The organism is Agromyces sp. NPDC056523, assembly GCF_042794545.1.
Lineage (GTDB): Bacteria > Actinomycetota > Actinomycetes > Actinomycetales > Microbacteriaceae > Agromyces.
Window position 1 is genome coordinate 1 of sequence record NZ_JBHTTM010000001.1, and the last position, 899921, is coordinate 899921.

General features: G+C 71.3%; 867 protein-coding genes, 11 tRNA genes and 1 pseudogene (1 of these 879 running past the window's edge). 432 read left to right on the forward strand and 447 right to left on the reverse strand.

Annotated features, from left to right (window positions below; all coding sequences use genetic code 11):
• Window positions 1-522: 522 nt before the first annotated feature.
• The 4 genes from ACFQ58_RS00005 (at window position 523) to ACFQ58_RS00020 (ending at window position 2524) form a co-directional block, all read left to right on the forward strand.
• Window positions 523-879 carry a hypothetical protein gene (locus ACFQ58_RS00005; RefSeq protein WP_376948273.1) on the forward strand — a complete coding sequence of 119 codons (357 nt, stop codon included), beginning with the start codon at window positions 523-525 and terminating at the stop codon, window positions 877-879.
• The gene (locus ACFQ58_RS00010) at window positions 876-1343 is read left to right on the forward strand and encodes a hypothetical protein (protein ID WP_376948275.1); all 468 of its coding nucleotides are present in this window, start codon (window positions 876-878) and stop codon (window positions 1341-1343) included. Before ACFQ58_RS00005 ends, ACFQ58_RS00010 begins: the two co-directional genes overlap by 4 nt.
• Window positions 1344-1497: 154 nt before the next feature.
• The gene (locus ACFQ58_RS00015; protein WP_376948277.1) at window positions 1498-1929 is read left to right on the forward strand and encodes a hypothetical protein; all 432 of its coding nucleotides are present in this window, start codon (window positions 1498-1500) and stop codon (window positions 1927-1929) included.
• Window positions 1919-2524, forward strand: coding sequence for a hypothetical protein (locus ACFQ58_RS00020; RefSeq protein ID WP_376948279.1), 606 nt, complete (start codon window positions 1919-1921; stop codon window positions 2522-2524). Before ACFQ58_RS00015 ends, ACFQ58_RS00020 begins: the two co-directional genes overlap by 11 nt.
• 482 nt (window positions 2525-3006) lie before the next feature.
• On the opposite strand, the gene ACFQ58_RS00025 is transcribed toward ACFQ58_RS00020, so the two are convergent.
• From ACFQ58_RS00025 to ACFQ58_RS00055, 7 genes are all read right to left on the reverse strand, one after another.
• Window positions 3007-3080: transfer RNA gene (locus ACFQ58_RS00025), tRNA-Met, on the reverse strand.
• 32 nt (window positions 3081-3112) lie between these two features.
• Window positions 3113-3184: transfer RNA gene (locus ACFQ58_RS00030), tRNA-Thr, on the reverse strand.
• Window positions 3185-3248: 64 nt separating this feature from the next.
• Window positions 3249-3737 carry a DUF4190 domain-containing protein gene (locus tag ACFQ58_RS00035; protein WP_376948281.1) on the reverse strand — a complete coding sequence of 163 codons (489 nt, stop codon included), beginning with the start codon at window positions 3735-3737 and terminating at the stop codon, window positions 3249-3251.
• A 77-nt stretch (window positions 3738-3814) separates the two neighbouring features.
• Window positions 3815-5671, reverse strand: a complete 1857-nt coding sequence (locus ACFQ58_RS00040; protein WP_376948283.1) for a glycoside hydrolase family 13 protein — start codon at window positions 5669-5671, stop codon at window positions 3815-3817.
• Between the two features lie 76 nt (window positions 5672-5747).
• The gene (locus ACFQ58_RS00045) at window positions 5748-6728 is read right to left on the reverse strand and encodes a sugar ABC transporter permease (protein WP_376948285.1); all 981 of its coding nucleotides are present in this window, start codon (window positions 6726-6728) and stop codon (window positions 5748-5750) included.
• Window positions 6728-8350, reverse strand: coding sequence for an ABC transporter permease subunit (locus ACFQ58_RS00050; protein ID WP_376948287.1), 1623 nt, complete (start codon window positions 8348-8350; stop codon window positions 6728-6730). Before ACFQ58_RS00050 ends, ACFQ58_RS00045 begins: the two co-directional genes overlap by 1 nt.
• Window positions 8351-8462: 112 nt before the next feature.
• Complete coding sequence (locus ACFQ58_RS00055) at window positions 8463-9701, reverse strand: extracellular solute-binding protein (RefSeq protein WP_376948289.1); 1239 nt, start codon at window positions 9699-9701, stop codon at window positions 8463-8465.
• Between the two features lie 262 nt (window positions 9702-9963).
• Here ACFQ58_RS00055 and ACFQ58_RS00060 point away from each other — a divergent pair, with 262 nt between their 5' ends.
• A complete protein-coding gene (locus ACFQ58_RS00060) occupies window positions 9964-11676 on the forward strand; it encodes a glycoside hydrolase family 13 protein (RefSeq protein WP_376948291.1) in 1713 nt (570 codons plus the stop codon).
• 192 nt (window positions 11677-11868) lie between these two features.
• Here ACFQ58_RS00060 and ACFQ58_RS00065 read toward each other — a convergent pair whose 3' ends face one another.
• The 6 genes from ACFQ58_RS00065 to ACFQ58_RS00090 all read right to left on the reverse strand — a co-directional run bounded on the left by ACFQ58_RS00065 (window position 11869) and on the right by ACFQ58_RS00090 (window position 17750).
• A complete protein-coding gene (locus ACFQ58_RS00065) occupies window positions 11869-12804 on the reverse strand; it encodes an endonuclease domain-containing protein (RefSeq protein WP_376948293.1) in 936 nt (311 codons plus the stop codon).
• Between the two features lie 187 nt (window positions 12805-12991).
• Window positions 12992-14758, reverse strand: coding sequence for a peptidoglycan DD-metalloendopeptidase family protein (locus tag ACFQ58_RS00070; protein WP_376948295.1), 1767 nt, complete (start codon window positions 14756-14758; stop codon window positions 12992-12994).
• A gap of 931 nt (window positions 14759-15689) precedes the next feature.
• Window positions 15690-16517, reverse strand: coding sequence for an inositol monophosphatase family protein (locus ACFQ58_RS00075; protein WP_376948297.1), 828 nt, complete (start codon window positions 16515-16517; stop codon window positions 15690-15692).
• 127 nt (window positions 16518-16644) lie between these two features.
• A tRNA-Tyr gene (locus ACFQ58_RS00080) sits at window positions 16645-16726 on the reverse strand.
• A 101-nt stretch (window positions 16727-16827) separates the two neighbouring features.
• On the reverse strand, window positions 16828-17520 hold the full coding sequence (locus ACFQ58_RS00085) for a PH domain-containing protein (RefSeq protein ID WP_376948299.1): 693 nt from the start codon (window positions 17518-17520) through the stop codon (window positions 16828-16830).
• 59 nt (window positions 17521-17579) lie between these two features.
• A complete protein-coding gene (locus ACFQ58_RS00090; RefSeq protein ID WP_376948301.1) occupies window positions 17580-17750 on the reverse strand; it encodes a hypothetical protein in 171 nt (56 codons plus the stop codon).
• A gap of 175 nt (window positions 17751-17925) precedes the next feature.
• On the opposite strand from ACFQ58_RS00090, the gene ACFQ58_RS00095 reads away from it, so the two are divergent.
• Window positions 17926-18945: a LacI family DNA-binding transcriptional regulator gene (locus tag ACFQ58_RS00095; protein ID WP_376948303.1), complete on the forward strand. Its 1020-nt coding sequence runs from the start codon at window positions 17926-17928 to the stop codon at window positions 18943-18945.
• Between the two features lie 361 nt (window positions 18946-19306).
• Here the strand turns inward: ACFQ58_RS00095 and ACFQ58_RS00100 are convergent, their stop codons facing one another.
• Window positions 19307-20455, reverse strand: coding sequence for an ROK family protein (locus ACFQ58_RS00100; RefSeq protein ID WP_376948305.1), 1149 nt, complete (start codon window positions 20453-20455; stop codon window positions 19307-19309).
• A 117-nt stretch (window positions 20456-20572) separates the two neighbouring features.
• Here ACFQ58_RS00100 and ACFQ58_RS00105 point away from each other — a divergent pair, with 117 nt between their 5' ends.
• From ACFQ58_RS00105 to ACFQ58_RS00125, 5 genes are all read left to right on the forward strand, one after another.
• Window positions 20573-22696, forward strand: coding sequence for an alpha-galactosidase (locus tag ACFQ58_RS00105; protein WP_376948307.1), 2124 nt, complete (start codon window positions 20573-20575; stop codon window positions 22694-22696).
• A 41-nt stretch (window positions 22697-22737) separates the two neighbouring features.
• Window positions 22738-24063 (forward strand): ABC transporter substrate-binding protein, encoded by a 1326-nt coding sequence (locus ACFQ58_RS00110; protein WP_376948309.1) that lies wholly within the window; start codon window positions 22738-22740, stop codon window positions 24061-24063.
• A 1-nt stretch (window position 24064) separates the two neighbouring features.
• On the forward strand, window positions 24065-25003 hold the full coding sequence (locus tag ACFQ58_RS00115) for a carbohydrate ABC transporter permease (RefSeq protein ID WP_376948311.1): 939 nt from the start codon (window positions 24065-24067) through the stop codon (window positions 25001-25003).
• Window positions 25003-25929, forward strand: coding sequence for a carbohydrate ABC transporter permease (locus tag ACFQ58_RS00120; RefSeq protein ID WP_376948313.1), 927 nt, complete (start codon window positions 25003-25005; stop codon window positions 25927-25929). The genes ACFQ58_RS00115 and ACFQ58_RS00120 overlap by 1 nt, the downstream gene beginning before the upstream one ends.
• Window positions 25930-26025: 96 nt before the next feature.
• The gene (locus ACFQ58_RS00125; RefSeq protein WP_376948315.1) at window positions 26026-27747 is read left to right on the forward strand and encodes a glycoside hydrolase family 13 protein; all 1722 of its coding nucleotides are present in this window, start codon (window positions 26026-26028) and stop codon (window positions 27745-27747) included.
• Between the two features lie 81 nt (window positions 27748-27828).
• Here ACFQ58_RS00125 and ACFQ58_RS00130 read toward each other — a convergent pair whose 3' ends face one another.
• Complete coding sequence (locus ACFQ58_RS00130) at window positions 27829-28851, reverse strand: hypothetical protein (RefSeq protein WP_376948317.1); 1023 nt, start codon at window positions 28849-28851, stop codon at window positions 27829-27831.
• A gap of 217 nt (window positions 28852-29068) precedes the next feature.
• Here ACFQ58_RS00130 and ACFQ58_RS00135 point away from each other — a divergent pair, with 217 nt between their 5' ends.
• On the forward strand, window positions 29069-29557 hold the full coding sequence (locus ACFQ58_RS00135) for a YajQ family cyclic di-GMP-binding protein (protein ID WP_376948319.1): 489 nt from the start codon (window positions 29069-29071) through the stop codon (window positions 29555-29557).
• Between the two features lie 52 nt (window positions 29558-29609).
• Here the strand turns inward: ACFQ58_RS00135 and ACFQ58_RS00140 are convergent, their stop codons facing one another.
• Window positions 29610-29909 carry a HigA family addiction module antitoxin gene (locus tag ACFQ58_RS00140; protein WP_376948321.1) on the reverse strand — a complete coding sequence of 100 codons (300 nt, stop codon included), beginning with the start codon at window positions 29907-29909 and terminating at the stop codon, window positions 29610-29612.
• A 13-nt stretch (window positions 29910-29922) separates the two neighbouring features.
• Entirely contained in the window at window positions 29923-30204 is a 282-nt protein-coding gene (locus ACFQ58_RS00145) for a type II toxin-antitoxin system RelE/ParE family toxin (RefSeq protein ID WP_376948323.1), read from the reverse strand.
• A gap of 179 nt (window positions 30205-30383) precedes the next feature.
• Here ACFQ58_RS00145 and ACFQ58_RS00150 point away from each other — a divergent pair, with 179 nt between their 5' ends.
• Both ACFQ58_RS00150 and ACFQ58_RS00155 read left to right on the forward strand, forming a co-directional pair.
• Window positions 30384-31223 carry a helix-turn-helix domain-containing protein gene (locus tag ACFQ58_RS00150; RefSeq protein WP_376948325.1) on the forward strand — a complete coding sequence of 280 codons (840 nt, stop codon included), beginning with the start codon at window positions 30384-30386 and terminating at the stop codon, window positions 31221-31223.
• Between the two features lie 62 nt (window positions 31224-31285).
• A complete protein-coding gene (locus ACFQ58_RS00155) occupies window positions 31286-31867 on the forward strand; it encodes a dihydrofolate reductase family protein (protein ID WP_376948326.1) in 582 nt (193 codons plus the stop codon).
• A gap of 78 nt (window positions 31868-31945) precedes the next feature.
• Here the strand turns inward: ACFQ58_RS00155 and ACFQ58_RS00160 are convergent, their stop codons facing one another.
• From ACFQ58_RS00160 to ACFQ58_RS00225, 14 genes are all read right to left on the reverse strand, one after another.
• The gene (locus ACFQ58_RS00160) at window positions 31946-33049 is read right to left on the reverse strand and encodes an alpha/beta hydrolase (protein ID WP_376948328.1); all 1104 of its coding nucleotides are present in this window, start codon (window positions 33047-33049) and stop codon (window positions 31946-31948) included.
• 111 nt (window positions 33050-33160) lie between these two features.
• Complete coding sequence (locus tag ACFQ58_RS00165) at window positions 33161-34042, reverse strand: type II secretion system F family protein (RefSeq protein WP_376948330.1); 882 nt, start codon at window positions 34040-34042, stop codon at window positions 33161-33163.
• Window positions 34042-34998, reverse strand: coding sequence for a type II secretion system F family protein (locus tag ACFQ58_RS00170; protein WP_376948332.1), 957 nt, complete (start codon window positions 34996-34998; stop codon window positions 34042-34044). Before ACFQ58_RS00170 ends, ACFQ58_RS00165 begins: the two co-directional genes overlap by 1 nt.
• Window positions 34995-36497 carry a CpaF family protein gene (locus tag ACFQ58_RS00175; protein WP_376948334.1) on the reverse strand — a complete coding sequence of 501 codons (1503 nt, stop codon included), beginning with the start codon at window positions 36495-36497 and terminating at the stop codon, window positions 34995-34997. Before ACFQ58_RS00175 ends, ACFQ58_RS00170 begins: the two co-directional genes overlap by 4 nt.
• Entirely contained in the window at window positions 36484-37656 is a 1173-nt protein-coding gene (locus ACFQ58_RS00180) for a CpaE family protein (RefSeq protein ID WP_376948336.1), read from the reverse strand. The genes ACFQ58_RS00175 and ACFQ58_RS00180 overlap by 14 nt, the downstream gene beginning before the upstream one ends.
• A 164-nt stretch (window positions 37657-37820) precedes the next feature.
• The gene (locus ACFQ58_RS00185; RefSeq protein WP_376948338.1) at window positions 37821-38579 is read right to left on the reverse strand and encodes a Flp pilus assembly protein CpaB; all 759 of its coding nucleotides are present in this window, start codon (window positions 38577-38579) and stop codon (window positions 37821-37823) included.
• Window positions 38580-38625: 46 nt separating this feature from the next.
• The gene (locus ACFQ58_RS00190) at window positions 38626-39699 is read right to left on the reverse strand and encodes a pilus assembly protein TadG-related protein (RefSeq protein WP_376948340.1); all 1074 of its coding nucleotides are present in this window, start codon (window positions 39697-39699) and stop codon (window positions 38626-38628) included.
• On the reverse strand, window positions 39687-40067 hold the full coding sequence (locus ACFQ58_RS00195; RefSeq protein ID WP_376948342.1) for a TadE/TadG family type IV pilus assembly protein: 381 nt from the start codon (window positions 40065-40067) through the stop codon (window positions 39687-39689). Before ACFQ58_RS00195 ends, ACFQ58_RS00190 begins: the two co-directional genes overlap by 13 nt.
• A 118-nt stretch (window positions 40068-40185) precedes the next feature.
• Window positions 40186-40395 (reverse strand): Flp family type IVb pilin, encoded by a 210-nt coding sequence (locus ACFQ58_RS00200; protein ID WP_376948344.1) that lies wholly within the window; start codon window positions 40393-40395, stop codon window positions 40186-40188.
• Between the two features lie 261 nt (window positions 40396-40656).
• The gene (locus ACFQ58_RS00205; protein ID WP_376948346.1) at window positions 40657-41316 is read right to left on the reverse strand and encodes a prepilin peptidase; all 660 of its coding nucleotides are present in this window, start codon (window positions 41314-41316) and stop codon (window positions 40657-40659) included.
• Between the two features lie 48 nt (window positions 41317-41364).
• Complete coding sequence (locus tag ACFQ58_RS00210) at window positions 41365-43170, reverse strand: thiamine pyrophosphate-requiring protein (RefSeq protein ID WP_376948348.1); 1806 nt, start codon at window positions 43168-43170, stop codon at window positions 41365-41367.
• 137 nt (window positions 43171-43307) lie between these two features.
• On the reverse strand, window positions 43308-44687 hold the full coding sequence (locus tag ACFQ58_RS00215; RefSeq protein ID WP_376948350.1) for an FAD-dependent oxidoreductase: 1380 nt from the start codon (window positions 44685-44687) through the stop codon (window positions 43308-43310).
• A 31-nt stretch (window positions 44688-44718) separates the two neighbouring features.
• A complete protein-coding gene (locus ACFQ58_RS00220; RefSeq protein WP_376948352.1) occupies window positions 44719-45840 on the reverse strand; it encodes a polyprenyl synthetase family protein in 1122 nt (373 codons plus the stop codon).
• Between the two features lie 67 nt (window positions 45841-45907).
• Entirely contained in the window at window positions 45908-46618 is a 711-nt protein-coding gene (locus ACFQ58_RS00225) for a demethylmenaquinone methyltransferase (RefSeq protein ID WP_376948354.1), read from the reverse strand.
• Window positions 46619-46817: 199 nt separating this feature from the next.
• On the opposite strand from ACFQ58_RS00225, the gene ACFQ58_RS00230 reads away from it, so the two are divergent.
• Together ACFQ58_RS00230 and ACFQ58_RS00235 are read left to right on the forward strand one after the other, a co-directional pair.
• Window positions 46818-47108, forward strand: coding sequence for a DUF427 domain-containing protein (locus ACFQ58_RS00230; RefSeq protein ID WP_376948356.1), 291 nt, complete (start codon window positions 46818-46820; stop codon window positions 47106-47108).
• A gap of 32 nt (window positions 47109-47140) precedes the next feature.
• Window positions 47141-48457: an isochorismate synthase MenF gene (locus ACFQ58_RS00235; protein WP_376948358.1), complete on the forward strand. Its 1317-nt coding sequence runs from the start codon at window positions 47141-47143 to the stop codon at window positions 48455-48457.
• Window positions 48458-48460: 3 nt separating this feature from the next.
• Here ACFQ58_RS00235 and ACFQ58_RS00240 read toward each other — a convergent pair whose 3' ends face one another.
• From ACFQ58_RS00240 to ACFQ58_RS00250, 3 genes are read right to left on the reverse strand one after another with little or no spacing between them, the layout of a single operon-like run.
• Window positions 48461-49360: a PPK2 family polyphosphate kinase gene (locus tag ACFQ58_RS00240; RefSeq protein ID WP_376948360.1), complete on the reverse strand. Its 900-nt coding sequence runs from the start codon at window positions 49358-49360 to the stop codon at window positions 48461-48463.
• Window positions 49361-49408: 48 nt separating this feature from the next.
• Window positions 49409-51268 carry a 2-succinyl-5-enolpyruvyl-6-hydroxy-3-cyclohexene-1-carboxylic-acid synthase gene (gene menD, locus ACFQ58_RS00245; RefSeq protein WP_376948362.1) on the reverse strand — a complete coding sequence of 620 codons (1860 nt, stop codon included), beginning with the start codon at window positions 51266-51268 and terminating at the stop codon, window positions 49409-49411.
• Window positions 51261-51695, reverse strand: coding sequence for a PLD nuclease N-terminal domain-containing protein (locus ACFQ58_RS00250; RefSeq protein WP_376948364.1), 435 nt, complete (start codon window positions 51693-51695; stop codon window positions 51261-51263). Before ACFQ58_RS00250 ends, menD (ACFQ58_RS00245) begins: the two co-directional genes overlap by 8 nt.
• A 74-nt stretch (window positions 51696-51769) precedes the next feature.
• Here ACFQ58_RS00250 and ACFQ58_RS00255 point away from each other — a divergent pair, with 74 nt between their 5' ends.
• Window positions 51770-52051, forward strand: a complete 282-nt coding sequence (locus ACFQ58_RS00255) for a DUF4229 domain-containing protein (protein ID WP_376948366.1) — start codon at window positions 51770-51772, stop codon at window positions 52049-52051.
• Between the two features lie 314 nt (window positions 52052-52365).
• Here ACFQ58_RS00255 and ACFQ58_RS00260 read toward each other — a convergent pair whose 3' ends face one another.
• Both ACFQ58_RS00260 and ACFQ58_RS00265 read right to left on the reverse strand, forming a co-directional pair.
• A complete protein-coding gene (locus ACFQ58_RS00260; RefSeq protein ID WP_376948368.1) occupies window positions 52366-53382 on the reverse strand; it encodes a 1,4-dihydroxy-2-naphthoate polyprenyltransferase in 1017 nt (338 codons plus the stop codon).
• Between the two features lie 53 nt (window positions 53383-53435).
• Entirely contained in the window at window positions 53436-53882 is a 447-nt protein-coding gene (locus ACFQ58_RS00265) for a MarR family winged helix-turn-helix transcriptional regulator (protein ID WP_376948370.1), read from the reverse strand.
• A gap of 97 nt (window positions 53883-53979) precedes the next feature.
• Here ACFQ58_RS00265 and ACFQ58_RS00270 point away from each other — a divergent pair, with 97 nt between their 5' ends.
• Complete coding sequence (locus tag ACFQ58_RS00270; RefSeq protein WP_376948372.1) at window positions 53980-55467, forward strand: MFS transporter; 1488 nt, start codon at window positions 53980-53982, stop codon at window positions 55465-55467.
• Window positions 55468-55469: 2 nt separating this feature from the next.
• On the opposite strand, the gene ACFQ58_RS00275 is transcribed toward ACFQ58_RS00270, so the two are convergent.
• The gene (locus ACFQ58_RS00275; protein ID WP_376948373.1) at window positions 55470-56645 is read right to left on the reverse strand and encodes an AMP-binding protein; all 1176 of its coding nucleotides are present in this window, start codon (window positions 56643-56645) and stop codon (window positions 55470-55472) included.
• 37 nt (window positions 56646-56682) lie between these two features.
• Window positions 56683-57618 carry a 1,4-dihydroxy-2-naphthoyl-CoA synthase gene (locus ACFQ58_RS00280; protein WP_376948375.1) on the reverse strand — a complete coding sequence of 312 codons (936 nt, stop codon included), beginning with the start codon at window positions 57616-57618 and terminating at the stop codon, window positions 56683-56685.
• Between the two features lie 147 nt (window positions 57619-57765).
• Here ACFQ58_RS00280 and ACFQ58_RS00285 point away from each other — a divergent pair, with 147 nt between their 5' ends.
• The gene (locus tag ACFQ58_RS00285) at window positions 57766-58785 is read left to right on the forward strand and encodes an o-succinylbenzoate synthase (protein WP_376948378.1); all 1020 of its coding nucleotides are present in this window, start codon (window positions 57766-57768) and stop codon (window positions 58783-58785) included.
• 319 nt (window positions 58786-59104) lie between these two features.
• Window positions 59105-59530, forward strand: coding sequence for a hypothetical protein (locus ACFQ58_RS00290; RefSeq protein WP_376948380.1), 426 nt, complete (start codon window positions 59105-59107; stop codon window positions 59528-59530).
• Between the two features lie 100 nt (window positions 59531-59630).
• Here the strand turns inward: ACFQ58_RS00290 and pulA are convergent, their stop codons facing one another.
• The 8 genes from pulA to ACFQ58_RS00330 all read right to left on the reverse strand — a co-directional run bounded on the left by pulA (window position 59631) and on the right by ACFQ58_RS00330 (window position 73993).
• Window positions 59631-65672, reverse strand: coding sequence for a pullulanase-type alpha-1,6-glucosidase (gene pulA, locus ACFQ58_RS00295; protein WP_376948382.1), 6042 nt, complete (start codon window positions 65670-65672; stop codon window positions 59631-59633).
• A gap of 208 nt (window positions 65673-65880) precedes the next feature.
• Window positions 65881-66102: a hypothetical protein gene (locus tag ACFQ58_RS00300; RefSeq protein ID WP_376948384.1), complete on the reverse strand. Its 222-nt coding sequence runs from the start codon at window positions 66100-66102 to the stop codon at window positions 65881-65883.
• A 358-nt stretch (window positions 66103-66460) separates the two neighbouring features.
• Window positions 66461-69043, reverse strand: coding sequence for an ATP-binding protein (locus ACFQ58_RS00305; RefSeq protein WP_376948386.1), 2583 nt, complete (start codon window positions 69041-69043; stop codon window positions 66461-66463).
• Window positions 69044-69112: 69 nt separating this feature from the next.
• A complete protein-coding gene (gene ccsB, locus ACFQ58_RS00310; RefSeq protein WP_376950308.1) occupies window positions 69113-70126 on the reverse strand; it encodes a c-type cytochrome biogenesis protein CcsB in 1014 nt (337 codons plus the stop codon).
• A gap of 51 nt (window positions 70127-70177) precedes the next feature.
• Window positions 70178-71965 carry a cytochrome c biogenesis protein ResB gene (locus ACFQ58_RS00315; protein ID WP_376948388.1) on the reverse strand — a complete coding sequence of 596 codons (1788 nt, stop codon included), beginning with the start codon at window positions 71963-71965 and terminating at the stop codon, window positions 70178-70180.
• A complete protein-coding gene (locus ACFQ58_RS00320) occupies window positions 71943-72695 on the reverse strand; it encodes a cytochrome c biogenesis CcdA family protein (RefSeq protein ID WP_376948390.1) in 753 nt (250 codons plus the stop codon). The genes ACFQ58_RS00315 and ACFQ58_RS00320 overlap by 23 nt, the downstream gene beginning before the upstream one ends.
• Before the next feature lie 21 nt (window positions 72696-72716).
• The gene (locus ACFQ58_RS00325) at window positions 72717-73349 is read right to left on the reverse strand and encodes a TlpA family protein disulfide reductase (RefSeq protein WP_376948393.1); all 633 of its coding nucleotides are present in this window, start codon (window positions 73347-73349) and stop codon (window positions 72717-72719) included.
• Window positions 73349-73993 carry a histidine phosphatase family protein gene (locus ACFQ58_RS00330; protein ID WP_376948395.1) on the reverse strand — a complete coding sequence of 215 codons (645 nt, stop codon included), beginning with the start codon at window positions 73991-73993 and terminating at the stop codon, window positions 73349-73351. Before ACFQ58_RS00330 ends, ACFQ58_RS00325 begins: the two co-directional genes overlap by 1 nt.
• A gap of 252 nt (window positions 73994-74245) precedes the next feature.
• Here ACFQ58_RS00330 and aspS point away from each other — a divergent pair, with 252 nt between their 5' ends.
• Window positions 74246-75589 (forward strand): aspartate--tRNA(Asn) ligase, encoded by a 1344-nt coding sequence (gene aspS / locus ACFQ58_RS00335; protein WP_376948397.1) that lies wholly within the window; start codon window positions 74246-74248, stop codon window positions 75587-75589.
• 4 nt (window positions 75590-75593) lie between these two features.
• Here the strand turns inward: aspS and ACFQ58_RS00340 are convergent, their stop codons facing one another.
• The 3 genes from ACFQ58_RS00340 to ACFQ58_RS00350 all read right to left on the reverse strand — a co-directional run bounded on the left by ACFQ58_RS00340 (window position 75594) and on the right by ACFQ58_RS00350 (window position 77714).
• A complete protein-coding gene (locus ACFQ58_RS00340) occupies window positions 75594-77183 on the reverse strand; it encodes an FAD-dependent oxidoreductase (protein ID WP_376948400.1) in 1590 nt (529 codons plus the stop codon).
• Window positions 77184-77260: 77 nt separating this feature from the next.
• Window positions 77261-77536 (reverse strand): glutaredoxin family protein, encoded by a 276-nt coding sequence (locus ACFQ58_RS00345; protein ID WP_376948402.1) that lies wholly within the window; start codon window positions 77534-77536, stop codon window positions 77261-77263.
• A 79-nt stretch (window positions 77537-77615) separates the two neighbouring features.
• Window positions 77616-77714 (reverse strand): 30S ribosomal protein bS22, encoded by a 99-nt coding sequence (locus tag ACFQ58_RS00350; protein ID WP_003792170.1) that lies wholly within the window; start codon window positions 77712-77714, stop codon window positions 77616-77618.
• Between the two features lie 116 nt (window positions 77715-77830).
• Between ACFQ58_RS00350 and ACFQ58_RS00355 the strand changes: the two genes are divergently transcribed.
• Window positions 77831-78340: a GNAT family N-acetyltransferase gene (locus tag ACFQ58_RS00355; RefSeq protein WP_376948404.1), complete on the forward strand. Its 510-nt coding sequence runs from the start codon at window positions 77831-77833 to the stop codon at window positions 78338-78340.
• Between the two features lie 6 nt (window positions 78341-78346).
• Here ACFQ58_RS00355 and ACFQ58_RS00360 read toward each other — a convergent pair whose 3' ends face one another.
• Complete coding sequence (locus ACFQ58_RS00360; protein ID WP_376948406.1) at window positions 78347-78787, reverse strand: ArsR/SmtB family transcription factor; 441 nt, start codon at window positions 78785-78787, stop codon at window positions 78347-78349.
• A gap of 70 nt (window positions 78788-78857) precedes the next feature.
• Here ACFQ58_RS00360 and ACFQ58_RS00365 point away from each other — a divergent pair, with 70 nt between their 5' ends.
• Together ACFQ58_RS00365 and ACFQ58_RS00370 are read left to right on the forward strand one after the other, a co-directional pair.
• A complete protein-coding gene (locus ACFQ58_RS00365; RefSeq protein WP_376948408.1) occupies window positions 78858-80306 on the forward strand; it encodes a TrkH family potassium uptake protein in 1449 nt (482 codons plus the stop codon).
• On the forward strand, window positions 80299-80967 hold the full coding sequence (locus ACFQ58_RS00370; protein ID WP_376948410.1) for a potassium channel family protein: 669 nt from the start codon (window positions 80299-80301) through the stop codon (window positions 80965-80967). The genes ACFQ58_RS00365 and ACFQ58_RS00370 overlap by 8 nt, the downstream gene beginning before the upstream one ends.
• 69 nt (window positions 80968-81036) lie before the next feature.
• Here the strand turns inward: ACFQ58_RS00370 and ACFQ58_RS00375 are convergent, their stop codons facing one another.
• On the reverse strand, window positions 81037-81438 hold the full coding sequence (locus tag ACFQ58_RS00375) for a hypothetical protein (protein WP_376948412.1): 402 nt from the start codon (window positions 81436-81438) through the stop codon (window positions 81037-81039).
• A 96-nt stretch (window positions 81439-81534) separates the two neighbouring features.
• Here ACFQ58_RS00375 and ACFQ58_RS00380 point away from each other — a divergent pair, with 96 nt between their 5' ends.
• From ACFQ58_RS00380 to rlmC, 5 genes are all read left to right on the forward strand, one after another.
• Window positions 81535-82467, forward strand: a complete 933-nt coding sequence (locus tag ACFQ58_RS00380; protein ID WP_376948414.1) for an ATP-binding cassette domain-containing protein — start codon at window positions 81535-81537, stop codon at window positions 82465-82467.
• Between the two features lie 92 nt (window positions 82468-82559).
• Window positions 82560-83492 carry an ATP-binding cassette domain-containing protein gene (locus tag ACFQ58_RS00385; RefSeq protein ID WP_376948416.1) on the forward strand — a complete coding sequence of 311 codons (933 nt, stop codon included), beginning with the start codon at window positions 82560-82562 and terminating at the stop codon, window positions 83490-83492.
• Complete coding sequence (locus ACFQ58_RS00390) at window positions 83489-85111, forward strand: ABC transporter permease (RefSeq protein ID WP_376948418.1); 1623 nt, start codon at window positions 83489-83491, stop codon at window positions 85109-85111. The genes ACFQ58_RS00385 and ACFQ58_RS00390 overlap by 4 nt, the downstream gene beginning before the upstream one ends.
• A gap of 12 nt (window positions 85112-85123) precedes the next feature.
• Window positions 85124-85615 (forward strand): GbsR/MarR family transcriptional regulator, encoded by a 492-nt coding sequence (locus tag ACFQ58_RS00395; RefSeq protein ID WP_376948420.1) that lies wholly within the window; start codon window positions 85124-85126, stop codon window positions 85613-85615.
• Between the two features lie 9 nt (window positions 85616-85624).
• On the forward strand, window positions 85625-86752 hold the full coding sequence (gene rlmC / locus ACFQ58_RS00400; protein ID WP_376948421.1) for a 23S rRNA (uracil(747)-C(5))-methyltransferase RlmC: 1128 nt from the start codon (window positions 85625-85627) through the stop codon (window positions 86750-86752).
• Here the strand turns inward: rlmC and proC are convergent.
• The gene (gene proC / locus ACFQ58_RS00405; RefSeq protein WP_376948424.1) at window positions 86749-87612 is read right to left on the reverse strand and encodes a pyrroline-5-carboxylate reductase; all 864 of its coding nucleotides are present in this window, start codon (window positions 87610-87612) and stop codon (window positions 86749-86751) included. The genes rlmC and proC overlap by 4 nt on opposite strands.
• A 24-nt stretch (window positions 87613-87636) precedes the next feature.
• Here proC and ACFQ58_RS00410 point away from each other — a divergent pair, with 24 nt between their 5' ends.
• On the forward strand, window positions 87637-88599 hold the full coding sequence (locus ACFQ58_RS00410; RefSeq protein WP_376948426.1) for a cation diffusion facilitator family transporter: 963 nt from the start codon (window positions 87637-87639) through the stop codon (window positions 88597-88599).
• Window positions 88596-89354: a glutamine amidotransferase gene (locus ACFQ58_RS00415; RefSeq protein ID WP_376948428.1), complete on the forward strand. Its 759-nt coding sequence runs from the start codon at window positions 88596-88598 to the stop codon at window positions 89352-89354. Before ACFQ58_RS00410 ends, ACFQ58_RS00415 begins: the two co-directional genes overlap by 4 nt.
• Window positions 89355-89683: 329 nt before the next feature.
• On the opposite strand, the gene tadA is transcribed toward ACFQ58_RS00415, so the two are convergent.
• Complete coding sequence (gene tadA / locus ACFQ58_RS00420; RefSeq protein WP_376948430.1) at window positions 89684-90163, reverse strand: tRNA adenosine(34) deaminase TadA; 480 nt, start codon at window positions 90161-90163, stop codon at window positions 89684-89686.
• A 49-nt stretch (window positions 90164-90212) separates the two neighbouring features.
• Between tadA and upp the strand changes: the two genes are divergently transcribed.
• The 4 genes from upp (at window position 90213) to ACFQ58_RS00440 (ending at window position 93764) form a co-directional block, all read left to right on the forward strand.
• Complete coding sequence (gene upp / locus ACFQ58_RS00425) at window positions 90213-90845, forward strand: uracil phosphoribosyltransferase (protein ID WP_376948432.1); 633 nt, start codon at window positions 90213-90215, stop codon at window positions 90843-90845.
• A 528-nt stretch (window positions 90846-91373) separates the two neighbouring features.
• Window positions 91374-92180 (forward strand): winged helix-turn-helix domain-containing protein, encoded by an 807-nt coding sequence (locus ACFQ58_RS00430; protein WP_376948434.1) that lies wholly within the window; start codon window positions 91374-91376, stop codon window positions 92178-92180.
• A gap of 57 nt (window positions 92181-92237) precedes the next feature.
• Window positions 92238-92945 carry a peptidoglycan DD-metalloendopeptidase family protein gene (locus ACFQ58_RS00435; RefSeq protein ID WP_376948436.1) on the forward strand — a complete coding sequence of 236 codons (708 nt, stop codon included), beginning with the start codon at window positions 92238-92240 and terminating at the stop codon, window positions 92943-92945.
• 336 nt (window positions 92946-93281) lie between these two features.
• On the forward strand, window positions 93282-93764 hold the full coding sequence (locus ACFQ58_RS00440) for a MarR family winged helix-turn-helix transcriptional regulator (RefSeq protein WP_376948438.1): 483 nt from the start codon (window positions 93282-93284) through the stop codon (window positions 93762-93764).
• Between the two features lie 42 nt (window positions 93765-93806).
• Here ACFQ58_RS00440 and ACFQ58_RS00445 read toward each other — a convergent pair whose 3' ends face one another.
• The 3 genes from ACFQ58_RS00445 to ACFQ58_RS00455 are packed head-to-tail and all read right to left on the reverse strand — an operon-like array spanning window position 93807 to window position 95664.
• On the reverse strand, window positions 93807-94544 hold the full coding sequence (locus ACFQ58_RS00445; RefSeq protein ID WP_376948440.1) for a hypothetical protein: 738 nt from the start codon (window positions 94542-94544) through the stop codon (window positions 93807-93809).
• Window positions 94541-95314 carry a hypothetical protein gene (locus ACFQ58_RS00450; protein WP_376948442.1) on the reverse strand — a complete coding sequence of 258 codons (774 nt, stop codon included), beginning with the start codon at window positions 95312-95314 and terminating at the stop codon, window positions 94541-94543. The genes ACFQ58_RS00445 and ACFQ58_RS00450 overlap by 4 nt, the downstream gene beginning before the upstream one ends.
• Window positions 95311-95664, reverse strand: a complete 354-nt coding sequence (locus ACFQ58_RS00455) for a PadR family transcriptional regulator (RefSeq protein ID WP_376948443.1) — start codon at window positions 95662-95664, stop codon at window positions 95311-95313. The genes ACFQ58_RS00450 and ACFQ58_RS00455 overlap by 4 nt, the downstream gene beginning before the upstream one ends.
• A 125-nt stretch (window positions 95665-95789) precedes the next feature.
• On the opposite strand from ACFQ58_RS00455, the gene ACFQ58_RS00460 reads away from it, so the two are divergent.
• On the forward strand, window positions 95790-96962 hold the full coding sequence (locus ACFQ58_RS00460; RefSeq protein WP_376948445.1) for a DUF4232 domain-containing protein: 1173 nt from the start codon (window positions 95790-95792) through the stop codon (window positions 96960-96962).
• 369 nt (window positions 96963-97331) lie between these two features.
• Here the strand turns inward: ACFQ58_RS00460 and ACFQ58_RS00465 are convergent, their stop codons facing one another.
• The 3 genes from ACFQ58_RS00465 to ACFQ58_RS00475 form a co-directional block, all read right to left on the reverse strand.
• Window positions 97332-97649, reverse strand: a complete 318-nt coding sequence (locus ACFQ58_RS00465; protein ID WP_376948447.1) for a GNAT family N-acetyltransferase — start codon at window positions 97647-97649, stop codon at window positions 97332-97334.
• Between the two features lie 79 nt (window positions 97650-97728).
• Window positions 97729-98910, reverse strand: coding sequence for a hypothetical protein (locus tag ACFQ58_RS00470; RefSeq protein WP_376948449.1), 1182 nt, complete (start codon window positions 98908-98910; stop codon window positions 97729-97731).
• Between the two features lie 202 nt (window positions 98911-99112).
• A tRNA-Arg gene (locus ACFQ58_RS00475) sits at window positions 99113-99185 on the reverse strand.
• A 227-nt stretch (window positions 99186-99412) separates the two neighbouring features.
• Here ACFQ58_RS00475 and ACFQ58_RS00480 point away from each other — a divergent pair.
• The gene (locus ACFQ58_RS00480) at window positions 99413-100081 is read left to right on the forward strand and encodes a DUF6766 family protein (protein WP_376948451.1); all 669 of its coding nucleotides are present in this window, start codon (window positions 99413-99415) and stop codon (window positions 100079-100081) included.
• Window positions 100082-100183: 102 nt separating this feature from the next.
• On the opposite strand, the gene ACFQ58_RS00485 is transcribed toward ACFQ58_RS00480, so the two are convergent.
• The 4 genes from ACFQ58_RS00485 to ACFQ58_RS00500 all read right to left on the reverse strand — a co-directional run bounded on the left by ACFQ58_RS00485 (window position 100184) and on the right by ACFQ58_RS00500 (window position 104840).
• Complete coding sequence (locus tag ACFQ58_RS00485; protein WP_376948453.1) at window positions 100184-101122, reverse strand: carbohydrate ABC transporter permease; 939 nt, start codon at window positions 101120-101122, stop codon at window positions 100184-100186.
• Window positions 101119-102129 (reverse strand): carbohydrate ABC transporter permease, encoded by a 1011-nt coding sequence (locus ACFQ58_RS00490; protein WP_376948455.1) that lies wholly within the window; start codon window positions 102127-102129, stop codon window positions 101119-101121. The genes ACFQ58_RS00485 and ACFQ58_RS00490 overlap by 4 nt, the downstream gene beginning before the upstream one ends.
• A complete protein-coding gene (locus ACFQ58_RS00495) occupies window positions 102129-103520 on the reverse strand; it encodes an ABC transporter substrate-binding protein (RefSeq protein WP_376948457.1) in 1392 nt (463 codons plus the stop codon). The genes ACFQ58_RS00490 and ACFQ58_RS00495 overlap by 1 nt, the downstream gene beginning before the upstream one ends.
• 138 nt (window positions 103521-103658) lie before the next feature.
• The gene (locus ACFQ58_RS00500; protein WP_376948459.1) at window positions 103659-104840 is read right to left on the reverse strand and encodes an alcohol dehydrogenase catalytic domain-containing protein; all 1182 of its coding nucleotides are present in this window, start codon (window positions 104838-104840) and stop codon (window positions 103659-103661) included.
• A gap of 125 nt (window positions 104841-104965) precedes the next feature.
• Between ACFQ58_RS00500 and ACFQ58_RS00505 the strand changes: the two genes are divergently transcribed.
• Entirely contained in the window at window positions 104966-105289 is a 324-nt protein-coding gene (locus ACFQ58_RS00505; protein ID WP_376948461.1) for an ATP-dependent DNA ligase, read from the forward strand.
• A gap of 20 nt (window positions 105290-105309) precedes the next feature.
• Here the strand turns inward: ACFQ58_RS00505 and ACFQ58_RS00510 are convergent, their stop codons facing one another.
• On the reverse strand, window positions 105310-105513 hold the full coding sequence (locus tag ACFQ58_RS00510; RefSeq protein ID WP_376948463.1) for a hypothetical protein: 204 nt from the start codon (window positions 105511-105513) through the stop codon (window positions 105310-105312).
• A gap of 149 nt (window positions 105514-105662) precedes the next feature.
• Between ACFQ58_RS00510 and ACFQ58_RS00515 the strand changes: the two genes are divergently transcribed.
• Window positions 105663-106244 (forward strand): SRPBCC family protein, encoded by a 582-nt coding sequence (locus ACFQ58_RS00515; RefSeq protein WP_376948465.1) that lies wholly within the window; start codon window positions 105663-105665, stop codon window positions 106242-106244.
• Between the two features lie 14 nt (window positions 106245-106258).
• Here the strand turns inward: ACFQ58_RS00515 and ACFQ58_RS00520 are convergent, their stop codons facing one another.
• Window positions 106259-106624: a hypothetical protein gene (locus ACFQ58_RS00520; RefSeq protein WP_376948467.1), complete on the reverse strand. Its 366-nt coding sequence runs from the start codon at window positions 106622-106624 to the stop codon at window positions 106259-106261.
• A gap of 181 nt (window positions 106625-106805) precedes the next feature.
• Between ACFQ58_RS00520 and ACFQ58_RS00525 the strand changes: the two genes are divergently transcribed.
• The 4 genes from ACFQ58_RS00525 to ACFQ58_RS00540 all read left to right on the forward strand — a co-directional run bounded on the left by ACFQ58_RS00525 (window position 106806) and on the right by ACFQ58_RS00540 (window position 110222).
• Window positions 106806-107687, forward strand: a complete 882-nt coding sequence (locus ACFQ58_RS00525) for an SDR family oxidoreductase (protein WP_376948469.1) — start codon at window positions 106806-106808, stop codon at window positions 107685-107687.
• 31 nt (window positions 107688-107718) lie between these two features.
• On the forward strand, window positions 107719-107991 hold the full coding sequence (locus ACFQ58_RS00530) for a Rho termination factor N-terminal domain-containing protein (RefSeq protein ID WP_376948471.1): 273 nt from the start codon (window positions 107719-107721) through the stop codon (window positions 107989-107991).
• 10 nt (window positions 107992-108001) lie between these two features.
• Window positions 108002-108979 carry a DNA topoisomerase IB gene (locus ACFQ58_RS00535; RefSeq protein ID WP_376948473.1) on the forward strand — a complete coding sequence of 326 codons (978 nt, stop codon included), beginning with the start codon at window positions 108002-108004 and terminating at the stop codon, window positions 108977-108979.
• A gap of 178 nt (window positions 108980-109157) precedes the next feature.
• Window positions 109158-110222 (forward strand): fatty acid desaturase family protein, encoded by a 1065-nt coding sequence (locus ACFQ58_RS00540; RefSeq protein WP_376948475.1) that lies wholly within the window; start codon window positions 109158-109160, stop codon window positions 110220-110222.
• Between the two features lie 16 nt (window positions 110223-110238).
• Here the strand turns inward: ACFQ58_RS00540 and ACFQ58_RS00545 are convergent, their stop codons facing one another.
• From ACFQ58_RS00545 to ACFQ58_RS00560, 4 genes are all read right to left on the reverse strand, one after another.
• Window positions 110239-110577, reverse strand: a complete 339-nt coding sequence (locus ACFQ58_RS00545; protein ID WP_376948477.1) for a hypothetical protein — start codon at window positions 110575-110577, stop codon at window positions 110239-110241.
• A gap of 110 nt (window positions 110578-110687) precedes the next feature.
• Window positions 110688-113186 carry an ATP-dependent DNA ligase gene (locus ACFQ58_RS00550; protein WP_376948479.1) on the reverse strand — a complete coding sequence of 833 codons (2499 nt, stop codon included), beginning with the start codon at window positions 113184-113186 and terminating at the stop codon, window positions 110688-110690.
• Between the two features lie 31 nt (window positions 113187-113217).
• Window positions 113218-115107, reverse strand: a complete 1890-nt coding sequence (locus tag ACFQ58_RS00555; RefSeq protein WP_376950309.1) for a glycoside hydrolase family 15 protein — start codon at window positions 115105-115107, stop codon at window positions 113218-113220.
• The gene (locus ACFQ58_RS00560) at window positions 115107-116924 is read right to left on the reverse strand and encodes a glycoside hydrolase family 15 protein (RefSeq protein WP_376948481.1); all 1818 of its coding nucleotides are present in this window, start codon (window positions 116922-116924) and stop codon (window positions 115107-115109) included. Before ACFQ58_RS00560 ends, ACFQ58_RS00555 begins: the two co-directional genes overlap by 1 nt.
• Before the next feature lie 119 nt (window positions 116925-117043).
• Here ACFQ58_RS00560 and ACFQ58_RS00565 point away from each other — a divergent pair, with 119 nt between their 5' ends.
• Genes ACFQ58_RS00565 through ACFQ58_RS00575 form a run of 3 tightly spaced genes read left to right on the forward strand, consistent with a single transcriptional unit; the run spans window position 117044 to window position 119757 of the window.
• The gene (locus tag ACFQ58_RS00565) at window positions 117044-118393 is read left to right on the forward strand and encodes a glucose-6-phosphate dehydrogenase (RefSeq protein ID WP_376948483.1); all 1350 of its coding nucleotides are present in this window, start codon (window positions 117044-117046) and stop codon (window positions 118391-118393) included.
• Window positions 118394-118445: 52 nt separating this feature from the next.
• On the forward strand, window positions 118446-119390 hold the full coding sequence (locus ACFQ58_RS00570; protein WP_376948485.1) for a Ku protein: 945 nt from the start codon (window positions 118446-118448) through the stop codon (window positions 119388-119390).
• A 49-nt stretch (window positions 119391-119439) separates the two neighbouring features.
• Window positions 119440-119757 carry a hypothetical protein gene (locus ACFQ58_RS00575; RefSeq protein WP_376948487.1) on the forward strand — a complete coding sequence of 106 codons (318 nt, stop codon included), beginning with the start codon at window positions 119440-119442 and terminating at the stop codon, window positions 119755-119757.
• 28 nt (window positions 119758-119785) lie between these two features.
• Here the strand turns inward: ACFQ58_RS00575 and treZ are convergent, their stop codons facing one another.
• The 4 genes from treZ to ACFQ58_RS00595 form a co-directional block, all read right to left on the reverse strand.
• Window positions 119786-121552, reverse strand: coding sequence for a malto-oligosyltrehalose trehalohydrolase (treZ, locus tag ACFQ58_RS00580; protein ID WP_376948489.1), 1767 nt, complete (start codon window positions 121550-121552; stop codon window positions 119786-119788).
• Complete coding sequence (gene treY, locus ACFQ58_RS00585) at window positions 121549-123951, reverse strand: malto-oligosyltrehalose synthase (RefSeq protein ID WP_376948491.1); 2403 nt, start codon at window positions 123949-123951, stop codon at window positions 121549-121551. Before treY ends, treZ begins: the two co-directional genes overlap by 4 nt.
• Window positions 123948-126155 carry a glycogen debranching protein GlgX gene (gene glgX, locus ACFQ58_RS00590; RefSeq protein WP_376948493.1) on the reverse strand — a complete coding sequence of 736 codons (2208 nt, stop codon included), beginning with the start codon at window positions 126153-126155 and terminating at the stop codon, window positions 123948-123950. Before glgX ends, treY begins: the two co-directional genes overlap by 4 nt.
• A gap of 158 nt (window positions 126156-126313) precedes the next feature.
• Window positions 126314-126775 carry a hypothetical protein gene (locus tag ACFQ58_RS00595; protein ID WP_376948495.1) on the reverse strand — a complete coding sequence of 154 codons (462 nt, stop codon included), beginning with the start codon at window positions 126773-126775 and terminating at the stop codon, window positions 126314-126316.
• A gap of 205 nt (window positions 126776-126980) precedes the next feature.
• On the opposite strand from ACFQ58_RS00595, the gene ACFQ58_RS00600 reads away from it, so the two are divergent.
• Window positions 126981-128942, forward strand: a complete 1962-nt coding sequence (locus ACFQ58_RS00600; protein WP_376948497.1) for a PxKF domain-containing protein — start codon at window positions 126981-126983, stop codon at window positions 128940-128942.
• A 57-nt stretch (window positions 128943-128999) separates the two neighbouring features.
• Here the strand turns inward: ACFQ58_RS00600 and ACFQ58_RS00605 are convergent, their stop codons facing one another.
• From ACFQ58_RS00605 to ACFQ58_RS00615, 3 genes are all read right to left on the reverse strand, one after another.
• A complete protein-coding gene (locus ACFQ58_RS00605) occupies window positions 129000-129644 on the reverse strand; it encodes a response regulator (RefSeq protein ID WP_376948499.1) in 645 nt (214 codons plus the stop codon).
• Window positions 129638-131131 (reverse strand): sensor histidine kinase, encoded by a 1494-nt coding sequence (locus ACFQ58_RS00610; RefSeq protein ID WP_376948501.1) that lies wholly within the window; start codon window positions 131129-131131, stop codon window positions 129638-129640. Before ACFQ58_RS00610 ends, ACFQ58_RS00605 begins: the two co-directional genes overlap by 7 nt.
• Window positions 131132-131299: 168 nt before the next feature.
• Complete coding sequence (locus ACFQ58_RS00615) at window positions 131300-132442, reverse strand: acyl-CoA dehydrogenase family protein (RefSeq protein ID WP_376950310.1); 1143 nt, start codon at window positions 132440-132442, stop codon at window positions 131300-131302.
• 184 nt (window positions 132443-132626) lie between these two features.
• On the opposite strand from ACFQ58_RS00615, the gene ACFQ58_RS00620 reads away from it, so the two are divergent.
• Window positions 132627-133799, forward strand: a complete 1173-nt coding sequence (locus ACFQ58_RS00620) for a CaiB/BaiF CoA transferase family protein (RefSeq protein WP_376948503.1) — start codon at window positions 132627-132629, stop codon at window positions 133797-133799.
• Window positions 133800-133838: 39 nt separating this feature from the next.
• Here ACFQ58_RS00620 and ACFQ58_RS00625 read toward each other — a convergent pair whose 3' ends face one another.
• Window positions 133839-134735 (reverse strand): LysR family transcriptional regulator, encoded by an 897-nt coding sequence (locus tag ACFQ58_RS00625; protein WP_376948505.1) that lies wholly within the window; start codon window positions 134733-134735, stop codon window positions 133839-133841.
• 115 nt (window positions 134736-134850) lie between these two features.
• Between ACFQ58_RS00625 and ACFQ58_RS00630 the strand changes: the two genes are divergently transcribed.
• Window positions 134851-136779: a glycoside hydrolase family 15 protein gene (locus ACFQ58_RS00630; RefSeq protein ID WP_376948507.1), complete on the forward strand. Its 1929-nt coding sequence runs from the start codon at window positions 134851-134853 to the stop codon at window positions 136777-136779.
• 94 nt (window positions 136780-136873) lie between these two features.
• Here ACFQ58_RS00630 and ACFQ58_RS00635 read toward each other — a convergent pair whose 3' ends face one another.
• The 3 genes from ACFQ58_RS00635 to ACFQ58_RS00645 form a co-directional block, all read right to left on the reverse strand.
• Window positions 136874-138628 (reverse strand): sulfatase-like hydrolase/transferase, encoded by a 1755-nt coding sequence (locus tag ACFQ58_RS00635; protein WP_376948509.1) that lies wholly within the window; start codon window positions 138626-138628, stop codon window positions 136874-136876.
• The gene (locus ACFQ58_RS00640; protein WP_376948511.1) at window positions 138517-139230 is read right to left on the reverse strand and encodes a sulfatase-like hydrolase/transferase; all 714 of its coding nucleotides are present in this window, start codon (window positions 139228-139230) and stop codon (window positions 138517-138519) included. Before ACFQ58_RS00640 ends, ACFQ58_RS00635 begins: the two co-directional genes overlap by 112 nt.
• A 200-nt stretch (window positions 139231-139430) precedes the next feature.
• Window positions 139431-139766, reverse strand: a complete 336-nt coding sequence (locus ACFQ58_RS00645) for a hypothetical protein (protein WP_376948513.1) — start codon at window positions 139764-139766, stop codon at window positions 139431-139433.
• Between the two features lie 113 nt (window positions 139767-139879).
• On the opposite strand from ACFQ58_RS00645, the gene ACFQ58_RS00650 reads away from it, so the two are divergent.
• Window positions 139880-144040, forward strand: a complete 4161-nt coding sequence (locus tag ACFQ58_RS00650) for a BTAD domain-containing putative transcriptional regulator (RefSeq protein WP_376948515.1) — start codon at window positions 139880-139882, stop codon at window positions 144038-144040.
• A 44-nt stretch (window positions 144041-144084) separates the two neighbouring features.
• Here the strand turns inward: ACFQ58_RS00650 and ACFQ58_RS00655 are convergent, their stop codons facing one another.
• From ACFQ58_RS00655 to msuE, 9 genes are all read right to left on the reverse strand, one after another.
• The gene (locus ACFQ58_RS00655; RefSeq protein ID WP_376948517.1) at window positions 144085-144732 is read right to left on the reverse strand and encodes a VOC family protein; all 648 of its coding nucleotides are present in this window, start codon (window positions 144730-144732) and stop codon (window positions 144085-144087) included.
• A 54-nt stretch (window positions 144733-144786) separates the two neighbouring features.
• Window positions 144787-145599, reverse strand: a complete 813-nt coding sequence (locus ACFQ58_RS00660; RefSeq protein WP_376948519.1) for a sulfurtransferase — start codon at window positions 145597-145599, stop codon at window positions 144787-144789.
• Complete coding sequence (locus ACFQ58_RS00665) at window positions 145596-146381, reverse strand: ABC transporter ATP-binding protein (RefSeq protein WP_376948521.1); 786 nt, start codon at window positions 146379-146381, stop codon at window positions 145596-145598. Before ACFQ58_RS00665 ends, ACFQ58_RS00660 begins: the two co-directional genes overlap by 4 nt.
• A complete protein-coding gene (locus ACFQ58_RS00670) occupies window positions 146378-147412 on the reverse strand; it encodes an ABC transporter substrate-binding protein (RefSeq protein ID WP_376948522.1) in 1035 nt (344 codons plus the stop codon). The genes ACFQ58_RS00665 and ACFQ58_RS00670 overlap by 4 nt, the downstream gene beginning before the upstream one ends.
• A 26-nt stretch (window positions 147413-147438) precedes the next feature.
• Window positions 147439-148335, reverse strand: a complete 897-nt coding sequence (locus tag ACFQ58_RS00675) for an ABC transporter permease (protein WP_376948524.1) — start codon at window positions 148333-148335, stop codon at window positions 147439-147441.
• The gene (locus ACFQ58_RS00680) at window positions 148332-149765 is read right to left on the reverse strand and encodes an NtaA/DmoA family FMN-dependent monooxygenase (protein WP_376948526.1); all 1434 of its coding nucleotides are present in this window, start codon (window positions 149763-149765) and stop codon (window positions 148332-148334) included. Before ACFQ58_RS00680 ends, ACFQ58_RS00675 begins: the two co-directional genes overlap by 4 nt.
• Before the next feature lie 10 nt (window positions 149766-149775).
• Window positions 149776-151248, reverse strand: coding sequence for an NtaA/DmoA family FMN-dependent monooxygenase (locus ACFQ58_RS00685; protein ID WP_376948528.1), 1473 nt, complete (start codon window positions 151246-151248; stop codon window positions 149776-149778).
• Window positions 151245-152288 carry an aldo/keto reductase gene (locus ACFQ58_RS00690; protein ID WP_376948530.1) on the reverse strand — a complete coding sequence of 348 codons (1044 nt, stop codon included), beginning with the start codon at window positions 152286-152288 and terminating at the stop codon, window positions 151245-151247. The genes ACFQ58_RS00685 and ACFQ58_RS00690 overlap by 4 nt, the downstream gene beginning before the upstream one ends.
• Window positions 152289-152572: 284 nt before the next feature.
• Window positions 152573-153169, reverse strand: a complete 597-nt coding sequence (gene msuE, locus ACFQ58_RS00695; protein ID WP_376948532.1) for an FMN reductase — start codon at window positions 153167-153169, stop codon at window positions 152573-152575.
• 213 nt (window positions 153170-153382) lie between these two features.
• Here msuE and ACFQ58_RS00700 point away from each other — a divergent pair, with 213 nt between their 5' ends.
• Complete coding sequence (locus ACFQ58_RS00700; RefSeq protein ID WP_376948534.1) at window positions 153383-154810, forward strand: NtaA/DmoA family FMN-dependent monooxygenase; 1428 nt, start codon at window positions 153383-153385, stop codon at window positions 154808-154810.
• Between the two features lie 118 nt (window positions 154811-154928).
• Here ACFQ58_RS00700 and ACFQ58_RS00705 read toward each other — a convergent pair.
• From ACFQ58_RS00705 to serS, 6 genes are all read right to left on the reverse strand, one after another.
• Window positions 154929-155017, reverse strand: a tRNA-Ser gene (locus ACFQ58_RS00705).
• A 90-nt stretch (window positions 155018-155107) separates the two neighbouring features.
• Window positions 155108-156391 (reverse strand): LCP family protein, encoded by a 1284-nt coding sequence (locus ACFQ58_RS00710; protein WP_376948536.1) that lies wholly within the window; start codon window positions 156389-156391, stop codon window positions 155108-155110.
• 37 nt (window positions 156392-156428) lie between these two features.
• Window positions 156429-156513, reverse strand: a tRNA-Ser gene (locus ACFQ58_RS00715).
• A 148-nt stretch (window positions 156514-156661) separates the two neighbouring features.
• On the reverse strand, window positions 156662-158107 hold the full coding sequence (locus ACFQ58_RS00720) for an LCP family protein (RefSeq protein ID WP_376948538.1): 1446 nt from the start codon (window positions 158105-158107) through the stop codon (window positions 156662-156664).
• 77 nt (window positions 158108-158184) lie between these two features.
• Window positions 158185-159060, reverse strand: a complete 876-nt coding sequence (locus tag ACFQ58_RS00725; protein WP_376948540.1) for an HAD family hydrolase — start codon at window positions 159058-159060, stop codon at window positions 158185-158187.
• Window positions 159057-160325: a serine--tRNA ligase gene (serS, locus tag ACFQ58_RS00730; RefSeq protein WP_376948542.1), complete on the reverse strand. Its 1269-nt coding sequence runs from the start codon at window positions 160323-160325 to the stop codon at window positions 159057-159059. The genes ACFQ58_RS00725 and serS overlap by 4 nt, the downstream gene beginning before the upstream one ends.
• A gap of 92 nt (window positions 160326-160417) precedes the next feature.
• Between serS and ACFQ58_RS00735 the strand changes: the two genes are divergently transcribed.
• Entirely contained in the window at window positions 160418-161488 is a 1071-nt protein-coding gene (locus ACFQ58_RS00735; RefSeq protein WP_376948544.1) for a diacylglycerol/lipid kinase family protein, read from the forward strand.
• Here the strand turns inward: ACFQ58_RS00735 and ACFQ58_RS00740 are convergent.
• The 3 genes from ACFQ58_RS00740 to pheA all read right to left on the reverse strand — a co-directional run bounded on the left by ACFQ58_RS00740 (window position 161454) and on the right by pheA (window position 163396).
• Window positions 161454-161777: a hypothetical protein gene (locus ACFQ58_RS00740; protein WP_376948546.1), complete on the reverse strand. Its 324-nt coding sequence runs from the start codon at window positions 161775-161777 to the stop codon at window positions 161454-161456. The genes ACFQ58_RS00735 and ACFQ58_RS00740 overlap by 35 nt on opposite strands.
• Before the next feature lie 8 nt (window positions 161778-161785).
• Entirely contained in the window at window positions 161786-162274 is a 489-nt protein-coding gene (locus ACFQ58_RS00745; protein ID WP_376948548.1) for a hypothetical protein, read from the reverse strand.
• Between the two features lie 162 nt (window positions 162275-162436).
• Entirely contained in the window at window positions 162437-163396 is a 960-nt protein-coding gene (gene pheA / locus ACFQ58_RS00750; protein ID WP_376948550.1) for a prephenate dehydratase, read from the reverse strand.
• Between the two features lie 88 nt (window positions 163397-163484).
• Between pheA and ACFQ58_RS00755 the strand changes: the two genes are divergently transcribed.
• The 4 genes from ACFQ58_RS00755 (at window position 163485) to pgm (ending at window position 169559) form a co-directional block, all read left to right on the forward strand.
• Window positions 163485-164777 carry a DUF445 domain-containing protein gene (locus ACFQ58_RS00755; protein ID WP_376948552.1) on the forward strand — a complete coding sequence of 431 codons (1293 nt, stop codon included), beginning with the start codon at window positions 163485-163487 and terminating at the stop codon, window positions 164775-164777.
• 14 nt (window positions 164778-164791) lie between these two features.
• Window positions 164792-166402 carry an HD domain-containing phosphohydrolase gene (locus tag ACFQ58_RS00760; RefSeq protein ID WP_376948554.1) on the forward strand — a complete coding sequence of 537 codons (1611 nt, stop codon included), beginning with the start codon at window positions 164792-164794 and terminating at the stop codon, window positions 166400-166402.
• Between the two features lie 136 nt (window positions 166403-166538).
• Window positions 166539-167864, forward strand: a complete 1326-nt coding sequence (locus ACFQ58_RS00765) for an FAD-binding oxidoreductase (protein WP_376948556.1) — start codon at window positions 166539-166541, stop codon at window positions 167862-167864.
• A gap of 63 nt (window positions 167865-167927) precedes the next feature.
• Entirely contained in the window at window positions 167928-169559 is a 1632-nt protein-coding gene (pgm, locus tag ACFQ58_RS00770) for a phosphoglucomutase (alpha-D-glucose-1,6-bisphosphate-dependent) (RefSeq protein WP_376948558.1), read from the forward strand.
• A 33-nt stretch (window positions 169560-169592) separates the two neighbouring features.
• Here the strand turns inward: pgm and ACFQ58_RS00775 are convergent, their stop codons facing one another.
• The 6 genes from ACFQ58_RS00775 to ACFQ58_RS00800 all read right to left on the reverse strand — a co-directional run bounded on the left by ACFQ58_RS00775 (window position 169593) and on the right by ACFQ58_RS00800 (window position 177489).
• Window positions 169593-170912, reverse strand: coding sequence for a nucleotide disphospho-sugar-binding domain-containing protein (locus ACFQ58_RS00775; RefSeq protein WP_376948560.1), 1320 nt, complete (start codon window positions 170910-170912; stop codon window positions 169593-169595).
• Window positions 170909-173074: a glycosyltransferase gene (locus ACFQ58_RS00780; protein ID WP_376948562.1), complete on the reverse strand. Its 2166-nt coding sequence runs from the start codon at window positions 173072-173074 to the stop codon at window positions 170909-170911. Before ACFQ58_RS00780 ends, ACFQ58_RS00775 begins: the two co-directional genes overlap by 4 nt.
• Before the next feature lie 138 nt (window positions 173075-173212).
• Complete coding sequence (locus tag ACFQ58_RS00785; protein ID WP_376948564.1) at window positions 173213-174493, reverse strand: amidase domain-containing protein; 1281 nt, start codon at window positions 174491-174493, stop codon at window positions 173213-173215.
• Window positions 174494-174661: 168 nt separating this feature from the next.
• Entirely contained in the window at window positions 174662-175936 is a 1275-nt protein-coding gene (locus ACFQ58_RS00790; protein WP_376948566.1) for an MFS transporter, read from the reverse strand.
• Window positions 175937-175972: 36 nt separating this feature from the next.
• Window positions 175973-176779: a M15 family metallopeptidase gene (locus ACFQ58_RS00795; protein WP_376948568.1), complete on the reverse strand. Its 807-nt coding sequence runs from the start codon at window positions 176777-176779 to the stop codon at window positions 175973-175975.
• Entirely contained in the window at window positions 176779-177489 is a 711-nt protein-coding gene (locus ACFQ58_RS00800; protein ID WP_376948570.1) for an amidase domain-containing protein, read from the reverse strand. The genes ACFQ58_RS00795 and ACFQ58_RS00800 overlap by 1 nt, the downstream gene beginning before the upstream one ends.
• Window positions 177490-177769: 280 nt before the next feature.
• Between ACFQ58_RS00800 and ACFQ58_RS00805 the strand changes: the two genes are divergently transcribed.
• The 5 genes from ACFQ58_RS00805 to ACFQ58_RS00825 all read left to right on the forward strand — a co-directional run bounded on the left by ACFQ58_RS00805 (window position 177770) and on the right by ACFQ58_RS00825 (window position 183619).
• On the forward strand, window positions 177770-179035 hold the full coding sequence (locus tag ACFQ58_RS00805) for an extracellular solute-binding protein (protein ID WP_376948572.1): 1266 nt from the start codon (window positions 177770-177772) through the stop codon (window positions 179033-179035).
• Window positions 179036-179133: 98 nt separating this feature from the next.
• A complete protein-coding gene (locus ACFQ58_RS00810) occupies window positions 179134-180126 on the forward strand; it encodes a carbohydrate ABC transporter permease (RefSeq protein WP_376948574.1) in 993 nt (330 codons plus the stop codon).
• 2 nt (window positions 180127-180128) lie between these two features.
• Window positions 180129-181070, forward strand: coding sequence for a carbohydrate ABC transporter permease (locus ACFQ58_RS00815; protein WP_376948575.1), 942 nt, complete (start codon window positions 180129-180131; stop codon window positions 181068-181070).
• Window positions 181067-182524 carry a GH1 family beta-glucosidase gene (locus ACFQ58_RS00820; RefSeq protein WP_376948577.1) on the forward strand — a complete coding sequence of 486 codons (1458 nt, stop codon included), beginning with the start codon at window positions 181067-181069 and terminating at the stop codon, window positions 182522-182524. Before ACFQ58_RS00815 ends, ACFQ58_RS00820 begins: the two co-directional genes overlap by 4 nt.
• Before the next feature lie 69 nt (window positions 182525-182593).
• Window positions 182594-183619: a LacI family DNA-binding transcriptional regulator gene (locus ACFQ58_RS00825; RefSeq protein ID WP_376948579.1), complete on the forward strand. Its 1026-nt coding sequence runs from the start codon at window positions 182594-182596 to the stop codon at window positions 183617-183619.
• A 123-nt stretch (window positions 183620-183742) separates the two neighbouring features.
• Here ACFQ58_RS00825 and ACFQ58_RS00830 read toward each other — a convergent pair whose 3' ends face one another.
• Window positions 183743-184618, reverse strand: a complete 876-nt coding sequence (locus ACFQ58_RS00830) for a DNA-methyltransferase (RefSeq protein WP_376948581.1) — start codon at window positions 184616-184618, stop codon at window positions 183743-183745.
• Between the two features lie 132 nt (window positions 184619-184750).
• On the opposite strand from ACFQ58_RS00830, the gene ACFQ58_RS00835 reads away from it, so the two are divergent.
• Window positions 184751-185254, forward strand: coding sequence for a flavodoxin family protein (locus ACFQ58_RS00835; RefSeq protein ID WP_376948583.1), 504 nt, complete (start codon window positions 184751-184753; stop codon window positions 185252-185254).
• 40 nt (window positions 185255-185294) lie between these two features.
• Here ACFQ58_RS00835 and ACFQ58_RS00840 read toward each other — a convergent pair whose 3' ends face one another.
• Together ACFQ58_RS00840 and ACFQ58_RS00845 are read right to left on the reverse strand one after the other, a co-directional pair.
• Window positions 185295-187019 (reverse strand): amidohydrolase, encoded by a 1725-nt coding sequence (locus ACFQ58_RS00840; RefSeq protein WP_376948584.1) that lies wholly within the window; start codon window positions 187017-187019, stop codon window positions 185295-185297.
• Window positions 187016-188479, reverse strand: a complete 1464-nt coding sequence (locus ACFQ58_RS00845; protein WP_376948586.1) for an APC family permease — start codon at window positions 188477-188479, stop codon at window positions 187016-187018. The genes ACFQ58_RS00840 and ACFQ58_RS00845 overlap by 4 nt, the downstream gene beginning before the upstream one ends.
• A 91-nt stretch (window positions 188480-188570) precedes the next feature.
• Here ACFQ58_RS00845 and ACFQ58_RS00850 point away from each other — a divergent pair, with 91 nt between their 5' ends.
• The gene (locus tag ACFQ58_RS00850; protein ID WP_376948588.1) at window positions 188571-189173 is read left to right on the forward strand and encodes a TetR/AcrR family transcriptional regulator; all 603 of its coding nucleotides are present in this window, start codon (window positions 188571-188573) and stop codon (window positions 189171-189173) included.
• Window positions 189174-189191: 18 nt separating this feature from the next.
• Here the strand turns inward: ACFQ58_RS00850 and ACFQ58_RS00855 are convergent, their stop codons facing one another.
• From ACFQ58_RS00855 to ACFQ58_RS00880, 6 genes are read right to left on the reverse strand one after another with little or no spacing between them, the layout of a single operon-like run.
• Window positions 189192-190031, reverse strand: a complete 840-nt coding sequence (locus ACFQ58_RS00855; RefSeq protein WP_376948590.1) for an ABC transporter ATP-binding protein — start codon at window positions 190029-190031, stop codon at window positions 189192-189194.
• The gene (locus tag ACFQ58_RS00860; RefSeq protein ID WP_376948592.1) at window positions 190028-190885 is read right to left on the reverse strand and encodes an ABC transporter ATP-binding protein; all 858 of its coding nucleotides are present in this window, start codon (window positions 190883-190885) and stop codon (window positions 190028-190030) included. The genes ACFQ58_RS00855 and ACFQ58_RS00860 overlap by 4 nt, the downstream gene beginning before the upstream one ends.
• Entirely contained in the window at window positions 190882-191763 is an 882-nt protein-coding gene (locus tag ACFQ58_RS00865; protein ID WP_376948594.1) for an ABC transporter permease, read from the reverse strand. The genes ACFQ58_RS00860 and ACFQ58_RS00865 overlap by 4 nt, the downstream gene beginning before the upstream one ends.
• Window positions 191760-192710 (reverse strand): ABC transporter permease, encoded by a 951-nt coding sequence (locus ACFQ58_RS00870; RefSeq protein ID WP_376948596.1) that lies wholly within the window; start codon window positions 192708-192710, stop codon window positions 191760-191762. The genes ACFQ58_RS00865 and ACFQ58_RS00870 overlap by 4 nt, the downstream gene beginning before the upstream one ends.
• A complete protein-coding gene (locus ACFQ58_RS00875) occupies window positions 192707-194335 on the reverse strand; it encodes an ABC transporter substrate-binding protein (RefSeq protein WP_376948597.1) in 1629 nt (542 codons plus the stop codon). Before ACFQ58_RS00875 ends, ACFQ58_RS00870 begins: the two co-directional genes overlap by 4 nt.
• Window positions 194336-194379: 44 nt before the next feature.
• On the reverse strand, window positions 194380-195654 hold the full coding sequence (locus tag ACFQ58_RS00880) for an amidohydrolase (RefSeq protein WP_376948599.1): 1275 nt from the start codon (window positions 195652-195654) through the stop codon (window positions 194380-194382).
• On the opposite strand from ACFQ58_RS00880, the gene ACFQ58_RS00885 reads away from it, so the two are divergent.
• Genes ACFQ58_RS00885 through ACFQ58_RS00895 form a run of 3 tightly spaced genes read left to right on the forward strand, consistent with a single transcriptional unit; the run spans window position 195554 to window position 198889 of the window.
• Window positions 195554-196237 carry a FadR/GntR family transcriptional regulator gene (locus ACFQ58_RS00885; protein ID WP_376948601.1) on the forward strand — a complete coding sequence of 228 codons (684 nt, stop codon included), beginning with the start codon at window positions 195554-195556 and terminating at the stop codon, window positions 196235-196237. The genes ACFQ58_RS00880 and ACFQ58_RS00885 overlap by 101 nt on opposite strands.
• Complete coding sequence (locus tag ACFQ58_RS00890; RefSeq protein WP_376948603.1) at window positions 196221-197492, forward strand: MFS transporter; 1272 nt, start codon at window positions 196221-196223, stop codon at window positions 197490-197492. The genes ACFQ58_RS00885 and ACFQ58_RS00890 overlap by 17 nt, the downstream gene beginning before the upstream one ends.
• Window positions 197489-198889: an amidohydrolase family protein gene (locus tag ACFQ58_RS00895; protein WP_376948605.1), complete on the forward strand. Its 1401-nt coding sequence runs from the start codon at window positions 197489-197491 to the stop codon at window positions 198887-198889. The genes ACFQ58_RS00890 and ACFQ58_RS00895 overlap by 4 nt, the downstream gene beginning before the upstream one ends.
• Window positions 198890-198894: 5 nt before the next feature.
• On the opposite strand, the gene ACFQ58_RS00900 is transcribed toward ACFQ58_RS00895, so the two are convergent.
• Window positions 198895-199215 (reverse strand): hypothetical protein, encoded by a 321-nt coding sequence (locus tag ACFQ58_RS00900; RefSeq protein WP_376948607.1) that lies wholly within the window; start codon window positions 199213-199215, stop codon window positions 198895-198897.
• Window positions 199216-199274: 59 nt separating this feature from the next.
• Window positions 199275-200324 (reverse strand): lipoate--protein ligase family protein, encoded by a 1050-nt coding sequence (locus ACFQ58_RS00905; protein ID WP_376948609.1) that lies wholly within the window; start codon window positions 200322-200324, stop codon window positions 199275-199277.
• A gap of 211 nt (window positions 200325-200535) precedes the next feature.
• Between ACFQ58_RS00905 and ACFQ58_RS00910 the strand changes: the two genes are divergently transcribed.
• A complete protein-coding gene (locus ACFQ58_RS00910) occupies window positions 200536-201159 on the forward strand; it encodes a histidine phosphatase family protein (RefSeq protein ID WP_376948611.1) in 624 nt (207 codons plus the stop codon).
• A gap of 21 nt (window positions 201160-201180) precedes the next feature.
• On the opposite strand, the gene ACFQ58_RS00915 is transcribed toward ACFQ58_RS00910, so the two are convergent.
• The 10 genes from ACFQ58_RS00915 to ACFQ58_RS00960 form a co-directional block, all read right to left on the reverse strand.
• Entirely contained in the window at window positions 201181-202029 is an 849-nt protein-coding gene (locus tag ACFQ58_RS00915; protein WP_376948613.1) for an alpha/beta hydrolase, read from the reverse strand.
• A gap of 104 nt (window positions 202030-202133) precedes the next feature.
• Complete coding sequence (locus ACFQ58_RS00920; protein WP_376948615.1) at window positions 202134-203642, reverse strand: tripartite tricarboxylate transporter permease; 1509 nt, start codon at window positions 203640-203642, stop codon at window positions 202134-202136.
• Entirely contained in the window at window positions 203642-204181 is a 540-nt protein-coding gene (locus ACFQ58_RS00925) for a tripartite tricarboxylate transporter TctB family protein (RefSeq protein WP_376948617.1), read from the reverse strand. The genes ACFQ58_RS00920 and ACFQ58_RS00925 overlap by 1 nt, the downstream gene beginning before the upstream one ends.
• An 11-nt stretch (window positions 204182-204192) precedes the next feature.
• Complete coding sequence (locus ACFQ58_RS00930; RefSeq protein WP_376948619.1) at window positions 204193-205158, reverse strand: tripartite tricarboxylate transporter substrate binding protein; 966 nt, start codon at window positions 205156-205158, stop codon at window positions 204193-204195.
• Window positions 205159-205232: 74 nt separating this feature from the next.
• Window positions 205233-206240 (reverse strand): 4-hydroxythreonine-4-phosphate dehydrogenase PdxA, encoded by a 1008-nt coding sequence (locus ACFQ58_RS00935; protein WP_376948621.1) that lies wholly within the window; start codon window positions 206238-206240, stop codon window positions 205233-205235.
• Between the two features lie 6 nt (window positions 206241-206246).
• Complete coding sequence (locus ACFQ58_RS00940) at window positions 206247-207218, reverse strand: sugar phosphate isomerase/epimerase family protein (RefSeq protein WP_376948623.1); 972 nt, start codon at window positions 207216-207218, stop codon at window positions 206247-206249.
• 152 nt (window positions 207219-207370) lie between these two features.
• Complete coding sequence (locus ACFQ58_RS00945) at window positions 207371-208081, reverse strand: GntR family transcriptional regulator (RefSeq protein ID WP_376948625.1); 711 nt, start codon at window positions 208079-208081, stop codon at window positions 207371-207373.
• On the reverse strand, window positions 208078-208863 hold the full coding sequence (locus tag ACFQ58_RS00950) for a triose-phosphate isomerase family protein (protein WP_376948627.1): 786 nt from the start codon (window positions 208861-208863) through the stop codon (window positions 208078-208080). The genes ACFQ58_RS00945 and ACFQ58_RS00950 overlap by 4 nt, the downstream gene beginning before the upstream one ends.
• Before the next feature lie 4 nt (window positions 208864-208867).
• Window positions 208868-209320, reverse strand: a complete 453-nt coding sequence (locus ACFQ58_RS00955; protein WP_376948628.1) for a ribose-5-phosphate isomerase — start codon at window positions 209318-209320, stop codon at window positions 208868-208870.
• Window position 209321: 1 nt separating this feature from the next.
• On the reverse strand, window positions 209322-211064 hold the full coding sequence (locus tag ACFQ58_RS00960; protein WP_376948630.1) for a dihydroxyacetone kinase family protein: 1743 nt from the start codon (window positions 211062-211064) through the stop codon (window positions 209322-209324).
• Between the two features lie 144 nt (window positions 211065-211208).
• Between ACFQ58_RS00960 and ACFQ58_RS00965 the strand changes: the two genes are divergently transcribed.
• The 3 genes from ACFQ58_RS00965 to ACFQ58_RS00975 all read left to right on the forward strand — a co-directional run bounded on the left by ACFQ58_RS00965 (window position 211209) and on the right by ACFQ58_RS00975 (window position 214224).
• Window positions 211209-211670 (forward strand): MarR family winged helix-turn-helix transcriptional regulator, encoded by a 462-nt coding sequence (locus ACFQ58_RS00965; protein WP_376948632.1) that lies wholly within the window; start codon window positions 211209-211211, stop codon window positions 211668-211670.
• A 5-nt stretch (window positions 211671-211675) separates the two neighbouring features.
• On the forward strand, window positions 211676-213097 hold the full coding sequence (locus ACFQ58_RS00970) for an MFS transporter (RefSeq protein ID WP_376948634.1): 1422 nt from the start codon (window positions 211676-211678) through the stop codon (window positions 213095-213097).
• Between the two features lie 86 nt (window positions 213098-213183).
• Window positions 213184-214224: a hypothetical protein gene (locus ACFQ58_RS00975; protein WP_376948636.1), complete on the forward strand. Its 1041-nt coding sequence runs from the start codon at window positions 213184-213186 to the stop codon at window positions 214222-214224.
• Here ACFQ58_RS00975 and ACFQ58_RS00980 read toward each other — a convergent pair.
• The 5 genes from ACFQ58_RS00980 to ACFQ58_RS01000 form a co-directional block, all read right to left on the reverse strand.
• Window positions 214221-215234 carry a LacI family DNA-binding transcriptional regulator gene (locus ACFQ58_RS00980; RefSeq protein ID WP_376948638.1) on the reverse strand — a complete coding sequence of 338 codons (1014 nt, stop codon included), beginning with the start codon at window positions 215232-215234 and terminating at the stop codon, window positions 214221-214223. The two genes, ACFQ58_RS00975 and ACFQ58_RS00980, sit on opposite strands and share 4 nt — an antisense overlap.
• A gap of 86 nt (window positions 215235-215320) precedes the next feature.
• Window positions 215321-217402 carry a hypothetical protein gene (locus ACFQ58_RS00985; RefSeq protein WP_376948640.1) on the reverse strand — a complete coding sequence of 694 codons (2082 nt, stop codon included), beginning with the start codon at window positions 217400-217402 and terminating at the stop codon, window positions 215321-215323.
• A 2-nt stretch (window positions 217403-217404) separates the two neighbouring features.
• Window positions 217405-218235: a carbohydrate ABC transporter permease gene (locus tag ACFQ58_RS00990; protein WP_376948642.1), complete on the reverse strand. Its 831-nt coding sequence runs from the start codon at window positions 218233-218235 to the stop codon at window positions 217405-217407.
• Window positions 218232-219170 (reverse strand): carbohydrate ABC transporter permease, encoded by a 939-nt coding sequence (locus tag ACFQ58_RS00995; RefSeq protein ID WP_376948644.1) that lies wholly within the window; start codon window positions 219168-219170, stop codon window positions 218232-218234. The genes ACFQ58_RS00990 and ACFQ58_RS00995 overlap by 4 nt, the downstream gene beginning before the upstream one ends.
• Window positions 219171-219244: 74 nt before the next feature.
• The gene (locus ACFQ58_RS01000) at window positions 219245-220570 is read right to left on the reverse strand and encodes an ABC transporter substrate-binding protein (protein WP_376948646.1); all 1326 of its coding nucleotides are present in this window, start codon (window positions 220568-220570) and stop codon (window positions 219245-219247) included.
• Window positions 220571-220810: 240 nt separating this feature from the next.
• Here ACFQ58_RS01000 and ACFQ58_RS01005 point away from each other — a divergent pair, with 240 nt between their 5' ends.
• The 7 genes from ACFQ58_RS01005 to ACFQ58_RS01035 all read left to right on the forward strand — a co-directional run bounded on the left by ACFQ58_RS01005 (window position 220811) and on the right by ACFQ58_RS01035 (window position 230952).
• A complete protein-coding gene (locus tag ACFQ58_RS01005) occupies window positions 220811-221842 on the forward strand; it encodes a LacI family DNA-binding transcriptional regulator (protein ID WP_376948648.1) in 1032 nt (343 codons plus the stop codon).
• Between the two features lie 53 nt (window positions 221843-221895).
• Window positions 221896-224571 (forward strand): family 78 glycoside hydrolase catalytic domain, encoded by a 2676-nt coding sequence (locus ACFQ58_RS01010; RefSeq protein WP_376948650.1) that lies wholly within the window; start codon window positions 221896-221898, stop codon window positions 224569-224571.
• Window positions 224572-224655: 84 nt separating this feature from the next.
• On the forward strand, window positions 224656-225054 hold the full coding sequence (locus ACFQ58_RS01015) for an L-rhamnose mutarotase (RefSeq protein WP_376948651.1): 399 nt from the start codon (window positions 224656-224658) through the stop codon (window positions 225052-225054).
• Between the two features lie 5 nt (window positions 225055-225059).
• Window positions 225060-226217 (forward strand): L-rhamnose isomerase, encoded by a 1158-nt coding sequence (gene rhaI / locus ACFQ58_RS01020; protein WP_376950311.1) that lies wholly within the window; start codon window positions 225060-225062, stop codon window positions 226215-226217.
• A 115-nt stretch (window positions 226218-226332) separates the two neighbouring features.
• Complete coding sequence (locus ACFQ58_RS01025) at window positions 226333-227301, forward strand: alpha/beta hydrolase (RefSeq protein WP_376948653.1); 969 nt, start codon at window positions 226333-226335, stop codon at window positions 227299-227301.
• Window positions 227298-229334, forward strand: coding sequence for a bifunctional aldolase/short-chain dehydrogenase (locus tag ACFQ58_RS01030; RefSeq protein WP_376948655.1), 2037 nt, complete (start codon window positions 227298-227300; stop codon window positions 229332-229334). Before ACFQ58_RS01025 ends, ACFQ58_RS01030 begins: the two co-directional genes overlap by 4 nt.
• Window positions 229335-229521: 187 nt before the next feature.
• Window positions 229522-230952 carry a rhamnulokinase family protein gene (locus ACFQ58_RS01035; RefSeq protein WP_376948657.1) on the forward strand — a complete coding sequence of 477 codons (1431 nt, stop codon included), beginning with the start codon at window positions 229522-229524 and terminating at the stop codon, window positions 230950-230952.
• 20 nt (window positions 230953-230972) lie between these two features.
• Here ACFQ58_RS01035 and ACFQ58_RS01040 read toward each other — a convergent pair whose 3' ends face one another.
• Together ACFQ58_RS01040 and ACFQ58_RS01045 are read right to left on the reverse strand one after the other, a co-directional pair.
• The gene (locus tag ACFQ58_RS01040; RefSeq protein WP_376948659.1) at window positions 230973-231554 is read right to left on the reverse strand and encodes a hypothetical protein; all 582 of its coding nucleotides are present in this window, start codon (window positions 231552-231554) and stop codon (window positions 230973-230975) included.
• Window positions 231555-231587: 33 nt separating this feature from the next.
• A complete protein-coding gene (locus ACFQ58_RS01045) occupies window positions 231588-232085 on the reverse strand; it encodes a pyridoxamine 5'-phosphate oxidase family protein (protein ID WP_376948661.1) in 498 nt (165 codons plus the stop codon).
• Window positions 232086-232184: 99 nt separating this feature from the next.
• On the opposite strand from ACFQ58_RS01045, the gene ACFQ58_RS01050 reads away from it, so the two are divergent.
• From ACFQ58_RS01050 to ACFQ58_RS01065, 4 genes are all read left to right on the forward strand, one after another.
• The gene (locus ACFQ58_RS01050) at window positions 232185-232805 is read left to right on the forward strand and encodes a TetR/AcrR family transcriptional regulator (protein ID WP_376948663.1); all 621 of its coding nucleotides are present in this window, start codon (window positions 232185-232187) and stop codon (window positions 232803-232805) included.
• A gap of 31 nt (window positions 232806-232836) precedes the next feature.
• On the forward strand, window positions 232837-233760 hold the full coding sequence (locus tag ACFQ58_RS01055; protein ID WP_376948665.1) for a 2-hydroxyacid dehydrogenase: 924 nt from the start codon (window positions 232837-232839) through the stop codon (window positions 233758-233760).
• 43 nt (window positions 233761-233803) lie between these two features.
• Window positions 233804-234772, forward strand: coding sequence for a serine hydrolase domain-containing protein (locus ACFQ58_RS01060; protein ID WP_376948667.1), 969 nt, complete (start codon window positions 233804-233806; stop codon window positions 234770-234772).
• Between the two features lie 67 nt (window positions 234773-234839).
• On the forward strand, window positions 234840-235931 hold the full coding sequence (locus tag ACFQ58_RS01065; protein WP_376948669.1) for an NYN domain-containing protein: 1092 nt from the start codon (window positions 234840-234842) through the stop codon (window positions 235929-235931).
• A gap of 14 nt (window positions 235932-235945) precedes the next feature.
• On the opposite strand, the gene ACFQ58_RS01070 is transcribed toward ACFQ58_RS01065, so the two are convergent.
• Complete coding sequence (locus tag ACFQ58_RS01070; RefSeq protein WP_376948671.1) at window positions 235946-236437, reverse strand: DUF1707 domain-containing protein; 492 nt, start codon at window positions 236435-236437, stop codon at window positions 235946-235948.
• Between the two features lie 118 nt (window positions 236438-236555).
• Between ACFQ58_RS01070 and ACFQ58_RS01075 the strand changes: the two genes are divergently transcribed.
• From ACFQ58_RS01075 to ACFQ58_RS01085, 3 genes are read left to right on the forward strand one after another with little or no spacing between them, the layout of a single operon-like run.
• Window positions 236556-237305, forward strand: coding sequence for a FadR/GntR family transcriptional regulator (locus ACFQ58_RS01075; protein ID WP_376948673.1), 750 nt, complete (start codon window positions 236556-236558; stop codon window positions 237303-237305).
• Window positions 237306-237321: 16 nt separating this feature from the next.
• Complete coding sequence (locus ACFQ58_RS01080) at window positions 237322-238608, forward strand: alpha-hydroxy-acid oxidizing protein (protein ID WP_376950312.1); 1287 nt, start codon at window positions 237322-237324, stop codon at window positions 238606-238608.
• On the forward strand, window positions 238605-239651 hold the full coding sequence (locus tag ACFQ58_RS01085; RefSeq protein ID WP_376948675.1) for a lactonase family protein: 1047 nt from the start codon (window positions 238605-238607) through the stop codon (window positions 239649-239651). Before ACFQ58_RS01080 ends, ACFQ58_RS01085 begins: the two co-directional genes overlap by 4 nt.
• On the opposite strand, the gene ACFQ58_RS01090 is transcribed toward ACFQ58_RS01085, so the two are convergent.
• The 4 genes from ACFQ58_RS01090 to ACFQ58_RS01105 all read right to left on the reverse strand — a co-directional run bounded on the left by ACFQ58_RS01090 (window position 239617) and on the right by ACFQ58_RS01105 (window position 241504).
• Window positions 239617-239970: a hypothetical protein gene (locus ACFQ58_RS01090; protein WP_376948677.1), complete on the reverse strand. Its 354-nt coding sequence runs from the start codon at window positions 239968-239970 to the stop codon at window positions 239617-239619. The two genes, ACFQ58_RS01085 and ACFQ58_RS01090, sit on opposite strands and share 35 nt — an antisense overlap.
• A 109-nt stretch (window positions 239971-240079) precedes the next feature.
• Entirely contained in the window at window positions 240080-240427 is a 348-nt protein-coding gene (locus ACFQ58_RS01095) for a hypothetical protein (protein WP_376948679.1), read from the reverse strand.
• A gap of 1 nt (window position 240428) precedes the next feature.
• A complete protein-coding gene (locus tag ACFQ58_RS01100) occupies window positions 240429-240902 on the reverse strand; it encodes a hypothetical protein (protein ID WP_376948681.1) in 474 nt (157 codons plus the stop codon).
• A 143-nt stretch (window positions 240903-241045) separates the two neighbouring features.
• A complete protein-coding gene (locus ACFQ58_RS01105; protein WP_376948683.1) occupies window positions 241046-241504 on the reverse strand; it encodes an MSMEG_6728 family protein in 459 nt (152 codons plus the stop codon).
• A 165-nt stretch (window positions 241505-241669) separates the two neighbouring features.
• Here ACFQ58_RS01105 and ACFQ58_RS01110 point away from each other — a divergent pair, with 165 nt between their 5' ends.
• Together ACFQ58_RS01110 and ACFQ58_RS01115 are read left to right on the forward strand one after the other, a co-directional pair.
• On the forward strand, window positions 241670-242902 hold the full coding sequence (locus ACFQ58_RS01110) for an ROK family protein (RefSeq protein ID WP_376948685.1): 1233 nt from the start codon (window positions 241670-241672) through the stop codon (window positions 242900-242902).
• A 105-nt stretch (window positions 242903-243007) separates the two neighbouring features.
• Window positions 243008-243841, forward strand: a complete 834-nt coding sequence (locus ACFQ58_RS01115) for an alpha/beta fold hydrolase (RefSeq protein ID WP_376948687.1) — start codon at window positions 243008-243010, stop codon at window positions 243839-243841.
• Between the two features lie 15 nt (window positions 243842-243856).
• Here the strand turns inward: ACFQ58_RS01115 and ddaH are convergent, their stop codons facing one another.
• Complete coding sequence (gene ddaH / locus ACFQ58_RS01120; RefSeq protein WP_376948689.1) at window positions 243857-244738, reverse strand: dimethylargininase; 882 nt, start codon at window positions 244736-244738, stop codon at window positions 243857-243859.
• 372 nt (window positions 244739-245110) lie between these two features.
• Here ddaH and ACFQ58_RS01125 point away from each other — a divergent pair, with 372 nt between their 5' ends.
• Window positions 245111-245881 carry a hypothetical protein gene (locus ACFQ58_RS01125; protein WP_376948693.1) on the forward strand — a complete coding sequence of 257 codons (771 nt, stop codon included), beginning with the start codon at window positions 245111-245113 and terminating at the stop codon, window positions 245879-245881.
• Between the two features lie 113 nt (window positions 245882-245994).
• Complete coding sequence (locus ACFQ58_RS01130; RefSeq protein ID WP_376948695.1) at window positions 245995-246747, forward strand: hypothetical protein; 753 nt, start codon at window positions 245995-245997, stop codon at window positions 246745-246747.
• A 17-nt stretch (window positions 246748-246764) separates the two neighbouring features.
• Here the strand turns inward: ACFQ58_RS01130 and ACFQ58_RS01135 are convergent, their stop codons facing one another.
• Complete coding sequence (locus ACFQ58_RS01135) at window positions 246765-247601, reverse strand: LLM class F420-dependent oxidoreductase (protein ID WP_376948697.1); 837 nt, start codon at window positions 247599-247601, stop codon at window positions 246765-246767.
• Between the two features lie 170 nt (window positions 247602-247771).
• Here ACFQ58_RS01135 and ACFQ58_RS01140 point away from each other — a divergent pair, with 170 nt between their 5' ends.
• Both ACFQ58_RS01140 and ACFQ58_RS01145 read left to right on the forward strand, forming a co-directional pair.
• The gene (locus ACFQ58_RS01140) at window positions 247772-248209 is read left to right on the forward strand and encodes an Lrp/AsnC family transcriptional regulator (protein ID WP_376948699.1); all 438 of its coding nucleotides are present in this window, start codon (window positions 247772-247774) and stop codon (window positions 248207-248209) included.
• Between the two features lie 17 nt (window positions 248210-248226).
• Window positions 248227-248586, forward strand: a complete 360-nt coding sequence (locus tag ACFQ58_RS01145) for a GntR family transcriptional regulator (protein WP_376948701.1) — start codon at window positions 248227-248229, stop codon at window positions 248584-248586.
• 12 nt (window positions 248587-248598) lie between these two features.
• Here ACFQ58_RS01145 and ACFQ58_RS01150 read toward each other — a convergent pair whose 3' ends face one another.
• Entirely contained in the window at window positions 248599-249804 is a 1206-nt protein-coding gene (locus tag ACFQ58_RS01150; RefSeq protein WP_376948703.1) for a RimK family alpha-L-glutamate ligase, read from the reverse strand.
• A 27-nt stretch (window positions 249805-249831) separates the two neighbouring features.
• Between ACFQ58_RS01150 and ACFQ58_RS01155 the strand changes: the two genes are divergently transcribed.
• Window positions 249832-250311, forward strand: a complete 480-nt coding sequence (locus ACFQ58_RS01155) for an ATP-dependent zinc protease (protein WP_376948705.1) — start codon at window positions 249832-249834, stop codon at window positions 250309-250311.
• Between the two features lie 18 nt (window positions 250312-250329).
• Here ACFQ58_RS01155 and ACFQ58_RS01160 read toward each other — a convergent pair whose 3' ends face one another.
• Both ACFQ58_RS01160 and ACFQ58_RS01165 read right to left on the reverse strand, forming a co-directional pair.
• Window positions 250330-251568, reverse strand: coding sequence for an arginine deiminase (locus ACFQ58_RS01160; protein ID WP_376948707.1), 1239 nt, complete (start codon window positions 251566-251568; stop codon window positions 250330-250332).
• A gap of 42 nt (window positions 251569-251610) precedes the next feature.
• The gene (locus ACFQ58_RS01165; protein ID WP_376948709.1) at window positions 251611-253074 is read right to left on the reverse strand and encodes a basic amino acid/polyamine antiporter; all 1464 of its coding nucleotides are present in this window, start codon (window positions 253072-253074) and stop codon (window positions 251611-251613) included.
• A 195-nt stretch (window positions 253075-253269) separates the two neighbouring features.
• Here ACFQ58_RS01165 and ACFQ58_RS01170 point away from each other — a divergent pair, with 195 nt between their 5' ends.
• Both ACFQ58_RS01170 and ACFQ58_RS01175 read left to right on the forward strand, forming a co-directional pair.
• Window positions 253270-253791 carry a TrkA C-terminal domain-containing protein gene (locus ACFQ58_RS01170; RefSeq protein ID WP_376948711.1) on the forward strand — a complete coding sequence of 174 codons (522 nt, stop codon included), beginning with the start codon at window positions 253270-253272 and terminating at the stop codon, window positions 253789-253791.
• A gap of 3 nt (window positions 253792-253794) precedes the next feature.
• Window positions 253795-254448: a DUF6226 family protein gene (locus tag ACFQ58_RS01175; protein ID WP_376948714.1), complete on the forward strand. Its 654-nt coding sequence runs from the start codon at window positions 253795-253797 to the stop codon at window positions 254446-254448.
• Window positions 254449-254629: 181 nt separating this feature from the next.
• Here ACFQ58_RS01175 and ACFQ58_RS01180 read toward each other — a convergent pair whose 3' ends face one another.
• On the reverse strand, window positions 254630-258355 hold the full coding sequence (locus ACFQ58_RS01180; RefSeq protein WP_376948716.1) for a bifunctional proline dehydrogenase/L-glutamate gamma-semialdehyde dehydrogenase: 3726 nt from the start codon (window positions 258353-258355) through the stop codon (window positions 254630-254632).
• A gap of 92 nt (window positions 258356-258447) precedes the next feature.
• Between ACFQ58_RS01180 and ACFQ58_RS01185 the strand changes: the two genes are divergently transcribed.
• Both ACFQ58_RS01185 and ACFQ58_RS01190 read left to right on the forward strand, forming a co-directional pair.
• Window positions 258448-259422, forward strand: a complete 975-nt coding sequence (locus ACFQ58_RS01185; protein ID WP_376948718.1) for a LysR family transcriptional regulator — start codon at window positions 258448-258450, stop codon at window positions 259420-259422.
• Between the two features lie 85 nt (window positions 259423-259507).
• The gene (locus ACFQ58_RS01190; protein ID WP_376948719.1) at window positions 259508-259897 is read left to right on the forward strand and encodes an META domain-containing protein; all 390 of its coding nucleotides are present in this window, start codon (window positions 259508-259510) and stop codon (window positions 259895-259897) included.
• A 4-nt stretch (window positions 259898-259901) separates the two neighbouring features.
• On the opposite strand, the gene ACFQ58_RS01195 is transcribed toward ACFQ58_RS01190, so the two are convergent.
• Both ACFQ58_RS01195 and ACFQ58_RS01200 read right to left on the reverse strand, forming a co-directional pair.
• The gene (locus ACFQ58_RS01195; protein ID WP_376948721.1) at window positions 259902-260321 is read right to left on the reverse strand and encodes a VOC family protein; all 420 of its coding nucleotides are present in this window, start codon (window positions 260319-260321) and stop codon (window positions 259902-259904) included.
• A 191-nt stretch (window positions 260322-260512) separates the two neighbouring features.
• Window positions 260513-261517, reverse strand: coding sequence for a helix-turn-helix transcriptional regulator (locus ACFQ58_RS01200; RefSeq protein WP_376948723.1), 1005 nt, complete (start codon window positions 261515-261517; stop codon window positions 260513-260515).
• A gap of 61 nt (window positions 261518-261578) precedes the next feature.
• On the opposite strand from ACFQ58_RS01200, the gene ACFQ58_RS01205 reads away from it, so the two are divergent.
• The 3 genes from ACFQ58_RS01205 (at window position 261579) to ACFQ58_RS01215 (ending at window position 265214) form a co-directional block, all read left to right on the forward strand.
• Complete coding sequence (locus tag ACFQ58_RS01205; protein WP_376948725.1) at window positions 261579-262559, forward strand: ATP-binding cassette domain-containing protein; 981 nt, start codon at window positions 261579-261581, stop codon at window positions 262557-262559.
• A 17-nt stretch (window positions 262560-262576) separates the two neighbouring features.
• The gene (locus ACFQ58_RS01210) at window positions 262577-263404 is read left to right on the forward strand and encodes an ABC transporter permease (RefSeq protein WP_376948727.1); all 828 of its coding nucleotides are present in this window, start codon (window positions 262577-262579) and stop codon (window positions 263402-263404) included.
• Window positions 263405-263471: 67 nt separating this feature from the next.
• A complete protein-coding gene (locus ACFQ58_RS01215) occupies window positions 263472-265214 on the forward strand; it encodes a phytoene desaturase family protein (protein WP_376948729.1) in 1743 nt (580 codons plus the stop codon).
• A 49-nt stretch (window positions 265215-265263) separates the two neighbouring features.
• Here the strand turns inward: ACFQ58_RS01215 and ACFQ58_RS01220 are convergent, their stop codons facing one another.
• A complete protein-coding gene (locus tag ACFQ58_RS01220; protein WP_376948731.1) occupies window positions 265264-265668 on the reverse strand; it encodes a hypothetical protein in 405 nt (134 codons plus the stop codon).
• A 69-nt stretch (window positions 265669-265737) separates the two neighbouring features.
• On the opposite strand from ACFQ58_RS01220, the gene ACFQ58_RS01225 reads away from it, so the two are divergent.
• Both ACFQ58_RS01225 and ACFQ58_RS01230 read left to right on the forward strand, forming a co-directional pair.
• The gene (locus ACFQ58_RS01225) at window positions 265738-266256 is read left to right on the forward strand and encodes an SRPBCC domain-containing protein (RefSeq protein WP_376948733.1); all 519 of its coding nucleotides are present in this window, start codon (window positions 265738-265740) and stop codon (window positions 266254-266256) included.
• A 65-nt stretch (window positions 266257-266321) separates the two neighbouring features.
• The gene (locus ACFQ58_RS01230) at window positions 266322-267362 is read left to right on the forward strand and encodes an AI-2E family transporter (protein WP_376948735.1); all 1041 of its coding nucleotides are present in this window, start codon (window positions 266322-266324) and stop codon (window positions 267360-267362) included.
• 18 nt (window positions 267363-267380) lie between these two features.
• On the opposite strand, the gene ACFQ58_RS01235 is transcribed toward ACFQ58_RS01230, so the two are convergent.
• Window positions 267381-267731 (reverse strand): hypothetical protein, encoded by a 351-nt coding sequence (locus ACFQ58_RS01235; RefSeq protein ID WP_376948737.1) that lies wholly within the window; start codon window positions 267729-267731, stop codon window positions 267381-267383.
• 138 nt (window positions 267732-267869) lie between these two features.
• On the opposite strand from ACFQ58_RS01235, the gene ACFQ58_RS01240 reads away from it, so the two are divergent.
• Window positions 267870-268352 (forward strand): MarR family winged helix-turn-helix transcriptional regulator, encoded by a 483-nt coding sequence (locus ACFQ58_RS01240; RefSeq protein WP_376948739.1) that lies wholly within the window; start codon window positions 267870-267872, stop codon window positions 268350-268352.
• A 15-nt stretch (window positions 268353-268367) separates the two neighbouring features.
• Here ACFQ58_RS01240 and ACFQ58_RS01245 read toward each other — a convergent pair whose 3' ends face one another.
• From ACFQ58_RS01245 to ACFQ58_RS01260, 4 genes are all read right to left on the reverse strand, one after another.
• Window positions 268368-268712, reverse strand: coding sequence for a hypothetical protein (locus tag ACFQ58_RS01245; protein WP_376948741.1), 345 nt, complete (start codon window positions 268710-268712; stop codon window positions 268368-268370).
• A gap of 122 nt (window positions 268713-268834) precedes the next feature.
• Window positions 268835-269395 carry an acyl-CoA thioesterase gene (locus ACFQ58_RS01250; protein WP_376948743.1) on the reverse strand — a complete coding sequence of 187 codons (561 nt, stop codon included), beginning with the start codon at window positions 269393-269395 and terminating at the stop codon, window positions 268835-268837.
• 119 nt (window positions 269396-269514) lie between these two features.
• A complete protein-coding gene (locus tag ACFQ58_RS01255; protein WP_376948745.1) occupies window positions 269515-270714 on the reverse strand; it encodes a bifunctional 2-methylcitrate synthase/citrate synthase in 1200 nt (399 codons plus the stop codon).
• A gap of 158 nt (window positions 270715-270872) precedes the next feature.
• Window positions 270873-272411, reverse strand: a complete 1539-nt coding sequence (locus ACFQ58_RS01260; RefSeq protein WP_376948747.1) for an MmgE/PrpD family protein — start codon at window positions 272409-272411, stop codon at window positions 270873-270875.
• A gap of 111 nt (window positions 272412-272522) precedes the next feature.
• Between ACFQ58_RS01260 and ACFQ58_RS01265 the strand changes: the two genes are divergently transcribed.
• Both ACFQ58_RS01265 and sufU read left to right on the forward strand, forming a co-directional pair.
• Window positions 272523-273827, forward strand: coding sequence for an aminotransferase class V-fold PLP-dependent enzyme (locus ACFQ58_RS01265; RefSeq protein ID WP_376948749.1), 1305 nt, complete (start codon window positions 272523-272525; stop codon window positions 273825-273827).
• The gene (gene sufU / locus ACFQ58_RS01270) at window positions 273827-274267 is read left to right on the forward strand and encodes a Fe-S cluster assembly sulfur transfer protein SufU (protein ID WP_376948751.1); all 441 of its coding nucleotides are present in this window, start codon (window positions 273827-273829) and stop codon (window positions 274265-274267) included. The genes ACFQ58_RS01265 and sufU overlap by 1 nt, the downstream gene beginning before the upstream one ends.
• Here the strand turns inward: sufU and ACFQ58_RS01275 are convergent.
• Window positions 274251-275363 (reverse strand): enoyl-CoA hydratase/isomerase family protein, encoded by a 1113-nt coding sequence (locus ACFQ58_RS01275; protein ID WP_376948753.1) that lies wholly within the window; start codon window positions 275361-275363, stop codon window positions 274251-274253. The two genes, sufU and ACFQ58_RS01275, sit on opposite strands and share 17 nt — an antisense overlap.
• 56 nt (window positions 275364-275419) lie before the next feature.
• On the opposite strand from ACFQ58_RS01275, the gene ACFQ58_RS01280 reads away from it, so the two are divergent.
• The 3 genes from ACFQ58_RS01280 to ACFQ58_RS01290 are packed head-to-tail and all read left to right on the forward strand — an operon-like array spanning window position 275420 to window position 276764.
• Complete coding sequence (locus ACFQ58_RS01280; protein WP_376948755.1) at window positions 275420-275803, forward strand: VOC family protein; 384 nt, start codon at window positions 275420-275422, stop codon at window positions 275801-275803.
• Between the two features lie 45 nt (window positions 275804-275848).
• Complete coding sequence (locus tag ACFQ58_RS01285; protein WP_376948757.1) at window positions 275849-276487, forward strand: LysE family translocator; 639 nt, start codon at window positions 275849-275851, stop codon at window positions 276485-276487.
• Between the two features lie 55 nt (window positions 276488-276542).
• Complete coding sequence (locus tag ACFQ58_RS01290; RefSeq protein ID WP_376948759.1) at window positions 276543-276764, forward strand: PLD nuclease N-terminal domain-containing protein; 222 nt, start codon at window positions 276543-276545, stop codon at window positions 276762-276764.
• A 30-nt stretch (window positions 276765-276794) separates the two neighbouring features.
• Here the strand turns inward: ACFQ58_RS01290 and ACFQ58_RS01295 are convergent, their stop codons facing one another.
• Window positions 276795-277331, reverse strand: coding sequence for a YbhB/YbcL family Raf kinase inhibitor-like protein (locus ACFQ58_RS01295; RefSeq protein ID WP_376948761.1), 537 nt, complete (start codon window positions 277329-277331; stop codon window positions 276795-276797).
• 142 nt (window positions 277332-277473) lie between these two features.
• On the opposite strand from ACFQ58_RS01295, the gene ACFQ58_RS01300 reads away from it, so the two are divergent.
• On the forward strand, window positions 277474-278373 hold the full coding sequence (locus ACFQ58_RS01300; RefSeq protein ID WP_376948763.1) for a rhodanese-related sulfurtransferase: 900 nt from the start codon (window positions 277474-277476) through the stop codon (window positions 278371-278373).
• A 3-nt stretch (window positions 278374-278376) separates the two neighbouring features.
• Here the strand turns inward: ACFQ58_RS01300 and ACFQ58_RS01305 are convergent, their stop codons facing one another.
• The 4 genes from ACFQ58_RS01305 to ACFQ58_RS01320 are packed head-to-tail and all read right to left on the reverse strand — an operon-like array spanning window position 278377 to window position 282113.
• A complete protein-coding gene (locus ACFQ58_RS01305) occupies window positions 278377-279489 on the reverse strand; it encodes a serine hydrolase domain-containing protein (protein ID WP_376948765.1) in 1113 nt (370 codons plus the stop codon).
• Window positions 279490-279518: 29 nt separating this feature from the next.
• A complete protein-coding gene (locus ACFQ58_RS01310; protein ID WP_376948767.1) occupies window positions 279519-280091 on the reverse strand; it encodes a hypothetical protein in 573 nt (190 codons plus the stop codon).
• Complete coding sequence (locus ACFQ58_RS01315) at window positions 280088-281008, reverse strand: LssY C-terminal domain-containing protein (RefSeq protein WP_376948769.1); 921 nt, start codon at window positions 281006-281008, stop codon at window positions 280088-280090. Before ACFQ58_RS01315 ends, ACFQ58_RS01310 begins: the two co-directional genes overlap by 4 nt.
• 25 nt (window positions 281009-281033) lie before the next feature.
• The gene (locus ACFQ58_RS01320; RefSeq protein ID WP_376948771.1) at window positions 281034-282113 is read right to left on the reverse strand and encodes a serine hydrolase domain-containing protein; all 1080 of its coding nucleotides are present in this window, start codon (window positions 282111-282113) and stop codon (window positions 281034-281036) included.
• 58 nt (window positions 282114-282171) lie between these two features.
• Here ACFQ58_RS01320 and ACFQ58_RS01325 point away from each other — a divergent pair, with 58 nt between their 5' ends.
• From ACFQ58_RS01325 to ACFQ58_RS01350, 6 genes are all read left to right on the forward strand, one after another.
• Entirely contained in the window at window positions 282172-283386 is a 1215-nt protein-coding gene (locus ACFQ58_RS01325) for a cysteine desulfurase-like protein (RefSeq protein ID WP_376948773.1), read from the forward strand.
• 94 nt (window positions 283387-283480) lie between these two features.
• Complete coding sequence (locus ACFQ58_RS01330; protein ID WP_376948775.1) at window positions 283481-284254, forward strand: isocitrate lyase/phosphoenolpyruvate mutase family protein; 774 nt, start codon at window positions 283481-283483, stop codon at window positions 284252-284254.
• 65 nt (window positions 284255-284319) lie between these two features.
• Window positions 284320-285216 carry an ATP-binding cassette domain-containing protein gene (locus ACFQ58_RS01335; protein WP_376948777.1) on the forward strand — a complete coding sequence of 299 codons (897 nt, stop codon included), beginning with the start codon at window positions 284320-284322 and terminating at the stop codon, window positions 285214-285216.
• The gene (locus ACFQ58_RS01340; RefSeq protein ID WP_376948779.1) at window positions 285216-286043 is read left to right on the forward strand and encodes an ABC transporter permease; all 828 of its coding nucleotides are present in this window, start codon (window positions 285216-285218) and stop codon (window positions 286041-286043) included. Before ACFQ58_RS01335 ends, ACFQ58_RS01340 begins: the two co-directional genes overlap by 1 nt.
• A 3-nt stretch (window positions 286044-286046) precedes the next feature.
• Complete coding sequence (locus tag ACFQ58_RS01345) at window positions 286047-287216, forward strand: winged helix DNA-binding domain-containing protein (RefSeq protein ID WP_376948781.1); 1170 nt, start codon at window positions 286047-286049, stop codon at window positions 287214-287216.
• Window positions 287217-287251: 35 nt separating this feature from the next.
• Window positions 287252-287644 (forward strand): DUF1304 domain-containing protein, encoded by a 393-nt coding sequence (locus ACFQ58_RS01350; RefSeq protein ID WP_376948783.1) that lies wholly within the window; start codon window positions 287252-287254, stop codon window positions 287642-287644.
• 41 nt (window positions 287645-287685) lie between these two features.
• Here the strand turns inward: ACFQ58_RS01350 and ACFQ58_RS01355 are convergent, their stop codons facing one another.
• From ACFQ58_RS01355 to hemE, 14 genes are all read right to left on the reverse strand, one after another.
• A complete protein-coding gene (locus ACFQ58_RS01355) occupies window positions 287686-288093 on the reverse strand; it encodes a hypothetical protein (protein WP_376948784.1) in 408 nt (135 codons plus the stop codon).
• Between the two features lie 295 nt (window positions 288094-288388).
• Window positions 288389-289729: a glutamate-1-semialdehyde 2,1-aminomutase gene (gene hemL / locus ACFQ58_RS01360; protein WP_376948786.1), complete on the reverse strand. Its 1341-nt coding sequence runs from the start codon at window positions 289727-289729 to the stop codon at window positions 288389-288391.
• The gene (hemB, locus tag ACFQ58_RS01365) at window positions 289726-290721 is read right to left on the reverse strand and encodes a porphobilinogen synthase (RefSeq protein WP_376948788.1); all 996 of its coding nucleotides are present in this window, start codon (window positions 290719-290721) and stop codon (window positions 289726-289728) included. Before hemB ends, hemL begins: the two co-directional genes overlap by 4 nt.
• 63 nt (window positions 290722-290784) lie before the next feature.
• On the reverse strand, window positions 290785-291582 hold the full coding sequence (locus ACFQ58_RS01370; protein WP_376950313.1) for a uroporphyrinogen-III synthase: 798 nt from the start codon (window positions 291580-291582) through the stop codon (window positions 290785-290787).
• Window positions 291583-291596: 14 nt separating this feature from the next.
• Entirely contained in the window at window positions 291597-292565 is a 969-nt protein-coding gene (hemC, locus tag ACFQ58_RS01375) for a hydroxymethylbilane synthase (RefSeq protein WP_376948790.1), read from the reverse strand.
• The gene (locus ACFQ58_RS01380; RefSeq protein WP_376948792.1) at window positions 292562-293785 is read right to left on the reverse strand and encodes a ferrochelatase; all 1224 of its coding nucleotides are present in this window, start codon (window positions 293783-293785) and stop codon (window positions 292562-292564) included. Before ACFQ58_RS01380 ends, hemC begins: the two co-directional genes overlap by 4 nt.
• Window positions 293785-294522 (reverse strand): hydrogen peroxide-dependent heme synthase, encoded by a 738-nt coding sequence (gene hemQ / locus ACFQ58_RS01385; protein WP_376948794.1) that lies wholly within the window; start codon window positions 294520-294522, stop codon window positions 293785-293787. The genes ACFQ58_RS01380 and hemQ overlap by 1 nt, the downstream gene beginning before the upstream one ends.
• 77 nt (window positions 294523-294599) lie before the next feature.
• Window positions 294600-295694, reverse strand: a complete 1095-nt coding sequence (locus ACFQ58_RS01390) for a class I SAM-dependent methyltransferase (RefSeq protein ID WP_376948796.1) — start codon at window positions 295692-295694, stop codon at window positions 294600-294602.
• A 25-nt stretch (window positions 295695-295719) separates the two neighbouring features.
• On the reverse strand, window positions 295720-296412 hold the full coding sequence (locus ACFQ58_RS01395) for a GntR family transcriptional regulator (RefSeq protein WP_376948798.1): 693 nt from the start codon (window positions 296410-296412) through the stop codon (window positions 295720-295722).
• 7 nt (window positions 296413-296419) lie between these two features.
• Complete coding sequence (locus ACFQ58_RS01400; RefSeq protein WP_376948800.1) at window positions 296420-296716, reverse strand: hypothetical protein; 297 nt, start codon at window positions 296714-296716, stop codon at window positions 296420-296422.
• On the reverse strand, window positions 296700-297107 hold the full coding sequence (locus ACFQ58_RS01405; protein WP_376948802.1) for a phage holin family protein: 408 nt from the start codon (window positions 297105-297107) through the stop codon (window positions 296700-296702). The genes ACFQ58_RS01400 and ACFQ58_RS01405 overlap by 17 nt, the downstream gene beginning before the upstream one ends.
• Before the next feature lie 24 nt (window positions 297108-297131).
• A complete protein-coding gene (locus ACFQ58_RS01410) occupies window positions 297132-297548 on the reverse strand; it encodes a YtxH domain-containing protein (protein ID WP_376948804.1) in 417 nt (138 codons plus the stop codon).
• A gap of 111 nt (window positions 297549-297659) precedes the next feature.
• Window positions 297660-299207 carry a protoporphyrinogen oxidase gene (hemG, locus tag ACFQ58_RS01415; protein ID WP_376948806.1) on the reverse strand — a complete coding sequence of 516 codons (1548 nt, stop codon included), beginning with the start codon at window positions 299205-299207 and terminating at the stop codon, window positions 297660-297662.
• Window positions 299204-300355: a uroporphyrinogen decarboxylase gene (gene hemE, locus ACFQ58_RS01420; RefSeq protein WP_376948808.1), complete on the reverse strand. Its 1152-nt coding sequence runs from the start codon at window positions 300353-300355 to the stop codon at window positions 299204-299206. The genes hemG and hemE overlap by 4 nt, the downstream gene beginning before the upstream one ends.
• A gap of 178 nt (window positions 300356-300533) precedes the next feature.
• On the opposite strand from hemE, the gene ACFQ58_RS01425 reads away from it, so the two are divergent.
• The 3 genes from ACFQ58_RS01425 to ACFQ58_RS01435 are packed head-to-tail and all read left to right on the forward strand — an operon-like array spanning window position 300534 to window position 303413.
• Window positions 300534-301247 (forward strand): hypothetical protein, encoded by a 714-nt coding sequence (locus tag ACFQ58_RS01425; RefSeq protein ID WP_376948809.1) that lies wholly within the window; start codon window positions 300534-300536, stop codon window positions 301245-301247.
• Window positions 301248-301300: 53 nt separating this feature from the next.
• Entirely contained in the window at window positions 301301-302707 is a 1407-nt protein-coding gene (locus ACFQ58_RS01430) for a glutamyl-tRNA reductase (RefSeq protein ID WP_376948811.1), read from the forward strand.
• A 28-nt stretch (window positions 302708-302735) separates the two neighbouring features.
• Complete coding sequence (locus tag ACFQ58_RS01435; RefSeq protein WP_376948813.1) at window positions 302736-303413, forward strand: GNAT family N-acetyltransferase; 678 nt, start codon at window positions 302736-302738, stop codon at window positions 303411-303413.
• Between the two features lie 210 nt (window positions 303414-303623).
• On the opposite strand, the gene ACFQ58_RS01440 is transcribed toward ACFQ58_RS01435, so the two are convergent.
• Window positions 303624-305009, reverse strand: a complete 1386-nt coding sequence (locus tag ACFQ58_RS01440) for a glycine--tRNA ligase (RefSeq protein ID WP_376948815.1) — start codon at window positions 305007-305009, stop codon at window positions 303624-303626.
• 194 nt (window positions 305010-305203) lie between these two features.
• Between ACFQ58_RS01440 and ACFQ58_RS01445 the strand changes: the two genes are divergently transcribed.
• From ACFQ58_RS01445 to ACFQ58_RS01455, 3 genes are all read left to right on the forward strand, one after another.
• Complete coding sequence (locus ACFQ58_RS01445; protein ID WP_376948817.1) at window positions 305204-305986, forward strand: polysaccharide deacetylase family protein; 783 nt, start codon at window positions 305204-305206, stop codon at window positions 305984-305986.
• A gap of 28 nt (window positions 305987-306014) precedes the next feature.
• Window positions 306015-306422 carry an NUDIX domain-containing protein gene (locus ACFQ58_RS01450; protein WP_376948819.1) on the forward strand — a complete coding sequence of 136 codons (408 nt, stop codon included), beginning with the start codon at window positions 306015-306017 and terminating at the stop codon, window positions 306420-306422.
• 307 nt (window positions 306423-306729) lie between these two features.
• Window positions 306730-308253, forward strand: a complete 1524-nt coding sequence (locus tag ACFQ58_RS01455; RefSeq protein ID WP_376948821.1) for an alpha/beta fold hydrolase — start codon at window positions 306730-306732, stop codon at window positions 308251-308253.
• A 124-nt stretch (window positions 308254-308377) separates the two neighbouring features.
• Here the strand turns inward: ACFQ58_RS01455 and ACFQ58_RS01460 are convergent, their stop codons facing one another.
• From ACFQ58_RS01460 to ACFQ58_RS01475, 4 genes are all read right to left on the reverse strand, one after another.
• Entirely contained in the window at window positions 308378-309283 is a 906-nt protein-coding gene (locus ACFQ58_RS01460; protein WP_376948823.1) for a serine hydrolase, read from the reverse strand.
• A 95-nt stretch (window positions 309284-309378) separates the two neighbouring features.
• Window positions 309379-311355 carry a M13 family metallopeptidase gene (locus tag ACFQ58_RS01465; protein ID WP_376948825.1) on the reverse strand — a complete coding sequence of 659 codons (1977 nt, stop codon included), beginning with the start codon at window positions 311353-311355 and terminating at the stop codon, window positions 309379-309381.
• Window positions 311356-311425: 70 nt separating this feature from the next.
• The gene (locus ACFQ58_RS01470; RefSeq protein ID WP_376948827.1) at window positions 311426-312130 is read right to left on the reverse strand and encodes a potassium channel family protein; all 705 of its coding nucleotides are present in this window, start codon (window positions 312128-312130) and stop codon (window positions 311426-311428) included.
• Window positions 312123-313472: a TrkH family potassium uptake protein gene (locus ACFQ58_RS01475; RefSeq protein ID WP_376950314.1), complete on the reverse strand. Its 1350-nt coding sequence runs from the start codon at window positions 313470-313472 to the stop codon at window positions 312123-312125. Before ACFQ58_RS01475 ends, ACFQ58_RS01470 begins: the two co-directional genes overlap by 8 nt.
• A 116-nt stretch (window positions 313473-313588) precedes the next feature.
• Between ACFQ58_RS01475 and ACFQ58_RS01480 the strand changes: the two genes are divergently transcribed.
• The 3 genes from ACFQ58_RS01480 to ACFQ58_RS01490 all read left to right on the forward strand — a co-directional run bounded on the left by ACFQ58_RS01480 (window position 313589) and on the right by ACFQ58_RS01490 (window position 316130).
• Window positions 313589-313963, forward strand: coding sequence for a YccF domain-containing protein (locus tag ACFQ58_RS01480; RefSeq protein ID WP_376948829.1), 375 nt, complete (start codon window positions 313589-313591; stop codon window positions 313961-313963).
• On the forward strand, window positions 313960-315330 hold the full coding sequence (locus ACFQ58_RS01485) for an MATE family efflux transporter (RefSeq protein ID WP_376948831.1): 1371 nt from the start codon (window positions 313960-313962) through the stop codon (window positions 315328-315330). The genes ACFQ58_RS01480 and ACFQ58_RS01485 overlap by 4 nt, the downstream gene beginning before the upstream one ends.
• A gap of 71 nt (window positions 315331-315401) precedes the next feature.
• Window positions 315402-316130 (forward strand): head GIN domain-containing protein, encoded by a 729-nt coding sequence (locus ACFQ58_RS01490; RefSeq protein ID WP_376948833.1) that lies wholly within the window; start codon window positions 315402-315404, stop codon window positions 316128-316130.
• Window positions 316131-316136: 6 nt separating this feature from the next.
• Here the strand turns inward: ACFQ58_RS01490 and ACFQ58_RS01495 are convergent, their stop codons facing one another.
• From ACFQ58_RS01495 to tdh, 3 genes are all read right to left on the reverse strand, one after another.
• A complete protein-coding gene (locus ACFQ58_RS01495; RefSeq protein WP_376950315.1) occupies window positions 316137-317210 on the reverse strand; it encodes a LacI family DNA-binding transcriptional regulator in 1074 nt (357 codons plus the stop codon).
• Window positions 317211-317288: 78 nt separating this feature from the next.
• Complete coding sequence (locus ACFQ58_RS01500; protein ID WP_376948835.1) at window positions 317289-318476, reverse strand: glycine C-acetyltransferase; 1188 nt, start codon at window positions 318474-318476, stop codon at window positions 317289-317291.
• Window positions 318477-318478: 2 nt separating this feature from the next.
• Entirely contained in the window at window positions 318479-319522 is a 1044-nt protein-coding gene (gene tdh, locus ACFQ58_RS01505; protein WP_376948837.1) for an L-threonine 3-dehydrogenase, read from the reverse strand.
• A gap of 368 nt (window positions 319523-319890) precedes the next feature.
• Here tdh and ACFQ58_RS01510 point away from each other — a divergent pair, with 368 nt between their 5' ends.
• Window positions 319891-321201 (forward strand): MFS transporter, encoded by a 1311-nt coding sequence (locus ACFQ58_RS01510; RefSeq protein WP_376948839.1) that lies wholly within the window; start codon window positions 319891-319893, stop codon window positions 321199-321201.
• A gap of 73 nt (window positions 321202-321274) precedes the next feature.
• Complete coding sequence (locus tag ACFQ58_RS01515) at window positions 321275-321748, forward strand: hypothetical protein (RefSeq protein WP_376948841.1); 474 nt, start codon at window positions 321275-321277, stop codon at window positions 321746-321748.
• Window positions 321749-321773: 25 nt separating this feature from the next.
• On the opposite strand, the gene ACFQ58_RS01520 is transcribed toward ACFQ58_RS01515, so the two are convergent.
• Complete coding sequence (locus ACFQ58_RS01520; protein WP_376948843.1) at window positions 321774-322355, reverse strand: dihydrofolate reductase family protein; 582 nt, start codon at window positions 322353-322355, stop codon at window positions 321774-321776.
• Window positions 322356-322420: 65 nt separating this feature from the next.
• Between ACFQ58_RS01520 and nucS the strand changes: the two genes are divergently transcribed.
• From nucS to ACFQ58_RS01535, 3 genes are all read left to right on the forward strand, one after another.
• Complete coding sequence (nucS, locus tag ACFQ58_RS01525) at window positions 322421-323116, forward strand: endonuclease NucS (RefSeq protein WP_376948844.1); 696 nt, start codon at window positions 322421-322423, stop codon at window positions 323114-323116.
• 41 nt (window positions 323117-323157) lie between these two features.
• Window positions 323158-323844 (forward strand): HAD hydrolase-like protein, encoded by a 687-nt coding sequence (locus ACFQ58_RS01530; RefSeq protein ID WP_376948846.1) that lies wholly within the window; start codon window positions 323158-323160, stop codon window positions 323842-323844.
• Window positions 323845-324123: 279 nt separating this feature from the next.
• Window positions 324124-326886 carry an immune inhibitor A domain-containing protein gene (locus ACFQ58_RS01535; RefSeq protein WP_376948848.1) on the forward strand — a complete coding sequence of 921 codons (2763 nt, stop codon included), beginning with the start codon at window positions 324124-324126 and terminating at the stop codon, window positions 326884-326886.
• A 112-nt stretch (window positions 326887-326998) separates the two neighbouring features.
• On the opposite strand, the gene ACFQ58_RS01540 is transcribed toward ACFQ58_RS01535, so the two are convergent.
• Entirely contained in the window at window positions 326999-327688 is a 690-nt protein-coding gene (locus ACFQ58_RS01540; protein ID WP_376948850.1) for a TetR/AcrR family transcriptional regulator, read from the reverse strand.
• A 415-nt stretch (window positions 327689-328103) separates the two neighbouring features.
• On the opposite strand from ACFQ58_RS01540, the gene ACFQ58_RS01545 reads away from it, so the two are divergent.
• A complete protein-coding gene (locus ACFQ58_RS01545; RefSeq protein ID WP_376948852.1) occupies window positions 328104-329831 on the forward strand; it encodes a hypothetical protein in 1728 nt (575 codons plus the stop codon).
• Window positions 329832-329900: 69 nt separating this feature from the next.
• Window positions 329901-331052 (forward strand): hypothetical protein, encoded by a 1152-nt coding sequence (locus ACFQ58_RS01550; protein WP_376948854.1) that lies wholly within the window; start codon window positions 329901-329903, stop codon window positions 331050-331052.
• Here the strand turns inward: ACFQ58_RS01550 and ACFQ58_RS01555 are convergent.
• Complete coding sequence (locus ACFQ58_RS01555; RefSeq protein WP_376948856.1) at window positions 331040-331573, reverse strand: DedA family protein; 534 nt, start codon at window positions 331571-331573, stop codon at window positions 331040-331042. The genes ACFQ58_RS01550 and ACFQ58_RS01555 overlap by 13 nt on opposite strands.
• 138 nt (window positions 331574-331711) lie before the next feature.
• Here ACFQ58_RS01555 and ACFQ58_RS01560 point away from each other — a divergent pair, with 138 nt between their 5' ends.
• A complete protein-coding gene (locus ACFQ58_RS01560; RefSeq protein ID WP_376948858.1) occupies window positions 331712-333247 on the forward strand; it encodes a leucyl aminopeptidase in 1536 nt (511 codons plus the stop codon).
• On the opposite strand, the gene ACFQ58_RS01565 is transcribed toward ACFQ58_RS01560, so the two are convergent.
• From ACFQ58_RS01565 to ACFQ58_RS01580, 4 genes are all read right to left on the reverse strand, one after another.
• On the reverse strand, window positions 333231-333692 hold the full coding sequence (locus ACFQ58_RS01565) for a glutathione peroxidase (RefSeq protein ID WP_376950316.1): 462 nt from the start codon (window positions 333690-333692) through the stop codon (window positions 333231-333233). The two genes, ACFQ58_RS01560 and ACFQ58_RS01565, sit on opposite strands and share 17 nt — an antisense overlap.
• 90 nt (window positions 333693-333782) lie before the next feature.
• Window positions 333783-336740, reverse strand: a complete 2958-nt coding sequence (locus ACFQ58_RS01570; protein WP_376948860.1) for an AAA family ATPase — start codon at window positions 336738-336740, stop codon at window positions 333783-333785.
• A 77-nt stretch (window positions 336741-336817) separates the two neighbouring features.
• Window positions 336818-336994, reverse strand: coding sequence for a hypothetical protein (locus ACFQ58_RS01575; protein WP_376948862.1), 177 nt, complete (start codon window positions 336992-336994; stop codon window positions 336818-336820).
• A 549-nt stretch (window positions 336995-337543) separates the two neighbouring features.
• Entirely contained in the window at window positions 337544-338248 is a 705-nt protein-coding gene (locus ACFQ58_RS01580) for a pyridoxamine 5'-phosphate oxidase family protein (protein ID WP_376948864.1), read from the reverse strand.
• 79 nt (window positions 338249-338327) lie between these two features.
• Here ACFQ58_RS01580 and ACFQ58_RS01585 point away from each other — a divergent pair, with 79 nt between their 5' ends.
• From ACFQ58_RS01585 to ACFQ58_RS01600, 4 genes are all read left to right on the forward strand, one after another.
• Entirely contained in the window at window positions 338328-339794 is a 1467-nt protein-coding gene (locus ACFQ58_RS01585; protein ID WP_376948866.1) for a PLP-dependent aminotransferase family protein, read from the forward strand.
• A 32-nt stretch (window positions 339795-339826) separates the two neighbouring features.
• Window positions 339827-340225: a hypothetical protein gene (locus tag ACFQ58_RS01590; RefSeq protein ID WP_376948868.1), complete on the forward strand. Its 399-nt coding sequence runs from the start codon at window positions 339827-339829 to the stop codon at window positions 340223-340225.
• Window positions 340226-340309: 84 nt separating this feature from the next.
• Window positions 340310-342448, forward strand: coding sequence for a S9 family peptidase (locus ACFQ58_RS01595; RefSeq protein ID WP_376948870.1), 2139 nt, complete (start codon window positions 340310-340312; stop codon window positions 342446-342448).
• A 92-nt stretch (window positions 342449-342540) separates the two neighbouring features.
• Window positions 342541-343857 carry an FAD-binding oxidoreductase gene (locus ACFQ58_RS01600; protein WP_376948872.1) on the forward strand — a complete coding sequence of 439 codons (1317 nt, stop codon included), beginning with the start codon at window positions 342541-342543 and terminating at the stop codon, window positions 343855-343857.
• 61 nt (window positions 343858-343918) lie between these two features.
• On the opposite strand, the gene ACFQ58_RS01605 is transcribed toward ACFQ58_RS01600, so the two are convergent.
• Complete coding sequence (locus ACFQ58_RS01605; RefSeq protein ID WP_376948874.1) at window positions 343919-344752, reverse strand: anti-sigma factor domain-containing protein; 834 nt, start codon at window positions 344750-344752, stop codon at window positions 343919-343921.
• Window positions 344749-345339 carry an ECF RNA polymerase sigma factor SigK gene (gene sigK, locus ACFQ58_RS01610; RefSeq protein ID WP_376950317.1) on the reverse strand — a complete coding sequence of 197 codons (591 nt, stop codon included), beginning with the start codon at window positions 345337-345339 and terminating at the stop codon, window positions 344749-344751. The genes ACFQ58_RS01605 and sigK overlap by 4 nt, the downstream gene beginning before the upstream one ends.
• Window positions 345340-345503: 164 nt before the next feature.
• Here sigK and ACFQ58_RS01615 point away from each other — a divergent pair, with 164 nt between their 5' ends.
• Window positions 345504-345917 (forward strand): DUF4383 domain-containing protein, encoded by a 414-nt coding sequence (locus tag ACFQ58_RS01615; RefSeq protein WP_376948876.1) that lies wholly within the window; start codon window positions 345504-345506, stop codon window positions 345915-345917.
• Window positions 345918-345925: 8 nt separating this feature from the next.
• On the forward strand, window positions 345926-346495 hold the full coding sequence (locus tag ACFQ58_RS01620; protein ID WP_376948878.1) for a hypothetical protein: 570 nt from the start codon (window positions 345926-345928) through the stop codon (window positions 346493-346495).
• 32 nt (window positions 346496-346527) lie between these two features.
• Here the strand turns inward: ACFQ58_RS01620 and ACFQ58_RS01625 are convergent, their stop codons facing one another.
• The 3 genes from ACFQ58_RS01625 to ACFQ58_RS01635 all read right to left on the reverse strand — a co-directional run bounded on the left by ACFQ58_RS01625 (window position 346528) and on the right by ACFQ58_RS01635 (window position 348907).
• Window positions 346528-347187 (reverse strand): DUF1349 domain-containing protein, encoded by a 660-nt coding sequence (locus ACFQ58_RS01625; RefSeq protein WP_376948880.1) that lies wholly within the window; start codon window positions 347185-347187, stop codon window positions 346528-346530.
• 46 nt (window positions 347188-347233) lie between these two features.
• Window positions 347234-347884 carry a hypothetical protein gene (locus ACFQ58_RS01630; protein WP_376948882.1) on the reverse strand — a complete coding sequence of 217 codons (651 nt, stop codon included), beginning with the start codon at window positions 347882-347884 and terminating at the stop codon, window positions 347234-347236.
• 96 nt (window positions 347885-347980) lie between these two features.
• The gene (locus ACFQ58_RS01635; RefSeq protein WP_376948884.1) at window positions 347981-348907 is read right to left on the reverse strand and encodes an NAD(P)-dependent oxidoreductase; all 927 of its coding nucleotides are present in this window, start codon (window positions 348905-348907) and stop codon (window positions 347981-347983) included.
• A 141-nt stretch (window positions 348908-349048) separates the two neighbouring features.
• Between ACFQ58_RS01635 and ACFQ58_RS01640 the strand changes: the two genes are divergently transcribed.
• Window positions 349049-349414 (forward strand): hypothetical protein, encoded by a 366-nt coding sequence (locus ACFQ58_RS01640; RefSeq protein ID WP_376948886.1) that lies wholly within the window; start codon window positions 349049-349051, stop codon window positions 349412-349414.
• Between the two features lie 157 nt (window positions 349415-349571).
• On the opposite strand, the gene ACFQ58_RS01645 is transcribed toward ACFQ58_RS01640, so the two are convergent.
• A complete protein-coding gene (locus tag ACFQ58_RS01645; RefSeq protein WP_376948888.1) occupies window positions 349572-351146 on the reverse strand; it encodes an FAD-dependent monooxygenase in 1575 nt (524 codons plus the stop codon).
• A 176-nt stretch (window positions 351147-351322) separates the two neighbouring features.
• On the opposite strand from ACFQ58_RS01645, the gene ACFQ58_RS01650 reads away from it, so the two are divergent.
• Window positions 351323-351871 carry an RBBP9/YdeN family alpha/beta hydrolase gene (locus ACFQ58_RS01650; RefSeq protein WP_376948890.1) on the forward strand — a complete coding sequence of 183 codons (549 nt, stop codon included), beginning with the start codon at window positions 351323-351325 and terminating at the stop codon, window positions 351869-351871.
• On the opposite strand, the gene ACFQ58_RS01655 is transcribed toward ACFQ58_RS01650, so the two are convergent.
• Window positions 351837-352718: a DNA/RNA non-specific endonuclease gene (locus ACFQ58_RS01655; protein WP_376948892.1), complete on the reverse strand. Its 882-nt coding sequence runs from the start codon at window positions 352716-352718 to the stop codon at window positions 351837-351839. The two genes, ACFQ58_RS01650 and ACFQ58_RS01655, sit on opposite strands and share 35 nt — an antisense overlap.
• A gap of 127 nt (window positions 352719-352845) precedes the next feature.
• Between ACFQ58_RS01655 and ACFQ58_RS01660 the strand changes: the two genes are divergently transcribed.
• From ACFQ58_RS01660 to ACFQ58_RS01680, 5 genes are all read left to right on the forward strand, one after another.
• Window positions 352846-354492 (forward strand): molybdopterin-dependent oxidoreductase, encoded by a 1647-nt coding sequence (locus tag ACFQ58_RS01660; protein ID WP_376948894.1) that lies wholly within the window; start codon window positions 352846-352848, stop codon window positions 354490-354492.
• Window positions 354493-354665: 173 nt separating this feature from the next.
• On the forward strand, window positions 354666-356486 hold the full coding sequence (locus tag ACFQ58_RS01665) for a trypsin-like serine peptidase (protein WP_376948896.1): 1821 nt from the start codon (window positions 354666-354668) through the stop codon (window positions 356484-356486).
• The gene (locus tag ACFQ58_RS01670) at window positions 356483-361789 is read left to right on the forward strand and encodes a DNA/RNA non-specific endonuclease (RefSeq protein WP_376948898.1); all 5307 of its coding nucleotides are present in this window, start codon (window positions 356483-356485) and stop codon (window positions 361787-361789) included. Before ACFQ58_RS01665 ends, ACFQ58_RS01670 begins: the two co-directional genes overlap by 4 nt.
• A gap of 135 nt (window positions 361790-361924) precedes the next feature.
• A complete protein-coding gene (locus ACFQ58_RS01675) occupies window positions 361925-362137 on the forward strand; it encodes a hypothetical protein (RefSeq protein ID WP_376948900.1) in 213 nt (70 codons plus the stop codon).
• Between the two features lie 84 nt (window positions 362138-362221).
• Window positions 362222-363118 (forward strand): carbohydrate kinase family protein, encoded by an 897-nt coding sequence (locus ACFQ58_RS01680; RefSeq protein WP_376948902.1) that lies wholly within the window; start codon window positions 362222-362224, stop codon window positions 363116-363118.
• Window positions 363119-363141: 23 nt separating this feature from the next.
• Here the strand turns inward: ACFQ58_RS01680 and ACFQ58_RS01685 are convergent, their stop codons facing one another.
• From ACFQ58_RS01685 to ACFQ58_RS01700, 4 genes are all read right to left on the reverse strand, one after another.
• Window positions 363142-363576 carry a pyridoxamine 5'-phosphate oxidase family protein gene (locus ACFQ58_RS01685; protein WP_376948904.1) on the reverse strand — a complete coding sequence of 145 codons (435 nt, stop codon included), beginning with the start codon at window positions 363574-363576 and terminating at the stop codon, window positions 363142-363144.
• A complete protein-coding gene (locus ACFQ58_RS01690) occupies window positions 363573-365003 on the reverse strand; it encodes an MBL fold metallo-hydrolase RNA specificity domain-containing protein (protein ID WP_376948906.1) in 1431 nt (476 codons plus the stop codon). Before ACFQ58_RS01690 ends, ACFQ58_RS01685 begins: the two co-directional genes overlap by 4 nt.
• Window positions 365004-365007: 4 nt before the next feature.
• Window positions 365008-365847, reverse strand: a complete 840-nt coding sequence (locus tag ACFQ58_RS01695) for a universal stress protein (protein WP_376948908.1) — start codon at window positions 365845-365847, stop codon at window positions 365008-365010.
• Window positions 365848-365951: 104 nt separating this feature from the next.
• Entirely contained in the window at window positions 365952-366869 is a 918-nt protein-coding gene (locus tag ACFQ58_RS01700; RefSeq protein ID WP_376948910.1) for a DNA-3-methyladenine glycosylase family protein, read from the reverse strand.
• Window positions 366870-366954: 85 nt separating this feature from the next.
• On the opposite strand from ACFQ58_RS01700, the gene ACFQ58_RS01705 reads away from it, so the two are divergent.
• The 7 genes from ACFQ58_RS01705 (at window position 366955) to ACFQ58_RS01735 (ending at window position 372716) form a co-directional block, all read left to right on the forward strand.
• Entirely contained in the window at window positions 366955-368082 is a 1128-nt protein-coding gene (locus ACFQ58_RS01705; protein ID WP_376948912.1) for a trans-sulfuration enzyme family protein, read from the forward strand.
• 99 nt (window positions 368083-368181) lie between these two features.
• A complete protein-coding gene (locus ACFQ58_RS01710) occupies window positions 368182-369291 on the forward strand; it encodes an iron-containing redox enzyme family protein (RefSeq protein ID WP_376948914.1) in 1110 nt (369 codons plus the stop codon).
• Complete coding sequence (locus ACFQ58_RS01715) at window positions 369288-369551, forward strand: CDGSH iron-sulfur domain-containing protein (RefSeq protein WP_376948916.1); 264 nt, start codon at window positions 369288-369290, stop codon at window positions 369549-369551. The genes ACFQ58_RS01710 and ACFQ58_RS01715 overlap by 4 nt, the downstream gene beginning before the upstream one ends.
• Window positions 369552-369736: 185 nt before the next feature.
• Window positions 369737-370054, forward strand: coding sequence for a hypothetical protein (locus tag ACFQ58_RS01720; protein WP_376948918.1), 318 nt, complete (start codon window positions 369737-369739; stop codon window positions 370052-370054).
• 93 nt (window positions 370055-370147) lie between these two features.
• Entirely contained in the window at window positions 370148-370624 is a 477-nt protein-coding gene (locus ACFQ58_RS01725; protein WP_376948920.1) for a hypothetical protein, read from the forward strand.
• Window positions 370625-370727: 103 nt separating this feature from the next.
• The gene (locus ACFQ58_RS01730) at window positions 370728-371468 is read left to right on the forward strand and encodes a hypothetical protein (RefSeq protein ID WP_376948922.1); all 741 of its coding nucleotides are present in this window, start codon (window positions 370728-370730) and stop codon (window positions 371466-371468) included.
• A 9-nt stretch (window positions 371469-371477) separates the two neighbouring features.
• Window positions 371478-372716, forward strand: coding sequence for a DNA polymerase domain-containing protein (locus ACFQ58_RS01735; protein ID WP_376948924.1), 1239 nt, complete (start codon window positions 371478-371480; stop codon window positions 372714-372716).
• Here the strand turns inward: ACFQ58_RS01735 and ACFQ58_RS01740 are convergent.
• From ACFQ58_RS01740 to ACFQ58_RS01760, 5 genes are all read right to left on the reverse strand, one after another.
• Window positions 372677-373027, reverse strand: coding sequence for a PRC-barrel domain containing protein (locus tag ACFQ58_RS01740; protein WP_376948926.1), 351 nt, complete (start codon window positions 373025-373027; stop codon window positions 372677-372679). The two genes, ACFQ58_RS01735 and ACFQ58_RS01740, sit on opposite strands and share 40 nt — an antisense overlap.
• Window positions 373014-373406 carry a hypothetical protein gene (locus ACFQ58_RS01745; protein ID WP_376948928.1) on the reverse strand — a complete coding sequence of 131 codons (393 nt, stop codon included), beginning with the start codon at window positions 373404-373406 and terminating at the stop codon, window positions 373014-373016. Before ACFQ58_RS01745 ends, ACFQ58_RS01740 begins: the two co-directional genes overlap by 14 nt.
• On the reverse strand, window positions 373403-374632 hold the full coding sequence (locus tag ACFQ58_RS01750; RefSeq protein WP_376948930.1) for an NRAMP family divalent metal transporter: 1230 nt from the start codon (window positions 374630-374632) through the stop codon (window positions 373403-373405). The genes ACFQ58_RS01745 and ACFQ58_RS01750 overlap by 4 nt, the downstream gene beginning before the upstream one ends.
• Window positions 374629-375105 (reverse strand): hypothetical protein, encoded by a 477-nt coding sequence (locus ACFQ58_RS01755; RefSeq protein ID WP_376948932.1) that lies wholly within the window; start codon window positions 375103-375105, stop codon window positions 374629-374631. Before ACFQ58_RS01755 ends, ACFQ58_RS01750 begins: the two co-directional genes overlap by 4 nt.
• 145 nt (window positions 375106-375250) lie before the next feature.
• Window positions 375251-375838, reverse strand: coding sequence for a TetR/AcrR family transcriptional regulator (locus tag ACFQ58_RS01760; protein WP_376948934.1), 588 nt, complete (start codon window positions 375836-375838; stop codon window positions 375251-375253).
• Between the two features lie 77 nt (window positions 375839-375915).
• Between ACFQ58_RS01760 and ACFQ58_RS01765 the strand changes: the two genes are divergently transcribed.
• The 3 genes from ACFQ58_RS01765 (at window position 375916) to ACFQ58_RS01775 (ending at window position 378337) form a co-directional block, all read left to right on the forward strand.
• Window positions 375916-377004: an SDR family NAD(P)-dependent oxidoreductase gene (locus tag ACFQ58_RS01765; protein WP_376948936.1), complete on the forward strand. Its 1089-nt coding sequence runs from the start codon at window positions 375916-375918 to the stop codon at window positions 377002-377004.
• A gap of 62 nt (window positions 377005-377066) precedes the next feature.
• Window positions 377067-378092, forward strand: coding sequence for an SDR family oxidoreductase (locus ACFQ58_RS01770; protein WP_376948938.1), 1026 nt, complete (start codon window positions 377067-377069; stop codon window positions 378090-378092).
• 74 nt (window positions 378093-378166) lie between these two features.
• Entirely contained in the window at window positions 378167-378337 is a 171-nt protein-coding gene (locus tag ACFQ58_RS01775) for a hypothetical protein (protein ID WP_376948940.1), read from the forward strand.
• A gap of 32 nt (window positions 378338-378369) precedes the next feature.
• On the opposite strand, the gene ACFQ58_RS01780 is transcribed toward ACFQ58_RS01775, so the two are convergent.
• A complete protein-coding gene (locus tag ACFQ58_RS01780) occupies window positions 378370-379554 on the reverse strand; it encodes a low temperature requirement protein A (protein WP_376948942.1) in 1185 nt (394 codons plus the stop codon).
• A gap of 159 nt (window positions 379555-379713) precedes the next feature.
• Here ACFQ58_RS01780 and ACFQ58_RS01785 point away from each other — a divergent pair, with 159 nt between their 5' ends.
• Entirely contained in the window at window positions 379714-380367 is a 654-nt protein-coding gene (locus ACFQ58_RS01785) for a DUF305 domain-containing protein (RefSeq protein WP_376948944.1), read from the forward strand.
• A gap of 108 nt (window positions 380368-380475) precedes the next feature.
• On the opposite strand, the gene ACFQ58_RS01790 is transcribed toward ACFQ58_RS01785, so the two are convergent.
• On the reverse strand, window positions 380476-382254 hold the full coding sequence (locus ACFQ58_RS01790) for an LVIVD repeat-containing protein (RefSeq protein ID WP_376948946.1): 1779 nt from the start codon (window positions 382252-382254) through the stop codon (window positions 380476-380478).
• 228 nt (window positions 382255-382482) lie between these two features.
• On the opposite strand from ACFQ58_RS01790, the gene ACFQ58_RS01795 reads away from it, so the two are divergent.
• Window positions 382483-383205, forward strand: a complete 723-nt coding sequence (locus tag ACFQ58_RS01795) for an SOS response-associated peptidase (protein WP_376948948.1) — start codon at window positions 382483-382485, stop codon at window positions 383203-383205.
• A 69-nt stretch (window positions 383206-383274) separates the two neighbouring features.
• Here ACFQ58_RS01795 and ACFQ58_RS01800 read toward each other — a convergent pair whose 3' ends face one another.
• Window positions 383275-383658 (reverse strand): DUF2255 family protein, encoded by a 384-nt coding sequence (locus ACFQ58_RS01800; RefSeq protein WP_376948950.1) that lies wholly within the window; start codon window positions 383656-383658, stop codon window positions 383275-383277.
• 81 nt (window positions 383659-383739) lie between these two features.
• Between ACFQ58_RS01800 and ACFQ58_RS01805 the strand changes: the two genes are divergently transcribed.
• Window positions 383740-384288 carry a YbaK/EbsC family protein gene (locus ACFQ58_RS01805; protein WP_376948952.1) on the forward strand — a complete coding sequence of 183 codons (549 nt, stop codon included), beginning with the start codon at window positions 383740-383742 and terminating at the stop codon, window positions 384286-384288.
• Window positions 384289-384310: 22 nt separating this feature from the next.
• Here ACFQ58_RS01805 and ACFQ58_RS01810 read toward each other — a convergent pair whose 3' ends face one another.
• Window positions 384311-384988, reverse strand: coding sequence for a phosphatase PAP2 family protein (locus tag ACFQ58_RS01810; RefSeq protein ID WP_376948954.1), 678 nt, complete (start codon window positions 384986-384988; stop codon window positions 384311-384313).
• Window positions 384989-385095: 107 nt separating this feature from the next.
• Here ACFQ58_RS01810 and ACFQ58_RS01815 point away from each other — a divergent pair, with 107 nt between their 5' ends.
• Window positions 385096-385314 carry a hypothetical protein gene (locus tag ACFQ58_RS01815; RefSeq protein WP_376948956.1) on the forward strand — a complete coding sequence of 73 codons (219 nt, stop codon included), beginning with the start codon at window positions 385096-385098 and terminating at the stop codon, window positions 385312-385314.
• Between the two features lie 76 nt (window positions 385315-385390).
• On the opposite strand, the gene ACFQ58_RS01820 is transcribed toward ACFQ58_RS01815, so the two are convergent.
• Window positions 385391-385474, reverse strand: a tRNA-Leu gene (locus tag ACFQ58_RS01820).
• A 316-nt stretch (window positions 385475-385790) separates the two neighbouring features.
• Here ACFQ58_RS01820 and ACFQ58_RS01825 point away from each other — a divergent pair.
• The 9 genes from ACFQ58_RS01825 (at window position 385791) to pknB (ending at window position 397963) form a co-directional block, all read left to right on the forward strand.
• Window positions 385791-386567, forward strand: coding sequence for an HAD family hydrolase (locus ACFQ58_RS01825; RefSeq protein WP_376950318.1), 777 nt, complete (start codon window positions 385791-385793; stop codon window positions 386565-386567).
• Complete coding sequence (locus tag ACFQ58_RS01830) at window positions 386564-389083, forward strand: glycoside hydrolase family 65 protein (RefSeq protein ID WP_376948958.1); 2520 nt, start codon at window positions 386564-386566, stop codon at window positions 389081-389083. The genes ACFQ58_RS01825 and ACFQ58_RS01830 overlap by 4 nt, the downstream gene beginning before the upstream one ends.
• A 100-nt stretch (window positions 389084-389183) precedes the next feature.
• Entirely contained in the window at window positions 389184-389933 is a 750-nt protein-coding gene (locus tag ACFQ58_RS01835) for an FhaA domain-containing protein (RefSeq protein ID WP_376948960.1), read from the forward strand.
• Window positions 389930-390481 carry an FHA domain-containing protein gene (locus ACFQ58_RS01840; protein ID WP_376948962.1) on the forward strand — a complete coding sequence of 184 codons (552 nt, stop codon included), beginning with the start codon at window positions 389930-389932 and terminating at the stop codon, window positions 390479-390481. Before ACFQ58_RS01835 ends, ACFQ58_RS01840 begins: the two co-directional genes overlap by 4 nt.
• A gap of 3 nt (window positions 390482-390484) precedes the next feature.
• Window positions 390485-391717, forward strand: coding sequence for a PP2C family protein-serine/threonine phosphatase (locus tag ACFQ58_RS01845; RefSeq protein ID WP_376948964.1), 1233 nt, complete (start codon window positions 390485-390487; stop codon window positions 391715-391717).
• 61 nt (window positions 391718-391778) lie between these two features.
• Window positions 391779-393110 carry an FtsW/RodA/SpoVE family cell cycle protein gene (locus ACFQ58_RS01850; RefSeq protein WP_376950319.1) on the forward strand — a complete coding sequence of 444 codons (1332 nt, stop codon included), beginning with the start codon at window positions 391779-391781 and terminating at the stop codon, window positions 393108-393110.
• Window positions 393107-394561, forward strand: a complete 1455-nt coding sequence (locus ACFQ58_RS01855; protein ID WP_376948966.1) for a peptidoglycan D,D-transpeptidase FtsI family protein — start codon at window positions 393107-393109, stop codon at window positions 394559-394561. Before ACFQ58_RS01850 ends, ACFQ58_RS01855 begins: the two co-directional genes overlap by 4 nt.
• A complete protein-coding gene (locus ACFQ58_RS01860; RefSeq protein WP_376948968.1) occupies window positions 394558-396234 on the forward strand; it encodes a serine/threonine-protein kinase in 1677 nt (558 codons plus the stop codon). Before ACFQ58_RS01855 ends, ACFQ58_RS01860 begins: the two co-directional genes overlap by 4 nt.
• 52 nt (window positions 396235-396286) lie before the next feature.
• Window positions 396287-397963 carry a Stk1 family PASTA domain-containing Ser/Thr kinase gene (gene pknB / locus ACFQ58_RS01865; RefSeq protein WP_376950320.1) on the forward strand — a complete coding sequence of 559 codons (1677 nt, stop codon included), beginning with the start codon at window positions 396287-396289 and terminating at the stop codon, window positions 397961-397963.
• Between the two features lie 52 nt (window positions 397964-398015).
• On the opposite strand, the gene ACFQ58_RS01870 is transcribed toward pknB, so the two are convergent.
• Genes ACFQ58_RS01870 through ACFQ58_RS01880 form a run of 3 tightly spaced genes read right to left on the reverse strand, consistent with a single transcriptional unit; the run spans window position 398016 to window position 399491 of the window.
• Window positions 398016-398654, reverse strand: coding sequence for an anthranilate synthase component II (locus ACFQ58_RS01870; RefSeq protein ID WP_376948970.1), 639 nt, complete (start codon window positions 398652-398654; stop codon window positions 398016-398018).
• Window positions 398651-398809 carry a hypothetical protein gene (locus ACFQ58_RS01875; protein WP_376948972.1) on the reverse strand — a complete coding sequence of 53 codons (159 nt, stop codon included), beginning with the start codon at window positions 398807-398809 and terminating at the stop codon, window positions 398651-398653. The genes ACFQ58_RS01870 and ACFQ58_RS01875 overlap by 4 nt, the downstream gene beginning before the upstream one ends.
• A 1-nt stretch (window position 398810) precedes the next feature.
• Window positions 398811-399491, reverse strand: coding sequence for a class E sortase (locus ACFQ58_RS01880; RefSeq protein ID WP_376948974.1), 681 nt, complete (start codon window positions 399489-399491; stop codon window positions 398811-398813).
• Window positions 399492-399583: 92 nt separating this feature from the next.
• Here ACFQ58_RS01880 and ACFQ58_RS01885 point away from each other — a divergent pair, with 92 nt between their 5' ends.
• Window positions 399584-399823 (forward strand): cell division protein CrgA, encoded by a 240-nt coding sequence (locus ACFQ58_RS01885; protein ID WP_376948976.1) that lies wholly within the window; start codon window positions 399584-399586, stop codon window positions 399821-399823.
• Between the two features lie 202 nt (window positions 399824-400025).
• Here ACFQ58_RS01885 and ACFQ58_RS01890 read toward each other — a convergent pair whose 3' ends face one another.
• On the reverse strand, window positions 400026-400889 hold the full coding sequence (locus ACFQ58_RS01890; RefSeq protein ID WP_376948978.1) for a rhomboid family intramembrane serine protease: 864 nt from the start codon (window positions 400887-400889) through the stop codon (window positions 400026-400028).
• A gap of 10 nt (window positions 400890-400899) precedes the next feature.
• Window positions 400900-401439 (reverse strand): peptidylprolyl isomerase, encoded by a 540-nt coding sequence (locus ACFQ58_RS01895; RefSeq protein ID WP_376948980.1) that lies wholly within the window; start codon window positions 401437-401439, stop codon window positions 400900-400902.
• Between the two features lie 121 nt (window positions 401440-401560).
• On the opposite strand from ACFQ58_RS01895, the gene ACFQ58_RS01900 reads away from it, so the two are divergent.
• Both ACFQ58_RS01900 and ACFQ58_RS01905 read left to right on the forward strand, forming a co-directional pair.
• Window positions 401561-402100 carry a hypothetical protein gene (locus ACFQ58_RS01900; RefSeq protein WP_376948982.1) on the forward strand — a complete coding sequence of 180 codons (540 nt, stop codon included), beginning with the start codon at window positions 401561-401563 and terminating at the stop codon, window positions 402098-402100.
• Between the two features lie 551 nt (window positions 402101-402651).
• Window positions 402652-402897, forward strand: coding sequence for a hypothetical protein (locus tag ACFQ58_RS01905; protein WP_376948984.1), 246 nt, complete (start codon window positions 402652-402654; stop codon window positions 402895-402897).
• Between the two features lie 124 nt (window positions 402898-403021).
• Here ACFQ58_RS01905 and ACFQ58_RS01910 read toward each other — a convergent pair whose 3' ends face one another.
• The 12 genes from ACFQ58_RS01910 to dnaA all read right to left on the reverse strand — a co-directional run bounded on the left by ACFQ58_RS01910 (window position 403022) and on the right by dnaA (window position 415159).
• Window positions 403022-403465: an NUDIX hydrolase gene (locus tag ACFQ58_RS01910; RefSeq protein ID WP_376948985.1), complete on the reverse strand. Its 444-nt coding sequence runs from the start codon at window positions 403463-403465 to the stop codon at window positions 403022-403024.
• Between the two features lie 38 nt (window positions 403466-403503).
• Complete coding sequence (locus ACFQ58_RS01915) at window positions 403504-404289, reverse strand: hypothetical protein (protein ID WP_376948987.1); 786 nt, start codon at window positions 404287-404289, stop codon at window positions 403504-403506.
• 5 nt (window positions 404290-404294) lie between these two features.
• A complete protein-coding gene (locus ACFQ58_RS01920) occupies window positions 404295-404813 on the reverse strand; it encodes a tetratricopeptide repeat protein (protein WP_376948989.1) in 519 nt (172 codons plus the stop codon).
• A gap of 95 nt (window positions 404814-404908) precedes the next feature.
• Window positions 404909-404981: transfer RNA gene (locus ACFQ58_RS01925), tRNA-Ala, on the reverse strand.
• Between the two features lie 45 nt (window positions 404982-405026).
• Window positions 405027-405100, reverse strand: a tRNA-Ile gene (locus ACFQ58_RS01930).
• Between the two features lie 70 nt (window positions 405101-405170).
• Window positions 405171-405575, reverse strand: coding sequence for a DUF3566 domain-containing protein (locus ACFQ58_RS01935; protein WP_376948991.1), 405 nt, complete (start codon window positions 405573-405575; stop codon window positions 405171-405173).
• Between the two features lie 5 nt (window positions 405576-405580).
• A complete protein-coding gene (gene gyrA, locus ACFQ58_RS01940) occupies window positions 405581-408094 on the reverse strand; it encodes a DNA gyrase subunit A (RefSeq protein ID WP_376950321.1) in 2514 nt (837 codons plus the stop codon).
• 79 nt (window positions 408095-408173) lie between these two features.
• On the reverse strand, window positions 408174-410189 hold the full coding sequence (gene gyrB, locus ACFQ58_RS01945; protein ID WP_376948993.1) for a DNA topoisomerase (ATP-hydrolyzing) subunit B: 2016 nt from the start codon (window positions 410187-410189) through the stop codon (window positions 408174-408176).
• 123 nt (window positions 410190-410312) lie between these two features.
• The gene (locus ACFQ58_RS01950) at window positions 410313-410792 is read right to left on the reverse strand and encodes a DUF721 domain-containing protein (protein ID WP_376948995.1); all 480 of its coding nucleotides are present in this window, start codon (window positions 410790-410792) and stop codon (window positions 410313-410315) included.
• The gene (gene recF, locus ACFQ58_RS01955; RefSeq protein WP_376948997.1) at window positions 410785-412035 is read right to left on the reverse strand and encodes a DNA replication/repair protein RecF; all 1251 of its coding nucleotides are present in this window, start codon (window positions 412033-412035) and stop codon (window positions 410785-410787) included. Before recF ends, ACFQ58_RS01950 begins: the two co-directional genes overlap by 8 nt.
• A gap of 61 nt (window positions 412036-412096) precedes the next feature.
• Entirely contained in the window at window positions 412097-413251 is a 1155-nt protein-coding gene (gene dnaN, locus ACFQ58_RS01960) for a DNA polymerase III subunit beta (protein ID WP_376948999.1), read from the reverse strand.
• Window positions 413252-413674: 423 nt separating this feature from the next.
• Complete coding sequence (dnaA, locus tag ACFQ58_RS01965) at window positions 413675-415159, reverse strand: chromosomal replication initiator protein DnaA (protein ID WP_376949001.1); 1485 nt, start codon at window positions 415157-415159, stop codon at window positions 413675-413677.
• A 411-nt stretch (window positions 415160-415570) separates the two neighbouring features.
• Here dnaA and rpmH point away from each other — a divergent pair, with 411 nt between their 5' ends.
• From rpmH to ACFQ58_RS02000, 7 genes are all read left to right on the forward strand, one after another.
• The gene (gene rpmH, locus ACFQ58_RS01970) at window positions 415571-415708 is read left to right on the forward strand and encodes a 50S ribosomal protein L34 (protein WP_022879826.1); all 138 of its coding nucleotides are present in this window, start codon (window positions 415571-415573) and stop codon (window positions 415706-415708) included.
• A gap of 8 nt (window positions 415709-415716) precedes the next feature.
• Window positions 415717-416100, forward strand: coding sequence for a ribonuclease P protein component (gene rnpA, locus ACFQ58_RS01975; RefSeq protein ID WP_376949003.1), 384 nt, complete (start codon window positions 415717-415719; stop codon window positions 416098-416100).
• 1 nt (window position 416101) lies between these two features.
• Window positions 416102-416596 carry a membrane protein insertion efficiency factor YidD gene (gene yidD / locus ACFQ58_RS01980; protein ID WP_376949005.1) on the forward strand — a complete coding sequence of 165 codons (495 nt, stop codon included), beginning with the start codon at window positions 416102-416104 and terminating at the stop codon, window positions 416594-416596.
• Window positions 416597-416605: 9 nt separating this feature from the next.
• Window positions 416606-417580 carry a membrane protein insertase YidC gene (gene yidC, locus ACFQ58_RS01985; RefSeq protein ID WP_376949007.1) on the forward strand — a complete coding sequence of 325 codons (975 nt, stop codon included), beginning with the start codon at window positions 416606-416608 and terminating at the stop codon, window positions 417578-417580.
• Window positions 417581-417585: 5 nt separating this feature from the next.
• A complete protein-coding gene (locus ACFQ58_RS01990; RefSeq protein ID WP_376949009.1) occupies window positions 417586-418083 on the forward strand; it encodes a protein jag in 498 nt (165 codons plus the stop codon).
• 27 nt (window positions 418084-418110) lie between these two features.
• Entirely contained in the window at window positions 418111-418767 is a 657-nt protein-coding gene (gene rsmG / locus ACFQ58_RS01995; protein WP_376949011.1) for a 16S rRNA (guanine(527)-N(7))-methyltransferase RsmG, read from the forward strand.
• A gap of 561 nt (window positions 418768-419328) precedes the next feature.
• A complete protein-coding gene (locus ACFQ58_RS02000) occupies window positions 419329-419706 on the forward strand; it encodes a hypothetical protein (protein WP_376949013.1) in 378 nt (125 codons plus the stop codon).
• Between the two features lie 33 nt (window positions 419707-419739).
• Here the strand turns inward: ACFQ58_RS02000 and ACFQ58_RS02005 are convergent, their stop codons facing one another.
• Window positions 419740-420054 (reverse strand): hypothetical protein, encoded by a 315-nt coding sequence (locus ACFQ58_RS02005; RefSeq protein ID WP_376950349.1) that lies wholly within the window; start codon window positions 420052-420054, stop codon window positions 419740-419742.
• 171 nt (window positions 420055-420225) lie between these two features.
• Window positions 420226-420666, reverse strand: a pseudogene (locus ACFQ58_RS02010) (transposase); the annotation flags it as partial.
• Between the two features lie 1204 nt (window positions 420667-421870).
• On the opposite strand from ACFQ58_RS02010, the gene ACFQ58_RS02015 reads away from it, so the two are divergent.
• Together ACFQ58_RS02015 and ACFQ58_RS02020 are read left to right on the forward strand one after the other, a co-directional pair.
• Window positions 421871-422758, forward strand: coding sequence for a ParA family protein (locus ACFQ58_RS02015; RefSeq protein WP_376950322.1), 888 nt, complete (start codon window positions 421871-421873; stop codon window positions 422756-422758).
• Window positions 422758-423732, forward strand: coding sequence for a ParB/RepB/Spo0J family partition protein (locus ACFQ58_RS02020; protein ID WP_376949015.1), 975 nt, complete (start codon window positions 422758-422760; stop codon window positions 423730-423732). The genes ACFQ58_RS02015 and ACFQ58_RS02020 overlap by 1 nt, the downstream gene beginning before the upstream one ends.
• 46 nt (window positions 423733-423778) lie before the next feature.
• Here the strand turns inward: ACFQ58_RS02020 and ACFQ58_RS02025 are convergent, their stop codons facing one another.
• The 6 genes from ACFQ58_RS02025 to ACFQ58_RS02050 all read right to left on the reverse strand — a co-directional run bounded on the left by ACFQ58_RS02025 (window position 423779) and on the right by ACFQ58_RS02050 (window position 431688).
• Entirely contained in the window at window positions 423779-424738 is a 960-nt protein-coding gene (locus tag ACFQ58_RS02025; RefSeq protein WP_376949017.1) for a D-alanine--D-alanine ligase, read from the reverse strand.
• Window positions 424739-424755: 17 nt separating this feature from the next.
• The gene (locus ACFQ58_RS02030) at window positions 424756-426075 is read right to left on the reverse strand and encodes a PLP-dependent aminotransferase family protein (protein ID WP_376949019.1); all 1320 of its coding nucleotides are present in this window, start codon (window positions 426073-426075) and stop codon (window positions 424756-424758) included.
• Window positions 426076-426319: 244 nt separating this feature from the next.
• A complete protein-coding gene (gene trxA / locus ACFQ58_RS02035; RefSeq protein ID WP_376949021.1) occupies window positions 426320-426643 on the reverse strand; it encodes a thioredoxin in 324 nt (107 codons plus the stop codon).
• A gap of 77 nt (window positions 426644-426720) precedes the next feature.
• Complete coding sequence (trxB, locus tag ACFQ58_RS02040; RefSeq protein ID WP_376949023.1) at window positions 426721-427728, reverse strand: thioredoxin-disulfide reductase; 1008 nt, start codon at window positions 427726-427728, stop codon at window positions 426721-426723.
• 170 nt (window positions 427729-427898) lie between these two features.
• Window positions 427899-429521: a murein biosynthesis integral membrane protein MurJ gene (gene murJ, locus ACFQ58_RS02045; RefSeq protein WP_376949025.1), complete on the reverse strand. Its 1623-nt coding sequence runs from the start codon at window positions 429519-429521 to the stop codon at window positions 427899-427901.
• Window positions 429514-431688, reverse strand: a complete 2175-nt coding sequence (locus ACFQ58_RS02050; RefSeq protein WP_376949027.1) for a DUF6049 family protein — start codon at window positions 431686-431688, stop codon at window positions 429514-429516. The genes murJ and ACFQ58_RS02050 overlap by 8 nt, the downstream gene beginning before the upstream one ends.
• Window positions 431689-431816: 128 nt before the next feature.
• Between ACFQ58_RS02050 and ACFQ58_RS02055 the strand changes: the two genes are divergently transcribed.
• From ACFQ58_RS02055 to dnaB, 7 genes are all read left to right on the forward strand, one after another.
• Window positions 431817-433262 carry a CCA tRNA nucleotidyltransferase gene (locus ACFQ58_RS02055; RefSeq protein WP_376949029.1) on the forward strand — a complete coding sequence of 482 codons (1446 nt, stop codon included), beginning with the start codon at window positions 431817-431819 and terminating at the stop codon, window positions 433260-433262.
• A 182-nt stretch (window positions 433263-433444) separates the two neighbouring features.
• Window positions 433445-434212 (forward strand): Gmad2 immunoglobulin-like domain-containing protein, encoded by a 768-nt coding sequence (locus ACFQ58_RS02060; protein WP_376949031.1) that lies wholly within the window; start codon window positions 433445-433447, stop codon window positions 434210-434212.
• A gap of 172 nt (window positions 434213-434384) precedes the next feature.
• On the forward strand, window positions 434385-434780 hold the full coding sequence (gene rpsF / locus ACFQ58_RS02065) for a 30S ribosomal protein S6 (protein WP_376949033.1): 396 nt from the start codon (window positions 434385-434387) through the stop codon (window positions 434778-434780).
• A 5-nt stretch (window positions 434781-434785) separates the two neighbouring features.
• Window positions 434786-435301 (forward strand): single-stranded DNA-binding protein, encoded by a 516-nt coding sequence (locus ACFQ58_RS02070; protein WP_376949035.1) that lies wholly within the window; start codon window positions 434786-434788, stop codon window positions 435299-435301.
• A 66-nt stretch (window positions 435302-435367) separates the two neighbouring features.
• Entirely contained in the window at window positions 435368-435625 is a 258-nt protein-coding gene (gene rpsR, locus ACFQ58_RS02075; protein ID WP_092673953.1) for a 30S ribosomal protein S18, read from the forward strand.
• 11 nt (window positions 435626-435636) lie between these two features.
• Window positions 435637-436089 carry a 50S ribosomal protein L9 gene (rplI, locus tag ACFQ58_RS02080; RefSeq protein WP_092673956.1) on the forward strand — a complete coding sequence of 151 codons (453 nt, stop codon included), beginning with the start codon at window positions 435637-435639 and terminating at the stop codon, window positions 436087-436089.
• Window positions 436090-436598: 509 nt separating this feature from the next.
• Window positions 436599-437972, forward strand: a complete 1374-nt coding sequence (gene dnaB, locus ACFQ58_RS02085) for a replicative DNA helicase (RefSeq protein ID WP_376949037.1) — start codon at window positions 436599-436601, stop codon at window positions 437970-437972.
• Window positions 437973-437982: 10 nt separating this feature from the next.
• On the opposite strand, the gene ACFQ58_RS02090 is transcribed toward dnaB, so the two are convergent.
• Both ACFQ58_RS02090 and ACFQ58_RS02095 read right to left on the reverse strand, forming a co-directional pair.
• Window positions 437983-438471, reverse strand: a complete 489-nt coding sequence (locus tag ACFQ58_RS02090; RefSeq protein ID WP_376949039.1) for a DUF6326 family protein — start codon at window positions 438469-438471, stop codon at window positions 437983-437985.
• A 93-nt stretch (window positions 438472-438564) separates the two neighbouring features.
• Window positions 438565-439494, reverse strand: coding sequence for an NAD(P)-dependent alcohol dehydrogenase (locus ACFQ58_RS02095; protein ID WP_376949041.1), 930 nt, complete (start codon window positions 439492-439494; stop codon window positions 438565-438567).
• Between the two features lie 285 nt (window positions 439495-439779).
• Here ACFQ58_RS02095 and ACFQ58_RS02100 point away from each other — a divergent pair, with 285 nt between their 5' ends.
• Window positions 439780-440397, forward strand: a complete 618-nt coding sequence (locus ACFQ58_RS02100; RefSeq protein ID WP_376949043.1) for a TetR/AcrR family transcriptional regulator — start codon at window positions 439780-439782, stop codon at window positions 440395-440397.
• A gap of 55 nt (window positions 440398-440452) precedes the next feature.
• Here ACFQ58_RS02100 and ACFQ58_RS02105 read toward each other — a convergent pair whose 3' ends face one another.
• Window positions 440453-440824: a hypothetical protein gene (locus ACFQ58_RS02105; protein WP_376949045.1), complete on the reverse strand. Its 372-nt coding sequence runs from the start codon at window positions 440822-440824 to the stop codon at window positions 440453-440455.
• A gap of 126 nt (window positions 440825-440950) precedes the next feature.
• Between ACFQ58_RS02105 and ACFQ58_RS02110 the strand changes: the two genes are divergently transcribed.
• Together ACFQ58_RS02110 and ACFQ58_RS02115 are read left to right on the forward strand one after the other, a co-directional pair.
• Window positions 440951-442120 carry an aminotransferase class I/II-fold pyridoxal phosphate-dependent enzyme gene (locus tag ACFQ58_RS02110; RefSeq protein ID WP_376949047.1) on the forward strand — a complete coding sequence of 390 codons (1170 nt, stop codon included), beginning with the start codon at window positions 440951-440953 and terminating at the stop codon, window positions 442118-442120.
• Window positions 442121-442282: 162 nt separating this feature from the next.
• On the forward strand, window positions 442283-444205 hold the full coding sequence (locus tag ACFQ58_RS02115; protein ID WP_376949049.1) for an FAD-dependent monooxygenase: 1923 nt from the start codon (window positions 442283-442285) through the stop codon (window positions 444203-444205).
• A gap of 71 nt (window positions 444206-444276) precedes the next feature.
• Here the strand turns inward: ACFQ58_RS02115 and ACFQ58_RS02120 are convergent, their stop codons facing one another.
• Window positions 444277-444996, reverse strand: a complete 720-nt coding sequence (locus ACFQ58_RS02120; protein WP_376949051.1) for an IclR family transcriptional regulator — start codon at window positions 444994-444996, stop codon at window positions 444277-444279.
• A 300-nt stretch (window positions 444997-445296) separates the two neighbouring features.
• On the opposite strand from ACFQ58_RS02120, the gene ACFQ58_RS02125 reads away from it, so the two are divergent.
• From ACFQ58_RS02125 to ACFQ58_RS02145, 5 genes are all read left to right on the forward strand, one after another.
• A complete protein-coding gene (locus tag ACFQ58_RS02125) occupies window positions 445297-446859 on the forward strand; it encodes a Re/Si-specific NAD(P)(+) transhydrogenase subunit alpha (protein WP_376949053.1) in 1563 nt (520 codons plus the stop codon).
• A 35-nt stretch (window positions 446860-446894) separates the two neighbouring features.
• Complete coding sequence (pntB, locus tag ACFQ58_RS02130) at window positions 446895-448310, forward strand: Re/Si-specific NAD(P)(+) transhydrogenase subunit beta (RefSeq protein ID WP_376949055.1); 1416 nt, start codon at window positions 446895-446897, stop codon at window positions 448308-448310.
• A 92-nt stretch (window positions 448311-448402) separates the two neighbouring features.
• Complete coding sequence (locus tag ACFQ58_RS02135; protein WP_376949057.1) at window positions 448403-449017, forward strand: hypothetical protein; 615 nt, start codon at window positions 448403-448405, stop codon at window positions 449015-449017.
• On the forward strand, window positions 449014-449298 hold the full coding sequence (locus ACFQ58_RS02140) for an ABC transporter ATP-binding protein (protein WP_376949059.1): 285 nt from the start codon (window positions 449014-449016) through the stop codon (window positions 449296-449298). The genes ACFQ58_RS02135 and ACFQ58_RS02140 overlap by 4 nt, the downstream gene beginning before the upstream one ends.
• A gap of 78 nt (window positions 449299-449376) precedes the next feature.
• Window positions 449377-450765 (forward strand): MFS transporter, encoded by a 1389-nt coding sequence (locus ACFQ58_RS02145; protein WP_376949061.1) that lies wholly within the window; start codon window positions 449377-449379, stop codon window positions 450763-450765.
• Window positions 450766-450840: 75 nt separating this feature from the next.
• Here the strand turns inward: ACFQ58_RS02145 and purB are convergent, their stop codons facing one another.
• Together purB and ACFQ58_RS02155 are read right to left on the reverse strand one after the other, a co-directional pair.
• On the reverse strand, window positions 450841-452238 hold the full coding sequence (gene purB, locus ACFQ58_RS02150) for an adenylosuccinate lyase (protein ID WP_376949063.1): 1398 nt from the start codon (window positions 452236-452238) through the stop codon (window positions 450841-450843).
• On the reverse strand, window positions 452235-452762 hold the full coding sequence (locus tag ACFQ58_RS02155) for a low molecular weight protein-tyrosine-phosphatase (RefSeq protein WP_376949065.1): 528 nt from the start codon (window positions 452760-452762) through the stop codon (window positions 452235-452237). Before ACFQ58_RS02155 ends, purB begins: the two co-directional genes overlap by 4 nt.
• Window positions 452763-452852: 90 nt before the next feature.
• On the opposite strand from ACFQ58_RS02155, the gene ACFQ58_RS02160 reads away from it, so the two are divergent.
• The 3 genes from ACFQ58_RS02160 to ACFQ58_RS02170 all read left to right on the forward strand — a co-directional run bounded on the left by ACFQ58_RS02160 (window position 452853) and on the right by ACFQ58_RS02170 (window position 455707).
• A complete protein-coding gene (locus ACFQ58_RS02160) occupies window positions 452853-453779 on the forward strand; it encodes an aminoglycoside phosphotransferase family protein (RefSeq protein WP_376949067.1) in 927 nt (308 codons plus the stop codon).
• 108 nt (window positions 453780-453887) lie between these two features.
• On the forward strand, window positions 453888-454241 hold the full coding sequence (locus ACFQ58_RS02165) for a hypothetical protein (RefSeq protein WP_376949069.1): 354 nt from the start codon (window positions 453888-453890) through the stop codon (window positions 454239-454241).
• Window positions 454229-455707 carry a hypothetical protein gene (locus ACFQ58_RS02170; protein ID WP_376949071.1) on the forward strand — a complete coding sequence of 493 codons (1479 nt, stop codon included), beginning with the start codon at window positions 454229-454231 and terminating at the stop codon, window positions 455705-455707. Before ACFQ58_RS02165 ends, ACFQ58_RS02170 begins: the two co-directional genes overlap by 13 nt.
• A 9-nt stretch (window positions 455708-455716) precedes the next feature.
• Here the strand turns inward: ACFQ58_RS02170 and ACFQ58_RS02175 are convergent, their stop codons facing one another.
• Window positions 455717-456097 carry a phage holin family protein gene (locus ACFQ58_RS02175; RefSeq protein WP_376949073.1) on the reverse strand — a complete coding sequence of 127 codons (381 nt, stop codon included), beginning with the start codon at window positions 456095-456097 and terminating at the stop codon, window positions 455717-455719.
• Between the two features lie 52 nt (window positions 456098-456149).
• On the opposite strand from ACFQ58_RS02175, the gene ACFQ58_RS02180 reads away from it, so the two are divergent.
• From ACFQ58_RS02180 to ACFQ58_RS02195, 4 genes are all read left to right on the forward strand, one after another.
• The gene (locus ACFQ58_RS02180; RefSeq protein WP_376949075.1) at window positions 456150-457232 is read left to right on the forward strand and encodes a histidinol-phosphate transaminase; all 1083 of its coding nucleotides are present in this window, start codon (window positions 456150-456152) and stop codon (window positions 457230-457232) included.
• A gap of 43 nt (window positions 457233-457275) precedes the next feature.
• Window positions 457276-458409, forward strand: coding sequence for a thiamine pyrophosphate-dependent dehydrogenase E1 component subunit alpha (locus ACFQ58_RS02185; RefSeq protein WP_376949077.1), 1134 nt, complete (start codon window positions 457276-457278; stop codon window positions 458407-458409).
• Between the two features lie 80 nt (window positions 458410-458489).
• The gene (locus ACFQ58_RS02190) at window positions 458490-459449 is read left to right on the forward strand and encodes an alpha-ketoacid dehydrogenase subunit beta (protein WP_376950323.1); all 960 of its coding nucleotides are present in this window, start codon (window positions 458490-458492) and stop codon (window positions 459447-459449) included.
• Between the two features lie 25 nt (window positions 459450-459474).
• Window positions 459475-460866, forward strand: a complete 1392-nt coding sequence (locus ACFQ58_RS02195) for a dihydrolipoamide acetyltransferase family protein (protein ID WP_376949079.1) — start codon at window positions 459475-459477, stop codon at window positions 460864-460866.
• 4 nt (window positions 460867-460870) lie between these two features.
• Here the strand turns inward: ACFQ58_RS02195 and ACFQ58_RS02200 are convergent, their stop codons facing one another.
• Window positions 460871-461371, reverse strand: a complete 501-nt coding sequence (locus tag ACFQ58_RS02200; protein ID WP_376949081.1) for a GNAT family N-acetyltransferase — start codon at window positions 461369-461371, stop codon at window positions 460871-460873.
• 135 nt (window positions 461372-461506) lie between these two features.
• Between ACFQ58_RS02200 and ACFQ58_RS02205 the strand changes: the two genes are divergently transcribed.
• The 14 genes from ACFQ58_RS02205 to ACFQ58_RS02270 all read left to right on the forward strand — a co-directional run bounded on the left by ACFQ58_RS02205 (window position 461507) and on the right by ACFQ58_RS02270 (window position 472474).
• Entirely contained in the window at window positions 461507-462553 is a 1047-nt protein-coding gene (locus tag ACFQ58_RS02205; RefSeq protein WP_376949083.1) for a metal ABC transporter substrate-binding protein, read from the forward strand.
• Between the two features lie 4 nt (window positions 462554-462557).
• The gene (locus ACFQ58_RS02210; RefSeq protein ID WP_376949085.1) at window positions 462558-463328 is read left to right on the forward strand and encodes a metal ABC transporter ATP-binding protein; all 771 of its coding nucleotides are present in this window, start codon (window positions 462558-462560) and stop codon (window positions 463326-463328) included.
• Window positions 463329-463383: 55 nt separating this feature from the next.
• The gene (locus ACFQ58_RS02215) at window positions 463384-464280 is read left to right on the forward strand and encodes a metal ABC transporter permease (protein ID WP_376949087.1); all 897 of its coding nucleotides are present in this window, start codon (window positions 463384-463386) and stop codon (window positions 464278-464280) included.
• On the forward strand, window positions 464280-465122 hold the full coding sequence (locus ACFQ58_RS02220) for a metal ABC transporter permease (protein ID WP_376949089.1): 843 nt from the start codon (window positions 464280-464282) through the stop codon (window positions 465120-465122). Before ACFQ58_RS02215 ends, ACFQ58_RS02220 begins: the two co-directional genes overlap by 1 nt.
• Window positions 465119-465517 (forward strand): Fur family transcriptional regulator, encoded by a 399-nt coding sequence (locus ACFQ58_RS02225; protein ID WP_376949091.1) that lies wholly within the window; start codon window positions 465119-465121, stop codon window positions 465515-465517. The genes ACFQ58_RS02220 and ACFQ58_RS02225 overlap by 4 nt, the downstream gene beginning before the upstream one ends.
• A gap of 112 nt (window positions 465518-465629) precedes the next feature.
• Window positions 465630-466997, forward strand: coding sequence for a glutamate decarboxylase (locus tag ACFQ58_RS02230; protein WP_376949093.1), 1368 nt, complete (start codon window positions 465630-465632; stop codon window positions 466995-466997).
• 10 nt (window positions 466998-467007) lie between these two features.
• A complete protein-coding gene (locus tag ACFQ58_RS02235) occupies window positions 467008-467646 on the forward strand; it encodes a hypothetical protein (protein ID WP_376949095.1) in 639 nt (212 codons plus the stop codon).
• Window positions 467647-467659: 13 nt separating this feature from the next.
• The gene (locus ACFQ58_RS02240; RefSeq protein WP_376949097.1) at window positions 467660-468091 is read left to right on the forward strand and encodes a response regulator transcription factor; all 432 of its coding nucleotides are present in this window, start codon (window positions 467660-467662) and stop codon (window positions 468089-468091) included.
• A 185-nt stretch (window positions 468092-468276) separates the two neighbouring features.
• Entirely contained in the window at window positions 468277-468513 is a 237-nt protein-coding gene (gene rpmB / locus ACFQ58_RS02245) for a 50S ribosomal protein L28 (protein ID WP_056727420.1), read from the forward strand.
• Window positions 468513-468680 carry a 50S ribosomal protein L33 gene (gene rpmG, locus ACFQ58_RS02250; protein ID WP_021760158.1) on the forward strand — a complete coding sequence of 56 codons (168 nt, stop codon included), beginning with the start codon at window positions 468513-468515 and terminating at the stop codon, window positions 468678-468680. The genes rpmB and rpmG overlap by 1 nt, the downstream gene beginning before the upstream one ends.
• 3 nt (window positions 468681-468683) lie before the next feature.
• Window positions 468684-468989, forward strand: coding sequence for a 30S ribosomal protein S14 (gene rpsN / locus ACFQ58_RS02255; RefSeq protein WP_376949099.1), 306 nt, complete (start codon window positions 468684-468686; stop codon window positions 468987-468989).
• A gap of 271 nt (window positions 468990-469260) precedes the next feature.
• Window positions 469261-469548: an HU family DNA-binding protein gene (locus tag ACFQ58_RS02260; protein ID WP_376949101.1), complete on the forward strand. Its 288-nt coding sequence runs from the start codon at window positions 469261-469263 to the stop codon at window positions 469546-469548.
• A 425-nt stretch (window positions 469549-469973) separates the two neighbouring features.
• Window positions 469974-471887, forward strand: coding sequence for a cytochrome c oxidase assembly protein (locus tag ACFQ58_RS02265; RefSeq protein ID WP_376950324.1), 1914 nt, complete (start codon window positions 469974-469976; stop codon window positions 471885-471887).
• Window positions 471884-472474: a gluconokinase gene (locus tag ACFQ58_RS02270; RefSeq protein ID WP_376949103.1), complete on the forward strand. Its 591-nt coding sequence runs from the start codon at window positions 471884-471886 to the stop codon at window positions 472472-472474. The genes ACFQ58_RS02265 and ACFQ58_RS02270 overlap by 4 nt, the downstream gene beginning before the upstream one ends.
• A gap of 4 nt (window positions 472475-472478) precedes the next feature.
• Here ACFQ58_RS02270 and ACFQ58_RS02275 read toward each other — a convergent pair whose 3' ends face one another.
• Window positions 472479-473528 (reverse strand): hypothetical protein, encoded by a 1050-nt coding sequence (locus ACFQ58_RS02275; RefSeq protein ID WP_376949105.1) that lies wholly within the window; start codon window positions 473526-473528, stop codon window positions 472479-472481.
• A 188-nt stretch (window positions 473529-473716) separates the two neighbouring features.
• On the opposite strand from ACFQ58_RS02275, the gene ACFQ58_RS02280 reads away from it, so the two are divergent.
• The 9 genes from ACFQ58_RS02280 (at window position 473717) to ACFQ58_RS02320 (ending at window position 484016) form a co-directional block, all read left to right on the forward strand.
• A complete protein-coding gene (locus ACFQ58_RS02280; protein ID WP_376949107.1) occupies window positions 473717-475036 on the forward strand; it encodes an ATP-dependent RecD-like DNA helicase in 1320 nt (439 codons plus the stop codon).
• A gap of 142 nt (window positions 475037-475178) precedes the next feature.
• The gene (locus tag ACFQ58_RS02285; RefSeq protein WP_376949109.1) at window positions 475179-476447 is read left to right on the forward strand and encodes a serine hydrolase domain-containing protein; all 1269 of its coding nucleotides are present in this window, start codon (window positions 475179-475181) and stop codon (window positions 476445-476447) included.
• A 156-nt stretch (window positions 476448-476603) separates the two neighbouring features.
• Entirely contained in the window at window positions 476604-477380 is a 777-nt protein-coding gene (locus ACFQ58_RS02290) for a class II glutamine amidotransferase (protein ID WP_376949111.1), read from the forward strand.
• Between the two features lie 33 nt (window positions 477381-477413).
• A complete protein-coding gene (locus tag ACFQ58_RS02295; RefSeq protein WP_376949113.1) occupies window positions 477414-478892 on the forward strand; it encodes a DUF2252 domain-containing protein in 1479 nt (492 codons plus the stop codon).
• A gap of 94 nt (window positions 478893-478986) precedes the next feature.
• On the forward strand, window positions 478987-479796 hold the full coding sequence (locus ACFQ58_RS02300; protein WP_376949115.1) for a phosphatase PAP2 family protein: 810 nt from the start codon (window positions 478987-478989) through the stop codon (window positions 479794-479796).
• A complete protein-coding gene (locus ACFQ58_RS02305; protein ID WP_376949117.1) occupies window positions 479786-480592 on the forward strand; it encodes a phosphatase PAP2 family protein in 807 nt (268 codons plus the stop codon). Before ACFQ58_RS02300 ends, ACFQ58_RS02305 begins: the two co-directional genes overlap by 11 nt.
• Before the next feature lie 46 nt (window positions 480593-480638).
• A complete protein-coding gene (locus ACFQ58_RS02310) occupies window positions 480639-482405 on the forward strand; it encodes a SulP family inorganic anion transporter (protein WP_376949119.1) in 1767 nt (588 codons plus the stop codon).
• 100 nt (window positions 482406-482505) lie between these two features.
• Window positions 482506-482694: a hypothetical protein gene (locus ACFQ58_RS02315; protein WP_376949122.1), complete on the forward strand. Its 189-nt coding sequence runs from the start codon at window positions 482506-482508 to the stop codon at window positions 482692-482694.
• Window positions 482694-484016, forward strand: coding sequence for an APC family permease (locus tag ACFQ58_RS02320; protein WP_376949125.1), 1323 nt, complete (start codon window positions 482694-482696; stop codon window positions 484014-484016). Before ACFQ58_RS02315 ends, ACFQ58_RS02320 begins: the two co-directional genes overlap by 1 nt.
• Here the strand turns inward: ACFQ58_RS02320 and ACFQ58_RS02325 are convergent.
• From ACFQ58_RS02325 to ACFQ58_RS02335, 3 genes are read right to left on the reverse strand one after another with little or no spacing between them, the layout of a single operon-like run.
• On the reverse strand, window positions 483998-485347 hold the full coding sequence (locus ACFQ58_RS02325) for a dipeptidase (protein WP_376949127.1): 1350 nt from the start codon (window positions 485345-485347) through the stop codon (window positions 483998-484000). The two genes, ACFQ58_RS02320 and ACFQ58_RS02325, sit on opposite strands and share 19 nt — an antisense overlap.
• Window positions 485344-485793, reverse strand: a complete 450-nt coding sequence (locus tag ACFQ58_RS02330) for a hypothetical protein (protein WP_376949129.1) — start codon at window positions 485791-485793, stop codon at window positions 485344-485346. Before ACFQ58_RS02330 ends, ACFQ58_RS02325 begins: the two co-directional genes overlap by 4 nt.
• Complete coding sequence (locus ACFQ58_RS02335; protein ID WP_376949131.1) at window positions 485790-487166, reverse strand: APC family permease; 1377 nt, start codon at window positions 487164-487166, stop codon at window positions 485790-485792. Before ACFQ58_RS02335 ends, ACFQ58_RS02330 begins: the two co-directional genes overlap by 4 nt.
• Window positions 487167-487494: 328 nt before the next feature.
• On the opposite strand from ACFQ58_RS02335, the gene ACFQ58_RS02340 reads away from it, so the two are divergent.
• The 5 genes from ACFQ58_RS02340 to ACFQ58_RS02360 all read left to right on the forward strand — a co-directional run bounded on the left by ACFQ58_RS02340 (window position 487495) and on the right by ACFQ58_RS02360 (window position 492880).
• The gene (locus ACFQ58_RS02340) at window positions 487495-487878 is read left to right on the forward strand and encodes an SHOCT domain-containing protein (protein ID WP_376949133.1); all 384 of its coding nucleotides are present in this window, start codon (window positions 487495-487497) and stop codon (window positions 487876-487878) included.
• 51 nt (window positions 487879-487929) lie between these two features.
• Window positions 487930-488577, forward strand: a complete 648-nt coding sequence (locus ACFQ58_RS02345; RefSeq protein ID WP_376949135.1) for an RNA polymerase sigma factor — start codon at window positions 487930-487932, stop codon at window positions 488575-488577.
• Window positions 488552-489379, forward strand: coding sequence for a hypothetical protein (locus tag ACFQ58_RS02350; protein ID WP_376949137.1), 828 nt, complete (start codon window positions 488552-488554; stop codon window positions 489377-489379). Before ACFQ58_RS02345 ends, ACFQ58_RS02350 begins: the two co-directional genes overlap by 26 nt.
• Before the next feature lie 113 nt (window positions 489380-489492).
• Window positions 489493-491163 carry an ABC1 kinase family protein gene (locus ACFQ58_RS02355; RefSeq protein ID WP_376949139.1) on the forward strand — a complete coding sequence of 557 codons (1671 nt, stop codon included), beginning with the start codon at window positions 489493-489495 and terminating at the stop codon, window positions 491161-491163.
• Between the two features lie 52 nt (window positions 491164-491215).
• The gene (locus ACFQ58_RS02360) at window positions 491216-492880 is read left to right on the forward strand and encodes an FAD-dependent oxidoreductase (protein WP_376949141.1); all 1665 of its coding nucleotides are present in this window, start codon (window positions 491216-491218) and stop codon (window positions 492878-492880) included.
• Between the two features lie 57 nt (window positions 492881-492937).
• On the opposite strand, the gene ACFQ58_RS02365 is transcribed toward ACFQ58_RS02360, so the two are convergent.
• Window positions 492938-493291: a DUF2200 domain-containing protein gene (locus tag ACFQ58_RS02365; RefSeq protein ID WP_376949143.1), complete on the reverse strand. Its 354-nt coding sequence runs from the start codon at window positions 493289-493291 to the stop codon at window positions 492938-492940.
• Between the two features lie 188 nt (window positions 493292-493479).
• Between ACFQ58_RS02365 and ACFQ58_RS02370 the strand changes: the two genes are divergently transcribed.
• A complete protein-coding gene (locus ACFQ58_RS02370) occupies window positions 493480-494037 on the forward strand; it encodes a hypothetical protein (RefSeq protein WP_376949145.1) in 558 nt (185 codons plus the stop codon).
• Between the two features lie 32 nt (window positions 494038-494069).
• Here the strand turns inward: ACFQ58_RS02370 and ACFQ58_RS02375 are convergent, their stop codons facing one another.
• Window positions 494070-495155, reverse strand: coding sequence for a LacI family DNA-binding transcriptional regulator (locus ACFQ58_RS02375; RefSeq protein WP_376949147.1), 1086 nt, complete (start codon window positions 495153-495155; stop codon window positions 494070-494072).
• Between the two features lie 169 nt (window positions 495156-495324).
• Between ACFQ58_RS02375 and ACFQ58_RS02380 the strand changes: the two genes are divergently transcribed.
• From ACFQ58_RS02380 to ACFQ58_RS02400, 5 genes are all read left to right on the forward strand, one after another.
• Window positions 495325-496176 (forward strand): ABC transporter substrate-binding protein, encoded by an 852-nt coding sequence (locus tag ACFQ58_RS02380; protein WP_376949149.1) that lies wholly within the window; start codon window positions 495325-495327, stop codon window positions 496174-496176.
• Window positions 496177-496264: 88 nt separating this feature from the next.
• Window positions 496265-497056 carry an amino acid ABC transporter permease gene (locus ACFQ58_RS02385; protein ID WP_376949151.1) on the forward strand — a complete coding sequence of 264 codons (792 nt, stop codon included), beginning with the start codon at window positions 496265-496267 and terminating at the stop codon, window positions 497054-497056.
• The gene (locus ACFQ58_RS02390; RefSeq protein ID WP_376949153.1) at window positions 497053-497823 is read left to right on the forward strand and encodes an amino acid ABC transporter ATP-binding protein; all 771 of its coding nucleotides are present in this window, start codon (window positions 497053-497055) and stop codon (window positions 497821-497823) included. The genes ACFQ58_RS02385 and ACFQ58_RS02390 overlap by 4 nt, the downstream gene beginning before the upstream one ends.
• The gene (locus ACFQ58_RS02395; RefSeq protein WP_376949155.1) at window positions 497823-498875 is read left to right on the forward strand and encodes a Gfo/Idh/MocA family oxidoreductase; all 1053 of its coding nucleotides are present in this window, start codon (window positions 497823-497825) and stop codon (window positions 498873-498875) included. The genes ACFQ58_RS02390 and ACFQ58_RS02395 overlap by 1 nt, the downstream gene beginning before the upstream one ends.
• Before the next feature lie 48 nt (window positions 498876-498923).
• Window positions 498924-500099, forward strand: a complete 1176-nt coding sequence (locus tag ACFQ58_RS02400) for an NAD(P)/FAD-dependent oxidoreductase (protein WP_376949157.1) — start codon at window positions 498924-498926, stop codon at window positions 500097-500099.
• A 79-nt stretch (window positions 500100-500178) separates the two neighbouring features.
• On the opposite strand, the gene ACFQ58_RS02405 is transcribed toward ACFQ58_RS02400, so the two are convergent.
• On the reverse strand, window positions 500179-501678 hold the full coding sequence (locus tag ACFQ58_RS02405; RefSeq protein ID WP_376949159.1) for a DHA2 family efflux MFS transporter permease subunit: 1500 nt from the start codon (window positions 501676-501678) through the stop codon (window positions 500179-500181).
• Between the two features lie 77 nt (window positions 501679-501755).
• Here ACFQ58_RS02405 and ACFQ58_RS02410 point away from each other — a divergent pair, with 77 nt between their 5' ends.
• The gene (locus ACFQ58_RS02410) at window positions 501756-502367 is read left to right on the forward strand and encodes a TetR/AcrR family transcriptional regulator (RefSeq protein ID WP_376949161.1); all 612 of its coding nucleotides are present in this window, start codon (window positions 501756-501758) and stop codon (window positions 502365-502367) included.
• Window positions 502368-502410: 43 nt separating this feature from the next.
• Here the strand turns inward: ACFQ58_RS02410 and ACFQ58_RS02415 are convergent, their stop codons facing one another.
• On the reverse strand, window positions 502411-503388 hold the full coding sequence (locus tag ACFQ58_RS02415) for an SMP-30/gluconolactonase/LRE family protein (RefSeq protein WP_376949163.1): 978 nt from the start codon (window positions 503386-503388) through the stop codon (window positions 502411-502413).
• A gap of 147 nt (window positions 503389-503535) precedes the next feature.
• Between ACFQ58_RS02415 and ACFQ58_RS02420 the strand changes: the two genes are divergently transcribed.
• Window positions 503536-504729: a sensor histidine kinase gene (locus ACFQ58_RS02420; protein ID WP_376949165.1), complete on the forward strand. Its 1194-nt coding sequence runs from the start codon at window positions 503536-503538 to the stop codon at window positions 504727-504729.
• Window positions 504726-505370 (forward strand): response regulator, encoded by a 645-nt coding sequence (locus tag ACFQ58_RS02425; protein ID WP_376949167.1) that lies wholly within the window; start codon window positions 504726-504728, stop codon window positions 505368-505370. Before ACFQ58_RS02420 ends, ACFQ58_RS02425 begins: the two co-directional genes overlap by 4 nt.
• Here ACFQ58_RS02425 and ACFQ58_RS02430 read toward each other — a convergent pair.
• Window positions 505367-505765, reverse strand: coding sequence for a PPOX class F420-dependent oxidoreductase (locus ACFQ58_RS02430; RefSeq protein ID WP_376949169.1), 399 nt, complete (start codon window positions 505763-505765; stop codon window positions 505367-505369). The genes ACFQ58_RS02425 and ACFQ58_RS02430 overlap by 4 nt on opposite strands.
• 58 nt (window positions 505766-505823) lie before the next feature.
• Window positions 505824-506528 (reverse strand): DUF998 domain-containing protein, encoded by a 705-nt coding sequence (locus tag ACFQ58_RS02435; RefSeq protein ID WP_376949171.1) that lies wholly within the window; start codon window positions 506526-506528, stop codon window positions 505824-505826.
• A 183-nt stretch (window positions 506529-506711) separates the two neighbouring features.
• Between ACFQ58_RS02435 and ACFQ58_RS02440 the strand changes: the two genes are divergently transcribed.
• From ACFQ58_RS02440 to ACFQ58_RS02455, 4 genes are all read left to right on the forward strand, one after another.
• Entirely contained in the window at window positions 506712-507065 is a 354-nt protein-coding gene (locus tag ACFQ58_RS02440) for a YciI family protein (protein WP_376949173.1), read from the forward strand.
• 38 nt (window positions 507066-507103) lie between these two features.
• On the forward strand, window positions 507104-508396 hold the full coding sequence (locus tag ACFQ58_RS02445) for an RNA polymerase sigma factor (protein WP_376949175.1): 1293 nt from the start codon (window positions 507104-507106) through the stop codon (window positions 508394-508396).
• 132 nt (window positions 508397-508528) lie between these two features.
• Window positions 508529-509737, forward strand: coding sequence for a globin domain-containing protein (locus ACFQ58_RS02450; protein ID WP_376949177.1), 1209 nt, complete (start codon window positions 508529-508531; stop codon window positions 509735-509737).
• Entirely contained in the window at window positions 509734-510534 is an 801-nt protein-coding gene (locus tag ACFQ58_RS02455; RefSeq protein ID WP_376949178.1) for a DivIVA domain-containing protein, read from the forward strand. The genes ACFQ58_RS02450 and ACFQ58_RS02455 overlap by 4 nt, the downstream gene beginning before the upstream one ends.
• A 66-nt stretch (window positions 510535-510600) precedes the next feature.
• Here ACFQ58_RS02455 and ACFQ58_RS02460 read toward each other — a convergent pair whose 3' ends face one another.
• The gene (locus ACFQ58_RS02460) at window positions 510601-511824 is read right to left on the reverse strand and encodes a globin domain-containing protein (protein ID WP_376949180.1); all 1224 of its coding nucleotides are present in this window, start codon (window positions 511822-511824) and stop codon (window positions 510601-510603) included.
• Window positions 511825-511998: 174 nt separating this feature from the next.
• Here ACFQ58_RS02460 and ACFQ58_RS02465 point away from each other — a divergent pair, with 174 nt between their 5' ends.
• Window positions 511999-512610: a helix-turn-helix domain-containing protein gene (locus ACFQ58_RS02465; protein WP_376949182.1), complete on the forward strand. Its 612-nt coding sequence runs from the start codon at window positions 511999-512001 to the stop codon at window positions 512608-512610.
• Window positions 512611-512667: 57 nt separating this feature from the next.
• On the opposite strand, the gene ACFQ58_RS02470 is transcribed toward ACFQ58_RS02465, so the two are convergent.
• Window positions 512668-513267 carry a hypothetical protein gene (locus tag ACFQ58_RS02470; RefSeq protein ID WP_376949184.1) on the reverse strand — a complete coding sequence of 200 codons (600 nt, stop codon included), beginning with the start codon at window positions 513265-513267 and terminating at the stop codon, window positions 512668-512670.
• A gap of 164 nt (window positions 513268-513431) precedes the next feature.
• A complete protein-coding gene (locus ACFQ58_RS02475; protein WP_376949186.1) occupies window positions 513432-513974 on the reverse strand; it encodes an alpha/beta fold hydrolase in 543 nt (180 codons plus the stop codon).
• A gap of 45 nt (window positions 513975-514019) precedes the next feature.
• On the opposite strand from ACFQ58_RS02475, the gene ACFQ58_RS02480 reads away from it, so the two are divergent.
• From ACFQ58_RS02480 to ACFQ58_RS02510, 7 genes are all read left to right on the forward strand, one after another.
• Window positions 514020-514574, forward strand: coding sequence for a TetR/AcrR family transcriptional regulator (locus ACFQ58_RS02480; RefSeq protein ID WP_376949188.1), 555 nt, complete (start codon window positions 514020-514022; stop codon window positions 514572-514574).
• Window positions 514575-514636: 62 nt separating this feature from the next.
• Window positions 514637-517123, forward strand: coding sequence for an ATP-binding protein (locus ACFQ58_RS02485; protein WP_376949190.1), 2487 nt, complete (start codon window positions 514637-514639; stop codon window positions 517121-517123).
• Window positions 517120-517812, forward strand: a complete 693-nt coding sequence (locus ACFQ58_RS02490) for a response regulator (protein WP_376949192.1) — start codon at window positions 517120-517122, stop codon at window positions 517810-517812. Before ACFQ58_RS02485 ends, ACFQ58_RS02490 begins: the two co-directional genes overlap by 4 nt.
• A 156-nt stretch (window positions 517813-517968) precedes the next feature.
• On the forward strand, window positions 517969-519267 hold the full coding sequence (locus tag ACFQ58_RS02495; protein ID WP_376949194.1) for a TrkH family potassium uptake protein: 1299 nt from the start codon (window positions 517969-517971) through the stop codon (window positions 519265-519267).
• A gap of 130 nt (window positions 519268-519397) precedes the next feature.
• Window positions 519398-521323: an amino acid transporter gene (locus ACFQ58_RS02500; protein ID WP_376950325.1), complete on the forward strand. Its 1926-nt coding sequence runs from the start codon at window positions 519398-519400 to the stop codon at window positions 521321-521323.
• Window positions 521324-521392: 69 nt separating this feature from the next.
• Entirely contained in the window at window positions 521393-523879 is a 2487-nt protein-coding gene (locus tag ACFQ58_RS02505; RefSeq protein WP_376949196.1) for a glycoside hydrolase family 2 protein, read from the forward strand.
• Window positions 523880-523999: 120 nt separating this feature from the next.
• Entirely contained in the window at window positions 524000-524434 is a 435-nt protein-coding gene (locus tag ACFQ58_RS02510) for a DUF1304 family protein (RefSeq protein WP_376949198.1), read from the forward strand.
• A 123-nt stretch (window positions 524435-524557) separates the two neighbouring features.
• On the opposite strand, the gene ACFQ58_RS02515 is transcribed toward ACFQ58_RS02510, so the two are convergent.
• Window positions 524558-524917 (reverse strand): hypothetical protein, encoded by a 360-nt coding sequence (locus ACFQ58_RS02515; protein ID WP_376949200.1) that lies wholly within the window; start codon window positions 524915-524917, stop codon window positions 524558-524560.
• 126 nt (window positions 524918-525043) lie between these two features.
• Between ACFQ58_RS02515 and ACFQ58_RS02520 the strand changes: the two genes are divergently transcribed.
• Window positions 525044-525166, forward strand: coding sequence for a hypothetical protein (locus ACFQ58_RS02520; RefSeq protein WP_376949202.1), 123 nt, complete (start codon window positions 525044-525046; stop codon window positions 525164-525166).
• A 256-nt stretch (window positions 525167-525422) separates the two neighbouring features.
• Here ACFQ58_RS02520 and ACFQ58_RS02525 read toward each other — a convergent pair whose 3' ends face one another.
• Window positions 525423-526277, reverse strand: a complete 855-nt coding sequence (locus ACFQ58_RS02525; RefSeq protein ID WP_376949204.1) for an aminoglycoside phosphotransferase family protein — start codon at window positions 526275-526277, stop codon at window positions 525423-525425.
• A gap of 117 nt (window positions 526278-526394) precedes the next feature.
• On the opposite strand from ACFQ58_RS02525, the gene ACFQ58_RS02530 reads away from it, so the two are divergent.
• Window positions 526395-527588, forward strand: coding sequence for a sensor histidine kinase (locus tag ACFQ58_RS02530; protein ID WP_376949206.1), 1194 nt, complete (start codon window positions 526395-526397; stop codon window positions 527586-527588).
• Complete coding sequence (locus ACFQ58_RS02535) at window positions 527561-528238, forward strand: response regulator (RefSeq protein ID WP_376949208.1); 678 nt, start codon at window positions 527561-527563, stop codon at window positions 528236-528238. Before ACFQ58_RS02530 ends, ACFQ58_RS02535 begins: the two co-directional genes overlap by 28 nt.
• 9 nt (window positions 528239-528247) lie before the next feature.
• On the opposite strand, the gene ACFQ58_RS02540 is transcribed toward ACFQ58_RS02535, so the two are convergent.
• A complete protein-coding gene (locus ACFQ58_RS02540; RefSeq protein WP_376949210.1) occupies window positions 528248-528502 on the reverse strand; it encodes a GNAT family N-acetyltransferase in 255 nt (84 codons plus the stop codon).
• A gap of 540 nt (window positions 528503-529042) precedes the next feature.
• Between ACFQ58_RS02540 and ACFQ58_RS02545 the strand changes: the two genes are divergently transcribed.
• From ACFQ58_RS02545 to ACFQ58_RS02575, 7 genes are all read left to right on the forward strand, one after another.
• Window positions 529043-529510, forward strand: a complete 468-nt coding sequence (locus tag ACFQ58_RS02545; protein WP_376949212.1) for a hypothetical protein — start codon at window positions 529043-529045, stop codon at window positions 529508-529510.
• Window positions 529511-529587: 77 nt separating this feature from the next.
• Window positions 529588-530385, forward strand: a complete 798-nt coding sequence (locus ACFQ58_RS02550) for a hypothetical protein (protein ID WP_376949214.1) — start codon at window positions 529588-529590, stop codon at window positions 530383-530385.
• A 53-nt stretch (window positions 530386-530438) separates the two neighbouring features.
• Window positions 530439-530801, forward strand: coding sequence for an ArsR/SmtB family transcription factor (locus ACFQ58_RS02555; protein WP_376949216.1), 363 nt, complete (start codon window positions 530439-530441; stop codon window positions 530799-530801).
• On the forward strand, window positions 530798-531472 hold the full coding sequence (locus ACFQ58_RS02560; RefSeq protein WP_376949218.1) for a cation transporter: 675 nt from the start codon (window positions 530798-530800) through the stop codon (window positions 531470-531472). The genes ACFQ58_RS02555 and ACFQ58_RS02560 overlap by 4 nt, the downstream gene beginning before the upstream one ends.
• A gap of 126 nt (window positions 531473-531598) precedes the next feature.
• Complete coding sequence (locus ACFQ58_RS02565; protein WP_376949220.1) at window positions 531599-532891, forward strand: hypothetical protein; 1293 nt, start codon at window positions 531599-531601, stop codon at window positions 532889-532891.
• Between the two features lie 99 nt (window positions 532892-532990).
• Window positions 532991-533335: a three-helix bundle dimerization domain-containing protein gene (locus ACFQ58_RS02570; RefSeq protein WP_376949222.1), complete on the forward strand. Its 345-nt coding sequence runs from the start codon at window positions 532991-532993 to the stop codon at window positions 533333-533335.
• Between the two features lie 217 nt (window positions 533336-533552).
• Complete coding sequence (locus ACFQ58_RS02575) at window positions 533553-533822, forward strand: hypothetical protein (protein ID WP_376949224.1); 270 nt, start codon at window positions 533553-533555, stop codon at window positions 533820-533822.
• Between the two features lie 161 nt (window positions 533823-533983).
• Here the strand turns inward: ACFQ58_RS02575 and ACFQ58_RS02580 are convergent, their stop codons facing one another.
• Together ACFQ58_RS02580 and ACFQ58_RS02585 are read right to left on the reverse strand one after the other, a co-directional pair.
• A complete protein-coding gene (locus tag ACFQ58_RS02580; RefSeq protein ID WP_376949226.1) occupies window positions 533984-534223 on the reverse strand; it encodes a toxin in 240 nt (79 codons plus the stop codon).
• A complete protein-coding gene (locus tag ACFQ58_RS02585; protein WP_376949228.1) occupies window positions 534220-534483 on the reverse strand; it encodes a ribbon-helix-helix protein, CopG family in 264 nt (87 codons plus the stop codon). The genes ACFQ58_RS02580 and ACFQ58_RS02585 overlap by 4 nt, the downstream gene beginning before the upstream one ends.
• A gap of 458 nt (window positions 534484-534941) precedes the next feature.
• Here ACFQ58_RS02585 and ACFQ58_RS02590 point away from each other — a divergent pair, with 458 nt between their 5' ends.
• Window positions 534942-535211, forward strand: coding sequence for a hypothetical protein (locus tag ACFQ58_RS02590; RefSeq protein WP_376949230.1), 270 nt, complete (start codon window positions 534942-534944; stop codon window positions 535209-535211).
• Window positions 535212-535436: 225 nt separating this feature from the next.
• Entirely contained in the window at window positions 535437-535874 is a 438-nt protein-coding gene (arfB, locus tag ACFQ58_RS02595) for an alternative ribosome rescue aminoacyl-tRNA hydrolase ArfB (RefSeq protein WP_376949232.1), read from the forward strand.
• Between the two features lie 62 nt (window positions 535875-535936).
• Here arfB and ACFQ58_RS02600 read toward each other — a convergent pair whose 3' ends face one another.
• The gene (locus ACFQ58_RS02600; protein ID WP_376949234.1) at window positions 535937-536251 is read right to left on the reverse strand and encodes an FIMAH domain-containing protein; all 315 of its coding nucleotides are present in this window, start codon (window positions 536249-536251) and stop codon (window positions 535937-535939) included.
• A gap of 319 nt (window positions 536252-536570) precedes the next feature.
• On the reverse strand, window positions 536571-537035 hold the full coding sequence (locus ACFQ58_RS02605) for a YdeI/OmpD-associated family protein (RefSeq protein ID WP_376949236.1): 465 nt from the start codon (window positions 537033-537035) through the stop codon (window positions 536571-536573).
• A gap of 131 nt (window positions 537036-537166) precedes the next feature.
• Here ACFQ58_RS02605 and ACFQ58_RS02610 point away from each other — a divergent pair, with 131 nt between their 5' ends.
• On the forward strand, window positions 537167-537571 hold the full coding sequence (locus ACFQ58_RS02610; protein ID WP_376949238.1) for a DUF6855 family protein: 405 nt from the start codon (window positions 537167-537169) through the stop codon (window positions 537569-537571).
• 402 nt (window positions 537572-537973) lie between these two features.
• Here the strand turns inward: ACFQ58_RS02610 and ACFQ58_RS02615 are convergent, their stop codons facing one another.
• From ACFQ58_RS02615 to ACFQ58_RS02630, 4 genes are all read right to left on the reverse strand, one after another.
• On the reverse strand, window positions 537974-538528 hold the full coding sequence (locus ACFQ58_RS02615) for a hypothetical protein (RefSeq protein ID WP_376949240.1): 555 nt from the start codon (window positions 538526-538528) through the stop codon (window positions 537974-537976).
• A 321-nt stretch (window positions 538529-538849) separates the two neighbouring features.
• A tRNA-Gly gene (locus ACFQ58_RS02620) sits at window positions 538850-538921 on the reverse strand.
• Window positions 538922-539173: 252 nt separating this feature from the next.
• On the reverse strand, window positions 539174-539677 hold the full coding sequence (locus ACFQ58_RS02625; protein WP_376949242.1) for a hypothetical protein: 504 nt from the start codon (window positions 539675-539677) through the stop codon (window positions 539174-539176).
• Window positions 539678-539867: 190 nt separating this feature from the next.
• Window positions 539868-540461: a hypothetical protein gene (locus tag ACFQ58_RS02630; protein WP_376949244.1), complete on the reverse strand. Its 594-nt coding sequence runs from the start codon at window positions 540459-540461 to the stop codon at window positions 539868-539870.
• 122 nt (window positions 540462-540583) lie between these two features.
• Between ACFQ58_RS02630 and ACFQ58_RS02635 the strand changes: the two genes are divergently transcribed.
• The 5 genes from ACFQ58_RS02635 (at window position 540584) to ACFQ58_RS02655 (ending at window position 543974) form a co-directional block, all read left to right on the forward strand.
• The gene (locus tag ACFQ58_RS02635; protein WP_376949246.1) at window positions 540584-540886 is read left to right on the forward strand and encodes a hypothetical protein; all 303 of its coding nucleotides are present in this window, start codon (window positions 540584-540586) and stop codon (window positions 540884-540886) included.
• 120 nt (window positions 540887-541006) lie between these two features.
• Window positions 541007-542383 (forward strand): HEPN domain-containing protein, encoded by a 1377-nt coding sequence (locus ACFQ58_RS02640; RefSeq protein ID WP_376949248.1) that lies wholly within the window; start codon window positions 541007-541009, stop codon window positions 542381-542383.
• Window positions 542384-542536: 153 nt separating this feature from the next.
• Window positions 542537-543193, forward strand: coding sequence for a DUF6584 family protein (locus ACFQ58_RS02645; protein ID WP_376949250.1), 657 nt, complete (start codon window positions 542537-542539; stop codon window positions 543191-543193).
• Between the two features lie 197 nt (window positions 543194-543390).
• Window positions 543391-543600 (forward strand): hypothetical protein, encoded by a 210-nt coding sequence (locus ACFQ58_RS02650; RefSeq protein WP_376949252.1) that lies wholly within the window; start codon window positions 543391-543393, stop codon window positions 543598-543600.
• The gene (locus ACFQ58_RS02655; protein ID WP_376949254.1) at window positions 543597-543974 is read left to right on the forward strand and encodes a hypothetical protein; all 378 of its coding nucleotides are present in this window, start codon (window positions 543597-543599) and stop codon (window positions 543972-543974) included. The genes ACFQ58_RS02650 and ACFQ58_RS02655 overlap by 4 nt, the downstream gene beginning before the upstream one ends.
• Window positions 543975-544533: 559 nt before the next feature.
• Here ACFQ58_RS02655 and ACFQ58_RS02660 read toward each other — a convergent pair.
• Entirely contained in the window at window positions 544534-544992 is a 459-nt protein-coding gene (locus ACFQ58_RS02660; RefSeq protein WP_376949256.1) for a cyclase, read from the reverse strand.
• A 277-nt stretch (window positions 544993-545269) separates the two neighbouring features.
• A tRNA-Gly gene (locus tag ACFQ58_RS02665) sits at window positions 545270-545340 on the reverse strand.
• Between the two features lie 170 nt (window positions 545341-545510).
• Here ACFQ58_RS02665 and dcd point away from each other — a divergent pair.
• Window positions 545511-546116, forward strand: coding sequence for a dCTP deaminase (gene dcd, locus ACFQ58_RS02670; RefSeq protein ID WP_376949258.1), 606 nt, complete (start codon window positions 545511-545513; stop codon window positions 546114-546116).
• A 45-nt stretch (window positions 546117-546161) separates the two neighbouring features.
• Here the strand turns inward: dcd and ACFQ58_RS02675 are convergent, their stop codons facing one another.
• Window positions 546162-547010, reverse strand: a complete 849-nt coding sequence (locus tag ACFQ58_RS02675) for an SDR family NAD(P)-dependent oxidoreductase (RefSeq protein WP_376949260.1) — start codon at window positions 547008-547010, stop codon at window positions 546162-546164.
• Between the two features lie 39 nt (window positions 547011-547049).
• Window positions 547050-548765 (reverse strand): 2-succinyl-5-enolpyruvyl-6-hydroxy-3-cyclohexene-1-carboxylic-acid synthase, encoded by a 1716-nt coding sequence (menD, locus tag ACFQ58_RS02680; RefSeq protein WP_376949262.1) that lies wholly within the window; start codon window positions 548763-548765, stop codon window positions 547050-547052.
• A 152-nt stretch (window positions 548766-548917) separates the two neighbouring features.
• Between menD (ACFQ58_RS02680) and ACFQ58_RS02685 the strand changes: the two genes are divergently transcribed.
• On the forward strand, window positions 548918-550093 hold the full coding sequence (locus tag ACFQ58_RS02685; protein ID WP_376949264.1) for a glycosyltransferase: 1176 nt from the start codon (window positions 548918-548920) through the stop codon (window positions 550091-550093).
• 13 nt (window positions 550094-550106) lie between these two features.
• Here ACFQ58_RS02685 and ACFQ58_RS02690 read toward each other — a convergent pair whose 3' ends face one another.
• Window positions 550107-551291: an acyltransferase family protein gene (locus ACFQ58_RS02690; protein ID WP_376949266.1), complete on the reverse strand. Its 1185-nt coding sequence runs from the start codon at window positions 551289-551291 to the stop codon at window positions 550107-550109.
• Window positions 551292-551438: 147 nt separating this feature from the next.
• Here ACFQ58_RS02690 and ACFQ58_RS02695 point away from each other — a divergent pair, with 147 nt between their 5' ends.
• The 6 genes from ACFQ58_RS02695 (at window position 551439) to ACFQ58_RS02720 (ending at window position 557581) form a co-directional block, all read left to right on the forward strand.
• Entirely contained in the window at window positions 551439-552308 is an 870-nt protein-coding gene (locus ACFQ58_RS02695) for a nucleotidyltransferase family protein (RefSeq protein ID WP_376949268.1), read from the forward strand.
• Complete coding sequence (locus tag ACFQ58_RS02700) at window positions 552305-552559, forward strand: PqqD family protein (RefSeq protein WP_376949270.1); 255 nt, start codon at window positions 552305-552307, stop codon at window positions 552557-552559. The genes ACFQ58_RS02695 and ACFQ58_RS02700 overlap by 4 nt, the downstream gene beginning before the upstream one ends.
• Before the next feature lie 103 nt (window positions 552560-552662).
• Window positions 552663-554471 (forward strand): ABC transporter ATP-binding protein, encoded by a 1809-nt coding sequence (locus tag ACFQ58_RS02705; protein WP_376949272.1) that lies wholly within the window; start codon window positions 552663-552665, stop codon window positions 554469-554471.
• Between the two features lie 59 nt (window positions 554472-554530).
• Window positions 554531-555493 carry a glycosyltransferase family 2 protein gene (locus tag ACFQ58_RS02710; protein ID WP_376949274.1) on the forward strand — a complete coding sequence of 321 codons (963 nt, stop codon included), beginning with the start codon at window positions 554531-554533 and terminating at the stop codon, window positions 555491-555493.
• Between the two features lie 56 nt (window positions 555494-555549).
• Window positions 555550-556566 (forward strand): glycosyltransferase, encoded by a 1017-nt coding sequence (locus ACFQ58_RS02715; protein ID WP_376949276.1) that lies wholly within the window; start codon window positions 555550-555552, stop codon window positions 556564-556566.
• A 10-nt stretch (window positions 556567-556576) separates the two neighbouring features.
• Complete coding sequence (locus tag ACFQ58_RS02720) at window positions 556577-557581, forward strand: glycosyltransferase family 2 protein (RefSeq protein ID WP_376949277.1); 1005 nt, start codon at window positions 556577-556579, stop codon at window positions 557579-557581.
• On the opposite strand, the gene ACFQ58_RS02725 is transcribed toward ACFQ58_RS02720, so the two are convergent.
• Window positions 557561-558721 (reverse strand): polysaccharide pyruvyl transferase family protein, encoded by a 1161-nt coding sequence (locus ACFQ58_RS02725; RefSeq protein WP_376949279.1) that lies wholly within the window; start codon window positions 558719-558721, stop codon window positions 557561-557563. The genes ACFQ58_RS02720 and ACFQ58_RS02725 overlap by 21 nt on opposite strands.
• Window positions 558722-558786: 65 nt before the next feature.
• On the opposite strand from ACFQ58_RS02725, the gene ACFQ58_RS02730 reads away from it, so the two are divergent.
• The 4 genes from ACFQ58_RS02730 to ACFQ58_RS02745 all read left to right on the forward strand — a co-directional run bounded on the left by ACFQ58_RS02730 (window position 558787) and on the right by ACFQ58_RS02745 (window position 563927).
• Window positions 558787-560172 carry an O-antigen ligase family protein gene (locus ACFQ58_RS02730; protein ID WP_376949281.1) on the forward strand — a complete coding sequence of 462 codons (1386 nt, stop codon included), beginning with the start codon at window positions 558787-558789 and terminating at the stop codon, window positions 560170-560172.
• 201 nt (window positions 560173-560373) lie between these two features.
• Window positions 560374-561843, forward strand: coding sequence for a polysaccharide biosynthesis tyrosine autokinase (locus ACFQ58_RS02735; RefSeq protein WP_376949283.1), 1470 nt, complete (start codon window positions 560374-560376; stop codon window positions 561841-561843).
• 45 nt (window positions 561844-561888) lie between these two features.
• Window positions 561889-563025, forward strand: coding sequence for a glycosyltransferase family 4 protein (locus tag ACFQ58_RS02740; protein ID WP_376949285.1), 1137 nt, complete (start codon window positions 561889-561891; stop codon window positions 563023-563025).
• Window positions 563022-563927 carry a polysaccharide pyruvyl transferase family protein gene (locus ACFQ58_RS02745; RefSeq protein WP_376949287.1) on the forward strand — a complete coding sequence of 302 codons (906 nt, stop codon included), beginning with the start codon at window positions 563022-563024 and terminating at the stop codon, window positions 563925-563927. The genes ACFQ58_RS02740 and ACFQ58_RS02745 overlap by 4 nt, the downstream gene beginning before the upstream one ends.
• Window positions 563928-563933: 6 nt before the next feature.
• Here the strand turns inward: ACFQ58_RS02745 and ACFQ58_RS02750 are convergent, their stop codons facing one another.
• Window positions 563934-564962, reverse strand: a complete 1029-nt coding sequence (locus ACFQ58_RS02750; RefSeq protein WP_376949289.1) for a glycosyltransferase family 4 protein — start codon at window positions 564960-564962, stop codon at window positions 563934-563936.
• A gap of 193 nt (window positions 564963-565155) precedes the next feature.
• Here ACFQ58_RS02750 and ACFQ58_RS02755 point away from each other — a divergent pair, with 193 nt between their 5' ends.
• From ACFQ58_RS02755 to ACFQ58_RS02765, 3 genes are all read left to right on the forward strand, one after another.
• Window positions 565156-566307, forward strand: coding sequence for an ATP-binding protein (locus tag ACFQ58_RS02755; RefSeq protein ID WP_376949291.1), 1152 nt, complete (start codon window positions 565156-565158; stop codon window positions 566305-566307).
• A gap of 161 nt (window positions 566308-566468) precedes the next feature.
• Window positions 566469-567017: a hypothetical protein gene (locus tag ACFQ58_RS02760; RefSeq protein ID WP_376949293.1), complete on the forward strand. Its 549-nt coding sequence runs from the start codon at window positions 566469-566471 to the stop codon at window positions 567015-567017.
• Between the two features lie 168 nt (window positions 567018-567185).
• Window positions 567186-568361, forward strand: a complete 1176-nt coding sequence (locus tag ACFQ58_RS02765) for a glycosyltransferase (RefSeq protein ID WP_376949295.1) — start codon at window positions 567186-567188, stop codon at window positions 568359-568361.
• A 7-nt stretch (window positions 568362-568368) separates the two neighbouring features.
• On the opposite strand, the gene ACFQ58_RS02770 is transcribed toward ACFQ58_RS02765, so the two are convergent.
• Genes ACFQ58_RS02770 through ACFQ58_RS02785 form a run of 4 tightly spaced genes read right to left on the reverse strand, consistent with a single transcriptional unit; the run spans window position 568369 to window position 575007 of the window.
• Complete coding sequence (locus ACFQ58_RS02770; protein WP_376949297.1) at window positions 568369-569496, reverse strand: glycosyltransferase; 1128 nt, start codon at window positions 569494-569496, stop codon at window positions 568369-568371.
• Window positions 569493-571661 (reverse strand): glycosyltransferase family 4 protein, encoded by a 2169-nt coding sequence (locus ACFQ58_RS02775; RefSeq protein WP_376949299.1) that lies wholly within the window; start codon window positions 571659-571661, stop codon window positions 569493-569495. The genes ACFQ58_RS02770 and ACFQ58_RS02775 overlap by 4 nt, the downstream gene beginning before the upstream one ends.
• Window positions 571658-572827 (reverse strand): glycosyltransferase family 4 protein, encoded by a 1170-nt coding sequence (locus ACFQ58_RS02780; RefSeq protein WP_376949301.1) that lies wholly within the window; start codon window positions 572825-572827, stop codon window positions 571658-571660. Before ACFQ58_RS02780 ends, ACFQ58_RS02775 begins: the two co-directional genes overlap by 4 nt.
• A complete protein-coding gene (locus ACFQ58_RS02785; protein WP_376949303.1) occupies window positions 572824-575007 on the reverse strand; it encodes a glycosyltransferase in 2184 nt (727 codons plus the stop codon). Before ACFQ58_RS02785 ends, ACFQ58_RS02780 begins: the two co-directional genes overlap by 4 nt.
• Window positions 575008-575086: 79 nt before the next feature.
• Between ACFQ58_RS02785 and ACFQ58_RS02790 the strand changes: the two genes are divergently transcribed.
• Both ACFQ58_RS02790 and ACFQ58_RS02795 read left to right on the forward strand, forming a co-directional pair.
• Window positions 575087-575782 carry a hypothetical protein gene (locus ACFQ58_RS02790; protein WP_376949305.1) on the forward strand — a complete coding sequence of 232 codons (696 nt, stop codon included), beginning with the start codon at window positions 575087-575089 and terminating at the stop codon, window positions 575780-575782.
• Complete coding sequence (locus tag ACFQ58_RS02795; RefSeq protein ID WP_376949307.1) at window positions 575779-577065, forward strand: glycosyltransferase; 1287 nt, start codon at window positions 575779-575781, stop codon at window positions 577063-577065. Before ACFQ58_RS02790 ends, ACFQ58_RS02795 begins: the two co-directional genes overlap by 4 nt.
• Window positions 577066-577322: 257 nt before the next feature.
• Here the strand turns inward: ACFQ58_RS02795 and ACFQ58_RS02800 are convergent, their stop codons facing one another.
• Window positions 577323-578234, reverse strand: a complete 912-nt coding sequence (locus ACFQ58_RS02800) for an alpha/beta hydrolase family protein (protein WP_376949309.1) — start codon at window positions 578232-578234, stop codon at window positions 577323-577325.
• A gap of 72 nt (window positions 578235-578306) precedes the next feature.
• Here ACFQ58_RS02800 and ACFQ58_RS02805 point away from each other — a divergent pair, with 72 nt between their 5' ends.
• Entirely contained in the window at window positions 578307-578984 is a 678-nt protein-coding gene (locus ACFQ58_RS02805; protein ID WP_376949311.1) for a TetR/AcrR family transcriptional regulator, read from the forward strand.
• A 211-nt stretch (window positions 578985-579195) separates the two neighbouring features.
• Here ACFQ58_RS02805 and ACFQ58_RS02810 read toward each other — a convergent pair whose 3' ends face one another.
• The 15 genes from ACFQ58_RS02810 to ACFQ58_RS02880 form a co-directional block, all read right to left on the reverse strand.
• Window positions 579196-580608, reverse strand: coding sequence for an FAD-dependent oxidoreductase (locus ACFQ58_RS02810; RefSeq protein ID WP_376949313.1), 1413 nt, complete (start codon window positions 580606-580608; stop codon window positions 579196-579198).
• Between the two features lie 44 nt (window positions 580609-580652).
• Window positions 580653-581417: a uroporphyrinogen-III C-methyltransferase gene (gene cobA, locus ACFQ58_RS02815; RefSeq protein ID WP_376949315.1), complete on the reverse strand. Its 765-nt coding sequence runs from the start codon at window positions 581415-581417 to the stop codon at window positions 580653-580655.
• On the reverse strand, window positions 581414-582412 hold the full coding sequence (locus ACFQ58_RS02820; RefSeq protein WP_376949317.1) for an ABC transporter permease: 999 nt from the start codon (window positions 582410-582412) through the stop codon (window positions 581414-581416). The genes cobA and ACFQ58_RS02820 overlap by 4 nt, the downstream gene beginning before the upstream one ends.
• On the reverse strand, window positions 582402-583145 hold the full coding sequence (locus tag ACFQ58_RS02825) for an ABC transporter ATP-binding protein (protein ID WP_376949319.1): 744 nt from the start codon (window positions 583143-583145) through the stop codon (window positions 582402-582404). Before ACFQ58_RS02825 ends, ACFQ58_RS02820 begins: the two co-directional genes overlap by 11 nt.
• 11 nt (window positions 583146-583156) lie before the next feature.
• Window positions 583157-584281, reverse strand: coding sequence for an ABC transporter substrate-binding protein (locus tag ACFQ58_RS02830; protein ID WP_376949321.1), 1125 nt, complete (start codon window positions 584279-584281; stop codon window positions 583157-583159).
• Complete coding sequence (locus tag ACFQ58_RS02835; RefSeq protein ID WP_376949323.1) at window positions 584278-585633, reverse strand: sulfate adenylyltransferase subunit 1; 1356 nt, start codon at window positions 585631-585633, stop codon at window positions 584278-584280. Before ACFQ58_RS02835 ends, ACFQ58_RS02830 begins: the two co-directional genes overlap by 4 nt.
• A complete protein-coding gene (gene cysD / locus ACFQ58_RS02840) occupies window positions 585633-586571 on the reverse strand; it encodes a sulfate adenylyltransferase subunit CysD (protein ID WP_376949325.1) in 939 nt (312 codons plus the stop codon). The genes ACFQ58_RS02835 and cysD overlap by 1 nt, the downstream gene beginning before the upstream one ends.
• The gene (locus ACFQ58_RS02845) at window positions 586568-587404 is read right to left on the reverse strand and encodes a phosphoadenylyl-sulfate reductase (protein WP_376949327.1); all 837 of its coding nucleotides are present in this window, start codon (window positions 587402-587404) and stop codon (window positions 586568-586570) included. The genes cysD and ACFQ58_RS02845 overlap by 4 nt, the downstream gene beginning before the upstream one ends.
• On the reverse strand, window positions 587401-589080 hold the full coding sequence (locus ACFQ58_RS02850; RefSeq protein WP_376950326.1) for a nitrite/sulfite reductase: 1680 nt from the start codon (window positions 589078-589080) through the stop codon (window positions 587401-587403). Before ACFQ58_RS02850 ends, ACFQ58_RS02845 begins: the two co-directional genes overlap by 4 nt.
• 283 nt (window positions 589081-589363) lie before the next feature.
• Window positions 589364-589699, reverse strand: coding sequence for a hypothetical protein (locus ACFQ58_RS02855; protein ID WP_376949329.1), 336 nt, complete (start codon window positions 589697-589699; stop codon window positions 589364-589366).
• 62 nt (window positions 589700-589761) lie between these two features.
• Window positions 589762-590499, reverse strand: coding sequence for a sirohydrochlorin chelatase (locus tag ACFQ58_RS02860; RefSeq protein ID WP_376949331.1), 738 nt, complete (start codon window positions 590497-590499; stop codon window positions 589762-589764).
• A 51-nt stretch (window positions 590500-590550) separates the two neighbouring features.
• Entirely contained in the window at window positions 590551-592464 is a 1914-nt protein-coding gene (locus ACFQ58_RS02865; RefSeq protein WP_376949333.1) for a substrate-binding domain-containing protein, read from the reverse strand.
• A gap of 94 nt (window positions 592465-592558) precedes the next feature.
• Complete coding sequence (locus tag ACFQ58_RS02870; protein WP_376949335.1) at window positions 592559-593107, reverse strand: hypothetical protein; 549 nt, start codon at window positions 593105-593107, stop codon at window positions 592559-592561.
• Window positions 593108-593247: 140 nt separating this feature from the next.
• Window positions 593248-594036, reverse strand: coding sequence for a cache domain-containing protein (locus ACFQ58_RS02875; RefSeq protein WP_376949337.1), 789 nt, complete (start codon window positions 594034-594036; stop codon window positions 593248-593250).
• On the reverse strand, window positions 594033-594806 hold the full coding sequence (locus tag ACFQ58_RS02880) for a FadR/GntR family transcriptional regulator (protein ID WP_376949339.1): 774 nt from the start codon (window positions 594804-594806) through the stop codon (window positions 594033-594035). The genes ACFQ58_RS02875 and ACFQ58_RS02880 overlap by 4 nt, the downstream gene beginning before the upstream one ends.
• 147 nt (window positions 594807-594953) lie before the next feature.
• Between ACFQ58_RS02880 and ACFQ58_RS02885 the strand changes: the two genes are divergently transcribed.
• From ACFQ58_RS02885 to ACFQ58_RS02905, 5 genes are all read left to right on the forward strand, one after another.
• Complete coding sequence (locus ACFQ58_RS02885; protein ID WP_376949341.1) at window positions 594954-596003, forward strand: ABC transporter ATP-binding protein; 1050 nt, start codon at window positions 594954-594956, stop codon at window positions 596001-596003.
• 99 nt (window positions 596004-596102) lie between these two features.
• The gene (locus tag ACFQ58_RS02890) at window positions 596103-597278 is read left to right on the forward strand and encodes an ABC transporter substrate-binding protein (protein ID WP_376949343.1); all 1176 of its coding nucleotides are present in this window, start codon (window positions 596103-596105) and stop codon (window positions 597276-597278) included.
• Between the two features lie 73 nt (window positions 597279-597351).
• Window positions 597352-598266, forward strand: a complete 915-nt coding sequence (locus ACFQ58_RS02895) for an ABC transporter permease (RefSeq protein ID WP_376949345.1) — start codon at window positions 597352-597354, stop codon at window positions 598264-598266.
• A gap of 9 nt (window positions 598267-598275) precedes the next feature.
• On the forward strand, window positions 598276-599079 hold the full coding sequence (locus ACFQ58_RS02900) for an ABC transporter permease (RefSeq protein ID WP_376949347.1): 804 nt from the start codon (window positions 598276-598278) through the stop codon (window positions 599077-599079).
• 19 nt (window positions 599080-599098) lie between these two features.
• Entirely contained in the window at window positions 599099-599701 is a 603-nt protein-coding gene (locus ACFQ58_RS02905) for a nucleoside deaminase (RefSeq protein WP_376949349.1), read from the forward strand.
• A 31-nt stretch (window positions 599702-599732) separates the two neighbouring features.
• Here the strand turns inward: ACFQ58_RS02905 and ACFQ58_RS02910 are convergent, their stop codons facing one another.
• Entirely contained in the window at window positions 599733-600551 is an 819-nt protein-coding gene (locus ACFQ58_RS02910; protein ID WP_376949351.1) for a hypothetical protein, read from the reverse strand.
• Between the two features lie 151 nt (window positions 600552-600702).
• Between ACFQ58_RS02910 and ACFQ58_RS02915 the strand changes: the two genes are divergently transcribed.
• Together ACFQ58_RS02915 and ACFQ58_RS02920 are read left to right on the forward strand one after the other, a co-directional pair.
• Window positions 600703-601341, forward strand: a complete 639-nt coding sequence (locus tag ACFQ58_RS02915) for a MarR family winged helix-turn-helix transcriptional regulator (protein ID WP_376949353.1) — start codon at window positions 600703-600705, stop codon at window positions 601339-601341.
• A gap of 163 nt (window positions 601342-601504) precedes the next feature.
• A complete protein-coding gene (locus tag ACFQ58_RS02920; protein WP_376949356.1) occupies window positions 601505-604093 on the forward strand; it encodes an ExeM/NucH family extracellular endonuclease in 2589 nt (862 codons plus the stop codon).
• An 82-nt stretch (window positions 604094-604175) separates the two neighbouring features.
• On the opposite strand, the gene ACFQ58_RS02925 is transcribed toward ACFQ58_RS02920, so the two are convergent.
• The 3 genes from ACFQ58_RS02925 to ACFQ58_RS02935 form a co-directional block, all read right to left on the reverse strand.
• On the reverse strand, window positions 604176-605609 hold the full coding sequence (locus ACFQ58_RS02925; protein ID WP_376949358.1) for an MFS transporter: 1434 nt from the start codon (window positions 605607-605609) through the stop codon (window positions 604176-604178).
• A gap of 149 nt (window positions 605610-605758) precedes the next feature.
• Window positions 605759-606331, reverse strand: coding sequence for a YceI family protein (locus ACFQ58_RS02930; protein WP_376949360.1), 573 nt, complete (start codon window positions 606329-606331; stop codon window positions 605759-605761).
• Between the two features lie 137 nt (window positions 606332-606468).
• Window positions 606469-607359, reverse strand: a complete 891-nt coding sequence (locus tag ACFQ58_RS02935) for a serine protein kinase RIO (protein WP_376949362.1) — start codon at window positions 607357-607359, stop codon at window positions 606469-606471.
• A 274-nt stretch (window positions 607360-607633) separates the two neighbouring features.
• On the opposite strand from ACFQ58_RS02935, the gene ACFQ58_RS02940 reads away from it, so the two are divergent.
• On the forward strand, window positions 607634-609241 hold the full coding sequence (locus ACFQ58_RS02940) for an MFS transporter (RefSeq protein WP_376949363.1): 1608 nt from the start codon (window positions 607634-607636) through the stop codon (window positions 609239-609241).
• A gap of 25 nt (window positions 609242-609266) precedes the next feature.
• Here the strand turns inward: ACFQ58_RS02940 and rlmN are convergent, their stop codons facing one another.
• From rlmN to ACFQ58_RS02960, 4 genes are all read right to left on the reverse strand, one after another.
• Complete coding sequence (rlmN, locus tag ACFQ58_RS02945; RefSeq protein WP_376949365.1) at window positions 609267-610580, reverse strand: 23S rRNA (adenine(2503)-C(2))-methyltransferase RlmN; 1314 nt, start codon at window positions 610578-610580, stop codon at window positions 609267-609269.
• A 58-nt stretch (window positions 610581-610638) separates the two neighbouring features.
• Complete coding sequence (locus tag ACFQ58_RS02950; RefSeq protein ID WP_376949367.1) at window positions 610639-611202, reverse strand: hypothetical protein; 564 nt, start codon at window positions 611200-611202, stop codon at window positions 610639-610641.
• 79 nt (window positions 611203-611281) lie between these two features.
• Entirely contained in the window at window positions 611282-612760 is a 1479-nt protein-coding gene (locus tag ACFQ58_RS02955; RefSeq protein WP_376949369.1) for a M1 family metallopeptidase, read from the reverse strand.
• 106 nt (window positions 612761-612866) lie between these two features.
• Complete coding sequence (locus ACFQ58_RS02960; protein ID WP_376949371.1) at window positions 612867-613661, reverse strand: hypothetical protein; 795 nt, start codon at window positions 613659-613661, stop codon at window positions 612867-612869.
• Window positions 613662-614383: 722 nt separating this feature from the next.
• Between ACFQ58_RS02960 and dnaK the strand changes: the two genes are divergently transcribed.
• The 5 genes from dnaK (at window position 614384) to ACFQ58_RS02985 (ending at window position 619336) form a co-directional block, all read left to right on the forward strand.
• Window positions 614384-616264 carry a molecular chaperone DnaK gene (gene dnaK / locus ACFQ58_RS02965; protein WP_376949373.1) on the forward strand — a complete coding sequence of 627 codons (1881 nt, stop codon included), beginning with the start codon at window positions 614384-614386 and terminating at the stop codon, window positions 616262-616264.
• Window positions 616265-616266: 2 nt separating this feature from the next.
• Window positions 616267-616914, forward strand: coding sequence for a nucleotide exchange factor GrpE (locus tag ACFQ58_RS02970; RefSeq protein WP_376949375.1), 648 nt, complete (start codon window positions 616267-616269; stop codon window positions 616912-616914).
• A gap of 106 nt (window positions 616915-617020) precedes the next feature.
• The gene (locus tag ACFQ58_RS02975) at window positions 617021-618010 is read left to right on the forward strand and encodes a DnaJ C-terminal domain-containing protein (protein ID WP_376949377.1); all 990 of its coding nucleotides are present in this window, start codon (window positions 617021-617023) and stop codon (window positions 618008-618010) included.
• A complete protein-coding gene (locus tag ACFQ58_RS02980) occupies window positions 618010-618432 on the forward strand; it encodes a heat shock protein transcriptional repressor HspR (RefSeq protein ID WP_376950327.1) in 423 nt (140 codons plus the stop codon). The genes ACFQ58_RS02975 and ACFQ58_RS02980 overlap by 1 nt, the downstream gene beginning before the upstream one ends.
• A gap of 100 nt (window positions 618433-618532) precedes the next feature.
• Entirely contained in the window at window positions 618533-619336 is an 804-nt protein-coding gene (locus ACFQ58_RS02985) for an EAL domain-containing protein (protein WP_376949379.1), read from the forward strand.
• On the opposite strand, the gene ACFQ58_RS02990 is transcribed toward ACFQ58_RS02985, so the two are convergent.
• The 7 genes from ACFQ58_RS02990 to ACFQ58_RS03020 all read right to left on the reverse strand — a co-directional run bounded on the left by ACFQ58_RS02990 (window position 619321) and on the right by ACFQ58_RS03020 (window position 623609).
• Window positions 619321-619605, reverse strand: coding sequence for a hypothetical protein (locus ACFQ58_RS02990; protein WP_376949381.1), 285 nt, complete (start codon window positions 619603-619605; stop codon window positions 619321-619323). The genes ACFQ58_RS02985 and ACFQ58_RS02990 overlap by 16 nt on opposite strands.
• Before the next feature lie 43 nt (window positions 619606-619648).
• A complete protein-coding gene (locus ACFQ58_RS02995; RefSeq protein ID WP_376949383.1) occupies window positions 619649-619963 on the reverse strand; it encodes an ATP-dependent DNA ligase in 315 nt (104 codons plus the stop codon).
• A gap of 25 nt (window positions 619964-619988) precedes the next feature.
• Window positions 619989-620303: an ATP-dependent DNA ligase gene (locus ACFQ58_RS03000; protein WP_376949385.1), complete on the reverse strand. Its 315-nt coding sequence runs from the start codon at window positions 620301-620303 to the stop codon at window positions 619989-619991.
• 84 nt (window positions 620304-620387) lie between these two features.
• Window positions 620388-621812 (reverse strand): diguanylate cyclase, encoded by a 1425-nt coding sequence (locus ACFQ58_RS03005; protein ID WP_376949387.1) that lies wholly within the window; start codon window positions 621810-621812, stop codon window positions 620388-620390.
• Window positions 621813-621835: 23 nt separating this feature from the next.
• A complete protein-coding gene (locus ACFQ58_RS03010; RefSeq protein ID WP_376949389.1) occupies window positions 621836-622657 on the reverse strand; it encodes an alpha/beta fold hydrolase in 822 nt (273 codons plus the stop codon).
• A gap of 199 nt (window positions 622658-622856) precedes the next feature.
• The gene (locus ACFQ58_RS03015) at window positions 622857-623174 is read right to left on the reverse strand and encodes a hypothetical protein (RefSeq protein ID WP_376949391.1); all 318 of its coding nucleotides are present in this window, start codon (window positions 623172-623174) and stop codon (window positions 622857-622859) included.
• A 72-nt stretch (window positions 623175-623246) separates the two neighbouring features.
• Window positions 623247-623609: a metalloregulator ArsR/SmtB family transcription factor gene (locus ACFQ58_RS03020; protein ID WP_376949393.1), complete on the reverse strand. Its 363-nt coding sequence runs from the start codon at window positions 623607-623609 to the stop codon at window positions 623247-623249.
• A gap of 90 nt (window positions 623610-623699) precedes the next feature.
• Here ACFQ58_RS03020 and ACFQ58_RS03025 point away from each other — a divergent pair, with 90 nt between their 5' ends.
• Window positions 623700-625070, forward strand: a complete 1371-nt coding sequence (locus ACFQ58_RS03025) for an NAD(P)-binding domain-containing protein (protein ID WP_376949395.1) — start codon at window positions 623700-623702, stop codon at window positions 625068-625070.
• A 6-nt stretch (window positions 625071-625076) separates the two neighbouring features.
• Here ACFQ58_RS03025 and ACFQ58_RS03030 read toward each other — a convergent pair whose 3' ends face one another.
• The 5 genes from ACFQ58_RS03030 to ACFQ58_RS03050 form a co-directional block, all read right to left on the reverse strand.
• Window positions 625077-625736, reverse strand: coding sequence for an arsenate reductase ArsC (locus tag ACFQ58_RS03030; RefSeq protein WP_376949397.1), 660 nt, complete (start codon window positions 625734-625736; stop codon window positions 625077-625079).
• Window positions 625733-626149, reverse strand: a complete 417-nt coding sequence (locus ACFQ58_RS03035) for an arsenate reductase ArsC (protein ID WP_376949399.1) — start codon at window positions 626147-626149, stop codon at window positions 625733-625735. The genes ACFQ58_RS03030 and ACFQ58_RS03035 overlap by 4 nt, the downstream gene beginning before the upstream one ends.
• Before the next feature lie 106 nt (window positions 626150-626255).
• Entirely contained in the window at window positions 626256-627140 is an 885-nt protein-coding gene (locus ACFQ58_RS03040; protein WP_376949401.1) for a metalloregulator ArsR/SmtB family transcription factor, read from the reverse strand.
• Between the two features lie 36 nt (window positions 627141-627176).
• Entirely contained in the window at window positions 627177-627830 is a 654-nt protein-coding gene (locus ACFQ58_RS03045) for a hypothetical protein (RefSeq protein WP_376949404.1), read from the reverse strand.
• Between the two features lie 452 nt (window positions 627831-628282).
• Entirely contained in the window at window positions 628283-628747 is a 465-nt protein-coding gene (locus ACFQ58_RS03050; protein ID WP_376949407.1) for a DUF4383 domain-containing protein, read from the reverse strand.
• A 114-nt stretch (window positions 628748-628861) separates the two neighbouring features.
• Here ACFQ58_RS03050 and ACFQ58_RS03055 point away from each other — a divergent pair, with 114 nt between their 5' ends.
• The 6 genes from ACFQ58_RS03055 (at window position 628862) to ACFQ58_RS03080 (ending at window position 635209) form a co-directional block, all read left to right on the forward strand.
• Complete coding sequence (locus ACFQ58_RS03055) at window positions 628862-629287, forward strand: hypothetical protein (protein WP_376949409.1); 426 nt, start codon at window positions 628862-628864, stop codon at window positions 629285-629287.
• Window positions 629284-630417 (forward strand): class I SAM-dependent methyltransferase, encoded by a 1134-nt coding sequence (locus ACFQ58_RS03060; RefSeq protein ID WP_376949412.1) that lies wholly within the window; start codon window positions 629284-629286, stop codon window positions 630415-630417. Before ACFQ58_RS03055 ends, ACFQ58_RS03060 begins: the two co-directional genes overlap by 4 nt.
• Before the next feature lie 51 nt (window positions 630418-630468).
• On the forward strand, window positions 630469-633153 hold the full coding sequence (locus ACFQ58_RS03065; protein ID WP_376949415.1) for an adenylate/guanylate cyclase domain-containing protein: 2685 nt from the start codon (window positions 630469-630471) through the stop codon (window positions 633151-633153).
• A gap of 12 nt (window positions 633154-633165) precedes the next feature.
• Window positions 633166-633462, forward strand: coding sequence for an ATP-dependent Clp protease adapter ClpS (gene clpS, locus ACFQ58_RS03070; protein ID WP_376949418.1), 297 nt, complete (start codon window positions 633166-633168; stop codon window positions 633460-633462).
• Window positions 633459-633956: a DUF2017 family protein gene (locus ACFQ58_RS03075; RefSeq protein WP_376949420.1), complete on the forward strand. Its 498-nt coding sequence runs from the start codon at window positions 633459-633461 to the stop codon at window positions 633954-633956. The genes clpS and ACFQ58_RS03075 overlap by 4 nt, the downstream gene beginning before the upstream one ends.
• A 122-nt stretch (window positions 633957-634078) precedes the next feature.
• A complete protein-coding gene (locus tag ACFQ58_RS03080) occupies window positions 634079-635209 on the forward strand; it encodes a hypothetical protein (protein ID WP_376949422.1) in 1131 nt (376 codons plus the stop codon).
• Between the two features lie 51 nt (window positions 635210-635260).
• On the opposite strand, the gene ACFQ58_RS03085 is transcribed toward ACFQ58_RS03080, so the two are convergent.
• Window positions 635261-635659, reverse strand: coding sequence for an SHOCT domain-containing protein (locus ACFQ58_RS03085; protein ID WP_376949424.1), 399 nt, complete (start codon window positions 635657-635659; stop codon window positions 635261-635263).
• 172 nt (window positions 635660-635831) lie between these two features.
• Here ACFQ58_RS03085 and ACFQ58_RS03090 point away from each other — a divergent pair, with 172 nt between their 5' ends.
• From ACFQ58_RS03090 to ACFQ58_RS03125, 8 genes are all read left to right on the forward strand, one after another.
• Window positions 635832-636263, forward strand: a complete 432-nt coding sequence (locus ACFQ58_RS03090; protein ID WP_376949426.1) for a DUF6325 family protein — start codon at window positions 635832-635834, stop codon at window positions 636261-636263.
• Between the two features lie 52 nt (window positions 636264-636315).
• Window positions 636316-636636, forward strand: a complete 321-nt coding sequence (locus tag ACFQ58_RS03095) for an SHOCT domain-containing protein (protein WP_376949428.1) — start codon at window positions 636316-636318, stop codon at window positions 636634-636636.
• A 134-nt stretch (window positions 636637-636770) separates the two neighbouring features.
• Window positions 636771-638645, forward strand: coding sequence for an alkyl/aryl-sulfatase (locus ACFQ58_RS03100; protein ID WP_376949430.1), 1875 nt, complete (start codon window positions 636771-636773; stop codon window positions 638643-638645).
• Between the two features lie 34 nt (window positions 638646-638679).
• Window positions 638680-639753, forward strand: coding sequence for an AI-2E family transporter (locus ACFQ58_RS03105; protein WP_376949432.1), 1074 nt, complete (start codon window positions 638680-638682; stop codon window positions 639751-639753).
• A 47-nt stretch (window positions 639754-639800) separates the two neighbouring features.
• The gene (locus ACFQ58_RS03110) at window positions 639801-640793 is read left to right on the forward strand and encodes an HAD family hydrolase (RefSeq protein ID WP_376949434.1); all 993 of its coding nucleotides are present in this window, start codon (window positions 639801-639803) and stop codon (window positions 640791-640793) included.
• 84 nt (window positions 640794-640877) lie between these two features.
• Complete coding sequence (locus tag ACFQ58_RS03115; RefSeq protein ID WP_376949436.1) at window positions 640878-642026, forward strand: type III polyketide synthase; 1149 nt, start codon at window positions 640878-640880, stop codon at window positions 642024-642026.
• A 2-nt stretch (window positions 642027-642028) separates the two neighbouring features.
• Window positions 642029-642790 (forward strand): methyltransferase, encoded by a 762-nt coding sequence (locus tag ACFQ58_RS03120; protein WP_376949438.1) that lies wholly within the window; start codon window positions 642029-642031, stop codon window positions 642788-642790.
• Complete coding sequence (locus ACFQ58_RS03125) at window positions 642783-643985, forward strand: FAD-dependent oxidoreductase (RefSeq protein WP_376949440.1); 1203 nt, start codon at window positions 642783-642785, stop codon at window positions 643983-643985. The genes ACFQ58_RS03120 and ACFQ58_RS03125 overlap by 8 nt, the downstream gene beginning before the upstream one ends.
• A gap of 27 nt (window positions 643986-644012) precedes the next feature.
• On the opposite strand, the gene ACFQ58_RS03130 is transcribed toward ACFQ58_RS03125, so the two are convergent.
• On the reverse strand, window positions 644013-644456 hold the full coding sequence (locus ACFQ58_RS03130; protein ID WP_376949442.1) for a nitroreductase family deazaflavin-dependent oxidoreductase: 444 nt from the start codon (window positions 644454-644456) through the stop codon (window positions 644013-644015).
• Between the two features lie 422 nt (window positions 644457-644878).
• Between ACFQ58_RS03130 and ACFQ58_RS03135 the strand changes: the two genes are divergently transcribed.
• The gene (locus tag ACFQ58_RS03135) at window positions 644879-647089 is read left to right on the forward strand and encodes an ATP-dependent Clp protease ATP-binding subunit (protein ID WP_376950328.1); all 2211 of its coding nucleotides are present in this window, start codon (window positions 644879-644881) and stop codon (window positions 647087-647089) included.
• Window positions 647090-647100: 11 nt separating this feature from the next.
• Here the strand turns inward: ACFQ58_RS03135 and ACFQ58_RS03140 are convergent, their stop codons facing one another.
• Window positions 647101-648366, reverse strand: a complete 1266-nt coding sequence (locus tag ACFQ58_RS03140) for an MFS transporter (RefSeq protein WP_376949444.1) — start codon at window positions 648364-648366, stop codon at window positions 647101-647103.
• Between the two features lie 137 nt (window positions 648367-648503).
• On the reverse strand, window positions 648504-649094 hold the full coding sequence (locus tag ACFQ58_RS03145; RefSeq protein WP_376949446.1) for a hypothetical protein: 591 nt from the start codon (window positions 649092-649094) through the stop codon (window positions 648504-648506).
• Between the two features lie 118 nt (window positions 649095-649212).
• Here ACFQ58_RS03145 and ACFQ58_RS03150 point away from each other — a divergent pair, with 118 nt between their 5' ends.
• A complete protein-coding gene (locus ACFQ58_RS03150; protein ID WP_376949448.1) occupies window positions 649213-650265 on the forward strand; it encodes a zinc-dependent alcohol dehydrogenase family protein in 1053 nt (350 codons plus the stop codon).
• Between the two features lie 112 nt (window positions 650266-650377).
• On the opposite strand, the gene ACFQ58_RS03155 is transcribed toward ACFQ58_RS03150, so the two are convergent.
• Complete coding sequence (locus ACFQ58_RS03155; RefSeq protein ID WP_376949450.1) at window positions 650378-650968, reverse strand: nitroreductase family protein; 591 nt, start codon at window positions 650966-650968, stop codon at window positions 650378-650380.
• 98 nt (window positions 650969-651066) lie between these two features.
• The gene (locus ACFQ58_RS03160) at window positions 651067-652161 is read right to left on the reverse strand and encodes a threonine aldolase family protein (RefSeq protein ID WP_376949452.1); all 1095 of its coding nucleotides are present in this window, start codon (window positions 652159-652161) and stop codon (window positions 651067-651069) included.
• A gap of 107 nt (window positions 652162-652268) precedes the next feature.
• On the opposite strand from ACFQ58_RS03160, the gene ACFQ58_RS03165 reads away from it, so the two are divergent.
• The gene (locus ACFQ58_RS03165; protein WP_376949454.1) at window positions 652269-652430 is read left to right on the forward strand and encodes a hypothetical protein; all 162 of its coding nucleotides are present in this window, start codon (window positions 652269-652271) and stop codon (window positions 652428-652430) included.
• A gap of 49 nt (window positions 652431-652479) precedes the next feature.
• Here ACFQ58_RS03165 and ACFQ58_RS03170 read toward each other — a convergent pair whose 3' ends face one another.
• The 4 genes from ACFQ58_RS03170 to ACFQ58_RS03185 form a co-directional block, all read right to left on the reverse strand.
• Window positions 652480-653601, reverse strand: a complete 1122-nt coding sequence (locus ACFQ58_RS03170; protein WP_376949456.1) for an ABC transporter permease — start codon at window positions 653599-653601, stop codon at window positions 652480-652482.
• The gene (locus ACFQ58_RS03175) at window positions 653598-654482 is read right to left on the reverse strand and encodes an ABC transporter ATP-binding protein (protein WP_376949458.1); all 885 of its coding nucleotides are present in this window, start codon (window positions 654480-654482) and stop codon (window positions 653598-653600) included. The genes ACFQ58_RS03170 and ACFQ58_RS03175 overlap by 4 nt, the downstream gene beginning before the upstream one ends.
• 70 nt (window positions 654483-654552) lie before the next feature.
• Window positions 654553-655233 carry a response regulator gene (locus ACFQ58_RS03180; protein WP_376949460.1) on the reverse strand — a complete coding sequence of 227 codons (681 nt, stop codon included), beginning with the start codon at window positions 655231-655233 and terminating at the stop codon, window positions 654553-654555.
• On the reverse strand, window positions 655230-656564 hold the full coding sequence (locus ACFQ58_RS03185; protein ID WP_376949462.1) for a sensor histidine kinase: 1335 nt from the start codon (window positions 656562-656564) through the stop codon (window positions 655230-655232). Before ACFQ58_RS03185 ends, ACFQ58_RS03180 begins: the two co-directional genes overlap by 4 nt.
• Before the next feature lie 183 nt (window positions 656565-656747).
• Here ACFQ58_RS03185 and ACFQ58_RS03190 point away from each other — a divergent pair, with 183 nt between their 5' ends.
• The gene (locus ACFQ58_RS03190; RefSeq protein WP_376950329.1) at window positions 656748-658103 is read left to right on the forward strand and encodes an MFS transporter; all 1356 of its coding nucleotides are present in this window, start codon (window positions 656748-656750) and stop codon (window positions 658101-658103) included.
• A 38-nt stretch (window positions 658104-658141) separates the two neighbouring features.
• Here ACFQ58_RS03190 and ACFQ58_RS03195 read toward each other — a convergent pair whose 3' ends face one another.
• From ACFQ58_RS03195 to ACFQ58_RS03220, 6 genes are all read right to left on the reverse strand, one after another.
• Complete coding sequence (locus ACFQ58_RS03195; protein ID WP_376949464.1) at window positions 658142-658726, reverse strand: dihydrofolate reductase family protein; 585 nt, start codon at window positions 658724-658726, stop codon at window positions 658142-658144.
• Entirely contained in the window at window positions 658726-659190 is a 465-nt protein-coding gene (locus ACFQ58_RS03200; protein WP_376949466.1) for an SRPBCC domain-containing protein, read from the reverse strand. The genes ACFQ58_RS03195 and ACFQ58_RS03200 overlap by 1 nt, the downstream gene beginning before the upstream one ends.
• A complete protein-coding gene (locus tag ACFQ58_RS03205) occupies window positions 659187-659525 on the reverse strand; it encodes an ArsR/SmtB family transcription factor (RefSeq protein ID WP_376949468.1) in 339 nt (112 codons plus the stop codon). The genes ACFQ58_RS03200 and ACFQ58_RS03205 overlap by 4 nt, the downstream gene beginning before the upstream one ends.
• A gap of 69 nt (window positions 659526-659594) precedes the next feature.
• Window positions 659595-659984 carry a phage holin family protein gene (locus ACFQ58_RS03210; RefSeq protein WP_376949470.1) on the reverse strand — a complete coding sequence of 130 codons (390 nt, stop codon included), beginning with the start codon at window positions 659982-659984 and terminating at the stop codon, window positions 659595-659597.
• A gap of 181 nt (window positions 659985-660165) precedes the next feature.
• Entirely contained in the window at window positions 660166-662922 is a 2757-nt protein-coding gene (locus tag ACFQ58_RS03215) for a PQQ-dependent sugar dehydrogenase (RefSeq protein ID WP_376949472.1), read from the reverse strand.
• Between the two features lie 92 nt (window positions 662923-663014).
• Window positions 663015-664187: a sugar phosphate isomerase/epimerase family protein gene (locus ACFQ58_RS03220; RefSeq protein WP_376949474.1), complete on the reverse strand. Its 1173-nt coding sequence runs from the start codon at window positions 664185-664187 to the stop codon at window positions 663015-663017.
• Window positions 664188-664463: 276 nt separating this feature from the next.
• Here ACFQ58_RS03220 and ACFQ58_RS03225 point away from each other — a divergent pair, with 276 nt between their 5' ends.
• Window positions 664464-665798, forward strand: coding sequence for an MFS transporter (locus ACFQ58_RS03225; RefSeq protein ID WP_376949476.1), 1335 nt, complete (start codon window positions 664464-664466; stop codon window positions 665796-665798).
• Between the two features lie 9 nt (window positions 665799-665807).
• Here the strand turns inward: ACFQ58_RS03225 and ACFQ58_RS03230 are convergent, their stop codons facing one another.
• From ACFQ58_RS03230 to ACFQ58_RS03245, 4 genes are all read right to left on the reverse strand, one after another.
• Window positions 665808-666908, reverse strand: coding sequence for a glycosyltransferase (locus ACFQ58_RS03230; protein WP_376949478.1), 1101 nt, complete (start codon window positions 666906-666908; stop codon window positions 665808-665810).
• On the reverse strand, window positions 666905-669043 hold the full coding sequence (locus ACFQ58_RS03235) for a glycogen debranching N-terminal domain-containing protein (RefSeq protein ID WP_376949480.1): 2139 nt from the start codon (window positions 669041-669043) through the stop codon (window positions 666905-666907). Before ACFQ58_RS03235 ends, ACFQ58_RS03230 begins: the two co-directional genes overlap by 4 nt.
• A gap of 160 nt (window positions 669044-669203) precedes the next feature.
• On the reverse strand, window positions 669204-669866 hold the full coding sequence (locus ACFQ58_RS03240; protein WP_376949482.1) for an SDR family NAD(P)-dependent oxidoreductase: 663 nt from the start codon (window positions 669864-669866) through the stop codon (window positions 669204-669206).
• Window positions 669867-669969: 103 nt separating this feature from the next.
• Window positions 669970-671433 (reverse strand): DUF6421 family protein, encoded by a 1464-nt coding sequence (locus ACFQ58_RS03245; protein ID WP_376949484.1) that lies wholly within the window; start codon window positions 671431-671433, stop codon window positions 669970-669972.
• A 315-nt stretch (window positions 671434-671748) separates the two neighbouring features.
• On the opposite strand from ACFQ58_RS03245, the gene ACFQ58_RS03250 reads away from it, so the two are divergent.
• From ACFQ58_RS03250 to ACFQ58_RS03265, 4 genes are all read left to right on the forward strand, one after another.
• Complete coding sequence (locus tag ACFQ58_RS03250; RefSeq protein ID WP_376949486.1) at window positions 671749-672486, forward strand: hypothetical protein; 738 nt, start codon at window positions 671749-671751, stop codon at window positions 672484-672486.
• Between the two features lie 115 nt (window positions 672487-672601).
• The gene (locus ACFQ58_RS03255; protein WP_376949488.1) at window positions 672602-674161 is read left to right on the forward strand and encodes a polysaccharide deacetylase family protein; all 1560 of its coding nucleotides are present in this window, start codon (window positions 672602-672604) and stop codon (window positions 674159-674161) included.
• An 86-nt stretch (window positions 674162-674247) separates the two neighbouring features.
• The gene (locus tag ACFQ58_RS03260) at window positions 674248-674724 is read left to right on the forward strand and encodes a hypothetical protein (protein ID WP_376949490.1); all 477 of its coding nucleotides are present in this window, start codon (window positions 674248-674250) and stop codon (window positions 674722-674724) included.
• A gap of 29 nt (window positions 674725-674753) precedes the next feature.
• Window positions 674754-676394 (forward strand): DUF5671 domain-containing protein, encoded by a 1641-nt coding sequence (locus ACFQ58_RS03265; RefSeq protein ID WP_376949492.1) that lies wholly within the window; start codon window positions 674754-674756, stop codon window positions 676392-676394.
• A 1-nt stretch (window position 676395) separates the two neighbouring features.
• On the opposite strand, the gene ACFQ58_RS03270 is transcribed toward ACFQ58_RS03265, so the two are convergent.
• Window positions 676396-676866, reverse strand: a complete 471-nt coding sequence (locus ACFQ58_RS03270) for a GNAT family N-acetyltransferase (protein WP_376949493.1) — start codon at window positions 676864-676866, stop codon at window positions 676396-676398.
• A 72-nt stretch (window positions 676867-676938) separates the two neighbouring features.
• On the opposite strand from ACFQ58_RS03270, the gene ACFQ58_RS03275 reads away from it, so the two are divergent.
• Window positions 676939-677775 (forward strand): SDR family NAD(P)-dependent oxidoreductase, encoded by an 837-nt coding sequence (locus ACFQ58_RS03275; RefSeq protein WP_376949495.1) that lies wholly within the window; start codon window positions 676939-676941, stop codon window positions 677773-677775.
• Window positions 677776-677787: 12 nt separating this feature from the next.
• Here the strand turns inward: ACFQ58_RS03275 and ACFQ58_RS03280 are convergent, their stop codons facing one another.
• The 5 genes from ACFQ58_RS03280 to ACFQ58_RS03300 all read right to left on the reverse strand — a co-directional run bounded on the left by ACFQ58_RS03280 (window position 677788) and on the right by ACFQ58_RS03300 (window position 682770).
• On the reverse strand, window positions 677788-678255 hold the full coding sequence (locus ACFQ58_RS03280) for a hypothetical protein (protein WP_376949497.1): 468 nt from the start codon (window positions 678253-678255) through the stop codon (window positions 677788-677790).
• Entirely contained in the window at window positions 678252-679622 is a 1371-nt protein-coding gene (locus tag ACFQ58_RS03285) for a serine/threonine-protein kinase (RefSeq protein WP_376949499.1), read from the reverse strand. The genes ACFQ58_RS03280 and ACFQ58_RS03285 overlap by 4 nt, the downstream gene beginning before the upstream one ends.
• A 77-nt stretch (window positions 679623-679699) precedes the next feature.
• Window positions 679700-680539, reverse strand: coding sequence for an exodeoxyribonuclease III (locus ACFQ58_RS03290; RefSeq protein WP_376949501.1), 840 nt, complete (start codon window positions 680537-680539; stop codon window positions 679700-679702).
• Between the two features lie 79 nt (window positions 680540-680618).
• The gene (locus tag ACFQ58_RS03295) at window positions 680619-682130 is read right to left on the reverse strand and encodes a cell wall-binding repeat-containing protein (RefSeq protein ID WP_376949503.1); all 1512 of its coding nucleotides are present in this window, start codon (window positions 682128-682130) and stop codon (window positions 680619-680621) included.
• 112 nt (window positions 682131-682242) lie between these two features.
• Window positions 682243-682770 carry a DUF6328 family protein gene (locus ACFQ58_RS03300; protein WP_376949505.1) on the reverse strand — a complete coding sequence of 176 codons (528 nt, stop codon included), beginning with the start codon at window positions 682768-682770 and terminating at the stop codon, window positions 682243-682245.
• 108 nt (window positions 682771-682878) lie between these two features.
• Between ACFQ58_RS03300 and cofE the strand changes: the two genes are divergently transcribed.
• The 4 genes from cofE to fgd are packed head-to-tail and all read left to right on the forward strand — an operon-like array spanning window position 682879 to window position 686729.
• On the forward strand, window positions 682879-683664 hold the full coding sequence (gene cofE / locus ACFQ58_RS03305) for a coenzyme F420-0:L-glutamate ligase (RefSeq protein ID WP_376949507.1): 786 nt from the start codon (window positions 682879-682881) through the stop codon (window positions 683662-683664).
• A 46-nt stretch (window positions 683665-683710) separates the two neighbouring features.
• Window positions 683711-684709 carry a TIGR03557 family F420-dependent LLM class oxidoreductase gene (locus ACFQ58_RS03310; protein ID WP_376949509.1) on the forward strand — a complete coding sequence of 333 codons (999 nt, stop codon included), beginning with the start codon at window positions 683711-683713 and terminating at the stop codon, window positions 684707-684709.
• On the forward strand, window positions 684706-685713 hold the full coding sequence (locus ACFQ58_RS03315) for a hypothetical protein (RefSeq protein WP_376949511.1): 1008 nt from the start codon (window positions 684706-684708) through the stop codon (window positions 685711-685713). The genes ACFQ58_RS03310 and ACFQ58_RS03315 overlap by 4 nt, the downstream gene beginning before the upstream one ends.
• Complete coding sequence (gene fgd, locus ACFQ58_RS03320; protein WP_376949513.1) at window positions 685710-686729, forward strand: glucose-6-phosphate dehydrogenase (coenzyme-F420); 1020 nt, start codon at window positions 685710-685712, stop codon at window positions 686727-686729. The genes ACFQ58_RS03315 and fgd overlap by 4 nt, the downstream gene beginning before the upstream one ends.
• Before the next feature lie 56 nt (window positions 686730-686785).
• Here fgd and ggt read toward each other — a convergent pair whose 3' ends face one another.
• Window positions 686786-688624, reverse strand: a complete 1839-nt coding sequence (gene ggt, locus ACFQ58_RS03325) for a gamma-glutamyltransferase (RefSeq protein ID WP_376949515.1) — start codon at window positions 688622-688624, stop codon at window positions 686786-686788.
• A 150-nt stretch (window positions 688625-688774) separates the two neighbouring features.
• Between ggt and ACFQ58_RS03330 the strand changes: the two genes are divergently transcribed.
• The 3 genes from ACFQ58_RS03330 to ACFQ58_RS03340 are packed head-to-tail and all read left to right on the forward strand — an operon-like array spanning window position 688775 to window position 691809.
• A complete protein-coding gene (locus tag ACFQ58_RS03330; RefSeq protein WP_376949517.1) occupies window positions 688775-690004 on the forward strand; it encodes an outer membrane lipoprotein carrier protein LolA in 1230 nt (409 codons plus the stop codon).
• Between the two features lie 10 nt (window positions 690005-690014).
• Entirely contained in the window at window positions 690015-690974 is a 960-nt protein-coding gene (locus ACFQ58_RS03335; RefSeq protein ID WP_376949519.1) for an ABC transporter ATP-binding protein, read from the forward strand.
• The gene (locus ACFQ58_RS03340; protein WP_376949521.1) at window positions 690961-691809 is read left to right on the forward strand and encodes an ABC transporter permease; all 849 of its coding nucleotides are present in this window, start codon (window positions 690961-690963) and stop codon (window positions 691807-691809) included. The genes ACFQ58_RS03335 and ACFQ58_RS03340 overlap by 14 nt, the downstream gene beginning before the upstream one ends.
• 28 nt (window positions 691810-691837) lie before the next feature.
• Here ACFQ58_RS03340 and ACFQ58_RS03345 read toward each other — a convergent pair whose 3' ends face one another.
• The 9 genes from ACFQ58_RS03345 to ACFQ58_RS03385 all read right to left on the reverse strand — a co-directional run bounded on the left by ACFQ58_RS03345 (window position 691838) and on the right by ACFQ58_RS03385 (window position 701694).
• The gene (locus ACFQ58_RS03345; protein WP_376949523.1) at window positions 691838-692398 is read right to left on the reverse strand and encodes an SAM-dependent methyltransferase; all 561 of its coding nucleotides are present in this window, start codon (window positions 692396-692398) and stop codon (window positions 691838-691840) included.
• Between the two features lie 23 nt (window positions 692399-692421).
• The gene (locus tag ACFQ58_RS03350) at window positions 692422-693048 is read right to left on the reverse strand and encodes an MSMEG_1061 family FMN-dependent PPOX-type flavoprotein (protein ID WP_376949525.1); all 627 of its coding nucleotides are present in this window, start codon (window positions 693046-693048) and stop codon (window positions 692422-692424) included.
• Window positions 693045-693554 carry a hypothetical protein gene (locus ACFQ58_RS03355; RefSeq protein ID WP_376949527.1) on the reverse strand — a complete coding sequence of 170 codons (510 nt, stop codon included), beginning with the start codon at window positions 693552-693554 and terminating at the stop codon, window positions 693045-693047. The genes ACFQ58_RS03350 and ACFQ58_RS03355 overlap by 4 nt, the downstream gene beginning before the upstream one ends.
• A gap of 53 nt (window positions 693555-693607) precedes the next feature.
• On the reverse strand, window positions 693608-696238 hold the full coding sequence (locus tag ACFQ58_RS03360) for a N,N-dimethylformamidase beta subunit family domain-containing protein (RefSeq protein WP_376949529.1): 2631 nt from the start codon (window positions 696236-696238) through the stop codon (window positions 693608-693610).
• A gap of 128 nt (window positions 696239-696366) precedes the next feature.
• Window positions 696367-697209, reverse strand: coding sequence for an ABC transporter ATP-binding protein (locus ACFQ58_RS03365; protein WP_376949531.1), 843 nt, complete (start codon window positions 697207-697209; stop codon window positions 696367-696369).
• A gap of 17 nt (window positions 697210-697226) precedes the next feature.
• Entirely contained in the window at window positions 697227-698300 is a 1074-nt protein-coding gene (locus ACFQ58_RS03370) for a putative F420-0 ABC transporter permease subunit (protein ID WP_376949533.1), read from the reverse strand.
• Window positions 698300-699337, reverse strand: a complete 1038-nt coding sequence (locus ACFQ58_RS03375) for a putative F420-0 ABC transporter substrate-binding protein (RefSeq protein ID WP_376949535.1) — start codon at window positions 699335-699337, stop codon at window positions 698300-698302. Before ACFQ58_RS03375 ends, ACFQ58_RS03370 begins: the two co-directional genes overlap by 1 nt.
• Before the next feature lie 239 nt (window positions 699338-699576).
• A complete protein-coding gene (gene cofD, locus ACFQ58_RS03380) occupies window positions 699577-700656 on the reverse strand; it encodes a 2-phospho-L-lactate transferase (RefSeq protein ID WP_376949537.1) in 1080 nt (359 codons plus the stop codon).
• Between the two features lie 9 nt (window positions 700657-700665).
• Window positions 700666-701694: a zinc-dependent alcohol dehydrogenase family protein gene (locus ACFQ58_RS03385; protein WP_376949539.1), complete on the reverse strand. Its 1029-nt coding sequence runs from the start codon at window positions 701692-701694 to the stop codon at window positions 700666-700668.
• 104 nt (window positions 701695-701798) lie between these two features.
• On the opposite strand from ACFQ58_RS03385, the gene ACFQ58_RS03390 reads away from it, so the two are divergent.
• A complete protein-coding gene (locus ACFQ58_RS03390; protein WP_376949541.1) occupies window positions 701799-702668 on the forward strand; it encodes an LLM class flavin-dependent oxidoreductase in 870 nt (289 codons plus the stop codon).
• Between the two features lie 40 nt (window positions 702669-702708).
• A complete protein-coding gene (locus tag ACFQ58_RS03395; protein WP_376949543.1) occupies window positions 702709-704820 on the forward strand; it encodes an elongation factor G in 2112 nt (703 codons plus the stop codon).
• Between the two features lie 81 nt (window positions 704821-704901).
• Here ACFQ58_RS03395 and ACFQ58_RS03400 read toward each other — a convergent pair whose 3' ends face one another.
• The gene (locus ACFQ58_RS03400; RefSeq protein WP_376949545.1) at window positions 704902-706338 is read right to left on the reverse strand and encodes an aminotransferase class I/II-fold pyridoxal phosphate-dependent enzyme; all 1437 of its coding nucleotides are present in this window, start codon (window positions 706336-706338) and stop codon (window positions 704902-704904) included.
• Between the two features lie 223 nt (window positions 706339-706561).
• Here ACFQ58_RS03400 and ACFQ58_RS03405 point away from each other — a divergent pair, with 223 nt between their 5' ends.
• The 9 genes from ACFQ58_RS03405 to ACFQ58_RS03445 all read left to right on the forward strand — a co-directional run bounded on the left by ACFQ58_RS03405 (window position 706562) and on the right by ACFQ58_RS03445 (window position 716796).
• Window positions 706562-707410: a nitrilase-related carbon-nitrogen hydrolase gene (locus ACFQ58_RS03405; RefSeq protein WP_376949547.1), complete on the forward strand. Its 849-nt coding sequence runs from the start codon at window positions 706562-706564 to the stop codon at window positions 707408-707410.
• 26 nt (window positions 707411-707436) lie between these two features.
• Entirely contained in the window at window positions 707437-708873 is a 1437-nt protein-coding gene (hydA, locus tag ACFQ58_RS03410; RefSeq protein WP_376949549.1) for a dihydropyrimidinase, read from the forward strand.
• Between the two features lie 29 nt (window positions 708874-708902).
• Window positions 708903-709919 (forward strand): TIGR03842 family LLM class F420-dependent oxidoreductase, encoded by a 1017-nt coding sequence (locus tag ACFQ58_RS03415; protein ID WP_376949551.1) that lies wholly within the window; start codon window positions 708903-708905, stop codon window positions 709917-709919.
• Window positions 709916-710848, forward strand: coding sequence for an ABC transporter permease (locus tag ACFQ58_RS03420; RefSeq protein WP_376949553.1), 933 nt, complete (start codon window positions 709916-709918; stop codon window positions 710846-710848). Before ACFQ58_RS03415 ends, ACFQ58_RS03420 begins: the two co-directional genes overlap by 4 nt.
• The gene (locus tag ACFQ58_RS03425; protein WP_376949555.1) at window positions 710845-711732 is read left to right on the forward strand and encodes an ABC transporter ATP-binding protein; all 888 of its coding nucleotides are present in this window, start codon (window positions 710845-710847) and stop codon (window positions 711730-711732) included. Before ACFQ58_RS03420 ends, ACFQ58_RS03425 begins: the two co-directional genes overlap by 4 nt.
• Window positions 711729-712574, forward strand: coding sequence for an ABC transporter permease (locus ACFQ58_RS03430; RefSeq protein WP_376949557.1), 846 nt, complete (start codon window positions 711729-711731; stop codon window positions 712572-712574). Before ACFQ58_RS03425 ends, ACFQ58_RS03430 begins: the two co-directional genes overlap by 4 nt.
• Before the next feature lie 113 nt (window positions 712575-712687).
• Window positions 712688-713836: an ABC transporter substrate-binding protein gene (locus tag ACFQ58_RS03435; protein WP_376949559.1), complete on the forward strand. Its 1149-nt coding sequence runs from the start codon at window positions 712688-712690 to the stop codon at window positions 713834-713836.
• A gap of 87 nt (window positions 713837-713923) precedes the next feature.
• Window positions 713924-715243, forward strand: a complete 1320-nt coding sequence (locus tag ACFQ58_RS03440; protein WP_376949561.1) for an aspartate aminotransferase family protein — start codon at window positions 713924-713926, stop codon at window positions 715241-715243.
• Window positions 715244-715257: 14 nt separating this feature from the next.
• Window positions 715258-716796, forward strand: coding sequence for a CoA-acylating methylmalonate-semialdehyde dehydrogenase (locus ACFQ58_RS03445; protein ID WP_376949563.1), 1539 nt, complete (start codon window positions 715258-715260; stop codon window positions 716794-716796).
• Here ACFQ58_RS03445 and ACFQ58_RS03450 read toward each other — a convergent pair.
• Genes ACFQ58_RS03450 through ACFQ58_RS03460 form a run of 3 tightly spaced genes read right to left on the reverse strand, consistent with a single transcriptional unit; the run spans window position 716768 to window position 718969 of the window.
• Entirely contained in the window at window positions 716768-717454 is a 687-nt protein-coding gene (locus ACFQ58_RS03450) for a GntR family transcriptional regulator (RefSeq protein ID WP_376949565.1), read from the reverse strand. The genes ACFQ58_RS03445 and ACFQ58_RS03450 overlap by 29 nt on opposite strands.
• A gap of 32 nt (window positions 717455-717486) precedes the next feature.
• Window positions 717487-717963 carry a CinA family protein gene (locus tag ACFQ58_RS03455; RefSeq protein WP_376949567.1) on the reverse strand — a complete coding sequence of 159 codons (477 nt, stop codon included), beginning with the start codon at window positions 717961-717963 and terminating at the stop codon, window positions 717487-717489.
• 31 nt (window positions 717964-717994) lie between these two features.
• Window positions 717995-718969, reverse strand: coding sequence for a helix-turn-helix transcriptional regulator (locus tag ACFQ58_RS03460; RefSeq protein WP_376949569.1), 975 nt, complete (start codon window positions 718967-718969; stop codon window positions 717995-717997).
• 103 nt (window positions 718970-719072) lie between these two features.
• Between ACFQ58_RS03460 and ACFQ58_RS03465 the strand changes: the two genes are divergently transcribed.
• Entirely contained in the window at window positions 719073-719513 is a 441-nt protein-coding gene (locus ACFQ58_RS03465; protein WP_376949571.1) for a VOC family protein, read from the forward strand.
• A 3-nt stretch (window positions 719514-719516) separates the two neighbouring features.
• Here ACFQ58_RS03465 and ACFQ58_RS03470 read toward each other — a convergent pair whose 3' ends face one another.
• Together ACFQ58_RS03470 and ACFQ58_RS03475 are read right to left on the reverse strand one after the other, a co-directional pair.
• Window positions 719517-720311, reverse strand: a complete 795-nt coding sequence (locus ACFQ58_RS03470) for an enoyl-CoA hydratase/isomerase family protein (protein WP_376949573.1) — start codon at window positions 720309-720311, stop codon at window positions 719517-719519.
• 41 nt (window positions 720312-720352) lie between these two features.
• A complete protein-coding gene (locus tag ACFQ58_RS03475) occupies window positions 720353-721288 on the reverse strand; it encodes a LysR family transcriptional regulator (RefSeq protein ID WP_376949575.1) in 936 nt (311 codons plus the stop codon).
• Between the two features lie 466 nt (window positions 721289-721754).
• Here ACFQ58_RS03475 and ACFQ58_RS03480 point away from each other — a divergent pair, with 466 nt between their 5' ends.
• The 8 genes from ACFQ58_RS03480 to ACFQ58_RS03515 all read left to right on the forward strand — a co-directional run bounded on the left by ACFQ58_RS03480 (window position 721755) and on the right by ACFQ58_RS03515 (window position 730966).
• Window positions 721755-723206 carry a threonine/serine exporter ThrE family protein gene (locus ACFQ58_RS03480; protein WP_376949577.1) on the forward strand — a complete coding sequence of 484 codons (1452 nt, stop codon included), beginning with the start codon at window positions 721755-721757 and terminating at the stop codon, window positions 723204-723206.
• 60 nt (window positions 723207-723266) lie between these two features.
• Window positions 723267-724658, forward strand: coding sequence for a threonine/serine exporter ThrE family protein (locus tag ACFQ58_RS03485; RefSeq protein WP_376949579.1), 1392 nt, complete (start codon window positions 723267-723269; stop codon window positions 724656-724658).
• 63 nt (window positions 724659-724721) lie between these two features.
• Complete coding sequence (gene pyrE / locus ACFQ58_RS03490) at window positions 724722-725291, forward strand: orotate phosphoribosyltransferase (protein ID WP_376949581.1); 570 nt, start codon at window positions 724722-724724, stop codon at window positions 725289-725291.
• Window positions 725288-728089 (forward strand): septum formation family protein, encoded by a 2802-nt coding sequence (locus ACFQ58_RS03495; RefSeq protein ID WP_376949583.1) that lies wholly within the window; start codon window positions 725288-725290, stop codon window positions 728087-728089. Before pyrE ends, ACFQ58_RS03495 begins: the two co-directional genes overlap by 4 nt.
• 28 nt (window positions 728090-728117) lie before the next feature.
• The gene (locus tag ACFQ58_RS03500) at window positions 728118-729050 is read left to right on the forward strand and encodes a ribokinase (RefSeq protein ID WP_376949585.1); all 933 of its coding nucleotides are present in this window, start codon (window positions 728118-728120) and stop codon (window positions 729048-729050) included.
• Window positions 729047-729994 carry a nucleoside hydrolase gene (locus ACFQ58_RS03505; RefSeq protein ID WP_376949587.1) on the forward strand — a complete coding sequence of 316 codons (948 nt, stop codon included), beginning with the start codon at window positions 729047-729049 and terminating at the stop codon, window positions 729992-729994. Before ACFQ58_RS03500 ends, ACFQ58_RS03505 begins: the two co-directional genes overlap by 4 nt.
• A 16-nt stretch (window positions 729995-730010) precedes the next feature.
• Window positions 730011-730211, forward strand: a complete 201-nt coding sequence (locus tag ACFQ58_RS03510) for a hypothetical protein (protein WP_376949589.1) — start codon at window positions 730011-730013, stop codon at window positions 730209-730211.
• 35 nt (window positions 730212-730246) lie between these two features.
• Window positions 730247-730966 carry an NUDIX hydrolase gene (locus tag ACFQ58_RS03515; RefSeq protein ID WP_376949591.1) on the forward strand — a complete coding sequence of 240 codons (720 nt, stop codon included), beginning with the start codon at window positions 730247-730249 and terminating at the stop codon, window positions 730964-730966.
• A gap of 33 nt (window positions 730967-730999) precedes the next feature.
• Here the strand turns inward: ACFQ58_RS03515 and ACFQ58_RS03520 are convergent, their stop codons facing one another.
• The 5 genes from ACFQ58_RS03520 to ACFQ58_RS03540 all read right to left on the reverse strand — a co-directional run bounded on the left by ACFQ58_RS03520 (window position 731000) and on the right by ACFQ58_RS03540 (window position 736113).
• Window positions 731000-731797, reverse strand: a complete 798-nt coding sequence (locus ACFQ58_RS03520) for an HAD-IIA family hydrolase (RefSeq protein WP_376949592.1) — start codon at window positions 731795-731797, stop codon at window positions 731000-731002.
• Window positions 731798-731904: 107 nt separating this feature from the next.
• Window positions 731905-732246 (reverse strand): UBP-type zinc finger domain-containing protein, encoded by a 342-nt coding sequence (locus ACFQ58_RS03525; RefSeq protein ID WP_376949594.1) that lies wholly within the window; start codon window positions 732244-732246, stop codon window positions 731905-731907.
• Entirely contained in the window at window positions 732243-733895 is a 1653-nt protein-coding gene (locus tag ACFQ58_RS03530; protein WP_376949596.1) for an FAD-dependent oxidoreductase, read from the reverse strand. The genes ACFQ58_RS03525 and ACFQ58_RS03530 overlap by 4 nt, the downstream gene beginning before the upstream one ends.
• Window positions 733896-733958: 63 nt before the next feature.
• Window positions 733959-734618 carry a metal-dependent transcriptional regulator gene (locus tag ACFQ58_RS03535; protein WP_376949598.1) on the reverse strand — a complete coding sequence of 220 codons (660 nt, stop codon included), beginning with the start codon at window positions 734616-734618 and terminating at the stop codon, window positions 733959-733961.
• A gap of 40 nt (window positions 734619-734658) precedes the next feature.
• Window positions 734659-736113, reverse strand: a complete 1455-nt coding sequence (locus ACFQ58_RS03540) for an Nramp family divalent metal transporter (RefSeq protein ID WP_376949600.1) — start codon at window positions 736111-736113, stop codon at window positions 734659-734661.
• Window positions 736114-736285: 172 nt separating this feature from the next.
• Here ACFQ58_RS03540 and ACFQ58_RS03545 point away from each other — a divergent pair, with 172 nt between their 5' ends.
• The 5 genes from ACFQ58_RS03545 (at window position 736286) to ACFQ58_RS03565 (ending at window position 739487) form a co-directional block, all read left to right on the forward strand.
• Window positions 736286-736612, forward strand: coding sequence for a hypothetical protein (locus ACFQ58_RS03545; protein WP_376949602.1), 327 nt, complete (start codon window positions 736286-736288; stop codon window positions 736610-736612).
• Between the two features lie 76 nt (window positions 736613-736688).
• Complete coding sequence (locus ACFQ58_RS03550) at window positions 736689-737375, forward strand: TrmH family RNA methyltransferase (RefSeq protein WP_376949604.1); 687 nt, start codon at window positions 736689-736691, stop codon at window positions 737373-737375.
• Between the two features lie 39 nt (window positions 737376-737414).
• The gene (locus ACFQ58_RS03555) at window positions 737415-738047 is read left to right on the forward strand and encodes a TetR/AcrR family transcriptional regulator (protein ID WP_376949606.1); all 633 of its coding nucleotides are present in this window, start codon (window positions 737415-737417) and stop codon (window positions 738045-738047) included.
• A 22-nt stretch (window positions 738048-738069) separates the two neighbouring features.
• Window positions 738070-739086, forward strand: coding sequence for a magnesium and cobalt transport protein CorA (locus ACFQ58_RS03560; RefSeq protein ID WP_376949608.1), 1017 nt, complete (start codon window positions 738070-738072; stop codon window positions 739084-739086).
• Between the two features lie 32 nt (window positions 739087-739118).
• The gene (locus ACFQ58_RS03565) at window positions 739119-739487 is read left to right on the forward strand and encodes a DUF4440 domain-containing protein (protein WP_376949610.1); all 369 of its coding nucleotides are present in this window, start codon (window positions 739119-739121) and stop codon (window positions 739485-739487) included.
• Between the two features lie 4 nt (window positions 739488-739491).
• Here the strand turns inward: ACFQ58_RS03565 and cls are convergent, their stop codons facing one another.
• The 8 genes from cls to ACFQ58_RS03605 form a co-directional block, all read right to left on the reverse strand.
• The gene (gene cls / locus ACFQ58_RS03570) at window positions 739492-740967 is read right to left on the reverse strand and encodes a cardiolipin synthase (RefSeq protein ID WP_376949611.1); all 1476 of its coding nucleotides are present in this window, start codon (window positions 740965-740967) and stop codon (window positions 739492-739494) included.
• A 138-nt stretch (window positions 740968-741105) separates the two neighbouring features.
• On the reverse strand, window positions 741106-741783 hold the full coding sequence (locus tag ACFQ58_RS03575; RefSeq protein WP_376949613.1) for a response regulator: 678 nt from the start codon (window positions 741781-741783) through the stop codon (window positions 741106-741108).
• Window positions 741780-743003 carry a sensor histidine kinase gene (locus ACFQ58_RS03580; protein ID WP_376949615.1) on the reverse strand — a complete coding sequence of 408 codons (1224 nt, stop codon included), beginning with the start codon at window positions 743001-743003 and terminating at the stop codon, window positions 741780-741782. Before ACFQ58_RS03580 ends, ACFQ58_RS03575 begins: the two co-directional genes overlap by 4 nt.
• A 41-nt stretch (window positions 743004-743044) precedes the next feature.
• On the reverse strand, window positions 743045-744340 hold the full coding sequence (locus ACFQ58_RS03585; protein ID WP_376949617.1) for an ABC transporter permease: 1296 nt from the start codon (window positions 744338-744340) through the stop codon (window positions 743045-743047).
• Window positions 744337-745065, reverse strand: coding sequence for an ABC transporter ATP-binding protein (locus ACFQ58_RS03590; protein ID WP_376949619.1), 729 nt, complete (start codon window positions 745063-745065; stop codon window positions 744337-744339). Before ACFQ58_RS03590 ends, ACFQ58_RS03585 begins: the two co-directional genes overlap by 4 nt.
• Window positions 745066-745193: 128 nt before the next feature.
• Window positions 745194-746621, reverse strand: coding sequence for an argininosuccinate synthase (gene argG / locus ACFQ58_RS03595; RefSeq protein ID WP_376949621.1), 1428 nt, complete (start codon window positions 746619-746621; stop codon window positions 745194-745196).
• Between the two features lie 148 nt (window positions 746622-746769).
• Window positions 746770-746991: a helix-turn-helix domain-containing protein gene (locus ACFQ58_RS03600; RefSeq protein WP_376949623.1), complete on the reverse strand. Its 222-nt coding sequence runs from the start codon at window positions 746989-746991 to the stop codon at window positions 746770-746772.
• A complete protein-coding gene (locus ACFQ58_RS03605) occupies window positions 746991-747488 on the reverse strand; it encodes a DUF2975 domain-containing protein (RefSeq protein ID WP_376949625.1) in 498 nt (165 codons plus the stop codon). The genes ACFQ58_RS03600 and ACFQ58_RS03605 overlap by 1 nt, the downstream gene beginning before the upstream one ends.
• Window positions 747489-747739: 251 nt before the next feature.
• Here ACFQ58_RS03605 and ACFQ58_RS03610 point away from each other — a divergent pair, with 251 nt between their 5' ends.
• The 5 genes from ACFQ58_RS03610 (at window position 747740) to ACFQ58_RS03630 (ending at window position 753044) form a co-directional block, all read left to right on the forward strand.
• On the forward strand, window positions 747740-749197 hold the full coding sequence (locus ACFQ58_RS03610) for a S8 family serine peptidase (RefSeq protein ID WP_376949627.1): 1458 nt from the start codon (window positions 747740-747742) through the stop codon (window positions 749195-749197).
• A 181-nt stretch (window positions 749198-749378) separates the two neighbouring features.
• Window positions 749379-750161: an NAD(P)H-hydrate epimerase gene (locus ACFQ58_RS03615; RefSeq protein WP_376949629.1), complete on the forward strand. Its 783-nt coding sequence runs from the start codon at window positions 749379-749381 to the stop codon at window positions 750159-750161.
• A 42-nt stretch (window positions 750162-750203) separates the two neighbouring features.
• Entirely contained in the window at window positions 750204-750746 is a 543-nt protein-coding gene (locus ACFQ58_RS03620; RefSeq protein ID WP_376949631.1) for a DUF3151 family protein, read from the forward strand.
• Between the two features lies 1 nt (window position 750747).
• Window positions 750748-752034 carry an adenylosuccinate synthase gene (locus ACFQ58_RS03625; RefSeq protein ID WP_376949633.1) on the forward strand — a complete coding sequence of 429 codons (1287 nt, stop codon included), beginning with the start codon at window positions 750748-750750 and terminating at the stop codon, window positions 752032-752034.
• A 260-nt stretch (window positions 752035-752294) separates the two neighbouring features.
• A complete protein-coding gene (locus tag ACFQ58_RS03630; protein ID WP_376949635.1) occupies window positions 752295-753044 on the forward strand; it encodes a hypothetical protein in 750 nt (249 codons plus the stop codon).
• Window positions 753045-753184: 140 nt separating this feature from the next.
• Here ACFQ58_RS03630 and ACFQ58_RS03635 read toward each other — a convergent pair whose 3' ends face one another.
• Window positions 753185-753406: a hypothetical protein gene (locus ACFQ58_RS03635; protein WP_376949637.1), complete on the reverse strand. Its 222-nt coding sequence runs from the start codon at window positions 753404-753406 to the stop codon at window positions 753185-753187.
• A 109-nt stretch (window positions 753407-753515) separates the two neighbouring features.
• Between ACFQ58_RS03635 and ACFQ58_RS03640 the strand changes: the two genes are divergently transcribed.
• Entirely contained in the window at window positions 753516-754169 is a 654-nt protein-coding gene (locus ACFQ58_RS03640) for a GNAT family N-acetyltransferase (protein ID WP_376949639.1), read from the forward strand.
• A gap of 12 nt (window positions 754170-754181) precedes the next feature.
• Here the strand turns inward: ACFQ58_RS03640 and ACFQ58_RS03645 are convergent, their stop codons facing one another.
• From ACFQ58_RS03645 to ACFQ58_RS03660, 4 genes are read right to left on the reverse strand one after another with little or no spacing between them, the layout of a single operon-like run.
• A complete protein-coding gene (locus tag ACFQ58_RS03645; RefSeq protein ID WP_376949641.1) occupies window positions 754182-755648 on the reverse strand; it encodes a cation acetate symporter in 1467 nt (488 codons plus the stop codon).
• A complete protein-coding gene (locus ACFQ58_RS03650; protein WP_376949643.1) occupies window positions 755645-756058 on the reverse strand; it encodes a hypothetical protein in 414 nt (137 codons plus the stop codon). Before ACFQ58_RS03650 ends, ACFQ58_RS03645 begins: the two co-directional genes overlap by 4 nt.
• Window positions 756055-756798 carry a LytR/AlgR family response regulator transcription factor gene (locus ACFQ58_RS03655; RefSeq protein ID WP_376949645.1) on the reverse strand — a complete coding sequence of 248 codons (744 nt, stop codon included), beginning with the start codon at window positions 756796-756798 and terminating at the stop codon, window positions 756055-756057. The genes ACFQ58_RS03650 and ACFQ58_RS03655 overlap by 4 nt, the downstream gene beginning before the upstream one ends.
• On the reverse strand, window positions 756795-758021 hold the full coding sequence (locus ACFQ58_RS03660; RefSeq protein WP_376949647.1) for a sensor histidine kinase: 1227 nt from the start codon (window positions 758019-758021) through the stop codon (window positions 756795-756797). Before ACFQ58_RS03660 ends, ACFQ58_RS03655 begins: the two co-directional genes overlap by 4 nt.
• A 202-nt stretch (window positions 758022-758223) precedes the next feature.
• Between ACFQ58_RS03660 and ACFQ58_RS03665 the strand changes: the two genes are divergently transcribed.
• The gene (locus ACFQ58_RS03665) at window positions 758224-758616 is read left to right on the forward strand and encodes a DUF485 domain-containing protein (protein WP_376949649.1); all 393 of its coding nucleotides are present in this window, start codon (window positions 758224-758226) and stop codon (window positions 758614-758616) included.
• Window positions 758616-760229, forward strand: a complete 1614-nt coding sequence (locus tag ACFQ58_RS03670) for a cation acetate symporter (protein ID WP_376949651.1) — start codon at window positions 758616-758618, stop codon at window positions 760227-760229. The genes ACFQ58_RS03665 and ACFQ58_RS03670 overlap by 1 nt, the downstream gene beginning before the upstream one ends.
• Before the next feature lie 197 nt (window positions 760230-760426).
• Here the strand turns inward: ACFQ58_RS03670 and lpdA are convergent, their stop codons facing one another.
• Complete coding sequence (lpdA, locus tag ACFQ58_RS03675; protein ID WP_376949653.1) at window positions 760427-761827, reverse strand: dihydrolipoyl dehydrogenase; 1401 nt, start codon at window positions 761825-761827, stop codon at window positions 760427-760429.
• Between the two features lie 176 nt (window positions 761828-762003).
• Here lpdA and ACFQ58_RS03680 point away from each other — a divergent pair, with 176 nt between their 5' ends.
• The 11 genes from ACFQ58_RS03680 to ACFQ58_RS03730 all read left to right on the forward strand — a co-directional run bounded on the left by ACFQ58_RS03680 (window position 762004) and on the right by ACFQ58_RS03730 (window position 770862).
• Window positions 762004-762996 (forward strand): DMT family transporter, encoded by a 993-nt coding sequence (locus ACFQ58_RS03680; RefSeq protein ID WP_376949654.1) that lies wholly within the window; start codon window positions 762004-762006, stop codon window positions 762994-762996.
• A gap of 161 nt (window positions 762997-763157) precedes the next feature.
• The gene (locus ACFQ58_RS03685) at window positions 763158-763517 is read left to right on the forward strand and encodes a GntR family transcriptional regulator (RefSeq protein ID WP_376949656.1); all 360 of its coding nucleotides are present in this window, start codon (window positions 763158-763160) and stop codon (window positions 763515-763517) included.
• Window positions 763514-764419 (forward strand): ABC transporter ATP-binding protein, encoded by a 906-nt coding sequence (locus ACFQ58_RS03690; protein ID WP_376949658.1) that lies wholly within the window; start codon window positions 763514-763516, stop codon window positions 764417-764419. The genes ACFQ58_RS03685 and ACFQ58_RS03690 overlap by 4 nt, the downstream gene beginning before the upstream one ends.
• Window positions 764416-765183 (forward strand): hypothetical protein, encoded by a 768-nt coding sequence (locus ACFQ58_RS03695; RefSeq protein WP_376949660.1) that lies wholly within the window; start codon window positions 764416-764418, stop codon window positions 765181-765183. The genes ACFQ58_RS03690 and ACFQ58_RS03695 overlap by 4 nt, the downstream gene beginning before the upstream one ends.
• Before the next feature lie 175 nt (window positions 765184-765358).
• The gene (locus ACFQ58_RS03700) at window positions 765359-765568 is read left to right on the forward strand and encodes a heavy-metal-associated domain-containing protein (RefSeq protein WP_376949662.1); all 210 of its coding nucleotides are present in this window, start codon (window positions 765359-765361) and stop codon (window positions 765566-765568) included.
• Between the two features lie 11 nt (window positions 765569-765579).
• Complete coding sequence (locus tag ACFQ58_RS03705) at window positions 765580-766590, forward strand: heavy-metal-associated domain-containing protein (protein ID WP_376949664.1); 1011 nt, start codon at window positions 765580-765582, stop codon at window positions 766588-766590.
• Window positions 766587-768905 (forward strand): heavy metal translocating P-type ATPase, encoded by a 2319-nt coding sequence (locus ACFQ58_RS03710; RefSeq protein ID WP_376949666.1) that lies wholly within the window; start codon window positions 766587-766589, stop codon window positions 768903-768905. Before ACFQ58_RS03705 ends, ACFQ58_RS03710 begins: the two co-directional genes overlap by 4 nt.
• 19 nt (window positions 768906-768924) lie before the next feature.
• Complete coding sequence (locus ACFQ58_RS03715) at window positions 768925-769266, forward strand: chorismate mutase (protein ID WP_376949668.1); 342 nt, start codon at window positions 768925-768927, stop codon at window positions 769264-769266.
• On the forward strand, window positions 769263-770231 hold the full coding sequence (locus tag ACFQ58_RS03720) for an SDR family NAD(P)-dependent oxidoreductase (protein WP_376949670.1): 969 nt from the start codon (window positions 769263-769265) through the stop codon (window positions 770229-770231). The genes ACFQ58_RS03715 and ACFQ58_RS03720 overlap by 4 nt, the downstream gene beginning before the upstream one ends.
• Window positions 770228-770446, forward strand: a complete 219-nt coding sequence (locus ACFQ58_RS03725; protein WP_376949672.1) for a hypothetical protein — start codon at window positions 770228-770230, stop codon at window positions 770444-770446. The genes ACFQ58_RS03720 and ACFQ58_RS03725 overlap by 4 nt, the downstream gene beginning before the upstream one ends.
• On the forward strand, window positions 770443-770862 hold the full coding sequence (locus ACFQ58_RS03730; RefSeq protein ID WP_376949674.1) for a pilus assembly protein CpaE: 420 nt from the start codon (window positions 770443-770445) through the stop codon (window positions 770860-770862). Before ACFQ58_RS03725 ends, ACFQ58_RS03730 begins: the two co-directional genes overlap by 4 nt.
• A gap of 19 nt (window positions 770863-770881) precedes the next feature.
• Here ACFQ58_RS03730 and ACFQ58_RS03735 read toward each other — a convergent pair whose 3' ends face one another.
• A complete protein-coding gene (locus ACFQ58_RS03735) occupies window positions 770882-771274 on the reverse strand; it encodes an SHOCT domain-containing protein (RefSeq protein ID WP_376949676.1) in 393 nt (130 codons plus the stop codon).
• Window positions 771275-771403: 129 nt separating this feature from the next.
• On the opposite strand from ACFQ58_RS03735, the gene ACFQ58_RS03740 reads away from it, so the two are divergent.
• On the forward strand, window positions 771404-771955 hold the full coding sequence (locus ACFQ58_RS03740; protein WP_376949678.1) for a hypothetical protein: 552 nt from the start codon (window positions 771404-771406) through the stop codon (window positions 771953-771955).
• Window positions 771956-771963: 8 nt separating this feature from the next.
• On the opposite strand, the gene ACFQ58_RS03745 is transcribed toward ACFQ58_RS03740, so the two are convergent.
• Together ACFQ58_RS03745 and ACFQ58_RS03750 are read right to left on the reverse strand one after the other, a co-directional pair.
• Window positions 771964-772224, reverse strand: coding sequence for a hypothetical protein (locus ACFQ58_RS03745; RefSeq protein WP_376949680.1), 261 nt, complete (start codon window positions 772222-772224; stop codon window positions 771964-771966).
• Between the two features lie 2 nt (window positions 772225-772226).
• The gene (locus tag ACFQ58_RS03750) at window positions 772227-772736 is read right to left on the reverse strand and encodes an NUDIX domain-containing protein (RefSeq protein WP_376949682.1); all 510 of its coding nucleotides are present in this window, start codon (window positions 772734-772736) and stop codon (window positions 772227-772229) included.
• 117 nt (window positions 772737-772853) lie between these two features.
• On the opposite strand from ACFQ58_RS03750, the gene ACFQ58_RS03755 reads away from it, so the two are divergent.
• The gene (locus ACFQ58_RS03755) at window positions 772854-773981 is read left to right on the forward strand and encodes a glycosyltransferase (protein ID WP_376949684.1); all 1128 of its coding nucleotides are present in this window, start codon (window positions 772854-772856) and stop codon (window positions 773979-773981) included.
• A 105-nt stretch (window positions 773982-774086) separates the two neighbouring features.
• Here the strand turns inward: ACFQ58_RS03755 and purL are convergent, their stop codons facing one another.
• Window positions 774087-776438 carry a phosphoribosylformylglycinamidine synthase subunit PurL gene (gene purL, locus ACFQ58_RS03760; protein ID WP_376949686.1) on the reverse strand — a complete coding sequence of 784 codons (2352 nt, stop codon included), beginning with the start codon at window positions 776436-776438 and terminating at the stop codon, window positions 774087-774089.
• 233 nt (window positions 776439-776671) lie between these two features.
• Between purL and ACFQ58_RS03765 the strand changes: the two genes are divergently transcribed.
• Complete coding sequence (locus ACFQ58_RS03765) at window positions 776672-777343, forward strand: DUF6624 domain-containing protein (RefSeq protein WP_376949688.1); 672 nt, start codon at window positions 776672-776674, stop codon at window positions 777341-777343.
• A gap of 55 nt (window positions 777344-777398) precedes the next feature.
• On the opposite strand, the gene ACFQ58_RS03770 is transcribed toward ACFQ58_RS03765, so the two are convergent.
• A complete protein-coding gene (locus ACFQ58_RS03770) occupies window positions 777399-778214 on the reverse strand; it encodes a shikimate 5-dehydrogenase (RefSeq protein ID WP_376949690.1) in 816 nt (271 codons plus the stop codon).
• Window positions 778215-778253: 39 nt separating this feature from the next.
• On the reverse strand, window positions 778254-778715 hold the full coding sequence (locus ACFQ58_RS03775) for a DUF3817 domain-containing protein (protein ID WP_376949692.1): 462 nt from the start codon (window positions 778713-778715) through the stop codon (window positions 778254-778256).
• A gap of 134 nt (window positions 778716-778849) precedes the next feature.
• Here ACFQ58_RS03775 and ACFQ58_RS03780 point away from each other — a divergent pair, with 134 nt between their 5' ends.
• The 3 genes from ACFQ58_RS03780 (at window position 778850) to ACFQ58_RS03790 (ending at window position 780853) form a co-directional block, all read left to right on the forward strand.
• The gene (locus ACFQ58_RS03780; protein WP_376949694.1) at window positions 778850-779476 is read left to right on the forward strand and encodes a hypothetical protein; all 627 of its coding nucleotides are present in this window, start codon (window positions 778850-778852) and stop codon (window positions 779474-779476) included.
• Window positions 779477-779511: 35 nt separating this feature from the next.
• The gene (locus ACFQ58_RS03785) at window positions 779512-780045 is read left to right on the forward strand and encodes an adenine phosphoribosyltransferase (protein WP_376949696.1); all 534 of its coding nucleotides are present in this window, start codon (window positions 779512-779514) and stop codon (window positions 780043-780045) included.
• A 70-nt stretch (window positions 780046-780115) separates the two neighbouring features.
• The gene (locus tag ACFQ58_RS03790) at window positions 780116-780853 is read left to right on the forward strand and encodes a flavodoxin family protein (RefSeq protein WP_376949698.1); all 738 of its coding nucleotides are present in this window, start codon (window positions 780116-780118) and stop codon (window positions 780851-780853) included.
• Window positions 780854-780863: 10 nt separating this feature from the next.
• Here ACFQ58_RS03790 and ACFQ58_RS03795 read toward each other — a convergent pair whose 3' ends face one another.
• The gene (locus ACFQ58_RS03795) at window positions 780864-781706 is read right to left on the reverse strand and encodes a formylglycine-generating enzyme family protein (protein ID WP_376950330.1); all 843 of its coding nucleotides are present in this window, start codon (window positions 781704-781706) and stop codon (window positions 780864-780866) included.
• A 103-nt stretch (window positions 781707-781809) separates the two neighbouring features.
• Here ACFQ58_RS03795 and ACFQ58_RS03800 point away from each other — a divergent pair, with 103 nt between their 5' ends.
• Complete coding sequence (locus ACFQ58_RS03800) at window positions 781810-782175, forward strand: DUF1801 domain-containing protein (RefSeq protein ID WP_376949700.1); 366 nt, start codon at window positions 781810-781812, stop codon at window positions 782173-782175.
• A gap of 10 nt (window positions 782176-782185) precedes the next feature.
• Here ACFQ58_RS03800 and ACFQ58_RS03805 read toward each other — a convergent pair whose 3' ends face one another.
• Window positions 782186-782623, reverse strand: coding sequence for a hypothetical protein (locus ACFQ58_RS03805; RefSeq protein WP_376949702.1), 438 nt, complete (start codon window positions 782621-782623; stop codon window positions 782186-782188).
• 159 nt (window positions 782624-782782) lie between these two features.
• On the opposite strand from ACFQ58_RS03805, the gene ACFQ58_RS03810 reads away from it, so the two are divergent.
• The 7 genes from ACFQ58_RS03810 to ACFQ58_RS03840 all read left to right on the forward strand — a co-directional run bounded on the left by ACFQ58_RS03810 (window position 782783) and on the right by ACFQ58_RS03840 (window position 789873).
• The gene (locus ACFQ58_RS03810) at window positions 782783-783223 is read left to right on the forward strand and encodes a Fur family transcriptional regulator (RefSeq protein ID WP_376949704.1); all 441 of its coding nucleotides are present in this window, start codon (window positions 782783-782785) and stop codon (window positions 783221-783223) included.
• Between the two features lie 125 nt (window positions 783224-783348).
• Window positions 783349-784869 carry a catalase gene (locus ACFQ58_RS03815; RefSeq protein ID WP_376949706.1) on the forward strand — a complete coding sequence of 507 codons (1521 nt, stop codon included), beginning with the start codon at window positions 783349-783351 and terminating at the stop codon, window positions 784867-784869.
• Window positions 784870-785161: 292 nt separating this feature from the next.
• The gene (locus ACFQ58_RS03820) at window positions 785162-786313 is read left to right on the forward strand and encodes a M14 family zinc carboxypeptidase (protein WP_376949708.1); all 1152 of its coding nucleotides are present in this window, start codon (window positions 785162-785164) and stop codon (window positions 786311-786313) included.
• Between the two features lie 273 nt (window positions 786314-786586).
• Window positions 786587-788224 carry a radical SAM protein gene (locus tag ACFQ58_RS03825; protein WP_376949710.1) on the forward strand — a complete coding sequence of 546 codons (1638 nt, stop codon included), beginning with the start codon at window positions 786587-786589 and terminating at the stop codon, window positions 788222-788224.
• 10 nt (window positions 788225-788234) lie between these two features.
• Window positions 788235-788549, forward strand: coding sequence for a hypothetical protein (locus ACFQ58_RS03830; RefSeq protein ID WP_376949712.1), 315 nt, complete (start codon window positions 788235-788237; stop codon window positions 788547-788549).
• A gap of 3 nt (window positions 788550-788552) precedes the next feature.
• Window positions 788553-789410, forward strand: a complete 858-nt coding sequence (locus ACFQ58_RS03835) for a prolipoprotein diacylglyceryl transferase (RefSeq protein ID WP_376949714.1) — start codon at window positions 788553-788555, stop codon at window positions 789408-789410.
• Complete coding sequence (locus ACFQ58_RS03840; RefSeq protein ID WP_376949716.1) at window positions 789394-789873, forward strand: hypothetical protein; 480 nt, start codon at window positions 789394-789396, stop codon at window positions 789871-789873. Before ACFQ58_RS03835 ends, ACFQ58_RS03840 begins: the two co-directional genes overlap by 17 nt.
• 48 nt (window positions 789874-789921) lie before the next feature.
• Here the strand turns inward: ACFQ58_RS03840 and purQ are convergent, their stop codons facing one another.
• A complete protein-coding gene (purQ, locus tag ACFQ58_RS03845; RefSeq protein WP_376949718.1) occupies window positions 789922-790620 on the reverse strand; it encodes a phosphoribosylformylglycinamidine synthase subunit PurQ in 699 nt (232 codons plus the stop codon).
• Window positions 790621-790660: 40 nt separating this feature from the next.
• Window positions 790661-790993, reverse strand: a complete 333-nt coding sequence (gene purS, locus ACFQ58_RS03850) for a phosphoribosylformylglycinamidine synthase subunit PurS (protein WP_376949720.1) — start codon at window positions 790991-790993, stop codon at window positions 790661-790663.
• 99 nt (window positions 790994-791092) lie between these two features.
• Between purS and ACFQ58_RS03855 the strand changes: the two genes are divergently transcribed.
• Window positions 791093-792412 carry a wax ester/triacylglycerol synthase domain-containing protein gene (locus tag ACFQ58_RS03855; RefSeq protein WP_376949722.1) on the forward strand — a complete coding sequence of 440 codons (1320 nt, stop codon included), beginning with the start codon at window positions 791093-791095 and terminating at the stop codon, window positions 792410-792412.
• A gap of 65 nt (window positions 792413-792477) precedes the next feature.
• On the opposite strand, the gene ACFQ58_RS03860 is transcribed toward ACFQ58_RS03855, so the two are convergent.
• From ACFQ58_RS03860 to kynA, 10 genes are all read right to left on the reverse strand, one after another.
• Window positions 792478-793107: a response regulator gene (locus ACFQ58_RS03860; RefSeq protein WP_376949724.1), complete on the reverse strand. Its 630-nt coding sequence runs from the start codon at window positions 793105-793107 to the stop codon at window positions 792478-792480.
• Window positions 793104-794909, reverse strand: coding sequence for a sensor histidine kinase (locus ACFQ58_RS03865; protein ID WP_376949726.1), 1806 nt, complete (start codon window positions 794907-794909; stop codon window positions 793104-793106). The genes ACFQ58_RS03860 and ACFQ58_RS03865 overlap by 4 nt, the downstream gene beginning before the upstream one ends.
• Before the next feature lie 61 nt (window positions 794910-794970).
• Window positions 794971-795723 (reverse strand): hypothetical protein, encoded by a 753-nt coding sequence (locus ACFQ58_RS03870; RefSeq protein ID WP_376949728.1) that lies wholly within the window; start codon window positions 795721-795723, stop codon window positions 794971-794973.
• Between the two features lie 103 nt (window positions 795724-795826).
• On the reverse strand, window positions 795827-797140 hold the full coding sequence (locus tag ACFQ58_RS03875) for an MFS transporter (protein ID WP_376949730.1): 1314 nt from the start codon (window positions 797138-797140) through the stop codon (window positions 795827-795829).
• Between the two features lie 10 nt (window positions 797141-797150).
• Window positions 797151-797525: a hypothetical protein gene (locus ACFQ58_RS03880; protein ID WP_376949732.1), complete on the reverse strand. Its 375-nt coding sequence runs from the start codon at window positions 797523-797525 to the stop codon at window positions 797151-797153.
• Window positions 797522-797716 carry a hypothetical protein gene (locus ACFQ58_RS03885; RefSeq protein ID WP_376949733.1) on the reverse strand — a complete coding sequence of 65 codons (195 nt, stop codon included), beginning with the start codon at window positions 797714-797716 and terminating at the stop codon, window positions 797522-797524. The genes ACFQ58_RS03880 and ACFQ58_RS03885 overlap by 4 nt, the downstream gene beginning before the upstream one ends.
• Complete coding sequence (locus tag ACFQ58_RS03890) at window positions 797713-798240, reverse strand: hypothetical protein (protein ID WP_376949734.1); 528 nt, start codon at window positions 798238-798240, stop codon at window positions 797713-797715. The genes ACFQ58_RS03885 and ACFQ58_RS03890 overlap by 4 nt, the downstream gene beginning before the upstream one ends.
• 138 nt (window positions 798241-798378) lie before the next feature.
• Window positions 798379-799632 (reverse strand): kynureninase, encoded by a 1254-nt coding sequence (locus ACFQ58_RS03895; protein WP_376949735.1) that lies wholly within the window; start codon window positions 799630-799632, stop codon window positions 798379-798381.
• Between the two features lie 2 nt (window positions 799633-799634).
• Window positions 799635-800687, reverse strand: coding sequence for an amidohydrolase family protein (locus ACFQ58_RS03900; protein ID WP_376949736.1), 1053 nt, complete (start codon window positions 800685-800687; stop codon window positions 799635-799637).
• 6 nt (window positions 800688-800693) lie between these two features.
• Complete coding sequence (kynA, locus tag ACFQ58_RS03905; protein WP_376949737.1) at window positions 800694-801581, reverse strand: tryptophan 2,3-dioxygenase; 888 nt, start codon at window positions 801579-801581, stop codon at window positions 800694-800696.
• 123 nt (window positions 801582-801704) lie between these two features.
• Here kynA and ACFQ58_RS03910 point away from each other — a divergent pair, with 123 nt between their 5' ends.
• Both ACFQ58_RS03910 and ACFQ58_RS03915 read left to right on the forward strand, forming a co-directional pair.
• Window positions 801705-802001, forward strand: a complete 297-nt coding sequence (locus ACFQ58_RS03910) for a DUF1905 domain-containing protein (protein ID WP_376949738.1) — start codon at window positions 801705-801707, stop codon at window positions 801999-802001.
• Between the two features lie 229 nt (window positions 802002-802230).
• Complete coding sequence (locus ACFQ58_RS03915; RefSeq protein ID WP_376949739.1) at window positions 802231-802872, forward strand: TetR/AcrR family transcriptional regulator; 642 nt, start codon at window positions 802231-802233, stop codon at window positions 802870-802872.
• A 16-nt stretch (window positions 802873-802888) separates the two neighbouring features.
• Here the strand turns inward: ACFQ58_RS03915 and ACFQ58_RS03920 are convergent, their stop codons facing one another.
• Together ACFQ58_RS03920 and purD are read right to left on the reverse strand one after the other, a co-directional pair.
• Entirely contained in the window at window positions 802889-803830 is a 942-nt protein-coding gene (locus ACFQ58_RS03920) for a phosphoribosylaminoimidazolesuccinocarboxamide synthase (protein ID WP_376949740.1), read from the reverse strand.
• A gap of 23 nt (window positions 803831-803853) precedes the next feature.
• Window positions 803854-805164: a phosphoribosylamine--glycine ligase gene (gene purD, locus ACFQ58_RS03925; protein ID WP_376949741.1), complete on the reverse strand. Its 1311-nt coding sequence runs from the start codon at window positions 805162-805164 to the stop codon at window positions 803854-803856.
• 72 nt (window positions 805165-805236) lie between these two features.
• Here purD and ACFQ58_RS03930 point away from each other — a divergent pair, with 72 nt between their 5' ends.
• Window positions 805237-805638, forward strand: coding sequence for a sterol carrier family protein (locus ACFQ58_RS03930; RefSeq protein WP_376949742.1), 402 nt, complete (start codon window positions 805237-805239; stop codon window positions 805636-805638).
• A gap of 44 nt (window positions 805639-805682) precedes the next feature.
• On the forward strand, window positions 805683-806159 hold the full coding sequence (locus ACFQ58_RS03935) for a hypothetical protein (RefSeq protein WP_376949743.1): 477 nt from the start codon (window positions 805683-805685) through the stop codon (window positions 806157-806159).
• Between the two features lie 2 nt (window positions 806160-806161).
• On the opposite strand, the gene purF is transcribed toward ACFQ58_RS03935, so the two are convergent.
• Entirely contained in the window at window positions 806162-807619 is a 1458-nt protein-coding gene (purF, locus tag ACFQ58_RS03940; protein ID WP_376949744.1) for an amidophosphoribosyltransferase, read from the reverse strand.
• Window positions 807620-808001: 382 nt separating this feature from the next.
• On the opposite strand from purF, the gene ACFQ58_RS03945 reads away from it, so the two are divergent.
• Both ACFQ58_RS03945 and ACFQ58_RS03950 read left to right on the forward strand, forming a co-directional pair.
• The gene (locus ACFQ58_RS03945; protein WP_376949745.1) at window positions 808002-808952 is read left to right on the forward strand and encodes a trypsin-like serine peptidase; all 951 of its coding nucleotides are present in this window, start codon (window positions 808002-808004) and stop codon (window positions 808950-808952) included.
• Window positions 808953-809051: 99 nt separating this feature from the next.
• Entirely contained in the window at window positions 809052-810239 is a 1188-nt protein-coding gene (locus ACFQ58_RS03950; RefSeq protein ID WP_376949746.1) for an adenylate cyclase regulatory domain-containing protein, read from the forward strand.
• 1 nt (window position 810240) lies between these two features.
• Here the strand turns inward: ACFQ58_RS03950 and ACFQ58_RS03955 are convergent, their stop codons facing one another.
• The gene (locus tag ACFQ58_RS03955) at window positions 810241-810972 is read right to left on the reverse strand and encodes a glutamine amidotransferase (RefSeq protein ID WP_376949747.1); all 732 of its coding nucleotides are present in this window, start codon (window positions 810970-810972) and stop codon (window positions 810241-810243) included.
• Window positions 810973-811386: 414 nt separating this feature from the next.
• Between ACFQ58_RS03955 and ACFQ58_RS03960 the strand changes: the two genes are divergently transcribed.
• Window positions 811387-811923 carry a hypothetical protein gene (locus tag ACFQ58_RS03960; protein WP_376949748.1) on the forward strand — a complete coding sequence of 179 codons (537 nt, stop codon included), beginning with the start codon at window positions 811387-811389 and terminating at the stop codon, window positions 811921-811923.
• 10 nt (window positions 811924-811933) lie between these two features.
• Here the strand turns inward: ACFQ58_RS03960 and ACFQ58_RS03965 are convergent, their stop codons facing one another.
• The gene (locus tag ACFQ58_RS03965; RefSeq protein ID WP_376949749.1) at window positions 811934-812368 is read right to left on the reverse strand and encodes a hotdog fold thioesterase; all 435 of its coding nucleotides are present in this window, start codon (window positions 812366-812368) and stop codon (window positions 811934-811936) included.
• Window positions 812369-812430: 62 nt separating this feature from the next.
• On the opposite strand from ACFQ58_RS03965, the gene ACFQ58_RS03970 reads away from it, so the two are divergent.
• Complete coding sequence (locus ACFQ58_RS03970; RefSeq protein ID WP_376949750.1) at window positions 812431-813759, forward strand: acyltransferase; 1329 nt, start codon at window positions 812431-812433, stop codon at window positions 813757-813759.
• On the opposite strand, the gene ACFQ58_RS03975 is transcribed toward ACFQ58_RS03970, so the two are convergent.
• Window positions 813740-814357: a zinc-binding alcohol dehydrogenase gene (locus ACFQ58_RS03975; protein ID WP_376949751.1), complete on the reverse strand. Its 618-nt coding sequence runs from the start codon at window positions 814355-814357 to the stop codon at window positions 813740-813742. The genes ACFQ58_RS03970 and ACFQ58_RS03975 overlap by 20 nt on opposite strands.
• A gap of 69 nt (window positions 814358-814426) precedes the next feature.
• On the opposite strand from ACFQ58_RS03975, the gene purM reads away from it, so the two are divergent.
• The 3 genes from purM to ACFQ58_RS03990 all read left to right on the forward strand — a co-directional run bounded on the left by purM (window position 814427) and on the right by ACFQ58_RS03990 (window position 817056).
• On the forward strand, window positions 814427-815533 hold the full coding sequence (gene purM / locus ACFQ58_RS03980; protein WP_376949752.1) for a phosphoribosylformylglycinamidine cyclo-ligase: 1107 nt from the start codon (window positions 814427-814429) through the stop codon (window positions 815531-815533).
• A 2-nt stretch (window positions 815534-815535) separates the two neighbouring features.
• The gene (locus tag ACFQ58_RS03985) at window positions 815536-816297 is read left to right on the forward strand and encodes an LLM class flavin-dependent oxidoreductase (RefSeq protein WP_376949753.1); all 762 of its coding nucleotides are present in this window, start codon (window positions 815536-815538) and stop codon (window positions 816295-816297) included.
• An 81-nt stretch (window positions 816298-816378) separates the two neighbouring features.
• A complete protein-coding gene (locus ACFQ58_RS03990) occupies window positions 816379-817056 on the forward strand; it encodes a hypothetical protein (protein WP_376949754.1) in 678 nt (225 codons plus the stop codon).
• Between the two features lie 45 nt (window positions 817057-817101).
• Here the strand turns inward: ACFQ58_RS03990 and ACFQ58_RS03995 are convergent, their stop codons facing one another.
• A complete protein-coding gene (locus ACFQ58_RS03995) occupies window positions 817102-817299 on the reverse strand; it encodes a DUF3073 domain-containing protein (RefSeq protein WP_376949755.1) in 198 nt (65 codons plus the stop codon).
• A gap of 179 nt (window positions 817300-817478) precedes the next feature.
• Here ACFQ58_RS03995 and ACFQ58_RS04000 point away from each other — a divergent pair, with 179 nt between their 5' ends.
• The gene (locus ACFQ58_RS04000; RefSeq protein WP_376949756.1) at window positions 817479-818648 is read left to right on the forward strand and encodes an NAD(P)-binding domain-containing protein; all 1170 of its coding nucleotides are present in this window, start codon (window positions 817479-817481) and stop codon (window positions 818646-818648) included.
• A 57-nt stretch (window positions 818649-818705) separates the two neighbouring features.
• Here the strand turns inward: ACFQ58_RS04000 and crcB are convergent, their stop codons facing one another.
• The 5 genes from crcB to ACFQ58_RS04025 all read right to left on the reverse strand — a co-directional run bounded on the left by crcB (window position 818706) and on the right by ACFQ58_RS04025 (window position 821533).
• Entirely contained in the window at window positions 818706-819074 is a 369-nt protein-coding gene (crcB, locus tag ACFQ58_RS04005) for a fluoride efflux transporter CrcB (protein WP_376949757.1), read from the reverse strand.
• On the reverse strand, window positions 819071-819490 hold the full coding sequence (locus ACFQ58_RS04010) for a fluoride efflux transporter FluC (protein ID WP_376949758.1): 420 nt from the start codon (window positions 819488-819490) through the stop codon (window positions 819071-819073). The genes crcB and ACFQ58_RS04010 overlap by 4 nt, the downstream gene beginning before the upstream one ends.
• Window positions 819491-819499: 9 nt before the next feature.
• Window positions 819500-820015, reverse strand: coding sequence for a GNAT family N-acetyltransferase (locus tag ACFQ58_RS04015; protein ID WP_376949759.1), 516 nt, complete (start codon window positions 820013-820015; stop codon window positions 819500-819502).
• 67 nt (window positions 820016-820082) lie between these two features.
• Window positions 820083-820694 carry a PadR family transcriptional regulator gene (locus ACFQ58_RS04020; protein WP_376949760.1) on the reverse strand — a complete coding sequence of 204 codons (612 nt, stop codon included), beginning with the start codon at window positions 820692-820694 and terminating at the stop codon, window positions 820083-820085.
• Window positions 820691-821533 (reverse strand): DUF4097 family beta strand repeat-containing protein, encoded by an 843-nt coding sequence (locus ACFQ58_RS04025; RefSeq protein ID WP_376949761.1) that lies wholly within the window; start codon window positions 821531-821533, stop codon window positions 820691-820693. Before ACFQ58_RS04025 ends, ACFQ58_RS04020 begins: the two co-directional genes overlap by 4 nt.
• A 228-nt stretch (window positions 821534-821761) precedes the next feature.
• On the opposite strand from ACFQ58_RS04025, the gene ACFQ58_RS04030 reads away from it, so the two are divergent.
• Entirely contained in the window at window positions 821762-822520 is a 759-nt protein-coding gene (locus ACFQ58_RS04030; protein ID WP_376949762.1) for a MerR family transcriptional regulator, read from the forward strand.
• A 119-nt stretch (window positions 822521-822639) separates the two neighbouring features.
• Here ACFQ58_RS04030 and ACFQ58_RS04035 read toward each other — a convergent pair whose 3' ends face one another.
• Entirely contained in the window at window positions 822640-823359 is a 720-nt protein-coding gene (locus ACFQ58_RS04035) for a YitT family protein (RefSeq protein ID WP_376949763.1), read from the reverse strand.
• 78 nt (window positions 823360-823437) lie between these two features.
• Here ACFQ58_RS04035 and ACFQ58_RS04040 point away from each other — a divergent pair, with 78 nt between their 5' ends.
• The 3 genes from ACFQ58_RS04040 (at window position 823438) to ACFQ58_RS04050 (ending at window position 829311) form a co-directional block, all read left to right on the forward strand.
• Window positions 823438-824868 (forward strand): PLP-dependent aminotransferase family protein, encoded by a 1431-nt coding sequence (locus tag ACFQ58_RS04040; RefSeq protein ID WP_376949764.1) that lies wholly within the window; start codon window positions 823438-823440, stop codon window positions 824866-824868.
• 95 nt (window positions 824869-824963) lie between these two features.
• Window positions 824964-828392 carry an efflux RND transporter permease subunit gene (locus ACFQ58_RS04045; RefSeq protein ID WP_376949765.1) on the forward strand — a complete coding sequence of 1143 codons (3429 nt, stop codon included), beginning with the start codon at window positions 824964-824966 and terminating at the stop codon, window positions 828390-828392.
• A gap of 151 nt (window positions 828393-828543) precedes the next feature.
• Window positions 828544-829311, forward strand: coding sequence for a GntR family transcriptional regulator (locus ACFQ58_RS04050; protein ID WP_376949766.1), 768 nt, complete (start codon window positions 828544-828546; stop codon window positions 829309-829311).
• A 20-nt stretch (window positions 829312-829331) separates the two neighbouring features.
• Here ACFQ58_RS04050 and ACFQ58_RS04055 read toward each other — a convergent pair whose 3' ends face one another.
• Window positions 829332-829703 carry a DUF4440 domain-containing protein gene (locus tag ACFQ58_RS04055; RefSeq protein WP_376949767.1) on the reverse strand — a complete coding sequence of 124 codons (372 nt, stop codon included), beginning with the start codon at window positions 829701-829703 and terminating at the stop codon, window positions 829332-829334.
• A 77-nt stretch (window positions 829704-829780) separates the two neighbouring features.
• Complete coding sequence (locus ACFQ58_RS04060; protein WP_376949768.1) at window positions 829781-832003, reverse strand: copper-translocating P-type ATPase; 2223 nt, start codon at window positions 832001-832003, stop codon at window positions 829781-829783.
• A 165-nt stretch (window positions 832004-832168) separates the two neighbouring features.
• Here ACFQ58_RS04060 and ACFQ58_RS04065 point away from each other — a divergent pair, with 165 nt between their 5' ends.
• The 3 genes from ACFQ58_RS04065 (at window position 832169) to ACFQ58_RS04075 (ending at window position 834718) form a co-directional block, all read left to right on the forward strand.
• Entirely contained in the window at window positions 832169-833161 is a 993-nt protein-coding gene (locus ACFQ58_RS04065) for an NAD-dependent epimerase/dehydratase family protein (protein WP_376949769.1), read from the forward strand.
• Between the two features lie 79 nt (window positions 833162-833240).
• Window positions 833241-834239: an arginase family protein gene (locus tag ACFQ58_RS04070; RefSeq protein WP_376949770.1), complete on the forward strand. Its 999-nt coding sequence runs from the start codon at window positions 833241-833243 to the stop codon at window positions 834237-834239.
• Window positions 834236-834718 (forward strand): SixA phosphatase family protein, encoded by a 483-nt coding sequence (locus ACFQ58_RS04075; RefSeq protein WP_376949771.1) that lies wholly within the window; start codon window positions 834236-834238, stop codon window positions 834716-834718. Before ACFQ58_RS04070 ends, ACFQ58_RS04075 begins: the two co-directional genes overlap by 4 nt.
• A gap of 26 nt (window positions 834719-834744) precedes the next feature.
• Here ACFQ58_RS04075 and ACFQ58_RS04080 read toward each other — a convergent pair whose 3' ends face one another.
• From ACFQ58_RS04080 to ACFQ58_RS04100, 5 genes are read right to left on the reverse strand one after another with little or no spacing between them, the layout of a single operon-like run.
• A complete protein-coding gene (locus ACFQ58_RS04080; RefSeq protein WP_376949772.1) occupies window positions 834745-835485 on the reverse strand; it encodes an ABC transporter ATP-binding protein in 741 nt (246 codons plus the stop codon).
• Window positions 835482-836288 carry an ABC transporter permease gene (locus tag ACFQ58_RS04085; protein ID WP_376949773.1) on the reverse strand — a complete coding sequence of 269 codons (807 nt, stop codon included), beginning with the start codon at window positions 836286-836288 and terminating at the stop codon, window positions 835482-835484. Before ACFQ58_RS04085 ends, ACFQ58_RS04080 begins: the two co-directional genes overlap by 4 nt.
• Window positions 836285-837088, reverse strand: coding sequence for a molybdate ABC transporter substrate-binding protein (gene modA / locus ACFQ58_RS04090; RefSeq protein WP_376949774.1), 804 nt, complete (start codon window positions 837086-837088; stop codon window positions 836285-836287). Before modA ends, ACFQ58_RS04085 begins: the two co-directional genes overlap by 4 nt.
• Window positions 837085-837501 (reverse strand): molybdopterin-binding protein, encoded by a 417-nt coding sequence (locus ACFQ58_RS04095; protein WP_376949775.1) that lies wholly within the window; start codon window positions 837499-837501, stop codon window positions 837085-837087. The genes modA and ACFQ58_RS04095 overlap by 4 nt, the downstream gene beginning before the upstream one ends.
• A gap of 52 nt (window positions 837502-837553) precedes the next feature.
• Window positions 837554-838240, reverse strand: coding sequence for a GNAT family N-acetyltransferase (locus ACFQ58_RS04100; RefSeq protein WP_376949776.1), 687 nt, complete (start codon window positions 838238-838240; stop codon window positions 837554-837556).
• A 217-nt stretch (window positions 838241-838457) separates the two neighbouring features.
• On the opposite strand from ACFQ58_RS04100, the gene ACFQ58_RS04105 reads away from it, so the two are divergent.
• The 4 genes from ACFQ58_RS04105 to ACFQ58_RS04120 are packed head-to-tail and all read left to right on the forward strand — an operon-like array spanning window position 838458 to window position 842359.
• Window positions 838458-839594, forward strand: a complete 1137-nt coding sequence (locus ACFQ58_RS04105; protein WP_376949777.1) for a ThiF family adenylyltransferase — start codon at window positions 838458-838460, stop codon at window positions 839592-839594.
• Window positions 839594-840805, forward strand: a complete 1212-nt coding sequence (gene glp / locus ACFQ58_RS04110) for a gephyrin-like molybdotransferase Glp (protein ID WP_376949778.1) — start codon at window positions 839594-839596, stop codon at window positions 840803-840805. The genes ACFQ58_RS04105 and glp (ACFQ58_RS04110) overlap by 1 nt, the downstream gene beginning before the upstream one ends.
• Window positions 840802-841947, forward strand: coding sequence for a bifunctional molybdenum cofactor biosynthesis protein MoaC/MoaB (gene moaCB / locus ACFQ58_RS04115; protein ID WP_376949779.1), 1146 nt, complete (start codon window positions 840802-840804; stop codon window positions 841945-841947). The genes glp (ACFQ58_RS04110) and moaCB overlap by 4 nt, the downstream gene beginning before the upstream one ends.
• Window positions 841940-842359, forward strand: a complete 420-nt coding sequence (locus ACFQ58_RS04120; RefSeq protein WP_376949780.1) for a molybdenum cofactor biosynthesis protein MoaE — start codon at window positions 841940-841942, stop codon at window positions 842357-842359. Before moaCB ends, ACFQ58_RS04120 begins: the two co-directional genes overlap by 8 nt.
• 25 nt (window positions 842360-842384) lie before the next feature.
• Here ACFQ58_RS04120 and ACFQ58_RS04125 read toward each other — a convergent pair whose 3' ends face one another.
• The 4 genes from ACFQ58_RS04125 to glp (ACFQ58_RS04140) are packed head-to-tail and all read right to left on the reverse strand — an operon-like array spanning window position 842385 to window position 845907.
• Window positions 842385-842660, reverse strand: coding sequence for a MoaD/ThiS family protein (locus ACFQ58_RS04125; RefSeq protein ID WP_376949781.1), 276 nt, complete (start codon window positions 842658-842660; stop codon window positions 842385-842387).
• Complete coding sequence (gene moaA, locus ACFQ58_RS04130; protein ID WP_376949782.1) at window positions 842653-843720, reverse strand: GTP 3',8-cyclase MoaA; 1068 nt, start codon at window positions 843718-843720, stop codon at window positions 842653-842655. Before moaA ends, ACFQ58_RS04125 begins: the two co-directional genes overlap by 8 nt.
• 49 nt (window positions 843721-843769) lie before the next feature.
• Window positions 843770-844660 (reverse strand): NTP transferase domain-containing protein, encoded by an 891-nt coding sequence (locus tag ACFQ58_RS04135; RefSeq protein WP_376949783.1) that lies wholly within the window; start codon window positions 844658-844660, stop codon window positions 843770-843772.
• Complete coding sequence (glp, locus tag ACFQ58_RS04140) at window positions 844657-845907, reverse strand: gephyrin-like molybdotransferase Glp (protein WP_376949784.1); 1251 nt, start codon at window positions 845905-845907, stop codon at window positions 844657-844659. Before glp (ACFQ58_RS04140) ends, ACFQ58_RS04135 begins: the two co-directional genes overlap by 4 nt.
• A gap of 93 nt (window positions 845908-846000) precedes the next feature.
• Here glp (ACFQ58_RS04140) and ACFQ58_RS04145 point away from each other — a divergent pair, with 93 nt between their 5' ends.
• The 3 genes from ACFQ58_RS04145 (at window position 846001) to ACFQ58_RS04155 (ending at window position 847657) form a co-directional block, all read left to right on the forward strand.
• Complete coding sequence (locus ACFQ58_RS04145) at window positions 846001-846594, forward strand: sulfite oxidase-like oxidoreductase (protein WP_376949785.1); 594 nt, start codon at window positions 846001-846003, stop codon at window positions 846592-846594.
• Window positions 846595-846659: 65 nt separating this feature from the next.
• A complete protein-coding gene (locus ACFQ58_RS04150; protein WP_376950331.1) occupies window positions 846660-847400 on the forward strand; it encodes a ferredoxin reductase in 741 nt (246 codons plus the stop codon).
• Window positions 847400-847657 carry a DUF6510 family protein gene (locus ACFQ58_RS04155; RefSeq protein ID WP_376949786.1) on the forward strand — a complete coding sequence of 86 codons (258 nt, stop codon included), beginning with the start codon at window positions 847400-847402 and terminating at the stop codon, window positions 847655-847657. Before ACFQ58_RS04150 ends, ACFQ58_RS04155 begins: the two co-directional genes overlap by 1 nt.
• Here the strand turns inward: ACFQ58_RS04155 and ACFQ58_RS04160 are convergent.
• Window positions 847654-847971 (reverse strand): hypothetical protein, encoded by a 318-nt coding sequence (locus ACFQ58_RS04160; RefSeq protein WP_376949787.1) that lies wholly within the window; start codon window positions 847969-847971, stop codon window positions 847654-847656. The genes ACFQ58_RS04155 and ACFQ58_RS04160 overlap by 4 nt on opposite strands.
• Before the next feature lie 199 nt (window positions 847972-848170).
• A complete protein-coding gene (locus tag ACFQ58_RS04165) occupies window positions 848171-848743 on the reverse strand; it encodes a dihydrofolate reductase family protein (protein WP_376949788.1) in 573 nt (190 codons plus the stop codon).
• A 153-nt stretch (window positions 848744-848896) separates the two neighbouring features.
• On the opposite strand from ACFQ58_RS04165, the gene ACFQ58_RS04170 reads away from it, so the two are divergent.
• Window positions 848897-849193 (forward strand): DUF503 domain-containing protein, encoded by a 297-nt coding sequence (locus tag ACFQ58_RS04170; protein WP_376949789.1) that lies wholly within the window; start codon window positions 848897-848899, stop codon window positions 849191-849193.
• 50 nt (window positions 849194-849243) lie between these two features.
• Here the strand turns inward: ACFQ58_RS04170 and hutI are convergent, their stop codons facing one another.
• The 5 genes from hutI to hutH form a co-directional block, all read right to left on the reverse strand.
• Window positions 849244-850482, reverse strand: a complete 1239-nt coding sequence (gene hutI, locus ACFQ58_RS04175; protein ID WP_376949790.1) for an imidazolonepropionase — start codon at window positions 850480-850482, stop codon at window positions 849244-849246.
• Between the two features lie 3 nt (window positions 850483-850485).
• The gene (hutU, locus tag ACFQ58_RS04180; protein ID WP_376949791.1) at window positions 850486-852183 is read right to left on the reverse strand and encodes a urocanate hydratase; all 1698 of its coding nucleotides are present in this window, start codon (window positions 852181-852183) and stop codon (window positions 850486-850488) included.
• A 78-nt stretch (window positions 852184-852261) separates the two neighbouring features.
• Entirely contained in the window at window positions 852262-853452 is a 1191-nt protein-coding gene (locus tag ACFQ58_RS04185; protein WP_376949792.1) for a BtrH N-terminal domain-containing protein, read from the reverse strand.
• 267 nt (window positions 853453-853719) lie between these two features.
• A complete protein-coding gene (locus tag ACFQ58_RS04190) occupies window positions 853720-855138 on the reverse strand; it encodes a M23 family metallopeptidase (RefSeq protein ID WP_376949793.1) in 1419 nt (472 codons plus the stop codon).
• Window positions 855139-855374: 236 nt separating this feature from the next.
• A complete protein-coding gene (hutH, locus tag ACFQ58_RS04195; RefSeq protein ID WP_376949794.1) occupies window positions 855375-856964 on the reverse strand; it encodes a histidine ammonia-lyase in 1590 nt (529 codons plus the stop codon).
• Window positions 856965-857066: 102 nt separating this feature from the next.
• Here hutH and ACFQ58_RS04200 point away from each other — a divergent pair, with 102 nt between their 5' ends.
• Window positions 857067-857849 (forward strand): IclR family transcriptional regulator, encoded by a 783-nt coding sequence (locus ACFQ58_RS04200; protein ID WP_376949795.1) that lies wholly within the window; start codon window positions 857067-857069, stop codon window positions 857847-857849.
• A 12-nt stretch (window positions 857850-857861) separates the two neighbouring features.
• Here the strand turns inward: ACFQ58_RS04200 and ACFQ58_RS04205 are convergent, their stop codons facing one another.
• The 6 genes from ACFQ58_RS04205 to ACFQ58_RS04230 all read right to left on the reverse strand — a co-directional run bounded on the left by ACFQ58_RS04205 (window position 857862) and on the right by ACFQ58_RS04230 (window position 864293).
• The gene (locus tag ACFQ58_RS04205; RefSeq protein WP_376949796.1) at window positions 857862-859655 is read right to left on the reverse strand and encodes a glycosyltransferase; all 1794 of its coding nucleotides are present in this window, start codon (window positions 859653-859655) and stop codon (window positions 857862-857864) included.
• Window positions 859652-860245: an antibiotic biosynthesis monooxygenase gene (locus tag ACFQ58_RS04210; protein WP_376949797.1), complete on the reverse strand. Its 594-nt coding sequence runs from the start codon at window positions 860243-860245 to the stop codon at window positions 859652-859654. The genes ACFQ58_RS04205 and ACFQ58_RS04210 overlap by 4 nt, the downstream gene beginning before the upstream one ends.
• Before the next feature lie 49 nt (window positions 860246-860294).
• Entirely contained in the window at window positions 860295-861332 is a 1038-nt protein-coding gene (locus tag ACFQ58_RS04215) for a YihY/virulence factor BrkB family protein (protein ID WP_376949798.1), read from the reverse strand.
• 45 nt (window positions 861333-861377) lie between these two features.
• A complete protein-coding gene (locus ACFQ58_RS04220; protein WP_376949799.1) occupies window positions 861378-862394 on the reverse strand; it encodes an alpha/beta hydrolase fold domain-containing protein in 1017 nt (338 codons plus the stop codon).
• 91 nt (window positions 862395-862485) lie between these two features.
• A complete protein-coding gene (locus tag ACFQ58_RS04225) occupies window positions 862486-863628 on the reverse strand; it encodes a hypothetical protein (protein ID WP_376949800.1) in 1143 nt (380 codons plus the stop codon).
• A gap of 128 nt (window positions 863629-863756) precedes the next feature.
• Complete coding sequence (locus ACFQ58_RS04230) at window positions 863757-864293, reverse strand: GNAT family N-acetyltransferase (RefSeq protein WP_376949801.1); 537 nt, start codon at window positions 864291-864293, stop codon at window positions 863757-863759.
• Between the two features lie 289 nt (window positions 864294-864582).
• On the opposite strand from ACFQ58_RS04230, the gene ACFQ58_RS04235 reads away from it, so the two are divergent.
• Together ACFQ58_RS04235 and ACFQ58_RS04240 are read left to right on the forward strand one after the other, a co-directional pair.
• Entirely contained in the window at window positions 864583-866562 is a 1980-nt protein-coding gene (locus tag ACFQ58_RS04235) for a DEAD/DEAH box helicase (protein WP_376949802.1), read from the forward strand.
• A 130-nt stretch (window positions 866563-866692) separates the two neighbouring features.
• Window positions 866693-867460 (forward strand): hypothetical protein, encoded by a 768-nt coding sequence (locus ACFQ58_RS04240; protein ID WP_376949803.1) that lies wholly within the window; start codon window positions 866693-866695, stop codon window positions 867458-867460.
• 22 nt (window positions 867461-867482) lie between these two features.
• On the opposite strand, the gene ACFQ58_RS04245 is transcribed toward ACFQ58_RS04240, so the two are convergent.
• Entirely contained in the window at window positions 867483-869123 is a 1641-nt protein-coding gene (locus ACFQ58_RS04245; RefSeq protein WP_376949804.1) for a cell wall-binding repeat-containing protein, read from the reverse strand.
• A gap of 266 nt (window positions 869124-869389) precedes the next feature.
• On the opposite strand from ACFQ58_RS04245, the gene ACFQ58_RS04250 reads away from it, so the two are divergent.
• The 4 genes from ACFQ58_RS04250 to paaZ all read left to right on the forward strand — a co-directional run bounded on the left by ACFQ58_RS04250 (window position 869390) and on the right by paaZ (window position 874458).
• Window positions 869390-870592 (forward strand): thiolase family protein, encoded by a 1203-nt coding sequence (locus ACFQ58_RS04250; RefSeq protein WP_376949805.1) that lies wholly within the window; start codon window positions 869390-869392, stop codon window positions 870590-870592.
• Window positions 870589-871371 carry an enoyl-CoA hydratase/isomerase family protein gene (locus ACFQ58_RS04255; protein WP_376949806.1) on the forward strand — a complete coding sequence of 261 codons (783 nt, stop codon included), beginning with the start codon at window positions 870589-870591 and terminating at the stop codon, window positions 871369-871371. The genes ACFQ58_RS04250 and ACFQ58_RS04255 overlap by 4 nt, the downstream gene beginning before the upstream one ends.
• Window positions 871368-872255 (forward strand): 3-hydroxyacyl-CoA dehydrogenase family protein, encoded by an 888-nt coding sequence (locus ACFQ58_RS04260; RefSeq protein WP_376949807.1) that lies wholly within the window; start codon window positions 871368-871370, stop codon window positions 872253-872255. The genes ACFQ58_RS04255 and ACFQ58_RS04260 overlap by 4 nt, the downstream gene beginning before the upstream one ends.
• A 103-nt stretch (window positions 872256-872358) precedes the next feature.
• Window positions 872359-874458: a phenylacetic acid degradation bifunctional protein PaaZ gene (paaZ, locus tag ACFQ58_RS04265; RefSeq protein ID WP_376949808.1), complete on the forward strand. Its 2100-nt coding sequence runs from the start codon at window positions 872359-872361 to the stop codon at window positions 874456-874458.
• 15 nt (window positions 874459-874473) lie between these two features.
• Here paaZ and ACFQ58_RS04270 read toward each other — a convergent pair whose 3' ends face one another.
• Entirely contained in the window at window positions 874474-876585 is a 2112-nt protein-coding gene (locus tag ACFQ58_RS04270) for a RecQ family ATP-dependent DNA helicase (RefSeq protein ID WP_376949809.1), read from the reverse strand.
• A 194-nt stretch (window positions 876586-876779) separates the two neighbouring features.
• Between ACFQ58_RS04270 and ACFQ58_RS04275 the strand changes: the two genes are divergently transcribed.
• Window positions 876780-877016 carry a hypothetical protein gene (locus ACFQ58_RS04275; RefSeq protein ID WP_376949810.1) on the forward strand — a complete coding sequence of 79 codons (237 nt, stop codon included), beginning with the start codon at window positions 876780-876782 and terminating at the stop codon, window positions 877014-877016.
• Between the two features lie 7 nt (window positions 877017-877023).
• On the opposite strand, the gene ACFQ58_RS04280 is transcribed toward ACFQ58_RS04275, so the two are convergent.
• Window positions 877024-877398: an STAS/SEC14 domain-containing protein gene (locus tag ACFQ58_RS04280; RefSeq protein WP_376949811.1), complete on the reverse strand. Its 375-nt coding sequence runs from the start codon at window positions 877396-877398 to the stop codon at window positions 877024-877026.
• A gap of 270 nt (window positions 877399-877668) precedes the next feature.
• Here ACFQ58_RS04280 and ACFQ58_RS04285 point away from each other — a divergent pair, with 270 nt between their 5' ends.
• The gene (locus ACFQ58_RS04285; protein WP_376949812.1) at window positions 877669-878034 is read left to right on the forward strand and encodes a hypothetical protein; all 366 of its coding nucleotides are present in this window, start codon (window positions 877669-877671) and stop codon (window positions 878032-878034) included.
• An 11-nt stretch (window positions 878035-878045) separates the two neighbouring features.
• On the opposite strand, the gene ACFQ58_RS04290 is transcribed toward ACFQ58_RS04285, so the two are convergent.
• The 5 genes from ACFQ58_RS04290 to paaI all read right to left on the reverse strand — a co-directional run bounded on the left by ACFQ58_RS04290 (window position 878046) and on the right by paaI (window position 882101).
• The gene (locus ACFQ58_RS04290) at window positions 878046-878759 is read right to left on the reverse strand and encodes an ANTAR domain-containing protein (RefSeq protein WP_376949813.1); all 714 of its coding nucleotides are present in this window, start codon (window positions 878757-878759) and stop codon (window positions 878046-878048) included.
• Window positions 878756-879466 carry a GAF and ANTAR domain-containing protein gene (locus tag ACFQ58_RS04295; protein ID WP_376949814.1) on the reverse strand — a complete coding sequence of 237 codons (711 nt, stop codon included), beginning with the start codon at window positions 879464-879466 and terminating at the stop codon, window positions 878756-878758. Before ACFQ58_RS04295 ends, ACFQ58_RS04290 begins: the two co-directional genes overlap by 4 nt.
• Before the next feature lie 124 nt (window positions 879467-879590).
• Window positions 879591-880211: a TetR/AcrR family transcriptional regulator gene (locus ACFQ58_RS04300; protein ID WP_376949815.1), complete on the reverse strand. Its 621-nt coding sequence runs from the start codon at window positions 880209-880211 to the stop codon at window positions 879591-879593.
• Window positions 880212-880245: 34 nt separating this feature from the next.
• The gene (gene paaK, locus ACFQ58_RS04305; protein ID WP_376950332.1) at window positions 880246-881508 is read right to left on the reverse strand and encodes a phenylacetate--CoA ligase PaaK; all 1263 of its coding nucleotides are present in this window, start codon (window positions 881506-881508) and stop codon (window positions 880246-880248) included.
• 125 nt (window positions 881509-881633) lie between these two features.
• On the reverse strand, window positions 881634-882101 hold the full coding sequence (gene paaI / locus ACFQ58_RS04310; RefSeq protein ID WP_376949816.1) for a hydroxyphenylacetyl-CoA thioesterase PaaI: 468 nt from the start codon (window positions 882099-882101) through the stop codon (window positions 881634-881636).
• A 148-nt stretch (window positions 882102-882249) separates the two neighbouring features.
• Between paaI and paaA the strand changes: the two genes are divergently transcribed.
• The 7 genes from paaA (at window position 882250) to ACFQ58_RS04345 (ending at window position 889667) form a co-directional block, all read left to right on the forward strand.
• On the forward strand, window positions 882250-883236 hold the full coding sequence (paaA, locus tag ACFQ58_RS04315) for a 1,2-phenylacetyl-CoA epoxidase subunit PaaA (protein ID WP_376949817.1): 987 nt from the start codon (window positions 882250-882252) through the stop codon (window positions 883234-883236).
• On the forward strand, window positions 883236-883541 hold the full coding sequence (paaB, locus tag ACFQ58_RS04320) for a 1,2-phenylacetyl-CoA epoxidase subunit PaaB (RefSeq protein ID WP_092674907.1): 306 nt from the start codon (window positions 883236-883238) through the stop codon (window positions 883539-883541). Before paaA ends, paaB begins: the two co-directional genes overlap by 1 nt.
• A complete protein-coding gene (gene paaC, locus ACFQ58_RS04325) occupies window positions 883538-884401 on the forward strand; it encodes a 1,2-phenylacetyl-CoA epoxidase subunit PaaC (RefSeq protein WP_376949818.1) in 864 nt (287 codons plus the stop codon). Before paaB ends, paaC begins: the two co-directional genes overlap by 4 nt.
• Window positions 884398-884934: a 1,2-phenylacetyl-CoA epoxidase subunit PaaD gene (gene paaD / locus ACFQ58_RS04330; RefSeq protein WP_376949819.1), complete on the forward strand. Its 537-nt coding sequence runs from the start codon at window positions 884398-884400 to the stop codon at window positions 884932-884934. The genes paaC and paaD overlap by 4 nt, the downstream gene beginning before the upstream one ends.
• A complete protein-coding gene (gene paaE, locus ACFQ58_RS04335; RefSeq protein ID WP_376949820.1) occupies window positions 884934-886148 on the forward strand; it encodes a 1,2-phenylacetyl-CoA epoxidase subunit PaaE in 1215 nt (404 codons plus the stop codon). The genes paaD and paaE overlap by 1 nt, the downstream gene beginning before the upstream one ends.
• A gap of 25 nt (window positions 886149-886173) precedes the next feature.
• Entirely contained in the window at window positions 886174-886947 is a 774-nt protein-coding gene (locus ACFQ58_RS04340; protein WP_376949821.1) for an enoyl-CoA hydratase/isomerase family protein, read from the forward strand.
• Window positions 886948-887048: 101 nt separating this feature from the next.
• Entirely contained in the window at window positions 887049-889667 is a 2619-nt protein-coding gene (locus tag ACFQ58_RS04345; protein WP_376949822.1) for a N,N-dimethylformamidase beta subunit family domain-containing protein, read from the forward strand.
• Window positions 889668-889729: 62 nt separating this feature from the next.
• Here the strand turns inward: ACFQ58_RS04345 and ACFQ58_RS04350 are convergent, their stop codons facing one another.
• The 10 genes from ACFQ58_RS04350 to ACFQ58_RS04395 all read right to left on the reverse strand — a co-directional run.
• The gene (locus ACFQ58_RS04350) at window positions 889730-891355 is read right to left on the reverse strand and encodes a peptide ligase PGM1-related protein (RefSeq protein WP_376949823.1); all 1626 of its coding nucleotides are present in this window, start codon (window positions 891353-891355) and stop codon (window positions 889730-889732) included.
• Entirely contained in the window at window positions 891355-892500 is a 1146-nt protein-coding gene (locus tag ACFQ58_RS04355) for an adenylate/guanylate cyclase domain-containing protein (protein WP_376949824.1), read from the reverse strand. The genes ACFQ58_RS04350 and ACFQ58_RS04355 overlap by 1 nt, the downstream gene beginning before the upstream one ends.
• Window positions 892490-892879, reverse strand: a complete 390-nt coding sequence (locus ACFQ58_RS04360; protein WP_376949825.1) for a response regulator — start codon at window positions 892877-892879, stop codon at window positions 892490-892492. Before ACFQ58_RS04360 ends, ACFQ58_RS04355 begins: the two co-directional genes overlap by 11 nt.
• Entirely contained in the window at window positions 892879-895158 is a 2280-nt protein-coding gene (locus tag ACFQ58_RS04365; protein WP_376949826.1) for a GAF domain-containing protein, read from the reverse strand. Before ACFQ58_RS04365 ends, ACFQ58_RS04360 begins: the two co-directional genes overlap by 1 nt.
• 80 nt (window positions 895159-895238) lie before the next feature.
• Entirely contained in the window at window positions 895239-895604 is a 366-nt protein-coding gene (gene mnhG / locus ACFQ58_RS04370) for a monovalent cation/H(+) antiporter subunit G (protein WP_376949827.1), read from the reverse strand.
• The gene (locus tag ACFQ58_RS04375) at window positions 895601-895873 is read right to left on the reverse strand and encodes a monovalent cation/H+ antiporter complex subunit F (RefSeq protein ID WP_376949828.1); all 273 of its coding nucleotides are present in this window, start codon (window positions 895871-895873) and stop codon (window positions 895601-895603) included. The genes mnhG and ACFQ58_RS04375 overlap by 4 nt, the downstream gene beginning before the upstream one ends.
• A complete protein-coding gene (locus tag ACFQ58_RS04380) occupies window positions 895870-896568 on the reverse strand; it encodes a Na+/H+ antiporter subunit E (protein ID WP_376949829.1) in 699 nt (232 codons plus the stop codon). The genes ACFQ58_RS04375 and ACFQ58_RS04380 overlap by 4 nt, the downstream gene beginning before the upstream one ends.
• Window positions 896565-898178, reverse strand: a complete 1614-nt coding sequence (locus tag ACFQ58_RS04385; protein ID WP_376949830.1) for a Na+/H+ antiporter subunit D — start codon at window positions 898176-898178, stop codon at window positions 896565-896567. Before ACFQ58_RS04385 ends, ACFQ58_RS04380 begins: the two co-directional genes overlap by 4 nt.
• The gene (locus ACFQ58_RS04390) at window positions 898175-898630 is read right to left on the reverse strand and encodes a sodium:proton antiporter (RefSeq protein ID WP_376949831.1); all 456 of its coding nucleotides are present in this window, start codon (window positions 898628-898630) and stop codon (window positions 898175-898177) included. The genes ACFQ58_RS04385 and ACFQ58_RS04390 overlap by 4 nt, the downstream gene beginning before the upstream one ends.
• Window positions 898627-899921: the 3' end of a Na+/H+ antiporter subunit A gene (locus ACFQ58_RS04395; RefSeq protein WP_376949832.1), read on the reverse strand. It continues 1654 nt past the right edge of the window; 1295 of the gene's 2949 nt are visible here — the last part of the coding sequence; its start codon lies beyond the right edge, outside the window; the stop codon is at window positions 898627-898629. Before ACFQ58_RS04395 ends, ACFQ58_RS04390 begins: the two co-directional genes overlap by 4 nt.

An 899921-nucleotide genomic window follows, 5' to 3' on the forward strand; every position in this document is an offset into this window, starting at 1 on the left:
CCGCGGAAGCCGAAGCGACCTACTTCCGTCAAAGCCCGCCATCTGAAACCCTTCAAATGGCACAAGAAACCCTCCATTGAACCCGGGGCGGTTCACGTCGACACGGCAGCGGAGAACACCCTCACATTCTCAACTGTTTCCAGACGCACGCCGAACGTTACACACCACACCCATCACGACGCCGAATCAACCGACGCGTGGAATCGGCTCGCGCTCGTCGGGCGCTCCAGCAGCAGCACGCCAGAACCATGCGGCGCATCGATGTCTCTGTAACGATCCGCGAGCTGCCGGAAACGTTCAGATCGTAGGCGCGCCACCCTCCCTGCTCCATTGAGCCGGGAGGCGACGACACACCCAAAGAAGGGGACTAGATGTCAAGAAGAAGCAGTACTTCGGCAGCGGCTGGTGGACTGGTCCTGGCGATCATGGTCGGAGCGGTCGCAGTCTCGTCCGCCCAGGCAGCGAACGATCCACAGGCTGGCGGACCTGGTGTCATCCTTTCCGGGAAAGCTCCCGGCAAACGTGAGCTTCCCTGAGCGGCCGTTCGACTTCTTCTTCCCGGAGAGCGGCCCAGACGGTGACGCACTCGGCGAGACCTACTTCGAAGAGGGTCTCGCCGAGTCGCTCCTCGCAAGGTATTGGAGATGTTCGTGGCTTGACGCGAACCTGAACGCGGCTGCCCGCGGTGACTCCAAGGCCGCCGGCGCGGCCGCCGAGCAGCTGAACAGGTTCGGCGCACTCCCCGGAGCAGAAGGCATCGACCTCAGCGCCTATTCGAAAGCAATCACGCGTGAAGCCGAACAGGTCGGTCAGTCCCCAAGTCAATACGAGTACGACCTCGAGTGCGGCTTCTACGAGAGCGAAGGAGCCAACCGATGAACCGAACTCCCGATAATGCCGGTCGTCCGCGGGTCTGGCAGTCGGTCCTTGCCACCTTCGTCGTGGCGCTTTCGGTCTTCGGCGCCACCGTTCCGGCGACCGCCGCGACAGCGTCTGTCTCTGGAAGCGTGCCAAACGGCAGCACCATCATCTACTCGACGCCCCGCACGACGAAGTCACCCAACGCGGCAACCATCTACCTCGCCACCTCCTGCTCTTCGAACTATGGATGCGGTACCACGGGCGGCGCGGCGTACACAATGGGAATGCGCACCTCCTCCAACGGCTGGATTGCGAGCACTTCCGTGCAGCTAGGCCAGACGAAGGCCTTCGCGTCGGGCGGAAGCACGGCACTCACCTACAGAGGAACGTTCTATCTCAGCGCCGGCATCAGCGGCTATTGCGGAGCATCGCCCGGGTGTGGCACGTTCACCTGGTCGGGAACGCTGAATTACGACCTGTAACGGCGAGTGCGTGCGAAGCGGAGTGAAGAGGCTCTGCTTCGCACGCACCGCGTGGCCGCCACGCCGATTCCGCTTGACCCTCGGCTTTATCCCCAAATTGCGATACCAGACCTCACTCTCGTGAGCGAAAGCCACACCTGAAAGGATTCCTGCTATGCGAGCACGCCCCGCTGCTTCTCTGGCACTTGTAGCCCTTACGATCACCGGCCTGAGTGCGTGTTCGTCTGTCGCTGAGGCGAGTTCAGACCAGGGCACGTCCCCAACTGCGAGCGCATCGACGTGTCGTGAACTCGCGCTTCCGCTCACCATCGCCTGGAACGTCATCAGCGCGCCCGAAGGTGAAATTGGCAAGCCGACGGTCGATGGCATGTTGCGCTCGGCAAAGAAGGAACTTGCCGAGATTGCAGAGTCCGCTCAGTCCGGGTCGCCGCTTCGCGCAAGCGTCGAAGATGTGGCGGCCGCAACCGGGGCGCTGTCAAGCGACGCTGAAGCGCAGGACAGATTCAACGAGTCAGTCGCGGAGCTCGTGCAGCTTTGCAGTGCCGACGGACAGCCCCTCGAGTTGACTGGCTGGTATGGCGGCTAACGTGGCGACGCCGAGCGCTTACGGCGTGCTCGGCCTTCTCGCGATTCTGGCGCTCGGTGCTTGCCTGACATTGACTGCCTGCACCGAGGCGCCAGAAGCCGCGCCGCCACCAACGGCCTCAGCGACGGTCGACCCCGCACATACTCGAGCACCGTCTCCCGCGCCGGATCGAGCCGCGGACCCCGATGCGCTCGAGGAATGCCCACCGCCCCAATACTGGGAAGATCCGTACGCAGACGGCGCTCCTGGGTCACTTGCCACGCTCGGCGGGCTTCCGATGCGGATACCGGTCGATCTCGGCCCGCGCGAGTACGCCTCGGGGCGAGCGATCCTAGACGAGCAAGGCGTCCCTGTCGCCTACGTGGCTGCATCGGGAGACATTCAGGAGTTCGTTGCCGACCGGTTTTGCCTCGGACTCGCCTACCTACACAACCTCAACAGCGTGCGCCGCGACATCGCTGACGGCGTCGGACTCTTCGCCGGCGACACCCTCAACCTCAATCCGTACACCGTGGTCAGCATCGGTGACCAAAACGGGCGAGTAGCGGATAATCCGCCTCCTGACCCGCTGCCGCCCCAGAACGCGGCGAACTGAACCAGCACAGCCCGGGGAAGTGGTCCTGAACGGAGCCGTCATGTGGTCCTCATTCAGGTTGACAATGCCAGCCCGTCCTCAGCGTCGAGCTCTGGGGGCGGGCAGAGGTCGGCTCGCCATGCCCACACGATCTGTCCCTGAGGAAACCCCCGGCACGTCTGCTCCACCGGAAGGTGACATCTGAGTTTCCATGCCCCCCAGGGATGGGCTGGGAGGATGGCATCGGTGACCGCGCGACGCGGTACTCCAGCGGGCCCGACTCGCGTTTGGCTCGAGGAAACCTCGGCCGACGTCCGCATAAGCGTTGAATAAGCGTTGAACGCGTCGTACTCGACTCACTCCGAATGGACGAGGATCCCCAGATCAGCGGCTAATCCGGACAGAGGCACACCTACTCGAGCCCACGACCCGGTGGGGCCCGATAATCAAGTCTCAGGCACATTAGAGACGACAAAACCCCCGGCTGACCGGGGGTTTTCGCGTAGCGAGGGCGGGACTCGAACCCGCGACACCACGATTATGAGCCGTGTGCTCTAACCACCTGAGCTACCCCGCCGCGAGGCTTCTCCGGCGTGCCGGAGGAACCAGAGCCCCGAGTCAGGATTGAACTGACGACCCCTTCCTTACCATGGAAGTGCTCTACCACTGAGCTATCGGGGCAGTGTCGCCGCTCACGGCAACCACACGAGGATATCACCGCTGAGCGCGCGCAAGAAATCGTGGGTCAGAGGCTCGAGCCGACCTCCGATGACACGGCGACGGCGCCGAACAGCACCACGAAGAAGGCGATGTACGCGAGGATCCCGAGCACCCAGAGGGCCGTGATCACGTACCCCGAGATGAGCCCGGTCAGGGCCGCTCCGTCACCCTGCTCGCCGCTCGTGCGCAGCTGACGGCGGGCGATGTGGCCGGTCACGATCGCCGCGATCGAGCTGAGCAGGCCGAAGAAGAGGCCGCCGAGTCCGAGGCCGAAGCTCACCCACGCGAGGTTGTTCTGTCGCGGCGCAGCGGGCGCGGCCCAGGACCCCGGAACGGCCGGCACGACCGGCGTGGCCGAGTACGGGTCGGACGGTCCGTACGCGCCCGCCGACCACGCGCCCGGCGCGGGCATGACCGCGGTCGCCGGGGGCGCCGGCGGGGCGGGCGGAACCGGCGCGAACGGTGCGGCGGTGGAAGCAGGGGCGGGCAGTGGCGCGGGGGCAGCGTCGTTCACGGGACTCCAGAGGACCGGGTGCGGGGAAGGGTCGAGCGTCATGCTATCGGGCACGGATGTCGCAGCGGCGACGCGGCTCACCAGGCCGGCGCGTCGACACCCGGCAGTCGCCAGGCGACGAAGGCCGCGACATCCGTCGTGAGCGAAACCGCACCAGCGGATGCCGCGAGCCGGCCGCTCCCGTACACCTGCGTCGCGACATCCGCATCGGGCAGCGCCGCCGCATCGAACTCGACCGTCGCCGCCGCACGCGCCGCGAGCACGAGCACTCGCTCGGACGGCGACTCGCGCACGAACGCCACCGCGTCATCCACCACGGCGAGCCACCGGATGCCGCCCGTCGCGAGCACGGGGTGCGACCGGCGCAGCGCCACCAGCGAGCGGTACGCGTCGAGCACGGGCGCGACCGCGGCATCCGCTCGAGAGCCCCACGGCATGGGCGTGCGCGACGCCTCGCCGTCGACGCCGGTGAGGCCGAACTCGTCGCCCGCCCAGATCACCGGGATGCCGGGGAGCGACACGGCGAGGCCGAACGCGACCTCGGCGGTGGCGGGCCGCGCGTGGGTCGCGAAGCGCGGGGTGTCGTGTGTGTCGAGCGCGTTCATCGTCGCGAGCCGGGTGCGCCACGGGAACCCGGCGGTGAAGCGCGTGTGCGCGGCGTGGAACTCCCGCCCGGTGTAGGTCGGCACGCGGCCGAGGGCGAAGCCGATGCCGCCACCGGCCGGGCTGCCCGGCTCCTGCAGCCAGCTCCACACCGGGCGCGTGAACGGCGTGTAGGTCATCGCGCCGTGCCACGCGTCACCCTGGAAGTCGCCCGCGGCATCGTTCGTCGACTCCCCCAGCAGGATCGTGTCGGGGTTCACGTCGAGCATCGTGCGGCGGATCGTCTGCCGCACCTCCGCGTTGAGGTCCTCGCCGCCGAGCCGCCCGGTCATGTTCGCGACATCGATGCGCCAGCCGTCGAGGTGGAACGGCGCCTGCAGGTAGCGCGCGACGACCGAGTCGGGCCCGTCGATGAAGCGGCGGCGCAGCTCGAGCGAGCGCCAGTTGAACTTCGGCAGGCTCGCCACGCCGAGCCACGACTCATAGCCGTGGCCGCGCTCGAGCCCCGGCTCGTGGAAGAAGTAGAAGTCGCGCTCGGGCGCGGCCGGGTCGGCGGATGCCGCGCGGAACCAGTCGTGCGAATGCCCCGAGTGGTTCGACGTCAGGTCGCCGATGACCCGGATGCCGCGGGCATGCGCCGCCTCGACGAGCCGCACGAGCGCCTCATCGCCGCCGAGCAGGTCGTCGACCGCGTCGAAGTTCGCGGCGTCGTACCTGTGGTTCGAGCGACCCGCGAACACCGGAGTCAGGTAGAGCAGGTCGACGCCGAGGTCGACGAGGTGGTCGAGCCGCTCGCGCACGCCGTCGAGGTCGCCGCCGTACACCTGGTGCGAGCGGCCGGGCGGCAGCGGGTCGACCGGGTCGCTCCACGCGGCCGGGATCGCCCACTCGGGCATCTCGCGCGCGTCGGCCGCCGCCGACCGGGCGAAGCGGTCGGGGAACACCTGGTACATGACGCTCGACGCGGCCCAGTCCGGCGCCGGATCGTGGGCCACGAGCCGGAAGTCGTCATCGTCGCGCGGCTCGATCTGCGACAGGCCGAGCTGGCTCAGCCAGTGCTGACGGCCGTCGGCGCCGACGAGCAGCCACCGGTAGTGGTGCACCGGGTTCTCGACCTCGACTGGCGCCTCCCACCACACCCAGCCGTCGGCCTCGCCGAGCAGGGTCGCGCGACTGAAGTGCGGCTCGCGATTCGGGTTCGAGCGCGTGCCGACCCACTCGAGGCATCCGAACGCGGCGGGCACGCGCAGCCGCACGCGGACCGTGGCGCCGAGCGCCGGCGCCGGGTCGGAGACGTGCAGGGGCGAGCCGTCGTGATGGGGAGCGAGCATGGGGTGCGGGGGCCTTTCATGACGGATGCCGCGACGCGGGGCCTCCGCGCGCGGCATCCGTCGCCGTACTGAGGGGTTACTTCACCGCGCCCGCGGACAGCCCGCCGACGATGTACTTCTGCAGGTACAGGAACAGCAGCACGACCGGGAGCGCCGCGATCACGGCGCCCGCCGAGAAGGCCGCCCAGTCGGCGTAGCGCGGGTTCGACACGAGCTTCGTGAGACCGACCGCGAGCGTCTGGTTCTCGGTGTCGATGAGGATGACGGATGCCACCACGTACTCGTTCACCGAGAAGATGAACGAGAGCAGCGCCACCACGGCGAGGATCGGGGCGACCAGGCGAAGGATGATCGTGAAGAAGATGCGCGCATGGCCGGCGCCGTCGATCTTCGCGGCCTCGTCGATCGACGCAGGGATCGTGTTGAAATACCCGTACATGAGGTACGTGTTCACGCCGAGCGCTCCGCCGAGGTAGACCATGATCAACCCGATGTGCGTGTTCAGGCCGATGGCCGGGAACCAATCGCTGATCGCGGTCATCACGAGGAAGATCGCGACGACGGCGAGCATCTGCGGGAACATCTGCACGACGACGATCGTGATGAGCCCGAAGCGCCGGCCGGTGAACCGCATCCGCGAGAACGAGTACGCCGCGAGCGCCCCCAGGAAGACGGTCAGGAGGGCGGTGACGCCGGCGATGATCAGCGTGTTCGCGAACCAGTTGGTGAAGGGGATGTCGGGATTCGTCAGGATCCGCGCGTACGCGTCGAACCCGATCCTCGAGAACAGGGCGTTCGAGCCCGTCAGGGTCCCGAACGGGTTCAGCGACGACGAGACGACGAAGACGATCGGGAACAGGGCGAACACGACGACGACGACGCCGATGAGGTGCCGCCATCCGGTCGCCTTGAACCAGCGTCCGAACGAGAACGGACGCTTCGGACCGGCCGGGCGGCCGTGGTCGACGGGCTCGTCGTGCTTCGGGCCGGGGACGATCAGCGTCTCACCGGCGAGCAGCCCGGTCTGCGTGCCGGGAACCGCCTCCTGCGCAGCCATCAGTTGATCTCCTCGAGCGACTTGGTGCGGCGGAACGCGATGATCGAGATCACCGCGACCACGATGAAGATGATGATCGAGTACGCCGCCGCCAGTCCGTAGTCGCGGTTCTGGCCGGTGAACGCGACCTTGTAGACCATCGAGATGAGGATGTCGGTGTAGCCGACCGGGATCGGCGCGCCGGTGTCGCGCGGGCCGCCGTTCGTCAACATGTAGATGACGTTGAAGTTGTTGAAGTTGAACGCGAACGAGGCGATCAACAGGGGCGCCACGCTGACCAGCAGCAGCGGCAGCTTGATGTGCCGGAACGTCTGCCATGGCGACGCGCCGTCGACCGTCGCGGCCTCGTTGACGTCATCGGGGATCGACTGCAGCGCGCCGGTGCAGATGAGGAACATGTACGGGAACCCCAGCCACAGGTTCACGATCAGCACGGAGACCTTCGCCAGGAAGGGATCGGTCAGCCATGGGATGGAGGCGCCGCCGAAGATCACCTGGTTGATGAATCCGAAGCTCTCGTTCATCATGCCCGCCCAGACGAGCGCGGAGAGGAACGACGGGATCGCGTACGGCAGGATCATCGCGACGCGGTAGTACTTGCGGCCCCGCATGCGCAGGTCGTTGAAGACCATCGCGAGGAACAGACCGAGGAAGAACGTCGTCGCGACCGAGATGAGTGCGAAGGCGAACGTCCACACGCTGACGTAGACGAGCGGTCCGGCCAGGCGCACATCCGTCACGGCGCGGACGAAGTTGTCGAATCCGACGGTGATCTGCCAGCCGGGCAGCAGTTCTTCGCCGTCCTCCGACGTGAAGGCGCCCGTGCCGATGTCGGAGTAGACCGTGCCCGTCGTGAGGTCGGTCATCGTGTCTGCCGACTCGTCGTACTCGAGTGTCGAGGTGTAGAGGTAGCCGTTCGAGCCGTCCGGGGTGCGGATGGCGCCGTCGTTCGGATCGTCGGAGAACGGCACCGCGAGCTCGGTGATCTCATCGGTGCGGGCGATGACGTCCTGGAAGGTCAGGGTCGTCCAGCCGTCGATGGCGACAGCCTTGCCGTTCTCGAGCTCGGCATCGTCGACCTCTTGGAGGGGTTGCTCGGTCGTGCCGACGCTCACCTCGCCGTCGGGGTCGGTGACGAGCAGGCCAAGCGTGCCGAGCTGGTCGACGACGGTCACGCCGTAGGTCGGCGAGTCGGGCACGCGCTCGAGCGAGGACGCCATGAGCGAGCTGACCGCCTGCTCCTTCGAGCCGTTGTGGCCGGTGCCGTAGTTGGTGAAGGCGATGTAGCCCGTGTAGACGAGCACGAACACCTGGAACAGCACGAGGAAGATGACGCCCGGCGTGAGGTACTTCGCCGGGAGCTTCGTTCGCGAGAAGTAGATCCAGTTCACGGCGACGGTGACGAGCACCACCACGCCGAGGACGATCCAGTCCTGCTGCAGCGCGAGCACGAAGACCGCGTAGACCGCGATCGCGTCGACGATGCCGAGCAGCAGCAGCTTGATCAGGATGGTGCGGACGCCGCCGGACGCGGCATCCGCGATGGCCGCCGCCCGTCGCTGGCGCTTGGTGGGCGGCGTCGTCGGCTCGGCCGAGACGTCCTCGTCGGTCGTGATGCTCATTCGCTTGCTCTTCTCGTGAACGCTGTCAGGAGCGCGCACCCGGACACGGGCCCGAGGTACGCGAGTGCTCCGGGCCGGATGCGTCGCGGCATCCGGCCCGGAGCTTCAGGCGTTACTTGGCGTCGATCGCCGCCTGGACATCGGTGGCGAGCTTGTTCCAGGTCGCGACCGGGTCCTCACCGTTGATGATGGCGGCCTCGGCGATGCCCCAGTACTGCCAGACCGAGCCCATGGCCGGGATGGCCGGCATCGGGACGGCCTCGGCACCGACGGCGGCGAAGCCCTCGATGATCGGGTCGCTCGAGGCGGTCTCAGCGGCGGCGGAGAGAGCGGGCAGGATGTTGCCGGCCTCGAACAGGTCGAGCTGCACGTCCTCGGTGCCGATGTAGTTCACGAGGAAGTCGTTCGCGGCGACCTTGTTCTCGGACTCGGCGCTCACGAAGAAGCCCTTGACGCCGGCGAACGGCGCGGCGGCCTCACCGGTGGGCGACGGGACCGGGTCGATCGCGACGTTGATGCCGCCGTCGAGCGCGGTGCCGACGTTCCACGGGCCGGTGAGCCAGTAGGCCGCCTTGCCGGTGAGGAACGCGTCACGCGCGATGTCGGCGTCGACGTCGGTGTTGAAGTTGGCGGTGCCGGTCTTGCCCTCGGCGCCGAGCCACTCGGCGAAGGCGACGCCGCCCTCGTTGCCGAGCTGCAGGTCGGTGGGGTCGTAGCCCTCGTCGTTGGTGCCGAACACCGGGGCGCCGAACGCCGTCTGGAACGGGTAGAGGTGGTAGGGGTTGCCCTCGGCACCCTGCTCGACCACGAAGGGCTTGTCGAGGCCGGCGGCCTGGCCCTTGGCGATCATGTCGTCCCAGCTGGTGGGCGCCTCGGCGACGAGGTCGGCGTTGCGCAGCAGCGCGATGTTCTCGACCGCGTAGGGGAGCATGTAGACGGTGCCCTCGTAGGTCGCCGCGGTGATCGCGACGTCGAGGTAGTCGCCGGCCGAGTCGCCGAGCTCGAGCGGAGCCACGACGCCGTTGGTCGAGAGCTCGCCCAGCCAGTCGTGCGCGCCCATCGTGATGTCGGGGCCCTCGCCGGTCGGAACCTGCTGGATGAAGTCGTCCTTGATGGTCGAGTTGTCCTTGCCGACGATGTCGACCTCGACGCCGGTCTCCTCGGTGTAGGCCTCGGCCGCGCCCTTGAGCGCGTCGACGCGCTCCTGGTCGACCCAGACCGTCAGCGTGCCGCCCTCGGCGGTCGCGCCGTTGTCGCCCTCGTCGTTGCTGCCCGCGCAGCTCGCGAGGCCGAGCGTCGCGACCACGGCGACAGCGCCGGCCGCGAGGATGCTCTTGGTGTTCACCCGCATTGGTGTGTGCCCTTCTCAGTGTGCGTGAGTTCGGCGCCTTCGCCTGGTGTGGGGCACTGCCCCGTTCCGCTCTGGGAACGCGCACCGTGCTCGAAAGGCCGTTCTTCCGTATGGATCTGCCCGCGATGTGGTTGCAAGCGGTTTCAGGTATACCGTGTTCGAGGCGAGTTGACAACTCGGCGTTACCCGATCGATACCAGTTCACATGGCCTGGTTGGTCGGTATGATTATGCAAACGTTTCCAGATTCACCGAGGGTTCCAATGACGACCGAATGGTGGCGCACCGCCGCGATCTACCAGATCTATCCCCGCTCCTTCGCCGACGCGAACGGCGACGGAATGGGCGATCTCGCGGGCATCCGCTCGCGCCTGCCCGAGCTCGCCGACCTCGGCATCGACGCGATCTGGCTCTCGCCGTTCTTCACCTCGCCCCAGAAGGACGCCGGCTACGACGTCGCCGATTACTGCGACGTCGACCCGCGCTTCGGCACGCTCGACGACTTCGACGACATGCTCGGCGAGGCGCACCGGCTCGGGCTCCGCGTGATCGTCGACCTCGTCCCCAACCACTCCTCCGACCGGCACGAGTGGTTCCAGCAGGCGCTCGCCGCCGGTCCGGGCAGCCGGGAGCGTGCCCGGTACCTGTTCCGCGACGGCAACGGCGACACCGGTGACATCCCGCCGAACAACTGGGAGTCGGTCTTCGGCGGCTCGGCGTGGACGCGCGTGACCGAGGCCGACGGCACGCCCGGCCAGTGGTACCTGCACCTGTTCGACAGCTCGCAGCCCGACTTCGACTGGACGAACGAGGACGTGCGCGAGGAGTTCCGCCGCATCCTGCGCTTCTGGCTCGACCGCGGCGTCGACGGCTTCCGCGTCGACGTGGCGCACGGCATGGTCAAGGCCGACGGGTTGCCCGACTGGACGCCGCCCGCCGAGGGCGGCAGCATGGGCGGCGCGAGCCACGCGGGTCAGGCGCTCGTCGAGGAGGGCGTGCCGCTCGAGCCCGAGATCCACGACGAGGGCGACGGTGCGCCCTACTGGGGCCAGGACGGCGTGCACGAGATCTACCGCGACTGGCGCGCGCTGCTCGACGAGTACCCCGGCGAGCGCATCCTCGCAGCCGAGGCCTGGGTCGACCCGCTCCCCCGCGTCGCCAAGTGGGTCCGCTCCGACGAGATGCACCAGGCGTTCAACTTCGCCTACCTCGAGACGCCGTGGGATGCCGCGGCCCTCCGCGGCGTGATCGACGCGTCGCTCTCGGCGTTCGGCGCGGTGGGCGCGCCATCCACCTGGGTGCTCTCGAACCACGACGTGGTGCGGCACGCCTCGCGCCTCGCGCTCACGGCCGAGAACCTGCAGGGCCACGGCATCGGGCCCCGCACGCCCGGCCTGCCCGACCCCGTCGTCGGCCTGCGCCGCGCCCGCGCCGCGACCGCGCTCATGCTCGCGCTGCCCGGCTCGGCGTACGTCTACCAGGGCGAGGAGCTCGGCCTGCCCGAGGCGATCGACCTGCCCGACGAGGCCCGCCAGGACCCGACCTGGTTCCGCACGCACGGCGAGCGCTATGGTCGCGACGGATGCCGCGTGCCGATCCCGTGGGAAGCCGACCGACCTTCGTTCGGCTTCGGGCCGACGGATGCCGCGTGGCTGCCGCAGCCCGCATCGTGGGCGACCTTCGCGCGCGACCGGCAGCGCGGGGTCGAGGGCTCGACGCTCGAGCTGTACCGCGCCGCGCTGCGCGGCCGGCGGTCGCACGGGCTCGCGACAGGCTCGGTCGAGTGGGTGTCAGCGGATGCCGTCGCCTCCGCTTCCGCCGACGGCGTCCTGTCGTTCTGCAACGGCGACGTGCTCGTCGTGGCGAACACCGGGTCATCCGACGTGCCGCTGCCCGCCGGCGAGGTGCTGCTCGCGAGTGCGGATGTCGCCGACGGCGTCCTCCCGGCCGACACCACGGTCTGGCTCCGCGCCTAGTCCCGGCCGCGGCATCGACGCGCCGCTCCGACGGAAACGCATGAGACTTCGCCCCTGGGGCCCGTGCATCGGCCTGAGGTGCGAATTCTCATGCACTCGGTGCGGCGCGCCATCCGTCGCCGCCGTGCGACCCTTCGCGAATGCATGAGAATCCGCCGCTCAGGGTCACTCAGCGCTGCATTACATGGATTCTCATGCATCGGTGTCCCGGATCGGCCTGCCGAACACGGATGGCGGAAGGGCGGGCGCATGGGGCCCGCGACGGCTCCATCGATGCTCCCCGCGGGCGACGAGCTCCAGGATGGCCGCACGAGTCCGCTCCCAGTCGCCCATCACCTGTCGGTAGCTGAGCCGCAGGACCACGTATCCGCGCAGCACGAGCTCGAAGTCCCGCCGTCGATCGGTCTCGAACTCCAGGCCCGTGTGGAACGCGCGCCCGTCGACCTCGATCACGAGCCGATCGCCGACGAGGAAGTCCACCCAGCCCACGTCCTCGATGTAGGCCTGCGCTCGGAAACGGATGCGCTTCGACCGCAGGAGAAGACGCACCTTCGTCTCGAGACCGGACTGGCTCTCGGGATCGACCATGTCGACGATCGCGCGGCGCGTTCGAGGCATCGCCTGTCGGATCTCATCGAGATGCTCCAACTCCAGCGAGCGCGTTTCGAGCCCGGAATCGATCGCCGCCAGGACCGCCGCGTCATCGGAGCACGCGAACATCTCGGCCAGCGCGAGTGTCAGCGGGTCGCGTGCCCGGTCGAATCCGCCGCGCGTGCTGTAGTGGACGCACGCCCGATGCGCCGTGCGATCGAGCGGAACCGATCGGTCGCCCGGAGACGACAGCCGCCCAGTCGAGTGCCGGACGCGCACGTGGAGTCGATCGTCGTCGGCCACCCAGAGCCGGTGCAGCTTCGCGACGGTGGTGGCCGTGGCGGTTCCTCCGACGCGAACGGCCGCGATGAGGTCGGCGTGCGCATCCGGAACCGCGAACCACCCGTTCCGAACCCGGATGATGCCGTCGTCCTGCATCGCGGAGCGCAGGTCGCTGCGGGTGAAGCCGGCGCGTTCGAGCGCCGAGAACGGCAAGACGCCGTCATGCGACCGGAGATGCGTGGCGACGGAGGGCATGTCCCGAGTGTGGGGGCGGCGCGCCATCCGCTCGGTGCGAGAGCCCGATCTGTGGACAACGCCGCGTCACGAATGCATGAGAATCCCGCGCGTGGGTCCGTCAGGTAGCCCGATCAGCGGATTCCCATGCATCTCGGTGCGCACGGGCCCGCGGGCGGGCCCGGGGCGGGCGCGCCTGCGGCGCGAATCAGTTGGTGTTGGCGTAGAGCCACTCGAGCGGGTCGACCCAGACGCCGTCGATGCCGCCGATGCGGATCTCGAAGTGCAGGTGCGGGCCGGTCGACATGCCCGTGTTGCCGGTCGTGCCGACGACGTCGCCGACCTTCACGGTGTCGCCGACCTCCATGCGACGCGAGCCGTACTCCATGTGCGCGTAGACGCTCGTCACGACCTCGCCGTCGATCACGTGGTCGATCATGGTGACGACGCCGAGCGAGCCGCCCGCATCGGTCGAGTTCGAGACGACCCCGTCGGCGATCGACTGGATCTGGGCGCCGAGGCCGGGGTTGAAGTCCTGCCCGTGGTGGTTCGACGAGCAGCCGGCGCAGTCGCGGTAGCCGAACCGGTCACCGATGTGCACGCCGACGGCGAACGGCCACTGGATGGTGCCGAGCGGGTTGTTCGTGAAGGTCGCCTCGGGGCGGATGCCGGCCGCCCGCGCGTACTCCTCGATGGTCTGGTGCTCGTACCCGCCCTTGTCGATGGCGGCGGCCAGCGCGCCCGCGGCGATCTCGACCCGCTGGCCGTCGATCATCGTCACGGTCGTGTTGCTGAGCGCCATCGCCTGCACGTCCTCAGGGGTGAGCAGCGAGAGCGACGGCACCGAGGTCGCGATCGCGAGCATCGCGGCGAATCCCATGGCGACCGTGCTCACGACGCGGGTCGCGACCGCGCGTCGAAGCGACCGCTTCGACTTCGGCTTCGAGGCGGATGTCGCGGCGCCGCCCGGTCGCTCGCCGCCCGCAGTGCGCGCACCGGCGAAAGCCGCAGCCGAGGAGGCGCGGCGCGCGGCCCGGTCGTGGCCCGAGGAGTCGCGGCGAGGCGTCCAGGCGCTCGAGGCCGTGGGAATGGCATCGATGGAGCGGAACTCGAGTCCGGCGGGCGCGCCGGCACCGGCACCGGCGGCCGCCGCGAGCATCGCGGCGACGTCGTCGGTGGACTCGGCGCGCAGGTTGCGCTCGCCGCGCGGGGAACTGGTCGGCGTTGTTGGCCGAGCCACCGGAGCTGCCCCCGAGCGCTCGGGTCGAGGTCCACGGGACGTCGCGGGCCGGTTGGGCGAACCGTCGCGGTCGGAGTGGTGAGCGGCTCCGGGGTTCGGCGCGCCCGGGCGCGGGTCGAAGCGGTCGGCGTGCGGATCGGGTCGACCGGCGCTCTGCGCACCCGGGAGTCGCTCAGCGCGCGGGTCGAAGCGGTCGGCGTGCGGGTCCGGGCGTCCGGAGCTCTGCACACCCGCGGGTCGCCCACCGTGCGAGTCGAAGCGGTCGGCGCGGGGATCGGGGCGGCCATCGGACGGTCGGCCCGCAGTGCGGTCGACGCGCGAATCGGGGCGGCCGTACACGGGTGCTCCCGCCACGCGTTCGGCGCGCGAATCGGGACGGCCGGCGCCGGGTGCGCCCGTCGTGCGGTCGCGGGGATCCGGGCGATCAGCGGTCGGCGCTCCGGCCACGCGTTCGACGCGCGAATCGGGGCGGCCCGCTGCGGATGCGCCCATGCCGCGCTCGGCGCGCGGATCCGGGCGGCCGCTGCCGGCCGGCGCACCTCCGGCCCGGTCGACGCGCGGGTCGAGGCGGTCGGCGGTCGGCGCCCCGGCGGTGCGGTCGCGGCGCGGGTCGAGGTGGTCGGCGCCGGGTGCCATCCCGCGGCCCGCACGGGGGTCGAGCTGGTCGGGGCGGGAGGAGGCGCGGGCCGAGCCCTGGGCGGGCTGGGCGGGTTGCGTGGGACCCTGTCCGATCACGCGCGGCTGCGCCGCATCGGGACGCCGCTGCGGCGTCCACTCCTGTGACGGAGCGCTTCCCGTTCCAGGGGTTCGTCCGATGCGCGGGTCCCACGTCGGTTGTGCCGTCGCGGCGGCCGGTCCGCCAGCGGCGGGGCCGGGCGCAGTGCGCGGCGGCATGCCGGGCGTCGAAGCGTTGACACGACCGGCAGCGTCGACGACGCCACGGTCGGGCGCGGGCGCCGGCGCGGCCCGACGGCCGGTGCGCGCGGCATCCGCCGCGGCGGGTCGCTCAGACGTCTGAGGCGCGCTCGCAGCGCCCGCAGCGGGCCGGGCGCCGTCAGGCGCAGGGAACGGCTCGCGGCGGAGGCGGCGCGGGACGGACGGCGGCGCCGCCGCATCCGAGACCGGCCGAGGAGACGGCGAAGCCGCCGAGGAGACCGGGGCCGAAGCGGGAGTCCCGTGAGTCGTAGAGGCAGGTGCCGCCTCGCGGCGCTCCCGCGGACGCAGCGGCCCCGTGCCATCCGCCCCGGTCACCGGACGCGAACCCCCACCGGAACCCGCACCCGCACCCGAACCCGCAGGCGCCGCCGCACCCCGCGCGGGCAGGTACGACTCGAACGACCGCGCCCCGGAAACGGCGACGGCCGAACCCTGGCCGACCCGGGGGCCGACCGGCTCGGCCGGTGAAGGTGAAGGTGAAGCTGAAGAGGTGGTGCCGCGATCCCGCATTTCGCGACGCGTCAGCGGACGTTCGGACCGCACGCGGTCACGGGTGCCTGGCGCTGATTCGTCGGGCACGAGGGGGAACTCGGGCACGTGGGGAACTTTCGCTCGGGTAAGGGCGGACACGGGGGGATGTTCGCTCAGCTCGTGGCCGAGGTCACGGATCGGTAAAGCGTAACCGGTCGATGGCGTCTTCGCCACGTTCAGGGCGGGGGTTCGGACAGGTTCATCCGGTCGCCCCGCCCGCCTCGACCACGAGTGCGAGAAGCTCCTCGTAGATCGACGGCGCCGCAGCGACGAGCAGTCCGCTGCTCTCGGGGGCCCCGCCGGCACCGCCGACGCGCCCGCCCGCCTCGCGCACGATGAGCGCGCCGGCCGCGTGATCCCACGGGTTCAGCCCGCGTTCGTAGAAGCCGTCGAGGCGTCCGGCGGCGATCGAGCTCAGGTCGAGGGCGGCCGACCCGATCCGGCGGATGTCGCGGATCCGCGGCACCACCTGCAGCAGCGTCGTGGCCTGCGCGCGGCGTCGCTCGGCCGAGTACGAGAATCCGGTCGCGATCAGCGCCTTCGACAATTCCACGTCGTCGTTGACGCGCAGTTCGCGTTCGCCGAGCCGGGCGCCGCCCCCGCGCGCCGCCGCGAACACGTCGCCCGTCACGGGATTCACGACGACCCCTGCGAGCGCGTGCCAGTGCAACGGATCGGGCGGGCCGTCGACCACCGCGATGCTTACGGACCACGCCGGGATGTCGTAGAGCAGGTTCACCGTGCCGTCGATCGGGTCGACGACCCAGTTGAGGCCGGACGTGCCGACGTGCGTGTCCTCCTCCTCGCCGAAGATGCCGTCGTCGGGCCGCGCGTCGAGGATCAGCGATCGGATGCGGGCCTCGGTCTCGCGGTCGACGGCGGTGACGACGTCCACCGGCGATGACTTCGTCGACTCGACGGCGATGCCGCGGCGCCGTTCCTCGAGCGCGGTCGCGGCGACGGTCGTCGCGATCCGGCGGGCGATGTCGAGCAGGTCGGATGCCGCGGGGCCGGCGTGATCGGTCATGACCCCACGCTAGCCCCGGGCGACGGCTCCGCGCAGGCAGGCGTTGCGGCGCGACATCCGCTCGAAGCCCTGCCCGGCACCGGCCCGGGAAACGACGAAAGCCCCGGTCAGACCGGGCTTCGACGCGTGGCGAGTGAGGGATTCGAACCCCCGAAGTCGTAGACAGCTGATTTACAGTCAGATCCCTTTGGCCGCTTGGGTAACTCGCCATACACCCGACCGACGTTCCTCACGCGACCGGGGGCCACACAAGGATACCTACGCTGGCGCGTGGCGAGAAATCGAGGGCGAGCGGATGGCGCGGGGCCGCTCAGATCCGCGGGATGGGCTGCGTGTCGTTCGGGTCCGGCGGTTCCGGCAGGGTCTCGCCGGTGCCGTCGTCGTCGAAGGGGTCGCCCAGGGCGACCACGACCGGTTGCACCACCGGCGCCGGAGGAGTCGGCGGCGTCGCAGGCGGAGGCGGGGGCAGCAGCGGCTGCGTGTTGAAGGGCCCCGGGTTCCCGTTCCGCACGGGCCCGCGGAGGCCCGCTCGCGCGATGACGCGCTGGATCGTGAGGTCGCGCTCGTTCGGGTCGCCGACGTAGCGGATCTCCTTCAGCCCCTGCGTCTGCGCGGCCGACTCGAAGATGAAGTGCCCGAAGTTGAAGATGCGGCCGACGAACGGGCGGTGCACCGAGATGTCGAGGATTCGCGCGAGCGGCATGGTCGCGATGTTCTGGGTGAGGATGCCGTGCACGCGGAACACGCGCATGTTCGTGATCACGAAGCGGTCCATCTGCATCTGCAGGATGCGCCACAGCGCGTGGACGGTGAGGGCGGCGCCCCCGAGCGCCGGCAGCCACCACGCCTGCGGCGGCACGTAGAACGCGAGCACGAAGACCGGGATGGCGAGGATGAGCTCGAGCAGGGGCTTCACGATGGCCGCCCAGTGCTTGGCGACCTCGTCGACGATGACCTCGCCCTCGTCGGCGATGAGGTGCCGCTCGACGCGCGGATCGAACATGCTGCCGCGCCGCGGGGTGAACAGCCCTCGGCGAGGGCGCCGGGACATCCCGGCCTCGGTCATGCCGTCGTCGCCAGTGACGTGAAGAAGCGACCGACCGCCTCGACACCGCCCCAGACGGCGGCGAACGCGCCCTGCACCGCGTTGGCGGCATCCTCAGGCCGGGTGATCATGTAGAACAGGGCGAACACCACCACGAGGCCCACAGCGATCCGCTTGACCCACTTCACGTGTTCGTTCCTCTCGTCTTCACGTTCAGCGGGCAAGCCAAGCCCCCCGATGGCCCGCCCATGACTGCTTCTTCCTACCCCAGAACGCGGGCCACGGCAATTCGCCACTCCGTGCGGCGATAGGATCGAGCGTCGCGCGGGCGCCCCCCGCACGGCCTCACGACGGCGGGGGAACATGGTCGGCATCGAAGAGGTGGCCAAGCTCGCGGGGGTCTCCACCGCGACGGTCTCGCGCGCCCTGAGCGGCCGCGGCCACGTCTCGCCGGCGTCGAAGGCGAAGGTCGAAGAGGCCGCCTCGCACCTCGGCTACGTCGTCTCGTCGAACGCATCCAGCCTCGCGTCCGGGCGCACGCGCAACATCGGTGTCGTCATCCCGTTCCTCAACCGCTGGTTCTTCTCGTCAGTGCTCGAGGGCGCGCAGCAGGCGCTGCTCCGCAACGGGTACGACCTCACGCTCTACAACCTGTCGGGCCACGGCGGCGAGCGCTCGAGCGTCTTCGAGCACTTCCTGCTGCGGCAACGCGTCGACGCGGTGATCGCGGTGTCGCTCGAGCTCACCGAGCCCGAGGTCGAGCGGCTGCACGACCTGGGCAAGCCGCTCGTCGGGGTCGGCGGGCCGATCCCGGGCGTGCGCACGCTCACCATCGACGACGTCGCGGTCGCGCGCCTCGCGACCGAGCACCTCATCGGGCTCGGGCACCGGCGCATCGCGCACATCGGCGGCGACCTCGAGTTCGACCTCGACTTCCACCTGCCCACGAACCGGCGCCTCGGCTACGAGGCGGCGCTGCGTGGCGTCGGCGTCGAGCCCGACCCGCGCCTGTTCGCCCCCGCCGACTTCACGATCGCGGGCGGGTACCACGCCGCGAAGCAGCTGCTCGGCGCCCCGCACGACCGCCCGACGGCGATCTTCGCGGCGTCCGACGAGATGGCGATCGGCTCGATCCTCGCCGCGCGCGACCTCGGCATGGTCGTGCCGCGCGACGTGTCGATCATCGGCGTCGACGACTACGACCTGTCCGACTTCTTCGGCCTCTCGACGGTCGCGCAGTTCCCGCGCGGCCAGGGCGAGAAGGCGGTCGAGATCCTCATGGAGCAGCTCGAACCCGGGCCGGATGCCGCGCCCCCCGCGTCGACGCCGCTGCCGTTCGAGCTGCGCGTGCGGTCGAGCACGGCGACGCCGCCCGAACGCTGACCCGCGCTGCGTCCACTTCCCTCCCCGCGAATCCCGGGTTCGTGCGGGTGCGCCCGCAGAAACACGCCACTCGAGAAGATGGCGCAAGCGAGCAACCGCCGCCGCGAACGCCTCGACCGCCCCACCACCCCGCGAATCGCGGGTTCGTGCGGGCGCACCCGCAGAAATACGGGACTCGCGAAGATGGCGCGGGCGAGCAACCCCCGCCGCGAACGCCACGACCACCTCGACCGCCCCACCACCACGCGAATCCCGGGTTCGTGCGGGCGCACCCGCAGAAACACGGGACTCGCGGAATGTGGCGATGCGAGTCGGGCGCGCGCCGGGGGCGCGCGGGTGGGCGGCGCTCAGGCGGAAAGGCTCAGGCGGGCAGACGCAGACGGGCGAGGCCGCCCTGGATCGCGACCGCGGCGGCGCCGCGCGCCCACGAGTCGAACCCCGCGCCATCCACGTGCACGACGACCGCGGTCGCCTCGGGGTCGCGGTCCGCGGCGAGCGCCGCGAGCGCCGCATCGCCGGCCACGTCCCACAGCCCCACGCCCTCGCCCGAGAGCACGATCGTGTCGACCATGGTCAGGTTCGCGATGAACGCCATCATGCGGCCGAGCGCGCGCCCCGCGGCATCCGTCACCGATCGGGCGACCGGATGGCCCGCCGCGGCCAGTTGGAGCACCTCGTCGTAGCCGACCTCGCGGCCCAGCGCCATGCCGACCTGCGCGCAGATGCTCGGGATCGACAGCATGGCCGCCGCGCATCCGCGGTGCCCCTCGCCGCAGAGCGGACCGTTCGGATCGAGCGGGAGGTGCCCGCCGAGGCCGAGTCCGGTGTCGGGCGTGGTGACGACGCGGTCGTGCACGACGAGCCCGTACCCGACGCCCGCGCCGACGGTGACGACCGCGAACGCCCGCGTGCCGCGCGCCGGCCCGAACCACTGCTCGGCGGTCGTGAGCGCGGTGACGTCGTTCTCGACGTCGACGGGCACGCCGGTGCGCGTCTCGAGCAGGTCGGCGAGCGGCACGTCGCGCCAGCCGAGGAACGGCGCGCGCGTCACGACGCGGCCCCCGGCGACGTTTCCGCCGATGCTGACGCCGAGGGCGGAGAGCCCGGCGACCGCGCCATCGCGAGGTCGCAGCGCGTCGACGAGGTCGGCGACCACCTCGACGACCGCGGCCGGGTCGTGGTCGTCGAGCTTCCGCGTCTCCAGCGCGAGGGCGCCGGCCCGCAGGTCGGTGAGCACGCCGTGCGCGGCGTCGCCGCTGAGCTTGATGCCGACGAAGCGGCGCGCGTCGACCGCGACGTCGAGCGGGCGGGCGGGTCGGCCGGTCGCGCCCTGCACGAGTTCGGGCGCCTCGATGAAGAGGCCGCGGTCGAGGAACGGCTTCGAGAGGCGCGTGAGGCTGGCCGGCGAGAGTCCGAGGCGCCGCCCCAGCTCGGCCCGCGAGATGGGTCCGTGGATGAGCACCTCGCGCGCGAGCTCACGCGCGGAATCGCCGAGTTCGACCTGGGTCATCGGCGCCTCCGGAGGTTGGTTCGTTCCATCATGGCACGAACAGTGCGCTCGAATCGGACGAATCGCCCCGAATCAAGGGATTGACAGATCGGTTATTTCCGTCGTAGAAATAACACCATGCTTCACCGGTCAGCGCCGATCCACCTCCGCAATGGCGGCACGAGCGTCGTGCTCGACGTCGAACACGCCGCCCTGCCGATCGTCGTCCACTGGGGCGAGGACCTCGGCGAGGTCGGCGGGCCCGAACTCCAGGCGCTCGCGCTCGCCGCGATCCCCCAGGCCGTCTCGGGCGGGCTCGACCAGCCGGCGCTGCTCACGCTCATCCCGCAGGAGTCGGGCGGATGGCTCGGCACGCCCGGCCTCGTCGGCCACCGCGGCGGCCGCGACTTCTCGACCAGGCTCGCGACGGTCGAGATCGAGGCGGATGTCGCATCCGCGACCATCACGGCACGCGACGAGGCCGCCGGGCTCGAGTCCACCCTCGAGCTCCAGGTCACGCCCTCTGGCCTGTTCCGCCAGCGCCTCACGCTCCGCAACCTCGCCGACGAGCCGTACGCGCTCATCTCGCTGCAGCCGACCTTCCCCGTGCCCACCACGGCCGACGAACTGCTCGACACCACTGGACGGCACCTCCGCGAGCGCTCCCCGCAGCGCCACGAGTTCACGATCGGCACGCATGTGCGCGAGAGCCGCCGCGGGCGTCCGGGCGCCGACGCGAGCCTCCTGCTCGCCGCCGGCCGCCGCGGCTTCGGGTTCGAGCGCGGACTCGTGCACGCCGTCCACACCGCCTGGAGCGGCAATCACCGCCTGCTCGCCGAGCGCACGCCCACCGGCGACGCGTTCCTGCAGGCCGGCGAGCTGCTCGCACCCGGCGAGGTCGTGCTCGCCAAGGGCGACGAGTACGCGACGCCGTGGGCGATCGGCTCGTGGGGCGACGGACTGAACGAGCTGTCGCAGCGGTTCCACGACGAGCTCCGCGCGCGGCCGCAGCATCCGCGTCGCCCTCGCCCGGTCACCCTCAACACGTGGGAGGCCGTGTACTTCAACCACGACCGCGGCACGCTCGAGGAGCTCGCCCGGCGCGCGGCATCCGTCGGCGTCGAACGCTTCGTGCTCGATGACGGATGGTTCCACGGCCGTCGCGACGACACCGCGGGCCTCGGCGACTGGTGGGTCGACGAGACGGTCTGGCCCGACGGCCTCGGACCGCTCATCGAGACGGTGACCTCGCTCGGCATGGAGTTCGGCCTGTGGGTCGAACCCGAGATGGTCAACCTCGACTCCGACCTGGCGCGCGCCCACCCCGACTGGATCCTGCGCGGCCGCGACGACCTGCCGGTCGCTGCCCGCCAGCAGTACGTGCTCGACCTCGCCAACCCCGAGGCGTGGGAGTACCTGCTCCACCTGCTCGACACACTGCTCGGCGAGTACGACATCGCCTACCTCAAGTGGGACCACAACCGCGACCTGCTCGAGGCCGGCGCCGCCGAGAGCGGTCGACCCCGCGTGCACGAGAACGTGCTCGCGCTCTATCGCCTGCTCGACGAGCTCAAGCGCCGCCACCCCGGTCTCGAGATCGAGTCGTGCGCGTCGGGCGGCGCCCGCGTCGACCTCGGGATCCTCGAGCACACCGACCGCATCTGGACGTCCGACACGCTCGACCCCATCGAGCGGCTGCAGATCCAGAAGTACACCGGCCTCATCGTGCCGCCCGAGCTGATGGGCGCCCACCTCACGAGCCCCCGCGTGCACTCGACCCGTCGCACGGTCGGGCTCGACCTCAGCGGCGGCGTCGCCATCTTCGGCCACTTCGGCATCGAGTGGAACCTCACGAAGCTCAATGACGACGGGATGCGCCGCGTGCGCGAGTGGGTCGAGCTGCACAAGCTGCACCGCGAGCTCATCCACTCGGGCCGCCTCGTGCACGGCGACACGTGGGATGCCACGACCGACGTCCGCGGCGTCGTCGCGCGGGACGCGACATCCGCTCTCTTCAGCTACACGCAGGTGACCAGCAGCGTGATGCACCCGCCGGGCCGGTTCACGCTGCCGGGCCTGGACCCCGACCGCCGGTACACCGTGCGGATCATCGCCGGCAGCGTCGCGAAGCCGGGCCAGTCGTCGCTGGCCTGGGCTGAGCAGCCGATCACGCTGACCGGTCGCCAGCTCGGTGACGTGGGCCTGCGGGCTCCCGTGCTCTACCCCGGTTCGCTCGTGCTGCTCGAGCTCACCTCGGCCTGACGAGACCACCAGAACCCCCACATCGCGCAAGGAGGCGCCTCATGATGGACCAGACCAGCCGCCCGAACCGGCACCGCCGGCGACGCGCACGCCGACGGCGGGCGTTCGCCGCGGCATCCGTCGCCCTGGCCACGGCCGCGAGCCTCGGCCTCGCCGGCTGCGCCACCTCGGGCGGCGACGATCGGGTGAAGCTCGACTTCTTCCAGTTCAAGGGCGAGGCCCTCGAGGACTTCGAGGAGATCATCGCCGACTTCGAGGCCGAGAATCCCGACATCGACGTGGTGCAGAACCAGGTCGCCGACGCCGACACGACCATCCGCACGCTGCTCGTGAAGAACCGCACGCCAGACGTGATCACGCTCAACGCGAGCGGCAACTTCGGTCGCCTCGCACAGGCCGGCGTGTTCGCCGACTTCTCGGACGAACCGGTGCTCGGCACGATCAACCCCGCGGTGCAGGAGATCCTCGCCGACCTCGGCAACGCCGAGGGCGAGGTGAACGGACTCGGCTACGTCAACAACGCCGACGGCATCATCTACAACCAGGACATCTTCGAGGAGCAGGGCCTCGAGGTCCCCGAGACCTGGGACGAGCTCATCGCGGTGTGCGACGAGCTGCAGGATGCCGGCATCACCCCGTTCTACGGCACGCTCGCCGAGAACTGGACGGGCCTGCCGTCCTTCAACGGCCTCGGCGCCTACCCCGCGCAGGACGACTTCTTCAACCAGATGCGCGAGCAGGGCGCCGACACCGGGCCCGAGTCGGACGTGTCGTTCTCGAAGGACTTCGAAGAGACGCTCGCCCAGCAGTACGAGCTGTTCTCGTACACGCAGGAGGGCTACCGCGGTCGCAGCTACGACGACGGCAACGCCGCCTTCGCGAACGGCGAGGTCGCGATGCTCATGCAGGGCATCTGGGCGGTCAATCCGATCAAGCAGGTGAACCCCGACGTCCGCGCCGCGATCTTCCCATACCCCGCGACCGACTCGCCCGACGACCGACTGCTGGTCTCCGGCGTCGACGTCGTCGTGACGATGGGCAAGGACACGCCGCACCGCGAGGAGGCCATGCGCTTCATCGAGTACCTGTTCGAGGAGGACGTGATCGAGGACTTCGCGGCATCCCAGAACATGGTGCCCTCGGTCGAGGGTGCCCAGCTGAGCGACGACCCGTCGATCCAGTCCGTCGCCCCGTGGTTCGAGGAGGGCCGGATCACCGGCTTCATCGACCACCAGATCCCGCCGAGCATCCCGCTCGCGCAGATCGACCAGGAATTCCTCTTCACCGGCGACGCGGAGGCCGCGCTCGCCACCCTTGACCGCGAGTGGAGCAAGGTCGCCGCTCGCACGATCCCCGTGGAGAACTGACATGACCACGCTCACCCAGGCCGTGCGCTCGACGACGACGCGCGGCGAGAAGCCCACGCGGGCGTCCCGCTTGCGAAGCGAGGCCAAGCGCGCGGCACCCGCCTACTACTGGATGGTCTGGCCTGCGGTCATCGCGTTCGCCGCCTTCCACACCCTGCCGGTCGTGATTGGCATCTTCTTCAGCTTCACGAACTACGCGGGCTACGGCGAATGGAATTTCGTCGGCCTCTCGAACTACGTGAACCTGTTCCGGGACGACCGCGCACTGCAGGCGTATGGGTTCTCGTTCCTCGTCGCGATCGTCGCCACGGTCCTCACGAACGTGATCTCGCTCGCGATCGCGCTCGGGCTTCACTCGAAGATCGTCGCCAAGAACTTCTGGCGCGGCGTCTACTTCGTGCCCTACGTGCTCGCGATCCTGGTGATCGGCTTCGTGTTCCAGTTCTTCTTCGCGAACTCGCTGCCGAAGATCCTCTCGGGCATCCCGCTGTTCCGCGACAACATCCTCGCCAACCCCGACTGGGCGTGGACGGCGATCGTGGCGCTCACGGTCTGGCAGGCCTGCGCGTTCGCGATCATCATCTACCTCGCCGGGCTGCAGACGATTCCCGGCGAGCTCTACGAGGCCGCGGCGATCGACGGGGCGTCCGGATGGCGGCGGTTCCGATCGATCACCTTCCCGCTCATCGGCGCGTTCTTCACGATCAATGTGGTGCTGAGCCTGAAGGGCTTCCTCCAGGTGTTCGACCCGATCATCTCGCTCACGAACGGTGGCCCGGGCACCGCGACCGAGTCGGTCACCCTGCTGATCTACAGAGGCGGCTTCACGGGCGGCGAGTTCGCCTACCAGACGGCGAACGCCGTGATCTTCTTCATCGTCATCACGGTCGTCTCGCTCTTCCAGTTCCGGGTCCTTCAGCGCAGAGAGGCCGATTTCTGATGACCACGACAACCACCACCCTGGCGCAGGCCGAGGAGGTCGTGCCCGACTCGCCGCAGCGCCGGCGTCTGGGCGGCCGCGCCGGTCGCGTCCGCGAGGACGACGACACTCGACGCATCAACTGGTGGGCGACCGCGCTCATCGCGGTGTGCTCGCTCACCATCCTGATCCCGCTCTACCTCGCGGTGGTCGTGGCGCTGAAGACGCCCGACCAGATCGTCTCCGGAACGGGCTTCGAGTGGCCGAATCCGGTGAACTGGAGCAACTTCGCCGTGGCGTGGGAGCGGACCAACTTCCCGCAGGCGCTCATGAACACGGCGTTCATCACGGTCGGGTCAGTGATCTTCACGCTGCTGACGAGCTCGATCGTGTCGTACGCGATCGCGCGCAACCTGCACCGGCCGTTCTTCAAGGGCGTGTTCTTCTACCTGCTCGCGGCGCTGTTCATCCCGTTCCCGATCATCATGCTGCCGCTCGTGAAGCAGACGTCGCTGCTCGGGCTCGACAACCAGGTCGGCATGATCGTGCTGTACACGATCTACGGCCTGTCGATCAACATCTTCATCTACACCGCCTACATCCGCTCGATCCCGATCGAGCTCGAGGAGGCGGCGCGGATGGACGGCGCGTCGACGTGGCGCGTGTTCTGGCAGGTCGTGTTCCCGCTGCTCGGCCCCATGAACGCGACCGTCGGCATCCTCACCTGCGTGTGGGCGTGGAACGACTTCATCATGCCGCTCGTCGTCTTGACCGACCCGGCGGCACGCACGCTGCCGCTCGCGCAGTACGTGTTCCAGGGCCAGTTCAACACCGACTACACGGTGGCGTTCGCGTCGTACCTCATGGCGATGGCGCCGCTGCTCATCGTCTACATCTTCAGCCAGCGCTGGGTGATCTCCGGCGTCACGCGGGGATCGATCAAGTAATGTGCACGGATGCCGCGGGGTCGGCGCAGCTGCGTCTCGAAACCCGCCCCGCGGCATCCGCTCGACCTCACTCACCTTCGAGAGGAACCTGACCGCATGACCGACGCTCGTCCGTCGACGCTCGACACCGAGAACGCGCTCGACACCGAGGCCGTGCTCGCCGCCGACCCCGACTGGTGGCGGCAGGCCGCCGTCTACCAGATCTACCCGCGCAGCTTCGCCGATGCGAACGGCGACGGCATCGGCGACCTCCGCGGGATCACGTCGCGCATCCCGTACCTGGTCGAGCTCGGCATCGACGCGGTGTGGCTCTCGCCGTTCTACCCGTCGGCGCTGGCCGACGGCGGCTACGACGTCGACGACTATCGCAACGTCGACCCGAAGCTCGGCACGCTCGACGACTTCGACGAGATGGTCGCGGCGCTGCACGCCGCCGGCATCCGGATCATCGCCGACATCGTGCCGAACCACTCCTCGAACCTGCACGAGTGGTTCCGCGAGGCGCTCGCCGCGCCGAAGGGTTCGGCGGCTCGTGACCGCTACATCTTCCGCGACGGCGAGGGGCCGGATGGCTCGGAGCCGCCGAGCGACTGGCAGTCGATCTTCGGCGGTCCGGCGTGGCATCCGGCGGGCGACGGCCAGTGGTACCTGCACCTCTTCGCGCCCGAGCAGCCCGACCTGAACTGGGCGAACCGCGAGGTGCGCGACGACTTCCTGCGCACCATCCGCTTCTGGTCGGATCGGGGGGTCGACGGGTTCCGCGTCGACGTCGCGCACGGCCTCGCGAAGGACCTCACGTATCCGCTGCGCTCGCATGCCGAGCTCGAGGCGACGAAGCTGGCCGGCGACGGCTCGCACCCGCTGTGGGATCGCGAGGAGCTCGACGAGACCTACGCCGAGTGGCGCGCGGTGTTCGACGAGTACGACCCGCCGCGCATCGCGGTCGCCGAGGCGTGGGTCGCGCCGACCCGTCGGCACCGGTACGCGGCGGCGACCAGCCTCGGGCAGGCGTTCAACTTCGACCTGCTGCGGGCGAACTTCTCGTCGGAGGAGTTCCACGAGATCGTCGACCGCAACATGGAGTTCGCGGGCGAGACGGGTTCGTCGAACACGTGGGTGTTCTCGAACCACGACGTGGTGCGGCACGCGACGCGGTACGGGCTGCCCGCCGACGTGTCGGGCGAGGGCGACGTCGGCAAGGACTGGCTGCTTCGCGGCGGGCCCGCTTCCGAGGTCGATGCGGCGCTCGGGCTGCGGCGAGCGCGCGCGGCGACCCTGTTCCTGCTCGGGCTGCCGGGCAGCGCGTACCTCTACCAGGGTGAGGAGCTCGGGCTGCCCGAGGTCGCCGAGATCCCTTCGTCCGAACGACAGGACCCCACGTTCTTCCGCAACGCCGGCGTCGAGGTGGGGCGTGACGGATGTCGCGTGCCGCTGCCGTGGGTCGCCGACGCGCCGTCCTTCGGATTCGGGCCCTCCGCGGCATCCCACCTGCCGCAGCCGGCGTGGTTCTCGTCGTTCGCGGTCGACGTGCAGTCGGCGGACTCGTCGTCGACGCTCTCGATGTACCGCCGCGCGCTCGCGCTGCGGCACGAGCTGCAGGGCCTCGAGCAGCTCGCGTGGATCTCGCTCGACCTGCCGTCGGTGCTCGCCTTCCAGCGGCCGGGCGGATGGACCGTGGTGACGAACTTCGGCTCGTCGCCGGTCACGCTGCCCGACGGACTGCACGAGCTCGAGGTGCTCCTCGCGAGCGCGCCGCTCGACTCGGCGGCCGCCGCGCCCGGCGTCGTCCCGCCCGCCACCACCGTCTGGCTCCGCTGACGCGGGCCCGCCCACTGCCTCCGCAGACGGTCCGTTTGTGCACTGGAGGTCAATCGCCCATCGACCTCCAGTGCACAACTCTCACTTCTGCGTGAGCAGCCGACGCGGCCGCCGGGTCCTCGGGAGGCCCGCGGCAGTGAGGTAGCGATCGATCGGCTGCCGACGCACGGCCTCGGCCCAGTTCCAGCGGGCGAAGCCACGCACCTGACGCCGGATGGCATCCTCCCGATGCTTCTCGTCGATCACCGCCTTCGCGGCGAAGGTCGCGGCGTCCGCTGCACCCCGAGGTACGGATGTCGCTACCTGACTGTTCCCGAGGTACTTCCCGCGTCCGTCCGCCTCCGCGGCCACCTCGTGCTCCGGCCACCAGAAATCGAGGAAAGCGGACCGCTGCAGCTCGGGAAGCCAGAGGCGGTGCTGGAGTATGGGCTCGGGGAACCCGAACTCTTCGATCACGATGCGGCTGAGCGTCTCGAGCGGGGTGGCTGCGCCATCCGTGGATCGTCTCAGCACCTCCTCCGTACGCCGGCTGCCCGGGAATGGCAACAGCCGCTCGTGCTCGGCGCGAAGTCGCGCGAGCGTGGTGAGCGGTAGCGCGCCGCCCCAGCGCGATGCATGGAGCGCGGCATCCGCAGCCGTGAGCGCGTCTTCGAACGGCGCTCGCCGCGCGACCTGGATGAGGGAGAACTCGATGGCCGTGGTCAGGACGTCGCCCGTCGACGTGGTCGGCACGTCCGTCGTGCGCGCGATGGCGACCACCCCGCGCCGCCGACTGGCCGTGCCGTCGCGCGAGAGCACGTACACCTCGTTCGGCCACGGCCCGAGTATCGGGAGGCCGGCGAGGGCGATCGCCGAGTGCGCGGTGAAGACCGGGCGATCGAGCTGCGCGGCCGCGGCGCGAACCATCATCAGGTATCGAGTGCGGTCGCGTTCGGCCAGCGAGACCTCGGGCTCGGCCGGAAGACTCAACCGATACGCACCGGGCCTGAGCCGCTCGAACTCGCCGGCCTTCGCCGCTGCATACAGCTCTCGCTCGCGTCCGACGCTGCGAACGTCGATCGCGTAGACGAGGCCGTGGTCACGGGTGGGGAAGGGATCGCGCATGGCTCGATGCTGACGCGGAACACACCCGCATCGCAGTCGGGCCACCGATCGGTGAGATCATCCGGCCCGAGTCACGCTGCTGAGGACCACTCTTCGACCCCCACGCGCCGGTGAGGACACCGACGGTTGGATTGTGCAGAAGAGGCCGCGCGACATCCGACCGCAGGTGCACATCTCGACCGTGAGCGAGCCGCACCCCATCGCTAGACTGGCGCGCATGGCAGATTCCACGTTCGACATCGTCAGCAAGGTCGACAAGATGGAGGCCGAGAACGCCGTCAACCAGGCGCGCAAGGAGGTCGACCAGCGGTACGACTTCAAGGGCGTCGGGGCGTCGGTCGAGTGGTCGGGCGAGAAGATCCTGCTGAAGGCGAGCTCCGACGAGCGCGTCAAGGCGGTGCTCGATGTCGTGCAGTCGAAGTTCATCAAGCGCGGCATCTCGCTGAAGTCGCTCGACTCGGGCGAGCCGTACGCGTCGGGCAAGGAGTTCCGCCTCGAGGTCGGCCTGAAGAACGGCATCGACCAGGAGCACGCGAAGAAGATCAACAAGCTCATCCGCGACGAGGCGCCCAAGTCGGTGAAGTCGCAGATCCAGGGCGACGAGCTGCGCGTCTCCTCGAAGAGCCGCGACGACCTGCAGGAAACCATCCGCCTGCTCAAGGCCGCCGACCTCGACCTCGACCTGCAGTTCGTCAACTTCCGCTGAGCCGCGGGCGAGCGGATGGCACGGCCGCGCGCCCGCACAGCTCTGTTGCCGCCTACGCCGATGCGACCAGCGGTGTGATCGCGTCGAGCTCGCGCCAGTGTGCGTCGAGTTCGATGTCGAGGTCGTAGCGGTTCTGCAGGTTCAGCCAGAACCGCTCGCTCGTGCCGAGTGCGCGCGAGAGTCGGAGCGCCGTGTCGGGAGTGATGCCCCGCTTGCCGTGCACGATCTCGTTGATCCGTCGCGGTGGAACTCCGATGGTCAGGGCGAGCCGGTACTGGCTGATGCCGAGCGGCTCGAGGAACTCCTCGAGCAGGATCTCTCCCGGATGAATCGGCTCGTGTGCCTTCGTCATGTCGTGCACCTCCTCAGTGGTATTCGACGATCTCGACGTCTTCGGCTCCCGATGGTGTCCATCGGAAGCAGATTCGGTATTGGTCATTGATTCGGATACTGTGCTGCCCTGCCCGATCTCCCTTGAGCGCTTCGAGCCGGTTGCCCGGCGGGATTCGCAGGTCGTTCAGATCCTCCGCGGCTTCGATGAGCAGCAGTTTGCGGTGCGCCATCCGTTGCAGGTCGTGGCCCATCTTGGCCACTCGCTCGCGATCGAAGACTCTTCGGGTCGCCTCGTTCGCGAACGATCGAATCACCTGTCCATCATAACGCTGACCGTTATTAACGGCAACCGTTATGTCTCCGGTACACCTTCCGCGTGCCCGCGCACACCGAAGCAGCCTGAAGGCCGCCAACCTCGACCTCGACCTGCAGTTCGTCAACTTCCGCTGAGTTCGGGCGAGCGGATGGCGCGGCCGTCGGCGATGATGGCGGCGTGGAGTATGTGTCCAGGGTGCCCGGTCCACCGCTGGACGGGCTGATCAACGACCTCTACCACCTGGAGGGCGCCCCGCCGTACGCTCGATTCACGTTGCCGGCGGCGCCGGCGCCGTTGCTCATCGTCAACCTCGGGGCGCCGTTCCTGATCCGCGCCGGCACCGACGGAGAAGCCGTGGAATTCGCCGACGGCTGCGCGGTCGCCACGCCCACACGTGCGTGGGAGTTCGGCTACCCGACCCCGACCCGGTCCGTGGGTGTCCACTTCAGGCCGTGGGGGCTGGCGCCATTCCTTCCGATGTCCGCGGCCGAGTTGTGCGACCGGCCGGCGACGGTGGAGCAGATCTGGGGCCGACCCGCTGTCGCTGGGCTGCGACATCGACTGACCTCTGCAGAAACACCGGACGAGATGCTGCTGCTGCTCGAGGAGGAACTGGCGCGGCGGCTGCGTGCGATCGACGGCCTGGACCTCGTCCGCCAGATGAGCAGTGCCATCGCGGAGACCGGCGGAGCTGTGCCGATCAGCGACCTCGGCGTGGCATCCCGCGCCAGCAGCACGTACCTGGCGAAGCGGTTCAAGGAGGTCGTCGGCGTCACGCCGAAGCGGCTGGCGCGCAGCTACCGATTCACCGCCACCGTGTTGGCGCTCGATGTGGCCGCACCCATCGACTGGGGCGACGTCGCCGCTGGCGCAGGTTACTTCGACCAATCCCACTTCGTCCACGAGTTCCGGGAGTTCACCGGGCTCACGCCGACCCGGTATGTCGAAGTTCGGCAACGCTTCCTCCGCGAACATCCCGACCACGCGCTGGAAGGCTGGCCGCTGCCAGCCGATTGATTTCTTACAAGATTGACCGCTCACGACACACGAGACTGGCACTCGGAGGAGAGGAGGAATCCATGAGGAAAGTGGTCATGAATGCGTCGGTCTCGGTGGATGGCTTCATTGCAGCGGAGGACGACGATCCCGGTCCCCTGTTCGAATGGCTGGTCAGCGGTGACGTGCCGTTGGACGACAGCGGTGTGCTGAACGTGTCGCAAGCGTCCTACGACCACATCCGCCCGTACTGGGACGAGATCAGTGTGACCATCGCCGGCCGCCACAGCTTCGACATCACGGACGGCTGGGACGGGACCCCTCCGAGCGGGGTCGACCACGTCGTCGTCGTGACACACCGGCCGCCGCCCGAGGGCTGGGACCTCAACGCGCCCTTCCACTTCGTCGACGGCATCGAGGAGGCCGTGACCAAGGCGCGGGAGCTCGCGGGTGACGGCACGGTCGAGGTCGCCGCCGGCGATGTCGGCGGCCAGATGCTCGCCGCAGGCTTGGTCGACGAGGTACGCATGGACGTCGCACCGGTCGTGCTCGGGTCCGGCAAGCGTTACTTCGGCTCCGTCGACTCGCAGCATCTACTGGAGGACCCGGAAGAAATCGTTCAGGGCAACCGGGTGCTTCACCTGCGCTACCGGGTGCGCCGTTGACCTCCGCGTCGTGCGGCTGGCCGGCGAGGGGTGGAATGATGCCGTCGCCGATGGCCGCGCCTGACCGACCCGCCTCGCTCACGGCGTCGTCGGCGGCGCGTACCCCTCGAGCCAGCGCGTGATCGCTGCGTACGCGGCCGACCGCGCCGGCTGCCGCGACAGGAACACGTCGTGCAGCGCCCCGTCGATGCGGACGACGGTGACCTCGGGTCCGAGTTCGAGCGAGTGGGTCGCGATGTCGTCGACGACGAGCACGATGTCGGACGCGAGCATCGCGTCATCCCACCGCCCCTGCAGCGTCGACCTCGCGGAGAGCAGCGTCAGCACCGGCGCGCCGACGTCGATGCCGGCGTCGACGGTCGCGTGCCCGGCGAGGATGGCGGTGAGCCAGGCCGGATGCGTCGGGAAGCCGCGGTCGGGCCGCCAGTGGTGGTCGTACTCCCACTCGCCGTCGAGCTCCTTCGCGATCGAGCGCGCGTAGAACCCGAGGTCGACGTTCGGCAGCGGACGCATGGGGTTGACCCGCGCGCCGAACTCGATCACGGGCGAGATCGCCTGCCGCCCGATGCTCCGCAGCTGGAACTCCAGCCACGGGCTGTTCAGGATGAGCGCCGCGGCGCGTCCGGGATTGCGGGCCGACCACAGGCTGAACACGAGCCCGCCGGTCGAATGCCCGAGCAGGATGAGTGGCCGGTGCCGAAGGCCGAGTAGAGCGGATGCCACGTCGCGCGGGCCGTCCGCGACATCCGCCGCCTGCTCGGTGTCGCTCTGGTCGATCGCGGCCAACGCCGCCTCGATCTCCTCGTCGTACGTCGCCAGGTTCGTGACGTACCCGGGCGTCTGCCAGTCGCGCAGGCTGCGCCCGTACTTCCGCAGCTCGAGCGCGAAGAACCGCGCGCCGGCATCGGTCCAGTACCGGGCGAGCTCGGGGTTGAAGAAGTAGTCGCTCCACCCGTGCACGTAGAGCACATCGCACCCGGATGCCGCGGGCGGCGGCACCGCGATCGGCTCCGGTTCCCACGGCCACCGCCACCTCCGGCGCGCCCGCGCCGGCTCGGCCGTCGGCCGGTACCGCACGAGCGTCGCGACGACCTCCCCCTCGTCGTCGGGCTCGAGCGGCAGCGTCAGCTGCTCGAACCCTTCGCCGAGCACGTCCGGTCGCCAGTTCCCGTCGTCGTCCACGCCGCCCCCTCGGGGTCAGCCTAGACAGCGCTGGCAAGCTTCTTCGTCCTACCGCGCGGTAAGTGAAGAGCCCGCAGTTCATCTCGTGAGGCCGCGGCGTCTATGCGGCAATCACAACGTATTGATGCCTGCAAATGTGCTGATCATGTTGAGCGCCGCTGGCGTAAGGAGCACGATGAAGAGCACGGGAAGCAGGCAAAACACGAGCGGGAAGATGATCTTCACAGTGACCTTCATCGCTTGCTCTTCGGCACGCTGACGTCGCTTGAGTCGCATTTCGCCCGCCTGCACCCGGAGGACGTCACCGATCGAGATGCCGTACTGGTCCGCCTGAACAACAGCACGTACGAATCGACGCAGGTCCTCCTGATTCGTGCGATTCTCCAATTCCATGAAGGCATCGCGGCGGCTCCGGCCGATGCTCATGTCTTGAAGAACGCGAATGAGTTCCTCGGCCAGGGGACCTTTGCCATTACGGGCGGCCTTGGCCATTGCGGCGTCGAAACCGAGCCCGGCTTCCACTGCGATCGTCATCTGATCGAGGGTGTCCGGCAGGGAGTACTTGATCGCCTCCTGACGATCGTGCGCTCGGCTGTTGATCATGACGTCCGGCAGGAAGAACAGCATCGCAGTGCCAACCAAGACGAGCAGTACCTTCAGCGCATTGGGGCCACCGCTGAAGATGAAGATCAACCCGAGCGCCACTGCGGAAACCGCGAGGATGATCTTGGTGGTCACGATTCTTTCGGGGGTCCACCCCACTGGACGTCCTGCGTAGACCACTTGCTTTTCGATCCAGCCAACGTAGCCTCGCGGGGCAGCCGCGATGAGCGACGCGCTGAAACTGGATTGCTGGACCCGGCCGAGGGTCGGGTGCACCTCGCCAGGCGGCTCTGCGGCCGGTCGGCGATTTGGAAACAGAGCGAAGACAAACAGCCCTATGGCGAGCGCTGTGACGACGATCGCGATGTATGCGATCAGTTGCGGACCCATCAGAACTTCACCTTCACTGCGAACGAGACCCAGATCGCTCCGAGAATGAGCAGGATGACGGCGACAACCAGCGCGATGGTGCCGAAGATGTTGGTAAAGAAGACACTCATGTATGTGGGCTGGACCAGCGAAAGGAAGAGGAATACGCCGATCGGCAAGCACACCAGCACGATCGCCGAAAGCCTGCCTTCGGCGCTGAGCGCCTTCACATGTCGTCGGATTTCATTGCGTTGGCGGATCGTCTTTCCGACCTGATCGAGCACTTCCGCGAGATTGCCGCCAGTCTCCTGATTTACGGCGACCGCCTGCGCGACCCATTCGAAGTCGTCGCTTCGCATGCGTTGGGCCGTGACCGCAAGAGAGTCCGCCAAGTCTCTTCCCAGTCGCGTCTCGTTGACCACGCGCGCAAGCTCTTCACTCGTGGGCGATGCGGCATCACTCGCAACGGCACCGACCGTGCGGGAGAGCCCGTGCCCGGCGCGGAGACCACCCGCCATCAGCTGAACTGTGCTGTCGACCTGGTCGGCGAACCGGTCGCGCCGACGGGCTGTCCGCATGCTCAGGATCAGCTTTGCCCCGATCGGAGTCAGTGCGGCGAAGAGGAATCCCCACAGCAGTGAAGTGCCACTCGCGAAGCCAAGGAGGACCCCGACCAGCGCGAGCACACTGGCCGCCGATGCAACCATCACGACGAACGCGCTCGGTTCAGACTTGACACCGGCGAGTTCGAGCTCCTCCGGTCCGAAGAACCGCCGCGATTGTTTCGAGACGACGCCGTCGACAGCCGCCGTCGTGCGCTGGGTGATCCTCGAGAGCATCGACAAGTGTTCGACCCCAGGTGCACGACGGCGCTCCGCAGAAACCCGAGGTGCAGGCGGCGCCACCACGAGGAAGACCAGAACGAGCGCAGCGAGCAGGGCAATGCTGATTCCGGCGACGAGCAGCCCTGGATTCATCGGATCTCGCCCAGCATCCCTCGGAAGTCACGCTGGAACAGCGAGACCGGAAGCTTGATTCCGTGGTCCGCGATACGTTCGGCGAAGCGCGGTCGGACGCCAGTCGGCTCGATGCGGCCCTTTAGTCGTCCGTCATCGTCGTAGCCCGCGGAGTAGTCGAACGAGAAGGCATCTTGAAGGGTGATGATGTCCCCCTCCATCCCATGCACCTCGGTCACTTGCGTGACACGCCGCACACCGTCCTTGTGCCGGGTGATCTGCACAATGAGGTCAATGGCCGAGGAGATTTGTTCACGAATCGCCCGCAAGGGCAGGTCCATGCCGGCCATGAGCACGAGTGTCTCCATGCGGCTCACCGCATCACGCGGAGAGTTTGCGTGCAGGGTCGAGATTGATCCCTCGTGACCCGTATTCATCGCCTGTAGCATGTCGAGGCTCTCGGCGCCGCGGACCTCACCGACGACGATCCGGTCGGGCCGCATGCGCAGCGAGTTCCTCACCAGGTCACGGATCGTGATCTCACCGCGACCCTCGATGTTCGGAGGACGGGATTCGAGGCGCACCACGTGTTCCTGCTGAAGCTGCAGCTCGACAGCGTCCTCGATGGTGATGATTCGCTCATCGCTCGGGATAAAGGCGGAGAGCACGTTTAGCAACGTGGTCTTGCCGGTGCCCGTACCGCCGGAAACAAGGATGTTCAGCTTCGCGCGGACGGCTGCATCGAGAACCGTAGCCACTTCGCGTGTCAGAGTGCCGAATGTGACCAAGTCCTCGACGGTGTACGGCGTTCCAGCGAACTTTCGGATCGTGAGCGAGGACCCGTTCACCGCCAACGGCGGAATGATTGCATTCACACGCGAGCCGTCCTCGAGCCGTGCGTCCACGAGCGGCGAAGACTCATCGATGCGGCGTCCGACACGCGACACGATTCGATCGATGACCCGGCGAAGCTGCGGCTCGCCCGTGAACCGATGTGGCGTCTCCATGAGCCGCCCATGGCGCTCGACGTACAGCTGGTCGAATCGATTGACCATGATCTCGCTCACGCTGGGGTCCTCGAGCAAGGTCTCGAGTGGACCATAGCCGAGGACGTCCGCGCCGATGTCGTCGATGAGGCGATTGCGTTCGGCTGTCGTCAGGGCGAGCTGTTCAGCCGCGACAATCCCGGCCAGTTCACCCCTCGCAAGGGCGTGAAGCTGCTCCTCCGTGAGCGACGCATCGCTCATCCGCGATCCGATGCGGACGAAGAGCTCCTGCGCAGCCTTCTCCTTGACCGACGCCAGCGGATCAATGGTCGGGACCGGGCGCATGGGTATGGGAGCGGCGGGCTTGAAGATAGCCGGCGTCTCCCCGTTGGAGGGTCCTGCGACCTCTGGAAGGACCTCGGTGAGCGTGTCCTCTGGCTTCTCTGCCTCATCCGGGGCCATAGTTCGGACGCCCGCGGGGTCGACCACAATCTGCGGGCTACGGAGAGCATTCAGCCGATCATTCAGTCCCATGTGATCGCCGCCTTCTTTGTATCTTGGTGCGCTTTGGGAACGCTTCTGGAGCAATGCGCATGACCACTGAGCGCACGGCGCGCGCCGCCGGGTCACGAACATCATCGTGAATGAGGGGGATGCCACGGTTGCTGGCCAGCAGCACCGCCGACGATTTCGGGACGGCCACATCGATTGGAGCGCCGATGACCGCCTCGGCATCCTTTACGGTTAGGCCGCTCATCTTGTCGACTTGGTTGAGCACGATGTGCCGATTGCTCGGCATCAGCCCGAGCGTGGTCAGGAGTTGGAACTCTGTCCGCATGGCGCGAAGGCTTGCGACGCTCATGTTCGAGACGAAGACGGCGTCGGTGACGTGCTCAATAGCCACGAGCGTGTGCTCGCTGAGTCCCGGCGTCGTATCAACGACGACGTAGCGGAAGAACTCACGAAGACGTTCGATCAGTTGGGCAAGCGATGAAGCCTGCACCTGGTCGCCGAGTTCCGGCGACACTGCGCTCGCCACAACGAAGAAGCCATCGGGGTGATGCACCAGTGCCGTCTTTAACACAAGTTCGTCCTGCGCAGCATCGGCCACTGCATCGACGATCGTCCGCTCGGGCCTAAGGTTCAACACAGCGGTGATATCGCCGAACTGGAGGTCGGCGTCGATGAGCACTACGGAGTTGGGCGCTACCTCGGCGAGACCTGTCGCGAGGTTCACTGCGATAGTCGTCTTGCCCTGGCCCCCCTTCGGCGCGACGACCGCAATCGCCTCAGACGGCACCCCTTCTTCGAGCGGCGGAAATTCCCACTCGATCTCCTCCGGCGCCTCCTCGACCGATTCCTCGCTGGTCCTCTCGGAGTCCTCGACACTTTCGCTGTCGGAGATCGGTTCGGTGTTGATCAGACCAGAAATGACATCGTCGACTTCGGGTTCAGGTTCAACCTCGAAGTCCTCGGCATCAGCGCGGCCATTGGAGATGAGCCAATTCGAAAGGCGGTCCAGCAATTCTTGGGTCGTCCCGTCGGCTGCATGCGGACTAAGCACGGCGTGTAGGGGCAGATCGTCCACCCAGTCCTCGAGGTCAGTGCGCTGTTCGCGCACGACGATGAGACCGATGTCTGGGTAACGATCGTTGAGCCCTCTAACGAGACCCCGAGTCTCCTCGTAGTTCAAGACCGGTCCGAGAAGCGCGATTCGAGGGGTTGCGTCAACGCGATCGATGACTGATTCTGCGCCCAGTAGTAGGAACTCTCCGGGCACAACGGCAAGCCGATTGCCGAGCAGAGACCGCAGTCGGGTCTCGTACTCGGCAGAGCGGCTGATCAGAAGATACGGCGTCACTGCCAGGCGTTGCTTCCGTTGACAGCGCGCGTGCCGCTGTTGTCGGTGCTCTCGTTCTCGAGCGTGAGCCACATCTGCGCGTACTGCGCTGCCTCACCCTCCGCAAACCACACCCAGCGTTCGATGTCAGGTGCGGTGAGGGCGATGGTCACCATGATGCTGTCGCCGGCACCCTGGTCCAATGCCTCGCCGGTCTCAGGGTCAACACCGGCGACGCCTTGAACCTTGGTGACGAGAACGCCGTGGAAGGCGAAGTGGGAGATAGGGTTCACGACATCCTCCTCCTCACCGATCTCGTCGGGGTCGACGGTGCCCACCAAGCCGATCTTGTCGCCAGCGCGCACCTCGCCTCCGACGACGCGGTCGGCGGGAAGCGTGAACGACACGAGCTGCATCCCTTCAGGGATTGGGACATCGCCACGGGCCGCGAGGTCTTCGGGGTCGACGAATCGCGCCGAAAGGAGTTGTTCGCCGGGAAGAATTTCTGAATCCGCCACAAGTCCGGCGAGTTCGTTGAGATCAGTCACGTATCCCTCGGCGAGGTTCCGTTCCGGAACCGTGTCGACGCTGACAAGTTCCTCAACCGATTCCCCCGCCGTGCCCTCCGGAATGGTTTCCTGGACGATATACACCTCTGCGAGTTCGGCACCTTCGGCGGCTCGGGCGTCCGCGCCGCGCACGTAGGTCACGAGCACAAACGCGCCGGCGATGGCCAAGATGAGGGCGACGATCGCGCCGATGATTCGGGTCTTCATTCGGGTCCTTGCTGGGGAGGTGGTGGATCTTAGTTGTGGCGGCGGGCTAGCCGATCAGGCGCGCGACCGTGAGCCCTCCATCCGGCGAGCCGTCGCCGAGGTCGAAATCCTCGCCGATCGCCACGTACCGGACGAAATACCCTTGCAGGCCGAACTCGCCACCCTTGAATCCAGGCGACTTCGATTCCCCCGGAAGGTAGCAGTCGCTCCCGGTCTTGACGCCAGGTGCCTCGCACTTTCCGCTCGCGACGTGGAAGCCCGTCACGTAGAAAGCAGCGAATCGGCTGATCATGTAGCTGCCCTTGCTGCCGCCGCTGCCAGCCGTGTACGAGTCGTACAGCGGAATGAGGATGGTCTTGCCGAGCAACTTGGCCAGATAGTCGTCCGGGCATCCGCCGGCCTTCGTATCCGAGCTACCGGGCACGCCGGCCTCGGGCACGTCAACCTCGACGATGACCTCACAGTCCGGTGTTCCGTCGCCGTTGACATCATCACCTTCGAGCCATCCGAACCCGCCGGGGTATCCGGGAGCGCACTCCGCAGGCTTCTTCGGCGACGAGCCGGGCCCGATGAGCAACAAAATGAATGGATCACCAGTGGTCTCGGTACCCGGGTCGAAGTGCTTCGATAGCTCGCACTCCGCTACCGCGAGCGGAATGGTGGAGCCCTCGTCGGGCGTGCCCCATTCAGCGATGGCACTGGCGCGAACAGACGAGTGACTCGGATCGTCGTCGCTGTCGAAGAGCGACGCGAAGAAGTGTGGGAACTCGGCAGCGGCCGAAACTCGTACCCAGTTCTCGGCGAGGTTGAGGTCACCTGGCGGAACCTCAGCGGTCCCACCGACAGGTGTGCCGAAGTTCTGCTCGATGAGCGAGTTCCCGGTGGCCTCCACCGTACCGGTCGTACAGGCCGCTTCGTCCTCAGCACACATCTTGGCTGCGGCCAACGCCGCCGCATCTGCGCCCTGCTGCAGCTGCGCGCGCTCGGCATGCTGTGCACCGATATCCACCGCGATCGCGGCGAAGCCCATCATGGGCACCATGAGCAGCGCGATCAGCACCGCATTCGCACCGCGCTCGCCCTCGCGAATTCGGGCGGTCAGTTTCCTTACCCGGTGCATGGCATCGTTCCTGTCGCGTTGAGGTCGAAAGCAGTACCCAGCCGGTCGCCGAACCATTCAGTGATGGCGCCCGGCGACACAGTAATCTCGGAGGTCGCGATCCCTGCATCGACGCAGCTCACCGTGACCTCAACCGTCGCGGTATCCCAGTCGAGGAAGCCAGGCACGCTCCGCGCCTCATCCTCGGCATCGTCTTCGAGTTGGCCAACCTCGGTGGCGTCAAAGTCCGGGTCGAAATGAACCGCGGCGTAGCGAGCCCCCACGGCAGCAGCGCTCGTAATGGTCGCTTGGACGTTCCAGAGGCGCGAGAACTCGATGATCGTGATGAGCAGGATGATGACGAGCGGGAACACCAATGCGAACTCCACGGCCGCTGCTCCCCGCTCTCGCGACTTGTTGCCTCGCGCGCGAATGCCCATGACATCCCTCAGTCAAGTGGGTTCGGGGCGCCGAGGCGCCCCGAACCCGTGTGGCTCATTCCGACGATCAGGCCGGCGCCTCACCGACGTCCTGGCCGTCCATCCAGGTCTTGATGTCCCCGACCCAGGTGTCGAGGAGCGGGAGCAGCGCGGCGGCCGCGACCACAAGGCCGATCGCGACAATACCGAGAACGAGCGCGTACTCGGTAGCGGTGGCGCCCTCTTCGTCGCGGAGGGAATTGATGCGGGCCTGCGCCCGCGTGATGAGCTTGAGCATGGTGACACCCTTCGGGTCGAACAAATACTGGGGTGCCGCCCACAGCTGCAAGCGGCCAGTGAAAGGTATCGACGGAATCGAACGAGGGGCCACGCCCCATTTCGGGGTCCCCTCGCATTGGGGGTCAGGGTGGGGTACAAGCGAGATCCAAACGTGATCAATGCGCTGCTATAGTCCGCACTTCGGGGGACACGGGTCCTCCAACAGGGGGACAAGCCGATTCCGCGCATTCCGCCGACCCGGTGGCCCGCGTATTGGGGGTCAGCCGCCGAAGAGGAGCAACGCGCCGATCGCCCCCGCGAGCATCGACGGACCGAACGGAATCGACCCACGCAACGTCACGCGGCGCAACAGGAGCGCGACGAGTCCGACGACTCCACCGATGACGAAGCCGGCGAAGACGCCGACGAGCCAAACGGTCCAGCCGAACCACCCCAGAGCGAGTCCCAGCGGCGCCGCGAACTTCACGTCGCCCATGCCCATGCCGCTCGGTGAGATGAGGGCGAGCACGAAGTAGAGCAGGAACATGCCCGCGCTGCCGGCGAGCGCCCAGAGGAGGCGCACCCACTCCCCCGTGAGCGCAGACGCGAGCACGAGCAGCACGGCGACGAGGCCGAGCGTGGGGAGCAGTACCGCGTTCGGGAGGCGATGCTCGGTGAGGTCCACGATCGAGAGCACGACTCCGGTGGCCACGACCGCGAGGAGTGCGGGAAGCACGGGGTGGGCGCCGAAGCGCCACGTGAGGAGCGCGAAGCCGACGGCGGTCGCGATGGCGGACCAGACGCGGAGGGTGCGCAGCGACATCCGCTCGTCTGACGGGGTGTGGATGTTGCGGTCGGCCCAGACGGCTAGGGGCCACCAGCCGAGGATGGCACCGAGGATCGCCGCGCCCACGATGAGGAGGGCGGGGGCGAGGGGCATGGAACGGAAGCGTAGCGGAGGGGCGGGTCTCGGTACGGCGCTGCGCGCCTACTCGACCGGCGGCGGCGGTTCGCCCTCGATGCGGACGTACTCGTCGTAGAGGGCCAGGGCATGCGCGGCACCTTCGGCTTCGAGCGCGGCGCGCATCGTCTCGCGGGCGTCGCGGGCCTGCGGCAGAGGCGGTAGCAGCGGGATGTCGGGATCGCTGAGGAGCTGGATCACCGTGGGACGGTCCGCCGCAAACGCCCGCTGCCACGCGCCATCCATATCACCCGCCGAGTCGACGATCTCGCCGCGCAAGCCGAGCAGCTCCGCGTACCGCGCGTACGGGAAGCCCGGCAGTGCCTGGCTGGCGGCGAAGCGCGGCTGGCCTTCGACCTCGCGCTGCTCCCACGACACCTCGGCGAGGTCGCCGTTGTCGAGCACGAGCACTACGAAGCGCGGGTCGTCCCACGACTGCGACCTGTCGGCGACGGTGACGAGCTCGGCGATGCCCGTCATCTGCATGCCTCCGTCGCCCGCGAGCACCACGGCGGGCCGGCCGGGGAACGCCAGCTTCGCCGCGATGCCGTACGGGATGCCGCATCCCATGCTCGCGAGTGTGCTGCACAGGTGCGCGTCGGCGTCCCGGGGCAAGCGCAGCTGCCTCGCGTACCAGTAGACGATGCTGCCGACGTCGAGTGCGACGAGGGCGTCATCCGGCAGGTTGTCGTTCAGCGCGCGCACCGCGAACTCGGGGTTCACCGGGTCGGCGGATGTCTCGGCCCGCGCGTCCGCGATGCGCCGCCACTCTCGCACGTGGTCGGCGACGCGCTCGCGCCATCCGTCGACCTTCGTCAGCGGCAGCCGCACGGCCAGCTGGCGCAGGGTCTCGCGCGCATCGCCCATCAGTCCGACCTCGACCGGGTATCGGCGCCCGATCGCCCGGCCGTCGAGGTCGACCTGCACCGCGCGCGCCTGCCCCGGTGCCGGGTAGTACTCGGTCCACGGATCGCTCGAGCCGACGATGAGCAGCGTGTCGCACTCGGCCATCACCCGCGCACTCGCGGTCGTGCCGAGGTGACCCATCGTGCCGGCCGCGAACGGCAGCGACTCGTCGACGAGCGGCTTGCCGAGGAGGCTCGTCACGACCGCGGCGCCCAAGCGGTCGGCCAGGGCGAGGATGTCGTCGACCGCGCGCCGCGCGCCCTGGCCGACGAGCACGACCGGCCGCTGCGCCCCGGCGAGCACCGCGGCGGCGCGCTCGAGTTCGGCCGGGTCGGGCAGGACCCGTGGCGAGCGATACCCGACGGCCGTGGTGATGTGGCCGTGCTCGGCCGCGGGCTCGGCGGCCGGCAGGTCCTGCACGTCGTGCGGCACGATGACGACCGTCGGCGAGCGGGTCGCGAGCGCCGTGCGCACCGCCTGGTCGATGGCGGCCGGCACCTGCTCGGGCGCGACGACCGTGGTCGAGTACTGCGCCGCGACGTCCGCGAACAGGCGATGCAGGTCGACCTCCTGCTGGTACTCGGTTCCGAGCACCGAACGCACCTGCTGCCCCACGATCGCGACGACCGGTGCACTGTCGAGCTTCGCGTCGTACAGGCCGTTGAGCAGATGGATGGCACCGGGCCCCTGTGTCGCGGCCACCACGCCGACCCGGCCGGTGAACTTCGCGTGCGCGACGGCCATGAACGCGGCGGTCTCCTCGTGCCGCGCCTGCACGAACTCGGGCGCGTCTGCGGATCGCCGCAGCGCCTGCATCACGCCGTTGATGCCGTCGCCGCTGTAGCCGAAGATGCGGTCGACGCCCCACTCGACGAGGCGGGCGACGATCGCGTCGGCGACCGTGCGGTCGTGCGTCGCTGCGTTCATCCGGCCACGGTAGGTCGCGTGCGGGGAGCGGCGCTGCGGGGTTGACAGGTCTCGGTACGCCGCTGGCGCGGCTACTCGACCAACGGCGGGGCGGATTTCGAGACGCCGCTTCGCGGCTCCTCAACCCGCAGAAGCGGCTACACCTCGCCGCGCGAGATCCCCACCATCTCGTCGCGCGGCACGACCTTGACTCGCGCCCGCTCCTCGGCCGTGCCGAGGGCCTGCTCGTGCTCGTCGAGGCGGTGCCATCCGTCGAGGTCGGTCCAACGGATGCCGCGGGACTCGAGCATCTCGATCACCGACGCCTCGGACGGCGACTCGGGCCGCCACCAGTTGCCGAGGTCGTTGATGACGTGCTTGATCGTCTCCATCGCATCGGACTTGGTGTGGCCGATGAGGCCGACGGGCCCGCGCTTGATCCAGCCGGTCGCGTAGACGCCGTACATCTGGCGCGACTGTCCGGTCTCCTTGTCGCGGATCAGCACCTGGCCCTCGTGGTTCGGGATGACGCCGAACTTCTTGTCGAACGGGATGCCCGGCAGCGGCGAGCCGAAGTAGCCGACCGCGCGATACAGCGCCTGGATCGGGATCTCGCGGATCTCGCCGGTGCCGACGACCCCGCCCTCGCCGTCGGGCGCGGTGCGCTCGTACCGGATGGCACCGACGCGACCGTCGCCGTCGGGCACGATCTCGAGCGGCTTCGCGAAGAAGTGCAGGTGCAGCCGGCGCGACGCTTGTCCGGTTTCACGCTTGCGCCACTGCTGCAGCACCTTGTCGATCACGAAGACCTGCTTGTTGCCCGCGACGGCCGCGCGGGCGGCGTCGTCGTAGTCGAAGTCCTCGTCGTAGACGATCATGTCGACGTCGCGCAGCTCGCCGAGCTCGCGCAGTTCGAGCGGCGTGAACTTCACCGACGTCGGGCCGCGACGCCCGAACACGTGCACGTCGGTTACGGGCGACTGCGTCAACCCCGCGTACACGTTGGCCGGGATCTCGGTCGGCAGAAGGTCCTCAGGATGCTTCGCGAGGATGCGCGCCACGTCGAGCGCGACGTTGCCGTTGCCGATGACGCCCACCGATTCCGCGTCGAGCGGCCACTCGCGGGGGTAGTCGGGGTGCCCGTCGTACCAGCTCACGAAGTCGGCCGCACCGTACGAGCCCTCGAGGTGCGTGCCCGGGACGTTGAGCGAGGCATCGCGCACGGCGCCGGTCGCGAAGATGACCGCGTTGTAGTGGCGCTTGAGGTCGTGCAGCGTGATGTCCTTGCCGAAGCGCACGTTGCCGAAGATGCGGATGTCGCCCCGGTCGAGCACCTCGCGGAGGGCGGTAATGATGCCCTTGATGCGCGGGTGGTCGGGGGCGACGCCGTAGCGGACCAGCCCGTACGGTGCGGGCAGGTGGTCGAACAGGTCGATCGAGACGTCGAAGTTCCGCTCGGCCTTCAGCAGGATGTCGGCGGCATAGATGCCCGCCGGCCCCGCGCCCACGATCGCCAGGCGAAGCTTGTTCCTCGTCACCAGTCCAGTCCTCCGGTCCTGCTCGAACGTCCTAGCTCGAACGTTCCACGATCGTGTCGGCGAAGCGCGTCAGCGCCTTCTTCACGCTGCCCTCGGGCACTGGCGCGAGCGCGGCGACCGCCTCGCGCGCCCAGCCGTGGGCCTCAGCGAGCGTAGCGCGCGTGGCCTCGTGTTCCCTCAACTCGGCGACGAGCCCGTCGACCGTCGCGCGCGACGGCACGATCCGCGCCGCGAGCGTGTTCGTGTCGAGCGGGTCGCCGTCGTCGGCGAGCGGCCGCGGCAGCACGTCGCGACGGATGCGCGCGAGCAGGTCGGCGGACGCGACATCCGTCTTCGCCAGCTCTTCGAGCCGCAGCAGCGGCAGCGTCACGACGCCCGCGCGCAAGTCGGTGCCGGGCACCTTGCCGGTCTCCTGCGGCTGCGGCGACAGGTCGATCACATCGTCGATGAGCTGGAACGCGACACCGATCTTCTCGCCGAACTCGATGATGGGCGGCTCGAGCGCCGGGTCGGCGTTCGAGAACACGATGCCCGACTGCGCGGCCGCCGCGATGAGCGAACCGGTCTTGTCGGCGAGCACCTGGATGTAGTGCGCGATCGGGTCCTCGTCGGGATCGGGCCCGACGGTCTCGTTGAGCTGGCCCAGCACGAGGCGCTCGAACGTGTCGGCCTGCATGCGGATGGCGCGCTCCCCCAGCTTGGCCATGAGCTGGCTCGCGCGCGCGAACAGCAGGTCGCCCGTGAGGATCGCGACCGAGTTGCCCCACACCGTCTGCGCGCTCGGCACGCCGCGGCGCCGCTCGGACTCATCCATGACGTCGTCGTGGTACAGCGAGCCGAGGTGCGTGATCTCGATGGCCATCGCCGCGGTCACCACGTCGTCGACGACGCCGTCGCCGAGCTGCGCCGTGAGCAGCGTCAGCATGGGACGCACGCGCTTGCCGCCCGCCTCGAGCAGGTAGCGGCCCGCGACATCGGCCACCTTGTCGGCGAAGCGCACCTCGTCGACGAGCCCGATCTCGACGCGCTCGAGCCCATCGTCGATCGCGCGGGCCATGGCCCGGTCTGCCGAGGACGCGAACACCCGCTCGCTGAGTCCCAGGTTGGCCGCAAGGGTGGACCCGCGACGGACGACCGGATGGCTCGGATTCACAGCGCCCAGCCTACCGAGGGCGAGCAGGGCGGATGCTGCGAGCCTGTCGAACGCGGAGGGCCTTGCGCTACACCGTGGCGAGTGGCTTGCGCGCCCGGTGGAGCGCGACGACGCCGGCCGTGAGGTTGCGCCACGCGACATCGGCCCATCCCGCCTCGCGGATCCATCCGGCGAGCGCCGCCTGGTCGGGCCACGCGTTGATCGACTCGTTGAGGTACTCGTACGCGTCGTCGTTCGAGCTCGACAGCTTCACGAGCGGCGGCATGACGACCTTCTGGTAGAAGTCGTAGCCGGCCCGGATGACGCGAACCGGCGGGTGCGAGAACTCGCAGACCACGAGGCGACCGCCGGGCTTGGTGACGCGGAGGAACTCGCGCAGCGCCTGCTTGGGGTCCTTCACATTCCGCAGGCCGAATGAGATCGTGACCGCGTCGAACTCGTCGTCACCGAACGGCAGGTTCATGGCGTCGGCCTCGACGAACACGAGGTTCGAGACGTGCGCCTGACGGCGGCGGCCGACGTCGATCATGCCCGGCGAGAAGTCGGCGGCGACGACGCTGGCCCCCGACTTCGCGAGGCTCGCGCTCGACGTGCCCGTGCCGGCCGCGACATCCAGGATCTTCTCGCCCCGCTGCGGCGCGACCGCCTTGGTGGTCGCGGCGCGCCACAGCGTCGCGTTGCCCACGGAGAGCACGGTGTTGGTGCGGTCGTAGCGCGCGGCCACGCGGTCGAACATCGCCGAGACGTCGCGGGGGTCCTTGCCGAGGTCTGCGCGCATGCTGCGAGTCTACGGTCGCGGGCTGGGCGGGGGCGGTGAGCGGATGGCTCCGCCTCGGGCCTGCGCGAACCCTGTGAGAACCCATGCGAGGGGATGGATCGGAGGCCCGTGCGCGTTGTGTGATGGTGAAGCACGCCGTGGCGCCATCCGGCGCGACGCGCCCTGCCGCAAGCGGCGAACGAGGAAGGACCCGGCACTCATGGGTATGAAGGCGATCTGGAACGGCACGGTCATCGCGGAGTCCGACGACACGGTGGTCGTCGAGGGCAACCACTACTTCCCACGCGAGACGATCCGCACCGAGTACTTCGCCGACAGCGACAACCACACCGTGTGCCACTGGAAGGGCACGGCGAGCTACTTCCACGTCGAGGTCGACGGCGAGCGCAACCCGAATGCCGCCTGGTACTACCCGCAGCCGTCGGCCGCCGCTGAGGAGATCCGCGACCGCGTCGCCTTCTGGCGCGGCGTCGACGTCGTCCCGGCGTGAGCCTCCCCGACCGCGCGGCGTAGGCTGGTGCGGTGACGCGAACGGATGCCGCGGCGCCTCCGGCCGCCGATACGCGATTGCGTGTCCGCACCGTCCCGGTCGATGAGACCGCGCCGCTCGTGCCGCGGCTCGATCCGCGCCATCCGCTGCTCTGGATGCGTCGCGGCGAGGGCATGATCGGCCTCGGCGAGGTGCTGCGCATCGAGACCGCGGGGCGCGACCGCGTCGAGCGTGCGGCCGACGGATGGCGCCGCCTCGCCGCCGCGGCCGATGTCGACGACCGCGTGGGGCTGCCCGGCAGCGGGCTCGTCGCGTTCGGCGCGATCGCGTTCGCCGACGAGTCGGCGGCAACGAGCGTGCTCGTCGTGCCCGAGATCGTGATCGGACGCCGCGACGGGCGCGCCTGGGTCACCCGGATCGAACTGCTCGACGCGACATCCGGTGCCTCGACTGCCGCCGCAGCGGCGCGCGTGGAACTGCCCGAACCCGCACCGAAGCGCGACGTGCCGCGCGTGCGCTTCTCACCGGGTGCCATGCCGCCCGAGGCATACATGGCCGCGGTCGCCGACGCCGTGGGTCGCATCGACGACGGACGCTTCGAGAAGGTCGTGCTCGCCCGCGAGATCGTGGGTCACCTGCAGGAGGACGCCGGCCTACGCGCCGCACTCGCGAAGCTCGCCGACGACTACCCCGACACGTGGGTCTTCGCGGTCGACGGGCTCATCGGCGCGAGCCCCGAGACGCTCGTGCGCGTCGACCACGGCACGGTCTCGGCGCGCGTGCTCGCGGGCACGGCGTCGCGCGGCAGCGACGCGACATCCGACCGAGCCCAGGCCGCGCGTCTCGCCGACTCGCCGAAGGACCGTGCCGAGCACGCCCTCGCGGTCGAGAGCGCGGTCGCGACGCTCGCACCGCACACCGCGCGGCTCGACGCGAGCCCTGAGCCGTTCACGCTGCAGCTGCCGAACCTCTGGCACCTCGCGACCGACCTCAAGGGCACGCTCGGCGACGGCTCGAGCTCACTCGACCTGGTCGCGGCAGTGCACCCGACGGCCGCCGTCGCGGGCACGCCGCGCGAGGTCGCGCTGCGCGCGATCGCCGAGCTCGAGGGCTTCGACCGGGGGCGCTACGCCGGCCCGGTCGGCTGGATCGACGCCGACGGCGACGGCGAGTGGGCGATCGCGCTGCGGTGCGCGCAGGTGTCGCCCGATGGCATGGTGCGCGCGTATGCCGGGTGCGGCATCGTCCACGACTCGGTCGCGGCCGACGAGCTCGCCGAGACCGACATGAAGTTCCGGCCCATCGTCGAAGCGTTCGGCGCCCCGCCGCCGTCGCCGCCGATCCCGTAGAGGTCAACTCACCATCAGGCGCTGCTTCTGCTCCTCGACGTCGAAGTCGGCGACCGGCCAGTCGAGCCGCATGGCCTCGAGCGCCTCGATGAGCAGGTGCTGCACCGCGAGCCGCGCGTACCACTTGCGGTCGGCCGGCACCACGTACCAGGGCGCATGCGGGGTCGTGGTCCGATCGAAGACCATCTGGTACGCCTCGCGGTACCTCGGTGCGAGCATGCGCTCGTCGATGTCGCCTGGGCTGAACTTCCAGTGCTTGTCGCGCCGCTTCAGCCGCTTGAGCAGGCGCTGCTTCTGCTCATCCATCGAGATGTGCAGCATCACCTTGATGATCGTCGTGCCGGATGCCGCGAGCTCGGATTCGAACTCGTTGATCGCGTCGTAGCGCTGCTCGATCTCCTTGGCCGGGGCGAGTTCGCGCACCTTGGCGATCAGCACGTCCTCGTAATGCGAGCGGTCGAAGACGCCGATCATGCCGCCGTCGGGCAGCTTCTTGCGGATGCGCCACAGGAAGTCGTGCTCGAGCTCTTCATCCGTCGGCTGCTTGAAGGCCGCGTATTGCACGCCCTGCGGGTCGACGGCGCTCATGACGTGCTTGACGATGCCGCCCTTGCCGGCGGTGTCCATGGCCTGCAGCACCAGCAGGATGCGACGCGGGTCGTCGCCCATCTGGTTGCCCGCGAACAGCATCTCCTGCTGATTCGCGAGGATCGCCGCGCCCTGCTTGAGCGACTTCTCGGCGTCGGCCCGCTGGCCCGCGAAGCCCGGCGTCCCGCGCGGCTCGACGTCCTCCAAGCGGAACCCCTGCCTGACCCGCAGCACCTCGGACGGATCCGTCGCCCAGTACGTTTCGAGACCCACGTCGCTCCCCTCCTCGCGGCGTCCGCCGCTGTGTGCCTTCATCTTCGAGGGGCGACGGATGCCGCGGCAAGGGGTGGCGCGATGAGGGGGTCAGCGTGCAAGTGGAACTTCGAGGATGGTGGGTCTCGTGACCGAGGTGCCGAGCGCCTCGTCGAGCTCGCCGCGGGTGGTCGCGCGGCGGTACTCCCACCCGTAGGCGCCGGCGAGCCCGGAGAGGTCGACCTGCTGCGGCGTGTACTGCACGCGATCGAAGGCATCGGATGGCGCGGATGACGCGACCTCGAGCGCGTCGAAGATCGTGCCGCCGCCGTCGTTCCCGACGACCAGGAGCACGCGCGGGCGCGCCTCGCCCGCGCCGATCAGGAGCGAACCGACGTCGTGCAGCAGCGTGAGGTCGCCGATGATCGCGCGAGTCGTTCCGCCCGTCGAGCGTGCGGGGGCGCCATCCGCGCCATCCGGTTGCCCTGGTGTCGCCGACTGGCTCGCGATCGCGACGCCGAGCGTGGTCGCGACCGTGCCGTCGATGCCGGCGAGCCCGCGGTTCGCGTGCACGGTGATGCGACGGCCGGGCACGGCTCGGTCGGCGTCGCGGATCAGCCGCGAGGCGCCGAACACGAGCCGGTCGTGCGGCCAGGTCGCGCCCCACACCGCCTCGACGAGCATGCGCCGGTCGATCGGGGTGCGGATGCGCGCGAGCTGGTCGCGCAGGTACACGCGCTGGGCCGCGAAGTCGGAGACGTGTCCGGTCTCGTCGACGCCGCTGCGCACCGGGACGCCTCGAGCCGACGGCGCGCCGTCGCGCTCGACCGATTCGTGCGCCGCGCTGGCCGCGGCCTCGTCGACGAGCATGCGGCTCGCGCGCACCCATCGCCCGGTCCATGCGCGCTCGTCGGCGGTCGGCTCGTGCGGGTGGACGGTCACGGCGCGCTCGAACCGGTCGGCGGCGTGCCCCGGGTTGAACCACTCGATGCCGGATGGCGCGACCACGACGACCTCGACGCCCTCGCGCTGCACGAGCGCGGGCACCTCGCGCGACAGCGTCGGATGCCCGAACACGACCACGCGCTCGACCTCGTCGCCGAAGCCCGGTTCGCGCAGCAGCGCGCGGTAGGCGACGACGAGGTTCGGGCCGAAGCGCGCGCCGCTCGTGACCTCGGCGATGAGCGGCCAGCCGGCCGAGCGCGCCAGGTCCTCCGCGGCGGGGCCGGCTCCGGCGCCCGCGACGACGACGGTGCGGGGGCCGTGCTCGAGGCGCGCGACGGGCACGTCGGTCGCGTCGACCTCGGCGGGGTTCTCGGTGACGGATGTCGCGACATCCGCCCCCGGCTCGGGCACCGAGGCGTCGTCGAGCGTCACCGCAGACGACAGCGGTTCGCGCAGCTGCAGGTTGAGGTGCACGGGCCCGGGGCCGGGGTGCGGCACGGGTCCGCCGTCGGCGTCGCGTCCGAGCGCCGCAAGCACGGCCTCACGGGCGAGGCGGGTCGCGGCATCGGCCTCACCGGCGCGGCCCTCTGGCGGCGTCACGTCGCGCTCGAGACGCACGGCACCCGCGAAGATGCCGGGCTGCATGGTCGTCTGGTTCGAGCGGATGCCGCGGAGCTCGGCCGGCCGGTCGGCGGTCGCGAGAATGAGCGGCACGCCGCCGTGGTGCGCCTCGAGCACGGCCGGGTGCAGGTTCGCGACCGCGGTGCCGGAGGTCGTCACGACCACCGCGGGGCGGCCCGACTCGACGGCGAGGCCGAGCGCGAGGAATCCCGCGCCGCGCTCGTCGATGCGCACGTGCAGGCGGATGGCTCCGGCCCGCTCGAGCTCGGCGGCGGCGAGCGCGAGTGCCTGCGAGCGCGATCCGGGTGCGACGACGACGTCGGTCACGCCGGCGCGGACGAGTGCGGACAGCAGTGCGAGCGCGGACGCGGTCGCCGGACTCGCGACCGCGCGCGCGTCAGGCATCCGGTCGGCCCGACGTCCCGGGTTCCCCGGGCGCCTCGGGCCCGTCGTTGCGGCGGTGGTCGCTGCCGAGCGCGTCGTCGGGGCGGGGCCGGTCGGACGGGGTGTCGTCGTCGAGTTCGGCGAGCTCCTGCTCGAGTCGGCGGATGCGCTCCTCGTGCTCGGCGTCGGCGCGCAGCCGGCGCAGGAACTCGGGGTCGTCGTCGGGCGCCGACGCGTGCGGGAACACCCGGCCGACGCGGATGGCGCGACCGCGGCCCACGAGGAACCAGAGCAGTCCGCCGATGATCGGCACGAGCAGGATGACCACGATCCACCAGCCGCGCGGCAGACCGCGGATTCGGGAGCGGTCGAACAGTGCGCAGTCGACCGCCGCGTAGATCGTGAAGACCACGGCGGCAACACCGAGGATCACCCAGAGGCGGACCATGCACCGATCCTACGCGCGCTGCGTCACAGTGGGCTGGGAGCGGTCACCCAGATTCCGGTGCCTACACTGAACGCGTGAAGGCCGTCCCCGTCTGGCTCCGCTACACGCTGCTGCGCGTGCTGCTGTTCGCCGCGCCGCTCATCGTGCTGCTCATCGCCGGGGTCTCCCCGTGGATCTCGGTGCTCGTCGCCGCCCTCTTCGGGTTCAGCGCGTCGCTGCTCTTCCTGCGCCGTCAGCGCGAGGAGTTCGCGAGCGACCTCTACGCCACCCGCCGTCGCGAGACGCGCACCGCGCGCGATGACGCCGACGCCGAGGATGGTGCGGTGGACGCGTCGGAGCAGCGCCCCTCGGAGTAGGCGCGGCGCGGTGGCGGCACTGATTGGAGCGGTGCTGCTGTGGCTGCCCGCGGCGCGAGCCTACGGCCGAGCCGGCCCGAGCGAACGCGAGAGCCGACGAGGACTCGTCGAACCGACGAGGAGCATTCGCTGAGCCACCCCTCGGCCCGTTTCGTCGGTTCCCGGTCACCGTTTCCAGTTTGCTCGTGTCGAACCGGCCTCATGTGAGGCCGCGTTGACATGAGCCAGCTGGATGGGATCGCCACGCGTCCGACAGGGCGTCGCGACGCGCGAGCGGGTGTCGAAGCGGCGCGGCGCGCCATCCGCTGGACCGATCAGAACGCGAAGGCGAGCCCCAGGCCGACGCCGTAGGCGAGTGAGGTGAGGCTCGCGAGCTGCAGCGCGGTGACGAGCTCGCGCGGCGTGCGCGACCAGCCGACGATGATGCACGCTGGCACTGCGGCGAGCAGCGCGAACAGCACGAGCCAGGCGGGCGGGTAGAGGAACGCCCAGAACACGACCACCGCGAACGGCAGCAGCATGAACACCGCGAACAGGATGCGCGACCAGAGCGGGCCGACGAGCACCGACAGCGTGCGCTTGCCGGCGGCGCGGTCCTGGTCGATGTCGCGGAGGTTGTTGGCCATGAGCACCGCGCACGCGAGCAGGCCCACGCCCGCTCCGCCGGTCCAGGCCTCCAGGTTCACGGTGAGCGCCTGCACGAAGGCCGAGCCGGCCGTCGCGACGATGCCGAAGAACACGAACACGAATAACTCGCCCAGGCCGTAGTAGCCGTAGGGGCGCTTGCCGCCCGTGTAGAACCACGCCGCGACGATCGCCGCCGCGCCGACCGCGAGCAGCCACCACTGCTGTGTGATCACCACGAGCGCGAGGCCGGCGACGGCCGCGATCGCGAAGAACGTCAACGCGACCGCGAGCACGCGCTTCGGCGACACGAGCCCCGACCCCGTCAGGCGAGCCGGCCCGACCCGGTGCGCATCGGTGCCGCGGATGCCGTCGGAGTAGTCGTTGGCGTAGTTCACGCCGATCTGCAGGGCGAGCGCGACCGTCAGGGCGAGCACGAAGCGCCACGGATGGAACGGCTCGTCGAGGAACGATCCCGCGACGACCCCGGCTCCGGTGCCCAGCGCGACCGGCGAGATCGCGAGCGGCAGCGTCCGCAGGCGGGCGCCCGCGACCCAGTCGCGCCACGTGATGGGACCCCGGTGCGCGACGGGCGCCGCCGCCGCCCTCGCGGGATTGCCGGAGCGCCCGTTCGATCGGCCCTGCGATGCGGCGGGCTTGGCGGGCGGGGTCGTGCGCTGGGGTTTCGGGCGGGCCACGGGAGCCATCGTATTCGGCGAGCGCTCGGCCGCGCCTCGGCACGGGCTATGGATCGGCTGTGTCAGCGCACGTCCTTCACGGCCTCGAGGTACCGAGCCACCACCTCGAGCTCGGCGACCGTGAACTGCTCGTGCACGCGGTTCATCCCGTCGAGGATGCCGCGGTACGGGTCATCCTCGCCGCCCTCGCCGGCGCCCGCCATCGCCTCGGGCCGTGCGCGCACGACGACGCGACGTCGGTCGTCGGGATCCGTCGTGCGCTCGATGAACCCTCGCTGCTCGAGCCGGTCGAGCACGCGGGTCGTGGTGCTCGTCGGCAGTTCGGTCTGCTGGCTCACTTCGCCCGTGGTCATCGGCGCGCCGTTGCGGGCGATGTACCCGAACGCCTGGAAGTCGACCACGTTGAGCCCCAGCGAGCGCGCGATGCGCTCGTTCGTCATCACCGACGAGGCGATCACGAGTTGCATGAGTCCCGCGATACGCCCGGTGACCTCGGCCTTGCTTGACATCTGCGCTCCGACTCCTTATCGTTCCCGTTGTGGGATTATCCCATTTCGGGACTATCCCGCTACGGAAGCAACTTCAGCATACGAAAGGACGACGAGCATGGCCACCACCCCGCGCCGAGGCCTCGCCATCGGCATCCTGCTGTTCGCCGCATTCATGGACCTGCTCGACGTCACGATCGTGCAGGTCGCGCTGCCGTCGATCGGCGCCGACCTCGCGGCATCCGAGTCGCAGCTCGAATGGATCGTGAGCGGCTACATGCTCGCGTTCGCGGTCGCGCTCATCACCGGCGGCCGCCTGGGAGACCTGTTCGGCCGGCGCCGCATCTTCCTCGTCGGCGTCGCCGGGTTCACGGTCGCGTCGGCGGCCGCCGCGTTCGCCTGGTCGGGCGACGCGCTCGTCGTCACCCGCATCACGCAGGGCCTCTTCGCCGCGCTCATGGTGCCGCAGCTGCTCGCCTCGGTGCAGGCGCTGTTCTCTCCGCGCGAGCGGGCTCCGATGTACGGCCTCATCGGCGGCGTCAGCGGCCTCGCGGCCGTGCTCGGTCCGGTGCTCGGCGGATGGCTCGTCGACGCCGACCTCTGGGGACTCGGCTGGCGCACGGTGTTCCTCATCAACATCCCCGTGGGCATCGTGATCTTCGTGCTCGCCGCCCGATTCGTTCCTGAGACGCGCTCGCCGCGCCCGATGCGCCTCGACCTCGTCGGCGTCGCGCTGCTGAGCGCCGTCGTGCTCGCGTTCATGGTGCCGCTCGTCGAGGGGCAGTCGCTCGGCTGGCCGGCCTGGCTGTGGTGGCCTGTCGCCGCGGGCGTCATGCTGCTCGCCGTGTTCGTCGGATACGAGCGCCGGCGGATGCGACGCGACGGCTCCGCCCTGCTGCCGATGCCGCTGTTCGCCGACCGCGGCTTCTCGGCGGGCATCGTGACGCAGGCCGCGTTCCAAGGCTCGCTCAACGCCTTCACGCTGCCGTTCATCATCTACCTGCAGGTCGGACTCGGCTTCGACGCCCTCACCGCGGGCCTCAACCTGCTCGCGTTCAGCCTGGGCGCGCTGGTCGGCACCGGCGTCGTGATCCCGCTCGTCGCACGGGTCGGCAAGTGGCTCGTCACCGCCGGCGCCATCGTGCTGGCCGCCGGCGTGCTCTGGGTGTTCGCGGTGCTCGCCGAGACGGGCGCCGACTTCACCGGCTGGGCCGCCGTGTGGCCCATGCTCCTTTCGGGTCTCGGTCTCGCGCTGCTCATCATCCCGCTCGTCGACGTCGCGCTCGCGACGGTGCCGGTCGCCGACGCGGGCGCGGCATCCGGTGCCTACAGCACCTTCCAGCAGCTGGGCGCGGCCGCGGGCGTCGCGGTGTCGACGACCGTGTTCTTCACCGTGGTCGGCGACGACTGGAGTCGCGAGCACGTGCTCACCGCGTTGCAGGCGTCGGTCTGGGTCTCGATCGTCGGCTTCGCGATCGCCGCCGTCGCCGGCCTGCTGCTGCCGAACCGCCGCCGGGTGCAGGCGCACCTCGAGGAGGCCCGTCGCCTCGCCGAGGCCGACGTCGAGCCCGAGTCCGAGGCCGTGGAGCCCGCGCCCGTCGCGTGAAGCTACTCGCCGCGGCCGCCGCGCATCCTCGCCTCGAGGGCGCGGCGGTCGGGCTTGCCCGACTCGAGCAGCGGCAGGGTGTCCACGAGTTCCACGCGCACGGGCCGGGCGGCCGGCCCGAGCCCTGCGCCATCCGTGGCCGAGATCACCGCACCGAGGGCATCGGATGGCTCGACCGCACCGCGCCGCGCCGCCACCACGGCTGCACGCTCACCCCACTCGTCATCGGGCACGCGCACCACGACGGCGTCGGCGAAGCCCGCCAGCGTCCGCACCGCGCGCTCGACCTCGCCGAGCGCGACCTTCACGCCGCCCGAGATGATCACGTCGTCGGCCCGGCCCCGGATGCGCAGGCTCCCGTCGTCGCCGAGTGCACCCAGATCGCCCGTGCGGTACCAGCGTCGCCCGTCCGCGTCGGTCACGAAGGCGCGGGCCGTGCGCTCGGGATCGTCGAGGTAGCCCTCGGCGAGCATCCGTCCGGCGAGTTGCACCTCGTCGTCGACGATGCGCACGTCGACGCCCGGCAGTGGCATGCCGTCGTAGACGCAGCCGCCCGCCGTCTCGCTCGACCCGTACGTGCGGTGCACGCGGGCGCCGAGCTCGCAGGCGCGCTCCACCAGCCCGGGCGGGGCGGCCTGGCCACCGAGGAGGATCCGCTCGAACGAGCCGAGCGCGGCGCGCACCCGGCGGTCGCCGCCCTCGGCCGCGTCGACGAGTCGGGCGAGCTGCACGGGCACGAGCGAGGTGAGCCACGGACGGTCGGGGTCGAGCGATCGGGCCGTCTCGGCGAACGCGGCGGCCGTGAACCCGCTCGCCGGCAGCACGGCCGGCTCGGTGCCCCCGACGAGCGACCGCACGAGCACCTGCACGCCGGCGATGTAGGTCGTCGGCAGCGCGAGCAGCCACTGGCCGTGCATACCGCCGAGGAATCGCGAGGTGCCACCGGCGCTCGCCCGGAGCGCGGCACCCGAGAGCATCACTCGCTTCGGGGCATCCGTCGACCCGCTCGTCTCGACCACGAGCGCGACGTCATCGGGCACGAGTCCGTCGATCGGGTCGGCAGGCTCCTCGGCGCCGGGCACGGGTAGCACCGCGAGCCCGTCGAGCAGCACGGCCTCGCGCAGCTGCGCGAGCATGGCGGGCGTGTCGTCGGCGGCAACCCGGATGAGCGGTTTCATCGGCGACCCCGTAACCGGATGGACCGGGTGCGGCCCATCAGTAGTGCCACGGGTACGCACCCCAGTCGGGGTCGCGCTTCTCGAGGAACGAGTCGCGGCCTTCGACGGCCTCGTCGGTGCCGTACGCGAGCCGCGTCGCCTCGCCGGCGAACACCTGCTGGCCGACGAGTCCGTCGTCGACCGCGTTGAACGCGAACTTCAGCATGCGGATCGCGGTCGGTGACTTCGTCAGGATGGTGCGCGCCATCGCGATCGCCTCGCGCTCGAGTTCGGCGTGCGGCACGACCTTGTTCACGGCGCCCATCTCGTACGCGCGCTCGGCCGAGTACTCCTCGGCGAGGAAGAAGATCTCGCGCGCGAACTTCTGTCCGACCTGGCGCGCCATGTAGGCCGAGCCGTATCCGGCGTCGAAGCTGCCCACGTCGGCATCCGTCTGCTTGAACCGCCCGTGCTCGCGACTCGCGATCGTGAGGTCGCAGACGACGTGCAGCGAATGTCCGCCGCCGGCCGCCCAGCCGGGCACGACCGCGATGACGACCTTCGGCATGAACCGGATGAGTCGCTGCACCTCGAGGATGTGCAGGCGGCCGACTGCGGCATGACTGCCGGCCGAGCCCTCGACCAGGCCGGTCTCGGCATCGGAGTACTTGTAGCCGTCGCGCCCGCGGATGCGCTGGTCGCCGCCCGAGCAGAACGCCCAGCCGCCGTCCTTCGGGCTCGGACCGTTGCCGGTGAGCAGCACGACGCCGATGCGCGGGTTGGTGCGCGCGTCCTCGAGAGCGCGGTAGAGCTCGTCGACCGAGTGCGGGCGGAAGGCGTTGCGCACCTCGGGCCGGTCGAACGCGATGCGGGCGATGCGCCCGTCGGTCGAGTGGTGATACGTGATGTCGGTGAAACCGCCTGTACCGGTTACGGATGCCGCGGCATCCACCCACTCGCTCGGATCGAACAGCTCGGACACCTCGACAGCCATGCTGTCCAGCCTATTCGCGGCGGGCCGCTGCCCCCGGCGCGCCGAGATGACGCACCGTGCGCTCCGGACGGGGCTCAGCCGCACTTCCCGTCACCTCGGCGAGCTCTCGCCGCGGTCAGCGGGCTCGGGGCTCCCTAGACTCGGGGCATGAGCGACGTCGCGCCGAGCCTCCCGCCCCTGCACGACCTGCTCACCACGGCTCGCGCCGTCGCACTCCCCCTCGTGACGAGGTTCCGCGGGATCGACGTGCGCGAGGCCGTGCTGTTCGAGGGGCCCGAGGGCTGGACCGAGTTCGCCCCGTTCGCCGAGTACGCCGACGACGAAGCCGCGACCTGGCTCGCCGCAGCGATCGACTTCGGATGGCGCGCCACGCCGGCCGCGGTCCGCGACCGGGTGCTCGTGAATGCGACCGTGCCGTCCGTCGACCCCGACGCCGTCCCCTCGGTGCTCGAACGCTTCCCCGGCTGCCGCACCGCGAAGGTGAAGGTCGCGGCATCCGACCAGACCCTGGCGCAGGATGTCGCACGCGTGCGCGCCGTCCGCGAGGCGATCGGGCCCGAAGGGCGCCTCCGCGTCGACGCGAACGGCGGCTGGAACATCGACGAGGCCGAGCACGCGATCCACGCGCTTGCGCCCTACGACCTCGAGTACGTGGAGCAGCCGTGCGCCACGGTCGACGAGCTCGCCGAGATCCGCACGCGCACCAAGTACATGGGCATCCCGATCGCGGCCGACGAGAGCGTCCGCCGCGCCGACGACCCGCTCGCGGTGGCGGAGGCCGGCGCGGCAGACCTGCTCGTGATCAAGGCCGCGCCGCTCGGCGGCATCCGCCGCGCGCTCGAGATCGTCGCCCGGGCGGGCCTTCCCGTCGTGGTCTCGAGCGCGCTCGACACGAGCGTCGGCCTCGCAATGGGCGCCCACCTCGCGGCATCCGTGCCCGAACTCGAGTACGACTGCGGGCTCGGCACGGCCTCGCTGCTGGGGGCGGATGTCACGCGCGACCCGCTGACCCCGAACGACGGCGCCATCGACGTGCGTCGCGTCTCGCCCGACCCGGCCCTGCTCGACCGGTTCGCCGCCGACGAGGAACGGACCGCCTGGTGGATCGCGCGGCTCGAGCGCTGCCACGCCGCGCTCCTCGCGCGGGCGAACACCCACGACGCCTGACCCGGGATTCCGCCGCTCCGACTGCGCTTGCGCCGCATCACGGCCGGGAGACCGTTTCCAATCGGCTCATGTCGAACCCGCCTCATGTGAGGCTGCGTTGACATGAGCAATGAGGAAACCGTGTCAGGCCGACCCCCGCCGCCCGCAACGGCGCGACACCTGCTGGGCTGGTGTCAACCCCCAGCACTGGGTGTACGGAACGGGGACAAGTCTCCGATAGTCAGGGAGCGCACGGATGTCTCGCGCCGACGAAGACGCGACCGTGGTGATCGTGCGTGGCCGATCGCCCGCACGCTTGACAACCGACAGAGGAGACCGCATGTTCTCACGAACCCTGACCAACATCGGCGCGGGCGTCGCGCTGGCCGCCATCGGCGTGCTCGGCACCGGCGCAGCCGCGTACGCGCACGAGTGTTTCAACACGAATCGATCCGAGCAGGGCAACGCGGGGGCCTCGAACTCGCAGGCCTGGTTCACGGTCCACTTCGAGGAACTCACGTTCGGCCTGCCGGCCGCGGACGCCGAGTGCGTGCTCGACGCGTACGCGTCGACCGGCGCGCCCATGTCGTTCACCATCAAGGTCAAGGGTGCGAACGGCAGCGGCGGCGTCATCGGGGCGAACAACCCGAACCAGGCGACGAAGGCCGCCGACGGCAAGGGCATCGACGAGATCTTCGCCGCGCACGGCGCCGACATCGTCGGCAGCTTCGCGACCTGCGGCGTCGAGCTTCCCTTCCCGGTCTGACCTCGACAGGTCCACGACCGAGCAACAAACGGGGTCGGGGCGGAGGGGCGCACACCCCCTCCGCCCCGACCTGTTCAGGCGGCGCCGCGAACGGCGCGCCTCACCACAGCACCACCAGCGCCGGGACCGATTGCGACCCGGCGAAGCCATCGCCGCCGCCGAACACCGTCTGCACCCAGTGCGGTCCGGCGGGCAGCTTCGGCAGCTTCACGCTGAACCGACCCTGATCGGAGGACGAGATCGCCTCGGTTGCGACGACCTCGCCGTCGACGACGATCGACACCGTGCCGACCGGGCGCGACCCGTCGAGCGCCGTGACCTGACCCGACACCTTGAGGGTGCTGCCGGCCTTCGCGATCGACTTGCTCGGCGCCGCGAGCGTGACGGTCGCCACGCCGGCGGGCTCCTGCTCGTCGACCAGCACCGCGGCGGTGCGCGCCGGCAGCGTGAGCGTGCCGGACGAGGCATCCCAGCCGGTGCCCTTCACGACCTCGTCCGCACCGCCGGCCTGCACCTCGTTGAGCGCGAAGTCGCGACCCGCGAGCCCGTCGACCTGCTCGGTGATCGCCTCGGGCGACGCGTTGAACACCACCATGGCGCCCTCGAGCTCGGCGTCGACATCCTCGCCGACCAGGTCGTCGATGAGCATCACGATGAGCCCGTCCGTGGCATCCGTACCGCTGTTCGGGAACGACACCTTCTGCTCGATGAGCTCGGCCGAGCCCAGCTGCAGCAGGTCGACTGACGAGCGCACTCGCAGCAGGTCGAGGGCGGATGCCTCGGCCGACGCGATGTCGGAGGCGCCCGGCTTGAGGGCCGGGTCGGCCAGCAGGGGCTTCATGAACTCCCATTGGTCCTCGTTGTCGGCCTTCGGGGGCAGGCCCGACCCGAAGGTCGACTCCTGACCCGTCCAGTCGATCCGGTTGAACCAGTCGCCCGAGTTGTAGCTGTTGCGGTCGAGCGACTTCGAGCGCAGCAGCTCGGTGCCGGCGTGCCAGAACGACGGCGTCTGCGAGAACGTCACGGTCGCGAGCGACAGCGTGTTCATGCGGAGGCGATCGGCCATCGACGTGTCGGTCGGCAGCTTGAACACGCCGAGGTCGTACAGCGTCTCGTTGTCGTGCGCGTCGACGTAGTTGACGACCTCGTCGGGCTGGTCGGCGTATCCGGCGGGCGCGCCGTTGTAGTCGACGTCGGCGCCCGACTTCACCACCCCGTCGTACCCGGTGAACTCGAAGTCGCGGAGGTTGCCCGCGAGGCCGAGCTTCACGAGGTCGGTCTGCTGGCCGAGGTTCCGGATGCCGTCGCGAGTGGGCATGCCGTTCGGCTCGCCCGCGAGGCCGGTGCCGAAGCCCTGTTCGAACTTCGAGTCGCCCGCGACCGGGCTGCCGCCGTGCACGCCGTCGCGCAGCCGGTCGCTGAACGTTCCGATGCCCGTGCCGCCGAGCTGGCCCTGGGTGGCCTGCTCGAACCTGGCGTTGTTGGCGACCTCGCCGAAGTTCCATCCCTCGCCGTACAGGTACACCTTCGACCCGTCGACGCCGTCCTCCTCGAGCGTGAGCTCGTCGAGGGCGGCCCGCACCGCGAGCATGTTCTCCTTCGAGTGGTGGCCCATGAGGTCGAAGCGGAAGCCGTCGACCTTGTACTCCTCGGCCCACAGCACGACCGAGTCGACCATGAGCTTCTGCGCGACGGCGTGCTCGGTCGCCACGTTCTGGCAGCACGTCGAGGTCTCGACACCGCCGACGGCGTTCAGCCGCTGATAGTAGCCGGGCACGAGCTTGTCGAGCACCGACTTCTCACCCTGGCCCGACTGCGCCGTGTGGTTGTAGACCTCGTCGAGCACGACCTGCAGGCCGGTGGCGTGCAGGGCGCCGACCATCTCGCGGAACTCCTCGACCCGCGCACCGCCGTCGGGGTCGACGGCGTAGGAGCCCTCGGGCGCCTGGAAGTGGAACGGGTCGTAGCCCCAGTTGAAGCCGTCGAGGTCGCGGATGGGCTCGAGGCACGCCTGCTGCTCCTCCGACGCCGGACCGAACGACGCGAGGTCGCAGTCGGGGGTCGCTTGCTGGTCGCGGCGCTCCTCGATGGTCGCGATGTCGAACGTCGGCAGCAGGTGCACCGTGTTGATGCCGGCGTCGGCGAGCTCGCGCAGCTGCGCGGTGCCCGCGCTGTCGCGCGTGAACGCGCGGTAGGTGCCGCGCTCGGCCTCGGGCACGGTCTCATCCGTGATCGAGAAGTCGCGCACGTGCAGCTCGTAGATCGCGCGGTCGACCGGGCGCTCCACGACCGGCGCCGGCGTCGACGTCCACTGCTCGGGTGCGAGCGCGGGGTCGTCGAGGTCGACGACCACCGTGCGCGCCGAGTTCACGGTGAGCGCGGCCGAGTACGGGTCGGTGACCGAGTTCGTTTCGATCTCACCGGTCGTCGGGGCGTACACCTCGACGAGCCAGCGGTACTCGCTCCCCGGGTCGATCGCGCCGTCCGTCACCGACCAGGCACCGGATGCCGCGTCGAACGTCGCCGGCAGCATCTGCGGGTCGCCGGTCGCGCCGGCATCCCAGAGCTGCAGCGACACCGACTGCGCAGTCGGCGCCCAGACACTCAGCGTCGGGGCATCGGTCGTGAACGAGGCGCCGAGCGAGGCGGATGCCGCTCCCTCCGCGTAGAGGTCGTCGAGCACGCCCGGCAGCTGCACGCCCGTGAGGGCGGTCAGCGTCTCGCCGTCGCGCTGGGCGACCTGGAGTTCCTCGGTGACGAGGCCGGCGATCGCGTCGCGGTCGAGCCCGGCCGGACGCAGTGCCACGTACCCCGCGAGGTGCGGGAAGGTCGCGGCGAGCTCCTCGCCGATGCCGGCGGGGTCGTGCTCGAGCGCGATCGGCTCGCCGCCGCCCGTCACGACGCCCTCGGCGACCGAGAGCCCCGCGTCGGCGGCGTGCTCGAGCGTGAACGAGAGGTCGCCCGCGGCCGCGCCGCCGAGCAGCGACGGCGGCCACGCGAGGGTGTTCGCGTCGAGCCAGTAGGCCCGCTGCGTGCCCGTGCCCGCGAGCGGCGGGTCGGCGACGACCACGTCGAGCACGTGCGTCTCGAGCGTGTACCGGAACGTCACGAGCTTGCCGGTGGTGGCGCTGAACGAGATGTTCGCGCCGTTGCGCACGCCGTCGGCACCGTAGTTCTCATCCCACGAGAGTCCGTGCGCGACCTTGAGCTCGTAGTTGCCGGTCGGCAGCTGGTCGGTCGCGAACTCGTACACGCCGTCCTTGTCGCCGTCCTGCGCGAACGTGATCATGCAGTCGGGCGACCAGTCGGCGGGGCAGCCGAGCTCGGACTGCAGGCTGCCGGGCAGGGTCACGATCGGGCCTTCGGCGGTCGACGAGACCACCTTGGTGCGCGGGTCCCAGTAGAAGGTGACGGGCTTCGTGCCATCCGTCGTGTAGGTGACGTTCGGGCCGTCCTGCACGCCGTTGGCGCCGTAGTTCAGCGCCCACGACCCGTTGATCGCGACCTTGTACTCGTAGGTACCGGCCGGGACCTGGAACGTGCCCGCGTAGATGCCGTCGGCGCGCTTGGTCAGCTTCGCCGCCTCGCAGCCGGGGGCCCAGTCGCCGGCGCAGCCCATCTCGGAGTTGTGCGCGCCGGGCACGGTCACGAGGCCGATCTCGGGCTCGGGCTCCTCCTCGACGACGAGGTTGACGGCGTTGCCGACCGACGCGTAACTCGACGCGGCGGCGCGCTGCCCCGCGGCATCCGTCGAGATCGCGCGGTACTCGACGAGCGTGCCGTTCGCGAGCCCGGCGGTGTCGTGGAAGACCCGCGGCGTCGTGTCCTCGGCCGTGCCGAGCGCGTGCCACTCGTCGGAGCCGGCGACGCGCCACGCGAAGCTCGTCTCCTGCCACGTCGCGTCCGCGACATCGGCCGAGACCGGGGTCACGCCCGTGACGCCGGCGCCCGCGGCGGGCACGTCGACCGCGATGGCGGCAGCCGCCTCGGGGGCGGTCACCTGACGGTCGGCCTGCAGCACGACGGCGCCGAGCGCCGGCACGCTGACGGATGCCACGCCCTCCGCGTTCGCGGTGATGCCGGGGCCGTCGGTGCCGTACAGCGGCGCGAACACGCCGCCCGCGGTGAGCGTCGGCACGTCGACGGTCTTGGCCTCGGTCGCGTTGTTCACGGCGACGAGGTATTCGACCTTCTCGTCGCGGTCGACGCGACTGAACGCGTACACGCCCGCGCCATCCGTCACGTACCGCTCGATCTGGGCGCCCTGGTCGAGCGCCGGGTGCGCGTCGCGCAGGTCGGCGAGCGCTGCGATGTGCTCGTACAGCGGTGCGTCGGTGCCGTACCTGTCGACGCTGCCGGCGTTCTCGCCCGTGACGAGCGGCTGGTTCGCGTACTCGGCGGTCTGGCTCGCGAACAGCGTCTGCCGCGCGTCCTTGTCTCCGCCCGCGCCCGCGAAGCCCTGCTCGTCGCCGTAGTAGACGACCGGCTGGCCGCGCGTGAGGTACATGAGCTCGTGCGCGAGCTCATCGCGCTGGAGTGCACTGCCCGAGTTCGCGAGCATGTAGCCTACGCGGCCCATGTCGTGGTTGCCGAGGAAGGTCGGCAGGGCCGTGGCCGACGAGTCGGACGTCGTGTAGTAGTCGTCACCCGCGAACAGCGACTGCAGGTTCTTCGCGCTGTTGCCCGACGCATACGAGACGGCCTGCGACTGGAACGTGAAGTCGAGCACCGAGTTCATGTCGGACTTGCGGACGTACGGCGAGAGCTTGACCGGTTCGGCGTCGTAGACCTCGCCGAACATGAAGAAGTCGTCCTTGCCCTGGTCGTGCGCGTAGGCGAGCACCTCGCTCGACCACTGCTCCCAGAACTCGAAGTTCACGTGCTTGGCGGTGTCGATGCGGAAGCCGTCGATGCCGAGGTCGATCCAGCCCTGGTAGACGTCGACGAAGCCGTCGACCACGGTCGGGTGCTCGGTCATGAGGTCGTCGAGGCCGACGAAGTCGCCGTAGGTCACCGACTCCCCGGCCCAGGTCGAGTCGCCGCGGTTGTGGTACAGCGTCGGGTCGTTGAGCCAGGCCGGGACCTTGAGGTCGGCGTCCTCGGGCGCGACGACGGGCGTGTACGGGAAGCTCGTCGCGGGGTCGAGCGTCGGGAAGGCCGGGTCGTCGGCACCGGCGTAGTCGCTGGGCTTGAACGGCTGCCCCGAGGCATCCGTGTAGGGGCTCGTCGCCTGGTCGATGTACGAGTACTGCTGCTCCTCGTAGTCGATCACGTCGGCCGTGTGGTTCGTGATGATGTCGAAGTAGATCTTGATCCCCTTGGCGTGCGCCTCGGAGATGAGCGCCTCGAGCTCGGCGTTCGTGCCGAGGTGCGGGTCGATCTGCGTGAAGTCGGTGATCCAGTAGCCGTGGTAGCCGGCCGATGCGTTCGCGCCCTCGCCCTGCACCGGACGGTTCTTGAAGCTCGGCGTCAGCCAGATCGCGGTCGTGCCGAGCCCGTCGATGTAGTCGAGCTTGTCGCGCAGGCCCTGGATGTCGCCGCCCTGGTAGAAGCCCTTGTCGGTCGGGTCGAATCCGGTGGTCAGCCGGTCGCCCTCGAGCCCGCCCTCGTCGTTCGACGGGTCGCCGTTCGCGAAGCGGTCGGTCATGACGAAGTAGAAGTTCTCGCCGCTGCCCGGCTGGCGCACGGGGGCGTTCACGAGCGAGGCATCGGTTGCGTCGTCGTACGCGCCGCGCGTCTCGAGCAGTTCGAGGCCCACGCGCTTCTGGGCGTCGTCGAAGATCACACGAACGTCGGTGTCGCCCGCGACCGTCAGCGGGATGTTGTCGCCGCCGCCGTCGAGGCCCCACGAGGCGTCCCACGTGTCGTTCGCGGCGACCTTGTACTCCCACGACCCGGCCGGCACGGTGAACTCGGCGGCGTAGATGCCCGGGTTGTCGGTGGGCAGCAGGTGCGTCGCCTCGCACTCGGGCTGCCAGTCCGCCGAGCAGCCGAGCTCGCTCTGCAGCGAGCCGACGAGCGCGAACGTGTCGTCCGCGGCGACGGCTGCGCCGGCGACCGGAACGACCGCGATGACGGATGCCGCGACGGCGCCCGTGAGTCCTGTTGCCAACCACCTTCGAGCGCGCGCTCGCTGCGTCATCCTTGACTCCTGATTCCCGGCACGACGACGTGCCACCGACATTGGGAGCGACGCTATCGCGAGCGGGATCGTTAATGCAAGCGTTTACAACCGCCATGGGTCCGAACACAGCGAATCGCCCGCCGAACTGGTCGGCGGGCGATTCGGGTGCGAGCAAGCGTTTGCGCTGACGTCGGGCGATTTCGCGCCCACTCCCCCACTCAAGGGGTCACAGGAGGCGACCGACGGCGACCGCGCGGAAGTTCTCGGTCCGGAGCCGGTCGGCATCACGCCGGAGCTCGTGCAGGGCTCGCGGGTCGAGGTCGTCGAGCTGGGTCGAGCGCACCCGCGAGAACGCGAGTGCGGCGCGCTGCAGGATGCGGCGGGGAAGCGTCCAGCGCCGGATCGGGCTGGTCGTGGCTGCCGTGGTGGTGAGGATTGCGGTGTTCATGATGACGTCTTCCGGTCGATGCGTGAGTGGGTGGGTGGGCGGCGGCGGGGCACCTGGTCGGCGCGTCCGAGGTCAGCGGGGAAGGGTGGGCGTCCGGCGGTAGCCGTCGCGGCGGAACTGCACGGATGCGCCGGCGACCGCCGTCGCTGCGAGCAGTCCCAGCGCGATCATCGTTGCGAGCATTTCGCGCCTCCTCTCGGTCTCGATCTGCGCCCCGATCGGGCACATCTCTGTTCTACGGCGGGAGGGCAGGGCGATTCGTCGGGGACGACTACCGAGATCACGCGCGACGCCTACCGAGATCGGATGGCACGACTCCGGAGTGCGGCGGCGCGGGACCGGGCGCGCGGCCCGCGGGTCAGCCGGCCTGCTCGAGCACCTCGGGCGCGAGTCGCGCCGCCTCGACGCGCGTCGCCACGCCGAGCTTCGCGAGCACGGCGGCCACGTGCGTGTCGACCGTGCGGACCGAGAGGACCAGCCGGTCGGCGATCTCGGCGTTGGTGAGCCCGTCGGCGACCAGACGGAGCACTTCGACCTGCCGCGCGGTCAGGCCGGCCGGGTTGGCACGCGTCAGCGTCGAGGGTCCGCGTGGGATGCTGCGGACGCCGCGCTCGCGCAGCAGGGCCCTGACGTTCCGCGCCAGCGGGACCGCCTCGATCCGGTCGAGGATGGCGAGCGCCGCGACGAGGTCGGCCTCGTCGGGACTCTCGGCGAGCGCGGCCGCCTCGTGGTACGGCGCGCCCGCCTCGCGCCAGAGCTCCGCAGCCCGCCGCCAGTCGCCGCGGGCCTGGACGGCGAAGGGGTGACGGTCGTCGGCGGCGACGTCCACCTCGTCGCCGGTGCGCCGCAGGAGGTACGCCAGCTCGGCCCGCAGGGACTTGGCGTCGAGCCGGTCCGCCTCGTCGAACTCGGGGCGGGCGATCTCGCGGGCCGCCGCACGGTCGCCGCGCAGCAGGGCGGCCTCCGCCAGCGCCGCGGCCACGGGCCCGCGCCGTTGCAGCTCGCCGAGCTCGACGGCGACCCGCCGGCCCTCCTCGAGCAGCGCCTCGCCGTCACCGTCGCCGCGCCGGATCCGCACGGTCCCCTCGACCGTCAGGGCGACGCAGCGGGCGTGCGGCGCGTCGATCTCCCGATCGAGCGTCTGCAACGCGTCATCCCATCGCGCTCGGGCGAGGTCGAGCCGCGCCTGCTCCATCTGCTGGTAGGTGACGAATCCGATGAACTCGGCGCGCTCCGAGATCTCGAGGGCCCGGTCGAGGTGGTGCTCGGCGAGGTCGAGTCGGTACTGGTCGAGCAGTCCCCAGACGAGGTTGACCGACGCGCGAGCCGCATCCTCGATGTCGTCGACCGCCAGCGCGACCTCGGTGGCCTCGACGAGCTCCGCCATGCCGGCGTCGTCGGCGAGGAACATGAGCGCCGTGCCGTGGTTGTTCAGCGCGTGCGAGAGCACCCCGGCGTCGCCCGTCTCGCGGGCGATGTCGATGGCGAGGCCCGAGAGCTCGATGGCCCGCGGGGTGTGGTGGGCGAGCAGGGCGAGCTGGGCCTCGTTGCTCAACGCCATGGCGTAGAGACTCGGGTCGCCGGCGTCGACGAGCACGGCGGATGCCTCGCGGGCCGCGGCCTCGGCGTCGGCACGGTGTCCGGCGAACCACTGGAACCGCGACAGCCACCGCAGGCTCGCGCCGAGTCGCCTGGCATCGCCGAACCCGCGGCGCAGCGCGATCGCCTCGGACTCGGGAGCCACGGCTTCCTCTGCGAAGCCGATCGTGTACGCCTCGATCGCGTACTCCTCGAGGAGGTCGGCACGTTCCATGGGCGGATACCGGTCCGCGTGGTCCCGCACCACCCGGAAGTGCGCTGCGGCCTGCCGGTGCGCACCGGACGCCGCGGCATCCCGCGCCGCACGCGGCGCCCACTCCGCGACCACCTCGACCTCGCCCGCCGCGAGCGCGTGGTGCACGAGCCTCGCGGAATCGACGCCGCCGGTCTCGAGGAGCGCGGCGAGCACCCGCCGCTCGAGCTCGATCCGGTGCGACGCCGGAAGCCCATCGACCACGGCGCGCCGCGTCAGTTCGTGGCGGAACCGCACGCCGTCGGGCTGGACGACGAGCAGGCCGCCCTCCTCCGCCGCTCGAAGCGCGCCGGCTCCGCCCGGCACGAGCCGGGCGAGCAGGCCCGGGTCGACGGCCGACGGGACGACGGCCAGCTGCTCGACGTGCTCCTGGGTCGCGGCATCCAGCCGTCGGAGCCGGCCGGTGACCGCGTCCACTACCGTCGGCGGCACCCGGACCTCGTCGGCCGAGGCGACGATCTCGCTGACGAAGTACGGGTTCCCCTCGGTCAAGGCGACGACGCGCTCGACATCGAGCCCGCTGCCGGCGGTGAGCTCGCCAACCGCCGCCGGCGAGAGGCGCCGCGGCGCGATGCGGTCGACCCGATCGCCGTGTCCGAGGTCGCCGAGCAGCCGGCTCAACGGATGGTCGCGGTCGAGCTCGTCGCGGTACGTGAGGACCAGGACGGCGGGCAGGTCGTCGATCCGCCGGGCGAGGAAGCGCAGCGCGTCGAGCGTCGCCTCATCCGCCCACTGCGCGTCCTCGATCACGAGGACCGTCGCTGGCGTGCCCGACAGTTCCTCGCGCAGCGCGTCGAAGACCTCCTCGCGGTCACCCGCGCGCAGCGCCTGCCCCAGCCGAGGACCGACCGCCGACGTGAGGTCGCGCAGCGGCCCGAGCGGGCGAGGCGTGGACATCGCATCGCACGAGCCGAGCAGCACGCGCACGCCAGCCGGCGGATCGGCGCGCACGGCGCGCACGAGGGTCGACTTGCCGATGCCCGCCTCGCCGTGGATCAGCACCACGCGGCCGCGCGCCGCGACGGCATCGCGCGCCGCGGATCGCAGCGCGTCGAGTTCCTTGTCGCGCTCGAGCAGGCCCCGGCCCATGCAGCGATCGTGCCCGCGGGACGCGGGGATCGCAACCGTGCCGCCCCGGAACGGCCGGGACGATCCGGATCAGAGACCCGAGTAGGCGTGCAGTCCCTTGAAGAACAGGTTCACCACGGTGAAGTTGAACAGCACCGCCGAGAAGCCGATGATCGCGAGCCAGGCCGACCGCGAGCCGCGCCAGCCGCGCGTCGCGCGCGCGTGGATGTACCCGGCGTAGACCACCCAGATGATGAAGGTCCACACCTCCTTGGTGTCCCAGCCCCAGTAGCGCCCCCACGCCTTCTCGGCCCAGATCGCACCGGCCATGAGCGTGAAGGTCCAGAGGATGAATCCGACGATGTTCACGCGGTACGCGAGGTTCTCGAGCGAGACCGAGTCGGGCAACGTCGCGAGGAACGACTTCTTCACCGCGTCGGCGGTTGCGACGACTGCCTCGCGACGGGCCTGCATGAGCTGCACGACCGAGAGCGCGAACCCGAGCGCGAAGAACCCGACGGCCGAGGTCGCGACGAAGACGTGGATGACGAGCCACACCGACTGCAGCGCCGGCGGCAGCGGCACGACGCTCACGTAGAAGTTCACGGTCGCGATGCCGAGCAGCACGAGAACGAGCCCGGTCACGAACGTGCCCAGGAAGCGCAGGTCGGTCTTGACCACCAGCAGCACGAGCAGGAAGACCGTCGTGATGACGAGCGTGCCGGTCAACGCGAACTCGTACATGTTGGCCCACGGCACGCGCTCGGCGGCGATGCCGCGCAGCACGGTCGCCGACAGGTGCAGCAGCCACGCGATGACCGTCATCGCGACGGCGACGCGCAGCACGGGCGAACGGCCGTACGAGACGGGGGCGGATGTCGCGGCGCCGGCCTTCGCGGAACGGTCGCGTCCGCCGACTCGGGCTCCCGACCCGGGCGCGGGCGCGCTCGTGCCCGCGGCCGCCGCGGCGAGGACCTCGACCCGCTCGGAGGCGGGCTCGCTCGCGGTGCCCGCGGAGGCGGCATCCGCCTCCGCCGCCGACGCGGCCGAGCGCTTCGCGAGGTCGATCGAGTACGCGATGAACGCGACCGCGTACACGGCCATGGCGGAGTACACCGCGATGATGGAGATCTCGTCGAGCGTCACCGTTCTACCTTACGTCGAAGAAGTTTCCGGCCCGGTCGCCGCGGAATTCGCGTGCCGGTCGGCGAACTCGTCAACCGCGCGCTCGAGGCCCGGGTCGTCGCCGCGGGCGAGGCCGGCGTACTCGAGCACGGTCGTGCCATCCGGCCCCACCGCCTTCACCCACATGCGACGCCGCGGCACGAACAGCGACAGCAGCAGGCCGCCGATGATGAGCACCGCGAAGACGAGCACCCAGCCCTGCGACGGGTCGTGGTGCACGTCGAACGAGGCGAAGCGCGACACGCTCTTCGAGAAGTCGTCGGCCGCGGCATCCGGCGTCGCGGTCTCGAACTCGACCGTGCCGAGGCCGTTGGGCAGTTCGGTGGACTCGCCCGGCATGAGCTCGACCGAGTCGACGCCGGTGTCGCCGCCCGTGAGTTGCTCCATGCCGGTCGTCTCGAGCTGGTACACCGAGGTCGGTGTGCCCGCGTCGAGGCCCAGGTCGCCCGAGTACACGTTGAGCGTGAGCACCGGGTACACGAGGTCGGGGTAGCTCGAGGTGTACGCGCCCGACGGCAGCGTGGTCTGCGTCGGGTAGAAGAAGCCGACCATGCCGAGCTGCTCGTCGAGTCCGTCGGGCACCTTCACGACGCCGATCGAGGTGAGGTTCGCGTCCTGCGGGAGGAACGGGATCGAGTCGGTGAACACGACGTTCCCGTCGGGGTCGCGGACTGTGATCGTCGGCGCGTAGCCGTTCCCGAGCAGGTACACGTCGGTGCCGTACTCGTACAGCGGCTCGTTGACCTTGACCTGCCGCTCGTCGGAACCGCCTTCGCCGTCGATCGTGACGCGCGCCGTGAAGTCGATCGGCTGGCCGAGCGCGTCGCGGTTCTCGGTCTCGTAGACCGCGTCGAGCTCGTCGAGCGTCAGCCGGTACGGCGTGAGCCGGGTGTCGTCGAAGAAGCGGCCCGGGTTGAACGAGTCGTACGCCGCGAGCGTGTTCACGAACGACTGCCCCTCGACGATGACCCGCTGTCCCGAGAAGCCGAATCCGCCGCCGATCGCGACCGTCACGAGCACGCCGACGAGGGCGGTGTGGAAGACGAGGTTGCCGGTCTCGCGCAGGTAGCCGCGCTCGGCAGAGACGGATGGCGCGCCGCGCTGGTCGAAGCGCTCGATCCGGTAGCCCGACTTCTTCAGCGCGGCCGCGGCCCGCGCGATCGCGTCGTCGGCGGTCTCGCCGTCGGCCAGCGGACGCTCGGTGTAGGCCGACAGCCGCGAGAGCCGGGCCGGCGTCTTCGGGGGCCGCGCTCGCAGCGCCTCGAAGTGGTGCTTGGTGCGCGGGATGATGCAGCCGATGAGCGAGACGAACAGCAGCAGGTAGATCGCCGAGAACCACACCGACGTGTACACGTCGAACATCTGGAACGAGTCGAGCACCGGTGCGAGGTCGGGGTTGTCGGTGAAGTACTGCACGACGCCGTTGGGGTCGCTCGAGCGCTGCGGCACCAGCGAACCCGGCACCGCCGCGATGGCCAGCAGCAGGAGGAGCAGCAGCGCCGTGCGCATGCTCGTGAGCTGGCGCCATCCGAATCGCAGCCAACCGACGGGGCCGAGCTTCGGCCCGGTGACCGGCCCGGCGGAGCCGCCGGCACCGGCGACGGCACCGGCGACCGCGCCGGCGCCCGAGGCGCTCGAGTCGCTCGAGCCGTCGTCGTAGTCGGCCGGGCGCAGCGGGTCGACGCCCGTGCCGCGCGCGGCCGCGCCATCCGCTCGCCCGCGCCCGGGTCGCGTCTCAGATCGCGGGGACGAAGCCACTGATCACCGCCTGCAACTCGTACATCCAGATGGTCCACACGCCCGACACCATGAGCAGGCCGATGACGATGAGCAACCCGCCGCCGATGAGGTTCACGGCGCGGATGTGCCGACGCACGAACGCGAGCGCGTTCGCCGCCCAGCTGAACCCGAACGCGACGAGCACGAACGGGATGCCGAGGCCGATGCAGTACGCCAGGCCGAGCAGCGCGCCCCGCCCCGCGCTTGCGGCGTCAGTGCTGAGGGCGAGCACGACGGCGAGCGTCGGGCCGATGCACGGCGTCCAGCCGAGACCGAACACCACTCCGAGCAGTGGGGCGCCCGCGAGGCCGGTGGCCGGGCGCCACGACGGCTTGAACGTGCGCTGCAGGAACGTGAACTGGCCGATGAACACGAGGCCCATCACGATGAGCACCACCCCGAGCACGCGGATGATGAGGTCGGAGTACAGCCGCAGCCAGGCGCCGAGCGCGCCGAACGCGGTCGTGAAGATGAGGAACACGAGCGTGAAGCCCGCGATGAAGAGCAGCACGCCGAGCATCAGGCGGCGGCGCGCGCGACGCTGCTCGGCCTCCTCGGCGCTCGCGTCGGCGAACCCGCCGAGGTAGCCGAGGTAGCCGGGCACGAGCGGCAGGACGCACGGCGAGAGGAACGACACGAGCCCCGCGGCGATCGCGATCGGCACGGCCGCGAGCAGCTGCCCGCTGAAGATGATCTGGTTGAGGTCCATCGCCGGAACGTCCGCCTGCGCCTACGCCTGCTCGGCGATGACGTCGCGCACGATGGTCTCGAGGATCGACGCGTCCTTGAGCTGGCCGAGGATGCGCGCGGCGACGCGGCCCTCGGCGTCGAGCACGAGCGTCGTCGGCACGGCCGCGGGGGGCACGTCACCGGCGAACGCGTACTGCACGGCCCCGTCGTTCGCGTCGACGATCGACGGGTAGGTGATGCCGTAGTTCTGCTCGAAGGATGCCGCGGTCGCGGCCTGGTCGCGGACGTTGACGCCCACGAACGACGCCCCGTTCCCGTCGAACTCCTCGTGCACCTGCTGCAGCAGCGGCGCCTCGGCACGGCACGGCGCGCAGCCGGCGTACCAGAAGTTCACGACCGCGACCTCGCCGGCCAGGTCGACGGAGTCGAGGGTCCCGCCCTCGATCGTCTCGCCCTCGAACGCGATCGGCTCGCCGCGCTCGCCGGCCGGGAACTCGGCGATCGTGCCGTCGCCGGCGATGTAGCCCTTGTTGTTCCCCTCGCGGTACTGCTCGGCGAGCGGGTCGCTCGAGCACCCGGCGAGCAGTAGGGCGGATGCCGCGGCGACCGCCACCAACCCGAGGGTCGAGGAGCGGCGCAGCCGCGTCTCGAAACCCGAACGCACGAGATGCATCACACCGCCCCCACGTCGGTCGCCTGCTCCTGCAGCCCGGCGGCAGGGTCGCGGTAGCCGACCTCGACGAAGCGGCGGCCGCGGCGCTCGAACGTCGTGATGCTCGAGAGCGCGCAGCGACGCCGGCGCGGGTCATGCGCGAGCGACTTGCCGGCGACCCGGCGGTGCGCCATCCAGATCGGCAGTTGATGGCTCACCATCACGACGTCGCCCTCGTCGACGGCATCGGCGGCGTCGTGCATGGCATGGAACATGCGGTCGGCGATCTTGCCGAACGCCTCGCCCCAGCTCGGCTCCCACGGGTTCACGAGGAACACCCAGTTGCGCACGTCGCGCAGTGCGGAGTCGGGTCCCGCCATCCGCTTGCCCTCGAACCGGTTCGTCGGCTCGATGATGCGGTCGTCGAGCGCCGGCTCGAGCGAGAAGGCCTTCGCGATCGGCTCGGCCGACTGCTGCGTGCGCTGCAGGGGCGAGGAGACGAGCGAGGCGACGTGGCGCTTGCGCATCACGAGGTCGAGCGCGGCGGCCTCGGCCATGGCGCGGCCGAGGTCGCTCAGGCCGTATCCGGGGAGACGACCGTAGAGCACGCCCTGGGGGTTGAAGACCTCGCCGTGGCGCACGAGATGGATCTGCTCGGCCGGCACGCCCTCCAGTCTACGAACCGGTTCCCTAGGAAACCGCCGTGCGCCGTGGCATCCGCTCGCCCGCCCTTCTCGTTTCACCCGTCCCCTGCCGTTCACAGGAGATCTGCCGATGTACAGGACGGATCCGACGATTCCGTCCTGTGAATCGCCGCTCTTCCTGCGATCCGGGCAGGACAGGGCGGGCAGGGGCGGGCGGATGGCGCGAAGCGGGCCGGTCGGGCGGGGAAACACCGCCCGGTAGGATGATCCGTCGTGAACACGCGCACCCTCGTCAAGGACCTCGCCGCACTTCCCGACGGCCCCGTCACCGTCGCCGGATGGGTCGAGACCGTCCGCGACCAGAAGAAGGTGCAGTTCATCATCCTGCGCGACGAGTCCGGCTCGGTGCAGCTCGTGAATCCGGCGGTGCGCGAGCTCGACCCCGAGGGCGTCAGCGTCGGCGCTGCCGAGGCGTTCGCGCTCACCGAGCAGATCTCCGCGCTCGGGCACGGCACGTTCGTCACGGTGTCCGGCGACCTGAAGCACGACGAGCGGGTCAAGCTCGGCGGGCTCGAGGTGAAGATCGGCTCGCTCGACGTCGTCGCCGAGGCGCTCGAGACGCCCATCGCGGCCGACTCGGGTCTCGACAAGCGCCAGGACTGGCGTTTCCTCGACCTGCGGCACCCGCGGCAGAACCTCATCTTCCGCATCCAGACCACGTTCCTGCACGCGCTGCGCACGTACTGGGTCGAGCGGGGATGGATCGAGATCCAGACGCCGAAGCTCATGGCGTCGGCATCCGAGTCCCGCGCCGAGCTGTTCGAGCTCGGCTACTTCGAGGGCACGGCGTACCTGTCGCAGAGCCCCCAGTTCTTCAAGCAGATGGCGCAGCCGGCCGGGTTCGGCCGCGTGTTCGAGGTCGGGCCGGCGTTCCGCGCCGACCCGTCGTTCACGTCGCGGCACGCGACCGAGTTCACCTCGATCGACGCCGAGATGAGCTGGGTCGACTCGCACGAGGACGTCATGACGATGCACGAGGAGGTCCTCGTCGCGGGATTCACGGCCGTCAAGGAGAAGCACGGCGCCGAGATCCAGGAGCTGTTCGGCGTCGAGGTCACGGTGCCCAGCACGCCGTTCCCGCGCATCCCGCTCGCCGAGGCCAAGCAGATCGTCGCGTCGCGCGGGTACGTGGTGCCCCGCCAGGACGCCGACATGGACCCCGAGGGCGAGCGCCAGATCTCGCAGTACGTCAGGGAGGAGCTCGGCCACGAGTTCGTCTTCCTCACCGACTACGCGTCGAGCATCCGGCCGTTCTACCACATGCGCCACGCGGATGACGCGGGCCTGACGAACTCGTACGACCTCATCTTCAACGGGGTCGAGATCTCCACCGGCGCGCAGCGCGAGCACCGCGTCGACGTGCTGACCGAGCAGGCGAAGGAGAAGGGCCTCGAGCCCGAGGAGCTCGACTTCTACCTCGACTTCTTCCGCTACGGCGTGCCGCCCCACGGCGGCTTCGGGATGGGCCTCGCGCGCGTCCTCATGCTCATGCTGCACGAGCACTCGATCCGCGAGACCACCTACCTCTTCCGCGGCCCGACGCGCCTGCTGCCGTAAGCCGTCAGGCACCGGGGGCGTCGGCGGCGCCGCCCGAGGCGGGGCGGTCGGAGCCCCCCGCGGCGCGCTCGGCGGCGCCGGCGCGCAGCACCTCGTCGAGCGGCGTCGCGTCGGCGCGCTCGAGGTCGCGCAGCGCGGGACCCTCGATGCGGTTGCCGCGGTGATCGAAGCGCGAGGCGTGCAGCGGGCAGTCCCACGTGCACTCGGCGTCGTTCCAGTTGAGGACCCCGCCCAGGTGCGTGCACACCGCGGAGACCTCGCAGGTCTCGCCGCCGACGGTTGAGACGCCGACCGGATGCGTACCGCGGCGCAGCACGACGCCCACGCCCTCGGGCGGCGGCGGCGCGGCATCCGCCACCGGGGCCCGCAACGCACGCACCCATCGGCGCGTGAGGAAGGCTCCGACGCGGGCGCCGTCTGCGATGCCGCGCCCGAAGTCGCCCGGCGTCGTGAATCGCGAACCGATGACCCGGCCCCAGTCGGGACGGCGAGCCCCGAGGATCTCGTGCGCGATGCGGATGCCCGCGGCCGAGCCGTTGGTGAGGCCCCACTTGGCGTACCCCGTCGCGAACCAGACGCGACCCCGGCCCCGAGGCATCCGGCCGACGAAGGGGATGAGGTTGTGCGACTGGTAGTCCTGCGCGGCCCAGTGCACCGGGTCGGTCGCGTCGGGCCACCACGTCTGCGCCCAGCCGACGAGCTCGTCGAGCAGTTCCCGCGTGCTCGGCACGCGACCGGTGCGGTGGTTCGCCCCGCCGACGATGAGGCGCGTCGCGTCGCCGCGATCGTCGCGGCGGATGCTGCGGGTCGGCTGGTCCACAGAGAGGTACAGTCCGTCGGGCAGCGCCGCCTCCGCGGGCATCTCGAACGACACGAGCATCGAGCGCGATCCGCCGGTCTTCGCCCAGTAGAGGCCACGGTTGAGCATCGGCGCGCCGGTCGCGATGACGACCTGCTCGGCGGTGAACGTGCCGACACTCGTGCGCACCTTCGCCGGCGACGAGGCGGTGACCCCGAGTGCGCGGGCACCCGTGACGATGCGCCCGCCGCCGGCCGCCACGAGCTCGGCGAGCCCGCGCATCAGCTCGGCCGGATCCAGAGCGAGCTGCCCCTCGAGCGCCGCCGCCCCGGCGACGGGGAACGGCACGTCGTCGGGGATCTCCGTGACCCGCCGGACGGGCAGCCCCGCCTCGCGCCCGGCCCGCACCTCGGCATCGACCGCGTCGATGCCGTCGACCGTCTGCGCGTAGCTGTACGCGGTGGCCTCGCGCATCTCGACGCCGGCCCGCTCGCACGCGCGCCGCAGCCACTGCTGCCCGGCGCGGTTGGCGTCGACGTACGCTCGCACGAGCCCCGCCGGATGCCCGCGGCGGATGACCGCGAGCCGATTGCCCTGCAGCAGGGTGGCCTTGCCGGTGTTCCGCCCGCTCGCGAGCGCGCCCGGCACGTCCTGCTCGATCACGGTCACGCGGCGGCCGGCGTCGAGCAGCATGATCGCGGTCGACAGGCCGGTGATCCCGGCACCCACGACGACGACGTCGGCGTGCCGCTCGGGGTCGATGGGAACGGAGCGCTCGCGCTGGATGCTCGTCATGCGACCAGTCAACGCCCACGCGCCATCCGGCGTCACCCCCTTGAGGGAAACGGATGCCGCGGACTATGGACGCCGGGTCAGGCGGCCGCGAGGAGTGCCGTCTTGAGTCGCACCGGGTCGATGCGCCAGTAGCCGTGCACCTCGCCGTCGACGAGCAGCACCGGGATCTCCTCGGCGTACCGCGCGCGCAGTGCCTCGTCGTCGAGGATGGACAGCTCATCGAGCGTGGTGACCGGCGCCCCGGGCGTCGCCGCGAGCTCCTCGCGCACGCACGTGACGACCTCCCGCGCGTCGTCGCACAGGTGGCAACCGGGCTTGCCGATCAGGGTGAGGCGGATGTCTCGGGGGCTCACCCGCTCAGGATACGCGCGCCGGGGCAGCGAAAAGCGCCAGGCCGGACGGCCTGACGCTCTGCCAGTGGTCGGAATGCGACTACTTCTTGTTGCGACGCTGGTGGCGCGTCTTGCGAAGCAGCTTGCGGTGCTTCTTCTTCGCCATGCGCTTGCGACGCTTCTTGATGACGGAACCCACGAAAACCTCACAAAGATCCGGGTCGGCCGCGCGTGCCGCAGCCGTGGGGCGATGAGCCCCGCGGTAGTCTAGCCCATCCACCGGCGGGGCGCCGAGTCATGGGCTACCGTCGAGGGATGCCACGACCCGGACTGGTGATCCGAACGACCCGCGAGGACGACTGGCGGGCGATGCGCGAGCTGCGCCTGGAGATGCTCCGCGACACCCCCATCGCCTTCGGTGACACGCTCGAACGCGCGCTCGGCTACGACGAGATCGAATGGCGCATCCGCGCCCGCCGCGGCGAGGCGCGCGAGCAGACCCTCATCGTCGCGGTCGACGGCGACCGGTGGGTCGGCACGATGGGATGCTACGTGCCCGACCTGACGACGGGGCCGCTGCTGGTCGGCGTCTACGTCTCCCCCGATCGCCGCGGCGACGACGCGGGCGTGACCCGTGCCCTGCTCACCGAGATCGAGCGCTGGGCGGCCGACCGGAGCGACACGCTGCGCCTCGAGGTGCACGAGGACAACCCCCGTGCGCGGCGCTTCTACGAGAAGCTCGGGTTCGCCTACACCGGCCACAGCCGGCCGTACGAGCTCGAGCCCGGCGGGCTGGAACTCGAGATGCAGAAGCGACTGCGGTAGCCGCCGCTAGCGGCGCTTGCGCTGCGCGACGACCGCGGTGACCTGGTGCGCGGTCTCGGCGAACGCCTTGCCGAGCGCCGAGGCGAACGCGCGCTGGTCGGCGTTGAGGTCGACCTCGGCCCCGGCATCGGCGCCGGCGAGCGTGACCGCGTCGGTCGCGGCATCCGTCGACACGAAGGGGATCAGCCAGTCTTCGAGGCGCTCCAGCGGCGCGCGGTCGAGCCGGTAGTAGCGGTGCTGCCCCTCTTCCCGCACGCCGACGAGGCCGGACTCGCGGAGCACCTTGAGGTGCTTGGACACCGTCGGCTGGCTCACGCCGAGGGCCGTGACGATCTCGCCGACGCTGATCTCGCCGCCGGACTCGGGTACCGACGACTCGCGGTCGAGGAGGACGCCGAGGATGTCTCGCCTGGTCGGGTCCGCAACCACGTCGAAGATGTCCGCCATGGCTCAAGGGTAGTCAGTCCGCGCCTCACGCGGGGAGTACGATGACTCAGCGTCGAGCGGAGGGTGCGTGATGCAGGCGGTGGCGACGGGCCGGCGCGGCGGCTACGGCCCGCGCGCTTGGCTCGGCGGCCTGCGCGATGGGCTCGACGCGGTGCTGCGACATTCGCCGTCGCGGTTCGCGATCCTCGTGTTCGCCTCGCTCATCCTGCTCTTCACGGTGCTGTTCTCGCTGCCGATCGCACGCGCGGGCACGGACACGGGCAGCGCCCCGCTCCACGACGCGTTCTTCACGGCCGTGTCGGTCATCTGCGTGACCGGCCTCGCGACCGTCGACATGGCGACGTACTGGTCCCCGTTCGGCCACGCGCTCGTGTTCATCGGCGTGAACATCGGCGGTGTCGGCGTGCTCACGCTCGCCACCTCGCTCGGGCTCATCATCTCGCGCAGGCTCGGCCTGCGCGCGAAGCTGCTCGCGGCGAGCGACACGAATCCGTCGCGCATCCACGTCGGCCCCGTCTCCGAGCGGCAGGCCGTGCTGCTCGGCGAGGTCGGCGGCCTGCTGTTCACCGTCGCGGTGAGCGCGTTGAGCATCGAACTCGTCATCGCCCTGCTCATGCTGCCGAGCATGTTCGCGACGGGGTACGGCCCGTTCGAATCGATCTGGTACAGCTTCTACTACTCGGCGATGGCGTTCACCAACACCGGGTTCAGCCCGAATCCCGGCGGCCTGGCGCCGTTCGCCCTCGACTACTGGTTCCAGACGCTCCTCATGATCGGCGTGTTCCTCGGCAGCCTGGGCTTCCCCGTCATCTTCGCGCTCGCCCGCGCATGGCGGAATCCCCGCCGTTGGGGCGTGCACGTCAAGCTCACGCTCACGACCACGGTGATCCTGTTCGTGCTCGGCGCCGGGGCCTTCCTGGGGCTCGAGTACAACAATCCCGAGACCTACGGGAAGCTGGACGCCCTGCCGACGATCTTCCAGTCGTTCTTCATGTCGGCGATGACCCGATCGGGCGGCTTCGCCACCATCGACATGCACGACCTCAACGGGTCGAGCCTGCTCGTCTCCGACATGCTGATGTTCATCGGCGGCGGCTCGGCGTCGACGGCGGGCGGCGTGAAGGTCACGACGCTCGCGGTGCTGTTCCTCGCGGCGTTCGCCGAGGCGCGCGGTGCGCCCGCGATGGAGGCGTTCGGACGTCGCATCCCCGCCGACATCCTGCGATTGGCGGTCAGCGTGGTGCTGTGGGGGGCGACGATCGTCGCCGCGTCGTCGATCACGATCCTGCACATCACGAAGGAACCCTTCGACTTCGTGCTGTTCGACGTGATCTCGGCCTTCGCGACGTGCGGGCTGTCGACCGGCCTCACGGCCGACCTGCCGCCGGCCGGCGTGTACGTCATGGGCGCGACCATGTTCATGGGACGCGTCGGCACCGTGACCCTCGCGGCGGCGCTGGCCGCGAGCCAGCGTCGCCAGCTGTTCAAGCGACCGGAAGAGAGGCCCATCGTTGGTTGATCGCATCAGGCACGACGCCCCCGTGCTCGTCATCGGACTCGGTCGCTTCGGGGCGGCGACCGCGGGCCAGCTCGACCGGCTCGGCCGCGAGGTGCTCGCCGTCGACACCGACGAGGCGCTCGTGCAGAAGTGGTCCGAGCGGGTCACGCACGCGGTCGTCGCCGACGCGCGCTCGATCGACGCGCTCCGCCAGATCGGCGCCCAGGACTTCTCGATCGCGGTCTGCGCGGTCGGCTCGTCCATCGAGGCATCCGTGCTCATCACCGCGAACCTCGTCGACCTCGGCGTGCCGCAGATCTGGGCGAAGGCGATCTCGACGTCGCACGGCAAGATCCTGGAGCGCATCGGCGCCAACCACGTGATCTATCCCGAAGCCGAGGCGGGTGAGCGGGTCGCGCACCTGGTCAGCGGCCGCATGATCGACTTCATCGAGTTCGACGACGACTTCGCGCTCGTGAAGATGTACCCGCCGAAGCCGATCCGCGGCAAGAACCTCACCGAGTCGGGCGTGCGGTCACGGCATCATGTGACGGTCGTCGGCGTGAAGAGCCCGGGCAAGCCGTTCACGTACGCGACCGAGAAGACCGTGGTGTCCAATCACGACCTCATCATCGTGTCCGGCACCGAGGGCGACATCGAGAAGTTCGCCGCGCTCGAGTGAGCCGGATGCCGCGGGCGGGCGCGCGCCATCGGTCGCCCGGTCACGTGGCGAACGTGCCGCCGCTGCGGCTCAGGCCGCGTCGCCGGCCAACGTCGACACGACCGTCGCGATCACGCCGATCACGAGCAGGATGACCGCGAGCGTGCCGAGCAGCCGCGGCACGGGCGAGTCGGCCTCGAAGCGCAGCCGCTCGGGCGTGCGCCGGCGGTAGAACGCGGGCTGCGTGTCGGTGCCGACGACAGTGGGGTGCTCGTCGGGTTCGAGCCCGCGTTCGTGGAACTCGCCTTCGGCGAACCACCGCACCCGCGTGCCGTCGTCGCCGCCCGCGTCGACGAGGACCGCATCGGTGGGCTCCCAGGTGCCATCGGCCATGCGCGCGAACGCGAAGGCGAGCAGGCAGAGCCCGCCGCCGATGAGCGTGATCCACGCGACCACCTCGCTCACCAGCGCGATGACGTCGAGCGAACCCATGACGCGAGCGTACCTGCCGCGGGAGCCCCCGGAGGACACGCAGGTGAGTGCCCTTGGTCCCCTGCCCGCACCGGCGCCGCGGCGTAGCATCCGCGCATGGCCGACGTCATCCGCACCCGGGGCCTCGTGAAGCGCTTCGGGCCGGCCATCGCACTCGACGGCCTGGACATGGAGGTCGCCGAAGGCGAGATCCACGGCTTCCTCGGACCGAACGGTGCCGGCAAGTCGACGACGATCCGCATCCTGCTGGGCCTCGCGCGCGCGAGCGGCGGCGTGGCCGAGCTCTTCGGCCGGGATCCGTGGCGGCGCGCCGCGGAACTCCATCACCGGGTGGCGTACGTGCCCGGCGACGTGAGCCTGTGGCCGAACCTGAGCGGCTCCGAGGCGATCGACCTGCTCACCCGGCTGCGCGGCGGTCGGTCGGACCGGCGCGCCTATGGCGAGCGCCGCACGCGCCTGATCGAGGAGTTCCAGCTCGACCCGCGAACGAAGGGGCGCGCCTACTCGAAGGGCAACCGGCAGAAGGTCGCGCTCGTCGCCGCCTTCGCCACGCCGGCCGACCTCTACCTGCTCGACGAGCCGACGAGCGGGCTCGATCCCCTCATGGAGCAGGTGTTCAACCGCGAGATCGCCCGCGTGCGGGCGGATGGCGCGACCGTCCTCCTCTCGAGCCACATCCTCTCGGAGGTCGAGGTGCTGTGCGATCGCGTCAGCATCATCCGTGCCGGACGGCTCGTCGAGTCGGGCACGCTGGCCGAGCTGCGGCACCTGACGCGATCCGAGGTGTCGTTCGTGCACCGGCCCGGGCAGGAGGAGGCGCTCGCCGCCATCGAGGGCGCGCACGACCTCGTGATCGACAACGGCAAGGTCCGGTTCGCGGTCGACAGCGACCGCATCCCGCAGCTGCTGCCCGTGCTCGGTCGCCTGGGCGTGCAGGGCTTGACCGTCGCGCCGCCGTCGCTCGAGGAGCTCTTCCTGCGCCACTATGGCGACGAGCCCGAATGGGTCACCGACGGGTCAAGCCCGTGAGGTCGTGCCGCGGGCCCTCCGCCTGCCGCGCACCGTTAGGATTCCGTTTAGGCACATTCACAAATTTGTGAATCCGGCGTAGCATCCCGCCCATGACCACCGTGATCAGCACCCGAGGCCTCGAGAAGCGCTTCGGGCGCACCATCGCCCTCGACGGGCTCGACTTCACCGTCGAGTCCGGCGAGATCCACGGCTTCCTCGGCCCGAACGGCGCCGGGAAGTCCACGACGATCCGCATCCTGCTCGGCCTCGCGCGCGCGTCCGCGGGCGAGGCGACCCTCTTCGGGCGCGACCCGTGGAACGATGCGGCCGAGCTGCACGGCCGCGTCGCCTACGTGCCCGGCGACGTCGCGCTCTGGCCGAATTTCACGGGGGGCGAGGCGATCGACCTGCTCACGAAGCTCCGCGGCGGGATGACCGACCGCGCTGCGTATGTGGAGCGCAAGGAACGCCTGCTCGAGGACTTCCAGCTCGACCCGCGCAAGAAGGGCCGCGCGTACTCCAAGGGCAACCGGCAGAAGGTGGCCCTCGTGGCCGCCTTCGCGACGCCGGCCGAGCTCTACGTGCTCGACGAGCCGACGAGCGGCCTCGACCCGCTCATGGAGCAGGTCTTCAACCGCGAGATCGACCGGGTCGCCCGCGAGGGCGCGACCGTGCTGCTCTCGAGCCACATCCTGTCCGAGGTCGAGGAGCTGTGCGACCGCGTGACCATCATCCGCGAGGGCAAGGTCGTCGAGAGCGGCACGCTCACCGAGCTGCGCCACCTGACCCGGACCGAGATCGCGTTCATCCACGACCCGGCCGCGGAGGCGGGGGTGGCCGCCATCCCCGACGCGCACGACCTCGTCATCGACGAGGGGCGGGTGCGGTTCACGGTCGACAGCGACCGGGTCGCCGACGTCCTTCCCGACCTGGGACGGCTCGGCGTGCAGGGCCTCACGATCGCGCCGCCGTCGCTCGAGGACCTCTTCCTGCGCCACTACGGCGACGAGCTCGCCCCGATCGAGGAGGAGGCGCGGGCGTGACCAGGCTCATGGTGCTGCTGCGGCAGCGCATCCGCCGCGACCGCCTGCAGCTCGCGCTCTGGATCGTCGGCACCGCGCTGCTCGCGTACGGCTCGATCTCGGCGGTGTACTCCACGTACGGCGAGGAGGGCGACCGGCGCGAGATCCTCGGCGTCGCGATCGCGACCCGCACGATCCTGGTCTTCCGCGGCACGCCCAACGGGACGGATGATGGCGCGTTCGCCTTCTTCCTCCTCTTCGCGTGGCTCGCGCTCATGGGCGGGCTGATGAGCACGTTCCTCGCCGTCCGCCACACGCGCCAGGAGGAGGAGCAGGGACGGGCGGAGGCGATCGCGGCGACGCCGGCGGGTCGCATCCTCCCGACGACCGCGACCGTCGTCCACGGCGTGCTCGCGAACATCGGCCTCGGCCTCTTCATCGCCGTGGCGCTCATCGCGAACGGCCTCGACACCACCGGCTCGTTCGTCTGGGGCGCGGCGATCGCGGCCTCGGGCGTCGCCTTCCTCGCGTTCGGCCTGTTCGCCGCCCAGCTGTTCCGGACCTCGCGCGCGGCCAACGGGCTGTCGGTCGCCTTCGTGCTCGCCGCCTACCTGCTGCGGGGCATCGGGGATGCCGCGGGGACACCGTCCGAGGACCTCCTGCACGTCACCCCGGCGTGGCCGAGCTGGCTCTCGCCCATCGGCTACGGGCAGTTCACCGGCGCCTACGTCGAGAACGACCTGACGCCGCTGTTTGTCCCGCTCGCGTTCGCCGCGGCGCTCATCGCCGTCGTGTTCGGCCTCCAGGCCGTGCGCGACCAGGGCGCGAGCCTCGTCGCCGGTCGGGCCGGCCGCGCGACCGCGGGGCCGGGCCTGTCGAGCTCGTTCGGCCTCGCGTGGCGGCTGAACACCGCCATCCTGCTGTCCTGGACCGCCGGCGGCATCGCGACGGGACTGCTCGCGACCTCGCTGTCGTCCGTCATCAACCAGGCGGCAACCGATACCCCACAGGTGCTCGACGCGCTCCGCGGTGCGATCGGCAGCGACGCGACGATCGAGGAGGCCTTCGTGGGCGTCTTCTACGGGCTCGTCGGCGTCCTCGCCGCGTGCTGCGCCATCCAGGTGGGCATCCGCGCGCGCCAGGAGGAGGCCCACGGCACCGCCGAGCTCGTGCTCGGCACACGCGTGCCCCGCGTGCGCTGGTTGCTCGAGTACTGGATCGTCGGCGTGATCGTCATCGTGATCGTGCTCGCTGCGGCCGCGCTCGCGGGCATCGTCGGCGCGGGCAGCGCGTCCGATCCCGAATCGCTCATCCCGAACGTGCTCGAAGCGGCGGCGGCGCAACTGCCCGCATGCCTGGTCTTCCTCGGCTTCACGCTGCTCGTGTTCGCCTTCCTGCCGCGCGCGACCATCCCGGTCGGATGGACCGCCGTCGGCCTCGCCGCGATCCTCGGCACGTGGGGGCCGATCCTCCAGCTCCCCGAGTGGCTCATCAACCTGTCGCCGTTCGCCCACTCGCCCGTCCCGTCCGGCGGTGAGACCGACTGGACGGGTGGCTTCTGGATGCTCGCCATCGCCCTGGCGGCAGGCGGGCTGGCCGTGTGGTCGATGCGCCGCCGCGAACTGGCGTCGGGCGGATGAGAGACTGAGCGGATGCCACGCGACGAGCAGGGCCTCAGGTCCGCGGTCGAGCAGTCGGCCGCGGTCCTCACGGCCGCCGGCTTCCCGAGGATGCCGGCCCGCGTGCTCATGGCCCTGCTCGTCGCCGACGCGGGCGGCCTCACCGCGTCCGAGCTCGGCGAGCAGCTCGGCGTGAGCGCCGCCGCGATCTCGGGTGCGGTGCGGTACCTGTCGCAGATCGGGATCCTGCATCGGGTGCCGCAGGCGGGCAGCCGGCGCGACCGGTGGGAGTTCCTCGACGACGCCTGGTACACCGCGCTCATGGCGAAGAGCCCCGTCTACGGCGTCATCGCCGATCTCGGCGACCGCGCGGCCGACGCGATCGGCGATGAGCAGGCGGCCGGCGCGGCGCGCGCCCGCGAGATGGCGCGGTTCTACCGTTTCATCGACGCGCGGATGCCCGAGCTCATGCGCGAATGGGAGGAGCTGCGGGCGACGTCGACGTCGACCGCGACCCGGCCGTAGCCTTGATCGGTGCAGTGCCCGTACTTCGACGCGGGGCGATGCCGTTCGTGCTCGCTCATGGGTCGGCCGTACCCGCTGCAGCTGGCCGACAAGCAGCGGCACGCCGAGGAGCTCCTCGCGCCGTTCGACGTGCCGTCCTGGCTGCCCGCCGTGGCGAGCGGCGAGCGCGACTACCGCAACAAGGCCAAGATGGTGGTCGGCGGAACGGTCGACGCGCCGACCATCGGCATCCTCGACGCCGACGGGTTCGGGGTCGACCTCCAGGCGTGCGGGATCTGCTCGCCGGCGCATCGCGCGGCATTCCCCGTGCTGGCGCGCTTCATCACGCTCGCGAGGATCGCGCCGTACGACGTGAGCGCCCGCCGCGGCGAGCTCAAGCACCTCATCGTCACCGAGTCGCCCGACGGCGAGCTGATGGTCCGGTTCGTGCTGCGCTCGAGCGAGCCGCTCGGCCGCATGCGCAAGCACCTGCCGACGCTGCTCGCCGAGCTGCCGCAGGCGCGGGTCGTCACCGCGAACCTGCTGCCCGAGCACAAGGCCGTGCTCGAGGGCGCGGACGAGGTCGTGCTGACCGAGGCCGACACGTTGCCGATGCGACTCAACGACGTCACGATGCACCTGCGTCCGCAGAGCTTCTTCCAGACGAACACCGCGATCGCCGAGGCGCTGTACGCCGAGGCGCGCGAGTGGATCCGCGAGCTCGCGCCCGAGGACGCCTGGGACCTCTACTCCGGCGTCGGCGGGTTCGCGCTCCACCTCGCCGGCGGCGGCACCGAGGTCACGGGCATCGAGACGAGCGTCGAGGCCGTCGCGAGCGCCGAGCTGAGCCGAACGGATGCCGCGCTCTCGCGCGTGCGCTTCGCCGCAGGCGATGCCACCGCGTTCGCGCTCGCCGCGCCATCCGCCCCCGACCTGGTCGTCGTCAACCCGCCGCGGCGCGGCATCGGGGCCGACCTCGCCGGCTGGCTGGAGCGGTCGGACGCCGCGCACGTGCTCTACTCGAGCTGCAACGCGGCCTCTCTCGCGAAGGACCTCGCCGCGATGCCGTCGCTGCGGCCCGTCAAGGCGCGCGTCTTCGACATGTTCCCGCAGACCACGCATTTCGAGGTGATGGTGTTGCTCGAGCGGGCGCGCTAACCGCCGGCGGCGAGTTCGCGGGCGCGAGCGAGGGCCGCGTCGGTGGCGCGGTCGAAGAGGCCCGACAGGTCGGCCTCCTGCAGCACGGCGATCGCGCGCTCGGTGGTGCCCTTCGGGCTGGTGACGCGGCGGCGCAGCTCGGCCGGGTCGTCGCCGGATGCCGCGAGCAGCTCGCTCGCGCCGCGGAACGTGCCCTGCACCATCACGGCGGCCTCGTCGGGGGTGAAGCCCTTCGCGATCGCCGTCTTCGTGAGCTCCTCGATGAGCAGGAAGACGTAGGCGGGGCCCGATCCCGAGATCGTCGAGAGCGCGTCGAGCTGCGACTCGGGCACGACGAGCACCTCGCCGACGGTCTCGAACAGCGACACGACGAGCGCGAGGTCGACTTCGGATGAACGCATGCCCGCGGAGACGCCGGTCACCGCGCGACCGACGACCGCGGGCGTGTTCGGCATGGTGCGGATCACGGACACGTGCGCCGGCAGGTGCGCCTCGAACGTGGCGACCGTCACGCCCGCCGCGACCGAGACCATCACGGTGCCCGGCTCGAGCGCGTCGGCGATCTCGTCGAGCAGGTCGGGCACCATCGCGGGCTTGACCGCGACGACCACGAGCTTCGCGCCGGCGACCGCGACGCGATTGGCCGCGGCATCCGCCTCGGTCGCGTACGCGGTCACGCGCGGCTCGGCGTCGAACTCGGCCGCGCGGTCGGCACTGCGGTTGGTGGTGCGGATGCCGCCGGCCACCATGACGTGCGGCTGCAGCAGCCCCGCGAGGATCGCGCGGGCCATGGATCCGGCCCCGAGGAACGCAATGGTAGGCAGCTCGATCGGCCGGTCAACCGGCTGGCGGGAGGTCATGGCGACCATCCTAGGATTGTCGCCATGAGCGCATCCGGTGGCACGAAGGCGATCCTGGCCGCATTCCTCGCGAACACGGGCATCGCCGTGACGAAGTTCATCGCATGGCTCGTGTCGGGGTCGGCGTCGATGCTCGCCGAGTCGGTGCACTCGGTCGCCGACGCCGGGAACCAGCTGCTCCTCTTCGCGGGTGGGCGCCGCGCTCGCAAGGAGGCCGACCGCGAACATCCGTTCGGCTACGGGCGCGAACGGTACGTCTACGCATTCGTCGTGTCGATCATCCTCTTCTCGGTCGGCGGCCTGTTCTCGATCTACGAGGGCATCGACAAGCTGCAGCATCCGCACGAGCTCGAGAACGCGTGGGTGCCGATCATCGTGCTCGTGATCGCGATCGTGCTCGAGGCGTTCTCGCTGCGCACAGCCGTGAGGGAGTCGAACCAGGTTCGCGGCATGCAGAGCTGGGTCCAGTTCGTGCGGCACGCCAAGGCGCCCGAGCTGCCGGTCGTGCTGCTCGAGGACATCGCCGCCCTGCTCGGCCTGGTGTTCGCGATGTTCGGCGTGGGCCTGACGGTCCTCACCGGCAACCCGCTCTTCGACGCGATCGGCACGCTCATGATCGGCACGCTGCTGATCGTCGTCGCCATCATCCTCGGACTGGAGACCAAGAGCCTCCTCGTCGGCGAAGGTGCGAACGAGGGCGACCTCGGCAAGATCGAGAAGGCGATCCTCTCCGGGCCCGAGGCCGAGCGCATCATCCACATGAAGACGCTCTACCTCGGTCCCGACGAGCTGCTGGTCGCCGCGAAGCTCGGCTTCCGGCCGCACGAGAGCCTCGCCGAGGTGTCGACCGCCATCAACGTCATCGAGCAGCGCGTTCGCGAGGCGGTGCCATCCGCCCGGGTGATCTACCTCGAGCCAGATATCTACGTCGACCCGAACGAACACGCGCCGCCCACCGACGCGATCGTCATCAAGGGACTCGAATGACGGATGGCGCCGGCGCCGCCGCCGCCGGCCGTCCCGTCGCCCTCGTCCTTCGCCACGACTCCGCCATCGGGCTCGGCAACCTCGGTCCCGTGCTCGAGGAGCATGGGTACGAGGTGCGCGTCGTCGACGCGCCGCATGCGGATGTCACGGCGATCGACGCGCTCGCCCCCGACCTGCTCGTGGTGCTCGGCGGCGACGAGGCGGCGTACGAGCCCGACGCGTACCCGTACGTCGGGCACGAGATCGAGCTGCTCCGGCGCCGGGTGGCGGCCGGGGCACCCGTGTTCGGCGTGTGCCTGGGCGCGCAGATGCTGGCCGAGGCGATGGGCACCCGCGCGTACCGCGGCCCGCGCAAGGAGGTCGGCTGGCTCGGCGTCGACCTGACCGAGGCGGGGGATGCGTCGCCGGTGCGCCACGCGCGCGGCATCCGTTTCGTGCAGTGGCACGGCGACACCTTCGACCTGCCCGAGGGCGTCGAGCGTCTCGCATCGTCGCCGCAGTACGCGAACCAGGCGTTCCGGGCCGGCGACTGGCTGCTCGCGGTGCAGTTCCACCCCGAGGTGACGCCGGCGATCCACGAGGACTGGCTCGCCGCGTGGGGCGACGAGCTGCCCGGGTACGGCCTCACGGTCGAGGCGATGCGCGCGTTGCAGGCCGAGCACGGCCCCGCGGCCGAGGCGGCCTCGCGTGCCATCCTCGGCGAGTTCCTCGACGGGCTCGCGGCGCGCCGCCGCCCGGCGCGTCTCGCCGGCTGATCCTCGCGCCCTGAGCGCCCGCACGTCGCCCGGCCGGGCGAACGTTTCCAGTTCCGTCACGTCAGCGCAGCCTCACATGAGGCCCGGCTGACATGAGCCAGCCGGAAACGTTCGTCATGTCAGCGCAGCCTCACATGAGGCCCGGCTGACATGAGCCAGCCGGAAACGCGATCCGCACAGCGGGTCCGGAGTTCGTCATGTCAGCGCAGCCTCACATGAGGCCCGGCTGACATGAGCCAGCCGGAAGCGCGATCCGCACGGCGGGTCCGGAGTTCGTCATCTCAACGCAGCCTCACATGAGGCCCGGCTGACATGAGCGAGCAGGAAACTCAGTCGGCGGCGGGACGCCGGGCGGGGTCGGCGAAGAAGTCGAGCAGCAGGCGCGACGCGGCATCCGCCTCGACGCCCGGGTAGACCTCAACCCGGTGGTTCAAGCGGCGATCCCGCAGCACGTCGTAGAGCGAGCCCGCGGCGCCCGCCTTCTCGTCCCAGGCGCCGAAGACGACGATCGGGATGCGCGCGGCGACGATCGCGCCCGCGCACATGACGCACGGCTCGAGCGTGACGACGAGGGTGCAGTCGGTCAGGTGGCGGTCGCCGGTGACGCGGGCGGCCTCGCGGATGGCGAGGAGCTCGGCGTGCGCGGTCGGATCCTCGTGGAGCTCCCGCTCGTTGCGTCCGGTCGCGATCACCGCGCCGTCGCGCACGACGACCGCGCCGACCGGCACGTCGCCCGAGACGAGGGCGGCGGATGCCTCGGCGAGGGCGAGTCGCATCCAATCCGCGTGCTCGGGCAGCTGCACCGGCATCCCCTCGCCCCTTCTCCGTGGCGGAACCCCCGCAACTAGACTGCAGCCTATGCGAGTCCACGTGGCCGACCACCCGCTCATCACCCACAAGCTGACGGTGCTTCGCGATGAGAACACGCCGTCGCCCGTGTTCCGCTCGCTCGTCGAGGAGCTCATGACGCTCCTCGCCTATGAGGGCACCCGCGAGGTGCGGGTCGAGCCGGTCGACATCGTGACGCCCGTGGCACCCGCCACGGGCGTTCGCATCGCCGAGCCGAAGCCGCTGATCGTGCCGATCCTGCGGGCCGGGCTCGGCATGCTCGACGGCATGGTCAAGCTCCTGCCGAGCGCCGAGGTCGGCTTCCTCGGCATGGCGCGCAACGAGGAGACCCTCGAGCCGACCACGTACGCCGAGCGCCTGCCCGACGACCTCAGCGGGCGCCAATGCTTCGTGCTCGACCCCATGCTCGCCACGGGCGGCTCGCTGACCGCCGCGATCGAGTTCCTGCTGCAGCGCGGGGCGACGGATGTCACCGCCATCTGCATCCTCGCCGCCCCCGAGGGGCTCGAGGCCGTCGAGCGGGCGCTGCACGGCCGCGAGGTCTCGATCGTGCTCGGGGCCGTCGACGAGCGGCTCAACGAGCTCGGCTACATCGTTCCCGGCCTGGGTGACGCCGGCGACCGGTTGTACGGCACGGTCTGACGCGCAGGGTCCCCCGGCCGCGCGTCATGTTTCGTCTGCGCGTCCCTGCGCTCACATCGCAGGATCTTCGTCGTGAGACACGCCGTCGCGGCATCCGAATCCCAAGATTCGATGAACTCCTCTTGCGTCGCAGGATCTTCGTCCACGGATGCGGTTGCGGCGGAACCCGCCGCCCCGGCCCGACGCTCGCGCACCGCGTGCGACGTCACGCGCCGTCATCCGACCGTCACGGTTTGACACATCCTCGAACCTCGGTTTGACTTTCGCCCATGACTGACACCGCACGCATCCTGACCACCCGCGAGGTGAACGGGACTGCCGACATGATGATGTCGGCGCGTGCGTCCATGTGTTGTCGAATGTGCCGCTGACCAGCGAACCAACCGCCGAGTCACGCGACTGATCAGATCCCGATCGGCGCGGCTCCGTCGAACCCGATGCCATCCCGGGTTCTCCCGGCCACACCGGCCATTCGCTTCCGACCCCACGAGCGGGGTCGTCGACGCATCTTCAGCACAAGGATCCGCCATGTCTCTCGCACTTGCTCCCACCCGTCCGACCCACCCCGCCGTCCGCCCGACGCATCCGGCCGCCTACGCGCCGCAGCCCGCTCGCCCGGCGGCGCCGGTCACCCCGGTCGCCGCGGCCGGCACCGCCGGCATCGCGTCGCCCGCCCCGGCCCCGGCCGCGGCTCCGGCGCAGGCCGCACCGCGCGTCCGCGCCGTGCCCGAGGGCACCGAGGCCCGCGGCTTCGTGCTCTACGTCGGACTCGACGAGGCCAAGGCCGCCGCCGACGGCACGACCCTGCACCGCCTGGTCGAGGCCATCCGCAACATCACCGCCGAGGTCGCCCCGTCGGCCGAGACGTACGCCGCGGTCGCGCTGGCACCCGAGGGCGCCGGCGGCCGCGACGTCGATGTCGTGCGCCTCGCCTTGCAGGACCCTGCCGCACTCGCCCGTCAGCGCGAGTCGCAGGGCCTGAGCGACGACGCCGACCGGCACCCCGACGGCGTCATCATCGATATCTCGCGCAAGCGCGTGCTCCTCGACGGCGAGGCCGCCGGCCTCACCTACAAGGAGTTCGAGCTCCTGCAGTACCTCGTGCTGCGCGAGGGCCGCACCATCGATCGTCACGAGCTCATCGACGGCCTCTGGTCGGGCGAGGACGACGTGCCCAACGAGCGCACCATCGACGTGCACGTGCGTCGCCTGCGCTCGAAGCTCGCGCACTACCAGGACATCGTGCGCACCGTCCGCGGCGTCGGCTACCGCTTCGACCGCCACGCCGACGTGTCGATTCGACAGGCGTCCACGCCGAGCCCCGACGTCTTCTGACGGGCCCGCTCGCGGCCCCGCGACGTGAGGCTGCGCCATCCGCTCGTATCCGGCAGCATGGATGGCGCAGACGGAGAGGACCGCGTCACGACCAAGCCGATCGTGCTCGAGCTGCCGTTCCGCGGCCGCTGGCTCGCGCGGAACAGCCCGGCCCGACGCGTACCCAGCCACGGCACGCACGCGCTCGGCACGACCTACGCGATCGACTTCATCGCGGTCGACGAGCACGGCCGGTCGGCGCCGTCGAACTGGCGGTCGTGGCTCTCGGTCGAGCCGCCCGAGTCCTTCGTCGGCTTCGGCCGACCGATCCTGGCACCGATCGCGGGCACGGTCGTCGCCGCGCACGACGGCGAGGAGGACCACGAGGCCCGGCGCTCGCAGCTCACGCTTGTGCCGTACATGCTCGGGCAGGCGGGGCGTCTCCGCGCCGGGCCCGACGCGATCGCCGGCAACCACGTGATCCTCGCCCTCGGTCCCGGCGGACCGTACGTGGCGCTCGTGCACCTGCGGCGCGGCAGCGTGCGCGTCGCCGTCGGCGATGTCGTCGAAGTGGGCGACGTGCTCGGCGAGTGCGGCAACTCGGGCAACAGCACTCAGCCGCACGTCCACGTGCAGGCCGCCGACTCGCTCGACTGGTCGAGCGCGACCGGGCTTCCGATCGCCTTCCGCTTCCGACGTGCGATGGCGCAGAATGGGGATGTCGTCGGCCTGCCCCGCGAGTCCGAGATCGTCGAGCCGCCTTCGAGCGCCGATCGGCCGGTGTGACGGATGGCGCGCCCCGCCGCACGGAATTTCCCCCGCATTCGAGGCACACAGATCTAGCGCCCGTTACCGATCCGTTATATATTCATCGTGCACCGGTTGTTTGCTGTGGCGGCCGGTGCGGAATGTGATTGCAGGACACTCTTGGTGCAAGGGCGAGGGCCGGTCGTCAGCCTCTACGACCGGCCCTCAACCGTTTCCGCGTGAGCCTGCACCCCGTCTTCGGGGCACACCTCGAAGTCCCTTCGCCGCGGCTCCGCACGGGTCGGAGCGCTGTTGGCTATTGTCGGATCCGTCGGCGGACCGGACCGGTCGCCGCATCCGACGGAGGGAGCACCCGTGGCTGATCGCGCGACGGCCGTAGCGGCGTGGGAGGCTCTCTTCCGCGCACAGGTCTCGATCATGCGGGGCCTCTCGGCGGAGTTCCCGACCGAGCTGATGTCGCTCAACGAGTACGACGTCCTCTTCAACATCTCGCGGGCACCCGGTCGCCGTCTGCGCCTGAAGGACCTCAACCGGCACGTGCTGATCTCGCAGCCCAGCGTCAGCCGTCTGGTCGACCGGCTCGTCACCCGTGGGTTCCTCGAGAAGACGGATGACCCGCTCGACGGGCGAGGCACGATCGTCCAACTCACCCCGAAGGGCTTCGAGGAGTTCCGCCGCGCGGCGCTCCACCACGTCCACGCGATCACCGAACGGGTCGGGACCGCGCTCGACGACGACGAGCTCCGCGAGCTCATCGTGCTGTGCGACCGGCTGCGCCTCGCGCAGGACGCGCGGCACCGCGCGAGCTCGCCCGGCCTCCGCAACGGGCGGGCCTGACCCGATTGGAGCCCGCGGTCAGCCGGACCGGCGCCGCTCGGGTCAGTGCATGTTGTCGTTGCCGGTGACGTGGACGGCGTAGCCGTCGCATCCGGCGTCCTCCCAGCGGTACGCGGCGCCGGTGCCCGCGTCGCCGTACATGGCGGCCCACCACGCGTCCGTGCCGTCGTCGAACTCGCCGAAGCCCTGCTCGGCCATGCACGACCGGATCGCGTCCTGGAACGCCGCCAGCTCCTCGGCCTCGGTCATGGCGTTCGGGTCGGGCTCGGGCACAGGGGCCGAGAGCGGGGCACCCGCCGCTCGGGCGAGCGCCACGGCGTGCTCCCCGACGCCGAGGCATCCACGCTTCTTCCAGTCCGCACCCGGCACCGACCACGACTCGCGAGCCTCGCCGTAGAACGCGTTGAGCCACATGACGGACTGCTCGAAGCTCAGGCCCCTCGGCTGCGCATCCTGGTTGAGCCACGGTGCCGCCGGGAGGTAGGTCACGCCCTTGCCGGCCATGCACTCGGCGATGACCTGCTCGCGGCCCATGTACTCCTCGCGGCCCTCCTCCGTCGCGAGGTCGGGGGCGGGCACCTCCATGGCGAGGGCGTCGGCGGTCGACGCATCCGACCCCTCGGCGGCGATGCCGACGGTCTCGCCGGCCGCCGCGCCCTCTTCGGCGGGGAGCTCGAACCCGGGCATGCCGAACGCGCCGATGGCGGTGAGCGCGACGGCGGCCGCGCAGACGAGGATGCCGCCCATCGCGATCGGAGCGGCCAGCCGCCTGACGTTCATTCCCCGTCCTCCGGTGCGGCGATGCCGTCCGGCCCGGCGACGTCCTCCGCCCGGCGCGTGGCCGCCGGCGTGGCCCACCACGCGGCCATCGAGAGGAAGAAGAGCACGGCCGCGCCAGCGGCGACCCGGTTCAGGAGCACCATCTGCGCCGTCGAGGTCGAGAAGAAGGCCGTGAGGGTCACGCTGGTCTCCATGAGCGCGTAGGTGCCGAAGCGGATGAGCAGGTAGGCCGCGATCGCGAGCACGAGCCCGGCGAACGCGCGTCGACGCGCGACCATGAGCAGCCACGACCCGGCGAGCGCCAGGAGGAGGCCGACGACCGAGAGCTCGGCGACGTCGGCCGCGCCGCGCCAGTCGCCGACGACCACGCTGCCCGCGACGCGCCAGACGATGAAGCTGCCCCAGGCGACGAGCGCGATCGCGGCGAGGTGGGCGAGCGCCGGCATCGCGAGGGGGAAGGTGCCGCGCGGTGCGCCCATCGCGGCGCGGCGCAGCCGTGCTCCTCGCCAGGCGAGGTCGGCCGGGATGCCGCGGATCGCCCTCCAGAGGATCGAGCCGGTCGCCCGGTCGCCGGAGCACTCGCGTTCCTCGAAGAGGTCGGAGGCGATCTCGGCCCGGCGTTCGGCCGCGACGTCGTCGTGCAGGTCGGCCGTGTACCACCGGCACCAGGCGAGCACCGAGGCATCCACGCGTCCGGCCGCCCGGTGTCGAATACGAGCGGAGGCCTCGAGCCCGAGCCCGCCGTCGGGCTCGAGCGTGACGGCGCTCATGCGAACGCCGTTCGCGGGCTCGGGGCGACCGCCGCGCGCTGCTCGGTCTCGGCCCGACAGGCGACGACGCCCGCGCCGGTCACCCGGTACAGCCGCCGGCGGGGGCGGCCCTCGTCCGCGGCGATGCCCGGGTCCTCCCATTCGGACTCGACGAGGCCGCGCTCGGCGAGGCGGCTGAGCGCCTTGTAGAGGGTGCCGTGCGCGGTGAGCGCGGTGGCACCGGCGCGGTCGGCGATGCGCTTCGCGAGTGCGAAGCCGTAGAAGTCGCCGTCCTCCGCCTGGAGCTCGATGCCTGCGCCGAGGATGTCGACCTCGAGGTCGACCAATCGGCCTTCCCGCCTCCGTGGCATGAACACAGCATAGGAAGATATCGTCGGGAAGTATAGGAAGATATTGAGAATCTATAGGAAGATATCTGCCCATATGCTAGCGTCCACCCCGAGTCGCCCCATCGAGCGACTCGGAAGGGAACGACATGTACACCAAGAGGGTGGTGTTTCGAGCGGTCGCCGGGGTGGCGTTGACGGCGACGCTCACCGGGGGGACGGCGCTGATGGCGGGCGCGACCGACGCGGACGGGCGGGAGCCCGACGTGGCGTCGTCCGCATTCGCGGTCACGAGCGAGGTCGCGGCCGCCGACACGAGCGGGGCCTCCACCGTCGCGAAGATGGATCGAGGACGGGGTGACTCGACCTCCCAGGCCGGCACGGACGACGGCGCGCAGCCGGCCGGGCCCGACCGTGCGCAGCCGGCCGGGCCCGCCCACTGCGAGGACGCGCAGCTCACCATGGACTACCGTGAGCGCCCCGAACGGTCGACCCCCGAGGTCGTCGGGTTCGACCTGGTCTTCACGAACATCGGGTCGCGGCCGTGCTCGTTCGACGGGTGGCCCGGCCTGGTCGCCGAGGACGCCGACGGCCGGACGTTGACCTGGGCGCTCGCATCAGGATCGACGAGCACGCTCGTCGTGCTGCCCCCGAACGGCGGCATGGCCGTCGCCGAGGGCACGGCGGACCTCCCGTCCGCGTCGGGGTGCGCCGCGGCGACGTCCGATCACCTGCGGGCCTACATCTCCTCGGACGGAGCGGGCGGCGGCATCGTCGACGACGCCCGGGTCGCCGTGTGCATCGACGGAACGTGGACGCTCCAGCTCGGCGCCCTGACGGCATTCCACGGCGCACCGGGCGAGGTCACCACTCCCGAGACGCCGACGCCCGAGGAACCGACGCCGCTCCCCGCGAAGTGCCAGGACGAGCAGCTCGCGCTCGAGTTCGTCTCCCGGCCCGACCTGTCCGTCGCCGGGGCATCCGGGTTCGAGCTGGTGTTCACGAACACCACCGACGCCCAGTGCTCGATGTGGGGATGGCCCGGCCTCGTCGTGGAGTCGGCCGACGGAACCCGGATCGGCTCGTCGTGGACCGTCGGCGAGATGGTCGAGCCGTTCGTGCTCGCGAACGGCGAGTCCGCGGTCGTGCTCGGCACGGCGCCCGACCCCGCCGCGTGGGGCTGCGAGCCGATGGCGGCCGACCACCTGCGGGCCTACATCACCTCGGACGGCGCGGGACCCGGTGTCATCGGCACGGCTTCCATCTCGGTCTGCACCGACGGGTCGACGGTGCTCGAGATCGGAGCGCTCATGCCGGCCTGAGCCTGCATCGCCGACATGACGACGGCGCCGCTGAGTTCGCTCGCGGCGTCGTCGTCACGGTCGTTCATCGCCCGTCGAAGACGGCGACATGGCGCCGAGGCATGACGGTGGGGCGGGAACCCTACCTCCCGCCCCACCGCGGCCTCACAGGAGGCCCTCCCCGCCGAGCGACCCGAACTGAGCTCGGCGAGCCAACCTCCCGAGCGACCGTGCTGGGACAATGGCGGTCGCGGCGCCGCGGTGCGACGACGTGTCGGGTCGGGTTCCCGACTCGGGGTATTGAGGAATCGTAACGCTCGGCACGGTTCACCGAACAGTGCCCCGAGCGGGGGTCAGGATCCGGACTCGGCGCCCCGGATCCCCAACGATTCAGGCGCTCGGTGCCGCGTCGACCGGCCAGTCGACGGAGGCCTCGTACCCGGAGTGCGACCGGAGGTAGGCCGCGATGAACGGGCACCGCGGCACGATCCGCTCGCCGCGAGCGACCGCATCGTCGAGCACGTATCGCGCGAGGCGGCTGCCGAGTCCTTGGCCCTTGAACGTCGGATCGACCACGGTGTGGATGAACACGATCCGGTCGCCGGGTCGGAGACGATACTCGGCGAAGGCGGCGAGCTCGCTCCCGAGGAACAGTTCATAGCGACTCGCGTCGTCGTTTCGGGCGATCCGCACCCCGTCGTCGGTCACGACTCGATCTCTCCTCTCGGCGCGAAGTTGAGTCGGCTGGACTCAGGCTTCGCCTCGATGATATGCGACGCACCTTGTGTCAGGAAGAACGCGCGAGCGCCGGCACCATTCCGCCGGCGGGTCCGCCGACGGCGAACGCCGAGGTTCGCGGGCCGGCCCGCGTCCGCGCCGGCGACGCCCGTGCGGCCGGGTCGTGCAGCATCGACGGATGCGTCGTCACCACCAGCGCGATCAGCCAGACGAACACGAGGGCGAATGCGACCACCTCGAACACCGTCAGCGAGGCGAGCCCGAGCCGGTCGTAGACCACCCACACGCCCACCTCGGTCGCGAGCGAGAGCCATGACGTGATCACGAGGCGTCGCGGCATCCGTCGCACCAGCCAGGGCGTGAGCGACGCGAGCAGGAAGAACGACGCGCCGGCAGCGCTCGCGAAGAGGTTGTGGATGAGTTCCTCGGTGTTGATCGGCACCAGGCCGACCCCTGCGAGCGAGAGGCCGATCACCGCAACCAGCACTCGGACGGTCGCGACGGCACCGCGTCGTGCGCCGTACTCGGGTCGCGCCAGTCCCCCGGCGAGTCGGCCGGCCATCGCGGCCATCGCTCCGCCCGACAGGACGAGGGCGAGGTTGAAACACGCCGCCGCGAAGTCGCCCGACGTGCCGAGCGTGCTGAAGTTGCGCACCCACCACTCACCCGTCGACGTGAGGCTCATGCTCGCGAGGCATCCGGCGGCGAGCAGCATCGCCACCATGTTGAACGAGCGGTACGCGGGCTGGTGGTGCGCCCGGCGATGCACGTTTCCGGTGACCGCGCCGAGCGTGCCGGCGATCAGCGCGCACGCGGTGACGTGCCCGCCCGGCAGCGGCGCGAACGCCTCGGACGCCGCGCCCACGGCCAGCGCGGCGATCGTGGCCCACACCGCGGCGTTGGCGAGGGCACCCATGCCGGGGTCGGCCCAGACGGTGCGACGCCGTGAACGCGGCCGGCGTCCCGGGGGCACGGATGCCACGGCGAGCGCCGCGAGCAGCAGGACCGCCACCCCCACCGCGGCGACGACGCAGAGCGGATCGAACACGAGGTGCACGCCCTCGTGACGCCGGTGCGATCCGTCGGCCTCGTGCAGCACGTGCACGGCGTGGATGAGCTCGACGGACACCGCTACGGCGACGGCCGCCGCGATCGCGAGCATCGCCGTCACGAGCGCAGCGTGACGCACGATCGGCGCACGGCCGACGGCGACGGCTCGCACAACCCCCATAGCCGAACCCTCGTCTTCGCGAATCAGACCCCTCCGAGCCTAACCCGAGCCTCCGCGCCCGTCACGGCCAGACCGGGGTCCCCGAACGGGGTACGCGGCGAATTCCCAGTCCGCGCCGGAAATCCCGTGGCCCACAGCGACGGATGCAGCGCCGGCCCGGAGACGACGAAGGCGGCCCGCTTTCGCGAACCGCCTTCTTCTGCGCGCCCGGAGGGACTCGAACCCCCAACCTTCTGATCCGTAGTCAGATGCTCTATCCATTGAGCTACGGGCGCATGGGATGTCGCCCGCGCGAACTCCGCTGATCAGGCAACCCCGCTACTCTAACCCACCGGCCGCCGACGCGCCAATCGAGCGCCGCGACGCTCCCGTCAAGGCCGCGGCTCGCGCAGGCGAAGCGGAGTACGTTCGCGACATGAGAGTCGTGTTCACGTCGTGGCTGGTTGGCATCTTCGCCGGGCTGGCGTACATGTTCGCCATCGTGATCTCCGGGAGGTAGGGCATGCGCATCCGCCAGCACTCGCTCAGCATCTGCTTCGCGGCCCTGTTCCTCGTGGCCCTCGTCGGCCAGTCGTTCACCGGCCTCACCGTGACGAACGAGGAGCTCCTCCAGCACGGCGAGGAGGTCCTCACGTGGGGCGCCTACGTGACGTCGTCGGACTTCGTGGTCGACGTGGCCGAGAACTGGCAGTCGGAGTACCTGCAGTTCTTCCTCTTCATCCTCTGCACGATCTGGCTCGTGCAGAAGGGCTCGCCCGAGTCCAAGCAGCCGGGCGAGGAGGGCGTCGGCACCGACGAGGAACAGCTCGTCGGCCGGTACGCGAGGGACGACTCCCCCGCGTGGGCGCGTGCCGGCGGATGGCGGCTCTGGGTCTACAGCAACTCGCTGCTGCTCACGATGGGCGCCATCTTCGTGCTGTCGTGGCTCGCCCAGGCCCTCGCGGGGCAGGTCGTCTACAACGACGAGCAGGCCATGCACGGCCTGCCGGTGGTGACGCTCTCCGAGTACGTCGTGAACGCCGACTTCTGGAACCGCACGCTGCAGAACTGGCAGTCCGAGTTCCTCGCCGTCGGCAGCATGGTGGCGCTGTCCATCGTGCTCCGCCAGCGCGGCTCGAGCGAGTCGAAGCCCGTGGGCGCTCCGCACCACGTCACCTCGGTCGAGGGCTGAGACGGCGGAGACCGGCCGAGATCCGCTGGTGGGTGACGGATGCCGCGTGGCGGGCGGATCGCACGCTGATCGGCTCGCCACGCGACATCCGCGGTTCGAGCCCTACCCCTTCAGCCCCGTCGAGGCGACGCCGTCGATGATGCGCTTCTGCGCGAGGAAGAACACGATGATGAGCGGGACCGTCGTGATCACGCTCGCGGTGACGATGATCTCCCAGTGCCACTCGCCGCCGAAGCCGTAGGCGTCGACGAGGGATTTCAGGCCCCTCGGGATCGTGAACGTGTCGGAGTCGCGCAGGTAGATCAGGGCCTTCATGAGGTCGGTCCACACCGCCTGCACCTCGAACACGAGCACGACGGCGAGCGCCGGCCCGGTCAACGGCAGGGCGATGCGCCAGAACACGCCCCACTGGCTGGCTCCGTCGATGCGCGCGGCCTCGAACAGGTCGCGCGGCAGGCCCAAGAAGAACTGGCGCAGCAGGAAGATGTAGAACGCGCTGCCGAACAGGTTGCCCGCCCACAGCGGCGTCAGCGTGCCGACCTGGCCGAGGGCGTTCCAGATCAGGAACGTCGGGATCATCGTGACCGCGCCGGGCAGCATCATCGTCGCGAGCACCAGCCCGAACAGGAATCCCCGGCCGCGGAAGCGGAAGTACGCGAACCCCCACGCGACCATCGCGCTCGAGATCGTGACGGTGACCGCGGCGAGCACCGTGACGATCGCGGTGTTCAGCAGCCACAGCGCGAGCGGCGCCTCCTGCCACACCTGCACGTAGTTGTCGAACGTGAAGGTCTGCGGGATCAGGCGGTTGTCGAACACCTCGCTGCGCGGCTTGAACGATGCGCTCACCAGCCAGACGAACGGGTAGACGAACACGATGCCGATCAGGCACAGCGCGATCCAGGTGAGCACGGTGCCGACACGTCGGCGGCTGCGGGCCCCGCCCGACTCCCCTGCGGGAAGCGAACGCTGCGGCGGCTCGACGACGTCGGGCCGGGCGGCCTGCTTCTCGGCGGCCGCGATCCGGATGTCGGTGGTCATCGATCCCCCTCGTAGTAGACGAGCCGGCGCGAGACGACGAGCTGGATGGCGGTGATCACCATGATGATCAGGAACAGCAGCCACGCCATCGCCGAGGCGTACCCCATGTGCAGGAACTCGAACGCCTGCTGGAACAGGTAGATGACGTAGAACAGCGCGGCGTCGTTGCTGTACGTCGTGTTCCCTGCCCCGAAGAAGGCCGTGTAGGCCTCGTCGAAGGTCTGCAGCGCCGCGATCGTGTTGACGACGATGATGAAGAAGAGCGCCGGGCTGATCATGGGCAGGGTCACGCTGAACGACTGCCGCCAGAAGCCGGCGCCGTCGAGCTGCGCGGACTCGTAGAGCTCCTTGGGCACGTTGCGCAGTGCGGCGAGCAGGATGATCACGGAGGCGCCGACCGTCCAGAGCGACATGAACACGAGCCCGGGCTTGACCCACGCCGGGTCGGTTGTCCATGACGGCCCGTCGATGCCGAAGATGCCCAGGACGCCGTTGACGAGCCCGTTCTGGCCGTTGAAGAGCAGCAGGAACAGCACGCCGACCGCGACGGGCGGCGTCATCTTCGGGAGGAAGAACACGGTGCGGAAGAACCCGGAGGCCCTCCCGGCGCGGTCGAGCAGCAGCGCCAGGGTGAGCGACACCAGGACGTACAACGGCACCTGCAGCATCGTGAAGAAGACCGTGTTGCCGAGCGCCAGCAGCAGCTTGTCGTCGGACGCGAGGTCGACGTAGTTCTGGATGCCGACGAACTCGGGGTTGTTGATGACGTCGTAGTCGGTGAGCGACAGGTAAGCGCTGTAGATCATCGGCCAGGCCGTGAAGACCAGGAATCCGATGATCCAGGGGCTGAGGAACAGCAGTGCGGAGAGCACGTTGCGCCGTCGGGCGCGACGGCGTCCGGATCGCCGGTCGCCCGCCCCGGCCGACGCCGCCTCGGAGGGCGGGCCGGCCGTGCCACGGATGGACTCAGGCTCCGGACTGATGCCCGGCCTGGTCGCGGTCGACATCAGCCACCGCCCTCGAGCTCCGCCCAGCCGTCGTCGAGCGCGGACTGCGCGGTCTCCTGCGCCTTTGCAAGCGCCTCGGCTGGATCGGCTCCACTCGTCAGGACGCTGTTGACCGCCTCGAACATGGCGTCCTCGAACTCGGCGTCCGCCGGGTTGGCGGGAAGGGCGAACGTGTTCTCGTTCGCCTCGTACATCGCGGCGACGCCGGAGGCCCATGGCTCCTCGTCGGCGGTGGTCATGCCCTGGATCTCCCCGTCGGCAACGGTGTTGCCGGTGAGGATGCCGGTGAAGGGCAGGCCCGACTCCTCGCGGAGCGCGAGGCGGGCGTCGGCCGCAGCGCGCCACGCGTCGACTGAGGTCATGACGCGGGCCCAGCGGCAGGCGGCCTCGGGGTTGTCGCTGCCGGACGGGATCGCCCACGCGCTGCCGGTGGCGTAGGCCGTGGGCTCGCCGTCGGTCGTCCGCACGGTGTCGAACGCGAGCGGGGCGTCGGGCGAGACCTCGTTGAGCACGTTGAGGTACCACTGCTCCATCGGCATCGCACCGAGGGTGTTCGTGGCGAACTGGTTGCCCGCGCCGAAGAAGTCGGCGGAGTCGCGCGTCGCCTTGATCGCCGGGAATCCGCCCTGCGCCTCGTAGATGCCGGCTGCCCACTCGAGGGCCTGCACGGCCTCCTCGGAGTCGAGCTGCGCGGTGCGGCCGTCCTCGCTCATGACCGAGCCGCCCGCCGCACCGACCCAGAGCGGCAGGAACTCAGGCAGCTTGCTGTCGACGCCGATCACGGTCACGTTGTCGCCCGAGCGCTGCACCAGCGCCTCGGCGGCCGCGGTCATCGCCTCGGGATCGGAGCCGTTGACGTCCTCGATCGACAGGCTCGCGTCGTCGAGCAGCTGCTGGTTGGCCATGGTCAGTTGCACGCTGTTGAACTCGGGGATCCCGTAGATCGTGTCGTCGAGGGTGACCTGCGCCAGCGCCGACTCGACGAAGTCGCCGGTCTCGATGCCCTCGCCGTCGATGCAGTCCTCGAGTGGGATGATCGCGCCGCGTGCGGCGAGCGACCCGATCTGATCGCGGTCGGCGTACAGCAGCGACGGGGGTTCACCCGAAGCCACGGACGAGAGGAACTGCTGGATGTCGAGGTCGCCCTCGACGACCTCCAACTCGACATCGCCGAGTTCGGCCTCGGTCATCTCCACTCGGGCCGAGGCGACCTCGTCGACATCGGCCGAGAAGCCCATCACCGTGAGCGTGCCCGAGAGCTCGGCATCCGGATCGTATTCCGCATCGGTCTCGCCGGCCTGTCCCCCGGTCCCCACGGCGCATCCGCCGAGCAGGAGCCCTGCCGACGCGACCGCTGCGGTCGCGGCGAGGGCGCGGTGTCCGAATCGCATGTCCAACCCCGTTCGTCTGTCCCGCCCCCGGACGCGTCCAAACGTATGGTGGCGTCACGCCATCGATGAAGGGGATTGACAGCAGCGCCTCTCCGAAGAAGCGCCGGCCGGCCGGCTGGACGGTGAAGCGAGGGTTCGTCAGGGTCGCAGGACGACCTTCACGCAGCCCTCCTCCTTCCTCTTGAACAGGTTGTAGAGCTGCGGCGCATCCGCGAGCGGAGCGCGATGCGTCGCGAAGTCGTCGAGGCCGAGCGGGTCGTCGTCGGCTTCGGCGAGCGGCAGGATGTCGTCGAACCAGCGGTGCACGTTCGCCTGGCCGAAGCGCAGCGTGAGCTGCTTGTCGAAGATCCGCAGCATCGGCATGGGGTCGGCATTCCCGCCGTACACGCCCACGACCGAGAGCGTCCCGCCACGACGGACGCCGTCGATCCCCAGCTGCAGGGCGCTGAGCCGGTCGACACCGGCCTTGACCATCATCGGCTTGCCGAGCGCCGAGGGCAGGCTGCCGACCACGTTCTGCACGAGCGCCGTGCCCGGGTTGCCGTGCGCCTCGAGTCCGACGGCGTCGATGACCGCGTCGGGTCCCTGGCCGACGGTCGCGCTCGCGAGCGCGTCGACCGCCTGATCGTGCCCTTCGAAGTCGAGCGGCTCGGCGCCGTAGCGCTCGGCCATGAGCCTCCGCTCGGGCACGGGATCGACCCCGATCACCCGGATGCCGCGGTGCCGCGCGATGCGGACGGCCATCTGCCCGATCGGCCCGAGTCCCACGACGGCGAGCGTGTCTCCGGACGCCGCGCCGGAGTACTCCACGGCCTGCCATGCCGTGGGCACCACGTCGGAGAGGAACAGGTAGCGCTCGTCCGGCAGGTCGCGGCCGACCACGCGGAGGTTCGCATCGGCGAGCAGCACGCGCATCGCCTCCGCCTGTCCGCCGGGGATCTGGCCGTAGAGCTCGGTGTAGCCGTAGAGGCTGGCGCCCGTGCCGTGCTCGTCGTCGCGCGTGGTCTCGCACTGCGTGGGCAGGCCCGCCCGGCACATCCGGCAGTGACCGCACGCGATCACGAACGGGACGACCACGCGGTCGCCGACCGCGATCCGCTCCACGTCGGCGCCGACCTCCTCGACGATGCCCATGGGCTCGTGGCCGAGGATGTCGCCGCGGTGCATCAGCGGACCGAACACGTCGAGCAGGTGCAGGTCGGAGCCGCAGATCGCGGTCGAGGTGATCCGCACGATGGCATCCGTCGGCTCGACGATCTTCGGGTCGTCGACCTCGTCGACGCGGACATCTCGGGCGGCATGCCAGGTCACAGCTCTCATGCCGTCATCCCAACAAGCGCTCGCGACGCGCGGCGAGGGGGTTGACAGCCCGAGCGCCGGATACCGGGGTGTCAGGCGCCGACATCGTGGCGCGGAAGGGCGTCCGGGTTGGTTAGCATTCCGACATGGGCAAGCTCATCTACAACTCCTCCAACCGGGAGATCGAGATCGAGGATCGGACGCTCGCGCATCTGCGAGTCGCCATCATCAACAAGCTGCGCCGGTCCGAGAGCTTCGCCATGACCTGGGATCACGGCATCGAGCACGGCAGTGGGCGCACGACGCTCTGGCTGCACGAGTCGATCCCGCTCCAGTTCATCTTCAGCGGCAACCGCCCGCCCAAGCTGAACCGCCTCTGGATCGAGCAGATGCTCCTCTCGGCGAACAGCACGGCCGGCCTGCAGTACGTGCCCGAACCTTCGGAGGACGAGCCCTTCGAGATCGAGTGACCGCGGTCGAGTGACCGCCGTCAGTCGACCGCTTCGACCTGCGTGCGGATGTAGTCGACGTCGTCGGCGTCGAGCCGCTCGGGCGCGGGCCCGCCGGTCATCGCGCTGATCTCCTCGCGCACCACGTCGGCCAATGGCCCCGCCGGGTCGGCGAGGACCGCGTGCTTGGCGTCGATCGAGAGATGAGGCCACCACCGCTCGATGTCCGTTCGCTGCTCCGCCATCACGCACCCCCGGATCGCTCGCCGAACTTGCCCTCAGTCCGTTCGTACCAGCCGTCTTCCGGGGCTGCAACCCCCTCGATTCCGGTTCCGGCTGCTGCCTACCGTGGCCGAGGGCGCGCACCCAGCGCGTCCGGAAACGGAGGATCAACATGAGCACGACCGTCACCGCGGATACCGAGGTCGACGTGCCGGTCCGCACGGCCTACGACCAGTGGACGCAGTTCGAGTCGTTCCCCCACTTCATGAGCGGCGTGGAGTCCGTTCGCCAGCTGAACGACACTACGACGCACTGGGTCGTCTCGATCGCCGGCGTCAAGCGCGAGTTCGACGCGGACATCTCCGACCAGGTGCCCGACGACCACGTCGCGTGGCGCAGCACGACCGCCGAGGTGAGCCACCGCGGCCGCGTGAACTTCCGGCCGATCTCGGCCGACCGCACGCGCATCGACCTCACCATCGAATGGGAGCCCCAGGGCTTCGTGGAGAAGGCCGGCGCGGCACTCCAGCTCGATGACGCGCAGGTCAAGCGCGACCTCCACCGCTTCAAGGAGTTCATCGAGAAGCGCCAGGGCGAGAGCGGAGCCTGGCGTGGCGAGGTCCACGGCGGGCAGGAGACGACGCCCGGATCGGGCGCGAGCACGGCAGGCTACGGCGGGACCGTGGCACCCGGGTCGGTGAACCCGCCCACGAGCGAGGGCATCGTCGGTTCGGACCCCGACCTGCGGGCGTAGTCCACTGAGCCGCGTCAGGGCGCGGCATCCTCGGCACCGGGCTCGGGCGCGAGCGGATCCACCGTCGCGATCGGCCCGGTGTCGAGCTGTTCCGGCACGAGCTGGATGCCGCCGGTCGAGTTGGCGGAGCGCATGAGCGTCTCGATCCACGTGCGGCTCAGCTCGGGCGGCTCGGGCTCCTCGAACACGAACCGCAGCGGGATGTTGGGGTGCAGCCACAACGTGCTGCGACCGCGCGGCTGATCGCCGGTGTGCTGCCACGACAGCGTGAACGACTCGCCACGGCGCAGCTTCGTGATGATCGCGACCTTCAAGTGCGCCAGGGCCCGATCCTCGATGCCGATCGGCGTGGCGGCGTCGCCGTAGAACAGCGTGCCCATGCACCGACCCTACCGCGCGGCGAGGGCCCGGCGACCTCGGATGTCTCGACGTCACGACCGCGGTCGGCCGCCGTGGTGAGCGGGCCCCACGGCCGTGTCAATCCCGTCGACCCCGGCGAAGCTCGCGCCTAGCGTGGGAGGCGGACAGGACGATCCGGACGACGCACGCGAGGGGGATCCCGTGACCGACCATCTGACCGACCCGACGACCAAGCACCCGGCCGAGCCGTTCCCGCGCCAGGAGCAGCAGCCGCCCGGGCTGACGCCGGCGATGAGCCCGCAGCCCGACCACGGCGAGCACAGCTATCGCGGCCACGACCGGCTCGCGGGCCGCCGCGCCCTCATCACCGGCGGCGACTCCGGCATCGGCCGGGCCGTCGCGATCGCCTTCGCACGCGAGGGCGCCGACGTGGCGATCGCCTACCTGCCTTCCGAGCAGTCCGACGCCGAGGAGACCGCGCGGTGGGTCGAGGACGCAGGCCGACGCGTCGAGCTGCTGCCGGGCGACCTGCGCGACGAGCTGCATTGCAACGACCTCGTCGACCGCACCTGCGACGCGTTCGGCGGCCTCGACCTCCTCGTGCTCAACGCCGCGCACCAGCGCGATCGCGGCGGTATCGATGAGATCCCGACCGACGACTTCGACACGGTCATGCGCACCAACCTCTATGCGACGGTGTTCCTCGCCCGAGCGGCCGTCCCGCGCATGGCGGCGGGATCGTCGATCATCACGACGTCCTCGATCCAGGGCTTCGATCCGTCGTCGCGCCTCGTCGACTACGCCATGACCAAGGCCGCGCTCGTCGCGTTCACGCGAGCGCTCGCCGAGGAGCTCGGGCCCCGTGGCATCCGCGTCAACTCGGTCGCACCGGGCCCGATCTGGACGCCGCTGATCCCCGCGACGGGATGGCCCGACAAGCTGCCGAAGTTCGGCCAGGACACCCCGCTCGGCCGTGCCGGCCAACCCGCCGAGCTCGCTGGCGCCTACGTCTACCTGGCGTCCGACGACGCGTCCTACACGTCGGGCGCGATCCTCCCGGTCACGGGAGGCAAGCCGCTGTGAGGCGGCCACCACGAGTGGAAAGGAGCACGCCATGCCCGCCAACCGACGAGGGCAGTCGTCCCTGAAGGATCCGAAGCTCTACGAGAAGCTGCGCGACGAGGGCAACTCCAAGGAGAAGTCCGCCCGCATCTCGAACGCGGCCGCGGCGCGCGGCCGCAGCTCGGTCGGCCGCAAGGGCGGCACGTCGGGCGACTACGACGACTGGACCGTCCCCGAACTGAAGAAGCGGGCCAAGGAGCTCGGCCTGAGCGGCTACAGCAGCAAGCGCAAGGGCGAGCTCATCAGCGCCCTGCGCAACCACTGAGGGGCAGCGGATGCCGCGACTGCGACGCGTCGAACCGTACGCGTCGCCCGGCATCACGCGCCGCCGCAGCGGCCGCGGCTTCACGTACCGTCACGCCGACGGCTCGACGGTCGGCCGCGCGGAGCGCGAGCGGATCGCGGAGCTCGCGATCCCACCCGCCTGGGATGACGTCTGGATCGCCGAGGCGCCGAACGCGCACATCCTCGCGGTCGGCGTCGACGCCGCCGGACGCCGCCAGTACCTCTACCACCCGGTCTGGCGCGAGAAGCAGGACATGGAGAAGTTCCTGCGGATGACCGACCTCGCCGAGGCGCTCCCCGGCGCGCGTCGGAGCGTGGGGCGCGACCTCGGCCTCGACGGGCTCACGCGCGAGCGCGTGCTGGCGGCGGCATTCCGAACGCTCGATCTCGGCGCCATCCGCATCGGCTCGGAGGAATCGCTCGCGACGGCGCGGAGCCGCGGGCTCACGACGCTGCTCGTGCGCAACGCCCGGCTCGAAGGCGCCGACGCCGTGCGACTGCGGTTCCGCGCGAAGGGCGGCATCTCGCAGGACCTCATGCTCGTGGATCCGGCGCTCGCCGCGTTCGTGCGCGGCATGGAGGGCCGCTCCCCCGCGTCGCGCCTGTACGCGCACGAGGAGGGGCGGCGCATGCGCCCGCTCGGGCCGGTCGACGTGAACGAGGACATCCGCGGACGCACGGGCGGCGACTTCACCGCGAAGGATTTCCGGACCCTGCGGGGCACGGTCGCTGCGGCGGACCGGCTCGCTCGACTCGGCACGGCGTCGACCAAGCGGGCGCGCGACGCATCCGTGCGCGAGGCGATCGTGCACGCGAGCGAGGTCCTCGGCAACACGCCGACCATCGCCAAGGCGAGCTACGTCGACCCGCGAGTGATCGAGGCGTACGAGCACGGGCGGTTGGTCAGCCTGCGCGGCGGGCGCGAGACGGCGTTGCTGCAGCTGCTGGTCGACGACGCGGGCGAGTGACCGGCATGGTACGTCGCGATGACGTCCGGGGAAACCCACATCCGGTACGCAGGCATCGCCCGTAGGCTTGCCGCATCTGCAACGGGCGGTCGCCCGTGAACCACCGGCTGGGAAGTCGACGACGACGGGCCGGATCATCACGACCACATCTTCCGCCGTACCCGCGCGCCTCGGCGCGGTGCGCACGACCACCCCGCGCGGCGATCGGCCGCGCGTCACGCAGAGCTACTCGGCCCTCTCACAGGTCATCAAGGAGAGCGGGCTGCTGCGGCGCACGCCATGGTTCTACGGACTGCTCGTCGGCGGACTCGCGCTCGCGCTCGGCGGCGCGGTCACCGGGTTCGTGCTGCTCGGCGACTCGTGGTTCCAGCTGCTCATCGCGGCGGCGCTCGGCATCATCTTCACGCAGTTCGCATTCTTCGCACACGAGGCGTCGCACCGTGCGGTGCTCGCCTCGGGCAAGGCGAACGACCGCGTGGGGCGGCTCGTCGCGACCGCGGTGGTCGGCATCAGCTACCAGTGGTGGATGACCAAGCACACCCGCCACCACGCCAATCCGAACCAGCGCGGCAAGGACCCCGACATCGAGTTCGACACGATCTCGTTCACCGAGGAGTCGGCCGCACGCCAGCGCGGGGTGATGGGCTGGATCACGCGCCGGCAGGGCTGGCTGTTCTTCCCGCTCCTCCTGCTCGAGGGCATCAACCTGCACGTGACCTCGATCCGCTCCCTGTTCGAGCGGCGCGCGATTCCGGGCCGGACGCTCGAGCTCACGACCATCGGGCTCCGGATCGCCCTCTACGTCGCCGTCGTGTTCTGGGTGCTGCCCCTCGGCATGGCGTTCGCGTTCCTGGGCGTGCAGCTCGCGGTGTTCGGGGTGTACATGGGCGCGTCCTTCGCGCCGAACCACAAGGGCATGCCGCTCGTGCCGGCCGGCGCCAAGCTGGACTTCCTCTCGAAGCAGGTGCTCACGAGCCGGAACATCACGGGACGGTGGACGAGCCCCCTGATGGGCGGGCTGAACCACCAGGTCGAGCACCACCTGTTCCCGAGCATGCCCCGGCCGCACCTCGCGCGGGCGCGCGAGATCGTGCGCGAGCACTGCCGGTCGCTGGGCATCCCGTACACCGAGACGAGCCTGATCGACTCCTACGGGATCGTGGTGCGATACCTCAATCGGGTCGGCCTCGCGGCCCGCGATCCGTTCGACTGCCCCGCGGCCGGCGAGCTCCGCCGCCGCTGACCCCGAAGGTCGGGAGCTAGGCCGCCTCGACCGGCTTCGGGCCCGGGCGCTCCACTCCGAACTCGCGCAGGTCGACGACGATGCCGCCGCTGGCGTTCGCGGAACGCATCAGCTCTTCGATCCACTCACGGCTGAGCTCGGGGGCCTCGGCGGTCCCGAAGACGAAGCGGAGCGGGATGGCCGGGTGCAGCCAGAGAGAGCTGCGACCGCGCGGCTCGCCGCCGCCGTGTCGCCACGAGAACATGAAGCTCTCGCCGCGGCGGAGCTTCGTCGTGATCGCGATCTTGAGATGCGCGAGTGCCCGGTCTTCGATGTCGACCGGGGTACCGGTGTCGCCGTAGTAGAGAGTGCCCACGGATCGCACGATACCCCCCAATGGGGGACGTTGGACACACGGTTCGATGTTTCCTCGGGTTCTCCTTCGATATCCGAGATGTTCTGCCGAAATCGGATACTCCAACGACCTCAGGTCTCGAGCGCCACGTCCTCCGGGCGCTTGTCGGGGCGAAGCCCTCGCCACCTCGGATGTCGCGCCACGCCCGTCCGCGTCCATTCGCCGAACTCGATCTCGCCCACCAGCTCGGGCCGTACCCACACGGCGTCGACCACGTCCGTGACCGGCACGTCGTGGAACGGCGCTGCCGCCTGGTGGAGCTCGTCGAGCCGCGACAGCAGTCGTTCGGCATCCCGCTCGCGCAAGCCCGAGCCGACCCGCCCGGCGTAGCGCAGCCCGCCGGAGTCCGGGATGCCGATGAGCAGCGAGCGGATGCGACCCTCGCGCGCGCCGATGCCCTTGCGGTAGCCGCCGATCACGACCTCCTGCGTGCGGGAGAGCTTGAGCTTCAGCCAGTCGTCGCTGCGGACGCCGGGCCGGTAGGTCGATCGGCGTCGCTTCGCCACGACGCCCTCGAGGCCGAGCCTCCGCGCCTCGTCGAGCGCGGCCGCGGGTTCGCCGTCGACGACGGGCGGCACGTCGACCGGCACGTCCTCGCGCGCGCGGAACAGCCGCTCCAGCCGTTCGCGGCGACGGGTGTACGGCTCGTCCAGCGTCGGCGTTCCCGCGACCTCGAGCACGTCGAACAGGTGCAGCACCACCGGCACGGCCTTCGCCGCGGCCGCGATCTCGCGCGGCTTCGTGAGGTTCATCCGGTGCTGGAGCAGCCCGAAGTCGGGCCGCCCGCGCTCGTCGAGCGCGACCACCTCGCCGTCGACGACCGCATCGGCCCGCAGCACGCGCACGATCCCCGCGAGGTCGGGGTAGGTCGCGGTCTGGTCGATGCCCTTGCGACTGACGAGACGCACCGCGCCGTCGTCGACGCGCGCGAGCAGGCGGATGCCGTCCCACTTCCACTCGAGCGCCCAGTCGTCGCCGGCGGCACGCGCGGCCGTGCCGGGGACCGCGAGCATGGGCGAGAGCTCGATCGCCCCGGCGGGCGGATGGTCGTCGGAGTCGGGCCCTCCCGAGGCGTCGGAGGACGTCGTGCTGCGGGGCGCGCGGGACCGTGACGGGCGGGACGCGGCCCATGGCGGTTCGTCCGAGGCCGCACCCGCGGCATCCGCTCGGCCCTCGCCGGTCTCGACGTGATGCTGCTCCTTCATGCGATGCAGCAGCCATTGGCTCTTCTCGCCCTGGCCCTGCGTGCGGATCAGCGCGAGCCGTACGCGACCGAGCGGCCCGCCGACCCGGCCGGTGAGGGTGAAGATCACCTCGTCGTCGCGCCACTTCTCGGTCTCGTACGTCCCGGTGTCCCACACGGTCATGCCCCCCGCGCCGTACTGGCCGTCGGGGATCGTGCCCTCGAAGACGAGGTACTGCATCGGGTGGTCCTCGGTCTGCACGGCGAGATTGTTGCGATCGGCGGTCTCGGGAACGCCCTTCGGCACGGCCCAGCTCTTGAGCACGCCGTCACGCTCGAGCCGCAGGTCGTAGTGCAGGCGACGCGCGTGGTGCTCCTGGATCACGAATCGGGGCTCGCCGTCGTCGGCCACACCCCAGGGCGAATCGGGCATGGGCTCGGGAGTCGCACCGGCCGTGCGCATCGAGAGGTAGGTGCTCAGCGGGCCGTCGGCGGATGCCGCGGTGACCGCGAGCATCGGATCGCCGCGCTCCGCGACCAGCGCGATCACCTCGTCGGCCTCGAGATGGCGGAGGTCGGGGTCGTCGAGCTCCTCCCACGTGCGCGGCGCCGCCACCGTCGGGCGGAAGCGCCCGCGCAGCGAGTACGGCGCGATCGTGGTCTTCTTGCCGTTGTTCTGGCTCCAGTCGATCAGCACGCGCCCCTCGCGGAGGGTCTTGCGCATGCTCGACACGATGAGGTCGGGGTGGTCGGCCTCGAGCGCCTTGGCGAGCTCGTGCGCCACGGCCGACACCTGCTCGGACGTCTGCGACCCGTCCAGCGCGGCGTACAGGTGGATGCCCTTGCTCCCGCTCGTCACCGGCACCGCTTCGAGCGCCATGTGCTGCAGGATGGCGCGGACGAGCCGGGCGACCTCGGCGCACTCGGCGAGCCCCATGCCCGGGCCCGGGTCGAGGTCGAACACCATGCGATCGGGGTTCGCGGGCTCGCCCGCCGGATCGAACCGCCACTGCGGCACGTGAAGCTCGATCGCGCCCATCTGCGCCAGCCACACCAGCGTGGCCCGGCTGTCGGCGATCGGGTACGACTTGTCGCCGTCGGAGTGGTGCTGCAGGCCGCGGCGGATCCACTCGGGCGCGTGCTCCTCGAGGTTCTTCTCGAAGAACGCCTGTTCGGGATGGCCGGGCGTGCCGACCCCGTTGACCCAGCGCTTGCGCGTGATCGCGCGGCCCGCGACGTGAGGGAGCATCGTCGGCGCGATCTCGGCGTAGTACGCGATCATCTCGCCCTTGGTCATGCCGGCCTCGGGGTACATGACCTTGTCGAGGCTCGTCAGGCGCAGGCGGCGTCCATCGACGTCGACGAGCTGGTACGGGCCCTGCGCCATGCCCCCATCCTGCCGGATGCGCCTCGATCCCTCACCAGCCGCGGACCGCGCCCACGGTCTCCAGCGCGCCGGTGGGGTCGCTCGCGCGCGCGATCGCATCGGCGGCCCGCACGAGCGACAGGTGCGAGAGCGCCTGCGGCGTGTTGCCCATGTGGGCCCGGCGGACCGGGTCGATCTCCTCGCTGAGCAGGCCGACGTCGTTGGCGAAACCCACGAGCCGGTCCATCATGGCCGCCGCGTCGTCGAGCCGGCCGGATGCCGCGTACTGCTCGACGAGCCAGAACGAGCACGCCAGGAACGGGTTCTCGCCGGCCGGGAGGCCGTCGACGTCGGTCTCGGTGCGATACCGCAGCAGCAGCCCGTCGCGGAGCAGCTCCCGCTCGATCGCCGCGACCGTGCCCAGCATGCGGGGGTCGTCGGCCGGGATGAAGCCGATCTGCGGAAGCTGCAGCAGCGCGGCATCCGTGCCCTGGCCGCCGTAGTACTGCGTGAACGTGCCGCGTTCCGCGTCGAACCCGTGCTGCAGGATGTCGCTGCGGATCTCGTCGCGCATCTGCCGCCAGACGTCGACGTGCCCCTTCAGGTCGAACTTCTCCACCGACCCGATGCCGCACTGGAGCGCCGCCCAGACCATCGCCTTCGAGTGCGTGAAGTGCCGGTCGGGCCCGCGGATCTCCCAGATGCCGCGGTCGGGTCGGTGCCAGTTCGCGACCAGGTAGTCGAGCAGCTCGCACTGGAGTGGCCACGAGAACTCGTTCTCCTCGATCCCCGCGTTGCGGGCCGCGGCGAGCGAGAGCATGACCTCGCCGTACGCGTCCCACTGCGCCTGCCGGTACGCCGCGTTCCCGATTCGCACGGGTGCCGAGCCCGCGTAGCCGGGCAGGTGGTCGAGCGTGGTCTCGGGCAGGCGGCGACCACCGTCGACGTCGTACATGATCTGCACGCGCGACGGATCACCCGCGATCGTCCGGAGCAGCCAGGCGCGCCACTGCTGCGCCTCCTCGCGGTACCCGTGGGCGAGGAGCACCTCGATGGTGTGGGCCGCGTCCCGCAGCCACACGTACCGGTAGTCCCAGTTGCGCGTCCCGCCCAGTTCCTCCGGCAGGCTCGTGGTCGCGGCCGCGACGATGCCCCCGGTCTCGTCGTTCGTCAGCGCCCGGAGCACCAGCAGGGATCGCTCGACCTCGCGCTCGTAGTGCCCGGACTGCCGGCACCTCGCGGTCCAGTCCTGCCACCAGTCGATCGTCCAGTCGAGCTCGGCGCCCACGTCGATGAGCGGGGGCGGGTCGAGGTGCGACGGGAACCGGGTGAGCTTCAGGTCGACGACGTCGCCCGGCTCCACCGAGAACTCGGTGACGTGGCAGCCGTCCTCGGCGTGGTGCGGGGCCCCGCGAAGGATGACCGCCTCGGGTCCGGCGATCGCGAGCACCGCGCGCCCGTCGGGCTCCTCGATCTGTCGGATCCACGGACGCAGGGTCCCGTAGTCGAAGCGGAACCGGATGGTGCCGCGGAAGCGCATGGTGCCGGTCACGCCCCGGACCCGGCGCATCAGGTTGTGGCGGCCGTCGCGGAACGGCATGAAGTCGAGCACCTCGGCCTCCGCGCCATCCGCCGACCGCCACGTCGTTCGCAGCACGAGCGTGCCCTCGACGTAGTCGCGTGTCGGCTCGGCATCGGACCCGATCGGATGCAGCGACCAGTGCCCCGCCTCGGTGCCGCCGAGCAGCGCGCCGAACATCGAGGGCGAGTCGTAGCGGGGCAGGCACAGCCAGTCGATGCTGCCGCGCCGCGAGACGAGGGCGCCCGCGGCGCCGTCGGCGACGAGTGCGTAGTCCTCGATCGGCGTCGGCTTCACCACGTTTCCGACCTGACCACCGCGGGGGCCCGGTGTCAAGCCTTCCGGCCCGGCGCCGGGCGGCATCATTCGCCGCGGACCTCGGGCAGCGTGTCCGCCCGTCCCTCGACGACGCGGGCGATCGCGTCGGCCGCACGGACGAGCGTGAGGTGCGAGAGCGCCTGCGGCGTGTTGCCCATCTGTCGCCGATGGATGGGGTCGTACTCCTCGCTCAGCATGCCGACGTCGTTCACGAACGACGTCAGCCGCTTCATCAGCGCCTTCGCGTCTGCGAGCCGGCCTGACGCCGCATACTGCTCGACCAGCCAGAACGAGCACGCGAGGAACGGATTCTCGCCGGCCGGCAGGCCGTCGACATCGGACTCGGTTCGGTACCTGAGCAGGAGTCCGTCGCGGAGCAGCTCCTCCTCGATGGCCTTCACGGTGCCCAGCATGCGTGGGTCCTCGGCCTCGATGAAGCCGATGTGCGGAAGCTGCAGCAGCGCGGCATCGGTTCCCCGCCCGCCGTAGTACTGCGTGAAGGTGCCGCGATCGGCGTCGAAGCCCCGGCGCAGGATGTCGGCGTGCACCTCGTCGCGCACCCGGCGCCACTCGTCGACCGGCCCGGCGAGCCCGAACTCCTCGACGCCGCGGACGCCGCGGTCGAACGCCGCCCAGACCATCGCCTTGGAATGCGTGAAGTCGCGGTCGGGTCCACGGATCTCCCAGATGCCCCGATCGGGGCGCTGCCAGTTCGCGGCGAGGTACTCGAGGAGCGCGGTCTGCAACGGCCAGGAGAACTCGTCCTCGTGGACGCCCGCGATGCGTGCTGCATGCAGGGCCACCATGACCTCCCCGTAGACGTCCCACTGGACCTGCGTGTACGCCGCATTGCCGATGCGCACCGGCGATGAGTCGGCGTACCCGGGCAGGTGGGCCAGTTGGATCTCTGGGAGGAGGCGGGCGCCCTCCACGTCGTACATGATCTGGATGCGCGAGGGGTCCCCGGCGATCGCGCGGAGCAGCCATCGCCGCCACTTCTCGGCCTCCTCCCGGTAGCCGTGGTCGAGCAGCACCTCGATCGTGAGGGCCGCATCTCGGAGCCAGACGTAGCGGTAGTCCCAGTTTCGGGAGCCGCCGAGCTCCTCGGGCAGGCTCGTCGTCGCGGCCGCGACCACGCCGCCCGTCTCGTCGTGGGTCAGGCCTCGCAGGATGAGCAGCGACCGCTGCACCTCGCGGTCGTACGGCGACGGGGGCTTGCTCCGCGAGGCCCAGTCCTGCCACCAGTCGATCGTCCATTCGAGGATGTCGGGCAGGTCGATCGGGACGGGCGGCTCGACGTGCGAGGCGTAGCGCGTGAGCCCCACGTGTTTCGCCTCCCCCGCCGCGACGGAGAACCGGGCCACGTGCGCGCCGTCCTCCGCGTGGTGCGGAACGCCGCGGATCACCACTGCGTCCGGACCGGCGATCGCGAGGATGGCCTCGCCGCCATCCTCCTGGACCTGGCGAACCCATGGCCGAAGGCCGCCGTAGTCGAACCGCAGCCGGATCACGTCCTCGAACTCCATGGACCCCGTGATGCCACGGACGACGCGCGCGAGGTTGCTGCGACCGTCGCGGAACGGCATGAAGTCGACGACCTCGGCCTCCGCGTCTGCGGTCCGCCAGGTGGTGCGCAGCACGAACGTGCCGGGCACGTACTCCCGCTCAGGCCGGGCGTCCGGCGCGGTCGGGCGGAGCGTCCAATGTCCGGCCTCGGGACCACCGAGGAGCGCCGCGAACACGGACGGCGAGTCGAAGCGCGGCAGGCAGAGCCAGTCGATGCTGCCCTCACGGGAGACCAGCGCGCCGGACGCGCCGTCCGCGATGAGCGCGTAGTCCTCGATCGGCGTGGGCTCCACCATGCTGCGACGATGACGACCCCATGCGGACGGTGTCAACCCCATTGGCGATCCCCCGTGCGACGCACGATGCGGCCTAGCGTGGGGACGTACGTGTGCGCGAGTGGGCGGAGGGAGACCTGATGACGGCGACGGCGACGCTGCTCATCCTGGGTGCCGACGGCGATCTCACCAAGCGGCTCCTGCTCCCGGGGCTCGGCACGCTGCTGGCCGCGCACGACGTCGACCTCGAGGTGATCGGATCGGGCCTGCAGGATCGCACCGATGTCGAATGGCGCGAGATCGTGTCGGATGCCTTCGGTGAGGTGCCCGAGCCGCGGCGCACGCGACTGCTCGACTCCACTCGGTACCTCCGAGCGGATGCCACCGATGCCGACGATCTCTCGCGGCTGATCGCACGCTGCGTGGCGGTGCCCGTCATCTACTTCGCGCTCCCGCCATCCGTCGCCGTGCGCGTGTGCGCCGAACTCGAACGGATCCCGACGCCCGAAGGCATGCGGCTCGCGCTCGAGAAGCCCTTCGGCACCGACATCGAGAGCGCGCGGCGGCTCGATGAGCTCCTCACGCGGATCGTCCCCGAGCGCCAGATCTACCGCATCGATCACTTCCTCGGTCGGGCGACCGTGCTGAACATCCTCGGAACGCGCTTCGCCAATCGCCTGATCGAGCCGATCTGGAACCGGCACGTCATCGAACGCGTCGAGATCGTGTACGACGAGACGCTCGCCCTCGAGGGCCGGGCGGGCTACTACGACCATGCCGGGGCGCTCGTCGACATGATCCAGAGCCACCTGCTGGCGGTGCTCGCGCTCATCGCGATGGAACCCGTCGACCGGGTCGACGAGGTCGTGCTGCGCGACGCGATCGCGACGGTGCTGCGCGCGACGGCGGTCTGGAAGGACGATCCCGCGACAGCGAGCCGCCGCGCTCGCTACGGCGCGGGCGAGATCGAGGGCCGCGCCCTGCCCGCCTACGTCGACGAGTACGGCGTCGATCCGAGCCTCGGGACCGAGACGCTCGCGCAGGTCGTCGTCGGCGTCGACACCGATCGCTGGCGGGGCGTTCCGTTCCTGCTGCGTTCGGGCAAGGCGCTGGGTCGCGGACGGAAGATCGCACGGGCCGTGGTCCGCGCCGCCGCGCCGATCGCGGGGCTCGAGGGCCGTCCGCACTCCGATTGGATCGAACTCGACCTGCGCTCGGGCGAGGTGCAGATCGGGCTGACCATGAACGGCGGTGGCGACCCGTTCGCGCTCGAGCAGACCACGCTCGTGGCGCAACAGATCCCGGGCGCGCTCCTGCCCTACGGCGAGGTGCTGAAGGGGATCCTGGGCGACGACCCGACGCTCTCGGTCCGCGGCGACGTGGCCGAGGAGTGCTGGCGCATCGTCGAGCCGGTGCTCGCCGCCTGGCGCGAGGACCGGGTGCCGCTCGAGGAGTATCCCGCCGGCTCGGACGGGCCCCCCGACTGGTAGGCCGGCGGCGAAGGGGTACCGCTCGCGCCGTCCGGGGGTGTGTACTGGGGGAATGCGAGCCGTCTGGAAGGGGGCGGTCACATTCGGCCTGGTCAATGTGCCCGTCAAGTTGTACAGCGCCACCGAGGACCACGACGTGTCCCTGCACCAGGTGCACGACGCGGACGGCGGGCGCATCAGGTACCAGCGCGTGTGCGAGATCGACGGCGAGGTCGTGCCGTACCAGCACATCGACAAGGCGTACGACGACGGCGAGCGAACGGTCATCATCACCGACCAGGACCTCAAGGCGCTGCCGGCCGAGCGCAGCCGGGAGATCGAGGTCGTCGAGTTCGTGCCGACCGAGCAGGTCGACCCCATCCGCTTCGACAAGAGCTACTACCTCGAGCCCGACTCGGCGTCGAACAAGGCGTACGTGCTGCTGCGCGAGGCGCTCGAGTCGACCGAGCGCACCGCGATCGTGCGGATGGCGCTGCGCCAGAAGACCCGCCTGGCCGCGCTCCGCGTCTTCGGCGACGTGCTCATGGTGCAGACGCTGCTCTGGAACGACGAGGTCCGCGAGGCGAAGTTCCCGTCGCTCGACGAGAAGGCGCGGATCAGCGACAAGGAGCTCGAGCTCTCGAAGCAGCTCATCGAGAGCCTCTCGAGCGACTTCGATCCCGATCAGTTCGTCGACGAGTACCAGCAGGAGCTCCGCACCCTCATCAAGGCCAAGCTCGAGCAGGGCGATGCGATCGACACCGCGGCCACGTTCGGCGAGCAGCCCGAGAAGGAGGAGGGCGGCGAGGTCATCGACCTGATGGAGGCGCTGCGCCAGTCGATCGCCGCCAAGCGCGGCGGTGGCGACGAGAAGCCCGCGAGGGCGTCCAAGCCCGCCGCGAAGTCGAGTTCGGGCTCGGCGGCGAAGCCCGCCGCGAAGTCGACCGCGAAGAAGGCGGCATCGGATGGCGCGTCCAAGCCGGCGGCCCGGCGGAAGACCACGAAGAAGGCCGGCTGACCGGCGTCAACCCCTGTGCGGCCGGCGGCCGTCGTCGTAGCGTGACGGCATGAGCGACAACGACGACGTCCTCTCGCGCTTCGCCGCGGGTGAGGGCGAGAACGGACCGCCTGCGCCGGAGCGCGTCGACACCTCCGCGTCGAGCGAGGACATCCCGGGCGCGAACACCAATCCCGACGACGACCGCACGAGTCCGTCGAGCGAGGCCGAGACGGCAGCGAAGCAGGCCGACCCCGTGCCCGAGCAGGTCGCCGAGGACGTCGATGCCGACGACATCCGTGCCGTGCCGGGGACCGGCGGACCCGACGATGCGGGCGACGTCGACGTCGACCCCGACGAGCTGAACCTGCCCGGGCACCCGAGCTGACGCGCGCGGAGCCCCGCTGGCCCGCGCGCTACGAGGACCGGCGGACGGCCACGACCGCTGCGGACTCGCCCGGAAGCACGAGCATGCCGTCGGCGGGCACGACGTCGGCGACCGCGGGTCCCGTCGTGAGCAGTACCTGGGCGGGGCCGTCGAACCTCGCCTCCCAGGGCACGAGGCCGAGGTTCGCGAGCACGACCACGCGCTCGCCGGCGTCGGGGGCGCCGCGCTCCATGCGGAAGCGCTTCGTCGCGTCATCCGCCCACGCCCTGGTGTGCGCGAACGCCGGGTCGGTGAGCTCGGGCCTCGCACGTCGTAGCGCGAGCAGGCGACGGTGGAGATCGAGCAGGCGCGCGTGGGCGCCATCCGGATCTTCCGGTTCGAACCAGTCGAGCTTCGACCGCTCGAACGTCGCCGGATCCTGCGGGTCGGGCACGACCGCCTCGTCCCAGCCCATGCGCGCGAACTCCGCGATGCGTCCCTCGGCGGTCGTGCGGCCGAGCTCGGGCTCGGGATGCGACGTGAAGAACTGCCACGGCGTCGCCGCGCCCCACTCCTCGCCCATGAAGAGCATGGGCGTGAACGGGCTCGTCAGGTTGAGGACGGCGGCGACGGCGAGGCGGCGCTCCCCCATCGCCGGTGAGAGGCGGTCGCCCGCCGCACGGTTGCCGACCTGGTCGTGGTCCTGCGTGAACGTCACGAGCCGCCACGCCGGCAGGGCCGGATCGATCGGGCGACCATGGTCGCGGCCCCTGAACGACGAGAACGTGCCGTCGTGGAAGAAACCGCCGGAGGTCGTCTTCGCGAGCGCGTCGAGCGAGGCGAAGTCGGCGTAGTAGCCCGAGGTCTCGCCGGTGAGGGCAACGTGCATGGCGTGGTGATGGTCGTCGCTCCACTGGGCGGTGAGGCCGTAGCCGCCGGCCTCACGCGGCATGATGAGCGCCGGATCGTTCAGGTCGGACTCGGCGATGAGCGAGAGCGGCCGGCCGAGATGGGCCGACAGCGCGTCGGCGTGCTCGGCGAGCTCCTGCAGGATGTGCAGCTCGGAGCTGTCGCGCAAGGCGTGCACCGCGTCGAGCCGCAGCCCGTCGACGTGGAAATCGCGGAGCCACGTCATCGCGTTGTCGACGATGAACCGGCGCACCTCGGGCTCGTCGAGGTTCACCGAGTCGCCCCACGTGTTCCGCTCGGCCGCACGGAGGTAGGGACCGAAGCGGGGCAGGTAGTTGCCCGACGGTCCGAGGTGGTTGTGCACGACGTCCTGGATGACCGCGAGGCCCCGCGCATGGCACGCGTCGACGAAGCGCTGGTACGCGGCCGGCCCGCCGTAGGCCTCGTGCACCGCGAACCACAGCACTCCGTCGTAGCCCCAGTTGTGCGTGCCGTTGAACGCGTTGACCGGCAGCAGCTCGACGAAGTCGATGCCGAGCTCGACGAGATGGTCGAGCCGTTCGACCGCGGAGTCGAGCGTGCCTGCGGGCGTGAACGTGCCGAGGTGCAGTTCGTAGATCACGCCGCCCGCGAGCTGCCGGCCGGTCCACGCGGCATCCGCCCACTCGTGCGCGCCGAGGTCGAATGCAGCACTCGCCTCGTGCACGCCGTGCGGCTGGCGCCGCGAACGGGGATCGGGCAGCGCGCGCTCGTCGTCGTCGACCACGAAGCCGTACTCGTCGCCCGGGGCGAGGTCGACGTCGGCGTGCCACCAACCGTCGTCACCGCGTTCCATCCCGAGGTCGGGGTGTCCTTCCCGCCGCAGCGCGACGCGCGCCGGGATCGGTGCCCAGACGTCGACGGTCATCGTGCCTCCTCGGAGTCGGCCGGAGCGAGCAGCGCCACGGGGTACGTCGCGAGCACGTCGGCGAGCGGGAGCGCGCCACCCTCGTACCGGCGCCCGGTGAGCATGTCGACGAGCGGCGTCCGCGGCGTGATCACGACCGTGTCGCCCCAGGCGCCGGGCGGGGCGGATGCCGCGGGCGCGGCGTCGACGCGGGCCGCGAGGCCGATCGGCAGGCGGGTCGCGACGGTCACCGCTCCGCCTCGGTCGAACGCGATGGCGTGCCGCGACGCGAGGTCCACCACGTCGAGCGGACGGTAGCGCGTGAACCACTCGGGCCGGTCGCGCCGGAGCCGCAGCGCGCGCGACGTGACGAGCAGCTTCGCCGCCGCCGTGTCGTCGACCGCCGGCAGCTCGCCGCGCGCCACCGCCGCGTCGAGGTCGGCCAGCATGCGCCGCCTCAGCCCGAAGTCGACCGGGCGCCGGTTGTCGGGGTCGACGAGGCTGGTCTCCCACAGCTCGCTGCCCTGGTACACGTCGGGCACGCCGGGCATCGTGAGCTGCAGCAGCTTCGCCGAGAGCGAGTTCGACCAGCCCGCCGGCGCGACCCACGCCACGAACGCGTCGAGGCGCGCGCGGACGCCGGGATCGTCGAACGCCCGGTCGATCACCGCGTGCATGCGCGACTCGAAGGCCTCGTCGGGGCGCGTCCAGTGCGTCGAGACGGATGCCTCGCGCGAGGCCTTGTCGGCGTAGGCGTGCGCCCGCTCGCGCTCGAGCGGCCACGCGCCGATGAGCGCCTGCCAGACCAGCGCGTCGAACGGCCCGTCGCCCGTCGACCCCGCGCCATCCGTCGATCGCAGCCACTCGAGCTCGTCGGCCCAGCGCTCGGGCACCTCGGCGAGCGCATCGATGCGTGCGCGCACGTCCTCACCGCGCTTGGTGTCGTGCGTCGAGAGCGTGGTCATGGAGTGCGGCCACTCGGCGAGGCGTCGCTCCTGCCTTGCATGGAAAAGATCGACGGTGATCGCGAACTCCGACGGGTCGCCGCCGACCTCGGTCAGCGACCCGAGCCGCGTATACCGGTAGAACGCCGTGTCCTCGACGCCCTTGGCCATGACCATGCCGCTCGTCTGCTGGAACCGGATCGCGACCGGGTGGACTGGGTCGGCGAGAAGTGGCAGCAGCGCGTCGATCGCGGCGCCGAGGTCGGGACGGTGCGCCCGCGCCATCCGCGCCGCCGCATCGAGGTGCTGTCGACCGGCGGGCAGGTACGAGCGGTAGACGGGGAAGCACGCGAGCAGCTCGGCGAGCGCATCGGCCGCGTCGGCCGGCCGGGGCTCTGGCAGCAGGCGCTCGAGCCGGAGGACCTCGCTGCGCAGGATCCCGTCGGCGATGCCGCGCTTGGTCTCGTGGATCAGCTCGTGCCAGTCGGTCGGGCCCCCGATGCCGGTCTCGTCACGGAGGCGGGCATCGAGCGCGTCGAGCGCGGCCTCGCCGTCGGGGTCGATCAGCACGCGGTCCACGTCGGCGAGCGCGTCGTACCCCGTCGTCCCGTCCGTCCGCCAGTGCGGCGGCAGGTCCTCGTCGCCCTCGAGGATCTTCTCGACGAGCAGGTACGCGTCGCCCGTGGCCTCGGCCAACCGATCGAGGTATTCCGCGGGGGCGGCGAGCCCGTCGGGGTGATCGACCCGCAGTCCGTCGGCGAGGCCGTCGCGCACCCAGCGGACGATTTCGGCGTGCGTCGCGTCGAACACCGCCGGGTCCTCCACGCGGATGCCGGCGAGCTCGTTCACGGCGAAGAAGCGCCGGTAGTTGAGCTCGGCGTCGGCGCGCGTCCAGTGCACGAGCTCGTAGTGCTGGCGGTCGTGCACGGCCGCGGCGTCGACCTCGGCGCCGTCGTCGGCCGAGCCGGGCGCGAGCGGGAAGCGGTGATCGAAGTACCGCAGCTCGCCGTGCTCGACCCGCAGGTCGCCCGCGTTCGCCGCCTCCTCGACCGTTCCGCCCAGCACGGGGATCCGCAGTCGCCCGCCCGTGAGCGCCCAGTCGACGTCGAACGCGTCGGCGTGCGGGGAGTCGGGGCCGTGCTGCAGCAGGCTCCACCACCACGGGTTCTGCGCGGCATCCGCCACCCCGACGTGGTTGGGCACGATGTCGACCAGGATGCCGCGACCACGGCCGTGCGCAGCATCCGCCACCGCCTCGAGACCCGCCGGCCCGCCGCGCGCCTGGTCGACCTCGTCGTGCCCGACGACGTCGTACCCGTGGTCGGACCCAGAGCGCGACGGCAGGATCGGCGAGAGGTAGACCCAGTCGGCGCCGAGCGCGTCGAGGTAGTCGACGACGGATGCCGCGTCGTGCAGGTCGAACGACGGTCGCACCTGCAGCCGGTACGTGGAGCGCGGTTCGCGGCCGCGGTTCACGCGCCCGCCTCGGGCTTCGGCGCCGGCGCCTCCTCCTTCGACGCGGCCACCATCGCCGACAGCGACGCCGCGACGGAGTGATCGACCTCTTCGGGGGTGGGGTCGTGCTGGCACAGCACGACGAGCGAGCGCTGCTCGAGCGGGATGGTGCCGCCCGGCTCGATCGGATCGCTGTCGGCCCGCTTGCCCGCGGTGTCGATCAGCACTTCCCACTCGGGCGAGAACTCGTGCATCGGGAGCGTGAACTCGACCGTGTCGTCGTGTGCGTTGAACAGCACGATGAAGTGCCGGTCGACGATGCGCTCGCCGCGCCGGTCACGCTCGCGGATGCCCTCGCCGTTCAGGAACACGCCGATCGCCTTGCCGAAGCCGGCGTCCCAGTCCTCGGGCTCCATGGTCGAGCCGTCGGGCCGCAGCCACACGATGTCGGGCACCGGGTCCCCCTCGCCGCGACGCACGGGGCGCCCGTCGAAGAACCGGCTGCGCCGGAACGTCGGGTGCTCGGCGCGCAGCTTCGCCACGGCCGCGGTGAACTCGATGAGCGGCTGGTCGGCGTGCACCCAGTCGACCCAGCTCAGCGCATTGTCTTGCGCGTACACGTTGTTGTTGCCCTGCTGCGTGCGGCCGAGCTCATCGCCGTGCAGCAGCATCGGCACACCCTGCGAGAGCAGCAGCGTCGCGATGAAGTTGCGCTGCTGACGCCCCCGCAGCGTGAGGATCTCGGGGTCGTCTGTCGGGCCCTCGACGCCGAGGTTGTACGAGCGGTTGTGCGATTCGCCGTCGTTGTTGTCCTCGCCGTTGGCGTCGTTGTGCTTCTCGTTGTACGAGACGAGGTCGCGGATCGTGAAGCCGTCGTGCGCGGTCACGAAGTTGATGGAGGCCACGGGGCGACGCCCCGAGTGCTCGTACAGGTCGGCCGACCCGGTGAACCGCGACGCGAACTCGCCGAGCGTCGCGGGCTCGCCACGCCAGAAGTCGCGCACCGTGTCGCGGTACTTCCCGTTCCACTCGGTCCACTGCGGCGGGAAGTTGCCCACCTGGTACCCGCCGGGTCCGACGTCCCACGGTTCGGCGATGAGCTTGACCTGCGAGACCACCGGATCCTGCTGCACGAGCTCGAAGAAGGTCGAAAGCTTGTCGACGTCGTAGAACTCGCGGGCGAGCGTCGACGCGAGGTCGAACCGGAACCCGTCGACGTGCATGTCGAGGACCCAGTACCGCAGCGAGTCCATGATGAGCTGCAGCGCGTGCGGGTGGCCCACGTTCAGCGAGTTGCCGGTGCCCGTGTAGTCCAGGTAGTACCGCTTGTCGTCGTCGACGAGCCGGTAGTAGGCGGCGTTGTCGATGCCGCGCATCGACAACGTGGGCCCGAGGTGGCTGCCCTCCGCGGTGTGGTTGTAGACGACGTCGAGGATCACCTCGATGCCGGCGGCGTGGAGGCCCTTCACCATCGCCTTGAACTCCTGCACCTGCTCGCCGCGCTGCCCGGTCGACGCGTAGGCGTTGTGGGGCGCGAAGAACGCGATGGTGTTGTAGCCCCAGTAGTTCGACAGGCCCTTCTCCTGCAGCGTGCCGTCATCGACGAACTGGTGCACCGGCATCAGCTCGATCGCGGTGACGCCGAGCTTGACGAGGTGGTCGATGACGACCGGATGGCCGATGCCCGCGTAGGTGCCGCGGATGTCGTCGGGGATCCCGGGGAGCGTCTCGGTGAGTCCCTTCACGTGGGCCTCGTAGATGAAGGTCGACGCGTACGGGGTGCGCGGATGGCGGTCGCCCGACCAGTCGAAGAACGGGTTCGTGACCACGCCGAGCATCATGCTCGCCGCCGAATCGTCGTCGTTGCGGCCGTCGGGCTTGCCGAACGGATAGCCGAACAGCGACTGGTTCCACTCGAGCGCGCCGTCGACCGCCTTCGCGTACGGGTCGAGGAGCAGCTTGTTCGGGTTGCACCGGAGCCCCTCGGCGGGATCGTTCGGCCCGTGCACCCGGTAGCCGTATCGCTGGCCCGGCTGGACCTGCGGCAGGTACGCGTGCCAGATGAACGCGTCGACCTCGATGAGTTCGACCCGGGTCTCCACGCGGTCGTCGTCGAACAGGCAGAGTTCGACGCGCTCGGCGACTTCACTGAACAGCGCGAAGTTCGTTCCGTTGCCGTCGAACGTCGCGCCGAGCGGGTAGGTCGATCCGGGCCAGGTGTGCAAATTCGTCCCCCAACGGTCAGCCTCACGCCATCGTAGGCGGCGCAGATGACGGCCCGAGGCGCCTTGACATGCGGCGCTGCATGCACGAACGGCCGGGGTGCGGGCTGCCGCACTCCGGCCGTTCGGGACGTCAGCGCCGTCGGCGGCGCGTGCCCGTGCTACTCCTCTTCGGCGGAGCAGACCGAGGCGACCTCGCCGGCTGCCTCCTGCACTGCGGCCTGCTGCTCGGCGAGCGCGTCGGGATCCTGTTGGAGCGTGGTCGTCTCAGGGTCCTCCTCGGACGGGGCCTCCTCGAGGCCGTCGGCGTACTCGCCCACACCCTCGAGCGTGGCCGCGAAGTCGTCGACCGCGGTCTCCAGGTCGTCGCTCTCGGCCTCGTCGGCCGCTTCGGTGACGCGCGACTTCGCCTCCTCGAGGTACTCCTCGAGCTCATCGGCCGAGGTCGCCGACGCGAGGGTGTTCTGGACCCCGTTCGAGATGTCGCGCACGTGCCCGGCGACCGTGGTGCAGTTGTCTTCGGTCGACCCGGCGGTGTCCCCGCCTCCGCCCCCTGCCGCGCATCCGGACAGCGCGAGCGCAGCAGCGAAGACCAGTGCGGTGGGCATGGCGAAACGTTGCATCGCAGACTCCTTCGTTCTCGTGAAACAGAGTGGAGTCTACGCTTCGCCACCGACGGCGGCACGGGGCCGGGCCGCACCCCCAGATCGGGGCATGTTCAGGTGTTTGAACGCGTGAATCGTTCTTCTCGACACGGGATGCCGCTTACCGTCGAGGATGGCCAGCCCGCCCGGGCGCGCCGCGGACCTCAGAAAGCGGAACCCACCCATGCAACGAACCCTGACCCGAACGGGGATGGTCGGCGCGTTCGCGGCGCTGACCGTCGCGTCGGTCCTCGGCACCTCGCTCGTCGCGAACGCCGACAACATCCAAGATTCGATCGAGACGACGACCCAGGCGCTCGTGCTGGCAGCCGGAAGCGGCGTCTCGAAGACTGCGCAGATCAAGCTGGTCGGCAACAACTCCATGCAGGATCCCGACGACGGCTGCAACATCGACTCCGGCGAGGCGCCGCTCGTCCTCGACGTGATTACCCCGTCCGGTATCACTGCCAACCCCGACCCGCTCTCGATCACGTCGTGCGGAACCGACTTCGCCGTGTCGTTCACCGCCTTAAGCACCGCGGTCGGCGGCAACGCGACGGTGCAGATCGTGTCCGGCCCGGCCGGCGGCGGCACCTACGCCAACCAGGTGAGCATCCCGATCACGGTCACGTACCCGAACACGCGACCCACCGTCACGGTCCAAGGCGTGGCGGCGGGGAGCTACGAGATCGGCTCCGAACCCAGCCCGACCTGTTTGGTCGTCGACGCCGAGGACGGGACTGCCTCGTTCGTCGCTCCGATCTCCGGAACGCTGACGAACGGGCTCGGCACGCTCACGGCGACCTGCGACTTCACCGACCAAGGCGGTCTCAAGGCGACCACGGCGTCCGTGACCTACACCATCGTGGACACCGGGAGCCCGACGATCTCGCATGTCCTCTCCCCCGTCGCGCCGAACACGAACGGCTGGTTCAAGACTCCGGTCGGCATCGACTTCACGTGTGCCGACGCCGGTGGCTCCGGCATCCAGTCGTGCGGTCCGGACACCACCCTCGGTGACGGCGAGGACCAGTCGTACACGGGCACCGCGGTCGACTTCGCAGGCAACACCGAAACCGACGTCGTCTCCGGGATCAACGTCGACTCGGTGGCGCCGACGATCAACGGCGTCCTCTCGCCGGCCGCGCCGAACGGCTCCAACGGCTGGTACACCAGCACGGTCGGCGTCGACTTCCAGTGCGATGACGCCCTCTCGGGCATCGCCAGCTGCGACGGTGACACGACGATCATGGACGGCGCGGACGGCGGTGCGACCGGAACCGCGCTCGACCTGGCCGGCAACACCGCGGAGGCGTTCGTCTCCGACATCGACGTCGATACCGTCGCTCCCACGATCCAGGGCAGCCTCGCCAACGCGACGCCGGCGAGCGGATGGTTCAACGCCCCCGTCACGGTCACGTTCACGTGCGACGACGCCACCTCCGGCGTCGCGAGCTGCAACGACGACATCGTGGTCGGCGAGGGGAAGGACCTGTCGGCGACGGGTACTGCGGTGGATGTCGCCGGACTCACCAACACGAGCACCGTGTCGGGCATCAACGTCGATGGGACGAAGCCCACGGTGGCGTTCGTGGGCGACTTCGGCTCGACGCACTACTTCGGCGCGGTCCCCGCCGCTCCGAACTGCATCGCCGAGGACGCGCTCTCGGGTCTCGTGACGCCGTGCGAGGTCACCGGCGGCGGGACGGGAGTCGGCACGCACGAGTTCATGGCCACGGCGACCGACAAGGCCGGCAACACCGCCACGACCAAGCTGACGTACGAAGTGCTCGCGTGGACCCTCAAGGGCTTCACCAGCCCGGTCGACATGGGCTCCGTGTGGAACAGCGTGAAGGGCGGCAGCACCGTGCCGCTGAAGTTCGAGATCTTCACGGGCTCCACCGAGCTGACCTCGGTGACGGCGGTCAAGAAGTTCACTGCGGCGCCGACGACCTGCGCGGCCACGAACTTCGCCGAGGACACCATCGAGGTCACCTCGACCGGCGGCACCCAGCTCCGCTACGACTCGACGGCCGGTCAGTACATCCAGAACTGGGCGACGCCGAAGAGCCCGGGCACGTGCTGGCGGGTCACGATGACCGCGCAGGATGACTCCTACCTCGTGGCGTACTTCAAGCTGAAGTAAGCCCTCCCAGACCGGAAGGCCCCGAGCACACTCACGCCGCTTGGGGCCTTCCGCTTGTCACTCGCCGCTGAGCAGGCGGAGCGCGCTCTCGCGGTCGCGCACCGCGAGTTTCTTGAGCACGGATGACACGTGCACGCGCACGGTCGTGGACGACAGGAAGAGCCGGGTCGCCACCTGCTCGGTGCTGAGCCCTTGGCCGAGCAGCTCCATGACCTCCCACTCCCGGGCGCTGAGCTTGCCCGCCGCCGGCGAGGATCGGCCGAACCGCCGCCGCGTCGGAGCGCGGAACTCGTCGAGCACGCGCGCCACGAGCGCCGGCGGCATCGCCGCCTCGCCGGCCAGCACGCCGCGCAGCGACGCGACGAGGGTGGCCGGGTCGGTCTCCTTGAGCAGGTAGCCCACCGCACCCGCGCGCAGGGAGTCGAACAGGTCCTCGTCGTCACGCGACTGCGTGAGCATCACGATCGCGGTGTCGGGTGCCGCGCGCCGGATCTCCTGGGCCGCGCGGATGCCGTTCCCCGGCATGTGGATGTCGAGCAGCGCGACATCGGGTCGATGCCGGACCGTGAGCTCGATCGCCTCGTCGGCGTTCGTCGCGGCGCCGACCACGTGGCATCCGCCGGCCTCGAGGCCCCGGCGCACCGCGGCTCGGAGCCTCGCATCGTCATCGGCGATGATCGCCCGGAAGGCCTCCGCTACCACGTCACCGTCACCACGCAACCTTCTCCCGGCGACGATCGGATCTGCAACTCGCCGGGCAGGCCACGCGCGCGGTCGTCCATGCTGACGAGCCCGTACCCGCCGGTCTCCGTCGCGGCGGCGGATGCCGAGGCCGACTCCCGGTCGAACCCGGATCCGTCGTCGGTGATCGTGAGCCGTCGTTCGCCGTCACTCCGATCGAGCTCGATGCGCACATGGTTCGCGCCGCCGTGGCGCACGCCGTTCAGCACCGCCTCGCGCGTGATCCGCATGAGCGCGTGCCGCTGGTCGCGGTCGACCTGGATGGAATCGTCGAGGTCGACCTCGAGGTCGACGCGGTGGCGCTCCGCGAGTTCGCGGGCGGTGCGGTGCAGGACGAACCCGAGCGACTCGTCGCCGACCTGTCCGAGCGCGTTCACGGCCGCGCGCGCCTCGTCGAGCGCTCGTTCGGTCGCGTCGGTGATGTGCCGCTTCGATGACCCCGGCGGGATGCCGTTCGTCTCGATGCGGATGTACGCGAGCTCCTGCAGGAGACCGTCGTGCAGCTCGCGCGCGAGCCGGCGCCGGTCCTCCCGGACGGCTGATCGCGTCTGGTCGCTCCAGTAGTGCTGCAGCTCACGCAGCGCGCCGATCATGAGCAGCAGGTAGCAGGCGGTGCGGAGCAGGTCCCCCGTGTAGAGCCAGTCGGTGTAGATGGACGGGAAGAGGAGGTAGTTGATGCGCGCGAACGCCGCGAGCGTGAACGCGGGAGCGAGCCAGCGCAGGAGCTCGTCATCGCGCCGCGTCGCCTGGCGGGCGAAGCTCAGCGAGGCGACGAGGAAGCACACCGCGCCACCGGCCTGGATCACGAGCAGCACCGGATGTCCCGTGATGAGCGGCGTGACCGCATCGTCGGGCAGCTGGTCGAGTGCCACAGGAAGGACATCGCGCACGGCCCACAGCAGCACGGAGCACACGGCGATCAGCAGCGCCGGCGCGGCGAGCGTCCACCGCCGGAGGACGGGCGGCGCGGTCCGCGCCCCGACGAGCGCCGCGGCCAGCACGAGGATCGCGCCGCAGACGCGCACGATCAGGGGCAGCCAGATGTTCAGGCGTCCGTCCCGGATGCCGAGCAACTCCTCGACGACATAACTGAGCCCGAGGCCCGCCACGGCGAGCAGCAGCATCGCCTCGGTGAGCAGCCAGTCCTGCAGGCGCCCTCCGCGCAGGAATCGGTTGTGCAGCAGGTACGCCACCAGCAGGGCGATGCACGCATCGACCGAGTCGAGTACGAGGTGCAGTGAGCGATTGGGGAACCCGAACGGGACCGTCGGGCTGAAGAGCAGCAGCGCCGTGACGAGGATGCAGAACACCCAGACCGCGATGGTCAGCGGGTACCACGGACCTCGCCGCGGGGCCACGATCACCGTGCCGCGGCCGATCGGGGGCGGCGATTCGGCATGGGTCGGCGGCCCGCCCTCCCCCGAGGTGGTACCGCCATCGACGCCCATCGATCAGCTCCGAAGGTTCCGTTCCCCCCGCCGGCTCGACGCCGTCCGGTGGCCCGAGTCTATCGGGGCGGCAGGAGCGGGCCAGCGGCTTGACGCGGCGGGGCGCGTCGCGGCATGCTGCTGAGTTTCGGGCCTGCGCGCCCGAGCCCACCCGGGGAGAGGTGATGCTCAGCCGCGGAAGGCGGCGAGGCCGGTCAGGTGCTGCCCGATCACGAGCGTGTGGACCTCGTCGGTGCCCTCGTAGGTGCGTACCGATTCGAGGTTGTTCGCGTGCCGCAGCGGCGAGTGGTCGAGCGTGATCCCGTTGCCGCCGAAGACGGTGCGGGCGTCGCGGGCGATGTCGATGGCGATCCGCGTGTTGTTCAGCTTCGCGACCGAGATCATGTGGTGCTCGAGCCGGCCCGCGTCCTTGAGGCGGCCGAGCCGCAGCGCCAGCATCTGGGCCTTCTGGATCTCGAGCGCCCAGTTCACCAGTTTCTGCTGGGTGAGCTGGAACGCCGCGATCGGCTTGTCGAACTGCGTGCGCTCCAGGGCATAGTCGAGGGCCTGGTCGAAGCTGTCGCGCGCGGCGCCGACCGCGCCCCAGGCGATGCCGTACCGCGCCTCGTTCAGGCACGAGAACGGACCCTTGAGCCCCACGACGCCGGGCAGCACTGCGTCCTCCGGCAAGCGCACGTCGACGAGCTCGATGTCGCACTGGACCGAGGCCCGCATCGACAGCTTCGGCTGGATCGCCGTCGCCGTGAAGCCGGGGCTGTCGGTCGGCACGATGAAGCCGCGGACGCCGTCGTCGGTCTTCGCCCAGATCACCGCGAGGTCGGCGATGGTCGCCAGCCCGATCCAGCGCTTCGCCCCGCTCAGGATCCATTCGCCGCCCTCGAGGCGCGCGTTCGTGACCATGCTCGAGGGGTCGGAGCCGGCCGTGGGCTCGGTCAGCGCGAAGCATCCGATCACCTCGCCCCGCGCCATCCGGGGCAGCCAGGTCGACTTCTGCTGCTCGGATCCGAAGCTCCGGATCGCGGACATGGCGAGCGACCCCTGCACCGACACGAAGGTGCGGATGCCGGAATCGCCGGCCTCGAGCTCCTGCATCGCGAGGCCGTACTCGACGGCGGAGCGCCCGGCACAGCCGTAACCCTCGAGATGCATGCCCAGCAGGCCGAGCTCGGCCATCTCGGGCACCAACTCGACAGGGAAGACGGCGCGGTCGAACCAGTCCGCGATGTTCGGGCGGATGCGCCGGTCGACGAACTCGCGCACGATCGCGCGCACATCGAGCTCGGCCTCGTTGAACTCGTCGTCGAGGTTCATCAGGTCGCTGGCGGAACGCAGGCCGGCAGGCGTGGTGGTCACAGGTCACTCCCCTTCGAGTCGCTGGTACGAGTGTGCGGCAGACTCGTCCCACTTGTGCGGCCGGATGGCGCATCCGGTCATGATCGATGCCGGTTCGGTATCAATCGCGGATGGCACGGCCGCCGTTGGCCAGACTGGGCGCATGACCGACGATCTCGAAGCGCTGTTCGGACGGCCCGCGACCGGCCCGCTCGCGGGGATCGTCGTCGCCGACCTCAGCCGGGTCCTCGCCGGGCCGTACGCGACGATGCTCCTCGCCGACATGGGCGCCCTCGTCATCAAGGTCGAGAGTCCGCGAGGCGACGACACCCGCGGGTGGGTGCCGCCCCTGCGCGATGGCGAGGGCACGTACTTCCTCTCCGTCAACCGCAACAAGTACTCGATCGCACTCGACTTCGCCGATCCGGCGCAGCTCGACGTCGTGCACCGGATCGTCGAGCGCGCCGACGTGCTCGTCGAGAACTTCAAGCCCGGTGCGCTGCGGCGCTTCGGCCTCGACCACGAGGCGGTGCGGGCGAGGCATCCGCGTCTCGTCTACGCATCGATCACCGGTTTCGGCACCGCCGGCGGGATCGACCTGCCCGGGTACGACCTCCTGGCGCAGGCGGTCTCCGGGCTCATGGACGTGACCGGCCGACCCGACGGCGCCCCGACCAAGGCGGGCGTCGCGCTCGTCGACGTGATCACCGGACTGCACGCGACCGCCGGCATCCTCGCTGCGCTCAACGCACGCCATGCCACGGGGCGCGGCGACCGCATCGAGGTGAACCTCCTGTCCTCGATCCTCTCGGGCATGGTGAACCAGACGTCGGCTTTCGTCGCCGGCGACGTCGTGCCGCGCCGCATGGGCAACGCGCATCCCAGCCTGTCGCCCTACGAGCCGTTCCCGACCGCCGATCGCGACCTCGTGCTCGCCGTCGGCAACGACGCCCAGTTCGCGCGCCTGTCCGAGGTGCTCGGGATGCCGCAGCTCGCCGACGACCCGCAGTTCGCGACCATGGGCGCGCGCAACCAGCATCGCGAGGCGCTGCGCGCGCTCCTCTCGGAGCGCCTGCGCACGCGCGGAGCCGACGAGTGGTTCGAGCTCCTCCGAGCGGTCGGCGTGCCGAGCGGGCCGATCCTCGGCGTCGACGGAGGCGTGCGGTTCGCCGAGGGCCTGGGGCTCGAGCCGGTGGCGGTCACCGGCCGCGGGTCGCGCGCGATCCCGACGGTGCGCCATCCGATCGCGTACGCCAGCGGCGAGGTCGACTACTCGCAGGCGCCGCCGCACCTCGACGGCGACCGCGAGCGCGTCATGGCCTGGCTCGATCGCTGATCCGGCCGCTCGGCGGCGGTGGCGACGTCGGCGGCGCAGTCAGCGACCGTCGGGCAGCATGCGGCGGGATGCCTCGATCGCGACCCTCAGCGCAGGGCTGTCGTTCCCGGTCCGCCAGGCCAGCCGCACCTCCACGGCGCCGAGGTCGGGGTCGAGCTCGCGGAACACGACGCCGCTCGTCGGCAGGTTGTCGCGCACGCCCGAGAGCGTGAGCGCGATCCCGACTCCGGCATCGACGAGCAGCAGTTCCGTCGCCGAGTCGGCGACCGTCTGCACGATCCTCGGGACGAACCTGCCCTGCTGCCCGAGCAGGTGCAGCCGATTCGACAGCGTCGCGCCGCTGCCGCCCGGCAGCACGACCCACGGCTCGTCGGCGAGGTCCTCGGCGACGAGCTTCGTGCGGCGGGCGAGCCGATGCGACTCGGGCAGTGCGACGAGCAGCTGCTCGCGCGCGAGGATGCGGGAGTCGATGCCGGCGGGCAGGTAGTCCCACCGCCCGATGACGGCGTCGAGCGAGCCGTCCATGAGTCGTCCGAGGCCGGCGTGCGAGAGCTGCGCGCTGTGCAGCTCCACCGACAGGCCCGGTCGCTCGCGCCGCACGCCGCGCGCGAGCTCGGCGACGAGGTGGTTCACGGAGGCACCCGAGAAGCCCAGTCGCAGGCGGCCGATCTCGCCGGCGTCGGCGCGCCGGGCGATCTCGGTCATGCGCTGCGAGAGCATGACGAGCTCGCGAGCGGGTTCGACGAGCGCCTCGCCCTGGGGCGTGAGCCGGACGTTCCGCGTGCTCCGCTCGAACAGGGGAACGCCCAGTTCGGCTTCGAGGCCCCGGATGATGCGACTGAGCGGCGGTTGCGCCATGTGCAGGCGGGTGGCGGCCCGCCCGAAGTGCAGCTCCTCGGCGAGGGTGATGAAGGCCTGCGCCTGCTGGATGTCCACGGTCCTCACAGTAGGACCGCGGCCAGGCGCCGTCACTCCAGTGGGGCCTGCCGCGGGACGACCTCGCATGCCACGATGGGGATGGAACGTCCGGGGGGACGGGGACGGGGACGTCATGGGTGGATACCCGAACATCGAGGATCATGGGCTCATCGGCGATCTGCAGACCGCCGCGCTGATCGACACGAACGGCACGATCGATTGGTTCTGCGCGCCGCGGTTCGATTCGCCGAGCATCTTCGGCTCGCTGCTCGACGCGGACGGCGGCGGGTTCTGCCGGATCCGGCCGGCGACCGATGACTTCGTGACCCGCCAGCTGTACCTGCCCGACACGGCGATCCTGGTGACGCGCTTCATGACCGAGGCCGGAGTCGGCGAGGTCGTCGACTTCATGCCCGTGACGGGCACCGAGGCGACCGACCGCCATCGGCTGGTACGCCTGCTCCGCGTGGTGCGGGGAACCATGGACTTCGAGGGGGAGATCCAGCCGCGGTTCGACTACGGGCGCGCCACCCACGAGATCCACCCCGGCGACGGCGCGGGCGTCGTGTTCACCGCGGGCGACCAGTCCCTCACGGTCCATCGGATCGGCGATCCCGTGCTGCACGGCACCGCGCGGGCCGGCACCGTCGAACGCGTCGGCCAGGGCATCCGGATCACCGGCAGCCTGAACGCCGGCGAGACGACCGGGATCGTCCTAGAAACCGGAGGAGCCGCTCCCCAGAGGATCCCGCCCGACGAGGTCGAGGCGCTGCTCCTCGAGACGAGCCGGTTCTGGAAGGACTGGACGGGCCGTTCCACCTACCGAGGGCGCTGGCGGGAGATGGTCGAGCGCGCGGCGATCACCCTGAAGCTGATGACCTACGCGCCCACCGGTGCGCTCGTCGCCGCGCCGACGGCCGGGCTTCCGGAACAGGTCGGCGGCGAGCGGAACTGGGACTACCGGTACACGTGGGTCCGGGATGCGTCGTTCTCGGTCTACGCGTTGCTCGGCCTCGGCTACACCGAGGAGGCCGCGGCCTTCGGTGTCTGGTTGATGGACCGGATCCACGAGAGCGTCCGCGAGCGGTCGGGGAGACTGAACATCGTGTACCGGGTCGACGGATCGTCGGACCTCGTCGAGGAGAGCCTCGAGCACTGGGCCGGCTACAAGGGATCGAGGCCCGTGCGTATCGGCAACGGCGCGGCCGACCAGCTGCAGCTCGACATCTATGGCGAGGCGATGGACTCGATCTTCCTCGCCGACTCGAACGGCCTCGAGGTCGCGAACGTGGCGTGGCGGAACATGACCGCGATGCTCGATTGGGTCTGCGACAACTGGGACCAGCCCGAGGAGGGGATCTGGGAAACCCGGGGAGGACAGAAGCCCTTCACGTACGGCCGCGTCATGTGCTGGATCGCGCTCGACCGTGGCATCCGCCTGGCGCAATCACGCGGCCGACCGGCGCCGATCGCGCGATGGCAGGCGCAGCGCGATGCGATCTACGAGCAGATCATGACGAGGAGCTGGGACGGGGATCGCGGCGCGTTCGTCCAGCACGAGGGAACGGAGGTGCTGGATGCGTCGCTGCTGCGCATGCCCATGATGGGGCTCATGGCGCCCATGGACCCGATGTGGTTGTCGACGCTGCGCGCGATGGAATCGGAACTGGTCTCCGACAGCCTCGTGTACCGATACAACCCGAGTGCGTCGCCCGATGGGCTGCGCGGTTCCGAAGGCACCTTCACGATGTGCTCCTTCTGGTACGTGGACGCGCTGGCGCGATCGGGACGGCTCGAGGAGGCCGAGCTGACCTTCGAGAAGATGCTGACCTATGCGAACCACCTCGGCCTCTACTCCGAGGAGATCGGCCTCACCGGCGAGCAGCTCGGGAACTTCCCCCAGGCGTTCAGCCACCTCGCGCTCATCAGTGCGGCGATGAACCTCGACGCCCAGCTCGATCACGGGCCGGGTCCCGTCAGCCCGGTCCTGGACCTGGCGCGCCGCGCGGCGACGCAACTCGACGGCAGTGCGTCCTGGCGCTTGGGCGACACATCCGACTGAAGCCCGAAGCCGGCGAGGACCTGGGGTACGCCCGCGGCGGACGAGCTCGTCGCCGAGGTCGGCGGATGGCGCGGACCCTGGCACTGAGCGGTGGTCAGCGGCCTCCCGGATTCGCGTACGCGATGTGGACCGTGTCGATGAGCCCGTCGAACGCGAACGGCATGCGGTCGGCGTAGTGCCGGGACACGGCGCCGCCGTAGGCCCGACCGATGTCGAGGCAGTCGTTCGCCGAGAACAGCAGGGGTGCGCTGACGGGTACGGTCCCCGATCCGACCTCGGTGTCGTCGACCCGGAGCGTGACCCTGAGGGGGCCGCCCGGCCGCGGCTCGACGTAGGTCGTCTCGATCTCGATCGCGACCTCGCCGGCGGGGATCGGCTGCGCGGATCGGATCGTCGTGCGCTGGATCAGGAACAGGTTGTACTCGTAGGTGAGCACGCCGTCGGCGAAGAAGCACGTGAGCCCACCGCCGGCACCGCCGAGCTTGTAGAGCACGCCGTTCGCCCGCTCGGCCAGCCGCAGCCGTATGGTGACGGCGTTCGGACGGTTGCCCAGGGCCGGTGCGCAGAACTCGGGCACGCGCACGGTATCGCCGCTGAGCTCCCACTCGGTGTACGGCGGGCTGATCCGATCCTCGGGATGCAGCGCCGGCACCCAGAGCCCGCCGCCGATCGGCAGCGCGTCGTTCCGCGCCGCCTCGATCGCGAACAGCTCCTTCAGCTCGGCGAGCTTCTCGGGATGCTCCGCGGCGAGATCCCGCGCCTGGCTCCAGTCGTGGTCGAGGTCGTAGAGCTCCCACGGGTCCTGGTCGGGAGTCCACGTCGCGATGCCCGGAGGCGCGCCCGGCACCCACGGCAGGCGCGGGCCGAGCGCCGACGCCATCCACCCGTCGGAGTAGACGGCCCGGCTGCCCATGATCTCGAAGTACTGCGTGCGACGGCGGCCCGCGGCATCCGCATGGTCGATGGAGTACGCGAGGCTGACGCCGTCGATCGGGTCCTGCGGGATGCCGTTGACGGAGTCGGGGTGCGAGATCCCGATGATCTCGTAGATCGTCGGCACGATGTCGACCACGTGGTGGAACTGCGTCCTCGGTTCCCGGTCGGGTGCGATGCGACCGGGCCACTGCACGAACATCGGGTTGCGCGTGCCGCCGAGGTGCGAGGCGAGCAGCTTCATCCCCTGGTACGGCGACGAGCCCGCCCATGCCCAGGCGGCGTGGTACTGGTTGTCGGTAGCCGGCGTGCCCAGCGCGTCGAGGCCGCCCAGCTCCTCGAGGGCTGCGATGTGCTGATCGACCGTCGACGGGATCATGTTCTGCGCGAGCAGCTCGCTGATGGTGCCGTTCTGGCCCTCGCCCGACGACCCGTTGTCGCCCCAGATGTAGATGATGATCGTGTCGTCGCCGTAGCCGAGACGCTCGAGCTCGTCGATGAGCCGGCCCGCCTGCACGTCGGCGTGCTCGCCGAAGCCCGCGGCGACCTCCATGAGTCGGCGCTGGAACGGCTTCTGGTGCTCGGGGATGTCGTCCCACGCCGCGAGGCTCTCGGGCCGGGGCGTGAGCTCCGCGTCGGCGGGGATCCAGCCGGCGGCCTTGGCGCCCTCGTGCGCCCGTTCCCGGTACGCGTCCCAGCCGTCGTCGAAGGCGCCGGCGTAGCGGTCTGCCCACTCCTTCATGATGTGGTGCGGCCCGTGCAGCGCGCCCGTCGCCCAGTACATGAAGAACGGCTGGTCGGGCTTCAGGGCCTTGTGGTTGCGCAGCCAGGCCATCGCGTCGTCGGCGATGTCCTCGCTGAGGTGGTAGCCCTCCTCGGGCGTCTTGGGCGGCAGCACCGACGTGGTGTTGCGCACCAGGTTGGGTTCGTACTGGGATGCCTCGCCGGCGAGGAACCCGTAGAAGTGTACTCGAACCCGTAGCCGGTCGGCCAGCGGTCGAACGGCCCCGCGACGGTGGTCTCCTCGGCGGGCGTGTTGTGCCACTTGCCCCAGGCGCCCGTGGCGTAACCGTATTGCCGGAGCACCTCCGCCATGGTCGCGCTGCTCTTCGGGATGTGGCCGGAGTAGCCGTCCCAGTCGTTCGCGAGCTCGGCGATCTGGCCGTTGCCGACGCGGTGGTGGTTGCGGCCGGTGAGCAGCGACGCCCGCGTCGGCGAGCACATCGCCGTGGTGTGGAACCGGTTGTAGCCGACGCCCCCCGCGCGGACCCGATCGAGCGTCGGCGTGCGCACGGCGCCGCCGAGCGTGGTCGGCAGCGCCGGGCCCGCGTCGTCGATCAGGACGATGAGCACGTTCGGGGCGTCGGGCGGAAGGTGATACTCGGGCGGCTTCGGGCTGTACGTGGACTCCTGCATGGTGCGGCCTGCGACGCTGCCCGATGCCGGCGGCGCGAATGGCAGGGTGCGCTCGGGCGGGAGGGGCGGCCCGATCACGGAAGCGCGCGTCTCATCGGGCATGGTGGACTCCCCCTTGGTCACCGAACGGATGCGAGGAGTCCGAACCGTCGTCGGCGTACCGGAGACGGGTATCCGAATCTCCTCGCTCGTCCGCAGCCTAGGCAGGGGGAGTCGGGGCCGTGAGGCTTTGGTCCCGCTCGCGCTGCGGCACGCGATGACCAGGCGGCGATGTCGTCCGGAACGCTCCGGTGATTCCGGCGTCAGTCGGATGAGCCTGACCGGCCGCCGTTCGCGGCGGCCCGATGCTCGGCGAGGTCACGGGACAGCTCCGCACGGCTCTCGGCAAGGTCGAGCATGCCCCGGGACTGTTCTGCGCGCGCGGCGGCTCGTTGCTCGGCGAGGTCGCGAGACAGCTGCGCCCGGCTCTCGGCGAGGTCGTGGAGTCCCGAGCGCAGCTCTGCGATCTGTGCGCTCGTGAGCTGCCGGACGGGTGCACCGGGACCCGATTGCTGTGCGCACGAGGCGAGTGCGAGCCCGGCCGTGACCGTGATGATGGCGGTGGCGATGATGCGTTGGGTGTTCTGCGTGGTGTTCATGAGCGCACCCTCTCGCCGGCCGGTACTCGTCGCGCGTTCGATCGGTATTCGTCGGGTACTCGCCGGCGCGACCCATCGTTGACGCGCCCACCTCCCGGTTCAAGAATGCACACGTGGGCATTCACGTGCTCGGCGCAGTCGAGATCGACGAAGGACCGCTCAGCCCGCGAGACCGGGCGGTGCTGTCGGTGCTGGTGCTCCGCCACGGTGAGCCCGTCGCGCCGGCCGTGATCGCCGATGCCGTGTGGGGTGAGCATCCTCCGGAGACCTGGCCGAAGCAGGTGCAGACCACGATCGTGCGGTTGCGGGCGAGCCTCGGACGTGCGTCGATCGCCACCTCGTCGATCGGGTACGTGCTCGACGGAGACCCCGAGGCGATCGATGCGGTCCGCTTCGAACGGTTCGCACGCCGTGCCTCGGAGCTGCGCTCCCGAGGCGACCCCGAGCGCGCCGTCGACGAGTGCCGACGCGCCCTTTCGCTATGGCGCGGCACCGCCTACAGCGCGATTCCGTCATGGGGGCCGGCCGTCATCGAGGCGGCGCACCTCGACTGCGGGGAGCACCACAGCGTGATCGCGAGCGCCGAAGCCCTGGTGCGCGAGCAACCGTTGCGCGAACGCCGGTGGAGCCTGCTCGCGACCGCGCTCTACCGCAGCGGACGTCAGGCCGACGCCCTCGCCGCCCTGCGGGCCGCCCGCGTGCGGTTCGCCGACGAGCTCGGGATCGAGCCCGGCCCGGAGCTCGCCGCCCTGGAGGGCGCGATCCTGCACCACGATCCCTCCCTCGTGCCGCCGCCCCGCGGTCCGCAGGCGAGCGCGGATTGCCCGTACAAGGGCCTGCGTCCGTACGGGGTCGAGGACGGGGAGGAGTTCTTCGGTCGCGACGCCGATATCGCTGCCGTCCTCGTTCGCCTCGACCGTGGGCCGTTCATCGCGGTCTCGGGGCCATCGGGGTGCGGCAAGTCGTCGCTCGTCCTCGCGGGCGTCGTCCCCGCCCTCGCTCGTCGAGGTCTCTCGGTACGGGTGGTCTCGCCCACCAACGCGATCGCCGAGCAGCTTCGCGACACGCTGTTCAGCCGACGCAGCGCCGACGTCGTCGTCGTCGACCAGCTCGAGGAGCTCTTCCACGGCGGGTTCCCGGCCGATGAGGTGCACGTGGTCGGCGGGCTCATCGCCGAGGCGGCCGCGTCCCGGATCGTGGTGGCAACCGTACGGTCCGACTTCCTGGACGAATGCACCGCGGAGCCGTCTCTGGCGCCCCTGCTCGCGGAGGGCGTCCACCTCGTCGGCGCGATGAGCGGACCGGACCTTCGCGCCGCGATCGAAGAGCCGGCGCGGCGGGCCGGGCTGCGGCTCGAGGCCGGCCTGACGGAGCTGATCCTCCGCGACGCCGCCGGGCACAGCACCGCACTCCCGCTGCTCTCCCATGCGCTCGTCGAGACGTGGCTCCGGCGTGAGGCGAGCGTCCTGACGGTCGCGGGCTATGAGGAGGTCGGAGGACTGACCGGTGCGATCGCCCGGACCGCCGAACAGTTGTTCGGCGACCTGTCCCCGACGCAACGGGACGCCTGCAGGTCGACGCTCCTTCGGCTCGTCGAACTCGGCCCAGACGGACAGCCCCTGCGGCGGTACGCGAAGGCGAGCGTGCTGAACGAGGACCCGGTGCGTGCCGCCGTCGTGGCTCGCCTCGTCCAGGCGCGACTCCTCAGCGCATCCGACGACACCATCGCCGTGACGCATGAACTCCTCGCCATCGCCTGGCCCCGTCTGCACGACTGGCTCGAGGAGGACGCCGCGGGTGCGCGCCTCCTCGGCAAGGTGACTGAGGCGGCCGACGCATGGGAAGCGGACGGCGAGCGGGAGGAGGACCTCTACCGCGGCGTCCGGCTCCAGAACGCGCTCGATTGGCGTTCGGCGACCGACCCCGACCTGACCTCGACCGAGTCCCGATTCCTCGACGCGGCCGAATATCGGGCCCTTCACGAAGAGGCCGAGGCGCGCACCCAGCTGCAGCACGATCGGCGGCAGAACCGCCGCCTCCGCGTCCTGTTCGGGGCCACGGCCGGACTCCTCGGGCTCTCGTTGCTCGCCACGCTCCTCGTCGTCGGCTCGACGCAGGAGGCCGATCGCCAGCGCGAAGCCGCCGTCGTCGAGGCGGTCGTCAGCACGTCGTTCGCGCTCCGCGAGTCCGAGCGAGACGTCTCCGCACTCATCGCCGCCGAGGCGTACCGCCGGTGGCCCGACGATGCGCGCGCTCGAAGCGCCCTACTCGGCGTCTTCACGGCCGCACAGGGGTTCCTCGGGAACCGGTACGTGCCGGGAACGGACTCGATCGCCGGGGCGGTGATCGCGGATACCGGGCTCGCGGTCGTCGTCCGCGACGACGAATCGGCCGCGGTCGTCGACATGGAATCCGGGCACACGGTGCGGGAGCTCGACGTCGGCACGCCGCCACGCGTCCGGCTCCCACCGCTCGTTCGGGTGAGCGCCGACGGCCGTCACGCCGCGATCCTCCGGCCCATCGATGCTCCGACTGAACCGGACGGAATTCCCCGCGCCGGCGCCGTCGGGACCTTCGAGTTCCTGCTCGTGGACCTGACGACGGGTGGACTCCGCCTCGGGCCCATCCTGCTCGAATCCGGTGCGAAGGCGCTCGCCCTGAGCCGCGACGGCCGACACGCCGCCGTTGCGGATTCGCACATCGAGGGCCGCGATCTCGGCGTGGTCACCGTCGCGATGATCGACCTCGAGTCGGGCGAGTTCCGTACGATCGAGGGCATCCCGCGCGCCTCCGAGAACCTGCTCTATCCCGTCTCCATCGCCTTCGCCTCGGACGGGCGACTCGTCGTCGGGACCGGCGCCGCCCGGCTCTCCATCATCGACCCCGACTCGGCCGGCATCGTCGCGAGCATTCGGGTCCCCGAAGCGTCGACCAATGCCGCGATGGCGACGACAGACGACGGCCGCCTGATCGCCAGTGGCGGGGACGCGCTCGTCGCGGTGGATCTCTCGACCGGGGAGCAGCTGTGGTCGCGGGAGTTCGCGACCGCTCAACCCGCGCCATGCCCATGGCTCGCGGTCGCACAGACACGGTCGACGGTCTTCTGCGGCGACCTCTGGGGCGGGATCGAGGAGAGCTCGCTCGACACGGGACTCCCGACCGGTCGACGACTGGATACGCAGCTCGGCGCGGTCGGCCCGCTCACCGTGTCCCCCGACGGCGACGAACTCGTCGCGATCGGCGCCGGGTCCTCGGCGATCTCCCGCTGGAGCCTCGACGGCTCGGGGGCCATCACCCGGATGATCGCGCGCGGACAGGTCGTGACGGACGGCTACGACCCGTCGGGAACGTCGATCCTCGTGGCCGAACGCGCTCCCTGGACGACCGAAGGGAGCGATCTCACCACGCACTCGGTGTGGGATCCGAGCACCGACACCGCACGCCTGCGTGTTCCGGGCATGGGCAGCTTCGTCTCCTGGGTGGACACGGACGCGCTGTACGGGTTCGTCGACGGGCTCCCCCGCTTCTCGTATCTCGACGCCGCGACCGGTGCGCCCCTCGAGGGCGACCCCATTGATCCGTTCGTGGTCGGATGGTTCCGCGATTCCGGGCGTCGCTTGTACGTCGCCGACGTCACCGGTCGGGTTACGCCCTTCGATCCGGACACACGACGCCGCGTCGAGCCGGAGATGCGATTCGACGGCCTTGCCGTCGCGATCAGTGCGAGCGCCGATGGCGCGACGCTCGCCATCACGACGGAGAAGGACGGCGTCTCGACCACCCAGCTCGTCGACGCTGCGACCGGTGCGGCGATCTCGCCCGAGCTCACCGGACCCGAGCTCACCGTGATGGCCGGACCCGGCGAGCTCATCGCGGCCGACGACGACCGCCTGCTCCGATACAGCGTTCCCGAGCTGGAACCGATTGACGCGCTCCCGGGCCCACAGGGCGGCCTCATGAGCCTCCAGGTCAGCGACGATCGCCGAACACTCGCAGCAGGGGCCAGCAACGACACCGTCACCCTCTACGACCTCGCGAGCGGGATCCGCCTCGGCGATCCCATCCCGAGCGGATCCCCGCTCATCACCCCTGGGTACCTTCGGCCGGATGGGCGCGAGTTGCTCGTGAACATGCGTGACGGCGTCGCCGTGTGGAACCTCGACCCGGACGCCCAGTTCGAGGCGGCCTGCCGACTCGCCGACCGTAACCTCACGCGGGAGGAATGGGCGACCTACTTCGGCGCAATCGCACCGTACCGCGAGACGTGCGGTTGACCGGGTCCCGTGATGGTGGAACGCGTGTCACCGGTCCTTCGAGCTCACTCGATGCGGTCCGGCCAGGTCGCCACGTCGACCTTGTTGCCCGCGGCGTCGGCGAGCGTCCACCAATCGGGCGCGCGCCGGTCGTCGGCGATCCGGCCGCCGGCGGCGAGCGCCGCCGCCACGCGCGCTTCGCCCACCTCGGCCGGCACCGCGATGTCGATGTGGAACGCGTGCTGCAGGGCCTGGTGCCCATCGAGGTCCTGCACCCAGAACGACGGGCCCCGCCGCTGAGGGTCGACGAAGTCCTCCCGGCCGACTCGCTCGTACCCGAGGACCGCCTGCCAGAACGGCCTGATCCCCGCCTCGGGGTGCGAGGCGACCGCGACCTGGATGTGCTGCAGTCGTGTCGCTTCGGCGGGTGCGCCGAGCTCGCGCGCGACCTCCGAGATCCGCCTCGCCATGACCACGTCGTGGTCCGACACGTCCTCGATGTCCCGGGCCAGCCGTACCGTCACGCCGCCGGGGCGGAGATCGATCGCCGGCGGGTGCCGGTCGATCCCGTCGAGCGCGGCGATGGCCGAGACGAGCGACGCACCGTGCGCGAGCGACGTGGTCCGGAAGTGCGCGCACGGTCCGCTGAACAGCGTCCGCCAGTCCTCGAGTCCGGGTGCCTGCAGGAACCTCTGCCAGTCCTGTTCGGTCATCCCGGGATCCTACGCTCGGCGACGAGTGACGTCGACGGACGCCGAATCCTCCGATCACGTCGTCACCACCGGCCGCGTCGGGTCCGCACTCCAGTCCGACCAAGAACCGACGTAGAGCGCGACGTCCTCGCCGAGGTGCGAGAGCACGAGTGCCGCGTAGGCGGCGCTGATCCCGGCTCCGCAGTACACCGCGAGCTCATGACCGAGCGGCACCCCTGCATCGGCCAGTAGTGTGCGGAGCTCGTCCGGAGGCCGGACCAGACCATGCTCGTCGAGCGTCGCATCCGAGGGCAGGCCGATCGCGCCCGGCACGTGTCCCTTCGCGTATGCAGCGTTCGGCCGCGCGTCGAGCAGCGAGCCTGCCGCCCCGAACGCGGCCGCGGTCTCCGCGCCGATGGACGGCAGGGAGCCGGGCGCGAGGTCGATGTCACCCTCGATCGGCACGACGACGTCCGTGGCGACGGGGTGCCCCAGCCGCCGCCAGGCGCGCAGGCCACCGTCCATTAATCGGACCCGGTCGACGCCGGCCCATCGCAGCACCCACACGGCGCGCGCTGCCGAGATGCCGCTGCGGTCGTCGTAGACGACGACGTCGGAGTCCGTGCGGATGCCCCACCGACGCGCCGCCGCCTGCAACCGCCCGATCTCCGGAAGGGGGAACCGTCCGCCGCCACCCGACGCGTCGCCGGCGAGCTCGACCGGCAGGTCGACGAACACGGCGCCCGGCAGGTGGCCCACGGCGTAGTCATCGGGCAGGGCGCCCGTGCGCGGGTCGAACCGTACGTCGAGCAGCACTGGCGGCCGTGGACCATCCACCTTGGCGGCGAGCTCGCCGGCGCTGATCCAGAGTTCGGTCCATCGGCTCATGCCACGACCTCCTCGTCGATCCCCGCCCGTCGGTCGAGCTCGTGGAGGGCCCGGTAGACCTCCGCCTCGCGTTCGAGCAGGGACAGATCGCCGCGCGTGCGCGGCCGCGGTTCGTCGATCACGAACTCGCGGAAGATCCTTCCGGGTCGCGGCGACAGCAGAATGATGCGGTCGGCGAGGAACACCGCCTCCCCCACGTCGTGCGTGACGAACACGACGGTTCGCCGGTGCTGCTCCCAGAGTGCCAGGAGCTCCTCCTGGAGGCGGATCCGGGTGAGGTGATCGACCGCGCCGAACGGCTCGTCCATCAGGAGCACCTCGGGCTCGCTCGCCAGGACACGAGCGATCCCGACACGCTGCCGCATGCCGCCCGAGAGCTGGTGCGGGTAGGAGCGCTCGAACCCGGCGAGGCCGACGGCGGCGAGCTGCTCACGCGCCCGGGATCGTCGCTCGACTGCCGGGACGCCGCGGAGCTCGAGACCGAGCTCGACGTTGCGCTGCACGGTACGCCACGGGAAGAGGGAGGCATCCTGGAAGACGACACCGAGGCGGCGATCGGGGTGGGAGAGCACCTCGCCATCGAACAGGACCTCGCCGCCGCTCGGCTGCTGCAGGCCGGCGAGCAGCTCGAGCAGGGTGCTCTTGCCGCATCCGCTCGGCCCGAGCAGCACGACGAACTCGCCATCGCCGATCTCGAGCTCCACGGAGTCGACGGCCCGGACCGGGGGCGTGCCGGAATACTCCTTCGACACGCCCCGGACCTGGAACACGGGCGTCGTCATCCCTGCGTCTCGGGATAGGAGAACGGCTTCACGAACTCCTGGGGGATGAATCGCAGGTCGATGTACTGCTCGGCGTCGTAGTACTCGTCCTGATTGCCGACCTCGATCTCGATGCGCTGCGTCTCCCTGATCGCCTCGAAGTCGACGTCCGGGTTGGCGTCCCAGATGACGTCCTCGGCTTCGATCGCCTCGGCCACGGCCTCGGGGTCGATCGTGTCCAGCTGTTCCTGCAGCCACGGCAGGTACTCGTCGTAGTGCTCCTTGGCGTAGGTGTAGGACGTGAAGTACGCGCGGAGCGCCCGCTCGAGCAGGTCGGGATCGTCGGCGATGGTCGCGTCGCTCGCGATGAGCGCACCCGTGTGGTACGTCGGAAGGTAGTCCCAGCCCCGCGCGAGCGTCGTCGTCTCACCCTCGAGCTCCCCGAGGGAAGGGAAGGGCTGGTGGATGATCGACGCGTCCACCGTCCCCGCGAGGATCGCGCCGTACGCCTGGTCGTTGACGCCGGCGTTCACGAACGTCACGTCGTCTCGGCTCACGCCGTTCTCTTCGAGGATCGTGACGAGGTAGGTCTCCATGCTCGAACCGGCGCCGACGTTGTTGATGGTCTTGCCCTTCAGGTCCTCGATCGAGTCGATGCCGTCGCGGGCGATGAGCCAGAACGGTCCCTTGCTTCGGAAGGCCGAGCTGACGATCTTGATCGGCGAGCCGAGGGCAGCGGCACGCAGGTAGTTCGAGGTGGGGCCGAACGCGAGCGTGAGCTCGCCGGTGGCGACCCCGGTGACGGCGTCCTGCACCTGGGTGAACTCGACGTCGAGGCCCTCGTCGTCGAAGAAGCCCTGCTCCACGCCGAAGCGCAGCGGCAGTTGCGTGTAGCTCGTGCTGTCCTGGAGCACGAGTGTCTTGCGCTCGACGGACGCGCCGGCGTCCGAGGCGACGTCTGCTTCCGCGGGCGCGGAGCATCCGCTGAGCCCCGCGGCGACCAGGAGTGCTCCGCCGGCGAGCACGGCGGTGAGGCGGCGTGTGAGTGACATGGTTTCTCTTTCGATGGGTTGGTGGATCAGCGGACGTACTTCCACCGCAGGAGGACCTTCTTCTCGAGGAGGTCGACGGCGGCGATGATGAGCACCGAGAACACCGTGATGGCGATCACGAGCCCGAAGATGCTGGGGGTGTCGTACTTGCCGACGGCGGTGTTCAGCATGTTCCCGAGACCGGCCTTCGAGGCGATGATCTCGGCGAAGAGGGCGGCCACGAGCGCCGTACCCGCTTCGATGCGCAGCGCCGCGACGATCGTGGGCGAGGCGGACGGGAGGATGACCTTCGTGACGGTCTGCCAGCGATTCGCACGATTCGCGCGTGCCACCTTGAGATGGCCGTCCTGCACCTGACGGATGCCCGCCAGCGTGTTGAACACGAAGAGGAAGTAGCTGAACAGGAACACGATGGCGACCTTGTGCTCGATCCCGATACCGAGGTAGAGCGTCAGCAGCGGGATGATCGTCACCTTCGGCACCGCCATCGCGGCTGAGACGAACGGTCTGAGGAATCGTTCGATCGTCGTCGAGAGTCCCATGAGGACGCCGGTCCCGACCCCGAAGGCGAACCCGAGCGCGACGCCGAGCGCCGCCTCCCAGAGGGTGACGAGCAGGTTCCCGAACAGGTTGCCCCCGACCACGAGGTCGGGGAACGCGGCGACGATCTGGGTCGGCGAGGCGAGGTAGAGCGCCTTCACCGTGCCCGAGTCGACGGCCCACTGCATGAAGGCGAGCAGCGCGGCCACCACGATGAGCTGGGCCACGACGATCGCGATACCGCGACGCCGGGAACGCCGGGGCGGGCGGGCGGCGATCGACGGCACCTCGCCCTCGCCGAGAGCGTGCGACGCGCCCGCCCGGCGGGCCGGGTCGGCGACGTCGACGGATGCCGCGGGACGGGCCGTCGTCGTCGCGCTCACGACCGCACCGCCTCACGCCCGGCGAACCGGTTCGCCGGCACGGAGAGACCGAGGTGATCGCGGAACGTGCGGCCGCTGTACTCGGTGCGGAAGATGCCACGGCGTTGAAGTTCCGGTACGACCAGCCGAGCGAAGGCGTCGACCGAACCCGGAACGAAATCGGGGAACACGTTGAAGCCGTCGGCGGCGCCGGTCTCGAACCAGAGCTGGAGGTGGTCGGCGACCTCGACCGGGTTCCCGACCACGACGGCGCCCTGCCGGGCGATCCCATTGATGAGGTCGCGGTAGGTGATGGGCGCCTCGCCGCCGACGCGGCGCCGCGTCAGGGTGGTGATCCGGTCGAGGATTCGGCGGCCCTCGTCGTTCACCTCCTCGGCGAGCGACGCGGGCACGGCGGCATCCGCTTCGTTGCCTGTCACGTCGACTCCGATGACGCGGCTGACCGAGGCGAGGTTTCGCTTGAGCCCCTGGCCGAGTCCGCCGAAACGCACCGAATCGACGACGACATCCTCCGGGTCGAGCGGCAGCAGCGCGTTCAACTCGTCGTACACGGCCACCGCGTCAGCCGTCGTCTCGGCCACGATGACGCTGAGGCCGGGGAGGATGAGCACCTCGTCGGCGCGGCGTCCATGCACCGCCGCCCGGGACTTGATGTCGGCGTAGTACTCGCGTGCCGCTTCGATCGTCGCCTGCCCGGCGAAGACCACGTCGGCTTCACGCGCCGCGAGTTCGCGCGACCGCTCGGACGTGCCCGCGTGCAGCAGCACGACCTGACCCTGCGTCGGCCGCGCCACGTTCAACGGCCCGGCCACTCGGAAGTGCTCACCCACGTGGTCGATGGCGTGCACGCGCGAGGGGTCGATGAAGCGACCGGATCCCTGGTCGCGCACGAAGGCGTCCTCCTCCCAGCTGTCCCAAAGCGCGCGCACGACCTCGACGAACTCGTCGGCCCAGTCGTACCGCGCCTCGGCGTCCCAATGCTCGTCGCGGCTGTAGTTCGCGGCGGCCGCGGCATCCGCGCCCGTGACGAGGTTCCACGAGGCCCGTCCCCGGCTCAGGTGGTCGAGCGAGGCGGTGAGACGCGCGATCGTGAACGGATCGGAATAGGTCGGATTCGCCGTCACGACGATGCCGATGGAATCGGTGGCCGCCGCGATCGCGGACGCCGCGGTGAACGGCTCGAGCCGGCTCATCTGCGCCGGATTGGTGGCCGCGAGCGAGGGATCGGTCGCCAACCGGTCGCCGAGGAAGAGGAAGTCGAACTTCGCCGCCTCCGCGACCTGCGTGACGCGCTGGATGAACTCGATGTCATAGGCGCCGTCGGCCTTGGAGCCGGGGTAGCGCCATCCGGCGGTGTGCGTTCCCGTGGCCCAGAACATCAGGCCGAGGTGCAGCTGCCTGCGCCCGTGGTGGCTGGTGGTGTCGCTCATGGTGTGCTCCTCACGCTCGGGCTGCCGTCGGCGTCTCCGACGGCTCGCTGACGGTTCCGGCGTTCGTCCACCGGTTCTCTGGTCGTTCGAGGCCGAGGTGATCGCGCAGGGTCGCCCCGTCGTAGTCGGTACGGAAGAGACCACGGCGTTGGAGCTCGGGGACGACGAGATCGACGAAGGCATGCAATTGCTGGACGAGGAACGCCGACTGGATGTTGAACCCGTCCGATGCCTCTGACACGAACCATTCCTCGATGTAGTCGGCGATCTCGGCCGGCCCGCCGACGATGACGTGGCCGGCCACGATGTGGGCGTAGAGCAGGTCCCGCCAGGTCGTCGGGTCGTCGCCCGACACCGTCCGGCCGGTGCGCCGCGCGACGGTGCCGACGAGTTGGCGGCCGACGGGTCCGAACGTCGCGGCGGCCTCCGCGGTCACCGCGTCATCGAGCCCGTGGACCGTGGCGTCGTAGCCGATCCGCTGCGAGAGCGCGCCGAGGTTGCGCAGGCCGGGACCGTAGTCCTCCCGTCGTCCGAGCGTCTCGCTGTAGGCCCACTCCTCGGGTTCGCGACCGCCGAGTCGCACGTCGTCGTCGAGCAGGATCAGCGCGTTGAGCTCGTCGTACAACTGGCGGGCTCGCTCGGTGGTCTCGGCGACGATCGGCGTGAGGCCCGGCAGCACCGCGATGGTGGCCGGATCACGCCCTGCCTCTTCCGCCCGACGGCGGATGTCGGCGCGATAGCTGATGCCCTGTTCGACGGTCGCGGCGGCTGCGAAGAGCACGTCCGCCTCGCGACCGGCGAGCTGGCGCGAGCGCTCCGAGGTTCCGGCATGCAGCACCACCGGGTGTCCCTGCGGGGGTCGCGCCACATTGAGCGGACCGCGCACGTGGAATGCTGCTCCTTCGTGGTCGACCCGGTGGATCTTCGTCGCGTCGACGAAGACGCCCGTCTCCTTGTCGCGGATGAACGCGTCGTCCTCCCAGCTGTCCCAGAGTCCGCGGACGAGGCCCACGAACTCGTCCGCTCGGTCGTACCGTTCCGTCGCGTCGCCGTGCTGCTCGCGCGAGTAGTTCTGCGCCGCGCGCCCGTCGGCGCCGGTGACGATGTTCCACGAGGCCCGGCCGCGGGAGATGTGGTCGAGCGAGGCAGTGAGGCGAGCCAGGGTGAATGGCTCGTAGTAGGTGGGATTGGCCGTGACGACCAGGCCGATGCGGCTCGTCAGGGTGGCGAGGTACGCGGCGGTCGTGAAGGGCTCGATGCGCGCCAGCACCGAGGTGTTCGTGAGCTCGTACTCGACACCCGTCGCGAGCCGATCGCCGAAGAAGAAGAAGTCGAACTTCGCGGCCTCCGCGATCCGGGCCAGGCCGGCGATGTAGTCGGGATCGAATGCGCGGGAGTACTCCGCGCCGGGCCGGCGCCATCCGGCCGGGTGCGTGCCGTTCGCCCAGTACATGTACCCGAGGTGCAGCGTGCGCGCGCTCATGCTGCCGACTCCTCGGCGGTCGCCGTGACGGCGACCGATGCGACGGCCCCGGTCTCGCGACCCGGCGCACCGCTGAGATCCCCGGGCAGGATGCTGGCCAGCTCCGCGACTTCGTCGGACGTCGGCCGCCATTTCGACGCGGCCAGGTTGTCGTCGAGTTGCTCGGGCCTGGTGACGCCGGCGATCACGCTTGACACGGTCGGCTGCGCCAGCAGCCAGCCGATGGCCAAGGTGGTCTCCGTGACGCCGCGCTCGCGCGCGAACTCGCGATACCTTTCGAGTGCCTCCCACGGTGCCTTCTCGAAGAGGTGCGCCTTGAGGTTCGTGATCTTGGCACCCACTGGCGCGGCATCCGCCCGGTACTTCCCGGTGAGCAGTCCGTTCTGCAACGGGAAGTAGGGGAAGAATCCGATGCCGTACGACGCCAGCGCCGGCAGCAGCTCGCGCTCGGGCTCACGCCACAACAGGCTGTACTCGTTCGTCGCCGAGATGAAGCGGGTCGACCCGGTCGCCCGCGCCACATGCTCGGCCTCGGCGACCTGCCACGCGGCAAGATTCGAGCTGCCCGCATAGAGGATCTTCCCCTCGCGCACGAGGCCGTCGAGCGTCGCGAGCGTTTCGTCGATCGGCGTCGACGGGTCGGGTACGTGGATCTGGTAGAGGTCGAGGTACTCGGTGCGGAGCCGACGGAGCGATCCCTCCACGGCGCGACGGATGTAGCCGCGGGAGCCGCGGGCCCGCCAGTCGGCCCCATTGAGTCCTCGCACTGGGACGCCGAACTTCGAACCGATGACGACTTCGTCGCGACGCCCTCCGAGCGCTGCACCGAGGATCGATTCGCTCTGGCCGGGCTCATCGCCGTACGCGTCGGCCACGTCGAAATAGGTGATGCCGAGTTCCAGCGCGCGACCCACGATCGCGTCGGCCGCGGCCTGGCTCGTTGCGGCCATTCCCGAGCGGCCGAACGTACTCGCGCCGACGCCTACCTCGGAGACGACCAGGCCCGATCGGCCCACCGTCCTGTATCCATTCGCTGTCATGCGGGAGACGCTATGACGAGCCAGACGCCTCCGACGTACACGGTTTCGAGATGAGTCGCCCGGCTTCACAGTTCGTCAGATCCGCTCGACGAAGGCAGTTCTGCGCCGATTCCGAGTCGAACCGTGACGGTGTCGCATGACGGTCCATGTCCCAAGCCGGTTCTTCTCCACCGCGCACGACGCAGCGACCAGTGCTGCTCGTGGATCAAGGCTGCGAACGACGACCCCTCAGGCGTCGACGGCGGGGTGACGTGGGACGATCCGTCCCACGTCACCATGCGCCGTCACCACGTGGACACGTACTCCGACGCGGGCGTGACCGTGCTGCGGATCACCGGGACGCCGCGTGATACTGCCTGGCCGATTCGGTCGACGAGTGCGGGTGACTCGATCCGATAGTCGACGAAGTCGCCGTCGCTCGCGTAGACGCCGAGCGGGAGCGTGATCGCCTGGAAGAATGAGAACAGTGGCCGGAACTGGTGCTCGATGATCAAGGCGTGGCGATCGGAGCCGCCCGTCGCGGCGAGCAGCACGGGCGTATCGATGAGCGCGTACTGCCCGACGAAGTCGAAGACGTGCTTGAACAGTCCGGTGAACGACGCCCGGTAGACCGGGCTCGCGACGATGAGGAGCGTCGCCGACTCGATGCGGCGCAGCGCCTCTTCGGCCGCCGGCCGCAGTTCCGACCGGTGCAGCGCACCCGAGAAGTCTCGACCCACCTCCGACAGCTCGATGAGGTGGGTCTCGATCTCGAGGTCCTTCCCGCTTCCGACGCTCAGAGCGGCGACGAACGCGTCGAGGATCTCGCGAGCCAGGACCGTGGTCTTCGAGGGGGCATGCAGGCTCCCGGAGACGGCGACGATGGAGATGACGTTCGGCATGAGCCGACGGTAGACCGGCGAGTCCGCGATCCGAACCCCGCCGTTCGCGGCGGGTAAGACGCGACATGCTTCGTCAGACGAACCCGCATACGGCCGCGCTCATGTCCCGAGATGACGCGTCGTTGCGCCGCGTGTCGACACATTCCCGGCTGTGACGCGAATGCGACCCGCTGCCGGACATTCGGCCTAGCGTCCCTCGAGAGGAGGGAACGCATGGGACGACTCATCATCGGCGCCATGGTGCGAACCATCGGCGCCCACCCGGCCGGTTGGCGCCTGCCGGGCGCCCACCGCGACCCGAAGCGGGACGCCGCGGCACTGCGGCACACGGCCCGCGTCGCCGAGGAGGCCCGCCTCGACTACCTGTTCTTCGGTGAACGCCGTGTGGAATCGCAATCGGTGGAGCACCGCGAGCCCCACCTGGTCGCCCGCGTCGAATCGTTGAGCGCCGTCACCTACCTCGCCGGCCTGACCGAGCACATCGGCCTCGTCGGCTCGGCCGACACGAACTACGCCGAGCCGTACGCGCTCGCGCGGCAGACCGCCTCGCTCGATCTGCTGAGCGGCGGTCGCGCCGGGATCAACCTCGTCACGGACATCGACCCCTCGCGCGCCTCGGGCGAACTCGCGTCGGACGCGGCCACCGCCGTGCGATACGACCGCGCCACCGAGTTCGAGACGGTGCTGCGGCGCCTGTGGGATTCCGTCGGGGATCACGCGATCGTCGCCGATCCGCAGTCCGGCGTCTTCGTCGACACCGCATCGCTGCACGCACCCGGCTTCCGCGGCACACACTTCGAGCAGCGGCGCCCGCTCGACGTGCCGCGCCCGGTCCAGGGCCACCTGCCGGTCTTCCACTCAGGGTCGTCCCCGAGGTCTCGTCTGTATGCGGCACTGAACGCCGATGTCGCCGTGGTGGCCGTTCGCGGCCTCGCTCACGCGGCAGCGATTCGCGCGGAACTGCGTTCGCTCGCGTTCGAGTCCGGGCGAGACGATCGGACCTTGAGCGTCGTCGCGCCGGTCCTGCCGATCGTCGGCGAGTCCATGGACCACGCGCAGCACCTGGCGGACCGGCTCAGCTCCCTCGTCCGCGTCGCCGACGACTGGCTCGAAGGCCCGCCGCCGGGATTTCCTGATGAGCGTTCCCTCGTCGGACTCTCGCGACTGGTCGGCATCGATCTCCGCGGCGCCGATCCGGACGGCGCGGTGACAGCACAGTTGGCCTCGCGTTTCACGTCGGCAGGACAGGAGCTGGTCGAGCTCGTCATCACCCGGACCGGTCGTCGGCCCGGCGGTGATCCAGCAGTCACGTTCCGCCACCTCATCGCCGCGGCATCCGTGAACCTGGCGATCATGGTCGGCACACCCTCGGGAATCGCCGAGCAGTTCGCCACCTGGCACGACGCCGGCGCGGTCGACGGCTTCAACGTCCTCTCCGCAACCCATCCCGCCCAACTCGAGGCGTTCGCGTCGGGCGTGGTTCCCGAGCTCCAGCGCCTCGGGGTCTTCCCGAGCGAGTACGAGGGCACGACGTTGCGCGATCACCTGGGACTCGAGCGGCCCGACAACGTCCATCGGTCGGCATCGGATCCGCGGTTCCCGCCGATCTACCGTCGCGATCCCGCGGCGCGTACCGCCTGACAGGACGGGACGGGGCCAGTCATGGATGCTTCGTTCGATACTCCGGCTGCTCTGGGAATGCGTCCGAGTCGCATACTCGCGGCACCACAAAACAGCCGTTGATCAGGCATTCATCGAGCGGAGACGGCGGGATTTGAACCCGCGGTCCCCTTACGGGGACTCCACCTTAGCAGGGTGGTGCACTCGACCGGACTATGCGACGTCTCCTCGCGAACGCCCGAAGGCCAACGCGACTGCCATCATAACCGGCATCCGTTCGAAAGACGATTCGAGCAGCCGGATGCCGCGACGACGCGCCTACTGGTCGGCGAGGGTGCGGCCCGCCGAGCAGCGCGTCTCGGCCGCCGTCTGGCCCGTGACGTCGCTCGGCAGCGCCTGCTCGGTGGGCGCGGGCGCCTCGGTGGCGGGCGTCTCGGCGGGCACGTCGGCCGGCGTCTCTGGCTCGACGGCCGCCGCGTTCGGGTCGGCCGCCGACGCGAAGTCGTTGTCCTCGAGCGCGGTGGGGTCGAGCGTCATGGGCAGGTCCTGCTGGAGCGCCAGGTTGACGGACTCGGCCGAGTCGGTCGGCATGACGGCGGACCAGTCGTCCGAGTAGGCCGTCGGGTACTGCACGAAGGCGATCTTCGAGAGGTCGATGTCCTTCGCGGCCTTCGCGATCGACACCATCATGGTGGGGTCGGCGAGCGTCGACGAGAGCTGCATGTTGTCGAGCGCGGCCTTGGCGATCGAGTAGAGCTTCACCGGATCGGTGAGCGTGCCCTCGGACTGCAGCTCGCGCGCGAGCGCCGACATGAACACCTGCTGGTTCGAGATGCGGCCGAGGTCGGAGCCGTCGCCGACGCCGTAGCGGGTGCGGAGGAACTGCAGCGCCTGCAGGCCCTTGAGTTCGTGGGTTCCGGCCTCGAGGTAGAGGTCGGTGTTCGCGTCCTCGATGGGCTCGGCCACGCAGACCGAGACGCCGCCCACCGCCTCGGAGATCGCCGCCGCGCCCATGAACTGGACGATCCCCGCGAACGGGATGGTGAGGCCCGTGAGCTCGCCGATGGTCTTGACCACGCACGGCATGCCGCCGTACGCGAGCACCGAGTTGATCTTGACGTCGTACTGTTCCCAGAGCTCCTCGCCTGAAGCGGGGTCGGTGCAGCCGGCGGGCACGTCGACGAGCATGTCGCGGGGGAAGCTGATGACCTCGGCGTGCGAGTGGTCCTCCGAGATGTGCAGGAGCAGGTTCACGTCGTTGAGCACGGCGGTCTCCTCGTCGGGATCGCCGAAGCCGTCGCCCTGACCGGCGCGGCTGTCGCTGCCGATGACGAGCAGGTTCACGCCGCCGTCGATGGCGCCCACGTCGGGCACGCCGTCGAGCACCGACTCGTTGCCCAGCGACACGGTCGGCTTCGCGGTGGCGGCGAGATCGAACGCGGCGTACGCGGCGACCGCAGTGCCCGAAGCGAGGACGACCGCGAGCACTGAGGCGGCGGCCTTGGCCACGGTGGCCCAGACGCCGTTGCTGCGAAGGCGGCCGTGGCGGGCGATCGCCGGGGAGTCGTCGGATCGGGGAGTCGGCTGAGACGCTCGGCTCACTCGGTCTGCTCCTCTCTCGTCGGTCTCTCGCGCGGTGCGGAGGGCGTGGGATTCGAACCCACGAGGCATTGCTGCCCACTGGTTTTCAAGACCAGCTCCATCGGCCGCTCGGACAGCCCTCCTCGCCCGGCACGGCGACGGTCCGCGTGGTGCGGCGCGTCGACGGGCTGGGCAGGCCCCGATTCTAGCCGAAGCACCTCTCAGACAGGCTTTCACGAGTCGCCTGAAAGGGCGCTGAGCCGGATGGCGCGGCGCGCGCGCCCGGTCAGGTCAGCCGGCGTTCGCCGCGGCGCACCTGACCTCCTCCGCCGTCTGCCCGGTGACGTCACCGGGCAGGGCCTCGGCCGCCGGAGTCGGCGCGGTCGAGGGGGTCGGCGGCGGCGTCGCACCGGCGGACGGCGGTGTCGACGGGGTCGCGGTCGGGGTCGGCGCCGCGGTCGGGGCGGGCGCCTCGGGCTCGACGGTGCCGAACGACGAGCCGCCCGTGGCGGTGGGGTTGAACGAGACCGGCACGTCGCGCTGGAGCGCCGACGCGACCACCCGGGCCGATTCGCTGGGCTCGACGGCGCTGAAGTCCCACGTGTACGCGGTCGGGTACTGGATGAACGCGATCTTGTCGAGGTCGATGGCCTGCATCGCCCTCGCGACCGACACGAGCCGCCCGGCATCGCGCAGGCCCTGCGAGAGCGTCATGTTGGCCAGCACCGCCTTGGCGATCGCGTAGAGCTTGATCGGATTGCTGAGCGTGCCGGTCGACTGCAGCGTGCGGGCGAGCGACGCGAGGAACGTCTGCTGGATCGAGATGCGGCCGAGGTCGCTGCCGTCGCCGACGGCATGGCGGGTCCGCAGGAACGCGAGCGCCTGGTATCCCGTGATCGAGTGGGTGCCGGCCGCGAGGTTCAGGCCCGAGTACGGATCCTCGACCGGGTCGACGAGGCAGACCTCGACGCCGCCGACCGCCTCGGCGAGCGCCGCGACCCCGTCGAACTCCACGATCCCGCCCACCGGGATCGTGATGCCGAGCATCTGCTCGAGCGTCGACGCGATGCAGGCGAACCCGCCGTCCTTCAGGATCGTGTTGAGCTTCACGCCGAACCGCGCGCCGTACCCCTCGGTCGACCCGTCCGGGCTCGGGCACGCGGGCACGTCGACGATCATGTCGCGCGGGAAGCTGACCACCTCGACGTGCGAGTGGTCCTCGGCGATGTGCACCAGCATCGTCACGTCGTTGAGGGTCGCGGAATCGATGTCGGGATCGCCGAACGCGCCGCTGGCGGGTCGCTTGTCGCTGCCGACGAGCAGGAAGTTGAGGCCGCCCTCCATCGCCCCGATGTCGGGCACGTCCTCGAGCACCTCCTCGCTCTCGAGCTGGACCGGCGGCTTGATCTCGCGGACGACGTCGATCACCGCGAACCCCCCGATCGCCGCGCCGCTGAGGGCGAGCACGGCCACGACGGCGCCGAAGCCCTTCCCGACCGTGCGCCCGGTGCCGTGGCGTACGAGACGGCCGTGCCGGGCCGGCGGCAGGGATGCCTCGGTGAGCACGGGCGCGGGGAGCGAACCGGTCGACGGCGCTGGCGGCACCAGCATCAGCGGCTCGGGAAGCGGACCCTCCGTCGAGGCGCCCTGCTCGACCGCATCCGCGAGTGCATGGTCACGAGACGCACCGTCGTCGTCCGGCGCGTCCTCGTCCGGTTCCGACCCCGATCCGATCACGCCCTCCCCCTGGCGCGATCCTACTCGCCGACCTCCTGATCAGATGGGAGGAACGTCCCGCGACGCACCGCAGCGGATCAGGGCAGCGAGTCGAGCACCGGGGCGAGGCCCGCCTCGTCGATCGTGCCGGTGCGCTCGGCGGCCGCCTCGACCACCTCGGCCGGTGCCTGTCCCATCGCGACGGCGCGCCCGGCGGCACGCGCCCAGTGGAACATCTCGATGTCGTTCCGCCCGTCGCCCACGGCGATCACGCGCTGCAGCGGAAGCCCCATCCAGCCGCGCACGCGCTCGAGCGCGGTCGCCTTGTTCACGCCGTCGGGGGCGATGTCGAGCCACGCCGTCCATCCGATGGCGTAGCTGACGTGGTTCAGTCCCATCTGCTCGACGACGCGGAAGAACTCGTCGAGTTCGTGGTCGACCGAGGTCGCGACGATCCGGATGGCGCGCTGCCCGAGCAGTTCGTCGAACTCGACCAGGCGGGCTCGCTCGAGGTTCCAGTCGGTCATGCCCTCGGTGTACAGCCGGAAGCCGTCCTCGAGCTCCAGGAGGAAGCGACCGCTCGGGAGTTCCTCGCGGATCTGCCGGAGCACGGGCGTCGCGTCGAACGTCTCGACGTGCTCGCGCACCCACCCGTCGGGCGCGGAAGGATCGCGGCGCATCGTCATGGCACCGTTCGCGCACACGACGTAGTCGGGCTCGAGCTCGAGGTGCTCGAGCACCGGCCTGGTGGTCGCCCACGAGCGGCCGGTCGCGAGCGTCACGAGGTGACCTCGGGCGACGGCGGATGCCACGGCGTCGGCCACGCGCGGGTCGATCGACTCGTCCTCGTGCATGACCGTGCCATCCACGTCGAGCGCCACGAACCAGCGGTCGGCGTCGGGCACCCGGGCCGGCCGCGACACCGCGCCGGAGCCGCCCGCTCGAACGTCGCCCTGCGGCATCCGCTCGCTCATCGCTCGACGGGGCGGAGCACCTCGAGGCCGCCGAGGTAGCCGCGGAGCGCCTCGGGCACGATGACCGAACCGTCCTCCTGCTGGTGCGTCTCGAGGATCGCGACGATCCAGCGCGTGGTGGCGAGCGTGCCGTTCAGCGTCGCGACCGGCGCCGTCTTTCCGCTCTCGGTGCGGTGGCGGATGTCGAGGCGACGCGCCTGGAACGTCGTGCAGTTCGAAGTCGACGTGAGCTCGCGGTACGCCTGCTGCGTCGGCACCCAGGCCTCGATGTCGTACTTGCGGGCCGCGCTCGAGCCGAGGTCGCCCGCGGCGACGTCGATCACGCGGTAGGCCAGGCCGAGGGCCTGCAGCATCTCCTCCTGCCAGGCGAGCAGCCGCTCGTGCTCGACCTCGGCGTCGGCGGGGTCGACGTACGAGAACATCTCGAGCTTGTCGAACTGGTGCACGCGGATGATGCCGCGCGTGTCCTTGCCGTGGCTGCCGGCCTCGCGGCGGTAGCACGTCGACCAGCCGGCGTAGCGGATGGGGCCGTTCGAGAGGTCCAGGATCTCGTCGGAGTGGTAGCCGGCGAGCGCGACCTCGCTCGTGCCCACGAGGTAGAGGTCGTCGGCGGGCAGGTGGTAGACCTCCTCGGAGTGCGCGCCGAGGAATCCGGTGCCCTGCATGATCTCGGGCCGCACGAGCGTCGGGGTGATCAGCGGCGTGAAGCCGTTGGCGATCGCCTTGTCGAGGGCCATGTTCATGAGCGCGAGCTCGAGCCGCGCGCCGACGCCCTTCAGGAAATGGAAGCGGGCGCCCGACACCTTGGCCCCGCGCGCCATGTCGATCGCGTCGAGCAGCTCGCCGATCTCGAGGTGATCGCGCGGCTCGAAGCCGAAAGCCGGGATCTCGCCAACCTCGCGCAGCACGTCGAAGTCGTCCTCGCCGCCGGCGGGCACGCCCTCGATGACGACGTTGCCGAGTCGCTGCACGGCGGTGGTGAACGCCTCTTCGGCGGCCGTGGCCTCCGCATTGGCCTGCTTGACCTTCGCCGCGAGCTCCTGCGCCTGCGCGACCAGCGCGGCCTTCTCGTCCTTCGGGGCCTTCGCGACCTGCTTGCCGAAGGCGTTCTGCTCGGCGCGCAGCGTCTCGAACGACGAGATGGCGGTGCGTCGTGCGGCGTCGGCGGCGACCGCGTCGTCGACGAGCGTGGCGGACTCCCCGCGCACCTCCTGCGAGCGCTTGACCAGGTCGGGGTTCTCGCGGAGCAGTACGGGGTCGATCACCCGAGCAAGTCTAGGGCGTGCCATCCCATGCCCGACCGAGCGCCGTCGCGCAACCCGCCTGCCCGCAGGGGCGCATGCCCTAGATTCGACGCATGGACGCGGGCAGCGAAGGGCAGACGGATGCAGGCGGCGGGGGCAAGCGCGCCGCCGTCATCTTCAATCCGGTGAAGCAGGGCGTCGACGAGCTGCGCGCCGCGGTGTCCGAGATCGAGTCCGAGCAGGGCTACGGACCCACGCTCTGGATCGAGACGACCGAGGAGGACCCCGGCGCCGGCCAGGCGCGGGAGGCGGTCGAGGAGCAGGTCGACCTCATCATCTCGGCGGGTGGCGACGGCACGGTGCGCGCAGTCGCCGAGGGCCTCGACGGCGCCTCCATCCCCGTGGGCCTGATCCCGCTCGGAACGGGCAACCTGTTCGCACGCAACCTCGACATCCCCGTCAACGACATCCCCGGCGCGGTGGCGCTGGCCTTCACGGGGGCGGACCGCAAGGTCGACGTGCTACGGGCGCGCGTACGGCGGCCCGACGGCAAGACCGAGTCCGAGGTGTCGCTCGTCATGAGCGGCATCGGCTTCGACGCGGCGATGATCGCCAACACCGATCCCGACCTGAAGAAGCGGGTCGGATGGCTCGCCTACGTCGACGCCGGGATCCGCGCCATCCCGAACTCCGCGCCGTTCCGCGTCGCGCACCGCATGGACGACGGGCGCACGCACCGGTCGCGCGTGGCGAGCGTGCTCATCGCGAACCTCGGCTACCTGCCCGGCAACCTCGAGCTCATCCCCGACGCGGCGATCGACGACGGCCAGCTCGACGTCGTGCGGCTGCAGCCCCGCAACTTCTGGGGCTGGCTCATGGTCTGGCGCAAGATCGCGTGGGAGAACCGCGTGCTGCGCAAGACCGCGCTCGGCCGCCAGCTGATCGACCTGACCGGCGGCAACAAGCGACGCGAGGTCGTCTACTCGAGCGGCCAGTCGATCGACGTCGTCATCGACGGCGAGCCGCAGGAGTTCGAGATCGACGGCGAGGAGATGGGCGTGATCACGGCCGCCCGATTCGTGGTCGACGCGAGGGCGCTCACGGTGCGGGTCACGGAGCCGCCGAAGGACAAGCCGGCCGACGAGCCCGCTACGGACGATCCGAAGGAGGTCGTCGAGGAGTAGGCGACCCCTCGGCTGCACCGGCTGCCGCCCGGGCGCGCCGCAGCGCCGCGGCCCGCGCGCCGATCACGAGCGGAAGGCCGACCAGCGCTCCGACGAGCGCCGCCGTGACGGCGGGGCTCACCAGGTACGTCATGAAGAACACGATCTCCGCTGCGCGCTGTTCCTCGCTCGACTGGACGACGCCCTCGAACGTGGACGTGGCATCCACGAATCCCGTCATCATGCGCCACAGCATGACCGCGGCCGCCAGGGCGAGGACCGCCAGTGCGATGACCGATCGATCGAGCACGGCCCGGATCATGATGGACCGCCGCTCCCATCGGCCACCGGCACGCCGATCCTCCCGGCTCGGCGGAGTCCGTCGACGACGAGCAGCGCGACCATCCCGAGGAGTCCGGTCGAGAGGAGGCTCGGGGCGACGAACTGGGCGAGCGTCCGCACCAGGAGCTCGACCTCGCCGCCGCCCGGGATTCCGAACGGGTCCTCCACCGAGATGAGCGACCAGACGAGCCCGGCGCCGATCAGCGTCGCCGCGATCGCGATCGCCCAGGCGACGCCGAGGGCGACGCGGATGATCCGTGCGGCATCGCGACGACCCTCCACGTCGACCGGCGGCAGCGACGGCGCGGTGGTCCAGGGGATCGGCGCCGATGGGTCCACTCCGGCGGGCGCGGGCGCGGGCGCGGGCGCGGGCGCGGGCGCGGACGCGGACGCGGGCTCGGGCTCGGGCTCGGGCTCGGCTTCGGGATACGGATCGTCGGCGGATGCGGGCGGTGGGCTCGACATGACTGGATCCTGGGGCGGATCCGCCCGGCCCGCCACGGGCTCGTCGGGCGCCGCGGGATCATCCGGCGCCGAGCCATCCGACTCGCCCGGCGCCCAACCGCGCTGGTAGCGCGCGTCGTACCGCGGATCGAAATCCGGCCCCGTCGCCGCCCCCGCCATGGCTCAGTCCTCCTCGGGTTCCCCGCTCAGGATGCCACGAAGCCAGTCGCGCGACTCGATGAAGATGTCGTCCTCGTACTTCGAGTGGTACTGCGCCTCACGACGGTCGGCGCGCGCGTACGAGCCCAGGTAGATCACCTTCGGGCTGAACCGCCGGAGCCCGAGCAGCGCGTCGGCCACGCGCTCGTCCTCGACATGCCCCTCGAGGTCGACCACGAACCGGTAGCGGCCCATCTCGTCGCCGATCGGACGGGACTGCAGGAGCGACAGGTTCACGCCCCGGGTCGAGAACTGCTCGAGCATCGCGAGCAGCGATCCGGGCTCGTCGTCGGGCAGCTCGACGATGAGGCTGGTCTTGTCGGCGCCCGTGCGTGCCGCGATGCGGCGAGCACGGCTCACGAGCACGAACCGGGTCATCGCGTTGGGGTTGTCGCCGATCCCCTCGGCGAGCACCTCGACGTCGAGGTGGTCGACGATGCCGGGCGGGGCCACCGCCGCGTCGGCCAGTCCGTTCTCGAAGAGGGATGCCGCGGCCTGGACGTTGCTCGTCGCGGGCAGGTGCGCGTGGTCGGGCAGCGTGCGCTCGAGCCATCCGCGGGACTGCGCGTACGCGACCGGGTGCGCGTTCACGACCCGCACCTCGTCGAGCCGCGTGCCGGGCCTGCCCACGAGCACGAAGTTCACGGGCACCAGGTACTCGCCGACGATCCGGAGACCCGGCACGGTCGCGAGCGCGTCCTGCGTGGCCGTGACCCCGCCGTCGACGGAATTCTCGATGGCGATCATCGCCGCGACCGAACGGCCGTCGACAACGTCGGCGAGCGCCTCGCCCACGTTGTTGACGCTCCGCCAGTGCTTGCCGGATGCCTCGGGCACCTGCTTCAACGCGGCCTCGGTGAACGTGCCGGCCGGCCCCAGGTACGAGTAGGTCTCGTCGGGTCGTGGCGCCGCAGCATCCGTCATGCCGCCAGCCTACGTTGGGAGATCGCCGTGTTTCCCTCCCCGAACCCCGTCGCTCGGGGCAGAATCAGCGCCAGAGGGGGTGCGCGAGATGACCCGGACGATGGACGTCGCGGCACCGCACCGGACGGTGCCGACCGACGAGGAGCGACGCATCGCGCTGCGTCGCATGAAGCGGCTCGCGACGAGCCTGCTCATCGTGGCCGCCGCGGTGTTCGCGGTCGCGTTCCCGCTGCAGGACAAGATCCCATGGATGGGGTTCGTGCGCGCCGCCGCCGAGGGCGCGATGGTCGGCGCGATCGCGGATTGGTTCGCCGTGACGGCGCTGTTCCGCCATCCGCTCGGCCTGCCGATCCCCCACACCGCGATCATCCCGCGGCGCAAGGACGAGATCGGCGCCGCGCTCGGCGCATTCGTCGAGGACGAGTTCCTCTCCGACGCGGTGGTGGCGGGCAAGCTGCGCTCGATGGGCGTCGCGCACCGGCTCGGCGAGTGGCTGCGCGAACCCGCCAACGCCTCGCGCGTGACCGCCGAAGTGTCGGTCGCCGGGCGCGGCGTGCTCACGCTGCTCGCCGACGACGACGTGGCCGACGTGATCGAACAGCTCGCGCGCCGGCACCTGCTCGAGCCCGAGTGGGGGCCCGCGATCGGCCGCGTGGGTGCGCGTCTCGTGGAGGCCGACCAGCAGCGCGCCGCGGTCGATGCCGTGCTCGAGCGGGCCGAATCGTGGCTGATCGCGCATCCCGAGGCGTTCGGCAGCATGGTCTCGAGCCGGTTGCCGCGGTGGATGCCGGGCTTCGTGGGCGGCCTCGTCGACGACAAGGCGTACCGGGAGGTCCTCGCGTTCGCGCGCGCGGTGCGCGATGATCCGCAGCATCCGCTGCGCCTCGCGATCGACCGGTGGCTCGCCGAGCTCGCCGACGACCTCCAGCACGACCCTGCGATGATCGCGCGGGTCGAGCACCTCAAGGCCGACCTCGTCGAGAGCCCGAGGCTGCGGGAGTTCGCCGGCGAGGTGTGGGGCTCGGTCAAGGTGTCGCTCGCCCAGTCGCTCGCGGACCCGTCGAGCGAGCTGCGCGCGGGGCTGCGCTCGGGGCTGATCGAGGTGGGGTCGCGGCTCGCGACCGACGCCGAGCTCGCCGCCAAGGTCGATGTGTGGGTGACGGATGCCGCGGCCTACGTCCTCGGCAAGTACCGCCATGAGATCGCGGGCGTGATCACCGAGACCGTCGAGCGGTGGGACCCGACCGAGACCACGGAGAAGATCGAGCTCCAGGTCGGCCGCGACCTGCAGTACATCCGCATCAACGGCACCGTCGTCGGCGCGCTCGCGGGCCTCGCGATCCACGCGATCGCCACGGCGGTGCGCGCCCTCGCCATCTGAGGGAGAATCGTCCCATGCCCGCGGTCGACATCGTCGGCGAGCCGCGCGTGCATCGGCACGAGCTGCTCGCGGCCCTGTCACGCGGGATCGACCTGTGCATGGGCCAACCCATGGGCCACGTCCTCGGCCAGACGTACATCGCCCTGCGGCTCGCGGAGCGGGCGGGTCTCGACGCGGACGAGCGGCGCGAGGTCTTTCACACCTCGATGCTGTCGTGGGCCGGATGCCACGTCGATTCGCTCGAGCAGGCGCGCTGGTTCGGCGACGACCACCGGGTCAAGGCCGACCTCCGGAACCTCGACCTCGCCGACGACCAGGACGGGATGGTCTTCATGCTCCGCAACGTCGGAGCCGGCCAGCCCTGGTCGCAGCGGCGGCGCACGCTCGCCGCGTTCCGCGAGGAGGGCGTGCGGGAGGCCGACGAGATGTTCGCGAACCACCTCGCGGCGGCGGCTGCCCTCGCGGAGGCGCTCGGCGTGCCGGGGCAGCTGTGCAGCGGTCTCGACCAGGTGTTCGAGCGGTGGGACGGTAAGGGCGAACCCCGGGGCCTGCGCGGCGACGAAGCGGACTTCTCGGCGCGGGCGGCGAACCTCGGCGACGTCGTGTTGGCGATCCGGCGCGCCGGTGGAACGGACGCGGCCGTCGCGGTGGCACGCGCCCGGCGCGGCACCCAGTTCGATCCCGATCTCGTCGACCTGTTCTGCGACGAGGCGGAGGAGATCTTCGACACCCTCGATGCCGGCGAGGCGTTCGACTCGACGATGCGGCTGTGCCCCGGGCTCGACGACGAGATCGACGGCGACCGCCTCGACGAGTCGCTGGTCGTGCTGGCGGACTACGTCGACCTCAAGACGCCGACGCTGCTCGGGCATCAGGCGGCCACGGCGGAGCTCGTCGACGCCGCGGCCGGCGAGTTCGGTCTCACCGCGGTCGAACGCGCGGGCGTGCGGCGCGCGGCGCTGCTGCACGACCTCGGCCGGATGGGGGTCCCGGCCGCCGTGTGGGAGTCGCGGCGTCCGCACACGCCCGCGCAGGTCGAGCAGCTGCGGCTGCATCCGTACTACACCGAGGCGATCCTCGAGCCGTTCCCCGGGTTGCGCCTGCATGGCCGCGTCGCGTGCCAGCACCACGAGCGCCTCGACGGGTCGGGCTATCCCCGCGGCATCTCGAGCGCCGAGCTCTCGCGGCCCGCCCGGCTCCTCGCGGCCGCCGACCTGTACACCTCGGCGTCGACGCATCGGCCGCATCGGCCCGCGATCCCCGCCACCGAGCTCCCGGCACTGCTGCGCGGCGAGGTCCGCGAGGGGCGGCTCGACGCGGACGCCGTGGAGGCTGTCCTCGTCGCCGCCGGTCACCGTCGGCACCGCCGCCGGGAGTGGCCGGAGGGCCTCACCGATCGTGAGGTGGAGGTGCTCGGGCTGGCCGCCCGCGGCCGCTCGAACGCCGAGATCGCGGCGCACCTCCACGTGTCGCCGAAGACGATCGGCCACCACATCGACCACATCTACACGAAGACCGGCGCGCGCAACCGCGCGACGGTCGCCGTCTTCGCCATGCGCCACCGCCTCCTCGGCGACGAGACCTCGTCGGTCGAGCGCCGCGAAGATGGGGCGTTCACCCCATGATCCGGCCCGACCGGCGGTCCTAGCCTGAGCGCAGCCGCCGCGCCGAGGCGGGGAAGCGAGGGTGATCATGTCATTGCCGGAGGTCGCGCGCGGGTCGATGCTCGATGACCTGCGCTCGCGAGTACGAGGAACGGTGATGGGCCGGGACCACTCGGAGTACGACCACGCGAGGGCGGTGTGGAACGGCCTGATCGACCGGCATCCCGAGGTCATGGTCCGCTGCGCCGACATCGCTGACGTGATCGCGTGCGTCGAGGCGGCGCGGACGCATCGGCCGCCCGTCTCGATCCGCGGCGGCGGGCACCAGGTCGCCGGCAGCGCCGTCTGCGACGACGGGCTGGTCATCGACCTGTCGGAGCTGCGTGACGTGGTCGTGGATCCGGTCGCGCGCACGGCCCGAGTGCAGGGTGGGGCGCGCTGGGCCGACGTGGATGCCGCGACCCAGGCGTTCGGGCTCGCGACGCCGGGCGGCGAGGTCTCCGAGACCGGCGTCGCCGGCCTGACCCTCGGCGGAGGCCTCGGCCTGATGCAGCGCACCCACGGGCTGAGCTGCGACAACCTGATCTCGATGACCGTCGTCACGGCCGACGGTCAGGTGCGTCGCGCGAGCGCCGACGAGAACGCGGACCTGTTCTGGGCCCTGCGCGGTGCCGGCCGCGGACTCGGCGTGGTCACCGAGTTCACGTTCGCGCTGCATCCGCTCGGCCCCGACGTCGCCGCGGCCGCGTTCGTCTACGCGCCCGAGGAGGCCGGCGCGGTGTTCCGCGCGTGGCGGCGGCTCGCCGTGGAGGCGCCGACCACCATCGCCCCCCAGTTCGCGCTGTGGGCGCTGCCGCCCTTCCCGGGCCTGCCCGACGAGATCGTCGGCGTGCCGATCGCGATCGCCATCGGCACGTACATCGGCGACGCGGCGGATGCCGCACCGGTGCTCGAGCCGTTCGGCGCCCTCGGCGAACCGATCCTCGACCTCAGCGGCACGAGCACCTGGGTGGAGGCCCAGAGCCAGTTCGACTTCGCGCTGCCCGACGGCGGACGCTACTACTGGAAGTCTCACTTCATGGACGACCTGGACGACGAGGCCATCGACCTCATCGTCGGGCACGCAGCCCGTCGACCCGACCCGAACTCGGCCGTGTTCGTGCGCACCCTCGGCGGCGCGGTCGACCGGATCGGGTCCGACGACACGGCGTTTGCGCACCGCGGCGCACGGTTCAACGTGAGCGTGGACGCGATCTGGCGCGACCCCGCGCTCGACGACGACTCGATCGCCTGGGCGAGAGGGCTGTGGAACGCGCTCGAGCCGGGGTCACGCGGCATGTACCTGAACTTCGCCGGGCTCGACGAGGAGGAGGGCGCCGGCGTGAGCGGCCTGACCCTCGGTGCGAACGAGGCGCGCGTCCGGGAGGTCCGCCGCCGCTACGACCCCGAGGGGGTGTTCGGTTCCGCCGCGGCACGGCCCTGAGCGGCGCCGGTGACGGCCCCGCAAGGGGTGTCGCCGACGGAACCGGAGGGGCAGACTGGGGGCATGCACGAGCGAGCGGGCACCCCGGCGACCGAATCCGACCTGATCGACGTGGAGGCCCTGCTCCGGGCGTACTACGACCTGCATCCGGATGTCTCGATCCCCGAGCAGCGCGTCGTGTTCGGCACCTCGGGGCACCGCGGTTCGAGCCTCAACACCGCGTTCAACGAGGACCACATCCTCGCCATCACGCAGGCGATCGTCGACTACCGGAACAGCCAGGGCATCACCGGTCCGCTGTTCATCGGCGCCGACACGCACGGGCTGAGCGGCCCGGCGCAGACGACCGCGCTCGACGTGCTCGTCGCCAACGGCGTGCGCGTCCTGGCCGACGAGTACGACGACTACGTGCCCACGCCGGCGCTCAGCCACGCCATCCTCACTTGGAACAACGACCCCGCCTCACGCGCCGAGGGCGAGGCCGACGGCATCGTCATCACCCCGAGCCACAACCCGCCGCAGGACGGCGGGATCAAGTACAACCCGCCGCACGGCGGCCCGGCCGACTCCGACGCGACGAACTGGATCGCGAATCGCGCGAACGAGCACATCGCCGACGGCCTGCACGGGGTCAACCAGGCCGAGCCGTCCGCCGTCGAGACCTACGACTTCCGCGGCCGCTACGTCGAGGACCTGCAGTACATCATCGACTTCGACGCGATCAAGCGCAGCGGCATCCGCATCGGCGCCGACCCGCTCGGCGGCGCGTCGGTCGGCTACTGGGGCGCCATCCGCGACCGCTACGGCATCGACCTCGAGGTCGTGAACGAGAAGGTCGACACGCGCTGGGCGTTCATGACGCTCGACTGGGACGGCAAGATCCGCATGGATCCGTCGAGCCCCAACGCGATGGCCTCGGTGCTCGCCAACCGCGACCGGTTCGAGATCCTCACCGGCAACGACGCCGACGCCGACCGGCACGGCATCGTGACCCCCGACGCCGGCCTCATGAACCCCAACCACTACCTCGCGGTCGCCATCGAGTACCTCTACACGCACCGGCCCTCGTGGCCGGCCGATGCCGCCATCGGCAAGACGCTCGTCTCGAGCTCGATGATCGACCGCGTCGCCGAGTCGCTCGGCCGCACGCTCGTCGAGGTCCCGGTCGGGTTCAAGTGGTTCGTGCCCGGCCTCATCGACGGGTCGGTCGCGTTCGGCGGCGAGGAGAGCGCCGGCGCGTCCTTCCTGCGCAAGGACGGCACGGTGTGGACCACCGACAAGGACGGCATCCTGCTGTGCCTGCTCGCCTCCGAGATCCGCGCGGTGACGGGCAAGAGCCCCTCGCAGCTGTACGCCGAGCTCGTCGAGCGGTTCGGCGATCCGGCCTACGAGCGAACGGATGCCGCGGCATCCGCTGCGCAGAAGGCCGCCCTCGGCAAGCTCGACGGCGACGCCATCTCGGCGACCGAGCTGGCGGGCGATCCCATCGTGGCGAAGCTCTCGTCTGCGCCCGGCAACGGCGCGTCGGTCGGCGGAGTGAAGGTGGCGACCGAGAACGCGTGGTTCGCGGCGCGTCCGAGCGGCACCGAGGACGTCTACAAGATCTACGCCGAGTCGTTCAAGGGGCCGCAGCACCTCGCCGAGGTGCAGGCCGAGGCCAAGCGCATCGTCGACGCGGCGCTCGCCTCGGCGTAGTCGGCTCGCACTCGTCGGCTCGCGTCGGCCTGGTCAGCTCGCGCGCTCGAGGTCGAGCGGGGCGTCGAGGGCGTCGAACGCGACCTCGGGGCCCGGGCGCGCCGCCTGGACCCCAGCGAGCGCGTCGAGCCGTTCGCGCGCCGCCGTGTCGAGGTGGAGCGCGTGCTGCAGCGCTCGTGCGAGGTCGTCGGTCGTGGCCGCGTTCGGGTCGAGTGCGACGCCGAAGCCGCTGCGCTCGACCGCGGCCGCGCCGGCGAACTGGTCCGTCGAGAACGGCAGCACCACGAGCGGGACGCCGCAGCCCAGCGCCTCGGTCACGGAGTTGTTGCCGCCGTGCGTCACGGCGACCGACGCGGCGCGCAGCAGTCGCACCTGCGGCAGGTACGGGCGCACGAGCCAGTCGCCGGGCAGCTCGCCGAGCTCGCGCGGATCCGCGGAGCCGCTCGCGACCGCGGCCCTGAGCCCGAGGGACCGGAGCGCGTCGGACACTCGGCGGAGCACGTCGGCGCGGACGGAGAGGAAGCTGCCGAAGCTCACGTAGGCGAAGCGGCCTGCGGTCTCGACCCATTCGGCGACCTCGCGATCCTCGGGCTCCTCGCGGAGCGCCGAGCCGAGGAAGCGATGCGGTGGGAGCAGCGCCCGCCGCCGGTCGTCCACGAGCTCCGACGGCGAGTTGAAGAGCACGAGCGGCCCGTGCTCCGCGAACGCGTCCGCGGTCGACGGGAACGAGGGGTCGAGCTCAGACGCCGCCCGGTTCCACTCCTCGGCGAAGCGATCGGAGACCCGCCCGCAGAGCGCACGCAGGTCGGCGAGACCGCTGGGATCGGGTCGGAACGCCGCGGGCCACTCGGGCGGGTATCCGTACACCTCGTCACCGACCGGCAGTGCACTCGGATGTCCCAGCACGACGTCGCCGTAGGGGACGCCGGCCGTCTCGAGCCCGAGGCGTGCGCTGAACGCGAGGTGGTCGACCAGCACGGCGTCGGGGTCCACCTCGTCGACGACCCGCTGTGTGGCCCATGCCGACTCGACCGGCTGCCACATCAGGTCGGTCAGCCGCTCGGAGGCCTGGTAGCGCAGCGTTGCGACGGCGCCCTCGCGCGTGGCAGCGAAGAACCCGCGCAGCGACGCGCCTTCGTCGGCGGGCTGATCCTCGGCCCTGATCACGCCCGGATTCGAGCCGCGGCCGAGGCGGAGCTCACGCCGCTCGAGGCCGAACGCGTCGGCGATCCCCGCGGTGGCGGGGCCGGATGCGACGACCACGCGCTCGCCGCGATCGCGCCACGCCGTCGCGAGGGTGGCCAGCGGCAGCAGGTGCGACGCGTAGTCGGGGCTGATGACGAGCAGCGTCACGACGCCGTCCGATCGACGGCACCGAGCAGGGCTGCCTCGTCGCGCGCGACGCCGACGTAGACCCCGGCGAGGGTGCGCGCCATCCGCTGGATCGTGAAGTGCTCGCGGACCATCGCGCGCGACCGCTCGGCCCGTCCGTCGTCGCGCTCGGCAGCGACTCCGGACACCGCGGCCTCGAGCGCGTCGGCCAGGCGGGCGGGATCCCAGGTCGCCGTGAGCAGTCCCGTGTCGCCGTCGGCGACGTAGGTGGCCGGGCCGCCTCCGTCGGGCGCGACGACGAACAGGCCGACGGCCATCGCCTCGAGCAGGGCCAGCCCGAACTCCTCCTTGAGGCTGGCGCACGCGTACACGCCGCGCGGGGCGGCGAGCCGCGGCACGCCGACGCGGACCGCGGCCAGCCAGCGTGCCGTCACGTCGTTCGGACGATGGCCCGCCAGGATCAGGCCGGCCGCGGATCGCTCCGGCGGCGGGACGATCGCGTCGATGCGGTCGAGCTGCTCGCGTTCGTCGGCGGACGGGCGCTCGAGGTCGCCGCCGATGACGAGCAGGTTCGCTCGGACCGCGAGCGGGCCGGTCGCCCACGCGTCGACGAGCGCGGCCATGCCCTTGACGCGGTGCAGGCGACCGGCCGTGACGATGAGGGGCAGTCCGCGGCGCTCGGGAGCGAGATCCTCGAGCAGGCGGCGGAGCTCGGCGAGCGCGGGACCCGGCTCGGCTCCGTCCGCGTGGGCGGATGCCTCGTCGAGTGCCGCCTCGGCCGTGACGAGGTCGACGCCCTCGGGCACGATCGTGTGCCGCTCGGCGTGCGCGTCGAGGTCGATGCCGACCAGGCGCCGGAGGTCATCCCGGAGGCGCGGGCGGGGGAACACGACCGTGTGCGCGGCGTTCGCCGCGAGGCGCTGGACGAGTCGGGCGCGGAACCAGAAGTGCTCGACGGCGTCGACGTCGCCGAAGCGGTCGCGCGTCAGCCGTCCGGACCGGTCGAGGGAGTCGATGACCCCGTGCGGATCGGGCGCCACCGTGAAGACGACGGGGATGCCCAGCTCGCGCGCCACCTCCGACGCGGCGAGGCTGCCGACTTCCGCCATCCGCAGGTGCAGCAGGTCGACGCCGCCTGCGGCGCGCAGGGCGCGACGGATGCCGCGGCGCGCCGCCACCCGCAGCGGCCACGCCTGGGCGGCCGGCACCGACTCGGACGGCATCGGGATCCGGGCGTAGGCGTGCCCAGGCTCTCCGGGCTCCGCCTCGATCGCGAGCGCGTCGGCCACCGCGTCGGCCCCGGATCCGCGCGACAGCGTGACGACCCGCGCGATCCCGCCCGCCGGGTCCTCGGTGAGCGCGTCGCCGAGTCGGACGAGCAGGGTGGCGATGCCGCCGTTGTCGCCCGCGCCGGCGGCGCTGAGCTCGGGATCGATGTCGGCGTGCAGGAACAGCTGGGCGATCGTGCACCCGTCGGCGCGGCGCCGGAGCTGTCGGTCCGCCGCCGAGCGGTCGATGAGTGCGAGCCGGGCCACCTCGGCGAGCGGTCCCCCGCGATCCGCGAGGTGGTGCAGGACCGCGCCCGCCGTCTGGTCGGCCGGGCGGTCGCCGAGCGCGGCGACCGCCGCGGCGCGCACGACGTCGGGCTCCTGCTCGTCCGCGGCGAGACGCGCGAGGGGCGCATCGGCCAGGCGATCGCGCACGAGGCCGAGGGTCTCGACGAGACGCGCCCGCGCCTCGGGCTCGACGATGCCGAGCATCGCGCCCTCGAGGCCCGCGACCAGCGCCTCGGGCACCGCGTCGGTCCACTGCTCCAGCGCGCGTTGCGCGAGCATGCCCGGGAACCCGCCGGACACGACCATGCCGAGCAGCCGGCCGATCGCGTCGAACCGGGGAAGCCCCGATCCGAGCGCCCATGCGGCGTGCTCGCGGATGAACCGCCGCTCATCGGAGAGCAAGCCTGCGAGCTGCCGACCTGCGTCGCGATCCATCACCCCGCCGAGCGCATGCACCGCGGCGATCGCGAGCAGCTGGTCGGCGCCGTTGACGGCATCCGCGAGCACCCGGATCGTACGGACGCCGGGATCGCGTCCGGCCTCGAACGCCAGGTCGTCGGCCGATCGCATGGCGTCGATCAGCGTCGGTGCGCGCCGTATGGCGTCGAGCGCGGTCTGGACTCCCATGTCGACCCCCCGGTTCGCGAACCCGAGCCGGCGACAGCACGGAGGCGGTCATCGGCTCGGCGCTCAGGCTACTGCGGAAGGTTGGACGTTCCTCCGGGCTGGGTGGCAGTTCGCTGGGAGCCGCGTTCGACTCGGAGCTCAGCTGAGCGAGAAGTACGAGACCGAACCGCCGCTGTTGGCGAGCGCCTGGTCGACGTCCCAGTAGTCGGCGTCCTTGGTGTGCCCGCCGACCCAGACCTTCGTGCCGTCGTCGGTGTGCTCGACGCGCGTCACGATCGCGGTGTGGTCGCGGTCGCCCGAGTGGTCCCAGTCGAACTGCGCGAGGTCGCCGACCTTCACCTGGTCGCGCTGCGCGTCGGTGAGCGCGGTGGCGCGACCCGGCTGCGTGAGCAGGTAGTCGCGCAGCGCCGTCGAACTCGACCACGCCGGCGACATCTGCCGGGTGCCCGCGTCGTAGTACCAGGCGCCGTCCATCGCCCAGCCGCGCGCGATGAGCGACTGGCTCGCGAAGTTGGCGCAGTCGACGCCGCCGAGCACGGGGTACTGCGCCGAGTTGTACGACGACCAGTGGGCGAGCACGTACGCGATCTGCGCGTCGATGCCGGGGTCGCTCGTGTAGGTGATGGTGAGCGGCTCGGCCGTCGCCGTCGCGGCCTCGGCGGCGGCATCGGCGGCTGCGGCGGTCGCGTCGGCGACCGGGCCGATGAGGTCGGCTGCCGCGGCGGCGGGGCTGGATGGCGCGGCCGGCGTCTCGACGTCGATCGGCGTGCCGGCGGCATCCGTCAGCTCGATCTCGGCCTCGCCGCGGAAGGCGTCGTCGACCGCGGGCACCGCGAAGGTGACCGCAACCGGTGTCTCGGCGACGATCTCGGCGGGCGCACCGGCGACGGTGACCGCGGCCACCTCGTCGAGGTTGCGACCCTCGACCGTGACCTGGGTGCCGCCGGTGAACGGCGCCGCTTCGGCCGAGAGCCCGCCGGTCACGACCGGGCGGGACGCGTCGACCTGCGACACGAGGTCGTCGGACGCCGCACCACCTGACGCCGCGGCCTGGATGGCGGCCTCGCGGTCGCCGGCGGCCGCGAGCGCGGCATCCTGGTCGACACCGGCGACGGCGATCGTCGCGACGAGCGCACCGCCGAGCAGCGCGGACGCACCGCCCAGCAGGAGCGCGCGACGCGTTCCGCTGGAGGGACGCCGATTCCCGGCGCGGTCGGCGCGGTGGCGCGGGTGCCGGGACGCGGGCGCGAAGGCGCCGTGCGTCGACGTCGCGCCGGTCGAGGTCTCGACCTCCGCGGGGTCGGCGCTCGCGGCGGCGGGCGGGGCGAGGTCGAAGGTATCCGCGGACGCGGGGTCGGGGGCGCGGTAGGTCGAACGGCGGAAGGTGGGCAGGAAGGAGTTCTTGATGTTCTCAGGCACGATGAAGGAGGGGGGATCCGTTGTCGGCATTCAGGGGGACATGGAAGCCCATCACGCCTCCTTGTGAGGATCCCTCGCGAGGGCTGGGAGGAACGTGGGAGCGCTCTCACCAAAGCCCAAGAGTCGTGGGAGGGGCGGGACCGAGCAGCGCCGAGCGCAGACCCGTGATCAGGCGACGGGCTGCCGTGCGCCGCGAGCGACGGCCACGCCGGCGAGCAGCAGCGGCACGAGCACGAGCATGGCCACCACGTTCACGCCCGCGAACCCCGCGATCCCGAGCACGATTCCCGACAACGCGGCCGAGGTCGCGGCGGCGATGTTCATCGCGGCATCCGTCGCCCCCTGCAGGGGCACGCGTGTCGCCGCCGGCACGGTCGTCGTGAGGAGCGTCGACCCGCCGATGAGCCCGGCCGACCACCCCAGCCCGAGCAGGCCGAGCGCCACCGGGATGAGCGTCATCGAGTCGCCGGCGACGATGCCGAGCGTGGTGGCCACGAGCAGGATGCCGCCGCCCATCGCGATCACGCGCGGCGCACCGATCCGGTCGACGAGCCAGCCCATCACCGGGCTCGCGCCGAACATGCCGAAGATGTGGATGCTGAGGACGACTCCCACCAGCGCGATCGGCAGCCCGTGGCCCGTCATGTGCACGGGCGTCATGACCATCACGCCGACCATGACCGTGTGCGAGCAGACGATGGCGAGGATGGCCAGGCGTCCTCGGCGGTCGGCGAAGGCCGAACGGAACGCCGACCACGCGGTGATCCGCGAATCCGAACCCGCCGCGCCGGCGTCGGACTCGAGGTGCCCGGCGCGCGGCAGTCGAAGGGCGAACGTCGCGACGAGCGCGGCGATCCCGAACACCACGCCCGAGAGCACGAAGGGCCCCACGAACGGCGGCAGTCCGGCCTCGCGTCCGACGTCGTCGCCGGTGGACGACAGGAGCGGGCCCGCGACCGAGCCGATCGTCGTCGCCCAGAGCACGAGCGACATCGACCGTGCCTCGAACCCCGGGGTGGCGACCTCGGTCGCCGCGAAGCGGGCCTGCAGACCCGCCGCCGTGCCCACCCCGAACGCCGCGAGCCCGAGGAACACGAGCGGCACGAACCCCGTCGACGCCGCCGCCACGATGAGCACCGCGCCGACGACCGACGAGGCATAGCCCGTGGCGAGCGCGACGTGGCGACCGGAGCGCACAGCCAGGCCGGCGAGCGGCACGGCCGCGATCGCGGCGCCGAGCACGCTCGACGACTGCGAGAGCCCGCCCATCGCCTCGGCGCCCGTGAGGTCGGTCACGAGGATGGCCGCGAGGGTCATGCCCGTCGCCACGCCCACGCCCGCGAGGAGCTGGTTCAGGATCAGGAGACCGAGCTGCACCCCGTTGCGGCCTCGCGGCGCGGCGGCAGGCGCCATCCGCTCATCGCCCATCGCGCCATCGCCCACCGCGGCAGCCTACGCCCGCGCCGGACCTGCCGCACGCTACTGGTACGCCGGCGCGGCGGGCAGACCGAAGAACTCCTCGAGCGTCGTCACGCCGGTCGTGCGCATCTCGGCGGCGAGCTCGACGCCGATGTACCGGAAGTGCCACGGCTCGAACTGGTACCCGGTCACCGGCTGCTTGTCGGCCGGGTATCGGAGCAGGAAGCCGAAGCGGTACGCGTTGTCGCGCAGCCACTTGCCCTCGGGCGTGTCGGCGAAGCACACCTCGAGCACGCACGTGCCCGACTCGGGACCGATGTCGATCGAGAGCCCGGTCTGGTGCTCGCTGAAGCCCGGTCGTGCGGTGAGCTCGTCATCGCCGACGTAGACGTTCTGCTGCGCCGCGTACGAGCGGTAGGCGCTGTTCGAGGCGAGCGCGAGTCCGGCCTCGGACCGCGCCGCGGCGAACATCGCGACCACCGCGTCCGACGCCTCACGACGGAGCATCGGCTCCCAGGTGTGGGGCACCGGCACCGAGACCAGGTCGCCCGGCGCGTAGTCCATCGGCTGGAGCGGGCGGAGCTTGTCGACCACGACCCAGATGCTGTCCGGGTCGTCGATCGAGCGGGCCGCGCGGTCGAACGTGGGCACCGGGGCAGGCGTGGGCGTCGCGACGGGCGAGGGGCGGTGCGGCGTCGGGCTCGGGGTCGTCGCGCTCGCCGACGCGGATGCCTCGGGGTCGGCGTCGCCGCCCGTGACGAGCACCCCCGTCGTGACGGCGGCCGCGGCGAGCACCGCCACCGCGATCCCGCCCGCGATCCATCGATTGCGCCGCACGCGTGCGGACGCCGGAGTGCTGGACGCCATCAGGCGGCCAGGCGCCAGTAGTACACCGACGCGCCGGGGTGCTCCTTCGTGATCGCGACGTCGACGTCGCGATAGTCGCTGTCGAGCGTGTGCCCGGCGAAGTAGACCTTCACGCCCCCGGCCGACCGCTCGATGCGCGTCACGACGCCGGTGTGGTCACGGTCGCCGGAGTTGTCCCAGTCGAACTGCACGAGGTCGCCGAGCTGCACCTGGTCGCGCTGGTCGTCGCCGAGCGGCGTCGCCAGGTCGGGCCGGCTCTCGAGCCAGTCGCGCATGGCGGTCGAGCTGCGCCAGGTGGCGGACGACGAGTACGGGTCGCCGCCGTGATACCACTCGGCCGACTGCTTCCAGCCGCGCACCACCAGCGATTGGCTGGCGAAGTTCACGCAGTCGTTGCGCTCGAGCACGCCCCACTCCTCGTCGTTGTAGTCCGACCAGTATTCGAGCACATAGTCGACCTGCGCGACGACTCGGGGATCGGTGGCGACATCGAGCTGCACGGGGTCGGCAGCATCGGCGGACGGTGGGTCCGTCGGCGTCGCGCCCGGATCGACCTCGGGGGTCGCCGGAGCGGTCTCGCCGCCCGGCTGCTCGTCGGGCGAGACGGTGCCGATCGACGCCTGCGGCGGCAGCGGGGGGATGCCGGCGCAGCCGGTCGCACCGACCGCGATGGCAGCGGCGAGCCCGGCGAGGAGGAGTGGTCGTGGCACGCGGCAACGCTAACCGCCGCGCCTCCGAGGACGCCGGGAGCGCCCCCTCCGTTTCATGCACGTCAGCCGTGCGAGTCGTGTGCCCACCCTGACTGCGTACGCCTCGCCGTGGCGCCGTCATCCCCGTCGGATCCGAAATTGTGAGAGCGCTCTCTTGACAGCAGCACAGGCGAATACCTACCATCGGAAACCGCATCGTGAGAGCGCTCTCACCCAGATCGGGGCGCGCTTGCGGAGCGCCCCGCAATCCCCACCAATCCACGCACACAAGGGAGTGACCGTGAATCTCTCACGACGCACCAAGGCGTTCGCGGCCGTCGCCGGCGCCGCATCGATCGCCCTCATCGCCACCGGCTGCGCCGGCGCCGACGACACCGCCTCCGAGGGCGGCCCCGTCGAGCTGACGATCGCCACCTTCAACGACTTCGGGTACACCGACGAGCTCCTCCAGGAGTACATGGACGAGCACCCCGACGTCACCATCGTCCACAACCGCGCGGCCACCTCGAACGACGCGCGCGCCAATTACTTCCAGAAGCTCGGCAAGGAGGGCCTCGCCGACATCGAGGCCGTCGAGGTCGACTGGTTCACCGAGGCCATGCAGTACTCCGACCTGCTCGCCGAGGTGCCCGAGAGCGCGAAGGGCCGCTGGCTCGACTGGAAGGAGGCCGCGGCCACCGACGCCGACGGCCGCCTCGTGGGCTTCGGCACCGACATCGGCCCCCAGGGCGTCTGCTACCGCTCCGACCTGTTCGCCGCAGCCGGCCTCCCGACCGACCGCGCCGAGGTCGCCGCCCTCCTCGACGGCGACTGGGACAACTTCTTCGCCGTGGCCGACCAGTACAAGGCCGCGACCGGCAAGCCCTTCATCGACTCGGCCAACTCAGTGCTCCAGGGCATCGTGAACCAGCTCGAGACCGCCTACGAGGAGCCCGACGGCACGATCGTCGCGACCGAGAACGCCGACATCGAGGACGCGTACAACACCGTCGTCGAGCGCGCCGTCCCGATCTCGGCGTACGCCGGCCAGTGGAGCGACGACTGGTTCGCCTCGATGGCCAACGGCGAGTTCGCCGCCATGCTGTGCCCCGGCTGGATGCACGGCGTGATCTCGGGCAACGCCCCCGACGTCACCGGCTGGGACGTCGCCGACGTCTTCCCCGGCGGCGGCGGCAACTGGGGCGGCTCGTACCTGACCGTCCCGGAGAACGGGAAGAACGTCGAGGCGGCCCTCGAGCTCGCCGACTGGCTGACCGCGCCCGAGCAGCAGGTCAAGGCCTTCGCCAACGCCGGCACCTTCCCGAGCCAGTCCGACGCCTACGAGGACGAGGACCTCACGGCCTTCACGAACGAGTACTTCAATGGCGCCCCGACCGGTGAGATCGGCATCTCGCGCGCCGAGGCCGTCACGGTCGCGACGTTCAAGGGCCCGAAGTTCTTCCAGTACCACGACGCCCTGCAGAACGCCGTCACGCGCGTCTTCGACGGCGTCGAGGACCAGGCGACCTCGTGGGACACGTGGGTGACCGAGGTCAGCGCGTTCTGACCTGAGCCCCCGGTGCGGGTCGCGCCTCTCCCCGGCGCGGCCCGCACCGCGGCCCCGACCGCATCATCCACCACCGCCGCATCCTCGAGGGAGCCCCCGTGACCGCCACTGCGACCCGCGCCGACGAGGCCGCGCCGCGAGCCGCCCGGCCCAGCCGGCCCGACCGGCCGCCCCGCGTCATCTCGTTCAGCCACCGCCTCAGCCGGTGGGACCTCAAGGTCTCGCCCTACCTCTACATCTCGCCGTTCTTCATCATGTTCGCGGTCGTCGGGCTGTTCCCGATCGCCTTCACCGCCGTCATCTCGTTCATGGACTGGGACCTCGTCCGCAACTCCGGCGAGTTCATCGGGTTCGACCAGTACGCCTGGATCCTCGGACAGCCGCAGTTCTGGACGGCGCTGCGCAACACCTTCAGCATCTTCCTGCTCTCGAGCGTGCCCCAGCTCATCGCCGCGGTGTTCATCGCGGCCATGCTGGACCGCAACATCCGGGCCAAGACCTTCTGGCGCATGGGCGTGCTCGTGCCCTTCGTCATGGCGCCCGTCGCGGTGGCGCTCATCTTCAGCAACATGTTCGGCGACAACCACGGCCTCGTGAACAACGTGCTCTCGAACATCGGGCTCGGCCCGATCCCGTGGCACAAGGACCCGTTCTGGAGCCACATCGCGATCGCGACGATGGTGAACTTCCGCTGGACCGGTTACAACACGCTGATCCTGCTCGCCGCGATGCAGGCGATCCCGCGCGACTTCTACGAGGCGGCCCGCGTCGACGGCGCCGGCCCGTTCCGGCAGTTCTGGAGCATCACCCTGCCGTCGCTGAAGCCCACGCTCATCTTCGTGATCATCACGGCCACGATCGGCGGACTGCAGATCTTCGACGAGCCGCGCATGTACGACCAGTTCGGTCGGGGCGGGGCGGCGCAGCAGTGGCTCACCATCACCCTCTACCTCTACGACATCGGCTGGGGGCAGTGGAACTTCGGCCGGGCGGCCGCGCTCGCCTGGATCCTGTTCCTCATCATCCTGCTCATCGGCCTCATCAACCTGCTCGTCACGAGACGGCTCGTGCGCGACGAAGGGCGGCGATAGCCATGACCGCACTCGGCACTCCCCCGGCGAGCTTCGCCGAAGAGCAGGCCCTCGAGCGGATGTCGCAGGGCGGCGTCGGCCGCTTCGGCCGCGGCTCCGGCGGGCGCACCGTCCGCATCCGCGGCAACCGCGCCGGCCTGTGGACCTACCTCGGCCTCGCGGCCGTGCTCGTCGGCAGCCTCTTCCCCTTCTATTGGTCCCTGCTCATCGGCTCGGGCGACGCGTCGACCATCAACGACCCCGACATGTCGTGGATCCCGGGCGGCAACTTCCTCGCGAACGCCGCGACGGTCGTCAACGACCCGGCCGTGAACTTCTGGCCGGCCCTGTGGAACTCGATCGCGAGCTCGGCGCTGATCGCGGCATCCGTCGTCGTCACCTCGACGCTCGCCGGCTGGGCGTTCGCGAAGCTGCGCTTCCCGGGCTCGAAGCCGCTGCTCGTGTTCGTCGTCGCGACGATGGCGGTACCCCTGCAGCTCGGTGTCGTCCCGCTGTACATCCTGTTCGCCGACCTCGGCTGGACGGGGACGATCGGCGCCATCATCGTGCCGGCGCTCACGAGCGCGTTCGGCGTGTTCTGGATGACCCAGTACCTGCAGCAGGCCGTGCCCGACGAGCTCATCGAGGCCGCGCGCGTCGACGGCGCGTCGATGATCCGCACGTTCTGGACCGTCGGCGTGGTCGCGGCCCGGCCGGCCGCCGCGATGCTCGGGCTGTTCACCTTCGTCACGGCGTGGAACAACTTCTTCTGGCCGTTCATCGTGCTCGACCGCAGCGACCCCACACTGCCCGTCGCCCTCTCGCTCCTGCAGTCGAACCACTTCGTCGACTACTCGATCGTGCTCGCGGGTGTGCTGCTGTCGACCATTCCCCTCCTCCTGCTGTTCGTCGTCGCCGGCAAGCAGCTCGTATCAGGAATCATGCAAGGAGCCGTCAAGGGATGACCATCACCCACCCCGCCGCCGAACCCACCGCCGTCGCCGTCCGCCGCTTCCCCGACGGGTTCCTCCTCGGTGCTGCCGCGGCCGCCTACCAGATCGAGGGCGCCGCCCACGAGGGCGGACGCACCGACTCGATCTGGGACGCCTTCAGTCGCGTGCCCGGCGCGGTCATCAACGCCGACAACGGGGAGGTCGCGTGCGACCACTACCACCGCTACCGCGACGACGTGGCGCTCATGCGCGAACTCGGCCTGAACGCCTACCGGTTCTCGACGTCGTGGGCGCGCGTCCGGCCCGACGGCGGACCCGTGAACCCCGAAGGCGTCGACTTCTACTCGCGCCTCGTCGACGAGCTGCTCGGCGCCGGCATCGTGCCCTGGCTCACGCTCTACCACTGGGACCTGCCGCAGGCGCTCGAGGAGCAGGGCGGCTGGACGAACCGCGACACCGCGTACCGGTTCCGCGACTACGCGCTGTCGGTGCACGACGCCCTCGGCGACCGCGTGAAGATCTGGACGACGCTGAACGAGCCGTGGTGCTCGTCGTTCCTCTCGTACACGGGCGGCGCGCACGCGCCGGGCCGGCAGGATGTCGCGGCCGGACTCCAGGCCGCGCACCACCTCATGCTCGGCCACGGGCTCGCGGTCCAGGCGCTGCGCGATCGCGACGCGTCGCTCGAGCTCGGCATCACGCTGAACCTCACGAACGCCACGCCCGTCGACACGACCTCGCCCGGCGACGTCGACGCGGCCCGCCGCATCGACGGGCAGTTCAACCGGGTGTTCCTCGACCCGATCCTCCGCGGGCACTACGCGGGCGACCTGCTGGCGGATGTCGGGCACCTCGGCCTCCGCGACGTGATCCGCCCCGGCGACCTCGAGATCATCTCCGCGCCCATCGACGCGCTCGGCGTGAACTACTACCACGGCGAGTTCGTCAGCTCCTCGCCGCCGGCGCAGCCGCACGGCGGTGAAGCGCCGACCGAGCGGCCGACGCGCTCGCCGTTCCCGGCCGCCGACGGCGTGCACTTCCACGCCCGGGGCCTGCCGCAGACCGTCATGGGCTGGGAGGTCGAGCCCGACGGGCTGCGCGAGCTGCTCGGCCGGGTGCACCGCGAGTACACGGGGCCGGCGGGCATCCGCCTCTTCGTCACCGAGAACGGCGCCGCCTACGACGACGAGGTGTCGGCCGACGGCTCCGTCCACGACGTGGAGCGGACCGAGTTCCTGCTATCGCACCTCGGCGCCATCCTCGACGCCATCGACGAGGGCACGCCCGTGCACGGCTACTTCTACTGGTCGATCCTCGACAACTTCGAGTGGGCGTGGGGGTACGACAAGCGGTTCGGGATCGTGCGGGTCGACTACGACACGCAGGAGCGCACGATCAAGGACAGCGGGCTGGCCTACCAGGGCATCATCCGCGACCGCGCCCTGCCCGCGGCATCCGCTCACTGACCACCGGTCTGTGACGCTGCGCGCCCCGGCCCCGCCCGCCCCCTGCCACTCGGAAATAGACTGATGATCATGCAGGGGGGTGCGGGGACCGGGGCTCGGCCGTCGGCGCCGACCCTCGAGATGGTCGCCCGCGAGGCGAACGTGTCGCGCGCGACGGTCAGCCGCGTCGTCAACGGCTCGCCGAAGGTCTCGGCCGAGGTCGAGCGCGCGGTGAACGCGGCGATCGAGAAGCTCAACTACGTGCCCAATCGCGCAGCCCGTTCGCTCGCGAGCCGCACGTCGGGCGCGATCGCGCTCGTCGTACCCGAAGACACCACCATGTTCTTCGGCGACCCGTACTTCGCGTCGATCGTGCAGGGCATCACGCGCCGGCTCGACACGAGCGAGTACCTGCTCAACCTGCTGCTCTCGACGAGCGACCCCAATCGCAAGACCGTGCGGTACCTGCGCTCGGGCGTCGTCGACGGCGCGCTCGTCGTGTCGCACCACGAGGGCGACCACTCGCTCGCCGACGCCGCGCGCGAGATGCCCATGGTCTTCGGCGGGCGGCCGCCGAACATCGCCGACGACGACATCTACGTCGACGTCGACAACCTGGAGGGCGGCATGACCGCCACCGAGCGCCTGCTCGCGATCGGCCGTCGCCGCGTCGGCACGATCACCGGCCCGCTCGACATGCCCGCGGCCGTCGACCGCCTCGATGGCTTCCGACGTGCGATGGCGACCGCCGGACTGGCCGACGACGCGGTCGAGCACGCCGACTTCTCGGTGGCCGGCGCGGTCGCGGCGACGCGGCGCCTCCTCGACCGCGTGCCCGACCTCGACGGCCTGTTCGTCGCGAGCGACCTCATGGCGACCGGCGCGCTCTCGGTGCTGCGCGAGCGCGGGCGCCACGTTCCGGAGGACATCGCGATCGTCGGCTACGACGACAGCCCCGCGGCGACGGCGTCGGCGATCCCGCTCACGACCGTGCACCAGCCATCGGAGGACATGGGGTACATGATGGCCGACCTGCTGCTGCGCATCCTCGCCGGTGAGGACGTGCCGCACCGCAACATCATGCCGACGCGGCTCGTGCGGCGCGCGTCGGCATAGGCGCGCACCGTTTCAGGAATACGGACGCTGGTCAGGACGATCGCGCGCCTCGCATCCTGAGCAGCCTCCGTTCTCGTGAAACGGGGTGAGGCGAGGAGCGCGGCGGATGGCGCGGCCCGCGCGTCAGGGCTCGAAGCGCACGTCCGCGGCATCCGCGAACCGGCGCCGCATGATGTCGATCGCCTCGGCGTGCTCGTCGACGAGCACGAAGCGGCGCCCGAGCGAGCGCGCGACCGCGCCCGTCGTGCCCGAGCCTGCGAACGCGTCGAGCACCCAGTCGCCTGGCCGGCTCGACGCCTGCACGATGCGGCGAAGCACGCCCTCGGGCTTCTGCGTGGGATAGCCCGTCTTCTCGCGCCCGGTCGGCGAGACGATCGTGTGCCACCAGACGTCGGTCGGCAGCTTGCCGCGCTCGGCCTTCTCCGGAGTCACGAGTCCGGGCGCCATGTACGGCTCGCGGTCGACGGCGTCGGAGTCGAACCAATACGCGTCGGGGTCCTTCACGTACACGAGGATCGTGTCGTGCTTCGTCGGCCAACGCCGCTTCGACTTGCCGCCGTAGTCGTACGCCCAGATGAGCTCGTTGAGGAAGCACTCGCGCCCGAACAGCGCGTCGAGCAGCACCTTCGCGTAGTGCGCCTCGCGGTAGTCCAGGTGCAGGTAGAGCGTGCCGTCGTCGGCGAGCAGCCGCCACGCCTCGGCGAGCCGTGGCTCGAGGAAGCCCCAGTAGTCGTCGAAGCGGTCGTCGTAGCGCATGAGGTCGCCGCGGATGCGCTCGTACCGCTTGCCGGCGAACCCGGTGATCGTTCCGGATGGCGCTGGGCCAGCGACATCCGCCCCGCCCTGCCGCACGTGCGTGGTCGACTGGCGCGCCTGGCTCCGGCCCGTGTTGAACGGCGGGTCGAGGTAGACGAGGGTGAACCGGCCGTCGGGAAGCGTCGGCAGCACGTCGAGGTTGTCGGCGTGGATGATGCGGTCGGGTTCGTCGGCGGCGGCCACCGGTCAAGTCTGCCAGCGGATGCCGCGGCGACCCGTCGCACGGTCGTGGATCGGCCGAAGGTCCCGGCGGCCGCGCCATCCGTCGCCGTAGCCTGAACGGAGACGGACCCGCCGCACGGAAGGAACGGGCTGATGCGTGCACTCGTGGTGTACGAGACGATCTGGGGCAACACGGGTGAGCTCGCGAACGCGATCGCCGACGGCCTTCGGAGCGGAGCGGGCGTCGAGGCCGTCGACGTGGTCGAGGCGGTCGACGCGCCCGCGGCGGTCGACCCCCAGGTCGACCTCGTGGTGGTCGGCGGGCCGACGCACGCGTTCTCGATGTCGACCGGCTCCACGCGCGACTCGGCCCGTCAGCAGGGCGCGACCCGCATCCCCGCACGCGGCATCCGCGAATGGCTCGAGCAACTCGCGTCGCCGGCGTCGCCGGTCGCCGTCGCGACGTTCGACACGCGGACCGTGCATCCGCGGTTGCCGGGGTCGGCCGCCAAGAAGGCGCTCAAGCAGCTGGTCGCGAAGGGGTTCCGGCCCGTCGACAAGCCCCACACGTTCGGCGTGCACGGGTATTCGGGCCCGATCGCGGACGGCGAGGTGGACCAGGCGCGCGAGTGGGGCGCGTCGCTCGTCGACGCGTAGTCGCGGCGGGCCCGTTCGCCGGCGACCGGTGCCGGGCCGGTCAGTGCACGTGCACGTGCGCGTCGGCCGCGCCGCCTCCGACCGCGACGGGATCCTCGGCCGCCGGCGCTCCCACGACCTCCCCGACCGCACCCGCCGAGTGCACGACCCGCCCGCCCACGACGGTGACCTCGGCGTGCTCCCCGAGCAGCCCCGCGGGCTCGTGCTCGTGCCGGTAGAGGTCGTCCGACCAGACCACGAGGTCGGCGTCCATGCCGGGTGCGAGCCGCCCGCGCGACGCCTCGAGGTGCCACGCCCGTGCACCGTGCACGGTGTACGCCTCGAGCGCGCGGTCGAGGCCGACACGCTCGTCGGGGGTCCAGGCGTCGCCGCCGTCGAGCCCCGCGCGGGTCGCCGCCGAGTAGAGGCCGACGAGCGGATCCATCTCGCCCACCTGCCAGTCGCTCGAGAACGCGACGGTCGCACCCGAACGCAGCAGGCTGTCGAACCGCCAGGCCCGGCTCCAGCGCTCCTCACCGACGTTGTCCATCCAGGTGCCGGCGACGAGGTCGGGCGAGCAGTGCCGCGGCTGCATCGCCACGGTCACGCCGAGCGCGCGGAACCGCGGCAGGTCGTCGGGGTGCAGGCACTCGACGTGCACGATGCCGTGGCGGCGGTCGCGCGTGCCGTTCACGCGGGCGGCGTGCTCGATCGCGTCGAGGGCGAGGCGGATGCCGCCGTCCCCCGTCGCGTGGGTGTGGGTCTGGAAGCCCATCCGGTCGAGCTCGCCGATGACAGCGACGAGCTCGCGATCGGGGTAGCTCGGCCGCCCGCGCACGCCCGGCCGGTTCGCGTAGTCCTCGAGCATGAGGGCGGTGTGCGGTTCGATCACGTCGTCGGCGTAGAGCTTCAGCGGGCCGAGGCGCAGCAGCCCCGCGGCATCCGGAGCCTCATTCGCCCGGTCGACCGCGTCGCGAAGCCGGCGGCGGAACGCGGCATCCGCCCCCACCGGGTGGAACAGCGCGGTGATCACCCGTGAGGTGAGCACGCCCTCGGCGAGCGCGCGCTCGAAGAGCGGCAGCTCGGCGAGCGGCACCTGCGGCTCGACGACGGTGGTGATGCCGAGCGCAGTCGCCATGCGCATGCTCGAGCGCAGCTTGCGATAGCGGCGCTCGGGCGAGTACATCGGGATGTCGCGCTGAAGTGCCGCGAGGCCGGCGACGGTCATCGCGCTCGTGTAGAAGTCGGTCACCCACCCGGTCGGCTCGCCCGTCGCGGGATCGCGCTCGGGCCGTCCCCAGGCGAGGTCGCCGCCGCCGGCGACGCCGAGCGCGCGGAGGGCCGCCCGATCGAGCCAGACCGAGTGCTGGTCGTAGGTCGTGACGAAGATCGGTCGCCCGGCCGCGTCGAGCCCGTCGAGGTCGGCGGCATTCGGCCGGCGGCCCTCGACGATCGAGTAGACGGCGTTCTCCGCGCAGATCCAGTCGAGGTCGGGCCGCCGCGCGGCGAACCCCGAGATGCGGCGGCGCACCTCGGCGAGGTCGTGCGCGCCCTCGAGCGAGACGGCGTCCTCGTCGAAGCCCAGCAGCAGGTGATTGTGGCTGTCGATGATGCCGGGAGTCACCAGCCGGCCGTCGCCCTCGATGCGGCGGCGCGCGTTCGGGGCATCCACCGCCGACCCGACGTAGGCGATGCGGTCGTCGACGACGCCGACGGCCTCGGCCCACGGCGCCGCGGGATCGAATGTGCGCACCCGGGCGCCGGTGATCAGCGTGTCGAGCGTCATGCCGGGAACTCCTCGTCGTCGTCGCCGTGCAGCAGGTGGAGCGCGGCGGGGCTGCGGCGCAGGTACAGCGCGTAGTAGGCGAATCCGGCGCCGACGATGCCGAGCGCGATGCCGAGGCTCAGCCACTGGGCGGGGTCGAGGATGCCGATCACGAAGATCGCGCCGATCGCGAGCAGGGCGATCCCCGGCGGCAGCGGCCAGAGCGGCATCCGGTAGCCGTTCGCATCGGCGGATGCCGCGGCATCCGTCGCCCTCGTGCGCCGCACCGCGAACGCGGCGAGCGCGATGAACCCGTAGCTGAACGCGAGCGTCGACCCGGTGGCGTTCAGCAGCACGTCGAACGGGATGAAGCACGCGGCGAGCGCGAGCACGCCCATGACGATGGTCGCGGCCACGGGCATCTTCGTGCGCGCCGACACCACCGCGAGCGGACGCGCGATCGCGTCGGGCATCGCCCGGTCGCGGGCGGCGGCGAAGAGGAGCCGGCCCGACTGCAGGGCGATCGCGATGATCGCGTTGACGATCGCGAGCGCGATCGCGACGAGCACGACGACCGAGACCGCCTCGCCCGCGCTCGCCGAGAGGAACGACTCGACGGGCAGGGCCGCGCCGAAGAGGTCCTCGAGCGAGTCGGCGCCCATGAGGATCGCCGTGAGCGGCACGAGCTCGGCGAGCACCGTGATGCCGGCGCTCCAGAGCACGGCCTTCGCGATCGCCCGGCGGGCGTCCTTCGTCTCCTCGGCGAAGTAGACCGCGCCGCCGTAGCCGTTGTACGAGAAGATGCCCTGCGTCACGGCGAGCACGAGGCCGGCGATGCCGAGCGGTGCGAGTCCGCCGGTCGCGGCGTCGAGCGCCTGCGGGTCGAGCAGGTCGGTGATCGGCCGCTCGACGTCCACGAAGCCGAGCAGTGCGAGCAGGGCGAGCGCCGCCATCTCGACGAAGAGGAACGCTCCCGTCACCCAGGCGTTCGTGCGGATGTTGAAGCACGCGGTCACGATGGCCAGGGCGATGACGATGAGCGCCGTCGCCAGCGGGTCGAGACCCGCGATGGCGACGCCGAGGTAGTCGGCGACGCCGAGCGCGAAGATCGCGACGATGAGCGGCAGGGTCACGAGGCCGATGAAGAACACGGCCGCGCCGGCCGCCGGTCCGAGCACGCGGCTGACGAGCGAGTAGTCGCCGCCGGCGATCGGATGCCGCGACGCGAGCTCGGCGTAGCAGAACGCGATGAGGATGCTGATGACGCCGGCGAGCAGGAAGCCCCAGAACACGCCGGTGCCGTAGCCGGCGAGCGCGGCGCCGCCGAGGATGAACACGCTCGAGGCGGGCGAGATGCCCGAGAGCGTGATGAGGACGTTGCCGCCGACGCCGAGCGATCGCGAGAGGTGCGCGCCGTGCGTGGTGGTGGCGGCGGTGTCGAGGGTGGCGGCCGCCGCGCCGGGTGGGGTCTGAGGGGACATCATCGGCCTCTTCCAGGTGATCGTGAATTCTTTGACACTTGCGTCAAAGAATGCGCCGAGTCTGGCACGAGCGTCCAGTAGTGTCAACCGCATGGCTCGACCGAAGCGGCAGGAGGCGCGGCGCGCGGCCCTCATCGAGGCGACGTATGCGGCAGGACGCGCGCACGGCCTGCGGTCGCTCTCCCTCACGGATGTCGCGGAGCAGGCCGGGCTCACCCGGGGTGCGATCCTCTACTACTACGAGGACCTCGACGCGCTGCTCGTCGAGGCGCACTCGGCCGGCGTCGAGCGGTTCTGCGACGACCGCGACCGGCTCGTCGCCACGATCGACGATCCGCGCGACCGGCTCGGCGCGGCCATCGACGCCGGCCTCCCCACCGGGTCCGACGACGCGCTCATGAGCCTGCTCTACGAGTTCGACGTGCTCGCCGGCAACTCCGAGCTGCACGACGAGCTCGTGCAGGGCATGTACCTGCGCCAGCTCGCGACCTACCGCGGCATCCTCGCCGCCGGGCGCGAGGCGGGCGTCTTCGCTCCGCGCCTCGAGGACGACGAGCTCGCGATGACCTTCGTCGCCCTCGAGGACGCGTACGGGCTCCACATCGTGGGCGGCAACGCGCTCATGACGGTCGACGTCGCCGCCGCGGCCATGCGCGCGGTCGCGCGCGACCTCGGCTGCCCGACGAGCAGCTGAGGCCGCGGCATCCGATCACTACTGCGCCGGCACCGCCCCGGCGAGCTGCGACCGGCGACGCGGCGTCCACCCCGGACGCGGGACCGCGGCGACGAGCGTGCGCGTGTACTCGTGCGCCGGCCGATCGAGCACCTGGCGGGTGTCGCCCTGCTCGACGACGACGCCCTGCTCCATCACGATCACGCGGTCGGCGATCTGGTTGACGACCGCGAGGTCGTGCGTGATGAACAGGTAGCTCACGGGGCGCTGCGCCCGCAGGTCGGTGAGCAGGTTCAGGATCTGCGCCTGGATCGACACGTCGAGCGCGGCGACCGCCTCGTCGAGGATGACGAGCCGGGGGTTCGCGGCCAGCGCGCGGGCGATGGCCACACGCTGGCGCTGGCCGCCCGACAGCTCGTGCGGCAGCCGGTCGGCGAAGCCGTCGCCGAGGCCGACGTCGTCGAGCAGGGCCTCGACCACGATCCGACGATCGGCGCGCGAGAGCTCGGGGCGGTGGATCGCCACCGAGGTGTCAACGACGGCGCCGACGCGCTGGCGCGGGTTGAGCGACGAGTACGGGTCCTGGAACACGTACTGCACCTCGCTCGCCCAGCGCGCCCGGTCGCGATGCCGGGTCGGCGGGCGACCGCGCTCGACGCCGTCGATCGAGATCGTGCCCGACGTCGGCCGCTCGAGTCCGACGACCGTCTTGGCGACCGTCGTCTTGCCCGAACCCGACTCCCCCACGATCGCGAGGCATTCGCCGGGATGCACGTCGAGGTCGATCCCGTCGACGGCGACCACGGGCGCGCCGCCACGCACGGGCGACGGGTACTCCTTGCGGAGCTGCCGGACGGACAGGACCGGGGTGGCGTTCATGCGATGCTCCTCGCCTTCAGCTGCTCGTGGGTCGTGCGGTTGTAGCGGAGCACGGGCAGGCGCTCGGCCCGCACGTCGATGCCCGGCCGGGCGGCGAGCAGCTCCTTCGTGTACGGATGCCGAGGGTCGTCGGCCACGTCGGGCCCCTCCTCGACGATCTCGCCGGCGTACATCACGGCGATCCGGTCGCAGCACGCGGCCGCGAGTTCGAGGTCGTGCGTGATGAACAGGAGCGCCAGTCCGCGCTGGGCGCGCTGTTCCTCGAGGATGGCCATCACGTCGGACTGCGCGGTCACGTCGAGCGCGGTGGTCGGCTCATCCGCCAGCAGCAGGCGCGGCTCGGCCAGCAGCACCGACGCGATGAGCACGCGCTGCAGCAGGCCGCCCGAGAGCTGGTGCGGGTACTGCCGCAGTCGCTGGCCCGGGTTGCGCACGCCCACGTCGGCGAGCAGTGCGACGGCCCGCTCCTCGGCGTCGGCGCGCGAGACGCCGCGGGTCGTGCGGAGGGCTTCGGTGAGGAAGTCGTCGACGCGATGCACCGGATTGATGTGCGCCCGCGGGTCCTGGAAGATCATCCCCACCTCGCGGCCGCGGAACCGCCGCAGTTCGTCGCGTCCCATGCCGAGCACGTCGCGGCCGTCGTACGAGATGGAGCCGCCCACGCGGAACGACGACGGCAGCAGCCGCATCACGGTGCGGGTGGTCAGCGACTTGCCCGATCCCGACTCGCCGACGAGCGCGACGGCCTCGCCGGCGCCGACGCCGAGGCTCACGCCGTTGAGCAGACGGGTCGATCCGGCTCGCTCCGGGGTCTCGACCGTGAGGTCGCGGATGGAGAGCAGCGGCTCGGTCATTTCGGGCTCCTTGCCGTGGCGGTGAGTCGGTCGCCGATGACGGTGACGCAGAGGACGATGAGGACGATGAGCGTGCCCGCCGCGGCGGACTCCATGAAGAACCCTCGCAGCACGCTGTCGAAGCCGCTCTTCACCATGAGGCCGAGGTCGGCCGTCGGCGGCTGCACCCCGAGGCCGAGGAACGAGACCGCGGCGAGGTCGATCACCGCGAACCCGAGCGCCGAGACCGCCTGGGCGACGATGAGCGGCGTGAGGTTCGGGAGCAGCTGCCGCGTGGTGATCGCGCCGCCGCGCTGCCCCTGCAGCCACGCGGCCGAGACGTACGGCAGGCTCCGTTCGCGTAGCGCGGCGCCGCGCACGACGCGGGCCACGTACGGGATGTACGCGATCGTGAGGCCCGCCACGACGGTGCCGAAGCTCGGCCCGAACAGGGCGACCGCGATGAGGGCGAACACGATGCCGGGCACGGCGAACATCACGTCGAGGACCCAGGAGATCCCGGCATCCGTCTTCCCTCGGAACCAGGCGGCGGTCAGGGCGAGCGCCGTGCCGACGAGCGTCGACAGCACGATGACGATGCCGGGCCCGATGATCGTGAGGCGTGCGCCCCACATGAGTCGGGAGAGGATGTCGCGACCGAGCGCGTCGGTGCCGAGCCAGTGCGCGGCGCTGGGCGACGCGAGCACGTTCAGCAGGTCGGGCTCGTCGGGGTCGTACGGGGCGATCCACGGTGCGAGCACCGCGACGAGGACGATCGCGCCGAGCACGACGGCGGCGGTGACGCCGACGGTGCCGAGGCGGTCGACGAAGCCCGAGCGCCGGCGCGTCGTCGCGCGGAACGCGGGCAGCGAGGTGGTGGTGAGCACGGACTGGCTCATGCGGTCCTCCCGAATGCGATGCGGGGGTCGATGACGCTGTAGAGCACGTCGACCACGGCGTTGATGATGACGAAGCCGAAGACCATGACGAGCACGACGGCCTGCACGACCGCGAAGTCGCGCTGCAGGATGGCCTTCACGAGGAGCGACCCGAGTCCGTCGATCGCGAACACGTTCTCGACGACGACCGCGCCGGCGATGAGCGAGGCGATGGTCAGGCCGAGCACGGTCGTGATCGGGATCAGGGCGTTGCGCAGGATGTGCCGGCGGATCACGACCTGGCGCGGCAGCGCCCGGGCGACCGCCGTCTGGACGTGCTCGCGGCCGCGCTCCTCGTCGACCGACGCGCGGGTGATCCGGACCAGGTAGGCGGCGCCACCGACGCTGAGCGCGATGGCGGGCAGCGTCAGGTGGTACACGGTGTCGAGGCCGCCCGAGCCGCTCCCGAACACGGGGAACCAGCCGAGCGCGACCGCGAAGACGCTGATGAGGGCGACGCCGATGACGAACACGGGCGTCGAGAGCGCGACGGAGGCCAGCGACGAGATCGTGCTCCCGGTCGCGCCGCCGCGCAGCGCGGCGGTCGTGCCGAGCACGATGCCGACGATCGCGATCACGACGGCGGCGATCGACACGAGGATCACGGTGGTGCCGATGCGCCCGCCGATCATGTCCGAGACGTCCTGCCGGTACACGATCGACTGGCCGAAGTCGCCCTGGAGCACGTCGCCGAGCCACGCGATGTACCGGGCGAGGAACGGCTCGTCGAGGTGGTACTTCTCGGTCACCGCGGCGATCTGCTCGGGCGTCCCGCCGCGCGGGCCGAGCAGGAACGACAGCGGGGTTCCCGGCGCGAGGTAGAGCAGGCCGAACACGAGGAACGACGTGACGAGCAGCACGAGCAGCAGGCTGCCGAGGCGCTTCAGCGCGTACATGGCGATGTTCACTTCGACTCCGTTCCGCCGATGGTCGCGGCCCACGGCTGGGAGAGGTAGGCCATCGAGGCCGTCGCGCCCGAGACGCGGGCGTTCTGCACGAGGATGGTCGGCAGCGAGACGAGCGGCGTCCACGGCACGTCGCGCGTGACGGCAGCCTGGATGTCGATGACCTTGCGGGCCCGCTCGGCCGGGTCGAGCGTGGCGATCGCCGCGCCGACCTGGTCGCTCACCTCGTCGTAGGCGCCGTAGTTGTTGTAGCCGCCGGCCACGAACATCGTGTACGCCTCGAGCGGGTCGGGGAAGTTGCCGTACCAGGTGGTGAAGAACCCGTCGAGGCCCTCGCGGGCGGCCGGGTCGTTGTAGAGGTTGCCGAACTGCTCGACCGGGATCACCTTGGTGCGGATGTCGAGGCCGAGCTTGCGCCCGGCGGCCTGGATCACGTTCGCCGTCTGCTCGTGCACGGCCGAGCTGCCCTGGATGCCGATCACGATCGGGTCCTGTGGGCCGGCCTCCTCGAGCAGGGCCTTCGCGCGCTCGACGTCGGTGTCGACGTCGAACTCGTCGTACGCGGCGGCGAACGCCTCCTCCTCGTAGCCCCAGTAGTCGGGGCCGGCGAGCGACGGCGTCGGCAGCGCGGCGCCCTGGAGCACCACGTTCGCGATCGCCGTGCGGTCGATGATGGCCGACAGCGCCTGGCGCACCCGCACGTCGGCCATCGGACCGGTGTCGTTCGCGCCGATGAGCGCGAAGAACACGAGCGACTCGCCGTAGTCGAGCGTGAGCGCATCGTCGTTCTGCAGCTGGATGAGGCCGGCGGGCGGCAGGTAGAAGTACTGGCCGTCGATCTCGCCGCTGCGCAGGGCGTTCACGGCGGTCGACTCGTCGGCGATGAAGCTGAACTCGACGCGCTCGGCCTTCGGGTGGAGGGCGTCGTCCCAGTACGCGTCGTTGCGCTCGATCACGAGGTCGCGGCCCGGCTCCCACGACGCGAACCGGAACGGCCCGGTGCACATCACGCCGGTCTGCGGCGTGCCGTAACCCTCGCCGGCCTCCTCGGTGAACGACTGCTCCGAGATCGCGCCCGCGGCGGTGGCCATCGCCTGCTCGAATAGGGCGTCGGGCTCGGTGAACCGAACCGTCACCTCGAACGGCCCGGTGGCCTCGATGGACGCGACCTTTCCGTAGTACCCGGCGAAGTACGAGCCGTTGTCGGGGTCGAGCTGGCGGTTGAGGCTGTACGCGACGTCGTCGGCCGTCATCGGGCTGCCGTCCCAGAACTCGACGTCGTCGCGCAGCACGTAGATCTGCGTGAGGTCGTCGGGCTTGTCGACCCGCACGGCGAGGCCGGGCTCGGTCTCGAGGTCGGGCGTGAGCCGCAGCAGCGACTCGCAGAGGTTGGCGATGACCGTGTTCTCGGCGTAATTGAACGAGCGCATGGCGTCGATGGAGAACGGCTCGTAGGGCAGGTTCCAGCGCAGCTCGTCGAGCTCGCCCGAACCTGGCGGAGTGGTGGTCACGAGATCGGACCGGTCGATGGCGGTGCCGTACGGATCGGCGCCGGGCAGCGAGCATCCGGCCAGCGCGACGGCGAGGGCCGTGGCGACGAGCGGGATGGCGGCTCGGTGGGGATGCATCTGGAGACTCCTTCGTCTTCGGTGCGGGTGATCGGGATGTGCGGTCAGTCGGTGAGCTCGCCGTTGCGGGCGATCACGCGGCCGTCGCGGATGACGCGGGCGGGCGCCGGGCGGTCGACGACGACTTGCGCGAGGCATGCGCCGTCGAACTCGAGGCGGTCGGGCGAGCCCGCGTCGACGGGGGCGGTGGGCAGGCCGAGCAGCTCCGCGCCGGCACGCGAGCACAGGTCGAACGCGAGCTCGAGGTCGGCGTCGGTCATGGCGTCGGTGCGGTACGCGAGCAGGTGCGCGCGGTCGAGCATGCTGCCCGTGCCGAAGGGGGTCCACGAGTCGCGCACGCCGTCGGAGCCGACGGCCACGCCGACGCCACGTTCACGCAGGAACGCGACGGGCAACACGGGGTCGCCTCCGAGTGCGCACGTGGTGAGCCAGACCCCGGCATCAGCGAGCGTGTCGGCGATCGACGCGAGCGCGTCACCGGATGCCTCGGCCACCGCGAAGGCATGGCTGATCGTGACGCGACCCTGCATGCCCTCGGCGACCGCACGGGCGGCGATGCGTCGGGTCTCGTCGAGGCCGAGCTCGCCGCCGTCGTGGAGGTGGATGTCGACGTCGACGCCGCGCCGCGCCGCGAGCCCGAACACCGCGTCGAGGTGCCCGTCGAGGTCGCCCTCGAGGCCCGCCGGGTCGATGCCGCCGACGAGGTCGGCGCCTTCGCGGAGCGCCTGGTCGAGCAGGTCGAGCGTGCCTGGCGCGGTGAGGAGGCCCTGCTGCGGGAACGCGGCGACCTGCACGTCGAGCAGGCCGCCGAGCCGTTCCGATGCGGCGCGCACGCCGTGCACGTTGGCGATCCCCTGGGCTGGACCGACGTCGACCTGCGCGCGCACCGCGCGGGTGCCGTTGGCCACGGCCGTGCGGAACAGCGCGAGCGCGCGCTCCTCCACCGATCGGGTGTACGCGGCCTGCGTGCGCACGTCGTGCTCGATGAAGTCACGCAGGGTCGCTGCGGGCTTCCGGGACAGCCACGGCCCACCCCACGACGACTTGTCGGGGTGGACGTGCGCGTCGACGAGCGGCGCGGCGACGACGACGGTCGTCGGTTCGGATGTCGCGGACACGGTCACCTGTCTTCCTCGAGGTTTCGCTCGAACTCGAGACTGTTGCTCGAATTCGTCAGATGATATGGTTATCACACATCTTCGCGAGAGGGAACCCGCAATGCAGCAGATCGCACGCGTCTCATTGGTCGACACGGTCGTCGAACGGCTCCGCGCCGAGATCAAGAACGGCGCATGGCCGATCGGCAGCAAGATCCCCACCGAGGCGCGACTCGTGGAGTCGCTGGGAGTGAGCCGGCCCTCCGTCCGCGAGGCCGTCCGCTCCCTCGTGCAGCTCGGCCTCCTCGAGACCCGCCAGGGCGACGGCACCTACGTGGTCGCCGACGACGAGACCACCGTCGCGCTGCAGCACGCGATCGATGCCGCCGACGACGCCGAGGTCGTCGCGGTGCGCCGCGCGCTCGACGTCGTCGCCGCCCGCGAGGCCGCCGCGAAGCGCACCGACGCCGACCTCCGACAGCTGCGCGAGTCCCTCGACGGCCGCGCCGCCGCGGTCGCCGGCGACGACCTCGCCGCGTTCATCGACCACGACGTGGCGTTCCACATCGGCATCGCGCGCGCGTCGAAGAACGCGCTGCTCACCGGCATCTACCTGAGCTTCGAGCCGTCGCTGCGCGACTCGGTCGCCCGCACCAACTGCATGGCGGTGTCCGACGACCCCGAGGGCGGGTTCCACGAGGCGCTCTTCGCCGCGATCGACGGGGGCGACAGCGCGGCCGCGACCGCCGCGGCGCTCAGCGTGCTCGACGACCACGAGCAGCAGTGGCATGGATCGCAGGGCTGACCCGCGCCCGCACGGCCACCGCTCCACCGTCGTCGCCTCCGGCGCACTGGTCGTCGCCGCGGGCCTGAACCTCCGCGACCCGATCACGAGCGTGTCGGCGACGCTCGACGCCGTGACCGCGCACTACGGGCTCTCCCCCGCCGGGGCCGCGATGCTCTCGAGCCTTCCGGTGCTGCTGCTCGCCGCCGGCGCGCCGCTCGGGCCGCTGCTCGACCGCCGGTTCGGCCCCGAGCGGTCGGTGCTGGTGATCGCGGCCGCGCTCGTGCTCGCCGTCGCCCTGCGCCCGGTCGGCACGCTCGCGCTCTTCGCGGGCACCATCGTGGCGGGCGCGGCCATCTCGGGACTCAGCGTGATGATGCCGCGGGTGATCCACGACCGGCTCGGCACCCGCGCCGGGCTCTGGTCGGGCGTGTTCTCCACGAGCTTCGGCGTGAGCGCGGCGCTCGGCGCCGGCCTGACCGTCCCGCTCGTCGCAGCGGTCGGCTCGCTCCCGCTCGCGCTCGCCGCGTGGGCGGTGCCGGCGCTCCTCATCGTCGCGGTGGCCGGCGTCGCGGTCGCCCGCGCAGGTCGGTCGGCTGCGCCGATCGCCACGGCACCGCGGCCGCGGCATCCGCTTCGCTCGACCCCGCTGCTCTGGCAGGTGACCGCGTTCTTCGGGTGCCAGGCGCTCGTGTTCTTCGCGACCGCGGCCTGGCTGCCGACGCTCTACGTCGACCGCGGCGCCACGCCCGAGCATGCCGCGGCGCTGCTGGCGTGGCTGAGCGTCACCGGGCTACCCGCTTCGCTGGTCGTGCCGGTGATCGCCGGGCGGATGCCGCGCCAGCACGTCCTCATCGCGGTCGCCGCCGCGGGAACGCTCGTCGGCCTCGCCGGAGTGGTGCTCGCTCCCGTCGCGCTCGCGCCCGTCTTCACCGGCGTGCTCGGACTCGCGCAGGGCGCAGCGTTCGGCCTCGGGGTCGCCCTCATCGTGCTCAAGGCGCAGGGCGACGTCGCCGCCTTCTCGGCGTTCGCGCAGGGGTTCGGGTACGCCTTCGCCGCGCTCGGCCCGCTGGTGCTCGGGCTGCTGCACGCCGGGGCGGTGCCGTGGGTCGGCGCCGTCGGCGTGCTCGCGGCGGTCGTCGCCGGCGAGGCGATCGCCGGATGGGCGGCCGGGCGCCACGTGGTGGTGCGGAGCGTTCCCGCTGACGAGATCGAGCCCGACGCGGCATCCGCTGCCGATGCCGAAGCCGACACGGTCGGGGCAGCCGAGCGATGATGCACGAGACCCCGACCCCCGCTCTCGTCGACCTCCTCATCCGCGATGCCGACGTGCTCGCCTGCTTCGACGACGACGGCACCGAGCTGGCCGGCGGATGGCTCGCGATCGACGACGGCGTGATCGTCGGGCTGGGCGATCGCACGACCGCGCCGCCCACTGCGCGCGAGGTCGTCGACGCGCGCGGATGCGTCGTGCTCCCCGGCCTCGTCAACGCGCACCAGCACCTGTACCAGAACCTCACCCGCGCCTACGCCCCGGCCGAGCAGGTCGAGAGCCTCACCGACTGGTTCTGGACGTACTTCACCGCCTGGGCGCGGCTCGACGCCGACGCCGCCGCCATCTCGACGACGGTCGGCCTCGCGGAGCTCGCGCTGAGCGGCTGCACGACGAGCGCCGACCACCTGTACCTGCACCCCGAGCCCGGGTTGATCGACGCGCAGGTCGAAGCCGCCCGCGCGGTCGGGCTGCGGTTCAGCCCCGTGCGCGGATCGATGACCATCGGGCCCGACGAGGGCGGCGTGTGCCCGCCCGGGCTCGTCGAGCGGCTCGACGCGGTGCTCGACGACACCGCGCGACTCGTCGCTGAGCACCACGATCCGGCGCCGGGATCGTTCGTGCGGATCGGCATCGGGCCGAGCACGCTCATGAGCAGCTCGGCCGACGCCATGGTCGAGGCGCGCCGGCTCGCGGAGGCGCTCGACGTGCGCCTGCACAGCCACGTCGCCGACGATCCCGACGAGGAGGCGTTCGTGCGCGCGCGCTACGGCCGCCGGCCGCTCGAGGTGTTCGAGGACCTGGGCTGGCTGAGCGACCGCACCTGGCTCGCGCACGTGGTCTACCCGAACGAGCGCGAGGTCGCGACGCTCGCGGCGGCCGGGGTCTCGGTCGCGCACTGCCCGAGCATGACGTTGATCGACGGCGGCCTGCCCGGCGGCCCGCCGCCCATCCGGCCGATGCTCGACGCGGGCGTGAACGTGGGCATCGGATGCGACGGCGCCACCGCCGCCGACCACCAGTCGCTGTGGCTCGAGACCAAGCTCGCGATGCTGCTGAGCCGCCAGCGCGAGGGTCGCGCCACGGCGATGAGCGCCCGCGCCGCGCTGCGGATGGCGACGCGCGGCGGCGCCCGCGCGCTCGGCCGGGAGGGCGAGATCGGGCAGCTGTCGATCGGCGCGAACGGCGATGTGTCGGTGTGGCGCGTCGACACGCTCCCCTACGCCGGCGTGCTGGCCGATCCGGTCACGGGGCTCATGCAGTGCGGGCCGGCATGGGCCTGGCACACCATCGTGGGTGGGCGCTTCGTCATTCGCGACGGCGAGGTGCGAACCGTCGACGTCCCGCAGGCGCTCGAGCGGCACCGGAGGGCGTCCGAGCGGATCCAACTCGGACGCTGAACGTCTCAGCGGTCGACGTCGAGGCGGATGCGCCCGCGGAACCGGTCGGGATCGTCGTCGTCGGCGTCGGCCGCCGCGAACGCGATGCCCTTGTCGCCGTCGCCCGGCACGGGTGCGGGAACGGGCAGCCGCGCCTGGCGGTCGACCTCGACCTGCGCCTCGTACTTGCGCGGAGCGAAGACCTCGTCGCCGATCATCATGACCGCGGCGCCGGACGGCTTGCCGCGCTTGGTCTTGTCGGACAGGTCGATCCACCCGAGGCGCACCGCGAGCGCGCCGAGCGCGATCACGCCGCCTCCGATGAGGAGGATCATCCACCAGTCCACCCGGCGATTCTAGACGGAGCGATGACCACTCACGTTCAGGGGTTCCACAGGCCGCGCGCTCACGGCACGCGCTGCAGCCACTCCTCGGTCGCGAACTTCGAGGCGACGAGCGCCTCGGCCTCGGCGAGCTCATCGGGTGTCACCGAGCCGGGCGTCGCACCGTACAGCCCGGTGAAGGTCTCCTTCAGCCGCTCGATGATCTCGGCACGCGCCAGGCCCGTCTGCGATCGCAGCGGGTCGACGCGCTTGGCCGCCGACGCGATGCCCTTGTCGCTGATCTTCTCGCGCCCGATGCGCAGCACCTCGAGCATCTTGGCGTTGTCGAGGTCGTACGCCATCGTCACGTGATGCAGCACACCGCCCGAGCCGAGGCGCTTCTGCGCGGCGCCCCCGATCTTGCCGGCCGGGCTGGCGATGTCGTTGAGCGGCTGGTACGTCGCGTCGATGCCGAACGAGCGCAGGCCCTGCAGCACCCAGTCGTCGAGGAACGCGTAGGAATCGGCGAAGCTCATGCCCTGCACGAGCTCGGCCGGCACGTACAGCGAGTAGGTGACGACGTTGCCCTTCTCCATCATCATGGCGCCGCCGCCCGAGATGCGCCGCACGACGTCGAAGCCGTAGCGCTCCGCGCCATCCGGGTCGACCTCGTTCTTCACCGACTGGAACGAGCCGATGACGACCGCCGACTCCTCCCACTCCCAGAAGCGCAGCGTGGGCTTGCGGCGGCCCTCGCCGACGCGCGTCGCGAGCACCTCGTCGAGCGCGAGGTGCAGGCGCGGGGGCACGGCGGGGTCGTGCACGATCTCCCACTCGTAGTCCGCCCACGTCGTGGCATCCGTCAGCGCTCGGCGCACCGCGACGGCCACCCCCTCGGCCGAGAACCCGAGCATGACGGCCTCGGGCCGGAGCCCCTTCGTGATCGCCGCAGCGATCTGTTTGGCGTCGGATGCCGCGGGCAGGCCCTCGATCGCCGCGTTGATGTCGTCGAGCGCCTCGTCGGGTTCGAGGAAGAAGTCGCCCGCGACGCGCGCGTTGCGGATCGCGCCGCCCTCGACGTCGAAGTCGACGACCACGAGCTTGCCGCCGGGGACCTTGTACTCACCGTGCATGCGCTCAAGCCTACGGATGCCGCGGCCGCCACTCGCCGTTCACAGGAGATGCGGCGATCTGCAGGATGTTCGCGGCGGGTGCGTCCTGCGCTTCGCCGCATCTCCTGTACACCGGAGCCAGACAGGGGTCGGGGCGGGCCACGGGCGTAGGCTCGGCGCAGGGGCGACCGGCCGGCGGCCCGCACCCCACACGAGACGAACGGGGTGCGCGATGACCACGCTCTTCCTGGCCCGGCACGGCGAGACCGTGTGGCACGCCGAGCACCGGTACGCGGGCTCCTCCGACGTCGCGCTCACCGACCACGGGCTGGTGCAGGCCGACGAGCTCGGCGAGTGGGCGGCTCGGGCGCGGCTGTCTGCGATCGTTGCGTCGCCGCTGCAGCGCGCACGACTGACCGCGAAGCCGGCAGCGGATGCCTCGGGGCTCGACACGCGCATCGATCCGCGTCTGGTCGAGATCGACTTCGGGTCGGGCGAGGGGCTCACGCCCGGCGAGCTCGACGAGCGGATGCCGGCCGAGTGGAAGGCGTTCGAGCGCCATCCGGCCCGCCAGCCCATGCCCGCGGGCGAATCGGGCGTCGAGGGCATCGACCGGGCGCTGCCCGCACTGCTCGAACTGGTCGACGAGTTCCCGCACGGGCGTGTGCTCGTCGTCACGCACGCGACGCTCATGCGGCTCGTGCTCTGCGAGCTGCTCGGCCTCGACCCCGACCGCTACCGCGAGCTGTTCCCCGTGGTGGAGAACTGCGCACTCACCGACCTGCGGTTCGAGGAGCTCGACGGGCAGCGGAGGGCGCGGTTGCTCGGATTCAACGTGCCGCCGCGGGCGTACTGACCGCGCGCGGGAACCCCTGGATCAGTCGACGGCGAAGCGCTCGTCGAGCCAGCGGACCAGGTCGGCGCGCACCTCCTCCTGGCGGAGCTCGTTGAAGATCTCGTGGCGCGCACCCTCATAGACGATGAGCGTCGCGTCGACGAGGTGCGCGCGCCGCTCGTAGTCCTTCAGCAGCGCGAGGCAGCTGCGCTCGCCGCCGATCGGATCGTCGGCCCCGACCATGATGAGCAGTGGCAGCTCGCTCGGGATCCGCTTGGACGGACGGGTCATGAGCCGGAACGACTCCGGCCAGCCGAACAGCTGCTGGAGCGTTCGAGTGGTCGTGTAGGGGTCGGCCTCGAACGCCTCGCACACGGCCGGATCGCTGCAGATCCACTCCATCGAGGTCCCGCCCGGCCTCTGGAAGCGCTTGTTGAGGTCGCCGGTGTTCGTCCAGCCGAGCTGCAGCCATGAGCTGCCGCTGAGCACGACGGCGTCGTACCGGTCGGGATTCCGGTTGACGACGTGCTGGGTCAGGTACGACCCCCACGAGTGCCCGAGGATGACGAGCGGCACGTCGTCGCCCTCGGTCTCGCGGATGACGTCGCCGAACCGCTCGACGCCCGCGATCGCGGCTCGCATGCCACCCGGTCCGGGGCGACCCATCCGGTCGAGGTCGCCGCCGTGCTGTTCGAACCCGGTCTCGCCGTGGCCGCGGTGGTCGTCGGCCCAGACCGAGTACCCGGCGGCATTGAGCGCCTCGATCAGTGCGGCGTATCGTGCGCGGTGCTCGCCGATGCCGTGCGCGAGCTGCACGACCGCGCTCGGCTCGGGCACGCGCCAGTGCTCGTAGTGGATGCGCACGCCCCAGGCGTCGGTGAACGTCGGCATGCGCTCATCCTGTCATCGACCGGGGCGAGCGGATGCCGCGCCGCGGCCGCAGGACGACGTCGGGCCGCCCGCATCCTCCACTGATGCGTGCGGCCCGACGCGGATCAGGCGTCGACCTTCTCTCGTTCCGCACGGGCGCGAGCCCGGGCCCGGATCGTGCCGACGAGCTTCGGGAGCACGACCATGGCCGCCGCGATCGCGAGGACCGCCAGGGCGATCGGGCTCTGGAAGACGACACCGAGATCGCCCTTGCCGATCGCGCTCGTCTGGACGAGCGCCTTCTCGAACAGCGGGCCGAGCACGAGGCCGAGCACGAACGGCGCCGTCGGCAGGTCGAACTCCTTGAGCAGGTAGCCGAGCACGCCGAAGACGAACACGAGCCACACGCTGAACATGTTGTTGCTGACCGAGTACGCGCCGACCAGCGACGTCAGCATGATGATCGGGTACAGGTAGCCGTACGGAATCCGCAGCATCTGGGCGAACACGGGCGCGAGTGGCAGGTTCAGCAGGAGCAGCAGCAGGTTGCCGATGAAGAACGACACGAGCAGGCCCCAGACGAGCTCGGGCTGCGTCTCGAAGAGCAGGGGTCCCGGCTGCAGCCCGAAGATCGTGAACGCGCCGAGCAGCACCGCGGTGGTGGCGCCGCCCGGGATGCCGAGCGCGAGCGTGGGCACGAAGTTCGCGTTGGCCGCAGCATTGTTCGCGCTCTCGGGGCTCGCGACGCCCTCGATGGCGCCCTTGCCGAACTCCGCCTTGTTGCGGCTGACCTTGCGCTCGATGCCGTACGACATGAACGAGGCCAGCGTCGAGCCGGCGCCCGGCAGGATGCCGAGTCCGAAGCCGATGCCCGATCCGCGCAGGATGGCGGGCATCGAACGCGTGATGTCCTTGCGGCTGATGACCATGTCGCGGAAGCGCGCGCGGATCGGCTTCGCCGCGCCGACGCGGATCTGGTAGAACACCTCGCCGAGCGCGAAGAGGCCGATCATGACCTCCACGAACGGGATTCCCGAGAGCAGGTTGACGTTGCCGAACGTGAAGCGCGCCTCGCTCGTGCCGGGCGAGATTCCGACCGTCGCGACGAGGAGACCGGCGACCGCCATGAGCGCGCCGCGAACGAACGCGCCGCCCTGGAAGGTGACCACGATGACGAGGCCCAGGATCATGATCGCGAACATCTCGACCGGGCCGAACTCGAGCGCGGCGTCGGCCAGCGGCGGCGCGAGCGCGATGAGCAGGGCCAACGAGATGATCGCCGCGATGAACGAGCCGATCGCACTGATGGCGAGGGCGGCACCGGCTCGCCCGCGCTTGGCCATCTGGTAGCCGTCGAGGGTCGTGACGACGCTGGCGGCCTCGCCGGGCGTCGAGATGAGCACCGAGGTGATGGTGCCGCCGTACTGCGCTCCGTAATAGATGCCGGCGAGCATGATGAGCGCGGTCACGGGTTCGAGCGTGAACGTGATGGGGAGCAGCACCGCGACACCGGTCGTCGAGCCGAGCCCGGGAAGCAGGCCGATCACGGTGCCGAGCAGCACGCCGACGAAGCACCAGAGCACGTTCTCGAGCGTGAGCGCGGTCTGGAACCCGAGGATGAGGTTGTCGATCATCAGATGAGTCCGATCAGTCCGGTCGGCATCGGCACGCCGAGCAGCTCGGCGAAGACCAGGTGGATGAAGCCCACGGCGAGCGCGCCGACCAGGAGCGAGGGCAGGATGCGGCGGCGCTCGACGACCGTCGAGATGGCGACGACGAGCAGGCCCAGCGAGATGAGCAGCCCGAGGACCGGCACGAGCAGCAGGGCGACCACGGTCATCCCCAGCACGATGGCGAGCATCCGGTTCCGCTGCTTCTGGGACCGGCCGAGCGAGTCGATGTCGGGGGTCTCCTCGACCCGGTCGAGCGCCGCGACGTCCGCCTCGGCCTCGACGCCCGTGAGCTCGTCGGCCTGGTCGGCCGGGTCGCGGCGGCGCAGGATCTGCACGACGTCGACCGCGGCGAGCACGGCGAGCAGGGTGCCGAGCACGACGGGAAGGAAGCCGGCCCCGACCTGGCCGTTCTCCTGCGTGATTCCGTACGAGGCGCCGACGATCGCCGCGGCGGCGCCCACGACCGCCAGGGCCGCGCTGAACGCGGCCCTGACGATCACCGGCGAGAGCGTCACTTCGCGACGACCGCTTCGAGGTCGGCCGAGTTCTGCTCGAGGTAGTCGACGAACTCGTCGCCGTAGACGGCGTTGGCCTGCATGAGGTTCTCCTCGATGTAGGCGGTGTACGCCTCGCTCTCGGCGAACTGCTCCGCGGCGTCGATCCAGAACTCGCGCGCCTCGTCGCTGATCCCGCCGGGGGCGATGAAGCCGCGGAACTGGGCGAACGCGACGTCGATGCCCTGCTCCTTGGCGGTCGGGATGTCGGCGAGCTCCTCGTACTCGTAGCGCTCGTCCGACAGCGCGCACAGCGCACGGAGGTCGCCGGACTCCAGCTGGCCGAGCACCTCGCTCGGGTTCAGGGAGCCGACCTCGACCTGGCCGCCCAGGAGGCCGGCGATGACCTCGCTGCCGCCCTCGAACGGCACCCGGTCGAATGTGACGTCCTGGTCCTGCTCGATGAGGGTGAAGACGACCTCGTCGAGGCTGACCGCGCCCGAGACCGCGGCGACGACGCCGTCGGACTTCGCGGCGTCGATGACATCCGCGCAGGTCTCGAACTCGCTGTCGGCCGGGACGACCATGAGCGTGTAGTCGTCGCCGAGCTTCATGATGGGCGTGAACGAGGTGTGGTCGAAGTCGACGTCGGTCGTGAGCGGCAGGGCCAGCAGCGCGGTCTCGGAGGCGAGCAGGTAGTCGGCGTTGCCCTCCTGGGCGAGGAAGTGCGAGTAGCCGACCGCGCCCGAACCGCCCTCGCGGTTCTCGACGGTGATGGTGGCGCCGGTCGCCTCCTCGAGCGCGCCGGCGATGGCGCGACCCGAGACGTCGGACCCGCCGCCGGCCGCGAACGGCACGATCATGCGGACGTCGTTCGGCGCGAAGCCGTCGGCGCCGGATTCCTGGCCGGCGGCGCTCGAGCATCCGGCGAGGGCGGCGACGGAGACCGCGGCGATGGCGGCGGCCGTGATGCGTGACTTCATTGTCTCTCCTTGGTGTTCTGGGTAGGGATTGCGATCGGGCTGGGGGTGGTTAAGGTCGTCGGCGGGGAGGTCCGTCAGGCGGCGGTCAGGCGTGCGGCACGGGCCTGCGCACCTACGCCGACGGCGACGCGGAAGGCGTGCTCGTAGGCGCCGGTGTTGGCGATGCGCTTGCCGACGACGTCGAAGGCCGTGCCGTGGGCCGGCGTGCAGACCGGCACGCTGAGCCCGCCGGCCATGGTGACGCCGCGGTCGAAGCCGAGGAGCTTCACGGCGATCTGGCCCTGGTCGTGGTACATCGTGAGGACACCGTCGAAGGCGGCGTCACGCGCCTTGATGAAGATCGTGTCGCTCGGGAACGGCCCGGTGGCGTCGACCCCGCGCCGCTGGAGTTCCTCGACCGCCGGGGCGATCAGGTCGATCTCGTGGCGGCCGAACTTGCCGGACTCGCCGGCGTGCGGGTTCAGCGCGCACACGCCGATCCGCGGCGACGCGATGCCACGCGCCTGCAGTACGCGCTCGAGCAGCTCGCCCCGCTCGACGATGAGGTCGAACGTGATGAGGTCGGCGACCTCGGCGATCGAGCAGTGAGACGTCACGCGGCCGGTCACGAGCTCGGGCAGGATGTTCAGCTCGGTCGCGGTCGTCCCGTCGCCGAGCACGGTCTCGAACCACGACATCTCGTCGTTCTCCTCCATGCCGGCCAGGTGCAGCGACGACTTGTTGAGCGGGGCGAACACGATCGAGTCGACCTCGCCCTGCTTCGACAGTTCGAGCGCGGTGCGGAGGCTCGCCATGGCCCACAGCCCACCGGCACGCGACGGCTCGCGCCGGACGAAGCCGCCCACGGGACGCGTGCCGCCGTTGTCGACGAGCTGCGGCACGCCCGTGCCGGCCTCGCGGGTCCAGGCGAACTCGACGCCGGCGTCGTCCATGGCGTCGCGCAGCTCCTGCTCGTCGCCCACGAGGATGAGGTCGGCCGCGGCCGAGCTCGCGGAGTCGGCGAGGGTGCGCGCGACGAGCTCGGGTCCGACGCCGGCGGGGTCGCCGAAGGTGAGCGCGATCCGGGGGCGGGGTGCCTGCATGATGCTTCAGTTCCTCTCCGCGCTGCTCGGCGCGAGTTCGGGTCGGGCGGGGATCGTGGTCGGCAGCACCCGGCGCAGGTACTCCTGGGCACGCCCGCACATCGCGAGGCTGTCACCGCCGTAGTGCTCGCACGTGAGGACGCCGCGGTAGCCGAGTGCGACGGCCTCCCTGACCGCCCAGCGGTAGTCGATGACGCCCGCGTCGAGCGTGGTGGGCACGGCCGTCTGCCACGAGCCGTCGGCCGCCTCGTCGCGCGCGTAGTTCTTCAGGTGCCAGTAGTTGGCGTACGGCAGCGTCGTCGCGTAGAGCTCGCGCCAGTCCTCGACGGGCCGGTGCAGGCGGACGAGGTTGCCCACGTCCGGGTTGAGGCCGACGTTGTCGAGCCCGACCTCCTCGATGAACCGCACGGCGCTCGCCGCCGTGCCGAGATACGTGTCCTCGTACAGCTCGAGTGAGACGATGAGGCCGACGCTCGCGGCGTGCTCGCCGAGCTCGCGGATGGCGCGAACCGCGCGGGCGCGCTGCTCGGCGTCGTCGGAGTCGACGTGCCCCTTGGCGGTCCAGAACCAGAGCGCCCGGCGCTGCGCCTCGGTGAACGGGGCGTGGAGCCCGGTCGAGTAGACGCTCGCACCGAGTTCCGCGGTGGCGTCGATGCTGCGGTGCGCGTAGGCGAGGTTCTCGGCCTCACGACCGGGGATCGCGACGCTGGCTCGCTGGATATGGACCGCTGGAATGCCGACACCGTGTTCGCGGGCGGTCTCGACGAGCTCGCGGCGGCGCTCCGGCGAGAGCTCGGCCGGGCGGAGGAGCCCGTCGGTGATCTCGGCGAGCCGGAAGCCCTCCGCGGCGACGTCCTCGAAGATCGTCGCCCAGGTCTCCGCCGGGGCGTCCTGGACGGCGACGCCGTCTCGCCCGATCGGCGGGACGCCGAGGAGGCAGGTGGCGATCGGCCACTCCTCGGCGCGGTACTCGTGCATGCTCACTCCATCGTAATGCGGTCGACCGGTTGATCGGTTCAAGCGCCTCTTTCATAGATCCTATAGGAAATATCCCACAGTGCAAGTCGCGTGTTGGTCGGCGGCCCCGGGTGATCGTCGCGCTCGACCCGGAGACGGTGGTCGGCTCGGCGTCAGCTGTCGGTGTCGCCGACCGAGCGGGCGCGCACGTTCTCGATGTGGCGGCGCATGGCCTGCACTGCAGCATCCGAATCGCCCGAGGCGAACGCATCGACGAGGGCGCGGTGCTCGACGGCCGCCTCGTGCACGTCGCGCGGGCCGCGGATGATCGCCTGGCGCATCCGGTGCGTCAGCGCGCCGAGGGCGTCGTACATCTCCTGGATGTAGCGGTTGCCGCTGGCCGCGAAGATCGTCCGGTGGAACTCGAGGTCGCTGTCGAAGTACGCGCGGGTCAGCGACAGCGGCACGCTGCCCTGGTCGAGGCGTGCCACGATGCGCTCGCTCTCGCGCGCGTGGTGCTCGAGCGCCTTCCGCAGCGGGGGCAGGAGCTCGTCGGCGTGCTCTGCGGCCAGCCGCGCCGCCTCCACCTCGAGCATCTGGCGCGCGTCGAACAACTCGGCGAGCTGCTCGCCCTGGAGCGGCGGCGCGACCCGGTAGCCGCGCAGCGCCTCGCGCGTGACGAGTCCGGTGCGCTCGAGTTGCACCATGGCCTCTCGGACCGGGGTCGGCGAGACGTCGAGCTGCCGCGCGAGCGTGTCGATCGACAGGCGGGCACCCGGTTCGACCTCGCCCTCGAGCAGCATCTCGAGGATGCGGTCGTACACGCGGTCGCGCAGTCCGCGGCGTTCGAGCTCCCCCACACCGCGGATCGGCAGGCTGGTCATCTCGTTGCCTCCAGTGCGACGACGTCATCGAGGATCCGCGCGAACGCGGCCGGGTCGTGGGCGAATCGGCCGAGGAACATCCCGTCGAGGGAATCGGCGATCCGCGGCCACAGGCCGGGTCCGGCGCTACCACCGTAGATCACGCGAGCCTCGCGGAACGCGGAATCGTCGGCCAGGTGCGCGCGGAGCGCCGAACCGACGGCACGGATGTGCGCGTCGCTCGCCGGCTCGGATGCGCCGATCGCCCACACGGGCTCGTACGCGATGACGATCGATGCGACCGATCCGCCGTCCCGGGTGCGGGCGAGCGCCACGGATGCCTCGAGCTGGGCGATGCACGCCGCGGCCGCGTCATCGGCACGACCCCGTTCCGCTTCGCCGACGCACACGAGCGGCGTCATCCCGTGCCGCAGCGTCGCCGCGACCTTCCGGGCGACCGTGTCGTCCGTCTCGCCGAACATCGCCCGGCGCTCCGCGTGGCCGACCTCCACGAGCGAGACACCGTGCTCGGCCAGCTCGGGGGCGGAGACCTCCCCGGTGTAGGCGCCCGAGTCCTCCCAGTGCACGTCCTGGGCGCCGACGAGCATGCCGGCGGCGGATGCCACGGGCCCCACGAGCGGGATCGACGGGAAGCTCGGGATCACGAACGGCTGCACGATCCCGTCGCGCACCGCCGGATGCGTCGCGCAGCGTTCGGCCACGTCACGGGTCCACTCGAGCGAGCGGCCCGGCCCGAAGTACATCTTGAGGCTGGAGCCGATGAGCAGCGGCGGACGCGCCATCCGCTCAGCCCTCGTAGGCGCAGATCGCGTCGACCTTCGCCTTGGACGCGCTCGCGGGATCGAATTCGTAGGCGAGCCATTCGGACGCCAGGCGGCGGGCGAGCTCGCGGCCGACGACGCGCTGGCCCATGCAGAGCACCTGCGCGTCGTTGGAGAGGACGGATCGTTCGACCGAGAACGAGTCGTGCGCCGTGACGGCGCGGATGCCGCCGACCTTGTTCGCCGCGATCGCGACGCCGAGGCCGGTACCGCAGATGAGGATCGCCCGGTCGGCGTCCCCGCGCGCCACCCGCTCGGCGGCCTCGATCGCGACCGCCGGGTAGGGTGCGGTCGCATCGCGCACCACGCCCACGTCGACGACCGACTCGACCCGCGGGTCGCTCGCGAGGTCGGCCTTGATGGCCTCCTTGTAGTCGAATCCGGCCTCATCGCTGCCGACGATCATGCGGAATCCCATGTCACTGCTCCTTCGTGGTTTCGAGGACGCCGTGCACGGTGGAGCACACGAGCGCGAACGACACGGCACCGGGGTCGGGCGTGCCGATGGACTTGTCGCCGTGCGACCGGGCTCGCCCGAGGGTCGCGGCGAGGGCGGCCGTGCCCTGCGCGGCCGCTTCGGCACGGTCGGTGGCCAGGCGCCAGGATGTCGCGAGCCGGCCGGCGCCCGCGCTGGCCGCGAGCTCGTCGGCGAAGGGCACGATCGCGTCGACCATCGTCTTGTCGCCGACCTTCGCCTTGCCGTACGCCATCACCGCGTCCTTCGCCGCGACGACGCCGGCGGCGACATCCGCGGCCGCGATCGATCGGTCGTCGCCGAGCGCTGCCCCGAGCGTGCGGAGCAGCTCGCCCCAGATCGCCCCGGAGGTGCCGCCGGCGCGATCGCTCCACGCCGCACCGGCCCGCTCGAGCGTCGTGCGCGCACCGGCCCCGGCTTCGGCGGCGGCGCGTGCGGCCTCGCCGGCGGCCCGCGACCCGCGCTGCATGCCGATGCCGTGGTCGCCGTCGCCGGCGATCCGGTCGATCCGGCCGAGCTCGTCGGCAGCCCGGTCGAGCTCGAACGCGACGGCGTCGAGGGCCGCGGCGATCCGCACCGCGGCGGCGCGTGACGCCGGCGCGGCGTCGGGGATGGGTGCACTGTCGTGCGCGCCGGTCGCGACATCCGGCATCTCGACGATCTCGAGCTGGTCCTGCGGCGCAGGCGAACCCTTCCGGAACGCCGGCGCGTCGGCCGGTGCGCGCCACAGGCGCTCGAGCTCGTCGTCGAGCCACAGCAGGGTCAGTGAGCAGCCGGCCATGTCGAAGCTCGTGCACAGCTCGCCGACCTCGGGCTCGACGACCACGAGGCCGCGTGCCGCGAGCAGGCGGTGCACCGCGCGGTAGACGACGAAGAGCTCCTCGTACTTCACGCCGCCGAGGCCGTTGAGCAGCGGCACGACACGCGCGCCGTCGAGGTCGACGCCGTCCGGAACCTCCTCGAGGAGCTTCGTGACGAACAGCTCGGCGAGCCCGTCGGCGGACGGCACGTCGACCTCGTCGATGCCCGGCTCGCCGTGGATGCCGAGGCCCACGGCCATGCGCCCCTCGGGCACGGTGAACAGCGGGGCGTCGGCTCCGGGCAGGGTGCAGCCGGTGAAGGCGACTCCGAACGATCGCGTGCGGTGATTCGCAAGGCGGGCGACACGCTCGACGCCGTCGAGGTCGTAGCCGTCCTCCGCTGCGGCACCGGCCGTCTTGAAGACGGCGAGGTCGCCCGCGATGCCGCGTCGCTGCTCGATCCGGTCGCGCGGCGCGCTCCAGATATCGTCGGTCACGGCGACCGTGCGCACGTCATGGCCCTCGGCGCGCAGGCGCTCCTGCGCCTGGTCGAAGTGCAGGACGTCGCCCGCGTAGTTGCCGTAGCTGAGCAGCACTCCCCTGCCGCGGTCGACCGCCGCAGCGATCGCGTGCACCTGGCTCGCGGCCGGCGAGGCGAAGAGGTTGCCCATGGCGGCACCGTGCGCGAGACCCTGGCCGACGAGCCCGCCGAACGCCGGGTAGTGCCCGCTGCCCCCGCCGATGACGACCGCGACGGTCGGCTCGGCGGAGCGCGTCGAGCGGATGACGCCGCCCGGCGCGGCACGCACCCAACGCGACGACGCGGCGGCGAAGCCCTCGATCATCTCGTCGGCGAACTGGGCGGGGTCGTTGAACAGTCGCGTCATCGCGCTCTCCTCGGCTCGGCATCGGGCGGGTCCAATATCGAAGATCCTATAGGAAAATGGCCGGAGTACCGACCTGGCACCCCGACGCGGTGGGCGCTGCTGGCCGGGGAATCATTAGCCGTGCTAATTTGTTATGCTAACTACATGACCGACACCCTCGCTCCGGCACCCGCGCGCCCGCGGCGCGCCACGCTCGCCGAACAGAGCACCGAGCTGCGCCTCTCGGTCATGCGCCTCGCCCGCCGAATGCGGCAGGAGCGCGCCGACGCCGAGCTCAGCGCGACCCAGTACGCCGCCCTCGCGTGGACGGCGAGCGAGGGTCCACTCACCCCCGGCCGGCTCGCCGAGCTCGAGCGGGTCACCCCACCCTCGATGAACCGCACCGTGAACTGCCTCGTCGAATCGGGCCTGCTCGTGCGCGAGGGCTCCCCCGACGACGGGCGCAAGATCCTGCTGCACGCGACCGACGCCGGCCACGAGATCGTGCGCGAGACGCGCCGTCGTCGCGACGCCTGGCTCGCCAAGCGCCTGGCCGCCCTCACCCCCGACGAGCGCAACACCATCGCCGCCGCGACCGACATCCTCAGGAGGCTCACCGACCAGTGAAATCCATGTTCCGCTCCCTCGCGTCGGTCGACTACCGCATCTGGTTCGTCGGCGCGCTCATCTCCAACATCGGCGCCTGGATGCAGGCCACCGCCCAGAGCTGGGTCGTGCTCACCGAGCTGACCGACAACGACGCGCTCGCCGTCGGCATCACCATGGCGCTGCAGTTCGCGCCGCAGCTGCTGCTCGTGCCCGTGACCGGGCTCATCGCCGACCGCTTCGAGCGCCGCAAGATCCTCATGGTGACCCAGAGCGCCCTCATGGTGCTCGGCTTCGCGCTCGGCGCGCTGCTCATCCTCGGCCACGCCGAGCTCTGGCACCTCTACGTCTTCGCCGGCCTGCTCGGCATCGTCAACGCGATCGACATGCCCGCCCGCCAGACGTTCGTCGCCGACCTCGTCTCGTCGTCCAACATGTCGAACGCGGTCGCGCTCAACTCGGCGTCGTTCAATGCGGCCCGCATGATCGGCCCCGCCCTCGCGGGCCTGCTCATCGTGCTCGTCGGCACCGGCTGGGTCTTCGTGATCAACGCCGTCACGTTCATCGCGGTGCTCGTCGCTCTCGCCAAGCTGAGCGGCGCCAAGGTGCGACGGATGCCGCGCGCCCCCCAGGAGCGCGGCGCCTTCGTCGCCGGCTTCCGCTACGCGGCCGGCCGCCCCGACCTCGCGGTCGTCTTCGTGATGGTGTTCCTCATCGGCGCGTTCGGCATGAACTTCCCGATCTTCTCGTCGACCATGGCGGTCGAGTTCGGGCGCGGCGCAGGCGAGTACGGCCTGCTGTCGTCCATCCTCGCGATCGGCTCGCTCACGGGCGCGCTGCTCGCCGCGAAGCGCGAACGCGCGCGAATGCGCGTGATCATCGCCGCCGTCGCGTTCTTCGGCGTGGCCGCGACGGTCGCCGCCGTCATGCCGACCTATTGGCTGTTCGCCGCGTCGACCGTGTTCATCGGCTTCACGATCGTGACCATGCTGACCACCGCGAACGGGTACGTGCAGACCACGACCGACCCGCTGCTGCGCGGCCGCGTCATGGCGATCTACATGGCGATCCTCTCCGGCGGCACGCCGATCGGCGCGCCCATCGTCGGCGCCGTCGCCAACGCGTGGGGTCCTCGCTGGGCACTCGGCATCGCAGCAGCAGCTGCAGCCGTGGCCGCGCTCATCGGGCTCGGCTGGCTGATCGTCGCCCGCGGCCTCCGCGTCGTGCGCCATCCGGCGGCGGGCTGGATGCCGCGACTCGCGCTCGACTACGCCGAGGCGCCGACCGCGGCGATCGCGGTGCCGCTCACGCGTCCGGTCGACGTGGTGAAGCGCCAGCCGGCGCCGCACGCCGCCGCCGCGGAGCGGCCCCCCGTGGTGCCGGAACGCGCGGCCGGGTCGACGCGCCCGGCTCCGTGCCCGACCGCGCCCGCGGCATCCGGCAGCTGATGCTCGGCCGGCGCACCCGCCGGGCGGTCGCGTCGGGCGATACGGTACCCCTACGCCTGCCGTGACGCCGACCGAGACGAGACGCCGTGGATTCCTCCGAGACCGACCCCGCCGCCGCCCCGACCGAGCCGCCCGTCACCGGGCCTGACGCAGAGGTCGGCGACACGCGGATCGACGAAACCGCCCCGCCGCGCCGCATCCCGTGGTGGGTGTGCCTGCTCGTCGGCATCGCCTCGGCCGCGATCGGCCTGCTGCCGTGGCTCATCACGGGCATGCGACTGCCGCTGCAGAACCTGTGGGCGACCGAGACGCTGCCCGAGGACATGCCGGTCGTGCTCCTGCCGTTCAGCCAGTACGCGCTGACGCTCATCGTCGCGGTGATCGTCACGGGCGCCGCCGTCGCGGGCATCGCCGCGCGGGCGATGGGCCGTCGCCGTCCCCGGTTCGGAGCCGTCCTCGCGCTGGTCGGCCTCCTGGCGGTCCAGGTCATCGCCGTCGTGCAGACCTCCACGGTGGTCGCCAGCGGCCTCGAGCGCCGCTGGGAGTCCGACCTGTACCTCGCGGCGCTCGTCGGGCTCGCCGCGCTGTCGACCCTCGTCGGCGTGCTCGTGATGCTGCTCGTCGCCGCGGCGCCGCGCGCGGGAGCCGTCATCGGCCTGAGCATCGCGGCGGTCGCCTCGGTGTCGTGGTTCACCGGCCTGATCGTGCCGTTCGGCAGCGTGCAGCCGACCGGGCTGTCGCCGCTGCTCGACCTCATCCGCTGGATCCCGCCGATCCTGGTGGGCGCCGCCATCGCGTGGGGCGGCGTGAACACGGTCGGGCGCGTCATCGCGGCGCTCTTCGGCCTCGTGCTGCTCTGGATCGGCCCCGCGCTCATCACGGCGGTGACCATGGCCGCGGGCAGCCGCGCACTCGCGAGCGACCCGCCCGAGATGGTCCAGTACGCCCTCGAGGTGTTCCGGATGGCGCTGACCACACCGAGTCTCGTGATCCCGCCGCTCGTCGTCGCAGTCGTCGTCGCAGCGGTCGGCCTCGTGGGGCGCGCCGTCCTCCGACGCTCGAGGAGGACGGACTCGACACCTCCGGCCGGCGCCGCCGACGACGACCGCAGCGGCAGCGCGAGCTAGCGGCGCGGGCCCGTCGACGCCCGCACGACGAGCTCGGGCTGGAACTGCACCTGGTCGGGGACGAAGTCGTCACCGTGCCGTGCCTCGCGCAGGAGCAGGTCGACCGCCGTGTACCCGATGAGCCAGGCCGGCTGCCGGATCGACGAGAGCGGCACCACCGCGGCCTGCGCGAAGTCGATGTCGTCGTAGCCGACGAGTGCGACATCCTCGGGCACGTTCACGGAGCCGAGCATCACCATGGCCTGCAGTACGCCCATCGCGAGCAGGTCGTTGGCGGCGAAGATCGCGTCGGGTCGGTCGCCGGGCGCCCGCTCGCGAATCCGCTCGCCCGCGGCGCGACCCTCGAGCACGGTCGTGCCCTCGGTCTCGATGACCTCGAGCGTGACGCCCGGCGTCTCGGCGGCGGCCCGCCGCGCGCCCTCGAGGCGGTCGGCCACCTGGCGGATGCCCGTCGGGCCTCCCACGAACGCGATGCGCCGACGGCCGGACTCGACGAGGTGACGCACGGCGAGCGCGCCCCCGACGATGTCGTCGACCGCGACCGACGAGAAGCTGCGGTCCTCGGCCTCGCGGTCGACGAGCACGACGGGAACGCCCCGCGTGCGGAGGCGCGCCAGTCGTGGCAGGTCGTCGGCCATGGGCGAGATGAGCACGCCGTGCACGCGCTGCTCCTCGAAGAGGTCGAGGTATGCGCGTTCGCGGTCGGGGTTCTCGTCGCTGTTCCCGAGCAGGATCGTCATGCCGTCCTCGGCCGCGCGATCCTCGGCGCCGCGCGCGACGTCGGTGAAGAAGGGGTTGCGCACGTCGAGGACGACGAGGCCGATCGAGCGGCTGCGGCCGGCCCGGAGCTGCCGGGCGGCATCATTGCGCACGAAGCCGAGCTCGTCGATCGCGGCGAGCACTCGCGCGACCGTGTCGGGCGAGACCTTCTCGGGCCGATTCAGCACGTTCGACACGGTGCCGACCGATACGGATGCCGCGGCCGCGACGTCGCGCACGCTCACCGCCATGACCGTCCTCCTGTCGTCCGCCACGCTCCCCCGTTCCTCCAATGATCGCAGCCGCGGGCGGCTCGAAGCGGAGCCGCCCCGCCGGATCAGCCGATCGACCACTCCACGACCGCCGGGCCGTGGTCGACACGGTCGCCGCGGACCAGCGCGGTCCCGGAGGGCATATCGACCGAAACCTGCTCCGCGTCGGCGCGCACGACGAGGTCGCCGGCCGGAAGCGGGATCACCGCGCCCGCCCAGTCGAGCTCGCCGAGACGGGGTGCGACCTCGAAGCGCGCCCAGCCGTCGGCGAGCGGCCGCACTCCGAGCACCGCCTCGGGCAGGATCGCGGCGGGTCCCGCCGCCCACGCATGGCACAGGCTCCGCCCGTACGGGCGGCCGTACATCTCGAACGGCGAGTCGCCGGACGCCGCCTCCTCCCAGAACGTGCCGGGCCCCGCGTCGAGCATGGCGACCCACACCTCCCGCACCTCGTCGAGCGCGACATCCGGCTCTCCCGCCGCGAGGAGGGCGCGCAGCCGGAAGGCGGTCATGAACGGCGTGCCCGCCGTCCCTTCCCGGATCGACGCGACGACACCCGCGGGCACGCCGTCGGGGTGGAGGCCCGCGAGCACCGCGAGGAAGTTCGCATACGGCGCGCGCGAAGCGGACTCGTCGGCGTCGAGGTAGTCGGCCCACCGACCGGAGCCGGCGAGCCATCCGCGTGCCCGCACGGTCGACTCGACCGTGTCGGCGAGCCGGTCCCAGCGGGCCGCGCCCGCATGGCCGACCCTGGCGAGGACGCGATGGGCACTGCGCAGCGCCCAGGTCCAGAGCATCTGGAGGGCGACCGGGTCGCGGCCGTCCTCGAGCGCGAGCCCCCAGTCGAGGAACACCGACCCCGGCCCCGAGTCGACGAACCCGCCGCGCTGCGCCTCGGGCCGGAACACGCCGTCGGCGTCGGCGTGCCGGGCCAGTTCGCCGACGAACGCGTCGATGCGATCGGCCTCGCGGGCGGCGTGGGCGACGTCCCCGAAGTACCGCACGTAGAGGTCGGTATTCACGACGTGCCAGAGGGAGTAGTCGGCGATGCCGTTGACGTAGCCGTGCTCGGGTCGCCCGAGCGCGACGAGCCCGTCGGCGATCACCTGGCCGTCTCCGAGCGCGAACGCGTTCGCGAGCGTGCTGAGCGCCTGGTCGCCGGCCCACGGCATGCGATCCCGCTTGATGCCGTCGATCATGAGGCCCTGGTCGCAGAGTCGCAGGGTGTACTGGGCGGCCGCCCAGATCCCGGTGAGTCGCTCGTCGGAGCACGCGAACGCACCGGGGCGGTCGACCGGGGCGACCTCGGCGCGCACCGGGACCGTCGCGGGCGCCTCATCCCCCGACACCGCCAGGTACCTGAAGCCGAGCGGATGGCGCGTGGTCCAGCCACCCGCCGACGCCGGGACGACCTCGTGGCGGGTCTCGCGTTCCGACTCGCCGGCGCGCGCCTCGGCGACGCTCTCCCCGCTGCCCACGACGGGCTCGCGCTCGCCGTCGAGGAACGGCCGACCGAGCACCGGCGCCCCGACGTCGTACAGGCCGTCGGGCCCGCGCACCGCGGCGACCTCGACACTGCCGGGCGGGTCGAGGTGCGGGGCCCGCGTGCCGCCGGGCCGAGCGACGACGGGTTCGAACGGGCCGTGGTCGATGCTCGCGCTCCATCCGGCGAGCGGGGCGCCCGCCGCCACGCCGATCGCGGGTGCCGTGCCCGGTGCCGCGGTCACGTCGAGTTCCACGGTCGCCCCCGGCGCCGGGAGGACGAACTCGACGGCGTCGCCGACGGCACGCATGGCTTCGGGCGCGGGCCCCGCGCCATCCGTCGCCCCATCGTCGAGCATGAGCACCCCGACATCCGCTCGGCCCTCGACCAGCACGCGAACCGCGCCGGCGCCCGTCGCGACCGCCCGGAAGCGGACCCGTGCGGCCGGCCGGCCGTGGTTGCGCGGGTAGTGCACGTGCCGGTTCGCCGCGAACCCGTCGTCGACGAGCCGCCCGAGCAACGCCAGCGGGTACTGGTCGGGGCCGTAGGCCCACTCGTGGGTGGAGGGACGCGGCACGACGTCGGCGTCGTCGAACGGCTGCGGCGAGCGCGCCCGCACCCACCGCCGCAGCTCATCGGCCGAGTGCGGCGGCGCCTCCGCCATGGTCAGCCCTTCACGGCACCGGACGTCATGCCGGCGACGATCTGGCGCTGGAAGATGATGTACATGATCAGCGGCGGGATGGTGATCAGCAGGATGTCGGCGAAGAGCAGGTTGAACGAGCTCACCGCCTGGGCCCGGTAGTTGAACGTCGTGAGCTGCACCGTGGCGTTGTCCTCGCCGGGCAGGAAGTACAGCGCGAACGCGAAGTCGTTGAACACCGTCACCGACTGCACGACGATCACCGTGACGATGACCGACTTGAGCAGTGGGAAGATCACGCGGAAGAACAGCTTGATGGAACCGGCGCCGTCGATGATGGCCGCCTCGTCGAGTTCGCGCGGGATCGTGGCGACGAAGGCCCGGAACAGCAGGATGCAGAACGACAGGCCGAAGGCGACGTGCACGGCGATCAGGCCCACGAGCGTCTTGAAGAGACCGAGGCCCTGGAGCACCCAGATCGTCGGCACCACGGCCGGCGGGATGATGAGGCCGGCCAGGACGAGTCCGTTGACGACCGGATTCCACCGCGACCGGCGCCGCTGCACGACGTAGCCCACCATCGCGCCGAGGACGACCATGATCGACACCGCGCCCACCGTGAGGATCGCGCTGTTGATGAACGCGCGGACCAGGAGGAAGTCGCGGTTCTCGACCACCGCGACGAGGTTGTCCCAGAGGACCCATTCTGTCGGCCAGGTGAACTCGAGGAAGGACGACTCGGCCTGGGTCTTGCCGGCCGTGAACACGATGAACGCGAACGGCACGATGAACACGACGATCGCGACGAGGACGGCGGCGCTGCCCGCTCCCCAGCGCCAGGCGACGCTTCTCACTGGTCCGCCTCCTTCCGGTTGAGCCACCACGAGAGCGGGTAGATGATCGCGGCCACGACGACGAACAGCACGACGTTGCCGGCGGTGGAGAGGCCGAAGAAGCCGGCCTGGTACTGCTTGTAGACCACTGACGCGAGCACGTCGCTCGTGAAGCCCGGGCCGCCGCCGGTCATCGTCCAGATGAGGTCGAACGATCGGAGTCCACCGATGAGCGAGAGCAGGACGACCGTGACGGTGGCCGGACGGAGCAGCGGGAGCGTGATGTGCCGGAAGGTGTTCCAGGCCCCCGCCCCGTCGACCTTCGCCGCCTCGAAGTACTCCGCGGGAATGGCCACCATGCCGGCGATGTAGATGAGGGTCGCGAGCCCGACGCCCTTCCAGACGTCGACGAGCGCGACCGAGATCAGCGCGAGCGACGGATCCGTGAGCCATCCGGGGCCCGTGATGCCCACGGCCGCCAGCGCCTCGTTGATGGGCCCGCCGAACGGGTCCAGGAGCACCTGGAAGAGGATGCCGACCCCGATCGTGCTCACGAGCACGGGGAAGAACACCGTGGCGCGGAGGAACCCGCGGCCGATGATCTGCGAGCTCAGGAACACGCCGAGCAGGAGGCCGAGCACGACCTTGAGCCCGGACGTGAGGAACGCGTAGATGAACGTGTTGACGAAGCCCGTCACGAGCTGGGGCTCCTGGAAGAACCGCACGAAGTTGTCGAAGCCGATGAACTCGACGTCGAACAGGGTCCACCTCGTGAGCGAGAAGTAGAACGACGCGACCGTGGGGATGAGGAACAGGACGACGTAGAACACGCCGGCGGGGATGAAGAACCACGTCGGGTACGGGCTCCTCATGGGCTTGCGCTTCCGCGGCTCGCGCGGCGTCTTCGCCGCGTGGTCGGCGGTCGCGGGGCGGCCTGGGGCCGTCGCGGTGGTCATGGTGGTTCTCCCGGATGAGGCCGCGGGGCGGGGTGACGACCCCGCCCCGCGGCGTGCGTTCGGTGACGTGCGGCCTACCAGCCTTCGAGGCCGAGCTGCTGTGCCTGCTTCTTGACATCCTCGTCGTATTGGGCGGCGCCGTCCTCAGCCGAGGTGATGCCGGAACCCACGGCGACCGTGATCTGCTCGAGGGCCGGGCCCTTGATCGGGGAGAGGAACTCGAGCGCGAGGTTGGTCTTGCCCTCGTCGAAGTACGGCTGCATGTCCGAGACCATGGCGGGCACGTCCTCGGGCAGCTCGCAGCCGTCGATCACGTACGGCCCCTGGGCCGCGGTGGTCTCAGACTGGATGTCGCAGCTCTCGGGCGTGGTGAGGAACTCGAGGAACTTCTGCGCCGCCTCGAGCTGGGCGCCCTCGGTCGACGTCGGGATGTAGACCGTGTTGGTCGGCATCCAGACGGTGAGTCCGTTCGTACCCGCGTCGGGCCCCGGCAGCGGGAACGTGCCGACGACGTCGGCGGCCTCGGGGTTCGTGGTCATGAGCTGCGAGGCGGCGAAGGTGAGGATCGGGTACTGCGCGCCCTGGCCGGTGGCGACCATGGTCACGCCGTCGGGGTACTTCGCGGATGCGAAGTCCTCGTTGTAGAGCTCCTTCTCGAACGCCTCCTGCAGGTGCTCGAACCCGGCGAACGCCGGCTCGTCGACGTACTTGGCCTCGTTGTTCGTGTACTTCTCGGCCCAGTCGGGGTCGTCGGCGAGCACGTTGTTGAAGTCGCCGAGGACGAAGAGCTGCGACGTCCAGGTGTCACCGTACGTCTGCACGATGGGTGCTGCGACGCCGGCCTCCTTGATCGCCTCGCTGTTGGCGATGAATTCGTCCCAGGTGGTGGGGATCTCGAGCCCGAGCTCCTCGTAGATGTCCTTGTTGTAGATGACGGCACCGGCCATCGACTGCCCCATCGGGACGCCGTACGTGCCGTTGTCGGTCGAGACGCTCTTGATGAAGTTCTCGTCGAACTTGTCGACGTAGTCCTGGTCGTCGAGGTTCACGAGCGTCTGGTCGGGGTTGAGCGCCTGCATCAACGACCCCGAGTTGTACTGGAAGAGGTCGTTCATCTCCCCGGTGGACAGTCGCGTCTTCACGACGTTGTCGCCGTCGGCGCCCTGGGGACGCGTCTCGACCTCGATCGTGATGTCTGGGTTGTCCTCCATGAACGCGTCGGCGAGGGCCTCGGCCGTTGCGACCGTGGCCTCCGTGTTGTCGGTCAGGAACGACAGCGTGACGGGGCCGCCGTCATCGTCGGAGCCGCCGCCGGCGCTGCAGCCGGCGAGCGCGAGGGACAGGGCGAGACCGCCTGCGCCGAGGGCGACGAACGTGCGTCGCGGGGTACGGGGGACCATCTTCTCTACCTCCATGTAAAGCAACTGCGCTGTTGGGTGCGCCGACAGGTACTCGGTGCTGTGGCGCGGCCCACGTTACGAGCCCTGCGCTCGGTTTGTCAACCGATCTACACAGATTCTTTGAAACGATTTATGATCGGTGGCGTCGAATGTTGTAGATCGGTCTATCCCAGACGGCGCAAGCGTGTATGGTGACACCGAGGCAGCGCCTCCAGCCGATGACGCGAAAGGGGATGAGGGGTGACCAGAGCCCGAGCAGCGACCATCGAGGACGTCGCACGCGAGGCCGGAGTCTCGCGCGCCGCGGTGTCCAAGGTCATCCGCAACGCCTACGGCGTCAGCCCGTCGATGCGCGATCGTGTGAACGCCGCGATCGAGGCGCTCGACTACCGCCCGCGCATCGCCGCGCGGGCCATGCGGGGCGCGACCTTCACGCTCGGCATCGAGCTGCCGCACATCGGCAACCCGTTCTTCACGAAGATCGTCGCGGGAGCGACGGCCACGCTGCAGGGCACCGAGTACCAGCTGATCATCGCGCCCGCCGACTTCGACGGCGAGGAGGGCGTTCGAGCCCTCGGCGCGCTCGCCGACCGCCAGGTCGACGGCATCGTGGCGATCTCGCCGCTCGTCTCGCCCGAATGGCTCGAGCGCCTCGCCGGGCGCGTGCCCGTCGTCATGATCGGACGTCACGACCGCTCGGCCGCCTACGACACGGTCACCGGCGACGACGCCGAGGGCACCCGGCTCGCGATGGAGCACCTGTTCCAGCTGGGCCACCGCCGCATCGTCCACCTCACGCGGAGCGAGGAGGTCACCCAGCCGGGCTCGGGCACTCCCCATGCGATGCGACTCGAGCAGTACCTCGCGAGCATGCGCGGCGCGGGCTTCGGCGACGACATCCGAGTCGTGCGCACCGGCATGACCGAGGAATCCGCGCGCCTCGACACCCTCGCCCTGCTCGACGAGGAGGTGCCCAGCGCCATCTTCGTCGGCAACGACGAGCTCGCGCTCGGCACCCTCCGGGCCATCGGCGAACACGGGCTCTCCCCCGCCGACGTGTCCATCGTCGGCTACGACGACGTCGACATCGCGAGCCATCCGGCCATCTCGCTCACGAGCGTCGACCAGTCGGGCGTCGCCATGGGCGAGCAAGCCATCCGCCTGCTCCTCGAGCGCATCGCGGGCCGCACCGAGCCCGTCCACTTCTCCGTCGCCCCCATCCTGAGGGCGCGCGGGTCCACGCGACCCGCTCCGGCGCACCCCATCGACTGACCTCATCGGAACGGCCCGAGCGGCGTTCCCGGCTCCACCACGGAAGGACGCGGATGTCCACGCACCTGCCCCCCACTGCTTCGACCGACCCCGGCGCGCGCGTCGACGCGCTCACCTCGCAGTACCCCGCCGGCCTCCTCGGCGTGCCGCGTGACGGGCTTCGGCTCACCTGGCGCTCGAGCGCCGGCTCGCCGCAGGTCGGCTACCAGGTGCGCTGGTCGGGCGCGCAGTCGGGCGTCGCCGAGCCCGTGGCATCCGACGCATCGATCGGCGTGGTCGCTCCCGGCCCCGCGCTCGAGTCGGGCGAGGAGCGCCGTTACGCGGTCCGCATCGCGACCTCCGACGGATGGTCGGACTGGAGCGCCGACCTCGTGGTCGAGGCCTCCGTCGACCCCGACGAGCTCGAGGCCCGCCCCATCGGCGGCTCCGAGCCGGTCGACGGCCCGGTGATGCTGCTGCGAACGGATGTCTCGCTTCCGGCAGAGCCCGTTCGGGCACGCCTGCGCGCTACCTTCTGGGGCGTCGGCGAGCTCCGCATCAACGGTCGCCGAGCCGTCGACGAGCACCTGACGCCCGGATGGACCGCGTACCACGACCGCGTCGTACTCGGCACCTGGGACGTGACCGACCTGCTGCATGCCGGAGACAACGCGCTCGGCGCGCTGCTCGGCGACGGCTGGTTCCGCGGCCGCCTCGGCTGGGAGGACGGCATCGAGCAATACGGCGCCGAGCTCGCGGCCCTCGTGCAGCTCGACGTCGAATGCGCGGATGGATCGCACCTTCGTGTCGCGACCTCGCCGGAGTGGTCGACCTCGACCGGTGGCATCCGCTCGGCGGGGCTCTACGACGGCGTCGAGATCGATCTCCGAGCCGAGCCGGCAGGGTGGGACGCACCCGGGTTCGACGCCTCGTCGTGGACGCCCGCCCGCGAGATCGCGGTCGACACGACCGTCGTCGAGCCGCGGATCGCCGGCGGCGTCCGCACGGTCGGCGAATGGGCCGTCGAACCGCAGCCGCGCGGCGACCACACCCTCCTCGACGCCCGGCAGAACATCGCCGGATGGCTCCGCCTCGTCGTGCGCGGCAAGGCCGGCGAGCGCGTCGAGGTGCGCCACGCCGAGGTGCTCGAGCCCGACGGCGCGATCCACACCAAGGCGCTGCGCACCGCGCGTGCGACCGACGGCTATGTGCTCGCGCATGACGGCGAGACGACGCTCGAGCCGACGTTCACCTTCCACGGCTTCCAGTACGCCGAGGTCACCGGCGCCGAGGTCCTGTCGGCGACGGCGGTCGCGATCTCCAGCGCCGACGCACCGCGCTCGAGCTTCGCGTGCGCAGATCCGCGTCTCGAGCGGCTGCACTCCAATGTCGCCTGGTCGCAGCGCGACAACTTCGTCTCGCTCCCGACGGACTGCCCTCAGCGCGACGAGCGCCTCGGCTGGACCGGCGACGCGCAGGCGTTCGCCCCGGCCGCGTCGACGCTCTTCGACGTCGAGGCCTTCTGGACGTCGTGGATGCGCGACGTCGAGCTCGACCAGGACGACGACGGCGCGGTCGCCGCGGTCGTGCCGAACATCCTCACCCAGGACACCGCGATGCCCAGCGGCTGGGTGCTCATGGGGCGCGCCGGCTGGGCGGATGCGGCGACCATCGTGCCGTGGGCCGTGTACGAGTCGTACGGCAGCACCGAGGTTATCGAGCGCCAGCTCGACTCGATGCGCCGATGGGTCGACCACCTCGAGCGCCGCGCCGGCGCACACGGGCTGCTCCCGACCGAGTTCCAGTTCGGAGACTGGCTCGACCCCGACGCCCCAGGCGAGAAGCCCTGGGAGGCGAAGGTGTCGGCGGACTTCGTCGCCAACGCGTTCTTCGCCCGCAGCGCCCGGCTGCTCGCCGACGCCGAGCGGCTCGTCGGCGATCCCGAGCGGGCCGCGCGAGCCGACGAGCTCGCCGAGCGCGTCGCGCGCGACACGTGGGCCGCGTGGGGCGAGGCCGCCGTCGAGACCCAGACCGGGGCCGCGATCGCGCTCGAGTTCGACATCGCGCCGGCCGCCGACCGCGACCGCATCGGGGAGGCGCTCGCCCGCAACGTGCGCGACGAGCACGGCCGCATCGCGACCGGGTTCCTCGGAACGCCGCTCGTCCTCTTCGCCCTCGTGCACACGGGCCACGTCGACGAGGCGTACCTCATGCTCCTGCGTCAGGCGCCGCCGTCGTGGCTCTACCAGGTCGAGATGGGCGCGACGACGGTCTGGGAGCGCTGGGACGCGATCGCGCCCGACGGCGCCATCCACGCCGGCGACATGTCCGAGGGCAACGGGATGATCTCGTTCAACCACTACGCGTACGGCGCGGTCGTCGACTGGATCTACCGGCACGTCGCGGGGATCGCGCCGACCGCCGAGCGGCCGGGCTACCGCCGCGTGGTGGTCGCGCCGCGTCCGACCGCGAGCATCCCGTGGGCCCGCGCGAGGGTCGAGTCGCGGCTCGGGACCGTCGCGATCGATTGGCGGCTCGCGGACGCCGGCGACCTCGAGATCGACCTCCGGGTGCCCCATGGCGCGGACGCCGTGCTCGACCTTCCGCTGACGCCCGCCTCGATCGTGACGGTCGACGGCACGGCGTGGGACGCGGCTCCCGGGCCGGATGCACTTCTGCCTGCGGGGACGCATCGGATCGTCGTGACCGCCGCCCGCGTGGCCGATCCGGCGGCGCTGCTCGTGGCGTAGTTCGCGGCAAGCGCATTCCTACTTGCGGGGATCCAGTCGGTTGTCTACTCTTGAAACGATTCACGACGAACGGAGCGCTCGACGATGAGCCCAGGCACCACACAGCGGGTCTGCTTCCAGCTGCAGGTCGACCCCGCGCGGCTCGACGAGTACCGCGAGCGCCACGCCGCGGTCCGGCCCGACATGCTGCGTGCCATCGAGGCATCCGGTCGACGCAACTACTCGCTCTTCCTCCGCGAGGACGGCCTCCTCATCGGCTACTACGAGGTCGACGATGACGCGGCGGCCCGGTCGGCGCTCGCGAACGACCCGCGCACCGCCGCATGGGAGGCCGAGATGGCACCGTTCTTCGTCGCCCTCGACGGCGACCGTCCCGACCAGGGCGCCCCGCGCCTTCCCGAGGTGTTCCACCTCGAAGACCAGCTCGCCGCGCTCGATGCGGACGCGGCATCCGTCACCACCACAGAAAGCAGCGACTCGTGAGCACCATTTCGCAGACCGTCCTCGACCAGCTCGAGCTGCAGTCCATCGAACTGCCGAGCTGGGCGTTCGGCAACTCGGGCACCCGCTTCAAGGTCTTCGCGACCCCGGGCACGCCGCGCGACCCGTACGAGAAGATCGCGGATGCCGCGCAGGTGCACAGGTACACCGCGCTCGCGCCGACCGTCGCGCTGCACATCCCGTGGGACAAGGTCGACTCGTACGACGACCTGCGGACGCACGCCGAGGACCTCGGCGTCTCCCTCGGCACCATCAACTCGAACACGTTCCAGGACGACGACTACAAGTTCGGCGCCCTCACGCACGAGGATGCCGCGGTGCGCCGGAAGGCCATCGACCACCACTTCGAGTGCATCGACATCATGCACGCGACCGGCAGCCGCGACCTCAAGATCTGGCTCGCCGAGGGCTCGAACTACCCGGGCCAGGCCGACCTGCGCGGCCGCCAGGACCGCCTGCACGAATCGCTTGCGGAGATCTACGCGCGGCTCGGCGACGACCAGCGCCTCGTCCTCGAGTACAAGTTCTTCGAGCCGGCGTTCTACCACACCGATGTCCCCGACTGGGGCACGAGCTACGCCCAGGTCGCCGCGCTCGGCGACAAGGCCATGGTCTGCCTCGACACCGGCCATCACGCGCCCGGCACGAACATCGAGTTCATCGTCATGCAGCTGCTGCGCCTCGGCAAGCTCGGCTCGTTCGACTTCAACTCGCGCTTCTACGCCGACGACGACCTCATCGTGGGTGCGGCCGACCCGTTCCAGCTGTTCCGCATCATCTTCGAGGTGATCCGCGGCGGCGGCTTCAACCACCCCGACGTCGCGTTCATGCTCGACCAGTGCCACAACGTCGAGGACAAGGTCCCCGGCCAGATCCGCTCGGTGCTCAACGTGCAGGAGATGACCGCGCGGGCGCTGCTCGTCGACACCGACGCACTGCGTGCCGCGCAGGTGTCGGGCGATGTGCTCGAGGCGAACCGCATCTTCATGGACGCGTTCTACACCGACGTGCGCCCGGCCCTCGCCGAGTGGCGCGAGTCGCGCGGCCTGCCCGCCGACCCGATGCGGGCGTTCGCGGCATCCGGGTACCTGCAGCAGATCGCGGCCGACCGCGTCGGCGGCGTGCAGGCGGGCTGGGGGGCCTGACCCCCTCCCACCCCATCACGAGTGGGCGATCTTGGCGGCCCGATCAGCCCCTGCGCCGCCAACATCGCCCACTCGAGGAATCGACTTCGACATCACGCTAGAGAGGAGCAACCGGATGACGCAGCAGACGCCGCACGCGGCCGCCGACGGGCTCCTCGTCCGGACGTACCCGGCGGATGGCGCGACCTCGCGCCCGACCGCCGGGCTCGTCTGGGCGCACGGCGGCGGGTTCGCCGCGGGTGACCTCCACATGCCCGAGGCCGACTGGGTCGCACGCGCGTTCGCGGGTCGCGGTGTCTCGGTCGTCACGATCGACTATCGGCTCGTCGGCGACGGGTCCGGTCGCTATCCCGCAGCCTCCGACGACGTATTGACGGCATGGCGCTGGACGATCGCACATGCCGACGAGTTGGGCGTCGACCCGTCCCGCCTGACCCTCGGCGGCGCAAGCGCGGGCGCGAACCTCGTGACGGGTGCCGTGCTGCGACTGCTCGGCCACCCCGTCCGCTCCGACTCCGCCGGCGGGGCGCATGCGCCCGGCGCTGCACCCGAGGCCGCGCAGGAGACGCGCGCCCCGTCGGCGGCCTCCACTCCGCTCCCTGCGGGCGTCTTCCTCGCCTACCCGACACTGCTCGCAGTGCAGCCGGCACCGAATGCCGCGTTGCGGGCGCTGCTCGACGCGAATCCCGTCTCCGATCGCTTCGGCCCAGACGTCGTCCGCGCGATGTACGAGAACTACCTCGGCGGCCCGGCCGAGGACGCGCCGTTGCCCGCCGTACCCGGCCTCGCGAAGCCCGACGACCTCGCGGGCTTCCCACCCGTCCTCATGGTGAACGGCGAGGCCGACGAGCTCCGCATGTCGGGCGAGGTGTTCGCCGCGACGCTCGCCGCGGCATCCGTGCCCGTCGAGGTCGTCACCGAACCCGGCACCGAGCACGGGCACCTCAACAGACCCGACGAGCCCGCGGCATCCGTCACCGTCGATCGTGTCGTGCGCTGGCTCGCGGGTCTCGAGACGGCCGCTGCGCGACCTCCTCGACCAGCACAGACCACCCTCCGCATCACCGAAGGAATCACCCCATGACGAACCAGGCAGCTGCCGACCTCATCGCGCGGTCGAACCGCCTCGGCGCCGACCCCAAGAACACGAACTACGCCGGGGGCAACACGTCGGCGAAGGGCACCGAGACCGACCCCGTCACCGGAGAGCCCGTGGAACTGCTCTGGGTCAAGGGCTCGGGCGGCGACCTCGGCACCCTGAAGGAGTCCGGCCTGGCGGTGCTCCGCCTCGACCGCATGCGCGCCCTCGTCGGCGTCTACCCGGGCGTCGACCGAGAGGACGAGATGGTCGCCGCGTTCGACTACTGCCTGCACGGCAAGGGGGGTGCCGCGCCATCCATCGACACGGCCATGCACGGGCTCGTCGACGCGGCACACGTCGACCACCTGCACCCCGACAGCGGGATCGCGATCGCAACCGCGGCCGACGGCGAGGAGCTCACGGCGAAGATCTTCGGCGACACCGTGGTGTGGGTGCCGTGGCGGCGCCCGGGCTTCCAGCTCGGCCTCGACATCGCCGAGATCAAGGCGAAGAACCCGCAGGCGATCGGCTGCATCCTCGGCGGGCACGGTATCACCGCGTGGGGCGACACCTCCGAGGAGGCCGAGGCGAACTCGCTTCGGATCATCGACACGGCTGCCGCGTACATCGCCGAACACGGCAAGGCCGACCCGTTCGGCGGGGTGCGCGCCGGCTTCGAGGCCCTCCCCGAGGCCGAGCGACGCGCACGTGCCGCGGCGCTCGCGCCCACCATCCGCGGCCTCGCGTCGACCGACAAGCCGATGGTCGGCCATTACACCGACGCCGACGTGGTGCTCGAGTTCCTGGCATCCGAGAAGGCGCCGGCCCTCGCCGCACTCGGCACGAGCTGCCCCGACCACTTCCTCCGCACCAAGGTCAAGCCGATGATCCTCGACCTGCCGTCGACGGCGACCGTCGAGGAGCAGTTCGCGCGCCTGCAGGAGCTGCACGAGGCCTACCGTGCCGACTACCAGGCGTACTACGACGCGCACGCGGATGCCTCGTCGCCCGCGATCCGCGGCGCCGACCCGCTCATCGTGCTCGTCCCGGGCGTGGGCATGTTCAGCTACGGCGCGAACAAGCAGACCGCGCGCGTCGCCGGCGAGTTCTACGTGAACGCGATCAACGTCATGCGCGGCGCCGAGGCGCTCTCGACGTACACCCCGATCTCCGACGCCGAGAAGTTCCGCATCGAGTACTGGGCGCTCGAGGAGGCGAAGCTCCAGCGGATGCCGAAGCCGAAGACGCACCAGGGCCGCATCGCGTTCGTGACCGGCGCCGCATCCGGCATCGGCAAGGCCATCGCGACCCGCCTCGCCGCCGAGGGCGCGTGCGTCGTCGTCGCCGACCTCGACCTCGAGAAGGCGCAGGCCGCCGCGGCCGAGCTCGGCGGCACGGATGTCGCGATCGGCGTCGCCGCGAACGTGGCCGACGCCGACGGCGTGCAGGCCGCGATCGACGCGACCGTGCTCGCGTTCGGCGGCATCGACCTGGTCGTCAACAACGCGGGCCTGTCGCTGTCGAAGCCGCTGCTCGAGACCACCGAGAAGGACTGGGACCTGCAGCACGACGTCATGGCGAAGGGGTCCTTCCTCGTCGCGAAGGCCGCGGCCAAGGCGCTCATCGAGCAGAAGCTCGGCGGCGACATCATCTACATCGCCTCGAAGAACTCGCTCTTCGCCGGTCCGAACAACATCGCGTACTCGGCGACGAAGGCCGACCAGGCCCACCAGGTGCGCCTGCTCGCGGTCGAGCTCGGCGAGCACGGCGTGCGCGTGAACGGCATCAACCCCGACGGCGTCGTGCGCGGCTCGGGCATCTTCTCGTCGGGCTGGGGCGCCAACCGCGCCGCGACCTACGGCGTGAAGGAGGAGGACCTGGGCCAGTTCTATGCGAACCGCACGATCCTCAAGCGCGAGGTCGTGCCCGAGAACGTCGCCGACGCGGTGTACGTGCTGACGGGTCCCGAGCTCAGCCGCACCACGGGCCTGCACATCCCGGTCGACTCCGGCGTCGCCGCCGCGTTCCTGCGATGAGCACCCCCGCGCCACGCCGAGTTGCCGGTTCCGCCGCGACCGAGGCGCGACCATCCGGCGGAAGTGGCAACTCGCGCATTCGCGTGGCCCGATCGCTCGAGTACGTGAGCGCCCGAGTTGCCGGTTCCGCCGCGACCGAGGCGCGACCATCCGGCAGAAATGGCAACTCGACCACGAGGGCGACGCCATGAGCGGCGGGGCGGTCGCCGCGGTCGACCTCGGGGCGACGAGCGGGCGGGTCATCGTCGGGCACGTCGACCAGGCGGCCGGGCGGCTCGACCTCGACCACGTCGCCCGGTTCCCGAACGGGCCCGTGCGGCTCGCCTCGGGCCTGCACTGGGACTTCACGGGCCTCTCGCGCGACCTCACGCGCGGCCTCGCCGCCGCGTTCCGCGGCGAGCCCGACGTCGCCTCGATCGGCGTCGACTCGTGGGCGGTCGACTACGGCCTGCTGCGTGGCGGCCGGCTCCTCGGCGAGCCGTTCCACTACCGCGATGCGCGCAACGACGCCGCGGTCGAGGCCGTCCATGCGCGGGTGCCGTTCGCCGAGCTCTACCGTCGCAACGGCCTGCAGTTCCTGCCGTTCAACACCGTGTACCAGCTGGCGGCCGAACAGGCGAGCGGATGGCTCGACCTCGCCGACTCGCTGCTCCTGATCCCCGACCTCATCGGGTTCCAGCTCACGGGCGCCCGCGTCGCCGAGCGCACGAACGCCTCGACGACGGGCCTCGTGGCTGTCGAGTCCGGCGAGTGGGACGACGACCTCGTCGAGCGGCTCGGCTTCGCGCCATCCGTCTTCGCCCCGCTCGTGAACCCGGGCGACTCGCTCGGCGGCCTGCGCACGGAGGTCGCGGACGACCTCGACGCGCCCGCCGGCATCGAGGTCGTCGCGGTCGGCTCGCACGACACCGCGTCGGCCGTCGTCGCCGTGCCCATGCGCGCCGAGTCGGCGGCGTACATCTCGTGCGGCACGTGGGGGCTCGTCGGCGTCGAGCTCGAGCGCCCGGTGACGACGGATGCCGCGCGCGAGGCGAACTTCACGAACGAGGGCGGCGTCGACGGGCGCGTCCGGTTCCTGCACAACGTCATGGGCCTGTGGCTGCTGTCGGAGTCGGTGCGCTGGTGGGAGCGGGACGGAGATGCGATCGACCTGCCCGAGCTGCTCGCGGCCGCGGCATCCGTCACCGGTCAGGTCGCGGTGTTCGACGCGAACGACCCGAGGTTCCTGGCTCCCGGCGACCTGCCCGGCCGCATCGCCGAATGGTGCCGCGAGCACGACGTGACGGCGCCGCAGACGCGCGCCGAGTTCGCCCGATCGATCGTCGAGAGCCTCGCCGAGGCGTTCGCAAACGCGGTGCGCATCGCGTCGGTGCTCTCGGGCGTGGATGTCGCGACGATCCACGTCGTCGGCGGCGGCGCGCTCAACGAGCTGCTGTGCCGGCGCACGGCCGACCGCTCGGGGCTCCCCGTGCTCGCCGGACCGGTCGAGGCCACCGCGATCGGCAACGTGCTCGTGCAGGCCCGCGCGCAGGGGTTCGCCGAGGGCGACCTCGAGTCGTTGCGCGCGCTCGTGGCGCGGGCGTTCGCGCCCGTGCGATACGAGCCGTCGGGGCGTTGAGCGGGGCTCGCGTGGGTGGCTCAGTGCCCGTGCGCGAGCTGCTGCAGCACGACCACCGCGAGGCCGAGCGCGACGAGTGCGCCGAGCCCGAGCAGCTGTTTCCACCAGGGTGCATGAGTGCGACGGACCGCGACGTACCCGATGAGCCCGAGCGTCACGAGGTAGACGATCGACGCGGCCCGGAGCGCGCCCTCGAGCTCGAACACCCCGAACGCGGCGAGCGCGAGCAGGATGAGCGGCACGCCGGCCGAGGCGATCGCCGAGCCCGAGATGCGCAGCATGCGGCCGAGCTCGTCGCGGTCGGGGAACGCCGCGTGCACCGCGAGGTGCGCGACGACATCGGCCACGAAGCCGGCCGCCGTGATCGCGACGATGCCGACGAGCAGCGTGAGGGTCGCGCGGGTCGCACTCACGTGCTCGACGTTCGCGTGCTGCACGAGCACGATCGCCAGGCCGGTGAAGGTCGCGTAGACGCGCTCCTTGAGCGCGGCGGCGAGCTCGTCGACGGGCCGCTCGCGCTGCCCCGGCGGCGCGCCGGGTACATCTGCGCGACGCGCGCGCCCGCGATCACCTCGGTCGTCGGCAGCAGCGGCCTCGTCCATGGCCGTCACGGTAGCAGCCGACCCGGCGGCCGATCAGGCCATGGCGGATGCCGCAGCCGGCGCCCGCCCGCGCGCCTGCTCGGTGTCGCGCATCCCGAGCACCGAGACGCCGACGCCGTAGGTCACGAAGTCGCCGCGCGGATGCACTCCGACGCCCACGAGGGCGCCCCGCTCGCCGCCGTCGGTCACCTCGAGCCCGTGGAGCAGCGCTCGGCTCACGTCGGGTGGCAGGTCGGCGACGGGCACGGTCTCGGCGTCGCCGCAGAACGTGATGGTCGCGGCGGGGACCTTGATCCACGGCATGAACGGCACGCGCTTCGCGATGGGCACGGTCACCGACACCGACGGGTTCGCGGCGATGTGCCGCGCCTTCCACTCGCGGTCGTTGGTCGTGAACCACAACCGCCCCTCGTGCACGTGGTGCATGACGCCGGCCGTGCGCGCCTCGCCGCGCGCCGAGACCATGCCGATCACCATGAAGTTCTCCCTGGCGATGGCGTCCCAGACGGCCTCGCTCGTGATGTCGACCATTCCGATCACTCGCTTTACATTGTCAAGGCTTTACGATGTCAAGCAGGGTACGACGGGCGACTTGACAATGTCAAGCGCTTCGCCCGGATCGGAGGCGCGATGACGCAGATGGCGAGCCCCACGAGCGCCGGTTCTCCCGGCCGCGCGGCGCTGCTCCGCGCGATGGAGGAGCTCGCGCGCGTGCAGGGCGTGAACAACGTCGGCCTCCGGGAGGTCGCCCGTCGCGCCGGGCTCTCGCACGCGGCGCCCACCCACTTCTTCGGCAGCAGGGAGGGCATGATCCGTGCGCTCGCGTTCGAGGGCCTGGCGCTGCTCGACGACGAGCTGTGCACGGCGCAGGAGCGGGCCGCGCACCTGCCCGGCCGCGAGCGCCTGGTCGCCGACTCGATGGAGTTCGTGGCGTTCGCCCAGCGGCATCCGGCCCACTACGACGCGATGTTCCGCACTCCCTCGTCGGCGGCCGGCGACGACATGCTCGAGCGGGCGCGACTCGCCGCGCTCGACGGACTGCGCGCGCTCGTCGTCGAGGTGCACGCCGCGGGCGACATCCGCGGCGACGTCGAGACCACGTTCCTGCAGCTCTGCGCGATGAGCCACGGCATCGCCTCGCTCGCGGTCGACGGCCTGTTGCACGGCTTCGACGAGCTCACCGAGACGCCGGATGCCGCGGCCGACGTGGCCGAGCGCATCATCCGCGCCCAGGTGGCGCAGCTGCCATGACCCGCGACCACCGCTCTGGGAGGATGGCCCGATGACCCGACGCCTGCTCGTGACCGTGCCCGGAGAGACGCTGCGCCGCGCGATCGGCGAACCGCCGGATGGCGCAGACATCGAGCTCTGGGACATGTCGACGCCGGCACCGGCCGACCGCATCGACCTCGTGGTGCCGCCCTACATGGGCGCAGCCGAGCGGCTGAGCGCGCTCGAGGGGGTCTCCGCGCGGCTCGTGCAGTCGCAGTCAATCGGGTACGACGACGTGCCCGATGCCCTGCCGGCCGGACACGTGTTCGCGAACGCGGCATCGGTCCACGAGACGTCGACGGCCGAGCTCGCGCTCGCGCTCGTGCTCGCCGCGCAGCGCGGCATCCCCGGCTTCGTGCGCGCCGCCGCCGAGGGTCGGTGGGCGCCGGCCCGGCACGCGAGCCTCGCCGACCGCCGGGTTCTGCTGCTCGGCTACGGCGGGGTCGGCCGCGCGATCGAGGCACGGCTCGCGCCGTTCGAGGTCGAGGTCGTGCGGGTCGCCACCCGGGCCCGCGAGGACGACCGCGGACGCATCCACGGCATCGACGAACTGTCCGCCCTGCTTCCCACGGCCGACATCGTGATCGTCGGCGTGCCCCTCAACGACGCGACGACCGGGTTCGTCGACGCCGCCTTCCTCGCGGCACTGCCCGACGGCGCACTCGTCGTGAACGTCGCACGCGGCAAGGTGGCCGACACCGACGCCATCCTCGCCGAGGCAGCGTCCGGGCGCCTGCGCTTCGCCCTCGACGTCACCGATCCCGAGCCGCTCCCCCAGGGCCACCCGCTCTTCGCGCTGCCGAACGTGCTCATCTCGCCGCACGTGGGCGGTGCGTCGACCGCCATGATGCCGAGGATGGCGCGCCTCGTGCGCACGCAGATCGAGCGGATGCTCCGCGGCGACGAGCCGATCAACGTCGTGCTGCGTACCTGAGCCGCACGCACCTCACGATTCCCACCCGCACGAGAGGACTCCCATGCCGCAGTTCGACCACGCCTTCGACTGGGTGCGCCGCCATGTCGACGACGGCCCGCTGCCGACCGCCGTGCTCGGCGTCGCGACGGCCGAGGGCGTCGTCGCCCTCGACGCGTTCGGCGCGGCATCCGTCGATGACCACTACCCGCTCTTCTCGATCACGAAGCCGATCGTCGGCTTCGCGGCACTGCGCCTCGTCGAGCAGGGCCGCCTGACCCCCGAGACCCCGCTGACCCGGGCCATCCCGTCGTTCGGCGCCGACCGCGACGACATCGTGCGCCTACGGCATCTCGCGAGCCACACGTCGGGCATCGTCGAGCCGCCGCTCGACACGCCGCGTGGCCTGCGCACCTCGCTGCTCGAACCGGGTCGCGACTTCGCGGCGGGCACGGTCTCGCGCTACTCGACGATCGCGTTCGAGGGCATCGCCGCGCTCATCGAGGATGCCTCGGGCGCGCCCTGGGAGCGAGCCGTGGCCGAGGTCGGCGAGCGAGCGGATGCCTCGGGCCTCACGTTCGACGACGTGTCGCCGCACGCGCCGGTCGACGCGGGCGAGCAGGGGCTCGACTGGGCGCGCATGGCGGCGCTGCGTCATCCGGGTGCCGGCCTGTTCGCGCGAGCCGCGGACCTGCTCGGCCTCGGCAGCGCGCTGCTGCGCAACGACGGGTCGGTCGTCTCGCCCGTCACGTTCGAGGCGATGCGGCGGCCGTTGACCGCCGGCTTGCGGAAGCTCGAGCCCTACGTCGAGTCGCGCGGGCAGGACTGGGGCTTCACCTGGAACGTGCGCCACTCGGCGCCCGGGCTGCTCGCGCGCGACACGTTCGGTCATGGCGGCTGGGCCGGCACCGAATTCTGGATCACGCCGTCGCTCGGCGTGTGCTTCGTGTTGCTCACGAACGTCGGGGGCGGCATCGGCCGCTTCGGCCTCGACGCCGACGAGCTGCACAACGCCGTGGCTGCGGCCGCCTGAGCTCGGCCGCTGGGCGAGCGTCCCCCGCCGGGCCTACGATCGGAGGACACCTCGACGGAAGGTCGACATGCCCGCTTCGACGGAACCACGGGTCGCGCTGTACTTCGACTTCGACAACATCGTCATCTCGCGCTACGACCAGCTGCACGGCGAGGGCGCGTATCGCAAGGACACGAGCCGCACGAAGACCGTGCAGCCGGGGACCCAGGCGTGGAAGCGGCTGCAGCAGGCGACCGTCGACATCGACGCCGTGCTCGACTTCGCGGCCACCTTCGGCACGATCGCGATCGCGCGTGCCTACGCAGACTGGTCGACGCCGGTGAATGCGAGCTACCGCAACCAGCTCATCGACCGCGCGGTCGACCTGGTGCAGCTCTTCCCGTTGTCGGCGACGAAGAACGGCGCCGACATCCGCCTCTCGGTCGACGCGATCGAGGACCTCTTCCTCATCGAGAACCTCTCCAACCTGGTCATCGTCGCCGGCGACTCCGACTACGTCGCGCTCGCGCAGAAGGCGAAGAAGCTCGGTCGGTACGTCGTCGGCATCGGCGTCGCGGGCGGCACGAGCCGGGCGCTCACGGCGGCGTGCGACGAGTACGCCGACTACGACGCACTGCTGGCGACGGATGCCGCGGTGCGGGACGACGAGGCCGAGGCCGCGCCAGGCGGCTCCGAGTCGAAGGCGTCCGGCGGCACGGCCAAGGCCGGCGCTGCACCGGCTGCCGAGGCCGTCGCGGCGCCGGCAGCCCCCGCGCGGCGCCGCCGCGCATCGTCGAAGACGGTGACGGATGCCGCGGCCGCCGACGCTCCGCCGGAGGCTCCGGCGAAGGAGCCCGCGGCGCCCAAGAGCTCGTCCAGGGCGGTGCAGTTCGTGGCCCCGGCCGAGTCGGGCGCTGCAGACGATGCGACCGCGGGCACGACGCGCAACCCGGGCCGCCTGCTCCTCAAGGCGCTCGAGCTGCTGCGCGCGAAGAACGACCAGGAATGGCAGGACTCGAGCGCGGTGAAGAACCAGATGCTGCGAATGGACCCGTCGTTCCAGGAGCGCCGGCTCGGCTTCCCGACGTTCACCGACTTCCTGAAGTCGCGCGGCGGCGTCGTCGAGCTCGACGAGACGCCCGGCAACAACCGGGTGCGGATCCGCGCGAAGAAGGGCTGACCCGACGCCGCGCCTCAGGTGTCTCGATCGGGCCTGCCGCCCGGGCCGTAGATGATGATCGCCACGACCGGGACCAACAGGAACCACAGCCACGACCAGGCGAAGCCGCCGTTGAAGCCCGACCAGAAGAACAAACCGAGGGCGATGAACGGCGTGAGCGCCATGATGGTGTCGCCCATGCGGCCACCGAGCGCGCGCGACCCGCGCACCGGCGGGGGCGCCGGCGGCAGTGGGCCGGCGGACGGCGGCGGGAGCGTGCCGGGCCCCGGCAGCACGGTCGGCTGCGGGGTTGCGGATGGCGTGGGCGCGGCCTCCGGCAGGTCGGCGAACAGCGGCACCAAGTCACCGCGCGTTACGGCGCTTCGCACCGAGGCGGCGCGCTGCTCGTACTCCGTCGGCGTCAGCCGACCTTCGATCTGGGCCTCGGAGAGCCGGGCGATGGCCTCCTCGCGCTCGGCGTTGCTCAGCCGCTGGTCGGGGCGGTCGGGGTTCGCGTAGCCGTTCATCCGGCCAGCGTGCCCGTCGCGCCATCCCGCCGATAGTGCCGAAGGACCCCGCTGTCCTGTGGTCAGACCACATCTGCTACTGTGGTCTGACCACAGGTCACGCGATGGAGGGAGCGGCATGGGCGACGAGGCATCCGCCCGCTCGATCGAGCCGCGCGCCTGGGAGGCCGTGCTCGAGCACATCGAGCGGAAACTGCTCGACGGCGAACTCGCGCCCGGCGATCGACTGCCCGGCGAGCGCGCGCTCGCGTCGGAACTCGGCGTCGGCCGGTCCAGCGTCCGCGAGGCGCTCCGCGTGCTCGAAGTCCTGGGGCTGATCCGCACGCACACCGGATCCGGCCCGACCGCCGGCGCGATCATCATCGCCACGCCCGGGGGCGGCATGAGCGCACTCATGCGACTGCAGGTCGCCGCTCGCGGGTTCCCGGTCGACGACATCGTCGCGACCCGGCTCGTGCTCGAGGCGCACGTCGTGGGCGACCTCGCCGCGGCATCCGGCACCGATCTCGCCGCCGCCGACCGCCTGCTCGACGCCATGGACGAGCCCGCGCTCGATCCGGCCGAGTTCCTCGCGCTCGACGCCGCCTTCCACCTGGCGCTCGCCGAGGCATCCGGCAACCAGGTCGTCACCGCCACCATGGCCGGCCTCCGCAGCGGCATCGAGGGCTACGCCCTCGCCGGCAGCGGCCGCCTCGGCGACTGGCAGGCCACGGCGGCCCGGCTGCGCAGCGAGCATCGCGGCGTCGTCGAGGCGATCCGAGCAGCGGATGCCGCGACCGCCCGGCGACGCATCCACGACCACATCTCGCGCTACTACGCCGAGATCTCCCCCGACCGCGGCGCCGCGAGCGCCATGCGCACCCCCTAGGAAAGTGAGCAGCACCATGGTCCAGCGCCAGTTCCCGAACCCGCGCGAGCTCGCCGAGCTCATGCGGTTCAAGAAGCCGACCCTGAACCCCACCGACCGTCGCCTCGAGAAGGCGCTCACGATCGCCGACCTGCGCGACATCGCCAAGCGCCGCACGCCCAAGGCGCCGTTCGACTACACCGAGGGAGCCGCCGAGGGCGAGCTGTCGCTCACCCGCGCCCGGCAGGCGTTCCAGGACGTCGAGTTCCACCCGTCGATCCTGCGGAACGTGCCCGTCGTCGACACGAGCCGCGAGGTGCTCGGCGGCCCGAGCGCGCTGCCGTTCGGCATCGCCCCGACCGGCTTCACGCGCCTCATGCAGACCGAGGGCGAGGAGGCCGGCGCGGGCGCGGCGGCGGCCGCGGGCATCCCGTTCACCCTGTCGACGCTCGGCACCACGTCGATCGAGGGCGTGAAGGCCGCGAACCCGAACGGGCGCAACTGGTTCCAGCTCTACGTCATGAAGGACCGCGAGATCTCCTACGAGCTCGCACGCCGCGCGGCGGCGGCCGGCTTCGACACGCTGTTCTTCACGGTCGACACCCCGGTCGCCGGTGCTCGCCTCCGCGACAAGCGCAACGGCTTCTCGATCCCGCCGCAGCTCACTCCCGGCACCGTGATCAACGCGATCCCCCGCCCGGCCTGGTGGATCAACTTCCTCACGACCCCGAAGCTCGAGTTCGCCTCGCTCTCCTCGACCGGGGGCACGGTCGGCGAGCTGCTCGACGCCGCCATGGACCCGACCATCTCGTTCGCCGACCTCGACGTGATCCGCGAGATCTGGCCGGGCAAGATCGTCGTGAAGGGCGTGCAGACCGTCGAGGATGCCAAGCTCCTCGCCGACACGGGCGTCGACGGCGTCGTGCTCTCCAACCACGGTGGCCGCCAGCTCGACCGCGCGCCCATCCCGTTCCACCTCCTTCCCGACGTCGTCCGCGAGGTGGGGAACGACATGGAGGTGCACCTCGACACGGGCATCATGAACGGCGCCGACATCGTCGCCTCCATCGCGCTCGGCGCGCGCTTCACGCTCATCGGCCGCGCCTACCTCTACGGCCTCATGGCGGGCGGGCGGCGCGGCGTCGACCGCACGATCGCAATCCTGCGCACCGAGATCGAGCGCACCATGAAGCTGCTCGAGGTCGCCACGCTCGACGAGCTCTCGCCGAAGCACGTCACACAGCTCACGCGACTGCAGCCGATCGCCCGCCCGGTCGCCGACGCCGCCGAGCTCGCGGCATCCCGGTTGCCGGTGCAGCTGTGACCGCGTCGGCGCGACGATTCGCCCTCGGGTCGTATACGCCCGACGGCCCGGGTCCCGCCCTGCACCTCGCGGAGCGCTCGGAGTCCGGCGAGTGGCGGATCGTCGCGTCGACCACCGCCTCCAACCCGTCGTTCGTCGCGCGATCGGGCGAACTGCTCTTCGCTGTCGGCGAGGACGCATCGGGGTCCGTCGCGAGCTTCCGCATCGTCGAGGGCGGGGCGGATGGCGCGGGCGCCGCACTCGAGCCGGTCGACTCGGTCGAGCACGGCGAGGCGGACCCGTGCCACATCGCCGTCGACGCGGCATCCGGCCTGGTGCTCGTCGCGAACTACACAGGCGGCTCGGTCACGGCCGTGCCGTTCGAGTCGTCGGGTGCGCTCGGCCGCCCGGCCACCCTGCGGCTTCCCCCACGCACGGGGCCGGTGACCGACCGGCAGGATGCTCCGCACGCGCACCAGGTCGTGCCGACGCCGTGGGGCACGCACCTCGTCAGCGACCTCGGCGGCGACGCGATCCACGAGCTTGTGGTCGAGCGGGCGACGGATGTCTCGGGGCCCGCGCTGCGCATCGTGCGCACCATCGACGTGGCACCGGGCACCGGACCGCGCCACCTGCTCGTGCGTTCCGGGTTGGTCCACGTCATCGGCGAGCTCGACGGACACCTGCACACGTTCGAGGTCGACGCGGCGAGCGCGCGGCCCGCCGGTACGGAGCCGGTGGTGGTCGATCCGTCAAACGGCGCCGACGACGTGGTCCAGCCGTCGCACCTCGACGCGAGCCTGTCGGGGCGGCTGTTCACGGCACTCGTGCGCGGGCGTGACACCGTGAGCGTCTTCGAGGCCACGGATGCCGCCCGCCCGCGCCTCGCGTCGGAGCACCCGATCGGCGCCGCCTGGCCGCGCCACCACGCGCACCTCGACGACCGCACCGTCGTCGTCGCCGCCGAACGGACTCACGCGCTCGTCGAGGTCGACCTCGTCACCGGCGCCGCCCGCCGCGTGCTCGAGGTCACGTCGCCCACGTGCGTGCTGCCCCTCGACTGAGACGTTCGCGCGACGACGGTCGCGGAGTGCCGTCGCGGGTCGCGTCATCCGCCCCCCTCGCACCCGACCGGTAGCGGAGGAACCACGCGAGCATCAGCGCCGACGCGACCAGGTAGAACCCGTGGAGGAACCAGATCGGGCCGACCGGCAGGCTGAACACGTACAACGAGTAGATGAGGTTGCCCGCGTTCGTGGTGGCCAGGTTGCCGAGGCTGTACGACGAGAGGTCCTTCGTGCGCGCAGCCTTCACCAGCATGGGCAGGTAGCTCAGGGCGAAGAGGCCGGTCGACATGGCGCCGGCGAGGATGGCGACGTCCATGCTTCGACCGTAGAGCCCGCACCCGGTCCCGCCATCGGGAGAATCGCCCATTCCCGAGAACAGCGACCCGGAACCTCTCTCAGGGCGGACCCGCAACCGGCCGCTCCGCTCAGTCCCCGTCGATGAGGTCGAGCAGCTTCTTCGCGGCGTCGCGGATCTCGTCGTGGTCGTACTGGCCCGCGCGACTCTCGAGCGAGATCACGGCGCACCGGTGCACCTTGGCGAAGTCGCCGTACGGGAAGGAGTAGGCGCCCTTGGTCTCCTGGTTCTCGTCGTCGTCGATGCCGAGGTGCCAGTGGCGGAACTCCGTCCAGCCGTCCTTCTCGATGACCCGGTTCTCGTCGTCGGTGCTCGGCGCGTGCTCGCTCCAGTCATCGCGTTCGTCGCGCACGACCTTGCCGTCGCGGACCAGCGATCGGGCGTGCCGGAGCGCGGTCTCGTTCAATCGGATGCCCACGTCAGGCTCCCTTCGCCTTCATGCTGCGCACGCGCTGCTTCGCGGTCTTGCGCGCCTGTTCCTTGTCGGTCGGCGTCAGGATCGCCGCCAATGCGGTGCGGAAGCCGCTCAGGACGGCCATCTTCGACGGCTGCTTCACCTGCGCCCGCTGCTGCTTGATGGTCTTCGAGCGGCGGCGGCTCCGCGGAGCGTCGCTCGACGAGGCGCGGCCGCCCGCGGTGCCGTACCGGACGGACACTCGCTCGAGCCGGGCGGACGAGCGCCGCGCGACGCGACGGGCCGCGAGCGGGCTGCGGGACGCATCCTTCTTCGCCCGGCCGATGCGCTCGGCCTCGGCCTTCTCCGCGGCCTTCACCTTCGACTTGGCGGGCTCGGGAAGCGAATCGGCCAGCTTGCGGGTCTCCTTGCCGGCCCGCTCGGCCTCCTTCACGGCGCGCTTGGCGGCACGTCGGATGTCTCGGTCGGTCTTCGGCATCGGGTCCTCCTGCTTCGTCAGCACGCGCAGCGCGGATCCGCGGTGCGCGTCGCACGCTGCCGGTCGTTCGCGAGGCTACGCCGCGTCGCATCCGGGGCCCAACCCCTTGACCGCGGACCATTCGCCGGTCAGGCGTACCGCCCTCAGACGATCGTCTCGTGGCCCGGCGGCCACACGTACGGCAGGTCGGGCGGCACGTCCGAGGCGATGCCCGCGTAGAACTCCGGGTCCTTCCGCAGCAGGTTGGATCGGTGCGAACGGTGGAACTCCTCGTCGCCGACCCACGCCGGAACCGGGCAGTCGCCGGCGCGGTACGCCGCCGAATCGAGATGATCGGCATCGAGTTCGGCGAGGGTCTTCACCCGGCAGGTGTCCGCGTGCCCGCGGCCCTCCCACTCATCGCACACGGCGTCCTGGTAGACCATGAGCGCGGGGCGGAACCCCCGCCACATGCGCACGACCGGATGGTGGCGCCATCCGTAGTTCGGGATCGTCAGTGCCCGCATCACCTGCAACGTCTCGACGCGCTGCTTGCCGAGCCGCACCGTGTCGAGCACGGACGCGCTGCGGCCGAAGTCGGCGTACGGGAGGAAGGTCTGCACGGGATGCCCCCTCCCCGTCGTCCGCTCGGGCCGACGAGGTCAGGCTAGGCGGCGCGGCTGTGAGGCGCCCATGGGTTGGCGCGTGGGAGCGCGATCCGCAGCGCGTCGGATGTCCCCCGAACGGGGTGCTTTCTGCGTGGCATCCGCGGCAAGCATGCTTGCGCCATGACGCAGCCCGGCTCCCCGGCCGATCCCCATCCCCTTCCGAACTCGGCGCCGGGCGCCGCGGCCATCGTCGATCACCTGCTGACGCGGAGGACGGCGACCCGGTCCGAGCTCGCCTCGGTCACCGGGCTCGGCCGGACGGCGGTGTCCGCCCTGCTGCATCGCCTGGTCGGCCGAGGCGTGGTGATCGAGGCGGATGGCGCGCCGGGGCCGCGCGGCGCCCGGGTGAGGCTCGCCGTGGCCGATCACCTGGTCCTGGCCGCCGGCGTGGCAGGCGACGAGGCCGTCGCCGCGCTGGTCGAGGTCGCCGGCACCGAGTACGCCCGCTACGAGGAACCCGTGGCGTTCGACGACGAGGATCCGCGCGGCGCGACCGCCGCCCCGCTCGACGCGCTCGCGATCGTCGTCGACCGCGCGGTGGCGCGCGCCGCCCGCGACGAGCGCCGCCTGGCCACGGCCGGGATCGTCGTGCAGGGTGCCGTCGCCGGCTCTCCCGAGCTCGCGGTGCTCGACGACGCGTTCGGCCTCGAGCCGGCCGACGTGATCGGCGCGCTTCGCGACCGCTCCGAGCGGCTGGCGGGGGTCGAGCCGGCGTTCATCGTCCCGGCGTTCCTCGTCTCCGCACCCGCCGCCCGAGCGGCCGACGAAGCCGCCGCGCGGGGCATCGCCGTGGTGCTGCACGTGACGGGCGAGCCGCAGGTCGCGGCGGGCATCGCGATCGCCGGCATGCCGTACGTCGGTGCGCACGGGCTCGCCGCGACGATCGGCCACCTGCCCGTCGTGCCCGACGGCGTTCGCTGCGGCTGCGGCCAACGCGGCTGCCTCGCGACGGTCGCTTCGCCCCGCGTCATCCTCGAGCGGGCCGAGCTCGCCGATGTCGAGCGCCATCACGGACGGCGAGCGGCGCTCGACGAGCTGACCGCCCGCGTCGCGGAAGCCGAGGACCGCGCCCGGTGGGCGTGGCTGGACGCGGCCTTCTGGATCGGCCGTGCCCTGCAGATGGTCGTGCCCTCGATCGATCCCGGCGTGATCACCGTGGGGGGATGGTGGGCGCCGCTCGTCGGCGACATCGAGGCGGCGTTCCGCGACAATCGTCCGTCGCTCGGGGGCGGCGCGCTGGCGTCCATCCCGCCGATCGTGGCGGCGACGACGGTCGGCTCGACCGGGTCGGTCGCGATGCGCCAGGCTCGCGAGCGCCTGCGCTCGACGATCGTCGCGGCGGCGACGGCCTGATCGGCCGTCGCCGCGATCCCGATCAAGGCCTTGTCCGCGGCGTCGGCGGATGCTGGACTGGCTCAGCACGTCCGCACTTCAGGATCGCAACCGTGGGGGAACCGCATGCCGACCATCACCATCGGGACCGAGAACTCGGCGCCCATCGAGCTGTACTACGAAGACCACGGCGCGGGCAGACCGGTGGTCCTCCTCCACGGGTACCCGCTCGACAGCCAGTCGTGGGAGAAGCAGCAGCGGGCGCTGCTCGCCGCGGGCTATCGCGTGATCGCCTACGACCGACGCGGGTTCGGTCGCTCGGGCAAGCCCACCGTCGGGTACGACTGCGACACGTTCGCCGCCGACCTCAGGGCGCTCCTCGAGGCGCTCGACCTGCAGGATGTCTCGCTCGTGGGCTTCTCGATGGGCACGGGCGACATCACCCGCTACTTCGGCAACTACGGCAGCGACCGGGTGCTGAAGGCCGCGTTCCTCGGGTGCCAGCAGCCGTACCTCCGGCAGACCGACGACAACCCCGACGGCGCCGCTCCCGACTTCGACGGCCTGAAGGCGCAGGCCGTCGGCGACCGCTTCGCGTGGTTCGACACCTACTTCGAGAACTGCTACAACCTCGACGAGAACCTCGGGTCGCGCATCTCCGAGGCGGCCCTCCGCGGCAACTGGGCGACCGCGTCCCAGGCGTCCTGGTACGCCGTGTCGGCGTGCGTCGACGCGTGGCTCACCGACTTCCGTGGCGACATCGCGCGGATCGATGTCCCGTCACTGATCCTCCACGGGACGGCGGACCGGATCCTGCCCATCGACGTGACGGCCAGGCGGTTCCGCGAGAGCCTGCCCGCCGCCGAGTACGTCGAGATCGAGGGTGCACCGCACGGCATGATGTGGACGCACGCCGAGGAGGTCAACGCGGCGCTGCTGACCTTCCTCGCGTCTCCCTAGCGGGTCGCCTCGCGGTCAGCGCCGCAGCTCGAGCGTGCAGCACTTCACGCCGCCGCCGCCGAGCAGCAGCTCGGAGAGGTCGACGCCGATCGGCTGGTAGCCCGCCTCGCGGAGCTGCCGCTCGAAGCCCGCCGCGCGCGCAGCGATGACCACGTTGAGCCCGTCGCTGTACGAGTTGAGGCCCAGCACCGCGGCATCCTCCTCGGACACCAGGATGGCGTCGGGGTAGCGCTCGCGCAGGATCGAGAGCGACGGCTCGTCGAACGCGCTCGGCAGGTACGCGATGTGCTCCTGGCCGGGACGCGAGTCGAGCACGGCGACGGCGGTGTCGAGGTGGTAGAAGCTCGGGTTCACGAGGTTCAGCGTGACGACCTCGCGACCCGTGATGCGGGCCAGCTCGCCATGGCTCGACGTATCGCTGCGGAAGCCAGTACCGGCGAGGATCACGTCGCCGACGAGCAGGAAGTCGCCCTCGCCCTCGTTGACCTCGCGCGGTTCGCGCACGTCGAAGCCGGCGGCTCGGAACCAGTCCATGTAGGCGGGGCCCTCTGCCGCGCGCTGCTCGTGGGTGAACTTCGCGCCGTACGCGATGCCGTCGATGACCGTGCCGCCGTTGGCCGCGTAGACCATGTCGGGCAGCCCCTCGACCGGGTCGATGAGCTGCACGTCGAAGCCGAGCCCGACGTACGTGTCGTGGAGCGTCTGCCACTGCGCGATCGCGAGCGCCGTGTCGGTCGGCTTGGCCGGATCCATCCACGGGTTGATCTGGTACACGACCGTGAAGTGGTCGGGGCGGCACATCAGCACCGTCTTCTTCGACGGGGTGCGGGCCGGCACGGCGGGGCGCACGTCGGCCTCGGTCGCGGTTTCGGACTGGGTCTCGGTCACAGTCGACATCTCACTCCTCATGGGGATCTGGTGGGCCGAGGGCGGCGGCGCGCCGCCGGCTCGGCCGGTGCGGTGTCGGCGGACCAGGTCACTCTCACGAGCCTCGACGACGACGTTCGGATCGCGTCGCCGTCGAGACGCCACTCCCAGTGTGGAGGCAAACGCGCGCGCCTTCTCGGCGCCACGCACACGATTCGTGCGCGTTCTCCACCGAGATGCAACAGACCGGAGCTCCGGGATGCCGCCTCCGCACGCTTCCACCGAGATGACGCGGCCGGGCGGCGCATCGATCCTGCGCGATCCGACCCTTGTCCGATGCGCGCCCGCTCGGGCAGGCTGGGCGGACCCGGCTCGCGGCGCCGGCCGAGCGAGGGGACCCGGATGTCGAGCACGGAGCGCGTCGCGGAGCTGCAGCGGATCGCCTACGGCGTTGGCGCGAGCGACGGCGAGCGAGCGGCCGCGGCCGACGAGCTCGAGGGGCTGCGCCGTGCGGCTGTGCCCGTCGAGGTGGACGACGTGCACCCGAGAGACCCAGTCGCGCCCGGCGCGGCGATCAGCGGCTCGCCCTCCGCCGACCCGGACGCGGACCCGTTCGACGGGGTGGCCGGTCCCGGCGCCGACGCCGATGTCCCTGAGCGATCGCCGTCGAACACCGTGCGGTGGGCGGCGCTCGCGGGCGCGGTCGCCCTCGCCGTCGGCTTCGGCGCCGGGTGGCTCTTCGGCGCCCAGTCCGCGCCCACGCTCGATGCACCCGGCGCGGGACAGGACGGCGACGTGACCTTCGATCTCATCGACCCTGACACGGCACGGGTCCCCGTCGAGAACGCCCCCGCGCTCGCCGTCTTCGAGCGCGCCCAGGTCCCAGAGGACATTCCGACGTTCCTCGATCCCTCGATCGAGACCGCGTCGTACCGGCGCCTGCTCACGCTGCCGGACGGCGCGACCGTGCACGCCGCCCGCGCTGCGGGAGGTACCGACTTCTGCGTCGTGGTCGAGCACCCGGACGTCGGCGCCGGGTCGGCGTGCACGGGCGACGGGATGTTCCCGCCGGATGGCCTCTGGTCGGAGATGTCGTTCGACGGCGACCACAGCTATCGCGTGACCTGGCCGGCGTCGGGCGAGGTCATGGTCGACACGACCCCAGCCGGCTGAATCGGCGCCGCGACGACGCCTCCGATCCGTTCATGGGCGGCGTTGCGCGCCCGGGTGCGGCGGTGGATGCTGGAGGCGTCGACCCGTGGGGGAGGCGGACGGCGGTACCGAGGATGTCGGAGCTCGACGACGAACGGATCACGCGGTTGCAGCGTGCGGCCTTCGGTGCGGACTCACCGGCGACCGTCCGCGCGCAGGCGTTGGCCGAACTCGCCGAGCTCGCCACTGGCCGGACGGCCGGCGGCCCAGCCCGCGGGGCGGCCGCGCCTGACGAAGACTCGGCTCGGGATCGCCTCACCGGCGAACCGCCGGTCGACTCCACCGGAGCCGAGCCCCACGGCGAGGGTGAGCCGAAGTCCCGAGGGCGTCGCTGGATCGCGATCGCCGGCGTCGCGGGCCTGCTCGTCGGCGCGGTCGCGGGCGCGGCGCTCGGTCGCGCCGTGCCCGCCGAGCCAGGTCTCGCGTCCTCCGACACCGCGCCGACCGCGCCGGCGTTCGGGTCGGGCGAGCCGGGCATTCCGCTCGACGAAACCGATCTTCCGGAGCTCTTCGACCGATTGCCGCCCGTCGCCGACGTCAGCCAACTGGATCAGGTCACCTCGAGCATCGATGTGTCGTCGCTGCGGCTGATCGCGGCCCGTGCCGACGGCCCCGCCGGCTACCTCGCCCGAACCCCCGACGGCAACGACGTCTGCCTCATCCTGTTGGTGGCGCCCGACGGCTGGGCGGAGGCGCGGTGCACGACCAGCGGCCGGCTGCCGGCGGGCGGGCTCCGCATCCAGGTGGCGCATCCGATCGCGGGATTCGCCGTGGCGATCCTCACCCGCGGAGGCACGCTCACGCTCGGGCTCAACGCAGGACGTTGAGGGATCCGGGTGAGCCGTCAGGCGGCGGCGCCGACCCCCGCGTCGCGGTTCTTCCGGTCACGCCAGGCGAGCCAGTGCCGCACGGCGGTGTCGTCGTAGTGGGGTCCCGAGAGGCCGAGCGTGAAGAGGCGAACGCCTGCGGCGTACAACGCATCGGCGTGCGCGTCGTCGAGTGACCCGCGCGACAGCTCGTTCGAGATCGTGATCCCCGAGACATCCCGGCCGACCTTCTCGCCCCAGCGGGCCAGCACGTCGAGCTTGTGCGTGAGGTCGGCGGGCGCCACGAACGAATGCCAGATGTCGGCGTGCTCGGCGACGAGCCGAAGGGTCTTCTGCTCGCCCTTGCCGCCGATCATGATCGGAATCCGGCGCGTGGGCGCGGGGTTGAGCTTCGCCCAGCGGGCCTTCACGCGCGGCAGCGCCTCGGCCAGGTCGTCGAGCCGCGAGCCGACCGTGCCGAACTCGTAGCCGTACTCGTCGTAGTCGCGCTCGAACCAGCCCGACCCCGTGCCGAAGATGAACCGACCCGACTCGGCGCCCTTCGCGCTGATGTGGTCGAGCGTGCGGGCCATGTCGGCCTGCAGGTCGGCGTTGCGGTACGAGTTGCAGTTCACGAGGGTGCCGAACTCGACGCGCTCGGTCTGCTCGGCCCACGCCCCGAGCATCGTCCAGGCCTCGAAGTGCAGGCCCTCGCGGTCGCCCGAGAGCGGGAAGAAGTGATCCCAGTTGAAGACGATGTCGACGCCGAGGTCCTCCATGCGGAGCACGGCGTCGCGGATCTGGGTGTAGGTCGCGTGCTGGGGCTGCAGCTGCACGCCGAGGCGCGTGGGTGCGTTCGAGACGTTCGGGGTCATGCTTCCGACACTAGGCGCACCGGCGAGCGGTTTCCCCGGCGCCGGTTCCGCTTGACGCGAACGGATGGCGCAACCGGACGGGAGCGCGAACCATCACGAACTCGCAACGGCGCGCAGGAAAGCGGCGTCCGTCCGTACCGTGACGCAAGGATCGGTCGTACACTCGGCCCATGGACAACCTGGACCGGGCCATCCTCGACCTGCTCCGGCAGAACGCACGCGCCGGGTACGGCGACATCGGCTCGTCCGTGGGGTTGTCCGCGTCGGCCGTGAAGCGTCGCGTCGACAAGCTCGTCGCCGACGGGGTCATCAAGGCGTTCACCATCCAAGTCGATCCTGCGGTCGACGGCATGAGCACCGAGGCCTACGTCGAGCTGTTCTGCCGTGGCACCGTGGCGCCCGACGAGCTGCAGCGCATCCTGCAGGGCGTGCCCGAGATCGTGTACGCGGGCACGGTGACCGGCAGCGCCGACGCGATCGTGCACATGCGGGCGCGTGACATCACCTCGCTCGAGGATGCGCTCGAACGCGTGCGCATCGCCCCCAACGTCGACCACACGCGCAGCGCGATCGTGCTGTCGCGACTCGTCAACCGCAACCGCGACTGAGCGCGACCGGGCACGCCATGCGCTTCACCGTCGAGGCCGCCTCCGCCACCCCGCCCTACGAGCAGCTGCGCATGCAGGTCGTCGACGCCGTGCGCGACGGGCGGCTGAGCGCCGGCGCGAAGCTGCCGACCGTGCGGGCGCTCGCCGAGGAACTCGGGCTCGCAGCCAACACGGTCGCCCGCGCGTACCGCGAGCTCGAGGCCGACGGGGTCGTCGAGGGCCGAGGCCGGAACGGGACGTTCGTGCGCGCGAGCGGCGATCCCGTCGAGCAGGCGCTGCAGGCCGCGGCATCCTCGTACGCCGACGCGGTCACGCGGCTGTCGGTGCCGGCGGATGCCGCGGTGCGGGCGGTCGAACGCGCCCTCCGCGCCCGCTGACCATCCGGTGGTCTAGCTCGCGGCCTCGGCCGGCGCCGGGATCGGCTCCTTGGGCAGCCGGCGAACCTTCTGGCGGCGGCGGCGGCGCTCGGGGATCATCGAGCGCATCTCCTCGAGCTTGCCGAAGCACAGCAGGCGGTCCTCGGCCTCGAGCACCACGCCCTTACGCGGGTTCGGGATCACGCTCGTGCCGCGATGCAGCGTGAGCACCGTGATGTCGCGGTCCCACAGCCCGGAGTCGCCGAGCGTCTTGCCGATGAGGTCGGCCGCGCCGTGCACGAGGAGCTCGGCGACGCCGTATCCGGTCGACACCGTGAGCCGCTGCCGCACGTCGATCTCGGGGAACGCGACCTGGTTGGCGATGTAGTCGATGATCGCGCCCGCGACATCCAGGTTCGTCGCCGTCTCGATGCCCTGGAGGCCCGGCGACGAGTTCACCTCCATGACGAGGGGGCCCTCGTTGCCCTCGAGCATGTCGACGCCGGCGACCTTGAGGCCCATGATCTGCGCCGACCGCACGGCGGCCTGCTCGTACTCGGCCGACAGCGCGACGGGCTCGACGGTGCCGCCGCGGTGCACGTTCGAGCGGAACTCGTCGCCGCTCGCAACGCGTCGCATCGCCGCGACCACGCGGTCGCCGACGACGAGGGCGCGGATGTCGCGGCCCCGGCTCTCGCCGATGAACCGTTGGATCAGCACGTTCTGCTTCGTCGAGTGCAGGGTCTCGATGATCGCCTCGGCGACCTTGACCTCGGGTGCGAGGATGACGCCGATGCCCTGCGTGCCCTCGAGCAGCTTGATCACGACGGGCGCCCCGCCGACGCGCTCGATCGCCGGGCGCAGGTCGGCGCGGTTGCGCACGAACGTCGTGGCCGGCATGCCGATGCCGTGCCGCGAGAGGATCTGCGTCGCGCGCAGCTTGTCGCGCGCGTTCGTGATGCCGTTCGCGGTGTTCGGCGTGTAGACGTCCATCTGCTCGAACTGGCGCACCACGGCCGTGCCGAAGTACGTGATCGAGTTGCCGATGCGCGGCAGGACCGCGTCGTAGTCGGACAGCGGACGACCCCGGTACTGCAGGTCGGGTTCGGGACCCGAGAGGTCGATGCCGAAGCGGAGCGTGTTCAGGACCTTGACGTCGTGGCCGCGCTGCTGCGCTGCAGCACGGAGACGTTGGGTCGAGTAGGCCTGGGGGGCGCGCGACAGGATCGCGAGTTTCATTCGAGAGTCCCTGCGAAGATGGTTCGGATGACAGAGCCCACCCATTCAAGCACCATCGCCGGATGGCGCGAATGGGTGCGCCTGCCCCAGGCCGAGATCGACTGGATCAAGGCCAAGCTCGACACCGGGGCACGCTCATCGGCACTGCACGCGTTCGACCTCGAGGAGTTCGAGCAGGATGGCGCGTCGTGGGTGCGGTTCGGCATCCACCCCTGGCAGGACACGGATGTCGACGCCGCGACCATCGAGCTCCCTGTGCACGATCGCCGCGTCATCCGCAGCTCGACGGGGCACACCCAGGAGCGGCTCGTCGTGCTCATGGACCTCGTGCTGCTCGATCGCTCGGTCACGGCCGAGGTGACGCTCACGAACCGCGACGAGATGGGCTTCCGCATGCTCGTGGGCCGCGAGGCGCTGCGGAACGGGTTCCTCGTCGACGCCGGGCGCTCCTTCGTGGGCGGGCGCGCGCCCCGCGCCATCCGCCGCCGCAATCGCGGTCGCGCCTGACCGGCCGACACGCCGTCGCTAGTAGTCCACCGGGTCGCGTGAGATGGGGCACGTCATGCAATGTCCGCCGCCGCGTCCGCGGCCGAGCTCGGCGCCGACGATCTCGATCACCTCGACGCCGGCGTCCCGCAGCAGTGCGTTGGTGTAGGTGTTCCGGTCGTACGTGAAGACCACGCCCGGCTCGACCGCCACCGCGTTGTTGCCGCTGTCCCACTGCTGGCGCTCGCCCGCGTACCATCCGCCGCCTGGCTCGACCGCTCGCAGCCGTGGAAGGCCGAGCGACTCGGCGACCACGTCGATGAACGCGCCCCGCTCCTCGGTCACCTCCACTCCCCCGGCGTCCGCGGGGCGGAGGGAGAACGTGCTGATGCCGTCGACGATATCCGGGTAGTAGGTGACGAGATCCCGGTCGGCGAAGGTGAAGACGGTGTCGAGGTGCATGGCGGCACGCAGCTTCGGCATGCCCGCGACCACCACGCGGTCGGCGGCGCCTGCCTCGAAGAGCCGCTCCGACAGCAGGGTGATGGCCTGGCGGGAGGTCCGTTCGCTCATCCCGATGAGCACCACGCGGTTGCCGACCGGCATGACGTCGCCGCCCTCCAGCGTCGCCTGCCCCCAGTCGAGTTCGGGATCACCCCACCAGACCGTGTTCCCGATGTAGTCCGGATGGAACTCGTAGATCGCCTTCATGAGCAGGGTCTCGTCGTGGCGTGCGGGCCAGTACAACGGGTTGAGCGTGAGCCCGCCGTAGATCCAGCACGTCGTGTCGCGCGTGTAGATGGTGTTTGGCAGCGGCGGCATGAGGTACTCGGTGACCCCGGCGGACTCGCGGACCAGGGCGAGGTGGCCGGAGCGGAACTCGGCCGGGAGGTCGCGCGTCGACAGTCCGCCGATGAGGTGCTCGGTGAGCGGCACATGCCCGAGCGTGTCGAGGAACGCCCGCGTGTCGGCGACGAGCCCGCTGCCGACCTCGTTCGCCGTGATCTTGCGGTCGAGCAGCCATTCGCGGGCCCCGGGTACGGCCAGGGTCTCGATGAGGAGGTCGTGAAGCTCGACGACCTCGACGCCGCGGTCCTCGAGCTTCCGCACGAAGTCGGCGTGGTCGCGTTGCGCGTTCTGCACCCAGAGCACGTCGTCGAACAGCAGTGCGTCGCTGTTGCTGGGCGTCAGGCGCTCGTGGCTGAGGCCTGGCCGGCAGACGAGGACCTTGTTCAGCCGACCGACCTCGGAGTGGACTCCGTACGCGATGTCCTCCATGGGGTGCTCCCTTCTGCCGCGCCTACGACGCGGTCGACCTGGTCAGATCTGCACGACGCCGGTGGCGAGCAGGACGATGCCGATCACGGCGAAGGCGAGGACCACGATGAAGATCGCGAGTCCTGGTGCGGTGAAGACCTTCCCCTTGCCCTGTCGACGGGCGATCACGTACAGGGCGGTTGCCGGGGCGAGCAGGATGCACGCGAGGAAGAGGAAGACGTACCCGGCCGCCCACATGAGGAAGAGCGTGTACGCCGTCGAGATCGCCGCGACGACGAGTTCGCGGTTGCGTCGCCCCGGCTCGGTGTCGATGTACCCGTCGCGTTGCACCGCGATCTTCACGGCGTAGGCGCTTGCCAACGCGTACGGTGCAAGTGCGAGCGCGGCCGTGAGGTCGAGCGTGAAATCGAGCGCGTTGCCGACGAACTGCACGGCGAAGAGGATGGCGCTCACGAGGATCGACGTCCAGAGCACCGCGTTCTCGGGGACGTCGCGTGCATTGAGCTTGGCGAAGAACCGAGGCAGGTCGTTGTCGCGAGCGGCCGCGTAGACGACGTCAGCGGCAAGCAGCTGCCACGCGAGGTACGCGCCGAGCACGGAGATGATCAGGCCGACGCGGATGAAGACGCCGCCCCACGGGCCGACGGCGGCCTCGAGCACGCCGCCGACCGAGGGCTGCGGCAGGGCGGCGATCTCGTCCTTGGGAAGGATGCCGTACGACAGGATCGAGATCGACGCGAAGAGCGCGAGCACGGAGAGGAACCCGAGCACGGTCGCCTTGCCGACATCCTCGCGCTTGCGCGCATGCCGCGAGTACACGCTCGCCCCCTCGATGCCGAGGAAGACGAAGACCGTGATGAGCATGGTCCCCTGGACCTGCAGGAAGAGCGACTCGCCGCCCGGCACATCCGCCCCACCGCTGAGATTGCCGACGAAGACGTCCCAGTCGAGGAAGAAGACCACGAGGACCAGGAAGAGCGCGAGGGGGACGAGCTTCGCCACGGTCACGATGAAGTTGATGCCCGCAGCCTCGCGGACCCCGCGCCGGATCAGGAGGAAGAACCCCCAGACCGCCGCCACGGAGATGATGAACGCCGGCCAGGTGTCGCCCTGCCCGAGCACGGGCTCCAGGTCGGGGAAGAGCTGCGAGAGGGTGGTCATGATGAGGACCCAGTAGAAGGCATTCCCGGCGCAGGCCGAGGCCCAGAATCCCACCGCGGAGAGGAAGCCGGGATACAGCCCGAAGCCCTCCCGGGCGTACACGTACACGCCGTTGTCCAGCTCGGGCTTGCGCACCGCCAGCGTCTGGAAGACGAGGGCCAAGGTCAGCATGCCGAGTCCCGCGATGGACCAGGCGATCAGGGCGCCGTAGACGCCCGTCTCACTCGCGAAGCGGGCGGGGAGCTGGAACACGCCGGCGCCGACCATCGACCCGACCACCATGCCGGTCAGCGCGGGAAGGCTCAGCTTCGACGCGGTCTGCTGCTGATCGGTCGTCGTCGACATCGATCGACCCCCTGCTCGGTTCCCCCGAATGACGAACAGTTCGGACCGGACGGCCCGCCTCCGTGTCTAGCGCACCCTCGGCTCGCGCGGCAAGCACATCGTCCGTGGGATCGGGCGCCGGCGCGCGTCCGAACGGCGACCTCGGGCCATCCGGTGGGGCGATACTGGGGGCATCTCGCACCCGCAGGAGGATCGATGACCGACCAGGACCCGACTGAGGGCGAGTTCCACATCGTCGAGCACCCGATCGCCGGGCCCGCTCGCCAGTTCCAGGTCACGCTCGACGACGGCACGACGCTCGGTGTGCACTCCGACCCCGTCGAGCGCATCGTGCAGCTCGACGTGGTGCCGCCCGACCGGGATGCCGCGACGGCCACCGTCGAGCTGAGCGAGACCGAGGCGGCCGCGTTCGCGTCGCTGCTCGCCGGCATGCGATTCGTGACGAGCTCGTATCGCGGCCCGCACGCCGGCGGAGCAGTGCAGGTCCGGACCGCGACCGTGCCGGCGGGGTCGCCCGTGGTCGGCCGGCTCGTCGGCGAGATCGCGGCGATCGTGCCCGCCGAGGAGCGCGGCGACCTGGCCGTGCTGGCGGTCGTACGGGAGGGCGCGCCCGAGCTCGTCGAGCCGCCCGACCGCCCGTGCGAGCCCGGCGACCGGCTCGTCGTGGTCTCCCGCCCCGGCACGTTCGAGTCGTTCGAACGTCACCTGCTCGGCTGACGCATGGACTCCTACCGTCGGCCGCCGATCGAGTCGCCGATCTTCCGTGACGAGGATGGCACGCCCATCGCGTACGGGCGTCGGTGGGACGGCGGCGATCCGCCGCCCGAGTCGTACTCGCGCACGAGCCACCTCGATCGGTTCCGTCCGCTCCACGAGGTCGCCGAGGCGCTCATCGCACACCTCGTCGAGGAGTACGCCGTCGCGGTCGACGATGGTCCCGACCTGGCGTCGGACATGGTCCACCCGCGCGACGACGTCGTCCGAGCCATCCGCATCACACCGGCGGATGCCGCGGCCGCGCCGCTCACGTTCGTCTTCACCTCGTTCCCCTCGGTGATCCTGCACGCCGGAGCGCTGCACGACTTCCTCTTCCCCGTCTGCGGATGCGACGCGTGCGACGAGGACGTGGACTACCTCGCCGGCGACCTGGAGTGGCACGTGCAGGCCGTCGTCGATGGCGGCTACCGCGAGCACGTCGTCCCGTCGAGCGGACACGGCGTCGCCTTCTCGCTCTCCGTGCCCGGAGTCGGCACCCAGTCGGGGTCCGTCCGTGCCGACGACCTGCCCCGCGAGGCGGTCGCCGCGGCGCTCGCGGCCCTTCCTCCCGACGGGCGGTGGGCGCCCTGGCCCCGGCGCGCAGCCTCGGCCTCCTGAACCGTTGTCTGACACCCGTGACGAGCACGTCCGCCTGTCTCGTGTCAGCGCGGCCTCATGTGAGGCCCGGCTGACATGAGCCGATCGGAAACGGTCGCCGGCCGCGCGACAGTCGAGCGGCGCCCACGCGAAGGGGGCGGCCGCTCGCGCGACCGCCCCCTCGTGGCATCCGATGACCGCCTTAGATGACGCCCTCGGAGATCGTCGTCGGGTTGCCGAAGCGGTGGTTCGTGATCGACACCGCCTGCTCGTGCAGGAACGGCAGCAGCTCCACGCGGCCCGACGGGGTGACCGGGTGCGACCACACCGCGAGATCGGGCGTGCCGCCCGTCGCCTCCGCGAGCGCTGAGGCGGAACCGCCGACGAGCCGCACGCGACCGGTGATCTCGCCCTTGCGAGCGCGGTCGAGCCATCCGGCATCGCCCTCGCGCACCACGCGGATGTCGCGGGCCGCGAGCAGCGCGCGGACGCCCTTCGGCAGCTCGTGCGCCGTCGAGACGGCCAGCGCCGACTTCGCGAGCAGGCCCGCCGCGAGGACGCGGAGGCCGTCGGCGAGCGTGGCATCCTCGCCGACGCGGATCGTGACCGCCGTGGGGAGGTAGCGGAACAGGTTGCGCTCGACGCCGAGGCCCGAGACATCCTTCACCGTGCCGTACTCCTCGGCCCATGCGACCTCGTCGGAGAGCGCCGAGCGGCGGAGCACCTCGAACGACTCGTAGTCGAGCGACGGCTGCGACGCCTCGATGAGCTCGGTGACGCGCTGCTCGAGGCCGCGCAGGTGCAGCGAGCGGCTCGGCTCGTCCTGCACGGGCTCCCAGTCGCCCAGGCCGAACAGGTAGTTCGGGCCACCGGCCTTGGCTCCCGCGCCGACCGCCGAGCGCTTCCAGCCGCCGAACGGCTGGCGCTGCACGATCGCACCCGTGATGCCCCGGTTGACGTAGAGGTTGCCCGCCTCGACGTTCGCGAGCCACGTCGCGAGCTCGTCCGAGTCGAGCGAGTGCAGGCCCGCCGTCAGGCCGTAGTCGACCGCGTTCTGGAAGCGGATGGCCTCGTCGAGGTCCTTCGCGTGCATGACGCCGAGCACGGGGCCGAAGAACTCGGTGAGGTGGAAGTACGAGCCGGGCTTCACGTTCGCGCGGATGCCGGGCGACCACAGCCGATTGGTCGCGTCGAGCTGACGCGGCTCGACGAGCCACTCCTCGTCGGCGCCGAGCTCAGTGAGCGCGTGCAGCAGCTTGCCGTCGGCGGGCTCGACGATCGGGCCCATCTGGCTCACGGGGTTCTCGGGCCAGCCGACGCGCAGCGAGGTCGCGGCGTCCACGAGCTGGCGGCGGAACCGCTCGGACTTCGCGACCGAGCCGACGAGGATCACGAGCGACGCGGCAGAGCACTTCTGGCCGGCGTGGCCGAACGCGCTCTTGACGACGTCGGATGCCGCGAGGTCGAGGTCGGCCGACGGCGTCACGATGATCGCGTTCTTGCCGCTGGTCTCGGCGAGCAGGGGCAGGTCCTGGCGGAACGAGCGGAACAGCTCGGCCGTCTCGTACGCGCCGGTGAGGATGACGCGGTCGACCTTCTCGTCGGAGACGAGCTTGGTGCCGAGCTCACGCGAGCCGAGGTCGACGAGCGCGAGGAGGTCCTTCGGGATGCCCGCCTCCCACAGCGCCTCGACCATGATCGCGCCCGAGCGCTGCGAGAGCTTCGCGGGCTTGATGATCACGCCCGAGCCCGCGGCGAGCGCGGCGAGCACGCCGCCCGCTGGGATCGCGACCGGGAAGTTCCACGGCGGCGTCACGACGGTCAGCTTCGACGGCACGAACCGCGCGCCCTGCACGCGGTCGAGCTCGCGGGCCCGCTCGGCGTAGTAGTGCGCGAAGTCGATGGCCTCGCTGATCTCGGGGTCGGCCTCGGCGATGGTCTTGCCGGTCTCGGCCGCCATGACCTCGATGAGCCGGTCGCGGTTCGCGGCGAGCGCGAGGCCCGCGCGGTGCAGCACCGCGGCACGCTCGTCGCCCGAGAGCGCCCCCCACTCGGTGCCGCGCGCGACGACCGAGGTCATGAGCTGCTCGAGCTCGTCGACGGTCTCGATGCGGTTGGCCTTCAGCGTGTCGATGCCGAGCGTCGAGCCGGGCACGCGCTCGAGGATCCGGCGGCCCCAGTCGCGGTTCGCGGCGAGCGCGGGGTCGGTATCGGGCTCGTTGTGGAAGCCCGGCGTGACGCCCGAGCCGGTGAGACCGGATGCCGCGGCGGCCGCGTCATCGGTCAGCTCGCCGTCGAGCGCCGAGCCGCGCGTGATGCCGAGCACGACGCTCGTGAGCGATCCCTCGTGCTCCTCGCCGGGCGCGGGCGCGGCAGCGGCGTCGACGGTCGCGGAGACCCGTGCGGTCGCCGGCTCGGTCCATTCGGTGCGGCGGTTCTGCGTGCGGTTCGCACGCGGCGCCGCGCCATCCGCCCCCGCAGCCTCGGTCTCGGTCTCGAGCGCGGCGAGCGAGCGCAGGTAGCGGTCGCGCTCGCGCTCGAACAGCGCGCGGTTCTCGGAGAGCTCGAACACGGCCGACATGAAGTTGTCCTGGCTCGCGTTCTCCTCGAGGCGGCGGATGAGGTACGCGATCGCGACGTCGAACTCGGACGGGTTCACGACCGGCGTGTAGAGCAGGAGGCGGCCGACGTCGCCGCGGACCGCGGCGGCCTGGCCGGTCGCCATGCCGAGCAGCATCTCGAACTCGACGCCGTGCTCGACGCCGCGCTCCTTCGCGGTGAGCCAGGCGTGGGCGACGTCGAACAGGTTGTGGCCCGCAACGCCGAGCCGCACCGCGTCGATGCGCTCGGGCGTCATCGACCAGTGCAGCACGCGCTTGTAGTTCGTGTCGGAGTCCTGCTTGCGGTCGTACGTCGCCAGCGGCCAGTCGTGGATGGCGGCGTCGACCTCCTCCATGGCGAGGTTCGCGCCCTTCACGACGCGTACCTTGATCGGGGCGCCGCCCGCGGCACGGCGGGCCTGCGCCCACTCGGTGAGGTCCTGGATGGCGCCGAGCGCGTCGGGCAGGTAGGTCTGCAGGACGATGCCGGCCTCGAGCTGCTGAAGCTGCGGCTGCTCGAGCACCTTCTTGAAGACCGCGATCGTGAGGTCGAGGTCGCGGTACTCCTCCATGTCGAGGTTGATGAACTTCGCCGTGCCGGCAGCCGCGCCCTTCGCGGCGAGCTCGTACAGCGGCGTGAGCTTGGCGACGACCTTCTCGACGGCCTCGTCGAACGACCACATCGAGAGCTGGCTCACGACGCTCGACACCTTGATCGAGACGTAGTCGACGTCGTCGCGCGCCAGGAAGTCGTAGGTGCCCTTCAGGCGCCGGTCGGCTTCGGCCTCGCCGAGCACCGCTTCGCCGAGCAGGTTGAGGTTGAGTCGGTTGCCCGATTCGCGCAGCTTCGCGATCGCGGGGCCGAGCTTCTCGGGCGTCGCGTCGAGCACGAGGTGGCCGACCATGGCGCGCAGCACGCGGCGGGCGATCGGGATGACGAGCCACGGGAACGTCGGCGCCATCGCACCGCCGAGCCGGATCGCGCCCTTCAGGTACGCGGGCAGGAACTTGGGCGTGAGCTTCGCGACCTCGGCGAGGTTGCGGCCGGCGACGCCGAGGTCCTCCGGACGCATGACGCCGTCGACGAATCCCACGGTGAACGCGAGCCCGTTCGGGTCCTTCAGGACGCCCGCGAGCCGCTGCGCCGCGGGATCGACGGGGTACTGGGCGCTCTCGGTGAGCCAGCGCTCGACGAGCGCGACGACGTGGTCGGTGCTCGGCACGGTCTCGGGAAGCAGCTTGGATGTGGTCACGACGGCGTGGTCCTTCGTCTCGGAGGGCGCGCGGGGGTGGTGCGCACCCGGCACCTCCAGTGTGCGCTCATCCATCCGTTCAGTACAGCGAATGAATCCGATGCATACTGTTCGTGCTTCCCGAACATTCTCTCGGGGTCGGATGTCGCGACGGAAGGAGGCACGCCATGCTCGACGTGCGCCGCCTCCGCCTGCTCGTCGAGCTCAGTCAGCGCGGCACGCTCACCGCGGTCGCCGAGGCCCTCTCATACAGCCCGTCGTCGGTCTCGCAGCAGTTGAGCCAGCTCGAGAAGGAGGTCGGCGTGCCCCTGCTCGTGCAGGTCGGCCGCCGCGTGCAGCTCACACCCCAGGCGCAGGTGCTCGTCGGGCACGCGCAGGCCGTGCTCGAACGGCTCGAAGAGGCCGAGGCGGATGTCGCGCGCTCCCTCACCACGGTCGGCGGCACGGTGCGCATCGCCGTGTTCCAGTCGGCCGCCCACGCCGTGGTCCCGCAGGCGCTCACGCTCCTCGCCGCCGAGCACCCCTCCCTACGCGTGGAGATCACGGAGCGCGAACCCGAGCTCGCGCTCTTCGACGTGGCGGCGCGCGACTTCGACCTCGTGGTCGCCGAGCAGTACCCGGGCTACACGCGTCCGCTGCATCCCGAGCTCGACCGCGTGCCGCTCGCGCGCGACGCCATCCGGCTCGCGCTGCCGCCGCTCGGGGCCGGTGGTCGACTCGGCGCGCACACCGGTGGTCGAGGAGGCGCGCAGCGCCGGCTCGAGACCACATCCGTCGACCACGCCCTCGCCGCGGCATCCGCTCGCCCTTGGGTGCTCGAGCCCGAGGGCACCGCGTCGCGCGAGTGGGCCGAGCAGCTGTGCCGGCAGGCCGGCTTCGAGCCCGACGTCCGGTTCGAGACCGCGGACCTCATGGCGCACATCCGGCTGATCCGGTCGGGCAACGCCGTCGGGCTGCTGCCCGACCTCGTCTGGGCGGGCGAGGCGCCGAGCGTGCAGCTCCTGCCGCTTCCCGGCGAGCCCGAGCGCGAGGTCTTCTCGTCGACGCGGCAGGCGGCAGCGCGGCGACCCGCCGTGGTCGCGGCACGCGATGCGCTGGCGCGCGCCGCCGCGCGCAGCGGTCGGCCCGACGCGCTCTCGTAGGCGCCGATCGGACCGGAGCGGACCGGCCCCCTCCGACCAGAACGCGGGCGTGACCGCGATGCGGACGCGGGTCTACGCTTCGAGCATGAGGAGACCTCACGGACTCGCGCTCGCCGGCGGCATCGCCATCGTGTTCGCCCTCGCCGGCTGCGCGGGCGAGGAAGGCGACGTGAGCGGCGGGGACGTCGATCCGACCGGCACCTGGGGCGACTCGTCGGGCACGAACACCCCCTACCTCGTGCTCGAGGACGGCGGCGACCTCACCGGCAGCGACGGCTGCAACACCCTCAAGGGCACCTGGTCGGTGGACGAAGCCGACCAGATCGTCTTCGAGAACGTCGCGTCGACCCGGATGGCATGCGAGGGCGTCGACGACTGGCTGTCGCAGCTGAGCGTCGCCGAGGTCTCGGGCGACACCATGACCGTGCTCGCGTCGGACGGCGCGCAGATCGGGCAGCTCGAGCGCGAGGACTGAGGGCTCAGCCCGCGTCGTGCATCCAGGGCGTGTAGCTCACGCCGACGAGCAGGCCCTCAGGGCTCATGAGGCGCGACGTGGTCTGCCCCCACGGCTCCTCGTGCGCCTCGACGAGGATCTCGAGGCCCTTCGCGCGCAGTTCCTCGACCGCGGGCGCGACGGCCTCGGGTGAGGCGACGTCGAACTCGATCCACGCCTGCGGCTCGGGCCGGTCGGCCGGCCACTCGGTGGTGCCGAACGTCGCCTCGGCGGCCTGGTCGAGGGGCCAGATCGCGAACGCCTTCGCGCCCTCGACCTCCTCGGTGTGGAAGTAGCGGGGCGAGTTCTCGTGGAACGGGATGCCGAGCGCGCCGGCCCAGAAGTCGTGCGACGTCGAGTCGACGGTGCCGATCGGACCGAAACCCGCGATGAAGGCGATGTCCATGCGCCCATTCGACCCCACTCCGCCGACACCCGCCACCCCCGCACCGCCCTGATGCCGTGAGTCCCGGGTTGCTGCGGGTGCAGCCCGCGCGAACCCGGGACTCGAACGATCGCGCCCACCGTGCACACCCCACGCGTGCCCGCGAATCCCGAGTTGGGGCGGGTGGACCCGCGCGAACCCGGGACTCGGCGTCAGGGTGATGGGAGCGCGGCGACCGTGACGGCGGCGGCCGCGAAGCGGGCGGCCTGGGCCCGCAGGAACGCGAGCAGGTCGGGCGAGCCCTCGACGCGACATCCGACCCCCTCGGGCACCCAGAGCAGCGCCGCGGCGACCGCCTGCACCGACTCGCCCTCGATCGGCCACTCGGTGCCGGCGCCGTCGGCGGTCGCCACGGCATCGCGCGCCCACCAGCCGAGCCGCGCGCGGAACTCCTCGAGCGGCAGGTCGACCACGATGCGCGCCGTCATGCCCCGGTCCCGCCAGCGCACCGCGCGCTGCACGCGCTCGAGCGCGTCCTCGTCGGAGAGCGGCCGCGGCTCGAACCGCACGCGCGTCGGGAACACGTCGGCGATCCGGTCGAGGCGGAACGTGCGCCAGTCGTCGCGGTCGCGGTCCCACGCGAGCAGGTACCAGCGCCGGCCGAGCGGCACGAGCCGGTGCGGCTCGATCGATCGAGCGGATGGCGCGCCCGACGCATCCGTGTACCGCATGCGGATGCGCTCGCTGTCGCGGCAGCACAACGCGAGCAGCCCGAGCAGGTCGCTGTCGACGGATGGCGCGGGACCGGTCGCCGAACCGGACGGCGCTGCGGGTGTCGCGACCGCCTGCAGCGCCTCGATGCGCCGCCGCAGCGCGGGCGGGAGCACCTGCTCGATCTTGGCGAGCGCGCTGAGGGTCGTGTGCTCGGCGCCGCGCAGCCCGGCAGCCGCCTGCGATCGCAGGCCGACCGCGATCGCGACGCCCTCGTCGTCGGTGAGCAGCAGCGGCGGCAGTCCGGTGCCCGCCTCGAGTCGGTAGCCGCCGGCCACGCCGCGCGTCGACTCGATCGAGTAGCCGAGCTCGCGGAGCCGCTCGACGTCGCGCCGAAGCGTCCGCTCCGACACGTCGAGTCGGCCGACCAACTCGCGCGCCGTCCAGTGGCGGTGGCTCTGCAGGAGCGAGAGCAGTTCGAGCGTGCGGGTGGTGGTCGCGGCCATGCCCATGATTCTCCTCCCATTGCGGACAGGAACTGTCCGCAAGCCGCGAGAGGCTCGACCCATGACGAACCAGATGATCACGGCGCGGGGCCTCACCAAGACGTTCCGCGCGAAGGGACAGCCCGTGGAGGCCGTGCGCGAGGTCGACCTCGCCGTCGCCGAGGGCGAGCTCGTCGCCTTCCTCGGGCCCAACGGCGCGGGCAAGTCGACCACGTTGCGCATGCTCACGACGCTGCTGCCGCCGACGGCCGGCGACGCGACCGTCGCGGGGTGCGACATCCGCCTCGACCCGGCCGGCGTGCGCCGCCGCATCGGCTACGTCGGGCAGGGCGATTCGGGCGGGCACACACAGCGCGTGCGCGACGAGCTGCATGCCCAGGGCGCGTTCTACGGGATGGGGCGCCGCGAGACCCGGTCGCGGGCCGACGAGCTCATCGAGTCGCTCGAGCTCGGGCAGGTCGCCGGTCGCCAGGTGCAGTCGCTCTCGGGCGGCCAGAAGCGGCGCGTCGACATCGCGCTCGGGCTCATCCACCGGCCCGAGCTGCTGTTCCTCGACGAGCCGTCGACCGGGCTCGACCCGCACAGCCGTGCGAACCTGTGGGAGCACATCGTCGAGCTGCGGCGCACGACCGGCACGACGATCTTCCTCACCACCCACTACCTCGACGAGGCCGACGAGCTCGCCGAGCGCGTCATGGTCATGGACCACGGACGCGTCATCGCCGATGACACCGCGCCCGCGCTCAAGCAGCAGCTCGGCGGCGACCGGGTCACGCTCGAGTTCGGTTCGGCGACGGATGCCGCGGCCGCGGCATCGCGCGTCGGCGGCGAGGTGCACGGCGCCGTCGTGACCGTTATTGCGCCCGGCGGTGATCGGGCGATCCCCCGCTGGATCCGCGACCTCGACCACGCCGGACTCGACGTGCTCGCGGCGACGCACCGGGCGCCGACCCTCGACGACGTGTTCCTCGCCCTCACCGGCCGGTCCCTCCGCGAGGAGGGTGCCGCGACCAAGTCCGACACCGAACCCGCCGCCGCCTGACCGGAAGGACCATTCTCATGAACACGCTCACCCGACCCACCACCGCTCCGACTCCTGCCCGCGACGCGCGGTCCGCGCCATCCGCTCGACCCACGGGGTTCGTGCACGACACCGCCGCGGTGTTCGTCCGCGAGACCCGACCGCTCATCCGCGACCCGTTCAGCGTCGTCTTCTCGCTCGTGCAGCCGCTCGTCTTCCTCGGCCTCTTCGGCCCACTGCTCGTCGGCGCGGCGGGTGGCGACGTCGCGAGCACGCTGCAGTGGTTCGTCCCCGGCATCCTCGTCATGGTCGCGCTGTTCGGCACGGCGTCGACCGGCGCGAACCTGCTCTTCGAGATGCAGACCGGATCGCACGAGCGCACGCTCGTGGCCCCGCTCTCGCGCGGCGCGCTGCTCGTCGGCCGGGCGCTGAAGGACGTCGTGCCGCTCGTGATCCAGGGCACGATCGTGGTGCTCGTCGCGGTGCCGTTCGGGTTCCGGCTCGACGTGCCCGGCCTCGTCGCCGGCCTGCTCGTGCTCGCCGTGTTCGGCGTGGGGCTCGGCGCCCTGAGCTACACGCTCGCCCTCGCGTGCCGCAACCGGGACTGGATGTTCTGGATGGTGCACCAGACGCTGCTCTTCCCGCTCATGATCCTCTCGGGCATGCTGCTGCCGCTCGAGGACGGACCCGCGTGGATGCAGGTCGCGGCCGCCGTGAACCCGCTCAGCTACCTCGTCGACGCGGAGCGTGCGCTGCTCGCGGGCGAGTTCGGCGACCCGTCGATCGTCGGGGGCGTGATCGCCGCGGTGGTCACCTGCGCGATCGGGCTGGTGCTCGGCGTTCGCTCGATGCGCCGCGCACGCTGAACCGGCGGGCGGCGGCGCGGGTGGCGCGACCGGCAGGGCGCGCCACCCGCTCGTCTACGCTCGATGGATGCCCACCGAAGCGCACCCCGCCGCCGACCCCGCCGACGCCGACCGCACCGCGGCCCCCTCCCCCGACCACGACGTCGTGATCGTCGGCGGCGGGCACAACGGACTCACCGCCGCCGCGTACCTCGCGCGCGCCAGCAAGCGCGTGCTGCTGCTCGAGCGCGACGACCACCTCGGCGGCGCGGCCGTCTCGGCGCAGGCGTTCGACGGCGTCGACGCGCGCCTCAGCCGGTACTCCTACCTCGTGAGCCTCATGCCGCAGCGCATCATCGACGACCTCGGCCTCGACGTGCGCCTCGTGCGCCGGCGCTTCTCGTCGTACACGCCCGACCCGCGCGACCCGAGCCGCGGGCTGCTCGTCGATGTCGAAGCGGATGCCGAGTCAGCGCGCGACGCGTTCGCCCGGGTCGGCGCGGCCGACGACGTCGACGCGTGGCAGGAGTTCTACTCCGACACCGCGCGCCTCGGCGAGGCGCTCTTCCCGACGCTGACCGAACCGCTGCCGACCCGCGACGAGGCGCGCGCGCTCGTCGGCGACGACCGCCTCTGGACCGAGCTCGTCGAACGCCCGCTCGGCGAGGCCATCGATGCGCGCTTCACCGACGACCTTGTGCGCGGCGTCGTCGCGACCGACGGGCTCATCGGCACGTTCACCGACCTCGGCGACGAGGCCCTCGACGCGAACCGCTGCTTCCTGTACCACGTGATCGGCGGCGGTACGGGTGACTGGGACGTCCCGGTGGGCGGCATGGGCGCGGTCACGTGCGAACTGGCGCGAGCCGGGCGCGAGGCGGGCGCGAGCCTGCGCACCGAGGCCGAGGTCACGGCGATCGACGCCGAGACCGGCGAGGTGCGCTGGGTCGAGGCCGGCAGCGAGCGGATGGCGCGCGCCCACGTCGTGCTCGCGAACGTCGCCCCGTTCGTGCTCGACCGCCTGGTGGCGAACCCGGCGGCCGCCGACGCGGCGCTCGCGACCGCCGACCCCGCAGTGGCGCCGCGCGACGAGGCGCCGTTCACCGCCGACGACGAGGTGCCGCTGCCCGAGTACGCCCGCCGTCGGGTCGAGCGGCTCGAGGTGCCCGAGGGCGCACAGGTCAAGGTGAACCTCCTGCTCACGCGCCTGCCGCGGCTGCTCGACGAGACCGTCCCGCCCGAGCAGGCGTTCGCGGGCACGTTCCACATCAACGAGCTCGGCACCCAGCTCGACGCCGCGTTCCAGCAGGCCGCGAGCGGCGAGCTGCCCGACCCGCTGCCGTGCGAGATCTACTGCCACACGCTGAGCGACCGGACCATCCTCGGCCCCGAGCTCGCCGACTCCGACGCGCAGACCCTCACGGTGTTCGGCCTGCACGTGCCCGACCGCCTCGTCGACCGCTTCGGCAATGACGAGCTGCGCGACCGGCTGCGCGACGCCGTGCTCGCTTCGCTCGACTCGGTGCTGGCCGAGCCGATCGCCGACGTGGTCGCGACGGATGCCGCGGGCCGCCCCTGCATCGAGGTGAAGACGACGCGCGACCTCGAGGAGGCGCTGAACATGCCCGGCGGCAACATCTTCCACGGGGCGCTGTCCTGGCCGTGGGCCGAGCCCGACGCCGAGCTCGGGACGCCGGCCGAGCGCTGGGGCGTCGCCACCGCGCACGCGCGCGTGCTGCTGTGCGGCTCGGGTGCGGTCCGCGGCGGTGCCGTGAGCGGCATCGGCGGCCACAACGCGGCCATGGCCGTGCTCGAGGGCGAGCTGCCGTGAGCCTGCGAGCCGGATGGCGCGACGCCGCGCCGCGCCATCCGCTCGTCGACTAGAAGACGAACATCTGGCCGAGCACCAGGATCGCGATCACGAACAGCGCCACCACGCCGCCGACGATCGCGAGCGCGCGGCCCGAGAGCTTCGCGACGCCGTAGCCCACGAGGATCGGGAGCGCGATCAGCATGAGCGTGACGACCCACCAGAACGCCTGGTAGCCCCCGGCCGTCGCCTCGGAGAGGCGACCCGCGAAGAGCTGCTGCGTGCGCGGGTTGGTCGCGAACGAGAATGCCGCGCTGAGCGGCACCGCGATCAGCGCGAGCACGATGATGCCCGCGAACCATCCCCACATCGTCTGGTGACCCTCGGGAAGGTGCAGTGCCTCCTCCTGCTGGGTCGTGGTCGTGCGTCCCCCGGAGGGGCGGCCGGTACGTGGCTTCGATCCAGAGCTGCCCATGCGCGTCACTCTAGCCCTGCGATGCCGCCCCGGTTAGCCTGAGGTCAGGACGACACGCAGGGGGCGACGATGACCATCACTCGGGCGACCGGCCACTACGTTCGCAAGGACGACGGGCTCTACCTCCAGTTCGACCGGCTCTTCCACGCTCCCATCGAGGAGGTCTGGTACTCGCTGACGAATCCGAACGCGATGCAGGCGTGGATCGGCACCTACACGGGCATCCCGTCGACAGGTGCGGTCAGGTTCCGGATGTCGGGCGACGAGGCCGAGTGGCGGAACGCCTCGGTGCTCCTGTGGGAGCCGCCGCATCGGGTGCGCGCCGATATCGGCGAGGACGAGTCCACGGTCCGGGTGTACTGCCACCTCCGCGAGGCCGGGGGCATGACGACGCTCACGCTCGGGCACCGGCTGCACACCGGCTCCGACGCCCCGGCCGTCGGGCCCCGCTGCGACTACTACCTCGACCGGCTGGCCGCGGTGCGGGCGGGGCGTGCCCTTCCCGAGTGGACCGACTACGACCCCGGGCTGGTCGACACGTACCGGGCGTTGCACGTGCCGGCGCCCGTGACGGAAGTCGGACGCTGAAGGCGATCAGCCGGCGCGCGCGCGAGGTGCGCGCCGACGCTCCCGATCCGGCGCCGACCGGCGGGATGATGGCGAACCGCCCGTTCGTGTGGGCGTTCATCGCCACCGCGGGCGTACTCGTGGCGCTGGCGATCGCGGCCGCGCTGCTGAGCCTGTCGGGCGTCGTGTTCTCGGTGTTCGCGGCGATCTTCATCACCCTCGGCCTCGATCCGCTGGTGCGGTGGTTCGAGAGGCATGGCATGCGCCGCGGGTTCGCGATCGTGACCGTGATCCTGTTGTTCGTGGTGGTGATCGCGGGCATGCTCTGGCTCCTCGTGCCGCTCGTGATCTCGCAGGCGGCGGCATTCATCGCGTCGCTGCCCGACCTGTACGCCAAGCTGCAGCAACAGGACTGGTACCAGGACGCCGTGTCGGGTTCGGGGGGTGTGATCGGCAACGTCTACGCCTGGTTCGTCGACCTCCTCGCCGATCCCACCACGTGGGCGACCATCGGCGGCGGTGCGCTCAACATCGGCATCGCCATCATCGGCGGGATCTCGTCGGGCTTCTTCATCTTCGTGCTGACGATCTACTTCACGGCCACGCTCGACACCTCGAAGGCCGCGATCTACACGCTCATCTCGGCATCGCATCGCGAGCGCGTCGTCGGCTATGCCGAGCGGATCATGCAGAACGTCGGCCGGTACCTCAGCGGGATGGTGATTCTCGCGTTCTTCAACGCGGTGTACAGCTTCATCCTGCTCACGCTCGTGGGCCAGCCGTTCGCGCTCGTCATCTCGGTCGCCGCGTTCTTCATCACGCTGATCCCGCTCATCGGCACCGTGTTGACCACCATCGTCATGACCGCGCTGTCGCTGTTCGTCTCGCCGACGGCAGCCCTCATCGTGCTGGTCGCCATGCTCGTCTACATGCAGGTCGAGGCCTACATACTGACACCGCGCGTGATGAGCAAGGCCGTGCAGGTGCCCGGCTCGATCGTCCTCATCGCCGCGCTGGCGGGTGGCACGCTCGCCGGGCTGCCCGGTGCGCTCGTCGCGATCCCCGTCGCGGCCGGCATCCTGCTCATCGTGAAGGAGGTCGTAGTGCCCTGGAAGGCTCGGACCTAGGCTCGCCGTCGCGACCGCTCAGCTGACTGCCGCGAGGACGGGAACCTCGACGGGCTCCTCGACGGAGACCTCGACGGAGTCGAGTTCGAGGACGACTCCGCGCACGGAGTTGGCGGCATCGGCGAGCTCGCGCAGCAGCCCGGCATCGAGAGCCGGGACCTCGGCTGAGTCGAAGACGAACCGCAACGGGATGGAGGGGTCGAGCCACAGCGTCGTACGGCCGCGGCGTGAGCCCGCCGGGGAGACCAACGAGAGCGTCAGCCGCTCCTTGCGCCGGAACTTCGTGGTCAACACCATCTTGACGTGAGCCAGGAGCGGGTCGGGGATGTCGACCGGCTCGCTGTAGCTGCCGTAGTACAAGGCGCCCATCGCCGTTCCTTCCGTCGGGTGCCCGGCGACGAGTCGTCGTGGGACGCATCGGACGGGCTGAGCCTCCAGTCTATCAGAGTTACTTCGGAAACTTAGATAAATATTCTAGAAATCAAGCTTCCGAGAGTTCCTGCTAGGGTGGCCCTGACCGCCGATCCAGAAGGAGGCCGGGAGGCCATGGAGTCGGGACGTCCGGATACTTCGTCCCTCGCAGAGGCGCTGCTGCGCTATGTCAACGCGCGGTCGGCAGCCCTCATCGAGGCGCGCCGCGTGCTGCGGATCAACGAGCTCGACGCCCGCGCCCTCCTGTTCGTCGCGGACCATCCGGGAACCCGCCCGGGAATGCTGTCCAGCTACCTCGGCATCAGCTCCGCGGGCGTCACCACCCTGATCGATCGCCTCGTGGAACGCGGCGCAGTCCGCCGTGACGTCGACGCGGCAGACCGGCGCGTCAACCGCCTCACCCTCACGATCGATCTCGCCGCGGCGCCCTGGTCGGAACTGACGAGGTTCGACGACGCCTTCAACGTGGCGGCGAACGCCGGCGACCTCGACGCCGGCCGGCAATTCGCGACGACGCTCGACGCCTTCACGGACGCTGCCACCGCAGCATCCAGATGACGTCCGGCGGCCCCGTCAGGCGGAATCGACGCCGACGAACGCGAGCGACTTCGCCTGCAGGAACGCGCACAGCGCGGAGACGACCGCGAGTTCCGCGGCGAGGTTGAGCACCGCCGGCGCATCCATCGTCACCGTCTCATCCCGGGGCTCCATGGTCACCTTCCAGCTGGGGGCCCCGAGGACCTCGGGCTGGATCGTGATGACCGTGGCCGCATTGACCAGGCGGACCGAGACGAGGCCCGTGTCCGCGCCGTCCGCGCCGTCCTGCTGGATGACCCTGAGGTCACCGCCGAAGTGGTAGCCGAGCTGATCGAACTCGTCCAGCCACGACTGGATCGTCCTCAGACTGCGAAACGGCATCCTGTCCTCCTCGCCCGACCGTTGCCTCGCGAGAGCAAGTATTCCGCGAATCGCCCGTTCTTCACAGGGGCCGGTTGCGCGATATCCGGCCCGAATCCATGTCGGCGGCCCGTCCGCGCGGGTCAGTGCCAGACGGATGGCGCGGCCGCGCGCGTCGCGGGCAGGGCCACATCCGCACCCCAGCGCTCGATCCACGCGGGCAGCTCGTCCTCCGCCGGCGGAGTGCCGAACGCCTCGACGAGCTCGGTCACCGGCACCGTGCCGCCGCCCTTGCGCAGGAACCGCGCGCGGATGAAACCTTGCGCGTAGACCTCGGGCGTGCCACCGGCCGCGGGCCGCACGAAGCGCTGCTCGACGTACACCGCCTTCTCGTCGTAGCCGACCAGCCGCGACTCGATCGTGAACCGCTGCCACAGGTTGAGCGACTTGCGGAACGTGATCGTCTCGCTCGCGACGACCGGGTACCAGTCCTTCGCGCGCATGATGCCGAAGACGCCGTTGCGCACGAGCATGTCGAACCGTGCGACATCCATGATCGAGAAGTACACGCCGTTGTTCATGTGCCGGTTGACGTCGAGGTCGGTCGGCAACGTGATGAACCGGGTGCGCGCGACCTCGTAGTGACCGAGGCTCGGCTTGCGCCGCGACAGGAGCAGCACGTGGAGCAGGGTGCGGAACAGCATGTGCATGATCCACGACTGTATGCCCGATCCGTCGTGGAAGTCTCCACCTTGGTGGTCGGGCACAGTGCGATGCCGGATGCCTAGGGGCGGCGTTGTGCGCAGCCGCGAAGCGGCGCGACTCAGGCGGCCGGCTCGCCCGATGCGTTGCCGCGCGGCGGCACGTGCCGCTCGTCGGGTCCGTTGTACACCGAGAGCGGGCGGATGAGCGCGTTCGCGGCGTTCTGCTCCATGACGTGCGCGGTCCACCCGGTGACGCGACTCGCCACGAACAGGGGCGTGAAGATCTCGGTGTCCCATCCCATGAGGTGGTAGGTCGGGCCCGCCGGGTAGTCGAGGTTCGGCTTGATGTGCTTGCGCTCCTCCATCGCCTGCTCGAGCGCGGTGTAGACCTCGAGGATGTCCGGGCGGTCGTAGTGCTCCACCATCCGCTCGAGCGCGTCGCGCATGGTCGGGACCCGCGAGTCGCCGTTCTTGTAGACGCGGTGCCCGAAGCCCATGATCTTGCGCTTCTCGGCGAGCGCGGCATCCAGCCAGGCGACCGCCCGATCGCCCGCGCCGTCGCCGAGGCCGATCTCGTCGAACGCGTGCATGACGGCCTCGTTCGCACCGCCGTGCAGCGCGCCCTTCAGCGCGCCGATCGCGCCGGTGACGGCCGAGTACAGGTCGGAGAGCGTCGACGCGATCACGCGGGCCGTGAAGGTGGACGCGTTGAAGGAGTGCTCGGCGTACAGGATCATCGAGGTGTCGAACGCGTTGACGACCTCGAGTTCGGGCGTCTCGCCGAACGCCTGCCAGAGGAAGTTGGCGGAGTACCCGAGGTCGAGCCGCGGCTCGACGAACTCGAGGTCGTGGCGACGGCGCTGGTCGTAGGTGACGATCGACGGCAGCTTCGCGAACAGGCGGATGGACTTCTCGAGGTTCGCCTCTGGCGAGTCGTCGGGGGTCGCCGGGTCGCTCCCGCCGATGACGCTGACGGCCGTGCGGACGACGTCCATGGGGTGCGCCGTGAGCGGCAGCTCGTCGACGATGCGCTTGGTCTCGTGGTCGAGGCCGCGATGGCTGCGCTCGAGCTCCTCGAAGGCGGCGAGCTGCGTGTCATCCGGGAGCTCGCCGTTCCAGAGCAGGTACGCGACCTCCTCGAAGGTGACGGATGCCGCGAGCTCCTGCACCGGGTAGCCGCGGTACAGCAGCGAGTTCGTCTCCGGGTTCACCTTCGAGATCGCGGTGTAGTCGACGGGCACGCCCGCCAGGCCCTTGAAGATCTGCGGCTGGAAGGCGGCCTCGGACGCGGGGGCCGCCTGCGGGGTCTGCTCGCTCATCGTGCTCCTCGTGGGATTCGGCGTCCGCTCCAGCGCGGTCGCTCCCCCAGCCTACGGCGCGGGCGCTGTCGGCGGCGATCACAGGAGATCCCGCGATCTGCAGGACCGAATCGCGTCCCTGCGCCCTGCGGATCGCCGATTCTCCTGTGATCCGATCGCTAGAACAGGCCGGTGGGGGGCTCCACGCCGTTGAGGGCGCCGGGGGCGGCGGTGAACGTGAGCTGGTGCAGCTCGTCGGGGCCGAGCTCGGGCAGCCGCTGCGCGACCTCCAGGAATCGGTCGATCTCGGCGGGCTCGAGCACCCATTCGGCGAGCGTGCGGAACTTCTCGACGTACTGCTCGCGACCGAAGGGCCGGGCGCCGAGGGGGTGGGCGTCGGCGACGGCGATCTCCTCGACGATCTCGTTGCCGTCGGCGAGGCGGATGACGACGCGCCCGCCGAACGCCTTCTCGCCGATGTCGAGCGAGTGGTAGCGCCGGGTCCACTCGGGGTCCTCGACGGTCGCGACCTTGCGCCAGAGCGTGACGGTGTCGGGGCGATGCGCGCGCTCGGGGGCGTACGAGTCGGCGTGGTGCCACGTGCCGTCCTGCAGGGCCACCGTGAAGATGTACGGGATCGAGTGGTCGAGCGTCTCGCGCGAGGCATCCGGGTCGTACTTCTGCGGGTCGTTCGCGCCCGAGCCGATCACGTTGTGGGTGTGGTGCGACGTGTGGATGGTGATCGAGTCGACGCGATCGGGGTCGTCGAGGATCAGCGGGTACTCGTCGTGGATCTTGCGCGCGAGGTCGATGAGCGCCTGCGCCTGGTACTCGGCCGAGTGCTCCTTGGTGTACGAGTCGAGGATGGCGCGCTTCGCCTCGCCTGCGTCGGGCAGGGGTACGTCGTACGTCGCCTCGGGGCCGCCGAGCAGCCAGGCGATCACTCCGTCCTCGCCCTCGTAGATGGGCACCGGGCTGGTCTCGCCGCGCATGGCCCGGTCGACCGCCTCGACCGCCATCTTCCCGGCGAACGCCGGCGCGTACGCCTTCCACGTCGAGATCTCGCCCTTGCGCGACTGCCGCGTGGCCGTGGTGGTGTGCAGCGCCTGCCCGATGGCCTGGAAGATCGTCTCCTGGTCGAGGCCGAGCAGCGTGCCGATGCCGGCCGCGGCCGACGGCCCGAGGTGCGCGACGTGGTCGATCTTGTGGGCGTGCAGCGTGATGGCCTTGACGAGGTCGATCTGGATCTCGTAGCCGGTCGCGATGCCGCGCACCAGGTCGCGCCCGGTGAGCCCGCGCGCCGCGGCGAGGTGCTGCGCGACCGCCACCACGGGCGGGATGTTGTCGCCCGGGTGCGAGTAGTCCGCGGCGAGGAACGTGTCGTGGAAGTCGAGTTCGCGCACGGCCACGCCGTTCGCCCAGGCGGCCCATTCGGGCGAGGTCCGCCGCGCGGCATCCGCCCCGAAGACCGTGGCGCCGTCGCCGCCGATCGACACCGGATGCGTCAGCGCCTGGCTGCGCGCGGCCACCACCGGCCGACGGGCGAGCGAGGCCGCCGCGACGGCCGCGTTGTCGATGACCCGGTTGACGACCATGTCGACGACCTCGTCGTCGACCTCGACGGGATCCGTCGCGACGGCCGCGAGCTGCCAGGCGAGCTGGCCCTCACGCGCGAGGTCCTCATCGCTCCGGTGGGTGCGCAGGTGGTGGGTCTTCACGGGCCCACGCTACCGAATGGGGTGCCGGATGTCGCGGCGCCGACGGTGCACGCGCTGCCCGGCCTTCCCCTCCCAGCCGTCCGTGCCCCCGCGCGTGAGACGATGGAGGGGATGACTCACACCGACGCCGACGCCGTCGGCGGCCGTCTGGTCCGCGACATCCGCCTCGACTTCCCCGCCTTCGCCTCGTCCGGCCACGACCGACCGACCGCGTACCTCGACTCCGCGGCCACGTCCCAGCGCCCCACGGCGGTGCTCGACGCGGAACGCGACTACCTCGAACACCACCTCGCCGCGGTGCACCGTGGCGCGAGTGCGGCGACCGGCGAGTCGACCACCCTCTTCGAGGACGGGCGCGCCGACGTCGCGCGCTTCGTCGGCGTCGGCGACCGCGAGATCGTGTGGGCGCAGAACGCGACGGACGCGCTGAACATGGTCGCGCTCGGCATCGCCGACGCGAGCGCCGGCATCGGCGGGCGGGATGCCGCGCGGTTCGCGCTGCAGCCGGGCGACGAGATCGTGCTCACCGAGGCCGAGCACCACGCCAACCTGCTGCCGTGGCAGCGCGTCGCGCAGCGCACGGGCGCCCGGATCGTGCCCGTGCGCGTCGACGAGCACGGGGTCTGGTCGATCGACGACCTCGCGGCGGTGCTCACCGAGCGCACGCGCATCGTCGCGTTCGCCGAGGTGTCGAACGTGACGGGCATGATCGCGCCGGTCGCCGAGATCGCCGAGATCGCCCACCGGCACGGCTCGTTCGTCGTGCTCGACGCATGCCAGTCGGTGCCGCACCGTCCCGTCGACTTCGCCGCGTACGGCGTCGACTTCGCCGCGTTCTCGGCGCACAAGATGCTCGGGCCCAACGGCATCGGCGTGCTCTACGGTCGCGAGGAGCTGCTCGACGCCCTGCCCCCGGCGCGCACGGGAGGATCGACGATCACGAAGGTGACGCTCGAGGAGGCGCACTTCCTGCCCGCGCCGCACCGTTTCGAGGCGGGCACCCAGGCGGTGTCGCAGGCGATCGGGCTCGCCGCCGCCGTGCGGTACCTCGAGGGCATCGGCATGGACGCCGTCGCCGCGCATGAAGAGGCCTTCGCCGCTCGGGTCGTCGACGGCGTCGCCGCGCTTCCGGGGGTCCGGATCGTGGGTCCGCAGCCCGGCGAGCGCCGCGCGGGCCTCGTGAGCGTCTCGGTCGACGGCGTGCACGCCCACGACGTGGGCCAGTTCCTCGACGAGGCCGGCATCGTCGTGCGCGTCGGCCACCACTGCGCGCAGCCGCTGCACCGTGCGCTCGGCATCACGGCGACCACGCGGGCGAGCGCGCACGTGTACACGACCGCCGACGAGGCCGACCGGTTCGTCAGCACGCTCGGCGAGGTACGCGGCTTCTTCGGCCTCGCGCGGGAGGCGTCCTGATGTCGGCACTCGAGGGCCTCTACCAGCAGATCATCCTCGACCACTCGAAGGAACGGCACGGCGACCACCTGCTCGAGGCCGCCGACGGCGAGCACCACGAGTTCAACCCGACGTGCGGCGATGAGATCACGGTGCGCGTGCGCCTCGACCCGGCGCACGAGCGCATCGACGAGGTCGCCTGGCAGGGCGACGGTTGCAGCATCTCGATGGCATCGGCGTCGGTGCTCACCGACCTCGTGCAGGGGCACTCGATCGACGACGCACTCGCGACGGCCGATGCGTTCCGCACCATGCTCCGCTCGAAGGGCGAGGGCGAGCCCGACGAGGACGTGCTCGGCGACGCCATCGCGTTCCACGGGGTCGCGAAGTACGTGATGCGCATCAAGTGCGCGATGCTCTCGTGGGTCGCGCTCGAGGCGGCGGTCAAGACCGCGCGGTAGCCTCGCGCTCCGGCCAGATGGGGTCGTGCCGCTGCTCGCTGAGCACACGCGTCGGCAAGGTCGGCGGCACGTCGTCGAGCGTGGGCGGGTCCCACCTCGGGTTGCGGTCCTTGTCGATCACCTGGGCGCGGATGCCCTCGTGGAGGTCGTGCTCGCCGATGAACCACGATACGGCGCGGAACTCCTGCTCGAGCGCCTCCTCGAGAGAGGACATCGATCGTGCGCGCCGCACCGCCTCGAGGGTGACCGAGAGCGCGGTCGGCGAGAGCGTCTCGAGTTCGTCGGCCGCAGCCGCCGCATAGGCGGATGCCGCGGCATCCGCCCGCCCCGAGCCATCCGCCCGGCCCTCGGCGAACGCACGCAGCCGCTCGATGACGCCGGACACGGTCGGCGCCGAGTAACAGGCGTCCACCCACGGTCGCGCGGCCGCGAGCGCCGACGGCCCCGGCGTCTCGTCGAAGAGCATGACGATCTCCCACGGCGTGCCGGGATCCGCACGCTCGGCGAACGCCTGCAGCAGGTGCGGGATCCGCTCGGATGGCACGAACGCGTCGGCGAAGCCCGCGTGGATGGCGTCGGCCGCGTCCATCGTCCGCGAGTTCAGCGCGAGGTGCGTGCCGAGCTCGCCCGGCGCGCGTCCGAGCAGCCACGTGCCGCCGACGTCGGGCGTGAACCCGATGCGCGTCTCGGGCATCGCGACGCGCGAGCGCTCGGTCACGATGCGGATGCGCGCATGGCCGGCGAGCCCGATGCCGCCGCCCATGGTGATGCCGTCCATGATCGCCACGACGGGCTTCGGGTAGTGCGCGATGGCCGAGTTCAGCCGGTACTCGTCGCGGAAGAACCGCAGCGCCTCGGCGACGTGCCCCGCCGTCGTGTAGCCGTAGAGCTCGCGCACGTCGCCGCCGGCGCAGAACCCGCGCTCGCCCGCGCCATCCATCACGACCATCGACACCTCGGGGTCGTGCCGCCACGCGTCGAACACCGCGGTGAGCGCGCGGATCATCTCGTAGCTCAGGGCGTTGAGGGCCTGGGGGCGTTCGAGCGTGATCCGGCCGACGCCGTCGGCCGTGCTCGCGGAGATGTGCTCGCTCACCCTGCCACGCTAGCGGCATCGATCGGCAGGGCGTAGCGTCGCCCGCGGGAGGGGTCATGATCGAATCCGCATTCCCCATCGTCGAGGTGCCCGACATGGATGTCGCGCTGCGCTTCTACCGCGACGCCCTCGGCGCGACCGTGGTGTTCCGGAACCCCGCCGACGGCGATCCCGTGTTCCTGATCCTGCAGGCCGGCTCGTCGCAGCTCGGACTCGGCCTCGCCGAGAACGGGACCGCGGGCGAGGGGGCAGGGATGCTGCTCTGGTTCTACGTCGACGACGTCGACCGTGCCACGTCGTCGCTGGAGTCGGCGGGCTACCTCGTCATCGAGCGGCCGTATGACGCGCCGTGGGGCGAGCGCGTCTCGATGGTGTCCGACCCGTTCGGCACGCGCGTCGAGCTGGGGCAGCCGATCGCCCCGCAGCCCGACGAGGAATGACGCCCGGCCCGGGCGGGCCGCGCAGGGCGGGAGTACGATCCTCGAATGGTCCCCGCATCCAACTTCTGGGCGTTCGTGCTCGCCTCGGTGGTGCTCATCGTCATCCCGGGACCCAGCGTGCTGTTCGTCATCGGCCGCTCGCTCGCGCTCGGCCGCATCGGCGGACTGCTCAGCGTCGTCGGCAACGCGATCGGCATGCTCCCGCTTGTGGCGGCCGTCGCGCTCGGCGTGGGCACCGTGGTCGCCCAGTCGGTGCTGCTGTTCACGGGCATCAAGATCGCGGGCGCCATGTACCTCGTCTACCTCGGCGTGCAGGCGATCCGTCATCGAGCGGATGCCGCGGCCGCCGTCACGGGCGCCGTCGCGCCGCGTTCCCCGTGGCGCCTGCTCGGCGAGGGATTCGTCGTCGGCGTCACCAACCCCAAGACGATCGCGTTCTTCGTCGCCGTCCTCCCCCAGTTCGTCGACTTCCACGCCGGAGCGATCCCGCTGCAGATGGCCTCGCTCGGCACGGCGTTCGTCGTGCTCGCGCTCGCGTGCGACTCGGTCTGGGCGCTCGCAGCGGGGTGGGCGCGCGACTGGTTCGCATCGTCGCCGCGGCGCGCGTCGCACCTGGCCGCGACGGGCGGCGTCATGATGATCGGCCTCGGCGGCGTGCTCGCGCTGTCGGGCAACAAGCACTAGTCGGAAGGTCGTCGGAAGGTCGTCGGAAGGTCGTCGGCAGGGAACGGAGGATCCCATGGCAACCGCGAAGAAGTGGAGCGACTACTCCCCGCAGCAGAAGTCCCGCGCGATCGTCTCGGTGGCGATCCAGCTCGTGCTCGCGGGACTCGCATGGAGCGACCTGGCGAAGCGGCCGGCCGACGACGTGAACGGACCGAAGCCGGTGTGGGCCATCGTCATCATGGTGAACTTCATCGGCCCGGTCGCGTACTTCCTGTTCGGCCGGCGCCGCGACTGACGGGCGCCGCGACGGTCGGCTTCGGCAGGCTCAATCGCGGTTCGCGGTGCCCATGAGGATGCCGCGCGCGAGCCCGTGGAAGAAGCAGCGGATGCCGAGGATCGCGGGCGACGATTCCGGGTCCAGGTCGAGGCTGGGCACGTCGAGCGCGTGCACGACGAACACGTACCGATGCACTCCGGTGCCGCGAGGCGGACCCACCCCGCCGAAGCCGCGGTCGCCGTCCTCGTTGCGGAGCACGAGCGAGCCGTCGGGCAACGCCGGGCCGCCCGTCCCGCCCGCTCCGGCCTCGAGGCTCGTCGTCGTCAGCGGCAGGTTCGCGACGGCCCAGTGCCACCACCCCGAACCGGATGGCGCGTCGGGATCGAGGCACGTCACGGCGAAGCTGCGCGTCCGCTCGGGGAAGCCCGACCACGACAGCTGGGGCGAGCGGTCCACGCCGCCCGCGGCCGTGCTCCACTGCGGGCGCGCGAGCGCGCCGCCGTCGTCGAAGTCGGCGCTCGTCACGTGGAACGCCTCCACGGGGCGAAGCTTCTGCAGCGCAGCATACGGGTCCACGTCGAGCATGGTCGATCCTCCTCGTCGGTCGTCCGTCGGCTCGTCCGGTCGCCTCTCGCCGTCGCGGTCAGGCTACGTCGGGCGGCGCCGTGCCGCCCGAGCACACGCCGCGACGCGGCATCCGCTCAGACGATCGCCCTAGGATCGCCGGGTGCCGCTCGCCAAGATCCTGCTCTTCTACGTCTTCACGCCGCTCGCCGACCCCGACGCGATCCGGCTGTGGCAGCGCGACCTCGCGGACTCCCTCGGGCTCCGCGGCCGCCTGCTCATCTCGAAGGACGGGCTCAACGGCACCCTCGGCGGCGAGATGGGCGCGCTCAAGCGGTACGTGCGCAAGACCCGCGACTATCCCCAGTTCAAGGCCATCGACTTCAAGTGGAGCGAGGGCAGCGGGCTCGACGACGAGGGTCGCAGCCTCGACTTCCCGAAGCTCAGCGTGAAGGTGCGCGACGAGATCGTCTCATTCGGCGCGCCCGGCGAGCTGCGCGTCGACGAGTCGGGCGTCGTCGGCGGCGGCGCGCGCCTCAGCCCCGATGCGCTGCACGAGCTCGTCGCGGAGCGCGGCGACGAGCTCGTGTTCTTCGACGGGCGCAACGCGCACGAGGCCGAGATCGGTCGGTTCCGCGGCGCGATCGTTCCGCCGGTCGAGACGACCCGCGACTTCGTCGGCCTGCTCGATTCGGGCGCGTACGACCACCTCAAGGGCCGGCCGGTCGTGACGTACTGCACGGGCGGCATCCGGTGCGAGGTGCTGTCGAGCCTCATGGCGGCGCGCGGCTTCGGCGAGCTCTACCAGCTCGACGGCGGCATCGTGCGCTACGGCGAGCGCTTCGGCGACGACGGGTTGTGGGAGGGCTCGCTGGTCGTGTTCGACGGCCGCGAGTCGGTCGACTTCAGCAAGCGGGCCGCGGTCATCGGCACGTGCGAGGGCTGCGGGGTGCCGTCCAAGAACACCGTGAACTGCGCGGATGCCTCGTGCCGCGGCCGGCTCGTGCGCTGCGAGGCGTGCGGCCCCGCGCACTGCGCGCGCCACGTGGCATCCGTCGCCTGACGCTCAGCCCTCGGCGAGGGACAGGAGCGTTCGGGCCACCCCGGTCGCCGAGCCGTCAGCGCGGTTGACGAGGATGACCGCGGCGGTCCCCGCGGTGAGATCGATGACGAGCGAGCTTCCGAATCCCGCCGTCATGCCGTCGTGCTCGACGAATCGGTGGCCGCCCTCGTCGGTGACGCCCCAGAAGTAGCCGATCGAGCCGCCGTCGAGTCCGGGGCGCGGCTCGAGTGCGGCGCTGTCCGCGAACGGGCCGTCGATGACGGCGGCCGCGTAGGCCACGAGGTCGTCGACGGTCGCGGCGATGCCGCCGGCCGGGGCGTACGCACCGAGCGTGGACGGCTCGGCCGGCGCGCCATCCGCCGTTCGACCCTGCGCGAGCCCGGCGGGCACCTCGTCGTCCTCGACTGGCAGCGATGCACCGTCGAGCGCGAGCGGTTCGAGGATCCGCTCGGTGAGGAGGTCGCGATACTCCGTGCCGGCGGCCGCGGCGAGGGCCTGGCCGACGAGCGCGGCGCCCATGTTGGAGTACATGGGCTCCGGTTCGGGCGGCAGCGTCTCGGCGGCCGCCTCCGCGAGGAGCTCGTCGACGCTCTCGTCGATGACGTCCTCGCCCGCGAGGAATCCGGGCTCGATGCGCTCGCGCCAGGCAGGGTCCGACGGGAACGTCGGCAGGCCCGAGCGGTGGGCCGCGAGGTCGCCGAGGGTCACGGATACCGCGGGCGACGTGCCGAGGTCGAGGTGCTCGCCGAGCGTGTCGTCGAGTTCCACCTCACCGCGCTCGATGGCCTCCGCGAGCAGGAGCCCCGTGAACGTCTTCGTGATCGATCCCGTCTCGAACACGGTGTAATGCGATGCGTCGATGAAGGCGGTGCGCACCTGGTCGCCGTCGAGCAGCGCCACCGCGACCACGTCATCGGGCTGGGTGAAGGACGGTCGGATCGCTCGCAGCAGCGCGTCGTCGCCCGTGGGACCGGCGGCGGTGCCGCCGTCCGCCTCCGCCCCCGCCTCCGCCTCCGCCTCCGCCTCCGGCGACATCGCGCTGCATCCGCTCGTCATCATCACCGCCATCGCCGCCGTGGCCACGCCCGCCAGCAGCCGCCCCCGCATCGCACGCATGGACGCCATCGTAGGAGAGCGCCGGTGCATCACGGGGGTGCGACGCGGCGCGGCCGGGCGAAGCCGCGCGTGCGGCGGGCGAACGAGCGTGCCTCGCGGCTGGACAGGGCGAGCAGGATCAGGATGTCGAGCGCGACCGTGAGGAACGTCGTCTTGATCGTGACCTCGACGTCGCCGGTGATGGAGTCGAGGGCCGCGATGGTGATGTTCGCGGTCGAGAACAGCATGACCGTGATGCGCGCACCGTTGCTGCCGAACCAGATGAGCACGGCGAGCGCGAGCTGGACCACGAGGATGATCGCCCCGACCACCAGGACGAGCGTCAGCCCAGCGTCGACGGCCGCGGCCTCGGGACGCCCCTCGATCGCGATGTCGAGCTCGTGCTCGACCACCTCGTCCCACTGGGCCGCCAGCGACACCAGCCAGATCACGCCGGCGATCACGCGCAGCACCACGAGCACCGTGCCGAACGCGGTCGCCGCCGGCCGGCGGACGCGCTCGAGCGGCGGCTCGCGCTCGGCCAGTCGCGCCGGCGGCTCGAAGGCCGTGCGCTTCTCGACCGAGGTGGGCCCGGTGGGCGCGCCCCGCCCGCGCCGGCTCACGGGACCGCCTCCGTGCGAGCGTCGGCGCCCGCATCGGCCACCGCCCTGACGTCGACCACCGGGAGGTCACCGTCCGTGCGGATGGTGTCCCCGCCGCCGTTGCGCGAGTGGTACCCCGTCGAGAAGTCCCGGAGCACGTCGATCCGCACCGCGGGCGCTGCGGCGGTGAGCGTCGCGATGATGTGGTCGCGTTCGATGTCGATGTCGGCGTCGATCTTGTGCGTGACCTGGAGCGTGAAGAGCGAGAAGCCGACCGCCCGATCGAACGTGCCCGCCGCGAGCCAGTCCACGCGCCGTCCGCCGGGGAGGAGCCAGCCGTCGGGCGTCCGCCAGAACCGAACGTGATGCCGCCTCGCCGGGTTGCCCTCGACCTCCTGCTGGTACGCGAAGTCCTGTTGCCGCGCGAACAGGAACAGCGGGCTGACCGGTGCCTCGTCGTAGCTTCGGCGCGACAGCGTCGACGTGACGATGCGCCATCCCGACGCCAGCGTCACGTCGTCGGCGCGCGTCCACCCGGCCGCGCGCATCGCCACGTGCAGGGAGCCCTCGGGGCCGTCGAACGCGAGGTTCACGGGGTCGCCGAGGAGGCCGTCGCTCGTGCGCGTGCGGCCGATGAAGTAGTCCGGAACATAGATGGTGGTGAGGATCCGATGCAGGCGCGGCAGCACGAGGTAGGCCAGCACGAGCCAGAAGACGATGAAGAACAGGATGCCGAACCATCCGAACTCGAACGACTGCGTCAGCAGGAGCCACGCGAGCCACACGGACGCGACGCCGGCGTACACGAAGAAGAACCCGTCGAGGATCGTCGTGAACGACGTGCGCGGCGGCAGCTCGGGCGGAGGGCGCTCGTCGACGACCGCCGTCGGCCGCCCGGCACCGCCGTCACCTTCGCCCGCAGGCCCCACCCCCTGCATGCCTGCATGCTAACCCGCAGCGGGTTCAGTCGCCGATCGCCGCCAGGAGCGGCCGCACGTGCGACCGCGGCCAGGCCTCCTCGGCGTTCGAGAGCAGCACCGCGGCGGTCCCGTGGTCGGGGTCGACCAGCACGGCAGCGGTGAAGCCGTTGCCCTCACCCACGACGTACACGGCATCGCCCTCCGACGTCTCGATCCGCTCCCAGAACAGTCCGATCTGGACCTGCGGCCAGCGCGTCCGCTCGATCGGCTCGAACGCGCCGCTGTCGGCGAACGGGCCTTCGAGGATGGCTCGGGCGAGCGCGATGATGTCGGCGAGCGTCACGACCACGCCGACCGCGGGCGAGTACGCGCCGCTGCCGACCGGCCCCATGCGGCGTCCGCGGCGATCGTGTCCCTGTGCCAGGCCGTCGGGCATGAGGTCCACGGACTCGGCCACCACGGCGCCGGTCATGCCCGCCGGAACGAGCACCCGCTCCTCGAGCAGGTCGGCGAACCGCACTCCCGTGGCTGCGGCGAGCGCCTGCCCCACCAACGCGGCGTCGAAGTCGCTCACGTTGAAGTCGAGCTGGGGCACGAGGTCGATCGCCTCGACGCGTCGGAGGAGTTCATCGAGCCCGCCCCGGTCCGATCCGGCGAGTTGCGCGCCCGGTGACGCCGGCGGTTGCCGCGCCCCGGGTGCGAGCGGGTCCTGCGGGAGCCCGGAGTGGTGGGTCGCGAGGTCGCGCAGCGTCAGCTCGGCGGCGGGGGCGTCGTCGAGGTCGAGGTAGGTGCTGACGGGATCGTCGAGCGTCGCCTCGCCGCGCGCGATCGCGTCCTGGAGCAGGAGCCCGGTCAGTCCGCGGGCGGCCGAGCCGAGGTCGAAGCGCGTCGAGTCGTCGGCCGACACGAACGCGGTCCGCACGTCGTCGCCGTCGATCACGGCCAGCGCGACACGGTCCGCCGCGTCGGTGTAGGTCTCACGCGCGAGCTCGAGGAGCGCCGCGTCGCCGGAGAGCAGCTGGTCGTACGGCGGGCCGTAGAGGCATCCGCTCATCGCGGCGATGACGCCGACCGCGACGACCGTGAACCGGATGCGTGGGTGCGCCACGCGGCGCGTGGGCATGCCCGCATGCTACTCCGCTCGACTTCGTGTCGCCCGGGCGTCGCTAGGCTTCCGGACCATGGCCTACGACGTCGCGCGCATCCGCTCCTGGTTCCCCTCGCTCGAGTCCGGATGGGCGCAGTTCGACGGCCCCGGGGGCACGCAGACGCCCCGGCAGGTCGGCGACGCCGTGGCATCCGTGCTCACCGGCCCGCTGTCGAACCGCGGCACGATCGGCCTGTCCGAGCAGCGCGCCGAGGAGGCCGTGCACGGGTTCCGCCTCGCGATGGCCGATCTCGTCGACGGGGATCCGCGCGGCATCGTGCAGGGCCGCAGCAGCACGCAGCTCGTGTACGACTTCTCGCGCCACCTGTCGCGAGACTGGAACGCGGGCGACGAGGTGGTCGTGACGCGCCTCGACCACGACTCGAACGTGCGCCCGTGGGTCCAGGCCGCCGAGCGTGCCGGCGCGACGGTGCGCTGGGCCGACTTCGACCCTGAGACCGGCGAGCTGCCGGTCGAGGCGGTGACCGGTCTGCTCTCCGACCGCACGCGCCTCGTCGCAGTGACTGCCGCGTCCAACCTCGTGGGCACGCAGCCCGACCTGCCGGCCATCGCGTCGGCGGCGCACGAGGCCGGTGCGCTGCTCTTCGTCGACGGCGTGCACTACACGGCGCACGAGCTGCCCGACATCTCCGCGCTCGGCGCCGACTTCTTCACGTGCTCGCCCTACAAGTTCCTCGGCCCGCACTGTGGCGTGCTCGCCGCCCGCCCCGAGCTGCTCGAGACGATCACGCCCGACAAGCTGCTTCCGGCCACGAACGCCGTGCCCGAGCGCTTCGAGTTCGGCACACTGCCGTACGAGCTGCTGGCCGGCGTGACCGCCGCGGTCGACGTGCTCGCCTCGCTCGACCCCGACACGACGGATGGCGCGAGCTCGCGTCGCGAGCGGCTCGTCGCGTCGTACGCCGCGCTGCACGAGCACGAGGCGGCGCTCGCCGCTCGCCTCGCCGAGGAGCTCGCCACCCTCCCGGACGTCACCGTGTGGTCGCGCGCCGCCCGTCGCACGCCGACGGTGCTGATGACGTTCGACGGACGGGACGCGGAGGACGTGACGCGGCGGCTCGCCGAGGAGGAGCGCGTGCTCGCGCCATCCGGCAACTTCTACGCCCTCGAGGCATCGCGGCGACTCGGTCTCGGCGATGACGGCGGCCTGCGCGTGGGGCTCGCCCCCTACACCGACGAGAGCGACCTGGAGCGACTGCTCGACGGGCTCCGCGGCGCGCTCGCCTGACGAGCGGAGGATTTCCTCCCATTGCGGGCCCGAATCGCGGTGACTGCGGCGTATCCGCTCGGTGCGGGCGCCGTCCGCACCCTAGTCTGAAGGCATGACCCTCGCCGATCGGGCGGCCGAGTTGCGCCGTCTGCACACCGATGACGACCTGTTGCAGGTGGTGAACGTGTGGGATGTCATCGGCGCCACGGTGGTGGCCGACCTCCCGCAGACCCGGGCGATCGCGACTGCCAGCAAGTCGATCGCCGCGTCCTTCGGCTACGCCGACGGCGAGCAGATCCCGCGCGACCTCATGCTCGACATGGTCGGCCGCATCGCCCGCGCGGTAGAGGTGCCCGTCAGCGCCGACCTCGAGGCCGGCTACGGCGACCCGGCCGAGACGATCCGCCGCGCCATCGGGCACGGCGTCGCGGGCGCCAACCTCGAGGACCAGCTGAAGCCGCTCGCCGAGTCCGTCGCCGCCGTCGAGGCCGCGGTGGCGGCCGCCGAGGCCGAGGGCGTGCCCTTCGCGCTCAACGCGCGCACCGATGCGTTCCTCCCCAACGGCCACCGCCCTCGCGCCGAACGAGTCGTCGACGCGATCGAGCGGGGCCGCGCGTACATCGAGGCGGGCGCCACGTGCGTGTTCGTGCCGGGGAACTTCGGCGAGGACGTCGTCGCCGAGCTCGTCGAGGGCATCGGCGTTCGGCGAGTGTCCGTCATCGGCCTGCCCGACATCCCGCCGCCCGACCGGCTCCAGGAACTCGGCGTCGCCCGTGTCTCGTACGGACCGCAGACCCAGCGCGTGAGTCTCGGTGCCCTGCAGGACCTCGCTGCGATGCTCTACGCCGGGGGCGTCCTGCCCGACGGCATCCGAGCACTGAGCTGACCGCAACGCGGCCCGACCCGCACGACCCGAACCCGATTCCCGACAGGGGCGAGCCGAGGAGGCACATGACCGCCGGCATACCGATCGAGATCACCGGACTGACGAAGCGCTTCGGCGCCGTGACCGCGGTGGAGGACCTCTCCTTCACGGTCGAGCCCGGCCGCGTGACCGGCTTCCTGGGCCCGAACGGCGCCGGCAAGACCACGACGCTGCGCACGCTGCTCGGCCTCGAGCGCGCGACCGCGGGCACCGCCACGATCGGCGGCGCACGCTACCGCGACCTGCCCCGCCCGCTCGAGACGGTGGGTGCCGCGCTCGACGCCGCGTTCCACCCCGGCCGCACCGCGCGCAACCACCTGCGCGTGACGGCGACCGCGGGCGGCATCCGGCGGAACCGGGTGGACGCCGTGCTCGCCCAGGTCGGCATGAGCGAGTTCGCCGACCGTCGCGTGGGCGGCTTCTCCCTCGGCATGCGGCAACGGCTCGCCCTCGCGACGACGCTGCTCGGCGACCCGCGCGTGCTCGTACTCGACGAGCCGATCAACGGACTCGACCCCGAGGGCATCCGCTGGATCCGCGGCTTCCTCCGCAGCCTCGCCGCCGAGGGCCGCACCGTGCTCGTCAGTTCGCACCTGCTGAGCGAGGTGCAGCAGTCGGTCGACGACGTCGTCATCATCTCGCGCGGGCGCCTGGTCAAGGCCGGCTCGCTGGCCGAGCTGGAATCCGAGGTCTCGCCGCGCACCGTGATCGAGTCGCCCGACCGCGCGCGGCTGGCTGCCGCACTCGACCAGGCGGGGCTCGAGTACATCGAGGACCACGACGGGCTGCTCGTGTCCGAACCCGATCCCGCCGTCGTCGGGCATGCCGCGTTCGTCGGCGGAGTGGAGGTGAGCGCCCTGCACCGTCAGGCTTCGGGCCTCGAGGAATCGTTCCTGGCGCTCGTGAACGGGGGTGCGCAGTGATGGCCTTCGCGCGATCGCTCGCCGCCGAGTTCGAGAAGGTGTTCACCACGCGCATGTGGTGGCTCCTGGCGCTCATCCTCGTCGCCTACGTGGCGACGATGGCGGGCGGGTTCGGCGCGTTCCTCGGCTGGGCGACCGAGAATCCGGATGCCGCAGCGTCGACCGGCGGCACGGGGCTTCCGCCCGGCATCGACCTCGCCCCGCTCCTCTACAGCTTCGCGTCGTCCGTCGGGTACGTGTTCCCCGTGCTGATCGGCGCACTCGCGGTGACGTCGGAGTTCCGGCACCGCACGCTGACGACGACCTTCCTGGCCGAGCCGCACCGCTCGACCGTGCTCTCGGGCAAGTTCTGGACCGGGCTGGTCGTGGGCGCCCTCTTCGGCGTCATCGGCTTCGCGACCTCTGTCGGCGCCGGCGCGGCCGCACTCGCCGCATTCGGGTTCGACACCGGGCTCGACTCGAGCGACACGTGGGCGCTCATCGGCCGCGGCATCCTCGCGATGGCGTTCTGGGGCGCGATCGGCGTCGGCCTCGGCTCGCTCGTACCGAACCAGGTCGCGGCGATCGTCATCGTGATCGCGTTCACGCAGTTCGTCGAGCCGGTGCTGCGGCTCGTCAGCTCGCTGAACGAGGTGACGGCGAATGTCGGGCGGTTCCTCCCGGGCGCAGCGAGCGATGCGCTCGTGGGCGCGTCGTTCTACAACGTCGCCTCGCTCGGCTCGACCGACTCGCTCGAGTGGTGGCAGGGCGGACTCGTGCTGCTCGGCATCGCCGTCGTCGCCACCGTGATCGGCGGCGCCACGACCTGGCGGCGGGACGTCTCGTAGGCAATGGGCCTGACGCTCGCGGAGGTCCGGGGCCGGCGACTCGCCGCCCAGGGCCTCCGCGCGGCGGACGGCGCCGCTGGCCTCGATGCCACGACACCCGATGAGGTGGTGTCGCGCTTCCTCGCCGTGCAGTCGCAGGAGTACCTCCCCGCGCAGTGGGGGCTCGCCCAGCGCCTGGCCGCCGACGGCCGCCCCTCGGCCGCCGCGGTCGGCGCGGCGATCGATCGCGGCGACCTCCTTCGCACGCATGTGCTCCGGCCCACCTGGCACTTCGTGACCCCGGCCGACGCGGGTTGGCTCATCGCGCTCTCGGCCGAGCGCGTGCACCGCGCGAACGGCACGTACTACGCCCGGCACGGCCTGGCCGGAGCCGTGGCCGATCGCGTGCTCGCGACCATCGAGACGGCGGTCGCCGACGGCCACCGGACGCGCACGGAGGTCGGCGCCGCGCTCGGCGACGCCGGGCTCCCATCGACGGGGAACGCGCTCGCCTACTGCCTCATGCTCGCCGAGCTCGAGCGCGTGGTGATCTCGGGCGCGAGCGTCGGTGCGCAGCGCACCTACGCGCCGTTCCCCGAGCGGGTGCCGGATGTCGCGTCCCGCGCACGCGACGAGGGGCTCGCCGAGCTCGCCGAGCGATACCTGCGCGCCCGAGGACCCGTCACCGAGCGCGACCTCTCCGCGTGGTCCGGGTTCGGGCTGCGCGACGTCCGAACTGCGCTCGCGGATGCCGCCGACCGGACGGACGGCCGCATCGCGCGCATCGACGGTCCCGACGGGACCGCCTACTGGCACGACGCCGAGATCGCCGAGCGGCATCGCGACGCGACATCCGCTCGGCCCGACGAAGCTGCGCCGCCGCCGCGCGTGGACCTGCTGCAGGCCTACGACGAGTACGTGATGGGATACGCCGCACCCCGGTCGTACCTGCTGCCGACGAAGCATCCGAGTGCCGACAGCGCCGAGTTCCCGCTGCACGCCATGCTCGCCGACGGCGTCATGTGCGGTCGCTGGGCGCCGACGGTCGGCCCGCGATCGGCGACCGTGCGCATCGTGCCGTGGCGGCGGATGTCGCGGGCCGAGGTCGTCGCGCGCGACGACGCGATCGCCGGATTCGAGCGGTTCCTCGGCCGGCCGATCGCGGTGGAGGTCGAACGCGTCGCGCGCCACTGAGCACGTGCGCACACTCGGGCGCGTAGCATCCAGCCATGTCCGTCATCGCGATCATCGGCAGCGTGGCCGTGGCGCTGGCCGCGCTGCTGCACGTCTACATCTTCGTGCTCGAGAGCGTGCGGTGGATGCAGCCCAGCACGTGGCGCATCTTCAACGTCCGCGACGAGGACCAGGCCGAGACGCTGCGACCCATGGCGTACAACCAGGGGTTCTACAACCTGTTCCTGGCGATCGGCGCGGGCGCCGGACTGTGGCTCTTCTTCGACGGCAGCCTGCCGTCCGCGGCGCGTGCGCTCATCCTGTTCACGACGGCCTGCATGGCCGCGGCCGCGATCGTGCTCACCACGACGGGGCGGGGCTACCTGCGGCCCGCGCTCGTGCAGGGCACGCTCCCGCTCATCGGGTTCGCGCTGTTCCTGTTCGTCTGAGCCGGCCGTCGACCGTCGGGCCTCGGGCCTTCGGCCGGGAATCAGTCGCCGCTCGTCTCCTCTTCGGCGAAGATGTCGTCGGCGACGTGGTGCCCGTTCGGCAGGCCGACCCGGAGCTTCTCGACGAGCTCGCCCGCGCGGTTGGTGCTGAGCACGAGCCGCCCGAACTCGCCGCCCGTGAGCTCGAGCACGACGGCCTGGCGCTTGCCCTTGACGACGACGAAGTCGCTGCCGCCGTGCGTCTTCCACACGCCGACCGCGATGACGAGCGGCACCTCGGTGCCACGACGGCGGATGCCGCGGATCCAGATCCACGGATCGTCGGTGATGATCGCGGAGCGGATGTCGTCGCGCTGGACGATCACGTCGGCACTGCGGAACGCGAGCGTCTTCTCGGCCGGCGTGAGGTGGACCTCGAGCCGATCGTTGTGCACGCGCAGGTTGGCCATATGTTCCATCCTGCCCGACGCGCGATCGGGTCGCGTCGTCGACGCTCCACAAACGACGGATCGGTTCCGTTCACGGAACCTCACATCGATCGCGCGCGTCGCGGCCCTCGTCTTCGGTTCCCCAGCGCCCCCAGCCCGCCCCGCCTCCACTCCCGGGCGTGGGTTTACAGGAGATTCCGCGATCCACAGGACCGAATCCGCGATCGCGTCCTGCGATTCGCGGAATCTCCTGTGAACCCGGGGGTTGGCGTGCCGGTGGGTCGGCGGGCGGATGGCGCGGCCGCGCGCCCGCGCGTCAGGCGACCGGTGGGCGGGCTGCGGCCGCGGCGCGCGCGGCGGCCGGGAGCGCGTCGAGGATCCGTGCGATCGCGGCGTCGTCGTGCGCAGCGGTCACGAACCACGCCTCGAACACGCTCGGCGGGAGCGAGATGCCCGCGTCGAGCATCGCGTGGAAGAACGGCGCGTAGCGCCACGACTCCTGCGCGAGCACCCCCGCGTAGTCGCGGGCGCCGCCGGTGACGGCCTCGCCGAACAGGAAGCTGAACAGGTTTCCCGCGCGCTGCACCCCGTGCGCGACGCCCTCCGTCGCGAGCGCCGCGGAGACCTCGCGCTGCAGGAGCGCGGCGACCTCGTCGAGCTTCGCGTACACGGCGTCATCGGCGAGACGCAGCGTGGTGACGCCCGCGGTCACGGCGACCGGGTTCCCCGAGAGCGTGCCCGCCTGGTAGACCGGGCCGAGCGGCGCGAGCCGCTCCATGATCTCGGCGCGACCGCCGAGCGCGGCGACGGGCATGCCGCCGCCGACGACCTTGCCGAACGTGACGAGGTCGGGCGAGTACGCGGCATCCGTCTCGGCCTCGAGGCCCCACCATCCGGCCTTCGACACCCGGAAGCCCGTGAGTACCTCGTCGCTGATGACGAGCGCGCCGTGCGCGTGGGCGAGTTCGACCAACGCGCGATTGAAGCCCGGCAGCGGCGGCACGACGCCCATGTTCGCGGCGGCCGCCTCGGTGATGACGGCCGCGATGCGGTCGCCGTGCTCGGCGAACACCGCGCGCAGCGCGTCGAGGTCGTTGTACGGCACGACGAGCGTGAGCGCCGCGACCTCGGCGGGCACGCCCGCGGAGCCCGGCAGCGCGAACGTCGCGAGGCCCGAACCCGCCTCGGCGAGCAGGCCGTCGGAGTGGCCGTGGTAGTGCCCGGCGAACTTCACGAGCAGGTCGCGGCCGGTGAAGCCGCGGGCGAGGCGGATGGCGCTCATCGTCGCCTCGGTGCCCGTGGACACGAGGCGCAGCTTCTCGACGGGTGCCACGCGCTGCTCGATGAGCTCGGCCAGCTCCGTCTCGACGGGCGTGGACGCACCGAACGAGAGGCCGCGCGCCGCGGCATCCTGCACCGCGGCGATCACCTCGGGGTGGGCATGGCCGAGGATGGCGGGACCCCACCCGGCGACGAGGTCGACGTACTCGCGACCCTCGGCGTCGGTCACGTACGGCCCGCGCGCCGAGACGAGGAACCGCGGCGTGCCGCCGACCGAGCGGAACGCGCGCACGGGCGAGTTCACGCCGCCAGGGATCGCGGCCTGCGCGCGGTCGAAGAGCTCCGCGTTGGTGGTGGTGGTCGCAGTGGTCGTCATTCGATCCCCTCCCGGATCCAGCCGGCGAGCTCGCTCGCCCAGTAGGTCAGCACGGCGTCGGCGCCGGCACGCCGGATGGCGCGCACCGACTCGACCACCGCGCGGCGGCGATCGATCCATCCGTGCATCGCGGCGGCCTCGATCATCGCGTACTCGCCCGAGACCTGGTAGGCCCACACGGGCACGTCGCTCGCCGCGGCGACATCGGCCAGCACGTCGAGGTACGAGCCCGCGGGCTTGACCATGACGACGTCGGCGCCCTCGTCGATGTCGATCATCGCCTCGCGGAGGCCCTCGCGGCGGTTGCCGGGGTCGAGCTGGTACGTGCGCCGATCGCCCTCGAGCGTCGACTCGACCGCGTCGCGGAACGGGCCGTAGAAGGCCGAGGCGTACTTCGCCGAGTACGCGAGGACCGCCGTGTGCGTGAAGCCCGCGCCGTCGAGCGCGTCGCGCACGGCCGTGACCTGGCCGTCCATCATGCCCGAGAGGCCCAGCAGCTGCGATCCGGATGCCGCCTGCACGAGCGCCATCTCGCGGTACCGCTCGAGCGTCGCGTCGTTGTCGACCCGGCCGAGCGGATCGAGCACGCCGCAGTGGCCGTGGTCGGTGAACTCGTCGAGGCACAGGTCGGTCTGCACGACGAGCGCGTCGCCGACCTCGTCGGCGACCACGCGGGTCGCGACGTTGAGGATGCCGTTCGGGTCGGTCGCGCCGCTGCCGGTCGCGTCGCGAACCTCGGGGACGCCGAACAGCATCACTCCGCCCACGCCGGCGGACGCGGCATCCGTCACCGCCTGCTTCACGGAGTCGAGCGAGTGCTGCACGACGCCCGGCATCGAGGCGATCGGGATGGGCTCGCTCACGCCTTCGCGGACGAAGATCGGCAGCACGAGGTCGGCCGGGTCGAGGCGGGTCTCGGAGACGAGGCGGCGCAGGGCCGGCGTCTCACGCAGGCGCCGGGGCCGCACGCGGGGAGCGGGTGCGGAAGTCACTCGCCAAGCCTACGCGCGCGCGGCTGAGCGGTCGGTGGATGGGCGAGCGGATGGCGCGGCGGATCAGACGGTCTGCGTCGCCGCCTGCACGACCGCGTCGATGAGCGACTCGGCGGTGCGGTCGACCGCGATCACGTCGACGCGCAGGCCGATCTGCGCGGCATCCTTCTGCGTCTGCGGGCCGATCGCGGCGACGAGGGTCTTCTCGGGGACGGGGCCGAGCTGCGCATGCACCTGCTCGGCGACGCTGCCCGACGTGACGAGGATCGCGTCGACCTTGCCCGCGCGGACGTCGTCGACCACCTTCTGCGCGACCGGCACGCCGACGGTGCGGTAGGCCACGACCGCCTCGACGTGGTGGCCGATGCGCTCGAGTCCGACCGAGAGCACCTGCTTCGCGATCGCCGAGCGGAGCGCGAGCACGCGCAGCGGTTTGGCGCCGTCGGTGGCGGCCTCCCACTCCTCGAGGAGACCACGGGCCGAGTTCTCTTCGGACGGGACGATGTCGGCGCGGTAGCCGGCCGCGACGAGGGCGGCCGCGGTGGTCTCGCCCACCGCGGCGACCTTCGTCGAATCCGGGATGACCGCGCCGTACGAGGACAGCACGTCGACCGTCGTCGCGCTCGTGACCGTGACCCAGTCGAAGCCGCCGGCGGCGAGCTTCGACAGTGCCGCCTCGAGGGCCGGCTGGTCGTCGGTCGGCGCGAAGTTGATCATCGGCGCGATGACCGGCGAGGCGCCGCGGGCGCGCAGCGAGGCGGCCACGGCATCGCCCCAGGGTCCGCCGCGCGGCACGAGCACGCGCCATCCGGCGAGCGGCTTGGATCCACTGACTCCGGGCAGGTGGATCGCGCCGGTCATCGGTTCGAATTCGGTCACGGCGACTCCAGGGCAGGTGCGAGGTCGGCGGCGCCGTTGCCGAGGAGTTCCGCGACGACGCGCTGGGCGACATCGCGTGCCGCGTCCGCCAAGTCGGCGGCCGAGCGGCTGTCGGGGGTGGCGGCATGCGAACTCGTCAACGACCGCGTCCCGTCGGCACTGTACACCGTCGCCGTGAGGAACAGAAGTTCGTCCTCGAGGAAGGCCGTCGCGCCGACCGGGGCCGCGCAGCCCGCCTCGAGCCCGGCGAGCACGAGCCGCTCGGCGAGGACGGTCGCCCGGGTCGTGACGTGCTCGACGGCGTCGAGGCCACGCTCGAGATGGCGCGACCCGCGCTCGCGACGGACCTCGAGCGCCAGCGCCCCCTGCCCGGGTGCGGTCGGCCACTCCGCCAGCGGGAACCGCTCGGTCGCGGCATCCGCTCGCCCGAGCCGGCCGAGGCCGGCCGACGCGAGGAGCACCGCATCGAGCTCGCCCTGCTCGACGAAGCCGAGTCGGGTGTCGATGTTGCCGCGCAGGTCGACCGCGGTGATGTCGGGGCGCGCGATGCCGAGCTGCGCGATGCGGCGCGGCGAGCCGGTGCCGACCCGCGCGCCCTCGGGGAGCTCTGCGAGCGTGAGCCCGTCGCGGGCGCACAGCGCGTCGCGCGCGTCGGCGCGCTTCGGCACGGCGCCGAGCCGCAGCTCGGGATGCTCGGCGGTGGGCAGGTCCTTCAGCGAATGCACGACCAGGTCGCACTCGCCTGCGATGAGCGCCTCGCGCAACGCCGCGGCGAACACGCCGGTGCCGCCGATCGTCTGCAGCGACGCGCGGGACGTGTCGCCCTGCGTGGTGACCGTGACGATCTCGATGTCGGCGTCGGCCGCCTTGCCCAGGCGCTCGGCGATCTGGTTCGTCTGCGCGAGCGCGAGTGCGCTGCCGCGCGTGCCGACGCGGATCACGTCGCGACCCGGGGCGGCGCTCATGGCGCGATCCCCGCGAGCGCCGGCTTGAAGCCGAGGCGAACGTTCTCGCAGCAGCCCGGGCGGCACACGTCGTACCAGGGACCGAGATCGGTCGCGTGCGGTCGCTCGTCGGCGGGCATGCCGTCGACGCGCTCGAGCACGAGGTCGACGAGGCCCGCCACATAGGCGGGGTGGACGCCCGGCGTCGGCACGCGGACGGCGGCGAGCCCGTGCTCGGCCGCGGTCGCAATGGCCTCCTCGTCGAGGTCCCACATGACCTCCATGTGGTCGCTCACGAAGCCGAGCGGCACGATCACGACGGCCTTGCGGCCCGCCGCGGGGAGCTCGGCGATCGCGTCGTTCACGTCGGGCTCCAGCCACGGCTGCGTCGGAGGGCCTGAGCGCGACTGGTATACCAGCTGCCACGGCACGCCGTCGGCGCCGGCCTCGCGCATGACGACCTGCGCGACCGCCAGGTGCTGCGCCGCGTACGCGCCGCCCTCGCCGAACCCGCGCTCGACCGGGCCCGACTTCGCGGCATCCGTCGTCGGTATGGAGTGCGTCGCGAACAGCACCTCGACGTCGGTCGTGGGGTTCAGGCCGGCGTGCTCGGCCGAGAGCGAGGCCAGCGCGTCGCGCACGCCCTCGACGAACGGCTGCACGAAGCCCGGGTGGTCGAAGAACTGGCGCACCTTGTCGATGCGGACGACACCGCTCAGTCCGGTGTCCTCCAGCGCGTCCGCGAAGTCCTCGCGGTACTGGCGGCAGCTCGAGTACGAGCTGTACGCGCTCGTGGCGACCGCGATGAGGTTCGTGAAGCCCCGGTCACCGGCCTCCTGCACCGCGTCGTTCATGTACGGCGCCCAGTTGCGGTTGCCCCAGATCACGGGCAGGTCGACTCCGCGGCGCGCGAGCTCGGCCTCGAGCGCGGCCTTGAGCTCGCGGTTGTGCTCGTTGATCGGGCTCACGCCGCCGAAGTGCCGGTAGTGCACGGCGACCTCTTCGAGTCGCTCGTCGGGGATGCCGCGACCGCGCGTGACGTTGCGGAGGAACGGGATGACGTCGTCCTGGCCCTCGGGCCCGCCGAACCCGGCGAGCAGGATCGCGTCGTAGCGCACGGGCGCCTCGACGTGCTCGGGTCCGGACTGCGCGGGCTCGGTCGCGCCGGGCACGATCGCGCCGGGCGCGCGGTACGCCGACGTGGCCGGCTCGGGCTTGCGGCCGAGGTTCGTCGCCGCCATTACTGCAGCACCTCCACGAGCTCGGCGGTCGTGATGCGACGGCCCGTGTAGAACGGCAGCTCGTCGCGCACGTGCCGGCGCGCGTCGGTGGCGCGCAGGTCGCGCATCAGGTCGACGAGGTCGGTGAGCTCGTCGGCCTCGAGCGGCAGCAGCCACTCGTAGTCGCCCAGCGAGAACGCCGACACCGTGTTGGCGACGACGCCCCGGAACGCGGCGCCCTTGCGGCCGTGCTCGGCGAGCATGCGGCCGCGCTCCTCGGGCGGGAGGAGGTACCACTCGTAGCTGCGCACGAACGGGTAGACCGTGAGCCAGCCCCGGGGCTCGACGCCGCGCAGGAAGCCCGGCACGTGCGCCTTGTTGAACTCGGCGTCGCGGTGCACGCCCATCGCGTTCCACGTGGGCAGCAGCGCGCGGAACAGGCGCGCGCGGCGCAGCTCGCGGAGCGCCCACTGCAGGCCCTCGGCGGTCGGGCCGTGCAGCCACAGCATCACGTCGGCGTCGGCGCGGAGGCCCGAGACGTCGTAGATGCCGCGGACGGTCACGCCCTCGTCCTCGACGAGGTTGACCACCCCGTCGAGCTCGTCGACGAAGCGGGGCACGTCACGGCCGTCGAGGTCGTCGGGACGTGCCGGGTCCTTGCGCAGCACGGCGAAGAGCGTGTAGCCCTCGTACGACTGCTCGGCGGTGGGTTCGGTCTGGAGCGCGTCAGCTGCCCCTTCGGCAGCGGGGGAAGACATGCCACTATCCTCCCCCCGCAACCTGAAAAGACGAAAAGCGCGACGACGGATGCCGCGTCAGCGCGCCGCGCCATCGGCTACGTCCGGAGCCGGGTGAAGCGGAAGGAGGCGAAGTCCTCGATCGGCAGTGCCTCGGCGCCGCTGAACCCGGCATCCCGGGCGTACCGCTCGAGCACGGCGGGTCGCATGACGGTGCCCGTGCCGACCGAGCCCGGCGTCGAGAGGCTGTCGGGGAGGCAGATGAACAGGCTGTAGCCGTACATGATGCGCTCGACGTCGTCGCCGTCGGGTGCGAACCGCTCGGCCACGGCCTCGTCCATGATCACGACCGCGCCGTCGTCGCGCACCGCGCGCCGCAACGCCGAGAGCACCTCGACCGGACGCGGCATGTCGTGCAGGGCCTCGAACACGAAGCCGGCGTCGTAGGTGCCGTCGTCGGCGAGCGCCTCGCCCCCGCCGAGGCGGAACGTGACGCGGTCGGACAGTCCCGCCTCCTCGGCGTGCGCGCGCGCCGCCTCGATGGAGGGGGCGTCCACGTCGACCCCGTCGACGTGCGCGTCGGGGTACGCGCGGGCCAGCGCGATGGTCGACCAGCCGTGGCCGCAGCCGACGTCGACGATCCGTGCGCCGGGACGCCGCAGGATCGCATCGAGCTCGGGCACGTTCGCGAGTGCGCCCGCGAGCCGATGCTCGAACCACGGCCGGTTCACGTCGCCCTGCGCATCGCGCATGTCGGCACCGAAGCGCTCCCACGCCACGCCGCCTCCGGCGCGGACCGCGTCGAGCAGCGCGGGGACCTGCACCGCGGCGCTCGCGATGATCCGTGCGATCGGGGCCAGGTAGGCGAGCGATCGGTCGTCGGTCAGGACCTCGGCGTGGGCGGGCGGCAGGGAGTAGCGTCGATCGGATGCCTCGGCCGCCTCGTCGTCGACCTCGAGGATGCCGCTCACCGCCTGCTGCTCCAGCCATTCGCGCGTGTAGCGCTCACCCGTGCCGGCGGCCTGCGCCAGCTCGACCGAGGTGAGTGCACTGCGATCGGCGAGGATGCGGTACCAGTCGAGTCGGTCGCCGACGTGAACCGAGAGCGTCTCGAATGCGCCGAGCGCCGAGGCGAAGAGCCGGTCGGCGAAGGCGTCCGCCGTGGGTTCGTCGGGGTGATCCGTCGTGGACATGGTGCCTCCTGCGGGGATCGGCCGCTCAGCCGAGGAGCAGCTTCGTCGAATGTGCGAGATGGTCGCGGAGGGCCTCGGGCCCGCGCGACGACAGCTCGTCGAGCAGCCTCCGGTGCTCCTCGACGAGCGAGGCGATGCTGTAGTGCCTGCGCGCGTGCAGGATGAACAGCAGCAGCTCGCTGCCGATCGCGGCGTGCGCCTCGATGATCCTGGGGCTTCCGGATGCCGCGACCAGCGCCGCATGGAACTCGGCATGGCGCCGCTCGACCTCGAGCCACGCGCCGTCCGCCTCGTCACCGGGATCGCCGTCGCCGTCATCGATCGCCGCCATCGCATCGATCGCGGCGCGCGCGGAGACCAGCGCGTCCTCGGGCAGCCCCCCGCCCGACCGCTCGAGCGCGATGCGCACGGCCTCGACCTCGAGCGCCGCGCGCAACTGCTGCAGCGCGAGGATCTGCCGCCGGTCGAAGCTCGTCACGCGTACGCCTCGGTACGGCTCGGCCGTCGCGAGCCGCTCGGCGACGAGACGCTGGAACGCCGCGCGCACCGTGTGCCGGGAGACGCCGAGCCGAGCGGCCCACGCCTCCTCGCGCAGCGGTGCGTCGGGACCGAGGGCGCCGCTCAGGATCTCGTCGCGCACCTCGGCCGCGACGCGCTGGACCGCGGTGGTCGCGGACGCGTGGCCGTCCGCGCCGGCGCGCGGCGCGGCATCCGTCACGGGTCGGTCATCGGTCGAGGTTGGCGCGCACCACGAGCCAGACGCCCACGCCCACCGCGACCACGACGCCCGCGGCGACGGCGATCGCCGCGCCGGGCTGCTCGTCGGCGAAGCGCCGGATGCGGACCTTCGCGCGCCCGGTCGCCCGCGCGACCCGCTTGGGCACGTTGAGGCGGTCCTCGAGCGCGTTCAGCGTGCCGACGAGCTGTGCGCGTGCGGACCGGGCGTTGTCGTGCGCCTGGATCCGGGAGAGATTGCGCTGCTGCGTCTTGTCGAGCTTGACGACCTCAGTCCCGGCTGCCATACGCACCCCTTCCGGTGATCGCGTCGATGTCCTGTCTGACGCTCTCGATCGACTCGAGCGGCTCGCTCCCGCGGCGGAAGTTCGCGAGCGCGATGCCGACGAGGATCGCGATGATCAGCAGCAGGACGCCCGAGACGATGAGGGCCGCGGCCCAGCCGGGCATCACGAGCGAGAGCGCGAGGATGCCGGTGGCGATGAGCGTGCCGAGCAGGAAGATGCCGACGAATCCGGCCACGACGACGAGGCCCGCGCCGATGCCGAAGTGCTTCGCCTTGTAGCTGAGCTCGGCCTTGATCTGGTCGATCTCAGCGCGGACGAGCGCCGAGATCTGGTCGGGCAGTTCGCCGACGAGCGTGAAGAGCGACCGCTCGTCGTTCAGTGGTGCAGCCATCGGGAGTCCACCTCCGAGGGTCGATCAGGACGAGGACGTGGTCGAGCTCGTCGACGAGCCGGAGCCGGTCTTCGGCCTCGCGGTCGCCTTGGCGCCCGACTTCGCGCCCGATGTGCTCGTTGCCGCCGGCTTCGCGGACGAGTTCGACGGCGTGGTTGTGGATGATGCCGACCGGGCCGCGGTCGACCGGGTCGTCGACGAGTCCTGCGAGCCCGAGACCTGCGCGACGAACTTCTTGGCGCCGTCGAGGACGCTCTCGCCGACGTCGCCCGCGCGGCTCATCGCGAAGTCCTTCACGGTCTGGACGCCCTCCTGGACCTTCGGCTGGTTCCAGACGTCCTGCGCCGCCTTGCGGATCTGCTCGTAGCGTTCGCGGCCGGCGCGCGTGCCCAGCACGTAGCCCACGCCGAGCCCGACGACGAAGAGGATCTTGCCCTTCATGTGCACCCCATCCCCGCTGCGGTTCCGGACAGCAGTCCCTCCAGCGTAGACCCCGTCGACCGCGGCGCAAGGGGGTTGCGGGCGGTTCGCCCGGATCGTATTCCGTTCGGGCTATGCGTCGCCCGCCGACGGCCCTGCGTCGTCGACGTCACCGGCGATGCGCAGCGCGAGGTGCCGGATGCGCCCGGCCGCCTCGATCGCGTGCGGCACGACCGACGCGAGCCCCGTGCCGGCGACCCACGAGCCGGCGAGTGCGAGGCCGGAACGGTCCTCGAGCGCCGCCTCGAGTGCCCGGACCCGGGCGGGTTGCCCGACCGCGGCCTGCGAGAGGGCGTCGCGCCAGGCGCTGCGACCCGCGGCGCGCACCTGCGACCGGTCGAGCGCGACGCCGAGCAGCGCCGACGCGTCGCGGACGGCGAGCTCGGTCACCGCCTCGTCGTCGAGGTCGATGAGCGGGTTGGTCGCGCTCGCCCGCCCGTACGAGAGGCGGACCACGTGGCGACCGGCGGCGGTCTCGGCGAGCCACGACCACTTCGCCGACGCGTGCGTGAGGGCCTTCGCGGTCACGCCGGGCGCGTCGGCCGCGACGAGCACGCCCGTGCCGCGCGGGGCGGCGTCGAGCTCGGGCGCGTCGAGCACCAGCGTGACGAGCTCGACGGATGCCGCATCGGGCCAGTCCTCGTCGAGCGCGCCGTCGGGCGCGACCCCCGCCAGCAGTCCACGCGAGACGTGCGCGGGCGTGGCGAGGATCGCGAACCGCGCATCGACGACGACGCGCCCGCCCCCGGTCTCGCCGATCGCGCGCCAGGACGACACGACCGAGGCCGCGTCGGACGGCCGAGCCGCCGGGGTCTCGAGCCCGGTGACGCGCACGCCGGTGCGCAGCTCGGCGCTGAAGCGCTCGAGCTCGGCGACGAGGGCGTCGACGAGCGTGTGCATGCCGCCGCTGATGCCGAGCACGGCGCTGCCGGCGCGTCGCGCCTCGACGAGCTGCCCGACCCCGCCCGAGAGCGAACCGGCGCGTGTCATCGCCTCGTTGAGGCCGGGGGCGACCACGTCGACGTCGAGGTCGTCTGGATCGGTCGAGTACACGCCCGCCGAGATCGGCGTCACCAGCCGGTCGAGCACCGCCGAGCCCATGCGCTGGCGCACGAGCGGGCCGAGGCGTTCGGCGCGGCCGATCTTCAGGATGGGCGTGATGCGGTCGCGCCAGGCACGCCAGGCCCCGCGCCATCCGATGATCGCCCGCACGTCGTCGCCGAGGGGGTTCGCCGGGATGCCCAGCACGCCGGTGCGCGGCAGCGGCGCCGCACGGCGCTCGCCACGGTCGCCCCACACGAGCCACGCGCCCGCGCGGTTCGGCGGCACGATCCGGCCGTCGAGGCCGAGCCGGCCGAGCAGTTCGGCGACCGAGCCGTTGCGCGTCGCGAAGGACTCGGCGCCGCTGTCGAGCGCCAGGCCGTCGAGCACGATGCGGCCGACGCATCCGCCCGGGCGGTCGGCCTGCTCGAGCACCACCACGCCGAGACCGAGGCGCGCGCACTCGAGCGCGGCCACGAGGCCGGCCACGCCGCCACCGACGACCACGACGTCGGTCGAGCGGTGCTCGTCGGCGGGCGAGCGCGGGTCGGCGGATGGCGCGGGCTCGGCCGTGCTCATCGACCGGCCTCGTGCACCAGCTCGACGATGCGCGTGAGCACCTCGGGGTCGGTCTCGGGCGGCACGCCGTGCCCGAGGTTGAACACGTGCGCCGGGGCGACGCGGCCTCGCGCGATCACGTCGCGCACGGCGGACTCGAGCACGGGCCACGGCGCCGCGAGCAGCGCGGGGTCGAGGTTGCCCTGCAGCGGCACGCCGGTGCCGATGCGGCCCGCCGCGACATCGAGCGGCACGCGGTAGTCCACGCCGACGACGTCGACGCCGACGCGCTTCATCGCGCCGAGCAGCTCGCCGGTCCCGACGCCGAAGTGCACGACCGGGACGGAGAGGGTGCCGGCCGTGCCAGAGGCATCCGTCGCCTGGTACGTCAGGTCGTGCACGTGCGTGAGCGCCGCCGCCGACGCCGGTGCGACGTAGGCCTCGTAGTCGGAGAGGGAGAGCGCGCCCGCCCACGAGTCGAACAGCTGCGCGGCCGACGCGCCGGCGAGCACCTGCGTGCGCAGGAACCGCCCGGTGAGCTCGGCGGTCCAGTCCATGAGGGCGCGCCACGCCCCGGGGTCGGCGTGCATGAGCGTGCGCGCGGCGAGGTGGTCCTTCGAGGGTCCGCCCTCGGCGAGGTACGCGGCGAGCGTGAACGGGGCGCCCGCGAAGCCGATGAGCGGCGTCGAGGTCGACGCACCCGGCGCCCTCAGCGACGCGAGCTTGGCGACCGTGCGCTGCACCGCCTCGGTGATCGGTCCCGCGGTCTCGTCGAGCCGGGCGGGATCGATCGCGGTGAGCTCGGCCACCGCCGCCGCATCGGCGTAGGCGCGGCCGAAGACCGGTCCCCGTCCGGGCTGGATCTCGACGTCGACGCCGACGAGCTTGAGCGGCACGACGATGTCGCTGAAGAAGATGCCCGCGTCGACCCCGTGGCGCCGCACCGGCTGCAGCGTGATCTCGGCCGCCATCGCCGGGTCGAGGCACGCGTCGAGCATGCGGGTCCCGACGCGCAGCCCGCGGTACTCGGGCAGCGACCGGCCCGCCTGGCGCATGAACCACACGGGGAGCGTGTCGCTGCGCAGTCCGCGATAGGCGCGGACGAGGCGGGAGTCGTGGGTGAGGCCGGCGGCGAGCGGATGCTGCGGGGAGAGGATCACGCGTCTCATCCTCCCCCATCGGGGCTGGGCACCCGCTGGCGACCCGATCGGCCGCACGGAGGACTGGGGTCTGGCGGGAGCGCTCTCACACCGCTATGGTCGGACCCGTCGTGCGCTCCCGACCCACGACGACGCGTCGATGCCGACCATGCGACGGCGCGCCTCCGCAACCCACGGAGCTCCCATCGTGCCGAGCATCGCCTCGCGGTATCGCACCGCACTCACCACCCTCGTGGCCGTCGCGGCCGCCCTCCTCGTGGCCGGGCTCGTGCTCGGCCAGCGCGATGTGGAGCGCGTGATCACCGGCCTGCCCGAGGTGCATCCCACGCCCGTCGTGCTCGGCGTGGCCGCCGTGGCGGCGGCGGTCATCGCCGTCGCGCTGCTGCGTCGCGCCGCTGCGGCCGCGCGTGCCGACGCGCGTCGGCGCGCGCTGGGCTCGGTCCACGCGGGCGCCGTGAGCTGCGGCATCCGCAATCGCGACCTCGTCGCCCGCCTCGATGAGCTCAGCCGGCCCGGCAGTCGGGGCGTCGCGCTCCCGGCACGCTTCTCGATCGTCGCCGACGACGCCGGCATCTCGTTCTGGGGCGGCGGGCGGCGGCCCAAGCGCGTCGCGGCCTTCCCGTGGCGCGAGGTGCGCAACATCCGCTCGGACCGCACGGTCGTCGGCAGCGCGAGCGTGCCCGTCGCGGTCGTGCGCATCCGGCGCGGCGGCGCCTCGATCGAACTTCCGGTCATGCTCAGCGACCCGCGCGTCGGCCGCTACGCCCTGACCGACGCGCCCTTCTTCGCCACGGTGCGAGCCTGGAAGGCCCGGCACCGCGCCGCTCTGGCGGCCGAGGGCCTCGAGCTGCCGCCGCTGACCGGCGCGATCCCGATCATCCGCCAGGGCGCGGCCGCCTGACGCACGGCGACCCGCCGGTCGGAGCACGTTTCGACCACCGGTAGAATCGTCGGGTGCTCATCTGTCTCACCGCGAGCCACAAGAACGCCGGCTTCGACATGCTCGAACGCCTCTCGGCGTCCTCCGAGCACGCCGCGCCGCGCCTCCTCGACGGGCATCCCGCCGTCCAGGGCGCCGTGGTGGTGGCGACGTGCAACCGGTTCGAGGCGTACCTCGACCTCGACACCCCCGAGGGCGACTCGCCCGTCGACGCGGTGCACGACGCGGTGCGCGCGGTCGGCGAGGTCGCCGGGCTCGAGGCCGACGAACTGCGCACCACCTTCGGCTTCGTGCACGGCAACGCGGTCGCCGGCCACCTCTTCTCGGTCGCGTCCGGCCTCGAGTCGGTCGTCGTCGGCGAGGGCGAGATCGCCGGCCAGGTCCGTCGCTCGCTCGAGCGCGCGCGCCACGACGGCACCACGACGCCCGAGCTCGAGCGGCTGTTCCAGCGCGCCTCGCAGACCTCACGCCGCGTGAAGAACCGCACCGGCATCGGCGCCGAGGGTCGCTCCCTCGTGCGCCTCGCGCTCGACCTCGCCGAGAGCCGCATCACCGACTGGTCGGCCGTGCGCGTGCTCCTCGTGGGCACCGGCCGCTACGCCGGCGCTTCGCTCGCCGCCCTCCGCGACCGCGGCGTGGCCGACGTCGCCGTGTACTCGCCCACCGGCCGCGGCCCCAAGTTCGCCGCGAGCCACGGCATCGAGGCCGTCTCGTCAGGCGACTACGCGACGGCCGCCGCCGGTGCCGACCTCATCGTGACCTGCACCACGGTCGAGCACCACGTCGTCGACCGCGAGCTGCTCGAGCTCGGCCGCACCGAACTCGCCGTCGCGGCCGGTCCGGTGCCCGTCGCGCTGCTGCCGGGTCGCGGGTCGACCGATCCCGCGGTGCCGGCGGATGCCGCGACCGCCGACGCGCCTCGCCAGCTCGTGATCGACCTCGGCCTGCCGCGCAACGTCGCGACCGACGTCGTCGAGGTCGCGGGCGTCGAACTGCTCGACCTCGAGACCATCAAGATCCACGCGCCGCTCGAGGAGTTCGGCGCGACCGACGCGGCGCGCGAGCTCGTCGACCGCGCCGCGCGCAACTTCGGTCGCGTCGGCGAGGAGCTCGACCTCGCACCCGCCGTCGTGGCGCTGCGCCGGCACGTCTTCGACGTGCTCGACGGCGAGATCGAGCGCGCCCGCTCGCGCGGCGACGACGACGGCCGCACTGAGGCGGCGCTCCGGCACATGGCCGGCGTGCTCCTGCACACGCCCATGGTCCGCTCGCGCGAGTACGCCCGCGCCGGCGAGCAGCAGGCGTGGCTCGAGGGCCTCGAGGCGATCTTCGGCATCCGGGCCGACGCCGAGGCAGCGGCATCCGCCGATTCGGGCGAGCTCGGAGCCCGCATCACCGACACCGAGCGCGACGCGATCTGACCTCGAGCGCGCGGTACGCTGCGTGACGATGCACGCCCTCCCCGACGAAGCCGCCGACGCCGGCCCGCCCGCGCTGCGCCTTCCGTTCGACATGGCCGTGCTCGACCACCGGCCGCTGCACACCGAGCGGATGGTGCTGCGCCCGCTCGCGGCATCCGACGCCGACGACGTGTGGGAGTACCAGCGCCTGCCCGACGTGCTCCGCTACATCCCGTGGCCCCAGCGCAACCGGGACGAGGCCGCCGAGCACACCCGCGTGCGGGCCGCCATGCGCCGGCTCGAGGCCGACGGCGACGCGGTCTTCCTCGCGATGGTGCTCAGGGGCGAGCCGTCGACGCAGGAGGTCGCGCTCGGGCATCCCCGCCCTGATCGCGTCGTCGGCGACCTCATGATCCGGCTCGGCAGCCGGCAGCACGCGCAGCTCGAGGTCGGCTGGGTCGTCCACTCCGGCTTCCAGGGGCGCGGCCTCGCGGCCGAGGGCGCCGCCGTGCTGCTCGACCTCGCATTCGGTCGGCTCGCCGCGCACCGCGTCTTCGCCCACCTCGACGTGCGGAACGCGGCATCCGCCCGGCTCTGCGAACGCCTCGGCCTGCGTCGCGAGGCGACCCTGGTCGAGGACCAGTACGACGACGACGGATGGGTCGACACCGCCGTGTACGCGATGCTCCGCCGCGAGTGGCGCGCCCTCCGCGCCCCGCGCGCCTGACGCGCGAGCGCGAGCACCACGCATCCTCGCGAGAACCCACGCGATTCCCGGGTTTCCGCGGCTGCACCCGCGCGAACTCGGGATTCGCGAGTGGTCACGTCCGCCTGAAACGCGCGAGTCCCGGGTTCCCGCGGGTCGACCCGCAACAACTCGGGAGTCGCGAGCGAGGGATGGTGCGACGCGAGCGCAGCGCGCGCGCGGCGCGGCGACCTACGCCCCGAGCAGGCGCGTCCCGAGGTACGTCTGCAGCTCGGCGAGCGGCACGCGCTCCTGCTGCATCGTGTCGCGGTCGCGCACCGTCACGGCGTCGTCGTCGAGCGAGTCGAAGTCGACCGTGACGCAGAACGGCGTGCCGATCTCGTCCTGGCGGCGGTAGCGGCGGCCGATCGCGCCGGCGTCGTCGAACTCGACATTCCAGAGCTTGCGCAGGTTGGCGGCGACCTCGCGCGCGAGCGGCGAGAGGCGCTCGTTGCGCGAGAGCGGCAGCACGGCGGCCTTCACGGGCGCGAGGCGCGGGTCGAGCTTGAGCACGGTGCGCGAGTCGGTGCCGCCCTTCGCGTTCGGCACCTCTTCGACGTGGTACGCATCGACGAGGAACGCCATGAGCGAGCGCGTGAGGCCGGCCGCGGGCTCGATCACGTACGGCGTCCAGCGCTCGTTGCGCGACTGGTCGAAGAACGAGAGGTCCTTGCCGGAGTGCTCGGCGTGCGTCGACAGGTCGAAGTCGGTGCGGTTCGCGACGCCCTCGAGCTCGCCCCACTCGCCGCCGGTGAAGCCGAAGCGGTACTCGATGTCGACCGTGCGCTTGGAGTAGTGGCTGAGCTTGTCCTTCGGGTGCTCGAACAGGCGCAGGTTCTCGGGGTCGATGCCGAGGTCGACGTACCACTGCAGGCGGGCGTCGATCCAGTACTGGTGCCATTCCTCGTCGGTGCCGGGCTCGACGAAGTACTCCATCTCCATCTGCTCGAACTCGCGCGTGCGGAAGATGAAGTTGCCGGGCGTGATCTCGTTGCGGAACGACTTGCCGATCTGGCCGATGCCGAACGGCGGCTTCATGCGGGCGGCCTGCAGCACGTTGCCGAAGTTCACGAAGATGCCCTGCGCGGTCTCGGGGCGCAGGTAGTGCAGGCCGGCCGCGTCGTCGACTGGGCCGAGGAAGGTCTTGAGCAGGCCCGAGAACGCGCGGGGCTCGGTCCACTGGCCGCGCGTGCCGCAATTGGGGCAGACGATGTCGCCGAGGCCGTTCTCGGGCGCGCGGCCCTTCTTCTCCTCGTACGCCTCGATGAGGTGGTCCTCGCGGAAGCGCTTGTGGCAGTGCAGGCACTCGATCAGCGGGTCGGTGAACACCTCGACATGGCCCGACGCCTCCCACACCTGACGGGGCAGGATGACGCTCGAGTCGAGGCCGACGACGTCGTCGCGGCCCTGCACGACGGTGCGCCACCACTGGCGCTTGATGTTCTCCTTGAGCTCGACGCCCAGGGGGCCGTAGTCCCAGGCCGACCGGGATCCGCCGTAGATCTCACCCGCCTGGAAGACGAAGCCCCGGTGCTGGGCGAGGGTGATGACGGCGTCGAGACGGCTGGGTGCGGCCACGGTGGCTCCAATGGTCCTGGTGTGTGCGTGGGGGTCGGGGCGAATTCGCCCGAAGTCCCGTCCATCCTACGAAATGCGAGAGGGGGCGGATGTCGCGGGATCCGCGCCGCACGGGCGCCGCGACCGGCGACGGCACCCGGACTGGTGTACAACGGCCGCGAGGCGTCGGAACGCCGGCACCGGTGGGGAGCACGATGGGCAGCCTGACGCGCCGCGCGCTGCTCGCGGGGCTGGGCCTGGGCGCCGCGGCCGTCCTCGTCAAGTGCGCGGCGGACGGGCAGTCGACAGCATCAGATCCGGCACCCGAGCCGGTGCTCGCCGCGGGGCCCGACCTCGACCGCGTCCCCGTGCCGCCCGGCGCGCTCACGGCCCTGCCGCCCGAGGCGGGCGACGTGATGGCCTGGACCGTCGACGACGGCACCGATTCGGCCGTGGTCGCCGCCTACACCGCATTCGCGGCGCGCAGCGGCATCCGCCTCACCTACTTCGTGAACGGAACCTACGCCTCGTGGGACGAGAACGCCGACGCGATACGGCCGCTCGTCGAGAGCGGGCAGATCCAGCTCGCCAACCACACGTGGTCGCATCCCGACCTCACGACGCTCGACGACGCGGGCATCCAGGCCGAGCTGCAGCGCAACCACGACTACCTCGCGTCCGTGTACGGCGTGGACGCGCGCCCGTACTTCCGCCCGCCGTACGGGCTGCACGACGGCCGCGTCGACGCCGCGGCCGCGGCGATCGGCTACACGGTGCCCACGCTCTGGTACGGCTCGCTCGGTGATTCCGGGGAGCTCAGCCAGCAGGCGATCATCGACCTGGCCGTCGAGTGGTTCGCCGCGGGCAGGATCATCATCGGCCACCTCAACCACGACCCCGTGACGCACGTGTTCCCGCGGCTCGAGTCGATCCTCGACGAGCGCGGGCTCACGACCGTCACGTTGAACGACGTGTTCACGAGCGAGCAGCACCCGTAGGGTTCCGGCGACTCCGTAGGCTGGGCGGATGCCGCAACCGCCCGACCTGCACGTCGCCGCCATCGCGCTCGTGCGCGACCGACGGGTCCTGATGGTCACGGCGCGCGGCCGCGACGTGCACTACATGCCGGGCGGCAAGATCGACCCGGGCGAGACGCCGGCGGAGGCGGCCGCGCGGGAAGCGCGTGAAGAGGTCGGCATCGCGCTCGATCCTGCGGGCCTCGCCGAGGCGTTCACCGTTCGCGAGCTCGCGCACGGCCAGGCCGAGGGCCGGCACGTGCTCATGCACGTCTTCCTCGCCGAGACGGATGCCGCGCCGGCACCCTCGGGCGAGGTGGGCGCGGTGCACTGGGTCGGCACCGCCGACGCGCACCGCTGCCCGCCGGCGGGCGTCGAGGTGCTGCGCCGCCTCGCGGCATCCGACCTCATCGACTGAACCCGAACCCGCGGGAGGAGATCGCGCGGACCGGAGGATCGATCCCGCGAAACCCTCCTCCCGAGCGCGCGATCTCCTCCCGACCCGACCAGGATGGGCCGGGCGGGCCGGCGGCCGGCGGAGTGACCGCGCGGCAGCGGTCGTACCGGCACGGGCAGCCGCGCAACCCCCTGCCGACGAAAGCGCGCCCGCGCAGCACCATCCGGCAGACTCGGTCTGAGGAGTTCACGCGCTGCTCAGGACGAGACGTCCGATCCGCTCCTGCGCAGCCTCCGTTCTCCTGAGGGGCGCGAGCGAAGGGGGCCGGGTGGACCGCATCCGCGAGTTCCGCCGCGGCGACGCGGTGACGGTCGTCACCGAGTCGGGCGGCGAGCGCGACGGCGCGACGACGTTCGTGCTCGTGCACGGCATCGGCATGGGGCACCGGTACTTCTCCGACCTCGCCGACGCCCTCGCCCGCGACGGCCGAGTGCTCGCGCTCGACCTACCCGGCTTCGGCGAGGCGCCCGAGCCGCGCCATCCGCAGACCATGTCGGAGGCCGGCGCCTACCTCGCCGAGCTGATCGAGGCCGAGGGGCTGCCGGCGCCGGTCGTGCTGGTCGGCCATTCGATGGGCACGCAGATCGTCGCTGAGACCGCCGCCCAGCGGCCGGACCTCGTCGCCTCGGTCGTGCTCATCGCGCCGACCGTGAACCCACGCGAGCGCTCCGGCGTCGTCCAGGCCATCCGCCTGCTCGAGGACCCCTCGCTGCTTCGCCCGAAGGTCGTGGTGGTCGGCCTCCGCATGTACCTCCAGGCCGGCCCGCGCTGGTACTTCAAGAAGCTGTACCAGATGCTCGCGCACCGCATCGAGCTGGTGCTGCCGGATGTCGCGGCGCCGACGCTCGTCATCCGCGGCGAGCACGACCGCCTCGCGCCGCGCCCGTGGGCCGAGGAGGTCGCGAACATCCTGCCCGACGGCCGCTTCGTCGAGGTGCCCGACCGCGGACACGAGACGATGGTCACGGCGGGCGAGCGCGTCGCCGAGCTCATCGAGGCGCACGCACGCGGGGAGGCGGTGGGCCGCGAGGTCGAGCGGGTGTCGCTGCCCGAGGAGCCGTCGCACGTCGAACGCGCCTGGTGGTGGGCGGGCGACTACGTCTACGCCGGATGGCGCCAGGTCGCGATCGTGTTCGAAGGGTGGATCCCGCCGGCACGCTGGCGCACGGGCGACGCGAGCCTGCCCGAGATCGTGATGCTGCCCGGCATCTACGAGCACTGGTCGTTCATGCGGCCTCTCGGCGACGCCGTGAATCGTGCGGGCTACCGGGTGCGCGTCGTGCACGGCATGGGGACGAACCGCCGCGGCATCGCCGACACCGCGCGCCGGCTCGGCCGCGCGCTCGCCAAGGTGCCGGTGCCGCCGGCGGGCCGGGTGATCGTCGCCCACAGCAAGGGCGGCCTGGTCGCCAAGCAGCTGCTGGTGTCCGAGCCGGATGCCGCGCCCGCCGGCGCACGCGGCCTCCTGGGACTGGTCGCCATCACCACGCCGTTCGCGGGTTCGCGTCTCGCCCGGCTCCTCATCGACCCGAGCGTGCGCGCGCTGCTGCCCAGCGACGAGACCATCGTGATGCTCGGCCGCGCGTCATCCGTCAACTCGCGGATCGTCTCGGTGTTCGGGCGCTTCGACCCGCACATCCCCGACGGCAGCGTGCTCGACGGCGCGACCAACATCCGCGTGCCCGTACCCGGGCACTTCCGCGTGCTCGGCGCCTCCGTGACGCACCGCGCGGTGCTCGAGGGCATCGACCGCCTCACGCGGGCCGCGGTCGACGCACCCGCGGCCGAGTAGCCGGGCGGATGCCGCGTGGCGTGAGGATCGCGGCATCCACCCGAACCTTCCTCAGGTATGCGCCCGTGCCCGGCACGCGGCAACCCCCCAATTCAGGTGGGCGATCGGCGCGGCGGTGCGATGCTCAGTGCACGTACTCGAGCAGGTCGGCGCCGACCTGCCGCATGCCGTCGAGCACAGCCAGCCGCGACGCGAGCATGGTGTCGGCGAAGTACATCGAGACCGCGTAGGCGACGCTCGCACGGGGACCGCGCAGCACGCCGACCTCGCTGCGCACGCCGCCGTCGGTGCCCGTCTTGTTCATCAGCAGCAGGTTGTGGTCGGGCATCCGGTGCGCGAGCGGGTCGAGGCCGAAGGCCGCCGCGACCATCGAGAGGTCGGCGTTGAGCGAGAGCCAGCCGACGACCCGCTGCGAGACCTCGGGGCTGACGATCTCGCCCCGCGCGAGCGAGGCGAACAGCCAGGTGAGCTCCTTCGCCGATCCGATCGAGAGCTGCGGCGCGTCGTCGGGCCCCCGATGGTCGCGCACCAGGTCGAGCAGTGCCGTGCGCGTCAACCCGAGCGCCTCGGTCCGGGCGCGCACGGCCTCGAGCCCGATGTGCCGGATGAGGACGTTCGTGGCGAGGTTGTCGCTCGTCGCGCCGACCATCGCGGCGAGGTCGGCCATGGGCAGCGACGGCGTCTGCAGGTGCTGCCAGATGCCCGAGTCGCCGACCGCGTCGCGCGGCGCCCGGTCGAGCACGGTGAACGCCTCGGGACTCGCGTGCCCGAGTCGCGAGGCGACCTCGACGAGCAGGAGCACCTTGCCGATCGACGCGGTCGGCATCACCACGTGGTCGTCGACCGAGAACAGCACGCGACCCGTCGCCAGGTCGGTCGCCCGCGCCGACACCTGCACGCCCGCGAGCGCCAACTCGCCCAGCGTGTCGAAGCCGCGCGAGAAGTCCTCGTTCGGTTCGTCGGCTCGGCGGCGTCCTCGATTGATGCTGGCATGTCGAGCACGGCGCTCGGATTCCTGCGACGAGGTCACCACGACGGTACAGGCGGCTTTCGTTCGGGTCGCGCGCTCCCCCACCGCGGCCAAGCGGTGCGTGCGACGGGATGGACGGCGGTTTGGGCGGGGCGCTACCAGATGCGCACGCGCTCGGCCGGATCGAGCCAGAGCGCGTCATCGGAAGTGACCTCGAAGCCAGTGTAGAACTCGTCGATGTTGCGGACGATCTGGTTGCAGCGGAATTCGTTCGGCGAGTGCGGATCGATCGCGAGCAGGCGGATGACCTCCTCGTCGCGGCCCTTCAACTGCCACGCCTGCGCCCACGAGAGGAAGAACCGCTGGGCGCCCGACATGCCGTCGATCACCGGTGGCTTCTTCTTCCCGAGCGAGAGCTGGTACGCCTTCAACGCGATCGCGAGGCCGCCGAGGTCTCCGATGTTCTCGCCGATCGTCAGGGCGCCGTTGACGTGGTGCTCGCCGTCGGGAGACGCCTCGAGCTGCTCGGGCACGAGCGCGTCGTACTGGTCGATCAGTGCCTTCGTGCGCTCCTCGAACGCCGCGCGGTCGGCCTCGGTCCACCAGTCGATGAGGCGCCCGTCGCCGTCGAAGCGCGAACCCTGGTCGTCGAAGCCGTGACCGATCTCGTGCCCGATCACCGCGCCGATCGCGCCGTAGTTCGACGCGGCGTCGCGCTCGGGGTCGAAGAACGGGAACTGCAGGATGGCGGCCGGGAACACGATCTCGTTGAAGCCCGGGTTGTAGTAGGCGTTGATCGTCTGCGGCGTCATGAACCACTCGTCGCGGTCGATGGGCTCGCCGATCTTGCCGAGCTGTCGAAGGAACTCGAACTCGGCCGCGGCGCGGACATTCGCGACGAGGTCGTCGGCGGAGACCGCCATGGTCGAGTAGTCGCGCCACTTCACGGGGTAGCCGATCTTCGGCGTGAACTTCTCGAGCTTGTCGAGCGCCTTCGCGCGGGTCTCCTCGCCCATCCACTCGAGTTCGGAGATCGACCGCCGGTATGCCTCCACGAGGTTCGCGACGAGTTCGTCCATCGCCTCCTTCGCCGCCGGCGGGAAGTGCCGTTCGACGTAGATCCGGCCGACGGCCTCGCCCATGGAGGCCTCGACGAACGACACGCCGCGCTTCCATCGCTCGCGCAGCTCGGGCGTCCCTGTGAGCGTGCGGCCGTAGAAGTCGAAGTTCGCCTCGACGAAGTCGGACGAGAGGTACGCGGCGCTCGACCTGATGACCTGCCAGGCGAGCCAGTCGCGCCACGCCGGGAGCCGGTCGTCGGTGAGCAGCCGGCCGACGCCCTCGACGAAGCTGGGCTGGCGCACGACGAGCTCGTCGAAGGCGCGCGCCGGGACGCCCATGGCGTTGCGCCACAGGTCCAGGTCGACGGATGCCGCGGCCGCGACATCCGCCCACGGCATCAGGTTGTACGTCTTCTGGCTGTCGCGCGAGTCGACGTTGGTCCAGTGCGCGGCGGCGACCTCGGTCTCGAGGTCGAACACGCGCCGGGCCCGGCCGGCCGGATCGTCGAGCTTCGCGAGCCCGAACATGCGCTCGAGGTGGGCGAGGTACTTCTCGCGGATCGGCGCGAACCGCTCCTCGCGGAAGTAGCTCTCGTCGGGCAGCCCGATGCCGCCCTGCTCGACGAAGACGAGGTAGCGCTCGGGATCGCCGGGGTCGTTGTCGACGAACAGCTGCGCGAAGCCGGAGACGCCCTGGCGCTCGAGCCGGCCGGCCGTCTCGAGCAGCTGCTCGACGGTGCCCGGAAGGGACGCCTCGACGAGCTGCCCCGCGATCGGCGTCGCCCCGAGCAGTTCGGCGCGCTCCTCGTTCATGAACGACGCGTACAGGTCGCCGACCTTGCGGGCCTCGGTGCCGGGCTCGGCCTGCTGCGACTCCTGGATGATCTCGCGGACGGCCTTCTCGGCCTCCTCGTAGAGCACGATGAAGCTGCCGTAGCGCGCCTTGTCGGCGGGGATCTCGGTGCGGGCGATCCACTTGCCGTTGACGTGCCGGAACAGGTCGTCCTGTGGGCGCACGTCGGGGTCGAGTTCGTCGAGGATGATGCCGGAGGGCGTCGTCGCAGCGCTCATCCCCACAGCCTATGCGGCGGGTCGCTTCGAAGCGGCTGAACGGATGGCGCGACGGCGCGCCATCCGCCCGTCACCGCAACTGGGCGAAGCCCTCGGCCTTGCGCGTGGGCCCCACGATGAGGATGGTGTCGCCCTCGCTCAGCACGGTCTCGGCGTCGGCGTTGTGCCATTCGCCGCCGGGCTTCTTGAATGCCGCGATGGTGACGCCGAACTCCTTGCGCAGGCCGGTCTTCCCGAGCGGGATGCCGTGGAGCCGCGCCGGCGGGATGGACTTCACGATCGCGTACCCGCGGTCGATCTCGATGTAGTCCTGCGCGGCGCCGCGGACCAGGTGCGCGACGCGCCGGCCCATCTCGGCCTCGGGACGGATCACGCGGTGCACGCCGAGCTGCTCGAGGATGAGCGCGTGCTGCTCGGTGACGGCCTTCGCCCAGATGCCGGGCACCTTCATGCCGAGCAGCACGGAACAGGTGAGGATCGACGCGGTGATGTCGGACCCGATCGCGACGACCACCCGGTCGAACTCGTCGACCGCCAGCTGCTGCAGCGCCTCGCTCTTCGTCGAGTCGGCGCGCACGACCTGGGTCAGCACGCCGTTGAGCGACTGCACGATCTCCTCGTCGGCGTCGATGCCGAGTACTTCGGTGCCGCCCGCCATGAGCTCGAGCGCCAAGGACGTGCCGAACCGTCCGAGTCCGATGACCGCGACCGAATCGGCCTCGGCGATGCGGCGCGACGTGTCCGATGCGCCGCCGAAGAGCGTGAACCTAGCCAATCGCGGGCCTTTCCTTCGGGAGTTCGTACAGGATGCGGCGGTCGCGGAGCGCGATCGCGGTGCCGAGCGTGAGGGGACCGAGTCGCCCGGCGAACATGAGGACGACCAGGACGGCCTGCTCGATGTCGGCGAAGTCCCCCGTGATGCCGGTCGACAGGCCGACCGTCGCGAACGCCGAGATCACCTCGAACAGCACGACGTCGAACGTGAGGCCCGTGAGCAGCATGAGCACCACGGTCGCCGACATGACGGCCCCGACGGCGATGAGCACCACGGTGATCGCCTGGCGGTGCACCGCCCGCGAGAGGCGCTTGCCGAAGATGTTCACGGCGCCCTCACCGCGCAGCTCGGTCATCAGGATGAAGAAGAGCACCGCGAACGTGGTGACCTTGATCCCACCCGCCGTGCCCGCCGGACCGCCGCCGATGAACATGAGCACGTCCATGCCGACCCAGCTCTCGTCGCGCATCAGGCCGGTGTCGACGGTGTTGTACCCGGAGCTCCGCGTCTGGACCGAGGCGAAGAATCCGGCGAGGATCTTCGCGGCGGGGTTCAGCCGGCCGAACGTGTCGGGGTTGTCCCACTCGACCGCCGTCAGGTACGCGGTGCCCGCGAGCAGCAGGATCGGGGTCGCCCACAGCACGAGCTTCGTGTTCATCGACCAGTGCAGCGGGCGCGTGAGCTCCTTGCGCAGCTGCATGATCACCGGGAAGCCGAGTCCGCCCAGGATGATGGCGGCGCAGATCGGCAGGCAGATGAACGGGTCGTCGACGAACTGCATGAGGCTGTCGGAGTAGAGCGCGAAGCCGGCGTTGTTGAACGACGAGACCGAGTGGAACAGCGCGTACCAGGAGGCTTCGGCCGGCGAGTAGTCGTAGCCGAACAGGAACCGCGGGAAGAGGAACGCCCAGGTGACGGCCTCGATCGCGAACGAGATGAGCACGATGCCCCGGACCAGTCCGCGCACGTCGTCGTAGCCGACCGCCTTGGCCTCGGCCGCGGTGTTGAGGCGGGATCGCACGGACATCTTGCGCGCGAGCACGAGCCCGATGAGCGACGCGAAGATCATGATGCCGAGCCCGCCGAGCTGGATGAGCACCATGATCACGACGTGCCCGAGCAGGCTCCAGTGCGCCTGCGTGTCGACGACCGTGAGCCCGGTGACGCACACCGCGCTGGTCGACGTGAACAGCGCGGTGATGAACGACGTGCCGTCGGGGTTCACGGTCATGGGCGGCAACCACAGCAGCAGCGTGCCGACGGCCACCGTGATGGCGAACCCGACCACGACCGCCTGGGCAGGGTGGAGCCGGAATTTCCGCCTGACGCGGAGGCGCCGCATCGCGCGGACCGACTCCCGAGTGGTCACGGCCGCATCATACGCCCGGGCGCGGCGTGCGCGGCCGAGGCGCCGGGGCCCTCGCCAACGTCGGCGCGGGGTGCGAGGATCGAGCCACCATGAACACGATCCTCAACGTCATCTGGCTGGTGCTCGCGGGCATCTGGCTCTGGATCGGCTACATGCTCGCCGGCCTCCTCATGTGCGTGCTCATCGTGACGATCCCGTGGGGCATCGCGTCCTTCCGCATCGCCAACTACTCGCTGTGGCCGTTCGGGCGCGAGGTCGTCTCGAAGCCCCGCTCGGGCGTGCTCTCGTTCCTCGGCAACGTCGTCTGGGTGCTCCTCGCCGGCTGGTGGCTCGCGCTCGAGCACCTCATCACGGGCGTGATCATGTGCCTGACGATCATCGGCATCCCGCTGGGCATCGCCAACTTCAAGCTGATCCCCGTGTCGCTCGCGCCGCTCGGCAAGGAGATCGTCGAGTCCGAGTGAGCGACTCCTCCACCATCGACGTCGCCGCGCGCCGCGAGGTCGACCGCGACATCCTGCGGCTCGCCGTGCCCGCGCTCGGCGCGCTCGTCGCCGAGCCGCTGTTCCTGCTCGCCGACACCGCGATGATCGGGCACCTCGGCGCGGCACCGCTCGCGGGCCTCGGCCTGGCGAGCGCGGTGCTGCAGACGATCATCGGCCTCATGATCTTCCTCGCGTACGCGACGACGCCGTCGGTCGCCCGCCGGCTCGGGGCGGGCGACGAGCGTGGGGCGGTCGCCTCGGGGGTCGACGGGCTGTGGTTGGCCCTCGGGCTGGGCGCCGTGCTGGGCGTGCTCGGATGGCTTGCCTCGCCGTGGCTCGTGAGCGCCTTCGGCGCGTCCGCCGAGGTGTCCGCCCAGGCGACGACCTACCTCACGATCTCGATGGCCGGACTGCCGGCGATGCTCGTGGTGTTCGCGGCGACCGGCCTGCTGCGCGGCCTGCAGGACACGCGGACGCCGCTGTGGGTCGCGGGCCTCGGCTTCACCGCCAACATCGCGCTCAACGCGCTGTTCATCTACGGCCTCGGCTGGGGCATCGCCGGATCGGCGATCGGCACGGTCGTCGCGCAGTGGGGCATGGTGCTCGTCTACCTCGTCGTGATCGCGCGGCACGTGGCGCGGGTCGGCGCGAGCCCATGGCCGCACCACGCCGGCGTGCTGCGCGGCGCGAAGTCGGGCGGATGGCTCTTCCTCCGCACGCTGAGCCTCCGCGTGGCGCTGCTGCTCGCGACGTGGGCCGCGGCATCCCTCGGGCGCGATGAGCTCGCGGCGTACCAGGTCGCCATCACGATCTACTTCACGCTCGGCTTCGCGCTCGACGCGCTCGCGATCGCGGCGCAGGCACTCATCGGCAAGGGGCTCGGCGCGGGCGACGTCGCACACGTCCGTGCGGTCCTGCGTCGGTGCGTCGAGTGGGGCATCGGCGCCGGCGCCGTCATCGGCGCGCTCGTGATCGCGACCGCGTGGGTGCTGCCCGTCGTCTTCACGTCGTCGGCCGAGGTCGCGGCCCTGCTGCCGCCGTCGCTCGTCGTGCTCGGGCTGTCGGCGCCGCTCGGCGGGCTCGTGTTCGTGCTCGACGGCGTGCTGATCGGCGCGGGCGACGCGCGCTACCTGGCCTGGACCGGCGGCGTCAACCTCGCGGCGTTCGTGCCGCTCGCGTTCGCGGTCGTGTGGTGGGCGGATGCCTCGGGCGCAGCGGTGTCCGGCGCCGTCGCGCTCGCGGCCCTCACCGCGGCCTTCGCGATCGGGTACCTGGCCGCTCGTGCGGTGACGCTCGGGCTCCGCGCGCGCGGCCGGGCGTGGATCGTGACGGGCGCGCCCGCGTGACCAACGGCCCGCGGGCCGACGTCACGGCTCGCTAGCGTCGAGGCATCCCACACCCCGACGAAGGAGCCGCCATGTCCAGCCGACGTGCCACCGTTCCCCGCGTCGCCGGAGCCGTCGCGGTCGCCGCCTCGATGCTCGTCCTGACGGCGTGCGTGCCGTTCGTCACGGCGGGCGACCGCCGGACCGAGGACCGCGACATCGATGATGCCACCGAGGTCGAGCTGCGCAGCGGCGGCGACCTGACCATCCGCCTCGGCGACGAGCCGTCCTTCACCGTGACCGGCGGCGAGAACGTGCTCGATCGCCTCGTCGCCGAGAACGACGGTGACCGGCTCGTGATCGAGATGCGCCGCGGGCCGCTCATCGTCGGCGAGCGCGACCTCGACATCGAGGTCACCGTGACCTCGCTCGAATCCGTGATCATCAACGGGTCGGGCGACATCTCCGCCGAGTTCGGCGACGCCGAGGAGGTCACGGTCGACCTGCGCGGCTCGGGCGACATCGAGACCGATGAGCTCGACGCATCCTCGGTGCACCTGACGATCAGCGGCTCGGGCCAGATCGAGACCACGGGCAGCGCCGATGAGCTGAGGATCGACCTGAGCGGGTCGGGCGACATCGACGCGAGCGGCCTGAGCGCGACGACGGCGCAGGTGGTGCTCTCGGGTTCCGGCGAGATCTCGGTGGACGCGTCGGACACGCTCGACGTCACGCTCTCCGGGAGCGGCACCGTGCGCTACTCGGGGCGGCCCGAGGTGCGCAGCACCGTCTCGGGCTCGGGCGAGATCGCGCCCGAATAGTCGGCGTCAGGCGCGCGGCGCGGCGGTCGTGTCGCCGACGTGGAGCGTGCTCGTGAAGTCGGTGCCCGCGGCGGGCGCGCCGGACAGCATGCGGACGATCGCCTCGCCGGCCGCGCGACCCTTCGCCACCGACGGCTGCACGAGCGTCGTGAGGTCGTGCTGCAGTCCGTCCACGCGGATGCCGTCGAACCCGATCACGCTCACGTCCTCGGGCACGCGCAGGCCGAGCTCCTCGGCCGCCTGGATGACCCCGGCCGCGAGCAGGTCGCTCTGCGCGATGACCGCGGTCGGCCGTGTCGCGGCGTCGGCCAGGATGGCGCGACCCGCCTCGAGGCCCTCCTCGATCGAGCTCGCCGCGCCGACCTGCACTCGCAGGCCGGGGAAGACGTCGCGCGCGCCGCGCAGGCGCTCCACCGAGGTGTCGACCGTCGCGTCCGACTCCATCGCGGGGGTGAGCGTGCCGCGCGTGCGCGTGGGCTCGAACGGGAGCGTGACGGTCGCGACATCCGTGTGCCCCAGGTCGCGCAGGTGCTCGGCGCCGAGTCGCGTGGCGGCGCGGTTGTCGATCGTGATCTCGGGGATGTCGCCGCCGGGCGCTCCTTCGATGGCGACGATCGGGATGCCGCGCCGCTGGAGCGACTCGACCTGGCTCTGGAATCGCGGGCTGCAGCCGATGAGCACGACCGCGTCGAGCGGCGCGGTGTCGATGCTGACGGGTGCCTCGTCGTCGCCGGAGTCGGTCAGCAACAGCAGCCCGGCCTTGAGCGGCGCGATGCCCTCGGTGAGGCCGTCGAGCGTCTGGATCTTCACGGGGTCGAGGAATGCGGCGCGTACCCGCTCCTCGAGCACCACCCCCACGATGCCCGAGCGGCCGCGACGCAGCGAGCGTGCCCGCGGGTCGGGTCCGCCGTAGCCGAGCTCGGCCGCGGCGGCGAGCACGCGCTCCTTCGTGGCATCCGACACCGGCCCAGAGCCGCTGAACGCGAGCGACGCGGTCGAGGCCGACACGCCGGCCTTCGCGGCGACGTCGGCGAGCGTCACGCGCGGGAGGGCGCCGGTCTCGGGTGCGGGCGAATCGATGGTCACGGTCCGATTCTAGGTCGAATCGATTCGAGGATGAGGATTCCGCGATTCACGGGCGCGGTGCCGAGCCCATCGCTACGCCGCAGCGCCCACCGCGTCACGCGCCTCGGTGAACGCCGCGACGCACCGGCGGACCTCGTGCTCGGTGTGCGCCGCCGACAGCTGCACGCGGATGCGGGCCAGGCCCTTCGGCACGACCGGGTACGAGAAGGCCGTGACGTACACGCCGCGTTCCTGCAGGGCATCGGCGATGCGCGCGGTGAGCGCGGCGTCGCCGAACATCACCGGCACGATCGGGTGGGAACCGGGCAGCAGCTCGAAGCCCGCGTCCGCCATCAGCTCGCGGAACAGCGCGGCGTTCGCGACGAGCCGCTCCCGCAGGTCGCCCGACTCCGACACGAGCCGCAGCGCCTCGATGGTGCCCGCGACGATCGCCGGTGCGAGCGTGTTCGAGAAGAGGTACGGCCGTGCGCGCTGGCGCAGCAGGTCGACGATCTCCTGGCGGGCCGCGACGTAACCGCCGGATGCCCCGCCGAGCGCCTTGCCGAACGTGCCGGTCGTGATGTCGACCCGGCCCTCGACGCCGCAGTACTCGGGTGTTCCCCGACCGTGCTCGCCGACGAACCCGACGGCGTGGGAGTCGTCGACGAAGACGAGCGCGTCGTACTTCTCGGCCAGGTCGCAGATCTCCTGCAGCGGCGCGATGTAGCCGTCCATCGAGAACACGCCGTCGGTGACGATCACGCGGCGGCGCGCACCCGACGCCTCCTGCAGCTTCGCCTCGAGGTCGGCCATGTCGCGGTTGCGGTACCGGAACCGCTGCGCCTTCGACAGGCGGATGCCGTCGATGATCGACGCGTGGTTGAGCTCGTCGGAGATGATCGCATCATCGGGCCCGAAGAGCACCTCGAAGACGCCGCCGTTCGCGTCGAAGCACGACGAGAACAGGATCGTGTCGTCGTAACCCAGGAAGTCCGAGACCGCGCGCTCGAGCTCGAGGTGCAGCTCCTGCGTGCCGCAGATGAAGCGCACGCTCGCGAGCCCGTAGCCCCACTCGTCGAGACCGCGGTTGGCGGCGGCGACGATGCGCGGGTCGTTCGCGAGCCCGAGGTAGTTGTTCGCGCAGAAGTTCAGCACTTCGCGCCCGGCGACCTCGATCTCCGAGGACTGCGGGCCGTGGATGCCGCGCTCGCGCTTCGTGAGCCCGGCGGCCTCGATCTCGTCGAGCTCCGCCCGCAGCTGCTCCTTCACCGATCCGTACACGCTCAGACCTCCGTCCAGTCGAGGATGACCTTGCCGACGCCGCCGGACGCGGCCGCGTCGAACGCCGCCCGCCACTCGTGCGCCGGGTAGCGATCGCTGATGATGGATGCCACGCGCGTGCGCAGCTCGGCGCTCGTCTGCAGCATCGCGCTCATGGAGTTCCACGTCTCGAACATCTCGCGGCCGTAGATGCCCTTGAGCGTGAGCATGTGGGTCACGACTTTGCCCCAGTCGATGGCGTAGGGCTCGCTCGGCAGGCCGAGGAGCGCGATCCGTCCGCCGTGGTTCATGTTCTCGATCATCTCGGGCAGCGCCTTCGCCGATCCCGACATCTCGAAGCCGATGTCGAAGCCCTCGCGCATGCCGAGGCGCGGCTGCACGTCGCGGACCCGCTCGCTCGACACGTCGACTGTGGCATCCGCCCCCATCTGCGTCGCCAGCTCGAGCCGGGCCGGGCTCACGTCGGACGCGACGATGAACCGCGCACCCACGTGGCGGGCGACCGCGATCGACATCAGGCCGATCGGGCCGCAGCCCGTGACGAGCACGTCCTCGCCGACGAGCGAGAACGCCAGGGCGGTGTGGACGGCGTTGCCGAACGGGTCGAAGATCGCGCCCACCTCGGGCTCGACGGGCGCATGGTGCACCCACACGTTCTCGCCGGGGATCACGACGTACTCGGCGAACGCGCCGTCGCGGTGCAGGCCGACTCCCATCGTGCGGATGCACATCTGGCGTCGGCCCGCGCGGCAGTTGCGGCACATGCCGCACACGATGTGGCCCTCCCCCGAGACGCGGTCGCCGACCGCGACGTCGTGCACGAGCTCGCCGACCTCGACGACCTCGCCGTAGAACTCGTGGCCGGGGATCAGCGGCGTGCGGATCTCGGACGAGCACCAGTCGTCCCACTGCTCGATGTGCAGGTCGGTGCCGCAGATGCCGGTGCGGAGCACCCGGATCTTCACGTCCTCTGGGCCCGGCTCGGGCTCGGGGCGGTCGACGAACTCGAATCCCGCGCCGGGCGCGGACTTGTACAGGGCCTTCATCGGCGGTGTGCCTTCTTCGTACGGGCGCCCGCGGGGTGGGCCGGCGCCGGCTTCGTGCGCCGAGGGTCACGGCGCTCGTCGAGGTGACCCAGCCATCGTAGTCACGCCAGACGGGCGTGTGACGCGGGGAGCGGGAGCCGGGCGAGACGGAGCCGGAACATGGACGAGGACGGCGCAGTGCAAGTTGCGTCGTCCTCGATTGGGATGATCATCACACGCGCGTGTCAGCCGCACCAGTCCCCCTTTGCTGCGAGAACGCCGTGACTTCGGGTTGCGCCGCAGCGCGCCTCGCCGGTACAGTCGAATCGATTCGACTCGAATCGATTCGACGCTTGAGCCACCCAGACCACTTCGACGACGAGGCAGTAATGTCGCAGCACCGAGACAGCGCAGAGACGATGACCGAACACGAGCAGCAGTCGAACGCCACTCGCGACGCGACCCCGGCGGACGCGACATCCGCCCGCCCGCGCCGCGAGCTCATCGCGTGGCGCAACGCGATCTTCGCGATCTTCTTCCTCTCGGGGCTCAGCCTCGCGAGCTGGGTCGCCCGCCTCCCGGTCGTGCGCGACGACGTCGGCCTGAGCACCCAGGGCGTCGGCCTCGTCATCCTCGCGGGATCGATCGGCTCGATCGGCGGGCTCATCGCCGCGCCGTGGCTCATGGCGCGCTTCGGGGCCCGGCTCGGCATGATCGGCGTGCTGGTCACCGTCTCGGTCGGGCTCGTGCTCGTCGGCATCGGCGGCTCGGCGCTGCCGAGCGTGGTGCTCGTCGTGATCGGCCTGGCGCTGTTCGGCTTCGGCAACGGCGCGGTCGACGTCATGATGAACGTCGAGGGCGCCGAGGCCGAGCGCGAGCTCGACAAGACCGTCATGCCCCTCATGCACGCGTTCTTCAGCTTCGGCACGGTCGCCGGCGCCGGGCTCGCGGCCGTGGCATCCGCCCTCGCCCTGTCGGTGTCGGTGCACCTCGGCATCATCGCGGCCGTGATCGCCGTCGCGGTCGTCATCGCGGTGCGCTTCGTGCCCGTCCGCGAGGAGCTCGGCGACGACCCGCACACCGACGCCCCCCGCGACCCGTGGACGGTGCGGCTCAAGCGCAGCCTCTCGGTGTGGGCCGACGTGCGCCTGCTGCTGATCGGCGTCGTCATGCTCGGCATGGCGTTCGCCGAGGGCAGCGCCAACGACTGGCTCGCGCTCGCCGTCGTCGACGGCCACGGCTTCGACGCGACCGCCGGCGCCGCGATCTTCACGGTGTTCACGGTCGCGATCACCGCCGCGCGCGTGCTCGGCGGCCCGTTCATCGACCGGTTCGGCCGCGTCATCGTGCTGCAGGTGATGGCCGGCATCGGCGTCATCGGCCTCTCGATGTTCATCTTCGGGACCGAGACCTGGATGCTCGTCGCCGGCGCGGCCCTCTGGGGCGTCGGCTGCTCGCTCGCCTTCCCGGTCGGCATGTCGGCTGCGGCCGACGTCCCCGATCGAGCGGATGCCGCAGCGCGCGTCTCCGCGGTCGCGATGATCGGCTACTGCGCGTTCCTCGTCGGGCCGCCGCTCATCGGGTTCCTCGGCGAGCAGTTCGGCATCCTCAACGGGCTGCTGCTGCTCCTGGGACTCATGGTGATCGCGGGTCTCGCGGCGCCGGCCGCGCGCGAGCGCACCCGCCCGCGTCGCGCCTGAGCACATCGATCCCGGGGCGCCCCTCCCCGGACAAGGGGTGTCGCTCGCGACATCCGCTCGGCATGATGCAGGCATGAGCCCGCGCGACGACGAGACCGTGCCCGACGAGCCCCTCCCCGAGCACACGCGGCCAGACGGCGTCTCGGACCTCACGATCGAGGCGCTCGGCAAGCTCTCGGAAGCGCTCGAGGTGCTCGAGGACGCCCGGGGCTCGCTCTACCGGTTCCACCGGCTCACCGGCACGGCCGACCTCGGCATCGGCGAGGCGGTCGAGCTGTTCCGCAAGGCCGGCCACGACGAGATCGCCGACCGCATCGATCGGGAGATCGTGGGTCGCAACGTGCTCGAGGGCCGCTGGACGTTCCAGATCGTCGAGGAGTACGACGCCGGCTACTTCGCCGCGGTCAAGGCGGCCGACCAGGCCGCCCGAGACGAGCTCGTCGGCGGCCGCCGTCACCTGTGGGAGGCCGAGATGAAGGAGCGCGAGCGCACGCGCGGCCTGCCGGGCCACGAGGCCCGTCCGCACGACGCGTCGCCGCAGGGCTGAGGCGACGGGCGAACCCCGTACGCGCTCAGCGGCGCGGGCGGTAGCGCAACCCCACGACCCCGCCCTCGTGGCGGCGCGTCTCGACCAGCTCGAGGTCGAGGCGGTCGGGCGCGCCATCCGCTCCCGTCGCGAAGGCCGGCGTCCCGCCGCCCACCACGACCGGGTACGTCCAGAGCGCGATCTCGTCGACGAGCCCCACGGCGAGCGCCTGCGCCGCGAGCTCGGGCCCGCCGATCGACACGCCGCGGTCGGCGGATGTCGCGAACTCGCGCACCTCGTCGACGTCGAACCGGCGCGCGAGCCGCGTGCGCGGCGCCGTCTCGAGCTCCTCCTCGGCCAGGGTGCGCGAGTACACCACCTTGTCGGCGGCGCGCCAGATCGCGGCGAAGTCCACGATCGGCTCGGGCTCGCCGTCGAGGTCCATCACGTCCCATGCGCGCAGCACCTCCCAGACGCGCCGTCCGAGCAGGAACGTCCCGACCCCGCGGAGGTCGTCGTTGATCGCCGCGTGCACGTCCTCGCCGGGCATCGCCCAGTCGAAACGCCCCTCGCGGTCGGCGACGTACCCGTCGAGCGACATCTGGTTGCCGTAGTACACGCGCGCCATCGCGGTCCTCCCCGGCCGGCGACCCCTGCGCCGGACCCGTCCGAGGTCCAACGTAGACTCGCTCCGTGCGTCTCGTCATCGCCCGTTGCTCCGTCGACTACGCCGGCCGGCTGTCGGCGCACCTGCCGCTCGCGACGCGCCTCCTCATGGTCAAGGGCGACGGCAGCCTGCTCGTGCACTCCGACGGCGGCAGCTACAAGCCGCTCAACTGGATGAGCCCGCCGTGCACGCTCGCGACCGCCGAACCCGACGACGACCAGCGCGACGCGGGCGTCACCGAGGTGTGGAAGGTGACGCACGCGAAGACCGCCGACCAGCTCATCGTGTCCATCCACGAGGTCATCCACGATTCCGCGCACGAGCTCGGCGTCGACCCCGGCCTCGTGAAGGACGGGGTCGAGTCGCACCTGCAACGGCTGCTCGCCGAGCAGATCGAGCTGCTCGGCGACGGCTACCGGCTCGTGCGGCGCGAGTACATGACCGCGATCGGCCCGGTCGACATCCTGGCGACGGATGGCTCGGGCCGCTCGGTCGCGGTCGAGCTCAAGCGCCGCGGCGATATCGACGGGGTGGAGCAGCTGACGCGCTACCTCGAGCTCATGAATCGCGACCCGCGACTCGCGCCGGTCTCGGGCGTGTTCGCCGCGCAGGAGATCAAGCCGCAGGCGCGCACGCTCGCCGAGGACCGCGGCATCCGCTGCGTCCTGCTCGACTACGACGCCATGAAGGGCGTCGAGAGCGGGCACGCGCGGCTGTTCTGAACCTGAGAATGGCTCGGATGTACGGGATCTAGGATGGCTCGGTGACTTCCGACCTGCCCACCGCCACGATCGCTCCCGCGCGGACGTGGTCAGCGGTGCTCTTCGACCTCGACGGCACCATCGTCGACTCCGCGAGCGAGATCATGGACTCCCTCGCGCACATGTTCACGGAGATGGGCGTGCCGGTTCCCGACCAGGAGGTGCTGCGGTCCTACGTCGGGCCACCCCTGCTCGACAGCCTGCGCATGACGGCCGGCTTCACCGACGTCGAATCGTGGGAGGCGCTGAACGTCTACCGCGACCACTACGACGAGCACCTGCTCCGCTCGCCGGTCTTCCCCGGCGTCAAGGGGCTGCTCCACCGCCTGCATGCCGCGGGCGTGCCGCTGGCGCTCGCCACGAGCAAGCCCGAGTCGATGGCCCGCGAGGTGCTCGCGCACCACGACCTCGACCGGTACTTCACGACGATCGCGGGCGCGAGCGACGACGAGTCGCGCAGCACGAAGGCCGACGTCGTCGCCGAGGCGCTTCGCCGCCTGCGCGAGCAGGGCATCGACACCGCGAACGCGGTCATGATCGGCGACCGGGGCTACGACGTCCTGGGTGCCGCGGCGAACGGCGTGCCCACGATCCTCGTCGAGTGGGGCTACGGCTCGCCGGTCGAGGCGTCCGAGGCGATCGCGGTCGCGCACTCGACCGATCAGCTGCGCGGCCTGCTCATCGGCTGAACCGCACGACGCGCCATCCGGAGTCGAGGATCCTTCGGATCAAGCGGTCGATTGCCGCACGATTTCGCGTCGAACCCGGTCTGATTCGTCGAGGATTCCTCGATAGCAACGATTCCGCGCACTTCCCTCCAGGGGGCTTCACACGGTCCCCATCCGGGGGGCAGGATGCCCTCTACGCCCGCCCACCGGTGGGCGACGTTCGTGCCTGCGCCACCGACGCGGGCACACGGGAGAGGGAGAACCATGGCTGGAACCACACCACGCGCGCGCAGACGCGCCGTGGCGGTCATTCCCGCGCTGGCCCTCGTCGCATCCGGACTCGCCGCCACTGGCGCGAGCGGGATGGCGACGGCGGCCCCGCAGGGAACCGAGGTGTCGATCGACGCCTCGGAGTACTACATGAACTACGCCGCACCGCACGCCGAAGCCGCGTTCGGCACCGATGAGACGGTGTCGGCGGGTTCGGCGAAGGGCACGCCCGGCGCCGACGCCGCGATCGAGAAGGCGGACGCGCTGGACCGCAAGTTCAGCCAGGGCAACCCCCAGGCCGCGCGCGGCCTGGCCAAGCTCGAGGCGAAGTCGATCGAGACCGGCAAGAGCCCGAAGCAGCTGAAGGCCGCGGGGTCGACCCAGGAGGCGAAGCTCCTCACGATCCTCGTGGAGTTCAACGAGGACGCGAACGACGACTTCACCGGCCTGCAGGTGCCGACCGCGTTCGGCGCGACGGACTGCAAGCCCGGCTCCGTCCAGAACGGCCCGCTGCACAACAACATCCCGAACCCGGCCGACTACGAGCTCGAGGACAACAACTCGATGTGGGTGCCGGACTTCTCGTCCGAGCACTTCAACAAGATGCTCTTCAGCGACGAAGGCATCACGGAGCGCGTGCGCCCCGACCTCACGGGTCCCGACGGCAAGCCCGGCTTCGACATCTCGGGCTACACCATGAAGAACATGTACGAGGAGATGTCGCGGGGCGCCTACACGGTGCACGGCTCGGCCACCCCGTGGGTGACCGTCGATCACTCAGAGGCGTACTACGGGGCGAGCCTCTGCTTCAAGAACGAGGCAGGCGTCTACGAGGCCGGCGCGATCCAGGACATGCAGGGCCACCCCGACAACCCGCTCGGCCCGGGCCAGCTCCCGATCGACGCGGTCGCGGCCCTCGCGGCGGCGCAGCCCGACTTCCCGTGGGCCGACTACGACATCGAGGACCAGGGCGACCGCGACGGCGACGGCAACGTGCTCGAGCCCGATGGCGTGATCGACCACGTCGTGCTCGTGCACGCCGGTGAGGACAAGTCCGGGGGCGGCGGTGCCGAAGGCACGTACGCCCTGTGGGCGCACTCCTCGGCGGTCGCCGGCGGCGCCGACATCCCCGGCACCGAGCTCAAGCTGTCGAACTACATCGTGCAGCCCGAGGACTCGGGCGTCGGCGTGTTCGCGCACGAATACGGCCACGACCTCGGCCTGCCCGACCTCTACGACACCTCGGGCGCCGGCAACTCCGACGTCGACTTCTGGGACCTCATGTCGTCGGGTTCGCACTCGGGCCCGATCTTCCAGTCGATGCCCACCCACATGGGTCTCTGGGACAAGTGGGTGCTCGGCTGGGCGAACCCCGTCGTCATGAATCCGGGCGATGACACGCGCGCCGTCAAGGTCGGCCAGACCTCGCGCCCCAAGAAGGGCACGCAGGACGGCGTGAAGGTCAACCTGCCCGACAAGGTCATCACGCTCACCGAGCCGCACAGCGGCGAGGAGATGTGGTACACCGGCGCCGACCAGGACTGGGCCGACCTGCGCCTGGGCCGCACGATCGCCGACGTCCCCGCCGACGCCAAGTTCTGGATGTGGAACGACTTCGTGATCGAGGCCGATTGGGACTACGGCTTCGTCGAGGTCTCCACCGACGGCGGTTCCACGTGGACCGAGCAGAAGGTGTACGCCGAGAACGGCACCGAGGTCTCCACGCCTGACGGCTACGCCGACCCGAACGGCCGCATGAAGGACTACGGCAACAAGAAGTACGGCCTCACGGGCGACTCGCACGGCTGGGGGCACCACTACGTCGACCTGTCGGCGTTCGCCGGCCAGACCGTCGACCTGCGCCTTCGCCTCGCGACCGACGCGGCCTACCAGGACCGCGGCTGGTTCAGCGACGACTTCGCACTCACGAGCGGCACCACCACGGTGTGGTCCGACGACGTCGAGTCGGGCGAGGACGGCTGGGAGACCGAGGTCGCGTCGTTCACCACGACGACGGGCCCCGGATGGCGCGTGGACACCGGCACGTCGGTCAAGGCGCAGTACTACCTGGTCGAGTGGCGCAACTTCGACGGCTTCGACGAGGGTCTGAAGTACGCCTACAACTCGATCTACAGCCAGGGCGCCTGGAAGGTCGAGAAGCTCGCCTACAACGCACCGGGCGCGCTCGTCTGGTACCGCGACACCACGTACGGCAACTCGAACCTGGTGACCGCGAACGAGACGGCGATGCCGAGCTTCGGCGCCAAGGGCGGCCTGCTCCTGGTCGACAGCCACTTCGACCCGCTGCGCCGCACCGGCGCTGCGGCGACGGCCGACCCGTCGGCCCTGAAGAACCTGCCGGCCCGGTCGCAGTCCTCGAACGCCGCGTTCGGCCTCACGTCGACGCACGCGTTCACGGAGTGCTTCGTACTGGCCGACCCGACCGTCGAGCACTGCACCGATGTGCCGTCGCAGGCCGCCGTGAGGACGTTCACCGACGACCAGGGCTGGGTCCCCGGCCTCGAGTTCCGCAACGGCAGCCTGTTCCACCGCTACCGCGGCGGCTCGGTCGTCGTGCCGTCGGTGGGCAACGAGCCCTACTCGACGCGCATCGTGGACGCCAACGGCAACCCGGTCACGGGCCTGTACGGCACGGATCTGGGCTTCACGGTCCTCGGCTCGGGCAACCCCGCTGACGCGGGCGTCGGCTACGGCACCGTCGTGAGCGTGAAGAGCACGCTCGATGGCAACCGCGCCGCGCTGATCGAGATCACGCCGCCCGCCGCGGACTGATCCGACCGGCCTGACACGGCGAGGCGCCGGCTCCTCCGGGGGTCGGCGCCTCGTCGCGTTCCGGTCGGCGATCCGAGGCGCGGCGCAGCGGTTTGGGCCGACGCCGCGAGGGTCAGCGATCCGGCGCCGGGACGAGCAGCCCGTCGAGCAGGCGCTCGACGCCCCACGCGAACCGCTCGACGGGGTCGTCGTCGAGCTCGCGGCTCCGATCGGCGAGCGGGAACGACTCGAGGTCGTCCCAGAGGGTCTCGGATGGTGCGGCCGGCGCTTCGGGCTGCACCGCCGCCTCGACGGCTCGCGCGGCACGTGCAGCGTCGAACGCGACCGCGCCGAGCACGTGGACGCGCACGGCGTGCGTCGCCCGGTCCGCCGCGGCGAGGTCGAGCCCGCCCGAGGTGAACGCCGCGAGCAGCTCCTCATCGACGCGGGTCGCGTTCGGCCCGTCGAGCGGCGTCGCGAGCAGGAGTCCGACGGCCCCCGGGCGGTCGACGAGCAGGTCGCGCAGCGCGGTGGCGAGTGCGAGCACGCGGGCGCGCGCCCCGGCGACGCCCTCGGCGGCCGAGGAGCCCGAGGCATCCGCCGCCGTCGTGGCGATCGCGAGCCGCCCGAACACCTGCTCGACCATGCCCGCCAGCAGCGCCTGTTTGTTCGGGTAGTACGTGTACATGGCGGTGGGCGTGAGGCCGAGCGCGCCGGCGACGCCGCGCACCGACACGGCGTCGAAGCCCTTCGCCTCGAGCAGCTCGAAGGCGGCGGCGAGGATCTCGGCGTGGGTGAGGCTGCGTCGGGGTCCGGGTCTCATGGGGCCTTCCGTATGGGGCGACTCGACACACCGTACAGTGTTCGCGAGGCGGACCGGCGGAAGGCGGCATCGGGGGCGGCGACGACGATCGCGGCGGAAACCGTACGTCACGAGGGCGCGCTGCAGCGCACCGTCACCGTCTCACCGCGACTCGGCAGCGGAAACCGCACATATGGGGGTCTTGCGGCGCAACCGGTGAGTGGTCGTAGACTCGGGCCGAACGCTGATGGCGACATCGGCGCGGTGCACCCAGACACCGACGCACCCGCCCCCCGCAGTTTCGGAGGCGCCGGAACCCGCACCCGCTGCGCCTGACGCTGCCCAGTACCCGACGGCGCGCCGACGAACGACGCGCCGCCCAACGGACGAGCGCGGTTCCGCGCCTCCGCCACCCGGCGGACCGAGAGGAGTGGATGTGCAGGACGCCCCCGGCAGCCATCCCGTGACGAGCCCGATCTCGCTCCCCGTGGTCGACTCGCCATCCGACGCCGATCTCGTCGCGGCTGTGCGCTCGGACGACGACTTCGCCTTCTCCCGCCTGTGGCACCGGCACGACGCCGCCGCCACGACCGCGGCGTCGGCCACGCCCGGGCACGCCGGCGTCGAGCAGGTCGTCGGGGCGGCGGAATCGCTCGTCCTGCAGACCATCCGCTCCGGCGGGGGGCCCACGGGTGCCGCCCGGCCGTACGTGCTCGCCGCCGTCCGCGAGGCGGCGGCGGCCGCAGACGGGCGGGCCGCCGACATCGTGACCGGCGACCCATCGCTGCTCGCGCCCGCGGAGTGGTACTCCGAGGCGCTCCCCGACGGGATGCGGGACGGCGCAGCCGTCATCCGGGCGTTCGCGACGCTGCCGGTGGTCGCGCAGGAGGCGCTGTGGCTCGCCGAGATCGACGGGCGCTCCACCGCCGACATCGCCGCCGAGCTCGGTCTGACGCTCCCACGCACCGACGGACTCCTGGTCGAGGCCTCCAGCGCACTCGACGCGGCGTGGGCCGACGCGCTCGCAGACGACCTTCCCTCCGAGAGCGAGTGCCGCCGCGTCCTGTCGCGCCGGTCGCACGGCGACCGCGTGACGGCGCGCCTCAGGCCGAAGGTGCGCGCGCATCTCGACGCGTGCGCGACGTGCCGTGCGGCGAGCGGCGAACCGGCGGTGCTCGCCGAGCGCCTGATGACGTCGCTGCCCATCTTCATCCTCGGCGGCGCGGCCGGCATCGCCTTCCTCGAGGCCACCCGCGCGGGATCCTCCGCGACGGCCATCGAGCCGGTGCCGCCGGTCGACGAGCGCGGCGCCGTCGCGACGCTCGTCGCCTCGACGGGGGCGGGCCTGGCCGTGCTGAGCCGGACCGCCGATCCGGCCGCCCGGCCGGCCGCTACGGCCAACGATGCGGTCGCGCGAACGGGCGCGATCACGGCGGCGGCGACCGGCGTGGCGTCGACGTCCGGCGCCTCCTCGACAATCCGCCGCATCCGGCCGCGGCGACGCGTGGTGCTGGCCGGCGTGCTCGGTGCGGCGGCCGCGGCGGTCGTGATCCTCGCCGTGAGCCTGACCGGACCCACCTCGGGCGACCGCAGGGCGTCGCTCGAGGCTGCCGGTTCGGGCGACATCGCCGAGCAGGCGCCCGGCATGATGCCTCCGGTCGTCGTCGCCACCGAATTGCCCGAGGCGAGCGACGACCCCGAGGCCCGCGATGGCGGGGCGCCGCCGACCGACGCCGATGCGCCCGAGTCGGGCGCCGAGACCGGCGAGGAGCAGGCGGCCGGCGGGTCCGACGCCGCCGATCCGGGGTCCGCCCCCGGTGGCGACTCCAGCCCGACTACGCCACCCGCCGACGACGGCTCCGATCCCATCGGCGACCCGGGCAAGCCCATCGTGCGCGACCCAGTCAGCGCACCGGCCGACCCATCCGGCTCGATCGCGTTCGACGTCAGCAAGCCGGGCGCGAACGGATGGCGCACCCTGGCGCTCACGGGCTCGCCGGGCGCCTCGTACGTGGTCACGAGCAACGGGGATGTCCTGTACACGGGCGTGCTCGACTCCGACGGCACCGCCGAACTCGCGGTGCGAGGGTCGGTCTCGAACCTCGCCGTGCAATACGGCCAGGCGGCGCTCACCGCCGGCGCCGACGCGCCCACCGACCAGTAGTCGACGCGGCCGCGGATCGACGGACCTTCGTCCCGATCCGACCCGGCGGCGCGTTCCTACCATGACGCCATGTCAGCATCGACGGTCGCCGCGGACGGACCGGGGCGACCCGCCGCGCACGAGCCCGCCCGTTCGATCCCCGTCACCCGAGCGTCAGCCCGCCGCCGTCTCGCGGTCGAGACCGAAGCCGTCGTCGGTGGCGTGGTCGCCGCGGCGGCGAGCGGCCTCGTCGCCGCCGTCGCCATGAGCGGCCAGGTGTGGCCGCTGTGGGGCGGATGGTCCGTGGGTGCCGCGGCCGCCATCGCGGTCGTCGTCACGGGCCTCGTGCTCGGCGCGGTCGGCTACTGGCGATCGCGCGACCTTCCCGGCCAGGAGTGGCGGCGCGGGCTCCGGCCATGGAAGTTCTCGCTCGACGTCGCGACCGTCTCCTCGGTGCACGCCATCATCGGCGGCATCCTCGCGGTCGTGACCTTCGCGATGCTGCAGCGCAGCTTCGAGGGCCTCGTGGTCGACGGGCTCACCGCGACCGGCGCGACCGCGGCATCGGCCGGACTGGCCGGTTACTGGATCTCGCTCTCCGTGTCGGCCATCACGACGAACCGGCTCGCGACGCTGCTCGTGTTCTTCATGGCATCGGCGACGCTCGGGAGCATGGCCACCGCGCAGGACCCGCAGTGGTGGGAGTACCACTTCAGCCAGCTGGGGACGGCCGACGACTTCTCGAGCGGCCTCTTCAACCTCGCGCTCATCGTGGCGGGCGCGTTCGTCACGACCTTCGCCCTCTACGTCGATCGCGACCTCACGACCCTCGTCCGCCAAGGCGTCCTCGTCAACGCGTGGGCGCCGCGATTCGTCTCGGTCGTGTTCATCGTGATGGGCATCATGCTGGCGGGCGTGGGCCTGTTCCCGCTGACCGTCAGCGTCGCCCTGCACAACTCGTGCGCGATCGGGATGTCGCTGGCGTTCGTCGTGCTGCTCAGCTCGTCGCCGTGGACGCTCAAGGGCATGCCCGCGCGCTTCTTCTGGTTCTGCGGGGGCGCCGGCGTGCTCATCATCGGCGGAGCGCTGCTGTTCGAGCCGATCGGGTACTACAACCTGACGGCGTTCGAGCTGCTCGCGTTCGCGACGATCTTCGGCTGGATCTCGGTGTTCATCCGGTTCGAGAACGCCCTCGCCGAGGCGCCCGAGGTCGAGCCCGCGGGGGCGGCCTACTCGGCCTGACCGGCGTCGGATGCCTCGGGGAGCCGCGGCTCCGTGGCATCCGTGTGCGACGCGGCGAACGCACGGGCCCGCCGCGTGGCGAACTCGAGCAGCGCGAGCAGCGCGGCGATGCCGAGGACGCTGAGGATCGCGGCCGTCGGGTTCTGGGCGGCGGCCTGCACGATCGCGTTGACCGTCGCGAGGCCGAGCACGCCGTAGATCGTCGCCCACATCGCGCCGCCGACGACGAGGGCGGGGATGTACTTCACGAGCGGCATGCGCAGGACGCCCGCCGCGAGGTTGACGGCGGTCTGGAAGCCGACGGTGAGGAACGACAGGGCCACGACCGGCGAGCCGAAGCGCTCGATGACGGCCTCGGCGCGGGCGAGCTGCGGCGCCATCCGGCCCCGGCGCTCGAGCAGCCGCTTGACGCCCGCGCGCGAGCCGCGCCCGAGTGCGTACGTTCCGCCGGCGCGCAGGAGCACGATCACGAACAGCACCGCAATCGCCGCCGGAAGCGGCCAGCCCTCGAAGATCTCCACCGGGCTGGAGTCTAGTCTGCACGGCGCCCGGACGGCAGGGATGCGACCGCGTCCGAGGCGGTCTACCGCCGCGCGGTCGCCGGGAGTACCGTCTGATCAGTGCGCCAGGCGGAGGCCGGGCGGCTTCCAGGAGGCATCGTGACCCGCAATCCCGCCAGGCTCATTCCAGAGGGCTTCTCGCCGGTTCCCTCGCTCGAGGCGTACGACGCGGTGCGCGTCGCCGTGGTCGACGAGTTCGGCGGAGGCACGGGCGGTGCCGGCCTCGACGCGATCGGCGTGCTCGTCCACGCCGAGGGCGCGTTGCCCGAGGGCCTCCCGCTCGATCGCGACGCGCTCGCACGTGCGGGATTCGAGGGGAAGCCGGGCCAGGCGCTCCTGATCCCGCAGGCCGGCCGCACGCTCATCATCGTGGTCGGCGGCGGGCCCGAGCCCGAGACGACCGACGCCACCCTCCGCGACGCCGCCGCGGCCTTCGTGCGCGCCGCGCCGAAGGCCGCCTCGATCGGGATGCGCGTGCCGTCGCTCGGCAGCGTCGAGCCCGCCGCGGCCGCTCGCGCCCTCGTCGAGGGTGCCCTGCTCGGCCGCTACCGGTACGACGCGCTCAAGTCCGAGCCGCGCGAGGCCCTGCTCGAGGTGGTCGAGCTGCGCATCGACGGGGTCGACGCGGCCGAGGCATCCGCCGCCGCCGAATCAGGCGTCGTGACCGCGCGCGCGACCGCGATCGCGCGCGACCTCGCCAACACGCCGCCGAGCCACCTCGCGGCGGCCGACCTGGCCGAGGTCGCCGAGCTGCTCGGCGGCCGCTTCGGGTTCGCGGTCGAGGCGTTCGACCGCGAGCAGCTGATCGAGCTCGGGTGCGGCGGCCTGCTCGGCGTCAATGCCGGCAGCGCCGAGGAGCCGCGGATGATCGTGCTGCGCTATTCGCCAGACGGCGCGGCGACCGGCCACCTCGGCCTCGTCGGCAAGGGCATCATGTACGACTCGGGCGGCATCAGCCTGAAGCCCAGCGACCCCATGCACCTGCTCATGAAGATGGACATGGGCGGCGCGGCGGCGGTGCTCGGCGCGTTCACCGCCCTGCGCGACGTCGGCGCGACGGCCCGCGTCACCGGATGGCTCATGTGCACCGACAACATGCCGTCGGGTTCGGCCTACAAGCTGGGCGACGTGCTCACGGCGCGCGGTGGCAAGACGGTCGAGGTGAAGAACACCGACGCCGAGGGCCGCCTGGTGCTGATGGACGGCCTCGCGCTCGCGACCGAGGAGGGGGTGGATGCCATCGTCGACATCGCCACGCTCACCGGCTCGGCGATGCGGGCCCTCGGCGAGACGCACTCGGTGGTGCTCGGCACGAGCCAGCCATTGGTCGACCGGGTGCGCGACGCGGCCGATGCGGCCGACGAGCCGACCTGGCAGTTCCCGCTGCAGCGGAAGTACCGCAAGCTCCTGGACTCGGATGTCGCGGACATCGCCAACATCGGCGGCGACAACGCCGGGGCGACGACCGCGGCGCTGTTCCTCGCGGAGTTCGTCGGCGACACCCCGTGGGCGCACCTCGACATCGCCGGCACCATGAACGCCGCGAACGACGAGTCATGGCGCTCGAAGGGCGCCACGGGCTACGGCACCCGGCTGCTCGTCGAGGTGGCGAAGGGGTTCAGCCCCGTGTCGTGACGAGCGCCGCCTCGATCGCGGAGACGATCGCGGGGTCATCGGGCTCGACGGTGGGACGGAACCGGCGCACGTCGCCGTTCGGCAGGACGAGGAACTTCTCGAAGTTCCAGATCACGCGACCGGCCGTGCCCGAGGCATCCGCCGTCTTCTTCAGCTCGACGTAGAGCGGCGCGGCCTTGCGACCGTTGACCCGGACCTTGTCGAGGACCGGGAAGGTGATGCCCCACTTCTGGGCGCAGTACTCGCTGATCGCCTCGTTCGTCGAGAGCTCCTGCAGGAACTGGTTGCTCGGGAACCCGAGCACCGTGAAGCCCTGGTCGCCGTACGTGTGCTGCAGTTCCTCGAGCTTCGCGTACTGGGGGCTCAGCCCGCAGCGCGAGGCGACGTTCACGACCAGCCGAACCTGCTCGGGCCAGTCTGCGAGCGTGCGGCTCTCGGCGTCCATCGTCTGGAACGGGATCTGCTCGAGCGTCGTCGTCACGCCTTCTACGCTAGCGACGGCAGCTGGGAACGCGCTCGGGCCGCGGCCGGACGATCACCGCGCGACGCGTGCCAGGAACACCGCCTCGGTGCGGCTCGAGGCCCCGAGCTTGCGGAGGATCGCGGACACGTGCACGCTCGCGGTCTTGCCGCTGATGTAGAGACGCTCGCCGATCTGCCGGTTGCTCAGGCCCTCGGCGATGAGGTCGAGCACCTGGCGTTCGCGGGCCGTGAGCTCGGCGACGGCGTCGGCCGCATCGTCGGCGCCGGCGACACCCGCCGAACCCCGTGAGACGTCGCCCGACGTGGCGCCGTCGAGGCCGATCGCCGCCTGCATCGCGACGCGAGCGGTGCGCGTCTGGACGGCGGTCACCCCGCCCGCGACGGCCGCGTCGAACGCGGACTGGAGCGCCTCGCGGGCGCCGGTGCGATCGCCCTCGGCGAGCAGCGCCTCGCCGAGGCGCAGTTCGGCGTACGGGAGGAGGAAGCCGGGTGCGGTGTCGGCGCGCGCCGCTTCGGCTGCCACGCGCCACGCGGCCTCGGTCGGCTGCAGTTCGGCCTCGACGAAGGCGGCCCACATGGCGTGCGTCGGCCAGAACGCGAGCCGGTCGAGCAGGTCGCGGAGGGCGGGCTCGGCGTCGAGGATCTCGGCCGCCTCGGCCTCGGAGACCCGCATGGGGTCGGCGCGGACGGCGGCGATGACGCGCGACAGCGCCCAGAAGAGCGGCTCGGCGTAGCCGGCGAGCGGGAGCTGGTCCTCGGAGAGGACACTGCGGCCGTCGCGCCACGCCTGCGAGACATCGCCGACCGCGAGCCCGATCTCGACCGCGACGCGCCCGACGCCGAGGCGCGTCTGCATCTCGACCGCCATGATCGGCATCATCGTCGCCCGATAGCCGCGCAGGAGCTCGGCGGCGCGCTCGGCGTCGCCGCGCCAGACGAGCGCCCACAGCTTCGCACGCTGCAGGTACACGCGGAACGGCGCGGGCGGGTCGAGCGCCAGGCCGCGCTCGATCAGGGCGTCGGCACGATCCCACTCGCCGAGCGCGAAGAGCGGATCGACCGCGTTCGAGGCGAGGATGACGCCCGAGCTGCGCTCGACGCCCTGCCGCCGTGCGCGTTCGAGCCCCTCTTCTGCGAGTCGGACTGCCTCGTGGTGGTCGCCGACGAGGTTGCGGAGGTCTGAGGCGTTGACCCAGTAGCGCAGCAACGCGGAACCCTCGCCCTCGGCGAGCTCGCGAGCGCGCTCGATGTCGACCAGCGCACGGTCGACCTCGCCGCGCGCCGCGCGGCTGACGGCGGCGATGTTCATGGCGACGGACGCGTACCGCGGGAAGTCGATGCGCTCAGCGAGCTCGAACGCCTCATCGGCGACACGAACGGCGTCGTCGATGCGCGCCTCGATCATGAGCCGGCCGGCGAGCGCGGTGAGGATGGTAGCTCGCAGGTCGTCGGAATCGTCGGCTGGCAGCGCCGCGAGCGCCTCTTCGAGGATCGCGATCGAACCCGGACGCCCGACACCGGCGAGGTAGAGCGCCTTGTCGCGCAGCAGCCGGGGATACTGCTCGTCGTCGGGCGGGCACTCCGCAAGCGCGGCCTTCACGAGCGCGAGGCTCCGCTCGCCCTCGCCCGCGTGGCGGAGGTAGGACGCGGTGCGGCCCATGAGCTCGAGCTTTCCCATGCCGGAGACGCGCTCGGGGTCGGGCACGCTCTCCCACAGCTCGAGCGCGCGCTCGCCCAGCTGCGCCGCCGAGGCGTACGCGACCGCCGCGCGCGCCTCGCGCATGGCCTGGATGGTCGCCGGGAATGCCCGCACCGGATCGTGCGCGCCGAGCCAGTGGTAGGAGATCTCGGCCGCGAGTCGTCGCCCGCCCGGCGCCGCGGCCTGCGCCTCGTACGCCTCGGCGTACCGCGCGTGGAATCGCGCCCGCTCCCCCGGCAGCAGGTCGGCGAGGATCGCCTCGCGGACCAGGGCGTGCCGGAAGGCGTAGTCGTCGCCGTCGATCTCGATCACGCCGTAGCGCACGCTCTCGCGGGCCGCCGCATCGAGCGCCGCCTCGTCGCCACCGTCGACGGCCGAGAGCAGCGAGTGCGGCACACGCACGCCGCCCGTCGAGAGCAGGCGGAGGAACGCCTGCGCCGCGTCGGGGAGCCGCTCGTATCGGGCCAGCAGCAGGTCGCGGAGCGTATCGGGCACGAAGCCCTCGTCGCGGCATCCGTCGATGCCGATCAGCTCTTCGACGAAGAAGGGAACGCCGTCGCTGCGCAGGAAGACGGTGTCGATCGCCTGCTCGCTCGGCGCCTCGTCGTCGATGAGGGTGCGGACGAGCTCGCGCACCTCGTCGTGCGTCAGGCGGGCGAGCTCGCGTCGCTCGACCCATCGGTCGCGCTCGGTCTCGCTGAGGAAGCCGCGCAGCGGATGGCCGCGCGTGACCTCGTCGCTGCGGTAGGTGAGGAGGAGCAGCACACGGCTGGATCCGAGCGAGCGCAGCAGGAAGCGGAGCAGGGCGAGCGTCGCCGCGTCGACCCAGTGGAGGTCTTCGATCACGAGCACGATCGGCTCGTCGCGCGAGAGCGTCTCGAGCAGCACCGCGACCGCCTCGTGCAGCTGCCCGCTGCCGGCCCCGCCCGGCGTGATGACGACCTCGCCCGTCGTCGCGCCGTTCGCCGCGAGCTCGGGCAGCAGCGCGATGAGCGCCGCACGACCGGGGCCGACGGCCTCGAGCGCCTGGTCGGCGCCGACCTGCGCGACGAGCGCGCGCAGCGCGCCCTTGATCGGGGCGTACGGCGCGGCGACGTCGCCGAGGTCGACGCACTGCCCGAGGATGAGCCGCACGTCGGGGCCGAGCCCGGCGGTGAACTCGCGGATCAGCCGGCTCTTGCCGATGCCCGCCTCGCCGCCGATGATCGCGGTCGCGGGCGTGCCCGCACGCACGCCGTGGAGGAGGTCGCTCAACCAGGCGAAGTCGGTGTCTCGGCCGATCATGGTGGGGCTCGACGGGGAGCTGGTCACTCGACCATCGTCCCACGCACCGACGACATCGGCGTCGGGTCCGAAGACCCGACGCCGATCTGCGACGTGGTCGACGCTCATCGAGCGAACTGGGGCGCGTGGCCGATGCGGTGACGGCGACGCGCGACGCGCGACGTGCGCGATGCGAGGCGGGCGCGCTCGGCGGCCTCGAGGCGCATGGCGAGCTCGTGCTCCGCGCGCTGCACGTCGGCGTCGAGCAGTCGAAGTGCGATGAAGCCTGCTGAGTGCTGCATGGTGTCCTCCTGGTCCGGGGCGATGATCCGATGGTGCGCCCTAAGGCGGTGGCGGTTCATCGGGCGATGTTCCTATTTCGTCGGGCCGAGGCGGTGAGGGGGCCTCAGGCCGGCAGAGTGCGGGATGTCCGGGTCGCGCTCCGAGCCTCAGTGGGCGAGGGTCGTCGTGCGGTGGTAGCCGTCGCGACGGAACTGGATCACCGCGGCAACGGTGGCCCACACCGAGATGAGGCCGAGCACGAGCATGGTGGCGAACATCACGCACCTCCTTTCATTGCGTCAGGGGTCGATCGGTCATGGTGCGAGCGTGCTCGCTGAGGTACCCGGGGTGCATCGGGCGATCTGCGTATTCCGCGGCACGAGACAGGTGAGGGGGCCTCAGGCGAGGCGGGAGCGGTGCGGAGGTCGGGTCGCGACGGCGCTCAGTGGGCGGCGGTCGGGGTCCGGCGGTAGCCGTCGCTGCGGAACTCGACGAGCGCAGCGGTGACCGCCCATCCGACGATGAGTCCGAGCACGAGCAGGGTGGCGAACATCACGCACCTCCTTCCATCATCCGAGCCTGTCGGATGGCGCGACGCGGGTCGTCAGCGCGATCACGGAATCGGGCACGGGCGTGCCCTCAGGGGTCAGCCCTGAGGCGATGGGCGTGCCCCACCGGCGCTCGAGGGGGACCACGCCGGCCCACGTGGCGTGGTCCTCGCCGTCGTCCGGCTCCTCAGACGGTCCACCCGAGCGCTGCTTCATGACGACGTCGTCGAGCGCGAGCCGCAGCACGCGCGTCGCGGCGACCTCCTTGCGGCGCGTTCCGCGCACCTCGGCCGGGCGGCCGGGCATGAGCCGCTCCGAGAGCGCGATAAGCGCGTCATCCGACTCGTCGGCCGGCACGGGCTCGAGCACGCCCTGGATCGTCGCGCTGCGGTAGTTCATCGAGCTGTCGAACAGCGATCGCGCGTACACGAGGCCGTCGAGGGCGGTGACCGAGAACACGACGGGCAGGCGAGCGGATGCCGCGCGCAGGGCGAATCCACCGCCGGTCGAGCCGTGCACCAGCACGTGGCCGTCGACGCGGGCGAAGCCCATCGGGACGACGACGGGCACGCCGTCGAGCGCGACCGCGAGGTGTCCGACGAGCTCGGAGTCGAGCAGCTCGTGGAGGGCGAGGCGGTCGCTCGTCTGCCGGTCGGGCAGGCGGCGGACGCGCCGGGCGGTGGCGGTCGTGCGGGAGGGTGCGGCGGGGGTCGCGATCGAGGTCATGCGATTCAGTGTGCGCGCCGCGCTGGTATGGTGAGCAGACCAGTTGTCGCGCATACGACCAGTCCAGTTGGAGGTCGCCATGGACGGACCGCTCCTCGTCATCGACCGGGACGACGCGAGCCCGCTCGGCGCACAGCTCGTCGAGGGCCTGCGCCGAGGCATCCTCGACGGTCGGCTGCAGGCCGGCGACCCCGTGCCCTCGACGCGCTCGCTCGCGACCGAGCTCGGCGTCGCCCGCAGCTCGGTCGTGGCCGCCTATGAGCAGCTCGCGGGCGAGGGGTACCTCGAGGTGCGCCAGGGGGCGCCGACCCGCGTCGCCCCGCTCGCGGCGCACGCTTCCGCGATGGCGCCGGGCCGCTCGGTCGAGTCGGTCGCGCCGGAGTCCGCTCCTGCTCCGAGCGCCGCTGCGGGCGGGGACGGCGAGCTCGACCTGCGACCCGGACGCCCCTCGACCGCGCGGCTCGACGAGCGCGCCTGGCGCTCGGCCTGGCGTCACGCCGCGCGGGTCGCAGTGCCGGGCGACACCGCCCCTCCATTCGGCGAGCGCCGGCTGCGATCCGAGATCGCCGACCACCTGCGCCACGCGCGCGGCGTGGCCTGTTCGCCCGACGACGTGGTCGTGACGGCGGGCACGAGCGATGCGGTGGCGTTGCTCGCGTCCGCGCTGCGGGCGATGGCGGGCGGTACGCCGGTGGTCGCGGTCGAGCATCCGGGGTACCCGTCGGCGCGGCGGGTGCTCGAGCGGAGGGGCGCGCTCTTGACGGTGCCTGTGCCGGTGGACGCCGACGGCATCGACGTCGCGGCGCTCCGCGCCATCCGTCCCACCCCCGACGCGGTGATGGTGACGCCCAGCCACCAGTACCCGCTCGGCGGACGGTTGCCGGTCGCCACGCGCCTGGCCCTGCTCGAGTGGGCCGAGGCGTCCGGCGCGTTCGTGATCGAGGACGACTACGATAGCGAGTTCCGCCATGTGGGCACGCCGCTGCCGGCGCTCGCCTCGCTCGACCGCGCCGGACGGGCCGTGCTCGTGGGCAGCTTCTCGAAGGTGCTCACGCCCTGGCTGCGGCTGGGGTACGTGGTGCTGCCGGCGAACGCCGGCCTGCGTGATGCGATCGCCGCGGTGCGCGAAGACGAGACGTGCCCCGTCCCGGGGATCGCGCAGGAGGCGATGGCCTCGCTGCTCGCGACCGGGGCGGTGCGGCGGCACATCGCGGCAGCGCGACGCGACTACGCGCATCGGCGCGAGCTGCTGCTCGCCGAGCTTTCGGGCATGGATGGCGCGCCGCTGTCGGGCCTCGACGGCGGGCTGCACGCCGTGGTCGGCCTCCCCTCGCGGGCGCTCGCGGCGCGGGTCGTGGCGCGGCTCGCGGCCGAGGGGGTGCTCGTCTCGCCCCTCTCGGACTACTCGGCGATCGCCGGCGAGGGTCCGTCCGGTCTCGTGCTCGGCTACGCGTCGCCGCCCGACGCCCGCCTCGCCGGCGCGCTGCGTGTCGTGCGCGCCGCCGTCGAGCACGAGCTGTCGCGCCGTCCGCACCGGTGGGTCTAGCCTGAGCGCGACGAGGCGGTAAGGGGGATCGGGTGAACGAGATCGTCACGCTCGAACCGTGGAGCCCACTCCCGCTCGTGATCCCTGCGCTGATCGTGCTCGCCGGCGTCGTCGTCTCGATCATCGGCACCCACCGCCGCATCAAGCCGCTCCGGGAGACGGGCTACGTGGCGATCGTGTTCGGCGCCCTGGCGGCCGGCGGGATGACCTACTCGATGTCGGGCATCTGGGACACCGAGCAGCGCACCGACGCCCTCGTCTCGCTCGGCTACGAGACGCCCACGTTCAGCGCGAGCATGGGCCTCGGCGCCGGCGAGGCACCGCCCATCGCGTTCCAGGCGGTGCGCGACGGCGTGCGCGTCCGCGGGGTCCTGGTGCACGTCGAGGACGACACGTGGCAGGTGCAGGAGATCGCCGAGGAGGAGGACTGAGCCGGGGCGCGGGCCGCGCCATCCGCTCGGCCGATCACGAGGGGCGGATGTCGCGACCGCGACGGTCGGCGTAGCGTGGGGGTCGTGCTGACTCCTCCGGTGACCGAGAAGCGACCGACCGAACGCACCCACCACGGCGACGTGGTGGTCGACCACTACGAGTGGTTGCGCGACAAGGACGACCCGGCGGTGATCGCGCACCTGAACGAGGAGAACGCCTACACCAAGGCGCGCACGAAGCACCTCTCGCTGCTGCAGGAGCAGGTGTTCGAGGAGATCAAGCGGCGCACGAAGGAGACCGACCTCACCGTCCCGACGCGCGAAGGCACGTGGTGGTACTACTCGCGCACGGTCGAGGGCCTCCAGTACGCGATCCACTGCCGCGTGCCCATCACGACGCCCGACGACTGGGAGCCGCCCGCGGTGCCCGAGGACGGCTCGCCGCTGCCGCACGAGCAGGTGCTGCTCGACGACAACCTCGAGGCCAAGGGGCACGAGTTCTACGCGCTCGGCAGCTTCGACGTGACCGCCGACGGCGCGACGATGCTCTACGCGGTCGACGTCGAGGGCGACGAGCGGTACACGCTGCGGCTGCGCTCGATCGACGGATCGGGCCGCGAGTTCGACGACGAGATCCCCGGCACGGCCGGGGGCGCGGTGTTCGAGCCATCCGGTCGGTACCTCTTCTACGCGACGGTCGACGACGCGTGGCGACCCGACACGATCTGGCGGCACGAGGTCGGCACCCCCGCCTCGGCCGACGTGCAGGTGTTCCACGAGCCCGACGAGCGATTCTGGCTCGGCGTCGGGCTCATGCGCAGCCATCGCTACCTCGTGCTCGAGGCCGGCTCGCACATCACGAGCGAGACCTGGCTCCTCGACACCTCCGAGCCCACGGGCGAGTTCTCGGTCGTCTGGCCGCGGCGCGAGGGCGTGGAGTACGACGTCGAGCACGCCGTCGCCGGCGGCCGCGACCGCCTGCTCATCGTGCACAACGAGGGCGACGCGGTGAACTTCGAACTCGTCAGCGTCGCCGTCGACGACCCCCAGGGGCCGCGTCGGATGCTGCTCCCCCACGACCCGCGGATGCGGATCGAGGGCGCGCACGCGTTCCGCGACTTCGTCGCGCTCGAGTACCGTCGCGACGGCCTGCCGCGCGTCGCGATCGCGAAGGTGCCGCCGCAGGGCCTGCCCGACGACGCGACGCCCGACGACACGCTGCACGAGCTCATGTTCGACGAGGAGCTCTTCTCGGCCGGCGTGGGCGCGAACCCGGCCTGGGAGCAGCGGTCGCTGCGGATCGGCTTCGGCAGCTTCGTGACCCCGTCGACCGTGATCGACGTCGACGTGCCGACCGGGCAGCGCACCGTGCGCAAGCAGCAGCCCGTCCTCGGCGACTACCATCCCGAGCGGTACGCGCAGAAGCGCGAATGGGCGAAGGCGCCGGATGGCACGAAGGTGCCGATCTCGCTCGTGTACCGCTCCGACCTGGTCACCCTCGGCGAGCCCGCGCCCATGCTGCTCTACGGCTACGGCTCGTACGAGCACGCCATCGATCCCGGCTTCGGCATCCCCCGGCTGTCGCTGCTCGATCGGGGAATGGTGTTCGCCGTCGCGCACGTGCGCGGCGGCGGCGAGATGGGTCGGCTCTGGTACGAGCACGGCAAGAAGCTGCACAAGCGGCACACGTTCACGGACTTCATCGCCGCGGCCGAGCACCTGATCGACCGCGACATCACCTCGCCCGACCACCTCGTCGCGCAGGGCGGATCGGCCGGCGGACTGCTCATGGGGGCAGTCGCGAACCTCGCACCCCGCCTGTTCGCGGGCATCGTGGCCGAGGTGCCCTTCGTCGACCCCCTCACGTCGATCCTCGACCCGTCCCTGCCGCTCACCGTCATCGAGTGGGACGAGTGGGGCAACCCGCTCGACGACCCCGAGGTCTACGCGTACATGAAGTCGTACGCGCCCTACGAGAACGTGCACGCGGTGCAGTACCCGCGGATCCTCGCGATCACGTCGCTGAACGACACGCGCGTCCTGTACGTCGAGCCCGCCAAGTGGGTGGCGAAGCTGCGCGAGGCCGGCGCCGACCCGCTGCTGAAGATCGAGATGGCGGCCGGGCACGGCGGGGTCTCGGGGCGGTACGCGGCGTGGCGCGAGCGCGCGTTCGCGAATGCGTGGGTCATCGACGCGGCGGGCGCGCACCCGAGCGGCGAGTAGGCCGCGCCCCCGCCAGGGATGGCGGGATGTGGGCGATTCGTGCCCTGATCGGGGCTCGTGGGATGTCGGTGGGACTCGGCAGACTGGCCCCCATGTCGTTCATCGCCGATCTGAGCCAGCGGATGCCGCAGCGCGTCCATGCTCCGGGCACCCCCGAGTACGAGGCCGGCGCGGCCGTCTTCGGCGCCGCGGGCACGCCTGACGCCGTGGTGCGTCCCACGTCCGCCGCCGAGGTCGCCGAGGCCGTGCGCGCCGCGGTCGACGCCGCCGTGCCGATCGCGGTCCGCGCGGGCGGCCACGGCTCCGATCCGGCCACCGGCGGCCTCGTGATCGACCTCGGCGAGCTGAACGGGGTCGAACTCGCCGGCACCGACGGGCTCGTGCACGTGGGCGCGGGCGCCAGGTGGGGCGACGTGGCCGCCGCCCTCGCACCGCACGGCCTCGGCATCACGTCGGGCGACACCGACGACGTGGGCGTGGGCGGGCTCGCACTGGGCGGCGGCATCGGCTGGCTCGCACGCACGCACGGCCTGACCGTCGACATCGTGCGCGAGGTCGAGCTCGTCACCGCCGCGGGCGAGGTGCTCACGGTGAACGCCGAGACGCACCCCGAGCTGTTCTGGGCGCTGCGCGGCGGCGGCGGCAACTTCGGCGTCGCCACGCGGTTCACGTTCCAGGCCGCCCCCGTCGACGGGCTGGTCGGCGGGCACCTGCGATGGGAAGCATCCGACGTTCCCGCGGTGCTGCGCGCCTGGCGCGACGTGCTGTTCGCCGCGCCCGACGAGTTGAACGGCACGCTCCTCGTGATGCCGCCCCTCGTTCCCGAGATGCCCGCCGGGCCCCAGTTGTCGGTCGCCCTGCGTGGGTCCGAGGCCGAACTGCGTGCGCTGCTCGAGCCGATGACGTCCCTGGCCTCGCTCGCCGAGGAGTCGCTCGGTCCCGTGCAGTACGTCGACCTCCTCGAGGCGGCTCCCCCGGGCAAGCCGCCGTTCCTGTTCGTCGGCGGCAACGGCTTCGCGCCCGACCTCTCCGACGCAGCGCTCGACGCCTTCGCGCGCGCCGTCGACCGCGAGGTCCCGACGATGCTCCTCATCCGCGCGCTCGGCGGCGCGTTCTCGCGGGTCGCGCCCGACGCCACGGCGATCGCGCAGCGCGACGGCCAGGCGCTCGTGGCGATCAACGGCATCCTGCCCCTCGACGCGACCGACGAGCAGGTCGCCGCCGCGCGGGTCGCCGTCGACGCGGCGATGGCGTTCACGACCGGCAAGTACGCGAACTTCACGCCCGAGTTCGGCGACGAATTCCTCGGCGACATCTTCCCGCCCGCCACGCTCGAGCGCCTGCGGGCGGTGAAGCGCAAGGTCGACCCGGGCGACGTGTTCCGCGCGAGCCACCACATCGCGCCGTAGGCGCGCGGCGACGCGGTCAGCGCCACGCGCGGGGATGCGTGAGCCGGGAGGCCGGGGACGCTCAGGTGGGGATGACGGCGACCGGGTCGGTCGTGGGGCGTTCGGAACCGCCCGCCGGCTCGACCGTGAGACCCACCACCACGCCCGGCGCGAACTCGCCCTCGAGCAGTCGCCATGCCTCCTCGTCGTGCACGTCGAAGGTGCCCGCGGAGACCGCCCCCTCGTCGTCGATGTACCAGAGCTCGTAGGTGCGATCGTCGCCCACATCGGGCAGGCCCTCCGCGACGATGGCACTGCGCCGCTGCTCAGCCGACCATACGAGCGTCACCTGGCCACCGGCCGCGGCCTCGACCGTCGCCCGCTCGGCATCCGGCGCGTCGGCGAGTGCTGCCAGCTCGCGCTGGGCGCCCCAGCCGTTCGGCCCCGGCCAGTTCACGCCGACGACGACACCGGCGACGAGGAGGAGCAGTGCCGCCGCCGACGAGAGCACGACGGCGAGTCGGCGTCGCCTGCGTCGGGCCGCGAGCTCATCGACCGGCGCAGGGGACGCCGAGGCCATCGGCTCGGGTCGCTCGACGCGATCCGCCGGCACGACCTCGACGACCGGGTCATCGGCGCTTCCGCCGTCACGCGGCTGCTCCTGGGGGTGCTCGTCGAGCCGGGCGAAGAGATCGGCTTTCAGGCTCTGCGGCGGAGTGATCGGCGGAACCGCTTCGCCGAGCGAGCTCGCCGCCGATCGGAACGCCTCGACCTCGGACCGGAGCTCGGGCGAATCCGCGAGCGCGCGCTCGAACCGGCGGCGGTCGGCTTCGTCGAGCGCTCCGAGCGCATAGGCGGCGGCGAGTTCTCGAAGCTCGCCCGTCGGCTGGGCCGCGGCATCGTCGGCTCGGCTCACGTCGTCACCCCCAGCAGTTCTCGCAGTCGGATCATGCCATCCCGCAATCGGGTCTTCACCGTCCCGAGCGGGAGCCCGAGGCGAGCAGCGATCTCGGACTGGGTGAAGCCGCCGTAGTAGGCCAGCGCAAGGCACTCCCTCTGGGCGGGGCCGAGCTCAGCGAGCGCGCCGCGCACCCGATCGTGTTCGACCGCGATCTCGGCCGCCTCGGCGACCTCGTCGACCGGGACGTCGACATCGCGGATGCCGGTCCTGAGGTCGCGTTCGCGCGCCGCGTGCACCGAGCGCACCCGGTCGACGGCACGGCGGTGCGCCAGCGTGAGCAGCCACGCCGCCGCCGCACCCCTGGCCGGATCGAATCGGGCCGCGGTCTGCCAGGCCTCGAGGAACACGTCCTGCGTCACCTCCTCGGCTTGCGCCGCGTCCACGAGCACACGGCGCACCAGCCCGTAGACGCGGGGTGCGGTCTCGTCGTAGAGGCGGCTGAATGCGCCGCGGTCGCCGGCGGCGGTCGCGATGAGCAGAGCATCGAGCGTGGTGGACGACGTCTCCGCGGGCTCGCCGGTGTCGACCACGGAGTCCAGCATGCCAGACCCGCTCGGCCAGGCGAGCGCGAGCACGGGATACCTCCTTCCTCGGTCGATCGTGATTCGGAGCCGACGGCAGAACCGATTGGTCGGGCAATCCGGCGAGGCGGCCGCTCCGAACCACGATCAGAGGCGGCATCCGCCGCCGTCCCGAAGGAGGAATCATGTCCCGCTCTCCGAACCGCATCATCGCCACGGTGTTCGGCGCCGTCTACCTGCTCGTCGGCCTGCTCGGCTTCGCCGTCACGGGCGGAATCGGCTTCATCGCGACAGAGGGCGGCCTGCTGCTCGGCGTCTTCGCGGTCAATCCCCTGCACAATGTCGCCCACCTGCTCATCGGTGGAGCGTTGCTCATCGCCGGGGTTGCGAGCGCTCGAGCGGCGAAGCTCGTCAACACCATCGTCGGCGCGACCTACCTGCTCCTCGGCGTCGTCGGCTTCTTCCTCGCCGGCACCGCGGCGAACATCCTCGCGTTGAACACCGCCGACCATTTCCTCCACCTCGCCAGCGCGATCGTGCTGCTCGCGGTGGGCCTGGCCACTGAGCGGGCCGGCAGCGCGCGCCCGGCGACGGCGTAGGGGCTGTCATGGCCGGTCCGACGGCGTCGATGGTCCGGAGCCTCGTCCGGAGTTGGCCCATGCTCTCGGCTCTCGGCGCCGGGCTGGTGCTGATCGCGGTGGCGGCCGGTGCGCTCGAGGCGGCGGCCTCGGCGGCGGGGGGTCCGGCGACCGGGCCCGGCGGCGTCGCCGTCGGGGCCGGCCTGGTCGGGTGCGGCATCGCCGCGTTCGGCTGGGCCCTGCTCGCCCTTCGTTCCGGTCGGTCGCCGGCGCCCCGCTCGGTGCTCGCCTCGGCACTGGGTGTCCTGGGGCTCTCGGCCGCGCTGGTCGCCTCCGGTGCCACGCCGATCCTCGAGGTCGCCGCGCTTCCGTTGCTGGTGGCAGATGTCTTCGTCATCGCGGTTGCGGCCGGTGCTGCGGCCGAACTCCGCCGGATGCGGCAGCGCCGCACCCTCCCCGCCCGCACCTCGGTGATCGGCGTGCTGGTCGGCGCCGTGCTGGTCGCGGCACTGGCGACGCCGGCGCTCGCCGCCACGCCGGCCGGCGATCTCGCGGTCCCGCATGGCGACGGACACGGCATGGAGCACCGACACCCCTGAGCGGCTCGACCAGAGCCGGCCGCTCACGCGGATCAGCCGGCGGGCGGGTCCTCGTGCAGGTCCACGTCGGGCGCCACGAACGCCCAGCGGGTGAACCGCACGTTCAGGCCTTCGCGCATCGGCGCGCAGACGAGCGGGCCGGCGGTCGCGGCATCCGCGTCGAACGGCGCGACCCGGATGGTGCGCCACTCCCCCTCATCGGCACGGGCGCGCAGCGTGACCGCGTCGCCCTCGACGCCCGACCGGCTCGCCCGGATGGTGACGATGCGACCCGCCCAGTCGGGCACCGGCGCCAGCGACCAGTCCGAGACCCGATTCGTCACGACCGCGCCGACATGGGGCACGCCGTCGTTCATCTCGATGCCTGCCTTGACCCAGACCTCGTCGCCGGCCTGCAGCATGAGGCCCGCCTGGTCGTAGAGCCCATCGAGCGTCGACGTGTCGAACGACACCTCGACCGCGGCATCCGTCGGCCAGGGCGCGAGCAGCGCATGACCGTCGTCGTGCACGAACCCGTAGTGGGTTGTCCGCCAGAAGTCGCTGCCCGCCGCCGCCTCGACCACGATGCCGTCACCGTCCGCGCGAACGGCGACGGGGTCGCGCGTCCATCGTCCGGCGTCCCACGGGGCGGCGCGCACGGACCCCTCGGACTCGGGTGCGACGCGGTCGGGTTCGTCGGCTGCGGCGGTCATGCGACCACGGTAGCCTCGCGCACCCGACACGACACGGGGTTGCGCCTCAGTACTCGGGGATGGATTCGACCGCGCGCTGCGCCTCGAGGCGGGCGAGGTCGCGCAGGAGATCGTCGGCCACGACCTCCATGCGCTCGGCGCGGTGGTCGGCGTAGTCGGGCTCCTCATCGAAGCGAGGCCAACGCCGGTCGAGCTCCTGCTCGATCGCGGCGCCGAGCTCGTGCCACGCGTCGTCGCGTGCACGGTCGACCAGCTCGGCGATGTACGCGTCGTCGGACCGCTTGGTCCAGAGCTGCTTCGCGACCTCGGCGTGCACCTTCTCGCGCCGGCGCAGGTTCAGCAGGTCGCCGCGGTGGTAGTCGTGCTGGTGCTGCGACCGGCCGTCGCGCTGCGCGGCGGTCTCGCGCTCGGCGGCGAGGTGCTCGGCGCCCTCGTCGGCCTCCTGCACGAGCTCGTACAGCACCGCACGCGCCATCCCGGCCGCGCGCTCGTCGGAGTACGGCTCGTCGCCCCGCAGCGCGCCCACGATGAGGCGGTTCTTCAGCGCCATCCGGCCGGCCGACTCGGCCATGAGCAGGCCCTCCTCGAGCATCTCGTCGAAGGTCGCCTCCTTGCGCTCGGGCAGCGCGGACCGGTCGAACGGCGCCATCTTCAGCCGCTCGCGGCGGCGCCGCCACGGAAGCCTCAGCCGGACCATGCCCACCTCCTCGCCTCTGCTCGCGTCGCCCCTTCGAGGGTACCGAGGCCGGGTGAACGGATGCCGCGCACCGGCGCCACCGGCACCCGCGACCGCTCAGGCGGCGGGGTCGAATCCCGGCGTCTTCCCATCGCGCCCGACGTACTTCACGACGAGGCTGCAGTCCCGGTCGCCGTAGCCCTCGTCGATGAGCCGGGCGAAGCGCTCCATGGCGAGCCTTCCGGCGGCGAGGTCGAGTCCCGCGGCGTCGCCCGCGGCGAGCGCGTAGGACAGGTCCTTCTCGGCGAGCCGGGTGGTGAACGTCGCGTCGAAGTTCCGGTTCGCGGGGCTCGTCTCGACCACGCCCGGTACGGGGTACCAGGTGCGCAGCGGCCACGAGTCGCCCGACGACACGGTCGCGAGGTCGTGGAACACGACCGGGTCGAGGCCGAGCGCCTCGGCGAGCCGGGCGCCCTCCGACGCGGCCTGCAGCGTGATGAACAGCATCAGGTTGTTCGCCAGCTTCGCCGCGATGCCCGCGGTCGGCCCGCCGACGACGAACACGTGGCCGGCCATCGGCTGCACGAGCGCGGCCGCCTCCGACGTCGCCTCCTCGTCGCCGCCGAGCATGAAGGTGAGCGAGCCGGCGTGCGCCCCGGCGATGCCGCCCGACACGGGCGAGTCGACGAAGCGGACGCCGCGCGCCGCCGCCTCCTCGTGGCAATCGCGGGCCGTCTCGACGTCGACGGTCGAGGTGTCGAGCACGAGCGTGCCCGGCCGGACCACGTCGAACAGGCCCGTGTGCTCGGCGTCGCCGATGAGCACCTGGCGCGAGTGCTCCGAACGCGGGAGCGAGGTGAACACGGCGTCGGCGTCGCGTGCGGCGGTCGCGGCATCCGCCACCAGTCGAACGCCGGCGGATGCCGCGTGCTCGGCCATGCGCGGATCGACGTCGAAGCCCGCCACGTCGTGCCCGGCCTCGACGAGGTGCGCGGCCATGGGCGCCCCCATATGCCCGAGCCCGATCCACCCGATGACGGCCATGGCGTCCTCCTCGACGTCGCGTCGCGACCTCGTCGTCGCGCCTGTTCCCACGCTACGACCACGACACGCGCTGCGCGACTCGCCCCGCACCTGCGTGCGGTGCGGGCGCGCGTGTGGTCGGCTGTGATCAGGGGTGCGCGCATGACGAAGCCATTCGGAAGCCTGACCGACGACGAGGTGCAGCACGCGGGACGCGTCGAGTTGCGCCGGGTCGTCGTGACCGACGACGTGGAGTCGTGGGACCTGGTGCTGTACGCGGCCGGCGGCATCGAGCCCATCGCGGTCGACGCGTTCAGCCTCGACGAACTGGCGCGCATCAACCCGCCGTCGTCGCGCGACCTGGCCGACGGCGTCGCGAAGGTGGTGCTCGGATGCCACGGCCTCAAGCGCATCGAGGCGTGGACCATGTCGCGCGACGCGACGAGCTGGTCGGCCCGCGTCGCGGTCGTCCCGGTCGCCGCCTCAGCGGAACCCGCTGAGCCCGCGGACCCGGCCGCTGCCGGCTGACGCGACCCGCGATTGGACGCTGCCGCCGGCGGCGCGCCGACACTGTTTCCGCTTCTGCGAACCGGGACCGAAGTACCGAAGTACCGAGGTGCCGAGGTGCCGACGTACCGAGGTACCGACGTACCGAAGTACCGACGAACTGACGGTCCGAAGATCTTCAGCCGGCGAGCTGCTCGCGGAACGACGCGGGCACTGCGCCCGGGCGCCCCGCGCGAGCGGCCCGCCCCGCCGTGACGCTCGCTTCGGCGGCGACGAACCCGTCGGGCCGCACGAGGTAGAGCCGGTCCGAGCGGAGGCGCCCGTTCGCGTCGGGCGCGAACACGTGGTGCTCGATCCCGAGCCGATCCGCGACCGAGGCGACGAGATCGGCGGGCGCGCCGTAGCCGTGCACCTGCCACCGCATCGAGCGGAGCGCGTCGAAGTTGGACGCGTCTCCGCCGGCGTACGGCAGGCGCTTGCCCACGATGTCGTCGCGCGCCTGCGAACGTGGGGGCCTCGTCAGCGACATCCGGTACCTGATGCGCGTCTGCGACAGGAAGCCGAACAGGCGGCGCCCGCCGATGATCCTCGGCAGCACCCGGATCCCGAGCGGACCAATGGCCGGGATGGCGCGCCCGCGGATGAACCGGGTGAGCACGGTGTCGGCGGTGACCAGCCCGAACAACCGGTCCGCCGTCGCGACGAGCTTCCGGGCGACCGGGCGGCGTTCGGCCTCGTACCGGTCGAGGCGGCGATCGGGCATCCCGCCGACGAGCACGTCGGCGAGCGCACATGCGAGGTCGTGCGCGTCCTGCAGGCCCGTGTTCATGCCCTGCCCGCCGACCGGCGAGTGGATGTGCGCGGCATCGCCGACGAGGAAGCACCGCCCGTCGCGGAACCGCGCCGCGACCCGGTGGTGCACGCGGTACGTCGCGAACCAGGCGGACGACCGGTACCCGACCGTGAAGCCGCGCGCGATGCGCGACCGCACCAGCCCCTCCGGGAGTTCGCCCCCGGCCGCGAGGTCGGTATCGCGCACGACCCCGAGGATCCGCGCGTGCCCCGGTTCGCCCATCGGGAAGGACAGCAGGAGGTCGTCGGGCGCCATCCGGATGTTGACCCGCCCGTCGACCAGGCCGCTCGCGCCGATCGCGTCCGCCACGAAGTACGTGTGCGGGTTCGCGACGCCTTCGAAGGGGATGCCGCGGAGCTCGCGCACCGCCGAGTGGGCGCCATCCGCCCCGATCACCCAGCGCGCCTCGACGGTCACGGGCCCATCGGGCCCATCGAGCCGGGCGGTGACGGATGCCGCGTGCGGATCGAGCGTCACGAGCCGGTGACGCCACCGCACCTCGCGCCCCCGCTCGGCGAGCCCGTCGACGAGGATGCGCTCGTTGCGACTCTGCTCGAGCATCGTGACGTCGGGGAACGGCGTGACCGTGCGCCCGAATCGCGCCAGCGGGAACTCGCCGAGCACGCGGTGCCGGAAGCACAGCACCGCCCCGATCGCCGCGCCGCGCTCGGCGAGCACGCGGTCGACGAGGCCGATCTGGTCGTACAGCTCCATGGAGCGGGCCTGCACGACGAGGGCGCGCGACTCACGGGTCGGCCCGTCCTTGCCGTCGACGATCACGGCGTCGACGCCGAGCTTCGCGAGCACGTTCGCGGCCATGAGCCCGCTGGGTCCCGCGCCGACCACGAGCACATCGGTCCGGACGGTCTCCAGGGGCGCGGCGGTCTCGGCAGCGGCCATGCCTCCACCCTGTCATCGACGCGATCGCGGACGGAACCCCTGAAATCCGATGACGGAGTGCGTCATCCGCTTCTGGATCGGCCCCCATCGGTGCCATGCTGGAACGTACCCGGACGAGGGCGCCCAGCGCGCCCCCTCTTTCGTCGCCCCGAGGAGCCCGCGTGCATCATTCCGTCATGGTCCCCGGCATCGGCGGTTCTGCCCCGGCGCACTGGCAGTCGCGCTGGCAGGGCGTCATGCTCGACGCGCACCGCATCGAGCCCCGCTCGTGGGACGAGCCCGACCTCGACGACTGGGTCGACGCGATCGATCGCGCCGTGGGGCGCGCCCATCCGGCGCCCGTGCTCGTCGCGCACAGCCTGGGTTGCCTCGCCGTGGCGCAGTGGGCGGTGCGGACGGATGACGCGGCGTCGCGCGCCGCGGGCGCGTTCCTCGTGGCGCCGCCCGACCCCGTCTGCCCGGAGTTCCCGACGCAGGCTCCGACGTTCACCGTCGCGAACGCGCCGCTGCCGATCCCGGCGCTCGTGCTCGCCTCGTCGGACGACCCGTACTGCACGCTCGATCGCGCTGCGAACATCGCCAGGACGTGGGGTACGCAGTTCGTCGAGCTCGGTCCGCGTGGTCACGTGAACGTCGAGAGCGGCTTCGGCGAGTGGCCGGAGGGCCTCCAGCTGCTCGAGGACTTCGTCGTCACGGCCCGAGCATCAGCTCCTCAGGCCGGCTGACCTCGCGCCACGCGTCGGCATCGACGCCGGTGCCCACGGGCGCCTCGCCCGGCGGGATCGCGCCGGCTCGCGCCATCCGGTCGGCCTCGACCAGCACGGGCATGACGAGCCCGGTGAGTGCGGCGACCGACGCGACGGGCACCTGGAACGTGCGGAACGGCCCGAGATCCGGCACGGCCACGGCGCCGTCGGCGAGCCGTCGCCGCTCGCGTTCGGCCTGCTCGGCGCGAGCCGCCTCGGAGAGGTCGAGCACGGGTGACTGGTCGAGCACGAACCCCGCCGTCGCGAGCTCGTCTCCCGACCGCCACGCGACGACCTTGACGAAGCGCAGCGGCACGCGGATGCCCCGGTAGGGCGGGTCGCCGACCGCGAGGACCGGCGCGGTGAACACGCTGAGCCGCTGCGCGTGCACGCGCGCGTACTCGAGCACGTGGTCCTCGAGTCCGTTCCAGAGCTCGAGCGACTGGTTGAACTCGGCCTGCTGCGGAGCGGCGTTCGGATAGCGGAACGTGTCGGCGTTCGCACGCCTGGCGACCTCGGGCGGGCCCCACACGGGGTCGCGTCGCCGGACGAGGTGGCCCCGGTCGAGGTCGTTGCGCGCGTACACGTCGGGGCCCGTCTGCCAGTGCTCGGGCACGCGCGCGTCGAACCGCCAGTCATCGCCGCGCTCGACGTCGACGAGGGCCGCGCCGTCGACGTTGACGCCGGTGATGCGCGCGAGCCGCCGTCGCGTGTCGAGCACCACCGTGAAGTGCAGGTAGTCGAGTCCGACGGATGCCGCGGCATCGGACTCGGGCACGGTCGGCATCGCCGCGTGCAGACCCAGGAACCGCGCGTCGAAGCCCATGCGTCCAGCACAGCATGCGCCGCCGACACGACGGTGCGAGGATCGAGTCGGAGGTCCACTCGAGCGGCCGCCGCGACGCACCACGACGGCGGGCGACCGCCCGCGGACCGGAGGGGCGGGAGCGGCCATGGCGGAGCCGGCGACGACGGGCGCGACACAGCCGTCGGGCGCGACACAGCCGTCGGCTGCGACGCGACCTCCGTCGCCGCAGTCCCGTGATCGGGCGACCTCGGCGTGGGCGGCAGTCTCGGGCGTGATCGCCGCCGCGGCGTTCCTCGCGGCCGCCGAACTCGCGGCCGTGTTCGCCGCGCGGGACGCCAGCCCGATCGTCGCGGTCGGCGCGTTCGTGATCGACGTGGTGCCGCCGGCGGTGAAGGACTTCGCGATCGCGGCGTTCGGCACCGCCGACAAGGCAGTGCTGCTCGGCAGCCTGGGCGTCGCGGTCGTCATCGCGAGCGCGATCGCGGGCGTGCTCGAGCTGCGGCGCCCGCCCTGGGGCGCCGTGCTGCTCGGCGTGGCCGGCGTGCTCTCTCTCGCGGCGATCGTCACGCGAGCCGGCGCCGCGGCGTTCTCGTGGGTGCCGCCGGTGGCCGGCACGATCGTGGGCGTCCTCGTGCTCGAACTGCTGGTCGGCCGGCTCCGGCGCGGGCGCGACGCGACGACGACGGGCGCGGCGGATGGCACGCGCACGGGCACGGGCACGGTCGACCGTCGGGGGTTCTTCGTGGTTGCGGCGGTCGCCGCGGCATCCGCCCTGGTCGTCGGGATCGGCGCGCGAGTGTCGAACGCGGCGAGCGCCTCGATCGATGCGCTCCGCAGCGCGCTGCGCCTGCCGGCCGCTCGACGAACGGTGGCGATCCCGGCCGGCGCCCAGCTCGGCGTGCCCGGCATCACGCCGCTGTTCACGCCGAACGCCGAGTTCTACCGCATCGACACCGCCCTCACCGTGCCGGCGGTGGATCCCGCGACGTGGCAGCTCGTCGTCGACGGCTTGGTCGGCCGGCGCGTCGAGCTGTCCTTCGACGACCTCCTCGCCATGGGCTTCGACGAGTACGCCGTCACGATCGCCTGCGTCTCGAACGAGGTCGGCGGCGGCCTGATCGGCAACGCGGTCTGGCTGGGCGTGCCCGTGCGCGACATCCTCGCAGTGGCCGAGCCCGAGCCGGGCGCCGACATGGTGCTCTCGCGCAGCGTCGACGGGTTCACCGCGTCGACGCCACTCGACGCGCTCACCGACCCCGACCGCGATGCGATCCTCGCGGTCGGCATGAACGGAGAGCCGCTCCCGCTCGAGCACGGCTTCCCCGTACGGATGGTCGTCCCCGGCCTCTACGGCTACGTCTCCGCGACGAAGTGGCTGGCGGAGCTGAAGGTCACGACGTTCGCCGCCGACGAGGCGTACTGGACGCCCCGCGGGTGGAGCGCGACGGGGCCGATCAAGCTGTCCTCTCGCATCGACTCGCCCCGCGCCGGCCGCACCGTGCAAGCGGGCCGCACGGCGATCGCGGGCATGGCCTGGGCGCAGCACACGGGCATCGATCGCGTCGAGGTGCGCGTCGACGACGGGCCGTGGCGACGTGCCGAGCTCTCGACCCCGGTGAATCGCGACACGTGGGTGCAGTGGATGCTCGAATGGGATGCCGCGCCCGGCACGTACGACCTCACCGTTCGCGCCGTCGACCGCGACGGCCGGGTCCAGGTGCGCGAGTCGGCACCGCCCCCACCGGATGGCGCGACCGGATGGCACCGCGTGCGGATCACGGTCGCGGCGTAGCTCGGCTGATTGCGCTCGGGCGCTGCCGGTCCGGGAGGGCACTGAAACGGCGAGGTGCCATCCCTGAATTTCTCTCATCTCTATTGCGTCGGTCGCCGCCGCTGCGGTATCGAAGGACATGACGGGCGCGGCCGGGCCGAGCCCACCACGAACGGCGGACCGGGGGGCCGACGATGTGGACCGACACGCAACTCGCTGACGTCTTCCGCGACGATCCATCGGCCGCGGAGCACGCACTGCAACTCATCCAGCAGGACGGGAAGCCGGCGCTGGACCTCCGCTCGCTCGAAGCGGCGGCAGCCGCGAGCGGCGTGGATCCCTCCCAGTACGCGATCGACCGGCTGGCCGAGCGCGGGCTCCGGGATCGGTTCGAGCACGCCCTCCTCGCACGCGGTATCGCACCTCCCGACCAGCAGTCGGACGGAGCCGCCGAGCTCGTGGTCGAGGACGACGAGATCGCCGGCGATCGGGTGAGCTTCGACGGGCTCGAGCAGTTCACCGCGCGTGCTCGCGCCTTCCGGTGCCGCGTGAAGGTGGACGGCCGGATCGTGGGGAGCGGCTGCCTGCTCGGTCCCGGCCTCGTGCTCACGGCCTGGCACGTGGTGGGGAGCCGGGGCGCGCGCCTCCCGGAACAGGCCGAGCCGGAGGTCCGCGTCGTCCTCTCCGACGGCACCGCGCACGAGGCCGTCATGCCACCGACCTTCAAGTCCGAGTGCGGCGACCTCGAGTGGAAGGAACGCGCACCGCGGACGGACGCCGAGGTCGAGGACCTGCACGACGTCGCGCTGCTCTCACTGCGATCCCCGGCAGCCAGGCACCTCGGAAGCGTGCCCCTCCCGACCGGTGCCGGAGACGTCGCCACCGGGTCGATGGTGCTGCTCAGCGACTTCCCGAACGGCGAGAACAAGGGACTGGGGCGGGGAACGGCCGGGAAGTTCCGCAACCTCACCGCGCGGTTGTACCACAGCGTCCCCACCGAGCCGGGCTCGTCCGGGGGCGCCTGTTTCGATGAGCACTTCGAGCTCCTCGGACTGCACCAAGGTCGCGCGCACGTCGTCCGCAACGGCAAGAAGGTCGTCGGCGGTCGGCTCGTGCCGCTGCGACTGTTCCTGGACGACGTGGCGAGCCTCGTCGCCGACGACATCGCCCCCTCTGAGATCTGGCGTCTCGACGGTCGGAGCGATCAGCTCGTGATCGGGCGGGACCTCTTCGTCCGCGCGGTCGCGGAGGCCGGGAAGCCCGACACCCGCGTGCGGGGCATCCGGGTCAAGCGCCGCCGGCCCGAGGCCGAGGACGAACGAGGGCTCGGCTACTCCCACAGCATCCTCGCCGAGCTGCTGATGCGCCGGGGCGATTCCCATCTCATGATCCCCGTGCCACTCGACGAGGAGTTGCCCGATCTCCTCGCGGACCTCGCGGTGCGGATCGGCGCGCAGGACCTGCCGTTCGTCGCACCCGTGTCTCCGCCCGGCGAGGTGGGTCCTGCCGCCGCGGAGTCCGCAGCCCACTCGCGAGCCGAGCGGCTCGCGAAGGCGGTGGACGAGGCCGCGGCCGCGGCAGGGCGCACGGTCTGGTTCTCCATCGACCAACCGTCCATCCCGCTCACCGAGATGCCGCGGCTCCAACTCGAGGCCTTCGTCGCGGCCTGCCTGAGGACGACGCGGATCCGGCTGATGATCGCCGGGCTCGAGACCGTGCAGCTGGGCGGGCTCGAGTTCTCCAGCCCGGAGGCGGCGGATCCTGCGGGACCGGTCGGACTGGTGGTCGAGTACGTGGGCGGCTTCACGCGAGCGGACGTGCTCGACTGCCTGACTCGCGCGTCCATGGAGCTCGGCAGCGCGGCCGATCCGAAGGCGATCGAGGTCGTCGTGAGCGTCGCCCTCGCGAACGGCACGCCCTTCAACGGCATCTACCCCGAGCGCGACCTTCCCGAGGCCGTCGGGATCATCCAGAACTACCTCCGAAACCTCAGCCGGCAGGGAGGCGGGACATGAACGCACCCCGTCGACGGTCGCCCGCGACGACCGCATTCACCGAGGCCGCCGCCGTCGCCGACGGGATCCGTCAGGACGTCGTCGATGCGGGCGTCGAGCGTGCTCGCCGCTACGCCGCACTGTCCGGACCCTTCGATCCCGTCCTGGCGCTGCGGAACGTCGCCGCGGGGGGTGATGTCCGCCCGGGTGAGCTGGCCGACATCGCCGCCGCACTGTCGCAGGACTGCGATCGGTCGACGGCGCGGGGCCCGGACGGGTGGCTCATGCTGGGTGCGACGCGACACCGGCTCCTCGAGGAACTCGCGGGCGCCGGCATCCTCCTGGAGTCGGTCGCGGATCGGCGGCTCGACGCGGACGATGCGTCCACGACGGACCTGCTGGATGCGATCACCGGGCAGGGGGCGTTCAGCGGAGACGCCATCCAGGCGGCGATCGACGTCGATCCGGACCGCGCGACGCTCGAGCGGATCTCCGCAGGGCTCGGGCGCGCGGGGCGAGTCGCTCCCCAGTACGCGCGGCTGCCCGAGGTGAAGGCGGCGCTCACGCGCCTCGAGCTCGTCTCGTCGGCACACGCGCCGCGACGCCGCGGACTCGTGGCGCACGAGGGGGAGGTCGAACGGATCATCCGCTGGCTCGGCAACGCCCTGGACGATGCCCGGACGAACACGCTGTACGTCGAGGGTCTCCATGGCGTCGGCAAGTCCGCGGTGCTCGAGGAGCTGGCCGCGCGACTGATCGACCCATCCGACGAATGGATCGTCGTCAGGCTCGACTTCGACCGCGCGGGACTCGACGTGCAGGACACGGTCGGCCTCACCATCGAAGTCGCCCGGCAGGTCGCGGCGCAGGTGCCCACGGCCGTGGCCGCCGACCTCACCACCGCACGGCATCGCGCAGCGGGCATGGAACCCGGGACGCCGACCCTCAAGGGCGACAGTCCGGAGGGCGTTCCGGAAGGCCTCGGGTTGGCGCTCCGCACGGCGCTGACCGAGCCCCCGCATCGGATCCTGCTGGTGCTCGACACCCTCGAGGTGCTCCGCGATCGCGGCTCGACGCATCCCGAGCGACTGTTCGCGTGGATCACGCAGCTCTCGGACCTCCTGCGAACCGACATCGCGGTCGTGGGCGCAGGACCGGGCGACGCATTGCAGGGGACCCATGCCCATGTGGGCGAGCGGATCGTCCTGCCGGGGCTCGACGACGCCGGCGCCGACCGTGTGCTGCGAGCACTCGAGGTGGATCCGACGTCGTGGGAAGCCGTGCGCGAGATCGCGCAGGGCAACCCGGTGACACTGCGGCTCGCCGCGAAGGTGGCGCGCGACCACGGGCCGGATGCCCTCCTGCGCGCCGGCGGGCGCGGCGAGATGACCGCAGCGTACCTGTACCGTTTCCTGCTCTCCCGGATCGGTGATCCGGACCTGCGTCGGCTCGCGAACCCCGGGCTCGTCGTACGCCTCGTCGACGCCGAGGTCGTGCGTTCGGTGGTGGCACCGCAGGTCGGACTGCGCGGGATGTCCGCAGCGCGTGCGGATGAGCTCTTCGAGGCACTCGCGAACGAGCACTGGCTGGTCGAGCCCGACCCGATCGCCCGTGGATTCCTGCGTCATCGTCCGGACATCCGGGCAGAACTGCTCGCACGCCTGTACGAGTCGGCCCCGGCGAAGTCGGCGCGGATCGATGCATCCGCCGCGCGGTGGTTCGGGGCTCGAACGGAGCCCTGGGCCTCGGTCGAGGCGGCGTACCACCAGCTGCAGCTCATGCGCCGACGGCCGTCGGACCCGCTCGTCGACCCGCAGGTGCTGGAGCGCCTCGAAGCCGGCGCGGTCGCGGAACTGCCGCAGGTCGCGCAGGATCTCGTCCTCCGCCGGCTCGGTGCCCGATCTGGCCGGTTCCGGGGGGCGCCCGTCGACGCGGGCACCGCCCTCGAATCGGAAGCGGCACGCGAGCTGCGGTCGATGAACGAACGGTCCGACTGGCTCGAGGGCAACGATCTCTACGATCGGTCGATCGCAGGGACGGTGTTCGACCTGCACGGGTCCGACGCCGACGCGGCCCTGACGTTCCTGTGGCGCTCAGGGCGATGGGCCGAGGCTCGGCGGCTGACCGGCGCGCAGGGAGGCTGGTCCCACGAGCCCGCTTCGCTCGTGCGCCGGCTGGACGCGGAGCGCCTCGCCACGATCTGCCGCCTCGAGATCGGCGCTGAGTTCGACTTCGACGGCGTGGTGAGGCGACTGCGCGAGGACCCGGAGCTGGCCCGGCGGCTGGCCGGCGTCGCCGCCGAGACCACGCTGACGAGCCTCGTCGGCGCCGCCCTGCGCTTCGCGCTCCTCCGTGCCGGGGTCGCCGTACCTCCTCATCGACTCGGACTGGACCTCGGCGCCGCCGCGGCCCTCCAGTGGCGGGCCACGACCGGCTCGTCCGTCGACGAGGATCGCGTCCTGCGGCAGGGCAGTGCGTCCGTCTCCCGAGCGGGAACGGATCGCCTCCTCGGCCGCACGGACCACGCCGACCTCGCCCGCAGCGACACGGCCGTGGTCTTCGCCCGCGGCTCCGCTGCGCTCAGCCCGTTCGCGGACCTCGTGGCCACGATGAGCCGGCTGCCCGCCCATGGATTCCTGCACGGCTACGCCTCCGCTGCCCAACAGCGGCTGGACATGCTCGGGAACCTGGGTCCGGCGGGATCCTGGCCATGGCGGGGCGGCCCGGCGCGCTCGCCGGCTCTGGCGCTCCAGGTGCTCGCCGACCTGGGCCTGCTCGCCGAGGTCGCCGGTGCAGCGGCGTACCTGCGCCAGGACCGCGACCTCCGGCTCGTCGCTCTCGCGGCCGAACGCTGGCGCCGCACCATCGCCGGGTCATGGGCATACGGCACGCGCGGAAGCCCGCCCGGGTGGGAACGGCGACGGCTCGACGTCTCGGTCGCCGAGCGGCTCGACGCCCTGCTCGGCGCATCCGATCCCGACGAGTCCGCCCTCAACCAGCTCGCCGCCTGGGCTCCGGATCGGCCCGGCGGACGCGAGGTCATGGACCTGCTGCGCGAGCGCTCGCCCGCCACGCTCGGAGTCGCGCAGAAGCAGATCCCGTTGCACGGCGAGCAGGGAGCAGCTGAGCTGCTCCTCCGTCGCAACATCCCGAGCGCCTTCGTCCCGGCCGTCGCGGTCCTGCTCGGCGGCACGCGCCGTGCACGACGACGAGCGCGTTCGGCTCCCCCGCCCACGAGCGGTTCGTCCCGCCGATCCCCCGCCACTCCATCGTCCATCCGAACCACCTCCGCAGAAAGGCGGACCATCATGACCGATCCACGAGACGAGGAAGCCCGGCTCGGCGGACTCCACCGCTGGCTCGAGAAGTCACCCGGGCTGCGCGAGGAGATCATGCGTCTCGCCGGGAAGGGCGGCACAGACCTGCCCGCAGGAGCGATCTCCGACTCGGCGGCCGAACGCATCCAGCGCGGCGACGAGCTCGAGAGCGTGCTGCGGGTCGACGCCCTGGAGGCGATCGTCCGGCGTGTCGGACGTCCGCCGCTCATCGTGCGCAACGACACCGTCGAGCTGGAGCCCCTGCCGGACTTCCCGACCGGAACGGACGCCCTGATCAAGGGCGTCGAGGGGAGCGTGCGCTCCGTCGGTCGGGTCGAGTTCGTCAACCACGCGATGGCGTGGGGCGGCACCGGCTGGGTGATCCACGAGGAGGGCGACTCCGCCCGCATCGTCGCCACGAACCGGCACGTCGCGAAGGTCGTCGCCCAGCGCGGGTTCGACGGCGGTGGCGTCTTCCTCCGCGCGCCGTTCACCGGCCTGCCGTACGGCGCCGAGCTCGACTTCAAGGAAGAGGTGGAGTCGAACCCCGGCGACGCTGCACCCGTGCGGGTGACGGCGATCACCTACCTCGCCGACGACGCGGCACCGGATGTCGCACTCCTGCGCATCGAGGGCGACGGCCTGCCGTCGGCGCTGCCGCTCGCGGACGCCGGGGCCGAGTCGGGGCAGCTCGTCGCGATCATCGGCTACCCGGCGTACGACTCCCGGAACGACGCATCCGACCAGGCGAAGTACTTCCGGGACCTGTACGAGGTCAAGCGCTTCGCGCCCGGCCGGGTGATGCAGGCACTCGGCGACGGCAGGGCGCTGACCCACGACAGCACGAGCCTCGGCGGCAACTCGGGCTCGCCACTGATCGGCCTGGACGACGGCCGCGTGGTCGGCCTGCACTACGCGGGCCAGTACGGCATCGCCAACAGCGCCGTCGGCGTCGACACCTTGCGTCGCCTCATCGACGGCGAGCGCCCGGCCCTGTCGGCCGGATTCGAGGCGTCGCGCGAGAATCGGGCCGGCGCCGGCATCGAGGCCGCCTCCGACGGCGCGCACCGCGCCGACTTCTTCGACGGACGTGAAGGGTACGACCCGGACTTCCTCGGCGACGGCCTCGCCGCGCCGTGGCCCGGTGCGGCCGCCGCGCTCGAGCAGGGCCTGGCTCACCCGACGGATGAGGCCGCGGGAAGGCCGTTCGAGCTCCGATACACGCACTTCGGCGTGAAGTACCACCTCGCCCGCAGGCAGCCGCTCATCACCGCAGTCAATATCGACGGCGAGCACACCGTGCGCATCAAGCGCGAAGGCGACAAGTGGTTCCGCGACGAGCGCATCCCGCTCGAGTCGCAGTTGGGCCGGGAGGACTACGGCGATCCCGAGATCGACCGCGGCCACATGGTCCGACGCGAGGACCCGAACTGGGATTCCGAGGCGAGCGGCCCGACGGATGTCACGCCGCGGGCGCGTCTGGCCAACGACGACACGTTCCACTACACGAACTCCGCGCTCCAGCACTCGCGCATGAACCAGGGCAAGCAGCTCTGGCAGGGCCTCGAGAACTACATCCTCGACAGTGCGCGCACCGAGGGCTTCAAGGCGTGCGTGTTCACCGGCCCCATCTTCCGCGACGACGATCCGATGCTCGCCGCGGGACTGCCGGTGCCGCAGGAGTTCTGGAAGCTCGTGGTCATGCCGGCGACGACGGATGGCGCCGGCCAGCGGCTGCACGCGACGGCCTACCTGCTCAGCCAGGGCGAGCTGATCCGCGACCTGCTGCAGAAGCGCTCCCGGGTCGAGGGGCTCGAGGGATTCGTGCTCGGCCCGTATCGCACCTTCCAGATCGCGATCGCCGACCTCGCCGAAGCGACGGGCATGGACCTCACCCGCTACGTGCCGTTCGACCCGCTCGCGCGCACCGAGGTCGGCACCGAGGCGATCGAGTCGGGTGAACCGCTGTTCGTGCCGCTGGGCACGCTCGATCAGATCGTGACTTGACGTCGGGGGCGGGGGGCGGATGCCGCAGCACTGGGGGGCACGCGGCATCCGCCCCTGTCAACGCCTCGCAGGATGTCGCGCGCTGCGGCATCATCGGCCGTGACGCCCACCGCGGCGCCGCTGGAGGGAGGAACCATGGCCGACACATCCGGAACGCAGGACGCCCCGATCGAGGAGGGCGCCACCGAGGCCACTCGCGCCGAGCAGATCCGGGGGATCCTCGACCAGGTGCGCGCCGACGTCCGCCTCGGGCACGCGCACGACGAGGCCGCACTCCTGCGGCAGCGACTCGCCGATGCCGGCATCGCCGTGAGCGAGGCCGAGCTCGAGCAGTTCATCGACCGCTGACTCGGGGTCGGCTGCGAATCGGCGCGGCCGCGACATCCACGGCAGGATGGAATCGCCGCGACGTGCGCGGCGGATGGAGGCGGCGTGGTCGGCAAGGTGGTCATCTCGGGTCCCGCGTCGTGGAATCGGATCGTGCTGCTCGAGCACCTGCCCGAGCCCGTGCCGCACATGCAGTTCGCGCTCGGCGACCACGAGACGGTCGGCGGCACGTCGGCGGGCAAGGCCCTCGGGCTCGCCGCGCTCGGTCGCGAGGTCGAGCTGTTCACGCTCACCGGGCCCGACGCCGACGGCGATCGGCTGCGCGACGTCCTCGGCCGCGTACCGGGACTCGGCCTGCACGCGATCGACGGCGGCCGCACCGAGCGCCACCTCAACCTCATGACGCCCATCGGCGAGCGCGTGTCGCTGTACCTGTCGACGCCCGACGATCGACCGACCCGCGACGACGCGCGGCTCGTGGCCGAGATGGAGACCGCTGCGGCGATCGTGCTCGACCTCTCGGAGCGCTCCCGGCGGATGATCCCCGACGCGCGCGCGAGCGGGCGGCCGATCTGGACCGACGTGCACGACTACGACGGCACCGCCGAGTTCCACCGGCCCTTCCTCGACGCGGCCGAGGCGATCTTCATGAACGCCGACCGCATCGGCGGCGATCCCCTGCCGTTCATGCGCCACCGTATCGACGAGGGTGCGCGGCTCGTGGTCTGCACGCTCGGCGCCGAGGGTGCCGTGGCGGTCGTCGCGCTCGAGGGCGGCGGGATGTCGGAGCATCGCGTGGGCGCGGTCCCGGTCGAGGTGCTCGACACCAACGGCGCCGGCGACGCGTTCATGGCGGCGGTGCTGCACGCGACCCTCGACGGTGCCGGGATCGACGCGGCGCTCGAGCTCGGCGCGCAGCAGGCCGCGGCCGTGCTGGCGACGCCGCACCTGCACCCGTCGCTCGACAAGCTGCTGGAGCCGGACGCCTCGATGGCCGAGTAGCCGCGCAGCGGCGTATCGGGACCCTAGGGCGCGCTCGGCGCCCGCTTGAACGTGCGGCCGCCGACCGCGGTCGTCTCGATGCGCACCCACCGGTCCTTGGCCTCGGGCGCCCACGGCGTCACGCCGAGGCCCTCGACGCGCTGGATCTCGCTTTCGCGCTGCAGTTCGCGCGCGCGGCCCTTGAGCACCACGCTGTACGCCTCCTCATCGGAGTACCCGTCGACCTCGAACGCGACGTTCGCGTGGATCGTGAGCTCGAGCAGCTTCGTGCCCGGCGACGTGCGGAACACGATGGCCTTGCCGTCGGGTCCCTCGTCGACGCGGTGGTTCACGGGGAAGATGTCGACCTCGCCGGCCGCGGACACCGCGATGCGGCCGAAGGGCGCGTCTGCGATGAGGCGCCAGCACTCCTCCTCGGTGAGCTCGCGCGTAGGCGGGCGGTCGTCGGCTCCGTTCATGGGGTCCTCCTCGTTCCGGTTCGGGCGGTGGTCGGGACGGCGAGCACCGGGTCCTCGCGGCCGCCGAGCGGCACGCGCTCGGAATGGTCGGGCACGCGCACGTCCCAGCCGAGCTGGCGCGTGATGCGCAGGCGCAGCGCGTCGGCGGCGTTCGGCTCGCCGTGCGTGACGTACGTCGCCGCCGGTGCCGACGATCCCGTACGCAGCCACTCCATCAACTCGTCGGCGTCGGGGTGCGCCGACATGCCGTCGATCGGGACGACCTCGGCGCGGATCGGCACGTCCTCGCCGAAGATCCGGAGCACGCGCTCGCCTGCCATGAGCCGGGCACCCCGGGTGCCGCCCGCCTGGAAGCCCGTGAGCGCGATCGCGTTGCGCGGGTCGGGTCCGTACTCCCTGAGGTGGTGCAGGATGCGCCCGCCCGTCAGCATGCCGCTGGCCGAGATGATCACCATCGGCCCGCCGCGCAGGTTGAGCAGCTTCGAGTCGTCGACGGTGGTCACGCGGGTGGCGAGCCGGTACATCCGCGCCAGCTCGTCGCGCTCGAGCCGGTGCTCCGCGGGGTACCGCTCGTAGATCGCCGCGACGTCGACCGCCATCGGGCTGTTGAGGTAGATGGGCACGGCCGGGAGGAGTCCCCGGTCGCGCAGGCGCGAGAGGTGCAGGAGCACGGTCTCGGTGCGCCCCACGGCGAACGCCGGGATGAGCACGACGCCACCCTTGTGCGTGACGCGGCGGATGACGTCGCCGAGCCGGTCGGCCGGATCCTCGGCGGAGTGCAACCGGTCGCCGTACGTCGACTCCGTCACGAGGAGGTCGCACGGTTCGAGCGGCGCGGGCGCGCGCATGAGCGGGTCGGATGCGCGACCCAGGTCGCCCGTGAAGTGCAGCTGCGCGACATCCGTCTTCAGCCGCACCTGCGCCGCGCCGAGGATGTGCCCGGCGCGCACCAGCCGTGCCTCGACGCCGGGCGCGACCTCGCGACGCTCGTCGAAGTCGAGCTCGCTGAACCGGGGCAGTGTCGCGCGCACGTCCTCGGAGGTGTAGACCGGCTGCGGGTCGGCGTGCTTCGACCAGTGGCGGGATGCCGCGTGCCGCGCCTCCTCCTCGATGAGGTACGCGCTGTCGGACAGCATGATCCGGCACAGCTCGACGGTGCCCGGCGTGGCCCAGATGCGGCCCTGGAAGCCGTCGCGGACGAGCGCCGGCAGGTAGCCGGAGTGGTCGAGGTGCGCGTGCGACAGCACGACGGCGTCGATCGTCTCGGGCGCGACCGGGAACGCGCGGCGGTTGCGCTCGCGGAGCACCTTGTAGCCCTGGAAGAGGCCGCAGTCGACCAGGACGCGCGTGCCGTTCGCCTCGAGCAGGTATCGCGACCCGGTGACCGTGTCGGCCGCGCCCAGGAACCGGAGGCTCTCCTGGCTCATGGCGTCACTCGACGTCGCTGACGACGATGACCGGACCCGCGGCGGTGAGGAGCAGGTCGTGGCTGACCGAGCCGAGCAGGAATCGCGCCATCCCGCCGGTCGCATGGCTGCCGACGACGACGACGCTCGCATGCTCGCTGAGCTCGGCGAGCACGGGTGCGGGGCCGCCGCGTTCGAGCCTGCCGGATGGCTCGGCGCCATGTGTGCGCGCGTACTCGACGGCGTCGTCGAGCACGTCGCGGCGCATCTGCTCCATCATCTCGACGTCGCCGAGGTATTCCACGTATGCGGAGTTCCAGCTCGTCGGCACGACCCAGGCGTGCACGAGCTGGAGCTTCTGGCCGGTGCGCGCGGCGTGCTCGGCGCCGACGCGGATCGCCGCCATCGACTCGAGCGAGCCGTCGACCCCGACGACGACGGTCGACCGTTGCGACGCGTCCCACTCCGGCGGGATGACGGCGACGGAGCCCTTGCCCCGCCGCCCGGCGAGGCGCGCACCGAGCGTCCACGCCGTCTCGCGGCCGTGCGCCGAGGTGCCGACGACGACGAGCGTGTCGTGGTCGAGGCGCCCGCCGAGCTCCTTCTCGGGGCGGCCGTGGACGGTGGAGGTCGTGACCGTCCGCCCGGGATGCTCGGCGCGCACGGCGTCGGCGCGCTCCATGAGGTCGACCCGCGCAGCGGGCAGGTCGCCCGTCGCGCGGAGGTACTCGCTCGACTCGTCGGCGCCGGGGATGACGTGGATGAGCGCGACCGACGCGTCGCCTCCGTGCTCGAGCGCCCATCGCAACGCCGCCTCGGCGTTCGGCGAGCCGTCCCAGCCGACCACGATCCGCGTGAACACCACGACCACCCTTCGTCAGCCGCCTCGTCGGCGGGCCCACTGCCAGCCTCTCGGACCGGGCCCGCGGATGCCGGGCCGAAGGTCACTCGACAGGCCCTGGCCGCGAGTCAGTGGGCCGTGTGGTCGACGAACGCCATGCGCGCGCCTCGCCGCGGCCGGCCGCGCAGCCCCGCCGCCATGAGCAGCCGGATGACGCGATACCGCTGCCCCGTCCAAGGAGCGAGTGCCTCGAGCATCTCGTCGTCGCTCATGTCGCGGCCGTGCAGGGCATGCCCGACGTAGTTCGCGAGGTGGTAGTCGCCGACCGAGACCGCGTCGGGGTCGCCGAGCGCGCGCTGCGCCACTTCGGCGGCCGTCCAGGCGCCGATGCCGGCGAAGTACGTGAGGCGCGCGGTCGCCTCGTCGCGCGGCAGGTCGGCCGCCTCCTCGATGCGGTCGGCGTAGCCCGCGACGCGCTGGACGGTCGCGGCGCGCTTCGGGTCGACGCCCGCGCGGTGCCATTCCCAGACCGGAATGGCGCGCCATCCGCTCGCCGACGGCACGACCCGCATGGGCCGGGGCACCGGCCCCGGCGCCGCCGACCCGAATCTCAGGACGAGCTTGCGCCACGAGGCGTGCGCCTGCAGCGTGATGACCTTCTGCTCGAGGATCGCCGGCACGAGCGACTCCATGACGCGCGCCGTGCGCGGCACGCGGAGACCGGGGTTGCGGCGGTGCGCGTCGTCGAGCACGTCGACGCCGGTGCGGAAGCCGTTCGTGTCGTCGCGCTCGCCGAGCATCGACGGCGCGGCTGTGATCGCCGCCTCGGCGCCGGGCCCCCAGGCCTCGACGTGCACGAGGTCGGGCCCGCGCTGGATGACGCGCAGCGTCGCCGCTCCCGCATCCGTCAGGGTCGTTCGCCACACCGCGCCGTCGGCCCCGAGCACGAACGTGGGGTCGCCCGGCCCGCGCCGCAGCACCCCGATCGTCTGCACGACGTGCGTCTCATGCGGAGCACGCCAGTCGAGCGCGAGATCGGGGGTCACCCCTCCAGTGTGCGCCCTCCCGCCGTCACCCGCCGCCGTGGCCTGCGAGGATCGAGGGACCGCCCGCGAACCGAGGAGCACCACCATGACCGCCGAGCACGAGGCATCCGCCGGCCACGAGACCCACGACGAGCACCCAGGGTTGCACCCCGACACGCTCGCGGTGCACGTCGGCCGGCCGAGCCGCGACCCCGATGCCCCGATGAGCACGCCGGTGCACCTGGCGTCGACGTACCACGCGGGCGGGCCCGCGGCGTACGGGCGGTACGGCAATCCGTCGTGGGAGGCGTTCGAGGCCGCGCTCGGCGCGCTCGAGGGCGGGCGGTGCGTGTCGTTCGCGTCGGGGATGGCCGCGATCTCGGCGGTGCTCGACCTGGTGCCGACGGGCGGCACGGTGGTCGCGCCGCGCCACTCGTACACGGGCACCATCGGCCTGCTCGACGACCTCGCCGCCTCCCGGAACGCCACGGTGCGGCTCGTCGACGTCGTCGACACTGCGGCGGTGGTGGATGCCGCGCAGGGCGCCGACCTCGTCTGGATCGAGTCGCCCACCAACCCCGCGCTCGAGGTGGCAAACCTCCGCGCGATCGGGCATGCAGCGAGGGCTGCGGGCGCGCGCTTCGCCGTCGACAACACGTTCGCGACACCGCTCCTGCAGCGTCCGCTCGAGGACGGCGCCGACCTCGTCGTCCACTCCGCCACCAAGTCGATCTCGGGCCACAGCGACGTCATCATGGGTGCCGTGGTCGCGCGCGACGAGGCACTGCGCGACCGCATCGAAGGTCGCCGACGCCTGCACGGCGCCATCCCGGGCCCGATGGAGAGCTTCCTGGCACTGCGCGGGCTGCGTACCCTGCCCGTCCGACTCGAGCGGGCGCAGGCCACCGCGCAGGCGCTCGTCGAACGCCTGGCCGGGCACCCCGCGCTCGAGGAGGTCCGCTACCCCGGCTTCGGCGCGATCATCTCGATCGTCGTCGCGGGCGGGGCGGATGCCGCGGAGCGGGTCGCCGAGGCGACCCGGGTGTGGGTGCACTCCACGAGCCTCGGGGGCGTCGAGTCCCAGCTCGAGCGACGCCGCCGCTGGGCCGCCGAGGCGCCGACCATTCCCGATGGACTCGTGCGCCTCTCCGTGGGCCTCGAGCACGTCGACGACCTCGCACGCGACCTCGAGCAGGCGCTCGCGACCGTCGAGCCGCACCTCGCGACGGGCTGACCGAGGGTCGGACGTCGGGCCTTCGACGGTCAAGCCCCTGCCGTTCAGGCGCGCTGGGACTAGCGTGAAGGGAAGGCGGAACGCGAGGAGGCACCAACCGTGACGTTGACCGACGCTCCGATCCCGGTCGAGCCCGAGGGGCACCGTTCGGCCGAACCCGCCACGACGGAGCACGACGACGACAGCCTCGACCCGATGCGACCCATGGCGACCCCCGAGCCGCGCGGGCCGCTCAGCGCGGCACTCATCCGGCTCATGCGGCACACCCGGCTCGCCGGGCTCGACCTCGTCGAGGCGAGCGCGACGGGCGCCCTCGCGCGCGCGAAGGACGTGCTCGACGACGACGACATCCAGCTCGCGCTGTTCCTGCTCTACGAGCTCCACTACGGCGGCGTCGAGGGCGTTCCAGACGCATGGGAGTGGGAACCCCGCCTGCTCAAGGTGCGGCTCGACCTCGAGCGCGCGTTCGAGCTCGCGCTCCGTCGCACCGTGCCGCAGCCGTCGGCCACGCGCGGTGTGCCCGAGGCGCTCGTCGAGCTCGTCTCGCGCGACGACTCCCCCGGCCTGTCGGCGTGGATCGAGACCGACGGGACCGAGGACCAGGTGCGTGAGGTGCTCGCCTGCCGCAGCATCTACACCCTGAAGGAGGCCGACCCGCACACGTGGGCGATCCCGCGCCTGCACGGCCGGGCCAAGGTCGCGCTCGTCGAGATCCAGGCCGACGAGTACGGGGGCGGCCGACCCGAGCGCCAGCACGCAGAGCTCTTCGCCGCCGCACTGCGGGCCGCGGGCCTCGACGACCGCTACGGCGCCTACGCCGATCACGTGCCGGCGCGCGCGTTCACGTCGATGAACCTCATGTCGCTCTTCGGCCTGCACCGTCGGTGGCGGGGCGCCATCGTCGGCCACCTCGCCGCCTACGAGATGACCTCGACGCAGCCGTGCCGAGCCTACGCACGCGGCCTGCGGCGCCTCGGCTTCGCGCAGGACGTGGTCGAGTACTTCGACGAGCACGTCGAGGCCGACGCCGTGCACGAGCAGCTCGCCGCACGCGACCTCGCCGGTGGACTCGCCGAGACCGAGCCGGCGCTCATCGACGACCTGCTGTTCGGCGCCTCGGCCTGCCTCACCATCGACGGGCGGTTCTGGGGCGGCGTCCGTGCCGCGTTCGAACGCGGTGAGTCGGCGCTCCGGATGCCAGTGCCATGACCGAGACCACGATCACGGCGTGCCCCGACGGACCGCTGATCGTGCGTGGCCCGATCGAGCTCGTCGACGAGCACGGGAACGCGATCGAACGACGCCGCCGGACCATCGCCCTCTGCCGATGCGGCGCATCCGGCATCCGGCCGTTCTGCGACGGATCGCACCGGCTCATCGGATTCCGCACGGTACCGCCGGCCCGGACGCCCGCCGTGCTGCTGGCCGAGCCGGAGGCGGACGACGAGCCGGATGCCGCCTCGGCGTGAGCCGGATCGAGGTGTCTTCGCCCGCGGTCAACCCCATGGTCCGATCGGAGTCGCGCGCCTAGCGTGGGGATGGTGAGCGGAACCGTGAGCGACACCGTGAGCGACACGGAGCAGGCGATCGGTCGGTCGCCGGCGCCGGACGACATGATCGCGTTCCTCCGCAGCGAGCGGAAGTGAGAGAGACCATGGGAACGCTCTACTACAGTGCGGCGCAGTATCCGATCCGGATCGACGACGACACGCTCGCCAGCCTGAAGGTCGTGCTCGAACGGCGGCTCGAGGCAGGGCTCGGAATGACGCTCTCCTGGTCGGAGGCCGGTTTCGGCCGATCGAGCGTGTGGCTGCATCCCACCATCCCGATCCGGCTGCACGTCGACGATGCCGTCTCGCAGACCGCGGCGCAGGATGACGTCGACGCGATGATGCTCGAGGTCGAGCAGTCGGGCGGCATCGTCCTTCCGGATGGTCAGGAGGCGTGGATGGGCGAGGTCGAGCGCGGCTGAGCGTCGCGCTGATCGAGTGACCTTCGACCCGGGCTCCGCCGGTCGCCGTGCGGAACGCTGGAATCGACCCGGCGACGGCGGAAGGGGACTCGCATGACTCCGCAGCGCATCGCGCGCGGAACGCTGCTGTTCGTCCAGGCATTCGTCGCCGTGACGTCCGCGCTCGGTGGTGCGGCGCTCGTCGCGGGCTCCCTCTTCGACTGGAGCGACTCGCCGCTCGCGATCCCGTCGTCGTACCTCGACGGCTCGCCGTTCTCGTCGTTCGCCCTGCCGGGACTGGTGCTGCTCATCGTCGTGGGCGGCACGCACGTGGTGGCGTTCGTGATGGTGGCACGGCGCATGCGGTGGGCGATGCTCGCCTCGGCGGTCGCCGCATTCGGCGTGCTCGTCTGGATCTTCGTGCAGATGGTCTACATCCCGTTCAGCGTCCTGCAGGCCACGTACTTCATCCTCGGCATCGCCGAGCTCGCGGCGGTGCTCGTGCAGCTCGACGTGCTGCACCCGTGGGCGCACGCGCGAGTGCATCGGTCGGCCGAGTCGCCGGCAGTGAGCGCCGACGCCGCGCGCTGACCCATCCAGACCTGCGAGCCCAGCGCAACCCCCATTTCGCCGTCCGTCGGTCGTGCCATGGTGGGCCATCGGGACTCGCCGCCCGCCACGGAATGAGGTCGCCATGACTCGGATGCCGCTGCACGCGCCCTTCGTCAACCGGCACGCCCGCGCCGGCGTCTCGTTCCTCGCCGTGGCCGTGATCCTCGCGGCGACGTGCGTCTCGGTCGGGCTCGCGATCCCGGGGATCGCGTCGGCCGGATGGCGGTCCACGGTCCAGGTCGGCTCCGACGTGCTGGGATTCGCCGCCGTCTGGATCGCCCTCCCACTCGGGGCCTACCTGCTCGTGACGTCGGGCTCGCCCAGGCCGTCGCGCCGCGCCCTCGCCGTGGGGGTCGCGGTGGCGCTGCCGATCCTCGCGGAATGGTCGGGCGCGGCCGACTCGCCGTTCCTCATCATGCTCGCGCTCGCGGCCGCGGTCGGCGGATACGCCCTGATCGGCCTCGGCCTCTCGGAACAGCGCCGCCAACGGAGCCGCTCCGACGCGATGGACGCGCCGTTCGCCGTGGTGACCCCCCGTGAGGCGGTGACCGGCACGCTGGTCCTCGCCCACGCCACGAGCTTCCTGCTCTGGTGGGTGGGTGTCGGCTTCGACCTCGCGGGCACCCTCGGGCTCGGCGGCGGCGACGCCTCACCGCTCGGCGCCCTGCTCGCGCTGCTCGGGGCGGCGTGCCTCTCGACCGCCATCCTGATGCAGCTCCGGTCGGCCGGCCCCGACCTCCCGGCGCAGTCGGACTGGGACGAACAGGATTCGGAGGCGGCGGAGGCGGCACTGCCCGAGCCCTCGACCACCATGACCCCCTAGTGTGGTGTCGTGGCGGCCGCCAAGGATGACGCGGAGGTCCTCGCGATCGGGGGCCACGATGTCCGCGTGAGCCATCCGGGCAAGGTCGTCTTCCCCGAGCCGGGTCTCACGAAGCTCGACCTCGTCCGGTACTACGTCGCCGTGGCCGACGGGGCGTTGCGCGGGGCGGGCGGCCGGCCGATGGTGCTCAAGCGCTTCGTCAAGGGCATCGCCGTGGAGCCGTTCTTCCAGAAGCGCGTGCCCGAGAACCATCCCGATTTCATCGACACTGCGACGCTGCACTACGCGCGCGGCACCTCGGCCGAAGAGGCGGTGGTCCGGGATGCCGCAGGGCTGGCCTGGGTCGTGAACCTCGGATGCCTCGACCTCAACCCACACCCGGTGCGTGCCGAGGACCTCGACCATCCCGATGAGCTCCGGGTCGACCTCGACCCGATGCCGGGCGTGGACTGGTCGCAGATCGTCGACGTGGCGATGATCGCGCGCGACGTGCTCGAGGATCACGGGCTCGTCGGCTGGCCGAAGACCTCGGGCTCCCGCGGCATGCACCTGCTCGTGCGCATCGCGCCCGACTGGACCTACGCCGAGGTGCGCCTCGCGGCCGAGACGCTCGCGCGCGAGGTCGAGCGTCGCGCACCCGGCCTCGCGACGGCACGGTGGTGGAAGGAGGAGCGCGGCGAGAGCGTGTTCGTCGACTTCAACCAGAATGCCAAGGACCGCACCGTCGCGTCGGCATACTCCGTGCGGCCCCTGCCCGACGCGCGAGTGTCGACCCCGCTCGACTGGAGCGAAGTGCCCACGCGGCGGCCCGAGGAGTTCACGGTCGCCACGGTGCTCGAGCGGTATGCGGAACTCGGCGACCCGCACGCCGGGATCGACGACGCCGTCGGCCGACTCGACGGCCTGCTCCGGCTCGCGGAGGAGCTCGGTCCGGCCGAGAAGGCGCCGCGCGGCTCGGGCGACGGCTCGGGGCGCCGGCAGTCGTCCATGCCCCTCATCGAGGTCGCACGCACCGAGACCAAGCCCGAGGCCCTCGAGGCGCTCGACCGCTGGAAGGCCGCGCACGCCGGGGTCGTCCCGCACCTCTCCCCCGCCGACGTGATGGTCGACGGCATGCGCGGATCGAGCTCGCTCTGGTACCGGGTCCGCGTCAACCTGCAGCACGTGCCCGAGGGCGAGCGGCCCGAGCAGGAGACGCTGCTCGTCGACTACGACCCGTGGGAGGCCGTCCGCAACCGGGGGTCGTGACGCTCGAAGCCGTCGCGGAGCACCACGCGCTGGACGTCGATCATCGCGACGTCGTTCCACGCGGCGAGGAAGAGACCGCGATGCACCCGGCGCAGGTAGTGCGCGATGGGCCACGGCGCGTTCACGCCGCTGCGCTCGTAGCCCCACATCGAGGCGCGGCTTCGCGGGCTGATGAGCAGCCCGACCAGGCGCGGCTCGGCGAGCAGCTGCCCGGGGGCGCCGTCGAGCGCGAAGCGCGCGTCGACGACCGCGCCGATGCGGGCGCCCGACTCGTCGACCACGTCCGCGCCGAGCACGTCACTCAGGATCATGACGACCTCCCGGGATCCGCCCGACCACGTGCCGGCTGACCCAGCGCTCGACCCAGGTCGCGTCGAGCCCGTCGCCCGCGACCCCCACGCGCAGCACGGTTCCGACCTCGGAGACGAGCCGCCAGGGGATCCGCATGCGGCGGGACGGCGGCGGCCGGCCGCCGAAGATGCGGGTGGGCAGTTCGATGCCGACGAGCAGGTCGGTGATCGTCGGCGGCGCGGCATCCGGCCGGATCGTCGCGCCCGGCTCGATGCCCGCCAGCTCGAGGTCGGACACGACCGACACGGGTATCCCATCGCGGTCGAGGATCTGCCGGTCGAGCAGGTGCAACTGCGCGTCGACCACGCGGCCGGCCGGTGGCGGCATCTGCTCGTTCATGCGCCCGCTCCCGTCATGATCAGCAGGGGGATGGCGGCGAGCGCCGCCACCAGGATGATGACGAGGTAGACCATCGCGATCGCATTCATGCCGCGACCGTTGACGTGCTCGCCCATGTACTCGGGGTCGTTCGCGACCAGCAGGATGGGCAGGTACGTGAGCGGAAGTGCGACCGCCGAGAACACGACGGAGATCTCGGTCACCGCGATCGGGTCGACCCCGGTGGCGAGGATGCCGACCGCGATGAGCAGCACCACGATCATGGCCACGTGGAACCGTGCCGCCCGTGCCGGACGTCGGAATTTGCCCCACGACCATCCGAGGTACTGCGCGAGCGTATAGCCCGTCGAGAGCGTGGTCTCGAGCGCGGCGCCGAAGGTCGCGGCCAGGATCCCGACGATCGCGAAGCTCAGCAGCAGCATCCCGCCGGCCTCGGCGACGGGCAGGACGACCTGGCTCAATGAGGTCACTCCGATCGACTGGGGCAGCAGCACCACGGCCGCGCAGCCGGCGATCGCGAGCGAGAGCAGGCCGCCGAGCGGGAAGCCGACGAGCACGTTGGCACGCGACGTGGCGAGGTCCTTGCGCGTCCAGCCCTCCTCGACCGCGCCGGAGGAGAAGAAGAACACCTCGTACGGCGTCATCGCGGCACCGAACAGCGCGACGGCGTAGAACCAGTACGTCGCGACGGGCTCGCTGTCGGGGACCGTCGGCCGCAGCGCCTGGTCGATCAGCGCTCCCCAGTCGGGCGAGAGCAAGAAGAGCGCGACCCCGAACGCGATCAGCGCGAGGCCCAGGAGCCCGGTGACGTTCTCGAGCAGGCTGAACTTCGCCCGCCACACCACGATCCACACCCCGAACGCGGCGACGGGGATCCACCAGCCCGGTCCGACGGAGGTCGCGAGCTGCAGTGAGAGGGCGACGCCGCCGACCTCGGCCGTGACCGTGAGCAGCGTGATGAGGAACGACGCGGCGAGGTTCGCGAGGCCCGCCCTCGGGCCGAGCCGCTCGCGGATCACCTCGAACGTCGCGCGTCCGCTGACCGCCGCGACCCGGCCCGACATCTGCGCGTACACGCAGATGCCGATGACGCCGACGATGACCACCCACGCGAGGCCCAGCCCGAATCGCGAGCCGACGACCGCGTTCGTGACGAGGTCCCCGATGTCGACGAACCCGCCGATCGCGGTGAGGATGCCGAGCGCGACGGCGAGGATGCGCGTCACGGGCGGCCCTCGCGGGTGAGGGCGCGCAGGGCGTCCTCCGCCTCGGCGACGCGGTCGGCGGCGTCGGCCGGGTCGCCCACCCCGCCGAGGGCGTCCACCGCCGCATCGAGCGCGCGCACGGCGTCGTCGAGCGCATCGAGCGCCTCCGCGCGACGACCCGCCTCGGTCTCATCGGCCGCGTCCACCATGGCCGCCGTGCGTGCGGCATCGGCGGCTTCCCGCCGCGCGTCCTCCGCCGCAGTGAGCGCGGTCGCCCGGAAGATCCGACCGTCGGCATCCTGCTCGAGCGCGAGGCCCGCGGTGGCGGTCGCGGCGACGGCCTGGTCGATCGCATCGGTGACCTGGTCGGAGGCGCTCGAGCAGCCGGTCGTGGTGAGGGCCGCGACGATCAGGCCCGCGGCAGCGGCCGCGCGCAACGGATGCCGCGGCCGCGCGTCCGCGCGCCGGGTCGGCCGATCGCGATGGCGCTCCACATCGCGACGCTATCGCGCGAGCGACGCTTCTCAGACGGGCTTGACGTGTGTCGCACGCCGATGGTCGAGTAGCGGCGAAGGCGCGTACCGAGACCGGCTCACGAGAGATCTCGATACGCCGCTTCGCGGCCACTCGATCACCAGGTCAGCCGGCACGCGGCGCGAAGGCCGCGTGGAAGAGCGCCCAGGCGCGGCGGGCCGTGACCGGGCGGTCCGCGGCATCCGTCCGCCCGAGCACCCCGGCGAGCATCGAGATCGCGAGGAGCACGTCGTCGGCGTCGACGTGGTCGCCGAGGCGGCCTGCGGCGCGCTCGCGTTCGACGGCCGTCGCGGTGACCGCCTGCACGCGGGCGCCGAGCCGTTCGACGCGAGGGTCGTGCGGATGCGCCTGGATGAGGTCGATGAGCCCCGTCGAGACGAGCGCCTGAGCGATCACTCGATCGAGCAGGTCGTCGAGCGGGGTCGCGGAGCCGGCGACCGCCGCCTCGAGCTCGTCGACGTTCGCGTCGAAGACCGCGATCGCGAGGGCGAGCCGATCGGGGAAGTGCCGGTACAGGCTCCCCTGCCCGACGCCGGCGCGCTTGGCGACCGCCGAGAAGGGGGCGGCCAGTCCGTCCTCGGCGAAGATCTCGCGGGCCGCGGCGATGAGCGCGCGGCGGTTCGCCGGACCCGCGCTCGGCCCGAGGTTGGGCTTGCGCAGAGTGGGACCTTGTCCCTTCCGACTCTCGGCCACGGGTGTTACGTTACTACCGGACAACGATGTCCGGTGCCTCGTGCCCGCGTGGCGCCCCCCTCCGAGAAGGACCCCTGATGAGCACCACCACTTCCGTCACCGCCGATTCCTCGATCAAGACCTGGCTCACCGATCCCGTCGGCGGCCCGATCATCCGCGACCTCCTCGCGCAGTCCGGTCAGGACCCCGACGTGCTGCGACCCATCCACCGGCTCGCGCTCAAGCGCCTCATCAAGCTCAGCAAGGGCCAGTTCTCGCAGGAGCTGGTCGACCAGCTCGTCGCGCGGGCGGCCGCGGGCGACGTTCCGGCGACAGCGACGGCGACGGATGGCGCGGCCGCCGCCCCCGCGGCATCCGACGCCGAACGCGCTGACGAGCCCGGCGCGGCCACGGTCGAACGCCCCGAGTGGGCCGAGCGCATCGACCGGGGGCGCTTCACCGGCAAGACCGTCATCGTCACGGGTGCCGGTTCCGGCATCGGCCGCGCCACCGCGTCGCGGATCGCGCGCGAGGGCGGCCGCGTGATCGCGATCGACGTCTCGCAGGAACGACTCGACGACTTCACCGCCGAGCACCCGGATGCCGAGGTGGTCGCGCTCGTCGCCGACATCTCCGACGACGCGAAGGTCGCCGACATCGTCGCCGCCGCGGGCGAGCGCATCGACGGACTCGCCAACATCGCCGGGATCATGGACGACATGACCCCCATCGGCGAGCTGGCCGACGCGGTGTGGGAACGCGTCATGCGCGTCAACGTCGACGGCACCATGAAGCTCATGCGCGCCGTCGTGCCCGCGATGCTCGCGCAGGGATACGGCTCGATCGTCAACACCGCGTCCGAGGCCGCGCTGCGCGGCTCGGCGGCCGGGGTCGCCTACACGACGTCGAAGCACGCCGTCGTGGGTCTCACGAAGTCGACCGCGTTCATGTACGGCCCGAGCGGCCTGCGCGTGAACGCCGTCGCACCCGGCCCGACCATCACCAACATCGAGGCCACCTTCGCCTCGCCGCTCGGCGCGCAGCGCGTCCGCCAGGCGATGGCCGTGCTGCCGGATGCCGCCGAGGCCGAGGCCCTCGCGGCGTCGATCACGTTCCTGCTCTCCGACGACGGCGTGAACATCAACGGCGTCCTGCTCGCGTCGGACGGCGGCTGGTCGGCCGCGTGACCGACCCGGTGGTCGAGTAGCGCCGGCTACTCGACCACCGGCCCGAGTGGCAGCATGGTGCGATGAGCGCGAAGCGGATCCTGTTCATCGGCGGCAGCGGTGTCATCAGCTCGGCGTGCGTCGCGCGCGCCGTCGAGGTCGGGCACGACGTGACCGTGCTGAATCGCGGCGGCTCGTCGAGCCTGCGACCGCTTCCCGCCGACGCGCGGCAGGTCGTCGGAGACATCCGCGACCCCGACTCGGTGCGCGAGGCGCTCGGGCACGGCACGGCCGACGCGCTGGAGTTCGACGTCGTGTGCGAGTTCCTCGCGTTCACACCCGAGCACGTGCAGGCCGACCTCGACCTCTTCGAGGGTCGCATCGGGCAGTACGTCTTCATCAGCTCGGCCTCCGCGTACCAGACGCCGCCGAGCCGGCTCCCGGTCACCGAGTCGACGCCGCTCGTGAACCCGTTCTGGCAGTACTCGCGAGACAAGATCGCGTGCGAGGACCTGCTGGTCGCCGCGCTGCGCGAGCGCGCGTTCCCCGCGACGATCGTGCGGCCGTCGCACACCTACGACCGCACGCTGCTGCCCACGACCGGACACTGGACCGACATCGCGCGGATGCGCGCCGGCAAGCCGGTCGTGGTGCACGGCGACGGCACGAGCCTCTGGACCATCACGCACCACGGTGACTTCGCCGTTGCGTTCGTCGGACTCCTCGGCAACCCGCGGGCGGTGGGCGACACCTTCCACATCACCGGCGATCACGCCCCGACCTGGAACCAGATCTACGGATGGCTCGCCGCAGCCGCCGGCGTCGACGACCCGCAGCTCGTGCACGTGGCATCCGAGACCATCGCGGCGGTCCACCCCGACTGGGGCCCGGGCCTCGTCGGCGACAAGGCGCACTCCATGGTGTTCGACAACGCGAAGGTGAAGGCGCTCGTCCCCGACTTCCGCACGACCGTCACGTTCGACGAGGGCGCCCGGCAGATCATCGAGTTCCACGATGCCCACCCCGAGCTCCGGCGTCTCGACCCGGTGACGGATGCCGCGTTCGAGCGCATCCTCGCGCTGCCCCGCGGGCCCATAGCCCCCGGATAGCCCAGGATCACGTGGGGGTGCGGCGCGCGCACTACCGGGGTTAGCCTGTCGGCACGAAGGTGAAAGGGGAGACCATGACCAGCTTCGTCGACCCGCTCGAGGGTCCGTTCGACAAGGGCAACCTCGCGGAATCCGAGTTCTGGGAGGAGCTCGAGGAGGAGGGCGTCGGCGAGGACGACGCCGAGTACGTGGCGGAGGAGGTCGCCGACCCCGAGGACGACCAGGAGGAGTTCGGCGGCCGCTGACTCGCACGATCCACGCGCGGCGGCCCGACGGCTCAGCCGCCCTCGGGCGCGCGGCGTGCCATCCGCTCGGCCGTCTCGCCCGCCGCGGTCGCCACGAGCACGAGCGCGGCCAGTGCGCCGGTCGACAGCGGGTCGAGCAGAGGTGAGAACGCGGCGACCGCGATGAGGCCGGCGACGCCGGCGAGCTGGGCGCGCATCCACCGGCGCTCGAGCACGTGACGGAACAGCACCGTGCCGATGAGGAACAGCAGCGGCCCGCCGAGCACGGTGACGACCGCGGGGAGGCTCTGCTCGTGCGGATGTCCGAGCACCTCCTTGTCGCCCACTCCGAGCAGCACGACGCCGCCGACGATGAGCAGGTGCACCCAGGAGTACGCCGTCCGCGCCATGCGTCCGGGGGCGCCGGCCGCCTCGAGCGCCTCGGCGCCGATCCGCTCGCCGTGGTCGAAGTAGATCCACCAGCAGGCCGCCGCCGCGACGAAGGCGGTCGAGACCGCGATGACGGCCTCGATGGATGACTCGACCCCGACGAAGGTGAAGCCCGTCACGAGCAGGCCTTCGCCCAGCGCGATGAGCACGAACAGCGCGGTGCGCTCGGCGAGGTGCTTCCCCGAGACATCCCACCGGCCGATGTCCATGCGCGCGCGGCCCGGCACGGGGTAGCCGAGGATGCTGCCCGTGAGCTCGAGCGCGAGTGCCGCCGCCCACAGGGGCAATTGCAGCGGCAGCGGCAACAGCGCGCCGACGATCCACAGGGCCGATCCGGCGACCGCCCACACGAGCACGTTCCCGAAGTCGTGCGAGACCGCGGCGTCGTGCCGCGACGTCGCCCACACCATGAACCCGGCGCGGCCGAGCTTGAGGACGACGTACGCGATGGCGAACGTCCACGCGCGGTCGCCGAAGGCCTCGACGATCGCCGCGCTCATCACGAACGCGACGAAGGCGAGCGCGATGACCGCGATGCGCACGGGAAGCTTGACCGGGTCGAGCCAGTTCGTGACCCACGTCGTCGACACCCACGCCCACCAGAGGGCGCAGACCATGATGACGCCCTCGAGCGCACCGAGCGGCGTCTGGTTCTCGTATAGGTACGCGCCGAGTTGGGTCAGCCCGAACACGAAGACGAGGTCGAAGAACAGCTCGACGTACGTGACGCGCTGAGCGCGCTCGGTGTCGGCGGGGCGCAGCACGTCGGCGCGCAATCCGAAGGCCATGCGGTCATCATGGCATCGCGGCATGCGCCGACGGCGGATGCCGCGGACTTCCCGGTCGCGTGGCCTCGGGATCCGGGTTAGCCTGACGTGACCTGCCGCGCGAACGGGCGACCGATCCCGCAGGTCGACGGTTCCCTTCGACGTGGATGAGGTGCATGGATGGCGGCTTCGGCCCGGTACTTCGGCGCAGCGGCGGCGCTCCTGCTCGCACTCGGACTGACCGCATGCACGCCGGGCGGCGACCCGGCGGAGCCGTCGAATCCCACCGTGCAGCTCGGCGCACCGGGCGAGCCCAACCGGACGTTGTCTCCCGGCGAGGCTGCGGACATCGAGCAGCCGGAGCACACGGACGCCGACATCGCGTTCATGCAGATGATGATCGAGCACCACGACCAGGCCGTGACGATGACCGGATGGGTCGACGACCGGACCACGGATCGCGACCTCCGCCTCCTGGCGGAACGGATGCGCATCAGCCAGGAATCCGAGATGGAGTTCATGGCCGGCTGGCTGCAGGACCGTGGGACGCCCCTTCGAGATGATCATGGCGACCACTCGGCCGAGATGATGCCGGGCATGCTGACCGACGAGCAGCTCGAGGAGCTCGAGTCGGCCACCGGCGACGGCTTCGAGCGCCTGTTCCTGGAGTCCATGATCCAGCACCACGCCGGCGCCCTCGAGATGGTCGCCGACCTGCGGACGGCCGGCGGCGGCATGGAGATCACGATCGGCCGATTCGCCAACGACGTCGAGGGCGACCAGGGCATCGAGATCGCACGGATGCAGCAGATGCTCGCCGAGCTGGGCACGTAGCGGCCCCGCGGCACGCGCGTTTCGACACGACGATGCCCGGCGATCCTCGGATCGCCGGGCATCGTCATGTGCGGGCGGGGAGGCCGTGCGCCCTCCCCGGCCACTGGATCAGCTGAAGGTCGCCTTCAGGTCCACGATCGCCTGCACCACGGCGGAGTCGGACGGGGCGCCCGACTTCTTGATGGCGTTGTCGAGCTGTGCGATCACGGCCGTGTCGCTCGATCCGTCGGCGACGAGCACCTGGGCCTCAGCCAGGTGCTTGCGCACCTGTGCGAGCGCCTTGTCGCTCATCGCGTCCGCCCGGTCGGCCTGATCGACGTAGGAGCCGACGACCGCGAAACTCGGCGCGTGGACGAGCTGCGCCTGCGTCTGCGCATTGAACGCGTCGAGCTGGATCTCACCCGCCGCGGCGATCTCGTTCGCCGACATCCAGTCGCTCGCGAGGAGCTCCAGGCTGTCGAAGCCGCGAGCGATCTCGCTGCCGAGCACGTTGCCGTTGTACCAGTAGGTCGACCAGTAGCCGCCGAGGTTGATGCCCGTCGGGCTCGGCTCGTCGATCGGACCGCGGTCGAGGTACGCGATCTCGACCGGGTTCGCCGTGTCGGTGAAGTCGATGATCGACAGACCGCCCTGGTACCACGCCTGGACCATGATGTCGCGGCCGGGGACCGGGATGATCGAGCCGTTGTGCGCCACGCAGTTCTCTTGCGCCGTCTGCGGAGCCGGGAGCTTGTAGTAGCTCGCGAACTCGAGCTCGCCGTCGACGATGTCGAACAGTGCGTTCGCACCCCATTCCGGCGCGTGGCTCGCCTGGCAGCGCGCGGCCGTGCCGCCGCCCCACTCGTCGGTGAAGATCACCTTCGTGCCGTCGTTGCTGAACGTGGCCGAGTGCCAGTACGAGAAGTTCGGGTCGGCGACCGCATCGATGCGCTCCGGGTTCTCCGGGTCGCTGATGTCGACGAGGATGCCGTTGCCCTGGCACGCACCCGCGAGGAGCCCGATCTCGGGGAACGCGGTGACGTCGTGGCACGTGTTGGTGTTCGGCAGCGGCCCGTATGCCGAGCCGCTCGGGTGCAGCGCACCGGGCATCGTGTTCTGCAGGCCGTTGTAGGCGCCGGTCTCGACATCCGTGAAGATGCGCGGCTGGCTGACGATCGCCGCCGTCTCAGGCGCCGCGAGGGGCACCTTGATGACGTCGATGCGCCACTGCGTCGGGTTGCCCGACGTGACCGGGTCGGCGGTCAATGCCGCGTTCTCGCAGCCCTCGAGCTCGAGCGGCGAACGCACGTTCGACGTGCCCGAGTTGTAGATGTACACGTTCTCCGCGTCATCCGGATCGGTCACGAGCGTATGCGTGTGCGAACCGCGGCACGTCTGCACGCCCCGCAGCTGCTGGGGGTCCGAGATGTCGCTGATGTCGAAGATCCGCACGCCGCGGAACCGCTCGGGGTTGACGGCACCGGGAGCGCCCTGGGTGCCGCAGTCGATCCGGCCGTTGGTCGCCTCGACCGACATGAAGAGCAGGTCGCCGTGGACCGAGACGTCGCCCTGGCCGCCTGGGCACACGAACGCGTTCTCGAGGACCGGAGCGCCCGGGTCGGAGATGTCGTACACCTGGAAGCCGGAGAAGCTGCCGACGATGGCCTTGTCGCCCGTGAAGGCGAGGTCGGAGTTGATGGCGAAGCCGGCCGGCAGGGGCAGGCTGTCGAGCAGTTCGACGCCGCTCGCCGCGATCTCGGCGTCGTGGAGTCCGGCGCCGAGCCCGACGCGCGGGTCGTCTTCTGCCGAGGCGGCGGTGGCCGTCACCAGCGACGCGCCGAGCAGCAGTGCCCCGGTGGCGGCGAGCGCTCGTCTGCGCCATCGGACCGGTGGGTGGGAGGTTCTCATCGGTGGTGCCCTCTCTTCTCGGTGTGTGTTCCGAACGATGCCCCACGCGGGCGGTCCGCACGTCGTCGTGCGGACCGCGACCTCCGGCGAGGCCGATCTGTGGAACCAACGTATCCATGAATCGATAGGGAGCGCAGCATCCGTTTTCCGGGATCGGCCGATCGCCCGCCGGAACCCGCGTCGGTGGCCCGGCGTAGGCTACGAGCGATCCCGATCGGAGGGCCTCCCATGTGCGGACGTTTCGTGGTCTCCCAACAGGTCGACGACCTCACGGCCGTGTTCGATGCCGAGAACGACTTCGCCGACTGGCGGCCCTCGTACAGCCTGGCGCCGACCAACACCGTCCCGATCGTGCGCGAACGGGCGAAGTCAGACACCGGCGAGTTCGTCCGGCGCCTCGAGCCCGCTCGGTGGGACTTCAAGCCCTCCTTCATGAAGGAGTCCAAGCGCCCGCAGTTCAACAGCCGCATCGAGACGGTCGCCACCAACGGGTTGTGGAAGGGCGCGTTCGCGTCCGGCCGCTGCATCGTCCCGATGCGGGGTTACTACGAATGGACCGGCGAGCCCGGCAAGAAGCGCGCGCACTACCTGCACGGCCCCGACGAGCTGCTCGCCGCGGCCGGCATCTCGACCGCGCGCAAGCTCGAGGACGGCACGTGGGAGGTGTCGACGTCGATCATCACGCGCGAGGCGCGCGACGCCTCGGGCGAGATCCACGACCGGATGCCGGTGTACCTCCCCCTCGACGCGGTCGACCACTACCTCGACCCGGTCAAGCTCTCCCCCGCCGACGCCGAGGCGATGGTCGACTTCCTGATCGCCCAGTCCGACCGCGTGGCGCCCACGATCACCGAGTACGAGGTCGACCCGCGCGTCAACAACTCGCGGCGCGTCGACCCCTCCGACGCCGGCCTGATCGAGCCGCTCGGCGAGGCGCCGACGCTCGAGTGACGCGTCACGGGCGCACCCGACGTCCACTCACCTCGGCTCGGCTGGCACGGCGCCGCCGCGGGCGAGAGGTCAGGCTTCACGCGGGATGAGCCGCAGGGTGAGCGGATGCACGTTCTCGCCGACGACGGTGGCGACGATCCGCGGACTGCTGATGGGGTCGTACTTCGCGTGGTACGCAGCGTCGATGGCTCGGGGGTCGGCGGCCGAGGCGTCCGCGAAGTCGACCTCCCGCTCGACCCCGCCGGCGCTGACCCGGCCATGTCCACGGCGCCGGGCGTTCACGTACCACGGGTTGTCGGGGCCATAGGCGCTGCGGACGTAGAGGTCGTCGCCGACGCGCACGACCCAGATGATGATCGGCTTGCTGAAGCTGCCGTCACGGCGGAGCGAGGAGATCCGGAGTTCCTCCGCTTCGCCGATCCGGTCGAGCTCTTCGACGGTCCAGGTGCCCATGCGTCGATCCTGACACCGCACTCCGACTTCGGCGACCCTCCGCCGGCCCGCGTGCCGCACCATCCGTCGTACCCTCGCACCATGCGCTTCGGAACGCTCGACTTCACGCCCGCGCTCGACTCGACCGACCTGCTGGCGCCACGCACGGCAGCGGCGCTGGCTGCGGCACCGGATGACGCGGCCGCCGGCGTGCTCGTCGCCGCGATCGATCCCGGCCTCGCCGACACGGCCGCGTTCTGCGAGCACTACGAGATCTCGATGGCGGATGGCGCGAACTGCGTCGTCGTGCAGGCGCGCCGCGGCGAGCGCACGTGGTACGCGGCACTGCTCGTGCGCGGGTCAGACCGGGCCGACGTGAATGGCGTGGTGCGCCGCCACCTCGACGCGCGCAAGCTCTCGTTCGCCTCGATGGGCGACGCGGTCGCGCTCACGGGCATGGAGTACGGCGGCATCACGCCCGTGGGACTGCCCGCCGACTGGTCGCTGCTGGTCGACGAGTCGGTCGCGGCGCACGAGCGGCTCATCGTCGGCAGCGGCATCCGCGGTTCGAAGCTGCTGGTGACGGGAGGGTTCCTCGCGGGGCTGCCGAACGCCGAGGTGCTGGCGCTCGCGCAGGGCGCGGTGGCCTAGGACGGGCGCAGCAGGCCCCGACCTACGAGAGCAACTCCCGCCCGACCACGGCGGCACTCCAACGCCCGAGCACGACGCCCGCGACCGTGTCCGAGACGTGGTGCTGGCCGCGGTAGATGCGCGAGAGCGCGATGGCACCGGGGATCCCGTACCGCAGCACGTATCCGGGGACGCGGGAGCCGCGGGTGCCGCGCGCTCCGCGCCGGTCGAGCAGGTCGGCGAGCGTGGTGTGGAGCGCGACCGCTGCCGCCGTGTGCCCTGACGGGAACGACGACGTCGCGTGCGGCTGCTCCGGCCGCCACACGGCCCGAGGTCGCGGCCGTCCCACGAGTGCCGCGGACCCGACGAAGCAGGCCGTCTCGAGCGCAAGCGCCGCACCGGGGGCGACGGCGGAGCGCCAGTCGCGAGTCAGGCACCACGTCACGCCGCACCAGAACGTGCCGTTCGCGATCGTCTGCGGCACGCCCGAGTACCACGAGAGCGGCGCGGTGACGCGATCGAGCAGTTCGCGTGGCTCGGATGGATCGACCTGCGCGCCGTCGTCGTCCGGCTGGTGGCCGAGCGCGGTCTGAAGAGCGCGCACCGGCCGGTCCTCGAGGGGATCGTCACCGCCGACGAGCCGTGCGACCCGACCGGCTGCGGCCAGCACCGCGATCGCTCCGAGCGCCGGCAGGACGAACGAGCGCAGGAACCGGTGCATGCGGGCAGCCTAGAAGAATCTCGCGAGGGAGTGCATCCGAACCCGGTGAGGCGAGAGAAGTACTGGTATCGGGTGAACTCGCACCCGCCGAGAGAAGGAGCAGTTCAATGAAGCGCATCCTCGCCACCGGATTCATCGTCGCGTTCGCCACGTTCGGCGTCGCCGGGGCCGCCAACGCCGCGCCCGCCGACGCTGCCTGCTTCGGCCAGGTGCACAAGACCATCAACACCGAAGGCGCCCTCGGCTTCACGAACGTCGGCGACGTCGTCAAGGCGGTCGGCGGCCAGACCAAGAACGAGATCGCCCGCGGTATCTGCGGCGACTGAGCGGTCCTGACGCTTCTCAGCACCGTCGGGTGCGAAAACGGCCCGGGTCGATGACCCGGGCCGTTTCCTCTGCTTGTGCGCAAGGGGGGAGTTGAACCCCCACGCCCTCACGGGCACACGGACCTGAACCGTGCGCGTCTGCCTATTCCGCCACTTGCGCATACCGACTCGCAGTTGCGAACCAGCCAACCGAGACTAACATACCTGCGCGTGGCATCCGTCCCCGAGCGGATGGCGCAGGCCGCCCCCCACGGCACCCACTCCCCCTCCCCATACCACCCAGCCTTGGCATCCGCTCCAAGTCGGCCGAACCCCTCGCGCCGTCCGCGACGGCGGGAATAGCCTTGGCTATCCGGCACCGGCGCCCACTGTCTCCCCTGATCGAAAGGATCGCCGTGACCTTCCCCCGCGACGCCCGTGAGCGCGCGAACGCGAACCTCGCCACCGTCTCCCCCGACGAGGTCGACCTCAGCGGCATCCGCGGCTGGCTGTTCGACCTCGACGGCGTGCTGACGCCGACGGCCGTGGTGCACATGCACGCCTGGGCGAGGCTGTTCGCGCCGTTCCTCGAGGCGCACGGCGCGGCGCCGTACGGCGACTCCGACTACTACGCGTACATCGACGGCAAGCCGCGCTACGACGGCGTGCGCTCGCTGCTCGCGAGCCGCGACATCCGGTTGCCCGAGGGCGGCCCGACGGATGCCGCGACCGAGGAGACCGTGCACGGGCTCGGGAACCGCAAGAACGAGGCCTTCAACGAGACCCTCGCGGAAGAGGGCGTGGAGCCCTATCCCGCGAGCGTCGCGCTGCTCGACGCGATCGAGCGCGCGGGCGGCCACGTCGCAGTGGTGTCCAGTTCCAAGAACGCCCCTGCGGTGCTCGCCGCGGCCGGCATCGCCGACCGGTTCGAGATCGTCGTCGACGGTGCGGTCGCCGCCCGCGAGGGCATTCCCGGCAAGCCCGCGCCCGACATGTTCCTGCGGGCCGCCGAGCTGCTCGGGCTCCCGCCCGGTGAGTGCACGGTGATCGAAGACGCCGAGTCCGGCGTGAAGGCCGGCGCGACCGGCCCGTTCGGGCTCGTCGTCGGCGTCGACCGCGGAGTGGGCCGCGACGCGCTCGTCGAACTCGGCGCCGACGTGATCGTCGATGAGCTCGACGAACTGATCCCCGCCGTCGAGCGCGCGCATGCGACATCCGCAGCACCCAAGGCCACCGACCAGCCCACCTCCACGACCGAAGAGGACCCCGCATGAGGTTCGCCGACACCGACCCGCTGAACCGGACCCGGTTCCCGCTCGACCCCTGGGCGCTCGTCGAGAACGAGTTCGGCGTCGACGACATGGGGCGCACCGAGACGCTCTTCTCCGTCGGCAACGGGTACCTCGGCCTCCGCGGCAACATCGAGGAGGGCCGCGACGGCCACATGCACGGCACGTTCGTGAATGGCTTCCACGAGACGTGGCCGATCCGCCACGCCGAGGAGGCGTTCGGCTTCGCGCGCGTCGGGCAGACGATCGTGAACGCCCCTGATGCCAAGATCATCCGTCTCTACGTCGACGACGAGCCGCTCGTGATCACCGAGGCTGAGATCATGTCGTACGAGCGACGCCTCGACTTCCGCCTCGGCGCGCTCAGCCGCCGCATCGAGTGGCGCACGCCGTCGGGCAAGCGCGTGCTCATCACGAGCCGGCGCATGGCCAGCTTCACCGACCGCCACCTCGGCGTGATCGACTACGAGGTCGAGCTGCTCGACGCCGATGCCGCGGTCACCATCTCGAGCCAGATCCTCAACCGCCAGGACGGTCGCGACGAGTACCGGTCCGGGGTCACCGAGACGCCCGGCGCCTTCGACCCGCGTAAGGCCGAGATGTTCACCGAGCGCGTGCTGCAGCCGCGCGTGCAGCGCCGCGACGGCGGCCGCTACATGCTCGGCTACCAGTGCACGAACTCGAAGATGACCATCGCGGTCGGCGCGCTGCACTCGATCGAAACCGAGAACGAGTTCACCGAGACCGGCTCGGTCGACGACGACCTGGCCAAGCACATCTACCGCGTGCGCGCACAGAAGGGCGTGCCGATCCGCCTCACCAAGCTGATCAGCTACCACACGGCCCGCAAGGTGCCCGCGCGCGAGCTCGTCGACCGCTGCGACCGCACGCTCGACCGGGGCGCCGAGATGGGGGTGGCCGAGCTGTTCGAGCAGCAGCGAGCCTGGCTGGCCGACTTCTGGGCCCGCTCCGACGTCGAGATCGACGGGCAGCCCGAGTTGCAGCAGGCGACGCGATGGAACCTCTTCCAGCTCGGGCAGGCGACCGCTCGCACCGACGGCGGCGGTGTCGCGGCGAAGGGCGTCTCGGGTTCCGGCTACGGCGGACACTACTTCTGGGACTCCGAGATCTACGTGATGCCGTTCCTCAGCTACACGGCGCCGATCGTGGCGCGCAACGTGCTGCGGTTCCGGCAGCGGATGCTCAATTCGGCGCGGGATCGCGCGGCGGAGCTCAACCAGCGGGGCGCACTGTTCCCCTGGCGCACGATCAACGGGCTCGAGTCCAGCGCGTACTACGCCGCGGGCACCGCGCAGTACCACATCGACGCCGACATCTCCTTCGCCCTCTGCCAGTACGTCGCGGCCACCGGCGACGAGGACTTCCTCGCGCGCGGTGCGATCGACATCCTCGTCGAGACCGCGCGCATGTGGGAGGACCTGGGCTTCTGGCGCACCAACGCCGACGACGTGTTCCACATCCACGGCGTGACCGGGCCCGACGAGTACACGACCGTCGTGAACGACAACCTCTTCACGAACGTGATGGCGCGAGCGAACCTCGCCGCGGCCGCCGCGGCCGTCGACAACCTGCAGGTCAACGATCCCGAGTCGCACAAGAAGCTCATCGAGCGGCTCGGCGTCACGCCGGCCGAGGTGGCGAGCTGGCGCCGCGCGGCCGCGCACATGCACATCCCGTTCGACGCCAAGCTCGGCGTGCACCCCCAGGATGGCGCGTTCCTCGAGAAGGAGCTCTGGGACCTCGAGCACACGCCCGACACCAGCCTGCCGCTGCTCCTGCACTACCACCCGCTGGTCATCTACCGGTTCCAGGTGCTCAAGCAGGCCGACGTGGTGCTCGCGCTCTTCCTCCAGGGCGACAAGTTCAGCACTGAAGAGAAGCTCGCCGACTTCGAGTACTACGACCCGCTGACCACCGGCGACTCGACGCTCTCGGCGGTCGTGCAGTCGATCATCGCCGCCGAGGTCGGCTACCACGAGCTCGCGCTGCGCTACTTCCGCTCGGCGCTCTTCGTCGACCTCGCCGACCTGCACCACAACGCCGCCGACGGGGTGCACGTCGCATCCACGGGTGGCGTGTGGGCCGGCCTCGTCTCGGGCTTCGGCGGGTTCCGCGACCACAACGGGCGCTTCACGTTCGACCCGCGCCTGCCCGACGGGTGGGACCGGCTGAGCTTCCGCGTGACGCTGCACGGCAGCCGCATCCGCGTCGACCTCACCGCCGGCGCCATCCGGTTCGAGATCGAGGTCGGCGAAGCGGATGCCGCGGTGCCGCTGCAGGTCCGCGGCGAGCCGGTGCTCGTCACCGCGTTCGCGCCCGTGACCGTGGCGCTCGACGGGCACGGCGCCCGCCGCGTCGGGGCGCCCACGATGCAGAACGTGCGCGGAGCACGCCGCGCGGACGGCACCCTGCTCACGGCGTCCATCCCCACGCTGTCGCTCGACGTCGACGAGGCCGAGGCCGCCGCGGTCTTCGATTGAGGCCGACCCGCCGAGGAACCCTCCGGCCGCGAGGTTCCGGGCGGGTTCGCATCGGCTGCGGCTAGCATGTCAGTCGAATCACGGACCGGACGGGAGACCTGTGGGCCTACTGGACAACTTCGAGAAGGGTCTCGAACGCGCCGTCAACGGTGCCTTCGCGAAGACCTTCCGCTCGGGGCTGCAGCCCGTCGAGATCACCGCCGCCCTCAAGCGCGAGATCGACACGAAGGCCGCCGTGGTGTCCCGCGACCGCGTGCTCGTCCCCAACAAGTTCACCGTGCGCATGTCGCCCGCCGACCACCAGCGGATGTCGTCCCTCGGGCCCGCGCTCATCGACGAGCTCGTCGACCTCGTGCAGAAGCACGCGGCGAGCCAGCGATTCCAGTTCGCCGGGGGCATCACGATCGCCCTCCAGCCTGATCCCGGCCTCTCCGAGGGCATGGTGCAGGTCGATTCGCAGAACGTGAAGGGCCGCGTCGCGTGGACCCCCGTGCTCGACGTCGACGGCCGCCGGTACCCGATCCTCAAGGGCCGCACCGTCATCGGCCGCGGCAGCGAGGCCGACGTCACGCTCGACGACTCCGGCGCCTCGCGCCGTCACGCCGAGGTGCAATGGGACGGCTCCCGCGCCCGCGTGCGCGACCTCGGCTCGACGAACGGCACGCAGGTGAACGGCGCCCTGGTGAAGGAGGCCGTCCTCGAGCCCGATTCGGTGATCACCATCGGCCGCTCGCGTATCGTGTTCCGCGTGCTCGCCCAAGCCGATCCGTCCGACACCGCCGCCGGACGACGCGTCGACCCCTCCGCCTCGCGCGATGACGCGGGCGGCTTCTGGGGGCCGGCGCGATGAGTGAACTGACGCTCCTGGTCCTCCAACTCGCCTTCCTCCTGCTGCTCTGGGTCTTCGTGTTCGCCATCGTCTACGCCCTGCGCAGCGACCTGTTCGGCCAGCGCGTCCGGAAGCTGCAGCCTGAAGCCGCCGCGGCCGCACCCGCACCGGTGCACGCGGGCGCGCCGCGTGTCTCCGGGGGCGACGTCCCCACCGCGGCGGTCGCGCGACCCGCGCCCGGGGCGCCGTCCGGCGGTGGTGGCGACGCGACGGCCGAGAACGCCTCGCGTCTCGTCATCACCTCCGGATCCAAGGCCGGCGCCGAGTTCCCGCTGGGACGCGATGAGATCACCATCGGCCGGTCGAGCGACTCGGCGATCATCATCCGCGACGACTACACGTCCACCCACCACGCCCGCCTGATGCTGTGGAACGGCCGCTGGATGATCCAGGACCTCGACTCCACCAACGGCACGTTCCTCAACGGCTCCCGAGTCACCGTGCCCACGCCCATCCCGCTCGGAGCCACCGTCAAGGTCGGAGCGACGACGTTCGAGCTGCGGCGGTAGCCGATGGCGACCGTCAAGGCGAGCGCTGCCGTCTCGCACGTCGGCCGGGTCCGCTCCAACAACCAGGACTCGGGCTACGCGGGTCGGCGACTGTTCCTGGTGGCCGACGGCATGGGCGGCCACGCCGGCGGCGACGTCGCGAGCGCGATCGCGACCAAGCGCATCGCCGAGGCCGACGCCGACTACGACGATTCGCAGGCCGCCGGCGTCGCGCTCGAGCAGGCGCTCCTCGCCGCCAACCGCAACCTCGCCGAGACGGTCGCCGACCACTCCGAGCTCACCGGCATGGGCACGACGGTCAGCGCCATGCTCGTGCAGGACGAGCGGGTCGTCATCTCCCACATCGGGGACTCGCGCGTGTACCTGCTTCGCTCCGGCGAGCTCAGCCAGGTCTCGACCGACCACACGTTCGTGCAGCGACTCGTCGACGCGGGCCGTATCACCGCCGAGGAGGCGATGGTGCACCCGCGGCGCTCCGTGCTCATGCGGGTGCTCGGCGACGTCGAGGCGTCACCCGAGATCGACACGCTGGTCATCGACACCCGTCCGGGCGATCGCTGGATGCTGTGCTCCGACGGACTCTCGGGCGTGGTCCCGTTCGACGAGCTGCACGACATGCTCGCCTCCGACGCCGCGGCGAAGCAGGTCGCCGACCGCCTGGTGAAGGCATCGCTCGACGGCGGCGCGCCCGACAACGTCACCGTCGTCGTGGTCGACATCGGCGACCCGGCCGCCCCCGAGACTCCTCCGCTCGTCGTCGGATCGGCCGCCGCCCCGCTGGCCTTCGGAACGGCGTCCGAACCGGCGCGTCGTCCGGGCATCCGGCTCACGCCGTTCCGGCCGCACCCCGTGCAGGAGACGCACTTCGAGCCCGACTCCGCCGAGTACTTCGACGAGCTCATCGAGGAGGACGAGCGCCGCCGCCGACGGCGGCGCATCGTGTGGGGGCTCTGGATCGTCCTCCTGGTGGGCGCCATCGTCGCCGCGTTCGTCGTCGGATACCAGTGGACGCAGACCCGGTACTACGTGGGCGAGTACAACGGCCGCGTCGCCGTGTACCAGGGCATCCAGCAGGACCTCGGTCCGCTCTCGCTGCACCACCTCCACTCGGAGACGAGCGTCGACATGGCCGACCTCCGCGCGTACGACCAGCAGCGCGTCGAGCAGACGATCAGCGCGGGTTCCCTCGAGGAGGCGCGCAGGATCGTGTCGCGATTGGAGGAGTCCGTTGACTGACCGCGCAACGGCCCGCCCCGCCGACGGCGCGCCGCCGACGGCGGGAGTCCGCCGCATCCGCATGCCCCAGAAGCTGCGCAACCTCGAGTTCGGCCTGCTCGTCGTCGCGTGCGTGATCAACGCCGGCGCGATCGTGCTCGTCCAGCTCGGTGCGCTCGGCCGCGTCGACACCCAGCTGGTGCTGCTCGGCGCCGGCCTCTCGGCGCTCGTGTTCGGACTGCACATCGCCATGCGCTTCGTGGCCCGCGACGCCGACCCGTTCCTGCTGCCCATCGCGACCGTGCTCAACGGCCTCGGCATCGCGATGATCTACCGCATCGACATCGCCTTCGGCGACACGGGCTGGGAGAGCGCCGCCGTACGCCAGATCGTGTGGAGCGTCATCGCGATCGTCGCCGGCCTCGCCACGATCCTGCTCATCCGCAATCACCGGGTGCTCTTCCGCTACACGTACCTGTCGGGCCTGATCGCGATCGTGCTGCTGCTGCTGCCGCTCGTGCCGGGCCTCGGACGCCAGGTGAGCGGCGCGCGGGTCTGGATCGGCATCGGCGATGTCGCGACCTTCCAGCCCGGTGAGATCGCCAAGATCGCCCTGGCCGTCTTCTTCGCCGGCTACCTCGTCCGGAACCGCGACTCGCTGTCGATGGTCGGGCGCACGTTCCTCGGCATGCGATTCCCCCGCGGGCGCGACCTCGGCCCGCTGCTCGTGGTCTGGGCGCTCTCGATGGCGGTGATCGTCTTCCAGCGCGACCTCGGCACCGCGCTGCTCTACTTCGGCCTGTTCCTGGTCATGCTCTACGTGGCCACGAGCCGGCTGTCGTGGGTCGTGCTCGGCGTCAGCCTGTTCCTGGCGGGCGCCCTCATCGCGAGCCAGACCCTCGACTACGTCAACGGCCGCTTCCGCAACTGGCTCGACGCCTTCAACCCCGAGGTCTACGAAGCGAGCGGCGGCTCGTACCAGCTCGTCCAGGGCCTGTTCGGCCTGGCCAACGGCGGGCTCATCGGCACGGGGCTCGGACAGGGTCGGCCCGACCTCACGCCGGTGCCGCAGAGCGACTACATCATCGCGAGCCTGGGCGAGGAACTCGGCCTCGCCGGCGTCTTCGCCATCCTCGCGCTCTACGTCCTGTTCGTCGCCCGCGGCTTCCGCATCGGATTCGCCGGCCAGGACGACTTCGGCAAGCTCCTCGGCGTGGGCCTCGCGTTCGTCGTCGCGCTGCAGGTGTTCATCGTCGTCGGAGGCGTGACCCGGGTCATCCCGCTCACCGGCCTGACGACCCCGTTCCTCGCGGCGGGCGGGTCGTCGCTCGTCGCGAACTGGATCATCGTCGCGCTGCTGCTCCGGCTGTCCGACACGGTCCGCAACCATCCGAGGCTGGTGATCGACGGATGAACCGCGAGCTCAAGCGGGTGACGATCGTCGCCCTCCTCATGTTCCTCACGCTCTTCGTCGCGTCGACGGTGATCCAGTACGTGCAGGCCTCCAACCTCGCATCCGATCCGCGCAACGCCCGCACGCTCTACCAGAGCTACTCCGTGGAGCGCGGACCCATCCTCGTCGCCGGGGACCCGATCGCGTTCTCCGAGCCGAGCGACGACGACTACAAGTTCCAGCGCGTGTACTCGAACGGCCCGCTGTACGCCCCGGTCACCGGGTTCATCCCGGTCAACGGAGAGGCGACCGGACTCGAGCAGTCGCTCAACGCCGAGCTCAGCGGTCGCTCCGAGTCGCAGTTCTTCGACTCGCTCAACCGCCTGATCTCCGGGCAGGACCCGATGGGCGCGTCGGTGGAGGTCGCGATCGACCCCGTCGCGCAGCAGGCGGCGTGGGACGCGCTCGGCGACTACCAGGGCGCGGTCATCGTGACGGAGCCCGCGACCGGGCGGATCATCGCCATGGTCACGAAGCCCACCTACGACCCCAACACGCTGGCGGTGCACAACGGCACGCAGGTGCAGGAGACCTACGACGCGCTCCTCGCGGATCCCCTGGACCCGCTGTTCAACCGCGCGACGGGTGGCGACATGAACCCGCCCGGATCGGTCTTCAAGCTGGTCATGACGGCGGCGGCGCTGGAGTCGGGTCAGTACACGCCCGACTCCACGTTCCCGAACCCGGCCGAGTTCACGCTTCCCGGGACCAGTTCCGTCGTCCGCAACTCCAGCGGCGGCACCTGCGGCGGCGGTTCCGAGGTCACGCTCGCCACCGCGCTGCGGCTCTCCTGCAACATCCCGTTCGCCGAGCTCGCGCTCGAGCTCGGCGACGACGCGATCCGGGCGCAGGCCGAGAAGTTCGGGTTCAACTCGAACTTCACGACGCCCAACCCGACGGAGACGAGCACCTACCCGGCCGCGCCCGACGAGCCGCAGACCGCGCTCACCGGCTTCGGCCAGGGCGAGGTGCGGGCGACGCCGCTGCAGATGGCGATGGTGTCGGCCGCGATCGCCAACGGCGGCATCGTGATGAACCCCGAGCTGGTCGACTCGATCACCGCGCCCGACTTCCGCCCCATCCAGGAGTTCCAGGCGACGGAGTTCGGTCGCGCGATCAGCGAGGAGACGGCCAGGACGATGACCGAGATGATGGTGAACGGCGTCGAGAACGGCGCCGCGAGTAATGCAAGAATAGACGGCGTCAGCGTGGCCGGTAAGACGGGTACAGCGGAGAACGGCGAGGATGACCCCTATACCTTGTGGTTCACCGGTTTTGCCCCCGCCGACGACCCCCAGTATGCGATCACGGTGCTCGTGGAAGACGGCGGGGGACTTGGTCAGGAGGGGTTCGGCAATGGAATCGCCGCGCCCGTGGCGAAAGAGGTACTAGAGGCGGTGCTGAACAAATGAGACCGAGCGCTGGGCTCACCTTCGGAGGACGCTACGAGCTGTCCTCCCGGATCGCCATCGGCGGGATGGGCGAGGTCTGGCAGGCCACCGACCTCGTCATCGGCCGCCAGGTCGCGATCAAGATCCTGAAGGACGAGTACCTCGGCGACCCGGGCTTCCTCGAGCGGTTCCGCGCCGAGGCCCGCCACGCCGCCCTCGTCAACCACGAGGGCATCGCCAACGTCTTCGACTACGGCGAGGAGGAGGGCAGCGCCTACCTCGTGATGGAGCTGGTGCCGGGCGAGGCGCTCTCCACCATCCTCGAGCGCGAGCACGTGCTGTCCACCGACAAGGTGCTCGACATCGTCGCCCAGACCGCGAGCGCGCTCCAGGCGGCTCACGCCGCCGGTCTCGTGCACCGCGACATCAAGCCGGGCAACCTCCTCATCACGCCCGACGGCCGCGTCAAGATCACCGACTTCGGCATCGCGCGCATCGCCGACCAGGTGCCGCTGACCGCGACCGGCCAGGTGATGGGCACGGTCCAGTACCTCTCGCCCGAGCAGGCGTCGGGTCATCCCGCTTCTCCCACGACCGACATCTACTCGCTCGGCATCGTCGCGTACGAGTGCCTCGCAGGCCGACGCCCGTTCACGGGCGAGTCGCAGGTCGCGATCGCAATGGCGCAGATCAACGAGACGCCGCCCGACCTGCCGGTCACCGTGAGCGAGCCGGTGCGCAACCTCGTCTACGCCTGCATCGCGAAGAACCCCGCCGACCGTCCGCAGACGGCCGCCCACCTCGCGCGGGCCGCCAACGCCCTCCGCCGCGGTGACGTCCGCGGCGCGGCCGCGGCGGTGCCGGCGGTCCTGGGTGCCGCGGCGGGCGCCACGGCGGCGACCGCGCTGCTTCCCCAGCAGGGTGCGAACACCGCAGCCACGACCGTGCTGCCTGCCGGCGCCGCGACGATGACCGAGACCGAGGAGGAGACCGAGGAGCCGCAGAAGAAGCGGAGTCCGTGGACGTGGCCGCTCATCGTGCTCATCGCCCTGCTCGCGCTCGTGCTCATCGGCACGCTCATCGCGCTCGCCATCAACAGCGGCGAGGAGCCCGATCCCACGCAGACCACGACCCGGACGACGACGAGCGCGCCGCCTCCCACGACAACCACGCCGCCGCCTCCGCCGACGAGCGAGGCTCCGCAGACCGTGGTGGTCGACCGAGCCGACTACATCGGGCGCAACGTCGATGAGGTTCGCGGCGAGCTCGAACAGCTCGGCTTCGCGGTCACGACCCAGGAGGGCCCGCCCGCGGACACGGGCCCCCAGGCCAACACGGTGTCCGACGTCAATCCGAGCGGCACGCTCACGGTCGGGTCCGCGATCACGGTGACCTTCCTCACCGCCCCCGCGACTCCGGATGCCCCGAGCAGCCCTCCGACCGTCGACCCGGCCGATCCCGAACCGGGCGCGGCCGTGAACGTGAGCTGGCCGGCGGCGTCATGCCCTTCCGGACAGAGCTTCAGCAACTACCAGGTCTCGGTCGACGGCGCTACTACCGAGGTCAACGGCACGAGCTTCCAGTTCAACGCATCGCAGACGCCCGGTACGACGCAGCAGGTGTCGTACCTCTACACCTGCAGCGGAGGCTCATCGGCGTCGTCGCCGCCCGCGACGGTCACCGTCGCGGGCTGAACCGCACCACAGGCCCAACACGAACGGAGGCACCGTGAACGATGACGGACGCATGCTCGCGGGCCGGTACCGCGTTGGCGCCCTCATCGGTCGCGGCGGCATGTCCGATGTCCATGCCGGAACCGACATGCGACTGGGCCGGCAGGTCGCCATCAAGCTCCTCAAGCCGCAGCTGGCGACCGATCCGGCGTTCCGGATGCGCTTCCGTCAAGAGGCGCAGTCGGCAGCACGGATGGCGCACCCCACCATCGTGCGCGTCTTCGACGCGGGCGAGGAGACCGTCCGCGACGACTCCGGTCACGAGGTGCAGCTGCCCTTCATCGTGATGGAGTTCGTCGAGGGCCGCCTCCTCAAGGACATCATCCACGAGGGTCCGCTCGACCCGATCGCCGCCGCCCGCGTCATCGACGGCGTGCTCACCGCCCTGGAGTACTCCCATCGGGCGGGTGTCGTGCACCGCGACATCAAGCCCGGCAACATCATGATCACGACCGCGGGCCAGGTGAAGGTCATGGACTTCGGCATCGCCCGTGCCGTGTCCGACTCCGCCACGACCGTGGCCCAGACTACGGCGATCCTCGGCACGGCGTCCTACTTCTCACCCGAGCAGGCCAAGGGCGAGACGGTCGATGCGCGAACCGACCTCTACAGCACCGGGGTGGTGCTGTTCGAGATGCTCACCGGGCGCCCGCCGTTCCGCGGCGACACCCCGGTCGCCGTCGCCTACCAGCACGTCAGCGAACGGCCGGTGAAGCCGAGCGTGATCAATCCGAAGGTGTCGCCCGCACTCGACTCCGTGGTCATGCACGCGCTCGCGAAGGACCGGAACGTGCGGTACCAGACGGCGGCGGAGTTCCGCGCCGACGTCGAGGCTGCGGCATCCGGCCGGGTGCCCCAGCAGCGCAAGGTCGACGAGACGGCCATGTTCTTCGGTACGCAGACCGGTTCGCTGTCGACGTCCGAGCTCGCCCTCCGGCAGCTCACCGAAGACGACACGATGACCCGCACGCAGCGCCGCCCGCCGGCCATCTGGATCTGGTCGGGCATCATCGCGGTCGTCGTCATCGTGGTCGCGGTGATGTACTGGGCCTTCAACCTGCAGCCCGCCGACGACCTGCCGTCGAACGCGCGCGAGGTGCCGGTGCTCACGGGCTTCACGTGGGAGGAGGCCGCGAACGAACTGCAATCGCTCACGCTGCCCGCCACCAAGCTCGAAGAGACGAGCGACACGGTCGCTGCCGGCGAGGTCATCCGGACCGAGCCGGCGGCGGGCGAGATCGTCGACACCGGAACCCCGGTGAACGTGATCGTGTCGACCGGGCGTGAGGCGGTCACGGTCCCGAACGTCGTCAACAAGCCGATCGACCAGGCCAAGGCCGACCTCCAGGCGGCCGGGCTCGTCGCCGGTTCCGAGACGCGAGAGAACTCGCCGACGGTCGCCGAGGGCATCGTGCTCGGGACCGATCCCGAGGGCGGCGACTCGATCGGGACCGGCGGGACGGTCAACTTCCGGATCTCGAGCGGCCTGGTGACGCTGCCCGACCTCACGGGCCAGTCGCTCCAGGCGGCGTCCTCGTACCTCGGCACCTCGACGCTGCAGCTGAGCCCGGTACCCGTGCCCGACGGCAGTTGCCCGTCGCAGCCGGGTTCGCCCGTGGTGCGGCAGTCGCTGCCGCCCGGTGACGTCCCGCAGAAGTCGCAGGTCGAGCTCGTCTACTGCGCCGGGTGATCCGGCCGCGGTCGCGCCGCTCGGCTCCGCCCGGCCGCCCCGGGCCCCGCGTTCAGCTCGCGCGGACCAGCGGGTTGAGGGTACGCGCGCGCTCGCGCGCCTCGGGCAGCCCCGTGACGGCCAGCCAGTTGCCGAGCATGCGGTAGCCGCCCTCGGTCAGCACCGACTCGGGATGGAACTGCACGCCGAAGATTGGGGCGGTCTCGTGGCGCAGGCCCATGATCACGCCCCCCTGGGTTCGGCTCGTGACGAGGAGCTCGTCGGGCACGGTCCCGTCGACGACCGCGAGGGAGTGGTATCGCGTCGCAGTGAACGGCTGCGGCACGCCGTCGTAGAACGCGCTGTCGTCGTGCGCGATGCGCGAGGTCTTGCCGTGCATGAGTTCCTCGGCGTTCGTGACGGTCGCGCCGAACGCCTCGGCGATCGCCTGGTGGCCGAGGCAGACGCCGAGCAGCGGCTGGCCCGACCGGAGCGCGGCCTCGACGACGGGGATCGAGACGCCCGCGTCTGCCGGCTTGCCCGGGCCGGGCGAGATGAGCACCCCGTCGTACTGCGCGATGCGGTCGGCGACCTCTTCAACCGGGATGTCGTCGTTGCGGACGACGTCGGTCTCGGCGCCGAGCTCCTGCAGGTAGCCGTTCAGCGTGTAGACGAAGCTGTCGTAGTTGTCGATGACGAGGATCCGGGTCATTGCTCCACCGTGACGTCGATTGGGGTGATGAGGCCGTCGACCCAGGGGAAGACCCAGGTGACAAGGACGGCGACTAGGCCGGTGAATGCCACCAGCAGCAGGATGACGCGCAGCCGCGCCGGCCCGGGGAGGACCCGCCAGAGCGCACCGTACATGTCAATCCTCCCATGCCGCGACATCGGCGGCGATCTCGGCGGGTGGACCGGCCGCAGCGGGCTGCCACGATTCGAGCACCCCGTAGGCGATGATGCGCTCCGTCGTCGAGTACAGCGGATTGCAGCTCGTGAGCGTGATGATGCGGTCGGTCGGCTCGAGGCCGGGATGGTGCGGCACGGCGGCGAGCACCTCGGTGGCGAAGTTGCCCGTCTCACCGGGCATCTGCGTGCCCGGGTGGTGTCCGACGCCGAGGTCGTGGCTGTTGAGCACGTCGAGCCCGACGCCCTCGGCGATCGTGCGCTGCGAGTCGGCGCCGAAGCGCGGCACGTACATGACCGCGAACGCCTCGGCGTCGGCGTGATCGGTGTCGTCGACGACGGGATCGACGGGGGCGGCGCCTTCGGAGGGCACCGGCGACGGCGCCCTACGGCCGTCGGCCAGCCAGTCGAGCGAGCGATCGGATGCCGCAGCCGACTGCTGCGACGCCATGATCGCGTCGTTCCACCACAGCTTCCACCCGAGGTAGAGCGCGATGAGCGCGCCGGCGATCACCAGGAGCTCGCCGAGGACGCCGGCGATGCCGACCCGCCGGCGGCCCGACCGACCGTCGCGAGAGCGGCTCGCCCCGGCCCGCGTGGCGGCTTCGCGCGCGTGCGGCGCGTCGGGCTCCCCTCCGGGCATGTCCGAGAGTCTATGCGTGCCGTGCGGGTCGACCGCCGCGGTCCGAGGCACCCGTGCGAGCGTCCTCGGTTCGGTGGACTAGAATCTCCCGCATGGCACGCACGAGATCACCGAAGCCCGCACGCGCGGAGCAGCCGAGCGGCGAGGACACGCCGAACCCGGTCTGGTTCAAGCCCGTCATGTTCGGCTTCATGCTGCTGGGGCTCATCTGGATCATCCTGTTCTACGTCAGCCAGGGCGCGCTGCCCGTGGCGGCGCTCGGCTCCTGGAACATCCTGATCGGCTTCGGCATCGCCTTCGTGGGCTTCCTCATGACCACACGCTGGCGCTGAGTCGGCGGTACGAAGACGGGGCGGATGCTGCGGCATCCGCCCCGTCTTCTGTTCCCTGCACAGTGTTATCCACATCATCCACAGGGTTGTCCACATCATCCACACCCTGTGGAACCAGCAGATCCCCGGAATTCCGCACATCGTGCGAAATGACACGCGTGTAACTCTCCCCAACTGTGGACAGCGTTGTGGATAACCGGCTTCAGAACAGGGGGAAGAAGAAGTACCGCAGGCTGAGCACCAGCAGCAGTGCGATGAATCCGGCCAGCAGGATCACCTGGAGTGCGCGCTGGTCCCGCTTCCGCGTCTCGACGAAGATCAGGCCGACGACGGCTCCACCGATGAGCCCGCCTAGGTGAGCCTGCCACGAGATGTTGAAGCCGGGAATGAAGCCGATCACGAGGTTGATGCCCAGCAGGATGAGCAGCTGCGTCGCGTTGCCGCCCAACCGCCGCTGTATCACGAGGAAGGCGCCGAGCAGGCCGAAGATGGCGCCGGACGCGCCCACCACACCGGTACGCGGGTCGCCGAGCCACAGTACGCCGACCGATCCGGCCAGGCCTGAGATGAGGTACAGCGACAGGAAGCGCCAGCGTCCGAGCAGTCCCTCGAGGAGTTGACCGAAGATCCACAGCGTGTACATGTTGAGGAGCACGTGGAAGATGAGCCCGGTCGAGTGCACGAACACCGAGGTGAGCATGCGCCACGGCTCGAAGTTCCCGGGGATCGAGTACACGCCGGCGTAGAGGAGGCGATCGGTCACCGCGAGGCCGGGAATCAGCTGCAGCAGGTAGACGACGATGGTGATGCCGATGAGGGAATACGTGACCACCGGCGCGCCCCGCCCGGTCGCCGCACGGGCGCGCGTGATGATCGCGGGCTTCGTCCGCGGCGCCGAGGCGCGCTGCTCTCGCATGCACTCGGGGCAGATCACGCCGACGGGCGCCGGCGTCTGGCATTCACCGCAGATGGTGCGACCGCAGCGCTGGCACAGCACGAAGCTCTGCCGGTCGGGATGCCGGTAGCAGAAGTTCGAGCGCTCAGGCGCCGGCGCCGGGTCGCTCACCGGGGCGTTCTCAGCGCTGCTCGACGGTGATCTTCTCGATCACGACGTCGTCGAGCGGGCGGTCACGCCCGTCGGTCGGAACGGACGCGAGCTTGTCGACGACCGCCTGGCTCGCGGCTTCCGTCACCTTGCCGAAGATCGTGTGCTTGCCCTGCAGCCACGTGGTCGGGCCGACGGTGATGAAGAACTGCGACCCGTTGGTGCCGCGTCCGCCCTGGAGGCCGGCGTTCGCCATCGCGAGCACGTAGGGCTCGGAGAAGTCGAGCTCGGGGTGGATCTCGTCGTCGAACCGGTAGCCCGGTCCGCCGACGCCCTGCCCGAGCGGGTCGCCGCCCTGGATCATGAAGCCGGGGATGATGCGGTGGAAGACGACACCGTCGTACAGCGGGTCGGTGCTCGTCTGGCCGGTGCCCGGGTGGGTCCACTCGATCTCGCCCGTGGCGAGGCCGACGAAGTTCTGCACCGTCTTCGGTGCGTGATGGCCGTAGAGGTCGACCTTGATGTCGCCGTGGTTCGTGGTGATCGTCGCGACTGCGGTGGGATTCGGCATAGCGTCGATTCTCTCACGATGGGATTCGGCCCGAGGTATGCAACCCCCTGCACTCCCACCCCACTTCCAGCGGGTTCGGTGGCAGGATGGAGGAGTTCGCTGCACAACGATGGAGGTCGATATGAGCCTGTCACGCAAGCGCCGGAAGGAACTCAAGCGGCTGCGCAGCAGTGCAGGGGACCTGTGGGGGGACCAGCAGGACGTCCTGGACCAGGCGAGCAAGGTCGCACGTGAGGCGCGGCGGCAGCTCAATCTCCTGAGGGAGGAAGAGGTCATGCCGCGCATGCGGTCGGGCTACGAGAGCTACGTGCGCCCGAATGTCGACCGGGCGCGCGGTTTCGCCCGCGGCGCCGGCGACTCCGTCGAGCGCACGCTCGGCAGCGCCGTCGGTTCGCTGCTGTCGATCGGCGACATCGCCAACGACACGCGCGTCCGCCGCGCGCTCGAGCGCGTGTCGCCGCGGAGCGTCGTGGTCGAGAAGAAGGGCGCCGGCGTGGGCACCTACCTCGCCATCGGCGCCGGCATCGTCGCGGCGGCCGGCGTGGCCTACGCCGTCTGGCAGACGTTCCGCGCCGACGACGAGCTCTGGGTGGCCGACGACGAGCCGGCGACTCCGTCGTCGTCCGGATCGGCCAACGGCTCGCCGACTCCCGTCATCTGACCCACGGTCCTCGAAGGCCCCCGACCGCTGCGCGCGCCGGGGGCCTTCGCCGTCCCCGCGCGACGCCCGACTCAGGGCCTGCACTGAACTTCTCGATGATTGCGCATCGATGCTTGCGCGGGACGAACGGAACCCGCTAGGTTCATCTCTTGGCGCGCCGATCCGGCGCAGTCCTGAGCAACGAGAGGAGGCGAGACCCCGATGATGATGCCGCACATTCGTGATTCCATCCGTACGGAGGTCGCCTTCCTCGGCGCCCCCTTCGGCGCCTGCTGACGTCGCGCGCGCACGTGCGCTGACCACAGGCTCCGTTCCCGCCTGACGTAGCTCGCTCGCCTGTCGAGCCGGCCTCCGTCCCATCGGCGCCGCTCGGTGCGACCGCGTCCTGACGCGCTCCGAGTTCGCGCTCCCCTCCCACCGCCACCGCCCCAGGTCGTCGCCATCGCGACGACGGATGGCGCGTCGGCGCGTTCGGGATCAGGCAACGTCACCTCCGGCGCACGCGCCCGCGCGCCATCCGTTCGCACCACCCATCCAACGAAGGAACCATCGTGAACACCACACTCACCGCCACCCGTTCGACCTCGCAGCAGGCCGGGGCGATGCGCGCCGAGGCCGGCCGCCTCGGGGAGCGCCTCGCTCGCCGTACCGGCCTCGCGCTGCTCGCCTGGAGCCGCACGGCCGAGGCACGTCGCACCCGCGACGACCTCGCAGTCCGAGCCGAGCTGCAGCGCAGCGCGGACCGCCTGCGCGACGAGAACTTCACCACGCTCGCCCTGCGCGCCCGGACGCTCTGATCGTCATGTGCGCCGCAGGTGAGCCGATCGGAACGGCCCCGTCCAGTCCTCGGACGGGGCCGTTCCCATTCGCTCGCACGCGCCCATTCCATCGCTCACGCACGAGGGTCGAGGCGCGTCGCGATCAGTTCCTCGGCAGCATGCCGTCGGCCGGCTCGCGTTCGTTCATCCGCAAGGCGATGTCGAGCAGGCTCACACGGGTGAGCGAGCCCACCTCGTCGAGCGGGAACCAGCGCGCCTCATCGCTCGAACCGCCGACCTCGTTGCGCAGCTCGCCGCCGACCACCCGTGCGCGGTACACGACGCGCATCGCATAGAGCGGGGCGGTGCCGTGATGCCGCTTCGTCGCGGGGACGACCATGGTGTCGATGCCGAGGAGGCGTTCGATCTCGGCGTCGTATCCGGTCTCCTCGCGGATCTCGCGCCGAGCCGCGTCGAGCGGATGCTCCGGCAGCTCGATGCCGCCGCCCGGCAGCGTCCACGCCGACCGCCCGTGCTCGTTCCAGTGGGACAGCAGGATCGCGCCATCGCGGATGATGACCCCGTACGCGGCGATGCGGATGTCCATGCCGCCACTGTAGCCCGCGCCTCGTGGGGCGGGACGGGTCAACGCCGGCGCAGCTCGAGCAGCACGGTCTGGCCGTCGGAGCTGCGTCGCGCCCGTGGCGCCCATCCGCTCCGTCGTGCGAGGACGGCCGCGGGCCGGTACTGCCGGCGGTTCATCTCGATGAGTGCGACACCGTCGGGCGCGAGCCATCCGCCCAGCTCATCGATCAGCGCGCCGACGTACTCGAGGCCCTCGGGCCCGGCGAACAGCGCGGCCTCTGGTTCGTGCTCGAGCGCCTCGCGCGGCACGAGACGGTGCTCGGTGCTCGGGATGTACGGCGGGACGGCGGCCACGAGCGTGACCCGGCCGTGCAATGCAGTCGGCAGCCCGTCGAGGCCGTCGCTGACGTGCACGCCCGCCCCGGCGGGAAGGTTGCGTCGCGCATGCTCCAGCGCCGCGGGGTCGATATCGGCGACGTGGATCTCCGACTCCGTCACCGCCGCGGCGACGGAGGCCGCGAGCGGCGCGACGCCGCAGAACGGCTCGAGCACGACCGGCCGCTCCTGTTCGCGCGCCACCCGTACCGCCGCGCGAGCCAGCCTCAGCGTCCGCTGCCGGGGAACGAAGACCCCCGGCCCGACCGACAGGCGCATCGACCCGAACCGCACCCAGCCGACGACCTGTTCGAGGGGCTCCCCCGCCTCCCGGCGACGCACACGCCGCTCCAACTCGGCCGCGGAGACGCCGTCCTCGAGCAGGATCCCGGCCTCTTCCTCGGCGAACACGCATCCGGACGCCCTCAGGCGCGCGGCGATCGCGGCGATCGGGTCGGACGAATCGAGCACGACGGTCATTCCCCGGGCCGCCCGTCGGCGAGCCATCCAGCCAGGCCGCGAAGCCCTTCGGCCCACCGACCGAGGTCGGTGACCTGGGAGTGGTCGGTGACCACGGTGAGCAGCTCCGCGACCGCCGCGTCGGAAGCGCCGGCGTCCAGGAATGTCAGGGCCGAGAACACGCGCACCGCGTCCGAGTCCGGGAAGGCCCGACGGGCGTGCTCGAGCACGTCCCGGGAGGCCTCGAGCTCGCCCAGCCAGCGGAGCGTGCTCGCGTACTGGCACAGGCAGCGACGGAGCACGTCGCCCTCGAGGCCGAGCCCGAGGGCCTGCTCGTAGAGCGAGCGAGCGGTCGACTCCTCGCCCGCGGTGTCGTAGGCGCCGGCGAGCTCGTAGGTCAGCACCGCATTCCCGGGGTGCTGGGCCAGGAGATCTGCGAAGTAGGCGATCGTCGGCGCCATGTCGGAGCGGTCGCGGCGCTCGTACCCGATCCGGATCGCATCCTCGAGTTCAGGTGTCAGCGATCGAGACGGCATGACGACGACGCTACCAATCCCGCCCGCGCCGAACGCAATCGCCCGCTCAGACGACTGCGGCCGCCGGACGAGGGCCGGCGGGCCGAAGGAACACGTGGAGCCTAGGAGATTCGAACTCCTGACATCCTGCTTGCAAAGCAGGCGCTCTACCAACTGAGCTAAGGCCCCCGGGGGCGAGGGCCGTGGCACCCGCCGGTTGTGGAGTTATCGGAGTGGGGATACGAGGACTTGAACCTCGGACCTCTTCGTTATCAGCGAAGCGCTCTAACCGCCTGAGCTATATCCCCGAATTTCGGCCGAAGGACAGATTACCCGACGTGGCGGGGATACTGAAATCGAGCCGAAGCGGCGCTCTGATCAGCTGTTGGTGAAGCCGACCAGGATGCCGCCGGTGATCTTCACGCTGAGGTTGTAGAGCACCGCGACGACCGCTCCGAGGGCGGTCGTGACGACGAGGTTCAGCAGCGAGACTACGATGGCGAAGCCCATCACGTTGCCGAGCGACAGGATGGAGCGCAGGTCGGTTCCGGCGCCCGCGACATCCTGCACCAGGCTGTTGAGGTTCTCGAACAGGCCGGTCGACTGGACGATGGTGAAGACCAGGAACGACGCCACGATGTTCACGACCGCGAGGCACACGGCCACCAGGAACGACAGCTTCACCGCCGACCAGAAGTCGATGTACACCAGGCGCAGGCGCACCTGCTTGGCCGGGGGCTTTCGGTTGGACTTACCGGCGAGCTTCTCGGCAACGCTGCTCATGACGGTCACTCCTCTCCTGCGGGCACGGCCGCTTCGGGTTCTGCGGCTTCCTCCGTGAGATTCCGCTCGGAATTCTTCGCGATCGCGATGATGCGGTCGTCTGCGGCGAACTTCGCGAAGACGACGCCCATCGTGTCCCTGCCCTTGGCGGGGACCTCGGCGACGTCAGAGCGTACCACCTTGCCGCTGGCAAGAACCACGAGGACCTCGTCGCCGCGACCGACGATCAGCGCGCCCGCGAGGTCGCCCCGCTCGTCGTTCAGCTTGGCCACCTTGATGCCGAGGCCGCTGCGCTGCTGGCGGCGGTACTCCTCGACCGGAGTGCGCTTGGCGAAGCCGCCCTCGGTGACGACGAACACGTAGCGGTCGGAGGGGCTGACGAGTTCGCCGGTCTCCTCGTCGCGGTACGCCTCGTCGCGCGCGGAGTCGGCAGAGGCGACGACGGATGCCTCGAGCAGCTCGTCGCCCGACCGGAACGACATGCCCTTCACGCCAGAGGTCGAGCGACCCATGGGGCGGAGCGCCTCGTCCGTCGCCTCGAAGCGGAGCGACATGCCCTTCTTCGAGACGAGCAGGATCTCGTCGTGCTCGTCGACGAGCATGGCCGAGACGAGCTCGTCGCCCTCGCGGAGATTGATCGCGATGACGCCGCGTGAGCGGTTGGTGTCGTACGCGGTGAGGTCGGTCTTCTTCACCAGCCCCTCGCGCGTGGCGAGCACGAGGTAGCGAGCGACCTCGTAGTCGCGGATGTCGAGGATCTCGGCGATCTCCTCGTCGGGCTGCAGCTCGAGCAGGTTGGCGACGTGCTGGCCCTTCGCGTCGCGGCCGGCCTCCTGGATCTCGTACGCCTTGGCGCGATAGACGCGACCCATGTTCGTGAAGAACAGCAGCCAGTGGTGCGTGGTCGTGACGAAGAAGTGGTCGACGACGTCGTCGGCCCGCAGCTGCGCGCCGCGCACGCCCTTGCCGCCGCGGTGCTGCGACCGGTAGTTGTCGCTGCGCGTGCGCTTGACGTAGCCGCCGCGCGTGACGGTGACGACCATCTCCTCCTCGGGGATCAGGTCTTCGACCGACATGTCGCCGTCGAAGCCGGGCACGATGTGCGTGCGGCGCTCGTCGCCGAACTTGGTGGTGATCTCGCGCAGCTCGTCGGAGATGATGCTGCGCTGGCGCAGCGGTGAGGCGAGGATCTCGCGGTAATCGGCGATCTGGCGTTCGAGCTCGGCCGCCTCGTCCATGATCTTCTGGCGCTCGAGCGCGGCCAGGCGCCGCAGCTGCAGCTCGAGGATGGCGCGGGCCTGCAGATCGTCGATGTCGAGCAACTCGATCAGGCCCTCGCGCGCATCATCGGCGGTGGCCGAGCGGCGGATCAACGCGATCACCTCGTCGAGGGCGTCGAGCGCCTTGAGGTAGCCGCGCAGGATGTGCATGCGCTCCTCCGCCTTGCGGAGGCGGAACTCGGTGCGCCGCACGATGACGTCGACCTGGTGGTCGATCCAGTGGGCGATGAACCCGTCGATCGAGAGCGTGCGCGGCACGCCGTCGACGATCGCGAGCATGTTCGCGCCGAAGTTGTCCTGCAGCTGCGTGTGCTTGTACAGGTTGTTGAGCACGACCTTCGCGACCGCGTCGCGCTTGAGCACGATCACCAGGCGCTGGCCGGTGCGACCCGAGGTCTCGTCGCGGATGTCGGCGATGCCGGTGAGCTTGCCGTCCTTGACGAGGTCGGCGATCTTGATCGCGAGGTTGTCGGGGTTGACCTGGTACGGCAGCTCGGTGACGACGAGGCACGTCCGGCCTTGGATCTCCTCGACGCTGACGACCGCGCGCATCGTGATCGAGCCGCGACCCGTGCGATAGGCGTCGTGGATGCCCTTGACGCCGAGGATCTGGGCGCCCGTCGGGAAGTCGGGCCCCTTGATGCGCTGGATCAGCGCCTCCTGCAGCTCCTCGCGGGATGCCTCGGGGTGCTCGAGCGCCCAGAGCGCGCCGTCGGCGACCTCGCGCAGGTTGTGCGGCGGGATGTTCGTCGCCATGCCGACCGCGATGCCGACCGACCCGTTGACGAGGAGGTTCGGGAATCGACTCGGGAGGACGGTCGGCTCCTGCGTGCGCCCGTCGTAGTTGTCCTGGAAGTCGACGGTCTCTTCCTCGATGTCGCGCACCATCTCCATGGCGAGCGGCGACATCTTGGTCTCGGTGTACCGGTGCGCGGCGGCGCCGTCGTTGCCGGGCGAGCCGAAGTTGCCCTGTCCGAGTGCGAGCGGGTACCGCAGCGACCACGGCTGCACGAGGCGCACGAGCGAGTCGTACACCGCGCTGTCGCCGTGGGGATGGAACTGGCCCATGACGTCGCCGATGACGCGCGTGCACTTCGAGAAGGCCCGGTCAGGCCGATATCCGCCGTCGTACATCGTGTAGATCACGCGGCGGTGCACGGGCTTGAGGCCGTCTCGGACATCTGGCAGCGCTCGCCCGATGATCACGCTCATCGCGTAGTCGAGGTAGGAGCGCTGCATCTCGAGATGCAGGTCGACCTGGTCGATGCGGCCGTGGATGCCGAAGCCCTCGCCGTCGCCGGCGCCCGGGTCGATCACGTCAGATGTCAAGGAAACGCACGTCCTTCGCGTTCTTCTGGATGAACGAGCGCCGGCTCTCGACGTCGTCACCCATCAGGGTGGAGAAGATCTCGTCGGCCGCCGCGGCGTCGTCCATCGTGACCTGCAGCAGGGTGCGGGTCTCGGGGTTCATGGTGGTGTCCCACAGCTCCTGGTGGTTCATCTCGCCGAGGCCCTTGTACCGCTGGACGCCGTTCTCCTTGGGCAGGCGCCGTCCGGCGGCCTGGCCGTCGGCGATCACGGCGTCGCGCTCGCGGTCGGAGTACACGTAGTCGTCGTCGGCGTTGGACCACTTGATGCGGTACAGCGGCGGCTGGGCGAGGTACACGTAGCCCATCTCGATGAGCGGCCGCATGTAGCGGAACAGCAGCGTGAGCAACAGCGTGGTGATGTGCTGGCCGTCGACGTCGGCGTCGGCCATGAGCACGATCTTGTGGTACCGAGCCTTCTCGGCGTTGAAGTCCTCGCCGATGCCCGTGCCGAAGGCGGTGATCATGGCCTGGATCTCAGCGTTGCCGAGAGCGCGGTCGAGCCGCGCCTTCTCGACGTTCAGGATCTTGCCGCGCAACGGCAGGATGGCCTGCGTCTCGGGGTTGCGGCCGGTCTTGGCAGAACCGCCGGCCGAGTCGCCCTCGACGAGGAAGACCTCGGAGATCGTCGGGTCCTTGCTCGTGCAGTCGCTCAGCTTGCCCGGCATGCCGCTGGTCTCGAGGAAGCCCTTGCGCCGCGTCGCCTCGCGCGCCTTCCGTGCGGCGATGCGGGCCGTCGCGGCCTGGAGGGCCTTGCGGATGACGTCGCGCGCCTGGTTGGGGTTGCGGTCGAACCAGTCGCCGAGCTGGTCGCCCACCACGCGCTGCACGAACGACTTCGCCTCGGTGTTGCCGAGCTTGGTCTTGGTCTGGCCCTCGAACTGCGGCTCGGCGAGCTTGACGGAGATGACGGCGGTGAGGCCCTCGCGCACGTCATCGCCCGAGAGGTTGTCGTCCTTCTCCTTCAGGATGCCCTTCTCGCGCGCGTAGCGATTCACGAGCGTGGTCAGCGCCGCGCGGAAGCCCTCTTCGTGCGTGCCGCCCTCGTGCGTGTTGATCGTGTTGGCGTACGTGTGGACCGACTCGGTGTACGCGGTGGTCCACTGCATCGCGACCTCGAGCGCGATCTTGCGCCCGGTGTCCTCGGTCTCGAACGAGATGATCTCGTCGTTCACGACCTCGGCCTTCTTCGAGCGGTTGAGGTACTCGACGTAGTCGACGAGCCCGCGCTCGTAGAGGAACGTGTCGGTCCGCTGCATGGGGATCGTGATCGCGCCGGTCGTCGGCGTGTCCTCAGGTGCGATCTCGACGTGGCCGACGCGGAGGTCGGTGAGCGTGATGCGCAGGCCCTTGTTGAGGAACGCGTACTGCTGGAACCGGGCGCGGAGAGTCTCGTAGTCGAATTCGACGGTCTCGAAGATCTCCTCGCTGGGCCAGAACGTGATCGTCGTGCCGCTCGCGTCGCTCGCCTCGTCCATCGAGAGCGGTGCCGTGGGCACGCCCACCTCGTAGCCCTGGCGCCACACGTGACCCTGTCGCCGGACCTCGACCTCGAGGCGGCTCGAGAGCGCGTTCACGACCGAGGATCCGACGCCGTGGAGCCCGCCCGAGACGGCGTACCCGCCGCCTCCGAACTTGCCACCGGCGTGGAGCACGGTGAGGACGACCTCGACCGTCGACCGGCCCTCGGTCTTGTGGATGTCGACCGGGATGCCTCTTCCGTCGTCGACGACGCGGATTCCCCCGTCTTCGAGGATCGTCACGTCGATGTCGGTGGCGTACCCCGCAAGCGCCTCGTCGACCGAGTTGTCGACGATCTCGTACACGAGGTGGTGGAGGCCGCGTGGACCGGTCGAGCCGATGTACATGCCCGGCCGCTTGCGGACCGCTTCGAGGCCCTCGAGAACCTGGATCGCGTCGGCGCCGTATTCGGGCGCACCCGGGGCCTTCGTCGGTTCCGCTGTCATGGGTGAATCGGGCTCCAAACCGTCGTTCTGGCGACCCTTGATCCTATCAAGTCCGGCCGTGCGCTCGGCGGCTCCGCGCCGATCTGCGGGGTCGACGCAGGCGAAGTGACCGATTTTGCCTTCTCAGCCGTAGGTGTCGCGTGGACCGCGCCCTGGAACCGATCTGGGACCCCTTTTCCAGGTGGGGGCATCCGGCCCTTGGAAGCGGATGGTCTCGACACCCGCGCCCGGATACCGCTCGAGGATCGCCGCGAGCAGCTCGCCGCGCATCATCCGGAGCTGCGTGGCCCACGCCGTGGATTCGCAGCGGACCTGGAGCACGCCACCCTCGATCGCGATCGGCTCGGAGTGCCGGGCGATGTCGTCGCCGGCGATGTCGGGCCAGGTCGCGAGCAGCTCGTGCTGCGACAGCGGACCGGTCCAGCCGAGCTGCGAGGTGAGTTGGTCGATGGCGGATCCGAGCGACCGAGGGTCGCGCCCCGGGGTGAACGGTTCGCTGCCGGCGGCGTCGCGCGGGCGGGCGCGGGCCCGACCGGGCCGGATCCGCGGCTCGCCGCCGAAGATCTCGCGGAAGTGCTGGTACGTCCGGGCGGCTTCAGACACCGGATGCCTCCGGCTGCCGCTCATCCGTGGCGTCTGCCGTCGTGCGTTCGAGGTCCCCTTCGGGCGCGACTCCCGGGTCGACGACCTCGCCCGCGTCGATGCGCACGACCCTTTTGGCGAGCGGCTCGGGTACGTCTTCGAGCACGGCCGCGGTGATGAGCACCTGCTCGTACCCGCCGATGGCGGCCGCGAGGCGCTCGCGGCGTAGGCGATCGAGCTCGGCGAACACGTCGTCGAGCACCAGCACGGGATCGCCGGTGGTCGAGTCGCGCCGGAGCAGCTCGGCCGCCGCCAGCCTGAGCGCGAGCGCGAACGACCAGGATTCGCCGTGGCTCGCGTAGCCCTTGGCGGGCAGGCCGTTGAGCAGGAGTTGCACGTCGTCGCGGTGGGGGCCCGCGAGCGTGATGCCCCGCTCGAGCTCCTTGCGCCGAAGTGCGGTGAGGGCCGCCGCGAATCGGTCGGCCGTCGTGGGGCGATCGGCTGCTGCCGCGGCGGCGGCGGGAACGACGGGCGCGCCATCCGTCGCCTCGTCGTCGGGATCGGCGCCGTCGACCGAGAGGACGGGCCGGAGCTCGGGTGCGTGATCGGCGTCGACGATCGAGCGGTACGCCGCCGCGACCGGGTCGCGGAGTTCGTCGATGAGCTCGAGCCGGCGATCGATGAGCTCGGCGCCGAGGGCGACGAGGCGCTCGTCCCAGATGTCGAGCGTGGTCAGCTGCGCGGCAGCGAGCCCGCGGGCGCGAGCGCTCTTCAGGAGTGAGTTGCGCTGCTTGAGCACACGCTCGTAGTCGGTCATGACGCCGGCCAGGCGCGGCGTGCGCTGCACGAGCAGCTCGTCGAGCATGCGACGCCGAACGGATGGCTCGCCACGGACGATCGCGAGGTCTTCGGGCGCGAACAGCACGCTGTGGGCGTAGCGGGGCAGGTCGCGCGGCTTGGCGGCCCCGCGATTCACCTGTGCGCGATTCGCGCCCTGCCGGTTGAGCTGCAGCTCGAGCAGCACCTCCCGCCCGCCGTGCGCGAGCACCGCGCGAACGATCGCGGCGTCGGCGCCCGCGCGGATCAGCGCCTGGTCGCTCGAGACCCGGTGCGATCCGAGCGTGGCGAGATAGCCGATGGCCTCGACGAGGTTGGTCTTGCCCTGCCCGTTGCGGCCGACGATGACGGTCGCGCCCGGGCCGAACGCCAGGTCGGCACGACGGTAGTTGCGGAAATCGGTGAGCGAGAGCCTGGCGACGTGCACGATGCCGCTCCCTTCTCGCGAATCATCAGGCTACTCGGGGCAACCGACAGCGAGATCGGTGCTAGCGCAGGAGCAGGTTCGGCTGGAGGAGGTACCGGTAGCTGTCGGATCCGGCCTGCTCGCGCGAGGTCTGGCTCGTGATGAGCACCGGCCCGGGCTTGTTGGGGTTCTCGGTCTTCGTGAACGAGATCCGGACGAACTCGCTCGGCACCGCCTGCAGGCCATCGAGCAGGAACTGCGGCTTCAGCGAGACGACGGTCTCGTCGCCGGTGAGGATGGCGTCGATCGATTCGGAGGCTTGCGCCTGCTCGCTGCCGATCGCCTCGAGCGTGAGCCCATCGGGCGTGAACGTGTAGCGCAGGGCGGCCTCGCGCTCGAGCACGAGGGCGACGCGGCGGGTGGCCTCGATGAGGTCGGCCGTGTTCATGACCGCGTAGTTGTCGACCGTGTCGGGGAAGAGCCGGCGCACGGGCGGGAAGTTGCCCTTGATGAGCAGCGACGTCACCGTCTTGCGATCGGCGCTGAAGGCGATGAGTTCGCGGTCGTCGCGGCTGGTGATCGCGACCGAGATCGTGCCGGAGTGGCCGAACGTCTTGCCGACTTCCTGGAGCGTGCGCGCCGGCACGAGCGCGGCGAGCCCGGCGTCGCCGTCGCCGGCGACCCCACCACCGTCCCAGTCGATCTCGCGGATGGCGACACGGTAGCGGTCGGTCGCGACGAGGCTGAGGCTGTTCTCGCGGACCTCGAGCTGCACGCCCGTGATGACGGGGGTCACGTCGTCGCGCGAGGCCGCGACCGCGACCTGCGCCACGGCCGAGGCGAACTCCTCGGCCGGCACCACGCCAGTCTGCTCGCCGATCTCGGGGATCGACGGGTACTCCTCGACGGGCATGGAGAGCAGCGTGAAGCTCGCGGAGCCGCAGGTCACGGAGATCCGCGACGCCTCGGTCGACACCTTGACGGGCGCGTTCGGCAGCCGGCCGGCGATCTCGGCGAGGAGGCGGCCCGAGACGAGCACCGTGCCCGGCTCTTCGACGTCGGCCTGGATCTCGGTCCGGGAGGACACCTCGTAGTCGAACGAGGAGAGGACGAGGCCGTCGCCGCTCGCCTGGATCAGCACCCCGGACAGGATCGGCAGGGTCGTGCGCTGCGGCAGCAGCTTGACGGCGAAGGACACGGCCTCACTGAAGACGTCGCGATTGACCTGGAACTTCACGGTTCTCCCGTCGTGGAGGGCTGGATCGGCTCCCATGCTATCCGGACGGTCATTCCCGGTGCCGGGATTTCCGGGCGTCGATCCGGGTTCCGACTCCGAGGTTGTCGGGCGCCCTGGCTTAACCCTCTATCTCTTAACGGTGTTAACCGGTGTGGAAACTGTGGATGGCGTGCGGTGATCCGCGAGACGACAGGCGAAGCGGGTCATCCGGGCTGTGCACGGTGTGTGGAAACCGGGGCGGATGGCTCGACCTCGCCGCAGACGCCGTTCGGAGTTGTCCACAGCCCCACGGGCCGTCTCAACAGTCGTGGCGCGGTTGCTCGTTAACAATCCACAGATTGTCCACACCTGTGTGGAATCGCTCGAGCGTCCCGATCCGGGGTCGCCGAACGGGCCGGTCGTCCGGCTGTCCGCGATGTCGGCTCAGCGGAAGCGCGAGTTCTGCTTGATGCGCGCGGTGAGCTCGGTCACCTGGTTGTAGATGGAGCGACGCTCCTTCATGAGCTCGGAGATCTTCTTGTTCGCGTACATCACCGTCGTGTGGTCGCGGTTGCCGAACAGCTGGCCGATCTTCGGGAGGCTGAGGCTCGTGAGCTCGCGGCACAGGTACATCGCGATCTGGCGCGCGGTCGCGACGGCCTGCGAGCGACTCGACCCGTACAGGTCGTCGACCGTCAGCTTGAAGTAGTCGGCGGTGGCGGTGATGATGTCGACCGGCGCGACGACGTTGTCGGCGTCATCCGTGATCAGGTCCTTCAGCACGGTCTGGACGAGCGGCATGTCGACCGGGGTGCGGTTCAGGCTCGCGAACGCGGTGACGCGAATGAGCGTGCCCTCGAGCTCCCGGATGTTGCTCGAGACCTTCGAGGCCATGTACTCGAGGATGTCGTCGGGCACCTGGAGGTGCTCGTTCTGCGCCTTCTTGCGCAGGATCGCGATGCGGGTCTCGAGGTCGGGCGCCTGCACGTCGGTGATGAGGCCCCACTCGAAGCGGCTGCGCATGCGGTCCTCGAAGCCCGTGAGGTGCTTCGGCGGAACGTCGCTCGTGATCACGACCTGCTTGTTGTGGTCGTGCAGCGTGTTGAAGGTGTGGAAGAACGCCTCCTGCGTCTCCGCCTTGCCCTGCAGGAACTGGATGTCGTCGATGAGCAGGATGTCGATGTTGCGGTAGCGCTGCTGGAAGAGCGAGCCGCGGTTGTTCGCGATCGAGTTGATGAAGTCGTTCGTGAACTCCTCGGAGGAGACGTAGCGCACGCGGATGCCCGGGTACAGGCTCATGGCGTAGTGGCCGATGGCGTGGAGCAGGTGGGTCTTGCCGAGGCCCGAGTCGCCGTAGATGAACAGCGGGTTGTAGGCCTTGGCCGGCGCCTCGGCGACCGCGACCGCGGCGGCGTGCGCGAAGCGGTTGGACTGGCCGATCACGAAGCTGTCGAACGAGTACTTGGGATTCAGCCGCGCGTCGCGGGGCCGGTCGGGGTTCGTGTCGAAGATCGCCGCCGGCGGCACCGGCGAGTCGACGAGACCGGAGGGCCCGTCGGGCACGGCGGCGAGGCCGCCCCCCATCGGCGATCCGCCGACCGGGCCGCCGGCGAGACCCACCCCGTTCCCGCCGGGCTGCATGTCGGGTTGGCGCAGCTCCTCGAGCTCGGGATTCACGACGACGTAGAACGAGGTGACCGGCGACGGCGCGTCGATGACGCTCATCGCGGAGAGCAGCGAGACGCGCATGCGCTGGTTCAGCATGCTCGCGGTGAAGTCGTTCGGGACCTCGAGGTAGAACGTGCCGGCCGCGATGCCCTTCGGCTCGACCAGGTTGAGGAAGCCCTGGAGCATCGGCGTGATCGCCTCATCGTCCGACAACCGATCGAGGACGGTGGCCCACGTGTCGGAAATGGGCTGTTCGGTCATTGCTCCCCGCAATCTTCAAGGCACCGTCGGTCGGCCGCTCGTCGTCCCCCGAACGACAGGTCGAGCGGCCCGAGGTGAAGTTTCCACAGCTCTCCACCGCCTGTGAGCGAAGCTGCGAGAAGCGCGGATTTCCGCCGTGCAGGCTGGGGATAACTGGTCTCACACGCTAGCGAATCGCAGTGCCCCCGACAAATGCCGATTCGAGGATCGACGGGGCCCCCGGCGTGTCGATCCGGGCACGAAGCTGTGGATCGGTGGAGAATGTCAGGTCAGGAGTGCGCCTCGGTTTGACCGCGGCATCCGCAAGCCGTAGTTTTAATCAGTTGACCGCAGCCCTTTCGGGCACCGAGTTTTCCCGCCGACGCACCTGTGACGCGTCCGTGCGCGGAGATCCCAAGCCGGAGAAGAAGAATGAGCAAGCGTACGTTCCAGCCCAACAACCGCCGCCGCGCCAAGAAGCACGGCTTCCGCGCCCGCATGCGCACGCGCGCCGGTCGCGCCATCCTCTCGGCCCGTCGCGCCAAGGGCCGCACCGAACTCTCCGCGTAAGTTCCTCGGTGCTCGCCAAAGCCAACCGCATCACGAGCGCCGATGACTACCGGTTCATCGTGCGCCGAGGTGCGAAGGTCGCCGGTGCCCACTCCGTGAGCTATCTCCGCTCCCGGGAGGCGGGCACCGACGCGCGCTTCGGCTTCATCGTGAGCAAGAAAGTCGGCTCCGCCGTGCGCCGCAATCTCGTGCGGCGGCGGCTCAAGGCGGCGTGCCGTGAGCTCGTCGACGGTGGACTGACCGCGGTCGACCTCGTAGTCCGCGCGCTGCCGAGCTCGGCAGTCGCCGACTACCCCTCGCTTCGGGCGGATGTCGCGACCGCCGCCGCCCGCGGCGATCGCCGCGGTGCCGCCGCCGCCTCACCGGCCGCGGTCGCCGCAGAAGGGCCCTGACGTGCGCGACCTCGCCTGGTTCGTGTGGCTCCTCCCCCGCAACGTGGGCGTGCTGCTCATCCGCGCGTACCGGGCCGTCGTCTCGCCCCTCTACGGCGACGTCTGCCGCTACTACCCCACGTGCTCCGCCTACGGCCTCGGCTCGGTCCAGCATCGCGGCCTGGTCGTCGGGTCAGCGCTCACCGCCTGGCGCATCGTGCGCTGCAACCCGTGGTCGGCCGGCGGCATCGATGACGTGCGGATGCCGGCACGTTCCCGGTTCCACGTGACGCGCTTCGGCTTCGTGATCCCGCCGGGCTGGGCGTCGGCTTCGCGTCCGCGTGGACGCCACGCCGGTATCGCGCGCTCCGGCCGCCGCCGGTCGTCGCTGCCGGTGGCCGACCAGCACGCCGGCCACGCGCACGCCCCGGTCTCCGCCGGAACGGATGCCGCGGCATCCCTCGCTCGCGACGTCGCGGGCCCCGAGCTCTCCCCCATCACGTCCCGGAAGGACTGACCCGCTCCAATGGACATCTTCAGCATCATCCTGTGGCCCATCAAATGGGCCATCGAGCTGATCCTCGTCGCGTTCCACTCCCTCTGGACGTTCCTCGGGCTCGACCCCGACGCCGGCATCACGTGGGTCCTCGCGATCGTCGGGCTCGTCATCGTCGTCCGGGCCGCGCTCATCCCGATCTTCGTACGCCAGATCAAGAGCCAGCGACGCATGCTCGAGGTCGCACCTCAGCTCAAGAAGATCCAGGACAAGTACAAGGGCAAGAAGGACCAGTTCTCGCGCGAGGCGATGTCGCGCGAGACCATGGAGCTCTACAAGCGGACCGGCACGAACCCGCTGTCGTCCTGCCTCCCGCTGCTCCTGCAGATGCCGATCTTCTTCGGCCTGTTCTCGGTGCTCAACGACGCGTCGATCCACGCCGAGCGCGGTGGCGTCGGCGCGCTGACCCCGACGCTCGCGGACTCGTTCTCGAACGCCGAGTTCCTGGGTGCGCCGCTGAACTCGACGTTCATCAACGAGTGGAACGCGATGATCGCGGGAAACCCGTACGACCTGTCGACGATGCTCGTGGCCGTCACGATGATCATCCTGATGACGGCCTCGCAGTTCATCACCCAGCTCCAGATCGTCTCGAAGAACATGTCGCCCGAGACCAAGGCGAGCCCGATGTTCCGCCAGCAGCGGATCCTGCTCTACCTGCTCCCGCTCGTCTTCGCGTTCTCCGGTGTCGCCTTCCCGCTCGGCGTCATGTTCTACTGGCTCGTCTCGAACTTCTGGACGATGGGCCAGCAGTTCATCGTCATCCGCAACATGCCGACTCCCGGTAGCGAGGCGGCCAAGGCCCGCGAGGCTCGTCTGGCCCGCAAGGGCAAGCTCGTCGTCGAGCCGCCGAAGGAGGCTGCCGACGACGTGGCGAAGAAGCCGACGACGCAGCGGAGCCAGCCGGTGAGCAAGAACCGCGCGAAGAAGCAGAACAGGAAGTGACCTCGATGACCGACGTCCATCACGACGCCGCGACCCGCACCCTCGAGCAACTCGAGGAGGAGGGCGACATCGCCGCCGACTACATCGAGGAACTCCTCGACATCTGCGACCTCGATGGCGACATCGACATCGACGCGCGCAACGGACGGGCTTACGTTTCGGTGCACGCCGGCGAGGGAACCAACCTCGCGGTGCTCGCCCGGCCCGAGACCGTCACGGCGCTGCAGGAGCTGACGCGCCTGGCGGTGCAGACCAAGACGGGCGCATTCTCCCGGCTGATCCTCGACGTCGGCGGCTCGCGTGACGCGCGTCGCGACGAGCTCGCCCGTCTTGTGGGCCGTGCCGCCGAGCGGATCGAGGCCGGTGCGGCTGAAGCCGCCCTGCCGCCGATGTCGTCGTACGAGCGCAAGCTCGTGCACGACCTCGTCGCCGAGCGCGGTCTCCACTCCGAGTCGCGCGGCGAGGGTGCCGAGCGCCACACGGTGATCACGCGCGTCGGCTGAACCCGGCCGCACCGTTTCACGTGAAACATGACTGACCCCTCCCCCGGCTGGCGCGAAGCGCTCGAACCCGAGCCCGACGCGGCGGCGAGTGTCTTCGGCGAGCACCTTCCGACAGCGCGCCGTTTCACTGAGAACCTCGCTCGCCACGGTGAAGAGCTCGGGCTCATCGGCCCGCTCGAACTGCCTCGGTTGTGGTCCCGACACGTCCTGAACTCCGGGCTCGTGGCGCCGCTGCTGCGCCCAGGCCTCGTCGGCGACGTCGGCTCCGGCGCTGGACTTCCGGGCATCCTGTTGGCGATCGCGCGACCCGACGTGCACCTCACGCTCATCGAGCCAATGGAGCGACGCGTGGCGTGGCTCACCCGTCAGGTCGATGAGCTGGGTCTGGAGAACGTCGACGTCGTGCGGGCTCGCGCTGAGGAAGTCAAGCTCAAGGGGCGCCTCGATCAGGTGACCGCTCGCGCCGTGAGTGCGCTCCGCACCCTCATTCCGATCACCGCTCCCCTGCTGCGTCCCGGCGGGGAACTGGTGCTCATGAAGGGTGGCGGCGTCGAGGCCGAGATGGGCGCGGCCGAGAAGGCGATCCGGAAGCACCGTCTCGAGGGTGTCGAGGTGATCGTCCTCGGTGAAGGCGTCGTGGACGACGTCACCCGCGTCTTCCGCGCGCGAGTACCGTCGGCGTGACTTGCCTGGAGACTCGGCCGTTTCACGTGAAACGCCATGTCAGGTGGGCGCGAATCATCGATCGACCTCGAACGCCGCTGACGCACGTTGTCCGAGCAACCTCACGGTGCGAAGGCGTGATCTCCGTCGCCCTGCGATCTCCCCGTCGGGTCCACGACGACTGCCTCGGCGCATTTCACGACGCCCCGATGCTGCGCTGCTCCGGGTCATCGGGAATCCTGTGACGGCAAACGGATGCGCAGCTCACGCCGCAGCCTGCCAGGTGACGTCAGCCCCCTTTCGATGCGTCGGAGAGATGGAACTCGAGCGCACCTAGGCCGAGTTTGATCAAGTGGGCAGGCGCCGACGTGCCAAGAGCTCCGGGAGACCTGCCCTGTCGATGAGCTGGAAGGATGTCATCGTGCTCATGCCATGTTCTTCAGGTGCCTCACGGAGGTCGTCCGGGCCGGCCGCGATCGGCAGCCTGGCATGACGCATGCGGAGGTGCCACCTCCACGATGGGTCACGCGATCGGCTTCGATCGCCGCCGCGGCGAGCCTCGTGCTCACTCTTGCCGGCTGCTTGAACGCACCGGAGTACCTCATTCCTCCACCGATCCCGGATCCGGAGGACGTCGTCGGCGCCTGGGTGAACCCCGACGACGGTGGACGGATCGACTTCCACCCAGACGGAACATGTCAACTCACCGACATCCCGGAGGGCGCGCTCTCGCTCGACCCACCCGGGCCCGATGGGAAGCCGACCGGGGGTCCAGTCAACACGGAAGACTGCACCTGGCAGGTCGACGAGGACGACCACACGATCGACGTCGCCCTTGAAGCGCAGACGTACGGCACCGTGATTGCCGTTCGCGGATTCGGCGGCACCGAACTCGGGTTCTGGCTTGGTGATCCCGACCAGCGCGACGTCTACCTGCTGGAGAAGCAGCCCCTGTACTGAGCGCACGCCGAGGCGGCGCGGCTTCTGCCAGCGCTATACGGTCGACGATCTGATCGTGTAGACCAAGTCGGTCTTGATCCAGATCAGCGTGGCGGCGAGGGCGATCGCGCGCGGTAGCTGCGAGCGGTCTTGTCCGAGCGCATCGCGATCCCGCGCAACTGCTTCAGCCTGTTGAGGCAGCGTTCCACCAGATTGCGGCCGCGGTACCGGGGACTTCTGCTCGTCGCCGAAGTCAATCGGTCGGCCCGGCTTGCGGCGGTGAGAGATCTGGTCGTCGCGTTTGGAGATCGTCGCGGCGATCTCGCGCTGTCTCAGCCACGCGCGGTTCGCCTTCGATGGGTACCCCATGTCCGTGAGCACCCGGTCGGGGCGGCTGCGCGCCTGCCGACTCCGGTCCGCGGCACACGAATGTGCTCGAGCACCGTGGTCATCATCGTGGTGTCGTTGACGTTCTCGCCGGTGAGCACCTAACGCAACGGGCGATTCTTGCCGTCCTGCGAGCCAGTGAACCTGGTCGTGAGCCCAGCGGGTGAACCGCTTGTAGACAGAGTTCAACTTCCCGAACGGCTCCGGCACATCCCGCCCCGGGGCCCCGGTCGGGTACTTCCAGGCCATCCTCTCGATCGCGAGTTGGTGATCCGCCCACGGACGCGACCGGCCGATGACTTCCGGTATCAACGGCTCCAACGATGCCCACACCTTGTCAGAGACCTCGCGACGCGCCAACCGTGGCCACGGTGCCGTCGTCCCTCGGCGTGGCCGCCGGCGATCACCCTCGACTGGTTCGTGCCCGCGTCCCACGGCCACACGCGGACCTCCGCCACGCGCGGGCGAGCCCTCGCCCCCCGATTCACGTGAAACACGCCCTGACGAGCTGACGGCTCGCGAGCACGTCCTCTCCTGCCGTGGATGCTGGGGCCCCCATCGGGACTCTCGCTGAGTGCCGGAATACTCGAGCATCACCGCGGCACCGCGGTCGGCTCCGGCCGATACCAGATCAGATACGACCCGAACGAATTTCGGTCAATTCGGGTTGACGCGGATGTTTCACGTGAAACATCCGCTAGCTGCTGAGGCACGCGTCTCTCTTGGTGACGACGTCTTGTACACCGCGAGCCAGCTGGCGAAACTTCGGAGCGTGGCCCGAGCGTCGTCCGGGGTGGCGGTTAGGCTGGGGTGTCGAACATCGCCGCTGACCGGAGTGGCGGGAAGTCGAACGGGTCAGGAGAGTGGCATGGCGCATGGCGGGGGGCGTGGCTGGTTCCACCGGAGGAAGCCTCGACCCGAACCCGAACCGATGCGCACGCCCGAACCGACTCGCCTGGAGGCGTTCGAAGCGGAGCAGGCGACCCAAGCTCGAACGAATGGAAACGACCGACCCGTGCCCACCGCCACGCCATCCGGCGACGTCGACGCGCCCTTCAGGCCATCCGGGGAACAGGACGCTCAGGCGCGACCAGCGCCGATGGCGTCCCAGCCCGGGGATCAGACCCCAGCGTCCGAAGCCTCGGAGAACGAGCGATTCGCTCCCCCGCCGGCAGCACCGGACCGCGCGGGCACCGTTTCGTCCGCGCGGACCCAGCGTGCCGACGCGCACGTCCCCGCGTCGGGAATCGACTGGGATGCCGCAACGGCCGCCGCCCTCTCGGACGATGCCGACACCGGAGTCCCCACCGGCAGCGTGCCCACCCTTCACCACAGCGACCCTGACAAGCTGCTCGAGGACATCATCCGCGAGATCGTGGGCGACGCGACCGCCGAGACGGTCTCGAGTCTCCATCAACCGCGCACCGCCATGATGCAGGAGCATCCGACCGATGACGTCACGCCGTCGGCAGCTTCGCGCTCGGATTCGCTTGCCGTCGCCGACCGCCTTCCCGACGCCGCCTCCCCGACGTCCGACCTCGACGAGGAGTACCGTGTCTTCGACGAGCCCGCCGACGCCGGGGTCGGGGTGGACGCTTCGAATGACGCATCCCAGCGAATTGCAGACACCATCGCGTCCCCTTCGGCAGACTCGGTGGTCGCGGCCGACGCGATCCCCGACGAAGTACACGAAGTTCCCGAGGCATCCGAGCCCGCCGCGCTCGCCTACACCTCGACCGCAACGCAGTCGACCGTCGCTGAACCCCCCGCAGATGTTTCACGTGAAACGCCCGAATCCATCGGAGGCACTCCACTGGCCGATCAGCTTGCCGACGAAACCCGCCGGCGACTAGCGCTCGCGGAGGCGGTCCTCCCCCTCCCCGCCTCGACGCGCATCTTCACCATTTCGAACCAGAAGGGTGGGGTCGGAAAGACCACCTCGGCCGTGAACCTCGCCGCCGCCCTCGCCCGAACCGGCGCCAAGGTCCTCGTGATCGATCTCGACCCTCAGGGCAACGCATCGACCGCACTGGGAGTCGAACACCGTTCCGATCAGCAGAGCGTCTACGACGTGCTCGTCAGCGACCTCCCGCTGACCGAGGTCGTCCGCCCGTCGACCGAGCACGAGCGGCTCGACTGCGTACCGGCGACCATCCACCTGGCGGGTGCCGAGATCGAGCTCGTCTCCCTCGTCGCACGCGAGCAACGACTCCGCCGGGCGCTCGACGCCCATCTCGCCGAGATGGACCAGCCGTACGACTACGTCTTCATCGACTGCCCGCCGTCGTTGGGTCTGCTCACCATCAACGCCTTCGTCGCAGCGCGCGAGGTCCTCATCCCGATCCAGTGCGAGTACTACGCGCTCGAAGGCCTCTCCCAGCTGCTCAGCAACATCGAATTGATCGAGCGCCACCTGAACAACGAGTTGCGACTCACGACGATCCTGCTGACGATGTACGACTCCCGGACGAACCTCGCCCAGCAGGTGGCGCAGGAGGTCCGCGATCACTTCCCCGTCCAGACGCTGGAGACGATCATCCCCCGCTCGGTTCGGGTCTCGGAGGCGCCGAGCTACGGGCAGAGCGTCATCAGTTACGACTTCACGTCGAGCGGGTCGCTCTCGTACCGCGAGGCCGCGGCCGAGATCGCCTGGCGCGGCGCGTCTGCAGAGAAGGAGCACCACTGATGGCAACGAAGCGCACCGGTCTCGGCCGCGGCATCGGGGCACTCATCCCCACCACCGAGGACGCACCGCGCGCAACGCGGCCAGTCGACGTGTTCTTCCCCGACAGTGATGCACCCCCGGCGGCGGTCGCTGCGGTCGAGAGCGCGGCCGACGCGAACCTGGTCATGGTGCCGGGAGCGCACCTCGCGCGGCTCGACCCCGACGACATCCTGCCCAACGCACAGCAGCCCCGGAGCGTGTTCGACCCCGAGGACCTCGCCGAACTCGTCCACAGCGTTCGGGAGTTCGGCGTGCTCCAGCCGATCGTCGTGCGGCCGCACCCCGACCAGCCCGGCAAGTACGAGCTCGTCATGGGCGAACGGCGCCTGCGCGCCACGAAGGCGGCAGGTCTCGACACGATCCCGGCGGTCATCAAGGAGACCGCGAATGAGGCGATGCTGCGCGACGCGCTCCTCGAGAACCTGCACCGCTCGCAGCTGAACCCGCTCGAGGAGGCCTCCGCCTACCAGCAGCTCCTCGCCGACTTCGGCATCACGCAGGAGGAACTGGCGACCCGCATCGGCCGCTCACGGCCGCAGATCTCCAACACTCTCCGCCTGCTGAAGCTGCCCGAACCCGTTCAGCTGCGGGTGGCCGCCGGCGTGCTCAGCGCCGGGCATGCCCGCGCCATCCTCGCCACCGGCGATCCCGAGGCGATGCAACGGCTCGCCGACAAGATCGTCAACGAGGACCTCTCGGTCCGGGCGGCCGAGGCCATCGTTTCCGAGGAGCCGAAGCCCGGTCGTCCCAAGCCCGCGGCGGGCAAACGCCAGGAGTTCCTCGACGACCTGTCCACTCGCCTCGGCGACCGGCTCGACACCCGCGTCCGGATCAGCCTGGGCGCGCGAAAGGGCCAGATCAGCATCGATTTCGCGACGGTGCAGGACCTCCGCCGCATCCTCGGTGAGCTCGGCGAGGACCTCGAAGGGCTCTGATCGCCTGGGCAGTTCCGCAGCCGTCCGGGTGCGAAGACGCCCAGCCTCAGGCGACGCGCGCGACCGCCGCGCGCACGAGCGCGTCGTAGACCGTCGCGGCATCCGTGTCGGACGCCTCGATGGCCAGCGGAACGAGCGAGGTCTCGGTCAGGCCCGGGAAGACGTTCGCCTCGAGGAACCACGGCGTGCCCGCGGCATCCACGATGAGGTCGACGCGCGAGAGGTCCCGAAGACCCAGCGTCCGGTGCGCGAGCAGTGCGGCTTCGGTCGCGCGCGTCGCGGTCTCTTCGTCGAGGCGGCACGGCGCGAAGAACGTGGTCTCCCCCGCGTTGTAGCGCGCCTGGAACGAGTACACCCCGGTGGTCGGCACGATCTCGACCGCCGTGAGGGCGCGCGGCGCGCCATCCGTCTCGACCACCGCGATCGCGAGCTCGGTGCCCACGATGCGCCGCTCGACCACGGCGACGTCGTCGTAGGTGAAGGCGTCGACCATCGCTCGCGGCAGTTCGGTGGGGTCCTCGACGATGGTCACACCCTGCGCCGAGCCGCCGGCGCCCGGCTTCACGACGAGGTCGCCGTCGAGTGCCTCGCGCACGACGCGCAGCACGCTCGCAGCGCCGAGCTCGCGGAACGCCTCGTGCGACAGCACGATGGACTCCGGGACGGCGACCCCCGCCTGTGCGACCAGCGAGGTCGCGACGGGCTTCGACCAGGCGCGACGGGCCGCCGCACCGGTCGACCCGACGGTCGGCACGCCGATCGCCGCGAGCAACTCGAGCAGCGAGCCGTCTTCACCGCTCGAGCCGTGCAGCGCGGGGAACACCACGTCGGGCCGTCGCTCGGCCAGGTACGGCAGGAGCCCGGCGTCGGGATCGCGCAGTTCGACCCGGTGACCGGCCTGCACGAGCGCGTCGGCGACACGCCGGCCGGAGCGGAGCGAGACATCCCGCTCGTGGGAGATCCCACCGGCGAGCACGACAACGGAGAGTGCAGCGGATTCGCTCATGATCAGGGGTTTCTCCACTACTTCAGGTCGGTGGGCGGGGCGGGTTCGATACCCGGACGTTCGGGCGATTGCAGCGACCCGGTGCCCGCGAAGGTGTCGAGCAGGTCGAGCTCGCCGTTGACGACGGTCGCGAGTCGTCGGATGCCGAGCCGGATGGCATCGGGCGTCGGGTAGCAGAACGACAGCCTCATCGCGTGCCGCCCGCGTCCGTCGGCGAAGAACGCGGTGCCCGGCGTGTAGGCGACGAGTTCGCGGACCGCGCGCGGCAGCATCTGCTTCGAGTCGAGCACATCGGGCAGCGTGACCCACACGTAGAACCCGCCCTTCGGGTTCGTCCACGAGAGTTGCGGGAGGTACTCCCCCAGCGCCTCGATCATCGCGTCCTTACGTTCGCGGTAGACCCCGCGGAACGCGTCGATCTGCCCGCGCCAATCGGCCTGCGAGAGGTACTCCGAGACGACGAGCTGGCTGAACGAGGAGGGCGAGAGGATCGCCGACTCGGCGGCGAGGATGAGCTTCTCACGGATGGCATGCGGCGCGAGCGCCCACCCGACGCGGAATCCGGGAGCCAGGGTCTTCGAGAACGAGCCGAGGTACACGACACCCTCGGGGTCCATCGAGCGCAGGGCATCGGGCGCCGGCTGGTCGAAGTGCAGGAGACCGTAGGGGTTGTCCTCGAGCACGAGGATCTCGTTGGAGCGGCAGATCTCGAGGATCTCGGGTCGGCGCTCGGCGGACAGCGTCACGCCGGCGGGGTTGTGGAAGTTCGGGATCGTGTAGAGGAACTTGATCCGTCGGCCCTGGCCGCGCAGGTGCGCGATCGTCTGCCGCAGCGCCTCGGGAATGAGCCCGTCGTCATCCATCGCCACGTGCACGACCGACGCCTGGTACGAGCGGAACACGCCCATCGCCCCGACGTACGAGGGCGCCTCGGCGAGCACCACGTCGCCAGGGTCGAGGAACAGCTTCGCGACGAAGTCGAGCGCCTGCTGCGAGCCGGTCGACGTGACCACGTTGTCGACCGAGGCACGGATCCCCTCGAGCGACATCACCTCGAGGATGTGCTCGCGCAGCGACGGGATGCCCTGGCCCGAGCCGTACTGCAGCGCCACCGGGCCCTGCTCGCGCATGACCCGTTCGAAGGCCGAGCTGATGAGCTCCTGCGGCAGCGCTGAGACGTAGGGCATGCCGCCGGCGAGCGAGACGACCTCGGGCCGCGACGCCACGGCGAACAGGGCTCGGACCTCGGACGCGGCGAAGCCGGCGGCTCGCTCGGCGTAGTTCGCGTACCAGGGGTCGAGGTTGTTGCCGGTCCGCTGGGGGACGTCAGAGGTCACAGGTGCTGTCCGTTCTGCTCAGGATTCTCATGCTAGTCATCGCCCGAAGGCGGATGACGCGGGGTCGGCGCCCGCATGCCGGTCGCTCGAACGCGTGCAGATGCGACCGACGCGCGCGCGGATCCGGATCGCGCCGACGGACGTGCACGCGCTCGGTGAACCGGGAGCCGCGCCATCCCCGGTAGACGCAGAAGACCCGCCCAGCGTCTGCCGGGCGGGTCTCGATGCGTTGCGAGGCGGCCGACTACGCGATGTAGGCGGCGAGGTCGGCCTCGAGGGCGGGCTTCGGCTTGGCGCCGATGACGGTCTTGACGACCTCGCCCTTCTCGAAGACCTTGAACGCGGGAATCGCGGTGATCTGGTACTTCATCGCCAAGCCCGGGTTCTCGTCGACGTTGAGCTTGACGATGTCGAGCTTCTCGGAGTGCTCGGTCGCGATCTGGTCGAGGATCGGGCTGACCGCGCGACACGGCCCGCACCACTCGGCCCAGAAGTCGACCAGGACGGCCTTCTCGTTGTTCAGGACCTCCTGCTCCCAGGTGGCCTCGGTCACTGCACGTGCAGTCATGGGTGTTCTCCTATCGGTGAAGCGCGTGAAGCGCGGTCAAGCGGATGTCGCGAAGCGGGTCCTGCCGACGGGAACCGTCAGCCCACCTCGGCGAGCCGGTCGATGGCGACGGCCTCGTCGACGGCCTCGGCCTCGGCTTCGGCGGCGGCGGGCGAAGCAGTGTCCTCGAGCGCGGCGAGGTAGTGCTCGGCGTCGAGTGCCGCGACGGTGCCGGAGCCGGCCGCGGTGACGGCCTGGCGGTAGGTCGGGTCGACCACGTCGCCCGCGGCGAAGACGCCGTCCACCGAGGTGCGCGACGAGCGCCCGTCGACGTGGATGGTGCCCTCGGGCGTGAGCTCGAGCTTGCCGTGCACGAGGTGCGTGCGGGGGTCGTTGCCGATCGCGACGAACAGCCCGTCGAGGTCGAGCGCGCGCACGTCGCCCGTGACCGTGTCGCGCAGCGTGACACCGGTCACGGCGGCGTCACCGTGGATCGCCTCGACCTCGGCGTTCCAGATGAATTCGATCTTGGGGTTGTCGAAGGCACGCTGCTGCATGATCTTCGACGCCTTGAGCTGGTCACGGCGGTGGATCACGTAGACCTTGTCGGCGAAGCGCGTGAGGAACGTCGCCTCCTCCATCGCCGAGTCGCCGCCGCCGACGACCGCGATGGTCTTCTCGCGGAAGAAGAAGCCGTCGCACGTGGCGCACCACGACAGGCCGTGGCCCGAGAGTCGCTCCTCCTCGGGCAGGCCGAGCTTGCGGTAGGCCGACCCGGTTGCGAAGACGATCGTCTTCGCCTCATGCTCACCGCCGTTGCCGAGCTTGACGCGCTTGACGGGGCCCTCGAGCTCGAGCTCCACGACGTCGTCGTAGATGACCTCGGTGCCGAACCGCTCGGCCTGCGCCTGCATCTTGCCCATGAGGTCGGGACCCATGATGCCCTCGGGGAAACCCGGGAAGTTCTCGACCTCGGTCGTGTTCATCAGCTCGCCGCCGATCTCGACGGAGCTCGCGACGAGCATCGGCTTCAGCTCGGCGCGGGCCGCGTAGATGGCGGCGGTGAAGCCCGCCGGCCCCGATCCGATGATGATGATGTCGCGCAAAGCCGCTCCTGTCTCGTGCATCAGCGCGGCACCCGATCGAGCGGATGCCACGACATGTGGAACACAGTCTAGGCGGCGGCTATTCCGAGCTACGGGCGCTCGCGGGTGGGTCACAGGAGTGCCGCGAGCGGGCCGAGATGCGGATGGAGCGTCCCGCCATCCGCTCGTCGTCATCGGCGACGGAGCCGCGCCAGGGCCGGCGCGACGAACCCGCGGAGCTCGGGCGAGTGCAGCAGCCACAGGATGACGCCGTACAGTGCGGCCATCACGGCGCCGACGATGGCCATGACGGCGATCGCGCTCCAGCGGTTCGTGATCGCGAACCCGCCGTCGCGGAACGCCCCGAACGCCCAGGCGATGGCCGCGCCGGCTGCGATGGGCACGATGACCGCGAGGAGGTCGCGGCCCAGGCTCGTCATCACGTGCCGGCCGTCGAGACTGCCGAGCTTGGGGCGCAGCAGCACGACGGCCAGCGCGAGCTGGATCACGCCGGCGACGGTCGTCGACAGCGCGACGCCCACCGCGATCCACTCGCGCGGCAACAGCAGCAGGCACGTGAGCGCCCCGAGCGAGAACAGCACGACCTGGGCCAGCGTGAACAGGAACGGCGTGCGCGTGTCGCCGAGCGCGTAGAAGGTGCGCTGCACGACGAACAGCACGCTGAAGGCGACCAGGCCGATCGAGAACGCGATGATGACGTTGCCGAGCGCCGACACGCTCGTGAAGTCGCCCGGCTGGAACACGGCGGCGAACGGATAGGCGACGACGATCAGCACTGCCGACGCCAGAATGAGGATGAGCCCCACCGCCCGGACCGCGCCGGAGAGGTCATGGCTGACCCGCTCCAACTTGCCGTCACGCGCGTGCTCGCTCATACGGGTGAAGTACGCCGTCGCGATCGAGACCGTGATGACCGAGTGGGGCAGCATGAAGATGAGCCACGCGGCATCCGTCGCGGCGACCGACGCGCCGAATCCTGACGCCTCGCTCACGACGCGGGTCTGCACGATGCCGGCGAGCGTCGTGAGCAGCAGCATGCCGAACGTCCAGCCGGCCATGCGGCCCGCCGATCGCAGTCCCACGCCCCGCCAGTGGAAGTCGAGCCGGTAGCGCAGGCCGACCCGCCGCCAGAACCAGAACAGCACGACCGCCTGGGCGACGATGCCGAGCGTGGCGGTGCCGGCCAGCAGGGCGATCATGCCGGGCGTCCAGTCGTCGGCGGTGCGGGTGCCGGTGGGATCGAACCCGAACAGCAGCCCGAACACCACGAGGCCGATCAGGGCGACGACGTTGTTGAGCACCGGCACCCACGTGAACGGCCCGAAGCTGCGCCGGGCGTTCAGCACCTCGCCGAGGAGCGTGTAGAGCCCGTAGAAGAAGATCTGCGGCAGGCACCAGAACGCGAAGGCCGTGGCGAGCGCGAGGGTCTCGGGCGGGAAGTTGCCGCCGTAGATCCAGGCGAGCAGCGGCGCGAGCGCGGTCGCGAGGACCGTCGCCGCCCCGATCACCACGAGCGCGAGCGTCACGAGCTTGTTGATGTACGCGCTGCCGCCGTCCTCGTGCGCCGCCGCGCGCACGATCTGCGGCACCAGCACCGCGCTCAGCACGCCGCCGGCGACGATGACGTACACGGTGTTCGGCAGGCCGTTCGCGACCGCGAAGGCGTCGGCGCTGGCCGAGCCGACGACGCCGATCGTCGCTGCGAGCACGATCGCCTTCAGGAAGCCGAGGATGCGCGAGACGATCGTGCCCGACGCGAGGAACAGGCTCGCGCGGGCGATGCGGTCAGTCATGCGATGCGTCCTCGGTGGTTCGGGCGGGGGCGGAGTCGTCGGCGGCGGGGCCGCCTTCGGGCGCGGATGCCTCGGGCGCGGCGGCGGCGGCGGAGCCCTCGGTCGCGGGGCCGTCGGGCGAAGAGTCCTCGGGCGCTCGCCGACGCCGGCGGAATGCGCGGATCACGCCGACCGCGAAGACGGCGACCACGATCGCGGCGATGACGGCGGCGCCGACGCCCTCCCAGTCGGCCTGCACGTTCGCCGGCACGCGCACGCTCGAGCCGACGACTGTGCCGTCGGGGGAGGTCAGCGAGACCACGAGGGTCACCTCGCCGCTGCCGACGCCGGCGGCGACCGGCACGCTCACCGTGCTGCGGCTGTCGGCCTCGACGGTCGCCTCGACGGGTTCCTCGACGATCAGCCGCCCGTTCGAGGGCGCAACCTCAACGCTCACGTTCACCGGGTACGGCAGGTCGTTCTGCACCGTGATCGGGATGCCGGTCTCGGTGGCGACGACCAGGACGCTGCTGCTCGGGACGATCGAGACCGCATCGGTGACCGCGCGCCGGTCGACGAGCCAGCGGCCCACGGCGTCGGTCCACTCCTCGGGCCGGTCGAGCCATCCGACATCGAGGAGTGCGAGCAGGTCGCGCCGCGTCGGACCCGTGAGCACCGTCGGGTCGGCCAGCACGTCGGAGAACTCATCGACGGCGCGCTCGGCGGTCAGCAATCGGCCGACGTTCTCGATGCGCTGCTCGTCCTCGGGCATCGACACGAGCGTCCGCGCGGCCGGAGGCGAGCCGACGGCCTCGGCGAGGGTGGCCGGGCGCGCCCACTGGCCCGAGGAGACCGCCGCGACGGTGGCCGCGACGCGGTCGGCGTCGAGGCCGGCCGAGCGATCGAACGTGCCCAGCAGCGTGACGGGCGCATCCTCGGCGGCCAACGCGAGCTCGGCGAGCAGGCGGGCGGTGGCGCCGCGCCAGGCGGTGTCGGATGTCGCGGCCGCCGCCTCGCGGAGGGCGTCCGTGATCCCGGCATCCGCGATGACGGCGGCACGGCCGTCGATCGTCGCGCTCGCGTTTCCGGCGGTGTCGAGCGGCTCGACGTTGCCCGGCGTGAGGATCGCCGTGGTCAGTCCGCCCGCCGCGAACCAGTCGAGGTCGCCGGTCGCCACGGTGTCGTCGGCGGGCCAGGCGATGTCGGCCCGCGTGAAGTCCCACTCCAGCAGCGCCGCGGTGTCGGGAACGGATTCGGGCGCGGCGGTCGCGTCCGCGTCGGCGCCCTCGGCCGGGAAGTTCGCAGGGTCGACGGCATCGCCGAAGCCGAACGGCTCGAGAGGCTCGTCGAGCCCGGCCTGCGCCTGTGCCGCGAGGTCGGCGTCGGCGTACGCCAAGGGGAATGCCTCATTCGGCATGAGTTCGAGTCGTTCCAGCCAGGCCACGGCGCTCTCGGGCGCCGACACGCCGAGGATCCGGATGGACGCGGTGATCCGCGGGTCGATGGCGACCGCCACCGAGCGACCCGCGACGGCGTCGAGCTGTCGCGTGAGCAGGCCCTCGGGGCCCGTCCACGTCTCGAGGAGATCGGCCGGGATGAGTCCCGTCTCCTGCGGCGGAACCGTCAACGGGTACGCGAGCGCGAGGCCGGCCGGCGATTCGACGGGCACCGCGGCGTTCGCGACGATCGTGCGGGCGGATGACACGGTCGCCCCGTCGACCTCGAGCGAGGCGGCCAGGCCGATCACGGGGTCGTCGGGGTCGGTGGCGTCGGCCGGGACGGTGAAGGCGAGGGAGGTCGCGGCGCCCACGGCCAGCGACGCCGTGGCTCGCTCGGCGACGGGCTCCACGTCGGCGTCGGGGTCCTCGGGCGCCGTCGAGACGCCGAGGAGCACGGTGCCCGCGCGGATCGCGTCGTTCGTGCCGTTCACGATCTCGACGACCACGTTGATCGGTCGACCCGCCGCGACCGTGGTGGCGTCGGCGGGCGCCACGCTCAGTCGCACGCCGTCGGCGTCCTCGGTGGGTGCTGCGGCGGGCGCGGCGGCGGTGACGGCCGCGGCATCCGCATGCGCCGGGCCCGCTGCGGGGACGGCGGCACCGGCGAGGCCCAGGGCGCAGGCGGCCCCGGCGGCGGCGATGGTGAGGAGTCGGCGGACGCGTCGATGGGAGGTCGACTCGGCCGGCATGGTGAGGATTCTACGGCGTACGTTCCGGGAGCCTGCAGGGTGCGGGCGCGCCATCCGCCCCCCTCGCCGATCGAGTCGTGATCGGCTGCGGATCGGCCCCGCGGCGACCCCCTGCCTAACATGGAGCAATGCACAGCGTCGCCGAGGCCTTGGAGCGCCTGAAGGGTCTGGCCGAGTCGCCGACGGTCGCGACGCTCGCCGCGGCGTTCGACGCGGCCGGGTTCGAGCTCTCGCTCGTGGGCGGGCCGGTGCGCGACGCGTTCCTCGACCGCAGCACCAACGACCTCGACTTCACGACGGATGCGACGCCCGACGAGATCCTCGCGGTCGTGAAGCCGATCGCCGAGGCGCACTGGGACATCGGGCGCGAGTTCGGCACGATCGGCGCGAAGATCCAGGGCCACACGGTCGAGATCACGACGTACCGGGCCGACGAGTACGACGGTGCGTCCCGCAAGCCCGAGGTCGCGTTCGGCACGTCCCTCGTCGACGACCTGGAGCGCCGCGACTTCACCGTGAACGCGCTCGCCCTGCGCCTGCCGCGACTCGAGCTCGTCGATCCGTCGGGCGGCGTCGAGGACCTCATCGCACGGGTCCTGCGCACGCCCTCGCGGCCCGAGGTGTCGTTCGGCGACGACCCGCTGCGGATGATGCGTGCCGCCCGGTTCGCGTCGCAGCTCGGCTTCGAGGTCGAGCCCGACACGCTCGCGGCCATGTCCGCGCTCGCGCCCGAGATCGACCGCATCTCCGCCGAGCGCGTGCGCGACGAGCTGTCGAAGCTGCTCCTCACGGGTTCGCCGCGTCGCGGCATCCGACTGCTCGTCGAGAGCGGCATCGCGGCGCGCGTGCTGCCCGAGGTGCCCGCGCTCGAGCTCGAGATCGACGAGCACCACCACCACAAGGACGTGTACGAGCACTCGCTCACCGTGGTCGACCAGGCGATCGACTACGAGGTCTCGCGCGGGCGCCTCGACTCGCCCGACCTCGTCGTGCGGCTCGCGGCCCTGCTGCACGACATCGGCAAGCCGGCGACGCGGCGGCTCGAGCCGGGCGGCGCGGTGTCGTTCCACCACCACGACATGGTCGGCGCGAAGCTCGCCCGCAGGCGACTGCGCGCCCTGCGGTTCGACAACGACACCATCAAGGCCGTGTCGCGCCTCATCGAGCTGCACCTGCGGTTCTTCGGGTACACGGATGGCGCGTGGACCGACTCGGCCGTGCGCCGCTACGTTCGCGACGCCGGCGACCAGCTCGAGCGGCTCCATATCCTGACCCGGGCGGATGTCACGACCCGCAACCGGCGCAAGGCCGACCGGCTCGGCTTCGCGTACGACGACCTCGAGGAGCGCATCGCGCGCCTGGCCGAGGAGGAGGAGCTCGCCGCCGTGCGACCCGAGCTCGACGGGCAGGAGATCATGGCGGCGCTGGGCGTGCGCCCGGGGCCGGTCGTCGGCGAGGCGTACAAATTCCTCCTCGACGTGCGCCTCGACGAGGGGCCGATCGGGCCGGATGCCGCGCGCGAGCGCCTCCTCGCCTGGTGGGCCGCCCGGGAGGCCGCCTCCCCCGGCGCCTGACCGCCGCCCCCGTCTCACGACCACGTCACCCGCGACGCGGGTCACGACTCGGTCACAGTCGCTCGGGTTCCGTGACCTCGTCATGCCCTCCTGACATCCCGGAGTGAAGGGGTTGCACGGCGCCACGCGGACGTGCGAGGCCGCCCGAGCAGCATCCCTCACCGAGGAAGGGCGGTTGGACCATGTCCGTTTCACGCATGCTGTCCCTCGCGGCGATCGCCGCGAGCGTGACGCTGATCTCGTGCGCCACACCGGGCTCGGGATCGCCGACCGCCCTGCCCACCGCGGGCCCGACGGTCTCCCCGGCGGCCACGCCGCCGGTCACGGCCGAGCCGGCGATCTCGATCACGAGCCCGACCTCGGGCGAGACGGTCTCCGTGCCGTTCACCGTGATGGGCGACGCGAACACGTTCGAGGCCGAGGTCACGGTCGACGTCGTCGACCAGTCGGGCCTGCAGAACTGCGTGCGCGGCGTCACGGCCACCTCGGGCTCCGGCACGCCCGGCACGTTCGAGGCGGTGCTCGCCTTCCCGCCCGAGGTGGACCCGCTGCCGGTCGTCTTGCGTGCCTACTCGCACAGCGCGAAGGACGGATCGATCGTCGACCTCGTCGAGGTGCCGATCACGGTGGCCACCGAACGGCCACCGATCATCCTCGCGACCCCGACGTGCGGGCAGGTGGTCCCGCCGGGAGGCCTCATCCTGGTGACGGGGACCGCCGCCGTGTTCGAGGCGGCGCTGAACGTGGAGGTGCGCAACGCCTCGGGCGTGGCCGTCGTCGAGCTCCCGGTCATGGCGGAGGAGTGCTGCGTGGAGTCGCCGTTCAGCGCCAGGCTCACCCTGCCGGCCGACCTTCCGCCCGGGCGATTCGACGTCGTCGCCTTCGAGCTGAGCGCGAAGGACGGATCGGTCCAGCACGAGTTCCCCGTGCAGATCGAAGTGCGAGGCTAGGTCCGGATCGCGGGATCGGCGGCGCCGCCGCGGATGTGCGCGGGCACGAGGCATCCGCTACGATGTGAAGGTTGCCCGTGCGCCGCATTCGCGGCCTCCGCGGGTGACGCATGTACACCCTCCTGTCACAGACCGTCTGTGACCGCCTGAGTCCGAAGGAGGTGGGTCTGTCATGCACCAGTACGAGCTGATGGTGATCCTCGATCCGTCGATCGACGAGCGCACCGTTGCTCCGAGCCTCGACAAGTTCCTCAACGTCATCCGCAACGATGGCGGCACCGTCGACACCGTCGACATCTGGGGCAAGCGTCGCCTGGCCTACGAGATCGACAAGAAGTCCGAGGGCATCTACGCCGTCGTCAACTTCACCGCCGAGTCGGCCACGACCAACGAGCTCGACCGCCAGCTGAACCTCAGCGAGGCCGTCATGCGCACGAAGGTCCTCCGAGCCGAGGAGGCCGTCGCCCGCGCCGAGAAGCTCCAGGCCGCCGAGGCGAAGAAGGCCGCCAAGAAGGCGACCGCTTCGGCCGCCAAGGCCGCCGCGGCGCCTGCCAAGAAGGACGCCTAGTCCCCATGGCCGGCGAGACCATCATCACCGTGGTGGGCAACCTCACCGCCGACCCCGAGCTGCGCTACACGCAGAACGGGCTCGCGGTCGCGAACTTCACGATCGCGTCGACCCCCCGCACGTTCGACCGCCAGGCGAACGAGTGGAAGGACGGCGAGGCCCTGTTCCTGCGCGCGAGCTGCTGGCGAGAGTTCGCCGAGCACGTCGCGGGTTCGCTCACCAAGGGAACCCGGGTCATCGCTTCCGGGCGTCTCAAGCAGCGTTCCTACGAGACGAAGGAAGGCGAGAAGCGCACCACCATCGAGCTCGAGGTCGACGAGATCGGCCCGAGCCTGCGCTACGCCACCGCATCCGTGACGCGCGCCCAGTCCAACCGCGGCGTCGGCGGCGGCTCCTCCTTCGGGGGCGGCCAGCAGCAGTCCGATGACGCATGGGCGCCCAGCGCTCCCGCGCAGTCCTCGGGCGGCGGCGACGTCTGGAACACCCCGGGCACCAACTACGGCGACGAGACGCCCTTCTAACACTCAGCGGGTTTCGAGACGGCGCTTCGCGCCTCCTCAACCCACACATATCGACAGGAAAGATCCATGGCTGGAAAGAGCAGCGGCGACCGCCGCAAGCCTCGCGGCAAGGGCGCGAAGAACGCCGCCCCCGCGAAGTCCGTCAAGGTCGGCGTCATCGACTACAAGGATGTCGCGACCCTTCGGAAGTTCATCTCGGAGCGCGGCAAGATCCGCGCCCGCCGCATCACCGGTGTCTCCGTGCAGGAGCAGCGCCTCATCGCCCGCGCCGTGAAGAACGCGCGCGAGATGGCGCTCCTGCCCTACTCGGGCTCCGGCCGCTAAGGAGCACGACGATGGCAAAGGTTATTCTCACGAACGAGGTCACCGGCCTCGGCACCGCAGGTGACGTGGTCGAGGTCAAGAACGGCTACGCCCGCAACTACCTGGTTCCCCAGGGCCTGGCGACGCCGTGGACCCGTGGCGGCCAGAAGCAGGTCGACCAGATCAAGGCCGCTCGCGCCGCGCGCGAGCTGCACTCGATCGAGGACGCGCAGGCCGTCAAGGCCAAGCTCGAGTCGGGCAAGGTCAAGCTGGCCGTCAAGGCCGGCCTCGGCGGTCGCCTCTTCGGCTCGGTGAAGACGGCGGATGTCGCGGCTGCGGTCGCGGACGCCGGACTCGGCGACATCGACAAGCGCAAGATCGAGATCCCCACGCCGATCAAGTCGGTCGGGGACCACGAGGCGACGGTCAAGCTCCGCGAGGACGTGACCGCGACGATCACCCTCCAGGTGGTCGCGGCGAAGTAATCGCCCAGCGTACGAACGACCGACGCGGCGGCGGGCTCCGGCTCGTCGTCGCGTCGTCGTGTCCGGGCTTCGGGAGGGTGTCCTCGCACCGCATCACTACACCCGTTGGCAGGTCGTCCGCAAGACCACGTCCGGGGACACTGTCCTCATGTTTGTGCACAGGTGGACAACCCCTCGGCGTGGAAACGGAAGAAACTTTTCCCCCACAGGTGTGGAATCTGAAAACCCCAGTTCAGTACCAAATTCACCCTGTGTGATTCGCACGAAATCCACAGTTCTCCACAGGCTGTGTGCACACGTTCCGCGGCGTTTCGCGCAGTCCTTCCACAGAGTTATCCACAGCCCGGCTTGTGTCCCCCGTCGGGGCTTCCCTATCGTGATCAAGGTCTCCGAACGACACCGTGCCAAGACCTCGCACCAGTTGCTTCGCGGGGCATGTCGGGGGCCTGGTCGAGACTGGGCCCAGGGGGACGGGCGACGAGCCCTGAGAGCGAATCGGAGGTCATCAGTTGTCGATCGCGCATATCGGGATCGCCGAGCCCCTCGACGACCCCGACGCCCGCCGAGGCGAGCGCACGCCGCCGCACGACCTGCTCGCCGAGCAGAGCGCGCTGGGCGGCATGATGCTCTCGAAGGATGCCGTCGCCGACGTCATCGAGACGCTTCGCGGTATCGACTTCTACGTGCCCAAGCACGAGGTGATCTTCAATGCGATCCTCGCGCTGTACTCGCACGGTGAGCCGACCGACGTCATCGCGGTCACCGACGAGCTGACCAAGACGGGTGAGCTCCAGCGGGCCGGCGGCGTCGAGTACCTCCACACGCTCACCAGCCTGGTCCCGACGGCCGCGAACGCCGGCTACTACGCCTCCATCGTCGCCGAGCGAGCGCTGCTCCGCCGCCTCGTCGAGGCGGGCACCCGCATCGTGCAGATGGGCTACGCCGGCGAGGGCGAGGTCGTCGAGCTCGTCAACACCGCGCAGGCAGAGATCTACAACGTCACGGGGTCGGTCGAGAGCGAGGACTACGTCCCGCTCACCGACGCGATCGGCACGGCGATCGACGAGATCGAGGCGGCCAAGCACACCGACGGCAAGATGACCGGCGTGCCGACCGGTTTCGCCGACCTCGACGACCTCACGAACGGCTTCCACCCCGGCCAGATGATCATCGTCGCGGCGCGTCCGGCGATGGGCAAGTCGACCCTCGCGCTCGACTTCGCCCGATCCGCAGCCGTCACGCACGACCTGCCGACCATCTTCTTCTCACTCGAGATGGGGCGCAGCGAGATCGCGATGCGCCTGCTCTCGGCCGAGGCATCCGTGCCGCTGCAGAACATGCGGAAGGGAACCGTCGACACCCGCGACTGGACGACGATCGCCTCGACGCGCGGCCGCATCAACGACGCGCCGCTGTACATCGACGACTCCCCCAACATGACCCTCGTCGAGATCCGCGCGAAGTGCCGCCGGCTCAAGCAGCGCGTCGGACTGAAGATGGTCGTCATCGACTACCTGCAGCTCATGACGAGCGGCAAGCGCGTCGAGAGCCGTCAGCAGGAGGTCTCGGAGTTCTCGCGTGCGCTCAAGCTGCTCGCCAAGGAGCTCCAGGTGCCCGTCCTCGCGCTCTCGCAGCTGAACCGTGGTCCCGAGCAGCGTGCCGACAAGATGCCCGCGCTCTCCGACCTGCGCGAGTCGGGCTCGATCGAGCAGGACGCCGACATGGTGATCCTGCTGCACCGCGAGTCGGCCTACGAGCGCGACAGCCCGCGTGCGGGCGAGGCCGACCTCATCGTCGCGAAGCACCGCAACGGCCCGACCCGCACCGTGACGGTCGCGTTCCACGGGCACTTCTCGCGCTTCACCGACATGGTGCAGGTCTAGTCGCGGAGGCCTACTGTCGAAGGTCCTGTCGGAGGTCGGTCGTTGCGGGACCGGCTGGGACGGCGGGGGTGCGAGGCCATGTCCAGGCGGAACGCAGGATGAAGGCCAGGAGCAGCACCTCGATTCCGATGGAGATGCCGTAGAAGGAGGCCCAGTCCCAAGTCGCTCCTGCCGCGTTGAAGATCGAGTAGGGGATGAGGAGCGATGCGACGACGAGGTTCGTGGCGCGGTTCACCCGGGCGGGCAGCGTCATGGAGAGCATCACCATCAGGGCCGGGATCGACACGGAGACGAGGAAGATCGTCAACAACGTCGGACTGATGTCGAACCTCCAGACGAGGCCGTTCAGGATGCCGGAGACGACGCCGGGCTTGTAGAAGTTGAGGACGTCGACGTAGACGTAGAGGAACATGAAACTGGTCCACGCGGCGGCGAGCTTGGCCTGCACGGTGATCGGCGGGTTGTCGAGCGGGTTCGTGGGTGTCGTTCGGATGGTCATCGGTTCTTCTTTCGAGAGGAGTGGTCCGTCCGCCGGAGTGCGGCGGGTCTGGGCGTGCAAGCGCACGGGTGGGTCGTTTCGTCGGTCCGGTCGTCAGATGGTGATCACGACCTTCCCGCGGGTGTGGCCGGCCGCGACGTAGCGGAGGGCGTCGGCTGCGTCGTCGAGGGGGTAGGTACGGTCGATGACGGGCGTGACCTTGCCGGTCGCGAGCAGGTCGCCCAGGGTGAGCAGGTCCTGGCGCTTCCCGAACGATGTGAAGGGCTTCAGCCGCTGACGGGTGAACCCGGACAGCACGCGCGCTTTGACGATCCGACCGAGGGGGCCGAGCCAGCGGCCGCCGCGTCCGCTGTTGGGGATGAGCGTGCCGGTGGACGTCAGCGCTCGGCGGACAGCTGCCAGGGGCTGGGCTTCCACGCTGTCGAGGATGACGTCGTAGCGCTTCTCGGTGCGGGTGAAGTCGGTTCTCGTGTAGTCGACGACATGGTCGGCACCGAGCGACCGAACCAGGTCGACGTTGCGGGTGCTGCATGCACCCGTGACCTCGGCGCCGAACGCCTTGGCGATCTGTACGGCGAAGGAGCCCACGCCGCCGGACGCGCCGGTGACCAGCACCGTCTGGCCCGGTCGAACGTTCGCGATGTCGCGCAATGCCTGCAACGCCGTCATGGCCGACGTGGGCACCGCTGCCGCCTCCACCACCGACAGGTGGGCAGGCGCGGACACGAGGTTGTCCGCCGGGACGCAGGCGTACTCCGCGAGCGTTCCAGCGGTGCTCCAGCCGAACACCTCGTCGCCGGGGCGGAAGGCCGTGACCTCCTTCCCGACCGCTGCGACCACGCCGGCAAGGTCCCTGCCCGGGATGCCGAGGCGCGGCCGGCGGAGCCCGAACACCAGGCGCACCACGTACGGCTCACCGGTCATGACGAAGTAGTCGCCAGGATGGACCGAGGCCGCGCCCACCTGGACGAGCACATCGCCTCGACCGGGCAGCGGCAGCCCGACCTCGGCCACCTCGAGCACTGAGGGCGGGCCGTAGCGACGCTGGACGGCGGCCCGCATCGTCGCCGCCCCGGCCGGACTCGGCCCCGGCACCACGCGTGCTCCGGCATTCGCTCGCTGTTCGATTCCCACAGAAGCCTCCTTACGTCCGAGCTGCGACTCGCGCTGACTCGTACACCGTACGTCGTACGCTGTACTATGGTCGTACGCTGTACGATTGTCAAGCCGTCCGAGCGAGCGAGGAGACGCGTGTCTGCAAGAGAACAACGTCAGGTCGCATCAGACGCGGGGCTGAGCAAACAGCGGGTGGTCGACGAGGCGATCCGGATCGCCGACCGCGAGGGGGTCGACGGGCTGAGCATGCGGCGACTGGCCGGCACGCTCGGCGCGGGCGCGATGTCGCTCTATCACTACGTGGCGAGCAAGGAAGAGCTGCTGGACGCCATGATCGACATCGTGTTCGAGGAGATCGAGCTCCCACCCGAGGACACCGACTGGCAGTCGGCGATCCGACGGCGGGCGGTTTCCGCCCGCCAGGTTCTCGCGCGCCACCCATGGGCGGTCGGCCTGATGGAGTCGCGGACTTCGCCGGGGCCCGCGAATCTCCGCCACCACGAAGCGGTCACCGCCTGCCTGCGGAGGGCCGGCTTCTCGGTCGTGATGGCGACGCACGCCAACTGGTTGCTCGACAGCTATGTCTACGGTTTCGCCTTGCAGGAGGCGAGCCTGCCGTTCGACAGCGCCGATGAGCTCGCGGACATGGCCGAGGGCGTCTACCTGCCCCAGCTTCCTCCTGACGAATTCCCGTACCTCAACGAGTCGGCTGCGGCGCTCGTCGCTGCCGGCTTCGACCCGGCGGAGCAGTTCATCTTCGGCCTCGACCTCGTCCTCGCCGCCCTCGAGCCCCTGAGAGCTCCCGAATAGCGACGGAGGGATCGCCCCTCGCTCGGTTCGCCGACGCGACGGTCCGGGGCCGGGCTCAGCGCCAGGACCGGAATCGCGCGGCGCCGACGATCAGCGCGAGCGCCCCGCCGATCGCCGAGACGAGCGGCACCGCGGCCACGGCGAGGGCGATCGTGTTCGGTCGGAAACGCAGCCCGTCGGCTCCGTTGATGTAGGCCCCGATCGGCACCGAGAAGCCGCCGCCGCCCCCGCCGCTCCCTTCGCCGTGTCCGGCGATCGCCTTGCCGGCCTCCGGCATGTCGCCGGATCCCTCGCCGGCGCCGAAGCCGAACACGACGAACGCGACGGGCACCGCCTCCTGACCGTCGACCGTGGTCTTCTCGCCGTATGCCACCTTCGCGCCCCACGAGGGGACCGATTCCGCCAGGTTCTCGATGAGCTTCGCCATGGTCCGACCGTACGCGCGTTCGTCGCGTGCGACCAGAGCCGGCGGATGAACTCCGATTGACGGCGACACGCGCGCTTGGGATGCTGGCCCCGACCCGACACGGGTTCGAGCCGAGAGGCGGTCGACATGGTGGTGTCCGCACGAGCGGCCGAGGCGCGGGCCTCGGTCGAGACGGTGACCTCGTACTTCGCGAGCATCCAGGATGTCGCGGGGGATCCCGACGCACTCGATTTCACCTTCGGCAACCCGCATGAGATGGCGGTCCCGGGGCTCGTCGGAGCCATCCGCGCGCAGGTCGAGCCGCGCTCCGTGGACTGGTTCGCGTACAAGACGAGCGAGCTCGCGGCCCGCGAGGCGGTGGCGAGCGGGCTCCGCAGCGAACTCGGACTCGACTTCGAGCCCGACGACATCGCGATGACGCAGGGCGCATTCGGTGCGCTCTCGCTGGCCTTCGCGATGCTGGCCGACGCCGGTGACGAGGTCGTCATCCCCGTGCCGGGATGGTTCTGCTACGCGCCCATGCTGCACGCCGCGAACCTCGTGCCGGTCGAGGTGCCGCTCGACCCCGTCGACTTCGACCTCGACGTCGAGGCGATCGCCCGGGCGATCACGCCGCGCACCCGCATCGTGGTCGTGAACTCGCCGGCCAATCCGACCGGGCGCGTCTACTCGCGCGAGACGTGGGATGCGCTCGCCGCCGTCCTCGAGGACGCCTCGCGCGCGAACGGCCGACGCATCTGGCTCGTCTCCGATGAGCCCTACCGCCGCATCCGGTTCGACGGGATCGGCTTCGACAGCCCGGCGAGCTCGTATCCGTGGACGGTGATCGACTACAGCTACGGCAAGGTCCTGCTCGCGCCGGGGCAACGACTCGGCTACCTCGCGCTGTCACCCCTGCTGCCGAGCGAGGAGCGCGCGGAGCTCAGGGCGTCCTGCATGCCGCTGCAGCTCGCGATCGGGTGGGGCTTCCCGGACGCGCTCATGCAGTACTCGGTGCCCGCGCTGGAGGCGGTGTCGATCGACCTCGCCGAGCTCACCCGCAAGCGCGACCGGCTCTATGGCGCACTCACCGACGCGGGGTACACGCTGACCCGGCCGGAGGGCACGTTCTACCTCTGGGGCGCGGCACCCGGCGGCGACGCCGTCGCCTACTGTGCCGGGCTCGCGGAACGGAACGTGCACGTCATGCCCGGCACGCTGTTCGGGCAGCCGGCGCACTTCCGCATCTCGCTCACGGCGACCGCCGACATGATCGAACGCGCCCTGCCCCATCTCGTGGCCGCCGCGACGGCCTGAGCAACCCCGCCCGAACGCCGGCCGACGCGGCGCCGCGCGCCGTGCCGTCCGGCTTGTGCATCTGCCACGCCCGGCCTACCATAGGCTCTGCGCGATAATCGAATCGAGCGTTCTATTATCGAACACCACCCCGTCGCCACACAACGATGTGAGGAGCACCTCGTGCAGTTCCACCACCACGGCTACGTCTCAGGCGACCCGCGAGTGAAGCCCGCCGCGGGGGTCGGCATCGACCGCCCCGGCGATCTGCCCGACGAGATCGACGTGCTCATCGTGGGCTCGGGCCCGGCCGGCATGCTCATGGCCGCCCAGCTCTCGCAGTACCCCGATGTGGTCACCCGCATCATCGAGCGGCGCGACGGCCGACTGGTGCTGGGTCAAGCCGACGGCATCCAGCCGCGCAGCGTCGAGACGTTCCAGGCCTTCGGCTTCGCCGAGCGCATCATCGCCGAGGCCTACAACATCGGCTACATGAACTTCTGGAGCCCCGACCCCGACGAGCCGCGGAACATCATCCGTACCACGCGTACCGAGGACTACGGATACAAGATCAGCGAGTTCCCGCACCTCATCGTCAACCAGGCGCGCGTGCTCGACTACTTCGCCGAGACGGCGGCGCACGGTCCGGGGCGCATCGTTCCCGACTACGGCGTCGAGTTCACGGGCCTCACCGTGCACGACGCGGGTTCGGAGGCCGCGGGCGAGTACCCGGTCGAGGTGCGGCTGCGCCACACCTCGGGCGGGCGCGCCGGCGAGGAGCGCACGGTGCGGGCCAAGTACGTCGCCGGATGCGACGGAGCACGCAGCGGCGTGCGCGAGGCGATCGGCCGCAAGCACATCGGCGGCATCTCGGCGCACGCCTGGGGCGTCATGGACGTCGTCGTCAACACCGACTTCCCCGACTGGCGCACGAAGTGCGCGATCAACTCCGAGGCGGGCAACATCCTGCACATCCCGCGAGAGGGCGGGTACCTCTCCCGCATGTACATCGATCTCGGCGAGGTCGCCGAAGGCGACAATCACGAGGTGCGCAAGACCCCCATCGAGACGATCATCGCGAAGGCGAACGCCATCCTCCACCCGTACTCGATCGACGTGCGCGAGGTGGCCTGGTACAGCGTCTACGAGGTCGGGCACCGGGTGACCGACCACTTCGACGATCGCGAGGCGGAGGAGGATGCCGCACCTCGCGTCTTCCTCACGGGCGACGCCTGCCACACCCACAGCGCGAAAGCCGGCCAGGGCATGAACGTCTCCATGCAGGATGGCTGGAACCTCGCTTGGAAGCTCGGCTCGGTGGTCACGGGCCGCTCCCCCGAGTCGCTCCTCGCCACCTATTCGGCCGAGCGGCAGCCGGTCGCACAGCAGCTCATCGACTTCGACCGCGAGTGGTCGAGCCTCATGGCGCGGAAGCCCGAGGAGATCTCCGACCCGCAGGAGCTCGCGAACCACTACCTCGGCACGGCCGAGTTCCCGTCGGGGTTCATGACGCAGTACGGCCCGTCCGCGATCGTCGGAGACGGGACGCACCAGGAACTCGCCACGGGCTTCCCGATCGGCAAGCGGTTCAAGTCGTCGCAGGTGTCGCTCGTGTGCGACGGCAACGTCGTGCACCTCGGCCACCACGCGACGGCCGACGGACGCTGGCGCATCTACGCGTTCGCGGACGCGCCGGCGGCCGGCGAGGCATCCGCGCTCTCCGACTGGGCACGGTGGATGTCTTCGCCGGAGTCGCCGCTCGCGCGCCACACGCCCGCGGACTCCGACATCGACGCCGTCTTCGACGTCAAGGTGATCTACCAGCAGTCGCACGACGAGGTCGACATCATGAAGGCGCCCGAGCTCTTCCGCCCGAGGACCGGGCCGCTCGCGCTCATGGACTGGGAGAAGGTCTTCGCGGCAGGACCCAGCACCTGGTGCCCCACCGACATCTTCGACGAGCGCGGCATCTCACGCGGCGGCGTGGTCGTGGTCGTCCGCCCCGACCAGTACGTCGCGAACGTGCTGCCGCTCGCGGCGACCGACGAGCTCGCCGCGTTCTTCCGCCAGAACCTCGTGGTAAGGCAGGGGGCGCTGGTGTCCTGACGCCTGCCGGGGGGCAGGCAGGGCCGGGGCGTGCGGGGGCGCGCTCCGGCCCCCTCATCAGGGCCGCGGCCTCAGGCGCCGTACGAACGCGAGACCGTCCGCGCAGCGGCTTGGAGCCGCTCGGCGATCTCGGACTCCGACCTCGGAAGCGACACGTGGATGACGGCGATCGCCGCAGGGGGCTGCCCGGGAAGCGTGAGCGGCACCGCGACCGAGCGCAGCGAGGGAACGACCTCGTCACGGCTGAGGGTGTACCCCCGCGCGCGGCTCTCGGCCATCTCGGCTCGCAGTTCGGGCGAGACGTCGGCCGGCCAGGCGCTCTCGGGCAGGCTGAGCAGGATCGCCTTGCCCGGTCCGCCGCGGGTGATGGGATGGCGGTGACCCGGCCGGTACGACACCACCGCCGTGGTCTGGCGCGGCGCCGCACTCACGAGCGTGACCGCCTCCTCGGTGTCGACGAGCACGGCGAGCAGGCACGTCATGCCGAACTCGTTCGCGACCTCGCTGAGCTCGGGCAGGGCGACCTGCTGGAGGTCGCGGGCGACGCCGGATGCGAGCGCGGCCAGCCCCGTGCCGAGGGCGAGTCGGCCGGCCGCGTCGCGGGCGACGAGTCCGTGGTCCTCGAGCGTCCGCAGTAGCCGGTAGGCCACCGACCGATGCACACCGATTCCGGCGGCGACCTCGTCGATCGAGAGATTGCGGTCGGCGTCGGCCAGGATCTCGAGGGCGCGGATGCCGCGACTCAGTGTCTGCGACCCGGCGCCGGCGCTCGGCTTGGCTGGTGCGGTCATGTGCTCCTCGTGTCGCCTCGGCGCCGCCGCGACTGCGCGGGCGCCGATTCGATAATAGAACGAGCGCCACGGAATCCGAACACGGTGATTCCGGGCCGTCAGTTTCGCTCCGCGAAAGAACACGCGGAGTTTCACGCCGGGCGACCGTCAAACATGGAGCAACGTCCGCATCGGGACGTAGGGTGATCCCTGCAGCAGTGCCGCCGCGCCCGGCTCCGCCGGACGGCATCCCGCACGGACTCATCCGAAGATGCCGCGTCGCATCGACGAGCATGGTCGCCGCGACGAGAAGGAGAGCGAATGACGCGCATCGGCGTCGTCACCGAGCAGGGCTCGGAGACCCGGGTCGCCGCCACGCCGGCGACCGTGAAGCAGTTGATCGGCCTGGGGTACGAGGTGGTGGTCGAGGCGGGTGCGGGCGCGCAGTCGTCGTTCCCCGATGACGCGTACGCCGCCGCGGGCGCCGGCATCGTCACGCGCGAAGCGGCGTTCGCGAGCCCCATCCTGCTCAAGGTCAACGCCCCGACGCCCGACGAGATGCCGCTGTTGCACCCGGGCACGACGGTGGTGAGCCTGCTGAGCCCGGCGCTCCGCCCCGACCTGCTCGAGGCGCTCGCGGCTCGCGGCGTCACGGCGCTCGCGCTCGATGCGGTGCCGCGCATCTCGCGGGCGCAGTCGATGGACGTGCTGAGCTCGATGGCGAACATCTCCGGGTACCGCGCGGTCGTCGAGGCGGCGCACGAGTTCGGCCGGTTCTTCACGGGCCAGGTGACGGCGGCGGGCAAGGTGCCGCCGGCGAAGGTGCTGGTGGCGGGTGCGGGTGTCGCCGGCCTCGCGGCGATCGGCGCGGCATCCAGCCTCGGCGCGATCGTGCGCGCGACCGACCCGCGGCCCGAGGTGGCCGACCAGGTCAAGTCCATCGGCGGCGAGTACCTGAAGGTCGAGGTCGCGGTCGAGCAGTCCACCGACGGGTATGCCAAGGCGACGAGTGAGGCCTACGACCGACGCGCGGCCGAGATCTACTCCGAGCAGGCGCGCGACGTCGATATCGTCGTCACGACCGCGCTGATCCCGGGCCGCCAGGCGCCGCGGCTGATCACGGCCGCGGACGTCGCGAGCATGAAGCCCGGCAGCGTCATCGTCGACATGGCCGCGGGCCAGGGCGGCAACGTCGAGGGATCCGTTGCTGGCGAGCGCATCGTGACACCGAACGGGGTGATCATCCTCGGCTACACCGATCTCGCGTCGCGGCTGCCGGCGCAGGCGTCGCAGCTGTACGGCACCAACCTCGTCAACCTCGTCAAGCTGCTCACTCCCGGCAAGGACGGGCAGCTGGCCATCGACTTCGACGACATCGTGCAGCGCTCGGTCACGGTCGTGCGCGACGGCGAGGTCACGTGGCCGCCGCCGCCCGTGCAGGTCTCGGCGGCCCCGGCCCCAGCGGCGGTGGCGACGGATGGCGCGGGCGCGACATCCGCGGCCCCGAAGCGCAAGCGCACCCTGACCCGGGGCGGCCGCATCGGGCTGATCGCGGCCGGCATCGCCGCGCTCTTCGTGATCAACTCGATCGCACCGGATCCCCTGCCGCAGCACTTCACCGTGCTCGCCCTCTCGATCGTGATCGGCTTCTACGTGATCGGCAAGGTGGCGCACGCGCTGCACACCCCGCTGATGAGCGTGACGAACGCGATCTCGGGCATCATCATCGTCGGCGCGATCGTGCAGGTCACGAGCGACGTGCCGGCTGTGCAGGTGCTCTCGGCGATCGCGATCCTGCTGGCCAGCATCAACATCTTCGGCGGGTTCGCGGTGACGCGACGCATGCTCGGAATGTTCGCCAAGGGCGACCGTGCGAGCAGCTGACCGCGCCACGACGACGTCCCTGAGGAGCCCCCAGAGTGCCTGAGACCCTGATCACCCCCGACTCCATCGCCGGAGCCGCCTACCTCGTCGCGGCCCTGCTGTTCATCCTGAGCCTGGCCGGCCTGAGCAAGCACGAGACCGCGCGCTCCGGCGTCACCTACGGCATCATCGGCATGGCGATCGCCCTGGTCGCCACCGTCTGGCTCACGTTCGCCGACGCGTGGGGCGAGCCGTCCGCCACGGTGGGCCTCATCGTGCTCGTGGTCACCATGCTCATCGGCGGGGCGATCGGCCTGTGGCGGGCCCGCATCGTGCAGATGACCGGGATGCCCGAGCTGATCGCGCTGCTGCACAGCTTCGTCGGACTCGCGGCGGTGTTGGTGGGCTGGAACGGGGCCCTCGAGGAGCCCGGCCTCGAAGGCGCGCTCGCCGACATCCACCACGCCGAGGTCTTCATCGGCGTCTTCATCGGCGCGGTGACGTTCACCGGATCGATCGTCGCGTTCCTCAAGCTGTCGGCGCGCATGAAGTCGGCGCCGCTCGTGCTGCCCGGCAAGAACGCCCTCAACCTCGGCGCGCTCGTCGTGTTCGTCGGCCTGACGGTCTGGTACGTCGTCACGCCGCAGCTGTGGCTGCTGGTCGTGGTCACCGCACTGGCGCTGGCTCTCGGATGGCACCTCGTCGCGTCGATCGGCGGCGGCGACATGCCCGTGGTCGTGTCGATGCTGAACAGCTACTCCGGATGGGCGGCGGCCGCGGCGGGCTTCCTGCTGGACAACGACCTGCTCATCGTGACCGGCGCGCTCGTGGGCTCCTCGGGTGCGTACCTCTCCTACATCATGTGCAAGGCCATGAACCGCTCGTTCATCTCGGTGATCGCGGGCGGGTTCGGCATCGAGGCGCCCCGCAAGGGCGACGACGAGGTCGGCGAGCACCGCGAGATCGAGGCCGAGGATGCCGCGGAGATGCTGAAGGGCGCGTCGAGCGTGGTGATCACGCCCGGGTACGGCATGGCCGTCGCGCAGGCGCAGTACCCCGTGGCCGAGCTCACGCAGAAGCTCCGCGAGCGCGGCATCGACGTGCGGTTCGGGATCCACCCGGTCGCCGGCCGCCTGCCGGGCCACATGAACGTCCTCCTCGCCGAGGCGAAGGTGCCCTACGACATCGTCGAGGAGATGGACGAGATCAACGACGACCTGGCCGACACCTCGGTCGTGCTCGTGATCGGCGCGAACGACACCGTGAACCCGGCCGCGGCCGAGGACCCGGGCAGCCCGATCGCGGGCATGCCGGTGCTGCGCGTCTGGGAGGCCGACAACGTGATCGTGTTCAAGCGGTCGATGGCCAGCGGCTACGCCGGCGTGCCGAACCCGCTGTTCTACCGCGACAACGCCCAGATGCTGTTCGGCGACGCGAAGCAGCGAGTGGAGGACATCCTCAAGTCGCTGTGACGTTCGCTGGTCGACCACCGTTGGGCTCCCGGCATCGTCCCGACCGCGGCCCGCGTAGGATTGGAGCGTTCCCCCAGCCGAAAGAGGTCGCCGTGGCCGATGCCCGCGATTCCGCGCCGGAACGCGCCGCAGTCTGGCTCGTCCCGGTGGTGCGCGGTGCCCTCGCGCTCGTGCCGTCCGCCGTGATCACGTTCTCGCAGGACCACTCGCCCGAGCTCGGCCTCACCGTGTTCGGCGCGTGGGCGGTCGCCGCGGGCGTGATCGTCGGCGCGCTCGCCGCACGCCTGGTCGCCGACCGCACGGCCCGCTGGATCTTCGTGGCGAACGGCGTGCTCACCGCCGCGGCCGGCCTCACCGCTCTCGGTCTCCGCGACACCGTCTCAGCCGGTGTCGGCGGCGTCGGCGTGTTCGCCTACACGGTCGCGGTGTGGGCGGCGGTCACCGGCATCCTCGAGCTGGTGGCCGGCCTGCGCGGTCGCGGGCGCGTCGCCGCCGCGCGCGACTGGGTCGCCGCGGGCGGCCTCACCTGCCTCCTCGCCCTGGTGTACGTCCTCATCCCGCTCGATCCCGTGACCGCGGTCGGCCTCCTCGGGGCGTACTTCGTGGTGCTCGGCGTGCTGCTGCTGATCGGCGGGTTCTCACTGAAGTGGGCCGCGTCCCGGCCGGTGGGCACCGGCGACGCGGCATCCGGATCGGAGCGATCGTGACCCAACCTCCCGGTGACTTCCGGCCCAGCCGCCGAGACGTGCTGCGTCCCGTCGAGTTCGTGGGCGGCGCCGCCATCGCGGCCGTCTTCACCGCCCTCATCGTGCTCGTCACGACGCGCGATTGGTTCCTGACGCTCATCACCGCCGGCGGCACCTTCATCGTCGTGCTCATGGGGCTCGCGCTGCTCGCGATGACCGTCAAGCCGAACCGGGGCGAGCACGGCGACGGCACCGGCGGCGACCCGGCGCGGCGCGACCCGTCGGAGCCCCCGGCGCACTGAGCGGGTCGATCCGGGGCCGGCGTCCGTTCAGTTCCTTCCCGTTCCACTGACGCGATCCCGTCGGCCAGAATGGTCGGAATGACGCCTTCCGACCCCGGCTCCGCCGGCATCGACCTCGCCACCGGAGACCGTGCCGAACGCCGACGCCGGATCCACCCGGCGTGGTGGGTCGCCGCGGTCGCGTTCCTGGCGCTGCTGGGCGCGGCCGGCTTCCGCGGCGCCCCCGGCGCGCTGATGCTCCCGCTGCACGAGGAGTTCGGCTGGTCGACGAGCATCATGTCGCTCGCGGTGGGCATCAACCTCGTGCTCTACGGACTCGTCGCGCCGTTCGCCGCGGCGCTCATGGACCGGTTCGGCATGCGGCTGGTGGTCTCGACCGCACTGCTCCTCGTCGCGCTCGGCGCCGGCGGCAGCATCCTGATGACGGAGTCGTGGCAGCTGCTCGTCTTCTGGGGCGTGCTGATCGGCACCGGGACCGGTGCGATGGCGCTCGTCTTCGCGGCGACCATCGCGAACCGCTGGTTCGTCCGTCGCCGCGGCCTCGTGATGGGCATCCTCACCGCGGGCGCCGCGACCGGGCAGCTGATCATCCTGCCGCCCGTGGCCGCGCTGGCCGAGGGCATCGGATGGCGCCCTGCCTCCCTGGTCATCGCCGGCACGGCGCTGGCCGCCGTGCCGCTCGTGTGGCTCGTCATCCGCGACCATCCCGAGGAACGCGGCGTGCTCCCCTACGGCGCCGACCCCGAGACGTACGTCCCGCCCGCCCCCGCGGTCGGCGGCGCGGTCCGACGCGCGCTCGACGGCCTCGCGGTCGCCGCTCGCACCAAGGCGTTCTGGGCACTCGCGATCGCCTTCGCGATCTGCGGCGCCACGACGAACGGTCTCGTCGGCATCCACTTCATCCCCTCGGCCCACGATCACGGCATGGCCGCCACGACGGCGGCCGGCCTGCTCGCGGTCGTCGGCATCTTCGACATCGCCGGCACCATCGCATCCGGATGGCTCACCGACAAGTTCGATCCGCGCAAGCTGCTCGTCGCCTACTACGCGTTCCGCGGCGTCGGCTTGTTGCTGCTGCCCTGGCTGCTCTCCGACCAGGTGCACCCGAGCATGATCCTGTTCGTGGTGATCTACGGGCTGGACTGGGTCGCCACGGTTCCGCCGACGGTCGCGCTGTGCCGGGAGATCTTCGGCGACCGCGGAACCATCGTGTTCGGGTGGGTGTTCGCCTCGCACCAGATCGGGGCGGCCGTCGCCGCGTTCACCGCGGGGGTCGTTCGCGACGTGTCGGGCACCTACACCTGGGCGTGGTGGGGCGGCGCGGCGCTGTGCGCCATCGCGGCCGCGCTGTCGATCCTCACCCGCCGTGGCGCGGCGCTCCTCGGCCCGCGCGCGGCTCGCCCGGGCCGATCCGACGCGGTCGCCGCCGGTCGCGTCGACGACGGGGAGCGCATCCGCGACATGTGACGGGTCGGTGGTCCCCGATCCGCGATTCCGGGTGGGGCGTCGGCGATCACTCGCCGAGCGGCGCTCGCGTGCGGGTCACTCCGCCGCGTCGGCCCCGAGGCGGTCGACGAGCTGGTCGGCGAGCCCCACGTACGTCGCCGGGGTCAGTGCGAGCAGGCGCTGCTTCGCGGCATCCGTGATCTGAAGGCCCTGGACGAACTCGGCGAGGTCGGCCGCGCCGACGCGCTTGCCGCGCGTGAGCTCCTTCAGCAGCGCGTACGGGTCGGCGATGGTCGAATCACCCGCGGCGACCTCGGCCCGGATGACCGTCTGGATCGCCTCGCCGAGGACCTCCCAGTTGCCGTCGAGGTCGGCCAGCAGCAGGTCGCGGTCGAGGTCGATCTCGTCGAGGCCGCGGAGGATGTTGTCGAGCGCGAGCACCGAGTGGCCGAAGCCAACGCCGATGTTGCGCTGCGAGCTCGAGTCGGTGAGATCGCGCTGGAGCCGGCTCGTCACCAGGGTCGCGGCGAGGGAGTCGAGCACGGCCGACGAGAGCTCGAGGTTCGCCTCGGCATTCTCGAAGCGGATCGGGTTGACCTTGTGCGGCATCGTGGACGAGCCGGTCGCCCCGGCCGCCGGGATCTGGCGGAAGTAGCCGAGCGAGATGTAGGTCCAGATGTCGGTCGCGAGGTTGTGCAGTACGCGGTTGGCGTGCGAGATGCGGCCGTACAGCTCGGCCTGCCAGTCGTGCGACTCGATCTGGGTCGTGAGGGGGTTCCAGGTGAGCCCGAGCGACTCGACGAACTCACGCGAGACCTCGGGCCACGAGACATCCGGCGCCGCCACCACGTGCGCCGAGAAGGTGCCCGTCGCGCCCGAGAACTTGCCCAGGTACTCCGTCGCCTCGACCTGGCGGAGGATGCGCTCGAGGCGGTACGCGAACACCGCGAGCTCCTTGCCCATGGTGGTCGGCGTGGCGGGCTGTCCGTGCGTGCGCGAGAGCATCGCCGCGTCGCGGTGCTCCTGCGCGAGTCCGATCAGCTTCGCGATGACGGCCCGGTACTTGGGCAGCCAGACCTGCGCGACCGCGTCGCGCACGGTCAGCGCGTACGAGAGGTTGTTGATGTCCTCGCTCGTGCACGCGAAGTGCGTGAGCTCGGCCAGGTGCGAGAGCCCGAGCCGGTCGAGCTGCGCCCGCACGAAGTACTCGACGGCCTTCACGTCGTGCCGCGTCGTGGCCTCGATGCGTCCGAGCTCGTCGATGTCGGCCTGGCCGAACTCGGTGACGACGCTGCGCAACGCCTGCTTCTCGGCATCGGTGAGCGCGGTCGTGCCGAAGAAGCCGCGGTCGGTCTGCGCGATCAGCCACTCGATCTCGACGTGCACGCGCGCGCGGTTCAGCCCCGCTTCGGAGAGGTGCTCGCCGAGCTCGCCGACCGCCGCGCGGTACCGGCCGTCGAGGGGGCTGAGCGGCTGGGGAGGCAGCGAGGTCATCGGAGTCCTTGTCTGAGAGCGGGAGCGAGTTGCCGGAAGAGGGCCGACGTCGACCGCTCTATCATCCCAAGAACCTGGTCGAAGGTCGCATCGTCGCTGTAGTACGGGTCGGGCACGTCCTGGAGGGGCGAGAGCTCGGGGTCGAACTCGAGCAGCAGCCGCACCTTGTGCTCGTCGTACGTGTTGCGCGCCCAGTTGCGCAGCACGCGCGACTGCCCGCGGTCGAATGCGACGACGAGGTCGATGTCCGGGAAGTCCTCCGGGTCGAACTGGCGGGCTCGATGCTTCGAGCCGTCGTAGCCCGCGCGGGCGAGCGCCTCGATCGTGCGCTGGTCCGCCTGCTCCCCCACGTGCCAGTCGCCGGTCGCGGCCGACTCGATCGCGAGGCGCTCCTCGAGCCCGGCACGCTCGGCGAGGGAGCGCAGCACGACCTCCGCCATCGGCGACCGGCAGATGTTGCCGGTGCATACGAACGAGACACGGAATCGCTGCGCGGCCTCCCCCGCGGGTCCCGCACGCGTCATGGCACCTATTGTGGACGAGGCCGGGCACGTCGGAACAGAGCCGGATCCGGTCGGGGTACCCCGTTTCGGGGGGCGAGCGCGGAGGTGGCGATGACAGCGGATGCGCCAGAGGCCGACGTGCACCTCGACACGTCGCTGGTCGCGCGACTGGTGGCGGCGCAGCATCCGTCGTTCGCCGGCCCGGTCGAGCTCGTCGCCAACGGGTGGGACAACGCGATCTTCCGGGTCGGCGACCAGTGGGCGGCGCGGATGCCGCGGCGCGAGCTCGGCGCCCGCCTCCTGCGGTCGGAGCAGCGTTGGCTGCCCGTCATCGCCTCGTCGCTGCCCGACGGCGTCCGCGCGCCGGTGCCCGTGGCGACGGGTCGGCCCGCGCTGGGATACCCGTATGCGTGGAGCATCACGCCGTGGTTCGACGGCGAGACCGCGGCATCCGTCGTGCCGGCCGACCGCCGGCCCATCGCCGAGGCGCTCGCCGACGTGCTCGTCGCGATCGGGGGGCCGGCCCCGGCGGACGCGCCCGACCATCCGTCGCGCGGGGTGCCGCTCGCGACGCGGGATGAGATGATGGCCGAGCGGCTCGGGTCCGGGCGGCTCGAGCGGGCCGTGGCGACGGATGTCGCGGCGTTGGCCGCGGTCTGGGCCGACGCGCTCGCCGCGCCCCCGTGGACGGGTGCACCGAGGTGGCTGCACGGCGACCCGCACCCGGGGAACCTGCTGCTCGAGCGCCGGGCCGACGGCGACGGATGGCGCCTCGCCGCGGTGCTCGACTGGGGCGACGTCACGGCGGGTGATCCGGCGACGGACCTCGCCGCGGCGTGGATGGCATTCGATACCGAGGGGCGTGCCGCGTTCCGTCACCGCATCGAGCGGTTACGGCCGACGGATGCCGCGGACTGGGCGCGCGCGAGGGGGTGGGCGCTGGCGATCGGCTCGTCCATCGTCGACATCATCGGGGTCGACGGCGGTCCGATCGGACGCGTGGGCGCGCACGCGCTCGAGCAGGTGCTGCTCGACTGACGCGCGGCCCGGGGCGGACTCGTCCTCCACGGGCGGCCCGCCCGGCGCGGATTCCTCCGGCGGGCGAGTTCCGGGCGACGGCGGCGACGGGTCGGCGAGGCTCAATGCATGCCGCTCGTCGAACCCGCCTACGACCCGGTGATGATCGCGCGCCGGCGATGGCTCATCGACCTCGAGTCCGCGCTCGCCGAGCTGCGCGAGCTGCGTGCCGAGGTCGAGTCGGTGCGACCGGGGCTCGTTCCGGAGGGCAACGCGACGTGGCACTCCCGCGCTGCGGCCGCGTACGCCGACCGTCGCGAGTCGATCCGCCGCGCCATCGCCAACGCCGAGCGACTGCTCGGGGAGGTCGAGGCGTCACTCGCTGCGGAGGCGGAGCGGGTGCGTGCCGCCCTCGCCGACCCGCCGCCGGACGACCTGTCCTGGCTCACCGGATACCGCGGGGAGTCGCGTTGGGCGACCTGATCGTCAGCGGCCCGGGGGTCACCACCGCGGTCGCGACCGAAGAGCTCCGGGCCGATGCGCTCAAGTTCTCGACCGTGGCCGACATCCTCGCCGGCTGGCGTGACCGCGCGGCCGCGATCCGCGAGCGAGCGACGCGGGACGGACTGGCGATCGAGCACCCCGAGACGTTCGGATGGGCGCACCTGGCATTGGCGTCGAGCGAGGCCGATGCGCGCGAGCTCGCCGGCGCCCTGGTCATGAGCGCTGACGGATACGACGAGGCCGAGCGCAGCTCGGCGAGCGGTCGTTTCGGGGTGCGGCTCGCCGCCGGCCTGCTCGGGGTGATGGCGCCGGCGCTCGGCCTGTCGATCGGGCCGACGGCCCTCGCGTTCGGAGGCGCGGTCGCGGCCTCCTCGCTGATCGCTCCGGAGGCGACGCGCGCCGCGTTCGCGATGCTGTTCGCCGAGCACGGTCGTGAGGTGCTGGCCGACCCGCGGTTCGTCTCGCTCGTGCGGGCCGTGGCCGACGACGCCGACGAGTTCGTGGCGGGCCTGCTGCGCAATCCCGGCCTCTGGGCGGCCGGCTCCGACATCGAGGTTCCCGAGAACGCCGCGATGGCCATCGCGGCGGCCGGGCTGGTCGGGCTCGTGGCCGGCACGACCGCGCTCGTCGAGACGCCCGTCCGCGTGCGCCGGGCCGACCCGCCTGAGACGAGCGCCTCGGGTGCGACCGGCACGGCCGCTCCCCCGCCGCGTGGGATCGGCGACCTCGCCCACCGGGTCCCGCCGTCCGACGCCGACGCTCCCCAGATCCGGATCGAGCGCTACGCCGGCGCCGACGGCCCGCGCTGGGTCGTGTACTCGGCCGGCACCGCCGACTTCACCGTCGTGCCGGGGGTGGAGCCGTACGATTCCACGTCGAACGTGCACATGGTCGCCGAGTCCGCAGCGGCGACGACCACCGCCGGAGCCGGTGAACGCGCCATCCGGTCGGCGATGGAACAGGCGGGCATCGCGCCCGGCGATCCGATCGTCCTGGTCGGCCATTCGGCCGGCGGGATCGCGGTCGCGAACCTCGCGGCCGATCCCTCCCTCGAGATCGTGGCCGCGGTGAACCTCGGCGGACCCGTCGGGCAGGTCGACACGGGCGACGTCCCGATGCTCTCGGTCGAGCACGCCGAGGACTTCGTCCCGGCGACTGGCGGGCACGGTGTCGCGGCGACCGGGCGGGTCGTCGTCGAGCGCAGCGTCGGCGAGCTCGTGCACGGCGACGACGCCGCGGTTCCCGCCCATGCGCTGACCGCCTACCGAGGGACCGCGGAGGCGATCGACGCGTCCGACGACGAGCGCCTCCGGGAGTTCCGGGCGCGGATCGCAGCGTTCACAGACGCAGGCTCCGCCGACGTCACGTATTGGCGAGCCGTCCGCGACGATCGAGAAGCGGGCGACGGCCGTGCGCCGGCGCCCGACACCTGCTCGCCGGGTTAGCGGCGCGCGTCAGTCGCGCGGGCGAACCACCAGGCCGATGAGCCAGCTGATGACCCCCAGCACGAGCGCGCCGAGCACGCCCCACCAGAAGCCGTCCACCTCGAGGCCGAAGCCGATCAGCCCACTGATCCAGTCGACGATGAGCAGCAGCAGGCCGTTGACGATGAACGAGATCAGGCCGAGCGTCAGCACGTAGAGGGGGAACCCGACGATGCGGATGAAGGTGCCGACCGTCGCGTTGACGACGCCGAAGATCAGGGCGATGAGCAGGTACGTGAGCACGGTGGCGAGGTCGGTGTCCTCGTACGGCACCACGCGCACGCCCGCCACGAGGAAGGTCGTGAGCCACAGGGCGAACGCCGAGACGACGATCTTCAGCAGGAAGCGCATGCCCCGAGTATGGCAGCGGGGCCTGCCGCACCGAAGGGGTACGGTGGAATCCGTGACCGCACCGGAGCCCACGAACGCACAGGTCCGCCTGCGCCCCGAGATCGCCGCCCTCCCCCCGTACCGGCAGGGCCGTCCGGCCCCGGCGAACGGCTTCAAGCTCTCGAGCAACGAGAACCCGTGGCCGCCCGTCCCGGCCGTCGAGCGTGCGATCGCCGCCGCCGCCGCCGAGGTCAACCGCTACCCGGATGCCACGGCGCTCGTCCTGCGCGAGAAGCTCGCCCAACGCTACGGCGTCACGGCCGACGAGGTGCTCGTCGGTGCCGGATCCGTCTCGTTGCTCGCGCAGTTCGTGCTCGCCGCGGCCGCGCCGGGCGACGAGGTCGTCTACTCGTGGCGCTCCTTCGAGGCGTACCCCGGCCTCGTGACCGTCGCGGGTGCCCGAAGCGTGCAGGTGCCGAACCGCGCCGACCACGGCCACGACCTCGACGCCATGGCGGCGGCCGTGACCGACCGCACGCGTGTGATCATCGTCTGCTCCCCCAACAACCCCACCGGCGTCGCCGTCACGCGCGACGAGTTCGAGCGGTTCATGGCGCGCGTGCCGGCCGACCGGCTCGTGCTGCTCGACGAGGCGTACGCCGAGTTCGTCCGGGACGAGGCATCCGTCGTCGGCAGCGAGCTCATCGGCCGCCACCCCAACCTCGTCGTGCTCCGCACGTTCTCGAAGGCGTACGGCCTGGCGGGCGTCCGCGTCGGTTACGCGATCGGGCCGGTCGAGATCCTCGACGCCGCGCGGGCCACCGCGATCCCCCTCGGCGTGACGGCCGTCGCCACCGCAGGCGCCCTCGCGGCGCTCGAGCCCGACGCCGAGGCCGAGCTGCTCGGCCGGGTCGACGTCCTCGCCGCCCGCCGCGACGCCCTGCGCGACGCCCTGATCGCTCAGGGCTGGCCGATCCCCGCGGCGCAGGGCAACTTCGTCTGGCTGCCCACCGGTGAGCGCACCGTCGAGGTCTCCGAGCGCCTGTTCGAGGCCGGGATCGTCGCGCGAGCGTTCCCCGAGGACGGCATCCGCGTGTCGGTCGGCGAGCCGGAATCTGTGGACGTGCTCCTAAGCGTTCTCAAGGAGCTTGTCTGACCTTCACAAGAAGGGGCCCCGAACGAGCGGGTACCGTGGAACGGTGGCAGCCCCCTCACGCGACTTCACCGCACCGACGGTCCAGCTCCTGACGCCCGAGGGCGACCTGCGCCCGACCGCCGAGGCCGAGCCCTACCTCCCGCTCATCGAGGCACTTCCCGATGCCGCGCTCGAGCAGTTCTACCGCGACATGGTCCTCTCGCGCCGCATCGACGTGATGGGCGCGAACCTCCAGCGCCAGGGCCAGCTCGCCCTGTGGGTGCCGAGCCACGGCCAGGAAGCGGCGCAGGTCGGCTCCATCCGAGCGGCGCGACCGCAGGACCACATCTTCCCGTCGTACCGCGAGCACGTCGTCGGCATGATCCGCGGCCTCGACCCGGTGAACATCCTGCGATTGCTCAAGGGCGCGACGCTCGGCGGCTGGAATCCCGCCGAGAACGGCAACTTCCACCTCTACACGCTCGTGCTCGCGTCGCAGACCCTGCACGCCACGGGCTACGCCATGGGCCTGCAGTTCGACGGCGCGACCGCGACCGGCGATCCCGAGGCGGATGCCGCGGTGCTGGTGTACTACGGCGACGGGTCGACCTCGCAGGGCGATGCCAGCGAGGCGCTCGTGTTCGCGTCGAGCTACGCCACGCCGCAGGTCTTCTTCGTGCAGAACAACCAGTGGGCCATTTCCGTGCCGGTCTCGCGCCAGTCGCGCAGCCCCCTCTCGCTGCGCGGCGGCGGGTTCGGCATGCCGGGCATCCGCATCGACGGCAACGACGTGCTCGCGAGCTATGCGGTCACGCGGCAGGCGCTCGAAGAGGCGCGCGCGGGCGAGGGTCCGAGCTTCATCGAAGCGGTGACCTATCGGATGGGCGCGCACACAACGGCCGACGACCCCACGAAGTACCGCACCGACGACGAGGTCGCGTACTGGACGGAACGGGACCCGATCACGCGCTACCGCACCTGGCTCGAGGGCCGGGGCGCGGCATCCGCCTTCTTCGACGAGGTCGACGAAGAGGCATCGGATGTCGCCGCCGACGTTCGCGCGCGCACGCTCGAGATCACCGGTCCCCCGCGCCGCGACATCTTCGCGCACGTCTACAGCGAGCCGCACCCTCTCGTGGAGGCGCAGGCGGCGTGGCTCGAGGAGTACGAGACCTCGTTCGAAGGAGGCCAGGCATGACGGTCGAGACGACCGGGACGCTCGCGGGTGCGCCCGCGGACCAGGACGACGCGGGCCTGCGCGGCGTGCACACGCTGTCAATGGCGAAGGCCATCACCGCCGGGCTGCGCGAGGCGATGCGAGCCGACGACAAGGTCCTGCTCATGGGCGAGGACATCGGCGCGCTCGGCGGCGTGTTCCGCGTGACCGAGGGACTGCTCGACGAGTTCGGCGACCGCCGCGTGCTCGACACTCCCCTCGCCGAGTCCGGGATCGTCGGAACGGCGATCGGGCTCGCGATGCGCGGCTACCGTCCCGTCATCGAGATCCAGTTCGACGGCTTCATCTTCCCGGCGTTCGACCAGATCACGACGCAGCTCGCGCGGCAGACGGTCCGGCACGACGGAACCGTCTCGATGCCCGTCGTGATCCGAGTGCCCTACGGTGGCCACATCGGCTCGATCGAGCACCACCAGGAGAGCCCCGAGGCGTACTTCGCGCACACGCCCGGGCTGCGGGTCGTGAGCCCGTCGTCGCCCCACGACGCCTACTGGATGATCCAGGAGGCCATCGCCTCGAACGATCCGGTCCTCTTCTTCGAACCCAAGAGCCGGTACTGGCCGAAGGGGCCCGTCGACCACGATCACAGCGGCCTGCCCCTGCACGCGAGCCGGGTCGTGCGCCGCGGCGACGACGTCACCGTGGTCGGGCACGGCGCGATGGTGGCCACGCTGCTGCAGGCGGCCGACATCGCCGCCGAGGAGGGCCGGAGCCTCGAGGTCGTCGACCTGCGCTCCCTCTCCCCCATCGACTACGGGCCCATCGTCGACTCCGTGCAGCGCACCGGTCGCCTCGTCGTGGCACAGGAGGCGTACGGTTCCGTGAGCGTCGGCTCCGAGATCGCCGCCACGGTCGCCGAGCGCGCGTTCTACTCGCTCGAGGCGCCCGTACTGCGCGTGTCGGCGTTCGACACGCCCTTCCCGCCCGCCGCACTCGAGACGGAGTACCTGCCGAGCGCCGATCGCGTGCTCGAGGCCGTCGACCGCGCGCTGTCCTTCTGAACCGCCAGACAACCCGAGGAGCACGATGAGCGAGATCCGGTTCCCGCTGCCCGATGTGGGCGAGGGCCTCACCGAAGCCGAGATCGTGCAGTGGCGCGTCGCCCCCGGCGACCGCGTCGCGCTCGACCAGGTGTTCGTCGAGATCGAGACGGCGAAGTCGCTCGTCGAGCTGCCGAGCGCGTTCGAGGGGACCATCGCCGAGCTGCTCGTCGAGGAGGGCCAGACCGTCGACGTCGGCACGCCGATCCTGGTGATCCGAACGGATGCCGCGGACGGCATGTCTGCGCAGCCTGCTCCCGCGGCGCCGACTGCCGAAGCCGTTCCGGCGCCCGCTTCCGAGCCCGAGACCGCCGGCGCGGTGCTCGTCGGACACGGCAGCACTGGTCCGTCCCGGAGCCGCCGCCGCCGGCATCCGTCGCCCGGCGGGGCGCACGAGCACCTCGTTCCTCCCGCGCCGGTCGACGTCCCGGCGACGGGCGCGAACGCCGCGCCTGCCCAGGTCGGTGGTGCCGTCACGGCCGAGCCGTCACGTCCCGCCGAGCGTGCCGACGACGGCATGCCGGTCATCGCGAAGCCGCCGATCCGCAAGCTCGCCAAGGATCTCGGTGTCGACCTCTCGCGCGTCACGCCGACCGGTCCGATCGGCGAGGTCACGCGCGACGATGTCATCCGCGAAGCGAGCCAGGCGAGCGTGTTCCGGAACATCCAGACGCCCGAGCTGCCGACCGACCGCGAGACGCGCATCCCCGTGAAGGGCGTTCGCAAGGTGATCGCGCAGACGATGGTGCAGAGTGCATACTCCGCGCCGCATGTATCGGTGTTCGTCGACGTCGATGCCACCCGAACGATGGAGTACATCAAGCGGCTCAAGGCCTCCCCCGACTTCGCGGGCGTGAAGATCTCGCCGCTCCTCATCATGGCGAAGGCCATGATCTGGGCGGCCCGGCGCAACCCCACCGCCAACGCGCAGTGGACCGACGAGGAGATCATCGTCAAGCACTACGTGAACCTCGGCATCGCCGCGGCGACCCCGCGAGGCCTGATCGTCCCGAACGTCAAGGAGGCGCAGGCGATGTCGATGGTCGAGCTCGCCACGGCGCTCGAGCAGCTCACGCTCACCGCCCGTGAAGGCAAGACGCAGCCGGCCGAGATGCAGGGCGGCACGATCACCATCACGAACATCGGGGTCTTCGGCATGGACACCGGCACGCCGATCCTCAACACCGGCGAAGTCGCAATCGTCGCCCTCGGCACGATCAAGCAGAAGCCGTGGGTGGTCGACGGCGAGGTCCGCCCGCGCTATGTCACCACGATCGGCGGTTCCTTCGACCACCGCGTCGTCGACGGCGACGTGGCCAGCCGCTTCCTCGCCGACGTCGCTTCGATCATCGAGGAGCCCGCGCTGCTCTTGGACTGAGCCGCTACAGCCGGATCTCGAGGGTGACGGAGTCGGCGCTTCGGGCCACCTCGACGAGGCCGGCCCGCTCGAGGACGCGGCGGGCGGGGAGGTTCGCGATCTCGCAGTCGGCGCGGGCGATCGTCGCCCCGGTGGAGGCGATCAGGCTCAGGGACTCGGCGACCACGTGGGACGAGAGGCCCTCGCCGCGAACGGCGGGGACGAGGGCGAAGCCGAATTCGACCGCCCCGCGCTCGTCGGGCGGGCCGAACAGGTTCACGCCGCCGATGGCGGCGCCGTCGGCGCCGTCGGGGCCGGCCGCGCGGCGCACCAGGTAGGGGCCGAACGGCGCCGGGTCGCCGTTGCGCCGGGCCGCGCGGACGTAATCGGCGAGCAGTTCGGGCTCGTCGGTGAACGAGTAACCGCCCTCCCACCCGTCGAACGGGTCGACGTCGCCCGCGAGCAGGCGCTCGGCGTCGGCGACGGTGAACGGGTGCAGCGTGATGGGTGCCGTGGTGATCTCCACGGCAGACATGCTCGCATGGACCGGTGTCACGTGGGTGAACCGTCCACAGCGACCGTCACCGAGCGACATTCGGGTGCAGCATCCGAGCGCCGAACTGATTTTGACAACCATTATCAATAAGCGTACGGTTGCTTCGTGCCCACCCGACCAGGTCGCCCCTCCCGCCTGATGCTCCTCGCCGTCGCCGCGATCTCCGCCGCCGTGCTGGCGGGCTGCGCGTCCCCGGGCGCGGGCGGCGAAGGCGATGGTCCTCGCGTCGTCGCCACCACGACGCAGGTCGCCGACTTCACCGACGAGGTGGCGGGGGAGCAGGTCGTGCTCACGCGGCTGCTGGAGCCGGGGCAGAGCGCGCACGCGTTCGACCCGTCGGCGGCGCAGTTGCTCGCACTCGGCCAGGCCGATGCACTCGTCGTCAACGGCGGCGGCCTCGAGAGCTGGCTCGACGACGCGATCGCCGCATCGGGATTCGACGGCGCCCTCATCGACGCGAGCACGGGCATCGAACTCGCCGCGACCGACGACGCGCACGGCGACGAGGCGGACCACGCCGACGAGCATGCCGCCGACGAGCCTGCAGGAGACGAGCAGGACGACCACGACCACTCCGGCGGCAACCCGCACACCTGGACCGACCCGGTACTCGCCGAGCGGATGGTCGCGAACATCGCCGACGGCCTGGCCGACCTCGACGGGGTCGACGTCGAGGCCCTGCGCGAGACCGAGTCCGACTACGCCGCGCAGCTGGAAGCGCTCGATGCCTGGATCGCCGAGAACGTGGCCACGGTGCCCGTCGAGCAGCGGCTGCTCGTCACGAACCACGACGCGTTCACGTACTTCCTCAGCGCGTACGACGTGACCTTCGTGGGCAGCATCATCCCGAGCTTCGACGACAACGCCGAGCCGAGCGCCGCGGAGATCGACGCCCTCGTCCGACGCATCCGCGGGACGGGAGTGGAGGCGGTCTTCTCCGAGGCGTCGATCTCGCCGAAGGCGGCCGAGACCATCGCCGCCGAAGCCGGCGTCGCCGTCTACTCGGGCGAGGACGCCCTGTACGGCGACTCCCTCGGCCAGCCGGGCTCCGAGGGCGAGACCTACCTCGGAAGCCAGCTCCACAACGCGCGGCTCATCCTCGAGTCGTGGGGCGTCGAGCCTTCCGCACTGCCCGAGGCCCTGCGAGGATGACCGCATGACCGCCGCCGCGACGCCCGTCCTCCGCCTCCGCGATGCCGCGTTCCGGCACCCGGGCGGCGCCGGCGTGTCCGGCCTGTCGGTCGACGTCGCGCCGGGGGAGGCGCTCGCCGTGATCGGCCCGAACGGCGCCGGCAAGTCGACGCTCCTGCGCGGCATCCTCGGCCTCGTTCCGCTCGTCGCGGGCGAGATGCGAGTCGACGGCCGGACGGATGCCGCGAACAGCATGATCGGCTTCCTGCCGCAGGCCGTGGAACTCGATCCCGACTTCCCGATCAGCCTGGCGCAGGTCGTCATGCAGGGCCGGTACCGCCGACTCGGCCTGTTCCGGTGGCCCGGTCGGCGCGACCGGCAGCTCGTGCGCGAGGCGCTCGCCACCGTGGGACTCGCGGACCGGGCCGACCGGCGCTTCGGGGAGCTCTCGGGCGGCCAGCGGCAGCGCGGCCTCCTCGCACGGGCCCTCGCGTCCGAGCCGAGCCTGCTCCTGCTCGACGAGCCGTTCAACGGGCTCGACCAGGCGAACCGCGAGGCCCTCGTCGACACCCTGCGGGCGCTGAAGGCGCGCGGCGTCGCCGTGATCGTCTCGACGCACGACCTCGACCTCGCGCGCGAGGTCTGCGACGCGGTCCTGCTCGTCAACGGCACCCAGCTCAGCTGCGGGCCCGTCGACGACGTGCTCACCCTCTCGAACGTGCAGGAGTGCTTCGACGGCGTCGAGGTCGAACTCGACGAGCACACGCTCGTCGTCCCCGGTCACGAGGGACACTGATGCCGATCGCGGCATACGGCGCGTCCGAGGCGGCGCGGCGGGGGAGCGGCCCGCGATGAGCGCCTGGGACGCACTCGTCGGCGCCTACGCCCTGCCCTTCATGGGTCGGGCGTTGCTCGTGCTGCTCGTGCTCGCGGTCGTCGCGGGGCTCGTCGGCGTGCTCGTCAACCTGCGTGGGCTCGAGTTCATCAGCGACGGACTCACGCATGCCGTGTTCCCCGGACTCGCCATCGGCCTCGCCGTGGGCGGCACGGCGGGCCTCGTCCCGGGAGCCGCGGTCGCCGCGCTCGCGGGCGCCGTTGCGCTGACGCTCTTCGTGCGCGCGGGCGTGACATCCGACGCTGCAGTCGCGGTCGTGCTCACCGCGGCGTTCAGCGTCGGCGTGATCGTGGTCTCGCGCAGCGAGGACTACGCCGGGGCGCTCGAGGCGCTCCTCTTCGGCCGGGTGCTCACGATCGCCCCGCAGGACGTCCTTCCGCTCATCGTCGTGTCCCTCGTCGCGGCACTGCTGGTCGCCGTCACGCTCAAGCAGCAGGTGCTGCGCGCGTTCGATCCGCAGGCGGGGCGCGCCTGGGGCGACCGACCGCTCGTCCTCGACCTCGTGCTCAACTCGGCCGTCGCGCTCGTCGTCGTCGCGGGCGCGAGCACCGTCGGCACGCTCCTCGTCTTGGCGCTGCTCATCGTGCCGGGGGCGTCATCGCGGCTGGTGACCGACCGCCTGTGGTGGCTGTTCCCCGTTGCGGCGGCGGTCGGCGCGGTGAGCGCGTGGCTCGGACTGTCGCTCGGCTTCGCGATCTCGGTCGGCGCCGGCGTCGACCTGCCGGCGGGCGCCACCGTCGTCGCGGTGTTCGTGCTGGCCTATGCCGTGCTCCTGGCGATCCGATTGATCCGCGACCGGATGGCACGTCCCGCCGCGCGACCGGTCGTCACCACGAGCGCGGGGGAGCGGTGATGGGCTACTTCGAACGCGCCCTCGTCGCGGCGATCGTGATCGGAGCCGGGGCCGGCTTCGTCGGCGCGCTCGTGGTCCTCCGCCGGCGCACCTTCTTCGCGCAGGCGCTCACGCACGCGACGTACCCCGGAGCGGTGGCCGCCGCCGCGCTCGGCTTCAGCGTCCCGCTCGGGGCGGCCGCGGCATCCGTCGTCATCGTCGCCGTGATGTCGTGGATCGCGCGCGTGCGGCGGCAGGGCGCGCAGGTCGCCGCGGGAATCGTGCTGACCGGTGGCTTCGCGGCGGGCGCGCTGCTCCAGGCGGTGATCCCGGGCCTCCCGGTGCAACCGGAGTCGCTGCTGGTCGGGTCGATCCTGACGGTGAGCGACGGCGACATCATCCTCGCGATCGTCGTGCTCGTGGCATCCGTCGCCCTCGTCGCGGCGTTCGGCACGCGAATCGTGTTCTCGACGTTCGACCACGCGGGCTTCCGGGCCGCGGGATTCCGCGAGTGGCCGATCGAGGTGCTGGTGCTCGCGCTGACGGCGGCCTCGGTCGTCAGCGCGCTGCCGGCGGTCGGCGCCATCCTCGCCATCGCCCTGCTCGCGGCCCCGGCCGCGGCCGCGCGGCTCGTCGTGCCGACCTTCCGCGGCGTGCTGCTGGTCGCACCGCTGATCGGCGCCGCGTCGGGCGTGATCGGCGTGCTCGTGTCGCGGTACGCCGCCGTCGCCGCGGGTCCGTCGATCGTGCTCGCCGCCACCGCGTTCTTCCTCGTCGCGCTCATCGGCTCACAGGTGCGGCGACTACCCTCGAGGCGGGCTCCCATTCCGGTGGAGACCGCGGAGGACGCACGGATCGCATGAAGCGGAACACCTGGCAGCGCGAGGCGGTGCGCGAGGCGCTCGACGGCACCGAGGGCTTCATCAGCGCGCAGGCCCTGCATTCGGCGCTGCACGCGAGCGGCTCGCCGATCGGCCTCGCGACCGTGTATCGCGCGCTCGGCGACCTCGCGACCAACGGCGAGGCCGACTCGCTGCAGTCGCCCGAGGGCGAGGCGCTCTACCGCGCGTGCAGCACCGGCCACCACCACCACCTCATCTGCCGCAACTGCGGCCTGACCGTCGAGATCGCGGCCGACGAGGTCGAGGCGTGGGCGCAGCGGGTCGCCGCCGAGCACGGCTTCACCGCCGCGGCGCACGTCGTCGACGTGTTCGGGCTGTGCGCCGAGTGCACGCGCCTCCAGGCCGAAACGCCGTAGCCGGCCCGCCCCTGGTCGTGCGATCGTCCCACGGGACCTGAGTCCCCACGGCGCCGCCCGGTCCGGGCTACGTTCCGTGCGTCCGCGTCACCGAGCGGACGAAGGGGGACCCATGTACCAGGACGAGGCGCTGACGCCGACCTTCTCGCGCACCGGTGAGGCGACCACCGCGCGCTACACCCAGATCCCGGATGGCTCGATGCTGCCCGAGACCGCGTACCGCATCGTGCGCGACGAGACGATGCTCGACGGCAACGCGCGACTGAACCTCGCCACGTTCGTCGGCACGTGGATGGACGAGTCCGCGGACAAGCTCTACGCCGACGCGTTCGACAAGAACATGATCGACAAGGACGAGTACCCGGCGACGGCCGCCATCGAGGAGTACTGCTGGCGCATCCTCGCCGACCTCTGGCACGCGCCCGATCGCACCGACGTCATCGGCACGTCGACCATCGGCTCGTCCGAGGCGTGCATGCTCGGCGGGCTCGCGCTGAAGCGGCGGTGGCAGAACGCACGGCGTGCGGCGGGCAAGTCGACCGAGAAGCCGAACCTCATCATGAGCTCGGCCGTGCAGGTCTGCTGGGAGAAGTTCTGCAACTACTTCGACGTCGAGATGCGCCAGGTGGCGACCACAGAGGAGCACCCGCTGATGGACGGGACGAGCCTCGAGGACGTCGTCGACGAGAACACGATCGGCGTCGTCGTGCTCATGGGCGTGACGTACACGGGGGCCTACGAACCGGTGATGAAGGTGCAGGCGAAGCTCGACGACATCCAGGCGAAGACCGGGCTCGACATCCCGATCCACATCGACGGCGCCTCGGGGGCCATGATCGCGCCGTTCCTGCAGCCCGAGCTCGAGTGGGACTTCCGCGTGCCGCGCGTGCAGTCGATCAACACGTCGGGCCACAAGTACGGCCTCGTGTATCCGGGCGTCGGCTGGATCGTGTGGCGCAACACGGCGGCGCTGCCCGAGGAACTCGTCTTCCGGGTCAGCTACCTCGGCGGATCGATGCCGACGTTCGCCCTGAACTTCTCGCGACCCGGCGCGCAGGTGCTGCTGCAGTACTACCGCTTCCTCCGCCTCGGTCGTGCCGGCTACACCTCCATCCAGCAGGCGTCGCAGGATGTCGCGCGGTACCTGTCGCACGCCGTGAGCGAGATCGACGCGTTCGAGCTGCTGACCGACGGCAGCGACATCCCCGTGTTCGCCTGGCGGCTGAAGCCCGGGCACACGGACAAGTGGACGCTGTACCACCTCTCCGAGCGGCTGCGCATCAAGGGATGGCTCGTGCCCGCGTATCCCCTCTCCGGGGAGCTCGAAGGCCAGACGGTCATGCGCATCGTGTGCCGCGACGGCCTCAGCCGCGACCTCGCCGAGGACCTGCTGCACGACATCCGCGAGGAGACCGAGTTCCTCGACTCGCTCGACGCCCCCATGCCGCACCCGGGCCTCGGGCCGGCGTTCCACCACTGACGCACGGACGATGACCGCACCGGGCGCGCTCACGATCCGGCGGCTGCGCCGCGAGGCGTGGGGCTTCGCCGTCGGCTCGCTCTGCTTCCTCGTCGGCGCACTGCCGCCGTACGCCGCGTGGGTGGGCGACGTCGGGGCCAACCTCACGTTCTTCATCGGTTCGCTCTTCTTCACGACCGCGGCGTTGATCCAGCTGGTCCTGAGTGGGCGCCGGCCGCCCCGCGGCGACACGAACCGGGCCGACCGGGCGGACTGGTGGGCGGCGGCCATCCAGTTCGCCGGGACGCTCCTGTTCAACATCAGCACGTTCGCCGCGCTCGTCGCGGCCATCGCGCGCCCCGACGCGGTCGGCATCGGATGGCGCCCGGATGCGTGGGGATCCATCGCGTTCCTCATCGCGAGCACGCTCGCGGTCGTCGCCACGAAGGACCGCGGGCAGCTCTGGGACGCCGACGCACGCACGTGGCACGGCACCTGGCTCAACCTCGCCGGCTCGGTCGCGTTCGGCGCGTCGGCGGTCGGCGCGTACGTGCTGCCGAGCACGGGCGACCTGCTGAGCGAGTACTGGGCGAACCTCGGCACCATGCTCGGTGCGGTGTGCTTCTTCGTCGCCGCGCTGCTGTCGCGGCGCACCATCCCGGCGGGCTGACACGAACTCATCCGTGTTCGAGGATGCGCTTGAGGTTCGCGACGAACCGCACGTTCCCTTTGCGCACCATCGGTCGGATGATCGGAGCAGCCAGTCGCATCGGCTGCGGGAGGCGCAGGTCGAGGGTCCTGACGAACCGGGTGCCGCGCGGCTCGAACTGGAGTCGGCGCGGGAGCTCCTCGCCGGATTGGGCACGACCCCCGACCTCCGACAGGTCGATGCCCTCGTGACCCCCGCCGGACCTGCGCCCGGCGGGCTGAGTGAACGCGAGATCGAGGTGCTGCGGCTGGTCGCAGCGGGGCTGACCAATCGCGCCATCGCCGCGCAGCTCTACCTCAGCGAGCGCACGGTGCATCGTCACATCAGCAACATCTTCGGCAGGATCGGCGTGAACTCACGGGCGGCCGCCGCCACCTACGCCGTGCAGCACCACCTGCTGGCCTGAGCGCTCGATTTCGGCCGCGATCAGCCCGTCTGTTAGACTCGACGTTTGGCTGGGTACTTCCACTGCCCAGACCGCGACAATCCACACCCGAGAACGCGAGCGATCGCGGGCTTCGGCATGGGGAGCGTCAGCAGACAAGAGACCTTGGGAGGGGCATCCGCCCCTCGGTATTGGAGGAAAGACCAATGGCAGCAGTGTGCCAGGTGACCGGAGCCGTTCCCGGCTTCGGACACAACATCTCGCACTCGCACCGCCGGACGAAGCGCCGCTTCGACCCGAACGTGCAGAAGAAGACCTACTACGTGCCGTCGCTGCGTCGTAACGTCACCCTGAACGTGTCCGCCAAGGGCATCAAGGTGATCGACGCCCGTGGCATCGAGGCCGTCATCAAGGACATCCAGGCTCGTGGGGTGAAGCTCTAATGGCGAAGCAGCAGGACATCCGTCCCATCATCAAGCTCCGTTCGACGGCCGGCACCGGGTACACCTACGTGACCCGCAAGAACCGTCGCAACAACCCCGACCGTCTCGTGCTCAAGAAGTACGACCCCGTGGTGCGCAAGCACGTCGACTTCCGAGAGGAGCGCTAAGACATGGCGAAGAAGAGCAAGATCGCGCGCAACGACCAGCGCAAGGTGATCGTCGAGCGCTACGCGGCCAAGCGCCTCGAGCTGAAGAAGGCGCTCGTCGACCCGAACGGCACCGACGAGACCCGCGAGGCCGCCCGCATCGGCCTGCAGAAGCTGCCCCGCGACGCGTCGCCGGTCCGCCTCCGCAACCGCGACGCCATCGACGGTCGCCCGCGCGGCAACCTCTCGAAGTTCGGCATCTCGCGCGTCCGCTTCCGCGACATGGCGCACCGCGGCGAGCTGCCCGGCATCACGAAGTCGAGCTGGTAGGCAGTACCGCTTCCCGAGAGGGGCGTCCCGGTCATCCGGGGCGCCCCTCTCGTCGTCTGTCGATCGACGGCGGGGCGCAACGGGACGACCTCGCTCGCGCCATCCGTCAACCCCCTGCGAAACCTGCCTCAAACACCCGGAAATCCGCGTGTTTCCGCGGGACTCTGCTACATTCGAGGCGGCCTGAACGGCCACGGGGGCGATCGCGAGGTCGACTCCGCGTATCCACACGACAGCTGTAGACACAGCGAAGGTCCGAGGAGGACATTCCATGGCTGACAAGTCGCTCAACAAGTCCGAGCTCGTTGCCAAGATCGCTGCGGCGACGAACCAGAGCCAGAGCACCGTCGACTCCGTGCTGAACGGGTTCTTCGACACGCTGGCCGACTCGGTCGGTTCGGGCACCAAGGTCCAGATCCCGGGCTGGCTCGCCGTCGAGCGCACCCACCGCGCCGCGCGCACGGGCCGCAACCCGCAGACCGGCGAGACGATCCAGATCGCCGCCGGCAACTCCGTCAAGGTCACCGCGGGCTCGAAGCTCAAGGCCGCCGCGAAGTAAGTCACGCGCGTCGGAAGACGCACTCCGAGTCTCCCGAGGGGGCGCCCGGTCCATCCGGTGCGCCCCTTCGGCGTGTCCGAGGATGGGCGCGCCGCGCCATCCGACACCCCGGCGGGAGGAGACGACCGGGTACGGAGGACCGTTCCGGCGCCCGGATCCTCCCGCGCCACCGATCTCCTCCCTACCGTTTCAGGAGATCGCACGCTGATCAGGACCAGATCGCGAATCGAGTCCTGACTTGCCTCCGTCCTCCTGAAACGGCGATGGGCCGGCGGGCGTGCAGGCAGGCGGGCGAGCGCGAGCGAGCGAGGGCGAGCGGATGGCGCGGGCGGGCCGCTCCCAGCGGCCTCGCCTAGGCTTGTGCGGTGCCCCGTTCCGTCCGCGTCCTCGGCCCCGCCGTGCTCGTCGCCGTCGCGCTCGGCGCGATGGTCGCCGCGCTCGCGTACGGCGGGGGAGCGGCACCGTTCCCCATCCAGGACCCGGGACCCGTCGCGCGCTGGGGCGTCCCGGTCGCGAAGCTCTTCGTGAACCTCGGTGCGGCCGGCATGATCGGCGCGCTCGTGCTCGCGGTCTGGGCGCTCAGCCCGAAGCGGCGCGAGTTCGACCTCGCGCTCGATGTCGCCGCGGCATCCGCCGCCGTGCTCACGGTCGCGAGCGTCGCCACCGGCGTGCTCACGTTCATGCTCGTCACCGGCGCCCCGTTCGACCTCGGCGACCGGTTCGGAGCGCAGCTCGGCCAGTTCGCCACCACGATCGAGCTCGGCCGCGCCTGGCTGACGACCACGCTGATCGCGGCCGCCGTCACGGTGCTGTGCTTCGCGGTCCGCAACCACACCGCGCTCGTCTTCGTCACGGCGCTCGCCGTGGTCGCGCTCGTGCCCATGGCGCAGCAGGGACACGCCGCCGGCACCGCGGGGCACTCCGAGGCGATCACGGCGCTCGGCCTGCACCTCGTGTTCGTCGCCGCGTGGCTCGGCGGCCTGATCACGTTGGTCCTGCTCAAGCCGACGCTCGACGGCGACCGGCTCGGGGTCGTGCTGGCGCGGTACTCGACGGTGGCGCTGGTCTGCTTCGTCGTCGTCGCGATCTCGGGCTACGCGAGCGCGGCGCTCCGCATCGGCTCGTGGGCGCAGCTGATCACGGGCTACGGCATCCTCGTGGTGGTCAAGGTCGCCGCACTCATCGCGCTGGGCCTGTTCGGCGCGGCACAGCGCCGCATCCTGATCGGGCGGATGGCTCGCCCCGCGGCATCCACGACCGGCACGTTCTGGCTGCTCGTCGTAGTCGAGCTCGCCTTCATGGGGCTCGCCTCCGGCGTCGCCGCCGCGCTCGCGCGCACCGCCACGCCCGTCTCCGAGGAGGCCGCGGGCCAGCTCGCCCGCACGCCCGCCGAGATCCTCACCGGCGAGCCGCTGCCGCCGTGGCCCGAGCCGTGGCGCTACTTCACCGAGTGGAACCCCGACCTGCTCTGGCTGCTGCTGTGCGGATTCGGCATCTTCTTCTACGTCGCGGGGGTCGTGCGCCTGCATCGCCGCGGCGACCGCTGGCCGGTGTGGCGCACCATCCTGTGGGTCTCGGGCCTCGCACTGCTGGCGTGGGTCACGAGCGGCGGCGTGAACGTCTACGAGCAGACGCTGTTCTCGGCGCACATGCTCGCGCACATGGTCCTCACGATGGCGGTGCCGGTGCTGCTCGTGCCGGGCGCGCCCGTGACGCTCGCGGCCCGCGCCATCCGCCCTCGCAAGGACGGCAGCCGCGGCGGCCGCGAATGGATCCTGATCGCGGTGCACTCGAAGTTCGCGAGCATCATCGCCAACCCGATCGTCGCCGCGGTGCTGTTCGCCGGGTCGTTGTGGGTGTTCTACTACTCGCCGCTCTTCCGGTGGACCATGGAGGACCACATCGGCCACGAGTGGATGGTCGCGCACTTCCTGATCACGGGCTACCTGTTCGTGCAGTCGCTCATCGGCATCGACCCGGTGCCGTATCGCCTGCCGTACCCCTTCCGGCTGTTGCTCCTGCTCGGCACGATGGCCTTCCACGCGTTCTTCGGCCTGTCGATCATGATGAGCAGCGGCCTGCTCCTCGCGGACTGGTACGGCGCGATGGGCTGGGGCACCGATGCGCTCGCGGACCAGCAGGTGGGCGGCGGCATCGCCTGGTCGATCGGCGAGATCCCGACGCTCGCACTGGCGATCACGGTCGCCGTTCAGTGGGCGCGTAGCGACGCGAAGGAGACGAAGCGCCGTGACCGGCACGCCGACCGCACGGGCGAGGCCGAGCTCGAGGAGTACAACGCCCGGCTGGCAGCGCTCGCGCAGCGCGATGGCGTGCAGTGAGCGGCGACGAGCGGATGGCGCGACCGCCGCGACCGGACGGGTCGACCGGCCTGGCCCCGCGTGACGGGCACGCCCCGGCGTCCTCGGTGCGGCGCATCGTCGTGATGGGCGTGTCGGGCGCGGGCAAGTCGACGGTGGGCGAAGCGCTCGCGCATCGGCTCGACGTGCCGTTCATCGACGCCGACGACCTGCATCCGGCCGTGAACGTCGAGAAGATGCGCGCCGGTACGCCGCTGACCGACGACGACCGGTGGCCGTGGCTCGACCTCGTCGGCGCGGCGCTCGCCGAGGCGTCGTCGCCGGGGGTCGTCGTGGCGTGCTCGGCGCTGCGCCGCGCGTACCGCGACCGGCTCCGGGCCGTCGCGCCCGATGTCGTGTTCATCGCGCTCGAGGGCGACCCCGCGGTGCTGGCCGATCGCCTGGGCGCGCGCGCCGGCCACTTCATGCCCGCGACCCTGCTCGCGTCGCAGCTCGCGCTCTACGAATCGCCCGCAGCGGACGAACGGGCCGTGCATTGCGCGATCGAGGGGCCGTTGGACGGGATCGTCACGGCGGCGGTCGCGGGGGTCGAGGCACTCGACTGGTAGCGGGTCAGCGGAGCTGGATGGCGATCGACCCGTCGGGCCGCACGGTCGCGTCGAGCGCGAGCGTGAACCCCTCGTCCTGCTCGAGCGTCGAGAAGGTGCCGTCGAAGAGCGACTGCACGTCGACCGTGATGCGCGCCACGCCGGGCGTCGCCGGCATCTCGAACGTGGTGTCGCCGGGCGCGAGCGTCACCTCCGGGGAGCTGACGATGGTCCAGGCGGGTTCACCGACCACGCGATCGTCGATCACCACCCCGAACGGGCAGCCGGAGGGCTGGAGCACCGTCTGGGTGGCGCACTGGTCCTGCAGGAACTCGTCGACCTTCGCCTGCACGCGCTCGATGAACGCCTCGGTCGGCAGCGCGTCGACCGTGACGGCGACCTCGGCGCCGGGTTCGGCGACGACCTGCGCCGGCACGGCCTCGAGCAGCGTGGATTCGTACCCGAACTCGTACACCGCCGGCGCGATGGCGAGGTACGAGGCCTGCTGCGTGAAGGCCGCGAGCTCGTCGGCCGACTTGGTCGCGCGCGTGTCGAGGGTGAGCGAGCCGACGGTGAAGAGGGGACTGTGCGCGGCCGTCACCTGGATGACCGCGAGCGGACTGGTCGCGAACTCCCACCGGTTCAGGACGCCGTAGAGCGGTTCGATCGGGTTGACGTCGAACGCGGTCTCGATGATGGACGACTCCAGCCGGTAGCTGGCGGTCACGGTGTGCGAGCCGTCGTCGTGCGGCACGTCGGAGACGATGCGCACGTCCTCCGGCCCGGATTCCACGACCCCCGAGCGCAGCATCGCCGTCGAGATGTCGGCGGGCAGGCCGGCCGCCGCGAGCGCGCCCTCGTCGAGGCGAACGCCGGGCGTCGCCGCCGCGCTCACGATGTCGTCGTTGGCGATGTTGCCGAGGTACCGCTCGACGAATGCGGGTGCACCGTACAGCGTGTGGTTGAGTCCGCCGAGCGCCGCGAGGAACGCGCCGCCGAGCAGCACCGCGAGGCCCGTCCACCCCGCGATCGCGGCCGGCGACAGGCGCCCACCCCGTCGGCCCGAGCTCCCCACGCGGCAAGTCTAGACAGCGGTCGTGCACCGCCCCGCCGTCCACAGGGCGACGCGCAGGCTGAACGGATGTCGCGACGGCGGGCCGGCACTCCGGCGACGCGGTCTACAGTGAAGACGCCCGGCGCGAGGCATCCGCTTCATCGACCCGCCGGCGGCACCCGTCCCGACCCAGTCCCGAAGGCCCGATCGTGCAGACCGTGACCCTCACCGCCGAGCAGCAGGCGGTGTTCCAGGCCATCGAGCACACGCGCGAGCACGTGTTCGTCACCGGGCGCGCGGGCACCGGCAAGTCGACGCTACTGAACCACCTGAACTGGAACACGGGCAAGCAGATCGTGATCTGCGCGCCGACCGGCGTCGCAGCGCTGAACGTCGGCGGGCAGACCATCCACTCGCTCTTCCGCCTGCCGATCGGCGTCATCGCCGATGCCGAGATCGACCAGAACGACGCGGTGCGCAAGCTCCTCAACGCGATGGACACGCTCGTGGTCGACGAGGTGTCGATGGTCAACGCCGACCTGATGGACGCGATGGACCGCTCGTTGCGGCAGGCGCGGCAGCGCCCGCACGAGCCGTTCGGCGGCGTGCAGGTCGTGCTCTTCGGTGACCCGTACCAGCTCGCCCCCGTGCCCGGGTCGGGCGACGAGCGGCGGTACTTCGCCGACACCTACCGTTCGATGTGGTTCTTCGACGCGAGGGTCTGGCACGAGGCCGACCTCCGCATCTACGAGCTCGGCGAGGTGCACCGGCAGCACGACGACGCCTTCAAGCACATGCTCAACGCGGTGCGGCACGGCATGGTGACCGCCGAGATCGCCGGCGTGCTCAACGACACGGGTGCGCGCCGTCCGCTGCCCGAGCAGGGGGCGATCACCCTCGCGACCACGAATGAGACCGTGAACCGCATCAACCGCACGGCGCTGCACCGCCTGCCCGGTCATTCCCTCGCCAACGAGGCCGACGTGAACGGAGAGTTCGGCGGGCGCGGCTACCCGGCCGACGAGAAGCTCGAGCTCAAGGTCGGCGCGCAGGTCATGTTCCTCCGCAACGACACCGCCGGGTGGGGCGAGGCGCCGCGCTGGGTGAACGGCACGATCGGCACCGTCACCTCGCTCGACCGCGAGGTGCGCGTCGAGGTCGACGGCGACGAGCACGAGGTCGAGCCGGTCACGTGGGAGAAGTACCGGTACACGTGGGATCCGGTCGCGAAGAAGCTCGAGCGCGAGATCGTCGCCGAGTTCACGCAGTACCCCCTGCGGCTCGCGTGGGCGGTCACGATCCACAAGTCCCAGGGTGCGAGCTACGACACGGCGATCGTCGACCTCGGGTCGCGTGTCTTCAGCCCGGGGCAGACCTACGTCGCGCTGTCGCGCCTGACGAGCCTCGACGGGCTGTACCTCGCGCGGCCGCTCGTGCCGCGCGACATCATCGTCGACCGCGACGTCGAGCGGTTCATGTCGGGCGCCGCGCGCGACCTCGGCGTCGCCGATTCCGTGGTGGTCGAGTAGGCAGCAGGCCGAGTTCGGGGGACACGCACCGGTCGCCGGCCGCGGGATCACGGGCGACGGAGTAGCCTCGAACACGTCGACGCCGACGCATGCGGGTTACAATCGCAACGGACACACTGCGGGGGGCACGGTGGCTGGAGTGGTGACACGCGTTCGGCGGATCGTCGCGGCACTCGCCGCCACGACCACGCTGGTCGCGCTGTCCGCCTGTATGGCTCCCGCCGAGCCGGCCGCCGACTACGACCAGGCCGAGGGCGAGTTCGCCGCCGATCTGCAGGAACGTCTCGACGCGACGCTCGACGAGGCGATCCGGCTGAGCGGCTCGAGCGGCGGCATCGCGGGCGTGTGGGCGCCGTGGGCCGGAGCATGGACCGCGGCCGCGGGCACGGTCGACTTCTCCGAGGGCGCCGAGAAGGCCACGACCGACACCGCGTTCCAGGTGCCCGGCGTGACGGGCGAGCTCACGTGCGCCATGGCCCTGCGCCTGGTCGACGCCGACGTCATCGAGCTCGACCAGCGCGTCGACACGATGGTCCGCGGGCTGCCCGGCCTCGGCGACATCACGGTCGAGCAGTTGTGCCGCCACACGTCGGGCCTCGACGACTACTACCCGCCGCTGCGTCGCCACTTCGTCGCCAATCCCGAGCGCGTCTGGCCCTCGGGCGAGCTCATCGCGAGCGGGATGGCGCTCCCGCACGTCGGCGAGCCCGGCGCCGCCTGGAAGGAGTCGCGCACCGGGTTGCTGCTGCTCGCGACCGCGCTCGAGCAGTACACGGGCCGGACCTGGTCGGAGCTCGCAGAGCGGTACGTGCTGGACCCGCTCGACATGGACGGCACGGTCCTGCCGGCCGAGGCCGTCACCGAGTACACGGGCGCCCTCGGCGGCTATTCGGCGGCCCTGGCGGCGGATGGCACGCCCGACTGCGCGACCGTCGTGGACGTGTCGCGGCGCTCGAGCTCCATCGGCGGCGCGGCGGGCGGTGCCCGGTCGACCCTCGACGAGGTCCGGGAGTTCAGCCAGGCGTACGCGAGCGGGGCGCTCTTCGACGAGGCGACCGCGCGCCAGGCGTGGGACGTGGTCCCGTTCGGCGGTTCGGCTCCCTCCTGGCAGGCGCAGGGCATCGGCGCCCAGCAGTACGGACCGTTGCGCGGCGTCGCCGGCGAGTCGACCGGCGCGCTCGCCGCGGTCTTCACCGATCCCGAGTCGGGCCTCACCGTCGTGCTGGCCCTCAACAACTCGACCGGCGGCGCGAGCGTCGTCCGCGAGGGCGCGTTCGCGCTCGCCTCGCTGGGCTCCAAGGCCGCTGCCGCCGACGAGCGCACGCAGCCCCTGATCGAGCTGCCGTGGTCGTACGAGCAGGCGACCCAGCGCATGACCGAGGCCGCGCCGTGCGCCGAGGCGGCCGAGTGAGCCCAGTGAGACTTTCGGCCCATCGCGATCAGGACCGGGCGACCAGACTGGCGAGGTGACGCCGCGGCGGGGGTCGTGGCGGGGGAGGCGCTGATGTGCCGTTGGCTGGCGTACCTGGGAGACCCGATCCGATCCTCATCGGTCATCTTGGATCCCGTGCATTCACTCGTCGCACAATCGCTGGACTCGCCGCTCGGCGCCGAGACGGTGAACGGCGACGGATTCGGGCTCGGCTGGTATCCGAAGGGCGCGGTCGCCGGCAGCATCCCGGCGATCTTCCACAGCATCGAACCCGCGTGGCACGACGAGAACGTGCACGAGCTCACCGGGGCGATCGAGAGTCCGCTCTTCTTCAGCCACGTGCGCGCCGCGGGCGGGCCGCCGATCCAGGCGACGAACTGCCATCCGTTCCGCTGGGAGAACTGGCTGTTCATGCACAACGGCTTCCTCGCCGAGTTCGCGAAGGTCAAGCGCGACCTGACCTTCGCGGTCGATCCGTCGTTGTACACCCACATCAAGGGCACGACCGACTCCGAGGTGCTGTTCCACCTCGCGATCACGTTCGGCCTCGTCGACGATCCCGTCAAGGCGCTCACCGCCGTGGTGGACCGCGTCGAGCGGGTCGGGCGCGAGAACGGGATCCTCTTCCCGATGCAGGGCACCATCGCTGTCGCGGACGGTGCCACGGTCTGGGCACTTCGGTACTCGAGCCAGGGTCGCTCCCGCACGTTGTTCCATTCGGCGGACCTGACGACGATCCGGGCCATGTATCCCGAGGCGGAGCGGCTCAAGCAGTTCGGCGACAACGCCCGTGTCATCGTCTCCGAGCCGCTGACCGACCTTCCGGGCGTGTTCCTCGAGGTGCCGGAGGCCACCATCGCGATCCTCGACAAGGAGGGGTATCACCATGAGCCCTTCCGCACCGCCGCCTGACGCGCTATCCGCCGAAGACCGAGGAGGCACGCCGTGAGTGACACGACGACGACCGAGTCCCGCGCGACCGGATCCGAGCGGGTCGACGGCGCCGAGCTCGACTCGGCCCGGCTCGACGACTTCCCCGCGCGCTGGGAGCTCGGCCGCGCGGCTCGGCGCCGCGTGCCGCGCTCGTCGCACGCAGGCTGGTCGCCGGCGTCGGACCGGCCGGACCCGGTCTCGCTGCTCGAGCAGCAGGCCGTCACCCGCGTGCCCGAACTCGTGCCCATCAGGTACGCGCGCATGCTCGTGTCGCCGTTCACTTTCTATCGGGGTGCGGCGCTCATCATGGCATCCGACCTCGCCGGCACGCCGGTCTCGGGCATCACGACGCAGATCTGCGGCGACGCGCACCTGTCGAACTTCGGCGTCTTCGCCTCGCCGGAGCGGCGCCTGGTCTTCGACATCAACGACTTCGACGAGACGCTGCCCGGTCCCTGGGAGTGGGACGTCAAGCGACTCGCCGCGAGCTTCGAGATAGCGGGACGGCATCGTGGGTTCAGCGACAAGGCGCGCGCGCGCGCCGTCCGTGCAGCGGTCACGTCATATCGGATGCAGATGCGACGGGCGGCCGAGTCGCGGGTGCTCGAGGCGTGGTACGACCAGCTCGATGCCGATCAGGTGCAGGAATGGATCCGCGCCGAGCGGGCCGCCAACCGGGTCGGCACGAAGCAGGTGGAGCGTACCGAGGCCACACTCGCGAAGGCGCGCCGGCGCGACAGCGTGCGAGCCTTCACCAAGCTGGTGAGCACCGTCGACGGCGAGCTCCGTTTCACCGCCGATCCTCCGCTCATCACGCCGGTCGAGGACCTGCAGCTCGGCGAGGGCACCCGGGAGGATGTGGAGGAGTGGATGCGTCGGATGCTTTCCGAGTACCGCTCGACCCTGCCGCAGGCGCGGCATCCGATCGACGAGTTCCGCTACGTGCACATGGCACGCAAGGTCGTGGGCGTCGGAAGCGTCGGAACGCGCGCCTGGATCGTGCTGCTCCGCGGTCGCGACGACGCCGATCCGCTCATCCTTCAGGCGAAGCAGGCCGAGCAGTCGGTGCTGGAGCGCTTCCTTCCGGCGAGCCGGTACGACCACCACGGCGAGCGGGTCGTACGGGGCCAGCGCCTCATGCAGGCCGCGAGCGACCTGTTCCTCGGCTGGGAGCGCGTGCTCGCTCCGGATGGGGTCGAGCGCGACTTCTACATCCGGCAGCTCAACGACTGGAAGGGCTCGGCCGACCTCGAGGTCATCCTTCCTCGTGGCGCCGAGCTGTATGCGACCGCCTGCGGCCAGACGCTCGCACGGGCGCACGCGCGCGCCGGAGACCGTGTCGCGATCGCGGCCTACCTCGGCGCATCCCCCCGCTTCGATGACGCGATCGCACGCTTCGCAGTGGACTACGCCGACCAGAACGAGCGCGACTACGCCGCCTTCGCCGAGGCCGTGGCATCCGGCCGGCTGACCGCCGCTGAGGGGTTCTGAGCCCGCCGTCAATGGGGGGCGCCCGGGCCATGTCGCGCGCCATACTGTGGGGAATCCGGGCCTGCACCGGGACGAGCCACAGGAGGAGCACGCGGTGACCGACTCCACCGACACCGACACGACGGCCGACGAGAAGCCCGGCCGGTTCCACCGCTTCCGCGAGCGGTTCCTGGTCGAGGAGCGGGTCCTCTCGGCCGCCGCGAAGCGGAACCTGTTCATCACGGGCGCGGCGCTCATCGTGGTCGGCCTGGTGGGCTTCTTCGTGGTGCTCGACTCGATCACCGAGTCCGACGACCTGTCGTACATCGACGCCCCGGTCGAGGGATGGCTCGAATCCGGTCGCGACGGCTGGCTCACGACGCTCATGATCGTCCTGTCGATCGTCTTCGGCCCGATCGCGATGCCGATCATCATCCTCGTGACGACGGTCGCATGGGGCATCCTTGCGAAGCACGCGTGGCGTCCCCTTCTGCTCGCCGGCGGCATGATCCTCGGCGTGATCGTGGTGCAGCTCCTCGCGCCGATCATCGCCCGCGACCGGCCCCCGGCCGACGAGATGATGATCGGCTACGACCCGACCTCCTCGTTCCCCTCGGGCCACGTCATGGGAGTCGCGGACTTCCTCTTCATCGGCACCTACCTCGTGTTCTCACGACACCGGCGGCCCGTCATCACGACCCTGGCTTTCGCCGTGGCCGCGTTCGTCGTGCTGCTCACGGCCGCGTGCCGCATCTACCTCGGGTACCACTGGGCCACCGATGCGGTCGGCTCGATCATGCTCTCGCTCGTGGTGCTCGGGATCGTGATCATCGTCGACACCTGGCGGACCGTCCGGGTCGGCTCACCCGAGGAAGTGGCAGAGTCCGACCGGCGTTCGGAGGCCTGGGGTCGAAATGAGCGATGACCGGCGCGACCTGGAACCCGAGCCGACGTCCGTCGAGCCCGAGCAGGAGCCGGAGCCCCGCGAGCACCCGACCGCGGCCGACGAGGCGGGCCGGGCCAACCCATCCAGCCACGCCCCGGCGCCCGTTCGCATCAGCCGCCGCCCGTGGATCGCGGCGGGCGTGTTCGCCCTCGTCGCGGTCGCCCTCGTCGGCGCCGTCATCGTCGTCGACCGCGCCCGCGAGTCGTTCGAGTTCGAGTCGGGCCTGATGGCGGTGCTCGCCGAGAGCCGGACGCCGTGGCTGACCGCCCCCGCACTGGTCCTCGACCGGGTGGGCAGCGGACTGCTCTCGGGACTGATCGTGCCGGCGCTGATCATCGCGGGGCTGCTGGTGTGGCGGCGCCCGTGGGCTGCGGGGTTCTTCCTCGTCGCGCTGCTCGCCAGCAGCGGCCTCACGCGCCTGGTCAAGGTGCTCGTGGGGCGCGTCCGCCCCGAGGACATCCTCGTCCACCCCGACTTCGGCTCGTTCCCGTCGGGCCACAGCTCCAATGCCGCGGTGATCGCGATGGCGCTCGGCCTCATCTTCATGCGGACGTGGGTGTGGGTCGTCGGCGCCGTGTACACGCTGCTCATGATGCTGAGCCGCATGTACCTCGGCGCGCACTGGCTCTCGGACACGGTCGCGGGGCTGCTGATCGGCGCGGGCGCCGCCCTCATCGTGTGGGCGCCGTTCGCGTACCGCCTCTATCGCGAGAACCGGCTGGCGCATCCGCCGATCTGGCGGAAGGTCGAGCCGGAGCGCGCGCCAACGGCGTGATCCCCGCGGCTGCGCCATCCGCCATGATGGAGCCCTGGGGGCCGAGATGAGCGCGATGGGCGAGCGGATGCGGCGGCTGCTGCCGGGCGTCGACACCGCACTGCACTACCGCCGCGAGTGGCTGCTGCGAGACGTGCGCGCCGGCGTCGTCGTGACGGCGCTGCTCATCCCGGCCGGCATGGGCTACGCCCAGGTCGCGGGCCTGCCCCCCGAGACCGGCCTCTACGCGACGATCGTGCCACTGCTCGCCTACGCGATCATCGGGCCCTCGCGCATCCTGGTGCTCGGGCCCGACTCGGCGCTCGCCCCGATCATCGCGGCCGCGATCCTGCCGCTGGCCATGGGCGACGACGACCGGGCCGTCGCGCTCGCGGGCCTGCTCGCGATCATGGTGGGCGCCATCCTGCTGCTCGGCGGCATCCTGCGCCTCGGGTTCGTCACCGACCTGCTGTCCAAGCCCATCCGCGTCGGGTACCTCAACGCGGTCGCGCTCATCGTCATCATCTCCCAGGTGCCGACGCTGCTCGGCTTCTCGACCGACGCCGACACGCCGTTCACCGAGGTCGTGGCGATCGGGCAGGGCATCGCCGAGGGCGAGGTCCGACTGCTGCCGCTCGCCTTCGGGCTCGGCTCGCTCGCGGTCATCGTCGGGCTCACGGTCGTGAAGTCGCGAGTGCCCGGCGTGCTCGTCGCGGTGGTCGCCGCGATCGTGCTCACGGCCGTGCTCGGCGTGTCCCACGACCTGCCGGTGGTGGGCGCGCTGCCGCAGGGGCTGCCTGCGCCGGCGCTCGGTGGCCTGCAGTGGGCGGATGTCGCGGCGCTCGCCCTGCCCGCGGCCGGCATCGCCCTCGTCGCGTTCACCGACTCGGCGGTGCTCTCGCGCACGCTGGCGGCGCGACGCGGCGAGACCGTGAGCGGCAGCCGCGAGATGGCGGCGATCGGCGGGTCGAACCTCGCGAGCGGGCTGTTCGGCGGGTTCCCCATCTCGGCGTCGTCGTCGCGCACCCCGGTGGCCGAGCAGGCCGGCTCGAAGTCGCAGCTGACGGGCGTCGTCGGTGCCGTGCTCATCCTGCTCTTCATGCTGCTCACCCCGTGGCTGACCGACCTGCTGCCCTCCGCGACGCTCGCGGCCGTCGTGATCGCCGCGGCGTCGCGGCTCATCGACGTGAAGGGCTTCGTGCGCCTGGTCCGGATGGATCGCATCGACGCGCTGCTCTCGGCTGCCGCGTTCGTCGGTGTGTTCGCGTTCGGCGTGCTCGGGGGCATCGCCGTCACCATCGGGCTCTCGCTGCTCGCCTTCGTGATCCAGGCGTGGAGGCCCTATCGCGCGGAACTCGGACGCGTGACCGGCAAGCGCGGTTACCACGACCTCTCGCGGAACCCCGAGGGGGAGCGGATCCCGGGCGTGGTCATCCTGCGCTTCGACGCGCCGCTCTTCTTCGCCAACGGCGGCATCTTCGAGGACTTCGTGCGCGCCCGCGTCGAGGCGGCCGGGTCCGACGTGCACACCGTCATCCTCGCAGCCGAGCCCATCACCGACATCGACACCACCGCGGTGGACGAGCTCGTCGATGTCGACGACTGGCTCGCCAAGCGCGGCATCCGCCTCATCATCGCCGAGATGAAGGACCCGGTCGTCGACGTGCTGCGCGACTACGGCCTGACCGGCCGCTTCACGCCCGATCGTTTCGCACCGACCGTGGGCGCGGCGGTCGACGACGTCACGGGCACGCTGCGCCAGGACCTCGAGGGCACGAAGTGGGACCAGGACGACGACGCGGCCGACGGCGGCGAGGCCGCGCCGAGGCGCTGAGCCGCGCCATCCGCTCGCCCGTCGGGGATCGAGCGAGCCGGGTCCTTCGGCCCGCGGTTCCGCGACGGCCCGGCGTACCGTCGAGCGCGGGAGGTGCGACATGTCGGACCGGGGTTCGAACGCGGGACTGGCCGGGGGCGGGGCGATCTACGGCCTCGGGATCTTCGGCGCGTGGGTGTACTTCTGGACGCAGGCCGACGCGTTCTGGGAGTACGTGTGGGCGATCTTCCAGGGTCTGTTCTGGCCGGCGTTCATGGTCTACGAGCTGTTCGAGGCGCTCGGGAGCTGATGGCGACGCAGCGCCCGTCGAACGGTCGAGCCGGCCCGCCGGCCGGGCCGAGGCGGATGACGGTGCTGCAGGCGACGTTCATCGGCGTGGGCTCGATGGTGGGCGCCGGCATCTTCGCGCTGCTCGGCTCCGCCGGCGCGGTCGCCGGTGCGGCTGTCTGGCTGTCCTTCCTGATCGCCGGCCTCATCGCGGCGCTGCAGGGGTACTCGTTCGCGAAGCTGGGTTCGACCTACCCGTCCGGCGGCGGCATCCTCACCTACCTCTCGAAGGGCTTCGGCGAGGGCCACGTCACCGCGATCGGGGCGTGGCTGTTCTACACCGCGGGGTCGATCGTCACCGCGATGGTCGCGGCATCGTTCGGCGGATACACGAGCGAGGCGTTCGCCGGCGACAGTCCGGCCTGGGCGACGGTCTTCTCGGTGCTGCTCGTCGTCGTGATGACCGGTCTCAACGCCGTCGGGTCGCAGGCGGTCGCGCGCGTGCAGTCGGTGATCGTGAAGGTCGTGCTGGCAATCCTCTCGGTGTTCGCCGTGGTCACCATCGCCAACGCGGACTGGGGCCTGTTGAGCTTCTCCGGATACCCCGGCCTGCAGCAGATCATCGCGAGCGTCGCACTGACGTTCTTCGCCTTCCTCGGATTCGGCGTGGTGACGTTCACCGCTCGGGACCTGCCCGACCCGAGGCGCCAGCTCCCGCGTGCGCTCTACCTGGCGGTCGGTATCGCCACGGCGATCTACGTCGCCGTGTCCCTCGGCGTCTTCGGGACGCTCACGGCCGAACAGGTGGTCGAGTACGGCGAGACCGCGATCGCCGAGGCGGCCAAGCCCGTGCTGGGCGACTTCGGCTTCACGCTCATCGTCGTCACGGCCATCTTCTCAACCATGGGCGCGGTGAACGCCGGCCTCTACCCGTCGATCGGGATGACGCAGCACCTCGCTTCGATCGGCCTGTTCCCGACCGTCTTCTCACGCTCGGCCGGGCGCGTGCCCGTCGGCCTCCTGGTGATGGCCGGGCTGACGATCATCCAGCTGTTCCTGCTCGACCTCAACGCGATCGCCTCGCTCGGCAGCGCTGTCGCGCTCATCGTCTTCTCGGCCGTCACCATCGCGCACTTCCGGGTCCGTCGCGAGACCGGTGCGAACCTCCCCGTGCTCATCGTCGCCCTGGCCACGACCGTCGTCACGTTCGTGGTCTTCTGCACCACCACGCTGGTCCAGCAGCCCCGCACCGCGATCGCGCTGGTGCTCATCATCGCCCTCGCCGCGGTGCTCGATCTCGCGTGGACCGGGGTTCGGGCCCGGCGTCAGCGGGCGTCGGCGTAGGAGCGCAGGAACAGCGCCTCGGCGACGGCGAGCCGCTCGATCTCGGTGGGATCGACGCTCTCGTTGGGCGCGTGGATGAGCGCGAGCGGCTCCTCCACGCCCATCAGGATGATCTCGGCGTCGGGGTAGGTGTCGGCGAACACGTTGCACAGCGGGATCGACCCGCCCTGGCCGAGTGTGGTCATCTCGACGCCGTAGGCCTCCTTCATGGCGGCCGCCATCGCACGGTACGCGGGACCGTCGACACGGGCCGCGAACGGAGCGCCCACGGCCTCGGTCTCGACCTCCACCTCGACGCCCCACGGCGCCTCGCCGCGCAGGTGCGCCTCGAGCGCGTCGCGCGCCGCCTCCGGGTCGATACCGGGCGGCACGCGGAGGTTGAGGCGCGCCGCCGCGCGCGGCACGATGGCCGCGGCCGACCCCACGACCGGCGGGCAGTCGATGCCGAGCACCGTGACGGCCGGCTGAGCCCAGAGCTCGTCGGCGACACTGTCGTCGCCGAGCAGCGACACGCCGTCGAGCACCCCGGCGTCGGCGCGGAACTGGTCGGCGTCATACGGTTCCCCATGCCACTTCTGGGTCGCGTCGAGGCCGTCGATGGCCGTGTTGCCGTCCTCGTCGCGCAGCGACGCGAGCATCTCGATGAGCGCAGCGAGCGCGTCGGGCGCGGGGCCGCCGAACATGCCCGAGTGGATCGCGGAGTTCAGCGCCGCGACCCGTACGACGACGTTCGCCAGCCCGCGGAGCGTGACGGTGGCGGCCGGCTTGCCGACGGCGGCATTGCCGGTGTCGCACACCAGGATCGTGTCGGCCCGGAGCACGTCGGGGTTCGCCTCGACGTATCGCTCGAGCCCACCCGTGCCCTGCTCCTCGGATCCCTCGACGACGAGCTTGAGGTTGACCGGGATGTCGTCGCCGAGCGCACGCAGGGCGAGCAGGTGCATCAGGATGTTGCCCTTGCAGTCCGCGGCGCCACGGCCGTACCAGCGTCCGCCGACCTCGGTCAGCTCGAACGGCGGCGTGCGCCACGCGGCATCGTCGAGCGGCGGCTGGACGTCGTAGTGCGCGTAGAGGAGCACGGTGGGTGCGTCCGGCCGGTTCGCGGCGCGGGAGCCGACGACGGCCTTGCTGCCGTCGGGCGTCACCTCGAGGCGGGCGTCCGTGAAGCCCAGGCTCGCGAACCGGTCGCGCACCCACTCGGCGGTTCGCTCGCACCCCTCGGGCGGGAACTGCCGCGGGTCCGCGACCGACTTGAGGGAGACGAGCTCAGTCAGTTCCTGTTTCGCGGCAGGCATCATCGCCGCGATGCGATCGCGGATCTCAGCGGTCACGAGCCGTTCCCGTCGGACAGCTGCAGGTCGTCCACGAACTGCTGGAACTCCTCGAGCTCGTCGGGGCAGTACGTCTCGATGATCAGCAGCTGCCCCTGCAGGAGGCGGCTCTCGGCGATGACCGGCCGCTGGCCGGGGCCAGCGGCCCCGTTCGTCAGTCGCTCGAACAGCACCGCGCGAGACAGGGCGTCGTTCGGGTTCGCGCACACCCCGCCGCCGTCCTCGCCGAGGACACCTGCGATCTGCTGCGGTGACAGGGAGATGTCGATGCCGTTCTCCTCGGCCAGGGCGATGAACTCCTCGGCCTTGTCGGTCGCCTGAGCGGCCTGGCGTGCCGACAGGAACGTGATGACGGCGATGACGGCCAGGATCACGAGCACGACGACGGTGATGATGTAGATGATCGAGCGCTCGCGCTGCGGTTGCTGCTCCGTCTCGGTGCTCATGACTCCGCCACCTCCGTCTCGGTCTCGGTCGATGGGTCGGGCTGCTTCCACGACGGCTTGCGGAACCGGTAGAAGAGGAAGGGCACGAGCAGGCCGAGTCCGAGCGCTCCGCCCGCGACGATCACGAGGTAGATCCACAGGTCGCCGCTGGCGAACTGCGACGGCGGGATGAACCCGACCAGCAGTGCGGCGAGCGAGGCGACGAACCCGACCACGCACAGCGTCACGAGGAGCGGAGCACGGTAGCCGCGCGGGTGATCCGGATGCGTGCGACGCAGTCGCGCCGCCGCGACGAACATCAGCAGGTACATGATCAGGTACACCTGCGTCGTGATGACCGAGAAGATCCAGTACGCGCTCGACACGTTCGGGATGAGGGCGTAGCCGAGGGCGATGACCGTGGTGATCAGCCCCTGCACCACGAGCAGGTTCTGCTGGACGCCGTGCTTGTTCAGCTTCTGAAGGAACGGCGGGAGGTAGCCCTCCTGCCGCGAGATGAGCAGCAGGCCCTTGGACGGTCCGGCGAGCCAGGTGAGCATGCCGCCGAGGGACGCCGTGACGAGCATGATGCCGAAGATGGGCGTCAGCCACTGCCAGTCGAACGCTGCGAACACGGCGTCGAACGCCTGCATCACGCCGGCGGTGAGCGAGAGCTGTTCCGCGGGGACGATCCAGCTGATCGCGAGCGCCGGCAGGATGAAGATCAGCAGCACGAGGCCCATCGCGAGGAAGATCGCCTTTGGGAACTCCTTGCCGGGATTGCGGAGCGATCCGACGTGCACCGCGTTCATCTCCATGCCGCTGTACGACAGGAAGTTGTTGACGATGAGCACGAGGCTCGCGAGGCCCGCCCACTGCGGCAGGAGGTTCGCCGCCGTCATCGGGGCCGCCGACTCGTTGCCCTGGCCGAGGAACACGGCGCCGAGGATCACGAGCACCGCGCCCGGGATCAGGGTGCCGATGATGAGGCCGCCGCTGGCCAGGCCGGCAATGCCCTTCGTGCCACGCGAGGTCAGGAAGACGCCCGACCAGTAGCAGACCATGATGACGAGCGCGGTCCAGACGCCGTTGGACGCGAGGTTCGGGTTGATGACGTACGCGAGCGTGCTCGCGACGAACCCGAGCAGGCTCGGGTAGTAGAAGATCGTCATCGCGAACTGGCACCAGACGGCGAGGAAGCCCATCGGCTTGGAGATGCCGGTCGCGACCCAGTTGTAGACGCCGCCCTTCCAGCCCGACGCGAGCTCGGCCGACACCAGCGAGGTCGGCAGCAGGAACACGATCGCGGGCACGAGGTACAGGAAGATGCACGCCAGCCCGTAGACGGCCATCGTCGGCGCGGGCCTGAGGCTCGCGACCGAGCTGGTCGTCATGAGCGCCAAGGCGATCCACGAGATCCACATCGACTTCGGGACCGCCGCGGCTCGAGGAGCGGTGGCATCGCGCCGCCGGGGGGCCGTGGCATCCGCCGCGCTCACGGCCTGATCACCTTCACGCGGGCGCCTGCTCGCATGGCGAGGTAGGGCGCGCACGAGGACACGTACGTCATGACGATCTCCCCCTTCGGACCGAACATCCGTCGATGGGCTCACGGTAACGATGCGGCGCGGAGGTGCTTCGGGACCAAAGTACCGTCGGCGCGCCATCCGCCGGCCCTAGCGTGACGGATGACACCCGCAGGTGCGGGGGAGGGAGCGCGCCGTGGACCTCTGGAGCTGGATCTGGTTCTACTTCTGGATGTTCGCCTACGTGGCCTACATCCTCGTGCTGATCTACATCATCATCGACATCTTCCGCGACCATCAGCTCAACGGATGGCTCAAGGCGCTGTGGCTCATCCTGCTGGTGTTCCTGCCGTGGATCACGGGCCTGGTCTACCTCATCGTGCGCGGCAAGGGCATGGCCGAGCGGTCCGCCCGCAAGCAGGTCGAGTACCAGGAGTACAGCCAGGAGGAGCTGCGGAAGATCTCGTTCGCCAGCCCGACCGAGGAGATCTCCAAGGCCCAGGCGCTGCGCGACCAGGGCGTCATCACCGACGGCGAGTTCGAGGCGATCAAGGCGAAGGCGCTCGGCTCGAAGTTCTGACCCGGTCGGCGGTCCTGCCGCGCGGCATCGGGCTGCCCTACACTCGGGCGGGTGACCGATCCCGACGGTGCGCTCGCGCACCCATCGCTCCCGACGGAGCGAGTGGGTCGTGCCCGCCGGGTGATCGGCCCCGATCAGTTCGAGACGGTTCTGCTCGCCGCGCAGGCCGGCGCGCGCTGGGCCTCGACCAACCTCTGGAACGAGTACGCGCCGGCGGTCGCGGCGTTCCTCCGGGCGCGCGGCTCGCGCGAACCCGACGACCTGACGAGCGAGGTGTTCCTCGCGGTGTTCGATCGCCTCGACGGGTTCTCCGGCGGCGAGGCCGAGTTCCGTGCCTTCGTGTTCACCATCGCCTACCGCCGTCTCACCGACGAGCTTCGGCGCCGGTCCCGCCGGGGCGAGCATGAGGAGTGGCAGCAGGAACTCGACGGCCGCCGGTCGCCGAGCGCCGAGCACGAGGCGCTCTCCCGACTGTCGGATGACGCGACCCGCGCGTTGCTCGACGGGCTCTCGCCCGACCAGCGCGACGTGATGGTGCTGCGCATCATCGCCGACCTCACGGTCGAGCAGGTCGCCGAGGTGCTCGGCAAGCGCCCCGGAGCGGTGAAGGCGCTGCAGCGGCGTGCCCTCGAGACCTTGCGGAAGAGAATCGCGCGAGGGCGTACCCCTCTGGGTGCCCGCGTCGATGGCAGGGAATGAGATGAACAACCGGATCACCGACGACGAGGCCGCGGCGCTGTTTCGCGGGCGTACCCCCCACGCCCGCGAGGAGCTCTCCCCCCTTGCCGCGACGTTCGCCGAGTTCCGGGCTTCCTCATTCGGGACGCCACCGCGGCCGAGCGCCGCGGTGGCGTCCCGCCTCGACCTCGAGCGCGTGCCATCCGGAGCGAACCCGCGCCACGCAGGCGTCTCGGCCGCACAGGTTCCGCTGGCGGCCCGCGTGGCTGCGGGGGCGGCGTCGAGCCGCGGCGCGGGACTCGGCTTGGCAGCCCGGATCGCGATCGGCTCGGCCGTCGTCGTCGCGCTCGGCCTGACGGGCGCAGGCGCCGCCGGCGCAGCGGGCGTGCTGCCCGCCCCGGCGCAGGAGGTCTTCGAGCAGGTGACCCATGCGGATCCCGCCCCGTCGGTCGTCGGCGAAGCGGGTGTCGACGACAGCGGGTCCGCACCCGAGAACGTCGCCACGTCCGGCGCCGACCATACGGCCGACGATTCCGGCGCGACATCCGGCGGGCATGACACCAACGAAGATGAATCCTCGCCCGGGTCTGGTGGATCGTCGGGCGATCAGAGCCCCCGCGCCGACGAGGACTCCGACGAAGATGCGGGCGGGAACGCGCCGCAGGGTTCCGGCACGGCGACCGGCAAGGGTGCGGGCGTGCCGGCCGGCCGGCAGGACGCCGGGCCTCCCCCCGGCCATGGCGCGGGGGAGGATCAGGACCAGACTGGCGACGACTCGGACGACGACGAGCAGGGCGATGCCAAGGACGTGGCCGGCGACTGACGCCGGTACCGCGCGGGGCCCTCGCCGATCACGGCGGGGGCTCCTTTCGGTTGGCGGGGCGCGCGTGGCGTAGCCTCGGACGGGGGTGCATCGATGACCGACAGGCTGGGCGCATGACGAACGGCCAGGCCGAGACCCGACACACCGCGCGCTATCGCGAGATCGCGACCGTGCTGCGCCGTCACAGCTTCGGATTCCTCGCCGGCCTGATCGGCGCCGGCCGGCGCAACCCGTTCCGGCGAGGCGATGCCGCATCCGCACCGGCCGCCGACACGTCGCCCGTCCACGTGCGTCGAGCCCTCGAGGAGCTCGGCCCCACCTTTATCAAGTTCGGCCAATTGCTCTCCACGCGACCAGATCTCGTGCCGCCCGCGCTCGCCGACGAGCTCGCGAAGCTGCAGGATGCCGCGCCGCCCGTTCCGACGGAGCAGATCCGGTCGGTCATCCGCAGCGAGCTCGGCTCCGAGCCCGAGGAGCTGTTCGCGACCTTCGACGACGAGCCGATGGCGTCCGCGTCGATCGGGCAGGCGCACACGGCCACCCTGCACGACGGCACGCCCGTCGTGGTCAAGGTCCGACGGCCCGGCGCCGTCGCGCAGGTGCAGGAGGACCTCGAGATCCTGCGCAACCTCGCACTGCGCGCGAGCCGGGCGTGGAGCCTCGCCCGTGAGTACGACGCCCCGGGCATCGCGGACGAGTTCGCCCAGACGCTGCAGGCCGAACTCGACTACCTGCAGGAGGGTCGGAACGCGGAGCGGTTCGCCGCGGACTTCGAGGACGACGCCGAGGTCCGGATCCCGCGTGTCTACTGGGACTACACCACCTCGCGCGTGCTCACGCTCGAGCGCATGTGGGGGATGAACGTCGGCGACACGGCCGCGCTCGACACGGCCGGCGTCGACCGCAAGCACGTCGCGCGCAAGGGCGCCGAGATCGTGCTGAAGATGACGTTCGAGGACCGCTTCTTCCACGCCGACCTGCACCCCGGCAACCTCTTCATCCACGACGACGGCACGATCGCGCTGATCGACTTCGGGATGGTCGGGGAGATCGGCGAGGACCTGCGCGGCCAGCTCAGCGCGCTGTTCGTCTCGCTCGTGCGCGGCGACGCCGAGCTGCTCGCGAGCGCACTGGTGAACATGTCGCCGGGATCCGGGGGAGTCGACCGCGACCTCCTGCGCGATGACCTCGCCGTGTTCCTGTCGCGGTACCGGCTTCGCTCGCTGCGCGAGACGCCGTTCGCGCGGATGATGGCCGAGCTCTTCGCCATCCTGCGGCAGCACCGCCTTCGGCTGCCGCGCGAGATGGCGCTGCTGTTCAAGGCGCTGCTCCTCATCGAGGGGCTCGCGCGCCGGCTCGATCCCGACTTCCGGCTCGGCGAGGCGCTCGAGCCGTACGCCCAGCGGCTCGCTCGCGAACGCGTCAGCGCATCCGTGCTCGCCCAGCGCATCGCCCGGGCCTCCGCCGACCTCGGTGAGCTCATGCTCGAGGCGCCCGGCGTGTTGCGCCGCCTGGTCGACCACGCCGACGGCGACGGCCTGCAGGTGCACCTGCGCGCGGCCGAGCTCGAACCACTCATGGGTCGCGCGGAGCGCATCGGCAACCGTCTGGTCGCCGGGATGATCAGCGCCGCCTTCATCAGCGGCATCGGCGGCCTCGTGTCGAGCGACCGGCGGTGGCGTTCGTGGGAGAACGTGATGGTGGGGACGGGCCTGGGGATGATCGGGACGCTCGGCGCATACCTCGCGGTGACCGCCCGACGCCGCGGCCGACGCCGCCGGTGATACCCCGGACGTATTTTGACAATACCCCTAGGGTATTCGTACGCTGGATCGCATGACTCCACGGCGATACCTGATCATCGGGGGCGTCGCGGGCGGCATGTCCGCCGCGACCCGGCTCCGCCGCCTCGACGAGCACGCCCACGTCACGGTGCTCGAACGCGGCGCACACGTCTCCTTCGCCAACTGCGGCCTGCCGTACCACCTCGGCGGCGTCATCGAGGACCGTTCGAGCCTGCTGCTCCAGACGCCGGAGTTGCTGGGCAGCCGATTCGGGCTCGACGTCCGCGTCCGCACCGAGGCGGTCGCCATCGACCGCGCGGCGCGAACCGTGCTTGTGCGCGACCTGGGAACCGGCGAGGACTCCGAGCTCCCGTACGACGCGCTCGTGCTCTCGCCGGGTGCCACCCCGGTCCGGCCTGCGCTCCGGGGCGGCGAGCGCATGCTGACCCTGCGCGACATCGACGACGTCGACGCGGCCATGGCGGCACTGGATGTCGCGCCGCGCAGCGCACTCGTGATCGGCGCCGGCTTCATCGGCCTCGAGATGGTCGAGAACCTCGCGCGGCGCGGCCTCGAGGTGACGCTCGTCGAGCTCGGCGACCAGGTGCTGCCGCCGCTCGATCCCGAGATGGCCGCGCCCGTGGCCCAGCGGCTCCGTGACGCCGGTATCGACGTGCGGCTCGGAACGCAGGTGACCGCGCTCGGGTCCGACTCCGCGACGCTCAGCGACGGCACCACCGTGCCGGCCGAGTTCGTGCTCGGCTCCATCGGCGTGCGGCCCGACACCGGCCTCGCGAAGGCCGCCGGGCTCGAGCTCGGTCCGCGCGGCGGCATCCGGGTCGGCGACGACCTGCGCACGAGCGACCCGCACATCTGGGCGGTCGGCGACGCCGCCGAGAAGGTCGACGCCGTCTCCGGCGAGCCGCGGCTCGTCGCGCTCGCGGGCCTCGCGAACCGCCACGGCCGGCTCGCCGCCGACGCGATCACCGGCCGTGAGGTGCGGGTGCGCGACGCGTTCGGCACCGCGGTCGTCGGCGTCATGGGTCTCACGATCGCGGCGACCGGGTGGAACGAGACCCTGCTGCGCTCGCGCGGTCGCGACATCCGCATCATGCACACCCACCCCGCATCGCACGCCGGCTACTACCCCGGCGCCGAGACCATGGCGCTCAAGCTCGTCGTCGACGCCTCGACCGATGCGATCCTCGGCGTCCAGGCCGTCGGCGGCGAGGGCGTCGACAAGCGCATCGACGTCATCGCCACCGCGATGGCCGGCGGCCTCACCGCGTCCGAGCTCGCCGACCTCGAACTCGCGTACGCGCCGCAGTTCTCGTCGGCCAAGGATCCGGTGAACCTGCTCGGCTACGTCGCGCTCAACGCGGCCGAGGGGCTCACTCCGTCGATCCAGTGGCACGAGCTCGACTCAGCGGTCGCCGCGGGTGCCACCGTCGTCGACGTGCGCACGGCGGGCGAGGTGGCGGATGGCGCGATCCCCGGCTCGCTCCGGATCCCGCTCGACGACCTGCGGTCCCGCCTCGACGAACTCCCGCCCGGGCGGCTCGTCGTGCACTGCAAGGTCGGGCAGCGCGGACACACGGCCGTGCGACTGCTCGCGCAGCTCGGACGCGACGCCGTGAACCTCGACGGCGGCTACCTCACCTGGCGCGCCGGCATGGACTCGCTCGCCGACGCACGTCCCACCGCGCTCGCCGCCTGACGCGGCTCCTGCACCACTGTGACGAAAGGAACCCTCTCCCTTCTCAGGGGCTCGCGGTCAGGACCCGCGCAGGATGGAGGTCATCTTCTTGCCGCGGGCCAGCTCGTCGACGAGCTTGTCCATGTACCGGATCTTCTGCATCAAAGGATCCTCGATCTGCTCGACCCGCATCCCGCAGATCACGCCCGTGATCTCGGAGGCGTGCGGGTTGATGCCCGGCGCGTTCGCGAAGAACGTCTCGAGGTCGATGCCGTCGTCGATGGCGCGTTCGAGCCCCGCGTCGTCGTACCCCGTCAGCCAGGAGATGACCTCGTCGAGCTCCACCCGACTGCGGTCCTTCCGCTCGACCTTGGCCACGTAGAGCGGGTAGACGCTCGCGAAGCTGATGCCGAAGATCCGGTGCGGTGCCACGTCGCCTCCTCGGTCTGTGAATGGGTCGGCTCTCGTAGCGTACGGGAGCATGGCGGACCGCCTCATCGGCGATGGACTCGACCTCGAAATGCCCAGCGAGGCAACCATGCCCTCGACTCTCGCGGATGAACTCCAGTACCACCAGGCAGGTTCGATTTCACCCGGCGGCGTCGTACCCTGCTGCTGGGGTGACCAGGTCGATGAAGCGCACCGGATGGGTGATCGCCGCGTTCGCCGGCGGTGCATGCGCGGTGCTCGCGGTCATCGCCCTGGTGCTCGCTGCGAATCCGCCACCCCAGCAGACCTCGCTCGCGCCGTGGTATCCCGCGGCGAACGACTCGGGTGACCCGGCGTTCGCCGATTTCGAGAATCACGTGCCGTGCGCCGTCGACGATCCACCGTCGGAGCATTGCCAGCGGGTGAAGCTCGGTCTCGTGCTCTATCGCGATCCGCAGTCGAACGAGCCGACGACCTACCTCATGTCGCGCATCCGGGTCGGGGAGGGCGACGATCGCGAGGTGGACAGGGGGAGGTGGAGCATCGGACAGGGCACGGCGCTCGATCCCGACGCCACGGTCTACCGGCTCGAGACGGGCGCGCCCGAAGGCCTGGACCTCTACTGGGCGATCGGCGACGACATCCTGTTCATGCTCGACGAGCAGGGCATGCCCAGGGTCGGCGACGCGGCGTACGGATACGCGCTGAACCGCATTCCCCTCGGTGAGCGAACCGTCGCGCCGGAGTGACCACAGAGCCGTCTCGAGACGTGCGGGGTGCGTCAGCGGTCGGCCGGCCCGGCGATCGACTCCCGTTCGATGAGGTGCTGCTCGAGGACGCGGGTCACCGGGGGCCGGCCGTCGCCGCCGATCCGGCGGATGAGGAGCCGTGCGGCCTCAGCGCCGATCTCGTGGATCGGCTGCGCCATGACGGTGATGGCGGGGGTGGTCGCGCCGGTCCAGTCGGCGTCGTCGAACGCCACGAGCGACAGGTCTTCGGGGATGCTGCGGCCGAGCGCCCTGGCGACGCGGAAGACGGCGAGCGCGATGAGGCTGTCGGACGCGACGATCGCGGTGATCCCCGCATCGGGGTCCTCGAGCAGGCGCCGCGCCAGCCGCTCGACCCCGTCGCGCCGCGCGTTCAGGTGAACGGAGCTCGCCGGATCGGCGATGCCCGCGTGATCCAGCGTCTCGACGAATCCCTGCACGCGCTCGGCGACCGAGGATGACCCCAGCGCGTCGCCGGCGCGGTAGTCGTGCGGGTGGGCGATCGTCGAGATGAACGCGATGCGCCGGTGACCGGCGGCCGTGAGGAGCCCGGTCAATTGCCGGGCGCCTGATCGATTCGCGGCGATGACCGTGTCGACCTCGAGCTCGGGAGCTGCGCGGTCGAACAGCACGAGCGGGCGGCCGGCGTCGATGACCGTGCGCAGGTTGGCGGTGTCGACGGATGACGCGGGTGCCACCAGCAGGCCGTCGACGCGCTTGGCCAGCTGCACGCCGATCGCCTTCGCCTCGGTCTCGCCGTCTTCGTCGGAGTTCGACAGGATGAGGTCGAACCCGGCGGCGTTCGCGACATCCGCAGCACCGCGCGTGGCCTGCGCGAAGAATGGGTTCTCGATGTCGCCGACCACGATGCCCAGCGTGTTGGACCGGCCGGTGCTCATCGTGCGGGCGAGGGCGTTGGGTCGGTAGCCGAGCTGCTCCGCCGCCGCCTGCACGCGGTCGCGCACGGCCTCGCTCACTGCGCCGTAGTCGCCGAGGGCGCGCGCGGCGGTGGCCTTCGAGACCTTGGCGGCGGCCGCGACGTCCGCCACGGTCACCTCGTGGCGACCGTTGCCGTACCGCCCGTTGCCGGGTTCGCTCACAGTTCCTCCGCTTCGGATTGCGTTTCGGTCAGGGTGTTGACGCGACTCGGATCGTCGCGTACTGTCTCGGAAAACGAACTGAGACCGGTCTCAACATACGCGATTGAGACCGGTCTCAACAAGAGCAGCACCACCCGCAACCACGACCGCACCACACGAGAGGACCATCGTGACCATCCGCACCACCCTCCGCCGTACGGCCATCGCGGCCATCGCCGCGGCGTCGGCGCTCGCCTTCGCCGCCTGTTCGTCCGCCGGCGCCGCCCCGAACGACGCGGCCGCCGAGGACAACCCGTACCAGCTCATCACGCCCGGCCAGATCCGTGTCGCGAGCCTGGGTGACGCCAAGCCCTACACGTTCACTGACGAGGACGGCGAGTTCACCGGGTTCGACGTCGAGCTGTTCACCGATGTCGCCGAGCGCATCGGCATCGACGACGTCGTCTTCACGGGCCAGGACTTCTCGGGCCTGCTCGCGGCGGTCGCCAACGGCCAGTTCGACGTCGGCGTCGCGGCCATCGGCATCACCGATGAGCGCAAGGAGACGGTGGACTTCTCGGAGGGCTACCTCGCGGGCTACCTCACCGTCATGGCCAGCCCCGACGCGAACATCGCCGAGGAGGACGACCTTGCGGGGAAGCGCCTCGGCGTCGTGCAGGGCACCCTGCAGGAGGCCTACGCGGTGAAGAACTTCATCGACACCGAGCTCGTGCGCTTCCCCGACAACAACGCGGCCATCTCGGCCGTGAACAGCGGCTCGATCGACGCCCACTTCCTCGACTACGAGGCCGCCAAGGAGTACGCCGCCCAGTACGGGCTCGAGAACGCGATCGACATCCCGTCGTTCGACGCCCCGGCGGGCTTCGCGATCGCGAAGGGCAACGACGAGTTCAAGGCCGCGCTCGACGAGGCGCTCCTCGCGGCCATGGAGGACGGCACCTGGAAGGAGCTCTACCAGAAGTGGTTCCCGGGCTCGCCGATGCCCGAGCAGTACCTCCCGTCGAGCGAGCAGGGCGAGTAGCCGCACGACGTCCCGGTGCGGGTCGCGGCGCGACCTTCCGTCGCTCGCGGCCCGCACCGCCCACCGTTCCCGCGAACGAAAGCGAACCATGGACTGGCTCGACAACATCATCAAGACCTTCTTCGACTTCGAGGCCATGTGGCAGGTGTTCCCGCAGCTGCTCGGCATCGGCCTGGTCAACACGTTGGTCATCTCGATCTGGGCGACCGTGATCGGCATCGTCCTCGGCATGGTCATCGCGATCATGGGCATCTCGCCCTCGCGGTGGCTGCGCATCCCGGCGCGCGTCTACACCGACATCTTCCGCGGCCTGCCGGCGATCCTCACCATTCTCCTGATCGGCCAGGGCTTCGCCCGCTTCAGCCAGCAGCTGTTCGGTCCGTCGCCGTACCCACTGGGCATCCTGGCCCTGAGCCTGATCGCGTCGGCCTACATCGGCGAGATCTTCCGCGCCGGCATCCAGAGCGTCGACCGCGGCCAGCTCGAGGCGTGCCGCGCGCTCGGCATGAGCTACGGCAAGGCGATGCGGCTCGTGGTCGTGCCGCAGGGCGTGCGCCGCGTGCTTCCCGCGCTGGTGAACCAGTTCATCGCCATCGTGAAGGACTCCAGCCTGGTCTACTTCCTCGGCCTGCTCGTGAGCGAGCGCGAGCTGTTCCGGGTCGGCCAGGACGCCGCGGTCCTGACCGGCAACCTCTCGCCGCTGGTCATGGCCGGCCTGTTCTACCTGATCATCACCGTCCCGCTCACGCACCTCGTGAACTACTTCGACAACCGCTTCCGCACCGGACGCCGCAAGGCGACCCCGCCCAAGAGCGGCCTGGACGAGGTCGAGGAGCAGCGGGCCACCCCGGTCTCGCTCACCTACGGAGAGAACTCATGACGTACACCTCGCCCGTGCCCGTCGCCGACGGCCACTTCTACGAAGGATCACGCCTCGAGCTGCGGGGCCTGACGATGGCCTACGGCGACATCGAGGTCCTCAAGGACGTCACGATCGACGTGACGCCCGGCACGACCACGTGCATCATCGGTCCGTCCGGCTCCGGCAAGTCGACCCTGCTGCGCGGCGTGAACCGCCTGCACGAACCCAAGTCCGGTGACGTGCTGCTGGCCGGCCAGAGCGTGCTCACCCAGAAGCCCGACACGGTCCGTCGCCGCATCGGCCTCGTGTTCCAGCACTTCAACCTGTTCCCCGACCACACCGCGGAGCAGAACGTGGCGCTGGCTGTGCGGAACGTGAAGGGCCTGTCCAAGGCCGAGTCGCTGCGGATCGCCCGCGAGCGCCTCGCCGAGGTCGGCCTCGCCGAGCGCGCCGACCACCGGCCGCGCGACCTCTCGGGCGGGCAGCAACAGCGCGTCGCGATCGCCCGCGCGCTGGCCATGGAACCCGAGGTCATGCTCTTCGACGAGGCCACCAGCGCGCTGGACCCCGAACTGGTCAAGGGCGTGCTCAACCTCATGGCCGAGCTCGCCCAACGCGGCATGACCATGCTCGTCGTCACCCACGAGATGGGCTTCGCACGCAAGGTCGCCGACCAGGTCGTCTTCATGGACGAGGGCCGCGTCGTCGAGTCCGGCGCACCCGCCGACCTCTTCGATCGCCCGCAGAGCCCGCGCCTGCAGCGATTCCTCTCGGAGGTCCTGTGATGACGGATGCCGCGCGGCGCCAGATCCGCACCGCGGTCATCGGCTTCGGCACCTCGGGTCGCATCTTCCACGCGCCGTTCCTCGCGGCCGATCCCGACTACTCGCTCGACGTCGTCGTGACGCGCGACCCGTCCCGGAGCGCGGCGGCGTCGACGCGGCATCCGGCGGCCCGCATCGTGGCGACGCCCGAGGAACTGTGGGCGGATGCCGCGGAGCTCGACCTCGTCGTCATCGGCTCGCCGAGCGGCACGCACGCCGCACTCGCCGACACCGCGCTCGACGCCGGCCTCGACGTCGTGGTCGACAAGCCATTCGCCGCGACCGCCGACGAGGGGCGCGCGTTGGTCGCCAAGGCCGAGCGCCTCGGCCGGCGCCTCACGGTGTTCCAGAACCGGCGGTGGGACGGCGACTTCCGCACGCTCCAGGGGCTCGTCGCGGCCGGTGAGCTCGGCGACGTGCGCCGCTTCGAGTCGCGGTTCGAGTGGTGGCAGCCCGAACCCGCCGCCTCGTGGAAGACCGAGGCCTCGGCGGCGGAGGCCGGCGGCATCCTCTACGACCTGGGCACCCACCTCATCGACCAGGCCGTGCAGCTGTTCGGGCCGGTGTCCGACCTGCACGCCGAGATCGCGCGGCGCCGACCAGCCGCCGCTGCCGACGATGACGTGTTCCTCGCGCTGCAGCATGCGTCGGGGGTGATGTCGCACCTCTGGATGAGCGCCGTGGCACCACAGTTCGGTCCTCGGTTCCACGTGCTCGGAGCGCGTGCCGGATACACCTCGTGGGGCCTCGACCCGCAGGAGCCGTCGCTCATCGCCGGCGCGCTGCCGGGCGACCCCTGCTTCGGCGAGACGCCCGAGGCTCGCTGGGGCGTGCTCGGCGCCGACGGCGACACCCGGCGAGTGCCGACGCAGCGCGGCGACTACGGCGAGTTCTACCGCCGCCTCGCGGTGGCCCTCCGCGACGGCGGGCCCCTGCCCGTCGACCCGGCCGATGCCGTCGCGGTGCTCGAGCTCATCGAGCGGGCGCACGCGGCGACATCCGTCACCGCCTGACCGGTCGCTTCGACCTTCGACACCTCGACACAGGAAGAGAACCACAGAATGACCACCACCCAGCCCAATCACGTCGTCGTCATCGGCGGGGGCATCCTCGGCGCGTCGACCGCGGCGCATCTCGCCCGCGGCGGCGCGCAGGTGACGCTCGTCACCGCCGGGTCGCTCGCGGACGGGGCATCCGGTCGCTCGATCGCCTGGCTCAACTCGTCGGGCGACCGTTCGGCGGCGTACCACTACCTGCGACTGATCGCCCTCGATCGCTACCGCACGTGGGCGGCGCGTCACCCCGAGAGCCGCGCCTACCTTCGATTCGACGGCGCGCTCAAGTGGGCCGGCCCCGGCCAGAGCTTCGCCGAGACGTTCGCGTTCGAGCGGGCCGGCGGCTACGACGCCGTCTGGGTCCACCGTGCCGACGTCGCCCGCGTCGCTCCCGACGTGGATGCCGACGCGGTCGCCGAGGAAGGCGCGATCTTCAACGCCGGCGAAGGCTGGGTCAGCCTGCCGGACCTCATCGCCGCACTCGTCGCCGAGGCCGCTGCCGACGGCGCGCGGGTCATCGAACGGGCCGGCGATGTGCGCGTCGAGGTGCAGGACGGCGTCGCGACGGGCGTGATCCTCGGCGACGGCGCGCGACTGCCGGCCGACCGGGTCGTGCTCGCGACCGGTCCCGCAGTCCCGGCCGACCTCGCCGCCCTCGGCGTCACGATCCCGGATGCCACGCCCGCCGCGTTCGTGCTCTTCACCGACCCCGTGGACGTCGAGGTCGCGACGGTGCTGAACACGCCGCGCGTGGCCGTGCGCCCGACGCCCGATGGGCGGCTCGTGCTCGATGCGGACTGGGCCGAGCAGTCCGTGCTCGTCGGCGACGACGGGTCGATCACCGTGCCCGAGGAATCGGTGCAGGGCCTGCTCGACGAGGCATCGAAGGTGCTCGCGGGCAACCCGAAGCTGACCGCGCACCGCGTCGGCGCCGGGCTGAAGCCGATCCCCGGCGACGGCGAGCCCGTCGTGGGACCGGTGCCCGCGATCGACGGCCTGTACGCCATGTTCACGCACTCGGGCGCGACGCTCGGGCTCGTGCTCGGCGAGCTGGTGGCCGAGGAGATCCTCACCGATGCGCCGTCGCCCGTGCTGAAGTCGTTCCGCCTCGACCGCTTCGACGCCGCCTCGGTTCCCGACGCGGTGGGCACGGGCGCGTGGGCACCGGTGCCCCAGCGCTGATCCACCGAGACACGGGAGGTGTCCCCGCCCCGGCGACATACGCCGAGGCGGGGACTCCGTCGTTTCGAGCGCGGTCGGCTCAGCTCGTGAGCACCGCGACCGGTTCGGCGGTCGTCGCCGTCAGGTCCTCGTCGGCTGGCCCGGCGCCCGCGGCCGACGCGCGTGCCGCACGCCCGGCCGGCAGCAGGAGGGCGATGAGGGCGGATGCCGCAAGCACCGCCGCGCCGACGAGCACCGCCGGCTCGGCACCGACCGCGTAGTCGACGGGCGTGAGCTCGCCGCCGGCACCGGTGAACACGGCGGTGGACACGGCGATGCCGAGCGCGACGCCCACCTCTCGCAGCATCGAATTGGTGCCGCTCGCCTTGGCGTGGTCGTCGGGCACCATCGACGCGAGCACCGCGGTCGACGAGGGCGCGAACACGAGTCCCATGCCGACGCCGGCGACGATGAAGGGCACCACGTAGGCCGAGTACTCCACCGACGCGTCGAGCAACCCGGTGAGCCAGAAGAGCGCGCCCCCGAGCAGGGCGAGCCCGGCGACGATCAACGCCCTGGTGCCGACGCGCGGCGCGATGAACCCGGCGAGCGGGGCCACGACCATGGGCGCGAGCGTCCACGGCGAGGTCTGCAGCGCGGCCTCGAGCGGCGTCGCGCCCTGCACGACCTGGAGGAACTGGATCAGGATGAAGATCGAGCCGAACGCCCCGAAGCTGAAGCCGAAGCCCACGACGTTCGCCACCGAGAAGCTGCGGTCCCGGAAGAGCCGGAGCGGCAGGAGCGGTGCGCTCGCCACGGCCTCCCATCCGATGAAGGCCGCGAGCAGCACCCCGCCCGCGATGAGGCTGCCGAGCACTTCGAGACTGTCCCATCCGGCGTCGTTCCCGCGGACGATGCCGTAGACGAGGGCGAGCAGGCCGAGCCCGGAGAGCAGCAGTCCGATCACGTCGGCCCGAAGGCGGGCGCCGAACGAGTTCGGCAGTGCGAGGAGCGCCAGGGCGACCGACACCACACCGACCGGGACGTTGATCCAGAAGATCGCCTGCCACGCCCAGCCCTCGAGCACGGCGCCGCCGATCAGCGGCCCCGTCGCGACGCCGAGGCCCGCGACGCCGCCCCAGATCCCGATCGCGAGCGGACGGCGCGCGACCGGCACGCTGCCGGCCAGCAGCGTGAGCGAGAGCGGCATGATCGCCGCGGCGCCGAATCCCTGCAGCGCCCGCGCCGCGATGAGCTGGCCCGGGTCGGACGCGAGGGCCGCGAACGCCGAGCTCAGCGTGAAGACGACGATGCCGATGAGGAACAGGGTGCGGCGGCCGAACCGGTCACCGAGGGCGACCGCCATCAGGATCGAGCTCGCGAATGCCAGCGTGTAGGCGTTCATGAACCACTGCAGTTCCTCGACGGATGCCCCGAACTCGGCGTGCAGCACGGGCAGCGCATTCGTCATCACGAGGTTGTCGAGGGTGGCCATGAACATGGGCAGCGCGGTCGCGACGAGCACGAGCCACAGCGGACGCGGACGCCGCGACGTGGTCGCCCGGACGGGCGGCTCGGCGGCTTCGAGGACGGTGGACACGACGGCTCCTTCGATGTGCGTGGTTGTTATCGGATGATTACTTCGCACTGTAGTAATTCACTGATAACATGTCAAGCGTGACGATCGAAGACGTTGCCCCGGCCGCCCGCATGAAGGCCGCCGATCGTCGTGAGCTGATCCTGCAGGCGGCCACGGCGGTCTTCGGCGCCAAGACGTACGTGGGCACCACCACCGACGAGGTCGCACGCGCGGCCGGCGTCAGCCAGCCCTACGTGGTGCGGCTCTTCGGCACGAAGGAGAAGCTCTTCATCGAGGTCATCGAGCGCGCCTACGACCGCCTCATCGACGAGTTCCGGCGCGCGCTGCCCGGTGACCTCGACGGCCGGGCTGAGCGGATGGGCCGCGCGTACACGGGCCTCCTTGCCGAGCGCGGGATGCTGCCCGTCATCGCCAACTCCACCGCACTCGGCGGCGAGCCGACGATCGGCCGCGTCGCCCGCGCCGGGTTCAGCCGCATCTGGCGGTTCATCCGCGACGACGCGGGCTTCAGCCAGGAGGAGACCCGGGCCTTCATGGCCACCGGCATGCTCATCAACACGATCGTCGGGCTCCGGCTCACCGGTGACGATGGCGACGAGGTCTCGGCCACCGAGGTGCTCGAGGCCTGCTTCCCCGATGCGGTCGACCAGGTCCGCTCGCTGCTCCCGGCGGTCGACGAGCCCTGGTGACGGCGAAGGGCGGATGGCACGCGCCATCCGCCCACTGATCAGCTCAGCTCCAGGGCGACCCGACGACGTCGTACGGGCCGGTCGCCACGGACTCGTCGAACTTGCTGTCGACGGCGAGCAGGCGGCCGCGCAGCATCTTCGCGGTCGTGTAGACGCGATCCGGATCGCTCGCCTCCTGCGAGCGCAGCGTCGCCTTCGTGCCGTCGGCGGCGAGGTGCAGGGTCGCGACCATCCTCGAGAAGTTGCGGATCACGGTGAGGTCGTTGCCCTCGCGCACGAGACCGTCGGCGTTCACGAGGTCGGCGCCGCCGGTGGCGACCTCCGAGACCGCGCCGTCGGAAGTCGCGAAGCGCCACAGCCGACCGGTGTTCCCCTGGGCGACGACGAAGGCGCTCTGGTCGGCGGTGAGCACGATGCCCCCGAGATTGAAGCCGCTGAGCCGCTCGACCGTCCCCGTGGCATCCGCCCACAGCTCGGCCGACCAGCCGCCGGGGCCCTCGGCGACGCGGAAGACCTGCGGGTCGTTCGAGTTCGTGAAGTACGCGGCGCCGTCGGGGCCGATCGCGACGTCGTTGAGGAACGCATCGCCGGCGGGAACGCGCAACGCCGCGAGCAGTTCGCCGTCGGGCGCGTAGACCCACAGGTCGGGCCGGCCGGGCTGCCCGATGCCGTTCGGGCCGCCGGCGATGTAGACGTTGCCGTCATCGTCGACCGTGACGCCGCGCGCGGTGAAGCGTCCGTCGGTCCCGTCACCGGCGAGCCACTGCTCGGCTGCAGGGTCCTGAACGCTCCCGCGGTGGATCTCGCCACCGGTGACCTCGCTGACGTAGAACAGGCCGCGGCGCTCGTCGGCGCCGATGCCCTCGAACTTCGACCCGCCCTCGTCGGCCGCGAGGGTGTAGCGGTCGGGACGGCCGGCGTCGGCGGCGGATGCCGCGCCGGCACCGGCGGTGAGCGCGGTCGCGGTGATGCCGGTGGTGAGGCTCGCCGCGGCGAGCAGGGTGGCGATGGTGCGTTGCATGATGCTCCTCGAATCCATCACGTCGGGATCGACGCGTCATCCCAGCGTGCGGCGCCTCCGGAGGGCCTCGCGTCGGGCGATCGGCTGCGTCTCGATAGCCGATCGGATGATGCCGGCATCCACCCGGTCTGCCTAGGCTGGCCGATCATGTCCGTCTCCGACCGCACCGGCGTCCGCGGCATCCTGGCCCCGGTGGCCCGTCTCGACCGCTGGCTGTACGTCGTGTTCCTCGTGGTGCTCGCGACCTGCGTGCTGCGGTACCTCGAGCGGCACGGGCTCGGACCCGACGGTGTCCTCGTCCTGGTGGGCGCGGGCCTGCTCGCGGTCGCGTACTCGCTCCGCCCGCTGCTGCCCGCCCGCGCCTGGTGGCCGGCCCTGTGGGTGGTCACCGTCGTCGTCCTGTGGGCGCTGCTCACCCTCGCCGCGCCGTCGTTCGCGTGGTGCGCCGCACCACTGGCCTTCGCGGTGCTGCAGGTGCTCCCGTTCCGAGCCGCAGTGTGGGTCGTCGTGCTGATGACGGCGGTCGTCACCGCCGCCGAGTTGCGCCTGGCCGACGGATTCGACCCGACCGTCGTCGTGGGTCCGATCGGCATCGCCGTCGTGGCCGTCGTGGTCTACCGTGCACTCCAGCGCGAGTCGTCTGCGCGGCAACGCCTGCTCGACGAGCTCACCGATGCCCAGGCCGACCTGCTCTCGGCCCAGCATCGAGCGGGTGCGCTCGCCGAGCGGAATCGACTCTCGCGGGAGATCCACGACTCGATCGGGCAGCGCCTCGCCAGCATCACCCTGTTGCTCGCGGCGACCGAGCAGGATTGGGAAAGGCGACCCGGTCTCGCCCACGACCACGTGCGCGTCGCTGCCACGACGGCTCGGGACGGCCTCGACGAGGTGCGCCGGGTGGTGCACGACCTGCCGCCCGTGGAGCTCGCCGACGACACCGCCGACGCGCTGCCGCTCGCCCTGCGGCAGCTCGTCGACGAGATCCGCCCACCGCTCGAGGCGCGGCTGCACGTGCACGGGGAACCCGCCCCGGTGCCGGCGGATGTCGCGGGCGCGCTGCTCCGCTCGGCTCGCGGCGCACTGGCGAACGTCATCGAGCACTCCGGTGCCCGCCACGTGGCGGTGAGCCTCACGTTCCAGCCCGACGAGGTGCGCCTCGACGTGCGCGACGATGGGTCGGGGTTCGAGCCCGACGAACTTCGCACGCCGGCCGATCGCGGTCGTGGGATCGCCGGCATCCGCGACCGCGCCGAGGGACTCGGCGGTCGAGCCTCGGTGGAGAGCGCGCCCGGCGAGGGCACGACCGTCTCGATCGCATTGCCGACGGATGTGCCCCGATGACGATCCGTGTCGTCCTGGTCGATGATCACCCGGTCGTCCGCGCGGGGCTGAGCGCGCTGATCGACGGCACCGACGACCTCGCGGTCGTGGGGGAGGCGAGCGACCTCGCGAGCGCCCGCTCCGTCGTGGTGCAGGAGCGTCCGGATGTCGTGCTCATGGACCTGAACCTCGGCCGTGGCGCAGGCGGTGCCGACGTGACGGCCGAACTGCGCGCGCTGGACCATCCGCCGAGGGTCCTGGTGCTCACCACCTACGACACCGAGGCCGACATCTTGCGCGCCCTCGATGCCGGTGCGAGCGGGTACCTGCTGAAGGATGCCCCGGCCGAGGAGTTGTTCGCCGGGATCCGCGCCACCGCTCGCGGCGAGACGGTGCTCGCGCCATCCGTCGCGGCGACGCTCGTACGACGCACGGCCTCATCGGAACCGGCGATCACCGAGCGCGAGGTCGAGGTGCTGGAGCTTCTCGCGAGCGGACTCGGCAACAAGGAGATGGCCCGCGAACTGCTCGTCTCGGAGGCGACGGTCAAGTCGCATCTCTCGCACATCTACACGAAGCTCGGCGTCGACACCCGCGCCGGGGCGGTCGCGGCGGCGATCGAACGCCGGATCATCCGGCGCACCTGGCTCGAGCGAGGCTAGTTGCCCGCCACCTTGTCGACCGACATCACGAGCACGACGCGATCGGTCTTGTCGGCCGGCGCCGCGGTCTCGGGGTCGCCGTAGCGGCGGCCGAGGCGCACGTAGAACTCGCCCTCCGGGTCGGCGACGGTGTCGACGAGCCGGCCGCGCACCTCGACGTACTTGAACGGCGTCTCGGGGTGCAGCGCGGAGAGGGTCATCGTCGGGTTCTGCTGCAGGTTGCGGTACTTCGCGCGCTTGGTGGTGTGGGTGAAGCGGATCACCTGCTCGTCGGCGTCGTACTCGAACCACATGGGGTTGAGCTGGACCTCGTCGTTCGGTCGAACGGTGGCGAGGTGCCCGTAGACGGGGGCGGCGAGGATGCTGGCGAGGTGTTCGGGGATCTCGACGGTCATGCCTCCAGTCAACCAGCCCGTCGGCCCCCGACCTCGCGCGCACGTCATCGAGCGGGCGTCAGGCCGTCGCGGCCGCGGGCGCTCGAAGCAACGAGACGGCGTACCCCGTGATCCACGCGAACCCGAGCGCGACGCCCACGAACAGCCGCACGCTCATGCCGGGCCCGAACGGCAGGCAGAGCAGCAGGCACGCCACCCCGATCACGCGCGACCAGGCCGCCGCCGCGCGATGGCCCTCCCACGCGAGCCGTCGCGCGATCACCCACGTCACGGCGACGAGTGCGAGGAATGCGAGCGGTGCGGCGAACGCGTGCACGGCACCGTGGAACGTCCATTCCGTCGGGTAGCCGTCGGGCGTGCCGATCGGGAACCCGAGCGCCGGGTCGGCGGTGAAGGCGCCGCCGAGCACGAGGCCGAGACCGTAGAGCGCGAACAGCACCGGCGCCCAGACTCGGCCGGGACCGCCGCCGAGGCTCCGCCGCGTGCCGACGGCGAAGGCGAGCATGAGCACGCCCGCGACGATGAAGTTCGCGATCTGGATCCAGCCGAGGTCGCCGAGCGAGAGCAGGCTGAGCGGATGCCGCGCCAGGTCGAACCCTTCGCGCGTCAGCACCTGTACGAGGCCCACGGCGACGAAGAGCGGCCCCGCGACGACGCCCGCCGTGACGAGGAAGCGAGTCATCGGATCGCCGGCGTGCGCCGGGCGGCGGCTCGCGGTGCCCGGCGCGACTCGGGTGGTCGCGGTGTCGGTACGGATGTCCATGGTGCGTTCCTTCCGGTCCGGACCCGGTCGGTCGATCGGGTCGTTCACCATGGCGTCGCGGTGGGGCATCCGTTCTCGACATCGATCTGGAACATTCTTCGGGCGCATGTCGAGAACGCTGTCGAGCCGCCGACGCTATCGTGAGGGCGAGCCGACGGAGCACGCCTCATCGAGGAGGAACCCATGCGTTACCTGTGCCTGATGAAGTCCAGCGAGTCGAACGGCGAGACGCCGCCAGCCGTGTACGAGGCGATGGGCGAGTACGACCGCTGGGGGCGCGCGAACGGCGTGCTCGTCGACAGCCAGGGGCTGCTGCCGAGCGACGCCGGCGCGATCGTCTCGCTCGTCGACGGGAGCATCAAGGCGGTCGACGGCCCGTTCACCGAGGCGAAGGAGCTCGTCGGCGGCTACGCCGTCATCGAGGTCCGCTCGTACGACGAGGCGCTCGAGCTCGGACGGCGGCTCATGCAGATCCACAAGGACAACTGGCCCGGTTTCGAGGGCAGCGTGGAGATCCGGCAGATCGCCGAGCTCTGACCCTTGCCCCCGCGCGGCGCGCGTGGTCTCATGCTCGCGTGGGCGACGAGACGACGCGCGCTGCGATCGAGGCGGTCTGGCGGCTCGAGTCGACGCGGATCATCGCCGCGCTCGTCCGCATCGTGCGGGACGTCGCGCTCGCCGAGGACGTCGCGCAGGACGCGATCGTCGCCGCGCTCGCGCAGTGGCCGGCCTCCGGCATCCCCGACAACCCGGGAGCGTGGCTCATGACCACGGCGAAGCGGCGCGCCGTCGACGCGTTCCGGCAGCGCGCTCGGCAGGATGAGGCGTCCGCGGCCATCGCACGCGAGCTCTCGGAGGCCGTCGAGGACGACCCGGGCGCGGGAATCGACCATGTCGAGGACGACGTCCTGCGACTCATGTTCATCTGCTGCCATCCGGCGCTCACGCCCGAGGCGCAGTCGACGCTCACGCTGAAGCTCGTGGCCGGCCTGTCGACCCGCGAGATCGCCAGGGCGTTCCTCGCTCCCGAGGCGACGGTCGCCCAGCGGGTCTCGCGGGCCAAGCGCACCCTCGCCGAGGCGGGCGCGGCTATCGAGGAGCCGAGCGCCGCCGGGCGCGCCGAGCGCCTCGAGACCGTGCTCGGCGTCGTCTACCTGCTGTTCAACGAGGGCTACTCGGCCACCGAGGGCGACGACTGGATGCGGCCGGCGCTCTGCGACGAGGCCGTGCGGCTCGGCCGCATCCTCGCGGCGTTCGTGCCCGACGACCCCGAGGTGCACGGGCTCTCGGCGCTCATGGAACTGCAGTCGTCGCGCCTCGCGGCTCGCGCCGGGGCCGACGGCGACCCGATCCTGCTCGATGCGCAGGATCGCCGGCGATGGGATGGCTCGCGCATCCACCGCGGGCTCGACGCGCTCGCCCGGGCCGACGAACTGCTCGCCGCGGAGGGGAACCGGCCGGGCGCGGAGCGGGGCCCGTATGCGCTGCAGGCGGCGATCGCCGCGGAGCATGCCCGCGCGGTATCGGTCGACGACACCGACTGGGACCGCATCGCCGATCTGTACGAGCAGCTCGGTCGCCGGACCGGCTCACCCGTCGCGGAGCTCAATCGCGCGGTCGCGCTCGGCCGGGCGCGCGGACCCGCGGCAGGGATCGCGCTGCTCGACCAGCTCGAGGACGTGCCCGCGCTCCGCGGCTACCACCTGCTGCCGAGCGTTCGCGGGGATCTCTACGAGCGGATGGGACGCCGTGAGGAGGCCGCGGCCGCATTCGAGCGCGCGGCGACCATGACGTCGAACGAACGCGAGCGGGAGCTGCTGCGCCGCCGGGCGGATTCCGCTCGCGGCACCGCTGCTGATGTCGAGTAGTGCTGCGGCCCAGTCGACTCTGCTAAGAAGGATAGATCCCTGCCCTGCCAGTGATTGGATCAGTGTGATGAACACCAACGGTGATAAGCAGCACCACCTCGCGGGAGTCCGACCGGCAGCCGGGTGACGCCTATGGACACCGCCGCGCTGAAGCAGACCTGGGCTCTTGCAGCGAGCCTCGGTGACGAGGTGCCCCTGTTCTTCTACTCGCACCTGTTCCTGTCCCACCCTGAGCTGCGAAGCATGTTCCCCGTGTCGATGGCGACGCAGCGGGATCGGCTCGTGGGGGCGCTCGGTCGAATCGTCTCGAGCGTGGATGAACTCGACGAGGTCACCGACTTCATCCAGCAGCTGGGCCGCGACCACCGCCGATTCGAGGTCATCGCGGCGCACTACAACGCGGTGGGCGCATCGCTGCTCGCCACGCTGAAGCACTTCCTCGGTGAGCGGTGGACGACCGAGGTCGCCAGCGACTGGGCCGAGGCCTACGGCGTGATCGCCACGGTCATGGTGCAGGCTGCTGAAGCCTCCGAGGAGTCCAGCCCGTCGTGGTGGTCGGCCGAGGTGACCTCGGTGGAGCGCCGTGGCCTCGACATCGCGGTCATCCAGGTGCGCCCCGAGCCCGACCTTCCCTTCCTGCCCGGCCAGTCCATCGCGGTGGAGGTGCCGGCGCGGCCGAGGCTGTGGCGCTACCTCAGCCCCGCCAATGCGCCGCGTGCCGACGGGACCATCGAGTTCCACGTCCAGATGGTCCCCGGTGGCCAGGTCAGCAGCACGATCGTCCGCTCCCTCCAGGTCGGCGAGAAGATCCGCCTCGGCGCGCCCGTGGGTCAGGAGCTGACGCTCGACGAGGGCGAGCGCCATCGCGACCTGGTCATGGTCGCCGGCGGCACCGGGCTGGCTCCGCTGCGGGCCCACCTCGAGCGCATCGACCATGAGTGGCAGTCGACGGGGCAGGCTCCTCGGGTCCAGCTGTTCCACGGGGCGCGGCTGCCCTGGAGCCTCTACGAGAATCGCCTGCTGAAGAATCTGACCGGCCGTCCCTGGTTCAGCTACACCCCCGTCGTCTCCGACGACCCGAGCTACCCCGGAGAGAAGGGCTGGGTCGGCGATGTCGCCGCCAACTCGGGCCCGTTGAACGGACGACTCGCCCTGGTGTGCGGGTCGCCCGAGATGGTGCGGCACACGGTGTCCCGTCTTCATTCCGCTGGGATCGCGCCCACCGACGTCCGCTTCGAGCAGTTCGCGACGCTCGACGAGGACAGCCACGACCTGCACCACCACACCCATGACCTGCAGCCGGCCCGGCTGCCGCAGAGCGAACAGGGGGACCACGCATGATGCAGAACGGGACCGACCCCGACGGCATTGCCGCTGCGCCCGGCACCGTCGGAACGGCCGACACCGCTGAGACCTACGGCACGGCGGCCCAGTCCGGCGCCGAGACAGGCGGCGCCGAGTCCTCCGGCACCGGGGCCGAGTCCTCCGGCACCGGGGCCGAGGATGCGCTCGCCTTGGCCGTGAGCCACTTGCCAGACACCCGCTCCGTGGACTTCACCATGAAGGTCAGGGGCGGCGCCTACGACCGACTCGAAGTCGACAACTTCATGGGTGAGCTCTCGCAGGCGATCGCCGAGGTCCGCATGGCCACGGCGCGCGTGCGGGAGGAGTTCGCCACCCTGCGCGCCGGCCGCGCGGAGTCCGGCGGGCCGAGCCCCGAAGCCGAGGACGAGATCACCGCCGGCGCCGTCGGGCTGCTGACGCAGGCCCAGCTGATCGCCGACAAGGCGATCTCCGACGCCGAGCAGTACGCCCGCGACCTGGTGCTGACCGCGCGCAACCAGTACCGCGAGATCCTCGAGCGGGCCGAGACCAGCGCGAGCAAGGCGAGCGCGACGGTCGGCGCCCAGCCCGGTCCGCCGGTTCCAGAGGTCGAGTACGTCCGGACGTACGCCCAGGTCGCCCAGATCCAGCTGCGCTCGGTCCTCGATGCCCTCACCGAGCAGGTCGACCGCCTCGGGAGCCTGCCGCAGCCCGCGCCCGAAGCCGGTGCGGAGTCCGATTCCGACGAGGGGCCGACCGGCGAACCCGATTGGGAGCCCTCGCCCTCGAGGCCGCAGGGCGACCAGTCGTCCTGACACCCCGTCCGACCGGAAAGGCGGTCGAGCACGCGCCGCGTTGCTCGACCGCCTTCCCGGTTCGACTCAGGCGTCGGCGGTGGCAGGGGGGTTGTGCGCCCAGAGATCCGGGCCGAACACCTCGTAGTTGATCCGCTCACCGGGGATGCCGCGCCGGATGAGGGTCTCGCGCATGGCGCGCATGAACGGCAGCGGCCCGCACATGAACACGCTCGCATCGCTCGGCAGCTCGACGGCGGTGAGGTCCATGAACCCCGACAGCGCCGGCTGCAGGGTCGGGGCCTCCGATGCGTCCTGCTCGTACCAGTTCTGGGCCTTCGCATCGCTCATGGCGAGCACCTGGCGTCGGAGCGATTCGTAGAGCGCGTGCGTGTCGTGGGCGCGGTCGGCGTGGAACAGGCGAACCGTGCGCTGCGGCTGTCGGCGCGAGAGGTCCTCGAGGATCGCGGCGATCGGGGTGATGCCGATGCCGGCCGAGACGAGCACGAGCGGCGCCTCGGACTCGTCGAGCACGACGTCACCCGCCGGCTGCGAGACATCGAGGATGGTGCCGGGCTGCGCGTGATCGTGCAGCCAGTTCGACACCTGGCCATCGGGTGCTCCGTCGACGCCGCGCACCCGCTTGATCGTCACCCGGAGCGAGTCGCCGCGCGGACCGGACGAGATCGTGTACTGGCGCGGCTGACGTGAACCGTCGGGGAGGTCGACGGCGATCGCGACGTACTGGCCGGTGTGGTGCGACGGCACGAGGCCGTCGACCGGGACCAGGAGCAGCGAGAAGATGTCCTCGGCCTCCTCGAACCGCTCGACCACACGGTATCGCCGCCACGGCTGCTCGGGGTCGGTGCCGCCGAGCGCGTAGAGCTTCGCCTCTTCGGCGACGAGCGAGACGCCGAACAGCCAGTACACCTCGTCCCAGGCGGCGCGCACCTCGGGCGTGACGGCGTCGCCGAGGACGGTGCCCACGGCGTCGAGCAGGTACTTGCCGACGATCGTGTACTCGCGCGCCTTGATCCCGAGCGACACGTGCTTGTTCGCGATGCGCTGCATGACCGGGGTGAAGTCGGGAGCGTCGGGATCGATCAGGTGCACCGCGAACGCGACGACGGATGCCGCCAGCGCCTTCGGCTGCTCGCCGATCGCCTGGTTCGCCCGGTTGAAGACCCGCAGCAATTCGGGGTGGGCGGCGAACATCGCCGGGTAGAACTCGCGCGTGATCGCCTCGGCGTTCTCCGCGACGACCCCGGCCGTGGCGCGGACGATCGCTTCGGACTCCTGTGAGAGCTGCATCGGTGTTCCTTTCCATTCGCAGACGCGTCCCTTCGAGTCTGGCGGGGCAGGTGCGTGACGCGCCAGTCGGTTGCGCCGGAGAAAATCACGAGGCGCCGGAAATCGGCGGTCCTCGGCCGAACGCCGAGGGGGTGGGTTCAGCCCGCGCCGATCGACGTCGCCTAGGATCGCGACGTGCCTCGTCGTGTCGGAGACTTCCGCGGTCTCACGCAGCCGAGCCGCGCACGACTCCTCCGCGCCATCCAGCGCGAGCCCGGCCGCCGTGCGAGTGAACTGGCGGGCGAATGCGACATTCCGCTGAACACGGCCCGCGATCACCTGCGCGTGCTCGAAGACGAAGGTCTCATCCGCGGAGAGACGCGGCCGGGCGGCGGGCGCGGACGGCCGCCGCTGGTCTTCCATCCGGTGCGAGAAGCTGAGTCGAACGGCGCCGCGAGCGAACGCGTCGCCGGGGCCCGACGGCGCGGAGCGCTGCTGCGCGCAACGACCGGAGCCGTGGACGGCCGACTCGACGACGCATCTGTCGCGCAGATCGACGTGCTCTACGAGCATCTGGAGGACGCAGGCCTCGAGCCGGTCGTCGACGAGGCCGCCCTCACGTTCGAGCTGACGCCGTGCCCCTACCTCGACCTTCTCGACGCCGATCGCGCGCTCGTGTGCTCGATGCACGCCCGGCTCGCCGGTGATGTGCTTCGGCAGGTCGACGGGCCGCTCGCGCTCGGACGACTCGACCCGTTCGTCACCGAGGACCGGTGCCGGCTCGCGCTGGCGCGTGCGGCGCGGTGAGAACGGCTGATCCCACGGCGTCACGCAGCGTCGCTCACGCGACGCACGTACCGGCACTCAGCGGATGACCGGCGCGTCCGCCTCGACGTGAACGGCCGCCGGCTCACGCGGTGCGCCGAGGAAGCGTTCCGTGTCCGACACGGCCGCGGTGAGCAGCGCGACGAGGCGGTCGTCGGGGTTCCCGACGCAGGCCCGGGCGATCCCGTCCACCGCGCCGGCCACGATGGCGCGGCACTGCCGGGGCGTCATACGGCGGGGTCCCGCACCGATCTCGTCGATGAACCGGGTCGCCCATGCGTCGGCCGCGGGGGCAGCGCGGAGCGCTGCCTCGCCGAACTCGCGCAGGTCAACGGCGAGGTCGTCGTCGCGGTCGTCGAGGATCGTGAGCGCGACGTGCAGCCCCACGGCCTGCGAGCGCTGGCGCTCCTCGGCGACGACGGGCAGGGCCGAGCCCGCGGCCCGAGCGGCGAGCACCACGTCGAGCGTCGGGTCGTCGCTCGTGAGACCGACGACGCTCGGGATGAGCGGCGTGAGCCGTGCGCGCCCGGAGTCGCTCGTCAGGTCGTTCACCATCCGTGCGAGGTGCGCGAGGGTGGCGTTCGTGCAGGCGGGATGATCGCTCCAGCGCTCGCCCGCGAGATACGACGCGAACTCCATGAAGCACGCCCCGCGCCGTGGCGACCTGTGCCGGCCCGGGGAGAGGATCGGCACGACATCCGGAGAAGCGATTGCGTGACGCATGGGACCTCCCTCGCTCCTTCCACTGTGCGCCTGCCGCAGCGAGGATTCAACCCCCATGCCGGAGAGAGGCACGCTCGGCTTCAGTCCGTTCGGCGGATCCAGTCGACCGTGAGGTCGGCAACGGCGTCGGGCGCGTCGTCGGGGAGGAGCTTGCCGGCGTCGTCGACGAAGGCGAATTCGACGTGGTCGGCGAAACGTTCCGGGCTCGCGCAGAGGCGACGGACGAGCGGCTCGTCGAACCGGGTGTCGCTGCGACCGAAGGCGAAGAGCGTCGGGATGGTCAGGCGCATCTGCTTGTACACCCCTCGGCTCAGTCGCATCGACTCGGGGATCACCATGCCGCGATAGAGGGGCCGCACCGCCTGGTCGATGTCGCGACGCTGCATGGGGGCGAGATGGGCGTTGATCGTCGCTTGCGGGGTGACCTTCGCGCAGTACTCGTCGGACCACACGCCGCGGAGCGAACTCCCCGGGCGATGCCAGATCAGCTTCGGCATGTGCCGGAACGCCGGGATGAGCCTGGGACTGAACGAGATGAATCCGGGCGGCACCGACAGCTGCACCGCCCGCCGGACCCGGTCGGGCCGGGTGTAGGCGAGCTGCATCCCGGTGATCGCGCCCATGTCACCGCTTACTATGTTTTTAGTAGTCTGGCGAGGAAGGCGACCATGGCCGCGACGAGAGACCGCGCACTCCAAGCCGGAGTCGAACTCCTGGGCACCGAAGGCGTGCGGGCGCTGACCCACGCGCGCATCGACGCGCACGCCGCGCTGCCGCCGGGGTCGACCTCGAACTGGTTCCGCACGCGGCGGGCCCTCCTGGCCGGGGTGGTCGACTGGATGGCCGAGCGCGAGCGCGCGGACTTCGCCCCAGCCGAGGTGGCGGCGCAACCCGGGCCCGACGCACTCATCGAGCAGATCTGCGCGGGGATCGAGCTGCAGACCGGACCCTTCGCTGCGCACACCAGGGCTCGGTACGCGCTGTTCCTCGAGCTCGCGCCCGATCCCGAGCTCGGTGCACCGTTGCGTCGGCAACGCCTCGAGTTCGAGCGATTGAGCGAGCGATTGGTGATCGCGGCCGGTATCGCCGACCCCCGACCCGCCGCTCGCGCGCTCATGGCACTCGGCGACGGACTGGCGCTCCATCGACTCACCGTCGACCCCGACCTCGACGTGCGCCCGGTCATCGAGCGCGCGGTCAGGAGCCTGTTCGCCGAACCGTGACGGCCTCCGGCTCGGACACCACCCGCCGAACCTCGCGCTCGCGGAGGTGGGAGACTGACCGCATGAGACGTGGGCGGCTCCGCGTGCTGCTCGGCGCCGCACCCGGCGTCGGCAAGACCTACACGATGCTCGAGGAGGGTCGTCGCCTCCGCGACGAGGGGCGCGACGTCGTCGTGGGCTTCGTCGAGCCCCACGGCCGCGCCGCCACCGCTGCGATGGTCGACGGGCTCGAGGTCGTGCCGCGGCGCACCGAGACGCATCGCGGCCTGCGGCTCGAGGAGATGGACGTCGACGCGGTGCTCGCCCGCAACCCCGAGATCGCCCTCGTCGACGAGCTGGCGCACACGAACGCCCCCGGTTCGCGCCATCCGAAGCGCTGGCAGGACGTCGACGACCTGCTCGCCGCGGGCATCGACGTGATCTCGACCGTGAACACCCAGCACATCGAGTCGCTCGGCGACGTCGTCTACGAGATCACGGGCGCCCAGCAGCGCGAGACGATCCCCGATGCCGTGCTGCGCGGCGCCGACCAGGTCGAGGTGGTCGACCTGGCGCCGCAGGCGCTGCGGGATCGCCTCGCGACCGGCCTCGTCTACCCGGCCGAGCGCATCGACGCGGCCCTGTCGAACTACTTCCGGCTCGGCAACCTCACCGCGTTGCGGGAACTCGCACTGCTGTGGCTCGCCGATGAGGTCGACCAGGCGCTCAAGGCGTACCGCGCCGAGCACGGCATCACGGGCAAGTGGGAGGCCCGCGAGCGCGTCGTCGTCGCGCTCACGGGCGGCCCCGAGGGCGAGACGCTGCTGCGTCGCGGCGCCCGGATCGCGGCGCGCTCGTCGGGCGGCGAGCTCCTCGCCGTGCACGTGACCAGTCCCGACGGGCTGCGGGCGCGCCATCCGGAGGCCCTCGACCGGCAGCGCACCCTCGTGGAGCGCCTCGGCGGCACGTATCACGAGGTCGTCGGCGAGGACATCCCGCAGGCGCTGGTCGACTTCGCCCGGGCATCGGATGCGACGCAGCTCGTGATCGGCGTGAGCCGTCGGTCACGGCTCACGGCGGCGTTCACCGGCCCGGGCATCGGCGCGACGGTCATCCGGGAGTCGGGCGACATCGACGTGCACATCGTCACGCACGCGGCGGCCGGGTCGGCCATCTCGCTGCCCCGCCTCGGCGGTGCGCTCAGCCGGCAGCGACTCATCGCGGGGTTCGCGGTCGCGCTCGTCGCGGGCCCCCTGCTCAGCTGGGTGCTCTGGACGCTCCGTTCCGATGCGTCGATCACGAGCGACGTGCTCGCCTACCAGCTGCTCGTCATCATCGTGGCGCTCATCGGCGGACTCTGGCCCGGACTCTTCGCGGCGGTGCTGTCGGGCATCACGCTGAACTTCCTGTTCATCGAACCGCAGTACACGCTCTCGATCGGACAGCCCCGGCAGTTCCTCGCGCTCGGGTTCTACGTGATCAACGCGCTGCTCGTCAGCTACGTCGTCGACCAGGCGGCGCGGCGCTCGCGCGAAGCACGGCGCGCGGCGGCCGAGTCGCACCTGCTCGTCACCATCGCGGGCAGCGTGCTCCGCGGCGAGGACGCCCTGCAGGCGATGGTCACTCGCACGCGCGAGGCATTCGGCCTCTCGGGCGTGCGGCTCCTCGTGGACGGCGAGGTGCGCGTCGCCGACGGCGAGCCGACACGTGACGAACGGCACTCGGAGGTGCCGATCGGGACGCGCGGCGTGCTCGAGCTGCACGGACCCGAGCTCGAGGCATCCGAGCGCCGGCTGCTCACCGTGATCGCGGCGCAGATGGACGCCGCGATCGAGCAGGGCGCGCTCGCGACCGCGGCGTCGGCCGCGGACTCGCTGGCCGAGACCGATCGGGTGCGGAGCGCGCTGCTCGCTGCGGTCGGACACGACCTGCGCCGTCCGCTCACCGCCGCGAGCGCCGCCGTGAGCGCGCTGCGCGCCGACGACGTGAAGCTCGGCCGCGCCGAGCGGCGGGAACTGCTCGCCACGGCTGCCGAGAGCCTCGAGGCACTCGCCGAGCTCGTCACCAACCTGCTGGACGTGAGCCGCGTGCAGGCCGGCGCACTCGCGGTGACCATCGCGCCGACCGAGATCGCCGACGTCGTCTTCGCCGCGCTCGAGGAACTGCGCGCCGGCCCGGGCGAGCTCGAGCTCGACCTCCCCGACGACGGGCCACGAGTCCTCGCCGACGCCGTCCTGCTCCAGCGCGTCGTGGTCAACCTGCTCGCGAACGCCATGCGGTTCTCGCCGCCGGGCGAGCGGGTCCTGGTGACGGCCAGCGCATTCCGGGGCGCAGTGCAGTTGCGGATCGTGGACCGGGGTCCGGGCATTCCGGCCGAACGCCGGGACCAGGTGTTCACGCCGTTCCAGCGACTCGGCGACACCGACAACGAGACCGGCCTCGGCCTTGGCCTCGCGCTCTCGAAGGGCTTCGTCGAGGGGATGGACGGCACACTGGAGGTGGAGGACACGCCGGGCGGCGGCGTGACGATGGTGGTCACCCTCCCTGCCGACGAGGAGGCGGTCGCGTGAGGATCCTGCTGGCCGACGACGACGAGCAGCTGCAGCGTGCGCTGCGCATCACGCTGGCCGCGCGCGGCTACGAGGTGCTGCAGGCGCGGGACGGCGCCGAGGCCATCGACGTCGCGGCGAACGGGCACCCCGACCTCATCGTGCTGGACCTCGGCATGCCGCGGGTCGACGGCATCGACGTCATCCGGGCGGTGCGGGCCTGGTCGAGCGTGCCGATCCTCGTGCTGTCGGGCCGGACGGACTCGACCGAGAAGGTCGAGGCGCTCGACGCCGGCGCCGACGACTACGTCACCAAGCCGTTCGCGATGGACGAGTTCCTGGCACGTGTCCGCGCGAGGTCGCGGCGACCCGCGGGCGAGGAGGATGCGGCATCCGTCCGGATCGGGGAACTCCAGGTCGACCTCGCCGCGCGCACGGTGCGGAGCGTGGACGGCCGGCCGAGCACCATCCGGCTCACGCCCACCGAATGGCGCCTGCTCGAACTGCTCCTGCGCAACCCGGGCAAGCTCATGACCCGGCAGATGCTGCTCGGTGAGATCTGGGGCCCGTATCACGCGAACGACGGCGGCTACCTCCGGCTCTACATGGCCCAACTCCGGCGCAAGCTCGAACCGGTGCCATCGCAGCCGCGCTACCTCATGACCGAACCGGGGATGGGCTATCGCTTCGACCCCGAGCCCGACTCCTAACGGAATCCATACGGCTCCGCGGCGGATCCTCACGACGCGCCGACATCGGCGCGACGGGGAATCGACTGGGATGGGAGCGTGACCACCCGGGAGTCGGCGCGCATTTCACGGCGCCTTCGGATCCGTCGGGGATTCCGCCTCCATCCAGCTCAAGTCGTGGTGGTCGGATTCGCCGCGGCGGTCCTGTGCGGCACCCTCCTGCTGCTCCTCCCGCCCATGACGCGCGTGCCCGAGGGAACCAGCTTCATCGATGCGCTGTTCACGTCGACGAGCGCCGTCTGCGTCACCGGCCTCACGGTGCTCGACAACGAGCTGCACTGGACGCCGCTCGGGCACGCCGTGATCCTCGCGCTGATCCAGGTCGGCGGGCTCGGCATCATGATCCTCGCCTCGCTGATCGGGCTCGTGCTCGCACGCAAGATGTCCATCCGGGCCAGGCTGAATGCCGCGACCGAGGCCAGCGTCGTCGGCTTCGCCGACGTCCGCGGCCTGGTTCGAGGCATCGTGCTGATCTCGTTCGCCATCGAAGCGATGACGTGGGCCCTCCTGTTCCCGCGCTTCCTCTTCGGCTACGGCTACAGCCCTGTGGATGCCGCGTGGCATGCACTCTTCCACTCGGTGTCGTCGTTCAACAACGCGGGGTTCGCGCTCTACTCGAACAACCTGATGGACTTCGTCGACGACCCGTTCATCTGCCTGCCGATCTGCGCCGCCATCATCCTCGGCGGCCTCGGGTTCCCGGTGATCATGCAGCTGCGCACGGAGTTCACGCGGCCGCTGCACTGGTCGATGAACACCAAGCTGGTGCTGTGGGGCACGATCGTGCTGCTCGTGGGGGGCACGTCGTTCATCACCGCGGTCGAATGGGACAACCCCGACACGTTCGGCCCTCTCGAGCCGCCCGGACGCATCCTGGCGGGCTTCTTCGCGTCGGTGCAGACCCGAACGGCCGGCTTCAACAGCGTCGACATCGGGCTGATGCACGACGAGAGCTGGGTGGCGATGGACGTGCTCATGTTCATCGGCGCAGGGCCGGCAGGCACCGCCGGCGGCATCAAGGTGACGACCTTCGCCGTCCTCTTCTTCATCCTGCTCACGGAGCTGCGCGGGGAAGGTGCCGTGAACATCTTCGGCAAGCGCCTCTCACGTGGGGTGCACCGCCAGGCGATCACGGTCGTGCTGATCGCGGTGGCCGCCGTGATGTCGGCCACGGTCCTGCTCATGCTCATCACGAATCTCACGTTCGACAGGCTGCTCTTCGAGGCGATCTCGGCGTTCGGCACCGTGGGACTCACCACCGGCATCACGGCCGACCTGCATCCGCTCGCGAAGGCCGTGCTCGTGCTGCTCATGTTCCTCGGTCGCATCGGCCCCCTCACGCTCGGTTCGGCGATCGCATTGCGCGAGCGACGCATCCTCTACGAACTCCCCAAGGAAAGGCCCGCCATTGGCTAGATCCCAGCTCCCCGACGGCAGCACCAGCGCCCGAGGACCGATCGTCGCCGGCAGCGACGCGCCGAACGGCGCCCTCCTGCGCGATTGGACGCAGTTCGAGTTCCCGGGCGAGGTTCCGGGTCCGAAGTCCCTGCGCCCGCGAACGCCGCTCTCCGGGTGGCTCCTGAAGCACACCGTGCAACCCGCGGGCGCGGAGAGCGAGGAGTCGCAAGTCGAGCAGCACTCGTGGTGGAAGGTCATGTGCCTGACGGGCGTCGACTACTTCTCGACCCTGTCCTACCTGCCGTCCATTGCGATCATCGCGGCCGGCGCGGTGTCGCCGATCGCGACCCTGCTCATCGTCGCGCTCACGCTCCTCGGCATGCTGCCCATGTATCGCCGTGTCGCCGTCGAAAGCCCGCACGGCCAGGGCTCGGTCGCGATGCTCGAACGGCTGCTTCCCTTCTGGCGCGGCAAGATCTTCGTGCTCGCCCTCCTCGGCTTCGTCGCGACATCCTGGATCATCACGATCACGCTGTCGTCAGCCGACGCGACCGTGCACATCATCGAGAACCCCCTCGTGCCCGAGGTCCTCGAGGGCCAGGCGGTCGCCATCACGATCCTGCTGCTGCTCGTGCTCGGCGGCGTGTTCCTGCTCGGCTTCACCGAGGCCGTCAACGTCGCCATCCCGCTCGTGGCCGTCTTCCTCCTCCTGAACGCGGTCACCATCGGTGCGGGCCTCATCGCGATCTTCGACCACCCGGTCATGATCACGGACTGGTGGGCCGCCCTCACCCGAGGGGGCGGCGGCATCGCCGACGTCCTCGGCCCGGCGCTCCTCGCATTCCCGCTGCTCGTCCTCGGCCTCTCGGGCTTCGAGACCGGGGTGAGCATGATGCCGCTCGTCGCCGCATCCGGCGAGAACCCGCAGGCGAGACTCGCGTCGCGCATCCGGAACACGAAGAAGCTGCTGACGGCCGCGGCGCTCATCATGTCCGTGTTCCTCATCACGAGCAGCCTCGTCACCACGCTGCTGATCCCGCCCACGGAGTTCGAGCCCGGAGGTGCGGCCAACGGCCGCGCGCTCTCCTACCTCACGCACGCCTTCTTCGGCGACGCACTCGGCACCGCCTACGACATCAGCAGCATCCTGATCCTCTGGTTCGCCGGTGCCTCGGCGATGGCCGGCCTCATCAACATCGTTCCGAGGTACCTGCCGGCGTACGGCATGGCACCGGACTGGAGCCGAGCGGTCCGACCGGTCGTGCTGGTGTACACGACGATCAGCATCATCATCACGATCGCGTTCCAGGCCGACGTCGACGCCCAGGCCGGTGCGTATGCGACCGGGATCCTGGCGATGATGGCGTCCGCCTCCGTCGCTGTCCTCATCTCCGCCGTCCGCCGGCGCCGCGCACCGGCGATCGCCGGGTTCGCGGCGCTGACGCTCGTGCTCGGATACGCACTGGTGGCGAACATCATCGAGAAGCCCGACGGCCTGGCCATCTCGATCCTGTTCATCATCGGCATCGTCGCGGTGTCGATCATCTCCCGGGTCTCACGCACCACGGAGATCCGCGCGGATCGCATCGAGTTCGACGACGCCGCGCGAAGGTTCATCGCCGATTCGCTCGTCTACGACGGCCGGCTGAACGTCATCGCGAACCGGCCCGACGTGGGCGATGCAGCCGAGTACGAGCAGAAGGAACGCGCGCAGCGCCGACTCAACCCGGTTCCGGGGCGAGCCGACGTCCTGTTCCTCGAGATCGCGGTCGTCGATCCGTCCGAGTTCCACGCGGTGCTGGAGGTGCGCGGCGTCGAGGTCGAGGGGCATCGCGTCCTCCGTGCCGAGAGCCCCGCCGCTCCGAACGCGATCGCGGCGATCCTGATCGCGATGCGGGATGCCACGGGCGTCCGGCCGCACGCGTACTTCGAGTGGTCCGAAGGCAACCCGATGCTGCACATGGTGCGGTACATCCTCCTCGGCCGTGGGGACACGGCGCCCGTCGTCCGCGAGATCATCCGCGAGGTCGAGAAGGCCCCGGAGCAGCGGCCGACGATCCACGTCGGCGGCTGAGTGCTCGCCACACGCAAGAACCCCGCCGCCGGGAGCCGTCTTGTTGACAATGCGCAGTAGGGTGCAGGCGTGAACAGAGCGCTGGGAAGCGGGTGGCGACTGACCGCGGCTGCCGGGCCGGTGCCCGATTCGCTCCGGGGCGCGGTGATCCCCGCGACCGTTCCGGGCGTCGTGCACACCGATCTCCTCGCAGCCGGGCTGATCCCCGACCCCTACCTCGACGACAACGAGTCGCTGCTGGCCTGGATCGGCCTGGTCGACTGGACCTACGAGACCACGGTGGACGTCTCGGCCGAGGACCTCGCCGCCTGCGCCCGCCACGACCTCGCATTCGACGGAATCGACACGGTCGCGACGATCACGTTGAACGGCGTCGCCCTCGCCGAAGTCGCCGACCAGCACCGGTCCTACCGGTACGACGTGACGGAGCTGCTCCGCGCCGGCGAGAACATGCTCGTCGTCGCCTTCCGGAGCCCCGTGCGGTACGCCAACGAGCAGAGCGTCGCCCTCGGCCCACGGCCGCACGGGTACCCGCTGCCGTACCAGGCCATCCGCAAGTCGGCGTGCAACTTCGGCTGGGACTGGGGCATCGCGACCTTCACGAGCGGTCTCTGGCGCCCGGTGCGGCTCGAGTCGTGGTCGACCGCCCGGCTCGGGCAGGTGCTCGTGCACGCCACGCCTGCGACTCCGGGCGACGGCGGCGTCGTCGAGGCGAGGGTGCGCGTCGAGCGTGCGAGCGACGACGAACTGCACCTCCAGCTCGAGATCGAGGGCGACCGGGCGGATATCACGATCCCGGCCGGCACGAGCGAGGCCCGCGTGCACGTCGACCTCGAATCGGTGGAGCGGTGGTGGCCGGCGGGATACGGCGAGCAGCCCCTCTACGACGTGCGCATCCGACTCGACGTGGACGGCGAGATGCTCGACGAGGCCCGCCGACGCGTGGGATTCCGCACGGTGCGCTGGGACACCGAGCCGGACGCCGACGGCACTCCCTTCCAGCTCGTCGTCAACGATGTGCCCGTATTCGTGAAGGGCGCCAATTGGATCCCCGACGATGCGCTGCCGGTGCGCGTGGACCGAGCCCGCTACGCCCGACGGCTCCACCAGGCGAGAGCCGCGAACCTCAACCTCGTCCGCGTGTGGGGAGGCGGCATCTACGAGGCCGACGACTTCTACGAGCTGTGCGACGAGCTCGGGCTGCTGACGTGGCAGGACTTCCTCTTCGCATGCGCCGCGTATCCGGAGGAGGAACCCCTGCGTTCCGAGGTCGAAGCCGAGGCCCGCGACAACGTCGCGCGCATCGCGCACCACGCCTCGCTCGTGCTGCTGACCGGGAACAACGAGAACCTCTGGGGCCACGAGGACTGGGGGTGGAAGCCGCTGCTCGACGGCCGGACGTGGGGAGCGCGGTACTACCACCAGCTCCTCCCCGCGATCATCGACGAGCTCGCGCCGTTCGTGCCCTACTCGCCCGGCAGCCCGTTCAGCCCCCACGGCGAGCATCCGAACGCCGAGGCCCACGGCACCATGCACATCTGGGACCTCTGGAATCAGAAGGACTGGCCTCACTACCGCGACTCCCGGCCTCGGTTCGTGGCCGAGTTCGGCTGGCAGGGCCCGCCCGCGTGGACCACGCTCACACGCTCGATCTCCGACGAGCCGCTCACGCCGGAGTCGCCCGGGATGCTGGTGCACCAGAAGGCCATCGACGGCGGCACCAAGCTCACATCCGGGCTGGTGCGCCACTACCCGGTGCCCGACGACACGGAGACCTGGCACTGGGCCATGCAGCTCAATCAGGCGAATGCGGTCGCCTGCGCACTGGGCTGGTTGCGTGCCCTCGCGCCGCACACTTCCGGAGCCGTGGTCTGGCAGTTGAACGACTGCTGGCCGGTGACCTCGTGGGCCGCGATCGACGGCGACGAGCGCGAGAAGCCGGTGTTCCACGCCATCCGCAACGCCTTCGCGCCGAGGGTGGCGACGGTGCAACCGCACGATGGCGGTCTCGTCGCGGTGCTCGGCAACGACTCCTGCGAGGCCTGGGCGGCTGAGCTCGTCCTCACCCGCCGCGTATTCGACGGCACCGTGCTCGCGTCCGAGACGGTGGCCGTCGAGATCGCGCCGCGCGCGAACGCCACGGTGGCGGTCCCGGCGGCGATCGCGACGGCCGGAGACGTCGCTTCCGAGCTGGTCCTCGCCGAGGCCGACGGCGTCCGCGGGTTCTGGTACTTCGCCGAGCCGCGCGACAGCGCCCTCGCCGCGCCGTCCCTCACCGTTGACGTCCGCCGCGACGGCGATGGGTTCTCGGTGACGGTCACGACCAACGTGCTCGTCCGCGATCTCACGTTGCTCGTCGACAAGCTCGCACCGGACGCCACCGTCGATACGGGACTGGTGACGCTGCTGCCGGACGAGCACGCGACCTTCCGCGTCAGGGGCGTCCGCTCGCTCGAGCCCGACGACGTGCGCGTGCCGACGGTGCTCCGTCATGGCAACCAGCTGCTCGCGGTCGGAGGCGGTGCGATGGCCGATGGAGTGAACGCCTCGCCGTAGCCACCCGGTACCGTGGGGCGGTGGTCAGCGCGAAGCCGTCCTAGGCGGTCCGGGCATCCACCGTGTCGAGGTGGGGCAGGCCCCCATGCGCGCTCGACAGAGACAGACGAGAATGCGCGCATGAATCCCGTCGCACAGGTGCTCGCCGCCCTCGAAGCGCTGACGCTCATCGCGGTCGGCGTGCTCGAGACGTTCTTCTTCCGCAGCCCCGAGCTGTACCCGATCTTCCTGATCGAGCCCGACGAACACGAGGCCGTCGCGCTCTGGACGCGCAACGTCGGCGTCTACAACATGCTCATGGGCCTGGCGATCGTCGTCGCCCTGGTGCTCGTACACCGAGCGCAGGCCGCCGCTGGCCGCGCGATCATCCTCACGATCTGCGCGATGCACCTGGTGCTCGGCATTTCGCTCGTCGTCACCGCGGCCGAGCTCTGGCTCTCGGCGATCTTCGAGCTCGGCCTCGCGCTCGCCGTGATCCTCGCGATCGTGATGGGCGATCGTCGAGCTGTCGAGCGTGCGGGTTCGTCCTCCGCCGCCCGCGCCTCTGCCGTCTAGGTACGTCGGATGTCGTGGCACACTGGGGAACTGCCCGCAGCGAATCATCGGCGGGGATGACGCGGCCGGCCGACGACGATGATGCGCGGCGCGGGATGCGTACCGCCGACTGGAGTCTCGTTCTCAGTCGGCCACCGCCAGACGGGCGGCATGGCCGACCTCGTTCTCGGCAACCGGGCGCGCACCGATCTCCAGGAGGGCCCACTCTGCGGACCCGTCCGGCGTGCGAACCGACCCGCGTTCCAGCGCCGATCGGATCAGCGCGCGGACGTGCGCTTCGTGCTCGGGCTCCGTGACGAACAACACCCTCAGCCTCACCCGACCACCAACGAGCTCCGTCCGACTGAAGTGCGGCGCGAGTGGACATGGGGGCTCATGGTCGACCGAACCGCACAGCGTGATCGTGACCGCGGCGCCGAGGGCGGCGGGCTCGCTCCCGTCGGCCAGATCGACCACGGCCTCCTGGACGAACGGCTCCAGCATTCGATCAGTCTGACACGACAGCCAGCTGGCGGATCCTGACTGGGCCCACGTCGGTGCCACCGCTCGAAAGTGGAGCATGCGGACTACATTGCGACCTGAATGCCGGCGGAAGAGAGAGGCTCATCGATGACGCAGAACGCAGACCAGGCCAACGAGAACGCGCACCGCACGTACCCCGACCTCCGCTGCGTGGATTCGCTCACCGAGGCGGTCCCCGATGCCGACGTGGTCGCCCTGTTCACCGAGTAGGACGAGTTCGGACGCGCCGACCGCCTCGCGCTGGGCGACCTCGTGAGCGAACGGCGAAGCGTCGACGGCCGGCACGCGCTCAACGCCGACGCCTACCGCGCCCGGGATGGGAGTTCCGGCGCTCGGCCACCCGGCCGCATCGCCTGTGGCCGTCCCCACCGCTGGGTGAGCCGCGAGGCAAGGTCTGAACATACGATCCCTGCGCCGCGATCCGTCCGTCCAACCGCGGGGCGGAGTCAGGATCCGCCCGCCGGCGTCAGGGATCTCGAAACGTTCGATCGAACGTCGCCCAGGCGTTCGTTCGGTATGCGGTCCGCCCGTCGAGGTCCGAGATCGCGAACTCGAGGTCCTCGAGCCATGTGCATCGGCCATGGAACCGCATCCGTGCAAGATCGCCGTCAGTGAGCGGTCCCTCGAGCGCTTCGCCGACCTGTCGGGCGATCGACGGCCCGAGGTCCCGGAAGATCGTGCCGAGGTCGCGGGCGGGATCAGCACGCGCCGCGTCGGTCCAGTCGATCACGCCCGTCACTCGACCGCCCGCGTCCGCGAGGATGTGCTCGGCGCCGAGGTCGTTGTGCAGCGCGACGACACGAACCCCGGGCGGGGGCGGGGGCGACTCGAGGAACGCCGCGACGGTCGCCGCCTGAGCAGCGTCGAGGTGCGGTCGGACGACACCGAAATGGCGGACCGCCTCGTCGTGCCATTCCTCGATCGGGACGTCATCGAACGGCAGGTCGGCATGGATGCGTCGGAGCGTCCCGAGGACGTCGATGAGCGCGCGGCCGACGTCCACCGCCCGCCGGCGCGCGAGCAGCGGCTCGCCCGGCAGCCGCCGGTAGACCATGATGCCGGCGTCCACCTCATGGACGACCGGGACCGGCACGGGCACGCGTGTCGCCCGAGCGAGGCGACGGAGCAGCGCGACCTCACGGGCGACGCTGTCGAGGTCGTCGGAGCGTCGCACGATCCACTCGCCGATCGCGAACGTCGTGTTCTCGGCACCTCGTGCCACCGCCCTCGCGTCGTCGCTCGACCCGAGCCCATGACGCGCGGCGAGCTCGGCCAGCAGGGCGCGCTCGGGATCATCGAGTCCGCCGTCGATCCCGGTCATGCCGTGATCGTACGGGCCTCCGCAGGGCGTCGAAGGGGCGCTGGGGCGACATCCGAGCCCACCGGATGTCGCCTGGCGACGACTGCGGCCCCGGCCGAGCCGCTCTACCATTCGACCATGACGGAGGAGTCGACCACGTCCCGCCGCACGCACCCGGCACCGCCGTACTGGGTCGTGGACCTGCTCCTCGGATCGGCCGTCACCCTGACGCTGTGCCGGCTGATCGCCGCGGACGTGGGACGAACCGAGCCGGATGGATGGCCGTACGTGTGGGCGGTCGGCCTCGGAGGGCTCATGCTCGTACGCCGACGCCACCCGGTGGTCGTCGTCGCCGTCTCGGCGGCCGCGGTCGTCGCGTACTATGCCGCGGACTACCCGCCGATCGGCGTCGCGATCCCGCTTGCGGCCGCCGTGTTCTCGGCCGCGGAGTTCGGTCATCTCATCGCGGCGGTCGTCGCATCCGCATCGCTCGTTGTGATCTCCGTGGTCTATCGCCTCGCGATGGGGCAGGACCCGGCGTTCGTCGTGGGTTACGAACTGCCGGGCCACATCCTGCTGCTGGCCGGAGCGATCGCGCTCGGGGACAGCCTGCGGGTGCGTCGGGAGCTGCGTCGCCAGGCAGCGGAGATCGCGGAGCTGGTGACCGAGCGAACGCAGCGAGACGCCGAGCAGCGGGTGGCCTCGGAACGGCTGGCGATCGCACGCGAGGTCCATGATTCGGTGGGGCACGCGTTGGCGGTCGTCGGATTGCACGCCGAGGTCGCAGAGGACTCGCTCGGTTCTGACGAACCCGCGGTCCGCAGAGCCCTTCGGGTCATCGCGGAGACCACCTCGTCGACCTTGACCGAGGTGCGGCGCACGGTCTCGGGCCTTCGCAACGGCGCCGGCGCGTCACGGCCGCCGGCGACCCTCGCCGACCTCGCGGAGGCCGTCAGTCCTGCCGAACATGCGGGCATCGACGTGCACCTGCGCGTGCGGCTCCGGTCGGACCTGCCTCCCACGATCGAGACGGCCACCTACCGGATCATCCAGGAATCGATCACCAACGTGGTGAGGCACGCCCGGGCTTCCCGGGTCGACGTGGAGGTCGAGGAAGTGGACGGGATCGTGCACGTGGCGGTCGTGAATGACGACCGGCCCGGTCGCGAAGAGGGCGGGATCGAGGCCCAGGCCTCCCTCCCCGTTCGGGCGGGCAACGGGCTCCAGGGCATGCGGGAACGCGCACAGCTGCTCGGCGGCGGCCTCCGAGCCGGGAGATGCCGGTCGGGCTTCGAGGTGCGAGCGTGGCTTCCCGTGGAGGTGCGGCAGTGATCACCGTCGTGCTCGTGGATGATCAGGATCTCGTTCGCGAAGGCCTGCGGGCGCTCCTGACTCGGGATGCCTCGATCCGCATCGTGGCGGAGGCGACCGATGGTCGCAGGGGCGTCGACGCCGTTCGGAAGCACCGACCGGATGTGGTGCTGATGGACCTCCGGATGCCGGTTCTGGACGGCCTCGAGGCGACCAGGCTGATCCGCGGCGATGACGCACTTGCACGCACCCGCGTCGTCGTGCTGACGACGTTCGACGACGACGCGGACATCGTCGAGGCGATCCGTGCCGGCGCAGTCGGCTACCTGCTGAAGAACGCGCCTCGCGACGAGCTGCGCGATGCCGTCGCGCGGGCGGCCGCAGGAGAGCACCTGTTGTCGCCGGCGATCACCGAACGCCTGATGGCGATGGTGGCGGTCGGGCAAGCGGCACCGTCGCGCGACCCCCGTCTGGCGTTCCTCAGCGCGCGCGAACTCGAGGTCCTGGCGCGGGTCGGACACGGCGACACGAACGAGGAGATCGCTCGGCGCCTGCATCTCAGTCCCGCGACGGCGCGAACGTACGTCAGTCGCATCCTCGCGAAGCTCGCTGCGCGTGACCGCCCCGAACTGGTGGTGATCGCGCACCGTTCGGGGCTGGTCACCTCGTGACGGACTCGATCACGCCGACGGGCGGCGCATGAACCAGCACGGCACGCCGAGGACCTTCGCCTCCCCGACGACCGCATACCCGAATCGTCGATAGAAGTCGACCGCCTCGGGTCGATCGGTCTCGAGGTACCCCACGGCACCCACGGTGTCGAGGTGGGCGACGTGCCGGATGAGCAGGAGCCCGCCGATGCCCTGACGGCGAAGTCCACGATCCACGGACACCGGGCCGAGATGGACGTGCGGCTCGGATGGATCGTGTCGCATCCACGTGGCGTGCCATCTCGCGAGCCGGATCGCCGCCCCCGGTCCGAATCTCGTTGCCGTTGCGAGCAGTCGGAGCCGATCGCCGGGCGCCGGCTGACAGCGACCGGGCGGAGCCGACGCCACGACGCCGACCAGTACGTCGCCACGTTCCAGTCCGTCGAGCCGGAGCGAGGAGGAGCGGGCGAGGAAGGATCGCATGAGTCGCGCGTGGCGGCCCTCCCTGAGCCGGTCGTCCCGGCCGTGGACTGCGACCTGCATCGGGTTGTCGGCCCTGCCGCGGCCGAGCAGCTCCGCGACCTCGTCGTGATCCGTGTGATCGAGGGGACGAGCGCGAAGACCCGCTCCCCGCTCCGGCCAATCGCTCTCTACGAAGTGGTCTCTCATGCGTCCTGATGCTCCACGACGCGGATGAGGACGCGCGTCCGCAGCGATCGACGGCCGCGCCGACCACGGACGGCGGCGAGATGTCGCCTCGGAACGACCCGAGATGTCGGCCGGGAGCGGACGAACCCGAACGGGTCGACGCGTACCGTCCCGGGCATGACCTACGAAACCACCCATGAACCAGTACCCGTCGCCCGCCGCCACGCGCTGGGCATCCCGTTCCTCGCGATCATCGGCCTCGCCGTCCTGGGCGTGCCTCGCGTCATCCTGAACGACCTGCACATCGTCGACGAGGCGGACCCCGTGACCTGGCTCCTCGCCATCGGTCCGGTGGTGGCGTGGATCCTGGTTGCACTGCTCGCCAAGGTGCCGAATCCCTTCCTCACGCTCCTCGTGACGGGCGTCGTCTTCGGGGCGATGCTCGTCATCACGCACCAGTTGCTCTGGGATGCCGCGTTCGCCGGCGACCTCCCGAGCGTCGGCGACAGTCAGCTCGGCACGGTGATCCCGAGGTTCGCCGCGATCCCGAGCGGGCTCGTGACCGGGACCCTCATCGGAGCGGTCGGCGGCCTGATCGCCTGGGGGATCCAGGCTGCGACGAGTCGCACCGGCTCCGCGCGGTGATCACGCGGATTCAGGCTGGCGTCAGCGTGGCCGGGGCATGCTCATGGCAGCCCGTGGCACGAACGGAGGGCTGGATCATGAGAACTGGAATCCTCGCTCGGTGCGTCGGAATCGCGTCGCTCGGGACGACGGTGCTGATGCTGAGCGCATGCGCGTCGACAGGTGCGGACTCGACGACGACGCCGGCGCTGCCCCAGGGCGACGAGCCGACCTCGCTGGACCCCGCCGACTTCACGACCGAGATCGACAATCCGTACTGGCCCATGTCTCCGGGCACGAGGAGCGTCTACCGCGAGGTCGACGAGGACGGAACCGAATGCAGCGTCGTCGTCACGGTCACGTCGGACACGAAGGACATCGCGAACGGCGTCACCGCGCGCGTGGTGCGCGACTCGGTGTTCTGCGACGAGCAACTCGTGGAGGACACCTTCGACTGGTACGCCCAGGACAAGGATGGCGCGATCTGGTACCTCGGTGAGGAGACGGCCGAGTTCGAGGACGGGGTCGTGTCAACGACCGAGGGGTCGTTCGAGGCGGGTGTCGACGGCGCACTGGCCGGCGTCGTCATGCCGGCCCATCCGGAGCCCGGGCAGCAGTATCGGCAGGAGTACTATCGCGGGCACGCCGAGGACAACGGCGAGGTGATGCGGACGACCGAGCTCGTGGATGTCCCGTTCGGCCATTTCGACGACGTGGTCACGACGCGCGACACCAGCAGCATCGAGCCCGACGTCGTCGAGTACAAGTTCTACGCACCCGGCGTCGGCCCGGTGATGACCGTCGATGTCGCCGGAGCGCTCGGACGCGAGGTGCTCCTCAGCGTCGAGACCGTGCCTCCGGGCACGGGCACCGCGCCCCTCGGCCAGCCGGACTGAAGCGGCGATCGCGGGCATGGCCGATTGGTCAGTAATCGCTGTATAGTCATCACATGCTGACCCTCGTGTCACGGATCGACGTGATGAATCGCCTCGGTCGGGCGATGGCCGACCCGACCCGTTCGCGCATCCTGATCTCGCTTCTGCAGGCGCCCGGCTACCCGGCGCAGCTGGCTCGAGACCTCGAACTGACCCGCACGAACGTGTCGAACCATCTGGCATGTCTCCGGGGCTGCGGGATCGTGGTGGCCGAGCCCGAGGGCCGACAGACCCGGTACGAGATCGCCGATCCGCACCTGGCTGTCGCGCTCGGCGCGCTCGTCGACGTCACGCTCGCCGTCGACGAGGGCATCCCGTGCGCGGATCCGGCCTGTGCAGTGCCTGGCTGCTGCGAGGCTGCGGAGGCCGTGCGTTGACCGCCGCGACGACTCCCACTCACGAGCGACGGGCGACGCTGCACCGACGCGTGCGGCTCATCGTCGGCGTCACGATCACCTGGAACGTGATCGAGGCGATCGTCGCCATCTCAGCCGGTGCGGCCGCGTCATCCGCCGCGCTCATCGGCTTCGGGCTGGACTCCGTGATCGAGGTCGCCTCCGCCGCTGCCGTGGCGTGGCAGTTCACCCGCAAGGATCCCGAGCGCTGGGAGAAGCCGACCGTGCGGGCGATCGGAATCGCGTTCTTCGCGCTGGCCGCCTACGTGAGCGTGGACGCCATCCTGAACCTCGCCGGCGTCGGACAGGTCGAGCACAGCCCGGTCGGCATCGGCATCGCCGTGGCGAGCCTGCTCGTCATGCCCGCGCTGGCATGGGTCGAGTTCCGCACCGGGCGCGAGCTCGGCTCCCGAAGCGTGCAGGCCGACGCGAAGCAGCTCGTGCTGTGCATCTACCTCTCCGGCACCGTCCTCATCGGGCTGCTCCTCAACAGCCTGTTCGGCTGGCAATGGGCCGACTCGATCGCCGCGCTCGTCGTCGCCGCCCTCGCCGTCCGCGAAGGCATCGAGGCCTGGCGCGGCGACATCGAATCGCCCTTCGACGTCCTCGAGGACCTCGACGACCTCCGCACCCAAGAGGAGCGCCACCCGTGAACCAGAACGCGCCATCCTGCAAACCGGCACCGACCTCCGCCTCATCGTGACCGGCACCGCGTTCCAGCTCGACGCACTCGGCCGATGAACTGAACGCCTCGCCGTGGCCCCCGGTACCGTGGGGCTGTGGTGAGCGCGCCATCCACTCGGCGGAACTTCGTCGCCGCGGCCGCGGAGAGCGTGAGCTTCGCGGTCGCGAATCAGCTCACGGCGGTCGCCGTGGTGCTCCCGTTCATCTGCATCGCGTTCGGCGGGAGTCCCTTCGCCGCAGCACTGATCTTCCCGACCTACACGGCGGCCAACCTGTTCGGCGTGGTGATGGCGCCTCGCCTCCTGGGCCTGCGGTCGGTCGCGAGGTCGCTCGCGCTGCTCCTGACCCTGATCGCGACGGTGTTCGCGATCACCGGCATCGGGATCACGCTGGTGGGTGAGGAGTGGCTGAACGGGCTCTGGCTCGTCGCCGCGGTGCTCGGGGTGCTCGGGGGCGTGGCATCCATCGCCAGGATCGAGGTCATGTCGTCATCGCTCGCCTCCGCGGAGAAATCGGCGATCAGTGTCGTGCAGGGCACGGGCGGTGCGGTCCTCACGCTGGCCATCACTGTCGTCATGGGCACGTTCTTCCTCGACCCGAACGGGAAGGATGCGCACGTCGCGCTCCTCTGGATCGGGATCACGGCGATGGCGGTGGCAGCGCTCGCCCTGCTCCCCATCCGCCCGACCGGCTCCGGCCCCGCGGTCCCGCGCCGATCGGTCGGCATCCTCGCGGCGCTGAAGATGCGGCCCGATCGGAAGTACCCCTGGGTCCGGGAGTTCCTGATCACCCAGATCCTGTTCCTCTCCATCACCCTGGGCACGAGCTTCTACAGCGTGCACGGGGCGACGCTGCACGGGCAGAAATCAGAGGCCCTGCACCACATCGTCGCGCTCACCGCGGTCGGCAGCCTCCTGTTCACCGCGCTGTGGACGTTGAGCCGGCATCGGGCGACGATTCGCGGGCTGTTGCTCACCGCCGCGGGCCTCGGCGTGGCCTCAGCCATCGCCGCGCTCATCGCCGACTCGCTCGACGTCCAGGCCCTGCCGATCCTGAGCGGCCTCGTGATCACCCTCGCCGCAGCGGGTGGGGCGGCGACGTCGAGCACGCGGTCGACATGGATGTACCTGTACCTCGGACGGGACGACGACATCGAGGTGATCGTCTTCTGCCAGGTGGTGGTCGGCATCACCGCCACCGGGGTCGGACTCGTGTTCGGCATGCTCGCCCACCTCGAGACGTCGGCACCGACGTGGGGCATGCTCCTGCTGTCGGGCTATGCGCTCTACCACGCTCGACGAGCACCTTCCGACCGCATCGCCGAGACCAAGGCCGGCCACCTGTTGGACCACCATCACGCGCACCACTGGGGCGGCTTCCAATGGTGAGGCGACGGTCAGGACGCGATCACGGGCATCAGGGACAGTTCAGCTGACGTTCACCGTCCGGTCATTGGCGCCGGCGCGGGTTCCGCGGAGCATGGAGTCATGGATGCGCTTGGTGAGAACGAGGCGCTCGACCGGGTCAGCGACCGGCTTGCAGCGCGGTTTCCTACCCTGTCCCCCGAGTACGTCCGCCGCGTCGTGGGTGACGAGCGCCGCCGACTGGAGAGCGCGACGGTACGGGACTTCGTGCCGGCGGTGGTCGAACATGCGGCGACGGAACAGCTCCGCAAGCTGGCCGACCCGGTTCGCGTTCACGCGGAGGACGATTCCTCGTCGCTCGGGGACGCCGGCGAGCGCCACGACCTGGATCCGATGGAGCGGGAGCGCCGCGAGCGCGCACAGCGCGGCGGCTTCCTCTTCGGTGACCTCGGTGGCGATCCGGCCTGAGAGGCCTGACGTGGGCCGCGGGACCTCGGTGCGGCGATCGCGGCGTGCATCGCCGGGCAAGGTCATTGCGAGGCGAGGCGCGGGGCCGCAGACTTCCGTCATGACCGGTTGGCCTGACCAGGTCGATCCCATCGAGCGGGAACGACGGAAGCAGCGCCGGCTCGCGACGTCGGCGTGGGGCGACCTCGGCGGGCCGCTCCGTTAGGGGGCGAGTGGGATGACTGCACCACGCACGTACACCGCGGAGGATGCGCTCGCGATCACGGCGTTCCCGCTATCGGATGACGTCGGGTACATCGTCAGGGTCGGCGACACCGATCATGACGGCGTCGTGCTCGGGACGGTCTTCTTCGCCGGTGGACACTGGCAGGCGTACACCGCCGACGCCGTCGAGGCTGTCCCGACGTTGCTCGGATCCGGCGAGGACCTGGACGACCTGATCGTCGAGTACTTCCTCTCGAAGGTGCGCCTGACCGATGAACCGTGAGCCGGCGTGTGGATCATGGCGTCGACGTGACGATGGATGCCGCCCAGTGGTGATCCACACAGCCGGAGGAATCGTGCTCAGGTCCGCATCTCGTACCTGGTCAGGATCACGCCGCCGGGAAACGTCCGCGTCTCCAGAAGCTGAGGGATCCCGTTCGCTGTCTACGGAAGGAGATCGAGCATCTGCGGTCGTGCCTTCATCGCGTGGATCACCAGTTCGTTCCCACTGTCGAAGACCAGCACGACCGTCTCGAGCAATCGACCTCGGGTATCGAATCCGAGTCGGAGTTGCCTGGCGGGCGAGTCCTCGTCGAGGTCCTCGATCCAGAGGGGCCATGAGGCTGCCTGCGCTGCGTCCGCGGGGTTGACGCCGTGCTTGAGTGCCGAATCGTGGACGTTCACGCGGCGTACGCGGCCAGTGCGTCGCGAATGAGCTCCGATCGTGTCTTGTGCTCGCGTGCAGCGCGGGCATCCAGGGCGGCGAGTTCGTCACTGGTCAAACGCAGCGCAACGACCTGCGACGGCTCAGCACCGCGGCCCGGTCGACCGCGTCCGCGCTTCTTCAGCGCCTGGATGTCATAGCCAGTCTCGGCTTCGGCCACCCACTCGGAGATCTGCTCCTCGGTGATAGGCACACCATTGATCGTCTCGCGCTTGGTCATGGCAATAGTGTAATACGTAAATGTCGGCGCCGTCAGCGAGTCAGTCGTGCTGTGGCGTCATCGACGGACGTCCGTTCGCCCGGAGTCCCTGCGGTGGGCATGCATGATCGTCAAGTCACACTGGCACTGACGCCGCCGTGTCGCCATCGTCGGCCGGCGTCATCCCTTTCTCGCTTGCCACGGGTGCGGGTCGGTGCCTACCATTCGCCGTCTGGGTTCAGGGCAGCACGCCTCCTAGCACGGGAGCAGTGTGCTCACTTGTGCAATTCGGGCGAGGCGACGACCGCGCCTACGGGACATCACCAGTCGCCCACGGTCCGGAAGAGAATGCGGAGAGCGCCCACGCATGGGCGTTCTGACATCGTTGGTCGCACGACGCGGGGATATTCCCCTCGACTCCGCTGACGCGGGCGCCGCGTCTCACGAGCTGCATGCCGCGGACACGAGATAATGCACGCATGTCCTCCTCCGTCGAACGCCCCTCCAACCCGACTGCTTGGGCCGCGTTCTGGGTCGCACTGGCCGGTCTCGTGCTCATGCCCATTCCACTGTTCATCGGGCTGATTCTGGGCGGCGGCCTTTCCATCATCGCCGCGATCCTCGCCGTGATCGCCCTCTTCAAGGGACTCGCGCGCAACGGCAAGGGCATCGCGCCTGTCGTGTTCGCCGCGATCTTCATCGCGCTGACGTGGGGCGGCATCTCGGTCGGCGGCGGCACCGTCTGGTAGGTCTGCCGACTCTGTTCGCGGGGCTCGACGCTTCGGGTGACCGCCGGCCACCAATCGCAAGAACGCGAGGTCGCCTTCCGTAGCGCTACGGCCCCCCTTGAAAGCGATCGTCAACTGGATGCTGCTGAGATGCGTTCGCGGTGAGGCCGGCCGCGCGCTATCCAATTCGGCGCACGCGTCTGCAGTTCCGCACGAGCCTCTCGAGCGCAAGAGGATGATGGATCCATGCCAGCTCCGCACCGGCCCGGTCTTCGGGTCGACTCCAGGCTCACGATCCCCGAGTCGGAACTGTCTTGGCGGTTCTCGCGGTCATCCGGTCCCGGCGGGCAAGGTGTCAACACCGCAGACTCCCGAGCGGAACTCGTGTGGGATGTGGCAGGCTCGGCCGTCCTCTCTCCAATCCAGCGGGACCGACTCCTCGAGCGACTGAACAGTCGCATTGTCGACGGAGCACTGACGATCACCGCATCCGAGCACCGCGCGCAATTGCGCAACAGGAATGCTGCGCGTGCTCGGCTCGCCGCGGTCGTGGCCGAGGCGCTGCGGCCGCCGTCACCGTCGCGCCGACCGACGCGTCCGAGTCGCGGCGCCAAGGAACGGCGCCTGGAAGCGAAGAGGCGGCGCACGGACCTCAAGCGACTGCGTCGCCCACCCGACGACTGACCGACCAGTGCCAGCCGTCACACGCTCTGCAGGGCTGGGCTTGACTCGAGTGCGCGTTTCGCTCAGGCGGTGCCTCCCAAGCAAACGACGATGGAGTCCGCGGTGGTGATCAGCGCGGTGGCGTCCGTGGCGGAGATCTTGCCGGCGTCCCGCAGCTGGATGACGCGGCTGTTGAAGTCGGTCAGCTTCGAGGCCGCATCGAGGGGCTTTCCTTCGTCGATCTTGATGAGGGCGGCGGAGAGCTTGCCCTGAAGCATCGCCCGGTCCTTCTCGGCGTTCTGGCCCGTGATCGTGAGGGTCGCGACGGATGCTTGCAGATCGGCGATGCCCTGCCTTACCGACGCGGTCGAGCAGTCGACTATCGGAGTGACGGACACGTCGGCACTGCCGGACCTGCGACGGCAGTCAGCGGCAGGGCGACGGCGATCACGGCGCCGGCGAGGATCTTCTTCAGCATGGTCGGGTCTCCAAACGGGAAGGTCAGCAGGGAACCTGAGGCGGCTTTGGCCGTGACAGATGCGCACCAACATACGACGAGCGTGCGGGCGAATGAAGCCCCTGCGCAGATCTCATCCCGGTCCAGGCCACCGACGCGCGCGCTCTGGCGCGGCCGGAGCGTGAGTCGCCCCCTGTCGCGGATCGCGCCTGAGTGCGACACATCCAAATCACCGCAGCGGCGGCGAGGGGGGCGCGTGGTTACGGCCGCTCCTTGCGTCGTTGTTGCAAGTTCCGGACCATCTCTTCGATCCGCACGGGACGCTGCTCGGGGTTGCGCTTGGTCGAGTCGATCCACCGTAGCCACGCGTTGCGGTAGAACTGCGCGAGGGAGTCGAAGAACGCTGCGGCATCCGGTGCGGCGTCGAGCGCCGCCGCGATGTCCGGCGCGAGGTCGGCGCGCTGCGGTCCCTCGGGCTCGAGCACGACGTCCACTTCGGCGCCATCCCGCAATGGGACTCGCGTCCATGCCGGTCCGAGCGTCAGCGCGGGTCCGTCCCCGTGCTTCTCGATATTGCCGCGCATCGAGCAGCCGGCGACGGACCCCCGCACCGGGTGGCGTGGCTTCATCCCCCACGCCTCGTCCGGGTCGAATGGGATCGGCACGATGGTCCGCCCGCGACGGTCGACCATGACCGTGGCCCGGAAGCGCCGCTGCGTGCCCATGGACCCTAGCCTGTCACGCGGCGCAGCCCCTTCGGCGGCTGGCCCCGACCGCGGGAATGACCCCGTTTGGGACTGTTCGTGATCACGTTGCTGGCCTACGCTCGCACCAGCGATGCATTCGGGGAGTCGATATGTCTGGCAGTGGAACCTCAGATGATCCTTGGCGACTGACGACGGCGCCGGGTACGAGTACGTACACGATGTACCGCGACGAGACGGCCGACCCTCCCGCGCTGGTGTGCCAAGTCGGTTCGACGACGCTGAAGTATCATCTCCGCGCGATCGACGACCTCGACACCTGGCTTCGCGAGCAGGCCGATTGGGTACCACTCGGCGCGGCCGACGAGCAGAAGCCCGCCGCACCCGGCAGCGTGGAAGCGTGGGGACGTGATCCCGGCAACCCAGTCGGCGGATGGTACGGACTCCGCAAGGGTTACCGGGGCCGATTCGGAATGTATCTTCCGCCACTGCTCGAGCTGCTCGGCCGCGCCGAACTCACGCATGACAAACGCAACAACGCGGTGCGGGCGATCTGATCGGTCGGTCTCACGGTCGGTCTCACGACTGGCGGCGACGGACGGCGGTGGCGGCGTGGGGCGTGTTCGCGTGGACTGTTTCCACGCGATCTCCGGCGATCGGAGGCATCGCGCGCTCGCTGCGCGAGAACGGAAAGAGCGTTTGATCAGGCCATTTTGCGAAGAGCAGATGACCGGAATCGAACCCGCGCTGTCTGCTTGGGAAGCAGTAGTTCCTAAGTGCCGGTTCACGATGACTCACTCGGGCTCACGCGCCGCGGAATCCTGCGAAATGTGAACCACAGGGAGCCGGGGTGAACTCGGCAAAACCGTGGGCCCATAATCGAGCCCCTTGCCCGAAGCGTGGCACTCATTGGTGTTCTCGTCATCGGGTACGTAAGCGGGAGCTCGGGCCAAGGGCAGTTACAGTGCGGTCGGATCCGTCCCCATCGTGTTCCGCATCAGGTCTATGAGTTCCGTGGCGAGGCCGCCCAAAACGTAGGGCGCCTCGACGAACAAGTCGATCTGCCCGCTCTCGTACAGGTCCCGGTACAGTTTGACCTTCTCAAGCATGTTCGACAGGCGTTCGGGCACGCCTTCCGCCGCGAAGAGATTGAGCGCGGGCAATGCATCCGCGATCCCCACCTCGAACTCCCTCAGTTCGCCGGGCTTGTCTTCGCTCGGGATCATCCTCCGCTGGAGTCCGACGAGGTAGGACAGGACTTGGACATACGCTTCGCGCCGTTGCTGCAGGTACCAATTCGTCTGTTCCCGGCTTGATTCCGCGCTGAGGCGCTGCCGCTCCAACTCCCGATCGGCGTCGGCCGCCGCACGTTCGGACTCGCGATCGGCATCGGCGGTAGTCTTCGCGATCGTTGCGGTTCGAACAGCTACGCGGTAACCGATGACCGCGCCCACGATCGCGACGATCGGAGAGGCGATCGTCGCGATGACAAGTGCGGCGTCTGACGCTGTCATTGCGCTCATGCTGGCATAGGTCCGACCGTCGGGGGCAACCGCGAACGGCGGGTTGGTGAGTGTTGCGCCCCCGGGTTGTTCGGAGGCTCATCGTCGCCCGTTCGGGGTCGGGGCTGGGCCTGGACCTGGGCCAGAGCAGGATGCTGCGGCTGCATCTCTCGGCAGGAAGACTCGCTGCTCGGCAGTGTTGAGCGTGGTCCTGCTCACGAGAACAAGTCGAACTATTAACCGTGAGGAAACCCTGACGCGATGAAACAAATCGAATCGACGCACGTCGATCTAGCGACCGAAACAGGATCTGATCAGATTATTTTCACCAGGAGCCGATGACGGGAATCGAACCCGCGCTGTCTGCTTGGGAAGCAGAAGTTATCCAGTAGTGATTCACTCGGCTTCACTCGGGCTCACGAGCCCCGGAATAACGCGGAAGTGTGAACTTGAGTGAAGCAACGTGATGTTGATTTTGTGACTATTAAGTGACTACGAGCTCCGTCCTGCCTGCGTTGGATGCGCGCAACCCGGATTTGAGCCGGCGTTCCCTGCCGTCCCCTCATCGTTCGCTTCACCATAGTTGCGACATCGATCGGCCAGCCACTGCGTATCAAACCAATCGCGTCGAGAAGTTCCGAACGGATGGTTCGGATGTCATCCGGTACGAATCGCTGTCGTCGGCTCGTCGCAGGGTCGGACGGCGCCGGCCACCTGGTCGCGATTCCATATCCATTCGTCGACCACGAGCTGGTCGCGATTGACTTGATCGACGAGATCGAAGTCTGCACCGACAAGGGTGACCTCGACCCGATTCCATTTATCACCGCTCAGATCGAGATTGCCGGTCTCGACTTCACCACGACCGAATGAGAGGAATTGCCCCTCATTCATGGAAACCGGTGAGGCGAAGGCCTCTTCGAAGTCCGCTTCGGCGTCATGCTCGTAGGCCCAGGGGGCCACGTACCGCTGAAGGTCAACGCGGGCACCGCTGATCTCGCTCACATCGACGCAAGATCCGACATCGAGCCGGCCGTCTGAGCCGAGGCGGAAGGCCATCGGCGGGGCTGGGACGCAGCCCGATAGTCCGGTCACCACTACGAGCAGCAACACAAGCCCGCGCGTATGGTGACCGCCGCGGCGGCGACCCAGCGAACGCATATCTGGAGGCTAATGCCGCGGACCAGGCGATGGTCGCGACACGGCATCACGATCACGCCTCGATGCCCGATGCCCCAACCGGGCACTGACCGAGTTGATGGGATGTACTTGAGTGCACCGCGAGCGGCGTCGCTGCGCCGCCCGTCACCGGGATGGCAATATTCTCGCCTGCGCATTGGATCTGCGTTATTCAGCCGAGGATCGAGCTCAGCCGGGCGGTGTCCTCGGTATTCCGAGGCGAACCGAGTGCTCCGGGCATGAGGCCGAGGGTCCTGAAGTCAGGGTTCCGCCCCTCATCGTGGAGCAGTGCATGCAGAGCTTGCTGCGGGTCGTCGAGTCGGTCGATGAACGGCAGACCCTGCGCGAGAAGGGTAGCGACCGCGTCGTCCAAGACGTCGACGAGGTTGCTCCCGTCCTCAAGGACGTACCACACGTCGGCTCGGTCACTTCCGTCGTTGACCCCATATGGATGGAAGCACGGCTGTTGAATGCTCTTTCCCAGCACGCCTCGGAAGCTCAACCGGTAGTCCCGCGGCCACTCGACGGGACCCCAGGCATCCAGCGCGGGGTAGTAGACCCCAACGGCACCACTGAAGGAGTAGGTCGTGCAGCCGACGCCCGCGGCAACCCACGAGGTCATGGAAGGGAACGAGACCAGGTCGACGGTCAGCTCGGAGCGTCGCCACGCGTGACGCCCTTGGAAGCGATGGAAGCCGTGCTCCCGCAGGATCGGGCGGAGCCGCTCGGCGAGGGCTTGGCCGACAGCGCGACCGTCTGGTTGCATGGCGGAAGTCTGACATGAGGCCGACCGAGTGCGCCGTGCCGAAAAAGGAGCTGTGTCCCCGCATAGGCGCGAAGCGCGGTGGCCCGGCTCGTCGCTACTGACGTGAGCGATAGGGTCGAGGCATGAAGGAGGCGGCATCCTCAGCGCTCGGAGGCATCAGCGTCTTCGCGCTGCTGGTCGTCCGAGGGCTGCTTCTCTGGATCGTCATCCCGGTCGGCTTCATCGCTTGGCTGCTCTTCGGCTGGGTCCTTGGCGTCGGAGCCGGTCAGTTCCTCGGATGGGTCGACCTCAACCTGATCGCCGCACTTCAGCGTGTCCTTGTCCGCCGCATCAACGGCGAGTGGCCAATGCCACGAGTCGCTTTCGTGCCGATTGGCAAGCTGCAATCCGTTCGTCATCGCGTGAGCGTGCTTGATCCCTTTTGAGGGCGTCGTTGTTGAGGAATCGTCTGTGCATCGCTGAAGGTCCTGCGTTCGATCGGGCCGAAGCCTCGCGCTCGCGCCTCCCGCGGTGGTAGCAAACTGCCGCACAGACTGGTGCTCGTGATGAGCGCGATGGAGTGGCACGGTCATTGGTGGTTGCCCGAGGCTCCGGAAGACAAAGTTCCGGGCCGCCTCGTTGTCGAGCCGGACGGTGAGTCTCGGCTCGAGTTGATAGGTGGCTTCGACCTCGTCATCCGGGAGTCGCCCGGGGCTGGGATGTTCCGCCGAGTTCCGGTGATCCTGGGGCATGCGTTGGGGAAGCCGGCCACGCTCCTGGATTGCTTCACCCTGACGACGCGCGGCGGCTTCTTCTCGCGTCCGCAGTTCTTCCATCGCCTGCATGTTCATCGAGTGCTGATCGGCGCCCACGTTGGACAAACGGAGCCGGCCTTTCGTTCCGCCCGGGTCCAGATCGAGAATCTTACGAACTGGTTGGCCTTCCCCGCCGCGAACCGGACGTCGGACCTTCGGGAAACGACGTACGTGGCGTCGGTGAGGGCAATAGAACCGCTCTCGGTGGCGGTCGACGGCTGGACGATTCAGGCTCGCTCCCACGCGCAACCGTTTCAGCTGACACAGACGCGGGAGCAGGATGTCGTGTCCAGCGAGATCACCGCCTACCTCTTCTTGATACCCGATTCGCCGACGTCGGCCAACGGCTTCGACGAACTGATCTTGCAGATCATGGATCTCGTCACGCTCGCCTCGGGTGAACCCTCTGGACTTATCAGCGCGACCTTGTTCCACACGGATCGTCGTGAGCACCCGAACGCGGATGGCTCGACCAGCGAGCTGCCGATAGAGGTCGAATCGTACGGTCGACGCATCCACACCGCCGAACCGGAGGCAGCCGCGGTGCCCTTCCATCAGTTCCGATTCACCTGCGACGACCTTCCGTTCGACCAACTCATCGCTGACTGGATGCGCATACGCAGCAAAGCTTCCACCGCCTGCAACGTGTACTTCGGGCTGCAGTACTCGAGGCCGGGCTTCACCGAGACACGACTGCTGATGAATGCAATCGCGAGCGAGGCGCTCCACAGCTCCCTCTATGGCGATGCAACGTCGATGTCGAAGGAACACTTCGCTTCGCTCCGCAGCAAGGTGCTTGCGGCACTTGATGACGAGGATGACCGCAGATGGGTGAAAGCGAACCTCCGGAACGGTCCCAGCCTTCGGGAGCGTCTGCGGGCTCTCGCATCGGTGCCCGACGGCTCCGCCGTGAAGGCGCTGATAGATGACATCGAGGTTTGGGCGCGCCGCCTTGTTCTTGCCCGCAACGGGCTCGCGCACACCGGAAGTGAAGATGGCGACGGCGACATCTTCCGGCTTGAATGGGTGACGTCCGGCCTTCTAGCGCTCGTCCTGATGGCAGAACTCGACCTGCCAGGCGAAATCCAGAAGCGCGCCGCAATCAATCTTCTGAGTCTGCCGGGCTGACTGCGCCGAGCGGTGACGGCGAGACAGTGCCGGCGACCGACTGCCTCACGCGTGCCTAGATGACGGCGATGCAGTTCCGCGGGCGCGCTCTCGCCGCCTCGGGGCTCCGAGTGGTGAGTCGCTGATCTCCGTCACGGTGCGGATAATTGCTGGGTGCGAACTGACCCATCCGCCGCGATCGAAACAGCACGTTCTCTCGCGCTCGCGGGGCGCGTGCGCGAGGCTGGGCATCTGCTGCGCGAGCACCTCTTTCAGGATCCGGGCAATGAGGATCTCAGACACGCGATCGCGCGCATCTACCGTGAGACCGGTCATCCCGATCAGGCAGGCCGGTACGAGTTCTTCCTGCCCCGGTCGAGCCGCACCGAGCGAGCAGCATATGTGAACCTTCTCGCGGAGGAAGGAGCCGATGAGGCACGAATCCGGCAGTTGAGCATCATGCCCGACGACGTCGCGATCCCTCACGGATTCGTGTCCGAGCTGGCAGATCGTCGCCGTACGCAATCTGAGGTCGAGCCGTGGGGCTTGCTCGTGAGCGTCGCGTCCGTTGCGTTCTTCGTGCTCGCACTGGTCACCGTGCTGGCCGTCTACTTCTTCGCAGTGCTGGGGGCAGACGGCGCCGCGGTGATCGCGCGAGTTGGTGGACTGGTCTGCCTCGCGGCGCTGGCCATGGTGTTCCTCGGCCTTGCGGTCTCGGCCTGGATCCGGCGTTCACGTCCTGCCGGTGCGATCCTGACTGCGGTGACCCTTGTGCTCGCTGGCGCAGTCGTGGCAGGCACCATCGCACTTGTCGCGCGGCTTTCGGCGTGAGGGGATTCACGGTGGCCGCTCGAGCGACCATCTCGTCTATCTACGGTCGCGGCGCTGCGTGTGGCGCGCTTGTCCTCCTTGCTGCGCTCGCTCTGTCCGGCTGTACTCCTGATTGGGGTGAGAGTGATCTGGTGGTGAGCTAATACGGGCCTCATCGCGGCAAGGTCGCCGCGTGTGCCGACCTCTCCGCGTTCCAAGTGAGAAACGACATCCAGAACGCAACTGGCCTCTTGACGGTTGATCAGGTGCGGTTGCAGGAGACCGGGCCTGGGCAGTGGGAGATCACCGCGCAGACGAGAGTCGAACGCGACATCTCGCCCCAGTGGAGTTGCACCGTGACGGTCGGCGTCGAGGACAAGACCATGGAGGCCGACTTGCACACCTTCGATGGTCGGCGCCTGGGATGAGCACGTCGGTCCCGGTTGCTTGCCTGTTCGCAGTCGTCGTGCTGGCCACGAGCTGCCTCGTGGGCTGCAGCCCGGTTCAACAACCGGTCACCGTCGACTACGACGATGACACCAACGAGAAGCAGGTCTGGATGTGCGTGGACCTCGCCGTCGAGGTGGCCGGCTGGGTCGACGAGGACAACGTGCATGCGACCGTTCCCGCCACCGAGGCCGCGCGGTCCGGCGACGTCGAAGGAACGCTCGCGCTCGACGGAAAGATGCAGTACGAATGGGCCTGCGAGGTCGGCCTCGCAGCCGGCCCCGGCTTCAACCTCGCCGCCTCACTCACCCGCTTCGAGCCGGTCGAGGAACCGGACTCCGACCACGACGGATGACCGGGCGCGCTCCGAGGAGTTTCGAGCGAGCCCTCGGGCCACGTCGAGACTTTCGCTCGAACTCAGACGGGGTGGGGATGCCCGCAACCGAGTATGTTTCGACGGTTAACTGTTGAGACGCTTATCGCGCGCTTCACCACAATGGCGACGACGACCAGCCCCCCCAATGGGGTCAGGCGCCGCAGTCCGAGGGTCCATACCCCTCAGGCCGTTGATAGTGTGCGCGATGTGCACCGCCCGTTCCTCGTGTCGATAACCTGCCCGGTGGCGTTTGCATCCGCCCTCGTACTGTCGAGTTGCTGGTCGAGCGACAACGAGATGCGATATGAGGGTCCCCGCGAAGAATTGGTTGCGGCGTGCGGCCGTGCCGCCATGGCGTCAGGTCACCCGGGAATCTCAGGCGCGTTCATTGTGGAGAACGTGGTCGTGCAGCGTCCCGACGATCGGTATCCGCTCGTAGTGGGTGAGCTCGTCGGTTCGTACCGTGGTGACGCCCGGTATCGCTGGACCTGCGAGATTCCCGCAGGGGACGACTACTTGGCAGCGCGGCTGACCTCGCTCAAGTTGGTCGAATAATGTCAGTTTCTGCGATGTGAGCGTTGCGTTTCTCGATGAGACGGCGCAGGTAGGGTCCGATCACCCGTTCTGCCATCGTGCCGAGCGGTCCGAGTGGAGCGTCGAATTTCACGCGATCGATCATGAGCGTGCCGGACCCGTCCGGTTGGAACTCGTGCTCGTGGCGGAACGAGCGGAACGGGCCGCGCACCTGCTCGTCGACGAAGTACCCCGGTGCCGTCATCGCGGTGATGCGGCTGGTCATTCGGATCGGCACCCCGAAATGCCATGCCCGCCAAGTGACTTCTTCGCCTTCGCTAATCAGGCCGGCGGTGACGCCGGCGATCGCGCGCTCGCGCGAGTCCGACATGGACGCCATGTGCAGGTCGATGCTCCGAGAGCGGTCGAATGCCTCCTGCACGCCGGCGGGCACGTGCGTCCGGCACTCGAACTCGACGGTCACAGCGGCCAGTGTGGCACCGCGGGCGAGTCGATGAGTCGAGGCGCATGACCGTCGGCGACGGCCGCTGAGGCGGAGGGTTCGCTCGAATTTGTGACTATTAAGTGACTACGAGAGCGATTTTGCAATCGAGAGTCGCGGCTACGCAGTAGACGAAATCCCTGATCAGTCCGGCGAACCTATCGAGGTGCATCCGCGTGGACTGTTTCCGTGCGGAAGGTGGGATTGCCCGCCTACTGGCGGAGCATAGAAAGGGCGTCTGATCGGGGAATTCACACAGAGCCGATGACGGGAATCGAACCCGCGCTGTCTGCTTGGGAAGCAGAAGTTCTACCATTGAACTACATCGGCGTGCGACATCCGGGGATGCAGCGATGACCATCGTAGCAAGGCGCGGGGGTCGCTACGGGACCGGCGGGAAGCGTCGCACGGTCGGGTCCCGCATCGGAGCGGGTCGCGACATCCGCCCCGCCCGCGACACCCACCCGCAACCGCCGAAGCCGCGTCGCTAGGCTGGCAGCGTGCTTCTCTCGGATCGCGACATTAGGGCCGAACTCGAGCGCGAGCGCGTCAAGCTCGAGCCGTACGACCCCGTGATGGTCCAGCCGTCGTCGATCGACGTGCGCCTCGACCGGTACTTCCGGCTGTTCGACAACCACAAGTACCCGTTCATCGATCCGGCCGAGCACCAGCCCGAGCTGACGCACCTCATCGACGTGCGGCCCGACGAGCCGTTCATCCTGCACCCGGGCGAGTTCGTGCTCGCGTCGACGTTCGAGGAGGTCACGCTGCCCGACGACATCGCGGCGCGGCTCGAGGGCAAGAGCTCGCTCGGCCGACTCGGCCTGCTGACGCACTCGACCGCGGGCTTCATCGACCCGGGCTTCACCGGGCACGTCACGCTCGAGCTGAGCAACGTCGCCACCTTGCCGATCAAGCTGTGGCCGGGCATGAAGATCGGGCAGCTCTGCTTCTTCCGCCTGTCCTCGCCGAGCGAGAGGCCCTACGGGTCGCCCGCATACTCGTCGCGTTACCAGGGGCAACGCGGGCCGACCGCGTCGCGGTCGTTCCAGAACTTCAGCCGGGCGGATGTCGGCGTGACCGACGCCGGCTCGACCGGGGGGTGACGTGTCATCGGGCGGAAGCCACGGGCTGGCCTGGTCACCGCACGATCACGAGTCACCGCGCAGACCGAGCGACCTCCCGCCGTCGACAGCGAGTTCTTGACCGGTGATGAATCCTGCCCGCGGGCTTGCGAGGAAGCCGACCGCCTCGGCGACGTCCTCCTCGTGACCGATTCTGCCGAGCACATTCGTGCGCTTGACGCGCTCCAACTCGTCATGCGTCGGCATACCGCGGGGAACTATGCCGGGTGACACCACGTTGACGGTGATGCCGTGGGCGCCGAGCTCGATGGCCGCCGACTTCATGTACCCGACCAGGCCGGCCTTGGCGGCCGCGTAGTCGGCGAATCGCGCCTTGCCGCGTTCGCCGATGACCGAACCGACGCTGATGATGCGACCCGACCCTTGCGCCATCATCTTCGGCGACGCGGCACGGACGCAACCGATCGCCGCGCGGAGGTTGACGGCGAGGATCCGATCGATGACCTCGAACGACTGGTCCCATACCGGTGCATGGTCGCCGCGAGCGCTGCCGCCCGCGCAGTTGACGAGGATGTCGACGCGCTGAAGCGCGTCGAAGAACGCGAGTACGGCGTCGTCGTCCTCGAGGTCCACTTGGGCGACTCGAGCGGTACCCCCGAGCCCTTGGATCTCGCCGACGACCGATTCGAGGGCGGTCGTCGTGCGACCGAGGACGTGCACCTCTGCGCCGCTGATCGCCAGCCTGAGCGAGATCGCCCGACCGATGGCGCCGCTTCCGCCAGTCACGACCGCGATCTGGCCGTCGAGCTCCGGGGGCGCATCGCGCCGGATCTCGTAGGGGCGCGCCATGGCTACCTTCGCCTGGCCGCCCACGAGCGTCCGCACGCGACGCGCCAATGTCCTGACCGTTCCCATGTGCTCCCTCGTCCCAGAGTTGGATCGAACCCGCGAGCCCTATCGCAGGCCGAATCGTCGCAGAACCTTTCCGCCGAGGCGGCGGATCCTGAAGTACAAGGTCGGCCGCGCCCCTCCGCCGGTGAGGCTGGCGTAGTAGCCCTTGAGCTGTGCGACATCAGTGAGCTTGTCGGAGAACACCTCGAGCACTCGCGCATCACGGGAGCTCGGGTCGGTGAGCCACTCGATCCCGGCGGCGGTCGATTCGGACGTGTCGGCCTGGGAGTACTCGATGCCGAGCGACTCCACCCAGCCTCGGGCCGTCAGCGCGTGCTCAGCGCTGACATGGCGGCCGGCCACCGGAGAGTACGACGCGGGCAATGGCATGTGCATCACGGCTCCCCCGCCGTTGTTGAGGAGGAGGATGCGCAGGTTGTGGGGCAGGTTGCGGATCCCGAGCGAGTTCATGTCGTAGAAGAACGTGAGGTCTCCGATGATCACGAAGCTCGGCTTGTCCGTCGCGGCCGCGTAACCGATCGCCGTCGACAGGCATCCGTCGATGCCGTTCACGCCGCGGTTGGAGAAGACGTCGATCGATGGGTCGAGTGGGTGGAGTTGCGCCATCCTGATCGGAGCACTGTTCGCGATGTGGAGTGAGCTCGCCGGCGGAAGCGCGGCCATCAGGCGGCCGATTGCCGCCATCTCGCCGTGCTCCGAGGGCGGTGGCGTGATCGATCCGGACGCTTTCAGCATTCGGTCCGCATAGCCCCGGCCGGCCGATGGCGCGTCGTTCGCCGCGGCGAGGCGTTCGAGGAACTCCTCGGGTCGGCACGCGATCACGTCGGTGAGTGACCGGAACGGATCAGCGACGGCACCGTCGGGATCGACGCGCCAGTGCTCGTGCGTCGACCTGTTGAGGAACCCCTTGAGCTCGTCCTTGTACACGAGGTTGCCGCCGACCGTGACGACGACTTCGGGCCCGAGCCCGGGATGCGCGTTCGCGACGCGCAGGAACGCCAAGGGGTTCCCGACGCGGGCGTCGGTATCGAGATTGGCGAGGTGGTCGGCGATCACCGTCGCGTCGAAGGCCGCGACGAATCGCGCGAGGGCTGCACGCGTGTGCTCACTCGGGCGTGGTCCCTGTCCCCACACGAGGAGCACACGTCGACCCGCGAGGCGACGGGCGAGCGAACTCCAGTCGGGTGCTCCGTCCTCGAGTCGATGGCGCGTGATCACGCGGACCGGGGGGAGGCGCGGAACCGTGAACGAGACGCCGCTGTGGCTTTCGATCGGGACGTTGAGATGCACTGGTCCGCCGCCGCGCTCATTGGCCGCGATGAGCGCCTCATTGATCACCCGATTGCAGTACCAACGGTCGCGCTCGTTCGTGATCGGCCGAAGCTCGGCCGTGTACCGGACGCTGCCACCGAACAGGCCGCGTTGATCGACCATCTGGTCCTCCATCTGCCCGAGGAACTCCGGAAGCCGATCGGTCGTGATCGCGACGAGCGGCAGGTTCTGGGCATTCGCCTCCGCCAGCGCGGATCCGTAGTTCAACGCCGCGGTGCCGGACGTGCAGATCGTCGCGGCCGGCGCCCCGGTCGCCTGGATGAGGCCCAGGGCGAAGAAGGCCGCCGACCGCTCGTCGACCACCGAATGGAGCGTGAAATCCTGGTCGGCCTCGAACGTCCGAGTGAAGGCGTAGTGCCGACTTCCCGGCGAGATGACGATGTTCCGAACACCGTGCGCCTTGAGGAGCGCCGTCAGTTCCAGCACGGTCGCTTCGTCCGCGTACATTCGGCTCCACTTCATCCTGAGGTCGAGATCAGCGCTGGCCGCGCCGGGCCCATCGAAGCGATGAGATCCCTTGAATACTGCCCTTGACCGACCGGTTCGAGAAATGAGTATCCATCCGGCGACGACCCACTGTGTCGCGAAGCCTCGCGCGTCGCAGCTCTGGCGCCCTGGCCGGCGGCCCGGAAACTAGGCTGGGCATCAGCGCGGCAACGTGCGCACCTGCGAGAGGGGGCACCATCGACGTCGTCCTGGCGCACGACTACCTCGTGCAGGTCGGGGGCGCCGAGCGCGTCGTCGCCGACTGGGTGGCGGGGTTCGGCGCGAAGACGGTCGTCACGCTCGCGTACCGGCCCGAGACCACCTTCCCGGCGTTCCGCGAGCTCGACGTGAGGGCGACGATCCCCGCGTCGCTGTCGGGTCAGGTCGAGCGGATGCTTCCGGCACTGCCGGCCATCGCCGCACGCACAACGGTGGCGGGCGGCGACCTCGCGCTCGCGTCGAGCAGCGGATGGGCGCACCGCTTCCGCTACAAGATGCCGCATGTCGTCTACGTGCACAGCCCGGCCCGCTGGCTGTACGCCGCCGACGACTACCGGATGCGGCTGAGTCGCGTCCGCCGCGCGGGCCTCGCCGTGAGCACGCCGGTGCTGCGCCGAGGCGACCGCGAGGCGATGGCGGGCGCCACGGCGATCATCGCGAACTCGAATGTCACGCGCGAGCGCATCCGCCGGGCGTACGGGCTCGACTCGACCGTGGTGCATCCGCCCGTCGAGCCGGTCGCCGGCGACGCCGCAGCCGTCGCGCCCGCACGTGCCCTGCCCGAGCCGTTCGCCGTCGTCGTCGCTCGCGACCGCGGCTACAAGAACGTGCCGCTCGCCCTCGACGCCGCTCGCGAGGCGGACCTGGCCATCGCCGTCGTCGGCCCTGGCTCCGAGTCCCTGGATGACCCCTCGAACGGCGTGCACGGGATGGGCCGCGTGTCCGACTCTGAGCTCGCCTGGGTGTACCGGCACGCGGCAGTCGTCATCGGCGCCGGCCGCGAGGACTTCGGCCTCACCGTGCTCGAGGCGGCGCTCGAGGGCACGCCGGCGGCGACGGTCGCGGCGGGCGGCTACCTCGAGACAGTGCGACCCGGCGTGAGCGGCGCGCACGCGGCATCCGCCACCGCGTCCGACCTCGGAGCGGCGATCCGCCGAGCGCGCAACTGCGACCCCGACGATGTGCGCTCCTGGGGGCGCGCGTTCGGCCGGGACGTCCACATCGCACGCATCGCGGCAGTGATCGACGAGGCGGCGGAGCGGGCGTAGGCGCGAGCGCGCGTCACCGCGCTCCGGCCGGCGCCCGCTCCTTCCTGGGACGCTTCGCCCAGTTGATGCAGGGCCGCTCGACGGTTACAAAGAGGAGCTGGCCCACCGCGAAGACGACGCCGAATCCGACCGTCCACAGCAGCAGGAGCAGGAACGGTCCCTCGGGGACGTCGAGGAACTTCTGCAGGAACTCCGAGACGTACCACGCCGTCGGCTGGTGGATGAGGAAGAGGCTGTACGAGCGGTAGCCGAGGTACGACAGCGGCTTCCACGCGAACACGCGTCCGGCGGCCGGCACGGAGAGGACCAGGACGATCAGGGTGCCGAAGAGGGCGCTCAGGCCGAGCTCGCGGATGGGCAGGACGGATCCCTTGAAGACGGGCGCCGTCGCCACGACGTACGACACCACCATGAGCGCGATCAGCAGTATGAAATGCGGTCGGCGGATCTTCTCGATGACCCTGAACGCGATGACCGCCGCAAGCATGCCGGCCACGAACTCCATCAGGCGGCCGAGACCCGACGCACTCCAGAGGAACTGATCGGGGAAGTCGGGGCCGGGCACGTAGATCGCCACGAGGATCCGGAAGACGACCGAGATGCCGATCGCCACGAGCAGCGCCGGGATGCCCCACCGGTTCGCCGCGACCAGGAGCACGGGGAACAGCAGGTAGAGCTGCATCTCGAGCGACATCGTCCACAGGCTGCCGTTCATCGAGCTCCAGTGCTCGGCGAAGAACAGGTGCGAGAAGGTCAGGTGGCTCAGCCAGTCTCCGAAGCTCGGCATCGGCTGCCACGACGCATCCCGGCCGAACACTCGCATGATCACGACGAGGAGCTGCGGCAGCAGTGTCGCGTAGAGCAACGCGACGTAGTACGGGATGACGATGCGTCGCATGCGACGCCAGAGGTACGCGCGCGTCTGGAACTGGTCCATGCGTTCCGGCCGCCGCGCGAAGGGCAGGAACAGCACGAATCCGGTCAGCACCACGAAGAAGTCGGGCCGGATGTTCTGGCTCACGACCGCCGAGAGCACCGGAATCTCGGGACGCCCCGCGAACTCCCACGTGTGGAAAGCGAACACGGCGAGGAACGCGACGGCGCGCAGGCCGTCGACGGAGTCGATGCGCTGCGCGGTCGCCGGCGTCTCGGCGGCGGACACCTCGCCCGCGCCCGTCGCCTTCTCCGCGTTCGACACAGCGACCAACCTAAGCCAGGCGGGGCCGATCCCTTGTCCCCAGATCGGAGGACATGAGCCGCGCCGCGTCGACCGACTTGCGGAGTGGGGAGACGGACTTGCATCCGACCTCATCGCTAGAGTGATCGACGAGGTGGTGCAGCGGGCGTGAACGGATCCGAGGTCAACGTGCCGCTTCAGGTGCGCCTGCGATTCGGGCACGCGGCGATCCAGTACCTGGCCGACACGATCGGCGCAGACCTGCTGCACATCAAGGGCGTGGCTGTCGATCCCTCGCTCCGACCAGGTGGATATTCCGGGAGCGACGTCGACGTCCTGGTGCGCCCTGAGCACGTGCGGGAACTTGACGCGGCGATGCGCCGCCACGGATGGCGCCTGTACAGCACGTTCGAATGGGGTTCTCCCTTCGGGCACGCCCAGACGTACCTGCACGACGCGTGGGGGTACATCGACCTCCACCGCTTCTTCCCCGGCATACGGGTCGCTCCGGATCGTGCGTTCGATCGACTATGGGCCGACAGCCACGAGGCCTCGATCGCCGGGGTCGGATGTCGCGTGCCGAGCGAGCCGGCACAGGCCGTGCTGCTTGTGCTCAACGCGGCGCGCTCGACCAAGGACTCGAAACCCGATGTCCGCATCGCGTGGAACGAGGCGCCGCCCGAGCGCCGAAGCGAGATGCAGGCGCTGGTCGCCGACCTCGATGCCCCGGTGGCGTTCGCGGCAGCGACCGGGACACTCGACCGGTACCGCGGCGAGCGGGACTTCGAACTCTGGCGGATCGTGTCGCAGGGCGGTTCGCGAACCGCGGAGTGGTGGGCGCGGGTCCGCGCGGCCCCGACGTTCGTCTCTGCCTTACGCATCGTCGGGAGGGCCGCGCTCGTGAACATCGACCATCTCTCCCACCGCCTGGGCCGCCCGCCGACTCGTACCGAGATCGTCGCGGAGTTCTTCCGTCGGCCGGCGCGGGCGCTTCGCGAGACGTGGCAGGGCATTCGGCACGCGGAGACCGGCCGATGACGCGCCTTCGGCCAGGGACCGGTGTCGCCATCACCGAGGATGCCGACACGGTCTACGCGGCTTACCTGCCGGGGGGTCCCATCGTGGTGCTCGACGGAATCGCAGCCCTCATCTGGGCGGAGGCATGCGGCGGCGAACGCGAGACCATCATCGAGCGCGTCGCCGAGGCGACGGATGCCGCGCCCGAGGTGATCCGCGCCGACGTCGACGCGTTCGTGGCCGACCTGATGGCGCGCGGGCTGCTGCAGTAGCGGAGTCGCCCCGTTCGAGCGCCACGAGGGCCGCGCCATCCGCGCCGTATGATGCCGTGAGGCCCGCCCGCCCGACACCGAGGGCGAGGCGCGGAGGGAACCCATGGCACGACGCAAGCGCGAGCGAAGCCTGAGCAGTCAGCTGCGGTTGATGCTCGACATGGCCGGAGCCGATCCCACCCGCTGGGTCGTCGGCACGGTCGCAGCATCCCTCGTGCTCGCCGCGCTCGACACCATCGGGGTGGCCGCCATGGTCCCACTCACGCAGTTGTTCACAGGCGACACCGACAACTGGTTCGTCGAGTGGATTTCCCAGGTGCTGGGCACCGACGAGCTCTCCGTTCTCATCCCCGTGATCGCGTCGCTGATCACCGTCGTCTTCATCGTGAAGAGCATCGGTGCGATCTCCTTCCGCTGGTGGCTCCTCGGACGCACGACTCGGATCTCGGCGCTGTCGTCGGCCGAACTCGCGCGTCGGTATGCGCTCGCCCCCTATGCGGACCACCGGTCGCGCCGCATCAGCGAGATGTACCGCAACATCAACGACTCGACGAACCAGTCTGCGAGCGTCCTCCTCGGCGTCGTCAGCCTGGTCTCGGACGTCGTGGTGCTCGCAGCGATCGTCGTGGTGCTGGCGATCACCTCGCTCGCGGTCACGCTCTTCGCGGTCGCGCTGTTCGGCATCCTCGTCTTCGGCGTCCAGATACTGCTCCGTCGGCGCCAGTACCGCATCGGCGAGGAGCTCGCTGCGGCAGGGCTCGAAGCGTGGCAGTTCCTCCTCCCGGGGCTCGACGGCTTTCGCGAGGCCCGCCTCACCTCGAGTTCCAGCGCGTTCATCGACGGCTTCCGCGAGGCCCGGATGCGTCGAGCCCGCGCCGCACGGATGATGGGCATCCTCTCCGATGCGCCGCGATACCTGCTCGAGATCGGCTTCGTCGTCGCCATCCTCGGAATCTCGTTGATCCTCTTCACGACGGGCACGCCGGCCGAGGCGCTGACCGTGCTCGGCGTGTTCGCCGCGGCATCGCTCCGCGCCCTCCCCGGGTTGAATCGCATCGCAGCGAACCTGGCGACCGTCCGAACCGGTCGAGCCGGACTCGAGATCGTGTCGAAGGTCGTCGATGAGCTCGACGCCGGTGGGCTGCACGACGAACGGCCGCGCAGCTCGGAGGGGTTCGCGGGCGATATCGTGCTTCGCGATCTCAGCTTCCGCTATCTCGATGCCGAGGACTTCGTGTTGCGTGGTATCTCGCTGGACATCCGCGAGAACCGCACGACGGCGTTCGTCGGCTCGAGCGGCGCCGGCAAGAGCACCCTCCTGGACGTGGTGCTCGGCCTCCTCCGCCCGACCGAGGGCGAGGTGGTCGTCGGAGGCCGGTCGATCGGCGACGACCTGGCGGGTTGGTACGCCGGGCTGGGGGTGGTCCCCCAGGATGTGTTCCTGCTGAACGACACCCTCACGACGAACATCGCGTTCGGGGTGCCGCACGACGAGGTCGATCCCGAACGCGTGCGCGAGGTGATCCGGATGTCCCAGCTCCTCGACCTCATCGACGAGCTCCCCGACGGACTGGACACGATCGTCGGCGAGCGCGGGGTCCGCCTCTCTGGTGGTCAGCGGCAGCGCATCGGGCTCGCACGAGCGCTCTACCGCAGCCCGCGCGTGCTCGTGCTCGACGAGGCGACCTCGGCGCTCGACAACGTGACCGAGCACGAGATCGCCAAGACGCTCGGGACCCTGCAAGGCACGTTGACGATCGTCATCGTCGCGCATCGGCTCTCGACCGTGCGGCACGCCGACACGCTCGTCTTCCTCAAGGACGGCCAGGTCGAGGCCGAGGGCACTTTCGAGGAGGTGCGGGCGAGGAGTTCGGACTTCGCCCGCCTGGTGGAGCTCGGCGAGCTCGACTGAGCCGGGCGACGAGGCGGCCCGCCACTACAATCGGCTCACCACCCGTCGGCGAGGAGCGTATGGCCCAGGCACCGCGACTGAGCGTCTGCATCGTCACCTACGAGCGACCCGCCTTCCTCGAGCGCTGCCTCCGCGCCCTCCACGAGCGGTCGAGCTCCGGTACGGAGCTCGTGGTCGTCGACGCGTCCGTGGCGAGTCACCGGCAACTGGTGAGCGGAATCGACCCGTCCATCGTGTACGTCCACGCGCCCGACCTCGCGGGTTGGATGACCCGATCCAGGAACGAGGGCCTGAAGCGGGTCGGAGGCGACATCATCAGCTTCCTCGACGACGATGTCGTGATCCGGACGGGTTGGGAGGCGGCCGTTCTCGCCGCGTTCGACGATCCCTCGGTCCAGGCTGTCGGGGGTCGCACGTGCAACGGGCTTCCCGGCGAGGAGACGTACGACCGGCCGATCGGTCGGCTGCTGCCGGATGGCACGTTGACCGACGGGTTCGCGTCCCTGCCCGAGCAGGCGCTGGTCGACGTGGACCACGGCATCGGCGCGAACATGTCGTTCCGGCGTTCGGTGCTCGCCGCCCTCGGTGGCTTCCGGGACGACTATCCAGGGACCGCCCTGCGTGAAGACACCGACATCTTCCTCCGCGTTCGCGCACTGGGAGGTCGAACCGTGTTCGCCCGGGATGCGACCGTCGACCACCTCCCAGCCCCGCATGTCCGCGGAGCCCGCTTCGATACGCGGTACAAGCTGTACGGACGGCGCAACCACATGGTCCTGCTCGCTCGGAACGACGGCATCCGATCGGTACGGTTGCGCCGCTGGGTGCGCGGGCAGTTCGCCTCCGTTCCGGCAGCTCGCGGCTTCACCGCCAGAGTGCGCCGACTGGGGGTCACGTCGCTGGGCGTGGCATGGGGTGCGCTCGCCCTTCCGAGCTCCGCGCGATGGCGACCGCTGCCCCCAAGTCGCGAGGATGCCGCCGGGCGCGAGTTGCGGCGGCTGCTCGAGCGCGGGTCCGACTGAAGCCGTGCGAAACTACCCCTGATCGCGCGCGCCATGCCGGCGCAGCATGAAGGTCGATGAGCTCGGCGAAGCAGGAGATGGAGGCGGATGTGACGACGTCGCACATCGATGACGGCCAACGCAGGTCGCCGTCGATCAGCATCGTGCTGGCGACCAATCGCGACAGCCCGTACCTCGAGGAATCGCTCCGCAGCGTCCGCGAGCAGACGCTCCAGGACTGGGAGCTGCTCATCGTGGACAACGGCATTCCCGATGTCGAGCGCGTCGCGCGGCTGATCAGCGGCGACCCCCGGATGCGGATGATCACGATCGACTCTTCCGCGACCGCCGGTGTGTCGAGGAACGTCGGCGTCTCGGAGACCTCGGCCGATCTCGTCACATTCCTCGACGACGACGACATCTGGTCGCCCGATCGACTGACCCGCCACCTCGAGGCGCACCGGGACCATCCGACATCGCCGGCGAGCTTCTCCGGGTACTGGCACATGGATGCCGACGGACGCCGCTTCGGCGAGGACTGGAGGTCGCGGTACACCGAATCCTCCGAGATGCTGCGGGGAACGGCCGACACGCCGCTCGGACCGACCCTCGTCATCCGTCGACCGGACTTCCTGGCGATCGGGGGGTTCAGTTCCGAGATCCCCATCCTCGTCGACTTCGAGCTCGCCCTCCGTCTCGCACTTCGCGGAGAGCTGGTCTATATCGACGCTCTTCTCGTCGGGTACCGACGCCATTCCAATAACATGACCTCGACGGCTCCCGCCAACGCGGAGCTGCGCCGGCGCGCGATGGAGGACATGGTGGACCGGCAACGTTGGGCGGCCGCCGGTCGAGGCAACGCCGAGGTGGCGGATCTGTTCACCGAGCGGCTCGAGCGATTCCGGCGGGGCGAGGCACGCAATGCGGGCTCGGCGGTGTTCCGGTTCCTCAGGCGGGGCGAGTTCCGCTACGCGTGGCATGAGACGGTGTGGGGCGTTTCACGCGCGCCCGGCAGCTTCCTCGCTGGAGCCGCGACCGCGCCGATCGGCAAGGCGCGCGCGCTGCAGCGCAAGCTCCGGCAGCGCCCCGCCTAGTGGGAACGCCGTGACCGCAGCGCCCATCGTGTCGATCGTGGTGCCGCTCTTCAACGGCGGCCCGTTCATCGACGAGACCCTCCGGTCGGTGCTCGCCCAGACGTTCAGTCGCTTCGAGGTCATCGTCGTCGACGACGGGTCCACCGATGACGGCCCTGGAATCGTGCGCGCGCTCCTCTCGGACGGGCGCGTGCACCTGGTGGAGAGCCCGCATGTCGGCGTCGCAGACGCCCGCAACACGGGAGCTGCGCGGGCGCACGCCGCCTCGTCGTACCTCGCGTTCCTGGACGCCGATGACGTGTGGAGCCCCGATGTACTCGCGACGCTCGTCCGAGCGCTCGAGGAGCGACCGGATGCCGCTGGGGCGTTCGCGCTCGCCGAGTACATCGACGACAGCGGCCGGATGCTTCATCCAGGCGACTTCCCACGGCACATGCGCGGGCGCGAGGACCTGCGGGATGGTCGGCTCGTCCCGCGCGACAGCGTCGCCGACGTGCACTCGGAGCACCTCTTCCTGTCCAACCTGATCTACCCGCCGAGCTGCTTGCTGATCCGTCGCTCGGCGTTCGACGCGGCAGGTGGGTTCGACGGCGGGTTCCTCGCCGAGGATTGGGAGTTCGTGGCCAGGCTCGCGAAGCCGGGCCCGCTCGTACCGGTCGACCGAGCGATGGTCGGCTATCGACGGCATGCATCCAACGCCTCGTCGGACCGCGGGCGCAATGTCACGGGCGCGCGTCAGGTGTGGGCGGCGGTCTACCACCGAGCGCGCGAGTCCGAAGAGCGAAGACGACTGCGAGGCATCTGGCGTGCCCACCAGCGGCGTACCGCGCGCCGCAAGCTGGCGGAGGGCGGGAGACTGCTCTCGAACGGGCGGCTCGTGACCGGCATCCGTTCCATCGCCGACGGACTCGCGCACGCTGCGGTGCGGCATCCGCCTCGGATCTGGCTGTCCCAGGCGTCGCGGCGGAGGCGCCGCGAAGTCGGTGCGGCCGGGCTATCCCGTTCGCTCACCTGACGCTTCGAGCGCCTCGCGCAGAAATCGCAGCGAGGCGATGCGGAGGTCGTCGCGGCTCTGCTCCGACCCCGTCCAATCCACGTCGGCGAGCGCTCGCAATCCATCGATGCCAGTGGCTCGGGTCGTGAGGTCGTGCTGCCGGAGCAACTCGTTCCAGCGCGCGTCGCGCTCGAATCGCGTGCGGAGGATCAGCGGCCGACGGTGCAGGAGCGAGAAGATGCCCGCGTGGAACGAGTCCGTGATGACCACCTCGGCCCGCGCGATCGAGGCGACGAAGCCGGCGGGATCCACCTCGGCGAACCGGGCGTCGTCCAGATCGTGGAGGTCGACCACTGCGAGTCCCTCGTCGGAGGCGTATCGACGGACCCACACATCCTGCTCGACCGTGGGAGCACCGAGGAAGAACCGAAGGGCGTAGGGTTCCGAGACGATACGTGGTCGTGCCGCGGTCAACCGGTCCCACACCGCCGGTTCCACCAGCAGCGTGGGGTCCAGCACGATCGGCACCTCTGCGCCGGTCAGATCCGCGACGATCCTGCGGCCGGCGGATTCACGCACCGAGAGGTGGGGGATGCCGCGCAGCCAGGTGCGGTACCGCGAGCGCAGGAATCCCGGCACCCGTTCGACGCCGAAGCTCGCTGCGTAGGCGACTCGGCGTGACTCGGGGGCGAAGTCGAGGAAGTCGATGCCCTGCGCCCGACGGTACGTCGGATTCCACACCTGATCCGAACCCGCGATCACGGCGGAGTACCGCTCGCCCCAGTAGGTGGTCGGCCGGTCAGAGAATGCCTCCATCGACGATGCGATGTGGTCGCGCGCGAAGGCGGCGATCGCAGCGCGCCTCTGACCCAGGAACTCCGGGGCCGACGCGGCATCGCGCGAAGGTCGTCGGCGCACTCGGGCGACGAGCCGGTCCGCGACGTCGGCGGGATCATGGCGCAGCTCGTGCAGCATCCTGGGGCCGAGGAGGGCGGGATCCCAGCGGGGCGGGCGGTTGCGCAGCGTCTCCGGATCCCATCCGAGCCCGCGGACGACCTCCTGAAGCGCGTAGTTCTGAAGTCGATTGCCGTAGTTGGCGTCATCGTTGATCGTGACGATGCCGACCTTCTCGCGATCCACGTCCAGCCGCGCATGTGTCATCCCGCCAGAGTAGCCGCGCGGGAGGGATGCGATACTTGACCGAAATCACTCCAAGGGGTCGCTGAATGGCTTCCAGCACCAGGCGCCGCGAGATCTGGCGCGAGCGCATCGCCGACGGCTGGGCGAATGCGTGGCGCTGGGTGCTCGCGGCCTTCGGCACGGTCGCCGCCACCTACTTCATCCTCGAGCGCGGGGTGCTGGGCGGCGCGACGCTCGCGATCGTCGTCGGTGCCTTCGTGATCGCCGCCGCTCTCACGGGATCGACGCCGCTCGCCATCGCACTCTTCGCGATGCCCGGCCTGCTGGTCTCGCAGCGCATCGGCCTCGGCGGCGGCGATCTCTCGGTGTCGGATGCTGCCCTTGCCGCGGCGTTCGGAACCGCCGTGCTGCTCGGCCGCCGTCCCTACAGCAGCCCGCTGCGGAAGTTGCTGGTCATCAACCTCGTGTACCAGTTCGCGACGCTGTTCACCGTCATCGTCAATCCGTACCCGCTGAACACCATCGAGTGGTTCCACGCGTGGCTGCTCATCTCGGGAGCCCTCATCGTCGGATGGGCGGTGGGCGCGGCCGGCTACGCACGCCTCGCGCTTTCGCTGATCGTGTTCACCGCGTGCGTGTTCGCGGCGGTCACCCTCATCGGGGCGGCATTCAGCTACGCCGAGGGCGACTTCGGCCCCGCGACCCCGACGTGGCCCTTCCCGATGCACAAGAACTTCGTCGGGACCGTCCTGGCGTTCGGCGCCATCGTCGCCTATCTCAATCCGGACTGGGTGGGCTGGACCAAGGGCTGGGCGAGGTTCGGATTCCTGCTCATGACCGCGGGCATCATCGTGGCGCAGTCCCGACAGGCGCTCATCGGCCTCTTCGCCGCCATCATCGTCGGCGTGATGCGCCGCAGCACCACCGGGCGCTCCCGTTGGGTGTTCCTCCTCCTCATCCCGGTGGCGTGGCTCGTCATCGGCATGGTGATCGAGCAGATCGAGTCGCAGAACCGGCACAACTCCGTGTTCCAGCGAGTCGAGTGGTTGCGAGAGGTCTACCACTTCTGGCGCGAGTCGCCGGTGTTCGGCCACGGGTTGCGGTACTGGTACAACCCGGGCGAACTGCCGTATCAACCTCCGCAGGCAGAACTGGAGGTGGTGGCCTCCGCCGGGGTCGTCGGTCTGATCGCCTTCGTGGTGATGTGGATCGGCGTGCTGGTCGTCCTCTGGCGGGTGGATCCGCGATTCGGAACCCTGGCGTTTGCCGTCCTGCTCTGCCGCGCGGTCCAGGCCCAATTCGATCTCTTCTGGGTTGCGGTGCAGGTCTCCGTGCCGTTCGTCATCGCCGGGATCTGCCTCGGCGCGATGGATCTCGACCGAAGATCGAAGGCGGCGCCGAACGACGTGCTGCTCGCCGAACCGGTCCGTCGGATGCCGGGTTCCGGGGTCCCCATCGGTCGGCGCCGGTGAGGCTGAGACCCACGCGCATGCGTGGGGCTCGAGTCGAACCGTGCACGCGAGCGCGCGCATCAGCGGCCTTGGCATACCATGGACCCTATTCATGGGATGGGGCTGCCGCGCCGCGGTGACGCCACGGACAGCACCGGAGGTGGCATGGAACTCCGCGATTACCTGCGCGGACTGCGCAGGCATTGGATCGCCATCCTTCTGATGACCCTCGTAGGTGCGGGCGCAGGGTACGGCTGGACCCTTCTGCAGACCCCAGTCTACGTCGCCGGCTCGAGCGGATACGTCTCGTCCACAGGGGTCGAGGACCTGGGCGAGTCCACGCTCGGCGACTCGCTGGCGCGATCGAAGGTGCCCACCTACCTCGAGATCGCGGAGTGGCGTACGGTCGCCGACTACGCGATCGAGGAGCTGGGGCTGAAGACCACTCCGGAACTCCTCGTGGAGCGCATCGAGGTATCGAATCCGACCAACACGACGTTCATCAAGGTGAGCGCCCAGGGCCCGAGTCCCGAGGAAGCGCGGGCGCTCGCAGAGGCGTGGATCGAGGGGATGTCTGCCGCGGTCGATGAGATCGAACGCAGCGGGAGCTCGGGTTCGGCCCCGGTCACGATCCTCCCAGGCGACGAGGCCTCGCTGCCCTCCTCGCCGAGCTTCCCCGACGTCCAGATGGCCGTCATCGTCGGCGGCGTGCTCGGCCTGGGCTTCGGTATCGCGTTCGCGATGATCCGCACGGTGTCCGACCGTCGCATCCGCGCCGCCGAAGACGTCGAGCAGCACACCGGCGTCGCGGTCGTGGGGACGATCCCGATCGTTCCTGGACTCAATGACGAGACGCGGCTCGTCGACCCGACGACGTCGGGGTCGACCGGCAAGAACGGCACCTTCGCCGTCGCCGAGGCGTTGCGAGCCCTTCGCACCAACCTGCAGTTCATGGATGTCGACCACCCGCCGAAGACGATCGTCGTGACGAGCCCGCTGCCGGGTGACGGCAAGTCGACCGTCGCCTGCAACCTCGCCCTCACGCTCGCCGCCGCGGGGGCCACCGTGGTCCTCGTCGACGGCGACCTGCGCCGCTCGATGGTTGCGAAGACGATGGGGTTGCCCGGCGGCGCCGGGCTCAGCGATGTCCTCGCCGGGCGTGCGTCGCTTGCGGAGGTACTGCAGCGGACGCCGAAATCGAACAACCTCCTCGTGCTGGCCGCCGGCAGCGTCCCGCCGAACCCGAGCGAGGTCCTCGGCTCCGAGCGGATGCACACACTGCTCGCCGACCTGACCAAGCACGCGACCGTGATCATCGACGCGCCGCCGCTCCTCCCGGTGACGGATGGCGCCGTGCTCACGCACCAGGCCGATGGCGCGCTCGTCGTCATCACGCTCCGGAAGACGACATTCGACCTCCTCGACAAGGCCCTCGACACGCTCCGAAAGGCGCGCGGCCGCCCGCTCGGGATCGTGCTCAATCGTGCACCGCTCCGCGGTGCGGACGCTGCCGCGTACTCGTACGAGTACCGGCGCGACTACACCTCCTCGTCCAAGGTCGCGGCGACTGAGGTCACGCCCGTCGAGGCCCCGACGCCAGCGAGTGCTCCTACCGTCGCCCCCTCCGACGCGGACGACCTCGTCGATGGCGCCCCGGCGGGGGCGTCGCGGCGGAGCGGACGCCGCAGCTGACGCGTGGCCCGGGGAACGCAGGTCGCACGACCGCGCATCGCGCTGGTGAGCTCGTCGTACGCGCCGTACTTCGGCGGGGTGGAGGAGCATGTGCGTCACGTCGCCCGCGAGTTGCAGCGCGACGAGATCGATGTCGAGGTATGGACCGTCGATCGAGGTGAGTCGCTCGGCGTTCGCGTCGTGGACGGCATCACTGTGCGCTACCTGCCGACGCCGCTGCCCGCCCGAACACGGCGTGCGGCGGCGCACTTCGTCCGACGTTTCCCTTCTGCGTGGCGTGAATGGATGGCGGCCGCTCGAGAGTTCCGCCCGCAGGTCCTGCACGTGCACTGCTTCGGGCCGAACGGCCCGTACGCGCTCGGCCTGCGTCGCCGTCTTCGGGTCCCGCTGGTCCTGACCTCGCACGGTGAGACCTTCATGGACGACCGCGGCGTCTTCCAGTCGTCGGCCCTCCTGCGATCCGGACTTCGCCGAGCGATCGCCCAGGCCTCGGCCGTCACCGCTCCGTCGGAGTACGTCCTGGCGGACCTGCGCCGAACCTACGGTCTGACCGGCGGGACCGTCGTGCCCAACGGCGTCGATCGCGACCTCCATGAGCATGCCGATGCGGCGACCCGACCCGACGGGACCCAGTATCTCCTCGGGGTCGGACGCTTGGGTGCGATGAAGGGCTTCGATCTCCTCATCGAGGCGTTCGCGTCCGCCGAGCTCGGCCCGGAGGTCCACCTGGTCATCGGCGGAGACGGGCCCGAGCGTGCTCGGCTCGAAGAGCTGATCGAACGGCGTGGGCTCGAGGATCGGATCGAGATGGTCGGCCGACTGGGCCCGACGTCCGTCGCCCGAGCCATGGCGGGAGCGCTCGCCGTGGTGGTGCCGAGTCGGGTCGAGGCGTTCGGCATCGTGGCGCTCGAGGCGTGGCGAAGCGGGGCACCGCTCGTGATGACGAGCCGCGGGGGTGCGCCGGGATTCGTGCGAGACGGCGACGATGGCATACTCGTGGACCCCTTGGACACACCCGCGCTCGCCAGTGCGCTGCGCGAGGTGACCTCGAATGCCGGTCTTCGCAACCGCCTCGCTGCGGCGGGGCGTGCTCGTGTCGGCGAGTTCACCTGGGCGCGCGTCGCGCACGCGTACGAGGAGCAGTACGCCGCGGCATCCGGGCTGAGGGTGAGCCCGCGGTGAACCACACGCGCCCGGCCGTCCGACGATTCCGCCAGCTCCGCCGCATCGCGGTCGCTGCGACTCGGCCCCGGATGTGGCGTGGGGGTGTCGTCGTGCCGACGCACTGGTGGGATGGGCATCCCAATTTCGGCGACGACCTCACGCCGTGGCTCCTGCCGAACTACGGGGTGCTCCCGATACACCGTGTCGCCGCACGGGCGAGGCTCGCCGGTGTGGGCAGCATCCTGGAGTTCCTCCCCACCGACTGGAGCGGCGTCATATGGGGCAGTGGCCTCATGAACGGCGAGCCCCACGTCCTTCCGTCCGCGCGGGTGCTCGCCGTGCGTGGGCACCTGACCAAGGAGCTGATCGGCGCACCCGACGATGTCGCACTCGGCGACCCCGGGATCCTCGTCGCTCGCCTGCGCCCGCGGCCGAAGCAGCGCTGGGATGTCGCGCTCGTCCCGCACGGCCATCACCGCTCCCACACGTCGTTCCTCGCACTCGCCGAGACGCCGGGGCCCCGTGTTCGCGTCGTGAACGTGCACCAGACCGCGGAGCGAGTGGTCCGAGAGATCGGATCGAGCGGTACCGTCGTCACCACCTCATTGCACGGGCTCGTCACGGCCGATGCCTACGGGATTCCGGCCGTGTGGACGACGCTCGAGCCCGCCCTCGGCGGCGGTGCGTTCAAGTTCCACGACTACGAGTCGGTCGTCACGCCCGGAGCGACGCGATGCGTCCCGTTCGACCCGGGGATGTCCCTGGACGACCTGGTCGGCGGGGCAGCGGCGGCCCCGCGTGCGACGGTCGAGAGTGTGTGCGACGCGCTCGAAGAGTCGGCCGCGCGGCTTCCCCAGGTCCTCCGCGCGGCTGGGCGATTCCCTCGGGATCTGCTGCGGGTGCTCGCGGGTCGCAACTGAGCGCCCTCACGCCACCGACGACCAGATGCGAGCGTGTCCCTCGGCGGAGCGTTCCCAGGTGAACTGCGCCGCCCGCTCGCGCGCGGCGCGGACGAGCGCAGCCGTGCCGTCGCCCCGGAGCGCATCGAGCAGGCCGCTCGCGATGCCGCTTCCCGTGGGGTCGACGAGGATGCCGGTGTCGCCCACGACCTCGGGCAGCGAGCTCGTCGCGGCAGCGACGATCGGAACGTTCGCCGCCATCGCCTCGAGCGCCGGAAGACCGAATCCCTCATAGAGCGAGGGAACGACGACGACGGCGGCGGATGCGACGAGTCCGGGCATGACCTCATCGGGCAGGCGCCCCGTCAGCACGACCCCCGGCATGCCATCGAACAGTTCGCTCCGGCGGCCCCGTGGTGGGCCGGCGAGCACGAGACCGAGACCGGGTCGTTCGCGGTGCACCAGCGGCCACGCCTCGGCGAGCGCCTCGAGGTTCTTCCGCCGCGACGCCCCGCCGGCGTGCAGAATGTATTCCTCGGGCACCCCCAGCGACCGGCGGACGCCGGCGGGCAGCGGCTCCGCGTCGAAGAACCGATCCTCGACGCCGTTGTGCACCACGAAGGGGTCGGTGATCCCGAGCAACTCGACGGCCTCGCGAGCGCTGAACTCGGAGACGCAGATGACCGCGGCCGCGCGTCGGGCTTCCTCGATTGCAGCAGGCACGGGAGGCGACTCGTCGGGGAAGCGCCATGCGACGACATCGTGGAGGGTGATGACATCGGCCCCGGGTGCGGGCGGGAGTTCGAGGTTCATGCGATGCGTCACGGATTCGCGGCCGTACAGCACGCGCCCGAGCGCCCGACGCGCTGCCGGCGAGGCCGACGAGACGCGACCGACCGGGAGGCGCCGATCACCGGGCAGAGTGGACCGCAGTGAACGCACCACGAGACGCCGGACGGTCCACTCGCGATCGTCCACCGCCTGCAGTCCGGAGGCGGCGCGCCCGGCGACCTGTTCCTGGTACATCTGCGCACCCATCGGATGCTCGGTCGCCATCGTCGCGATCGTCAGCCGTGGGTGCGCCGAACTGCGTTGGATGATGCCTTCTCCGACCTGGTCGTGCGGCCACGCCGTTCAGACCCGGTGGCCGTCGGAGTCCCAGAGTAGGGGAGTGCTCGCTTTCTCGGGCCATCCGCTGTCGCGCGCCCTGATGGCCTCAGCTCGCCAGGCTGCAGGTAGGCTGCTCGGTATGCCGATCGCCTTCGACGTGCGTGCCCTCACGAGCACGGTGCGCATCGAACTGGACGACTCGTTGAGCCTGGCCGAGCAGGAGTCGATCAAGGCGCACTGGGTCGATCTCGCCCACGACGCGGGTGGCGAGCCTGATCATGTCATACGCGGCAGCGTGCGGGACCGGAAGGAGTTGTCCCACGGCGAGTACGTGACGTGGGCGAGCTCCGCGGCGGCGCTCGCCCAGCGGATCACCTCGGAGATCACGACCGAAGCCATACACGGGCTTCGCGGAGAGGCGCTCATGCTGCACGCCAGCGCCGTCGCGCTCGAGGACGGACGCGTGATCGGCTTCGTCGGTCCCTCCGGTCGTGGAAAGACCACCGCCGCCCAGGCCCTCGGCCGCTCCTACGGCTACGTCACCGACGAGACCCTGGCGGTGCGCGTCGACGGCTCGGTCGTGGCCTACCCCAAGCCGCTCTCGATCGGGTCTCGGCCCGGCGTGAAGTCGACGACCCCCGCCTCGGCGCTCGGTCTCGTCGAGGCGCCGACCGACGGACTGCACCTGGCGGCGATCGTGCTGCTCGACCGGCGGGCGGATGTGGAGCGGCCGTTCGTGGAGTCGGTGCCGATCGTCGAAGCATTGTCCGAACTCGTGCCGCAGGCGAGTCACCTCGCCTCACTCCAACATCCCCTCCGGACGCTGCTCGGGGCCATCGCCGCCGCCGGGGGTGTGCGACGCGTCGTCTACTCCGAGGCATCATCGCTTCCTCCGCTCATCGATGACGTGCTGCAGCAGACGGCGGACGCTGCGCCGATGCTGGTGGATGTCGGAAAACTGTCCCAACGCGACTGCGGGTGCTTCTCGCGGAAGGACGACCAACAGGCGGACCCGTCAGCGGTCGAGCGACCCGGTGCCTTGTGGCGAGCGACGTACGTCGACGCACTCCTCGCCGACGACTCGCTCGTGGTGTTACTGCCGAGCCGCGTGGTCGTACTCGAGGGGGTCGGTCCGGCGCTGTGGATGGCTGCCGACGGCGTCACCGAGGACGAGTTGCGTGAATCGGCGTTGCGCGAACTGCCCGAACCACCTGCGGACCTCGACGTGGACGCGGTGATCTCGGACGCGGTGCGAGACCTGGTCGCGGGCGATGTTCTCACCGGTGCGTGAGTGGAGATGCCGGCACTCGACGTCCGCGTGACCTCGCATGACGCACCGCCCCCCGAACGCGGGGGTGGATTGGTGCTCGACGGATGGAGCACAGTACCTTTAGAGTTGGCTGAGTAATTTGCATCCCGCGATCACAGCCACTCAGCAAAGGAAGGCCCGACATGAGTGACCTCGAAGAACCGAAGTCCGGTATCACCCGCCGGACTGTCGCCAAGGCGGCTGCGTGGTCCGTTCCGGCCATCGCGCTCGCCGTTCCAACCCCGGCCTACGCGGTCGCGTCGCCTGAATTGATCGACCTCACGGGCGACGGCTGCAAGCTGCCGGGCAACGCCACCGACATCTTCAAGGGCTACGCGTTCGAAGCCGTCATCACCAACCCGAACCAGACCAGCGTCAACGTCTCGATCACCGACATCACCCTCAAGGGCGAAGACCTCGGCGCCGTCACGGTCGTACGACTCGACACCTGTCAGGTGCTGGGCTCTACGTTCGCCGTCGCCGGGGGGGCCAGCTTCCGCGTGGCGATCATCACTGCGAACGCTGCGAGCAGCGCGAACGGCACGCTCGTCGTCACCTACACGGCAGACAACGTCCCCGACGCGGCCACCGCGCAGGCGGACGCCGCTCCGCCGATCACTGGCGGCGGCGCCTGCACGACCTTCACCAACGCTGAGAAGACCTGCATCGAAGGCGTCTTCACCGCGCCTTGACACGCGTCAAGGACTGGAGATCCGGCAGACCCTCGAGTCTGCCGGATCTCTGTCATTCGGGGGCCCAGGCAACAGTGTCGTCCTGAGACGGCCGGCCGGAAGCATCGGTCGCGTCCGCCACGGCTCAGCGGCTGACGTTGCTCGAATGCGGAAGGCGAAGGGCAATTCGTGATCGACGTCCTCCACGCCATCACGCCCGGCGATCACTTCTCCCCTCGCACGGGCTCGGCGATCCCGACCGTGGTCGACGGGCTCGCCGCCGCGTCTCGTCGAGACGCGGCGCCGTTCCGGCACACCGTCGTGCTCGATCGTTCGACCATGCGACCGCGGTACGACAGTGCCGGAATCATCGAGTACACCGGAGCGCGAGGACCGACGCGGCGCGAGCGCATCGTGGACCTCGCCCGCGGTCGGATCGGACTTCCGCGCTCCGCCGTCGCACGCTTCTACGAGCCCGTCGCCGCGGCGATCCGTGCGCAGCGGCCGGCGATCGTGCTCGCGCACAACGCCCCGGTGCTCCCCTCGCTGTTGCGCGATACGCCGCACCGGGTCGTGCTGTACGCGCACAACGATCTCCTCCGCACCTATTCGCGTCCTGAGTCGGCGCGGATGCTCGATCGCGTCGCTGCGATCGTGTGCGTCGGCGAGGGATTGGCCGAGCGCACGCGCGACGCGCTTCCCGGACGGCTCGCCGAGCGGGTTCGCGTCGTGCGGAACGGCATCGATTGCGAACGGTTCGCACCGGCCCCGAATGGTGCCGTCGCGCCATCCGCCATCCGCGATGGCCGGATGCGAATCGTCTTCGTGGGTCGGATGGTCAGCGAGAAGGGCCCCGACGTCCTGATCCGGGCCGCCGAGCGACTCGGGCGTCCCGATGTCGAGTACCTGATGGTCGGAAGTCAGGGATTCGCACGCGACGCACCGTTGTCGGCGTACGAGCACGAGCTGCGCAGGCTCGCCGACCGGGCGACGGCCGAATCGGGTGCGGCGATCCGCTTCGAGCCTTTCGTCGACCGGATGGCGCTGCCCGACCTGCTTCGCAGCGCCGATCTGCTCGTGGTTCCGTCCCGATGGGCCGAGCCGAGCGGCCTCACCGCTATGGAGGGGCTCGCGACCGGGCTGCCGGTGATCGCCAGCCGCGCGGGTGGACTGCCCGACCTCGTCGGATCGGCCGGGGTGCTCGTCGAACCCGACGACCCGGGCGAGCTCGCGGACGCGATCGCAGCACTGGCCGACGACCCCGACAGGAGGCGGCGGATGGCGCATGCCGCTCGGGACCACGCGATCGCCCACGACTGGTCGCGGTCGTGGTCGCAGTTGCGCCGGGTGCTCGAGGAGCTCTGAAACGCGATTACCGCCGCGAGACGTCGAGCCGGTGGAGCACCGCCGCCATCGCGGCGACACGATCGCTCCAGTCCGCGACCGGCCCGTCGGCGCCGTCGGGGAAGCTCGATGCCGCCGGAACTGCCGCCCCGACCGCGGCGGCGAACGCCTCGCCTGAGGCGATCGTGATGCGCGGGTCGTCCGCGTCGCGGAATCCCGCGACCGGCGTCGACACCACCGGACGGCCGACGGCCTGGTACTCGTACAGCTTGATCGGGTCGAGACTGTCGGTGAACTCGGTCACGACGTGCGGCACGACGAGCACGTCGGCGTGCTGGAGGTAGCCGATCACGGCGTCGCGCGGGCGGGGGCCGAGCAGTCGTGCGCCGGCGTTGCCCAGCCGAGTCGCCTGGTCGCCGGCCAGCAGGTTGGGCCCGACCAGGACGAGGGTGCCCGCGTCGCCGAGGGCGCGGGCGGTCTCCTCGCAGAGGTCGACATCGATCCGGTCGGGGTGGACGGTGCCGAGGTAGAGCGCGATCGGGCCGCCGGGCAGATCGGCGGGCCGCGGCGCAGCGCGGCGGTAGGCGTCGGCATCGACGGCGTTCGGGATCAGCGCGACGGGGCGGTCCGCCCCCTTGCGGCGCTGGAGCTCGGGCGAGCACACGACCACCTCGCGGGCGAGAGCGAGGAGCCGGCTTTCATTGGCCGCGGCACGTCGGCGTTCCGATTCCGCTCGATCGGCCGCGAGCCAGTCGTCGGTGATGTCGTACAGCGTCGGCCACCCCGACCGCTCCGCAAGACCCACAGCCCCGGGGTCGTTGATCCACAGCAGCGGATGCCGCGTGCCGAGCGATTCAGCGGCCCGCATCACGGCTCGCGCGAGGCGCTCGTCGGTCTTCTGGTCGAGCCGGCGGGGCAGCCACTTGACGGGGCGCATCGTGAAGAGCCGCCCGGGCGCGACATCCGGAACCTCTCGAACCCCCCGCGCGAGCGACGGCGCCCGCCCTGAGCGCACGTCGTGGGTCGGGTCGGCGGGCGGCTCGACGAACAGGACGCGCAGCGTGGGATCCGCGCGCAGCAGGCCGGCGACGAGGTGCTGGTTGCGGCGCCAGACATCGTCCCACGCCTCGAGCGAGACCACGACGAGATCGGTCACCGGGCCCTCCGGTAGACGGCCTCGGTCGCATCGGTCTGCGAGCGGAGCGAAAACTCCTGCTGCTGGCGCTTGCGCGCCGCGAGGGACAGTGAGTTGCGGCCGGGCTCGTCCTCCGCGAGCGAGCGCAGGTTGCGGGCGGCCGCGTCGATGTCGCCTGGCGGGAACAGCGCGCGGGCGTCGAGCCCGGAGAGCAGGTCGAGGTGGCCGGCCGCGCCCGCGGCGACCACCGGGAGCCCGCTCGCCATGGCCTCGAGCGCGGTGAGCCCGAGCCCTTCGACCGGACACGGTGCGATCAGCAGGCCGGCGCGATCCAGGACCAGGGGCAGGTCGGTGCGGTACCCGAGGAACCGCGTGGCGGCGCCGATGTCGAGCTCATCTGCGAGCCGCTCGAGCTCAGCGCGCTCAGGACCGGCGCCGGCGATCTCGAGGGTCCAGCCGTCGGCGGCGAGTCCGGATGCCGCGAACGCACGGATGCCCACGTCGGTGCGCTTCTCCGGCTGGAGGCGCTGCGCGATGAGGACGACCCGATCCCGCACGGCGACGTCGCGCAGCGGGCGGTTCTCGATGCCCGTATGGACCACGGTGCTGGCGCCGTCGACGGCGTCGGCGACCCCCCGGCTGATCGCGATCTGCGCGTCGAGCCGGCGTCGTACGACCAGGTCGATCGGCACCGGGCCGACCCGCCCGCGCGGCTTCGCGAAGTGCCGTGTCGCGACGACGGCGGGGCGGCGTGATCGACGCACGAACCACAGGGCGAGCGCGGTGCCGACATCGGCCGCGGTCATGTGGGTGTTCACGACCTCGACCGTGCGGCAGAGCCGACGCACGGCGCGCGTGACCTCGATCGTGCGTGCCGCCGGCACGTGGTCGATGCCGACCTCCGCCAGGGCCGGTCGCATCCGGTCGGTCGCGCCGCCGATCACCGTGACACGGTGACCGTCGGTGGCCTGGGCGAGTGCGAGGCGCAGCACGAACTGCTCGACGCCCGAGAAGCCGTCGGAACGGATGGCGTGCAGGATCCGCAGCGGGCCCCCGGCCGTCGACGCTCGATCGGAAGCTAGGGACTCGACGAGGTCGAGGTACTGTCGCGCCACACGCGGCCAGGAGTAGACCTCGGCCGTGCGTCGCGCGCGAACACGCCAGGGTGCGGCATCCGCCTGCGACAGCTGGTGAAGACGAGCGCCGACGGATGCGGCGTCGCGCTCGACGAGGAATCCGTTCTCGCCGTCGACGAGGACGTCGGGCGCGAAGCCCACGCGAGTCGACACCACCGGCAGACCGCACGCGAGCGCCTCGAGCACGACGAGCGCGTTCGCCTCGTAGGCGCTGGGGAGCACGAGAACGTCGCCAGCCCACAGGAACGGAACCGGATCGCGGTGCGTGCCGACGAACTGCACGCGCTCGGCCACGCCCGCGCTCCGGGCCTGGGCGTGAGCGCGACGGATCATCTCGGCCGACCCGCCGACCACGAGGAGCACCGCGTCGGGCGCCGCACGCAGCGCCGCCATGGCGATGGGCAGACCCTTGCGTTCGAACTCGTGGCCGATGAACACCGCAATGGTGCGGTCGTCGTCGACGCCGAGCTCGCCTCGTGCCTCGGCACGCTCCGAGGCATCCGGCGGCCGGAACCGCTCGATGTCGACCCCGTTCGGGATCACGTGGATCGGCGCACGGACGTGGCTGTACGTCGAGACGAGCAGGTCGGCCTCCGCTCTCGTCAGCGCGACCACCGCGCGATGCGTGCGTCCGCGATAGCGGACGCGGTCCCGCACGGCGGTGAACAGGTGAACGGGGTTGCGGACCATCCGCCAGACGTAGTCGCCCCGCGCACGCATCGCAGCCTGCAACAGACCGTGGTTGACGTAGATGTCGCCCGCCATGACGTCGTTGTGCGTGATCGCCACGGCGTCGGGGCGAGCGGCGAGGAACCGTCGCGCCCGCCGGGTCCCGACCGTGCTGAACCAGATGACGTTGCGTGCGCGGGTCAGATGGGTGGCGAGCGGAGTACGGCCTCGCAGGTTCCTGGGCGGCCCTCCGGCGTCACCGGCCGTGAACCGCTCGACCGTCGCGCCCGCGGCGATGAACTCGCGCTCCAGCGCGTAGGCCACCCCGGCGACACCGCTCCCGGGCCCGATCGACGGAGCGATCTGGACGATGTGCGTCATCCGGTGCGCCTTGCGAGGGGATGCTTCGAACCCTCTCCGGAACGCTCGTCGACCAATTCCTCGGCGAGCTTGAGGTAGCGCTCCGCGATCGCGGGCCATCCGTGCGACTCGACGGACTCACGGGCGCGCCGAGCCCATGCGGCGAGTTCGCCGTCAGGCATCGTCCCGAGCTGATTCATCCGCTCACCCACCGCTCGTCCGTCACGCTCGACGAGGAAGCCGTTCACGCCATCGACCACCACCTCGGGCGCGTAACCGACGGGAGTGGCGATCGCGGGCAATCCGCAGGCCAGCGCCTCCAGCACGACGAGGGCGTTCGCCTCGTAGGCGCTGGGCAACACGAAGAAGTCAGAGGCATGCATCAGCGGCGCGGGAAAGTGACGCGAGCCGAGGAACAGGACGCGCTCGCCTACGCCGAGCTCTGTCGCCTCGGCGTAGGCCTCGGCGATGATGTCTGATCTGCCGCCGAGCACGAGCAACAACACGCTCGGGGCGTAGGTCAACCCTTGGATGGCGTAGGAGAGTCCTTTTCGCGAGAATTCGTGTCCCACGAAGATCGCGACTCGGTCCTCGGGTCCGAGCTTCAGTTCGGCCCGCGCGGCGAGCCGTTCCTCGGGTGTCGGCGGATGGAACAGATCGAGGTTGACGCCGTTCGGGATGACCTCGACACGCGGCCGGACCCGGCCGTACGTGGCGTGAAGGTCTGCCGCATCCTTCTCGGAGAGGCACACCACCACACGGTGCGTACGACCCCGGTACCGGATGCGGTCTCGGAGGTAGATGAAGTCCTGAACGGGATTGCGGTAGATCTGCCAGGTGGAACGGCCCCGCGCCCGCATGGAGGCGAGCAGCACCCCGTGATTCACGTACACGTCGCCCGCCAGGATGTTGTTGTGGCAGATCACGACAGCGTCGGGTCGTTCCGCGAGGAACCGCTTCGCCCGGATGGTGCCCATCGTGCTGAACCAGATCTGGCGCCATCCACCGCGAATGCGTGCGAGCAGCGGATGATTCGGCACCGACCTGGACCTCGCCCGGCTGACGTCGTTGTAGGTGTAACGCTCGACCTCTGCGCCGAGCGCCTTGAACTGCTCGTCGAGATTCGCTGCGACGCCGGCGACGCCGGTGCCCTTGCCGATGTACGGCACGATCTGCACGATCCTCATGCGGCCCCCTCGGTCGTTGGCGCTCGGAAGCGCGATTCGACGCGCACCGGCCCCAGTCGGTAGATGGCCGCACGTCGGCGTGCGGCCGTGCCGCGCTCGCCAGGCAGCAGGATGGCTCGTGCCGTCGATCCGAGCCACTGCCCGGCTCGTGCCCACTGCCAGCCGAGCGCGCCGTAGTGCTTGCGCAGGTAGCGCTCCTGCGACGCGTGGAAGTGCGCCTCGCGCCGGCGCGGATCGCCGCCCGTGCCGGCGCCGACGTGCGTCGCGCGCGCCTCGGGCACCGCGGCGTGGCGCCATCCGAGGCGGTGCGCGCGGTAGGCCCAGTCGGCCTCTTCGGCGTAGAGGAAGAAGCGCTCGTCGAAGGCGCCGACCTGCGCGAGCGCCTCGGCGCGCAGCAGCAGCACCGAGCCGATCACGTACGACGGGTCGCGGCGCAGGCGTGCGAGGCCGAGCGCCTCGAGCCAGGTGCCCGCGGGCGACGGCAGCCACCAGTCCACCCGAGCCGGACGGCCGTCGTCGTCGACCTGGACCGGGCCGACGCTCGCGAGGTCGTCGGTCGCGCGTAGGCCGCGCTCGAGCGCGGCGATGTCGGCCGGCGTGATCGCGGCATCGGGATTCAGCAGCAGCACGTCGGCTCCCGCCACGAGCCGGTCGGCGAGGGCGACGTTCACGCCCGCGGCGAAGCCGCCGTTGCGGCCCGGGTCGAGGTAGCGCACGCCGAGCTCGGCGCAGAGGGCGGCGATCTCGGGCATGGACGAGTTGTCGACGACGGTGACGGGCAGCTCGCGCACGGGCTCCAGCGCCCGCCGCAGCAGGTCGGGGGAGCCGTAGGCGACCACCACGACCTCGACGGGGCGCCCGTCCGCGGCGTCGGTCGCGTCATCCGTCAGAGCCGGGGCAGCGGATGGTTCGTGCCGCACCGCGCGGTAGAGGTCGAGGTAGTCGCGGCCCACCGCGCTCCAGCTGCACTCCTCGGCGCGGACGGCTCCTGCGGCCCGCAGTTCCGCGGAGCGCGGACCCGCCGCCTCGACGAGTGCCTCGGCCAGCGCGCCCACATCGCCCGCCGGCACGACGATGCCGGCGCCCGCGACGACTTCGGGCAGGGCGCCCGCGTCGCTCGACACGACGGGGATGCCGCACGCCATCGCCTCGATCGCGACGCGGCCGAACTGCTCGGTCCACGACGGGGTTGGCAGCGATGGCACGGCGAGTACGTCGAGAGACCGGAGGAACGCGGGGACGTCGTCGGGGTCGACGGCGCCGACGAGTTCGAGGCGATCCTCGACGCCGGCCGCCGTGGCACGCGCAGGCAGCCCGGCGGCGAGCGGGCCGGTTCCGCCGACGCGGAGCCGCAGGCGCGGCTCGCGCGCGAGTGCGTTGATGAGGACGAGGAGGCCCTTCTCGGGGACGAGGCGCCCGAGCACGCCGACGGTGATGGACCCCGTCGGCTCCGGGACCTCCGTCGGATGCTCGCGAGTCCCGACTTCCTGCGGGTCGACCCGCCCGAACTCGGGATTCGCGGAATGAGGCTGAAGCACGCCATCCGTCGGTGTGACGCGAGTCCCGCCTTCCTGCGGGTCCACCCGCCCGAACTCGGGATTCGGGGCGCTGGGCCGAGCCGCGACATCCGCCGCCGGTCGGAATCGCTCGAGATCGACCCCGAGCGGGATGACCCGCGCCCGCCCGGCGAAGCCCTTCGCCTCGGCGATGCGCGCGGCCTCGGCGTTGCAGGCCGAGATGCCAGATGCGGTGCGCAGGGCGTGTCGCTCGAACCAGCGGAACGGGATCGGGTACCGCTTGCGGAGGTTCTGCGCCGTATACAGGACGACGGGCGAGTGGTCGCCGCCCCGCCGCCGCCACCCGCACAGAGCGCGCAGCAGCAGGAACTCGGCGGTCGCGAGCGCGAACGGCTCCTCGTGCACGTCGAGCACGTCCCACGATTCGCCGAGCGCACGCCAGATCGGACGCGGGTCGTACACGAACAGCGCGGGATGCCGACCGAAGGTACGGGCGCCGGTCACACGCTCGCCGGGGCGAGGAGCGAGGACCACCTCGGCGCCGCCCGCATGCCACGTGCGCGCGCAGATCAGCGCGACGTCGACGCCCAGCTCGGTGAGTGCACGCTCGCGACCGCGCCACTCGTCGACGACGGCACTGTGCGAGACCCTGAGTACGCGCACCGCACCCCCTCTAGAATCCTGTCAGGAAACCTTATCCGGGGCGGGGCCCGGGTCGCCGTTCGAGTCAGGGGGTGGTGGCGTGAGCCCGGAGTCCTTCACCGTGCTGGTCGTGTGCACGGGCAACCTCAACCGCTCGGCCCTCGGCGCTGCGCTGCTGCGAACGTGGGCCGGATGGTACCTTCCAGCGTCGCTCGCCGAGCGAGTGCAGGTCACGAGCGCCGGGCTTGCCGCGCCGGTCGGCAGCCACATGCGCACGCGCAGCCGGTCGATCGCCGCGACGCTCGGCGCCGACGCGTCGGGGCACCGCGCGGTGCAGGTCACCGAGCCCATGATCCGTGGGGCCGACCTGGTGCTCGTCGCCGAGGCGTCGCAGCGCGAGAAGGTGCTCGGCTTCGTCCCGGGTGCGCTGAAGCACACGTTCACCATCCGCGAGGTCGGCGCCATCGCGGGTGAGCTGCCCGAGTGGGCGCCGCCGACGTCGGTCGACGACCTGCGCTCGAGGCTCGTGCAGTTCGGCGCGAACCGCGCGCTCGCGAACGGCGCGCCATCCGACATCATCGACCCCCAGGGCAAGGACGACGAGGCCTACCGCATCATGGCGCGCGAGGAGGTGCCCGCGCTGGCTCGACTCGCGTCGGCGCTGTTCGGCATGCCGGCGCGCGAGGTCGTCGCCTACGACGAAGCGGTGGCGGATGCCGCGGCCTTCCCGTTCGGCGAGGTCGCCGCCGATTCGGGTGCCGACGCGCCGCGTCCGCGAGGCCGGCGGCAGGCGTGAATCGCGAACCCGTCTCCGGCGACGATGGCGCAGCGGATGTCGCGCCTGAGCCCGCCACACGACCCATGCGCGTGCTGCACCTCGACCACACGAGCGCGGCCGGCGGCGCCGAGTATGCGCTGCTCCGGATGCTGCAGGCCGGACCTCGATGGGCCCCGTTCCTGCTCATGGCGCCGCCCGAGGACCGCCACGAACGGGGGATCTACGACGCGATCCCTGCTCGCGTGCCGCGCCGGATCGGCGGGGTACGCCAGCCCGCCGGTGCCAGCTCGGGCGGACGGCTGACCGCGCTGGTCGTGGGCGTCCGCGTGCTCGTGCAGGCGGCGGCAGTGCGCAGCTCGCGCGCGTTCCTGAGCGCCGACCTCGTCGATGCCAACACCGCCCGCGCGGCTGCGTACGGGGCGTTCGCCGTGCGCGGCACGCGCAGGGCGTTCGTCGTACACCTGCGCGACCTGGTCGACCCGGGCGCGCTCGGTCGCTCGGGGCACGCGCTCATGACCCGGGTGGTGCTGCCGCGAGCCGACGGGGTCGTCGCCAACTCGCGGGCGACCCTCGAGTCGGCGCGCCCATTCCTGCGCGCCGGGGTGCCGGCCGAGGTCATCCCGAGCGCGTCGGGGCTGCTGGTGCGCGGTGCGCGTGGCGGGGCGGATGGCGCGACCGCCGCGACCGCCGCGCCTGGGGTCGGAGGCCCGATCCGCGCGGTCGGCCTGCTCGCGCGCATCGACCCGTGGAAGGGCCAGGAGCTGCTGCTCGAGGCCTTCGCGCGGGTGTTCCGCGGCCGCGACACGCGACTGCAGCTCGCGGGCGGCGCGCCGTTCGGACACGAGGCGTTCGCCGAGACGTTGCGGCGTCGCGCCGCCGAGCTCGGCGTGGGCGCCCAGCTCGACCTGCCCGGGCATGTCGCCGACGTCGGCGCCCTGCTGTCGGGGTGGGATGTCGCGGTGCAGGCCTCGACGCGTCCCGAGCCGCTCGGCCAGAACGTCCTCCAGTACCTCGCCACCGGCCGGGCGGTCGTCGTCGCCGACGAGGGTGGCCCCGCCGAATGGGTCGAGGACGGCGTCAACGGACTCGTCGTCCCGCCCCGCGACGTCGACGCGCTCGCCGACGCGCTCGCCCGCCTCGACGCCGATCCGGACCTGCGGGCCCGACTCGCCTCGGCCGCCGCGGCCACGCCGGGCCTCCTTGACGACGCCGCCGTCACGCGCGCCCACGAGGCGTTCTACGCGCGCGTGCTCGCGTCGGTCGCGGTCCGCCGCGCCGCCGCCTCGCGCCGCTCCCGCTGACGCGAACTCGGCGGGTGGACCCACGCTCGCGCGCGTGGTCTCCGTTCAACCCAGCGGATATACGATCCGACACCCCGACCGATCCGCGCGCCCGGGGGCGCGTCGGCCATATATCCGCCGACCTGGACGGTTCGGACCCTGCCCGTGGGCGCGCGGCGCGGAGCGACATCCCCGTTTCAGGAGAACCGAGGGTCGTCAGGAGCGATCGCCCGGAAGCGTCCTGAGCGTGCTCCTGAAACGGAGCAGGCCGACGCGCGTCAGGTCGTGCGCGTCGTCTCAGCGGATGTCGCGCCGAGCGCGTCGACGCCGGCCGGGCCGTGCGTGACGAACGCGGTGACGGCGTCCAGGGCCGGGTCGGCGCCGAGGATGCGCGAGTGCCCGGCGCCCTCCGTGAGCACGAGGCGTGACCGGGCGCCGTGCGCGGCATGCAGGCGGATGGCCTCGTCCACCGCGACCTCGCGGTCGCCGCGATCGTGCACGACGAGCAGCGGCATCCGCTCGGGAAGGGGATGCGCGACGCTGTCGAAGCGCGGCCACGGGTCGTCGAGGTGCGACAGGATGCGTCGCGCGAACCGGTCGGCGAGGGCGTCGGCCGTCGCGGTGCCCACGCCGAGCCGCGCGGCGAACGAATCGACGAGGTAGCGCGCGTCGGCCATGCCGGCGATCGCGACGAGCGCGCCGGCGGATGCACCGTTCCGGATCGCGGCCGCGCTCGCCATCGCACCGAACGAGTGGCCGATGACGGCGTGGAAGCGCCCCTCGCGCGACTGCAGGGCCTCGATGGCGGCCAGCCAGTCGCGCACGTCGGTGCGGCGACCGGCCGATTCGCCATTGGCGGGAACGTCGAACGCCACGAGCCGGAATCCCTCGGCGCGGAGTTCGCGCACGATGGGCGCGAACTGCGACGCGCGGCCGCGCCATCCGTGCACGAGGAGGATCGTGTCGGGACCGCTGCCCCATTCGTAGGCGATCACGTCGCGGCCGCGGACGCGGAGCAGGCTGCGGCGAGCCGACTCGTGCACCGCGCGGTCGCCGTCGCGGACGGGGAGGCGCGGCCCGACGCGCATGAACAGCGGCAGTGCGAGGGCGGCGGCCGCTTCGGGCGACGTGCGCTCGGCGAGGCGGATGGCGCGGACCTGCGCCCCGAGGGCGACATCGGTGATGGACACGGCGGTCTCCGATCAATCAATACGAACGGTCGTACGTTGAGTATACGAACGATCGTGCGTAAAATCGAGAGGGTGAGCACGGAGACTTCGGCCAGGGTGCGCCCGACCGACGGACGACGCGTCCGCGGCGACGCCTCGCGACGCGCCGTGCTCGCGGCGGCTGTCGACCTCGCCTCGGTCGAGGGCCTCGACCAGCTCTCGATCGGCCGCATCGCCGATGCCGCATCGGTGAGCAAGAGCGGGGTCGCCACGCTGTTCGGCAGCAAGGAGCGCCTGCAGTTGGCGACCGTCGAGGCCGCGCGCGAGCGATTCGTCGAGGCCGTGCTCACGCCGGCGCGAGAACTGCCCCGCGGCCTCGGACGCGTGCTTTCACTGGTCGACCTCTGGATCGCGTACTCGCGCGATCGGGTCTTCCCCGGGGGCTGCTTCTTCGCCGAGGCCGCCGCCGACTTCGACGCGAAGCCCGGCGAGGTCCGCGAGGCGATCCGCCGCGCCCTCGACGATTGGGAGGGCTACCTCGCGGCGTCCCTCGCGCACGCACGCGACCTGGGCGACCTGCCGATGCTCGACGACCCCGCGCAGGTCGCGTTCGAGTGCAGCGCCCTGCTCGACCTCGCGAACCGCGATTCCCTGATGCGCGGGACGAACGTGTCGTACCGTCGCGCGCGCGTCGGCGTCGCCGCGCGCCTGCGCACCGCGGGCGGCGACGAGGCGGCCATCGCCGCCTTCGCCGCCATCCCCGACAACTGACGCATGACGCCTGACATCCCCACGGCGTGGGGAGGAGATCGCGCGGTCCGGAGGACGCGATCGCGCAGATGAACCGCCAGTCCGCGCGTTCGCCTCCGAACCGGCCGACAGGGCCTCCATGCGCAGCCTCATCTCAGGAGAACGCGCCCGGATCAGGACGGAATCGCCGATTCCGTCCTGATCCGCGGCCGTTCTCCTGAAGCGAAGCGGGTCAGCCCGCGACGAGCGCCCCCGCGCGCGACAGCTCGACCTGCTCGTCGCGCGGCACGACCTTGACGCGCTCGCGCGCGACGGGGCCCTCGAACGCCTCGCCGAGGCCGCGCTCGTGTGCGTCGAGCGCGAGCCATCCGTTCCAGGTCGTGAAGCGGATGCCGCGGGCCTCGAGCAGCTCGAGCACCACGTCGCCGTCCTCGGCCGCCACCGTGGGCCTCTCGAGCACGCCGGAGTTCGCGTCAGACACCAGGTTCGTGATGGTCTCGAGCGCGTCGCCCTTCGTGTGACCGATGAGGCCGACGGGACCACGCTTGATCCAGCCGGTCGCGTACACGCCCGCGATCGGCTCGCCCGCACCATCCGTCACCCGGCCACCGGCGTTCGGAATGACGCGGGCCCGGTCGTCGAACGGCACGTCAGCGATCGGCGAGCTCGCGTAGCCGACCGCGCGGTACACGGCCTGCACGGGCACGTCGACGAACTCGCCGGTGCCGACGACCGAGCCGTCGCCCACGGGACGGGTCCGCTCGAAGCGCACGCCCTCCACCGCGGACGTCCCGAGCACCTCGACCGGCGCGTGGAAGAAGTGCAGGTGCAGACGGCGGGACGCGGTCGGCTGCCAGTCGGCGGGCTTGCGCCATCCGTTCAGCGTGCGGGTCATGACCTTGACCTGGTTGTTCGTCGCGAGCAGGTGCGCGGCGTGCTCGTCTCCCTCGGCGCGCGCGAAGTCGTCGTCGTACACGACGATGTCGACGTCGGGCACCTCGCCGAGCTCGCGCAGCTCGATGGGCGTGAACTTCACCTGCGACGGGCCGCGGCGGCCGAACACGTGCACGTCGGTGACGGGCGAGGCGAGCAGGCCCTCGTGCACATTCGCGGGGATGTCGGTCGAGAGCAGGTCGGCGGGATGCTTCGCCAGCACGCGCGCGACATCCAGTGCCACGTTGCCGTTGCCGATGACCGCGATCGACTGCGCCTCGAGCGGCCACTCGCGCGAGACATCCGGGTGCCCGTCGTACCAGGCGACGACGTCGGCGGCGCCGTACGAGCCGGGCAGGTCGATACCGGGGATGTCGAGGGGTGCGTCCTTGAGCGCGCCCGTCGCGAAGATCACCGCGTCGTAGCGCTCGCGCAGCTCGTCGACCGTGACATCCCGCCCGACCTCGACGTTGCCGATGAGGCGGATGGTGCCCTCGTCGAGCATCTCGTGCAGCGAGTTGACGATGCCCTTGATGCGCGGGTGGTCGGGCGCGACGCCGTAGCGGATCAGGCCGTACGGCGCGGGCAGCGATTCGAACAGGTCGATCGCGACCTGTCCGCCTGCCTCGTCGACCTGGCGGCGGAGGATGTTGCCGGCGTAGATGCCGGCGGGGCCGGCGCCGACGATCGCGACACGGAGGTTGAGGGTCATGAGGGCATGGCCTTTCGAGGGAAGTGCAAGGGGAAGTGGTCAGGTCAGTCGGTGGCGGTGACGGATGCCGCGAGCTCGGCCGGCGCGTACGGGCTCAGCCGCACGACATCGCCGACCACCACGACGGCGGGCGAGCGGACGCCGCGCACCGCGGCCTGATACGCGATCGTGCCGAGCGTGCCGACCGTCACGCGCTGGTTCGAGCCGTATCCATCCTCCACGATCGCGACCGGGCAGTCGGCACCGCGTTCGCCACGCGCGAGCGTGATCGCGGAGTTCGCGAGCGTGCCGACGCCCATGAGCAGCACGACCGTGTGGTCGCGCCCGCCGTCGAGGGCCTGGATCTGGTCGTGCCCGGTGACGACGGTGAACGTGGTGGCGAGTCCGCGATGCGTGAGCGGGATGCCCGCGATCGCCGGCACCGAGACCGCGCTCGTGATGCCGGGCACCACCTCGACCTCGATGCCGCGGTCGCGGCAGTACGCGAGCTCCTCGCCGCCGCGCCCGAAGATGTACGGGTCGCCGCCCTTGAGGCGGACGACGCGCTTGCCGTCGCGGGCGAGCGTCACGAGCAGCTCATTGATCGCGTCCTGGGGCACGGCATGGTGGCCGGGCAGCTTGCCGACGTCGACGACCTCGGCCGTGAGTTCGACGCCCTCGGCGGCGAGTCCGTCGAGCACCGAACGGGCGCCGAGGCGGTCGGCGACGATCACGTCTGCCGCTTCGAGCGCGCGCAGGCCGCGGATGGTGAGCAGGCCCGGGTCGCCGGGACCGGCGCCGACGAGAAGGACGCGTCCGGCGGCGCTCATCGGGCACGCTCCGCGAGCAGGCCCCGGCGGCGCAGCATCCGTCGCTCGAGCGGGGCGAAGAACACGAGCTCGATGAGGATGCCGATCGCGAGGATCACGAGGATCGTGGAGAGGACGCCCGCCAGGTCGGCGAGCTCGCGTGTCTGCTGCAGCATCGAGCCGAGGCCGAAGCCGATCGTGCCGCCCATCGCGATGATCTCCGCCGCCATGAGCGAGCGCCACGAGAACGCCCAGCCCTGCTTGAGGCCCGCGACGTAGCCGGGCAGCGCGGCAGGGAGCACGACGAGGGTGGCGAGCTGCGAGCGGCCGGCGCCGAGCACCGTGCCGACCCGCCGGAGCTGCGGCGGCACCTGGTCGACGCCGGCGATGAGGCCGTTCACGATCGACGGGATGGCGCCCATGAGGATGACGAAGTACACCGTGGCATCCGTCAGCCCGAACCAGATGATGGCGGCCGGCACCCAGGCGACCGACGGGAGCACCTGCAGCCCCGAGATGATCGGGCCGACCGCTCGGCGCAGCGGGCGCGCCTCGGCGAGCAGGAGGCCCAGCGGCGTGCCGACGACGATCGCGATGAGGAATCCGAGGATGCCGCGCTCGAGGCTCGTGGCGATCGCGAGCTGGAGCCGGCCGGACTCCCAGGCCGCCGAGATCGCGTTCACCACGTCGGCCGGTGCCGGCACGATGTCGGGCCGCGGCTGGGCGATGACGATGTATAGCTGCCAGGCCGCGACGAGGGCCACCAGGAACAGGATGGGCGGCAGCACGCTGGTGGTGAACCGGCGCCACGCGCTCGGGCGGCGCTCGGGCGTGGTCTGCAGCCGGTCGAGGCCGGCCTCGAGGCTGCGGAGGTCGTCGCTTTCGGGGGTTGAGGAGCCGCGCAGCGGCGTCTCGAAACCCGCCCCGCGATGGGCAGCCTCGTCCGGCCGGGTCTCGAGACGCGCCTCCGGCGCTCCTCGACCCTCGGATTCTTCGAGCAGGATGTCACGCGGCATTTCGGCGGATCTCCTTCCGCAGTTGCTCGGTGATCTCGATGGAGAGGGCCGCGACCTCGGGCGACTCGATGCGTCGGCCCGCCGTCTCGGCGATGCGCCACTCGCCCGCGACCCGGCCGGGCCGGCTCGACAGGAGCACGACCCGCTGGCCCAGGCGCGCGGCCTCGCGCACGTTGTGGGTGACGAACACGATGGTGCGGCCGGTCTGGCGCCACACGCGCTCGAGCTCCTCGTGCAGGAGGTCGCGCGTGATGGCGTCGAGCGCGGCGAACGGCTCGTCCATGAGGAGCACCGGGCGGTCCTGCGCCAGCGCCCGCGCGAGGGCGACGCGCTGGCGCATGCCGCCCGACAGCTCGTGCGGACGCTTCTCGGCGGCATCCGCGAGGTTGACGACGTCGAGGAGCTCGCGCGCAACCCCGGCCCGCTGCGCGCGCGGCACCCCGCGCAGGCGCAGCGCGAGCTCGACGTTCGCGCGTGCCGTGAGCCACGGCATGAGCGCCGACTCCTGGAACATGACCGCCGAGCCCTCGGCCGGGGTCTCGATCGCGCCCGTCGTAGGCCGGTCGAGGCCCGCGATGAGGTTCAGCAGCGTCGACTTGCCGCAGCCCGAGGCCCCGAGCAGGCAGACGAACTCACCCGCGCTGATCGTCAGGTTCACGTCGTCGAGCACGAGCGGCCCGGCGCCGAAGCGCTTGCCGAGGTGCTCGACGCGGATGGCCGTCTGCCCGCTCATGGGTCGACTCCCTACTCCTCGCCGAGGCCGCCCGCGGAGACGGGCTCCTCGCCGGCCTCGTCGAGCAGGCCGTTCAGCAGTCGCAGGTCGAACAGGCCCTCGATCGAGCCGTCCTTCTGCGTGCCGGCCTCGAGGCCGTTCTCGACGAGCGTCGTGAAGGTCTCGGCGTGCGGGTCGTCGGAGAACGTCACGTGCTCGAGCGAGCGCGTGATGACCTCGTCGGCGAGCGCCTTGCCGGTCTCGGCCTCGAGGGCCGCGTTGATGATCGCGGGGGCCTCGGCGGCGTTCTCGTCGAGCCAGGCGAGCGACGCGAGGTGGCCCTCGAGCAGCGCCTCGACCGTCTGCGGGTGCTCGGCGAGGAAGTCGGCGTTCACGAGCAGCACGGTCGTCGGGAAGTTCCCGTCCTCCCAGAGGTCGGCCTCGTCGACGAGCACCTCGGCACCCGCGTCGACGATGAGCCGCGACACCCACGGCTCGGGCAGCCACGCGCCGTCGACCTCGCCCTGCTGGAACAGGGTGAGCGTCTGCGCGTTCTCGGTCGGCGTGATCTGCACGTCGCCGCCACCCGAGGTGTCGGTCGTGTAGCCCTCGTCGGCGAGCCAGCTGCGCAGCGCGACATCCTGCGTGTTGCCGAGCTGCGGCGTCGCGAGCGTCGTGCCCTCGAGGTCCTCGGGCGAGTCGATGCCGTCGCGCACGACGAGCGCGGCGCCGCCGGTCGCGACGCCCGCGACGATGCGCGCCGACTGGCCGCCCGACTGGATGAAGGTGTTGATCGACGGGTTCGGGCCGATGAAGGTCGCGTCGATCGCGCCCGCGGTGAGCGCCTCGATCGCGGCCGGGCCGGCGTTGAAGACCTGGGTCGAGATCGTCGTGTCGCCGAGCGCCTCCGCGAAGAGGCCCTCCTCGAGGCCGACGAGCGCGGGGGCGTGCGTGACGTTCGCGAAGTAGCCCAAGCGCAGCTCCTCCGCGGGCGTGCCGGTCGCCTCGGGCGCCGCGTCGGCCTCGCTGCCCGCGCCCGCGGCGGGCTGGGCCGCGCAGCCGGTGAGGGTCGCGCTCAGGATGATTCCCCCGGCGAGCATCATGCCGGCGAGGTCTCCGAGTCGGGTAGAGCGGATGGCGCGCGGACGTGCGGTCATGCTGAATCTCCTTCGGTGACGATGCCGGCGGCGAGGGTCGCGCCGTCGTGCGGATGGATGACGAGGAACGCCCCCGCCCGGCGGTGTGCGGCGTACGGCTCGACGGCGAGGTCCGCCGCGAGCTTCAGCCGCACGAGTCCGATGTCGTTCGTCTCGAGCACCGCCGTGGGCGTGGTCTCGAGGGTGTCGAGGTCGAGTCGACCCCGGATGGCGGTCACGAGCGCCTGCACGGTCGTCGTGCCGTGCTTCACCAGCACCCGGCTGCCCGTGGTGAGCGGGCGCCCGTCGAGCTGGAACACGTCGGCGTCGAGCTCGCGCCGCGGCGCGGACAGCGAGCCGGCGGCGGCGATCACGGCGCCGCGCGCCGCATCGACCGGGTCGGCCAGGCGCAGCGACACCGAGAGCGGGGCGGATGCCTCGTCGACCGCGACCGGGCCGCGGTCGATGCCCACGACGGTGGTCGTGATCCCCGCGGGGAACACCTCGACCGGGTCGCCGACGCGGACCGTGCCCGACTCGATGCGGCCCGCGAAGGCCCGGTAGTCGCGGAAGTCGTCGGGGCCCAACGCGAGCTCCGGCGAGAGCGCGCCCTGCGGGCGGACGACGAGCTGCACCGGCAAGCGAAGCGCCTCGAGGTCGGTCTCGAGCTCGTCGATCGTCGACAGCTCCTCGAGCAGCTCGAGCAGGCTCGGTCCCTCGTACCAGGGCGTGTTCGCCGAGCGTTCGACCACGTTGTCGCCCGCGAGGGCCGACACGGGGATCACGTGCGCGTCGGGCAGGCCGAGGTCGCGCGCGAGGGTCGCGACATCCGCCGCCACCGCCTCGAACGCCGCCCGGTCGTAGCCGGTGAGGTCGATCTTGTTGACGGCGACGACCACGTGCGGCACGCGCAGCAGCTGCACGACGGCGAGATGGCGTCGCGTCTGCTCGAGCACGCCGTTGCGCACGTCGACGAGCACGACGACCGCGTCGGCCGTCGCCGAGCCGGTGACCATGTTGCGCGTGTACTGCACGTGACCGGGGCAGTCGGCGAGGATGAACGACCGGCGGCCCGTCGAGAAGTAGCGGTAGGCGACGTCGATCGTGATGCCCTGCTCGCGCTCCGCACGCAGGCCGTCGGTCAGCAGCGCGAAGTCGATCGCGCCGGGCTCGCCGCCGAAGCCGCGCTCGGCGCTGGTGCGAGCGACCGACTCGAGCTGGTCGGCGAGGATCGCCTTCGAGTCGTGCAGCAGGCGGCCGACGAGGGTCGACTTGCCGTCGTCGACCGATCCGGCGGTCGCGAAGCGGAAGAGGGAGCCGGTCGTCACGGCGCCGCCGTCGGTCGTCGTCGGGGCGGGGGTCGTCGCGCTCATCAGAAGTACCCGTCCTTCTTGCGGTCCTCCATGGCCGCCTCCGAGAGGCGGTCGTCGGCGCGGGTCGCACCGCGCTCGGTGAGGGTGGATGCCGCGACCTCGCGCACGATGTCGGGCAGCGTCGCGGCATCCGACAGCACCGCACCGGTGCAGCTGAGGTCGCCGACGGTGCGGTACCGCACCGTGCGGCGCTCGACCGTCTCACCGTCGCGCGGCGCGGACACGGCGCTCACAGCGAGCCACATGCCGTCGCGCGCATAGACGTCGCGCTCGTGCGCGAAGTACAGCGGCGGCAGCGCGATGCCCTCGCGCTCGATGTAGCGCCACACGTCGAGCTCGGTCCAGTTCGAGATCGGGAACGCGCGCACGTGCTGGCCGACGGTGTGGCGGCCGTTGTACAGGCTCCAGAGCTCGGGGCGCTGGTTGCGCGGGTCCCACTGGCCGAACTCGTCGCGCAGCGAGATGATGCGCTCCTTGGCGCGAGCCTTGTCCTCGTCGCGGCGTGCGCCGCCGAAGACCGCATCGTGCTTGCCGGCCGCGATGGCGTCGAGCAGGGGCTGCGTCTGCAGCGGGTTGCGCGTGCCATCCGCTCGCTCCTGCAGGCGGCCGTCGTCGAGGTAGTCCTGTACCGAGGCGACCTCGAGGCGGATGCCGAGCCGCTCGACCGTCTCGTCGCGGAAGCGCAGCACCTCGGGGAAGTTGTGGCCGGTGTCGACATGCAGCACCGGGAACGGGACCTTCGCGGGCCAGAACGCCTTGGTCGCGAGGTGCAGCACGACGACCGAGTCCTTGCCGCCCGAGAACAGCAGCACGGGGCGCTCGAACTCGGCGACGACCTCGCGGATGATGTGGATCGCCTCGGCCTCGAGCGCGTCGAGCGCGTCGAGCGCGTCGAGCCCCGCGGTGGTCTCGCGCGTCGGCGTGGTCGTGTCGGTCATAGGTGCAACCCGCATTCCGTCTTGGCGAGTCCGGCCCAGCGGCCCGACCTCGGGTCCTCGCCCGCGGCGACGGGCTTCGTGCACGGCTCGCAGCCGATCGAGGGATAGCCCTGCGACATCAGGAGGTTCACGGGCACCTGGAACGCGCCCGCGTAGTCGAGCAGGTCGTCGAAGGTCCACGCCGCCACGGGATTGACCTTCACGAGTCCGTTGCGCTCGTCGTACGTGACGAGCGGCGTGAGCGCGCGCGTGGGCGCCTCGTCGCGACGGACGCCGGTGAACCAGACCTCGTAGCCGCTGCCGAGGGCTCGCTGCAGCGGCTCGACCTTGCGACGTGCGCAGCACAGGCCGGGGTCGCGGGCGAACAGCTCGGCGCCGAACTCGGCGTCCTGCTCGTCCACGGTCTGCTCGGGCAGGACGTCGACGATCCGCACGTCGAGCTGTCGGGCGACCTCGTCGCGCGTGGCGTACGTCTCGGCGAAGTGGTACCCCGTGTCGAGGAAGAGCACGTCGACGCCCGGGAGGTACTGCGCCACCAGGTGCGGCAGCGCGGCATCCGCCATGGAGCAGGCGACCGCCGCGGCATCGGTCGCGAAGTTCGCCGCGACCCACGCGACGACCTCGGCCGGGGATGCCTCCTGGTCGGTCAGGCTCCCGAGTTCGGCGTTGCCGGCCTCGGCGAGCGCGCGCAGCTCGTCGGCCGAGCGTGTGGGGGTTGAGGAGCCGCGCAGCGGCGTCCCGAACCCCTGTCGCGCGGTGGCCGGGTTTCGAGACGGGCGCTGCGCGCCCTCCTCAACCCTCGACTGTGCGAGCCCGATGTTGCGCGCGCTCATCGCAGCGCCTCCTCGTCGGCGCGGTGTGCCCACTGGGCGAAGGTCTCACCGGCGGCCGCGTCGCGCTCCGCGAGGAACCGGGTGACCACCCGCTCGACGTAGTCGGCAATGCCGTCCGCGGCGACCTTGAGGCCGCGCACCGTCCGGCCGAGGCCGGCCTCGTCGCGGTCCTGCGACGCGAGCCCGCCGCCGAGGTGCACCTGGTACCCGGGCACCTGCTCGCCGTCGATCGTGACGAGCTGGCCCTTGAGCCCGATGTCGGCGGTCTGGATGCGCGCGCACGAGTTGGGGCATCCGTTCACGTGCAGGGCGATCGGGTGCGGCAGGTCGAAGGCGGCGAGCCGCTCCTCGAGGTCGAGCACGGCAGCCGTCGCGTACGCCTTGGTCTCGACGATCGCGAGCTTGCAGAACTCGATGCCCGTGCAGGCGATCGTGCCGCGGCGGATGAGGCTCGGCCTGGCCTGGAGCCCGAGCTCGTCGAGGCCGGCGACGAGCGACTCGACGCGGTCCTCGGGGATGTCGAGGATGACGACCTTCTGGTGCGGCGTGGTGCGCAGCCGGGTCGATCCGTGGGCCTCGACGAGGTCGGCGAGCTTCGTCAGGACCGGCCCGGAGACGCGCCCGACGATGGGCGTCGCGCCCACGTAGAACCGGCCGTCCTTCTGGCGGTGCACGCCGACGTGGTCGCCGGGGGTCGCGGGCGTCGGCGCGGCCGGGCCGTCGGGCAGCGCGGAGCCGAGGTACTCGGTCTCGAGGACCTCGCGGAACTTCTCCACGCCCCAGTCGGCGAGCAGGAACTTCAGGCGCGCCTTGTTGCGCAGTCGCCGGTAGCCGTAATCGCGGAAGATCTGTGCGACGCCGTGCCAGGCGTCGGCCACCCGGTCGGGGGCGACGAAGACGCCCAGCCGCTCAGCGAGCCGCGGCGCGGTCGAGAGCCCTCCGCCGACCCACAGGTCGTAGCCGATCCCGAGGGTCGGGTGCTCGACCGCGACGAACGCGACGTCGTTGATCTCGTGCACGACGTCCTGGCTGGGGTGGCCGGTGAGGGCCGACTTGAACTTGCGCGGCAGGTTCGCGAGCGACTCGTCGCCGATGAAGCGCGACGTGATCTCGTCGATCTGCGGGGTCGGGTCGATGAGCTCGTCGGCGGCGATGCCGGCGACCGGCGAGCCGAGCACCACGCGTGGGACGTCGCCGCACGCTTCGGTCGTGCCGAGGCCGACGGCCTCGAGGCGGCGCCAGATCTCGGGCACGTCCTCGACGCGGATCCAGTGCAGCTGCACGTTCTGCCGGTCGGTGAGGTCGGCCGTGTCGCGCCCGAACTCGGTCGAGATGCCGCCGATGACCCGCAGCTGCTCGGTCGTGAGCTGCCCGCCGTCGATGCGGACGCGCAGCATGAAGTACTCGTCCTCGAGCTCGTGGGGCTCGAGGGTGGCGGTGCGCCCGCCGTCGATGCCGGGCTTGCGCTGCGTGTAGAGCCCCCACCAGCGGAAGCGGCCGTGCAGGTCGGTCGGATCGATCGACGCGAAGCCGCCGGCCGCGTACGTCGACTCGATGCGCTCGCGCACCGCGAGGCCGCCGTCGGCCTGCTTCCACTCCTCGTTGCCGTTGAGCGGCGTCGTGCCGTCGACCTTCCACTGCCCGTTCGGCTTCGCCGAAGGGCGGGGCGTGCGGATGTCGCGTGCCGGGCGCTCGCCGCGGTCGGGACGCTCGCCGGGTGCGGGACGGCCGGCGCGCGGCGGCCGCGTCGCGGCATCCGTCGTCTCGATCGTCACGGGGTTCCCCTCTCGCTCGCGCACCCCGGTCGGGGTACGTGCGCTCGAAGGTACGGGGGCTGAGCCGATGCCGACAGGCGGGCCCGTCACGATCGGTCACGGGATGTCACGCGATGTCGCATGACGTCACATGCGCCGTAACGCGTTGTGGCGACGGGCCTCGCGACGAAGGCGGCGGGGACGCCTACAGGTCGTCGTACACGTCGGCGCCGGGACCCTGCGTCATGGTGGCCGAGGGTCCGGGCGGATGCCGCAGCCCGGCGGTGAGCCGTTCGAGGCGTCGGACGACCACCTCGTCGACGAGTTCCTCGTGCTCGCTCTCCTCGGCGTCGGCGATCAACTGGCTCGCCGGGCCGATGAGGATCGTGCTGCTGCCGACGGAGCCGTCGTCCTCGCGCGTCGGGATGTCGAACATGCCCGCGGTCCCCGCCTTGGCGAGGAGTTCCGCGTACTGGAGGAGGGCATGTGCGATCTCCGATCCGGTCAGGACCGAGTCCCCCGCGTAGTGGATCCGATGCATCCCTCTTGCTTACCGCCCGGGCGGCAGGCCGTCACAGGGGTTGACCTTGCAGCGACGCCCCTTCAGACGACGGTCGGGGCCGATGCCGCGTAGCGGTCGAGCACGATCTCGACGAGCTCGACCGGGGCGGGCGCGTCCGGCACGAGCAGCGGCCGGGCCGTCACGTCGGCGCCGGCGGAACGCGCGAGATCGTCGAAGTAGCCGGGCGCGAGCAGGTAGTTCGCGACGACCACTCGCGCGCCCGCGCCATCCGCCCGTGCCGCGGCGACCGCGTCGGGCAGGCGCGGCTCGGCGGCCGACAGGAAGCCGACGGCGACCTCGCGACCCGATGCCGCGGCGAGCCGTCGCGCCTGGTCGCGGCAGTCCTCGACCGCGCGCCGATCGCTCGAGCCGGCGACGGCGAGCACGATCCGGTCGTCGCGCCGGAGGCCCGCCTCCTGCAACCGCCGCAACAGCAGCGTCGCGAGCCGGTCGTCGGGACCCAGCGCCTCGGCGAGCACGACGGGGCGGGTCGTCTCGGCGGCGACGGACTCCGTGAGGTCGACGTACACGTGGTATCCCGCCGAGAGCAGCAGCGGCACGACCACGGCGGGCTCGCCCGCGTCGAGCGAGGCGAGCGTCGCGGGCACGTCGGGCTGCTCGACGTCGACGTGCCCGAGGCGCGCGCTCGGCGTGCCATCCGGATGCCGCTGCGCCAGCGCCTCGGCGACGGCGTCGTGCAGTCCGCGCACCGCCCGCCGGCCCTCGGGCGAGGACGTGCCGTGCGAGATGCCGACGAGGGCGGGAGGCCGGTCGCTCATGGGTCCATGCTCGCAAACGGATTCGGGTGCGGGTCGCCGCGTGACGTGGTGTCAGAAGCTGGTGACCAGGTCGCCGAGCACCTCGTCGATCTCGGTCGGGTCGGTGGCGTCGTAGAAGTGCGCACCGGTCGCGCTCGAGATCGACTGCAGCGTCTTCACGTCGGCGTCGGCGCCGTAGGCGAGCGTGAAGACGAGCACGGGCGTGCTGTGGTGGAGGCCCTCGAGCGTCGCGAGCATCTGCGCCGACGTCGTGCTCGGCGCCTCGGTCTCGTTCTTGCCGTCGCTCAGCAGCACGATCGCGTTGATCCGGTCGGGGTCGTAGTCGTCGGCCTGGCGCTTCGCGAACGTGTCGACCGCCTCGTAGAGCGGCGTCCACTCGATCGGCACGAGCTTGGCCAGCGCCGCCTCGAAGCGGTCGCGCGTGTCGGCGATGTCGTCCACCGCGCTCACCTCGCCCGGCGCCAGCGGGTTGGCGTCGACTTCGGAGAATGCCGCGAGCCCGACGTGGTCGCCGTCGGCGAAGTGGTCGAGCGCCTGCGAGATCGCGGCCTTCGCCGCCTCGAGCTTGGTCGCACCGGTGGCGATCTTGTTGCCCATCGAGCCCGAGACGTCGACGAGGAACAGCACGTTGGCGCGCTTGCGCACTTCGGGGAAGGCCTCGTGCATCGCCACGATCACCTGCGGCTCGGGGAAGGCGAGACCGCCGCGCGGCGCCTCCGCGAGTGTGCCGACGCTCGCGACCTCGGCGTCGAGCTCGCGGTTGAGGTCGCGGTATCCCGTCTCGCGCACGATCGCCTGGCCCTCCTCGGTGGTCGCGAAGCGCACGAAGTCCTCTGCCGCAGCGACCTCGGCGTCGTCGACCCAGGCGCCGGTGAGGACGACCGCGGGATTGTCGGCGACGTAGAAGCCGTCGGTCGGGTAGATCGGCACGAGCTGCTCGGCCGGCGGCTCGCTCTCGATCCGGTTCACGCCGTCGCGGCTCGTGATGCCGCGGTTGTAGTCCCAGACCGACTTCTCGTCGACGATGACGGCCGAGAGGAAGTCCGCGGGCGATCCGCCCTGGTCCTCCGCCTGGCGCGCGTGCCAGAGGAAGTGCTCGGGCGTGGCCATGTAGTGGCTCGTGGCGAGCTCGTGCTCCTGGACCTCGGCCGTGATCTCGTCGTCGGCGATGTCGTCGGCCGAGAGCTCGGCGACTGAGCCGGCGGCCGAGCCGTAGGACGCCAGCATGGCCGCCTCGCCCGAGCTCGCGACGAGCGGACTGGTCTTGCCGAGCTTGAACTCGCCCCACTCGGGGTGGTCGAGGTCGTTCCAGACCTCCTCGTCGTCGGCGGTCGCGAACACGTCGGACCAGCTCGGCGGCTCGTCGTCCCAGCCGATCGCGGCGGCGAGCTCCTCCGGCATGGCGAGCACGATGTCGGACGAGCCGAGGCTCTCGCCCTCCTCGGGGACATTGGCGGACCCGCCGGCCTCGCGGGCCGTGCCGAGCCAGGAGTTCGCATCCGGGATCCACAGCGTCGGCCGTTCGTCCTCGGGCAGCTCGGTGAACCCGACCGCCGCCTCCTCTGCCGCGACGCCCGACTTGTCCCTCGTGGGCACGACCGTGACGCACGAGCCGTCCACGGCGCGCGGCTCGGCGTTGTAGGCCTCGGCGAGCGTCGAGACCATCTCGGCGTTCTCGAACGACGACAGGGCGCGCACGGTCGTGCACGGCTCGGCGCCAGGGGTGGGCGCGGGCGTGTCGGCGGGGAAGACGATGGGCTCGGGGTCGGCGGTCTCGGCGGGGGCCGCGGTGGTGCCGCCCTGCCCGGCGAGCATCGCGGCGGTGACGGCGCCGCCCACCGCGAGCAGCGCGACGACACCCGCGGCGACGCCGATCCAGAGCGCGCGCCGACGCCGACGCCGGCCCTCCTCGCGGATCCGACGGCGGTCGCGTCGTGCTGGAACGGTCTCCGGTGCGTCGCGCATCGTTGGTCCTCCAGTCGGCGGCTGCCTCGTTGGCGAGCCTAGCTCAGCGTCCCCCGAATGGGGCAGACCACCGCGTCACACGGCGAGGACGGGCTCATCCGGTCGAGTTCATCAGGCCGACGATCACGGCCGTCCACCACGCGACCTGGGAGACGATCGCGCTCGCGACGAACCCCGCACGCGCTCGCGTCGGCAGGGAGCCGAACCGCGCGTTCCCCGGCAGCCGTGCGAGGGCCTGGGTCCAGTGCGTGAGCGCGACGCCGTTGAGGGCGAGCACGAGCACGGCGGCCATCTTCACGAGCGTCGCGGGCTGCTCCAGGTCGGGTTCGAGCAGCGCGCCGCTCAGGAGCAGCCCACCGAGTCCGGCCCACACGGGCAGGATCATGGTGCGATCGGCCTGGCGGAGTTCGCGCGCGCTGCTCCACCCGGTCGCCCACAGCAGGGCGTGCCACTCGATCATGAGCACGGCGCCGAGGCCCACGACGAGCGATGCGAGGTGCACGAACAGGGCGATCCCGTGCAGCCAGTCGGGCGGTGTCAGGACGGTTGCCGCCCAGACGGTGAGGGCCCACCCGGCGGCGACGCCGACGTACGCGACCAGCCGGCGTCGCCTGCTGCGCGCCCGCTTCTCTCTGATCGTCATGGTCACGGCCGACCGCCCCGGTTCGTCCGGCGCGCCGCTTCCACGGACACGCGTCCGATTGCGTCAGCCCTCACACTATCCGGGGGCGGCCCGTCGGATGTCCCGCCAGCCCGCTCCTGTGGAAAGCTCGCGACTCCCGGCTACTCGACGACCAGCGCGAGCGAGGTGTCGCCGCAGGGCACGACGTCCGCGCCGCCCGGGAGCGGAGCGGCATCCGTCGCCCGGCCCTCGGCCTCGGCCTCGCGGAGCGGGGCGAGCGCCTCGGCGAGCCCGTCGAGCCGCAGCAGCGCACCGGTCGCGCGGTGCGTGTCGGTGGAGGCGACGATGCGGCCCGATGCGTTCACGATCGTGCACGTGCGGTCGGCGGCGCGCAGCACCGGCAGGAGCGCCTGCTCGAGGCGGGCGACGTACACGTCGGCGCCGACGAGGCCCGCCATCTCGCGGTCGACGGCGACGGGCGTCGTGATCGTCACGGTGTAGTCGTCGGTGCAGAGGTAGTCCACGTACGGTCCGGTGAGGTGGCGCCGCCCGGTGCGCGCGGGCACGCGCCACCACTCGAGCGTGGTGTAGTCGCGGAACGACTCGGCGTCGGGGTCGCTGACGGCGTCGAGGCGGCGCAGGCCTCCACCGGTCTGGTCGACGCGGAACGGCGACGCGCCGCTCAGCCACCAGGCGAGGTGCCAGGGCGCGTCGGGCAGGAAGCCGGGGGCGGCGACGAAGCCGGCCCCGGTGATGAGCGTGCCCGGGCGCTCGAGCTCGGCGGCGACGAGGCCGGCGACGACGGGATCGAACGAGGCGGCGCGGGGGTCGGCTTCAGCACCGAGTGCCTGCTCGACGCGCGTGCGCCACTCCTCGATGACGGCGAAGACGGGGTCGATGGTCGCGGCGATGCGCTGCGCGATCCCCGTCGAGGTGTCCACGAGCGTCATGACCGGCTCCCTTCGGTCGTGGATGCCGCTTCGAGCCGTGCCTTCTCGTCGACCAGCCACTCGACGGCCGACGTGATGTGCTCGACGGTCGCGGCACGTGCGGATGCGGCATCCGCTCGCCGGATCGCGTCGATCACCTCGAGGCGAGCCTCCCTGCTGCGGTCACGGTACTCCTGTTGCCGCAGGCACAGCCAGAGCAGGACGCCCGTCTCAGCCTGGAGGCGCAGTTCCTCGTGCACGAGCCGGGGCGACTGGCTCACGGCCGCGACCTCGAGCTGGAATCTGCCGACGGCACGGCGGGCGCCGCCCGGCGTGGTCAGGTCGGCCCGTGCGTCGATGTCGACGAGGCTCTGCACGTCGTCGTCGCTGGCGCGATCGGCCGCGACCTCGGCGGCCATCCCCCCGATCGCGGCGACGTGCAGCGACAGGTCGCGCAGTTCGATGCGGCTCGTCGCGCGCAGCCGCTCGTCGATGAGGCGGGTCGAGGTGTCGCGGTCGTACGTGACGAAGCTGCCGCCGTCGCGGCCGCGGCGCGTGCGGACGAGGCCCTTGTGGCGCAGCGCGACGAGTGCCTCGCGCGCGGTGACGAGCGCGACGCCGAGGCTCCGAGCGAGGTCGTTCTCGCTGGGCAGGCGCTCGCCGTCGTGCAGGACGCCCGAGACGATCGCGTCGGTGAGGCGCTGCTCGACGAGCTCGGCGCGACCCGACGCGTCGAGCGGCGAGAAGATCACGGCGCGGGCGGCATCGGCGCGAGCAGTGGCCTGCGGCATCCGTCCTCCTCGATGAGCGCCCCGACACGCCTCCCCCGGATTGGGGGCACCGGTCGGCGAATCCGTGATGCGACCGTAACACGAACCTCTGGACTATGACATATGAGTCCATATGATTTACAGCACGACCATCGAAGGAGATCGTCCATGACCGACCAGCAGCCGGCCATCAGGCTGACCGGGCTCACGAAGGAGTTCGGCGCCGTCACCGCCGTCGACCACGTCGATCTCGAGATCGGCGCGGGCGAGTTCTTCTCGATGCTGGGTCCGTCGGGATCCGGCAAGACCACGGTGCTGCGGCTCATCGCCGGGTTCGAGCAGCCCACGAGCGGCACGATCGAGCTGTTCGGCACGGATGTCACGAAGCGCGCGCCGTTCGACCGCGACGTCAACACGGTCTTCCAGGACTACGCGCTGTTCCCGCACATGAGCGTGCTCGAGAACGTCGCGTACGGGCTGCGCGTTCGCGGCATCGGCCGCAAGGAGCGCCTCGAGCGCGCACGCCGGGCGCTCGCGTCCGTCCGGCTCGAGCAGATGGGCGACCGCAAGCCCTCGCAGCTGTCCGGCGGCCAGCGCCAGCGCGTCGCGCTCGCGCGAGCCACGGTCGTCGAGCCCAAGGTGCTGCTCCTCGACGAGCCGCTCGGCGCGCTCGACCTCAAGCTCCGCGAGCAGATGCAGGTCGAGCTCAAGCAGATCCAGCGCGACCTCGGCATCACCTTCATCTTCGTGACCCACGACCAGGAGGAGGCGCTCACGCTCTCCGACCGGATCGCCGTGTTCAACGCCGGGAGGATCGAGCAGCTCGGCACGCCGTCCGAGCTCTACGAACGGCCCACCTCCCGGTTCGTGGCCGACTTCGTCGGCACCTCGAACCTCTTCGACGACGAGCGCTCCAAGACCATCCTCGGACGCGACGGGCACCACTCGGTGCGCCCCGAGAAGATGACCGTCACGCAGGGCGGGCTTGAGGGCGTCGGTGTCGTGAACATGCCGGGCACCGTCGTCGAGGCCATCTACCTCGGCAGCGGCGTGCGGCTCGTCGTCGACCTCGACGACGGCACGCGCGTGAGCGTGCTCGAACAGAACGACCGCGATCGCATCCACGACGACGAGCGCGGCGACCGGGTGGTCGTCTCCTGGCACGACGACGACGTCGTTGCCCTGGGGCCGGGCGTCCTCCCCGGGATCTCCGGCTGAGGCATCAGCCTGCCGGACCAGCCCACCGCACCCTGCACCACCGCACCTGCACCACCGCACCTGCACCACCTGCACCCCGCACAGAACAAGGAGAGAACCATGATGCGAATGCGCACCGCCGCCCGCGGCGCGACCGTGGGGCTCGCGATCGCCTCGGTCGCGCTGCTCACCGCCTGCGCCACGTCCCAGGGCGGATCGACCGGCGGCGAGGCCGCCGAGGAGCTCGGCGAGATGGAGGGCCAGCTCTCCGTCCTCGCCTGGCCCGGCTACGCCGAGGACGGCACGAACGATCCCGAGGTCGACTGGGTCACGCCGTTCGAGGAGGACACGGGCTGCGAGGTGACCGTGAAGACGTTCAACACGTCCGACGAGGCGGTGAACCTCATGAAGACCGGCGACTACGACGTCGTGTCGGCGTCGGGCGACGCGTCACTCCGGCTCATCGCCGCCGATGACGTGCAGCCGGTCAACATGGACCTCACGCCGAACTACGAGAACGTCTACGACTTCCTGAAGGACAAGGCGTGGAACACCGTGGACGGCGAGAACTACGGCATGCCGCACGGCTACGGCGCGAACCTGCTCATGTACAGCACGGACGTCTTCTCCGAGGCGCCCACGAGCTGGGGCGTCGTGTTCGACGAGTCCGACCCGTACGCGGGCAAGGTCACGGCGTACGACTCGCCCATCTACATCGCTGACGCGGCCATGTACCTCATGGCGACCCAGCCCGATCTCGGCATCGAGAACCCCTACTCGCTCGACGAGGAGCAGCTGGCCGCCGCCGTCGACCTGCTCAAGGTGCAGCGCGAGAACATCGGCGAGTACTGGTCCGACTACCTCAAGGAGATCCAGGCCTTCACGACCGGCGACAGCGTCGTGGGCACGACCTGGCAGGTCATCCAGAACGTCGCCGCGGCGGAAGGCGCCCCGACCGATGTCACCGTCCCCGAGGAGGGCGTGACCGGATGGTCGGACACCTGGATGATCTCGTCCGGCACGGAGAACACGAACTGCGCGTACGCGTGGCTCGACCACATCGCGAGCCCCGAGGCCAACGGCCAGGCGACCGAGTACTTCGGCGAGGCGCCGTCGAGCGACGAGGCCTGCGAGTTCCGCGCGGACTGCGAGGCGTACCACGCCGGTGACGCCGCCTACGCCGAGAACATCTGGTACTGGACCACGCCCATCGAGGAGTGCATCGACGGTCGTACCGACGTGACGTGCACCGACTACTCGGCGTGGACCGAGGCGTGGCAGGAGATCAAGGGCTGACGCCCTCCCGACCCGGGGCGGCCCCGTGACACCGGGGCCGCCCCACCCGAACCCCTCTCGACAGGAACGCTGCATGACGACGAACGCCCCTCCGCGGCATCCGCTCCCGGCCCCGCGCGACTCGGTCGCACGCAAGGGGTCGGCCTTCCTCGCGACGCATCCGCGGGCGCGCCTGGCGTTCCTGCTGACCGCGCCGCTGTTCTGGCTCGTCATCGTCTACATCGTGGCGCTGGTGCTGCTGCTCGTCACCGCCTTCTGGTCGGTCGACAGCTTCACGGGCGAGATCACCACGGAGTTCACGTTCGACAACATCATCGAGGTGCTCACCGGCTCGCTGTACCAGACGGTGACGCTGCGGACCGTGGGCGTCGCACTCCTCGTCACGATCATCGACGTCGCGCTCGCGCTGCCGATCGCGTTCTACATGGCGAAGGTCGCGTCGCCGCGCATGCAGCGCGTGCTCGTGATCATGGTGCTGACCCCGCTCTGGGCGTCGTACCTCGTGAAGGCGTACGCCTGGCGTTCGGTGCTCTCGCAGGAGGGCATCCTCGAGTGGCTGCTCGCACCGTTCGGAGGCCACACGCCGGGCTACGGCCTGCCCGCGACGGTCATCACGCTGTCGTACCTCTGGCTGCCGTACGTGATCCTGCCGATCTACGCCGGGCTCGAGCGCGTGCCCGACTCGCTGCTCGAGGCATCCGGCGACCTGGGCGGCAAGACCTGGCCGACGCTGCGGCTCATCGTGCTGCCGCTCATCTTCCCCGCCATCATCGCGGGCACGATCTTCAGCTTCGCGCTCTCACTCGGCGACTACATCACGGTGAACATCGTCGGCGGCGCGAGCCAGATGCTCGGCAACCTCGTCTACACGAACGTCGGCGCGGCCAACAACCTGCCGCTGGCGTCGGCGATCGCGCTCATCCCGATCGTCATCATCTTCGGCTACCTCTTCCTCGTGCGCCGCACCGGCGCCCTCGACAACCTCTAGGGGCGACGGATGCGACTCTCACGACTCTCGCGCACGATCCTCGGCGTCGTCACGGCGATCATCCTCGTCGTCGTGTACGTGCCCCTCTTCGTCGTGCTGATCAACTCCTTCTCGACCTCGACGTCGCTGAGCTGGCCGCCGCCGGGCTTCACGCTCGAATGGTGGGGGCGCGCGTTCCAGAGCGCCGGCGCGGTCGAGGCCGTGTGGACCAGCGTGCAGGTCGCGGCCGTCGCCACCGTGATCTCGCTCGCGCTCGGCACCTTGATCTCGCTCGCGTTGCAGCGGTTCTCGTTCTTCGGGCGGGATGCGATCAGCCTGCTCGTGATCCTGCCGATCGCGCTGCCCGGCATCATCACGGGTATCGCGCTCAACAACTTCTTCCGCACGATCATGGGCGTGCCGCTGTCGATCTGGACGGTCGTCATCGCGCACGCGACGTTCTGCATCGTCACGGTCTTCAACAACGTCATCGCGCGCCTGCGCCGGCAGGGCATCAACCTCGAGGAGGCGTCGAGCGACCTCGGCGCCGGCGTGTGGACGACCTTCCGGCTCGTGACCTTCCCGCAGCTGCGCTCGGCGCTGCTCGCGGGCGGCCTGCTCGCCTTCGCGCTCTCGTTCGACGAGATCATCGTGACCACGTTCACCGCGGGGTCGGGCGTGACGACGCTGCCGATCTTCATCCTGAACAACATGTTCCGTCCCAACCAGGCGCCGATCGTGTCGGTGATCGCGGTCGTGCTCGTGATCGTGTCGATCGTGCCGATCTACCTGGCGCAGCGGCTGTCGGGCGACCGCGAGCAGAAGGCGCCGTAGCGGGGGCAGAATGAGGGGCATGGATGCCGCGCTGCCGTCCTCGTTCGCCGCGTCGCTGCCCTCGTGGCTGGTCGACGAGCTCTCGCGGCTGGGGTCCGCGCCGCTGCCCGACGACGAGGCCCGGGTGGGTCTCGCGGTCGAGCTGGCCGACCGCAACTGGAGGGCGGGCAGCGGCGGACCGTTCGCCGCGCTCGTGGTCGACGCGGCATCCGGCGAACTCGTCTCGGCGGGCGTGAACCTGGTGCTCTCGAGCGGGCTCAGCTCGACGCATGCCGAGGTCACGGCGCTCAGCCTCGCGCAGACGCGCCTCGGCCGGTGGGACCTCGGCGCGCAGGGTGCGGAGCTCGAGCTCGTCGTCAACTGGGCGCCCTGCGTCATGTGCTACGGGGCCGCGATGTGGTCGGGTGTGCGGCGTCTCGTCATCGCCGGGCACGGCGACGAGTGCATGGCCCTCACGGGATTCGACGAGGGGCCGATGCCCGACGACTGGATCGGGGAGTTCGAGCGCCGGGGCATCCGCGTGCGGTCGGGCGTCCGCCGCGACGAGGCGATCGACGTGTTCCGCGCGTTCGGCGCGTCGGACGCGGTCGTGTACAACGCACGCGGCCGGTCCGAACGGTAGGTCCGGGCCGGCCGCGTGGGTCGGTGATGGGTCAACGATCGGAGTGATCGTGACGACGGCCGTGTCCGCCACGGTGATCGCGGCGGGGACCTCGGCGGTCGTCGAGGTGGACGTGGACGTGCACTTCGCGCTCGCCGCCGTGAGGGTGACCGTGGTGGCCGCACTCGTGATGGTGGTGCTCATGCGGCGCGCCGTGGTGCCGACGGTCCTCGCGCTCGTCGACGGCCCAGGGCGGCGTGCCGAACCGGCCGAACCCGCGCGCGCCGCGCCGGCCCCAGGCTGCCCCCGGCCCGCGGCGGCCGAACCGCCCACGGCCGAGCGGTCGGGCGGAGACGGACTCGTCCCAACCGAGCGCGCGCGCCATGGCCTCGAGGCTGGCGAGGGTGGTGGCGTAGTCCTCGGATGACACGGCGTCGCGGATGCGCGAGCGGACGCCGCCCACCCGCTCGGCGAGGTCGGCGTGCGCCGCCCGGCCGGCCTCGGTCAGCTCCCAGGCGCCGGGCTCGCCGGCGACCCAGCCCCGCTCGAGGAGCGGGAGCATGCGGTCGGGCCGGGCGTCGAGCTTGGCGCGGAGACGCTCGTCTCGGACCTCGCCCGCGACGAGGTTGAGCACCTGCCAGTCGCGGCGGGTCACGTCGAGGTCGGCGAAGGCCGCCTCGAACTCGCGGTCGATCAGGCGGTCGAGGACGGTGAGCCAGAAGCCGAGGGGGCGGCGGGTCGCGTCGGTCGTGGAGTCGGCGCCGGGCGTCTCGGGGCGGTCGTCCGCTGCGGACGTCTCGCGCTCGGGCTCGTCGTCGGGTCGGGGCTCGTCGTCGGGTCGATGGGTGTCGTGGTGATCGTGGTGGTTCATGGGAATCCTCTCGCGGCCGGACTGCGTCGTCGCACGAGGCGCGGCATCCGGCGGTTGTCGTCGCCCATCCGGGCAATGCATGTCTTGTGACATGTACATGCATCATGACATGCAACTCCATTCCATGTCAACTGACATGTACCATCGGGGCATGACCGAATCGCCCCGCGAGGAATCCGACCAGGATCCGGTCGAGCTCATCGAGCAGTCGCTGGCCGCATTGCGTCGGGGCGGGCGCGGGCCGGGCCCGCATGAACACGGCCACGACCACGGTCCTCACGCGCATCGCGGCGATCGCGATCGGTCCGGCGGGTCGCCCTGGGGCCACGGTCCGAGGGGCGGGCCGTGGAACTCCGGGCGATCCGGCGACGCGGGCGATCAGGGCGATGGCGGCGTTCCGCCCTGGAGTCGCCGCGGACCACGCGGTGCGTGGGAGTTCCGAGCCGGGCCGATGGCGAGCCTGCGCCTCCTGGCGACGCTGCACGCCGCCGACCGCCCGATGTCGGTCACCGAGCTCGCAGCGGCGATCGGCGTCGACCAGCCGAGGGCGAGCCGCCTCGTCCAGGCCGCGGTCGCGGAGGGCCTGGTCGTGCGCGAAGCCGACCCCGAGGACGCCCGGCGGACCCGCATCCGACTCACCGAATCGGGGCTCGCGGCCGTCCACGACGCGACCTCGCACCGACGCCGTGCCATCGAGGCGGCGCTCGAGGGCTTCACTGATGAGGAGCGCGCCCAGTTCGCGACGCTGTTCGCGCGGTTCGCGCGGGGCCTGCATCCACGCGGTCGGTAGTCAGCCGTGCTCATCTGAGCACATGCGGCCCTGAAAGATGCACATTTGCGTGGAGACGGTGAACGTCGCATGACACCCCTTCCCCGGGCGGGTGTCCGCTGCTTATGCTGACGCGCGTCCGGGGGGTCACGGTGGCCCGTGCCGGGTTGCGTGAGGAGTCCCGATGAAACGCCTTCTACGTCGTCCGGCCGTCGCCGTGGCGACCGCTTCACTGCTCGCCGTCGGGCTCGCCGCGGTGCCGGCGACGATCGCACAGGCCGCGACGCCGACCGAGCTGTTCATCAGCGAGTACATCGAGGGCAGCTCGAACAACAAGGCCATCGAGATCTCGAACCTCACCGGAGCGCCCGTCGACCTCGGTGCCGGAGACTACGACCTGAAGGTCTACTTCAACGGCTCGGCGACCGCCGGGCTCACGATCCAATTGACCGGCACCGTCGCGGCGGGCGACGTGCACGTCGTCGCCCAGAGCGCTGCGAACGCCACCATCCTCGCGGCGGCCGACCAGACGAACGGCGCCGGATGGTACAACGGCGACGACGCCGTCGTGCTGACGAAGGCCGACGCGGTCGTCGACGCGTTCGGCCAGACCGGGTTCGACCCCGGCACCGAGTGGGGGTCGGGTCTGGTCTCCACCGCCGACAACACGCTCCGCCGCGGCAACGCCTATTGCCAGGGCGACACCAACGCGGGCGATCCGTTCGACCCGTCCGTCCAGTGGACCGGTTTCGCGACTGACACCGTCGACGGGCTGGGCGTTCACTCGGCGACCTGCGAAACGCCGCCGCCGCCGCCCGAGGCGGACTGCGATGCCGACATCGTGACCATCGGGTCCGTGCAGGGAAGCGGCACGGCGACGCCCGTCGCCGGCCAGACCGTGCGCGTCGAGGGTGTCGTCGTGGGCGACTTCCAGGCATCCGGCGGCCTGGGCGGGTTCTTCCTGCAGGACGCTGGCGACGGTGACCCCGCGACCTCCGACGGCATCTTCGTGCTCTCGTCGGAGCCCGTCGAGGTCGGTGACTCCGTCCACGTCGTCGGCACCGCCGGTGAGAACTTCGGCGCCACCCGCATCTCCGCGATCGACGCGGCGATCTGCCCCGACGGCGGCGATCTGCCCGAGCCGGTCGAGCTCGAGCTGCCGGTGCAGCCCTCGACCTACGAGTCGCTCGAGGGCATGTACGTGACCATGCCGCAGACGCTGACCATCCTCGAGTACTTCGAGTTCGACCGCTTCGGCGAGATCGTGCTCGGCACCGAGCGTCAGATCCAGCCCACCGCCATCTACGACCCGGGCTCGCCCGATGCGATCGCGCTCGCCGCCGAGAACGCGGCCAACCGGATCACCGTCGACGACGGTCGCAGCGAGTCGAACCCCGACCCCGCGATCCACCCGAACGGTGAGGAATTCACCCTCGAGAACACGTTCCGTGGCGGCGACCTCGTGACCGGCGTCACCGGCGTGCTCGACTTCGCGTTCAGCAAGTGGCGGATCCAGCCGACGCAGGGAGCGGAGTACGAGTCGGTCAACGAGCGACCCGACGTCCCCGAGGTCGGCGGCAACTTCACCGTCGCGAGCTTCAACGTGCTGAACTACTTCACCACGCTGAACTCACGTGGAGCGATCACCGAGGAGGAGTTCGAGCGGCAGGAGGCGAAGATCGTCGCCGCGCTCGCCGAGATCGACGCCGACGTGTTCGGCCTGATCGAGATCGAGAACAACGGCGATACCGCCGTGGGCACGCTCGTGCAGGCGCTCAACGACGTGGTCGGCGACGGCACCTACGACTTCATCTCGACGGGTGTCCTCGGAACCGACGTGATCACGACGGCGCTCATCTACAAGCCGTCCGCCGTGACGCCGGTGGGCGACCATGCCGTGCTGGACTCGACGGTGGATCCGCGATTCAACGACGACCACAACCGTCCCGCGCTGGCGCAGGCATTCACCGATGTCGAGTCCGGGGCGACGGTCGCGGTCGTCGTCAACCACCTGAAGTCCAAGGGCTCGGCCTGCGCCGGCGACCCCGACAAGGGCGACGGCCAGGGCAACTGCAACCTCACGCGCAAGGCGGCAGCGGAGGCGATGGTCGACTGGCTCGCCGACGAGCCCACCGCAGCCGAGGCCGGACACGAGCTCATCATCGGCGACCTGAACTCCTACGACAAGGAGGACCCGATCGACGTGTTCGTGGGCGCCGGCTACACCGACCTGCTGCTGCGCGAGCAGGGCGAGGAGGCGTACTCCTACGTGTTCGACGGGCAGATCGGCTACCTGGACTACGCCCTCGCGGGTACGGCCCTCGCGCCGAAGGTCACCGGTGCCGCCGACTGGCGCATCAACGCCGACGAGCCCGACCTCATCGACTACACGATGCAGTTCAAGAAGCCCGCGCAGGACGCACTCTTCGCGCCCGACCCCTACCGTTCGAGCGACCACGACCCGGTCATCGTGGGCATGGACTTCATCGCCCCCGAGCTCGAGGTGACGGCCGAATCCGACGTGGTCTTCCCGCCGAACGCGCAGTGGCGCACGGTCGCGTTCGACGTCGACGCCACCGACGACTCGGGTGAGGTCGACGTCGAGATCGTGGACACCACGGCCGAAGGGCACAAGGCCGAGATCCGCGCGGTCTCGGACACCGAGGTCGAGGTGCTCGCCCGCCAGGGCGCGATCTACACGGTCACCTTCGAGGCGACCGACCCGTATGGCAACGTCACGACCGAGGTCATGACGATCCGCGTGCTGCCGTAACCGGTAGCGCCCCCAGAAGACGGCGCGCCGCTCCCGAGGGGCGGCGCGCCGTCGTGTGCGCGGAGATCGGGCGGGTCGGAGGCTACTCCGCCGCTACCGGTGCGGCCGCGGCATCCGCGACCCGCTTCGGCAGGCGCACGAAGAGCATCATCACGAGGCCCGCAGCGAGGATGAGCGCGATGCCCAGGATGCCCCAGTACTGCGCGCCGAACGCGGCGATGAAGCCGGCCCACGCGAGCGGCGCGAGGAAGCTGGCGGCCCGGCCGGTGGTCGCGTAGAGCCCGAAGATCTCGCCCTCGCGCCCGGCCGGCGTCACGCGCGCGAGGAACGAGCGGCTCGCGGCCTGCGCCGGGCCGACGAGCGCCGAGAGGAACAGTCCGAAGACCCAGAACACGGTCTGGCCGGCGTCGTGCGCGAAGAAGACGACGACCGCCGAGACGACCAGCCCGCCGAGCGTCGTGAGGATCACCGCGCGCGGCCCGAACCGGTCGTCGAGCCGGCCCGACAGGATCGTCGACACGCCCGCGACGACGTTCGCCGCCACGCCGAAGATGACGACCTCGTTGAAGCTGAACCCGAAGGTGATGCTCGCGATGACCGCCCCGAAGGTGAAGACGCCGGCGAGTCCGTCGCGGTAGACGGCACTCGCGAGCAGGAACCAGAACGTCGGCCGCGACTCGCGCCAGAGCCGTGCGATGTCCTTGACGAGCACCGCGTACGAGCGGAAGAAGCCCACCCGCTCACGCCCGGGCGCCGGCGGCGCCTCGGGCACATTCAGGAAGATCGGCAGCGAGAACACGAGTGTCCAGATCGCGCAGAAGAGGGCGACCAGCCGGATGTTGAGGCCGTCCTCGGTCGGCAGCCCGAACCATCCGCCCAGCTGGGCCACCACCACGAGCGCGAGCACGACGATGCCGCCGAGGTATCCGAATCCCCAGCCCAGCCCGCTCACGCGCCCGACCGTGCGTGGCGTGGAGACCTGCACGAGCATGGCGTTGTAGTTCACGCCCGCGATCTCGCCGAACACGGTGCCGACGGCGAGCAGCCCCGCGCCGAGCCAGAAGAACCTGGCATCGGCTTCGACGAAGAACATCATCGCCATGCTGACGATGACGCCGCCCGTGGCGAGCCCGAGCCAGAACTTGCGCCGGCCCGTGGCATCCGCCCGCTGGCCGAGCACCGGGGCGAGCAGGGCGACCAGGATGCCGCCGAGGCCGACCGCCAGGCCGAGCCAGCTCGACAGGTCCGCGAGCGCCGACTGCACGGCCGGATCGTCTTCGGGCGCGCCGACGAGGTCGGCCGGCAGGAACAGCGTGCTCGTGATGTAGACGGAGAACACGAAGGTCGTGATCACCGAGTTGAACGGCTGCGTCGCCCAGTCCCACAGCGCCCACGACCACACCTGCTTCCGCGGGATGTGCCGCTCGGCCTGCAGCTCGAGGCCGGTGAGGGGTTCGACGTCGTGGTGGTCGTGGTGGTCGGGTGCCGGCGCCTGCGGCGCGAGGGGGTCGGTCATGGGCGGGAGTCTTCCGACGAGGGGTGAACGGGCGGTGACGGCGCGCCCGGCTCACCGATCCGCGTCGATCCCGTGCAGGCTAGCGCCTCCGGTCCGTCCGCGATAGCCGGTCGCCGACTCCCCCGGCGCTCCCGCCCGACCTCCTGGCGTCAGGCCGCCTGGGATGCCTCGCCGCTGCGCTTGATCGCCGAGAGCTCGAACTCGAGCGTGATCTTCTCGGAGACGAGCCATCCGCCCGAGTCGAGCGCCATGTTCCACTCGAGGCCGTACTCGCGACGGTCGATGCGCCGCGTGCCCTCGAAGCCGGCACGGAGTGCGCCGAAGGCGTCGGTCTCGACCCCGGTGAACTCGATCGGGATGGTGATCGGCTTCGTGATGTCGCGGATCGTCAGGTCGCCGGAGACCACGAGCGCGTTCTCCCCGACCTCCTCGATCCGGGTGCTGCGGAACGTGATCTCAGGCCACGTCTCGGCGTCGAAGAAGTCGGCGCTGCGCAGGTGCTCGTCGCGCTGCGCGTTCCGGCTGTCGATGCTGGCGACCTTCAGCGCGATCTCGGCGTACGACTTCGAGGGGTTCTCGAAGTCGACATGCAGGGTGCCGGTCACGTCGTTGAATGCGCCGCGGACGTTCGCCACCATCGCGTGCTTGGCGGAGAAGCCGATGCGGCTGTGGCCCGGGTCGAGGTCCCAGTCGCCGCTCAGGTCGGGTCCGTTGTCGGTCATGATCTCCCCAGGGTCGGTGCACGAAAACCCGACCAGTCTCTCATCCGACGGCTGATGGAACGCTCACTGCGCCGGACGGTGTCATGAAGCAGGGCCGAACGGATGGCGCCGGCTCGCGCCATCCGCTCGGCCTCGGCTCATCGGTAGACGTCGCCGACGAGGTCGCCGAACAGCGCCTCGGCGTCGCACTCGAGCCGCTGGCGCGTGAACCACTCGCACACGTTGACGCAGTCGCGGTGCAGCAGGTCGAACCCGTTGGGATTCGCGACGACGTCGACGACCTGCGGCAGGTCGATCGCGACCACGCGGCCGCGGTGCACGAGCAGGTTGTACGGCGAGAGGTCGCCGTGCGCGAGGCCGGCGAAAGCGAGCGTGCGCATGAAGCCCATGACCTGGTGGAACAGGTCGCGCAGCTCGTCGGGGGTCGCGCGCACCTGCGCCAGGCGCGGCGCGGCGGTGCGGCCCTCGCCGATGAACTCCATGAGCACTTCGGTCTCGCCGACCTGCACCGGGTACGGCACGGATGCGCCGAGCTCGGTGAGGCGGCTGAGCGCGGCGAACTCGGCGTACGCCCACTCGGTGCGGGCCACCTCGCGGCCGTACGTCGAGTTGCGCTGCACGGCGCGCACGTCCCGGCTGCGGCGCGGCGCCGCACGGCCCTCGGTGTAGACCGCCGATCGGTGGAACATCCGGTGCTCGGCTCCGCGGTACCGCTTCGCCGCCATGAGCGTGCGGGTGCCGGGCACGTCGGCGGGCGCGCCCGGCACCGCCCGCTCGATGAGCCACAGGTCGGCCTCCTTGCCGGTCTTGACGATGCCGAGCTCGGTGTCGAGTGCGGCGGCGGACGTCACGAGCCAGTCGGGCCGAGGCTCGGGCCCGCGCTCGAGGGGTTGGGTGGCCGGCCAGGTCGACCAGCGCTGGTCCTCGCCGGGTTCGACGTCGGCGAAGGCGAGGTGGGCGGATGCCGCGCCGAACGGCGCAGCGGATGCCGCGCGTGGCGCGGCGGAATCGTCAAGGGACGACAGCATGTTCACGGTGGTGTCTCCGAGATCGTGGAGGCCACCGCGCGGATGCTAGCGGGCGGCCTCGCAGGGAAGGGTGTCTGCGAAACGCGCGACAAAGACGATGGACATCGCTCACTCCTTCCGTCTCGGCCCGCTGGGCGGGATCGTGCGCGACGAACGCCGCGGCCCGCCCGAGCATACGCCCGCGAGCGCCATCCGTCCAGACCCCGGCGCTCGACCCGGCCTTCGGGGGCCTTTGGTCCCCGAGGCGCGACCGTCGCGCATGCTCGGATGACTCATGACCACGTCATCGCCCGGGCCCGATGCGGCCGCGGCATCCGATACCGGGAAGTTCAACGGGCGGCTCGCCATCCTGCTCGCGATGGCGATGTTCGTGCTCGTCGTCGACACGTCGATCATGAACGTCTCGATCTCGGCGGTGGTCCGCGACCTCGACACGACCGCGAGCGGCGTGCAGGGGGCGATCGCGCTCGAGGCGCTCGTCTCGGCGGCGTTCATCCTCATCGGCGGCAAGACCGGCGACCTCATCGGCCGCAAGCTCGCGTACATCCTCGGCCTGCTCGGCTACGCGATCGGTGCGATCGCGATGACCCTCGCGCAGGACCTGCGGGCGATCATCATCTTCTGGGCGATCATCGGCGGCATCGGGGCGTCGCTCCTACTCCCGTCGATGCAGTCGCTCATCCACGGCAACTTCGCCGGCGCACACCAGAAGCGGGTGTACGCGCTCGTCGGCGCCTCCGCGGCGATCGCCGCCGCCGTCGGCCCGCTCCTCGGCGGGTTCATCACGACCTTCCTGTCGTGGCGCGTCGGCTTCCTCCTGGAGGCGGTGATCATCGCCGTCGTGCTCTCCGGCATCAAGCTCGTGAAGGACGTGCCGTACACCGGCTCGCGCGCCGTCGACTGGGTCGGCGCGGCGCTCTCGGTCGTCGGCATGGGCGGCATCGTGCTCGGCATCCTCGTGTGGCAGGAGGGCGGCGAGTGGGTCGGCCTGCTCATCGCCATCGGCGCCGTCGCGATGGGCGGGCTCGTCTGGTGGCTGCGCACCCGCAAGCGGCGGGGGCGCGCGACGCTCATCGATCCGGGCTTGTTCGATTCGAAGCTGTTCAGGTCGGGCGTGAGCGGGCAGCTCCTGCAGCAGGTCGCGCTCGGCGGCACCATGATCGTGCTGCCGCTCTACCTCCAGCTGGTGCTGGAGTACAACGCGCTGTGGGCGGGCATCTCCATTGCGCCCCTCTCGCTGACCATGTTCGCGGTGGCGCTGCTCGCCGGACGGCGCGGGCTCGGCCGCCCGGCGAACGTCATCCTGTGGGGCTTCGTCCTGCTCGTCGCCGGGCTCGTCGTGCTGCTGCCGATCGTGCCGCGAGCCGACTCGGGCTGGTGGCTCACGATCCCGCTCATCATCTCGGGAGCCGGCCTCGGGCTGCTGGTCTCGCAGCTGAACAACTACACGCTCTCGCCGATCTCCGACGAGCGCGTGAGCGAGGCGGCCGGCGTGAACTCGGCGGCCGGCTCGTTCGGCCTCTCGTTCGGGCTCGCCTTCGCCGGCGCGATCATGCTCGCCACGCTCGCCTTCACGTTCACCGCGAAGGCCGACGCCAGCACCGTGCTCTCGCCTGAGGAGCAGCAGCAGGTGGCGACGGTCCTCGAGGAGGACGCCGAGCTCATGTCGAACACGGGACTCGAAGAGCTCCTCGCCGGCCAGCCCGAGGACGTGCAGGACGAGATCATCGCGATCAACACCGAGTCGCGGCCGATCGCCCTCCAGGTCGCGCTCGGGATCCCGATCCTCGCCGGCCTGCTCGGACTGCTCAACGCGCTCCGCATGCGCCGGCTGCCGGATCCGAAGGCGTCGTCGGCGGCCGAGGGCGTGCTCGGGGGGTAGCGGGCAGGCGCAGCGGGCCGTCGCGTCAGCGTGCGACGGCGGCCGCCGCCTGGTCTTCCTCGGTGGCGACGAGCTGCCCGCATGCGCCGTCGATCTCCTTGCCGCGCGTGTCGCGGATGGTCGTCGGGATCCCCGCCTCCGAGAGGCGGCGCACGAACTCGTGCTGGACATCGAGCTCGGAAGCGGTCCAGATCGAGCCGGGCGTCGGGTTCAGCGGGATCGGGTTGACGTGCACCCAGCCCCGGCCGCGCTCGTTGAGCTTCTGGGCGAGCAGGTCGGCGCGCCATCCGTGGTCGTTCATGTCCTTGATGAGCGCGTACTCGATCGAGACGCGGCGACCGGTCTTCTCGAAGTACTCACGCGCGGCGTCGAGGGCCTCGTCGACCTTCCACCGCGAGTTCACAGGGATGAGCTCGTCACGCAGGCCGTCGTCGGGCGCGTGCAGACTGAGCGCGAACGTGACGGGCACGTGCTCGTCGGCGAGCTTGCGGATGGCGGGCACGAGGCCGACCGTCGACACCGTGATGTTGCGCGCCGACATGCCCAAACCGTTCGGCGCCGGCGCCGCCATGGTTCGGACGGCGCGCATGAGCCGCGCGTAGTTGGCCAGCGGTTCGCCCATGCCCATGAACACGATGTTCGAGACGCGCTCGGGCGTGCCGTCGTCGCCGCGCTTGCCGTGCAGGGCGCCCGACGCGATGACGCGGTTCGCCTCGACGACCTGGGCGAGGATCTCGGCGGCCGACATGTTGCGCGTGAGGCCCGCCTGCCCGGTCGCGCAGAACGGGCAGTTCATGCCGCAACCGGCCTGGCTCGACACGCACAGCGTGATGCGGCCCGGGTAGCGCATGAGGACCGACTCGACGAGCGCGCCGTCGTGCAGCTTCCAGAGGAACTTGATGGTGTCGCCGCGGTCCGTCTCGAGGCGGCGCACCTCGGTGAGCAGCGGTGGCAGCAGGCCGGCGACGAGCTCCTCGCGGCCGGCGGCGGGAAGATCGGTCATCTCGGCGGGGTCGCTGGTCCAGCGCGTGAACCAGTGGCGCGCGACCTGCTTCAGCCGGAACGCGGGGACGCCGAGCTCGTCGGCCTTGGCCTTCCACTCTTCGGGTGCGAGATCGGCGAGGTGGGCGGGTGGCTTGCCGCGCTTGGGCGACGCGAACTGAAGCAGCGGACGCCCGTCGGCCCCCTTCTGCTGCTGCCATCCCTCGGTCTGCGGCCGCACCTGACGGGGCTTCGTCGAGCGGATGTCGCCGGCGCGCCCTTCGCGTACCGCGCCGTCGCGCGGGGTCGCCGCAGGCTCCCCGGGGCGTGCGGGAGTCTCGGGCGCGTCGGTCGGCATGCCCACTAGGGTACGCGGGCGCGCCTCGGCATCCGCTGGACGCGGTCGCCCCGCCCGGTCAGCTCGCGGGCCGCACCCAGCCCGCGTAGGCGGGCACGCTGACGAAAGTGATCGTGCCGTCGGCGAGGATGGCGACCGGCGTGATGCCGTTCCCGGCATCGGGCTGACCGGTGTACGCGCCGGGCACCGGGTCGTCGGTCTGCGTGTATCCGCCGTCTGCGAGCGCGTCGGTCCACGCCGTCTCGTCGCCGCCGGTCTCGACCTGGGCGACGGCGAGGACCAGGTCGGTCTGCGGCTTGCCCCACGAGCACGTGAGGCCGCCCTCGTCGGTGATGCGCACCTCGATCGGATCGAAGGGCGTGGACTGCGTGGGCTGCAGGCCGTCGGCCTCCATCTTCGCGTACGCCTCGGGCGCCAGGACGGTATCGCAGGTCGCGCTGACGGTGGGCGGCTCGCTCGGCGACGCATCCGGCGTCTCCGAGGTCGAGGCGGTCGGCGCGGGGCTCGGCTCAGCGGTGTCGGATGGCGCGGGCGTGCCGCCCGTGCATCCGGCGAGGCCGAGGGCGAGCACGAAGAGGAGCGGGGTCGCCGCAGCGGTGCGGCGCAGGTGTGGACGGGTCATGGGGGAGACGCTAGCGCGGGCATTCCGGCGCCGCCGCATCGCGGCGACGGCACGCCGGAGACGGTGGATCCGCGCGGCGTCAGGGCAGGGGGTCCGGCTTCCCCTCGCCCAACCAGACGTCGAAGAACTCGTCGAGGTTCGTGCCCGAGACCTCTTCGTACGCGGCCTCGAAGTCGTCGGCCGAGCCCGTGGAGTCGTCGTACCGCTCGAGCCAGAGCTGCGCGCCCTCGAAGAACTTCTCGTCGCCCACCTTGAGGCGCAGCGCGTGGAGTGTCGCGGCACCTCGGTCGTAGACGGGGGCCTGGAAGAGCCCGAGAGGTCCGGGATCGCCGATCTCGAGCTCCCAGAACTCATCGTCGGCGGGGATGGAATACACCTCGTCGAAGAGCTCCTGCGCGGTCGCGCCGCCATCCTCCTCGTCCCACAGCCATTCCGCGTACGTGGCCCAACCCTCGTTGAGCCAGATGTCCCGCCACCGTTCCGGGCTCACCGCGTCACCGAACCACTGGTGTGCGAGCTCGTGCGCGACCGTCCCTTCCGAGGCCTGTCGCGAGTACACCGGCCGCGTCTGCGTCTCGAGGGCGTAGAAGACCGTGTCGTCGTCCACGATCGAACCGAACGCCACGAACGGATAGGCGCCGAACTTCGACTCGTAGAACTCGATCATCTCGGGCTGGCGTGCGAGGCTCGCGTTCGTCGTGACGAGCCGGGCGGGCGTGAGGTTCGCGTCGACCGCGTCGATGATCGGCAGGCCGTCCGAGGTCTCGCTCTCGCGCAGCTCGAAGTCGCCGACCGATGCAGTGGTCAGGTAACTCGCCTGCTCGTCGGGCGCGTCCCAGAACCAGGTGGTCCAGTCGTCCTCGGTCACGGGATCGCGGGCCGGCAGCCCGTTTGCGACCGCGACCTTGCCCGCGGGCACCGTGATCTCGAACGAGTACGTCGCCTTGTCGGTCTGGTGGTCGCTCACCGGGTACCACGTCATGGATCCCTCGGGTTCGCTCACCACCATGGCGCCGTCGCGCATGGTGACCCAGCCGTAGAGCGCCCCCTCGATGTCCTCGGGTTGCGTGGTCGTGCCGCCGTACTCGACGACGACCTGCACGCTCTGGCCGGCCTTGATCTTCGGTCGCGGCTGCACGGTGAGCTCCCAGACGCGCGCCTCGTCGTCCTGCACCTGCCAGTACGCGGCATCCTCCACCTCCGCGCCCACGGCGGGCGGCGCGATCTCGGCCGCGGGCTTGCCGTCCACGGTGAGGGACGAGACATCCATGCCCCGCAGGTCGAGGTTGAATCGGTCGAGGTTCTGCGTCGCGACGAGGTCGATCGTGGCGATGCCCACGAGCTCGCCTTCGAGCGGTGCCGGCGCCGCCGCGGGCGGGGTGTACCGGATGTCGAGGTCGTAGTGCTGCACGTCGTACCCGCCGTTCCCGGAGAACGGGAAGTACGGGTCGCCGGCGCCCTCGGCGCCCGCCGTGTACTTCGGCCCGCTGGGCTTGCCTGGTGCTGCGGCCGCACCGGTGGCGCCGAGCGCTCCGATCGCCAACACTGCGGCAGTCACGCCGCCGACCATCCTCACACTGAAACGGGCCATGGTCTCCCCTTCGCGCTCTCGTGCTCGAACCCTATGACGCGGAGGGCCGCGCGGGATAGACCTCAGGCGCCGATCACGGCGCGAATCCGATCGAGTTGCCGGTTCCGCCGGATGCCGTGCGCCTCCACCCGGCGAAAGCGGCAAGCCGGCCTCCCGACACGCGAGTGCCGCGCCATCCCCGTGTGCGCAGCGCTCGCTCGAGCTGATCGAGCGCCCGCGGCAGGGGGAGCCGCCGTCCGACTCGGATCACGATCCATCCGGCGGCGGCGAGGTCGTTGAGCCGCTCGACGTCGCGATGGAACTGCGCCTCATCGTCCCGGTGCTGTTCGCCGTCGTACTCGAGAAGCACACGATAGTCCCGGAACACGAGATCGCCAGGCGTCGAGCGACTCCCGCCGAGTCCGATGCGGGCGTTGAGCTCCGGTTCGGGGAAGCCGGCCCGGACTACCTGCAACCGGAGGCGGGTCTCGCGCCGGGACGCGGAGCCGACCCTGAGGTCGGCGCGCGCTTCGCGAAGACGCACCGCCCCGCGGCGAGATCCGAACCGTTCGATCGCGGCGTCGATCGCGTCGAGCGAGCCGAGCGGCCTCGGCCAGCCGATGATCCGGTCGCCTGCCGCCACGAGGTCGTCGTGCGCCAGGGTCGTCGCCAGCTGGCACCACGCGTCGGCGACCGCGACGACGGGCAGTGCCCGGATCCGACCGACCCGGATGTCCTTGCCGAGCCGGTGGCCGACCACGCCCGCCACGCGCGGTTGTCTCAGCGGGGCCGGAGCCGAGACGTGGAGGGGCAGCGGGTGTTCGTCGGGCAGCGGCAGGCCCCACAGTCGCGCGGCGGTCGCATGACTGAACACGTGTCTTCGCGGCATCCGCTGGGCGTAGGCCCGGCAGAGGTCGATCAGCGCGCCGGTGCCCGCCGGAGCGCGGACGCCGCGGAACGGCGCCGTGAGATCCCGCGCCCTGAGGCGTCCACGCGTGACGCCGAGCTTCAGGGCGCGGGCGGTGCGGAAGGGGCGCCCCGCGAGTCGAGACGGAAAGGGGTTTCGCGAGCACGTGCTGGATCCTGCGCCGCAGCCTCGTCCGACGCGCGCCATCCGTTCGCGGAGCTGGGTATTCGTCGCCCCGGCTCGCTTGGGGAGGACGACTCGCGCGAGACCCACCGCGCGCCGAGTTGCCAGTTGTGCCGAGTCCCCAGGCTACGGACCCGGCGAAGGTGGCAATTGGCCTACAGGAGACAGGGACAGCTGGGGCGCGAGGCCTCCCGTTCGAGTTGCCAGTTGCGCCGGGTCCAAGGACCGCGAACCCGGCCGAAGTGGCAACTGGGCTCCAGAAAGGACGAGGGTGCGTGGGGGCGAGGGCGGGCGAGGAACAGAAGGCGCCAGTCTGGAATGCTGGGAGCGTGCCGTGAGTTGAGTCGAGTAGGCTCAAGTTTCGCCGTCCCGACTTGACACCCGTCACGGCGGATTGCGACACTTGAGCGGCTGGGACTCAAGTTCCGGCCATCACGAACTTCGGTCGCGGGCGGGCATCGCCGGGCCGATCGCCGAGCGGCAGACAACGCACGCCACTCGGCAGAAGGAGAGAGACACACATGTCACGTGCAGTCGGAATCGACCTCGGTACCACCAACTCGGTCGTCAGCGTGCTCGAGGGCGGCGAGCCCGTCGTCATCGCGAACGCCGAGGGCTTCCGGACCACCCCGTCGGTGGTCGCATTCACCAAGGACGGCGAGGTGCTCGTCGGCGAGACCGCGAAGCGCCAGGCCGTGACCAACGTCGACCGGACGATCTCGTCGGTCAAGCGCCACATGGGCACCGACTGGAAGTCGCCCGAGATCGACGGCAAGCAGTACACCGCGCAGGAGATCTCGGCGCGCATCCTGCAGAAGCTCAAGCGCGACGCCGAGCAGTACCTCGGCGACACCGTCACCGACGCGGTCATCACCGTCCCGGCGTACTTCAACGACGCCGAGCGCCAGGCCACCAAGGAGGCCGGTGAGATCGCGGGCCTCAACGTGCTGCGCATCATCAACGAGCCCACGGCCGCGGCCCTCGCGTACGGGCTCGACAAGGGCAAGGAGGACGAGCTCATCCTCGTCTTCGACCTCGGCGGCGGCACGTTCGACGTGAGCCTCCTCGAGGTGGGCAAGGACGACGACTTCTCGACCATCCAGGTGCGTGCGACCGCCGGCGACAACCGCCTCGGCGGCGACGACTGGGACCAGCGCATCGTCGACCACCTCATCAAGCGCTTCAAGGACTCGACGGGCGTCGACGTCTCGAAGGACAAGATCGCGCTCCAGCGCCTCAAGGAGGCGGCCGAGCAGGCCAAGAAGGAGCTGAGCTCGAGCATGAGCACCAGCATCCAGCTCCCCTACCTCTCGCTCACCGAGAACGGCCCTGCGAACCTCGACGAGACGCTCACGCGCGCCCAGTTCGAGAACATGACGAGCGACCTGCTCGACCGCACCAAGAAGCCCTTCGAGGACGTGATCCGCGAGGCCGGCATCAAGCTGTCGGATGTCGCGCACGTCGTGCTCGTCGGCGGCTCGACCCGCATGCCCGCCGTCTCCGACCTCGTGAAGCAGGAGACCGGCCAGGAGCCCAACAAGGGCGTGAACCCCGACGAGGTCGTCGCCGTGGGCGCCGCCCTGCAGGCGGGCGTCCTCAAGGGCGAGCGCAAGGACGTGCTGCTGATCGACGTCACCCCCCTCAGCCTCGGCATCGAGACCAAGGGCGGCATCATGACGAAGCTCATCGAGCGCAACACGGCCATCCCGACGAAGCGCAGCGAGACCTTCACGACGGCCGACGACAACCAGCCGTCCGTCGCGATCCAGGTCTTCCAGGGCGAGCGCGAGTTCACGCGCGACAACAAGCCGCTCGGCACGTTCGAGCTGACCGGCATCGCCCCGGCACCCCGCGGCATCCCGCAGATCGAGGTCACCTTCGACATCGACGCGAACGGCATCGTTCACGTGTCGGCCCGCGACAAGGGCACCGGCAAGGAGCAGTCGATGACGATCACCGGCGGCTCGTCGCTGCCCAAGGACGACATCGAGCGCATGGTGCGAGACGCCGAGGAGCACGCGGCCGAAGACAAGAAGCGCCGCGAGTCCGCCGAGACCCGCAACCAGGCCGAGCAGCTCGTCTACTCGATCGAGAAGCTCATCAAGGACAACGACGACAAGCTCCCCGCCGACGTCAAGTCCGAGGTCCAGGGCGACGTCGACGCGCTGAAGACCGCGCTCGCCGGTGACGACGACGACGCCGTGAAGTCGGCGTTCGAGAAGCTCAACCAATCGCAGGGCAAGCTCGGCGAGGCGATCTACGCGCAGGGCCAGCAGGCGGATGCCACGGCCGGCGCCAACCCCGGCGAGGACGCGAACGCGTCGGGTGCCGAGGGCTCCTCGTCCTCCGATGAGGACGTGGTCGACGCCGAGGTCATCGACGACGAGGACGAGAAGAAGTAACCATGGCCGACGAGAACCAGGACCACGACGAGCCGGTCATCCGCGACAAGCGGCGGATCGACCCCGAGACGGGTGAGGTTCGTCCCGTTCCGGGCGCTGCTCCGGCGGCTGATGCCGCGTCCGAGGGCACCGAGGCGGATGCCGCGGCATCCGCCTCGCCCGAGGGCGACGCCGGCGACGAGAAGGAGCTGACGGTCGACGACATCCTCAACGCGGCGCAGGCCGAGGTGGAGGACCCGACGGCCGAGCATCTCGCCGACCTGAAGCGGGTCACCGCCGAGTACGCGAACTACCGCAAGCGGACCGAGGCGAACCGCGAGGTCGAGCGCGAGCGCGCGATCGGCGCCGCCGTCTCCGTGCTGCTGCCGGTGCTCGACGACCTCGATCGCGCCGAGAAGCACGGCGACCTCGAGGGCGACACCCCGTTCGCGACGATCGCCGCGAAGCTGCGCGCTTCGGTCGAGAAGCTCGGCCTGACGCCGTTCGGCGCCGTGGGCGAGCCGTTCGACCCGCAGCAGCACGAGGCGATCTTCCAGCAGCACTCCGACGAGGTCGAGGTCGACACGGTCGCCGACGTCGTCGAGACCGGGTACATGCTCGGCGGCACGCTGCTGCGCGTCGCGAAGGTCGTCGTCAAGACGCCGGCATAGCGACATCCGCTCGTACCAGGTGGTCGAGTAGGGGCCTCGATACGGGCCTTCGGCCCTGCTCGACCACCGAGCGCACGGCAGTAGATTCAGCAGGAAGGAGGCGCCGATGGCCAGCCAGGATTGGTTCGACAAGGACTTCTACGCGATCCTCGGCGTCTCGAAGGACGCGAGCGACGCCGACATCAAGAAGGCGTACCGCAAGCTCGCGCGCAAGTACCATCCCGACCAGAACCCGGGCGATGCCGCGGCCGAGGCGAAGTTCAAGGAGGTCAGCGAGGCTCACTCGGTGCTCTCCGACGCCGAGGAGCGCAAGGAGTACGACGCCGTCCGCGCGATGGGCGGCGGCGCTCGCTTCACGGCGCCGGGCGGCGGTGCCGGCGGCTTCGAGGACGTCTTCGGCGGCATGTTCGGCGGGCCGGGCGGACCGGGCGGCACGCGATACACCACCCAGCAAGGGCAGTACGAGGACCTGCTCGGCGGGCTGTTCGGCGGCGGCCGCTTCGGCCAGCCGACGGGCGGGTACCGGGGCTTCGGCGGCCCGACGAAGGGCCGGGATGTCACGGCGTCGACGACGCTCGACTTCATCACCGCGACGAAGGGCGACCGCATCACGCTCCAGACGTCCGAGGGTCGCGAGATCACCGTGAACGTGCCGGCCGGCGTCGCCGACGGGCAGAAGATCAAGTTGCGCGGCAAGGGCCACCCGTCGCCCGACGGCGGCGAGCCCGGCGACATCGTGCTCACGGTGAAGGTACGCTCGCACCCCGTCTTCGAGCGCGACGGGCTCAACCTGCGCGTGAACGTGCCCGTCACCTTCGCCGAGGCGGCGTTGGGCGCGACCATCCAGGTGCCGACGCTCGGCGGCGACCCGGTGAAGCTGCGCGTCGCGCCCGGCACGCCGAGCGGCCGGGTGCTGCGCGTCAAGGGCCGGGGCGTGCAGTCGTCCAAGGGCACGGGCGACCTCCTCGCGGTCGTGCAGGTCGCCGTTCCCGCGCACCTCTCGAAGGACGCGGAGGAGCGGCTGCGGGAGTTCGCGGCGCAGCTGCCTGACGAGGATCCCCGCGCCGACCTCCTCGCCAAGGCACGGGGTGCGTGATGGACGTCGACGGCGAGAGCCCGCTCTTCGTGATCTCGGTCGCGGCCGAGCTCGCCGGGATGCACCCGCAGACGCTCCGCCAGTACGACCGACTGGGCCTGGTCTCGCCGAAGCGCACCGCGGGCAAGTCGCGTCGGTACTCGATGCGGGATGTCGCGCAGCTGCGTGAGATCCAGCAGCTCTCGAGTGAGGGCGTGAGCCTCGAGGGCATCCGCCGAGTGCTCGGACTCGAGAACGAGGTGACCGAACTGCGTGCCCGGGTGCGTGAGCTCGAACGCGCGCTCGCCGACGAGATGCTCAACCGCCCGGGCCGACGCGTGTTCGCAGCCGGGAGCGCTGGCGACATCGTGTCGGTGCGCACCGGCACCAGGGTCCGCCGTGAGAACGCGGTCGTGGTCTGGCGCCCGCTCGAGCGCGGCTGATGGCGAGGGCCGGTAGCGCGCGGGGATTATACGGATCGACGTGCGCCGTGTCCTCCTTTTGACCGAAATCGGCTGAGGTGCGCACAATAGCCACGGCCCCATGTGGGCCGGGGGAGGCAACGTGCACGGGAATCAGCGCGTCATGCGCGAGTTGCGCCGTGCCGCGGCGCGCGGCGAGATCATCGCGGAGTACCAGGCGCAGGTCGATGCGACGAGCGGTCGAGCGGTCGCGGTGGAGGCACTCAGCCGGTGGCGCCATCCCGAGCGCGGCATGCTCGGTCCGCAGCACTTCATCCCGATCGCCGAGGAGACGCGGTCGATGGATGCCGTCGGCGACGCCATGATCCGGGCGGCGTGCCGATACGGCGCCGAGCTGGCCGGCTCGGGCCGGCCGCTCGAGGTGGCCGTCAACGTCGCCGCGGTCCAGCTCGAACAGCCGCACTTCGCCGAGCGCGTGCTCGAGCGGCTCGCGCACGCCGGCCTCTCCGCCTGGCTGCTGACGCTCGAGCTCACCGAGGCGCGACCCTCCCCGGCGACGGCCGGAGGCACCCTCGACCGGGTGCGCGCACACGGCGTCGGCGTCTCGCTCGACGACGTCCGCACCCTCGAGGAGGCCGAGTTCCGCACCGGAGTCCTGCCGATCACCGAGTTGAAGGTCGACCGTTCCGTGATCGAGCGGCTGCCGGGCGATGATGGGACGGCCGCTCGCCTGGTCCGCTTCGCTCGCGAGCGCGGACTCCGCACCGTCGCCGAGGGCGTCGAGACCGAGCGGCAGTGGGAGGCCGTCCGCAAGCTCGGCTTCGATCGGGCGCAGGGATTCCTGTTCGGTCGTCCCACTCCACCCGAACGGATGACCGCCCGCCTCCGGGCGGAGGCGGACGGTCCCGATCAGAGCGAGCTGTAGGGATCCTCGAAGGACTCGTCGTCGGAGTCCTGGCCGGAGCCCGATCCGGATGCCCCCGGCTCCCCGGACTCGCCGATGTCGAGCTGGGTCCAGGTCACGGGCATGCCCGGTGAGAAGAGGATGTCGATGCCGGGCCCGCCTCGGAGGGGCGGGATGTTCACGTAGCCGCCGCCGCCCTTCACCGCGGCGAGGATCTGTTCGCGCAACTCGTCGATGGGGTCGGGCAGGAAGTAGTCCTTGCCGTCGACCGTCAGCCGGTGGATCTTCACAGGGATGCTCCGTTCTCTCGTGTCCGTCGTGCGCAGTCGCCGGTCATCCACGAACCGCTTCGGTCGGTTCGGGAACCCAGTGCAACCCGGCCCGGCTGTTCGCGCTGTCCATCAGGATCTCGAGCCAGGCGCGATTGAGGGTGGGCGCGCGATTGCCGCTGAATCGGAAATGCACCTGGGCCGCCGGGCTGATCCAGATCACGCTGCGGCCGCTGCCGCGCTCCATCCCGTGGCTCCAGGTGAACATGAAGTTCTCGCCGCGCTGCAGCTTCGCTGCGATGACGAACTGCAGGTGCGCGAGCGTGCGGTCCTCGATCTCGAACTCCGAGATCCGCGGACCGTAGATCAGCGTTCCCATCCCGTTCCTCCTCTTCGTGTCGGTGTCATCGGGCCGGCGTCGGTGCGTCGGTCGGCTCAGGGACCAATCGCAGGCCGCCCGCGGAGTTGGCCGCCTTGGTCAGCACCTCGACCCACTTCAAGTTGAGTTCCGGCGGCTCGGCCTGGTCGAACTGGAAGGTCATCGGAATGGTGGGGCTGCACCACACCGACGTCCGTGGCGGCGACGCCTCCTCGTCGACCCAGGTGAATGCGAAGTGCTCGCCGCGACGCAGCTTGGACCAGATCACCACCTGCAGGTGCGCGAGTGTCCGGTCGTCGAACGTCGCCGAGAGCTTCGAGTTGTATTCCAGTGTTCCCATGTCGCCTCCTTCCTCGGGAACGGAACGGTTGCCGTCATGCGGCATGCGGCCGGACGAGCCGGCCGGTGCGCGGTGCGCTTCCGCCTACGCCGTCACCGACGTGACGCGGTCGCGACCGCGACGCTTCGAGGCGTACATCGCCTCGTCGGCCAGCCGGATCAGCCGTTCGGCCTCCGGCGGATCGGACCCGTCGTCGGGTGTCCAAGTCGCCACGCCCAGGCTCGCCGCGACAGCGTACCGGGGCGGCACGCTCGTCAGCGGCCGGCCGATCTCGTGCCGGAACCGCTCGGCGAGGATCCCGGCCGCCTCGGCGTCGGCGTTCTCGCACACGATGACGAACTCGTCGCCGCCGTAGCGGGCCACCGGATCGGACGCGCGCGCGGCGCCGCGCAGGCGATCTGCGACTTCGACGAGGACCTCGTCTCCGATGCGATGGCCGAGGGCGTCGTTGATGGGCTTGAAGCCGTCGAGGTCGATGAAGACGATCGAGAGCGGCCGACCGTCGCGCTGCGCGCCGGCCAGCGCGGCCTCGAGCCGTTCCTGGAGCAGCTTGCGGTTGGCCAGTCCGGTGAGCTGGTCGTGCAGCGCCCGATGGGCCAGCTCCTCCTGGAGCCGCACGCGACGGAGTACCTGGGCCGCCTGTCGTGCCAGCGCCGCATGGATGTCGCGGGTCTCGTCGTCGAAGACCTGGTCGCGCCCGTAGAAGCAGACGACGACGCCTTGCGCGCTCGAGTCGCCGCGGAGCGGCGCGATGCTCAGCGCCGCGAGCCGCTGGTCCTGCATGGCGAGGTCGAGGTCGGGGCGGATGGCGGCGGCCTGGTCGAGGCTCGACACGGTGACCACCTCGTCTCCCTCGATGGCCTGCGCGGCGAGGTCCATGAGCCCGGCGGAGATGAGCGGGTCGACCTGGACGCCGTCGGCGATGAGGTCCTGGCCGCCGTGCTCGTCCTGCAGCAGGATGGCGGCGCCGGCGGCGAGGAGGCCCGTGCGGGCGGCGGAGATCAGTGCCTCGCCGAGCTCCTGCGCGTTCATGGCGAGCCCGAAGGCGCTCGAGGCGTCCTGCAGCACGCGGACACGGGCCTCGGACGCCTCGGCCTGACGGCGGGCCACGAGGAGTTGTCGCTCGTAGTCCTGGCGCTCGGTCGCGTCGAAGATCGCCGTCCGGACCTCCTCGGGGAATCCGTCGCGCTCGGGAACGATCACGGCGTTGACGAGCACCGGCAGGTCGCGGCCGTCGGCGCATCGGATCGAGAGTGCGACCTCGCGCACCTCGCCGGCGAGCCGGAGCACGGTGGCATAGCGCGCCTCGTAGAACAGCTGCCCGGCGGGCGTGAGCAGGTCGACGAGCGACGTCCCGAGGAGATCGTCCTCGGAGAGCCCCGTCCAGCTCACGAGCGTCCGGTTCGCGCGCGTGATCACGCCGTCGGCGGTCGTCGTCAGGTACCCGCACGGTGCGCCGTGGAAGAGGTCGGCGTACGACTGGCGGAGCTCGTCCTCGCCGCTTCCCATAGGCGGTGGAGTGGAGGAGATGGTCATCGGAGGAACGCCCTGATCTCATCCGCGAGTTCGTCGGGAGCCGACACGTTGGGGCAGTGGCCGGTGGCCTCGAGCTGCACGAACCGGCTGCCCTGGATGTGCTCGTGCACGTAGCGCCCCACGGCCGTGGGCGCGATGACGTCGTCGGAGCACTGGAGGATGAGCGACGGCGTTCCCACCTGCTCGAGGTCGCGGCGGTTGTCGGAGAGGAAGGTCACGCGCGCGAACTGGCTCGCGATCCGGGGATCGATGCTGCAGAAGCTCTCCGTGAGCTGCGCGCCGAGCTCGGGGCGATCGGCGTGGCCCATGATGAGCGGCGCCATGGTCGCCGACCATCCGAGGTAGTTGGCGTCGAGCGCGTCGAGCAGGCCGTCGATGTCGTCGCGACGGAAGCCGCCCGTGTAGCCGTCGTCGTCGAGGTACCGCGGCGAAGGCCCGACCAGCACGAGGGCCCCGAATCGCGAGGGGTCGACGTTGGATGCGAGTACGCCCACCATGGCCGCCACGGAGTGCCCGACGAACACGACATCGTGCAGGTCGAGCGCTTCGAGGATCTCGAGCACGTCATCGGCGTACCCGTGGAGCGAGTCGTACTTCGCCGGATCGTACGCCTCGGGATCAGCCTTGCCGGAACCGACCGCGTCGAACACGATGACGCGGTGGTCGGCCTCGAACTGCGGTGCGACGGCCTGCCACATCTCCTGGCTGCAGCCGAAGCCGTGGGCGAAGACGATCGGTCGCGCCGAGCGATCACCGGACTCCGTGACGTTGTTCCTCCGAAGCACGTGCGAGCGCGGGTCGGCGGCGAGGATGGTCATGGTGCTCCTGATCGGCGCGGGGTTCGGGTCGGCTGGGTCGGCCTCAAGGAGCGTCGCCGCATCCTTTCCGGGACTCTATCGCGGCCCGGTGAACGGGCATATTCTGGCGCGATCGGTCAAGGGGGGTTGACGACGGCGCCCTTCCGCGGTAGGCGCGCTGAGCGCGATTCACGCGCTGAGCGGATGTCACGACGCGACGTCACAGCGCGGCGATGACGAACCACACGCACGCCGACGCCAAAACGCCGGCGGCGATCAGCGCGATGCCCACGCCGAACCGGCGATGGTACTGGTACTCCCTGGTGACGAGGGCGATGACCCCCGCGGTCGAGAACGTGGTGACGATCGCCGCGGCCCACAGCCACAGGTCGAACGTCGGATCGGTGCCCGCAGCACCGTCGGCGATCATGCGGAGTCCGCCGCAGATCGCCGCGACGAGCACTCCGAAGATGAACAGCAGGCCAGCCCCGTCCCGGGCGCCGGCTCCGGGTGGAACCGGCTCGACATCAGTCGCCATGGGGGGATGATCGCATGTCGACGCCCCTGCGTCGATGACCTTCGGCCCCAAGGGGCTCCGGAGCGGTCGCGGTCAGCGGGATGCCGTGACGTCGAGCAGTTGCGACAGCTCGCCGAGCGCGCCCGGCACGAGCTTATAGTACGCCCAGGTGCCGCGCTTGCTGCGCGTGAGGAACCCGGCCTCCATGAGGATCTTGAGGTGGTGCGAGACGGTCGGCTGGCTGAGGCCGACCGGTTCGATGAGGTCGCACACGCAGGCTTCCTCACCATCGGATGCCGCGACGATCGACACCAGCCTGAGACGCGTCGGGTCGGCGAGCGCCTTGAGCTTGCGCGCGAGGAGGTCGGCCTGCTCGGGCTCGATGGTCTCGCGAGTGATCGGTGCGCAGCACACCGTGGACTCGGGCTCGGCCATCGGAAGCAGTGTCACCGTCATGCGGATCATCCTAGCTTGAATATTGACAAACTTCGATGGAGTGGAGACACTCAATATCGAAGTTCATCGATATCCAAGGAGCAGCCCGAAATGACCCTGATCGATCTCACCGCCGAGAGCCTGCGGGAGCGCCGTCTCGACACCCTGCCGGTCGCCATCATCGGGGCCGGGCCGATCGGGCTGGCCGCCGCGGCGAACCTGGTCGAACGCGGCATCGACTTCGTGATCTACGAGGCCGGCGACGAGATCGCGAGCAGCATCCGGCAGTGGGGCCACACCCGGCTGTTCTCGCCGTGGAAGCACGTCGTCGACCCGGCCTCGCGTCGACTGCTCGAGGCAACGGGCTGGGAGCTGCCGTCGCCGGAGTCGCTGCCGACCGGTGCCGAGCTGGTCGAGCAGTACCTGACGCCGCTGGCCGCACTCGAGCCGATCGCGTCGCGGATCCGCACGGGCGTGACGGTCGACGCGATCACGCGCCAGGGCATGGACCGCACGCGCACCGCGAATCGCGCGTCGACGCCGTTCCTCCTCCGCACCCGCTCGGCCGACGGCGTCGCCGAGACCACGGCGCGCGCGGTCATCGACGCGTCGGGCACCTACGAGCAGCCGAACAGCCTGGCCTCGTCGGGTCTCGACCCGCTCGGGCTTCCCGAGGTCGCCGACCGGGTCGGCCACGCGCTGCCCGACGTGCTCGGCCGTGAGCGCGCTCGTTTCACCGGCCGCCACACGACCGTCGTCGGGGCCGGGCACTCGGCGGCGAACACCCTGCTCGCCCTCGCCGAGCTCGCCGAGCAGGAGCCGGGCACGCGCATCACCTGGTTGATCCGGAACGCCCGTGCCATCCGGGTCACCACCTCGGATGACGACGAGCTGGTCGCGCGCGCGAACATCGGCCGCCGGGTGGACGCACTCGTGCACGCCGGCCGCATCGACGTCGTCGACCGGTTCGAGACGGTCCGCCTCGGCCGCACCGACGACGGCGTCCACCTGTACGGGCTCCGCGGCGACGAGCTCGTCGAGCACGAGACCGACTTCGTCGTGAACGCGACGGGCTTCCGTCCGAACCTCGACATGCTCCGCGAGATCCGCCTCGAGCTCGACGAGATCGTCGAAGCGCCCAAGCGGCTCGCCCCGCTCATCGACCCCAACGTCCACACGTGCGGCACGGTCGAGCCGCACGGCTTCGCCGAGCTCGAGCACCCCGAGCCGGGCTTCTTCCTCGCCGGCATGAAGAGCTACGGCCGCGCGCCCACCTTCCTGCTCGCGACCGGGTACGAGCAGGTGCGCTCGATCACCGCCTGGATCGCCGGAGACGTCGAGGCGGCCCGGAATGTCGAGCTCACGCTGCCGGCGACCGGCGTGTGCTCCTCGAGCCTGCCGGCGGATGGTGCGAGTGCGAGCTCCTGTGCGATCGACTCGGCCGCGGCATCCGCCGCCCCGCAGTCGAGCTGCTGCAGCTGAGCCGGGCTAGCGAGGGCGCGACAGCGCGGGCAGGATCTCGCTGAGCAACTGCTCGACGTGCGCGCGGATGTCGTCGCGCACGCGGCGGACCCCGTCCAGGTCGAGTTCGGCTGGGTCGTCGAGGTGCCAGTCCAGGTACCGCTTGCCGGGGTAGACCGGGCAGGCGTCGCCGCAGCCCATCGTGATGACCGCGTCGGCGGCGCGCACCACATCGTCGGTGAGCGGCTTCGGGAACTCGTCGCCGAGGTCGACGCCGGACTCGGCCATGACCGAGACGACCGACGGGAGGATGTCGTCTCCTGGCAGCGACCCGGCCGAGCGCACGTGCACGCGGCCCGCGCCGACCTCGCGCATCAGCGCGGCCGCCATCTGGGAGCGGCCCGAGTTCTGCACGCAGACGAACAGCACCTCGGGCACGGCCTTGGGGATGACGCCCTTCGACTGGGCGAGCGCGGTGAGCCGTTCGTTCGCGAACCGCGAGGCGAGGCTGGGCAGGTGCACGGTGATCCGCGCCGTCCTCAGCAGCGCCGCGTACGACTCGAACACGACCCGCTCGACGGTCTCGGCGTTCACGATCCCGGCGAAGCGGGCGGCGAGGTGCTCCGCGCTGCGATGCAGCACCTCGTGCGGGTCGTCGAGGGCGAGCTGGCCGTCGCGCGAGCTCATGCCGGCGCCCGCTCCGGGAGGATCTCGCCGAGCAGCTCCTCGACCCTCCGGCGGATCTCGTCGCGGATGGGGCGGACCGCCTCGATGCCCTGGCCTGCCGGGTCGTCGAGCTCCCAGTCCTCGTAGCGCTTGCCGGGGAAGATCGGGCACGCGTCGCCGCAGCCCATCGTGATCACGACGTCCGAGTCCTTCACGGCTTCTGTCGTGAGCACCTTCGGGGTGTTCCCGGCGATGTCGATGCCCTCCTCGGCCATGGCCTGCACGGCGACGGGATTGATCTCGTCCTTCGGCGCCGAGCCGGCCGAGAGCACCTCGACGTGGTCGCCGCCGAGCTCGCGCAGGTAGCCGGCGGCCATCTGCGAGCGGCCGGCGTTGTGCACGCAGACGAACAGGACGGTGGGCTTGTCTGACATGGGCGACCTCTCTCGCGGGTTCGCCTAAAGCATAGATCGTGATCTATGTATCGATCAAGCGGACGTCGCGGAATTCATCGTGCATTCACTTGTACGGCCGTCGTCCTCAGTCCAACTCCGCCAGCAGCTGCCGCACGCGCCGGTCGATGTCATCCCGGATGTCGCGCACCCGCGTCGTCGGCTGCCCGACCGGGTCGTCGAGCTCCCAATCGAGGTAGCGCTTCCCGGGGTACACGGGGCACGCGTCACCGCAGCCCATCGTGATGACGACGTCGGCCGCCCGGACGACCTCGTCCGTCAGCGGCTTCGGGAACTCCCCGCCGGTCGGCACGCCGATCTCGTCGAGCGCGCTCAGGATGCCGGGGCTCACCTCGCCGGCCGGCTCGGATCCGGCGGTGCGCACGTGCACCCGGTCGCCCGCGAGGTGACGCAGGATCGCGGCGGCCATCTGCGACCGTCCGGCATTCTGCACGCACACGAAGAGGACCTCGGGCGTGCCGCGGGTAGCCGCGCGTTGCGCGGCGAGCGCCGAAAGGCGCTCCGCTGCGAATCCGGCCGTCCGGGAGGCCAGTCGCGCGGAGCCCGGGGCGTGCTCGGACACGAGCTCGAGGCTCTCTCGCACGTACCGTGCCACGGTCTCGCGTGCGAACGTGCCCGCGAAGCGCTGGGCGAGATCCCCGACGATGCGATCCACGACGGCGTCGTCGGGCGGCGCAGCGCCCGGCTGGCCCAGCACGCCCCGCACGCGATCAAGCTCGGTCGGTGCGATCGAGTACCAGGCGCGCCGACCCTCGGGTGTTCGCTCGAGCACGCCCTGGTCGTGCAGCGCCTTGGCGTGGTGCGACACGGTCGGCTGGCGCAGGCCGAGTTCGTCCGCGAGTGCCGTGACCGTCGCGCGACCCTCGGGGCTGGCGAGGATGAGTGCGAGCATGCGCGCGCGCGTCGGATCCGCGATCAGCGCGGTCGCGCCATCCGCCACACCCCTGCCCATAGATCGCAGTCTATGGGATCTGCCGCCAGGGCCGGCTCAGCGGCCCCACGCCGACGCCGGCGCGGTGACGACCTGCACGGGGGCGCTCGACCACCACGTGCCGTAGCCGTAGTGGCTCTCGGCCCACGGCGATGCCCAGATCGCCTGCGCCGTGGTGTGCGCCGACGTGCCGGCCTCGAGTCCCGCGACGATGTCGGCGTAGAACGAGCGCTTCTGCAGGTTGGAGGCCGCATATCGCGCCGCGCTGACGAGCGTGTCGTAGCTGCCGAGGCCGCTCCCGCCGCCCGACCCGTAGCCGTTGTTCAGCGGGTTGTTGCGGTTCCACCAGTTGTCGGGGCCGTTCTCCTCGCGCATCCACTCGACCATGAGCCGCACGTTCTCGTCGGTGGTCGGCCAGCCGCCGAAGACGAGCACGAGCTCGGCCCAGTCGTAGTTGGTGCCGGATGCCACGAGCGTCTCGGGCCCGGTCGCCGCCGAGTAGCCCTCGCGCGAGATGCCGGCCGGCGCGATGTCGCCGTCGACCGTGACCTGCTGCGCGGCACTCGAGAACGGTGACAGCGCCGCCACGGCGTTGTCGGCCACGGCGATCGACGGACCGGTGAGCGGAGCGACGGCGAGGGTCGCGAGGAGGCCGCCCACGGCGACGGTGGCGGCGAGCGCGGCGATGCCGCGATGGCGGGCGGGGCGCACGCGGTCGGGCCGTGCCGGTCTCGAGGTCGCAGCGATCGGCGACGACGAGCCGGACCGGGAGGTGCGACGCGGTCCGGGCGCACGCGATGAGCGCCGTGCGGTCGATCCCCTCGCCGCGCGGCGCTCCCCCTGGAACTGCGCCGAATGTCGCATCGGGGCCCGAGGGTAGCAAACGGGACTGGTCGCCGCATGGGTCGGAGGGCCACGACCCCCGGCCCGAGGCCGCATCGGAAGGGGTGGACGACCCGAGTCGTGAGGCGCGCGTACACCGTCCACGGGGGCGGGTCAATCCCGCGCGACAGCGCACGACCGCCGTCTAGCCTCGTGTCGTGGATGGGGCGATGGGCGCGGCGGCGAAGCTCCGGGGGGTCGAGAGCCGCCGCCGCGCCCGCTTCCACGCGGTGCCGGGCACCGCATGCCGGGCACCGCATGCGGGGTGACGTCGGCCGCGGTCAGGCCCGCGCGGTTCCCGTGACCGCCTGCCGGCGACCGAGCAGGAGCCCGAGCAGGATCATGCCGACCGCGAGCCCCAGGTGGAGCCAGTCGTCGGCATCGTTCATCGGCACGAAGTTCGCCGCGCTGTCGACGGGGACGAGCAGGCCGTAGAGCCAGAGCAGCGCGTAGACCGCACCGCCCCAGATCAGGAAGTTGCGCGAAGCGGCGAACGAGGTCGCCGCCCACAGGCCGACGACGCCGAACAACAGGTGGACGATGTTGTGCAGGATCGACACCTGGAACACGCCGAGGAGCAGCGCCTCCGAGCCGTGCCCCACGAACACGATGCGGTCCACGTTCGAGGTCAGTCCGGGGATGAATCCCGCGATGCCGACCAGCAGGAACACGATGCCCACGATGAGGGCGGCCTTCTGGACGGCGGTCTGCGCGTATCGCCTCGTCGTTCGATCGGTGGCGCTCATGATGCCTCCTCCTTCGGATGGCCACATCATGTGGAGGGGCGCACTCCGCGGCGAGGGGGTTGCGTTTTGTCAACCGTGCAGTCAGGCCACTCGGCGCGGCGGGAGAATGGTCGCATGGGACGAGTCCGCCTGGTGCGTGGTCACGGCGTCCAGCTGGTGCGGTGGCGACCGGTCGAGCACGGCTGGATGGCCGACGTGCGCCGCGGGCGACGCCTCGCGGAGGATGCCGACGGGTGGACGGTGCTCATCGCCGGCCGCACGCAGCGGTTCGAGCGCGCCGAGTGGACGGAGTTCATCGGGCAGCTCGTTCCCCCCGGCGCGGCGCGGCGCACCCCGCTCCTCGAGACCGAGCCGGATCGTGGTCAGGCCGATGTCGAGCACGAGACGTACTCCGAGGCCGACGGCTCGGCCCCGGACGAGAACGGATCGATGTACGCCCGCAGTTCGACGCTGTACGACATCCCGTCGACGCGGCCCATCATGGAACCGGCTCCGGACCCGCCAGGGCGCGAGAAGCGCGGCCGAGCTTCCGACCCGTGATCGACCTCGACCTGCTGCGGCGCCATCCCGATCTCGAGGCGCCGGGGCTGCAGGCAGCGGATGCCGCGGACCGGCTGATCCTCGACGAGGCGGCGGCCGCGCTCGCCGCTGCGAACGACGGCGAGGTCGTCGTGATCGACGACGCGTACGGCGCCCTCGCGCTCGGCGCGGTCGCGGTGGGCGCACGTGACGTCCGCGTGCACCAGGATCCGGTAACAGGCGAGCGCGCGCTCGCCGAGAACGCCGCCCGGCTCGGCGTGCCCGCCGAGGCTCGCCCGCGCAGCCTTCCGCTCGCGCCGCCGATCGTCGCGGGCGCCCGGGTCGTGCTCATGCGGCTGCCGCGCTCCCTCGACCGGCTCGACGAGGTCGCCGAGCTCGTGGCCGCGCACGCGGAACCCGACGTCCGGGTGTTCGCGGGTGGCCGGATCAAGCACATGTCGCTCGCGATGAACGACGTGCTCGGGGCGCGGTTCGCCCGCGTCGACGTGACGCACGCGCGGCAGAAGTCGCGCGTGCTGATCGCCTCGGGAGCGCTCGGGGCGCCCGCCGGCGGAGCTCGCCGCGAGTCGTGGCCCCGCCGGGCGCACGACGAGGCGCTCGGGCTCACGGTCGTCGCCCACGGCGGCGTCTTCGCCGGTGCGGGTGTCGACATCGGCACGCGGTTCCTGCTCGACGTGCTCGACGACGCGGTCCCGGATGCCGCGACCGCCGTGGATCTCGCGTGCGGCTCGGGCCTCGTCGCGGCGTGGCTCGCGCGTGGGCGCCCGGGTGTCGTGGTGCACGCGTCCGACCGCAGCGCGGCGGCCGCGGCATCCGCTGCCCTGACCGCCGAAGCGAACGGCGTCGCCGACCGGGTGGAGGTCGCACGCGCGGACGGCCTCGAGCACCTGCCCGACGCGAGCGAGCGGTTGGTCGTGCTGAACCCGCCGTTCCACTCCGACGCGGCCGTCCACACCGGGATCGCGACCCACCTGTTCGCCGACGCCGCGCGCGTGCTCGAGCCGGGCGGCGAGCTGTGGTGCGTCTGGAACTCGCACCTGCGTTACCGCCCGCTCCTCGAGCGGCTCGTCGGCCCGACGCGCCAGGTCGCCCGGAACCCGAAGTTCACGGTCACCGCGTCGGTCCGCTGACGCACCGGCGCGAAGGGTGCGGACGAGCCCGGGTCGTGCCACTCTCGAAGGGTGACCACCACGGCTTCACGAAGTCGTCGTCGTCTCCCGACGGGGACGGTCACCTACCTGTTCACGGACGTCGAGGGATCGACCCGTCTGCTGGAGGCTGCCGCCGATCGCTGGCCTGCGCTGCTCGCCGACCACGACCGGCTCCTCCGTGGCGCCATCGCCGACCACGGCGGAACGGTCGTCAAGACCGAGGGGGACGGGTTCTTCGCGGCATTCTCCTCGGCCGTCGACGCCGTCGCGGCTGCGGCGGACGCCCAGCGCGCGTTCGCCGCGCACGCGTGGCCCGACGGACTGGTGCCGAGAGTGCGGATGGGACTCCACACGGGCCTCGGCCTCCTCGGCGGCGACGACTACATCGGGCTCGACGTGCACCGCGCCTCCCGGATCATGGCGAGCGCGCACGGCGGCCAGGTCGTGCTCTCCGCGGCGACCGCCGCGCTCGTCGAGCACGAGCTGCCGGGCGGCGTCGCGATGCACGAGCTCGGCCGGCACCACCTGAGGGACCTCTCGCAGGCCGAACTGATCTTCCAGCTCGACATCGACGGGCTCGATCGCACGTTCCCCGCCCTGCGATCGCTCGAGGCCGTCCCGAACAACCTGCCCTCGCCGGTCACCCACTTCGTCGGTCGCCGACGCGAGAGCGTCCGCGTGCGGGAACTGCTCGAGTCCTCGCACGTGGTGACCATCACGGGCACGGGTGGAACGGGCAAGACCCGGCTCGCGGTGCAGGTCGGCGTCGAGATCGGCGCGAGCTTCCGCGACGGCGTGTACTTCGTCGACCTCGCGCCCGTCGACGACCCCGACGTCGTCCCGTCGCAAGTGCTCCGGTCGCTCGGCGAGGACGCGGCGCCCGGCAACCGGCCGCCGCGCGATGCGCTCCTCGACCGGCTGGCCGACCGGGAGGTGCTGCTCATCCTCGACAACTTCGAGCAGGTCATCCCCGCCGCATCCGTCGTGGCCGACCTGGTGACGGCATCGCCGAGGTCCCGCTTCCTCGTCACGTCGCGCGGTCCGCTCCGCATCGCAGCCGAGCAGGAGATGCCGCTCGAGCCGATGGACCTGCCTCCTCGGCACGACCCGGTCGCGGCAGCGGACTCCGACGCGGTCGCGTTGTTCGTCGATCGGGCCATGGCGGTGCGACCGGACTTCGCGGTGACCCCGGAGAACGTCGCATCGGTCTCGGAGCTCGTACGCGGACTCGACGGCCTGCCGCTCGCGATCGAGCTCGTCGCGTCCCGCGTGCGGCTGCTGCCGGTCCCGGAGATCCTCGCCCGGCTGGATCCGGCGCGGCCGGGCACGGGGACCGTCGACCTCCCGGAGCGCCAGCGCACGATCGAGGGGGCGATCGCCTGGAGCCACGACCTGCTCGATCCGCCAGTGCAGGAGCTCTTCGCGAGGCTCGGCGTGTTCGCGGGCGGCGCGGACCTCGAGCAGATCGAGCGGGTGTGCGACGACGTCGACGTCGACCTCCTGAGCGGGCTCGCCCAGCTCGTCGACCAGGGACTGCTGCGACAGGTCGCGGCGCCCGGCGGCCGGGCCCGGTTCCGGACGCTGCACGTGATCCGCGAGGTCGCGCTGCTGAAGCTCGAGGAGAGCGGGTCAGGGGAGGCGGCGCACCGCCGGCACCTCGAGGCGTACGCCGATTGGGCGGAGGAGGTCGCGGCGCACCTCATGGGCCAGGCTCGCTCGGAGTGGCTCGACCGGTTCGACGCCGACCACGACAACGTTCGCACGGCCCTCGACTGGGCGGCGGTGCACGGGGAGACCGATCTCGCCCTGCGCCTCGCCGCGGCATCATGGCGGTTCTGGCAGTCGCGCGGCCATCTCTACGAAGGGCGGAGCCGGCTCGAGACGGTCGTCGCGCTTCCCGGCGGCGAACCGCGGCATCGGGCGCGGGCGCTCGAGGCGCTCGGCGGCGTGTACTGGTGGCAGGGTGAGATCGATCTCTGCGTCCCGCCCTACCGGGAGGCGCTCGCGATCCAGCGCGAGCTGGGCGACCCCGGCGAGATCGCCAACGCGATCTACAACTCGGCGATCGGGCAGTCCGTCGCGGCCCTGGAGGCGGGCGTCACCGATGAGGCCCGCCGCGAGGTCTTCGGGCTCTACGACGAGGGGGAGGCGATCTACCGCGAACTCGCCGACGAGGACGGGCTCGGCAACATCACGTGGGGCAGGGCGCTGGCGGTCTCCGATCTCGACGACGACCCGAGACGTGCGCTCGAGCTCTTCCACGAGAGCATCACGCACTATCGTCGCGCGGCCAACGAGTTCGGCATGGGCTGGGGCATGTTCGAGGTCGCCATCTTCAGCGCCCGGCTCGACGACCTCGAGACGGCGTGGGACTACCTCGAGGAGGGTCTCGAGCTCTTCGCGCCGCACCGGGACGTCTCCGCGGTCGTGCTGTTCCTCTCGCTGGCATCCGCGCTCGCCCTGGCCGCCGGCGACGAGGAGCGTGCAGCCCGGCTCGCGGGGGCCGTGCGTGGTCTCCGGGACTCCTCGGGCGCCAGGATCGTGGACCACGAGATGACGCGCATCCGCGGCCTGACGATCGACCAGCTGGATCCCACGCGCGAGGACCTGGCACCGCTGTACCGGTCCGGCATGGCGATGGACCTGTCGCAGGCCGTCGCCTACGCGCTCGGTCGGGATCCCACGGGGGACGTGCGATCCTCGCAGGGTCCGTGACAGTCTGGATGGGTGACGTCCACGATCGAGCAGCTCGACGCCGACCTCGTCACCGACGAGGCCGCGCGACCCGACCTGCCCTGGCAGACGATCGTGTGGGACGACCCGGTCAACCTCATGACCTACGTCACCTACGTCTTCCGCAGCTACTTCGGCTACCCGCGCGAGGAGGCCGAGCGCCTCATGCTGCAGGTCCACCACGAGGGCCGGGCGGTCGTGGCATCCGGCAATCGCGAGGCCATGGAGCGGCACGCGCAGGCGATGCACGGCTACGGCCTGCAGGCGACCGTGTCGAGGACCGAGCCGTGATCGTCGCCGGGCGCGAGGGGGGCGCCGACGGCGTGCGGATCGTCCTTGAGACCGAGGAGGCGATGCTGCTCTCCGAGCTCGCCGATCAGGTCGACTCGGTGCTGCTGCTCGGCGGCGACGACGACCCGGCGCTGGGCCGGTTGTTCCCGTCCGCGTACGAGGACGACGAGGCATCCGCCACCGAGTTCGCCCGCTACACCCGCGAGAGCCTCGTCGACGGCAAGCGGCAGGCGGCCCAGTCGGTGCGGGATGCCACGGCCACCGACCGCGGCGAGGGACTCGTCGAGATCGAGCTCGACCAGGCCCAGGCGTGGGGATGGCTCACCTTCCTCACCGACCTGCGGCTGATCCTGGCCGAGCGGGTCGGGGTCGCCGACCCCGAGGAGGCCGAGGCGGCCGACGAGGAACGCGACGACTACCTGCGGGCCGCCTACGAGTGGGCGGGCATCGTGCAGGGATCGATGCTCGAGGTGCTCGACCCCATCGGCCGATAGCGCCGCGCAGGGCGTGTCGCGGGTCGAGTCGGCGACGGCGGGCGCCTCGACTGGCAGGCTGGGGCCACGGGCCACGGTGGTCGCGCCGGGGGACGGCGCGCCGGGCCTCGAGCGGAGGACCCATGTCGCAGCCCTCGACGATCGGCGGGATCCTCAGGGAGCCCACGCGCACCATCGAGTCCGAGGAGTCGTCGGCGCTCATCGTCGGCGCCGGCGTGTTCGTGGTGTCGGGACTGCTCGGCCTCGTGCTGTTCTGGGGTCGCGACCTGCCGATCGCCGGGCCCGGATCGCTCGGCGCCGCCGTCGCGATCGGATCCGCGATCGTCGCCGTGCTGGCGTTCGTCGCGGGCCGGATGGTGCTGCGGCGGCGCTTCGGCGAGCGCGACGTGCCCGTCGAGCCGATCCCTGCTCCGGCCGGCCCCGACCGCGCGCCCGGATCGCTCGACGAATCCGGCCCGCGGTTGCACTGGTTCGACGTGGTCGCCCTGGCGCTGGCGCACGCGGTCATCGCGCTGCTCGGTTGGACGGGGCTCGCCGACGTGCTCGAGCAGAGCTTCCTCGGCGCCGAGGTGTACCTGGTTCCGGCGGCCGCCCTCTTCGGCGTGGCGCTCGCGCTGACCGCCTACGTGTCGTTCCTGTCGTCGGTGCGGATGACGCCCATGCTGCTCTCGCTCGTCCTCGCCGTCTTCCTCGTGGTGGGCGTGATCACCGCGATGCTCAGCTCCACCGACCCGCTCTGGTGGGAGAAGAACCTCTCCGCGCTCGGCATGACCGACGACGTCTCGGCGCTGGCGTTCAACCTGACGCTCATCATCGCGGGCGCGATCGTGACGATCGTCGCGCGCTACGCCACCGCCGGCCTGCCTGCGGTGACCCCCGCCGAGCGGCGCGGGCGTGACGTCGCCCGGTGGGGCCTCGTGCTCATCGGCATCCTGCTCGCCTGCGTCGGCATCTTCCCCGTCGACGACTTCTTCGCGCTGCACAACACCGTCGCGACGGGCATGGCAGTGGTCTACGCCGTGCTCGTGATCGGCCTGCCCCGGTTCCTCCCGACGATGCCGCGCGTCTTCGTGCTCGTCGGCTGGGCGTACGTCGTCGTGATCGTCGTCCTCGCGGTGTTCTTCTTCACCGGGTACTACAACCTCACGGCCGTCGAGCTGGTCGCGGGCCTGCTCATCTTCAGCTGGATCATCCTGTTCCTCCGGAACACCGGCTCGGTCGTGCCGCGCCGGGTCGTGGCGGTCACGGCCTGACACGCCGAACGGCCGGGCGCCTTCGCGCCCGGCCGTTCCGTTCCCCCCGGTTCACGCGGTGTGCGTGAGCGCCTTCGCCTTGAGCGCCTCGTACTCCTGCGCGTTGATCGTGCCCGCGTCGAGCAGCGCCTTCGCCTTGGCGATCTCGTCGGACGGACTGTGCCCGCCGGCCGTCTGGCGGATGTACTGGTCGGTCTGCGCCTGCATGTCGGCCGCCTGCTTCGCCGAGCGGCGCGCCATCCCGTCGCCCCTGGCGATGAGGTAGACCAGCGCGGTCAGGAACGGCAGGAAGATCAGGAAGATGATCCAGATCGCCTTGACCCAGCCGTTGGTCTCGTGATCACGGAAGAGGTCGCCGATGATCGCGAACAGGGCGAAGAGGTAGGCGATGAATGCGAAGCTCCAGAAGAAGATCCATACGAAGTTCCAGAAGTTGTCCCAGAAGTCCACGGGGGTGCGCCTTTCCAGTCGATGACAGGGGACGAGCCGCCCCCTGAGCGTCACCATAGCGACGGGCTCGCGGAACCTCGGGACTTTCGGCACGTGAGCGCGCGGGCGGCGAGGGCTTGAATCGTGGGGGCGGCACCGCCGCTGTGAGCCTCGATCAGCAAGGGGGAATCGCATGGCCGAGTTGGAGTACGGTCCGGTCGACATCTACGTCGTGAGCTTCGAGGGCGACAGGCCCGACGACGCGACGCTGTCGGCGCTCGGCGACCTGATGGTGGGCGATGAGATCCGCCTGCTCGACCTGCTCATCGTCGCGCGCGCCGAGGACGGCAGCGTGACGATCCGCGAGTTCGAGGAGTTCCGCGACGAGTACGGCTTCACCGTCGTGGAGCTCGAGGCCTCGGGCATCATCGGCGACGAGGACATCGACGCCCTCGCCGACGGCATTCCGCCGGGGATGGCCGGCGCGATCATGGCGATCGAGCTGCTGTGGGCCAAGCGGATCGCGTCGGCGTTCGCCGCATCCGGCGGCGAGGTGCTACAGGTCGAGCGCATCCCCGCGACGGTCGTCAACGAGGTGTTCGCCGCCGCGGCGGACGTGGAATAGGGGGAGGACAGTCATGCCACTGGGCAGAGGAGGCCGGCCGGGACTGATCGGCATGGCAGCACGGACGGCCGTGGTCGCTGGAACCGCGACCGCGGTCAGCGGCAGGGTCGCGCACCGCCAGAACGAGCGGTACGCCGACCAGCAGGCGCAGGAGCAGGCGGCCGCCCAGCAGCAGTGGGAGGCGGAGCAGTACCAGCAGCAGCAGTACCAGGCGCAGCAGGCCGCCGCGCAGCAGGCTGCGCCCCCGCCCCCGCCCGCGGCGGCCGGCGGCACCGACGTGGTCGCCGAGCTGCAGAAACTCGCCACGCTCAAGGAGCAGGGCATCCTGAGCGACGCGGAGTTCGCGGCCGCGAAGGCGAAGCTGCTCGGCTGAGGCGAACGATCCGGACCCTTCCCCCCGCCTCCGTCCCGCATTAGGGTCGGACGCGGGGGGACGTGGAGCGGCACAGCGCAGGGCTCGTGCCCTGCGCTGTCGGCTGCGCGTCCGCGACCAGGGAGAGGACGCACGTGCAGCAGAACGAGGCCACCGAGCCGATCCGGGCGCAGCAGCGCGAGGTCGCGGCATCCCTGCCGTTCGACGACACGCGCGACGTCGAGGCCGTCCGACGCGGCCTCGTCGCCCCGCTCGACCCGACCGTCGTGCGCGGCGCGGACGGCGCGGTCGTGTGGGACGCGGACGAGTTCGACTTCATCGTCGGCGACGCGCCCGACACGGTGAACCCGAGCCTCTGGCGGCAGTCGTCGCTCGTGGCGAAGGGCGGCCTCTTCGAGGTGGTCGAGGGCATCTACCAGGTGCGTGGGCTCGACCTCTCGAACGTCAGCTTCGTCGAAGGCCGCAGCGGCGTGATCGTCATCGACCCGCTGATCTCGAAGGAGACCGCCGCCGCCGCGCTCGCGCACTATCGCGCGCACCGCGGCGACCGGCCGGTCACGGCCGTCATCTTCTCGCACAGCCACATCGACCACTTCGGCGGCGTCTTCGGCGTCACGACGAAGGAGGAGGTCGAGGCGGGGCATGTCCAGGTCATCGCGCCCGAGGACTTCGTCGCCGAGGCCGTGGCCGAGAACGTCTACGCGGGCGTCGCGATGACGCGCCGCGCGGGGTACATGTACGGGGCGGCGCTCGACCGCGGCCCGAAGGGGGCCGTCGGCGCCGGGCTCGGCCAGTCGACCTCGAAGGGGCAGCCGGGCATCCTCGCGCCGACGCTCGAGATCCGCGAGACCGGCGAGACGCACACGATCGACGGCATCGACATCGAGTTCCAGATGGCGCCGGGGACCGAGGCGCCGGCCGAGATGCACTTCCTCTTCCCGCAGCTGCGGGCGCTCTGCATGGCCGAGAACGCCACGCACACGCAGCACAACCTGCTCACCCTGCGCGGCGCACTCGTGCGCGACCCGCGCGTGTGGTCGCGGTACCTCACCGAGGCGATCGAGCGGTACGCCGACCGGGCCGACGTGGTGTTCGCCTCGCACCACTGGCCGACCTGGGGCGCGGCCGAGATCCGGGAGTACCTCGGCCTCCAACGCGACCTCTACGCGTACCTGCACGACCAGACGCTGCAGATGATGAACCGAGGGATGACCGGGGCCGAGATCGCCGAGGAGTTCCGGCTCCCGCCGGCGCTCGAGCACGCCTGGCACACGCGCGGATACTACGGCTCGGTGAGCCACAACGTGAAGGCGATCTACCAGCGCTACATGGGCTGGTTCGACGGCAACCCCGCCCGGCTCTGGCCGCATCCTCCGAAGCCGCTCGCCGAGCGGTACGTCGCGGCGATCGGCGGCCTCGACCGCGTGGTCGAGCTCGCCCGCACCGCGTACGACGAGGGCGACTTCCGCTGGGCGGCGACCCTGCTCGACCACGCGGTCTTCGCCGATGCCGGGCACGCGGCGGCGCGCGCCCTCTACGCCGACACGCTCGAGCAGCTCGCGTACGGCGCCGAGAACGGTATCTGGCGCAACTTCTTCCTGTCGGGTGCGACCGAGCTGCGCGTCGGGAACTTCGGCACGCCTGCGGCGAGCCACGCCCCGGAGCTCCTGACGCAGCTCTCGCCCGAGCAGCTGCTCGATGCGATCTCGATCACCGTCGACGGTCCGCGCGCCTGGGACCTCGACGTCGCGTTCGACCTCGGGTTCTCCGACCTCGGCCGGAACTTCCGGGTCACCCTCCGCAACGGCGTGCTGGTCTCCGTGGAGCGGCCGGCGGATGCCGCGACCGCGGCGGCCACGGTGACGCTGACGAAGCCGCGCCTGCTCGCACTGCTCGGGGGCGACCGCGAGAGCGCCGGCATCGTCGTCGTCGGCGACGCGGGCGTGCTCGACCAGGTGTTCTCCGTGCTCGTCCCGGGCGACCCGTCGTTCGACATCGTCGTGCCGTGAGCCCGGCGGCGGGGGTCGCCCGTATCGTGGTGCCGTGAGCGATCAGGGAGCGCCGGCCGCCCCGTCGCCGAGCCTGCGCGCCGCCGTCGTCGTCATCGCGACGCTGCTCGCGCTCGGCGCGCTCTGGTTCGCGCGCGAGATCGTGGCGCCGCTCGCGCTCGGCGCCGTGCTCGTGATCATCGTCCATCCGCTGCGCCATCCGCTGCAGCGTCACGGATGGCCGCGATGGGCCGCCACGATCGTCGTCGTGGCGGTCGCGTACCTGATCCTCGGGGTGCTCGCCGCGCTGCTCGTGTTCGCGGGCGTCCAGTTCGCGCAACTCGTCACCGACGTCCTCGACGACCTGCAGGCCGCCGCGGCATCCGTCGTCGACTGGCTGTCGTCCGTGGGTCTCGGCGAGCAGGTCGCCGACGCGACCTCCAGCGCGCTCGATCCGGCGGCCCTGCTCGACCTGGTGCAGGGGGCGAGCGGATGGCTCGTGGGCTTCGTCACCGCGGCCTTCTTCGTGCTCGCCTACGTGATCTTCATGGCGGCCGACGCCGCGCGGTACGGGCGGGCGGAGCAGGCGCTCGGTCGCGGCGTGCGCCCGGCGATCGACCGCATCCGCGCGTACAACGCGTCGGTGCGCCGCTACTACGTCGTCAACGCGTCGTTCGGCGCCGTGGTGGCGGTCATCGACGGGCTCGCGCTGTGGGCGCTCGGCATCCCGGTGCCGGCCGTGTGGGCGATCCTCGCGTTCGTCACGAACTTCATCCCGAACATCGGGTTCGTGCTCGGCGTCATTCCACCCGCCGTGCTCGCGTTCGTGGTCGGCGGCGTGCCGCTCATGATCGCGGTGCTCGCGATCTACTCGGTCGTCAACGTGGTGCTCCAGGTGCTCGTGCAGCCGAAGTTCGTCAGCGACGCCGTCGACCTCTCGCTGACGCTGAGCTTCGTCTCGGTGGTGTTCTGGACGTTCGTGATCGGACCGCTCGGCGCCATCCTGTCGATCCCCCTGACGCTGCTCGTGCGCGACGTCCTGCTCGACCGCGATCCCGGCGCGCGGTTCCTCCGCTGGCTGTCGGGTGACGCGCGGGTCCCCCAGCAGACACCCAGCGGAGCTCCCTAGACCGCTGCCGTGCGCGAAGACGAAGCCGCTCGGCTAGTCTGGCGCCCATGACGAGAGCGCTTCCGTCATGGAACGACGGTCCGGCTCGCGAGGCGATCCTCCGGTTCGTGGGCTCGGTCTGCGACGGGCCCGATGCGCTCCCCGAGGAGGAGCGCATCGCCGTCTTCGACAACGACGGCACGCTCTGGGTGGAGAAGCCCGTGCCGACGCAGCTGCACTTCGTCATCGAGCAGTGGCGCGCCGAGGTGGAGGCCGACTCGTCGCTGAAGGAGCGCGAGCCGTACCGTGCCGCGGTCGATCGTGACGATGCGTGGTTCCGCCGGGCGATCGAGCAGCACCACGCGGGCGACGATCACGACATGGACCTGGTGATGGACGCCATCCTGTCGACCGTCAGCGATCGACCCGTCGAGGAGTACCACGCGGAGGCCACGGAGTTCTATCGCCGCGAGCGGCATCCGGCGCTCGATCGTCCGTACGAGCGCACGGTGTACCAGCCGATGCACGAGCTCCTGCGCCACCTCGAGGACCACGGCTTCACCTGCTACCTGGTCTCCGGCGGCGACCGCGACCTCATGCGTCCGATCAGCGCCGAGTACTACGGCATCCCGATCGACCAGGTGATCGGCTCCGCCGTCGGGGTCGAGTACGACACCGACGCGAACGAGCTCCGGTACGGGGGCCGGTTCGAGATCATCGACGACGGCGTCCAGAAGCCGGTCCGCATCTACGCGAACGTGGGCCGGCGTCCCATCCTCGCCGCAGGCAACTCGGACGGCGACCTGCCGATGCTCCGCTACACGACGCGCGCGCCACGATCGCTCGGCCTGCTCATCCACCACGACGATGACGGCGGTCGAGGGGACGAGGCCTACGACGTCGGCGCCGAACGGGCGCTCCGCGAAGCCGACGAGCACGGGCTCGTCGTCGTGAGCGTGAAGGACGACTGGTCCGAGGTCCTGCCCGAGACGGATGCGGAGACCGAGACCGAGCCAGGTGAGCGGCCGGGTCCCCAGCAGACACCCAGCGGGGCTCCCTAGACCGCCTCGGCTCCCGGTGGTTAGTCTGCAAGCGGGAGAGGGGGCACCCATGCCGCAGCGACGAACCGATCCGAGGCCGGCGGCATGAGCGCGGGGGTGCACCTGCGCGGACTGTCCACCGTGGTGCCGCCGACGATCCTGCCGCAGGCTGCAGTGCGCGACGTGTTCCGGGAGCAGCCCGGACTCAACCGGCTCGCGCAGCGGATCATCGGGACGTCGTTCGACGTGTCCGGCATCGAGCGGCGCTACACCGTGCTCGAGGAGCTCACGTTCGACGACCTCGGCGACGACCCGGTCTTCTTCGACCGCTCCACCGGCGAGCTGAAGCTGCCCGGCACGAAGGCGCGCAACGAGATCTACGCGACCGAGGCCACGAAGCTCTACCTCGAGGCGGGCCGCGCGGCGATCGCCGCGACCCCCGGCGTCGAGGCGTCCGACATCACGCACGTCGTGACCGTGTCGTGCACGGGCTTCTACGCGCCGGGCCCCGACTACATGCTCGTGCGCGACCTCGGGCTCGGGCCTGCCGTGCAGCGGTACCACCTCGGGTTCATGGGCTGCTATGCGTCGATGCCGGCGCTCCGCAACGCCGTGCAGTTCTGCGAGGCCGACCCCGATGCGGTGGTGCTCGTCGTCAGCGTCGAGTTGTGCACGCTGCACCTGCGCTCGTCGAACGACCCCGACACCATCGTCGCGTCGTCCCTGTTCGCCGACGGCGCGGGTGCCGGCATCGTCACGGCCCGTCCGCTGGAATCCGGCGAGCGCGCGCTCTCGCTCGACCGCTTCGAGACCCGGATCACCCCGGTCGGCGAGGGCGACATGGCGTGGAAGATCGGCGACCACGGCTTCGAGATGGTGCTCTCGAACGCGGTGCCGGCGATCATCGACGACCACATCACCGGCGCGCTCGAGCCCCTCTTCGCGCCCGACGCCGACCTGGCCGAGGCGCTGGCTGCGGATGTCGCGGGCGAGCACGTCGAGCATTGGGCGATCCATCCGGGCGGGCGCAGCATCCTCGACAAGGTGGAGTCACGGCTGCAGCTCTCGGAGGCGCAGCTCGTGCCGGCCCGGTCGACCCTGCGCGACTTCGGCAACATGTCGAGCGCGACCGTGCTGTTCGTGCTGCGGTACATCCTCGACCAGGCGACGTCGGCAGACGGCGAACGCGTCGCGGCGATGGCGTTCGGGCCCGGGCTCACCGTCGAGTCGGCGCTCATGACGGTGAAGGGGTGAGGATGGCGCGACCCGCCGTGGCCGAACCGGGTCTCCTGCGCGCACTGGCCACGCTCGACCACCGAGACGAGACGGCACGCGAGCTCATGGACGACCCCGCCGCCGACCTGGTCGCGATGGATCGCACGTACCACCGCTTCGGCCCCGTGAACCGCATCGTCTCGCGCCCCGCCGCGGTGTACGAGGAGTGGGTGCGCCCGCGCCTCGCGACCACGCACGCGGCGCGCATGCTCGACGTCGGCGCGGGCGGTGGCGACCTGCCCCGCGAGATCCTCCGCCACGCCGAGCGCGACGGGCTGCGCCTCGAGATCGTCGCGATCGACCCCGACGAGCGCGCCGTCCGCTACGCCTCGCGGCACGCGAGCCCGCGGTTCCATGCCCGCGTCGCGACCACGGCCGACCTCGTCGCCGAGGGCGAGACCTTCGACGTCGTGTGGTCGAACCACGTCCTGCACCACCTCACGCCCGCCGAGCTCGGAGCCCTCCTCGCCGACACCGAGCGGCTCGTCGCGCCCGGCGGCATCGGCGTGCACGGCGACATCGAGCGCGGTCGCGCGGCGTACCTGGGCTTCTGGGCGGCGACGCTGCCGTTCGCATGGAACGCGCTCGCGGGCTCCTTCATCCGTCCCGACGGGCTCACGTCGATCCGGCGCAGTCATACGGCGTCCGAACTCGCCGCGGCGATCCCGAGCGGATGGCGCGTCAAGCGCGGGTTCCCGTCGCGGCTCGAGCTCGTCTGGGGCAACGAGATCGCCGATGACTGACGAGCCAGCCCGAGTCTCGGCCCACGCGAGCGTCGGGGCCGACCGCGACGGGGACGCCCGGATCCACGACGTCGCGGTCGTGGGAGCCGGCTCGGTCGGCCTGCTGCTCGCGTGCCTGCTCGCGCGGCGCGGGGTCGACGTCGTCGTGCTCGAACGCCGACCCACTCCTCCGCCCGCGACCGCGTCGTCCCGGGCGATCGGCATCCACCCGCCCGGACTGCGCGCGCTCGACGTCGCGGGCATCGGCGACGAGGTGCGCCGGCGCGCGGTCGAGATCCGCGACGGTCGCGTCACGTGCGAGGGGCGCACGCTCGGCGCGATGCGGTTCGCCAAGGCGGGCCTCGTGCGGTCGCTGCCGCAGCGCGAGGTCGAGGCGATGCTCGAGGAGCGCCTCGCGGGGGCGCCGTCGGTGCGCATGCGGCGCGGGTTCGAGGTCACCGCCATCCGGGACCGCGGCACGCACCTCGTCCTGCGCGGCACGTCGGCGGGCGAGCACGCGGGGGTTGCCGCGCGGTATGCGATCGGTGCCGACGGCGTGCGAAGCGGCATCCGCTCGCTCATGGGCGCCGACTGGCACCGCCGCGGCGGACGAGCGAGCTACGTGATGTGCGACACGGTCGACGACACCGATGCCCGGCAGAGCGCGCTGCTGCACTTCGAGCCCGCGGGAGTGGTCGAATCGTTCCCGATGCCCGGCGGCCGCCGCCGCTGGGTCGCGTGGGTGCGCCGCCCGCCGACCGAGCTCGATGCGACGGCGATGGCGACCATCGTCGCGACCCGTACCGGCGCCGCGTTCGCGACCGATGGTGCGGGCGCGCCCACGGCGTTCGAGGCCGCGCAGCACCTGGCTCGGCCGCTGGCGGCGGGCCGCATCGCCCTCGTCGGCGACGCCGCGCACGAGATCAGCCCGATCGGCGGGCAGGGCATGAACCTCGGATGGAGCGACGCCGTGCACCTCGACCGCGAACTGGCGCGCGCGCTCGCGGCAGGGGCGCCCATCGACGTGTTCGAGGCCTACGACCGGTCGCGGCGGACGGCCGCGCTGCGCGCGACCCGGCAGGCGGCGTTCAACATGCGGATGGGCGCTCCCGCCTCGGGCCTGCGGCTGCGCACGCGCAACGCGGCCGTGCGGGTGCTCGCACTCCCGGGCCTGCGCGGGGTGCTCGCGCGCGCGTTCACCATGCAGTGGCTGTGAGGCCGCCGGCGCGCGCCATCCGCCGGCTCAGGTGACGTCGATCGGCGTCAGCACGAAGATCGGGATCTGCCTGTCGGTCTTGGCCTGGTAGTCGTCGTACGGCGGCCAGACCTCGGTCGCCCGCTGCCACCAGACCGACTTCTCGTCGCCGGTCACCTCGCGCGCGACGTAGTCGCGCCGGACCTCGCCGTCCTGGAGCTCCACGTGCGGCTGCTTCAGCATGTTGAAGTACCAGGCCGGATGCTCGGGCTGGCCGCCCTGCGAGGCCACCACCGCGTACTCGCCGTCGTGCTCGACGCGCATGAGCGCCGTCTTGCGCAGCTTGCCGCTCTTCGCGCCGACCGTCGTCAGCACGATGACGGGCCTGCCGCGCAGCGAGCCGGCCTCGCGACCTCCCGTCGCCTCGTAGGTCTCGGCCTGGTCGCGCGCCCACTTCGACGTGCTCGGCGCGTACTCGCCCTGCAGCGGCATCCGTTCCTCCTCGTTCGGGTCCTTGCTCCACGGCAACGCGCATGCGGCCGGCGGGATTCCCGGCGTCCCCTCGATTGCTCGCCACCGGCCGCGATTCCCGGGTTCGTGCGGGTGCACCCGCAGAAACGCGGGTTTCGCGGAGGGGCGGCCGGTGCGAAAGGGTTCCGCCGGGCGCGATTCCCGGATTCGTGCGGGTGCACCCGCACGAACGCGGGGGTCGCAGAGGGCGGCCCGGTCGGAGCGGCGACGAGGGCGGCCGAGCCGTCGACAGGGTCGCGGGGCCGGTCTAGCGTGAGGGGCGGGGGAGCGGACCGGCTCGTGCGTGAGGACGCACGCGAGCGCGCGACATCCGGAATACCGACCCCTTCGGGGAAGTTGAGCGTAGTAGGCTCAAGTTTGAAGAAGGGAACTCCGTGGCCAACATGCAGGGCGCGCCGAGCTCGCAGGAGGAGCAGAAGTCGGCGCTCGAACAGTACGGCGTCAACCTCACCGAGATCGCCAGGCAGGGCAAGCTCGACCCGGTGATCGGGCGCGACGCCGAGATCCGCCGCGTCAGCCAGGTGCTCACGCGGCGCACCAAGAACAACCCCGTGCTCATCGGCGAGCCCGGGGTCGGCAAGACCGCCGTCGTCGAGGGGCTCGCGCAGCGCATCGTGGCCGGCGACGTCGCCGCCTCGCTGAAGGACAAGCAGCTCGTCGCGCTCGACATCTCCGCCCTCGTCGCCGGTGCGATGTATCGCGGCCAGTTCGAGGAGCGCCTCAAGGCGGTGCTCAAGGAGATCAACGACGCCGAGGGCCGCATCATCACGTTCGTCGATGAGCTGCACCTGCTCATGGGCGCCGGCGGGGGCGAAGGCTCGGTCGCGGCGTCGAACATGCTCAAGCCCATGCTCGCGCGTGGCGAGCTGCGGCTGATCGGTGCGACCACGCTCGACGAGTACCGCGAGTACATCGAGAAGGATGCCGCGCTCGAGCGCCGCTTCCAGCAGGTGTTCGTGGGTGAGCCGTCCGTCGAGGACACCGTCGCGATCCTGCGCGGACTCAAGGGCCGGTACGAGGCGCATCACGGCGTGACCATCACCGACGCGGCACTCGTGGCCGCGGCATCCATGTCGAACCGCTACATCACCGCCCGCCAGCTGCCCGACAAGGCGATCGACCTCATCGACGAGGCCATGTCGCGCCTGAAGATGGAGATCGACTCGAGCCCCGTCGAGATCGACCAGCTCAAGCGCCAGGTCGACCGGCTGAAGCTCGAGGAGCTCGCGCTCAAGCGCGAGAAGGACGAGGCCTCCAAGGAGCGCCTCGAGCGCCTCCGCGAGACCCTGGTGCAGCAGGAGCGCGAGCTGGCGCAGCTCGAGGAGCGGTGGTCGCGCGAGCGGATGTCGCTGAATCGCGTCGGCGAGCTGAAGAAGCGCCTCGACGAGGCGATCACCCAGCGCGACCGCGCCATGCGCGAGGCCGACTACGCGACCGCGTCACGGCTCGAGTACGAGACCATCGCGCAGCTGCAGCGCGACCTCGACGAGGCCGAGCGCGCCGAGCAGGCGCCCGACGAGCCGCGCATGGTCAACGAGCAGGTCACCGAGGAGGACATCGCCGCCGTCATCGCGCAGTGGACCGGCATCCCCGTCGGCAGGCTCATGCAGGGCGAGACCGAGAAGCTGCTGCACCTCGAGCAGGAACTCGGCCGTCGCGTGATCGGGCAACGGGACGCGGTCACCGCGGTCGCCGACGCGGTGCGCCGCGCCCGCGCGGGCGTGTCCGATCCTGACCGCCCCACGGGCTCGTTCCTGTTCCTCGGGCCGACGGGCGTCGGCAAGACCGAGCTCGCCAAGGCGCTCGCCGCGGTGCTCTTCGACGACGAGCACGCCATGGTGCGCATCGACATGTCGGAGTACGGCGAGAAGCACACCGTCTCGCGACTCGTCGGCGCGCCCCCGGGGTACATCGGCTACGAGCAGGGCGGTCAGCTCACCGAGGCCGTGCGTCGCCGCCCGTACTCGGTGATCCTGCTCGACGAGGTCGAGAAGGCGCACCCCGAGGTCTTCGACGTGCTGTTGCAGGTGCTCGATGACGGGCGGCTGACGGATGGCCAGGGCCGGACGGTCGACTTCCGGAACGTGATCCTCGTGCTCACGTCCAACCTCGGCTCGCAGTACCTCATCGATCCGACGATGACGTGGACCGAGAAGGAGGGCGCGGTCATGGCCGCCGTGCGGCAGGCGTTCAAGCCCGAGTTCGTGAACCGGCTCGACGACCTCGTCGTGTTCTCGGCGCTCAGCCACGACGAGCTCGGCGAGATCGTGAACCTGCAGATCGACCGGCTCACGGCGCGGCTGCACGAGCGACGCCTCGAGCTCGGCGTCACGCCCGACGCACGCACCTGGCTGTCCGAGCGCGGCTACGACCCGCTCTACGGGGCGCGCCCGCTGCGCCGGCTCATCCAGACCGAGGTGGCCGACCGGCTCGCCCGCTCGCTGCTCGCGGGCGAGATCCGCGACGGCGACACGGTCGTGGTCGGACTCGCGTCGAGCGGCGACCACCTGGAGGTCACGCGGGCGCCCGAGACGGGTGACGTGCCCGAGGGCGGCGACCACGACGTGATCGACGCGGAGATCGTGGACGAGTAGGCGGAGCGGCGCTACTCGACGGCGTCGGCGGTCGCCGTCACCCCGTTGACGGCGGGCGAGACGTGCCGCTCGAGCACGGACGCCAGCACGCCGATGCCGACGCATCCGAGCACCATGAGGGCGATGTACCAGGCCTGGAGTTCGAGGTCGAGCAGCAGCCCGGCGACGATCGGCCCGGTGATGGCACCGCCCTGGAACGCCGCGGAGTTGATCGCGTTGATGCGGCCCCGATTGCGGTCGGAGGCGAGGTCGTTGTACATCGCCGGCACCGTCGGCTGGAGCAGCGTCTCGCCGAACGCGAAGACGCCCATGAACGCCAGCACGCCGATCGCGGCCGCCAGGCTGCCGGGCAGCAGGCCGGTGGCGCCGAGCAGCAGCCACGATCCCGCCCAGACCGCCGCCATCACCATCATCACGCGGGTTCGGCGCCGGCCGCTGATGCGCTTCAGCACCGCGAACTGGAGCAGGACGATCACCGCGGTGTTGACGGCGAACGAGAACCCGATCACCCGGGTCGAGACCTCCGCGACCTGCCGGGCGAATGCCGGGAATCCGGCCTCCATCTGGCCGTAGCCGATGAACATGGCCAGGAAGGTGAGCACGGTGAGCCACACGACGGGCGGTCGGCGGAGGAGCTCTCGGTAGCTGCCTTCGGCCGGCGCCTCGTCGGTCGGTTCGGCAACCCGAGGGCGCACGTGCCGGAGCGGGCCGAGCAGCAGGGCCATCGGGACCAGGCTGCTGGCCGCGTCGACCAGGAAGATCGCGGTGAAGGTCTCGGGAGCAGTCACGTCGACGTAGAACCCGCCGAGGATGCCGCCCACGCCGATGCCGAGGTTGATGAGCGCGAAGTTCACGCCGAAGTACTGCTGACGGAGGTCGCCGTCGACCACCGAGGCGATGAGTGCATTGAAGCCGGGCCACGACACCCCGAAGTTCACGCCCATCAGGATGAGTGCGACCGCCGCGACCCCCGGATGCGTCGCGAACGCCAGCAGCGTGCACCCGGCGATCATCGCGGTGAGGCCGCCGAGCAGCACGGCGCGCGCTCCGTATCGGTCGATGAGCACACCGCCCGGGCCGGTGACGATGAGGCCGGTGACCGCGATCAGGCTCATCAACGCGCCCGAGAGCCCGAGCTCGAACCCACGGACCTCGTGCAGGTAGATGACCGTGAAGGGCAGCGTGAGCCCGCGACCCAGCGTCTGGATCGCGACCGTCGAGAGCAGCCATCTGCCCTCGACGGGGAGTGCGCGCCAGAAGCTGCCGATGCCGACCACCAGAGCATTCTGTCGGAGACCACCGACGTTCGCCCCGGCGGCCGCCGCGTCAACCGACCGCGTCGTCGCCGACGAGCGCACGATCGCGACATCCGCCCATCTCACCAGGCGGATGCCGCGAACGCGCGGACGAACGGTCAGTCGCCGAGGAACTCGGCGACGTCCTCGCAGAAGTCGCGGTCCTCGGTGTCGAACCGCCCGTGCAGCTGGATCTCGCCGTCGACGCCGATGAACTCGTCGTCGTCGGGGAAGCCCGGCGTGCCGTTGTGGTCGACGATGAAGCTGCCCTCGACCTGGCCGGAGTCGTGGAACAGGAACTCGCCGTCGAGCCAGGCCGTCGAGAGCGTCGAGTCCTTGAACGAGATGGTCAGCGTGCCGTCGCCGTTGTCGACGATCTTGTGGTCGCGGACGTTGCCGTGCGACTCGATCACGAACGTGTGGCCGTTCGCGCTGAGCTCGGCGACGGTGTCGTACGTGTCGGCGAAGCGGATGATGCCGTTGCGCTGGGTGGTGATCCGGGTCTTGCCGCTCCCCTGCCAGCTCTCGGCGACCGGGAAGTCGACGATGTCGGGCGGGCACCAGTCCTCCTCGCCGACCTCGTGCACGGTCTGGAACGAGTCCTCCCAGGGGATGATCTGGACGGGAGCGGCGAACGCCGGAGCCGGGACCGTCATGCTGACGAGGAGTCCGGCCGCGAGCCCGCCGCCGATCAGTGTGGTTCGCTTCATTGCGATGCTCCCATCCCGCGATGTGATATGAGGGATGCTCGGGTTGGCTCGGACGCTACGCCCCGCGTCCGCAGGCAGGTACCCCCCGTTCGCGCGCCGCCCGCGTAGGCTCGCACTCATGCTCGCCACCGTGATCCACGCTGCCCGTGACATCCGCGTCGAGGAGGTACCCGACCCCGAGCTCTCGGGCAGCGGCGCCGACGCGATCGTGCGGGTGGTCGCCGCCTGCGTGTGCGGCTCCGACCTGTGGCCGTATCGCGGCATCACCCCCACCGACGCCGCCCACCGCATCGGGCACGAGTTCGTCGGCGTCGTCGAATCCGTCGGGGCCGAGGTCGAGCTCGTCAAGGAGGGCGATTTCGTGATCGCCCCGTTCTACGTGTGCGACGGCACGTGCGTGAACTGCCGCAACGGCGTGAGCACGTCGTGCCTGCAGGGCAGCTGGTGGGGCGGCTCCGACCGCTCGGGCGGCTTCGCCGACGGCGCGCAGGGCGAGCGCGTGCGCGTACCGCTGGCCGACGGGACGCTCGCGGTCGTGCCCGGCCCGGTGGGCGACGACGAGATCCCCGGGCTGCTCACGCTCTCGGACGTGATGGGCACGGGCCATCACGCGGCGGTGTCGGCCGGCGTGCAGCCCGGTGACTCGGTCGCGGTCGTCGGGGATGGCGCGGTCGGGCTCTGCGCGATCATCGCCGCCAAGCGGCTCGGCGCGACCACGATCATCGCGATGTCCCGCCACGCCGACCGGCAGGCGCTCGCGCGCGAGTTCGGCGCGACGCACGTCGTCGAGGAACGCGCCGACGAGGGCGTGGCGCGCGTGCAGGAGCTGACCGACGGCATCGGCGCCGACCGCGTGCTCGAGTGCGTGGGCACGAAGGAGTCGATGGACCAGGCGCTGCGCTCGGCGCGCCCTGGCGGCATGGTCGGCTTCGTCGGCGTCCCCAACGGGGGTCCCGAACTGCCCGTCCGGCAGATGTTCAATCGGAACGTCGGCGTGAACGGCGGCGTCGCGCCGGTGCGCGGGTACATCGAGGAACTGCTGCCCGACGTCCGCTCGGGCGCCATCCGACCGGGTCGGGTCTTCGACCTCGAGCTTCCGCTGTCGCAGGCCGCCGAGGCCTATGCGGCGATGGACGAGCGGCGAGCGACCAAGGTGCTGCTGCGTCCGTAGGCGAGCGTCGCGCGAGCGTACGGCAGCGGCCCGCGGCATCCGAATCGGACACCGCGGGCCGCTGCCGGGGTGGGGGCGGGCTGTGCTGGGGTGTGTCGGGGAGACGGAGCGCCTACGCCGCAGTGATCACCAGCTCGTCGAGCGGCTTGCGGCTGCGCGGAGCGACCTCGCGCTCGCGGAGCGGCTCGGGCAGCGCCGACGCGTCGCCGACCTTGCCGACTGCGGTGATCGAGACGACCTCGAGGCCCTCGGCCAGTCCGAACTCCGACGCGAGGCGAGCGGCGTCGAACCCGCCCATCTGGTGGGTGTGCAGACCGTCGTGCTGGGCCTGCACCGAGAGGTGGGCGACGGCCTGGCCGAGGTCGTACTTCGCCCAGGGGCGGGGCGTGCCCGCCTCGTCGGCGACCTCCGCGATGTTGACGATGAGCGCGGCGGCCGAGTCGGCCCACGCCTGGTTGAAGCCCATGAGCGCGTCGTGGATCGTCGTGAACGACTCGGTGCCGCGCCGGGCGACGATGAAGCGCCACGGCTGCACGTTGTTCGCCGACGGCGCCCAGCGCGCGGCCTCGAGCAGGGTGCGGACGTCGTCGTCGGACAGCACGGCGGCGGGGTCGTAGGCGCGGGGGCTCCACCGCTCCACGAGCGGGGTGATGAGCGGGGCGTCGGTGTCGGCGTGGCGCGAGGCGAGGTCGAGGAGGGTCATGAGCGTGCCTTTCGTGGATGGTGCTGGTCGGGGACGCCGTCGGCCCGATCCATTGCAACGCATGCTTCCTCGGAGTATTCCGAGCGCGTGACGCCCGGTTACGCCCCCGCGACGCGCGCGAGCTCCTCGCGGATCCCGGCGACGAACGCGTCGATGTCGGCCTCGGTCGTGTCGAACGAGCACATCCAGCGCACCTCGTTGCGCGCGGCATCCCAGTCGTAGAACTTGAACCCGCGGTCGCGCAGGCGGTCGGCGACGCCGGCGGGCAGCACCGCGAACACGCCGTTCGACTGGGTCGCCTGCGTGAACGACAGGCCGGGCAGCTCGCCCGCCCTGATGCCGGCGTCGAGCGCGTCGCGCAGGCGGCGCGCCATGGCGTTCGAGTGCGAGGCGTTGCGCAGGTAGAGGTCGCCGTCGAGCAGCGCGATGAGCTGCGCCGACACGAACCGCATCTTCGACGAGAGCTGCATGTTGAGCTTGCGCAGGTACTTGAGGCCCGCGGATGCCTCGGGGTCGAGCACCACGATCGCCTCGCCGAGCAGCGCGCCGTTCTTGGTGCCGCCGAAGCTCAGCACGTCGACGCCGGCGTCGCGCGTGAACGCGTGCAGCGGCAGGCCGAGGGATGCCGCGGCGTTCGAGAGGCGCGCGCCGTCCATGTGCAGGCGCATTCCGCGCTCGTGCGCGTGGTCGGCGAGCGCCCGGATCTCGTCGACCGAGTAGGCGGTGCCGAGCTCGGTGGTCTGCGTGATCGACACGACGAGCGGCTGTGCGCGGTGCTCGTCGCCCCAGCCCCACGCCTCGCGATCGACGAGATCGGGGGTGAGCTTGCCGTCGTCGGTCGGCACTGTGAGCAGCTTGATGCCGCCGACGCGCTCGGGCGCTCCGCCCTCGTCGACGTTGATGTGGGCGGTCGACGCCGAGATCACGGCTCCCCATCGCGGCAGCATCGACTGCAGTGCCGTGACGTTCGCCCCCGTGCCGTTGAACACCGGGTACACCTCGACCGGATCGCCGAAGTGGCGCGCGAACACCTCGTGGAGGTGCTCGGTGTACGCGTCGTCGCCGTACGCGATCTGGTGTCCGCCGTTGGCGGCGGCGATCGCGGCGAGCACCTCGGGGTGCACGCCGGAGTAGTTGTCGGAGGCGAAGCCGCGGATGGCAGCGTCGTGCAGGGGCTGGAACTCGTGGGTCACCGGATGATTCTTCCAGACGACGGCCCACCGGGTTCGCGGTGAACGGCTCGTGAACCCGGTGCGCAAGGGGTTGACCGTCCGACGGCACGACGACGAGCGTGGGGGTCATGCACGATTCGTCCGCCTCGCTCCTCCCCTACGTCGCAGGATTCGCGTTGTGCGTCGGCGCGGTGTTCCTGCTCGTCGCCTGCACCGCGCCGGTCACCTCGGCCGGGGCCGACCCCGGCGCGCGCGGCGACGACACGGTCGTCGTGCAGCAGGGGCGCTGACCGACCGGCCGCCTCCGACGCTCGGGGCTTCGCCCGACGGCGCTCGACCCTAACCCCGCAGCGCGTCGGCGACGCGCACCCGGCCACCCATCCGGAGCAGCGAGTTGCGGTAGATGCGTTCGCCCACGAGCACGGCGGCGACCGTCGTCGCCGCGAGGATCGCGAGCGAGACGAACGGCTCCCACCACTCGGCCTGCCCGAGGAACACCCGCACGGGCATGCCGACCGGCGCCGAGAAGGGCACGTAACTCATGATCGCGAGCACGGTCGGGTCGTCGAAGAAGAAGACGATCAGGAAGTACGGCACCATCACGAGCATCGTGACCGGCGTCGTGGTCGAGCCGATGTCCTCGGCGCGCGAGACCATCGATGCGGCAGCGGCGAACAGCGCCGCCAGCATCACGAACCCGACCAGGAAGAACACTGCGAACCAGGCGACCGACGGACCGAGGCCGCCGAGCAGCACGCGTTCGCCCGTCGCCGTGAGGCCGATGAGCGCGAGCGCCGCGATCGCGATGATCTGCCCGAATGCCATCACGGTGTTGCCGACGACCTTGCCCGTCAGCAGCGCCTTGGCCGACATGGTCGACAGGAGGATCTCGACGATGCGGGTCTGCTTCTCCTCGACGACGGATGACGCGATCGTCGAGCCGAACGTGATCGCGGCCATGAAGAACGCGATGCCGAACCCGAAGGCCACGAGGTAGGCGAGCTGCGGGTCGACGGCCGCCGGCTCGAGCAGCTCGACCGCCGGCGAGACCGACAGCGCCGACACGACCGCCTCGGGCGGTGAGTCGAGCCCGATCACGGTGACCTCGAGCGGGCCGGATGCCTCGGGGACGACGACCGCGTCGACCTCGCCCTCCCGCAGCAGCGACTCACCCTCGGCTCGATCGGAGACGGGAACCGGCTCGAGCCCGTCCGCCTCGTCGACCGCCTGCGCGGCGGATCCGACGACCGCGACGCGCTCGTCCTCGTCGCTCGCGAGCAGGCTCGGCACGATCACCGAGGCGAGTACCGCGAGCATCAGCACCGCGGTCGAGATGAGGAACGCCTTCGACCGCAGGCGCGACATGATCTCGCGGCCGGCGACGAGTCCGACGGTCTGCACGAAGCCGGGCTCGTGCCGTTCGGCCCCATCCGCCCGCACCTGGTCCTTCGACGTGCTCATCGCACGACCTCCCTGAAGATCTGGGCGAGCGTGGTGTGCTCGCGGGTGAACGTGACGACATCGCCGCGAGCGACCGCCTCCGCGAGCACGGCATGACGCGCGCCATCCGTTTCGGCCTCGAACACCGCCCAACCGCCGTCGAACTCGTCGACGCGGATCCCCGGCCGGTCGCGCAGCCATCCGGCGTCGCCCGAGATGAGCAGTTCCCATCGGTCCGATCCGTGCTGTTCGCGCAGGTCGTCGGCCGAGCCGGCCGCGCGGATGCGGCCGTCGGCGATGATCACGAGGTCGTCGCAGATGCGCTCGACCACGTCGAGCTGGTGCGACGAGAACAGCACGGGCGCACCGGATGCCGCGGCATCCGCCAGCACGGCCTGCACCGTCTCGACGGCCATGGGGTCGAGCCCCGAGAACGGCTCGTCGAGCACGAGCACGTCGGGGCGGTGGACGAGGGCGGCCGCGATCTGCGCGCGCTGCTGGTTGCCGAGCGACAGCGATTCGACGGTGTCCTCGAGCCGCTCGCCGAGCCCGAGCCGCTCGAGCAGGTCGGTCGCGTTCCGGCGGGCGGCCGCAGGAGTCCAGCCGTGCAGCCGGGCGAGGTACACCGTCTGCTCGAGTACCTTCATCTTCGGGTAGAGGCCGCGTTCCTCGGGCATGTAGCCGAAGCGACGGCGATCGTCGGCCACGACCGGCCGCCCGTCGACGGTGACGGACCCGCTGTCTGCGGCGAGCACCCCGAGCGCGATCCGCATGGTCGTGGTCTTGCCGGCGCCGTTCCCGCCGACGAAGCCGGTGAGTCGTCCGGCGCCGACCGTGAACGACACGTCGTCGAGCGCGAGGCGGTCGCCGTATCGCTTGGTGAGGTGGCTGAGTTCGAGCATGGGCCCACGCTACGAACGCGCGGACCGCGACGCATCCGCCCCGAGGGGGAGACCGCGAGGTGGAGGCCGGTCAGCGGCCGGGCTGCACGACGCCGTGCTCGTACGCGTAGACGACGGCGTGCACCCGGTCTCGGAGGCCGAGCTTCATGAGCACCTTCGAGACGTGCGTCTTGACGGTCGCCTCGCCGACCCAGATGCGCGCGGCGATCTCGGCGTTCGAGAGCCCCTCGGCGAGTAGCACGAGCACCTCGCGCTCGCGGTCGGTGAGGTCCGCCAGCCCGGGAGCGGGCGGGGAGGGCGCGGTCGCCTCGGCGCCCAGTCGCCCCGGCACGGCCGCTTCGATCACCCGACGGGTGACGTCGGGCGAGAGCAGGGCGTCGCCGCGCGCCACCACCTGGACCGCGTCGATGAGCTGCTCGGGGCTCGAGTTCTTCAGCAGGAATCCGCTCGCGCCCGCCCCGAGTGCGGCGAACAGGTAGTCCTCCCGATCGAACGTGGTCAGCATGAGCACGGCCGGGCCGTCCACCGCGTGCGACAGGATCCGACGCGTGGCCTCGAGGCCGTCGACACCCGGCATCTGCACGTCCATGCACACCACGTCGGGTCGGAGCGCCGCCACCGCCTCGACCGCCGTCGCGCCGTCGGCCGCCTCACCGACGACGTCGATGCCGGGCTCCGAATCGAGGATGGTGCGGAACCCCGCCCGCACGAGCGCCTGGTCGTCGACGACGAGCACGCGGATGGCGCTCACCGCCGTCCGCTCCGATACGGGATGCGCGCCCGCACGAGGTACCCGCCGCGGGTGCGCGGACCGAGCTCGAGCGTTCCGCCCGCGGCGGCCACGCGCTCGCGCATCCCCACCTGCCCGAGGCCGCCGGGCGCGGAGCCCGTGGTCGCGCGCTCGCCCAGCCCGGTGTCGGCGACCTCGAGCTCGATCGCGTCGTCGAGCCAGCGCAGGCGAACGTCGGCCCGCGCGCCCCGGCCCGCGTGCTTGCGCACATTGGTCAGCGCCTCCTGCGCGATGCGGTACACGGCGAGGTCGACCAACGGCGTGACCTCCCGGGGCTCGCCGACGACCGTGAAGTCGATCGGGAGCTCGGCGGCGCGCGCCTCGTCGACGAGCTCGGACACCTGCGCGATGCGCAGCGTGCTCGCCGCGGCATCCGCCCCGCCGTCGGATCCCACGTCGATCGGGCCCGTGTCGGCGCCGGGCGTCCGCAGCGCGACCACGGTGCGTCGCAGCTCGTCGACGGCGTCGCGCGCGCTCTGCTCGATCGACGACAGCGCGGATGCCGCGGCCTGCGGATCCCGTTCGAGCACGCGCCGCGCTGCGCCGGCCTGCACTCCCATGACGGAGACGTGATGCGCGACCGAGTCGTGCAGCTCGCGCGCGATGCGCATGCGCTCCAGCGCGACCGCCTGCGCCCGCAACCGCTCCCGCTCGGCGGCGAGCTCGGCGGTGCGCTGCTCGAGCTCGGCGCGAGCGCGCGCCGAGCGGTAGGCGCTGTCGCCGAAGTACCAAGCGCCGCCGAAGTAGAGCAGGTTGGTGACCACGTTGATGAGCCCATACGCCACGTACGGCGACAACGGGCCGTCGGCGTCGCGACCCAGCTCGGGCAGGTAGTCCTGGACGGCCGACGAGTAGAGCAGTGACCAGATGAGCCACGTGAACATCGCGAGCACGATCACGGCCCGGACGATGAGGGATCGCACGCGGCTGCGAGACCATGCCCCGACCGAGTACATCGCGATGAAGAGCGTGATGTTGCAGAAGAGCAGCTCGCCGACTCCCGCGATGCCGCCCGCCATGAAGACGGCCGCGACGACGAGGGCGACGAGCTCGGGAACCATCCGACGAGCCGCGAGGGGCAGCGCGATGCCCGCGACCCACAGGGCCGCCCACCACCAGTCCACGCCGGACCCGTAGCCCGTCGACCGGTAGAGGACGACGCTGGCCGCGGTCGCGGCGGTCAGGACCGCCGCGAGGACCGCGTCGTTGCGAACCTGCTCGGACGTCGGCCCGGGGCGTACCCACTCGACCCCGTCGATGACGGGCGGCGATGCGGGCGCGGGGCGGAGCATACGGCCACGTTAACGCGGCTCCCGCCGTGCGGCATCCGCCCCATGGGGGATGATCGGCGACGTCGTCGTCGCTTCCGCGGGTTCCGGATGTCGGTGGTTCGGTCTAGCCTCGCCAGCATGGCCGAGCTCCCGAACGCCGGCGACAGCGCGCCCGGCACCGACGTCCAACCGCCGCCGAACGGCATGCGGATCTTCATCCAGCTGCTCGCGAACACGATGATCGCGAACGTCACGACGAGCTTCCTGTGGTTCGCCCTGACCTTCTGGGTGTACCTCGAGACGCGCTCGGTGCTGGCGACCGGCATCATCGGCGGCGCGTACATGCTGCTCATCGCGTTCCTCGCGATGCTGTTCGGCACGATCGTCGACCGGCACCGCAAGCTCCAGGTGATGGTCTTCTCGAGCATCGTCACGCTCGGATCGTTCCTCGTGGCAGGGGTGGTCTACCTGCTCCAACCCGAGTCGGCGCTGGTCGACCTCGGGGGTCCGTGGTTCTGGGTGTTCTCCGGCGTCATCCTGTTCGGCTCGGTCGTGGAGCACATGCGCAACATCGCGCTGTCGACGACGGTGACGCTGCTCGTGCCGGTCGACCGGCACGCGAACGCGAACGGCATGGTCGGCACCGTCCAGGGCCTCGCGTTCATCGTGACCAGCGTCTTCAGCGGGCTCGCGATCGGCCTGCTCGGCATGGGCTGGACGCTCGCCATCGCCGTCGCGCTCACGCTGGTCGCACTCGTGCACCTGCTGTTCCTCCGGATCCCCGAGGCGCAGCCGAAGGTCGAGGGCGGGCGCCAGCCGATCGTCGACGTGCGCGGCAGCATCGCCGCCATCCGACAGGCGCCCGGCCTGTTCGGCCTCATCATCTTCGCCTGCCTGAACAACCTCATCGGCGGCGTCTACATGGCGCTCATGGACCCGTACGGGCTCACGCTGTTCCCGGTCGAGGTGTGGGGCATCGTGCTCGGCGTGACGTCGACGGGATTCATCATCGGCGGCATCGCGATCGCGAAGTTCGGCCTCGGGCGCAACCCGATCCGCACCATGCTGCTCGTGGTGGTCGGCATGGGCGTGCTCGGCGCGGTCTTCACGATCCGCGAGTGGTGGTGGCTCTACGCCGTCGGCATCTTCCTCTACATGTCGGTCATCCCCGTCGTCGAGGCGTCCGAGCAGACCGTGATCCAGAAGGTCGTGCCGTTCCGACGCCAGGGGCGCGTCTTCGGGTTCGCCGCCGCGGTCGAGGCGGCCGCCGCGCCGATCACGTCCTTCCTCATCGCGCCGATCGCCCAGTTCTGGATCATCCCCTACATGGAGTCGGACGAGGGGCAGGCGGCGTGGGGTTGGCTGCTCGGGGATGGCGATGCGCGGGGGATCGCGCTCATCTTCCTCTTCTCGGGGCTGATCATGGTGGCGCTCGCGCTCCTCGCGTTCACCACGAAGTCCTATCGGCTGCTGTCGGCGGAGTATGCGGGCACTACCGAGTCCGTCGCTCCCGAGGAGCCGTCCGACGTCGACAAGGTCGCGTCCGAGCCCCGTCGGTAGGCGCTCAACCGCCGGCCGCCGATCGCCGGCTGCGGCGGCTACCGCAGCCGGTAGTGCAGGCTCACGTGCCCCGACGGATGCGTCACCGCATGGTCGAGCTCGAGCGCGCGCTGCCCCAGTCCGGCCGGCGTGAAGGAGCGCCCCGCGCCGATGAGCACCGGCACGATCCGCAGCCGCAGCTCGTCGACGAGCCCGGCCTCGAACAGGGCGTCGGCGAGCTGCAGGCTGCCCCAGAGCACGATCGCCTCGAACCGTTCCTTCAGCCGCGCGACGGAGGCCGCGGCATCCCCCCGCAGCACCTCGATCTCGCCCTCGCCCCACGGCACCCGCTCGAGCGAGTTCGAGACGACGTGCTTCGGGAGCCGTGCGATCGGCTCGGCGACCGGCTCCTGCCGGACATCGGCCGTCGGCCAGTACTCCGCGAACATGCGATACGTGGTGGCGCCGAGGAGGATCGCATCGACCCCCTCGAGCCACGCGAGCTGCTCGCGATCGATCGGGCCCACGCCCGACTCCGGGTCGCCGCCGACCTCGGGCGACACCTCGAAGAACTCGATGCCGCCCTCGGAATCGGCCGCATACCCGTCAGCCGAGACGATCTGCTCGACGATGAGCCGGCCCATCAGTGTGCGCGGGTCGTGAGCTGCTCGCCGAGCAGGTCGAACGCGGAGTCCCAGCCGTCGTACACGTCCTCGTCACCGGGCTGACCGGCGACGCCGCGAAGGTGGAACAGCATCTCGGTGCGGTCGTCCGGGAGCTCGCGCAGGTCGACCGTGATGACGGGTGCGGTGTCATCCGGATCGCCCGGGGACGCCCAGGTGAAGACGAGCCGCTTCGGCGGATCGACCTCGCGATAGACGCCGACCGTCGGGTACTCGGCGCCGTCGGCGGGGTTCACCATCGTGTACGCGTACCGTCCGCCCGGGCGGACGTCGACCGCGACGCTGCCGTCCTTGATCTCGATGCCGCGCGGATGCCACCACTCGGCGGCGTCCGCCGACTCGGTCCACGCGCGCCAGACCAAGCTGCGCGGGGCGTCGAAGATGCGGGTGATGGTGAACTGCGCGTCATCCGTTCGCTCGTTCATGGGTCCTGCCCTTTCATCCTGCGGAGCTGCGCATCGAGCAGGTCGAACCGCTCGTTCCACTCACCGCGGTGCCGCTCGACCCAGGCGGATGCCTCGTCGAGAGGCTCGGTCCGCAATGAGCACGTGCGCCACTGCGCCGTGGCGGTCCGCTCGATGAGGCCTGCGCGCTCGAGCACGTTGAGGTGCTGCGAGATCGCGGGACGACTCATCTCGAAGGGCTCCGCCAGGGCGCCGACGGTGGCCGGCCCGGCGTGCAGCCGGGACAGGATGGCCCGCCGCGTGGGGTCGGCCAGTGCCTGGAACACCCGGCTGAGCTCGTCGTCGGCCGCCTTCACGTAAGCAACTCCTTAATTAATGATGTGCTTACGCTACGCCGGGTGACGGTGTACGTCAACCCCGACGGTTCACGCGGTCGCGCGGTCGGAGCGGCGCTTGCGGAAGACGAGCAGCGGGATGAGCCACGTGCCCAGCGCCGTCACCACCCACAGCAGCAGCGTGGCCAGCACCCACGCCATCACGTCGTCGATCCGGATGCCGCCGGGGAAGAGCGAGGCGATGAGCAGCGCGAGGAACGTCGAGACCAGGCCGATGCCGCCGAGGATCGCCGAGGCGTGCCGGCGTGCGAGCCTGGTCGCGAGCGGAGCGAGCAGGGCCTGGGCGAGCGTGAACACGATGACCGCGACGAGGAACCCGCCGGTGTCGAGGTGGAAGTCGGGGAGCAGCCAGGCCGCGAGCAGCAGCCCGACCGCGGACATGACGAGCGAGATCACCACGATCACGAGGAAGCGCACCATGCTCGAAGGCTAATGGTCGCCGACCTCGCCGGGCAGTTGGAACGCGGTGCACATGGAGACGGGCCGTGCTCCCCGAGGAGCACGGCCCGTCCCGTTCTTGGTGCGGCCGGCGGATCCCGCCAAGGTCGTTTTCCGACCGCACCGGCTGGTCACGGCTCGGGGTTCGGAGCCGCGGGTTCTGCTACAGGTTCGCGATCACCGCCTCAGCTGCCCGGATCACGAGCGCGGCGGCGTCGGCGTCGGTGCGGATCCGGTTCGGCACCTGCGTCACGAGGAACTCGAGACGGGCAGTGGCGGTCGCGGTGTCACCGGCGGCGAGGGCCGCGTCGACCTCTGCGAGCACGTCGCCGAAGGACGCCTCGACGCCGCGGGTGATGCGGCCGTCGTCCTTCAGTGCGCCGAGCAGCGAGCGGATGTCGCTGACCGAGGACGTGAACTCGAACTGGTCGAGGTCCACGCCGCCCGTCGAGGTCACGACGACCCGTCCGGTGCCCTCGGGGATCACCGTGAGCGGCACCGCGACATCCTGCCACTCGGCGGAGTCGACGTCGAACTCGGCGAGCTGCTCGCCGTCGGCGTCGGCCCAGGTGAGCGTGACGGTGCCCTCGCCCTTGGCGCGGAGCTCCACGCCCGTGATGCCGCCGAGCTCCACCGGGTCGTAGGCGATCGACTCGCCCGCGTCGAGGCCGCCGAGGTAGCGGAAGCCCTCCGCCGACTCGTCGTCCACGACCGTCACGTCGCCGTCGCGAGCGTCGTTGTGCTCGGCCTGCAGTGCGCGCGGGTTGAGCAACGCGACGTCGTCACCGGAGAGGGCCGGGGCGGTGTCGGTGCCGGCGTCGGTGTAGGAGGCACCGATCTGGGCGTAGATGTTCTCGGTCTCACCGTGACCGGCCTCGAGGGCGGTCTCGATCGTGGCGGTGCAGCCTGTGCCCGTGAACAGCGGGTGCGTGTGCGTGTTGTCGTGGCCGAGGCCGTAGCTCCACAGCACGCGGCTGCAGTCGATCGTCTCGTCGGGGTCGGTGACCTTCACCTCGAAGGCGACCTTGTCGCCCCAGTCGGTGAACGCGCCGTTGGCGGGCGCGACGATCTCGACGATCGGCGCCGTGTTGCCCACGGTGACGGTGACGGACGCGAGGCTCACGCGACCGCTCGAGTCCGTGACCCGCACGCGGGCCTGGTACTGACCGTCCTCGGTGAACGTGTGCGACGCGACCGCGTCACCCTCGGTGAAGGTTCCGTCGCCCTCGAAGTCCCACGCGAAGCTCAACGCGAGCTCGTCGGGGTGCGTCGATTCGGATGCGTCGAATTCGACCTCGAGGGGTCCCTCGCCGGACGTGACGTCCGCCGACAGCACGACGCGCGGACCCTTGGTGCCCTCGACGTAATCGACGCGGTAGAGCCCCGCGTCGGGGTTCGGCCGGAAGAAGCCGTCGCCGTAGTCGAGCACGTAGAGCGAACCGTCCGGACCGAACTCCATGTCCATGACGTTGTCCCAGATCGGCATGCCGGCCGCGGTCAGCGCCGCGTTCGGGAGGAAGTCCTCGATCTTCGTGACGGGGCCGTCGGGGTCGTCCTGCGAGAACGCGAAGATGCGGTCGCGCGAGAACTCGCCCATGAAGGCCTTGCCGTCCCAGTACGCCGGGAACTTCGTCGCCGACTCGTTCTCCTCGTCGTAGCGGTAGGTCGGGCCGCCCATGGGCGCCTGGCCACCGGAGCCGAACTCGGGCCACGGCTGGTGCTCGGGACGGTCTCCGTACCAGATCTGCGGCTCGGTCGCGGCCGGCAGCTGCTGCAGGCCCGTGTTGTAGGGCGACGGGTTGACCGGCGCGTCGCAGTCGTACCAGTTGCGCACCGTCAGCGTCTCGTAGTCCCAGTTGCTGTACTCCGCGTTGGGACCGTGGCAGAGGGGCCACCCGCCGTTCACGGGAACGGTGGTCGACTGCCACTCGACGTAGCCCATCGGGCCGCGGTCGACATTCGCCGTGCCCGCGTCGGGGCCGTAGTCGCCCCATGTGACCGCGCCGGTCTCGGGGTCGAAGTCCATGCGGAACGGGTTGCGCAGGCCCATCGCGAAGATCTCCGGACGGGCGTCGGCCGTGCCCGGCGCGAACAGGTTGCCCGCGGGGATCGTGTAGCTGCCGTCCTCCTGGACGTCGATCCGGATGATCTTGCCGCGGAGGTCGTTCGTGTTGCTCGAGCCGCGTCGTGCGTCGAAGCCGGGGTTGTAGCCGGCCCGGTCGTTCATGGGCGCGTAGCCGTTCGCGCCGGGCGTGCCGGCGGGCGTGTTGTCACCGGTGGAGAGCAGGACGTTGCCGTCGTTGTCGAAGGCGACGTCGCCCGCGACGTGGCAGCACTGCCCGCGCTGGACCTCGACCTTGATGATGACCTGCTCGGTCGAGAGGTCGAGCGCGCTCGCCTCGGCATCCCACTTGAAGCGGCTGAGCTGGTTGTAGCCCTTCCACTGGTCCCAGTACGACGCGTCGGCGCCGGCCGGCAGCGTGTTCGGCGCGGAGCCTGCGGGCGTGGTGGCGGGGTACGGCGCGTCCATCTCGCGGGGCGCGTAGTAGAGGTAGACCCAGCCGTTCTCCTCGAAGTCCGGGTCGAGCGTGACGGTCTGCAGGCCGTCCTCGGAGTTGCTGTAGACGTCGATGGTGTTGATGACCGTGGTGGTGCCCTGCGACGGGTCGGTCAGGCGCACCTGGCCGGCCCGTGTCGTGTGCAGCACCCGGGAGTCGGGGAGGACGGCGAGGTCGATCGGCTCGCCGACCCCGCTGGTGCCGGCGAGCCTGACGCGCTCGTAGTTGGCCCACGTGGTGGCCGCGACCTCGTCTCCGTGGTCATGGCCCTCATGGGCGGAGGCAGGCCCCGCGACGACGATCGAGGCCGCGACCGCGGCTCCGATCACGAGCGCCGCGAGGCGTGAACGTGCGATGTGCATGGATGTCTCCAGTCGGATGGAAGGAGGTTCGGCGGGATCCATGTGGTGCCGGGCCGCGCGGGGTAAGGCGCCGCGCGGCCCGGGGTCTTGCGTCAGCCGCGCAGGGCGGCCAGGTTGCCGTAGCTGTACGCGGAGTTCTCCAGCGACAGCGAGGGCGACGGCGCGTTCACGCCCAGCGAGTTGACCGACGACGCGTTGTCCTGCTCGTACATCGAGTTGTGGTAGCCCTTCGCCCCGATCCGCTGGAAGAACGTGGTGAAGTCGATGTCGCCCGCGCCGAAGGGCACGATCGAGTAGCCGGCGGCGAGGTCGGGACGCAGGGCGCCGTCCTTCGCGTGGAACAGCGGGAACCGGGTGGTCTGCTCGGCCACGAGGCCCGCCGGGTCGAACCAGTCGGCGACCACGGAGCCGTCGGGCGCCGTGTAGCTCTGGAAGCGGTGCTGCGCGACGTGCGCCCAGTAGATGTCCATCTCGAGGTAGACGTAGTTCGGGTCGGTGTTCTGCAGGAACCACTCGAGTCGACGAACGCCGCTCGAGCGGGTCGGACGGCCCTGCTCGTCGAGCGGGCCGCTGTCGAGCAGGAAGTTGTACGCCGCGTCGTGGTTGTGCGTGTACAGCTTCAGGCCGTGCGTGGCGGCGCGCTCGCCGAGGATGTTCCAGCGCTCGGCCGCGGCCTGCCAGTCGGCGAGGTACGAGCTGCCCGTCGGGTCGCTGCCGGTGCCGATGTGGCCGAACCCGAGGATGTTGGCAACCTCGCAGGCGGCGTCGAACTGGGCGAGCGTGGTGTCGTTGATCACCGACGGGATGCTGCCGTGGTTGCCCTCGGCCTCGAGCCCGTTGGCGTCGAGCCAGGTGCGCAACAGCTGCGCGCCCTCGGGAGTGCCGAGGTTCGCGCCGCCCTCGGAGTTGGCGTTCTGCCCGTAGCCCGCGAACTCGATCTGCTTGTACCCGATGCGCGCCAGCTCCGTCAGGACCTCCTTGAAACCCGAGGGGAGATCGCTCGTGAGCGGGTTGCGGCCGACCGCGTCGCGCACCGTGTAGAGGATGATGCCCCGCTTGCCGGGCGGCACCAGCACCCCGGTGCCGGCCGCCGCCCCTGCCGCAGCCGCGGGGGCCGCGTGGGCGTGCGTGTGGCCGCCGGCGAGCCCGACCGCGGCAGCGGCGGCCATACCCGTCGTGGCCGCCAGCAGTTGCCGGCGCGTCAGGCCGAGGCTGCGCCCGAGGACGCGGGCGTCGTGCTCGGCCTGTTCCGTCAGTTCATCCATGATGCTCCCTTGCACTGAACCGTTTTCTTGTAGGGACGGCGCGAGGGTCTGGACCCGAGCGCCGTTGCTCGTGAGTTGGCATCCACGAACTTTTTCGGAGGCTACGGCATTTGTCTCGTTGAGGTCAAGCAAAAGCGTGACTGATATGCGCGGCTTTTCACTTTCCACGACAAAAGCCCGGAAGGGCGGTGGGAAACGTCCGAGGCATCCGCTCGCCCTGTACCGGCGAGGCGGCGTGGAGCATGATGGACCGATGGGCCATCCGCGGAATCGCGCATGACCGCCCCCGCCGCCGACGGCGGAGGGCGGGCGGCCAGGCGCGTCCAGGGCACGTACTACACGCTCATGCTCGGCAACACGCTCGCCGCCTCGTTCATCTGGGGCATCAACACGCTCTTCCTCCTCGACGCCGGGCTGACCAACCTCGAGGCCTTCGCCGCCAACGCGTTCTTCAGCCTCGGCATGTTCGTGTTCGAGATCCCGACCGGCGTCGTCGCCGACACGCTCGGTCGCCGGGCCTCGTACCTGCTCGGCACCATCACGCTCGCGGTCACGACCGCGCTGTACTGGCTGCTCTGGGTCTGGCAGTCGCCGTTCTGGGCGTGGGCGGTCGTGTCGGTGTTGCTCGGCCTCGGCTTCACCTTCTTCTCCGGCGCCGTCGACGCCTGGCTGGTCGATGCCCTGCATGCGACGGGCTACCGCGGCAGCCTCGAGACGGTGTTCGGTCGCGCGGTGATCGTCGGCAACGTCGCGATGCTCGGCGGGTCGGTGCTCGGCGGCGTCATCGCCCAGCTGACGAACCTGGGCGTCCCGTTCCTGGTCAGGGCGGGGATCCTGCTGATCATGTTCGTCGTCGCCGCGATCCTCATGCGCGACCTCGGCTTCACGCCCGAGCGGGGTGCCGGGCCGATCGCCGCCACGCGCAACGTGCTCCGCGCCTCCGTGCGCTACGGGCTCGGCAACCGGCCGGTGCGCTGGCTGATGCTGACGACGCCGTTCACGATGGGCGTCACGATCTACGCCTTCTACGCGCTGCAGCCGTACCTGCTCGAGCTCTGGGGCGACGAGGACGCCTACTCCGTCGCAGGACTGGCTGCGGCGCTGCTCTCGGGCGCCGGCATCATCGGCGGGTTGCTCGCACCCCACGTCCGTCGCCGGTTCCGCAAGCGCACGTCGGTCATCCTGGTCGCCGCGATCTCGAGCGCGCTCGGGCTCGTGGCCCTCGCGGTGACCGCGAACTTCTGGGTGGCGGTCGCGATGATCGCGGTCTGGGGCATCGCCTCCTCGATCGACGACCCCGTGCATCGGGCCTACCTCAACGACATGATCCCCTCGAAGCAGCGGGCCACCGTGCTCTCGTTCGACTCGCTGCTCGGCAGCGCGGGCGGGGCCGCGATCCAGCCCGTCCTCGGACGTGCCGCCGACCTCGGCGGCTACGGGTTCTCGCTGCTCTGGAGCGGGGTCATCCAGGCGTTCGCCGTGCCGTTCGTGCTGCTCAGCCGCGCGGAGCGCGACCCCGCTGACACCCGGCGCGACGTCGCCGGCGCCGGAGCCGGCACGACGGGCGACGAGCCCGCCGCCGACTCCGCGATGCCGCCGGCGGCGAGCTGAGGCCACTCGTCACGGAGCGGACGTGCCGCGGCCCGGTGCCTCCGGTGGCAGCGTCACGGCCGCCGGCCGGGAGGCACCCGCTCGATCCGGTCCCCGGCGCTCGCGCAGCAGGTCGTGGAAGAGCGCGACGTAGTCCTCGGCCATCCGCCGAGCGGTGAACCGGTCCTCCGCGGCCGCGCGGCAGGCGTCGCGGTCCAGCGATGCCGCCTGCGCCAGCGCGGCCGCCAGCTCGTCGCGGTCGGAGCGCACGAAGCCCGTCCGGCCCTCCTCCACGATCTCCGGGACGGAGCCCCGCGGCGTCGCGACCACCGGCGTCCCGGCCGCGAGCGCCTCGATCATGACCAGCCCGAACGGCTCGTCCCACTGGATCGGGTTGAGCAGCGCGAGCGAGTTCCCCATCAGGTCGTACTTCTCCTCGGCGGACAACTCGCCGACGTACTCGGCGTTCGAGCCGAGGATGGGTCGCACGGCCTCGTCGAAGTACTCCTCCTCGGCCGGCTCCTGCATCTTCGCCGCGATCCGAAGAGGGATGCCGGCCGCCGCGGCCGCCTCGATCGCCTCGGGGATGCCCTTCGTCGGGCTCATCCGGCCCACGAAGCACGCAGCGTCCCCGCCCGGCCCCACCGGGATGGGATCGACTCCGATGCCGTGGTGGATCACGCGCGCGATCGGCACGTCGCCCGCGTGAGACGCCTGATTCGCAGAGATCGCGACGTACGAGACATCCGGCGAACCCGCGAGGTAGAGCTCCTGCTCGAGCGGGATCAGCGGGCCGTGCGCGACCGTGACGACCGGCACCTCCGTGGCGAAGCGCGCGAGGATCGGGCCGGCGAGCGTGTTGTCGAGGATCACGTCGACGTCGTCGAGTGCGGCGAAGGCGCGCAGCAGGTGCTGGAGCTCGTGCGCGGTGACGCCCATCTTCGCCGCATCGGACGGTTCGAAGCCCGGCAGGCGGGTCACCGGGGACGTGCTGTCGGAGGATGCCGCCAACCGCACGTCGTGGCCCAGCTCCTCCAGTGCGCACGCGACGGTGTCGATGAACGACTCGATTCCACCGTATCCATCCGGCGGGATGGGGATCCAGGGCGGTGCGATGATGCCGATCCTCATGATGCGATCCTTCCGGTGGGGACGGTTGCCAGCGGGCTCGGTTCGTGGTGGAGCGTCACGTCGGCCGGAAGCCCCATGACCTTCGTGCCGTTGCGGGACGTGTCGATCGAGATGCGCTTGCCCGCGAACGGCACGTTGCGAAGGTGGATGTCGCCGAAGTCGCCCAGCGAGGTCGGAGCCACCCAGACGTCACGCGTCGGCATCGACGGATCGAACCGCAGCGTGGTGCGCAGGAGGGACAGCGGCGTGGCCGCCGCCCACGCCTGCGGCGAGCAGGACGCCGGGTAGGCGACCGGTTCGGGGTACTGCGCGCGGTCGAATCCGCAGAACAGCTCGGGCAGCCGGCCGCCGTAGTGCGCCGCGGCCTCGAACAGCCCGGCGACGATCCGCTTGGCCTCCTCGACGAAGCCGTATCGCATGAGCCCCGCCGCGATGATCGCGTTGTCATGGGGCCACACCGAGCCGTTGTGGTAGCTCGCGGGGTTGTACGCGCCCATGTCCGACGCGAGCGTGCGGACGCCCCATCCGCTGAACATCTCGGGCGAGAGCAGCCGCTCGGCCACGGCCGCCGCCTTGTCGTCGTCGACGATGCCGCTCCACAGGCAGTGGCCCATGTTGGACGCGCACGCGTCGACCGGGCGCTTGTCGCGGTCGAGCGCGACGGCGAACCATCCGCGGTCGGGCAGCCAGAACTTCTCGTTGAAGGCGCGCTTCAGCGCTGCCGCGCGCTCGGACCAGTGCGCCGCGCCGTCGGCATCGCCGCGCATCCACGCGAGCGTGCCGCGCGCGATGAAGGCGGCGTACACGTAGCCCTGTACCTCGCACAGGGCGATCGGCGCCTGCGCCAGCGTGCCGTCGGCGAAGTTGATGCCGTCCCACGAGTCCTTCCAGCCCTGGTTCACGAGGCCGTGGTCGTTGAGGCGCCCGTACTCGACGAATCCGTCGCCGTCGCGGTCGCCGTACGCGTCGACCCACCCGAGTGCGCGATCGGCGGCCTCGAACAGGTCGTCGGCGTCATCGGGCAGCGCACCCCAGCGCGCCAGTTCGCCGAGCACGACCACATAGAGCGGGGTGGCGTCGGCGGTGCCGTAGTAGACCGAGCCGCCGCCGAGCGCGAGATTCGTGGTGGCGCCGAGTCGCACCTCGTGCAGGATGCGGCCGGGCTGCTCCTCGGACGAGGCCACCTCGCGCGAGCCCTGCAGTGCCGCGAGCGTCTGCAGCGTCCCGAGCGCGAGCGACGGGTCGAGCGGGAGTGCCATCCACGAGGTCAGGAGCGAGTCGCGGCCGAACAGCGCCATGAACCACGGCACGCCCGCGGCGATGACCGGCCGATCCGGATGGGCCGGGTCGAAGATCCGCAGCGCGCCGAGGTCGCGCTGGCTCTGGCGGATGACGCGCTCCATCGCGTCGTCCTGCAGGGACGACGTGGGCGTGGCAGACTGCCAGGCGAGGAAGCGCCGCGTCGGCTGGTCGGCCGAATGCGCCTCCGAGTCCGGTCCGATCGTGGCCGTCGCGTCGTCGCCGCGCGGCGTGACGAGCACGCGTCGCGACCAGGTGCCGCGTGGCTCGAGCACGCCGTCGAACCGGATGCGGTCGCCCGCGACCTCCGCCCCCTCGGCCGTGACCATCAGCCCCGGGTGGCCCCCTGCGCGCGACGCGATCCCGTACCGGCCGGGCTCGAACTCCCGCAGGGCCTGGGGGCGGCGCGCCGCCCGACCCTCCTTCACCTCGAAGATGTCGGCGAAGTCGGCCTCGAGCACGAGTTCGACGCGGACCGTCATCGCGTCGCGCGAGTAGCTGCGCAGCGTGATCTGCTCGCGCAGCCCGGCGCCGATACGGCGGTCGCGCTCGACGAGCAAGGGGGTGTCGGCCCGGCCGGGGATGTGGCCGGCCCGTCCGACCATGACGACTCGATCGGGGTGGGGCGTCATCGCCGACAGCGGCTCGACGGTCGCACCGTCGACCAGCAGCGTCAGGCGCGAGACGACCCTCGTGTCCCGATGGAAGGCGCCGTGCGGCAGCTCGGGCACCATGTCTCCGTTGGGCCCCGAGACGCAGAACGAGGTGCCCTCCACGATCGTGAGGGCGCCCGCCCCCGCCGTGCCTGCGAGTGTGTCCGTGTTCCAGCCGGTCATGTCACCGCCTCCGCTCCGGGCGGTCGCGACCGTCCGTGCGACGGGGCCGACCGCTCCGGCGTGACGCCACGATAGGCGGGTTCCGGCGTCGGCGGACAGGGGATTGCATGTCCGAAGGGGGTTTGTTAACCGGGTTCGGCGCCGCGCGCGCCGGTGCGCGTCACGCCGAGAGCGTCGTCACGCGTCCGTTCAGGTCGGATGCCGCGGCATCCATGGCCCACAGGGCGACCACCTCGTCGGCGAGCCGCGACTCCAGCCCGTCGAGGGCCTTGACGCGGAACGTCACCGCCGCCCCCTGCGAGCCGGACTTGGAGAACCCATCGGCCAGGGAGCGCATCCACGACTCGCTGGCGGCCTTGACCGCGGTGTAGTTCGCTCCGCCCGCCGTCGGCTTCTCGACGGTCGTCGAGGACACGATCGCGACGCGACCGGCGTCGGAGCCGACGAGGTCGTCCCAGAACACCCGGCTGACGTAGCGCAGCGCCGTGAAGGAGCGCTCGAGCACGCGGTAGTCCTCATCCGTCTGGCCGGCGATGCCGCCGCCGCCGCGCCATCCGCCCACCAGGTGCACGACGCCGTCGACGTCGCCGACCTTCGCGTGCACGCGCATCGCGAGTTCGAGCACGTCGTCGCCGTCGGTGAGGTCGGCGCGCTCGCCGATGACGCCGGGGAGGTCGACCTCGAGTTCGTCGAGCCGACCCTGGTGGTGGCCGACCGCGACGACGCGTGCGCCGGCGTCGACGAGGGCTCGGGCCACGGTGCGGCCCGACGAGCTCGTGGCGCCGGCGATCACGACCACCTTGTCCTGCAGTGCGCTGGTCATCGGGGAATCCTCTCATCACGCGAGTCACCCCGGGCGGCGGGGCGGATGCCTCGGGTCCGCCGTCCCGGGGTGACTCGGCTCGGTGGGGGCGAGCCGTCGGAGGTCAGGCGTCGGCGGCGGTGATCCCGACCGTCGACTCGATGACCGGCTTCATCTTCTTGTCGAGCGCCTCGTAGAACATGGACAGCGGGAACTCGTCGTCCATCACGAGGTCGGTGTAGCCCTTCGGCGGGCCCGCGAGCACCTCGCGGGGGAGGCCTTCGGCCCACGCCGATGCCGGGTTTGGCGTCAGCACGCCGCGCACGAGCTCGTAGGCGGCGAGCCAGTGCGCCGCCTTCGGGCGGTCGATCGACTTCCAGTACAGCTCGTCGATCGCGTCGCCGAGCTCGACGACCGCGTCGGGCACCGCATCCCAGTCGAACGTGAGCTTCACGTCGGTCCACTCGAGCGCGTGCTTCTGGTGCAGCCATGCGAACAGCAGCTGCCCACCGAGGCCGTCGTAGTTGCGCACGCGCGACCCCGTGATCGCGAACCGGAAGATCCGGTCGAAGATCACGGCATACTGCACGAGCTTGGCGTGCTCGAGCAGCTGGGCCTCGACCGCGTCGAGCTGGTCGCCCGCGTCGGCCCGCTTGCGCAGGCTCCGCTCGATCCGGACCGACTCGCGGAACGCCGTGAGGTCGCAGCGGAGCTCCTCGAGCGAGTAGAGGAAGTACGGCATGCGCTGCTTGATCATGAACGGGTCGAACGGCAGGTCGCCGCGCATGTGCGTGCGGTCGTGGATGATGTCCCACATCACGAACGTGCGCTCGGCGAGCTCCTGGTCGTCGAGCAGCGACGCCGCGTCGTCGGGCAGCTCGAGCTTGGTGATCTCGGATGCCGCGCGGACGACCCGGCGGTAGCGGGCGGCCTCGCGGTCCTGGAAGATCGCACCCCACGTGAACGGCGGGATCTCGCGCATCGCGACCGTCTCGGGGAAGAGCACGGCGGAGTTCGTGTCGTAGCCGGGCGTGAAGTCGACGAGGCGGAGGCTCACGAAGAGCTTGTTGCCGTAGTCGGCCTCGAGGTGCGCGATGAACTCGGGCCAGATCGTCTCGACGACGAGCGCCTCGACGTGCCGGTCGGACGAGCCGTTCTGGGTGGTCATCGGAAACACGACGAGGTGGCGGATGCCGTCGACCCGGTGCAGCTGCGGCTTGAACTCCACGAGCGAGTCGAGGAAGTCGGGCACGCCGAGGCCCTCGGCCTGCCACTTCCGGAAGTCGGCCTGCAGGGCGTCGAGGTACGCGGCCTCATGCGGGAACCGCGGCGCGAGCGCCACGACCGACTCGACCATCGCGTCGACGAGGGCGGATGCCTCGGGCTTGTCGCCCTCCTCGGGAACCGAGCCGTCCTTCACCTGCAGCGACTGGAGCTGCGTCGCCGACTCCTTGAGACGGAGCCACGCGGGGTCGGACTCGACGCCGTTCGCAAGGCCGATGATCTCGGGGGTGATCTCGATGCCGGACTCGTCTTCGAGAACCTCGGGTTCGCCAACGATTGCAGCAGTCATGGTGTTCTGTGACATCGGAACCTCCGTTCTCGGGATTCGGGGCCTTGCGGCGGCGGTGCGCGGCGGGATTCGCCGCGCGCTTCAAGGCTACGTGCGGGGCCTTCGCGATTGATTGCGGCCCGACGCGGGAATGTTGCGTGAACGCGCGGACCCGCGCGTGCTTGCTGCAGGGTCATCCATCCGGAGTGCCCGAGTCCACCACAGCACTGAGGGAATCTCAGGATATTCGGCCCGTCTTTCGGGTGACGGCCCGGATCCCGCCTCATCCGCGTCTTCGTACCTTCGCCATAGCCCGATTGCCAAACCCAGAGGTAGGGAAGGAAACGAACCATGAACACCAAGAAGGCGGCACCCGTGATCTTCACCGTGTCGCTCGCGGTCCTCGTCGGCGGCGGTGCAGGCACGGCCGCGTGGGGCGGACCGGGGCCGGTCCGCGACGATGGCGGCGCCACCGTCGTCGGCTTCGCCCATGGGCACGTCATCGTCAAGGATGACCTCTCGCCCATCCGCGGCTCCGCCGACATCCTGTCCACGGCGACCGACCGGACGCCGCAGTCGGTGACGCGGTTCAGCGCTGAGGCGCTCCGTGAGATGCACGCGCAGGCGCCCGTGGGACCCACGGTGCAGGGGCTCAGCGCAGAGGGGGTCCGCGAGTTCCACGCGCAGGGTCCCGCGCCGTACACGGTGCCCGGATTCGGTTCCGACGCGATCCGTGAGATGCACGCCGGCGCGCCGGCTCCGAAGACGGCGAACGGACTCACTGCCGACGCCCTGCGCGAGTTCCACGCAACGGCGCAGCAGAGCGTCGCACCCCAGTCCGCACGTGAGCTGAGCGCCGACGCACGGCGCGAGCTGCACTCGGGCTCGGTGGCACCGCGGACCACCGCGGCGGAGGCCCAGGGTCAGCGGCTGGCCGAGTATGCCGAAGCGGTCGCCCGCAGCACCGCGCCGTCTGCGGCGGAGATGCAGGGCGAGCGACTCTCGGCGTACGCCGACGCCGTCGCCGATGCGACCCCGCCGACCGAGTGGGTCGACGACGACCTGTCCCCGATCGCCGGAGCGCGATGAGCGGTCCGTCCCCCGAAAGCGCCGATGGGCGCGGTGATCCGATCCCGGAGCACCGCGCCCATCGCCATGCGGGCGAAAGCACCGGATCCCGGGTGCATCGGGTTAGGGTGTGCGCATGCCTCGGGGACGGGAGGCGGCGCATTCGCGTGCGTCGGTCGTCGCAGCGATCGCGGTCCTGGCCCCCGCGATCGCACTGACGGGCTGCTCGCCCGCCGGCATCGCCGGGCCGAGCCCGGCGAGCGAGCCCGACGCCTCCAGCTCTGCGTCAGCAGCACCGGAGCCGACGCCGGCACCGCTCCCGGTGCCGCAGGTCGTCCCGGGCCCGCCGCGACTCGGTCCCGATCGCACGGGCGCGCTCGTGCCGCGGCTCGCCGCCATGCGGACCGACACGTTCGCCGCGTCCGCGAGGTGGGCGACGCCGCCCGGCGTCACCGAGTTCGGCGAGGCGCTGACCGCGCGGCTCGAGGAGGCGCTGCTCGCCTATGTCGGCGAGCGCGGAGTCGGGTGGCAGCCCGGGGTCGACCTCGTCGCGGGCGGTGCGGCCGAGGCGTGCTGGGGTGGCTCGCTCACGACGCCGATCGCGGCCAGCCTGACCGTGGACTGCTCCATCGTGGTCGCATCCGGCCCGCTGCTGGGCGAGCGGCTCTCCCTGGCCCGGCGGGAGGCCGGCGTCGCGCCATCCGTCGTGCGCGAGGTCTGGTACGCGGATGCCGCGACGGGCGCGGTCTTCGGGGGAGCGGGTCTGTACGCCGCCGGCCAGGAGTCGCGCGTGCTCGCGCTCGTGGCGGAGGGACTTCGCGCGGGCGGGCGGATCGAACCGGGCGACGATCCGTTCGCGGGCCTCGGCGCGGACGCCCAGCGGGCGCTCCTCGCCGATTCCGCGGTCACGCCGGCGGGCGTCGTGATCACGACGGCGAGCGCCGCGGATGCGGGCCGAGTCGCCTCCGTCCACGTTCCCGGACGGCTGCTGGGACCGATGCTCTCCGAGCAGGGGAGGACTGCGCTCGCCGGCGCGGCGGCCGGCGGCGACTACGCGCCGGCGGACGCGGTCGTCGGGGACGACCCGGTCGACTGCTCGTTCGTGCCGTGCGTCTCGATCACGTTCGACGACGGGCCGTCGTCGCTGACGCCCGGTCTGCTCGACCTGCTGGACCGTGAGCGCGCGCCGGCCACGTTCTTCGTCCAGGGGTCGGCCGTCCAGACGTCTCCGGACGTCGCCGCGCGGATCGTCGCATCCGGCCACCAGATCGGCAACCACACCTGGCGCCACCCGAACCTGACCAAGCTCGAGGACGACGAGGTGAAGAAGGAGATCTCGCGGACGCAGCAGGCGATCGCGAACGCGACCGGTGCGGGTGCCACGAGCATGCGACCGCCGTACGGTGCGTCGAACGCCAAGGTCCGCGACCTGGTCGACCTGCCCGTCATCGTCTGGGACGTCGACACGCGCGACTGGGAGGACCCCGGGGTGGATGCCGTCGTCGACCGGGCCGTCACGCAGAGCTCCCGCGGCAGCATCGTGCTCATGCACGACACGCATCAGGAGACGGTGGACGCCGTCCCGGCGATCATCCGGGGCCTGCGCGAGCGCGGCTTCGCGCTGTCGACGGTCGCCGGGCAGTTCGGCGGCGCGCTGCCGGGCCCGGGGACGCTGGTGAGCCGCGGCCCACGGTGATCGCGCGGCGGTGCGGCCGCTCGGACTCGGCGACACGTGGCCCGTGGATCCGCCGGATGACGCCGCCGGCACGCCATGATTCGAGCATGGACGCCTCCTCGGCCCGGCCCCCCGCCCGGCCCGATCGCACGCTCATCATCATCGTCGGCGTGATCGCCGCCCTCGTGATCATCGCGCTCGTCGTCGTGTTCACGCGCGGCGAACCGCAGTCGCTCGACGAGTCGACCCCGGAAGGCGTCGTGCAGCGCTACTCCGCGGCGGTGATCGACGGCGACGAGGAGACTGCGAAGGAGTACCTCGTCGACGAACTCGCCGACGGGTGCGTGCGCATGGAGGGCCCACCGACCGACGGCATGCGGGTCACCCTCGTCGACACGCAGGAACGCGACGACTCCGCCGACGTGCGGGTGCTCATCGCGATCTCCTACGGCGGCGGCGGGCCGCTCGGGCCCGACGAGGTGCAGGAGGAGGGCGAGTTCGACCTCGTCCGAGACGGCGACGCATGGCGCATCGATACGGCACCATGGCCGCTGACGATCTGCCAGCCGGAGATGCCGCGATGACCGGCACGTCGCCGTCCCCGGAGGGGGAGATGCAGGGAGGGGTCCGGCCGCCCGAGACGGGTGGCACCGCGCAGGGCACTGTGCGACGCCTCATCGTGTACACGCTCCTCGCGGTCCTCGTCGTGATCGCCGCGACCGGCGTCGCCGGCCTGCTGGGGCGCCTGCTCGAATCCACGGAGCCGATCGTCTCGCGCGGTCAGGGCGACCTCGCGCTCTCGCTCGCGTTCACGCTGATCGGCGGCCCGCTCGCCGCCCTGCTGTGGTGGTCGGTGCAGCGGCGCCTCCGCGACGACGCCGAGCGCGGGTCGCTCGCCTGGGGCCTGTACCTCACGGTGCTCTACGTCGTGTCGCTCATCGTCGCGACGTCGGCGCTGCTCCTCACGGCCGGCGCCGCGGTCGACGGCCGATGGGACCCCGCGGCGGCGGCGACGACGGTGACGTGGGCGCTCGTGTGGGCGTGGCACCGGTGGATGCTGCGGCGGCCCCGAACGCAGCCGATGCGGATGACGACCGTTCCGCTGGTGATCGCCACGGCGTACGGGCTCATCCTCGCCGTCGTCGGGGCGATCGGCGCGCTCGGCGGCGTGCTCGACGCCGCGATCCAGGGACTCGTCGCGATCGACATCGTCGGAGGCGCGTGGTGGCGCTCGCCGCTGACCGATGTCGTCACCCTCGCGGCGGGCGCCGCGATCTGGACGTGGCACTGGTTCCGCGACGACATCCGTCGCCTGCGCACCGGCTTCGCCGACGTGGGACTCGTCGTCGTCGGCGTGCTCGCCACCGCCGCGACGATGCTCGCCGGCATCGCCGTCGCGCTCTTCGTCGTGCTGCAGCTGCTCTTCGACCCGGGCGACCCCGCGAGCATCGTGCTCGAGCCGCTCGGCTCTGCGATCGCCGCCGCGGCCGTCGGAGCGCTCGCCTGGCAGCATCACCGGCGGGTGGCCCTCGACCGCGGTGACCGGGTCCGGCGCGCCGTCCGGCTCGTGATGTCGGGGATCGGACTGGTGGCTGCGGCCTCGGGCATCGGCGTCGTGCTCAACGCCACGCTCGCCGAGCTCGTCAGCCCGCTCGCGGCATCCGACAACCGGACGCTGCTGCTCGGCGGGCTCAGCGCGCTCCTCGTCGGCGCACCCGTCTGGTGGCTGAACTGGCGGCCGCTGCGTCGCCCCGACCCGGCGGAGGTCGCCGACGCCGGACGTCGCGTCTACCTCGTCGTCGTCTTCGGCGTCAGCGCGATCGTCGCGCTCGTCGCACTGCTCATCGTCGGGTACCGGCTCTTCGAGTTCGTGCTCGACCCGGCCACGGCGGCGAGCCTCGTGGACCGCATCCGGGCGCCCCTCGGCGTCCTCGTCGCGACCGCGCTCGTCTTCGGCTACCACTTCGCGGTCTGGCGGCGCGATCGTGCCGAGATCGCCGCCCACGGCCTCGCCAGGCCGCGCCGCATCTCCCGCGTCGTCCTCGTCGCCGCGGGCGACACGGACGCACTCGAACGCGGCGTCGCGGAGGCGACGGGCGCATCCGTCACCGTCTGGCACCGGGCGCTCGACGAGCCGGCGGCGGTACCGGATGTCGCGACGCTCGTCGCCGCACTCGAGGGCGTCTCCGCGCGGCGGGTCCTCCTGATCGCGGGCCCAGGGGAGCGGATCGAGGTCGTGCCGCTCGCCGACTGACTCAGAGCGTCTTGGCCATGTGCAGCGATGCGGCCCGGAACCCGAGCGCGTCGTAGAGGGCGATCGCGGCCTCGTTGTCGGCGAAGACGTTGAGCATGAGCGTGATCGCCCCGTGGTCGCGGGCGATCTCCTCCGCCGCGACCATCGCACGTCGCGCCACGCCGCGGCGCCGGTAGCCGGGGTGGACCATGAGGTCCCAGACCCACCAGACCGAGCCCGAGTCATCCCAGGGGCCCACCCAGAGCCAGCCGGCGTCCTCGTCGCCGATCCGGATCGCGTGCAGCAGCTGCCCGTCCACGATCCGGCCCTCGGGGAAGAACCGCTCTTCAGACGCACGGCGGCCCGCCGCGGCCTGCTCGGGCGTGTCGCCGGCTTCCATCCGGGCCTCCTCGTAATGCGCCATGGCGACGGGGAGCCAGGCCTTCACTTCGGCATCGGACATCCGGACCAGGCGCACGTCGGGTTCGCTCATGTCACGGATTCTGCCCGCTCGGGCGGGCCGCGCGCCATCCGCTGCCGCCGGCGCTTTGCGAGAATGGTCGGCATGGCGAGAACGGCGCGGGGCGCGCGCATCCTGATCACGGGAGCTGCGGGCGGCATGGGCCGGATGTACGCCGAGCGGGCGGTGCGCGAAGGTGCCGAGTGGGTGGTGCTCTGGGACCGTGACGCGCCCACCCTCGCGCGGACCGCCACCGAGCTCGGCGCGGTGTCGCGGAGGCGGACGGACGTGCGGTCGTACGTCGTGGACGTGTCGGAACTCGGTGCGATCGCGAAGACCGCCCACAGGGTGCGTCGCGACGTCGGGACTCCCGACGTGCTCGTCAACAACGCCGGCATCGTGCGTGGCAACCGCTACTTCTGGGAGACTGACGCGGGCGACGACGTCCGGCCGACCATGCTCGTCAACGCGCTCGCGCCAATGTACGTGACGCGCGAGTTCCTGCCCGACATGATCGCGTCGGGTCGGCCGGCGCGCGTCGTGAACATCGGCAGCGCCGCGGGAACCCTCGCCAATCCGCGCATGGCCGTGTACGCGGCATCCAAGGCGGCGCTCAACGGCTGGAGCGACTCGCTGCGCCTCGAGCTCGAGCAGGCCGGACACGGGCACGTGACCGTGACGACGGTGACGCCGTCGTACGTGTCGACGGGCATGTTCGGCGGGGCGCGCGGGCCGCTGCTCGCCCCGGTCCTGGAGCCCGAGTTCGTCATCGATCGCGTGTGGCGGGCGATGCTCGCCGGGCGACCGCTCGTCGAGCTGCCCGCATCCGTGCGCCTCTCACGGGTACTGCGGGCGCTGCTCCCGACGCGTGTGTTCGACCGCGTGGTGGGCGACGGCTTCGGCGTCTACCGGTCGATGGACGAGTTCCGCGGGCGGGACTGACCCGGCAGGAGGTCAGTCCCCGTCCTTCCCCTTGCCCTTGTCCTTGCCCTTGTCCTCGCCGTTGCCGGTGTTGGCGTTGTCGCCGCTGTTGCCCGGACCCGACGAATCGTCGTCGTCATCGCCTTCATCGTCGTCATCGACGGCGGGTGTGGAGGGCTCGGGCGTCGTGGCCGTGGCGATCGCGGCGTCGAGGTCGGCCCGTACGAGGGCGAGCGCCTCGACGATGCGCGCCTCGCGGTCGCCCGTGAGCGTGCCGTCGGCCGCGTCGGCCGCGACCTCGGCCTCGAGCTCGTCGAGACGGGCGAGCGCGTTCGCGTACTCGCCCGTCGCCGAGTACTCGGCGATCGCGACGACCTGCGCCCGGTAGGCCTGCGATTGCTCGGTCGCGACGTCGGGCTCGGCCGTGCAACCGGCGAGCCCGCCGGCCAGGACCATGGTCACGGATGCCGCGGCGAACGCGCGGCGGAATCGGCTCGTCATTGGGTCACCGCCTCCTCGAGCTGCTCCAGGTGCACGCCGAGGTCGCCCGGGACGCTCGGCAGGGCGGGTGTCGGGGTCGGCGTCGGCTCGGGTTCGTCGGCGCCGCCGACGAGGCCGGCGAGCGCCGGCACGAGCAGAAGGCCCGCGAGCAGCGCCAGCCCGGCCGCGATGGCGAGCAGCACCCACCGCGGGGTCCGAGTCCGGGGCCGACCCGCGGGTGCAGATTCGGGCTCGGCCGCGGGCCGCTCACCGGGGACGGTCTCGACGGTCAGCACGCGAGTGGCCGCCGTGGCATCGTCGTCGTCAGCGGGCGGCACGGCCGCGGACGCCGCGGCCGCCGGCATGGCCGCCGTGGCGTCGTTCGCCGGCGTCCCGGTCGCGTCCGCAGCGCCTGCGGCCGCGATGATGCGGGTGTCGTGCTCGTCCTGCTCGGCGGGCGCGTGGGCGATCCCGTGGCCGCCCGGCAGCCCGTCGAGCGGATCGCCGGTGGTCGCCGCGGAAGCGGCGCCGACCTCGAGCGACTGAGCCGCGAGCGCGACGTCGAGGGCGGTCGGGCGGGCGCCCGGATCGCGCGCCGTCATCCCGGTCAACAGGTCGACCCACTCGGGACCGAGTTCCGACGGGATCACCGGATCGCGCACGAGCCGCGCGCTCGCCGACTCGAGCGCCGGGCCGGGGAAGGGCTGTTCGCCCGTGAGCGCCTCGAGCAGCAGGAGCCCGAGCGAGTAGATGTCGGCCGAGCTGCCGACCGGCTCGCCTCGCACCTGCTCGGGGCTCAGGTAGCCGGGCGTGCCGATGATGCGGCCGGTCGCGGTCAGGCGCGACTCGTCGAGGAGCCGGGCGATACCGAAGTCGGCGAGCTTCGCGTTCCACCGCCGCGTCGGCAGGTGCGCGGGGGCCAGGAGCACGTTCGCCGGCTTCACGTCGCGGTGGACGATTCCCCGCGAGTGGATGACGTGGAGTCCCTCGGCGAGGTCGGCGAGCATGCGGGCCGCATCATGTCGCGGGATGGCGCCGCGCCGGAGGATCTCACGAAGGTCCTCGCCTTCGACGAGCTCCATCACCAGGAACTCGCGGTTGCTCTCGGCATCGCGGGCCGCGTCGAACAGCGTCACGAGCGCCGGATGGGTCAGGCTCGCGAGCAGCGCGGTCTCCGACCGTCGGCGGTCGTCGTCGTCGATGCCCTCGGTCGCGGGCGTGAACACCTTGACCGCGACCCGCCGCCCGAGTGCGAGGTCGTCGGCGCGATACACGGCGGCCATGCCACCGCGACCGATGAGGCCCTGGATCCGGTATCGGCCGTCGAGCGTCGCACCGACGAGCGGGTCGCTCACGGGCGCGGGGACCTGTTCCGTCGGGGTGTCCATCACACGCAGGGTAACGCGTGAGCCTGAACGCGCCCACGGGGTTGTGCCGCTTCGTCGCCCCCGGGCACCTGCCGCCGTCAGCCGAAGATCATCGGCAGGTCGTCGTCGACCCGGCTGAGCTCGAGGTCGACCAGCACCGGCACGTGGTCGCTCGGCGCGTCGCCCTTGCGCTCGTTGCGGTGGATGGTCGCCGCGGTCACGGCCTCGGCGAACGGCGCCGAGCCGAGGATGAAGTCGATCCGCATGCCCTCGTTGCGCACGAACTTGAGCTGCTTGTAGTCCCAGTACGTGAAGCCGGTCGGCACCAGCGCGCGGACGACGTCGGTCACGCCGGCATCCTCGAGCGTGAAGAAGGCCTGCCGCTCGGGCTGCGAGACATGCGTCGAGAGCCCCTCGACGACGGCGGGGTCGCCGTTGTCCTCGTCGAGCGGCGCGATGTTGAAGTCGCCCATGAGCGCGAATGGGACCTCTGGATGGGCCGTCGTCTCGGCGCGCGTGTGCTCGGCGAGCGCCGCGAGCCAGTCGAGCTTGTAGGTGTAGTGCGGGTCGCCGAGCGAACGGCCGTTCGGCACGTACAGGCTCCAGACGCGCACCCCGTCGACGGTCGCGCCGATCGCGCGCGCCTCCTTGGGCAGGTCGGGACCCTCCTGGCCCTTGAGGAAGCCGGGCATGCCCGGGAACTCGGTCGACACGTCGCCGATGGGCGTGCGGCTCGCGATCGCGACGCCGTTCCACTGGCTCAGCCCGTGGATCGCGACCTCGTAGCCCGCCGCCTCGAAGGCGTCGTGGGGGAACTGCTCGGCCGTGCACTTGATCTCCTGCATGGCGAGCACGTCGACGTCTTCTCGCACCAGGAAGTCGACGACGCGCCCGTATCGCGTGCGGATCGAGTTGACGTTCCAGGTGGCGATGCGCATGTCATCCAGCCTACGGTCGGCCGCAGACGCCGACGAGCGCGCCTCCGGCAGGAGACGCGCCCGTCGTCGGGTGATCCGCTCAGCAGGAGCGGAACGGCTCCCATCCGTCGTAGTACAGCGGCTGGTACTTGCCGAGGACGAAGAACTCGGCGATCTGGAGCTGAGACACCTGCGCCTGGACGCCCACGCTCGTGCAGTACTCGGATGTGATGTACAGCGGCGCGTACAGCCATCCGGCGACCGGTGCACCCGCGAGCGCGTCGGGGAAGTTGGAGCCGCTCGCGGAGAACCCGTAGATCGCCCATTGCCCATCCCAGACGAACTTCACGATCGCGAGCGCCGTCGCGTACCGGTCGGGTCCCGCCAGTCGCATCACCTGCGGGGCCGTGGACAGCTTGCCGATCGACGACTGGATGCCCGAGGACACGACCGCGGCACTGCCCGCGATGGCGACAGTGGTCGCACCGAGCTTCGTCAACGCGCCGGCGGACGGCGAATCGAGGGTCGACGCCGTCCCGGGGACGATGAGCACGGGGATGTCGGCCACCGCGGCAGCGCCGCTCGCCGACAGCGCGTCGGGGAAGTTCGCGCCCGTCGCGACCCACGCGGCAGCGGCCGTGCCGAACTCGCCCGCGACGATCCTCCGCGAGGTGTCGTAGCGGTCGGTGCCGGCGTATCGCGTCACGGGCGCGATGCCCTTGAGCGTGGTCTCGACGCCCGACGACACCACCGCAGCGCTGCCGGCGATGACGATCCGCTCGGGCGAGAGGCGCTGCAGCTCGGCGAGCACCGACGGCGGGACGACGGTGCCGGGCACGAGCAGGAGCGGGCCGCCGCAGTGCGCCGCGGCGGGCCCGGCGCTGAGCGCGTCCGGGAAGTTGAGGCCGGTGGCGACGAAGGCGCAGGGAACGTCCTCGCCGAACGCGGCCTGCGAGGCGAGGACCGCGGTCTCGTAGCGATCGGCACCCGCGATCCGCTCCTTGATCAGCGGCTCGAGCTGCTCGTCGACCCCGGTCACCGCCTGCCCGTCGGCGAGCGTGGTCACGGTCGCCCACGAGATGTGCTGGGCATCCTCCCAGAACTCCGAGATGAGCGGGGTGCCGGGCAGGTCGTCGTAGGCGAGCACGATGTAGTCGCCCGCCGGCAGGCCCGTGAGCGCGTAGCCTCCCGAGGCGTCGGCCTCGGCGCTGCTGTGGGCGATCCAATCGCCGGCGGCATCATCCCACTTCACGGCCAGCGCCACGCCGGTCGAGAGGGCGCCCTGCGAGGCGCCGTTCGCCCAGTACGTGATCCGACCGCTGATCGAGCCCGTCGCGGCCGCGGTCTCGGAGGACCCGTCCGCCGCGAACGAGCGGGTGCCGACACCGCCCGCCTCACCGCCGGCGACGGCTTCGAGGTAGAACGCCGGTGTGCCGTCGCGGGGCGAGGCCCGGAGGCCGGTGTCGCCGGCGACGGACTCCGCGGACGGCGGGGCGAGTTCCGGGAGCTCGGGGTCGGAGGCGTGGGCCGGCGCGATGCCGGCGCCGAGGAGGGCCAGGGAGGCGACGAGCACGGCGGCGCGGCGCAGTCCGGCCATGGGCGCAAGGGCCATGGGGGTCCGTTCGGGTTCGTAGGGGGGCCGGCCCGGATGGGCCGATGCCACATGCTAGAAGCGGCGCCCTCCTCTGCGCCACCACCCCGAACAGGGGCGTCGGCTCTGCGCGTCAGCTGGCGCTGCGGCGCTCCCGAGGCGCGCGCTTCCCGATCCGCGGCACCACGATCCAGAAGGCGAGCAGCAGGACGAACGCCACGCCGCCGGCGGTGTACCCGGCCTGCTGGCTCACCGTCACGTCGAAGATGAGCATGGCCACGCCGGCGGAGGTCAATGAGACGACCACGAGGAGCGAGAGCAGCAGTCCGTTCGCGACGCGCACGACGCGTTCCTTCTGGTTCTGGCCGCTGAGCTGGCGATGCAGGATGACCGGGGCCAGGCCGAGCATCGTCGAGATCGTCGCCAGCACCACGAGGACGAGGTAGAGCGTCACCTCGCGTTGCTCGAGCTCGGCGAACTTCGGCTGGAACGCGACGGCGAGCAGGAAGCCGGTGATGAGCTGGGTCCCCGTCATCACGACGCGGAGTTCCTGCAGGATGTCGTTCCACTTGCGGTCGAGCCGCTCGCCGGGCGTCTCGTCGCGATACTCGTCGCCGTCGTCCTCGATCGACGTGGGGTCTGCTGTGCGCTCGTTCGCCATGCGTGGATGGTACGCCCCGCCATCCGTTCGGCGCAGGCCCTTGCGCCCATGGGCCCGCGCCTCCTGAGGTGCTGCCAAGATGGAGGAGGAGCCGAGCGGAGGGGTGACGTGAGGTACAGCATCGAAGGCGTCGAGGGCCTGCCCGAGATCGGGGCGGGTGCCGATCTCGCGGCGGTCATCACCGCGGCGCTGGCGGCGCCGCTCGAGGACGGCGACATCCTGGTGATCACCTCGAAGGTCGTCTCCAAGGCCGAGGGTCGCGTCGTGCACGCCGACGACCGCGAGCAGGCGATCACCGATGAGACCGTGCGGGTCGTGGCGACCCGCGACAACCCGGGCGGCGTCCCCACGCGCATCGTCGAGAACCGGCTCGGCATCATCGGCGCCGCGGCGGGCGTCGATGCGTCGAACGCTCCCGAGGGGACCGTCCTGCTCCTGCCGCTCGATCCGGATGCCTCGGCGCGGGCCATCGCCACCGGCATCCGCTCGCTCACCGGCGCGCGGGTCGGCCTACTGGTCTCCGACACGCTCGGCCGACCGTGGCGCGAGGGCCAGACCGACATCGCGATCGGCGCCGCCGGCGTGGTCGTCTTCGACGACCTGAGGGGGCAGTCGGATGCCTCGGGCAAGCCGCTCGCCGTCACGATGCCGTGCGTCGCCGACGAGCTCGCGGGCGCGGCCGAACTGGTGAAGGGCAAGGCGTCGGGCGTGCCCGTCGCGATCGTGCGCGGACTCGGGCACCTCGTCGGCGACCTCGACCTGCCCGGCGCGCGCTCGATCGTGCGGCCGGCCGACCGCGACATGTTCCGGCAGGGCGCCGACGAGGCGTACGACGACGGCTACCGCGCCGGCTTCGACGAGGCGCAGGCCGAGGGCGTGCTGCGCGACGCCTGAGCCGGCGCCATCCGCGGCACCGCGCGAATCGGGGCAGGATGGAGGGGTGCGCCCCCACATCGGCTATGCCGTCATGCTCGAGCGGTTCCCGCCCGCCGAGGCGGTCGCGCTCGCGGCGCTGGCCGAGCAGCACGGGTTCCGCGGCACCATGGCGAGCGACCACTTCCAGCCGTGGTTGCCGTCGCACGGGCAGTCGGGCTTCGTGTGGAGCGTGCTCGGCGCGATCGGGCAGGCGACGATGGGCGACTTCGGCCCGGGCGTCACGACGCCGTCGTTCCGGATGCATCCGGCCGTCGTCGCGCAGGCGTCGGCGACGCTCGCGGCCATGCACCCCGGCCGGCACTGGCTCGGCATCGGGTCGGGCGAGGCGATCAACGAGCACGTCACCGGCACGTACTGGCCCGAGCCGGCGGAGCGCATCGCGCGCATGTTCGAGGCGGTCGACGTGATCCGCAAGCTCTTCGTCGCGTCGGCGGCCGGCCGCGACGTGCGCCACTCGGGCGACCACTTCAAGCTCGAGTCGTCGCGGCTCTGGACCATGCCCGAGCGGGCGCCCGAGATCCTCATCGCGACGCAGGGTCCGGTCACCGCGCGACGGGCCGGGCGGACCGCCGACGGCCTCATCACCACGAACGCGCCGACCGATCGGCTCGCGGCCCTGCTCGCGCGCTTCGCGGAGGGCGCGCGCGAGGGCGGTCGCGACGCGGCGCGGATGCCGAAGGTGCTGCAGCTCAACCTCGCCTGGGCGCCGACCGACGAGGAGGCGATGGCCGACGCGCTCGCCGAGTGGCCGATCGGCGCGCTCCGGTTCCCGCGGGGCGACATCCGCTCGCCGTTCGAGGTCGAGCAGCTGACGCGCACCGTGCGCCCCGAGGACTTCGTGGGCCGCATGGTCGTCTCGGCCGACCCCGACGTGCACCGGGCGAACCTGCAGCGCCACCTCGACCTCGGGTTCACGCGCATCTACCTGCACAACGCCGGGCGCGACCAGGCGCGGTTCCTCGAGGTGTTCGGGCGCGACGTGCTGCCGGGGCTGCGCGCATGAGTGCGGCACCGTCGGCGTCCGCGCGGGAGGAGATCGCGCGGGCGGGAGGAGGCCAGGCGCCATCCGGTCCTCCTGAGCCCGCGATCTCCTCCCGAGCGAGCGAGAGCGAGCGGGCGGATGCCGCGGGGTGGACCGTCGTGATCCCCGTGAAGTCGCTCACGGCCGCCAAGACCCGCCTCGCGCCCGAGCACTCGCCGGCCGAGCGCGCCGCCCTCGCGCGCGCGTTCGCACTCGACACCATCGACGCCGCGCGCACCGTCCGCGCGGTCCGACGCGTGGTCGTGGTCTCCGACGAGCCGGTCATCGAGCGCGAGCTCCGCGGGGTGCCTTCCGTCGAGGTGGTGCCCGAGGTCGGTCCGCGCGGCCTCGCCGCCGCGATCGCGCACGGCGTCGCCGTCGCCCGCACCGAGACGTCGCGGATGCACGGCGCGGCCGGCCATTCGCGACCTTTCGGTGTCGCCGTGTCGCCCGGGGGCGACCCGCAGGAACTCGAGACGTCGCGGATGCAGGGTCGAGCCCGCCATGCGCGACGTCTCGGCGCCGGTGCGGGTGCGGGCGCCGGTGCGGGTGCGGCGGATGTCGCGGTCGCGGTGCTGCTCGGGGACGTGCCGGCGATGCGGGTCGCGGAGCTCGACGCGGCGCTCGAGGTCGCGGCGCGACATCCGCTCGCCTTCGTGCCCGACGCCGAGGGCACCGGCACGACGCTCGCGACCGCGCGCGCGGGCGTGCCGTTCGACGCGCACTTCGGGCAGGACTCCGCGGCGCGCCATGCCGCGGCCGGCTTCGCCGACCTCGCCGCCGGGCACCCCGAGTCGATCGGTCCGGGACTCCGCCGCGACGTCGACACGGCCGCCGAGCTGCGCGATGCCGTCGCGCTCGGCGTGGGTGCGCGCACGTCCGCGGTGCTGCGCACGATGCCCGACCTCGCCGAGGGGCCCGCCCCGCGGCATCCGCTCGACCCATCGATCGCGCCGCCCGGCGCAGACAGGAAGGCCGTCTCATGACGCTCACCCTCGGATACAAGGCCAGCGCCGAGCAGTTCGACCCGCGCGAGCTCGTCGAGATCGCCGTCGCCGCCGAGGCCCACGGCATGGAGTCGGTGTGGACGAGCGACCACTTCCAGCCATGGCGGCACACCGGCGGGCACGCGCCGTTCTCGCTCACGTGGATGGCCGCTGTGGGGGAGCGCACGTCGACCGTGAAGATCGGCACGAGCGTCATGACGCCGACCTTCCGGTACAACCCGGCGGTGCTCGCGCAGGCGTTCGCGTCGCTCGGCGTGCTCTACCCCGACCGCGTCATCGCCGGGTTCGGCACGGGCGAAGCGCTCAACGAGATCGCGACCGGGTTCCGCGGTGCCGGAGAGCAGGATTGGCCCGAATTCCGCGAGCGATTCGCCCGGCTGCGCGAATCGGTGCGGCTCATGCGCGCGCTGTGGAAGGGCGAGCGCGTGAACTTCGACGGCGAGTACTACTCGACGCACGACGCGTCGATCTACGACAAGCCCGAGGGCGGCGTGCCCGTGTACATCGCAGCGGGCGGACCCACGGTCGCGAAGTACGCGGGGCGCGCGGGCGACGGATTCATCTGCACGTCGGGCAAGGGGCCGGAGCTCTACGTCGACCAGCTCATCCCGGCGGTCAAGGAGGGCGCGGAGGCCGGCGGCCGCTCGTACGACGCGCTCGACCGCATGATCGAGATCAAGCTCTCGTACGAGGAGTCGCACGACGACGCGCTCGACAACTGCCGATTCTGGTCGCCGCTGTCGCTCTCGAAGGAGCAGAAGCACGACATCACCGACCCCGTCGAGATGGAGCAGGCGGCCGACGCGCTGCCGATCGAGGAGATCGCCGGACGTTGGATCGTGGGCTCGGACCCGGACAAGGTCGTCGACGAGATCATCCAGTACGTGGACTGGGGTTTCACCCACCTCGTGTTCCACGCGCCGGGACATGACCAGCGACGGTTCCTCGAACTGTTCGAGCGTGATCTCGCGCCGCGCATCCGCTCCTTGGCCTGAGCCTGCCCAGTGGTGGGGGCGCCCCCCCCGCCGCGGCCCCCCCACCACCGGATGCGTCAGTCGGCGGGCTCGAGGACGAGCCCGGTGCCGCCACCTCGGCGCACCGGTTCGGCGACCGCCGTCATGAGGCCGTCGGCGTCGACCTCGATCGCGGCGACGGCTCCGATCTCGGCCGAGCTCGTGAACGTGTGCCCGTACGCTCCCAGCGCCGATTCGTACGCGTCGCGGAACGCCTGCTCAGCCGCGACGGACGCCGTGTTCCGCTGCGACGCGCGAGGCGCCGCGACGGCTTCGGGCAACGTCATGCCGAGGTCGATGCGGTTCAGCAGGACCTGGGTCACCGTGGTGATGATCATCGACCCGCCGGGCGAGCCGACCACGTACCGCACGTCACCGCCGTCGAGCACGATCGTGGGCGACATCGACGAGCGCGGCCGCTTGCCCGGTGCCGGCAGGTTCGGCCCCGGTTCGGTCGGCGAGATCGGCGTGAAGTTGAAGTCGGTCAGCTCGTTGTTGAGCAGGAAGCCACGGTCGGGCACGGTCATGCCCGATCCGCCGGTCGCCTCGATCGTGAGCGTGTACGCGACGGCGTTGCCCCAACGGTCGACCACCGAGAGGTGGGTCGTCGAGACGCCCTGGTCGAGCGTCGCCGCGGCGGCCGCGACGTCGCAGCCGGCCGCATCGAGCGGGGCGGCCGGGACCGGCTTGACGGATGCGGTGTCCGGATCGATGACGCAGGCGCGAGCGTCGGCGAACTCCTGGCTGAGCAGCGTCTCGGTCGGCACGTCGACGAACGCCGGGTCGCCCACGTAGGCGTTGCGGTCGGCGAAGGCGTGCGCGGTCGCTTCGAGGTAGAGGTGCAGGCTCTGGACCGTCTGCTCGGCCGTCTCGGCCCCGAGATCGAAGTTCTCGAGGATGTTCAGCGACTCGCCGACGGTCGTGCCGCCCGACGACGACGGCGCCATGCCGTAGACGTCGAGACCCTGGTACTCGATGTGCGTCGGGTCCTGGAAGATCACCTCGTAGTCGCCGATGTCCTCCGCCGTCATGGAACCGGTGAGCACCGTGTCGTTCTCGGGCTCCTGCACGACGGCCGCGATCTCGTCGGCGATCGCGCCCTCGTAGAAGGCGTCGGTGCCGCGCAGGGCGATCTCGCGGAGCGTCTTGGCGAGATCGGGGTTCGTGAACGTCGACCCCACGGTCGGCGGTGCGCCGTTCGGGAGGAACAGCTCCGCGGTGGACGGGAACAGTGCGAAGCGAGCCTGGTTGGCGGCCGTCTGCGCCACGAACGTCTCGTCGACCGTGAACCCGCGTGTGGCGAGGAGGATGGAGGGCTTGAGCATCTCCTTCAGCGACTCCGTGCCGAACTCGTCGAGCGCGGCCTCCCAGGTCGCGAGCGTGCCGGGTACTCCGACCGACAGGCCGGATGACTGGGCAGTCGCGAACGCGTACGGCTGGCCGGTCGCCGGGTCGATGAAGGCGTCGCTCTCCATCCCCGCCGGCGCCGTCTCCCGACCGTCGATCGTCGTGACCTCGCCCGAATCGGCGTCGAAGTACACGAAGTACCCGCCGCCGCCGATGCCCGCGCTGTACGGCTCGGTGACCCCGAGGGCCGCGGCGGTGGCGACCGCGGCATCGGCCGCGTTGCCGCCCTTGCGCAGCACCTCGAGTCCGATGCGGCTGGCCTCGGCGTCGACGGATGAGACGGCCCCGCCGTATCCGGTCGACGTCGACGGCGCGGGCGGGGCCGGCCGGCCCGTCGCGACGCTCGAGGCGGGCGACGGCGCGGCGGTGGCGGGCGCCGCGAGGGCGACGCCCCCGAGCGACACCGCCGCGGTGAGGGCGAGCGCCGACCCGCGGAACGCGGAGCGGCGACGACGGACGACTTCGGCCATGACAGTACCCCCGAACTGGTGACAACGATTGCCTCGCACCCTAGACCCGCTGGGCGGGCGAGGGCAACGGCCGTGCAGGGCCTCGCGGCGCATCCTGTGGGTTCGCCTCGGAAGGTTCGCCGCATCGGCGCGCGGGCGTAGCCTGAGCACATGAGCCCACGCACCACCGGGCCGAACCGCTTCCGTCCGAGCGTTGTGATCCCCGCCGTCGGCGTGCCCGTCGCCATCGCAGCGGCGGTGCTGGTTCCGATGCAGGCGACCGCGTCGGTCGACCTGCCCGACAAGAGCGTCGAGGAGCTCATCGCGTTCGCGCGCTCGAGCGATGTCGACGCCCTCTCGGGCACGGTCTCGCAGCGGTCCGAGCTGGGCCTGCCCGACCTGTCGGGCATCTCGGGCGGCCGAGGCGGGGGCGAAGCGGATGGTTCGACCGCCGCGGAGCTCGACGACCTCATCTCGCTCGTGACCGGCAGCTACGACGCGAACGTGTACCTCGACGAGGACCACGCACGCCTCCAGGTGCTCGACCGGATGGCTGAGCGGAACGTCTACCTCGGCCCCGATGAGGCCTGGTTCGTCGACTCGGAGACGAACACCGCGACCCGCCTGACCGTGCCCGAGGGCACGGACCTCCAGCAGCTCGACGCCGAGGCCGAGCTTCCCGACGGCGAGCAGCTGCCGTCCCCCCAGCAGCTGCTCGACCGCGCGCTCGATCGGCTCGACGGGACCACCGAGGTCTCCGTCGGGACCGACGGGCGCGTCGCCGGTCGTGAGGCGTACGAGCTCGTGCTCGTGCCCCGGACCGCCGACACCCTAGTGGGGGAGCTGCGGTTCGCGGTCGACGGAGAGACCGGCGCCGCGCTGTCCGCGTCGATCACGGCGCGCGACGCATCCGCCCCGGCCTTCTCGGTCGGCTTCACCGAGGTCGACTTCTCGGCGCCCGATCCGTCGGTCTTCGCGTTCGAGCCGGCGGGCGACATGACCGTAGCCGAGCAGGAGCTGCCGATCCCGACCGCCGACGAGCTGGCGCAGTGGAAGGCCGAGGCGCACGCCGAGGGCGACGACGAGGTCGCCCCCGACGTGCCGGACCCCGTGGTGCACGGCGAGGGCTGGGCGACGGTCGTCGAGCTGGATGCCGCGGCGGCGATGGCCGCGATCGCGGAGCAGCACGCGGCCGAGGGCGATGGGGCGGCCGGACCGTCCGATGACGCGCTCGCCGAGGCATCCGCCGCCCTCGAGGCCCTCACGACGCCGGTCGACGGCGGACGCGCGCTGCAGACCTCGCTGGTCTCGGTGCTGCTCACCGACGACGGGCGCGTGCTCGCGGGGTCGGTGCCCGTCGAGACGCTCGTGGAATACGCCGCTGCCGGGTCGGGTCGCTGACGGGCCGCCGGTGAGCGACCTCGCGATCCAGACGCACGGGCTCACCAAGCGCTTCGGCGCGCAGGCCGCGGTCGACGGCATCGACCTCGCGGTCCCGCAAGGGGCGGTGTACGGGTTCCTGGGCCCGAACGGCTCCGGCAAGACCACCACGATCCGGATGCTCCTGGGCCTGGTGCGGGCGACGGATGGCACGGCGAGCGTGCTCGGGTCCGAGATGCCGAGGCACCTGGACGCGGTCCTGCCGCGGGTCGGCGCGCTCGTCGAGGGACCGGCGTTCGCGCCGTTCCTCTCGGGCGCGTCGAACCTGCGGCGCTTCGATGCGGCCGATCGCCATGCCGCGCGCGCGACGCGCGGCGCGCGCGTGGCCGAGGCACTCGATCGCGTCGGCCTCGCCCACGCGGCCCGCAAGAAGGCCGGCGCCTACTCGCTCGGCATGAAGCAGCGGCTCGGGCTCGCGAACGCCCTGCTCATGCCGCGAGACCTGCTCGTGCTCGACGAGCCGACGAACGGGCTCGACCCGCAGGGCACGCGCGAGGTCCGCTCGCTGATCCGCTCGTTCGCCGCCGATGGCACGACCGTCTTCGTGTCGAGCCACCTGCTCGCCGAGGTCGAGCAGCTCTGCACGGACGTGGGCGTGATGAGCGCCGGGCGGCTCGTCGCGCAGGGCACGCTCGAGGAGTTCCGGCGCTCGGGGGAGTCGCGCGCCGAGGTGCTGACCCCCGATCCCGGCCGCGCGCGGGCGGTACTCGCCCGGCTGGGCCTCGTGACGGATGGTGCGGGGTCGGCGGTCGGTGCCGACGGCGACGCGGTGGTGTCGGCCGTGCTCGGCGAGTACGCGCCCGAACCCGATGGGATCGTCGCGGCGCTCGTCGCCGACGGGGTCCGGGTGCGCGGGTTCGCGGTGCGGCGCGAGAGCCTCGAGCAGCGCTTCGTCGAACTCACGGGGGAGGGCTTCGATGTCGTCGGGTGAGCTGCCGACCGCTGGTCCGGCCGTCGGCCTCTCGCTCCTCGCGTCGGAGCTGCTCACCATCTTCCGACGATGGCGCACCTGGGCGATGCTCGCCGCGCTCGCCCTCATCCCGATCCTCATCGGCATCGCGATCCGGGTCGCGGGCGGTGCCTCACCCGGCCGCGGCCCGGCGTTCCTCGACCAGATCGCGGGCAACGGGCTGTTCGTCAGCCTCACGGCGCTCGTCGTCGCCACCCCGCTCTTCCTCCCCCTCACGATCTCGGTCGTCGCGGGCGACGCGATCGCCGGCGACGCGAGCCACGGCACGCTGCGCTACCTGCTCATCGCGCCGGCCGGACGCATGCGCCTCCTCGTGGTGAAGTACCTGGTCGCTGCGGCCTTCTGCCTCGCCGGCGCGCTCACGCTCGTGGTCGTCGGCACGCTCGTGGGGTGGGTGCTCTTCCCGATCGGCCCGGTGACGCTCCTCTCCGGCGGCCAGGTCTCGGTCGGCGAAGGGCTGCTCCGCGTCCTCGCGATCGGCGCCTTCGTGGCCGTGTCGATGCTCGGCCTCAGCGCGATCGGCCTGTTCGCATCGACCCTCACCGTCGTGCCGGTCGGCGCCATGGCGGCGACCGCGATCCTCGCCGTCGCGACGCAGATCGCCGGCGCCATCCCGCAGCTCGAATGGCTGCATCCGTGGCTGTTCACCGATCGCTGGTTCGACTTCGACGCGTTCCTGCGCTCGCCGCCCACGTGGGGTCCGTTCATCGACAACGCGCTCGTGCAGGCGGCCTACCTGGCGGTGTTCGGCGGGGCGGCGGCGTGGCGGTTCGCGACGAGCGACATCCTGTCGTAGCGGATGGCGCGCCCGGGCCGGGCACGTGTCAGCCGTCGCGCGCGTCGACGTCGGTGCGCTCGGCGAGGATGCCCGACCCGTGCTCGGCTTCGAGCCGGTCGCGGACGGCGAACCACGGGGTCGCGCGCATCGCGGCCGTGACGCCGTCGAGGTGCCCGGCGTCCGCGAGCGGCACGGGGCCGATCCCGTAGGCGACGAGGAGTCGCCCACCCGGTCGCAGCGCGTGCGCGAGGGCGCGCAGCTCGGGTACCGCCGCGGAGGTCCAGAACACGTTGACGTTCACGCAGAACGCGGCGTCGAACGGGCCGTGCGCGGGATCGAGGTCGGCGAGTGCGGTGCGCAGCACGCGGATATCGCCCGAGTCGACTGCGCGACGGACGCGCGCCTCGATCCGCGACACGGCGTCCGCGGACCGGTCGATCGCGATGATGCACGGCCGCCCCGCGGCATCCGTCGCCCAGACCGCCTCGAGCACCGCGTCGACGGACGCGCCCGTGCCCGACCCGATGTCGAGCACGCGCTCGCCGGGTCGGGGATCGAGCACGCCGACCGCCCAGCGCACGCGGTCGGGCACCGTCGGCATCGCCATGCTCCGAGCATGGCAGAGCGAAGTCAGCGGTAGATACGTTCGGCGTACGTCGGCCCGTAGTACTCGTCGAGCGCCGCGATCTCGGCCTCGGGCTGCTCGATCGCCTTCGCGATGAGCGCGCGGCGCCGCACCGCCTCGGGCTGCCAGGTCTCGGGCCGCCACGCCTGCGCGCGCAGGAACGCCTTCGAGCAGTGGAAGAACACCTCGTCGATGTCGACGAGGAGCGCGAGCGTCGGGCGGTGCCCCTTCACGACCATGTCGTCGAGGAACGGCGCGTCCCGCACGATCGTCGCGCGGCCGTTGATGCGCAGCGTGTCTGCGCGGCCGGGCACCACGAAGAGCAGCCCGACCTGCGGGTTGCGCAGGATGTTGCGAAAGCCGTCGGCGCGGCGGTTGCCGGGGCGCTCGGGGAGCGCGATGGTCGCGTCGTCGAGCACGAGCGCGAGGCCGGCCGGGTCGCCCTTCGGCGACACGTCGAGGCGGCCATGCTCGTCGCCGGTCGCGACGAAGGCGAGGGATGCCGCGGCGAGCCACTCGCGATCGACCTCGTGCAGCCGCTCGCGAACCTTCTCGGCGACGCGCGGGATCGGCGTGCCGATGATCGCCTCGAGCTCATCGGCCGTGGTGACCGGAGTGCCGCGCCCGCTCATGCCCTAGACCCGACGGCGGGGATCGACGGGTCGGCGCGGCGCTCGCCGAAGCTCGGCGGCAGCTTGCAGAGGTCGTAGAAGTAGCGTGTCGGCGCGGACTCGTCGCTCACGTCGATGTTCACGTCGACGGACCCGTGCGGCAGCTCGTCGTCTCGAAGCGTCCAGATCGCGAAGTGCCAGATGCCGCGCACCGATTGGTTCAGCAGGCGCCGTCCGTCGACGACGAGGATGGTGTCGCCGCCCTCCGCGCCCGGCAGCGCGCCATCCCGGAACGGATCGATCGTGTCGCGGCGCAGCGTCGCCTCGTCGACGTCGCCCACCGAGCGGCGGACGGCGGGCAGGCCGCGCGCGACGAGCACCGCCGCGAGGTCGTCGGCGAACCGGGCCGCGTCCTCCTCGGCCGCGGCCTCGACGGCCACGAGCCGCCGTCCGGCCCACGCGTTGTGCAGGAACTCGTCCGCGACCGATTCGAGCAGGTCGCGCCGTGCCTCGCTGAGCTCACCCATGCCCTCACGCTACGCCTGCAGCTCGCGCACCGCGCGAGCTGCAGTGCGAGCGCTCAGCCGCCGTACCGCGGCTGGAACCAGACCATGTCGTGCGGGTCGTCGACCTTCCGGGCGTCGCTCGACTCCAACGTCAGGCCGTCGGACGAGGCGGGCGGCGCAGGCGCCACCACCGCGTCATCAGGCGGATCGACGGTTTCGGCGGGGGGAGCCGGCGCGATTCGTGCGTCGGCGTCCGCGACGGAGTCGAACAGCGCCTTCGCCTGACTCATCACCGCGTTCGAAACGACACTGGCACTGCCGATCGCGATGACCTCGCTCACCCGATTCCGGACGATCTCCTCGGCGGCACCCGGGCCGAGCGCTGAATTCACCAGCACGAGCACGCCACCCGTCGACGCCACGGCCGGGGCCGCTGCGAGGGCGTCGGGGAAGTCCAGTCCTGTCGCGAGGTAGGCGGTCGGTGCCTCGGACACGCCGTGCAGGTCGCGCGTGATCGCGCGGGAGGTCTCGTACCGATCCCGGCCGGCAAGGCGAACGACCTCGGGCGCGAGGGAGCGCAACTGCGTGAACACCGCGTCGCTGACCACCGCCGAGCTGCCCACCACGACGATCCGCTGCGGCTTGAGGCGCTGCAGCTCGGCGAGCGTGGGAGGAACGAGCGAGTCGCCCTGGTTGATCAGGACCGGACCACCGAGGGTTGCGGCGGCTGATCCGGCCGCGAGCGCGTCCGGGAAGTCGAGTCCCGTGGCCACGTATGCGACCGGCACTCCCGGCTCGAATGTCGCGGCCGAGAGCAGCGCAGCCGTCTGGTAGCGGTTGGCGCCCCCTCGGCGTTCCACCGTGGCCCCGGTCAGGTCGGCGATCTCCGCGGCGACCCCGTCGCTGACCACCGATGCCGAGCCGGCGATGATCACCCGAGACGGCGCGAGGCGCGTCAGTTCCTCCTTGACGACCGCAGGGATCGTGTTCGTGGCGACGAGGAGGACGGGGCCTTCGCCACGGGTCACCGGCGTCGCGGTGAGCGCATCGGGGAAGTTGCTGCCCGTCGCGATGACGACCGTGCCGCCGGTCGTGTCGAAGTGCCGACGCGAGACGAGCACGGCGGTCTCGTAGCGGTCTGCGCCGCCGTCGCGATCGAAGGTGGCCGAAAGCTGGAATTCGCTCGCCCTCGCGAGGATGTTCCCCATGAACGTACGGATCGGGATGTTGTCGTACTTGCCGATGCCCCCGAGGGCCTGGTTGATGCGCCAGGTGCCCGCGCCGAACACGTCGGCGCCCGATGGCGCCCGGTAGATCCACGCTTCGGCCGTGCCGGCGTGTCCGTGCACGTCCACGATCGGTGACCGAGCCAGGATGTTGCGCGAGGTCGCGGTCGGCGCAGCGTAGTTCGACATGAACCGGTCGACTTCGCCACCGACCAGGTACGGCAGGCGGGAACCGGTCGTCAGCCCTGTTCCCCGATATGCCCAGTGCGTGGGACTTTGCACGACCCACGATGCGTCGGCCGCGGGCGTCATCTCGCCGTGCAGGTCGAACTGCACGCCGATGAGGCGCTGTTCGGCCCGCCCGATGTCGCGGAAGAGGATGGTCTTGTTGGCGAGCGTCGTCACCGGATCGAGCGAATTGATCTTGTAGCAGACCACGACCCGCCGGTCCGCACCGCCGGCCGCCGCTTCGTAGCGGACCTGCCAGAACACGTCGTTGCCGCCGAGGAACCCGAGGTCGACGCCGGCATCCCTGGTCTGTTCGGCGGCCGTGTACATGGCGCCCGTCCAGTACTCGTCATGGCCGAGCGAGAGCAGGCCTGCCTGCCCTGTGGCGATGGACGGATCGCGGTCGAGGTCGATGTTCGTGACGTACTTGACCGGCCAGCCGCGCGATTCGAGGTAGCCGGCGGTCCAGATCGGCTCCCACACCTTGTGGCTCACGCCGGCCCAGTTGTAGGGCCGGTCGAAGCTGACCTTGACCGCGCGCACGGTGCCGGCGACGGTCTTCACCCCGGTGGAGTTGAACTCGTACAGGCTCTTGCCCGCGCCCTCGGGGTAGTTGTTGTACGCCTGGAACGTGTTGACGGGGAGCATCGCGACGATCGCGCCCTGCTGCGCGTCGTCACGGACCACGAACTGGGCCCAGTTCTGGTACTTGCCCTGCGTGAGCACGACGAGGTAGATGCCGGACATCCAGCCGGTGGTGTCGAACGTGAGCGTGGAGTTCCACGGGCAGGTGAGCATTCCCGTGCTCGCGTTCATCTGGCATGCGGCCTGCTTGACTCCGGGCGCGGTCCCCTTCGTGACGAGCCGTCCGCTGAGGCCCTGGTACCAGCCCATCCGGTAGACGCCGTACTCGAAGTTCCCCGCAGTCGCGACGCTGACCTTGAGGTCGATGGGTTCGCCGGTGTCGACGCTCGTCGCCGACATGAAGCCCTTGATCGGGCTCACCGTGTCGGCACCGATCTCCTTCCCGGCCGCCGGAATCCGCCATGCGGACGTTCCCGGCTTCCGGTTCTCGAGGACCATCGGGCTGGTCGTGTCGGCCGCTGCGGCCGCCACCGCGGTCTGCGACTGCGTCGCGACCGTTGCGTTCGCGATGTCCGTCCGAGCCTGGGCCGGACCGGCGATGCCCGTCTGGACGACCAGGGCCAGCAGCGCGGCGGCGGTGAGCGCACGCGCGAAACCGAGAGCCATGTTCCCCTCCTCATGGCGCGCGTAGGGACCAGCGCGCCGGGTCGATCGGGACGACCCCGTTGAGTGCACCATAGGCCGTGAGGCGACATCCCGGTATGCCGCGTTCAGGTGGCAAAATGCGCGGCCGCTCAGCCGACGGGGAGCCCCTCGTTCGACGCCCCCGCGCGCTCGGCCGACGGGGCGAAGGCGATGAGCGGGCGTCCGGTGGTCGGATGCACGAGCACGTGCGCCTCGACGCCCCACACCGCGCGGATGAGCTCGGCAGTGAGCACCTCGGCGGGCGCGCCGGACGCGACCACCGTGCCGTTCGCGAGCACGACGACGTGGTCGGCGTACGAGGCCGCGAGCGAGAGGTCGTGCAGCGCCGCGAGCACGCTCATCCCGTCGTCCGCAAGGCGTCGCAGCAGCTCGAGCGTCGAGAGCTGGGCCCGGATGTCGAGGTGGTTCGTCGGCTCGTCGAGCAGCAGCAGCTCGGGCTCCTGCGCCAGGGCGCGGGCGAGGTTCACGCGCTGGCGCTCGCCGCCCGAGAGCTCGTCGTACCTGCGGTGCGCGAAGGAAGACGCGCCGGCCGCGACGAGCGCGCGCCCCACGACCTCGCGATCGCCCGCCGAGTCGCCGCCCCACGCGGACTGGTGCGGCACGCGTCCGAGGCCGACGACGTGGTCGACGCGGAGGCCCTCGGGCGCTTGCGCGTCCTGTTCGACGAGCGCGATGCGTCGTGCCCGCTCACGGCGGCGGAGTGCGACGAGGTCGTCGCCGTCGAGCGTGAGCGCCGCGACATCCGGGTTCTCGACGCCCGCGATGAGGTGCAGCAGCGTGCTCTTGCCGGCACCGTTCGGTCCGAGCAGGGCGCCGACCGCGCCGCGAGGGACCGTGATGTCGACGTCGTCGACGATGAGGCGCGCGCCGCGCGCGAAGCGCACCCGCGAGGCCTCGAGGCCGGTGCCGGCCCGTGCGTCGGCACCTGCCACGCTTGCCCGCCGGCCGTTCACGACGCCCTCCGCGATCGCAGCATGAGCGCCGCGAACACCGGCCCGCCCACCAGGGCGGTGAGGATGCCGACGGGCAGCTCGCGCGGATCGAACAGCGTGCGGGCGCCCGTGTCGACCCAGATCAGGAACACCGCGCCCGCGAGCGCCGACAGGGGCAGCAGCGCGCGGTGCCGCGATCCGACCACGAGCCGCACCGCGTGGGGCAGGATCAGCCCGACGAAGCCGATCGCGCCGCTGACCGCCACGAGCGCGCCCGTGAGCAGGGCGGTCGCGACGAGCAGCAGCGCCCGGGTTCGCGGTACGTGCACGCCGAGGGCGGATGCCGCGGTGTCGCCGAACGCGAAGGCGTCGAGCGTGCGCCCGGTCGCGAGCAGCGGCACGCCCACGATGAGCAGCGCCGAACCGGCCAGCGCGACCGCGGGCCAGTCGGCGCCGGAGAGCGACCCGAGCAGCCAGTTCAGGATCTCTCGGTAGCTGTCGTTCGTCGCGCTCCAGAAGATCACGAGGCTCGTGACCGCGCCGAACACCGCGGAGACGGCGAGGCCGGCGAGCACGGTCGTCGTGGGGCTGAGTCCGCCGGCGCCCCGGGCGAGGCCGAGCGTCGCGGCGAGGGCGGCGAGCGCACCCGCGAAGGCCGCCACCGGCAGCGCGATCGTCATGCCGAGCACGAGCACCACGACCGCGCCGACCGACGCACCCGACGAGAGGCCCAGCAGGTATGGGTCGGCGAGCGGGTTCCGCGTGAGCGCCTGCATCACGACGCCGCAGATCGCGAGCCCGGCACCGACCGCCGCGGCGGTGAGTACGCGCGGCATGCGCAGCTCCCACACGATGCCGTCGCGCAGCGGCGACAGCGTCGGCTCGCCGAAGCCGAGGTGCGCGGCGATCGACGCGAACACGTCGGCGGGAGCGAGCCCGGCCGGCCCGATCGTCACGGCGAGCACCACGGATGCCGCGAGCAGGGCGACGAGCGCGAGGCCGACGCCGACCGTGCTCGCCGTGCCGCGGCGGACCCGTCCGACCGGACGGCGCTGCGCGCCATCCGACGAAGTGCTCGCCTGCAGGGTCATCAGCGCGCCTCGAGCTGCCCCACGATCGAGTCGACCGCGTCGACGTTGCGCACGCCGGCTTCGGTCGCCGGGAAGTCGACGATCACGTACCGGCCCTGCTGCACCGCGGGCATGGCGGCGGTCGCCGGGTTGGCCTCGAGCTTCGCGATCTTCGACTCGGCGGTGTTCCATGCGGCGTCGACGAGCACGATCACGTCGGGATCGGCGTCGACGACGGCCTCCCACGACAGCGTCGTCCACGAGTCCTGCACGTCGCCGACGACGTTCTCGAGGCCCGCGGCATCCATGATCATCTGCGGTGCGCCCGTGCCGCCGCCGACGAACGGCTGGTCGTCGCCCGACGAGTACCAGAGCGCGGTGAGACCCTCGTCGTTCGGCTCGATCGCGTCGAGCGCGGCGCGCTGCTCCGCGACCAGGTCGGCCGCGGCATCCGCGACGCCGAAGATCGCGCCGGCCTCCTCGAACCCGGCGAAGACGCCGTCGAAGGTGAGCGGGTCGGGTCGGTAGCCCTCGCCCTGGCAGGCGGCCGGCGCCACGTACGTGTGCACGCCGAGCTGTTCGAGCGTGGCGCGGTCGCCCGCGCCCTCGGCGGTCAGGTTCGACTCCCAGCCCGCGAAGACGAGGTCGGGCTCGGCCGCCAGCGTCGCCTCCTGCGAGGGCACCTTGTCGGACAGGGCCTCGATGCCCGCCGCCGCGTCGGCGAACTCGTCGGGCACGGGCCCGTCGGTGAAGGCGGCGCCGACGATCCGATCCTCGAGTCCGAGCGCGAGCAGCAGCTCGAGCGTCGACGACTTGATCGTGACGACCCGCTCGGGCGCCTGTTCGAACGTGACCTCGGTGCCGCAGTTGTCGACGATGAGCGGGTGGCCGGATGCGGCGCCCCCGGTCGCCCCGTCGGCGGGAGCTTCGGCGCCGTCGCCCGCGGCGCCGCCGGCGCAGCCGGCGAGGACGAGCAGGGCGGATGCGGCGACGAGCACCGCGGCGGGAGCGGCGGCGGCCGCGGTGGTACGACGTCGAATGGGGGGACGGGTGGGCATGGAACCTCCGGGTGGCGTGCGAATGCGGGGATCCGAGCGATGTCGGCGACTCGCGGCCCAAACCCGGGCCGGCCCGACCGGTCAATCCGAACCGGCGGTCTGGCGACAGTCTATGCCGATCCGCCATCGGCGCGCGCGAAGCACGTTCCACTGCACGATCCCCGGTACTTCGGTACTCCGGTACTCCGGTACTCCGGTACTGAGTCAGCGGGAGGAAACGGTCCTCGGGCCGGCGCGCGTCAGTCGTCGGTGCGGAGGCGGAACGCGAGGTCGAGCGCCGCATCGGCGAGGTCCGCCGCGCGGTCGACGTCGTGCATCCACAGCGGAACCGCGCTCGCCATGATTCCCGACTCGACAAGCTCGGGCACGACCGCGGCATCCGCCTCGTCGACGAGCCAGCCGTCGAGCAGCCCCTGCGTCGCTGCCGGGTCGGCGTCGGCGTCGACGCGGGCGCCGTAGTGCCGGGCCACGGCCGCGGCATCCGTCGCCACCCCGATCGCCGAGAGGCACGCGTCGGCCATGCCGCGCACGACCCGGCCGCCGATGATCGGCGAGACGCCGACGACAGGCGCCGCGGTCGCCGCGAGGGCCTCGCGCACGCCCGGGATCGCGAGGATCGTGCCGATCGACACGACCGGGTTCGACGGTGCCAGCAGCACCGTGTCGGCCTCGGCGATCGCCGCCTCGACGCCGGGTGCGGGGCGCGCAGCTTCGAGATTCCGCTGCTCGAATCCGAGTGCCGCGATCGACGCCCGGTACCTCGTCCACCACTCCTGGAAGTGGATGGCGTCGCGGCCCGCGGCGTCGGGGTGCGCGGGGTCGATCCGCACCCACGTGTCGACCTCGGTGTCGGTGGCGGGGATGAGCCGCACCCCGAGCGGCCAGCGGCGCTGCAGCCGTTCGCCGACCTGCGACGGCGTGAGCCCGTCGCGCAGCCACGACGTGCGCGCGAGGTGCGTGCCGAGGTCGAGGTCGCCGAGCGTGAACCACGGCCAGCCGACGCCCCACTCGCGCAGTTCGCCGGCCACGCGCTCGCTCTCGCCCGCGCGTCCCCAGCCGCGCTCGGCGTCGTTCACGCCGGCGAGGGCGTACAGCAGCGAGTCGAAGTCGGGCATGAGCCGGACGCCCGCGAGCCACAGGTCGTCGCCGGTGTTGACGACCACGGTGACGTCGGCGGAGGTCGTGACGCCGACCTCGTGCGCGTCGACGCCGGTCGCGCCATCCGCCCCCGTCGCGGGCCATCGCCTCGCGCAGGCCGCTCGGAGTCCGCGCACGAATCGTGCACCCCCGACGCCGCCCGCGAGCACCGTGATCTTCACCGCTCCACGCTACCTCCGGGGCGGCGTGGGCTCGGACGCGGCGTCGCGGCGGACGAGCACGAGCGACCCCGACGCCCGACCGCTGCGCAGGTCGTCGACCGCCTCATCCGCCCGTTCGAACGGATACGGCGTGACGGACGGGCTCAGCCCGAGCCCGAGCGCGACGCGCAGGAACTCGTCGCCGTCGCCGCGCGTGTTGGCGGTGACCGTCCGCAGGTCGCGCTCCAGGAAGAGGTGGTCGCCGTACGTCATTGCGGGCACGTCCGTCATGTGGATGCCGGCGAGCACCACCGTGCCACCTCGCGTCGTCGCCTCGAGTGCGACAGGCACGAGCCCGCCCGCGGGTGCGAAGACGATCGCGGCGTCGAGCGGCTCGGGCGGCGCCTCGCGCTCGTCGCCGACGAAGTCGAGTCCGAGCTCGCGGGCGAGCGCGCGGTTCGCCTCGCCGCGCGTCATGGCGAAGACGGTCGCGCCCTGGGCCATCGCGAGCCGCGCGGTCAGGTGCGCGCTCGACCCGAAGCCGTAGAGTCCGAGCCGTCCGCCGGCCGGCAGGTTGGCGCGGCGCAGCGCGCGGTACCCGATGATGCCCGCGCAGAGCAGCGGGGCGACGGCGAGCGGGTCGGCGTCCGCCGGCAGCGCGTACGCGAACGCCTCCGGGACGGTCGCGATGGACGCGTAGCCGCCGTCGGCGTCCCATCCGGTGAACGTGGCATCGGGGCACAAGTTCTCGCGGCCCGAGCGGCACCACGCGCACGCCCCGCACGTCGAGCGCAGCCACGCGATGCCGACGAGGTCGCCGACGCGGGCGCGGCGCACGCCCGGCCCGAGCGCCGTCACCCGGCCGACGACCTGATGGCCGGGCACGACCGGGCTGCGATGCGGCGGCAGTTCGCCGTCGATCACGTGCAGGTCGGTGCGGCACACGCCGCAAGCCAGGACGTCGACCTCGAGCTCCCCGGCTCCGGGCTCGGGTACGGCGATCGGGGCGCGCTCGAGCCGTCCGTCGCCTCGCGTGATCCACGCCTCGGCCTCGCCCATGATCCCGTCTCCGTCCCTCCGTCAGCAGCGTCCAGCGGATGGCGCTCCGAACGCGGGCCGAAGGTCACGCCGTGGCGCGGCAAGGCGTGGCGTAGCGTGACGGCATGCCCGACTACGGTCGCCCCATCGAGTTCGGCACCTTCATCACGCCGTCGGCGCTCGACCCCCAACGCACGGTCGCGCTCGCGCTCGCGAGCGAGGCGGCCGGCCTCACGTACGTGACCTTCCAGGACCACCCCTACCAGCCCCGGTTTCTCGACACGTGGACGCTCATGAGCTGGGTCGGCGCGCGCACGAGCCGCATCCGCATCTCGGCGAACGTGCACAACCTGCTACTGCGGCCACCGGCCGTGCTGGCGCGGGCCGCGGCATCCCTCGACCTGCTCACCGGCGGGCGCGTCGTGCTCGCCCTCGGCGCCGGCGGCTTCGCGTACGCCGCCGAGGCGATGGGCGCGCCGGTGCGGACGTCCGCCGAGTCGGGCGACGCGCTCGCCGAGGCCATCGCCGCCATCCGCGAACTGCTCGACACGGATGCCTCGGGCGGCGTCTTCCTCGACCAGGTGCACCACCCCATCCGCGGGGCCAAGCGCGGACCCGCGGCCGTGCAGCGGCCGATCCCGATCTGGCTCGGCGTGCTGCGCCCCAAGGGACTCCGGCTCGTGGGACGAGCCGCCGACGGATGGCTTCCCTCGCTGTCGCGGCTCGAGGGCGCCACCGCCTCGCTCGACGCGGGCCACGCCGTGATCGACGAGGCGGCGATCGCCGCGGGTCGCGAGCCGCGCGACATCCGGCGCCTGCTCAACGTCGGACCCGACCTGACCCGACCCGACTCGCTCGCCGAGCTCGCGACACGGCACGGCGTCGACACGTTCGTCGTGACCGGGGACGACGAGGCCCTCATCGCAGAACTCGGCGCCCGGATCGTCCCGGAGACCCTCGCGCTCGTCGCCGAGCGCCGCTCGATGGTCGGGTAGCCGCCGCACCCTCTGGCATTCCGGGCGCGACAGGGTCAGGATGGATGGACTGACGGAGATCCGCAACGTCGCGGGAGGCCTCATGAACTCGGCATCGACTGCCACCCACCGCACCATCGCCCTGGTGGGCGGGGCAGGTTCGGGCAAGACCACGCTCGCGGAGGCGCTGCTGCATCGGGCCGGTGCCATCCCGAGGGTGGGCACCGTGGAGCAGGGCACGACTGTCTGCGACCACGAGCCCGAGGAGATCGCGCGAGGCACGACCCTCGGGCTCTCGCTCGCCTACGTGGATTGGACGGGTCCCGACGGCGTCGCGTACGGCGTCACGCTCGCGGACGCGCCGGGCCATCCCGACTTCGTGGGCGGCGTCGACGCCGCGTTGTCGGTCGCGGATGTCGCGCTGATCGTGGTCAGCGCGGTCGACGGCGTCACCGCGGGCACCCGCTTCGCGTGGTCGGCCGCCGAGGCGGCAGGCGTGCCGCGCATCGTCGTGATCACGCAGGAGGACAAGGCGCGGGCCGACTTCCGGCGCGTGCTCGCGGACCTGCGAGCGGCGTTCGGCGAGCACCTGTGGCCCCTCGAGTTGCCGCTCGGCGAGGAGCAGGCGTTCACCTCCATCGCCGACGTGCTGAGCGAGCAGGCCCTCGTGTACGACGGCGAGGGGCGTCATCACGACGAGCCGCTGCCGCCCGAGGCGCAGGCCGAGGAACACCAGCTCCACGTCGACGTGACCGAGGACATCGTCTCGCACGACGACGCACAGCTCGAGGCGTACCTCGAGGGCAACGAGCCGCCCGTACGCGAGCTGGAGCGCACGCTCGCGGCCGAGGTCGCGAGCGGGGAGGCGGTGCCCGTGCTCGTGTGCTCGGCCGTCACGGAAACCGGCATCGACCGCGTCGCCGACCTGATCTGCGAGCTGTCGCCGTCGTCGCTCGACCACGACGGCCGCATCATCATCGGCGGCTCCGTCGAGGAGGGCGGCGGCACCGAGACCCGGGTCGCTCCCAACCCGAGCGGCGAGCTCGTCGTGCACGTGTTCCGGACCGTGGCCGACCCGTTCGTCGGGCAGGTGTCGATGCTCAAGGTGCTGTCGGGCACGCTGCGCACGGGCGACAAGCTCCGCAACGCGACGACGGGCGTCGACGAGCGCATCCACGGCCTGTTCAAGCTGCGCGGCGCGGAGCACCTCACGGCCGGGACGCTCGCGGCGGGCGAGGTCGGGGCCGTCGCGAAGCTCGTGGGGTCGCCATCGGGTTCGGTGCTGTGGTCGCGAGCGAGTGGCACTGCCCGGCCCGCGAGCCTGCCGTCGCGGGCCCCCGTGTACGCGGTCACGCTCGACCCGGCGTCGCAGTCCGACGACGAGAAGCTGTCGGCGGCGCTCGGGCGGCTCGTGGCGGAGGACCCGACGCTCGTCCTCGAGCGCACGGGCGACAAGACCATCCTGCGGGGGCTCGGCGACACGCACCTCGCCGTCGCGGTCGAGCGGCTCGCCCGGGTGTTCGGCGTGCACGTGACGACGGGGCCTGCGCCCGTGGCGTACCGCGAGACCATCGCCGGCACCGCCCAGGTCGAGGGCAAGCTGAAGAAGCAGTCGGGCGGGCACGGCCAGTTCGCCGTGGTGCAGCTCCGACTGTCTCCGCTCTCGCCGGGTGACGGGTTCGAGTTCGTCGACTCGGTCACGGGCGGGGCGGTGCCGCGGCAGTACATCCCGGCGGTCGAGCGCGGGGCGCGCGACGCCCTCGCCGGGGGCGGGCCGCAGGGTCACCCCGTCGTCGACGTGCGCGTCGAGCTGCTCGACGGCAAGTCGCACTCCGTCGACTCGTCCGAGATGGCCTTCCGCACGGCAGCCTCGATCGGCGTCAAGGCGGCGCTCGCCGAGGCCGGCACGGTCGTGCTCGAGCCGGTCGCCTCGGTCACCGTCACGGTGCCGAACGACCTGCAGGGGGCCGTGCTGACCGACCTGTCGGGCCGTCGCGGCCGCGTGCACGCGACCGAGTCGGCCGAGGACGGTCGCGCGCGCGTCGTCGCCCATGTACCCGAGGCCGAGCTCGCACGCTACGTGCTCGACCTGCGCTCGATCACCGCGGGCCAGGCCGAGCTCACCGTGACGCCCGACCACTACGCAAAGGCGCCGAACGCGACCCGCGCCTGAGCATCGCGCCGATACTCCGCAGTCGACCACGCCTGACCGCCCCACGAGGGTGGTGGACTGCGGAGGAGTCGTCCGCGGGACTCAGTAGCCGCCGGCCGCGAGGTGCTGCGCCGCACTCGCGAGCGCGTCGGCGACGGATGCCGCGTCCTCGCGCACCACGCCGACGGTCACGCGCACGAACTCCCGGCCGGCGCCGCGGCGCGCCGCTCCCGCGACGGGCGACCCGTTCGCGGCCGCGAGGAACGGCGTGCCGCCGGCGACCCGGATCCCCGTCGCTGCGAGCTGGACGAGCGTCGACCGCTCGGACAGCACCGGCATCCACAGGTTGATCCCGTCCGCGTGCGCCACGGCCACCCCACGCGCCCGTAGCGCATCGCCGAGCGCGCGCTGCCGCGTGTAGTACGCCCGCCGCGCCTCGGCGACGGCGTCGATGGCCGCGCCATCCGTCAGCAGGTCGAGCAGGATCGACTGCAGCATGCGCGACGTCCAACCGGGACCGAGCATGCGCCGCGCCATGATGCGGCCGATCAGCTCGCGCTGCCCGCCGACCGCGGCGATGCGCAGGTCGGGGCCGTGCGACTTCGAGAAGCTGCGTACGTGCACGACCCGGTCGGGCAGGTGGGCGGCGAGCGACACGTCGCCCGCGGTCGAGATCTGCCCCGAGTGGTCGTCCTCGATCACGATGGGGTCGATCCCGTGGTCCGAGACGGCCGAGCGGATGACGTCCGCCAGCGCCGAGGCACGCGACGCGTTCATCGACGCCCCGGTGGGGTTCTGCGCGCGCGGCTGCAGCACCACGGCCGACGGTCGCCGACGCAGCGCGGACGCGAGCCCCTCCGGCGACATCCCGTGCTCGTCGATCGCGACCGGCACGGCCTCGGCGCCGAGCAGGTCGAGCAGGTCGAGGAACGGCGGGAAGCAGGGGTGCTCGACGACGACCCGGTCGCCGAAGCGCACGACCTGCTCGAGCGTGCGCGAGATGGCGTCGAGCGCGCCGTCGACGACCACGATCGACTCGGCCGGGCCGGGCCAGGAGTCGCGGAGGACGGCGGCGAGCCCGGGCAGCACCGGCTCGGCCTGGTAGCTGCCGACGTCCGCGCGGGCCGAGACGCGCGACAGCGCCGGACCGAGGGGCGGCAGCAGCAGGGGGTCAGGCGTGCCGCGCGAGAGGTCCAGGCGCACGGGGTCGTCGGGTGCCGCCATCCCCCGCATGCGCATGGCCGGCCCGTCGGCGGCGTCGCGGCGCACGTAGCTGCCGGCGCGGCCGCGCGACTCGATGAGCCCGGCGCGCGCGAGCGCCTGCCAGGCCTGGCTGATGGTCGCGGGGCTGACCCTCAGTTCGGAGGCCAGCTCCCGCACGGTGGGCAGGCGCACGCCGGCGGCCAGTTCGCCGCTGTTGACCAGTCGCGCCAGGTCGCCCGCGATGCCGCGCGGGGTCGTGTCGGCGAACGCGGCGAGCGCCGTCAACTCCGAGACATCCACACGACCACCTGAACGCACCATTGCCTCCTCACGCATCAAGGGACAGGATGTTTAACCACCGCGTCACAATCGGAAACACAAGGGAAATGTTCACGCCGAAGAATAACAGAACGGGTCGCGTGGCCCGCTCCTCCGTCGCCGGTCCCCAGCCGACGCCGGTCCTCGGCACCACCCCTCGGCGTCGCGGCACGCACGGCAGGCACTAGTTCCACGCCTGTCCGGGCGGGCGGCAACGGCGCCGACCGACTCAGGAGGCACCATGACGATCGTTCGAGCAGCCATCACCCAGACGACCTGGACGGGCGACAAGGAGTCGATGCTCGACAAGCACGAGCAGTTCGCCCGGCAGGCCAAGGAGCAGGGCGCACAGGTGATCTGCTTCCAGGAGCTGTTCTACGGTCCGTACTTCGGCATCACCGAGGACGTGAAGTACTACGACTACGCCGAGCCCGCCGACGGCCCGATCGTGCAGCGCTTCGCCGCGCTCGCGAAGGAGCTCGGCATGGTCATGGTGCTGCCGATCTACGAGGAGGACCATCCCGGCGTCTACTACAACACGGCGGTCGTGGTCGACTCCGACGGCACGATCCTCGGCAAGTACCGCAAGCACCACATCCCGCACCTCGACAAGTTCTGGGAGAAGTTCTACTTCCGCCCCGGCAACCTCGGCTATCCGGTCTTCAACACCGCGGTCGGGCCCATCGGCGTGTACATCTGCTACGACCGGCACTTCCCCGAGGGATGGCGCGAGCTCGGACTGAACGGCGCGCACATCGTGTTCAACCCCAACGCGACCAAGCCCGGCCTCTCGGCCCGCCTCTGGGAGATCGAGCAGCCCGCGGCGGCCGCGGCGAACGGCTACTTCATCGGGGCGCCGAACCGCGTCGGACTCGAGGACAACGAGTACGGCGAGCTCGCCGTGAACTTCTACGGATCGAGCCAGTTCGTCGACCCGCAGGGCAACGTCGTCGGCGGCTACGGCTCGGATTCCGAGGAGGAGGTCGTCATCCGCGACCTCGACATGGACAAGATCCGCGACGTGCGAAACGCCTGGCAGTTCTACCGCGACCGCCGCCCGGAGTCGTACAAGTCGATCCCCAAGCCGTAACGACGAGTCGCGAAGGAGCGAGCGAAATGACGACCACCCTCATCTCCGGCGGCACCGTGGTGAGCGCGACCGGGCGCGTCGAGGCCGACGTGCTCGTCGACGGCGAGCGCATCGTCGCCGTGCTGCAGCCCGGCAGCGAACTGCTGGGTACGGATGTCGCGACATCCGTCGACCGCGTCATCGACGCGACCGGCAAGTACGTGATCCCCGGCGGCATCGACGCGCACACGCACATGCAGCTGCCGTTCGGCGGCACCGAGGCATCCGACACGTTCGAGTCGGGCACCATCGCGGCGGCCCACGGCGGCACGACCTCGATCATCGACTTCGCGGTGCAGACCTACGGCCAGCGCCTCGAAGACGGACTGGCGGCCTGGCACGAGAAGGCCGGTGGCAACTGCGCGATCGACTACGGCTTCCACCAGATCGTCGGCGACGTGAACGAGGCGTCGATCGAGGCGATGAAGAAGCTCCCCGACGAGGGCGTCTCGAGCTTCAAGCTCTTCATGGCCTACCCCGGTGTCTTCTACTCGGATGACGCGCAGATCCTGAAGGCCATGCAGGTGTCGCGCGACACCGGCATGCTCACGATGATGCACGCCGAGAACGGTCCCGCGATCGACGTGCTCGCCGCCCAGCTCGTCGAGCAGGGCAAGACCGACCCGTACTACCACGGCATCGCCCGCGCCTGGGAGATGGAGGAGGAGGCCACCCACCGCGCGATCATGCTCGCGAAGCTCACGGGCGCGCCGCTCTACGTCGTGCACGTGTCGGCGAAGCAGGCGGTCGAGCAGCTCGCGTGGGCGCGCGACAAGGGCCAGAACGTCTACGGCGAGACGTGTCCGCAGTACCTCTACCTCTCGCTCGAGGACCAGCTCGGCGCGAAGAGCGACGAATGGGGCGCCTTCGAGGGCGCCAAGTGGGTGTGCTCGACGCCGCTCCGCAGCCGCGCCGAGGGGCACCAGGACTCGATGTGGCAGGCGCTGCGCACGAACGACCTCCAGATGGTCTCGACCGACCATTGCCCGTTCTGCATGAAGGACCAGAAGGAGCTCGGCCTCGGCGACTTCCGCAAGATCCCCAACGGCATCGGCTCGATCGAGCACCGCATGGACCTCATGTACCAGGGGGTCGTGACCGGCGAGATCACGCTCGAGCGCTGGGTGGAGCTGACCAGCACCACGCCCGCTCGGATGTTCGGCCTCTCCGGCCGGAAGGGCGTCATCCAGCCCGGCGCCGACGCCGACATCGTCGTGTACGACCCGAAGGGACACACCTCGATCGGGCTCGAGAAGACCCACCACATGAACATGGACTACTCCGCGTGGGAGGGCTACGAGATCGACGGCAAGGTCGACACGGTCATGAGCCGCGGCCGGGTCGTCGTCGAGGACGACGCGTTCACCGGCGCGGCCGGCCACGGGCAGTTCCTCAAGCGCGGCCTCAGCCAGTACCTCATCTGACCCTTCGACGAACTCAGGGAGCATCATCCATGGAATTCGGAGCGGTCCTCCAGACCAACCCACCGGCATCGCGCACGATCCAGCTCGCGAAGCTCGCCGAGGTGCACGGCTTCAGCCACGTGTGGACGTTCGACTCGCACATCCTGTGGCAGGAGCCCTACGTCATCTACAGCCAGATCCTCGCGCAGACCCACCGCATCAAGGTCGGTCCGTTCGTGACCAACCCTGCCACGCGCGACTGGACGGTGACGGCGTCCGTCTTCGCGACGCTGAACGAGATGTTCGGCAACCGCACCGTGTGCGGCATCGGCCGCGGCGACTCCGCGGTGCGCGTGACGAACGGCAAGCCGACCACGATGACCGAGCTGCGCGAGTCGATCCACGTGATCCGCGAGCTCGCGAACTCGCGCCCGGTCGACTACCACGGCTCGACCATCCAGTTCCCGTGGAGCACGGGATCCGAGCTCGAGGTGTGGGTCGCCGCGTACGGCCCCATGGCCCTCCGCGTCGCGGGCGAGGTCGGCGACGGCTTCATCCTCCAGCTGGCCGACCTCGACATCGCCGCGTGGATGATCAAGACGGTCAGGGACGCCGCCGAGAAGGTCGGGCGCGACCCGATGTCGGTGAAGTTCTGCGTGGCCGCGCCCATGTACGTCGGCGACGACTGGGGGCACATGCGCGACCAGTGCCGCTGGTTCGGCGGCATGGTCGGCAACCACGTCGCCGATATCGTCGCCAAGTACGGTGAGCACGGCACCGTGCCCGACGCGCTCACCGACTACATCCGTGGGCGCCAGGACTACGACTACAACGAGCACGGCCGCGCGGGGAACGTGCACACCCAGTTCGTGCCCGACGAGATCGTCGACCGGTTCTGCGTGCTCGGCACCGCCGACCAGCACATCGAGAAGCTGAAGGCGCTCGCCGAACTCGGGGTCGACCAGTTCGCCGGCTACCTCCAGCACGACAACAAGGAGGAGACGCTGCGGGTCTACGGCGAGACCGTGATCCCGGCGCTCTCCCAGCACATCGTGGCGAAGCGATGACGACGAGCACGACGACCCCGCGCACCCGCCGCACCTCGCGCCGCTGGCGCGCCGTGCTGTGGGGTGCGCTCGGGATCGTCGCGCTCGCCGCGCTGTGGGAGCTGTACAAGCTGGTCGGTCCGGCCGACGGATGGCTCGTGGGCGCCCAGGAGGGCGTGACGGGCAGCGGCATCCGCCTGCTCCCGCGCACGAGCGACCAGGCCATGCCGCACACCTGGGACATGTTCGCGCGCATCGTCGAGCCCGTGACGCGGGCGCCCGGCGCGCTGCCGCTCGGTGCGGTGGTGCTGCTGGCCGCCCTCACGAGCCTGGGGGTCGCGGCCCTCGGATGGCTCGTGGGCGTCGTCGTCGGCTTCGCGCTCGCGCTGCTCATGCTCGGGTTCCGCATCGCCGAGCGCGCCGTGCTCCCGTTCGTGATCCTCAGCCAGACCGTGCCGCTCATCGCGCTCGCCCCGCTCATCCGCAACTGGGGCTCGCGCCTCGAGTTCGGCGCGTTCTCGTGGGAGAGCTGGATGTCGGTCGTGATCATCGCGAGCTACCTCGCGTTCTTCCCGGTCGCCGTCGGGGCCCTCCGCGGCCTGCAGTCACCCGAGGCCGCGCACCTCGACCTCATGCGCAGTTACGCGGCCGGGTGGTGGACCACGTTGTTCCGGCTTCGGCTTCCTGCGAGCGTGCCGTTCCTCATCCCCGCGATGCGGCTCGCCGCCGCGAACGCCGTCGTCGGCACGGTCGTCGCGGAGATCTCGGTCGGGTTCACGGGCGGCATCGGACGGCTCATCCTCGAGACGGCGGTCGCGGCCTCGAGCGACCCGTCCAAGCCGTGGGCGCCGATCCTCGGTGCCGTGCTGCTCGGCCTCGTCGCCGCCGGCTTCGTCGCCCTCCTCGCCGCCTTCCTCAGCCCGTTCCGCCGACAGGAGACCGTCGCATGAGCACGACCGCCGCCGCCCCCGAGCCGACCCCGACGACCTCCGCGACGCCGGCGTCCGCCGCCGAGGCATCCGAGGCCGTCGTCGTCCGCGGCGTCGAGCGGATCTTCTCCGGCGCGAAGGGCTCGAGCGTCACCGCGCTCACGGGCATCGATCTCACCGTCCACGCGGGTGAGTTCGTGTCGCTCATCGGCCCGTCCGGCTGCGGCAAGTCCACGCTGCTGCGCCTGATCGCCGACCTCGACGAACCTACGGACGGCGACATCCGGGTCTTCGGCCGCACGGCGAAGCAGGCGCGCGTCGACCAGGACTACGGCATCGCGTTCCAGCAGGCGGGCCTGCTGCCGTGGCGCACGGTCGCGGCCAACATCGAGTTGCCGCTGCAGCTGCACGGCGTCGCCGCAGCCGCGCGGCGTGCGCGTGTCGCGGAGCTGCTCGAACTCGTCGGACTCGCGGACTTCGCGAAGCACTACCCCGACCAGCTGTCGGGCGGCATGCAGCAGCGCGTCGCGATCGCTCGCTCGCTCGCCGAGCAGCCGCGCCTGCTGCTCATGGACGAGCCGTTCGGCGCGCTCGACGAGATGACGCGCGAGCGAATGCAGACCGAGCTGCTTCGGATCCGCGCCGAGACCGGCGCCGCTGTCGTGTTCGTGACGCACTCGATCCCCGAGGCCGTGTACCTCTCCGACCGAGTCGTCGTGATGTCGCCGCGGCCGGGGCGCATCACCGACGAGATCGACGTGCGCCTCGGCGACGCGGCCGAGCGCGGCGAGGACCTCCGCGAGCATGGTGCGTTCTTCGAGGGCGTCACGGCCGTGCGCGAGGCCCTGCACGGTCCGGCCACCGCCCCGGCGACGGGCACCGCGAGGGGGGTGGACGTGCGATGACGGGACTGCCCGACGCGGCGATCGCGACGCAGCTCACGCCGCCGGCGTCGGCCGCGGCGAAGCGGCGGCGCACCGGCGCCGACGGCCCGCTCCGGCGTTTCATGAAGCTCGTGCTGCCGCCGATCGCGCTCTTCATCGTGCTCCTGCTGCTGGTCGAACTCGTGGTGGTCGCGGCCGGCATCCCGCCCTTCGTGCTCGCCAGTCCCTCGGCGATCTGGACGCAGCTCGTCCAGTACGCGCCGCAGGTGCTCGCCGCGACGCTCGCGACCGGGTTGAACGCGCTGATCGGGCTCGTCATCGGTGCCGTGCTCGGCGTGCTGCTCGCGATCGTCGCCTCGTCGGTGCGCGCGATCGACGGCATGCTCGCCCCGGTCGTCGCCGCCGTCGCGGTCGTGCCGATCGTCGCGCTCGCACCCGTGCTGTACACCATGTTCGGGTCGACCTCCGAGGTCGCACGCATCATGATCGCCTCGCTCGCCGCGTTCGTCCCGGTCTTCCTCAACACGCTGCGCGGGCTCCGCCAGGTCCGACCCGTGCACCGCGACCTCATGCGGGCCTACGCGGCGTCGGCATCCCAGCAGACGCGCTTCGTCACCATCCCGTCGGCCCTGCCCCATTTCTTCACCGGCCTGCGCATCGCCTCGTCGCTCGCGGTGATCTCGGCGCTCGTCGCCGAGTACTTCGGCGGCCCGCGGCTCGGCCTCGGCTCGGCGATCACGACGGCCGCGGCATCCAGCGCCTACGCCCGAGCCTGGGCGTTCGTGATCGGCGCCATCGTGCTGGGCCTCGTCTTCTTCGCCCTCACCAGCCTGATCGAGAGGATCGCCTCGCGCCACCGATGACCTGATCGCCACCACCCGAAGCCCGACCCGCCGGCCGATGTCGCCCGGCTCACGGCCTGCCGGCACCGCCGGTCGGATCCGCATCACAGCACCACACCAAGAGAGGAACGCAGATGAAGCACAACAGGATCGTCGTGGGCGCGGCCGCAGCCGCCGCGACCGCACTCGTGCTCGCCGGCTGCTCCGGCGGAGGCGACACCGGCGGCGGCGACGCCGACGGCGGTGGGGGCGACGGCGAGCTCACGCCGGTCACCCTCCAGCTGCAGTGGCTCACACAGGCCCAGTTCGGCGGGTACTACCTCGCCGACGCCAACGGGTACTGGGAGGACCTCGGGCTCGACGTTGAAATCGTCCCCGGCGCGGTCGACATCGTCCCCCAGGACGTGCTCGCCGCCGGCGACGTCGACTTCGCGATCGCCTGGGTGCCGAAGGCCCTCGCCTCGATCGAGGCGGGTGCCGGCATCACGAACATCGCGCAGATCTTCGAGCGGTCGGCGACGCTGCAGGTCTCCTGGGCCGACAGCGGGATCGAGGGTCCGGAGGACCTCTCGGGCAAGCAGGTCGGCAGTTGGGGCTTCGGCAACGAGTGGGAGCTCTTCGCGGGCCTCACCGAGGCGGATGCGTCGGGCTACACGATCGTGCAGCAGAACTTCGACATGAACGCGCTGCTGAACCGGGAGATCGACGCCGCGCAGGCCATGACCTACAACGAGTACGCGCAGCTGCTCGAGGCCGTGAACCCCGACACCGGCGAGCTCTACCAGCCCGAGGACTTCTCGGTCATCGACTGGAACGAGGTCGGCACCGCCATGCTGCAGGACGCCATCTGGGCCAACACCCAGCGGCTGGAGGACGACGAGGAGTACCGCGAGACCGCCGTCAAGCTCATCCAGGGCGCCATCCTCGGATGGATCGACCAGCGCGACGACCCGCAGGCCGCCGCCGACGCGGTGACCGCGGCCGGCTCGACGCTCGGCACGAGCCACCAGCTCTGGATGGCCAACGAGATCAACAAGCTCATCTGGCCGTCGACGAGCGGCATCGGCCACATCAACGAGGACCAGTGGGACGCCACCGTCGAGATGGCCCTCGCCACGAAGAACCAGGACGGCGCGCAGGTCATCACGACCGACCCGCCGGACTCGGCCTACACCAACGAGTACGTCGACGAGGCCATCGCGAACCTCGAGGCCGACGGCGTCGACCTGAAGGGCGAGTCCTACGAACCCGTCGAGGTCAGCCTCAACGAGGCCGGCAACTAGGTACGCCGCCCCGGTGGTCGTGTGGCCCGTGTGCTGCCCGACCACCGGGGCACAGGCGCATCATGGAAGAGAAGGGCGACGACGCTGATGACCGAGAACCTCACTGCCGACCTCGACGCGCTCGCGCGCGACCTGGACGCCGAGCACGTCTTCCACTCGTGGTCGGCGCAGGGCTCGCCGCCGCAGCTCGTGATCGCGAGCGGCCGTGGCACCCGAGTGTGGGACCACGCGGGGAAGGAGTACCTCGACTTCTCCAGCCAGCTCGTGAACGTCAACATCGGGCACCAGCACCCCGCGGTGGTCGCCGCCATCACACAGCAGGCCGAACTGCTCACGACCGCTGCGCCGTCGGCCGTGAACCTCGCGCGCGGCGAGGCGGCCAAGCGCATCGTCGCCCGAGCGCCCGAGCGGCACTCGAAGGTGTTCTTCACCAACGGCGGCGCCGACGCGAACGAGAACGCGATCCGGATGGCGCGCCTGCACACCGGCCGCGACACCGTGCTCTCGACCTACCGCTCGTACCACGGCAACACCGGCGCTGCGATCGTCGCGACCGGCGACTGGCGGCGCATCCCGAACCGGTTCGCGCGCGGGCACGTGCACTTCTTCGGGCCGTTCCCGTACCGCAGCGAATTCTGGTCGGAGACGCCTGAGCAGGAGACCGAACGCGCGCTGCAGCACCTGCGCCGGGTCATCGAGTCCGAGGGACCCGCCTCGATCGCGGCGATCCTGCTCGAGACCGTGCCGGGCACCGCGGGCGTGCTCGTCCCACCGCCCGGGTACCTCGCGGGCGTGCGCGAACTGTGCGATCAGCACGGCATCGTGCTGATCCTCGACGAGGTCATGGCGGGCTTCGGCCGCACGGGTCGCTGGTTCGCGTTCGACGGCTACGACGTGACGCCCGACCTCATCACCTTCGCGAAGGGCGTGAACTCAGGCTACGTGCCCGCGGGCGGCGTGATCATCAGCGACGAGATCGCGGCCGACTTCGACGAGCGCGTGTTCCCCGGCGGACTCACGTACTCGGGCCATCCGCTCGCGATGGCCTCGATCGTCGCGACGATCGACGCGATGGAGTCGGAGGGCATCATCGACCACGCGCGCGACGTCGGTGCCGAGGCGATCGCGCCGGCGCTCACCGAGCTCGCCGAGAAGCACCGCGTGATCGGCGAGGTGCGGGGCGAGGGCGTCTTCTGGGCGCTCGACCTCGTCGCCGACCCCGAGACCCGCGAGCCCCTGGCGGCCGCCGAGATGGGCCGCATCAAGGGCGCCCTCGTCGAGCGCGGCCTGCTGCCGTTCACGGCCGACAACCGCATCCACGTGGTGCCGCCGTGCGTGGTCACCCATGACGAGGTCGCCCAGGCGACGCAGATCTACGACGAGGTGCTCGGCACCGTCGCCGTGTGAGGAGGAAGGACACCATGACCGACACGACCACCGACCAGGCGGCCCGCAGCGACGCACCCGCCGCCGAGGTGCTCGACCATTGGATCGACGGCGCCCCCGCCGCGGGCGCATCCGACCGCACCGGGCCCGTCTACGACCCCGCGCGCGGCGTCGTGCAGCGCGAGGTCCGCTACGCGAGCTCCGACGACGTGGATGCCGCGGTGCAGGCCGCGGCCCGGGCGTTCCCCATGTGGCGCGACGTCTCGATCGCCAAGCGCCAGCAGGTGATGTTCAAGTTCCGCGAGCTGCTCGCCGCGCGGGCGCCCGAGCTCGCGGCGATCCTGACGAGCGAGCACGGCAAGGTGACCGGCGACGCGCTCGGCGAGATCCAGCGCGGCCTCGAGGTCGTCGAGCTCGCGTGCGGGCTGCCCGAGTACACGAAGGGCGAGTACTCCGAGAACGCGTCGTCGGGCATCGACGTCTACACCGTGCGCCAGCCGCTCGGCGTGGTCGGCATCATCAGTCCGTTCAACTTCCCCGCGATGGTGCCGCTGTGGTTCTTCCCGATCGCGATCGCGACGGGCAACACCGTCGTGCTGAAGCCGTCCGAGAAGGACCCGTCGGCCTCGATCTGGCTGGCTCGCCTGCTGCAGGAGGCCGGCCTGCCCGACGGCGTGCTCAACGTCGTGCACGGCGACAAGGTCGCCGTCGACGCGCTGCTCGAGCACCCGACCGTGCAGGCGATCTCGTTCGTCGGATCGACGCCGATCGCGAAGTACATCTACGAGCACGGCACCGCAGCGGGCAAGCGCGTCCAGGCGCTCGGGGGCGCGAAGAACCACATGCTCGTGCTGCCCGACGCCGACCTCGACCTCGCGGCCGACGCCGCGGTGAACGCGGGCTTCGGCTCGTCGGGCGAGCGCTGCATGGCCATCTCGGTCGTGCTCGCGGTCGACACCGTCGCCGACGCATTCGTCGACAAGGTGCGCGAGCGGATGTCGAAGCTCACGGTGGGCGACGGCACGCGCGGCACCGACATGGGTCCGCTCATCACGCGCGAGCACCGCGACAAGGTCGCTGGCTACGTCGACACGGCGCGGACGGACGGCGCCCACGTGGTCGTCGACGGCCGCGAGCACGAGATCGACGGCGAAGCCGAGGGCTTCTGGATGGGGCCCACGCTCGTCGACAAGGTCCCGGTGTCGTCGGCCGTGTACAGCGACGAGATCTTCGGGCCGGTGCTCTCGGTCGTGCGCGTCGACGGATACGAGGACGGCCTTCGCATCATCAACGACAGCCGGTACGGCAACGGCACGGCGATCTTCACCAACGACGGCGGCGCCGCCCGGCGCTTCCAGCGCGAGGTGACGGTCGGCATGGTCGGCATCAACGTGCCGATCCCCGTGCCCGTCGCGTACCACTCGTTCGGCGGATGGAAGGACTCGCTGTTCGGGCATGCCAAGTCGTACGGTCCCCGCGGCTTCGACTTCTACACGCAGGAGAAGGCGATCACGTCGCGCTGGCTCGACCCGAGCCACGGCGGCATCAACCTGGGGTTCCCGCAGCACGAGTAACGTCGTCGTCGTCGTCGTCGGCGGGGAGGCTGTGCCACGTGTCGAACGCGACGGCGGCGGCACCCTCCCCGTCCCGGGCCGCGCAGAGCCGGATGAGCTCGTCGTGGCGGTGGAGAGACCCGCGCGCGTCGAGGGATGCGAAGCGGAGGCGTTCTGCGCGGCGCACCACGGGGGTGAACTGGTCGAGCACGGTCAGGAGCGCGTCATTGCGGGCGACGGTCACGGGCACGCCGTGCAGTTCATCGTCGGCGTGCAGCGCGGCCTCCACGTCGCCGGCGTCGATCGCCTCCCGGAATCGGCTCGCGGCGGCGCGCATCGCCGCGAGGTCGTCCTCGGTGAGCGAATCCACCGCCTCGCGCACGGCCAGCTCGTGCATCGCCGCGACCACATCCCGCGCGTTGCGGGTCGCGCGCCGGTCGAGCGCGCTCACGACCGTCGATCGACCCGGGCGGGCGAGCACCAGCCCGGCCCGCGCGAGCCGCAGCAGTGCCTCGCGCACGGGAGTGCGGCTGACGCCGAGCCACTCCGCGAGCTCGCCGTCGCGCAGCTGCTCGCCGGGCTCCAGCGTGCCGTCGACGATGGCGGTCCGGAGGCGCGCGTAGACGTCGTCGCGGAGGAGCGTGCGCGGAGGCGCGGGGACATCTCGTGGGATGGGCACGCGATATATCGCATACCAGTCTCGGCCCTCCGTCAAGTGGCGAGCGCTCGGTGCACGAGGCCGAGCGCCGCCAGCACGGTCCGATCGACGACGGCCGACGGGTCGCCCTCGAACCGCCACGTCGCCTCCGTCACCTCGTCGCCCACGCACACCGCGGCGTAGACGGTGCCCGGTGGCAGCCCCTCCTCGGGCTCGGGACCGCCGACGCCCGTGACGGCGACCGCGACCTCGGCGTCGAGCAGGTTCGCGACCCCGGTGGCGAGTTCGCGCGCGCACTGCGCGGTCAGCACCGACGTCGCGGTCACGCCGAGCACGTCGCGCTTGACGCTCTCGGCGTAGGCGACGACCCCGCCGGCGAACCATTCCGAGGCCTCCTCGCCGCGTCCGATGGCGCTCGCGATCGCGCCCGAGGTGAGCGATTCGGCCGCCGCGACGCGCAGGGACCGGCGCCGCGCCATCCGGCCGATCTCATCGGAGCGGGACTGGAGGTCGTGGTCGGCTGCGGGCATGGCCCCATCCTGCCGAGCTGATGGCGCGAAATCACCGGGTTGCGCCAGTGCGCGCCGTGTCGGCGAAGCGCATCGCGAGCTCGGCGATGACCTCGGCGAGCTCGGGCGGGTCCACCACCGTGAACGGCAGTCCGAGTCGACCGAGGTAGACGGCGAGGTCGTGGAGCGTCTCCGATCCGGTTTCGAGCAGGCAGGCCTCGTCGGACTCGGGGGTGACCAGCCCGGCGGGGGGCGTGAGTGCCCCGGCGAGCGCCTCGGCGGCGACGTGGAAGCGCACGCGTGCGGTGACGGGCCACGAGCGAGCACCGACGGACCGCAGGACGTGCGCGGCCGCGCCGCCCTCTGGCGGATCGCGCGGGACGAACCTCCGTGCGGTCGGTGCGAGGGGTCGCAGGCGGTCCACCCGGAAGGTGCGCCAGTCCTCGCGGTCGAGGTCCCAGGCGAGGAGGTACCAGCGGTGACCGGTGAACACGAGCCGGGACGGCTCGAACGACCGGTCGCGGGCCGGACCGTCACCGTCGCGGGGCGTGTACTCGAACCGGAGCCGCTCGTGGTCCCGGCATGCGGCGGCGACGGTCGCGAGCACGTCGCCGTCGACGGTCGGCCCGCCGCCGGCCGCGGAGACCGTCGCCTCGCGCAGCGCGTCGACGCGCCCGCGGAGCCGCATCGGCAGCGTCTGCTCGAGCTTCGCGAGCGCTCGCACCGACGCCTCCTCGATCCCGGTGATCGTCCCCGCGGCTGCCGCACGCAGGCTCACCGCGGTCGCGACGACCTCCTCGTCGTCGAGGAGGAGCGGTGGTGTCGCGCTCCCCGCCCCGAGCCGGTAGCCGCCCGCCACGCCGGGGGTCGACGTGATGCCGTAGCCGAGGATTCGGAGACGCTCGATGTCGTTGCGCACGGTACGCGTCGAGACGTCGAGCCGCCGTGCGAGCTCCGCCCCGGGCCAGTCGCGGCGCACCTGGAGCAGCGAGAGCAGGCGGAGCAGGCGGACCGAGGTGTCGAGCATGTCGCCAGTGTCGCACCGATCGCGGAACCGCACGTTCCTCAATGGCCCGTAGCGTGGTCGACATCGCAGCACCAGCGAGCGAGCATCCACGAGAGGACCCACCATGAACGACTCCACCCCCGTCGCGCTCCGCGGCCTCAGCACCATCACGCTCTTCGCGGACGACATGGCCGCCGCGCAGGACTGGTACACGCGCATGCTCGGCGTCGAGCCGTACTTCTTCATGCCGGCACCCCCGGCGTCGCCCGCGTACGTCGAGTTCCGCATCGGCGACTCGCAGCACGAGCTCGGCATCATCGACCGCCGCTACGCGCCCGAGGCACAGGCGTCGACCGGCGGGCCGATCACCTACTGGCACGTCGACGACGTGCACGCCGCCTACGCCCGGCTCCTCGAGCTCGGGGCGACCGCGCACGAGGCGGTGACCGAGCGCGGCCCCGGGTTCACGACTGCGTCGGTCGTCGACCCGTTCGGCAACGTGCTGGGCGTGATGTTCAACCAGCACTACCTCGACATGCTCGCCGCGCGCGAAGCCGCCGCCTGATCCTCAGCGGCGTGACGCGGAGGCGGCGGCCGCGAACGCGGCGACCGCGCGCTGCGCGTACGGCGTCTCGAACGCGGCGCCGATCGTGCGCGCCTCGTCGTCGAGCGCCTCCTGGAACGGGCGGCCGAGCCCCGAGTGCATGAGGCGCTTGGTCTGGCCGAGCGCCGCGGTCGCGCCGGTGAGCCATCCGTCGGCGATCTCGCGAGCGCGAGCATCGAGCGCGTCGGGCGTGACGACCTCGGCCACGAGCCCCCACTCGAGTGCCTCGGCGGCGGAGAGCGTGCGCGAGGTCAGGGTGAGCTCGAGCGCGCGGCGCACCCCGACCGCCTCCGGCAGCAGGGTGCTCACGCCGCAGTCGGGCGTCAGGCCGATGTCGGCGTAGCGGCTGGCGAACGTCGCGCGCTCGGACGCGATGACGAGGTCGGCGACGAGCATGTAGCCGAGCCCGCCGCCCGCGACCGGGCCCTGCACGGCCGCGACGATGGGCTTCGCGCTCTCGCGGAGCGTGCGGTGCCCGTCGTGGATGCGGTCGGCGAGCCGGCGCACGACCTCGCCGGCCGGCTCGTCGCCCTCGCCCGCCAGGTCGGCCATCGCGAGCACGTCGCCGCCCGCGCAGAAGGCGCGGCCGTTGGCGTCGAAGAGGACCGCGCCGATGTCGTCGCGCTCGGCGATCTCGTGGGCGAGCTCCTGCCAGCGGCCGATGGCCTCGGGGTCGACCGCGTTGAGGCGGGCCGGGCGGTTCAGCGTCAGGTGCGCGAGGCCGTCGCGCACGTCGAACAGGATCACGTCGTCGGGCATCCTCGGATGCTACCCGTCGCCCGCCTCGCGCCGGGGAGGCGTCAGGCGGATGGCTGGTCCCGCGCCTCCGCCTGCGACCGCTCGAGGCGCGCGGCGCGGTCGACCAGCACGTCGAGCACGGTCCGCACGGCGAGGCGCTCGGCGACATCCGGCCGTACCAGGGCGAAGATCTGACGCACGGACGCGACGCCCCGGAGCGGCTTCAGCACGAGCCCCTCGGGCAGCGCCCCCGACGTGTGCCTCGGGACGAGCGCGATGCCGTGGCCCGCCTCGATGAACGCCTCGACGATGCGCATGTCGCTGAAGCGCTGGCTCACCTCGATCCGCGCTCCGGCCGCCTGCTCGATGGCGTGCAGGATGCGTTCGAACGGGTAGCCGGACGGGACGCCCAGCCAGGTCTCGTCGACGACGTCGGCCGGCGTGACGGTCGCCCGCCCCGCGAGGCGGTGGTCGGCGGGCATGCCGATGTCGAGCGGCTCGGTGAGCAGGGGCAGGGCGCGGAGACCGCGACCGCCCCACGGCAGCTCGCCCGGCATGGTGTGCGCGAGCACGATGTCGAACTCGTTGGTGAGCTCGGGGAACTCGGCCCACTCGGGGTCGAGGTCGGTGGCCCGCACCACGAGCCCGGCGACCGAGCGCAGGTCGGCGAGCACCGAGGGCAGCAGCGCCGCCCCGATGGTCGGGAAGGTGAGCAGCGTCACCTCGCCGCTGGGGTGGTTGCGGAACTCGTCCCACAGGGCGTTGGCCCGCTCGAGCGCGATGGCGACCTCGGTCGCGCTGCGGGCGAGGGCGTGCCCGGCGCTCGTGAGGACGACGCCACGACCCACGCGTTCGGTGAGGGGCATGCCGGCCTCGCGCTCGAGCACCTTGAGCTGCTGCGAGACCGCCGACGGCGTGCGGCCGGTCGCCTCGGCGACGGCCGTCACGCTGCCGCGTTCGGCGAGCTCGCGCAACAGGTCGAGTCGATTCACATCCATGTAGTCACACTACATCGTAGGTGTAGTTCTATGCGCTTGTGCTGAATAGTTTCCGGCGCAACAATAGACCTGTCGGACAAGGTGCAAGGGCGCACGGGAACGCCCGACTCTCCCACGCTCACGCTGAAAGGTCACCGCCATGTCTCTCTACATCCTCCTCGCCGCCGTCTCGATCGTCGGCATCCTCAGCTCGGTCGTCGTCACCGCTCGCGACGGATACCGTCGCCAGCCGCGCGAGACGTTCGCGCGCACCGTCTGAGTCGCGCGACCACGGAGCGTTCGCGCTTCCGGACAGGGCCGCCGCGCGGGGGAGGGACACCCCGCGGGGCGGCCCTGTCGCATGCGGCGGCGCATGCCGAATCGCGTGGGGCGTTCGTCCCGACCAGGGTCCCGTTCGATCGCTAGCCTCCCCGGCAGGGGGTCGGCCCATGCCGGCGCCCGGCACTGCCGAGCCGAGGAGCATGCCATGGCGACCACCCCGAGCACCCGTCGGCGATCGGATGACGACCGCCGGAACCGGTCCGTCGACCTGGACGTCCTCCGAAGCTTCCTCCTCGGCTTGGCCGAGGGCCTGAACGCGGCGGGCGAATCGGTCGACCGGATCGGCGACATCATGACCGCGGTGTCGCGGGCGTACGGGCGCGACGAGGTCGACATCGCGGTGATGCCGACCATGATCATCGTGGGCACCGGGTCGGGCGAGAGCGGGCGCGTGGCCGTCCGGACCGCCGTGAACGTGTCATTCCGGTTCGACCAGATCGCCGCGCTCTACCTGCTCGTCGACGAGGCGAAACGGGCCGATGTCGATCCGCTCGACGGGATCCGCCGGCTCAACGAGATCGGGGCGATGCGCCAGCGCCACGGATGGCTCGTCCGCACCTTCGGCCACGCCCTCCTCACGACCGGCCTCGCGCTCCTGCTCGCGCCGACGTGGCAGGGCGCAATTCTGGCGTTCGCGCTCGGCGCCCTCATCGGGCTGCTCAAGCTCGTCCGATCCCAGACGCTCCAACTCGTCTTCCCGGTGTTCGCCGCCTTCGTCTGCGCCGTCGTGGTGTTCCTCCTCGCGCCGTACGTCGAGATCGGCGATCCCATCCGGCTCCTCATCGCGCCGCTCGCGACCTTCCTTCCCGGCGGCATGCTGACGACCGCCACCATGGAGCTCGCGGCGGGTCAGATGATCGCCGGCGCGTCCCGACTCGTGTTCGGGCTCGTGCAGCTCTCGCTGCTCTCATTCGGCATCCTCGCCGCCGGCACCGTGATCGGGGTGGCCGACTCGAGCTACGTCCCGCTCGAGGCATCCGCACCACTGCCCTGGTGGGTGCCCCTGGTCGGGGTGCTGTGTTTCGCGGTCGGGAACCACCTGCACTTCTCGGCGCCGCCGTCGGCGTTCGGCTGGATCCTGCTCGCACTTGTCGTGGCCTACGCGGGCCAGTCCGTCGGTGCCGCGCTGGTCGGGTCGACCGTGAGCGGGTTCATCGGCGCGCTGGCGATGACGCCGGTCGTGCTCTGGATCGCGACCCTTCCGAGCGGGGTACCCGCGCAGCTGACGTTCCTGCCCGCGTTCTGGCTCCTCGTGCCCGGAGCCGCCGGGCTGGTCGGCCTCACCGAGGCCGTGGGCACCGCGGCGGGGCTCGAGGACTTCGTGACCGCCCTGACCTCGGTCATGTCGATCGCGCTCGGCGTGCTCATCGGCACGGCGCTGTATCGAACCGTCCACCACGGCGCGGAGGGCATCGCGCAGTTCCACGTCGACGTCCCGGCCGCGCTGCACGAGGCCGAGGCTCCACCGCTCTGGGCGCGCCTCGTCCCCGGTACTCCGAAGAGCTTCTGGGGCGGTCGAGGACGCCGGCGAGAGACCTCTGCACCGCCGCTCCCGTCGTCGGCAACGGGGTCGTCCTCGGCCTCGGTCGAGACGTAGAGTACGCGGACACCGACGCCGCCCGCCGGCACGCGGGCGCGCCCGACGAGGGAGCCGCGCATGCCGATCACGCCCACGCCGCCCGTCCGGCCCGACCAGCCCGACCGCGGCACGATCGTCGACGACCCGGCGCTGCTCCGCACCTTCCTGCTCGGCCTCGTCGAGGGGATGACCGCGTCCGCCGAGTCGACCGACCGCATCCGCGCCGAGGTGGTGGAGATCGCGCGCGCCTACGGCTGGGACGACGTCGACGTCGTCGTGCTCCCGACCATCGCGCTCGTGCAGACCGGACGCGGCGAGACCGCGCGCGTCGCATTGCGCTCGGTCCAGGCGACGTTCCGTTTCGACCAGATCGCGGAACTGGCCGGCCTCCTCCGACAGGCGCGTGCGGCCGAGATCACGCCGGGCGACGGCATCCGGCGCCTCAATGAGATCGGCGCGATGCCGGCCTCGCGACACTGGTTCCTCCGGACGCTCGGCCACGCGCTGCTGACCGCCGGCCTGGCCCTGCTGCTCGCGCCGAACTGGCAGGCCGCACTCGTCGGCTTCGGGCTCGGAGCGCTCATCGGCGTCGCCAAGCTCATGCGCTCGCAGACGCTGCTGCTCGTGCTGCCCATCGTCGCGTCGTTCACCTGCGCGCTCATCGTGTTCCAGCTCGCGCCGCACGTCGAGCTGGGCGATCCGCTGCGGGTGCTCATCGCGCCGCTCGCAACGTTCCTGCCCGGGGCGCTGCTGACGACCGGCGTGCGGGAGCTCGCGGCGGGGCAGATGGTCGCGGGCACGTCGCGCCTCGGCACGGGCCTCGTCCAGCTCGCGCTGCTCGCCTTCGGCATCCTCTCGGCGGGTACGCTCGTGGGCGTGGGGCAGGGCACGTACGCTCCGCTCGAGGTGACGAACACGCTGCCGTGGTGGGTGGCCGGCGTCGGCCTCGCGATCTACGCCCTCGGCACGTACCTCCACTTCGCCGCGCCTGCCCGGACCTTCGGCTGGGTGCTGCTCGCGCTCGTCGTCGCGTACGGGGCGCAGCAGCTCGGCTCGTTCCTGCTGGGTCCGTCGATCAGCGGCTTCGTCGGCGCCCTCGTCGTAGCGCCGCTCGTGCTGTGGATCGAGGACCTGCGCGATGGCGGCGTGCCCTCGCAGATGATCTTCCTGCCGGCGTTCTGGGTCCTCGTGCCCGGCGCCGCGGGCCTCGTCGGCGTGACGGAGGCCGTCGGGGCGGGCGGCGGCGTGGGCGACTTCTCGGCCGCATTCGTCACGGTCATGTCGATCGCGCTGGGCGTGCTGATCGGCTCGGCGCTCTACCGCTTCGCGCGCCGCAGCGCCGAGGAGCTCGCCGACTTCCACATCGACCTGCCCGCCGTGCTCGCGCCCTCCGACGAACCAGTGCTCTCGCGCATCGCCTCGGCGACCACGACACGCGCGTCGCGCCGTCGGCGGCGCGACCGCGAGTGAGCGCTCCGGACGGGCGGCCCACCGTCCCTCGTCCGCTCAGGATGCACGACGTAGAGTATGCGGGTGACCTCCGCCACCCCTCTCGCCACTGACGCGCGCCGCCGGCTCATCGAGCACATCTCGAACGAGGCGGTCTTCCACGGCGACTTCACGCTCACGAGCGGCAAGAAGGCGACCTACTACGTCGACCTCCGCAAGGTCAGCCTTGATCACCGCGTGGCACCCCTCATCGGCCAGGTCATGCTCGACCTCATCGCCTCGGTCCCCGACGTCGCGGCCGTGGGCGGCATGACCATGGGCGCCGATCCCATCGCGACCGCGCTCCTGCACCAGGGCGCTGCCCGCGGCCTGGAGTACGACGCGTTCGTCGTGCGCAAGGAGCCCAAGGACCACGGCCGGGGCAAGCAGGTCGAGGGGCCGGATGTCGCGGGCAAGCGCGTCATCGTCCTCGAGGACACCTCGACCACCGGCGGCTCGCCGCTCAAGGCCATCGCGGCGCTCCGCGCCGCCGGTGCCGAGATCGCCGCGGTCGCGGTCGTGGTCGACCGCAGCACGGGTGCGCGCGAGGTCATCGAGGCGGCGGGGGTCCCCTACCTCGCGGCCATCGGATTGAAGGATCTGGGACTGGAATGAACGCACGCGACGGACGCCACGACTCGGGCGACTTCAACGATGCCGATTGGCTCCTGAGCCAGCTGGGCAGCGGTCGCCGACCCGACCTCGAGGGTCGCACCAGTCCCGAGCAGGCACCCGTCCTCCCCGAGCCGAGCCCGCAATCGGCGCCGGTCGAGCCGGTCTCGCCGCCCCCGGGCGGCCGCGCACGTCGTCGCAGCGAGGAGTCGCTGGACTGGTTCTCGCTCGCGGAGCCGGCCGACGAGGGCGACGCCGTCACGAGGGCGCTCCCCGTCGTGGGCGAGCCGATCCAGCGCCACGAGCCCGAGCCGCCGCAGGCGCCGCCGGCGTGGAACCAGCCGGCGTGGAGCCAGCCGGCCGTGCCGTCCCACCCGCGCATGCCGGCGCCGCCGTCCGAGCCGGACCGGCTCACGTCCGTCGAACCGCCCGTGGGCGCGCCCATCCCGCCTGCGTTCGGCGGGCAGCCGGCGACGCCGCCGCCTCCGCCGCCCGGACCCGTCACGCCGCCCGGGAGCATGGCGCTCACGTGGGGTGACCAGGCGATCGACTCCGAGGAGGGCCTCCGCGCGGCGTTCCGCCAGCTCTCCGAGCCGGCCGCGCAGGCGCGGGGCGACGAGCGTCCACACTGGGACGACGAGCCCGCGTCGCCCGGGAACGAGCCCGCCGCGCGGCCGCCCGCCGACGCGTCTCCCTTCTCCGGCCTCACGCCGCCGCCCGTCGCCCGTCAGTCGTTCACGCCGGCGCCGCAGGGCGCCTCGCCCGCGTTCCCTCCGGCCCGCTCCGACTTCGACGACGAACTGTGGTCGGCCCTCAACGAGGAGGAGACGCCCGTCGAGCACGGCGGATGGCGCGCCGGCGACGGCCGCGACGACTGGCGCGATCAGTACGGCGACCCCGCCGGCCAAGACGAACGCGGGGGGTACGAGGGTCGCGGCGGCTACGACGAGCCTGGTGGCCAGAACGAGCGCGGCGGCTACGTCGAGCGCGGCGATGACGAGCGAGGCTGGGCCGATACGGCAGGTCATGCCGACACCGCTGGCTACGACGACGCCGGATACGACGACCGCTACGGCGATCCCCGCGGCGGCGCGGCGGATGCCAGGTCCGGACAGGCCCCCTGGCCACCGGAATGGCAGGACGCCGATGCGTCCCCGAGCGGAGGCGACGACGTGCGGTGGTACGCCGACGAGGTCGCCGAGCGGGAGCGACGCCGGCAGCCGGAGCCTGCCGACGAGCCGGCGCACGAGGAGTGGCCGCCGAGCGAGCAATCGCAGGTGACGGGCGACCCCGCCCCATGGGAGAACGAGGACCGTTCGCCCATGGCGCGCGAGCTCGCCCAGACCGGGTACTTCTGGAACCTGACGCCTGATCCGAGCGGTCGCGATCCGAAGGCCGGATCCGACGACGACGCGCCCGGACCCCGTCGGAGCTCCGGCGCCGGCTCGGAACCCGACCAGCCCTTCGGCGTGGACACCTACGCGTCGGTGCAGCGCTACGGCGAGCCCGAGGACGACCGGGCCGACGAGTACCCCGACGACCCGTTCGCCCGCTTCGCGCAGGACGAGGCCGACGCTCGGGCCCAGGCGCCCGCAGAGGTCGGCGGCGCCGATGCCGACGATGCGGCGGACTGGTTCGAGCAGGGCGGCTACGCCGAGCAGGGCGGCTACGCCGAGCAGGGTGGGTACGCCGAGCAGGGTGGGTACGCCGAGCAGGGTGGGTACGCCGAGCAGGGCGGCTATGCCGAGCAGGGCGGCTACGCCGACAGTGACCAGTACGCGACCGACGAACGCTACGCCGCCGAGTCGCAGTACGACGTCGACGACCGGTACGGCGAGCGCGATCCGTTCGCACCCGCCGCCCACGACGACCGTGACGACACCGAGGGCTTCGCCGATCCGTTCGGGGCACCGCGTGATCGCGACGACCAGCGCCGTCCGGTCGAGCCGACCGCCGACACCGGCGACGGACTGTCTGCGCTGTTCGGCGGCGCAGGATTCGGCGCCACCGGTCCGATGGGCATGGTCGCCGGTGCGGCGGCCCCCGGCCGGACCGCTCCGGCGCCCGCCGGCCGGCCCGATCGCTTCGACCCGCGCGACGACCCCTTCGCCGACCCGTTCGGGCGCGACGACCGATACGGAGGCGCCGACCAGTACGGCGCCGCCGGCGACCGCTACGGTTCCGACGATCGGGGCGGCCGGTCGGGTGGCGATCGCCCCACGCGCGACGACGACGGTGACGGCCGTTCCCCGGTCAAGGTGCTCGCGTGGATCGCGGGCGCGCTGGCGGTCATCGTGCTCGCCGTCGGCGGCTTCGCGCTCGTCACCCGAGTGCTGGCGCCGACTGCCGTGCCCGAGCAGTCCGCGTCCGACGCCGAGGACGCCGTCGCGCTCCCCGAGCCGACCGCGATGCAGGCGCCGGGCGTGCACCCGTGGACCCAGCTGTTCGGCGGCGAATGCCTCGAGCCCTTCCAGGACGCGTGGGCCGACGAGTTCACGGTCGTGGACTGCGCGACGCCGCACTCGGCGCAGCTCGTCCTGCGGGGCGAGGTGTCGACCGACGAGGCGGCGCCGTTCCCCGGCGAGGCCGAGATCGCGGCCCAGGTCGCGCAGCTCTGCGCCGCCGAGGGCGTCATCGACCCGGCTGCGGTCGGCGACGTCACGGACCTGCAGATGCAGGCGTCGTACCCGGTCGACGAAGCGCAGTGGACGTCCGGCGAGCGCACGTTCTACTGCTTCGTGAACCGTTCGAGCGGGGAGCCGCTCGCCGTGAGCGTGCAGGGCCCCGGTCCGCAGGCCTGACGTGCGCCGCGCGCGATCCCACGACGGCATGGTGGTCGTGTTCGGCTCGGTGAACGTCGATGCGACGAGCTACGTGCGCGAGTTCCCGCGACCGGGCGAGACCGTCCACTCGAGCGGGTTCCGCGTCGCGCTCGGCGGCAAGGGCGCGAACCAGGCGGTCGCCGCGCACCTGTCGGGCGCGTCGGTCGAGCTGGTCGCGCGCGTCGGCGACGACGCCAACGCCGAGGTGCCGATGCGGGCGTTCGCCGCGTTCGAGCTGCCGACGGATGGCGTCGCGGCCGTTCCGGGCGAGCCGACCGGCGTCGCGCAGATCACGGTGAACGGCACGGGGGAGAACACCATCGTCGTGACCGCTGGCGCGAATGCGGCCTTCGGCGCCGACGTGGTCGAGGCCGAGCGCGAGCGGATCGCGCGCGCGGACGTGGTCCTCACGCAGGGCGAGCTGCCGATCCCGACGATCGACGCGCTGGCGCTCGCCGTCGATGCGGCCGGCACCCGATTCGTCCTCAACCTCGCGCCGCCCGTCCCCGTCGCGATCGAGGCGGTCGCCCTCGCCGATCCCCTGGTCGTCAACGTCCACGAGGCCCGCATGCTCGGGCTCGGTGCCGAGCTGCCCGACGACGCGGGGGCCGACGCGTGGCGGGATGCCGCGGCATCCGCCGTCGGCGCCCTCGCGCGATCGATCGTGGTCACGCTGGGAGCACGTGGCGCGGTCGCCGCCGATCGTGCCGGTTCCTGGGCCGTCCCCGCGCCCGACGTCGACGCCGTCGACACGACGGGCGCCGGCGACGCTGCGACCGGCACGCTGGCCGCGATGATCGCCGAGGGGCGGTCGCTGCCCGATGCGGTCCGGCTCGCCGTCGCGGCGGGCGCACTCGCGGTCGAGCGGCGCGGCACGGTGGACTCGTACGCGACGCGCGACGCCGTGCTCGGGCTGGCCGAACGGATGGAGGACGCGTGAGCATTCCCGTGATCGTCGACTGCGACCCGGGACACGACGACGTGATGGCGTTGTGGCTGGCCGCGGGCCACCCGGCGCTCGAGTTGCTCGCCGTGACCACGGTGGGCGGCAACGTGCCCCTCAGGCACACGAGCCGCAACGCGCGCGTCGCCCTGGCCGTGGCGGGGGTCGAGGGCGTGCCGGTCGCCGCGGGAGCGGCGGGCCCCCTCGTCCGGGAGCTCTCGACCGCGGAGTGGATCCACGGCGAGAACGGGCTCGGGGGCCCCGAACTGCCCGACCCCGACGAGGGGCCGACGCCCGTGCAGCTGGACCCGAGGTCGGCGACCGAGCTCATCGCGGACACGCTCGCCGCGTCATCCGAGCCGGTGGCCATCGTCGCGACCGGGCCGATCACGAACGTCGCGGTGTTCCTGCGCGATCGGCCCGAGCTCGCCGGTCGGGTCCGCGAGGTCGTGTGGATGGGCGGCTCGACCGAGCGCGGCAACGTGACCCCGTACGCGGAGTTCAACGCCTGGGTCGACCCCGAGGCGCTGGACCTCGTGCTGCGCAGCGGCATCCGGTTCACCATGGTCGGCCTCAACGTGACGCACCGCGCGCTGGTGACGACGCTCGTGCGCGAGCGCCTCGCCGCGGTCGGGAATCGCACCGCCGCGTTCGGCGACGAGCTGCTCGAGTTCTTCTGCCGCACGAACGACGAGGTGTTCGGGATGCCCGACGGCCCGCTGCACGACCCGGTCGCGGTCGCCGTGCTCGCCGATCCCGAGGCGGTCGCGGTCGTGCACACGCGGCTCGACGTCGAGCTCGGGGGCACCGAGACCGTCGGCGCCACGAGCGTCGACCTCGACGGCATGCTCGCCCGGGAGTCGAACGCGCACGTCGCGGTCGGCCTCGACGTCGAGCGGTTCTGGGCGGGCGTCGAGCTCGCGTACGGCCGGCTGGCCTGAGGCCGGGGAGCGGGACATGGACTGGACGTTCTGGGTCGGCGGTGCGGTGATCGTCGTCGCACTCATCGTGACGCAGGTGTTCCTGCACGAGAGCCGCTGGTCGCGGCGACCGCGCCCCGAGGACGAGCACAACCCCGATCCGATGATCCGCGAGGAGCCGGACGACCGGGACGGTCCGTCCGACCCGCCTGGGCCGCCGGACGGCGACCTGCGCTGATCCGCGCCGACCGCCGGCCGGGGTAGCCTCGACGCGTGACCCCTCGCGATGACGCGCCACTGGCGGCCCGCACCCAGCTGGCCGCGCTCGTCGGCCGCCCCTGGCTCGCGGAACGGTGGGCGGATGTGCGCGAGGCCGACGACGAGGGCACTCGCCCCGCCGCGGTGCTCATCCTCTTCGGCGTGCTCGACGGCCGCCCGAGCGATCACGAGGCGCAGGCCCGCGCGGTCTCACGCGACCTCGACGTGCTGCTGCTCGCGCGGGCGACCACGCTGCGTTCGCACGCCGGGCAGATCGCGTTCCCGGGAGGCCGGGTCGACGACGTCGACGCCGATCCGGTGGATGCCGCACTGCGCGAGGCGCGCGAGGAGACGGGCCTCGACCCGGCCGGCGTCGAGGTGCTCGGCGCGCTCGAGGAGATCCCGCTCTCGCGTTCGAGCCACCTCGTGACGCCCGTGCTCGGATGGTGGGCGGCGCCGACGGCGGTCGCGCCCGTCGACCGTGCCGAGTCGTCGGCGGTGTTCCGCACCCCGGTCGCCGACCTGCTCGACCCCGCGAACCGCTGCACGACGGTCATCCGCCGCGACGGGATGGAGTGGCGCGGCCCCGCGTTCACGGTGCACGGGGCCGGCGCCGAACGGCTCGTGTGGGGCTTCACCGCGATGGTGCTCGACATGCTCTTCGACCAGCTCGGCTGGACCGAGCCGTGGGATCGCGGCCGGGAGCTCGACCTGCCGCTGCCGCCCCGTCCGTGAGACGCGCGGACGCGCCATCCGCCCCGCTCGGTTCTAGAGGTCGGTCTCGACAGGACTGGCGACGACGAGCTCGGACACCCCGGCGAGGATCTCGTCGGGACGGAACGGGTACTTCTCGATCTCGGCCTGGTCGCTGATGCCGGTGAGCACGAGCACGGTGTGCAGGCCGGCCTCGATGCCCGCGACGATGTCGGTGTCCATGCGGTCGCCGATCATCGCGGTGTTCTCGGAGTGCGCGCCGATCTTGTTCAGCGCCGAGCGGAACATCATCGGGTTGGGCTTGCCGACGACGTACGGCTCCTTGCCGGTCGCCTTCGTGATGAGCGCGGCGATCGCGCCGGTCGCCGGCAGCGGGCCCTCGACGCTCGGCCCCGTGGCATCCGGATTGGTCACGATGAACCGCGACCCGTTGCCGATGAGGCGGATCGCCTTCGTGATGGCCTCGAACGAGTAGTTGCGCGTCTCGCCGACGACGACGAAGTCGGGGTTCGTCTCGGTCATGACGAAGCCGGCATCGTGCAGCGCCGTGAGGATGCCCGCCTCGCCGATGACGAACGCGGTGCCGCCGGGCAGCTGCTGCTTGAGGAAGTCCGCCGTCGCGAGCGCCGAGGTCCAGATCCGGTCCTCAGGCACGTTGAGCCCGCTCGCGCGCAGCCGGGCCGACAGGTCACGTGCCGTGAAGATCGAGTTGTTCGTGAGCACGAGGTACGGCGTGCCGGCGTCCTCCCACTGCTGCAGGAGCTCGGCCGCACCGGGCAGGGCGTGGTTCTCGTGCACGAGCACGCCGTCCATGTCGGTGAGCCAGCACTCGACCTCTTCACGCTTCGCCATGCGCCCCAGCGTATGGGACGCACATCACAGGCCGATGAACGGCGGATGCCGGTGAGCGCACGCGAGATCGGTGGCATCGGAGGACACGGGCTGCCATTCCCGGGGCGTCACTCGGCGTGCAGCAGCGACTCCCAGTTCTCGGGCACCCGACCATCGGGCCCCGGAGCGGGCTGGTCCTCGGGCCGCCATCGCGGCGGCGCCAGCGGGACACGCTTCGCCGATTCGCCGGCGTCGTAGTTCCAGAACCACTCCTCGCCCGGTTCGAACGACGTGGCGACGGGATGCCCGGCCTCGCGCGCGTGATGACTCGCGTGCTGCCCGACCGACGCGTTGCAGCATCCGACGTGGCCGCACTCGACGCACCGGCGGAGGTGGAACCACCACCCATCGGGAGTCTCGAGGCACTCGACGCAGCCCGTGCCCGACGGCGGCGGAGCGACCTCCGTCATGCGAAGACCTCCATCGCGGCGAGCGCGCGATGCACGGACGCGACCGCGCTCGACCCCTCGCCGACCGCGGCGGCGACGCGCTTCATCGACCCGCGGCGCACGTCGCCCGCCGCGAACACCCGGGGCACCGAGGTCTCGAACGGCAGCGGCATGCGGTCCAGTCGGCGCCAGTCGTCGCCGAGGGCGAGCACGTCGGCGCCGGTGTGCACGAAGCCGCCCGGGTCGCGTTCGAGGTCGACCAGCCAGTCGGTCGCGGGCACCGCGCCGATGAAGCAGAACAGCGCCGTGGCGTCGACGACCTCGTCGCCGCCCGGGCCGCGGAGCGTGACGCGCTCGAGCCGGTCGCCACCGTGCAGCTCCGCCACCTCGGTGCCGGTGCGGACCTCGATGCGCGAGTCGTCGCGGATCCGGTCGACGAGGTAGCTCGACATGCGCTCGGACAGGTCGCCGGACCGCACCACCAGGCGAACCCGGCAGGCGTTGGCGGCGAGGGCGAGGGCCGCCTGCCCGGCGGAGTTCGCGCCGCCCACGACGACGACATCGGACCCGGCGACCTGGCGCAGTTCGAGCGCGGATGCCGCGTGGTGGATGCCGTGGCCCTCGAACTCGTCCCACCGCTCGAGCGGCAGCCCGCGGTACGCGACGCCGGTGGTGACGACGACCGCCCGGGCCCGCACGATCTTGCCGTCGGCGAGCAGCAGGCGGTGGACGCCGGTCTCGGGGTCCAGCCGCACCACCGGGCACGGCGCGGCGATGCGCACCCCGAACTTGAAGGCCTGCAGCGACGCCTGCGAGGTGAGGGCGTCGCCGCTCACGCCGAACGGGAAGCCGAGGTAGTTCTCGATGCGCGAGGTGGTCGCCGACTGCCCGCCCGGGGCGACTGCGTCGAGCAGCACGGTGCGCAGGCCCTCGGAGGCGCCGTAGATCGCGGCGGCGAGGCCGGCGGGCCCGGCGCCGACCACGGCGAGGTCGAACTCGATGTCGTCCTCGGAGGTGTAGGCGAGGCCCAGCAGCTCGGCGAGCTGACCGGGCGTGGCGTTGCGCACGATCTCGCCCTGCACGATCGCGATCGGGATGTCCTCGCGCGTGTAGCCGTGCCCCCACACGTTGTGGTCGAGGTTCGGGTCGTCGACGTCGACGAAGGTGTGCACGAGCTCGAGCCGCTCGGCGTAACGGCGCAGCGCCGTCGACTCGGCCGAGCTGGACGCGCCGACGATCTTCAACGTCCACGCCGCCGGGCCGTGCCGGAGCATCTCGCGCCGTGTCCAGAGCGTGCGCAGCATGAGGTCGCACAGCTCGTCGTCCTCGGCCATCATCCGCTGGAGCGCGTCGTGGTCGAGACGCAGGATGCGGCCCGGCCCGAGCGCGCGCGCCGTGAGGAACGCGCGCTGCCCGTTCAGCAGGCCGAGCTCGCCGACGAAGGTCCGCGGCCCGAGCACGGCGAGCTGCTCCTCCTCGGTCCACCAGAGCGCCTCGCGCACGACCTCGACCTCCCCCGTCTCGACGAGGATGAGGTCGTAGCTGCGGTCGCCGGCGCGGAACAGCACCTGGCCCGCCTCCGTCTGCTGCGGCGTGCCGTAGCCGCGCAATCGGTCCCACTGCGCGTCAGTGAGTTCCGGTGTGATCTTCTCGCCCGCGTGGTGGCCCATCTCCTCATCCTCGCCGACGCAGACCGAGAGCGGGAGGGTTTCGGGCGATCGTTCGCTGACGGCTCAGGCCGAGATCCAGATGCCGGCCGCCGCGGCGCGCGGGATGGCACGGGTGTCGTCACCGACGATCACGGTGACGGATGTCGCCCCCGCGCCATCCGCGACGCGCAGTTCGCTGCCGGGGCCGACACCGGCGCCGTCGAGCTCGCGCAGCACGGCCGGGTCGCGGTCGCTGATGCGGATGACGCGCCCGACGTGACCCGTGGGGGCCTCGTCGAGCCGCACGGCCGGCTCGGACACGAGCGTGCCGTCGGCGCGCGGGATCGCGTCGCCGTGCGGGTCGCGCGCCGGGCGCCCGAGGCGTTCGTCGATGGCCTCGAGCAGCCGGTCGGAGAGCGCGTGCTCGAGGACCTCGGCCTCGTCGTGCACCTCGTCCCATCCGTAGCCCATCTCGCGGACGAGCCAGGTCTCGATGAGGCGATGCCGCCGCACGACCGCGAGCGCGCGCGTGCGGCCGGCGTCGGTGAGCCGGATCGCGCCGTACGGCACGTGCTGCACGAGGCCCTGCGCCGCCATCTTCTTCACCATCTCGGTGACCGAGGACGGCGCGACGCCGAGCGCCGCGGCGAGGCCTGACGGGGTGATCGCGTCGGGCTGCCACTCGGTGTGGGCGTACACCGTCTTGAGGTAGTCCTCGACGGCGGGACTCTGGGTCGCGGGCATCGGCCCCACCCTACCCGCAGCAGTGAACAGGGCGACCGTGTCAGGCGCCGGTGAAGACCAGCCAGAGCAGCACGGCGTTGAGCGTGATGAGGAAGATCGACGCGCCGATGCCCGCCGCCGTCGTAGCCCAGTGGTTGCGCCACCGGCCGAGCACGCCCGCCCGCGCGGTGAGCGCGACGAGGGGGACGAGCGCGAACGGGATGCCGAACGACAGCACCACCTGGCTCAGCACGAGCGAGAGCGTGGGGTCGAACCCCGCCCACAGCACTGCGAGCGCGGGGATGAGCGTGATGAGCCGTCGAACCAGCAGCGGGATGCGCACGTGCAGCAGGCCCTGCATGATCTCGGCGCCCGCGTACGCGCCGACCGAGGTCGAAGCCAGCCCGGACGCGAGGAGGCCGACCGCGAAGAGCGTCGCGATCACCGGGCCGAGCGACACGTACAACGCGGCGTACGCGCCCTCGAGGCTGTCGGTGCCCTCGACGCCCGCGAGGTTCACGGCCGCGAGCAGCAGGATGCAGAGGTTCACGGTGCCGGCGATCGCCATCGCGATCGACACGTCCCAGCGCGTGGCGCGCACCAGCCGGTCGGTGGGCAGGGCCGTCGCGGTGCCCGGCTCACCGCCGCGCATGCGGGCGAGGTCGCCGCTGCCCTCGCGGACGACCAGCCGGGCGAGCCCGCGCCGGACCGCGCCGCCCGAGGCCACCGCGGCGATCTCCGGGTCCACCTCCGTGCTCGCAGGAGCCTCGGCCGAGACGTGCGTGCCGCCGAGCGACTGCCGCCTCACGAATCGGTCGCGGCTGAGCGCCGAGTGCGCGTAGATGGCGTGCGGCATGATCGTCGCGCCGAGGATCGAGGCGGCGAGCAGCACCGAGTTGGCATCCTCGAAGCGAGGCACGAGTCCGGCGACGAGGTCGGACGGATCGGGCGGCGCGATGAAGACGCCGACCGAGAAGCCGACCGCGATGATCACGAGCAGTCCCATGATCACGAACTCGAACGTGCGCGGACCGCGCTTCGACTGCAGCACGAGCAGCACGATCGACACGGTGCCGGTGATGAGCCCGCCCCAGACCAGCGGGACGCCGAAGAGCAGGTTCAGCGCGACCGCTCCACCGATGACCTCCGCCAGGTCGGTCGCCATGGCGACGAGCTCGGCCTGCAGCCAGTACGCGCGCCGGCCCCACCGGCTGCGGATGCGCCGGCCGAGCACCTCGGGCAGGCTCTCGCCCGTGACGATGCCGAGCTTGGCCGAGAGGTACTGGATGAGCCACGCCATCACGTTGCCGAGCACGACCACCCAGACCAGCAGGTAGCCGTACTGCGCGCCCGCCGTCATGTTGCTCGCGACGTTGCCGGGGTCGAGGTAGGCGACGCCCGCGACGAGGGCGGGCCCGATGAGCCAGGCGAGTCGGGCGACCGAGGCGGGCGGCGTCACCCGGGCGGTGCGCTCGGGCGGCGGGGTGGTGGCGACATCCGTGTCGGCTTTCGGCATACCGAAATCGTAGCGGGTTTTCGGTACACCGAAAACCGCCGCGCCGTGTGCCCAGTTCGCGGGCGTTCGGCGTGAGAACGCGAGGAGTAGGTTGCGGGCTTGAGACGGCTTGAGCGCCCGCGCCCGAGCGTGACCCGAACCTCCGGTCGTCCCTCACAGTGAGGTGGATCAGATGAAGCGAATCGCAATCGGATGTCTCGTGGCCCTCGGGCTCGTGGTCGGCGGTGCCACAGCGGCGAACGCCGGTGAGTACAACGGCAAAGGCGAGCGCCTCGAGACGGGCGCCCACGTCGCGAACTCGGCGTGCGCCTTCTCGGGCCGCGACCTGCCCGACGGCAGCGGGCCCGGTCAGGAGAACAACCCCTTCCCGTTCATGGACGACGACGCGGTCACCGGCGGCCACGTGCAGAGTTACGGCCAGTACGTGCGGGCCGGTCTGAAGGGCGCCGTGCCGAGCCCCGGCGACGCCTGTCGAGGCGGCGTCGAGTTCGGAGGATAGCCGCACGACCTCACGGCGGTCCCGCGCGAGCTCGCCGGGGCCGCCGACCGGTGCGCCCGGCGGCTAGCGTTGGGGCGTGAGCGACGACGACCGAGAGGATGGCACGGGCGCGCCCGGCGCCGACGACGCGACCCCGCACGTCGAGCCCCAGCTGCCGCAGCACGGTGTCGGCCCATGGCCCGGCGGCCGCTCGGCCTGGCCCGACGACCCGCGCTACGACCCAGACCTGCTCGCCCACGGCGATCGCCGCAACGTCGTCGACCGGTACCGGTACTGGCGACTCGAGGCGATCGTCGCCGACCTCGACGAGCGGCGCCATCCGTTCCACGTCGCCATCGAGAACTGGCAGCACGACCTGAACATCGGCTCGATCGTGCGCACGGCCAACGCGTTCGCCGCCGAGACGGTGCACATCATCGGGCGGCGGCGCTGGAACCGTCGCGGCGCGATGGTGACCGATCGCTACCAGCACCTCGTGCACCATCCGGATGTCTCCGACTTCGTCGCGTGGGCGCACGCCGAGGGCCTGCCGATCGTCGCGGTCGACAACGTCGAGGGCGCCGCGCCAGTCGACCTCGCCGACCTGCCGGAGCGGTGCGTGCTGCTGTTCGGACAGGAGGGGCCCGGCCTCAGTGACGAGGCACTGGCCGCCGCCGACGCCGTCGTCGAGATCACGCAATACGGCTCGACCCGCTCGATGAACGCGAGCGCGGCCGCGGCGATCGTGATGCACGAGTGGGCGCGCCGTCACGCACGGACCTGAACGTGTTGTCCACGCGGCCAAGAGCGGTACGATGAGCGGATGGCCACCCGATTGGATCCCGCCGAGCGACGCGAGCAGATCCTCGACGCGACGCTGCGGCTCGTGGCGCGCGACGGCTTCGCCGGCGTCACGCTCCGCGACGTGGCCGCCGAGGTCGGCGTCGTCCACGGGCTCATCCGTCACTACTTCGCGACGCGCGAGCAGCTCGTCGCGGCGGCGTTCGACGCGGCCGTGCTCGCCGAGTCCGTCCAGGATGACGAGCTCGCCGAGCGCCTCGAACCCGTCGCCGCGCTCGCCGACTGGCTGAGCACCACGCCGCGCGAGCACTACCTCGTGTGGATCGACGCGTGGAGCGAGGCCCCGCGCAATCCCGAGCTCCACGCGGCGCTCACCCGCCACCACCGCGACTCCGACCTCCGGCTCGCCCGGATCATCGAGCGCAACGTCGCCACAGGCGCCGCCTCGAGCGACGACCCCGAGGCCGACGCCCGCATGCTCACCGCGCTCGTCGACGGCGTCGCCGTGCAGCACCACGCCCTCGGGCTCATCGACGAGGCCGAGGCCGACCGCATGGTCTTCGCTGCCGCCGAGGCGCGGCTCGGCATGCATGCCGGCTCCCTCGCCCGAACGCGGCCCACGCCGACGCGCGGGCAATGGGCCGCCGCGCACTGACGACCGCTGGGAGACTGGACGCGTGCCGGTCATCGACAACGCCGTCTATCGCGACGGCCGCCGCGTCGCGAGTCCCGCGACGCTCGAGGAGAGCTTCGAGGTCCGCGAGCAGCACGGCGGCTTCTCGTGGATCGGCCTCTACCGTCCGACCGCCGAGGAGCTCGACGCGGTCGCGGCCGAGTTCTCGCTCCACCACCTCGCGGTCGAGGACGCGCGCAAGGGCCATCAGCGCGCGAAGCTCGAGCGCTACGGCGAGACGCTGTTCGTCGTCCTTCGGCCGGCGCGGTACCTCGACGCCACCGAGGAGGTCGAGTTCGGCGAGGTGCACCTCTTCGTGGGCCGCGACTTCGCCGTCACCATCCGGCGCGCGGAGGCGCCCGACCTCGCCCGCGTCCGGCGTCGGCTCGAGGCCACGCCCGACCTGCTCGCGCGCGGTTCCGAGGCCGTGCTCTACGCGGTGCTCGACGAGGTCGTCGACGAGTACGCGCCCGTGCTCGCCGGACTCGAGAACGACATCGACGAGATCGAGGAGGAGCTCTTCGACGGCGATCCGCAGGTCACGCGGCGCATCTACGACCTCGCCTCCGAGGTGATGGAGTTCCAGCGCGCCACTCGGCCGCTCCTCGACATGGTGCAGGCGATCGAGCGAGGGTTCGAGAAGTACCAGGTCGACCTCGAGCTGCAGCGCTACCTCCGCGACGTGCTCGACCACGTCATCCGGGTCGTGGAGCGGGGCGACTCCTTCCGCCAGCTCCTCCAGAACGCGCTCGCCGTGCACTCGACGCTCGTCACGCAGCGGCAGAACGACGAGATGCAGCAGCTGACGCAGACGAGCCTCAAGCAGAGCGAGGAGGTCAAGAAGATCTCGAGCTGGGCGGCGATCATCTTCGCCCCGACCCTGATCGGCACGGTCTACGGCATGAACTTCGCGAACATGCCCGAGCTGGACCATCCGCTCGGCTATCCCGCCGCGCTCGCCGCGATGGTGCTGTTCGGCATCACGCTCTACGTCATCTTCAAGCGACGCAACTGGCTCTAGGGACTGCCGGCCGGGCCGGGTAGCGTGGCCGCATGACCGAGATCACCGACGATCTGCCCGCCCGACTGCTGCACGAGGAGCATGCCGGATGGCGCGCCATCCTCGCCGGGCGCGGCGGCACGCACTACGCCCGCTCCATGACGCGCGACGCGATCATGATCGTCGAGGGCGCCGTGCTCGGTCGCGACGACGTGATGGGCGCCTTCGCGAGCGTCCCGCCGTGGGAGGCGTACGAGATCCACGAGCCCGCCGTCGTGCGCCTCGGCGACCACGCCGGCATCCTCGCGTACCGCGCCGTCGCTCGCCGCGGCGACGACGTCGCGAATCTCCGGATGTCGACGACCTACCTGTACGACGACGGCGCGTGGCACGTGGCCGCGCACCAGCAGACGCCCGCGTAGCGCGTTACTGCAGCGCCGACGTGAGCCGGGCGATCCCGTCGAGGAACGTCGCGCTCGCGGGCTCGCGATCCCATTCCTCGAGCGTGAGCTCGCGGCCCAGTTCGCGGTACTTCGCCTCGACCTCGCGCATGTCCGCCACGAACGACGCGCCGCGCACGAGCAGCGTGACCTCGAAGTTCAGCGCGAACGAGCGGATGTCCATGTTGCTCGACCCGATGACGGCGACGTCGTCGTCGATCGAGAGGTGCTTCGAGTGCAGGATGTACGGGCCCGGGTACAGCCAGATGCGCACCCCGGCCTGCAGGAGCGCGCGGTAGTACGAGCGCTGCGCGTGCCAGACGCCGCCCTGGTCGCCGATCTCCGACACGAACAGCTGGACGTCGAGCCCGCGGAGCTTGGCCGACGTGATCGCGTAGACCATCGCCTCGTCGGGCACGAAGTACGGGCTCGTGATGATCACCTGCTCCTGCGCCGAGTTCACGAGCGTGAGGAACTGCCTGAGGTTGTTCTCGCTCTCGAACGCCGGGCCGCTCGGGACCACCTGGCAGTCGAGCGCGTCGGGTGAGGTGTCGACCGGGATCGCGGTCGCCGGCGTGTTCCACTCCTCGCCGAGCACCTCGCCCGTCTCGGCGTACCAGTCCGAGCGGAAGACGGCGTTCAGCTCGGCGACCGTGGGGCCGGTGACGCGGGCGACGAGCTCCTGCCACATCAGCCCGCGCTTGATGTTCTTCGGCGAGTCGTAGTTGCGGTCGATGAGGTTCTGCGACCCCATGTGGCCGATCACGCCGTCGACCACCACGATCTTGCGGTGATTGCGCAGGTCGGGTCGCTGCCAGTCGCCCTTCAGCGGCCGCACGGGCAGCAGGTAGTGCCACTCCACCCCGATCCGGTCGAGTTCGGCGATCGTGGCCTTGTGCAGCGGGACCTTCGCGGACGCGATGTGGTCCATGAGCAGCCGCACCCGCACGCCGCGCTGCACCGCGGCGTCCATCGCCGCGAAGAAGTCGCGCGTCGTGTCGTCGAACGCGACGATGAAGAACTCGACGTGGACGAAGCGCGTCGCGGTCGCGACATCCGCCGCCATCGCGTCGATCGACCCCTGGTAGTCGTCGATCAGGGTCGCGCGGTTGCCCGACGTGACGGGAAGGCCGGTGAGCCGCGTGTTCTGCTCGACCGCGGACGCGAACCAGGTCGGCCAGGCGTCGTGGTCGAGGACGAGGTCGAGGCCCTCCGTCCGCTCGGCGATCATCCGGTCGGCCTCCTCCTGGCGCGCCATCCGCTGCTTCGGCAGCCGGATGTTGCCGATGAGCAGGTACAGCAGGATGCCGATGAACGGGATGAGGAAGATGGCGAGCAGCCAGGCCATGGCCGCCGTCGGCTTGCGGTCGCGTGGGATCACGATGAGCGCCACGATGCGGATGATCCAGTCGACCAGGATGACGATGCCGCCGATGACGGCGGCCCATTCACCGCCGCTCACGGGCGGGCTCCGGCTCGGGCGCACACGTCCACGGTCATCGCCCCTCCCGAAGGTCTGCGGACCGCCGCCCGGGCATCGTTGCGTGCGGTCGATGCCCGAGTATGGCACCGGCCGCAGCGCGGCGTCAGGACCTTCGGCTCAGTCGGTGCCGGGTCGCACGAGGCCGTGCTCGTAGGCGAGGATCACCAGCTGCGCCCGGTCGTGCGCATGCAGCTTCGACATGATCCGATTCACGTGCGTCTTCGCGGTGTGCGGCGAGATCACGAGCGCGTCGGCGACCTGCCCGTTCGACGCGCCGCGCGCGACGAACACGAGCACCTCGCGCTCGCGGTCGGTCAGGAGGTCGAGTCCGGGGAGCGGCGCCCGCGAGGGGTCGGGCACCGGCTCGGCACGGAGGTATCGCTCGATGAGGAGCCGCGTCGCCACGGGCGACAGGAGCGACTCTCCCGAGTGCACCGTGCGGACGGCGTCCACGAGGGCGTCGGGCTCGGTGGCCTTGCCCACGAACCCGCTCGCGCCGGCGCGCAGGGCCATCGCCACGTTCTCGTCGTCCTCGAAGGTCGTGAGGATGAGCACGCGGACGTCGGCGAGCCCGGGGTCGTCGCAGATGCGGCGCGTCGCCTCGATGCCGTCGAGTCGCGGCATCCGGATGTCCATGAGCACCACGTCGGGCCGCAGCGAGCGTGCCAGCTCGACGGCATCGAGACCGTCGGCGGCCTCCGCCACGACCCGGAGGTCCGCTTCGGCGCGGAGCAGGGCGACGACCGCCTGCCGAATGAGCGGCTGGTCGTCGACGACGAGGACGGTCGTGGTCACGCGTCGTCTCCCCGGTCGGTCGGCAGGGTCGCGATGAGCCGGTGCACCGAGCCGGTGGTCCCGGCGCGCGCGGTGCCGCGCACGGCCGCGACGCGCTCGCGGAGGCCGATGAGCCCGAGCCCGGTCGACGGGCCCGTCGCCGGCTCCGCGCCCGTCGCGTCGACCGGGTTCGTGACGGTGATGGCGAGCTCATCGGGGCGGTACTCGAGGAGCAGGTGCGCCCGCCCGGATGCCCCGTGCTTGTGCACGTTCGTGAGGCCCTCGCGGATCACCTGGTGGGCCACGCGGTCGACGGCCGGTGGGAGAGGGCGGGGCGTGCCCTCCACGCGCACGCTGGTCTCCAGGCCGGCCGCGGTGAACCCGGCGAGCAGGTCCTCGAGCTCGCCGAGCCCGGGCAGCGGAGCCGTCGGGGCCGATGCGCGCTCGTCGTCGGCGGGATCGCTGCGCAGGACCGACAGCAGGTCGCCGATCTCGGCCAGCACCGTCCTCGAGGCATCGCCGATGGTGGCGAGGGACGTGCGGGCGGTCGGGAGGTCGACGTCGCGGTCGCGCGCGATGGCGCGGCTCGCGACGCCCGAGTGCAGGTTGATGACGGCGATCTGGTGGGCGACCGCGTCGTGCAGGTCGCGCGCGATGCGAAGCCGCTCCTCGGCGACGCGTCGGCGCGCCTCGGACTCCTTCGTGCGCTCGGCCCGCTCGGCGCGCTCGGTGATCGCGTCGATGTACGCGCGACGCGAGCGCGTGGCATCCCCGGCCGCGCCGGCGAAGGCGACGAGCGCGGGCACGGGGATGAGCCTCGGGTCGAAGACCTGCGCGGGGCCGGCGAACAGCTCGACGACGACGAGGAGCACGACGGTGGCGGCGACCACCGGGATCGACTTCCGTCGCTCCAGCCGCGCCGTGACGCCGAAGGTCGCGATCGCCACCGGCAGCACGAACGGAAGCGAGGAACCCGCCACCAGCGTGCCGACCGACAGCAGGGCGATCGTGGCGACGAGCACGGAGATCGGCCACCGACGCCGCAACGGCAGCACGAGGGCCGCCGCGATCGCGATCGCGATCGTCCACGGCGTGAGCGCGACGACGGATGGCCCGTGGTCGCCGCCGCGCCCCACCGAGGGGAGCAGCGCGGCGGCGACCACCGAGACGCCGGCGACGAGGTCCCACGCCCAGGCCGGGATGCGGCGGCGGCGGACCGGAACGACCGTTGGCTCGTTCATCCGTTCATTCTTCCCACCGCGGCGGCCACGGGCGAGGGTGCCTACTCGTATCGCAGCGCATCGATCGGGTTCAGCCGTGCCGCGCGGGCGGCGGGCAGGGAACCCGCGACGAACGCGATGCCCATGACGAGCAGGACGATCGTCAGGATCGACACGGGATCGAACGCGATGAGCGTCAGTCCCGGCAGGTCGGCCAACAGCGTCGACGAGAGCGCACCACCCACGGCCGTGCCGGCGAGCATGCCGATGCCGATGCCGACCACACTGCCGAGGAAGCCGATGTACGTCGCCTCGGAACTGAAGAGCCCGAACACCTTGCCGCTGCCCATGCCCATCGCCTTCATCAGGCCGATCTCGCGCGTGCGCTCCTGCACCGACATGAAGAGCGTGTTCACGATCCCGAAGCTCGCGGCGAGCAGGGCGATGATCGCGAAGGCGTTCAGCACCAGGACGATGCCGTCGATGACCGCCTTGAACGTCCCGAGCGTGTCGTCGAGGGTCGTCGAGGCGAATCCGGCGTCGGTCAGGCTCGCTCGGAGCGCCTCGACCTGCTCGGGCGTGGAGTCGGGATCGAACCGCACCGTCGCGGAGCCGTGCTGGTCGGCCTGACCGGCGGCCGCCCCGATCTCCTGCACGTCGTGCAGCGCGTCGGTCAGCGCGGTGTTCGGGGCGGCGCTCGACCCGGCGCCACCGAGTCCGGCCTCCGAGACGCCCACGACCGTCGCCGTCACGGTCCGCGCGTCGCCGTTGCCGTCGGTCAGCCCGAAGACGACCTCCTGCCCGATCGCCGCCGCGTCGTCGTCGAATCCGAGCGGCTCGACGTAGTCGACGGGGATGGCGACCTGAAGGTCATCGGATGCCGCATCGGGCTGCTCGCCCGCCGCGAGCTGCACCTGGGTGCCCGGGACGAAGGATCCCACGTTGATCTGGTACGGCGTGCCTTCGGCGCGCTGGACGAAGTCGACATCGACCTGCTTCACCGGATCGACGGACAGCACGCCGTCGATCGAGGCGATCTCGTCGAGATCCGCCTGGGTGATGGGCTGGAGCGTCTGCTCGCCCTCCGGTCCCACTGCCTGCTGGGTCACCTGGTCGGGGGTGTACTCCGGCGGACCGTCACCCGCGTCCTCGGCGGGCGCGTGCGTCACGGTCAGGACGTCGTCCGAGCCGATCTCGGCGACCGTCTCGTCGATGTACTGGTTGATGCCGGTGCCGAGCCCGGTGGTGATGGTCAGGGTGAAGGCGCCGATGAAGATCGCCAGGATCGTCAGGATCGTGCGGGTCTTCGAGCGGAAGGTGTTGGAGATCGCGCTGGCGATCACGTCGGTCGTCCTCATGCGGCCCGCACCTCCTCCCGTGCGTCGTCCGCGTGCGCCTCGACGCGTTCGGCGACGATGACGCCATCGCGCATGTGGATCCGACGATCGCAGCGGGCCGCGAGCTCCTCGTCGTGCGTGACGATGATGAGCGTGATGCCCTGTTCCCGGTTGAGCTCGAACAGGATGTCCTCGACGACGGCGCCCGTCGCCGAGTCGAGGTTGCCCGTCGGCTCGTCCGCGAAGATCACGCGCGGGGTGTTCACGAGTGCCCGTGCGATCACGACGCGCTGCTTCTGGCCGCCCGAGAGGTCGGACGCGCGGTTTCGCGCCTTGTCCTCGAGCTCGAGCTGCGCCAGTGCGGCCAGCCCACGGCGCCTGCGCTCGGCGCGGCCGACCCCGGCGATCTTCAGGGGGAGGATCACGTTCTCGAGCACCGTGGCGCCCGGCGTGAGGAAGAACTGCTGGAACACGAAGCCGAACGTGCGGTTCCGCGCGCGATTGAGCTCGCGACCCCGGAGCTCGCCGGCGTCGCGGCCGGCGAGGTGCACCGAGCCCGACGTCGGCTCGTCGAGCAGGGCGAGGAGGTGCATCAGCGTGGACTTGCCGGATCCGGACTTGCCGACGATCGCGAGGGACTCGCCCTCCCGGATCTCGAAGCTCACCCCCTTGAGCGCGTCGAAGCGCGTCGCGCCTCGTCCGTAGGTCTTGCGCAGGTCGTCGACCCGCAGGATGGGGGTGGCCATGCCGATTCCTCTCTGCTGCGGTGCGCAGTTCGCGCATCGTCATGGAGAGTCTCGTCAGCCCGGACGTCCGGCGCGTCCACCCGGTGAGGTGTCTTGACGTACTGCGTTCGCAGTACGCGGCATCGGATTCAGTCGGTGCCGAGGTCGAACGCGGCGGCCTCGTTCGCGGCATCCGTCGCGGCGTCGAGGTCGGTCTCGACCTCGCCCGCGAGGATCTGCGCGGCCTGCCCCGCGGCGATCTCGCCGACGAGCTGGGCGGTCGCGCCGCCCACGATGCCGAGCTGCGCATACTGCTCGAGGCGGGCGCGCGAGTCGGCGATGTCGAGGTTGCGCATCGTGAGCTGGCCGATCCGGTCCTCGGGGCCGAACGCCTGGTCGCCGACGCGTTCCATCGAGAGCTTGTCGGGGTGGTAGCTGAGCGCGGGGCCGGTGGTGTTCAGGATCGTGTAGTCGTCGCCGCGGCGCAGGCGCAGCGTCACCTCGCCGGTCACGGCCGAACCGACCCAGCGCTGGATCGACTCGCGAAGCATGAGCGACTGCGGGTCGAGCCAGCGACCCTCGTACATGAGGCGGCCGAGGCGGCGACCCTCGTTGTGGTAGTTCGCGACGGTGTCCTCGTTGTGGATCGCGTTGAGCAGCCGCTCGTACGTGATGTGGAGCAGCGCCATGCCAGGCGCCTCGTAGATGCCGCGCGACTTGGCCTCGATGATGCGGTTCTCGATCTGGTCGCTCATGCCGAGGCCGTGGCGGCCGCCGATGCGGTTCGCCTCGAGCACGAGCTCGACCGGGTCGTCGAACTCGACGCCGTTGAGCGCGACCGGCCGGCCCTGCTCGTAGCGCACGGTGACGTCCTCGGCCTCGATCGCGACCGAGTCGTCCCAGAAGCGGACGCCCATGATGGGTTCGACGAGCGTGATGCCGGCATCGAGGTCCTCGAGCTTCTTCGCCTCGTGCGTGGCGCCCCAGATGTTGGCATCGGTCGAGTAGGCCTTCTCGACGGACGCCCGATAGGGAAGGTCGCGGGTCTGCATCCACTCGCTCATCTCGGTGCGGCCGCCGAGCTCGGTGACGAATGCGCTGTCGAGCCACGGCTTGTAGATGCGAAGGCGCGGGTTGGCCATCAGGCCGTAGCGGTAGAACCGCTCGATGTCGTTGCCCTTGTACGTGGAGCCGTCGCCCCAGATGTCGACGCCGTCCTCCATCATGGCGCGCACGAGCAGCGTGCCCGTGACGGCGCGGCCCAGCGGGGTCGTGTTGAAGTACGTCTTGCCGCCGCTGCGGATGTGGAACGCGCCGCACTGCAGGGCGACCAGTCCCTCTTCGACGAGCGACGTCTTCACGTCGACGAGGCGGCTCAGCTCGGCCCCGTACTCGAGCGCGCGACCGGGCACCGCCTCCACGTCGGGCTCGTCGGGCTGGCCGAGGTCGGCGGTGTAGGTGCAGGGGATGGCGCCCTTCTCACGCATCCACGCGACCGCCACGGAGGTGTCGAGACCTCCCGAGAAGGCGATGCCGACGCGTTCGCCGGCGGGCAGGGAGGTGAGGACCTTCGACATGGCCTCCAGCCTACGGGAGGTGCGGAACCCTCGCGTTCGCGTGACGGCGCCCGCCTGGCGCCCTACCCGCCAGGCCCCTGCCCGCCAGTCGAGTTGCCGGTTCAGCCGGGACTCCCCCTTCAGCATCCGGCGGAACCGGCAACTCGAGTCAGGGTGCGACGCCGTCGTCGTCGACCCACTCGAGCAGGTCGCCGGGCTGGCAGCCGAGCACGCGGCACATGGCGTCGAGCGTGCTGAGCCGCACGGCCTTCGCACGCCCGTTCTTCAGGACGGCGACGTTCGCGGGCGTGAGCCCGACTCGCTCCGCGAAGTCGCCGACGCTCATCTTGCGCTTGGCGAGCTCGACGTCGATGCGCACGACGATCGCCATCAGATCACCTCTTCGAGGTCGCTGCGCATGGCCGCCGCCTGGTGCAGGAGCGCACGCAGCACCACGACGACGAGCACGACCACGCCGCCGATGAGCACCAGTCCGGTCGGGACCACTCCGTTGCCGGGATCGCGCAGCTCGGGCGTCGTGAGGAAGACCGTCATCAGCCAGGCCGCGACGCCGAAGAGCATGAGCCACGCGACCACGATGGTCCAGGTCATCAGGTCGACCCAGGCGAACGACTTCTCGCTGAAGATGCGGTCGGCGCGGATCAGCGAGAGCAGGCGCCAGATGCACACGAGGACCACCTGGACGCAGAGCACCTCGAGGATCGAGAACGCGAGCAGGATCCACGGCACGGGCCCGAGCTCGGGCGCTTCACGCGCCTGCTGCATGAACTCGCCGGGCAGGCTCATCACCTGGGCGACGACAAGCCCGGCGAACACGAGCACGATGAGGACCCGGAGCGGCACGATCACTCGGTTCAGAGAAGTCATGCGTCGAATATCGCGCATTATCTATCGAGTGTCAATCGGTAGCCATCGAAATACGGATTTCGCGCCGAGCCGCTGTATCGCAATGCGAAGGTTCTCCACAGCCCCTCCCGCTGACGCGTGCGCGTCAGTAGACTCGCGCGAACCGGTCACGGGCGGCACGACCTGCCGCCCTCGTCGCATCCACTGGGCGGGCCGGCCCGCCGCCGGCCGTTTCGGTCGGCGGCACTCCATGCACATCGAACGGAGACAGGATGAGGAACACCAAGGTGATCGGCGCGGCGTCAGCCGTCGCCCTCGCCATCGGACTGGTGGGAACGACGGTCGCACCGGCCGTCGCCGTCGGACCGGAGTCCACGTACCTCGTGCTCGCGCCCAAGGGCGCGACCACGAAGGCGGCCGCAGAACGCGTGGCCGCCGCCGGCGGCACGGTCGTGGCCGCCTACGACCAGATCGGCGTGCTCGTCGCGCGCTCGACGAACACGGCCTTCGACACTGCGGTCGCGGGTCGCGGCGTCGAGTCGGTCGCCTCGACCGACGGCCTCGGCACCACGCTCATCGACGACGATGCGTCCGTGGCCGTCGACTCGGCCACCGTCCAGGCGACCGGCGACCCCACGGGCGAGCCGCTCTGGGGCCAGCAGTGGGACATGACGCAGATCGACGTGGCCGAGGCCCACGCGGTGACCACGGGTGACTCGTCGGTGGTCGTCGGCGTGCTCGACTCGGGCATCTCGTCGACGCACCCCGACCTGGCCTCGCAGATCGCGTTCGACCAGAGCGCCTCGTGCCTCGGCGGCGTGGTCGACACGAGCGTCGCGGCCTGGAACCCGACGACCTCCGATCACGGCACGCACGTCGCCGGCACGATCGCAGCGGCGATCAACGGCGTGGGCGTCGCGGGCGTCGCGCCCGGTGTCAAGGTCGCGTCGGTCAAGGTCGTCAACGACGACGGCTTCATCTACCCCGAGGCCGCGGTCTGCGGGTACCTCTGGGCGGCCGACCACGGCATGCCGGTCACGAACAACAGCTACTTCATCGACCCGTGGGAGTTCAACTGCATCAACGACCCGCGCCAGCGTCCCGTCTGGCAGGCCGTGCAGCGCGCTCTGAGCTACTCGCAGTCGAAGGGCACCCTCACGGTGGCGTCGGCGGGCAACAGCAACGTCGACCTGCAGCACAAGTTCATCGACTCGAGCAGCCCGAACGACGGCACGTACCCCGTCGAGGATCGCACCGTCACCGGCGCCTGCCGCGACCTCCCGGCCGAGGCGCCGGGCGTCGTGACGGTCTCGGCCGTCGGCCCGACCGAGCAGAAGAGCTACTACTCGTCGTACGGCCAGGGCGTCGTCGACGTCACGGCCCCCGGCGGTGACACGCGCTTCCGCACCGGCGGCGCGACGTCCACGCTGACCGACGGGATCCTGTCGACCACGTGGAACGCGGCGACCGGTGCCAACGGCTGGGGCTACAAGCAGGGCACGTCGATGGCCGGGCCGCACGCGGCCGGTGTCGCGGCGCTCGCCGTGTCGGCGCACCCGGGCATGAACCCCGGCCAGCTCGCCTCGTTCCTCGAGCGCACGGCCACGCCGCTGGAGTGCCCGGAAGGCGTGTACGAACCGCGCCCCGGCTTCCCGGCGACCTGCACGGGTGGCGAGCGGAACAGCTTCTACGGCGCGGGCAACGTGAACGCGTTCGCCGTCGTCGAGTAGTCGACCGAATCGCACCGAGGGGTCGGGCCCGCCAGGGCCCGGCCCCTCTCGCGTGCCCGGAATCACCGATTCAGGAAGTCGGACGCTCGTCAGGACCCGATCGCGGATCCCATCCTGAGCAGCCTCCGACTTCCTGAAACGAGACGACGAGGGGCGGATGGTGCGGCGTAGGCTCGGCGGCATGGGCGCCGATGCTCCGCACTCCGCTGCACCGTCGCCGCGGCACGGCTACACGGCTGCGCAGGTCCGCGCCGCCGAGGCGCCGCTGCTCGCCGCGGGCGAGCCGCTCATGCAGCGTGCGGCGGCCGCGCTCGCCGACGAGATCGCTCGGCTCCTCGGACTTCCGTCGGACGGCGACTCGTCCGGCACGGCTGCGGATGGAACGCGTCGCCCACTCGTCGTCGTGCTCGCCGGGTCGGGCGACAACGGCGGCGACGCGCTGTTCGCGGGCGCCCGCCTCGCCGAGCGCGGAGCCGACGTGCGCATCGTGGCCGTCGGGACGCGGATGCACGAGGCCGCCGCGGCCGCAGCGCACCGCACCGGCGCGAACGACCTCGACCCCGACGGCGACCCGACCGGATTCGCCGCGGCGATCGACGACGCCGACGTGCTCGTCGACGGGATCCTCGGCATCGGCGCGGCCGCCAGCCCCGCGTTGCGGGGTCGGGCGCGCGACGTCGTGGCGCGGGTGCTCGAGCGGCTCGCGGAACGCGGGCACGCCGAGCGGGCGCCCGGAACGCGGCATCCGCTCGTCGTCGCCGTCGACCTGCCGAGCGGCATCTCACCCGACGACGGACGCGTGCCCGACCCGACCGTCCTGCCCGCCGACGTGACCGTGACCATGGGCGCCGTGAAGGCCGGTCTGCTGCTGCCGCCGGCGTCGAGGCTCGCCGGCCGCGTCGTGCTCGTCGACCTCGGCCTCGGCCCAGCGCTCGCCGCGGTCGAGCCCGTCGTCACGGTCTGACCCGCACCCGGGGCGCGAAAACCCCATGCGATACGGTTGAGTGTGACTCAGGACCAGACCCCCGACGCGGCTGAGGCGGTGCTCGCCGACGAACCCGAGGTCCGGCAGGCGCTCACCGACGCCGATCGTGGAAACGTCGTCCGAGTCGTCGCCGAGCATGCGTCGTCGCCGCTCGCGTGGGCCGCGCTGGCCGACGTGGCCGACTCCGAGGGGCGCCCGATCGACGCGTTCGCCTACGCGGTCGTCGCGGTCGACCTCGCACGCGAGCAGCTCGCGGCGTCCGGATGGGCGGCCGGCCAGTCGGTGCCGTGGGCCGAGGAGTCCAACCGCGCGTACCTCCGCGCGCTCGACGCCGAGCGCCGTGCCGCCGAGCGGCTCGGCCTGGCCGATCGCGCCGCACGCGCCGCGGACGACCTCGCCGCGGCCGACGCCGAGGCGCCCGCGCGCATCGCCTCGGAGTTCACGCCCACGCAGCTCATGCCCGTCATCACGGAGCCCCTGCCGCCGCGCCCCGCGTCGACCGACGCGCCCGCCGGCGACCCGTCCGACGAATCCGCCGCGCCGGGTGCGGCACGAGAGGACTGACATGCCCGCGGTCGTGCTGATCGGAGCGCAGTGGGGCGACGAGGGCAAGGGCAAGGCGACCGACCTGCTCTCCTCTCGCCTCGATTACGTGGTGAAGTTCAACGGCGGCAACAACGCGGGCCACACCGTGGTCGTGGGCGACGAGAAGTACGCGCTGCACCTCCTGCCGAGCGGCATCCTCACCCCCGGCGTCACGCCGGTCATCGCGAACGGGGTCGTCGTCGACATCGAGGTGCTGTTCGAGGAGATCGAGGGCCTCGAATCGCGCGGCGTCGACACGTCGAAGCTGCGCATCTCGGCGAACGCGCACGTCATCACGCAGTACCACCGCACCCTCGACAAGGTCACCGAGCGCTTCCTCGGCAAGCGCCAGATCGGCACCACCGGCCGCGGCATCGGCCCGACCTACGCCGACAAGATCAACCGCGTCGGCATCCGCATGCAGGACCTGTTCGACGAGAACATCCTCCGCCAGAAGGTCGAGGGCGCGCTCGACCAGAAGAACCACCTGCTCCTGAAGGTCTACAACCGCCGCGCGATCGGGGTCGACGAGGTCGTCGACGAGCTGCTCGCGTACGTCGACCGGCTCCGGCCGATGGTCACCGACACGTCGCTGCTGCTGCACCGCGCGCTCGAGGCCGGTGAGACCGTGCTGTTCGAGGGCGGCCAGGCGACCATGCTCGACGTCGACCACGGCACGTACCCCTTCGTCACGTCGTCGAACGCGACGTCGGGCGGCGCGGTCACCGGCTCGGGCATCGCGCCCAACCGCATCGACCGGGTCATCGGCATCGTGAAGGCCTACACGACGCGCGTGGGCTCCGGCCCGTTCCCGACCGAGCTGTTCGACCAGTGGGGCGAATTCCTCGCCGAGCAGGGCCACGAGTACGGCACCACCACGGGCCGTCGCCGCCGCACCGGATGGTACGACGCGCCCATCGCCCGCTACACCGCCCGCATCAACGGCGTCACCGACTTCGTGCTCACGAAGCTCGACGTGCTCACGGGCATCGACCGCATCCCCGTCGCCGTCGCGTACGACGTCGACGGCGTGATCATGGAGGAGGTCCCGGTCTCGCAGTCCGACTTCCACCACGCCAAGCCCGTCTACGAGGAGTTCCCCGGCTGGACCGAGGACATCTCGGGTGCGCGCTCGTTCGATGACCTGCCCGCGAACGCGCAGAGCTACGTGCGTGAGCTCGAGGCCATGTCGGGCGCCCGCTTCTCGGCCATCGGCGTCGGCCCCGGCCGCGACGAGATCGTGCAGCTGCACGACCTCTTGGACTGAGCCGGTCCGCCGGGCCGACTGCCGGGATCGAGTCCCGGGTTTCCGCGGGTGCATCCGCACCAAGGCGGGAATGGATGTGCGGGAGTGCGTGGCGACGCCGCCCGAGGTTCGCGAGTCCCGGGTTTCGGCGGGGTCAATCCGCACGAACCCGGGAATGGACGAGGGGTGGATGCCGCGCGGCATCCACCCCTCGTCGGTGTCGGGGCGGCGGCGTTCCATGTGCGAGCATGGATCACCGACCCGAAGGGAAATCAACGGCGATGATCCCGCAACCCGGCCGCCTCGCGCGGTGGCGCTCGATGCTCGGCCTGGACGACCCCTACCTGCGCGGCCTGCTCATCCTGCTCTGGGCGACGACCACCGCCTACGTGGTCGCGCACCTCTCGCACAGCCTGATCGGCGCGCCGTGGCATCCGTACTTCCACCTCGGGACCGAGCGTGGATACGCGGAGCTGTTCTTCCAGATGCTCACGGGCTGGACGGCGGCGATGCTCGTGGTCGCCGGCGTCCGGCGGCGCAGCCCGGCGCCCCTCGTGTTCGCGGCGTTCTCGCTCTACCTGCTCGCCGACGACTACTTCCGCGTGCACGAGCAGGTGGGCACGGCCTTCGGGATCTGGTTCGACCGCGAGGTGGTCTACCTGCAGGGACTCGCGACCCATCTCGGGGAGGCACTGTTCCTGCTCGGCGTGGGCGCCGTGGTCATCACGACATTCGTGGTCACGTACCGCACGGCGGGCGCGGCCGCGCGGCGCATGGCCCGCATCCTCGCCGCGCTCTACGCGGCCCTGGCGATCTTCGGGTTCGCCGTGGACGTGGTGCACGCGCCCTTCATCGACGAGCCGATCATCGACCCGATCTTCATCGCCATCGAGGACGGCGGCGAGATCGCGGTGGCCTCCCTCATAGTGGTGCACGCGCTCGCGCTCGCCTTCGGCCCGCTCGCCCGCCCGGATGAGCCCGTATCCGACGCGGTTCCGATCGCCGCCCCAGAGGCGGAACCCACCCGCTGAGCGGACCTGCAGCAGGTCGTTCAGACGCCGCCCGAGGTTCGCCAGTCCGGGTTTCGGCGGGTGAGTCCGTACGAACCCGGGAATGGACGAGGGGCGGATGCCACCCGACATCCGCCCCTCGCTCTCCGCCGGCGGTCGGCCTACGGCTCGGTCCCGATGGTCTTGTCGATGTGCCCGCGGACGTCGTCGACCTTCGCGTCGTGCTCGTCGGGCGTGACCTTCTTCGCGGCGTCTGCGACGGCGTCGAGGACCTTGTCGCTGATCTCCTCGGCCTGCTCGCTGTTGAGCGCCTCGTTGATCTGGTCCTTGTTCTCCTCGACGAACTCCTGCGCCTTCTTCGTCAGGTCGTCCAGTGCTCCCATTCCCCAGGTCCCTTCTCTGCGACGGTGACGGTTCGGGGCTCATCGTAGGGCGAGCGGATGTCGCGCGGGCGGTTTCCACAGGGGACGCTCGGGGTGCCACACTCGGTGGATGCCCGCACGCCGCCCCGCACCCGCGCCGCTCGTCGGCCGATTCGTCACGCTCGAGCCGATGACCGAGGCGGACGTGCCCGCGCTCGAGCGCGCCATCCGCCGACCCGAGGTGTTCGCGGGCGGCTACGGCGGCGGCCCGTCGGGACTGCCTGCCGACGAGGCCGCGTTCGCGGTCTTCGCCCGCGCCTCGTACACGCCCGAGCCCGATGCGCTGCCCTTCGCCGTACGCCTGCGCGGCGGACCCGACGACGGCACGATCGTGGGTGCGACCAAGCTCGGCGACCTCGATCTCGACAACGAGTCGGCCCACCTCGGGTGGACCGCGTACGACCCGCGCGTGTGGGGGTCCGCGGTGAACCCCGAGACGAAGCTGCTGATCCTCGGGCTCGCGTTCGACCACGGCTTCGGACGGGTGAAACTGCAGGCCGATGCCGTGAACGACCGCTCCCGCGCCGCCATCGAGCGGCTCGGCGCGCGCTTCGAGGGCGTGCTCCGCCGGGTGCAGCGCCGCCCCGACGGCACGTGGCGCGACACCGCGGTGTACTCGATCCTCGCCGACGAGTGGCCGGCCGTGCGGGCCGGCCTCGAGGCGCGCCTCGCCGAACGCGGCGACCGCGTGGTCCAGCTCGCCGACCGAGCCGCCGCCGACTAACGGCTTCCGAGCTCAGGCGCCGTCGCGCTCCGGGAGGTGCAGGCGCGCGAGGAATGCGTCGACCCCGCGCGGCAGGCGACGCCGATCGGCGCGCGAGACGAGCACGGTCACGAGCACCGCGAGCGGCACCGTCCACGCGGCGGGCTGTTCGACGAGCGGGCGGATGGCGGGGGCCGACGCCGCCACGAGCGCGCCGCCGAGGATCGCCGCCCCTGAGAGCATCGCGCCCGTCGCCATGCCGGCGATCGCGCCTCGGGCCGTGAGGCCGCGCCACCAGATGCCGAGGATGAGCACCGGGCAGAGCGTCGACGCGGTGAACGCGAACACCAGGCCGACGCTGCCGGCGAGGCCAGCCGGCTCGGTCGCGAGCGCGACCACGAGCGGCACCGCCGCCGAAGCGAACGCCGCGATCCGGAAGCCGCGCACGCTGCCGCCGAGCAGGTCCTGCGAGATGACGCCCGCGACCGAGACGATGAGGCCCGACGAGGTCGAGAGGAACGCGGCGAACGCGCCGCCGATCACGAGCGCCGTGAGCAGCTGCCCTGCGACACCGGGCACGAGCCGGTCGGGGAGCACGAGCACGAGGGCATCCGCGTCGCCGGGCTTCGCGAGGTCGGGAGCGAACGAGCGGCCCAGTAGGCCGAACAGCGTGGGGAAGAGGTAGAACGCCGAGAGGAGCGCGAGCACGATCACGGTCGTGCGGCGTGCGGCCGGGCCATCCGGGTTGGTGTAGAACCGCACGAGCACGTGCGGCAGGCCGAGCGTGCCGAGCAGCAGGGCGACCATGAGCGAGACGGTGCGGTAGACGTCGAGACCACCGGGTCCGGCGTCGGCAGGGAACGCGGTGGATGGCGCGAGGGCCGGTTCGACGGCGCCCGTGACGATGAGCAGCGCGACGGCCGGGACCGCGAGCGCCGCGAGCTTCAGCCAGAACTGGAACGCCTGCACGAACGTGATCGAGCGCATGCCGCCCGCCGCGACCACGACCGCGACGAGCAGCGCCACCGCGAGCGAGCCGACCCAGCTGGGCAGGCCGGTGGTGATGCGCACCGTGAGCGCCGCGCCCTGCAGCTGCGGCACGATGTAGAGCCATCCGATCACGACGACCAGCACGCTCGTGACCCGCCGCACCCCGACCGACTCGAGCCGCGCCTCGGTGAAGTCGGGGATCGTGTACGCGCCCGAGCGGCGCAGCGGCGCCGCGACGAACAGCAGCAGCATGAGGTACCCCGCCGTGTACCCGATCGGGAACCACAGCGCCGAGGCGCCCGTCAGCAGGATGAGCCCCGCGATGCCGAGGAACGACGCCGCCGAGAGGTACTCGCCGCCGATCGCGGACGCGTTCCACCACGGGCGCACCGTGCGGCTCGCGACGTAGAAGTCGCTCGTCGTGCGCGAGATCCGCAGGCCGTAGATGCCGATGAGCACCGAGACGACGGCGACGGCCGCGATCGCGGCGTACCCGATCGCGGGGCTCACGCGTCCTCCGCGAGCGAGCGGTAGCGCGCCTCGTTGCGGGTCGCGGCGCGCACGTAGAGCGCGGCGACGGTGATCGCGAGCGGGTAGACGCCGACGCCGAGCAGGAGCCACGACACGGGCACTCCGACGACCGACGCCTCGTCGAGCCCGGGCAGCAGCGCGACGCCGATCGCGAACGTCGCCGTGGCCGCGACGAACGCGACCGCGCAGACGAGCGCGAGCCGCAGCTGGGAGCGGATGAGCGAGCGCACGTAGACGGCCTGCACGTCGCTCGTGGGGCCGGGCCCGGCGGCGCCGGTGCGCCGGCGGGCGGTCGAGCGTCGAGCGGATGCCGCGACCGCAGCGGTGCGCGGGGCGGTCACGCGCACGCGCTCGGGGGCCGGCTCGGAATCCCGCTCGGAGTCGCTCACGAGCGGGCCCGCGGGGTCGCCTGCTCGAGCCGCTCACGGAGGGCGGGCAGCAGCCGACGGCTCACGGGCAGCTCGGCCTGGCCCACGACGACCGTCGGCCGGTCGGTGCCGAGCCGCACGCGCGTGACGTGCGGCAGGGCGACGAGGTACGAGCGGTGCACGCGCACGAATCCCGCGTCGGCCCACTGCCGCTCGAGGTCGGACATCGGCACGCGCACGAGGTAGCTCGCCTCGTCGGTGTGCAGACGCGCGTAGTCGCCCTGTGCCTGGACGTACCGGATGTCGTCGCGGCGGATCATCCGCGTCGTGCCGCCGAGCGTGACGGCGATCACGTCGGGGCGCGAGGCTGCGGCATCCGTCGCCCCCGGCTGCGTCTGCCGCATGGACTCGATGACCCGCGTGACCGACCGCTGCAGCCGCTCGGTGCGCACGGGCTTCAGGAGGTAGTCGACCGCGGCCAGGTCGAACGCCTCGAGCGCGCCCTCCTCGTCTGCGGTCACGAACACGAACGCCGGTTTGCGTTCGAAGCGCTGCAGTGCCCTCGCCAGGTCGAAGCCCGAGAGCCCGGGCATGTGGATGTCGAGGAACGCGGCGTCGACCGGCTCGCGCGTGAGGATCCGGATCGCCTCGGAGCCCGACGTCGCCCGGTGGATCGTGCCGATGCGGGGGTCCTGGCCGAGCAGGAACGCCAGCTCGTCCACCGCGGGCTGCTCGTCGTCGGCGATGAGGACCGAGATCACGGCACCAGTCTCCCATCCGCCTCGCCGCGGGTGCCGGGGTCGACGGATGCCGCGCTTCGGCCGGGCTGCGACTTCGGCACGCGCATCCGCACGAGCGTGCCGGCCCCGACGTTCGTCTCCACGACGAGCCCGTGCTCGTCGCCGTACACCTGCCGGAGGCGCGCGTCGACGTTTCGGAGGCCGACGTGCTCGCCCGGGGTGCCGCCCGCGAGCACCTCGGCCGCGACCTCGGGATCGATGCCGACGCCGTCGTCCTCGACCGTGATCTCGGCGTCGGCGCCGCGGTCCTCGGCCGTGATGGTGATGCGACCGCCGCCCTCCTTGGCCTCGAGCCCATGGCGCACGGCGTTCTCGACGAGCGGCTGGATCGACAGGAACGGGATCACCGTGGAGAGGACCTCGGGCGCGACCTGGAGCGTGACCTTCAGCCGGTCGCCGAAGCGGGCGCGCTCGAGCTTGAGGTACGAGTCGATCGAGCGCAGTTCCTCGGCCACGGTCGTGAAGTCGCCGTGCCGGCGGAAGGAGTACCGCGTGAAGTCGGCGAACTCCAGCACGAGCTCGCGCGCCTTCGCGGGGTCGGTGTTGATGAACGACGCGATCGCGTTGAGCGAGTTGTAGATGAAGTGGGGGCTGATCTGCGCCCGCAGGGCGCGCACCTCGAGCTCGGCGAGCGCGGCACGCGAGGCGTCGAGCTCGCCGAGCTCGACCTGCGCGGCGACCCAGTCCGCGACCTCCCCCGTGGCGCGCACCAGCCCGGCGCGGACGCGCGGTGCGAAGGCCACGACGGCCCCGACGACCTCGTCGCCGGCGCGGATCGGCGCGGCCGCGGCATCCGTCTCGCCCCACGGCGCCGGAACCCGCCGCTCGACCTGCGCCTTGCCCGACGCGACCGCCTCGTCGGCGAGCCGCTCGGCCGCGGCGACCAGTGTCTCGTCGCCGTCGACCGCGACGGGTCCGCCCGCCATCACGAGGGCGAGCGTGTCGGCGGCGAGCATCGCCCTGAGCTGCTTCGCGGCGCGCGCGGCGTCCGTCTCGGTCATGTCGCCGCTCAGGTGCTTCGCCGCACGCGAGGCGAGGTGGAGCGTCTGGTAGGTGGCCTGCTCGGCGTCCGTGCCGAGCTCGCGCGACTGCACCACGAGGCGCCGCAGCAGCACCACGAGCCCGACCGCGAGCGCGCCCGCGACGACGCCGGCGGCGGCGGCGAGCAGCGTCGACTCGGGCATGCACCGACTCTAGATGCCGCGCGCGCGGGCGGTGCCGTCGTTCGTCGTCGAGCTCCGCCGTTCGTCGCACCGCTCGCGCCGTTCACCGACGACGAACGGTCGAGGCCCCCACCGCGACATCCGCGCCCCCAGCATGGACGCATTGCGACGACCGCAGCGGCGCGGGACCAGCCCGGCCGCGACCCCTCGAAGGAGAGACGCCATGGGCAACGAGGCCCTGAGCGGCGAAGTCGACCTGAGCCATGTCGACTATCCCGCAGTGCAGCAATCGCCAGAGTTCCAGAAGCTCCGCAAGACGCACCGGAGCTTCGTCTTCCCCGTCCTCGCCGTGTGCCTGGCGTGGTACCTCGTGTACGTGCTGCTGGCCAGCTACGCGCACGACTTCATGTCGACGCGCGTGTTCGGCAGCATCAACGTCGCCATCCTCCTGGGCCTCGCGCAGGTGGTCACGACGTTCGCCGTGACCATGTGGTACGTGCGGTTCGCCGGGAAGAACTTCGACCCGCAGGCCGAGCGGATCCGCGATGAGATCGAGACCGGCGTCTTCGCCGAGCGCTCGGCGGCCGCGGCCGCCGGCGAGGGGGTGACCCGCTGATGGTCCACCTCGAAGCAGCCACGACCTCGCCCGGCGAGCCCTGGCTCAACATCGCCATCTTCGGCGCGTTCGTCGCCATCACGATGGTCATCGTGTTCCGCGCCAGCCGGAACAACAAGACCGCGGCCGATTACTACGCGGCCGGCCGCTCGTTCACGGGAAGCCAGAACGGCTCGGCGATCGCCGGGGACTACCTCTCGGCGGCGTCGTTCCTCGGCATCGTCGGCGCGATCGCCATGACCGGGTACGACGGGTTCCTCTACTCCATCGGCTTCCTCGTGGCATGGCTCGTCGCGCTGCTGCTCGTCGCCGAGCTGCTGCGCAACACGGGCAAGTACACGATGGCCGACGTGCTGTCGTTCCGGCTCAAGCAGCGCCCGGTGCGCATCGCCGCGGCGACGACCACGCTCGTCGTCTGCTTCTTCTACCTGCTCGCGCAGATGGCGGGCGCCGGCGGCCTCGTGTCGCTGCTGCTCGGCATCGGCGACCAGGTCGGCCAGGCCGTCGTCATCACGGTCGTGGGCGCGCTCATGATCCTGTACGTGCTCGTCGGCGGCATGAAGGGCACCACCTGGGTGCAGATCATCAAGGCCGTGCTGCTCATCGCGGGCGCCGGCATCATGACCATCTGGGTGCTCGCGCTGAACGGCTTCGACTTCTCGGCGCTGCTCGACCGCGCGGTCGAGGTCGCGGGCAACCCGGCGATCCTCGACCCGGGCCTGAAGTACGGCGTGTCGGATGTCTCGAAGATCGACTTCCTCTCGCTGGGCCTCGCGCTCGTGCTCGGCACCGCGGCGCTGCCGCACGTGCTCATGCGCTTCTACACGGTGCCCACGGCCAAGGAGGCGCGCAAGTCGGTCGTCTGGGCGATCTGGCTCATCGGCATCTTCTACGTCTTCACGCTCGTGCTCGGCTATGGCGCGGCGGCCCTCGTCGGTCCCGAGGTCATCGCCGCGGCTCCCGGCGGCCCGAACTCGGCGGCCCCGCTCCTCGCGTTCGCGCTCGGCGGCCCGCTGCTGCTCGGCGTGATCTCGGCGGTCGCGTTCGCGACGATCCTCGCGGTCGTCGCCGGCCTCACGATCACCGCGGCGGCCTCGTTCGCGCACGACATCTACGCGTCGGTCGTGAAGAAGGGCAAGCCCGAGCCGGGCGCCGAGGTGAAGGTCGCGCGTCGCACGGTGGTCATCATCGGCATCGTCGCGATCCTCGGCGGCATCGGGGCGAACGGCCAGAACATCGCGTTCCTCGTGGCGCTGGCGTTCGCGGTCGCCGCGTCGGCGAACCTGCCGACCATCGTCTACTCGCTGTTCTGGAAGGGCTTCACCACGCGCGGCGCCCTCTGGAGCATGTACGGAGGCCTGATCTCGGCGATCGTGCTCATCGCGTTCTCGCCGGTCGTCTCAGGCTCGGAGACGTCGATGCTGAAGACGGAGGCGATCGACTTCGCGATCTTCCCGCTGTCGAACCCGGGCATCGTCTCGATCCCGCTGGCCTTCCTGCTCGGCTGGATCGTCAGCGTGCTCGACAAGCGTCGCGAGGACCCGGTCAAGCAGGCCGAGATGGAGGTGCGCTCGCTCACGGGCGTCGGCGCCGAGAAGGCGGTGCACCACTAGGAGCTCCGGCGGCCGCCCCGTCTCGGGAAGCGGGGCGGTCGCCGGGATCGACTGCGACGGGGTGGGAACGCCTGCCCTGGCCTCGTCGCCGGCACGACGGGGGCGGACGTCGCGGACTTCGGGTCCGCCATCCGCCCCCGTTGCGCTGCGCGGTTTCGAGGCGGCGCTGCGCGCCTCCTCATCCCGCAGCGTCCGCCTCACATGTTGATCATGTGGCCCACCAGGCCGTGGAACGCCTCCTGCAGCGCCTCCGACAGCGTCGGGTGGGTGTGCACGTTGCGGGCGAGCTCGAGCGCGCCGAGGTCCCACTTCTGCGCCAGGGTGAGCTCGGGCAGCAGCTCCGAGACATCCGGGCCGATGAGGTGGCCGCCGAGGAGCTCGAGGTGCTCCTTGTCGGCGACGAGCTTCACGAACCCCACCGGGTCGCCGAGGCCGTTCGCCTTGCCGTTCGCGGTGAACGGGAACTTGGCGACGACCACGTCGTGGCCCTCGTCGCGGGCCTGCTGCTCGGTGAGGCCGAAGCTCGCGACCTGCGGCGAGCAGAACGTCGCGCGCGGCATCATCCGGTAGTCGCCGAGCTCCATGGTCTCGGCGTCGCCGATGGTCTCGGCCGCGACGACGCCCTGCGCCTCGGCGACGTGGGCGAGCATGAGCTTGGCGGTGACGTCGCCGATCGCGTAGATGTGCGGCACGTTGGTGCGCATCCGCTCGTCGATGGCGATCGCGCCGCGCTCGGTGAGCTGCACGCCCGCGTTCTCGAGTCCGAAGCCCTCGACGTTCGGGGCGAAGCCGACCGAGATGAGCGCCTTGTCGACCTCGAGCGAACCGGGCTGCCCGTCGGCGCCGGTGTACGAGACGGTGACGGAGGTGCCGTCGTCGACGACCGTGTCCACCTTCGTCGACGCGAGGATCGGGATGCCGAGGTTGCGGTACTGCCGCGTGATCTCCTTCGAGACCTCGACGTCCTCGTTGGGCAGGGCGCGGTCGAGGAACTCGAGGACCGTGACCTCGACGCCGTAGTTTCGCAGCACATAGGCGAACTCCATGCCGATCGCGCCGGCGCCGACGATCGCGATCGAGCGCGGAAGATCACGCGTGAGGATCTGCGTCTCGTAGGTGACGACGTTCTGCGAGAGCTGCACGCCGGGCAGCAGCCGCACCTGCGAGCCGGTCGCGATGATCGCGTTGCGGAACGAGATCGTCTCGACCGAGCCGTCGGCCTTCGTGACGTCGAGCGTGTTCGCGTCGCGGAACGCGCCGCGGCCGTCGAACTCGGTGATCCCGTTCTTCTTCATCAGGAAGTGCACGCCCTTGACGTGCTTCTCCGACACCTGGCGGCTCCGGTCGAACGCGACGCCGAAGTCGAAGTGCACGTCGCCCGAGATGCCGAACGTCGCGGCCTGGGCATGGAAGATGTGGGCGAGCTCGGCGTTGCGCAGGAGCGCCTTCGAGGGGATGCACCCGACGTTGAGGCAGACGCCGCCCCAGTACCTCTCCTCGACGACGGCCACCTTCAGGCCGAGCTGGGCGGCGCGGATGGCGGCGACATACCCGCCTGGACCCGCGCCGAGGACGACGACATCGAACTGTTGGGCCATGCGGGCCAGCCTAGGTCGCCGGACGCTCCGACGGCAGGGGCGGAATGGGCCGAGAACGGCGGTGAGGGCGGCCGGGAGACGGCCCGGCGCGGCAGCGGCTGCCAACGTTCGGCGGGTTCCGGACATCGCGTTCGGCAGGCCTCGCCGCGCCGCCCGCGCGGACGTACCGTGAGGCGGTGGACACGCGAACCTCGACCCCGAACGCCGCGCCGGCCGCCGCCCCGAGCTCGGCACCGCCGCAGAGCCGGAAGGGCGGCGTGCGCACGTGGGTGCAGTTCCTGGCCGCGGGGCTCGTGTGGGGCGCGAGCTTCCTCTTCATCGCCGTCGCGCTGACCGGGCTCTCGTTCACCCAGGTCGCCTGGGCGCGTATCGTCTTCGGCGCCATCACGCTCGGCCTCGTGGTGCTGGTCGCGCGCCCGCGCGTCGACGGGGGGCCGGTGCTGCCGCGCGAGCCGGCCGTCTGGCTGCACTTCCTCGTCATCGGCGTGACCGGATGCGTCGTGCCGTTCCTGCTGTTCGCGTGGGCGCAGCAGTCGGTGACCTCGAGCCTGGCTTCGATCCTCAACGCGACGACGCCGATCATGACGGCGCTCATCGCGACGCTCGCGTTCCGCGTGGAGCGGCTCGACGCGTCGCGGTGGCTCGGCGTGCTGGTGGGCATCGTCGGCGTGGCGGTCATCATCGCGCCGTGGAACGCCGAACTCGGCGGCGACCTCGCGGGCCAGCTCGCCATCCTCGGCGCGACGGCGTGCTACGGCGTGATGTTCGGGTACACCCGGCGCTTCCTGAGCGGGCGCCCGATCGCGGCGACGACGTTCGCGTTCCTCCAGGTCGGCACGGCCGGAGCGGTCATGCTGCTGCTGACGCCGTGGCTGGCGGTCGGCCCGGTGCGGATCGACGCCGCCGTCGTGGTGTGCCTCGCGATCCTCGGCATCGCCGGCACCGGGCTCGCCTACGTGTGGAACATCGGCGTGATCCGCGACTGGGGGCCGACGAACGCGTCGACGGTCACGTACGTCACGCCGGTCGTCGGCGTGGTGCTCGGCGTGCTGATCCTGCGCGAGCCGCTCACGTGGAACGAGCCGATCGGCGCACTCGTTGTCATGGCGGGCATCCTGCTCGCGCAGGGGCGGGTGCGGATGCCGCGGCGCGCCGCCGCACGCGCCTGACCGTCGCCCGCTCGGCCGCGCCATCCGTGGGCCGCTGCGCTGCTCGAGCGAGCGGGCGCGCGAATCGACGCGCCATCCGCCCGAACCTCTTGACATCATCCTCGGTGCATGGTTGGTTAGCTAGTGAAGTAACTAACCAAGCAACCGAATCGGAGGGGCGGATGGACGAATCGCGGCCGATCTTCCTGCAGATCGCGGAGCAGATCGAGAACGACATCATCGACGGCACCATCGCCGAGGATGCCGCGATCCCCTCGATCAACGAGCTCGCCGCGTTCCACCGCATCAACCCGGCCACCGCGCTCAAGGGCGTGAACCGGCTCGTCGAGCAGGGGATCGTCGCCAAGCGCCGAGGCGTCGGCATGTTCGTGGTGCCGGGCGTGCGCGATCGCCTCATCGAGCGCCGGCGGGCCGAGTTCGCCGCCGAGTACCTCCAACCGCTCATCGTCGAGGCCGCCAAGCTCGGCATCGGCGTCGACGAGCTCGCGGGCATGCTCCGCGAGGAAAGGATCCTGACATGACCAGCACCGTCGTCCGCGCGCGTGGGCTCACGAAGCGCTACGGCTCGTTCACGGCGATCGACGGCGTCGACCTGTCGTTCGAGGAGGGTCGCATCTACGGACTCCTCGGCCGCAACGGCGCCGGCAAGACCACGATCATGCAGCTGCTCACGGGCCAGATCTTCCCGAACGGCGGGGAGCTCGAGGTCTTCGGCCGAGCTCCCGCCGAGCACGCCGACGTCCTGCGCCGGATGTGCTTCATCGCCGAGGCGCAGCGCTACCCCGAGGACTTCACTCCGGCCCACGTGTTCCGGGCCGCGCCCTGGTTCTTCGAGCACTGGGATGCGGCGTTCGCCGAGCGGCTCGTCGCCGACTTCCGCCTTCCGGTCAAGCGCCGCATCAAGAAGCTCTCGCGGGGCCAGCTGAGCGCGGTGGGCGTGATCGTGGGACTCGCCTCACGCGCGCCCCTCACGTTCTTCGACGAGCCGTACCTCGGGCTCGACGCAGTCGCGCGGCACATCTTCTACGACCGGCTGCTCGAGGACTACGCCGAGCACCCGCGCACGGTCGTGCTGTCGACCCACCTGATCGACGAGGTCGCGAACCTGCTCGAGCACATCGTCCTGATCGACCAGGGGCGAATCCTGCTCGACCGCGACGCCGACGAGGTGCGCGGGAGCGCGACGACCGTCGCCGGCTCCCGGGCCGCCGTCGAGCGGTTCGTGGCGGACCGTCCGGTGATCGGCCGGGACTCGCTCGGCGGCCTCGCGTCCGTGACGATCGACGGTCGCCTCGACCGATCCGAACGCCTCGAGGCGGCGGAGCTCGGCCTCGAGCTCGCGCCCGTCTCGCTCCAGCAGCTCATCGTCCATCTCACAGGCGCCGACCTCGCCGGAACGACCGAAGAGGAGGCCGCAGCATGACCGCCGTCGTCACCGCCCTGCCGATCGACCAGGCGTCGCGGTTCCGTCCGCACGAGATCTGGCGCATCATCCGGCTCCACGCCGTGAACCCGTCCATCCTGTTCGGGGTGCCGTGGATCATCCTCGGCGGCGCGTGGGCCATCTCGGTGCTCATCGCGCTGATCATGACCAGCGCCGGGGTGCCGCCCGCCGAGATCACGGAGGGCATGCGGTACAGCTGGGCCGTGATCTCGCCGCAGTGGTACCTCATCGCGGTCGGCGTGCAGGCGGTCGCGTTCACGTTCTCGTTCGCGCTCGGCTTCGGTGCGACGCGCCGCGACTACTGGCTGGGCACGAGCGCGATGTTCCTGTTCGTCTCGCTCGAGATGGCCGTCGCCATCGCGACGCTCGTCCAGGTCGAGCAGCTCACGAACGGATGGTGGGTCAACGCGGCCATGTTCGACGCGCTCTGGTACGGCCAGGAGGGCTGGCTCGTGGACTTCTTCACGACGTTCGCGATGCAGCTCCTGGTGCTGTTCATCGGCGCGGGCATCACGACGATCTACATGCGCTGGCGGATGCGCGGCATGCTCACGCTGGTGTTCGGTGCCGTCGCGGTCATCCTGGTCGCCATCGCTGCCCTGACCTTCACCGAGTCCTGGCCGGCGCTTGCGGAGTGGCTCATGTCCATCGGGCTGGTGGGCGTGTTCACCATCGTGCTCGTGAAGGCGCTGGCGTGGGCCGTCGCCGGGTTCCTGGTGATCCGGCGGGCGACGCCGCGATAGGGGAACGCGGCGTCCGACGCGGCGCGGCATCCGTTCGGGGGAACGGATGCCGCGCCGTTCGTCGTCGTCGGGTCGGGCCCTTGCGGAATACCCCCAAGGGGTATAACGTTCGAACGAGACATACCCCAGTGGGGTACCATCGAACCGACCGAGATCCAGACAGGGAGTTCCAACGATGAGCGAGCGCGAGTACCAGGTGACCGGCATGACGTGCGGCCACTGCGAGCTGTCGGTGCGCGAAGAGGTCGAGCAGCTCGCCGGCGTGACGGACATCCGCGTGTCCGCCTCCGCCGGCCGGCTCGCGATCTCCGCCCCGTCCGACCTCGACGACGCCGGCGTGATCGCCGCGGTCGAGGAGGCCGGCTACGCCGCCGTGCGCGTCTGACGCGAGTCGACGTGCACACGGCAGCCAGGCTGGGGCTGTTCGCGGCGGGCGCGGCGGCGGTCTTCACCGTCGCGCTCGTCGCGGCCCCGCTCTTCATCCCGGCCGACGCCTCGGCCGCATGGACCTCGATCGAGGACGACCACATGGACACGCCTGAAGCCGGGCACGGCGGATACGCCGGCGCCGCGGCATCCGCATCGACCCCGACCGCCGCCGACGACGTGCGGGGCCTGTCGGTCTCGCACCGCGGCTACACGCTCACCGCGCTCACCGCGCCGACCGCTACGGGTGAGGCCGGATCGATCTCCTTCGCCATCACGGATGCCGCGGGCGAACCGCTCATCGCCTACGACACTGCGCACGAGAAGCGGCTGCACCTCATCGTGGTGCGCACCGACGGCGCGCACTTCCGCCACGTGCACCCCGAGCTCGGCGACGACGGCACGTGGACGGTCCCGTTCGCGTTCGATGCCGGCGGCACCTACCGCGTCTTCGCCGACTTCGTGCCCAGCGCGCTCGGCGAGACCGTCACGCTCACGAGCACGGTCGACGTGGCCGGCGCCTTCGCGCCCGAGCCGCGCACGGCCGACGCGACGACGGCGACCGTCGACGGCGTCACGGTCGAGCTGGCCGGCGAGCTCGTCGCCGGCGCCGAGCGCGAGCTGACGTTCGCCGTGACGCGCGACGGCGAGCCCGTGACGACGCTCGAGCCGTACCTCGGCGCCTACGGACACCTCGTCGCGCTCCGCCAGGGCGACCTCGCCTACCTGCACGTCCACCCCATGGGCGAGCCCGGTGATGGCGTCACCGATCCGGGTCCCGAGATCGCCTTCATGGCCACGGCGCCCACAGCCGGGCGCTACCTCCTCTACCTGGACCTGCAGCTCGACGGTCGCGTGCTCTCCGTGCCGTTCGTGCTGACCGCCACGGGCGAGGCGACGGATGCCGCGGGCGGCGACGCGCACGGCGACGGCGCGTCGCACGGCCCCGCCGAGTCGTCGCACGGGGAGGACCACGGATGACCACCGACCTCGCGACATCCGGCCCGGCCGAGGCGAACGCCGAGCGCACGCTCGAGCTCGAGATCGGCGGCATGACCTGCGCATCGTGCGCGATGCGCATCGAGAAGAAGCTGAACCGGCTCGACGGCGTCACCGCGACGGTGAACTACGCGACCGAGAAGGCGCGCGTGACGGCACCGTCCGGGGTCGACACGGCCGAGCTCATCGCGACGGTCGAGGCCGCGGGGTACCGGGCCGAGCTTCCGCCGCCCCCGGCATCGCCCACCTCGGCGGCCGGCGGCGGCACCGGTACCGGCACGCCCGACCCCGGGACCCGCGCCGACGCCGAGCTGCGCTCGCTCCGCACGCGGCTCATCGCCTCCGTCGTGCTCTCCGTGCCCGTGATCCTGCTCGCCATGATCCCGGCGTGGCAGTTCACGTCCTGGCAGTGGGCGTCGCTGGCGCTCGCGGCGCCGGTCGTGACCTGGGCGGCCTGGCCGTTCCACCGCGCCGCCCTCGTGAACCTGCGCCACGGTGCCGCCACGATGGACACTCTCGTCTCGCTCGGCGTGACCGCCGCATTCGCATGGTCGTTGTACGCGCTCTTCCTCGGCACGGCGGGCGAGCCCGGCATGGTGCACGGGTTCGAGCTCACGGTCGCGCCGAGCGACGGATCGGCGAACCTCTACCTCGAGGTCGCGGCGGGCGTCACGATGTTCGTGCTGCTCGGCCGCTACCTCGAGAAGCGGTCGAAGCGTGCAGCGGGCGCGGCACTGCGCGCACTGCTCGAGCTCGGCGTGAAGGAGGTCGCGGTGCTCCGCGACGGCGTCGAGACGCGCATCCCCGTCGAGCAGCTCGTGGTCGGCGACGTGTTCGTCGTGCGCCCCGGCGAGAAGATCGCGACCGACGGCCTCGTGGTCGACGGCCGCAGCGCGGTCGACGCGTCGCTCGTGACCGGCGAGTCGGTGCCTGTCGAGGTCGAGGCCGGGGACGCCGTCATCGGAGCGACGGTGAACGCGGGCGGACGCCTCGTGGTGCGTGCGACCCGCGTCGGCGCCGAAACGCAGCTCGCCCAGATGGCCCGGCTTGTCGAGGACGCCCAGGCCGGCAAGGCGCAGGTGCAGCGGCTCGCCGATCGCGTCGCGGGCGTGTTCGTGCCCGTCGTCATCCTCATCGCGGTCGGCACGCTGGGGATGTGGCTCGGCGGCGGCTTTCCCCCCGAGGCCGCGTTCACGGCCGCCGTCGCGGTGCTCATCATCGCGTGCCCGTGCGCGCTCGGCCTCGCCACGCCCACGGCGCTGCTCGTCGGCACCGGCCGCGGCGCGCAGCTCGGCGTGCTCATCAAGGGTCCCGAGGTGCTCGAATCCACGCGCCGCGTCGACACGATCGTGCTCGACAAGACCGGCACGGTGACGAGCGGGCGGATGTCGCTCGCCGGCATCCACACTGCCGACGACGTCGATGAGGCCGAGCTCCTGCGCCTGGCCGGCGCGCTCGAGCACGCGTCCGAGCACCCGGTCGCCAAGGCGATCGCGGATGGCGCGGCCGCGCGCGTCGGCACCCTGCCGTCGCCCGAGTCCTTCGAGAACCGCCCGGGCCTCGGTGTGCACGGCGTCGTCGAGGGGCACCTCGTGCTCGTGGGCCGACCGGCGCTGCTGGGGGAGTGGGCCATCGAACCCGATGCGCGCGTCGCGGCATCCATTGCCGACGCCGAGGCCGAAGGCCGCACCGCGGTGGTCGTCGCGTGGGACGGCGCCGTGCGCGGCGCGCTCACGGTCGCCGACGCCGTCAAGCCCACGAGCGCCGACGCGGTCGCGAGACTCCGTGGTCTCGGCCTCGAGCCGATCCTGCTCACGGGCGACAACGAGACGGTCGCCCGACGGGTCGCGGCCGAGGTCGGCATCGAGCGCGTCATCGCCGAGGTACTCCCCGCCGACAAGGCGGCGGTCGTGGCGCAGCTTCAGGGAGAGGGCCGTTCGGTCGCCATGGTCGGCGACGGCGTCAACGACGCGGCTGCGCTCGCGCAGGCCGACCTCGGCATCGCGATGGGCACGGGCAGCGACGTCGCCATCGAGGCCGCCGACCTCACGCTCGTCCGCGGCGACCTGCTCGCGGCCGTCGACGCGATCCGGCTGTCGCGGCGCACGCTCGGCGTCATCCGGGGAAACCTGTTCTGGGCGTTCGCGTACAACGTCGCGGCGATCCCGCTCGCGGCGCTCGGCCTGCTCAATCCGATGCTGGCGGGGGCGGCCATGGCCTTCTCGAGCATCTTCGTGGTGGGCAACAGCCTGCGGCTGCGCGCCTTCCGCTCGGCGGTCGGGAGCACCGGCGGCTGAGTGGCCGTAGGGTCGATGCATGACCGCCGAGACCCCCGCCGCTCCGATCGACGAGCGCGACGCCGCGATGACGGAGCTGCTCGGCATCCGCTCGAGCATCGACAACATCGACGCGGCGCTCATCCACCTGCTGGCCGAGCGGTTCAAGTTCACGCAGCAGGTCGGGCGCCTGAAGGCCGAGCACGGCCTGCCGCCGAGCGATCCCGAGCGCGAGAAGCGCCAGATCGCTCGGCTCCGGGCCCTCGCCGAGGATGCGCACCTCGATCCGGCGTTCGCCGAGAAGTGGTTCAACTTCGTGGTCGCCGAGGTCATCCGCCACCACGAGGAGCTCGCCGACTCGAACGGCGCGGAGGGCCTGTGAGCTGGTACCCGCTCCCGATCCCATCCCAGGCGGGTCGATCGGTGCTCGTCACCGGGGCGAACGCGGGGCTGGGCTTCTTCACGTCGGCGCGACTGGCGCGGGCCGGCGCGCACGTGACGCTCTCGGGTCGCAGCCCCGAACGACTTGCGGCGGCGGTCGCCGCCATCCGGGGCCGGATGCCGCGCGCCGACGTCGACTCGCTCGTCATCGACACCTCGTCGCTCGAGTCCGTGCAGGTGGGCGCGGAACGGCTGCTCGACCGGGCGCCGCTCGACGCCGTCGTGCTCAACGCCGGCATGGTGCACACGCCCGCGGCGCGGCTCGAGAGCGTCGACGGCAACGAGCTCGTGCTCGCGACGAACGTGCTCGGGCACTTCGCGCTCCTGGCCCGCGTGCTGCCGCACCTCGCGACCGGCGCGCGCGTGGTGACGATCGGCTCGCTCTCGACGATGCTGTCGACGTTCCGCGTCGACGACCTCCAGTTGCTTCGGTCGTACGACGCGTGGCGTGCGTACGCGCAGTCGAAGATCGCGGCGACGTCGATCGCGTTCGAGCTCGACCGACGCCTGCGTCGTGCAGCCGTGGACGGCGCGGAGGCGGTGGGCGCGGCATCCGCGGTGCCCCGGGTGCACAGCCTCGTCGCACACCCGGGCTACTCGATCTCGGGGCGGACGCCCCGCGTGCCGGGCGTCAACGAGCCCGCGCGCCTCGACCGCTTCGCCGACGCCCTGCAGGCGCCCTTCTCGCAGGGAAAGCACCGCGGCGCCGAGCCCATCGTGCACGCCGTCGTCGCCGACGACGTCGAGGGCGGGCAGTTCTGGGGTCCGCAGTATGCGACGAAGGGACCGCCTCGGCTCGCGATGCCGACGCGCGTGTCCCGCGATCCGCGGATCGGCGCGCGGGTCTGGGCGTTCGCCGAGCAGGCGACCGGACTCGTGCTCGATCCGGCCCGGGTGGGCTCGTGATCCGCGGGGCGATCGGCCGTTGGTGGTCGAAGCCGGGCGTGCGGCTGCGGATCGCGCGTGTGCTCGTCGTGGTCGGCGCCGCGCTCGGCCTCATCGGCGTGCTCACCGCGCGCTACGGACTCCTGTTCGCGGGCATCATCGTCGTCGGCCTCGCCGCCGGGCTCGGACCGGCGCGGATCCGGAAGCGATCGGGCGACTCCGGGGGGTCGCAATGATCAGCCGCGAGCTCGCCCTGCAACTGCGCGACGCCGGCCTGGTCTGGCACCCCGAGTCGGGCGATCGCTTCCAGCTCGACCTGCCGAGCGACGTCGAGGCCGATGTCGAGGCCGACACGTTCACGGTGAGCGAGATGACGATCGAGAGCCGCCGCTACCCGACGGGTCCGATCTTGGCGTTCAATGGCACGACCGAGTGGGCGCTGGATTCCGTCGCACTGGCCGACGCCGTGTGGCTCCCGCGTGAGGACCAGCTCCGCGAACTGCTGCGCGCGACCTTCCGCGGCCTGCGGCGCCTGACCGACGCGTTCGAGGTCGAGATCGAGCTCGCCGGCGAGCGGCGCCGATTCGAGCACCCCGACGCATCCGAGGCGTATGGGATGGCGCTGCTCGTGCTCATCGAGCGCACGCGCTGAGCCGCGCCATCCCGACGGGTCACGCGGACTGCAGCGCCTTGGCCTTCAGCGACTCGTACTCGGCCTGCGTGATCGCGCCGCTGTCGAGCAGCCGCTTGGCGGACTCTATCTCGGCGGACGCCGATTGGCCGCCGGAGCCCGCGACCGAGCGGATGTAGTCGGCCTGCTGGGCGTTCATCGCCTGCGCCCGCTCCATGTTCCGCTGGGTCATGCTCTGGCCGCGTGCGATCAGGTAGATGAATGCGGCCAGGAACGGGAGGAAGACGAGGAAGATCACCCACAGGGCCTTCGCCCATCCGTTGAGGCTCGGATCCCGGAAGATGTCGATGAACACGGTGATGAAGATCCAGATGCACGCGATGATCACGTAGAACCAGAAGAGCCAGACCAGGAAGTCCCACAAGTTGCCCACGGCGTTTCCCTTTCCTCGGTGCGGGTGAGGGTCACTCCCGCGTGGCTCGACGCTAGCCACGGGTCGCCGACTCGTATGGGTCTTTCGGCACGTCGCTGCGCGAAATCGAGCGCCGAATAGGCTCGGGTCATGGGTGAGGCGGATGCCGCGGCGGCAGTCGCACGGGCGCGCGACGCCGTCGGGCGCGCCGTCCAGGCGCTCACCGAGGCATCCGCCCGCACCGAGACGCTCGCCGAGTACGTGCCGGGGCGCCGCGTGCTCGGGGTCCCGCGTGCGCCGCGCATGCGGGTGATCGGGCCCGTGTGGCGGCTCGGCGTGCTGCTGCTCGACGCCGACGGTCGCGTGTACGGGACGGGTCGCGTCATCCGTGCCGAGCGTGCCGCCCGGAAGAGCGTCACGGCCGAGTCCGTGGCCGAGCAGCGCGCGTTTCGCGCCGCCGCGATCAAGGGCGGCATCGCCGAAGGCGCGACGGTCGTGTTCGACGCCGAGCCGTTCGAGCTCGCGGCCGGCGCGCTCGCCGCGGGCGCGACATCCGGCCCGCTCGTGCTCACGACCGCGGTCGATGGTTCGGCGCAGGTCGCGGTCCGCTGGAACCCGTCGCGGGATGACGCGCTCATCCCGATCGAGTCCTACCTCGTCGAGCGCGTCGACCTGCTCGTGAACCCGCCGCAGGGGACGTGAGCCCGAGTTCAGCGCGGCAGGTCGGTCCCCTCGTCGCACGAGTCGGTGCGCGACGGCCGCTGCTCCGACTCGGCGATGGACTCGATCACCGAGTCCTGCAGCCCGCGCTGACCGGTGTGCAGCTCCTGGTAGGTCTCGCCTGCCCCCATGATCGGCCCGAACGCGGCGCGCAGGCGATGCCCGCGCGGCGCACGGGCGGCCCGCACGGCCATGCCCACCACGAGCGCCGCAGCGAAGAGCGCGACGAGGATGCCGACGACCGCCTCCACGATCAGAACCCGAACGTCGTGATCGGCGGCAGCCCGCCGTCGCGCCAGCCCTCGAGCGCGAACCGCTCGTGGTGCACGAGGCGCTCGGGCAGCGCATCGAGCGCGAACCACTCGAGCGCGCTCGCCTTCTGCTCCTGCAGCGAGGGGATGCCGCGCCACGACCGCGCGACGAAGAAGACGTCGATCCGCTGGTCGACGGGCAGCCCCGTGGGGGCCGTGCGATGCATCGCGGTGATCGGCTCGAGCGCCGACTCGTCGACCTCGACGCCGATCTCCTCGAGGACCTCGCGGACCGCACCGGCCATCACGGTCTCGCCGAACTCGACGTGCCCGGCTGCCGAGGCGGCCCACCAGCCGTCGTAGTACCCCGTGCCCTCGCGCGTCTGCAAGAGCACGCGTTCACCCTCGACGAGGAACACGTAGGCCGCCGGGATGAGGGCGAACGAGCCGTGCGCGGCGGCGTACCCCTCGGGATACGCCTGCCGTCCGTCGCCGCCCTGCGCATCCGGCATCCGCCACCCCGCTCTCAACATCGGATGACGCGACCCTACCGCGTGCCACGAGCGGAGCCCGCGCCCGAACCGACCGGCTAGGGTGAAACGGTCGAGATTCGCGGGAGGACGTGGCGCGTGCAGCTCACGATCATCGTGCCGACGTTCAACGAGGGGCCGAACGTCGCCGAGCTCGTTCGTCGGGTCGAGGCCGCCGTGAGCGGGCTCGACGCGGAGATCATCTTCGTCGACGACTCCACCGATGACACCCCGGCGGTCATCGAGCGCGTGGCCGCCGAGGCCGGACTCCCCGTGCGGTGCATCCACCGCACGGATCCGGCCGGCGGACTCGGGGGCGCGGTCGTGGCGGGCGCAGCGGCATCGACCGCGCCGCTCTGCCTCGTCATGGACGGCGACCTGCAGCATCCACCCGAGGTCATCCCCGAGCTGGTCGCGCGCGTGCTCACGGGCGACGTCGACCTCGTGGTCGCGTCGCGCTACGCGGGCGGCGGGCGCGCCGCCGGCCTGTCCGGATGGCTCCGCCACGCGGTCTCGCGCACCGCCACACTCGTCACGAAGGCGATGTTCCCGGTGCGCCTGCGCGACACGAGCGATCCGATGACGGGCTTCTTCGTGTTCGTGCGCGAGCGCGTCGACCTCTCGGCGCTCCGACCCACCGGCTTCAAGATCCTGCTCGAGATGCTCGTCGTCCAGCCCCTCCGCATCGCCGAGGTGCCCTTCGAGTTCGCGCCGCGGCACGCCGGCTCGTCGAAGGCGACGCTGCGGCAGGGCCTGCGGTTCGTGCATCAGCTCGCGCACCTGCGATTCGGCCTCATGTCGGGCTTCGCGGTCATCGGCGCGATCGGCGTCGTCGTCAACGCGCTCATCGTCTGGGGGCTCACGAGCCTCGGCATGGACTGGCTCCCCGCCGCCATCATCGCGACCGAGGTCACGATCATCGGCAACTTCGCGCTGCAGGAGCTCTCGGTCTTCCGCGACCTGCGTCACGACGCACGGCCACTGCCGACGCGCTTCGGGCTCGCGTTCGCGTTCAACAACGCCGAGGCCGTCGTGCGGATCCCCGTCGTCTACCTCATGGTCGACTCGGGCCGGTTCACCGCGGTGCTCGCGACCGTCATCACGCTCGCGGTGGCGTTCGTCGCACGGTTCACGTTCCAGTCGCTCGTCGTCTACCGGCCCCGGTCCGCCGCCGCGCGCCGAGCCACGGCCGACACGCGAAGCGTCGACGCCCGAGCCCCGAAGTAGCGCGTCCGCACCGCGCGGCACCGCGAGATGCCACTTCCGCCGGGTCGAGGGCGTGCGGACCCGGCGAAACCGGCAACTCGACGCCCCCGCGCGGGACGGTGCGCGTCAGTACCCGACGACGGGGCCGAACGCGTCGGCGAGCGGGGCGCGGTTCAGGCCGCGCAGCTCGTCGATCGACACCGTGAACACGTCCTGCACCTCGAGCGCCTGCGACGCGGCATCCGTCACGCCGATGCGGCGCACCGCGTAGCCGCGACCCTCGCAGAGCCCGCGGAAGCGCACGTCGTCTTCGCGGGGGACGCTGACGATCACGCGTCCGGTCGACTCGGAGAAGAGCGCGGTCGCGAGGTCGATGCCGGCGTCCTCGGTGACCTCGCCGAGGAAGACGCGCGCGCCCACCCCGAAGCGGTTCACGGCCTCGGCGAGCGCGATCGCGAGCCCGCCGTCGGAGAGGTCGTGCGCGGAGTCGATGAGGCCCTCGAGCGCCGCCGCCTGCAGCAGCTCGGCGAGCTGCTTCTCGCGGGTGAGATCGACGTACGGCGGGCGGCCACCCAGGTGGTCGTGCACGACGCCGGCCCACGCCGACCCGTCGAGCTCGGCGTAGGTGTCGCCGAGGAGGTAGATGTTGTGCCCGTCGTCCTGCCAACCCGAGGGGATGCGGCGCGCGACGTCGTCGATGACGCCGAGCACCGCGACGACCGGGGTCGGGTGGATCGGCACGTCGCCGGTCTGGTTGTAGAACGACACGTTGCCGCCGGTCACGGGAATGCCGAGCTCGAGGCATCCGTCGGCCAGGCCCTCGACCGACTGGGCGAACTGCCACATGACCTCGGGGTTCTCGGGGCTGCCGAAGTTCAGGCAGTCCGAGACGCCCATGGGCTTCGCGCCGGTGACGGCGACGTTGCGGTACGCCTCGGCGAGCGCGAGCTGCGCGCCGGCGCGCGGGTCGAGCTGCGAGTAGCGGCCGTTCGCGTCGGTCGCGACCGAGACGCCGAGGCCCGACTCCTCGTCGACGCGGATCATGCCGGCGTCGTCGGGCGAGGCCAGGGCCGTGTTGCCGAGCACGTAGTGGTCGTACTGGTTCGTGATCCAGGCGGCATCGGCCTGGTTGGCCGAGCCCACGAGCTGGAGGAACTGCGCACGCAGTTCGTCGCCGGCGTCGTCGGCCGGGCGGGCCAGCGACTCGGTCGTGTCGGCCTGCAGCGCGTCGAGGTACGACGGGTAGGCGACCGGACGCTCGTAGACCGGGCCGTCGACGGCGACAGTGCGCGGGTCGACGTTCACGATCTCCTCGCCGCGCCAGGTGATCGAGAGGCGGCCGGTCTCGGTGACCTCGCCGAGCACGGAGGTCTCGACATCCCACTTCTTCACGACCTCCATGAAGCCGTCGAGTTTCTCCGGGCGCACGATGGCCATCATGCGCTCCTGGCTCTCGGACATCAGGATCTCTTCGGGCGTGAGCGTGGGGTCGCGCAGCAGCACCTCGTCGAGCACGATCGACATGCCGCCGTCGCCGTTGCTCGCGAGCTCGGAGGTCGCGCACGAGATGCCCGCCGCACCCAGGTCTTGGATGCCCTCGACGAGGTCGCCCGCGAACAGCTCGAGGCAGCACTCGATGAGCACCTTCTCGGCGAACGGGTCGCCCACCTGCACCGCCGGACGCTTCGTGGGGCCGCCCTCGGCGAACGTGTCGGACGCGAGGATCGACGCGCCGCCGATGCCGTCGCCGCCCGTGCGGGCGCCGAACAGCACGACCTTGTTGCCGGCGCCCTTGGCGTTGGCGAGGTGCAGGTCCTCGTGCCGCATCACGCCCACGGCGAGCGCGTTCACGAGCGGGTTCGCCTGGTACACCGGGTCGAACCAGGTCTCACCGCCGATGTTCGGCAGGCCGAGGCAGTTGCCGTAGAAGCTGATGCCCGCGACGACGCCGTGCACCACGCGTGCGGTGTCGGGGTGGTCGATGGCGCCGAAGCGCAGCGCGTCCATGACGGCGACCGGGCGCGCGCCCATCGAGATGATGTCGCGCACGATGCCGCCGACGCCCGTCGCGGCGCCCTGGAACGGCTCGATGTACGACGGGTGGTTGTGCGACTCGATCTTGAAGGTGACCGCCCAGCCCTCGCCGATGTCGAGCACGCCCGCGTTCTCGCCCATGCCCACCATGAGGTGCTGCTTCATCTCGGGCGTGACCTTCTTGCCGAACTGGCGCAGGTAGACCTTCGACGACTTGTAGGAGCAGTGCTCGCTCCACATGACCGAGTACATCGCGAGCTCGGCGCTCGTGGGCCGGCGGCCGAGGATGTTGCGGATGCGCTCGTACTCGTCGGGCTTCAGGCCCAGCGCCGCGTACGGCTGCTCCTTCTCGGGGCTCGCCGCAGCGACCTCGACGGTGTCGAGCACCGGCTTCGGGGTCGTCGCGTTCGGGGCAGCGGTCGTGGCGGGTGCTTCAGTGGTCACGAGTGGCGAGCTCCAAGAAACGGCGGCGAGCGGATGCCGCGGGGCGGATGCCGGACCCGCCCAGTCTACCGGCGCTGCTCACGTGAGCAGCCCGGGGCCTCTCGGCTCGTGTGGTCCTCGTGTGGACAGTCGTTGCGGGTGCCATCCCGTCCCCACCCGCAACAACCGTCGTCACCCCCTTCACGCCGGCGCATCGTGATGCGGTCGTGACGTCCGCGGGTCAGGATGTGGACATGGGGACGCCGAGGAGGTCGCCTCGATCCGCCGAACTGTTCGGTGCGGCGGCGTGCATCGCGCTGCTCCTGTCCGGATGCGCGCTCGTGGGCGGCCCGGCCTCCGCGCCCGTTTCGACCTCGCCGCCCCCGTCGCCGACTGCGGCACCGGCGCTCATGCCGGCCGACGCCGATCCCGACGGCGAACTGCAGGAGGAGCTGCTGGCGATGCTCGAGCGCGATCAGGCCGGCCGCACCGGCGGCGAGGACACGGAGGGCGACGCGGCGCGCACCGCCCGCCTGCGCGAGATCATGGACGCGCACGGCTGGCCGACGCAGTCGGCCGTCGGGGAGGAGGCCGCGACGGCCGCGTGGGCGATCGCGCAGCACTCCGACCTCGAGCCCGAGTTCCAGCAGCGCGCGCTCGAGCTGCTCGAGCTCGCCGTCGCCGAGGGCGAGGGGTCGCCCGGCGACCTCGCCTACCTCACCGATCGCGTCGCGGTGAACACCGGGCAGCCGCAGACGTACGGCACGCAGATCGGATGCGGTCCCGACGGGCCGGCGCCGAGCACGCCGATCGCCGACGAGTCGACGATCGACGAGCGCCGCGCCGAGGCCGGCCTGCCGCCGCTCGCCGAGTACTACGCCGAGCTCGAGGAGATCTGCGCACAAGAGGCGCCTCCCACCGGATGAGTCCGCCCGGCGGACCACCTGCGTGCCTCTCATGCAGCGCGAACTCGTGCGGCCGCTACTCGGCGCGGGAGAACGCCGAGGCGCGTTCGACCTGGTCGCGCGTCAGCGCGACGCCCGTGTAGCGCTCGAACTGCCGGGCGGCCTGCAGCGCGATGACCTCGGCTCCGGTGATGACGGGGGTGCCGGAGGCGCGCGCGGCCCGGATGAGCGGCGTCTCGGCGGGGAACGCGACGACGTCGACGACCGTCGAGGCGCGCTCGATGAACGGCCCGTCGAAGGCCAGCGCCGCGGCATCCGCCCCCTGCATGCCGAGCGGGGTGACGTTGACGATGACGTCGAAGGATGGCTCGGGCTCCTCGCTCGCCCACGCGTAGCCGTACTTCTCGGCGAGCGCCGGCCCGGCCTGCGCGTTGCGCGCCAGCACCGTGAGGTCGGCGAACCCTGCGCCGCGGAACGCCGCCACGACCGCCTTCGCCATTCCGCCCGACCCGCGCACGATCACGCGCGCGGCCGGGTCGAGCCCGTGCTCGGCGATGAGCTGCGCGACCGCCTCGTAGTCGGTGTTGGATGCCGAGAGTCGTCCGCCGTCGTTCACGATCGTGTTGACCGACTCGATGGCCGCGGCGGACTCCTCCATCACGTCGACGAGCGGGATCACGGCCTCCTTGAACGGCATCGACACCGAGCAGCCCCGGAAGCCGAGCGCCCGCATGCCGCGGATCGCGCCCTCGAGGTCGTCGGTCGTGAACGCCTTGTAGAGGAAGTTCAGGCCGAGTTCGTCGTACAGGAAGTTGTGGAACCGGGTGCCGAGGTTCGACGGGCGTCCGGAGAGCGAGATGCAGACCTGCATGTCCTTGTTCAGGATGGGCATGCGCCCATTCTCGCCGAGCGCGCGCCTCGGCGACGCGGGTCAGGCCTCGCGGCCGCCGGGCGGACCGACCATGAGCAGCGCCGTGAAGACGGCTGCCACGCCCACCACCCCGAGCACCGTGAGCAGCACCGGTCGGCCGAGGCCCCAGCGCAGCAGCCGGTTCACGACGTTGCCGTCGGCGGGATGCTCGGTCGCCTCGCGGCGCCAGTCGCCTTCGAGACGGCCGCGGCGCATCAGCCACAGCTCGAACGGCACCGTCGCGTACGGCACCACGGCCGTGACGACGCCGAGCGCCATGAGGCCGATGCTCCAGCGCTGGTTCACGCCGACGAGCAGCACGGTGGCGCCGTACGCGAGGAACACGAATCCGTGGATGGATCCGCCGACGAGCACGGCCTGGTCGAGGCCGACGGTCGCGCGGAGGACGAGCGCGGTGATGAGGAGGGTCCAGGTGATCGCCTCGGCGATCGCGAGGCTGCGGAAGAGACGCTGGGGTGACACGATGCTCCTGGGGGTGGGGTGCTTCCATCCTCGCAAGCGCGGCCGGCCGTGGCATCCGTCGAAGGATGGACGCCGCAGCGGCCTGCGGCGTAGTCGGATGCCGCACGCGCGAGCATCCGGGGGAGGGCGATCCGATGCAGGACGACGAGACGACCGACACGACCGACACGACCCGCGCGGCGACCGGCGCGGCAGCCGACGTCCCGTCCGCTCGCTCGAGGAACGGACGCCCCGGCGCCCCGACGGTGCCCGCCGCGGTCGCTCGGCCGGCGCTGCTCGTGCTGCGCGCGGCCCGGACCGAGTCCGCGATCTACGGCGTCGTGCTCGTGAGTGCGCTCATCGCCGTCGGCTGGGAGGACGACACCGACCTCGAGGTGCTGCTGTTCACGCTCGGCGCGACGGGGGTGTTCTGGCTCGCGCACGTCTACGCCGGCACGATCGCGCGCGAGGAGGGTCCCGAGTCGGGTCGGCCCCGATGGCGCGCGATCCTCGCCGCGGCCCGGCGCTCGGCCGTCGACTCGTCGCGGATGCTCCTCGCGATGGTGCTGCCGACCGCGTTCCTGGGCATGGCCGCGCTCGGCTGGATCGACGAGTACGTCGCGTACTACATCGCCCTGTGGGTCGGCGTGCTCGTGCTGGCCGTGATCGGCTGGTGGACGGCCGCGCGGCGCGGCGGGCCGTGGGGGTGGCGCATCCTCAGCGCACTGGTCACCGCGAGCCTCGGGCTGCTCGTGATCTGGTTGAGCTCGCTCGTGCACTGACGCCTCCCGCGCACCCGGCCCGATACCCTTGCCGGATGCACGAGTCCGAGGTCCGCGCCCTCGTCGAGTCGAAGCTCGCGACGATCCCCGACTTCCCCGAACCGGGCGTCGTGTTCCGCGACCTCACACCGGTGTTCGCCGACGGACCGGCCTTCCACGCGCTCGCCGAGGCGCTGACGGCGCCGTTCGAGGGCCGCTTCGACGTCCTCGCCGGCGTCGAGGCGCGTGGGTTCCTGCTCGCCGGCGCCGCGTCGGCGCTGTGCGGCGCGGGCGTCCTGCCGGTCCGGAAGGCGGGCAAGCTCCCGCGCGCCGTGATCCGCGAGGAGTACGAGCTCGAGTACGGCACGGCGGCGCTCGAGGTGCACGAGGGCGAGCTCCCGCCCGGGTCGCGCGTGCTCATCGTCGACGACGTGCTCGCCACGGGCGGCACCGTCGAGGCTGCGGCGCGGCTGTCCGAGCGGGCCGGATGGCGCGTCGCCGGCATCTCGGTCGCGATCGAACTCGAGGCGCTCGACGGACGCGCGCGGCTCGGCGACCGCTACGAGATCCGCAGCCTGCTCCAGTACTGAGCGGCTGCGCGGCCACCGGCCGCAGGTCAACCCCGTCGCGGCGCCCGCGCATCCTCCATACGATCGCGCGATGACCGATACCACCGTGCCCGACTTCTCGGACCTTCGCGCCCTCTTCATCAACTGCACGTTGAAGCGGAGTCCGGCGACGAGCAACACCCAGGCGCTCATCGACGCGAGCGCGCGCCTCATGCGGCTGCGAGGGGTCGAGGTCGACGCCATCAGGCTCATCGATCACGACGTCGCGACCGGGGTCTCGCCGGACATGCGCAAGGAGGGATGGCCCGCCGATGCGTGGCCCGACGAGATCTGGCCCAGGGTGCGCGCCGCCGACATCCTCATCGTGGCGAGCCCCATCTGGCTCGGCGAGATCGGCTCGATCACGAAGAAGCTCATCGAGCGGCTCGACTCGATGTCGAGCGAGACCAACGACCGGGGCCAGTTCGCCTACTACGGCAAGGTCGGCGGCGCGATCATCACGGGCAACGAGGACGGACTGAAGCACTGTGCGGGCAAGATCCTCTTCAGCCTGCAGCACATCGGCTTCACGATCGCTCCGGCTTCGGGCCCCGGCTGGATCGGTGCCGTCGGTCCGGGGCCGAGCTACCTCGACGCAGAGTCGGGCGGCCCCGAGACCGATTTCACGAACCGCAGCCTCACCTTCGCGACGTACAACCAGCTCCATCTGGCGAGCATGCTGAAGCGCGCGGGCGGTATCCCGGCGTACGGCAACGTCGTCGACGCGTGGGAGCGCGGGGAGCGCTGGGACTACGTGCCCAACCCCGAAGGGCTCACGTCCGACGGGTAGCCCCGCCACCTCAGCGTGCGCAGCGGAACCCGAGGTTCGTGGTCGCCGAGTCCTCGGCCTGCGCGGAGCGCGCGGCCGGGCGATACCGGCGGCAGTACTCGGGCGCGCAGAGGTGCGATCCGCCCTTGGTGACGCGCATCGCCTGCGAGGCCCGCGCCCCGGCGAGCAGGTCGCGGCGTTCGCCGCGGTCGACGGATGCCGCGCCGGGCGGCACATGGCGGGGCGTGAACGCGTCGACGGTCCACTCCCACACGTTGCCGATCATGTCCGCGAGGCCGTAGCCGTTCGGCGGGTACGACCCGACCGGTGAGGTGCCGCCCCAGCCCTCGTTGCGGTACGGGAACGCGCCGACCCAGGTGTTCGCCATGACCTCGCCCCGCGGCATCCGCTCGTCGCCCCAGGCGAACTCGGCGCCGTCGAGCCCGCCGCGTGCCGCGAACTCCCACTCGGCCTCGGTGGGCAGCCGGCGCCCGGCCCATTCGGCGTAGGCGGCGGCGTCGGCGTAGGCCACGTGCACGACCGGGTGATCGAGCCGGTCGTCGATCGACGAGTCGGGGCCGAACGGATGGCGCCACTGCGCGCCCGGCACCCAGCGCCACCATTGCCGCCAGTCGTTCAGGTCGACGGGTCCGGTGGTGGGCGTGAACACGAGCGAGCCCGGCACGAGCTCGGCCGGATCGGCGCCGGCGAACTCCGCCGGGTCGAGTTCGCGCTCCGCCACGGTGACGTACCCGGTGGCGTCGACGAACTCGGCGAATCGGGCGTTCGTGACGGGATGCCGCTCGATCGCGAACGGCTTCACGCGGCGCTCGTGCTGCGGCGCCTCCTCGGGGTAGTGCCGGTCGGAACCCATCAGGAACGTGCCGCCCCGAAGCTCGACGAGTTCGGTGAGGTCCACCGGTTCAGGCTACGCCCGGCGCTGGCCGGGCCCGGTGCACCGGTGGGATACTGCGGGCATGGAGCGGCACGACCCGACCGTGGACGCCTGGTTCGAGCGCTACGACAACCCCCAGCGCGACCTCGTGATGGCCGTCCGCGACGCCGTCCTCGCCGCCGACGAGCGCGTCACCGAGACGATCAAGTGGCAGGCGCCGACGTTCATGTACCGGGGGAACATCGCCTCGTTCTATCCGAAGTCGACCAAGCACGTGAGTCTCATGTTCCATCAGGGTGCCGAGCTTCCCGATCCCGAGGGCCTCCTCGAGGGCGAGGGCGACGTCTCCCGTGTCGCGAAGTTCGCCGACGCCGACGACCTGGAGCGCAAGCGCGAGGCGCTGCAGGGCATCGTGCGAGCCTGGATCGCGGCGCGCGACGCGAGCTGATCCGCTCGGGTCAGCCCACCCAGAGGGTGCCGTCGGACGTGCCGCCGTCGGTGTCGCTCTGGCCGGGGAAGCCGCGGTCGCCGAAGTCGGGACGACCGGGCCCGGAGCCGTCGCCGTCGCCGTCCATCCAGCCCGGTCCCGTGGGCCCGCCTGCCGGAACGCCCGCGATGTCGTTGAACAGCGCGGCGGCGTTGCCCGCGACGAATCCGCTCGCGAAGCAGAGCAGCGCGAGCAGCAGGGCGCCGATGGCGAGGACCCAGGCGCGGCGGTACCACGGAGTCCGCTCCGGCGTACGGGGCGTCGCGGCGGTCGGCGGAACCACGCCGCCGCCGGCAGGGGTGCCGGGCGCCGGATGGAACACGGGCGGGTTCGCGTCGGCGGGCCTCGGCGGGATCGGCTCGGTCGGGGCGGTCGGCGTGCTCGACGCCGCCGGGGTCGTGCTGGTCATCTCGGTCCTCCGGGCATTCGCGCGAGACGGATGTCCCGCATGCCCGCAGCCTCGACGGGCCGGCTATGCACGGGCTTTGGCCCGGCCCGGCGTACGCCCCGAGTCGCGACATCCGCTCAGTTGTTTTGAACGACTCAAAACAACTGATATGTTCGAGGCATGACGAGCGACGCCACCCTCGAGCCGGCCGACGCGCACCTGCGCGCCGCCGGGCTCAAGGTGACGGCGCCGCGGCTCGCCGTGCTCGACGCGGTCACCGGCAACGGGCACCTCGACGCCGATGCCGTGCACGCGCGGGTCGTCGCCACCCTGCCCGGCGTCTCGCTGCAGTCCGTCTACAACGTGCTCGGCGCGCTGAGCGCCGCCGGCCTCCTGCGCCGGATCGAACCCGCCGGGTCACCCGCTCTCTACGAGAGCCGCATCGGCGACAATCACCACCACGTGGTGTGCACGCGCTGCCACGTCGTCGCCGACATCGACTGCGTCATCGGCGAACCCCCCTGCGTCGTGCCATCCGACACGGGCGGCTTCGCCATCCACACCGCAGAGGTCACCTTCTGGGGCCTCTGCGCCGACTGCCAGCGGCAGGCCGCGGGCTAGCCCGCGGCATCCGCTCGCCCCGGCGCCCCGCGCGCCGACCGCCCGACCGGGGCGGTGCTCGTCGTGCCCGCACGTCGCGCGCCGCCGTGGTCGCGGCATCCACCCACCGAGAAGAGAAGGACGACATGTCGAACCCCACGACCCCGCCCGTCACCACGACGCAGACCGGCACGCCGGTCGCGAGCGACGCGCACTCGCTCACGGTCGGCGCCGACGGCGCCACGGTGCTGCACGACCGGTACCTCGTCGAGAAGCTCGCGCAGTTCAATCGCGAGCGCATCCCCGAGCGCATCGTGCACGCGAAGGGCGGCGGCGCGTTCGGCCGCTTCGAGGTGACCGCGGATGTCTCGGCGTACACCCGCGCGGCCGTGTTCCAGCCCGGCGCCGAGTCCGAGACGCTCCTGCGGTTCTCGTCGGTCGCCGGCGAGCAGGGCTCGCCCGACACCTGGCGCGACGTCCGCGGCTTCTCGCTGAAGTTCTACACGACTGAGGGCAACTACGACATCGTCGGCAACAACACCCCGGTGTTCTTCATCCGCGACGGCATCAAGTTCCCCGACTTCATCCACTCGCAGAAGCGCCTGCCGGGCTCGGGCCTGCGCGACGCCGACATGCAGTGGGACTTCTGGACGCTCTCGCCCGAGTCGGCCCACCAGGTCACCTACCTCATGGGCGACCGCGGCTTGCCGAAGTCGTGGCGCGAGATGCAGGGCTACGGCTCGCACACCTACCAGTGGATCAACGCCGCCGGCGAGCTGTTCTGGGTCAAGTACCACTTCCGCTCGCAGCAGGGCGACCTGCACCTGGATGCCGCGACCGCCGAGGCCATCGCGGGCGCTGACGCCGACTTCTACCGCCGCGACCTGTACGAGGCGATCGAGCGCGGCGAGTTCCCGAAGTGGGACCTCTTCGTGCAGGTCATGCCCTACGAGGACGCGAAGACGTACCGCTTCAACCCGTTCGACCTCACCAAGGTGTGGCCGCACGCCGACTACCCGCTGATCCCGGTCGGCACGCTCACGCTCGACCGCAACCCGCAGAACTTCTTCGCCGAGATCGAGCAGGCGGCGTTCTCGCCGGCGAACACCGTGGCGGGCATCGCGATCAGCCCCGACAAGATGCTGATGGCGCGCGTCTTCAGCTACCCCGACGCGCAGCGCTACCGCGTGGGCACGAACTACAACCAGCTGCCCGTCAACGCGCCGCATGCCGCGCCGGTGCACAACTACTCACAGGACGGTGCCGCGCGGTACCACTTCGGTGCGCCAAACGCGCCCGTGTACGCGCCGAACTCGTTCGGCGGCCCGGTGGCGTCGCCGGATGTCGCGGGTGAAGGCGGCTGGGAGGCCGACGGCGAGCTCGTCCGCACGGCGTACACGCTCCGCTCGGACGACTCCGACTTCGGCCAGGCGGGAACGCTCTACCGCGACGTGTACTCGCTCGAGGCGAAGGCGCGCTTCGTCGAGACCCTCTCGGGGCAGGCGCACGCGATCTCGATCGACGACATCCGCGAGCGGTTCTTCCAGTACTGGACGAACGTGGACCCCGAGCTGGGCGCTGCGCTGCGTGCGGCGTACGCGGCCGGCGTGAACGCCGACGCACCGCAGCAGCCGGAGGCCGACGAGGAGGACGCCGCCGCGGCCTAGCGGTCGAGTCACCGGGCGTCTCGGGGCCGCTCGCCTGCTTCCGACGCCCGGGTCGCGCGCTCGCGCGGCCCGGGCGTCCGGCGCTTCGAGCCCTCATTCCGGAGGGGCCCTCAGGTTCCATGCAATGGAATGGACGAGCGGCCCGAAGATCGTTCAACAAAGCGGACGGGTGTCCATTGAGATGCGGAGAGCGCTCTCCGTAGGCTCCCTTCAAGGCCTGCGAGTCGGAGTTCCGGCCCCGATTCGAGTCTCGTGTCGCGACCGCGGCATGCCCTACGCAAGGAGACCAGCGATGCCCATCAGCACGAGATCACCGAATCGCCGCCGACGTACCGCTGCCGCGCTCGCGGCCGGCGCCGCGTTCGCCATCGCAGCGCCCCTCGCCGCGGCCGCACCGGCGACGGCTGACGCGACGTTCCCGTCGACCGAGGGGAACACCAACATCGCGAGCATCCTCACGTACGCCGATGTCGTGAAGGAGCTCGACCGCCTCGAGCGCACGTCGCGGTTCGGTGTCGACGTGTCGACGCTCGCCGAGATCGGCACCGCGGTGAACACGTCAGAGCAGGGCAACGACCTCTACGTCGCCACGGTCGGCACCGGGCCCGAGGCGGTGTGGCTGCAGGGCCGCATCCACGGCAACGAGCCCTACGGCGCCGACTCGCTGCTCGCCGTCCTCAAGGAGCTCGGCACCAACGGCTCGCCCGACTGGACGCTGCTGCGCGACACGTACACCTTCCACGTCATCCCGACGTACAACCCCGACGGCACCGACCTGAACATCCGCCACACGATCCTGCAGGACGGCTCGAACAAGCGCATCGACCTCAACCGCGACTGGGGCGTCGGCAAGTTCGAGGCCGCCGAGTCCGAGGCGTTCTACGAGTACTGGACCATGGTCGACCCGGTGTTCGCCGTCGACATCCACCACCAGGGCCTGAAGCGCGAGCGCGGCGACGGCGACGAGGTGACGCTGTCGCTCGGAATCTCGCTGGCTCCCGGCGGGCCCACACTGCCCGGCATCGAAGGCGGCGCCTACGACGTGCTCACCCGTCAGATGCAGGTGCACGTCTACGACGAGCTCTCGAAGTACGGCTACATCAACATCGATCGCTACGACGTCGGCCGCGGCATCGAGATCGACATCAAGGGCGGCGTCGTGTCGGCCATGATGCTCGGGCTCGACCACGACGGCCTCAACCCCGAGGGCCACAGCAACCCGGCGATCTTCTTCGAGACGAGCGGCAACTCGTCCGACGGCAGCCTGGGCCAGAAGGCTCGCGGCAAGTCGATCGAGCAGAACGTGCTCGCCCTGCAGGAACTGCTCCTCGGCATGGCGACCGGCGAGGTCCAGCAGGAGGACGCGAGCCGCTGGGACGAGATCCCGCACGCGCCGGTGACGGCGTACCAGACCGACGACGGAGTGATCCCGGCGTCCTTCTGACGGACAGCTGACGCTCGCCCGGCGTGGCGGGCGAGCGGGCGGGGTGGAGTGGTCGCGCGATCGCTCCGCCCCGCTCGTGCGGCCCGGCGCCCGGGCGACCGGGAGCATGGTTCGGGAGACCGGTCGAGAGGCCCGAGGAGCCGCACAAGTGTCGATCGCCGGCGACTCGAGAACGCGCTCCCCGGGGCTGCCGCAGAGTCGGGTGCCCGTGCCGTACTCTCGACACAGCCGAGCGGGCGCTGCCTCCTCGTGGTCCGTCGCAGGAGGTCTGACATGGGTGCGCAGAACGTCGCGGGAGCGCTGCGGGACTACCGCATCCACCGGTACGTGAACGCTTTCTGCCCGCGATGCCACGAGGACGACCCCGACCGCGACCTGGACACCGTGCAGCGCCTCTCTGGCTGGCTGGCGGCCTACGACGACGACTCGGTCTGGCTGGAGCGCGGATGCCCCGAGCACGGGATCGTGCGCACGCTGTACGACGAGTCCGCCGAAGTGCTCGCCTACCTCGAGCAATGGACGGCGCCGACCAAGTGGCACGCCCCTGACGCCGTCCGCAACTTCAAGCCCGTGCCCGGCGCCTATCTCGACGGGCTCCCGGCGATGCAGACGCAGCACACCTGCATCCTGCTGGAGGACCTCACCGACCACTGCAACCTGCGCTGCCCGACGTGCTTCGCGGAGTCCGGGCCGGCGGCCACGGCGACCGCCCCGCTCGCGGAGGTGCTCGCCTCCGTCGACGACCGGCTGGCGAAGGAGCACGGGCGACTCGACGTGCTCATGCTCTCGGGCGGCGAACCGACGCTCTACCCGTGGCTGGAGCAGCTCGTGGAGCAGTTGGTCGCCCGCCCCATCGTCCGCATCCTCATCAACTCGAACGGCCTCCGCATCGCGAACGACGACGCCTTCGTCGAGTTCCTGAAGCGGCACCGCGAGCGCGTCGAGGTGTACCTGCAGTACGACGGTGAGAGTCCCGAGGCGTCGCGGTTCCATCGCGGGGCCGACATCCGCCGGTTCAAGGAGCGCGCGATCGAGCGGCTGAGCGCAGCCGGCGTCTTCATGACCCTCACGATGACGGCGGCGAAGGGCGTGAACGACGGCGAGATCGGCGCGGTCATCCGCCGGGCGATGACCACGCCCTACGTGGGCGGTGTGACCATCCAGCCGGTGTTCGGCTCGGGCCGGAACTCCGGCATCGACCCGGAGGATCGGCTCACCCACGGCGGCGTGCTGAAGCGCCTCGAGCTCCAGACGAATGGCGAGATCACCTGGAGGGACCTCACGGCGCTGCCGTGCTCGCACCCGCATTGCTGCTCGGTCGGGTACTTCCTGCTCGACGATTCCAAGCAGTGGAAGTCGCTGACGAGCATCATGGGGCACGACCGGCTGAAGGACTTCCTCGACCTCAATCCCGACCTCATCGCCAACCGCATCGCCGACAGCGAGGTGAACACCCGGATGAAGGAGGCGGTGAAGCACTCGCTGCTCGACCTGTTCAGCGAGCAGTCGAGCCTCTCGCACCCCTCGATGTCCGACATCTGGCGCGATATCTGCACCAACTGCGACCTCGGCATCGGCACGCTCACGAAGCTGGCGACGTCCGCGCTGCCCGGCCAGCACACGCGCCTGCGCAAGTTCCTCGGCGAGCGCGTCCTGCGCATCACGGTCAAGCCGTTCATGGACATGAACACGATGATCGAAGAGCGTCTCACCCAGTGCTGCGTCCACGTCGCGACCGTGAACGACGACACCGGAGCGCACCAGTGCGCGCCGTTCTGCGCCCTGCAGGCGTGGGCGCCCCTCGCGCGGCAGCGCCTCTCGACCGCCACGGCCCGCAACGCGGCCGACCGCGCCGGCGATCGGTCGCGCGTGCCGCTCGGCGACGCCATCCCGGTCGGCGAGCCGGCGTGAGGCGATCGAGATGACAACGGATTCGGGGTTGCGCCGATACGACGAGCACGTCGGGCTGCCGTTCGACCCGCTCCGCCTGTGCGTGTTCGCGACGATCGCGCTCCTCACGTGCGTGTTCGGGCCCCTTTCGCTGCTCGTGTTCGCCGTCATCGCGATCCGCGGGTACGCCCGTGCCCGTCGTGCCGGGCTGTTGAAGTCGCGCTGCAAGCTCGGCGACACCCGCAACGTGCTCGCGTACCTCATCGCCCTCGCGGTGCTCGCCGTCGCAGCCGTGCCCCTCTGGCTCGGCATGTGGATGTCGCTGATCACCCACGGAATCGGCTGACGCGTGTATCCGACGCTCGACGCGTTCTGGAGCGCACTGCCCGCGATCGACACGCATGGGGTCTTCGTCGCCGTCGGGCTGGCGGCCGGCGGCCTCGTGTTCCTCATCGAGCAGCGGCGCCGTGGGGTCGCCGACCCGCGGATCCCGGCGCTCCTCGCGGGGACCCTGCTCGGCGCCGCCGTGTTCTCCCGGCTGGGCACGTGGGCCCAGCACCTCGACCCCCGTGAGAACCTCGCGCTCGTCGAGCAGCTCGCGCGCGGCAACGCATCGATCCTGAGTGCGCTGGTGGGGGCGTGGCTCGGGCTGCACGTCGCCAAGCGCCTCACCGGGTACCGGGAGCGCACCGGCGACCTCTTCGCGCCGGCCGTCGCCGTCGCCCTCGCCATCGGCCGATTCGGTTGCTTCCTCACCGAGCGCCCGGGCACGCCGACCGGTGCCGACTGGGGGCTGGTCGTGTCGCCGGAGGCTGCAGCCAGGGTCGGCGTGCCCCCGGCGGTGCCGTTGCACCCGAGCTTCCTGTACGAGATAGCCTTCCACGCGGCCGCGTTCTGCGTGCTGTGGCTGTGGTTGCGCCGGACCCGGATCGCGTCGGGCGAGCTCCTGACGCTCTACATCGGCGCGTACGCGGTCTTCCGGTTCTGGGTCGAGTTCGTGCGGGGCAACGAGGCGGCGTGGATCGGCCTGACCAGGCCGCAACTCTTCCTGCTCGTGACCATCCCGTTGTTCGTCGCGCGCATCGTGTGGCTGATCGCGCATGGGCGATTCCTCGAGCGGATGGCGCCCGATCAGGCCAACCATGTGCTCCACCAGCAGCAGGACATCGACGAGGGAAGGACGGTGGGCGGTGCCGGGAACGGATGACCACGACGAGCAGGCGGGGCCGGGCGACGAGGGGTCGCGCGACCCCTCGGGGCAGCCCGATGGTCAGGGGCGCAACGCCGAGCAGGGCTGGATCCCACCCATTCCTCAGTCGGGGCCGGTGCCGGGCGGCGGAGCGACGCCGGCGGCACCATTCCAGCCGGGTGCAGGGCCGGCGCCGGGCACGCCCGCCTCGGGCCTGAGCACCGGCGCCGGCATCGGCATCGGCTCGGGCATCGGATGCGCCGCGATCGGGATCGCGTTCGTGCTCGGGTTCGTCCTCGCGATGGGTCAGGGCGCCGGATCCGCCCTGACGCTCACCCTCGTCTGCGCGCTTCCCGTGCTCGTGGGCATCGGCCTGCTCTTCAGCCGCAGGACCCGCAGCGTCGGCATCGGCATCCTGATCGTGGCATCCGCCGCCTGGATCGTCCTCATCGGGCCGTGCGTGGGCGTGCTCGGATTCTGACGCTGCGACGACCGCGCCGACGGACGCGACCCGGGCGCGATCGCGTGACTACGCCTCGACGAGGGTGCGGCGCACGACGCTCGTGAAGAAGCCCAGCCCGTCGACGCCCGAGCGCATCGCGGCCGCCGTGTCGGGACCGAAGCCCGGCTCGACCGCGTGCTCGGGATGCGGCATGAGGCCGACGACGTTTCCGCGCTCGTTCGAGATGCCCGCGATGTCGCGCAGCGATCCGTTGGGGTTCACGTCGACGTACCGGAACACCACACGGCCTTCGCCCTCGAGCCGGTCGAGGGTCTCCTCCGAGGCGATGAAGCCCCCCTCGCCGTTCTTCAGCGGGATCGTGATCTCTTGGCCGGCCTCGAACTCGCGGGTCCAGTCGGTCGACGTGTTCTCGACGCGCAGCACCTGGTCGCGGCAGATGAACGACCCGTGGTCGTTGCGGATGAGCCCCCCCTCGAGCAGGTGCGCCTCGGTGAGCATCTGGAAGCCGTTGCAGATGCCGAGCACCGGCATCCCCTGGTTCGCCGCGTCGACGACCTCGGTCATGATCGGGCTGAGAGACGCGATGGCGCCGCAGCGCAGGTAATCGCCGTAGCTGAAGCCGCCGGGCAGGATCAGGGCATCGACGCCGTCGAGGTCGTGCGAGCCGTGCCACAGGGCGACGGGCTCGCCGCCGGCGAGCCGAACCGCGCGCTGCGCGTCGCGGTCGTCGAGCGAGCCGGGGAACGTGATCACGCCGATGCGCATGCGGAGGCCTCCGGGGCGGTGGGGTCGGTCGGTCAGTCGGTCAGTGGGTCTCGCCCGCGGGGGCGTCGTACCCGTCGTGGTGGGCGGATGCCGCGCCGACCGCCTCCTCGGCGAGCTCGACGTTCGACTGCTCGTAGTGGATCCCGACGACGTCCTCGATCACGGAGTTCGACAGCACGTTCTCGGCGAGCGCCGCGACCTCGGCCTTGACGTCGTCGTCGATCGGGCCGTCGACCGTGAGTTCGAACCGCTTGCCCACGCGAACGCCCGAGATCGAGCCGTGCCCGGTGCGGGCCAGCGCGCCCGCCACCGCCTTCCCCTGGGGGTCCAGCAGCTCGGCCTTGGGCATCACTTCGACGACGATGGTGGGCACTGCGGTGCTCCGTTCGATGGGGGAGGTGCGGATGCCTCGATTCTACCGGTGCCGCGGCGACGCCCCGCCCGGGCGGGGCGTGCACCGTAGACTGCCGCCGTGGCCGGTCCGGTGGCAGGGCGCGAGCGGCTCTCGGCCGCCGACGCGTCGAACATCGTGATGGACGCGCCCGACCAGGTGAACGCGTTCCTGATGGCCGGCGTGCTCGCACCGGGCGGACCGCTCGACCCCGACGGCGTGCCGGATGTCGCGGCGCTCCGCGCGGCGTTCGCCGAGGCCGTCCCGGCGGCGCCGCGCCTGTCGCAACGGGTCGTGCCCGACGGTCGGGGGTTCGCGTGGGAGCCGGTCACACTCGACCTTGCACAGCACGTTCGGCTCGTCGAGCCCGTCGACGGCCTCCCGGGGCTCGAAGCGCTCTGCGCCCGGCTCATGGTCACGCCGCTGCCGCTCGACCGCCCGCTCTGGGAGCTCCTGCTCGTCCCGGGCGTCGCGCCGCGACGCGTCGGCCTCGTCTTCCGCATCCACCACGCGATGGCCGACGGTCTCGCCGCGGTCCGGCTCGTCGAGCTCCTGCTCCGTCCGGCGGCGGGCCCGAGCGGGTCGGACGGCGTGGCGCCCGATTCGACCGTCGCCTCCGGGACCTCGTCGACCGACGCCCCGGTCCGGATCGCGACCCCCGCGCGCCGCACCCTCCGCGCACGATGGCGCACGCTCACGTCGGGCGTCGAGCGCACCGCCGTCGTCTTCCGCCAATCGGTGCCGCGCACCATCCTGCTCGGCCCGATCGGCCCCCGGCGGGGCGTCGCGTTCATCGAGATGCCGCTCACGGCACTCGCCGCCGGCGCCGAAACCGAGGGCGCGACGGTCAACGACGCGCTCCTCACCGCGGTGGTCGCGGCCGCGGAGGCGGCGCTCCGAGCACGGGGAGAGCCCGTGCCGTCGATCCTCCCCGCGAGCGTGCCGGTCGCGCTCGCCGAACGCGGGCGATCGGGCAACGCCATCGGCGTGATGCTGGTGCCGCTGCCCACGGGCATCGCGGATGTCGCGACCCGACTTCGCCGCATCGCGGAGTCGACGCGCGCCCGCAAGCCCGACGCGCGCTCGCGCGGGACGTTCGAACTCACGCGGACCCGGCTCGGCGCGTGGCTCTTCTTCCGCTTCGTGCGGCGCCAGCGCGTGATCGTCATGTTCGTGACGAACGTGCCCGGTCCGCGACATCCGCTCGCGCTCGCCGGAGCCCCGCTCGAACGCGTCTGGCCGGTCGTGGGGATCCAGGGCAACGTGCGACTCGGGGTCGCGGCCCTGTCGTACGACGGGGTGCTGCGCTGCGCCGTGCACACCGACGCCGACGCGATCTCCGCGGAGGTGTTCGGCGACGCCCTTCGACGCGAGCTGGAACGTGTCGCCGCGCTCGAGTGAGCCACGGGCGGATCCGCTCGGCCTGCGGCCTGCGGCCTGCGGCCTGCGGCCTGCGGCGCTGCGGCTCACCCACCCGTCGCGTTCCGGACGATGCGCACCGCGTCCAGCCGATCCTCCGCGCCGAGCTTGAGCAGCACGTTCGACACGTAGTTCGCGACCGTCTTCCGGGAGACGCCGAGCCGTTCGGCGATGGCCTCGTTCGGCAGCCCCTTGCCGATGAGTTCGGCGATCGAGCGCTCCCGCGGCGTCAGCCCCGGCAGGTCGTCGAGGGCGCCCGACATCGGCGTCGCAGCGTCGAGCAGGGGGCGCGGCACACCGCTCCCGAGCCACTGCGCTCCCATGAGCACCGCCTGCACGGCCGCCACCACCTGGTCGGGCGAGGCGTCCTTCGTCACGTAGGCCGTGGCCCCGGCGTCGAGCGCACGCCGGACCGTGTCGGCGTCGTCGTACATCGTGATCACGACGAACCGGGTCGCGGGCAGCGCGGCCGACAGCTGCGCGGTCACCGCCAGTCCGCTCCGATCGGGCAGGCCGAGGTCGATGAGCACCGCGTCCGGACGCCGGGACATCACGACGTCCACCGCTTCGGCCGCACTGGCGGCCTCGGCCACCACGTCGAACCCGCTCGCCTCGAGCAGGGCGACGAGTCCCTTGCGGAACAGCGGATGGTCGTCCACGACCACGAGGCTGCTCACGTCGCCCCCCACTCGAGCGGAAGTCGCACGTGCACCCGGCTCCCGCCGGCGGGATCACGTCCGATCTCCGCGATGCCGCCGAGCTCGCGCGCGCGTTCGCGGATCGACGGGATGCCCAGCCCGTCGGACACGAGTTCGGGTATCCCGATCCCGTCGTCGTGCACCGTGACGTCGAGATGGTCGGCGTCGAGCTGGAGCGAGACCGTGCAGGTCGTCGCCGCAGCGTGTCGCCGGACGTTCGAGACCGCCTCCTGCACGATGCGCAGGGCCGCGACATCGACGGCGGCGGGCAGCGCCATCCGCTCGTCGTCGGCATCGATGCGGATCTCGAGCTCGTCGGGCCGCGGTGCCGTCACCCGCGACCGGATCGCCGCGACGAGGCCCTGCTCGTCGAGCACCGCAGGCCGAAGGTCGTGCGAGATCTCGCGGGCGCGTGCGATCACGGAGCGGATGTCGCGGTGGAGCTCATCGGCGATCGACGCCAGTTGCGGATCGCCCCCGGTTCGCGCGAGGCGCCTGGCGAGGGCCGCGGCGCTCAGCGCGATCCCGGCCAGGCTCGGGGACAGGTCGTCGTGGAGGTCCCGCCGCAGCCGGCGACGCTCCTCCTCGCGTGCTGCGACGAGCAGCGCGTGCGACTCGGTGAGCCGAGCGAGTGCTCGCACGCCGTGCAGGGCGGGTCCGGCGTGGAGGGCCAGCGCCTCGGCGACCATCCGGTCGCGTGCCGTCAGCTCCGACTCGCCCGGCCGCGGGGGGATCCGAAGGCGGGCGAGGACCTCGCCGAGATGCACCACGGGGAACTCCTCGAACCGGCCCTCGATCACGCCCACCTGCGCACTGACCTCCGCTCCGCGAAGGGCCGCACCGTCGAGGAACAGGCTGTGGACCACACTGCGCAGGATCGCCTCGGGCACGCGAACGGCGTCGGGCTCGACGGCGACGGCCCGTCCGAGGGCGTCGACCGCGGCGGCAGGATCCACCCGGCCGCGGTAGACCACGCGGGCGGCGACCCCTGTTGCCGCGCGGATCACGGGCACGGCGAGGACGGCGACCGCGGCAGCCCCGATCCATCCGGCCGCCGCGGTCCCAGGTGCGCCGACCGAGCTGGCGGCCCAGTACGCGGCGGCGAGCACCGGCGTGGCCATCGTGAACGCGAGCAGGGCCTGCAGCGGCGGGTCGACGTTCCAGAGCCTCGGTCGCACGAGGCCGATGACGAAGCCGAGGAGCGCCGGCACGACGGCCAGGTTCGCTGCCGCCTCGAACCCCGGACCGCGAACGCCGATCGTGCCGCCTTCGAGGATGAGGACGAGGACGAAGAGCTCGGCGCTCGTGAGGATTCCGAGGAGTGCCCACCGGACGCTCTCGCGCTGTCGCGTGTCCGACCGGTACCGGTAGCGGTAGACCTGCCCGAGGACGAACAGGAGACCGGAGGGTCCGACGAGGATCCACCACGGCTCGTCCCTGATGGCGCCGCCGGTCGCGAACACGGCGGCCATACACGCGATGAGCACGACGACGGGTGCGATGAACCACCGCGGGACGAATCGCCCGTCGGGATAGGTCGCTGCGAGGAGCGGGAAGGCGCCGAACCAGACGGCCGAGGCGATCGTCGCGGCGGGGAACGCGGCGGCCACGGACGAACCCAGCAGGATCGCCACGACGGCGACCGCCGGCAGCCATGCGCGCCGGTTGCGGGGCGCGCCTCGCTCCGAGGCGACCGCCGCGATGACGAGCGTCGCACCCAGCAGGCCGACCGCCACGACGACGACCTGTGAAGCGAGGAGCGCGGACTGCCCGCCCGTCATGACCCGATCCTGCCACCGCGGCGCTCAGTCGGCCAGAGCGTGGGTGCACCGGCCGTTCGACTCACTCGACCGCCGCGCGCCGGCTCCGGAGGAGGAACGCGACGCCGGCGACGAGCACGAAGAACAGCACCCCGACGGCTCCCCACGGCGCCGAGAACGGAACGATGAGCGGCACCGCCAGTGCGGCGATCGCCCCGAAGCCGACCAGTGCCACCGGCCAGCCGACGACCCCTGCTCGTCGCCCGGCCGTCGCCAGGAACATCGCATGACCGCCGAGGCCGATCATGCCGGCCAGCCCGAAGGCGGTGATGAGGAAGGCGTTGGCATAGAGGACCGCCATCTGCGCGGTCGCGCCGGGCAACGTCTCCGCCATTCCGAGCCCGACCGACGTGAATGGAACGAAGCTCGCGCTCGCGACCGCGATCCAGGCGGCGGCGCCCACATGACCGAAGGCCTCGCCGACCCTCCCCCAGGTGAGCTCGTCGGCCCCGGTCCTCCCTCGCCTGACGAGCCGCGACGACGCCCCGACGAACGCGAAGAGGCCGACGGCCATGCCGAGGAAGATCACGGCCTCGATCGCCCCGGAGTACGGACGATCCTGCAGCTGCGCCATGGTGCCGAACTCGTTCCCCTCGGCCGAGGCGAGGACGGCGATCACGACCGGTTGAGCGAGCCAGGACCCGACGGCGATGAGACCGCCGAGACCGGCGGTGCGGTACAGGCGCTGCTCCGGCGAGGACGTCGCGCGAGCTGCGCGATCGGTCCGCTCGGCCCCGGAGCGCGATGCGGACGTGGAGGCGGATGACGTGGACATGTCGGCTCCTGTCGGTCGGGCGCCGCTGCGGCGCCATGCCGTCAGGTTCGCCCGCCGCGATCCCGGGACACCAGTGATCGCGGATCCCGGATCGAGCAGGCCGCTAGGCCGGCTGCGCCATCCGCTCGCCCCGGTGCCGGCGCAGGACCGCGACGAGCAGCACCGCCGCGGCGACCTGCAACGCGACCACGATCGCGATGAGCACAGGAACGTCGCCGTACAGCGCGCCGGCGACCGACGCGCCCGCCAGTGCCCCGATGCCTTGGAACACCGCGAACCAGCCGTATGCCGACCCACGCTGCTCGGCCGGCACGAGGTCGGCGACGAGCGCCTTGACCGTGGAGTCCTGCACGCCCGTCGCGAGCCCCCAGATCACGACGCCGAGCACGACCAGCCCGAGCGTGCCGGCGAGCGTGAACCCCGGCACGAAGGCGGTGAGCACCGGCACGGCGAACAGGACGGCGGAGCCCGCCCGGTCGTACACCCACCCGGTGGCGAGCGCGCCGACGGCGGCGGCCGCCATGCCCGCGGCGTAGACGAGCGGCACGCCGGCGACGGGAACGAGGTCGGCGGCCACGAGGTGGAACGACATGACCCCGAAGCTCAGCAGGCCGAACGTGGTGAGCGCCGCGAACGTCGCGAACAGCAGGAACGTGGTGCGCACGTGCGACGGGATGGCGCTGAGGCCCGCCAGACGGGAGATCACCGAAGTGCGGCGGCGTGGGGCTGCGCCGGCGGATGCGACGCCCGACGTCGCCTCGGGAGCGGGCCGATCGGCTCGAGCACGCGGGGCGGGCCGGTACACGCTCGTATCGGGCACCCGCGCCCGCAGCCACAGGAGCAGCACCATCGCCATCACGGCCGGGATCGCGAGCGCGAGGAACGCGGGCCACAGCTCGCCCGTGATCGCCGCGATGCCCGCGACGAGCAGCGGCCCGGCGAACGCCCCGATCTGGTCGAGCAGCTTGTGGACCCCGAAGCCCTTGCCGCGCCCGACCACGCCCGCCGCGTCGGCCAGCAGCACGGTCTTCGCGGGACCGCGGACCGCCTTGCCCGTGCGCTCGACGAGGATCAACGTGCTCGCCGCGGCGAGCGAGGCGGTGCCGAGCACCGGCGTGAATGCGAGCAGGGGCACGCTCACGGCGCTCATGGCGTACCCGACGATCGTGAAGCCCCAGTAGCCGGCCGTCCGGTCGGCCCACGGACCGGTCACGAGTCGCAGCACCAGCGCGATCGCCGTGGCCGCGCCCGTGACGATGCCGACGAGTGCGGCCGACGCGCCGAGCTGCTCGAGCAGGGCGCCCCCGACGGAGATCGCGCCGTCGGACACCATGTCGATGAAGAGGCTCACGAATCCGAGCCCGAGGACCATCGACCACGGGCGCAGGCCGGGGGATCGCGTTGCCGTCTCCGTCACGCAGTGGAGACTATCGCCGGAAGACCGACCGGACGATCGCGCCGACGCCGACCAGGAGCACGATCGCCGTGCCGGCCGCGAGGGCGATGACGAGCCCGGGGTTCTCGCGGTACTTCTCCTCGAGCCACTCCGCGGCGTCCTCGAAGAGGTCCTCGGCGTCGTCGAGCGCATCTTCGGCGAGGGCGCGCGCCTGGCTCGCCGCGTCGGCGACCGCCGCGGCGCCCTTGTCGGCGGCGTCCGCCGCCGCGCTCCTCATGGCGTCGAGCGTGTCGTCGGCCTCCCGGGAGGCGCGGTCGGCGGCGGCCTTCGCCTCGCCGATCGCCTGCTCGACGCGGTCGTCGAGGTCGTCGCCGGCGCGGCCCGGCTGGTTCGTCGCGTCCGTCATGAGCCCGTCCCTTCACTCGGAGCGACCGCGCGGTCGGCGTTCCGGCGCACGCGTGATGCCGCCATGCTACGCGCGTCGGCGGTCTCGCCGTGGGCGTGCTCGGCGGCCGTGGCGGCCGCGGTGTCCATCGACGTGACCGGCTGCTTCGGGTCCGGCTGCGACGTGCCCGGGATGCCGTACGAGCCGCTCATCGGCGACGCCCGACTCCGCGCGCGATGGCGCCGAGAAGGACCACCGCGCCGACGGCCGCGCCGATCACGACGCCCGGACGTCGCCGGTACTCCTCGCGGATGCGCTCGGTCCAGTCGGACGTGACGCGCTTGGCCTGGTCGGCGAACTCGTCGAGGTCGGCGCTCTGCGCCGCCTCGCGGATCTTCGCACCGGCCTGCTTGGCGGCGTCCGTGGCGGCTTCGGCGATCTTGCCCACAGGTGAGCCGGATGTCGCGCCGAACGAATCGACGGCGTCGCGGTCGCCCGGGTGCACGTCCTCGCCCGGCCCGGCGGGTGCGGCGGTCGCGGCGGTCGACGTGGTGGGTGCGGTCGACGCGGTCGACGCGCGGCCGGACGTCGTGCTCGAGCCGGAGGCATCCGCCTGGACGGCCTCGGAGCCGATCGGGCGGGTCGGCGGCATCTCGGTCGACTCCTCGGACGTGCCCCCGCTCGCGGTGCCCATCGGCGTGGCGGCGTCGTTGCGTGTCGTGTTCTCGTCGCTCATGCTCGTCGCTCCTTCGGTCGCGGCGCGCCCTCGCAGGTCGAGGGCGTCATGCTCTCCGGCAGTCTCACCCGGGCCGGAGCGAGCGTCGAGGGCGTTGACACGCCGCGAAGGGGCGCCTAGAGCCCCGCCGGGAGGACGTCAGGCGAGCCCGGCGCGCTCGGCGAGCACCTCGCGCAGCACGATCCGCGTGGCGTCGAGGCCGCGGTGCACCTCCTCGAAACTCGTCGAGAGCGGTGCGAGGCCGAGGCGCAGGCCGCCGACATCGCGGTAGTCGGGGATCACGTCGCGCTGCCAGAGCCGCGCGGTCACCTCGCGCATGGCGGGGTGCTGCAGGATCACGTGCCCGCCGCGCTCCTCGGGATCGCGCGGGCTGCCGAGCGTCACGCCGAGAGGGCCGAGCCACGTGTCGGCGAGGTCGATGGCGTACGACGTGAGGGCGACCGACTTGGCGCGGATCGCCGCCATGCCCGCCTCCTCGATCATCGCGAGCGTGTCCTGCATCGCGATCATCGCCGAGATCGGCGACGTGCCGCTGACGAACCGGCGGATGCTCCGGGCCGGCACGTACTCGGGACCCATGGCGAACAGGTCGGCGGTGCCGAACCATCCCTGGATCGGCTGGCGCAGCACGGCGTGCAGGTCGTCGCGCACGTAAGCGAACGCGGGGGAGCCGGGTCCGCCGTTGAGGTACTTGTACGTGCAGCCGACGGCGAGGTCGAACTCCCAGCGATCGGCGTGCACCGGGACCGAACCGGCCGAGTGGCAGAGGTCCCACAGCACGAGCGCTCCGGCGTCGTGTGCGATCCGGGTCAGCTCCTGCGCGTCGGCGATGAACGCCGAGCGGTACGAGACGTGGTTGAGCACGACCAGCGCCGTCTGCGGTCCGACCGCCTCGGCGAGCTGCTCCGAGCTCACGCCCCGCGTCAGGTCGACGTCGATCCAGCGGAGGTGGCATCCGGTCTCGTGCGCGATGCCCTCGAGCACGTACCGGTCGGTGGGGAAGTTGTCGCGATCGACGACGATCTCGCGCCGCTGCGGATCGCGCGCGAGCTGCGCGTCGACCGCGGCTCGCGCCAGCTTGTAGAGCAGCACGGTGGTCGAGTCGCCGATGACCGTCTGCCCGGCCTTGGCCTCGATGACGGCACGCCCGATCTGGTCGCCGATCTCGTACGGCAGCTGCAGCCACGCCTCGTCCCAGCCGCGGATGAGACGCCCGCCCCACTCCTCGCGCATGAACCGCTCGACGCGCTCGATCGCGGCGGCCGGCGGACGGCCGAGGGAGTTCCCGTCGAAGTACACGAGCTCGGAGTCGGCGCCGATGAAGCGCTTGCGGTAGTGGGCGAGGCCGTCGGCGCGGTCCATCCGGCGGGCGTACGCGAGCAGGGGATCCATGGTCAGCGGGGCTCCAGTTCCTCGGCGGGCAGGATGCGGGCGGTGGCGAGCCAGGCGGCGACCGCGTCGGGGTCGGCGAGCCGGTCGTCGTCGGGTGGTGGGCCCGGTACGAGCGTCGCGACGCCCGCGTCGGTCCACGCCGGCGTCGCATCGGGCCACGGGTCGGCGAGGGCCGCGATGACGTCGGATGCCGCGAGCCCAGCTCGTACGAGCGCGGCGACCTCGACGGGGTTCACGCCCGGCGCGAGCTCGCCGTTGCCGAAGTCGGTGCCGTAGAGCACGCGTCCTCCCGCCGCATGGAAGCGCCGGAGGTTGTCGATCGCGGTCTCGGCGACCGCGTCGTCGTCGCGCACGTGGATCGCGAGCGTGGAGATCCACGCCTGGCCGCGCGCCGCAGCCCGTCCGATGAGCGCATCGTCGAGCCGCTCGGTGAAGGGAGCGTGGACGAGCACGTCGACACCGGCGTCGATCGCCAGGCGCGCCATCCCGTCGCCCTCGGCATGCGCCGCGACCGGCAGGCCGTGCGCGTGGGCCGCCGCGACGATCGCGTCGAGCGTGGGCGGGTCGAATACGGGACCCGCGACCGAGTTGAGCGCGACCTTGATCAGGGATGCGCCGAACGACCGCTGCTCCTCGACTGCGGCCTCGACGGGGCCGGCGAGCGCTCGATGCTCGCGCTCCCGCGCACGCTCGGCGTCGGCGCCCGCGCCGGCGTCGCCGTCGACCGAGGGCAGTTCGCGGACGCTCCCCTCGGGCCGCCACGGCCGGTCGGACGGGTACCCGCCGATCGCCGTCAGGAACGCGCCCGCGTACCGGACGTGCGGCAGCCCCTCGGTGCGCGCGATGCCCGCGATGGCGCCCGGATCGGCGCCGAGGTCGACGACGGCCGCGATGCCGCCGGCCACCGCGCCATCCGCCGTCGCCAGCTGCAAGTGCACGTGGTGGTCGACGAGCGGGGGCAGCATGATGCCCGTCTCGCCGGGGTGATCGCCGTTGAGGGACCGGCGGACGCGGCGGGCGAGCGGGCCGAGGACGCGGGTCGCGTCATCCGTCATCGCGTGTCACCCCGGGATCTCGGTTCGGACGGCGTACAGCTCGGGGAAGAACGTCAGCTCGAGCGCACGGCGGAGGAACGGCGCGCCGCTCGACCCGCCGGTGCCGGTCTTCGAGCCGATGATGCGCTCGACGGTCTTCAGGTGGCGGAAGCGCCAGAGCTGGAAGTTGTCCTCGAGGTCGACGAGCTCCTCGCACGTCTCGTACGCGGCCCAGTTGTGATCGGGGTCGGCGTAGATGCCCGCGAAGACGGCGACGAGCTCGGGCCGGTAGGTCCACGCCAGGGTCACGTCGCGCTCGAGCACGTCGGCCGGGATGTCGTAGCCGGCCCGCGCGAGCAGTCGCAGGAACTCGTCGTACAAGCTCGGCGCCTCGAGCGCGCGCTGCACGATCGCCGACGCCGCCGGGTCGGACGCGAAGACCTGCATCATCTTCGCGTTCTTGTTGCCGAGCACGAACTCGACCGCGCGGTACTGGTACGACTGGAACCCGCTCGCGTTGCCGAGCACGCCGCGGAACTGGCCGTACTCGGTGGGCGTGAGCGTCGCGAGCACCGACCACTGCTCGGTCAGCGTCCTCTGGATGTGCTTGACGCGGGCGATGCACTTCAGGGCCGGAGCGAGGTCGTCGGCGCGCATGAACGCGCACGCGCTCTCGAGCTCGTGCAGCACCAGCTTGAGCCACAGCTCGGTGGTCTGGTGCTGGATGATGAACAGCAGCTCGTCGTGGTGCTCGGGCCGCGAGATGGGGCGCTGCGCCGCGAGCAGGGTGTCGAGGTCGAGGTAGCCGCCGTAGCTCATCCGGTCGCTGAAGTCGGTGACGACGGATGCCTCGATGCGCCGCGTGTTCGCCTCGACGCCGGTGCTCGCCTCGTTGCTCGCCTCGTTCGATGCCACCCCGCCAGCCTAGTCAGCGGCTCGTGGCTGCGCCTCGGCGATGCGTCGGGACCGTGTCCGGGCGGCCGGACGTGGGGAACGCGACGGTGGGTCGTGTCGGCCGGTTCCCCTATGCTCGCCCGCATGGGCGAGACCTATCGGTTCCGCAGCCGGGTGTACCGGTGGAGCGAACGTGCGACGGACTCGTGGTACTTCGTCGACGTGCCCGAGGCCGAGTCCGACGACATTCGCGATCGGCCGCGGATGCCGCGCGGCTTCGGCTCCGTCCGGGTCGAGGCGACGATCGGCGGGACGACGTGGCTCACCTCGATCTTCCCGGGCGCGGAGCGGTACGCGCTGCCGCTCAAGAAGGCCGTGCGCTCGGCCGAGGACATCGAGCCCGACGATGAGGTCGACGTGCGGATCCGCACGCTCGACTAGCGTGGTCGGACCGGACACGGTCCGGGGCGCGGCGGACGCCCCCCATCGCCCCTGTGCGATGACGCCCGCCGCACCGCCCCCTCTCCCCGAGAGGCCGGCTCCCCCGCGGAAAGCGGAGGATGCACTCCGTATCCTAGTGCATCCGCGTCCGTCCGCACAGCCGCCTCGGCTCTCGCGACGCGCGGCCGGGCCGATGCGACCGCGCGCCGACCGGGCGTAGATTTGTGGTGTGGGCTCGATCGCGTCGCCGCGCCGCGATGCGCGACGGAATCACGAACGTCTCCTCGTCGAGGCGAGGCGCCTCTTCGCCGAGCGCGGGATCGAGGCACCGCTCGACGAACTCGCCAACCGCGCCGGTGTCGGGGCCGGAACCGTCTACCGCCACTTCCCCACTCGCGACGCCCTGATCCGCGAGCTCTACGACGACGCGGTCGATGACCTGCGCCGGTTCGCGCCCGAGATCCTCGGCGCCGAGACGGCCTGGGGCGCCATCGAGCTCTGGCTCGAGAAGGTCTCCGAGTGGCTCACCGAATCGCCGTACCTGCCGGCCGTCATGCGCCGGGTTGCCGAACTCGATCCCGACCACCGGCCGGGTACCGAGTTCAAGGAGACGATGGACGTGATCGTCGAGCGCGCCCACGCCGAGGGCACCCTGCGTCCCGACGCCACGGGCGTCGACCTCAGTGTGCTCGTCGACATGCTCGGTTCGCTCGGCCAGTACGGCGGTGCCTACCTGCCGTTCTGGCGCCGCCAGCTCACGGTCGTGCTCGACGGCCTGCGAGCGCGGCCCGATCTCACTCCCCTCCCGGGCGCGGCGCTCGAGTTCGACGCGTTCCACGACATGTCGCACCAGAAGCGCGCCGCCGACTGAGCCGCGCGTCCGATCGCTACAGCCCGAGCGTCAGCCGCTCCACGAGCGCGCGGTACCGCTCCGCCGTCTGATCGACGATCTCGGCCGGAAGCGCGGGCGGCTGCTCCGACTCGGCCTGGTCCCAGTTGGCGGCGAGCCAGTCGCGCACGATCTGCTTGTCGAAGCTGGCCATGCGCACCTCGGGAGTTCCGCCCGTGAGGTACGCCTCGAGGTCCCAGTAGCGGCTCGAGTCGCTCGTGAGCACCTCATCGGCCAGCGTGACGATGCCGGTCTCGCGATCGGCGCCGAACTCGAACTTCGTGTCGGCGAGGATCAGCCCACGCTCCTCGGCGACGGTGGACGCGTGCTCGAACACGTCGAGCGAGATCGCGCGCAGCTGCTCGGCGACCGTCTCGCCGACGAGCTCGACGGTGCGCTCGTACGAGATGTTCTCGTCGTGCTCGCCCATGGGCGCCTTCCAGGCGGGCGTGTAGATCGGCTCGGGCAGGCGGTCGCCGTCGGCCAGGCCCTCGGGCAGGGGGATGCCGCCGATCGCCCCGGTCTCGCGATACTCCTTGTATCCGCTCCCGGTGAGGTAGCCCCGCACGACGCATTCGACGGGGAACATGTCGAGCGAGCGGCACAGCATCGCCCGCTCGGCCAGGTCGGCCGGGATCGGCGGGAGGTCGTGCCGGTCGTCCTCGGCGTAGGCGAGGTGGTTCGGCACCTGCGGCAACTGGTCGAACCACCAGCGGGTGAGCCCCGTGAGCAGCGCGCCCTTGCCCGGGATCGTGGGCTCGAGCACCTGGTCGAACGCGCTCACGCGGTCGCTCGCCACCACCAGGACCACCGGGGAGGTGTTCAGGGGGTCGCCGGTCCACGTGTCGTCGTCGGTCATCAGGTCGGTGGGCACGTACAGGTCGCGCACCTTGCCCGAGTACACGTGCGTCCATCCGTCGAGGTCGCCCGGATCGGTCATCCTCGCCCTCCTCTCACTCGCGCTCAGTCCGCGACGCGCGCGGCGATGTCGGTGCGGTACTGGCCGCCGTCGAGCCGCAGGTGCCCGACCGCCTCGTACGCTCGTCGCCGCGCCTCGGCGAAGTCGCCGCCCAGCGCGACGACGTTGAGCACGCGTCCACCGGTCGCGACGAGGTGCGGCTCCGCGTCGTCGGCGCTCGAGCCGACCGCGGTCGCCGCGTGCGCCACGTGCACGCCCGGCACGGACTCCGCCGCCTCGAGCCCGTCGATGCGTCGCCCGGTCAGGGGCGAATCGGGGTAGCCCTCGCTCGCGAGCACGACGGTGACCGCGGCGTCGGGCCGGAACTCGGGCCGCGCGTGCTCGGCCAGCCGGCCGGTCGCGGCCGCGTAGAGGAGCCCGGACAGCGGGCTCGCGAGGCGCGGCAGCACGACCTGCGTCTCGGGGTCGCCGAAGCGCGCGTTGAACTCGATGACGCGGATGCCGCGGCTGGTCAGGATGAGTCCGGCGTAGAGCAGGCCGATGAAGGGCGTCTGCTCCTCGTCGAGCTGCCGGATGGTGGGCAGCGCGATGGTCTCGATGACCTCGTCGACGAACGCCTGCTCGCTGCCGAACCGCTCGGCCAGCCACGGCAGCGGCGAGTAGGCGCCCATGCCGCCGGTGTTGGGTCCCTCATCGCCGTCGCGGAGGCGCTTGTAGTCCTGCGCGGGCGACAGCGGCAGCACGTTCGAGCCGTCGGACAGGAGGAACAGCGAGACCTCCTGGCCGTCGAGGAACTCCTCGACCAGCACCGGGCCCTGCTGGAGGTAGTGGGCGGCGTGCGAGAGCGCCGCCTCGCGGTCGTCGGTGACGAGCACGCCCTTGCCGGCGGCGAGGCCGTCGGCCTTGATGACGTACGGATCCCCGAACTCGTCGAGCGTCGCGACGACCTGCGGCAGCGAGTCCGCCAGCGTGGCGCGGCCGGTGGGCACGCCGGCGGCCTCCATCACGCGCTTGGCGAAGGTCTTGGACCCCTCGAGCTGCGCGGCCGCCTTGCCGGGACCGAACGTCGCGATGCCGCGAGTGCGCAGCGCGTCGGCGACGCCGGCGACGAGCGGCGCCTCGGGGCCGATCACGACCAGCTCGATGTCGTTGTCGAAGGCGTAGTCGGCGACCACCACCGGGTCGGTGGGGTCGAGTGCGATGGTCTCGATGCTGCCACGGGTCGACGACGTGGCGGATGCCGCGATGCCGGCGTTGCCGGGTGCGGCGATGATCTCGTGGCCGGCCTCCTCGTCGAGCAGGGCCAGGATGATGGCGTGCTCGCGCGCGCCCGAACCGAGGACGAGGATTCTCACCTCGTCAGGGTACCCGAGCGGCATCGGGCACCGCCGCCCGTGACGGGGTCGCGGTGGGGGAGGATGGAGGGCATGGCACGAGCGCGCATCGCGGACGACCTGGGCCGCGCGGCCGTCGGCGTGGTGGTGAGCGTCGGCGGGGCGGATGGCTCGGGGGCCGCGCCATCCGTCGACCGCGCGACGCTCGCCCTCGCGGTGCGCTACACGCTGCAACTGCTCGCCGAGCAGTCGCCGGGCGGAGCGGTCGAGGTACGCGTCCCGCCGTTCGGCGCGGTGCAGTGCGTCGAGGGGCCGCGGCACACGCGCGGCACGCCGCCCAACGTCGTCGAGACGGATGCCGCGACCTGGCTCGCGCTTGCGACCGGGTCGCTCGCATGGTCCGAGGCGCGATCCGCCGGTCGCGTGCACGCCTCGGGCCAGCGGGCCGACCTGGAGGGCGTCGTTCCCGTGATCGACGCCGAGCGGGTGCGCTGACGCCGCCGCAGCGCGCGGTCGGCGGGCTGGGGGAGAATGGGGGCGTGACCGATGCGCCGAAGAGCCCCGAGCCGACCGAGCCCGAGCAGGAGCCGAGCGAGCCGTCGCCGGCCGCGCCGGACGCATCCGTCGCCCGCCTCGACGAGGATGCCGATGCGCCGCACCCCAAGGTCGCGCGCATGGACGTCGATCCCGACGCGCCCGACGTCGGGGAGCACCTCGAGACCGACCGCACGAGCGACCCGGTGTCGGTCCGACGCGCGCCGCGGTACCCGGCGTTCATCGGCGCGGGCGTCGTGCTCGGCGCACTCCTCGCCCTCGTGCTGACGTTCGCCTATCCCGAGAACGGCGAGTTCGACCGCGGGCAGGTGTTCGGCTTCATCGTGCTCTGGTGCGCCGCGTTCGGCGCTGCGGTCGGCGGCGTCATCGCCCTCATCGTCGACCGCCGTCTCGCCAGGCGTCGCGGCTCGGCCGTCGCCGAGCACGAGTCCACCCACTTCGTCGACGACGAGCAGGGCTGACCTCAGCTGAGCTGGGTCTTCTCCACCCAGTCGAGGTACTCGGGCGTGACCGTCCCGGTGACGTACTCGCCCGTGAAGCACGACAGGTCGAGCTCGCCGATGCCGGTGCCCTCGGTGATCGCGGCCTGGAGGTCGGCGACCTCCTGGTAGATCATGTGGTCGGCTCCGAGCTCGCGGGCGATCTCGGGGATCTTCTTGTCGTGCGCGACGAGCTCGCGGCGGCTCGGCATGTTGATGCCGTAGACGTGCGGGTAGCGCACCGGCGGCGCCGCGGACGTGAACGTGACCTTGTTGGCGCCGGCAGCGCGGGCCATTTCGACGATCTCCTTCGAGGTGGTGCCCCGGACGATGGAGTCGTCGACGATGAGGATGTTCTTGCCCTTGAACTCGGTGCCCATCGCGTTGAGCTTCTGGCGCACCGAGCGCTTGCGTTGTGCCTGGCCCGGCATGATGAACGTGCGGCCGACGTAGCGGTTCTTGTAGAAGCCCTCCCGGTACTCGATGCCGAGCTTCTGGGCGACCTGCATGGCCGCCGGCCGTGACGAGTCGGGGATCGGCATGACGACGTCGATGTCGCCCTTGTCCATGTGCGTGGTGATGGTGCTCGCGAGCCGGTCGCCCATGCGCAGCCGGGCCTCGTACACCGAGATGCCGTTCATGACCGAGTCTGGTCGCGCAAGGTACACGTACTCGAACGAGCACGGCACCAGCCTGGGGTTCGTGGCGCACTGGCGCGAGATCATCTCGCCGTCGAGCGTGATGAAGATGGCCTCGCCGGGCTCGACGTCGCGCACGACCTCGTAATCGCCGTTCTCGAGCACGAGCGACTCGGAGGCGACGATCCACTCGGGCTTGCCGCCATCCGTCGTGCGCTTGCCGAGGATGAGGGGGCGGATGCCGAACGGGTCGCGGAACGCGAGCAGGCCGTAGCCGGCGATCATGGCGATCACGGCATACGAGCCCTCGACGCGCTCGTGCACGTGCGAGACGGCCTGGAATACCTGGTCGGGATCGAGGTCGAGGCCGGTGATCTGGCCCTGCAGCTCGGTCGCAAGGACGTTCAGCAGCATCTCGGTGTCGCTCGTGGAGTTCACGTGGCGGCGGTCGATGCGGAACAGGTCCTGCGAGAGCTCGCGCGTGTTCGTGAGGTTGCCGTTGTGGACGAGGATGATGCCGTACGGCGCGTTCACGTAGAACGGCTGCGCCTCCTCCTCGCGCTCGGCCGCGCCCTTGGTGGTGTAGCGCACGTGGCCGAGGCCCATGGTGCCCAGCAGCGAGCGCATGTCGCGGGTGCGGAAGGCCTCGCGGACCTGGCCGCGCGCCTTGGTCATGTGGAAGACGGGCCCGTCGGCGGTCGCGATGCCGGTCGAGTCCTGGCCGCGGTGCTGCAGGAGGAGCAGGCTGTCGTAGATCTGCTGGTTGACGGGCTCGGTGGAGACGATGCCGACGATGCCGCACATGCGAGCGATGGCTCCTCGTGGGGTGGGGAAGCGTCCGAGCTGGACGGTCCATCATCCCATAGGTGCGCGTGTGAGCCGGCTGGGCGGATGTCGCTGCTCACCCGAGCGCGACCGGCTGCGATCGCGCAGGCGCGGCCCGACCCCGGGTGGCATCCTCACCATCCCGGACGGCGTCGTCGGAACCCGGCAGCCTAACCCGGGCGGCTGGGCGGTGGGAGGAAGTCTGCGATTCCGCGCGGATGTTCGTCGGTTCCCACGAATCGAGTGCCAGCCACTCCCCCCGTACGAGGGTCAGCTGTCAGGCTCTCCCGCATTCCGTTGACGCGGCGCAGGGACCGACTTTGGGGGGACCGGCCGCCGGCCCAGAAAGGACGTACCGTCCATGAAGTTCACCTCGCTCCGCGCCGCCCTCACCGGCGCGGCCCTCGTCGCGTGCGGCATGCTCGCCGTACCGGCGGCGGCGAACGCCGCACCGCCCTCGGTCCCGCCGGGCATCGACCAGCGGGCCGTCCCGGCCGCAGAGGCGGCTGCCGCCGCCGGCTACTGGACGCCCGAGCGGATGCGCGCGGCGATCCCCGCCGACACGCTCCTCGCCGGCAAGTCAGCGTCGACGCCGGCATCGGAGGTCGCGGCCGGCGCGCCGGTCACGTACGGCAAGCCCGCCCCGAGCGGCGACATCGTGCCCATGGCGACGGCTGAGAACCCCGTACCGAACATCGGCAAGGTGTTCTTCACCCTCAACGGCCGGAACTACGTGTGCTCGGGCAACTCGGTGAGTGCGTCGAACGCCGGCCTCGTCGCCACGGCCGCGCACTGCGTGCACTCGGGCAAGGGCAAGTACGCGACGAACTGGGTGTTCGTGCCGGCGTACCAGAACGGCGCCGCGCCCTACGGGCAGTGGACCGCGACGAAGCTCACGGCGCCGACGCAGTGGACCAAGGGCGGCGACATCACGTACGACACCGCGTTCGCGAAGGTCGGGCTGCTGAACGGCCGCACGCTCTCCGCGACGGTCGGCGGGACCGCGATCGCCTTCAACCAGGCGCGCGGGCTCGGCTACGAGGCGTTCGGCTACCCGGCCGCGGCCCCGTTCACCGGCCAGACGCTGCAGTCGTGCGCGGGCACCGCGAGCCCCGACCCGTACGGCCAGACCCAGTCGCAGGGCATCCCGTGCGACATGACGGGCGGCTCGTCGGGCGGCCCCTGGTTCCTCGGATCGGGTGCGCAGAACTCGGTGAACAGCTTCGGCTACAACAACATCCCCAACGTCATGTTCGGGCCGTACTACGGCTCGGTCGCCCAGGCGACGTACACGACCGCGGCCACGTCCTGACGCGCTGACCCGAAGCGCCCCGCACCGAGGGACCGGTGCGGGGCGCTTCGTCGTGCCGGTGCCGGTGCCGGGAGGTGCGCACCCCGGTAGGCTCCAGACGTGACGTGGTGCACCCGCGAGGAGGCGGCGCGACGGGCCGGGGTCGGGCCCGAGTACGTCACGCGCCTGGTGGAGGTCGGGCTGCTGTCTCCCGAACAGCCGGATCGCTTCTCGCCGGGCGACGTTCGGCGCGTGCAGACGGCACGTTCGCTCGAGGACGCCGGCATCGCCCTCGACGACGTCGTGGCCGCGGTCGAGCGCGGTTCCGTGTCGCTCGACTTCCTCGACGCCGCCGCCTACGAGCGATTCGCCGCGCTCGCGCCCGAGACGTTCCGCCAGGTCAGCGATCGGACCGGGGTCCCGCTCGAGCTGCTGACCGTGATCCGCGAGGCCATCGGGATGGCGGAGCCGTCGCCCGACGACCTGCTTCGCGATGACGAGATGGAGGTCGTGCCGTTCATCGAGTTCCAGCTGTCGCACGGGTTCCGGGCGACTGCCATCGAGCGTCTCGTTCGCGTCTACGGTGACAGCGTCCGTCGGATCACCGAACAGGAGGCCGCCTGGTGGCGTTCCGAGGTGATCGCTCCGGCCCTGGCCGCCGGCGAGAACCCCGACCGCACCGAGCTCGCCGACGAGATCGCACCGCTTGCCGACCGGGCCTTCATGGCCGTGTACCACGCTCAGCAGGCGCGCGCCTGGACCGCCAACATCATCGACACGTTCGAGACGATGCTGGCGAACGCCGGCATCCACAGTCGACTCGAGCGACTCCCGGCGATCTGCTTCCTCGACCTCGTCGGCTTCACCCGGCTGACCGAGGAGCTCGGCGACGATGCGGCGGCCGATCTCGCGGGTACGGTCGCGTTGCTGGTCGGCCGCAACAGCGTGCAGCACGGCGGCAAGCCGATCAAGTGGCTGGGCGACGGCGTGATGCTGCACTTCGGCGACCCGGGGCGAGGTGTGCACGCGGCGCTCGGCATGGTGGACGAGCTCGCCGACGCCGGCTTGCCGCCAGCTCATGTCGGCCTCCACGCAGGACCCATCCTCTACCAGGAGGGCGACTACTTCGGCCGGACCGTGAACCTCAGCGCGAGGATCGCGGACTACGCCCGTCCGGGCGAGGTGCTGGTCACCCGTGAGGTGGTCGACGCCTCACGCGATGACGGCATCGGATTCGACGACATCGGCCCCGTCGAGCTCAAGGGCGTCTCGGGAACGGTGCACCTGTTGCGAGCCCGCACGGCTTGACCTACCGGGCATACAGCTCGACGAAGGTCCGCAGCATGCGACTCGGCTCCGACACCGCCGCGCGCCGCACGGCGGCGATCGTCAGGTCGACCTCGTCGGCGGCGAAGTAGCCGTAGTTCGCGTAGGCGTGGATGCGCAGGATGATTCCGTCGAGGTCGAGCTCCGGATGGAACTGCGTCGCGTAGACGTTCGAACCGACGCGGAACGCCTGAACCGGGCAGGTCGGCGACGATCCGAGCAGGGTCGCCGAGTCGGGCAGGGCGCGGATCGCCTCCTTGTGCCCGACGAAGGCAGTGAAGGTCTGCGGCATCCCGGCCATGAGCGGGTCGGATGCCCCGGCATCCGTGAGGGTGACCGGCACCACGCTGACCGGCTCGGCGTAGGTCGCGTCGATCGCAGCCCCCTGGTGCACGCCGAGGGTGCCGACGCCGTAACAGGCGCCGAGGAAGGGGAAGTCCCGGGCGACCACCTGGTCGAGGAGCGCGGCGAACTCCGCCTCGACCCGGTGCTGTACCGGCGACTTCTGCTCCGCCGGATCGGCCGCGTTGAACGGCCCGCCGCCGACGAAGATCCCCGACAGTCCGTCGAGGTCGAGCCGCGGCATCGGTGCGGACTCGAGTCGCACCCGGATGAGCTCGCGCTCCTCCAACCCCGACCCCCGGAGGAAGAGGGCGTACTCCTCGTCCGCGGGGACGTCCTCGGCCCGCGTGGCCAGCAGCACGAACGGCTTCACGCGCCCAAGATACGGCGCCGCCCGCCCGCCGCGGCGGGCCGAACGTCCGTCGCGAGCCGCGCAGCCCGCCATCTTGGCCGGGGACCGCCCGCTTGCCCGCCCGCTTGCCCGCTCGCGCCGCCGGCTCGAGCGGGTCGCGCCCGCACCGCAGGCTCGCGCGGGTCGCGCCACGTCGGTCATCTCGCACGGGGCCGACTCATCCTCCACCGCGGGGCGCACGTAGGACCAGACACATGGTTCCCCTTGCGAACCGGGTGGAAAGGTATCCGGCGGATACCTTTCCACCGTGTTTGCAGAACGGAGACCATGCCCGGCTCGCGCGAGCGGGTCCGCCCGTGTCGCGGTGGCGGTGTCCGCGTGGCTGGATGAGTGCGGGTTGCTGGAATCGGGAGGGAGCCGGCGATGGATGAGCGGGTGACGACCGTCAAAGTCGACCGGGAGACGCACCGGCTCATCGGCGATCTCGCCCACCTCCTGGGCCGGAGTCGGAAGGACGTCGTGCGGGATGCGGTCCTGGCCTTCGCCTCGTGGCGCGAGCGACTGCTCGACGACGGGCTCGACGAGACGGTGCACCGCGTCGCCGTGGCGAGCGAGAAGCACGAGCTGCGCGCCGCAGCAGGTGGACTGGACTCCACGCCGGCGGAGCGAGTCGAGCGAACGCGCATCGGGGCGGCACGCATGTCGCCGCGCGTCGAAGCGGCGCTCTCACCCGCGGAACTGCTGGAACACCATCGCCCGGCGATCGAGGCGGCCTTCGCCGCGCTCGGGGTGCGCGCGCCCCGGTTCGCGATCGATCCGGGGCGCTACGGGCACCTCGCGGAGCATCGCGTGATGGTCGTCGACCTCGTCGATCCCGCGCGGTTCGAGCAGTCACGACTGCGAGCCGCGGCGTTCGACATCATGGCCCTGTCGTGGTTCGTGGTGCCGGCCGGATGGGCGTCACCGGCCTGAGCGAGCGCGGTCAGTACTGCGACGGCGTCGCGAGCACCGCCATGGTGCAGCGCGAGATGCACACGAGGCGACCCTGCTCGTCGGTGATGCGGATGTCCCACACCTGGGTCGTGCGGCCGCGGGTGATCGGACGCGCCACGCCGTAGACCCAGCCGTCCGAGACGGGGCGCACGTGGTTCGCGTTGATCTCCATCCCGACGCAGTAGGACTGCTCGGGATCGACCGTGAACGAGGCGCCCCAGCTCGCGAGCGTCTCAGCGAGGGCGACCGACGCCCCGCCGTGCAGCACGCCGGCCGGCTGCCGTGTGCGGTGGTCCACCGGCATCCGGCCCTTGAGCGAGTCGTCGGTGAACTCCGTCATCTCGATGCCGAGGGCGCGGATCAACGCGTGCTCGCCGCGCGAGTTCGCCCACTCCAGCGAGGGCTCGCCGAACCAGATGCTCATGCGGTCGAGTCTGCCACGCGTCGATGCTGTGCTCCGGCCCTCCGAACGGCCATGATGTCCCCATGGGGGACGGGGAGGAGACTCGCGCGCTGCAGGACGCGACGTCGGTCGCGCCGTCGATACGCCGCGATCCGGTCGTGGACCTCGCGAGGGTCGCCTGCATCCTGCTCGTCGTGCTGGCCCATCTCCTCATGGTCGGCGTCACGGTCGACTCGACGGGGCGGCTCCTGCTGTCGCGCCCGGTCGAGGAGCAGCCGTGGTTCGTCCCGGTGACCTGGGCCGGACAGGTCATGCCGCTGTTCTTCGCACTCGGCGGGTTCACCGCCGTGACGTCGTGGCGTCGACGGCGTGCGGAGGGCGGGGCCGGCACCGACTTCGTCCGGTCGCGCACGATGCGCCTCGCGGCGCCGGCACTGCCGCTGTTCGCCTTCGTCGCGGTCGCGGCGTCGATCGTGACGCTCGTCGGCGTCGACGCCGGGCTGCGCGATGCGATCGTGGCCGGAATCGGCGTGCCCCTGTGGTTCCTCGCTGCCTACCTGCTCGTGCAGTGCTGCGTGCCCTGGCTCGCCGCCCTGCACGAACGCGCGCCGTGGCGCACGCTCGCCGTGCTGGCCGCCGCCGCCGTCGTCGTCGACGTTGCCCATGCTCGTACGGGCAGCCGCGAGGTCGGACTCGTCAACGTGCTGTTCGTCGGGGCGTTCGTGCAGCAGCTCGGGTTCTGGTACGCCGACGGCTGGTTCGGCCGGCGAACCCGACTGCAGCTCTGCGCGCTCGCAGTCGGGGCGTACGGCCTCGCCTGGGTCGGCGTGGCCTCGGGATGGCACGCGGCGAACATGCTGACGAACCTCGATCCGCCGACGGTGTCGCTCATCCTGCTCGGCATCGCGCAGATGAGCCTGCTCACGGTGTTCCACCCGGCGCTCGCGCGGCTCATGGCATCCCGATCGGTCCGGGCGGCGGTCTCCGTCGTGTCGGCTCGGGCGCTGACCCTGTACCTCTGGCACATGCCCGTCATCGTCGCCGTCACGGCACTCTCGCTCCTCGTGCCCGACGCCGCCTCGCACCCGCCCGACGCGCTGTGGTGGGCCGGGCGCCCGCTCGTCTTCGCCGTCGTGCTGGTCGTCGTGTGGGCCGTCTCCGCCCCGCTCGCACGGTTCGAGCGGTTCGCCCTCATCCCGCCGGCGGGCTACCGGCCTCCGTCGGCGACGGTGATCGGCGTCGCCGCCGTCCTCGCGCTCGCGCCGCTGCTCGGCGTGATCCTCCGGTCGCTCGACCTCGCGCTCGCCGCGGTCGGCACGCTGCTGCTCGCGGCATCCGTCGTGCTCGACCGGGGTCGACCCATCCGGGCGTCGACGGCGCGCCCGAACCGGGTCAGGCGAGCTCGGCGATGATCGGGTGGATCGCCTCGTCGAAGGCAGCGGCATCGGCTCGAAGCGAATCGGTCACCGCCACGGTCTTGCTGCCGATCCACCAGACGCCGGATGTCGCGAGCGGAAGCACCTCGACGTTCAACTCGAACGAGTGCGCCCGCCGGCCCACCTCGCGCTCGTGCTCGGCGATGCTGCCGGCGTAGGCCCGGTACGAGTCGCCGGAACGCGCCGCCGACGCGGTGCGGTACCGCTCGTGCGCCCAGTCGGCCCACGCGAGCGCGGCCTCGGCATGGGGGCGGATGGCGCCGACCAGCGCCTCGGCGCCGGACACCGGGAGGGCGACGGCAGTGCCGTACGCGTCGAGGAGTTCGAGCGGCACGGACGACGGGTGCTCCTCGGGCTCGACCGTCATGGTCCACCACTCGCGCCACTGCTTCTCGAGCGCATCGTGCGCGTCGACGTCGGGTCGGCTCTCGGGCCCGATACGGCCGACGTCGCGCAGGCGCGGCAGCTCGGCCGGTGAGGCGATGCCGAGCACCTCGCGGAGGTAGAGGGCGAGCAGCACCGCGGTGCTCGCGTTCTCGCGAATCACCCACGACGGCGTCGACCCCGCGTGCATGCCCGGATTGTATCCCCGGCCACCGTCACCGGGCCGTGAGGCGCGCGCTCGGATGGGTACCCTTGACGGGTGAGCGCGAACTCGTCCTACGCCGCGGCCGGAGTCGACACCGCCGCCGGCGACCTCGCCGTCGAACTCATGAAGGAGTCGGTCGCCAAGACGCACGGACCGAACGTGCTCGGCGGCGTCGGCGGCTTCGCCGGGCTGTACGACCTCTCCTTCGCGAAGGACTACCGGCGCCCTCTGCTCGCGACCTCGACCGACGGCGTCGGCACCAAGATCGCGATCGCGCAGGCGCTCGACGTGCACGACACCATCGGGCAGGACCTCGTCGGCATGGTCGTCGACGACATCGTCGTGGTCGGCGCCACGCCGCTCTTCATGACCGACTACATCGCGTGCGGCAAGGTCGTGCCCCAGCGCATCGCGGCGATCGTCACGGGCATCGCGCGCGCCTGCGCCGAGACCGGCACGGCCCTCGTCGGCGGCGAGACCGCCGAGCACCCCGGCCTCATGGGCGTCGACGACTACGACGTCGCGGGTGCGGCGGTCGGCGTCGTCGAGGCCGACCGGGCGCTCGGCGCCGAGCGCGTGGCCGACGGCGACGCCGTCATCGCGATCGAGTCGAGCGGCCTGCACTCGAACGGGTACTCGCTGGTCCGGCACATCCTCGCGAACGCGAACCTGCGGATCACGGATGCCGCGGCCGACCTCGGCACCACGTGGGGCGAAGCGCTCCTCGAGCCCACCCGCCTCTACTCCGGCCCCCTCGTGCAGCTCCTCGCGCACGACACGCTCGGCGGCGCCATCCACTCGCTCTCGCACGTGACGGGCGGCGGCATCGCCGCGAACCTCGCGCGCGTGCTCCCGCGCGGCTCGTGGGTCGAGGTCGACCGCTCCACGTGGTCGCCGCAGCCCGTGTTCCGCGTGCTCAACGACCTCGCCGGTACGACGCTCGAGTCGACCGAGGGCACCTGGAACCTGGGCATCGGGTTCTTCGCGGTCGTGGCCCCGGATGCCGCGGCATCCGTCATCGCCGAACTCGCCGCGCTCGGGCTGCCCGCCTGGCAGGTGGGCACCGTGACCGTGGGCGACCGCGACCTCGCCGGCTTCGAGCAGGGCGCCAAGGGCGTCGACGGCGGCGCCGTGCGCCTCGTCGGGACGTACGCGAGCTGACCGTGCGCGCCGCGCTCTCGCTCGGACTGCCCGGCACCACGGATGCCGCGATCCTCCGCGCGCTCGCGCCGCGCCTGGAACGGCTCGGGTTCGACGCGCTCTGGCTCAACGACGTGCCGGGCGGCGACTCGCTCGCGGGCCTGCGTGCGGCCGCCGAGGTCACCGAACGGCTCGGACTCGCGACCGGCGTGATCCCGCTCGACCGCCGTCCGGTGGAGAAGCTCGACGTCGCCGGACTGCCCGCCGACCGGCTGACGATCGGCATCGGATCCGGCGTCGCGCGCCGGCCGCTCGCGATCGTGGCCGAGGGGATCGCCGACCTCCGCGCCCGCACCGACGCGGCGATCGCCGTCGGCGCGCTGGGTCCGCACATGCGCCGGCTCGCCGCCGAAGAGGCCGACGCCGTCGTGCTCAACTGGCTCACCCCGACCGCGGCGGGCCACGCGATGGACGACCTGCGGCGGGATGCGGGCGACCGGGCCGGCGCCGTGCGCGGGGTCCTGTACGTCCGCACGATCGTCGACGGCGCGGCGCGCGCGGCGCTCCAGCGCGAGGCCGCGCGGTACGGGTCGTACTCGTCGTACGCGGCCAACTTCGCACGCCTCGGCGTGAGTCCGATCGACGCGACCATCGATCGCGGTGCGTCGCTCTCGTCCTACGACGTGGTCGACGAGCTCGTGCTCCGCGCCATCACGGTCGGCGGCACGCTGGCCGAGCTCGAGCAGTTCGCCGACGAGGCGGCGCGCTGGCGGGACGCGACCTGACGAGGTCCGCCTCGCTCCCGGCGGGGTAGTGGCAGGACCATCGGCCGCCCGTCGCGGCGTCGATCGACCTACGCTCGTCGCATGACGGCCCCGGATCGTCCTGACGTCGACACCGCCGCACCGGCGCGATCAGACCGGACCGCGCGCTTCTCGCTCGGCCGGTGGGTCGGCTTCACCGTGCTCGGCGAGAGCCTCGGCTTCCTGATCCCGGTGACCGGCTTCGCGCTCGCCGGGATGCTCGGCCTCGACGCGTGGAGTGCCTGGCTGCTGCTGGTCGTGTTCGGCGCGGGCGAGGGCGCGCTGCTCGGGCTCGGCCAGTCGATCGGCCTGCGCGGGTCGAGCGCCGAGGTGCCCGCCGGCCGCTGGGTCGCGGCGACGGCGGTCGCGGCATCCGTCGCCTGGTCGATCGGGATGCTGCCGTCGTCGCTCGCCGACCTCGGGGTCGCGATCGACTGGGGTTCACCCGTGACCTGGGCCGGCGTGGGCGTCGCCGGGCTGGTGCTGCTCGCGACGATCCCCACCGCGCAGTTCCCGGTGCTCGCTCGCGCCGGCGTCTCTCGTGCGTGGCGGTGGGTGCCGCTCAACATGTGCGCCTGGCTCGTCGGCCTCGCGTTCACGTTCCTGCCGTCGCCATTCGTCGACGAGTCGACGCCGCCGGCCATGATGTTCGCCGCGTTCGGGATCGCGGGCGTGCTCATGGCGAGCACGGTCGCCCTGCTGACGGGGCTCGGGCTCAGGCGGATGCTGCGGCGCGCGTGAAACGCGTGCCGTCGCGTTGCGACAGCCGGCGGGGAGGGCTGGGACTCAGGAGCGGTGCGTGCCGTCGTCGGGCACGTAGGAGTCGTCGTCGGTGTACTCGGCCCACTTCGACACCTCGTCGTCGTGGTCGTGATTCGAAGCCGTGAGCTCGCGCTCGAGCGCGCTGTAGTCGGTCGCAGGGCTGAAGTACTTCAGCTCCCGCGCGACCTTGGTGTGCTTGGCTTTCTGACGGCCGCGCCCCATGCGTGACCCCCTTACGACGTCTGGCCGGGTGGGATGGTCGTCACCCGGCTCTTTCTGATATGAACAATCCCGGCTGGTAGTTTACCACCGCCGCGGGCCCGACTCGGTTGCCCCGGAGGCCGTGTGGAGGCTTCGACGGCGTGGCATCCGGACCCCTCCGGACATGGTGGGATAGACGGGTGGATGCGATCCCCGACCGCGTGAAGGTCGCGGTGATCGGCGCCGGACAGGCGGGGCTGTCGGTCGCCTATTACCTGCGGCGCTTCGAACTCGTCGCCGACGAGGACTTCGTCATGCTCGACCGCGCACCCGGGCCGGGTGGCGCGTGGCAGCATCGCTGGTCGTCCCTGCGCCTCGGGACGGCGCACCGGGTCAACGACCTGCCCGGCATGGGCGACCTCGGCCTCAGCTTCGAGACCGCCGACCGGTCCCTGCCCGCCAAGGAGGTCGTCGCCGACTACTACGGCCGGTTCGAGGAGCACTTCGACCTCCGAGTGCACCGACCGATCAACGTGCGGCGCGTCTCGAACGACGGCGCCGACCTGCGCATCGAGTTCGAGGACCTGAGCCCGCAGCCGTTGGAGGATCTGAAGACGCGCGGGTTCTTCGCGCGCCGACGCCGGACGTTCCAGGAGCCCGAGTCGCCGGCCGTGCCCAGCGGCGAGGTGCGCACGCAGTTCCTCGTGAACGCGACGGGAACGTGGGGCTCGCCGTTCGTGCCGTTCTATCCCGGCATGGCCGAATACACCGGGCGGCATGTCCACACCTCCGACTACGTCTCGGCCGAGGACTTCCGCGACCAGCACGTCGTGGTGGTCGGCGGCGGCACCTCGGCGATCGGGTTCATGCTCGAGCTCGAGGCCGTGACAGCCGGCCTGACCTGGGTCTCGCGTCGGCCGATCGACTGGCTCGACCGCCAGGAGCTCGACCTCGAGGGCGCGTCGGCCGCCGTCTCCCGGCAGGACGAGGCCGCCCGGGCCGGGCGAGCGCTGCCCTCCGTCGTGAGTGGCACCGGCGTGCCCAAGAACCGACGGATCGCCGCCGGCATCGAGCGAGGGCTCCTCCGGGCACGGCCGATGTTCGATCGCATCGAGGGCGCCCGGGTCGTCTGGAACGACGGCACCTCGGCGCGCGCCGACGCGATCATCTGGGCCACGGGGTTCCGCCCGGAGCTGCGTCACCTCGCTCCACTCAAGCTCCGCGAAAGGGCGGGTGGCGTGACCGTGGGCCAGGGGGCCGCGTGGCAGGATCCGCGGATCTTCCTCGCCGGTTACGGGCCGCAGGCGTCCACGATCGGCGCGAACCGTGCCGGGCGCATGATCGCCCGGCAGATCATGGCCATCCTCTAGGCGGCGTCGCGCTCGTGTCCGCGCCGCATCGGGCGCAGGGTGCAGGCGGGGGCCCGCTCAGCGTGCGATCACGTAACCGGCGACGGCCGCTCCGAGGCCGAGGACGAGGGTCACGACGACGTTGAGGATCGCGGCCCGCCACCGCCCTCCGTCGGCGAGTTCGATGGTCTCGACGGACCACGTGCTGAAGGTCGTGAGCCCGCCGCAGAAGCCCGTGAGGAGGATGAGTCGCACGTCGTCCGAGACCGCCGCGCGCTCGGCGAGACCGATGACGGCGCCGGCCACGAGCGAGCCCGCGACGTTGACGATGAGGATGCCGCCGGGCAGGTGCCCCGGCCGGACGGGATACGCGCGCGACAGCGCGTAGCGGATGACGGCGCCCACCGCCCCGGCGACGAGCAGCGCCCCGACCACGAGCGGGCTCACAGCGTCGCCCCGTCGTCGGTGACCTCGGTGGGCATCGGCCGATTGGCGAGTGAGGATCCGACCTTCAGCCCGCCGACGGCGAGCGCGAGGCCGGCGACCAGCGAGACGGCGAGGTAGAGGGCCGCCAGCGCGGCCTCGCCCTCGCGCCCGAGGATCGTGAGCGACGCCATCACGGCCGACAGGGTGGTGAACGAGCCGATCACGCCCGATCCGATGCCCGCCTTCAGCCACGCCGGCGTGGACGGACGCGTCCACAGGCCCCCGGCGAGCCAGCCGAGCGCGAAGGTGCCGGCGAGGTTGACGATGAGCGTCGACCAGGGGAACCCGTCGTCGGGGTGCGGCAGCGCGACATCGGCCGCGAACCGGAGGCCGGTGCCGATCAGGCCGCCGGCGAACACCGCGAGGTAGGGGAGCACGCGTCGAGGCTACGCGGTCGGCGCGCCGCTGAGCGGCAGCACCCAGACGTTCGACGGAAGCCAGGTGCCCTTCGGGTACTCGAACTCCTCGACGCCCTCGAGCCGGAACCCGATGCGACGGCAGATCGCATTCGACGGCGCGTTGTCGACCCGGGGGAACGCGAGCAGCTCGCGAGTCGGGTCGACCGCGCGCGCCTCGTCGACGAGCAGTTGCAGCGCCGCGCGCGCGATGCCCCGGCCCTGGTGCTCGGCGAGGACCGTCCACCCGGCCTCGAATCCGGCGCGCCCGTGGTGCTCGTGCGGCCAGAACCCGATCGTGCCCACGCCCTCGGGGTGGTCGGGCGTGACGATGGCTGACATCCAGGCGCTGCCGTCGAGGCGGCCCTTCGCGTAGCGCGCGTGTCGCGCGATGACCTGCTCGTCGGTCTCGGGACCACCGAGGTGCGCGGTGAGTTCGGGCGCGTTCGCGCGCCGGAGCAGGTCGAGGTCGTCGACGGACCAGGGGCGCAGCGAGACGTCGATCATCACCCCAGCCAAGCGGATGCCGCCGACATCCCGTGCCGGCGGCATCCTGGTTCGATCGGGTGGCGGGTCAGCTCCGGGCGAGCTCCTGCAGCACCTCGGCGCGGACGTCGGCGAGCCGCGTGCGCAGCAGCGACACGGTGTCGCCGTTGACCCGGCCTCGGTTGGCCTGGTTGCGGAACTCCAGCCGCAGCTGCTGGCGGAACTCGGTGATCGCGAGGTCGGCCTCGTGCATGGCCCGGGTCGACTCGGCATTCGGCTGCGGGGTGGCGGGCTCGGTGCTCGCCGCCTTCCGCGCCTCGCGGGCGGCGTTCGCCAGTTCGGCCCGCAGCGTCCGCATCGCGGAGTCGACCTCAGCGCGTACGCCCTCGGCGAGCCGGCGGACCGAGTCGGTCACGTCGTCCTCGATGGCGTCGAGCTCGTGCCGACGCGACTCGAGTTCGGCGCGACCGGCGTCGGTGATCTCGTACACCGACTTGCGGCCGTCGGTCCGCTTGGTCACGAGCCCTTCCTCCTCGAGCTTGGCGAGGCGCGGGTAGATCGTGCCCGCGCTCGGCGAGTAGGTGCCGCCGAACCGGTCGGACAGGGCCTGGATCAGTTCGTACCCGTGGCGGGGCTGCTCCTCGAGCAGGGCGAGCAGGTAGAGGCGCAGGTTCCCGTGGGCGAAGACGGGCGGGGTCATGCCGTCGCCTCGGAGGAGTCGGCGGGCGCGGTCGCCGGCTGGCGGCGGATGACCGAGATGTTGCCCGAGACGCTGTTGGCCCCGAGGTCGAGCCAGGTGCCCACGAGCTCGCCCGTCACCCGCTCGAAGCCCTTGCCCAGGGTGCCCTTGATCTGCGTGTCGTCGAGCAGCAGCCGGCCGGTGACCGTGTTCACGCGATAGCGGGCACCGCTGCCGGTGTCGAACCGCAGGGTCAGGTCGCCCGAGACGGTGTTGGTGTCGACACGGCCGGGCGTGCCCCGCACGTCGAGGATCATGTCGCCCGAGACGGTGTCGGCCTTGAACGAGCCGACCTCGCCGGTGACGGTCACGTCGCCCGAGACGGTGTGCGCCGTGACCCGGCCGGTGTGGTCGCCGACCGAGACCTCGCCCGAGACGCTCGAGCACTCGATGTCGCCGGCGTGGTTGTCGATGACGAGGTCGCCGGAGACCGAGCTGAACTTGCCGTCGTTGTCGAAGCCCGAGACGAGCGCGTCGCCCGAGACCACGCCGAGCTTCATCGCGATGTGCCGCGGGGCGAGGATCGACACCTCGGCCCTCGCGCTGCCCGTGAACCCCTTGAACACCTCGACGAAGTTGTCCCAGCGCAGCTGCGGGTGGTCGATCTCGAGCGAGTCGCCGTCGATCTGGATCATGAGGTCCTTGCCGGTGACGCTCGACACCTCGACGCGCGCTCCGGGCTCGTCGTGCGCGATGACGTCGACCTTGCCGCCGATGAGGCTGACCTTGAGCTTGCGGACGAGTTCGAGGTCGATGACCCTGGTCTCCCCGGGGTTCACGACCCACTTCTCGATGGCCATTCGGTTCTCCTTCGTTCTGCGGCGGGCGGATGGCGCGCCGTGCGCCGGTTCCCGGCGCCGTTCGCGATATATCGCGTCTGTTCGAATTCACGATATATCGCGTACGGACCGTCGTCAAGATATATCGCGTTCTCGGCTTCGGCGGCGGGTGCGACATCCGCTTGACCTTGACGTTGCGTCAACTTCTACGGTGGGATTCGACCGAGGCGAACGAGAAGGGAGCTGTCGATGGACTGGTCGATCCAGGACATCGCGAAGCTGGCCGGCACGACGAGCCGCACGCTGCGTCACTACGACGACATCGGGCTGCTCGAGCCGAGCCGGGTCGGCGGCAACGGCTACCGGTACTACGACCGGGCCGCGCTCGTGAAGCTTCAGCGGGTGCTGCTGCTGCGCGAGCTCGGACTCGGGCTGCCGGCGATCGCCGAGGTGCTCGACGGACAGCGCGACGAGTCGCGCGCCCTCGCCGGCCACCTCGCGTGGCTGCGGCAGGAGCAGGACCGGCTCGCCCGTCAGGTCGCATCGGTCGAACGCACCATCGAGGCACTGGAAGGAGGTGAGGAGATCATGGCGAAGGAGATGTTCGACGGCTTCGACCACACGCAGTACCGCGAGGAGGTCGAGGAGCGCTGGGGCCGCGACGCGTACGCGAAGAGCGACGCATGGTGGCGCGGAATGCGCGACGACGAGCGCGCCGCGTGGCAGGAGCGCGCCGCGTCCCTCGGGCGCGACTGGATCGCCGCGGCCGAGCGGGGCATCGACCCCGACGGCGACGAGGCCCAGGCGCTCGCGCAGCGGCAGTTCGACTGGCTGCGCGGCATCCCGGGCACGCCCGGCGGCGGCGCAGGCGGCCCGACGAAGGAGTACTTCCTCGGGCTGGCCGAGATGTACGTGGCCGACGACCGGTTCGCGGCCAACTACGGCGGCACCGACGGCGCCGCGTTCGTGCGCGACGCGATGACCGCGTACGCCGAGCGCAACCTGTAGCGCGCCCGGTGGTCGAGCGGCCCCTGCGGCTGCTCGGCCACTGAGCGCGTCATCCGGGTGGGCGTCGGGTTGCCGCTTCCGCCGGGCACCCGCTCGCGGGACCCGGCCGAAGCGGCACCTCACACGGCCGGGGTGGGCTCGGTAGCGGGGTGCAGGACGTCGCGGCGTCCGACGCTGCGCTGCGCCGCGCCATCCGTCGGTCGCCTGACCGCGAAGAGCGGGATCGCCCACCCGCAGAGCGGGCCGATGAGGAGCGCGAACGCGAGCGTGCCGATGCCGACGTTGCCGCCGAGGAGGAAACCCGTGCCGAGCACCGCGAGCTCGATGCCCGTGCGGACGATCCAGATCCGCCATCCGGTGCGACGGTGCAGGCCGGTCATGAGGCCGTCGCGGGGGCCCGGGCCGAAATGCGCGCCGATGTAGAGGCCCGTGGCGATCGCCAGCACGACGATGCCGCCGAACAGCATGAGGATGCGCGCCCAGAGGTCCAGTCCGGTCGGGATCAGCCACAGCGAGAGGTCGGCGAAGGGGCCGACGAGCAGCGCGTTCATGACCGTGCCGAACCCGAGCCGCTGCCGGAGGGGGATCCACAGCAGGAGCACGACGCCGCTCGTGAGCACCGTGATGAGTCCGAAGCCGAGTCCGGTCTGCTTGGCGATGCCCTGGGTCAGCACGTCCCACGGCGCGACGCCGAGTTCGCCGCGCACGATCAGGGCGATGCCGAGCCCGTACAGGGCGAGGCCGACCAGCAGCTGCACCAGTCGCCGCGCGAACACCGGCGCGGGGTCGCTGGTGCGGGTCCGGGCGGCGATCGAGCGGAGACGGGCGAGGCGTGGCATGCAAGCAATCCAATCTTGAGATTGGCCTTTCCGCAAAGAGCCAATCGGGCTACAGTGGCTCGCACGATGGATGCGACGATGAGCGCCCGCGCCCTGCACACCCTGCTCGGCGACTGGCGGGGCGACGGCGGCAGCGCCTACCGCGCGCTCGCCGACCGCATCAGGCTGCTCGTGCTCGACGGGCGCATTCCCGTCGACACGCGGCTGCCGGCCGAGCGCGAGCTCGCCGAGCGGCTCGGCCTCAGCCGCACGACCGTGACCGCCGCGTACCGCGAGCTGCGCGACCAGGACCTGCTCCGGAGCGTGCGCGGCTCGGGCAGCGTGGCTCGCCTGCCCGGAGCGCCGGCGATCCTGCCCGCGCCGCCCGCCGCCGAGTACATCGACTTCTCGAAGGCCGCGCTGCCCGCGCTGCCATGGCTGCCGGATGTCGCGCGCGAGGCCGTCGACGACCTGCCGGCGCACCTCGGCGACCCAGGCTTCGACCCGATCGGCATCCCCGAGCTGCGCGCGGCGATCGCGGAGCGCTACACCGCCCGGGGCCTGCCCACCGATGCCGAGCAGATCATGGTCACGATCGGCGCGCAGCACGCGATCGCACTGCTCTCGCGGGCGCTCGTCGGGCGCGGCGATCGCGCGCTCATCGAGGCGCCCACGTACCCGCACGCGTACGAGGCGCTGCGCAACGCGGGCGCCCGCCTCGTGACCGTGGCCACCGCCCCGCACGACGCCGGTCCCGAGGGATTCGGCACGACCGACGAGGCGGCCGATCTCGTGCGCGCGATCGGGCACGCGAACCCCGTCGCCGCGTACCTCATGCCCGACTTCCACAACCCCACCGGTCGCTCCCTCGATGCAGAGGCCCGCGAGCGAGTGCTCGACGCCGCCGCGCGCCAGGGCACGGTCGTCATCGCCGACGAGACGACCGCCGAGCTCGACATCGATCGCGGCCTCGACCTGAAGCCACTCGCCGCGTACGGGCCCGCCGTGATGGTCGGCTCGGTCGGCAAGACCGTCTGGGGCGGCGTGCGCGTCGGATGGATCCGCGCCGACCGTCCGCTGATCCGCAAGCTCCTCGCGGTGCGTTCGCCAGGCGATCTCGGCACGCCGATCCTCGAGCAGCTCGTCGTCACGCGCCTCCTCGGCCGCATGGACGACATCCTCGACCTGCGTCGGGAGCAGTTGCGCGCCGGTCGCGACCATCTCGAGCGCCTCCTGGCCGACGCGTTCCCCGAGTGGCACGTGCCGCACGTCGACGGCGGCATCGTCACGTGGGTCGGCCTCGGCGCGCCGGTGAGCTCGCAGCTCGCGCTCGCGGCCCGCTCGCACGGGCTCATCGTCGCGGCAGGGCCGCGGTTCGGGATCGACGGGGCGTTCGAGCGCTTCCTGCGCCTGCCCATCTGCTACTCGGCCGAGGCGACGGATGCCGCGGTGCAGGCGCTGCGGCGGGCGTGGGGCTCGCTCGCACGGACGCCGGTTCCCGACCAGAGCGTGCTCGCCGCGGTCGTCTGACGCGCGGCGCGCGCCGCGGTCGTCTCATTTCGCCGTCCCGCCGTTCACAGCGTTCCGTGATCCGGACGGTCTCCGCCGCTGCGAGAATCGACTTCATGTCCGTGCTCGCGAAGCTCAGCATGCGGAACCGCGCCCTCATCGCCCTGGTCACCGTCGTCGTCGCCATCTTCGGCGGCATCGCGCTGAACGGACTCAAGCAGGAACTGGCGCCGTCGATCCAGCTGCCGCAGCTGACGATCATCACCGCCTACCCCGGGGCGTCGCCCGACGTCGTCGACGCCGACGTCTCGACACCCGTCGAAACGGCGATCCAGGGGATCACCGGCCTCGAGTCCACGTCCACCACGAGCTCGACCGGCATCTCGCGCGTGACCGCGAGCTTCACGTTCGGCACCGACCTCGCCTTCGCCGAGCAGAAGCTGCTCTCTGCCGTCAACCGCGTCGCACCCGACCTGCCCGAGGACGTCGAGCCGCAGGTCGTCGCGTTCAGCTTCGACGACCTCCCCGTGCTCGCCGTCGCCGTCACGGGCGCCGAGGACCCCGCCACGCTCTCCGACGAGCTCACCCGCACGACGCTGCCCGAGATCCGCGACATCGACGGCGTGCGCGACGCCGCCCTCGTGGGCGACCAAGGACGTCGGGTCGTCATCACGCCCGACCCGGCGCAGCTCGCGACCTATGGCCTCACGAGCCAGGCGATCCGCGACGCGCTGCAGCAGAGCGGCGTGCTGCTGCCCGCCGGCGAGATCACCGAGGGCGACTCGACGTTCGCGGTGCAGGCGGGCACGCGCCTCGGCAGCGTCGAGGACATCGCGGCCCTGCCGATCATCGGCGGAACGCAGCCCGCGCCCGTCGACGGCGTCGACGGCGAGCTCCCCGGCGCGCCCGACGGCGAGACGGGCGAGATCCCGGGCACCGACACCGGCACGGATGCGGGCACCGGGTCCGACCTCGGCTCCGACCTCGGTGCCGAGGCACCCGCCGTGGTTTCCGTCGCGCTCACCATCGGCGACGTGGCATCCGTCTCGCTCACCGAGAACCCGCAGGCCAGCATCTCGCGCGTGAACGGCGAGCCGGCCCTCGCGATCTCGGTGACCAAGCTGCCCGCCGCGAACACGGTCGAGGTCTCGAACGCGGTGCGCGACGCGCTGCCCGACCTGCAGTCGTCGCTCGACACCACGAACCCGGGCGCCGAGTTCACCGTCGTGTTCGACCAGGCGCCCTACATCGAGCGGTCGATCGAGTCGCTCGCGGTCGAGGGGCTCCTCGGCCTGCTGTTCGCGGTGCTCGTGATCCTCGTGTTCCTCATGTCGGTGCGCGCGACGCTCGTCACGGCGATCTCGATCCCGACCTCGGTGCTCATCACGTTCATCGGGCTGCAGGCGGCCGATTACACCCTGAACATCCTCACGCTGGGTGCGCTCACGATCGCCATCGGTCGTGTCGTCGACGACTCGATCGTCGTGATCGAGAACATCAAGCGGCACCTCGTCGCGGGAGTCGAGAAGGCCCCGACGATCGTGCACGCGGTGCGCGAGGTCGCCGGCGCCATCACGGCATCGACCATCACGACCGTCGCGGTGTTCCTGCCGATCGCGCTCGTCGAGGGCGTCACGGGGGAGCTCTTCCGGCCCTTCTCGCTGACCGTCACCATCGCGCTGCTGGCCTCGCTGCTCGTCGCGCTCACGATCGTGCCGGTGCTCGCGTACTGGTTCCTGAAGCCCGCCAAGCCCCGTCCGGGCCAGACCGAGGCGGATGCCGCGGCCGAGGCCGCCTTCGTCGACGAGGTGTGGCTCGCTCCCGAGCTCCGCGACGCCGACGGCAGCACGGGCCTGCGTCCCAAGCCGACACCGGATGCTGCGCCGCGGCCGGCCACGGGTGCGGCGGCCGCCCCCGTCGACGAGCTCGAGCACCCCTCGCGCCTGCAGAAGGGGTTCCTGCCGATCCTGGGTTGGACGCTCCGCCATGCCGCGGTGACGATCATCGTCGCGGTGCTCGTGCTCGCCGGAACGGTGGCGCTCGCGCCGCTCATGAAGACGAACTTCCTCGGATCCAGCGGGCAGAACACGTTCCGCGTGGTGCAGGAACTCCCGGTCGCTTCGAGCCTCGAGTACATGGCGACCGCGTCGGTGCCCGTCGAGGAGGCCATCCGCGGTGTCGAGGGCGTGGAGACCGTGCAGACCTCGATCGGATCCACCGCACGCGGTGTGCTGGCGGCGTTCAGCGCCGGCGGATCGTCGGTGACCTACAACGTGACGACGGACGAGGACGCCGACCAGGATGCGCTGCAGGCCGAGGTCCGCGCCGAGCTCGAGGACCTCGAGGACGTCGGCGAGGTGACCGTCTCGGCGCAGAGCGGCTTCGGCGCCTCGAACGACATCGAGGTCGACATCACGGCGTCGAACGCCGAGGACCTCGCGGCGGCGACCGATGCCGTCGTCGCCGAGCTCGCCGACCTCGATTCGCTCAGCCAGGTGACCTCGAACCTCGAGCAGTCGCGCCCGTACATCGCCGTGCAGGTCGATCGCGCGAAGGCCGCGGAGGCCGGGTTCTCCGAGGTCGCACTCGGCGGGATCGTGTCGGCGGCCATGCAGCCGCAGGCGGCCGGTTCGATCGTGATCGAGGAGCAGACCCTCACGATCTACCTCGCAGGCGAGACGCCGCCCGCGTCGGTCGCTGAACTCCAGGCGCTCCCCGTCCCGACGCCGGCGGGTCCCGTTCGGCTCGACCAGCTCGCCACCGTCTCCCAGGTCGACGGCCCGGCGACCGTCACCACCGTGAAGGGCCTGCGCAGCGCGACGGTCGCGGCAACGCCGGCCGGCGACGACCTCGGCACCGCGAGCGGCCAGGTGCAGCAGGCGGTGTCGGCCGTCGAGCTGCCCGCCGGCACGACCGCGTCGCTCGGCGGCGTCACGGCCGACCAGCAGGAGTCGTTCTCGCAGCTCGGCCTCGCGCTGCTCGCCGCGATCCTCATCGTCTACGTCGTGATGGTCGCGACGTTCCGCTCGCTGCTGCAGCCGCTGCTGCTGCTCGTCTCGGTGCCGTTCGCGGCGACGGGCGCCATCCTGCTGCAGATCATCACCGGCATCCCGCTCGGCGTCGCGTCACTGGTCGGCGTGCTCATGCTCGTCGGCATCGTCGTGACGAACGCGATCGTGCTCATCGACCTCGTGAACCAGTACCGCGAGCGGGGCATGACCGTGCGCGATGCGCTGTTGCATGGCGCGTCGCGGCGTCTCCGGCCCATCCTGATGACGGCCCTGGCGACGATCTTCGCGCTGCTGCCGCTCGCGCTCGGGATCACGGGCAGCGGCGGGTTCATCTCGCAGCCGCTCGCCCTCGTCGTGATCGGCGGCCTGCTCTCGTCGACCCTGCTCACCCTGCTCGTGCTGCCCGCGTTGTACGACCTCGTGGAGGGGTCACGCGAGCGGCGGCGGGCCAAGCGTGCGGCGAAGCGGGCCGAGCGCGAGGCCGCCGCTGTCGAGGAGGCGCACGCCGCGCCATCCGGGAGCTCGCCGGCCTGACCCACCCGAACGCGAGGGACCATCGGCCCGGCCGGATCGTACCCGGGTCGCAGACCTCGGCTGACGCGTCGCCTGTGGTTCACCGAACCTTCACCTGCGCGACGTGTCCCGCCCACCGCCGGGGCGCGGTGGACTCCGTACGGTCGGAGGCATGTCCAGCGAGGTGCTGCTCCACGAGCGGGTGACGAATGTGCTCCGCGAGCGCATCGGGCGCGGCCATTGGCCCGCCGGGATGCGCCTGCCCAGCGAGGCGGCCCTCTGCCGCGAGTTCGGCACGTCCAGAGGACCGGTGCGGCGCGCGCTCGCCGTGCTGCGCGAGGAGGGGTACGTCGTCGGCGGGCGCGGACGCGCACCCATGGTCGGGCGCGTGGTGCCGACCCAGCCGTTCTCGACGTTCTCATCGTTCACCGTGTGGGCCCGCGCCATCGGCAAGACCCCCGGCCAACGCACGATCGAGGCGGCGAGCCGGAACGCCCCGTCGACGGTCGCCGGCTTCCTCGGCCTCGATGAGGGCGCGTCGGTCGTGCAGGTCGTTCGGGTGCGAATGCTCGACGACGTGCCGACCATGGTCGAGCGCACGTCGTTCGCGCCCGCGATCGGCGTGCTGCTCGAGGACATGGATCCCGACCGAGGATCGCTGCACGAGCACCTGATCGGCAAGGGCGTGGACCTGCGCCGCGCCCGTCACACGATCGACGCCGTCGCGGCCAATCCCCTCGACGCCGAGGCGCTCGGGGTCGGGCAGGGCAGCCCGCTTCTGCGCGAGCGCCGCATCACCTTCGACTCCGCCCGACGCCCGCTGTCGTATGCCGACGACCGCTATCGGCCCGAGCTGGCCACCTTCACGATCGAGAACGAGGTCGATCGGCGGACGCCGCTGACGCGATCCGATCCCACCGCCGATTCCGCTCGCCGCTGACCACCCTCGCCGTGCGCGCGTCAGCCGACGTGCGGGCCGAGCGGCGTCCCCTGGTGGAACAGCATGCGCGGGCGGTCGCCGCCGATCCGCCAGAGCGAGCTGCGACGGCTGCGCATGCCGTCGGCGTCGAGCGTGTAGGTGAGGAGCGCCAGGTCCGGTGCGACGAGCTCGACCCGTTCGCCCGTGACGACGGCCGACTGCACGTCGACGGCATCGGGGCCGGTCATGACGTCGATGAGCTCGTCGCGCGTCCACATCCGGCCGCTCCGCCCGATCTCGCGGAACGACTCGTGGAGCAGGTCCTCGAGGGCCGACGGATCACGCCGCACCTCGGGCTCCAGCAGGCGGCGTTCCGCTCCCGTCACGAGCACGGCGATCGACTCGGCATCCATGGATCGACCCTACGCCGTGGGACGCGCGGCGCGGAGGCGGACCGGACGTGTGCCCGCCCGGTCCGACTCGCCCGCGTTCAGCGTGCGCGCTCGAGTGCCGCCCGGGCCGACGCCTCGGGTCGCAGGTCGAGGCGTCGCAGCAGCTGCGCGTTGGCCGCCACGATGATCGTCGAGAGCGACATCAGGATGGCGCCCACGGACATCGGCAGGACGAACCCGATCGGCGCGAGCACGCCGGCCGCCAGCGGAACCGAGACCAGGTTGTAGCCTGCGGCCCACCAGAGGTTCTGCTTCATCTTGCGATAGCTCGCGCGCGACAGCTCGATCACCGAGAGCACCGAACGCGGGTCGCTCGACGCGAGGATGACGCCGGCCGAGGCGATCGCCACATCCGTGCCGGCGCCGATCGCGATGCCGACGTCGGCCTGCGCGAGGGCGGGCGCGTCGTTGACGCCGTCGCCGACCATCGCGACCGAGAGGCCTTCGCGCTGGAGCTCCTGGACCTTGGCGGCCTTGTCCTCGGGCCGCACGCCGGCGAAGACCCGGTCGATGCCGAGCTGCTCGGCGACGGTACGGGCCACCGGCTCGGCGTCGCCCGTGATCATCACGACCTGGACGCCGACGGCGTGCAGCGCGTCGACAGCCTCGCGCGACTCGGGACGGATCTCGTCGGCGAGCGCGATCGCGCCCGCGACCTCGCCGTCGACCACGACGTGCAGCACCGTCGAGCCGCGCTCAGCCCACGCCGCCGACTCGGGGAGCGGCGCGAGCCCCTCGCGGGCGAGGAGTCCGGGGCCGCCGACGTGCACGGTGCGGCCGACGACGTCGGCGGTGACGCCGACCGCGGCCGACGCCTCGAAGCCGGATGCCGCCTGCAGGACGAGCTCGCGGCGCCCCGCCTCGACGACGATGGCCTTCGCGAGCGGGTGCTCGGAGTCGTGCTCGGCGGCCGCGGCGAGCGCGAGCACCTCGGACAGGTCGTGGCCCGGCGCGGGCGCGGCATCCGTCACCGCGGGCTCGCCCCTGGTGAGCGTGCCGGTCTTGTCGAACAGCACCGCCTGGACCGTGCGCATGGTCTCGAGCGCGAGCCGGTCGGTCACGAGCACGCCGCCGCGCGCCGCGCGCTCGGTCGCGATCTGCACCACGAGCGGGATGGCGAGGCCGAGCGCGTGCGGGCACGCGATCACGAGCACGGTCACGGTGTGGATGACGCCCTCGTCGGGCAGGCCCACGAGCGCCCAGGCGACCGCGGTGATCGCGGCGGCGCCGAGCGCGAACCAGAACAGCCAGCCGGCCGCGCGGTCGGCCAGGCGCTGCGCACGCGAGCTCGATGCCTGCGCCTGCGCCACGAGGCGCTGGATACCGGCGAGCGCGGTGTCGTCGCCGATCGCGCCGACCCGGACGCGGATGGCGGTGTCGGTGGCGACCGTGCCCGCGACGACGTGGTCGCCGGGGCCGCGGCTCACGGTGCGGGACTCGCCCGTGATCATCGACTCGTCCATCGCGGCGGTGCCGTCGACCACCTCGCCGTCGGCGGGCACGCGCCCGCCGGGACGGACGATCACGATATCGCCCAGCGCGAGGTCGGACGGCGCGATGATCTCGACCCCGGCATCCGTCACGCGTTCGGCCTCATCGGGCAGGAGGGCGGCGAGCGCGTCGAGCGCTGAGGAGGTCGCCGCGAGCGAGCGCATCTCGAGCCAGTGGCCGAGCAGCATGATCACGATGAGGAGGGAGAGCTCCCACCAGAAGTCGAGGTCGTGGGGGAGGAACCCGAGGCTCGCGCCGAGCGATGAGACGTACGCGACGGTGATCGCCATGCCGATGAGGAGCATCATGCCGGGCTTGCGCGCCCGCAGTTCCGACACCGCGCCCGTGAGGAACGGCGAGCCGCCCCAGAAGTAGATGACCGAGCCGAGCACGGGCGGGATCCACTGCACGATCGGGTTGTCGGGCAGCTGGTAGCCGAGGAGGTCGGCGAACATCGCGCTGAACCCGATCGTCGGGATCGCGAGGGCGAGCATGATCCAGAAGAGCCGGCGGAACCGGGCGACGTGGTCGCCGTGCCCGCCATGGCCGGCGTGGTCCATGTGGCCGGCATGCGCATCGTGGCCCGCGGCGGCGGGCGCGTGGTCGTGGTGCTCGTGGGCGGCGGCCGCGGGGGTGGTCGTGACGGATGCCGCGTGGCCGGCGTGCGTGTCGTGTCCGTGCGCGTCGTGGCCGGTGTGCGTGTCGTGCCCGGCGTGCGTGTCGTGCCCGGTCTCCGTCGAGCCGCCGTCGTGGGGGTGGTGCGCAACCATCGTGACCTCCGAGCCTCTGCCGCCGAATATACCCCTAGGGGGTATTACTGCACAACCGCGAGGACACGATCATCATTCCCGCATCGACGCGCCGCCGCACCCTCCGGGTTCGCGCTGCGTGAACACGCGCGCGCTCGGGTGCGGCCGCGTGCTGGGATGACGGGCATGGACGTGCTCATCCTCGGTGGAACCCAGTGGCTCGGACGCGCGCTCGCCGCGGATGCGATCGCTCGCGGACATCGCGTGACGTGCCTCGCGCGCGGCGAGGCGGGAGCGACGGCACCGGGAGCCGAGCTCATCGTCGCCGACCGTGACGCGCCCGGGACGGCCGCCTACGCCACCGTGACCGGGCGTCACTGGGATGCCGTCGTCGACCTCACGCGCCAACCCGGCCATGCGCGCCGGGCCGCCGCCGCACTCGCGGCGGACGCCGCACACGTCACGTTCATCTCCTCGTGCAGCGTCTACGCGCGGCACGACGAGCCCGGGGCCGACGAGTCGGCCGAGCTGCTCCCCGGACTCGACGCGGATGAGTCCACGCCGGAGACCTACGGCGAGGCGAAGGTCGCGTGCGAGGCGGCGTGGCGCGACGCGGCGCCGGAGCGCCTCCTCGTCGTGCGGCCCGGCCTCATCGGCGGGCCGGGCGACCCTTCGGACCGTGCGGGCTACTGGGTCGCCCGCGCGGCGCGCGACCGCGCGCCCATGCTCGTGCCCGACATCCCCGGCTCCGCGGTCCAGGTCATCGACGTGCGCGACCTCGTCCGGTTCGTGCTCGATGCGATCGAGCAGCGGCTGGTCGGCACGTTCAACGCGGTCGGCGATCGGACCACGTTCGCCGACTGGCTCGCGATGTCACGCGTGGTCGGCGGGCACGGCGGCGAGCTCGTCGCGGCATCCCCCGACCGGCTCGCCGCGCTGGAGGTCGCCGAGTGGGCCGGCCCCGACTCGCTGCCGCTCTGGATCGCGGACCCGACCTGGAACGCGTTCCTCGACCGATCGAACGCGGCGGCGGTGCGGGAGGGTCTCGAGGTGCGCTCCACGCGCGACCTCCTCGTCGATGCGCTCGCGTGGGAGCGCGAGGCGGGCCTGGACCGCGCCCGCCGGGCGGGCCTCGGCGCGGATCGGGAGCGCGAGCTCGTGTCGGCGCTCCGGGCCTGACCGCCGGCACGTCCGGGATCGCGGACGCGACGCGGCGCACGGACGGGCGGCGCAGCATCCGCCTCGCTAACCTCGGGACATGACCGGCCCCGCCCTCTCGCACGACCCGCTCTGGCCCCGCGCGGGCGACTGGCCCGCGCTCGAGGCGCTCGCCGACGGCGTCCGCGCCGACCTTGCGATCCTCGGCGTGCCGGCGTCGCGCACGTCGCTCTCGCCCACGAACGCGCACGCGACGCCGGCCGCTATCCGCGAGGCGCTGCGGCGGTACAGCCCGGCACTCGTGCCCGACCGCTCGAGGGACGAGTTCGGCCCGCCGGGCGCGCGCCCGGCGGGTGTCGTCGACCTCGGTGCGCTCGCGTACGCCGACGCGGGCGACATCGACGAGCCCGACGGCGAGGCGGGTGAAGCGCGCACGCGCGCCCGCGTCGCCGAGGCGCTCGCCCGTTCCGAGGCGCTCGTCGCGCTCGGCGGCGACAACTCCGTGACCGTGGCGACCGCGCTCGGCGCGTGGGGCGACGACCTGTCGCGCGCCGGGCTGGTGACGATCGACGCCCACTACGACCTGCGCGACGGGGTGTCGAACGGCTCGCCCGTGAGACGGCTCATCGAGGCGGGCCTCGACCCGCGCCGCATCGTGCAGATCGGCATCGCGGACTTCGCGAACTCCGCCGCCTACGCGCGTCGGGCCGAGGAGCTGGGCATCACGGTGGTCCACCGCGACGAGCTGCACCATCGGCAGCTCGTCGGGCTCATGGCCGAGGCGTTGCTGATCGCGGGCGCCGCCGGCGGCCCGATCCACCTCGATGTCGACGTCGACGCGTGCGACCGCTCGGTCGCACCCGCCTGCCCCGCGTCGGTCCCCGGCGGCCTGACGGCGTGGGAGCTCCGCGCACTGGTCCGCGCCGCAGCATCCGACCGCCGCGTGCGCAGCGCCGACCTCGTCGAGATCGACGCGACGACCGACGCGCCCGACGGCCGGACCGTCCGCCTGGCGGCGCTGTGCGTGCTCGAGTTCGCGGCGGGAATCGCGCTTCGGAAGGTGCCGTCGTCCCAGGAGGGTGGCAGACTCGGCGCATGAAGACGCTCGTCCTCGTCCGTCACGCGAAGTCGGCGTGGGGCGACCCGACGCTCGCCGACCACGATCGCCCGCTCAACGATCGCGGCCGACACGATGCGCCCGAGATGGGTCGCCGGCTCCGTGAGCGAGGCATCGCACCCGATGCGATCCTGTCCAGCACTGCGGTGCGGGCCCGCAGCACGGCCGAGGCGATCGCCGAGGAGCTCGGCGCAGCCGACGGCGTGCTCGCCCTCGACGAGCGGCTCTACGGGTCCTCGCCCGAGACGATCCTCTCCGTCGTCGCCGAGGTCGACGACGAGCTCACGACCGTGCTCGTCGTGGCGCACGATCCCGGCATGTCCGACCTCGCCAACCGGCTCTCGGGCGACATCGAGCACATGCCCACGTGCGGCGTGGCCGAGTTCCGGTTCGCCGCCTGGTCCTGGTCCGACATCGCCGAGGCCGAGCCGCTCGAGGTGCACCTCGACACGCCGCGATGACGCGCTCGCGCCGTCGGGCATGAGGCTCAGTCGCCGGGTGCCGCGAGCATGCGCCGCACGTAGGGCGTCGCCGGCTCGGCGGCGAGCTCGGCCAGCGTGCCGCGCTGCGTGACGGCTCCGTCCTCGAGGACGAGCACGGTGTCGGCGAGCGCCGCGGCATCCGCGCGGCTGTGCGTCACGAGCACCGTTGCGCCGCCGAACTCGCGCACGTGCGCCGCGAGCTCGGCGCGCATGCCCGCGCGCACCTCGACGTCGAGTGCCGACATCGGCTCGTCGAGCAGCAGCACGTCGGGCTCGGCGGCGAGCGCGCGGGCGAGGGCGACGCGCTGCGCCTGCCCGCCCGACAGCTCGCCCGGCAGCCGGTCGGCGAGGGCCGCCAGCCCGTAGCGCTCGAGCCACGGCCCGGCCGCGGCGCGGGCGGCGGCCCGCGAACCGCCGCGCATCCGGGCGGCGAAGGCGACGTTGTCGCGCACGCTCAGGTGGGGGAACAGCACGTGGTCCTGGAAGACGACGCCCACGCGACGCCGTTCGGGCGGCAGCGTGTCGATGGTCCGGTCGCCGATCCGCACCCGACCCGCGTCGAGCGACACGAGCCCCGCGATCGCCGCCAGCAGCGTCGACTTGCCGGCCCCGTTCGGGCCGATGACGGCGAGCGGATGTCCCGGCGCGACGTCGAACGCCGCCGCGACGCTGTGCGCGCCGCGCGTGACCGCCACGTCGGCCCGGAGGACCGGATGCGCCGCCGTCGACGGCCCGGCGGGCGTCATCCGCGCACCCCCGGAAGCCAGCGGTCGCGGAGCCCGAGGAGCACCCCGATCGACACGGCGAGCAGCAGCAGCGCGAGGGCCACGGCCTCGTCGGGATCGGTCTGCATCGCGAGGTAGCTCGCGATCGGCAGGGTGCGGGTCACGCCGGGCAGCGATCCGGCGAAGGTGATGGTCGCGCCGAACTCGCCCATCGCGCGTGTGAAGCACAGCACCGCGCCCGCGGCGACACCCGGCGCGACGAGGGGGAGCGTCACGTGCCGGAACACCTGCCACCGAGACGCGCCGAGCGTGGCCGCCGCGAGCTCGGTGCGACGGTCCGCCGACCGCAGGGCGCCCTCGACGGCGAAGACGAGGAACGGCAGCGAGACGAACACCTGCGCCAGGACCACCGCGCCCGAGGTGAACGGGATGGTCACCCCGAACGCGTCGGCGAGCGGACCGCCGAGCAGCCCGCGGCGCCCGAGCAGCAGGAGCAGCGCGATGCCGCCGATCACCGGCGGCAGGACGAGCGGCACCGTGACGGCAGCGCGCAGCAGGCGTCGCGGCAGCGTCGGCCAGGCGGCGGCCCGCGCGAGCAGTGCCGCGAGCGGCACGCCGAGCACGAGGCAGAGCGCCGTGGCGAGGCCGGCCGTCACGACCGACAGCACGAGCGCCTCGCGGACGGACTCACGTGCGATGAGCTCGGGGAGCTCCGCCCACGGCGCCCGGACGACCAGGGCGGCAAGGGGCAGGACCAGCACCGCGAGGCCGACGACCGCGAATACCGCGACCGGCCAGGCGAGCCGGGCGGATGAGCGGTTCACGGCGCGCCGAACCCCAGGCGGTCGAGCACCGCCCGGCCGTCCGCGCCGGTGACGAGCGCCACGAACGCGTCGGCGGCGTCGGGCTGCGGTGCGGTCGCGAGCGCCGCGACGGGGTAGCGATTGACGACGGATGCCGCGGCCGGGACCTCGATGCCCTCGACCGCGTCGCCCGCCGCGAGGACGTCGGTGCGGTAGACGAGCGCCGCGTCGACCTCGCCGAGCGACACCTTGGTCAGCACCGCCTTCACGTCGGACTCGAGCGTGTCGGGTGCCGCCACGACGCCCTCGGCGTCGAGCAGGGTCGCCGATGCGGCGCCGCACGGGACGGACGGGTCGCACAGGGCAATCCGGAGTTCGGTGCGCGCCAGGTCGGCCGGCCCGGTGACTCCGGCCGGGTTGCCCGCGGGCACCGCCAGTTCGAGCGTGTTGGTCGCGAACACGACGGCGTCGTCGACGAGGCCCGCGTCGACCAGCGTCTGCATCGGCGGCTCTGCGGCGGCGGCGAACACGTCGGCCGGGGCGCCCTCGACGACCTGCTGCGCGAGCGCCGCACTGCCGCCGAAGTTCAGCGCGACCTCGACCGATGGGTTGCGCTCCTCGAAGCGGGCGGCGAGCTCCTCGAAGGCGTCCGTGAGCGAGGCGGCGGCGAAGACCGTGAGCGTGGCGGGTCCGAGCTCCTCGGACTCCGGGGCCGCCGGTGCGGCGCTGCCACCGTCGCCGGCGGCGGGCGCGCACCCGGCCACGGCGAGTGCGGCGGCGGCGAGCACGAGTGCGGCGGCGTGTCGCGAGATCCGCCTCACGGGTCGGCCCGTTGCGGCAGTTCGACCGACACGACCGTGGCCTTGGCGCTCGCGGCCGCGAGTACGCCGGGCTCGAGCCCGAGCTCGTCGGCGGCCTCGCGGCTCATCAGCGAGACGATGCGGAACGGCCCGGCTCGGAGCTCGACCTGCGCCATGACGCCGTCGCGCTGCACCGCGGTGACCAGGCCGACGAAGCGGTTGCGCACCGAGGCGCGCGCGAGCGGGAAGGCATCGGCGAGCGCGCCGCCCTCGGGCTGCTCGGCGAGGAGCCGTGCCAGTTCGGCGCCCTCGACCACCTGCATGCCGTTGGCGCCGCGGCCCAGCTCGAGGCGGCCCTGGTCGGCCCAGCGGCGCACGGTGTCGTCGCTCACGCCGAGCAGCGCGGCGGCCTCGCTGATGCGAAACCGGGTCATGCCCCGCTCCGCGGATGCGTCTCCATTCCGCAATCGTAGCCGCGGATGCGGGTCAGTGGGAGTCGGAGGGCGGACCGCCGACGTGCCCGCGCGACGCTCGCCAGCGCTCGGCGGTCAGCACCATGATGCGCTCCTCGCCGTGGCCCGGTGCCTCCTCGAAGCCGAGGCGCTCGGCGAGCGCCTTCGACGCCGCGTTGCCCCAGGTCATGTGCGCCTCGCAGTGCACCGCGCCGAGCCGCTCGAATGCGAGCTGGAGCATGGCCTCGGCCGCCTCGCGCGCGTACCCGCGGCCCTGCCAGTCGGGGCCGATCACCCAGCCGACGTCGACCCTCCGGTCGGCGTGGTCGAGCGAGCGCAGGTGCAGGGAGGCGTCCCCGATGAGCCGGCCGTCGAGCAGCACGGCGAGCGCGAGGAAGTCGTTGAGCTGCTCGAGGCGCGTGTGCCGCGTGCGATGGGCGAGGTGCACGAACGATTCGGCGCGCGTGCGCAGCGGCCACGAGAGGTGCTCGACCACGCGCGGATCGGACTGGAGCGCGTACCACGCGTCGGCATCGGCCAGGCGGTGCGGCCGCAGCACGAGTCGCTCGGTGCGGATCACCGGCGAGCGCACGCCGTCGTCGATGCGGGGGCCACGCATGAACCGGGGCCGCTGCGGGACCATCGACCGCAGCAGGCTCGCGAAGGAGTGGTGGCCGTCGCGGTCGTCCAATCCCGGTGGCCCCTCGGTCGTGCGGCTCATCTCGACCCCTCGTGACGCTGGCGCAGTGCGGGCCGCTCGTGGCGACCCCGTTCGGTCAGGCGCCCGGGGTCGGCTCGGCGACTCGTCGCAGCACCGGCCCCGTGGGCCATGGGATAACGCTACGCCGTATTGCTGAGAAAGGGTCAGGCATTGCGCGGATATCATCGCGCGCGCTATGCCCGGCGGCGCTCGCCCAGAGTGCTGCGAGAATCGAGGCATGGCGGCCATCGATCCCGGCGCACGCCGGTACGCGCGGCAGCGGGTGCTGCCCGGCTTCGGCACCGACGGGCAGGAGCGGCTCGCCGCGGCACACGTCGTGGTCCTCGGCGCGGGCGGACTCGGGTCCGCCGTGATCCCGCCGCTCGCGGCGTCCGGCATCGGCCGCATCACGATCGTCGACGACGACCGCGTCGAGGTGACGAACCTGCACCGCCAGACCTTGCACTCCGATGCCGACCTCGGGCGCCCGAAGGTCGATTCGGCGACGGATGCCGCGGCCCTCCTTGCTCCGGATGCCGTGCTGCGCGGGCTCATGCTCCGGTTCGACGAGGGCAACGCCGATGAACTGCTCGCCGACGCCGACGTGGTCGTGGACGGGACCGACGACCTCCTCACGCTGTACGTCGCCGACGCCGCCGCAGCGCGCGCCGGCATCCCGCTCGTGTGGGGCTCCGCGGCCCGGTTCTCCGGGCAGGTCGGTGTCTCGTGGGAGGCGCGGGGCGTCTCGTACCGCGACCTGTTCCCCGAGCCGCCGTCCGACGGCGGCCTCAGCTGCGAGGTGGACGGGATCCTGCCGAGCGTGTGCACGGTGACGGGCGGCCTCATGGCGGGCGAGGTGCTGAAGCTGCTCACGGGCATCGGCGAGCCGCTCGTCGGGCGGGTCGCGGTGTACGACGCGCTCACGGGTCGAACGCGCGAGATCGCGTACGCCCGCGACACGTCCGGTTCCGGTGATGCAGGTGATGCCGGCGATCGAGGCGGCCGTCCGGCAGCCGTGCCGAGACCCCCCGACCCCGGACCTCGCACCCCGCAGCAGATCCCCGAGATCGACGCGACGACCCTCGCTGCGGAACTCGCCTCCGACGCCCGCCCCGTCCTGCTCGACGTCCGCGAGCCGTGGGAGGCCGACCTCGCCGCGATCCCCGGCTCGACGCTGATCCCGCTGCACGAGCTCGGCGGGCGCGCGGGCGAGCTCGACCCCGCGGCATCCGTCGTCGTGTACTGCCACCTCGGGGTGCGCTCGCGCCTCGCGGCCGAGCACCTCGCGTCGATCGGCTTCGCGGAGGTGCGCAACCTGGCGGGGGGCATCGACGCGTGGTCGCGCGACGTCGACGCGAGCGTGGAGCGCTATTGATGGGCGAGCGCATCGCCGTCGACGAGCACGCGCGGTTCGTGCGGTCGCTGCTCGCGTCGCTCGGTGCCCGGCCCAGCGAACGGGTGCCGCTCGACGAGGCGCTCGGGCGCATCACGGCATCGCCGGTCGAGTCGCCGATCCCCCTGCCGCCGTTCCGCAATGCGCAGATGGACGGATTCGCCGTGCGCGCGGCCGACGTCGCGGGTGCCTCGCCCGACGCCGCGGTCGCGCTGCCCGTCGTCGGCGAGGTCGCCGCGGCGCCGGGTGCGCCGGGCGCGCTCGCCCCCGGGACCTCGGTGCGGATCATGACCGGCGCCCAGGTGCCCGACGGTGCCGACGCGGTCGTGCCGGTCGAGGACACCGAGCCGACGGACGGCGGGTCGACCGTGCGCATCCTCCGTGCGCGCGCTGCGGGCGAGTACGTCCGCGAGGCCGGATCCGACCTCGCCGCCGGCGCCGACGTGCTGCCCGCGGGGATCCGGCTGGAGTCCCGGCACCTCGCCGCCGCCGCGGCATCCGGCCTGGCCGAGCTCCTCGTCCGCGAACGCGTGCGGGTCGCCGTCGTCAGCACCGGCAGCGAAGTCGTGGCGCCGGGCGAGCGGCTCGGCCCGGGTGAGGTCCCCGACGCGAACGGCGTGGCGCTCGTCACGGCGGTGCGGGCGGCCGGTGCGGTCATGTCGCACACGGCGCGTGTCCGCGACGACGTCGACCGCCTCCGCGCCGAGCTCGATGCCGCCGTCGACGCCGGTGTCGAGCTCATCCTGACGAGCGGGGGCATCTCCCAGGGCGCCTACGAGGTCGTCCGCGAGCTGATCGAGCCGCTCGGTGCATGGGTCGGCTCGATCGCGATGCAGCCGGGCGGGCCGCAGGCGACCGGGGTGTACCGCGGCGTTCCCCTCATCGGCTTCCCCGGCAACCCGGTGAGCACCCAACTGTCGTTCGCGCTGTTCGTCGCACCCTCGCTGCGGGCCATCGCCGGGCTCCCGCCGGCCCGATCCGAGCGGATGCCGCTCGCCGAGGCGATCACGTCGATCCCCGGGCGTCGACAGGTCCTCCGTGGCCGCCGCACGCCCGACGGCACGGCCCTACCGGTGGGCGGACCCGGATCGCACCTCGTCGCGGCACTCGCGGCATCCGACCTGCTCATCGTCGTGCCCGAGAAGGTCACGTCGCTCGACGCGGGCGACCTCGTGGATACCGTGGACCTATGAGCGAGCTCACGCACCTCGACGACGACGGCCGCGCCCGCATGGTCGACGTCGGCGCCAAGCCCGTCACCCACCGTGTCGCGATCGCCGAGGGACGCCTCGACACCACGCCCGAGGTCGTCGAGCTCGTGCGCGGCGACCGGCTGAAGAAGGCCGACGTGCTGCCCACCGCGCGCATCGCCGGCATCGCGGGCGCCAAGCGCACGAGCGAGCTCATCCCGCTGGCGCACATCGTGCCGCTCGACGCGGTGTCGATCGACTTCGCCTTCGAGGAGGCGGCGGTCACCATCCGGGCGACCGCGTCGACGACGGCGAAGACCGGCATCGAGATGGAGGCGCTCACCGCGGTGGCGATCGCGGGACTCACGCTGCACGACATGGTGAAGGCCGTCGACCCGGCGGCCCGGCTCGGCGGCATCCGCCTCGTCGAGAAGCGCGGCGGCAAGCGCGGCGTGTGGCGGGCCGATGACGCGGCGTCGGGTGCGGCCCAGTCGCCGGCGGTGGCCGAGGTGACGGATGCCGCGGCGTCGCGTCGCGCGATCGTCCTCGTCGCCTCGACGCGCGCCGCCGCCGGCACTGCCGCCGACGAGACCGGACCAGTCATCACGCAGTGGCTCGCCGGGCACGACCTCGAGGCCGAGCCGCCGCGCATCGTCGCCGACGCCGAGATCGCCGGCGCCCTGCGCGCCGCGGTCGCCGAGCGTCCCGCCGTCATCCTCACCACGGGCGGCACGGGGGTGAACCCGCACGATCGCACGCCCGAGGCCACGCGCGCGGTGCTCGACCAGGAACTGCCAGGCGTCGCCGAGGCGATCCGGGCGGAGGGCCGTGCCGCGACGCCGACGGCTGCCGTGAGCCGGGCGCTCGCCGGGGTCGCGGGCCGCACGATCATCGTCAACCTGCCGGGGTCCCGCGGCGGCGTCGCCGACGGGCTCGCCGTGCTCGACGGGCTGCTCCCGCACCTGCTCGACCAGGTCGCCGGCGGCGATCATGCGCCGCGCGGCGGACGGCACCCGCGTGCGGACGCCGCCGGCGAACAGGGACACGATGCGCGCGGCGCGGCGGCGCCGGGGCGCCCGGCCGAGAGCGAGCCGGGGCATGGCGAGGCCGACCGCCTCGAGCACGGAGGCGCCCCGCATGCCTGACCCCGAGGTGTTCGCGCTCGTCACGAGCGAGGTGCTCGACCGTGTCGCCATCGAGGCGTTCGTGCGGTCGCGGCAGGATGGCGCGCTCGTCACGTTCGAGGGCGTCATCCGCGACCACGACCACGGTGAGGCGGTCACGGCGCTCGACTACGAGGCGCACCCCGACGCCGAGCGGTTCCTGCGCGAGACGTGCGCGGAGGTCGCCCGCGAGACCGGCCTGCGCATCGCGGCCGCGCACCGCGTGGGGGCGCTGACCGTCGGGGACGTCGCGCTCGTGGCCTCCGTCGCCGCCCCGCATCGCGCCCAGGCGTTCGCCGCGTGTGCGCTGCTCGTCGACCGCATCAAGGAGCGCACGCCGATCTGGAAGCGCCAGCACCTCGCCGGCGGCACCACGGAGTGGGTCAACCTCTGAGCCCGCGTCGGCCGCGCGCGCGAGCTCAGCCGCCGGCGAAGGGCGGGAGGACGTCGACCTGGGCGCCGATCGCGGCGGCTGGATCGCGGCGCACGATCCCATCGACGAGGAACGAGCCGTTGGCGACGACGCGCGCCATCGCCGGTCCGTAGCGGGCCACGAGCAGGTCGCGCAGCGCCCCGACGGTCGGCGCCTCCTGGCCGTCGAGCACGAGCCGCTCCTCCTCGGCGCCCGCGGCCTCGGCGGCCGCGGCGAAGTAGCGCACGAGCACGGTCGTGGTCGTGGTCGCGGTGTCACCCACCGATGCCTCCCATCGATCGGACCGGGCGCACGAAATCGAGGTCGTCGATGCCGTGCCCGGCCTTCTTGCCCCACATCGCCGCGCGCCAGCGGGCGGCGAGCACCGCGTCGGACGCGCCCGAACGGAGCAGCGCGCGCAGGTCGGTCTCGTCGTCGCCGAACAGGCACGAGCGCACCGAGCCCTCGGCGGTGAGCCGGGTGCGGTCGCACGCGCCGCAGAACGGGCGCGTGACCGATGCGATGATCCCGACCGTGTCGGGTCCGCCGTCGACGAGCCACTCCTCCGCGGGGGCCGCGGGATCCTCGCGGCCGACCGGCTCGAGGGCGAACCGGGCGCCGAGCTCGTCGAGCAGCTCGGCCGCATCGACCATGTTGTCGCGCCGCCAGGCCTCGTCGGCATCGAGCGGCATCTGTTCGATGAAGCGCAGGCGGCAGCCGTGCTCGATCGCCCACGCGAGCAGCTCGGGTGCGTCGTGCAGCGTCTCGCGCATGAGCACGGCGTTGACCTTGACGGGTCCGAGGCCGGCGCGCAGCGCGCCCGCGATGCCGGCGAGCACCGCGGGCAGCCGGTCGCGACGCGTGAGGCGCGTGAAGTGCTCGCGATCGAGCGTGTCGAGCGAGACGTTCACGCGGGAGAGGCCCGCGTCGCGGAGGGCCTCCGCGCGGCGGCCGAGGCCGATGCCGTTCGTCGTCAGCGACAGCGGCGTGCCGGGCGCCGCGAGCGCCGACTGCCGCACGATCTCGACGAGGTCGGGTCGCGTCAGCGGCTCGCCGCCCGTGAAGCGCACCTCGCGGATGCCGAGCTCCCCCACGCCGATGCCGACGAGCCGGGCGATCTCGGCCGGCGAGAGCAGTTCGTCGCGCGGGATCACCGGCAAGCCCTCGGCAGGCATGCAGTAGGTGCAGCGCAGCGAGCAGGCCGAGGTGATCGAGATGCGCAGGTCGTGCGCGACGCGACCGAAGCGGTCGACGAGCCCGGGCACGTCGGGGCGACCGTCGACCGACGGCGCCTCGGACGGCGACCGTCGCACCGACGGCATGCCGAGCGCGAGCGTGCTCATGCCCCCACCCTAAGCGCCGCTCGCGATCGTGCGACCTCCGATGTCGGCGTCACATCGCCGCGCCGCCGCCACCGGATCCGCGCTGCTCGGCGAGTGCACCGAGCCGGTCGGCGAGCGCGTCGAGGTCCTCCGTCGATCTGCCCGACCCGACCGCGAGCCCGAGGAGGAACGTCGTGACGGGCGCCGCGGGGCGTGCGACGCCGTGCGCCGCGCGGCGGGCGAGCTCGAGCAGGGTCCCGATCGGCACGTCGGCCGGATCGATCCCGACGAGCGGTGCGGCCTCGGCGACCCACTCGTCGAGCACCTCGGGGTGCTGGGGTTCGGCCATCGTGATCCCTCCTGTCCGGGCGCGCGCCTCGGCGAGGTCGCTCCACGTGTCGATGTCGCGGGTCGTGCCCTCGCCGGCGACGAGGGTGAGGTCGACGGATGCCGCGAGCCGCCGCATCGCCGCGCCGTGAAGTCGCGCGGGGTCACTGTCGGGTACGGCGAGCGCGTCGAACGCGCGCGAGAGCGCCGCCCGCGAGTACACCGCGGTGAGCCACTGCGATCGCCCGGACGAGTCGACCAGGCACACGCCGTCGGTTCCGGGGTCGGCGGTGCGCGCGGCGAGGAGTCTCGCAACCGCCGCCTCGGCGTGCGGGAGGTCGGAGGCGAGGACGAGGACGTCCCCTCGGTGGTCGGGGGCAGCGAGGGCGGCGAGACCGGCGGCGAGGCCGGCCACAGGCCCGCCGAAGGGCGGCTCCTCGCGCACCACGAGGCATCCGTGGGCCTGGAGCTGCGGCGGACCGACGACGACGATGCGCTCGCAGCCCGCCGAGCGCGCCGCCGCGATCGCGGTCTCGAGCAGGCGCCGGCCGCCGACGACGAGGTCGGGCTTGCTCGCACCGCCCAGCCGTTCCGCCCGCCCGCCGGCGAGGATCACGGCGTCGAGCCAGCTCATCGCGTGACCACCACCTCGACGAGGTCGCCCGCGGCGACCTCCACGACGTGCTCGGGCACGATCGCGAACCCGTCGGCCGCGGCGAGCCGGGCCGCGAGATGCGAGCCCGCGCCACCGGGCGAGGCGGGATGCACGAGCACGCGGCCGTGCCGGACCGTGAGCGCGATCGGCATGTACTGGCGGCGGCGGGCGGGGGAGTGCCATCCAGTCTCGACGACGACCGGCCAGGTCGGGCGCAGCACGTCATGGCGGCCGAGAAGGCGCTGGAGCGCGGGGCGCACGAACGCCTCGAACGACACCGCGACGCTCACGGGGTTGCCGGGCAGGCCGAAGACGGGTGTCCCGCCGGGGAGGGTGCCGAACGCCTGCGGCTTGCCGGGCTGCATGGCGACGCGCGCGAAGTCCACCGTGCCGAGGTCCGCGAGCACGTGCCGCACCACGTCGTGTGCTCCCACGCTGATGCCGCCGGCGAAGACCACGAGGTCGCACGGCTCGCGTCCGCCGATCCAGTCGCGCAGGAGCTCCGGATCGTCGGGAAGCCGAAGCCGCTCGGAGACGACGCCGCCGGCCTCGGCGACGAGCGCCGCGAGCAGGAGCGAGTTCGAGTCGTGGATGCGACCGCGTGCGAGCGGCCCGCCCGGTTCGACCAGTTCGCTGCCCGTCGCGACGACCGCGACGCGCGGTGGCACGGCGACCGGCAGATCCGCGAGTCCGGCCGCGGCCGCCGCCGCGATCCGACGTGCATCGAGCACCACGCCCGCCTCGAGCAGGCGGTCGCCGGCGTGGAGGTCCTCGCCGCGGTGGCGGATGTGGTGGCCTGCCTGCGGGACGGCGCCGATCGAGACCCGCGCGGTCCCGCCATCCGTCTGCTCGATCGGCACGACGGCGTCGGTGCCGTCGGGGATCGGCGCGCCGGTCATGATGCGCGCCGCCTGCCCCGGGCCGATGATCGGGTCCGCATCCGAGCCGGCGGGCACGTCGGCCACGACGTCGAGCACGACCGGGTGCAGGGGCGTCCCGGTCGCGACATCCGCTCGCCGAACGGCGTAGCCGTCCATGGCCGAGTTGTCGAACCCGGGAAGGTCGACGCGCGCGTCGACGGATGCCGCGAGCAGGCGCCCCGAGGCATCCGCCAGCGGCACCTGCTCGACCCTGCCGAGCGGCGCGACTCCGGCGAGGACGCGCTCGAGGTGCGCGTCCACCGACATGGAGGGCCCGGCACCCGACGCCGGCGAGAAGGTCGGCATGAGCCAACGGTATCCCCGCACGTGGTGACATGACGCCCCCTCCTCGTTATCGTCGATCTCGACGGCGTCCGATCCGAGCGGGAGGAGACGGGCATGTCGTTCATCACGAGGGGTTTCACGGGGCGCAGCCGCGAGCGAGACGACCGATTGCCGCCCGGCCAGACCCTGGTCGGCGACTTCCCGGTGCTCTCGGCGGGGCCGACGCCCGAGATCGACGCGGCGGACTGGGCGTTCACGATCCGCACCGAATCGGGCGTCGATCACACCTGGTCGTGGGACGAGCTCATGGCCCTGCCGATCGAGGACGTCACGACCGACATCCACTGCGTCACGCACTGGTCGAAGCTCGGCACCGGATGGCGCGGGGTCGCGCTCGACACGCTCTTCGACGGCGTCGAGACGGACTACGAGTACACGATGGCGCACAGCTACGGCGGGTACACGACGAACGTGCCGCTCGAGGACCTGCTCGATGGCAAGGCGTGGATCGCGTTCGAGTTCGACGGTGAACCGCTCGACCCCGAGCACGGCGGCCCGGCGCGGCTGCTCGTGCCGCACCTCTACTTCTGGAAGAGCGCCAAGTGGGTGCGCGGGCTCACGATGATGGCCGAGGACGAGCCCGGCTTCTGGGAGCAGAACGGGTACCACCTGCGGGGCGACCCGTGGAAGGAGGAGCGGTACTGGTGAGCGCCGACGGGTCGGCGCCGCCGGTCGCCTCGACGGGGGTCGCGCCGAGTTCCGCGCTGCGTGCGGTGCCGCGGGCCGGATGGCACGTCGCGACGGTCGCGGCCACACGGCGTGAGACGTCCAACGCGGCCCGCATCGAGCTCGACGTCGACGGATGGCCCGGCAACGCGGCCGGCCAGCACCTCGACGTGCGGCTGACGGCGCCCGACGGCTACACGGCGACGCGGTCGTACTCGATCGCCTCGTCGGGGCCGTCGACGCGGGTCGTGCTCGCGGTCGACAGGCTGCCCGACGGCGAGGTGTCGCCGTTCCTGGTGGATGTGCTGCAGGCGGGAGACCAGCTCGAGGTGCACGGGCCGCTCGGCGCGTTCTTCGTCTGGCGACCCGCCGAGGAGTCGGACGACGACCGACCCGTGCAGCTCATCGCGGGCGGTTCCGGAGTCGTGCCGCTCTATGCGATGGCGCAGGCGCACGCCGACAGCGGCGATACCACGCCGTTCCGGCTGCTGTACTCGGTGCGGACCCCCGACGACGTGTACTTCGCCGACGAGTGGCGCGCGCTCGCCGCGGCATCCGCCCCCTTGCAGCTGGACCACGTCTACACGCGGCGCACGCCCGACGGCTGGCCGACGCCGCCGGGTCGCATCACGCGCGAGGCGCTCGAGGCGGCGGTCGTTCCGGCGGCCGAACGGCCGCGCGTGTTCGTATGCGGTTCGACCGGGTTCGTCGAGCGGGTCGCCGACTGGCTCGTCGAGCTCGGGCACGAGCCCCGATCCATCCGCACGGAACGATACGGAGGCACGTGATGACCGGCCACCTCGACGGCAACGCGCTCGCCGGCCCGCTCGCCGACTTCTTCTCGTTCGACATCACGACCGCCACGGGGCGCTGCCGGGCCTGCGGCACCGTCGCCGAGCTCGCCCGCGCGATGGTCTACGTGAGCGGCGCCGGCACCGTCGTGCGCTGCGCGACGTGCGACCACGTGCTCGCCGTGCTCGTCGACACGGGCGAGCGCGCCTGGATCGACTTCGCGGGCGTGACCGCGATCGAGGTGCGTCGCTAGGGCGTCCGCTGCTCTTCGGGCGGCGGGAACCGCCACCGGCGCGGGCGATCGGCGATCGCCTCGCCGCGGAGCCGCTTGTCGATGTAGAGCATCACGAGCCCGGCCGCGACGAGTGCCGCGCCGAACGGCGCCAGGAGTGTGCGCGCGACGACGATGAGCGTCTCCATCACCGCGCCCGCCGAGAGCCAATCCTCGGTATTCGGCATCCACCACAGCGAGAGCGCGAGCGGTGCCGTGGCGACGAGCACACCGCCGACCACGCCGATGCCGATGCCGGCCCAGATGACATTCCTCGGCATGGACTCGATGCTCATGCGACTCCCTCGTGCGGCGCTGGTCCCGCAAGGGTACCCAAAGGCCCGAGCGCTGGGCCGTCGACCGAGAATGGTTTCCGGATCCCTCGCGTGAGCGTGGCCTCACATGAGGCAGGACTGACACGAGCCGACCAGAAACGATCGCCGGTCGCGGCGGCGGGGGTGGAGTCGGCGGCCCGTGATGCTCGCGAGGATGTCGTTACGTCGAGCTCCTGCTCGTGGGTCGGTAGCGCTGGGCTACCACTCCCGATCGGAACTCGTGGCGATCCACGAGCTCGAGCTGGATGCGCTCGCGGAGCCCGGCGAGCAACGTCGGCCCGTGCCCGGCAACGACCGGCTGCACGACGAACACGTACTCGTCGATCAGTCCCAGATCGGCCAAGGCCAGGGGGAGTGTCACGCCGCCCACGAACAGGCCCTCGCCTGGTTCCTGCTTGAGCCGGCGGACCGCTGGCCCCAGGTCGCCTCGCACCAGCTCGGCATTCCAATCGACCGCGTTCAGCGTGCTCGACACGACGTACTTCTTCGTCCGGTCGATGGTCTCGGCGAACGGCGTCTCCCACTCCCGCATCCAGTCGGGCCACGCGCCCGTGGCCGGCTGCCGCCACGCCGACTCCATCATCTCGTAGGTCGTCCGGCCGAAGAGCAGGGCATCGGCTCGTTCCATCTCATCGGTCCAGTAGCGCATCGACTCCTCATCAGGGGCGAGCCCTGCCTCGTGATGGACGCAGCCGTCGAGCGTGACGTTGATCGAGTATCGAAGTGGTTTCATCTCGTCGCTCTCCCCCTTGTGTGCGCACCGCGACTTCAACGGACCCTGCTCAGACTACGGTCGGCGCCACTTCATGGGCAGCCGAAGCGGCTCAGCCATCCCGTCACTCAGGTCGAGCGAAGCCGCCATCGCGCGACGTGGGAGGCTGGGCAGGTGTGGATCGGGTGGATCGAGTTCGACCTGCTGCTCGGTGACGTGCACTCGCTGAAGGAGAAGCGCGCGGTGCTGCGTCCGGTCCTCGCCGAGCTGCGGCGGGTCACCGAGGCATCCGTCGCCGAGGTCGGCGACCAGGACCTGCATCGCCGGGCGGCGATCGGCGTCGGCGTCGTGGCGTCCGGCGCCGACCGGGTGACCGAGGTGCTCGACCGCGCCGAGCGGCTCGTGGCGGGGCGGCCGGATGTCACGCTGCTGGCCACTCGCCGCCGGCTCCACCGCAGCGACGACGAGTGATCGCGGCCGCGCAGCGGGAGCGCGGTCAGACGACGGTCGGCGCGCCTGCGCTACGCCACGCGCGCGCCGTCCTTCCAGGTCTCCGCGATGAGCGGCACGCCCGGACGGTACGCGAGGTGAACGTGGCTCGGCGCATCGAGCAGCACCAGGTCGGCGCGCGAGCCGGGACGCAGCGCGCCCACATCCGTTCGCCGCAGCGCCGCGGCGCCGCCGGCCGTCGAGGCCCACACGGCCTCGGCCGGCGTCATGCCCATGTCGCGCACCGCGACCGCGATGCAGAACGGCATCGAGCTCGTGAAGCTCGACCCCGGGTTGCAGTCACTCGCGAGCGCGACCGTCGCGCCGGCGTCGATGAGCCGGCGCGCGTCGGGGTAGGGCTGCCGCGTCGAGAACTCGACGCCCGGCAGGAGCGTCGCGACGGTGCGCGAGCCGGCGAGGGCCGCGACATCCGCGTCGGTCAGGTACGTGCAGTGGTCGACGGATGCCGCGTCGAGCTCGACCGCGAGGCGGACCCCGTCGCCCTCGCCGAGCTGGTTGCCGTGCACGCGGACGCCGAGACCGGCGGCCGCGCCCGCTTCGAGCACCCGACGGGACTGCTCGGCGGAGAACGCGCCGCGCTCGCAGAACGCGTCGACCCACCGGGCATGGCGGCGGCACGCCTCGAGCATCTCGCCGACGACGAGGTCGACGTAGGCGTCGGCGCCCGGCCCGTCGGGCTCGCGGAACTCGAATGGCACGACGTGCGCGCCGAGGAACGTGACCTCGTCGGTGACCTCGCGCGCGAGGCGGACGAGCCGTTCCTCGTCGCGCACCGACAGCCCGTAGCCCGACTTCACCTCGAACGTCGTCGTGCCCTGGCGGTGCAGCTCGGCGACGAAGCCCGCGAGGCGCGCACGCAGCTCGTCGTCGGACGCCGCGCGGGTCGCGGCCACGGTCGAGCGGATGCCGCCCGCCTCGTACGCGCGTCCCGCCATCCGGGCCGCGAACTCCTCGGCGCGGTCGCCGCCGAACACGAGGTGCGTGTGCGAGTCGACGAAGCCGGGGATGACCGCACGTCCGCGCGCGTCGAGCGCCTCGATGCGGTGCGGGTGCGCTCCGCCGCCGGGCGCCTCGATGTGCGGCGCCTCTGCGGACGGGCCGATCCACGTGATCACGCCGTCCTCCGCGAGCAACGCGGCGTCGCGCACGATCCCGAGCGCACCGCCCTCGCGGCCGGGCTGCGGATCGTTCGTGACCAACTCGCCGATGCCGGTGACGAGCAGCCGCGACGACGCGGCGGACTGCGCCATCCGTCAGCCCTCGAGCATGGGCACGTGCAGCCCGCGCTCGCGCGCCACCTCGACGGCGCGGTCGTAGCCCGCGTCGACGTGTCGCATGACGCCGGTGCCCGGGTCGTTCACGAGCACGCGCGCGATCTTCTCGGCCGCGAGGTCGGTGCCGTCGGCGACCACGACCTGGCCGGCGTGGATGGAGCGCCCGATGCCGACGCCGCCGCCGTGGTGGATCGAGACCCAGGTCGCGCCCGACGCGGTGTTGAGGAGGGCGTTGAGCAGCGGCCAGTCGGCGATGGCGTCGGAGCCGTCTGCCATCGCCTCGGTCTCGCGGTACGGCGAGGCGACCGAGCCCGAGTCGAGGTGGTCGCGACCGATGACGACCGGGGCCGAGAGCTCGCCCGACGCGACCATCTCGTTGAACTTCAGGCCCGCGAGGTGGCGCTCCTTGTAGCCGAGCCAGCAGATGCGCGCGGGCAGCCCCTCGAAGTGCACCTTCTCACCGGCCTGCTCGATCCACCGGCGCAGGTGCGGGTCGTCGGGGAACAGCTCCAGGATGGCGCGGTCGGTCGCCGCGATGTCGGCCGGGTCGCCCGACAGGGCCGCCCAGCGGAACGGTCCCTTGCCCTCGGCGAACAGCGGCCGGATGTACGCGGGCACGAAGCCGGGGAACGCGAAGGCCCGGTCGTGCGCAAGCCCGCCGAGCTCCGCCTCGCGGCGGATCGAGTTGCCGTAGTCGAACACCTCGGCGCCCGCGTCCTGGAAGCCGGCCATGGCGTCGACGTGCTTCGCCATGCTCTCGCGGGCCCGGGTCGTGAAGCCCTCGGGGTCGGATGCCGCGAGCTCGTGCCACTCGTCGACCGTCACGCCCTCGGGCAGGTACGACAGCGGGTCGTGCGCGCTGGTCTGGTCGGTGACGATGTCGATCGCGACGCCGCGCGCGAGCAGCTCGGGGAACACGGTCGCGGCGTTGCCGACGAGTCCGACGCTGAGCGGGGTGCGCGCCGCCTTCGCGGCGAGCACGCGCCGGATCGCCTCATCGAGGTCGTCGGTGAGCTCGTCGAGGTAGCCATGGTCGACGCGCCGCTGGAGTCGCGTCTCGTCGACGTCGACGATCAGCACGACGCCCTCGTTCATCGTGGCGGCCAGCGGCTGTGCGCCGCCCATGCCGCCGCAGCCGGCCGTGAGCGTGAGCGTTCCGGCGAGGCTGCCGCCGAAACGGGACCGCGCGATGGCGCCGAAGGTCTCGTACGTGCCCTGCAGGATGCCCTGCGTGCCGATGTAGATCCACGAGCCGGCGGTCATCTGGCCGTACATGGTGAGGCCGAGCTGCTCGAGGCGGCGGAACTCGGGCCACGTGGCCCAGTCGCCGACGAGGTTCGAGTTGGCGATGAGCACGCGCGGCGCCCACTCGTGCGTGCGGAAGACGCCGACCGGCTTGCCCGACTGGACGAGCAGCGTCTCGTCGGCCTCGAGGCCCTCGAGCGTGCGGACGATGGCGTCGTACGCCTCCCAGTTGCGGGCGGCCTTGCCGGTGCCGCCGTAGACGATGAGGTCCTCGGGGCGCTCGGCGACCTCGGGGTCGAGGTTGTTCATGAGCATGCGCAGCGGCGCCTCGGTCTGCCAGCTCTTCGCGGTGAGCTCGGTGCCGCGCGCGGCGCGGACGGTGCGGGGACCGGCGGCGGTGTCGGTCGTCGTCGTGGGTGCAGCGGTGGTCATGTTCCGATCCCACACCGTCGCGCGGCTGCGCTCAATGGATGTCGCGGGGGCGGCGTCCGGGATACCGGACGAGCCGCCTCAGAGCGCCGCCCTGAGCCGCTCGAGCGCCGCGACCTCGGCCTCGTGCATCGCCATCACCTGCTCGCCGAGCGGCGGCGGCACGTCCGGAGCGAGGTCGCGGGCGCGCTGGAGCTCCCAGCGCGCGGCGGCGCGGTCGAGGCCGTCATCGATCAGCGAGCGCAGCGGATCGCCGGGCGGCAACGCCGCATCGACGATCGGCGTCCATGCTTCGGCCGCGGTCCTCCAGGCGTCGGCTCCGAGGTCCCGTCCCAGCAGCTCGGCCGCCTCGTCGAGGAAGTCCGCGTAGAGCCCGCGCAGATGTGCGCCGTGCGCCGCGTCGGAGTAGATCGACGCGCGCAGGCTGCCCACGCCGAGCCCGTCGGCGAACACGTTCGGCCAGCCCTTCGGGTTGCGGGTGTCCCCGGTCATGCGCGCCCACTTGCGCCACGCGGGCAGCGAGAACGAGTCGGATGGCTCGCTCAGGTGCTCGACCTGGAGCCGCAGGCCCTCCTCGACCGCCGGTCGCAGATCGAGGTCGATGCGCTCCGGATCGATCGTGATCAGCCGGTTCCGATAGGAGCCGACTCGAGCCCGGGCCGCAGCCAGGCGATCCGCCGGCACGAGGATGCGGGACGACGACCGATCGTCGATCGCATAGGCGTCGCCCACGCGCTCGGTGACGACCACCGGCGGCCCGCCGTAGCCGTCGAGCCACTCCGGTTCTCCACGGTGCCCGAGCGTGTACGGGTCGATCCAGGCGATCGCCGGCAGGCCCCGCTCGAGCTGCGCGTCGAGCTCGGCCGCCGCACGCTTCCCGCCACCGGTCTCATGCTGGTCGGCATGCAGGCCGAGCCGTTCCGCGGTCCCGCGCGCCCACCGGTCGGGGTACTGCCAGAGACGCCGGAAGCCGAGGGTGAGCACGCGCGAGCGCAGCGGGTGCGAGTCGAACTCCCACAGGATGTAGCCTGCGCCGAGGCCGCCGCCGACGCCGAGGACCATGGCCTCGGTGAGCGGCTCACCGGTGTGTGGAGCCACCACGCCGAGGTTGGCCAGCACGTTGGTCAGCGCGGCCGTGTCGCCGTCGAGCCCGCCGCGGAACTCCCAGGACGAGTCGGACTCCGCGATGTGGCGTCGAGCGACGGTGTAGCGCTCGCCCGTCTTGCGCATGCGTTCGCGCACGAGTTGCTTGAGGTGCTTGCGAGTGGTCATGTCGTGTCCTCCGACCGGCGCTGGGCCTGGACTCCACGCGACCGAGGCCCGCCGGTAACGGGACGGGGAGGTCTCGGGGCGTCAGACCCGGGATCCCATCGGCACTCGCTCGTTCTCCGAGGACACGCATCCCCTCTGCCCCCGCATCGTCGGCCGGCGTGGACGGCCGATCAGGAGGTCTGGCGCGGAGAACCCGCCATGTGGCGAGCATACCTCGCCACGCCGTCATGCTGCCGCTCCGGCACCCCTGGATCCGACGGCGCGGGCTCAGCCCAGCTGCACGCCGCGGGCCGCCATGAACGGCACCGCATCGACCGCCGTGCCGCCGATCCGCACCTCGAAGTGCAGGTGGCATCCGGTCGAGGCACCCGTGCTGCCGACGGCGGCGATGAGGTCGCCGGCGGCGACCTGCTGGCCGACGCTGACGAGGATGCCGCCGTCGCGGATGTGCGCGTAGCCGGTCGAGACGCCCGAACCGTGGTCGATGAGCACCCAGTTGCCGTACGTGCCGTTCGGGCCGGCCGCGACCACCACGCCGCCGGTCGCCGCGAAGATGCCCGTGCCGCACTGGGCCGCGATGTCGGTGCCGCGGTGGAACTCGTTCACGCCCGCGAGCGGCTTGTTCGGCCGCGGGCCGTATCCGTCGCTGAGGCTGCCCGCGACGGGCGAGGCCCAGCCCTGCTCGCTGAGCTGGCCGGAGTCGGAGGGCAGGTTGTCGAACGCGGCGACCCGGTCGGCGGCGGCGAGTCGGGTCTGCGCACCGTTGAGTTCGGCACGCGCCGCCGTGACGGCGCCCTTGGCCTCGGTGACCGCATTCTGGAGCTGGTCGATCGGGACCGCGTCGACCGCGGCCCACGCTGCGGCGGCGCGCTCCTCGGCCGCGTCGGCCTCGAGGTCGCGGAGCTCGGCGATCTCGCGCAGGCGACTGGAGTCGCCCGAGAGCTTCTGCACGCGCTCCATGCCGCCGAGGCCGGCGAGCAGGTCGTTGCCGGCGGAGAATGCGGCGCTCATCGACGAGAGCGCGGCACCGTCGCCTTCGACGGCGTCGAGGTAGACGCCTGCCGCGGTTTCGGCCATGAGCCGGGCGTCGGCTGCGCGCTCGTCGAGTCGCTCGGCGACCGCGCGCGCGACGACGACCGTTGACTGGGCGGACTCGAGCGCCGCTTCCGCGTTCCGCAGCTCGGTCGTCGCCTGCTGCAGCTTCAGGCGAAGACCCGTGAGCGAGCTCGCCTGCGTTCCCGAGGAGCTCGTCGAGGTCGTCGTGACCATGCGCGCGACGGGTCCGTCGCCCACAAGGACGAACGGTGCCTCGACGCCGGGCGTCGCGATCGGCGTCTGCGTCGGCGACTGCGTGGGCGTCGGTGTGGGAGTAGGAGTCGGCGTGGGCGTCGGCTCAGGGGTCGGCGTCGGCGTGGGTTCCGGAGTCGGGGTGGGCGTCGGCGTCGGCTCAGGGGTCGGCGTCGGCGTCGGTTCCGGAGTCGGGGTGGGCGTCGGCGTCGGTTCGGGCGTCGGAGTCGGTGCCGGCTCGGGTGCCGGTGCGGGCTCGGGTGCCGGTGCGGGCTCGGGCGCCGGAGCGGGCTCGGGCGCCGGGGCAGGCTCGGGCGCCGGGGCAGGCTCGGTCGTGGGCTCGGCCGCCTCGGTTGTCGCGACGACCGGATCGGTCTCGGCTGCCGACGCGGGCGTCACCGAACAGAGGGCGATGAGCAGGCCGCTTGTGGCCGCAGCGATCGCGACAGAGCGCCTCCGAACGGGCTTCGCTCGGAACGGGTCTGGTTCGTCGATGTCTCGGGCTGGGAACATAGGGCTTCCATCGCGTCCGGCAGCGACGCCGGCACCACCCAAGTCTGACCGATCAACGGGGGAAGCCACAACCCGAGCGGGCGAACCGGTGATCCCCCGTTCGGGGCGCAGGGCGGCTCCGGTCAGCCGAGCGTGACGACGGATGACGCGCGGCGAACGACCTCGCCGGTCGCCACCGCCTCGACCAGCGCCTCGATCTCGGGTGACAGGAATCGGTCCTCACCGGGCACGGAACCCGTGCCGGCGACGAGTCGCACGACGGCTCCGGTCGCCGGACCGGGCTCGAGCGGCGCGCGCAACGCGAGCCCGCGCGAGGCCGTCATGACCTCGATCGCGAGTACGCGCGCGAGGCCGTCGATGGCGCGTCGCAGCTTGCGCGCGGCCGCCCAGCCCATCGAGACGTGGTCCTCCTGCATCGCCGACGAGGGGATGGAGTCGACCGATGCGGGCACCGCCAGGCGCTTGAGCTCCGACACGATGCCGGCCGCCGTGTACTGCGCGATCATGAGCCCGGAGTCGACGCCGACCTCGTGCGCGAGGAACGGCGGAAGCCCCTGGTTGCGGGCCTTGTCGAGGAACCGGTCGGTGCGCCGCTCGCTCATCGACGCGACATCCGCCACTGCGATCGCGAGGAAGTCGAGCACGTACGCGACGGGCGCCCCGTGGAAGTTGCCGTTCGACTCGACGCGGCCGTCGAGCGTGAGCACCGGGTTGTCGACCGCACTGGCGAACTCGGCGTCGGCGACGGATGCCGCGTGCGCGACCGTGTCGCGCGCGGCGCCGTGCACCTGCGGGGCGCATCGCAGCGAGTAGGCGTCCTGCACGCGCGTGCACTCGGGTCCCTTGTGGCTCGCGACGATCGGCGAATCGGCGAGGAGGGCGCGCAGGTTCGCGGCGGACGCCGCCTGGCCGCGCTGCGGCCGGAGCGCGTGGAGGTCCTCGGCGAACACCGCATCGGTGCCCATGAGGCCCTCGACGCTCATCGCGGCGGCGACGTCGGCGGTCGTGAGCAGGCGACGCAGGTCGTCGATGGCGAGCGCGAGCATCCCGAGCATGCCGTCCGTGCCGTTGATGAGGGCGAGGCCCTCCTTCTCGCCGAGGCGCAGCGGCGCGATGCCGGCGGCGGCGAGAGTGGTCGCGGCATCCGTCAGCTCGCCTTCCCCGTTGGTCGAGCCGGTCGAGACTCGCACCTCACCCTCGCCCATCGCGACGAGGGCGCAGTGCGCGAGCGGCGCGAGGTCGCCCGAGCAGCCGAGCGAGCCGTACTCGCGCACCACCGGCGTGATCCCGGCGTTGAGGATGGCCGCGTACGTCTCCGCGGTCTCGCGTCGCACGCCTGTGCGGCCGGTCATGAGCGTCGAGAGGCGCAGCAGCATGAGGGCGCGCACGACCTCGCGCTCGACCTCGGCCCCCGAGCCGGCGGCGTGCGAGCGGACGAGGCTCGCCTGCAGCTGCGCGCGGCGGTCCTCGGCGATGAACGTGGTCGCGAGCGCGCCGAAGCCGGTCGAGATGCCGTAGTGCGGTTGCGGATCGGCCGCGAGCCCCTCGATGATCGCGCGGCTGCGCGCAACCTCGTCGAGCGCGGCCGGGTCGAGCACGACCTCGGCGTCGTATCGGGCGACCGCGACGACGTCATCGATGCCGAGCGGGCCGGTGCCGACGGTGACGGATGCCGCGGCGGTCCGGGTGGGCGAGGGCGCGATGGTGCTCATGCCTCCGATTCCACACCGAGTCAGCGCGCGCGGGAACAGACGGGGCTACGCTGGCGTCCGGGATACCGGACGTACGGTGGCGATGCGGAGGAGGGAGGCCCGATGACGAGCGAGACGTCGAAGGTGCCGGCCGTCGATCAGGCGCTGCGCATGCTCGCGCACCTCGCGACGCAGCGCGGGCCCGTCCCGGCCGCATCGATCGCGCAGGCGCTCGGGCTGCCGCGCTCGACCACCTACCAGCTGCTCGCCGTGATGCAGGAGCGCGGGTTCGTCGTCCACCTGCCCGAGGAGCGCCGGTACGGTCTCGGCGTCGCGGCCTTCGAGCTCTCGAGCGGCTTCAGCCGGCAGCAGCCGCTCACGCGACTCGGCCGCCCGTTGGTCGCGGGGATCGTCGACCGGCTCGCCGAGTCGGGTCACCTCGCCGTGCTGCATGGACGCGACGTGCTCTACCTCGTGGAGGAGCGCGCGCCGCGCCGTCCGTCGCTCGTGTCGGACGTCGGCGTGCGCCTGCCCGCGCACCTGACGGCGTCGGGGCGCGCGATGCTCGCCGAGCTCCCGGCCGCGCAGCTGCGCGCGCTGTACCCCGACCGCGACGCCTTCAGCGAGCGGCATCGGTCGCCCGCCGACGAGGCGCCCTGGACGTACTCCCGGTTGAAGTCCGTGCTCGCCGAGATCCGGTCGACCGGGGTCGCGACCGAGCACGGCGAGGTGACCGAGGGCCTCGCGTCCGTCGGCGCCGCCGTGGTCGACCACCTCGGCTGGCCGGCCGCGGCCATCGCGGTCACCTTCGCCGAGGGGTCGCCATCCGATCTCGTCGAGACGGCGAGCGACGCCGTGCGGGATGCCGCAGCCACCCTGTCGCGCCGGATCCGCGGCACGCGCTGACCTGACCGCGGATCACCCTCGCCGCGGGCGCAGGCGCCCCGCGACGCGGCGTACCAGGGTTCGCGTATCGGGCCGGATGTCGCCGGCGTCGAGCGTGACCCGCGCGCCGTGCGCCTCCACGAGCACGGTGAGGAGGATCGCCCCGCTCCCGGAGAGCAACTCGGTCTCGGCGGGCGACAACCGGAACCCCACGCGCCCGGACGCGGCCGTCGCGGAACGGCGCAGCACCGCGTCCGTCCGCCTGGTTCGGAGGTCGACCGTGACGCGCGCGCCGTCGGGGACGCCGCCGAGCCGCAGGCGCACGCCGAGGCGCCCTCGCGGCCGCCGCAGCCGCACGCGCTCGAGCTCGGCGGGCAACTCGGTCGACGACCATGTCGCACGATGGCGCTCGGCCGCCGCCCGTTCGACCTCGCCCCAACGGGCCACGACGCTCGCCTCGTCGAACCGGGCGGCGGTGGCGCGCGCGGCCTCACGGAGCGCGACGCGCTCCGTGGACGGCATCCGCGCCACCCTCGCGATCGTGCCGGCCAGCGCCCACACCTGGCCCGCCGGAACGAGGAACCCGTTCACACCGTGCTCGATGACGTCGGCCGGACCGTACTCGATGTCGTAGGCGATCGGGATGCAGCCGCGTCCCATCGCCTCGAGCAGGACGAGCGGGGCGCCTTCGGACGTGCTGGTGAGCAGGGCGACGGATGCCTCGTCGAACGCGGCGGCGCCGTCCGGGCGATGCCCGGCGAACTCGACCGCATCCGCCACGCCCTCCTCGCGTGCGACATCGCGCAGCTCCTCGGCCAGCGGTCCGTCGCCGACGACGTGGAGCTGCACCTGCGGGCCGCGATCGCGGGCGAGGGCGACCGCGCGGATCGCATGGTCGATGCGCTTGCGCGCCGTGAGCGCGGCCACGACGACGGCCGACGCCGGGTCGCGCGCCGCATCGTCGGCGACGGGGTCGGTCACGGGTGTGTCCGGACGCGCGGCCGGGTTCGGCACCACGGCGAAGTTCTCGGGTGCGCCCAGGAGCGTCGCGGCATCCGCTCGCTGCCGTTCGGTGAGGAACACGGTCGCATCGAACCGCTCGGGATGGGAGAGCACCTCGGCTCGCGATTCGCGGAGTGGCCCGATCGGGCCGCCGGGCGCGGCGAGGTGGGCGTTGTGCACCACGTGCAGCGTCACGAGGCGCGGCAGGCGGACGTGCGCCATGAAGTCGGCCGCGGTCTTGCTGTCCACGATCGCGAAGGCGTCCCCGTCTCCGGCGACCTCGGCGATCCAGTCGGCGTAGCACGCCCGCGCGGACCGCCACTGGCGCACGGGGCGGCCGTCGGCGTCGAAGGCGGTGAGCAGGCGCTTCGGGCGCTCCGGTCGCGCGCGCTCGTCGAGCACGGCCAGCGAGCCGTCGGCGCGCAGGTGCGCGACGAGCGTCCGCCCGTCCGGCGAGGACACCTCGACCTTCGCCGATCCGTCGGCGGCGGTCTCGCGAACGGCCGACCCGTCGACGTCCTCGAGCCCCGCGACATCCGGCTCGACGCCGACCTCGCCGGGCACCACCGGCTCGGTGCGCAGCCGCTCGTAGAGGTTCAGCACGCGCACCCCGTCGGCCGGCTCGCCCCGCTCGGCGAGCCGTGCCCGGACCGCGGGATGGCCGGGTCGCCCGTCGAAGGTGAGCACGTCGACCTCGGCGCCCGCGAGCCGGGCGAACGCGGCCGAGCGCCGGAACATCGCCGCGGTCATGCCGCCGAACTCGTCGGGGATCGACCACGTGATCGCGAGCTGCCGACCCGGCGGCAGCAGACCGGGCCCGCTCATGCGGCCGGGACCAGCCAGCCGCGCAGCATCCGCGTCACCCACGGCAGCACCCAGTACGTCATGATCGGCGTCAGCACGAGGGTCGTCACGAGCACTCGCAGCGCCAGCGGCACGCCCTCCCACCCCGGCACGAACGCCACGAGCAGCGAGAACGCCAGGTTCACCGGGAAGAAGCCCAGCCAGATGCTGACCGCCTGCTTCCATCGCGGTGGCGCGGGCGGGAGCGCGATGGCCATCGACCCCGTGGCATCCGTCACCGCCGGCACCGAGCCGGTCGCCGGATCGTCGAACCAGCCCTCGATGCCGGTGCGTCGGCGCGAGCGCTCGGCACGCACGAAGCCCTTGCCCATCTCCAGCCACCAGGTCCGCTCGGGCGAGCGCTCCCACGCCTCGAGCGACGCCTCGTCGACGAAGCGGTACAGCATGTGCCACACGTCGGAGCCCTCGCCCGCGCGCACCCACCCCGACCCGAGGAAGCCGGGGTACCGGTTGGCGAGGTTCATGCCCGTCTGCACCCAGACGGTCGCCTCGGCGATCCGGTCGGGGTCGACCTCGCGCCGTATCGACACGGTGATCGGTTCACTGCCCATGCCCCCATCGAACCGCACCGGTGTTGCGCAGGGGTAACGGTCCGCCGCCTCAACCGGCACCGTCGGGCTCCGCGTCGGGCAGCATGCGCGCGGAGGCGAGGACGTCCCGCCGCCGCTGCCGCTCGTTGACGTGCACGAGGCGGTCGTCGCGCAGCGGCAGCCTCAACCGCTCCTGCGCCGCGATGCCGGCACGCAGCTGGCGGGCGCGCTCGACCTCGGTGTCGAGGACGGCGCCGGCGAGGACCGCGAGGTTCGACAGCCACAGCCACAGCAGGAACGCGACGACGCCGCCGAGCACGCCGTAGGTGCGGTCGTAGCTCGCGTAGTTCCAGACGTACACGGCGAAGGCCGCCGTCGTGACCATCCACGCGACCAGGGCGACGGCGGCGCCGACCGAGAGCCACCGCAGGTTCGGCCGCCGCACGTTCGGAGTGGCCCAGTAGAGGATCGCGACGATCAGCGCCGCGAGGCCCGCCAGCACCGGCAGCTTGCCGAGGTCCCAGACCAGTGCCACGTCGTCGTCCCACCCGATCGAGCGCACGACGGATGCCGCGACCGCGCCGCTCACGATGAGTGCGCCCACGATCACGGCCGCGAGCACCGTGATCACGGCCGCCGCGGCGAGCATCACCGGGCGTGACTTCCAGAACGGCCGCCCCTCCGGCACCCCGAGGATCCGGTTCATGCCACGACCGAAGGTGCCGAGGTAGCCCGAGATGGTCCAGAGCGTGACCGCGAACCCGGTGAGGAACGCGAGGCCGGCCTGCGATGCGCTCAGCAACTGCGAGATGGGCTCGGTCAGTGCGGCCACGGTCTCGTCCCCACCGAGATCGCCAACGACGCCGAGCGCCCCCCGCGCGATCGGTTCGGCGCTGCCGAACAGGCCGAGGAAGGCCGCGGCGGCGAGGAGCGCCGGGCACACCGAGAGCACGGCATGGTAGGTGAGCGCGGCGGCGAGGTCCCAGCACTGGTGGATGCGGAACTCGTGCGCGGTGCGCGTGAGGACCACGCGCCACTCCGGCGGTGACAGCTGCGCGGGCGAGTCGCGTCGAGGTCCGCGCGCAGCCCGATCCGTCGTTTCCCCCATGCGCCGAGACTAGGCGCGGCGTCCGCGCGGTGGAGGGGGCTTGCCTCAGCCCAGCTGCGCGTGCAGGAACGCCGCCACCCGCTCGCGCAGCGGCGCGTCGAGGATGCCGATCGAGTGTGCGTCGCCGGGGACGACCGCGAGCTCGGCCGGCACGGCGGATGCCCGGAGAGTCGCGGCCAGGCGCTCGGACTGCGCCAGCGGTACGACCTCGGCCGCGGCGTGCCCGATGAAGAAGGGCGGGTCGCTCGGGTCGACGTGGGCCGTCGCGGACGCCTCGATCGCCTGCGGGCAGCTGACGTCGGTCGCGCCGGGTTCGCACGCCAGGAACTCGCCCACGATTCCGCGCAGCCAGTCGGACGCGCCATCCGCATCGAGCTCGGCCGAGCCGAGGCCCACCGGTCCCGACAGCTCGACCACGGCGGCGACGCGCGAGCCGGTGTCGAGCGGGCCGTCGCCGACGGTGCCGAGCAGCGACGCGAGATGTCCGCCCGCCGAACCGCCGAACGCCGCGATCCGCGCCGGATCGATGCCGAACCGCTCGACCTGGCCGGGCTCGCGCAGCCACGCCACGGCCGCCGCGACGTCGTCGACCTGAGCCGGGAATCGCGCGTCGGGCACGAGCCGGTAGTTGACGGAAGCCGCGACGAAGCCCTCGCTCGCGAGCCAGAGGCACACGTTCCGCCAGTCCGAGTTCGCCTTGTCGCCGCGCGCCCAGCTGCCGCCGTGCACGGACACGACGGTCGGCATCGCGTCGTCGATGGCGTCGTCGACGGCCGGCCGGCAGACGTCGAGGGTGAGGAGCGTGCCGTCGTCGGCGACGCCGTACTCGAGGTCGGCGTGGATCCGCAGGCCGGCGGGCGCCTCGAAGGTGCGGATGCCGATGATCTCCGTTCCGGCGACCTCGCTCGAGGCCTGCTCGGCGGTCGGGTCGAGCTCGCGCACCGGCTGGTGGAACGCCGACACGGCAGCGGCGACGCCGAGGGCCGCGATGACGGCAAGGGCGATCCGGGCCGACCGGGGGTGCCGGCCTCCGCGACCGCCGGAGAGTCGGGTGGGGGTCACGGGGGCTCCGGGTTCAGGGGTGGAGTGATGCTAACCCAGGTTCGGCCGGATGCAACCATCCGAGCCGGTTGCGCCCCGCTGGTGGCTCGGGCTACCCGAGAACCTCGCCCGACGCCGCGTCGATCTGCACCGTGGCGTCCTCGTACGTCGAGTCGAGGATCACGAGCACGCGGACGGGCCGCGCGCCCGACGCATCCGCGATGAGCGCCCGCTGGACCGACACGATCACCGACGTCGGATCCGCGATGCCGGAGTGGTCCTTCGCCGTCGCGATGTGCTCGGGAATCCTCGAGAATTCCACCTCGCCCACGTCGAACAGCGCGGCGGCGGGGTCGTCGGGCTGGATGAGTTCGGGACCCTGGTGCTCGGTCCGGTCGTACCTGAACTGGTACACGTCCATCGTGAGCTCGCCCGGCGCGCTCGGCGCCGTCGCGAGGGCGTAGCCGTCGTAGAACCCGATGCGCACGAACTTCGTGCCGCCGGTCTCCGCCGCGAGCGCGTCGACGACCTCCGCGTGCCGGTCGCCCAGCACGACGCTCGCCGCGTCCGGATTCCCGGATGCGAACGCCTGCACCGTGCGCCCGATCGTGTCGTACGCGGGGATGAGCACGAGCGCGGCGGTCGCGGCGGTCACGCCGGCGAGCAGCACGCGTCGCCACGGTCGCGCCGGCTTCCGCGGGCCGCCGAAGAGCGCCTGCGGCTCCGAGGCCCATGCGGGCGCCTGCGACGCGATGGGCACGGTGCGATCGGTGCCCGTCCGCAGCCGCTCGGCGTCGCGCAGGCGCGCCCAGTCGTCGGGCGGGTCCAGCACGAGCTCGACGTTCGCCTTCGCGTCATCCGGTCGTCGCACCGCGATGATCGAGCCCGGCTGCACCTGCGGAAGCACGACGATGTCGGTGACCTGCCGATGCACCGTCGTGTAGGCCGGGCGGAACCGCGGCGCGACCGTGAGCACGAGCTCGACCTGCGGCTGGTCGTTCACGGTCAGCCCCGTGCGGCCGATCCGCTCCACGCGGGCGAGCGCGAGCTCGCCGGTCGGCGGCGCCTGGGTCGCACCCGCCCGCCCGCGGCCGAACAGGCCGGCGGCGCCCAGGCCCGCGAAGGTGCCGGTCAGGATGGCGACCGTGAGCGAGATGCTCCAGAGGATCGTGTAGCGAGGGTCGCCGGTCGCGAGGGCGCCGACGGCGCCGCCGATCGTGACGCCGAACGCGACGGCCGAGATGAACGCGAGCATGGGTGATCCTCCGAGAGCGAGTGGGCTGCTCAGAGGATGGCGCGGGCCGCGCCCACGCGGATGGGTACGGGTTGCTCAATCCCGCGCGGGATTGCTCAGCCGTTGCCCTGCGTTGCTCAGCCGACCGCTCACTCGCCGACCGCGAGCGGCAGGTCGAACGGGTCCTCCCCGATCGCGCCACCGGTGAATCCCACGAGCGACTTCGCCATGCACACGCTCGTCGGCTCGTTGAGGTACCGGCCGAACCGCTCGACCCGCCGGTACCCGTGCTTGGCATACAACGCCAGGGCGGGATGGTGCAGCCGGCCCGCCTCGAGCACGATCTCGCGGAGGCCTCGCGCCGCGGCATCCGTCTCGATGCGCTCGATCAGGGCACTGGCGATGCCGCGGCCGCGGGCGACCGGGTCGACGTACATGCGCCTGAGCTCGCCGCGATCGTCGTCGACGTCGCCGCCGTCGACGATCGCCGCGACGCCGAGCGCTTCGCCGTCGTGGCCGCGAGCGACGTAGACCAGCGTGCCGGGCGCTTCGAGCTGCGACGCGTCGAGGAGGCCCACGGGATCCGTCGGGTAGAGCGAGCGCGCGTCGGCGATGCCGGCGTCGAGCAGACGCTCGATGCCGGGCGCGCGAGGCGGCTCGACGGAGATCGACGGCGGTGTGGTCACGACGCGAGCGTACGCGAATCGGGTTACCGCGTCGTTACGTTTCACTGGGGGCGGATGTCGCGCCGGGCGGATTCACAGGAGGGTGTCCGGTACCCTCGAGAGGTCGGTTCTGGACACCGCGCTCGCGCGGATGGGTTTGTGAGTCCTGAGGACCGAGTCCGCGCGCGGTCCGCGTGCGGGGAATTCACCGTATGTGAACGGTCCCGGTCGACGATGCACCCGGGTTCTCAGTCGCGCTGCGCTCGCGCAACGGCTGCCATGTACACGAGCTACAACCCGGAAAGCAGCCATGCCCAAGAACAAGAAGCCCGCCGGCGGTCGACCCGCCCGCAACTTCGACCCCTCGTACGCCTCCGGCGCTCGCAAGAAGCCCGGCTCGCGCAGCCCTGGCCACCGCGGATACCGACCCGAGGAGCCGGCGTCCGACCGCGCACCCCGCTGGTCGCGTGACGAGCGCGTCGCGTCGGGCCGCACGCCGCACCGCTCGGAGCGCCCGGGTCGCGACCGCGACCGTGACGAGCGTGCCCCCCGTCGCTTCGAGGACGACCGCTCCCCCCGCCGCGATCGCGACGACCGTGCTCCGCGCCGGTTCGACGGCGACGACCGCGCGCCGCGCCGCGTCGAGGACGACCGCTCGCCGCGCCGCGATCGCGACGACCGTGCTCCGCGCCGGTTCGACCGCGACGACCGCGCTCCCCGCCGGTTCGACCGTGACGACCGTGCTCCGCGTCACGATCGTGATGACCGCGCACCCCGCCGCTTCGACCGTGACGACCGCGCTCCCCGCCGCTTCGATCGCGACGATCGCGCCCCGCGTCACGACCGTGACGACCGCGCACCCCGCCGCTTCGATCGCGACGACCGTGCTCCGCGCCGGTTCGACCGTGACGACCGCGCCCCACGCCGGGACCGTGACGACCGCGCTCCCCGCCGCGACCGCGGCTTCGAGCGCCCGGGCTTCCGCGATTCCGAGCGCCGTCCCACCTCCTTCTTCCCAGACCGCGACCGCGACCGCTCCGAGCGCTTCGAGCCGGCCGACGACGTCGTGCTCGAGCGGCTCGAGGCCGAGGCGATCCGCGCCGAGGAGGTCGACGGCATCGGCTTCGCCGACCTCGGCCTCGGCGGCAACATCGTGCGCGCCCTGCAGGAGCTCGGCGCCGAGTCGCCGTTCCCGATCCAGGCGGCGACGATCCCCGTCGTGCTCGAGGGCCGCGACGTCCTCGGCCGCGGTCGCACGGGGTCCGGCAAGACGATCGCGTTCGGCGCGCCGACGGTGGAGCGCCTCATGCGCCTGTGGGCCGAGTCCGGCAAGTCGGGCGGCAAGCGGCAGTTCGGCCGCGCGCCCCGCGCGCTCGTCCTCGCGCCGACCCGTGAGCTCGCCCTCCAGATCGACCGCACCGTGCAGCCGATCGCGCGCAGCGTGGGCCTCTTCACCACGCAGGTCTACGGCGGCGTCCCGCAGGGTCGCCAGGTGGGCGCGCTCCAGCGCGGCGTCGACATCGTGATCGGCACGCCCGGCCGCGTCGAGGACCTCGTCGAGCAGGGCCACCTCGACCTGAGCGAGGTCGTGATCACGATCCTCGACGAGGCCGACCACATGTGCGACCTCGGATTCCTCGAGCCCGTGCAGCGGATCCTCCGCCACACCGCCGAGGCCGGCCAGAAGCTCCTCTTCTCGGCGACGCTCGACACCGGCGTGGCCGCGCTCGCCGACGAGTTCCTCGTCGACCCGGCCGTGCACGAGGTCGCCGGCGAGGACCAGGCCTCGGGCACGATCGAGCACCGCGTGTTCGTCATCGAGCACCGCGACAAGCGCGACATCGTCGCGCAGCTCGCCGACCGCGACGGCCGCACGCTGGTCTTCGCCCGCACGCGCGCCTTCGCCGAGGACCTCGCCGAGCACCTCGAGGACGCCGGCATCCTGGCGGTGGCCCTGCACGGCGACCTCAACCAGGCCAAGCGCACGCGCAACCTGCAGCAGCTCACGAGCGGCCGGGTCGACGTCCTGGTGGCGACGGATGTCGCGGCACGCGGCATCCACGTCGACGACATCGACCTGGTCATCCAGGCCGACGCGCCCGACGAGTACAAGACGTACCTGCACCGCTCGGGCCGTACGGGCCGCGCCGGGCGCGCCGGCCGGGTCGTGACCCTCATCCCGAGGCACCGCCAGCGCCGGCTCGCCGAGCTGCTCGGCCGCGCCGAGATCGAGGCCGCGTTCGAGGACGTGCGCCTCGGCGACGAGCTGCTCGCCGAGGTTCGCGCCTAGGCCTCCGGGTCCCGCGCCCGTGCGCGGGACCAAAGTCGCGCCGGGCGCCACCCCGCTCCCCGTACTCTCGCGTCGACACGATCCTGCCGAGTCCGTGCAGGATCGATGCGGGAACGGGGGACCCCACGTCATGAGCAGCCAGGACCCGACGCCGGACGGCGGGGGATCGCCCGAGACACCCCAGGCTCCCGATGGGTCGGCGGGCCCGCCGCCGGCGGGCACGGACGAGCCGTCGGAGACCACGTCGCCCCCACCCGCGCCGGTCACCCGCGGCTGGCTCATCGGCGTCGGCGTCGCCGTCGTGGTGCTGTCGTTCGTGGCCGCGTTCCTCGGCGGATGGCTGGCCCGCTCGACCTCCGACGAGGAGGCCGCCGCGACCCCGGCACCGACGGCGACCGCGGAGGAGACCGTCGACTACGAGGAGGCGCTCGAGGAGATCCTGCCGGCCGGCTCCGCAGTGCGCGCCGGCACCGGAGTGCCGGAGTCGGGCAAGGGCTACGAGGGCGACGTGTACATCGACATCTCGACCTCAGACGTGTACCTGTTCCAGGACGACTGGACGCTCGTCGGCAACATCCGCGAGTCGGCCGCCGAGAACCTGACCGGCCAAGAGGGGCCGCAGGGCGCACAGGGCGCACAGGGCGAGCAGGGCGCACAGGGCGAGCAGGGTGCGCAGGGCGAACAGGGTGCCCAGGGCGAGCCCGGCACCCAGGTGTCGCTCGGCGTCGGCGCCCCGGATCGCGCGGAGTGCACGGCCGACGGCGACATCTACATCGACACCGAGACCGTCGAGTTCTACGAGTGCCGAGGCGGCGATTGGACGCTGTTCGGCCCGACCACCGAGACAGATCCGCAGCCGACGGACCTGCCTCAGCCTACCGTCGAACCCGGGGAGTGACCCGGTCGCGACCTAGCTCGCCTCAGCAACTCGTCAGCCGGGCGACTCCCGTGCCCAGCACGCTGGGACCGCCGAGCAACACGATGCGGTTCGGTTCGGTCCAGCGGATGACGTCCAGCGTCTCAGCTGGGATGCATGCGGAACGGACCAGATGTAGAGCCGCGAGGCTGAATCCAGCGGCCGCCGATCCCGCCAGCGCATCCGGGAAGTCCATCCCGTTCGTGAGGTACACCGTGTCGAAGGCTGGAGATCGGTGCGTCAGCTCGCGTGAGGTCGCGAAGCGATCGGCGCCGGACGCGCGCGACACGAGCTTCACGCCGTTGATCCTTCTCAGCGCTGACTCGATCCCGACGCTCACGACCGCGCTGCTGCCGGCGATCACGATCTCCGACGGCCCGAGTTCGGCGAGGAGCTGGACCGTCGCACTGTCCAGGGTGCTCGCGAGACCATTGACGAGCACGAGCGGAGCAGTGTTGGCTGCGCCCGCGGCGCCAGCTGAGAGAGCATCGGGAAAATCTCGACCCGTCGCGATGATGACGGTCGACGCTCCTCCATCCGGATAGGCATCGCGGACGATCGCGCGGCCGGTGGCGTACCGGTCCGCGCCGCCGAGCCGGTCGACGTCAGCCGAGTATGCGCGGAGCGCCCGGAGCACGCCGTCCGAGACGACCGCCGAGCTTCCGACGACGACGATCCGCTCGGGCCGAAGGCGCTGGAGTTCCGCAGCGACCGTGACCGGCAGCAAAGTCGGCGCCGTAAGCAGCACCGGTCCGCCCTGCACGCCCCCGAGCGCGCCGGCACCGAGCGCATCCGGGAAGGCTAGACCGTTCGCGATGTAGGCGACCGGGACTCCGGACGCGAACCGGTCCGCGGAGATCGCCGCGGAGGTAGCGTACCGGTCCGGGCCGGCGAGCCGGTCGACGCGGCGGACCGCGGCTTCCAAGTCGAAGTTCTTCGTGATCCGGTCGCCCGGAAGGACCTCCACCAGCTCCGCCTCATCGATCGAGGTCGTTCCTGGGGCATACTCGCCGGCTGCAGAGCCCCCGTGTTCGGAAACGCTGACCAAGTGCAGGCCGGGCTGAAGATCCTGCAGCACATAGCCACCGTCGAACCTCACGCCCGCGTTGGACGCGGCACCTTCGAAGGCTCCGCTCTCGGGGTTGTACTGCCTGGCCTCAACCCGCAGGTCGTCCTGGAGAACGATGCCGGCGGGCGCGGTGATCGTGCCCGAAAGGCGCGCGGCCAACGGCAGGGTGATGGGGTTGTTCGAGACCGCGGTGGATGCGACCGAGATCACGGTCGCGTCACGCCCGAAGGGAGTATCGCCGAGGTAGGCAACGCCGAGGTCGACATCGTCCCAGCCATTGACATATGGTCGCGCCTTCACGCGATAGAGCCCGGGGACGACGCCGGTGAACGTGTACAGACCCGTTGCGTCTGCCTTGATGCTGCCGGGAGTGACCCCTTCGCGACCGTCTGCAGAAAGAAGCATTACCGATGCGCCCGCTGAGGCCTGGGTGCCGCCTCCGGGTGTCTCCTCGTACACCCGACCCGTCACCGTCACCGTGGTGCCTGAGGCAGCGACTGCGGAGTGGGGGAACGTCGTCGGTATGACGGCACCGGTGAGGGTGAGCGCCAGGACAACGCCCAGCGCACGTGACAAGCGGGGATTCATGGGTCTCCGGAGGATTCGGGCTGCGGGGGCGGCTTCATGATATGTCCCGGTTGAGATCCCCGACGTCCGGAGCGGTGGTCGTGATGGGACGGTGACTCCCGGGTTCGTCCTCCCGCGCTCGACTGGCGGTCGCGCCATCCGTTCGGCATACTTACTGACTGAACGGTCGGTTTTGAAATCGGCCCCGAGCGGATGCCGCGACCCGCCGATACGCTGGCGGGCGAGGTTCCAGACGACGCAGTCAGGAGTGACCCATGGCCGAGGCCTACCTCGTCGGCGGAGTGCGGACGCCAGTGGGGCGGTACGGCGGCGCGCTCGCGGGCGTCCGGCCCGACGACCTCGCGAGCCTCGTGGTCGGCGAGGCGATCCGGCGCGCGCGCATCGACGAGGAGGCGATCGAGGCCGGCGCGGTCGACGAGGTGATCCTCGGTGCCGCGAACCAGGCCGGCGAGGACAACCGCAACGTCGCGCGCATGTCGGTGCTGCTCGCCGGACTCCCCGACTCGGTGCCCGGCATCACGGTCAATCGGCTCTGCGCGTCCGGCATGTCCGCGATCATCATGGCCGCGCAGGCCGTCCGCGCCGGCGACGCCGACCTGATCATCGCCGGCGGGGTCGAGTCGATGACGCGGGCGCCCTGGGTGCAGGCCAAGCCCGAGAAGCCGTGGGCGAAGCCCGGTGACGCCTACGACACCTCGATCGGCTGGCGCTTCCCCAACCCCGAGCTCCTCGCGCGCGACAAGGCCACGTACTCGATGCCCGAGACCGCCGAGGAGGTCGCGCGCATCGACGGCATCTCGCGCGAGGACGCCGACGCCTTCGCGGTGCGCTCGCAGCAGCGCGCCGCCGCGGCGATCGACGCCGGCCGGTTCGAGGCCGAGATCGTCGGCGTGCCGACCGCCAAGGGCAAGGTGCTCGTCGACGAGGGCCCGCGCCGCGACACGTCGCTCGAGGTGCTCGCCGGGCTGCGGCCGGTCGTGCGGGGCGGCTCGGTCGTGACCGCCGGCAACTCGAGCTCGCTCAACGACGGCGCGAGCGCGATCGTGGTCGCGAGCGCGTCGGCCGTCGAGCGCTACGGCCTCACGCCGCGCGCCCGCGTGGTCGTCGGCGCGTCGGCGGGCCTCGCGCCCGAGATCATGGGCCTCGGCCCGGTGCCCGCGACCGAGAAGGCGCTCGAGCGCTCCGGCATCGACCTCGACGACATCGGCTCGGTCGAGCTCAACGAGGCGTTCGCCACCCAGTCGCTCGCGAGCATGCGGCGGCTCGGCCTCGACCCCGAGCGCGTCAACGCCGACGGCGGGGCGATCGCCTTGGGCCATCCGCTCGGCTCGTCGGGGTGCCGCCTCGTCGTCACGCTCCTCGGCCGCATGGAGCGCGAGGACTCGCGCTACGGCCTCGCGACCATGTGCGTCGGCGTCGGGCAGGGCACCGCGCTGATCGTCGAGGGCGTGCGATGAGTTCGCCGGATGTCGCGGAGTCGCCGGACTTGCCGTCGCCGCTGCTCGTCGAACGCCGCGACGATCGCGTCGTCGCGACCCTGAACCGTCCCGACAAGCGCAACGCGATCGACCAGGCCACGATCGACGCCCTGCACGCGCTGTGTGCCGAGCTCGAGGCCGAGCCGCGCATCCTGATCCTCGTGGGCGCCGGCGGCGTGTTCGCGTCGGGCGCCGACATCGCGCAGCTCCGCGAGCGACGCGCGGCCGACGCGCTCGCGGGCATCAACGCGAACGCGTTCGTCCGCGTGAACGAGCTGCCCATGCCGGTGATCGCCGCGGTCGACGGGTGGGCGCTCGGCGGCGGCGCCGAGCTCGCGTTCGCCGCCGACATCCGCATCGCCACGCCCGGGGCGAAGTTCGGGAACCCCGAGACGGGGCTCGGGATCATCCCCGCCGCCGGCGCCACGTGGCGGCTGAAGGAGATCGTGGGCGAGGCCCGCGCGTCCGAGCTGCTGCTCACCGGCCGGATCATCGACGCCGCCGAGGCGCTCTCGATCGGGCTCGTGACGGCGGTGCATCCGGCCGCCGACCTGCTCGCCGAGGCGCACGCGATCGCCGACCGCATCGCGCGCAACGACCGCGACGCGACGATCGCGACCAAGCGCGTGCTGCGCGCGCCCCGCGGCCACCACCCGCGCGTCGACCTCGAGTCGCAGGCCGTGCTGTTCGAGAGCCCCGAGAAGCACCGACGCATGACCGAGTTCCTGGAGCGCCGAGCGAAGAGGAGTGCCGAGTGACCGACACCGAGACCCCTGCCACGGCGGGCCCGTCCGCACCGGGGCGCGTGGGCGTCCTGGGCGGCGGACGCATGGGCGCGGGCATCGCACACGCGTTCCTGCTCGCGGGCTCGCACGTGACCGTCGTCGAGCGCGACGACGATGCGGCCGACGCGGCGCGGGGCCGCGTGCTCGACTCGGTCGCGGCATCCGTCGCCCGCGGCAGCACCGACGAGACCGCCGACGCGCTCGGCACCCGGCTCAGCGTCGCGACCGCTGCCGATGCGTTCACGGGTGCCGACCTCGTGATCGAGGCGGTGCCGGAGGACCTCGGCCTCAAGCTCGACGCGCTCACCCGCGTCGAGGCGGTGCTGGGGGCTGGTTCCGCGCTCGCATCGAACACGTCGTCGATCTCGATCGACGAGCTCGCGGGCCGGCTCGACCGTCCGGAGCGGTTCCTCGGCCTGCACTTCTTCAACCCCGTGCCCGCGTCGGCGCTCGTCGAGGTCGTGCGGGGCACGCAGACCGAGGGTGCGCTCGTCGAGCAGGCGCGCGGCTGGGTCCAGGCGATCGGGAAGACGCCGATCGTCGTGCACGACGCGCCGGGCTTCGCGTCGAGCCGCCTGGGCGTGGCGCTCGGCCTCGAGGCCATCCGCATGCTCGAGGAGGGCGTGGCATCCGCAGAGGACATCGACGCGGCCATGGCACTCGGCTACAAGCACCCGGTGGGCCCGCTCAAGCTCACCGACCTCGTCGGACTCGACGTGCGGCTCGGCATCGCCGAGTACCTCGCCGGCGAACTCGGCGCCCGATTCGAACCGCCCGCCCTGCTCCGACGCATGGTCGAGGAGGGCAAGCTCGGCCGCAAGACCGGCGAGGGCTTCTACCTCTGGGACGCGCAGTGAGCTTCGTTTCAGGAACTCGGAGGCTGCTCAGGACGGAATCGACCGTTCCCTCCTGACGAGCCTCCGTCTTCCTGAAACCGTACGAATGAACGAGGAGACATCCATGACCGGAATCCTGCCCAGCTACGTGCGCGACGCGTGGTGGACGCCCGACGAGGCCGCCGCGGCCTCGGCGACGGAGGTGCGCGACGCGTCGACCGGCGAGGTCGTCGCGCGCGTCTCGACCGAGGGCCTCGACCTCGGTGCGGTGCTCGAGCACGCGCGCACGGTCGGCCAGAAGAGCCTCGGCGAGCTGACCTTCCACCAGCGCGCGGTGCTGCTCAAGCAGATGGCGCTCGCGCTCACCGAGCGCAAGGCCGAGCTGTACGCCCTGTCGGCGCGCACCGGTGCGACCGAGCGCGACTCGTGGATCGACATCGACGGCGGCATCGGCGTGCTGTTCACGTACTCGTCGAAGGGACGCCGCGAGCTGCCGAACGCCAAGGTCCTCGTCGACGGCCCCATCGAGCCGCTGTCGAAGGACGGCTCGTTCATCGGCCGGCACGTGTACACGCGCCTGCCCGGCGTCGCCGTGCAGATCAACGCGTTCAACTTCCCCGTGTGGGGTTCGCTCGAGAAGTTCGCACCGGCGTTCCTCGCGGGCGTGCCGACGGTCGTGAAGCCCGCGACGCCCACCGGCTACCTCGCCGAGGCGTACGTCCGCATCCTCGTCGAGTCGGGCCTGCTCCCCGCCGGGTCGCTGCAGCTCGTGTCGGGCAGCGTGCCCGACCTGTTCGACCACCTGCGCCTCGGCGACCTCGTCGGGTTCACCGGGTCGGCGTCGACCGCCGAGCGGCTGCGCGCGCACGACTCGGTGCAGACCGGCGGCGTGCGATTCACGAGCGAGACCGACTCCATCAACGCGTCGGTCCTCGGCACTGATGCCGAGCCGGGCAGCCCCGAGTTCGACGCGTACGTCAAGCAGCTCGTCGTCGAGATCACGGCGAAGTCGGGCCAGAAGTGCACCGCCATCCGCCGGGCGATCGTGCCCGCGGCATCCGTCGACGCGGTCATCGACGCGGTGCGCGACCGCATCGCGGAGCGCGTGGTGCTCGGCGACCCGCGCGCCGAGGGCGTGACGATGGGCCCGCTCGCCTCGACGGGACAGCGCGACGAGGTGCTCCGCCAGGTGGGCAAGCTGCAGGAGGCCGGCGGCGAGGTCGTCGTCGGCTCCGCCGACGCCCCCGAGGTGCGGCTCGCGGATGGCACGACCGGGGTCGCAGCCGACGGCGCGTTCGTCGCGCCGATGCTGCTGCGGTTCGCGGATGGCTCCGCCGACGCCGTGCACGCCGTCGAGGCGTTCGGCCCCGTGGCATCCGTCATCGGCTACTCGTCGCTCGACGAGGCGGTCGATCTCGTCGGGCGCGGCGGCGGCTCGCTCGTCACGAGCGTCGCGACGCACGACCCCGAGGTCGCCGTCGCCCTGGCCACGGGCATCGCGCCCATGAACGGCCGGCTCCTCTTCCTGGACCGCGACGACGCCCGCACCTCGACCGGACACGGCTCGCCCGTCCCGCACCTCGTGCACGGCGGACCCGGCCGCGCCGGCGGCGGCGAGGAGCTCGGCGGCATCCGCGCGGTGCACCACCACATGCAGCGGACCGCGGTGCAGGGCTCGCCCGCGATGCTCACGGCGCTGACGGGCGAGTGGCACCCCGGCGCCGAGGCCCGGCCGTATGAGGCGGCGGGGGAGCCGCATCCGTTCCGGAAGTCGCTTGCCGAGCTGCGCATCGGCGACCAGGTCGCGTCGGCGCCGCGCACGGTCACGCTCGAGGACATCGAGACGTTCGCGAACTTCACCGGCGACACGTTCTACGCGCACATGGACGAGGAGGCCGCGGCGGCGAATCCGTTCTTCCCGGGCCGTGTCGCCCACGGCTACCTGCTCGTGTCGTGGGCGGCCGGGCTGTTCGTGGACGCCGCTCCCGGGCCCGTGCTCGCGAACTACGGCCTCGAGAACCTGCGATTCATCACGCCGGTCTCGCCCGGCGACTCGATCCGGGTCGAGCTCACGGCGAAGCAGATCTCGCCGCGCGAGACCGACGAGTACGGCGAGGTGCGCTGGGACGCGGTGCTGAAGAACCAGGACGACGAGATCGTCGCGACGTACGACGTGCTCACCCTCGTGGCGAAGGAGCCGATGCCGGCGACCCAGCCGGCGTAGTCGCGCGATCCGGCGTCACCCGCGCAGCCCGAGGACGAAGGGCAACACGTCGGTCGCACCCGCCTGCCGGACGCTGCGCGCGGCGACGGTGAGCGTCCAACGGCTGTCTGCCTGGTCGTCGACGAGCAGCACCCCGCCCGACGGGATGTCGAGCCCGTCGGCGCTGAACCGGCTCCACACGCCCGCGAGGCGGAAGGCGCTGTTGCCGCCGGGATCGCCCGTCGGGCCGCCGCCGACGAGCCGGAGCGCGCCGAGGTACGGAAGGCGACCCACGTCGGCGAGGCCGCGAGCGAGGGAGTCGACGAGCTGCGGCCGCGAGCGCGACGGCACCGAGACGACCGCGACGGGTCGCTCGGCCCAGCTCCAGCCGGCCAGCACGCGCACGCACGCGTCCAGGAGTCGCGGGGACACCGGCGCGTCGGGTGCGCCCGCGGCGAAGAGCTCGCGCAGCGTGCCGCCCCAGCCGAGGTCGGTGAGCCGCGCGAGCGCGCGGCCCTCGCCGGCCTGCTCGCCCGGCGGGATACGGCCCTTCACCGGCACACCGAGCCGGTCGGCGCCGGTCGGCCACGCGCGCCGAGGTTCGATCGGCACCCCCACCCGGTCGAGCGCGCCGGCGGCCGCATCGGCGGCGCCGTCGGCGAGGCCGACCGCGTACCACGCACCCGCGCAGTTGTCGCAGCGGCCGCACGGCCGCGCCGTGTCGTCGTCGAGCGCGCGCTGCAGGAACTCCATGCGGCATCCGTCGGTCGTCTCGTAATCGATCATGTGCTGCTGCTCGGCCTCGCGTTCGGCCGCGATGCGCCCGTACCGGTGGGCGTCGTAGGTCCACGGCTCGCCGGTCGCGATCCAGCCGCCCTGCACGCGTCGCACGGCCCCGTCGACGTCGAGCACCTTCAGCAGGAGCTCGAGCGGGGTGCGTCGGACGTCGACGCGCGCCTCGAGCGCAGGCGTCGAGAGCGGTACGTCGGAGAGCTCGGCGATGACCCGCCGGGCACGCTCCTCATCGGGCATCGACGCCGTCGCGAAGTAGTGCCAGATCGCGCGATCCTCCGGTCCGGGCAGCAGCAGCACGTCGGCGCTCTCGCTCGCACGACCGGCGCGGCCGACCTGCTGGTAGTAGGCGACCGGGGACGAGGGCGCGCCGAGGTGCAGCACGAACCCGAGGTCGGGCTTGTCGAACCCCATGCCGAGCGCGCTCGTCGCGACGAGCGCCTTGACCTCGTTGCGCTTCAGCAGTGCCTCGGACTCCGCGCGCTCGTCGGGGTCGGTCTGGCCCGTGTAGGCGCGCACGTCGTGCCCGCGTTCGCGCAGCAGCCGTGCGGTGTCGTTCGCGGCCGAGACCGTGAGCGCGTAGATGATGCCCGAGCCAGGCAGGTCGTCGAGGTGACTGAGCAGCCAGGCGAGGCGCGTCGGTGCGTCGGGCAGGCGCAGCACGCCGAGTCGCAGGGAGGTGCGAGCGAGCGGCCCCCGGATCGTCAGCACGTCGTCGCCGTGGCCGAGTTGTTCCGCGACATCGGCGACCACCCGGCTGTTCGCGGTCGCCGTGGTCGCGAGCACGGGCACGCCGGCCGGGATGCCCGCGATGAGGTCGCGCAGCCGCCGGTAGTCGGGCCGGAAGTCGTGGCCCCAGTCGCTGATGCAGTGCGCCTCGTCGACCACGAGCATGCCGATGCGGCCGATGAGCGCGGGCAGCTGCTGCTCGCGGAACGACGGGTTGTTCAGGCGCTCGGGCGAGACGAGCAGTACGTCGACGGCGTCGTCGGCGAGCCGCTGCTGCACGTCGGCCCACTCGTGCGGATTCGTGGAGTTGATGGCCACGGCGCGCACGCCTGCGCGCTCGGCGGCCGCGATCTGGTCGCGCATGAGCGCCAGCAGCGGCGAGACGAGTACCGTCGGTCCGGCGCCCCGGCGTCGCAACAGGAGCGTCGCCACGAAGTACACGGCCGACTTGCCCCAGCCGGTGCGCTGCACGACCAGGGTGCGCCGTCGACCATCGACCAAGGCCTCGATCGCCTCGTACTGGCCGTCGTGGAAGTCGGCGTCGTCGCGTCCGACGAGCTCGCGCAGGGCGGCGAGCGCCTCGGCGCGCGTGTCGGCGGGCGTGACGGACGCAGGGGTCGAGGTCATGCGGTCCACTCTGGTCGAGCCCGCCGACAGCCGTCGGGCGGCGATCACGTCGGGCTCGCCCGTGCCAGGTACAGCATCCTCAGGAGGCACCTCATTCCCCGCGCCCGCCGCACGCGGAGGAATACGGCATCCGTCCGATGCCCGCCATCCACCTCAGGGACGAGGTTGGATGCACACCACCTGAGGAGATGGACATGATGCAGATCTCGGAGTTCAGCTTCCCGCACCTCCACGCGGCGCACGACGAGCGGCTGACGATCGAGCTCGAACGGCGGCGCGTCGCCGCGGAGCGTCGCGCGGAGACCGCGGCACCCCGGCCGACCTCCGCGTGGCTGCGATTCGGCCGTCGGAGCGGTGCGGCAGTGCGTGAGCCAGCCGTTCGCCCGGCCGGCGGCATCCTTCGCGCAGAGCCCTGCCCGACCTGCCCGTAGCGCGGGATCAGCCGGCAGAGCGGCCGTCGGCGGCCCAGGCGATCGCGTCGCCGCGGCGTGCGAGCGGGAAGACGCGGAACTCGCCGGGCACGAGACCGCCGAAGGCGACGGCGAGTCCGGTGAGCACGTCGCGATCGGTGACGAGTGCGGCCCGATGCCACACAGAGAGCGGCCGTCCGAGGAACTTCGCGTCCTCGATCATCGCCCCCAGCGAGTAGTGGTCGAACTCGTCGTCGATGACGAGCACGAGGTCGACGCTCCCGACGGCCGCGGCCGCGTCGATCGCGGGGTCGAGCACCTCCCGGTAGTCGTCGGCGCTCACGGTGCCCACGGCGCGGAATCCGATCACTCCGTGCGGCAGGTCCTGCAGGATCTCGATCATGGCGTCCCCCTCGGGGACATTCTGCACCTCAGCGGCGGAATGCCTCGATGGCTGCGGCGAAGCGGGCGGCGACGTAGGCGTAGCCGGCGTCGTTGAGGCCGCCCTGGAGCACGATGACGTCGTACTCGGTCGCGGATGCCGCGTGCGCCTGGATCCGGTCGGGGTAGGGCAGCCCCGTCCGACTGTCCGGTGAGCGAACCGCGCGTTACCATGGAATCCGGCCCCCCAGACCCCGGGACCATCCATCGACGGGATGTCCGAGGGGATTGGATGGCACAGGTGATCCGGTACGCCGGAGCGGAATACCTCATCGCGGATGCGACCGCGAACGCGCTGTTGGAATATTCGGCGAGACTCTCCCGCCGCGCCACGGTCGAGGTCGTCGACGTGCCGATGCGACGTGCCGACGGGTCGCGTGGGGTGGTGCGCCTGATCATCGGTGCCGCCATGCCCCTCGCGTCCGAAACCTCGCCGGACGGACGTGGAGTCGACGCCGACCTCGAGCAGCGTCGCGCGGCGGAACGGCTCCGAGAGCGCGCGGCCGACATCGGACACGGCGGCGTCACCGCTCCACACCCGGACGGGGACGGATCCCGAGCAGGCGCGCACCGGTTCGACTCGCTCGACGACCTCTGAGAGCCGGCGCCTCAGAAGAGCAGCTCGAGCCGCACCACGCGGTCGGCGACGGTGCTCAGCGGCAAGCGCTGATTGCGCGCATACCCGCGCAACAGGGCGAACGCCTCGTCGGGGCTCATGCCGTGCACGTGGGCGAGCACGCCCTTCGCCTGCTCGATGGTCACGCGGGAGTTGAGCGCCCGTTGCAGCTGCTGGCGGGTCGTATCGCTCGCACGCATCGATCGTTGGTGCAGGATGCCGATCGTCGCGACATCGGCCAGCGCCTGCGCCGCCCGCATATCCGGCCGGTTCAGCTCGCCGAGCTGCGTCCGAAGCAGGTTGAGCGATCCGATCGTGATGTCGCGCAGGCGCATCGGGATGGCGTAGGTGGATGCGAATCCGCCTTCGAGCGCGGCGGCCTTGAAACGTCTCCAGTGCGTCGGTGCGGCGGCGATGTCGGGAACCGAGATCACCGAGGCCGTGAGGAAGCTGTCGATGCAGGGTCCGGCCTCCGCGGAGAGCTGGATCGTCTCGATCAGGAGGCTCTCCTCGTCGGTGGAGGCGATCACCTCGAGCTGACCGTCCTCGTCGGCGAGCAGCAGTCCCGCGGCGGCGACGTCCAGGAGGTCCTGGCAGCTCTCCACGAGCGTCTGGAGCAGCTCGACGACGTCGTAATCCGCGACGAGCGTGTCGGCGAGCGATGCGAACAGGTCGAGGAGGCGTTCCTGGCGCGAGGAGTCCGTCACCGCTCCGCCTCGATGCGGTCGGCATTGCGTACGAACGTGAGACGTCGGGCGATGATGTCCTCGGCGACCTCGGCCATCGACTGGCCCTGGGCCAGTGCCTGCCCCTGGATGAGCAGGTGGGCGTCGTCGGGCGCCAGCCCGAGTTGCGCGATGACGAACCCGGTCGCCTGGTGCACAGCGCGACGCGAATGACCGCTGCGCTCGGGGGCGGCATCGACGTCGCGTGCCAGCCGGATGGCGCGGCGCAGGACGTGCCGGCTGATGAGCGCGGTCATGGCGTCGATCCGAGCCGCCTGCGTGTCGGTGAGCGTCGACGGCTCGCGATCGTACAGGTCGAGCGCGCCGAAGCGCAGCGTGCCGACCGACAGGGGGAACGCGAAGAGCGCGCCGATCGGTTCGTCGCGGAGGGCCTCCGAGAATCCCGGCCACACCCGGCTCGGATGGCGCTGCACGTCGGGTTCGATGACCGGCTGTCCAGTGGACACGGCGTCCCAGCACGGGCCCTCGCCGAGGTCGAACTGCAGCTCGTCGAGCCGGCCCGCCTGCGCATCGCTCGCGGACACGGTCTCCTGCGCAAGGAGCCCGCCGAGCGTCGACACCGACGCGCCCGACAACGGCACCGCGCGCAGGACCGGGCGGGTCAGGTCGCTCTCGGTCGGGTCGAGTGCGGCGAGCTCGCCCATGGCGTTGTCGAACGCCTCGCCCACGTGACTCACCTCCCGCGGTCGGTCGTGTTCCGTGTACTCACGCTATCCCCAGCGACGGGCGCCGCGAGGGGGTTGCGCGCGTGCGTCCGGCGTGCGCGCGCGGACGGCCGGGGGGTACGGCGACTCAGACGCGCGAGCGCGACGGCACGCGCAGCCCGTCGAGCGCGACCGCGATCACGTCGTCGGCCAGCCGCGCGGCATCCTCTCGCCCGCCGGGCCGATACCACTCGACGATCGAGTTGATCATGCCGAACAGCAGGCGCTCGACGATGCGCACGTCGATGTCGCTGCGGAGCGTGCCCTCCGACTGGGCGGCCGACACCAGGTCGGTCACCCGGGTGTCGAACGCGCGCCGACGGGCGAGTGCGCGCCGCTCGACCTCGGTGTTGCCGCGCACGCGCAGCAGCAGCGTGACGTACGGCAGCTCGGCGACGAGCACGTGCACCGCGCCCCGCAGCACGTGGTCGAGCCGGTCGGCCGCGCTGCCGCCCGCTGCGTCGGCTTCGTCGAAGACGCCCTCGAGCGAGCTCAGCGCATGGTCGAGCGCGCGGTCGAGGATCTCGTCCTTCGACGCGAAGTGATGGTAGATCGCCGACTTCGACAGGCCGAGCCGGTCGGCGAGCACGCCCATGGAGGTCGCGTCATAGCCGAACTCGTTGAACGCGGCCACGGCGACCCTCAGGATCCCCTGCTGGTCGTACCCTGGGCGCCCGCGGCGCTGCGATCCGTTCCCGTTCTCCGACATCCCGTTCAGTCTCGCATTCGCGCCGCCGGCCGCGTCAGTGCGGCTCGCGCAGGTCGTAGACCCGCTTGTACTTGCCCTCGCTGCGGGGCAACGCGCCCGGCTCCTCGAGCTGCACGCGCACCGACGAGCCGATGAACTGCTTGATCTTGCCGGCGAGCACGACCGTCGCGGCCTGGCACGCGTCGACGGGCAGGTCGGGGTGCCGCTCGATGCGCACGGTCATGTCGTCCATGTGCCCGGTGCGCGTGAGCTCGATGATGAAGTGCGGCGTGAGGTGCTCGATCTCGAGCACGAGTTCCTCGATCTGCGTGGGGAAGAGGTTCACGCCGCGGAGGATGATCATGTCGTCGTTGCGGCCGGTGATCTTCTCCATGCGGCGCATGCCGGGGCGCGCCGTGCCGGGCAGCAGGCGCGTGAGGTCGCGCGTGCGGTAGCGGATGACCGGGAACGCTTCCTTGGTCAGCGTCGTGAAGACGAGCTCGCCCTGCTCGCCGTCGGGCAGTCGCTCGCCCGTCTCACCGTCGATGATCTCGGGCAGGAAGTGGTCCTCCCAGAGGTGCGGGCCGTCCTTGGTCTCGACGCACTCGTTGCCGACGCCCGGCCCCATCACCTCGGACAGGCCGTAGATGTCGACCGCGTCGATGCCGAGCTTGTCCTCGATGCGGCGGCGCATCTCGTTCGTCCACGGCTCGGCGCCGAGGATCGCGACCTTGAGCGAGGTCGAGCGCGGGTCGATGCCCGCCTCCTCCATCGCATCGGCGATCGTGAGCAGGTAGCTCGGCGTGCACATGATCGCGTCGGGCTCGAAGTCGCGGATGAGCTGCACCTGGCGCGCGGTCTGCCCGCCCGACATCGGGATGACGGTCGCGCCGAGCTTCTCGATGCCGGCGTGCGCGCCGAGGCCGCCCGTGAAGAGGCCGTAGCCGTATGCGTTGTGCACCTTCATGCCGGGGCGCACGCCGCTCGCGCGCAGCGAGCGGGCGATGAGCGACGCCCAGCGATCGAGGTCGTCGTGCGTGTAGCCGACGACGGTCGGGCGACCGGTGGTGCCCGATGAGGCGTGGATGCGCGCGACCCGGTCCATCGGCACGGCGAACATGCCGAACGGGTAGGTCTCGCGCAGGTCGGCCTTGGTCGTGAACGGCAGCTTCGCGACATCCGCCAGGGCCTGGATGTCGTCGGGGTGCACGCCGTGCTCGTCGAACTTGGTGCGGTAGAGCGGCACGTTCTCGTACGCGTGCCGCACGGCCCACTGCAGGCGTTCGAGCTGGAGCGCCTCGATCTCGGCGCGCGACATGCGCTCCTCGGGATCGAGCTCGGCGGCCGCGGCGGGCTCGATGCCCGAGACGGTGGGGCGGACGGCGGACTCGGCGGCCGTGGTGCTGGGAATGGTCGTCGGCGACACGGTGGCTCCCGGTGTGGTCAGAACGTGCGGTTGGTGGAGATGGAGCGGCCGCGGAACTCGGCGACGGCGTCGCCCTGCTCGTCGACGACCGTCACGTCGTAGAGGCCCGTGCGGCCGCTGCGGGCGCGGCGCACGGCGGTCGCGGTGAGCGTCTGCCCGGCGACCGTGGACTTCAGGAAGGTGATGTCGGCGCCCGCCGCGACGGTGACGCGGTGGTCCTCGTTGCAGGCGATCGCGAAGGCCGTGTCGGCCAGCGTGAACACGAGCCCGCCGTGGGTGATGGCGAAGCCGTTCGTCATGTCCTCGCGCACGCGCATCGAGACGACGGCGTGCCCGGGGTCGTCGCGTTCGACGACGATGCCGAGCATCGCCGAGGCGAGGTCGCGCTGCATCATGGAGCGGTTCAGGCGGGCGGATGCCTCGGCATCGGTCGTGTCGCCTGCCGGCTCGGCCGCGTCGTGGCGTCCGGTCGCGACATCCGTCATGCGCTGCTCCTCATCGAGTGCGGGGGATCGCCGCGGACCCTCGTTGCCGCGACGCTTGACAAGAGCCTATACTAACTGAACGATCGGTTGGTAATGCGGATGTCGCGACATCCGTCACCGCCCGGTCCCGAGAGCATTGGAGTCGACGATGACCGCACCCGCCGACCTGAGCGTCGCCAGCATCGATGAACGCCGCGACGAGGCCGCCGAGGCCCGTTTCGACGACCTCATCGCCCAGGATTCGCGCATCGAGCCGCGCGACTGGATGCCCGACGCGTACCGCAAGACGCTGATCCGGCAGATCAGCCAGCACGCGCACTCCGAGATCATCGGCATGCAGCCCGAGTCCAACTGGATCTCGCGCGCGCCGAGCCTCAAGCGCAAGGCCATCCTCATGGCCAAGGTGCAGGATGAGGCGGGCCACGGCCTCTACCTCTACTCGGCCGCGCAGACCCTCGGCATCGGGCGTGACGAGATGACGCAGCAGCTGATCGAGGGCAAGGCCAAGTACTCGTCGATCTTCAACTACACGACGCCCACCTGGGCCGACATGGGCGCGATCGGATGGCTCGTCGACGGCGCCGCGATCTGCAACCAGGTGCCGCTCTGCCGCGCCTCCTACGGTCCGTACGGCCGCGCGATGATCCGCATCTGCAAGGAGGAGTCGTTCCACCAGCGCCAGGGCTTCGAGATCCTCCTCGAGCTCATGCAGGGCACCGAGGCGCAGCGGCGGATGGCCCAGGAGGCCGTCGATCGCTGGTACTGGCCCTCGCTCATGATGTTCGGCCCGCCCGACGACCAGTCGCCGAACTCGGCGCAGTCGATGGCGTGGAACATCAAGCGCTTCTCGAACGACGAGCTGCGCCAGCGCTTCGTCGGCATGCTCGTGCCGCAGGCCGAGGTCATGGGCGTCACCCTGCCCGACCCGAACCTGAAGTGGAACGAGGCCGAGCAGCGCTACGACATGAGCGAGATCGACTGGACCGAGTTCCACGAGGTGCTCGCGGGTCGCGGGCCGGCCAACGCCGAGCGACTGCGTCGTCGCCGCGAGGCGCATGAAGACGGCGCGTGGGTGCGCGAGGCCGCCGCCGAGTACGCCCGCAAGCAGGCACTGAAGCAGAAGGCGGTGGCGTGATGTCGACTCCGGGTGAGATGGGGACCGAGGCCTGGCCCCTCTGGGAGGTCTTCGTACGGGCCAACCGAGGCCTGAGCCACGTGCACGTCGGCTCGCTGCACGCGCCCGACGCCGACATGGCCGTGCGCAACGCGCGCGACCTCTACACGCGCCGCAACGAGGGCGTGTCGATCTGGGTCGTGCCCGCCGATGCGGTCACCACGAGCGACCCCGATGCGAAGGGCGCGTTCTTCGAGAGCCCCGCCGGCAAGAACTACCGGCACGCGGTGTACTACACGAAGTCCGAAGGGGTGAAGCACCTGTGAGCGATCTCGGTACGCCTCAGGAAGACCACCACGGCGACGTCACCGTCGACCGCGTCGCGCTCGCCGAGGAGCTCGCCGGCTCCGAGGCGACGGCCGGCCACGTGGCATCCGACGACGTCGCGGAGTTCGCGCTGCGCCTCGGCGACGACGCGCTCGTGCTCAGCCAGCGCCTCGGCGACTGGATCAGCCGGGCGCCCGAGCTCGAGGAGGACGTCGCGCTCGCGAACATCGCGCTCGACCTGCTCGGCCACGCGCGGTCGCTGCTGCACTACGCCGGCACGCGCGACGGCCGCTCCGAGGACGACCTCGCGTATTACCGCGACGAGCCCGAGTTCCGCAACGCGTGGATCTTCGAGCAGCCCAACGGCGACTTCGCGCACACGATCGCGCGGCAGCTGTTCGTCGCGACCTACCTGCTCGAGCTCTACCGCGGGCTCGAGGAGTCGTCCGATGCCACGATTGCGGCGATCGCGGCGAAGGCGTCGAAGGAGGTCGACTACCATCGCGACCACGCGATCCAGTGGACGCTGCGCCTCGCCGGCGGCACCGACGAGTCGCGCCGCCGCATGATCCGCGCGGTCGAGCAGACCTGGCCGTACGTCGACGAGCTCTTCCGCGACGACGCGCTCGCGTCGAGGCTGGCCGAGCAGGGCGTCGCGCCGCTGCCGTCGTCGCTGCGCGAGGCGTTCGACGCCGTGATCGACGAGGTGTTCGCCGAGGCCGACCTGTCTCGGCCCGAGGGCCGGCTCGCGTTCGTGGTCGGCGGGCGCGGTCGCGACGGGGAGCACACCGAGCACCTCGGCCCGATCCTCGCCGAGATGCAGGTGCTCGCCCGCGCCCACCCGGGAGCGTCCTGGTGACCGGCGCGATCGAGGCATCCGTCGCCCGCCCCGTGCCGAGCGACCCGGCCGCACGCGCGGCGTGGGACGTCGCGGCGACCGTGACCGACCCCGAGGTGCCGGTGCTCACCATCGAGGACCTGGGCGTGCTGCGCTCGGTCGCCGTCGACGACGGCGGGTCCGTGCACGTCGAGCTCACGCCGACGTACAGCGGCTGCCCCGCGATGGACGCCATGCGCGACGACGTCGTGCTCGCCCTCACGCACGCCGGGTACGACCGCGTCGACGTGAAGATGGTGCTCGCGCCCGCGTGGACCACCGACTGGATGAGCGAGTCCGGCAAGGAGAAGCTCCGCACGTACGGCATCCAGGCGCCGTCGGGCCACGCGCCCGTGCGCGACGGAGGGCCGATCCGCCTGAAGATGGCGGTCAAGTGCCCGCGCTGCGACTCGCTGAACACCCGCGAACTCGCCCGCTTCGGCTCGACGTCGTGCAAGGCGCTCTACGAGTGCCTCGACTGCCTCGAGCCCTTCGACTACTTCAAGGTGCTCTGATGGCCGCGATCAACCTGGGCTCCAGCGGAGCCCCCGCCCGCAGCGCCGCGGGCACGCTGACGACGGATGCCGCGATCGCCGACGCGTTCCTCCAGAGCGCGGTCGGCGGCGGCACGGCCCCGAAGCGCCGTCGCGCCCGGTTCCACCGGCTCGAGGTCGACGAGGTGCGCCCGCTGACGGATGACTCGGTCGAGGTCACGTTCGCCGTGCCCGACGAGCTCGCCGACGACTACACCTACCTGCCCGGCCAGTACGTCGCCCTCCGCCGCGAGATCGACGGGCACGAGCTGCGCCGCTCCTACTCGATCTGCCGCCCGCCCGTGCGCGGCAGCGTGTCGGTCGCGATCAAGCGCGACCTCGGCGGGCAATTCTCGACGTGGGCGAACTCCGAGCTCGCCGCGGGCGACCGCATCGACGTGATGAGCCCGCAGGGCACGTTCACCTCGGGCCTGGACTCGCTCGACGGCAAGCACGTCGTCGGCATCGCCGCGGGCTCCGGCATCACGCCGCTCATGGCGCTCGCGCACACCGTGCTCGCGCGCTCCGACGACGCGCGGTTCACGCTGGTCTACACGAACCGGTCGACGCGCGACGTGATGTTCCTCGAGGAGCTCGCCGAGCTCAAGGACCGGTATCCGTCGCGCCTCGCGCTGCACCACGTGCTCTCGCGCGAGCAGCGCACGGCGCCCCTGCTCTCGGGCCGCATCGACGCCGAGAAGCTCGAGCGCATGCTCGACGCGCTCATCCCGCCGTCGACGGTCGACGAGTGGTTCCTGTGCGGGCCGTTCGAGCTGGTGCAGCTCGCACGCGACACGCTCGAGGCGCGCGGCGTGCCATCCGGTCGCGTTCGGTACGAGCTCTTCACGACCGACGCCGACCGCGCGACCGAACCCCGTCACGGACGGCCCGTGGTCGTCGAGCGCGGCGAGGCGACGTTCGACATCGAGTTCACCCTCGACGGCAACTCCTCCAGCGTCGAGAGCCCGGTCAGCGCGAACGAGTCGATCCTCAACGCGGCGCTGCGCGTTCGCGGCGACGTGCCGTTCGCGTGCGCGGGCGGCGTGTGCGGCACCTGCCGCGCCCGCGTGATCGAGGGCAGCGTGAACATGACCGAGAACTACGCGCTGGAGCCCGACGAGCTCGAGCGCGGATACGTGCTCACCTGCCAGTCGCACCCCACGTCCGACCGGGTCGTGGTGGACTACGACGTATGACCCTCACCGCGCGAAGGAGCGCCGCATGATCCAGCTCGAGATCCAGGACGGCGTGGCCGAGGTGGTGCTCGACGCACCCGAGAAGCTCAACGCCCTCGACGAGTCGGCGATCGCCGAACTCGGCGACGCGTACGAGCGGGCCGAGCTCGCGGGCGTCCGCGCGCTCGTGCTGCGCGGCGAGGGTCGCGCGTTCTGCGCCGGCCGCGACATCGCCGGCGTCGACCCGCGCGACGACGACGTGCAGGGCTACCTCGGCGGCCTGGTCGAGCCGCTTCTGAAGCGGATGTCGCGGTTCCCCGCACCCACGTTCGCCGTCGCGCATGGCGCATGCCTGGGCGTCGGGCTCGGCCTGCTCATCGCGTCCGACATCGTCTACGTCGCCGACACCGCGAAGATCGGCTCGCCGTTCAAGAACCTCGGCGCCACGCTCGACTCGGGCGGGCACGCGCTGTTCTACGAGCGGCTCGGGGCCCACCGCGCCATGGACCTCATCGTCACGGGACGGCTCATGTCGGGCACCGAGGCGGTCGCCGCCGGACTCTTCTCGCAGGTGCTGCCCGCCGACGAGGTGCTCGAGGCCGCGCGCGCGGCGGCCCGCACCGCGGCATCCGGCCCGACCCAGGCGTTCATCGCCTCGAAGCGGCTCGTCGCCGACCTGCGCGACCACCGCCTGGGCCTCTGGTCGTCGATGACCGACGAGAACCGCGCCCAGGCCGCGCTCTGCGACACCGACGACTATCGCGAGGGCTTCGCCGCCTTCCAGGAGAAGCGCGCGCCGGCGTTCACGGGCCGGGGCTGAGGTCGCCCCCAGTTCGGGTGGAGCAGGCCGCGTGAGCGGCGAACCGCGGGTTATCATCGCGCGGTAGGAGGTCGCAGGACCATGTCGCAGGGGAGTGGCCGATGAGGGCTGTCATCGCATCGATCGCGGCTGCCGTGATCGCGGTCGCCGGGCTCGGAGGTGCGGCGCTCGTCGACACCGCGCCGGCGGCAGCGGTTCCCGCGACGGTCGCCCACACGGCGGCCGCTGCCGAGCCGCCTGCCGTGAATGCGATCGTGCAGGAGAACCGCCGTCCGGGTACGACCGGGTGGCAGATCCCTTGGCCTGGGCGCTCGCTCGCGACCGACCGCGACCTGGCGGTGAAGGCCTACGCGTCCGAGGTGAGCGTCGACCAGGGCCAGGCGGTCGGCCTCCACGTGCACGTCGCGTCGGCGGGCTCGACGACCTACGACGTCTACCGGCTCGGCTGGTACCAGGGTCTCGGCGGTCGCCGCGTCACCGGCGGCACGTTCACCGCGTCGCCCGCCCCGGCGTGCCAGACCGCGATGCCCAACGGAACGGTGACCTGCCCGTGGCCGCGGTCCGTCACCATCCAGACGGGCGCGGACTGGACCAGCGGCGTGTACGCCGTGGTGGTCACGCGCGGCCTCAAGCAGACGTACGCGTCCTTCGTGGTGCGCGACGACGACGCCTCGGGCAAGCTCGTGCACGTCCAGCCCACGTTCAACTACCAGGCGTACAACAACTTCCCCGACAACGGCACGACCGGCAAGAGCCTCTACACGTACAACTCCTTCGGCGCGACGACCGTCTCCGGGGATCGGCAGGCGGTGAAGGTCAGCTTCGACCGGCCCTACCCCAACTCGGGCGCCTCGCTGCTGATGAACGAGGAAGCGCCCATGATCCGCTATGCGGAATCGCGCGGCTTCGACGTCGTCTACGCAACCAACTTGGACCTGCACCGTGATCCCGGCCTGTTGTCGGGACAGCAGGGCATGATCTCGGTGGGGCACGACGAGTACTGGAGCGGCGAGATGTTCACGGCGGCCGAGGCCGCTCGCGACGCCGGCGTGGACCTCGCCTACTTCGGCGGCAACAACATGTACTGGCAGGTCCGGGTCGAGCCATCCGCATCCGGCACGCCGAACCGCATCATCGTCTGCTACCGCAGCGCCTCACTCGATCCGGTGAAGGGGGCGACGAGCACGGTCCGGTTCCGCGACATCCCGCGGCCCGAGCAACCGGTCATCGGGCAGATGTGGCCCCTCACCGACGGCCTCGGCCTCGTCGGATCTCCCGCGCCATGGGTGGTGCGGACCGCGAATCACTGGATGTACCGCGGCACCGGGCTGGGCAACGGCTCGGCGATCCCCGGCCTCGTCGGGATCGAGGCCGACCGCCGGCACACCGAGTTCCCGGGACCGGCGCTTCTGGCGGGCACGACGCAGGCGGTGCTCGCCCAATCGCCGTTCACGGCACGCAACGGCGGACGTGGTCTCCACGAGGCCACGCTGTACCAGGCGCCGTCATCGGCCCACGTGTTCTCGGCCGGGACGCTGAACTACACCTCGGGGCTGATGGGCGGATACGTCGCCGCCCAGCAGCCGGTGCGCACCATGACGACGAACCTCCTCTCGCGGTTCAGCGGCGCGCAGCTCGCGGCCGGCACGGAACGCGTCTGGGGAGCCGACCGCTACGCGACGGCCGTGGCGCTCTCGAAGAGGGGGTTCCCAGACACCGGAGTCCCGGTGGCGTACCTCGCAACGGGTGCCGCCTTCCCCGACGCGCTCGCCGCGGGCGCAGCCACCCGCGGTGAAGGACCCGTGCTCCTCGTGCCCGGGACGACGCTCCCGCAGTCGGTGCTCGATGAACTGGCGCGGCTGCGGCCCGCGAAAGTGGTCGTGGCGGGCGGACCGTCCGTCGTGTCGGATGCCGTGATGGCGGCGGCCTCGAAGGCGGCCGGCGTGACCGCGATACGCGCGTCGGGGACCGATCGCTACGCGACCGCGGCGAACATCTCGACGAGGGCGTTCTCCCCTGGGGTTCCGGTGGCGTATGTGGCAACGGCCGCGGACTTCCCGGATGCCCTCGCCGCGAGCGCCGCGGCGGCGCAGCTCGGTGGTCCCGTCCTGCTCACGGCGCAGACCGCGCTCCCGCCGTCCACGCGTTCCGAGCTCGATCGGCTCAATCCCCAGCGCGTCGTCGTCGTCGGATCGGCCGGCGTGATCTCGGAGGCCGTCCGAACGGCGATCGCCGCGTACTCGCCCCAGGTCGTCCGCCTCGGCGGCGCCGATCGCTATGACACGGCGGCGGCGATCGCCCACGACCTCGCTGCTGCCGGGGCCGTGAACGTCGCCGCCGTCGCAACGGGCCTGAACTTCCCTGATGGCCTCGCCGCCGGTCCCGTGGTCGCAGCGGAGGGCGGCGTGTTGCTCATCACGGGCGCCACGCTCACGCCGGGCGTGGCCGAGGAGATCGTGCGGGGCGATCCGGACACGGTGATGCTCGCCGGGTCGGAGGCCGTGATCTCGGCGAGCGTCGCGAATGCGATCGCCGGCCTGTTCGCGCCGATCGGCCCGAACACGCTCCAGACGCCGCTGCAGTCCCTGTCGAACGACGCGACCGTGCCCGACACGGGTCCGCAGGACGAGTTCATACCGCCGGGCCTGCGCGGCAGGGAGCTCCCCTGGCTGAACACGCCGGCGGCGGAGAACCGGCCGCCGGCGGCGGGTCAGCGATGACGGCAGCGGACCGCATCGCGTAGCCGCAGCCGGGCCGGTCGGCTCGTCGAGCGGCCGCCGGCCTACAGTCCGCGGTGGAGGTCGGTCCGGCGCGGCCCGCGCGGTGCCTGGTCGTTCGCCCCGGCCGGCTCGGGAAGCGGCGCCGCCCTGCCCGCGGCCCGTGCGTCGTCGAGCAGGATGCGGCGTGCGCCCTCGTAGAGTTCCATCGCCTCCTCGGCCGTGTCGCCGACGGCGGTCATGCCGACCCGGCCGTGCTCGGTGATCGAGCTGATCATGTGGAACACGATGCCGGTCTGCCGCGAATGGTCGTAGTGCAGCCCCTGCAGGGCGACCGCGTCGAACAGGTCCCCGATCGAGAGCGAGCGCAGCTCGGGCGACTCGAGGTGGTCGGTCGCGACGAGGTGCTTCTCGTCACCGCTCGGGGTCAGGAACCGCCCCTCGGCGGCGTTGTACCGCCCGTCGGTGAGGAACTGCAGGGTGAGGAACGGATGCGTCGTGCCGCCCTTGCGCAGGTTGAGCTCGATCGCGTACGCCGACCAGTCGCCCGCGGCATCCCGGACCACGACGAAGTCGACCGCGAACCGGCCGAGCACGCCTTCCGCCGCGAGCCGCTCGCCGATGGCCATGGCCGGCTCGCTGATGAGTTCCGCGTACGCCGGGTCTGCCGGGAACACGCAGCCGAGGTAGCTCTGGCCGCTCGCGCCGCCGAGCAGCTGGTCGTGCGTCGACAGCAGTTCCACCGTGCCGGCGGGCAGCACGCGCAGCTGCACGCTCGGGCTCAGGATCTCCTCGCCGACGATCCGCTCCTCGACGATGCCGCCGTCGGACGCGAGCCGGGCCGAGTATGCGTCGAAGCCGGCCTCGGGGTCCTCCATGCGCATGGCCCGCACGCGGTCCTCGATCTCCACCCGACGGTCGAGTGGGGGCACATCCGCGACGCCGTCGAGCTCGACGAGCGCGTTGCCCGAGCCCGAGACGCCCTCGTTGAGCTTCACGATCACCTGGCGGAGGCCCGGACGCTGCTCCATCAGCGACTCGATCGCCGTCGCGACCTCGTCGATGCCGTGCAGGTCCTCGGCGCCGAGCGGATGCGGCACCCCTACCTCGCCGAACAGCCGCCGGCAGCCGGTCTTGCTGCCGAGCCAGGCGAGCCGCGGATCGGACCCGTACATGGGGATCCCCAGCGTCAGGGCCAGATCGCGCTCGAGCCTCGTGGTGCTGTACGGGATCAGGTGCGAGTGCGCCCGGTTCGGGATCAACGCGGCGATCTCGGCGATGAGCTTGGGCCGGGCGAGGAGCTTCTCGCTGAGCGCTCGTGGCGAGAGGTCGCCGACCGAGATGAGGTGCAGTCGTCGCCGTGCGTGGCTCGGGATGACACCGGGCAGCAGCGCGAGGTAGTACTCGATGATGCTCGGGTCGATCGTCGTCGAGGTGACGTAGATCATCCGCATCTTCGGCTGGCGCAGCAGCAGCAGCAGGAACAGGAAGCGCTCCTCGTACGCCTGGCCCAGGCTGCCGCTGCCGGGCGTCAGCCGCACCGGGGGCACGGATGGCACGACCACGACCGACTCGTCGTCGAGGTCGTGGCCCATGGCGTCCCAGACGGCGGGCATGCGCAGCTGCAGGTCCTCGAACCGGTGGAAGCGGGCCTCGTCGTCGAGCGCGGCGAGCAGGTTCGATTCGTTCATCACTCGACCTCTCCGGATGTCTCGTGCGCCGGCGCGAGGCCGGTGACGGAGTAGGCGCGCACGGGCCTGCTGAAGCCCTTCAGCTCGAGATCGCCGACCGGCTCGCCGACCGCGATGCCGTCGGTCGCGCCGAACACGCGTTGCGCGACGAGGATCTGGCTCGGCGCAGCGACCGCGCACAGGCGCGCCGCGAGGTTCGTCACGCTCCCGATCGCGGCGTAGTCCGACCGGCCCTCGAACCCGATGCGGCCGAGCGTGGCGTAGCCCTGCGCGACGCCGACGCCGAACCCCAGGTCGCTGCCGCGCCGGCTCCAGCCCTCGGCCAGCTCCTCGACGCGATCGCGCATCGCGACCGCCATCTCCACCGCACGCGCCGCCGGGTCCTCGCACGGGACGGGGTCGTTGAAGAACACCATGAGGCCGTCGCCCGTGAAGCGCTCGAGCGTGCCCTCGAACCGATCGATGAGCTCGCCCAGCGCCGCGTGGTACTCCCCGAGCACGCCCATCACCTCCTCGGGCTCGCTGGACTCGGCGAAGGCCGTGAACCCCCGCAGGTCGCAGAAGACGACCACGATCTCGCGGCGGTGGCTGCCGAGGAAGGACTCGTCCTCGCCGGTGTCGATGACCAGGTCGACGAGCTGGGGCGGCAGGAACCGCCGCAGCCGGTTCACGCGCTCGAGCTCGTCCACCTGGGCCGCGACCCGCGCCTCGAGCTCACCGTTCCATTCCGCGAGCTCGACGGCCTGGCGCTCGATCGTGTCCTGGTAGCGCTTGATGCGGGCGAGGTTCGCGACGCGTGCGAGAAGTTCGCCCTGGTCGAACGGCTTGGTCACGAAGTCGTCCGCTCCGGCCTCGATGGCGTGGAGCTTCTCCTGGTCGCCGCTCGCGGTGATCATCACGACCGGGAGGAACTCGAGTCCCGGCGTCCGCCGGATGCGCCGGCACACCTCGTAGCCGTCGATCCCGGGCATCACCACGTCGAGCAGCACGAGGTCGGCGCCGGCGGTCGGCAGCATCTCGAGCGCCGCCTCGCCGGATGCCGCCGTCAGGACCCGGTACCCGCGCGGGCTCAGCACCGCGTCGAGCAACCGCAGGTTCTGCGGCAGGTCGTCGACCGCGAGGACGGTGATCTCGTCATCGGCCATCGTGGCGTCCGTCGCCGAGGAACGCGTCGACCTGCGCGGGCAGGTCACGCACGCTGATGGGCTTGCTGAGGTACCCGTCGAATCCGGCGGCGGCGGCGCGTTCGCGATCCTCCCGCATCGCGAACGCCGTGACGGCGACGACGGGGACGCCGTCGACCCGTGCGTCCTGCCGGATCCGTCGCAGTGCCTCGTAGCCGTCGATACCGGGCAGCTGGAGGTCCATCAGCACGAGGTCGGGACCGCACTCGCCCGCGAGGCGAACGCCGTCCTCGCCGGTCTGCGCCTCGACGATGTCGTAGCCGAACGCGGTGAGCACGTCGCGCACGAGCTTCAGGTTCAGCGGGTTGTCCTCGACGACGAGGATGCGGCGACCCGACATCAGCCCGTCCCTCCTCCGCGCGGCGGCGATGCCGCATCATCCACCGCCGCGTCGACGGCACCCACCCGGCGGAGCGCCCCCACCAGGTCGTCACGGCCGACGGGCTTGACGAGGTAGTCGGCTGCCCCGTGCGCGAGCCCGCGCGAGCGTTCGTCGAGGATCGAGACGATGACGACCGGGATGTCCCGCGTCGCCTCGTCGGCCCGCAACGCCGTGAGGACGCTCCAGCCGTCCATGCCCGGCAGGCGGATATCGAGGATGACTGCCGCCGGCTCGTGCGCCCGGACCAGCTCGATGCCCTCGCTGCCGTCACGGCCGCGCACCACCCGGACGCCGAGGCCGTCGAGGTAGGCGGTGATGAGGTCGAGCGACGCGCGGTCGTCGTCCACGACCACGATGACCGGCAGGTGCCGGCCGTCGCCGTCCTGCGCCGCGAGGGAACGGGGCACGGGGTGGCGCATCGGCACCGTGAAGCCGAACGTGCTGCCGGCGCCCACCTCGGACTCGAGCCACATGCGGCCGCCCAGCAGCGCCACGATGCGACGGCACAGCGTCAGCCCGAGGCCGGTGCCCTCCTCGCGCTGCGGGCCGCGGCGACCCTGCTGGAACGACTCGAAGATGCGCTCCCGGTCGTCCGGCGCGATCCCGGGACCGTCGTCGGTCACCGTCACGGCGAGCTCGTCGCCGTCCCGTCGGGCTGCGACGTCGACATGACCGCCGTCCGGCGTGAACTTGACCGCGTTGCTCAGCAGGTTCACGAGGACCTGCTTGATGCGCAACTCGTCGGACTCGATGCCATCGATGGCGGGATCGACCTCGAGCGTCACCGTGATGCCGTGGAGGCCGGCCCGTTCCCGGACCATCGCGATGCCGTACTCCATCACGGATCGCACCGAGAAGTGCGAGGTCGACAGCTCCATCCGGCCCGCCTCGACCTTGGACAGGTCGAGGATGTCGTTGAGCAGCTGCAGCAGGTGGCGGCCCGAGCTCAGGATGTCGCGCAGGTACTCGTCCTGGCGATCGTTGAGGTCGCCGAACATCCGCTCGAGGAGGACCTCGGAGAAGCCGATGACCGCATTCAGCGGCGTTCGCAGCTCGTGGGACATGCTCGCGAGGAACTCGGACTTGTGCTGGCTGACCACCTGCAGTTCGGCGGTCTTCGTCTCCAGCTCGCGGAACAGCTGCGCGTTCCAGACCGCGAGCGCGGACTGGCTCGCGAACGTCTCGAGGAACTCGATGGTCTCCTCGGAGAACGTGCCGGGACGCTTCCGGCGGACCACGAGGGCGCCGATGATGCGATCGCCGCGCAGGACGGGCACGGCCAGCATGGAGCGCCATCCGTCGTCGTGCAGGAGCTTCAGGTGGGGATCGAGCTGCTCGACCGCGTCGAGGTCTTCGACCGCGATCGGATGGCCCTCCATGGCGGCCCGGCCCACGAGCGTCGTCTCGAGCTCCACGCGGATGCCGCGCAGCTTCCGGAGCAGTTCGGTGCTCGAGGCGTAGGCGCTCCGCACCGAGAAGCAGCGCTCCTCCTCGACGTACTCCATGATCGAGCCGCCGTCGCATCCCGAGAAGCGCACCGCGTTCATGATGATGTTCTGGAGCACCTCGTCGAGCACGAGGCTCGAGCTGACCACCGCGCCCACGTCGCTGAGCGCCTCGAGCTGCTGCACCCGGCGGGCGAGCTCCGTGCCCCGCTGCTCGAGCTCCCGCACGAGGTGGACGTTGCGGACGACGATCGCCGCCTGTGCCGCGAACGCCTCGAGCAGGCCGATCTCGCGCTCGTCGAACGGATCCACCTCGGTCCGCACGAGCGAGAGTGCGCCGACCACTTCGTCGTCGAGGAGCATCGGCGCCGCCATCGTCGTGCGGAACCCCTCGATGCGCTGCACGTCCTGGCGGCCGTACTCCGGGTCGTCGAGCACGTCGGGGATCTGCGTGATCTGCCGGTCGACCGTGACCCGGCCGAGCAGCGTCCCGCGGTCGATGGTGAACGGCTGCTCGCCGATCCGGCTCACGAACTCCTTCGAGAAGCCGACCGAGGTCGCGAGCACGAAGTGGTCGCCGTCGATGAGATAGGCCGCGGCGGCCTCGCAGCGGCACAGCCGCCGGGCGCTCTCGACGACGCTCTCGAGCACGGCGTCGGGATCGGACGAGGACCGGCCGAGCGCGGTGAGCACCTCGTTCATCGCCACGAGCTGCTCGGTGGCGTCGCTGTAGTCGCGTTCGAGGCGCCGGAAACGCTCCTCGTCGACCGGGTGACCACGCTCGCCGACCATCGCCTCCCCCCGAGAGACCGATCGCGCCATCGCGACTTCGGGGTCATTGTCCTCCCGCGCCGGAGCGCGGCGCAACGTGCTCAGCGGGCGGCGGGGCCGTCCTCCTCCTCGTGCTCCGCGATGTCGCGCCCGAGGTCGTCCTCGATGAGCAGGTCGCGCCGGACGTGGTCGGAGCGATACGCCGCACGGCCGAGCATGTGCGCGGTCATCGGCTGGGTGAGCAGCTGGAACGTCATGATCAGCACGACGGTCGAGAGCACCCCCCACGTGGGCACGCGCAGCACGATCGTCAGCAGCACGACCGCGAGTCCGAGCACCTGCGGCTTGGTCGCCGCGTGCAGGCGCGTGAGGACGTCGGGGAACCGCAATACGCCGATCCCCGCCGCCATCGACAGGAACCCGCTCAGGAGGATGAGCGCGCCGACGCCGAGCTCGGCGGCGTTCACGAGGCGTCCTCCTTCGAGATGAAGCGCGCGATCGCGATCGAGCCGACGATCGCGAACAGCGCGAGCACGAGCATGACCACGAGGGTGTCGGTGTGCCGATTGATCGCCATCTCGGCGCCGAGCCCGCAGATCGCGATCGCGAGCAGCACGTCGGTCGCGAGCGCCCGGTCGAGGATCGACGGGCCGGTGATGATGCGCGCGATGGCGGCGATCGCACCGATGCCGAACATGACGCCGGCGAGCAGTCCCATGACGGCGAGCGGGCTCATGCGTCGTCCTTCCCTTCGTCGTCGAGCGGATGCCGCGACGCGGCCTGTTCGGGCGCGATCTCGCGCGCCACGTGCGGCGGGACCTCGGCGGGCTCGGGTTCGACGGGCCGGTCGCCGGTCGCACGCCGGTGCCGGCGCGCCGCCCGGACGGCGGCGGCCTGCTCGCGCGTGCCGATCGCGAGGACGATGCGCTCCTCGGTGCCGAGCACCTGTCGGCGCACGTGCGCGAGGTCCTCCTCGTCGCGCGTGCCGAACGCGTGCAGGTAGAGCAGGCCGCGCTCGCGGTCGATGTCGACGACGACCGTGCCGGGGACGACCGAGATGGCCTCGGCGGTGAGCGTCGTGACCAGGTCGGAGCGGGTGAGCAGCTGGACCGCGATGATCGCGTTGATCGGCGGCGGGCCGGGCCGCACGGCCGCCCAGGCGATCTCGAGCGAGGCACGGACGACGTCGAACATCATCCGCAGCCCGAGCAGCAGCCCGCGCCACGGATCGAAGCGGCCGCTGAGCAGCACCGGGGGGAGGTAGAGCGTGCGCGTGACCGCGATCGCGAGCACGATGCCGGTCGTGATCGTGAGCACGTCGACGTGGTCCCACAGGAACACCCACAGCACGACGAGGCCGATCAGCAGCGGCGCCTGTCGCCACACCGCTTGCCAGCGCGTGAGCTCCTCGAGCCGGGTGGGCGTCCTCATCGCGGCACCCCCTCGGGGAAGACGAGCGACACGTACGTGCCCGGGTCGCGCAGGTTCTCGGCGGCGCGGTCGGCGAGTTCGAACAGCGGGCCCGCGAACACCGTGAGGGCGACCGTCAGGGCGACCATCGCCGTGGTCGCGGCCAGCATCGCGACGGGCGTCGTGCGAGTCTCGACGATGGTCGCGCCCGGCGCCTCCTGCACCGAGTCGATGAGGTGCGAGCGGTACCCCTCGAGCTCGCTCCTCGGTCGCCAGAACGCGAGGTTCCAGAAGCGGGTCAACGCGTACAGCGTGATGAGCGAGGTCGCCGCGCCGACGGCGATGACGACCCAGATGAGCCAGTCGGGACCGGTCATGGAGGTGCCGAGGGTCTCGGTCACGGTGTCGCGGTTCGCGGCATCCGCACCCGCGATGAACAGCCCGACCTTGCCGAGGAACCCCGAGAACGGCGGGATGCCGCCGAGGTTCAGGGCGGGCACGAAGAACAGGACGGCGAGCAGCGCCGATGCGCCGCGGAGGCCGCCGAGGCGGGTGATCGAGGTGGAGCCGCCGAACCGCTCGATGAGCCCGGTCGTGAGGAACAGCGTGGTCTGCACGCTGATGTGGTGCACGACGTAGTAGATCGTCGCGGCGAGGCCGGCCACGCTCGTGAGCCCGATGCCGAAGATCATGTAGCCGATGTGGCTGACCAGCGTGAACGAGAGCAGCCGCTTGATGTCGGCCTGGGTGAGCGCGCCGAGGATCCCGATCGCCATCGTGAGCGCGCCGACGACGAGGAAGAGCGTGCTGAGGTCGCTCTCGGGGAAGACGACCGTCTCGGTGCGAATGATCGCGTACACGCCGACCTTCGTCAGCAGGCCCGCGAACACAGCGGTGACCGGCGCCGGGGCCGTCGGGTACGAGTCCGGCAGCCAGAACGACAACGGGAAGACCGCCGCCTTGATGCCGAACGCGATGAGCAGCAGCAGGTGCAGGATCAGCTGGATGTCCTGCGGGAGCTCGGCGAGGCGCACCGAGAGCTGCGCGATGTTGGCCGTGCCCGTCGCGCCGTAGATCAGCGCGATGGCCGAGAGGAAGAACAGCGACGAGACCAGGCTCACGATGATGTACGTGACGCCCGCGCGGATGCGCTCGCCCGTGCCGCCGAGGGTGAGGAGCACGTAGCTGGCCGACAGCAGGATCTCGAAGCCGACGTAGAGGTTGAACAAATCGCCGGCGATGAACGCGTTGAAGACGCCGGCCGACAGGATCAGGTACGCCGGGTGGAAGATCGACACCGGCGTCTCGCGATGCTGGTCGGCGATGCCCTGGCCGACGGCGTAGACGAGCACGCCGAGCAGCATGAGCGCCGAGATGATGATCATGATGGCCGACAGCCGGTCGACCACGAGCACGATGCCGAACGGCGGCGGCCATGCGCCGACCGCCACGACGATGCCGGCGTCGGCTCCGTCGACCTCGGCCAGCAGCGTCGCCGCGATCACCGCGACGGCGGCGAGCACGATCGTCGACACCGCCATCTGGGCGCGCAGGTGCCGGCCGAGGATCAGCGCCGTCGCCGCGCCGAGCAGCGGCAGCAGCACCATCAGGGGAACGAGCGCCTGGCTCATGCGCGACCACCGTCCTCGTCGCTCGCGTCGAGCACCTCCTGGATCGCCCGCTCGTCCTCGGCGGAACTGCGGATGAGGTCGGCCGCCTCCTCGGCGTCCTCGGCGATCTCGTCCTCGTCGCCGATGAGGTCGCCGGCCTCGCCGAGCTGGGCGAGCCACCAGCTGCGGTAGATGAGGGCGAGCATGAAGGCGGTGATCCCGAGGTTGATCACGATCGCGGTGAGGATGAACGCCTGCGGCAGCGGGTCGGACAGCTCGGCCGGGTCGACGCCGTCGAGGAGGATCGGGGCCAGGCCGGGCTCGCCGCCCATCGTGAACATGAAGAGGTTCACGCCGTTGCCGACCAGCAGGAACCCGATGAGCACGCGCGTGAGACTGCGTTCGAGCATGACGGCGATCCCCGAGCCGAACAGCATGGCCGCGACGATCACGAGGGTCAGCGAGGCGGTCATGCGCGCACCTCCGCGGGATCCTCGGCGACCGTGTCGGGTCCGGCCTCGTCCATGTGGCGATCGATCTCGGCGCCGAGCGTGCGCAGGATGTCGAGCACGAGACCCACCACGACGAGGTAGACGCCGATGTCGAACAGGGTCGACGTGCCGATCGAAAGCGTGCCGAGCACCGGCACGTCTGCCTCGAACCACGTCGACTCGAACACGGTCAAGCCGAACACGAGCGAGGACGCCGCGGTGCCGGCGGCCAGGAACAGGCCGGTGCCCAGCAGCGCGCCCGCGTCGACCGGCGCGGCCTCGCCGAGCTCGTAGCGCCCGCCCGCGAGGTAGCGCGCCACGAGGGCGAGTCCGGCGACGAGGCCGCCGGCGAACCCGCCGCCCGGCGCGTTGTGCCCCACGAAGAGCAGGAACACCGACACGACGATCGCGGGGTGGAACAGCAGCCGCACGAGCACCTCGACGAGGATCGAGCGATTGCGCGGCGAGAGCGTCCGGCCGGCGAGCAGCCAGGTCTGCCGGGTGGATGCGGCCTCGGCCAGGACATCGGTCTCGTCCTCGACGTCGGCGAGTCGCCGTCGTGCCGCGCGCATGCTGTCGGCCTGCTCGGGCACCGGACGCAGGCGCGGGCGCCGACCCGTGCTGCCCTCGAGGCGGGGCGCGCCGCCCATGCGACCCGAGACGAAGATGAGGCTCGCGACACCGGTGGCGACGGCGACGAGCACCGAGATCTCGCCGAGCGTGTCCCACGCGCGAATGTCGACGAGCAGGGCGTTCACGATGTTCTTCGCGTGCGCCTCGACGGCGAGCGGCGTGAGTCCCTCGGCGATGCTCGGCGCGGTGCGGGCACCCAGGGCCGCGATGCCCACGACCGCCATCACCGCGCCGGCGAGCACGCCGATCGCGATGCGTGCCGGGGCGCGGACGACGGGTCGACGGGTCGTCACGCGACGCGGGAGGCGGCGCAGCACGAGCACGACGACGACGATCGTGAGCGTCTCGACGAGCGCCTGCGTGAGCGCCAGGTCGGGTGCGCCCGCCATGCCGAATGTGAGGACCATGCCGTATCCCGTGACGCCGACGAGCAGCACGGCGGCGATCCGCTGCCGCATGACGACCGCGGCGATCGCGGCGACGATCATGGCGGTGCCGACGACCGGCTGCGCCGGGCTGTCGGCGAACCGGAGCTCGCCGGGCCACACGTCGTTCATGATCACGGCGCCGCCGAGCCCGAGGATGAACACCGACACGATGATCGCGAGGTACCCGGGCAGCCCGCCCGACTGGATGAGCG

Excerpts from the sequence above, each read along its gene's own strand:
- ACFQ58_RS00985 (WP_376948640.1), bottom strand. The coding sequence starts at position 217,402 with ATGGCGGAGGCGCCGCCGCACTCGGCCGATGAGCTGCGGCGGTGGGTG.
- ACFQ58_RS04235 (WP_376949802.1), top strand. The coding sequence starts at position 864,583 with ATGCCCAAGAACAAGAAGCCCGCCGGCGGTCGACCCGCCCGCAACTTC.
- ACFQ58_RS00825 (WP_376948579.1), top strand. The coding sequence starts at position 182,594 with ATGCAGGGGGGTGCGGGGACCGGGGCTCGGCCGTCGGCGCCGACCCTC.
- ACFQ58_RS00445 (WP_376948440.1), bottom strand. The coding sequence starts at position 94,544 with ATGAACGTCAGGCGGCTGGCCGCTCCGATCGCGATGGGCGGCATCCTC.
- ACFQ58_RS04285 (WP_376949812.1), top strand. The coding sequence starts at position 877,669 with ATGGCACAGGTGATCCGGTACGCCGGAGCGGAATACCTCATCGCGGAT.
- ACFQ58_RS01635 (WP_376948884.1), bottom strand. The coding sequence starts at position 348,907 with ATGGCCGTCATCGGGTGGATCGGGCTCGGGCATATGGGGGCGCCCATG.
- ACFQ58_RS04250 (WP_376949805.1), top strand. The coding sequence starts at position 869,390 with ATGGCCGAGGCCTACCTCGTCGGCGGAGTGCGGACGCCAGTGGGGCGG.
- ACFQ58_RS01265 (WP_376948749.1), top strand. The coding sequence starts at position 272,523 with ATGACTCACACCGACGCCGACGCCGTCGGCGGCCGTCTGGTCCGCGAC.
- ACFQ58_RS03885 (WP_376949733.1), bottom strand. The coding sequence starts at position 797,716 with ATGAGCGGCTCGTACGGCATCCCGGGCACGTCGCAGCCGGACCCGAAG.
- rpsF (WP_376949033.1), top strand. The coding sequence starts at position 434,385 with ATGCACCAGTACGAGCTGATGGTGATCCTCGATCCGTCGATCGACGAG.
- ACFQ58_RS02510 (WP_376949198.1), top strand. The coding sequence starts at position 524,000 with ATGAATCCCGTCGCACAGGTGCTCGCCGCCCTCGAAGCGCTGACGCTC.
- hydA (WP_376949549.1), top strand. The coding sequence starts at position 707,437 with ATGACGACCACCCTCATCTCCGGCGGCACCGTGGTGAGCGCGACCGGG.
- ACFQ58_RS01330 (WP_376948775.1), top strand. The coding sequence starts at position 283,481 with ATGACCCTCGCCGATCGGGCGGCCGAGTTGCGCCGTCTGCACACCGAT.
- ACFQ58_RS02055 (WP_376949029.1), top strand. The coding sequence starts at position 431,817 with ATGCACAGCGTCGCCGAGGCCTTGGAGCGCCTGAAGGGTCTGGCCGAG.
- ACFQ58_RS03355 (WP_376949527.1), bottom strand. The coding sequence starts at position 693,554 with ATGGGTGAGCTCAGCGAGGCACGGCGCGACCTGCTCGAATCGGTCGCG.
- ACFQ58_RS00015 (WP_376948277.1), top strand. The coding sequence starts at position 1,498 with ATGCGAGCACGCCCCGCTGCTTCTCTGGCACTTGTAGCCCTTACGATC.
- ACFQ58_RS00970 (WP_376948634.1), top strand. The coding sequence starts at position 211,676 with ATGTTCCGCTCCCTCGCGTCGGTCGACTACCGCATCTGGTTCGTCGGC.
- ACFQ58_RS01845 (WP_376948964.1), top strand. The coding sequence starts at position 390,485 with ATGGCGACCGTCAAGGCGAGCGCTGCCGTCTCGCACGTCGGCCGGGTC.
- dnaA (WP_376949001.1), bottom strand. The coding sequence starts at position 415,159 with ATGACCGAACAGCCCATTTCCGACACGTGGGCCACCGTCCTCGATCGG.
- ACFQ58_RS02865 (WP_376949333.1), bottom strand. The coding sequence starts at position 592,464 with ATGCGCGACGCACCGGAGACCGTTCCAGCACGACGCGACCGCCGTCGG.
- ACFQ58_RS00010 (WP_376948275.1), top strand. The coding sequence starts at position 876 with ATGAACCGAACTCCCGATAATGCCGGTCGTCCGCGGGTCTGGCAGTCG.
- ACFQ58_RS02020 (WP_376949015.1), top strand. The coding sequence starts at position 422,758 with ATGGCAACGAAGCGCACCGGTCTCGGCCGCGGCATCGGGGCACTCATC.
- ACFQ58_RS00045 (WP_376948285.1), bottom strand. The coding sequence starts at position 6,728 with ATGGCTGCGCAGGAGGCGGTTCCCGGCACGCAGACCGGGCTGCTCGCC.
- hemL (WP_376948786.1), bottom strand. The coding sequence starts at position 289,729 with ATGACGACCACTGCGACCACCACCACCAACGCGGAGCTCTTCGACCGC.
- ACFQ58_RS03480 (WP_376949577.1), top strand. The coding sequence starts at position 721,755 with ATGGCGACCACCCCGAGCACCCGTCGGCGATCGGATGACGACCGCCGG.
- ACFQ58_RS02425 (WP_376949167.1), top strand. The coding sequence starts at position 504,726 with ATGACGATCCGTGTCGTCCTGGTCGATGATCACCCGGTCGTCCGCGCG.
- ACFQ58_RS02570 (WP_376949222.1), top strand. The coding sequence starts at position 532,991 with ATGGATGCGCTTGGTGAGAACGAGGCGCTCGACCGGGTCAGCGACCGG.
- ACFQ58_RS02520 (WP_376949202.1), top strand. The coding sequence starts at position 525,044 with ATGACGCAGAACGCAGACCAGGCCAACGAGAACGCGCACCGCACGTAC.
- hemQ (WP_376948794.1), bottom strand. The coding sequence starts at position 294,522 with ATGTCTTCCCCCGCTGCCGAAGGGGCAGCTGACGCGCTCCAGACCGAA.
- ACFQ58_RS01055 (WP_376948665.1), top strand. The coding sequence starts at position 232,837 with ATGACCCGACGCCTGCTCGTGACCGTGCCCGGAGAGACGCTGCGCCGC.
- yidC (WP_376949007.1), top strand. The coding sequence starts at position 416,606 with ATGGACATCTTCAGCATCATCCTGTGGCCCATCAAATGGGCCATCGAG.
- ACFQ58_RS01230 (WP_376948735.1), top strand. The coding sequence starts at position 266,322 with ATGATGGCGAACCGCCCGTTCGTGTGGGCGTTCATCGCCACCGCGGGC.
- ACFQ58_RS03785 (WP_376949696.1), top strand. The coding sequence starts at position 779,512 with ATGCACGAGTCCGAGGTCCGCGCCCTCGTCGAGTCGAAGCTCGCGACG.
- ACFQ58_RS03530 (WP_376949596.1), bottom strand. The coding sequence starts at position 733,895 with ATGGGCCACCACGCGGGCGAGAAGATCACACCGGAACTCACTGACGCG.
- ACFQ58_RS00890 (WP_376948603.1), top strand. The coding sequence starts at position 196,221 with ATGGATCGCAGGGCTGACCCGCGCCCGCACGGCCACCGCTCCACCGTC.
- ACFQ58_RS03425 (WP_376949555.1), top strand. The coding sequence starts at position 710,845 with ATGAGCACGACCGCCGCCGCCCCCGAGCCGACCCCGACGACCTCCGCG.
- ACFQ58_RS02715 (WP_376949276.1), top strand. The coding sequence starts at position 555,550 with ATGAGCTCGGCGAAGCAGGAGATGGAGGCGGATGTGACGACGTCGCAC.
- ACFQ58_RS03870 (WP_376949728.1), bottom strand. The coding sequence starts at position 795,723 with ATGTCCACGTCATCCGCCTCCACGTCCGCATCGCGCTCCGGGGCCGAG.
- ACFQ58_RS00325 (WP_376948393.1), bottom strand. The coding sequence starts at position 73,349 with ATGCATCTCGTGCGTTCGGGTTTCGAGACGCGGCTGCGCCGCTCCTCG.
- ACFQ58_RS02700 (WP_376949270.1), top strand. The coding sequence starts at position 552,305 with ATGACGCGCCTTCGGCCAGGGACCGGTGTCGCCATCACCGAGGATGCC.
- ACFQ58_RS00415 (WP_376948428.1), top strand. The coding sequence starts at position 88,596 with ATGACGGATGGCGCCGGCGCCGCCGCCGCCGGCCGTCCCGTCGCCCTC.
- ACFQ58_RS03545 (WP_376949602.1), top strand. The coding sequence starts at position 736,286 with ATGAAGCGAATCGCAATCGGATGTCTCGTGGCCCTCGGGCTCGTGGTC.
- tdh (WP_376948837.1), bottom strand. The coding sequence starts at position 319,522 with ATGAAGGCCCTGTACAAGTCCGCGCCCGGCGCGGGATTCGAGTTCGTC.
- ACFQ58_RS03730 (WP_376949674.1), top strand. The coding sequence starts at position 770,443 with ATGATCAGCCGCGAGCTCGCCCTGCAACTGCGCGACGCCGGCCTGGTC.
- ACFQ58_RS02005 (WP_376950349.1), bottom strand. The coding sequence starts at position 420,054 with ATGGGGTACCCATCGAAGGCGAACCGCGCGTGGCTGAGACAGCGCGAG.
- ACFQ58_RS00655 (WP_376948517.1), bottom strand. The coding sequence starts at position 144,732 with ATGACCGAACAGGACTGGCAGAGGTTCCTGCAGGCACCCGGACTCGAG.
- ACFQ58_RS01280 (WP_376948755.1), top strand. The coding sequence starts at position 275,420 with ATGATCGAATCCGCATTCCCCATCGTCGAGGTGCCCGACATGGATGTC.
- ACFQ58_RS02195 (WP_376949079.1), top strand. The coding sequence starts at position 459,475 with ATGAGCGAGATCCGGTTCCCGCTGCCCGATGTGGGCGAGGGCCTCACC.
- ACFQ58_RS04050 (WP_376949766.1), top strand. The coding sequence starts at position 828,544 with ATGTCCAGCGAGGTGCTGCTCCACGAGCGGGTGACGAATGTGCTCCGC.
- ACFQ58_RS00040 (WP_376948283.1), bottom strand. The coding sequence starts at position 5,671 with ATGCTCGCTCCCCATCACGACGGCTCGCCCCTGCACGTCTCCGACCCG.
- ACFQ58_RS03040 (WP_376949401.1), bottom strand. The coding sequence starts at position 627,140 with ATGGGCAGGGGTGTGGCGGATGGCGCGACCGCGCTGATCGCGGATCCG.
- ACFQ58_RS02305 (WP_376949117.1), top strand. The coding sequence starts at position 479,786 with ATGAGCGATGACCGGCGCGACCTGGAACCCGAGCCGACGTCCGTCGAG.
- ACFQ58_RS03120 (WP_376949438.1), top strand. The coding sequence starts at position 642,029 with ATGGCGCGACCCGCCGTGGCCGAACCGGGTCTCCTGCGCGCACTGGCC.
- ACFQ58_RS02265 (WP_376950324.1), top strand. The coding sequence starts at position 469,974 with ATGGTCGCCGCGCTCGCGTACGGCGGGGGAGCGGCACCGTTCCCCATC.
- ACFQ58_RS04030 (WP_376949762.1), top strand. The coding sequence starts at position 821,762 with ATGGACTGGTCGATCCAGGACATCGCGAAGCTGGCCGGCACGACGAGC.
- ACFQ58_RS03130 (WP_376949442.1), bottom strand. The coding sequence starts at position 644,456 with ATGCCGCTGCAGGGCGAGTACGCGCCGAGCACGTCGAAGTGGGCGCGC.
- ACFQ58_RS01135 (WP_376948697.1), bottom strand. The coding sequence starts at position 247,601 with ATGACCCCGAACGTCTCGAACGCACCCACGCGCCTCGGCGTGCAGCTG.
- ACFQ58_RS00375 (WP_376948412.1), bottom strand. The coding sequence starts at position 81,438 with ATGGGTTCGCTCGACGTCATCGCGCTGGTGAGCGAGGTGGTCGCGTGG.
- ACFQ58_RS01550 (WP_376948854.1), top strand. The coding sequence starts at position 329,901 with ATGTCAGCATCGACGGTCGCCGCGGACGGACCGGGGCGACCCGCCGCG.
- ACFQ58_RS03805 (WP_376949702.1), bottom strand. The coding sequence starts at position 782,623 with ATGACCAGCACGACCCCGGCGGCGTCGAGCACGCCGACCGCCCCGACC.
- ACFQ58_RS03055 (WP_376949409.1), top strand. The coding sequence starts at position 628,862 with ATGGGACGAGTCCGCCTGGTGCGTGGTCACGGCGTCCAGCTGGTGCGG.
- ACFQ58_RS04100 (WP_376949776.1), bottom strand. The coding sequence starts at position 838,240 with ATGAGCCGCACGACCGAGGGGCCACCGGGATTGGACGACCGCGACGGC.
- ACFQ58_RS01625 (WP_376948880.1), bottom strand. The coding sequence starts at position 347,187 with ATGACCGCCGCAGCCGACGAACCCGACCGCGTCGCACCCGAGTCCGAG.
- ACFQ58_RS03155 (WP_376949450.1), bottom strand. The coding sequence starts at position 650,968 with ATGACCCTCCTCGACCTCGCCTCGCGCCACGCCGACACCGACGCCCCG.
- paaB (WP_092674907.1), top strand. The coding sequence starts at position 883,236 with ATGTCGACTCCGGGTGAGATGGGGACCGAGGCCTGGCCCCTCTGGGAG.
- ggt (WP_376949515.1), bottom strand. The coding sequence starts at position 688,624 with ATGGCCGAAGTCGTCCGTCGTCGCCGCTCCGCGTTCCGCGGGTCGGCG.
- ACFQ58_RS03400 (WP_376949545.1), bottom strand. The coding sequence starts at position 706,338 with ATGCGTGAGGAGGCAATGGTGCGTTCAGGTGGTCGTGTGGATGTCTCG.
- ACFQ58_RS04020 (WP_376949760.1), bottom strand. The coding sequence starts at position 820,694 with ATGACCCCGCCCGTCTTCGCCCACGGGAACCTGCGCCTCTACCTGCTC.
- pknB (WP_376950320.1), top strand. The coding sequence starts at position 396,287 with ATGCTCGCGGGCCGGTACCGCGTTGGCGCCCTCATCGGTCGCGGCGGC.
- ACFQ58_RS00645 (WP_376948513.1), bottom strand. The coding sequence starts at position 139,766 with ATGAACACCACGCAGAACACCCAACGCATCATCGCCACCGCCATCATC.
- ACFQ58_RS02910 (WP_376949351.1), bottom strand. The coding sequence starts at position 600,551 with ATGAACCACCACGATCACCACGACACCCATCGACCCGACGACGAGCCC.
- ACFQ58_RS03465 (WP_376949571.1), top strand. The coding sequence starts at position 719,073 with ATGAACGACTCCACCCCCGTCGCGCTCCGCGGCCTCAGCACCATCACG.
- ACFQ58_RS03600 (WP_376949623.1), bottom strand. The coding sequence starts at position 746,991 with ATGGCGATCGTCGTGCGCATCGACGTCGAGCTCGCCAAGCGCAAGATG.
- ACFQ58_RS02820 (WP_376949317.1), bottom strand. The coding sequence starts at position 582,412 with ATGCCGCGTGACATCCTGCTCGAAGAATCCGAGGGTCGAGGAGCGCCG.
- glp (WP_376949784.1), bottom strand. The coding sequence starts at position 845,907 with ATGCCGACCTTCTCGCCGGCGTCGGGTGCCGGGCCCTCCATGTCGGTG.
- ACFQ58_RS02870 (WP_376949335.1), bottom strand. The coding sequence starts at position 593,107 with ATGACGATCAGAGAGAAGCGGGCGCGCAGCAGGCGACGCCGGCTGGTC.
- ACFQ58_RS01295 (WP_376948761.1), bottom strand. The coding sequence starts at position 277,331 with ATGCTCGACGTGGACCCGTATGCTGCGCTGCAGAAGCTTCGCCCCGTG.
- ACFQ58_RS00165 (WP_376948330.1), bottom strand. The coding sequence starts at position 34,042 with ATGGGTCCGCAACTGATCGCATACATCGCGATCGTCGTCACAGCGCTC.
- ACFQ58_RS00135 (WP_376948319.1), top strand. The coding sequence starts at position 29,069 with ATGGCAGATTCCACGTTCGACATCGTCAGCAAGGTCGACAAGATGGAG.
- ACFQ58_RS00895 (WP_376948605.1), top strand. The coding sequence starts at position 197,489 with ATGATGCACGAGACCCCGACCCCCGCTCTCGTCGACCTCCTCATCCGC.
- ACFQ58_RS00560 (WP_376948481.1), bottom strand. The coding sequence starts at position 116,924 with ATGGTGGAGCCCACGCCGATCGAGGACTACGCGCTCATCGCGGACGGC.
- ACFQ58_RS00875 (WP_376948597.1), bottom strand. The coding sequence starts at position 194,335 with ATGCATCCCCACCGAGCCGCCATCCCGCTCGTCGCCACGGCCCTCGCC.
- ACFQ58_RS00565 (WP_376948483.1), top strand. The coding sequence starts at position 117,044 with ATGACGGCGACGGCGACGCTGCTCATCCTGGGTGCCGACGGCGATCTC.
- ACFQ58_RS02725 (WP_376949279.1), bottom strand. The coding sequence starts at position 558,721 with ATGACACATGCGCGGCTGGACGTGGATCGCGAGAAGGTCGGCATCGTC.
- ACFQ58_RS03900 (WP_376949736.1), bottom strand. The coding sequence starts at position 800,687 with ATGACGGATGACGCGACCCGCGTCCTCGGCCCGCTCGCCCGCCGCGTC.
- ACFQ58_RS04255 (WP_376949806.1), top strand. The coding sequence starts at position 870,589 with ATGAGTTCGCCGGATGTCGCGGAGTCGCCGGACTTGCCGTCGCCGCTG.
- ACFQ58_RS02175 (WP_376949073.1), bottom strand. The coding sequence starts at position 456,097 with ATGCGCTTCCTGCTGAAGATCGTCGTCTCGGCGTTCGCCCTGTGGCTC.
- ACFQ58_RS00075 (WP_376948297.1), bottom strand. The coding sequence starts at position 16,517 with ATGACCGATCACGCCGGCCCCGCGGCATCCGACCTGCTCGACATCGCC.
- ACFQ58_RS02760 (WP_376949293.1), top strand. The coding sequence starts at position 566,469 with ATGAGTGACCTCGAAGAACCGAAGTCCGGTATCACCCGCCGGACTGTC.
- ACFQ58_RS03340 (WP_376949521.1), top strand. The coding sequence starts at position 690,961 with ATGTCGTCGGGTGAGCTGCCGACCGCTGGTCCGGCCGTCGGCCTCTCG.
- ACFQ58_RS00615 (WP_376950310.1), bottom strand. The coding sequence starts at position 132,442 with ATGAACCTCGACGACGAGTTCAACGAGGCCGAGCTCGATGTGCGCGCG.
- ACFQ58_RS03990 (WP_376949754.1), top strand. The coding sequence starts at position 816,379 with ATGACGGCCCCGGATCGTCCTGACGTCGACACCGCCGCACCGGCGCGA.
- ACFQ58_RS01855 (WP_376948966.1), top strand. The coding sequence starts at position 393,107 with ATGAACCGCGAGCTCAAGCGGGTGACGATCGTCGCCCTCCTCATGTTC.
- ACFQ58_RS01140 (WP_376948699.1), top strand. The coding sequence starts at position 247,772 with ATGGACAACCTGGACCGGGCCATCCTCGACCTGCTCCGGCAGAACGCA.
- gyrA (WP_376950321.1), bottom strand. The coding sequence starts at position 408,094 with ATGCAGCGCTCCTACCTCGACTACGCGATGAGCGTGATCATCGGGCGA.
- ACFQ58_RS00905 (WP_376948609.1), bottom strand. The coding sequence starts at position 200,324 with ATGCACGGTGAGTACAAGGTCCCCGGCGGCAAGCTCGTGGTCGTCGAC.
- ACFQ58_RS04270 (WP_376949809.1), bottom strand. The coding sequence starts at position 876,585 with ATGACCTCGACCCCTGCGTCCGTCACGCCCGCCGACACGCGCGCCGAG.
- ACFQ58_RS00735 (WP_376948544.1), top strand. The coding sequence starts at position 160,418 with ATGGACGCGGGCAGCGAAGGGCAGACGGATGCAGGCGGCGGGGGCAAG.
- ACFQ58_RS00760 (WP_376948554.1), top strand. The coding sequence starts at position 164,792 with ATGCCCGCGGTCGACATCGTCGGCGAGCCGCGCGTGCATCGGCACGAG.
- ACFQ58_RS03525 (WP_376949594.1), bottom strand. The coding sequence starts at position 732,246 with ATGACGGAGGTCGCTCCGCCGCCGTCGGGCACGGGCTGCGTCGAGTGC.
- ACFQ58_RS01340 (WP_376948779.1), top strand. The coding sequence starts at position 285,216 with ATGGCCTTCGCGCGATCGCTCGCCGCCGAGTTCGAGAAGGTGTTCACC.
- ACFQ58_RS00665 (WP_376948521.1), bottom strand. The coding sequence starts at position 146,381 with ATGACGACGCCCGTGTTCCAGGTCCGGGGCGTGTCGAAGGAGTATTCC.
- ACFQ58_RS01000 (WP_376948646.1), bottom strand. The coding sequence starts at position 220,570 with ATGGTCCCCCGTACCCCGCGACGCACGTTCGTCGCCCTCGGCGCAGGC.
- ACFQ58_RS03420 (WP_376949553.1), top strand. The coding sequence starts at position 709,916 with ATGACGACGAGCACGACGACCCCGCGCACCCGCCGCACCTCGCGCCGC.
- ACFQ58_RS01830 (WP_376948958.1), top strand. The coding sequence starts at position 386,564 with ATGAGGTTCGCCGACACCGACCCGCTGAACCGGACCCGGTTCCCGCTC.
- ACFQ58_RS02825 (WP_376949319.1), bottom strand. The coding sequence starts at position 583,145 with ATGAGCGGGCAGACGGCCATCCGCGTCGAGCACCTCGGCAAGCGCTTC.
- ACFQ58_RS03795 (WP_376950330.1), bottom strand. The coding sequence starts at position 781,706 with ATGGGTTCCGACCGGCACTACCCCGAGGAGGCGCCGCAGCACGAGCGC.
- ACFQ58_RS03970 (WP_376949750.1), top strand. The coding sequence starts at position 812,431 with ATGGGGGACGGGGAGGAGACTCGCGCGCTGCAGGACGCGACGTCGGTC.
- ACFQ58_RS00765 (WP_376948556.1), top strand. The coding sequence starts at position 166,539 with ATGGGCCGGGACCACTCGGAGTACGACCACGCGAGGGCGGTGTGGAAC.
- sigK (WP_376950317.1), bottom strand. The coding sequence starts at position 345,339 with ATGCTGGACTCCGTGGTCGACACCGGCGAGCCCGCGGAGACGTCGTCC.
- ACFQ58_RS03470 (WP_376949573.1), bottom strand. The coding sequence starts at position 720,311 with ATGCCCGACGACGTGATCCTGTTCGACGTGCGCGACGGCCTCGCGCAC.
- ACFQ58_RS01255 (WP_376948745.1), bottom strand. The coding sequence starts at position 270,714 with ATGAGCGAGCAGACCCCGCAGGCGGCCCCCGCGTCCGAGGCCGCCTTC.
- ACFQ58_RS04095 (WP_376949775.1), bottom strand. The coding sequence starts at position 837,501 with ATGACCCGGTTTCGCATCAGCGAGGCCGCCGCGCTGCTCGGCGTGAGC.
- ACFQ58_RS04185 (WP_376949792.1), bottom strand. The coding sequence starts at position 853,452 with ATGACCACTCGCAAGCACCTCAAGCAACTCGTGCGCGAACGCATGCGC.
- ACFQ58_RS01580 (WP_376948864.1), bottom strand. The coding sequence starts at position 338,248 with ATGACCTCGATCGCGACCCCCGCCGCACCCTCCCGCACGACCGCCACC.
- ACFQ58_RS00105 (WP_376948307.1), top strand. The coding sequence starts at position 20,573 with ATGCTTCACCGGTCAGCGCCGATCCACCTCCGCAATGGCGGCACGAGC.
- ACFQ58_RS02355 (WP_376949139.1), top strand. The coding sequence starts at position 489,493 with ATGACGAACGGCCAGGCCGAGACCCGACACACCGCGCGCTATCGCGAG.
- ACFQ58_RS00595 (WP_376948495.1), bottom strand. The coding sequence starts at position 126,775 with ATGCAACGTTTCGCCATGCCCACCGCACTGGTCTTCGCTGCTGCGCTC.
- ACFQ58_RS03440 (WP_376949561.1), top strand. The coding sequence starts at position 713,924 with ATGACCGAGAACCTCACTGCCGACCTCGACGCGCTCGCGCGCGACCTG.
- ACFQ58_RS02655 (WP_376949254.1), top strand. The coding sequence starts at position 543,597 with ATGAGCACGTCGGTCCCGGTTGCTTGCCTGTTCGCAGTCGTCGTGCTG.
- trxA (WP_376949021.1), bottom strand. The coding sequence starts at position 426,643 with ATGACTGCACGTGCAGTGACCGAGGCCACCTGGGAGCAGGAGGTCCTG.
- ACFQ58_RS02730 (WP_376949281.1), top strand. The coding sequence starts at position 558,787 with ATGGCTTCCAGCACCAGGCGCCGCGAGATCTGGCGCGAGCGCATCGCC.
- ACFQ58_RS04215 (WP_376949798.1), bottom strand. The coding sequence starts at position 861,332 with ATGGGGGAAACGACGGATCGGGCTGCGCGCGGACCTCGACGCGACTCG.
- rpmB (WP_056727420.1), top strand. The coding sequence starts at position 468,277 with ATGGCAGCAGTGTGCCAGGTGACCGGAGCCGTTCCCGGCTTCGGACAC.
- ACFQ58_RS03965 (WP_376949749.1), bottom strand. The coding sequence starts at position 812,368 with ATGAGCATCTGGTTCGGCGAGCCCTCGCTGGAGTGGGCGAACTCGCGC.
- ACFQ58_RS03220 (WP_376949474.1), bottom strand. The coding sequence starts at position 664,187 with ATGGATGAACTGACGGAACAGGCCGAGCACGACGCCCGCGTCCTCGGG.
- ACFQ58_RS01220 (WP_376948731.1), bottom strand. The coding sequence starts at position 265,668 with ATGGGCAGCTCTGGATCGAAGCCACGTACCGGCCGCCCCTCCGGGGGA.
- ACFQ58_RS03015 (WP_376949391.1), bottom strand. The coding sequence starts at position 623,174 with ATGGCGACTGATGTCGAGCCGGTTCCACCCGGAGCCGGCGCCCGGGAC.
- ACFQ58_RS01245 (WP_376948741.1), bottom strand. The coding sequence starts at position 268,712 with ATGCCGTTTCGCAGTCTGAGGACGATCCAGTCGTGGCTGGACGAGTTC.
- ACFQ58_RS01405 (WP_376948802.1), bottom strand. The coding sequence starts at position 297,107 with ATGGCTGCACCACTGAACGACGAGCGGTCGCTCTTCACGCTCGTCGGC.
- rlmN (WP_376949365.1), bottom strand. The coding sequence starts at position 610,580 with ATGCCGACCGACGCGCCCGAGACTCCCGCACGCCCCGGGGAGCCTGCG.
- ACFQ58_RS00495 (WP_376948457.1), bottom strand. The coding sequence starts at position 103,520 with ATGCGATTCGGACACCGCGCCCTCGCCGCGACCGCAGCGGTCGCGTCG.
- ACFQ58_RS00200 (WP_376948344.1), bottom strand. The coding sequence starts at position 40,395 with ATGCTCAAGCTCATCACGCGGGCGCAGGCCCGCATCAATTCCCTCCGC.
- ACFQ58_RS01125 (WP_376948693.1), top strand. The coding sequence starts at position 245,111 with ATGTCGAGCACGGAGCGCGTCGCGGAGCTGCAGCGGATCGCCTACGGC.
- ACFQ58_RS02780 (WP_376949301.1), bottom strand. The coding sequence starts at position 572,827 with ATGAGGATCGTGCAGATCGTGCCGTACATCGGCAAGGGCACCGGCGTC.
- ACFQ58_RS02105 (WP_376949045.1), bottom strand. The coding sequence starts at position 440,824 with ATGGCGAAGCTCATCGAGAACCTGGCGGAATCGGTCCCCTCGTGGGGC.
- ACFQ58_RS02675 (WP_376949260.1), bottom strand. The coding sequence starts at position 547,010 with ATGGGAACGGTCAGGACATTGGCGCGTCGCGTGCGGACGCTCGTGGGC.
- msuE (WP_376948532.1), bottom strand. The coding sequence starts at position 153,169 with ATGCCGAACGTCATCTCCATCGTCGCCGTCTCCGGGAGCCTGCATGCC.
- ACFQ58_RS00050 (WP_376948287.1), bottom strand. The coding sequence starts at position 8,350 with ATGAGCATCACGACCGACGAGGACGTCTCGGCCGAGCCGACGACGCCG.
- ACFQ58_RS01800 (WP_376948950.1), bottom strand. The coding sequence starts at position 383,658 with ATGGGCACCTGGACCGTCGAAGAGCTCGACCGGATCGGCGAAGCGGAG.
- pulA (WP_376948382.1), bottom strand. The coding sequence starts at position 65,672 with ATGACGCAGCGAGCGCGCGCTCGAAGGTGGTTGGCAACAGGACTCACG.
- ACFQ58_RS01795 (WP_376948948.1), top strand. The coding sequence starts at position 382,483 with ATGTGCGGACGTTTCGTGGTCTCCCAACAGGTCGACGACCTCACGGCC.
- ACFQ58_RS00340 (WP_376948400.1), bottom strand. The coding sequence starts at position 77,183 with ATGACGAGCATCCAGCGCGAGCGCTCCGTTCCCATCGACCCCGAGCGG.
- ACFQ58_RS00300 (WP_376948384.1), bottom strand. The coding sequence starts at position 66,102 with ATGAACACCGCAATCCTCACCACCACGGCAGCCACGACCAGCCCGATC.
- ACFQ58_RS02555 (WP_376949216.1), top strand. The coding sequence starts at position 530,439 with ATGCTGACCCTCGTGTCACGGATCGACGTGATGAATCGCCTCGGTCGG.
- ACFQ58_RS01655 (WP_376948892.1), bottom strand. The coding sequence starts at position 352,718 with ATGGGCTTCGACGCGCGGTTCCTGGGTCTGCACGCGGCGATGCCGACC.
- ACFQ58_RS02145 (WP_376949061.1), top strand. The coding sequence starts at position 449,377 with ATGACGCCTTCCGACCCCGGCTCCGCCGGCATCGACCTCGCCACCGGA.
- ACFQ58_RS03750 (WP_376949682.1), bottom strand. The coding sequence starts at position 772,736 with ATGCCGGATGCGCAGGGCGGCGACGGACGGCAGGCGTATCCCGAGGGG.
- ACFQ58_RS00515 (WP_376948465.1), top strand. The coding sequence starts at position 105,663 with ATGAGCACGACCGTCACCGCGGATACCGAGGTCGACGTGCCGGTCCGC.
- ACFQ58_RS02110 (WP_376949047.1), top strand. The coding sequence starts at position 440,951 with ATGGTGGTGTCCGCACGAGCGGCCGAGGCGCGGGCCTCGGTCGAGACG.
- ACFQ58_RS03000 (WP_376949385.1), bottom strand. The coding sequence starts at position 620,303 with ATGGGAACACTGGAATACAACTCGAAGCTCTCGGCGACGTTCGACGAC.
- ACFQ58_RS00435 (WP_376948436.1), top strand. The coding sequence starts at position 92,238 with ATGGATGGCGCAGACGGAGAGGACCGCGTCACGACCAAGCCGATCGTG.
- ACFQ58_RS00100 (WP_376948305.1), bottom strand. The coding sequence starts at position 20,455 with ATGACCCAGGTCGAACTCGGCGATTCCGCGCGTGAGCTCGCGCGCGAG.
- ACFQ58_RS02905 (WP_376949349.1), top strand. The coding sequence starts at position 599,099 with ATGGATGCCGCGCTGCCGTCCTCGTTCGCCGCGTCGCTGCCCTCGTGG.
- ACFQ58_RS03810 (WP_376949704.1), top strand. The coding sequence starts at position 782,783 with ATGACGAGCGACGCCACCCTCGAGCCGGCCGACGCGCACCTGCGCGCC.
- ACFQ58_RS01675 (WP_376948900.1), top strand. The coding sequence starts at position 361,925 with ATGGCCGACACATCCGGAACGCAGGACGCCCCGATCGAGGAGGGCGCC.
- ACFQ58_RS03815 (WP_376949706.1), top strand. The coding sequence starts at position 783,349 with ATGTCGAACCCCACGACCCCGCCCGTCACCACGACGCAGACCGGCACG.
- ACFQ58_RS03430 (WP_376949557.1), top strand. The coding sequence starts at position 711,729 with ATGACGGGACTGCCCGACGCGGCGATCGCGACGCAGCTCACGCCGCCG.
- ACFQ58_RS03520 (WP_376949592.1), bottom strand. The coding sequence starts at position 731,797 with ATGGCGAAGCGTGAAGAGGTCGAGTGCTGGCTCACCGACATGGACGGC.
- ACFQ58_RS00620 (WP_376948503.1), top strand. The coding sequence starts at position 132,627 with ATGACCGACGATCTCGAAGCGCTGTTCGGACGGCCCGCGACCGGCCCG.
- ACFQ58_RS01935 (WP_376948991.1), bottom strand. The coding sequence starts at position 405,575 with ATGAGCAGCGTTGCCGAGAAGCTCGCCGGTAAGTCCAACCGAAAGCCC.
- ACFQ58_RS02220 (WP_376949089.1), top strand. The coding sequence starts at position 464,280 with ATGGGCTACTTCGAACGCGCCCTCGTCGCGGCGATCGTGATCGGAGCC.
- ACFQ58_RS02860 (WP_376949331.1), bottom strand. The coding sequence starts at position 590,499 with ATGAGCGACCGGCCTCCCGCCCTCGTCGGCATCTCGCACGGCACGTCC.
- ACFQ58_RS00225 (WP_376948354.1), bottom strand. The coding sequence starts at position 46,618 with ATGCGCGCAGACCTCGGCAAGGACCCCCGCGACGTCTCGGCGATGTTC.
- hemE (WP_376948808.1), bottom strand. The coding sequence starts at position 300,355 with ATGAGACGCGTGATCCTCTCCCCGCAGCATCCGCTCGCCGCCGGCCTC.
- ACFQ58_RS02485 (WP_376949190.1), top strand. The coding sequence starts at position 514,637 with ATGAGACGTGGGCGGCTCCGCGTGCTGCTCGGCGCCGCACCCGGCGTC.
- ACFQ58_RS03315 (WP_376949511.1), top strand. The coding sequence starts at position 684,706 with ATGAGTGCGGCACCGTCGGCGTCCGCGCGGGAGGAGATCGCGCGGGCG.
- ACFQ58_RS00275 (WP_376948373.1), bottom strand. The coding sequence starts at position 56,645 with ATGAAACCGCTCATCCGGGTTGCCGCCGACGACACGCCCGCCATGCTC.
- ACFQ58_RS03200 (WP_376949466.1), bottom strand. The coding sequence starts at position 659,190 with ATGAACGAGCGAACGGATGACGCGCAGTTCACCATCACCCGCATCTTC.
- ACFQ58_RS00945 (WP_376948625.1), bottom strand. The coding sequence starts at position 208,081 with ATGACCAGCCTGCCGATCCGCGGTGTGGGGGAGCTCGAACGCCGCGGA.
- ACFQ58_RS01540 (WP_376948850.1), bottom strand. The coding sequence starts at position 327,688 with ATGAGACCCGGACCCCGACGCAGCCTCACCCACGCCGAGATCCTCGCC.
- pgm (WP_376948558.1), top strand. The coding sequence starts at position 167,928 with ATGCACGAGCGAGCGGGCACCCCGGCGACCGAATCCGACCTGATCGAC.
- ACFQ58_RS03830 (WP_376949712.1), top strand. The coding sequence starts at position 788,235 with ATGACAACGGATTCGGGGTTGCGCCGATACGACGAGCACGTCGGGCTG.
- ACFQ58_RS03005 (WP_376949387.1), bottom strand. The coding sequence starts at position 621,812 with ATGGGAAGCGGCGAGGACGAGCTCCGCCAGTCGTACGCCGACCTCTTC.
- ACFQ58_RS03895 (WP_376949735.1), bottom strand. The coding sequence starts at position 799,632 with ATGGATCCCCTGCTCGCGTACGCCCGCCGGATGGACCGCGCCGACGGC.
- ACFQ58_RS01075 (WP_376948673.1), top strand. The coding sequence starts at position 236,556 with ATGGGCGACGAGGCATCCGCCCGCTCGATCGAGCCGCGCGCCTGGGAG.
- ACFQ58_RS03790 (WP_376949698.1), top strand. The coding sequence starts at position 780,116 with ATGACCGATACCACCGTGCCCGACTTCTCGGACCTTCGCGCCCTCTTC.
- ddaH (WP_376948689.1), bottom strand. The coding sequence starts at position 244,738 with ATGTCGACTGTGACCGAGACCCAGTCCGAAACCGCGACCGAGGCCGAC.
- ACFQ58_RS00360 (WP_376948406.1), bottom strand. The coding sequence starts at position 78,787 with ATGGCGGACATCTTCGACGTGGTTGCGGACCCGACCAGGCGAGACATC.
- ACFQ58_RS04280 (WP_376949811.1), bottom strand. The coding sequence starts at position 877,398 with ATGATCGAGATCCTGCAGGACCTGCCGCACGGAGTGATCGGATTCCGC.
- ACFQ58_RS00410 (WP_376948426.1), top strand. The coding sequence starts at position 87,637 with ATGAGCGCATCCGGTGGCACGAAGGCGATCCTGGCCGCATTCCTCGCG.
- ACFQ58_RS03700 (WP_376949662.1), top strand. The coding sequence starts at position 765,359 with ATGAGCGAGCGCGAGTACCAGGTGACCGGCATGACGTGCGGCCACTGC.
- upp (WP_376948432.1), top strand. The coding sequence starts at position 90,213 with ATGCGAGTCCACGTGGCCGACCACCCGCTCATCACCCACAAGCTGACG.
- ACFQ58_RS01050 (WP_376948663.1), top strand. The coding sequence starts at position 232,185 with ATGACGCAGATGGCGAGCCCCACGAGCGCCGGTTCTCCCGGCCGCGCG.
- paaE (WP_376949820.1), top strand. The coding sequence starts at position 884,934 with ATGGCCGCGATCAACCTGGGCTCCAGCGGAGCCCCCGCCCGCAGCGCC.
- ACFQ58_RS00940 (WP_376948623.1), bottom strand. The coding sequence starts at position 207,218 with ATGCACGAGTACCGCGCCGAGGAGTGGCCGATCGCCACCTGCCTCCTC.
- ACFQ58_RS01285 (WP_376948757.1), top strand. The coding sequence starts at position 275,849 with ATGGTCCCCGCATCCAACTTCTGGGCGTTCGTGCTCGCCTCGGTGGTG.
- ACFQ58_RS03090 (WP_376949426.1), top strand. The coding sequence starts at position 635,832 with ATGGCCGAGTTGGAGTACGGTCCGGTCGACATCTACGTCGTGAGCTTC.
- ACFQ58_RS03710 (WP_376949666.1), top strand. The coding sequence starts at position 766,587 with ATGACCACCGACCTCGCGACATCCGGCCCGGCCGAGGCGAACGCCGAG.
- ACFQ58_RS00520 (WP_376948467.1), bottom strand. The coding sequence starts at position 106,624 with ATGGGCACGCTGTTCTACGGCGACGCCGCCACGCCGATCGGCATCGAG.
- ACFQ58_RS00745 (WP_376948548.1), bottom strand. The coding sequence starts at position 162,274 with ATGTCGAGCCCACCGCCCGCATCCGCCGACGATCCGTATCCCGAAGCC.
- ACFQ58_RS02705 (WP_376949272.1), top strand. The coding sequence starts at position 552,663 with ATGGCACGACGCAAGCGCGAGCGAAGCCTGAGCAGTCAGCTGCGGTTG.
- ACFQ58_RS02310 (WP_376949119.1), top strand. The coding sequence starts at position 480,639 with ATGAGCGCGATGGGCGAGCGGATGCGGCGGCTGCTGCCGGGCGTCGAC.
- ACFQ58_RS00130 (WP_376948317.1), bottom strand. The coding sequence starts at position 28,851 with ATGCGCGATCCCTTCCCCACCCGTGACCACGGCCTCGTCTACGCGATC.
- ACFQ58_RS03275 (WP_376949495.1), top strand. The coding sequence starts at position 676,939 with ATGGCGAGAACGGCGCGGGGCGCGCGCATCCTGATCACGGGAGCTGCG.
- ACFQ58_RS00840 (WP_376948584.1), bottom strand. The coding sequence starts at position 187,019 with ATGACGCTCGACACGCTGATCACCGGCGCCCGGGTGCGCACATTCGAT.
- ACFQ58_RS00320 (WP_376948390.1), bottom strand. The coding sequence starts at position 72,695 with ATGGACCTCAACCAGATCATCTTCAGCGGGCAGCTGCTCGCGGCCGTG.
- ACFQ58_RS01400 (WP_376948800.1), bottom strand. The coding sequence starts at position 296,716 with ATGGCAGCCGGGACTGAGGTCGTCAAGCTCGACAAGACGCAGCAGCGC.
- ACFQ58_RS01315 (WP_376948769.1), bottom strand. The coding sequence starts at position 281,008 with ATGCAGGGGGTGGGGCCTGCGGGCGAAGGTGACGGCGGTGCCGGGCGG.
- ACFQ58_RS03240 (WP_376949482.1), bottom strand. The coding sequence starts at position 669,866 with ATGACCAGCGCACTGCAGGACAAGGTGGTCGTGATCGCCGGCGCCACG.
- ACFQ58_RS01780 (WP_376948942.1), bottom strand. The coding sequence starts at position 379,554 with ATGGCCTTCGGATTGCGCGCCGACGTGCTGCGCCCCGCCGACACCGAG.
- ACFQ58_RS02360 (WP_376949141.1), top strand. The coding sequence starts at position 491,216 with ATGACTCCACGGCGATACCTGATCATCGGGGGCGTCGCGGGCGGCATG.
- ACFQ58_RS02935 (WP_376949362.1), bottom strand. The coding sequence starts at position 607,359 with ATGCTGTCGTCCCTTGACGATTCCGCCGCGCCACGCGCGGCATCCGCT.
- ACFQ58_RS00700 (WP_376948534.1), top strand. The coding sequence starts at position 153,383 with ATGGGACGACTCATCATCGGCGCCATGGTGCGAACCATCGGCGCCCAC.
- ACFQ58_RS02605 (WP_376949236.1), bottom strand. The coding sequence starts at position 537,035 with ATGGGCACGCAGCGGCGCTTCCGGGCCACGGTCATGGTCGACCGTCGC.
- ACFQ58_RS00125 (WP_376948315.1), top strand. The coding sequence starts at position 26,026 with ATGACCGACGCTCGTCCGTCGACGCTCGACACCGAGAACGCGCTCGAC.
- ACFQ58_RS01320 (WP_376948771.1), bottom strand. The coding sequence starts at position 282,113 with ATGCCCACGCGCCGCGTGGCGCACCCACGCATCCGGTTCACGGTCGTC.
- ACFQ58_RS03740 (WP_376949678.1), top strand. The coding sequence starts at position 771,404 with ATGGGTGAGGCGGATGCCGCGGCGGCAGTCGCACGGGCGCGCGACGCC.
- treZ (WP_376948489.1), bottom strand. The coding sequence starts at position 121,552 with ATGACCGTCGACGTCTGGGCACCGATCCCGGCGCGCGTCGCGCTGCGG.
- ACFQ58_RS03485 (WP_376949579.1), top strand. The coding sequence starts at position 723,267 with ATGCCGATCACGCCCACGCCGCCCGTCCGGCCCGACCAGCCCGACCGC.
- ACFQ58_RS02590 (WP_376949230.1), top strand. The coding sequence starts at position 534,942 with ATGTCCTCCTCCGTCGAACGCCCCTCCAACCCGACTGCTTGGGCCGCG.
- ACFQ58_RS00395 (WP_376948420.1), top strand. The coding sequence starts at position 85,124 with ATGCCACGCGACGAGCAGGGCCTCAGGTCCGCGGTCGAGCAGTCGGCC.
- ACFQ58_RS03345 (WP_376949523.1), bottom strand. The coding sequence starts at position 692,398 with ATGGCGATGCCGACGGTGCCCGACCGCGTGCGCTGGGCGGTCGGCGTG.
- ACFQ58_RS00460 (WP_376948445.1), top strand. The coding sequence starts at position 95,790 with ATGTACACCAAGAGGGTGGTGTTTCGAGCGGTCGCCGGGGTGGCGTTG.
- ACFQ58_RS02435 (WP_376949171.1), bottom strand. The coding sequence starts at position 506,528 with ATGGACATCCGTACCGACACCGCGACCACCCGAGTCGCGCCGGGCACC.
- ACFQ58_RS03625 (WP_376949633.1), top strand. The coding sequence starts at position 750,748 with ATGCCCGCGGTCGTGCTGATCGGAGCGCAGTGGGGCGACGAGGGCAAG.
- ACFQ58_RS00670 (WP_376948522.1), bottom strand. The coding sequence starts at position 147,412 with ATGTCACTCACACGCCGCCTCACCGCCGTGCTCGCCGGCGGAGCACTC.
- ACFQ58_RS01035 (WP_376948657.1), top strand. The coding sequence starts at position 229,522 with ATGAGCGGCGGGGCGGTCGCCGCGGTCGACCTCGGGGCGACGAGCGGG.
- ACFQ58_RS04300 (WP_376949815.1), bottom strand. The coding sequence starts at position 880,211 with ATGTCGGAGAACGGGAACGGATCGCAGCGCCGCGGGCGCCCAGGGTAC.
- ACFQ58_RS03590 (WP_376949619.1), bottom strand. The coding sequence starts at position 745,065 with ATGGCCACCCCCATCCTGCGGGTCGACGACCTGCGCAAGACCTACGGA.
- ACFQ58_RS02525 (WP_376949204.1), bottom strand. The coding sequence starts at position 526,277 with ATGACCGGGATCGACGGCGGACTCGATGATCCCGAGCGCGCCCTGCTG.
- ACFQ58_RS03540 (WP_376949600.1), bottom strand. The coding sequence starts at position 736,113 with ATGCCGAAAGCCGACACGGATGTCGCCACCACCCCGCCGCCCGAGCGC.
- ACFQ58_RS03170 (WP_376949456.1), bottom strand. The coding sequence starts at position 653,601 with ATGAGCACGTCGAAGGACCAGGTGCGGGCGGATGGGGCCGAACGGCAC.
- ACFQ58_RS03685 (WP_376949656.1), top strand. The coding sequence starts at position 763,158 with ATGGACGAATCGCGGCCGATCTTCCTGCAGATCGCGGAGCAGATCGAG.
- ACFQ58_RS03125 (WP_376949440.1), top strand. The coding sequence starts at position 642,783 with ATGACTGACGAGCCAGCCCGAGTCTCGGCCCACGCGAGCGTCGGGGCC.
- ACFQ58_RS00280 (WP_376948375.1), bottom strand. The coding sequence starts at position 57,618 with ATGGCTGTCGAGGTGTCCGAGCTGTTCGATCCGAGCGAGTGGGTGGAT.
- ACFQ58_RS00185 (WP_376948338.1), bottom strand. The coding sequence starts at position 38,579 with ATGAAGACCCGAATCATCGGCGCGATCGTCGCCCTCATCTTGGCCATC.
- ACFQ58_RS01175 (WP_376948714.1), top strand. The coding sequence starts at position 253,795 with ATGGACTCCTACCGTCGGCCGCCGATCGAGTCGCCGATCTTCCGTGAC.
- ACFQ58_RS04080 (WP_376949772.1), bottom strand. The coding sequence starts at position 835,485 with ATGACGCCCGCCGGGCCGTCGACGGCGGCGCATCCGGTCCTCCGGGCC.
- ACFQ58_RS01325 (WP_376948773.1), top strand. The coding sequence starts at position 282,172 with ATGGCCTACGACGTCGCGCGCATCCGCTCCTGGTTCCCCTCGCTCGAG.
- ACFQ58_RS02330 (WP_376949129.1), bottom strand. The coding sequence starts at position 485,793 with ATGAGCACCGAGACGGAGCAGCAACCGCAGCGCGAGCGCTCGATCATC.
- ACFQ58_RS01730 (WP_376948922.1), top strand. The coding sequence starts at position 370,728 with ATGACTCGGATGCCGCTGCACGCGCCCTTCGTCAACCGGCACGCCCGC.
- hutI (WP_376949790.1), bottom strand. The coding sequence starts at position 850,482 with ATGGCGCAGTCCGCCGCGTCGTCGCGGCTGCTCGTCACCGGCATCGGC.
- ACFQ58_RS00095 (WP_376948303.1), top strand. The coding sequence starts at position 17,926 with ATGGTCGGCATCGAAGAGGTGGCCAAGCTCGCGGGGGTCTCCACCGCG.
- ACFQ58_RS00285 (WP_376948378.1), top strand. The coding sequence starts at position 57,766 with ATGAGCGACGTCGCGCCGAGCCTCCCGCCCCTGCACGACCTGCTCACC.
- ACFQ58_RS01015 (WP_376948651.1), top strand. The coding sequence starts at position 224,656 with ATGAGCCCAGGCACCACACAGCGGGTCTGCTTCCAGCTGCAGGTCGAC.
- ACFQ58_RS00835 (WP_376948583.1), top strand. The coding sequence starts at position 184,751 with ATGCGTGCACTCGTGGTGTACGAGACGATCTGGGGCAACACGGGTGAG.
- paaA (WP_376949817.1), top strand. The coding sequence starts at position 882,250 with ATGACCGCACCCGCCGACCTGAGCGTCGCCAGCATCGATGAACGCCGC.
- ACFQ58_RS04160 (WP_376949787.1), bottom strand. The coding sequence starts at position 847,971 with ATGAGCATCGAGTCCATGCCGAGGAATGTCATCTGGGCCGGCATCGGC.
- pheA (WP_376948550.1), bottom strand. The coding sequence starts at position 163,396 with ATGACGGATGCTGCGGCGCCACGACCCGACGAGACCTACTCGTACCTG.
- ACFQ58_RS02970 (WP_376949375.1), top strand. The coding sequence starts at position 616,267 with ATGGCCGACGAGAACCAGGACCACGACGAGCCGGTCATCCGCGACAAG.
- ACFQ58_RS02070 (WP_376949035.1), top strand. The coding sequence starts at position 434,786 with ATGGCCGGCGAGACCATCATCACCGTGGTGGGCAACCTCACCGCCGAC.
- ACFQ58_RS01210 (WP_376948727.1), top strand. The coding sequence starts at position 262,577 with ATGAACACGCTCACCCGACCCACCACCGCTCCGACTCCTGCCCGCGAC.
- ACFQ58_RS00155 (WP_376948326.1), top strand. The coding sequence starts at position 31,286 with ATGAGGAAAGTGGTCATGAATGCGTCGGTCTCGGTGGATGGCTTCATT.
- ACFQ58_RS03255 (WP_376949488.1), top strand. The coding sequence starts at position 672,602 with ATGCCTCGGGGACGGGAGGCGGCGCATTCGCGTGCGTCGGTCGTCGCA.
- ACFQ58_RS02460 (WP_376949180.1), bottom strand. The coding sequence starts at position 511,824 with ATGCAGCTCTCACAGGAGTCCGAAGCGATCGTCCGCGCCACGGCCGGG.
- ACFQ58_RS03290 (WP_376949501.1), bottom strand. The coding sequence starts at position 680,539 with ATGCGCATCGCCACCTGGAACGTCAACTCGATCCGCACGCGATACGGG.
- ACFQ58_RS00305 (WP_376948386.1), bottom strand. The coding sequence starts at position 69,043 with ATGGGCCGGGGCCTGCTCGAGCGCGACAAGGAACTCGACGCGCTGCGA.
- ACFQ58_RS01475 (WP_376950314.1), bottom strand. The coding sequence starts at position 313,472 with ATGCGGCGCCTCCGCGTCAGGCGGAAATTCCGGCTCCACCCTGCCCAG.
- ACFQ58_RS03890 (WP_376949734.1), bottom strand. The coding sequence starts at position 798,240 with ATGAGCGACGAGAACACGACACGCAACGACGCCGCCACGCCGATGGGC.
- ACFQ58_RS00820 (WP_376948577.1), top strand. The coding sequence starts at position 181,067 with ATGACCATCACCCACCCCGCCGCCGAACCCACCGCCGTCGCCGTCCGC.
- ACFQ58_RS01305 (WP_376948765.1), bottom strand. The coding sequence starts at position 279,489 with ATGCGTGCGATGCGGGGGCGGCTGCTGGCGGGCGTGGCCACGGCGGCG.
- ACFQ58_RS00450 (WP_376948442.1), bottom strand. The coding sequence starts at position 95,314 with ATGAGCGCCGTCACGCTCGAGCCCGACGGCGGGCTCGGGCTCGAGGCC.
- ACFQ58_RS01870 (WP_376948970.1), bottom strand. The coding sequence starts at position 398,654 with ATGACCCGGATCCTCGTCATCGACAACTACGACAGCTTCGTCTACACG.
- ACFQ58_RS03975 (WP_376949751.1), bottom strand. The coding sequence starts at position 814,357 with ATGCACGCGGGGTCGACGCCGTCGTGGGTGATTCGCGAGAACGCGAGC.
- arfB (WP_376949232.1), top strand. The coding sequence starts at position 535,437 with ATGCCAGCTCCGCACCGGCCCGGTCTTCGGGTCGACTCCAGGCTCACG.
- ACFQ58_RS00055 (WP_376948289.1), bottom strand. The coding sequence starts at position 9,701 with ATGCGGGTGAACACCAAGAGCATCCTCGCGGCCGGCGCTGTCGCCGTG.
- ACFQ58_RS00815 (WP_376948575.1), top strand. The coding sequence starts at position 180,129 with ATGACCGCACTCGGCACTCCCCCGGCGAGCTTCGCCGAAGAGCAGGCC.
- ACFQ58_RS04210 (WP_376949797.1), bottom strand. The coding sequence starts at position 860,245 with ATGGGCAGTGAACCGATCACCGTGTCGATACGGCGCGAGGTCGACCCC.
- ACFQ58_RS03390 (WP_376949541.1), top strand. The coding sequence starts at position 701,799 with ATGCCCGACTACGGTCGCCCCATCGAGTTCGGCACCTTCATCACGCCG.
- hutH (WP_376949794.1), bottom strand. The coding sequence starts at position 856,964 with ATGAGCACCATCGCGCCCTCGCCCACCCGGACCGCCGCGGCATCCGTC.
- ACFQ58_RS02835 (WP_376949323.1), bottom strand. The coding sequence starts at position 585,633 with ATGAGCGCGACGACCCCCGCCCCGACGACGACCGACGGCGGCGCCGTG.
- ACFQ58_RS03185 (WP_376949462.1), bottom strand. The coding sequence starts at position 656,564 with ATGCTCCGCCCCGCGCCCGCATCGCCGCCCGTCATCGACGGGGTCGAG.
- ACFQ58_RS00610 (WP_376948501.1), bottom strand. The coding sequence starts at position 131,131 with ATGGGCGTCGATGGCGGTACCACCTCGGGGGAGGGCGGGCCGCCGACC.
- ACFQ58_RS02585 (WP_376949228.1), bottom strand. The coding sequence starts at position 534,483 with ATGACCAAGCGCGAGACGATCAATGGTGTGCCTATCACCGAGGAGCAG.
- ACFQ58_RS01150 (WP_376948703.1), bottom strand. The coding sequence starts at position 249,804 with ATGAAACTCGCGATCCTGTCGCGCGCCCCCCAGGCCTACTCGACCCAA.
- ACFQ58_RS01720 (WP_376948918.1), top strand. The coding sequence starts at position 369,737 with ATGGGAACGCTCTACTACAGTGCGGCGCAGTATCCGATCCGGATCGAC.
- ACFQ58_RS04205 (WP_376949796.1), bottom strand. The coding sequence starts at position 859,655 with ATGAGCGGGCCCGGTCTGCTGCCGCCGGGTCGGCAGCTCGCGATCACG.
- ACFQ58_RS01775 (WP_376948940.1), top strand. The coding sequence starts at position 378,167 with ATGACCAGCTTCGTCGACCCGCTCGAGGGTCCGTTCGACAAGGGCAAC.
- ACFQ58_RS01115 (WP_376948687.1), top strand. The coding sequence starts at position 243,008 with ATGCCGACCATCACCATCGGGACCGAGAACTCGGCGCCCATCGAGCTG.
- ACFQ58_RS03920 (WP_376949740.1), bottom strand. The coding sequence starts at position 803,830 with ATGACCGATCCGGGCGACCTCGACGGATGGACGCACGTGTACTCGGGC.
- ACFQ58_RS02480 (WP_376949188.1), top strand. The coding sequence starts at position 514,020 with ATGGCCGCGACGAGAGACCGCGCACTCCAAGCCGGAGTCGAACTCCTG.
- ACFQ58_RS03415 (WP_376949551.1), top strand. The coding sequence starts at position 708,903 with ATGGAATTCGGAGCGGTCCTCCAGACCAACCCACCGGCATCGCGCACG.
- ACFQ58_RS01110 (WP_376948685.1), top strand. The coding sequence starts at position 241,670 with ATGACGCAGCCCGGCTCCCCGGCCGATCCCCATCCCCTTCCGAACTCG.
- ACFQ58_RS01185 (WP_376948718.1), top strand. The coding sequence starts at position 258,448 with ATGCTCGACGTGCGCCGCCTCCGCCTGCTCGTCGAGCTCAGTCAGCGC.
- rplI (WP_092673956.1), top strand. The coding sequence starts at position 435,637 with ATGGCAAAGGTTATTCTCACGAACGAGGTCACCGGCCTCGGCACCGCA.
- moaCB (WP_376949779.1), top strand. The coding sequence starts at position 840,802 with ATGAGCGAGCTCACGCACCTCGACGACGACGGCCGCGCCCGCATGGTC.
- ACFQ58_RS02640 (WP_376949248.1), top strand. The coding sequence starts at position 541,007 with ATGAGCGCGATGGAGTGGCACGGTCATTGGTGGTTGCCCGAGGCTCCG.
- ACFQ58_RS00530 (WP_376948471.1), top strand. The coding sequence starts at position 107,719 with ATGCCCGCCAACCGACGAGGGCAGTCGTCCCTGAAGGATCCGAAGCTC.
- ACFQ58_RS01685 (WP_376948904.1), bottom strand. The coding sequence starts at position 363,576 with ATGAACGGAGCCGACGACCGCCCGCCTACGCGCGAGCTCACCGAGGAG.
- ACFQ58_RS04385 (WP_376949830.1), bottom strand. The coding sequence starts at position 898,178 with ATGAGCCAGGCGCTCGTTCCCCTGATGGTGCTGCTGCCGCTGCTCGGC.
- ACFQ58_RS00930 (WP_376948619.1), bottom strand. The coding sequence starts at position 205,158 with ATGAAGTCACGCATCACGGCCGCCGCCATCGCCGCGGTCTCCGTCGCC.
- ACFQ58_RS03605 (WP_376949625.1), bottom strand. The coding sequence starts at position 747,488 with ATGACTTCTCTGAACCGAGTGATCGTGCCGCTCCGGGTCCTCATCGTG.
- ACFQ58_RS03510 (WP_376949589.1), top strand. The coding sequence starts at position 730,011 with ATGGACTGGACGTTCTGGGTCGGCGGTGCGGTGATCGTCGTCGCACTC.
- ACFQ58_RS02210 (WP_376949085.1), top strand. The coding sequence starts at position 462,558 with ATGACCGCCGCCGCGACGCCCGTCCTCCGCCTCCGCGATGCCGCGTTC.
- rsmG (WP_376949011.1), top strand. The coding sequence starts at position 418,111 with ATGACTGACCCCTCCCCCGGCTGGCGCGAAGCGCTCGAACCCGAGCCC.
- ACFQ58_RS02540 (WP_376949210.1), bottom strand. The coding sequence starts at position 528,502 with ATGCGACACGATCCATCCGAGCCGCACGTCCATCTCGGCCCGGTGTCC.
- ACFQ58_RS03215 (WP_376949472.1), bottom strand. The coding sequence starts at position 662,922 with ATGCACATCGCACGTTCACGCCTCGCGGCGCTCGTGATCGGAGCCGCG.
- ACFQ58_RS02395 (WP_376949155.1), top strand. The coding sequence starts at position 497,823 with ATGACGGATGCCGCGCGGCGCCAGATCCGCACCGCGGTCATCGGCTTC.
- ACFQ58_RS02315 (WP_376949122.1), top strand. The coding sequence starts at position 482,506 with ATGTCGGACCGGGGTTCGAACGCGGGACTGGCCGGGGGCGGGGCGATC.
- ACFQ58_RS03025 (WP_376949395.1), top strand. The coding sequence starts at position 623,700 with ATGACCCTGATCGATCTCACCGCCGAGAGCCTGCGGGAGCGCCGTCTC.
- ACFQ58_RS04350 (WP_376949823.1), bottom strand. The coding sequence starts at position 891,355 with ATGAACGAATCGAACCTGCTCGCCGCGCTCGACGACGAGGCCCGCTTC.
- ACFQ58_RS01130 (WP_376948695.1), top strand. The coding sequence starts at position 245,995 with ATGTCGGAGCTCGACGACGAACGGATCACGCGGTTGCAGCGTGCGGCC.
- ACFQ58_RS02455 (WP_376949178.1), top strand. The coding sequence starts at position 509,734 with ATGATGCAGAACGGGACCGACCCCGACGGCATTGCCGCTGCGCCCGGC.
- ACFQ58_RS01620 (WP_376948878.1), top strand. The coding sequence starts at position 345,926 with ATGGCCGGTCCGACGGCGTCGATGGTCCGGAGCCTCGTCCGGAGTTGG.
- ACFQ58_RS03300 (WP_376949505.1), bottom strand. The coding sequence starts at position 682,770 with ATGGCGAACGAGCGCACAGCAGACCCCACGTCGATCGAGGACGACGGC.
- ACFQ58_RS00865 (WP_376948594.1), bottom strand. The coding sequence starts at position 191,763 with ATGAGCCAGTCCGTGCTCACCACCACCTCGCTGCCCGCGTTCCGCGCG.
- ACFQ58_RS01715 (WP_376948916.1), top strand. The coding sequence starts at position 369,288 with ATGACCGAGACCACGATCACGGCGTGCCCCGACGGACCGCTGATCGTG.
- ACFQ58_RS01060 (WP_376948667.1), top strand. The coding sequence starts at position 233,804 with ATGCCGCAGTTCGACCACGCCTTCGACTGGGTGCGCCGCCATGTCGAC.
- proC (WP_376948424.1), bottom strand. The coding sequence starts at position 87,612 with ATGACCTCCCGCCAGCCGGTTGACCGGCCGATCGAGCTGCCTACCATT.
- ACFQ58_RS01895 (WP_376948980.1), bottom strand. The coding sequence starts at position 401,439 with ATGCCGAATCCCACCGCAGTCGCGACGATCACCACGAACCACGGCGAC.
- ACFQ58_RS02450 (WP_376949177.1), top strand. The coding sequence starts at position 508,529 with ATGGACACCGCCGCGCTGAAGCAGACCTGGGCTCTTGCAGCGAGCCTC.
- ACFQ58_RS01100 (WP_376948681.1), bottom strand. The coding sequence starts at position 240,902 with ATGCCGAAGACCGACCGAGACATCCGACGTGCCGCCAAGCGCGCCGTG.
- ACFQ58_RS00995 (WP_376948644.1), bottom strand. The coding sequence starts at position 219,170 with ATGACCACCGCGACGGCCCCAGGCCGCCCCGCGACCGCCGACCACGCG.
- ACFQ58_RS04375 (WP_376949828.1), bottom strand. The coding sequence starts at position 895,873 with ATGAGCCCGCTCGCCGTCATGGGACTGCTCGCCGGCGTCATGTTCGGC.
- ACFQ58_RS03280 (WP_376949497.1), bottom strand. The coding sequence starts at position 678,255 with ATGACGAGCCGATTCCGCCGCGCGTTCGCCGCGGCATCCGTGACCATG.
- ACFQ58_RS00110 (WP_376948309.1), top strand. The coding sequence starts at position 22,738 with ATGATGGACCAGACCAGCCGCCCGAACCGGCACCGCCGGCGACGCGCA.
- ACFQ58_RS00885 (WP_376948601.1), top strand. The coding sequence starts at position 195,554 with ATGCAGCAGATCGCACGCGTCTCATTGGTCGACACGGTCGTCGAACGG.
- ACFQ58_RS03610 (WP_376949627.1), top strand. The coding sequence starts at position 747,740 with ATGAGGAACACCAAGGTGATCGGCGCGGCGTCAGCCGTCGCCCTCGCC.
- ACFQ58_RS03770 (WP_376949690.1), bottom strand. The coding sequence starts at position 778,214 with ATGCCCATCCTGAACAAGGACATGCAGGTCTGCATCTCGCTCTCCGGA.
- cysD (WP_376949325.1), bottom strand. The coding sequence starts at position 586,571 with ATGACCGACACGACCACGCCGACGCGCGAGACCACCGCGGGGCTCGAC.
- ACFQ58_RS01180 (WP_376948716.1), bottom strand. The coding sequence starts at position 258,355 with ATGGATGAGCGCACACTGGAGGTGCCGGGTGCGCACCACCCCCGCGCG.
- ACFQ58_RS03555 (WP_376949606.1), top strand. The coding sequence starts at position 737,415 with ATGGCCACCCGATTGGATCCCGCCGAGCGACGCGAGCAGATCCTCGAC.
- ACFQ58_RS00915 (WP_376948613.1), bottom strand. The coding sequence starts at position 202,029 with ATGCCGACGTTCACCGACGCCTGGGGCGTGCGCATCCACTACGAGCAC.
- ACFQ58_RS04065 (WP_376949769.1), top strand. The coding sequence starts at position 832,169 with ATGGACGTGCTCATCCTCGGTGGAACCCAGTGGCTCGGACGCGCGCTC.
- ACFQ58_RS02775 (WP_376949299.1), bottom strand. The coding sequence starts at position 571,661 with ATGACGCACATCGTCCAGATCGCTCCGTCGATCGGGCCCGGGAGCGGT.
- ACFQ58_RS04075 (WP_376949771.1), top strand. The coding sequence starts at position 834,236 with ATGAAGACGCTCGTCCTCGTCCGTCACGCGAAGTCGGCGTGGGGCGAC.
- ACFQ58_RS01170 (WP_376948711.1), top strand. The coding sequence starts at position 253,270 with ATGACCGACCAGGACCCGACTGAGGGCGAGTTCCACATCGTCGAGCAC.
- ACFQ58_RS02385 (WP_376949151.1), top strand. The coding sequence starts at position 496,265 with ATGGACTGGCTCGACAACATCATCAAGACCTTCTTCGACTTCGAGGCC.
- rpsN (WP_376949099.1), top strand. The coding sequence starts at position 468,684 with ATGGCGAAGAAGAGCAAGATCGCGCGCAACGACCAGCGCAAGGTGATC.
- ACFQ58_RS03265 (WP_376949492.1), top strand. The coding sequence starts at position 674,754 with ATGCAGGGAGGGGTCCGGCCGCCCGAGACGGGTGGCACCGCGCAGGGC.
- ACFQ58_RS02750 (WP_376949289.1), bottom strand. The coding sequence starts at position 564,962 with ATGGCGACCGAGCATCCGATGGGTGCGCAGATGTACCAGGAACAGGTC.
- ACFQ58_RS02855 (WP_376949329.1), bottom strand. The coding sequence starts at position 589,699 with ATGCATCGGATCCACTACGCGGGGGACTCGGTCCTGACCGGATCGGAG.
- argG (WP_376949621.1), bottom strand. The coding sequence starts at position 746,621 with ATGTCGAAGGTCCTCACCTCCCTGCCCGCCGGCGAACGCGTCGGCATC.
- ACFQ58_RS03660 (WP_376949647.1), bottom strand. The coding sequence starts at position 758,021 with ATGCCCGAGTCGACGCTGCTCGCCGCCGCCGCCGGCGTCGTCGCGGGC.
- ACFQ58_RS03260 (WP_376949490.1), top strand. The coding sequence starts at position 674,248 with ATGGACGCCTCCTCGGCCCGGCCCCCCGCCCGGCCCGATCGCACGCTC.
- ACFQ58_RS02165 (WP_376949069.1), top strand. The coding sequence starts at position 453,888 with ATGCCGCTCGTCGAACCCGCCTACGACCCGGTGATGATCGCGCGCCGG.
- ACFQ58_RS00205 (WP_376948346.1), bottom strand. The coding sequence starts at position 41,316 with ATGCCCCTCGCCCCCGCCCTCCTCATCGTGGGCGCGGCGATCCTCGGT.
- ACFQ58_RS01480 (WP_376948829.1), top strand. The coding sequence starts at position 313,589 with ATGAACACGATCCTCAACGTCATCTGGCTGGTGCTCGCGGGCATCTGG.
- sufU (WP_376948751.1), top strand. The coding sequence starts at position 273,827 with ATGTCGGCACTCGAGGGCCTCTACCAGCAGATCATCCTCGACCACTCG.
- ACFQ58_RS02735 (WP_376949283.1), top strand. The coding sequence starts at position 560,374 with ATGACCCTCGTAGGTGCGGGCGCAGGGTACGGCTGGACCCTTCTGCAG.
- ACFQ58_RS01010 (WP_376948650.1), top strand. The coding sequence starts at position 221,896 with ATGTCCACGCACCTGCCCCCCACTGCTTCGACCGACCCCGGCGCGCGC.
- paaI (WP_376949816.1), bottom strand. The coding sequence starts at position 882,101 with ATGACGGATGTCGCGACCGGACGCCACGACGCGGCCGAGCCGGCAGGC.
- ACFQ58_RS02430 (WP_376949169.1), bottom strand. The coding sequence starts at position 505,765 with ATGACCGTCGAGATCCCCGAACACCTCGCCAGCATCCTCGCCGCCCCC.
- ACFQ58_RS03115 (WP_376949436.1), top strand. The coding sequence starts at position 640,878 with ATGAGCGCGGGGGTGCACCTGCGCGGACTGTCCACCGTGGTGCCGCCG.
- ACFQ58_RS04345 (WP_376949822.1), top strand. The coding sequence starts at position 887,049 with ATGAGGGCTGTCATCGCATCGATCGCGGCTGCCGTGATCGCGGTCGCC.
- ACFQ58_RS01600 (WP_376948872.1), top strand. The coding sequence starts at position 342,541 with ATGTCGTTCATCGCCGATCTGAGCCAGCGGATGCCGCAGCGCGTCCAT.
- ACFQ58_RS03690 (WP_376949658.1), top strand. The coding sequence starts at position 763,514 with ATGACCAGCACCGTCGTCCGCGCGCGTGGGCTCACGAAGCGCTACGGC.
- ACFQ58_RS03945 (WP_376949745.1), top strand. The coding sequence starts at position 808,002 with ATGAAGTTCACCTCGCTCCGCGCCGCCCTCACCGGCGCGGCCCTCGTC.
- ACFQ58_RS02810 (WP_376949313.1), bottom strand. The coding sequence starts at position 580,608 with ATGACCCTCAACCTCCGTGTCGCGATCGTCGGCGCCGGCCCCGCCGGC.
- ACFQ58_RS02475 (WP_376949186.1), bottom strand. The coding sequence starts at position 513,974 with ATGGGCGCGATCACCGGGATGCAGCTCGCCTACACCCGGCCCGACCGG.
- ACFQ58_RS00430 (WP_376948434.1), top strand. The coding sequence starts at position 91,374 with ATGTCTCTCGCACTTGCTCCCACCCGTCCGACCCACCCCGCCGTCCGC.
- ACFQ58_RS01725 (WP_376948920.1), top strand. The coding sequence starts at position 370,148 with ATGACTCCGCAGCGCATCGCGCGCGGAACGCTGCTGTTCGTCCAGGCA.
- ACFQ58_RS01765 (WP_376948936.1), top strand. The coding sequence starts at position 375,916 with ATGAGCACCACCACTTCCGTCACCGCCGATTCCTCGATCAAGACCTGG.
- ACFQ58_RS02390 (WP_376949153.1), top strand. The coding sequence starts at position 497,053 with ATGACGTACACCTCGCCCGTGCCCGTCGCCGACGGCCACTTCTACGAA.
- ACFQ58_RS01335 (WP_376948777.1), top strand. The coding sequence starts at position 284,320 with ATGACCGCCGGCATACCGATCGAGATCACCGGACTGACGAAGCGCTTC.
- ACFQ58_RS03865 (WP_376949726.1), bottom strand. The coding sequence starts at position 794,909 with ATGACGGGCGGGCAGTCCGCGCTCCTCGCTTCACAGGTCGTCGTCGTG.
- ACFQ58_RS01215 (WP_376948729.1), top strand. The coding sequence starts at position 263,472 with ATGCCCACCGAAGCGCACCCCGCCGCCGACCCCGCCGACGCCGACCGC.
- hutU (WP_376949791.1), bottom strand. The coding sequence starts at position 852,183 with ATGACCACCGCTGCACCCACGACGACGACCGACACCGCCGCCGGTCCC.
- ACFQ58_RS03295 (WP_376949503.1), bottom strand. The coding sequence starts at position 682,130 with ATGGCCCTTGCGCCCATGGCCGGACTGCGCCGCGCCGCCGTGCTCGTC.
- ACFQ58_RS00485 (WP_376948453.1), bottom strand. The coding sequence starts at position 101,122 with ATGACCACCGACATCCGGATCGCGGCCGCCGAGAAGCAGGCCGCCCGG.
- ACFQ58_RS03230 (WP_376949478.1), bottom strand. The coding sequence starts at position 666,908 with ATGAGGATCGGCATCATCGCACCGCCCTGGATCCCCATCCCGCCGGAT.
- ACFQ58_RS02895 (WP_376949345.1), top strand. The coding sequence starts at position 597,352 with ATGACGACGAACGCCCCTCCGCGGCATCCGCTCCCGGCCCCGCGCGAC.
- ACFQ58_RS01145 (WP_376948701.1), top strand. The coding sequence starts at position 248,227 with ATGCGCTTCACCGTCGAGGCCGCCTCCGCCACCCCGCCCTACGAGCAG.
- ACFQ58_RS03585 (WP_376949617.1), bottom strand. The coding sequence starts at position 744,340 with ATGAGGACGACCGACGTGATCGCCAGCGCGATCTCCAACACCTTCCGC.
- ACFQ58_RS03165 (WP_376949454.1), top strand. The coding sequence starts at position 652,269 with ATGCACGATTCGTCCGCCTCGCTCCTCCCCTACGTCGCAGGATTCGCG.
- ACFQ58_RS02225 (WP_376949091.1), top strand. The coding sequence starts at position 465,119 with ATGAAGCGGAACACCTGGCAGCGCGAGGCGGTGCGCGAGGCGCTCGAC.
- ACFQ58_RS02190 (WP_376950323.1), top strand. The coding sequence starts at position 458,490 with ATGGCGAAGGCCATCACCGCCGGGCTGCGCGAGGCGATGCGAGCCGAC.
- ACFQ58_RS03495 (WP_376949583.1), top strand. The coding sequence starts at position 725,288 with ATGAACGCACGCGACGGACGCCACGACTCGGGCGACTTCAACGATGCC.
- ACFQ58_RS00210 (WP_376948348.1), bottom strand. The coding sequence starts at position 43,170 with ATGAACGCAGCGACGCACGACCGCACGGTCGCCGACGCGATCGTCGCC.
- ACFQ58_RS00490 (WP_376948455.1), bottom strand. The coding sequence starts at position 102,129 with ATGTCGACCGCGACCAGGCCGGGCATCAGTCCGGAGCCTGAGTCCATC.
- ACFQ58_RS01200 (WP_376948723.1), bottom strand. The coding sequence starts at position 261,517 with ATGGCCGCGACCACCACCCGCACGCTCGAACTGCTCTCGCTCCTGCAG.
- ACFQ58_RS00920 (WP_376948615.1), bottom strand. The coding sequence starts at position 203,642 with ATGATCGACAACCTCATCCTCGGGTTCCAGACCGCGCTCACGCTCGAG.
- ACFQ58_RS03880 (WP_376949732.1), bottom strand. The coding sequence starts at position 797,525 with ATGACGGACGCGACGAACCAGCCGGGCCGCGCCGGCGACGACCTCGAC.
- ACFQ58_RS02415 (WP_376949163.1), bottom strand. The coding sequence starts at position 503,388 with ATGCAACGCACCATCGCCACCCTGCTCGCCGCGGCGAGCCTCACCACC.
- ACFQ58_RS02960 (WP_376949371.1), bottom strand. The coding sequence starts at position 613,661 with ATGCCGCGAAGACACGTGTTCAGTCATGCGACCGCCGCGCGACTGTGG.
- ACFQ58_RS00500 (WP_376948459.1), bottom strand. The coding sequence starts at position 104,840 with ATGAGAGCTGTGACCTGGCATGCCGCCCGAGATGTCCGCGTCGACGAG.
- ACFQ58_RS01900 (WP_376948982.1), top strand. The coding sequence starts at position 401,561 with ATGAGCCTGTCACGCAAGCGCCGGAAGGAACTCAAGCGGCTGCGCAGC.
- ACFQ58_RS03020 (WP_376949393.1), bottom strand. The coding sequence starts at position 623,609 with ATGACGGTGACACTGCTTCCGATGGCCGAGCCCGAGTCCACGGTGTGC.
- ACFQ58_RS02845 (WP_376949327.1), bottom strand. The coding sequence starts at position 587,404 with ATGAGCGCGCGCAACATCGGGCTCGCACAGTCGAGGGTTGAGGAGGGC.
- ACFQ58_RS03150 (WP_376949448.1), top strand. The coding sequence starts at position 649,213 with ATGCTCGCCACCGTGATCCACGCTGCCCGTGACATCCGCGTCGAGGAG.
- ACFQ58_RS02335 (WP_376949131.1), bottom strand. The coding sequence starts at position 487,166 with ATGACGACCAGCTCGGTCGCGAGCCTCAGGCCCGCGCCGACGATGGCC.
- ACFQ58_RS01410 (WP_376948804.1), bottom strand. The coding sequence starts at position 297,548 with ATGAAGGGCAAGATCCTCTTCGTCGTCGGGCTCGGCGTGGGCTACGTG.
- ACFQ58_RS04025 (WP_376949761.1), bottom strand. The coding sequence starts at position 821,533 with ATGGCCATCGAGAAGTGGGTCGTGAACCCCGGGGAGACCAGGGTCATC.
- ACFQ58_RS01660 (WP_376948894.1), top strand. The coding sequence starts at position 352,846 with ATGGCGGAGCCGGCGACGACGGGCGCGACACAGCCGTCGGGCGCGACA.
- ACFQ58_RS02025 (WP_376949017.1), bottom strand. The coding sequence starts at position 424,738 with ATGAGCGAATCCGCTGCACTCTCCGTTGTCGTGCTCGCCGGTGGGATC.
- ACFQ58_RS00860 (WP_376948592.1), bottom strand. The coding sequence starts at position 190,885 with ATGACCGAGCCGCTGCTCTCCATCCGCGACCTCACGGTCGAGACCCCG.
- ACFQ58_RS00795 (WP_376948568.1), bottom strand. The coding sequence starts at position 176,779 with ATGGCGTCCAGCACTCCGGCGTCCGCACGCGTGCGGCGCAATCGATGG.
- ACFQ58_RS02830 (WP_376949321.1), bottom strand. The coding sequence starts at position 584,281 with ATGACCGCACGTCCGCGCGCCATCCGCTCTACCCGACTCGGAGACCTC.
- ACFQ58_RS03035 (WP_376949399.1), bottom strand. The coding sequence starts at position 626,149 with ATGTCAGACAAGCCCACCGTCCTGTTCGTCTGCGTGCACAACGCCGGC.
- ACFQ58_RS02890 (WP_376949343.1), top strand. The coding sequence starts at position 596,103 with ATGATGCGAATGCGCACCGCCGCCCGCGGCGCGACCGTGGGGCTCGCG.
- ACFQ58_RS00265 (WP_376948370.1), bottom strand. The coding sequence starts at position 53,882 with ATGTCAAGCAAGGCCGAGGTCACCGGGCGTATCGCGGGACTCATGCAA.
- ACFQ58_RS01745 (WP_376948928.1), bottom strand. The coding sequence starts at position 373,406 with ATGAACGAGCAGATGCCGCCACCGGCCGGCCGCGTGGTCGACGCGCAG.
- rpsR (WP_092673953.1), top strand. The coding sequence starts at position 435,368 with ATGGCTGGAAAGAGCAGCGGCGACCGCCGCAAGCCTCGCGGCAAGGGC.
- ACFQ58_RS03210 (WP_376949470.1), bottom strand. The coding sequence starts at position 659,984 with ATGGTGCGCTTCCTCGTGATCGTGGTGATCTCGCTCGTCATGTCCGCG.
- ACFQ58_RS01510 (WP_376948839.1), top strand. The coding sequence starts at position 319,891 with ATGTCGCAGCACCGAGACAGCGCAGAGACGATGACCGAACACGAGCAG.
- ACFQ58_RS00685 (WP_376948528.1), bottom strand. The coding sequence starts at position 151,248 with ATGAGCGCGCGCACGCTGCACCTCGGGTACATGTACTGGGCGAACGGC.
- ACFQ58_RS02320 (WP_376949125.1), top strand. The coding sequence starts at position 482,694 with ATGGCGACGCAGCGCCCGTCGAACGGTCGAGCCGGCCCGCCGGCCGGG.
- ACFQ58_RS02625 (WP_376949242.1), bottom strand. The coding sequence starts at position 539,677 with ATGCGTTCGCTGGGTCGCCGCCGCGGCGGTCACCATACGCGCGGGCTT.
- ACFQ58_RS01785 (WP_376948944.1), top strand. The coding sequence starts at position 379,714 with ATGGCGGCTTCGGCCCGGTACTTCGGCGCAGCGGCGGCGCTCCTGCTC.
- ACFQ58_RS01370 (WP_376950313.1), bottom strand. The coding sequence starts at position 291,582 with ATGACCGGCGCGATCCACCTGCCCGGAGTCAGTGGATCCAAGCCGCTC.
- ACFQ58_RS01090 (WP_376948677.1), bottom strand. The coding sequence starts at position 239,970 with ATGGACGTCGCCATCCTCGCCGGCGCCATGTCGACCGGCCTCTTCGCC.
- ACFQ58_RS01850 (WP_376950319.1), top strand. The coding sequence starts at position 391,779 with ATGCCCCAGAAGCTGCGCAACCTCGAGTTCGGCCTGCTCGTCGTCGCG.
- ACFQ58_RS02235 (WP_376949095.1), top strand. The coding sequence starts at position 467,008 with ATGACCGCACCGGGCGCGCTCACGATCCGGCGGCTGCGCCGCGAGGCG.
- ACFQ58_RS00845 (WP_376948586.1), bottom strand. The coding sequence starts at position 188,479 with ATGTCCCCTCAGACCCCACCCGGCGCGGCGGCCGCCACCCTCGACACC.
- ACFQ58_RS00380 (WP_376948414.1), top strand. The coding sequence starts at position 81,535 with ATGGCCGACGTCATCCGCACCCGGGGCCTCGTGAAGCGCTTCGGGCCG.
- ACFQ58_RS01990 (WP_376949009.1), top strand. The coding sequence starts at position 417,586 with ATGACCGACGTCCATCACGACGCCGCGACCCGCACCCTCGAGCAACTC.
- ACFQ58_RS01025 (WP_376948653.1), top strand. The coding sequence starts at position 226,333 with ATGACGCAGCAGACGCCGCACGCGGCCGCCGACGGGCTCCTCGTCCGG.
- ACFQ58_RS00725 (WP_376948540.1), bottom strand. The coding sequence starts at position 159,060 with ATGAGCGAGCGGATGCCGCAGGGCGACGTTCGAGCGGGCGGCTCCGGC.
- ACFQ58_RS00175 (WP_376948334.1), bottom strand. The coding sequence starts at position 36,497 with ATGGGACTGAATGATCGGCTGAATGCTCTCCGTAGCCCGCAGATTGTG.
- ACFQ58_RS02875 (WP_376949337.1), bottom strand. The coding sequence starts at position 594,036 with ATGACGCTCGTGGACACCTCGACGGGGATCGCGCAGCGCATCGCCGCG.
- ACFQ58_RS00240 (WP_376948360.1), bottom strand. The coding sequence starts at position 49,360 with ATGAAGGCACACAGCGGCGGACGCCGCGAGGAGGGGAGCGACGTGGGT.
- ACFQ58_RS02985 (WP_376949379.1), top strand. The coding sequence starts at position 618,533 with ATGTGGGCCGGGGGAGGCAACGTGCACGGGAATCAGCGCGTCATGCGC.
- ACFQ58_RS01705 (WP_376948912.1), top strand. The coding sequence starts at position 366,955 with ATGACCGCCGAGCACGAGGCATCCGCCGGCCACGAGACCCACGACGAG.
- ACFQ58_RS01860 (WP_376948968.1), top strand. The coding sequence starts at position 394,558 with ATGAGACCGAGCGCTGGGCTCACCTTCGGAGGACGCTACGAGCTGTCC.
- ACFQ58_RS03030 (WP_376949397.1), bottom strand. The coding sequence starts at position 625,736 with ATGAGCTCGCGCGACGGCCAGCTCGCCCTCGACGACCCGCACGAGGTG.
- ACFQ58_RS00480 (WP_376948451.1), top strand. The coding sequence starts at position 99,413 with ATGCGCATCCGCCAGCACTCGCTCAGCATCTGCTTCGCGGCCCTGTTC.
- ACFQ58_RS02755 (WP_376949291.1), top strand. The coding sequence starts at position 565,156 with ATGCCGATCGCCTTCGACGTGCGTGCCCTCACGAGCACGGTGCGCATC.
- ACFQ58_RS03535 (WP_376949598.1), bottom strand. The coding sequence starts at position 734,618 with ATGCCCGCGACCCAGAGTCCCGCCGTCGAGGACTACCTCAAGACGGTG.
- ACFQ58_RS03825 (WP_376949710.1), top strand. The coding sequence starts at position 786,587 with ATGGGTGCGCAGAACGTCGCGGGAGCGCTGCGGGACTACCGCATCCAC.
- ACFQ58_RS01515 (WP_376948841.1), top strand. The coding sequence starts at position 321,275 with ATGAGCCCGCGCGACGACGAGACCGTGCCCGACGAGCCCCTCCCCGAG.
- ACFQ58_RS00250 (WP_376948364.1), bottom strand. The coding sequence starts at position 51,695 with ATGGTCCGCCTCTGGGTGATCCTCGGTGTTGCCGCCGTGGTCTTCACG.
- ACFQ58_RS04120 (WP_376949780.1), top strand. The coding sequence starts at position 841,940 with ATGCCTGACCCCGAGGTGTTCGCGCTCGTCACGAGCGAGGTGCTCGAC.
- ACFQ58_RS01435 (WP_376948813.1), top strand. The coding sequence starts at position 302,736 with ATGCACGCCCTCCCCGACGAAGCCGCCGACGCCGGCCCGCCCGCGCTG.
- ACFQ58_RS00630 (WP_376948507.1), top strand. The coding sequence starts at position 134,851 with ATGGGTGGATACCCGAACATCGAGGATCATGGGCTCATCGGCGATCTG.
- ACFQ58_RS00965 (WP_376948632.1), top strand. The coding sequence starts at position 211,209 with ATGACCGACACCCTCGCTCCGGCACCCGCGCGCCCGCGGCGCGCCACG.
- ACFQ58_RS01380 (WP_376948792.1), bottom strand. The coding sequence starts at position 293,785 with ATGGCGGCGACGAACCTCGGCCGCAAGCCCGAGCCGGCCACGTCGGCG.
- rpmG (WP_021760158.1), top strand. The coding sequence starts at position 468,513 with ATGGCGAAGCAGCAGGACATCCGTCCCATCATCAAGCTCCGTTCGACG.
- ACFQ58_RS02260 (WP_376949101.1), top strand. The coding sequence starts at position 469,261 with ATGGCTGACAAGTCGCTCAACAAGTCCGAGCTCGTTGCCAAGATCGCT.
- ACFQ58_RS02155 (WP_376949065.1), bottom strand. The coding sequence starts at position 452,762 with ATGACGCGTGCGGGACCCGCGGGGGAGGCCGCGCAGCGATTCCGTGTC.
- purQ (WP_376949718.1), bottom strand. The coding sequence starts at position 790,620 with ATGCGCATCGGCGTGATCACGTTCCCCGGCTCGCTCGACGACCGCGAC.
- ACFQ58_RS01740 (WP_376948926.1), bottom strand. The coding sequence starts at position 373,027 with ATGATCCTGAGTGACGTGCTCGGCGCGGACGTGGTCGACGAGTCGGGC.
- ACFQ58_RS03050 (WP_376949407.1), bottom strand. The coding sequence starts at position 628,747 with ATGAGCGCCACCGATCGAACGACGAGGCGATACGCGCAGACCGCCGTC.
- ACFQ58_RS03780 (WP_376949694.1), top strand. The coding sequence starts at position 778,850 with ATGCAGGACGACGAGACGACCGACACGACCGACACGACCCGCGCGGCG.
- ACFQ58_RS00085 (WP_376948299.1), bottom strand. The coding sequence starts at position 17,520 with ATGTTCGATCCGCGCGTCGAGCGGCACCTCATCGCCGACGAGGGCGAG.
- purB (WP_376949063.1), bottom strand. The coding sequence starts at position 452,238 with ATGACCTCGCTGCCTCCCCAGCCGCTCAGCCCCCTCGACGGCCGGTAC.
- ACFQ58_RS00980 (WP_376948638.1), bottom strand. The coding sequence starts at position 215,234 with ATGGCGGTGAGCGTGCGCGACGTCGCGGCCGCGGCATCCGTATCGGTC.
- ACFQ58_RS03765 (WP_376949688.1), top strand. The coding sequence starts at position 776,672 with ATGGGGACGCCGAGGAGGTCGCCTCGATCCGCCGAACTGTTCGGTGCG.
- ACFQ58_RS01640 (WP_376948886.1), top strand. The coding sequence starts at position 349,049 with ATGACGAAGCCATTCGGAAGCCTGACCGACGACGAGGTGCAGCACGCG.
- ACFQ58_RS02160 (WP_376949067.1), top strand. The coding sequence starts at position 452,853 with ATGACAGCGGATGCGCCAGAGGCCGACGTGCACCTCGACACGTCGCTG.
- ACFQ58_RS04225 (WP_376949800.1), bottom strand. The coding sequence starts at position 863,628 with ATGCTCGCGTTCATCTCGGCCGTCGCGTTCGGCGTCACGATCGGCGGC.
- ACFQ58_RS00115 (WP_376948311.1), top strand. The coding sequence starts at position 24,065 with ATGACCACGCTCACCCAGGCCGTGCGCTCGACGACGACGCGCGGCGAG.
- ACFQ58_RS00535 (WP_376948473.1), top strand. The coding sequence starts at position 108,002 with ATGCCGCGACTGCGACGCGTCGAACCGTACGCGTCGCCCGGCATCACG.
- ACFQ58_RS00910 (WP_376948611.1), top strand. The coding sequence starts at position 200,536 with ATGACCACGCTCTTCCTGGCCCGGCACGGCGAGACCGTGTGGCACGCC.
- ACFQ58_RS04145 (WP_376949785.1), top strand. The coding sequence starts at position 846,001 with ATGTCGTTCATCACGAGGGGTTTCACGGGGCGCAGCCGCGAGCGAGAC.
- ACFQ58_RS02470 (WP_376949184.1), bottom strand. The coding sequence starts at position 513,267 with ATGGAGTTCGCGTCGTATCTCGCGGGCGAGCGCTGGAGCGATCATCCC.
- ACFQ58_RS02615 (WP_376949240.1), bottom strand. The coding sequence starts at position 538,528 with ATGACAGCGTCAGACGCCGCACTTGTCATCGCGACGATCGCCTCTCCG.
- ACFQ58_RS02610 (WP_376949238.1), top strand. The coding sequence starts at position 537,167 with ATGTCTGGCAGTGGAACCTCAGATGATCCTTGGCGACTGACGACGGCG.
- ACFQ58_RS04070 (WP_376949770.1), top strand. The coding sequence starts at position 833,241 with ATGACCGGCCCCGCCCTCTCGCACGACCCGCTCTGGCCCCGCGCGGGC.
- ACFQ58_RS01615 (WP_376948876.1), top strand. The coding sequence starts at position 345,504 with ATGTCCCGCTCTCCGAACCGCATCATCGCCACGGTGTTCGGCGCCGTC.
- hemG (WP_376948806.1), bottom strand. The coding sequence starts at position 299,207 with ATGAGCACGGCCGAGCCCGCGCCATCCGCCGACCCGCGCTCGCCCGCC.
- ACFQ58_RS02125 (WP_376949053.1), top strand. The coding sequence starts at position 445,297 with ATGACGCGCATCGGCGTCGTCACCGAGCAGGGCTCGGAGACCCGGGTC.
- ACFQ58_RS00600 (WP_376948497.1), top strand. The coding sequence starts at position 126,981 with ATGCAACGAACCCTGACCCGAACGGGGATGGTCGGCGCGTTCGCGGCG.
- ACFQ58_RS01770 (WP_376948938.1), top strand. The coding sequence starts at position 377,067 with ATGAGCGCGAAGCGGATCCTGTTCATCGGCGGCAGCGGTGTCATCAGC.
- ACFQ58_RS01235 (WP_376948737.1), bottom strand. The coding sequence starts at position 267,731 with ATGGGCGCCTTGTACTACGGCAGCTACAGCGAGCCGGTCGACATCCCC.
- ACFQ58_RS04045 (WP_376949765.1), top strand. The coding sequence starts at position 824,964 with ATGTCCGTGCTCGCGAAGCTCAGCATGCGGAACCGCGCCCTCATCGCC.
- ACFQ58_RS02635 (WP_376949246.1), top strand. The coding sequence starts at position 540,584 with ATGAAGGAGGCGGCATCCTCAGCGCTCGGAGGCATCAGCGTCTTCGCG.
- ACFQ58_RS01840 (WP_376948962.1), top strand. The coding sequence starts at position 389,930 with ATGAGTGAACTGACGCTCCTGGTCCTCCAACTCGCCTTCCTCCTGCTG.
- ACFQ58_RS03395 (WP_376949543.1), top strand. The coding sequence starts at position 702,709 with ATGGATGGACTGACGGAGATCCGCAACGTCGCGGGAGGCCTCATGAAC.
- ACFQ58_RS03640 (WP_376949639.1), top strand. The coding sequence starts at position 753,516 with ATGCCCGCACGCCGCCCCGCACCCGCGCCGCTCGTCGGCCGATTCGTC.
- ACFQ58_RS01920 (WP_376948989.1), bottom strand. The coding sequence starts at position 404,813 with ATGCCGTCTCGATCGCTGACACCTGAACTCGAGGATGCGATCCGGATC.
- ACFQ58_RS00170 (WP_376948332.1), bottom strand. The coding sequence starts at position 34,998 with ATGAATCCAGGGCTGCTCGTCGCCGGAATCAGCATTGCCCTGCTCGCT.
- ACFQ58_RS01070 (WP_376948671.1), bottom strand. The coding sequence starts at position 236,437 with ATGAACGGCTACGCGAACCCCGACCGCCCCGACCAGCGGCTGAGCAAC.
- ACFQ58_RS02885 (WP_376949341.1), top strand. The coding sequence starts at position 594,954 with ATGACCGACCAGCAGCCGGCCATCAGGCTGACCGGGCTCACGAAGGAG.
- ACFQ58_RS01390 (WP_376948796.1), bottom strand. The coding sequence starts at position 295,694 with ATGTCCACGACGGATCACCCCGACGAACCCACGGCGGACGCCTTCGCC.
- ACFQ58_RS00510 (WP_376948463.1), bottom strand. The coding sequence starts at position 105,513 with ATGGCGGAGCAGCGAACGGACATCGAGCGGTGGTGGCCTCATCTCTCG.
- ACFQ58_RS00190 (WP_376948340.1), bottom strand. The coding sequence starts at position 39,699 with ATGCACCGGGTAAGGAAACTGACCGCCCGAATTCGCGAGGGCGAGCGC.
- ACFQ58_RS04355 (WP_376949824.1), bottom strand. The coding sequence starts at position 892,500 with ATGGCCGATGACGAGATCACCGTCCTCGCGGTCGACGACCTGCCGCAG.
- ACFQ58_RS03350 (WP_376949525.1), bottom strand. The coding sequence starts at position 693,048 with ATGAGCGGGCGCGGCACTCCGGTCACCACGGCCGATGAGCTCGAGGCG.
- ACFQ58_RS02940 (WP_376949363.1), top strand. The coding sequence starts at position 607,634 with ATGACCACGTCATCGCCCGGGCCCGATGCGGCCGCGGCATCCGATACC.
- ACFQ58_RS03360 (WP_376949529.1), bottom strand. The coding sequence starts at position 696,238 with ATGGCTCTCGGTTTCGCGCGTGCGCTCACCGCCGCCGCGCTGCTGGCC.
- ACFQ58_RS01225 (WP_376948733.1), top strand. The coding sequence starts at position 265,738 with ATGACCATCACTCGGGCGACCGGCCACTACGTTCGCAAGGACGACGGG.
- ACFQ58_RS00120 (WP_376948313.1), top strand. The coding sequence starts at position 25,003 with ATGACCACGACAACCACCACCCTGGCGCAGGCCGAGGAGGTCGTGCCC.
- ACFQ58_RS01650 (WP_376948890.1), top strand. The coding sequence starts at position 351,323 with ATGGTCCCCGGCATCGGCGGTTCTGCCCCGGCGCACTGGCAGTCGCGC.
- menD (WP_376948362.1), bottom strand. The coding sequence starts at position 51,268 with ATGCCTGACGCGCGCGCGGTCGCGAGTCCGGCGACCGCGTCCGCGCTC.
- ACFQ58_RS02120 (WP_376949051.1), bottom strand. The coding sequence starts at position 444,996 with ATGACCGCACCAGCCAAGCCGAGCGCCGGCGCCGGGTCGCAGACACTG.
- ACFQ58_RS01205 (WP_376948725.1), top strand. The coding sequence starts at position 261,579 with ATGACGAACCAGATGATCACGGCGCGGGGCCTCACCAAGACGTTCCGC.
- ACFQ58_RS00575 (WP_376948487.1), top strand. The coding sequence starts at position 119,440 with ATGAGCGACAACGACGACGTCCTCTCGCGCTTCGCCGCGGGTGAGGGC.
- ACFQ58_RS00960 (WP_376948630.1), bottom strand. The coding sequence starts at position 211,064 with ATGACGCGACTGTTCAACGACCCCGCCCAGTTCGCCGACGAGATGATC.
- ACFQ58_RS02950 (WP_376949367.1), bottom strand. The coding sequence starts at position 611,202 with ATGACCCGTCCACACCTGCGCCGCACCGCTGCGGCGACCCCGCTCCTC.
- ACFQ58_RS00290 (WP_376948380.1), top strand. The coding sequence starts at position 59,105 with ATGTTCTCACGAACCCTGACCAACATCGGCGCGGGCGTCGCGCTGGCC.
- ACFQ58_RS00505 (WP_376948461.1), top strand. The coding sequence starts at position 104,966 with ATGGGCAAGCTCATCTACAACTCCTCCAACCGGGAGATCGAGATCGAG.
- ACFQ58_RS03715 (WP_376949668.1), top strand. The coding sequence starts at position 768,925 with ATGACCGCCGAGACCCCCGCCGCTCCGATCGACGAGCGCGACGCCGCG.
- ACFQ58_RS01445 (WP_376948817.1), top strand. The coding sequence starts at position 305,204 with ATGGGCAGCCTGACGCGCCGCGCGCTGCTCGCGGGGCTGGGCCTGGGC.
- ACFQ58_RS01345 (WP_376948781.1), top strand. The coding sequence starts at position 286,047 with ATGGGCCTGACGCTCGCGGAGGTCCGGGGCCGGCGACTCGCCGCCCAG.
- dnaK (WP_376949373.1), top strand. The coding sequence starts at position 614,384 with ATGTCACGTGCAGTCGGAATCGACCTCGGTACCACCAACTCGGTCGTC.
- ACFQ58_RS02975 (WP_376949377.1), top strand. The coding sequence starts at position 617,021 with ATGGCCAGCCAGGATTGGTTCGACAAGGACTTCTACGCGATCCTCGGC.
- ACFQ58_RS01190 (WP_376948719.1), top strand. The coding sequence starts at position 259,508 with ATGAGGAGACCTCACGGACTCGCGCTCGCCGGCGGCATCGCCATCGTG.
- ACFQ58_RS03190 (WP_376950329.1), top strand. The coding sequence starts at position 656,748 with ATGCGGATCTTCATCCAGCTGCTCGCGAACACGATGATCGCGAACGTC.
- ACFQ58_RS01805 (WP_376948952.1), top strand. The coding sequence starts at position 383,740 with ATGCGCTTCGGAACGCTCGACTTCACGCCCGCGCTCGACTCGACCGAC.
- ACFQ58_RS03135 (WP_376950328.1), top strand. The coding sequence starts at position 644,879 with ATGCAGGGCGCGCCGAGCTCGCAGGAGGAGCAGAAGTCGGCGCTCGAA.
- ACFQ58_RS00060 (WP_376948291.1), top strand. The coding sequence starts at position 9,964 with ATGACGACCGAATGGTGGCGCACCGCCGCGATCTACCAGATCTATCCC.
- ACFQ58_RS00935 (WP_376948621.1), bottom strand. The coding sequence starts at position 206,240 with ATGCAGGCACCCCGCCCCCGGATCGCGCTCACCTTCGGCGACCCCGCC.
- ACFQ58_RS03635 (WP_376949637.1), bottom strand. The coding sequence starts at position 753,406 with ATGGGAGCACTGGACGACCTGACGAAGAAGGCGCAGGAGTTCGTCGAG.
- ACFQ58_RS04340 (WP_376949821.1), top strand. The coding sequence starts at position 886,174 with ATGATCCAGCTCGAGATCCAGGACGGCGTGGCCGAGGTGGTGCTCGAC.
- ACFQ58_RS00455 (WP_376948443.1), bottom strand. The coding sequence starts at position 95,664 with ATGCCACGGAGGCGGGAAGGCCGATTGGTCGACCTCGAGGTCGACATC.
- ACFQ58_RS02930 (WP_376949360.1), bottom strand. The coding sequence starts at position 606,331 with ATGACCGACAACGGACCCGACCTGAGCGGCGACTGGGACCTCGACCCG.
- ACFQ58_RS00470 (WP_376948449.1), bottom strand. The coding sequence starts at position 98,910 with ATGGGGGTTGTGCGAGCCGTCGCCGTCGGCCGTGCGCCGATCGTGCGT.
- cobA (WP_376949315.1), bottom strand. The coding sequence starts at position 581,417 with ATGAGCGCCGCCGGACGCGTCCTTCTCGTCGGCGCCGGTCCCGGCGAC.
- ACFQ58_RS01665 (WP_376948896.1), top strand. The coding sequence starts at position 354,666 with ATGTGGACCGACACGCAACTCGCTGACGTCTTCCGCGACGATCCATCG.
- ACFQ58_RS01155 (WP_376948705.1), top strand. The coding sequence starts at position 249,832 with ATGACAGAGCCCACCCATTCAAGCACCATCGCCGGATGGCGCGAATGG.
- ACFQ58_RS01040 (WP_376948659.1), bottom strand. The coding sequence starts at position 231,554 with ATGGACGAGGCCGCTGCTGCCGACGACCGAGGTGATCGCGGGCGCGCG.
- ACFQ58_RS01350 (WP_376948783.1), top strand. The coding sequence starts at position 287,252 with ATGTCCGTCATCGCGATCATCGGCAGCGTGGCCGTGGCGCTGGCCGCG.
- ACFQ58_RS03445 (WP_376949563.1), top strand. The coding sequence starts at position 715,258 with ATGACCGACACGACCACCGACCAGGCGGCCCGCAGCGACGCACCCGCC.
- ACFQ58_RS01290 (WP_376948759.1), top strand. The coding sequence starts at position 276,543 with ATGGCAACCGCGAAGAAGTGGAGCGACTACTCCCCGCAGCAGAAGTCC.
- ACFQ58_RS00260 (WP_376948368.1), bottom strand. The coding sequence starts at position 53,382 with ATGGCTCCCGTGGCCCGCCCGAAACCCCAGCGCACGACCCCGCCCGCC.
- ACFQ58_RS03630 (WP_376949635.1), top strand. The coding sequence starts at position 752,295 with ATGATCCCGCAACCCGGCCGCCTCGCGCGGTGGCGCTCGATGCTCGGC.
- ACFQ58_RS02420 (WP_376949165.1), top strand. The coding sequence starts at position 503,536 with ATGTCCGTCTCCGACCGCACCGGCGTCCGCGGCATCCTGGCCCCGGTG.
- ACFQ58_RS00020 (WP_376948279.1), top strand. The coding sequence starts at position 1,919 with ATGGCGGCTAACGTGGCGACGCCGAGCGCTTACGGCGTGCTCGGCCTT.
- ACFQ58_RS03385 (WP_376949539.1), bottom strand. The coding sequence starts at position 701,694 with ATGGGCGAGGCCGAGGCGTGGATCACGCGAGGCGACGGACGGCTCGAG.
- ACFQ58_RS00355 (WP_376948404.1), top strand. The coding sequence starts at position 77,831 with ATGCCACGACCCGGACTGGTGATCCGAACGACCCGCGAGGACGACTGG.
- ACFQ58_RS01465 (WP_376948825.1), bottom strand. The coding sequence starts at position 311,355 with ATGAGCGCTGCGACGACGCCCTCCGGCATCATCCTCGACGAACTCGAC.
- ACFQ58_RS03475 (WP_376949575.1), bottom strand. The coding sequence starts at position 721,288 with ATGGATGTGAATCGACTCGACCTGTTGCGCGAGCTCGCCGAACGCGGC.
- ACFQ58_RS03565 (WP_376949610.1), top strand. The coding sequence starts at position 739,119 with ATGACCGAGATCACCGACGATCTGCCCGCCCGACTGCTGCACGAGGAG.
- lpdA (WP_376949653.1), bottom strand. The coding sequence starts at position 761,827 with ATGGCCCAACAGTTCGATGTCGTCGTCCTCGGCGCGGGTCCAGGCGGG.
- ACFQ58_RS00660 (WP_376948519.1), bottom strand. The coding sequence starts at position 145,599 with ATGAGCCGATGGACCGAACTCTGGATCAGCGCCGGCGAGCTCGCCGCC.
- ACFQ58_RS01815 (WP_376948956.1), top strand. The coding sequence starts at position 385,096 with ATGAAGCGCATCCTCGCCACCGGATTCATCGTCGCGTTCGCCACGTTC.
- ACFQ58_RS02925 (WP_376949358.1), bottom strand. The coding sequence starts at position 605,609 with ATGACCGACCCCCTCGCGCCGCAGGCGCCGGCACCCGACCACCACGAC.
- ACFQ58_RS00065 (WP_376948293.1), bottom strand. The coding sequence starts at position 12,804 with ATGCCCTCCGTCGCCACGCATCTCCGGTCGCATGACGGCGTCTTGCCG.
- ACFQ58_RS01030 (WP_376948655.1), top strand. The coding sequence starts at position 227,298 with ATGACGAACCAGGCAGCTGCCGACCTCATCGCGCGGTCGAACCGCCTC.
- ACFQ58_RS02880 (WP_376949339.1), bottom strand. The coding sequence starts at position 594,806 with ATGCCGCAGGCCACTGCTCGCGCCGATGCCGCCCGCGCCGTGATCTTC.
- ACFQ58_RS02630 (WP_376949244.1), bottom strand. The coding sequence starts at position 540,461 with ATGCAACCAGACGGTCGCGCTGTCGGCCAAGCCCTCGCCGAGCGGCTC.
- ACFQ58_RS03615 (WP_376949629.1), top strand. The coding sequence starts at position 749,379 with ATGGGCGCCGATGCTCCGCACTCCGCTGCACCGTCGCCGCGGCACGGC.
- ACFQ58_RS00955 (WP_376948628.1), bottom strand. The coding sequence starts at position 209,320 with ATGGGATTCCGCATGATCGTCGGCAGCGATGAGGCCGGATTCGACTAC.
- ACFQ58_RS02050 (WP_376949027.1), bottom strand. The coding sequence starts at position 431,688 with ATGCCGGCCGAGTCGACCTCCCATCGACGCGTCCGCCGACTCCTCACC.
- paaK (WP_376950332.1), bottom strand. The coding sequence starts at position 881,508 with ATGTCGCGCGCCGAGATCGAGGCGCTCCAGCTCGAACGCCTGCAGTGG.
- ACFQ58_RS04165 (WP_376949788.1), bottom strand. The coding sequence starts at position 848,743 with ATGAAACCACTTCGATACTCGATCAACGTCACGCTCGACGGCTGCGTC.
- ACFQ58_RS01670 (WP_376948898.1), top strand. The coding sequence starts at position 356,483 with ATGAACGCACCCCGTCGACGGTCGCCCGCGACGACCGCATTCACCGAG.
- ACFQ58_RS03435 (WP_376949559.1), top strand. The coding sequence starts at position 712,688 with ATGAAGCACAACAGGATCGTCGTGGGCGCGGCCGCAGCCGCCGCGACC.
- ACFQ58_RS01165 (WP_376948709.1), bottom strand. The coding sequence starts at position 253,074 with ATGTCGACGACGACCGATCAGCAGCAGACCGCGTCGAAGCTGAGCCTT.
- ACFQ58_RS04155 (WP_376949786.1), top strand. The coding sequence starts at position 847,400 with ATGACCGGCCACCTCGACGGCAACGCGCTCGCCGGCCCGCTCGCCGAC.
- ACFQ58_RS03580 (WP_376949615.1), bottom strand. The coding sequence starts at position 743,003 with ATGAACGAGCCAACGGTCGTTCCGGTCCGCCGCCGCCGCATCCCGGCC.
- ACFQ58_RS01490 (WP_376948833.1), top strand. The coding sequence starts at position 315,402 with ATGTCCAGCCGACGTGCCACCGTTCCCCGCGTCGCCGGAGCCGTCGCG.
- ACFQ58_RS01790 (WP_376948946.1), bottom strand. The coding sequence starts at position 382,254 with ATGAGAACCTCCCACCCACCGGTCCGATGGCGCAGACGAGCGCTCGCC.
- ACFQ58_RS04035 (WP_376949763.1), bottom strand. The coding sequence starts at position 823,359 with ATGCCACGCCTCGCCCGTCTCCGCTCGATCGCCGCCCGGACCCGCACC.
- ACFQ58_RS03270 (WP_376949493.1), bottom strand. The coding sequence starts at position 676,866 with ATGAGCGAACCCGACGTGCGCCTGGTCCGGATGTCCGATGCCGAAGTG.
- tadA (WP_376948430.1), bottom strand. The coding sequence starts at position 90,163 with ATGCCGGTGCAGCTGCCCGAGCACGCGGATTGGATGCGACTCGCCCTC.
- murJ (WP_376949025.1), bottom strand. The coding sequence starts at position 429,521 with ATGACTGACCGCATCGCCCGCGCGAGCCTGTTCCTCGCGTCGGGCACG.
- ACFQ58_RS02230 (WP_376949093.1), top strand. The coding sequence starts at position 465,630 with ATGTACCAGGACGAGGCGCTGACGCCGACCTTCTCGCGCACCGGTGAG.
- ACFQ58_RS03235 (WP_376949480.1), bottom strand. The coding sequence starts at position 669,043 with ATGACCGGCTGGAACACGGACACACTCGCAGGCACGGCGGGGGCGGGC.
- ACFQ58_RS02995 (WP_376949383.1), bottom strand. The coding sequence starts at position 619,963 with ATGGGAACGCTGATCTACGGTCCGCGGATCTCGGAGTTCGAGATCGAG.
- ACFQ58_RS03330 (WP_376949517.1), top strand. The coding sequence starts at position 688,775 with ATGAGCCCACGCACCACCGGGCCGAACCGCTTCCGTCCGAGCGTTGTG.
- fgd (WP_376949513.1), top strand. The coding sequence starts at position 685,710 with ATGACGCTCACCCTCGGATACAAGGCCAGCGCCGAGCAGTTCGACCCG.
- ACFQ58_RS01355 (WP_376948784.1), bottom strand. The coding sequence starts at position 288,093 with ATGGCCAACCTGCGCGTGCACAACGATCGGCTCGAGGTCCACCTCACG.
- ACFQ58_RS02710 (WP_376949274.1), top strand. The coding sequence starts at position 554,531 with ATGGCCCAGGCACCGCGACTGAGCGTCTGCATCGTCACCTACGAGCGA.
- ACFQ58_RS04055 (WP_376949767.1), bottom strand. The coding sequence starts at position 829,703 with ATGGATGCCGAGTCGATCGCCGTGCTCGTGACGGGAGCGGAACGCCGC.
- ACFQ58_RS03175 (WP_376949458.1), bottom strand. The coding sequence starts at position 654,482 with ATGCTCGAACTCAGCCACCTCACCAAGCGATACGGCGACCGCCTCGCG.
- ACFQ58_RS01160 (WP_376948707.1), bottom strand. The coding sequence starts at position 251,568 with ATGGAGGACATCGCGTACGGAGTCCACTCCGAGGTCGGTCGGCTGAAC.
- ACFQ58_RS04365 (WP_376949826.1), bottom strand. The coding sequence starts at position 895,158 with ATGGTCGGCGAGCGTGGTCACCCGGTCGACGAGGAGCGTTTCCGGCGC.
- ACFQ58_RS03460 (WP_376949569.1), bottom strand. The coding sequence starts at position 718,969 with ATGCTCGACACCTCGGTCCGCCTGCTCCGCCTGCTCTCGCTGCTCCAG.
- ACFQ58_RS01690 (WP_376948906.1), bottom strand. The coding sequence starts at position 365,003 with ATGAGCCAGGAGAGCCTCCGGTTCCTGGGCGCGGCCGACACGGTCACC.
- ACFQ58_RS00850 (WP_376948588.1), top strand. The coding sequence starts at position 188,571 with ATGGCTCGACCGAAGCGGCAGGAGGCGCGGCGCGCGGCCCTCATCGAG.
- ACFQ58_RS03930 (WP_376949742.1), top strand. The coding sequence starts at position 805,237 with ATGGCACGAGCGCGCATCGCGGACGACCTGGGCCGCGCGGCCGTCGGC.
- ACFQ58_RS00680 (WP_376948526.1), bottom strand. The coding sequence starts at position 149,765 with ATGAGCGACACCACCAGCCACCACGGGCGCAGGCAGCTGCACCTCGGC.
- ACFQ58_RS00570 (WP_376948485.1), top strand. The coding sequence starts at position 118,446 with ATGCGAGCCGTCTGGAAGGGGGCGGTCACATTCGGCCTGGTCAATGTG.
- ACFQ58_RS03250 (WP_376949486.1), top strand. The coding sequence starts at position 671,749 with ATGAACACCAAGAAGGCGGCACCCGTGATCTTCACCGTGTCGCTCGCG.
- hemC (WP_376948790.1), bottom strand. The coding sequence starts at position 292,565 with ATGAGCGCCGCCCCGGGTCGCGACGTGATCCGCGTCGGCACGCGCGGC.
- ACFQ58_RS03095 (WP_376949428.1), top strand. The coding sequence starts at position 636,316 with ATGGCAGCACGGACGGCCGTGGTCGCTGGAACCGCGACCGCGGTCAGC.
- ACFQ58_RS03695 (WP_376949660.1), top strand. The coding sequence starts at position 764,416 with ATGACCGCCGTCGTCACCGCCCTGCCGATCGACCAGGCGTCGCGGTTC.
- ACFQ58_RS01080 (WP_376950312.1), top strand. The coding sequence starts at position 237,322 with ATGGTCCAGCGCCAGTTCCCGAACCCGCGCGAGCTCGCCGAGCTCATG.
- ACFQ58_RS00140 (WP_376948321.1), bottom strand. The coding sequence starts at position 29,909 with ATGACGAAGGCACACGAGCCGATTCATCCGGGAGAGATCCTGCTCGAG.
- ACFQ58_RS03080 (WP_376949422.1), top strand. The coding sequence starts at position 634,079 with ATGTCGCAGCCCTCGACGATCGGCGGGATCCTCAGGGAGCCCACGCGC.
- ACFQ58_RS03225 (WP_376949476.1), top strand. The coding sequence starts at position 664,464 with ATGACCGCCCCCGCCGCCGACGGCGGAGGGCGGGCGGCCAGGCGCGTC.
- ACFQ58_RS00230 (WP_376948356.1), top strand. The coding sequence starts at position 46,818 with ATGGGTATGAAGGCGATCTGGAACGGCACGGTCATCGCGGAGTCCGAC.
- ACFQ58_RS02980 (WP_376950327.1), top strand. The coding sequence starts at position 618,010 with ATGGACGTCGACGGCGAGAGCCCGCTCTTCGTGATCTCGGTCGCGGCC.
- ACFQ58_RS03405 (WP_376949547.1), top strand. The coding sequence starts at position 706,562 with ATGACGATCGTTCGAGCAGCCATCACCCAGACGACCTGGACGGGCGAC.
- ACFQ58_RS04380 (WP_376949829.1), bottom strand. The coding sequence starts at position 896,568 with ATGAGGACGCCCACCCGGCTCGAGGAGCTCACGCGCTGGCAAGCGGTG.
- ACFQ58_RS03665 (WP_376949649.1), top strand. The coding sequence starts at position 758,224 with ATGGGCAACGAGGCCCTGAGCGGCGAAGTCGACCTGAGCCATGTCGAC.
- ACFQ58_RS00780 (WP_376948562.1), bottom strand. The coding sequence starts at position 173,074 with ATGGGAGTCCAGACCGCGCTCGACGCCATACGGCGCGCACCGACGCTG.
- ACFQ58_RS00755 (WP_376948552.1), top strand. The coding sequence starts at position 163,485 with ATGACCCGGACGATGGACGTCGCGGCACCGCACCGGACGGTGCCGACC.
- ACFQ58_RS00950 (WP_376948627.1), bottom strand. The coding sequence starts at position 208,863 with ATGGCGCGTCCGCCGCTGCTCATCGGCTCCAGCCTCAAGATGTACTTC.
- ACFQ58_RS02915 (WP_376949353.1), top strand. The coding sequence starts at position 600,703 with ATGACCGAATCGCCCCGCGAGGAATCCGACCAGGATCCGGTCGAGCTC.
- moaA (WP_376949782.1), bottom strand. The coding sequence starts at position 843,720 with ATGAGCACGCTCGCGCTCGGCATGCCGTCGGTGCGACGGTCGCCGTCC.
- ACFQ58_RS03370 (WP_376949533.1), bottom strand. The coding sequence starts at position 698,300 with ATGACCCTGCAGGCGAGCACTTCGTCGGATGGCGCGCAGCGCCGTCCG.
- ACFQ58_RS03010 (WP_376949389.1), bottom strand. The coding sequence starts at position 622,657 with ATGACCATCCTCGCCGCCGACCCGCGCTCGCACGTGCTTCGGAGGAAC.
- ACFQ58_RS00690 (WP_376948530.1), bottom strand. The coding sequence starts at position 152,288 with ATGACAGCGAATGGATACAGGACGGTGGGCCGATCGGGCCTGGTCGTC.
- ACFQ58_RS04360 (WP_376949825.1), bottom strand. The coding sequence starts at position 892,879 with ATGTCGGGTCGCCGCATCCTCGTCGTCGAGGACAACCCGCTGAACCTG.
- ACFQ58_RS03110 (WP_376949434.1), top strand. The coding sequence starts at position 639,801 with ATGACGAGAGCGCTTCCGTCATGGAACGACGGTCCGGCTCGCGAGGCG.
- ACFQ58_RS01810 (WP_376948954.1), bottom strand. The coding sequence starts at position 384,988 with ATGCACCGGTTCCTGCGCTCGTTCGTCCTGCCGGCGCTCGGAGCGATC.
- ACFQ58_RS02545 (WP_376949212.1), top strand. The coding sequence starts at position 529,043 with ATGACCTACGAAACCACCCATGAACCAGTACCCGTCGCCCGCCGCCAC.
- glp (WP_376949778.1), top strand. The coding sequence starts at position 839,594 with ATGGGCGAGCGCATCGCCGTCGACGAGCACGCGCGGTTCGTGCGGTCG.
- ACFQ58_RS04200 (WP_376949795.1), top strand. The coding sequence starts at position 857,067 with ATGACGAGCGAGACGTCGAAGGTGCCGGCCGTCGATCAGGCGCTGCGC.
- ACFQ58_RS02550 (WP_376949214.1), top strand. The coding sequence starts at position 529,588 with ATGAGAACTGGAATCCTCGCTCGGTGCGTCGGAATCGCGTCGCTCGGG.
- gyrB (WP_376948993.1), bottom strand. The coding sequence starts at position 410,189 with ATGACAGCGGAACCGACGAAGGCCCCGGGTGCGCCCGAATACGGCGCC.
- ACFQ58_RS02530 (WP_376949206.1), top strand. The coding sequence starts at position 526,395 with ATGACGGAGGAGTCGACCACGTCCCGCCGCACGCACCCGGCACCGCCG.
- ACFQ58_RS00270 (WP_376948372.1), top strand. The coding sequence starts at position 53,980 with ATGGCCACCACCCCGCGCCGAGGCCTCGCCATCGGCATCCTGCTGTTC.
- ACFQ58_RS03455 (WP_376949567.1), bottom strand. The coding sequence starts at position 717,963 with ATGCCCGCAGCCGACCACGACCTCCAGTCCCGCTCCGATGAGATCGGC.
- paaZ (WP_376949808.1), top strand. The coding sequence starts at position 872,359 with ATGACCGGAATCCTGCCCAGCTACGTGCGCGACGCGTGGTGGACGCCC.
- ACFQ58_RS02090 (WP_376949039.1), bottom strand. The coding sequence starts at position 438,471 with ATGACCATCCGAACGACACCCACGAACCCGCTCGACAACCCGCCGATC.
- ccsB (WP_376950308.1), bottom strand. The coding sequence starts at position 70,126 with ATGGCCGTGTACGCGGTCGCGTTCATCGCGTACTCGATCGACCTCGCG.
- ACFQ58_RS02440 (WP_376949173.1), top strand. The coding sequence starts at position 506,712 with ATGCGTTACCTGTGCCTGATGAAGTCCAGCGAGTCGAACGGCGAGACG.
- ACFQ58_RS00365 (WP_376948408.1), top strand. The coding sequence starts at position 78,858 with ATGCAGGCGGTGGCGACGGGCCGGCGCGGCGGCTACGGCCCGCGCGCT.
- ACFQ58_RS04390 (WP_376949831.1), bottom strand. The coding sequence starts at position 898,630 with ATGACCGCCTCGCTGACCCTCGTGATCGTCGCGGCCATGCTGTTCGGC.
- ACFQ58_RS03800 (WP_376949700.1), top strand. The coding sequence starts at position 781,810 with ATGGAGCGGCACGACCCGACCGTGGACGCCTGGTTCGAGCGCTACGAC.
- ACFQ58_RS02400 (WP_376949157.1), top strand. The coding sequence starts at position 498,924 with ATGACCACCACCCAGCCCAATCACGTCGTCGTCATCGGCGGGGGCATC.
- ACFQ58_RS03375 (WP_376949535.1), bottom strand. The coding sequence starts at position 699,337 with ATGCCCACCCGTCCCCCCATTCGACGTCGTACCACCGCGGCCGCCGCC.
- ACFQ58_RS03245 (WP_376949484.1), bottom strand. The coding sequence starts at position 671,433 with ATGTCACAGAACACCATGACTGCTGCAATCGTTGGCGAACCCGAGGTT.
- ACFQ58_RS00640 (WP_376948511.1), bottom strand. The coding sequence starts at position 139,230 with ATGCCCGATGAGACGCGCGCTTCCGTGATCGGGCCGCCCCTCCCGCCC.
- ACFQ58_RS01575 (WP_376948862.1), bottom strand. The coding sequence starts at position 336,994 with ATGCAGCACTCAGCAGGCTTCATCGCACTTCGACTGCTCGACGCCGAC.
- ACFQ58_RS01630 (WP_376948882.1), bottom strand. The coding sequence starts at position 347,884 with ATGGTCCGGCTGAGGCTTCCGTGGCGGCGCCGCCGCGAGCGGCTGAAG.
- ACFQ58_RS01885 (WP_376948976.1), top strand. The coding sequence starts at position 399,584 with ATGGCACGCACGAGATCACCGAAGCCCGCACGCGCGGAGCAGCCGAGC.
- ACFQ58_RS01645 (WP_376948888.1), bottom strand. The coding sequence starts at position 351,146 with ATGGCCGCTGCCGAGACCGCCGCGCCCCTGGAGACCGTCCGGACCGAT.
- ACFQ58_RS02515 (WP_376949200.1), bottom strand. The coding sequence starts at position 524,917 with ATGCTGGAGCCGTTCGTCCAGGAGGCCGTGGTCGATCTGGCCGACGGG.
- ACFQ58_RS04275 (WP_376949810.1), top strand. The coding sequence starts at position 876,780 with ATGATGCAGATCTCGGAGTTCAGCTTCCCGCACCTCCACGCGGCGCAC.
- ACFQ58_RS03820 (WP_376949708.1), top strand. The coding sequence starts at position 785,162 with ATGCCCATCAGCACGAGATCACCGAATCGCCGCCGACGTACCGCTGCC.
- ACFQ58_RS04060 (WP_376949768.1), bottom strand. The coding sequence starts at position 832,003 with ATGGTTGCGCACCACCCCCACGACGGCGGCTCGACGGAGACCGGGCAC.
- ACFQ58_RS00555 (WP_376950309.1), bottom strand. The coding sequence starts at position 115,107 with ATGCCGCCCGGCGCCGGGCCGGAAGGCTTGACACCGGGCCCCCGCGGT.
- purF (WP_376949744.1), bottom strand. The coding sequence starts at position 807,619 with ATGTGCGGCATCGTCGGCATCGTCTCCACCGAGCCCGTCAACCAGCAG.
- ACFQ58_RS00385 (WP_376948416.1), top strand. The coding sequence starts at position 82,560 with ATGACCACCGTGATCAGCACCCGAGGCCTCGAGAAGCGCTTCGGGCGC.
- rpmH (WP_022879826.1), top strand. The coding sequence starts at position 415,571 with ATGAGCAAGCGTACGTTCCAGCCCAACAACCGCCGCCGCGCCAAGAAG.
- ACFQ58_RS01065 (WP_376948669.1), top strand. The coding sequence starts at position 234,840 with ATGCCCGCTTCGACGGAACCACGGGTCGCGCTGTACTTCGACTTCGAC.
- ACFQ58_RS04240 (WP_376949803.1), top strand. The coding sequence starts at position 866,693 with ATGAGCAGCCAGGACCCGACGCCGGACGGCGGGGGATCGCCCGAGACA.
- ACFQ58_RS02900 (WP_376949347.1), top strand. The coding sequence starts at position 598,276 with ATGCGACTCTCACGACTCTCGCGCACGATCCTCGGCGTCGTCACGGCG.
- ACFQ58_RS01450 (WP_376948819.1), top strand. The coding sequence starts at position 306,015 with ATGCCGCAACCGCCCGACCTGCACGTCGCCGCCATCGCGCTCGTGCGC.
- ACFQ58_RS01520 (WP_376948843.1), bottom strand. The coding sequence starts at position 322,355 with ATGGCGCGCGTGTACTACGGCAACCAGATGTCGCTCGACGGGTACGTC.
- ACFQ58_RS03910 (WP_376949738.1), top strand. The coding sequence starts at position 801,705 with ATGGGCGAGACCTATCGGTTCCGCAGCCGGGTGTACCGGTGGAGCGAA.
- ACFQ58_RS03195 (WP_376949464.1), bottom strand. The coding sequence starts at position 658,726 with ATGGGCCGGCTCATCGTCGAGCAGATCGTCTCGGCTGACGGGTATGCG.
- ACFQ58_RS01045 (WP_376948661.1), bottom strand. The coding sequence starts at position 232,085 with ATGGTCGACATCACGAGCGAGGCCGTCTGGGACGCCATCGCCAGGGAG.
- ACFQ58_RS01250 (WP_376948743.1), bottom strand. The coding sequence starts at position 269,395 with ATGCTGTTCCGCACCCTGCTCCACGTGCTGCTCCTGTCGCGGCGCAAG.
- ACFQ58_RS04015 (WP_376949759.1), bottom strand. The coding sequence starts at position 820,015 with ATGATCGACGTCTCGCTGCGCCCCTGGTCCGTCGACGACCTCGACCTG.
- ACFQ58_RS01195 (WP_376948721.1), bottom strand. The coding sequence starts at position 260,321 with ATGGACATCGCCTTCATCGCGGGTTTCGGTCCGATCGGCACCGTCGAC.
- ACFQ58_RS00550 (WP_376948479.1), bottom strand. The coding sequence starts at position 113,186 with ATGGCGCAGGGCCCGTACCAGCTCGTCGACGTCGATGGACGCCGCCTG.
- ACFQ58_RS02575 (WP_376949224.1), top strand. The coding sequence starts at position 533,553 with ATGACTGCACCACGCACGTACACCGCGGAGGATGCGCTCGCGATCACG.
- ACFQ58_RS02920 (WP_376949356.1), top strand. The coding sequence starts at position 601,505 with ATGAAACGCCTTCTACGTCGTCCGGCCGTCGCCGTGGCGACCGCTTCA.
- ACFQ58_RS01585 (WP_376948866.1), top strand. The coding sequence starts at position 338,328 with ATGGACGGACCGCTCCTCGTCATCGACCGGGACGACGCGAGCCCGCTC.
- ACFQ58_RS01875 (WP_376948972.1), bottom strand. The coding sequence starts at position 398,809 with ATGTACGGTGCGCTCTGGCGGGTCCTCCCCGGGCCGGCGCGGCTGCGC.
- ACFQ58_RS04040 (WP_376949764.1), top strand. The coding sequence starts at position 823,438 with ATGAGCGCCCGCGCCCTGCACACCCTGCTCGGCGACTGGCGGGGCGAC.
- ACFQ58_RS02215 (WP_376949087.1), top strand. The coding sequence starts at position 463,384 with ATGAGCGCCTGGGACGCACTCGTCGGCGCCTACGCCCTGCCCTTCATG.
- ACFQ58_RS03500 (WP_376949585.1), top strand. The coding sequence starts at position 728,118 with ATGGTGGTCGTGTTCGGCTCGGTGAACGTCGATGCGACGAGCTACGTG.
- ACFQ58_RS01565 (WP_376950316.1), bottom strand. The coding sequence starts at position 333,692 with ATGGACGCCGAGAGCCGCACGCTCGCAGACTGGCCCGAGCAGGTTCGG.
- ACFQ58_RS03670 (WP_376949651.1), top strand. The coding sequence starts at position 758,616 with ATGGTCCACCTCGAAGCAGCCACGACCTCGCCCGGCGAGCCCTGGCTC.
- ACFQ58_RS04105 (WP_376949777.1), top strand. The coding sequence starts at position 838,458 with ATGGCGGCCATCGATCCCGGCGCACGCCGGTACGCGCGGCAGCGGGTG.
- ACFQ58_RS03145 (WP_376949446.1), bottom strand. The coding sequence starts at position 649,094 with ATGAAGCGAACCACACTGATCGGCGGCGGGCTCGCGGCCGGACTCCTC.
- ACFQ58_RS02060 (WP_376949031.1), top strand. The coding sequence starts at position 433,445 with ATGTCCGTTTCACGCATGCTGTCCCTCGCGGCGATCGCCGCGAGCGTG.
- ACFQ58_RS03995 (WP_376949755.1), bottom strand. The coding sequence starts at position 817,299 with ATGGGGCGCGGCCGTCAGAAAGCCAAGCACACCAAGGTCGCGCGGGAG.
- ACFQ58_RS01880 (WP_376948974.1), bottom strand. The coding sequence starts at position 399,491 with ATGCCCGGAGGGGAGCCCGACGCGCCGCACGCGCGCGAAGCCGCCACG.
- ACFQ58_RS04135 (WP_376949783.1), bottom strand. The coding sequence starts at position 844,660 with ATGAGCTGGCTCGACGCCGTGATCCTCGCCGGCGGGCGGGCGGAACGG.
- ACFQ58_RS01910 (WP_376948985.1), bottom strand. The coding sequence starts at position 403,465 with ATGGACATCCGCATCGCCGCGTACGGGGTCATCATCCGCGATGGCGCG.
- ACFQ58_RS03285 (WP_376949499.1), bottom strand. The coding sequence starts at position 679,622 with ATGGACACCCCGACGGAACAGGTCCCCGCGCCCGTGAGCGACCCGCTC.
- ACFQ58_RS00855 (WP_376948590.1), bottom strand. The coding sequence starts at position 190,031 with ATGAACGCCACCCCGGTCCTGTCCGTCCGGCAGCTCCGCAAGGAGTAC.